582 protein-coding genes, 2 tRNA genes, 2 rRNA genes, 10 pseudogenes, 2 CRISPR repeat arrays and 4 riboswitches (2 of these 602 running past the window's edge) are annotated in these 708,990 nt (G+C 73.4%); of the genes and pseudogenes, 273 read left to right on the top strand and 323 right to left on the bottom strand.

Features of this window, described 5'->3' with window-relative positions:
- Both OG559_RS28340 and rrf read left to right on the top strand, forming a co-directional pair.
- Positions 1–1,801, top strand: a 23S ribosomal RNA gene (locus tag OG559_RS28340) (it extends 1,308 nt beyond the left edge of the window).
- A gap of 86 nt (positions 1,802–1,887) precedes the next feature.
- Positions 1,888–2,004, top strand: a 5S ribosomal RNA gene (rrf, locus tag OG559_RS28335).
- Between the two features lie 74 nt (positions 2,005–2,078).
- Here rrf and OG559_RS28330 read toward each other — a convergent pair.
- Positions 2,079–3,074, bottom strand: coding sequence for an alpha/beta hydrolase (locus OG559_RS28330; protein ID WP_405109299.1), 996 nt, complete (start codon positions 3,072–3,074; stop codon positions 2,079–2,081).
- A 542-nt stretch (positions 3,075–3,616) separates the two neighbouring features.
- On the opposite strand from OG559_RS28330, the gene OG559_RS28325 reads away from it, so the two are divergent.
- The 3 genes from OG559_RS28325 to OG559_RS28315 all read left to right on the top strand — a co-directional run bounded on the left by OG559_RS28325 (position 3,617) and on the right by OG559_RS28315 (position 6,898).
- On the top strand, positions 3,617–4,165 hold the full coding sequence (locus tag OG559_RS28325; RefSeq protein WP_405109296.1) for a hypothetical protein: 549 nt from the start codon (positions 3,617–3,619) through the stop codon (positions 4,163–4,165).
- 11 nt (positions 4,166–4,176) lie between these two features.
- The gene (locus tag OG559_RS28320; protein ID WP_405109294.1) at positions 4,177–5,691 is read left to right on the top strand and encodes an FG-GAP-like repeat-containing protein; all 1,515 of its coding nucleotides are present in this window, start codon (positions 4,177–4,179) and stop codon (positions 5,689–5,691) included.
- Between the two features lie 88 nt (positions 5,692–5,779).
- On the top strand, positions 5,780–6,898 hold the full coding sequence (locus OG559_RS28315; protein WP_405109291.1) for a DUF4185 domain-containing protein: 1,119 nt from the start codon (positions 5,780–5,782) through the stop codon (positions 6,896–6,898).
- 69 nt (positions 6,899–6,967) lie between these two features.
- Here the strand turns inward: OG559_RS28315 and OG559_RS28310 are convergent, their stop codons facing one another.
- Positions 6,968–8,530: a WD40 repeat domain-containing protein gene (locus tag OG559_RS28310; RefSeq protein WP_405109288.1), complete on the bottom strand. Its 1,563-nt coding sequence runs from the start codon at positions 8,528–8,530 to the stop codon at positions 6,968–6,970.
- A 113-nt stretch (positions 8,531–8,643) separates the two neighbouring features.
- Positions 8,644–9,264 (bottom strand): L-threonylcarbamoyladenylate synthase, encoded by a 621-nt coding sequence (locus tag OG559_RS28305; protein WP_405109284.1) that lies wholly within the window; start codon positions 9,262–9,264, stop codon positions 8,644–8,646.
- 84 nt (positions 9,265–9,348) lie between these two features.
- Between OG559_RS28305 and OG559_RS28300 the strand changes: the two genes are divergently transcribed.
- Complete coding sequence (locus OG559_RS28300) at positions 9,349–9,750, top strand: hypothetical protein (RefSeq protein WP_405109281.1); 402 nt, start codon at positions 9,349–9,351, stop codon at positions 9,748–9,750.
- Here the strand turns inward: OG559_RS28300 and OG559_RS28295 are convergent.
- From OG559_RS28295 to OG559_RS28280, 4 genes are read right to left on the bottom strand one after another with little or no spacing between them, the layout of a single operon-like run.
- The gene (locus tag OG559_RS28295; RefSeq protein ID WP_405109279.1) at positions 9,725–10,015 is read right to left on the bottom strand and encodes an acyl carrier protein; all 291 of its coding nucleotides are present in this window, start codon (positions 10,013–10,015) and stop codon (positions 9,725–9,727) included. The two genes, OG559_RS28300 and OG559_RS28295, sit on opposite strands and share 26 nt — an antisense overlap.
- Positions 10,015–13,086 carry a non-ribosomal peptide synthetase gene (locus OG559_RS28290; protein ID WP_405109276.1) on the bottom strand — a complete coding sequence of 1,024 codons (3,072 nt, stop codon included), beginning with the start codon at positions 13,084–13,086 and terminating at the stop codon, positions 10,015–10,017. Before OG559_RS28290 ends, OG559_RS28295 begins: the two co-directional genes overlap by 1 nt.
- A 23-nt stretch (positions 13,087–13,109) precedes the next feature.
- Positions 13,110–14,615 (bottom strand): class I adenylate-forming enzyme family protein, encoded by a 1,506-nt coding sequence (locus OG559_RS28285; RefSeq protein WP_405109273.1) that lies wholly within the window; start codon positions 14,613–14,615, stop codon positions 13,110–13,112.
- A complete protein-coding gene (locus OG559_RS28280; RefSeq protein ID WP_405109271.1) occupies positions 14,612–20,293 on the bottom strand; it encodes an amino acid adenylation domain-containing protein in 5,682 nt (1,893 codons plus the stop codon). The genes OG559_RS28285 and OG559_RS28280 overlap by 4 nt, the downstream gene beginning before the upstream one ends.
- 137 nt (positions 20,294–20,430) lie before the next feature.
- On the opposite strand from OG559_RS28280, the gene OG559_RS28275 reads away from it, so the two are divergent.
- The 3 genes from OG559_RS28275 (at position 20,431) to OG559_RS28265 (ending at position 24,916) form a co-directional block, all read left to right on the top strand.
- The gene (locus tag OG559_RS28275; protein ID WP_405109268.1) at positions 20,431–23,292 is read left to right on the top strand and encodes a condensation domain-containing protein; all 2,862 of its coding nucleotides are present in this window, start codon (positions 20,431–20,433) and stop codon (positions 23,290–23,292) included.
- A 246-nt stretch (positions 23,293–23,538) separates the two neighbouring features.
- On the top strand, positions 23,539–24,183 hold the full coding sequence (locus OG559_RS28270) for a hypothetical protein (RefSeq protein WP_405109265.1): 645 nt from the start codon (positions 23,539–23,541) through the stop codon (positions 24,181–24,183).
- A 133-nt stretch (positions 24,184–24,316) separates the two neighbouring features.
- On the top strand, positions 24,317–24,916 hold the full coding sequence (locus tag OG559_RS28265) for a hypothetical protein (RefSeq protein ID WP_405109263.1): 600 nt from the start codon (positions 24,317–24,319) through the stop codon (positions 24,914–24,916).
- Between the two features lie 272 nt (positions 24,917–25,188).
- Here the strand turns inward: OG559_RS28265 and OG559_RS28260 are convergent, their stop codons facing one another.
- From OG559_RS28260 to OG559_RS28250, 3 genes are read right to left on the bottom strand one after another with little or no spacing between them, the layout of a single operon-like run.
- Complete coding sequence (locus OG559_RS28260; RefSeq protein ID WP_405109260.1) at positions 25,189–25,653, bottom strand: hypothetical protein; 465 nt, start codon at positions 25,651–25,653, stop codon at positions 25,189–25,191.
- Positions 25,628–26,260 (bottom strand): RNA polymerase sigma factor, encoded by a 633-nt coding sequence (locus OG559_RS28255; protein WP_405109258.1) that lies wholly within the window; start codon positions 26,258–26,260, stop codon positions 25,628–25,630. The genes OG559_RS28260 and OG559_RS28255 overlap by 26 nt, the downstream gene beginning before the upstream one ends.
- 31 nt (positions 26,261–26,291) lie before the next feature.
- Entirely contained in the window at positions 26,292–27,602 is a 1,311-nt protein-coding gene (locus tag OG559_RS28250) for a S8/S53 family peptidase (protein ID WP_405109255.1), read from the bottom strand.
- 193 nt (positions 27,603–27,795) lie between these two features.
- On the opposite strand from OG559_RS28250, the gene OG559_RS28245 reads away from it, so the two are divergent.
- On the top strand, positions 27,796–30,411 hold the full coding sequence (locus OG559_RS28245; RefSeq protein ID WP_405109252.1) for a CHAT domain-containing protein: 2,616 nt from the start codon (positions 27,796–27,798) through the stop codon (positions 30,409–30,411).
- Positions 30,412–30,598: 187 nt separating this feature from the next.
- Positions 30,599–31,396, top strand: coding sequence for a S1 family peptidase (locus OG559_RS28240; RefSeq protein ID WP_405109250.1), 798 nt, complete (start codon positions 30,599–30,601; stop codon positions 31,394–31,396).
- Between the two features lie 63 nt (positions 31,397–31,459).
- Here the strand turns inward: OG559_RS28240 and OG559_RS28235 are convergent, their stop codons facing one another.
- On the bottom strand, positions 31,460–32,752 hold the full coding sequence (locus OG559_RS28235) for a YncE family protein (RefSeq protein WP_405109247.1): 1,293 nt from the start codon (positions 32,750–32,752) through the stop codon (positions 31,460–31,462).
- 180 nt (positions 32,753–32,932) lie between these two features.
- Between OG559_RS28235 and OG559_RS28230 the strand changes: the two genes are divergently transcribed.
- Positions 32,933–34,093, top strand: coding sequence for a helix-turn-helix domain-containing protein (locus tag OG559_RS28230; RefSeq protein WP_405109244.1), 1,161 nt, complete (start codon positions 32,933–32,935; stop codon positions 34,091–34,093).
- Between the two features lie 51 nt (positions 34,094–34,144).
- Here the strand turns inward: OG559_RS28230 and OG559_RS28225 are convergent, their stop codons facing one another.
- The 3 genes from OG559_RS28225 to OG559_RS28215 all read right to left on the bottom strand — a co-directional run bounded on the left by OG559_RS28225 (position 34,145) and on the right by OG559_RS28215 (position 37,601).
- Positions 34,145–35,110: an N-acetylmuramoyl-L-alanine amidase gene (locus OG559_RS28225; RefSeq protein ID WP_405109242.1), complete on the bottom strand. Its 966-nt coding sequence runs from the start codon at positions 35,108–35,110 to the stop codon at positions 34,145–34,147.
- Positions 35,110–35,268 (bottom strand): hypothetical protein, encoded by a 159-nt coding sequence (locus OG559_RS28220; protein WP_405109239.1) that lies wholly within the window; start codon positions 35,266–35,268, stop codon positions 35,110–35,112. The genes OG559_RS28225 and OG559_RS28220 overlap by 1 nt, the downstream gene beginning before the upstream one ends.
- Positions 35,269–35,495: 227 nt before the next feature.
- Positions 35,496–37,601, bottom strand: a complete 2,106-nt coding sequence (locus OG559_RS28215; RefSeq protein WP_405109237.1) for a penicillin acylase family protein — start codon at positions 37,599–37,601, stop codon at positions 35,496–35,498.
- Positions 37,602–37,724: 123 nt separating this feature from the next.
- Between OG559_RS28215 and OG559_RS28210 the strand changes: the two are divergent.
- From OG559_RS28210 to OG559_RS28185, 6 genes and pseudogenes are all read left to right on the top strand, one after another.
- A pseudogene (locus tag OG559_RS28210) lies at positions 37,725–37,814 on the top strand (siderophore-interacting protein); the annotation flags it as partial.
- Between the two features lie 91 nt (positions 37,815–37,905).
- Positions 37,906–39,405, top strand: coding sequence for an MFS transporter (locus tag OG559_RS28205; RefSeq protein WP_405109235.1), 1,500 nt, complete (start codon positions 37,906–37,908; stop codon positions 39,403–39,405).
- 369 nt (positions 39,406–39,774) lie between these two features.
- On the top strand, positions 39,775–41,964 hold the full coding sequence (locus OG559_RS28200; RefSeq protein ID WP_405109233.1) for a carbohydrate-binding module family 20 domain-containing protein: 2,190 nt from the start codon (positions 39,775–39,777) through the stop codon (positions 41,962–41,964).
- Between the two features lie 21 nt (positions 41,965–41,985).
- The gene (locus OG559_RS28195) at positions 41,986–42,222 is read left to right on the top strand and encodes a hypothetical protein (RefSeq protein WP_405109230.1); all 237 of its coding nucleotides are present in this window, start codon (positions 41,986–41,988) and stop codon (positions 42,220–42,222) included.
- An 80-nt stretch (positions 42,223–42,302) separates the two neighbouring features.
- Positions 42,303–42,857 (top strand): GNAT family N-acetyltransferase, encoded by a 555-nt coding sequence (locus OG559_RS28190; protein ID WP_405117047.1) that lies wholly within the window; start codon positions 42,303–42,305, stop codon positions 42,855–42,857.
- A gap of 150 nt (positions 42,858–43,007) precedes the next feature.
- Positions 43,008–43,931: a siderophore-interacting protein gene (locus OG559_RS28185; RefSeq protein WP_405117045.1), complete on the top strand. Its 924-nt coding sequence runs from the start codon at positions 43,008–43,010 to the stop codon at positions 43,929–43,931.
- A gap of 83 nt (positions 43,932–44,014) precedes the next feature.
- On the opposite strand, the gene OG559_RS28180 is transcribed toward OG559_RS28185, so the two are convergent.
- Positions 44,015–45,064: an LD-carboxypeptidase gene (locus OG559_RS28180; protein ID WP_405109228.1), complete on the bottom strand. Its 1,050-nt coding sequence runs from the start codon at positions 45,062–45,064 to the stop codon at positions 44,015–44,017.
- A gap of 438 nt (positions 45,065–45,502) precedes the next feature.
- Here OG559_RS28180 and OG559_RS28175 point away from each other — a divergent pair, with 438 nt between their 5' ends.
- Positions 45,503–45,826 (top strand): TraR/DksA family transcriptional regulator, encoded by a 324-nt coding sequence (locus OG559_RS28175; protein ID WP_405109225.1) that lies wholly within the window; start codon positions 45,503–45,505, stop codon positions 45,824–45,826.
- 28 nt (positions 45,827–45,854) lie between these two features.
- Here the strand turns inward: OG559_RS28175 and OG559_RS28170 are convergent, their stop codons facing one another.
- Positions 45,855–46,319: a septum formation initiator gene (locus OG559_RS28170; RefSeq protein WP_405109222.1), complete on the bottom strand. Its 465-nt coding sequence runs from the start codon at positions 46,317–46,319 to the stop codon at positions 45,855–45,857.
- 102 nt (positions 46,320–46,421) lie between these two features.
- On the opposite strand from OG559_RS28170, the gene OG559_RS28165 reads away from it, so the two are divergent.
- The 4 genes from OG559_RS28165 to OG559_RS28150 all read left to right on the top strand — a co-directional run bounded on the left by OG559_RS28165 (position 46,422) and on the right by OG559_RS28150 (position 49,879).
- Complete coding sequence (locus OG559_RS28165; protein WP_405109219.1) at positions 46,422–47,114, top strand: response regulator transcription factor; 693 nt, start codon at positions 46,422–46,424, stop codon at positions 47,112–47,114.
- Positions 47,111–48,394, top strand: coding sequence for a sensor histidine kinase (locus tag OG559_RS28160; protein WP_405109217.1), 1,284 nt, complete (start codon positions 47,111–47,113; stop codon positions 48,392–48,394). Before OG559_RS28165 ends, OG559_RS28160 begins: the two co-directional genes overlap by 4 nt.
- A gap of 71 nt (positions 48,395–48,465) precedes the next feature.
- The gene (locus OG559_RS28155) at positions 48,466–48,978 is read left to right on the top strand and encodes a PepSY domain-containing protein (protein WP_405109215.1); all 513 of its coding nucleotides are present in this window, start codon (positions 48,466–48,468) and stop codon (positions 48,976–48,978) included.
- A 325-nt stretch (positions 48,979–49,303) separates the two neighbouring features.
- Complete coding sequence (locus OG559_RS28150) at positions 49,304–49,879, top strand: sigma-70 family RNA polymerase sigma factor (protein WP_405117042.1); 576 nt, start codon at positions 49,304–49,306, stop codon at positions 49,877–49,879.
- A gap of 93 nt (positions 49,880–49,972) precedes the next feature.
- On the opposite strand, the gene OG559_RS28145 is transcribed toward OG559_RS28150, so the two are convergent.
- From OG559_RS28145 to OG559_RS28125, 5 genes are all read right to left on the bottom strand, one after another.
- Positions 49,973–50,728 carry a zf-HC2 domain-containing protein gene (locus tag OG559_RS28145; protein WP_405109212.1) on the bottom strand — a complete coding sequence of 252 codons (756 nt, stop codon included), beginning with the start codon at positions 50,726–50,728 and terminating at the stop codon, positions 49,973–49,975.
- 164 nt (positions 50,729–50,892) lie between these two features.
- Entirely contained in the window at positions 50,893–51,924 is a 1,032-nt protein-coding gene (locus tag OG559_RS28140) for a methyltransferase (protein WP_405109209.1), read from the bottom strand.
- The gene (locus OG559_RS28135) at positions 51,921–53,099 is read right to left on the bottom strand and encodes an aminotransferase class V-fold PLP-dependent enzyme (RefSeq protein WP_405109207.1); all 1,179 of its coding nucleotides are present in this window, start codon (positions 53,097–53,099) and stop codon (positions 51,921–51,923) included. Before OG559_RS28135 ends, OG559_RS28140 begins: the two co-directional genes overlap by 4 nt.
- A complete protein-coding gene (locus tag OG559_RS28130) occupies positions 53,096–54,376 on the bottom strand; it encodes a hypothetical protein (RefSeq protein WP_405109205.1) in 1,281 nt (426 codons plus the stop codon). Before OG559_RS28130 ends, OG559_RS28135 begins: the two co-directional genes overlap by 4 nt.
- Positions 54,377–54,452: 76 nt before the next feature.
- Positions 54,453–55,166: a tryptophan 2,3-dioxygenase family protein gene (locus OG559_RS28125; RefSeq protein ID WP_405109202.1), complete on the bottom strand. Its 714-nt coding sequence runs from the start codon at positions 55,164–55,166 to the stop codon at positions 54,453–54,455.
- Between the two features lie 320 nt (positions 55,167–55,486).
- Here OG559_RS28125 and OG559_RS28120 point away from each other — a divergent pair, with 320 nt between their 5' ends.
- A complete protein-coding gene (locus OG559_RS28120) occupies positions 55,487–56,419 on the top strand; it encodes a diacylglycerol kinase (RefSeq protein WP_405109199.1) in 933 nt (310 codons plus the stop codon).
- Positions 56,420–56,483: 64 nt separating this feature from the next.
- Here OG559_RS28120 and OG559_RS28115 read toward each other — a convergent pair whose 3' ends face one another.
- The gene (locus OG559_RS28115; RefSeq protein ID WP_405117040.1) at positions 56,484–57,209 is read right to left on the bottom strand and encodes an HAD family hydrolase; all 726 of its coding nucleotides are present in this window, start codon (positions 57,207–57,209) and stop codon (positions 56,484–56,486) included.
- Positions 57,210–57,340: 131 nt separating this feature from the next.
- Between OG559_RS28115 and OG559_RS28110 the strand changes: the two genes are divergently transcribed.
- On the top strand, positions 57,341–60,142 hold the full coding sequence (locus OG559_RS28110; protein ID WP_405109196.1) for a DEAD/DEAH box helicase: 2,802 nt from the start codon (positions 57,341–57,343) through the stop codon (positions 60,140–60,142).
- Positions 60,143–60,194: 52 nt separating this feature from the next.
- On the opposite strand, the gene OG559_RS28105 is transcribed toward OG559_RS28110, so the two are convergent.
- From OG559_RS28105 to OG559_RS28095, 3 genes are all read right to left on the bottom strand, one after another.
- Positions 60,195–61,094: a 5'-3' exonuclease H3TH domain-containing protein gene (locus OG559_RS28105; protein ID WP_405117037.1), complete on the bottom strand. Its 900-nt coding sequence runs from the start codon at positions 61,092–61,094 to the stop codon at positions 60,195–60,197.
- Positions 61,095–61,164: 70 nt separating this feature from the next.
- Positions 61,165–61,392 (bottom strand): hypothetical protein, encoded by a 228-nt coding sequence (locus OG559_RS28100; RefSeq protein ID WP_405109193.1) that lies wholly within the window; start codon positions 61,390–61,392, stop codon positions 61,165–61,167.
- Between the two features lie 263 nt (positions 61,393–61,655).
- A complete protein-coding gene (locus tag OG559_RS28095; protein WP_405109190.1) occupies positions 61,656–62,405 on the bottom strand; it encodes a Clp protease N-terminal domain-containing protein in 750 nt (249 codons plus the stop codon).
- Between the two features lie 222 nt (positions 62,406–62,627).
- On the opposite strand from OG559_RS28095, the gene OG559_RS28090 reads away from it, so the two are divergent.
- The 4 genes from OG559_RS28090 to OG559_RS28075 are packed head-to-tail and all read left to right on the top strand — an operon-like array spanning position 62,628 to position 65,669.
- Complete coding sequence (locus tag OG559_RS28090) at positions 62,628–63,743, top strand: M24 family metallopeptidase (RefSeq protein WP_405109187.1); 1,116 nt, start codon at positions 62,628–62,630, stop codon at positions 63,741–63,743.
- A complete protein-coding gene (locus OG559_RS28085) occupies positions 63,740–64,882 on the top strand; it encodes an acyl-CoA dehydrogenase family protein (RefSeq protein ID WP_405109184.1) in 1,143 nt (380 codons plus the stop codon). The genes OG559_RS28090 and OG559_RS28085 overlap by 4 nt, the downstream gene beginning before the upstream one ends.
- Positions 64,883–64,891: 9 nt before the next feature.
- A complete protein-coding gene (locus tag OG559_RS28080; protein WP_350889721.1) occupies positions 64,892–65,107 on the top strand; it encodes a DUF433 domain-containing protein in 216 nt (71 codons plus the stop codon).
- A 58-nt stretch (positions 65,108–65,165) separates the two neighbouring features.
- A complete protein-coding gene (locus OG559_RS28075; protein ID WP_405109181.1) occupies positions 65,166–65,669 on the top strand; it encodes an Lrp/AsnC family transcriptional regulator in 504 nt (167 codons plus the stop codon).
- Here OG559_RS28075 and OG559_RS28070 read toward each other — a convergent pair.
- Entirely contained in the window at positions 65,602–66,210 is a 609-nt protein-coding gene (locus OG559_RS28070; RefSeq protein WP_405109179.1) for a histidine phosphatase family protein, read from the bottom strand. The two genes, OG559_RS28075 and OG559_RS28070, sit on opposite strands and share 68 nt — an antisense overlap.
- A gap of 175 nt (positions 66,211–66,385) precedes the next feature.
- Here OG559_RS28070 and OG559_RS28065 point away from each other — a divergent pair, with 175 nt between their 5' ends.
- Complete coding sequence (locus OG559_RS28065; protein WP_350889725.1) at positions 66,386–66,580, top strand: CsbD family protein; 195 nt, start codon at positions 66,386–66,388, stop codon at positions 66,578–66,580.
- Positions 66,581–66,694: 114 nt separating this feature from the next.
- On the opposite strand, the gene OG559_RS28060 is transcribed toward OG559_RS28065, so the two are convergent.
- Both OG559_RS28060 and OG559_RS28055 read right to left on the bottom strand, forming a co-directional pair.
- Positions 66,695–67,255 carry a vitamin K epoxide reductase family protein gene (locus OG559_RS28060; RefSeq protein WP_405117034.1) on the bottom strand — a complete coding sequence of 187 codons (561 nt, stop codon included), beginning with the start codon at positions 67,253–67,255 and terminating at the stop codon, positions 66,695–66,697.
- 95 nt (positions 67,256–67,350) lie between these two features.
- The gene (locus OG559_RS28055; protein WP_405117033.1) at positions 67,351–67,992 is read right to left on the bottom strand and encodes a DsbA family protein; all 642 of its coding nucleotides are present in this window, start codon (positions 67,990–67,992) and stop codon (positions 67,351–67,353) included.
- Between the two features lie 375 nt (positions 67,993–68,367).
- Between OG559_RS28055 and OG559_RS28050 the strand changes: the two genes are divergently transcribed.
- On the top strand, positions 68,368–68,697 hold the full coding sequence (locus tag OG559_RS28050) for an ArsR/SmtB family transcription factor (RefSeq protein ID WP_405109176.1): 330 nt from the start codon (positions 68,368–68,370) through the stop codon (positions 68,695–68,697).
- Entirely contained in the window at positions 68,697–69,431 is a 735-nt protein-coding gene (locus tag OG559_RS28045; RefSeq protein ID WP_405109173.1) for a cation transporter, read from the top strand. The genes OG559_RS28050 and OG559_RS28045 overlap by 1 nt, the downstream gene beginning before the upstream one ends.
- A gap of 121 nt (positions 69,432–69,552) precedes the next feature.
- On the opposite strand, the gene OG559_RS28040 is transcribed toward OG559_RS28045, so the two are convergent.
- Positions 69,553–70,959, bottom strand: coding sequence for a KamA family radical SAM protein (locus OG559_RS28040; protein WP_405109171.1), 1,407 nt, complete (start codon positions 70,957–70,959; stop codon positions 69,553–69,555).
- 156 nt (positions 70,960–71,115) lie between these two features.
- Here OG559_RS28040 and OG559_RS28035 point away from each other — a divergent pair, with 156 nt between their 5' ends.
- From OG559_RS28035 to OG559_RS27995, 9 genes are all read left to right on the top strand, one after another.
- Entirely contained in the window at positions 71,116–72,165 is a 1,050-nt protein-coding gene (locus OG559_RS28035; RefSeq protein ID WP_405117031.1) for a zinc-binding alcohol dehydrogenase, read from the top strand.
- Positions 72,166–72,170: 5 nt separating this feature from the next.
- Positions 72,171–73,757, top strand: a complete 1,587-nt coding sequence (locus OG559_RS28030; RefSeq protein WP_405109168.1) for an amidohydrolase — start codon at positions 72,171–72,173, stop codon at positions 73,755–73,757.
- Between the two features lie 74 nt (positions 73,758–73,831).
- Entirely contained in the window at positions 73,832–75,391 is a 1,560-nt protein-coding gene (locus OG559_RS28025) for a lysine 5,6-aminomutase subunit alpha (RefSeq protein ID WP_405117029.1), read from the top strand.
- Positions 75,388–76,140, top strand: a complete 753-nt coding sequence (locus tag OG559_RS28020; RefSeq protein ID WP_161692414.1) for an OAM dimerization domain-containing protein — start codon at positions 75,388–75,390, stop codon at positions 76,138–76,140. Before OG559_RS28025 ends, OG559_RS28020 begins: the two co-directional genes overlap by 4 nt.
- Entirely contained in the window at positions 76,137–76,529 is a 393-nt protein-coding gene (locus tag OG559_RS28015) for a hotdog domain-containing protein (protein ID WP_387024127.1), read from the top strand. Before OG559_RS28020 ends, OG559_RS28015 begins: the two co-directional genes overlap by 4 nt.
- The gene (locus OG559_RS28010) at positions 76,526–77,863 is read left to right on the top strand and encodes a glutamate mutase L (protein ID WP_405109164.1); all 1,338 of its coding nucleotides are present in this window, start codon (positions 76,526–76,528) and stop codon (positions 77,861–77,863) included. The genes OG559_RS28015 and OG559_RS28010 overlap by 4 nt, the downstream gene beginning before the upstream one ends.
- A 509-nt stretch (positions 77,864–78,372) precedes the next feature.
- Entirely contained in the window at positions 78,373–79,932 is a 1,560-nt protein-coding gene (lnt, locus tag OG559_RS28005; protein WP_405117027.1) for an apolipoprotein N-acyltransferase, read from the top strand.
- 38 nt (positions 79,933–79,970) lie between these two features.
- On the top strand, positions 79,971–80,777 hold the full coding sequence (locus OG559_RS28000) for a polyprenol monophosphomannose synthase (RefSeq protein WP_396674307.1): 807 nt from the start codon (positions 79,971–79,973) through the stop codon (positions 80,775–80,777).
- 54 nt (positions 80,778–80,831) lie between these two features.
- Complete coding sequence (locus OG559_RS27995; RefSeq protein ID WP_405109161.1) at positions 80,832–81,356, top strand: FxsA family protein; 525 nt, start codon at positions 80,832–80,834, stop codon at positions 81,354–81,356.
- A gap of 89 nt (positions 81,357–81,445) precedes the next feature.
- On the opposite strand, the gene OG559_RS27990 is transcribed toward OG559_RS27995, so the two are convergent.
- Positions 81,446–81,787, bottom strand: a complete 342-nt coding sequence (locus tag OG559_RS27990; RefSeq protein ID WP_007460094.1) for an RNA polymerase-binding protein RbpA — start codon at positions 81,785–81,787, stop codon at positions 81,446–81,448.
- Between the two features lie 241 nt (positions 81,788–82,028).
- Here OG559_RS27990 and OG559_RS27985 point away from each other — a divergent pair, with 241 nt between their 5' ends.
- Complete coding sequence (locus OG559_RS27985) at positions 82,029–83,510, top strand: peptide MFS transporter (protein WP_405109158.1); 1,482 nt, start codon at positions 82,029–82,031, stop codon at positions 83,508–83,510.
- Positions 83,511–83,525: 15 nt separating this feature from the next.
- On the opposite strand, the gene OG559_RS27980 is transcribed toward OG559_RS27985, so the two are convergent.
- Together OG559_RS27980 and OG559_RS27975 are read right to left on the bottom strand one after the other, a co-directional pair.
- Complete coding sequence (locus tag OG559_RS27980) at positions 83,526–84,668, bottom strand: hypothetical protein (RefSeq protein WP_405109156.1); 1,143 nt, start codon at positions 84,666–84,668, stop codon at positions 83,526–83,528.
- 62 nt (positions 84,669–84,730) lie between these two features.
- The gene (locus OG559_RS27975) at positions 84,731–86,080 is read right to left on the bottom strand and encodes an MFS transporter (protein ID WP_405109153.1); all 1,350 of its coding nucleotides are present in this window, start codon (positions 86,078–86,080) and stop codon (positions 84,731–84,733) included.
- 79 nt (positions 86,081–86,159) lie between these two features.
- On the opposite strand from OG559_RS27975, the gene OG559_RS27970 reads away from it, so the two are divergent.
- The 3 genes from OG559_RS27970 (at position 86,160) to OG559_RS27960 (ending at position 89,001) form a co-directional block, all read left to right on the top strand.
- Positions 86,160–86,801 carry a TetR family transcriptional regulator gene (locus tag OG559_RS27970; protein WP_405117025.1) on the top strand — a complete coding sequence of 214 codons (642 nt, stop codon included), beginning with the start codon at positions 86,160–86,162 and terminating at the stop codon, positions 86,799–86,801.
- A 62-nt stretch (positions 86,802–86,863) separates the two neighbouring features.
- Positions 86,864–88,180 (top strand): flavin-containing monooxygenase, encoded by a 1,317-nt coding sequence (locus OG559_RS27965; RefSeq protein WP_405109150.1) that lies wholly within the window; start codon positions 86,864–86,866, stop codon positions 88,178–88,180.
- Entirely contained in the window at positions 88,177–89,001 is an 825-nt protein-coding gene (locus OG559_RS27960) for an SDR family NAD(P)-dependent oxidoreductase (RefSeq protein ID WP_405109148.1), read from the top strand. Before OG559_RS27965 ends, OG559_RS27960 begins: the two co-directional genes overlap by 4 nt.
- A gap of 16 nt (positions 89,002–89,017) precedes the next feature.
- Here OG559_RS27960 and OG559_RS27955 read toward each other — a convergent pair whose 3' ends face one another.
- Entirely contained in the window at positions 89,018–89,668 is a 651-nt protein-coding gene (locus tag OG559_RS27955) for a LysE family translocator (RefSeq protein ID WP_405109145.1), read from the bottom strand.
- Between the two features lie 198 nt (positions 89,669–89,866).
- Between OG559_RS27955 and OG559_RS27950 the strand changes: the two are divergent.
- The 3 genes and pseudogenes from OG559_RS27950 (at position 89,867) to OG559_RS27940 (ending at position 92,707) form a co-directional block, all read left to right on the top strand.
- Positions 89,867–90,459: pseudogene (locus OG559_RS27950) on the top strand (GNAT family N-acetyltransferase).
- Positions 90,460–90,577: 118 nt separating this feature from the next.
- On the top strand, positions 90,578–91,393 hold the full coding sequence (locus OG559_RS27945; RefSeq protein WP_405109142.1) for a GNAT family N-acetyltransferase: 816 nt from the start codon (positions 90,578–90,580) through the stop codon (positions 91,391–91,393).
- Between the two features lie 837 nt (positions 91,394–92,230).
- Positions 92,231–92,707 carry a DUF1992 domain-containing protein gene (locus OG559_RS27940; RefSeq protein WP_405109139.1) on the top strand — a complete coding sequence of 159 codons (477 nt, stop codon included), beginning with the start codon at positions 92,231–92,233 and terminating at the stop codon, positions 92,705–92,707.
- Between the two features lie 23 nt (positions 92,708–92,730).
- On the opposite strand, the gene OG559_RS27935 is transcribed toward OG559_RS27940, so the two are convergent.
- Entirely contained in the window at positions 92,731–92,904 is a 174-nt protein-coding gene (locus tag OG559_RS27935; protein ID WP_405109137.1) for a hypothetical protein, read from the bottom strand.
- Positions 92,905–93,109: 205 nt separating this feature from the next.
- Between OG559_RS27935 and OG559_RS27930 the strand changes: the two genes are divergently transcribed.
- Entirely contained in the window at positions 93,110–95,455 is a 2,346-nt protein-coding gene (locus OG559_RS27930; RefSeq protein ID WP_405109134.1) for a glycosyl hydrolase family 18 protein, read from the top strand.
- A gap of 155 nt (positions 95,456–95,610) precedes the next feature.
- Here OG559_RS27930 and rox read toward each other — a convergent pair whose 3' ends face one another.
- On the bottom strand, positions 95,611–97,038 hold the full coding sequence (rox, locus tag OG559_RS27925) for a rifampin monooxygenase (protein WP_405109131.1): 1,428 nt from the start codon (positions 97,036–97,038) through the stop codon (positions 95,611–95,613).
- 345 nt (positions 97,039–97,383) lie between these two features.
- Positions 97,384–98,808, bottom strand: a complete 1,425-nt coding sequence (locus OG559_RS27920) for a serine hydrolase domain-containing protein (RefSeq protein WP_405109128.1) — start codon at positions 98,806–98,808, stop codon at positions 97,384–97,386.
- A gap of 86 nt (positions 98,809–98,894) precedes the next feature.
- Here OG559_RS27920 and OG559_RS27915 point away from each other — a divergent pair, with 86 nt between their 5' ends.
- From OG559_RS27915 to OG559_RS27885, 7 genes are all read left to right on the top strand, one after another.
- The gene (locus OG559_RS27915; RefSeq protein ID WP_405109125.1) at positions 98,895–100,019 is read left to right on the top strand and encodes a sensor histidine kinase; all 1,125 of its coding nucleotides are present in this window, start codon (positions 98,895–98,897) and stop codon (positions 100,017–100,019) included.
- A complete protein-coding gene (locus OG559_RS27910; protein WP_405109122.1) occupies positions 100,016–100,699 on the top strand; it encodes a response regulator in 684 nt (227 codons plus the stop codon). The genes OG559_RS27915 and OG559_RS27910 overlap by 4 nt, the downstream gene beginning before the upstream one ends.
- A gap of 236 nt (positions 100,700–100,935) precedes the next feature.
- A complete protein-coding gene (locus OG559_RS27905) occupies positions 100,936–101,256 on the top strand; it encodes a PadR family transcriptional regulator (protein WP_405109119.1) in 321 nt (106 codons plus the stop codon).
- A complete protein-coding gene (locus tag OG559_RS27900) occupies positions 101,256–102,341 on the top strand; it encodes a hypothetical protein (RefSeq protein WP_405109116.1) in 1,086 nt (361 codons plus the stop codon). The genes OG559_RS27905 and OG559_RS27900 overlap by 1 nt, the downstream gene beginning before the upstream one ends.
- 481 nt (positions 102,342–102,822) lie before the next feature.
- Positions 102,823–103,512, top strand: coding sequence for a class I SAM-dependent methyltransferase (locus tag OG559_RS27895; RefSeq protein WP_405109114.1), 690 nt, complete (start codon positions 102,823–102,825; stop codon positions 103,510–103,512).
- 71 nt (positions 103,513–103,583) lie between these two features.
- The gene (locus tag OG559_RS27890; RefSeq protein WP_405109111.1) at positions 103,584–104,531 is read left to right on the top strand and encodes a transposase family protein; all 948 of its coding nucleotides are present in this window, start codon (positions 103,584–103,586) and stop codon (positions 104,529–104,531) included.
- Between the two features lie 253 nt (positions 104,532–104,784).
- A complete protein-coding gene (locus OG559_RS27885) occupies positions 104,785–105,267 on the top strand; it encodes a hypothetical protein (protein ID WP_405109108.1) in 483 nt (160 codons plus the stop codon).
- Between the two features lie 525 nt (positions 105,268–105,792).
- On the opposite strand, the gene OG559_RS27880 is transcribed toward OG559_RS27885, so the two are convergent.
- Complete coding sequence (locus tag OG559_RS27880; protein ID WP_405109106.1) at positions 105,793–106,482, bottom strand: hypothetical protein; 690 nt, start codon at positions 106,480–106,482, stop codon at positions 105,793–105,795.
- Positions 106,479–107,066: an RNA polymerase sigma factor gene (locus tag OG559_RS27875; protein WP_405109103.1), complete on the bottom strand. Its 588-nt coding sequence runs from the start codon at positions 107,064–107,066 to the stop codon at positions 106,479–106,481. Before OG559_RS27875 ends, OG559_RS27880 begins: the two co-directional genes overlap by 4 nt.
- A gap of 185 nt (positions 107,067–107,251) precedes the next feature.
- On the opposite strand from OG559_RS27875, the gene OG559_RS27870 reads away from it, so the two are divergent.
- Complete coding sequence (locus tag OG559_RS27870; protein ID WP_405109101.1) at positions 107,252–107,713, top strand: MarR family winged helix-turn-helix transcriptional regulator; 462 nt, start codon at positions 107,252–107,254, stop codon at positions 107,711–107,713.
- Positions 107,714–107,789: 76 nt separating this feature from the next.
- A complete protein-coding gene (locus OG559_RS27865; protein ID WP_405109098.1) occupies positions 107,790–108,203 on the top strand; it encodes a DUF6069 family protein in 414 nt (137 codons plus the stop codon).
- Positions 108,204–108,214: 11 nt separating this feature from the next.
- Here OG559_RS27865 and OG559_RS27860 read toward each other — a convergent pair whose 3' ends face one another.
- Together OG559_RS27860 and OG559_RS27855 are read right to left on the bottom strand one after the other, a co-directional pair.
- Positions 108,215–109,678 (bottom strand): hypothetical protein, encoded by a 1,464-nt coding sequence (locus OG559_RS27860; protein WP_405109095.1) that lies wholly within the window; start codon positions 109,676–109,678, stop codon positions 108,215–108,217.
- Between the two features lie 366 nt (positions 109,679–110,044).
- Positions 110,045–110,902 carry a TIGR04222 domain-containing membrane protein gene (locus OG559_RS27855; protein WP_405109092.1) on the bottom strand — a complete coding sequence of 286 codons (858 nt, stop codon included), beginning with the start codon at positions 110,900–110,902 and terminating at the stop codon, positions 110,045–110,047.
- A gap of 267 nt (positions 110,903–111,169) precedes the next feature.
- On the opposite strand from OG559_RS27855, the gene OG559_RS27850 reads away from it, so the two are divergent.
- A complete protein-coding gene (locus tag OG559_RS27850) occupies positions 111,170–112,171 on the top strand; it encodes a tyrosine-type recombinase/integrase (protein WP_405109089.1) in 1,002 nt (333 codons plus the stop codon).
- Positions 112,172–112,213: 42 nt separating this feature from the next.
- The gene (locus OG559_RS27845) at positions 112,214–112,417 is read left to right on the top strand and encodes a hypothetical protein (protein WP_405109086.1); all 204 of its coding nucleotides are present in this window, start codon (positions 112,214–112,216) and stop codon (positions 112,415–112,417) included.
- A 60-nt stretch (positions 112,418–112,477) separates the two neighbouring features.
- Here the strand turns inward: OG559_RS27845 and OG559_RS27840 are convergent, their stop codons facing one another.
- Positions 112,478–114,181, bottom strand: a complete 1,704-nt coding sequence (locus OG559_RS27840; protein ID WP_405109083.1) for an acyl-CoA dehydrogenase family protein — start codon at positions 114,179–114,181, stop codon at positions 112,478–112,480.
- A gap of 119 nt (positions 114,182–114,300) precedes the next feature.
- On the opposite strand from OG559_RS27840, the gene OG559_RS27835 reads away from it, so the two are divergent.
- Complete coding sequence (locus tag OG559_RS27835) at positions 114,301–114,759, top strand: hypothetical protein (RefSeq protein WP_405109080.1); 459 nt, start codon at positions 114,301–114,303, stop codon at positions 114,757–114,759.
- A 13-nt stretch (positions 114,760–114,772) separates the two neighbouring features.
- Here OG559_RS27835 and OG559_RS27830 read toward each other — a convergent pair whose 3' ends face one another.
- The 3 genes from OG559_RS27830 to OG559_RS27820 all read right to left on the bottom strand — a co-directional run bounded on the left by OG559_RS27830 (position 114,773) and on the right by OG559_RS27820 (position 117,747).
- Positions 114,773–115,480 (bottom strand): thymidine kinase, encoded by a 708-nt coding sequence (locus OG559_RS27830; protein WP_396674264.1) that lies wholly within the window; start codon positions 115,478–115,480, stop codon positions 114,773–114,775.
- An 85-nt stretch (positions 115,481–115,565) separates the two neighbouring features.
- Positions 115,566–116,957: an MFS transporter gene (locus tag OG559_RS27825; RefSeq protein WP_405109077.1), complete on the bottom strand. Its 1,392-nt coding sequence runs from the start codon at positions 116,955–116,957 to the stop codon at positions 115,566–115,568.
- Between the two features lie 22 nt (positions 116,958–116,979).
- Positions 116,980–117,747 carry a glycerophosphodiester phosphodiesterase gene (locus OG559_RS27820; RefSeq protein WP_405109074.1) on the bottom strand — a complete coding sequence of 256 codons (768 nt, stop codon included), beginning with the start codon at positions 117,745–117,747 and terminating at the stop codon, positions 116,980–116,982.
- A 508-nt stretch (positions 117,748–118,255) separates the two neighbouring features.
- Between OG559_RS27820 and OG559_RS27815 the strand changes: the two genes are divergently transcribed.
- Complete coding sequence (locus OG559_RS27815) at positions 118,256–118,669, top strand: nitroreductase/quinone reductase family protein (protein ID WP_405109071.1); 414 nt, start codon at positions 118,256–118,258, stop codon at positions 118,667–118,669.
- Positions 118,670–118,712: 43 nt separating this feature from the next.
- On the opposite strand, the gene OG559_RS27810 is transcribed toward OG559_RS27815, so the two are convergent.
- Complete coding sequence (locus OG559_RS27810) at positions 118,713–119,489, bottom strand: lysophospholipid acyltransferase family protein (RefSeq protein WP_405109069.1); 777 nt, start codon at positions 119,487–119,489, stop codon at positions 118,713–118,715.
- A gap of 184 nt (positions 119,490–119,673) precedes the next feature.
- Between OG559_RS27810 and OG559_RS27805 the strand changes: the two genes are divergently transcribed.
- The 3 genes from OG559_RS27805 to OG559_RS27795 all read left to right on the top strand — a co-directional run bounded on the left by OG559_RS27805 (position 119,674) and on the right by OG559_RS27795 (position 123,392).
- Complete coding sequence (locus OG559_RS27805; RefSeq protein WP_405109066.1) at positions 119,674–121,089, top strand: cytochrome ubiquinol oxidase subunit I; 1,416 nt, start codon at positions 119,674–119,676, stop codon at positions 121,087–121,089.
- 13 nt (positions 121,090–121,102) lie between these two features.
- Positions 121,103–122,101, top strand: coding sequence for a cytochrome d ubiquinol oxidase subunit II (cydB, locus tag OG559_RS27800; protein ID WP_405109063.1), 999 nt, complete (start codon positions 121,103–121,105; stop codon positions 122,099–122,101).
- A gap of 118 nt (positions 122,102–122,219) precedes the next feature.
- A complete protein-coding gene (locus OG559_RS27795) occupies positions 122,220–123,392 on the top strand; it encodes an enhanced intracellular survival protein Eis (RefSeq protein ID WP_405117023.1) in 1,173 nt (390 codons plus the stop codon).
- A 69-nt stretch (positions 123,393–123,461) separates the two neighbouring features.
- Here OG559_RS27795 and OG559_RS27790 read toward each other — a convergent pair whose 3' ends face one another.
- Positions 123,462–124,157, bottom strand: a complete 696-nt coding sequence (locus OG559_RS27790; protein WP_405109060.1) for a hypothetical protein — start codon at positions 124,155–124,157, stop codon at positions 123,462–123,464.
- Positions 124,158–124,224: 67 nt separating this feature from the next.
- A complete protein-coding gene (locus tag OG559_RS27785; RefSeq protein WP_405109057.1) occupies positions 124,225–124,686 on the bottom strand; it encodes a peroxiredoxin in 462 nt (153 codons plus the stop codon).
- Positions 124,687–124,808: 122 nt separating this feature from the next.
- Here OG559_RS27785 and OG559_RS27780 point away from each other — a divergent pair, with 122 nt between their 5' ends.
- Positions 124,809–125,537 carry an SDR family NAD(P)-dependent oxidoreductase gene (locus OG559_RS27780; RefSeq protein ID WP_396674251.1) on the top strand — a complete coding sequence of 243 codons (729 nt, stop codon included), beginning with the start codon at positions 124,809–124,811 and terminating at the stop codon, positions 125,535–125,537.
- A gap of 291 nt (positions 125,538–125,828) precedes the next feature.
- Here the strand turns inward: OG559_RS27780 and OG559_RS27775 are convergent, their stop codons facing one another.
- Both OG559_RS27775 and OG559_RS27770 read right to left on the bottom strand, forming a co-directional pair.
- On the bottom strand, positions 125,829–125,951 hold the full coding sequence (locus tag OG559_RS27775) for a hypothetical protein (RefSeq protein WP_256371549.1): 123 nt from the start codon (positions 125,949–125,951) through the stop codon (positions 125,829–125,831).
- Positions 125,948–127,351 (bottom strand): OFA family MFS transporter, encoded by a 1,404-nt coding sequence (locus tag OG559_RS27770; RefSeq protein WP_405109052.1) that lies wholly within the window; start codon positions 127,349–127,351, stop codon positions 125,948–125,950. The genes OG559_RS27775 and OG559_RS27770 overlap by 4 nt, the downstream gene beginning before the upstream one ends.
- Before the next feature lie 738 nt (positions 127,352–128,089).
- On the opposite strand from OG559_RS27770, the gene OG559_RS27765 reads away from it, so the two are divergent.
- Together OG559_RS27765 and OG559_RS27760 are read left to right on the top strand one after the other, a co-directional pair.
- Entirely contained in the window at positions 128,090–129,097 is a 1,008-nt protein-coding gene (locus tag OG559_RS27765; RefSeq protein WP_405109049.1) for a tyrosine-type recombinase/integrase, read from the top strand.
- Positions 129,098–129,222: 125 nt separating this feature from the next.
- Complete coding sequence (locus tag OG559_RS27760; RefSeq protein ID WP_405109047.1) at positions 129,223–130,125, top strand: bifunctional 5,10-methylenetetrahydrofolate dehydrogenase/5,10-methenyltetrahydrofolate cyclohydrolase; 903 nt, start codon at positions 129,223–129,225, stop codon at positions 130,123–130,125.
- Between the two features lie 243 nt (positions 130,126–130,368).
- On the opposite strand, the pseudogene OG559_RS27755 reads toward OG559_RS27760, so the two are convergent.
- The 4 genes and pseudogenes from OG559_RS27755 to OG559_RS27740 all read right to left on the bottom strand — a co-directional run.
- A pseudogene (locus OG559_RS27755) lies at positions 130,369–130,518 on the bottom strand (recombinase family protein); the annotation flags it as partial.
- Between the two features lie 13 nt (positions 130,519–130,531).
- Positions 130,532–131,152 (bottom strand): hypothetical protein, encoded by a 621-nt coding sequence (locus OG559_RS27750; protein ID WP_405109044.1) that lies wholly within the window; start codon positions 131,150–131,152, stop codon positions 130,532–130,534.
- A 506-nt stretch (positions 131,153–131,658) separates the two neighbouring features.
- Complete coding sequence (locus tag OG559_RS27745; protein WP_405109041.1) at positions 131,659–132,444, bottom strand: endonuclease/exonuclease/phosphatase family protein; 786 nt, start codon at positions 132,442–132,444, stop codon at positions 131,659–131,661.
- 227 nt (positions 132,445–132,671) lie between these two features.
- Positions 132,672–133,286, bottom strand: coding sequence for a malonic semialdehyde reductase (locus OG559_RS27740; RefSeq protein WP_405109038.1), 615 nt, complete (start codon positions 133,284–133,286; stop codon positions 132,672–132,674).
- A 100-nt stretch (positions 133,287–133,386) separates the two neighbouring features.
- Between OG559_RS27740 and OG559_RS27735 the strand changes: the two genes are divergently transcribed.
- The 3 genes from OG559_RS27735 to OG559_RS27725 are packed head-to-tail and all read left to right on the top strand — an operon-like array spanning position 133,387 to position 135,596.
- Entirely contained in the window at positions 133,387–133,743 is a 357-nt protein-coding gene (locus OG559_RS27735; protein WP_405109035.1) for a winged helix-turn-helix transcriptional regulator, read from the top strand.
- Positions 133,744–133,779: 36 nt separating this feature from the next.
- Positions 133,780–134,562 (top strand): GNAT family N-acetyltransferase, encoded by a 783-nt coding sequence (locus OG559_RS27730; protein ID WP_405109032.1) that lies wholly within the window; start codon positions 133,780–133,782, stop codon positions 134,560–134,562.
- Positions 134,544–135,596 (top strand): YbhN family protein, encoded by a 1,053-nt coding sequence (locus tag OG559_RS27725; RefSeq protein WP_405109029.1) that lies wholly within the window; start codon positions 134,544–134,546, stop codon positions 135,594–135,596. The genes OG559_RS27730 and OG559_RS27725 overlap by 19 nt, the downstream gene beginning before the upstream one ends.
- A gap of 96 nt (positions 135,597–135,692) precedes the next feature.
- Here the strand turns inward: OG559_RS27725 and def are convergent, their stop codons facing one another.
- Together def and OG559_RS27715 are read right to left on the bottom strand one after the other, a co-directional pair.
- Entirely contained in the window at positions 135,693–136,202 is a 510-nt protein-coding gene (gene def, locus OG559_RS27720) for a peptide deformylase (RefSeq protein ID WP_405109026.1), read from the bottom strand.
- On the bottom strand, positions 136,199–137,383 hold the full coding sequence (locus tag OG559_RS27715; RefSeq protein WP_405117021.1) for a chorismate-binding protein: 1,185 nt from the start codon (positions 137,381–137,383) through the stop codon (positions 136,199–136,201). Before OG559_RS27715 ends, def begins: the two co-directional genes overlap by 4 nt.
- A 162-nt stretch (positions 137,384–137,545) precedes the next feature.
- Between OG559_RS27715 and OG559_RS27710 the strand changes: the two genes are divergently transcribed.
- On the top strand, positions 137,546–137,746 hold the full coding sequence (locus OG559_RS27710) for a DUF5999 family protein (protein WP_036371784.1): 201 nt from the start codon (positions 137,546–137,548) through the stop codon (positions 137,744–137,746).
- A gap of 128 nt (positions 137,747–137,874) precedes the next feature.
- On the opposite strand, the gene gcvP is transcribed toward OG559_RS27710, so the two are convergent.
- Positions 137,875–140,697 (bottom strand): aminomethyl-transferring glycine dehydrogenase, encoded by a 2,823-nt coding sequence (gene gcvP / locus OG559_RS27705; protein WP_405109023.1) that lies wholly within the window; start codon positions 140,695–140,697, stop codon positions 137,875–137,877.
- Between the two features lie 80 nt (positions 140,698–140,777).
- A riboswitch (glycine riboswitch) is annotated at positions 140,778–140,878 on the bottom strand.
- 62 nt (positions 140,879–140,940) lie between these two features.
- On the bottom strand, positions 140,941–141,870 hold the full coding sequence (locus tag OG559_RS27700; RefSeq protein ID WP_405109020.1) for an NAD-dependent protein deacetylase: 930 nt from the start codon (positions 141,868–141,870) through the stop codon (positions 140,941–140,943).
- Positions 141,871–141,966: 96 nt separating this feature from the next.
- Between OG559_RS27700 and OG559_RS27695 the strand changes: the two genes are divergently transcribed.
- Both OG559_RS27695 and OG559_RS27690 read left to right on the top strand, forming a co-directional pair.
- The gene (locus OG559_RS27695; protein WP_405109018.1) at positions 141,967–142,626 is read left to right on the top strand and encodes an NAD(P)H-binding protein; all 660 of its coding nucleotides are present in this window, start codon (positions 141,967–141,969) and stop codon (positions 142,624–142,626) included.
- 94 nt (positions 142,627–142,720) lie between these two features.
- Positions 142,721–143,569: a carbon-nitrogen hydrolase family protein gene (locus tag OG559_RS27690; RefSeq protein WP_405109015.1), complete on the top strand. Its 849-nt coding sequence runs from the start codon at positions 142,721–142,723 to the stop codon at positions 143,567–143,569.
- A gap of 100 nt (positions 143,570–143,669) precedes the next feature.
- Here the strand turns inward: OG559_RS27690 and OG559_RS27685 are convergent, their stop codons facing one another.
- From OG559_RS27685 to OG559_RS27630, 12 genes are all read right to left on the bottom strand, one after another.
- A complete protein-coding gene (locus tag OG559_RS27685; protein ID WP_405109012.1) occupies positions 143,670–144,254 on the bottom strand; it encodes a MerR family transcriptional regulator in 585 nt (194 codons plus the stop codon).
- Positions 144,255–144,463: 209 nt separating this feature from the next.
- Positions 144,464–144,928: a bifunctional nuclease family protein gene (locus OG559_RS27680; protein WP_387024035.1), complete on the bottom strand. Its 465-nt coding sequence runs from the start codon at positions 144,926–144,928 to the stop codon at positions 144,464–144,466.
- A gap of 228 nt (positions 144,929–145,156) precedes the next feature.
- Positions 145,157–145,861, bottom strand: coding sequence for a MerR family transcriptional regulator (locus OG559_RS27675; protein ID WP_396674231.1), 705 nt, complete (start codon positions 145,859–145,861; stop codon positions 145,157–145,159).
- A 50-nt stretch (positions 145,862–145,911) separates the two neighbouring features.
- Positions 145,912–146,364 carry an FHA domain-containing protein gene (locus OG559_RS27670; protein ID WP_007071101.1) on the bottom strand — a complete coding sequence of 151 codons (453 nt, stop codon included), beginning with the start codon at positions 146,362–146,364 and terminating at the stop codon, positions 145,912–145,914.
- Positions 146,365–146,577: 213 nt separating this feature from the next.
- Complete coding sequence (gene gcvH / locus OG559_RS27665; RefSeq protein WP_405109007.1) at positions 146,578–146,958, bottom strand: glycine cleavage system protein GcvH; 381 nt, start codon at positions 146,956–146,958, stop codon at positions 146,578–146,580.
- A gap of 63 nt (positions 146,959–147,021) precedes the next feature.
- A complete protein-coding gene (locus OG559_RS27660; RefSeq protein ID WP_405109005.1) occupies positions 147,022–147,942 on the bottom strand; it encodes a DUF881 domain-containing protein in 921 nt (306 codons plus the stop codon).
- A gap of 10 nt (positions 147,943–147,952) precedes the next feature.
- The gene (locus OG559_RS27655; RefSeq protein WP_007071104.1) at positions 147,953–148,285 is read right to left on the bottom strand and encodes a small basic family protein; all 333 of its coding nucleotides are present in this window, start codon (positions 148,283–148,285) and stop codon (positions 147,953–147,955) included.
- A complete protein-coding gene (locus OG559_RS27650) occupies positions 148,282–149,262 on the bottom strand; it encodes a DUF881 domain-containing protein (RefSeq protein WP_405109002.1) in 981 nt (326 codons plus the stop codon). Before OG559_RS27650 ends, OG559_RS27655 begins: the two co-directional genes overlap by 4 nt.
- Positions 149,259–149,897 carry a CDP-alcohol phosphatidyltransferase family protein gene (locus tag OG559_RS27645; RefSeq protein ID WP_396674226.1) on the bottom strand — a complete coding sequence of 213 codons (639 nt, stop codon included), beginning with the start codon at positions 149,895–149,897 and terminating at the stop codon, positions 149,259–149,261. Before OG559_RS27645 ends, OG559_RS27650 begins: the two co-directional genes overlap by 4 nt.
- A 287-nt stretch (positions 149,898–150,184) precedes the next feature.
- Positions 150,185–150,655 carry a MarR family transcriptional regulator gene (locus OG559_RS27640; RefSeq protein ID WP_405109000.1) on the bottom strand — a complete coding sequence of 157 codons (471 nt, stop codon included), beginning with the start codon at positions 150,653–150,655 and terminating at the stop codon, positions 150,185–150,187.
- A gap of 45 nt (positions 150,656–150,700) precedes the next feature.
- The gene (locus OG559_RS27635; RefSeq protein WP_405108998.1) at positions 150,701–151,888 is read right to left on the bottom strand and encodes a PP2C family protein-serine/threonine phosphatase; all 1,188 of its coding nucleotides are present in this window, start codon (positions 151,886–151,888) and stop codon (positions 150,701–150,703) included.
- Between the two features lie 97 nt (positions 151,889–151,985).
- A complete protein-coding gene (locus tag OG559_RS27630; RefSeq protein WP_405108995.1) occupies positions 151,986–152,732 on the bottom strand; it encodes an SAM-dependent methyltransferase in 747 nt (248 codons plus the stop codon).
- A 126-nt stretch (positions 152,733–152,858) separates the two neighbouring features.
- Here OG559_RS27630 and OG559_RS27625 point away from each other — a divergent pair, with 126 nt between their 5' ends.
- The 3 genes from OG559_RS27625 (at position 152,859) to OG559_RS27615 (ending at position 154,530) form a co-directional block, all read left to right on the top strand.
- Positions 152,859–153,740 (top strand): universal stress protein, encoded by an 882-nt coding sequence (locus tag OG559_RS27625; RefSeq protein WP_405108992.1) that lies wholly within the window; start codon positions 152,859–152,861, stop codon positions 153,738–153,740.
- Positions 153,741–153,850: 110 nt separating this feature from the next.
- Positions 153,851–154,060: a phosphatidylethanolamine-binding protein gene (locus OG559_RS27620; RefSeq protein WP_396674217.1), complete on the top strand. Its 210-nt coding sequence runs from the start codon at positions 153,851–153,853 to the stop codon at positions 154,058–154,060.
- Positions 154,057–154,530, top strand: a complete 474-nt coding sequence (locus OG559_RS27615; RefSeq protein WP_405108990.1) for a hypothetical protein — start codon at positions 154,057–154,059, stop codon at positions 154,528–154,530. Before OG559_RS27620 ends, OG559_RS27615 begins: the two co-directional genes overlap by 4 nt.
- Here the strand turns inward: OG559_RS27615 and OG559_RS27610 are convergent.
- Positions 154,527–154,733, bottom strand: a complete 207-nt coding sequence (locus OG559_RS27610; RefSeq protein ID WP_161683707.1) for a hypothetical protein — start codon at positions 154,731–154,733, stop codon at positions 154,527–154,529. The two genes, OG559_RS27615 and OG559_RS27610, sit on opposite strands and share 4 nt — an antisense overlap.
- A 220-nt stretch (positions 154,734–154,953) precedes the next feature.
- Here OG559_RS27610 and OG559_RS27605 point away from each other — a divergent pair, with 220 nt between their 5' ends.
- Positions 154,954–155,607, top strand: a complete 654-nt coding sequence (locus OG559_RS27605; RefSeq protein WP_405108987.1) for a hypothetical protein — start codon at positions 154,954–154,956, stop codon at positions 155,605–155,607.
- Between the two features lie 58 nt (positions 155,608–155,665).
- On the opposite strand, the gene OG559_RS27600 is transcribed toward OG559_RS27605, so the two are convergent.
- The 9 genes from OG559_RS27600 to OG559_RS27560 all read right to left on the bottom strand — a co-directional run bounded on the left by OG559_RS27600 (position 155,666) and on the right by OG559_RS27560 (position 165,756).
- Positions 155,666–155,851, bottom strand: coding sequence for a hypothetical protein (locus OG559_RS27600; RefSeq protein WP_405108985.1), 186 nt, complete (start codon positions 155,849–155,851; stop codon positions 155,666–155,668).
- A gap of 78 nt (positions 155,852–155,929) precedes the next feature.
- Positions 155,930–156,127: a hypothetical protein gene (locus OG559_RS27595; protein WP_007071112.1), complete on the bottom strand. Its 198-nt coding sequence runs from the start codon at positions 156,125–156,127 to the stop codon at positions 155,930–155,932.
- Positions 156,128–156,241: 114 nt separating this feature from the next.
- Entirely contained in the window at positions 156,242–158,020 is a 1,779-nt protein-coding gene (selB, locus tag OG559_RS27590; RefSeq protein ID WP_405108982.1) for a selenocysteine-specific translation elongation factor, read from the bottom strand.
- A 1-nt stretch (position 158,021) separates the two neighbouring features.
- On the bottom strand, positions 158,022–159,320 hold the full coding sequence (gene selA / locus OG559_RS27585) for an L-seryl-tRNA(Sec) selenium transferase (RefSeq protein WP_405108979.1): 1,299 nt from the start codon (positions 159,318–159,320) through the stop codon (positions 158,022–158,024).
- A 24-nt stretch (positions 159,321–159,344) separates the two neighbouring features.
- A tRNA-Sec gene (locus tag OG559_RS27580) sits at positions 159,345–159,440 on the bottom strand.
- Positions 159,441–159,508: 68 nt separating this feature from the next.
- On the bottom strand, positions 159,509–160,636 hold the full coding sequence (gene nrfD / locus OG559_RS27575) for an NrfD/PsrC family molybdoenzyme membrane anchor subunit (RefSeq protein WP_405108976.1): 1,128 nt from the start codon (positions 160,634–160,636) through the stop codon (positions 159,509–159,511).
- Positions 160,633–161,676 carry a 4Fe-4S dicluster domain-containing protein gene (locus tag OG559_RS27570; RefSeq protein ID WP_405108973.1) on the bottom strand — a complete coding sequence of 348 codons (1,044 nt, stop codon included), beginning with the start codon at positions 161,674–161,676 and terminating at the stop codon, positions 160,633–160,635. The genes nrfD and OG559_RS27570 overlap by 4 nt, the downstream gene beginning before the upstream one ends.
- The gene (gene fdh, locus OG559_RS27565) at positions 161,669–164,998 is read right to left on the bottom strand and encodes a formate dehydrogenase (RefSeq protein WP_405108970.1); all 3,330 of its coding nucleotides are present in this window, start codon (positions 164,996–164,998) and stop codon (positions 161,669–161,671) included. The genes OG559_RS27570 and fdh overlap by 8 nt, the downstream gene beginning before the upstream one ends.
- Before the next feature lie 443 nt (positions 164,999–165,441).
- Positions 165,442–165,756: a MazG-like family protein gene (locus OG559_RS27560; protein WP_405108967.1), complete on the bottom strand. Its 315-nt coding sequence runs from the start codon at positions 165,754–165,756 to the stop codon at positions 165,442–165,444.
- Between the two features lie 184 nt (positions 165,757–165,940).
- On the opposite strand from OG559_RS27560, the gene OG559_RS27555 reads away from it, so the two are divergent.
- The gene (locus tag OG559_RS27555) at positions 165,941–166,885 is read left to right on the top strand and encodes an acyltransferase domain-containing protein (RefSeq protein WP_405108964.1); all 945 of its coding nucleotides are present in this window, start codon (positions 165,941–165,943) and stop codon (positions 166,883–166,885) included.
- A 79-nt stretch (positions 166,886–166,964) separates the two neighbouring features.
- Here OG559_RS27555 and OG559_RS27550 read toward each other — a convergent pair whose 3' ends face one another.
- The 5 genes from OG559_RS27550 to OG559_RS27530 all read right to left on the bottom strand — a co-directional run bounded on the left by OG559_RS27550 (position 166,965) and on the right by OG559_RS27530 (position 171,970).
- Complete coding sequence (locus OG559_RS27550; protein WP_405108962.1) at positions 166,965–167,696, bottom strand: hypothetical protein; 732 nt, start codon at positions 167,694–167,696, stop codon at positions 166,965–166,967.
- Between the two features lie 378 nt (positions 167,697–168,074).
- Positions 168,075–168,704 (bottom strand): MBL fold metallo-hydrolase, encoded by a 630-nt coding sequence (locus tag OG559_RS27545; RefSeq protein WP_405108959.1) that lies wholly within the window; start codon positions 168,702–168,704, stop codon positions 168,075–168,077.
- Entirely contained in the window at positions 168,701–169,789 is a 1,089-nt protein-coding gene (locus OG559_RS27540) for an S-(hydroxymethyl)mycothiol dehydrogenase (RefSeq protein WP_405108957.1), read from the bottom strand. Before OG559_RS27540 ends, OG559_RS27545 begins: the two co-directional genes overlap by 4 nt.
- Positions 169,790–169,967: 178 nt before the next feature.
- Positions 169,968–171,305, bottom strand: coding sequence for a nitrate/nitrite transporter (locus OG559_RS27535; protein WP_405108955.1), 1,338 nt, complete (start codon positions 171,303–171,305; stop codon positions 169,968–169,970).
- Complete coding sequence (locus OG559_RS27530; RefSeq protein ID WP_405108952.1) at positions 171,302–171,970, bottom strand: GntR family transcriptional regulator; 669 nt, start codon at positions 171,968–171,970, stop codon at positions 171,302–171,304. The genes OG559_RS27535 and OG559_RS27530 overlap by 4 nt, the downstream gene beginning before the upstream one ends.
- Positions 171,971–172,230: 260 nt before the next feature.
- On the opposite strand from OG559_RS27530, the gene OG559_RS27525 reads away from it, so the two are divergent.
- The gene (locus tag OG559_RS27525; RefSeq protein ID WP_405108949.1) at positions 172,231–173,676 is read left to right on the top strand and encodes a cryptochrome/photolyase family protein; all 1,446 of its coding nucleotides are present in this window, start codon (positions 172,231–172,233) and stop codon (positions 173,674–173,676) included.
- Positions 173,677–173,682: 6 nt separating this feature from the next.
- On the opposite strand, the gene OG559_RS27520 is transcribed toward OG559_RS27525, so the two are convergent.
- From OG559_RS27520 to OG559_RS27510, 3 genes are read right to left on the bottom strand one after another with little or no spacing between them, the layout of a single operon-like run.
- The gene (locus tag OG559_RS27520) at positions 173,683–174,537 is read right to left on the bottom strand and encodes an alpha/beta fold hydrolase (protein ID WP_405108946.1); all 855 of its coding nucleotides are present in this window, start codon (positions 174,535–174,537) and stop codon (positions 173,683–173,685) included.
- Between the two features lie 31 nt (positions 174,538–174,568).
- Entirely contained in the window at positions 174,569–175,486 is a 918-nt protein-coding gene (locus OG559_RS27515) for an SDR family NAD(P)-dependent oxidoreductase (RefSeq protein ID WP_405108943.1), read from the bottom strand.
- A 33-nt stretch (positions 175,487–175,519) separates the two neighbouring features.
- Positions 175,520–177,025 (bottom strand): flavin-containing monooxygenase, encoded by a 1,506-nt coding sequence (locus tag OG559_RS27510; protein ID WP_405108940.1) that lies wholly within the window; start codon positions 177,023–177,025, stop codon positions 175,520–175,522.
- A 114-nt stretch (positions 177,026–177,139) separates the two neighbouring features.
- Here OG559_RS27510 and OG559_RS27505 point away from each other — a divergent pair, with 114 nt between their 5' ends.
- The 3 genes from OG559_RS27505 to OG559_RS27495 all read left to right on the top strand — a co-directional run bounded on the left by OG559_RS27505 (position 177,140) and on the right by OG559_RS27495 (position 178,919).
- Entirely contained in the window at positions 177,140–177,793 is a 654-nt protein-coding gene (locus OG559_RS27505) for a TetR/AcrR family transcriptional regulator (RefSeq protein WP_405108937.1), read from the top strand.
- 223 nt (positions 177,794–178,016) lie between these two features.
- Positions 178,017–178,436 (top strand): VOC family protein, encoded by a 420-nt coding sequence (locus OG559_RS27500; protein WP_405108934.1) that lies wholly within the window; start codon positions 178,017–178,019, stop codon positions 178,434–178,436.
- A 54-nt stretch (positions 178,437–178,490) separates the two neighbouring features.
- Positions 178,491–178,919, top strand: a complete 429-nt coding sequence (locus OG559_RS27495; RefSeq protein ID WP_405108931.1) for an archease — start codon at positions 178,491–178,493, stop codon at positions 178,917–178,919.
- A 31-nt stretch (positions 178,920–178,950) separates the two neighbouring features.
- Here OG559_RS27495 and OG559_RS27490 read toward each other — a convergent pair whose 3' ends face one another.
- Entirely contained in the window at positions 178,951–180,369 is a 1,419-nt protein-coding gene (locus OG559_RS27490) for an RtcB family protein (protein WP_405108928.1), read from the bottom strand.
- A 276-nt stretch (positions 180,370–180,645) separates the two neighbouring features.
- Between OG559_RS27490 and OG559_RS27485 the strand changes: the two genes are divergently transcribed.
- Positions 180,646–181,572, top strand: coding sequence for a pentapeptide repeat-containing protein (locus OG559_RS27485; protein WP_405108925.1), 927 nt, complete (start codon positions 180,646–180,648; stop codon positions 181,570–181,572).
- Positions 181,573–181,802: 230 nt separating this feature from the next.
- Positions 181,803–182,033, top strand: coding sequence for a hypothetical protein (locus OG559_RS27480; RefSeq protein ID WP_396674185.1), 231 nt, complete (start codon positions 181,803–181,805; stop codon positions 182,031–182,033).
- 89 nt (positions 182,034–182,122) lie between these two features.
- Here OG559_RS27480 and OG559_RS27475 read toward each other — a convergent pair whose 3' ends face one another.
- From OG559_RS27475 to OG559_RS27455, 5 genes are all read right to left on the bottom strand, one after another.
- On the bottom strand, positions 182,123–182,335 hold the full coding sequence (locus OG559_RS27475) for a ferredoxin (RefSeq protein ID WP_405108922.1): 213 nt from the start codon (positions 182,333–182,335) through the stop codon (positions 182,123–182,125).
- The gene (locus tag OG559_RS27470) at positions 182,329–183,552 is read right to left on the bottom strand and encodes a cytochrome P450 (RefSeq protein WP_405108919.1); all 1,224 of its coding nucleotides are present in this window, start codon (positions 183,550–183,552) and stop codon (positions 182,329–182,331) included. Before OG559_RS27470 ends, OG559_RS27475 begins: the two co-directional genes overlap by 7 nt.
- Before the next feature lie 86 nt (positions 183,553–183,638).
- Entirely contained in the window at positions 183,639–184,112 is a 474-nt protein-coding gene (rnhA, locus tag OG559_RS27465; protein WP_405108916.1) for a ribonuclease HI, read from the bottom strand.
- A gap of 204 nt (positions 184,113–184,316) precedes the next feature.
- Positions 184,317–185,510, bottom strand: a complete 1,194-nt coding sequence (locus OG559_RS27460; protein WP_405108913.1) for a lycopene cyclase family protein — start codon at positions 185,508–185,510, stop codon at positions 184,317–184,319.
- Positions 185,511–185,575: 65 nt separating this feature from the next.
- A complete protein-coding gene (locus tag OG559_RS27455) occupies positions 185,576–186,469 on the bottom strand; it encodes an aldo/keto reductase (RefSeq protein ID WP_405108911.1) in 894 nt (297 codons plus the stop codon).
- A gap of 87 nt (positions 186,470–186,556) precedes the next feature.
- Here OG559_RS27455 and OG559_RS27450 point away from each other — a divergent pair, with 87 nt between their 5' ends.
- Entirely contained in the window at positions 186,557–187,384 is an 828-nt protein-coding gene (locus OG559_RS27450) for a class I SAM-dependent methyltransferase (protein WP_405108908.1), read from the top strand.
- 16 nt (positions 187,385–187,400) lie between these two features.
- Here the strand turns inward: OG559_RS27450 and OG559_RS27445 are convergent, their stop codons facing one another.
- A complete protein-coding gene (locus tag OG559_RS27445; RefSeq protein WP_405108905.1) occupies positions 187,401–187,934 on the bottom strand; it encodes a GNAT family N-acetyltransferase in 534 nt (177 codons plus the stop codon).
- Between the two features lie 130 nt (positions 187,935–188,064).
- Between OG559_RS27445 and OG559_RS27440 the strand changes: the two genes are divergently transcribed.
- A complete protein-coding gene (locus OG559_RS27440) occupies positions 188,065–188,574 on the top strand; it encodes a DinB family protein (RefSeq protein ID WP_405108902.1) in 510 nt (169 codons plus the stop codon).
- Positions 188,575–188,649: 75 nt separating this feature from the next.
- Here OG559_RS27440 and OG559_RS27435 read toward each other — a convergent pair whose 3' ends face one another.
- A complete protein-coding gene (locus OG559_RS27435) occupies positions 188,650–189,576 on the bottom strand; it encodes a TauD/TfdA family dioxygenase (RefSeq protein WP_405117018.1) in 927 nt (308 codons plus the stop codon).
- Positions 189,577–189,760: 184 nt separating this feature from the next.
- Positions 189,761–190,198 carry a DUF6069 family protein gene (locus OG559_RS27430; RefSeq protein WP_405108899.1) on the bottom strand — a complete coding sequence of 146 codons (438 nt, stop codon included), beginning with the start codon at positions 190,196–190,198 and terminating at the stop codon, positions 189,761–189,763.
- Between the two features lie 200 nt (positions 190,199–190,398).
- On the opposite strand from OG559_RS27430, the gene OG559_RS27425 reads away from it, so the two are divergent.
- The 7 genes from OG559_RS27425 (at position 190,399) to OG559_RS27395 (ending at position 196,341) form a co-directional block, all read left to right on the top strand.
- Entirely contained in the window at positions 190,399–191,493 is a 1,095-nt protein-coding gene (locus OG559_RS27425) for a sensor histidine kinase (RefSeq protein ID WP_405108896.1), read from the top strand.
- Positions 191,490–192,155 (top strand): response regulator, encoded by a 666-nt coding sequence (locus OG559_RS27420; protein ID WP_405108893.1) that lies wholly within the window; start codon positions 191,490–191,492, stop codon positions 192,153–192,155. The genes OG559_RS27425 and OG559_RS27420 overlap by 4 nt, the downstream gene beginning before the upstream one ends.
- A gap of 193 nt (positions 192,156–192,348) precedes the next feature.
- Positions 192,349–192,831 (top strand): hypothetical protein, encoded by a 483-nt coding sequence (locus OG559_RS27415; RefSeq protein WP_405108890.1) that lies wholly within the window; start codon positions 192,349–192,351, stop codon positions 192,829–192,831.
- An 87-nt stretch (positions 192,832–192,918) separates the two neighbouring features.
- Positions 192,919–193,554 (top strand): class F sortase, encoded by a 636-nt coding sequence (locus tag OG559_RS27410; protein ID WP_405108887.1) that lies wholly within the window; start codon positions 192,919–192,921, stop codon positions 193,552–193,554.
- Positions 193,555–193,629: 75 nt separating this feature from the next.
- A complete protein-coding gene (locus OG559_RS27405; RefSeq protein ID WP_405108884.1) occupies positions 193,630–194,739 on the top strand; it encodes a magnesium and cobalt transport protein CorA in 1,110 nt (369 codons plus the stop codon).
- A 351-nt stretch (positions 194,740–195,090) separates the two neighbouring features.
- Complete coding sequence (locus OG559_RS27400) at positions 195,091–195,756, top strand: C39 family peptidase (RefSeq protein WP_405108882.1); 666 nt, start codon at positions 195,091–195,093, stop codon at positions 195,754–195,756.
- Between the two features lie 165 nt (positions 195,757–195,921).
- Positions 195,922–196,341: a YchJ family protein gene (locus tag OG559_RS27395; protein WP_405108879.1), complete on the top strand. Its 420-nt coding sequence runs from the start codon at positions 195,922–195,924 to the stop codon at positions 196,339–196,341.
- Between the two features lie 34 nt (positions 196,342–196,375).
- On the opposite strand, the gene OG559_RS27390 is transcribed toward OG559_RS27395, so the two are convergent.
- The 4 genes and pseudogenes from OG559_RS27390 to OG559_RS27375 all read right to left on the bottom strand — a co-directional run bounded on the left by OG559_RS27390 (position 196,376) and on the right by OG559_RS27375 (position 200,940).
- Entirely contained in the window at positions 196,376–197,179 is an 804-nt protein-coding gene (locus OG559_RS27390; RefSeq protein ID WP_405108877.1) for a maleylpyruvate isomerase family mycothiol-dependent enzyme, read from the bottom strand.
- Between the two features lie 417 nt (positions 197,180–197,596).
- Positions 197,597–198,319: pseudogene (locus OG559_RS27385) on the bottom strand (mechanosensitive ion channel family protein); the annotation flags it as partial.
- Between the two features lie 96 nt (positions 198,320–198,415).
- Positions 198,416–199,222, bottom strand: a complete 807-nt coding sequence (locus OG559_RS27380; protein WP_405108874.1) for a hypothetical protein — start codon at positions 199,220–199,222, stop codon at positions 198,416–198,418.
- 35 nt (positions 199,223–199,257) lie between these two features.
- Positions 199,258–200,940 (bottom strand): serine/threonine-protein kinase, encoded by a 1,683-nt coding sequence (locus tag OG559_RS27375; protein WP_405108871.1) that lies wholly within the window; start codon positions 200,938–200,940, stop codon positions 199,258–199,260.
- A gap of 343 nt (positions 200,941–201,283) precedes the next feature.
- Between OG559_RS27375 and OG559_RS27370 the strand changes: the two genes are divergently transcribed.
- Positions 201,284–202,417, top strand: a complete 1,134-nt coding sequence (locus OG559_RS27370; protein ID WP_405108868.1) for a peptidoglycan-binding protein — start codon at positions 201,284–201,286, stop codon at positions 202,415–202,417.
- Positions 202,418–202,509: 92 nt separating this feature from the next.
- Here the strand turns inward: OG559_RS27370 and OG559_RS27365 are convergent, their stop codons facing one another.
- Positions 202,510–204,549: a HelD family protein gene (locus OG559_RS27365; RefSeq protein WP_405108865.1), complete on the bottom strand. Its 2,040-nt coding sequence runs from the start codon at positions 204,547–204,549 to the stop codon at positions 202,510–202,512.
- Between the two features lie 91 nt (positions 204,550–204,640).
- Here OG559_RS27365 and OG559_RS27360 point away from each other — a divergent pair, with 91 nt between their 5' ends.
- From OG559_RS27360 to OG559_RS27340, 5 genes are all read left to right on the top strand, one after another.
- A complete protein-coding gene (locus OG559_RS27360; RefSeq protein WP_405108862.1) occupies positions 204,641–205,336 on the top strand; it encodes a TetR/AcrR family transcriptional regulator in 696 nt (231 codons plus the stop codon).
- A 110-nt stretch (positions 205,337–205,446) separates the two neighbouring features.
- Positions 205,447–205,558: riboswitch (SAM riboswitch) on the top strand.
- 276 nt (positions 205,559–205,834) lie between these two features.
- Complete coding sequence (locus tag OG559_RS27355) at positions 205,835–206,731, top strand: ABC transporter substrate-binding protein (RefSeq protein WP_405108859.1); 897 nt, start codon at positions 205,835–205,837, stop codon at positions 206,729–206,731.
- Between the two features lie 80 nt (positions 206,732–206,811).
- Positions 206,812–207,618 carry an amino acid ABC transporter permease gene (locus tag OG559_RS27350; RefSeq protein WP_405108856.1) on the top strand — a complete coding sequence of 269 codons (807 nt, stop codon included), beginning with the start codon at positions 206,812–206,814 and terminating at the stop codon, positions 207,616–207,618.
- Positions 207,615–208,364, top strand: coding sequence for an amino acid ABC transporter ATP-binding protein (locus OG559_RS27345; protein ID WP_405108854.1), 750 nt, complete (start codon positions 207,615–207,617; stop codon positions 208,362–208,364). Before OG559_RS27350 ends, OG559_RS27345 begins: the two co-directional genes overlap by 4 nt.
- Positions 208,365–208,528: 164 nt before the next feature.
- A complete protein-coding gene (locus OG559_RS27340) occupies positions 208,529–209,938 on the top strand; it encodes an endo-1,4-beta-xylanase (protein ID WP_405108851.1) in 1,410 nt (469 codons plus the stop codon).
- A gap of 569 nt (positions 209,939–210,507) precedes the next feature.
- Here OG559_RS27340 and OG559_RS27335 read toward each other — a convergent pair.
- From OG559_RS27335 to OG559_RS27315, 5 genes are all read right to left on the bottom strand, one after another.
- A complete protein-coding gene (locus tag OG559_RS27335; RefSeq protein WP_405108848.1) occupies positions 210,508–211,023 on the bottom strand; it encodes a hypothetical protein in 516 nt (171 codons plus the stop codon).
- Between the two features lie 69 nt (positions 211,024–211,092).
- Positions 211,093–212,145, bottom strand: a complete 1,053-nt coding sequence (locus OG559_RS27330) for an ABC transporter ATP-binding protein (RefSeq protein WP_405117016.1) — start codon at positions 212,143–212,145, stop codon at positions 211,093–211,095.
- Between the two features lie 77 nt (positions 212,146–212,222).
- Positions 212,223–213,053, bottom strand: coding sequence for an ABC transporter permease (locus OG559_RS27325; RefSeq protein ID WP_405117014.1), 831 nt, complete (start codon positions 213,051–213,053; stop codon positions 212,223–212,225).
- Entirely contained in the window at positions 213,050–213,853 is an 804-nt protein-coding gene (gene modA, locus OG559_RS27320) for a molybdate ABC transporter substrate-binding protein (protein ID WP_405108845.1), read from the bottom strand. The genes OG559_RS27325 and modA overlap by 4 nt, the downstream gene beginning before the upstream one ends.
- Positions 213,850–214,272: a molybdopterin-binding protein gene (locus OG559_RS27315; protein ID WP_405108843.1), complete on the bottom strand. Its 423-nt coding sequence runs from the start codon at positions 214,270–214,272 to the stop codon at positions 213,850–213,852. Before OG559_RS27315 ends, modA begins: the two co-directional genes overlap by 4 nt.
- A 191-nt stretch (positions 214,273–214,463) precedes the next feature.
- Between OG559_RS27315 and OG559_RS27310 the strand changes: the two genes are divergently transcribed.
- The gene (locus tag OG559_RS27310) at positions 214,464–216,038 is read left to right on the top strand and encodes a glutamate synthase-related protein (RefSeq protein ID WP_405108840.1); all 1,575 of its coding nucleotides are present in this window, start codon (positions 214,464–214,466) and stop codon (positions 216,036–216,038) included.
- Between the two features lie 132 nt (positions 216,039–216,170).
- Here OG559_RS27310 and OG559_RS27305 read toward each other — a convergent pair whose 3' ends face one another.
- Entirely contained in the window at positions 216,171–217,355 is a 1,185-nt protein-coding gene (locus tag OG559_RS27305) for an acyl-CoA dehydrogenase family protein (protein ID WP_405108837.1), read from the bottom strand.
- Between the two features lie 130 nt (positions 217,356–217,485).
- Positions 217,486–218,331 carry a maleylpyruvate isomerase family mycothiol-dependent enzyme gene (locus tag OG559_RS27300; RefSeq protein ID WP_405108834.1) on the bottom strand — a complete coding sequence of 282 codons (846 nt, stop codon included), beginning with the start codon at positions 218,329–218,331 and terminating at the stop codon, positions 217,486–217,488.
- Between the two features lie 137 nt (positions 218,332–218,468).
- Here OG559_RS27300 and OG559_RS27295 point away from each other — a divergent pair, with 137 nt between their 5' ends.
- Positions 218,469–219,407 (top strand): hypothetical protein, encoded by a 939-nt coding sequence (locus OG559_RS27295; RefSeq protein WP_405108831.1) that lies wholly within the window; start codon positions 218,469–218,471, stop codon positions 219,405–219,407.
- Between the two features lie 52 nt (positions 219,408–219,459).
- Here OG559_RS27295 and OG559_RS27290 read toward each other — a convergent pair whose 3' ends face one another.
- On the bottom strand, positions 219,460–220,011 hold the full coding sequence (locus tag OG559_RS27290; RefSeq protein WP_405108828.1) for a carboxymuconolactone decarboxylase family protein: 552 nt from the start codon (positions 220,009–220,011) through the stop codon (positions 219,460–219,462).
- A gap of 236 nt (positions 220,012–220,247) precedes the next feature.
- Here OG559_RS27290 and OG559_RS27285 point away from each other — a divergent pair, with 236 nt between their 5' ends.
- The 3 genes from OG559_RS27285 to OG559_RS27275 all read left to right on the top strand — a co-directional run bounded on the left by OG559_RS27285 (position 220,248) and on the right by OG559_RS27275 (position 223,460).
- Positions 220,248–221,414: a M20/M25/M40 family metallo-hydrolase gene (locus OG559_RS27285; RefSeq protein WP_405108826.1), complete on the top strand. Its 1,167-nt coding sequence runs from the start codon at positions 220,248–220,250 to the stop codon at positions 221,412–221,414.
- 145 nt (positions 221,415–221,559) lie between these two features.
- Positions 221,560–222,678 (top strand): glutamate--cysteine ligase, encoded by a 1,119-nt coding sequence (locus tag OG559_RS27280; protein ID WP_405108824.1) that lies wholly within the window; start codon positions 221,560–221,562, stop codon positions 222,676–222,678.
- Between the two features lie 182 nt (positions 222,679–222,860).
- Entirely contained in the window at positions 222,861–223,460 is a 600-nt protein-coding gene (locus OG559_RS27275) for a nitroreductase family protein (RefSeq protein ID WP_405117011.1), read from the top strand.
- A gap of 3 nt (positions 223,461–223,463) precedes the next feature.
- On the opposite strand, the gene OG559_RS27270 is transcribed toward OG559_RS27275, so the two are convergent.
- Together OG559_RS27270 and OG559_RS27265 are read right to left on the bottom strand one after the other, a co-directional pair.
- Positions 223,464–225,017, bottom strand: coding sequence for an NAD(P)-binding domain-containing protein (locus OG559_RS27270; RefSeq protein ID WP_405108821.1), 1,554 nt, complete (start codon positions 225,015–225,017; stop codon positions 223,464–223,466).
- Between the two features lie 178 nt (positions 225,018–225,195).
- Positions 225,196–225,510: a hypothetical protein gene (locus OG559_RS27265; protein ID WP_405108819.1), complete on the bottom strand. Its 315-nt coding sequence runs from the start codon at positions 225,508–225,510 to the stop codon at positions 225,196–225,198.
- 586 nt (positions 225,511–226,096) lie between these two features.
- Here OG559_RS27265 and OG559_RS27260 point away from each other — a divergent pair.
- From OG559_RS27260 to OG559_RS27240, 5 genes are all read left to right on the top strand, one after another.
- Entirely contained in the window at positions 226,097–228,067 is a 1,971-nt protein-coding gene (locus tag OG559_RS27260; RefSeq protein WP_405108816.1) for a CRTAC1 family protein, read from the top strand.
- Complete coding sequence (locus OG559_RS27255) at positions 228,064–229,059, top strand: enediyne biosynthesis protein (protein ID WP_405108813.1); 996 nt, start codon at positions 228,064–228,066, stop codon at positions 229,057–229,059. The genes OG559_RS27260 and OG559_RS27255 overlap by 4 nt, the downstream gene beginning before the upstream one ends.
- An 85-nt stretch (positions 229,060–229,144) precedes the next feature.
- A complete protein-coding gene (locus OG559_RS27250; protein ID WP_405108810.1) occupies positions 229,145–234,964 on the top strand; it encodes a type I polyketide synthase in 5,820 nt (1,939 codons plus the stop codon).
- A 1-nt stretch (position 234,965) separates the two neighbouring features.
- Entirely contained in the window at positions 234,966–235,439 is a 474-nt protein-coding gene (locus OG559_RS27245; protein WP_405108807.1) for an acyl-CoA thioesterase, read from the top strand.
- Between the two features lie 45 nt (positions 235,440–235,484).
- Positions 235,485–235,985, top strand: coding sequence for a flavin reductase family protein (locus tag OG559_RS27240; protein WP_405117009.1), 501 nt, complete (start codon positions 235,485–235,487; stop codon positions 235,983–235,985).
- A 230-nt stretch (positions 235,986–236,215) separates the two neighbouring features.
- Here the strand turns inward: OG559_RS27240 and OG559_RS27235 are convergent, their stop codons facing one another.
- Both OG559_RS27235 and OG559_RS27230 read right to left on the bottom strand, forming a co-directional pair.
- Complete coding sequence (locus OG559_RS27235; RefSeq protein WP_405108804.1) at positions 236,216–237,583, bottom strand: cytochrome P450; 1,368 nt, start codon at positions 237,581–237,583, stop codon at positions 236,216–236,218.
- Positions 237,580–238,566: a DUF1702 family protein gene (locus OG559_RS27230; protein ID WP_405117007.1), complete on the bottom strand. Its 987-nt coding sequence runs from the start codon at positions 238,564–238,566 to the stop codon at positions 237,580–237,582. The genes OG559_RS27235 and OG559_RS27230 overlap by 4 nt, the downstream gene beginning before the upstream one ends.
- A gap of 233 nt (positions 238,567–238,799) precedes the next feature.
- Between OG559_RS27230 and OG559_RS27225 the strand changes: the two genes are divergently transcribed.
- Positions 238,800–239,891 carry an SDR family NAD(P)-dependent oxidoreductase gene (locus OG559_RS27225; RefSeq protein ID WP_405108801.1) on the top strand — a complete coding sequence of 364 codons (1,092 nt, stop codon included), beginning with the start codon at positions 238,800–238,802 and terminating at the stop codon, positions 239,889–239,891.
- Positions 239,888–240,589: a maleylpyruvate isomerase family mycothiol-dependent enzyme gene (locus OG559_RS27220; protein ID WP_405108798.1), complete on the top strand. Its 702-nt coding sequence runs from the start codon at positions 239,888–239,890 to the stop codon at positions 240,587–240,589. Before OG559_RS27225 ends, OG559_RS27220 begins: the two co-directional genes overlap by 4 nt.
- Positions 240,590–240,807: 218 nt before the next feature.
- Here OG559_RS27220 and OG559_RS27215 read toward each other — a convergent pair whose 3' ends face one another.
- Together OG559_RS27215 and OG559_RS27210 are read right to left on the bottom strand one after the other, a co-directional pair.
- Positions 240,808–241,587: a helix-turn-helix transcriptional regulator gene (locus tag OG559_RS27215; protein WP_405108795.1), complete on the bottom strand. Its 780-nt coding sequence runs from the start codon at positions 241,585–241,587 to the stop codon at positions 240,808–240,810.
- 454 nt (positions 241,588–242,041) lie between these two features.
- Complete coding sequence (locus tag OG559_RS27210) at positions 242,042–243,106, bottom strand: carboxymuconolactone decarboxylase family protein (RefSeq protein WP_405117005.1); 1,065 nt, start codon at positions 243,104–243,106, stop codon at positions 242,042–242,044.
- A gap of 321 nt (positions 243,107–243,427) precedes the next feature.
- Here OG559_RS27210 and OG559_RS27205 point away from each other — a divergent pair, with 321 nt between their 5' ends.
- Together OG559_RS27205 and OG559_RS27200 are read left to right on the top strand one after the other, a co-directional pair.
- Positions 243,428–244,027: a carboxymuconolactone decarboxylase family protein gene (locus OG559_RS27205; RefSeq protein WP_405108792.1), complete on the top strand. Its 600-nt coding sequence runs from the start codon at positions 243,428–243,430 to the stop codon at positions 244,025–244,027.
- Between the two features lie 25 nt (positions 244,028–244,052).
- Positions 244,053–244,928, top strand: a complete 876-nt coding sequence (locus OG559_RS27200) for an SDR family NAD(P)-dependent oxidoreductase (protein WP_405108790.1) — start codon at positions 244,053–244,055, stop codon at positions 244,926–244,928.
- Between the two features lie 80 nt (positions 244,929–245,008).
- Here OG559_RS27200 and OG559_RS27195 read toward each other — a convergent pair whose 3' ends face one another.
- The 3 genes from OG559_RS27195 to OG559_RS27185 form a co-directional block, all read right to left on the bottom strand.
- On the bottom strand, positions 245,009–245,608 hold the full coding sequence (locus OG559_RS27195) for a copper resistance protein CopC (RefSeq protein ID WP_405108787.1): 600 nt from the start codon (positions 245,606–245,608) through the stop codon (positions 245,009–245,011).
- Positions 245,598–246,188 carry a hypothetical protein gene (locus OG559_RS27190; protein ID WP_405108784.1) on the bottom strand — a complete coding sequence of 197 codons (591 nt, stop codon included), beginning with the start codon at positions 246,186–246,188 and terminating at the stop codon, positions 245,598–245,600. The genes OG559_RS27195 and OG559_RS27190 overlap by 11 nt, the downstream gene beginning before the upstream one ends.
- A 166-nt stretch (positions 246,189–246,354) precedes the next feature.
- On the bottom strand, positions 246,355–247,701 hold the full coding sequence (locus OG559_RS27185) for a carotenoid oxygenase family protein (RefSeq protein WP_405108781.1): 1,347 nt from the start codon (positions 247,699–247,701) through the stop codon (positions 246,355–246,357).
- Positions 247,702–247,797: 96 nt separating this feature from the next.
- Between OG559_RS27185 and OG559_RS27180 the strand changes: the two genes are divergently transcribed.
- A complete protein-coding gene (locus tag OG559_RS27180; protein WP_405108778.1) occupies positions 247,798–248,448 on the top strand; it encodes a TetR-like C-terminal domain-containing protein in 651 nt (216 codons plus the stop codon).
- 218 nt (positions 248,449–248,666) lie between these two features.
- The gene (locus OG559_RS27175) at positions 248,667–250,208 is read left to right on the top strand and encodes a GMC family oxidoreductase (RefSeq protein WP_405108775.1); all 1,542 of its coding nucleotides are present in this window, start codon (positions 248,667–248,669) and stop codon (positions 250,206–250,208) included.
- A gap of 377 nt (positions 250,209–250,585) precedes the next feature.
- Here the strand turns inward: OG559_RS27175 and OG559_RS27170 are convergent, their stop codons facing one another.
- From OG559_RS27170 to OG559_RS27150, 5 genes are all read right to left on the bottom strand, one after another.
- Positions 250,586–251,116, bottom strand: coding sequence for a pyridoxamine 5'-phosphate oxidase family protein (locus tag OG559_RS27170; RefSeq protein WP_405108772.1), 531 nt, complete (start codon positions 251,114–251,116; stop codon positions 250,586–250,588).
- 355 nt (positions 251,117–251,471) lie between these two features.
- A complete protein-coding gene (locus OG559_RS27165) occupies positions 251,472–252,935 on the bottom strand; it encodes an MFS transporter (protein WP_405108769.1) in 1,464 nt (487 codons plus the stop codon).
- A gap of 210 nt (positions 252,936–253,145) precedes the next feature.
- Positions 253,146–253,946 carry an SDR family NAD(P)-dependent oxidoreductase gene (locus OG559_RS27160; protein ID WP_405108766.1) on the bottom strand — a complete coding sequence of 267 codons (801 nt, stop codon included), beginning with the start codon at positions 253,944–253,946 and terminating at the stop codon, positions 253,146–253,148.
- Between the two features lie 96 nt (positions 253,947–254,042).
- On the bottom strand, positions 254,043–255,302 hold the full coding sequence (locus tag OG559_RS27155; protein WP_405108763.1) for an RNA polymerase sigma factor: 1,260 nt from the start codon (positions 255,300–255,302) through the stop codon (positions 254,043–254,045).
- Complete coding sequence (locus OG559_RS27150; RefSeq protein ID WP_350888380.1) at positions 255,299–255,637, bottom strand: YciI family protein; 339 nt, start codon at positions 255,635–255,637, stop codon at positions 255,299–255,301. The genes OG559_RS27155 and OG559_RS27150 overlap by 4 nt, the downstream gene beginning before the upstream one ends.
- Before the next feature lie 234 nt (positions 255,638–255,871).
- Here OG559_RS27150 and OG559_RS27145 point away from each other — a divergent pair, with 234 nt between their 5' ends.
- Entirely contained in the window at positions 255,872–256,756 is an 885-nt protein-coding gene (locus OG559_RS27145) for an alpha/beta fold hydrolase (RefSeq protein ID WP_405108760.1), read from the top strand.
- Between the two features lie 124 nt (positions 256,757–256,880).
- Positions 256,881–257,747 (top strand): helix-turn-helix transcriptional regulator, encoded by an 867-nt coding sequence (locus OG559_RS27140; protein ID WP_405108757.1) that lies wholly within the window; start codon positions 256,881–256,883, stop codon positions 257,745–257,747.
- A 235-nt stretch (positions 257,748–257,982) separates the two neighbouring features.
- Here OG559_RS27140 and OG559_RS27135 read toward each other — a convergent pair whose 3' ends face one another.
- Positions 257,983–258,735, bottom strand: a complete 753-nt coding sequence (locus OG559_RS27135) for a DUF899 domain-containing protein (protein ID WP_405108754.1) — start codon at positions 258,733–258,735, stop codon at positions 257,983–257,985.
- A gap of 228 nt (positions 258,736–258,963) precedes the next feature.
- Between OG559_RS27135 and OG559_RS27130 the strand changes: the two genes are divergently transcribed.
- The gene (locus tag OG559_RS27130) at positions 258,964–260,148 is read left to right on the top strand and encodes an acyl-CoA dehydrogenase family protein (protein WP_405108751.1); all 1,185 of its coding nucleotides are present in this window, start codon (positions 258,964–258,966) and stop codon (positions 260,146–260,148) included.
- A 69-nt stretch (positions 260,149–260,217) separates the two neighbouring features.
- Here OG559_RS27130 and OG559_RS27125 read toward each other — a convergent pair whose 3' ends face one another.
- The 7 genes from OG559_RS27125 to OG559_RS27095 all read right to left on the bottom strand — a co-directional run bounded on the left by OG559_RS27125 (position 260,218) and on the right by OG559_RS27095 (position 272,698).
- Complete coding sequence (locus OG559_RS27125) at positions 260,218–261,000, bottom strand: inositol monophosphatase family protein (RefSeq protein ID WP_405108748.1); 783 nt, start codon at positions 260,998–261,000, stop codon at positions 260,218–260,220.
- Between the two features lie 85 nt (positions 261,001–261,085).
- Positions 261,086–261,340 carry a hypothetical protein gene (locus OG559_RS27120; protein WP_405108745.1) on the bottom strand — a complete coding sequence of 85 codons (255 nt, stop codon included), beginning with the start codon at positions 261,338–261,340 and terminating at the stop codon, positions 261,086–261,088.
- Entirely contained in the window at positions 261,337–261,627 is a 291-nt protein-coding gene (locus OG559_RS27115; RefSeq protein WP_405108742.1) for a DivIVA domain-containing protein, read from the bottom strand. The genes OG559_RS27120 and OG559_RS27115 overlap by 4 nt, the downstream gene beginning before the upstream one ends.
- Before the next feature lie 489 nt (positions 261,628–262,116).
- On the bottom strand, positions 262,117–263,022 hold the full coding sequence (locus OG559_RS27110; RefSeq protein WP_405117003.1) for a bile acid:sodium symporter family protein: 906 nt from the start codon (positions 263,020–263,022) through the stop codon (positions 262,117–262,119).
- Between the two features lie 136 nt (positions 263,023–263,158).
- Complete coding sequence (locus OG559_RS27105) at positions 263,159–264,040, bottom strand: serine/threonine-protein kinase (RefSeq protein ID WP_405108739.1); 882 nt, start codon at positions 264,038–264,040, stop codon at positions 263,159–263,161.
- A gap of 55 nt (positions 264,041–264,095) precedes the next feature.
- Complete coding sequence (locus tag OG559_RS27100; protein WP_405108736.1) at positions 264,096–266,276, bottom strand: UvrD-helicase domain-containing protein; 2,181 nt, start codon at positions 266,274–266,276, stop codon at positions 264,096–264,098.
- Positions 266,273–272,698, bottom strand: coding sequence for a DEAD/DEAH box helicase (locus OG559_RS27095; protein ID WP_405108733.1), 6,426 nt, complete (start codon positions 272,696–272,698; stop codon positions 266,273–266,275). The genes OG559_RS27100 and OG559_RS27095 overlap by 4 nt, the downstream gene beginning before the upstream one ends.
- A 66-nt stretch (positions 272,699–272,764) precedes the next feature.
- On the opposite strand from OG559_RS27095, the gene OG559_RS27090 reads away from it, so the two are divergent.
- From OG559_RS27090 to OG559_RS27065, 6 genes are all read left to right on the top strand, one after another.
- The gene (locus OG559_RS27090) at positions 272,765–274,216 is read left to right on the top strand and encodes a CBS domain-containing protein (protein ID WP_405108730.1); all 1,452 of its coding nucleotides are present in this window, start codon (positions 272,765–272,767) and stop codon (positions 274,214–274,216) included.
- The gene (locus tag OG559_RS27085) at positions 274,213–275,175 is read left to right on the top strand and encodes a hypothetical protein (RefSeq protein ID WP_405108727.1); all 963 of its coding nucleotides are present in this window, start codon (positions 274,213–274,215) and stop codon (positions 275,173–275,175) included. Before OG559_RS27090 ends, OG559_RS27085 begins: the two co-directional genes overlap by 4 nt.
- 44 nt (positions 275,176–275,219) lie before the next feature.
- Positions 275,220–276,188 (top strand): hypothetical protein, encoded by a 969-nt coding sequence (locus OG559_RS27080; protein ID WP_405108724.1) that lies wholly within the window; start codon positions 275,220–275,222, stop codon positions 276,186–276,188.
- Positions 276,189–276,450: 262 nt separating this feature from the next.
- Positions 276,451–277,287: a CPBP family intramembrane glutamic endopeptidase gene (locus OG559_RS27075; protein ID WP_405108721.1), complete on the top strand. Its 837-nt coding sequence runs from the start codon at positions 276,451–276,453 to the stop codon at positions 277,285–277,287.
- Positions 277,287–278,438 carry a sensor histidine kinase gene (locus tag OG559_RS27070; RefSeq protein ID WP_405108718.1) on the top strand — a complete coding sequence of 384 codons (1,152 nt, stop codon included), beginning with the start codon at positions 277,287–277,289 and terminating at the stop codon, positions 278,436–278,438. The genes OG559_RS27075 and OG559_RS27070 overlap by 1 nt, the downstream gene beginning before the upstream one ends.
- Positions 278,435–279,094, top strand: a complete 660-nt coding sequence (locus OG559_RS27065; protein WP_405108715.1) for a response regulator — start codon at positions 278,435–278,437, stop codon at positions 279,092–279,094. The genes OG559_RS27070 and OG559_RS27065 overlap by 4 nt, the downstream gene beginning before the upstream one ends.
- A 68-nt stretch (positions 279,095–279,162) precedes the next feature.
- Here OG559_RS27065 and OG559_RS27060 read toward each other — a convergent pair whose 3' ends face one another.
- Positions 279,163–280,461, bottom strand: a complete 1,299-nt coding sequence (locus OG559_RS27060; protein ID WP_405108712.1) for an MFS transporter — start codon at positions 280,459–280,461, stop codon at positions 279,163–279,165.
- A gap of 321 nt (positions 280,462–280,782) precedes the next feature.
- On the opposite strand from OG559_RS27060, the gene OG559_RS27055 reads away from it, so the two are divergent.
- A complete protein-coding gene (locus tag OG559_RS27055; protein WP_405117000.1) occupies positions 280,783–281,268 on the top strand; it encodes an iron chaperone in 486 nt (161 codons plus the stop codon).
- 63 nt (positions 281,269–281,331) lie between these two features.
- Here the strand turns inward: OG559_RS27055 and OG559_RS27050 are convergent, their stop codons facing one another.
- Positions 281,332–281,829, bottom strand: coding sequence for a GNAT family N-acetyltransferase (locus tag OG559_RS27050; protein WP_405108709.1), 498 nt, complete (start codon positions 281,827–281,829; stop codon positions 281,332–281,334).
- Positions 281,830–281,981: 152 nt separating this feature from the next.
- Positions 281,982–282,953 (bottom strand): NAD-dependent epimerase/dehydratase family protein, encoded by a 972-nt coding sequence (locus OG559_RS27045; RefSeq protein ID WP_405108706.1) that lies wholly within the window; start codon positions 282,951–282,953, stop codon positions 281,982–281,984.
- A 186-nt stretch (positions 282,954–283,139) separates the two neighbouring features.
- Between OG559_RS27045 and nudC the strand changes: the two genes are divergently transcribed.
- The 3 genes from nudC to OG559_RS27030 all read left to right on the top strand — a co-directional run bounded on the left by nudC (position 283,140) and on the right by OG559_RS27030 (position 285,406).
- Positions 283,140–284,072, top strand: coding sequence for an NAD(+) diphosphatase (gene nudC / locus OG559_RS27040; RefSeq protein WP_405108703.1), 933 nt, complete (start codon positions 283,140–283,142; stop codon positions 284,070–284,072).
- 262 nt (positions 284,073–284,334) lie between these two features.
- On the top strand, positions 284,335–285,216 hold the full coding sequence (locus OG559_RS27035) for a helix-turn-helix domain-containing protein (RefSeq protein WP_405108700.1): 882 nt from the start codon (positions 284,335–284,337) through the stop codon (positions 285,214–285,216).
- Positions 285,209–285,406, top strand: coding sequence for a DUF397 domain-containing protein (locus tag OG559_RS27030; RefSeq protein ID WP_405108697.1), 198 nt, complete (start codon positions 285,209–285,211; stop codon positions 285,404–285,406). Before OG559_RS27035 ends, OG559_RS27030 begins: the two co-directional genes overlap by 8 nt.
- A 247-nt stretch (positions 285,407–285,653) precedes the next feature.
- On the opposite strand, the gene OG559_RS27025 is transcribed toward OG559_RS27030, so the two are convergent.
- From OG559_RS27025 to OG559_RS27010, 4 genes are all read right to left on the bottom strand, one after another.
- Positions 285,654–290,678, bottom strand: a complete 5,025-nt coding sequence (locus OG559_RS27025) for a class I SAM-dependent DNA methyltransferase (RefSeq protein ID WP_405108694.1) — start codon at positions 290,676–290,678, stop codon at positions 285,654–285,656.
- Positions 290,678–293,482 (bottom strand): SNF2-related protein, encoded by a 2,805-nt coding sequence (locus OG559_RS27020; protein ID WP_405108691.1) that lies wholly within the window; start codon positions 293,480–293,482, stop codon positions 290,678–290,680. Before OG559_RS27020 ends, OG559_RS27025 begins: the two co-directional genes overlap by 1 nt.
- Positions 293,483–293,495: 13 nt before the next feature.
- Positions 293,496–294,563: a protein kinase domain-containing protein gene (locus tag OG559_RS27015; RefSeq protein WP_405108688.1), complete on the bottom strand. Its 1,068-nt coding sequence runs from the start codon at positions 294,561–294,563 to the stop codon at positions 293,496–293,498.
- 100 nt (positions 294,564–294,663) lie between these two features.
- Positions 294,664–296,304 (bottom strand): N-6 DNA methylase, encoded by a 1,641-nt coding sequence (locus tag OG559_RS27010; RefSeq protein ID WP_405108685.1) that lies wholly within the window; start codon positions 296,302–296,304, stop codon positions 294,664–294,666.
- Between the two features lie 7 nt (positions 296,305–296,311).
- Between OG559_RS27010 and OG559_RS27005 the strand changes: the two genes are divergently transcribed.
- Together OG559_RS27005 and OG559_RS27000 are read left to right on the top strand one after the other, a co-directional pair.
- Complete coding sequence (locus OG559_RS27005) at positions 296,312–296,446, top strand: hypothetical protein (protein WP_405108683.1); 135 nt, start codon at positions 296,312–296,314, stop codon at positions 296,444–296,446.
- Positions 296,447–296,586: 140 nt separating this feature from the next.
- Entirely contained in the window at positions 296,587–297,930 is a 1,344-nt protein-coding gene (locus tag OG559_RS27000) for a hypothetical protein (RefSeq protein WP_405108680.1), read from the top strand.
- Between the two features lie 147 nt (positions 297,931–298,077).
- On the opposite strand, the gene katG is transcribed toward OG559_RS27000, so the two are convergent.
- Together katG and OG559_RS26990 are read right to left on the bottom strand one after the other, a co-directional pair.
- Entirely contained in the window at positions 298,078–300,354 is a 2,277-nt protein-coding gene (gene katG, locus OG559_RS26995) for a catalase/peroxidase HPI (RefSeq protein WP_405108677.1), read from the bottom strand.
- A 23-nt stretch (positions 300,355–300,377) separates the two neighbouring features.
- A complete protein-coding gene (locus OG559_RS26990) occupies positions 300,378–300,806 on the bottom strand; it encodes a Fur family transcriptional regulator (RefSeq protein WP_405108674.1) in 429 nt (142 codons plus the stop codon).
- A 204-nt stretch (positions 300,807–301,010) separates the two neighbouring features.
- Between OG559_RS26990 and OG559_RS26985 the strand changes: the two genes are divergently transcribed.
- Genes OG559_RS26985 through OG559_RS26960 form a run of 6 tightly spaced genes read left to right on the top strand, consistent with a single transcriptional unit; the run spans position 301,011 to position 306,994 of the window.
- The gene (locus tag OG559_RS26985; protein ID WP_405108671.1) at positions 301,011–301,943 is read left to right on the top strand and encodes an STM4015 family protein; all 933 of its coding nucleotides are present in this window, start codon (positions 301,011–301,013) and stop codon (positions 301,941–301,943) included.
- Between the two features lie 7 nt (positions 301,944–301,950).
- Positions 301,951–302,898: an STM4015 family protein gene (locus OG559_RS26980; protein ID WP_405108668.1), complete on the top strand. Its 948-nt coding sequence runs from the start codon at positions 301,951–301,953 to the stop codon at positions 302,896–302,898.
- A 1-nt stretch (position 302,899) separates the two neighbouring features.
- Positions 302,900–304,000 (top strand): STM4014 family protein, encoded by a 1,101-nt coding sequence (locus tag OG559_RS26975; RefSeq protein ID WP_405108665.1) that lies wholly within the window; start codon positions 302,900–302,902, stop codon positions 303,998–304,000.
- Positions 303,988–304,791, top strand: a complete 804-nt coding sequence (locus OG559_RS26970) for an STM4013/SEN3800 family hydrolase (RefSeq protein WP_405108662.1) — start codon at positions 303,988–303,990, stop codon at positions 304,789–304,791. Before OG559_RS26975 ends, OG559_RS26970 begins: the two co-directional genes overlap by 13 nt.
- Positions 304,788–306,113, top strand: a complete 1,326-nt coding sequence (locus tag OG559_RS26965; protein ID WP_405108659.1) for an STM4012 family radical SAM protein — start codon at positions 304,788–304,790, stop codon at positions 306,111–306,113. Before OG559_RS26970 ends, OG559_RS26965 begins: the two co-directional genes overlap by 4 nt.
- Positions 306,110–306,994, top strand: coding sequence for an STM4011 family radical SAM protein (locus OG559_RS26960; RefSeq protein WP_405108656.1), 885 nt, complete (start codon positions 306,110–306,112; stop codon positions 306,992–306,994). The genes OG559_RS26965 and OG559_RS26960 overlap by 4 nt, the downstream gene beginning before the upstream one ends.
- 10 nt (positions 306,995–307,004) lie before the next feature.
- On the opposite strand, the gene OG559_RS26955 is transcribed toward OG559_RS26960, so the two are convergent.
- From OG559_RS26955 to OG559_RS26925, 7 genes are all read right to left on the bottom strand, one after another.
- Positions 307,005–307,862: an alpha/beta fold hydrolase gene (locus tag OG559_RS26955; RefSeq protein ID WP_405108653.1), complete on the bottom strand. Its 858-nt coding sequence runs from the start codon at positions 307,860–307,862 to the stop codon at positions 307,005–307,007.
- A 67-nt stretch (positions 307,863–307,929) separates the two neighbouring features.
- Positions 307,930–309,354: a hypothetical protein gene (locus tag OG559_RS26950; RefSeq protein ID WP_405108651.1), complete on the bottom strand. Its 1,425-nt coding sequence runs from the start codon at positions 309,352–309,354 to the stop codon at positions 307,930–307,932.
- Positions 309,355–309,367: 13 nt separating this feature from the next.
- Positions 309,368–309,799, bottom strand: coding sequence for a hypothetical protein (locus tag OG559_RS26945; RefSeq protein ID WP_405108648.1), 432 nt, complete (start codon positions 309,797–309,799; stop codon positions 309,368–309,370).
- A gap of 97 nt (positions 309,800–309,896) precedes the next feature.
- Entirely contained in the window at positions 309,897–311,933 is a 2,037-nt protein-coding gene (locus OG559_RS26940) for a beta-galactosidase (protein ID WP_405116998.1), read from the bottom strand.
- Positions 311,934–311,955: 22 nt separating this feature from the next.
- Positions 311,956–312,933, bottom strand: a complete 978-nt coding sequence (locus OG559_RS26935; RefSeq protein ID WP_405108645.1) for a carbohydrate ABC transporter permease — start codon at positions 312,931–312,933, stop codon at positions 311,956–311,958.
- The gene (locus OG559_RS26930) at positions 312,930–313,958 is read right to left on the bottom strand and encodes an ABC transporter permease (RefSeq protein WP_396672593.1); all 1,029 of its coding nucleotides are present in this window, start codon (positions 313,956–313,958) and stop codon (positions 312,930–312,932) included. The genes OG559_RS26935 and OG559_RS26930 overlap by 4 nt, the downstream gene beginning before the upstream one ends.
- Entirely contained in the window at positions 313,955–315,580 is a 1,626-nt protein-coding gene (locus tag OG559_RS26925) for an extracellular solute-binding protein (protein WP_405108642.1), read from the bottom strand. Before OG559_RS26925 ends, OG559_RS26930 begins: the two co-directional genes overlap by 4 nt.
- 269 nt (positions 315,581–315,849) lie before the next feature.
- Between OG559_RS26925 and OG559_RS26920 the strand changes: the two genes are divergently transcribed.
- The 3 genes from OG559_RS26920 to OG559_RS26910 all read left to right on the top strand — a co-directional run bounded on the left by OG559_RS26920 (position 315,850) and on the right by OG559_RS26910 (position 320,892).
- A complete protein-coding gene (locus OG559_RS26920; protein ID WP_405108639.1) occupies positions 315,850–317,070 on the top strand; it encodes an ROK family protein in 1,221 nt (406 codons plus the stop codon).
- Between the two features lie 260 nt (positions 317,071–317,330).
- Positions 317,331–319,835, top strand: a complete 2,505-nt coding sequence (locus OG559_RS26915) for a glycoside hydrolase family 3 C-terminal domain-containing protein (RefSeq protein ID WP_405108636.1) — start codon at positions 317,331–317,333, stop codon at positions 319,833–319,835.
- Between the two features lie 37 nt (positions 319,836–319,872).
- Positions 319,873–320,892 (top strand): LacI family DNA-binding transcriptional regulator, encoded by a 1,020-nt coding sequence (locus tag OG559_RS26910; RefSeq protein WP_405108633.1) that lies wholly within the window; start codon positions 319,873–319,875, stop codon positions 320,890–320,892.
- Between the two features lie 100 nt (positions 320,893–320,992).
- Here the strand turns inward: OG559_RS26910 and OG559_RS26905 are convergent, their stop codons facing one another.
- From OG559_RS26905 to OG559_RS26895, 3 genes are all read right to left on the bottom strand, one after another.
- Positions 320,993–321,574 (bottom strand): GerMN domain-containing protein, encoded by a 582-nt coding sequence (locus OG559_RS26905; RefSeq protein ID WP_405116995.1) that lies wholly within the window; start codon positions 321,572–321,574, stop codon positions 320,993–320,995.
- Positions 321,575–321,660: 86 nt separating this feature from the next.
- Positions 321,661–323,040 carry a sensor histidine kinase gene (locus OG559_RS26900; RefSeq protein ID WP_405108631.1) on the bottom strand — a complete coding sequence of 460 codons (1,380 nt, stop codon included), beginning with the start codon at positions 323,038–323,040 and terminating at the stop codon, positions 321,661–321,663.
- The gene (locus tag OG559_RS26895) at positions 323,037–323,723 is read right to left on the bottom strand and encodes a response regulator transcription factor (RefSeq protein ID WP_396672600.1); all 687 of its coding nucleotides are present in this window, start codon (positions 323,721–323,723) and stop codon (positions 323,037–323,039) included. The genes OG559_RS26900 and OG559_RS26895 overlap by 4 nt, the downstream gene beginning before the upstream one ends.
- A 152-nt stretch (positions 323,724–323,875) precedes the next feature.
- Between OG559_RS26895 and OG559_RS26890 the strand changes: the two genes are divergently transcribed.
- The 9 genes from OG559_RS26890 (at position 323,876) to OG559_RS26850 (ending at position 331,351) form a co-directional block, all read left to right on the top strand.
- Positions 323,876–324,322 carry an STAS domain-containing protein gene (locus tag OG559_RS26890; RefSeq protein WP_396672601.1) on the top strand — a complete coding sequence of 149 codons (447 nt, stop codon included), beginning with the start codon at positions 323,876–323,878 and terminating at the stop codon, positions 324,320–324,322.
- Between the two features lie 31 nt (positions 324,323–324,353).
- Complete coding sequence (locus OG559_RS26885) at positions 324,354–324,623, top strand: GlsB/YeaQ/YmgE family stress response membrane protein (protein ID WP_405108627.1); 270 nt, start codon at positions 324,354–324,356, stop codon at positions 324,621–324,623.
- A 38-nt stretch (positions 324,624–324,661) separates the two neighbouring features.
- The gene (locus OG559_RS26880) at positions 324,662–324,961 is read left to right on the top strand and encodes a BON domain-containing protein (RefSeq protein WP_405108624.1); all 300 of its coding nucleotides are present in this window, start codon (positions 324,662–324,664) and stop codon (positions 324,959–324,961) included.
- Positions 324,962–325,570: 609 nt separating this feature from the next.
- Positions 325,571–326,638: a hypothetical protein gene (locus OG559_RS26875; protein WP_405108621.1), complete on the top strand. Its 1,068-nt coding sequence runs from the start codon at positions 325,571–325,573 to the stop codon at positions 326,636–326,638.
- Position 326,639: 1 nt separating this feature from the next.
- Entirely contained in the window at positions 326,640–327,680 is a 1,041-nt protein-coding gene (locus OG559_RS26870) for an ABC transporter substrate-binding protein (protein WP_405108619.1), read from the top strand.
- Positions 327,681–327,682: 2 nt separating this feature from the next.
- The gene (locus OG559_RS26865; protein ID WP_405108616.1) at positions 327,683–328,567 is read left to right on the top strand and encodes an ABC transporter permease; all 885 of its coding nucleotides are present in this window, start codon (positions 327,683–327,685) and stop codon (positions 328,565–328,567) included.
- Positions 328,564–329,355, top strand: coding sequence for an ABC transporter ATP-binding protein (locus OG559_RS26860; protein WP_405108613.1), 792 nt, complete (start codon positions 328,564–328,566; stop codon positions 329,353–329,355). Before OG559_RS26865 ends, OG559_RS26860 begins: the two co-directional genes overlap by 4 nt.
- Positions 329,352–330,263 carry an ABC transporter substrate-binding protein gene (locus OG559_RS26855; RefSeq protein WP_405108610.1) on the top strand — a complete coding sequence of 304 codons (912 nt, stop codon included), beginning with the start codon at positions 329,352–329,354 and terminating at the stop codon, positions 330,261–330,263. The genes OG559_RS26860 and OG559_RS26855 overlap by 4 nt, the downstream gene beginning before the upstream one ends.
- 5 nt (positions 330,264–330,268) lie before the next feature.
- Entirely contained in the window at positions 330,269–331,351 is a 1,083-nt protein-coding gene (locus OG559_RS26850; RefSeq protein ID WP_405108608.1) for an LLM class flavin-dependent oxidoreductase, read from the top strand.
- A gap of 78 nt (positions 331,352–331,429) precedes the next feature.
- Here OG559_RS26850 and OG559_RS26845 read toward each other — a convergent pair whose 3' ends face one another.
- From OG559_RS26845 to OG559_RS26830, 4 genes are all read right to left on the bottom strand, one after another.
- The gene (locus tag OG559_RS26845; protein ID WP_405108605.1) at positions 331,430–331,966 is read right to left on the bottom strand and encodes a flavin reductase family protein; all 537 of its coding nucleotides are present in this window, start codon (positions 331,964–331,966) and stop codon (positions 331,430–331,432) included.
- A gap of 281 nt (positions 331,967–332,247) precedes the next feature.
- The gene (locus tag OG559_RS26840; RefSeq protein WP_405108602.1) at positions 332,248–332,598 is read right to left on the bottom strand and encodes a hypothetical protein; all 351 of its coding nucleotides are present in this window, start codon (positions 332,596–332,598) and stop codon (positions 332,248–332,250) included.
- A 16-nt stretch (positions 332,599–332,614) separates the two neighbouring features.
- Positions 332,615–333,289: an ABC transporter ATP-binding protein gene (locus OG559_RS26835; RefSeq protein ID WP_405108599.1), complete on the bottom strand. Its 675-nt coding sequence runs from the start codon at positions 333,287–333,289 to the stop codon at positions 332,615–332,617.
- Between the two features lie 11 nt (positions 333,290–333,300).
- Positions 333,301–335,259 carry a hypothetical protein gene (locus OG559_RS26830; protein WP_405108596.1) on the bottom strand — a complete coding sequence of 653 codons (1,959 nt, stop codon included), beginning with the start codon at positions 335,257–335,259 and terminating at the stop codon, positions 333,301–333,303.
- 236 nt (positions 335,260–335,495) lie between these two features.
- Here OG559_RS26830 and OG559_RS26825 point away from each other — a divergent pair, with 236 nt between their 5' ends.
- Together OG559_RS26825 and OG559_RS26820 are read left to right on the top strand one after the other, a co-directional pair.
- Positions 335,496–336,356 carry a sensor histidine kinase gene (locus OG559_RS26825; RefSeq protein WP_405108593.1) on the top strand — a complete coding sequence of 287 codons (861 nt, stop codon included), beginning with the start codon at positions 335,496–335,498 and terminating at the stop codon, positions 336,354–336,356.
- A gap of 17 nt (positions 336,357–336,373) precedes the next feature.
- A complete protein-coding gene (locus OG559_RS26820) occupies positions 336,374–337,063 on the top strand; it encodes a response regulator (protein ID WP_405116993.1) in 690 nt (229 codons plus the stop codon).
- A 30-nt stretch (positions 337,064–337,093) separates the two neighbouring features.
- Here the strand turns inward: OG559_RS26820 and OG559_RS26815 are convergent, their stop codons facing one another.
- The 4 genes from OG559_RS26815 to htpG all read right to left on the bottom strand — a co-directional run bounded on the left by OG559_RS26815 (position 337,094) and on the right by htpG (position 344,461).
- Positions 337,094–340,432, bottom strand: a complete 3,339-nt coding sequence (locus OG559_RS26815) for a hypothetical protein (protein ID WP_405108590.1) — start codon at positions 340,430–340,432, stop codon at positions 337,094–337,096.
- Between the two features lie 197 nt (positions 340,433–340,629).
- Complete coding sequence (locus OG559_RS26810) at positions 340,630–341,292, bottom strand: transglycosylase family protein (RefSeq protein ID WP_405108587.1); 663 nt, start codon at positions 341,290–341,292, stop codon at positions 340,630–340,632.
- A riboswitch (cyclic di-AMP (ydaO/yuaA leader) is annotated at positions 341,292–341,445 on the bottom strand. (Overlaps the previous gene by 1 nt.)
- Before the next feature lie 278 nt (positions 341,446–341,723).
- The gene (locus tag OG559_RS26805) at positions 341,724–342,482 is read right to left on the bottom strand and encodes a hypothetical protein (protein WP_405108584.1); all 759 of its coding nucleotides are present in this window, start codon (positions 342,480–342,482) and stop codon (positions 341,724–341,726) included.
- A gap of 125 nt (positions 342,483–342,607) precedes the next feature.
- Positions 342,608–344,461, bottom strand: coding sequence for a molecular chaperone HtpG (gene htpG, locus OG559_RS26800; RefSeq protein WP_405116991.1), 1,854 nt, complete (start codon positions 344,459–344,461; stop codon positions 342,608–342,610).
- 517 nt (positions 344,462–344,978) lie between these two features.
- On the opposite strand from htpG, the gene OG559_RS26795 reads away from it, so the two are divergent.
- Positions 344,979–346,715: an ATP-binding cassette domain-containing protein gene (locus OG559_RS26795; RefSeq protein WP_405108582.1), complete on the top strand. Its 1,737-nt coding sequence runs from the start codon at positions 344,979–344,981 to the stop codon at positions 346,713–346,715.
- 213 nt (positions 346,716–346,928) lie between these two features.
- Complete coding sequence (locus tag OG559_RS26790) at positions 346,929–347,765, top strand: hypothetical protein (protein ID WP_405117123.1); 837 nt, start codon at positions 346,929–346,931, stop codon at positions 347,763–347,765.
- Positions 347,766–347,780: 15 nt separating this feature from the next.
- Here the strand turns inward: OG559_RS26790 and rph are convergent, their stop codons facing one another.
- Complete coding sequence (gene rph / locus OG559_RS26785; protein ID WP_405108579.1) at positions 347,781–350,381, bottom strand: rifamycin-inactivating phosphotransferase; 2,601 nt, start codon at positions 350,379–350,381, stop codon at positions 347,781–347,783.
- Positions 350,382–351,316: 935 nt separating this feature from the next.
- Here rph and OG559_RS26780 point away from each other — a divergent pair.
- Positions 351,317–352,030, top strand: a complete 714-nt coding sequence (locus tag OG559_RS26780; RefSeq protein ID WP_405108576.1) for a hypothetical protein — start codon at positions 351,317–351,319, stop codon at positions 352,028–352,030.
- 309 nt (positions 352,031–352,339) lie between these two features.
- On the opposite strand, the gene pip is transcribed toward OG559_RS26780, so the two are convergent.
- The 25 genes and pseudogenes from pip to OG559_RS26655 form a co-directional block, all read right to left on the bottom strand.
- Positions 352,340–353,320 carry a prolyl aminopeptidase gene (pip, locus tag OG559_RS26775; protein WP_405116989.1) on the bottom strand — a complete coding sequence of 327 codons (981 nt, stop codon included), beginning with the start codon at positions 353,318–353,320 and terminating at the stop codon, positions 352,340–352,342.
- Between the two features lie 143 nt (positions 353,321–353,463).
- Complete coding sequence (locus tag OG559_RS26770; RefSeq protein ID WP_405108574.1) at positions 353,464–354,636, bottom strand: trans-sulfuration enzyme family protein; 1,173 nt, start codon at positions 354,634–354,636, stop codon at positions 353,464–353,466.
- A gap of 32 nt (positions 354,637–354,668) precedes the next feature.
- Complete coding sequence (locus OG559_RS26765) at positions 354,669–355,514, bottom strand: carbon-nitrogen hydrolase family protein (RefSeq protein WP_405108571.1); 846 nt, start codon at positions 355,512–355,514, stop codon at positions 354,669–354,671.
- A complete protein-coding gene (locus OG559_RS26760) occupies positions 355,511–355,840 on the bottom strand; it encodes an AzlD domain-containing protein (protein WP_387017409.1) in 330 nt (109 codons plus the stop codon). The genes OG559_RS26765 and OG559_RS26760 overlap by 4 nt, the downstream gene beginning before the upstream one ends.
- 5 nt (positions 355,841–355,845) lie before the next feature.
- Positions 355,846–356,778, bottom strand: a complete 933-nt coding sequence (locus OG559_RS26755) for an AzlC family ABC transporter permease (protein ID WP_405108569.1) — start codon at positions 356,776–356,778, stop codon at positions 355,846–355,848.
- Entirely contained in the window at positions 356,771–361,882 is a 5,112-nt protein-coding gene (locus OG559_RS26750; protein WP_405108566.1) for an amino acid adenylation domain-containing protein, read from the bottom strand. The genes OG559_RS26755 and OG559_RS26750 overlap by 8 nt, the downstream gene beginning before the upstream one ends.
- Positions 361,883–361,898: 16 nt before the next feature.
- Positions 361,899–363,722 (bottom strand): condensation domain-containing protein, encoded by a 1,824-nt coding sequence (locus OG559_RS26745; protein ID WP_405108564.1) that lies wholly within the window; start codon positions 363,720–363,722, stop codon positions 361,899–361,901.
- A complete protein-coding gene (locus OG559_RS26740) occupies positions 363,719–366,514 on the bottom strand; it encodes an amino acid adenylation domain-containing protein (RefSeq protein WP_405108561.1) in 2,796 nt (931 codons plus the stop codon). The genes OG559_RS26745 and OG559_RS26740 overlap by 4 nt, the downstream gene beginning before the upstream one ends.
- Positions 366,511–367,377, bottom strand: coding sequence for an SDR family oxidoreductase (locus OG559_RS26735; RefSeq protein WP_396672632.1), 867 nt, complete (start codon positions 367,375–367,377; stop codon positions 366,511–366,513). The genes OG559_RS26740 and OG559_RS26735 overlap by 4 nt, the downstream gene beginning before the upstream one ends.
- The gene (locus OG559_RS26730) at positions 367,374–368,075 is read right to left on the bottom strand and encodes a thioesterase II family protein (RefSeq protein WP_405108558.1); all 702 of its coding nucleotides are present in this window, start codon (positions 368,073–368,075) and stop codon (positions 367,374–367,376) included. The genes OG559_RS26735 and OG559_RS26730 overlap by 4 nt, the downstream gene beginning before the upstream one ends.
- Positions 368,072–368,827: a thioesterase II family protein gene (locus OG559_RS26725; RefSeq protein ID WP_405108555.1), complete on the bottom strand. Its 756-nt coding sequence runs from the start codon at positions 368,825–368,827 to the stop codon at positions 368,072–368,074. Before OG559_RS26725 ends, OG559_RS26730 begins: the two co-directional genes overlap by 4 nt.
- On the bottom strand, positions 368,820–370,673 hold the full coding sequence (locus OG559_RS26720) for a condensation domain-containing protein (RefSeq protein ID WP_405116987.1): 1,854 nt from the start codon (positions 370,671–370,673) through the stop codon (positions 368,820–368,822). Before OG559_RS26720 ends, OG559_RS26725 begins: the two co-directional genes overlap by 8 nt.
- A gap of 26 nt (positions 370,674–370,699) precedes the next feature.
- Positions 370,700–370,799 (bottom strand): annotated as a pseudogene (locus tag OG559_RS26715) (hypothetical protein); the annotation flags it as partial.
- Positions 370,800–370,973: 174 nt separating this feature from the next.
- Positions 370,974–373,169 (bottom strand): annotated as a pseudogene (locus OG559_RS26710) (amino acid adenylation domain-containing protein); the annotation flags it as partial.
- Between the two features lie 995 nt (positions 373,170–374,164).
- Positions 374,165–375,184 (bottom strand): TauD/TfdA family dioxygenase, encoded by a 1,020-nt coding sequence (locus OG559_RS26705; protein WP_405108553.1) that lies wholly within the window; start codon positions 375,182–375,184, stop codon positions 374,165–374,167.
- The gene (locus OG559_RS26700; RefSeq protein ID WP_405108550.1) at positions 375,181–376,269 is read right to left on the bottom strand and encodes a TauD/TfdA family dioxygenase; all 1,089 of its coding nucleotides are present in this window, start codon (positions 376,267–376,269) and stop codon (positions 375,181–375,183) included. The genes OG559_RS26705 and OG559_RS26700 overlap by 4 nt, the downstream gene beginning before the upstream one ends.
- Positions 376,266–379,613, bottom strand: a complete 3,348-nt coding sequence (locus tag OG559_RS26695) for an amino acid adenylation domain-containing protein (RefSeq protein ID WP_405108547.1) — start codon at positions 379,611–379,613, stop codon at positions 376,266–376,268. Before OG559_RS26695 ends, OG559_RS26700 begins: the two co-directional genes overlap by 4 nt.
- A gap of 525 nt (positions 379,614–380,138) precedes the next feature.
- The gene (locus OG559_RS26690) at positions 380,139–380,714 is read right to left on the bottom strand and encodes a GNAT family N-acetyltransferase (RefSeq protein WP_405108544.1); all 576 of its coding nucleotides are present in this window, start codon (positions 380,712–380,714) and stop codon (positions 380,139–380,141) included.
- A gap of 256 nt (positions 380,715–380,970) precedes the next feature.
- On the bottom strand, positions 380,971–382,041 hold the full coding sequence (locus tag OG559_RS26685) for an IS110 family transposase (protein WP_405108147.1): 1,071 nt from the start codon (positions 382,039–382,041) through the stop codon (positions 380,971–380,973).
- A 225-nt stretch (positions 382,042–382,266) separates the two neighbouring features.
- Positions 382,267–382,680 (bottom strand): type II toxin-antitoxin system Phd/YefM family antitoxin, encoded by a 414-nt coding sequence (locus OG559_RS26680; protein ID WP_405108541.1) that lies wholly within the window; start codon positions 382,678–382,680, stop codon positions 382,267–382,269.
- A 68-nt stretch (positions 382,681–382,748) separates the two neighbouring features.
- Positions 382,749–384,011 (bottom strand): MFS transporter, encoded by a 1,263-nt coding sequence (locus tag OG559_RS26675; protein ID WP_405108538.1) that lies wholly within the window; start codon positions 384,009–384,011, stop codon positions 382,749–382,751.
- A 389-nt stretch (positions 384,012–384,400) separates the two neighbouring features.
- The gene (locus OG559_RS26670) at positions 384,401–384,613 is read right to left on the bottom strand and encodes an MbtH family protein (RefSeq protein ID WP_405108536.1); all 213 of its coding nucleotides are present in this window, start codon (positions 384,611–384,613) and stop codon (positions 384,401–384,403) included.
- Positions 384,614–385,138: 525 nt separating this feature from the next.
- Positions 385,139–396,265: an amino acid adenylation domain-containing protein gene (locus OG559_RS26665; RefSeq protein WP_405108533.1), complete on the bottom strand. Its 11,127-nt coding sequence runs from the start codon at positions 396,263–396,265 to the stop codon at positions 385,139–385,141.
- The gene (locus tag OG559_RS26660; protein WP_405108530.1) at positions 396,262–397,524 is read right to left on the bottom strand and encodes an MFS transporter; all 1,263 of its coding nucleotides are present in this window, start codon (positions 397,522–397,524) and stop codon (positions 396,262–396,264) included. Before OG559_RS26660 ends, OG559_RS26665 begins: the two co-directional genes overlap by 4 nt.
- Positions 397,525–397,618: 94 nt before the next feature.
- On the bottom strand, positions 397,619–398,164 hold the full coding sequence (locus tag OG559_RS26655) for an RNA 2'-phosphotransferase (protein WP_405108527.1): 546 nt from the start codon (positions 398,162–398,164) through the stop codon (positions 397,619–397,621).
- A 113-nt stretch (positions 398,165–398,277) separates the two neighbouring features.
- Between OG559_RS26655 and smpB the strand changes: the two genes are divergently transcribed.
- The 4 genes from smpB (at position 398,278) to OG559_RS26635 (ending at position 402,720) form a co-directional block, all read left to right on the top strand.
- On the top strand, positions 398,278–398,766 hold the full coding sequence (gene smpB / locus OG559_RS26650; RefSeq protein WP_405108524.1) for an SsrA-binding protein SmpB: 489 nt from the start codon (positions 398,278–398,280) through the stop codon (positions 398,764–398,766).
- A gap of 225 nt (positions 398,767–398,991) precedes the next feature.
- Positions 398,992–399,705, top strand: a complete 714-nt coding sequence (locus tag OG559_RS26645; RefSeq protein WP_405108521.1) for a TetR/AcrR family transcriptional regulator — start codon at positions 398,992–398,994, stop codon at positions 399,703–399,705.
- 48 nt (positions 399,706–399,753) lie between these two features.
- Positions 399,754–401,241 carry a DHA2 family efflux MFS transporter permease subunit gene (locus OG559_RS26640; RefSeq protein ID WP_405108518.1) on the top strand — a complete coding sequence of 496 codons (1,488 nt, stop codon included), beginning with the start codon at positions 399,754–399,756 and terminating at the stop codon, positions 401,239–401,241.
- Between the two features lie 99 nt (positions 401,242–401,340).
- Positions 401,341–402,720 (top strand): hypothetical protein, encoded by a 1,380-nt coding sequence (locus OG559_RS26635; protein ID WP_405108515.1) that lies wholly within the window; start codon positions 401,341–401,343, stop codon positions 402,718–402,720.
- Between the two features lie 8 nt (positions 402,721–402,728).
- Here the strand turns inward: OG559_RS26635 and OG559_RS26630 are convergent, their stop codons facing one another.
- From OG559_RS26630 to OG559_RS26620, 3 genes are all read right to left on the bottom strand, one after another.
- A complete protein-coding gene (locus tag OG559_RS26630; RefSeq protein WP_405108513.1) occupies positions 402,729–403,928 on the bottom strand; it encodes an RtcB family protein in 1,200 nt (399 codons plus the stop codon).
- Positions 403,929–403,996: 68 nt separating this feature from the next.
- Positions 403,997–404,070: transfer RNA gene (locus OG559_RS26625), tRNA-Gly, on the bottom strand.
- Between the two features lie 381 nt (positions 404,071–404,451).
- A complete protein-coding gene (locus OG559_RS26620) occupies positions 404,452–405,447 on the bottom strand; it encodes a hypothetical protein (RefSeq protein WP_405108510.1) in 996 nt (331 codons plus the stop codon).
- Between the two features lie 177 nt (positions 405,448–405,624).
- Here OG559_RS26620 and OG559_RS26615 point away from each other — a divergent pair, with 177 nt between their 5' ends.
- Positions 405,625–408,606 (top strand): S8 family serine peptidase, encoded by a 2,982-nt coding sequence (locus tag OG559_RS26615; RefSeq protein ID WP_405108507.1) that lies wholly within the window; start codon positions 405,625–405,627, stop codon positions 408,604–408,606.
- Between the two features lie 136 nt (positions 408,607–408,742).
- Here OG559_RS26615 and OG559_RS26610 read toward each other — a convergent pair whose 3' ends face one another.
- The 7 genes from OG559_RS26610 to OG559_RS26580 form a co-directional block, all read right to left on the bottom strand.
- The gene (locus tag OG559_RS26610) at positions 408,743–409,141 is read right to left on the bottom strand and encodes a hypothetical protein (protein ID WP_405108504.1); all 399 of its coding nucleotides are present in this window, start codon (positions 409,139–409,141) and stop codon (positions 408,743–408,745) included.
- A 163-nt stretch (positions 409,142–409,304) separates the two neighbouring features.
- Positions 409,305–409,811 carry a DinB family protein gene (locus OG559_RS26605; protein ID WP_405108501.1) on the bottom strand — a complete coding sequence of 169 codons (507 nt, stop codon included), beginning with the start codon at positions 409,809–409,811 and terminating at the stop codon, positions 409,305–409,307.
- A gap of 142 nt (positions 409,812–409,953) precedes the next feature.
- Complete coding sequence (locus OG559_RS26600; RefSeq protein WP_405108498.1) at positions 409,954–410,628, bottom strand: M15 family metallopeptidase; 675 nt, start codon at positions 410,626–410,628, stop codon at positions 409,954–409,956.
- A 422-nt stretch (positions 410,629–411,050) separates the two neighbouring features.
- A complete protein-coding gene (locus OG559_RS26595) occupies positions 411,051–411,806 on the bottom strand; it encodes a peptidylprolyl isomerase (protein WP_405116984.1) in 756 nt (251 codons plus the stop codon).
- A gap of 156 nt (positions 411,807–411,962) precedes the next feature.
- Positions 411,963–412,658: a polysaccharide deacetylase family protein gene (locus OG559_RS26590; RefSeq protein ID WP_405108495.1), complete on the bottom strand. Its 696-nt coding sequence runs from the start codon at positions 412,656–412,658 to the stop codon at positions 411,963–411,965.
- A 50-nt stretch (positions 412,659–412,708) separates the two neighbouring features.
- A complete protein-coding gene (locus tag OG559_RS26585) occupies positions 412,709–413,899 on the bottom strand; it encodes a glycosyltransferase (RefSeq protein WP_405108493.1) in 1,191 nt (396 codons plus the stop codon).
- A 106-nt stretch (positions 413,900–414,005) separates the two neighbouring features.
- On the bottom strand, positions 414,006–415,229 hold the full coding sequence (locus OG559_RS26580; protein WP_405108490.1) for a D-alanyl-D-alanine carboxypeptidase family protein: 1,224 nt from the start codon (positions 415,227–415,229) through the stop codon (positions 414,006–414,008).
- A 263-nt stretch (positions 415,230–415,492) separates the two neighbouring features.
- On the opposite strand from OG559_RS26580, the gene OG559_RS26575 reads away from it, so the two are divergent.
- Positions 415,493–417,766, top strand: a complete 2,274-nt coding sequence (locus OG559_RS26575; protein WP_405108487.1) for an ATP-binding cassette domain-containing protein — start codon at positions 415,493–415,495, stop codon at positions 417,764–417,766.
- Between the two features lie 78 nt (positions 417,767–417,844).
- Here the strand turns inward: OG559_RS26575 and OG559_RS26570 are convergent, their stop codons facing one another.
- Positions 417,845–420,730, bottom strand: a complete 2,886-nt coding sequence (locus OG559_RS26570) for a M48 family metalloprotease (RefSeq protein ID WP_405108485.1) — start codon at positions 420,728–420,730, stop codon at positions 417,845–417,847.
- A gap of 293 nt (positions 420,731–421,023) precedes the next feature.
- A complete protein-coding gene (locus tag OG559_RS26565; protein WP_405108483.1) occupies positions 421,024–421,620 on the bottom strand; it encodes a hypothetical protein in 597 nt (198 codons plus the stop codon).
- A gap of 458 nt (positions 421,621–422,078) precedes the next feature.
- Between OG559_RS26565 and OG559_RS26560 the strand changes: the two genes are divergently transcribed.
- The 3 genes from OG559_RS26560 (at position 422,079) to OG559_RS26550 (ending at position 425,017) form a co-directional block, all read left to right on the top strand.
- Entirely contained in the window at positions 422,079–422,441 is a 363-nt protein-coding gene (locus OG559_RS26560) for a hypothetical protein (RefSeq protein WP_405108480.1), read from the top strand.
- Positions 422,438–423,100: a nucleotidyl transferase AbiEii/AbiGii toxin family protein gene (locus OG559_RS26555; protein WP_387017468.1), complete on the top strand. Its 663-nt coding sequence runs from the start codon at positions 422,438–422,440 to the stop codon at positions 423,098–423,100. Before OG559_RS26560 ends, OG559_RS26555 begins: the two co-directional genes overlap by 4 nt.
- A 111-nt stretch (positions 423,101–423,211) precedes the next feature.
- Complete coding sequence (locus OG559_RS26550) at positions 423,212–425,017, top strand: bifunctional metallophosphatase/5'-nucleotidase (RefSeq protein ID WP_405116982.1); 1,806 nt, start codon at positions 423,212–423,214, stop codon at positions 425,015–425,017.
- Between the two features lie 565 nt (positions 425,018–425,582).
- On the opposite strand, the gene OG559_RS26545 is transcribed toward OG559_RS26550, so the two are convergent.
- Positions 425,583–426,746, bottom strand: coding sequence for a geranylgeranyl reductase family protein (locus OG559_RS26545; protein WP_405108478.1), 1,164 nt, complete (start codon positions 426,744–426,746; stop codon positions 425,583–425,585).
- 161 nt (positions 426,747–426,907) lie between these two features.
- Between OG559_RS26545 and OG559_RS26540 the strand changes: the two genes are divergently transcribed.
- Together OG559_RS26540 and OG559_RS26535 are read left to right on the top strand one after the other, a co-directional pair.
- Positions 426,908–427,144, top strand: a complete 237-nt coding sequence (locus OG559_RS26540) for a hypothetical protein (RefSeq protein ID WP_350889386.1) — start codon at positions 426,908–426,910, stop codon at positions 427,142–427,144.
- 84 nt (positions 427,145–427,228) lie between these two features.
- Positions 427,229–428,710, top strand: a complete 1,482-nt coding sequence (locus OG559_RS26535) for an MFS transporter (RefSeq protein ID WP_405108475.1) — start codon at positions 427,229–427,231, stop codon at positions 428,708–428,710.
- Between the two features lie 100 nt (positions 428,711–428,810).
- Here the strand turns inward: OG559_RS26535 and OG559_RS26530 are convergent, their stop codons facing one another.
- The 3 genes from OG559_RS26530 to OG559_RS26520 all read right to left on the bottom strand — a co-directional run bounded on the left by OG559_RS26530 (position 428,811) and on the right by OG559_RS26520 (position 432,619).
- Positions 428,811–429,473 (bottom strand): hypothetical protein, encoded by a 663-nt coding sequence (locus OG559_RS26530; RefSeq protein ID WP_405108472.1) that lies wholly within the window; start codon positions 429,471–429,473, stop codon positions 428,811–428,813.
- 13 nt (positions 429,474–429,486) lie between these two features.
- Entirely contained in the window at positions 429,487–431,271 is a 1,785-nt protein-coding gene (locus OG559_RS26525) for a DUF4012 domain-containing protein (protein WP_405108469.1), read from the bottom strand.
- Between the two features lie 88 nt (positions 431,272–431,359).
- Positions 431,360–432,619, bottom strand: a complete 1,260-nt coding sequence (locus tag OG559_RS26520) for a glycosyltransferase family 4 protein (RefSeq protein ID WP_405108466.1) — start codon at positions 432,617–432,619, stop codon at positions 431,360–431,362.
- Positions 432,620–432,781: 162 nt separating this feature from the next.
- Between OG559_RS26520 and OG559_RS26515 the strand changes: the two genes are divergently transcribed.
- Positions 432,782–433,336 (top strand): low molecular weight phosphatase family protein, encoded by a 555-nt coding sequence (locus OG559_RS26515; protein WP_405108463.1) that lies wholly within the window; start codon positions 432,782–432,784, stop codon positions 433,334–433,336.
- Here OG559_RS26515 and OG559_RS26510 read toward each other — a convergent pair.
- From OG559_RS26510 to OG559_RS26470, 9 genes are all read right to left on the bottom strand, one after another.
- A complete protein-coding gene (locus OG559_RS26510) occupies positions 433,317–434,789 on the bottom strand; it encodes a polysaccharide biosynthesis tyrosine autokinase (protein ID WP_405108460.1) in 1,473 nt (490 codons plus the stop codon). The two genes, OG559_RS26515 and OG559_RS26510, sit on opposite strands and share 20 nt — an antisense overlap.
- Before the next feature lie 367 nt (positions 434,790–435,156).
- Positions 435,157–435,363: a hypothetical protein gene (locus OG559_RS26505; protein ID WP_405108457.1), complete on the bottom strand. Its 207-nt coding sequence runs from the start codon at positions 435,361–435,363 to the stop codon at positions 435,157–435,159.
- A 121-nt stretch (positions 435,364–435,484) separates the two neighbouring features.
- Positions 435,485–436,072 (bottom strand): TMEM165/GDT1 family protein, encoded by a 588-nt coding sequence (locus tag OG559_RS26500; RefSeq protein ID WP_405108454.1) that lies wholly within the window; start codon positions 436,070–436,072, stop codon positions 435,485–435,487.
- A 270-nt stretch (positions 436,073–436,342) separates the two neighbouring features.
- Positions 436,343–437,308 carry an L-histidine N(alpha)-methyltransferase gene (egtD, locus tag OG559_RS26495; protein ID WP_405108452.1) on the bottom strand — a complete coding sequence of 322 codons (966 nt, stop codon included), beginning with the start codon at positions 437,306–437,308 and terminating at the stop codon, positions 436,343–436,345.
- A complete protein-coding gene (gene egtC, locus OG559_RS26490; RefSeq protein WP_405108449.1) occupies positions 437,308–438,114 on the bottom strand; it encodes an ergothioneine biosynthesis protein EgtC in 807 nt (268 codons plus the stop codon). Before egtC ends, egtD begins: the two co-directional genes overlap by 1 nt.
- A 73-nt stretch (positions 438,115–438,187) precedes the next feature.
- The gene (gene egtB, locus OG559_RS26485) at positions 438,188–439,519 is read right to left on the bottom strand and encodes an ergothioneine biosynthesis protein EgtB (RefSeq protein WP_405108446.1); all 1,332 of its coding nucleotides are present in this window, start codon (positions 439,517–439,519) and stop codon (positions 438,188–438,190) included.
- On the bottom strand, positions 439,516–440,751 hold the full coding sequence (gene egtA, locus OG559_RS26480) for an ergothioneine biosynthesis glutamate--cysteine ligase EgtA (protein WP_405108444.1): 1,236 nt from the start codon (positions 440,749–440,751) through the stop codon (positions 439,516–439,518). Before egtA ends, egtB begins: the two co-directional genes overlap by 4 nt.
- Positions 440,752–440,939: 188 nt before the next feature.
- Complete coding sequence (locus OG559_RS26475; RefSeq protein ID WP_405108442.1) at positions 440,940–441,857, bottom strand: hypothetical protein; 918 nt, start codon at positions 441,855–441,857, stop codon at positions 440,940–440,942.
- Positions 441,854–442,501 (bottom strand): sigma-70 family RNA polymerase sigma factor, encoded by a 648-nt coding sequence (locus tag OG559_RS26470; protein WP_405108440.1) that lies wholly within the window; start codon positions 442,499–442,501, stop codon positions 441,854–441,856. The genes OG559_RS26475 and OG559_RS26470 overlap by 4 nt, the downstream gene beginning before the upstream one ends.
- Positions 442,502–443,049: 548 nt before the next feature.
- Between OG559_RS26470 and OG559_RS26465 the strand changes: the two genes are divergently transcribed.
- Together OG559_RS26465 and OG559_RS26460 are read left to right on the top strand one after the other, a co-directional pair.
- Complete coding sequence (locus tag OG559_RS26465) at positions 443,050–444,444, top strand: protein kinase domain-containing protein (RefSeq protein ID WP_405108436.1); 1,395 nt, start codon at positions 443,050–443,052, stop codon at positions 444,442–444,444.
- Positions 444,445–444,592: 148 nt separating this feature from the next.
- On the top strand, positions 444,593–445,855 hold the full coding sequence (locus OG559_RS26460; RefSeq protein WP_405108434.1) for a nucleotide sugar dehydrogenase: 1,263 nt from the start codon (positions 444,593–444,595) through the stop codon (positions 445,853–445,855).
- Between the two features lie 51 nt (positions 445,856–445,906).
- Here OG559_RS26460 and OG559_RS26455 read toward each other — a convergent pair whose 3' ends face one another.
- The 4 genes from OG559_RS26455 to OG559_RS26440 form a co-directional block, all read right to left on the bottom strand.
- On the bottom strand, positions 445,907–448,387 hold the full coding sequence (locus OG559_RS26455; protein ID WP_405108432.1) for an ABC transporter permease: 2,481 nt from the start codon (positions 448,385–448,387) through the stop codon (positions 445,907–445,909).
- On the bottom strand, positions 448,384–449,169 hold the full coding sequence (locus OG559_RS26450) for an ABC transporter ATP-binding protein (RefSeq protein ID WP_396672682.1): 786 nt from the start codon (positions 449,167–449,169) through the stop codon (positions 448,384–448,386). Before OG559_RS26450 ends, OG559_RS26455 begins: the two co-directional genes overlap by 4 nt.
- Before the next feature lie 148 nt (positions 449,170–449,317).
- Positions 449,318–449,983, bottom strand: coding sequence for a response regulator (locus OG559_RS26445; RefSeq protein WP_396672683.1), 666 nt, complete (start codon positions 449,981–449,983; stop codon positions 449,318–449,320).
- Positions 449,980–451,227: a sensor histidine kinase gene (locus OG559_RS26440; protein ID WP_405116979.1), complete on the bottom strand. Its 1,248-nt coding sequence runs from the start codon at positions 451,225–451,227 to the stop codon at positions 449,980–449,982. Before OG559_RS26440 ends, OG559_RS26445 begins: the two co-directional genes overlap by 4 nt.
- A 338-nt stretch (positions 451,228–451,565) precedes the next feature.
- Between OG559_RS26440 and OG559_RS26435 the strand changes: the two genes are divergently transcribed.
- The gene (locus OG559_RS26435) at positions 451,566–452,597 is read left to right on the top strand and encodes a hypothetical protein (protein ID WP_405108427.1); all 1,032 of its coding nucleotides are present in this window, start codon (positions 451,566–451,568) and stop codon (positions 452,595–452,597) included.
- 145 nt (positions 452,598–452,742) lie between these two features.
- On the opposite strand, the gene OG559_RS26430 is transcribed toward OG559_RS26435, so the two are convergent.
- Both OG559_RS26430 and OG559_RS26425 read right to left on the bottom strand, forming a co-directional pair.
- Positions 452,743–453,750: a linear amide C-N hydrolase gene (locus OG559_RS26430; RefSeq protein WP_405108424.1), complete on the bottom strand. Its 1,008-nt coding sequence runs from the start codon at positions 453,748–453,750 to the stop codon at positions 452,743–452,745.
- Between the two features lie 49 nt (positions 453,751–453,799).
- A complete protein-coding gene (locus OG559_RS26425) occupies positions 453,800–454,267 on the bottom strand; it encodes a DUF1203 domain-containing protein (protein WP_405108421.1) in 468 nt (155 codons plus the stop codon).
- Between the two features lie 298 nt (positions 454,268–454,565).
- On the opposite strand from OG559_RS26425, the gene OG559_RS26420 reads away from it, so the two are divergent.
- Positions 454,566–457,577 carry a carbohydrate binding domain-containing protein gene (locus OG559_RS26420; protein ID WP_405108418.1) on the top strand — a complete coding sequence of 1,004 codons (3,012 nt, stop codon included), beginning with the start codon at positions 454,566–454,568 and terminating at the stop codon, positions 457,575–457,577.
- A gap of 133 nt (positions 457,578–457,710) precedes the next feature.
- Here the strand turns inward: OG559_RS26420 and OG559_RS26415 are convergent, their stop codons facing one another.
- From OG559_RS26415 to OG559_RS26405, 3 genes are all read right to left on the bottom strand, one after another.
- Positions 457,711–459,312, bottom strand: a complete 1,602-nt coding sequence (locus OG559_RS26415) for an asparagine synthetase B family protein (protein ID WP_405108416.1) — start codon at positions 459,310–459,312, stop codon at positions 457,711–457,713.
- A 3-nt stretch (positions 459,313–459,315) separates the two neighbouring features.
- The gene (locus OG559_RS26410; protein ID WP_405108414.1) at positions 459,316–460,284 is read right to left on the bottom strand and encodes a DUF5715 family protein; all 969 of its coding nucleotides are present in this window, start codon (positions 460,282–460,284) and stop codon (positions 459,316–459,318) included.
- A gap of 516 nt (positions 460,285–460,800) precedes the next feature.
- Entirely contained in the window at positions 460,801–462,405 is a 1,605-nt protein-coding gene (locus tag OG559_RS26405) for a cellulose binding domain-containing protein (RefSeq protein ID WP_405108411.1), read from the bottom strand.
- Between the two features lie 527 nt (positions 462,406–462,932).
- Here OG559_RS26405 and OG559_RS26400 point away from each other — a divergent pair.
- Complete coding sequence (locus OG559_RS26400; RefSeq protein ID WP_405108408.1) at positions 462,933–464,648, top strand: DEAD/DEAH box helicase; 1,716 nt, start codon at positions 462,933–462,935, stop codon at positions 464,646–464,648.
- A gap of 109 nt (positions 464,649–464,757) precedes the next feature.
- On the opposite strand, the gene OG559_RS26395 is transcribed toward OG559_RS26400, so the two are convergent.
- The gene (locus OG559_RS26395; protein ID WP_405108405.1) at positions 464,758–465,129 is read right to left on the bottom strand and encodes a DoxX family protein; all 372 of its coding nucleotides are present in this window, start codon (positions 465,127–465,129) and stop codon (positions 464,758–464,760) included.
- A 111-nt stretch (positions 465,130–465,240) separates the two neighbouring features.
- On the opposite strand from OG559_RS26395, the gene OG559_RS26390 reads away from it, so the two are divergent.
- The gene (locus OG559_RS26390; RefSeq protein ID WP_405108402.1) at positions 465,241–465,750 is read left to right on the top strand and encodes a MarR family winged helix-turn-helix transcriptional regulator; all 510 of its coding nucleotides are present in this window, start codon (positions 465,241–465,243) and stop codon (positions 465,748–465,750) included.
- A 210-nt stretch (positions 465,751–465,960) separates the two neighbouring features.
- Here the strand turns inward: OG559_RS26390 and lon are convergent, their stop codons facing one another.
- Positions 465,961–468,291, bottom strand: coding sequence for an endopeptidase La (gene lon / locus OG559_RS26385; RefSeq protein ID WP_405108400.1), 2,331 nt, complete (start codon positions 468,289–468,291; stop codon positions 465,961–465,963).
- 492 nt (positions 468,292–468,783) lie between these two features.
- Here lon and OG559_RS26380 point away from each other — a divergent pair, with 492 nt between their 5' ends.
- A complete protein-coding gene (locus OG559_RS26380; RefSeq protein ID WP_161683941.1) occupies positions 468,784–469,131 on the top strand; it encodes an Lsr2 family protein in 348 nt (115 codons plus the stop codon).
- A 1,043-nt stretch (positions 469,132–470,174) separates the two neighbouring features.
- Here OG559_RS26380 and OG559_RS26375 read toward each other — a convergent pair.
- On the bottom strand, positions 470,175–471,068 hold the full coding sequence (locus tag OG559_RS26375) for a hypothetical protein (RefSeq protein WP_405108397.1): 894 nt from the start codon (positions 471,066–471,068) through the stop codon (positions 470,175–470,177).
- Positions 471,069–471,258: 190 nt separating this feature from the next.
- Here OG559_RS26375 and OG559_RS26370 point away from each other — a divergent pair, with 190 nt between their 5' ends.
- From OG559_RS26370 to OG559_RS26360, 3 genes are all read left to right on the top strand, one after another.
- Positions 471,259–472,401: a DICT sensory domain-containing protein gene (locus tag OG559_RS26370; RefSeq protein WP_405108394.1), complete on the top strand. Its 1,143-nt coding sequence runs from the start codon at positions 471,259–471,261 to the stop codon at positions 472,399–472,401.
- A 286-nt stretch (positions 472,402–472,687) separates the two neighbouring features.
- Complete coding sequence (locus OG559_RS26365; RefSeq protein WP_405108391.1) at positions 472,688–473,245, top strand: hypothetical protein; 558 nt, start codon at positions 472,688–472,690, stop codon at positions 473,243–473,245.
- A gap of 170 nt (positions 473,246–473,415) precedes the next feature.
- Positions 473,416–473,784, top strand: a complete 369-nt coding sequence (locus OG559_RS26360) for an FKBP-type peptidyl-prolyl cis-trans isomerase (protein ID WP_161683944.1) — start codon at positions 473,416–473,418, stop codon at positions 473,782–473,784.
- 238 nt (positions 473,785–474,022) lie between these two features.
- Here the strand turns inward: OG559_RS26360 and OG559_RS26355 are convergent.
- A pseudogene (locus OG559_RS26355) lies at positions 474,023–474,382 on the bottom strand (STAS domain-containing protein); the annotation flags it as partial.
- Positions 474,383–474,648: 266 nt separating this feature from the next.
- Between OG559_RS26355 and OG559_RS26350 the strand changes: the two are divergent.
- On the top strand, positions 474,649–475,668 hold the full coding sequence (locus OG559_RS26350) for an SMP-30/gluconolactonase/LRE family protein (protein WP_405108388.1): 1,020 nt from the start codon (positions 474,649–474,651) through the stop codon (positions 475,666–475,668).
- Between the two features lie 114 nt (positions 475,669–475,782).
- On the opposite strand, the gene OG559_RS26345 is transcribed toward OG559_RS26350, so the two are convergent.
- From OG559_RS26345 to pdhA, 5 genes are all read right to left on the bottom strand, one after another.
- The gene (locus OG559_RS26345; RefSeq protein ID WP_405108385.1) at positions 475,783–477,042 is read right to left on the bottom strand and encodes an Ig-like domain-containing protein; all 1,260 of its coding nucleotides are present in this window, start codon (positions 477,040–477,042) and stop codon (positions 475,783–475,785) included.
- A 226-nt stretch (positions 477,043–477,268) separates the two neighbouring features.
- Positions 477,269–478,951 carry a right-handed parallel beta-helix repeat-containing protein gene (locus tag OG559_RS26340; protein ID WP_405108383.1) on the bottom strand — a complete coding sequence of 561 codons (1,683 nt, stop codon included), beginning with the start codon at positions 478,949–478,951 and terminating at the stop codon, positions 477,269–477,271.
- A 992-nt stretch (positions 478,952–479,943) separates the two neighbouring features.
- On the bottom strand, positions 479,944–481,350 hold the full coding sequence (locus OG559_RS26335) for a dihydrolipoamide acetyltransferase family protein (protein WP_405108382.1): 1,407 nt from the start codon (positions 481,348–481,350) through the stop codon (positions 479,944–479,946).
- On the bottom strand, positions 481,347–482,363 hold the full coding sequence (locus tag OG559_RS26330) for an alpha-ketoacid dehydrogenase subunit beta (RefSeq protein WP_405108379.1): 1,017 nt from the start codon (positions 482,361–482,363) through the stop codon (positions 481,347–481,349). The genes OG559_RS26335 and OG559_RS26330 overlap by 4 nt, the downstream gene beginning before the upstream one ends.
- Positions 482,363–483,595: a pyruvate dehydrogenase (acetyl-transferring) E1 component subunit alpha gene (gene pdhA / locus OG559_RS26325; protein WP_405116977.1), complete on the bottom strand. Its 1,233-nt coding sequence runs from the start codon at positions 483,593–483,595 to the stop codon at positions 482,363–482,365. The genes OG559_RS26330 and pdhA overlap by 1 nt, the downstream gene beginning before the upstream one ends.
- A gap of 72 nt (positions 483,596–483,667) precedes the next feature.
- Between pdhA and OG559_RS26320 the strand changes: the two genes are divergently transcribed.
- On the top strand, positions 483,668–484,174 hold the full coding sequence (locus OG559_RS26320; protein ID WP_405108376.1) for an Lrp/AsnC family transcriptional regulator: 507 nt from the start codon (positions 483,668–483,670) through the stop codon (positions 484,172–484,174).
- Positions 484,175–484,187: 13 nt separating this feature from the next.
- On the opposite strand, the gene OG559_RS26315 is transcribed toward OG559_RS26320, so the two are convergent.
- From OG559_RS26315 to OG559_RS26305, 3 genes are all read right to left on the bottom strand, one after another.
- Positions 484,188–485,159 carry a DNA polymerase domain-containing protein gene (locus tag OG559_RS26315; RefSeq protein ID WP_396672707.1) on the bottom strand — a complete coding sequence of 324 codons (972 nt, stop codon included), beginning with the start codon at positions 485,157–485,159 and terminating at the stop codon, positions 484,188–484,190.
- A gap of 77 nt (positions 485,160–485,236) precedes the next feature.
- On the bottom strand, positions 485,237–486,058 hold the full coding sequence (locus tag OG559_RS26310) for an SAM-dependent methyltransferase (protein ID WP_405108373.1): 822 nt from the start codon (positions 486,056–486,058) through the stop codon (positions 485,237–485,239).
- A gap of 93 nt (positions 486,059–486,151) precedes the next feature.
- The gene (locus OG559_RS26305) at positions 486,152–486,478 is read right to left on the bottom strand and encodes a hypothetical protein (protein ID WP_405108371.1); all 327 of its coding nucleotides are present in this window, start codon (positions 486,476–486,478) and stop codon (positions 486,152–486,154) included.
- 335 nt (positions 486,479–486,813) lie between these two features.
- On the opposite strand from OG559_RS26305, the gene OG559_RS26300 reads away from it, so the two are divergent.
- Positions 486,814–488,304, top strand: coding sequence for a S8 family peptidase (locus OG559_RS26300; protein WP_405108369.1), 1,491 nt, complete (start codon positions 486,814–486,816; stop codon positions 488,302–488,304).
- Positions 488,305–488,822: 518 nt separating this feature from the next.
- Here the strand turns inward: OG559_RS26300 and OG559_RS26295 are convergent.
- From OG559_RS26295 to OG559_RS26280, 4 genes and pseudogenes are all read right to left on the bottom strand, one after another.
- Positions 488,823–488,945: pseudogene (locus tag OG559_RS26295) on the bottom strand (helix-turn-helix domain-containing protein); the annotation flags it as partial.
- A gap of 46 nt (positions 488,946–488,991) precedes the next feature.
- Entirely contained in the window at positions 488,992–489,162 is a 171-nt protein-coding gene (locus tag OG559_RS26290) for a hypothetical protein (protein WP_387017538.1), read from the bottom strand.
- A gap of 189 nt (positions 489,163–489,351) precedes the next feature.
- Positions 489,352–489,627, bottom strand: a pseudogene (locus OG559_RS26285) (XRE family transcriptional regulator); the annotation flags it as partial.
- Positions 489,623–489,817, bottom strand: coding sequence for a hypothetical protein (locus OG559_RS26280; protein WP_405117121.1), 195 nt, complete (start codon positions 489,815–489,817; stop codon positions 489,623–489,625). The pseudogene OG559_RS26285 and the gene OG559_RS26280, both read right to left, overlap by 5 nt.
- Before the next feature lie 245 nt (positions 489,818–490,062).
- Between OG559_RS26280 and OG559_RS26275 the strand changes: the two genes are divergently transcribed.
- The 4 genes from OG559_RS26275 to OG559_RS26260 all read left to right on the top strand — a co-directional run bounded on the left by OG559_RS26275 (position 490,063) and on the right by OG559_RS26260 (position 493,153).
- Positions 490,063–491,307 (top strand): hypothetical protein, encoded by a 1,245-nt coding sequence (locus OG559_RS26275; RefSeq protein ID WP_405108366.1) that lies wholly within the window; start codon positions 490,063–490,065, stop codon positions 491,305–491,307.
- Positions 491,304–491,948 (top strand): hypothetical protein, encoded by a 645-nt coding sequence (locus OG559_RS26270; protein WP_405108363.1) that lies wholly within the window; start codon positions 491,304–491,306, stop codon positions 491,946–491,948. Before OG559_RS26275 ends, OG559_RS26270 begins: the two co-directional genes overlap by 4 nt.
- Positions 491,949–492,043: 95 nt before the next feature.
- Positions 492,044–492,529: a GNAT family N-acetyltransferase gene (locus OG559_RS26265; RefSeq protein ID WP_405108360.1), complete on the top strand. Its 486-nt coding sequence runs from the start codon at positions 492,044–492,046 to the stop codon at positions 492,527–492,529.
- A 123-nt stretch (positions 492,530–492,652) separates the two neighbouring features.
- Complete coding sequence (locus OG559_RS26260) at positions 492,653–493,153, top strand: hemerythrin domain-containing protein (RefSeq protein ID WP_405108357.1); 501 nt, start codon at positions 492,653–492,655, stop codon at positions 493,151–493,153.
- Between the two features lie 130 nt (positions 493,154–493,283).
- Here the strand turns inward: OG559_RS26260 and OG559_RS26255 are convergent, their stop codons facing one another.
- The gene (locus tag OG559_RS26255; RefSeq protein WP_405108354.1) at positions 493,284–494,132 is read right to left on the bottom strand and encodes a metallophosphoesterase family protein; all 849 of its coding nucleotides are present in this window, start codon (positions 494,130–494,132) and stop codon (positions 493,284–493,286) included.
- A 142-nt stretch (positions 494,133–494,274) separates the two neighbouring features.
- A riboswitch (ZMP/ZTP riboswitch) is annotated at positions 494,275–494,364 on the top strand.
- A gap of 18 nt (positions 494,365–494,382) precedes the next feature.
- Here OG559_RS26255 and OG559_RS26250 point away from each other — a divergent pair.
- The gene (locus tag OG559_RS26250; protein WP_405108352.1) at positions 494,383–495,822 is read left to right on the top strand and encodes a glycine hydroxymethyltransferase; all 1,440 of its coding nucleotides are present in this window, start codon (positions 494,383–494,385) and stop codon (positions 495,820–495,822) included.
- A 99-nt stretch (positions 495,823–495,921) separates the two neighbouring features.
- On the opposite strand, the gene OG559_RS26245 is transcribed toward OG559_RS26250, so the two are convergent.
- The 6 genes from OG559_RS26245 to OG559_RS26220 form a co-directional block, all read right to left on the bottom strand.
- A complete protein-coding gene (locus OG559_RS26245) occupies positions 495,922–496,182 on the bottom strand; it encodes a hypothetical protein (protein ID WP_350887997.1) in 261 nt (86 codons plus the stop codon).
- 61 nt (positions 496,183–496,243) lie between these two features.
- Positions 496,244–497,647 carry a PLP-dependent aminotransferase family protein gene (locus tag OG559_RS26240; protein WP_405108349.1) on the bottom strand — a complete coding sequence of 468 codons (1,404 nt, stop codon included), beginning with the start codon at positions 497,645–497,647 and terminating at the stop codon, positions 496,244–496,246.
- Positions 497,596–498,708: an alpha-hydroxy acid oxidase gene (locus OG559_RS26235; RefSeq protein ID WP_405108346.1), complete on the bottom strand. Its 1,113-nt coding sequence runs from the start codon at positions 498,706–498,708 to the stop codon at positions 497,596–497,598. Before OG559_RS26235 ends, OG559_RS26240 begins: the two co-directional genes overlap by 52 nt.
- Positions 498,701–499,672, bottom strand: coding sequence for an alpha/beta hydrolase (locus OG559_RS26230; protein WP_405108343.1), 972 nt, complete (start codon positions 499,670–499,672; stop codon positions 498,701–498,703). The genes OG559_RS26235 and OG559_RS26230 overlap by 8 nt, the downstream gene beginning before the upstream one ends.
- 9 nt (positions 499,673–499,681) lie before the next feature.
- A complete protein-coding gene (locus tag OG559_RS26225) occupies positions 499,682–500,899 on the bottom strand; it encodes a cytochrome P450 (RefSeq protein ID WP_405108340.1) in 1,218 nt (405 codons plus the stop codon).
- Between the two features lie 71 nt (positions 500,900–500,970).
- The gene (locus OG559_RS26220; protein ID WP_405116975.1) at positions 500,971–502,242 is read right to left on the bottom strand and encodes an SGNH/GDSL hydrolase family protein; all 1,272 of its coding nucleotides are present in this window, start codon (positions 502,240–502,242) and stop codon (positions 500,971–500,973) included.
- A gap of 377 nt (positions 502,243–502,619) precedes the next feature.
- On the opposite strand from OG559_RS26220, the gene OG559_RS26215 reads away from it, so the two are divergent.
- Positions 502,620–504,194, top strand: coding sequence for an AMP-binding protein (locus OG559_RS26215; RefSeq protein ID WP_405108337.1), 1,575 nt, complete (start codon positions 502,620–502,622; stop codon positions 504,192–504,194).
- A 26-nt stretch (positions 504,195–504,220) separates the two neighbouring features.
- Positions 504,221–505,474, top strand: coding sequence for an MFS transporter (locus tag OG559_RS26210; protein ID WP_405116973.1), 1,254 nt, complete (start codon positions 504,221–504,223; stop codon positions 505,472–505,474).
- 43 nt (positions 505,475–505,517) lie between these two features.
- Here OG559_RS26210 and OG559_RS26205 read toward each other — a convergent pair whose 3' ends face one another.
- Complete coding sequence (locus tag OG559_RS26205; protein ID WP_405108335.1) at positions 505,518–505,685, bottom strand: hypothetical protein; 168 nt, start codon at positions 505,683–505,685, stop codon at positions 505,518–505,520.
- Positions 505,686–506,091: 406 nt separating this feature from the next.
- Here OG559_RS26205 and OG559_RS26200 point away from each other — a divergent pair, with 406 nt between their 5' ends.
- Complete coding sequence (locus OG559_RS26200; RefSeq protein ID WP_405108333.1) at positions 506,092–506,793, top strand: SGNH/GDSL hydrolase family protein; 702 nt, start codon at positions 506,092–506,094, stop codon at positions 506,791–506,793.
- A gap of 47 nt (positions 506,794–506,840) precedes the next feature.
- Here the strand turns inward: OG559_RS26200 and OG559_RS26195 are convergent, their stop codons facing one another.
- Positions 506,841–507,584 (bottom strand): ABC transporter permease, encoded by a 744-nt coding sequence (locus tag OG559_RS26195; RefSeq protein WP_405108330.1) that lies wholly within the window; start codon positions 507,582–507,584, stop codon positions 506,841–506,843.
- Positions 507,584–508,315, bottom strand: coding sequence for an ABC transporter ATP-binding protein (locus tag OG559_RS26190; RefSeq protein ID WP_405108327.1), 732 nt, complete (start codon positions 508,313–508,315; stop codon positions 507,584–507,586). Before OG559_RS26190 ends, OG559_RS26195 begins: the two co-directional genes overlap by 1 nt.
- A gap of 131 nt (positions 508,316–508,446) precedes the next feature.
- Between OG559_RS26190 and OG559_RS26185 the strand changes: the two genes are divergently transcribed.
- Both OG559_RS26185 and OG559_RS26180 read left to right on the top strand, forming a co-directional pair.
- The gene (locus tag OG559_RS26185) at positions 508,447–510,372 is read left to right on the top strand and encodes a histidine kinase (RefSeq protein WP_405108324.1); all 1,926 of its coding nucleotides are present in this window, start codon (positions 508,447–508,449) and stop codon (positions 510,370–510,372) included.
- The gene (locus tag OG559_RS26180; protein ID WP_405108321.1) at positions 510,336–510,983 is read left to right on the top strand and encodes a response regulator; all 648 of its coding nucleotides are present in this window, start codon (positions 510,336–510,338) and stop codon (positions 510,981–510,983) included. The genes OG559_RS26185 and OG559_RS26180 overlap by 37 nt, the downstream gene beginning before the upstream one ends.
- Positions 510,984–511,109: 126 nt before the next feature.
- Here OG559_RS26180 and OG559_RS26175 read toward each other — a convergent pair whose 3' ends face one another.
- The 12 genes from OG559_RS26175 to OG559_RS26120 form a co-directional block, all read right to left on the bottom strand.
- Positions 511,110–512,468 (bottom strand): hypothetical protein, encoded by a 1,359-nt coding sequence (locus OG559_RS26175; RefSeq protein ID WP_405116971.1) that lies wholly within the window; start codon positions 512,466–512,468, stop codon positions 511,110–511,112.
- Positions 512,468–513,439 carry an alpha-ketoacid dehydrogenase subunit beta gene (locus OG559_RS26170; protein ID WP_405108318.1) on the bottom strand — a complete coding sequence of 324 codons (972 nt, stop codon included), beginning with the start codon at positions 513,437–513,439 and terminating at the stop codon, positions 512,468–512,470. The genes OG559_RS26175 and OG559_RS26170 overlap by 1 nt, the downstream gene beginning before the upstream one ends.
- Positions 513,439–514,410: a thiamine pyrophosphate-dependent dehydrogenase E1 component subunit alpha gene (locus OG559_RS26165; RefSeq protein ID WP_405108315.1), complete on the bottom strand. Its 972-nt coding sequence runs from the start codon at positions 514,408–514,410 to the stop codon at positions 513,439–513,441. The genes OG559_RS26170 and OG559_RS26165 overlap by 1 nt, the downstream gene beginning before the upstream one ends.
- Positions 514,407–515,204: a DUF3050 domain-containing protein gene (locus tag OG559_RS26160; protein ID WP_405108312.1), complete on the bottom strand. Its 798-nt coding sequence runs from the start codon at positions 515,202–515,204 to the stop codon at positions 514,407–514,409. The genes OG559_RS26165 and OG559_RS26160 overlap by 4 nt, the downstream gene beginning before the upstream one ends.
- A 3-nt stretch (positions 515,205–515,207) precedes the next feature.
- Positions 515,208–516,137: a phytanoyl-CoA dioxygenase family protein gene (locus OG559_RS26155; RefSeq protein ID WP_405108309.1), complete on the bottom strand. Its 930-nt coding sequence runs from the start codon at positions 516,135–516,137 to the stop codon at positions 515,208–515,210.
- Positions 516,134–517,219 carry a 4-hydroxyphenylpyruvate dioxygenase gene (hppD, locus tag OG559_RS26150; protein WP_405108306.1) on the bottom strand — a complete coding sequence of 362 codons (1,086 nt, stop codon included), beginning with the start codon at positions 517,217–517,219 and terminating at the stop codon, positions 516,134–516,136. Before hppD ends, OG559_RS26155 begins: the two co-directional genes overlap by 4 nt.
- 71 nt (positions 517,220–517,290) lie before the next feature.
- Positions 517,291–518,550: a beta-ketoacyl-[acyl-carrier-protein] synthase family protein gene (locus tag OG559_RS26145; RefSeq protein ID WP_405108303.1), complete on the bottom strand. Its 1,260-nt coding sequence runs from the start codon at positions 518,548–518,550 to the stop codon at positions 517,291–517,293.
- Entirely contained in the window at positions 518,547–520,163 is a 1,617-nt protein-coding gene (locus OG559_RS26140; protein WP_405108300.1) for a class I adenylate-forming enzyme family protein, read from the bottom strand. Before OG559_RS26140 ends, OG559_RS26145 begins: the two co-directional genes overlap by 4 nt.
- Positions 520,160–520,747 carry a hypothetical protein gene (locus OG559_RS26135; protein WP_405108297.1) on the bottom strand — a complete coding sequence of 196 codons (588 nt, stop codon included), beginning with the start codon at positions 520,745–520,747 and terminating at the stop codon, positions 520,160–520,162. The genes OG559_RS26140 and OG559_RS26135 overlap by 4 nt, the downstream gene beginning before the upstream one ends.
- Positions 520,744–521,838, bottom strand: a complete 1,095-nt coding sequence (locus OG559_RS26130) for a beta-ketoacyl-[acyl-carrier-protein] synthase family protein (RefSeq protein ID WP_405108294.1) — start codon at positions 521,836–521,838, stop codon at positions 520,744–520,746. The genes OG559_RS26135 and OG559_RS26130 overlap by 4 nt, the downstream gene beginning before the upstream one ends.
- On the bottom strand, positions 521,831–522,076 hold the full coding sequence (locus OG559_RS26125) for an acyl carrier protein (RefSeq protein ID WP_161683979.1): 246 nt from the start codon (positions 522,074–522,076) through the stop codon (positions 521,831–521,833). Before OG559_RS26125 ends, OG559_RS26130 begins: the two co-directional genes overlap by 8 nt.
- Positions 522,076–522,342 (bottom strand): phosphopantetheine-binding protein, encoded by a 267-nt coding sequence (locus tag OG559_RS26120; protein WP_405108291.1) that lies wholly within the window; start codon positions 522,340–522,342, stop codon positions 522,076–522,078. The genes OG559_RS26125 and OG559_RS26120 overlap by 1 nt, the downstream gene beginning before the upstream one ends.
- A gap of 15 nt (positions 522,343–522,357) precedes the next feature.
- Between OG559_RS26120 and OG559_RS26115 the strand changes: the two genes are divergently transcribed.
- Positions 522,358–523,080, top strand: coding sequence for a 4'-phosphopantetheinyl transferase family protein (locus tag OG559_RS26115; protein WP_405108288.1), 723 nt, complete (start codon positions 522,358–522,360; stop codon positions 523,078–523,080).
- Positions 523,081–523,130: 50 nt separating this feature from the next.
- On the opposite strand, the gene OG559_RS26110 is transcribed toward OG559_RS26115, so the two are convergent.
- Positions 523,131–524,471 carry a class I adenylate-forming enzyme family protein gene (locus OG559_RS26110; RefSeq protein ID WP_405116969.1) on the bottom strand — a complete coding sequence of 447 codons (1,341 nt, stop codon included), beginning with the start codon at positions 524,469–524,471 and terminating at the stop codon, positions 523,131–523,133.
- Positions 524,472–524,956: 485 nt separating this feature from the next.
- Here OG559_RS26110 and OG559_RS26105 point away from each other — a divergent pair, with 485 nt between their 5' ends.
- A complete protein-coding gene (locus OG559_RS26105) occupies positions 524,957–528,544 on the top strand; it encodes a trypsin-like peptidase domain-containing protein (protein WP_405108285.1) in 3,588 nt (1,195 codons plus the stop codon).
- Between the two features lie 52 nt (positions 528,545–528,596).
- Here OG559_RS26105 and OG559_RS26100 read toward each other — a convergent pair whose 3' ends face one another.
- From OG559_RS26100 to OG559_RS26060, 9 genes and pseudogenes are all read right to left on the bottom strand, one after another.
- Complete coding sequence (locus OG559_RS26100; protein ID WP_405108282.1) at positions 528,597–528,917, bottom strand: antibiotic biosynthesis monooxygenase family protein; 321 nt, start codon at positions 528,915–528,917, stop codon at positions 528,597–528,599.
- Positions 528,914–530,203, bottom strand: a complete 1,290-nt coding sequence (locus OG559_RS26095) for a beta-ketoacyl synthase N-terminal-like domain-containing protein (protein ID WP_405108279.1) — start codon at positions 530,201–530,203, stop codon at positions 528,914–528,916. The genes OG559_RS26100 and OG559_RS26095 overlap by 4 nt, the downstream gene beginning before the upstream one ends.
- Positions 530,200–531,474, bottom strand: a complete 1,275-nt coding sequence (locus tag OG559_RS26090) for a beta-ketoacyl-[acyl-carrier-protein] synthase family protein (RefSeq protein WP_405108276.1) — start codon at positions 531,472–531,474, stop codon at positions 530,200–530,202. Before OG559_RS26090 ends, OG559_RS26095 begins: the two co-directional genes overlap by 4 nt.
- On the bottom strand, positions 531,471–531,905 hold the full coding sequence (locus OG559_RS26085; RefSeq protein ID WP_387017595.1) for a cupin domain-containing protein: 435 nt from the start codon (positions 531,903–531,905) through the stop codon (positions 531,471–531,473). Before OG559_RS26085 ends, OG559_RS26090 begins: the two co-directional genes overlap by 4 nt.
- A complete protein-coding gene (locus tag OG559_RS26080) occupies positions 531,898–532,626 on the bottom strand; it encodes an SRPBCC family protein (RefSeq protein WP_396672741.1) in 729 nt (242 codons plus the stop codon). Before OG559_RS26080 ends, OG559_RS26085 begins: the two co-directional genes overlap by 8 nt.
- Positions 532,626–534,062 carry an acetyl/propionyl/methylcrotonyl-CoA carboxylase subunit alpha gene (locus tag OG559_RS26075; RefSeq protein WP_405108272.1) on the bottom strand — a complete coding sequence of 479 codons (1,437 nt, stop codon included), beginning with the start codon at positions 534,060–534,062 and terminating at the stop codon, positions 532,626–532,628. Before OG559_RS26075 ends, OG559_RS26080 begins: the two co-directional genes overlap by 1 nt.
- A 13-nt stretch (positions 534,063–534,075) precedes the next feature.
- A pseudogene (accB, locus tag OG559_RS26070) lies at positions 534,076–534,486 on the bottom strand (acetyl-CoA carboxylase biotin carboxyl carrier protein); the annotation flags it as partial.
- Between the two features lie 29 nt (positions 534,487–534,515).
- Positions 534,516–536,393, bottom strand: coding sequence for an acetyl-CoA carboxylase carboxyltransferase subunit alpha (locus OG559_RS26065; protein ID WP_405108269.1), 1,878 nt, complete (start codon positions 536,391–536,393; stop codon positions 534,516–534,518).
- Complete coding sequence (locus OG559_RS26060; protein ID WP_405108267.1) at positions 536,390–536,608, bottom strand: hypothetical protein; 219 nt, start codon at positions 536,606–536,608, stop codon at positions 536,390–536,392. The genes OG559_RS26065 and OG559_RS26060 overlap by 4 nt, the downstream gene beginning before the upstream one ends.
- 421 nt (positions 536,609–537,029) lie before the next feature.
- On the opposite strand from OG559_RS26060, the gene OG559_RS26055 reads away from it, so the two are divergent.
- The 7 genes from OG559_RS26055 (at position 537,030) to OG559_RS26025 (ending at position 542,917) form a co-directional block, all read left to right on the top strand.
- Positions 537,030–537,842, top strand: coding sequence for a BTAD domain-containing putative transcriptional regulator (locus OG559_RS26055; protein WP_405108264.1), 813 nt, complete (start codon positions 537,030–537,032; stop codon positions 537,840–537,842).
- A 215-nt stretch (positions 537,843–538,057) separates the two neighbouring features.
- Positions 538,058–538,408 carry a TcmI family type II polyketide cyclase gene (locus OG559_RS26050; RefSeq protein WP_396672745.1) on the top strand — a complete coding sequence of 117 codons (351 nt, stop codon included), beginning with the start codon at positions 538,058–538,060 and terminating at the stop codon, positions 538,406–538,408.
- Positions 538,409–538,423: 15 nt separating this feature from the next.
- Entirely contained in the window at positions 538,424–539,773 is a 1,350-nt protein-coding gene (locus OG559_RS26045; RefSeq protein ID WP_405108261.1) for an FAD-dependent oxidoreductase, read from the top strand.
- Between the two features lie 283 nt (positions 539,774–540,056).
- The gene (locus OG559_RS26040; protein ID WP_405108258.1) at positions 540,057–541,349 is read left to right on the top strand and encodes a hypothetical protein; all 1,293 of its coding nucleotides are present in this window, start codon (positions 540,057–540,059) and stop codon (positions 541,347–541,349) included.
- Positions 541,350–541,365: 16 nt separating this feature from the next.
- Positions 541,366–541,671 carry a hypothetical protein gene (locus tag OG559_RS26035; protein WP_405108255.1) on the top strand — a complete coding sequence of 102 codons (306 nt, stop codon included), beginning with the start codon at positions 541,366–541,368 and terminating at the stop codon, positions 541,669–541,671.
- Between the two features lie 108 nt (positions 541,672–541,779).
- Positions 541,780–541,989 carry a hypothetical protein gene (locus OG559_RS26030; RefSeq protein WP_350888920.1) on the top strand — a complete coding sequence of 70 codons (210 nt, stop codon included), beginning with the start codon at positions 541,780–541,782 and terminating at the stop codon, positions 541,987–541,989.
- 331 nt (positions 541,990–542,320) lie between these two features.
- Positions 542,321–542,917: a hypothetical protein gene (locus OG559_RS26025; protein ID WP_405108252.1), complete on the top strand. Its 597-nt coding sequence runs from the start codon at positions 542,321–542,323 to the stop codon at positions 542,915–542,917.
- 141 nt (positions 542,918–543,058) lie between these two features.
- Here OG559_RS26025 and OG559_RS26020 read toward each other — a convergent pair whose 3' ends face one another.
- From OG559_RS26020 to OG559_RS26010, 3 genes are all read right to left on the bottom strand, one after another.
- Positions 543,059–545,194: an amino acid transporter gene (locus OG559_RS26020; RefSeq protein ID WP_405108249.1), complete on the bottom strand. Its 2,136-nt coding sequence runs from the start codon at positions 545,192–545,194 to the stop codon at positions 543,059–543,061.
- A gap of 348 nt (positions 545,195–545,542) precedes the next feature.
- Positions 545,543–546,313, bottom strand: a complete 771-nt coding sequence (locus OG559_RS26015; protein WP_405108246.1) for a DUF5995 family protein — start codon at positions 546,311–546,313, stop codon at positions 545,543–545,545.
- Between the two features lie 124 nt (positions 546,314–546,437).
- Complete coding sequence (locus OG559_RS26010; RefSeq protein ID WP_405108244.1) at positions 546,438–549,389, bottom strand: helix-turn-helix transcriptional regulator; 2,952 nt, start codon at positions 549,387–549,389, stop codon at positions 546,438–546,440.
- Positions 549,390–549,577: 188 nt separating this feature from the next.
- On the opposite strand from OG559_RS26010, the gene OG559_RS26005 reads away from it, so the two are divergent.
- The gene (locus OG559_RS26005; protein ID WP_405108241.1) at positions 549,578–552,310 is read left to right on the top strand and encodes an AAA family ATPase; all 2,733 of its coding nucleotides are present in this window, start codon (positions 549,578–549,580) and stop codon (positions 552,308–552,310) included.
- Between the two features lie 44 nt (positions 552,311–552,354).
- Here OG559_RS26005 and OG559_RS26000 read toward each other — a convergent pair whose 3' ends face one another.
- The gene (locus OG559_RS26000) at positions 552,355–552,921 is read right to left on the bottom strand and encodes a dienelactone hydrolase family protein (protein WP_405108238.1); all 567 of its coding nucleotides are present in this window, start codon (positions 552,919–552,921) and stop codon (positions 552,355–552,357) included.
- A gap of 207 nt (positions 552,922–553,128) precedes the next feature.
- Between OG559_RS26000 and OG559_RS25995 the strand changes: the two genes are divergently transcribed.
- Positions 553,129–554,316 (top strand): hypothetical protein, encoded by a 1,188-nt coding sequence (locus tag OG559_RS25995; RefSeq protein WP_405108235.1) that lies wholly within the window; start codon positions 553,129–553,131, stop codon positions 554,314–554,316.
- A gap of 50 nt (positions 554,317–554,366) precedes the next feature.
- Here OG559_RS25995 and OG559_RS25990 read toward each other — a convergent pair whose 3' ends face one another.
- Positions 554,367–555,338 carry a zinc-binding dehydrogenase gene (locus tag OG559_RS25990; protein WP_405108233.1) on the bottom strand — a complete coding sequence of 324 codons (972 nt, stop codon included), beginning with the start codon at positions 555,336–555,338 and terminating at the stop codon, positions 554,367–554,369.
- A 331-nt stretch (positions 555,339–555,669) separates the two neighbouring features.
- Between OG559_RS25990 and OG559_RS25985 the strand changes: the two genes are divergently transcribed.
- The 3 genes from OG559_RS25985 to crcB all read left to right on the top strand — a co-directional run bounded on the left by OG559_RS25985 (position 555,670) and on the right by crcB (position 557,529).
- The gene (locus OG559_RS25985) at positions 555,670–556,452 is read left to right on the top strand and encodes a class I SAM-dependent methyltransferase (RefSeq protein ID WP_405108230.1); all 783 of its coding nucleotides are present in this window, start codon (positions 555,670–555,672) and stop codon (positions 556,450–556,452) included.
- A gap of 148 nt (positions 556,453–556,600) precedes the next feature.
- Positions 556,601–557,170: a FluC/FEX family fluoride channel gene (locus OG559_RS25980; protein ID WP_405108228.1), complete on the top strand. Its 570-nt coding sequence runs from the start codon at positions 556,601–556,603 to the stop codon at positions 557,168–557,170.
- Positions 557,167–557,529, top strand: coding sequence for a fluoride efflux transporter CrcB (gene crcB / locus OG559_RS25975; RefSeq protein ID WP_405108225.1), 363 nt, complete (start codon positions 557,167–557,169; stop codon positions 557,527–557,529). The genes OG559_RS25980 and crcB overlap by 4 nt, the downstream gene beginning before the upstream one ends.
- A gap of 43 nt (positions 557,530–557,572) precedes the next feature.
- Here crcB and OG559_RS25970 read toward each other — a convergent pair whose 3' ends face one another.
- From OG559_RS25970 to OG559_RS25940, 7 genes are all read right to left on the bottom strand, one after another.
- Positions 557,573–557,908, bottom strand: coding sequence for a hypothetical protein (locus tag OG559_RS25970; protein WP_405108222.1), 336 nt, complete (start codon positions 557,906–557,908; stop codon positions 557,573–557,575).
- A 202-nt stretch (positions 557,909–558,110) separates the two neighbouring features.
- Positions 558,111–559,361 (bottom strand): MFS transporter, encoded by a 1,251-nt coding sequence (locus OG559_RS25965; RefSeq protein ID WP_405108219.1) that lies wholly within the window; start codon positions 559,359–559,361, stop codon positions 558,111–558,113.
- 158 nt (positions 559,362–559,519) lie between these two features.
- Positions 559,520–560,641, bottom strand: coding sequence for an FUSC family protein (locus OG559_RS25960; RefSeq protein ID WP_405108216.1), 1,122 nt, complete (start codon positions 560,639–560,641; stop codon positions 559,520–559,522).
- A gap of 154 nt (positions 560,642–560,795) precedes the next feature.
- Positions 560,796–561,224 (bottom strand): NUDIX hydrolase, encoded by a 429-nt coding sequence (locus OG559_RS25955; RefSeq protein WP_405108213.1) that lies wholly within the window; start codon positions 561,222–561,224, stop codon positions 560,796–560,798.
- Positions 561,225–561,261: 37 nt separating this feature from the next.
- Complete coding sequence (locus tag OG559_RS25950; protein ID WP_405116967.1) at positions 561,262–562,083, bottom strand: sugar phosphate isomerase/epimerase family protein; 822 nt, start codon at positions 562,081–562,083, stop codon at positions 561,262–561,264.
- A 20-nt stretch (positions 562,084–562,103) separates the two neighbouring features.
- Complete coding sequence (locus tag OG559_RS25945; protein ID WP_405108210.1) at positions 562,104–563,255, bottom strand: dihydrodipicolinate synthase family protein; 1,152 nt, start codon at positions 563,253–563,255, stop codon at positions 562,104–562,106.
- Positions 563,252–564,400, bottom strand: coding sequence for a Gfo/Idh/MocA family protein (locus OG559_RS25940; protein WP_405108207.1), 1,149 nt, complete (start codon positions 564,398–564,400; stop codon positions 563,252–563,254). The genes OG559_RS25945 and OG559_RS25940 overlap by 4 nt, the downstream gene beginning before the upstream one ends.
- A gap of 188 nt (positions 564,401–564,588) precedes the next feature.
- Here OG559_RS25940 and OG559_RS25935 point away from each other — a divergent pair, with 188 nt between their 5' ends.
- Positions 564,589–565,605, top strand: coding sequence for a LacI family DNA-binding transcriptional regulator (locus OG559_RS25935; RefSeq protein ID WP_396672768.1), 1,017 nt, complete (start codon positions 564,589–564,591; stop codon positions 565,603–565,605).
- Between the two features lie 24 nt (positions 565,606–565,629).
- Here OG559_RS25935 and OG559_RS25930 read toward each other — a convergent pair whose 3' ends face one another.
- The 8 genes from OG559_RS25930 to OG559_RS25895 form a co-directional block, all read right to left on the bottom strand.
- Entirely contained in the window at positions 565,630–566,259 is a 630-nt protein-coding gene (locus OG559_RS25930; RefSeq protein WP_405108203.1) for a bifunctional 4-hydroxy-2-oxoglutarate aldolase/2-dehydro-3-deoxy-phosphogluconate aldolase, read from the bottom strand.
- A complete protein-coding gene (locus OG559_RS25925; protein WP_405108200.1) occupies positions 566,256–567,473 on the bottom strand; it encodes a sugar kinase in 1,218 nt (405 codons plus the stop codon). The genes OG559_RS25930 and OG559_RS25925 overlap by 4 nt, the downstream gene beginning before the upstream one ends.
- Positions 567,470–568,531, bottom strand: coding sequence for a PmoA family protein (locus tag OG559_RS25920; protein WP_405108197.1), 1,062 nt, complete (start codon positions 568,529–568,531; stop codon positions 567,470–567,472). Before OG559_RS25920 ends, OG559_RS25925 begins: the two co-directional genes overlap by 4 nt.
- The gene (locus OG559_RS25915) at positions 568,528–569,139 is read right to left on the bottom strand and encodes a hypothetical protein (protein WP_405108194.1); all 612 of its coding nucleotides are present in this window, start codon (positions 569,137–569,139) and stop codon (positions 568,528–568,530) included. Before OG559_RS25915 ends, OG559_RS25920 begins: the two co-directional genes overlap by 4 nt.
- Positions 569,140–569,143: 4 nt before the next feature.
- The gene (locus OG559_RS25910) at positions 569,144–569,905 is read right to left on the bottom strand and encodes a carbohydrate ABC transporter permease (RefSeq protein WP_405116965.1); all 762 of its coding nucleotides are present in this window, start codon (positions 569,903–569,905) and stop codon (positions 569,144–569,146) included.
- Positions 569,906–570,024: 119 nt separating this feature from the next.
- Complete coding sequence (locus OG559_RS25905) at positions 570,025–571,008, bottom strand: carbohydrate ABC transporter permease (protein WP_405108191.1); 984 nt, start codon at positions 571,006–571,008, stop codon at positions 570,025–570,027.
- 32 nt (positions 571,009–571,040) lie between these two features.
- The gene (locus tag OG559_RS25900; RefSeq protein ID WP_405108188.1) at positions 571,041–572,378 is read right to left on the bottom strand and encodes an ABC transporter substrate-binding protein; all 1,338 of its coding nucleotides are present in this window, start codon (positions 572,376–572,378) and stop codon (positions 571,041–571,043) included.
- Positions 572,379–572,397: 19 nt separating this feature from the next.
- Positions 572,398–573,522: a LacI family DNA-binding transcriptional regulator gene (locus OG559_RS25895; RefSeq protein ID WP_405108185.1), complete on the bottom strand. Its 1,125-nt coding sequence runs from the start codon at positions 573,520–573,522 to the stop codon at positions 572,398–572,400.
- A 238-nt stretch (positions 573,523–573,760) separates the two neighbouring features.
- Here OG559_RS25895 and OG559_RS25890 point away from each other — a divergent pair, with 238 nt between their 5' ends.
- The 6 genes from OG559_RS25890 to OG559_RS25865 all read left to right on the top strand — a co-directional run bounded on the left by OG559_RS25890 (position 573,761) and on the right by OG559_RS25865 (position 582,083).
- Positions 573,761–575,089, top strand: coding sequence for a Gfo/Idh/MocA family protein (locus OG559_RS25890; protein WP_405108183.1), 1,329 nt, complete (start codon positions 573,761–573,763; stop codon positions 575,087–575,089).
- Between the two features lie 101 nt (positions 575,090–575,190).
- Positions 575,191–576,627, top strand: coding sequence for a glucuronate isomerase (uxaC, locus tag OG559_RS25885; protein WP_405108180.1), 1,437 nt, complete (start codon positions 575,191–575,193; stop codon positions 576,625–576,627).
- Positions 576,624–577,928 carry an enolase C-terminal domain-like protein gene (locus tag OG559_RS25880; protein ID WP_405108177.1) on the top strand — a complete coding sequence of 435 codons (1,305 nt, stop codon included), beginning with the start codon at positions 576,624–576,626 and terminating at the stop codon, positions 577,926–577,928. The genes uxaC and OG559_RS25880 overlap by 4 nt, the downstream gene beginning before the upstream one ends.
- Positions 577,919–579,409 (top strand): mannitol dehydrogenase family protein, encoded by a 1,491-nt coding sequence (locus OG559_RS25875; protein ID WP_405108174.1) that lies wholly within the window; start codon positions 577,919–577,921, stop codon positions 579,407–579,409. The genes OG559_RS25880 and OG559_RS25875 overlap by 10 nt, the downstream gene beginning before the upstream one ends.
- A gap of 74 nt (positions 579,410–579,483) precedes the next feature.
- On the top strand, positions 579,484–580,659 hold the full coding sequence (locus OG559_RS25870) for a Gfo/Idh/MocA family protein (RefSeq protein ID WP_405116963.1): 1,176 nt from the start codon (positions 579,484–579,486) through the stop codon (positions 580,657–580,659).
- A gap of 68 nt (positions 580,660–580,727) precedes the next feature.
- Complete coding sequence (locus OG559_RS25865) at positions 580,728–582,083, top strand: polysaccharide lyase family 1 protein (protein ID WP_405108172.1); 1,356 nt, start codon at positions 580,728–580,730, stop codon at positions 582,081–582,083.
- Between the two features lie 122 nt (positions 582,084–582,205).
- On the opposite strand, the gene OG559_RS25860 is transcribed toward OG559_RS25865, so the two are convergent.
- The gene (locus OG559_RS25860) at positions 582,206–582,823 is read right to left on the bottom strand and encodes a DedA family protein (RefSeq protein WP_405108169.1); all 618 of its coding nucleotides are present in this window, start codon (positions 582,821–582,823) and stop codon (positions 582,206–582,208) included.
- Between the two features lie 139 nt (positions 582,824–582,962).
- Here OG559_RS25860 and OG559_RS25855 point away from each other — a divergent pair, with 139 nt between their 5' ends.
- Positions 582,963–583,715, top strand: a complete 753-nt coding sequence (locus tag OG559_RS25855) for an HD domain-containing protein (protein WP_405116960.1) — start codon at positions 582,963–582,965, stop codon at positions 583,713–583,715.
- A gap of 67 nt (positions 583,716–583,782) precedes the next feature.
- Here OG559_RS25855 and OG559_RS25850 read toward each other — a convergent pair whose 3' ends face one another.
- The 4 genes from OG559_RS25850 to OG559_RS25835 all read right to left on the bottom strand — a co-directional run bounded on the left by OG559_RS25850 (position 583,783) and on the right by OG559_RS25835 (position 587,353).
- Positions 583,783–584,106: a hypothetical protein gene (locus OG559_RS25850; protein ID WP_405108166.1), complete on the bottom strand. Its 324-nt coding sequence runs from the start codon at positions 584,104–584,106 to the stop codon at positions 583,783–583,785.
- Positions 584,103–586,292: an EAL domain-containing protein gene (locus tag OG559_RS25845; protein ID WP_405108163.1), complete on the bottom strand. Its 2,190-nt coding sequence runs from the start codon at positions 586,290–586,292 to the stop codon at positions 584,103–584,105. Before OG559_RS25845 ends, OG559_RS25850 begins: the two co-directional genes overlap by 4 nt.
- 182 nt (positions 586,293–586,474) lie before the next feature.
- Positions 586,475–587,023: a restriction endonuclease gene (locus tag OG559_RS25840; protein ID WP_405108160.1), complete on the bottom strand. Its 549-nt coding sequence runs from the start codon at positions 587,021–587,023 to the stop codon at positions 586,475–586,477.
- Between the two features lie 90 nt (positions 587,024–587,113).
- Entirely contained in the window at positions 587,114–587,353 is a 240-nt protein-coding gene (locus OG559_RS25835; protein ID WP_405108158.1) for a winged helix-turn-helix domain-containing protein, read from the bottom strand.
- 314 nt (positions 587,354–587,667) lie between these two features.
- Between OG559_RS25835 and OG559_RS25830 the strand changes: the two genes are divergently transcribed.
- Together OG559_RS25830 and OG559_RS25825 are read left to right on the top strand one after the other, a co-directional pair.
- Positions 587,668–587,961 (top strand): DivIVA domain-containing protein, encoded by a 294-nt coding sequence (locus OG559_RS25830; RefSeq protein ID WP_405108155.1) that lies wholly within the window; start codon positions 587,668–587,670, stop codon positions 587,959–587,961.
- Between the two features lie 2 nt (positions 587,962–587,963).
- On the top strand, positions 587,964–588,233 hold the full coding sequence (locus OG559_RS25825; RefSeq protein WP_405108153.1) for a hypothetical protein: 270 nt from the start codon (positions 587,964–587,966) through the stop codon (positions 588,231–588,233).
- A gap of 294 nt (positions 588,234–588,527) precedes the next feature.
- Here the strand turns inward: OG559_RS25825 and OG559_RS25820 are convergent, their stop codons facing one another.
- Positions 588,528–590,327, bottom strand: coding sequence for an ABC transporter ATP-binding protein (locus OG559_RS25820; RefSeq protein WP_405108150.1), 1,800 nt, complete (start codon positions 590,325–590,327; stop codon positions 588,528–588,530).
- A gap of 164 nt (positions 590,328–590,491) precedes the next feature.
- On the opposite strand from OG559_RS25820, the gene OG559_RS25815 reads away from it, so the two are divergent.
- Together OG559_RS25815 and OG559_RS25810 are read left to right on the top strand one after the other, a co-directional pair.
- The gene (locus tag OG559_RS25815; protein WP_405116957.1) at positions 590,492–590,884 is read left to right on the top strand and encodes a MarR family winged helix-turn-helix transcriptional regulator; all 393 of its coding nucleotides are present in this window, start codon (positions 590,492–590,494) and stop codon (positions 590,882–590,884) included.
- A gap of 225 nt (positions 590,885–591,109) precedes the next feature.
- Entirely contained in the window at positions 591,110–592,180 is a 1,071-nt protein-coding gene (locus tag OG559_RS25810) for an IS110 family transposase (protein WP_405108147.1), read from the top strand.
- Between the two features lie 269 nt (positions 592,181–592,449).
- Here OG559_RS25810 and OG559_RS25805 read toward each other — a convergent pair whose 3' ends face one another.
- On the bottom strand, positions 592,450–592,974 hold the full coding sequence (locus tag OG559_RS25805; protein WP_405108144.1) for a peptidoglycan-binding protein: 525 nt from the start codon (positions 592,972–592,974) through the stop codon (positions 592,450–592,452).
- Between the two features lie 81 nt (positions 592,975–593,055).
- On the opposite strand from OG559_RS25805, the gene OG559_RS25800 reads away from it, so the two are divergent.
- Both OG559_RS25800 and OG559_RS25795 read left to right on the top strand, forming a co-directional pair.
- Positions 593,056–594,624, top strand: coding sequence for a flavin monoamine oxidase family protein (locus OG559_RS25800; RefSeq protein WP_405108141.1), 1,569 nt, complete (start codon positions 593,056–593,058; stop codon positions 594,622–594,624).
- Positions 594,625–594,684: 60 nt separating this feature from the next.
- On the top strand, positions 594,685–595,236 hold the full coding sequence (locus OG559_RS25795; protein ID WP_405108139.1) for an NADAR family protein: 552 nt from the start codon (positions 594,685–594,687) through the stop codon (positions 595,234–595,236).
- Positions 595,237–595,360: 124 nt separating this feature from the next.
- Here OG559_RS25795 and OG559_RS25790 read toward each other — a convergent pair whose 3' ends face one another.
- Entirely contained in the window at positions 595,361–595,708 is a 348-nt protein-coding gene (locus OG559_RS25790; RefSeq protein WP_405108136.1) for a hypothetical protein, read from the bottom strand.
- A gap of 464 nt (positions 595,709–596,172) precedes the next feature.
- Here OG559_RS25790 and OG559_RS25785 point away from each other — a divergent pair, with 464 nt between their 5' ends.
- The 11 genes from OG559_RS25785 to OG559_RS25735 all read left to right on the top strand — a co-directional run bounded on the left by OG559_RS25785 (position 596,173) and on the right by OG559_RS25735 (position 607,758).
- The gene (locus OG559_RS25785; protein WP_405108133.1) at positions 596,173–597,219 is read left to right on the top strand and encodes a LacI family DNA-binding transcriptional regulator; all 1,047 of its coding nucleotides are present in this window, start codon (positions 596,173–596,175) and stop codon (positions 597,217–597,219) included.
- Between the two features lie 38 nt (positions 597,220–597,257).
- Positions 597,258–598,856 carry an FAD-dependent oxidoreductase gene (locus tag OG559_RS25780; RefSeq protein ID WP_405108130.1) on the top strand — a complete coding sequence of 533 codons (1,599 nt, stop codon included), beginning with the start codon at positions 597,258–597,260 and terminating at the stop codon, positions 598,854–598,856.
- Between the two features lie 25 nt (positions 598,857–598,881).
- On the top strand, positions 598,882–600,165 hold the full coding sequence (locus OG559_RS25775) for an ABC transporter substrate-binding protein (protein ID WP_405108127.1): 1,284 nt from the start codon (positions 598,882–598,884) through the stop codon (positions 600,163–600,165).
- A 2-nt stretch (positions 600,166–600,167) separates the two neighbouring features.
- Entirely contained in the window at positions 600,168–601,121 is a 954-nt protein-coding gene (locus tag OG559_RS25770) for a carbohydrate ABC transporter permease (RefSeq protein ID WP_396672799.1), read from the top strand.
- Entirely contained in the window at positions 601,111–601,953 is an 843-nt protein-coding gene (locus tag OG559_RS25765; RefSeq protein WP_405108123.1) for a carbohydrate ABC transporter permease, read from the top strand. Before OG559_RS25770 ends, OG559_RS25765 begins: the two co-directional genes overlap by 11 nt.
- The gene (locus OG559_RS25760; protein ID WP_405108120.1) at positions 601,950–602,906 is read left to right on the top strand and encodes an ROK family protein; all 957 of its coding nucleotides are present in this window, start codon (positions 601,950–601,952) and stop codon (positions 602,904–602,906) included. Before OG559_RS25765 ends, OG559_RS25760 begins: the two co-directional genes overlap by 4 nt.
- A 4-nt stretch (positions 602,907–602,910) precedes the next feature.
- The gene (locus OG559_RS25755) at positions 602,911–603,609 is read left to right on the top strand and encodes an N-acetylmannosamine-6-phosphate 2-epimerase (protein ID WP_405108117.1); all 699 of its coding nucleotides are present in this window, start codon (positions 602,911–602,913) and stop codon (positions 603,607–603,609) included.
- Positions 603,610–603,620: 11 nt separating this feature from the next.
- Complete coding sequence (locus tag OG559_RS25750; RefSeq protein ID WP_405108114.1) at positions 603,621–604,136, top strand: NUDIX domain-containing protein; 516 nt, start codon at positions 603,621–603,623, stop codon at positions 604,134–604,136.
- Between the two features lie 145 nt (positions 604,137–604,281).
- On the top strand, positions 604,282–605,688 hold the full coding sequence (locus OG559_RS25745) for a selenium-binding family protein (RefSeq protein WP_405108111.1): 1,407 nt from the start codon (positions 604,282–604,284) through the stop codon (positions 605,686–605,688).
- Positions 605,685–606,341, top strand: coding sequence for a hypothetical protein (locus OG559_RS25740; protein WP_405108108.1), 657 nt, complete (start codon positions 605,685–605,687; stop codon positions 606,339–606,341). Before OG559_RS25745 ends, OG559_RS25740 begins: the two co-directional genes overlap by 4 nt.
- 115 nt (positions 606,342–606,456) lie before the next feature.
- Positions 606,457–607,758, top strand: coding sequence for a sulfite oxidase (locus OG559_RS25735; RefSeq protein WP_405108105.1), 1,302 nt, complete (start codon positions 606,457–606,459; stop codon positions 607,756–607,758).
- On the opposite strand, the gene OG559_RS25730 is transcribed toward OG559_RS25735, so the two are convergent.
- From OG559_RS25730 to OG559_RS25720, 3 genes are all read right to left on the bottom strand, one after another.
- Positions 607,713–609,776 carry an ABC transporter ATP-binding protein gene (locus OG559_RS25730; RefSeq protein WP_405108102.1) on the bottom strand — a complete coding sequence of 688 codons (2,064 nt, stop codon included), beginning with the start codon at positions 609,774–609,776 and terminating at the stop codon, positions 607,713–607,715. The two genes, OG559_RS25735 and OG559_RS25730, sit on opposite strands and share 46 nt — an antisense overlap.
- 304 nt (positions 609,777–610,080) lie before the next feature.
- Complete coding sequence (locus tag OG559_RS25725) at positions 610,081–611,802, bottom strand: M28 family peptidase (RefSeq protein ID WP_405108100.1); 1,722 nt, start codon at positions 611,800–611,802, stop codon at positions 610,081–610,083.
- Between the two features lie 264 nt (positions 611,803–612,066).
- Positions 612,067–613,725 (bottom strand): FAD-binding dehydrogenase, encoded by a 1,659-nt coding sequence (locus tag OG559_RS25720; RefSeq protein WP_405108097.1) that lies wholly within the window; start codon positions 613,723–613,725, stop codon positions 612,067–612,069.
- A 137-nt stretch (positions 613,726–613,862) separates the two neighbouring features.
- Between OG559_RS25720 and OG559_RS25715 the strand changes: the two genes are divergently transcribed.
- Positions 613,863–615,056, top strand: coding sequence for a helix-turn-helix domain-containing protein (locus OG559_RS25715; RefSeq protein WP_405108094.1), 1,194 nt, complete (start codon positions 613,863–613,865; stop codon positions 615,054–615,056).
- Between the two features lie 149 nt (positions 615,057–615,205).
- On the opposite strand, the gene OG559_RS25710 is transcribed toward OG559_RS25715, so the two are convergent.
- From OG559_RS25710 to OG559_RS25690, 5 genes are all read right to left on the bottom strand, one after another.
- Entirely contained in the window at positions 615,206–618,037 is a 2,832-nt protein-coding gene (locus OG559_RS25710) for a hypothetical protein (RefSeq protein ID WP_405116955.1), read from the bottom strand.
- Positions 618,038–618,180: 143 nt separating this feature from the next.
- Complete coding sequence (locus OG559_RS25705; RefSeq protein ID WP_396672815.1) at positions 618,181–619,293, bottom strand: AAA family ATPase; 1,113 nt, start codon at positions 619,291–619,293, stop codon at positions 618,181–618,183.
- 12 nt (positions 619,294–619,305) lie between these two features.
- Positions 619,306–620,628 (bottom strand): VWA domain-containing protein, encoded by a 1,323-nt coding sequence (locus OG559_RS25700; protein WP_405108090.1) that lies wholly within the window; start codon positions 620,626–620,628, stop codon positions 619,306–619,308.
- 35 nt (positions 620,629–620,663) lie between these two features.
- The gene (locus OG559_RS25695) at positions 620,664–622,079 is read right to left on the bottom strand and encodes a hypothetical protein (RefSeq protein WP_405108087.1); all 1,416 of its coding nucleotides are present in this window, start codon (positions 622,077–622,079) and stop codon (positions 620,664–620,666) included.
- Positions 622,079–622,585 (bottom strand): hypothetical protein, encoded by a 507-nt coding sequence (locus OG559_RS25690; protein WP_405108084.1) that lies wholly within the window; start codon positions 622,583–622,585, stop codon positions 622,079–622,081. The genes OG559_RS25695 and OG559_RS25690 overlap by 1 nt, the downstream gene beginning before the upstream one ends.
- 383 nt (positions 622,586–622,968) lie before the next feature.
- Here OG559_RS25690 and pgi point away from each other — a divergent pair, with 383 nt between their 5' ends.
- The 6 genes from pgi to OG559_RS25660 all read left to right on the top strand — a co-directional run bounded on the left by pgi (position 622,969) and on the right by OG559_RS25660 (position 631,472).
- Positions 622,969–624,603, top strand: a complete 1,635-nt coding sequence (gene pgi / locus OG559_RS25685; RefSeq protein WP_405108081.1) for a glucose-6-phosphate isomerase — start codon at positions 622,969–622,971, stop codon at positions 624,601–624,603.
- 261 nt (positions 624,604–624,864) lie between these two features.
- Positions 624,865–627,507, top strand: coding sequence for a class III lanthionine synthetase LanKC (lanKC, locus tag OG559_RS25680; protein WP_405108078.1), 2,643 nt, complete (start codon positions 624,865–624,867; stop codon positions 627,505–627,507).
- Between the two features lie 6 nt (positions 627,508–627,513).
- Positions 627,514–627,633: a SapB/AmfS family lanthipeptide gene (locus OG559_RS25675; protein WP_117669281.1), complete on the top strand. Its 120-nt coding sequence runs from the start codon at positions 627,514–627,516 to the stop codon at positions 627,631–627,633.
- Between the two features lie 46 nt (positions 627,634–627,679).
- On the top strand, positions 627,680–627,799 hold the full coding sequence (locus tag OG559_RS25670; protein ID WP_117669281.1) for a SapB/AmfS family lanthipeptide: 120 nt from the start codon (positions 627,680–627,682) through the stop codon (positions 627,797–627,799).
- A gap of 74 nt (positions 627,800–627,873) precedes the next feature.
- Positions 627,874–629,595 (top strand): ABC transporter ATP-binding protein, encoded by a 1,722-nt coding sequence (locus OG559_RS25665; protein ID WP_405108075.1) that lies wholly within the window; start codon positions 627,874–627,876, stop codon positions 629,593–629,595.
- A complete protein-coding gene (locus OG559_RS25660) occupies positions 629,592–631,472 on the top strand; it encodes an ATP-binding cassette domain-containing protein (RefSeq protein WP_405108072.1) in 1,881 nt (626 codons plus the stop codon). Before OG559_RS25665 ends, OG559_RS25660 begins: the two co-directional genes overlap by 4 nt.
- A gap of 94 nt (positions 631,473–631,566) precedes the next feature.
- On the opposite strand, the gene OG559_RS25655 is transcribed toward OG559_RS25660, so the two are convergent.
- The 7 genes from OG559_RS25655 to OG559_RS25625 all read right to left on the bottom strand — a co-directional run bounded on the left by OG559_RS25655 (position 631,567) and on the right by OG559_RS25625 (position 641,516).
- Positions 631,567–632,145, bottom strand: coding sequence for a response regulator transcription factor (locus OG559_RS25655; protein ID WP_405108069.1), 579 nt, complete (start codon positions 632,143–632,145; stop codon positions 631,567–631,569).
- Positions 632,146–632,268: 123 nt separating this feature from the next.
- Positions 632,269–632,874, bottom strand: a complete 606-nt coding sequence (locus tag OG559_RS25650; protein ID WP_405108066.1) for a response regulator transcription factor — start codon at positions 632,872–632,874, stop codon at positions 632,269–632,271.
- Positions 632,875–633,073: 199 nt separating this feature from the next.
- Positions 633,074–634,414 carry a hypothetical protein gene (locus OG559_RS25645; RefSeq protein ID WP_405108063.1) on the bottom strand — a complete coding sequence of 447 codons (1,341 nt, stop codon included), beginning with the start codon at positions 634,412–634,414 and terminating at the stop codon, positions 633,074–633,076.
- Positions 634,415–634,810: 396 nt separating this feature from the next.
- On the bottom strand, positions 634,811–639,373 hold the full coding sequence (locus OG559_RS25640) for a HAMP domain-containing protein (RefSeq protein ID WP_405108060.1): 4,563 nt from the start codon (positions 639,371–639,373) through the stop codon (positions 634,811–634,813).
- Positions 639,374–639,517: 144 nt separating this feature from the next.
- Positions 639,518–639,976 carry an ATP-binding protein gene (locus tag OG559_RS25635; protein WP_405108057.1) on the bottom strand — a complete coding sequence of 153 codons (459 nt, stop codon included), beginning with the start codon at positions 639,974–639,976 and terminating at the stop codon, positions 639,518–639,520.
- A 68-nt stretch (positions 639,977–640,044) separates the two neighbouring features.
- A complete protein-coding gene (locus OG559_RS25630; RefSeq protein ID WP_405108054.1) occupies positions 640,045–640,665 on the bottom strand; it encodes a DUF305 domain-containing protein in 621 nt (206 codons plus the stop codon).
- Positions 640,666–640,772: 107 nt separating this feature from the next.
- The gene (locus OG559_RS25625; protein ID WP_405108051.1) at positions 640,773–641,516 is read right to left on the bottom strand and encodes a lytic polysaccharide monooxygenase; all 744 of its coding nucleotides are present in this window, start codon (positions 641,514–641,516) and stop codon (positions 640,773–640,775) included.
- A gap of 774 nt (positions 641,517–642,290) precedes the next feature.
- Here OG559_RS25625 and OG559_RS25620 point away from each other — a divergent pair.
- The 8 genes from OG559_RS25620 (at position 642,291) to OG559_RS25585 (ending at position 650,552) form a co-directional block, all read left to right on the top strand.
- On the top strand, positions 642,291–643,664 hold the full coding sequence (locus OG559_RS25620) for a DegT/DnrJ/EryC1/StrS family aminotransferase (RefSeq protein ID WP_405108048.1): 1,374 nt from the start codon (positions 642,291–642,293) through the stop codon (positions 643,662–643,664).
- Positions 643,661–644,863, top strand: coding sequence for an MFS transporter (locus OG559_RS25615; protein ID WP_405108045.1), 1,203 nt, complete (start codon positions 643,661–643,663; stop codon positions 644,861–644,863). The genes OG559_RS25620 and OG559_RS25615 overlap by 4 nt, the downstream gene beginning before the upstream one ends.
- Positions 644,860–645,813, top strand: coding sequence for a sulfotransferase (locus tag OG559_RS25610; RefSeq protein WP_405108042.1), 954 nt, complete (start codon positions 644,860–644,862; stop codon positions 645,811–645,813). Before OG559_RS25615 ends, OG559_RS25610 begins: the two co-directional genes overlap by 4 nt.
- Before the next feature lie 5 nt (positions 645,814–645,818).
- Positions 645,819–646,646 carry an SDR family NAD(P)-dependent oxidoreductase gene (locus OG559_RS25605; protein WP_405096656.1) on the top strand — a complete coding sequence of 276 codons (828 nt, stop codon included), beginning with the start codon at positions 645,819–645,821 and terminating at the stop codon, positions 646,644–646,646.
- A gap of 59 nt (positions 646,647–646,705) precedes the next feature.
- On the top strand, positions 646,706–647,554 hold the full coding sequence (locus OG559_RS25600; protein ID WP_405108039.1) for an SAM-dependent methyltransferase: 849 nt from the start codon (positions 646,706–646,708) through the stop codon (positions 647,552–647,554).
- Positions 647,555–647,646: 92 nt separating this feature from the next.
- Positions 647,647–648,522, top strand: a complete 876-nt coding sequence (locus tag OG559_RS25595) for a family 3 encapsulin nanocompartment shell protein (RefSeq protein WP_405096660.1) — start codon at positions 647,647–647,649, stop codon at positions 648,520–648,522.
- Between the two features lie 9 nt (positions 648,523–648,531).
- On the top strand, positions 648,532–649,857 hold the full coding sequence (locus OG559_RS25590; protein WP_405108036.1) for an NAD(P)/FAD-dependent oxidoreductase: 1,326 nt from the start codon (positions 648,532–648,534) through the stop codon (positions 649,855–649,857).
- On the top strand, positions 649,854–650,552 hold the full coding sequence (locus tag OG559_RS25585) for an aspartate/glutamate racemase family protein (protein ID WP_405108033.1): 699 nt from the start codon (positions 649,854–649,856) through the stop codon (positions 650,550–650,552). The genes OG559_RS25590 and OG559_RS25585 overlap by 4 nt, the downstream gene beginning before the upstream one ends.
- A gap of 157 nt (positions 650,553–650,709) precedes the next feature.
- On the opposite strand, the gene OG559_RS25580 is transcribed toward OG559_RS25585, so the two are convergent.
- The 4 genes from OG559_RS25580 to OG559_RS25565 form a co-directional block, all read right to left on the bottom strand.
- Positions 650,710–654,396: a GNAT family N-acetyltransferase gene (locus tag OG559_RS25580; RefSeq protein ID WP_405108030.1), complete on the bottom strand. Its 3,687-nt coding sequence runs from the start codon at positions 654,394–654,396 to the stop codon at positions 650,710–650,712.
- A 44-nt stretch (positions 654,397–654,440) separates the two neighbouring features.
- Positions 654,441–655,979, bottom strand: coding sequence for a pyridoxal phosphate-dependent decarboxylase family protein (locus tag OG559_RS25575; RefSeq protein ID WP_405108027.1), 1,539 nt, complete (start codon positions 655,977–655,979; stop codon positions 654,441–654,443).
- Between the two features lie 134 nt (positions 655,980–656,113).
- On the bottom strand, positions 656,114–656,971 hold the full coding sequence (locus OG559_RS25570; protein WP_405108024.1) for a siderophore-interacting protein: 858 nt from the start codon (positions 656,969–656,971) through the stop codon (positions 656,114–656,116).
- Position 656,972: 1 nt separating this feature from the next.
- Entirely contained in the window at positions 656,973–658,004 is a 1,032-nt protein-coding gene (locus OG559_RS25565; protein ID WP_405108021.1) for an ABC transporter substrate-binding protein, read from the bottom strand.
- A 116-nt stretch (positions 658,005–658,120) separates the two neighbouring features.
- On the opposite strand from OG559_RS25565, the gene OG559_RS25560 reads away from it, so the two are divergent.
- The 4 genes from OG559_RS25560 (at position 658,121) to OG559_RS25545 (ending at position 662,032) form a co-directional block, all read left to right on the top strand.
- Positions 658,121–659,182, top strand: coding sequence for a FecCD family ABC transporter permease (locus tag OG559_RS25560; protein WP_396673056.1), 1,062 nt, complete (start codon positions 658,121–658,123; stop codon positions 659,180–659,182).
- The gene (locus OG559_RS25555) at positions 659,179–660,204 is read left to right on the top strand and encodes a FecCD family ABC transporter permease (RefSeq protein WP_405108018.1); all 1,026 of its coding nucleotides are present in this window, start codon (positions 659,179–659,181) and stop codon (positions 660,202–660,204) included. The genes OG559_RS25560 and OG559_RS25555 overlap by 4 nt, the downstream gene beginning before the upstream one ends.
- 29 nt (positions 660,205–660,233) lie before the next feature.
- Positions 660,234–661,046 (top strand): ABC transporter ATP-binding protein, encoded by an 813-nt coding sequence (locus tag OG559_RS25550; RefSeq protein ID WP_387017821.1) that lies wholly within the window; start codon positions 660,234–660,236, stop codon positions 661,044–661,046.
- Between the two features lie 113 nt (positions 661,047–661,159).
- Positions 661,160–662,032: a DUF6892 domain-containing protein gene (locus OG559_RS25545; RefSeq protein WP_396672845.1), complete on the top strand. Its 873-nt coding sequence runs from the start codon at positions 661,160–661,162 to the stop codon at positions 662,030–662,032.
- Positions 662,033–662,063: 31 nt separating this feature from the next.
- Here OG559_RS25545 and OG559_RS25540 read toward each other — a convergent pair whose 3' ends face one another.
- Positions 662,064–663,476 (bottom strand): PLP-dependent aminotransferase family protein, encoded by a 1,413-nt coding sequence (locus OG559_RS25540; RefSeq protein WP_405108015.1) that lies wholly within the window; start codon positions 663,474–663,476, stop codon positions 662,064–662,066.
- On the opposite strand from OG559_RS25540, the gene OG559_RS25535 reads away from it, so the two are divergent.
- Positions 663,475–664,470, top strand: coding sequence for a DMT family transporter (locus OG559_RS25535; protein WP_405108012.1), 996 nt, complete (start codon positions 663,475–663,477; stop codon positions 664,468–664,470). The genes OG559_RS25540 and OG559_RS25535 overlap by 2 nt on opposite strands.
- Here OG559_RS25535 and OG559_RS25530 read toward each other — a convergent pair.
- The 4 genes from OG559_RS25530 to OG559_RS25515 form a co-directional block, all read right to left on the bottom strand.
- Positions 664,425–668,720 (bottom strand): non-ribosomal peptide synthetase, encoded by a 4,296-nt coding sequence (locus OG559_RS25530; RefSeq protein ID WP_405108009.1) that lies wholly within the window; start codon positions 668,718–668,720, stop codon positions 664,425–664,427. The genes OG559_RS25535 and OG559_RS25530 overlap by 46 nt on opposite strands.
- A gap of 80 nt (positions 668,721–668,800) precedes the next feature.
- On the bottom strand, positions 668,801–670,276 hold the full coding sequence (locus OG559_RS25525) for an amino acid adenylation domain-containing protein (protein ID WP_405116953.1): 1,476 nt from the start codon (positions 670,274–670,276) through the stop codon (positions 668,801–668,803).
- A gap of 101 nt (positions 670,277–670,377) precedes the next feature.
- Positions 670,378–670,623, bottom strand: coding sequence for an acyl carrier protein (locus tag OG559_RS25520; RefSeq protein ID WP_396672850.1), 246 nt, complete (start codon positions 670,621–670,623; stop codon positions 670,378–670,380).
- A gap of 239 nt (positions 670,624–670,862) precedes the next feature.
- Entirely contained in the window at positions 670,863–671,297 is a 435-nt protein-coding gene (locus OG559_RS25515) for a VOC family protein (RefSeq protein WP_405108006.1), read from the bottom strand.
- A 152-nt stretch (positions 671,298–671,449) separates the two neighbouring features.
- Between OG559_RS25515 and OG559_RS25510 the strand changes: the two genes are divergently transcribed.
- From OG559_RS25510 to OG559_RS25500, 3 genes are all read left to right on the top strand, one after another.
- Entirely contained in the window at positions 671,450–672,049 is a 600-nt protein-coding gene (locus OG559_RS25510) for a GNAT family N-acetyltransferase (RefSeq protein ID WP_405108004.1), read from the top strand.
- A gap of 9 nt (positions 672,050–672,058) precedes the next feature.
- Positions 672,059–672,541 (top strand): hypothetical protein, encoded by a 483-nt coding sequence (locus OG559_RS25505; RefSeq protein WP_396672853.1) that lies wholly within the window; start codon positions 672,059–672,061, stop codon positions 672,539–672,541.
- Between the two features lie 76 nt (positions 672,542–672,617).
- Positions 672,618–673,817 carry an MFS transporter gene (locus tag OG559_RS25500; protein WP_405108000.1) on the top strand — a complete coding sequence of 400 codons (1,200 nt, stop codon included), beginning with the start codon at positions 672,618–672,620 and terminating at the stop codon, positions 673,815–673,817.
- A gap of 169 nt (positions 673,818–673,986) precedes the next feature.
- Here the strand turns inward: OG559_RS25500 and OG559_RS25495 are convergent, their stop codons facing one another.
- Complete coding sequence (locus OG559_RS25495) at positions 673,987–675,231, bottom strand: IS256 family transposase (RefSeq protein WP_405106732.1); 1,245 nt, start codon at positions 675,229–675,231, stop codon at positions 673,987–673,989.
- 124 nt (positions 675,232–675,355) lie between these two features.
- A CRISPR array of direct repeats spans positions 675,356–676,717; the repeat unit is 30 nt; unit sequence GTTGCGATCCCTCCAGGGGTGATGAGCGAC.
- Positions 676,718–677,154: 437 nt separating this feature from the next.
- Complete coding sequence (locus OG559_RS25490; protein WP_405107997.1) at positions 677,155–679,665, bottom strand: hypothetical protein; 2,511 nt, start codon at positions 679,663–679,665, stop codon at positions 677,155–677,157.
- 68 nt (positions 679,666–679,733) lie between these two features.
- Between OG559_RS25490 and OG559_RS25485 the strand changes: the two genes are divergently transcribed.
- From OG559_RS25485 to istB, 18 genes are all read left to right on the top strand, one after another.
- Positions 679,734–680,114 (top strand): hypothetical protein, encoded by a 381-nt coding sequence (locus OG559_RS25485; RefSeq protein ID WP_405107994.1) that lies wholly within the window; start codon positions 679,734–679,736, stop codon positions 680,112–680,114.
- Positions 680,115–680,251: 137 nt separating this feature from the next.
- Complete coding sequence (locus OG559_RS25480) at positions 680,252–682,375, top strand: hypothetical protein (protein ID WP_405107991.1); 2,124 nt, start codon at positions 680,252–680,254, stop codon at positions 682,373–682,375.
- A gap of 45 nt (positions 682,376–682,420) precedes the next feature.
- On the top strand, positions 682,421–684,094 hold the full coding sequence (locus OG559_RS25475) for a Cas10/Cmr2 second palm domain-containing protein (protein WP_405107988.1): 1,674 nt from the start codon (positions 682,421–682,423) through the stop codon (positions 684,092–684,094).
- Positions 684,091–686,457, top strand: coding sequence for an RAMP superfamily CRISPR-associated protein (locus OG559_RS25470; RefSeq protein ID WP_405107985.1), 2,367 nt, complete (start codon positions 684,091–684,093; stop codon positions 686,455–686,457). The genes OG559_RS25475 and OG559_RS25470 overlap by 4 nt, the downstream gene beginning before the upstream one ends.
- Positions 686,457–688,127 (top strand): RAMP superfamily CRISPR-associated protein, encoded by a 1,671-nt coding sequence (locus tag OG559_RS25465; RefSeq protein WP_405107982.1) that lies wholly within the window; start codon positions 686,457–686,459, stop codon positions 688,125–688,127. The genes OG559_RS25470 and OG559_RS25465 overlap by 1 nt, the downstream gene beginning before the upstream one ends.
- The gene (gene csx19 / locus OG559_RS25460; protein WP_405107980.1) at positions 688,124–688,762 is read left to right on the top strand and encodes a CRISPR-associated protein Csx19; all 639 of its coding nucleotides are present in this window, start codon (positions 688,124–688,126) and stop codon (positions 688,760–688,762) included. Before OG559_RS25465 ends, csx19 begins: the two co-directional genes overlap by 4 nt.
- Entirely contained in the window at positions 688,759–691,368 is a 2,610-nt protein-coding gene (locus OG559_RS25455) for a TIGR03986 family CRISPR-associated RAMP protein (RefSeq protein WP_405107977.1), read from the top strand. Before csx19 ends, OG559_RS25455 begins: the two co-directional genes overlap by 4 nt.
- Before the next feature lie 110 nt (positions 691,369–691,478).
- Positions 691,479–692,189, top strand: coding sequence for a CRISPR-associated endoribonuclease Cas6 (gene cas6, locus OG559_RS25450; protein ID WP_405107974.1), 711 nt, complete (start codon positions 691,479–691,481; stop codon positions 692,187–692,189).
- Positions 692,177–693,574 carry a hypothetical protein gene (locus tag OG559_RS25445; RefSeq protein WP_405107972.1) on the top strand — a complete coding sequence of 466 codons (1,398 nt, stop codon included), beginning with the start codon at positions 692,177–692,179 and terminating at the stop codon, positions 693,572–693,574. Before cas6 ends, OG559_RS25445 begins: the two co-directional genes overlap by 13 nt.
- Positions 693,574–694,632, top strand: coding sequence for a type I-B CRISPR-associated protein Cas7/Cst2/DevR (gene cas7i / locus OG559_RS25440; RefSeq protein WP_405107969.1), 1,059 nt, complete (start codon positions 693,574–693,576; stop codon positions 694,630–694,632). Before OG559_RS25445 ends, cas7i begins: the two co-directional genes overlap by 1 nt.
- Entirely contained in the window at positions 694,632–695,351 is a 720-nt protein-coding gene (gene cas5 / locus OG559_RS25435; protein ID WP_405107966.1) for a CRISPR-associated protein Cas5, read from the top strand. Before cas7i ends, cas5 begins: the two co-directional genes overlap by 1 nt.
- Positions 695,348–697,759, top strand: coding sequence for a CRISPR-associated helicase Cas3' (gene cas3, locus OG559_RS25430; protein WP_405107964.1), 2,412 nt, complete (start codon positions 695,348–695,350; stop codon positions 697,757–697,759). Before cas5 ends, cas3 begins: the two co-directional genes overlap by 4 nt.
- Entirely contained in the window at positions 697,756–698,265 is a 510-nt protein-coding gene (locus OG559_RS25425) for a CRISPR-associated protein Cas4 (protein ID WP_405107961.1), read from the top strand. The genes cas3 and OG559_RS25425 overlap by 4 nt, the downstream gene beginning before the upstream one ends.
- Positions 698,262–699,242 (top strand): type I-B CRISPR-associated endonuclease Cas1b, encoded by a 981-nt coding sequence (gene cas1b, locus OG559_RS25420; RefSeq protein WP_405107959.1) that lies wholly within the window; start codon positions 698,262–698,264, stop codon positions 699,240–699,242. The genes OG559_RS25425 and cas1b overlap by 4 nt, the downstream gene beginning before the upstream one ends.
- A gap of 3 nt (positions 699,243–699,245) precedes the next feature.
- Positions 699,246–699,509 (top strand): CRISPR-associated endonuclease Cas2, encoded by a 264-nt coding sequence (gene cas2 / locus OG559_RS25415; RefSeq protein ID WP_405107956.1) that lies wholly within the window; start codon positions 699,246–699,248, stop codon positions 699,507–699,509.
- 714 nt (positions 699,510–700,223) lie between these two features.
- On the top strand, positions 700,224–700,487 hold the full coding sequence (gene cas2 / locus OG559_RS25410; protein WP_405107953.1) for a CRISPR-associated endonuclease Cas2: 264 nt from the start codon (positions 700,224–700,226) through the stop codon (positions 700,485–700,487).
- Between the two features lie 88 nt (positions 700,488–700,575).
- Positions 700,576–701,850: direct repeats of the CRISPR family, unit length 30 nt; unit sequence GTCGCTCATCACCCCTGGAGGGATCGCAAC.
- Positions 701,851–702,310: 460 nt separating this feature from the next.
- Complete coding sequence (istA, locus tag OG559_RS25405) at positions 702,311–703,537, top strand: IS21 family transposase (protein WP_405107951.1); 1,227 nt, start codon at positions 702,311–702,313, stop codon at positions 703,535–703,537.
- Positions 703,537–704,328: an IS21-like element helper ATPase IstB gene (gene istB / locus OG559_RS25400; RefSeq protein ID WP_405105721.1), complete on the top strand. Its 792-nt coding sequence runs from the start codon at positions 703,537–703,539 to the stop codon at positions 704,326–704,328. Before istA ends, istB begins: the two co-directional genes overlap by 1 nt.
- An 835-nt stretch (positions 704,329–705,163) precedes the next feature.
- Here istB and OG559_RS25395 read toward each other — a convergent pair.
- Positions 705,164–705,394 (bottom strand): GntR family transcriptional regulator, encoded by a 231-nt coding sequence (locus OG559_RS25395; RefSeq protein ID WP_405107949.1) that lies wholly within the window; start codon positions 705,392–705,394, stop codon positions 705,164–705,166.
- A gap of 135 nt (positions 705,395–705,529) precedes the next feature.
- Positions 705,530–705,751 carry a FadR/GntR family transcriptional regulator gene (locus OG559_RS25390; RefSeq protein ID WP_405107947.1) on the bottom strand — a complete coding sequence of 74 codons (222 nt, stop codon included), beginning with the start codon at positions 705,749–705,751 and terminating at the stop codon, positions 705,530–705,532.
- A 275-nt stretch (positions 705,752–706,026) separates the two neighbouring features.
- Between OG559_RS25390 and OG559_RS25385 the strand changes: the two genes are divergently transcribed.
- The 4 genes from OG559_RS25385 to OG559_RS25370 are packed head-to-tail and all read left to right on the top strand — an operon-like array spanning position 706,027 to position 708,117.
- Entirely contained in the window at positions 706,027–706,446 is a 420-nt protein-coding gene (locus OG559_RS25385) for a DivIVA domain-containing protein (protein ID WP_405107945.1), read from the top strand.
- On the top strand, positions 706,439–706,780 hold the full coding sequence (locus OG559_RS25380) for a hypothetical protein (protein ID WP_405107942.1): 342 nt from the start codon (positions 706,439–706,441) through the stop codon (positions 706,778–706,780). Before OG559_RS25385 ends, OG559_RS25380 begins: the two co-directional genes overlap by 8 nt.
- The gene (locus OG559_RS25375) at positions 706,764–706,934 is read left to right on the top strand and encodes a hypothetical protein (protein WP_405107940.1); all 171 of its coding nucleotides are present in this window, start codon (positions 706,764–706,766) and stop codon (positions 706,932–706,934) included. Before OG559_RS25380 ends, OG559_RS25375 begins: the two co-directional genes overlap by 17 nt.
- On the top strand, positions 706,921–708,117 hold the full coding sequence (locus OG559_RS25370) for a helix-turn-helix domain-containing protein (protein WP_405107937.1): 1,197 nt from the start codon (positions 706,921–706,923) through the stop codon (positions 708,115–708,117). Before OG559_RS25375 ends, OG559_RS25370 begins: the two co-directional genes overlap by 14 nt.
- Positions 708,118–708,175: 58 nt before the next feature.
- Here OG559_RS25370 and OG559_RS25365 read toward each other — a convergent pair whose 3' ends face one another.
- Positions 708,176–708,990 carry the 3' portion of a hypothetical protein gene (locus OG559_RS25365; protein ID WP_405107934.1) on the bottom strand. 190 nt of this gene lie beyond the right edge of the window, so only the last 815 of its 1,005 coding nucleotides appear in the window; the start codon falls outside the window, past its right edge; its stop codon occupies positions 708,176–708,178.

The following is a 708,990-nucleotide window of genomic DNA, read 5'->3' as shown; positions in this document are numbered from 1 at the left end:
AGCGTCGTGCCGGGGGTGAAGCAGCGGGGTGACCCAGTTGTGGACGCGGCACGAGTGAGAATGCAGGCATGAGTAGCGAAAGAAGGGTGAGAAACCCTTCCGCCGGATGACCAAGGGTTCCAGGGCCAGGCTAATCCGCCCTGGGTGAGTCGGGACCTAAGGCGAGGCCGAGAGGCGTAGTCGATGGACAACGGGTTGATATTCCCGTACCCGCGAAAGAACGCCCATGATGAACTTCGTTGTGCTAACCGTGTGATCTTGGGGCGGTCTTCGGACTTAACTGGGTGAGTGTGGGAACCTGGCGGGTAGTAGTCAAGCGATGGGGTGACGCAGGAAGGTAGCTGAGCCCGGCCGGTGGTTGTGCCGGGGTAAGCGTGTAGGCCGTACCGTAGGCAAATCCGCGGTGCATATGGGCTGAGACGTGATGCCGAGCCGATTCAGGTGAAGTCAGTGATCCTATGCTGCCGAGAAAAGCCTCTAGCGAGTTCTTAGCGGCCCGTACCCCAAACCGACACAGGTGGTCAGGTAGAGAATACCGAGGCGATCGGGCGAACTGTGGTTAAGGAACTCGGCAAATTGCCCCCGTAACTTAGGGAGAAGGGGGGCCGGAGACGTGAAGCCCCTTGCGGGTGGAGCGTTGTATGGCCGCAGAGAGCAGGGGGAAGCGACTGTTTACTAAAAACACAGGTCCATGCGAAGAAGTAATTCGATGTATATGGACTGACGCCTGCCCGGTGCTGGAACGTTAAGGGGACCTGTTAGCTCTTCGGGGCGAGGCGGAGAACTTAAGCGCCAGTAAACGGCGGTGGTAACTATAACCATCCTAAGGTAGCGAAATTCCTTGTCGGGTAAGTTCCGACCTGCACGAATGGCGTAACGACTTCCCCACTGTCTCAACCACAGGCCCGGCGAAATTGCATTACGAGTAAAGATGCTCGTTACGCGCGGCAGGACGGAAAGACCCCGGGACCTTTACTATAGCTTGACATTGGTATCCGAATTAGCTTGTGTAGGATAGGTGGGAGCCGGTGAAGTCCATACGCCAGTATGGGTGGAGGCAATCTTGAAATACCACTCTGGTTGATTTGGGTTTCTAACTTCGGGCCGTTATCCGGTTCAGGGACAGTGTCTGGTGGGTAGTTTAACTGGGGCGGTTGCCTCCTAAAAGGTAACGGAGGCGCCCAAAGGTTCCCTCAGCCTGGTTGGCAATCAGGTGTTGAGTGCAAGTACACAAGGGAGCTTGACTGTGAGACTGACAGGTCGAGCAGGGACGAAAGTCGGGACTAGTGATCCGGCACTTGCGAGTGGAAGCGGTGTCGCTCAACGGATAAAAGGTACCCCGGGGATAACAGGCTGATCTTCCCCAAGAGTCCATATCGACGGGATGGTTTGGCACCTCGATGTCGGCTCGTCGCATCCTGGGGCTGTAGCAGGTCCCAAGGGTTGGGCTGTTCGCCCATTAAAGCGGTACGCGAGCTGGGTTTAGAACGTCGTGAGACAGTTCGGTCCCTATCCGCCGTGCGCGTAGGATACTTGAGAAGGGCTGTCCCTAGTACGAGAGGACCGGGACGGACGAACCTCTGGTGTGCCAGTTGTCCTGCCAAGGGCACGGCTGGTTAGCTACGTTCGGAAGGGATAACCGCTGAAAGCATCTAAGCGGGAAGCCTGCTTCAAGATGAGGTATCCCACCCACCTTTGGTGGGGTAAGGCCCCCAGCTAGACTACTGGGTTGATAGGCCGGAAATGTAAGCTCGGTAACGGGTTGAGTTGACCGGTACTAATAGGCCGAGGACTTGACTACTAAGCTGCTACGCGTCCACTGTGCAACTCTCGACAAATGAACAACAGACCAGATTTGTTTGGTGTTGTTTGATATGTCGATAGAGTTACGGCGGTCATGGCGGAGGGGAAACGCCCGGTTACATTCCGAACCCGGAAGCTAAGCCCTCCAGCGCCGATGGTACTGCACTCGTGAGGGTGTGGGAGAGTAGGACACCGCCGGACATCTTTCAAAAAGGGCCATCCCCCCTAGGGGGGATGGCCCTTTTTGTGTCTACCGCCGAGCGGGCGGGGCCGGATCAGCCGGCACGACGGAGGCGACCGAGCATCCCGTTGAGGTCCTGGACGAAGAGCTCGTGGCGGAAGTAGTGCCCGCCGGGCACCTCGCGCCACTCGTGCGGGATCCCCGCCCGACCGAGAGCCGCCCGGAACTCGCGCTGGCCGGCCAGCACCTGGGTCTCGTTCACCGTGTCGAACCAGTTCACCGGGTCGGGTGAGGTGCCGGCAGCAAGGAAGATCCGCTTGTTGTGGTAGCTCCCGATGCGCTGCACCGGGTTGTCGGCGTTGACCCGCGCCTCGTCCCACAGCGGGGCACCGTAGACGGTGCCGCCACCCAGCTCGACCGCGGCCGAGCTCACGTTGGCCCAGTGCACGACGAGGCCGAAGTCCCGGCGCAGGCTGGCCGGACCGGAGTGGGAGCTGACCGAGCAGAAGTGGCCGTAGTACTTCGCGGCGTACTTCAGGGCGCCGAACCCGCCCATCGAGAAGCCGGCGACGGCACGGCCGTTGTACTCGGGGAAGGTGCGGAAGTTCTGCTCGATCCACGGCAGCAGCTGCGCGATGTGGAAGGTTTCCCAGTTGCGGGGCCCGGTGTTGCTGCTGACCGGGTTGGAGTACCACCCGGTCGCGGCGTCCGGCATGACGACGATGATCTCCCGGCCGGCGGTGAGATTGATGATGTTGTCGTACATGTGGAAGGCCCGGAAGTCGGAGTTACCGCCGTGCAGCAGGTACAGCACCGGGTAGCGCTTGTTGCTGGTGTGGTAGCCGTCGGGCAGCAGGACGTTGACTGCGGGATCCCACGCGATCGCGTCGGTGGCGAAGCGGTAGTACTGGAGGCGCCCGCCGTTCTCGTTACGGTCGACGATGCGCAGGCCGTGCCCGTCGCCGGCGGCCTGGGCGGCCAGCGGCGCGCTGAAGGCGCCGGCCAGCGCGCCGGCGGCAGCGACTCCCGCTGCGCCGGTCAGGAGCCGCCGGCGGGAGAGGGGCCGGCGGCTGTCAGGGGTGTTGTCCATCGTTTCTCCTTGGGGAAGCTGCCTGTGTAGGAAGCTGAGTGACGCCCGCTGCGGCCACGATCCCGGCATCGGCCGGTTGTCGTGCCGACTCAGGCGGGGGGTTCGGGTGTCAGAGGTGCGACCGGGGCCGTCACCGCCAGCGTGACGGCCCCGGCAGCGGCCAGCCGGGCCGCGAGGTGGAACATGGCGGGTGTTCGGGTGGGAGTGTCCATGACGGCCCTCCGGGAAGCGGGGAACGGTGGTCCGGGTGGGGCCGGGCCGCTGTCCCGGAGGCAGGACAGCGACGAGCGACGCGAAGTCATCTGTCGATAGATGCATGAAACTTACGGCCACTCGACGATGCAGTCAAGGAAGAAACTTTCGTGCGGGTGGAGGTTCGGAGATCGCCTCCCACCTGCGGAAATGGCGGACGACGGGGCGCTCGGCCCCACTCGGCCGCGACCTGGGGTATTGACAGTAATCGAACGAGTTGGCTTCACTTCCGCCAGTGGCACCGTCCAGGAGCCCGCCCGCCGAGGTGACACATGGCCCGATCCCGCGGCTTGCGTGCCGTAACCCTCACCGCTGTCCTCGCCATGGCTGCCGCGTCCGCGCCGTCTGCGGCGTCCGCCACGCCGGGCCCTGCCACCGCGCCGACGACCACCGTCTCGGCCCCGGCCGACCCCGGCGCCGTCGGTTGGGACGTCTACCGTCGCCTCGACCGGCTGCCCCACCTCGGCAGCGGCTCACGGACGCGACAGTTCTCCAGTTACGACCGGGCCGGCGCGCTGGCCGACGTCACCGGCGACGGCCGCGACGTCGTCGTCGTCTTCACCCGGGGCGCGAGCGCCGACGTCCTGGTCCGTCCCTCCACCGGCGGGGGTTTCGGTGCCGCCGCCACCTGGCACGGCAACTTCGCGATCGGCACCGAGCTGCCCGGTGTCGGCGACTTCGACGGTGACGGGCGCGGCGACGCCGTCACCTACACCCGCGGCAGCGCCGCCGACGCCTACGTGTCGCTCTCCGACGGCAGCCGCCTCGTGCAGAACGGCTGGCGGTGGAGCGACCAGATCGCCCCCGGCTCCGACCTTCCCCGCCCCAGCCTCCCCTGACAGGAGCCGCCATGTCCCGGCACCCGAGAACTCTCCGTCGCTGCCTCCTCGCGCTGGTCACCCTGGCCGCGGCCGTCCTGACCGGCGTCGTGTCGGCGCCCACGGCCGCGCTGGCCGCGCCCAACTTCAAGGCGCCGTTCCCGTGTGGGCAGCGGTGGACCTACGACCACCACAGCGCCGAGGTGCGCCAGGCGCTGGACTTCGTGCGCGCCGATGGCGGCACCACCGGGGGCACGCCGCAGGTCGCCTCCGCCGCGGGGGTGGCCCGCCGCTACGCGCAGCCCAGCGGCGCCGGCAACTACGTGGTCATCGACCATGGCGGCGGCTGGACCACCTACTACTTCCACCTCAGCGCCTACTCGGTGCCCGACGGGGCGTACGTCGAGCAGGGCCAGCAGATCGGCGTCACCGGCAGCACCGGTAACTCCTCCGGCCCGCACGTCCACTACGAACAGCTCTACAACGGGGTGGGGCAGTCGATCGTCATCAACGGTGTCTCGCTCGCGCCCTACCCGGGCCAGTACCACCAGAAGTATCTCGTCAGCGACAACTGCGGCGGTGGTGGGGGTGGTCGGTATCTGGGGGGTTCGTCGACGGATTTCAACGGCGACGGTAAGGACGACATCGCCGCGTTCAACCAGGGCTCACTGAACGACGTGTACGTCGCCACGTCCACCGGAAACTCCTTCGCCGGCACCTCCGTGAAATGGAACGACTTCTTCGGCCTCAACGGCGAAACCCTCACCACCGGAGACTTCAACGGCGACGGCAAAGACGACATCATCGCCTTCACCCACGGAACCCTCGCCGACGTCTACGTCGCCACCTCCACCGGCACCAACTTCAACCCCGCCACCAAATGGCACGACTGGTTCGCCCCCGGATCCGAAGTCGCCGCCATCGGCGACGTCAACGGCGACAACAAAGACGACATCATCACCTTCACCCACGACAACAACGCCGACGTCTACGTAGCCCTCTCCACCGGCACCGGATTCACCGGCACCGCCAACAAATGGCACGAATACTTCTCCATCCCCGGCGAATACCCCGCCCTCGGCGACATCAACGGCGACGGCAAAGACGACATCATCACCTTCACCCAAGGCCCCACCACCAACTCCGACGTCATCATCGCCCTCTCCACCGGCACCACCTTCGGCCCACCCCAAAAATGGCACGACCTCTTCGCCGTCGGCAACGAACAACCCCGCATCGGCGACATCAACGGAGACGGCAAAGACGACATCGTCACCTTCACCTGCAACACCGACGCCGACGTCTACGCCGCCACCTCCACCGGCACCACCTTCACCGGCACCACCATCAAATGGCACGACTACTTCTGCACCCCCGGCGAATTCCCCTACCTCGGAGACTTCAACGGAGACGGCAAAGACGACATCATCGTCTTCACCAAAAACAACACCAACGACGTCCACGTCGCACAATCCACCGGCACCACCTTCACCCCCACCAACAAATGGCACGACTTCTTCGGCCTCCCCGGAGAAACCACCCTCTGAACCCACCCCCACCCGAGTCGCCTCGCCGTCTTTCCCGGGGAGGCATCGAGCGCGCCCGGCCGGACCGGCCGGGCGGAAAGGACCTGACATGGCATTGGACCGTCGTGCATTCCTCGGCAGGGTCGCCGCGGTCGCCACGGCCTCGGCCGTCGCGCCGGCCCTGGCCTTCCCCGGCCCGGCCCAGGCCGCCACCTGGAAGAAGCGCCTCACCGGCGCCGACCTGGACACCAACAGCCGGTGGCGGGTCGCCGGCACGGACCTGGGCATCCCGTACGTGCTGGAGAACGGCTCGATCGGGTACCTCTTCGGCGACACCTTCAACACCCCGTGGCCCGAGGGGCCGCCGCTGCCCAACGACTGGCGGTCCCCGGTGATGCTGCGCTCCAACGTCCACCCCGGTGCGCCCGGGGGGATCGTCTTCGACAGCGCCGCGCGGGTGGCCGGCAACGGCCGGGCCCCCGAAATCATGCACAACGGTCACCACGGGATCGGGATCGACGGCCTGTGGGAGGTCAGCGTCATCCCCAACGACGGGATCAGCTTCCCCGAGACCGGCCGCCAACTGATCTCCTACATGAGCATCGAGAACTGGGGCTCCGCCGGTCCCGCCGGCCCGCACTGGCGTTCGCGCTACGCCGGCCTGGCCTACTCCGACAACGGCAACGACTTCGTCCGGACCCCGCTGAAGTGGTGGAACAACGGCAACAACACCGACCCGTTCCAGATGTGGACGATGCAGCGCGACGGGGACTGGGTCTACGTCTTCTCCGTCCGGGCGGGTCGCCAGGACGGCCCGATGATGCTGCGCCGGGTCCGCTGGGACCGGCTGTTCTACCCCGAGTCGTACGAGGGTTGGGGCTGGAACGGCAGCAACTGGGGCTGGGGCAGGCCCTGCACCCCGATCCTCAACGGCAGGTTCGGCGAACCGTCGGTACGCAGACTGCACGACGGCACCTGGGTCATGTCCTACCTCAACTGTGTGACCGGCTGCATCGTCACCCGCATCGCCGGCGGGCCGGACCAGGTGTGGTCCGGCGAGAAGATCCAGGTGTTCCCGTGGCAGGAGCCCGCGCTGTACGGCGGCTTCATCCACCCCTGGTCCGGCAGGAACGCCAACGAGCTGCACCTGATGGTCTCGAAGTGGACCAGGGGGCTCGACAACCGCAGCACCGCCTACCACGTCAGCCAGTTCGTCGGATCCCTCTGAACCTGGGTCGCCGGGCGGCGGCGGCCTGCCGCCGTCCGCCCGGCGTTGCCCGACGCGGGACGCGGTCGGTCAGGAGGCGCCTTCCGGCGCGGCGAGGGACCGCAGCGCCGGCCGGAGGCGGATCTGCTCGACCGCGCGGTTGTAACCGGCGAGCATCAGGAACGCGTCGTCGTCGGCGCCGACCTGGCACATCGACCGGATCCAACCCGCCGAGCCGTTCAGCAGGCCCAGCAGCGACCCCGTGCCCAGCGAGCCTCGGCGCGTCCCGCTCGCCGGGTCCCACAGGGTCACGCCGATGCCGTCCCCGGCCGCGGCGAGGAGCACCTCGCCGTCCATTTCCACCGTGCAGAGCGCGTAGCGGGGGGCCTCGTCGTCGAAGGAGTCGAGGCGCTCGCCGCTGTCGGGGTCCCACAGGACCACGGTGCCGTCGCCGGCCGCCGAGGCGAGCCGGGTCGCGCCGTCGACGGTGACCGCGCAGACGGCGTTGACGCCGCCCTGCTGGGCGCCCAGGTGGCGGACCAGCCGACCGTCGACCGGGTCCCACAGCCGAACGGTGCTGTCGGCGTACCCGGCGGCGAGCAGGATCCGACCGTCGACCGGCACGGTGCACAGCGCCCGGACGACCCACCGCGCCTGCGGGCCGACGACCCGCACCCGGCGGCCCGTCTCCGGCTCCCAGATCCGGATCCGGCAGTCGTCCCCACCGGAGGCGAGCAGGACGGTGTCGCCGACCGGCACCGCGCACAGGGCGTTCACCGGGGCCAGGTGCCCGGCGAGGGCGTGCACCGCCTGGCCGGTCTCGGGGTCCCACAGGTGCACGGCGGCGTCGTAGCTGGCGGAGGCGAGCAGCAACCGCCGCGGCGTCTCGATCGCGCAGGCGGCCCGTACCACGCCCGGGGTGAGGCGGTCGAGGTGTCGGCGGAAACCGTCGGGGATCTGGTCCGGCAGCAGGCCCGACAGGTCGGCGAGCACGCCGCCGGAGCCCATCGTCCGCAGGTGCTCGCCGGCGCCCGGGTCGCCGATCCCGACGAGGTGCCCGATCCCGCCGTACGCGGCCCGCTCGCGGCCGCCCACGCGCACCGGCGTGACGCAGGCGTGCCACGGTCTGGTCCACGCCAGGGTGGTGCCCGCGACGAGGGTGCCTCCCGCGACGAGGCCGCCCAGCAGCGCGCCGGGCCACCGGCCCGCCGACTGCACGCCCGGCACCACCTCGACGGCGGCGAGATACCAGGCCGCCGGCACCACGAACCGCGCCGCGAGTCGGGCCACGCCGAGGACGTCCGGCGGGAACGGCTCCGCCCGCAGCGCGCGACCACCGCCGCGCAGTAGCGAGAACAGCACCGCCAGCGTCACCAGGATTCCACCGACGACCGCCGCCGGACCGGGCTCGCCGGTGAACGCGGCCAGCAGGACGAACGCGACGGCGGTCGAGAGGAACCCGCGGATCCACGGCGCGGCCCGGGAGAAGGCGACCCGGGACAGGCCCAGGGTCAGGGCCGAGCCGAGGGCCGTCACCACCGCGACCGCCGCCAGCGGCCAGAATCCGTCGACCCGCAGGGCGTCCGGTTGTGACCACCGTACCGCGATCAGCACCAGCAGCGTCGCGGCGACCGGCAGGATGAGTCGCACCATCGGATGACCTCACAGTCCGCGTCCCCGGCCCGGCCGAGAATCGATGAGCTTCGAGCGAATGCCGGTCCGATTGTGCCGAATGGCCGCCACCGTGCGGCGGCGGGCCGGTCACACTAGGCGAAGCGGGACGGGTCGCCCGCGCCGACGCGGACGATCTCGGGTTCGCCGTCGGAGAAGTCGACCACCGTCGTCGGTTCGGTGCCGCAGTCGCCGGAGTCGACGACCGCGTCGACGACGTGGTCGAGGCGTTCCTTGATCTCCCAGCCCTGGGTCATCGGTTCGGCGTCGCCGGGCAGCAGCAGCGTGCTCGACAGCAGCGGCTCGCCCAGCTCGGTGAGCAGCGCCTGGGCGACGGTGTGCGCGGGGATGCGGACGCCGACGGTCTTCTTCTTCGGGTGCAGCAGCCGGCGCGGCACCTCCTTCGTGGCGGGCAGGATGAAGGTGTAGCTGCCGGGGGTGGCCGCCTTCACGGCGCGGAACACGGCGTTGCCGAGGTGGACGAACTGGCCGAGCTGCGCGAAGTCCCGGCACACCAGGGTGAAGTGGTGGCCGCTGTCGAGGTGGCGGATCTCCCTGATCCGGTCCATGCCGGCCTTGTTGCCCAGCTGGCAGCCCAGGGCGAAGCACGAGTCGGTCGGGTAGGCGATCAACCCGTCCCCCCGGACGAGGTCGACCACCTGGCGGATCGTCCGGGGTTGCGGGTTGTCGGGGTGCACGTCGTAGTACTTCGCCATGGCGGAAGCTTAGGCCGACGCCTGGCTGTGTCGTCTTCCTGACAGTGGCCGATCCCCTTGCGGGTAGACCTCCATCGTTGTTCCATGGTGCTTCGACCGCCCCGCGCCGGTGGGTACGACGGCGTGCTGCGCCGCCCCCCGATGCCCGGCCCCGTGCTGACCACCGTGCTCGCCTTCGCGCTCCTGGCGCTGCTGTTCGCGCTGGCGACGGTGCATCGGCTGCTGGCCGAGGACGGCTCCCTGGGCGCCGCCGTGTTCTTCGCCGTCATGGCCCTCACCTGCGCCTTCGTGGCGTTCAGCCTGTCCGGCCGCCGCCCCTGGGCGGCCTACCCCGCGTACGTGTCGTCCGGGCTGTTCGCCGTGGCCTCGATCGGGATGTTCGGCGCGATCACCATCGTCGGGGTCGGCCTGTTGGCCTGGGTGCTGTGGGCCCTGAACTCCCGGTCCGCCCGGGAGTGGCTCAGCGGCCGTCACCGGCTGCGCTGACCACCGCGCCCGCGTCGTGCGGGCGGGCCGCCTCGACGACCGCCACCAGGTCGTCGAGGGTGTCCAGCCGGTGGCCGGGTTCGCTCAGCTCGACCTCCACGTCGTACTCCAGCTCGATCGCGTCGACCAGGCGCAGCAGGCCGAGGGAGTCGACGCCGAGGGCGACCAGCGACCCTCCGCCGAGGATGTCGGCGGCCGGCACGTCACCCCCGGTGGCCTCGCTGACCAGTGCGGCGACCCGCGCGCGCAGCTCGGTGGTGCCCATCAGAGTTCCTTTCCGGACTGTCGGACGATCTCGGCGATCTCCGCGATCGTGGGGGTGTCGAAGAAGGCGTCGAGCGGCACCTCGACGCCGAGCCGCTGCTGGATCCGGCCGCTGATCCGGGTGATGGTCAGCGAGTGCCCGCCCAGGTCGAACAGGTCCTCGTGCACGCCGATGTCGGGGATCTTCAGCACGTCCTGCCAGATCTCGCGCAGCGTCTCCACCATCGGGTCGTCGTCGGCCGCCGCGTTCTCGGCGACGATACCGACCGGCGCGTCCCGGGGCGCCGGCGCGGGCAGCGCCGCCCGGTCGACCTTGCCGTTCGGGCTCATCGGGAGCCGGTCCAGCAGCACCCAGTCGGTGGGCAGCACGGCCGCCGGCAGGCTCAGCGCCAGGTGCCGGCGCAGGTCCGCCGGGTCCGCGACCGCGCCGCCCCGGGCCACCACGTACGCCACCAGACGGGCCTCGCCGTCGCCGTCGGCCCGCAGCGCCGCGGTGGCCTGCGCCACCGCCGGGTGCTCCAGCAACCGGGCTTCGACCTCGCCCAGCTCGATCCGGTACCCGCGGATCTTGACCTGGTCGTCGGCCCGGCCGAGGAAGTCGAGCCGGCCGTCCGGCAGCCACCGGCACCGGTCGCCGGTGCGGTAGAGCCGCCCGTCGCCGTCGCCGAACGGGTCCGGCACGAACCGTTCGGCGGTCAGGTCGTCGCGCCCGAGGTAGCCGTCGGCCAGCCCGGCGCCGGCCAGGTACAGCTCGCCGGGCACCCCGACCGGCACCGGCCGCAGCACCTCGTCCAGCAGATACGCCCGCACGTTCGGCAGCGGGCGGCCGATGGTCACCTCGGCCGGGTCGGCGGGGACGTCGGCGGCGGTGGCGTAGATCGTCGCCTCGGTCGGGCCGTACCCGTTGACCAGCCGGGTGGTGCGGGCCCGCAGCTCCCGGGCCAGGGCGACCGGCAGGGCCTCCCCGCCGGCGAGGGCGACCAGCGGGCCTGCCGCGTCGAGGCCCGCCTCCAGCAGCACCCGCCACCCGGACGGGGTGGCCTGGACGTGGGTCACCCCGGCGTCGCGGACCAGCCGCAGCACCCCCGTGCCGTCCAGCGCGCTCACCGCCGAGGCGACGACCACCCGCCCGCCGGTGACCAGCGGCAGGAACACCTCCACCGCGGAGATGTCGAACGACGGCGAGGTCAGCTGCAGCCAGCGGTGCCCGGGCCGGGCGTCCAGCAGGTCCCGCATCCCCAGCAGCAGGTTGGTCAGCGCGCCGTGGCGCACCGCGACGCCCTTCGGCCGGCCCGTGGAGCCGGAGGTGTACAGCACGTACGCCAGGTCCTCGGCGCTCGGCGCGGCCGGGTCCCGCGCCGGCTCCGGGCCGGCGAGCAGGTCCACCCCGTCCAGGGCGAGTTCGGGCCGGGCGTCCTGCGTGCCGCCGGACGCGGTCACCACCAGCGCCGGGTCGGCGTCGGCGAGCACCAGGTCCCGCCGGGCCGGCGGGTGGCCGGGGTCGACCGGCAGGTACGCGGCCCGGCGGCGCAGCACCGCCAGCATCGTCACCACCGTCCGCCAGGACCGGTCCAGCGCGACCGCGACCAGCGACCCGGGGCCGACGCCGCGCTCGCGCAGCAGCACCGCGAGCCGGGCGCTGGCGGCGTCGAGCCGGGCGTAGCTGAGCGTGACGTCGCCGTCGACGACGGCCACCGCGTCCGGATCCGCCGCGACCCGGGCCGCGAACAGTTCGGGCACGGTGTCGCCGGGGTACGCCCGCGCGGTGTCGTTCCAGCCCCCGGTGATCCGGTGCAGCTCGTCGGCGGGCAGCACCGGCAGGTCGCCGACCTGCCGGCCCGGGTCGGCGACCACGGCGGCGAGCAGGGTGCGCAGGTGAGCGCCGATCCGGGTGACCGCGTCGGTGTCGATGGCGGCGGGGCTGTGCTGGAGGCTCACCGCGATCCCGGTCGGGCCGTCCACGATCTGCACGTGCAGCGCGTTGCGGGCCGCACCGCCGAACAGCGTCCAGTCCACGCCGGTGGCCACCCCGGGGAAGGCCGGCTCGGCGCCGCGCCTCCGGTAGCCGACCGAGACCCCGGTCAGCGCGGGTGCGGGGCGCAGCCCCGACACGGCGTGGGCGAGGGGCACCGCGCGGAACCGGTACAGCTCGCGCAGCCGGGCCCGCACGGCGCGGGCGTGGTCGGCGAAGGTGCCGGCGGTCGGGTCGGCGGCGACGGGCAGTTCGTTGACGAACAACCCGACCCGGTCGGCCTGCGCGGCCGTGCGGGTGGACAGCGTGACCCCGACCGGGACGCCCCGGTTGCCGTACCGGGCCAGCAGGGCGTGCACCGCGGCGAGCAGCAGCTCGAACCGGGTCACCCCGAGCGCCCCGGCGGCCCGGCCCACGCCGTCGGCCAGGTCGGCGGGCAGGTCGACGTCCACGGCGGCACCCGGTTCCGCGCCCGTGGGCAGCCGGCGCAGGCCGGGCAGCACCACGTCGCCCGGGCCGGACCAGTGCCGCGCCCAGTACGCGCGGGCCGCCGACAGGTCGACCGCGACGCGTTCCCGCTCGGCCGCCGCGTCCCCGGCGTACCCGTCGCAGCGGGGCGCGGCCCGCGCCGGGATGTCGGCGAGCGCGGCGGCGTACGCGTCGGCCAGGTCCCGGGCCAGCACGTCCTTGGACATCCCGTCGAACACCAGGTGGTGGACGGTGACCAGCAGCAGGTGCCGGCCGTCGGCGGCGGTGAGCAGCGTGAACCGGGACAGCGGGCCGACCCGCAGGTCGTGGGCGCGGGTCAGCTCCCGCGCGACCCGGTCGTCGGTCCACTCGCCGAAGGTGACCGCCGGCCGCACGTCGGCCGGCGCCAGCCCGGGGGTGCCGTCGGCCTCGGTGACCACCCGGGTGCCGAGGACCGGGTGCCGGTCGGTCACCGCCGCGCACGCCTCGACGAGGGCCCGGCGGTCCAGGTCGGCGGCGAACCGGACGCCGAGCGCCATGTGGTACGCCGTGCCGGCGACCCCGGCCTGCTCGGTGAACCAGACGGCGTGCTGCGCGTATGTCGCCTCGGCGGTGCCCACATGCTCTCCCATGGATCGCGGTCCCGTGCTGGTGGTCAGTTGTCGAACAGGCCGGTGAGCTGCCGCTTGAGCACCTTGCCGCCCTCGTTGCGGGGCAGGCCGTCGAGCAGCAGCAGCCGGGCGGGAAGCTGGTGGTCGGCGAGCCGGTCGGCGAGGAAGCCGCGCAGCACCGGCAGGGTCAGCCCGTCGGCGACGGCCTGCGGCCGGGGCACCACGGCGGCGGCGACCGCCGACCCGAGCACCGGGTGCGGCACGCCGACCACGGCCGCCTCGGCGACCAGGGGGTGCTCGTGCAGCGCCGCCTCCACCTCGAGGGACGAGATCTTGAACGCGCCGGACTTGATGACGTCCTGGTGCCGGTCGGTGAGGTAGAGGAAGCCGTCGGCGTCGATCCGCCCGACGTCGCCCATCCGCACCCACCCGTCGCGGAAGGTGGCCCGGTTGGCGGCCTCGTCGCGGTAGTAGGCGCGGGGGTACGGGGCACGCAGCCACACGTCGCCGGTCGTCCCGGGCGGCAGCGGAACGCCGTCGGCGTCGGCGACGCGTAGCTGCCCGCCGACCGGCCGGCCCACCGCGTCCCGACGCGCCGGGTCGTAGATCATCGTGGTCTGGGCCGGTGCCGCCTCGGTCGAGGTGTAGTAGTTGACGATCGTGGCCTGCGGGAACGCCTCGGCGAGCCGGGCCGCCACCGCTGGCGGCAGCGCCGCCGCAGTCGACCCGATCAGGTGTACGCCGGCCAGGTCCCGGCCCCGCAGCGCCCCCGAGTCGAGCAGCTCGATCGCCATCGACGGGACGACGAACAGCGTCCCCGTGCCCGGGGTCTCGACCAGCCGGGCGAACCGGACCGGGGTGAACGCGGGAAGGGTCAGCGCGCCGGCCTTCGCGGTCAGCGCGTTGAACAGCATGGTCTGCCCGGCGTTGGTGCCGATGGCGAACGCGTGCAGGAACCGCTGCGAGTGGCCCAGCGCCAGCCGGCGCGGGTTCGTCGACGCGCCGACGGTCAGGTTGGCGTGGCTTGCCCCGACGCCCTTCGGGCGGCCGGTGGTGCCGGAGGTGTAGAGGATCTGCGCGAGGTCGCCGGGGCGTACCGTCGGCAGGTCGGCGTCGGTCGCCGGCCCGGCGGCCAGGTCACCGGCCCGCCACACCGGCAGCCCGGCGGGGGCGTGCGGCGCGGCGGTGTCGTCGCCGTGCACGACGGCGGCGGCCGCGCAGTGGGTCAGCGCGTGGTCGAGCTGCCCGGCGGCGAGCCGGTCCGACAGCGGCACCGCGATCCCGCCGGCCCGCAGCACCCCGCAGTACGCCACGGCGAAGCGGGTCCAGTCGCGGGCGCCGAACACCAGGCCGACCCGGTCGCCGGGGCGCAGCCCCCGCCGGCCCAGCTCGGCGGCGACGGCGGTCGCGCCGGCGGACCACTGGGCGAAGGTCAGCGCGGCCACCCCGGCCACCTCGACCGCGACCCGGTCCGGGTGCAGGGCGGTGCGCCACGCCAGCAACTCCGGCACCGTCCGGGCGGCCGGTGGGCCGCTCGTAGCTGCGGTCACCGCCGTCCACCCCCGGTGCCGGCGACCTGCACCCGGACCTTCTCGACGCCGTCGGTGGCGGCGTGGGCCCCCGGCGCGGTGACGCCGACGGAGGCCCGGGCCTGGCGTTCCTCGATGCCGACGAGGTCGTCCGGCGGCGCGTCGGGCACCTCGTCGTCGAACCGGGACAGCACCGGCGTGGCCAGCGCGACCAGCGCGGTCAGCGCGATGCACACCCCGAACACGACGTACAGCAGGCCGTGGCCCCGGCCGGGGCCGACGCCGATCACCGCGCCGACCGTGCCGGCCAGCGCGCCGCCGGGCAGCAGCAGCGGCTCGGTCACCTTCGCGGCGAACGGGGCGACGATTCCCCAGCCCAGCGGCATCGTCGACCAGGCGATCATCTGGTTGAGCGCGAACACCCGGCCGTGGAAGCGCGGCGGCACCTTGGTCTGGATGATCGTGTTGTAGACGCCGTTGACGATGCCCAGCGACAGGTACATGCCGAACGCGCCCGCGCCGACCAGCAGCGGGTCCGGCCGCAGCCCGGTCAGCACGGCGGCCACCGCGATGCCCAGGGTGCCCAGCAGCACCGCCCGCATCCGGCGGCGGCTCGGGCCGCCCCAGACCAGCATCACCAGGCCGCCCACGGCCGCGCCGACGCCGCCGGTCAGCGCGATCCGCGCCACCTGGTTCAGGTCGGCGAAGCCGAGCACCAGCGGGGAGAGCAGGTAGAGCGCCGGGAACAGGAACAGGTTCAGGGCGGCGAAGAAGGTCAGCATGGCGCGGAACTCCCGGCGGCGCAGCGCGTAGCGCAGCCCGGCGACCATCTCCTCGCCGAGCCCCTCCCGGCGTTGCAGGGCCAGGGTCCGGGGGAACCGGACGAGGCCCAGCACCCCCATCGCGAACACGTACGACGCCACATCGATGAGCAGGATGCCGCGCAGCCCGACCGCGTCCAGCAGGGCGACCGCGACCAGCGGAACGGTGAACTGGGTCAGGCCCATCGCGGTCTGGGTCACCCCGTTGGCGTGGCCGAGGAAGCGCTTGGGCACCAGCTGCGGCACCGCCGAGACGAACGCGAGGCGTTGGAAGGCCAGCGCCACTGACAGCCAGGCCACCAGCGGGTAGAAGTGCCACACCTGCGCCCGGTCGGCCAGCACCAGGGCGGCCAGCACCGCGTTCGCGCCCCCGGCGGCGACGCCCGCCGCCAGCAGCACCCGCCGCCGGCTGGTCCGGTCGATCAACGCGCCGGCCAGCGGGGCCACCAGCAGTCCGGGCAGCAGGCCGAGCACCGCGAACAGGGCGAACCGGGCCAGCGACCCGGTCTCCAGGTAGATCCACAGGGGGATCGCGAAGTTGGTCAGCGCGGTGCCCATGCCGGAGACGACCTGCCCGGCCGCGACCAGCCCGAAGCGGCGCATGCTCGGCTCCGGCGCCTTCGCCGGGCCGGCGGTCGGGGCGTCCGGCGTGCCGGGGGGCCCGGCCGGCTGGCGGGAGACGGCGACCAGTTGCCACGCGGGCTCCGGCCCGCCGGCCGGCTCGACCGCCCCGCCGGCCGGCTCAGGGCCGGTCGGGTCGGCGGTCCCGGTCCGTCCGGAGGCCCCGGCCAGCCCGGCGAGCGGCGCGGGCGGGACGGGCGAGTCGACCTGCCGGTGCACGGTCGTGACGATCTCGGCCAGCTCGCCGGCCCGGTACTTCAGGAAGTAGTGCCCGCCCTCGTCGATCACCGCGAGCGCGGTGCGGTCGGTGAGGAAGTGCCACTCCCGGAACCGCTCGCTGTGGTAGTCGGTGCTGCGGTCCCGCTCGCCGACCACCGAAACCACCGGCGCCCGTAGCGGGGTGACCCGCTGGCGCATCAGCTCGGTGAAGTACTCCTCGGAGACCCGGGCGTCGTGGCGCATCGCCCGGATCAGGAACGCCACCTCGTCCGGGTCGAGGGAGCCGACGGACGTGCCCTGCGCCTGCAACCAGGTCCGGTAGATCCGGTCGCTGCGCACCCGCTCGGCCAGGCGCAGCCGCAGCAGCGGCCCGAGCAGCCCGTCGGCCGGCCGGCCGAACGGGAACACCGCGCCGAGGTACACCGCCTCCAACTCCCGGCCGGCGGCCTCCAACAGCCGGGCCACCTGCACGGCGAGGGCCCCGCCGGGGCCGCAGTGCCCGTACAGGACCAGCGGGCCCTCCACCCGGGACAGGATCTCGGCGGCGACGTCGGCGGCGACCTCCTCGACCGGCGCCGGGTCGTCGGCCAGACCGATGTCGTGGCCCGGCATGGCCACCGACAGCAGCCGGTACCCGGCCGGCAGCGCGTCGGCCAGCGGCTGGTACACCACGGCGCTGCCGCCGCCGTACGGGACGCAGACCAGCGTGGCGACCCGGCCGGCGGCGGCCATCGGCGGGGTCAGCTCGTGCAGCAGCCCGTCCGGCCCGGACCCGCCGCCGGTCGCCAGGACGGCCAGCTCGCGGACGGTCCGGTGCCGGAACAGGTCCATCACGCTGACCGTGCCCGTCGCGCCGCCGTCGACGGTCGGCAGCTCCCGGCGGAGCCGGGCCACCACCTGGGTAGCCAGCAGCGAGTGCCCGCCGAGGTCGAAGAAGTCGTCGGTGGCGCCCACCTCGGCCACCCCGAGCACGGCCTGCCAGATCCCGGCGATCAGCGTCTCCACGGGCCCGACCGGCGGCACCCGCTCCCCGGCCGGGACCTCGTCGGTCGGCTCCGGCAGGGCCCGCCGGTCGACCTTGCCGTGCTCCTGCAACGGCAGCCGGTCCAGCACCACCCAGCGGCCGGGCACCATGTGCTCGGGCAGCCGGTCGGCCAGGACCCGGCGCAGCCCCGCCACGTCCGGCGGCTGCGCCCCGGGCGTCGGCTCCAGGTACGCCACCAGCCGGTCGTCGCGCAGCAGCACCGCCGCCTGATGCACCCCCGGGCAGTCCCGCAGCGCGGCCTCGACCTCGCCCAGCTCCACCCGGTACCCGCGGATCTTCACCTGGTGGTCGCGGCGGCCGAGGAACACCAACTGCCCGTCGGCGCGCCACCGGCCCAGGTCCCCGGTGCGGTAGAGGCGGGCGCCCGGCGGGCCGTACGGGTCGGGCACGAACCGCTCGGCGGTCAGGCCGGGCCGGTTGAGATAGCCGCGGGCGAGGCGGTCCCCGCCCAGGTACAGCTCGCCGGGCACCCCGACGGGCACCGGCAGCATCCGCTCGTCGAGCACGTACACCCGGGCGTGCGGCAGCGGCCGGCCCGTCGGCACCGGGCCGGTGGCGGGCCCGCCGGCGCCCACCTCGTACGTGGCGACGCCGACGGTGGCCTCGGTGGGGCCGTAGTGGTTGAACACCCGGGCCCCGCCTGCGGCGGCGAGCGGCACGATCCGCTCCAGGTCGGACGCCTCGCCGCCGAGGATCAGCGCGCGGGCCGGCAGCAGGTCGCCCGGCCCGGTGTCGGCGGCCAGCGCCGCCAGGTGCGACGGGGTGATCTTCAGGTAGTCGATCCGATGGGCGCGCAGCTGCTCGGCCAGCTCCGCCCCCGTGCACCGGCGCTGCACCAGGTGCACGGTCCCGCCGGTGGCCAGCGCCAGGTAGAAGACGGTGACGGCGAAGTCGAACGACATGGACTGCATCAGCGCGTACCGGGCGGCCGGGACGACGGCGAACCGGTCGGCCACCCCGTCGAGGTAGCGCAGCACCTGCCGGTGCGCCACCGCCACCCCCTTCGGGGTGCCCGTGGAGCCGGAGGTGTAGATGACGTACGCCAGGTTCCCGCCGGTCGCGCCGGTGGGCGGCGGCGCGTCGGGCCCGGCGGCAACCACGGCGGCCACGGCGTCCAGGCAGGTTGCCTCGACCCCTCCGGGCAGCCGGTCGCGCAGCTCGGCGCTGGTGAGCACCACCGCCGGCCGGGCGTCGGCGAGCATCAGGCCCAGCCGGGCCGACGGCTGCTCCGGGTCCAGCGGCAGGTACGCCCCGCCGGCCCGCAGCACCCCGAGCAGCGCCACGGCCAGCTCGACCGACTGCTCCAGCAGCACCCCGACCAGTACGTCCGGGCCGACGCCGCGCCCGCGCAGCCAGTGCGCCCGCCGGTTGGCCCGCCGGTCCAGTTCCCGGTAGGTCACCGCGTCCGCGCCGCACACCACGGCGGGGGTGTCGGGGGTCGCGGCGACGTGCGGGGCGATCAGATCGGCGAGGGTGGCCGCCGCCCCGGTGACCCCCGGGCCGCCGGCCCCGGCCCCATCGGCCCCGGGCTCGGCACCGCCGACCTTGTCCTGGTCGGGACGGGCCAGCGCCAGCACCCGGTCCCGCTCGACGGGACCGAGCAGGTCCAGGTCGACCACCGGCAGGTCCGGCCGCGCGACCGCCGCGCGCAGCAGCGTGTCGAGGCTCGCGGCCAGCCTGGCGATCGTGTCCGCGTCGAACAGGTCGGTGTTGTAGACGAACATCCCGTGCAGCCCGTCGGCGGTCTCGCTGACGTACAGCGACAGGTCGAAACGGGCGGCGGCGGCGTCCGTGCCCAGGCTCTCGGTGCGCAGCCCCGCCGGCCACCGGCCGCCGGTGCGGGCGTAGTTCTGCAGGGTGAACAGCACCTGGAACACCGGGGAGCGGCTGACGTCCCGGGGCACGTTCAGCTCCCGGACCAGCCGCTCGAACGGGATCTCCTGGTGGGCCAGGCCCTTCACCACGGTGCCGCGGGTGCGCCGCAGCAGCGCCGCGAAGCTGGGCTCCGTGCCGGGTGAGTCGACGCTCGCGCCCACCGGCGAGAGGTCGGCCCGCAGCGCGAGGGTGTTGACGAACAGGCCGATCAGGTTCTCCAGCTCCGGCACCACCCGGCCGGCGACGGGGGACCCGATCACGAAGTCCCGCTGCCCGCTGTGCCGGAACAGCACCGCCTGCAGGCCGGTGAGCAGGGTCATGTAGAGGGTGGCCCGGTGCGCCCGGCTCAGCCGGCGCAGCCCGTCGGTCAGGTCGGCGTCGACGGCGAACCGGTGGGTGCCGCCGGCGTACGACTGCACGGCCGGTCGGGGCCGGTCGGTGGGCAGCTCCAGCGGCGGCACGCCGGCCAGCGCCCCGGCCCAGTAGGCGAACCCGTCCCCGGTCGCCGGCCCCTCGAGGCGGATCCGCTGCCAGGCGGCGTAGTCGACGTACCCCGTCGTCGGGGCCGCCGGCGCCGGCCCGCCGTCGCGCAGCGCGGCGTAGCCGGCCGCCACGTCGCCCAACAGCAGGTCCAGCGACCAGCCGTCGCTGACGATGTGGTGCATGGCCAGGTGCAGGACGTGGTCGTCCGCGCCCAGGCGGACCACCGTCGCCCGCAGCAGGGGAGCGGCGCCGAGGTCGAACGGGGTACGCACGGACGCGGCCACCAGCTCGCGGGCCTCCGCCAGCGAGCTCGCGTCGGTGACGGTGACCGGCACCCGCACCTCGGGCAGCACCTCCACCACGGGCTCGCCGTCGGCGTTCTCGGCGAAGCGCATGCGCAGGCTGTCGTGCCGGGCGGCGGTGCTGTCCAGGGCGGCAGACAGCAGCTCGATCTCCAGGGGCCCGCGCAGCCGGGTCGTCGACCAGACGAGGTACGCGGCGGTACCGGGCGTCAGCTGCTCGGTGAACCAGATCCGTTCCTGGCCGAACGACAGCGCCGGTCCCGCGGCGATGTCGGGCGGCGTCGCGGGGGGCGGGAGGGGGCTGGCCCGCGTCGGTAGGTCGAGATTCGTCACGCGATGCCTTCACGCCGGTGTCGGACAGGAGTCCGTAGTCTGCATGCTGCAAACGGAGCGTCGCGTCGTCTGATCGGTCCACGGTGGAGAATCCGATCGACCGACCCCGGGCGGCGCGGCCCGTCGTACGGTCGGGGATGCGATTTGCCGATGCCGTGGTGCCCGCCGAATGGGCGGACGAGATGCTGGTTCACGCGCCCTTTCACGGTGCCGACGCCGGCACGGCGCCGCTGACCTGGGCCCAGCAGGTGACCTGGCGGGCGAACGCCCGCAACGGCTCCAACCACCGCTTCCTCAACCTGCGTCGCACGGTGCCGGTCTCCGCCCGGGCCGGCGCCGACACCGAGCGCGCCACCCGGGCGCTCGGCGCGCTGGTCGGCCGGCACGGGTCGCTGCGCACCCGGGTGCGCACGGTCGACGGCGAGCACCGCCAGGAGACCGCCGCGACGGGGCACCTGCCGCTGCTGGTGCTCGCCGGCACCGGTGACGGCGCGCGGGACGCCCGGGACGCCGCGGACCGTCTCGCCGGCGTGGCGTTCGACCATGCGCGGGAGTGGCCGGTGCGGGTCGCCCTGGTCACCGTGGACGGCCGGGTACGGCAGGTCGTGCTGGTCTTCAGCCACTCGACCGTCGACGCCCACGCCGCCGAGGTGGTCCTGCGGGACCTGCGGCTGCTCCTGCTGCGTGGGCGGATCGACACCCCGCCCGGGCCTCAGTCGGTGGACGTGGCCCGGCTCCAGCACGGTGCCGAGGGACGCCGCTCCGAGCGGGCCGTGGCGTACTGGCTGCGGGAGTTCGCGGGGCTGCCCGCCGAGCCGCTGCCGCCGGGCGGCCCCGGGCTCACCCCCCGGCTGCGCCGGGGGGTGCTGGTCTCCTCGGCCGTCGACCTGGCGGCCCGGGCGATCGCCGCCCGGCACCGGGTCAGCAGCTCGGCGGTGCTGCTCGCCGGCGTGACGGCGCTGGCCGCCGCCCGGTCCGGGCGGGACCGCTGCGGCCTGTTCCCGATGGCGCACAACCGGTTCCCCGCCAGGTACGCGAACGCGGTCGCGAACCTCGGGCAGATCGGGTTCGGCGTCCTGGACGTGGCGGACCGCCCCGCGTTCCCGCTGCTGCTGTCCCGCGTCTGGCAGGCGTCGCTGAACGGCCTGCGGAACGCCTTCTACGACCCCTCCGCGCTGCGCCGGGGATTCGTCGACGCCGACCGCGACTACGCGACCGCGTTCCTGCCGCACTACTATTTCAACGATGTCCGGCTGCCCGCTGGCACCGCGGCTGCCGCGCCGGAGGTGACCCGTCGCGACCTGCGGGCCGCCATGGCGCACACCGGCTTCTCCTGGACGAGGGGGCTGGACCGGGCGTCCTGGCATCTGCTGACCCACGTGGTCGACGAGCCGGGCGGGGTGGGGATGACCCTCACCGTCGACACCCGTCACGTCGCGGTCGACACGGTCGAACCGTTCCTGCGCGAGCTGGAGGAACTGCTGGTGGAAGCGGCATTCGCCGAGGTGTCCTGGCCCTTGGCCGCCCCGGCGGCGGCCCCGGTCGCGGTGGCGACACCGCCCGTGGTGCTCCCCGCCGAAGCCGGCGAGGAGGTGGCGTACGCCCAGTTCGCGGGCGGCCGGGTCGGGACCGGCCCGCTCACCTGGGGCCAACGGGCGATGTGGCGGGCCGTCGAGGAGTTCGAGTCCCCGAGCCACAGCGTGCTGAACCTGCGCCGCGTCCTGGCCGTCTCCCGGCGGGCCGACGTCGACGTGGCGCGGGCCGTGCGGGCCCTCGCGGCCCTGGTGGACCGGCACGAGTCGCTGCGCACCCGGGTGTGCTCCGTCGACGGCGAGCTGTACCAGTCCGCCGCCCCGGCGGGCCGGCTGCCCGTCCTGGTGCATCCGGTCCCGCACGCCGCGGCCGACCCCGACGGCCGGACCGCCGCCGCGGCCGATCCCGACGGCCGGACCGCCGCCGCGGCCCTGGCCGACCGGCTGGGTGCCCCCCGCTTCGACCACGCCGCCGAGTGGCCGCTGCGGGCCGCGCTGGTCACCGTCGACGACCGGGTACGACAGGTCGTGCTGGTATTCAGCCACTCCACCGTGGACTTCCACGCCACCGAGACCGTGCTGCGGGACCTGCGGATGCTCGTGCTGCGCGGTTCGCTGCCCACCCCGCCCGGTCCGCAGTCCCTCGACGTGGCCGAGCGGGAACGGGACGGGGAACGGCGTCGCGGCGACCGGGCGGTGGCGTACTGGACGCGACAGTTCCCCGGCCTCACGGTGGGCCTGTTCGACCAGGTGGGACCCGGGCTCAGCCCCCGGTACCGTCGGGGCTCGCTGGTTTCCGAGGCAGTGCATCACGCGGCCCGGCTCGTCGCCGCCCGGCACGGCGTCAGCAACGCCTCCGTCCTGCTCGCGGCGACCGCCGCCGTGCTCACCGCCGACAACGGCGGGGACGTCTGCGGCGTGTTCACCATGGCGAACAACCGGTTCCAGCCCGAGTACGACGTCGCGATCAGCAAGCTCAACCAGATCGGGCTCTGCCGGCTCGACCTGGCAGACCGGCCCGGGTTCGCCGAGTTGCTCTCCCGCGCCCGGGGGGCGTCGCTGGACGCGTACCGGCACGCCTACTACGACCCGGCCGAGCTGGAACGCGCGTTCGCCGAGCGGGGGCTCGACTACCGCACCGCCCTGGCCCCGTTCTGCTACCTCAACGACATCCGGCTGCCGCACGCCACCGACCCCGAACCGGTCGGCCCGGACGAGGCTGCCCTTCGGACGGCGGCGGGCCGCAGCACGTTCCGCTGGCTGGAGGAGCTGGACCGGTTCGCCTGGCGCTGCCGCCTCCAGGTCATCGACGCCCCCGGCGCGGTCGAGTTGGCGATCACCGTGGACACCCGCTACCTGCCGCCGGAGCGTGCCGAGCGGTTCCTGCGGGCCGTCGAGGCCCTGCTGGTCGAGGCTGCCTTCCACGATGTGCCCTGGCCCTGGTCGGCCCCCGCCTTCGCCGGGTAGGGCCAACGGGTGGCGCAGGTGTGGCGGGGGACGTGCCGCCGGCATGCCCGCGCGCCTGGTCCGTCAGCCCGGGTGGCCGAGCGTTGCCCTCATGAGGTGATTGATCCGGCCTGGCGTCATCTGCCAAAGACCGGTCCCCGCGACGGTATCTCCGCTCGCCGCGCCGGCTCCTGAAGCCATGACCACACCGACGCGGGGCCGGAGAGTCCCCGGGCCGGTCACCTCCGTCGATGGGAGACAGTTGTCATGGCGTTTCTGGGTAGCCGTGCCCGCCGCGCGGCGCTGGCCCTGCTCGCCGGCACGGCCCTGGCCGGCCTGCTGGGGACCACCGCCACCGCCGCTCCGCCGACCGGCAAGCCGGACCGGGTGCTGGCCGTCACCGACGTCTGGATGCGGGACGTCGCCACGGACGTCGGCCTCCAGCCGCACACGGGCAGCCCGATCTGGGCCAGCCCCGACGTCAAGATCTGCCCGACGGCGGTGGAGTGCGCGACCAGCGCGAACGCGATCGTCGGCATGACCAACCACATCTTCGTGAAGCTGCGCAACCCCGGGCCGTACGGCTCGGGCATCGACAGCGGGGCGCTGCGGTTCTACCGCACGACCCCGGGCGGCAGCATGGCCTGGCCGATGGGCTGGCTGCCGGTCGCGGCGGTGAGCGTCGTCGTCGCACCGGGCGTCACGACGGTGAGCGTCCCGTGGGGCGGCGTCCCCGGCCCCGGTCACTTCTCCCTGCTGGCCGTGTGGGAGTCCCCGAACGACCCGTTGCCGTTCCTGACCGCCGACATCCTGACCAACGTCCGGAACAACAACAACATCGCCTGGCGCGACCTCAACTCGATCAACCCGTTCACGGGTGGTCCTCCGGGATCCGGCCCGGCGTCTGATTGATCCGGCCTGGCGTCATCTGGACAACCGCCACCCCCGGTGTCGGTATCTGCGGTCGGTCGGCCGGCTCCTGAAGGCATGACCACGCCGGCGCGGGAACCGGGCCGGAAACCTCCGTCGATGGGAGACAGTCGTCATGGCATTTCTGGGTAGCCGCGCCCGCCGCGCGGCGCTGGCCCTGCTCGCCGGCACGGCCCTGGCGAGCCTGCTGGCCACCACCGCCACCGCCGCTCCACCGACCGGGAAGCCGGACCGGCTCATGACCCCCACCGACGTCTGGATGCGGGACGGCGCCTTTGACGTCGGCCTCCAGCCGCACTCGTACAACCCGATCTGGGCCAGCCCCGACATCAAGGTCTGCCCGACGGGGATGGGGTGCGCGACCAGCGCGAACGCGATCGTCGGCATGACCAACTACATCTTCGTCACGCTGCGCAACCCCGGCCCGTACGGCACGGGCATCGACAGCGGGGCGCTGCGGATCTACCGCACGTCCCCGGGCGGCGGGATGGCCTGGCCGACGGACCTGACCTGGGTCGCGACGGTGCCCGTCGTCGTGCCGCCGGGCGCCACGACCGTGGTCGTCGCGTGGGGCGCTGTGCCCGGTCCCGGGAACTTCTCGCTGCTGGCCGTGTGGGAGTCCCCGGACGACCCGTTGCTGCTGCTCACCCCGGACCTGCAGGTCAACGTCCGGTACAACAACAACATCGCCTGGCGCGCCCTGCAGTCGGTCTAGCCCTCGCGGGCGGAGCGCCGGATCCGGCCGTTCGCCGTCGCCGACCGCTGATCGCTGATCGCCACCGTCGCCGCCCGGTAGGCGTACGGCGGGGTCCCGGACTGTCCGGTCCGGGAACCCGCCGTACGCCTGTCAGCATGACGATCATCGTCAGGCGCCACCGGGCGGAATCCGGCGTTGTTCGGCGCCGGAAGGGGGCGCCGGCCCGACGCGGAAGGAACTGGCCGAACGGCGCTGCCGGGGGCGGGGCGCCGACAGGCCGGCCGGCGGCCTCAGCCCAGGCTGACCCAGTCGGTGGCCACCGCGTACCCGTCGGCGCGGGCGGCGAGCCGGACCGGGCCGGCCGGGGGAGCGCCCAGCGAGAAGAAGCCCACCTCGTCGACCGGCGACTCGTCGTACTGACCGGTGGCCGTCCGGGCGGTGACCCGACCGCCGCGGGCGGGGGAGAGCTGACCGACGATGCCGGCGTCGTTCACCTCGATCTCCAGCACCACGGCGCCGCTGCGGAAGGACAGGGTCCGCGTCGCGCCACCCGAGCGGGTGAGCCCGGCGGGCTCGGCGTCGCACGCCGAGTCGAACGTCAGCTCGGCGACCGCCAGTTCGGCGTCCACGGTCCGCCAGGCGAACGCTGCCCGCGCGGCGGTCAGGAACTCCTCGGGGACAGGCCCGGCGTCCCACAGCGCCGCGCCCAACTCCACGGTCAGGGCATCGTCATCGACCGGCGGCCACGGCGCCATCGCGGTCACCCCCGTTCTTGTTGGGGCCGCGACGGGCCCCGAGGAACGGGGCGAGCGTCGGGCAGTTACGCAGCTTGTGCAGGCAGCGGCCCTGGGTGGGGCCGATGCTACCGACCGGCATGCCGAGTCGCTCGCCGATCTCCCGGTAGCTGACCGGGGGATCGGCCGTCAGTAGGGCCAGCAGCTCCTGGCAGCGGGGCGGGAGCTGGGCGAAGCCCTCCCGCAGCGCCTGGCCGCGCTCGGCCCGCAGCAGCTCCTCGTCCGGCGCCGCCACGTCCACCGGCGGCCCGTGCCGGGCGTCGAGCGCGTCGTCGTGCGGGTCGACCGGCTGGCTGCGCCGGCCGAGGCGGGACAGCCGGTAGCACTCCCGCCGGGCGGTGGTGGCCAGCCAGGCGGCCAGCGCCTGCGGGTCCCGCACCTGGTCCAGCCGCTCCACCAGGCGCAGCCAGACGGTCTGGTTGACATCGGCGGCGTCGGCGCGGCTCATCCCGTGTGCCCGGATCACCGACACCACCAGCGGGGTGTAGCGGCGTACCAGCTCGGTCCAGGCCGCCTCGTCCCCACCGGCGGCGGCGACGACCAGTCCGGTGGCGGTCGGGTCGCTCACCGGCGTGCCCCTTCGCCGCCCGGGCCGGGCCTCACGAGACGAGCACCCCGTAGTCGGGGTGCCAGCGGGGGTTGGCGAGCAGCGCGATCCGGGCCGCGTCGGCGCTCAGGCCCCCGGCGACCATCATGGCCGCCAGCCGGCCGGAGACGTACGCCGTGGCGAACGAGGTGCCGGACCACCCGGCGAAGCCGTGGAACACCCTGGTCGGCCGCCCCGGCAGCGGCAGCTGGCCCACGACGTACGTGCTGTCGCGCTCGCCGACCGCGCAGGCATCGATCCACGTGCCGAAACCGCTGTACGCCGCCGGCACGATGCCGGTGCCGGACCGGCTCACCGCGGCCACGCCGAGCACCCGGCCCAGGGCGGCCGGCCAAGCCGGGCGGCTGGTGCCGGCGTTGCCGGCGGCGGCCACTACGGCGGTCTGCGCCGGCAGTGCGGCCACGGCGTTGACCAGGGGCAGCGGGGGCAGGTCGTCCTGGGTGAAGCCGCCCAGGGACAGGTTCACGATGGAAACCTGCGGCCCGAGGCGGGACATGGCGGCCACCAGCATCGCCTCGTCGCCGACGCCGGTGGGGTTCAGCGCCTGCTCCGGGTCGACCTTGACTCCCGGCGCGGCCTGCCGGACCACCCCGGCGACGAAGGTGCCGTGGCCACCCTGCGCGGCCAGCACGGTCCCGGAGACGTAGAGCGCGTCCTCGTCGTCCGGCTCCGGGAGGTAGCTGCCACCGAGCCACTGGGGGTGGTACACGCCGGCCTGTTGCCAGATCCCGGTGTCGCAGACGCCGACGGTCACCCCGGCGCCCTCGCCGAGCCGGGCCGGGTTCGGCGGGGCCAGCGCGGCCACGGCCTGGGGCGGGCTGCCCGGGTTGCCCATGATGTTGCCCAGGCCCAGCAGCACGTGGTGCGGCTGTACGGCCGGGACAGGCTGGCCCGGCCACTGCTGGGGGTTGCGCAGCGCCGCCACCACCGTGGGGATGTCGGTCTCCTTGCCGAACAGCAGCCGGGTGACCCCGGCGAAACCGGCGCCGACGGTCACCTGGTGCCCGCGCGAGCGCAGCCAGGCGGTGACCCGTTGGGCGTCGGCATTGGACGCGAGCAACTGCCGGGGGCGGTAGAGGAACTCCCGGCCCACGACGGTGTGCCGGCGGACGTTCGGGTCGGCGGCCAGGGCGTCGGAGAAGGCGCGCTGGTACGCGTCGTCGTCGCCGGTGTCGCCGGCGGCGGCGGCCGGTCGCAGCGAGCTGCCCAGGGGCGCCGCCGCGGCGAGCGCGCCGAGCGCCAGCAGCCGCCGACGGGACAGCCGGCCGGCCGGCTGCGGCGTGCGGGGGAGGTCAGGCGGCACCGGTCCTCCAGGCGGTTGCGGGTGGCGCGATCGACGGTGTCCCCGGTGTGGTCGCCACAGCACTTACCGGGCGTGGTCGATTCTTCCAAACCATTGTTGAATGTCAATGACGTGAATGGTCGCCCGATCCGTGGAATTCCCACCTGCCCCATCCGCATTGACGCTGGCCGGTTCATCGGGAACGCTGTGCGGCATGGCCGACAGCGCCGATCCCGGTGCCGGAGCGGCCCAGTCCGCGCTCGACGCGGTGCAGCGCTATCCGCGCGAGGCGATCACGATCGCGCAGCGGGTGCTCGCCGCCGGCCGCGCCGTCACCGGCGACGAGCGCTCCACCGCCGAACGGGCCGTCGGCCTGGCCCTGCGGGAGCTCAACGACCTGCCCGGCGCGCTGCGTCACCTGCGCCGGGCGGTGCGGGCCGCCGCGACACACCGCACCCGCGCGCTGGCCCGGATGAGCCTCGGCTACGTCCTGGCCAACTCCGGCCGCACCGGCGCGGCCCTGCGCGCGGTGACCGCCGCCCTGCCCACGCTCACCGGGGCGGACGCCGGGCGTGCCCGGATGCAGCGGGGCGTGGTGCTGCACTACCGGGGCCGCTACGACGAGGCGGTGCGCGACTACTCCCTCGCCGTCGAGATCGCCCAGCGCGAGGACGACCCGCTGCTGGAGGCCCGGGCCCGCAACAACCGAGGTCTGCTCAACGCCCACCGGGGCGCCGGCCGGGGCCGCGACGACGACCTCGCCCGGTCGGCGGCGATCTTCCAGCGGCTCGGGCTGGAACTCGCCGCCGCCGACACCCGCTGGAACCTGGGCATCGCGGCGGGCCAGCGCGGCGACACCGTGGGCGCGCTGCGCTGCTTCGCCGAGGTCGAGCAGGAGTACCGCCGGCTGTCGGTGCCCCGGCCGGCGCTGCTGCTGGACCGGTTCGAGCTGCTGCTGTCGGTGCCGCTGCTCGACGAGGCGGTCGAGGTGGCCGGGGCGGCGGTGCGGGAGCTGGGCCGCCGGGGGATGGCCTCCGACCTGGCCGAGGCGCTGCTGGCCCAGGCCCGCGCCGCGCTGCTCGCCGGGGACCTGGACACCGCCGCCGAGGCCGCGGCCCGGGCGCGGGTCCGCTTCCGCCGCCAGGGCCGCCGCACCTGGACCGCCTTCGCCCGGCACGTCGAGCTGCGCGCCGAGTTCCGTCGCGGCACCCGCTCGGCGGCGCTGCTCACCGCGCTGGTGCGTACCGCCGACCAGCTCGACGCGACCGGCTGGCCCGGCCCGGCGCTGACCACCCGGATCGACGCCGGTCGGCTGGCCGTCGCGCTCGGCCGCACCGAGAAGGCGGCGACCCTGCTGGGCCGGGCGGCGCGGGCCCGTCGGCGGGGCACCGCGTCGGGCCGGGCCCAGGGGTGGTACGCCCTGGCGCTGGCGCGCCGGCTCGCCGGGGACGACCGCTCCGCAGCCCGGGCGCTGCGGCGCGGACTGGCCGTGCTGGACAGCCACCGGGCCTCGCTCGGCGCCGCCGAGCTGCGGGCGCACAGCGGGGCGTACGGGCAGCAGTTGGCCGCCGAGGGACTGGACCTCGCGGTGCGGTCCGGCGCCCCCGGCCGGGTCCTGGCCTGGGCGGAGCGGTGGCGGGCCAATGCCCTGCGCACCCGGCCGGCGCTGCCGCCCGAGGACCCGGACCTGGTCGCGGCGCTCAGCGAGCTTCGCCTGGTCAGCAGCCTGTTGGAGGATGCCCTGCTCGCGGGCCGACCGACGCACGCGCTGCGGGGCCGACAGGCCCGGCTCGAACAGCGCATCCGGGACCTGGCCCGGCGCGCGCCCGGCGGCGGCGACGTTACGGCCCCGCCGGGCGTCGCGGCGCTCGCCGCCCGGCTCGGCCCGCGCGTGCTGGTGGAACTGGTGGCGCATGGAAACCACCTGCGGGCGGTGCTGGTCCGCGACGGCCGGGCCAGCCTGCACGACCTCGGTCCGCTCGCCGAGGCGGTGGAGCAGGCCCGGCGGCATCGCTTCGGTCTGCGCCGGCTGGTCACCACCGGCGACACCGCGGCCGCCCGCGCCGGCGTCGGGCACGCCGCGGCGGTGCTGGACCGGCAGCTGTTCGACCCGCTGCGCCGGCGGCTGGGCGACCGCCCCCTGGTGCTCGTCCCGACGGCGGCGCTGCACGCGGTCCCGTGGTCCGGCCTGCCGACCTGCGCCGGGCGGTCGGTGACGGTGGCCCCGTCGGCCACGGCCTGGCTGCGCGCGGACGGCCGGGTGGCGCCCGATGGCGCGCCGGTGCTGGCGGCGGGCCCGCGCCTGCCGGCCGCGCGGACCGAGGTCGGGCTGCTCGCCCGCGAACTGCCCGGCTCCCGGCTGCTCGCCGGGGCGGACGCCACCGCCGGCGCGTTGACCGCCGCGCTGGACGGCGCCGGGCTGGCCCACATCGCCGCGCACGGCACGTTCCGGGCCGACAACCCGCTCTTCTCCGGCCTGGAGTTGGCCGACGGGCCGCTGCTCGCGTACGAGCTGGAACGGTTGCCCCGCCCGCCGGGCTGCGTGGTGCTTTCCGCGTGCGACTCGGGGCTGTCCGGGGTGCGCCCCGGCGACGAGGTGCTCGGCTTCACCGCCGTGCTGCTGGCGCTGGGCACCCGGTGCCTGGTGGCGGCCGTGTTGCCGGTGCCGGCCGACCTCACCACCGCACTCATGCTGGACCTGCACCGCCGGATGCGCGCCGGCGTCCGGCCGGCACAGGCCCTCGCCGACGCCCAGGCCGCGTTCGTGGCCACCGGCGACGGCTCCGCCGCGGCCACGGCCGCCGCCTTCGTCTGCTTCGGCGCCGGCTGAGCGATGCCCGCAGCGGCCGCGGATGGCTTGGTTGCGCCGCCCACCGGAGGACCCGGCCCGACGGGTGCATAGCGCCGTCGTATGACCCGGAGGGGATGATCAGAAATCCATACCCATCAATATAATTTTCGTCATCTCGAACACGGTGCGTCCACCGGCGCGCCGGTCCCCCGATTCGGAGGAACATATGGTTCGCTGGCGTACCCTCACCGGCCTGTTGGCCGCCGCGCTCGTCGCGGTGACCGCGAGCAGCCTCACCCTCACCGCGCCCGCCGCCGCGGCGCCCGACGACACGATCACCCCCAATGTCGTCGGCGGCACCCGGGCCACCCAGGGCGAGTTCCCGTTCATGGTGCGGCTCTCGATGGGCTGCGGCGGGGCGCTCTACAGCCCGCGGCTGGTCCTCACCGCCGCGCACTGCGTGGGCTCCACGGGCACCAACACCAGCATCACGGCCACGCTCGGCGCGGTCGACCTGCAGTCCAGCAGCCGGATCACCGTCCGGTCGAACTACGTCTACCGCGCCCCGGGCTACAACGGCTCGGGCAAGGACTGGGCGCTGATCCGGCTGGCCACCCCGGTCACCGGCCTGGCCACCCTGCCGATCGCCACCAGCGGCGCGTACGACAGCGGCACCTTCACCCTCGCCGGCTGGGGCGCGGCGCGGGAGGGCGGCGCGCAGCAGCGCTACCTGCTCAAGGCCACCGTGCCGTTCGTCAGCGACTCCGTCTGCAGCTCCAACTACGGCGGCGACATCATCCCGGCCGAGGAGATCTGCGCCGGCTACGCCAGCGGCGGCACCGACACCTGCCAGGGTGACTCGGGCGGCCCGATGTTCCGCCGGGACGCCAGCAACGCCTGGATCCAGGTCGGCATCGTCAGTTGGGGCAACGGCTGTGCCCGCCCCAACTACCCGGGCGTCTACACCCAGGTGAGCTACTTCGCCTCCGCGATCGCCGCGGGCGCCGCGAGCCTCGGCGGCTGACCGGACGACAGCACGGGTGCGGCCCGGCCGGACGATCGGCCGGGCCGCACCCGTGCGCCGGGCCTATTGGGCGGCCGGCGGCGTCCAGCCGGTCGGGACGTGGCCGATCCGGACCCGCTGCGGGTGGTCGCCGACGGGCACGCTGGCCACCTTCTGGCCGGTGGCGAAGCTGATCGCGGTGACCCGGTCGGAGCCCGCCTCGGAGATGACGCAGTCGCGGCCGTCCCCGCTCACCGTCGCCCAGTACGGCTTGCCGGCCGCGACCAGCGGGCCGGGGGCGAGGGTGGCCCGGTCGACGACCGTGGCGTAGTCGTCCATGGTGCCGGCGACGCAGAGCTTCCTGCCGTCCGGGCTGACCGACATGCCGTGGTGCCGGGAATCGTTGACCCAGGTGGTGCGGTCCTCGCTGGTGTTGGGGTTCTTCGGCAGGGTGGCGATCCGGGTGATCTTGTCGGTGGCCACGTCGTACTCGACGAAGCCGTTGAAGAACGACACCTGGAAGTAGAGCCTGCGCTCGTCGGGGGTGAAGACCGCGGGTCGGACGGCGTCGGAGAGGTCGCCGCGGCCGAAGGCGTCCAGCCGGGGCCGCATGTCGATCTCCTTCACCGTCTGCAGGGTGGCGGCGTCGGCGATCGTGATGTGCCGGTCGCCCTTGGTCCAGTCCTGCGACGGGTCGTCGAGGGAGGTGTTCACCTCGCCGATGGACATGTTCCAGATGTGCCGGCCGCCCCCGGTGAAGAGGTTCTCGTGCGGCTTGTCGCCGGTGCCGAACGAGCCGACCTGCCGGCCGGTGTTGATGTCGAGGACGTGCACCTTGTTCGAGGTGGAGGCGGAGACCGCGACCCGGGTGCCGTCCGGCGAGACCGCCATGTGGTCGGAGCGGAACCCGGAGACCGGGAACCGCCACCGCACCGCCCCGGTGCTCAGGTCGATCGAGACCACGTCGGCGAAGCTGGGCCTCGACGCCACCAGCGCGGTCCCGTCCGGAGTGGTGTACATGTCGTCGACGAGCTGGTCGTGCCCCTCGCCGGGCCCCTGCTGGATGCCCAGGTAGAACGCGAGCTTGATGGGATTGAGGTAGATCTCCCAGAGCCGCTGCTGCCTGTCCGGGACGACGTTGACCCGGCCGAGGCGGGCGTAGTCGCCGCGCGGGCGGATGACGTCCACGGTGCCCTCCCAGTTGTTGCCGACGAACATCACCTCCGCCAGCCCGGCGGCGGCGGGAACGACGGCGGGGGCGGCGACGGCAGGGGCGGGCGCGGTGGCGAGGGTGAGGGCGAGGGCGGTGGCGAGGGCGCCGTACCGGTGTGGGCGGGGACGGTGGGCGCGCGGGAGCGCGGACGGTGCTGCGGTCATGGACTGCTCCTGGACGGTGGGGCGGCCGTGGTGTGGCGTTCCGCGGCGCGGAACGCGGTGTTACCTTGCGGTAACAGAAGGAAACCAACCGAAGCCGGACTCCCGGTAGGCGACGGGGGCCAAAACCGGGCCGGGTCGTTGTGGACGGGCCACAGTGGCCGTGGCGAGGGGAGCGGGCCGATGGCGCTGACGGAGCGGACCGGGCCCCTCGGTGCGCTGCTGCGCGAGCTGGCCGCGGACCGGCAGGTCGTGGACGAGATGGTCGAGGCCGCCCGGGTGCACTCACCGGAGGTGGCGCGGCTGCCGCCGGCGGAGAACCGTCGGCACGTGGCGGCCCTGTTGGCCGCTGGGCTGGCCTCCTTCCAGCGCCTGGCGGAGCCCAGCGAACGGGACTTCGCGGAGGCGCGGCGGCTCGGCGCCGACCGGGCCGGGCAGGGCGTCTCCGTCGCGGGCCTGCTGCGCGGGGTGCAGGCGGGCCGGCAGAAGGTGGTGGAGATCGCGCTGTACCGCGGCCGGGCCGCCGGGATATCCGACACCGCGCTGCTGGAGGCCATGCTGGAGCTCGGCCGGTACGCCAGTGCGCTGGAGCGGGCCCTGGTCGACGGCCATCACACGGCGGAGCTGGAACTGGTCCGCACCCGGCGGGACGCCCGTAACCGGCTGCTGCGGCGGCTGCTGCTCGACGAGGCGGCCGACGGCCGGCCGGACGAACTGGCCGGGTTCGGGCTGCGCCCCGACGGTCGGTACCACTGCGTGGTCACCGACCTGACCGACCCGGCCCGGATCCCCGCGGTGCGGCGGCAGTTCGGCGGGGGCGGGGGTGTCTTCGGCACGGTCGACGACCGGCTCGCCGGCCTGTCCCCGCGGCTGCCGTCCGCCGACCTGGCCGACGCCGCCGTGCTCGTGGTGGCCGCCCCGGCCCGACCGCTGGCCGAGGCCCCGACCCTGCACCGGCTGTGCGTGGCCGCGCTGCGCGTCGCCGCCCGGGCCGGGCTGCGCGGTCTGCACGGGGTGGTCGACCTGGCCGGCGAGACCGCGCTGGCCGCCCAGCCGGAGCTGGCCGGGCTGGTCAGCGGGGAGTTGCTCGGGGCTCTCGACCCGGCCGACGACTTCCACCGCCAGCTCGCCTCGACCGCGCTGGCCTACCTGGACCACGGGCAACGGCTGGACCTGACGGCCGCCGCCCTGCACCTGCACCCGAACACCGTGCGCTACCGGCTGCGCCGGTTGCAGGAGCTGGCCGGGCTGCCGCCGACCCTCGCCGAGCCGGGCGGCCGGTGGCCGGTCCCGCAGACCGTGCGCTGGTGGTGGGCGCTGCGCACCTGGTTGGGGCAGGAGTGAGGCGTGCCGCCGGTCCGGGCCGCACGCCTCACCCACCCCCCTGCGGTGGCCTCAGACGATCCGGGTGAGCCGGATCGCGTCGGCGATGACCAGCCCGGCGGCGGTGGTCCACCGGCTGACCCCGACGCGGTTGGCGTCCCCGGCCGGCAGGGCGAACGTGCCGAGGGAACGCCACTGCCCGCCGGTGGCGCGCTGGTCGACGTGGACGGTCCGGTTGCCGGCGGTGGTGGCCACGATGTACGGCGTGGCGCTGTTGTAGCCGGCGTTCGCCGGCCACCAGGCGTCGACCCGGTAGCTCCCGGTTACCGGGACGTTGACCCGGTACCAGGCGACGTCGCTGGACTGCACCGGATCGGCGTAGCGGTAGTCGGCGCCGTACCGCTGCCCCGAGTACGACGAGACGCCCCAGTTGGCGCTGGCGGTGAACCGCCCGGCGGTGGAGTTGTCCACGATCGCGCTCCACGCGCTCCCGCCGGACATCCGGGCGGCGACGTCGGCGCGCATCACGTCGAGGTCGATGAACGACGGGTCGATCTTCCCGGAGGTGCTGGTCTCGCGGTGGCCCCGGGCGTGGCTGGCGTCCCGGCCCAAACGGGTGAGCACCGCGGCGGTGGCGGCGACGCACGCGTTGTACTGGGCGCTGGTCATCTCCTGGTTGACGCCGTTGTAGTCGATCTCCCAGCCGATCATCAGGGTGTTGCCGTCGCCGGCCGGGATCGGGCCGCTGCCGCGGCTGGCGCCGGCATGGTTGCACCGGCCGGCGGAGATCAGGTGGAACACGCCGTGGTAGTCGACCAGGGCCTGGCAGAGCGGGCCGGGCAGGTCGGAGCGGCCGTTGATGCAGATGTTCAGCGCCGGGTGCGGGTTGGTGGCGCTGGAGGTGGACGCGGTGTGGTGCCACAGCACCCCGATCGGGGCGAAGTCGCCCGGGCGCGCCCGGTTGCGCCAGTCGCCCTCCTCGACGACCTGCACGCCCGCGGCCCGCAGCACGTCGGCGAGCCAGGGGACCGTGGCCATCAGGGCGCCTGGATCAAATCGGCCAGGCACTCGGCCGGCGTGGCGGCGCGGGCCGGGGCGGGCCGGGCGGTGGCGGTGACGGTGAACGCGGCGGCAAGCAGGGCGGGTAGGCCGAGCAGGCGGCGACGCCGCAGGGTGGTGGAGGGGGAGGTGGCCACGACACTCCTCGATGAAGGACGGGGGCCCCGTCGATCGACGATCACGATGACGGGCACGCTATACCGTCACGAGAGTCGATGTCGATACCCTTCGACCCCTCAGATCATCCTGAAGCTTTCTGCCCGATCCGGCTCAGCCGGCCGCCGGCGCGGAGTGGTCGGCCTCGAACCGGGCCCGGGTGGGAGACTGCGCCGGCGCGGCCCCACGGCGCCGGTGACCTGGTGTGTCACGGGTTGCTCGTCTCCTGCTCGGGGGTGAGCCGCGCCCAGTCGGTGACCACCGGGATCAGCTCGCCGGCGGCCCACAGGGGCAGCTGGTCGTCGAAGTGCGGGTTGTCGGGGCGGCCGGAGGCGCCGAACGGCACCACCCACCGGCTGTCCGCCCGGTCGGTCAGGTCCCAGACGTAGCGGGCGACCGGGCCCCGCCAGCAGGCGTCGGAGAGCCCGGGGACGCTGCTCGTGGCCAGCACGCAGTCGGCGTCGCCGGAGAGCGCCACGCGCTCGCGCATCTCCGCCACCGCGACGTCGACCTCCCTGGCCACCGACAGGTGCACCGGGTGCAGGACGTGCCGCCGCCCCCAGGTGCCGGGCGGGTCGCCGTGCGCCACCTCCTCCAGCGCGGCGGCGGCCACGGGCCCCACGTCGACGCCGAGGCGGTCCAGCCCCGCCACCACGGCGTCGAGGGCGTGGCCGATGCGGCCCAGGGGGTTGGTCCACGCCGCGAACAGCTCGTCGTACGCGCCCCCGGCGCGCAGTGGGCGCAGCCGCGGGTGCTCGTGCAGCCCGCGGGCCAGCGCCGCCCGCCAGGCGGCGAACGCGCCGGCGTCGGTGCTGTCGGCGCGCATCCGCCCGTCCCAGGCGGTCAACCGGTCGCGCAGCGCCCGGGCCGGCGCGCTGAGGGCGTCGGCGTCGAGGCGGTCGAGGGCGCCGCGCAGGACGGCGGCCTCCAGCCGGTCGTCGGTGTGCACGGTGGACGGCTCGGCCCCGGCCGCCAGCAGCGTACGGATGCGCCGGGCGCGGTGCGGCGGGGCGAAGTCGACGCCGAGCGCCGCCACGTCGGGCCGGCGGTCGTTGGCGCAGACCGCCGGCCCGGTCACCGCGGTCCGGGACATCGGGGCGTACTCGCCGGTCCAGTCGTAGCGCGGCTCCCAGCCGGGCACCGGTTCCCGCCGGCACCGCTCGTCGCGGACCGGGACGAGGCCGGTGACGAGCTGGGCGATCGCCCCCGATCGGTCGGCGACGAGCACGCTGTTGACCGGTTCGACCCAGTGGCGCAGCGCCGTGGCGACGTCGTCGACGGTCCGCGCCCGCAGCAGCGGCAGCAGCGCGTCGAAGCCGAGGCGCTGCTCGACCCGGGCGGGGGTGCGCAGGCTGATCGCCTCGCCGGTGTGCCGGTCCTCGTCGATGACGGGCCCCCGGGGCGTCTCGATCACCTCGACCTGCACCGGGTCGCCGCCGCGTACCCCGATGCGCTCGACGTGGTGGCGGGCCGGCGCCCAGCCGTCGGCCTCGCGCACCAGGACCCGGTCGCCGTCGCGGCGCAGCTGCTCCCGGTAGAGGTCCTGGTAGTCGGCCATCGCGTTGGTCACGGCCCAGGCCACCTCGCCGGCGTGGCCGAAGTGCGGCAGGCCGGGGACGCCGGGGAAGGCGAACCCGAGCACGTCGAACTCGGGGCAGGCCAGCCGCACCTGGTGGTAGATGCCGGGTAGTTCGAGGATCCGGTGTGGATCGCCGGCGATGACCGGGCCCCGCCCGGTGGCCGGTTCGGCGGGCACGGCCCAGGCGTTGCTGCCCGAACCGGCCGGCGGCTCGGCGCTGAACAGCCCGGCCGCCGCCGGCCCGAGGGTGGCGGCTACGTGCGCGTGCCACAGCTTGTTCGGGAAGGTCGCGAACAGCACGTGCTGCACCAGGAAGACCCCGAGCGGGGACCACGGTCGCCACCGGCCGGGGGCGCAGCCGGCCGCCGCGAACTCCGGGGACCCGGCGGCCCCCTCGGCGAGCCCGTCGTTGACCCCCTGGGCGTAGGCGGCGGCCCAGCGCCGGGTGGCGGGGTCGAGCCCGGCGTAGCAGTGCCGGGCGGTGTCGTCGAGGCGGGCCCGGCGGGCGAACCGGTCCCAGCCCACCTCGGCGGGCCCGACGTGCTGGGCGAGCCGGCCCTCGGAGCGCCACCGCTCCACCTCGATCTGCCACGCCCGGTCGAGCGCCGCCGCCCGGCCCTGGAGCCGGGCCAGTTCGTCCACGGTGTCCGCCCACAGGTGCGCCACGCCCCAGGCGTCGCGACGGATGCCGGTTGTCCGGGCGTGCGGCGCACGCGGCGAGGCAGGCTCCCACAACAGTGCCAATTTAGGTTACCCTCCCCTAACTTGGGTGGACCCTACTGGAGGGGTGCGTGAAACGGAACCGGGCAGCCCTGATGCTGCGCGCGATGGCCGGACGGACCTTCCGGCGAAGCGGCCAACGCCCGCGACCTGACCAGGCACCTGCGCCGTACCCCCGGCGTGGGCAAGCACCAACTCACCGCGCTCGGCTACTGGAGCGCACGGTGAGGTCGCCCTTCGGCACGCTCACCGCCCTCCACGTCCCGGTGCTCGCCGCGAGCTGAGCGGTCCGAGCGCTTCCCTTCCGCCCAGGAGCGCCATGAGCCTGTCCGAACCCGCCGTCCGGACGCCGTCCGTCCCCGCCCATCCGCTGCCCACCCGGTGGCTGATCCTCGCCGTGCTCTGCCTCGCCCAGGTCACGGTGGTGCTCGACAACACCGTGCTGACCGTGGCGGTGCCCGTGCTCACCGCCGAGTTGGGCGCCAGCACCGCCGACGTGCAGTGGACCATCAACGCGTACGCGCTGGTCCAGTCCGGACTGCTGCTCACCGCGGGCAGCGCCGTCGACCGGTACGGCCGGCGCCGGCTGCTGCTGGCCGGCCTCGTCCTGTTCGGAGCCGGCTCGCTGGCCGCGGCGCTGGCCCAGTCCACCGGGCAGCTCATCGCGGCCCGGGCCGGCATGGGCATCGGCGGCGCCCTGCTCGTCACCGCCACCCTCGCGGTGGCGATGCAGGTCTTCGACGCCGCCGAGCGGCCCCGGGCGATCGGCATCTGGGCGGCGGCCAGCGCGCTGGGTTTCGCGGCCGGGCCGCCCGTCGGCGGGCTCATCCTCGCCCGCTTCCCGTGGGAGGCGATCTTCCTGGTCAACGTCCCGATCGTGGTGGTCTGCCTGGTGGCCGCCGGGCTCCTGGTGCCGGAGTCCCGCAACCCGTCCGGCGGTCGCCTCGACCTCGGCGGGGTGGTGCTGTCCACGGCCGGCCTCACCGCCGTGGTGTACGCGATCATCGCCGGCCCCGACCGGGGCTGGGTCTCCGCCCCGGTGCTCGGCACGGCCGCCGGGGGAGTGCTGATGCTCGCCGCGTTCGTGTGGTGGGAGCGGCGGATCGCCCACCCCATGCTGGACATGGGCTTCTTCCGGGACCGCCGCTTCGTCGGCGCGGTCTCCGGGGTCGTCCTGATCACCTTCGGCGCCACCGGCGCGCTGTTCCTGCTGACCCAGCACCTCCAGTTCGTGCGCGGGTACCCGGCCTGGGAGGCCGGACTGCGGATGGTGCCGTTCGCGCTGTCCATCGTCGTGCTCAACCTCGCCGGCATCGCCGCCCGGCTGATCCACCGGCTCGGCACGGCCGGGGCCATCGCCGTCGGCATGACCCTGCTCTGCGGCGGCCTGCTGTTCGTCACCCATGCTCCGGGAGACGGCTACGGCGTGCTGCTGGCCGGCCTGCTCACCATGGGCGCCGGCTGTGCCCTGGCCAACCCGGCGATCGTGGAGGCGGTGATGAGCGCGATCCCGCCGGAGAAGGCCGGCGCGGGCGCCGGCGTGGACGGCACGATGACGGAGGTCGGCAGCAGCCTCGGCGTCGCCGTCCTGGGCGCCGTGCTGAATGCCCGGTTCGCGGCCCTGCTGCCCGCCGCGCTGGCCGGTGCCGGGTCGTTCCCCGCGGCGCTGGCCGCCGCCCGGACCGACGCGGAGCGGGCCCAGGTCGCCGACGCCTTCCGCGCCGCGTCGGAGTCCGGGCAGACGGTGGGCGCGGTCGCCGTCCTCGCCGGTGGCCTGGTCGCCGCCTGGCTGCTGCGGCGGGCGCACCGCACCGGCTGAGGCGCACTCCGGACCGGCTGAGGCGCACTCCGGGCGGGGCGCGACGCCGGCCGGAGCGTGCGGCGTAGCGGCGCCGGGGTCCTGCAAGCTGCTCGCAAATGCTGGAAGTTGTTGCGGCAAGGTTGCGCCGATCTCTCGGGCATGTCAAGGAATTTCCTCCAGCGCGAGGGGAGGTTCCTCCGAAGTGGGCAGTGGGGATGCGCTGGGAGCGCGGTGGGAGAGGCTGCGCGGGTGCATATTGCCGGCAGGTTTCAAGAATCTTGCCGAAAGGTCTTGCAAAGTCTTTCATCCATACCGCATCGTCTTGCTACCTGGACGGCCGTCCATCCACCAGTGCCTCTTCGACCCCCGGAGGAAGGTTCACCCGTCATGGAACGTCTGAGGTCACCCCTTAGTGGCCGCGCCGGCGGCCTGCTGCTCGCCGCCGCCGTCGCCGCGTTGGCCCTGCCGGTCGCGATCGCGACCACCACCGCCGCCACCCCCGCCCAGGCCGCCGCCGGGCTCAACAACAGCGAGGTGACGGCCAGCCTGTGGGAGTGGAACTGGCCGTCCGTCTCCGCCGCCTGCACCAACCACCTTGGCCCCGCCGGGTACGGCGCGGTCCAGGTCGCGCCGCCGCAGGAGTCGGTCAGCCTGCCCAACAGCGTCGACGGCGTGCACCCCTGGTACGAGGTGTACCAGCCGGTGTCGTACAAGTTGGAGAGCCGGTTCGGCACCCGCGCGCAGTTCGCCGCGATGGTCACCGCCTGCCACAACGCCGGCGTGCGGGTGTACGTCGACGCGGTCGTCAACCACATGGCCGGCGCGAACAACCCCGAGGAGATCGTCGGGTACGCGGGCACGGACTTCTCCGGCCCCGGCTACAGCTTCCCTGCCGTGCCCTACGGCAACGGGGACTTCCACCGGCCGGGCGACAACTGCCCGACCGGCGGCGGCATCAACGACTGGAACAACGAGGCCCAGGTCACCAACTGCGAGTTGCTGCAGCTGACGGACCTGTACACCGAGAAGGACAGCGTCCGTACGAAGATCGCCGCCTTCCTCAACGACATGATCGGCCTCGGCGTCGACGGCTTCCGGGTCGACGCGGTCAAGCACATCAAGAAGGACGACTTCGCGGCGCTCCTCGGCAAGCTCCACAACACCGTGGCCGAGAACAAGCGCCCGTACATCGCGCAGGAGATCTTCGACGGCGCCAGCAACGACGCGCTGAAGGCGCGGGCGTTCACCGGCAACGGCGACGTGCTCGACTTCGCGTACGCCAAGGGCCTCAGGTCCGCCTTCCAGGGCTCGATCTCCACCCTCGCCAACATCCCGAGCTGGAACCTCGACGCCCCCAGCGCCAACGTCTTCTCCATGGTCACCAACCACGACCTGGAGCGCGACGGGGTCGTGCTGTCCTACAAGAACGGCAGCGACTACACCCTGGCCAACTACTTCGCCCTGGCCTACCCGCACGGCAAGCCCTCGGTCTACGACAGCTTCTCCTGGGGCAACCGCAACCAGTCCCCGCCGGCCAACGGCAGTGGCTACGTCACCGACACCGCCTGCGGCGGCGCCTGGAACTGCCTGACCCAGTCCACCGGCGTCAAGGGCATGGTCGGCTGGGCCAACGCCGCCCGGTCGGTCAAGACCGTCTCCGACTTCACCACCGTCAACAGCAACGTCATCGGCTTCCACCGGGGCGACCGCGCCTGGTTCGGCGTCAACGACTCGGGCAGCGCCTCCACCGCCACGTTCACCACCGGCCTCGCCGACGGCCAGTACTGCGACGTCGTCTCCGGACCCGCCACCGCGTCCGGCTGCGCCGGCGGCACGGTGACCGTCTCCGGCGGTCGGGCCACCGTGTCCATCCCCGCCAACAACGCGGTCGCGATCCACGTCAACGCCCGGCCCGGCGGCGCCACCCCGTCGCCCACCGCGTCGCCCACGGTCACCCCGACGGTCATCCCCACCGACAAGGTCACCACCACCTTCACCGTCGCCGCGACCCCGGCCGCCGACCAGGAGGTCTACGTCGTCGGCAGCATCCCCGCCCTCGGCTCCTGGGCCCCGGCCGGCGCCGTCAAGCTGACCGCGCAGGGCGGCAACACGTACCAGGCGGTGATCGACCTGCCGCAGTCCACACCGGTGGAGTACAAGCTCATCAAGAAGACCGCGGCCGGCGCCGTCACCTGGGAGAGCGGCGCCAACCGCTCCTTCACCACCCCGCAGGGCGGCACCTACACGGTGAACGAGACCTTCCGCGGTGACACCGACACCGGTGGGCAGATCGCCGCCTCGTTCCACGCCACCGTCACCACCTCCTACGGCCAGAACGTCTACGTCGTCGGCAACATCGCGGCCCTCGGCGGCTGGAACCCGGCCAACGCCGTCGCGCTCTCCTCAGCCGACTACCCGGTCTGGCGGGCCACGCTGAACCTGCCCCCGAACACCGCCGTCGAGTACAAGTACCTCAAGAAGAACCCCGACGGCACGGTCACCTGGGAATCCGGCGGCAACCGCACCTTCACCACCCCGGCCTCCGGCACCCGGACCAACAACGACACCTGGAAGTAGTCAGGTATTTGTGACGCCGAGGTGGCCGGCCCCCCCGCGCGACGGGAGCCGGCCACCGCCGTCTCGGCCCCACGGCGGGACCCCCGGGCCCCTGACCCGCCCGGAGCCTCGCACGGCAACGTCCATGGCTCGGGCGACCAGGCTGCCCTCTCCGACGCCGACCACCTCGTCCGCCACTACTATGCCGACACCGGGGCGGCGCTGCTCGGCATCAACCGACTCGGCTGCGACGCCGCCGGCTGGCCGTACGTCCAGTGACCGGTCCGGACGCGGATCGTTGGTCGACGCGCGCCCGCGCCGCCGGCCGGAGCCGAACCCCACCGAGGAGAGCCATGACGATGTCCCCGACCTCCTACTCGTGCCACGTCGAGGGCTTCGGCGAGGTGGCCATCCGGCCCGTGCGGCCGGCCGAGGACATCGACGTGATCCACGACTGGGTCACCCGGGAGCGGTCGCGGTTCTGGGGCATGCGCGACGCCGGCCGCGAGCGGGTGCTGGAGATCTACGAGTACCTGGACTCGCTCGACACCCACCACGCCTATCTGATCCACCGCGACGGCCGGCCGGTGGCGCTCTTCCAGACGTACGAGCCCGGGGCCGACCCGGTGGGGGAGTGCTACGACGTCCGGCCCGGCGACTTCGGCATCCACCTGATGATCGGACCGCCGGACGGCGGCACCGAGCGGGGCTTCACCGCCGTGCTGCTCGACGCCTTCCTCGCCTTCGTGCTCGCCGACCCGGCCCGCCGGCGCATCGTGGCGGAGCCTGACGCGCGCAACGACAAGGCGATCGCCCGGCTGACCCGCGCGGGCTTCGTGCCGGGGCCGCAGATCGACCTGCCGGAGAAGCGGGCCCAACTGCTCTTCCTGGACCGGGCCGCCGCGCTCGGGTGACCCGTAGGCGGGCACCGTCCGGCCCGGTCAGACCGGTGGCCGTCGCCCGAGGGAGAGAAGGCCGTACCGCCTCACACCCGACCGGGAACATTAGGCTAGCCTAACCTCGTGTCGACTGATCACGTCCAGCCGCAGCCGGCGCAGGGTGTCATGACCGAGACCCTGCCCATCGCGCCGTGGCGCCTGTTCGCCGTCGAGGTCCGCGCCGTACGCCGGCTCAGTCCCTCGTTCCTCCGCGTCACCTTCACCGGCCCCGACCTGGACCGGTTCGCGGACAACGGCTACGACCAGCGGGTCAAACTGGCGCTGCCGCTGCCCGGGGAGCGCGGGGTCCAACTTCCCGTCGGCGCCGACTGGTACGTGAGGTGGCGGGCCCTGCCCGAGGACCGGCGCTGCCCGGTGCGCACCTACACCGTCCGGGCGGCCCGCCCGCACCTGGCCGAGGTCGACATCGACCTCGTCCTGCACGGTGACGGCGGTCCGGCCAGCCGGTGGGCCCACCGGGTCCGGCCCGGGGACGAAGCCGCCCTGCTCGGCCCCGACGCCGGCTACCCCGGCGAGCACGGCGGGATCGAGTTCCGGCCCCCGGCGACGGGCCACCTGCTGCTGGCCGGCGACGAGACGGCCGTGCCCGCGATCTGCGCCATCCTGGAACGGCTCCCACCCGACGCCCGGGGCCGGGCGCTGCTGGAGGTGCCGGAGCGGGCCGATGCGCTGTCCGTCCCGGCCCCGGCCGGCGTCGAGGTCGCCTGGCTGCCCCGCGACGGGGGTCCGCACGGCAGCCGCCTGGTTCCCGCCGTCGCCGCGGCGACGGCGGGCCTGCTGCCCGGCCGGACACCGGCCATGGCGGGCCTGCCGTTCGGGCGGACGCCGATCGCCGACGTGGACGTCGACCGGGACTTCCTCTGGGAGGTGTCGCCCTCGGTGGCGCCGGGACCGCTGTACGCCTGGCTGGCGGGCGAGGCCGGTGTGATCCGTACGCTGCGCCGGCACCTGGTCGCCGAGCGGGGGATCGACCGGCGGGCGGTGGCGTTCATGGGCTACTGGCGGCTGGGCCGGGTCGACCCGATCTGACCATGACCGGCGTTGCCGCCACCAGGGCGAGGCGTGTGTCCCGTCCGACTTGAGGTGGCACCTGGTGGCGAGCGCTGAGGGTTCTATCGATAGTCGGCGAAAATTCGACGTTCCACGCCATCAACGGTGATGGCTCCGCCGTGGGGAAGGATCCATTGCGGTCGGGTGTGGCCGAAGGGGATGCCGACGCAGACGACTGCCTCCGGGTTGTAGCGGGCCACGACGTCGACGACCGCTTCGCGCTGCTGCTCGCGTAGCCGTGCCCGATCCGCGGCAGCGGGCCGACGGGTGTGGTCGGAGACCGGCGGACGGGCGAGCAGGACCGCGTCGACGGCGCTGAGGATGCCGCGTTCACCGAGTGAGCGGACGATGAAGCTGACATCGCGCGCAGGGAGGAGCTCTTCCGACGTCTCGATGATCAGCACCCCGCCTTGCAGAATCTCCGGGGGAAATGGGAAGCGTCCCGCCGTCAGGATCCACTGGATGACCTCCAGGCAGCCGCCCCAGGCGGTGCCGGTGACTGCGCGGCGCGGCCCGTACCAGCTCCACGGCTCCGTCGGTTCGCGTTCTCCGGAGTGTTCCAACGCTTGCGGATCGGCCCAATCGATCCCGACATCTTCGGATTCACCCGGATCGGTGATCTCCAGCCGCTCCCCGGTGAGTAGCGCCGCCCGCAGCGACCGGGCGTGGATGTCGTCCACGGCAGGCCCGGGGCCGAGGTGTACCTGGGAGGATCCGCCGTAGAAGCTGGCGATGCCAAGGCCCCAGAGCCAGTGGTGCAGGTTGGTGTTGTCGCTGGTGCCCAGGAACGGCTTCGGATCGGCTCGGGCGAGGTCGGCGTCCAGATGCGGGATGACGGTGATCTGGTCCTCGCCTCCGACGACGGCGAGAATGCCGCGCACCTCGGGATCTGCGAAGGCGGCGTTGATGTCCGCTGCGCGCGCTGCCGCGGTCGCACCCACCTCGCGGGTGGTGGGGTATTCGACCGGAACCAGGCCGGTCACGTCGGCAAGCCGTCGCATGGCCTGCTCGTGGATTCCGGGATAGGCACCTGCTGCGGCGAAGGACGGCGAGAGAACTGCGATGCGGTCCCCTGGGCGTGCCTTCCGAGGAAGAACAAGATCGTGCTCCATGCCGAGATCCAACAGGTGCGCCAGTCCGTACGCATCCCATTTTGGGGTGGATCACCGCGTTGGCCTGGTTTATCGTCGCTGTGTCCGGGGTCAACGGGCGAGCCGTGCCGCGCCTGGGCCGGGACGGCCGGCGAGCAACGTGGTTGGGTTCTGCGGCGGGGCGGCCTATGGTGGCCCCATGCCATCGGCCGCCCCGCTCGCCCGCGTCACCGTCACCGTCGTGACGGCGTCGCCGGCTGCCGCGGGCCGCCGGCGCACGTGGGTGGCCACCCGCCCGGCGGGCGCGCCGTCGCTCGGCGCCGCCCCCATCCACGGGCTGCCGAGCCCGATCCCCAGCGGGCGTGGCCCCCCGCCGGAATATCTCCGACGGGTACGGCCACCAGGGCGAAGCTTCCGGCTTCGGCCCTTTTCTTTTACCCTTTTCCGGAAGGACGCGACATGAGCACCGACATCCAGCGCGCCAGCGGCCAGCAGTGGCTCGCCGACCTGCGCGCGACACTGACCGACGATCACGCGGCCCAGACGGTCCGGCTGACCGAGCTGACCGCCGACACCGGCGACCCGGGCGAGGCGCACACCCGCGCCGCGCTGATCGCGGCGACCCGGATGAGCCTGGAGCGGATCGTCGACGCCCTGCACCGCATCGAGGACGGTCGCTATGGCGCGTGCGAGAAGTGCGGGGCGCAGATCCCGCCGGAGCGGCTGGAGGTCGTCCCGCACGCCCGCTTCTGCGTGCCCTGCCAGCAGAAGCACCACGGCTGACCGAGATCCGCCGGTGGCCGTCGCCGGGTCAGTCGTCGGCGACGGCCACCGGCTCGCCGGCCACGCACCGCAGCTTCAGCTCGTGCTCGCCGCCCGACCCGACGAAGGTGACCTCGACGTCGTCGTCCGGGCCCTGGTCGGCGTCGCCGACCCGGTAGCCCTGCGCGGGCGCCCAGGACACCAGCCGCACCCCGCCCCAGGTGCACTCGGCCACGGCGCTGCCGCCGGCGGTCGCGAAGGCCCGGCGCGCTCCGGCCCCCGGCGACGCGGTCGCCGGGGGCGCGCCCGGCCCGGTGGACGGGCTGCCGCCCGGGGCCGCCGTGCTCGCCTGCGGCGAGGCCAGCGCCCGTTCGACGTCCCGCTGGCTGTGCACCCCGCCCGGGGTGCCGGTGATGCTCTCCCCGACCAGCCGGATCGCGGCCACCCCGACCAGGGTGGCGAGCACGGCGGTGGCCAGCCACCCGGCGAAGGCGAGGGCACGGCGACGACGCATCCCCCGACTATCCCCGATCGAAGGTTGGCGGGAGCGCCGGTCGACGCTAAGAGAGGGTTAAGGAACCGGCCGGCGGCGGTCCCGGCGGCTAGCCTGCATCCTGTGCCCCGCCTGCTGCTCATCGAGGACGACCTGACCATCCGGACGCCGCTGGCGCGGGCGCTGCGGGACCGGGGTCACGCCGTGGCCGCCGCGTCCACCGCGATGGAGGGTCTGCGCGACGCCCTCGACGACCGGCCGGACCTCGTCGTACTGGACCTGGGCCTGCCCGACCTCGACGGGCGGGACCTGCTGCGGATGCTGCGCGCGGTCAGCGCGGTGCCGATCATCGTGGCGACCGCCCGCGACGACGAGACCGAGATAGTCCGGGTCCTCGACGCCGGCGCCGACGACTACGTGGTGAAGCCGTTCACCGCCGCCCAACTGGACGCGCGGGTCCGCGCGGTGCTCCGGCGCGGCGCGGTCCAGGCGGCGCAGGACCCGACGCTGGCGGTGGGCGGGCTGCGGGTCGACCCGCGCTCACGGCAGGTGACCCTCGACGGCACGCCGGTCGAGCTGACCCCGCGCGAGTTCGACCTGCTGCACCACCTCGCCGCCCGGCCCGGCGAGGTGGTCACCAAGCGGGAGCTGCTCACCGAGGTCTGGCAGATCCCGTACGGGGGCGCGGACAAGACCGTCGACGTGCACCTGTCGTGGCTGCGCCGCAAGCTGGGCGAGAGTGCCCAGCAGCCCCGCTACCTGCACACGGTGCGGGGGGTGGGGGTCCGGCTGGAGTCCCCGGGCGGTGTCGGGTGAGGGCGCGGCTGGCGCTGCTGTCCGCCGCGGTCAGCGTGCTCACCCTGGTGGCCTTCCTGGTGCCGTTGGCGCTGCTGGTGCGGGACGTGGCCGAGGACCGGGCCACGGTCCGGGCGACCGCGGACGCGCAGAGCCTGGTGCCGGTGGTGGGTACGGCCGACGCCGCCACCATCCGGCTGACCGCCGAGCAGCTCGCCGCGGAGTCTGGCCGGCCGGTCAGCGTGTTCCTGCCCGGCGACACGGTGCTGGGCACGCCCGTCCCACGTACCCCGGCGGTGGCCCTGGCCGAACGGGGGCGAAGCCTGACCGCGGAGTCGGACGAGGGACGCGAGGTGGTCATCGCCGTGCAGGGCCGGCCGGATGGCACGGGCGTGATCCGGACGGTGGTGCCGCGCGCCGAGCTGACCGCCGGGGTGACCCGGGCCTGGCTGGTGCTGGCCCTGCTCGGGGTGCTGCTGGTGCTGCTCGGGCTGCTGGTCGCCGACCGGCTGGCCCGCACCCTGGTCCGGCCGATCGCCGAGCTGTCCGTGGTGTCGCACCGGCTGGCCAACGCCGAGCTGGACGCCCGGGTGACGCCCGCGGGCCCGGCCGAACTGCGCGAGGTGGCCGGCGCGCTCAACCACCTGGCGGGCCGGATCCAGGTCCTGCTCGCCCAGGAGCGCGAGGAGGTGGCCGACCTCTCCCACCGGCTGCGCACCCCGCTGACCGCGCTCCGCCTGGAGGCCGAGTCGCTGCGCGAGCCGCAGGAGGCGACGCGGATCGCCGCCGCGGTGGACGGGTTGGAGCGGGCCGTGACCGGCCTGATCCGCCAGGCCCGCCGGGACCGGTCGCCGGCCGTCACCGGCGGCGACGCGGCGGCGGTGGTCGCCGACCGGGTGGCGTTCTGGTCGGTGCTGGCCGAGGACACCGGGCGGGAGGTCCGCTGCGACCTTGATCCCGGGCCGCTGCCGGTCACGGTGCCCGCCGAGGAGTTGGCCGCGGCCCTCGACGCGCTGCTCGGCAACGTGTTCGCGCACACCCCGGACGGCACCGCGTTCACCGTCCGGCTCGCCCGCGACTCCGACGGGGTGGTCCTCGTCGTGGTCGACGGGGGCCCCGGCATGCCGCCCGCCACCGTACGCCGGGGAGCCAGCCCGGCCGGGTCCACCGGATTGGGCCTGGACATCGCCCGCCGGGTGGCGGAGGCCGGCGGCGGCCGGCTGGAGCTGCGCACCGCCCCGGGCGGCGGGGCCGAGGTGCGCCTGTGGCTGGCCCCGCCGGCGACCTTAACCGCGCCTTAGCGTTCGTGCAGCGCGCCGCTATCCCGCCACGGCCGATCCTCGACGTAGTAACCGAGGAAAGGTGCACCGAGATGAAGCGCAACTCCCTGATCATGGCGTCCGTCGGCGGCGCGGCGATGCTGGCGGTGGCCGGGGTCGCCCTCGGCGTCACCGCCGCAGACGACCGCGCCGTACCGACCGCCCTGGTCGCCGCCACCGTGGCGCCGGTGGCGACCGGCAGCCCGGACGCCGCCCCCACCTCGGCGCCGGCGACCGGTGCGCCCGCCACCGGTGCGCCCGCCGGCACGGCGACGCCGCCCCCCACCGGCTCGCCCGCCGGCGGGAGCGTCGACGAGCGGCGGGCCGGCGAGATCGCTCTGGCGCGCGCCGGTGGTGGCCGGATCGTCGAGGTCGAGGCCGAGGACGAGGACGGCCGTCAGGTGTGGAGTGTCGAGATCGTCGACGGGCAGACCGAGCACGAGGTCGACGTCGACCGCAACGACGGCGCGGTGGTCAAGGCCGAGCAGGAGCCGGTCGACGATGACGACGATGACGATGACGACGACCGTGACGACAAGGACGATGACGACGACAGCGACGACTGAGCGACGCGGGCCGGACGGGCGGGCCGCTCCCACGCGGGAGCGGCCCGCCCGTCCCCGTCGCACCGACCGCCGTCCTACCCGGCGCGGCGTGGTACCGGGAACTTTTCCGTCGCCGCGACCGACAAACAGTGGTGCGTCGCACCGGGGCGGCGCGCGGAGACAGCCCTCCCACCGCTGGTGGGAGGCGTCAGCCGCCGGAACCGGGCCGGGAGACAGACCACGTGAACGCAACAGCGCCGCGCGCCGTACCGGTCCGCGTGAGCACCGCCGAAGCACACCACCGGGCGGGCGTGGCCATCCGCGCCGGGTCGGGCGGCCGGTCGTGGTGACCGCGGAGGCCGACGACGAGCAGGTGACCCGCTGGGCACGCCTCGCCGGGCAGGGCGACCAGCAGGCCGCCGCGGCGTTCGTCCGGGCCCTGCAACGCCCGGTGTGGCGGTTCCTGGCCCACCTCGCCGGGCCGGGGGAGGCCGACGACCTGACCCAGGAGACGTTCCTGCGGGCGCTGCGCAGCCTGCCCGGCTTCGCCGGCCGCTCCTCGGCCCGCACCTGGCTGTTCACCATCGCCCGCCGGGTCGCCGTCGACCACGTCCGGGCGGCGGTGACCCGCCCGCGTACCGCGGCCCTGCCGGACTGGCGCACGGCGGCGGAGGGTGTGGGCGCGGTCGAACCCGCGGCCGACGACGGCGTCGCCCTGCACCGGCTGATCGCCGCTCTGGCCCCGGAGCGACGGGTGGCGTTCGTGGCCACGCAGGTGGCCGGCCTGTCCTACGCGGAGGCCGCCCAGGTGTGCGGCTGCCCGGTCGGCACGATCCGCTCCCGGGTGGCGCGGGCGCGCGAGGACCTCGTGGCCGCCTGGCACGCCGACGCCCACCCGGCCCGCCCGACCAGCGCCGGCTGAGTTCCCGGCGGGCGGCCGGGAGACCGCCGACGCCTGCCCGACCCGCTGAGCCCTTGGGCACCGCCGACGACCCCGCCCGCCGAGGGCCGGCCTTCAGGCGGCCCGGCGGTCGCTGGCCTGCGCGGCGTACGGCTGCGGTGGCACCAGGCGCAGCGGGGCCGGCTGCTCGGGCTGGTCCGGCTCGACCCGCCAGCGGGATGCCCGCGACCGTCCCTGCCCCGGCGCCGGATCACCCGGGCGGAGCCGGGGCCGCGACAGCAGCACGGTGAGCACCCAGCCGACCACCAGGAAACCGTGGCTGACCAGCCGGGACGCGGCCACCTGGCCGGTCATCAGGTCGTTCACCGACAGCAGCACCAGCGTCGCGACGAAGGCGCTGAGCATCGGCAGCACCCCGGCGGGCGCAAACCGCCGCGCCGCGACGAACAGGAACCCGGCGCCGACGGCGACGTTCCACGCCGCCGACTCGTGCCACAGGTGCTGGCCGGCGGCGTGCGCGTGCGCGACGACCGCGCCCCGACCGACCTGAGTCAGCCCGAGCACCAGTTGCACGGCGCCGACCAGGCCCAGCGCGGCCCGCAACCCGGCCACCAGCCGGCCCCGCCGGGCGGGCGTCCACCGGCGGGGGGAAGCCCCGGCCGGGACGGCGGCGAGGACCGCGTCGGCCAGGTCGGGCCCCGGCGACACCAGCCGGGTACGCGCCCGCCGCGTCACCGCCGCCGCCGCGTCGAACCAGGCCGAACAGTCACCGCACGCGTCCAGGTGCCCCTCGGCCGCGGCCCGCTCGGCCAGGGTCTCCTCCCCGTCCAGCTGGGCCGACAGCATCTCCCGCCACTGCTCACACCGCATGTACCGATAGTCGCTCGCCGGCGGCGTGTGGTTCCCGCCGACGAGCCACGTGTCACGCGGTGCTGCCTCCCGGCGGGGCGGTCGTCATCGGTGAGCCGCTGCTCGACGACGAGCGCGCCCCCGCCCTCGGTCGGCAGCCGCAACGCCGCCCGCCCCCGCCCGGCTCACGGCGCGTCCGGCGGCTTGTACGCGGTGACCAGCTCCCAGCCGCCGGGCAGCACCCGCACCCGGGTGAAGCCGACCTCCTCGAGCAGGCCGGTGTAGAACTCCACCTCCCGCAGCCGGCTGACGCAGCTGTCGACGCCGATGAGGAAGTAGCTCCAGAAGAACTGCATCGCCAGCCGGTCCGGGGTGCGGAACTCCTCGCAGATCAGCAGGAGTCCGCCCGGCGCGAGCGCGGCGTACGCCTTCTCGACCAGCGTGCGGGCCACGTCGTTCGGCCAGTCGTGCAGCACCCGCACGAACGCCAGCGCGTCGTAGCCGCCCGGCAGCGGCTCGGCGAGGAAGTCGCCGCCGACGAACCCCAGCCGTTCCGGGTGCCCGCAGCGGGCCCGCGTCAGCTCCACCAGCGGCGCCACCGCCGGCAGGTTGTACACGTCGGCCCGCAGCCCCGGGGCGTCGTCGAGCACCCGGGCGGCGAGCGTGCCGTCGCCGCCGCCGACGTCGAGCAGGCGGCGCCGGTCCGGCCACAACCGGTCGGCGTGCCGGTGGACCGTCTCGAGCACCGGGCCGAGGCCGACGGCCATGCTGCGCTCGAAGGCGGCGGTCTGCTCGTCGTCGCGCGGCGGCCACGCGAAGTCGTCGTCGGTCATGCCGGCGTCGCCGCGCAGGCTCTCCGCGAGCCGGCCGTGCAACCGCCGCCACGGGTACCGGTCCCGGTCCCGCTCGATCGCGTCCGGCCCGGCGACCGCCGCCACGGCGTCGCGCAGCCCGGGCACGGCCCGGTAACGGGCCGCGGTGATGTCGTCGCCGGGCTCGTCCCGCTCGACGAACCCGAGGCTCTCCAGGCAGTCCAGGAACTTGTACAGCCGCAGCGGCCGCACCCCGAACTTCTCGGCGAGCTCACCGAGGACGGCCGGGCCCGGCTCCAGCACGTCGAGCAGGCCCATGGTGAGCGCTGTCTCCAGCACGTCCATGGCCTTGGTGCCGTTGGCGAGCAGGCTCATCAGCGCCCGCGGCGACAGCGTGACGGTCATCGACCCAGCTCCTCTTCCAGTGCGTCCATGAACGCGTCGACCTCGTCGAGGGTGTTGTAGACGTGCGGGCCGACCCGCAGGTAGCCCCGCCAACTGCAGATCACGTCCCGCGCGGCCAGCCGTCGCTTGACCGCCTCACCGTCTGGGACGTCCAGGCACACGACGCCGCCGCGCCGATGCAGCTCGGTCGGGCTGACCACCGTGATGCCGGCGGCAACGGCGCGGGCCAGGATCCGGGAGGTGCACGCCAGGGAGTGCTCCCGGATCGCGGCGATGCCCACGCCGGCCAGCAGGTCCAGGCCGACCTGGGAGACCAGCGAGGTGAGCGGGAACGGGGTGCCGCCGGCGAACCGCTGGGCGCCGGCGGCCCAGCCGGTCGACGGCCGGAAGGTCAGCGCCCGGTCACCGGCCTGCCAACCGGTCGCCGCCGGCTCCAGGGTCGGCGTCAGGTCCGGGCGGACGTACAGGAAGGCCGTGCCGACCCCGCACAGCCACTTGTGCGCGCCGCCGAGGACGACGTCGACACCGAGGGCCGTCACGTCCAGCGGCATGACCCCGACGCTCTGGAAGGCGTCCACCACCACCAGGGCGCCCACGTCGTGGGCGCGCGCGACCAGGCGGGGCAGGTCGACGGTGGCCCCGGAGGAGAAACTGGCGTGCGGCACGCACACCAGCAGCGTCCGCTCGTCGACGCGCCGGACGAGCGCGTCCTCGTCGAAGCCGGGGCCGCCGGTGCCGACCACGTCGAGCCGGGCGCCGTAGCGGCGGAACGCGTTCCACACGAACGGCACGGCCGGGAACTCCAGGTCGGTGATGACGACCCGGTCGCGCGGCGGGCGGTAGTCGAAGCAGGACGCGATCCGGCCGAGCAGGATGCTCAGGTTCGCGTCGGTGACCACGCTGCCCGGCGGGGCGCCGATGAACGCGGCCAGCCCGTCGGCGTACCGGTCGAGGCCCTCGTGCCAGCCCTGCCACACGTCGTCCCGCCAGGTGCGCAACGTGTCCCAGTAGCCGGTGAGCACGCCCTGCGCCGCCCGTGGCACCGCGCCGGTCGAGTTGTTGTTCAGGTAGAGGCAGGTCTCCAGCAGGGGGAACTCGGCGCGCAGCGCGGCATGCGCGGCGGCGTCGAGACGCCGCGGCCCGCCGATCGCGGGTTCCAGTTCGGGTGCGCTCACTCGGGACAGCCTCCACTCGGTTCGGACGGGGCCGCCGGGTCGGGGTCGGCGGCGACGGCGGTGAAGACCGGGATCGTCCGGACCTCGGCCAGGTAGGGTGTCCCCTCGGTGTAGCCGGTGCCGGGCCGCTCGCCGAGCATCCGGACCGCCAGCCGGTGGTGGGTGCGGCGCCAGTGCAGCACCGTCGCGGCGAACTCGCGCATCCGTAGCTCCACCAGGGCTCGGTCCGCCCCGGCCAGCCGGCCGTCGCGGACGGCCGCCCGCAGCGCCGCGTCGACCGACGGCCCTCCGGTGCGCGCCCGGTCGCGCAGCTCGGGCACCGACCGGTAGGCGGCCGAGTCCAGCCGGGACCCCTCGGGGGTACGGCACAGCGACTCCATCAGCTTGTAGGAGCGGGACTGGATCGCGCTGGCCCCCTCGGTGTACGCCCGGAACGTCCGGAACGACTCCGGCTGCATACTCGCCAGCAGCGAGAACAGGGGTGCGGCCGAGGAGAGCTGGTCCCGGGCGTACCCCAACCGTTCCGCCGCCACGACGGCCCGGCCCGCGTCGATCGCGTCGATCGTCGCGCGCAGCTCGTCGGCGAGCCCGGCGAAGACGCACTCGTAGGCCTGGAGCACCCGGATGAACAGGTACTCGTCGTGCGACAGGTACACCGGCAGCATGCTCAGCCGCAGCGCCCGCTCCTCGGCGGCGCTGCGGTCGGCGGCGGCGAGGGCGTGCAGCGCCGCGGCGGCCGCCGCCGGCTGGGGATCGTCGACGGTCAGGCCCAGGCGGGACACCGCGGGGGAGACGGCCCGGACGCCCAGCCGGTGGCGCTTGGCCACCAGCGCCGGCCCGGGCCGCTGCTCAGGTAGCAGCTCGGTGGTGCCGGCGGCGGCGGCCAGCTCGAACGCCAGCGCGTCGGCGACCAGGTGCACGAGGAGCCGGTCGCGGCCCTGGCGGGTGGCGGCCCGCTCCGTCACCGAGCCGCCACCGCCGTCGCCGCAGGGCAGCCCGAGCAGGCGCAACGCGAGGTAGCTGCGGTAGTCGTACCGACCGTCCCACTTGTCGAGCGCGACGTCGAGGAAGTCGCGCAGCAGCCGGACGGGCCCGGAGTCCGCCGGCCCGGCGCCGGCCGCCCGGGCGGCGACGTGCGCCCTCGCCTCGTCGAGGAGAGCGAGCAGCCCCTTTCCGACGAAATGTTTGCCGGTCCGGTGGAACTCAGCCATCACCGGGAGGTAGGGAAAACTGTCGGGATCGGCCCCCCCGGACAGCCAGCTCGTCAGCTCGCGCACGAACCGCACCTCGACATTACAATTATGTGAAACACGGACGGTGACGTTTCGGCGAATTTCGGTCCGGCAGGATTCTTCAGGGCCGCTCCGGGTGGGAAATGCCCTCGGCCGGCGTGGCGGGGGCGACGCGTGCCTGCCACAGTTCCGGGAAGAACCGGTGGTCGATCAGCCTGGCGAGCATGTTGGCCGGGCTGCCCTCGGTGCCGGCGACGCCGTGGCCGCCGACCCGGATCGCGGCCTGGTAGTGCCGCACCCGCCAGAACGCGACCCGCTCGTCCCACTCGACCATGGCCTCGGCCAGCCGGTGCGCCGGGTCCGTCGGGTCCCCCCGGAGCAGCCTCGACAGGTCGGTCCCGCGCCGTGCGAGGTGGTCGGTGAAGGCCCGGTCGAGCTTCCTGCTCCCGGCCTGCACCCCGCGCCAGCCGGGCGACTCGGCGCCGGATCCGGTGCCGAGCGCCGGTTGCATCGCCTGGAAGGCTGCCGGGGGCAAGTGCCGGAACATCTCCAGCTGGTCGGTGACCAGCCGGACCCCGAGCGTCGCCCTGGCCAGCAGCGGCTCCGCCGCCGCAGGCTCGTCGGCGGCCACCCGGGCGCCCGCCTCGGCCAGCTCGGCCCCCGCCAGCTTCAGCCACAGCTCGGTTGACTGGTGCACCACCTGGAAGAGCAGTTCGTCGCGGTGGATCATCTGCTCCGGGGGGCGCTGGAGCTCCAGCAGCGCGTCCGTGCGCATGTAACGCGCGTAGTCGGTGGCGCCGTCGCCCGGCAGCACGGGTGAATGGTCCCGCTTCACGGAATAGTTTCCCTTCGATCGGTGTCGGTGCCCCCCGCACTCGACCCGAGGCTGATCGACGGCAGCCATTATTGAACGGCGAATGGCAATGTGTCACGCCCTGGTGGCAGACCGTCCCGCAGCGTCACCAATGGGTCCGTCTCCGCTGTTTTCATGGCAATTACCGCGTCGTTTAGCACAGTAATCCATCGCAGTCAATCCCTGGCGCGTCCGGCCGATGGGGCCAGGCCCGGAATCCGCACCGGCGCCGGAGAGCCGGCGCGGATTCCGGGCAGGCAGGAAGATGATCGCGGTGCCCGCCCGGCGGTACGGTGCTCGCCGTGACCGCTGTCGACCGCACCGCCCCCGGCCCGCACCCCGAGGGCCCCGTCGCCGTGCTCGCCAACCCGACGGCCGGCCGCGGGCGGCACCGGGGACTGCTGCCCGGCCTGCTGGAGCGGTTGGCCCGGGCGGGCCGGCCGGTGCGCCTGCTGGAGGCGTACACGGCCGACCAGGCGGAACGGGCGTGCCACGCGGCGCTGGCCGACGGGATCGCCGCGCTGGTGACGGTGGGCGGGGACGGGACCGTGCACCGGGGACTGCAGGCGGTCGCCGCGACGACCGTGCCGTTCGGGGTGGTGCCGGCCGGCACCGGCAACGACTTCGCCGCCGACACCGGCTTCCCCACCGACCCGCTCGCCGCCGCGGATGCGATCGCCGACGCCCTGCGGGCCGGCCGGACCAGCCCGGTCGACCTGGCCCGGATGACCCGGCCGGACGGCCCGCCCCGCTGGTACGGGGCGGTGCTCGCCGCCGGGTTCGACGCGATCGTCAACGAGCGGGCCAACCGGATGCGCCACCCGCGCGGCCCCCGCCGGTACGACCTGGCGATCCTGGTCGAGCTGGCCCGGCTACGCCCCCGCCGGTACACGCTGCGCCTCGACGGCGAGCCGTTGCAGGTCGACGCGGTGCTGGTCGCGGTCGGCAACTGCGCCAGCTACGGCGGCGGGATGCGGATCTGCCCGGACGCGAACCCGACCGACGGGCTGCTCGACGTGGTGGTCGGCGGCCGGTTCGACCGGCGCACCCTGATCCGGGTGAAGCCGCGCATCTACCGGGGCACCCACGTCCAGCATCCGCTGGTGAGCAGCCACCGGGCCCGGACGGTGGAACTGGCCGCCGAGGGCATCACCACGTACGCCGACGGGGAGCGCGCCCTTGACCTGCCGGTGACCGTCACCGCCGTGCCGGGCGCGGTCCGGCTGCTGCGGTGACCAGGGGCGAGCCGGTGGCCCCGCCGACCGGACACCCCGCGCTGTCACCGGCCCCCGGGCGGGGTCAGGTCGGCAGGGCCAGCCCGAGCACCGAACCCAGCCCATTGGGTCGGCCCGGCTCGGCCTCGGGCAGCACCAGCGCCGCGCAGCCGGCCCGCACCGCCCCGGCGTCGGCCGCGGTGTCGCCCACCATCAGCGCCCGTTCCGGGTCCACCCCGAGCATCCCGCAGGCCCGCCAGAAGATCCCCGGGTCCGGCTTGCAGCGCCCCACCTCGTACGACAGGGCGTACGCGTCGATCAGCCCGTCGAGCCCCCAGGCGGCGAAGAACGGCCGGATGTCGAAGCCGATGTTGCTGACCACCGCCACCTTCACCCCGGCCTCCCGCAGTGCCGCCAGGGTCGGCGCGGTGTCCGGGTACGGCACCCAGCCCTCGGGCACCAGCACCCGGTCGTAGAGCGCGTCGGCCAGCCCGTCGATCCCGGCGTCCACGGTCGCCGCCAGCCCCGTGTACGCGCCCCGGTGGGCGTGCGGGTAGAGGTCCCGGTCGGCCCACAGTTCGGCCAGCGCCGGCGGCACCCGGGCAGGCAGCGGCCCGCCCGCCCGGCCGGCCGTGAGCAGCCGGTCGGCCAGGCCGGTGGCCCGGGCCCGCTCCAGGGTCGCCCCGCAGGCCGCCGCAGCGGCCTGCACCCAGTCGTGCGGCTCCTCCACCTGGGCGAGGGTGCCGTGGAAGTCGAACAGCACCGCCTCCACGGGCCGGCGGGACGCCTGGGCGCTGGCGGCGGCGTCGATGCCGCGCGGCGGGGTCGGGCGGGGCGGTTCGGCATGGTCCGGCACGCCGTGCACCCTACCGACCGCCCCGGACGCCGATGTCGGACGGCCTTGACAGGTGGTCCCGCGACGCACGCATTAATCTTGACGACATGTCGAGTCCCGCCGAGCGGTACGCCGCGGCCCGCCGCCGGGCCGCGCAGGCCTCACAGTTTCCGGCGCTGGACGAGTTCGCCCCTGACCTGGGGTTCGATCTCGACGACTTCCAACGGGAGGCGTGTCAGGCTTTGGAACGGGGCAGCGGGGTGTTGGTCTGCGCCCCCACCGGCGCCGGCAAGACGGTGGTCGGCGAGTTCGCCGTACACCTGGCCCTGCGCGGCGGCCCCGCCCAGCCGGGGGGCGCCGACGGCGCCGACGCGGCGCCCACCCGGCGCAAGTGCTTCTACACCACCCCGATCAAGGCGCTGTCCAACCAGAAGTACCACGACCTGGTGGACCGCTACGGGGTCGAGCAGGTCGGCCTGCTCACCGGCGACAACGCCATCAACGGGGACGCCCCGGTGGTGGTGATGACCACCGAGGTGCTGCGCAACATGCTCTACGCCGGCTCGGCCACCCTCGATGGCCTGGCCTACGTGGTCATGGACGAGGTGCACTACCTCGCCGACCGGTTCCGCGGCGGCGTGTGGGAGGAGGTGATCATCCACCTGCCCGCCTCGGTCACTCTGGTCTCACTGTCCGCGACCGTCTCCAACGCCGAGGAGTTCGCCGACTGGCTGGTCACCGTGCGCGGCGAGACGACGGTGGTGGTCAGCGAGCACCGACCGGTGCCGCTGTGGCAGCACATGCTGGTCGGCAAGCGGATGTTCGACCTGTTCCACGACGCCGACGCCGCCCGCAAGCACGATGTGCACCCGGAGCTGCTGCGCTACACCCGCGACACGATGCGCCGGCTGGAGCTCGGCGAGGGGCGCAGCGCAGGCCCCGGCGCTGGGCGGCGCGGCCCCCGCTGGCGCGGCCCGCTGCGCCCCGACATCGTCGACCGGCTCGACCGGGAGGGGCTGCTCCCGGCGATCCTGTTCCTCTTCAGCCGCGCCGGCTGCGCCGCTGCCGTGCAGCAGTGCCTCGCCGCCGGCCTGCGGCTGACCTCACCCGAGGAACGCACCGAGATCCGCCGGGTCGTCGAGAGCCGGGTCACCGCCATTCCCGGGGAGGACCTGACGGTCCTGGGCTACTGGGAGTGGCTCGACGGTCTGGAGCGCGGGCTGGCCTCCCACCACGCCGGCATGCTTCCGGTGTTCAAGGAGATCGTCGAGGAGCTGTTCGTCCGGGGCCTGGTCAAGGCGGTCTTCGCCACCGAGACGCTCGCCCTGGGCATCAACATGCCGGCCCGCTGCGTCGTGCTGGAGCGCCTGGTCAAGTACAACGGCGAGGCGCACGTCGACCTCACCCCGGGGGAGTACACCCAGCTCACCGGCCGGGCCGGCCGCCGGGGCATCGACGTGGAGGGGCACGCGGTCGTCGTCTGGTCCCCGGAGACCGACCCCCGGCACGTCGCCGGCCTGGCCTCCACCCGCACCTACCCGCTGCGCTCCAGCTTCCGCCCGTCCTACAACATGTCCGTCAATCTCGTCGGCTCGGTCGGCGCGGAGCCGGCCCGGGTGCTGCTGGAGTCCTCGTTCGCCCAGTTCCAGGCGGACCGGTCGGTGGTCGGCCTGGCCCGCCAGGTGCAGCGCAACACCGAGACCATCGACGCGTACGGCGTGGAGGCCGGCTGCCACCACGGCGACTTCGACGAGTACTTCGCCCTGCGGGTGGCCATCGCCGACCGGGAACGCGCCGTGGCCCGACAGGGCCAGCAGCAGCGCAAGGCCGCGGCGGTGGAGTCGCTGGAGCGGCTGCGCGTCGGCGACGTGATCCGGGTGCCGTCCGGCCGGCGCGCCGGCCTCGCGGTGGTGCTCGACCCGGCCACCGGCGGGTTCGGCGAGCCCCGCCCGCTGGTGCTCACCCAGGACCGCTGGGCCGGCCGGGTCGGCCCCGGCGACTTCACCACCCCGGCCGAGGTGCTTGCCCGCATCCGGGTACCCAAGCATTTCAACCACCGTTCCCCGGGGGCCCGCCGAGACCTCGCCGCCGAGGTCAGCGGCATCGGGCTGGACCGGCACGGCGGTCGCCGTGGCGGCCGGTCCCGGCAGGGCGCCGGCGAGGACCACGCGATCAGCCAGCTCCGCTCCGAGCTGCGCCGGCACCCCTGCCACGACTGCCCGGACCGGGAGGAGCACGCCCGCTGGGCCGAGCGCCGCCGCCGGCTGGAGCGCGACACCGAGGAGCTGCGCCAGCGGGTGGCCGGTCGCACCGGCTCGCTGGCCCGCACGTTCGACCGGATCGTCGCGCTGCTCACCGCGCGCGGCTATCTGTCCGTCGACGGCGCGGTCACCGACGCCGGTCGGATGCTCGGCCGGATCTGGACCGAGGCCGACCTGCTGGTCGCCGAGTGTCTGCGCCGGGGCGTCTGGGACGGCCTGTCGCCGTCGGAGCTGGCCGCCGCGGTCTCGGTGGTGGTCTTCGAGGCCCGCCGGGACGTCGACGAGCGGGCGTCGTTGCCCCGTGGGCCGGTCGCCGATGCCGTCGAGGAGACGCTGAAGCTGTGGGGGGAGATCGAGGCCGACGAGGCCGCCCGGGGCCTCACGGTCACCCGCGAGCCGGACCTCGGCTTCGCCTGGCCGGTCTACCGCTGGGCGCGGGGCGAGGCGCTGGCGAAGGTGCTGGCCAGCGGCCACGAGATCGACGGCGAGATGCCGGCCGGGGACTTCGTCCGCTGGGCCCGGCAGGTGGTCGACCTGCTCGGCCAGCTCGCCGACTCCGGCGGGGCGTCCACCGAGCTGCGGGCCACCGCCCGACAGGCGATCGCCGCGGTGAACCGGGGTGTCCTGGCCTACCACGCCACCGCCTGATCATCACCGGTGGGGCCGGCGGGGCCGTGGCCCGGCCGGCCGCACCGGTGGGTCAGCCCTGGGCGGCCAGGGCGTCGACGAGTCGGCGGCAGGACCCGGCGAGGTTCCACCGCTCGGCCAGCTCCAGCAGCCGGTCGGGGGCCACCGGCGACGGCGGCAGCGCGGTCGGCAGCTCCGGCAGCGGCACGTCCAGCGCGACCCGCACCACCTTGGGCGCGACGGCCAGGTAGTCCCGGGCGGCGTCGAGCTTGGCCCGCAGGCCGGAGGCGAATCCGGAGTCGGGGTCGTCGAGGGCGGCGACGATGCCGTCGAGGTCGCCGTACCGGTCGATCAGCCGGGCGGCGGTCTTCTCCCCGACGCCCGGCACCCCGGGCAGTCCGTCGCTCGGGTCGCCGCGCAGGGCCGCGAAGTCGGCGTACCGGTTGGCCGGCACCCCGTAGCGGGACCGCACCGCCGCGTCGTCGCAGTCCTCCAGCTTCGCCACGCCACGCCCCACGTAGAGCAGCCGCACCCCGCGCTCGTCGTCGATGAGCTGGAACAGGTCCCGGTCGCCGGAGACCACCTCCACCGGGGCCGGCTGGGTCACCGACAACGTGCCCAGCACGTCGTCGGCCTCGTAGCCGGCGGCGCCGACGGTGGTGATGCCGATCGCCGCCAGCACGTCAAGGATCACCGGCACCTGCGGGGTGAGGGTGTCCGGCACCACCTCGCCGCCCTCCGGTGCCAGCCGGTGCGCCTTGTACGACGGCAGCAGCGCCACCCGCCAGTCCGGCCGCCAGTCGTGGTCCATCGCGCAGACCATCCGGTCGGGACGGCGGGTGCGGATCAGCGTGGCGAGCATGTCGAGGAAGCCGCGTACGGCGTTGACCGGGGTGCCGTCCTGGGCCTTCGCCGCGGACTCGGGGATGCCGAAGTAGGCCCGGAAGTAGAGACTGGGGGCGTCGATCAGCATGATCGGGGGTCGGTGTGCCACGCCCGACAGCCTGGCACAGCGGTCCGACGATCAGGCGGCGGCGCGGCGGTCAGCCCGGCTCGTCGTGCCGGTAGAGCGCCTCCCGCCGGGCCAGCCGCTGCACCGCGTAGCTCGCCACCAGCAGGACGATCGCGACGACCGCCTCCAGCCACGCCACCGCGCCGTCGGCGATGGTCAGCCCGACGGCGAGCAGCGCCAACCCGGCCACCGCGAGGATGCCGGCCCAGAGCAGCCCGCGTCGCCGCCGCGCCCCGCGTTCCCGCCCGTCGTCCGCCACCCGCGCCGCCCGCCTTCCGCCCGTCGCCGCCCGCCGCAGTGGTGCCGGCGCAGCTCCAGGCTAGCCAGGCGGCGACCCGCTCCGGGCGGCTTCGCCCGGAGCCCACCGGCCGGCGCGCCGGTCACCACCGGTCGAACCAGTCGCGGATGCCCTCGACGTTGCCCGCGCCGAGGGCGACCATCAGCGCGACCTGGTGCCCTTGGTGGCCAGCAGCAACACGCGTGGTGCCACAGGTCTGCTCCGTCTCGCGGGGGCGTCTGGCGTCATCGGGGTGCGTCGAGGCGGCGCTCCAGCGTCTCGACGCGGGCGACGAGCGGCTGCAGCTGCTGATGCACCGCGGCGACCAGCGCCTGCGTCGGGTCGGTCCCGCCGCCGGCGGCGGGGGCCTGGGCGCGCAGGTACATGTAGCCGGCGAGGGCCGCCGTCACGGCCCGGCGCACCAGCCGGGGCTCGGCGCCCAGCGTCCGCAGCACCTGCCCGGCGGTGCCGTCGGGCTCGGCGGCCAGGCCCACCAGCAGGTGCTCGCAGCCGACGTAGTTGTGCCCCATCGCGATCGCCTCGGTCGCCGTGATCTCCAGCGCCGAGGCGGCGGTGCGACTGAAGTGGATCGAGGACGGGGCGTCGGTCGCCTCTGCCGCGTTGGCCGGGCGGCGGTCCAGGTCGCGCTGGACCAGGGCGGGATCGATCTCCATCGCCTGGAGTACGTGCAGCGCCAGGTTCTCGCCCTCGGCGAGCATGCCGGCCAGCAAGTCGCCGGTGCCCACCGACGCCGCGTCGGCCACCCGGGCCCGGGCGATGGCCAGCTTGACGACGGTGCGGGCGCGGGCGGTGAACCTCGGCAGTCGCTCGGCCAGGTCGTCGGCCTCCAGGCCCGCGAGCGCGACCTGCCGGATGGCGGTGACCTGGCGGACCGCCTGTTCCAGGGCGCGCTGACAGATCGCGGACACCGGGACGCCGCTGTCGCGCACCGCGCCGGCCAGGTCGTCGGGCAGGTAGACATTGATCTTCGGCACTGCCGCCTCCGTTGGGGTTATCAAGGGGTTATGCAGTAGTTATACCCCCGCCGGGGGTATCTTCACAAGCATTTGCCTCCCCACGATTCACCCCTGTGGCAAGCGGGTGCCCGGCCCCGTGGCCCGCCGCCGCGCCGGTGCGGGTGCGGCCGTCCCGGCCTGGCCCGGCCGCCGACCGAACCGGGTGTCCGGCGGTTACCAAACGACCGTTAAGCTGAGCGCGTGGGAACCGACGAGCTGTACCCCGCCGGGCGGCTGGCCGCCGCGCGCGACGCCACCGCCGCGGCCGGCCTCGACGCGCTGCTGCTCACCCCCGGCTCGGACCTGCGCTACCTCACCGGCTACGACGCCCACGCGGGGGAGCGCCTGACCTGCCTGGTGCTGCCCGCCCGGGGCGAGCCGACGCTGATCGTGCCCACCCTGGAACGTCCCGCCGCCGAGGCGTCCCCCGCCCCGGCCACCGGCGTGCGGATCGTCGACCATCCCGACGGCGCCGACCCGTACCCCCTGGTGTCCGCCGCCCTCGACGGGCCGGTCGCGGCCGTCGGCCTGGCCGACCGGATGTGGGCCGAGCAGGTCCTCGCCCTGCGGGCCCTGCTGCCCGGCACGGCGCAGCGCCTCGCCGGTGAGGTGCTGCGCGAGCTGCGCATCCGTAAGTCCCCGGCCGAGGTCGCCGCGCTGGCCGAGGCCGGCGCCGCCATCGACGCCGTGCACCTGCGGATGGACCGGTGGCTGCGCCCCGGCCGCACCGAGGCCGAGGTCGCCGGCGACATCGCCGCCGCGATCCGCGCCGCCGGCCACGTCACCGTCGACTTCGTCATCGTCGCCGCCGGCCCCAACGGCGCCAGCCCGCACCACGGCACCTCCGACCGGCCGATCGGCGCCGGGGAGCCCGTGGTGGTCGACATCGGCGGCACCATGCCGTCGGGCTACCGCTCCGACTGCACCCGCACGTACGTCGCCGGCGGCCCGCCCCCGGCCGAGTTCACCGACTACTACGCCGTCCTGCACGCCGCCCAGGCCGCCGCCGTCGCCGCCGTCCGCCCCGGTGTCACCGCCGAGGCCGTCGACGCCGCCGCCCGCGACCTGATCACCGCCGCCGGGTACGGCCCGGCGTTCCTGCACCGCACCGGCCACGGCATCGGCCTGGACGGCCACGAGGACCCGTACGTGGTCGCCGGCAACCCCCGGCCGCTGGAACCCGGCATGGCGTTCTCCGTCGAGCCGGGCATCTACCTCGCGGGCCGGCACGGCGCCCGCATCGAGGACATCGTCGTCTGCACGACGGACGGCGTGGCCCGGCTCAACACCACCCCCACGGAGCTCATCGCGCTATGACTGTCGACCGGATCCTGCCCACCGACGAGGCCCACGACCTGCTCGACCTGGCCACCGAACTCGCCGACCGGGAACTCGCGCCCCGGGCCGCCGGATTCGAGCAGCGTGCCGAGTTCCCCCGGGAGGTGCTGCGCACCCTCGGCCGCGCGGGCCTGCTCGGCCTGCCGTACCCCGAGGAGCACGGCGGCGCCGCCCAGCCGTACGAGGTCTACCTCCAGGTGCTGGAGATCCTCGCCAGCCGGTGGCTCGCCGCCGCCGAGGCGGTCAGCGTGCACACCCTGTCCTGCTACCCGGTCGCCCAGTTCGGCACCGACGCCCAGCGCAAGCTGCTGCCCGACATGATCGGCGGCGAGCTGCTCGGCGCGTACTGCCTGTCGGAGCCCCAGGGCGGCTCGGACGCGGCGGCGCTGACCACCCGCGCCACCCGCGACGGCGACGCGTACGTGGTGACCGGCACGAAGGCGTGGATCACCCACGCCCGGGTCGCGGACTTCTACAACATCTTCTGCCGCACCGGCGGTCCCGGCCCGAAGGGCATCTCCTGCCTGCTCGCCGACCGCGACACCCCCGGCATCATCCCCCAGGCCCCCGAGCGGACCATGGGCCTGCACTCGTCCCCGGTGGCCCAGATCGCCTTCGACGATGCCCGCGTCCCCGCCGGCCGGCTGATCGGCGGGGAGGGGGCCGGCTTCACCATCGCCATGTCAGCCCTGGACTCCGGCCGGCTCGGCATCGCCGCGTGCGCCGTGGGCCTGGCCCAGGCGGCCCTCGACTACGCGGTCGGCTACGCCCGCGAGCGGCAGCAGTTCGGCCGGGCGATCGTCGACTTCCAGGGCCTCGGGTTCATGCTGGCCGACGCGGCCACCCAGATCTCCGCCGCCCGCGCCCTCACGCTGCACGCGGCCCGGCTGCGCGACGCCGGCCGGCCGTACTCGATCGAGGCGGCGAAGGCGAAGCTGTTCGCCAGCGACATGGCGATGCGGGTGACCACCGACGCGGTGCAGGTGCTCGGCGGCGCCGGTTACGTGGTCGACCACCCGGTCGAGCGGTACCTGCGGGAGGCCAAGGTGCTCCAGATCGTGGAGGGCACCAACCAGATCCAGCGGCTGGTCATCTCCCGCGACCTGGCCAGGGGCTAGCCTGGCCCGATGGTCTTCGAGCGGATCACCGTCGACCCCGACGTCATGGGCGGCGCGCCCTGCGTGCGCCAGTCCCGGGTGCCGGTCGCCACGGTCCTGGCCATGATGGCCGACGGGATGAGTGCCACGGACATTCTCACCGACCTGCCGTTCCTGGACGAGGAGGACATGGCCGAGGTGCTGCACTACGCGGCGGATGCGGTGCGCGACCGGGCGGCACGCTGAGCGTGCCCCGGCCGGCCTCTCGTCGCGGGTGAGCGCGATTACGGGTAGGTTGCACGCCGTGGAGGAGATCGACCGGGCCATCGTCGCGGCGCTGACCGCCGACGGGCGGCTGTCGTACACGGTTCTGGCGGAGAAGGTCGGCCTGTCGGTGTCCGCGGTGCACCAGCGGGTCCGCCGGCTGGAGCAGCGCGGGGTGATCAAGGGGTACGCCGCCCGGGTGTCCTTCGAGGCGCTGGACCTGCCGCTGACGGCCTTCGTGGCGATCCGGCCGTTCGACCCGTCACAGCCGGACGACGCCCCGGAGCGGCTGGCCCACCTGCCGGAGATCGACTCCTGCTACTCGGTGGCGGGGGAGGACTTCTACCTGCTGCTGGTGCGGGTGGCCAGCCCGGCGGACCTGGAGCGGGTGCTCCAGGAGATCCGCACGGCGGCGAACGTCACCACCCGCACCACCGTCGTCCTGTCCACCCCGTACGAGAACCGGCCGCCGAAGATCAGTGCCGACCCGCCGCCGCGTCGGCCCCGGGCGGCGGGGGAGTCGACTGGTTCCACCGCTGGATGACCCGCCGCCCGTGTTCGTGGCCGAGCACGCTGACCGTGGCGGTGTCCAGCCGTAGTCGCCCTCCTGCGGCCGGCGGCAGCCCGATCCACCGGGCGCCGAGCACCCGCAGGCTGTGTCCATGGCCGACCAGGGCGACGTCGCCGTGCTCGAGCAGGGGAGCGGTCCGATCGAGCACCCGGTCGAGCCGCCGGCCGACCTCGGCGGGGGACTCTCCGCCGGGGAAGCCGTCGGTCCAGATGTTCCAGGCCGGGCGATCGCTCTGGATGTCGGCGGTGGTCCGCCCCTCGTACTCGCCGTAGTGCCACTCGGCCATGTCGGTGTCGGTGTCGTCGACGGTCAGCCCGGCCAGCTGCGCGGTGCGCAGCGCCCGGGTGCGCGGGCTGGACAGCACCCGGGTGAACCGCCGGCCGGCGAGGAGCGCTCGGAGCGCGCGGGCCTGCCGCTCGCCGTCGGCCGTGAGGTCCAGGTCGGTGTACGAGGTGTGCCGGCCGTTGGCGCTCCACTCGGTCTCGCCGTGGCGGATGAGCATGATCTCTCCCATCCGACCAGTCAACCAGGCCCGTCCGCCGCCTCCCCACTTCACCTAGCCTCCTAGGATGCCCTGCGCGGCGTGTGTCAGCCCGCACCGAAGGAGGTTTCCCGCCCGCACCGACCGGGCATGCCTGACGACAGGAGGCCGCACGGCCCCGGAACCGCCGGAGCAGAGGGAGTCTGAGATGAGCTTCACCGACAAGGCGAAGAACAAGGCCCAGGAGCTGACCGGCGCCGCCAAGGAGCGGATCGGCGAGGCCACCGACAACGAGCGGATGCGGGCCGAGGGCGCCACCGAACAGAGCGACGCGCGGGCCCGGCAGGCGGGCGAACATGTCAAGGACGCCGGCCGGGACGTGCGGGACGCGTTCACGAAGTGACCTGACCACGGCGGGCCCGGAGGGAATCCCCTCCGGGCCCGCCTTCTTCATGTCCGGGGATGCCTTCGGAGCGGGGGCGCTTTGGCGGTGCGGGACCGCGTTGGTCAGCGACGGTCAGATGAGGGTGCGCCAGTAGGTCCAGAACCGCACGCCGATCAACACGGTGAAGGCCAGCAGCCAGAGGGTCGGAATGGCGCTGTGTACGCGTAGTGCGGCGGCTGTGATGCGGCGGGGGGCGGGCAGTCGGCCGTCCTGCAGGTTGTAGAGGGTGGTGTAGCTGAACAGCACGATCATGACGACCCACACGATCATGCAGTACGGGCAGAGCGCGCCGATGCGGTACAGGCTCTGGAAGAACAGCCAGTGCACGAACGCGACACCGAACAGGGTGCCGGCCTGCATGCCGAGCCACCACCAGCGGGGCAGCTGGAGCCGGGCGAGCACGGCGATGCCGGTGGCGGCGACGACGGGGAAGGCGGCCAGGCCGATGAGCGGGTTGGGAAACCCGAACACCTCGGCCTGGCCGGTGGTCATGATCGATCCGCAGGACAGGATCGGGTTGATGGAACAGCTGGGCACGTAGGCGGGGTTCTTCAGCAGGGCGATCTTCTCGACGGTGAGCACGAACGCCGCGAGGGCGCCGACCAGGCCGCCGATGGTCAGGATCCAGCCCATCAGTCCGTCGCTGAGGACCCGAGGCGCGGCAGCGTCGGCGTCCGGGTGGGGGACCGGTTCGGTCTCCTGGTTGACGCCGTGGGCCTGGGCCGGGTTCACGAGGCGAGGGATGTGTCGATCGAGGCTTTCAGACCGGCGTAGGTGGGCGAGCCGGTGTACCTCTCGCCGTTGATGAAGAACGTCGGGGTGCCCTGCACGCCGAGGCTCTCGCCGTCGGTGGCGTCGGCCTTGACCCGGGCGTCGACATCGGCACTGGCCACATCGGCCTTGAACGTGGCCATGTCGAGGCCCAGCTCCCGCGCGTAGCCCTCGAAGACGGCGGCCTGCGACTGCTGGTTGTGCCCCCAGGCGTTCTGGCCGTCGAACAGCTTCTTGTACATCTGCTCGAACTTGCCCTGCCGGGCGGCGGCCTCGGCGGCGTGCGCGGCGTTGAAGGCGTTGGGGTGGCTGGCGATCGGGAAGTAGCGCACCACGTAGGTGATCCGATCGCCGTACTCGGCGCGCAGCTTCTCCACACCGGGGTAGGCGGCCAGGCACGACTCGCACTCGAAGTCGAGGAACTCCACCACGGTGGTCTTGCCGTCCGCGGCAGTGGACAGGCGGTGGCTGTCGGGGCGCACGAGCGCCTCAGACGCCACCGTGGTGGGCGTGCTGTCCCGGTTGACCACGACGATGCCGATGAGCACGGCCAGGGCGGCGGCCAGCACGCCGAGGGTGACCTTCAGGTTGGTGCTCATGCCGGTCCTGCGGACCTGGTGCGCGGCCTTGCCGGCGTTGGCCTTGCCGCTCGCGGCGGCTATCGCACCCGGCTTGGCCTGCGCCGCACGGGTGCTGCCGGCCGCCGGGGAACCGGCGGGCCGCGCCGCTCCCGCTGTGGTGCCCTTGGCGGTGCGCTTGCGCGCCTTGGCGTTGTTCGCCGGCATGACACCCTCACCTGTTGTCCAGCGCGCGTGAGCGCGTCCCGTCCATGACCCGTCCGCGAGGATACAGCTCCGGCTTTATTCATTGCTGGATGAATCCTGAGTCTTTGCTGTGGAGGGACGACGAGGCGCCTGAGCTGCCCCGGGGTGGGATGTTCGCCGTCAGTACATTATCCGGTGTACTGTCGTGGGGTGGAGACATTGACGCACGGGCAGGTGTTGGCCCGCTTCGGTCACGCCCTGTCGGATCCGACGCGGGCGCGGCTACTGCTGGCGCTGCGCGACGGGCCGGGCTATCCGGCGGAGCTGGCCGAGCTGCTGGGCACAACCCGGCAGAACCTGTCCAATCACCTGGCCTGCCTGCGCGGGTGCGGCCTGGTGGTGGCAGTGCCCGAAGGCCGGCGCACCCGCTACGAGCTCGCCGACGCGCGGATGGCTCACGCGCTGGGTGACCTTCTCGGGCTCGTCCTCGCGGTCGACCCGGCCGCGTGCCCGGATTCCGGGGAGAAGGGCTGCTGCTGATGAGCCTGCCGGTGATCCAACTGGCCCCGGCGGGGCCGACGCCGACGCCGGCGCGGCGGGCGGTGCTGGCCCGTCGGGTGCGCTGGTTCGTGGCCGCGACGATCACCTACAACGTGATCGAGGCCGTCGTGGCGATCACCGCCGGAAGGATCGCCTCGTCGACCGCGTTGATCGGCTTCGGCCTGGACTCGATCATCGAGGTAGCGTCGGCGGCCGCGGTGGCGTGGCAGTTCGCCGGCCGCGATCCCGAGGCCCGCGAGAAGGTCGCGCTGCGCATCATCGCGGTGTCGTTCTTCGCCCTGGCGGCCTACGTCACCGTCGATTCGACGCAGGCGTTGATCGGCGGCACCGAGGCCGACCACTCCAGCATCGGCCTCGCCCTGGCCGCGCTGTCGCTGCTGGTCATGCCGGTGCTGTCCTACGGGCAACGTCGCGCCGGCCGCGAACTCGGCTCGCGATCAGCCGTGGCCGACTCCAAGCAGACCCTGCTGTGCACCTACCTGTCCGCGGTGGTGCTGGTCGGGCTGGCCGTGAACAGCCTTTTCGGCTGGTCGTGGGCCGACCCGATCGCCGCACTGGTCATCGCCGTGGTCGCGGTGAAGGAAGGGCGGGAGGCGTGGCGGGGCGACACCTGCTGCGCCGTGTCACTGACCGCCCCCCAGCAGACCGACGCACCCGGCGATGCGTGCGGGTGCCAGCCGGGATGCTCCTGCTGCGCCGCGGACAGCAAGTGATCTTCCGCATGACAACTAGTGTCCTAGGACGCCTTAGCGGCGGAGTCCCGCCCCACCTGATCCGAAAACCAGCCAGCCCCGGCATTAGCCGGGGCTGGCTGGGCGAACTGCGGGCCGAAGGTCAGTCGTTGTGGTGCTCGCGCCACCACTGCTGGCCGGAGGCGGGGAGCGTGTCGATCGGGTCGTAGTAGGCGTAGCGCTTGTTGAGCGCCTCCAGGTCGGCCGACTCGATGGAGGTGCGGTAGTTCTTCGTCCAGTACGAGATGCCGCGCTCGCGGTCGTACTCGGTGAGCATGTGCACCCAGCGCTTGCCGACGAACGGGACGTCGCAGACGATCCGCGGGGTGGCGTAGCCGGGCAGGTAGCCCATGATGTCGTGCTGGAGCTGCTGGGCGTGCCAGACGGGGACCCGCCAGTGCTCGGCGTTGGGGATCATGTCGCACATGTAGAAGTAGTACGGCAGGATGCCGGCCTCACCCTGGAGCGCGAAACAGAGGTCGAGCAGGTCGGGGGCGGTGGCGTTGACGCCGCGCATGAGCACGCCCTGGTTGCGTACGTCCCGCACGCCGACGTCGAGGGCGGTCTGGGCGGCCCGGGCGACCAGCGGGGTGATCGACTGGGCGTGGTTGACGTGGGTGTGGATGGCCAGGTTGACGCCGCGGCGGGCGGCGGTGCGGGCGACCCGTTCCAGGCCCTCGACGACGTCGGGCTGGAGCCAGTGCTGGGGCAGGCCCATGAGGGCCTTGGTGGCGAGCCGGATGTCGCGGACGGTGTCCAGTTCGAGCAGCCGCATCAGGTACGACTCGAGGTTGCGCCACGGCACGTTGGCCACGTCGCCGCCGGAGACGACGACGTCACGGACGCCGGTGTGGGCCTTGAGGTAGGCGATGTGGGCGTCGTACCGGTCGACGGGCTTGAGGGTGAGCTTGAGTTTGTCGACGGCGGGGGTGGAGTTGCCGACGAGGTCCATCCGGGTGCAGTGCCCGCAGTACTGGGGGCAGGTGGAGAGCAGTTCGGCGAGGACTTTGGTGGGGTAGCGGTGGGTGAGGCCCTCGGCGACCCACATGTCGTGTTCGTGCAGGGAGTCGCGGCTGGCGTAGGGGTGGGAGGGCCAGTCGGTGCGCCGGTCGGACGCCACGGGGAGCATGTAGCGCCGGATCGGGTCGGCGAGGAGCGCCTCGGTGGTCATCGGCGCGAACGGGACCATGGTGTTGATCATTTGTGGGGGCACCAGCATGGACATGGTGGCCAGGGCCTTCTGGTCGGCCTCGAGGTCGGCGTAGAAGGACTCGTCGACGGTGTCGCCGAGGACGGTGCGGAGCTGCTTGATGTTCTTGACGCAGTTGACGCGCTGCCACTGTGCGTTCTCCCACTGCTCGCGGGTGACGTGGCGCCAGCCGGGGAAGCGGGTCCAGTCGGGTTCGACCAGGGGGCTGCGGCGGTATTCGTACGGCTGCCCGGCGGTCGGTACGGCGACCGGGGCGTGACGGGGTTGAGGGATGGTCTCAACCGGTTGGGTCTGGGTCACGGCCCCTCCTCGGTGCGTGGTGCGGATGATCAGCAGGCCGTAGGCTACTGGAAAATATCCGGTGAAGAAATTAGTCTGCCGTAAGTTTTCCCGCGACGCGAGTCCTGGCCAGGGCTTCGGGCGGTTGGACAGGGGGAGGTCGGCGTGACGTCACCGGTGGGTCTGCACCGCGTTGTCGAACCGGCGGGGGTGCTGCCGCAGGCGGCATGGCGGCTGGACGCCAGTGCGACGATCGCGCCGAACGAGGTGCGGATCAGGGTGGAGCGGCTGAACCTGGACGCGGCGAGTTTCCGGCAGTTGTGGGAGAAACACGGCGGGGACGGGGAGAAGGTCCGCGCCGAGGTCCTGGAGATCGTCTCCACCCGGGGCAAGATGCAGAACCCGGTGACCGGGTCGGGTGGCATGCTGATCGGCACGGTCGACGCGGCGGGGCGGCGTTCCCCGTTGGGGCTGAAGGCTGGCGACCGGGTGGCGACGCTGGTGTCGCTGACGCTGACCCCGCTGACGATCACCGACGGGCTGGCCCGCTGGGACGGCCGCAGCGAGCAGGTGCCGTGCGACGGGTACGCGATCCTGTTCGCCCGGTCGATCGCGGCGGTGCTGCCGGCGGATCTGCACCCGGAGTTGTCCCTTGCCGTGCTGGACGTGTGCGGGGCGCCGGCGCTGACCGCGCGGGTGGTCCACGAGCATGTGCGGCGGCGGGAGTCGGAGGGCGATCCGAAGCCGGTGAGCGTGGCGGTGATCGGTGGGGCGGGCAAGAGCGGGTCGCTGTCGTTGGCGGCGGCGCGTCGGGCGGGCGCGGGTCGTACGGTCGGGGTGGTGCCGGTGGCGGCGGAGCGGGACGCCCTGGTGGCGGCGGGTCTGGCCACGGAGGTGGCGTTGGCCGACGCGCGGGATCCGGTGGCGTTGTCGACGGCGGTGACGACGGCGCTGGGGGTGCCGGCGGACGTGACGGTGGTGTGCGTGGACGTGCCGGGTTGTGAGCACGGTGCGGTGTTGGCCACGGCGGACGGCGGGACAGTGATCTTCTTCTCGATGGCGACGAGTTTCGCCGCCGCCGCGTTGGGCGCGGAGGGGCTGGCTGCGGACGTGACGATGCTGGTGGGCAACGGGTACGTGCCGGGGCATGCGGAGCTGGCGTTGGGGTTGTTGCGGTCCGAGCCGGGGGTGCGTGGTCTCTTCGAGGCGCGGTTGGCGGCAGACTGAGAGTCATGACGAACCCCTCGACGACGCGCCCGGTGACGTTGTACCGCGGTGGCGTGCTGCATTGTCCGGCGGATCCGGGTGCCACGGCGTTGCTGGTGCGGGACGGGCGGATCGCCTGGTTGGGGGTCGACGCGGACGCGCCGGCGGCGGACCGGGTGGTGGATCTGGGCGGGGCGTTGGTGACGCCGGCGTTCGTGGACGCGCACGTGCACGCCACGGACACGGGGTTGGCGTTGTCGGGGCTGGACCTGTCGGGGGTGCGGTCGGCGGGTGGGTTGTTGGACGCCGTGGCCGGGTTCGCGGCGGGTCTGCCGGCGGATGCGGTGGTGCTGGGGCACGGCTGGGACGAGTCGGGTTGGGTGGACAAGACGCTGCCTGGTGCGGCCGGGTTGGGGCGGGCTGCTGGGGGGCGGCGGGTGTATCTGTCGCAGGCGTCGATTCATTCGGCGTTGGTGTCGGAGGCGATGCTGGTGTCGTGTCCGGAGGCGGCCGGGGCGTCGGGGTTCGACGCGTCGGGGTGGTTGCGGCGGGACGCGCACCATGTGGTGCGGGCGGCGGCGCTGGCGTCGGTGAGTCGGGAGCAGCGGGTGGCGGCGCAGCGGGTGGCGTTGGCGCATGCGGCGTCGTTGGGGATCGCGGCGGTGCACGAGTGTGGTGGGCCGGAGATCTCCGGCGAGGAGGACTTCACGGGGTTGTTGGCGTTGTCGGGTGTGGGGTTGCCGGAGGTGTACGGGTACTGGGGTGAGTTGGGTGGTGCGGCGCGGGCGCGGGAGTTGGGTGCGGTGGGCGCGGGTGGGGATCTGTTTGCGGACGGGGCGTTGGGGTCGCGGACGGCGCACGTGTCGGGGGTGTACCTGGATGGTGAGCCGGGGGCGTGTGGGCACGGGTATGTGGGCGCGGAGCAGGTGCGTGATCATTTGTTGGACTGTGCGGCGCACGGCATGCAGGGCGGGTTCCACGCGATCGGGGATGCGGCGATTTCGACGGTGTTGGAGGGGTTCGCGGGGGCGGCGGAGAGCTTGGGTGTGGATCGGGTGCGGGCGGCGCGGCACCGGGTGGAGCATGCGGAGATCATGAGTAGGCGGTTGATCGCGGGGTTTGTGGAGTTCGGGGTTGTGGCGAGTGTGCAGCCGGCGTTCGACCGGTTGTGGGGTGGGGCGGGTCGGATGTATGAGTCGCGGTTGGGGTTGGGTCGGTCGTTGGAGTCGAATCCGGTGGGTGCGATGCATTCGGTCGGGGTGGCGTTGGCGTTCGGGTCGGATTCGCCGGTGACGCCGCTGGATCCGTGGGGGTCGGTGCGGGCGGCGGTGGCGCATCACAACCCGGTGCAGCGGATGAGTGTGCGGGCGGCGTTCGCGGCGCATACCCGGGGTGGGTGGCGGGCGGTGCACCGCGATGGTGAGGGTGTGTTGGCGTTGGGGGCGGCGGCGACGTTTGCGGTGTGGGCGACGCCGGCGGGGGTGGATCGGGGTCTGCCGGTGTTGCAGGCGTCGGATCCGGAGGCGCGGGGGGCGGAGGATGTGACGCCGTTGCCGGTGTGTCGGCGCACGGTGCTGCGTGGCGAGGTGATCTATGAGGAAGGGTCTGCGTGAGCGAGCGTAGCGAGCGAACCATCGATGTGGTGCAGGCGCGTGTCGCGTCGTCGTCGAGCGTATTGGGGGGCGGTGTGACGGGGAAGCTTGGCCTGGATCCGGTGCTGGTGGCGCGGGCGCGGGAGTTGGCGCGTCGTGCGGGGCGGCCGGTGGTGGATCTGGCGCGTAGCCATACGACGGTGTCGGTGGAGCGGGCGGTGCTGCGGTTGGCGGGGGTGACGGGTGCGGATCCGGACGGTATTCCGTGGGTGAATCGTCTGGTGGATGCGGTTGTCGCTGATGTGGGGTTGGGTCATGGGGTGGCGTTGCCGGTGTTCGACGCCTTGGTGCGGGAGCAGAGCACCGATGTGACGTTGTTGGCGCAGAAGGCGGCGGCGGGGTCGGTGCGGTTCGCTCTGCCGGCGGGGAGGTCGGCCACGGCGGCGCGGCGGGCCGCGCGTAGGGCGGTGGCTGCGGGGGTGCGGCAGATCGACCGGCGGCGGGCGGAGCGGGATCGGTTGGTGAGGCGGCATGGGGATCCGGTGCAGCGGCCGTGGATCTATCTGATCGTGGCGACGGGTGATATTTACGAGGACATTCCGCAGGCGCAGGCGGCGGCGCGGGCGGGTGCGGATGTGATCGCGGTGATCCGGTCGACGGGGCAGTCGTTGTTGGACTATGTGCCGGAGGGGGCGACGCGGGAGGGGTTCGCGGGGACGTATGCGACGCAGGAGAACTTCCGGTTGATGCGGGCGGCTCTGGATGAGTCGTCGCGGGAGTTGGGTCGGTATGTGCGGTTGACGAACTACGCGTCGGGGTTGTGCATGCCGGAGATGGCGACCTTGGCCGGGTTGGAGCGTCTGGACATGATGCTCAACGATTCGATGTACGGGATTCTGTTCCGCGACATCAACCCGGTGCGGACGTTCGTGGACCAGCGGTTCTCGCGGCAGGTGCACGCGCGGGCGGGGATCATCATCAACACGGGTGAGGACAATTATCTGACCACGGCGGATGCGGTGGATGAGGCGCACACGGTGACGGTGTCGCAGTTGTTGAACGAGTACTTCGCGCATGAGGCGGGGTTGGCGGACTGGCAGTTGGGGTTGGGGCACGCGTTCGAGATCAACCCGGATGTGCCGGAGTCGTTCCGGTTGGAGTTGGCGCATGCGTTGTTGGCGCGGGAGTTGTTCCCGGATGCGCCGTTGAAGTGGATGCCGCCGACGAAGCACATGACGGGGGATGTGTTTCGGGGGAATCTGCTCGACGGGTTCTTCAACCTGGTGGGGGCGATGACGGGGCAGGGGATCCTGCTGGTGGGGATGATGACGGAGGCGGTGGTGACGCCGTGGTTGTCGGATCGGGACATCGCGTTGCAGAACGTGCGGTATGTGCTGGGTGCGGCGGGTGGGTTGCACGAGGATTTCGTGCCGGCGCCGGGTGGGTTCATTCAGCAGCGGGCGAATCGGGTGTTGGGTGAGGCGTTGGATCTGTTGGAGCGTATCGGTGAGCAGTCGTTGTTGACGGCGATCGCCGAGGGCACGTTCGGGATCATGAAGCGGCCGGCGGACCGGGGTAAGGGTCTGTCGGGGGTGGCGGCGCACGAGGGTGACTACTACAACCCGGCGACGGAGATCCTGGAGCAGTCGGCATGACGGAGAAGCAGGTCGTCCGGCCGTACGGGGACACCACCGGCGACGGGATGGTGCAGGTGTCGTTCACGTTGCCGGTGCCGCATGACAAGCGGGCCGAGGGCGCGGCGGTGCAGTTGGCGAACAGGATGGGCATCGACCCGGCGATGTTGGTGCACGCGAAGCCGATGAGTGACGGGTTCACGTTCTTCGTGGTGTATGGGCGGGTGAACCATCTGGTGGATCTGGCTGCGGTGCGGGTGGTGGAGCGGGACTTTCCGCTGTTGTCGGCGAAGGAGGTCAACGCGTTGGTGAAGCAGCGGTTGCGGCGGAAGTTGTCGGTGGTGGGGGCGTGTATCGGCACGGACGCGCACACGGTGGGCATCGACGCGATCCTGAATGTGAAGGGCATCGCCGGGGAGAAGGGTCTGGAGTACTACCGGGAGTTGAAGGTGTCGAACCTGGGGGCTCAGGTGAGTGTGCCGGAGTTGGTGGAGGCGGCGCGGGTGGAGCGGGCCGACGCGGTGTTGGTGTCGCAGGTGGTGACGCAGCGGGACGCGCATCTGCACAACACGCGGGAGATGTCGGCGGCGTTCCGGGAGGCGATGCCGGCGGGCCGGCGTCCGTTGTTGATTGTGGGTGGGCCGCGGTTCGACGAGTCGATGACGGGCGAGTTGGGCGTTGATCGGATCTTCGGGCGGGGCACCACGCCGGGTGAGGTGGCTTCCTATCTGGTGCACGCGTTGGTGACGAGTAAGAAGGCGAAGGCATGAGTGATTCCCGGGTCGGTCTGACGGTGACGCATCGGCGGTATGTGCCGTATTCGCATGCGCATTACGCGGGGAGCCTGGTGGACGGGGCGTACGCGTTGGGGTTGTTCGGTGATGTGGCGACGGAGGTGTGTATCCGTACTGATGGTGATGAGGGCTTGTTCGCGTCGTATTCGGATGTGCAGTTCCGGGCGCCGATGCGGGCGGGGGACGTGTTGGAGGTGACGGCGACGGTGACCCGGGTGGGGACGCGTAGCCGCACGATCGACTTCGAGGCGCGGGTGGTGTGTCGGGGTCGTCCTGACCGGTCGGAGTCGGCGGCGGAGGTGTTGGATCCGGCGGTGGTGGCGGTCACGGCGACGGGCACGGTGGTCGTGCCGGCGTCGGCGTGAGGGTCGCGGTCTGCGCCGACGTCGGGTCGACGTACACGAAGGCCGCGGTGGTTGACCTGGACTCCGGTCGGTTGGTGGCGGCGGGGTCGGCGCCGACGACGGTGGGCAGTGATGTGCTGCGTGGCTTGGACGCGGCGGTGGCGTCGGCGACGGTGGGCGTCGCGGTGGGTGACGCGCCCTGGTACGTGTGTTCGTCGGCCGGTGGTGGGTTGCGGCTGGCGGTGGTCGGCTACGAGCCGCTGGTGACGGCGCAGGCGGGTCGGCGGGTGGGGTTGTCGGCGGGGGCGAACGTGGTGCACGTGGCCGTCGGCCGGTTGGGTGCGGCGGGGTTGACGGCGTTGCGGGGGGCCCGTCCGGACGTGGTGTTGCTGGTCGGGGGCACCGACGGCGGTGACGAGGAGGTGTTGACGCACAACGCGACCCGGCTGGCGCGGGCGCGGTGGCGGGTGCCGGTGGTGTTGGCCGGCAACGTCGATGTGCGTGACGGGTTGGGTGCGCTGCTGGTGGCGGCGGGGGTGCCGGTGACGGTGGCGGACAATGTGTTGCCGCGGATCGGGGTGCTGGCGCCGGTGTCGGCGCGGGCGGCGATCCGGGAGGTGTTTTTGCGGCACGTCATCGGTGGGAAGCGGTTGTCGCGGGGGCCGCGGTTTTCCCGGTTGGTGCGGGCGGCCACCCCGGACGCGGTGCTGACGGGGGTGGAGGTCCTCGCCGACGCGGTCGGTGGTGATCTGGTGGTGGTGGACGTGGGTGGGGCGACCACGGACGTGTATTCGGTGTTGACGCCGGACGAGCGGGCTGACGGTCCGGGTCGGGAGGTGGCGGGGACGCTGTGGCGGGCCCGGACGGTGGAGGGGGATCTGGGGATGCGGTGGAGCGCCCCGGGGGTGGTGCGGGCGGCGGTGGAGGAGCGGCTGGTCGGCGGCGGCGAGGAGGCCGGGTTGGCGGCGGCGGCGCGGGTGCGGGCGGCGGATCCGGGGTTCCTGCCGGCGGGTGACGCGGAGCGGGCGTTGGATGCGCGGTTCGCGGCGTTGGCGGCGACGGTGGCGGTGCGGCGGCATGCGCGGGGTGGGGCGACGGGGGAGCGTGGGGGGCGGGATCTGCGGGACGTGCGGCTGTTGGTGGGGTCGGGGGGTGTGCTGCGTCACGTCGCGCCGGTGGTGTCGGCGGCGGTGTTGGGGGCGGTGTTGGGTGATCACGCGGGTGGGTGGCCGGTGCCGCGGGATGCCCGGCCGGTGGTGGACGTCGACTATGTGCTGGCCGCGGGTGGGCTGCTGGCGGGGGATCATCCGGTGGCGGCGGGGGCGTTGCTGCGCCGGCACTTCGGGGCGGATTGAGACACGCCGACGCGACACGCCGTGGTGAACGGCACGACTGGCCGGTGGTGGGTTGACAGGGCGTGGGGTGCAGCACGTACCGTCTTTGAGTCCTACTACGGGAAGCGGCTGTTGTTCGCTTCGTCCCTTCGTCCGCTGGCCGAGTGACCTTCGGGTCGCGGCGGCCAGGTCCAGCGGGCGGGGGTCGGCGGGGCGGCGCGAACCGGCCGCGGTTACCGGTGTACGGGCAGGGTGAGGTGCACGGCCAGTAGACAACGGCCAGGCGGGGGCAGCCAGTTTCCCGTCGGGTCGGTCCGAAGGTCGGCGTGCCTGATCCTCGCCCCACCGGCCGGGAAGGGCCTGGGAGCATCGGGGCGCGGCAGTTGCCGCGCCCCGATTTTCGTTTCCGCCCCGGGTGGGGCGGTGCCGCGCCGGGTGCGGCGCTGGGACGGGTAGCCTTCGGCGGTGTGATCGCAGGTGAGGTGCCGGTGACGGTCGTCGCGCAGAGCCCGTCGGGTCCCGCGGCCGGGGTGCGGGCCGGTCGCGGGGGGCCGTTGCCGTTGCGGGTGGCGGTGCCGTTGGCGGTGGTCGCCGGGTTGGCGATGCTGGTGGCGTTCCCCCCGTACGGGTGGTGGCCGGCCGCGCCGGTGGGGGTGGCGTTGCTGGGCGCGGCGGTGCATCGGCGTCGGGTGCGCGCCGGTGTGGGGTTGGGTTTCGTGGCGGGCGTGGCGTTGTTCGGCCCGCTGCTGTCGTGGACGAACCTGCACACGGGTTACCTGCCGTGGCTGTTGTTGTCGTTGTTGCAGGCCGGGTACGTGGCGTTGCTGGGTGGGGCCGCGGCGTACGCGTCGCCGTTGGTGGACCGGTGGCGGTGGTCGTGGCCGGCGCTGACCGGGGTGCTGTGGGTGGGGCAGGAGGCGCTGCGGTCGCGGGCCCCGTTCGGGGGGTTCCCGTGGGGCCGGTTGGCGTTCAGCCAGGATGAGTCCCCGGCGCTGCGGTTGGCGGCGGTGGGTGGGGCGCCGCTGGTGACGTTCGCCGTCGCCGTGGCCGGTGGTCTGCTGGTGGCGGCGGTGTGGCGGCCCTGGCGGGGCGGTGCGGCGCGGTCGCGGTGGACGGCGGGGGCTCTGGTGGTGGGTGCGGCCGGGGTGCTCGCGGTGGGGCTGTTGGTGCCGGTGGGGGTCGCCGGGGGCGGCGGCACGGTCACCGTGGCGGTGGTGCAGGGCAATGTGCCCCGGCTGGGCCTGGACTTCAACGCGCAGCGGCAGGCGGTGTTGGACAACCACGTGCAGGCCACCCTTGGCCTGGCGGCGGAGGTCGCGGCGGGGCGGCGGGCGCAGCCGGATCTGGTGGTGTGGCCGGAGAACGCCAGCGACGTCGACCCGCTGCGTAGCCCGGCGGCGGGGCAGCGGATCAGTGCGGCGGCCGATGCGGTGCGGGCGCCGATCCTGGTGGGGGCGGTGCTGGTGGGTCCCGGTGAGGGGCAGAGCCGCAACGCGGGGATCCTGTGGCGGCCGGGCAGCGGCCCGGACCTGGAGCAGGTGTACACGAAGCGGCATCCGGTGCCGTTCGCCGAGTACGTGCCGCTGCGGGACGTGGCGCGGATGGTCAGCAAGGAGGTCGACCGGGTTCGCAGCGACATGGTGCCCGGTGACCGCGCCGGGGTGGTCGACGCCGGTCCGGCGGTCCTGGGTGACGTGATCTGCTTCGAGGTGGCCTACGACGGGTTGGTCCGTGACACCGTCACCGGTGGGGCGCAGCTGCTGGTGGTGCAGACCAACAACGCCACGTTCGACGTCGCCGAGGCCCGTCAGCAGTTGGCGATGGTGCGGCTGCGGGCGGTGGAGCACGGCCGCGCGTCGTTGATGGCCTCCACGGTCGGGGTGTCCGGGTTCGTGGCCCCGGATGGGCGGGTATCCGACGCCACCGGGTTCAACACCCGCGCCGTGGTGCTGCGCCAGTTGCGCCTCGGTGATGGGCGCACCCTGGCCACCCGGGTCGGGGTGTGGCCGGAGGCGGCGCTGACCGCTGCGGCGGTGGCCGCCCTGGCCGGGGCGGTGTGGCGGCGCCGACGGTCGGCCGTCGCCCGGTAGCGACACGTCGGCGTCGCGTCGGCGGGGGCGGAGGAACGGTGAGCGGAGCGGTGGGTGTGCGGCCGCAGGTGCGGCGGCCGGGGTTGGGGCGGGTGTTGGTGGTCATCCCCACCTACAACGAGGCGGACAACGTGTCGCCGATCGTGGCGCGGGTCCGCGCCGCCGCTCCGGACGTGGACGTGCTGATCGCCGACGACAACAGCCCCGACGGTACGGGGGCGATCGCCGACGCGCTCGCCGCCACCGACGCTCGGGTGCGGGTGTTGCACCGGCCAGGTAAGCAGGGCCTCGGTGCCGCCTACCTGGCGGGGTTCGGGTGGGCCCGGGAGCGCGGCTACGACGCGGTGGTGGAGATGGACGCCGACGGTTCCCACGCCCCGGAGGACCTGCCGCGGTTGCTGGCTGCCGCCGGGGACGCCGACGTGGTGATCGGTTCCCGCTGGTGCCGGGGCGCGAAGGTGGTGGACTGGCCGCTGCGGCGGCTGCTGCTGTCGCGTTGCGGGAACCTGTATGCGCGGGTGGCGTTGGGGATGCCGGTGGCTGACGCGACCGGCGGGTACCGGGTGTACCGGTTGGCGGCGTTGGACGCGGTGGACCTGGGGTCGGTGTGTTCGCAGGGCTATTCGTTCCAGGTGGAGTTGTCGCGGCTGGCGCACCGGGCGGGGGCGCGGATCGTGGAGGTGCCGATCACGTTCGCCGAGCGGGAGCGGGGGGCGAGCAAGATGAGCCCGGTGATCGTCGCGGAGGCGTTGTGGCGGATCAGTGTGTGGGCGGTGCAGGATCGGCGGGCGGCGTGGCGGCGTGGGGTGTACGGCACCCGCGCCGGTCAGGCACGGTGGCCGTGACCGGCGGCGTGTCATGCTTGAACGGCGGGATGTCGGAACGGCCGATGGGGTGAGATGCGCCGAGGACTGAAATTCGTGCCGGTGGCGGCGCTGCTGGCGGTGCTGGTGGAACTGGCGGTGTTCGTCGGGGTCGGCCGGCTGGTCGGGTTCGGGTCGGCGGTGCTGTTGGTGTTCGCGGCGTCGCTGCTGGGGCTGGTGCTGCTGCGGCGTGAGGGTATGCGGGCGTGGCGGGGGTTCCGGGCGGCGGCGCAGGCGGGTCAGCCGCCCGGCCCGCAGGTCACCGACGGGCTGGTGGGGTTGTTGGGGGCGTTGCTGCTGGCGGTGCCGGGCCTGGTCAGTGGTGTGGTGGGGGCGTTGCTGCTGGTGCCGCCGGTGCGGCGGCTCACCCGGGCCGGGGTGCGGCGGGCCGCGGAGCGGCGGGTGTCGTCGATGGTCGCCGGTGACCTGTTCGGGCCGCGGGTGGTGCGGGTGCGCCGTGGTGCGGCCCAGCCCGCCCCGTCCGACGAGGCGCCGGTCGAGCCGACGGTGGTCGACGGTGGCCGGGCCATCGAGGGGGAGATCGTCGAACCCGGCCGTTGACGCGGGAATTCCGACTTTGGGCGGGACATGCGCGAAATGCCCCCGGGAGGTGACCTCCCGGGGGCATTTCGCGTTGTTCGGGCTGGTGCTCAGGCGCGGCCGCGGCGGGTGCGGACCTCCTGCAGCCGCTCGGCGAGGATGTCCTCCAGCTCGGCGATGGAGCGGCGCTCCAGCAGCATGTCCCAGTGGGTGCGCGGCGGCTTGGCCTTCTTCTGCTCCGGCTCGTTGCCGTCGACCAGCCGGGCGACGCTGCCGTCGAACTTGCATTCCCAGGTGGTGGGGACCTCTGCGTCGACGGCGAACGGCACCTCGAACTGGTGGCCCTTGGCGCAGAGGTACTCGCGGGTCTGACGCGGCGCGAGCTCCGTGTTGCGGTCGGATTCGTAGCTGACCGCGCCCAGACGGCTTCCGCGCAGCATACGCTCGCCCATGATCGACTTCCCCTCGCTCGTGGTGCTGGTCTTCTCGTGTAACGGTCCGTGCCGGCCGGGCCATTCCCCGCCCTGGCGGGCCGGAACCCGCCCACCCGGTGGGGTGCGGCACGGCCGTCGCCCCGCAAGGGTAGCCGGACAGGACATGCACCCGGCGGGGTCGCCCCGGCCGGTCGAGTCGGTGGGAGTGTTTCGGCGGTTTACGGGGATGTTATCGAACCCCAGCCGTGCGGAGGTGTCGATGTCGAGTGACGCGCCGGTCGACCACCGGCCGCCCACCGGCCGGACCTTCTTCGGCCACCCCCGCGCCCTGGCCACCCTGTTCCTCACCGAGATGTGGGAACGGTTCAGCTTCTACGGCTTGCGGGCGATCCTGGTGCTGTACCTGACCGCCGCGGTCGCCGACGACGGCGGCGGTCTGCGCCAGTCCACCGCCACCGCCGTGTACGGCGCGTACAACGCGATGGTGTACCTGATGGCGCTGCCCGGCGGGTGGGTCGCCGACCGGCTCCTCGGCGCCCGCCGCAGCGTGCTGTGGGGCGGTGTGACCATCGCCTGCGGCCACTACGTGATGGCGATCCCGGTGGGCTGGAGCGTCTTCGCCGGCATGGCGCTGATCGTCGTCGGCACCGGGCTGCTCAAACCCAACATCTCCACCATGGTCGGCGACCTGTACGACCGGGACTCCCCGCGCCGCGACGCCGGGTTCTCCCTGTTCTACATGGGCATCAACCTGGGTGGTTTCGTCGCCCCGCTGATCACCGGTTTCCTCGGCGAACGGATCAACTGGCACCTGGGGTTCGCCGTCGCCGCCGTCGGCATGACCTTCGGGGTGATCCAGTACGTGATCGGTGGGCGGCACCTCGGCGACGCCGGCGCCCGCCCCGCCGACCCGCTGCTCGGCGCCGACCGCCGCCGCGCGCTGACCCGCGTCGGGGTGGCCGCCGGCGCGTTGGCGGTGGTTCTGGCAGCCCTGGCCGTCGTCGGGCTGTTCACCGTCGACACCATGGTCAACCTGCTCACCGCCACCACCGTGCTGGTCACCGTCGGGTACTTCACGCGGATCCTCACCGACCGGGAACTCAGCGGCACCGAACGCAGCCGGATGAAGGCGTACGTGTGGCTGTTCGTGTTCGCCGCCTCGTTCTGGCTCATCTACGACCAGGCCGGGTCGGTGCTGAACATCTTCGCCGCCGACCGCACCGACCGGGACGTGTTCGGGTTCACCTTCCCCGCGTCCTGGCTCCAGTCGGTCAACCCGATCCTGATCATCATCGGGGCGCCCCTGTTCGCGTGGCTGTGGCTGCGGCTGGGCCACCGGGTCTCCACCCCGGTGAAGTTCGCCGTCGGCCTGGTGCTCAACGGCCTGTCCTTCGTGCTGATGGCCGCCGCCGCGCAGGCCGCCGTCGGCGGTGACCTGGTCTCCCCGTGGTGGCTGGTGGCGGTCTTCGCCATCCAGGTCGCCGGGGAGTTGTCGCTGAGTCCGGTCGGCCTGTCCGCCACCACGAAACTCGCCCCGGTGAAGTACGCCAGCCAGATGATGGGCCTGTGGTTCCTGGCCACCGCCGTCGGTGACGCCATCGGCGGTCAGGTGGCCCGGCTCGCCGAGGCGTGGCCGGAGCCGACGTACTTCCTCGTCTTCGGCGTGGCGTCGGTGCTGCTGGGCCTCAGCGCGGTGATGTTCTCCCGGCACATCCGCCGGCTGATGGTCGGCATCCACTGAGAGGTCAGGGACACGTCAGCGTGGTGCGGCACCGAGCCGGGCCAGTGCGGCGGCCAGGTCGCTGACCTGGTCGACGAGCTGCGCCGAGCGCCGCTGCGCGGCGTCCCGGTCGGCCTCGGCCGCGCCGAGGCGGGCCTCCAGCTCACCGAGGCGACCCTGTAGGGTAGCCGTCGCCTCCCGGGCTGCGGCCAACTGGCTGGCGACGGCGGCGCGGGCCGCGTCGGCCTCGGCCAGCCGCGCCGACAGCGCCGCGGCTTCCTGTCGGGACGCCGTCGCCGCGGCGTGCGCCTGCTCGGCGGCGCGGCGAGCCTCGCCCGCGTCGGCGCGCAGCCGGTCGGTCTCCTCACGGGCCCGGGCGGCCTCGACGCGCGCCGCCTCTGCCGCCTCGGCGGAGCGCCGCGCGTCGGCGCGGGTCCGCTCGGCGTCGGCGTCGGCCTGCCCGGCGCGCCGCCGTGCCTCGTCCGCCGCGTCGGCGGCGCGCCGCGCGTCGGCGGCGGCGGTGTCCCGCTCGGCGGTCAGGTCGGCGGCCCGCCGTCGTTCGTCGTCGCGTTCGCCGGTCACCGTACGCAGCTCGTGCCGGGCGGCGTCGCGGTCCCGTTCGGCCTGCACCCGCAGCGCCTGCGCCGCCCCGTTGTCGCGGCGCGCGGAGTCCCGGGCCACCTCGGCGGCGTCGGCCCGCTCCCGGCCCCGGGCCGCGTCGGCCTCGGCCCGTTCGGTCCGCTCGCGGGCGGCGTCGGCCTCGGCTGCGGCCGTGCGGGCCTCCTGACGGGCTCGGGCGGCGCCCGCCGCCGCGTCCTCGGCGTCGCGGCGGGCCTCGTCGCGTTCGGTGTGTGCCTGGGCCAGTTCGGCGGCGGTCTCGGCGCGTAGTTGCGCCAGCTGCCGTTCCACCCCCGCCGGGGACAGTTCGGCGTGCAGCGCCTCGGTGAGGGTCTCCACCACCTGGTCGAGCCGGTCCACGGCCTCCCAGGTGCGGGCGACCTGCCCGGGCAGGCCCGGGGCGTTGCGGTGCCGCATCCGGTTGTTGCGTGACGCCCGCTGGCAGGCGCCGTCGTTGTCCCGGCAGTAGCGGAACGGCCGGCCCGCGCCGGCCCGCTGCGGCACGTCCCGGCCGCAGTGCGCGCAGGGACGGGTCTCGGTGGGGGAGGGCTGGGCGTCCATCGAGGCGGAAGTCTAGCCACGCCGCCCGCCCGGCCGCGGGGGACGGGCGCCGGGCGGGCGGGTCAGCCGGCGGCGCGGGCCGCGCCGTCGAGGGTGTAGCGGCGCTGCGCCAGCACCGCGGCGAGCATCAGCGCGGCCGGCAGCAACCCGAATCCGTAGCGGATCGCGGTGAGCGCCGCGCCGGGTTGGGCGACCGGCTCACCGCCGGCCGAGGCGACGAACCCGCCGGCGGCGAGGCACAGCGCGTACGCGTAGGGGCCCAACGCGGCGCCGGTGGCCTCGGTGGCCGTCCACACCCCGGTGTAGGTGCCCGCGCCGGTGGCGCCCGCGGCGCGGATGACGTCGGGCACCATCGCGAACGGCAGCAGTTGCATCCCGGCGAACGACACCCCGAGCACCGCCACCGCCGCGACCAGCGCCGGCAGGCCCGCCGGTCGGCCCACGGCGAGCACCAGCGATCCGGCGGCGAACGCGCCCTGCGCGGCCAGCAGCGCCCGCTGCTTGCCGACCCGCCGGGCCACCGCCAGCCAGCCGGGGGTGACCAGCAGCGCCGGGGCGACGAACGCCGCGACCAGCACGGTGGTCAGCGCGGGACGGCCCAGCTCGTACTCGGCGTAGTAGGGCACCCCGGCGAGCACCAGGTGCGTGGTGGTCGACATCGCCAGGTACGCGGCGACCAGCCAGCGGAACTGCCTGTCGCGCAGCGCCGCGACCAGTGCCCGCCACCCGCCCGGGGCGTGGCCGTCCCCCGACGTCCCGGCGGCCCGGCGCAGCCGGCCGATGCCCGTCATCCCGACCAGCATCGCCGCGAGGGTGCCCACGCCCAGCAGCAGTCCCATCCGCTGGTAGCCGGCCCGTGTCGCGGTGTCCCCGCCGGTCAGCAGTGGCGCCAGCAGGCCGGCGACCAGGATCCCGGCGGTGAGCACCACCATCCGGAACGCCATCAGCCGGGTCCGCTCGTGGTAGCCGATCCGCAGGTCGGCCGGGGTGGCCAGGTAGGGCACCTGGTAGGCGGCGAAGAGCAGGTTCCCGGCGACGAAGCACACCGCCACCCAGCCCGCCGCCGGCGCACCGGTGAGCCCGCCGGGGACGGCGAACAGCGCGGCGAACGCCACCGGCAGCAGGCAGCCGACCAGCAGCAGGCGTCGCCGGTGTCCGCGGCGGGCCTGCTGCACGTCGCAGCGGTGCCCCACCCACGGGTGCAGCAGCACGTCGGCGACCTTCGGCGCCAGCAGCGTCAGGCCGGCCAGCCACGGCGCCACGGCGAGGACGTCGGTGAGGAAGTACAGCAGCAGCAACCCGGGTACGGTGACCCAGACGCCCATGCCGAGCGAGCCGGTGGCGAAGCCGAGCAGCGGCCCGCGCGGCAGGCGGGTGCCCGGCGTGCGGTCGCGGGTGTCGAGCCCGGTCATAGGTTTGCGTCCCTCCGGCGGCACGCCGCCCCCAATCCAACGGTTGCTGGATTGTAGGGGGACAATGGCGGCCGTGACCATGCCCCGACGGCGACCGGGTCGGCCCCGGCGTTCCGACACCCGAGACACCCGCGAGGTGGTGCTCGCCGCCGCCACCGCACTGTTCGCCGCCCGCGGCGTCGACGCCGTCGGGCTGCGGGAGGTCGCCGCGGCCGCCGGTGTCGACGTGGCCACGGTCTCCCACCACACGGGTACGAAGGCGCAGCTCTACGACGCCTGCTTCGCCCGGGTGTTCGCCGCCGAGCGGGCGGTGCTCCAGGCCGGGGCGGCGCGCGCCCGCGAAGCCCTCGACGCCGGGCCGCAGCAGGCACGGCGCGCCCTGTACGACCTGCTCGACGTGTTCGTCGACTTCCTGGAGGACCGGCCGGAGACCACCGCGCTGTGGCTGCGCCGCTGGTTGGAGCCGGACCGGCACGCCGAGCTGGACCAGCGCTACGCCACCCCCCTGTACGACCTGGTGGAGGAGTTGCTGGCCGCCGCCGCGGCCGGCGGGGCACTGGTGGAGCCGACCCCGCACGTCACGGTACGCAGCCTGGTGTGGGCGGTGCACGCGCACGTGGTGGCGCTGGCCACCCCCGGGGGGTCACCGGCACGGGAGCGGCGGGAGTTCCGGGCGTTCCTGCGCCGGCTGCTCGATGCCCTGTACGGCCCGCCGGCTTGACGAGCGGGGCCCGATCCGCGCATTATCCGGCAGGCGTTGGATTAACTGTCGAGGGGGACCGCATGGGGGCACCGCCACGGGTCGCGGTCGTCGGCGCCGGCGCCGCCGGCCTGGCCACCCTCAAGGCCCTCGCCGACGTCGGCGTCACCGCCGTGGCCTACGAGGCCGCCGACACCGTCGGCGGCCTGTGGGTGTACGGGGCCCCCGACTCGCCCGCGTACCGGACCCTGCACCTGAACACCAGCAGGACCCGCACCCAGTTCGCCGACCACCCCATGCCGGCGCACTGGCCCGACTACCCCGACCACACCCGCGTCGCCGGCTACCTGCACGACTACGCGCGACGCTTCGGGCTGCTCGACGCCGTCGCACTGCGACACACCGTCACCCACGTCGCCCCCGGCGCCGACGGCCGCTGGACGGTACGGGCCACCGGCCCGCACGGCCCCGTCGAGGTCGACGTGGAGGCGGTTGTCGTCGCCAACGGCCACAACCGGGTGCCCCGCCCACCCGAGCCCGGCTACCCGGGCGACTGCGCCGCCGAACAGCTGCACAGCCACGACTACCGGGGCCCCGAGCAGCTCACCGGCCGGCGGGTCCTGGTCGTCGGCGGCGGCAACTCCGCGATGGACATCGCCGTGGACGCCTCCCACACCGCCCGGCGCACCCTGTTGTCCCTGCGCCGGGGGGTGTGGGTGGTGCCCAAGTACCTGCTCGGCCGCCCGGCGGACACCCTCAACGGGGCGCTCGCGCGCCGGCTGCCCTGGCGGCTGCGTCAGCGGATCAGCCAGGGCGTGCTCGCCGCCACCGTCGGCCCACCGCCCCGTTACGGCCTGCCCGCCCCCACCCACGGCTTCCTGCAGGACCACCCCACCCTCTCCGACACCCTGCTGTCCCGGCTCACCCACGGCGCCGTCGAGGCCCGCCCCGGCATCGCCGCCTTCCACGGCGACCGGGTCGAGTTCACCGACGGCCGGGTCGACGAGGTCGACCTCGTCGTGTGGTGCACCGGCTACCGCGTCGCCGTGGACTTCCTCGACCCGGCGCTGCTCGGCGCCGGCCCCGACACCCTCCCGCTGTACCGGCACGTGTTCCACCTCGACGCACCCGGCCTGGCGTTCGTCGGGCTCATGCAGTCCACCGGAGCCGCGTTCCCCCTGGTCGAGGCGCAGGCCCGGCTCGTCGCCGCGCACCTGGCCGGCCGGTACGCCCTGCCCGACGCGGACCGGCGGCGGGCCGCCTGCCGGGCCGAGCTGCGCGCCGCCACCGCCCGGTGGGGGCAGCGCCGACCGGCGATGCGGGTCGACTTCGACGCGTACCTGGCCGACCTGCGCCGGGAACTGGCCGCCGGCGTCCGCCGAGCCCGGACGACGCGATGAGCGCCCTGACCGGCCGCCGGGTCGTCGTCACCGGCGCCCGGGGCACCTTCGGACGTGAGCTGTGCGCGGCCCTGGCCGCCGCCGATGCCCGCGTCATCGGCCTCGACCTGTACCCCGGCACCACCGCCGGAGTGCCGGTGCTCGGCGTCGACCTGACCGACCCGGACGCCACGACCGCGGCCGTGCGCGCCGCCGTCGCCCGGCTCGGCGGCCTCGACCTGCTGGTGAACAACGCCGGCGTCGGCGGACCCGCCCCCGCCGAACTGGCCCCCGACGACACCGTGCGTCAGCAGATCGAGGTGAATCTGCTCGCCGCGTGGCGGACCACCGCCGCCGCCCTGCCCGCCCTCGTCGACGCCCGCGGCCGGGTGATCTTCGTGGCCAGCCGGATGGCGGTCCTGCCGCTACCCCTCGCGGCCGCGTACGGGGTCAGCAAGCGCGCCCTCGTCGCGTACGCCGACGCGCTGCGGCTGGAGGTCGGCACCCACGTCGGGGTCAGCGTGGTCTACCCCAGCATGGTCGCCTCACCCATCCACGACAGCACCTCCCGAGCCGGCCTGTCCCTGCGGGGGGTGTCCCGGCTGGAATCCGTCGAGGGTGTGGTCGCGGCGATCCTGCGTGCCGCCACCGCCCGCCGCGCCCCCCGCGACGTTTCCACCACCGCCCGGGGACGTCTCGAGTTGGCCCTGGCCCGGCACGCGCCCGCGCTCGCCGACCGCCTCGTGCGGCGCACTGTCGCCGTCCGGGTCGCCGCCGGTGACCTCGACGGCGCGCCGCTGGCCGAGGGCCTCGTCCGCCGCCACCGCGACGCCGCCGGCTGACCGGCGCGGCGGGCCGTCAGAACGTGGCCGCGGCGGCCCGGGACCGGTCCGCCGCGATGCGCACGGCCAGGGCCGCCAGCACCGTTCCCATCAGGTACCGCTGCACCCGCAGCCAGGTGGGGCGGCCGGCCAGGAACGACGCGACCGACCCGGCGCTCAGCACGATCAGCGCGTTCACCGTCAACGCGATGACGATCTGGACGCCGCCCAGCAGCAGGCTCTGCGCCGCCACGTGTCCCCGCGCCGGATCCACGAACTGCGGCAACAGCGACACGTACAGAATCGCGATCTTCGGGTTGAGCAGGTTCGTGACCAGGCCCATCGTGAACAGCCGCCGCGGCCGGTCCGGCGGCAACGGCGCCGGCGCGAACGCTGACCGGCCACCGGGGCGCACCGCCTGCCAGGCCAGCCACAGCAGGTACCCCGCCCCGGCCAGCTTCACCACCGTGTACAGCGTCGGCACCAGCACGAACACCGTCGCGATGCCGGCGACCGCGGCTGTCAGGTAGACACCGAACCCGACCGCCACCCCGGCCAGCGACACCAGCCCGGCGCGGCGGCCCTGCGTCACCGACCGGGACACCAGGTAGACCATGTTCGGGCCGGGAGTCAGCACCAGCCCCAACGCCACCAGCGCGATCCCCAGCACCGCCGTCGCATCGACCATGATCCGCCCCGTTTTCCCGTTCGAGTTCGCGGTCGAGCCTACGCTGTGCCCGGGGCCCTCAGCGCCGACGGATCAGCAGGGGCTGGCTCCGGGGTGAGCCGGCCGTCGCCCGGCGGCCGGTAGAACGCCTGACACCTCGGGCTAGCGGCCAGCCCACCGTCCACTCCGGCCCCTCGACGGGCAGCACCGCCCCGCGTGATGGGCCACACTACGGGGATGCCGGTCCTGCTGCGGGCCCCCGCGACCGCCCACCGCCCCGAGCTGCTGCTCCGCCCATGGTGCGCCGCGGACATCGCCGAGCTGATCGAGGTCTACCGCGATCCGGAGCTGCGCCGCTGGGTGCGGCGCCCCGTCGACGACGTCAACGGCGCCCGGCGGTGGGTGACCCGCAGCAGGCAGGGCTGGGCCGCCGGTAGCCGGTTCAGCTTCGCGGTGCTGCAGCCGCGGCCCGCCGCCGCGGACCGGCTCGTCGCCACGGTGGTGCTCAAGGAGGTCCTGCCCGGCCGCGAACCGCCGAGGTGGGCTACTGGACGGCCGCCTGGGCGCGTGGGCGCGGCGTCGCGCCCCGGGCGGTGGAGGCGGTCACCGGCTGGGCGTTCACCCGGTTCGCCGCGACCGGGCTGGCCCGGCTGGAACTGCTGCACCAGGTCGACAACCTGGCCTCGTGCCGGGTGGCGGAGAAGACCGGCTACCTGTTGCAGGAGGTGTTGCCGGCTCGCGCGCCGTTCCCCCGCGACGGGCACCGCTACGTCCGCGGAGCACCGCCGGCCCCACGCCGCGCCCAGGCCTGAACCGGCCGTGGGGACCACCGGAACAGTCATGCGTTCAGTGGGCAGCCCCGGAGGGCCGGTTCACAGGCACGGCAAAGCACCTGCGAGTGCCTCAGGCGGCATGCTGCAATGAATCATCATGAATCCAGTAAATCTCCCGTCGATCAATCAATCCGGCCTCCTGCTCGCGATGGAGCAGAACCTCGCCGAGCACGCCTGCCACCTGCACCGGAACCTGGAAGGCGCATCCGTCACCGAGACCGGCGACCTGCTGATCGCCGACAGCGGTTTCACCGACGACACCTTCAACATCGTCGCGGCGGCCCGCTTCACCCCGGCCGCCGCCCCGACCCGCGCCGCGGAGGTGGCCCGGACCTTGGCCGCCACCGGCCGCCCCTTCTCTTGGTGGGTGGGCCCCGCCTCCACACCAGGCAATCTTGCCGAGTGCCTCCAGGTCGCCGGCCTGGAGGCGTCGGAGACCGAGACCGGCATGTGGAAGGACCTGCGCGGCCCTCTCCCCGAGGCGTACGCCGACGGCCTGGACATCCGCCTGGCGACCACTGCGGAGCATCTCGCCGACTACGCCACGGTCCTCGCTGCGAACTGGAACCCGCCCGCCGCCACGGTGCACCGGTTCTTCGCCGACGCCGCCGACTTGGCGCTCACCGCCGACTGCCCCGCCCGCTACATGGTCGGCTACGTCGACGGCCGTCCCGTCTGCTCGGCCGAGGTCTTCCTGCACGCGGGCGTTGCCGGGATCTACAACATCGCCACTCTCGCCACCGCCCGCCGTCGCGGCTATGGCGGCGCCATCACCCTGGCCACCCTGCACACCGCCCGCGACGTGGGCTACGGGACCGCGGTGCTGCAAGCATCCGCCAACGGCGAACCCGTCTACCGCCGCCTCGGTTTCACCGCCTGCGGCCAATTCACCGAGTACGCCATTACCCCCTGACCGGTCACAGCAAAAGGTGGGCAGGGAACGAGCGCACAACCCCGGCCTCTTGTCAGCTCCGAGGGAACCCACAAAAGGCCGGGGAGTGTTCAGGCTGCTTGACCTTCGTCAACGATCCTGACCCAGAGGCTGCTGGTGACGCCGCACGCGGTCACCGCGCCGTCAACAACGGTGGCGTCGCAGTCGTAATGGTATCCGGTTGCGCCGTCGTGATCAGCCCTGCCGTCGTGGACGGCGAGGTCCGGATGGCAGGGCGGTTGCGATCGACTTGACCCGACCTGTGCCGCAGATGCTGCTGTTGATGGAGAAGTCATCACCGGCCGCGACGGACATGGGACGCCGGCGTTGACGCCCCGGCAGTAGCGGCAGTGGGTGCGAGCAGGAGGGTTGCGAACGCGAAGGGCAGCTTCACGCAATTTTTTGCCTTCATTTTCCCCCTTTTCGAGAGGCAGTACATGAAGTGGGTGAAACGGAGGGGGCCCGTTTGATGCACGCGCAACTGAATGGGGCCGGTCGGCGGCTGTCGCAACATCACCAGCGACACCCTGCGTCAACGGGTATCGTGACTCTGTGTCGCGCATCGGTCACGCAGTCGGTGCGCCATTGGTCGACTCCTGAGGGGGGCGTTGTTGAACGCCGGGAACGTCCGCCACGCCTCCGCACGGCCCGACGTTTCTCATGCCGAGGCCCTCGAAGGAGTCTCCCCGTGCCCGGCCGTCACCTGGTGCGCCGTCGATACCGCGTCACTCAACGCTCCTGGGCGTCAACTTCCCAGCGTTACTTTTGAGCTGGAAGCTGCGGGGGCAGGAGTTTCGGGAGGCACGGGAGGTGGCGACGGTGACCGACAGGTGGGAGGCGGCGGCTGAGGCGCAGATCCGCACCGCCCAGGAGCGTGGTGAGTTCGACAACCTGCCCGGCATGGGCAAACCGCTCCCGGGACGGAACACCCCCTACGACGAGTCGTGGTGGATCAAGAGCTTCCTGGAGCGCGAGGCGCTGCCCACCGAGCTGCTGCTCCCCACCCCGCTGCAACTGCGCCGCCGCATCGAGCGGATCCCCGACGAGGTGCGGGACCTGCCCACCGAACAGGCCGTGCGGGCGTACGTGGGTGACCTCAACGCGCAGGTCCTCGCCTGGCTGCGCAACCCGACCGGGCCGCGGGTCGTCGTCCGGCCCGCCAACGCCGACGAGGTGGTCCGGCAGTGGCGCGCCGCCCGGGACCGGTCCCGGGTGGAGACCGGCCCCGCGCCGCAGCCGTCGCAGCTGCCGCGAAGCCGTCGAGGCTGGTGGCGGCCCCGGGGCCGCCGCGCCTGACCGGGGGTGACGTCCGCTTCCGGTCAGCCCAGGGCGTCCTCGATGAGGTCGGCGGCTCGCGCGGTGCCGCCCTCGGCTCGCGTGTCGGCACGTAGCAGCGCCAGGCGGCGGCTGACCTCCGCGTCGGCGACAAGTTCACTCAGGGCGGTCCGCAGCGCTGCCGCGGTGGCGTCCGAGGTGGCGATGCGGCGGGCCACGCCAAGCTCGACCGGGTCAGTCGTAGATCTGGGGGAGGCACATGCCCGGACCCTATCCGGGGGCGGCGCTACGTACACGGTGATATCGAGCAGTTCGGCGGGGGCAGCACGCCCTGGGGGCGATCCCGCGCTCCGCGACGGCGACCTTGACTTATCGATCGCCGCCGATTTAACTTTTAGGAAAGTTTCCTAAAAGGAGGACGCCATGGGCGGTCGTACCGGTCCACGAAGAGCCACCCGTCTGCCGCTGGCCGTCACGGTCCTGCTGGCCGTGGTCGCCGCCATCGTCGCGCCGTCGAGCGCGGCCCATGCCGCCGCCGGTCTCACCGCCGGCTTCTCCTCGTCCGACAACGGCTCGTGGCGGATGGACAAGTACGTCATCAGCAACCCGACGACGACCGCGGTCACCGGGTGGACCCTCGAGTTCGACCTGCCGGCCGGGGTGACCATGGGCAACGCCTACCACGGCACCGTCACCCGGGTCGGTGACCACGTCACGGTCGTCAACGCGCACTACAACGGCACCGTCGCGGCCGGTGGCAGCACCGAGCCGTACAGCTTCTGGTACATCGCGACCGGGACGGCCACCGCGCCGACGAACTGCCGGGTCAACGGCAACAAGTGCGACGGCAGCCCCGACCGGGCGCCGGGCACGCCGACCGGCCTCACGGTCAGCGGGCGGACCACCAAGACCCTGTCGCTGACCTGGACCGCCGCCACCGCCACCGACTTCCCGATCGCGGGGTACGACGTGCTGCGCGGCGGGACCGTCGTCGCGTCGGTCACCGGCACTGCGGCGACCGTCGGCGGGCTGACGCCGAACACCTCGTACACCTTCGCCGTCGTGGCCAAGGACACCCGCGGCAACACCTCGCCGGCGAGCGCCGCGGTGTCGGCCACCACCCTCAACCCGGGCGACGACACCGTCGCCCCGCCGGCACCCGGTGGCCTGCGCAGCACCGCCGTGACCGCCAACAGCGTCACGCTCGCGTGGAACGCCGTCAACGACGCCAGCGGCATCGCCGGGTACGACGTCTACCGCGGCACCCAAATCGCCGCCACGGTCAACGGCACGGGCACCAGCATCACCGTCGGCGGACTCACCGCACTGACCGCGTACACCTTCACCGTCCGCGCCCGCGACACCTACGACAACGTCTCGCCCGCCAGCGCGCCGGTCACCGTCACCACCGACGACGTGATGGGCGCCGGCCGGTACGCCAAGGTCGGCTACTTCGTCCAATGGGGAATCTACGGCCGGCAGTACTTCGTGAAGAACCTCGACACGTCCGGCGCCGCAGCGAAGCTGACCCACATCAACTACTCCTTCGCCAACCTCGACCCGGTGAACCTGACCTGCCTGCAAGGCGTCACCCGGGGCACCACCCAGAACCCGCAGGACCCCGACCAGGGCACCGGCGCGGGCGACGCCGACGCCGACTACGGCCGACCGTTCAGTGCGGCGCAGTCGGTGGACGGCGTGGCCGACACCGGCTGGGAGAAGCTGCGCGGCAACTTCAACCAGCTCAAGAAGCTCAAGGCCAAGCACCCGCACCTGAAGATCCTGATCTCGCTCGGAGGCTGGACGTACTCCAAGTTCTTCTCCGACGCCGCGGCGACCCCCGCGAGCCGGGAGAAGCTGGTCCGCTCGTGCCTGGACATCTACCTGCGGGGCAACCTGCCGGTGGCCGGTAACTCCGGCGGGCCCGGCACCGCGGCCGGCATCTTCGACGGCATCGACCTCGACTGGGAGTGGCCCGGCGCCGAAGGGCACCCCGGCAACCACTGGGGGCCGCAGGACAAGGCCAACAACACGGCGCTGCTCGCCGAGTTCCGCCGGCAGATGGACGGACTCGGCGCGACCACCGGAAAGCGGTACCTGCTGACCGCGTTCACCCCGGCCGATCCGGCGAAGATCGACGCGGGGTGGGACATCAGCCGCGCCGACGGCACGCCGAGCGTCTTCGACTACCTCGACTTCGCCAACGTGCAGGGGTACGACTTCCACGGCGCCGGCAGCGACAACTCGTGGGAGCCGAACCGCACCGGACACCAGGGCAACCTGTACCGCGACGCGCAGGACCCGTACCCGTTCGAGTTCAGCGTCGAACGCGCCGTGCGCACGTACACCGACGCCGGGGTCAACCCGCGCCAGCTCACCGTCGGCTTCGCCTTCTACGGCCGGGGCTGGCAGGGGGTCGCCGCCGGAACCCTGCCGGGCGGCGGCTCGGCCAACGGGGAGTGGCAGACCGCCACCGGGGCGGCACCCGGCCAGTTCGCCGAGGAGGCGGGCACCCGCGGGTACGCCAACCTGCTCGCGATGGTGCCCGGCTGCACCGTCCACCACGACACGCAGTCCGTCTCGTCGTACTGCTTCACCGGCAACGGCGGGCAGTGGTGGACCTTCGACGACCCGTGGTCGATCGGCCAGAAGACCACCTGGGCCAAGCAGCAGAACCTGCTCGGCGGCATGATCTGGGAGATGTCCGGCGACACCACCGCCGGCACCCTGATGTCCGCCGTGAACACCGGCCTGCCGTCACCACGCTGACACCGACCCGGGGGCGGCGGGGCCACCGCGCCGCCGCCCCCGGCGGGGTCGGGGACCAGCCGGTCCGGCACGACGGCGGCGAGCCGGTCCTGACCAGCCGAACGGCCCGCTAGCTGGTGCTGGCCCTCCCGCCCTGTCGAGCCACAGTTACGCGCTCAGCTGACGGCAGCGCCGAACCACCTGGGCAGGTGGCTGAGCAGATCCTGCTGGTCTTCACCGACCCACGCCACGTGACCGTCCGGCCGCAGCAGCACGGCGGGCACGTCCAGTTCCTCACTGACGTCGACGACGTGGTCGACCCGATCCGCCCAGCCCGCCACCGAGAGCCGGCCGGTCTGGTCGAGCAGCAGCCCTCGGCCGCCGTGCATCAGGCCGTAGAGGCGCCTCCGCTTCAGCCCCACGTCCCGCAGCCGCCGGCCGAGCAGTTCATGCCCCTCGCCGAAGTCGTAGCGGACCCCGATCGCGGTGATCTTCTCGGTCAGGTACCGGTTCACGTCCTCGAAGTTCATCAGTTCCGCCACCAGCCGGCGCACTGCCAGGGGACCCGGCTCGGTGGACATCAGCACGGTCTGTGCGCGGGTGTTGTCCAGCACGTCGGCAGCCACCGGGCGCCGTTCGGTGTGGTAGCTGTCCAGCAGCCCCTCCGGTGCCCAGCCGTTGACCTCGGCGGCCAGTTTCCAGCCCAGGTTGAACGCGTCCTGGATGCCGAGGTTGAGCCCCTGCCCGCCCAGCGGCGGGTGGACGTGCGCCGCGTCGCCGGCCAGCAGCACCCGGCCGACCCGGTAGCGCTCGGTCAGCCGGGTGGCGTCGCCGAAGCGGGAGAGCCAGCGCGGTGAGTGCACGCCGAAGTCGGTGCCGGCGTGGACCCGCAGCTGTTGCTTGAACTCCTCAAGGGTCGGTGGGACCGTACGGTCCTCGGCCACCCCGTCGGCGGGCACGACGACGCGGTACGCCCCGTCCGCGAGGGGCCCGGCGCCGAACCGCAGTTGCGTCTTGCGGACCTCGGCCACCACGGCGGCCAGCGTCTCCGGCGGCACGGCCACCTCCATCTCGCCCAGCAGCGTGTCGACCCTGGTGGGCTCACCGGGGAAGCCGACGCCGAGCAGCTTGCGCACCGTGCTCCGGCCGCCGTCGCAGCCGACGAGGTAGCGCGAGCGCAACTGCGTGCCGTCGGCCAACTCGACGGTCACCCCGTGGTCGTCCTGGCTCAGCCCGACCAGTTCACAGCCGCGCCGGATCTCGACGCCGACCTCGATGGCGTGCTCGGCCAGCAGGCGATCGGTGATGGTCTGCGGGATGCCGAGGACGTACGGATGTGCGGTGTCCAGCCGGCCGGGCGAAGGCTTGGGGATGCCGGCGAAGAAACCACCGGCCGGGTACTGCTGGCCGAGCGCGAGGAACCGCTCCAGCAGACCGCGTTGGTCCATCACCTCGATGCTGCGCGCGTGCAGGCCGAGCGCGCGGACATACCTGGCCGGCTCCGTCTCCTTCTCCAGGACGAGCGCGTACACGCCGTGCAGCCGCAACTCGCTGGCCAGCATCAAGCCGGTCGGTCCGCCGCCGGCGATGATGACGTCAATCATGGAAACCCCCAATGAACAAGCTTGCATTTCGGCCAGTCGCCCGCGCAGTTCGGCGGCGCGGTGACCCGCACCTCCGCGCCGGGTGCGCGCACCCGCATCGCGAGTCCCACCAGCGGTTCGACGTCCCGCGAGACCCCGCCGTCGACCAGAGGGAACGTACTTCGCGAATCCCTGATTACCGCAGGTTCTGGCTTCGGCTGGAGATTCTGCGGCACGACCCGGGTCTTGCCGCAAGGCCCCCAGTGCGCTATATGTTGAGAGTGGCAAGGAGTGGACAATCTCCTTGCCTTCACCTTTTGTCGGCCCGCTGTGGACGGGCCTGATCGACCTGCTGTAGGTGAGGAACTACCGCTGCGGATTGCGAACGAGCAGCGTCAGCCGGCTGACGATGACCGCGATGCCAGCGGCTGATGCCGCCGCGAGCAGCAGCGTGAAGGTGGGATAGAGGTAGGCCGTCTGAAGCCAGGAGATGTCACGGCCGCGATAGAGGAAGCTCACCACACCGTCAAGCTCGACAAGAAGGGCCAACGGCAGCAGGTAGGGCAGGAGCCGGGCGGCGACCCCCCAGTCAAGACGGCGGTTGGTAGCCCAGCCGTGGGCCTGGCGGATCCCGCGTGCGCCCAGCAGCGCCACGGCGAGCACGAGAACCAGGATGGTGATGTCAATCCAGACCAGGGACGTGTTGGGGCGCGCCGGGGCGCGTCCTTCGATGAGGTCGATGAGGCGCGCCCCGATGGCCTGGGCGTCGCGGTGCAGAGTTCCGGTGTTGGCCATCACCGCGATGCCGTACCCGCTGCCGGGCAGGATGGCCTGGTAGGCGGTGAACGTCATCATGTCGCCGTCGTGTTCGATCAGCGGTGCGCCGGAGCCGGTGGTGTCGCTCTGCCAGCCCAGGCCGTAGTCGTCGGCGGATGGGCGCTGCATGTCGGCGACAGCGTCGGCGGAGACGACCGGCGTGCCGTCGGGGCCGCGGCCGTGGTTGCTCTGGCAGATGAGCCAGGCGGCCATGTCGTGGGCGGTGCTCAGCACAGCGCCGGAGCCGGCGCCGAACGCAGGAGGTTCCGGCAGGGCGACGGGTGTGCCGGCAATCATCAGGTGACCACGGCTGCTGGGTGGTAGCTCGTCGGCGGTGTTGATGGTCCGGCTGTCCACCATGCCGAGGGGGCCGAACACCTGCTGCCGCAGATAGGCGTCGAACGGCTGGCCGCTGACGACTTCGACCAGACGCGCGGCGACCTGGTAATTGGGGTTGTGGTACTCGAACCGGGTGCCCGGGTCGGCCGCCAGGCGGGCGGTACGCATCGAGGCGACCGCTTCCTGCAGGTTGTGCGCCGCAGGGCCGCTGAAGGATTTGTACGTCCGGTCCGACATCCCGGAGGTGTGGTGGAGCAGCTGCCGTACGGTGACCTGCGCGACGCGCTCGTCCGCCAGGGTGAACTCCGGCAGGTAGCTGCGTACGGGAACGTCCAACTGGATGCGGCCGGCGTCGACCAGCTGCAGAACGGTCAGCGCCGTCATGGACTTGCTGACTGAGGCGACAGCCATGACGGTACGGTCCGTGACGGCGTCGCCCTGTGCGGTGTTCCCGTAGCCCGCGGTATGGATCACGGTGCGACCCCGCGTGAGGGCGACTGCGACGCCCGGCACGCCCGTGACCTCGCGGTACGACTGGACCGCCGCGTCTATCGTGGCCGGGATGATCTCCACGGCTGGGGCGGTGGGCGCGGTTGGGGCGGCGAGGATCAGGGCGGTCAGCGTTCGGATCAGCACCGCGCCAGCCTGCGTGGCGACGTCCCCTCGGTGCATCGGACGGTGGTCCGATGCGCGGCGCAATGGCCGTCACTACGGTGACATCCGTGCTGATTCCCCGCCGCGCCCTCCTCGTGGCCGACGTGCTGCTCGCGGTCACCGTCACGGCCGCCGCCGTGCTGCGAACACCGGCTTCCGGCGTGGCGGTGTGGGCGCTGTCCGCGCTCGTCGGCCTGCCGCTCGCGGCCCGCCGCCGGCGGCCGGTGCCCGTCTTGGCGCTCGTCGGCACGGCTGCGGCTGTTGCGATGCTCGCCGGGGTGGGAGCGGAGGTGTCGATGTGGGCCGTCGCGCTCGCGCTCTACCCGGTGGCAATCATCTCGGCCCAGGCCGCGGCGTGGGGTCTGCCGACCGCGCTGGCAGCGGTTCTGCTTCCCGGGCTCACCGACGCTGCCACGAGCCGGTTTCCCCTCATTCCTGTCACGGATGGGGTGGAGTCGTTCAGCACCACGCCCTGGCTGGCGACCGCGATGAGCATCGCCGTCATCGCGGGCTCGTGGGCGCTGGCCTGGGCGGTGCGGAGCAGCCGCCGGCACGCCGCTGAACTGACCCGGCTGCGCACCGCTCGGGCGATCACCGAGGAACGGCTGCGCATCGCCCGGGACGTCCACGACGTCGTCGGACACAATCTCAGCCTGATCGCCATGAACGCCGCCGTCGCACAACACCTGGGCACCGAGCAGAACGCCGCCCTACGCACCATCGAGCAGGTGAGCCGCGGCGCCTTGAACGACGTCCGGGCCGTACTGGGTGGGCTGCGCGACGAACCCTCACCCGATGACCGCCAGGACAGCTCACCCGACCTGGCTGGTGTCGGCGGGCTGATCGAGGCCGCCCGGGCGGCCGGTGTGGACGTCACCGTGGACGGGCCACACCCGTCGGCCGTGCCGGCTGCCGTGCAGACCTCCGCCTACCGCATCCTGCAAGAGGCCCTCACCAACGTGCGCAGGCACGCCAACGCCCGCCATTGCCACGTGAGCGTCACAGCGACGCCCCATGCCCTCACACTCTGCGTGGTCGACGACGGCACCACCACCGCCCGCCGTCACACGGCCACCGGGCACGGGCTGGCAGGGATGCGGGAACGTGCCGCCCTGCACGGCGGCACGTTGACAACCGGCCCACAGCCGACCGGCGGATTCGCCGTGCGGGCGACCCTCCCGTTCCCGACATGAGCAGCGACGCCATCCGCGTACTGCTGGCAGACGACGAACCCCTGTTCCGAGCCACCGTCCGCCGCCTGCTCGACGCCAGCCCCGGCATCACCGTCGCCGCCGAAGCAGGCACCGGACGCGAAGCCCTCGCACTCGCCGCCGAGCATCGTCCCGACATTGCCCTCATGGACGTCCGCATGCCGGACATCGACGGCATCACCGCGACCGCACAGCTCACCGCCAGTCCTCACCCGCCCCGGGTGCTCATCCTGACCACCTTTGACCTCGACGACCACGTCTACCGGGCACTGCATGCCGGCGCCAGTGGCTTCCTCCTCAAGGACACCACCCCACCCCGGCTGCTCGACGCGATCCACACCGTGGCCGCGGGCGAGGCACTGCTCGCCCCCACCGTCACCCGCCGCCTCATCGCGGCCTTCACCAACCGGCCGACCGCCTCCCGACCCCTCGACGGCGTGACGCCCCGCGAACGCGAAGTCCTGACGCTCATCACCCGAGGCCTGTCCAATCCCGAGATTCAAGCTGCCCTGCACATCAGCCGCGCCACCCTCAAGACACATGTCGGACGGCTGCTGACCAAACTGGGAGCCCGGGACCGCGCCCAACTCGTCATCGCCGGCTACCAAGCACGCCTACCCGAGGAGCCGTCGCTCGCCACGAACAACCACTCCCTCGAATGACTTTCGTTTTCTGACGGTCGCTCCCGTGGGGTTCAGCGGCCCGCCCGGAAGTTCTCAAAAAGTTCCCCACCCCAGCGGTCACGCCCGCGTCTCGACCGGGCGGGCAGAAGCTCGACGCCCTGCGGGCGGCCGGGTACCGGCGCACAGACCCCACACCCGCGTTCCTGGTTGAGCTGTCGGCAAGGATCCTTTGACGATAGATTGATCATCTAGATATAGTTCGCGGTGTGAAGCCGATGCGTGAACCGACGTTCCTCATCCTCACCGCGCTCGCCGGGGCCCCTCGCCACGGGTACGGAATCGTCCAGGAGGTCGAGACCCTCTCCGAAGGGCGGGTCAACCTCCTCACCGGCACGCTCTACACCGCGCTCGACCGGCTGACCGCCGAGGGACTCGTGGAACACGACCGCGACGAGGAAGTCGACGGCCGGGTACGTCACTACTACCGGCTCACCGCGCGAGGGCTGACGGCCCTGACAGCCGAGACGGCCCGGCTGCGCCAACTCACCGGCGCGGCCGAGGCCCGGCTGCGCGCCCTCCGCCCGGGCATCGTCTGATGACGGGGCCGCTCGCCCGGCGGTACCGCCGGCTGCTCTTCTGCTACCCCCGCGCCCACCGCCGCGACGAACTGCTCGCCACCCTGATCGAGGCGACCCCGCCCGGGCGCACCCGGCCGACGGTGCGCGAAGCCGCCAACCTGATCCGGCACGGGCTGCGGGCCCGCCTCGGCCGCCCGGCCAGCCGCACCGTCGCCGCCTGGGCGGTCCTGGCCGCGATCATCAGCGGGGTGTTCGCCGCCGCGTTCGCCACCCGCGCCGGCTGGGAGACGGCCGAACCACTGCCCCGTGCCCCGCAGACCCGGGCCATGCTCGCGGAAGTCCTGCCCGGGCAGGACTTCCGCGGCATCGAGGACGCGCCGGCCATGTTCGTCATCTACGGCCAGCCGATCAGCTGGGCTGCCGCCAACGACATGCTGTTCGGCGACGGCGCCGAATACGCGTTGGATGGCGTCGGCGGCGCCGTCGACGGCATCCCGGGCCAGTCTCCGCAGGAGACGCTCGACCTGACCCGGCAGCGGCTGCGGGAGACCGGCTGGACGGTGTACAGGCCGACCGTGCGCGACATGTACGAGTGCATCGGGCCGCCGTGCGATCCGTCGGCAATTCCGACGGACGCCACCCTGGTCGCGCGGCGCGGGAACACGACGCTGACGATCCAGGTGAACTTCGAGTCCGCCGTGGACACCACGTTCCTGACGGCGATCTTCCAACGGGCGACGCCGCCGGCCGTCTACCCGATCGCGGTCGTCGGCGGTTTCGCGGGCGCGGTCGTCGCCTTCCTGCTGTTCGGCTGGGCAAGCCGCCGCACCGATGGGCGGCGTTTGGCGGGCGGGGCCGTCACGACCCTGTTCGGTGTGACCATGGCCCTGTGGTGGGCGCCGACCCTGTTCGCGGTGCCACTGACCGCGCAGCACCATCTCGACGAACCGCATCCGTCGTGGCACCCGATGTGGGAATGGCTGGGTCAGCCGACGTTCTCGCTGCTCTTCGTCGTCGGTGGCGGCTGCGCCCTGCTCGGCCTGGCGCTGGCCGCACTCCCACGCCCGCGCGCCGAGGCAGTGCCCACGACCGCTTCGTCGTGAACCGAAGGCCTCAACGTCGTCGAGTCGTGGAACCGGGCCAACAGCGTGATCTTTTTCGGCAAGGGTGGCGACATCGCCACCGACCGCCGCGAGAGCAGGAACTGTCCGTGCTCTGCCTGCGCGTGCTGCAGGCCGCGCTGGTCTAGTCAACACCCTCATGGTCCAGGACGTCCTCGCCGACGACGGCTGGGCCGCGCAGCCGATTGACGCTGACCGGCGTGGCCTGACCCGCTGTTCTGGACGCACCTCGCCCCGTACGGCGAGGTCATCAACGGAATCTGTGGAAGCTGCTGACCTGGACGCCGTGACGGGACCTGCCCGACCACTATGGGCCGTGAAAGAGCTGCCATGAGCGGTTGCGGCGGCAAACGGGACGTGGGATCAGATCCCGGGGGCACGCGCACGAGCCGGGTGCTTGTTTGCCGCACCCACGCGGCTTTGGTAGGCATACACCCTTGCCTCTTCTAGGAATGGGGTCACGGTGGCAACAAGCGACTACGACAACTTCGCGAACGCCTACTCGGCGGAGAACGAGTCCGGCCTCTTCAACGCCTACTACGAGCGGCCCGCGATGCTTCGCCTCGCCGGCAACGTCTCGGGCCGCCGAATCCTCGACGCGGGGTGCGGTTCCGGTCCGTTGTCAGCTGAGCTGCGCGCCAAGGGTGCCGTGGTCACCGGCTTCGACGTGAGTGCGGCCATGGTCGACCTGGCCCGCCAGAGGCTGGGTGAAGACGCCGACTTGCACGTGGCGGACCTGAGCGCGCCGCTGCCGTTTCCAGACGCCGAGTTCGATGACGTCGTCGCGTCCCTGGTCCTGCACTACCTGGAGGACTGGTCCGGCCCTCTCGCCGAGCTGCGTCGCGTGCTGAAGCCAGGCGGTCGCCTGATGCTCTCGGTCAACCACCCCGTCGCTCATGCGATCGAGTATCGCAAGTACTTTGCGCTTACCAAGTACTCCGAGGACTACATCATGGACGGCCAGACTGTGTGGCTGACCTTCTGGCACCGGCCGCTACACGCCATGGCAGATGCTTTTGCTGCTGCTGGATTCCGCATCGCGACGATCAGCGAGCCGCCCCCTTCTCCGGACACTCCTGCGGAGCTGCTTCCGCCCGAGCTGGACTCCGGGTCCTTCATGTGTTTCCTCTTCTTCGTCCTCGAGTCCGCCTAACGACCTCGTGCATGGTTGCGAATCCTTGAGTATCGATGATCGTTGTTCGCGTCATGGTGGGTGTTGCGATCATGACGAACCGGCGGTTGACGGGCCTGTCCCGCTCTGTGATTGAGGGCCTGGTCACCGAGGTAGGGCCGCGGTGGCGGGCACAGCACCATGACCAGCTCACCGCGCGGACCCGCCGTCGCCGGATCGGAGCGGGAGCCAAGCACCGGTTCGGGTTCGTTGATCGGCTGCTGGCCACGCTGGTCCATCTACGCCACGGGCTGACCCACGACATAGTGGCCGCCTGGTTCGGTGTCCACCGCTCGACGATCAGCCGCAGCATCGCCGAGATCCGGCCGCTGCTGGCTGAACGCGGCTGCCTGGTGCGCGACGGCGTCCGGCTCCGGACCCTCTCCGACGTGGTGGCCCACCTCGGGCACCACCCGCAGGCGTTGATGGACGCCACCGAAGTCCGCGTGCGTCGGCCGATCGCGGGCCGAGCAGGCCGAGACCGGTTCGTGTCCGGCAAGGTCCGACTCAACACCATCAAAGCCCTGGTGATCTGCGATCCGCTCGGTCGGCTGCTGTTCTGCGGCGAGACACGTCCCGGCTCGATGCACGACCTCACCCAGGCCCGCACCGCCGGCCTGGTCGACCTTCTCCTGAACGCACCCCTGGGCGTGCAGATCCTCGCCGACGCCGGCTACCAGGGCCTGGGCACCGATACCAATGGTGCTGTCATCACCCCAAGGCCCAAGCCGCGCAAACGCCAGACCTCCCTGCCACCGAGCGTCACCGCCGCCCACGAGGCGACCCGCAAACGGCACTCCTCCCAACGCATCCGGGTCGAGCACGCCATCGGACACCTCAAGAACTGGCGGATCCTCGGCCGCTACCACGGCCGACGCGAGTCCTTCGACACCACCATCCGCGCCATCGCCGGACTCCTGTCCGACCACCAACACACCAACCGCACCGAAAACAACCCTGAACGAATCCGTGCCCTACCTGCCGCACCCCACATCCGATGAGACGGCGCAGCTCCTGCTACCGCCAACCACGCACGAGGTCGTTAGGAGGAAACTCCGGGCAGAGCAGGGGAGTCCGGACGTGTGCCCGCGGAGGCGAACTGGCCTGGCTCACATGATCGACAGGACAGGCCGTAGTGGACCGCGGTGACGAGCCCGGCTGGCTACACGGCCCCCAGCGCCGGTACCAGCTCGGAAGTTCTTGGTAAGCGCTTCCAGCCCGTCGACCTTTTCGAGACCCGCACGCGATCGAGGCGTGTGGGCCGGCCGGTACCTCGACGCCGCCGTCCGCGGGCTCCGCTCGGCCGAGGTCGCCGACGAGGTAGCCCTGCACCTGGCCCGGTTCCGCAACCACTTCCACGAGCGGCTCTCCGCCATCGTCCAGCGCGAGGTCGTCGCTTGGCGCACCCACCTCACCGCCAACCGGGGCGCCGGTGGGCTCGACCTGGCTCCGGCGACGGTCAACACCCACCTCGCCTCGCTGTCCGGGTTCACCACCTGGGTGTGCGCTCACGACCCGGTGGCCCTGCCGCTCCCAGGACGCCGAACACGCCGACCCGACCCGGCCCGGCACATCAGCCCCCTGCGCCCCCGCGACCTGCGGCATTCGTTCGCCTTCGCGCTCGCCGAGGCCACCGGCAGCGACGCCTACGAACTCGAACACAGGCTCGGTCACCAGTCCCAGCGCTACACCAACCCACCCGAGGACATCCCCGCCGGCTACATGGAGCACTTGTGATCAACCGCGTTTGCGGCTGGTGACACGTTTCTTACCGGCGCCCCAACGCGACCGGGACGTAGCCGGACCCGTGAACGTGCCTCGGTGGCACTTCGCGAAGTCGCGCCCCCTGGGCTGGTCGTCACGCTGGCCGGCGCGGCCTCGGCCACCGCCGCCCTGATTATTGGATTACTGGTAACGCAAATCCAATAATCAGGGTAGATAAATCGGGTCAAAAGGTCGGTGCATCATAATGACAGTTATGTGCGCCCGCGGGCCCGGATGGGTCGCACCAGTGCACCGAGCGGCTGTTCTGTCCCAGTGGATCTGAGATTTCCCGCTGAAGTCGGGTGGCGGCGACCTCCCGGAGCATTCGCGGGAGCGGAAACAGAGACAGCGCAGGACCGGCGAGGCCGAGGCCCTGTCCAGGATCTCGGACGGCGTAGCGCCGTCGCGGCCTCGCTTAGCGCCGTCGCGGTTACCTGCGGGACCTGCTCGAAGCCAACGGTGCGGACGTTGGCGCCGGCGGCGGGCGGCCCGCTGTTGTCAGCGCGGCGAGCCGCCGAGGCCGGGGGAGTCCGGGATGCCCGTCGAATCGCCCGCTGCCGAGGCGGAGGCCACCGGGCCGGCGGGAGCGGGACTGATCGGGCCAGACCGCACGTCGTCCGCGACGCATTTTGGCCCCGGCTCCCGATACAGGGAGCTGTGGAGGTAGAGGCCAGCCTCGCCGCGCGGCCCGTGGCTCCTCGGTATCAGAGCCAGCACCGCCCCGGCGGGGATCTGATCCGGCCGGAGATGGGCCACATCGACCCCGTCCTCGGTATCCCAGACGAGAGCCGTCTTCACCGCGTATGCCTGGGCGATCCCGACGTGCACCTGAGTGCCCCGGTCCGAGACCGGGCAGGAGGCTGCCGGCTGCGGTGGAAAGACCGCCGCTCGCACGCCGGCCTCGCGCAGGGCCCGGTTGACGCCGTCCGGGTCGGCGATGTGGTGGAACCTGACGGTCACCGTACCGTCCTTGTTGGCGGTCAGCACGTACGCCGCAGCGGTGGGAGCCTGGGCCGTCGTCAGAACCAGCGTGGCCGCCACCGCGAGCACCGCAAGCCCACCCCCGCCGGCGAGCACCAGCCGGGGCCGTCGCCTCAGGACGCCGCGGCTCGCCGGCGCCGGCTGGTCGACCGGGTCGACGACCCGGGTCAGCAGTTCGTCGAGAAGCGCCTGTCGGAAGCGGGTCATCGGATCTCCTCCTGGATGTCGTATGCCGTGCGCAGCCTCGCCCGCGCGCGGAAGAGCCGCACCCGGACCGTCCCGGGCAGGAGGCCCATGGCATGGGCGGCCTCCCTCGGAGTCAGCCCGGCGATGTCGACCAGCTCGATCAGCTCGCGGTCGGTGGTGGACAGCTCGCGCAGGACACCTCGCGCCCGGCGCGCCCGTTGCTCGGCGTCGATCTGCTCCTCGATGCGGACGATGTCGTCCGCGTCGAGGAGCCGACGCCCGGCGAACCGGACCGCGACCTGGCGGTCGGCCTCCCGCTGCCGGTAGAAGCGGCGCAGAGTGTTGTGTGCGATGCCGAGCAGCCAGGCCAACGGCCGGCCGCGCCGCGGATCGAACCCCGTCGCGCCGCCGATCGCGGCGATGAAGGTATCCGCGACGAGATCGGCTACGTCGTGCGGATCACGCAGCCGCCGGGTGAAGTACCGGACCACGTCCGGGTAGTGCTCGGCGTAGAACGCCTCGAGCGCCGCGCGGTCGCTGCCGATGCGGCGGGTCCGTTCTCGCTCGGGCTCGTGCGCGGTCGCCTGTGGCGGGTTGTCTCTCACGTCATCTATTGCCACGGGCCGACGCTGCCGTTACAGCCAGCGGGAGGCCGGCCGTCAGGTCTTGGTCCGGTGCGCCGGGCTGGTGTTCCTCGATGATCAGGTTGACCGTCATGTGCGTCCAGTGTCTGCTCCGGTCGTTCGCACCACAGACCGTCTGGCCCGGATGGTGTTGTTAGCCTCGGCGCATGACCTCGTGTACGCCCGGCGGCACTCCCGACCTGATGTTCATGCTGTCCTGGGCCGGTCAGGCGCTCACCGCCGAGCACGCGTCCGGCCTGGCCCGACTGGGCATTTCGCCGCGCGCGCACTGCGTTCTGCTCCGGGCCCGCGCGGGCGGGCTCACCCAGCGGCAGCTCGGTGAGCTGTGCGGGATCGACAAGACGACGATGGTGGTCACCCTGGACCAGTTGGAGACCGCCGGGCTGGCGCGGCGGCGCCCGTCGCCCAGCGACCGGCGGGCCCGGCTGGTGGAGGTCACTGCGGAAGGCGAGAAGGTCCTCGACCAGGCGCAGCGGATCGCCGCCCGGATCCAGGAGGACGTGCTGGCCGCGCTGCCGGAGCCGGATCGCGCGATCTTCCTGCGGTCGATCGTGAGCCTGGTCGGTGGCCGGCTGCGCGGCGGCCCGTGCGGGAACACCGACTTCTAGTTCCGAGGAAGATAGTTCAGATTCGGATTATCTGCTACGGTCGCATGTGTTGAGTCCTGCGACCGAGGAGCAGCCTGTGAGCACGACCGCCGCGTCCCTTTCCCACACCCCTTCCGTCCGTCGGCGCGCGCTCGGCGTCGCCGCCGCCGTCCTGGCCCCCGCACTGGTCTGGATCGTCGGCGCCCTCGCCGGGGTCGACTACACCGTCGAGAGCCCCGGCCAACCCGCCTTCGTGGTCGGGCTCGCCCCCGTCGTGCTCTTCTCCCTCGTCTCGGCCCTGGTCGGCTGGGTCGGGCTGGTCGTCCTGGAGCGCATCGCGGGCCGCCGGGCGGGCGTCATCTGGACCGCCCTCGCGGTGGTGCTGACCCTGCTCTCCTTCGTCCCGGTCTTCGCCAACGAGGCGACCGTCGGCGCGAAGGTGGCCCTGGGCGCGACGCACCTGGCGGTCGCCGCGGCGCTCATCGCGCTACTGCCGGCCCGCCGCGGCTGACGCCCGGCGGGTCAGGTCCGCGCGCCGCCCAGGCCGAGCAGCACGGCGAGGCCCAGGGCGCTGCGCGGGGTGTACGGCACCCGCCACAGCCCGCCGTGCGCCGCACCGTACGCCTCGTCCTGCCACGGGTGCGGCAGCGCCGGGCCGCCGCCGGTGCGCAGGTCGTGCACCAGGAGCGCGGCCATCAGCGTGTTGCTGGTCGCCGGGTCGAACACCTCGATGCCGAAGCGGTGCGCACCGGCGTACGCGGCGGCGAGCGCCCGGTTACGCAGCACCGAGCGGGTCCGGGTGGGCGGAGCGACCGTGAACGACACGGTCGCCCCCGCGTCGCGGGCGGTCGTCGCCCGCCACCGCTGCAGGCGTTTCGCCAACGCGTAGTTGGGGCCCTGCTGCGGGACGAGGCTGTCGTTGACACCCGGGTCGACGCCCGGCGGGTAGTTGCGGTGCAGGAGCCTTCCGCCGGAGGCGACCCGCAGCGACCGGCGGAGGATGCCGCGCGTGGCGTAGCCCCGCTCGGCGTGCTGCACCGCGTCCCCGGGGACGGCGAAGACGTCGGTGGGGGTGGCCAGGAACGCCAGCGCCACGTCGTCGCGGCGCTCCTGCAACCGCAGCGTCAGCGCGTCCACGGCTGCGGCGACCCGGACGTTGGTCGCGCCGTCGGCGTAGACGTAGTTGCCCAGCACGAGCCGGCCCTCGACGCCGAGCAGCCAGTCGGCCACCTGCGGAAGGTGGTGCAGCAGGTCGGCGCCGGCGCGGGCGGCCAACGCCTCGTCGTCGGGGCCGGTGTCGGCCGGCACGGGCAGGTGGAGCCGGCCGGCGCCACGGCGGGTGGTGTCCAGCAGGCGCCGCCAGATCTCCGGGCGTGGCAGGTCGACCGCGACGACGTCGCCGCCCCAGCGCAGCACCGACGGCAGCGGGCCCATCTCCGCGCCCGCGCCGAGCACCACGATGCGCTGGTCGCGCAGGTCGAGCCAGTCCGGGTTGGCCATGACGACACGTACCGCCTCGGCGCAGGACGGCTCGACGACCCCGGCGGCGACCCACGCGTCGAGCCGGCGGCACAGGTCGTCGCCGCGCAACCGTCGACCCCGGTACGGCAGCGACAGCTCACGCTCGGCCTCACCTGCGCCGGCGATCGTGGCCGTCCGCAGCGGCTCGACCTGGGCGGGGGTGGCGAACACATCGCCGAGGCCCACCTCGACGCCGTCGGCCCGGAGCACGGTCATCCGGCGGTGCAGCGACGCGAGCCCGTCGCGGGCGATCGTCACCGCCGCGTCACGGGAGAGCAGCCCGGCCTCGACGAGCCGCCGGAAGTGCCCGAGGTATCCGTGCCGCCAGTCGGTCTCGTGTTCCACCGCACGCGTGCCGACCGGATCAACGGCGCGCAGAGCGTCGGCGACGACCGCCCGCCCCAGCGCGGACGTACTGCGCCCCGCGTCGGTTCTTGGAAACACCACCCCGGTCGGATTCGCCACGAACTCCACCTCTCCGCACCGATGCTGCGCCAACGGTGACACTCTGCCGCACCGGGCGGCGTCGTGCAGAGCCGGCTCGGTGGTGCTGAAGTGGATGCTGTCCGCGGCCGGCCCGAACAGGCCCCGGCCGCGCGGCACTCGCCGCGGCTGGGGCCTGTTCCGGTCTACGACGTCGACGCAGAGGAACAGCCGTGGGGTGTGACCTTTGCGGTTGTCCGTTCGGCCGAGCGGGGATGGCTGTCGAGGTGCGTGTCACTGAGGTGTGCGATGACGAGCAAGACGGTTGTTCGTCCCCTAAGCCGCCGAACCCGGGCCGACTCCTCGGCACTGCACCACCTGATCCGGTGCTGGTCGATGGGGCCCGGATCACCTTCGTTGAGAACCCGCACCGCCGACGCCGCGCCGCTCGTGCCGCGCGGCCTGCCGTGGCGTCGGCGGTCGGGGCTGTTCGTCGGGCACCCCGATCAGGTCGGCGAAGCGCGGGTCGGCGGCGAGCAGCGGGCGCGCCCCGAACAGTGCCATCGCCGTCAGCAGCTCGTCGGTGCCGCGTTCGCTCCACGCCGGCCGTCGCTGCGGGTCCAGGTCGGCATGCGTGCGCCGGGCCTGGCGCAGCAGCCGGCGGGCGGTGGCTCCGATCTCCGGCACCTCGCACAGCCACCACCCGCCGAGCAGGGTCACCCCGCAGCCCAGCAGCAGACCGACGACGGAGGCGGGGCCACCGGCGTCGCGGGACTGCACCGCGCTCTCCACCAGCCGCAGGATTCCGACGGCGGCGACGGCGAACATCGGCACCGCGCCGAGAGCGATGCGCCGGCGCTGCCACCGGGTCAGCAGCCACCCGTCGCGCAGCAGGCCGGCGACCAGCCGGCGCAGCGCCCGGTTGAGCCCGGGGTCGGCGAGGACGGCCGCCCAGGTCTGTGGCCGCCGCACCGCGGCGTGCACCGCCCGGACCAGGGGCGCCGCCCTGGCCGGAGGCGGGGCGACGGCGACCATGGTGGCCAGTTCCGCCGGCTGGACGGCGTCCGCGCGGCGCAGCGAGGCCGCGGCGACCTGGCAGGCCAGCGCCGCCCGGTCGGTCAGGTACGCCAGCTCGATCAGCCCCGGCTCACCGCCCCGGGTGCGCCGGCCGGTCAACCGGCGCACCAGCAGCGCGACGGCGAGCGCGGCGACGACCGCCACCGCGTAGTCCAACAGAAAGTGCGGACCGTCGACACCCCAGAGCACGTGATCAAGTATGCGGGTGGAACCGTTGGCGGGGTGCCCCGCCTTCCCTCCGGGCTTGGTCGTCGTGCCGTCGAAGCTCATCCGCTTCGGGCCATCTCCCGGTCGGCGATCGCGCGGAAGCCGTGCGGCGGGCGGCCGGTGGGGGCGCTGGACGACGTCGGCGGGGCGGTGCGCGGCTCCTCACAAGCAGTCCACCGGGGCCGGGGCGGGAAACCGGTCGGGCGCGCCTCACCGCCGATCCGACCGAGGGCTGAGAGTCTTTCTCGCATGTCGCGTCCCGAGTTTCCGGTGCCCTCGCGTGGTGCGGCCCGCCCGGCCCTGCGCGGGGCCGGGCCGGGTGACTTCACCGAGGCGTGGCTGCGTAACCGGCGGCTGTCCGAGCACACCCGCGACGCGTACCGGCGGGACGTGGCCGGCTGGTTGGCCTGGTGCGCCGTGCGCGAGCTGGACCCGCTGCGGGCGAACTTCCTCGACGTCAACACCTACGGCCGGGAGCTGGAGAGCGCCCCGGCGGCGCGCACGGGCCGGCCGTTGACCCCGGCCACGGTGGCCCGCAAACTGTCGGCCCTGTCCAGCTGGTACGACTTCCTGGTCAAGTTGCGCGCCGTCGAGGCGAACCCGGTCTCCGGCGCCGACCGGCCCCGCGTCGACCGGGACCACTCGGCGACGGTGGGTCTCACCCCCGAGGAGGTGGACATGCTGTTGGCCGCCGTGGAGGCCGAGGCCGGGCCGACCGCGGCGCGTAACCGGGCGGCGGTGGCGCTGCTGGCGGACCTGGGACTGCGGGTGGGGGAGTTGGTCTCGCTGGACCTGGCCGATCTGGGCGCGGAGCGGGGACACCGCAGCGTCCGGTTCGTCGGCAAGGGCGGCAAGCCGCGCCGGCGGGCGTTGACCCCGTCGACCACGTACGCGGTCGACGCCTACCTGGCCGAGCGGGCGGCGCAGGCCCGGGTGACGGTGCCCGAGTTGACCGGGCCGCTGCTGGTGACCGCGACCGGTGGCCGACTGGACCGGCACTCGGTGTTCCGGTTGGTCCGCCGGTTGGCGCGGACGGCCGGCATCCCGGCGTGGGCGAAGCTGTCCCCGCACTCGTTGCGGCACGCGTTCGCCACCACCGCCCGCGCGGAGGGGGTGCCGCTGGAGGACGTGCAGGACGCCATGGGCCACGCCGACCCGCGCACCACCCGCCGCTACGACCGGGACCGGCACAACCTCGACCGGGACCCGGCGTACGTGATCTGGGCGGCGCGGGCCCGGCGTCGGAGCTGATACCTATTTCGGAGTGAGGACTCACTCCGAAATAGTGGTGGGATGACGACCCCTGCCTCGCCCCGACGCCGCGCACCGGGCATGACCCCCGATCGGCGCCGCGCGATGATCGTGCAGGCAGCCCTGCCGTTCGGCGACGACCCCCGCACCCCGGACAACGGCGGCACCGACCACCCCCTGTGCCCGCGCGGGCTGTTCTTCTGCGACGCCGCCAGCGACGTCTACGAGTCGATGTCCCCCGCCTGATGTTTCATCCCGTGCCAGCGGGCTGACCACCGCCTCGGACGTCCCAGCGGCCGGGGGCGCTCAGCAGAGCAGGTCGAGGTGCTGGTGGGCGTCGCCGGAGATGTCCTCGTGGCGCAGCCGCCGCCGGGCCCACAGCCGGGCGGCCACCTCGGCCTGCTCGTCGCCCCACGCGGCGTGCTCGACGAGCAGGGCGCAGGCCAGCGCCGCCGCGAGGCGCAACGCCAGCCCGCGCGCCCCGGCGACCACGTCGGCGGCCCGGGGGTCGGCGGTGACGTCGGCCAGGGCGGTGGTCAGCTCCCCGGTGACCGCGGCGAGGGTGTCGGCCAGGGCGGGGGAGAGTGGCCGGGCCAGGTCCACGGCGGCGGCCAGCCGGCGCAGCAGGGGCACCCCGGCGTCCTCCCGGGTGACGGCGCGCAGCACGTCCAGGGCGAGCACGTTGGTGGTGCCCTCCCAGATCGGCAGGACCTGCGCGTCGCGCAGCAGCCGGGGCACGCCGGTGTCCTCGACGTACCCGGCGCCGCCGAAGCACTCCACGTACTCGCTGGCGGAGCCGACGGCGAGCCGGCCGGTGGCGAGCTTGGCCAGCGGGGCGACCACCCGCAGCTCGGCGGCGGCGTCCGGGTCGGCGCCCACCTCCACCCGGCCGAGCAGCGCGAACGCGTGCCCGGCCAGGGCGAACGCGGCGGCGGCGTCGACGGCGAGGGCGCCGAGGGTGGCCCGGTGCAGCGGGTTGTCGGCCAGCCGCCCGCCCGCGACGGCACGGGCGTCGGCGTACGCGCGGGCGTAGGCCAGGCCGCGGCGCATCCCGCCGGCCGCGGCACAGGCGTTGTGCACCCGGGTCACCACCACCAGGGTCATCGCCCGGACCAGGCCGGCCACGGCCGGGTCGCCCAGCGGCAGCGCGTACGCGTCGCGCAGCCCGATCTCGGCCGTCGGCAGCGCCCGGGTGCCCAGCTTGTCCTTGAGCCGGTGCACGGTCACCCCGGGCGCCGGCGTGTCGGCGGCGGCGGCGCCTGCCAGCGGCGAGTCGGCGGCGTAGCGGGGCACCAGGAACGGGGCGAGGACCCGGCTGCCCCGGCCGGCGCCCTCGGGCCGCGCCAGGGCCACCGCCATCGGGGCGTCGGCGGCGGAGCAGAACCACTTGTCCCCGGTCAGCCGCCACGACCCGTCGGCGGCGGGCCGGGCGGTGGTGGTGGAGCGGGACAGGTCGGAGCCGCCCTGCGATTCGGTCATCCACTGCCCGCTGACGATTGCCGTGTCCGGGTCGGTGGAGGTGAGCCGGGGCAGCCACGCGTCGCGGACGCCCGCGTCGACCTCGGGGAGGCTGAGCAGCGCCGCCGCGCCGTCGGCCATCGCCACCGGGCAGGAGAAGGTGGCCGACTCCGGCCCGTACAGGTGCAGCAGGGCGTGCTGGACGACGCGGGTGGCGGCGCCCCACGTGCCGCGCGCCGATTCCAGGTAGGGCAGGGCGACCACGGCGTGCCGGGCGGCGGCGGCGCGCTGGGCCTGCCAGCCGGCGGAGGTGTCGACGCGGTCGACGCGGGCGCCCCACGGGTCGTAGCGGACCAGGGTCGGCGGGTGGGCCTCGGCGTCGGCGTGCGCGGCGCGCAGCGGCCCGGTCACGTCGGCGGCCAGGTCGGTCAGCGGGCCCTGCGCGGCGGCGTGTCCGTCCTGGCCGAGCTGCCGTCGCAGCCAGGACCGCAGCAGGCGGTCCCCGGTGTACGGGTCCTCGGGGGTGGGCACCGGCTGCACGTAACGGGTCATCGTCTCGCCTCCGGGGCGCTCGCGTCGGGGTGTGCGCCGACGGTAGACGATGTGTGCCCCGGAGGCGACCGGGGGCGAGTTGCTGCGGGCCGACGGCCGGCCGCCTACGGTCGGAGGTGATGGGCGGTGAGCGATCGTGGAGCCGGCCGGCCCGGCGGCGCCGGCCGGTGCGCACCGGGCTGCTGGCCGCCGGCGCGGGGCTGGGGTTGTGCCTGGTCGGGGTGGCCGGCCTGGGGGCGTGGAACGTGCAGGTGGTGACCGGGTCCAGCGGCCCGGTGCGGGAGACCGCCGACGGATTCCTGCGGGAGATGTCCGCCGGCGACGTCGACCGGGCCTACGGGCGGTTGTGCGCCGACACGCGCAGCCGGTGGAGCGCGGCGGGCTTCGCCGCGTGGCTGCGGACCCCGCCGCAGGTCACCGGCTACGAGATCGCCGACGTGGCGGTGGCCACCCGAGGCGGCCGTCCCCGGGGCACGGTGGCGGTGCGGCTGACCCGCGACGGCGGCGGCAGCGAACAGCGGGACCTGCCCGTGGTGCGGGAGTCCGACGGCTGGCGGGTGTGCGGGGACCCGTACTGACCCGTCGGCGGTGTTACCGGCCGCCGAGGTCCCCGGAGCGGTAGTGCCGCCGGCACAGCACCTGGTAGCGCACCTGCGCGCTGTTCGCGGTGTCGCCGATGACGACCTGTTCGCCCTCGCGGACGACCCGGCCGCCGACGACGCGGGCGTTGAGCAGTCCCTCCCGGCCGCACCAGCACAGCACCTCCACCTGGATGCGGGCGACGGAGTCGGCCAGCTCGAACAGCCGCCGGGCGGCGGGGAACAGGCAGGACCGGAAGTCGGTGGCCAGGCCGAAGGCGTACACGTCGACGTCGTAGTTGTCGACCAGCTCGGCCATCTGCTCGATGTGTTCGAGGTCGTAGAACGACGCCTCGTCGCAGATGAGGTAGTCCACCCGGACCCCCTCGGCCCAGGCGTCGCGGACCAGGTCGCGCAGGTCGAGGCCGTCGGTGACCTCGATCGCGGAGTGGGCCAGCCCGATGCGGGTGGTGACCTGCGGGCCCAGCGACCGGTCGATGCGGGTGGTGACCAGGCCACGGCGACCCTGCCGGGCGTGGTTGTAGTTCATCTGCAACGCCATCGTGGACTTGCCGCAGTCCATCGGCCCCCAGAAGAACTTCAGCGCGGCGGCGTGCAGCGGGCGGCCATCGACGCCCCGGGCTGCGGCGCAGCCGGCACGGGTGTCGTCCGGGCCGGGGAGGGGCCGGGCCAGGCAGATCGGGGCGGCGTCGTCGGTCACGTCGGGGCAGCCTAGCCCATCGACGGCTGGCAATCGGTCCGGTGCGTGGGCCCGGGATGCGGGACCCACGCACCGGACCGGCGCGCTACAGCACCCTCGGCGGGGTGTTGCCGGCGGCGACGATGGCGCGGCGGATCGGCACGGCGGCCAGCAGCGCGAACCCGACCACGAAGAAGATCAGCAGGGAGACCAGACCCACCCGGTAGGACTGGGTGAGCTGGAACACCAGCCCGAACGCGAGGGGTCCGAGCCAGCTGGTGCCCTTGTCGCTGATCTCGTAGAAGCCGTAGTACTCGCCCTCCTTGCCGGCGGGGATGAGCTGGCTGAACAGCGACCGGCTCAGTGCCTGGCTGCCGCCGAGGACCAGGCCGATCGCCCCGCCGAGGATCATGAACGGCAGTGGGGCCTTCTCGGGCAGCCGGAACGCGGCGATGATCACACCGGTCCACAGCACGAGGCTGAGCAGCACCGTCTTCCACGCCCCGATCCGCCGGGCCAGCGCGCCGAGGCCGAGGGCGCCGCCGAAGGCGAGGAACTGCACCAGCAGGATCGTCACGATCAGGGTGCCCTGCTCCAGGTGCAGCTCCTCGGTGCCGTACTGGCTGGCCAGGGTGATCACGGTCTGGATGCCGTCGTTGTAGACCAGGAACGCCAGCAGGAAGTACAGGGTCAGCGGGTACGCCTTGATCTCCCGCAGGGTACGGCCGACCTGCCGGAACCCGTCGACGAGCACGTTGCCGCCGGCGCGCAGCGCCGCGGCGGTGCGGTGTTCACGCAGCCAGCGCAGCGGCACCAGGGTGAACACCGCCCACCACACGCCGGCGGACACGATCGACCAGCGGGCCAGGTCCAGGGTGCGCTGCGGGTTGCCGTCCTCGCTGAACATCGTGACCGCGACCAGGTTCAGCGCCAGGAGCACCCCGCCGCCGAGGTAGCCGATGGCCCAGCCGCGGCTGGAGATGCCGTCGCGTTCGTCGGGGCCACCGAGCTGCGGCAGGAACGAGTTGTAGACGACCACGGCGGCGCCGAAGGCGATGTTTGCGACGAGGAACAGCGCCCCGCCGAGCAGGTACCGCTCACCGGTGACGAGGGCCATCGCGATGGTCGCCCCGGCGCCGGTGAACGCCGCCGCCCCGAGCAGCCGCCTCTTGTGCGCCGAGCGGTCGGCGACCGCGCCGATCACGGGCAGCACGAACACCGTCAGCAACACCGACAGGGAGATCAGGTACGGGTAGTACGAGCCGGCGGCGACCCGGATGCCCAGCGGGTGGACGTAGCCGTCGCAGCTGTCCGCGCCGAGCTCGCAGCCGGCGGCCAGTTCGGTGACGGTGGTCAGGAACGGGCCGAGGAACACGGTGATGACCGTGGTCTGGAAGGCCGAGTTGGCCCAGTCGTAGAGGTACCAGCCGCGCCGCTCGCGGGCGGTGCTCGCCGGCGGCGGGGGGTTGTCCACCGTCGGGGTGACGGTCTCGGCCATGGGGGTTTTCCTCCGCCGGTTCTCAGGCGGCCCAGTGGCCGCGGCTGCGGTAGACGTCGCGCAGCACGCCGACGTGATCGGTCATGATGCCATCCACTCCAAGATCAAGTAACTCGTGCATCTCGGCAGGTTTGTCGATCGTCCAGACGTGCACATGCAGTCCGAGCCGGTGGGCGTAGTCGATCAACCGGCGGTCCACGACCGGGATCCGGCCGTAGCGGGGCGGGACCTGGGCGGCGACCACCGACGGGGGCAGCCGCAGCGGCCGGCCGTGCAGGGACGCCACCCGCAGCCGGGCCACCCCGCGCATGCCGAGGCCGGTGGCGATCCGCCCGCCGGTCAACGCCCGCAGCCGGGCCAGCCGGGCGTCGCTGAACGAGGCCAGCAGCACCCGGTCGCCGGCGCCGGCCCGCCCGAGCGCGGCGACGGTCGCCTCGACGCCCCCGTCCGCCTTGACGTCGATGTTGAACCTCACGTCCGGCCAGGCGCCGAGAACATCGTCGAGGCGGGGCACCACGGCGGCGCCGCCGACCCGCACCGAGGCCAGGTCGGCCCAGCGCAGGTCGGCGATGCGCCCCGGCTCGCCGGTGACCCGACGCAGGGTGTCGTCGTGGAAGACCACAGCGACGCCGTCGGCGGTGCCGTGCACGTCGGTCTCGACGTACCGGTAGCCCAGGTCGACGGCGCGGGAGAACGCGGCGACGGTGTTCTCGTCGCCGTCGGCCGCACCGCCACGGTGGGCGAACGCCAGCGGCGCGGGCGCGTCGAGGTAGCCGGAGCGGGGCTGCACGGTGGGCAGTATGCCGGGCCGCAGTGGCCGGCGGGTGTCCGGCCGGGAATGAACCGCCGTCAGGGCGGCCAGCCGGTTACCACCCGGCCGTCGGGGTCGGCGAGTTCGACGCCGACGAAACTGCCGGGCCGCCGCGCAGGTCCGCACCCGGGGCGGGGTGGCAGTTTCGCCGGATCAGACGCGGGACCGTCTGCGCAAGCGGCCGGGGCATTGCCGGTGATCCGGAGGTGACACTAGTATCGGACATCGTGACTGCCGGGTCGGCCTTGGGCCACGAGCGGACAGGGCACCCGGCCGAGGCGTGAGGGCCGGGCGGGCCCGCGGCCCGCCGTGCGTGAGTGACATCCACCGCCCCGCCCCGCGCGGGCGGCTCGTCCTGCCGCTTCACGTCACCTTCCGCAGCGCCCCCGACGTGGCCCCTCCGGGGGCCACTCGCCGGCCGCTTCTTCCCGTCACCCGTCGCCCGCCCCGCGCGAGGCGAGCACCCGGTCCGGAGAATGGACACCGCATGCCCAACGACTTCAACCAGCAGATCATCGAGGAGTTCCGCGCCAACGGCGGCCGGGTCGGGGGGTGGTTCGAGGGCGCCCGGCTGCTGCTGTTGACCACCACAGGGGCACGCGCCGGCGCACCGCACACCACCCCGGTGGGCCGGGTGACCGGCGAGGACGGCCGGGTTCTCGTCATCGCCTCGGCCGGGGGAGCGCCGCGGGACCCGCAGTGGTTCCGCAACCTGACGGCTGATCCGCTGGTCACCGTCGAGGACGGGACGTCGACCTGGCGGGCGCGGGCGGTCGTGCTGGCCGGCGACGAGCGGGACCGGGCCTTCGCCCGCGCGGCGCAGGCCGACCAGGGCTGGGCCGACTACCAGGCCCGGGCGGGCCGGGTGATCCCGGTGGTGGCGTTGGAACCGGCCGCCTGACCCGCCTGACCCGGTCGCGTCGGGGCGCCCCGACGCGACCGGGTCAGGGCCGCAGTCCCCGCCGGTGGGAGCGGCTGGTGTCGCTGGGGCGGCCCGGGTCGACGTGCCGGGGCCGGTCGGGCTCGTCGGGGCGCAACGGGACCAGGCTGTCGGTGATCGCGTCGATGATCCGGTCGGTGGCCCGGGCCGCCGCGCCCGGGGCCGCAGGGTCGATGCCGGTCAGGTCCACGGGCGCCCCGAAGTGCACCCTGAGCACCGGCCGGCGAACCACCGCCCGGGCGACGGCGCGCAGCATGCCCTTCGGGGCCCGGTAGGGCAGCACCTCGTGGGAGCCCCACTGCGCGACGGGCACCACGGCGGCGCCGCAGGCGAAGGCGAGCCGGGCGGTCCCGGTCTTGCCGCGTTCGGGCCACAGGCCGGGGTCCAGGCCGATGCGGCCCTCCGGGTAGACCAGGATCACCGACCCGTCGGCCACGGCCCTGGCCGCGTCGTCGAGGGCCCGGTGCACGGCGTCGGTGCCCCGGTCCACGCGCAGGTGCCCGGCGCGGCGCATCGCGGCACCGACGAGCGGGGTGCGGAACAGGCCGCCGGTGGCCATGATCCGGGGGGCGACGCCGCGGGCGCGGCAGGCGGCGGCGAGGACCACCGGGTCGAACGGGCTGAGGTGGTTGGCGGCCAGGATCAGCGGGCCGCGGCGCAGCCGGTCAGGCACGTCGCCGGTGACTTCGAGGCGGGCCAGGGCGCCGACGAGGGCGCGGGCGAACAGTTGGGCGCCGCGCCAGAGCAGGGGCGGCCGCCAGGGGCCGGTCGGGGTGTCCATCAGCGCACGATCGTCGCACGCCGCCGCCACCGCCGGGGGACCGCCCGCCCGGGTGGGCCGAGCGGCAGTGGTGATCAAGGCCATTGGTCCCGGGCCGGCTCGGGACCTCCGCCCCTGACAACTCCCCTACGACACCCAGTAGTATCTACTACGTCTCGTAGTATGAAAGGCTGGGGGTTATCAGGTGGACGCATTGGACGTCGCCCGCTGGCAGTTCGGTGTCACCACCGTCTACCACTTCTTGTTCGTGCCGCTGACCATCGGCCTGTCCGTGCTCGTCGCCATCCTGCAGACCCTGTGGCACCGCACCGGCAACGAGCGCTACCTCAAACTCACCAAGTTCTACGGCAAGCTCTTCCTGATCAACTTCGCGATGGGCGTGGTCACCGGCATCGTGCAGGAATTCCAGTTCGGCATGAACTGGAGCGACTACTCCCGCTTCGTCGGCGACATCTTCGGCGCCCCCCTGGCCATCGAGGCCCTCGTCGCCTTCTTCCTCGAATCCACCTTCATCGGCCTGTGGATCTTCGGCTGGGACCGGCTGCCCAAACGCCTGCACCTGGCCGCCATCTGGGCCGCCGCCATCGGCACCAACCTCAGCGCCTACTTCATCCTCGCCGCGAACTCCTTCATGCAGAACCCCGTCGGCTACCGCATCAACCCCGACACCGGCCGAGCCGAGCTCACCGACTTCCTCGCCGTGCTCACCAACAAGGTCGCCCTCATCACCTTCCCGCACACCCTCGCCGGAGCGTTCCTCGTCGCCGGGTCCCTCGTCGTTTCCGTCGGCCTGTACCACGTCATCCGCCACCGCGACAGCGCCGACACCGGCGCCTACCGCTTCGCCACCAAGTTCGGCTCCTGGGTCGTGCTGATCTCCTCGGCGCTCGTACTCATCACCGGCGACATCCAGGGCAAGATCATGACCCAGGTACAGCCGATGAAGATGGCCGCCGCCGAGGGCCTCTACACCACCGAGAGCCCCGCCTCCTTCTCCGTACTCACCATCGGCAGCCTCGACGGCAGCCGCGAGGTCTTCGCCCTCAAGATCCCCTACCTGCTGTCCTACCTCGGCACCGGCGACCCCAACGGCACCGTCCACGGCATCGACGACCTACAGGCCCAATACGCCAGCCAGTACGGCGCCGGCAGCTACACCCCGATCATCCCCATCACCTACTGGAGCTTCCGCTTCATGATCGCCTTCGGCCTCGCCGCCGCCGCGATCGCCCTGCTCGTCCTCTGGGCACAGCGCAAGGGCCGCACCCCCACCAGCAAGTGGCTCCTGCGCGCCGGCCTGGTCATGCCGCTGCTACCCCTCGCCGCCAACTCGTTCGGCTGGATCTTCACCGAAATGGGCCGCCAACCCTGGATCGTCTTCGGCGAGATGCTCACCCGCGACGGCGTGTCCCGCAGCGTCTCCCTCACCGAGGTCCTCACCTCCTTCACCGCCTTCACCCTCATCTACGCCATCCTCGCCGTCATCGAGGTCAAACTCCTGCTCCGCTACGCCAAGGCCGGCGTACCCGACCTCACCGACACCCCCGAAATCGACGACAGCCACGACGACACCGAGCGCCCGCTCGCGTTCGCCTACTGACCCGGAGCCCACCGTGGAACTGACAACCATCTGGTTTCTCCTCGTCGCCGTGCTGTTCACCGGCTACTTCATCCTCGAAGGCTTCGACTTCGGCGTCGGCATGCTGCTACCCGTCCTCGGCCGCAACGACCGCGAACGCCGCGTCCTGATCAACACCATCGGCCCCGTCTGGGACGGCAACGAGGTCTGGCTCATCACCGCCGGCGGCGCCATGTTCGCCGCCTTCCCCGAGTGGTACGCCACCCTCTTCTCCGGCTTCTACCTGCCGCTGCTGCTGATCCTGCTGGCCCTGATCATCCGCGGCGTCGCCTTCGAATACCGCCACAAGCGCCCCGAAGCCTCCTGGAAACGCCGCTGGGACACGGCGATCTTCGTCGGCTCCCTGGTGCCGGCGATCCTCTGGGGCGTCGCCTTCGCCAACATCGTGCGCGGCGTACCCCTGGACGCCGACCACGAATACGTCGGCGGCCTGCTCAACCTCCTCAACCCGTACGCCCTGCTCGGCGGCGCCACCACCGCCGCCCTGTTCCTCACCCACGGCGCCGTGTTCATCGCGCTGAAGACCGTCGGCGACGTCCGCGACCGCGCCGGCAAGCTCGCGGTGCGCCTGGGCATCGCCACCGCCGTGCTCGCAGTGGCGTTCCTGAGCTGGACGTTGACCATCCGCTCCAGCACGGCCGCCGTCGTCTTCGCCGTCGGCGCGGCGCTGGCCCTGCTCGGCGGCCTCGCCGCCGCCCGCGTACGCCGCGAGGGCTGGGCGTTCACCGGCACCGCCGTGGCAATCGCGCTGGCCGTGGCAACACTGTTCGCGGCGCTGTTCCCGAACGTGCTGCCCTCCACCCTCGACGCCGCCGGCACGCTCACCGCCACCAACGCCGCCTCCACCCCCTACACCCTGAAGATCATGACCTGGGTGGCGGTCGTGTTCACCCCCATCGTCCTGGCCTACCAGGGCTGGACCTACTGGGTGTTCCGCAAGCGCATCGGCGTCGCCCACATCCCACACCACTGACCACCGACAACACGGCAGGGGCCGGCGCGGTAACCGCGCCGGCCCCTGCCGCACACCCCGAACAACAAAAACCCAGCCAGGCACACCACACCGCCGCTACCGTCACCCGATGCCCACCATCGACGTCCGGGAACTCACCCCCGACGACCTCACCGCCGCCTGGACCCTCGGCCGCCACGCCTTCGGGTCAGACCCCACCCGACCACCACCAACCACCACCCCACCCGGCCTCACCCGCTACGGCGCCTTCGACCCCACCGGCCAACTCCTCGGCAAAGCCGTCGACCTGCACCACGACCAGTGGTGGAACGGCCGCCCCGTGACCGCCGCCGACGTAGGCGGCGTCGCCGTCACCCCCGCAGCCCGCGGCCGAGGCGTCGCCCGCGCCCTACTCACCGGCCTCCTACGCGGCGCCCACGACCGCGGCGCCGCCGTCAGCGCACTGTTCCCCACCACCAGCGCCCCCTACCGCGCCTGCGGCTGGGAAGTCGCCGGCGCCCTCCACACCCTCGACCTGTCCACCGCCGCACTACCCCGACACCCACCCGCACCCCACCTCACCGTCCGCGACGGCAGCCCCGCCGACCTGCCCGCCGTCACCGACCTCTACGAAACCGTCACCCGCCACCGCCGCGGCCTACTCACCCGCCGCGGCCCCCTGTACGACCACCCCACCGACACCCTGCCCACCGACGGCCTCACCCTCGTCGAACACGACGGCCACCTCGTTGCCTACGCCACCTGGGACCGCGGCCGAGGCTACGGCCCCGACGCCGTCCTCACCGTCGACAACGCCCTCGCCACCACCGCCGACGCCGCCCGCGAACTCATCCGCACCCTCGCCACCTGGGCCAGCGTCACCCCCACCCTGCGACTCAACCTCCTCGACGGCGACGCCATCACCGCCCACCTGCCCCTCGAAGCCACCCGCGAACACCACCGCAACACCTGGATGCACCGACCCGTCGACATCACCCGCGCCATCACCCAACGCGGCTGGCCCACCCACACCCACGGCACCGTCACCTTCACCCTCCACGACCACCTCGCCGACTGGAACACCGGCACCTGGCGCCTCGACGTCGCCGACGGCACCGCCGAACTGCACCGCACCACCACCGACACACCCCTGCACCTGACCGTCCGAGGCTTCGCCCAGCTCTACACCGGCACCACCGACGCCGAAACCCTCCGCCACACCGGCCAACTGCACACCACCGCCCCCGCCGACCCCCGCCCACTCGACCTGCTCGCCGCCGCCGGCCCCGCCCACCTGCACGACTACTTCTAAACCCCGACACGCCCCCGCCCCCCGCCGCACACGGCGACGGAGGGCGGGGGACAGGCACACCAGGCGCGATCAACCTGCCTCGCGCAACTCCGCCAACCGCGCCTCGATCTCCGCCAACTCCGCCCGCAGCCTCCCCGCCTGCTGCTCCGCCTCCGCCCGCTCCGCGGCCAGGATCTGCTCCACCGCCTCCTGCACCCCCGGAACATCCACCAACACCACCATCCGCAACGCCTCCGCCGGCTTCACCACATACGGCTTCGCCAACGACTTCGCACCCTGCTGCGCCGCCACCGTCCACTCACCGTCGGCATACGCCAACGTCACCGTCAACCCCGCCGGACCCTTCGCCTTCACCGCCTTCACCGGCCGCCGCGCCGGCTTCGCCTCCACCTGCTGCTGCTCCACCTTCGGCTCCTCCCGCCGCGCCACCGGCACCCGCGGCGTGTCCAACACGAACTCCGGCTCCGCCGCAGGCGGCTCAGGCTCAGGCTCCGGTTCCGCCTTCACCTCCACCACCCGACGCCCCGCCCCCCGCGGCGCCACCGCCACATCGGCGGGGGAGAACGGCAACTCGTCCCGACCGAACCGCACCACCACGAACTCGTCGGACACCGACGGATCGGTCAACTCCACCACCTGGCCCACCTGACCGGCGATCTGACCCGCCGACGACGTGAACACCACCTTCGGCTTCCGGCCGGCCGCCAACGCCTCCCGGATGCTCTGCACCTCGTCAGTGGACAAACCCTGGCCCGCGGCAACCATCACAACCCTCTTCCGTACACCTGTCTGATTCCTGCCTTGATACCAGCCCGCTGCGACACCCCGAAGGTCAGCCCCCCAACGCCCGCAACGCCCGATCCGCATGCTCGTTCATCCCCAACTCGCTGTGCACCACCTCCACCACCCGCCGGTCAGACCCGATCACAAACGTCATCCGCCGCGAACCCAACGGCCCCAACGGCACCCGCCGCAACACCCCCAACCGCCGCGCCACCACACCGTCCACATCCGACAACAACGGATAATCGAACCCGTGCAAACGGGAGAACTCCGTCTGCTTCTCCACCGCGTCCCGACTGATCCCCACCCGAGACGCGCCCACCGCCGCGAACTCCGCCGCCAGATCCCGGAAGTGACAGCTCTCCGCCGTGCACCCCCGCGTCATCGCCGCCGGATAGAAGAACAACACCACCGGCCCCACCGCCAGGAACTCCGACAACCGCCGCAGCGTCCCCGTCTCGTCCGGCAACTCGAAATCCTCAACCAGGTCACCAACCCGCACACCCGACACCCGCACACCTCCGCTAGTCGACGCCGGCAGCGTAAGCGATCACCGGTGTGACCGGGCTCTCCACCAACACCGACCCACCCCCACCGGTACCGTCACCACCAGTACCGGGGGAGGAGCACCCATTGAATCCCGTCACCATCATCACCGGCGGCAGCCGCGGCATCGGCGCCGCCACCGCCCGCCGCCTCGCCAACCACGGCCACCACGTCGCCATCGGCTACCGCCGCGACCACCACGCCGCCGACACCGTCGTCGCCGACATCCGCGCCACCGGCCGCCACGCAGTCGCCGTCCCCGCCGACACCACCGACCCCGACGCCATCACCCGCCTCTTCGACGCCGCCGCCGACCTCGGCCCCCTCACCGGCCTCGTCAACAACGCCGGCGTCACCAGCCCCATCGGCCCCTTCACCGAACTACGCGCCGACGACCTGCGCCACGTCGTCGACGTCAACCTCATCGGGTACGTCCTCTGCGCCCAACAAGCCGCCCGCCGCCTCACCCACGGCGGCGCCATCGTCAACGTCTCCTCCGCCGCCGCCACCCTCGGCAGCCCGGGGGAGTACGTCCACTACGCCGCCGTCAAAGCCGCCACCGACACCCTCACCGTCGGCCTGGCCAAAGAACTCGCCCCCCACGGCATCCGCGTCAACGGCGTCGCCCCCGGCATCGTCCGCACCGACCTGCACGCCCTCTCCGGCGCACCCGACCGCGCCGACACCGCCGCCGACCGCATCCCACTCGGCCGCGCCGGCGAACCCGACGAGATCGCCGCCGCCATCGCCTGGCTCCTCAGCCCCGACGCCAGCTACACCACCGGCGCCGTCCTACGCGTCTCCGGCGGCCTCTGACGTGGGCACGCCCCGCTACCCGGCGCGCGGGCGCGCCCACCTGACGAACCGGTCGGTCAGCTCACAGGCGATCCCGCACGCCCGGCAGCGCCACGTCGGACGACTCGGCAGATGACCCCGGCGGCTCATCCCGACGCCCGCGCCGGCCGACGCCCCGGCGGCAGCGCGACCGGCGGCAACCAACGCTGCCGCACGTAGCGAATCATCCCCGCCGGGCCCGTCGAGGCGGACCAGCCGTCCGTTGCCCGAGGCAGCCCCGATCACTACGTACGTACCCCTGTCGGTTCCCCCTCAGCCCGTGAACAGATTCGCCGCCGTCAGCACCGTCTGCACCACCCCGTACCCCAGCAGCGCGCCCACCAGCAACCAGGAGATCCACAACCGGCCGGTCTGCCCGGACGAACCGTTGCTCATCGCGCTATCCCTCCCTGCACCCCGCCCGAACCGACGGGCGTCGGCTCGTGGAACCGTTCCGGCACCGGCCGCACCAGCAGGTTCGCCACGAACCCCACCGCCAGCACCCCCACCATCGTCAACAGCGCCGGCCGGTACCCCGCCGCCGTCAGCGTCCCCGGCGCACCCTTCGCGTCGAGAAACCCGTTGATGATCAACGGACCGGCGACCCCCGCCGCCGACCACGCCGTCAACACCCGGCCGTGGATCGCTCCCACCTGGTACGTGCCGAACAGGTCCCGCAGGTACGCCGGCATCGTGGCGAACCCGCCCCCGTAGAACGACACGATCACGCACGCCAACAACACGAACAGCGCCGTCGCCACCTGCCCGAACAACGCCAGCAGCAGGTACAACACCATCCCCACACCCAGGTACAGCACGTACACCGGCTTACGGCCGATCATGTCCGACGCCGACGACCACACGAACCGGCCACCCATGTTGAACAGCGACAGCAGCCCCACGAAACCGCCCGCCGCCGCCACCGACACCGCCGACGCGCCCTCCTCACGGAAGAAGTCCTGGATCATCGGACTCGCCTGCTCCAGGATGCCGATCCCGGCCGTCACGTTGCAGAACAACACCACCCACAGCAACCAGAACTGCCGCGTCCGCACCGCGTTCGCCGCCGACACGCTCGCCGTGGTCACCATCGGCCTCGCCGTCGTCCGCGCCGGTTCGAACCCCGCCGGCCGCCAGTCCGCCGCTGGAACCCGCACGTTCGCCACCCCGAACATCATGATCACGAAGTAGCCGACGCCCAGCGTCACGAACAGCCACACCATCGCCGTCCCCGACGCCGTCGCGCCCGCGACGGCGTCCGGGTCATAGCCCGAGTCGTAGAGCGACAACAGCTGCCGGGACAGGGGAGAGGCCACCATCGCGCCACCCCCGAACCCCATGATCGCCAACCCGGTAGCCAGACCCGGACGGTCCGGAAACCACTTGATCAACGTCGACACGGGGGAGATGTAGCCGATCCCCAACCCGATCCCGCCCAGCAGCCCGTACCCCACGTACAGCAGCCACAACTGATCCGTCGCGATCCCCACCGCACCGACCAGGAACCCCGCCGCCCAGAAGCACGCCGAGACGAACATCGCCTTACGCGGACCGTTGCGCTCCACCCACGTACCGGCCACCGCCGCCGACAACCCCAGCATCACGATCGCGATGCTGAAGATCACCCCAATCGCCGTCTGGCTCGCGTCGAAGTGGGCGATCAGCGAATTCTTGTACACGCTGGTTGCGTAGACCTGCCCGATGCACAGATGGATCGCCAACGCGGCCGGCGGAATCAGCCAACGGCTGTACCCGGGCGGCGCGACGGTGTGCCGACGGTCGAGTGCGGAAAGCATGCTGCCTTCTTCCCGAAAGTTGACGAAAGACTCTCCGCCTGAGGCTCGCTCCCCCCGCGCCGGGCGTCCGCCCCGCCTCACCCCGCCCGCCTCACCCCGGTGATCATGAAGTTATTGCCATGGATCTCGGGCGTGTCGTGGCAATAACTTCATGATCACCGGGGTGAGGCGGGGCAGTGGACATACGGCCCCACCTTCCGCGTGCGCGGCGCAGCGGGGTGAGTCGACAGCCGACGGTGACGGACACGTCGGCGACGCGGAGATCACTTGGCGATGCGCGCAGGTGCGGGTGGCCGGGTTGCCTTTCGGGTGTGGGAAGTCCTTGCAGCTCACGGCACTCCCTCCTGGCGATTCGATAATGCACATTATGTCAAGTAAGCCGTTCGGGCACCCCTTCCGCAGGAGCAGCGCCCGGCAAAGGCCGGCACTCCGGGGCCCCGTTGCCCAACGCCATGCCCGACGGGACTCCTGCCCCCCACGCAATCCCACGCCCGACCCCCAGCACCAGCCATCGCCTCCGACCACACCGAGGGCCGGTCCGCTTGACCGCGCAGGCCCTTTGATCCACGGCCCCGCACCCGCCCTCCACCCGCCGGACCGCCTTCGGCGGTGATCAAGAGCTTGATCACCGCCGAAGGCGGGAGCGGGAGTCGGGCGATGCCGGCCGGGGTTGAGGCGCCAGGGCCTCCACTCCCCTGGGGGTCGCCGGTAACCCGAAAATCATGCATAATATCCCTTATGCATGACAAACAGGACGAATCGGTACGGTCGTTGATCGAGGAGTTCCTGACCGCTCGGGCCACGCGCAAGCCTTCCCCCCACACGTTGGAGGCGTACCGGCGGGATCTGTGCGCGGTGGCGGCCCTGGCCGGCGAGGCTCTTGTCCCTCCCCTGCCGTCGGACGCGCTTCCGGTCACCGGCCTCTCCCCCAGGGTCATGCGGGCGGCGTTCGCCCGGTTCGCCGCCCCCCGCGCCGTGGCCTCGGTACACCGCGCCTGGTCGACGTGGAACAGCTTCTTCTCGTTCCTGGTCGCCGAGGGGGTGGTGGCGGGCAACCCGATGCCGGCGGTGGACCGACCCCGTGCCCCGCTCCCCCAGCCCAAGCCGCTGCGCGGTGAGGACACCCCGGAGCAGTTGCTCGCTGCGGTGTCCCGGGAGGACGGCCGGCAGCGCGATCCGTGGCCGGAGCGGGACGTGGCGGTGTTGGCGTTGGCGCTGTGCGCGGGGCTGCGCCTGTCGGAGTTGCTGGCGCTGCGGGTCGCGTCGCTGGCGGGGCGGCCCGGTGAGCGGCGGGTCGACGTGATCGGCAAGGGCGGCCGGCCGAGGGTGGTGCCGATCGAGCCGGAGCTGGACCGGGTGGTGGTGGCGTACCTGGACAGCCGGGCTAGGCGGTTCGGGTCGCGGTCGGTGCGGCCCGATTCGCCGTTGCTGCTGGACCGGCGGGGTGAGCCGCTGCGCCGGGGCGGCCTGCAGTACCTGGTGGAGTCCTGTTACCGGCGGGCCGGGGTGGTCGACCGGGTGCCGCGGGGGGCGCAGTTGCACGCGTTGCGGCACACGTTCGCGACGCGGTTGGCGGAGGACGGGGCGAGCGCGGCGGAGATCATGCGGTTGCTGGGGCACGCGTCGTTGGCGTCGTCGCAGACGTACATCGAGGTGACGGCGGGTCAGCAGCGGGCTGCGGTGCGGTCCAACCGCACCAACCGGGCGTTGGTGGGGTTGGTGCGGTTACAGGAGGGCGCGGGGTGACCGGCGGGGTGCGGGGTGTGGCAGGGTGCAGGGGTACGCGACTGGCGGCATCGGGGATGGGATCGACCATCGGGGAGCTCGCCGTGGGGGTCGTCCGCCTGGGCTCCTGCGGGCGAGGTGGTGCCATGTCTTCTTCTGCGGTTTCCTCGGGTGGGGTTTCTTCGGGCGCGGCGCGGTTGTTGCCGGGTGGGCCGGTGGCGCAGCAGGTGCTGGGTGAGGTGGCGGCGGAGGTCGCGGCGTTGCGGGCGGTGGGGGTGACGCCGTCGTTGGCGACGGTGCTGGTGGGCGACGACGACGCGAGTGCCGGGTACATCCGGATCAAGCAGCGGCAGGCGGCGGAGTTGGGGTTCGCGTCGCCGCATGTGCATCTGTCGGCGTCGGCGTCGCAGGCGGATCTGCACCGGGTGGTCGAGGAGTTCAACTCCGACGCGGGTGTGCACGGGGTGTTGGTGCAGCATCCGATTCCGGGGCACCTGGACTACGACCGGGCGTTGCAGGTGTTGGATCCGGACAAGGACGTCGACGGGATGCATCCGGTGAACATGGGGCGGTTGGCGCTGGGGTTGCCGGGGCCGTTGCCGTGTACGCCGGCGGGGATCGAGGCGTTGTTGGCGTTCCATGGGGTGCCGGTGGCGGGTCGTGAGGTGGTGGTGCTGGGTCGGGGTGCGACGTTGGGGCGGCCGTTGGCGATGTTGTTGGCGCAGAAGCGGCCGACGGCGAATGCGGCGGTGACGGTGGTGCACACGGGGGTGGCGGACTGGCCGCGGTACACGCGGCGGGCGGAGATCCTGGTGGCGGCGGCGGGGGTGCCGGGGATCGTGCGGCCGGAGCATGTGCGGCCGGGCGCGGTGGTGGTTGGTGGCGGGGTGCGGTATGAGGGCCGGCGGTTGTTGCCGGATGTGGACGAGTCGTGTGCGCGGGTGGCGGGGGCGATTACGCCGCGGGTTGGTGGGGTGGGGCCGACGACGGTGGCGATGTTGTTCCGTAATGCGGTGGTGGCGGCGGCGCGGGCGGCTGGGTTGGGGTGAGGGTGTTGTGGGTGCACGGCGATGACGATGTGTTTGCCGTGTGGGTTGATTGTCGGGCCGGTCGGGGGGAACCTGGCCGGCCCGGCGCCTGTGGTCAGCGGCGCTGCCCGTGCAGCGGGGTGGCTTTGGTGATTCCTGCGGGTTGCCAACACTGGCCCGCTGGTCACGTCGGGCGAGGAACGATGGTTGTTCGAGCCGTTCGTCCGGGGCGGAGCCGGCGGCACCTGTGGGGGCCGGGCCCTCCCGGGTGCCGGAGACGATCAGCTCGCGGATGAACTCTGCCAGGGCGGCGAAGACGTGGAACACGAGCCGGCCGCCGGGGGTGGTGGTGTCGAGGTTCTTGTGCAGCGAGGTGAACTCGACATCGCGGAGTAGCCCACCAGCACGGCTCACAGGTTGTGGTGATCTACCCGGCGAGTCGCCGAACGTCGTCGAGAGTGAAGCCGGCACGCACGAGTTGATCGCCGTCGAGGTGGTACCGGCCCCGCTCGTCGCCCACCACCTGCAGGTGGGTGGGGCGGACGTCAGCGAAGATCGTGCCCTGGTCAGACACCAGGAACAGCAGCACATGGTCACCGACCGACCAGGGTGTGTGCACGCTGTCCGGATCCTGCTTGCCGGTGTAGTCGTATTCCAGGGCGACGACATCCCCCGCCGGCCCCTTGAGCGTCTTTTCGACGCGAACGCTGGCGAGGATGTACGGCACACCGCCCTGGACCTGGCGGACACCACGGTCCACCCGGGTGACCGTTCCGACGACGATGCGGTCCGCCTGCGCCACCCGTTGCGGAAGTGTCAGCGGCGGTCCCGGCTTCTGCGCGGCGGATCCGGACCCGCTGGATACTGCGGTCGGGCGGGCGAAGTCTCCGGTTGGTTGCCGAACATCGTCTTCCGTCGTCGGGGCGACGGATGGCGGATAGGCGACAACATCCCTCTCCGAGCTTCGCGGTGCGGTGTGCGGCCCCAGAACCACGAACCCGGCCACCACAGTGGCGAGGGCAATCCCCGAACCGGCCGTGACGAGCACCCGTCGGGGTTCCCGCCACCAGCGCCAAAGTGTGTCGACGCTTGCGCTCCCCGGCTTCCGTCCACCGGCGTCGCGCGCCACTGCCGGGCCCGACGGCGACGGCGTTGGCCAGCGCGAGGTCCGGATCGCTGGTGAGCGGGACGGGCTTTCGCCGGAGGATGTCCTCGGCAGCCTGCCACCGGCCGCGGCGCCGCAGCCAGTCCCGGGCCAGGTTCGCGGCGACAGCGCACGCCCATGCCGCCCGGTTACGCAAGCCGGCCGGCGCCCGTTCGAGGACGCGAAGCTGGACCTCCTGCGCCGCGTCGTCGATGTCGTCGCCCCGCAACCCGGACAGGTACAGCACACCGCGCACCCGGTCCAGTTCCTCAGGATTGAGCACCCACCGCCTCCTCGCCGCTCGATCCTCTTCACTCCCTAGACGACGCAACCGCGCGGATCGTTCGGCGGCAGCCGAGAAACAGATCCGTCCCTCCATGGGAACCGCCCCGCCAGAGCGAAGGCTCCCGCTACCACATCCGATAGCTGAGGTCGACGACGAGGGGGCGGTGGTCGGAGATGGTGGTGGCGGGGGTGGTGACGGCGGTGACGGGTGGGAGGCGGTGGCGTTGGTGGGGGTCGGCGAGGATGTGGTCGAGTTGGACGCGGGGTCGGGTGGCGGGGTAGGTGGGGCGGCGGCCGAGGGGGGTCCAGCCGGAGATGAGTCGGGCGGGGCCGGCGGGGAGGTTGAGGTCGCCGAGGAGGATGCGGGGGGCGGGGAGGGCGCGTAGGGCGCGGATGGTCTGGCGGAGTTGGTGGGCGTTCCAGCCGGGGACGAAGGACAGGTGGGTGGCGGCGACGGTGATGTCGCCGTGGGGGGTGTCGAGGACGGCGGCGAGGACGACGCGGGGTTCGTCTTCGAGGAGGGTGAGGCCGGGGCCGGGTATGTAGACGGGTGAGCGGACGGGGGCGGGTTTGAGGCGGGTGACCTGCCAGGTGCGGACGGGGTGGCGGGTGATCAGGCCGATGCCGTAGCAGGGTTCGCCGTGTCCGTCGTCGTCGTGGCGCAGGGGGCGGAAGTGTTCGCCGGGGGTGCCGACGAGGGCGGCGGCGAAGCGGTGTTGGGGGGCGTTGAGGGCGCGGGCGGCGATGGCGGTGAGGTCGAGGTTGCCGCTGCGGGTCTGGTCGCGGTCGACTTCCTGTAGGGCGAGGATGTCGGCGTCGAGTGTGGTGACGGCGGCGGTGAGCTGGTCGGGGTCGACGAGTCCGTCGGTGAGGGATCGGCCGTGGAGCAGGTTGAAGGTGGCCAGGCGCACCTTTGCACCCTACGTGGGTGGTGGGAGGGTTGGCGGATGCTGAAGGTGTTGGTGTGTTCGATGGTGGTGTTCGTGGGGGTGGGTTTCGTGGGGGTGTGGTTGCGGCGTCGGCGTGGGCGGTGACGCCGTTCGGTCTGGTGTGGGGCCGGGTCGGGGGTGTCGGCCGGTGGGTGGGGGGCGGTGAGGTGCCGGCCGGTGCGGGTCGCGGGCCGGCCGGCCGGGGTGGGTCAGGCGTGGCGGACGATGTCGTCGTAGTCGAGGCGGGGCAGGCGGGGGAACCAGGCGTCGGGGCCGGGCTTGCCGAGGTTGGCCACGACCAGGGAGCGCCAGGTGCTGTCGGCGAACAGGTCGCGGTCGACGGCGGCGGCGTCGAAGCCGGTCATGGGGCCTGCGGCGAGGCCGGCGGCGCGGACGGCCAGCAGCCAGTAGCCGATTTGGAGGGTGGCGTTGAAGCGGGCCATGCCTTCGCGGGCGGCGGCGTCGGCGGCGAGTCCGTCGCGCATCTCGGGGCGGATCGGGAAGATGCGGGGGATGAATTCGTGGAAGTCGGTGTCGGCGGCGAGGACGGCTACGACGGGGGCGGTGGCGGTCTTGGCGCGGTTGCCTTCGGACATGTGGGTGAGCAGTCGGTCGCGGGTTTCGCCGGGGCGGGTGTAGAGCACTCGTAGGGGCTGGGTGTTGGCGGCGGTGGGTGGGTACTTGGCGAGGTCGAAGATGGCGCGGAGTTGGGCGTCGGTGACGGGTTCGTCGGTGAAGGTGTTGGCGGTGCGGGCGTCGGTGAACAGTTGTGCTTGGGCTGCGGCGTCGAGGGTGATCAGGTTGGGTGTGACGGTGTCGGTCATGTGGGGTTTCCTTCGGGGCGGGGACGTTAACTACGCAGAGGCTAGCAGCTAGTTTTTTCGAAGTTGCTTTGTCGTGGGTAAGGCCACGTATCGTGGGGGCATGACGCCCCGCTCCCCCACCGGTGAGGTCCCCCGGTCTTGCGACGGGGGGTTGACGCGGGCGTTCGCGTTCCTCGGCAAGCGGTGGAACGGGGTGCTGCTGGGCACTCTGGCGCATGGGCCGGCGGGGTTCGCCGAGCTGACCCGGGCGTTGCCGGGGATCAGCGAGTCGGTGCTGTCCGACCGGCTCGGCGAGTTGGCCCGGGTGGGGCTGGTGTGTCGCACCGTGCGGCAGGGTCCGCCGCTGGGGGTGAGCTACGAGCTGACCGAGCGGGGTGCGGCGGTGTTGCCGGCGTTGGACGCTCTGGCCCGGTGGGCGCACGAGAATCTGTCCGCCGAGGAGTGCGGCCGGGCGTGAGCGGGTTACCGCGCCGGGGCATGTGATCATCGTCGGATGCCGTTGCGCGCCGAACATGACCGGGTGTTGCTGGGGCGGTTGCTGGGTCGCGACCCGGCGCTGCACGCGTACCAGTTGGGTGACCTGGACGATTTCTTCTGGCCGTACACGTCGTGGTTCCGTCGCGGGGAGCAGGTCGCGCTGCTGTACCACGCGGTGGCGCCGCCGACGTTGCTGGCGTTCGCCGACGCCGCCGGCCGGGAGGAGTTGGCGGCGCTGCTGACCGACCTGGCGCCGGTGTTGCCGGCGCGTCTGTACGCGCACCTGTCCCCCGGTGTGGTGTCGGTGCTGGAGGGCGGGTTCCACGTCGCCGATGGTGGCGCGTACCGGAAGATGGCGTTGACCGACCGGGCGCGGCTGGCTGCGGTCCCCGGCGAGGGGCAGCCGTTGGGCGTCGCTGACCTGCCGGAGCTGACGGGGCTGTACGCGGCGGCGTACCCGGGTAACTGGTTCGACCCGAGGATGCTCGACACGGGCCGGTATGTGGGGGTGCGCCGCGACGGGCGGCTGGTGGCGGTGGCCGGGGTGCACGTGTACTCCTCGGCGTGGCGGGTGGCGGCGCTGGGTAACGTCACCACCCGTGCCGGGTACCGGGGGCGGGGCCTGGCGGCTGCGGCGGTGTCCGCGCTGTGCCGGCGGCTGGCCGCCGACGTCGACCACGTCACGTTGAACGTGAAGGCCGACAATGTGGCGGCGCTGCGGCTGTACGACCGGCTCGGGTTCACCCCGGTGGCCGGGTACAACGAGTACACCCTCACCGCGTGCGCGGGACCGCGGTGACGGCCCCGCCGCGCGCCGAGCCGCCGGCGGGTCCCGCCGTGGGGCTGTGGCGGCGTCGGTGGGTGCGGCTGCTCGCCGTCGCCGTGGGGGTGCTCGGCGCGGCTGTGGTGGGTCTGCGGGGGCGGCTGCCGGACCCGCGGGAGTTCCTCGCCGCGCTGACCGGCGCCGGTTACGGGTGGGTGGTGCTGGCGGTGCTGCTGCAGGTCGTCTCGCTGGCGGCGTTCGCGTTGCAGCAGCGGCGGCTGCTCGACGCCCTGGGGGTGCGCCTGCGGCGCGGCCGGGTGGTGGCGATCAGCCTGGCCGGCACGGCGTTGTCGATTTCGCTGCCGGCCGGGGCGGCGGTGTCCACCGGGTACGCCATCCGGGAGTACGAGCGCGCCGGGGCGTCCCGTGAGGTCGCGGCGGCCTCGGCGGTGGTGTCGGGGTTGGCGTCCATCGGTGGGTTGGCTCTGCTCTACGTGGGTGGGGGTGCGGTGGTGCTCACCCGTGCCCCGGGTGGGTGGGACTGGCGTGCGCTGGCTGTCGTGGCGGTGCTCGGCGGGCTGGTCGCGCTGGTGGTGCTGGTCGGGCGTCGGCAGCCGCGTCGGCGTCCGGTGGGGTCTGCTTCGGGCGTCGATGTGTCGGGGGGTGCGGTGCGTCGGCGGGTGCGGGCGTTGTTGCTCTCGGCGCGTGAGGCGTGGTGGGCGGGGGCGTCGCTGCGGGTGCGGGACTGGGTGGGGGCGGTGGGCTACGCGGCGGTGAAGTGGGCGGCCGATCTGCTGTGCCTGGCCGCTGCGGCCCAGGCGTTGCGTCTGCCGGTGGGGGTGACCGCGCTGGCGGGCATCTACCTCGGTGTGCAGGTCGTGCGGCAGGTGCCGTTGACCCCTGGTGGGGTGGGTGTCATCGACACCGCTCTGGTCGCCGGGCTGACCGCCTCGGGCGCGACCGCGGTCAGCGCCGCCGCCGCGGTGCTGGTCTACCGGGTGTTGTCCTGCTGGCTGCTCATCCCGGTCGGCGGGGTCGCCGGGCTGATGCTGCGCGGCGGCCGGGTCTGAGGGTCGGGGCGGCCGGGTCACGGCGGTGGTGTCGGCGTCGGCCGGGTGGGGTGTGAGCGCGTTCCGCCGCCCGGGAGGTGGGTGGACGCGGTCGGGTCAGTGGCGGCGGGTGGGTGAGTCGAAGCGGCCGGCGCGGATCTCCCGCAGCGCCCGCCGGCGGGTGTCCCCGCGCAGGGTGTCGACGTAGAGGCGTCCGGCGAGGTGGTCGGTCTCGTGTTGCAGGGCGCGGGCGAGGAATCCGCTGCCGGAAATGGTCAGCGGCTCGCCGTGCTGGTCGAATCCGTGGGCGGTGGCGTGCAGGGCGCGGGGGGTCGGGAAGTACAGCCCGGGGATGGACAGGCAGCCCTCGTCGTCGTCCTGGAGTTCGTCGGACAACTCCACCGTCGGGTTGATCAGGTGGCCGCGGTGGCCGGCGGCGTCGTAGACGAACACCTGGGCGGGCACGCCGATCTGCGGGGCGGCGACGCCGGCGCGCCCGGGTGCGCCGAGCAGGGTGTCCATCAGGTCGCCGACCAGGGCGCGCAGGTCGGCGTCGAAGCTGGTCACCGGCTCGCAGGCGGTGCGCAGCACCGGGTCGCCGATGATCCGGATGGGCCGCATCGTCATGGCAGCAGGTTATCTGCCCGCGAAGCGGGCGCGGAGGCGAGGGCGGCGCGGACGGGCCGGGCCTTGGCGGCGGCCTCGGCGACCTCGGCGTCGGGGTCGCTGTCCCAGGTGATGCCGCCGCCGGCCCAGCCGTGCAGCAGGCGCCCGTCGGCGGCGGCGGTGCGGATGGTCAGGCCCAGGTCGACCCGGCCGGCGCCCACCCAGCCCAGCGCGCCCATGCTCGCGCCCCGGCCCACGGGTTCGCGGGCGGCGACGACGTCGAGGGCGGCCAGTTTGGGTGCGCCGGTGACCGACCCGCCGGGGCAGACCGCGCGCAGCAGGTCGGCCAGGCCCAGGCCGTCGGCGGGGGCCGCGGACACCGTCGACTCGGCCTGCCACAGGTCGCACCAGCGGCGTACGGCGAACAGTTCGTCGACGGTGACGGTGCCGGTGGCCGCGACGCGGGCCAGGTCGTTGCGTTCCAGGTCGACGATCATGATGTGTTCGGCGCGTTCCTTGGCCGAGGCGAGCAGTTCGACGCGGCCGGCGGCGGTGGCCGGGCGGGTGCCCTTGATCGGGCGGGTGACCAGCCGGCCGCCCTCGACGGCGATCAGGGTCTCCGGGGAGGCGCAGCCGATCGCCCAGCCGGGGCCGTGCAGGGTGCCGCCGTAGCGGGCGCCGGGCAGCCGGGCCAGCCGGGCCAGGGCGGGGCGGGGGTCGCCGGTGTACGGGGCGGCGGCGTGACCGACGAGGTTGACCTGGTAGACGTCGCCGCGGCCGATCGCGGCGCGCACGGCGGTCACGGCGTCGGCGTGCTGGCGGGTGCTCCAGCTCGGGGTCCAGTCGCCGACCCGCCAGGGGCCGGCGTGCGGGGCCGGTGCGGCGGTGCGGGTGGGGGTGTGCGCGTAGACGACCACGGCCAGGTCGGGCAGGGCGGGGGCGGGGCTGGGCGCGCCGGGCGGCGCGGCGGCCATCGCGGCCCCGGCGGCGGCCGAGACGTACACGGCGGCCCCGCACACCCCGCCCGGGTCGTGGGAGGCGGGGCGGGTCAGGTCGTCGACGCCGAGCCCGTGGGCGGTGAGGAACTCCTCGACGAGGCGGGCCGGGTCGCCGCCGTCGCGCTGACGCCAGTGCAGGCGGTCACGTTCGGTGAGGGTGCTGCGGCAGGCTGCGGGGGCGGCGGGCACGTCCACCCGCGTCAGTGGAAACGCTTCCACGCCGTCCGGCCCAATCCGCCTCGTCCGTTCAGTGGATTTCCCCTCGACATGACGTGAACCTGCTCGATACAGCTCGCGTTCACTTGGTACTGTGCGTCACTGGTCATGTGAACCATGACACAGTGCCCCCACAGTCCGGAGAACCCGATGTGCCAGCACCAACCCACCTGCCCCTCCGCTGAAGCGACCGACCGGGAAGCCGCCCGAGTCCTCGCCTGCTTCCCTGAGCAGGGCTGGAGCCTGCTCTGCAACGGTGTCATCGTCTTCGAGGACACCGGGGAACTCCTCCCCGACGGCAGCACCATCGCCCCCCACCGCGGCCCCGCCCGCCACGCCCTGGTCGCCTGACCATTCACCCAGCGTCAACCTGACACACTCTCGTCGACCACAGGCCTCCCCCCGGTCCCCCGACCAGCCTGTCCGGGTCGACGCACCCGCCGGGGCGGCGCGAACCACCGCCCCGGCGCGCCCCGATGTCACTGCTCGAACGCCTCCGGCGGCGGACACGAGCACACCAGATTCCGGTCGCCGTACGCGCCGTCGACCCGCCGCACCGGCGGCCAGTACTTCCCGGCCCGGTCCACCCCCGTCGGATACGCCCCCACCGACCGCGGGTACGGGTGCGGCCACTCGTCGCCGGCCACCATAGCCGCCGTGTGCGGCGCGTTCGCCAGCGGATTGTCGCCCGCGGGCCACTCACCCGAGCCCACCTTGTCGATCTCCGCCCGGATCGCGATCATCGCCGCGCAGAACCGGTCCAGCTCGGCCAGGTCCTCACTCTCCGTCGGCTCCACCATCAACGTCCCCGCCACCGGGAACGACATCGTCGGCGCGTGGAACCCGTAGTCGATCAGCCGCTTCGCCACGTCGTCGACCGTGACCCCGGTCGCCTTCGTCACCGGCCGCAGGTCCAGGATGCACTCGTGCGCCACCAGGCCCTTGTTGCCCGCGTACAACACGGGGAAGTGTTCCCGCAGCCGCACCGCCATGTAGTTCGCCGCCAGCACCGCCACCCCCGTAGCCCGGGTCAGGCCCGCCGCGCCCATCATCCGCAGGTACGCCCACGGGATCGGCAGGATCCCCGCCGACCCGTACCGCGCCGCCGAGATCGCCGGCCGGCCCGCACCCGGCTCCCCCACCGGGTCACCGGGCAGGAACGCCGCCAGGTGCGCCCGCACCGCCACCGGACCCACCCCCGGCCCGCCCCCGCCGTGCGGGATGCAGAACGTCTTGTGCAGGTTCAGGTGCGACACGTCCGCCCCGAACCGGCCCGGCTTGGCGAACCCGACCAGGGCGTTGAGGTTCGCCCCGTCGACGTACACCTGACCGCCCGCGTCGTGGACCCTCGCGCACAACTGCGCGATACCCGTCTCGTACACCCCGTGCGTCGACGGGTACGTCACCATGATCGCCGCGAGCGCGTCCCGATGCTTGTTGATCTTCGCGTCGAGGTCGGCCAGGTCGACGTTGCCGTCGCCGTCGCAACCCACCACCACCACCCGCATCCCCGCCATCACCGCGGACGCCGCGTTCGTGCCGTGCGCCGACGACGGGATCAGGCACACGTCCCGGTGCCCCTCACCCCGGTCCCGGTGGTACGCGCGGATCGCCAGCAGCCCCGCCAACTCCCCCTGCGACCCGGCGTTGGGCTGCACGCTGACCGCGTCGTAGCCGGTCACCTCCGCCAGCCACCCCTCCAACTGGGCGATCATCTCCCGGTACCCGGCCGTCTGCCCGGCCGGCGCGAACGGGTGCACGTGGGCGAACTCCGCCCAGCTCACCGGCTCCATCTCCGTGGTCGCGTTCAGCTTCATCGTGCACGACCCCAGCGGGATCATCCCCCGGTCCAGGGCGTAGTCGAAGTCCGACAGCCGCCGCAGGTACCGCAGCATCGCCGTCTCCGAGTGGTGGCTGCGGAACACCGGATGGGTGAGGAAGTCCGAGGTACGCGCCAACGCCGCCGGCAGGGCCGCGTCCACGTCCCCGGCGTCCCCGGCCACCCCGAACGCCGCCCACACCGCGGACAGGTGTGCCGCCGTGGTCGTCTCGTCGCAGGAGATCCCCACCCGGTCGGCGTCGACCAGGCGCAGGTTCACCCCCCGCCCGGCCGCCGCGGCCACCACCTGCGCGGCCCGACCCGGCACGCGCGCGGTGACCGTGTCGAAGAACGCGACGTCCGCCACCGCCACCTGACCGGCGCGCAACCCGGCCGCGAGCCGCGCCGCCATGCCGTGGGTACGCGCCGCGATGCCCCGCAGCCCGTCCGGGCCGTGGTAGACGGCGTACATGCCGGCCATCACCGCCAGCAGCACCTGCGCGGTGCAGATGTTGCTGGTCGCCTTCTCCCGCCGGATGTGCTGCTCACGGGTCTGCAACGCCAGCCGGTACGCCGGGTTGCCGTCGGCGTCGCGGGACACCCCGACCAGCCGGCCGGGCAACATCCGCTCCAACCCCGAACGCACCGCCAGGTACCCGGCGTGCGGGCCACCGAAGCCCATCGGCACCCCGAACCGTTGGGTGGTGCCGGCGGCCACGTCCACGCCGATCTCCCCCGGCGGGCGCAGCAACGTCAACGCCAGCAGGTCCGCCGCCACACACACCAGCGCCCCCGCCGCGTGCGCCGCCGCCACCAGCGCGGCGTGGTCCCGCACCGCCCCGGACGCCCCCGGGTACTGCAGGTGCAGGCCGAAGAACTCCGCCGGCAGGTCCTCGGCGTCGACGTCGACCACCCGCACCTCGATGCCCAACGGCTCCGCCCGGCTGGTGATCACCGCGAGGGTCTGCGGCAACGCGTCCGCGTCGACGACGTACACGCTGCTGCGGCTCTTCGACGCCCGGCGGGCCAGGGTCATCGCCTCCGCCGCCGCGGTGCCCTCGTCGAGCATCGACGCGTTCGCGGTGGCCAACCCCGTCAGGTCGGTGACCATCGTCTGGAAGTTCAACAGCGCCTCCAGCCGGCCCTGGCTGATCTCCGGCTGGTACGGGGTGTACGCCGTGTACCACGCCGGGCTCTCCAGCACGTTGCGGCGGATCACCGCCGGGGTGTGCGTGCCGTGGTAACCCAACCCGATCATCGACACGGCGACGGTGTTACGGGCGGCCAGGGCCCGCAACTCGGCCAGGGCGTCGTGCTCGCTGGCCGGCTCCGGCAGGTCCAGGGTGCCGTGCCAGCGGATCACCTCGGGAATCGCGGCGTCCATCAGCTCGTCGACCGAGTCGTAGCCGACGGCCTCCAGCATGCGGCGCTCGTCGGCCGGATCGGGACCGATGTGACGGGCGGCGAACTGCTCTACGGTCATGGCGGCGCTCCCGGAAAAGGGGTGAGGTCGACAGGTCGGCCTCCCCCTGAGTCGCACCCCGGGAAGGGCGCTCCACAGTGCCTGCCCACGAGGTCCTTTTGCCTGAGAGGTTCCGGGGAGGAAGCTGCCCCTTCGGCGCCGCCGGCAACGATCACCGAACGGTCTCTCCCACGTGGGGTACCGGCGACACCCACGCTACCAGCGCCGCCGCCCCCGGCGGATGTCGTCCCCCCGACCAGTGGATCACCGGCCGGTCGGCCCGGCCCCGGCCGGTCGGCCCACCACCGGCGCCGCCCACCCACCGGACACGCCCGCCGCCACGTCCGGCACCGGGGACACACCGGCGAACCGGTCGGCCAACGCCGGCAGCAGCACGCCGAGCGGCCCGTCGACCCGCACGGCCGCGTACCCGTCACCCCGGGTCACACCCTGGTTGACGATCGCCACCGCAATGCCCCGTTTCGCCGCCCGAATCACGAACCGGCGCCCCGACAACACCGTCAACGACGACCCGAGCACCAGCAGCGACCGGGCACCCTCGACCAGGTCGAAGCAGCGGGCCACCCGGGCGGCGGGAACCGTCTCCCCGAAAAACACCACGTCCGGTTTCAGCATGCCGGTGCGGCAGAACCCGCAGTCCACCGTCCGGAACCCGGCCACCTCCCGGTCGGCGAGATCCACGTCACCGTCGGGGTTGACCGCCGCGACCACCGCGTCGAACCCCGGGTTGGCCTGCCGCAGCCGCCGGTCCAGTTCCTCGCGCGAGGTGTGGTTGCCGCAGTCCAGGCACACCACCTCGTCGAGGCTGCCGTGCAGCTGCACCACCGGCTCCGACCCGGCCGCGGTGTGCAGACCGTCGACGTTCTGGGTGATCACCGCATCGACCAGCCCGAAGCGTTGCAGGCGGGCCACCGCCCGATGCCCGCCGTTCGGGACGGCCCGGGCGATCGTGCGCCACCCCAGGTGGCTGCGCGCCCAGTACCGCCGCCGCGCCACCGGATCCCCGGTGAACGCCTGGTACGTCATCGGAGTGTGCCGCCGCGCCACGCCACTGGGCCCCCGATAGTCCGGGATGCCCGACTCGGTGGACAGGCCCGCCCCGCTCAACACCACGACACCGCCCTCGGCGAGCAGCCCCGCCAGCGCGTCGAACGTCTCGGTCACGGAGTCCATGCTGCCTCAACGTCGCCCCGCCGGCGACCACCGGCCCTATGACCATCCTCGCCGCAGCGCCGGTGCCCGGACGCCCCGGCGGCTACCGTGGCAGGTATGCGCGTCGTCATCGCCGGAGGACACGGCAAGATCGCCCAGCTGCTGCACCGGGAACTCGCCGGCCGCGGCGACACCGCCGTCGGACTGATCCGCAACCCCGACCACGCCGCGGCGCTACGCGCCACCGGCGCCCACCCCGTCGCCTGCGACCTGGAACACGCCGACGCCGCCCAGGTCGCCACCCACCTCGACGGCGCCGACGCGGTGGTCTTCGCCGCCGGAGCAGGCCCCGGCAGCGGCGCCGCCCGCAAGGACACCGTCGACCGGGCCGCCGCCGGTCTGCTCGCCGACGCCGCCGAACAGACCGGGGTACGCCGCTACCTGCTGGTCTCCTCCATGGGCGTCGACGACACCCCACCCGCCGACACCGACGACGTGTTCGCCGCCTACCTGCGGGCCAAAAAGGCAGCCGAGGACAACCTCACCGCCCGCGACCTGGACTGGACGGTGCTGCGCCCCGGCCGGCTCACCGACGACCCGCCCACCGGCCGAATCACCCTGACCCGGCACACCGACCCGGGGGCAGTCACCCGCGCCGACGTCGCCCGGGTCCTCGTAGCCCTGCTGTACCACCCGGGCAGCGCCGGCACGGTCCTGGAACTGGTCGCCGGCAACACCCCGATCGCCGACGCGGTCGCCGCCGTCGCCAGCCCCTGACCGGCGTTTCGTCGCGGGGTTCGCTTGGCGCGGCTCGGTCAACAGCTACGGCTCGCCCACTCCCCGCCATTCGCCCGTCCGTTACGGTGCCGCGGTGAGCACACCTGGAGAGATTCGGATCGCCGTAGCGCAGACCGAGGTCACCACGGATCCGGGCGTGAACGGTACGGCGGTCCGTGCCGCCATGCGCCAGGCCGCCGATCAGGGGGCCCGGCTGGTTCACTTCGGCGAGGGGGCGCTGTCCGGATACGCCGGCGCTGCGAAGCCGTACTACACCGGCTGGCACATCGATTGGGCGGCGGTCACCGAAGAGCTGCATCGCACGATGGCCTTTGCCGCAGAGCTCGGCGTCTGGGTCGTGGCGGGAGGCAACCACCAGTTGTCCGGCGATCATCGGCCGCACAACTCGCTATGGGTGATCAACGATCGTGGTGAGCTGGCCGACCGGTACGACAAGCGGTTCCTGTCGCACACCGAGATCACCGGCTTCTACACACCCGGGGACCACGCCTGCACCTTCGAGGTGGACGGGTTCCGATTCGGGTGTCTGGTCTGCATCGAGGTGAACTTTCCCGAGCTGTGGATGGAGCAACGGGCCCTGGACGTGGACTGCGTGCTCTTCTCCACCTTCTCCGGAGACCCGGTCTTCGAGGTCATCGCCCGCGCCCATGCCGCCGTGCACGGGTTCTGGGTCAGCATCGCCGTGCCCGCCCAGTGGGCGCCGGCCACGCCGTCGGCGGTGGCCGGCCCGCACGGCCATGTGTTGCGACACGCCCGCTCAGACGGGCCCGACGTGATCTGCGTCGACCTGGACCGCACCGACTCCGCGCTCGACGTCGCGCTGAACAAGGCCCGGCCGTGGCGAGACACCGCACGTGCCGGTGACATCTACGCAGCCCGCCGGGTCAGCGATCCCCGCAGCACCGATCGCACCAGCACCTGATTCCGAACGTAGGCGACCTCGCCGCTCGACGACGCAAACCGGGAATGTCCACATACGACGCTCCCCCTGCGGCCGGACCAGGACATCCCAAGCCTGCGCCTCAGCCCGCCCGCCGACGCGCCCGACGCGCCGCCAACTCGTCACCCGCCGGCTCCGCCGCAGGCTCCTCAACGACCCCACCCGCCGGCTCCGCCGGCAGACTCGACAACGAACCCTCGATCTCCTTGAACGCCCCGCCGATCGCGATGCCGAACACGCCCTGGCCACCCTGCAACAGGTCGACCACCTCCTCCGGCGACCGGCACTCGTACACCGTCGTCCCGTCCGAGATCAACGTGATGCCCGCCAGATCGGCCACCCCCCGCGACCGCAACGCCTCGATCGCCTTCCGGATGTTCTGCAACGACACCCCGGCGTCCAGCAACCGCTTCACGACCTTCAACACCACCAGGTCGCGGAACGAGTACAGCCGGGACGTCCCCGACCCCGACGCGTCCCGCACACTCGGCACCACCAGCGACGTCCGCGCCCAGTAGTCCAACTGCCGGTACGTGATACCCGCCGCGTGGCACGCCGTCACACCCCGGTAGCCCACCGCGCCGTCACCCTCAGACGCCGGCCCCGCCGGCACCACACCCGCCCCGCGCTGCTGCGTACCAGGCTCGGGATCTCGCGGCTCGTGCATCCGGACAACCTCCCCCGCCAGTGCGGTGACACGTCGCTTCCGGGACGTGCACCCCTCGACACGGCAACCCTATAGCGCCCTTGAGGAGTCACCGCGCAGGAACGGCCACGACACGCCGCACGGCCACAGCAAAGATCCACGGCAGACCACCCACAGTGACCACGCCGGAACGGGAAGAAACACGCGGGGAACCCCACCCACGCCGGGGATCAGCCCGCGAAATCCTCCGGGCTCACCTGATCCAGGAACTCCCGGAACTTCTCCACCTCGTCCTCCTGCTCGTCCGGAATCACGATCCCCGCCTCACTGAGGACCTGCTCCGAACAACGAATCGGCGCACCGACCCGCAACGCCAGGGCGATCGAGTCACTCGGCCGCGCCGACACCCGCACCCCGTCACCGATCAACAGATCGGCGTAGAAGACGTTCTCCTTCAACTCGGTGATCTCCACCGCCCGCAACGGCGCCTGCAACGCCGCCAACACGTCCCGCAAAAGATCATGCGTCAACGGCCGAGCCGGCTTGACCCCCTGCTGCTCGTAAGCGATCGCCGTCGCCTCCACCGCACCGATCCAGATCGGCAGATAGCGATCCCCCTCGACCTCCCGCAGCAGGACGATCGGCTGGTTGCTCGGCAACTCCACCCGAACTCCGACCACGCTCAGCTCGCGCACCGCCGCCTCCGTGTCGTTGTCACCTACGCCCGCACCGCGACCTTCCCTGCACGGTACACGGACCGCGACACGCACATCCCATGCGCTTACGTGCACCACGCCCCGCACCAGAAAGGGTTTACCCCGGCAAGCCTACGACACGCGCCCCGACCCAGATCTTTCCCACCGGCCCCCACAAACACCACGCGGCCCGGACCACAGCCCGGACCGCGCAGCACGCACCACAACTCACCGGCCCAACGTCGACCGCAACCCCACCCGCACCAACGCCGCGTGCAACTGCTGCGACAACGCCACCAACTCCCGTGCCGTCTCCGCCGCCCGCGCCCGCGCCGCCGAATCACTCTGCCGCGCCAACGGGGCCACCAACTGCGCGAACAACCCCACCTCCCGATCCGCCGCCGTCCGGTAACCCCGCAGATGCCGAGGCTCCAACCCGTACGCCGCCAGACCAGCCACCGCCCGCGCGATGATCAACGCATCCCCGTCGTACCAACCCGGCGGATCCGACACCAGGATCCCGAGCCGCTCCAACTCACCCAACGTCGACTCGTCGATCCCGCTCCGCGCGACCAGATCAACCCGACCCAACCGCACCTGCGCCGAATCCACCGGCTGCTCCACAGCGAAACGACCCGGCACCTCACCGTCCGGGCCCACCGCCACCAACGTCGGTCGAGACGGCGCCGCCCCATCCGCCGACGCATCCCACTGCGCCAACTGCTCACGGATCACCCGCAACGGCAGATACTGGTCCCGCTGCGCGGTCAACACGAACCGCAACCGCGCCACATCGTCCCAGCTGTACTTCCGATACCCCGAAGCCGTCCGCTGCGGCTCCACCAGCCCCTCGGACTCCAGGAACCGCAACTTCGAGATCGTGACGTCAGGAAATTCCGCCCGAAGCTGACCCAGCACCTCGCCGATACTCATCAGCGGTTGGGCACGGGCCACCCCGGGAGGCGTCGAAGCCGCAGGCTCGTTCACCCCCGGCCGGCCTCCTCCTCCGGGCGCGGACCGGCGATGAACACCACCCGGAACTTGCCGATCTGCACCTCGTCACCATTGCTCAACGTGGCCGCCTCGACCCGCTCCCGATTCACGTACGTGCCGTTCAGGCTTCCCACGTCCCGCACCGTGAACGTGCCACCGTCCCGGTGGAACTCGGCATGCCTCCGCGACACCGTCACATCGTCCAGGAAGATGTCACTGTCCGGATGCCGACCACTCGTCGTCACATCATGGTCCAACAAGAACCGGGCACCCGCGTTCGGACCCCGACGAACCACCAGCAGCGCCATACCCGGCGGCAACGAACCGGACATCCGGCTCGGCACCACATCGGTGTCCGGCCCCTCCAGCACTTCGTCGAGCGAACCGAGATTGAGCGTCGAAGTGACGTCGAGCGGGGGGAACTCGTCGTCTGGGCGCGTCATGGGACCACCTCACGGATCTGTTTCAGGTCGGCGTACGGGTAATGGCGGGTCTGGCCGCCGGGCAGTCCACCCGGCGGCTGGCTCCCCGTGCCCGGAAAGGCAATTCCGCAACGCTCAACTCATTGGGTTCTCGGTCAACTGGGCGAGCCTAGCCAGCGCCGAAATGCAGGGCAACCGGACGCGCGGACACAACACCCGCACGCCCACGGACACTCAGCTCTCGGTGAGCTCGCGATACGCCCCGGCGGTCAGCAGGCCATCCACCGCCACCGGATCACTCGGCGTGATCCCCACCAGCCAACCCGCACCGTAAGGATCAGAGTTGATCAGCTCCGGAGTGTCCGTCAACGCCTCGTTCCGGGCCGCCACGACCCCACTCACCGGAGCGTAGATCTCGGACACGCTCTTGGTCGACTCGATCTCACCCAGGGAGTCACCCGCAGCCACCTCAGCGCCCTCCTCCGGCAACTGGACGAACACGATGTCACCCAACGAGTCCTGCGCGAAGTGCGTGATGCCGATCCGGACAGAGCCCGACCCGTCACCCGCCACCCACTCGTGCTCAGCGGTATACCGCAGATCCTCAGGAATCACCAGACGCGTCCTTCACCGTCGAGCCGACCATCGCTGCGCCGGCGAACCGGCGCGCCGCGCCGGTCAGGAGACCGGACGGGCGTGTTCCAACTTCACAGGCGCGTGCAGCGCCGAAACCTCGGCAACCTCACGATCCTCGACGATCACGTTACCGCCGTCACCGGCAACCGATGCGGCCACCCCGCCCGGAATCTTCAACGCCGTCGCCATCGTCGTCGAATCACCGATCACCGTGATCGTGAACGGACCCGTCAACGGACGCCCGTCCACCACCAGAGCACCATCCCCGCCATCCAGGAAATACGTCGACGCGATGACCCGCACCGACGCCCCGTCCCCACCGGAAACCTGCATCGCCTCCGCCCCCGCACCCCGCAACTCCTGCACCGCGTCCAGGATCCGGTACGCCGAAATCGGCTTCGACCCCGCCTCGAACCGCACACTCAACCCCGGCCCCCGCGCCGGCAACGTCCCCGCCAGAATTCCCAACTCGTCCGCCCGCCGCGTCGCCTCCTCCAGCGCCGCCTGCCGACCCTGCTCACCCGACCGCAACTGCCGCTGACTCTCCTCCAACGACTCGATGTCCTGCCGCAGCCGCTTCTCCCGCGAATCCAGATCCGAGAAGATCCGCACCAGGTCCTCCTGCCGCGTCGCCGCCGACGTCGGATCCGTCGACGTCGTCCGCAACTGCACCACCAGGGTGAACCCCAACAACCCCAACAACAACGCGATCATCGCCCCCGCCGAGGTCAACCGCCGGCCCACCCCGAACACGGCCGGAACACCCGACGAACCCTTCGGCGCCCCGGCACCCGAAGACCCCGCGTCCTCCACCGACGGCTCACTCTCCGGCACCAACGGACTGATCTCGTCCGGATCCGGCGCCTCCGGACGCGGATCCGGCTCCCCCACCGGGACCTGCGGACGCACCGGGACCTCCGGACGCGGCCAACCGGTACCCGTCTCGCGCTGTTCCTCGCTCATCGCCACAAACCTACGCCCGGAACAGGTGCCGACGGATCGCCGCCACATTCCCGAAGATCCGCACCCCCAACACGACCACCACACCGGTGGACAACTGCCCACCCACCCCCAACTGGTCACCCAGATACACGATCAGGCCCGCCACCAGCACATTCGAGATGAACGACACCACGAACTGCTTGTCATCGAAGATCCGGTCAAGCTTCGCCCGCACCCCGCCGAACACCGCGTCCAACGCGGCCACCACCGCGATCGGCAGATACGGCTGCAACGCCGCCGGAACCGTGGGATCCAGATACACCCCCAGCACCACACCGGCGAGCAACGCCAACACCGCGATCATCGGCCACCTCCGGAAGGACTGGGAGACACACCCGAGCCGGACGGCTCAGGCCGGGACGAACGATCGGCACCCGACCCCGCCACGGACGGACTCGGACTGACCGACGACTCGGCGTAGCGTAGCCGCGGCTCCGGCGCCGCCGGCAGGGTGATGTCCTCCACCTCACGCACCTGGAACGACAACCCCACCGACTCCACCAGGTCCCGCATCAGATACGCCGCCCGACTGTCCTCGAACTGGTCCCGCATCGACCTCGGCCCGATCGCCGACACCTCGTACGGCCCCGTCACCGGCCGAAAATCCACCAGGATGGCCTCACCCGCCGACCGGATCGTCGACGTCGCCGTCAACCGCTGCCCGTTGATCGCCACCGCCTCCGCACCCGCCGCCCACAGATCGTTGGCCACCTTCTGCAGATCCGTGTACAACACCCGCGGCGGACCACCCCCGGACCCGGTCACCCCGTCCTTGTCCTGCGCCGGCGCATCCGCCAACCGCACCACCACACCGTCCCCACGCACCCGACCCAGCCCCGTGCCCGCCTCCAACCGACGCAGCCGCGACGCCTGCGAACCACTCAACGCCGCGTCCCGCTGCCGACCGACCTCCTCACGCAACCGGTCCGCCCGCGCCGCCAACCCGTCGGTCTCCGCCTCGCGCTCCTTGATCTCCGCCACCAACCCGGCCCGCGCCTGGCTGCGCCCCGGCTCCTCGGCCATCGTCTGCCGGTACGCCACCGCGAACAGGAAACCCAACGCCACGGCCACCACCAGACTCACCGACCGCACCGACCACGCCCGCCACCCCGACGGCGACGACGACGGCGACTCCCGACGGCGGGCCGCCGCGTCCGCGTACCCCGGATCCAACGGGTTGCGGAACAACTCGGTCAGGAAATCCGGCGTGTACACCCGGGACGCCGAACCCCGCCCCTCGCCGGCCGCGTCCGACCGCTGCCCCGCCGGCCCCTCCGTCATGCCGGCACTCCCGACGACCCGGCCCGCACCGACCGCACCAGCCGCGCCGCCTGGACCACGTAGAGCGCGCCGGCCACCCAGTACAGCACCAGGCCCCACCACGCCAGGCCCCAGCCGACCGCGCCCGCGACCGTCGCCGTGGCCGCCGACGTCGCGTGCGCCAGCAGCAGAACCGGGAACGCGGCCAGCAGCAGGAACGTGGCGGTCTTGCCGACGTAGTGCACCGGCGGCGGGCCGTAGCCGTACCGGCGTAGCACGCCGAGCGACCCCAGCAGCAGCAACTCCCGCACCAGCAGCGCGGCGGTGAACTGCCACGGCACCACCTCGCGCGCCGTGAACGCCAGCAGGGTGGCCAGGATGTAAAGCCGGTCGGCGAACGGATCGAGCAGCTCGCCCAGGCGGCTGACCTGCTGCAGCCGGCGGGCGACCCAGCCGTCCACCCAGTCCGTCGTGCCCCCGATCGCCAGCACCACCAGGGCGGCGACGTCGGCGCGCCGGACCAGCAGCAGGTACAGGAACAGCGGGACGCCGAGCAGCCGGATGAAGCTGATCAGGTTGGGCAGGGTGAGGATCCGGTCCCCGCTCGGCGCGGCGGTGTTCTCCGGGGGTGACGCCCCCGCCGGCCGACGCGACACCGAACCTCCCTCAGCAGCACGGTCCGGCACCCGCGGGCGGGCGCTACGGAAGGACGTGCGCGTTGCCGGGCCGGGCTCCGCCGGCGCCTGTGTGATCCCGGACCGGGATCACCTCCCCTGGTCGGCCCGCGGTCACGGGGACCACCGGCCGGTGAGTTGCGCTGCCACTATATCGGGCTCGCTTTCGGCCTCCACGGGCCCGCGTTCGCCTGGGTGCTGTGTTTCTCGGCGGTGTGGTGCAGGTCACGTGGGGTAGAGCGTCCTAGGACATAGGGGTGTGAGACGGGTCAGGCCGTTCGGGCCGGCGAGTCCGACTGGGCGTCCACCGGAACGGGCGTGGCCGCCTGCCCGAACGCCAACAGGGCCAGCAGCAGTTCCTGCTGCGTGCGCGGAGGCATCCGGTCCAGCACCGCGCCGATCGCGCGGTGCCGGCGCTCCGCCAGCTCCCTGAGCAGGGCCTCGGCGGCCGCCGTCGGCATCAGCCGCACCTCCCGCCGGTCCCGCGGGTCGGCGGTCCGGCGCAGCAGCCCGATCGCCTCCAGCCGGTCGCACAGCCGGCTCGCCGACGACGGCACCACGTCGAGCAGCTCCGCGAGCCGGTTCACATTGGTCGCCGGGCGGCTGCTGATCAGCGAGAGCACCCGCAGCTGGGTGGGCGACACGGTCATCCGGTGCCGGGAACCCGCCGGGTCCAGGACGCCGACGATCGCCTCGGCTGCCGCGGCGATCGCCGCGGCCAGATCCGGAGGTTGTTCCACCGACGTCCCCTGCGAGTGTGCGCTCGTGTTCCGCTTACCGTCCCGTCACCGCGCCCAGCCGGCCCCTCCCCCGCCCTGGCCACGCCAGTCGAGGCAGACGACCACGGCATCGTCGCGGAGATCGACGTCCACGTGGTAGGACTGCAGCCCACGCATCACCGTACCAACCGCCTCGGTCGCCGGCTGCAGCCGCGTCGCGCGCATGGACCGCGCCATGGCCCGCTCCCCGTACGGTTCGCGGCCACCGGGATCCGCCGCGTACACGCCGTCACTGACCACGAAGAGCCGGTCCCCCGGCTCCACGGTGAACTCCTGCACCTCGTACCGGGTCTCGGCGAACATGCCCAGCGGCAGCTGCTGCTCCAGCGGCACCCGGGCGACCGACCGGCCGCGTACCCGCAGCACGTGCGGGGACCCGGCGTCCACCGCCCGGACCCGGCCGTCGGTGGTGTCCAGCTCCAGCAGCAGCGTCGCCACGTGCCGTTCGCCCCGGTGCTGGAAGAAGATGGTGTCCGAGGCCAGCTCAGCCTGCTCGACCAGGCTGCCCCCGGAGCGGCGGGCGTTGCGCATGGCGTTGACCGACACCGCCGTCAGCAGCGCCGCCGACAGGCCCGTGCCGGCGCCGTTGAGCACCGTCAGGGTGAGTCGATCACCGTCCACCGACCAGTCGAAGTGGTCACCGCCCACCGTGTACGCCGGCTCGAGCTGCCCGGCCAGCAGGAACGCGCCGTGCGTCACACTGCGGCCCGGCAACAGATCCCACTGCATCTCGGCGGCCATGCTCAGCCGCTCCCGGCGGCGGGCCCGGCGGTACCGGTCGGTCTGCCGGTCCGCCGCGCGCAGCGCCACCGCCAGCTCGTCGGCGACGTCCCGGACCGCCTCGACCGTCGCCGCCGACGGGGGAACCGGCAGCTCGACCAGGAACACGCCGAGACGTTCGCCCCAGACGGTCAGCGGAAGGTAGACCCGGCACCGGCCGTCGTCCCCGCCGTCGAGCACCGGCTGCTGGCTGCTGAAGCAGCGTTGGGCCACGCCGTGGCAGGCGAGAAAGCCGGCGTCGGGCAGCTCCGGATCGAGCACGGGCCACAGCCCGCTGATCCGGTAGTCGGCGACGAAGACGTCCGTGCGCGACGCGCCCAACCCGGCGCGGACGGCCTGGTCGGCGACCTCGGCCAACCGGTCGGGCGCCGCCTCACGCAGCGCGCGGGCCACCGGTCCGAACGCGTCCGACATGATCCCCCTCCGACAACTCTTGCTGTAGGGCAAGCATCATACGGAGGGCCGTCGCGGGCCGGCCGGCGCGGTCGGTCGGGGGCGGGCGCGACGGCGGTCAGCCGGAGCGCTTGATGGCCAGCCCGCCGTGGAAGGCGTCCGGCAGGGCCGCCGGCGAACCGTCGGGACGCCACCGCGACACCGCGACGATCCCGTCGTCCGTCGGCGTCCACCGGCCCAGCAGGGAACCGAACGCCGCGGGCGGGCGCATCCGGAACTGCGGCCCCATCATCGCCAGGGCCTCCGGGTACGCCGCGAGCTCCTCACCGTCGAAGTCGACGGCGAGGAAGCTGCCGGGGGCCACCGCCGCGTACAGCTCGTCGAGGGTGTGCGCCAGCGTCGCGTCGTCGAGGAAGGCGGCCAGCCCGAGGAAGACCACCCCGACCGGACGGCGGCCCCAACCGGGCACGAAGCGGCGCAGCAACGCGGAGTCGACCGTGCCGACGTCCGTGGCGTCGCCGTAGCCGTAGCCGGCCCGGTCGTTGCCGGCCAGGATGCGCTGCCCGAGCCGGATGGTGACCGGGTCGACGTCGGTGTAGAGCACCGCCGCCTCCGGGGCGACCTCGTGCACGTTGCCCCTGGTGGGCACCCCCGCGCCGAAAACCAGGAAGCCGTCCACCCCGGCCCCGGCGATCGTCCGGACCGCCCGACCGAGGAACGCGCGCAGCTCGCGGAACAACGGCGCGCACGGGCCGTACGCCCCCTCGAAGGCCCGCGCGGCGGCCACATCGACCGGAAAGTGGTCCTCCCCGCCGAGCCAGAAATCGATCATACGGGCGGTGCTCGCCCGGTCGGCCTCTTCCATGGGCGTCGCTCCCTCCGGCGAAGTTCCGGGGCAGCGTAGCGATGCCCCGACGTGCGCGGTATCGCCTCGGCGACACCCGTACGGCCGGGATACTGACCGCGACACCACGGCGGAGGAGGTACGGCGGTGAACGCGGCCAGCGGCGCGGCGGTGGTGGTCGGTGTGGACGGCTCCGAACCGGCCCAGCGGGCCGTCCGGCTCGCCGCCGGGGAGGCCGCGCGCCGGGGCCGGACCCTGCGGGTGGTGCACGGCTTCGTCTGGCCGCTGCTGCGGGTGCCGCTGGGCCCGGTGCCCGACGCGCCGCCCGGCGCCGGCCTGCGCGAACAGGCCGAACGCCTCGTCGCGCGGGCGGTGGCGCACGCCGAGGCGGCAGCACCGGGGGTGCGGGTCACCGGAGAGGTCATCGACGGGGAGGCATCCGCCGTGCTGGTCGGCGAGTCGCCCACCGCCGCGCTGATCGTCCTCGGCGACCGGGGGCTGGGTGGCTTCGCCGCGCTGGCGGTCGGCTCCGTGGCGATCCAGGTCGCGGCGCACGCCGACTGCCCGGTGCTGGTGGCCCGCGGCGCCGACCGGGCCGACGGTCCGGTCGTGGTCGGGGTGGACGGCTCCGCGGCGGCCCGCGCCGCCGTCGAGTTCGCCGCCGACGAGGCGACGACCCGCGGCGTCGCGCTACGCGCGGTGCACGCCTACCGGCACCCGGCCTCCGCCGGGCCCGGTGACATGCAGCCCCTGGTGTACGACGAGGGGCAACTACGCGGCGAGGAGGAGCGGGTGCTGGCGGCGTCGCTGGCCGGTCTCGGCGAACGCCGGCCGGCGGTGCGGGTCGAGCGGGTGCTGACCCGGGGCCGGGCCGCCGCCGCGCTGGCCGAGGCGTCCCACGCGGCGCAGCTGCTGGTGGTCGGCTGCCGGGGACGCGGCGAGTTCACCGGTCTCCTGCTCGGCTCGGTCAGCCACGCCGTGCTGCACCGCGCCGACTGCCCGGTCGCCGTGGTCCGCGCCCCGGTGTGACACCTGCACACCAGGCCGCCGGGGCACGCCCCGGGCATGGGCGACGGTTGGCCCCGGCGCAGGCGGGTAGACGGCGTGACCAACGGTCACCGCGACATCAGGAGGCGGCTATGCCAGGACCACGGCCGGGCAGCAGCGCGTACGACAAGGAACGGGCGCGACTGCGCGATCTGATCGAGAACTCCGGTCGGGCGGCCGACCAGGAGGCCAACCAGGTCGCCAACCGGATCCTGCAGGAGGACCGGGGACAGCGCGGCGTCGTGCGGGGCGAGCGGACGTACGGCCCCAAGGGTGAGCGCGAACCGGGCGACCCGAAGTGAACGGCGCCAAACTGGTCGACGGGGCCATCGCCGGAGCGGTGGGCAGCGCCGCGCTCAACATCGTCAGCTACCTCGACATGGTGCTGCGCGCCCGACCGGCGAGCAGCACACCCGAGGAGACCGCCGGACGGGTGGCCGGAATCGCCCACATCGACCTGGGGCCCGAGGACCGGGCGGCCAACCGCCGCTCGGGCCTCGGGCCCCTGCTCGGATACGGGATGGGCATCGCCGCCGGCGCCGCCTTCGCCCTGCTCCCGGGGCGGCGCACCGCGGGGCCGGTCGCGGTGGCCCTGCTCGGCGGGAGTGTGATGGCGATGTCGGACGGCTCGATGACCGCGCTGGGGGTAACTGATCCGCGCCGGTGGAGCCGCACCGACTGGCTGTCGGACCTCGTGCCGCACCTGGCGTACGGGATGGCGGCCGCAGCCACCTGGAACCGGCTGCGGCCGCCATCTTCCCAGGGGTGCTAGCCGCGTTCGGCGCTCTCGTCGTCGGCCACCTGGCCGCCGGCCGGGCCGTACGGCGACACCTGGCCGCGCGGCACCGTACGGCCCCGGTCGCCCTGGGACGTGCCACGGTGGCCGGGGTGACCGGACACGCCGGGCCCCTTGGCGTCCTGCACCGCGTCGTTGCGCGCGTTGCGGCGCAACTCCGGCTGCTGAGGGTTCGTCACGGGAGTCTCCCTTCCGGGTTGGACGGCGCGGCGTGGGCCACGCCACGACCGGCTTACCCGCCGCCGTTGCCCCCATGCCGCCCACCCCCACGCTGCTGATACACGGAATTAGTGGCCTCGCGCCGCCTCAAGGCCACTAATTCCGTGTATTAGCGCGACGTCGGGGCGGGGTGAGAACGGTCGGGTGGGTGGGCGGCGGCGATCGGGGTATCCCCGGGGTGTGGCAGATGCGCGGAGGACGGCACGGGCCCTGCTGGACCGGCAGGGCCGCACGTACGCGGAGGAGGCCGGCATCCGGCTCGCCGACCGGCCCGGGCCGCTGTACCAGCTGCTGGTGCTGACCATGCTGCTGAGCACCCGGATCCGGGCGTCGGTCGCGGTGGCCGCCGCGCGGGAGCTGTTCGCCGCCGGCTACCGCACCCCGCAGGCGATGGGGGCGTCCGGCTGGCAGGAGCGGGTCGACGCGTTGGGCCGGGGGCACTACCGCCGCTACGACGAGCGGACCGCCACGATGCTCGGCGCCGGCGCGCGGCTGTGCCTGGACCGGTGGCACGGCGACCTGCGCCGGCTGCACCGGGAGGCCGGCGGGAACCGGCCCGCGCTGCGACGGCTGCTCACCGAGTTTCCCGGCATCGGCCCCACCGGCGCGGACATCTTCCTGCGCGAGGCGCAGCAGGTGTGGCCCGACGTTCGCCCGTACGCCGACCGGCGGACGCTGGCCGGGGCGAAGCGCCTCGGCCTGCCGGCGAACCCGGACGGGCTGGCCGGGCTGGTCGGCGGCGGCGACTTCGGCCGGTTCGCCTCGGCGCTGGTCCGGGTCGCCCTCGGCGAGGAGTCCGCCCGCGAGGTCGACCGCACCGCAGCCGCCCGCTGACGCCCCCGGTCCGGCGCACGCCCGTACCCGCCACCGGCGCCGCGGAGTGGGCCGGCGGTCATTTGGTCGCGCTGTCGCCCGGCTTGGTCAGGTGCCAGGCCAGGGCGGCGGCCAGCACCGCGAGCACCACCACCCCGGCGGAGACCCCGCCGCCCTCGTCGGGGCTGCGACCCTTGCTGCCGAAGTAGATGACCGCGAGGCCGGCGAGCACCGTCACGACCGTCCGCATTCCTCGGTCCTTCACGCCCCGAACGGTACGGAGACGACACCGACCCACACTCCGGAAACGGGGACGGTTCCCCCGGACGAGGGGGTGGCCGGCTCAGTCGGTCTCCAGGTCGTCCAACGAGATGGCGTGGGTCATCAACCAGCGGGCCAGGGCGGCCATCCCGAACAGCCACAACGGGGCCGACTCGGTGGGGCCGTTGGTGGCGAAGACGGCGAAGCGCAGGTCCGGCGCCCGGTAGGCCTCGATCCGCCACCGGTGGCTCTTGTCCCGCCAGACCGCCGAAGGGTCCATGCCGCCACGCTAGGCCTGATCGGGGCCGCGGCGCGGCGGAACCCCCTCCACCCGTGATCGTTCGCCGTGGACGGAGGCGACCCGCCGCAGGAGGCCCCCGCGACGGTCAGACGATCATGAAGCGGCGACGCCGGGCGGGGCGACGACCGTGCGGGCGTCGTCGGGCAGGCGGCGGGTGACGCCCCGCCGGTCCAGCAGCTCCAGCAGCGGCACAGCGACCCGGCGGGTCGTGTCCAGGGCCTGCCGGGCGGCGCTGAGGGTGAACGGCTGCGGCAGCCGGGCGAGGACCCGGGCCGCGTCGTCGACCGCGCCGGGCAGCAGCACCACGTTCTCCGCGAGCCGCAGCAGCGCTCCCGCGCGCACGGCCGCTCCGATCTCCCGGGGCCCGAGGCCCAGGCCGGCGAGGCGGTCCGCCCCGGGGGCCTGGAACGGGCGGTCGCCGTACTCGGCGCGGACCCGGGCCACGGCCCGGGCCACCGGCTCCGGCAGCGCGTCCCCGGCGTCCGCGCCGACCCGGCCGGCGCGCACCCGCAACGGCGGGCGGACCAGCACCTCCACCAGAGCCCGGTCGGGCAGGTCGAGGCGCTGCCGCAGCACGTCGACCGGGACGCCCGGCTCCAGCGGGTGCGCGGCGACGTACCGGGCGGTCTCGTCGGCCAGCCGGGCGGCGAGGGCCCGCCAGTGGCCGGGGTCGGCCAACCAGTCCCCGGCGACCGGGGTGGCGGTGGTGACCGGCACCCCCATCCGGGTCAGCTCGCCCCGGCGGACCAGGAGCCGGCGACGCAGCTCCCCGGCCAGGTCCGGCCGCCCGTCGAGGCCGGCAAGCACCCGGGCCCGGGCGGCGGCGGCCCCCCGCCGGGTCAGCGGGGGCGGGGCCACGTCGAGGACGGTCGCCCCACCGGCGACGTGGTGACGGCCGGGGTCGCGCAGCAGCGCCCGGTCGCCGACGAGCAGCGGCAGCGGGCGGACCAGCCGCAGCCGGGCGGTGTCCGGGCCGAGCGGGCGGACCCGGGCGGTGACGGCTGCGGCGCCGACGTGCAGGGTGAGGGTGGCCGGCAGGTCGGCGGCCGGGTCCCCGGCGACCCGCACGTCGAGCAGGTCGGTGCGGCGGAACCGACCGGGGGTGAGCAGGGCGTCGCCGCGCCCCAGCCGCTCGCGGGGCACGTTGCGCAGGTTCACCGCCACCCGGGCCACCGCGTCGACCCGGCCGTGGGGCGCGCCGAGGCAGTGCAGGCCACGCACCCGCACCGGCTCGCCGGTGTCGGCCAGTTCGAGGTGGTCACCGACGGACAGCCGGCCGCCGCCGAGGGTGCCGGTCACGACCGTGCCGCTGCCCCGGACGGTGAACGACCGGTCCACCCACAGCCGTACGGGGGCACCGGCCGCCGGGTCGGGAAGCCGCGCCACGAGCCGGTCCAGGGCGTCCCGCAACTCGGGCAGGCCGGCCCCGGTGACGGCGCTGACCGCCACGGCGTCCACGGCTCCCAGGGAGGTGGCGGCGATCTCCGCGCGGGCGTGCGCCAGCGCCGGCCCCGGATCGGCCAGGTCCGCGCGGGTCACCACCAGCAGCCCGTACGCCACCCCGAGGGCGTGCAGCGCCGCCAGGTGCTCGGCCGACTGGGGCATCCACCCCTCGTCGGCGGCGACGACCAGCAGGGCGGCCGGGGCGGGGCCGACGCCGGCGAGCATGTTCGGCACGAACCGCTCGTGGCCGGGGACGTCGACGAACGCCACGGTGCCGCCGGAGGGCAGCGTGGTCCAGGCGAAGCCGAGGTCGATGGTCATGCCCCGGCGCCGCTCCTCGGCCCACCGGTCGGGCTCCATCCCGGTCAGCGCCCGGACCAGGGTCGACTTGCCGTGGTCGACGTGCCCGGCGGTGGCCACCACCCACACGTCAGGCGTCCACGGGCACGGACAGGACCGCCGCGCGCAGCGCGTCGTCGGCGGCGACGGGGACACAGCGCAGATCCAGCAGCAGCCGCCCCTGGGCCACCCGGCCGAGCACCGCCGGCGTGCCGACGCGCAGCGGCCCCGCGTACCGCTCGGGCAGGGCCAGGGCCCACGAGTCCAGCTCGACGCCCGGCGCGCCGCCCCCACCGACCACGGCGACGGCGGGCACCACCTCGGCCTTGCAGCCGTCGGCAGCCAGCCGGTCGCGCAGCCCTTCGGTGCGCTGCCGCAGGGCCGCCGGGCCGGCGTGCAGCGCGGCCCGGGTGGGAGTGTCCGGGGTGTGCAGGGTGGCCGCGAGGGCGGCCAGGGTCAGCTTGTCGACCCGCAGGGCGCGGGCGAGCGGGTGCCGGCGCAGTCGCTCGACCAGGTCGGCGTCGCCGAGCAGCAGCCCGGCCTGGGGGCCGCCGAGCAGCTTGTCGCCGCTGGCGGTGACCAGCTGGGCGCCGGCCCGCAGGGTGCTGGCCGCGTCCGGCTCGGCGGGCAGCAGCGGGTCTGCGGCGAGCAGCCCGGAGCCGATGTCGGCGACCACCGGCACGCCGAGGGTGGCCAGCCGGTCGACGCCGACGGCCCGGGTGAAACCGGTGACCACGAAGTTCGACGGGTGGACCTTGAGCACGAAGCCGGTGTCGGGGCCGATCGCGGCGGCGTAGTCGGCCAGGCTGGTGCGGTTGGTGGTGCCCACCTCGCGCAGCCGGGCACCGGTGCTGGCCAGCAGTTCCGGCAGGCGGAACCCGTCACCGATCTCCACCAGCTCACCCCGGCTGACCACGATCTCCCGGCCGGCGGCGAGCGCCGTGGCGGCGAGGACCAGTGCGGCGGCGCCGTTGTTGACCACGTGCACGGCACCCGCGTCGGGCACGGCGGCGGCGAGCGCGTCGAGGGCGTCCCGGCCTCGCCGGGCCCGCCGGCCGGTGGTCAGGTCAAGCTCCACGTCGGTGTGCCCGGCGGCGGCCACGAGGGCGTCCACGGCGGCGGCGCAGAGCGCCGCCCGGCCGAGGTTGGTGTGCAGCACGACGCCGGTGGCGTTGAGCACCACCCGAGGGGCCGGCGCGGGCAGGGCGGCGAGCACGGCGTCGCGTACCCGCTCGGGGGTGATCTCGCCACGGCGGGCGCGGTCCTGGGCGGCGACGATCGCGGCCTTGACCCGGCTACGGCCGAGCGTGGCGACGGCCGGGGCCAGCCGTGGGTCGGCCAGCAGAACATCCGTGCGCGGCACCCGCCGCCGTGGATCGGCGTCGCGCATCGCGTCCTCTCCAATGGGTCTGCCTGGCGGAGACGGACGGGAATCGAACCCGCCTGGCCCGGGTACCGGACCACACCGGTTTTGAAGACCGGGAGGGGCACCAGCCGCCTGAACGCCTCCACCGGCTATTCGATCACAGCGCCCGCCCGGCCGCGCGGGAAGGGCCTCAGCGTCCGCCGGGAGGGGCCTCAGCCCTCGACGGCGGGGCGTTCCGCCTCGCGACGGCGGAGCCGTTCGCGCTGCGGGACGACCGTGTACTTCGGGTCGCGGGCGGAGGCGACGCCACCGTGGAAGATCCCGAACCGGGTGGCCACGGACGCGGCGAGCAGCGCGGCGCCGGAAAGCCCGGACAGCACACGGCTGCGCCGGCCGACGAGCGCCCCGGCCACCCCGGCGGCGGTCAACGCCCGGCCGGCGCGCAGCAGCCGCCCGGGAGTGCCGGTGCGGTAGGGCTCGCTGAGCAGGCCGAGCCGGTGCTCCACCCGGTGCGAGCCCCACAGCTCCAGGGCCGCGCCGGCCACCGCCATCCGCCGGGCCGGGCCGGCCTGATCGCCGGGCGCGGCCAGCAGGCCCACGCCGGCGCCGCTGGCCAGGGCGCTGCCCGCGAAGATCATCGGCAGTTCCGGGTACGCCTCGTGCCACGACGGCACGGCCGTGCCGGCCAGCAGCACCCCGGTGTACGTGGCCAGGGCCGGCGCGGTCGCGGCGGCGACCAGCCCAGCGGCCTGCCCGACCGGGGGCAGCAGCCTGCGGCCCAGCCCGAGCACGCCCCGCTCGGGCAGCCACGGCGCGGCCTCGGCGACGGCGGCGACCCCGGCTGCGGGGCCGAACACCGTGAGGATCCAGGTGCCCACCGACATCGGAGAGGTCAGCTTCGCCACCCGCAGCATGTGGTGGAACCGGTCCGGCCGGCCCAGGTCGTTGACGAGGAAGTACGCGCTGGCGCTCACCGCGGCCAGCGAGGCGAGCCGGCCGGCACGGCGCAGCGCCGGCCGGCCGGTGAGCTGGCCGCCGGCGGCCAGCAGCGACGAGCCCGCGGCCAGCCCGCCGGTGAACAGGTACGCCGCGATGTCCCACTTCCACACCGGCGGCTTGAGCACCGGCCGGCCGTAGTAGGAGGTGAACTCGGCCGGTGGGACGTTGAGCTGTTCCCCGCCGCCGCGCCGCCCGCCGCCGCGCCGCCGCTCCCCGGAGGCAGCCGAGCTGGGCTGGTCGGGGGTGAGGTCGGTGGGGACACCGCCGGGCCGGCCGGTGGCGTCGAGGCGACCCAGGAAGCGGCGGAACCGGTCACCCACCGGGGGACGGTGCGGGCTCACGAGGAACCTCCGACGAACGAGGCGACGGCAACCGCCGCCATGGTCAGGGCGGCCAGCCCGGCGCGCTTCCACATCCGGGGCAGGTCCCGGGTGGTGACCACCGGGTCCGGGGGCAACCCGTACACCTCGGGCTCATCGAGGAGCAGGAAGAACGCGCCGTCGCCACCGACGCCGTCGGTGGGGTCGTGGCCGTAGAGCTGGGCCTCCGGCACCCCCCGCTCGTGCAGGGTGGCGACCCGCGCGGCGGCCCGCTCCCGCAGTTCGTCCAGCGGGCCGTACTGGATGGACTCGGTGGGGCAGGCCTGCGCGCACGCCGGGGTCTGCCCGGCGCCGAGCCGGTCGTAGCACAGGGTGCACTTCCACGCCCGGCCGTCGTCCTTGCGCTGGTCGATCACCCCGTACGGGCAGGCGGAGATGCAGTAGCCGCAGCCGTTGCAGATGTCCTCCTGCACCACGACCGTGCCGAACTCGGTGCGGAACAGCGAGCCGGTGGGGCAGACGTCCAGGCAGGCGGCGTGGGTGCAGTGCTTGCACACGTCCGACATCATCAGCCAGCGGAAGTCGGTGCGCTCGGCCGCGCCGGTGGCCCGGCCGGGCGGCTGGGCGCCGGGCATGCCAAGGAACTCGGGGCCGGCGGCCATCCGGGCGGCGGCGACCGGATCGCCCGGCGGGAGCCCGGGTTCCGTGCCGGTGTCGTCGGCCGTCCCGGCGGCCACCGCCGCCGACGCGGCGCTCACCGACCCGGCGGTGGGATAGCCGGCGAACGGCGGGGTGCGGTGCCCGGCCGGGACGGGCTGCTCGACGAACGCCACGTGCCGCCACGAGTTCGCGGTCAGCGCGCCGGTGTTGTCGTACGACATGCCGAGCAGGTCCAGCCCGGAGCCCGGCACGTCGTTCCACTCCTTGCAGGCCACCTCGCACGCCTTGCAGCCGATGCAGACGCTGGTGTCGGTGAAGAAACCCATCCGGGGGCGGGCGTCGGTCCAGCCGGCGTCCGGGGCCGGGTCCAGCGGTCCGTAGAGGCTGTTGGCGTCAGGCATCCTCGCCCCTCTTCTCGCCCGACGACGCCCCCGCCGAGCGTTGGTCGGTGCTGCCGGCCGCGTCGTCGCCGCCCGCCGCGTCGGTGGTGACCATCGGGATCCTCCGGTCCACGGTCATCCCAGCCCGCAGTCGGTACTCGGCGACCAGACCCAGCAGCGCCGGCCCGGTGGGACGCCGGCCCGGCCGCACGTCGCAGGTGCCGACCTTGCTCTCCTGGATCAGCACGTTCGGGTCCAGGGTGATGCCGAACAGGTCGTTGGCCGAGTCTCCGGTGACCAGCCCCTCGGTGCCGAAGTGGTACGGCAGCCAGAGCTGGTGGATGATCCGCCCGTCCACCCGCAGGGGGGTGAGCCGGTCGGTGACCAGCACCCTCGCCTCGATCACCGCCCGGCCGCTGACCAGGTGCGCCCAGCCCAGGTGGGCCAGCCCGACCTCGGCGGCCAGCTCCGGGGACACCTCCACGAACATCTCGGGCTGCAACTCCGCCAGGGGCCGCACGGTGCGGCTCATCCCGCCGGCCGTGTGGTGCTCGGTGAGCCGGCTGACCGTGAACACGTACGGGAAGACGTCGCTGTGCGCCTCCGGCGGGCTCGGGTTCATCGGGTTCACCGGGTGCTCGTAGACCTTGCGGGTCGGGTTGGCCTGCTGGCCGTACATCGGGTTGCGCATCGGGGACTCGGCCGGCTCGTAGTGCGTCGGCAGCGGGCCGTCGAGCACCCCGCGAGGCGCGTACAGCCAGGCCTTGCCGTCGCTCTGCATGATGAACGGGTCGTCGCCGGCGATCCCGTCCGGCCCGGACGTGCCCTCCGGCGGACGGTACGTCGGCGGCTTGTTCTTCTCGAAGTCCGGCACGTCGTAGCCGGTCCACTCCGCCTTCTCCGGATCCCACCAGACGTAGCGCTTACGTTCGCTCCACGGCCGGCCCTGTGGGTCGGCGGAGGCGCGGTTGTACAGGGTGCGACGGTTCGCCGGCCACGCCCAGCCCCACTCGGCGGCCACCCAGTCCTGCTCGTGCCGGGACTTGCGCCGGGCTGCCTGGTTGACGCCGTCGGCGTACACGCCGGTGTAGATCCAGCAGCCGATCGCGGTGGAGCCGTCGCTACGCGCCTCGGTGAACGCGGACAGCGGCCGGCCGGAGGCCGTGTCGTAGCCGTTGATCTCGCGCAGCACCGCCTCGGCGCTGGGCTCGGCCAGGTCACCATGGGTCGGGTAGTCCCAGGCCAGGTCGAGCAGCGCCCGGTCGCGCCGGTGGGGGGAGCCGGCCAGCTTCTCCCGCAGCTTGCGGCCCAGGTGGTAGAAGAACCACAGTTCGGAGCGGGCGTCGCCCGGCGGGTCGACGGCCTTCTCCCGCCACTGAAGCAGCCGCTGGGTCTGAGTGAAGGTGCCGTCCTTCTCCACGTGCGACGCGGCGGGCAGGAAGAACACCTCCGTACGGCACTCCTGCGGCACGATCTCGCCGGTGGCCACCTCGGGGCTGTTCTTCCAGAACGTGGCGCTCTCGATCAGGAACAGGTCCCGCACGACCAGCCAGTCGAGGTTGGCCATGCCGAGCCGCTGGGCCTTGCCGTGCGCGGAGCCGACGGCCGGGTTCTGGCCGAGCAGGAAGTAACCCTTGATCTTGCCGTCGATCATGTTGAGCACCTGCTGGTACGTGCCGTGGTCGCCGGTCATCCGGGGCAGGTACCCGTAGCAGAAGTCGTTGTCCGGCGTCGCGGCGTCACCCCAGTACGCCTTGAGCAGGCTCGCCGCGAACGCCCGGGAGTTGCCCCAGAAACCCTTCTGGCCGGGGTGGCGGATGCTGCCCACCCAGTCCTCGAAGGTCTCGTGGTCGGCGTGGTGCGGCATCGGCAGGTAGCCGGGCAGCAGGTTGAACAGGGTCGGGATGTCGGTCGAGCCCTGGATGCTGGCGTGCCCGCGCAGCGCCAGGATGCCGCCGCCCGGCCGGCCCATGTTGCCCAGCAGGGTCTGGATGATCGCGCCGGTGCGGATGTACTGCACGCCGACGCTGTGCTGCGTCCAGCCCACCGAGTAGACCAGCGCGCCGGTGCGCTCCCGGCCGGAGTTCTCCGTCCAGGCGCGGGCCAGCTCGAGGAACCTCTCCTGCGGGATCCCGCAGACCCGCTGCACCATCTCCGGGGTGTACCGGGAGAAGTGCCGCCGCAGGATCTGGTAGACGCAGCGCGGATGCTGCAACGTCTCGTCCCGCCGGGTGCGCCCCCGCACGGACGCGCCATGCGACTCGTGCTGCAGGCCGGCCGCGCTGTCCCGTTCCTTCCCGGTGTCCTCGCTCCCGGAGTTGCGCTCCTGGCCCTCGTACTGCCAGCTCGACTGGTCGTACGAGGCGGTCTCGGTGTGGTAGCCGGAGAAGAGGCCGTCCAGGTCCTCGGTGTCGACGAACTGCTCGCTGACGATCGTCGCCGCGTTGGTGTACGCCAGCACGTACTCCCGGAAGTCCAGTTCGTTCTCCAGGATGTACCGCACCACGCCGCCGAGCAGCGCGATGTCGGTGCCCGCCCGGATCGGCAGGTACGTGTCGGCGACCGCGCTGGTCCGGGTGAACCGGGGGTCGACGTGGAAGACCTTGGCGCCGCGCTTCTTGGCCTCCATCACCCACTGGAAGCCCACCGGGTGGGCCTCCGCCATGTTGGAACCCTGGATGACGATGACGTCAGCGTTGACCAGGTCCTGCTGGAAGTCCGTCGCGCCGCCGCGACCGAAGCTGGTCCCCAGACCGGGGACGGTGGCGGAGTGTCAAATGCGGGCCTGGTTCTCGATCTGGAGCGCCCCCATCGCCGTGAACAGCTTCTTGATGAGGTAGTTCTCCTCGTTGTCCAGCGTCGCCCCGCCCAGGCTGGAGATGCCCAGCGTGCGGTTCAGCGGCCGACCGGCGTCGTCGACGTCCTCCCAGGTCTCCTCGCGGGCGGCGAGGATCCGGTCGGAGATCATGTCGACGGCGGTCTCGAGGTCCAGGTCCTCCCACTCGGTCGCGTACGGCCGGCGGTAACGGACCGTGGTCTGCCGCAGCGGGCTGGTGACCAGCGCCTTGCTGGCCGAGCCCTTCGGGCAGAGCCGGCCACGGGAGATCGGGCTGTCCGGGTCCCCCTCGATCTGGGTTACCCGCCCGTCGGTGACGAAGACCCGCTGGCCACAGCCGACGGCGCAGTACGGGCAGACCGACCGGGCCACCCTGTCGGCGGTCTCGGTGCGTGCGGTCAGCGCCGCCGAGCGGGCCGACTGGGCGGCCACGCCCCGGCCGAGCGGGTCGGTGCCGGTGAGCTGCCGGTAGACCGGCCAGCCCTGGATGAAGGTCCGCAGACCCATCCGGAGCACCCCCTCCCCCGTTCGACGGACGCTGACCTCCTGAACATAGGGCAGGCCGGCCCGGGTCGTGTGCCCGGCCCGGATCTTTTCGCCGTGCGGAACCCGCGGGTCACCGGTCCGGGCGGTTCGACCGGGGCGAGGACGGCCCGCCCCGTACGGGTCTCCGCTGGGCCCGGGACACGAAACCGCCCCCGACCGTTGGGCCGGGGGCGGTTCGGTGTCGGTGTGCAGGTCGCCTCTCGGCGCGTGGCACGACGCGGCTCCAGCCGGACGGTATTCCGCGAAGGCAATTCAGGTGAGGCCCGGGGACACTGAGCACACCGACACTTGCTACAACCTACCCACCCCACGGGCTGTTCCAGCCGTCCGGGGTAATCCACCTCACTTGCTGACCGCTCGCCGCTGCTCGGGTGGACGCCGCCGCGCGCCGCACCCGGAGGCGGTCACCCGGCGCCCGTGCGGGCGCGGACCTTGGCGGCGCAGGCGTGCAGCAGAGACCGCGGGTCGAGGCCAAGGCTCTCGATGGCCACCAGTGCGGTGAACGCCACGTCGGCCAGTTCGGCCGCGACGTCCTCGCGGCTGTGCGTCACCCCCTTGCGCGGGTTCTGGCCCAGCGCCCCGATCCACGCCCCGGCAACTTCTCCGGCCTCCTCGGTCAGCTTGAGGATCCGGCAGGTCAGCTCCGCGTCCCCGGTGCCGTTGGCGGCGTCCAACCAGCCCCGCGACGCCTGCACCGAATTCCAGATCGACTCGTCCATCGGTCCAGTGAACCCGACAAGGGGAACTTGAACGATTCAGACTCGCCTACGACGCCAACGCGAACCGGCCCGGACCATGCTGGCCGCCGGCGGCGGCGAGATGAGCCGCTGGGTGAAGCGGACCGGGTCGCCGTGGCGGGATCTGCCCGGTGGAAGACGCCGACCGGCCGGTAGGGTCGTCCGCGTGGATCTGGACGACACCGCCGCCCGGCTCGGGGTACCCGTCGAGGACGTCGCCCGCCTGCACCGGCTCGCCGGCGACCGGCCGTCGGCTCCGCTGCCCGCCAAGGCCGACGCGCCCGCGATCCTCGACCGGCTCGCGGTCCGGCCGGACGACGCCGCCGAGATCATGGCGGGCTGGCCCGACCCGCACTCTCCGCTGTGGACTCCGGAGCTGCGCTGGCTGCTCGACCGCTCGATCGCCCTGGTCCGCGCCGATCTCGGGGGCCACGGTTGGCTGTCGCCCGGTCCGGCGCTCCCCCGCGAACGGGGCCCCGCCTGGCGGCATCTCTACGTGTACGCGTACCTGGCCCTGGTCGACGTCGTCACGGGATACCACCGCGATCACGGCATCGCCGCTGCCGTGTCGTGGGCGACCCTCGCGGACCTGGGCCGCAACCTCGCGATCGACCGGCGGATGCACCGCGAGGGCTGGCCGGTCATGCAGAACTGGCTGACGCTGCACGCGCGCGGCGGCATCTACGAGCTGGGCCGGTTACAGCACCAGCGCGGCGGCACCGCCATCGACCTGCACATCCCCGAGTCGGGACCGATGACCCCGGAAGCGGTCGCGGCGTCGCTCGACGAGGCCCGCGCGTTCTTCCCGCGCCACTTCCCCGACGAGCGCTACACGGCGTTCTCCTGCGGCTCGTGGCTGCTCGACCCGCAGCTGCTGGAGTACCTGCCCGGGGACTCCAACATCGCCCGGTTCCAGCAGAGGTTCGAGCTGGAGCCCTACGAGGAGCCGGAAGGGCTCAACGCCGACGTCGAGGTGCTGCGGTTCGTGTTCCGCACCCTGACCACGCCGCTCGACCGGCTGCCGCGCCGCACCGTGCTCCAGCGCGCGATCGTCGACCACCTGAAGGCCGGCCGCCACTGGCACGTCCGCCGCGGCCGCTTCCCGATCTAGCCCTGGCACAGGTGGCCGACCGCGACAAGGCCCCGGCCGGCCCCTTCACGGGGCCGGCCGGGGCCTTGTCGGGCTTGCGTCACCAGAGCTGCTGGACGACGTCCGCAGCCTGCTCCTCCCACTGTGCGTACGCGTACGGGTACGCCGACACCTGCACCGTCTGCGCGGCGGCGGTCAGCGGCAGCTCGTTCCAACCGCCCACGTTCTTCAGGGCGTCGAAGAACGCCTCGGAGGCGTACTCGGGGTCGGTGATCTCGTCGGGCGAGCCCCAACCCGACGACGGGCGCTGCTGGAACAGGCCCTGCGAGTCGTGGTCGTTGTACGCCCCCAGGTGGCCCAGGTTGTACAGCTTCGACTCCTGCAGCGAGGTGGCCACACCGATCACCGCGCCCCGCTCGCCGACGCCGGTCTCCTTGGCTGCCTTGATGATCGCCTCGGCGTTCTCGAGCTGCGCGTCGTCGAGGGGGATGCGCGACTGGGCGCCCTCGAGGCCGTGCGGGATCAGTTCGTCCCGGTCCGGCTTCTCGGCCGGCGTCGTGCTGCTGATGCTCTCGCCGGTCGTCAGCGCGGATTCGACGGTGGCGCCCTCGCGGTTCTTGCCGGTCGCCAGGTCGATCGCGGCCACCGCACCGGCGTGCGGGCCGCTGGTGGCCGGTGCGGCGACGGCCATGGGGCCGAACGCCAGGCCGCCGAGGACGGCGACGCCGGCGACGCTCAGGACGATCCTGCGGTGCGGGGTCCTCGCGATGGTCGGGATCCGGTCGGTGGTCTTCGCGATGGCCGGGAGCCATCGAGTGAAGTCAACCTTCACGATGGTTGCCCTTTCGATCGTTGCGACGCGCTCCGGGTTGAGCGCCCCTCGGGGGACCGTTCCGCCGTAGGGGTTTACCGACGGACGGTACGGGGGACACAACCAGACCCACGTGTCCGTCATTCCGGATATGCGGGGCAGCGGCCCGGGCTGCGACCCCGGTCACACATAGAAACGGTCAACTCGGACACGGGCGGTCACCGGACGCGCGGGACCCCGAACCGGACGAGCACCTACCGGATCAGCGGGTCGGCCGCCGATCCGGTGTCGACCGGCGCGGGACGCGACGACGGGACGGTGCTGGTGGGCGACGACCGCGAGTGCCGGCCCGGCCCGCCCCGGCCGGAACGCCGGCCGGGGCGGGTGGCGGGCGGATGGTCAGTGACCCCGGGCGATCCACTCGTCGAGGTGCGGGGCCTCGGCGCCGACGGTGGTGCTGTCGCCGTGGCCGGTGTGCACGACCGTCTCCGGCGGCAGGGTGAGCAGCCGGGTACGGATCGAGTCGACGATGGTGCCGAAGTCGCTGTACGAGCGGCCGGTGGCGCCCGGTCCGCCGGCGAAGAGGGTGTCACCGGTGAAGACCACACCGAGCTGCGGGGCGTACAGGCTGCACGCGCCGGGGCTGTGACCGGGGGTGTGCAGCACCCGCAGGCCGGTGCCGGCCACCTCGATCGTGGCCCCGTCGCGCAGCTCCCCGTCGGGGGCCGTGCCGGGGTGCACCAGGTCCCACAGCACCCGGTCGTCGGGGTGCAGCAGCACCGGCCCGCCGGTGGCCCGGGACAGCTCCGGAGCCACCCGGACATGATCGTCGTGGGCATGGGTGGCCACGATCGCCACCACCCGGCGCTGGCCGACGGCGCGCAGGATCGCGTCGACGTCGTGCGGGGCGTCGACGACGAGGCACTCGCTGTCGTCGCCGACCACCCAGACGTTGTTGTCGACGTCGAAGGTCTGCCCGTCGAGGGAGAACGTTCCGGAGGTGACGGTGTGGTCGACGCGGACGGTCACGGGAAGACCACCACCGAGCGCAGCACGTCGCCGTGGTGCATCCGGGTGAACGCCTCCTCGACCTGGTCCAGGGCGATCTCCTCGGTGACGAACGCGTCCAGGTCGAGCCGGCCCTGCAGGTAGAGCTCGGTGAGCATGGGGAAGTCGCGGCTGGGCAGGCAGTCGCCGTACCAGCTCGACTTGAGCGCGCCGCCACGGCCGAAGACGTCCAGCAGCGGCACGTCGACGGTCATCTCGGGGGTCGGCACGCCGACCAGCACGACCGTCCCGGCGAGGTCGCGGGCGTGGAACGCCTGCTTCCAGGTCTCCGGCCGGCCGACGGCGTCGATGACGACGTCGGCGCCGAAGCCTCCGGTGGCGGCGCGGATCGCCTCGACCGGGTCGTCCTCCGAGGCGTTGACCGTGTGGGTGGCGCCGAACTTCCGGGCCCAGTCGAGCTTGCGGGAGTCGGTGTCCACGGCGATGATCGTCGACGCCCCGGCCAGGGCCGCACCGGCGACGGCCGCGTCACCGACCCCGCCGCAGCCGATGACGGCCACGGAGTCGCCGCGGGTGACCCCGCCGGTGTTCATCGCCGCGCCGAGGCCGGCCATCACCCCGCAGCCGAGCAGGCCGACGGCGGCGGGCCGGGCCGCCGGGTTGACCTTGGTGCACTGTCCGGCGTGGACGAGGGTCTTCTCGGCGAAGGCCCCGATGCCCAGGGCCGGGGACAGCTCGGTGCCGTCGGTGAGGGTCATCTTCCGGGCCGCGTTGTGGGTGGCGAAGCAGTACCACGGCCGGCCCCGCCGGCAGGCGCGGCAGACCCCGCAGACGGCCCGCCAGTTGAGCACCACGAAGTCGCCCGGCGCGACGCCGGTGACGCCCTCACCCACCTGTTCGACGATGCCGGCCGCCTCGTGCCCCAGCAGGAACGGGTACTCGTCGTTGATCCCGCCCTCGCGGTAGTGCAGGTCGGTGTGGCAGACCCCGCAGGCCTGGACGCGGACCACCGCCTCGCCGGGCCCCGGGTCGGGCACCACGATCGTGGTGACCTCGACCGGCGCGCCCTTGCGCCGTGAAATGACTCCCCGGACTTCCTGGCTCACGTTCTCCTCCTGCTCCACCGCTGTCGATGCCGGCGGCCCGCGGTGGGCGGGACGACGACGGAGAGCGCCACCGGGCGGGTACCCCACGTCGATCACGCTCCCCGGCGAAACTACCGCCGATCACCGTGCCGAGCCCAGCAACGCCCGACGCTTACCACGGCCGAGGCCACGGGGGTGATCACGCGGGTCGATGGGCCGACACGGGCTGCGTGATCGGGGCGACGTCGCGGGCCAGGTCGGCGAGGTGGCGGCGGGCGGCGTTGCGGTAGCGCAGCACCTGGACCGCGCCGAGCGCCCACAGGACGTACTGCACGGCGAAGGCCCACCGGAAGGCGGTCAGGTCCGGTGCGGCGCGGCCTGCGGGGGTGGCCAGGTCCAGCACGACCCCGATGGCCAGCACCAGGGCGATCGAGGCGGCGAAGCCGCCCACGTTCACGATGCCGGTGGCGCTGCCGAGCCTGCTGGCCGGATTGAAGGTGCGGGCGTAGTCGAAGCCGATGGCCGAGCCGGGGCCGTTGGCGGCCAGCACCACGATCAGGGCGACCAGCAGCCAGCCCGGGGCGCGGCCGGGCCAGGCCAGCACCACCGCCCAGATCGCGGCGGTGGCCGCGGTGACGGTGAGCACCAGCACCGAGCGGCGGAACGGGTGCCGGGCGCACAGGTGGGCGATCAGCGGCCCGGCCAGCAGGCCGGCCAGGGTCATCAGGGTGAGCAGGGAGGCTGCGGCGGTGGGCGACATCCCCTGCCCCTGCACGAGGAACGGGTACCCCCACAGCAGCGCGAACACCGAGCCGGAGAACTGGGTGACGAAGTGCGTCCACAACCCCAGCCGGGTGCCGGGCTGGGCCCAGGCGGCGGCCAGTTCCCGGCGTACGGTGGCCAGGTCGGGGGTGGGCGCGGCGGTGTGCTCGCGGTGCGGGCTGTCCCGGACGGCCGCGACGACCATGGTGAGCACGGTCGCGCCGAGCGCGGCGGCGGCGAGGAACGCCGGGGTCCAGCCGGCGCGGTGCAGCAGGGCGACCAGCGGCACGGCGCCGAGGACCGCGCCGAACTGCCCGAAGGTGCAGGTGAGCTGCACCAGCATCGGGTTGCGTCGGCCGGGGAACCAGAACGCGACGATGCGCAGCACGCTGATGAAGGTCATCGCGTCGCCGAGGCCGACCAACACCCGGGCGGCGACGGCGAGCCCGACGTCGGTGGCCACCGCGAAGCAGAGCTGGCCGGCGACCATCAGCGCCCCGCCGGCGATCAACAGCCGGCGGGAGCCGAACCGGTCGAGCAGCACCCCCACCGGCACCTGCATGGCGGCGTACACGGCGAGCTGGGCGACGGTGAAGATGGCCAGGGTGGAGGCGCTGATGTCGAAGCGGTGCGCGGCGTCGACCCCGGTGACGCCGAGGGAACTGCGGTGGAACACCGCCGCCACGTACGCGCTGAGGGCCACCGCCCAGACCAGCGCGGCGGAGCGGCGGGGCGCGGCGGTCGGTGTCGGTACGGCGGTGGCGGCGACGCTCAACTCAGGGTCCGCAGCACTGTCGCGGCGTTGTCGATGTGCGCGGCGACGCTGTCCAGCCAGACCCGCGGATCATCGCCGTCGAGGGCCGCGAGCTGGGCGGCGTGCTCGGTGATCGCCACCTCGGCCCAGCCGGGCGAGAGCCGGAAGCTGGCCTCGCCCATGCGTAGCTGGCGGTCGCGCAGCCGGTGGTACAGCTCGGCGAGGATCTCGTTGCCGGCGGCCTCGACCACGGTGGCGTGGAAGGCCCGGTCGGCGGACATCAGCGCGGTGACGTCGCCGGCGGCGTGGGCCTCGCGCATCCGGTCCAGCCAGCGGGTCAGGTCGGCCCGCAGCGTGGCGCGGCGGGACCAGACCCGCTCGGCGGCGTGCAGCTCCACCAGCCGGCGCGCCTCGATCACGTCGACGATCTCCCGGGCGGACACGGGCCGAATCAGCGCGCCGCGCTTCGGGTAGAGGGTGACCAGCCCCTCGGCCTCCAACCGCAGCAGGGCCTCCCGGACCGGGGTGCGGGACATCCCGACCGCCTCGGCGATCTCCCCCTCGCTGACCAGCAGCCCGCCGGGGTAGACCTGTTCGAGGATCGACCGCTTCAGGTGCCGGTATGCCCGCTCCGCGGCGGAGGGGGCGACGGCGCGCGCCGCGGGGGCGGGGGTCGGATACGTCATGCATCTATGGTGCGTCGCGCTCCCTTCGGGCCGGAACGCGGGCCGCCCGGACGTGGCCCGGGCCACGTCCGGGCCGGGGCCCAGGGGCGCCAGGACCCGCGGGTGGGCCCTTGGCGGCATCATCGCCGGCTGCCGGCCCGGGTCGCGCCACCGCGGCCCGGTCGCCGCCTGGCAGGAAAGGGATGCTGTGTGGCGTGCGCCACTCCCGGGACACGCCGGCACGGCGGGCGACGCCCCGCCGCACTGGGCAGAATCGACGCATGTCTTCGCGCCGATGGCTGCTCGCCGATCAACTCGGGCCGCACTTCCTCGACGACGGGGCGCAGCCGGTGCTGCTCGTGGAGGCCCGGGAGCTGTTCCGGCAGCGCCCCCTGCACCGGCAGAAGGCCCACCTGATCCTGTCCGCGTTGCGCCACCGGGCCGCAGAGCTGGGCGACCGGGCGCTGCTGGTGCGGGCCGGGACGTTCCGGGAGGCCCTGGCCCAGGTCGACGGGCCCGTCGAGGTGTGCCACCCGCCGTCGCGGGCGGGTCTGGCCTTCGCCCGCTCCGTGCCGGGGCTGACGATCCTGCCGCCCCGGGGCTTCCTCACCAGCCGCGACGACTTCACCGCCTGGGCGGACGCGTACCGGCGGGGGCCGTTGCGGATGGCCGAGTTCTACCGCTGGGCCCGCAGTGAGCACCGGGTGCTGGACGGCCCGCCGGGGCGGGTGCCGCGCCGGCCCCGGCGCTCCGGCGGCACGGTCGCCCCCGCTCCCCCGCCGATCACGGAGGACGAGATCGACGCGGAGGTGCGCGACGATCTGGACCGGTGGGAGAAGGAGGGGATGCGGTTCGTCGGCCGGGACGGGCCGCGCCGCTACCCCGCCACGTACGCCGAGGCCGACGCCCGGCTGCGGCACTTCGTCCGGCACCGGCTGCCCGACCATGGCCGCTACCAGAAGGTGATGAGCGTCGGCGACCCGATGCTGGCGCACAGCGTGCTGTCGTCGTCGTTCAACCTGGGGCTGCTCGACCCGGCGGAGGCGATCCGGGCGGCCGAGGGCGCGTGGCGTGACGGGACCGCGTCGCTGTCGGCGGTGGAGCCGTTCATCCGAGGGCTGCTCGGCTGGCGGGAGTTCCTCTGGCAGCTCTACTGGTACTTCGAGCCCGCGTTCCGGGGCGGCAACTGGCTGGCCGCGACCGAGCCGCTGCCCGGCTGGTTCGCCGACCTGGACGCCGACGCGGTCGAGGCCCGCTGCCTGGCCGACGTGCTGGCCGGGGTGCGGGACGGGGCCTGGGCGCACCACTCACAGCGGCTGCTGGTGCTCAGCAACTACGCGTTGCAGCGCGGCTGGCGGCCGGCGGAGCTGGTGGACTGGTTCAAGGGGTGCTTCGTCGACGGCGCCGACTGGGTGATGAACGCGACGGTGGTCGGCATGAGCCGGTACGCCGACCTGGGCCGGGTGGACACCCGCCCGTACGCGGTCGACGGCCGGTACATCGACGAGCTCAGCGACTACTGCGGCGGCTGCCGGTACCGGCCGGACGCCGTGCTCGGCGACCTGGCCTGCCCGTACACCGGGGGGTTCGACGCCTTTCTGCACCGCAACCGGGGGCGGCTGGCCGGCGATCCGCGGCTCGCCGCGGAGCTGGCCGAGCGCGAGGACCCGCAGGTGCGGGAGGCGGTGCTGGCCCAGGAGGACAAGCGCGGCGGCAGCCCGCCCTGACCGCCCTCAGCCGTGCGCGGGGTGGTCGGCCCAGAAGTCGGTGACCAGCCGGTGGAACTCCTCGGCCCGCTCGACCTGCGGCAGGTGGCCGGTGTCGGCGAACAGGTGGGCGCGGGCCAGGGGCAGCCGGGCGCGGGCGGCGGCGAGGTGCGCGGCGGGCAGGATCAGGTCGTGGTCGCCCCAGACCACCAGGATGGGCAGGTCCAGCCGGGCCACGGCGTCGAGCAGTTCGGCGCGCCACCCGGGGGCGACTCCGCGGAACGTGCCGAGGCTGCCGACGAGCTCCAGCATCACCCGGGCGGCGTGCGGTCGGCGGGCCGCCGCGAGGGCCTCGGCGAGGCGCGCCTGCGTGACGTGCCGCCGGTCGTGGAACAGGGCCCGCTCGGTGCGCCGGATCACGGCCCGGCTCGGCCGCAGCAGCAGCAGCCGGCCGAGCGGTCGCAGTGCCAGCAGGCGCAGCGCGATCGTCACCTCCGCGCCGAAGCCGGCGCTGTTGACCAGGACCAGGCTGGCCGCGCGGGCCGGGTCGTCGACGGCCAGCCGCATCGCGACCGCCCCGCCGAGGGAGTTGCCGACCAGGTGGGCGGGGCGGTCGACGCCGAGGGCGTCGAGGCAGTCGGCGGTGGCCCGGGCCAGCGCCGGCAGGGTGTGCGGCTCGTCCAGCGGTGCGGAGCCACCGTGCCCGGCCAGGTCGAGGCTGACGACCCGGTGGTCGCGGGCGAGCAGGTCCTGCTGCTCGGCGAAGTCGGCGAGGGTGCGGCCGATGCCGTGCAGCAGCACCACCGGCGGGCCCTGCCCGGCCACCCGGCAGCGGACCGCCCGCCCCCGGACGGTGAGGGTCGTGTCGGCCGGCCCGGTCACGCCGGCTGCCCCTTCCGGCTGTCCGGCCCGGTCACGCCGGCTCCCCGGGGCCGTCCGCCGGCGCCGGGGCGGTGGGCGGCCCGGTCGGACGTGGGTGCGGGGGTGCGGCGGCGGCCGGCCGGGGGGAGCGGCTGAGGGCGAGGGCGATGACCCGCCCGTACGAGGCGGGGGCGAGCCGGGCCAGCAGGTCCGGCAGCTTCGCCGACCAGCCGATCAGCACCCGGGCCCGGCGGCGCTCGACGCCGCGCAGGATGACCTCGGCGGCGACGGCGGGGTCGATGGAGAGCAGCTTCTCGAACTGCCGGCGGCCGGCCTCGAACTCCTCGGCGGGCACGCCGCTGCCGACCCGGGCGCTCTGCGCGATGCGGGTGCGGATGCCGCCCGGGTGCACGGAGGTCACCCCGATGCCGTCGTCGACCAACTCGTGGCGCAGCGCCTCGGTGAAGCCGCGGACGGCGAACTTGCTCGCCGCGTACGCGGTCTGCCCGGCGGGGGCGATGAGCCCGAACAGGCTGGACACGTTGACCAGGTGGGCGCCGGGCTCGGCCTTCAGGGCGGGCAGCAGGGCGTGGGTCAGCCGCACCACGGCCCGGAAGTTGACGTCGACCACCCAGCCGAACTCGTCGAGGGTGACCTGGTCGAACCGGCCGCCCAGGGCGACGCCGGCATTGTTGACCAGCAGCCGCACCCGGGGGTGGCGCCGGCGGATCTCCTCGGCCACCGTGGTGGTCGCGGCGGCGTCGGCGAGGTCCACCAGGTGGGTGGTGACCGGCCGGTCGGGGTGGTCCGCCCGGATCGCGGCCACCACGGCGGCGAGCCGGTCGGCGTCCCGGTCGAGCAGGACCAGGTCGGCGCCGCGCCGGGCCAGGCCGTGGGCGAGGGCCTCGCCGATGCCGCTGGCCGCCCCGGTGACCACGGCCGTCCCGGCCGCGAAGTCGAACCTGCGCACGTCGGTCTCCTCTGCTCGGTCGGCGGGGTCCGGTCAGCCGGCGGGGGTGCCGGCGGGGTCCCGCCGGCCGGTGCTGGCCGCCTCGCCCGCGCGGGAGAAGCGCACCCCGGCGTCGGTGAGCCGGCCGTGCCGCATCAGCAACACGTCCCGGGCGTAGTTCTGGTGCAGCCGCCACGGCGTCGCCGCGCCCTGCTTGGGCAACGCGTCGACGCTGCGCAGCACGTACCCGGACTTCAGGTCGATCAGCGGCTCCAGGTCGCCCGAGGCGGGGGCGAGCGGGGTGACGACCTGCTGGCCGGTGGCGTCGAGGTGGGTGAGCAGCCGGCAGACGTAGGTGGCGACCAGGTCGGCCTTGAGCGTCCAGGAGGCGTTGGTGTAGCCGATGGTCATCGCGAAGTTCGGCACTCCGGAGAGCATCATGCCCTTGTACGCCACCGTCCGCGCGAGGTCGACCCGCTCGCCGTCCACGGTGATCGTCATGCCGCCGAGGACGAGCAGGTTGAGGCCGGTGGCGGTGACCACGACGTCGGCGGTCAGCTCCGCGCCGGAGGCGAGCCGCAGGCCGGTGGCGGTGAGGGTCTCGATCCGGTCGGTGACCACCGAGGCCCGGCCCTGCCCGAGGGCGGTGAACAGGTCGCCGTCGGGGACCACGCACAGCCGCTGGTCCCACGGGTCGTAGCGGGGCGAGAAGTGCCGGTCGACGTCGTAGCCGGCGGGCAGCCGCCCCCTCGCCGCCCGCCGCAGGAACCGCTTCACCAGCTTCGGTGCGCGGCGGCTGAGCTGGAAGGTGGCCGTGCCGAACAGCACGTTCTTCCACCGCACCACCGGGTAGGCGGCCTTCGCGGGCAGGAAGCGGCGCAGCGCGTCGGCGAGGGCGTCGCGCGAGGGCAACGCGATCACGTACGTCGGTGAGCGCTGGAGCATGGTGACGTGGGCGGCCCGCTCGGCCAGGGCCGGCACCAGGGTCACCGCGGTCGCGCCGCTGCCGATCACCACCACCCGCTTGCCGGTGTGGTCGAGGTCGGCGGGCCAGTGCTGCGGGTGCACCAGCCGCCCCGGGTACGCCCGCGCGCCGGGAAGGTCCGGGGTGTAGCCGGTGTCGTAGCGGTAGTAGCCGGAGCAGGTGAACAGGAACGCGCAGGTGAGGGTGACGTCCTCGCCGGTGTCGTCGCGGTGGGCGCGCACCGTCCAGCGGGCGCTCGCGCTGTCCCACTCGGCGGCGAGCACCCGGTGGTGGAAGCGGATGTGCTCGTCGACGCCGTACTCGTGGGCCGTCTCGCGGACGTAGTCGCGGATCGAGTCGCCGTCGGCGATGGCCAGCGGGTTGGTCCACGGCTTGAACGAGTAGCCGAGGGTGAACATGTCCGAGTCCGACCGGATGCCCGGGTAGCGGAACAGGTCCCAGGTGCCGCCGATCGCGCCGCGCGCCTCCAGCACCGCGTACGTCCTGTCGGGGCGGTTACGGCGCAGGTGGCAGGCGGCACCGACGCCGGAGAGGCCGGCGCCGACGATCAACACGTCGACGTGGTCGGAGGCCATCGCGCGTCTCCCGTCGCAGGGGTGGTGGATCGGACCCTATCCAGCGCCGTCGACGTCGGTCAACACGCTGTCGAGTGGAATCGACACGGTGTCGAGGTAGTAGCATCTGCGCTCATGACCGCCACCGCCCGTACGCCCGGGGGGCGGGGCCGGCGGGCGGCCCGCTCGACCGGGGACGACCGGCAGTTGGCCATCCTGGCCACCGCCGAGCGCCTGCTCGCCCAGCGGCCGTTCGGTGAGATCTCCGTCGACGACCTGGCCCGGGGCGCGGGCATCTCCCGGCCGACGTTCTACTTCTACTTCCCGTCGAAGGACGCGGTGCTGCTCACCCTGCTGGACCGGGTCACCGAGGAGGCCGACGCGGCGGCCGGTGACGTGCTGGTCCGGCTGGCCGAGGACCCGCGGGCCCGGTGGCGGGAGCTGATCCACCGGTTCCACGAGACGTTCGGCGCGCACCGCGCGGTGGTGCGGGCCTGCGCCGAGGTGCGCGGCACCAACGCCGAGGTGCGCCGGCTGTGGGCCGCGGTGCTGGAGCGCTGGGTGCAGGCCGTCGAGGCCGCCGTGGTGGCGGAGCGACGGCGCGGCGCGGCCCCGGACGGCCTGCCGGCCCGGGACCTGGCGATCGCGCTGACCTCGATGAACGAGCGGGTCTGGTACGCCACCTTCGCCGCCGACGGGCCGGCCGTCGCGGAGCGGGACGTGGTGGACGTCCTGCTCGACGTCTGGCTCACCAGCGTCTACCGGGGCGCGGTGCCCCCGGCCGGCTGAGGCGCCTTCCGGCCGGGAGGCAGGCGGAACGTCGGAGGCCCACGGCGGCGTGGTCGGGTTCGACGGCTGACCCGGGTACGACCAACCGGAGGGTGCCGCGGCCGCACCCGAGCCGGCACGATTCGCCTCAAGGGCAGCCGAGATCGCCGAGGTCCCGAGGGCTTGACGGCCGAGCCGCCGCCGTACCGGACAGAACCGCTCATCGAGGCCAGGGGGCTGGAACATGGACTTCACGCTCGAACTCGTCGTGGTGCCGGTGTCCGACGTGGACCGGGCCAAGGAGTTCTACCTGGAGCGCGCCGGGTTCCGGCTGGACGTCGACATCCGCTCCGGTGAGGACTTCCGGGTCGTGCAGCTCACCCCGCCGGGGTCGGCGTGTTCGATCGCGCTGATGCGCGACCCGGACGGAGCGGGTGGTGTCAGCGGCCTGCACCTGGTGGTGACCGACCTCGACGCGGCGCGCGAGCAGCTGCTGACGCGCGGACTGCCGGCGAGCGAGATCTTCCACTTCGAGGAGGGTGGCGTGCGGGTCCCAGGCCCGGACCCGCAGCGGCGCGACTACGCCTCCTACCTGTCGTTCAGCGACCCCGACGGCAACGGGTGGCTGGTGCAGGAGGTCCGACGGGCGACCACAACGGCCTGACGGGCGCACCCGGTTTCCCCGGCGGAGAGCCGCCGGGGCCCGGATGATCGGGGCATGCAACGAGGACCGGGGCGGGGCCACCGGGCCGTACCGCACACCGCCGACGTGCGGATCGAGGCCTGGTCGCCGGACCGGGAGGGCTGCGTGGCCGAGGCGGTGTCGGCGATGGTGGAGACCTTCGCCGACACCACCGGCGCGGGCGAGGGCGCCGAGGTGACGTTCGACGTCCCGGCGGGTGACAACGGGGACCTGCTGGTGGCCGTCCTCGACGAGGTGATCTTCCGGCTGGAGACCGAGGGGGTGCTGCCGGTCGCGACGAACGTGACCGCCGGCCCCGGCGGTGGCCTGCGGGTGCGCTGGCGGGTCGTGGCCGCCGACGCGGCGGAGCCGGGCGGCGCGGTGCCGAAGGCCGTGTCGCTGCACGGGCTGCGCTTCGGCCGGGACGAGGCGGGCTGGTCCTGCGCGGTGACCCTGGACGTGTGACCCGCCAATCCGGGAGGACCGGGCCCGCGGGTCAGCCCTTGACCACGCCCAGCGGCACCAGCCGGGCCACCCGGCGGCACAAGCCCGCCCGCTCGGCGACGTCCACCACGGCCGTGACGTCCTTGTACGCCTCCGGCGTCTCCTCGGCCAGCCCCCGCCAGGACGCCCCGCGCACCGCGATGCCCCGATCCTCCAGCTCCCGGCGCAGCTCCTGCCCCCGCACCGTCTTCATGGCCTGGCTGCGGCTGCGGACCCGGCCCGCGCCGTGGCAGGTGGACGCGAACGCCGGGCCGCCGGCCACCCCGGTGAGCACGTACGAGGCGGTGCCCATCGAGCCGGGAATGAGCACCGGCTGACCGGCGGCGCGCAGGTCGGCGGGGAGGTCGGGATGCCCGGGCGGCAGGGCGCGGGTGGCGCCCTTGCGGTGTACGCAGAGCCGCCGGTCGACGCCGTCCACCCCGTGCGTCTCGACCTTGGCGAGGTTGTGTGAGACGTCGTACACCAGGTCGAGCCCGCTGCCGGTGACCCGCCGGAACACCCGGCGGGCGGCGGAGGTGAGCAGCTGCCGGTTGGCCCGGGCGTAGTTCGCGGCGGCGGCCATCGCCCCGAGGTAGGCCCGCCCCTGCGCGGAGTCGACCGGGGCGCAGGCGAGCTGCCGGTCCGGCACCTCGATGCCGTGCCGGGGCATCGTCTGCTCCATCGCCCGGACGTGGTCGGTGCAGATCTGGTGGCCCAGCCCGCGCGACCCGCAGTGGATCATCACGACGATTTGGCCGGCGCGCAGCCCGAACGCCGCCGCCACCGCCTCGTCGTGTATCGCGTCGACCGCCTGCACCTCCAGGAAGTGGTTGCCCGAGCCGAGGCTGCCCACCTGCCCCTGGCCGCGCTGCACGGCCCGCTCGCTGACCTGGGCCGGGTCGGCGTCGTCGACCACGCCGAAATCCTCGCACCGGTCCAGGTCACGCGGCACGCCGTGGCCGCGTTCCACGGCGTAGCGGGAGCCGCCGCGCAGCACCGCGTCGAGCTCGGACCGGTCGGCCAGGTGCCACACCGCGCCCCGGCCCATGCCGCGCGGGACCGCCGCGTCGAGGCCGTCCATCAGCGCGTCGCGCAGCCGGGGCAGGTCGGCCCGGTCCAGGTCGGCGGCGAGCAACCGCACCCCGCAGGAGATGTCGAAACCGACGCCGCCCGGGGACACCACCCCGCCCCCGGCGACATCGGTGGCGGCGACGCCACCGATCGGGAAGCCGTACCCCCAGTGCACGTCGGGCATCGCGTACGAGGCGTCGACGATGCCGGGCAGGGTGGCGACGTTCGCCACCTGTTCCAGAGACCGGTCCGCGCCGACGTCGGGAAGCAGCGCACGGGAGGCGAAGACGACGCCGGGCACCCGCATCGGGTCGCGCCGGTCGATCCGGAACCGGAACGGCGACTCCTCGACCAGCTCCATGGGCGGCGGCTACCCGCCCTGCGGCCGGCCACACCTGCCCCGCCCGGCGGCGGGGGCGGTTCGACGTCGGCGGCCCGGACGGTGGGGCAACCCGCCACAGGCGAGACCGCCACCCCGATGATCGGACAGGAGGACGTCGACCCGGCCACCGGGGAGCGGCCTGCCGTCCCCCGTGACCGCCGGCACCCCCGGCCCGCGGTCACGGGGGACGGCAGGACAATGGGGGAACCCGAGGGAGCACCCCGGGCGCGTCAGCCCCGTAGGAGAACACCCACCGTGTCCGGAACGTCCCAGCCCACGCCGTCGCCGTCCACCGGCGGCGACCTGCGGGCGGACTGCTCCCGGTGCTTCGGGCTGTGCTGCGTGGCGCCCGCCTTCGCCGCGTCGGCGGACTTCGCCGTCGACAAGCCGGCCGGGCGGCCGTGCCCGAACCTGGGCGGCGACTTCCGCTGCGGCATCCACCGGGACCTGCGGGCCAGTGGCTTCCCCGGATGCACCGTCTTCGACTGCTTCGGAGCGGGACAGCAGGTCGCCCAGGTCACCTTCGCCGGTCGGGACTGGCGGTCCGCCCCGGACACCGCGGCGCGGATGTTCGACACGTTCGCGGTCATGCGTCCGCTGCACGAGCTGCTGTGGTACCTGACCGAGGCGGTCGCGCTGACCCCGCCCGGCCCGCTGCGCGAGGAGTTGGGCGTCGCGGTGGCGCAGACCCGGCGGCTCACGGCCGGCAGCCCGCGGGAGCTGCTCGGGCTGGACGTCGACGCGCACCGGGGGCGGGTGAACCCGCTGCTGTCCCGGGCCGGCGAGCTGGCCCGGGGCGACCGGGCCGGGCTCGACCGTCGGGGGGCCGTACTGGTCGCCGCCGACCTGCGGCGGGTCGACCTGGTCGGGGCGAACCTGCGCGGCGCCGTCCTGCTCGGCGCGGACCTGCGCGACGTGGACCTCTCCCTCGCCGACCTCACCGGTGCGGACCTGCGCGGCGCCGACCTGCGCGGGGCGGACCTGCGGCGCGCGCTGTTCCTGCACCAGTCGCAGGCCGACGCGGCCCGCGGTGACCACCGGACCGGGTTGCCGCCGGCACTGGCCCGGCCGGCGCACTGGTCCCTGCCGGTCACCCCGGTCCGCCGCCCCGCCGCAACACGGCAGCCCCGCGAAACCCACCGCACCGGCGGCGGTCCGGCGGGCGGCGGGCGCCGCCGGTGACGAGCCGGGCCGACGAACCGGAGCGCCGGCCGGTGGAAGTCACCTGAGCGGGCAGTCGCCGGACGCGCGACGCGGACCGGAGCAGCATGGCTGAAACCCGCTGGGCGATCGGAGCGCGGCCCACGACGAGTTCCACCGGAGCACCCCGGCGTGGTTCGACGACGAGGAGATTGGGCGGTGCGGGCGGCCGGGGGACGTTTGCCGCCGGCCGGGGCGGGCAGGACTGCGGCATGACCAGTGAGGAACGCTTCGACCGAGCCAGCAGCGACGAGCCCGACGGCGCGACCGCCTACGAGGCGTCCCTGCGACCGCCGGGCGAGTCGCTGCGCACGACCGAGGACACCGGGGACGACTTCGCCGACCTGCCGGCCGAGAACGCCCGCCCCGCACGGGAGACCAGCCGCGCCGGTTACGACGTCGACGCCGTCTCCGGCACCACCGACCCCACCCGCGAAACCTGACCCCCCACCCCGGTGCCGCAGCGTCCGGTGATCAAGAGGTCTGCGTCGGTCCGCAGCCCAGGCCGACGCAAACCTCTTGATCAACCAGGTCAGGTGAGGCGGATGGCGCCGGCCGGGCAGAGGTCGGCGGCGCGGCGGACCCGGTCGGCCGCCTCCGGGGGCGGGGCGGGGCGAAGCAGGAGCACCAAGCCGTCGGCTTCGTCCTGGTCGAAGACCTCGGGCGCGGCGAGCACGCAGTTGCCCGACCCGCAGCAGCGGTCCCGGTCCACCTCGATCCGTAGCGTGCCGCCCCCGGTCACCACGTCACCGGCAGGCTGTTGAGGCCGAACACGACCGACGTCTCGCGGGTGGACACCTGCTCCGGCGTCACGGTGCTGCGCAGGCCGGGGAAGCGGCGGGCCAGCTCGACCAGAGCGATCCGCAGCTCGGCGCGGGCCAGTGGCTGACCGATGCACTGGTGCACCCCGAAGCCGAAGGCCAGGTGCTGGTGCGCCTGCTGGTAGGGATCGAACTCGTCGGCGACCCCGAAGACCTCCGGGTCGCGGTTGGCCAGCGACAGCACGGCGATCACGCCCTCCCCCGCCCGGATCAGCCGGCCGCCGATCTCGACATCCTCCAGGGCCAGCCTGGGCAGGCCGGTGCGGACCACGCTGAGGTAACGCAGCAGCTCCTCGACCAGCGCGGGGGCCCGGTCCGGATGCTCGCGCAGCGCGTCGAGGCCTCCCGGCTCGCGCAGCAGCAGCAGGGTGCTCAGGCCGATCATGTTGGCCGTGGTCTCGTGGCCGGCGACGAGCAACAGCAGCGCCATGCCGACCAGTTCGTCGACGGAGAGCTGGCCGGTGGACACCCGGTCGCGGACCAGCCGGCCGATCAGGTCGGTGGGAGCGCCCGCGTCGGCGTGCCGGGCGAGGACCAACTCGCGCAGGTAGGCCCGCAGCTCCCGGACCTCGGTGCGGAGCCGCTGCACGGGCGCGGTGCGGTCGAGCAGGGTGCGGCTGCGGGCCTGGAAGAAGCCGTGGTCGGCGTACGGGACGCCGAGCAGGTGGCAGATCACCATCGAGGGCACCGGCAGGGCGAACGCCTCGACCAGGTCGGCGGGCGGACCGGCGGCCTGGAGGTCGTCGAGGGCCTCGTCGACGGTCTGCTCGATCAGCGGCTCGATCCGCCGAACATTCTTGATCATGAATTCGGCGGTGAGCATCCGGCGCAGCCGGGTGTGCACGTCGCCGTCCATCCGGATGAAGGTGCCCTGACGGTCCAGCTCGGACTGGGGCGGAAACGGACGCAGCAGCGGGAAGCCCTGCTTCTCGAAATTGGCGCTGAAGGCGGGGTGGCGCAGCAGCTGACGCACGTCGGCGTGCCGGGTGACGAGCCAGGCGGTGGTGCCGGTCGGCAGCCGGACCCGGGTCACGGGCTCGTCCAGGCGACCGCGCTCCTCCTCGTCGAGCAGGGCGAACGGGCCGTGGTCGGGGTTGGTCGGCGGCCAGAGGGGCAGGTCGGTAGCGGCGGTCGCGGTCACGCGGACACCTCCCGTGACAACTGTGAGTGACGCAATCGATCCGCAACGTTACCTATCGATGCAGATCGACACAAGGCCGCATGACCTCACCGGGTCGCGGTCACCGTCCGAGCCTCGGTCATCCCCCGGTTGGCCAGGGCGTCGGCCCGCTCGTTCTCGGGATGGCCGTTGTGCCCCTTCACCCACAGCCAGGTCATCTGGTGCCGGGCGCAGGCGGCCTCCAGCCGCTGCCACAGGTCGGCGTTCTTGACCGGCTGCTTCGCCGCCGTCAACCAGCCGTTGCGCTTCCAACCCGCCAGCCAGCTGGTGATGCCGTTGCGCACGTACGTGCTGTCGGTGTGCAGCCGCACGGTGACCGGCCGGGTCAGGCTCTCCAACGCCTGGATCGCGGCCATCAGCTCCATCCGGTTGTTGGTCGTCGGCGTCGCCTCCCCGCCACACAGCTCCCGCTCGTGGGTGCCGTAGCGCAGCAGTGCGCCCCAGCCGCCCGGGCCCGGGTTGCCACTGCACGCCCCGTCGGTCCAGATCTCCACGACCCTGTCGGCCGCCACGTCCACCATGCCCGCAACCTACCGGGTACGCCCCGCGCCCCGGCAGCGGAGGCAGCCTGTCCTTCGCGTACCCGGACCTGGGGCTCACCGTGGCGGCGACGCGCAACCGGCTCGCGGTCGGCGACGGCGACCCGCTGGAGCGGCTGCGCGTCACGATCCGCGACGCGGTCGCCGCGCGCGTCGGCTGACCCGACCCCGGCCCCCCGCGACGGGTCAGCCGGCGGGGCGGCGCAGCCGGCCACGAAGCCGCCCGGCGGCGTCGCCGACGACGGCAGAGGTCATCGCCAGCAGTGGGCTGGACCGCATCACCGCCAGGTCCTCCCCCGGCGAGGTGTCGCCGTCGAGGAAACGCAGCACCCGCTCGGCGGGGTTGCGGTCGAACAGCCGGTCGAAGAACTGCGGGCCGCCGACCCGGCCGGTGTCCAGGGCCCGCAGCGCGACCGCGTCCATCCACAGGTGCCGCCGGGGGTACGCGGGCGCGGGCACCGGCGGCCGGCCGGCGGCCAACGCGCGGGCCACCTGGTCGGCCTGGCGCAGCATGGCGGAGAAGGTGAACCCGGTGGAGGGGCGGGTGGCGCCGCCGGCCGTGCCGAGACGGACCACCCGGGGCGAGGGGCGACGCGGGAACGGGGCGTCGGTCATCGGAATCACCCCGTCCTCCACCTCCCGCACCGTCAGCGCGGCCGGGTCCAGGCCGAGCCGGCCGAGGTAGCCGCGCAGCGCCCGGTCGTACCCGTCGTCGGTGAGCCGGTCCGGGGAGAACTCGGTGTACTCGACCAACGCGTACCGGTCGCTGACCGGCAGCACGTAGCCGAAGGAGACGCCCCGCCCGGGCTGCGGGGTGCGGAAGTCCATCAGCACCGCCCGGGCGGGGTCGAACAGCGGCCCGCCGGACTCCACCCACCAGCCACGGAAGTGCTGCAACCAGGACGTGCGGCCGGGCCGGGCCGGCGGGCGGGGGCGGGAGTCGAGCACCCAGGACGCCCGGACCAGCGGGACCCCGTCGGCGCCCCGGACCAGCACCCCGGCGCCGTCGTCGTCCAGGCCGGTCACCGCCGCGTCGATCCGCCTCGCCCCGAGGTGCCGCTCGGCCTCGGCGGCCCGGGCATAGACCGGGGCGGAGCGCAGCATGGCGTACCGCAGCGGGGTGAGGTCGAGCACCCGGCGGCGGGCCGGGGTGGTCACCTCGACCTGGTCCCAGCTCGCGCTGAGCAGCGGGTCCAGGTCTGCGCCGGGGCGGCCCCAGAACGCCCAGGTGCGGTCCTGGCCGCGCCTGCGCACCGGGTCGACGACCGCGACCCGCAGCCCCCGCACGCCGTGCCGGCCCAGGGCGGCCAGCACGAGGGACCCGGCACCGCCGCCGCCGACCAGGGCAATGTCGACGGCGACCGGCGCGGAATCGTTCACCCCGACACGCTGTCACACCGCCCGGCCGGGTGCGGCACCGACGGGCGACCACCGGTCGGGGGGCGTCACTCGCCGCGCTGGTGCACGGCCTCCAGCCGGGCCAGGTCCTCGGCGGTGAGCCGCAGCGCCCCGGCGGCGACGTTGGCGACCAGATGCTCGGGGTTGCCGGTGCCGGGGATGGCCAGCATGTTCGGGCTGCGGTGCAGCGCCCAGGCGATCCGCAGCTGGGCGGTGGACACCCCGTGGGCGGCGGCGACCGCGCGGACCTCCGGGTCCTCGTCGCCGCCCGCGCCGGCCTCCCGGCCCGTGGTGGCGATGGAGAAGAACGGCACGTACGCCACGTCCTGCGCGGCGCAGTCGCGGACGAACTGGTCGTGGCGGGGCCGGAAGCCGAGGCCGTACGCGTTCTGCACGCAGACCACGGGGGCGACGGCCTGCGCCTGGGGCAGGTGGTGCGGGCGGACGTTGGAGATGCCGAGGTGCCGGATCAGGCCGGCGTCGCGCAGCTCGGCGAGCGCGCCGACGTGCTCGGCGACCGACTCCAGGCCGGCCTGGCGCAGGTTGACCAGGTCGAGGTGGTCGCGGCCGAGCTGACGCAGGTTCTCCTCGACCTGGCCGCGCAGCTCGTCCGGCCGGGCCAGCGGCAGCCACTGCCCGGACGGGTCCTTGCCCGGCCCGACCTTGGTGGCGATGACCAGGTCGTCGGGGTACGGCGCGAGGGCAGCGTTGATCAGCTCGTTCGCGGAGCGCAGCGGCGAGAAGTAGAAGGCGGCGGTGTCGATGTGGTTGACGCCCAGCTCGACGGCCCGGCGCAGCACCGCTATCGCCCGGTCCCGGTCGCTGGGCCGGCCGTCGGCGGTGCTGGTGAGCCGCATCGCGCCGAAGCCGACCCGGTTGACGGTCAGGTCGCCCAACGTCCAGGTGCCCGCGACGTCCGCAGTGGCGATCCCCGTGTCCATGATCATGATTGTGGCACGGGCCGGAGGCCGCCACCGCCCCCTGAATTCCCGTTGAACCCGGAGCTGCAGGTGTGGGACCGTCGCGCCGTGACGGACTACCGCAACATCAACCGGGCCAGCTGGGACGACCGGGCGCCCGCCCACGCCAAGTCGCCGGACTACGCCCTGGACCGGTTCCTCGCCGACCCCGGGCACCTCAGCGAGGTGGTCCGCTTCGACCAGCCGCGCCTGGGCGACCTCACCGGCCTACGCGGGGTGCACCTGCAGTGCCACATCGGCACCGACACCGTGTCGCTGCACCGCCTGGGGGCCCGGATGACCGGGCTGGACTTCTCCCCCACCGCGCTGACCGAGGCCCGCCGCCTCGCCGCCGACACCGGCGCGGCGGTCGACTTCGTCGAGGCCGACGTGTACGACGCGGCGGAGGCCCTGGAGCCGGGCGGCTTCGACCTCGTCTACACGGGTATCGGGGCGTTGTGCTGGCTGCCGGACATCCGCCGCTGGGCGTCGGTGGTCGCCGCGCTGCTGCGCCCCGGCGGGCGGCTGTTCCTGCGTGAGGGCCACCCGATGCTGTTCACGGTCGACGACGCCCGCCCCGACGGGCTGCTCACCGTCGAGTTCCCGTACTTCGAGCGGCCGGAGCCGACGGTGTTCCAGGCCCAGGGGACGTACGTGACGACCGAGGAGACGTTCACGCACAACGTGACCCACGAGTGGAACCACGGGCTCGGCGAGGTCGTCACCGCCCTGCTGGACGCGGGGTTCGAGCTGACCATGCTCGCCGAGCACGACAGCGCACCGTGGGACGCCCTGCCGGGGCGGACGGAACGCGCCGGGCCCGGCGAGTGGCGGCTCGCCGACCGGCCCTGGCGGCTGCCGCAGACGTACACGCTCCAGGCCCGTCTGCGCGGCTGACCCGGCCTGCCGTGGGTCAGGAGTCTGCGCGCCGGCGGTACAGCACGCTGCGGCGCAGCGGGCCCGACTCGACCTCGGGGTCGTCGAAGTCCTCACCCGAGTCGGTGGTCATGCCGAGGCGCCGCATCACCGCCTGGGAGCGCACGTTACCGGCGGCGGTGATCGCGACGATCTCGGGCAGCCCGAGGTCGTCGAAGCCGTGGCGCAGGGCGGCGTGGGCGCCCTCGGTGGCGTAGCCGTGGCCCCAGGCGGGGCGGGCCAACCGCCAGCCGACCTCCACGCCGGTGAGCGGCATCCCCTCGTCGACGTCGTCGAGGCCGACGAAGCCGACGAACTCGCCGGTGTCGCGGACCTCGACGGCCCAGAAGCCGTAGCCCTTGGCGTCGAGGTCGGCCTGGAAGCGGCGGGCGGACGCGGCGGACTCCTCGGCGGTCAGCGGCGGGCCGAGGAACTCGCGCACCTGCGGGTCGGCGTTCATCGCCGCCCACGGCGCCAGGTCGCTGTCCCGCCAGCCCCGCAGCACCAGCCGTTCGGTCCGGATCTCGATCATCGTCCCACCGTACCGCCGGGGTCGAGGGGATTTTCGTCGCCGCCACCGCCGGGGACCAGCGCCGCGCCGCCGGCCGGTCACCGGGGGGACGCCGCCCGCGGTGGCCGGCCGGTGGCCCATACTCCCGGCCATGAGCCTGCTGCTGCCGGAGCCGGGGCCGTCGTCGGACGTGCCCGCCTTCTTCCTCACCTACCTGGACTTCTACCGGGAGGCCGTGGCCGACCGGCTCGCCGGGCTGACCGACGCGCAGGCCCGGTCGGTGCGGGTGCCGTCGGGCTGGACGCCGGTCGAGCTGATCCGGCACCTGACGTTCATGGAGCGCCGCTGGCTGGTGTGGGGGTTCCTCGGCGAGCCGGTGCCCGACCCGTGGGGCGACCAGGTGGACGGGCGCTGGCACGTCGGCCCCGACGAGACGGTGGTCGACGTGGTGGCCGCGTTGCGCCACGGCGGGGCGCGGACCAGGAGCATCGTCGGGGACGCCGCGCTGGACGCGCCGGCCGCCCTTGGTGGGCGGTTCACCGACCCGGCCGCCCGGCCGACGCTGGCCGCGATCCTGTTCCACGTGCTGCAGGAGTACGCGCGGCACGCCGGGCACCTCGACGTCGTCCGCGAGCTGATCGACGGCCGCACGGGCGAGTGACCGCCTGCTGGAGGTAGCCGTTGAACCGGTCGCGCCGGTGTCCAAATCCGCTGCCCGCCGGCTGAGCCGGGCGGGTCAGCGTCGGCCCGCGTCCAGCCAGAGCCGGATCAGCTCGCGGCGCCGCTCCGGCTCGGGATGATCCTCGTACGCGGTGCGCGCGTGCACCACGACGCCGTTGTCGAGGAACTGCATGTCCCCGGCCCGCAGGTCCATGCCGAGTGAGAACCGAGGGTCGGCGTGCAGCCGGTCCAGGACGTCCATCGCCTCCCGCTGCGCCGGGGTCAGCGGCGGCACGTGCGCGCCCCGCTGGGCCGAGCGGATGTAGTCCGGCCCGTAGCGGGCGGCGAGGCGGTCACCGTCGCGGGCGTACACCGGTTGCTGGGCGAAGCTGTCCGGTCCGTCGCCGGTGCGCCGGTCGTACCACCACGGCTGGTAGAGCAGCCGGGCCAGGTCGGGGCGGGTGCGCACGACCTCGTTGTGCACCGCCACCGAGCTGACGACCGTGCTGAGCCCGCCGCTGCGGGCCGGCCGGACGCAGAGTAGCGCGACGACGTCGGTCGGGTCGGCGTGGTACCCGATGCCACGACGGTGCTCGTAGCTGCGGGTGGTCGGCCGGTCGGGGTCGGCCCCCCGGTCGCGGACGTGCCGCAGGATCGCGCCGTCGGGCCCCTGCGGGACGAGCCGGCCGACGTGGGCGGCGACGCCGAGGGCGAGCAGTTCGCACCCGCGTTCGGTCAGCCCGGCGACGGGCAGACCCCGCACCATCGCGACGCCGCAGCCGCCGGTCACCTCGGCGGCCAGCCGGGCCAGCTCCGGGCCGAGGGCCGGCAGCGGGAAGTCGGCCCGGGACAACCCGTCGAGGGGTACGCCGGCGGCGTCCACGGCGGCGACGGCGGCCCGCAGCTCGGCGCGCTGGGCGTCGTCGACCGTGAGCCGCCACCGCCCGCCGTCGGCGAACTGGTCGGCCCGCCAGTCGGCCGGCCCCCGCACCTGGTCGATCATCGCCACGGCGCCTCCCCCGGGTCGGGCCCGGCCGTCCCGGCCGGGCGTCACCTCCAGTCTGGACCGGCAGGGTGGGTGGGCCCGGCATGCTCTGCCAGGGGCATAACGCCGGCCGGCTCCGGTCCGGGCACCCACCCACTGTCCGGCCCGGCGGTGTCGGGCCGGACAGTGGACGCCGGGGCGGTCAGGGGCGCCGGGTGCCGCCGCGGCCGAGCACCGGGATCAGGACGGCCCCGGCCACGAGGTGCAGGGCCAGCAGCGTCACCGTCGCGGCCGTTCCGACGCCCTCGGTCACCGGCCCGGCCAGCGAGAGCAGCAGGACCGCGACCGCGACCGCCGTCCACAGTCCACGTGCCCGCCGGGTCCGGCGCTCCAGCAGGGCGAGCAGCGCCCAGCCGGCGAGGCCGGCCAGCAGCGTGGCGGCAGCCACGGCCCCCGGAGCCAACGGCTGCGGCCCGGTGCCCGACCGGACCTCGACGTCGATGCCGGCCGGTCCCGTGGCGGCGTACCAGACGGTGTGGGTGGCCGCCGTCGCGGCGAGGACGGCCAGGGCCCGGATCCGGCGCCGGGCCGCCACGCAGGACGCGGTGGTGGCCGGCCGGCCGGTCGTGTCGGTGATCATCGCGTTGCGCCTCCCGTGGTGGGCCGGGTGTCGGCGTGCGCCGCCCGGTGTTCTGCGTTCTCCAGCACGGTAGGCGGGGCCGCGTCCCGCGCGGATCGGCTGCGGGAACGGTTCGGCGCTCCGTCTCCGGGCGGGGGGACGGCCGGATCTCCGTCTCACGGCCGATGAGCCCGGCGTCGGGCCCGCCTACCATTCCGGGCATGTACCGCTGGTCCCGCCCCACCGTCCTTCTGCTGGTCGACGCCGGTCTCGCCCTCGTCGTCCTCGCCGTGTCGCTGCCCGTCGCCGCCGTCGTGCAGTCCGGCGGTGGCCTCGTGGCGGCGTGGGGGCTGGCCGCCGCGCAGGCTAGCTGCCTGCTGTGGATCCGCCGGCGGCCCGTGGCGGCGCTGGCGGTGGCGACGGTCGCGGGCATCGGCCTGGAAGTCCTCTGCCCGCAGCTCGGCTGGCTGGGCCTGGTGGCCGCGCCGCTGGCCTACCTGGCGCGGCTGGGCCCGCCACGGGTGTCCCTGGCGGCGCTGGGGCTGCTGGCCGCCGGCACACCCTGGAAGCTGATCGACGGCGGCGGGCAGGACCTGCTGCTGGCGCTGGCCGGCCTCGTCGCGGCCTGGGCGCTGGGCGAGGTGCAGCGCGGCCACGCCGAGCGCCGCGACGCGCTGCGCCGGCAGGTCGCCGTGGCCGAGCGCGCCCGGATCTCCCGCGAGCTGCACGACGTGGTGGCGCATCATGTGGCGGTCATCGCCGTGCAGGCCGCCGCCGCCGAGGACGTGCTGGAGCTGCGGCCGGACCAGGCGCGCGCCGCGCTCGGATCGATCCAGGAAGCCGCCCGCTCCGCGCTGACCGAGCTGCGCGCGATGCTCCAGGCGCTCAGCGCGTACGACGACGGGGCCGAACCGAACCGGCCACAGCCCGGCCTGGCCCAGCTCGACACCCTCGTCGAGGCGGTCCGGGCGGCCGGGGTGCAGGTCACCGTCGACCGCGCCGGCGTCGGCGGCGCCCTGCCCGACGGGGTGGAGCTGTCGGCGTACCGAATCGTGCAGGAGTCGCTGACGAACGTCCTGCGGCACGGCCGGGCCCGCCGGGTCGACGTCACCGTCCGCCACGACGACGGCGATCTGCGGGTGGAGGTCGTCGACGACGGCCCGGGCCCGCACCGCCGGTCGACCACGGGGCTGGGCCGCGGCGTCGTCGGCATGCGCGAGCGGGCCCGGCTGCTGGGCGGCACGTTGGAGGCCGGCCCGCTGCCGGCGGGCGGGTTCCGGGTCCGGGCCCGGCTCCCCGTGCGGGAGGTCCGGTGACGATCCGGGTGCTCATCGCCGACGACCAGGACCTGATCCGCGCCGGCCTTGCCATGATCATCGAGGCGCGGCCGGACCTGACCGTGGTGGGCGAAGCCGCCGACGGCGTGGAGGCGGTCGCCCTGGCGGAGCGGCACCGCCCCGACGTGGTGCTGATGGACGTGCGGATGCCCCGCCGCGACGGCATCGAGGCCACCCGGGACCTGGTGGCGCGGGGAAACCCCGCCCGGGTCATCATGCTCACCACCTTCGACCTGGACGAACCGGTGTTCGCCGCGCTGCGCGCCGGCGCCAGCGCCTTCCTGCTCAAGGACACCCGGCCCGCCGACCTCGCCGAGGCGGTACGGGTCGTGGCCCGCGGCGACGCCCTGCTGGCCCCGACGGTGACCCGCCGGCTGCTCGACCGGTACGTCGACCGGCTCCCCGCCGACCCGCGGGCGCCCCGGCGCCTCGCCGCGCTGACCGCCCGGGAGACGGAGGTGCTCGTGCTGGCCGCGCAGGCGCTGTCCAACGCCGAGATCGCCGCCCGACTGCACGTCAGCACCGCCACGGTGAAGACCCACATGTCCGCCGTGCTCACCAAGCTGGGCCTGCGGGACCGCGTCCAGGCCGTGGTCCTCGCCTACGAGACCGGCCTGGTACGACCCGGACCGCCGGGCTGACGCACGCCAGCACCTCCGTTTCCGCAGCTCCCACGCCGCCCGGGTGGACACGTGACGGCAACGAAGAATTCTCGTTTTCACCGGATCGGGTGCCCAACCCTCCTAGTGTTGGGCACACCGGTGCTAGTCACGGAGTTGGCCACCCGAACGACGTCCCACGCAGTCAGCGGACGAAAAGTGAGGGAAGACGCGAATGAAGACACAGTCAGTTCTCGGATCGGCGGCGCTCGGCGTGGGTCTCGGCACCCTCCTGCTCCCGGCCGCCGCGCTCGCGGACACCACGGTGTCACCGGCCACCACCCCCGTCGGCGGGACCGTGGTGCTCACCTCGACCTGCAACCCGAAGTCCGGCGACGCGCTCTTCCACGTCACCGGCCCCGACCGCGACCAGAACGTCCGATCCACCACCGCCGCCGCCGGCGGCGGACTCAGCGCCGAACTGTTCACCGCCGGATTCACCCTCGGGACCTACACGGTCACGGCGACCTGCGGCGACGGGACCTCCTCAGGCAGCGCGACATTCACCGTCACCCCCATCGGCGGGGCCCCGGCCGGCACCGGCCCCGACGCCGACAACCGCGGCCTGCTGGCAACCGGCGGCACCCTCGTCGGGGCCGCGGCCACCGGCGCACTGCTCCTGGCCCGCCGCCGCCGCCACGCGGTCAACCACGCCTGACGACGTACGTCACCACCATCCCGAGACGGGTGCCCGCGCCGGCCCACGCCGCCGCGGGCACCCGCCGCGCACGCCAAGGAGGCGCACGTGCCCACCGGCGACCGGGTTCCACGGACCGCCGTGGCGCTGATCGCGCTGGCCGGCGTCGCCGGAGGCGGACTACTCGCCCTCGGGGCGGCCCGCACACACCCACCACCACCCCGGGCCGCCCCGGGCACCGGAACCGACCCGGCGACGGGCAGCGGCACCGTACCCGGGACGCCGCTGCCCCACGCCACGCCGGTCCGGATCAGCATCCCAGCGATCGACGTGCGCGCCGACCTGGTGCCGGTCGGCGCCAGCACCGCCGGCGAACTGGAGGTCCCGCCGTCGGACCGGCCCGCCGTCGCCGGCTGGTACCGCCTCGGGGTCAGCCCCGGCGAGGCCGGCAACGCCGTCGTCGTCGGGCACGTCGACTCCCGGGAGACCGGCCCCGCGGTCTTCTTCGCCCTCGGCCGGCTCCGGCCGGGCGACCGCATCCAGGTCACCCGCTCCGACGCGCGGACCGCCACGTTCACCGTGGACGGCGTCGGGTCGTACCCGAAGGCCCGGTTCCCCACCGACCTCGTCTACGGTGCGGGCGCCGTGCCCCGGCTGCGCCTGATCACCTGCGGCGGCCAGTTCGACGAACACACCCGCTCCTACCTGGACAACGTCGTCGTCTTCGCCACCCTGCTCCCCTGACCGCCGCCCCCGCGCCACCGGCAGCCGGAAGATCGCCTACGGTTGCCGTCAGTTCCGGTGTGGCGGAGGTGAACGGTGGACCAACGACCCGTGCAGACCCGATGGCTCGGGCGGCTGCCCGCCCTGTTGCGCCGCCCATGGAGCCGGCCGATCACGGACGCCATGCCCGTCGGCGCACGGTCCAATCCGGACGCCGTGGTCGACTGCGCCATCTACGTCGACGGGCGGCGCCAACCCGGGCGCCCGCACTACGCCGAGGCGTACGCGCAATGCCACCACGGCCGGCGACGGTTCGTCTGGCTGGGCCTGCACGACCCGACGCCGGCGGTGATGGCCGAGGTCGGGTCGATCTTCGGCCTCGACGAGTACAGCGTCGCACAGGCCCTCGCCGACGGGCACCGGCCGACCCTGCAACGGCACGGCGACGTGACCCTGCTGGTGCTGCGCACCGCCGGCTACGTCGCGCACACCGAACTGACCGACACCTCCGAGGTGATCGACACCGGCGACGTGATGGTGTTCCTCGGCGACCGGTACGTCATCACCGTCCGACACGGCGCGGCCGGAGCGCTCGCCACGGTACGCGAGGACATCCAGCGCCGCCCGGCGGTGCTGGCCGAAGGACCCTGGGCGGTGGCGTACGCGGTCTGCGCCCGAATGGTCGAGCTGTACCTGGAGGTCGCCGGTCACGTCGAGACGGACCTGGAACGGCTGGAGGAGACGGTCTTCGCCCGCGACCGGTCCGCCGACATCCAGCAGATCTACCAGCTCAAGCGGGAAATCGTCGAGTTCAAGCGGGCGGTGCTGCCGTTGCAGGCGCCGCTGCGGGCGCTGCTCGGGCAGCAACCCGACGGCCCACCCCCAGCCCTACGCCGCTGGTTCGCCGACGTGGACAGCGACCTGGCCCGGGCCGTCGACCGGGTCGGCGCGTACGACGACCTGCTCAACTCGATCCTCCAGTCCCGGCTGGCGCAGCTGGCCGTCGAGCAGAACAACGACATGCGCAAGATCGCCGCGTGGGCGGCGATCGCCGCCACCCAGACCGCCGTCGCCGGGATCTACGGCATGAACTTCACCAACATGCCCGAACTGCAATGGCGCTACGGCTACGCGGGAGCGCTGCTGGTGATGGCAACCGCCGCACTGACCCTGCACCGACTCTTCCGCCGCTCCGGCTGGCTCTGACCCACCCCCCGTCAACGGGGTGGACGGGTGGTTTTGGGGGTGGTGGGTGGTTTGGGGTGGGGTGTCCGGTGGTCGGGGTCACCGTGGGGGTGGAATCGGTGGGGGGTCGGGGGCGTTGTACATGGTTCACCCGGGCGAGACCGGCCCGGGGCAGCTCCCGGGGCAGCTCCCGGGGCCGGGGCCGCGTGTGGAATGCGGGGCCGGCCGGGATGGTTACACCCCCCGGACAACGCGAGCAGGTGAGTTCCCCCGAGCCGCCGTGGTTGTCCCCCTGAACTGATCCCCCCTTCGCGGCGCACGTCGCTTCCTTGCGGGTGTTGCCGCGTGTCCCCCGACCAGAGGAGCACGCTCATGCGTACCGATCTGATCCGTAGGACCGCTCTTGCCGCTGGTGTTTTCGCCGCCACCGCTGGTGGTATCGCCGCTCCCGCCGTCGCCGCCCACGCGGCCCCCACCGCCGAGAAGGCCCCCGCCGTGTCGGTGCACGCCGACCGCAAGCCGGCCGGGGAACGGCAGCTCGACGTCCGGTATGAGGCGCAGCCGAACTTCTACTTCTGTGGTCCGGCCGCCGCCCGTAACGCCCTGTCGGTGCAGGGCAAGGCCATCAGCGTGGACGCGATGGCGAAGGAGATGGGCACCACCGAGGACGGCACCGACTCGATCAACGACATCACCCCCATCCTGAACAAGGAGACCGGTAAGGGCGACGCGTACCGCAGCGTCGAGATCAAGAGCGGTAAGGCCGACGACGGGCAGACCGACAAGCTGCGCGCTGACATCGTCCGTACGGTGGACGACGGCCGGGCTGTGGTGGCCAACATCGCCGGCACGGCCACCGACACCGACGGCACGGTCCATTCCTTCGAGGGCGGCCATTACATCAGCGTCGTGGGCTACCGCGACGACGGCCGGACGGTGAAGATCGCCGACTCGGCCAACCCCGCCCAGGCCAGCTACGACATCACCGTCGACAACCTGGCCGACTGGATCGCCACCCGCGGCTACGCCACCTCCTGACCCACACCCACAAACGACGACAAGGGCCGACCCCACCACGGGGTCGGCCCTTGTCGTCGCGTCGGTCGGCCAGGCCCCGCCGGAGTCGGTGGCCAGTGGGCCCGGGACAGAGCCAGGAACCCAGCCCCCGCCCGGGCGTCCCGACCGCTGCGGCAGGATGGGGACGTGGCGAAGAGACCCGCCCGTGGCGGCGCACCCCGGAACGCGAACGGACCCTGCCCGTGCGGAACCAGCCAGCCCTACCCGGAGTGCTGCGGACGGCTGCACCGGGGCGAGACGGACGCGGCCACCGCCGAGGCGCTCATGCGGTCCCGGTTCAGCGCGTTCGCCGTCGGCGACGCCGCCTACCTGCTGCGCAGCTGGCACTCCTCGACCCGACCCGAGCGGCTACGCCTCGACCCCGGGCAGCGGTGGACCCGGTTGGAGATCCTCGCAACCGAACACGGCGGCCTGTTCGACAACGCCGGCACGGTCGCATTCCGGGCCCACCACCGCGAGGGCGGACGGCCCGGAACGCTCACCGAGCACAGCCGCTTCACCCGCGAGGACGGCCGCTGGGTCTACCTCGACGCGCTGCCCGACTGACCGCCCCTGAGCCCCACAACCGCCACATCGGCGCTCACCCGAACGCGACCCGGTCCAGCCAGAAACGCAGCAGGTCCACGTCCCCGAACACCTCGACCGTGCCCGCCTCGACCGGCCGACGCCGGTACACCATGAGCAGCAGCTCCGACAGCGGGCCACGGACCGCGACAGCCGCCTTCTCGTGGGACCGCCGCCACACGATCGCCTCGCCGGTCAGGTCGACCAGCCACTCCGCCGCCACCTCCGGCGCGGTGTCGGTGGCGTGCAGGTGCACCGTGCGCCCCGGCCCGAACAGCTCCCGCTGCGCCGGATGGAAGTCGAGCATCTCCGGCAGCGACCCCAGCTCCATCCACTCGTCCACAGCGTCGAGCGCCACCCGCGCGTCGACGGCGAACTCCACGCCGAGGGCCAGTGCCGCGTCGGCGCGGTGCAGCAGCGTCTCATGGGTGAAGCGGCGCGCCCAGAACGTGCTGCCCACACCCACCGTGGTCGACGGCGTCGGTATCCAGATCGGTGCGTCCGGGCCTGCGGCGACAAGTGCGGCGGCGAACCCTCGCGCCCCGGCCCTCAGCCAGGGCCCGAGCACCGCGGGGTCCTCGTCGCGGTAGGGGGTCAGATCCCGGAAGGAGTCGTCGGGCGGCGGCCCGGCGGGCCGGTCCCGGACGATCGACTCCGCCCACCGCTGCCCGCCGCCCAGATGCCGGCCGAGCTGGCCCACGTTCCACCCCGGACAGGAGGGCACCGGCGTGGTCAGGTCGGCGCCGGCCACCTGCGCGGCCAACAGGTCGGTCTGCTCGACGAGCCGCGCACAGAGCTCGTCGTACCCCAATCGGCTCATCGCGCCAGGCTAGACCGGAGCACCGACAATCCGGCGGACCAGACGCGGGGTGGCCCGGATCCGCCGGCCCGTCCACCCCGCGTCTCGGCGTCAGCGAGTGGGGGTCTCCCCGTCCGGCCGGGGAATGACCACCGTGGCGTCGCCCGGCAACCGGTCGTGGTCGCCGTCACGCTGCGGGTACGACGGGGTGGGCTCCGACCCGGCGTACGGGGCCACCGGCTGGGTGGCCTCGGCAGGGTCGGCGGCCAGCCGGGGCACCACCTGGGTACGGTCGGGATCGTCGCCGGACGGCACCACCTGCGTCCGGTCGGGGTCGTAGGCGGACTCCCTCGGCACCACCTGCGTCCGGTCGGCGTCGTCGGCCACCGGGACGACCGACTCGGCCCGCTCGGCGTCCTCGGCCACCGGTCCCGTCGCCGCCAGCCGGGCCGCCACGTCCCGCCGCCCCGCCTGGTACGCCCGCGCATGCGTCGCGATCAGCTGCGACTCCCGCTCCGCCCGGCTCAGCCACGACTCCCACCGGCTCTGCATCGGCCGGACCAGCCCGCCGCCCACGCCGACCACGAGGATGCCGCCGATCGTCGCCAGCACCGCGACCAGCACCGGCGTGGTCACCGCCGTCGCCACGCCGATCTGGTTGAGCGCCGCGATGACGCCCAGCCCGAGGATGAACACCGACGCGATCGTCGCCAGCACCCGCCCGTACGACAGGCCGCCCAGCGCGCTGCTGATGATGTCCTTCACCGCGTGCGCGATCGCCGCCGCGACCACCACGATCACGATCGCCACGAACGCCCGGGGCAGCCACGCGATCACCCCGGCGATCAGATCCGAGATCGGATTCGGACCCCAGATGCCGAAGGCGAGCTGCAACGTCACCAGCAGCACCCCGTAGTAGGCGAGCTTCGCCACGATGTCGCTCGCGTCGTACCTGGACCGGGCCAGCGCGGCCTTGACCCCGCCGCGTTCGACCGCCCGGTCGAAGCCGACCCGTTCCAGCACCTTGTCCACGACCTTCAGCACGGCCTTCGCGACCAGCCAACCAGCCACCAGGATCGCCACAAAACCGAGGGCCTTGGGCAGGAACAGCAGCACCGCGCGCAGGGCATCCCCCACCGCGTCACCGAAGTTGTCTCTCATCGAAGGGTCCTTCACACCAGGGGTCGCAACAGATCCGCCCGCACTACCCCGACCGCCCCGCGCGCAAACGCCGCCACACCCCGACGAGGACCGCCGTCAGCGCCGTCGGCAGACGTAACGGACCTCGGTGCCGGCCTGCACCGGCGACGGCTCGACGATGTTGACCGTCGCCGTCTCCCGCGTCGCGCCCACCCCGCTGAAGGACCACCTCAGGGGCAGCGTCACCGTCCGCTGCCCCCGCCCGACCCGCTCGCCGACCAACGCCCCCGGCGCCGACCCGGAGCGCAGCCACTGGTAGCGGATCGTGCCGGCGTTGCCGTTGGTCCGCACCGTCGCGACCACCTCCACCGTCACGTCGCACCGGTTGCCGGCGGGCTCGGTCACCGCCACAGTGACCCCTTCGATCGCCAACGGGCTCAGCCGCTGCCAGACGAACAGCCCGACCGCCACCACCAACACCACGGTGAGCAGGGTGGACAGCACCGAGACGACCCGCCGCCACGGCGACCGGGGCCGCCGGGCCGGGCCCGGCTGCCGCCAGGCGGGGGCGGCCGGCGCGACGCCCGGCACCCCCGGCCCGAACCGCACCTCGCCCGCCGACCCGCCGACGGTCGGCCCGGCCGCAGTGGCCGGTGCGGTCCCCCCGGCCGCGATCGTGGGATCGGTGAAGCCCTCGGCGGTACGCGCAGAGCCACCCCCGCCCCACACCGGCCCACCCTGCCCGGGCGGCCACGCCCCGCCCCCGGCAACCGTGCCGCCCGCAGGGACCGTCCCACCCAGCCCGACCGTCCGGCCGAGGTCCACCGTCCGGCCCAGGTCGACCGTCGGCTCCCCCGCGCCCGGCGCCCCGGGGCGCGCGCCACCGAGGGGCAGCGCCGTCGTCGGCTCGTTCGGATCGCTCATCGCCAGCCTCCCGGCATCGTCGTCGGCCGCCCCGCTCAGCCCGGCGTGCAGAACGACTGCAGGCTCACGTACGCCGGCCCACCCGACCCGGCCGAGTTGCCCGCGGCGTCCACGGCGGTGACCTGCACCGAGATACGCACCCCGTCGGCGGGGCGGTCGAACGGGCCGAGGGTGCCCTCGAACACGCCCTTGCCGACCGACGACATGACCACCGTGCCCGACTGCACACCCGACGTGTAGCGGAACGACACCCGCAGCCCGTCGGGGCCCGACCGGTCGTCGGTGACCGTCACCGTGACCGGGGTCGACGTCGCCCCGTACGGGCAGCCCCTCGGATCCAGGGTGGTCCACCGGGTGCTCGGCGTCCCGACCGTGGGGGCGGTGACGTCCGGCGCGGGCGCCGACACGGTGGGGGTCGGCGTCGCGGTCCGGGTGGGCCGGACCGTCGGCGTCGGGGGCCGGGTCGTCGGGGCGGCGGTCGTCGGCCCGCCGGTGGTCGGGGCGACGGTTGAGGGTGTCGGCGTGGCCACCGGCGGGGTTGGCGTGGTTGGCGCGACCGGCGGCGGCGTGGCGGATTCGGAGACCGGGGCGACCGGCGCCGGCGCGGCGACCGGAGCGGCCTCGCCCGCCACGGGCACCACGTCGGGTTCATCGCTTGAGGCGTACCGGTAGCCGACGCCACCGACCAGCACGGCCGCGACCAGGGCGCCGCCGATCAGGGCCGGGCGAGCCCGACCGGTGCGCATCCGTCGACCGGTGCGGATCTCCCGACCCATGCCCGGGCTGCCATCCGACATGAGGACCGTACTGGCCAGGCTGGTGCTGCCGCCCGAGGCGTCGGAGAACGGGAAGAACGCGGCCAGCAGGGCGGCCCGCCGGGCCAGCTCGCGGACCCCGCGCTCCTCCCAGTCCGCCCCGTACCCCTCGGTGGCGATCTGCTCCAGGATGCCGAGGAAGACGTGCGCCGGTTGGGGACGCTCGGCGGGCCGCTTGGCCATCCCCCAGCGCAGCAGCTCGTGCACCGGCGGCGGGGCCGGGTCGGTGGGGACCGGCGCGTACGCGTGCTGCTCGCGCAGGGCCAGCAGGCTGCGGCCGTCGTACGGGGGATGACCGGTCAGGCACTCGAAGAAGGTGGCCGTGGCGGCGTAGATGTCGCAGGCCGGGGAGGCCGCCGCGCCCGTCCACTGCTCCGGGGCCATGTAACGGGGCGTGCCGGTCACCATGGTGGCCGACTCCCGGCCCACCGGCATGGCGATGCCGAAGTCCGCGAGCTTGCTCTCCCCCTCGGCGGTGACCAGCACGTTCTCGGGCTTGTAGTCCCGGTGCACCACGCCCCGCGCGTGCGCGGCGGCGAGCCCGGCGAGGGACCCCTTGAGGACGAGGAGCGCGGCCTCCGGCCCGGTGGGCCCGTTGGCGCGCAGCATCTGCCGCAGCGACACCCCGTTGACCAGCTCCATCACGATGGCCGCGCCCGCGGTCGACTCGACGTACTCGTAGAGCCGGGAGACGTGCTGATCGTCGATGTCGGCCAGCAGCCGGGCCTCGGCTCGGAAAGAATCGCGGAAGGCCGGGTCCGTGCCGAGGACGCCGGCGAGGTACTTCACGGCGACCGGGGTGCCGGACCCGTCGTGGGTGGCGAGCACCACCCGCCCGGACGCGCCCACGCCCAGCTCGCGCACCTCGGTGTAGCCGGACACCCGCCAGCTGTTCCCACTCATTGGACGGTCTCCACGGCTCTTCCGGATTGACGCCCGGCACACAGGGACGCCGCTCATTGTGGCGGGCGCTGTCCAGTCCGCCATCGGCGCAACGGTTGCATCCTCCGTACCGGACGTCGACGTCTCGGTTTGACTGTGGAGGGCGCCACTCCCCCTAAGGCATCCTAGGAGGCTAGGTGAACGGGGTGGACGGTGGGCGACCTGCGGCGGGCACTCGTTCGGACGCCGACTCCCCGCCGGTCACCTCTGGTGTTGCGCGTCGGTTGGAAATATCCTCCACCTCACGCGTTGCCTGTGAAGCTCCTTTTCACCCCGGCCGTCGTCAGCCACAGAGGAGATGCCCATGCACTTCGACCACCCCGAGCTGGACCGCCGCACCCTGTTGCGGGCCGGGCTCGGCGCGGCGGCCGTCGCCGTCGTCGGCACGGAACTCGCGTTCCCCGCCGCCGCGCAGGCCGCGTCCGGATCGGACGTCGACTGGATCATCAGCTGCGACGAGTGGGGCGCCCGGCCGCCGGCCGGCTCCCTGCCCCTCAGCGCCATCGCCACCAACAAGATCATCGTGCACCACATGGCGTTCCCGAACGTCACCGACTACTCGCGGGACCAGGCCGTGAAGCTGGCCCGGGACTGCCAGAACCTGCACATGGACGGCAACGGCTGGTCCGACACCGGCCAGCACTTCACCGTCAGCCGGGGCGGGCACGTGCTGGAGGGCCGGCGCGGCAGCCTCGAGCGGCTGGCCGCCGGCGACCGGCAGGTGATCTCGGCGCACTGCCCCGGGGAGAACGGCCGGGCCATCGGCATCGAGAACGAAGGCACGTACGTCACCGAGACGCCGCCGCAGGAGCTGCTGGACTCGCTGGTCCAGCTCTGCGCCACGGTCGGCCGCCGGTACGGCCTGCACGCCCACGACATCTTCGGGCACTGGGACTTCCGCACCACCGCGTGCCCGGGAGCCGCGTTCTACCGGCAGTTCCCGGAACTGCGCCGGCGGGTCTTCCGCGAGCTGGGCACCAGCATCGGCGACGTGCCGGCCCGCCGCTGGCCGGACCTGTGGCGGTTCGTCAACTCCCCCACCGTGCGGGTGGCGCAGTACCTGCTCACCCACCGCGGCTACGTCGTGCCGGTGAACAGCACGTTCGACGCCGCGACCGTCGCCGCCGTGCAGGACTGGCAGGCCCGCAACGGCATCCCGGTCGACATCGACGCCACCCTCACCGCACCGACCTGGGAGACCCTCGCCCCCGAGCTGGACAAGAAAGCCACCGGCGCCCCGGTCAGCGCGGTGCAGTTCATCCTGAACTCGAAGGGCTACGCCGACGTCGCGGTGACCGGCGAGTTCGACCACGCCACCATGAAGGCCGTCCAGGACCTCCAGCGGCTGCACGGCCTGACCCCGAACGGCAAGGTCAGCACGAGCACCTGGTGCGCGCTCGTCGGCGGCGTGGTCCGCCAGTCGTTCCAGGCGGGCTGACCGGCCCACGGGTCGTGGTGGGGCGGGTCCGGCGTTGGTCCCGCCCCACCACACACGCCCGGCACCCGTGAAAGGGTGCGGCACCCCGGCGGTCAGCCGCGCAGCGCCGCCGGCAGGGGCCGGTGGTAGACGATGTCCAGTCGGGACACCGCCCTGGTCAGGGCCACGTAAAGCCGGTGCGGGCCGCGTGCCTCGGCGGCCACGATGTCCGCCGGCTCGACCAGCACCACGTGGTCGTACTCCAGGCCCTTGGCCAGGGTCACGGGCAGCAGGGTGACCCGGGCCGACGGATCCACCTCGTCCACCCCGGCGGCCGGGACGCCGGCGGCGCGCAGCGGGCCGGCGAGCCGCGTGACGGCCGCGTCGACGCCGACGACCGCGACCGAGCCCGCGTACCCGAGCGCGTCCCGGACCGCGTCGAGGACGCCGGCGTCCAGGTCGTCGACGTGCCGTACGCGCAGGTGGCCGTCGGCGCGGACGGACCGGGTCGGCGGCACGTCCACGCCGAGCGTCCCGAGCAGCCGGTTGGCCGGCGCCAGCACCGCGCCGGGCACCCGGAATCCCACGGTCAGCGGCACGACCCTGGCCGTGGGCCGGCCCAGGTGGGTCAGCTGGTCCGGCCAGCTCCGCGCCGCCCACGGCGTCGTGCCCTGGGCGAGGTCGCCGAGCACGGTGAGGGAGCCGTGGACGCTGCGGCGGGCGAGGGCGCGGCACTGCATCGGCGAGAGATCCTGCGCCTCGTCGACGATGACGTGGCCGTACCCGGGGGGATGCTCGATCAGCCCGGCGACCTCGTCGAGCAGGACGAGGTCGGCCGCAGACCAGCGGGCGCCCCGGGCGCCGCGCGGGCGGGCCCAACGGACGGCCTTCTGCTCGTCGGCGGTGAGAATCCCGTCGGCCGACCCGGCGAGCGCGTCCGGGTCACCGAGCAACTTCGCCAGCAGCTCGCCGGGGCGCGCAGCAGGCCAGACCCGGTCGAGGAGGTCACGGACCGGGGCGCAGCGCCCCACCCGCCGCCCCCAGGCCGCGCCGGACAGCTCCACGCGTCGCTCCGCCTGTCGTTGCAGCAGGTCCACGACCCGGGACCGCAGCCGCTCGCGGCCGATCCCGTAGGGCGGGGACTCGCGCCGGATCTCGGCGACCAGCGCGGCGACGGCCCCGGCGGGCAGCCGCCAGCGGTAGGAGCCGTCGGGCACGGTGAGCGCCTCGGCGGGTACGCGGACGCGCCCGTACAGCGCCCGGTGGAGCACGACGGCCATCCGGGCGTCGTGCTTGACGGCGGCCGCGTCGTCGTCGTCGACGGCGGCGATCGGGTGCCGGGCCAGGAGATCCTCCAGGGTCCGCTGGTCGACGTCGACCTCGCCGAGCGTGGGCAGCACGGCCGAGACGTACCGCAGGAAGGCCGGGTTCGGACCGATCACCAGCACCCCGGTGCGGCCGAGCTGCCGCCGGTGGGTGTAGAGCAGCCAGGCCGCGCGGTGCAGCCCCACGGCGGTCTTTCCGGTGCCGGGCGCGCCCTGGACGCAGACGGACGTGTCGAAATCGGCGCGAACCAGCTCGTCCTGTTCGGGCTGGATGGTGGCGACGATGTCGCGCATCGGGCCGACCCGGGGACGCTCGATCTCCGCAGCCACGAGCCGGCTGCCGCCGCAGAGTTCCTCCCCCCGGTCGAGGCGCTCGTCCTCGAACCCGGTCAGCCGGGCCGGGGCCGGCGGCGTGGAGCTCCACCCGTACCGGCGGCGGACCGCGACGCCGAGATGGTCCCGGGCGGTGGCCCGGTAGAAGGTGCGCGACACCGGCGCCCGCCAGTCGATGACGAGCGGGTAACCGGCCTCGTCGGTGATGTGGCGGCGGCCGAGGTGGTAGCGCTGACCGGCGTGCTCGCCCGCCTCGGCGGCGGCGCCGAACCGGAGGCGGCCGAAGTAGGGCGGGGCATCCGGCTCCTCGGCGAGTTCCTTGGCGTGGGTCCGTAGCATCCGGCCGAGGGTCTCGGCGGTCCAGCGGTCGCCGGCCACGTCCGCGCCGGTAGCCACCCGGTGGCGGGCCGTGTCGCGCATCCGGGCGAGCGCGGCGCGGGTCGCGGCCAGGTGCGCCTGCTCCCGCGCGAGTTCCCGGTCGACCCCGTCGTCCATGGCAACCTCCGATGAGAATCATTAACCGGGTTAACATTCTAACCGCAGTCATGAAATTGACCTGGTATCGGCCGCTGGTAGCCTGGGTGGCGTGACCGGAGAGCAGGGCGTGACCGGAGAGCAGGGGCTGCGCGAACGCAAGCGGCAGCGCACCCACGACGCGATCTCGGCGGCGGCGATCTCGCTGTTCGTCGAACGAGGCTTCGACCGGGTGTCGGTCGCCGAGGTGGCCGCGGCCGCGGAGGTCTCCAAGCCGACGCTGTTCAAGTACTTCTCCACGAAGGAGGACCTGGTCCTGCACCGGATCGCCGACCACCGGGGCGAGTCGGCCCGGGTGGTGCGCGGCCGACGCCCGGGCGAGGCGCCGCTCGCCGCGCTGCGCCGGCACTTCCTCGACGGGCTGGACCGCCACGACCCGGTCACCGGGCTCAACGACGACCCCCGGGTGTTGGCGTACCACGGGATGGTCTTCTCGACCCCGAGCCTCGCCGCCCGGGTGGCCGGGCACGCCGCCGCCGAGGAGGCGGCGCTGGCCGACGCCCTCGACGACGCCGCCGGCACGCGCCGCGACGAACGGGGGCGGCCGGAGCCCGGGGCTCGGCCCGACGGGCTGACCGGCCGGCTCGCGGCGGCACAGATCGTCGCGGCGCAGCGGGTACTGGCGCGGGACAACTGGCGTCGTCTCACCGAGGGGTGCACCGCCGCGCGGGCGCACCCGGAGGCGGTCGCCGCCGCCGACCACGCCTTCACGCTGCTCGACGCCGGCCTGGCCCCGTACCGGGACTGAACCTCGGCGGCGGTCGTGCGGCGAGGGGCGACGTCCGACGGGTCGGCCGGGGTGAGCGTTGTCATAACGACTGGACGCCCGGCCCGGTGCCGTTGCTAGGCTTTCCACCAGGTCATGAGCGCCAGCGTCAAGCCCCGGCTCGCTGGCCGGCAACCCTCCTCCGCGGTGGGGTGCCCCGGGTGAAGACCAGGCACCGGAGTGTCACCGGTGCAAGCGTGGCCTGGTCCCCAGGTCAACACCGACCTTGGAGAACCATGTCTGCTCGTCCTTGCGCCCCGACTGCCGCCGGCTCGGCACCGGCCGCGTCACCATCCCGTCCCGCGCTGGTCAGGCGCCGGCACGTGGATCTGATGCGGGTGTGCAGCGACGGCTGTCGCCGTCACGCGGCGCGCTGAGCGCCTCCCCTCTTCCGTAGTAGCCCCCTTCCGCGGCCGCCCGTCGGCGTGCCGCGTCCGGCGGCGTGCTGTCCGCGCGCCGCCCTCATCCCAGGAGACACCTGTGCGATTCCTCCCTGCCCTGACCAGGTTCGCCGCGCTGGGCGTCGCGGCCGTCGTCGGCGCTGCCACCCTCACCGCCTGCGGCGACGACACCTCGGCCGCCGCCGACAACCCGTACGGCCTGGTCCAGCCCGGCGTGCTGCGGGCCGGCACCCTCACCGACGCGCCGCCGAACGTGTACCTGAAGGACGGAAAGTTCACCGGCTTCGACAACGACCTGCTCACTGCGGTCGCGGACAAGATCGGCCTGAGGGTGGAGTTCGTCGGCACCGACTTCTCCGCGCTGCTGTCGCAGGTCAACAACCGCAAGTTCGACGTGGGCAGCTCCTCGATCACCATCACCGAGGCGCGGAAGAAGACCGTCGACTTCGGCAACGGCTACGACTTCGGCTACTTCGGACTGGACGTCCCGGCCGGATCCCCGATCACCGGGTTCGACCAGCTCGACGGCAAGCGGGTGGTGGTCGTGCAGGGCACCGTGCAGGACGACTACGCCACCGGCCAGAAGCTGGACCCGGTGCGGGTGCCGGACTACAACGGAGCGCTCAACCAGCTCAGGGCCGGCACCGCCGACGCCTGGATCGCCCCGGCCGAGATCGGCGAGAAGTCCGCCGCCGACAGCGGCGGGAAGATCACGGTGGCCGCGAAGCAGCTCAGCCCCACCCCGACCGCGTACGCGGTGGCCAAGGGCAACGACGCGCTGCGCGGGGCACTGGACAAGGGCCTCGACGAGGTCATCGCCGACGGCACGTGGAGCCGGTTGCAGGAGCAGTACTACCCGGGCCGGCCGGTCCCGGCGGACTTCAGGCCGGGCAGCGGCTCGGCGCCGGGGCCGGGGCCGGGCGCGTCGGCGGCCCCGTCCGGGTCTGCCGCGCCGTCGGCGTCGGCGTCGTCCTGAGTACGCGGGCGTGACGGCACGGGCGACGACGAGCCGACGGTACGGATGACCAGCGAGCGGGGCGGACGGGAAGACGACTGATGGATCCACTGAGCACCCTGTGGGAGACCTTCTTCGACTGGGACTCCATGCGTGCGGCGCTGCCCGAGATGCTGACCGTCGGGCTGCCCAACACGCTGATCCTGGCGATCTCGGCCGCCCTGCTCGGCTCGCTGCTGGGCATGCTGCTGGCGGTCGCGGGCATCTCGCGTACCCGGTGGTTGCGCTGGCCGGCGCGGGTGTACACGGACGTCTTCCGCGGCCTGCCGGCGGCGGCGACGATCCTGCTCATCGGCGTCGGCCTGGCGCCGCTGGGCATGCAGGTGTGGGGACCGAACCCGTACCCGCTGGGCATCCTGGCGCTGTCACTGATCGCGGCGGCGTACATCGGGGAGATCTTCCGGGCTGGTATCCAGAGCGTGGAGGCCGCCCAGCTGGAGGGGGCCCGGGCGCTGGGGTTCTCCTGGGGCGAGGCGATGCGGCTGGTGATCATCCCGCAGGGGGTCCGCCGGGTGCTGCCGGCCTGGGTGAACCAGCTCATCGCCCTGATCAAGGACTCCAGCCTCGTCTACTTCCTCGGCCTGGTGGCCAGCCAGCGGGAGCTGTTCCGGATCGGGCAGGACCACGCGGCGACCACCGGCAACGAGTCGGCGCTGCTGCTGGCGGGCCTGTTCTACCTGACGCTGACCGTGCCGCTGACCCACGCGGTGAACTGGATCGACCGGCGGCTGCGGCAGGGCCGGCCGGCCACGGCGGCCGAGGACGACGACGCGCTGGCGCTCGCCGGGCGAAACGCGCTGCCCGGCGACGCCGCCACCCGCGCGAACACGGGAAAGGACGAGCGATGAGCACCTCGACCGGCACGACGACCCCGGTGAGCCTGAACGTGCGGGACGTGCACCTCGCCTTCGGCGCCAACCGGGTGCTGCGGGGCGCGAGCCTGGACGTCGGCCGGGGTGGCACGGCCTGCGTCATCGGGCCGTCCGGGTCGGGAAAGTCCACCCTGCTGCGCACGATCAACCGGCTCATCGAGCCGGACCGCGGGGACGTGCTGCTGGACGGGCGCAGCGTGCTGGGCGACGACCCGGACGCGCTGCGTCAGCGGGTCGGCATGGTGTTCCAGCAGTTCAACCTCTTCCCGCACATGACGGTCCTGCGCAACATCACCCTGGCGCTGCGGCGGCTCAAGCGGCTCGGCGAGGACGAGGCCGCGCAGGTGGCCCGTGCCCAGCTGGAGCGGGTCGGGCTGGCCGGCCGGGCCGACGCCCGGCCGGCGCACCTGTCCGGCGGGCAGCAGCAGCGGGTGGCCATCGCCCGGGCGCTGGCGTTGCAGCCGCAGGTGATGCTCTTCGATGAGGCGACCTCGGCCCTGGACCCGGAGCTGGTCAAGGGGGTGCTGGGCATCATGGCGGAGCTGTCGGCGGGCGGCATGACCATGGTGGTGGTGACCCACGAGATGGGCTTCGCCCGCGAGGTCGCCGACACCGTGGCGTTCATGGACGGCGGGGTGGTGCTGGAGGCCGGCGAGCCGGCGGCGATCTTCGAGCGTCCCGAGCATCCCCGGCTGCGCCGCTTCCTGTCCCAGGTGCTCTGACCGGCCCGTCCGCCGGCAGGGTTCCGAAACTTTCGGCCTCGCTGGCCACGCATGACCGGCGGATGTCGGGCTAGAGCTTTCCGAAACTTCTCGATAGCATGTATCGAAAGTCGCTGATGTCGTCGGCCGCGCGACGACTTCGATCCCCCGGAGGGCAGTCAGGCATGAGCAGCTCAACAGCACGCGACCGCGGAAGCGCCAGGGTTCGACCGGACCGACGCGCGGCGCTGGTCTCCGCCACCGTCGGCACGGTGGCCGCCGGTATGGTGCTGGCGCTGGCCACCGCGGCCAGCGCCGGCACCACCCTCGCCACCTCGGCGGCCGAGAAGGGCCGCTACTTCGGCACCGCGGTGGCCGCGAACAAGTTGTCGGATTCCACGTACGTCGGGATCCTGAACCGCGAGTTCAACATGGTCACCCCCGAGAACGAGATGAAGTGGGACGCGACCGAGCCGTCCCAGGGCCAGTTCACCTACACCAGCGCCGACCGCATCGTCAGCCACGCCCAGGCCAACGGCATGCGGGTCCGGGGCCACGCGCTGGCCTGGCACTCGCAGCAGCCCGGCTGGGCGCAGAACCTCAGCGGCAGCGCGCTGCGCTCGGCGATGGTCAACCACGTCACCCAGGTCGCCACCCACTACAAGGGAAAGATCCACTCCTGGGACGTGGTGAACGAGGCGTTCGCCGACGGCGGCAACGGCGCCCGGCGCGACTCGAACCTCCAGCGCACCGGCAACGACTGGATCGAGGTGGCGTTCCGCGCCGCCCGCACCGCCGACCCGAGCGCGAAGCTCTGCTACAACGACTACAACACCGACGGGCAGAACGCGAAGTCCAACGCGGTGTACGCGATGGTCTCCGACTTCAAGGCCCGGGGTGTGCCGATCGACTGCGTCGGGTTCCAGTCCCACTTCAACAGCGCCTCCCCGGTGCCCGGCGACTACCAGGCGAACCTGCAACGGTTCGCCAACCTCGGGCTCGACGTGCAGATCACCGAGCTGGACATCGAGGGCTCCGGCACGGCGCAGGCCAACTCGTACGCGACCGTCGTCAGGGCGTGCCTGGCGGTGTCCCGCTGCACCGGCATCTCGGTGTGGGGCATCCGGGACACCGACTCCTGGCGGGCCAGCGGCACCCCGCTGCTGTTCGACGGCAACGGCAACAAGAAGGCCGCGTACACCGCCACCCTGGACGCGCTGAACAGCGGCACGCCGATCCCGACCACGCCCCCGCCCACCACGCCCCCGCCGACCACTCCTCCCCCGACCACCCCGCCGCCCGGCGCGGGCTGCACGGCTTCGCTGTCCCTGCAGACCTGGACCGGAGGCTTCGTGGCGACGGTCCGGGTGACGGCCGGCTCGTCCGGCACCAACGGCTGGGCGGCCACCGTCACATTGCCGTCGGGCACGGCGGTCACCAACGCGTGGAACGCGCAGAGCAGCGGCACCACCGGAACGGTCCGGTTCGCCAACGTCGCCTACAACGGCCGGCTCACCGCCGGGCAGTCGACCGAGTTCGGCTTCCAGGGCGTCGGCACCCCACCGGCGGGCACCCCCTCCTGCACCGCGAGCTGACCCGGCTCCGGCCCGTCGTCGAGGCGTACCTCCCTCGGCGACGGGCCGGCCCCGCCGGACCCCGGCCGCTCGACCGGGGCCCGGCGGGGTGGCCGTAGTTTCCAGCCGCTCTGCTGCCGGCCGGGCTACTTGGCCAGAGCTCGGTCTGACCGGACCTGCGCTGCGCCCCCTCTCCAGCGAATGCTCCGAGAACGTCGGCCGCCCCACGCCGCCCCGTACGCCGGGCAGTCGGGCGGCGGCCGGACAACCGCGCCCGCACCCGGTCGGGACCTGCCCTTCGGCTCCTATGGAGCTGCCCCGTCCACGCTCCCGCTCCATCGACAGCACAAACGGGGCAGCTCCATAGGGGCCAACGGAGGATAGGCCGACCCGGCGAAGACCAACCCGGCGAAGGCCGACCCGGCAGGGGCCGATGGTGCCGGCAGCGCGCGCATCCCCTGGGCCCCACCAAGCCGGAGGCCCACGACCTCGCCGGGGCTCTGGAGTTCCACGGATGCCCGTTCTCGTGATGAGGAGGCCGGATGTCCGCAGCACTGCCTTCGGGCCGGGGACTACGGACAGGACGGCGGCTACCGGGCCCAGCGTTCCGCAGGTCGGCAGTCCGCACCGGCCGGGCCGTAGACGACCTCACCGGACGGGGTGGCGTAGCAGTGGTCGAACCAGTCCGACGGGCGGAACAGCCGGCGGCGGTCCAGCTCCCCGCCGGCGGCGTCATAGCTGACCAGCTCGGCCCGCCAGGTGACGGGAGCGGCGTGGGTGACCAGCCCGAACGCGCCCCGGGAGATCCGGGCGGTGGTGGTCGTCCGCCCGTCGCCGTGGTCGAGCACCAGCCGGTGCACCCGGGCGCTGACCCGGCCGCCGACCGTGACGTCCCCGCCTTCGGACTCCGAGGACGTGAGTAGGAGCCGCTGCACCGGGCCGGGCAGCCAGTCCGGCCGGGACCACCGCTCGTGGCTCAACGCGCCGCCCGGCTCTCCGCCGCCCGGCCGGATCACCTCGCAGATGAGGTAGCCGGTATCGGACATGAACAGCACCATCGCCCGGTCGTCACGCTCCACGGCGACGGCGAGATCGTCGAGGGTCAACGGGTGCCGGGTTCCCCCTCCGGGTGGACCGCCACCCCCACCCCGGCCAGTGTCCGGGTCAGCGGCAGGTCAGCGACCCACCGGGTACGCGCGGGTCTCGGCGGCCTTGACCGCCGCCCACACCGCCAGGCCCGGGACCAGCCGGAGCTGCGCGGCGGCGGCCGGGGTGACGTCGGCGGCGACGGGCAGCGGCCCGTCGAGCTGGACGCGCAGGTTGTCGCCGTGCCGCTGCACCCCGGCGACGGTGGCTTCCCAGGTGTTGCGGGGGCTACCGTCGGGCCGGGCGGGGTGCAGCGCCACGGCGGCCGGCGGGAACGCCACGAACGCCTCGCCGGCCACGCTGTCGACGGCGGTGAGGGTCAGCCCGCCGACCCGGACCCGGTGGCCGTCGGCGTGGCCCCGGTGCAGGTTCAGCCCGACCAGGCGGGCGACGTAGTCGGTGCGGGGGCGGGCGGTGACGGTGGCCGCGTCGCCGGTCTGGACGACCAGCCCGTCCTCCACGATGACCAGCCGGTCGGCGAGCACCAGCGCGTCGAGGGGGTCGTGGGTGACCAGCACGGTCGCGCCCGGGTGGGCGGCGAGGTGGCGGTGCAGCTCGGCGCGGGTGTCCAGGCGGGTGCGGGCGTCGAGGGCGGCGAGCGGCTCGTCGAGCAGCAGCAGGGTGGGATCGACGGCGAGGGCCCGGGCCAGCGCGACCCGCTGCGCCTGCCCGCCGGAGAGCTGCCGGGGCCGGCGCCGGGCGTGCTCGGCGAGGCCGACCCGGGCCAGCCAGGCGTCGGCGACGGCCCGGGCGGCCCGCCGGTCGGCGCCGTGCCGGCGCGGGCCGAAGGCGACGTTGTCCCGGGCGCTCAGGTGTGGGAAGAGCAGGTAGTCCTGGAAGACGACGCCGACCGGGCGGCGCTCCGGCGGGGTCCACGCCCGGCGGTCGGGGCGGTCGAGGTCGGCCCCGGCGAGGGTGAGGTGGCCGGCGGTCAGCGGGTGCAGGCCGGCCAGCACGCGCAGCGCGGTGGTCTTGCCGGCGCCGTTGGGCCCGAGCAGCGCCACCACCTCCCCGGCGCGGACCCGCAGGGCGACATCGAGGTGGAAGCCGCCCCGGTCGGCGACGAGGTGGGCGTCCAGCAACGGCGGGACGGGGTCGCCGGCGCCCGGCCCAGCAGGCGGCGGGACGGGGTCGCCGGCGTCCGAACCGGCGGCGGCGGTCACAGGCCGGCCGTCCACTTGTCGCGCAGCCCGGCGAGGATGGCCACGGAGACGGTGAGCAGGACGAGGCTGAGCACGATCGCGGCCTCCAGGTCGGTCTCCAGGGCCAGGTACACGGCCAGGGGCATGGTCTGGGTACGGCCCGGGAAGTTGCCGGCGAAGGTGATGGTGGCGCCGAACTCGCCGAGGGCGCGGGCCCAGCACAGCATCGCCCCGGCGGCCACGCCGGGGGCGACCAGCGGCAGGGTGACGTGCGTGAAGGTGGTCCACCGGCCGGCCCCGAGGGTGGCGGCGGCCTCCTCGTACCGGACGTCGGCGCCGCGCAGCGCGCCCTCGACGGCGATGACCAGGAACGGCATGGCCACGAACGCCTCGGCGAGGACGACCCCGGCGGTGGTGAACGGCAGGGTGATCCCGAAGGTGGCGTCGAGCCAGCCGCCGAGCAGGCCACGCCGCCCGAAGACCAGCAGCAGAGCGACGCCGCCGACCACCGGCGGGAGCACCAGCGGCACGGTGACCAGCGCCCGGACCAACCGCCGGCCGGGGAACTCCAGCCTGGCCAGCAGCCACGCCAGGGGCACGCCGAGGACGACGCAGACCAGCGTGGCGACCGTGGCGGTGAGCAGGGACAGCCGCAGCGCGGTGAGCACCCCCGGCGCGGCCAGCCGCTGCGGCAGGGTGGCCCACGGAGCGCGGGCGAGCAGCCCGGCGAGGGGCAGCACGAGGAAGATCAGCCCGAGCCCGGCCGGGACGAACAGGGCGACGGGCATCCGCCGCCCGGGGACGCGGCGGCGCGGTGTCGCCGGGCGGGCTCGTACCACCGGGGTCAGGCCCGCGGGGGCTGGAACCCGGCGGCGGTCAGCGCGGCGCGGCCCCGCTCGGACCGCACGTACGCGACGAGCTCCCGGGCTGCGGCCGGGTTGCCGGCCTGTCGAAGCACGACGATCGGGTAGTCGTTGACGGCCTCGGCGGACTCGGGGAACTCCACGGCGTCCACCTCGGACGCGGCGGCGGCGTCGGTGCGGTAGACCAGCGCGGCGTCGACCTCGCCGAGGCGCAGCTTGGACAGCGCGCCCTTGACGTCCTGTTCGAGGGTGACCGGGGTGAGCGGCACGCCGGCGGCGTCGAGGGCGGTGCGGGCCGCCGCCCCGCAGGGCACCTGCGGGGCGCACAGCGCGACCTTCGTCCCGGGCCGGGTCAGGTCGGCCAGCCCGGCCACCGACCGCGGATTGCCCTCCGCCACGGCGATGACGAGCTGGTTACGGGCGAAGGTGACCGGGGGGCCGTCGGCGTTGCCGGCGTCGGTGACCGTACGCATGGTGGCCGGGGACGCGGCGGCGAACACGTCGGCGGGCGCGCCCTGGTTGACCTGGGTGGCCAGGGCGGAGCTGCCGGCGAAGCTGAAGGTGACCGTCGTGCCCGGGTGGGCGGCCTCGAACTCGGCGCCCAGCCGGGTGAACGACTCGGTCAGTGACGCCGCCGCGAAGACGGTGACCGGGCCACGCACCCCGTCGCCACTCGCGGACGGATCGGAGCCGCCGGCGCAGCCGGTGACGGCGAGGGCCAGGGCGACCGCCCCGGTCAGGGCGGTGCGGGTCCGTCGGGTCCCCGGGTTCCCGCGTGCGGTCACGGGCCGGTCCTTCCTCGCGAGGGGTGCGGGGCCGGCCGTTCCACCACGACCGTGGTCGACTTGATCACCGCGACGGCGACCGAGCCGACCTGGAGGCCCAGGTCGTCGACCGCCTCGCGGCTCATCAGCGACACGATCCGGAACGGCCCGGCCTGGATGTCGACCTGGGCCATCACGGCGTCCTTCACCACGGCGGTGACGATGCCGCGCAGCCGGTTGCGGGCCGACGACAGCTCGGCGTGCTCCTCGGGCGCGGCAGCCGCGGCGCGGACGAACGCGGCCAGGTCGGCGCCGTCGAGCACCCGGTGGCCGTGCTCGTCGCGGGTGGCGGCGAGGCGGCCGGCGTCGACCCAGCGCCGCACCGTGTCGGTGCTGACGCCGAGAAGTTCGGCCGCCTCGCCGATCCGGAACACCGTCACGGAGGGCACTATACCGTGCCGCCGATGCGGCCCGAAAGCTCACCAGATCCCCGCATCTGCGGCGTCTGCACCAGCGCAGTGTTCGCAAATGCGCCGTCACACCGAGGCCGGGCCGCCGGGTCGGCATGCGTCCCAGGCGGACGGGACTCGCCGGCCGTGCGAAATCCGGCGACCCCGGGGAGACTGACGGCATGAGATGGGTCCGTCGAACCGTGCCCGCCGTCGCCGCCGCCGTCGCGGCGCTGGCCGCCCGTGACGTCCTGCAGCGTGACCACGCGCTGCTGCGCAACTTCCCGGTGATCGGTCGGGCCCGGTACCTGCTGGAGTCGATCGGGCCGGAGTTGCGGCAGTACATCGTGGCCGGCAACAACGAGGAGCGGCCGTTCACGCGCGACCAGCGGCGCTGGGTGTACGCCTCGGCGAAGCAGGAGAACAACTACTTCGGGTTCGGCACCGACAACGACATCGAGTACACCGCCGGGTACGCGATCATCAAGCACCGTACGTTCGGCCGGACGGTGCCGCCGTCGTCGCCGACGGCCGGGCACGACGTACGGCTGCCGTGCGCCAAGGTGCTCGGGGCGGCCCGGGGACGGGCGCGGGCCTTCCGGCCGGAGTCGGTGGTCAACGTCTCCGGGATGAGCTTCGGATCGCTGTCCGGCAACGCCGTGGCGGCCCTCAACCGGGGGGCGGCCCTGGCCGGTTGCCTGCAGAACACCGGCGAGGGGGGCCTGTCCCCGTACCACCGGCGGGGTGGGGAGCTGGTGTTCCAGCTCGGCACCGCGTACTTCGGCTGCCGCGACGAGCACGGCCGGTTCGACCTCGCCCGGCTCAGGGACCTGGTCGCCGGCGCGCCGGTACGGGCGCTGGAGGTCAAGCTCAGCCAGGGCGCCAAACCGACCCTGGGCGGGCTGTTGCCGGCGGCGAAGGTGTCGGCGGAGATCGCCGCGACCCGGGGCATCCCGCAGGGCCGGGACTGCGTCAGCCCGTCCCGGCACGCCGAGTTCTCCGACTGCGACAGCCTGCTGGACTGGGTGGAACTGCTGGCCGCCGAGACCGGCCTGCCGGTGGGGATCAAGTCCGCCGTCGGTGACCTCGGTTTCTGGGAGGAGCTGACCACCCTGATGCGCGACACCGGCCGCGGGGTCGACTTCGTCACCGTCGACGGCGGCGAGGGCGGCACCGGCGCCGCCCCGCTGATCTTCACCGACTCGGTGTCGCTGCCGTTCCAGCAGGGCTTCTCCCGGGTGTACAAGGTCTTCGCCGAGCAGGGCCTGCACGAGCAGGTCGTCTTCGTCGGCGCCGGCAAGCTGGGCCTGCCGGACAATGCGGTGGTGGCGTTCGCGCTCGGCTGCGACATGGTCAACGTCGGCCGGGAGGCGATGCTGGCGATCGGCTGCATCCAGGCGCAGAAGTGCCACACCGACACCTGCCCGACCGGGGTCGCCACCCAGAACCCGTGGCTGGCCCGGGGCCTGGACCCGGTGTCGAAGTCGGTGCGAGCGGCGAACTACCTGCGGACGCTGCGGCGGGACCTGGTCAAGGTCGCGGAGGCGTGCGGGGTGGAGCACCCCGGGCTGATCGACGCCGACGCGGTGGAGATCCTCGGCGGCCGGACCTCCTCCACGCCGCTGCGGGAGGTCTACGGCTACCGCCCGGACTGGGGCCTGCCGTCGGCCGCAGACCGGGAGGAGATCGTCCGCCTGATGACCCCCGAGGCGCCGAGGGGCGGCACCGCGACGCCCTCCCCCACCGCCATACCCTGACGGCGGCGACGCGTCGGGCGTCGTACGCACGCGCATCGGGACAGTGACCGGCGGCGGCCCCGCCCCGGTCCGGACGCAGGCGCCCGGGGCCCTCCCACCAGCGGCGGTGGGAGAGCCCCGCGACGCGAGGCGTCACAGGTAGAGGGTGTTGGGCTCCAGCCCGCACAGCACCCGGCCGTACAGCTCGGTGTTGACGTCCGGGACGACGAGGCCGTGCAGCGCGGCGGAGGTGATGTCCCGCACGATGCGCTGGATCGGCACGTCGCTGTAGATGGAGGTGCCGCCGCTGGCCATCTGGAAGATGTCGGCGACCTCCTTGGCCAGGCGGGCCGCCTCGCCCTGGTCGGCGCGTGCCCGGACCCGCTCCTCGACGGTCCACGCCTCGCCGCTGAACGCCTTGTGGTCGACGACCTCGGCGATCCGCCGGGCGTGGAACAACGCCTGGTCGATCTTGTGGGCGGCGGAGCCGACCCGCAGGTGGGTCAGCGGGGCCTCGGCCTGGCTCGGGTACTCGGTGTAGATGATCTTCCGGTCGGGCAGCCGCTCGAAGAAGCTGTCCCACGCCGCCTTGGCCAGGCCGGCGAGCATGCCGGCGCCGGAGACGGCGGCGACCAGGGTGGCCGGGGTGGAGTAGATGGGAATGTTCCGGTTGGTCTCGGACAGGGTGTCCGGACCGAGCGCGGCCCCCAGCGGGATGACCCGCTCGGCGGGGAGAAAGACGTCCGTGGCCACCGTGGTGATGCTGCCGGAGCCGCGCAGCCCGGTGGTGTGCCAGTCGTCGACCAGTTCCATGTCCGACATCGGGACCATGGTCATAACCGGCTCCGGCTCGGCGCCGTCGCGCAGGATGACGGCCGCGGCCTCCATCCAGTGCGCGTGGTGCGCGCCGCTGACGAAGGGCCAGCGGCCGTTGAGGAGGTACCCGCCCTCGACCGGAACCATGGTGCCCTTGGGGGCGTTGGTGCCGCAGACCCGCACGTCCGGGGTCGAGAACACCTCGTCCTGCACCTCGTCGGGGAACATGCAGACCAGGTACGTGGGAATCCAGTTGACCATCGCCACCCAGGCCACCGAGCCGTCGATGCGGCCCAGCGCCGCGCCGACCTCGACCAGGGTGGCGCCGTCGCACTCGTAGCCGCCGTACCGCTTGGGCACCCGCATCCGGAAGATGCCCGCCTCGGCCATCGCCTCGACCGTCGCCTCGTGCAGCCGCCGGTTCTCCTCCGACCACGCGATGTGCTCCCGGAGCACCGGCTCGGCCTTGGCGACCCGGCGGAGGATCTCCTCGCGCGTGGGGGTCTCAGTGATCGTCACCATTTCCTCCTTGAAGGCTCTCCGGTCCGTGGACCTTGTCCCCCTCACGGTCGCACCGGCTGCCGCGCGGACACTTCTTCCGTATTGCGGGGGTGCCCCGGAGCCGGTTCCGGGGGACGCCACGGCCCTCGGCTCAGGACGGCATCCGCATGGTCCGCAGGAAGACGGGCAGCAACCAGGGCCGCCGCCCGCCGACGGACAGCTTGCGGGCGAGCACCGCACGCACCCGGTGCACCCGCCCGAACAGCATCAGGGTGAAGGTGGCCGGGTCGAAGGAGAGCCGGACGTCCGGGCGCGGGTCCGGCGGTCCCACCGACACCCGCCCGTCGACCAGGGCCAAAGTCACCTCCGGGCCGAAGCGGTGCCGGAAGTTCACCGAGATCCGTCCCGGGCGCGCCGGGGCGTCGCGGTCCAGCAGCCGGCCGTAGCTGCGGCGGGTCAGGTCGACCAGGAACAGGTCGACGAAGAGCGCGGCGTCGGCGGGGTCGATGACCCATCGCCTCCCGAGCGCCCGGGCGATGTCCCAGGCGTGGATGTTCAGCTCGTTGAGCAGGTGGGCCAGCAGCCCGGTGACCGGTAGCCGCGCGCCGCCCAGCCAGGACACCTCGTGCTCCGGCCCGGTCTCCCCGACCGCCCGCAGCACCTCCTCGACGTCGGCGCGCAGCCGGTCGGCCAGGACCGGCAGGCGCCGCTCGGTGAACTGCCGCAGCACCTCGGCGTTCATCACCGAGATGGTGTCGACCGTGGTGCGGCGACGCAGGTCGAGCAGGCCGGGCACCGGAAGGTCGGGCGGGGTCTCCCGGACGAGGGACAGGCCCATCGCGGCGACGCCGCACACATGGGCCATGGTGTCGGCCACCGTCCAGTGCGCGGTGGCGGCCCGGTCGGGCGGGGCGTCCTCGACGAGGTCGAGCAGCCGCCCCAGGACGACGGGCACGGAGGTTCGGACGCGGCGCCACTGATGCGGGGTGACCGACATGCGTCCACGATGGACGATGCGGTAGGTGGAACGCTTGTTCGAGGTTGCCGTTCTACCGCCACGGCTGCCGTCGGGCCCGGTGCGAATTCGGCAATATCGAAGAAGCCAACGGGCGGGCCCGTCCCCACAATCCATCCATGACTGTCACCGGCAGCGCAGGCGCGGTCCACGTCGCCGCGCACACCCACCCGCGGGCGCGCGGGCGGATCGTCCTGGGCGGCGTCGCGGCGGGAGTCCTGCTCGCGGTGCTGTGGTCGTACGAGTTCGTCGACCACGTGATCGGTGACAACGTCGCCAACGCCCTGCTGGGCCACGACGCGAAGGCCACCGCCATCGGCGGCACCGTCGCGGGCCTGGTGTTCGCGTTCGTCTCCGGCCTGGCCGGCACGTTCACGGCGTGCAACATCGCCATGGCCGCCGCGGTCGGCCCGATGAGCCAGGCCGGCGGCGCCGGGGCCACCCGGGCCGGGCTGCGCGGGCTGCTGCGGCCGGTCGGCTGGCTCACCGTCGGGATGGTGGCGGTCTCCGCGGTGTACGGCTTCGTCGGCGTGCTGCTCGGCGACCGGCTGCCGCAGTTGTCCACCGACACGGTCGGCGGGCTGCCGGTGCGCCTGATCCAGTCGATGGTCGTCTTCGGCGTGATCGGGCTGGCCTTCGTCTACCTCGGGCTGGCCGCGCTCGGGACGCTGCCCGACCCGTTCGCGCACCGCCCGGTCGCCCGGGTCGTGGTGCTCGGCGCGCTGGTCGGCGGGTTCCTCATCGGCCGGCCGTACCCGCTGTTCAACAAGCTGTTCCACTGGGCGGTGGACACCGGGAACCCGCTCTACGGCGCGGGCGCGTTCGTGCTCCAGTCGCTGGGCAACATCGCCATCGTCGCCGCGCTGTTCGCGCTGATCATCGTGGCCACCCGGGGCCGGTTCATCCAGTGGCTGGCCGGCAGTCCCACCCGCACCGCCGCGGTGACCGGGGCGCTGCTGATCGCGCTGGGCGTGTTCATGGTCGTCTACTGGGACGTGCGGCTGCCCGCCATGTTCGACTACGGCTGGTTCCCCACCATGCCGTACAACGCGCGGTAGCGCCCCGCCGTGCCGACGGGCGCGTCCCCGCGCCCGCCGGTGCCCGCGCCGGTCAGGCCGAGCCCACGTACCCGCCGGTCTTGATCCGCTGCGCGGTCTCCTCGTAGGCGGCCGGGTCCTCCGGCAGCCGGGTGCCGAGCCCGTCGACGTAGCGGTTGAACATGCAGAACGCGGCGGCGATCAGCACCGCGTCGTGGATCTCCAGATCGGTGGCGCCCTCGGCGCGGGCCGCGTCGACCAGCTCCGCGCTCACCTTCCGCCCGCTCTCCTGCACCGCCGCCGCGATCCGCAGCAGGCCGCGCAGCTTCGCCGACACCTCGGCCGCGTCCAGGTCCGCCCGGACCTGCCGCACCAGCGGCATGCCGCCGTCGAGCTGGGCGGCGGCGAACGCGGAGTGCGACGAGCAGCAGAACGTGCAGTCGTTGAGCCCGGAGACGTACGCCGCGATCAGCTCCCGCTCCCCGGCCGTGAGGGTCGGGTGCGGCGCGTGCAGCAGCGCCTCGGCCAGCGCGTTGAGCGCGACGGCGGTCTCCGGTCGGTAGCCCATGAGCCCGGTGATCCCCGGGTGTTCCGCCTCGTCCAGACCCAGATCGATGTGTGCCACATGCTCTCCTCGGCGTGACAGGCCGCGGCCGGCGGCAACGCGGTCCTGCTGCGCATGGTGCCGGCCCGGCGGCCCGGGCGCTTCTTCCTGCGTGCCCCGTTCGGGCCGGTGACGCGGGCCGCGATCTCTCCCAGCGTGCCGTTCCCAGGACCGACACCTGGGTCGACACGGAGCGCCACGAGCAGGGCACGGACGCGTATTGCCGCTGCGTACGGGGCGCTGCCACGATCGGCTCCATGGTCGACACAATGGACATGCGGCAGGGGGCCCTGGCACAGGCCGGGGCCCTGGTGGACCGACTTCGCCAACTCGTGCACCAGGAATCCCCGCCCGGGGAGATACGTCAGCTGCACGCCTGCGCCGACCTGCTGGAGAGCTGGATCAGCCCGGTCCTGGGCCGCCCCGCCGTGCGGGTGATGCGCGACGGGCTGCCGCACCTGCTCTGGCCGGCCGACGACCAGCGGGTGCTGCTGCTCGGGCACTACGACACGGTGTGGCCGGAGGGGACGGTGCGGGACTGGCCCTTCGCGCTCACCGACGGCATCGCCACCGGCCCCGGGGTGTGCGACATGAAGGCCGGCATCGTCCAGATGGTCACCGCCCTGTCGCTGCTGCCCGACACCTCCCGGGTGGGGGTGCTGCTCACCTGCGACGAGGAGAGCGGATCGCCGACGTCCCGGCCGCTGATCGAGCAGCAGGCCCGGCGCTCCCGGGCGGTGCTGGTGGGCGAGCCGTCCACGGAGACGGGCGCGGTCAAGGTCGCCCGCAAGGGCGGCTCGATGTACGAGATCACCATCCGCGGCCGGGCCGCGCACGCAGGCGTGGAGCCGCACCGGGGGGTGAACGCGGCGGTCGAACTGGCCCACCAGGTGCTGGCCGTGCGGGCCTTCGCCGCCGAGGGCACCAGCGTCACGCCGACGGTGCTCAGCGCGGGCAGCATCAGCAACCAGGTGCCCGAGTCGGCGACGTTCTGCGTCGACGTGCGCGCCTGGACCCGGGAGGAGCTCGACCGGGTGGACCGGTTGATCCACGCGATGACCCCCCGGCTGACCGACGCCGCGCTGGTGGTGGGCGGCGGGATCAACCGGTACCCGCTGCAGGAGTCGGTGGCGACGCCGCTGCTGGAGATCGCCCGGCGGGCGGGCCGGGAGCTGGGCCTGCCGCCGGTGGAGGCCGCGCACGCCGCCGGGGCGTCCGACGCGAACTTCACCGGGTCGCTGGGCGTGGCCACCCTGGACGGCCTCGGCGGGGTGGGCGGCGGGTCACACGCCCGCACCGAGTGGGTGGACGTCACCCAGATGCCCGACCGTGCCGCCCTGCTCGCCGCGACGGTCGCCGGAGTGCTCGCGCAGCCGCGCCGGGGCCGCGTCGCCGCGGGCCGGGGCATCCCCGCGCGCCTCTGACGCGCGCCGCTGCTCCCCAAGCGCCGGCTCGCCCTCCATAATGGTGCGTCGAGACGGCGCAGCGCCCGGTCCCCGCGCCGCTGTCCATCCGCCGGTGGTCCGCGTTCGTGGCCGCCGGCTCAGCGAGCGGGAGGACGACCGCCCCATGACCCTCACCACGCGTCAGACCACGCCGCCGCCACGCTTCGGGGTGGAGGAGGAGTTCCTGGTCGTCGATGCCGTCACCCGGGCCCCGGCGCCCCGGGCCGCCGAGGTCGTCGGGGCGGCGTCCGCGCTGCTCGGGGAGCGGGTCTCCGGGGAGATCACCACCCTGCAACTGGAGACCCGCACCGACGCCTGCGAGACGCTCGGCGAGCTGGCCGCCCAGCTCGCCGAGGCCCGCAAGGTCGTCGCGGACTGCGCGCGGACGGCCGGGCTGCGGGTGGTGGCCACCGGCACCGCCCCCGTCGCCGGGGTGGTGCCGCCGCCGATGACCGTCGGCCCGCGTCAGAGCATGGGCAACGAGACGTACCGGGGCCTGCACGACGAGCTGGCGCTGTGCGCGCTGCACGTGCACGTGGAGATGCCGAGCCGGCAGCGGGCGGTGCTGGTCGGCAACCACCTGCGGCCGTACCTGCCGCTGCTGCTCAGCCTCACCGCGAACTCGCCGTACTGGGACGACCGCGACTCCGGGTACGCGAGCTGGCGCACCACCGTCTGGGGGCGGTGGCCGGTGGCCGGCCCGCCGCCGGTGTTCGACTCGGCGGAGCACTACGACGAGGTGGTGCAGCGACTGCTGGACGTCGGCGCCCTCGTCGACCGGGCCACCATCTTCTGGGACGTACGCCCCTCGGAGCGGCACCCGACCCTGGAGGTCCGGGTCGCCGACTCCGCCGTCACCGCCGAGGACTCGGCGCGGTACGCGGCGCTGGTGCGGGCGATGGTGGTGCACCTGTCGGCGGCCGTGGAAGCCGGCGAGCCGGCCCCGGACGTCGCCGGCGAGCTGCTGCGGGCGGCCTACTGGCGGGCGGCCCGCGACGGCCTGGACGGCGAGGGTGTGGACCCGCGCACGGGCCGGCTGCGGCCCGCGACCGCGCTGGCCCGCGACCTGCTGGACATCGTGGAGCCGGTGCTGCGCGCCCACGGCGAGCACGACCTCGTCGGGGGATGGTTGGAGCGGCTGGGAGCCGACGGCACCGGGGCGCGGCACCAGCGATCGGTGGCCCGCCGGGGCGGGACGCTCGCCGACGTCGTCGACCACCTGGCGGAGCAGACCGCGGGCTGACCCGGCCGCGTTTGCCGTCATCAACCGTGCCGTCCACGGCTCGGCGATCAGGGCAATTCCGCGCAACCAGCGGCGGGTGCCGTGGGTAATGCTGGAGAAGCCCCCGACCTGCCGATGGAGGCTCTTCCGTGAACCAGATCGCGACCACCCCGTTCCACCTGGACAGGCTGGAACCCACGCTGATGAACCGCAACGCCCGGGCGTTCGCCGACCAGATGGCGGCCCGCCGGTCGGTGCGACACTTCTCGGCCGAACCCGTGCCGCTGGGCGTCGTCGAGGAGGCCGTTCGGGCCGCCGCGACGGCGCCCAGCGGCGCCAACCTGCAACCCTGGCGCTTCGTGATGATCACCGACGCGGAGCGCAAGCACCGGCTGCGGGAGGCCGCCGAGGCCGAGGAGATCGAGTTCTACACCCGACGCGCCTCGGCCGAGTGGCTGAATGCGGTGGCCCCGATGGGCACCGACTGGCAGAAGCCGTTCCTGGAGACCGCCCCGGTGGTCATCGTCGTGTTCGAGGTCCACCAGGGCCCGCAGACCCCGAGGCCCTACTACGTCAAGGAGTCGGTCGGCATCGCCATCGGCATGCTGATCACCGCCCTGCACCTGTCCGGGCTGGCCACACTCACCCACACCCCCAGCCCGATGCGGTTCCTCAACGAGATCTGCGAGCGTCCGGCCGAGGAGCGCGCCTGCGTGGTGATGCCGGTCGGCTACCCGGCCGAGGGGGTCACCGTCCCGGAGCTGACCCGCAAGCCGCTGTCGGAGGTCATGGTCCGCCGGTAGGCGTCACCGCCCCAGATCCGCGGCGAAGAAGTCGAGCAGGGGCTGCACGTGCCGGTCCGGCCTGCGCCACTCGGCCAGCAGGTCCTCCAGCAGGTGCAGCTCCTCGACCAGTTCCCCGCCCCGGTACCGGCGCAGCACCGGGTGGATGAAGGCGCTCTCGGCGGCCCGGTCGGGCTGCGGGTGCCGCTCGATGGCGAACACGTCGGAGTACGCGTCGCGGCCCCAGCGCAGCGAGAACGTGTAGTAGTGGCTCTCGCCGCCGAACCGCTGCACCGCGTGGTCCTCGGGCAGGTCCTGGTAGTGGCGGGCCCCGCCGGCGCCGGGGTCGACGACGAGGACGTCGCAGAGGAACTCGAACTGGGTCCACAGCGCCGAGCTCCAGTTGACCCGGTCCAGCACCACCCCGGTGAGCGCCTCGGCGTCGGCCTCCACCTTCTCGTACGGCAGCGGCGCGCCCTCGTACCGCTCGCGCAGCAGGGCGGTGAGCGTCCGCAGGTTGTAGCGGAACCCGTCGATGAAGGCCGAGGACGCCTTCTTGAAGTCCCGGTCCTGGGCGAGCGTGCCGGCGAAGTACAGCCCGTCGACGTCGATCGACTGCCAGTCGGGCCGGGTGACCGGCAGCCGCCCGCTGGGCACCCTCGCCGGGCGACAGTTCTCGGCGAACATCGAGGTGTCCATGGCGAAGCCGGTGCAGCGCAGGACGGTCTCGTACTCCATGACGGCCGTCTCGCCGTCGGCGTGGGTGTAGGTCAGGTGCACCTCGTACCTGTCGCCCACCGGACGGATCTCGTCGATGACGCAGTCGAGCACCGAGTGCAGGGTCTTGAACTGGTAGCTGTCCAGAACGGCGCCGTGGTGGCCCCGCACGTCGCCGGGGTGCTTGGTGTTCCAGGCCAGCCGCATCGGCCGGGGGCTGGCCAGGTGGATCATGGCGGCGTGCCCGAGGATCGCCGAGGCGGTCTCGAAGGCGGAGTTGCCCTTGCCGAGGATGAGCACCCGCTGGCCGGCGTAGTCGGCCGGGTCGGTGCTCATGTCCTCGTATCCGACCGCGTGCTCGATGCCGCGCACGTCGGGGACGTTCGGGGGGCCCCAGCCGGCGGCCACCACGACGCAGTCGGCGTGCAGCAGTCGGCCGCCGGCCCGCACGAGGAAGCCGTCGTCGGTCTTCTCGACCCGTTCGACGGTGGTGTCGTAGCGGATGGCCAGTTGGTGGTGCCGGGCGAAGTCGCCCAGATAGCGGACCAGGTCGTCCGCGTGGGGGAAGTACTCGCGGCTGTAGTCGGAGAACGGCAGGTCGGCCGGCTCGTGCAGCAGCGAGTTCCAGTCCCAGCGCAGCCGGATCTCCGGGTCGGTGCTCGTCGTGTGCACCTTGTTCAGGGAAATCAGCCGGCGGTGCCGGGGAAACCGGCGGAAGAACTCGCCGGGGCTGGCCGCGCGTTCCAGCGTCAGATAGTCGCTGCCGGCCTGCTGGAGGTAGTAGCTCAGCTGTAGGCCGGCCGGACCTGCGCCGATGATCAGGTAACGGTGGTGCTCGGTGCCATCTGGCAGTTCGGTCATGGGTGCTCCCGCGTCGAGTACCCAAGACCATTAATGATAAATGCACTTAAGTCAATACATATCCGGGTTGGAGCGTGGCCCCGAAGGGCCGAGGCGCGCCCCCAACGGGGTTCCGCTCCGGTGCCGACCGCCCCCGACGGGTGGACCCCGGGGGCGGTCGGGCGACACGGGCGCCGGCTCAGGCCGGCTGGGCGGCCGGCTCGCGGTGCCCGCTGACCTTCGCGGCCGGCATCGGGCCGCCACGGGCGGTGCCGGTCATCTCGTCGCCGTCGATCGTCACGTCGAAAACCAGGTCCATCCGCATCGGCCTCTTGATGGACTGGTACCACGACAGGCGGTTGCCCTCCAGCTGGAGGTCGTTGAGGGTGAGCGTTTCCTTCTCACCACGCGAGATTCCCTGTAGGACACCGTCCTCGCTGAACAGCTCGAGCTCGGTACGGCGGGTGCCGAACGGGGTGGCCACGGCCACCTTCCAGAATCCCTCGACAGACACGGCGGCTTCCTCTCTTCCCGGGTCCCGGGCGGGGTGATCCCCGAAGACAGCGCGCCCGGGCAGCGCCGTAACCCACGCTAGCCACCGCGCGGTCCACAGTTAGTCGCCATATTGCCGTCTTCGGCCCCCCGGGTGGACACAGCGGGTCAAGACGACGAGATTGACCTAAAGGGATCCGGCGCGTCAAACCGTCCGTTAAACGCGAACCAAACGGCGACAGGCTGGGAGAACGCCGGGAGCAATGTGAAAGAAGCGCAGTCCGGGGCCACCGTCGCACGATGAAGTCGCACGATGAACCTGGGCCCGATCCGGTCGCCCTAATCCACTTTCCCCGCCCGCAGCAGGAGGAAACCAGGCACTCCAGGAATCAGATTCGCCACGTCGGTTGAAAAGGCCGGAGGAGCCCCTCCACCGGCCGGGTCCGACGCGCCGGCGGGCCTATCCCGCCAGGCGACAATTCCCCATCCCCCAACCGCGCGCCGCCACGAAACCGCCCCGTGGAACACCGCCGCGGCGGCGCCGTCTGCCCTGTTCACGCCATCGGCTTTGGCAGAAGTCGATGGCTCTGTCGTAAGGAGACCTTACCGTGCTGGGTCAACGCCTACGCTCGCTCAGTCCCGGAATAGTCGCGATTCTACTCGCGGCCTCGCTCTTTTTCATCATCGACAGCCGGGTCTCCGTCGCCGGTGCCGAGCAGGCCGCCTCACGATACCGCTTCACCGAGCAGCCGATCGCCTACCCGGACGGCTATGACCGGTTGCCCAAGAGAACGATCCGGGACGTCAACCCGTCTTACCACAAGATCCGCGCGTGGATCTCGTCGGTCGGCGCGAGCATCGCCCTCAACGACCTCACCGACCACGGCCGGGCCAACAGCCTGTGCTTCGTGGACGTGCGCACCAACCAGGTGGTGGTCACCTACGCGCCCACCGCGCCGAAGGAGGACCAGTTCACGCCGTTCCTCCTCGACGCGGCGCCGCTGCCGATCGACGACACCATGGCGCCGATGGCCTGCGTCCCGGGCGACTACAACCTCGACGGCCGGATGGACCTGATGGTCACCTACTGGGGCCGGGTGCCGATCCTGTTCCTGCGCAAGGCCGGCGCCACGACGGTGGCCAACGCCTCGTACCAGCGCCAGGAACTGCTGCCGCAGAGCTCGCCGGACGGCCGCTACCACGGGCCCAAGTGGCACACCAACGCCTCCTTGGTCAGTGACCTCGACGGCGACGGCAAGCCGGACGTGGTGATCGGCAACTACTTCCCCGAGTCCGACGTGCTCAACACCCGGGGCCAGGACAACGTCGAGATGAACGACACGCTGTCCAGCGCCACCAACGGCGGCGGCCTGCACGTGCTGCGCTGGCACGCGGCGACCGCCGGCGACAACCCGTCGGTGAACTTCGTGGCCGAGCGCGGGGCGGTGCCGTTCAAGAAGTCCACCGGCTGGACGCTGGGCCTGGGCGCGGCCGACCTGACCGCGCGGGGGCTGCCGGACGTCTACGTCGCCAACGACTTCGGCCACAACCACCTGCTGCACAACATCTCCTCCCCCGGCCGGATCAAGTTCAAGGCGGCGATCGGGGAGCGCACCCCGACGACCCCCAAGTCGTTCGTGCTCGGCAACGGCTCGTTCAAGGGCATGGGCATCGACTTCGGCGACCTGGACCGCAACGGCAACTTCGACATGGTGGTCTCCAACATCACCACGGCCTGGGGCCTGGAGGAGAGCAACTTCGTCTGGATCAACCGGGCCCGCGACGAGCGCGACATGCTCGCCAAGCTGGGCAAGGGCGTCGCACCGTTCACCCAGGAGGCCCGGCCGCTGGGCATGGCCTGGAGCGGCTGGGGCTGGGACATCAAGTTCGGCGACTTCCTCAACAGCGGCGACCTGGAGGTCGTCCAGTCGCTCGGCTTCGTCAAGGGCAAGATCAACCGGTGGCCGTGGCTGCAGGAGATGGCCATGATGAACGACGACCTGCTGTCCAACCCGGCGATGTGGCCCAACCTGCAGCCCGGCGACGACATCGCCGGCAGCCAGCCGCTGGCGTTCTTCGCCCGCACGGCCAGCGGCGAGTTCGCCAACATCACCAAGGAGGTCGGGCTCGACGTCCCGATCCCCACCCGCGGCGTCGCCACCGCCGACACCCGGGGCACCGGCGCCCTGGACCTCGCGGTGGCCCGGCAGTGGGGCCCGCCGGCGTTCTACGTCAACGAGGCGCCCAGCAAGGGCAACTTCCTGAACCTGCGGCTGTACCGGCCGGCGGTCGGCGCCCCGGCGGGCCAGATGCTCTGCACCCCGGCGTACGGCGCCACCGTCACGGTGACCACGCCGGACGGCCGCAAGCAGATCTCCCAACTCGACGGCGGCAGCGGCCACGCCGGCAAGCGGAGCTTCGAGGTCCACTTCGGCCTCGGGAACAGCAGCGGCCCGGTCACCGTCGACCTGCGCTGGCGCGACCTGGCCGGCCAGCAGCACAGCACCAGCCAGCAGTTCACCGCCGGAACGCACACCCTCGTGCTGACCGACCGCGTCGAGGAGGTTCCGAACCGATGACCACGATCGCGCCACCCCCCAGCATCAACACCGCCCCCGCGGCCCGCGTCGTCCCCGCTCCGGCCAAACCGGAGCCCGACCGCCGCTACCTGGCCCTGCGCAACTTCGCCCTCTCCATCAGCGTCTTCAACATCTTCGGCTACACCCTGCTCGGCTTCGAGCAGCCGTGGCTGTGGCCCATCTTCGCGGTGCTCACCGCCTACGCCGCCGAGATCTCCTTCGAGCTGATCCGGGCCTGGGCCAAGAAGGAGACCCCCCGGTTCCTCGGCGGCGGCGGCCGCCGGGTGTACGAGTTCCTGCTGCCCTCGCACATCACCGCGCTGGCCTGCAACATGCTCCTCTACGCCAACGACATGTTCCTGCCGATCGCGTTCGCCGTGATCATCGGCGTCACCGGCAAGTACGTCCTGCAGGCCCCGGTCTACGGCCGGATGCGGCACTACATGAACCCGTCGAACTTCGGCATCACCATGGCGCTGGTCTGCTTCGGCTCCTGGATCTCCATCGCCCCGCCGTACGAGTTCACGGAGAACGCCAACACCTACTTCCGGGTGATGATCCCGATCATCATCGTCACCGCCGGTACCGTGATCAACGCGCTGCTGACCCGCAAGGTGCCGCTGATCGTGGGCTGGCTCGGCGGCTTCGCCATCCAGGCGTTCATCCGGCACTGGATCTGGGACGTCGCGCTGTTCTCCGCGCTCGGCGTGATGACCGGTGTGGCGTTCGTACTGTTCACCAACTACATGATCACCGACCCGGGGACCACCCCGGCCAAGCCGATGAACCAGTTCATGTTCGGCTCCTCGGTGGCCATGGTCTACGGCGTGCTGATGCTGTTCAACGTCGTCTACACGCTCTTCTTCGCGGTGGTCGTGGTCTGCGGCATCCGCGGACTGGGCTGGTGGCTGGCGCACCTGCGCAAGAAGTCCCGGGAGCGGGCCGCCGCGCCCGCCGGGCTGTCCCTCGGCACCCCCAGGCGCATCGCGTGAACCGGCGGGACAGGACGCGCCGCGCCGCGCCGGCCGAACAGGTCGACCCCGTCAGGACAGTCGACGGACGAAGCGAGGAGCAGAAATGAGCGAACGGATCGCCGTCGTCGGGATCGCCTGCCGATATCCCGACGCCGAGAACCCCAACCAACTGTGGGAGAACGTGCTCACCGGCCGCCGGGCGTTCCGTCGGCTGCCCGACGAGCGGATGAACTCCGAGGACTACTACTCCCCCGACCCGACCGCGCCCGACCGGTTCTACTCGGCCAAGGCCGCCGTGATCGAGGGCTTCGAGTTCGACCGGGTCCGGTACAAGGTCGCCGGCAGCACCTTCCGGTCCACCGACATGACGCACTGGCTGGCCCTGGACACGGTCGCCCGAGCGTTGGAGGACGCCGGCTTCCCCGACGGCGAAGGGCTGCCGCTGGCCACCACCGGAGTGGTCATCGGCAACACCCTCACCGGCGAGTTCAGCCGGGCCAACCTGCTGCGGCTGCGCTGGCCGTACGTGCGGCGCACGGTCGGGGCGGCGCTGCGCGAGCAGGGCTGGGGCGACACCGAGGTCGGCACGTTCCTCGACGAGCTGGAGCCGCGCTACAAGGCGCCCTTCCCGCCGATCGACGAGGACACCCTGGCCGGCGGCCTGGCCAACACCATCGCCGGGCGGGTCTGCAACCACTTCGACTTCAAGGGCGGCGGCTACACCGTCGACGGCGCCTGCTCGTCGTCGCTGCTGTCGGTCTCCACCGCCTGCAACGCCCTGGCCAACGGCGACCTCGACGCCGCCGTGGCCGGCGGGGTGGACCTGAGCATCGACCCGTTCGAGGTGATCGGCTTCGCCAAGACCGGGGCGCTGGCCACCGGGGAGATGCGGGTGTACGACCGCAACTCCAACGGGTTCTGGCCGGGCGAGGGCTGCGGCATGCTGGTGCTGATGCGCGACGAGGACGCCGTGGCGCGCGGGCTACGGCGACACGCCGTCATCGCCGGCTGGGGCTACTCCTCCGACGGCAAGGGCGGCATCACCCGGCCCGAGGCCAGCGGGCACCGGCTGGCCATCCGCCGGGCGTACGAGCGGGCCGGCTACGGCATCGACTCGGTCGCCTACCTGGAGGGCCACGGCACCGGCACCGCCGTCGGCGACGCCACCGAGCTGACGGCGTTCACCGAGGCCCGGCAGGAGGCCGACCCGGCGGGCGCGCCCGCCGCGATCAGCACCGTGAAGGGCAACTTCGGCCACACCAAGGCCGCCGCCGGGGTCGCCGGACTGCTCAAGGCGATCCTCGCGGTACGCCAGCAGGTCATCCCGCCGGCCACCGGGCACGTCGACCCGCACCCGGTGCTCGACGTGGAGCAGCCTGCCGTGCGGGTGCCCGCGACAGCGGAGCTGTGGCCGGCGGACAAGCCGGTCCGGGCGGCGGTGTCCTCGATGGGCTTCGGCGGCATCAACGCCCACGTGGTGGTCGAGAGCGCGGAGAACGGCCGGCGGACCCGGATCGGGGCGTCGACGGCCGCGCTGGTGCGTTCCCGGCAGGACACCGAGCTGCTGATGTTCGACGCGCGTACCCCGGAGGAGCTGGGCTCGCGGCTGTCGGACCTCGCGCCGTGGGTCGGTCGGCTGTCGTACGCCGAACTGGGCGACCTGGCCGCGACCCTGGCCGGGAAGCTGGCCGACCGCCCGGTGCGGGCGGCGGTGGTCGTCGCGTCGCCCGAGCAGGCGCGGCAGCGCCTGGAGCGGCTGGTCGAGCTGGTCGACTCCGGCGAGCAGCGGGTGATCGACGCGGCCGGGGGCGTCTTCCTCGGCACTACGGGTTCCGCCCCGCGGATCGGGTTCCTGTTCCCCGGCCAGGGCGCGGGTCGGCGGGCCGACGGCGGCGCGCTGCGCCGCCGGTTCGAGGAGGTCGACACCCTGTACCAGGCCCACCAGCCGCCGCCCGGCGCGGACCTGGTGGCCACGGCGGTGGCGCAGCCGCGGATCGTGACCGCGTCGGTCGCCGGCCTGCGGGTGCTGTCGATGCTCGGGGTGCGGGCGGTCGGGGCCACCGGGCACAGCCTCGGCGAGCTGACCGCGCTGCACTGGGCCGGCGCCATGGACGAGGCGACGCTGATCGCGACCGCCGGCGCGCGTGGCCGGATCATGGCCGACGCCAGCGCCGGCGACGGCACGATGGCCAGCATCTCCGCCGCCCCCGAGGTGGTGGAGCCGCTGCTGGTCGGCACGCCGGTGGTCATCGCCGGCTACAACAGCCCGCAGCAGACTGTGGTCTCCGGTCCGGTCGCGGCGGTGGAACAGGTCGGCGCGCTGGCCGAGCGGTCCGGGCTGTTCTGGACCCGGATCGCGGTGTCGCACGCCTTCCACTCGGAGGCGGTCGCCCCGGCCGCGGTCGCGTTCGCCGAGCACCTGGGCGGCCTGCCCTTCGCCCCGCTGTCCGGTGGGATGGTCTCCACGGTCACCGGGGACGTGCTGCCGGCCGACACCGACGTGCCCGACCTGCTGCGCCGGCAGGTGCTGGACCCGGTGCGGTTCACCCAGGCGGTGCGCCGCCTGGCCGACGACGCCGACCTGCTGCTGGAGGTCGGTCCGGGTCGGGTGCTGCGCGGCCTGGCCGCGGACATCGCCCCGGAGGTGCCGACGATCTCGCTGGAGACCGACAGCTTGTCGCTGGCGGGCCTGCTCAGCGCGGTCGGCGCCGCGTACGCGGCGGGTGCGGCGGTGAACCACTCGGTGCTGTTCCAGGACCGGTTCACCCGGCCGCTGGAGCCGGGCCGGCCGCTGCGGTTCTTCGCCAGCCCCGCCGAGTCGGCGCCGGCCGGGGACTTCGCGGTGGCCCGCGCCGGGGCTGAGCCGGCCGCCAGCGCGGTGTCGCCGGCCGGCGCGTCGGTCGCGGCCTCCGGGCCCGGCGCGACGGTCGACACCCTGGAGCTGCTGCGCCGGCTCGCCGCCGAACGGGCGGAGCTGCCGCTGGAGGCCGTACGGGCGGACAGCCGGCCGCTGGACGAGCTGCACCTCAGCTCGATCACCGTCGGGCAGATCGTCAACCAGGCCGCCCGGGAGCTCAACGTGACCGCCCCGACGCTGACCTCCAGCTACGCCACCGCCACGGTGGCGGAGATCGCGCAGATCCTCGACGAGGCCGGCGGTGCTGGCGACGCGGAGGAACCGGAACGGTCGATCGCCGGGGTGGCCCCGTGGGTCCGGGCGTTCGCGGTGGACCTGGTGCCCACCGAGGCCGGTCCGCGGGTCGGTGCCCCGGTCGAGGGCGGCTGGCAGGCGTTCACCGCCGGGCACAGCCCCCTCGCCGAGCCGTTGCGCACGGCGCTGCAACAGGCCCGGGTCGGCGGTGGGGTGCTGCTGTGCCTGCCGCGCGACTGCCAGCCTGAGCACATCCCGGTGATGCTGCGGGCCGCCCGGGCCGCCGTGTCGCAGGGCGGCGCCGTCCGGTTCGTGGCGCTGGGCGACCGGCGCAACGCGGCCGGCCTGGCCAAGACGCTGCACCAGGAGCACCCGGAGATCACCACCACGGTGATCACGCTGCCGCTGGCCGGCGAGCCGTCCGCCGACGACGTCGCGGCCACGGTGGCCCGGCTCGTCGCCGACGTGGCGGCGACCGCCGGATTCAGCGAGGTCAACTACGACGCCGACGGCAACCGGTACGTGCCGGTGCTGCGGCCGGCGCCCCTGCCACCCAACGGCGGGCCCGGCCTCGGGGTGGAGGACGTGCTGCTGGTCACCGGAGGCGGCAAGGGCATCACCGCCGAGTGCGCCCTGGCGCTGGGGCGGGACACCCTGACGGCGGTCGGCCTGATCGGCCGCTCCGACCCGGCGGCCGACGCGGAACTGGCGGCCAACCTCGAACGGCTCACCGCCGCCGGGGTGCGCTTCCACTACGCCCGGGCGGACATCACCGCCCTGGACGAGGTGAAGGCGGCCGTCAACGACATCGAGCGGGTGCTCGGCCCGGTCACCGGTGTGCTGCACGGCGCCGGCCGCAACGAGCCGACCACGGTGGTCAGCCTCGACGAGGCGACGTTCCGGCGGACCCTCGCGCCGAAGATCGACGGGCTGGAGGCCGTGCTCGCCGCGACCGATCCGCACACGCTGCGGCTGCTGGTCACCTTCGGCAGCATCATCGGCCGGGCGGGGCTGCGCGGCGAGGCGCACTACGCCACGGCCAACGACTGGATGACCGACCTGACCCGCCGGGTCGGCGAGGACTACCCGCACATCCGGTGCCTGGCCCTGGAGTGGTCGGTGTGGTCCGGCGCCGGCATGGGCGAGCGGCTCGGGGTGCTGGAGGCCCTCACCCGCGACGGCATCGCGCCGATCCCGGTGGAGGCCGGCATCGCGACCCTGAAGGAGGTGCTGGCCAGCCCGTCCGCGCCGCAGGCGCTGGTGGTGATGGGACGCGCCGACGGCCTGTCCACGGTCACGCTGGAGCGGCGCGAGCTGCCCCTGCTGCGCTTCGTCGACCGGCCGCAGGTGCACTACCCGGGCGTCGAGCTGGTGGTGGACGCCGACCTCAGCGCCGACGACGACCTCTACCTGCCCGACCACCTGCTCGACGGGGACCTGCTCTTCCCCGCCGTGTTGGGCATGGAGGCGATGGCGCAGGCGGCGGCGGCGCTCACCGGGCGCACCGAGGCCCCGGTGCTGGAGGACGTCGAGCTGCTGCGCCCGATCGTGGTGCCGCCCTCGGGCAGCAACACGATCCGGATCGCGGTGCTCGCCGCGGCCGACGGCTCGGTCGAGGCGGTGGTACGCAGCAGCGACACCAACTTCCAGGCCGACCACTTCCGGGCCCGGCTGCGCTGGGACCAGTCGCTGCGGGTCGAAGCCCGGCCGGGGACCGCCGCCGCGCGGCTGTTGCCGATCGACCCGGCCCGCGACCTGTACGGCCCGGTGCTGTTCCAGGGACGGCGGTTCCAGCGCCTGCTGGGCTACCTGGACCTGGCGGCGACGAGCTGCACGGCGCGGGTGTCGAACCGGCCGGTCGACGCGTGGTTCGCCCGGTACCGGCCCGGCGACCTGGTGCTCGGCGACCCGGGCACCAGGGACACGGTGATGCACGCGTTGCAGTGCTGCGTGCCGGACGCGACCCTGCTGCCGGGGGCGATCGAGCGGCTGCACCTGGCCGACCCGAAGGTCGCCGCCACCCTGGACACCGTCACCATCCACGCGGTGGAGCGGCTGCGCCAGGGCGACACCTACCACTACGACGTGGACGTCTGCGACGGCGACGGCAACCTCGTCGAGCGGTGGGTGGGGCTGCGCCTGCACGCCGTGCGCAAGCAGGACGGCACCGGGCCGTGGCTGCCGGCGCTGGTCGGCCCGTACCTGGAGCGGCGGGCCGGCGCGTTCCTGCCCGACGAGCTGCGCTGCGTCGTACGGCCCGACGACCCGGACGCCACCGGCACGCCGGCCCGGCGCCGGCAGACCGCCCGGGCGGTGAGCTGGGCGTTGGGCGCGGAGACGACGGTGCGTTACCGGCCCGACGGCAAGCCGGAGGTCGACGGGGACCTCCGGATCTCCGCCTCGCACGGCGCCGGGGTCACCTTCGCCGTCGCCGGCGCCTCGGCGGCGGTGGGCTGCGACGTGGAGCTGGCCGCGACCCGTTCCGCCGAGGAGTGGGAGGGCCTGATCGGCCCGGACGGGGTCGCCCTGTCCACGCTGCTGGCCCGGGAGCAGGGCGAGGACCTGTCGGTCGCCGCCACCCGGGTCTGGGGCGCGGTCGAGTGCCTGCGCAAGAACGGCCACACCCGGGTCGACCTGGTGGCCGAGCCGAACGGAACGGCCGGCTGGGTCGCTCTGCGGTCGGGGGCGGCGCGGGTCGCCACCTTCGTCACCGCGCTCAACGACATCGGCGACCCGGTGGTGTTCACGATGCTGGCGGAAGGAGGCAGGTGAGATGGAGTCCTACTACGAGTACCGGCACCTGGTGGGTTTCGAGGAGACCAACCTCGTCGGGAACGTCTACTACGTCAACTACATGCGCTGGCAGGGCCGGTGCCGGGAGATGTTCCTGCGGGACGAGGCGCCGGAGATCCTGCCGGACATCCGTGACGACCTGAAGCTGTTCACGCTCAAGTGCGAGTGCGAGTTCTTCACCGAGATCACCGCGTTCGACGAGCTGTCGATCCGGATGCGCCTGGAGGACCTCACGCAGACCCAGATCGGCTTCGCGTTCGACTACGTGCGGCTGCGTGACGGCTTCGAGGAGCTGGTGGCCCGGGGTCGGCAGCGGATCGCGTGCATGCGCGGCCCGAACACCGACACCCGGCCGACCCGGGTGCCGGACCCGCTGCGCGCGGCCCTGTCGCGCTACGCGGTGCCCCTCGCCGCGGGTGGCCGGCGGGTGTCCGAAAGCATCGGGGAGGGCTGAGCCGTGACCAGAGCGGACCAGCGACCGACCGCCGGCCCGGCGACGATGCCGGCGCCCGCGGCCGACCACGCCGAACTGCGGGCGGTGATGGGGATGTTCGCCACCGGCGTGACGGTGGTGACGTCGGGCCGGGACCTGCCGCACGGCATGACCGCGAACGCGTTCACCTCCGTGTCGCTGGACCCGGCGATGGTCCTGGTGTGCGTGAAGCGCAGCGCCGTCATGCACGACACCGTCCTGGCCCAGGGCACCTTCGCGGTGTCCATCCTGGCCGCCGACCAGGAGGGGCTGGCCCGGTACTTCGCCAGCTCCAGCAGGCCCCGCGACGAGCGGGAGTTCGAGACGGTGCGGTGCGAGCCGGGCCCGCACACCGGCGCGCCGATCGTGACCGGGAGCGTGGCCTGGGTGGAGTGCAAGCTGGCGGCGGTGTACGACGGCGGCGACCACTCCATCTTCCTCGGCTCGGTCCTCAGCACCGGCCGTGGTGACAGCAGTGACGCACTGCTGTTCCACGGCGGCCGGTTCCGCGAGGTCAGCAAGGGCTGACCGGTTCGGCCACCGACGGCCGGGCGGCCACGCATCCCGCGTGGTCGACCCGGCCGTCGCCGTGCGGGCCGGGCCGGGAAACCGCCAGGACCGGCGCGGAAACCACCAGGACCGGCGCGGGCGACCTCGTCGGAGCCGGCGCGGGCGACCTCGTCGGGGCCTCGGGCGGACACGACGAGGCGCAACCGGCGGGAAGCACCGGTTGCGCCTGGTTCGACGGGTCGGACGGGTCAGGCCTCGTGGACGTGCATCGGCAGGCCGCCCCGCACCCGCAGGGTCAGCATCGGCTCCGGCACCACCTGGTAGCCGGGGCTCAGCGACAGGCGTAGCTGGCGGGCCACGCAGGCGAGGACGAACACCGCCTCCATCAGCCCGAGGTTGTTGCCGACGCAGAAGCGCGGGCCGGCGCCGAACGGGATGTAGGCGTACCGCGGTCGGTCGGTGCGCCGGTCCGGGTCGAACCGATCCGGGTCGAAGCGGTCCGGGTCGGGCCAGAACTCCGGGTGCCGGTGCAGGGTGTACGGGCACAGCACCAGGTCGGCGCCGGCGGGCACGTGCCACCCGCCCACGTTGTCGTCGGCCTGGGCGACGCGCGGCAGCAGCCACACCGGCGGGTACAGCCGCATCACCTCGTCGACCACCATCGCGGTGTACCGCAGCCGGTGCAGGTCCTCGTACACCGGGTTCCGGTCGCCGAGCACCTCGACGGCCTCGGCGTGCATCCGCTCCCACACCTCGTGGTGCTGGTCGAGCAGGTAGAAGGTCCAGGTGAGGGTGCTGGCGGTGGTCTCGTGCCCGGCCAGCAGCAGGGTGACCAGCTCGTCACGCATCCGCTGCCGGGCCACCCCCGGGTCGGTCTCCCGGCTGGTCGACTCGATGAGGCGGGACACCACGTCGTCGCGGCCCTCGGTGCCGCCGGGCTCCGCCCGCCGGTGCGCCACCAGCCGGTCGACGATCTCCTGGAGTTCGGCGCGGGCCCGGCGGAAGCGCAGCTGCCGGGGCAACGGCACCCAGGTCGGCACGGCGCTCAGCGACATCATCTCGAAGATCGCCTGGTCCTGGACCGCCTCGAACGCCTCGCCGATCCCGCCGAACTCGCTGAGGTCGGCGTCGAGCAACGTCCGGCCCAGCACGCCGAGGGTCAGCTCGGTCATCTCGTGCCGGATGTCGACCGGGTCGCCACCGGCCATGCGTTGCAGCCGGGCGGCCATCCGCACCGCCTCCTCGGCGACCGCGTCGGCCTGACGGGCGATGCGGCGCGCCTGGAACACCGGCTGGATCACCTTGCGCTGCTTGGTCCACAGCTCGCCCTCGCTGGTCAGCAGGCCGTCGCCGAGGGTTCGGCGGGCGTGCACCAGCCCGATGCCCTTGTGGTAGTTGCCGGGGTTCTCGGCCAGCACGTGCTTGGCGTGGTCGGGGTGGTTGAAGAAGTAGAGCGTCTTCGGCCCCAGCGGCAGCCGGACCGCGTCCCCGTGCCGGGCGGAGACCGCCCGCATGACGTCCAGCCGGTTGCGGGCCATCCGCCCGAGCAGCACCGGAGCCGTCCAGGGCGACGGCCCCGGCGGGCGCAGCCGGCCCCGGTCGGCGACGGCGGTCACGGCTGCACCCTCGCGCCGACCCGGAACCGCTCGGCCACGGCCCGCCGCCACACCTCGTAGGCGGGCAGGCCGTCGGCCGCCGGTCCGGCGGGGATCAGCTCGTCGGTGATCCGGCCCGCCTCGGCGGCGGAGGTCCGGCAGAACACCCGGGCCGCCAGCTCCGTGTGCGGCACCAGCAGCCCGGCCCTGATCCGGGCCTGCGCCGCGAACGCCGAGGCCTGGGCGACGAACGGGGCGTGCTCGCCCGCCCGGGTCAGGAACAGCCGCAGCTCTTCCTCGGTGCAACCGCCCGCGTACGTCGCCGCGAGCCCGGCGCCGCTGTAGAGGTCCTGGCGCCGGGCCGGCGCGAACCGGTCGATGAGGTCGGCCGCGAGCGTCGGGTCGCACCCGGCGACGAACCAGGTGGCCCGGCCGATGCCCTGGTCGATGGCGCGGGCGGTGTACGAGGCCGGGCCCTCGGACGGCCACGGGAAATCGGTCACCGCGCGCCGGCCGTGCACGTACTCGTCGGTGTGGAAGTACGCCTGGTGGAAGCCGTAGCCGTCGTGCACGAGCCAGCGCAGCAACGGATCGGTGGCGGCCGCGAGGGCCCGCCGCCACAGGAACTTCGGCAGCCGGGCGAGCGCCCAGCCGATCCCGACGTAGGCCATGTAGACGTGCCGGTCGCCGGTGCCGGCGAGGAACTCGGCGCTGCGCCGAGGTGTGCCCGGGGTCAGCGCGTCGACCAGCGCGAAGCCCATGGCCACGCCCTCGTAGGCGAACCCCTGGAACCGGGTGGGCAACTCGGCGAGTTCGGTGTCGACGTCGGTCACCCGGCGTGCGCCGGCGGCCGAGGAGAGCCCGGTCAGGAACGACGAACCGACCGTCTCCAGGATGTTGCGGGCCTCCGGCCCCTTGTCGTGGAACCCCCGGGTGGAGACGAGGGTCTCCGAGACGTCGGGGGTGAGGACGCGGCGCCTGAGCGCCCTGATGGTGCCGGCCACCTGCTGCTCCAATACATCCAGGATTGACGATCCAACTGCCCAATCCTCCGGGCCGAACGACCCCCGCCGCCACTTCCCGCTTGCCCTCTGACCTGCGGCGCAATGGCCAGAACGACGGCACGCTGGGAGTAGTCCGCCGTCGCCGGACGGGGCACGATCGAGCCGCCCGCCAGGTCCGGCAGCCGCGACGCGTCGCGCGTCCCACGCCGGTCGCGGGCGGAGAGGAACTCGCGATGTTGGTACTTGTGACGGGCGGTACGGGCTTCGTCGGCGCGCACACGGTGGCGGCGCTCGCCGCGGCCGGACACCGGGTGCGGGTGCTGGCCCGCGACCCCGACCGGGTCGCCCCGGCCCTGTCGCCGTTGTCGGTGCCGAGCGACGCGGTGCAGGTCGCGGACGGCGACGTCACCGACGAGACGGCGGTGGACCGGGCCGTCCGCGGCGTCGACGCGCTGGTGCACGCCGCCTCGGTCTACTCGTTCGACAGCCGGTGGCACGAGGCCACCCGACGCACCAACGTGCGCGGCACGGAGGTGGTGCTGGCGGCGGCCCGCCAACATGGGGTGGGGCGCTCGGTGCACGTGTCGACGTTCGGCGCGCTGCTGCCGTCCCCGGCCGGGACGGTGGGTCCGCAGTCGCCGCCGAGCACGGCCCGGGAGACGTACCTGGCGAGCAAGGCCGCCGCGGAGCGGGTCGCCCGGCAGCACCAGGCGCACGGCGACCCGGTGGTGATCAGCTACCCGCCCGCCCTGCTGGGCCCGGACGACCCGAAGCTCGGCGACCAGAACGCCCGGCTGCGCAACGTGCTGCGCGGCCTGATGCCGATGTGGCCCACCGGCGGCTTCCCGGTCGGCGACGTGCGGGACACGGCCGTGCTGCTCGCGGAGCTGGCCACCGGGCCCGCCGGGGTCGGCAACCGGCACCTCGGCCCGGGCCGCTACCTGCGCACCCGCGACTACGTGGCGGCCGTGCGCGAGGTGACCGGCCGTCGGCTGCCCACGCTGTTCCTGCCGGCCCGGGCGATGCTGCCCTTCGCCTACGGCACCGACGTGGTGCAGCGAATGTGGCCGTGGCACATCCCGGCCGAGTACGGCGCCTGCTACGTCTGCGCCTGCGACGCCCGCCCGGAGGACGCGGCGCGGTCGGCGGGGCCCGAGCCCCGGCCGTTCACCGAGACGCTCGCCGACACCGTGCGCTGGCTGCACCGTACGGGGCGGCTCACGGCGGCGCAGGCCGGCCGGGCCGACGCATTTGCCGACCCCGCCGCGCCCGCGGCGGGATCCGTCCGAGCCGCGGCATCGCCGCGGAAGGAGGCACGATCATGACCGCCACGGAACCGCACCCCGCCCGCTCGTCCGAGGCCCGCGCCGTCGCGGCCTACCGCCAGGTCCGGGAGACCACGGCGGCCCTGCTGGCCCAGGCGCCGCCGGAGGTCGGCGCGCAGCCGGTGGCCAACTGTCCGGGGTGGACGGTGCAGGACCTCGTCGCGCACCTGGTGGAGATCTGCGCGAGGGTGCACGGCCGGGCCACCGGGTCCACTCCCGGGCCGGTGCCCGCCGGCGGGCTGCCGGAGCTGCTCGACGAGTGGGAGCGGTTGAGCGGGCCGGTGGAGGAGTTCCTCGCCGGTCCGGGGTCGATGGACCGGCACATCCTGGTGATGGACGCGTTCACCCACGAGCTGGACCTGCGTCAGGCGCTGGGCGTGCCGCCACCGGTCGACCACCCGGCGCTGCCGGTGGCCTCGGGTGTCCTGCTGACGGGGCTCTCCGCCTCGCTCGACGGCCACGGCCTGCCGCCGCTGGCGGTCGAGACCGAGCACGGGCGGCGCGTGGCGGGAACGGGCGAGCCGGCGGTCACGATGTCCGGCCCGTGGTACGAGGTCTATCTGTCGCTGGCCGGTCGCCGCACCACGGCGCAGATCCGGTCGCTGCGGTGGAGCGCGGATCCGGGGCGCTGGCTGCCGGCGTTCACCTGGGGGCCGTTCCGGGTGCCGGAGTCGTCCGGGGCCGAAACCGTACGCTGAACGCCCGTTGCGACGCGCGCGCCGGTCGGTGGTTCGGCCGACCGGTGCCCCCGTCCCACCGGCCTGCTCCCCTCCCTGTGGGAGGTCTCTCAGGGCGCGTTGCCGGGTCCCGCGCGGCCCGCGCCCTCATTCCCCGGTGGCGACGCCGCCGCCCGGTCCGTGGCCCCGGCGCGACGCCGGGCCCGGGGGGCGGGGTCGCCACCGCCCGGTGGCTGCGGTCACGACTTGGCCCCGTGCAGCATCCTCGACGACCGGTTGGTGCGCCGGTCGTTGCGGGCGAAGCCGTGCCGGGTCCGGCTGCCGGGGGTGCTGCTGTCCAGTTCGGGCAGCGCGATCAGGATGGGCAGGTCGAACACCCCGGTGTGGTGCAGCTCCAGGTCCACCGTGAGATCGGCGCCGACGGGGACGGTGAGCGCGTCGTGGGAGCCGACCGCCAGGGGGCGGCGCATGGACGGCCGGGCCGCGATGTCGTCGAGCGCGATCGCCGCGGCGCGCAGGTACCACTCCCCCTCCGGCACGTCACGCAGTACGTACTCGCCGGAGGCCTCCAGGATGTCGCAGGAGGCCGGTAGGCCCTGCACGATGGGGCTGTCGAAGATGCCGACGTACACCTTGACCGGCACGTCGACCTGGGGCAGGACGAGGCGTCCGCTGATGCTGGCGCGGCGGCGGGGGCCGGTCGTGCGGGTGCGGGCCAGTTGTGGGATGCCGTGCTCGGCCAGCCACCGGTACCGGGCCGGCGAGATGCCCACGCTGCGGGTGAACCGGCTGATGAAGGTGCCCAGGCTGTTGTAGCCGACCGCGTAGGCGATGTCGGTGACGCTCATGTCCGTCTCGAGCAGCAGGTTCTTGGCCTTGTAGAGCCGGATCGCGGTCAGGAAACGACCTGGCGAAGTGCCCGTCTTGGACCGGAAGAGCCGGGAGAAGTAAAAGCGGCTGAGAAAGGCTGAATCGGCCATTGCGTCGAGCGACAGCGGTTCGTGGTACCGATCCCACATGATCGAGATGGCTCTTTCGACGGCGTTGTGCACGGCGAATCAACTCCATTCGGTGAACACGTTGGAGACACTCCGGCCGCATCTTGGCACCATGTGCCCGTGCGCCGGGCGCCGGCCGTGGGGTCGTCCCCACGGCCGGCGACGTGGTCCTGCCCAAGGGTCGCCACGACTTCGTCGTCGCACCGTATCGGAACAGGTGTTCGATCATCCGGTGAAAACTGCGGAGAAATGCCAGTTCACCGGTGTGGTCGGGCAGCGTAAGTGCGGATCGAAACTCTCGAGTCGCCCTTACTGTGAGTGTCCTAAGTGGTCCGGATGGGTTAGGACGATACCACGCATGGAGATCAATAAATACGGTAGTTTTCAATGTTCTTACTCGCAGCGACGTGACTTAATCTGACAGTCGCAGCGATTATCCGAATTGTTCGACGATGCGCGCCGTGTCCGGACATGATCAGTGCGGGGCCGGGAGCTGACCCCCTAGCCACCGGGCCGCCGCCATCGCCGCCCAGGAACAGATCTCGACCAGCGTCTTGTCGTCCGCGCCGACCAGCCGGCAGCTACGCACGACCCCCGGGTCCACCTGATAGGAGGCGAAGGCCACCAGCAGCGCCAGCCGGCCGACGGGCCGCTGGTTCTCGGGCAGTCCCCCGACGAGCTCCTCCACCCAGTCCCGGCTGATCCCCCGCGGACCGCCGCGCCAGCCGACCAGGTTGACCAGCACCAGGTCGCGGACCGCCTCGGGCACCGAGCGGCGGCCCGCCTCGTCGATCGCGGCGCAGGCCCGGCCGAACGCCTCCGCGATCGCCGGGTTGCCGGCCGCCCAGGACAAATCCGCCGGCAGCGGCGCGGCCGGCAGCAGGTCCAGGGACCGGCCCGGCCCGTGCGGACGCCGCGACGCGCTCATCATGGCCCAACCGAGCACCCGCAGCACCATGGGCAGGGCAACCTCCGGCACCCCGGGGGGCAGCGGCACGTCGCGCAGGAACACGTTCACCACCCGGTTGAGGTAGTGCAGCAGCACCGCCACCCCGGCCAGCTCCGGCAGTTGGGCCGCGGGGAACGGCGGCCGGTCCGGCCGGGTCCGCCCGTCGGCGGGCATCGCCCAGGCGACGATCTCCTCCAGCGCCGCCACGCCGACGCCCGGTTCCAGGTCCGATCGGGCGGGCCCGGCGGGGCCGGCGCCGCCGAGCAGGTCCAGCGCGTTGTTGTGGATGGTCGCGCAGTACGGGCAGGCGTTGCCCAGCGAGACCGCGGTGGCCACCGCCTCCTTGGCCGCCTGCGGGGCGGCGCCGGGGACGACCAGCGTCTCCCGGAGCAGCATCCACGCGGCGGCCAGCGCCTCGGGGGCCGGGGCATGCAGGGCCACCGGCGGCGCGAGCACGCCGAAGTCCCTTTCCACCTGCTTGTACACCTCAGCCACCAGGCCACTCGCCCGGCCCCGACGCACCGCGCCGACGTATCGGATCTGCGTCAACCCGAGCGCGCCCAGCACCGGTCGCAGCACACTTGCCGGCATCACGCACCTCATCCATCTCTGTGAATTGATTACAGGCTATCGCGAAAAGTGCCTTCATCCAGCACTCAGTACGGTCGAGCCACGCCGTCGGTCGACCGCCGGACGGTTGCAGTAGGCAACCTGGGAGAGCATCGGACCTGCGAAGACGTGCCATCATGGGCCAGCGGAATCGCTGCCCGACCGCCGTCGTCGGCGTTTCCGTGTCGCCCCGCAGCCCCGTCGGAGATCGCTGCGGCCAGCGCCGACAGCGCTCCCACTTCGCCCTGGAGCGCAATGTCGTACGGCTGGCCCGGCTTCGCCCGAGCACCGAGGAGAAGGCTCATGGAAACGACGACGAAACAGCCGGGAGTCAGAGTCCCGCTGATTGACGAGGATAAGGCGGAGGGACGCACCGCCGAACTCTACGAAGAAATCAAGGCGGTCACCGGGCTGCCATTCGTGCCGGACATGTTCCGGCTCACCTCCACCAATCCGCGGCTGCTCGCGGTGGTGGTCGCCGGCTACGGCGGCGTCTTCGGCGGTGACACGCTCCCCCGGCACATCAAGGAACTGATCTCGGCCTGGACGTCCAAGCTCAACGGCTGCCCGTACTGTGTCGGGACGCACAGCTGGTTCCTGAGCGAGTTCGGTGGCAGCGACGAACTGCTGGAGGCGGTGTCGGACGCGAACACCGCCGAGGAGTTGCCGGTCGACGAGCGCACCATGCCGCTCATGCAGCTGGTGACGAAGGTGAGCACCGGCGCGTACAAGATCACCGACGCGGACTGGGAGAAGGCCGCCGCGGCCGGCTGGAGCGACGCCGAGATGTTGGAGGCGGTCTTCTGCGCCTGCCTGTTCGCGTTCATCAACCGGCTTGTCGATGCCACCGGGTTGGGCTCCTCCGTGGACCGCAGCCGCATCGCGCGGCTGTCCGACGAGTGACTCCCGGCCGGGAAGGGACGCCATCATGACCCAGTCACGCGCAATCCTGCTGACCGGCGCCTCGTCGGGCACCGGCATGTCCTCGGGCAGCGGCAAGGCAACCGCGCTGCGGCTGCACCGGGCCGGCTGGCCGGTCTACGCCACCGGGCGCAACATCGAGGCCCTGTCCGACCTCGCCGACGAGGGCATCACGGTGATGTATCTCGATGTCAACGACGAGGAGTCGATGGCCGCGGCGGTCAAGCGGATCACCGACGAGCACGGCGCGGTGGGCACCCTCATCAACAACGCCGCGTACAGCCTCAACGGCACCATCGGGGAGACCCCGATGGACCAGGTCCGCGCCCAGTTCGAGACGAACGTCTTCGGGCTGTGCCGGCTCACCCAGATGGTCCTGCCGGGCATGCGCGAGCAGGGCGGCGGTCGGGTGATCATGATGTCGTCGATCTTCGGCATGTTCGCCACCCCGGGCCGGGGCTACTACCAGGCCACCAAGCACGCGCTGGAGGCCATCAGCGACTCGCTGCGCCTGGAGGTGGCTCCCTTCGGCATCAAGGTGGTGGTGCTCCAGCCGGCGCCCATCCTGGGCGGCTTCGTTCCCGACAGCGTCGGCGACCTGGGCATGGACTCGCACGAGAACCCGGCCCTGTACCGGGAGTTCTGGGAGCACTTCGTCGACTGGCACCAGGCGTACCGGCTCAGCGACAACCCGCCGCTGCGCGGCAAGATCGCGGTCCGGGCGGAGAACGTCGCCAAGGTCCTCGAGACGGCGGTCTCCACCCCGAACCCGCGCATCCGGTACCGACTCGGCATGCCGCCACGGCTGCTGCCGAAGATGCGGGCGATGATCGGTGAACGCGGGTGGGAGAAGTTCGTGCGCGCGTTCTTCCCCGTACCCTGACCGCAGGCACGAGCGGCGCCGACGGATCTCGTCGGCGCCGCCTTCCGTTGCCCCGGGTGCCGTCACGTCGTGCCCGCCCGTCAGGTCTGCGGGTCGAGGCGCAGGGACGCGGCCCGCCCGCCGCGCGGACGCAGCCACAGCAGGGCGAGTGCCACGGCCAGCACCGCGCCGTCGATGACCAGCAGGAAGGCGCTGAATCCGTCGATGCCGTGCCCGTGCCCGACCACCACCTTCTCGCCGGCCTGGCGGGCCGCGTCGTCCAGCGGGGCCGGCGCGACGCCGGTGCCCACGCTGAACCGGTGCGCCCCGGTGGTGGTCGACCCGTCGGTGAAGGTGACGTGGTACGCGATCGTGTAGTCGCCGGCAGCGCCGATGCTCACCGGCAGCCGCAGCCGCGTGGAGCCGGCCTTGGTCGGCTCGCCGTCGGTGACCGTCCGGCTCTCGACGTCGAGCACCGCGACGTGTGACTGCCCCTCGTCGACGTCGGCGCCGAAGTCCAGGGTCACCTCTGCCGGCGCGGCGGTGAGCACCGCACCGGCCGAGGGGTTGGCGGAGACCAGGCCGTCGTCGGCCCGGGCCGCGCCGGGGGTGAGCGCGAGCAGCCCCGCGACCGCCGCGACCACGGCGGCGACGGCCGCCCGTCGACGGCCGCCGGACGGGAGGCTCAGCTCACGCGGCATGGGGCACGACGGACTGGCGGGAGACGCGGTGCCCGAGGCAGCTGCACGTCATCAGCTCCTGCTCGCGCTGGTTCGGCCGCAGGTGCAGGTACATCGCGACCACCATCGGGATGAACACGACCGAGTTGTAGAACAGGTGCAGCTCGACCCGCGGCAGCACCAGCTGAAGGATGCTGGTCGGCACCTTCTGGCCGAAGAACATGGTGCCGCTCTGCACCTGCCACAGCAGCATGAAGTGCTCGATGTGGTGCCAGAACTGGATGGCCAGCGCCACCACCCACCAGGTGTGGGCACGGCCGACGAAGCCGCGGCGCAGCGCGAAGAGGAAGACCAGCATCACGATGGCGTAGCCGTAGTGCAGCCACTCGGAGGAGACCAGCCAGGGGTAGAACTGGCCCAGCACGCCGCGCGCCTGCGGCCGCGGCGTGCCGAGCACCCAGATCTGGTACGCCTGGACCAGGTGCTCGGCCCAGTGCGCCAGCACGATGATGAGGAAGCCGTTCAGGGCCGCCTTGTGATGGGCCCCGTTGAGCCGCGCGAGCAGCCCGGACGACGGAGCGGCGGTAAGGGGTTGGGTCATTTTCAGGCACCTTCCGTGGGGACGCGGGGGAGTCCGCCGTACGACCCGTGCGAACGGGGACAGCGGCTTGCCGCGAAGCTAACCGCCCGTCCTGTTCCACGGTTCCTCCAAATTGCTCAGTTGCTGTCGGCAATCTGCCTCTTCCCGGCGCCACCCGGGTGACGGCTCAGGACACGAGCCAGTTGGCGTGGAACCCGCTGGGCACCCGGCCCGGCAGGTGTACGACGGCGACCGGCGGGCCGGCGAAGTCGCCCGCGTCGAGCACGACGAGGTCGCTGCGGTCGGTCCGACCGTCGTAGACGTAGGTCAGCAGCCAGCCGTCGTCCTCGGCGGACAGCGGCCCGCGCGGGACGAACACCGCCTCACCCGCCTCGCGGTACGGCCCGAAGTCGTGCACCGCGACCTCGCGGCGCACCATGTCGTGGCGCAGCAGCGCCGAGCCGCCCAGCACCCCGGCCCCGGACTGCATGGCCACGGTGTAGGCGTACCGGTGCGGCATCGTCTTGCGGCGGTCGTCGATGCGGGGGAACTCCTGCGGGATGTCGTCGAGCTGCTCGGCGCCGACGGTGCCGCGGGTCAGGTCCAGCGTCCAGCGCCACAGCGTCGGGGCGGACTCGCCCGGGGCGTGCAGGTCGCGGTCGAAGACCCGGTCGTAGCGCACCACGTCGACCACGCACCGGTCGTCGACCTCGTAGGCGTTGACGGGGTGGAAGACGTAGCAGGGGTCGACGTCGAACCAGCGCACGTCGGCGCCGCGCCCCTCACGCGGGAGCAGCCCGAGCCGGGCCGGCCGCTGCGGCGACCACGCGTACGGGAAGCGTGAGCCCGCCCGGGCCAGCGCCGGGTTGAAGGTGACCGGCAGGTCGAACAGCACCGAGTGCCGGTCGGTCAGCGCCAGCGAGTGCATCAGTGGCGGGCCGGACACCTCGATCCGCTCGCTGCGGCGCACCCGCCCCTCGGGGGTCAGCACGAGGTGCTCGACGTACGGCAGCTCGTGGTAGTAGCCGACGGCGAACAGCTCTCCGGTGACCGGGTCGCACTCGGCGTGCGCGGCGAAGCCGTGCGGCAGGGTGGCGTCGAAGTCGATCCGGGCCACGGAGTCCAGCTCGTCGTCGAGCTCGACGGGCAGCACCCCTGCCTCGCCGAGGGCCAGGGTGCGCCCGCCATGCCGGATGATGTTGGCGTTGGCGTTGTCGGACAGCCCGTGCCGCGGGCCGGGCAGGGCGAGCTCGCCCAGGGCACGGGTGGTGCGGTCGGTGCGGATCCACCGGTTGCGGTACCACAGCGCACGGCCCTCGCGCAGGCGCACCCCGTGCGCCATGCCGTCGCCGACCAGGGCGTGGCCGGACCGGTCGCCGCCCATCGGGTTCGGCCCGATCCGGACGAAGCAGCCGTTCAACTCGGCGGGCAGCCGGCCGGTGACCACCAGGTCGAGCTCGGTCGCCTCGGCGGCGACGGGGCGCCGGCTGTCGTGCTGGGGCAGGGTCTGGGGGGCGAGGGCGACGACGCTCATTGGGACCTCCACGAGCTGGCGCGATCTTTTGGTGTATCGCAGTTACGTAACAGCGTTACTTCAACGAACGTACGCCGGGCATGAGATCATGTCAATGTGAGTCCGCGCCGGATCGACCCGCAGTTGGCGACCACCCTGCTGGAGGCCGCAGCCCGGCTGCTGGCCGAGGAGGGTGCCGCCGGCCTCACCACGCGCCGCCTCGCCGCCGCGGTGGGCGCCTCGACCACGGCCGTCTACACGCACTTCGGCGGCATGGACAACCTGGTCCGGGCGATGGTGCACGAGGGCTTCGCACGGCTGCACCGGCGGATGTCCACGGTGCGGGCCACCCCCGACGCGGTCGCCGACGTGATGGCCCTCGGGTACGCGTACCGGGCCAACTCGCTCGACCACCCGCAGCTCTACCAGGTCATGTTCGGCAGCGCGGCGCTCGGCGGGTTCGCCCTCGCCGACGGCGACCGGCAGCACGGCAAGTACACCCTCCAGCCGCTGGTCGACGCGGTGGCCCGGGCCACCGAGCAGGGCCGGTTCCGCGCCGGCGACCCGCTGCTGGTCGCGCAGAACATGTGGATCGCCCTGCACGGGCTGGTCAGCCTCGAACTCGGCGGCTACCTGATCGACCCGTACGACGCCGACGTGTGCTTCGAGGCGCAACTGCGCGCGCTGATGGTCGGCGCGGGCGACGAGTACGAGGCGACGGCCACCTCCCTCGCCCGGGCCCGGCGGCGGCGCTCCCCGCGCACCTGAGACGCCCGCACCGCCGGCCCCGACGGCACGGCGGCGGCCTCCTGACGGAACGCGCCCCCGGGAACGCCCGGGGGCCGGTGAGCAACGGCGGAGAAGCGACGGGCGGAGCCCGGTGTGATGCTCGTGGCGGGTCCCGAGCACGTTCGCAATGGAAGCGCATCCACTCCTGTGGGTCAGTCCGACAGGATCGCCAACCCTCCACGTACCGAAGGACGCCGATGATGCACGGAATCGATTATCTCGTGGTCGGGTCCGGCTCCGCCGGAGCAGCGCTGGCCGCCCGGCTGAGCGAGGATCCCCACCGCAAGGTCCTGCTGCTGGAGGCAGGCCCCGACTTCGCCACGGTCGCCGACACGCCACCCGACCTGCTCAACGGCAGCGCGATGTCGATGGACATCCACGACTGGCACTTCAAGGCCGAGATCACCGACCGGCGGCGGATCATCTACCCGCGCGGGAAGGTCACCGGCGGGTCCTCCGCGGTCGGCGCGACCATCGCGCTGCGCGGCAATCCGGTGAACTTCAACGAGTGGGCCGAGATGGGCAACCCGGCCTGGGCCTGGGACGAGGTGCTGCCGTTCTACAAGCGGCTCGAGGACGACCAGGACTTCGACAACGAGTACCACGGCAAGGGCGGCCCCATCCCGATCCGGCGGTTCACGGGCGACGAGCTGGCCCCGGTGCAGCAGGTGTTCCAGGACGCCTGCCTCAAGGCCGGCTTCCCCGCCATCGAGGACCACAACCACCCGGAGGCCAGCGGTGTCGGCCCGATGCCGTCGAACCGTCGCGGCAGCAACCGGTTCTCCACGGCGATGGGGTACCTGCCCGAGGCCCGCGGCCGGGAGAACCTGGAGATCCGGTCCGGAGTCCAGGTCAACCGGGTGCTGTTCGCCGGCAACCGGGCGCGCGGCGTCGAGGTGGCCAAGCCCGGCGGCGGCACCGAGGTGATCGAGGCCGGCGCCGTCGTGCTGGCCGCGGGCGCGGTCAACTCCCCGGCCATCCTCATGCGCTCGGGCATCGGGCCCGCCGGCGACCTGCGGCGGTTGGGCATCAACGTGCTGCTGGACCGCCCCGGGGTGGGCGCCGACCTGATCGACCACCCGCGCACCGGCGCGTTCATGGTGCCCGAGCCGGGCACGTTCAACCCCGACGACGCCTTCCTCCAGATGCTGCTGCGCACCACCGCACCGGGATCCACGGAGTTCAACGACCTCCAGTACTACATGATCAATCACTTCGACCTGACCCTCTTCCCCGAGCTGCAGATGCTGGCCGCGGCGAAGACGATCTTCGGGGTGATGGTCGTGCACCAGCGGCCGGAGTCCCGGGGGCGGCTCACCCTCACCTCGGCCGACCCCACCGCACCGCCGGACGTCGTGCTCAACTTCCTCGACACCGAGAACGACATCCAGACCCTCATCGCCGCCGTGCGCCAGTGCTGGCAGTTCATGCAGACGGCGGGCATCCAGGACAAGGGCCAGCGGTTCGTCGTGCTCGGCGAGGAGATGGCCGAGGACGACGAGCTGATGCGCCACTACGTCCGGCTCAGCCTGGACAGCGGCTACCACCCCGTCGGCACCGCCCGGATGGGCGCGGTCGGCGACGAGGGCGCGGTGGTCGACGAGCGGCTGCGGGTGCACGGCATCGAGGGCCTGTACGTCTGCGACGCCTCCGTCATGCCGTCGATCGTCAACTGCAACACCAACCTCACCTCGATCATGATCGGTGAGCGCCTCGCCGACTGGCTCAGGCAGTCCTGACCGGTCGTACCGGACACGGGCGTCCCGCGCGGTGTGAGTCCCGCGGGGCGCCCGTCGTGCTGCCCTGCCCCGCCGGGGGGCAGGGCCTCAGCGCCGCTCCCGGAGAGACAGACCCCGCACGGCAGCCACCGTAGGCCTGAACCCGCGCGTGCCCGGTCCTGCTGCTGGCGTCCGCGACGTCGACGGCCGTCCGCCGAACGGGCCGCCCGCCGGGTGGCGGACGGCCCGGGAGACGGACGGCCCGGGTGGCGGACGGCCCGGGAGACGGACGGCCCGGGAGACGGACGGCCCGGGAGGCGGACGTGCGGCGCACAGAGCCCTCAGCGGGCCGGAGCGGGCGGATGGACCGCCCTCGGCCGGACCGGTGCACGGCCGGGTCAGTGCACCGGATCCGGGGACGCCCCGTGGGCGGGGGCGTTGACCTCGACCGGCGGTGGGAACCGGGTGACGAAGTCGCACACGGTCACGTGGGTCGGCACGATCGTGACCAGGGCCATCTCTCTGGTGTGCTCGCGCTTGCTGCGCTCCCACTCCGGCACGTTGTGCTCACCGATCATCCGGCGGGACGCGTCGATGTGCACCTGGGGCAGCCCTTGCGCTACCTCGATCGAGGCCGTGCCGCGGACCAGCATCATCAGCGGCGTGTAGTCGGCGACCGGCGCACCGAGCGCCGCCGCGACCTTCGTGCGGGGCTCAGCCGCCATGGTGTCCACGGTGAAGGACACCTGCGGATGCGCCGCGATCGCCCTGACCTTGTACGCCGTGGTCGGGCTGGCGAAGACGAAGGCCCTGCCGTTCCACACGTAGGCGACCGGGATCGAGCGTGGATGGCCGTCCAGCCCCACGTACCCGAGCCGCATCAGGATCGGCGCCTCCAGCAGGATCCGCACCACCGGGTCAGTGTTCACCAGACGCGCTATCTCCGGATGGTCCATGAGTGCCCCTTCCGTACGAGCGGAGCGACGACGGCGGAGACCGCGTCCACTCCGTCACGGTGCGCACCCTCCGCCGCGGTCCGATCTCCCGCGCCTCCGGGTGGGCATGTCCACACTGACCAAGTTTGGCGAGGCGTGGAGGACGCTCCTTCTCTGAGCGTGCCTACCCGCACGAATCCCCGTCCCGGCAATCGCGGCGACAGCGGCGAGGCCGCCGGCGGGCGGTCATCATCGATGAACCATCCGCCGGCGGCCTCGCCGGTCAACAGTCTCGGCATCCGGCCGAGGGAGGTGGATCAGCCGCTACGGCGGACCCTGGTGCCGGCCCCTAGACCGGGTTCTCGCTGACGGTGCGCGGCACCGGCACCGGCGCGGGCTGCTGCGCCTCGGGGGTCAGCTCCGGCTCCTGCCGCCCGGTGGCCGACGGCCCGGCGGTGGTGCCCCGGTCGCGCAGGCCGAACCAGATCAGCGCCACGGACACCAGGATCACGACGATCTGCACCTGCATGGCGAGGTGGACGCCGTCGAGCACGTCGGTGCGGGCGGCGACGATCGCCCCGAAGATCGGAATGCCGATGGTGACCGCGATCTGCTGGGCCAGGGTGGCCAGGCCCGTCGCCAGGCCCTGCTGCGAGTCGTCCAGCCCGGAGGTGGCGGTCACCGTGTAGGCGACGACGGCCGTGACGTGCCCGAAGTACATCAGGAACAGCGACGGGACGATCAGCAGGAGGCTCGGGGTGCTCGAGGTGCCGGTCAGCAGCAGCGGGACGGTGGTCAGCCCCTGCACGAGCAGGCCCACGGCGAGCACGTTGCGGTAGCCGTAGCGGCCGATCATCCGCCCGGCGATGACGCCGGCGATGACGGCCACCAGGCCCGGCACGCCGAACACCAGTCCGGTGGTGAACGGCTCCATCTTGAGCACGTCCTGCATGTAGAGGGTGAGGCCGAAGTTGATGCCGCTGGCCATCACGAAGGCGACCATGCCGCCGAAGTTGCCCCACTTGATGTTCGGCCGGTTGAGCAGGGTCAGCGACACCAGGGGCGCCTTGGCCTTCAGCTCGACGAACCAGAAGGCGGCGATGAGCACCGCGCCGATGGCGAGCGCGATCCAGTTCTGCATGCTCACGCCGTACACTAGGGCGAGCAGGCCGGCGGTGACCGTGACGGCGCCCGGCACGTCCAGCTTGACGCCGGTCGGACGGACGCTTTCCTTGATCACCAGCGGGGTCAGCACCATGATGGCGACCGCCACCGGCACGTTGATCCAGAATGCCCAGCGCCAGTCCAGGGCACTGACCAGGCTGCCACCGACCAGGGCACCGACGGTGAAGCCACCGGAGAGCAGCGCGCCGTTGAGGCCGAGCACCCGGGCGCGGGCCCGCTCGTCGGACACGGTCGTGATCAGCAGTGCCATCGCGGCCGGGATGGCGATCGCGTTGGCGAAGCCCTGGAGCACCCGGGCGCTCAGCAGCATCGTGGCGTTGGTCGCGAAGCCGCCGAGCAGCGAGGCCACGGTGAGCAGCGCGATGCCGGTCAGGAACAGCCGCCGCCGGCCGAACAGGTCGGCGATCCGGCCGAACAGGAGCGTGAAGCCGGCCGCGGGCAGCGCGTACGCGCTGGCGACCCAGGGAAGGTCGGCCAGGCTGAGCCCGACGCCCTCACCCATCCGCGGCAGGGCCACGTTGAGGATGGAGAAGTCGACCGACAACATGAACTGCGCGCCGAGCAATACGAAAAGGGCAAGTTTTTGCGCGGAGCTGAGCTGCTCCGACGTGCTCTGATTCTCCGCCATGATTACAAACACTAGGTAGCCACGGTCGGGGTACCCATCTCCCTGCCGTGCGTACCACTGGCAGTGGCACCCTGAGCACTCGCCGTGGGGGCCCACCCAACGCTACCCCGCCCCGGCCCTCTTCGAGCTTGCTCTATTTCTCACATGGCGAGGAAAGCCGGCCGCCCGGGTGCGACCTCGCACCCGGGCGGCCGTCCGTCGGTCAGTCGGTCAGTCGACGAGGACTCCACACCCGACGGTGGTGATCGATCCGGTGAGCCCGCTGGACAGGTCCGAGGCGAGGTACACCGCGGTGCCGGCGACGTCGGCCAGGGTCACCGCCCGGCCCAGCAGCGGGTCGGGCATGCCGGGCTTGGCAGCCAGCATGTCCTCCAGCGTCGCCCCGTTCGCCTCGGCCGCGCGCCGCCACGTGTCGCGGACGTACGAGCCGTGCTGCACGCTCTCCGGGATGGCGTCGGGCCGCAGGCAGACCACCCGCACCCCGAACTGGCCCACCTCCCCGGCCAGCTCCCGGGAGAGCGACTCGATGCCGGCGCAGGCCACGCCGAACCCACCCGAGGGCATCGGGGCCCGGGCCGCCGATGTGGACAGGATGACGATGGCCCCGGAACGCTGCTCGACCATCCGCCGCGCCGCCGCCGTGGAGGTGAGGAACTGGGTGCGGACGAAGGTGTTCATCGGCATCAGGAAGTCGTCCAGGTCCAGCTCGCGCAGCGGGACGCCCTGCACGTGGTCCAGGCCGACGGCGTTGAACGAGACGTCGATGCCCCCGGCCTGCTCGGCGACCAGCGCCGCGTGCTCGTCGACCGACTCCTGGTCGAGCGCGTCGACCTGGTGGGCGTACGCCCGGCCGCCCTCGGCGGTGATCTCCTTGGCGACCATCTCGACCCGGTCGAGGTGGCGGCCGGCCAGGTAGACGGTGGCGCCCTCGCGGGCGAAGGCGCGCGACACCGCGCCGCCCAGCGCGCCCGCGGCGCCGTAGACGATCGCGGTCCTGCTCTCCAGCAACATGTCTGAATCCCCTCGTCGTGGGCCGGGCCGGCGGTACCGGACCGGGTTCGTCAGACCGACGGGCAGCTCTTGGGGAAATATACATTTTCTGGTGCTTTATTTTGCTTGGTCCCGGGGCGGGCCGGTCACCTCCGCCAACCGCCCCCGCAGGTACCGGCGCTCGGCGTCGTTGCCGGCCAGGTCGAGCGCCCGCCGATACGCCCCGGCCGCCTCGCCGTGCCGGTCCAGCCGGCGCAGCAGATCCGCGCGGACGGCCGGGACGAGGTGGTTCCCGGCCAGCTCGCCCGAGCGCTCCACCTGCTCCAGCAGCGCCAGGCCCCGCTGCGGGCCGTGCGCCATCCCGACCGCCACCGCCCGGTTGAGCTGCACCACGGCCGACGGCGCCAGCTCCGCCAGCTCGGCGTAGAGCCCGGCGATCTGGGCCCAGTCGGTGCGCGCAGCGTCCGGGGCGGTGGCGTGGCAGGCCACGATCGCCGCCTGGACCTGGTACGGGCCGGGCCGGCCGCGGCGCAGGGCCCGGTCCAGCAGGCCCACCCCCTCGGCCACCCGGCCCTGGTCCCACCGCCGGCGGTCCTGCCGCTCCAGCGGCACCAGGTCGCCGTGGGCGTCGGTCCGGGCGTCGCGCCGGGCCTCGTGCAACAGCAGCAGCGCGAGCAGGCCGAGCGTCTCCGGGTCGTCGGGCAGCAGCCGGGCCAGCAGCCGGGCCAGGCGGACCGCCTCCGCGCACAGCCCGCGCCGCACCAGGTCCGCGCCGGCCGTGGCCGCGTACCCCTCGGTGAACAGCAGGTACAGCACCGCGCGCACCGCCGTGGCCCGCCCGGGCAGCTCGGCGGCCGGTGGCAGCTCGCAGCGCAGGCCGGCGTCGCGGACGCTGCGCCGGGCCCGCACCAGCCGCTGGGCCAGGGTTCCCGGCGGGGCCAGCAGGGCGCGGGCGATCTCCGCCGGGCCGAGCCCCACGACGGTACGCAGGGTCAGCGCGACCTGCGACGGCAACGACAGCGCGGGGTGGCAGCAGGTGAAGATCAGGCGTAGCTGGACGTCCCGGATCAGGGATGGCACCGGCGGCAGCTCGTCGTACGCCGGGAGGATGGCCGCCGCCTCGCGCAGCCGGGCGGCGCGTACGGTCTCGTGGCGCAGCCGGTCGACGGCCCGGTTGCGCGCCACGGTGGTCAGCCACGCCCCGGGCCGGCGCGGCACGCCCTCGCGCCGCCAACGCTCCAGCGCGGCGGCGAACGCCTCCTGCACGCAGTCCTCGGCCAGGCTCCGGTCCCGGGTGAGGTCGACGAGGCCGCCGACGAGTTGGTGGTACTCCCGGCGGAACGCGCCGGCCACCGCGGCGTCGACGGTGAAGGTCACCAGGTCCAGACCGGCCTCACCTCGATGGCGCCCAGCTCGGCGAACGGGTGCAGGGCGGCGAGTTCGGTCGCCTCGTCGAGGTCCGCGCAGTTCAGCAGGACGAACCCGCCCACCTGCTCCCGGGCCTCGACGAACGGCCCGTCGGTGACCAGCGTGCCCTCGGCCCGGGTGCGGACGGTCCGGCCGGCGCGGCCGGGGCGCAGCCGCTGCCCGCCCGCGAACGCTCCTCGCCGGCGCACCTCGTCCAGCCAGGCCCGGTGCCGGGGATGTTCGTCGATCTCCGCCGGGCTCAGCTCGCCGGTCTCGTCGTGAAAGATCACCAGTGCGTACTCCACGGTCCCCCTCCCAGGTCCGCGCAATACAACGACGGGGAGACCGGGACGGACGCGACCACCCGGTCTTTCACCGGATCGGAGGACATCCCGGTCGATGCCGCACGAGGGGCGGCGAGTCGTGGTACGGGCAGCACGCACGGAGAAAGTCGTGGTACGGGCAGCACGCACGGAGAAGCGGGGCACCGTCGGCTCGGCCAGTCTTGGATCAATCCATGCCCGCCGAGGAGGCATCCCATGCGTCAATCACAGGTCACCGTCAACGGTGTCGACATCGCATACCGTGAGCTGGGCGAGGGGCCGCTGGCCCTGCTGGTGCACGGCTTCCCGTTCACGCCCAACTCGTTCCGGCACCTGATGCCGGTGCTGGCCGACGCCGGCTACCGGGCCGTGGCCCCGTGGACCCGCGGCTTCGCCCCCAGCTCGGTCCCGCCGCCCGGCGGCGAACACCTCCGCGACATGGCGGCCGACGTCAACGCCCTGCACCAGGTCCTGGGTGGGGACGAGCGGGCCGTGCTGATCGGGCACGACTTCGGGGCGGCCAGCTGCTGGGCCGCAGTGGTGCAGGAGCCGCAGCGGTGGTCGCGGCTGGTCGCCTGCGACGTGCCGCCGTTCCAGTTCTTCGGCGAGTACCTGCTCGACCCCCGGGGCATCAACATCCAGGCCCACTTCTGGTTCTTCCAGATGGCCGCCGCCAACGAGCTGGTCGCCGCCAACGACCTTGCCTTCCTGGAGTTCATGCTGCACAAGTACTCAAGGGACGGCTACGACGTCACCCAGGACCTGGCCGACATCCGGGCCGCCCTCGGCACCCCGGAGAACCTGAACGCCGCACTCGGCATGTACCGCACCAACTTCCCCGCCGCGACGTTCGGCGGCCCCGAGTGGGCCGCCGAACAGGCCGCGCTGTGGGGGGCCCTGCCGAGCCAGCCGACGCTGAACATCTTCGGCGTCCAGGACGTCGCCTTCGGGATGAACGAGGAGAAGCTCGCCCGGATCGTCGAGGCGCTGCCGAAGGGCTCGGCCGGCGCGCTGGTCCCCGACTCGCGGCACGTCCCACTCACCGAGCAGCCGGACATCACCAACGACCACATCATGCGCTTCCTGGCGGAGACGGCCTGACCTGTCCGGACGGCTGACCCCGGCCGGGCGCGGCGGATTCCCCTCCCCGCCCGGTCGGAAACCGTTGGTACTTCTACGGTGGGTACCACTGACAGTGTCATGGTGGTCCGTCATACTGAGTCGCATGAATCCGCTCGGCGAGTTCCTCCGATCGCGACGCGGTGTCATCCGGCCGCAGGACGCCGGCCTGGCCCGCTACGGCGAGCGCCGGCGGGTCTCCGGGCTACGCCGCGAGGAGCTGGCCCAGCTCGCCGGGGTCAGCGTCTCCTATTACACCCGGCTGGAGCAGGGCCAGGCGCACAACGTGTCCGACGAGGTGCTCGACGCGGTCGCCCGAGCGTTGCAGCTCGGCGGCAACGAGCGGGCGCACCTGTTCACGCTGGCCCGCCCCGGCCGGACGGCGCCCGAGCGGGCGGTCCGGGCCAGCTCGGCGCCGCCGGCCCTGCGCCAGATGCTCGCGATGATGCCCGACGTGCCGGCGATGGTGCTCAGCGCCGCGACCGACGTGCACACCTGGAACCCGCTGGGCCACGCCCTGCTCGCCTGGCACCTCGACGAGGCGCCCAACATGAGCCGGTCGGTCTTCCTCGACCCCCGGATGCGCGAGCTGTACGCAGACTGGCCGGGCAAGGCCCGCTCCGTGGTGGCGTACCTGCGGATGGCCGTGGGCCGCTACCGCGACGACCGCCGGGTCGTCGGGCTGGTCGAGGAGCTGCTGTCGCGCAGCCCGGAGTTCGCCGGGATGTGGGCCGAGCACCCGGTCAGCACCTGCGAGACGATGACCTACGACATGGCCCACCCGGTGGTCGGCGCGCTGACGGTCAACCAGCACACGCTGCGGCTGGAGGAGGCCCCGAACCTGATGCTGGTGACCTTCACCGTCGAGGCCGGCTCCCCGTCGGCTGCGGCGCTGCGGATGCTCGGCGGTGTCCCCCGGCGCGGCGCGGCCCCGGTGCCGGCCCAGCGGCACAGCGTCGCCGTCCCCTCCTGATCCCGCGCGCCGCCCCGGCACGGCCCGAACGGACCGCGACCCGAACGACGCACGGCTTGGAACGACGCACGAGCCGAACGACACAGGGCCCGGGCACCGCGCCGTCGCGGCGACCCGGGGCCGGGCGTCCTGTCCCACGCGCGACGGCGGCCGGCTCCCGGCGACGGCCGAAGCCGCCGGCCGGGAACCGGCCGCCGCGGACGGTAAGGTGCCGCCGCACCCCACCGCGCGGCCGTCACTGCGTCGCGGTCTCCGTCGGCTGCTGCTCGGCCGGGCTCTCGTGGCGCACCTGGAACTTGTTCAGCCCGGTCCACCAGTTCTCGCCCGGGTTGGCGGCCTGCTCGGCGTCGTAGCGGTCGTGGTGCCGCCACCAGTCCCACGGGTGCGCCAACTCCTCCTCCTGCCGGCCCAGCGGGGTGACGTCGAGGTAGTTGTAGGTGTTGATGAACACCTCGCCGCCCCGGTCGAACACCGAGCTGGCGTGGAAGATCTTCTCGCCCTCGCGGATGAAGGAGCTGACCGCCGGCAGCTCGCCCTTCTCCATGGTGACGTTGAAGTCGTAGTTGAAGTCGCTGCCGTACGAGGACACCCACGGGATGTGGGCCCAGCCCATCCGGGCCTTGAACTGCTCGATCTTCTCCAGCGGAGCCCGGGCGATCATCACGAACGAGGTGTCCCGAGCGTGCATGTGCGACAGGTCCCCGACGTTGTCGGCCTGCATCGAGCAGCCGACGCAGCCCTCCTTCGCGTCCGGGGCGAACATGAAGTGCCGGACGAGCAGCTGGCGGCGCCCCTGGAACAGTTCGAGCAGCGTCACCTCACCGGTGGGCGAGGCGAACACGTACTCCTTCTCCACCGGCACCACGGGCATGGCCCGGCGCGCGGCGCTGAGCTGGTCCCGGGCGCGGGTCAGCGCCTTCTCCTCCTCCAGCAGCCTTTCCCGGGCAGTGGTCCATTCCTCACGCGAGACGATCTGCGGAAAACTCATCGTTCCTCCCTCGACGGTCGCCGCCGGCCCACACGAAGACCGGGCGACACCTGCGACCCTGACACGGCCACGGAGGGGCCGACTTCTCCGCTCGTGCCTTTTTCACCGGCCGAACCCGCACCGGCAACGAGCAATCCGGAAGAGGCCGCGGCAGCCGGGATGTGACAGCGTCGATGGCGCTTGGCAGACAGGATCCCGATCGATCCGGTCGCCCGTTGAGGAGGACATGTGCCCACGATCACCGAAGCACCCAGCCGCGAGGAACTCGTCCAGCGCGCCGCGGATCTCGTCCCGCTGATCCGCAAACACGCGGCGTGGCAGGAGGAGAACCGTCGCCTCCACGACGAGACGGTGGCCGCGATCGAGGAGGCCGGGCTGTTCAAGCTCCGCACGCCCCGCCGCTACGGCGGGTACGAGGTGGACACCCGCACGCTCGTGGCGGTCGCCACCGAGCTGGGCCGGGGCGACGCCAGCACCGCCTGGGTCACCTCCGTGCTGTGGATCCCCACCTGGCTCGCCGGCCTGTTCCCCGACGAGGCCCAGGACGAGGTGTTCGCCACCCCCAACGCCCGGGTGTGCGGCACCAACAGCGTCGGCGGCACGGCCGTCCCCACCGACGGGGGCGTCGTCGTCAACGGCAGCTGGCACTTCATCAGCGGGGCGCACCACGCGCAGTGGCAGGAGATCGCCGCGGTCCTGCTGCGCCCGGACGCCGAGCCGGAGCCGATCATGGCGCTGATCCCGATCGGCAGCCTGGAGATCGTCGACGACTGGTACACCACCGGCCTGACCGCCACCGGCAGCGTCACCACGGTGGCCCGCGACGTGTTCGTGCCGAGCAGCCACATCATCCCGATGAGCGCGGCCATGATCCCGCAGGGCCTGTCACAGGGCAACGCCGACTCTGCCGTCTGGCGCACCCCGGCCGCGCTGAACGCGGCGGCGTCCGGCGTGGGCGCGGCGGTCGGCGTGGCCAAGTCCGCGCGCGACGAGTTCCTCGACCGGCTCCCCGGCCGGGGGATCACCTACACCAACTACGAGAACCAGAGCGAGGCGCCGGTCACCCACCTGAAGATCGGCACCGCGCTCATGAAGATCGACCAGGCCGAGTTCCACGCGTACCACGCCGCCGACCTGGTCGACAGCAAGGCGGCCAGCGGCGCGGAGTGGACGCTGGAGGAGCGGGCCCGGGTCCGCGCCGACCACGGCTGGGCCACCCGGCTGGCCAAGGAGGCGGTGGACATCTTCGCCTCCGCCAGCGGCGGCTCGTCCATCTACCGTGACGTGCCGATCCAACGGATCGCCCGGGACGTCAACGCGATGAGCCTGCACGGGCTCATCAACGCCGACACCAACACCGAGCTGTACGGCCGGGTCGTCTGCGGCCTGGGCCCGAACACCCTCTTCCTCTGAGCCTTCCCCGACGTGGCGAGCCGCCCGGCGCAACCCCCACGCCGGGCGGCTCGTCACACTTTTCGGCGGTCAGCCCAGCGCGGCGACCCGGGGCCGGAGATCGTCGATCAGCTCCGGCGGCGCGGCGAGCACCCGGCTGCCGTTCACCTCGACGGCCGCGCCGGCCTCGGTGGCGATCACCAGGCCGGCGGCCCAGTCCCAGCGGAAGGCGCGATCCTCGACGTACGCGTCGCAGCGCCCGGCGGCCACCCAGCACAGGGCCAGCGCGGTGGAACCGAGCATCCGCACCCCGCGTACGTCACCGGCGAGGTCGGCCACGACGGCCGCCTGCACCCTGCGGTGGGCGACGTCGTACGCGTACCCGCTGGCGAGGATGACCTCGTCGAGGGCGGTGCCGGCGGGCCGGGCCAGCGGGCTGTCGCCCAGGTACGCGCCCCGGCCCCGGACGGCGTGGAACAGCTCGTCGTGCACCGGGTCGAGGATCACCCCGACGACCGGCTGCCAGCCGCCGGCCGTCTCCACCTCGCAGGCCACGCTGACGCACCAGAACGGCATCCCGGACACGTAGTTCACGGTGCCGTCCAGCGGGTCCAGCACCCAGCGCAGCCCGGAGCCACCGACGTGGCCGCTGCCCTCCTCGGCCAGGATGCCGTCGTCGGGCCGGCGGGCGCGCAGCAGCTCGACGATCCGCGCCTCGCTGGCCCGGTCCGCGTCGCTCACCGGGTCGGTGGACGCCGTCTTGTAGTCGACCCGGCCGTGGTCGCCGAAGCGCAGCAGCAGCTCCCGCCCGCCGAGACGCGCCGCCTCCTCGGCGACCCGCCGGCAGTCGTCCAGGTCAGCGTCACTGATCATCGCGCTCTCCTCGCCACGTTCGGGGACGATCATGATCGTCGCACCGGGGCGGGCCGGACACCACTCACCCCCGTGAACCCGGCCCTCAGCGGCGCAGGCGGCGGGCACAGGGGCCGTCGTGCTCGGCGCGCAGCAGGCAGCGCCGGCCGCCGCCGGGCATCCGCCGGTCGCAGAAGACCCGGTGGCGTACGTTCTGGTCGTCCTCGGAGGACACGGTGGTCTCCCCGGGGTCGGCGTGCGGCAGCACGAGCAGCCACCGGCCGACCAGCCGGGCCAGCCGCTGCGCGGCGGCCAGGTCGACGGCGACGACGGGCAGGTGGACGACGTACCGCCGGGTCACCGGCGCCGGTCCGGGTCGGTGGACGGGGCCGCCTCGCGGCGGCACAGCGCATACGTGAGCCGGGCGGCCTCCCGGCGGCTGGCGCCGAGCGCGGCGTAGGCGCCGGCCAGATCGGCGGCGACCCGGTCGAGAAAGGCGTACACGTCGTCGGGGTCCAGGCCGCGGCGTCCGCGACCGGCGGGCCGGAAGCGGCGCTCGCGCACCTGCCACGGCAGCAGGCTGGGGTACGCGGAGGAGCGGTGCGTCGCTCCGTCCAGGTGATCCGGACGCTGGTTGCGCAGGCTCATCCGGCTCCGTCCTCTCGGCTGTCGGTGGGATGGCTGGGGGCGCGCGGCGGCCGGCACCGGGGGGATGGTCCGGCCGCCGCGTCGGGAACCAGCATGGGCCGACCGTCAGCGGAATGGCAACGACCTAAACCGCAGTTTTCCCCCATTCCGTCGACTTTCTTTCCCGTGAGCCGCAGCAGTTGCAGGAACGGCCGTGTCCGGTAGCAGAATTGCACCGCGCGCCTCCCGGCAAGGCGGTGGCGGAATGACTGTCGTCGCAGGTGGACTGTTGTGTCGTGGCGGAATCACCGACCGGCAACGTGTTCTGGCAGACAATCATCGACAGCGAATCCACCATGTTTCACCAATGGCGTCCGGATGCAACAAGATGCAACGCGGAAGAGGAGTCGCGCGCTGAGGTCGTACCACGCGAAAGAGCGCGCCCGGCGGGGTCGCCGGGCGCGCTCTTCGGTCTGTGCTCTCAATCGATCGTGCCGGCGGGGGCCCGGTTCACACCCGGCTCGGGGTCGCCGACAGGTCGCCGGTCGGGGTCGTTGCCCGCACACGGCGGGAGACGATGATGCCGAAGACAGCGGCGGTGAAGAACATGACGAAGCCGTACGTCACCGACGGCATCGCCATCGTGGAGTTGTCGAGCAGCGTCGGGCTCATTCCGATGGTGATGGCCAGGCTGGCGTTGTGCAGGCCGATCTCGAACGCCGAGGCGATCGACGCGCGCTCGCCGACCTTGAGCAGGCGCGGGCCGAAGTAGCCGACCGCCATGCTGATCAGGTTGAAGGCCACCACCGCGAGGATGATCTCCCCGAGGATGTCGAACACCTCCGCGCCCAGGCCGGCGATCACACCGGAGATCATCACGATCAGCGCCACCACCGAGAGGATCTTGACAGTGCGCTCCATGCGCTGTGCGGCGGCGGTGAACTTCGCGCGGATGACCATGCCGATGGCGATCGGGATCAGGACCAGGGCGAACACCTGGATCACCTTGTCGAACTGGAGGCCGAGCGAGCTGTCCGATCCGACGAAGGCCGACACCGACAGGTTCACGATGATCGGCAGCGTGAACAGCGCCAGCACCGAGTTCACCGCGGTCAGCGAGATGTTGAGCGCCAGGTCGCCCTTGAACAGGTGGCTGTAGAGGCTGGCCGTGCTGCCGCCGGGCGAGGCGGCGAGCAGCATCATGCCGACCGCCAGCTCGGGGCGCAGGTTGAACGCGACCACCAGGCCCAGGCAGATCGCCGGCAGGATCAGCATCTGGGCGACCAGGCAGACCACCATCGCCTTGGGGTATTTCACCACCCGGCGGAAGTCCTCGAGGGTCAGGGTGAGTCCGAGCCCGAGCATGACGATGCCCACGATGATGGGAAAAAGCAGGAGTACCGAATCGCTACTCATGATCACTCTGCCTTCTGGTCGTAAGAGATCCATGAGTTTCACATCGGCGATCGACACCACACTTCTCAAAACTTGCCCTGTGCGGAGCCGGTATCCGCGCCAGGTGCACAGTGGACCATGACCGCTTAAACCGGATTCATCTCCTCCCCCAGCCGGGAGCGACATCCTGATGACCGGTCCCGTCGAGGAGGAACGGCCGGAGGAGTCTCTCGACCTCGGCGGCGGACGCGGGCCGCTCGGCGGCGTTCTTGGCCAACAGGCAGAACACCAGGTGAGCCAGTTCCTCGGGCACGTCCCGCCGATGATCGAGGATGATCGGGATCGGCGCGTGCATGTGCTGCCGCAGCATGTCGAGAGCGTTCGTCGCCTCGTACGGCTTTCGTCCGGCGAGCATCTCGAACAGGATGCATCCGACGGCGTAGAGGTCGACGGCGGGACCGACAGGGCCGCCGGCGGCCTGCTCCGGTGCGATGTAGGCGGGCGTGCCGAGGGTGCTTCCGGTCGTCGTCAGGCGAGACGCCTCGGCCGGACCGAGAAGGGCGGCTACGCCGAAATCGAGGACCTTCACCACCCCGCCGGGGGTGAGCATCACGTTCTGCGGCTTGAGGTCGCGGTGCACCAGCGATGCGGCGTGGGCGGCCACCAGGACCGCACATGCCTGGGCGGCGATGGAGACCGCCTCCCCCACGTCGAGTCGTTCCTGCTCGGCGATGTGGTCGGCGAGGTCGAGCCCACGGACGAGCTGCATCACGATGTACAAGTCGTCCCCATGCTCACCCAGGTCATGCACCACCGGCACACCTGGGTGATCCAGGCGAGCGATGGCACGGGCCTCCCGCCCGAAGCGCCTGACCGCGACCTCTCGCTCGTCCTCCGGCACCTCCAGCGTGCGGAGAAACTTGATCGCCACGGCCCGGTCCAGTCGTCGGTCGTAGCCCGCCCAGACCTCCCCCATTCCGCCGCGTCCGATGGGATGCGTCAACTCGTACCGCTCGCCGATGCGGTCCCGCGCCTGCACCTCTTCTCGCCTCCCCTGGTCGCGGACCGGCCCCGGACGCCCCGGGGGCGGGCACTCACGTTAGTTGTCGCTGGACGAGGCGGCTGGTCAGGAAGGGGCTGGGCGCGCCGTGCCAGAGCACCGTCAGCCCGTCGCGGGGCCGAGTGGCGGCGACGAAGAGCAGCGACCGGTCCCGTTGGCGTTCGCGCTGGTAACGCTTTGGGTCGGTGTCGCGGTACCGGTTGATCATCTGCCGTGGCACCAGCCCGTCGCTCACGCCGGCGATGATCATGCGCTGATACTCGAGGCCCTTGAAGCGATGCATGGTGCCGACGTGGACGCCGTCGAGCTGCTTCGGGCCGTCCGGGCCGATCTCCACCACGGACAGTCCGTCGGCCTCGAGGCGGCTTATCACGTCCGCCGCCAGCTCCTTCGTGGGTACGCAGACGGCCACCGAGCCGTCGCTGGGATCGCCCCAGCTGTGCAACTGCTCGACGATCAGGTCGCGTTCCTGGGCCCAGGTCGGGGCGCCCCGGAACACCGGCCGACCGCCCCGCAGCAGGGAGCGGTACCCCGCCAGGTCTTCCTCGCCGCCGTCGAGGTCGTCGTACACCTCCCCGGTCATGATCTGAAGAGCGTCGGCCAGGATCTGTCGGGTGGTGCGGTAGCTCAGCGTGAGCCGCGACGATCGACCGCGGATGTTGACGCCGAGGCTGCTCAACGTGACGTGGTTGTCGTAGATGCGCTGATGGGTGTCGCCGGTGAGGAACATGTCGTCGGGGCCCGGAGCGACCATGGCCCGCAGCATCTTCCAGTGGGCCGCGCTGAGGTCCTGCGCCTCGTCGACGACGACGTGCCGGTAGCGCGGCCGGTAGAACCCGCCGGACGATTCGCCCGTCAGACCGTTGTTGTGCGCGGTACGGTCCATCTCGAGGCGGGCGGCCCGCTGGGCGACCTGCCGCCAGGTCCACATCCCCTGCCCCTCCAGCCAGGTGGTGAACCGCTCGGTGAGGTGCCAGATCTGGTCCCGCTCGATCCGGGTCAGGCTACGACCGCGGTTGGGGCGACGGGCCCGGAAGTACTCCGTCCGGGAGTTGAGCACCTGACCGAGGACCACCTGGATCCACTCGGCGGCCAGGAACTCGGCGTCCCAGCCGGTGTCCCCGGTCTCGACCAGGAAGTCGGCCCACAGATCGGGGACGCGGTTGTCGTCGACCACCCGCCGGCTACCGCCCGCCTTCGCCTCGGCCACCACCCGGCTGGCCAGCCGGTCGATGTTGACGATGTCGACCCGCGACACCAACTCCTGCCCGCCGAGGGCCAGCAGGCGGGTCTTCAGGTCGGCGGCGAGGTTCCGGTTGAAGGTGGTCAACAGGATGGGCCTGTCCGTCCCGGCGGGCAACTGTCGGACGAGGTGCGCGACCCGGTGCAGGGCGACGATCGTCTTGCCCGTGCCCGGCCCGCCGCCGATCCGGGCCGGCCCCTTGTACCTGCGCTCGACCAGCTTCCGCTGGGTCGGGTGGAGGAAGATCTGCCACCGCTCGAACGCCTCGCCGAGCATCGCCTGCAACGCCTCGTCGTCGGAGGTCACCTGCGTGGCGGGGCGTTCCACCGCGGCCTCGAAGTCCTCCGGATCCACCGGGTCCTCGGCGCGCACCGGGTCGGTGACCTGCCGGAGCACCTGGTCGTAGGGGGTGCCGTCGAAAAGCGCGAAGAGCACGTCGGTGGTGAGCTGTGGCGCCCGGTCGAGCAGTTCCAGCAGCTCGGCCTCGGCGGCCAGTCCACGGATCTGCGGCAACAGCGGCTCGGCGACGCCGAGTTCCAGCAGCTGGGCGTCGGTGACCGCGGCGAAGAGCGGCCTGCGGGCCGGTTCCGGCTCCTCGGCCGGCGGGACGACCCGGCCGACGATGCTGTCACCCACCGGGGCCAGGTCGACGACCTCGATGCCGCCGGTGATCCGGTTGATCCGGTACGCGTACCGGCTGAGGTCGTCGTACACCTCGCCACGGTGCTTGACCGCGACGAGCAGGTAGTCGCGTTCGGCGATGTGCAGCAGCAGGGCCCGGTAGTCCCTGCTGACCCGGGCGGACATCAGCCGGGAGTCACCGTTGAGCGACTTCAGGTGCAGCCCGGGATTCTCCGGGTTGTGCCGGAACTTGTGCATGAACTCGTAGACCGCGCCGATGTCGGCACGGGTGAGCTTCATGACCTCCTTGTCGGCGCGGTCCAGCATCCGCAGGGTTGCCCCGGTGTTCATCGACGTTCCCTCCCGCTCGTCGCCCTGATCTGTGCCGCCAGCTCGTCGACCGACCACTCCCGCGCGGTGCGCGCGTGCCAGCCGGCCTCGGCGTACGCCCGGTCGCGGTCCTCGGTCTCCGGGTCGTCGGGTGGGCCGGTGAGCACGATCGCGATGCGCTGCTCGGGCCACGCCAGCTCTGCCTGCCAGCCCTGGTCGCCGAGCTCGTAGCCGGCGACGGGCGTGGGGACGTCCTGCCGCGCGAGCTGTTGCACCAACGGCTCCAGGGTGCTCTCGTCCCGATCGAGGCAGCGCAGGATGTCCCGCCACGGCGAGGAGTCGTCGACCGGCTCCGGCCCGGCGGGCACCGGCTGCGACGCGACGCCGAGCCAGGTCGCGGTCTCCTCGTCCAGCGGCAGCGCGCGCTGGGCCAGGGCGAGCCCGGTGCCCTCGGTCACCGCCATCGACGCGGGCTCGAAGGCGTCCAGGGCCGAGGCGGCGAGCTGGCCGGCGTCGCCACCGCCGGGCAGGAGGAACTGGATGACGTTGCCCCAGGCCAGCCAGGCGGCCCAGCGTTCCCGGTGTCCCACGTCGGACACCGCGGCCGGCAGGTCGTCGAGTACGGCGAGCGCCGACCACGTCGGCAGCGGTCCGCCACGCCCGTCGACGACGACGATCACCGGGCAGTCCGCGTTGTCCCGCGCGCGGGCGACCATGATGCGGCCCGCTCTGGGAGCAGGCAGCGGCTCCCCGCGCACCGCCGCCAGCAGCCGTTCCGGCACCCCGTCGGAGTTGGTGGCCACGTTGTCCCGGGCCTGCTTGAGTAGACCGGCGAGGGTCGCTTCGGCCCTGCGCTGCCACCGGGTCGGGTCGGGGTCGGCGAGGAAACGCAGCAACTGCTCGATCGGATTCGTCCAGATGGTGTCCTCGAGCTCGTTCGGGTCCGCCCCCGGCAGGAAGCCGCGGTACCGCTCCCGGGCCGCCTGCTTGCAGACCCCGCCGTACGGGGTCCACCGTCCCTGCCCGTCGGTGCCGCCCCAGGTCTTGACGTCGTCCCAGGTGGCGGCGAAGACCAGGTAGCCGTGCGCGCGCAGCCGGGCCCGCTTCTCCGCGTCGTCGGCGAGCCTGTTGTGCTGGACGGAGGCGTGGTACTTGAAGCCGTCGAGGTAGACGACCACCTCCGGCGACGCCCCGTCAAGGCGGGTGAAGTGCACATCCGGGCGAGTGCCCCGGACGGTGTTCTGCAGCTTCATCTGCCAGTGGGTGACGCTGTGCCCGCCGTCGCGGACGAATCTCAGGTCGGCGATGCGCGCCCCGTCGTGGTCGGTGCGCCGGTCGATGCGCAGCCCGGAGCCCGGCGTCTCACCGAGGGCCAGCAGCTTGGTGAGGAAGCGCATCTCCAGTTCGCTCTCGACCTGGTGGATCAGTGAGATCTCGTGGGTGCGGATGTCCCGCTCGACGTCCCAGTTGTCGAGGAGCCGGTCGAGCATGCCGAGTGCCTCGTCGCGGCTCATCAGCGCGAACTCCTCGTTGCGGGCGTAGCGCAGGAGGCAGCGGTGGCACACCGCCTTGGCCTCGTGCCGGCAGTCGCAGTCCGCGATCCGCTGCCGGGCCAGCTCCAGCACGCGCCGGAACTCCTCCGGCTCGGCCAGCCGGTGCAGGTAGCCGGTGCCCTGCGGCTGGGTGTCGTGGACGACGACGAAGTTGCGCGTACCGTCGCTCTGCCCGTCGGGCATGGTGGCCGACACGACCTGAAGGTGCGCCGGGTCGCCGCCGTACTGGGCGGCGATGCCGAGGCGCACGGCCGCGGCGAACGAGACGAGCCGGTCCGCCACCATGGCGGTGGCCACGGGGATCAGGATGCGTAGCGCCTCGGTCTCCAGCTCGTGGGCCAGGATCAGGTCCACGTGGCTGTCGGGCGCGGCCGGCGAGCGGCGGTACGGGCACCAGGGCAGGTGGTGCTCGGCGCCCTGCGCGACGGTCGCCCCGGAGGCCTGCGCGGCGAGTTGCTGGCTGACGGCGGGGGCACCGTCGACGGTGGTGCCGCCGCACGACGTGCAGGTGTGGAACCGGTTGATCCTGACCTCGTCGCCGGCGAACGCCTCGGCGGTCCGGTCGTAGCGCTGGGCGCCGAGGTTGAACCGGCGGATCACGGCGTGCCGGCTGTAGTCGACGCCGAAGGTGTCGTGCGCGTGTCGCCACGAGGAGTCGACGAGGTCCGGGTCGATGTCGACGGCCGTGGCGGTGGCGTAGAAGCGGCGAACCCGGTCGTCGCTGTCGTCGCGGATCCGCGCGTCGTCGCGCTTGTCGCGGCTGCGCACCCGGGTCGGCCGGAGCACCTGGAACAGCCGCCCGTGGTCGGCGATGCCCCGGTCCTTGCAGCGCGGGCAGGCGCTGGTGTCCTCCTTCGCCAGGTGGGTACGGACGTAGCCGCACTGGGCGCAGACCCGCCATTGCTCGTACGCGGGCCGGTCGGCGGGGCCCACGTCGAGGCCGGAGATCTCGTGCCGGTAGCCCCGGACGTAGTAGCTGTTGCCGGGGGCGATCTCCGTCAGCGCCTGCCGGGCCGGGCGGGCGTACTCCCGCAGCTCGCTGTGGTACCGGCGGTCGTCGTCGGCCTTGTCCTCCCAGGTCAGGGTGGCTTCAAGGTCTGTGCGGGAGTCGATCAGGGCGTAGTTCGGCAGCAGCCCGAACTCGACCAGGGTGCCGTGCGCGGCCGCGCCGCCGACCTCCCGCAGCCGGCGGCGGACCGCGCCCGCCTCGGCCTTGAGCATCCTCATCTCGCGGGCGTGGTCCGGGTCGCTGGCCACCAGCGTCCCGAGGGCGGCGGTGATCTCCCGGAGCCGGCGCCGCAGGTCGGCCAGCCGCTCCTCCCAGGCCTCGCCGGCCTCCCTGACCCGGTGGATGATGCCGTCGCCCGCGAACTCCCGCAGCCGGTCGGCGGCGACCGGCAGGACCCTGTCGCCGAAGAGCGCGAGGAAGTCCGCGACCAGGCGTGCTCCGTCGCGCCGGCCGGCCTCGGCGAGGCCGGTGAGCCAGCCGGCCGGGCCGAACAGCACGTGCGCCCGCCGGGGCATCGGCAGCACCCCGGCCAGCCGGCCACGGGCGGCCAGGTCGATCAGGTGCGCCAGGTACTGCCGGCGCAGGATCTCCACGGCGGAGAGGAAGCAGCCGGGTGGCACGATCTGCCCGGCGATCATGTCCCGGGGGTCGGTCAGGTAGTAGCGGTCCCGCTCGGTGCGCCCGACCAGGGTCAGCACCAGCGCGTTGCCGCTGCGCCGCCCGGCCCGGCCGGCCCGCTGGACGTAGTTGGCCGGCCCGTGCGGGAGCGAGGCCAGCACCACCGCGGAGAGCGCCCCGATGTCGATGCCCATCTCCAGGGTGGGCGTGCAGGAAAGCACATTCGGGTCGGTGTACCGGGTGCCGTCGCGGAACTGCTGCTCCACGGTCTCCCGCTGGCGGCGGGTGAGCATGCCGGTGTGCTCGCCGGTCACCACGCGGAAGACCGGGCTCTCCAGGTACAGCCGCCGGTAGTAGTCGTCCGGGGCGGTGTCGTCGGCTGCGGCGCGCAGGCTGCCCCGGCAGCGGTACTGCCGGCACGGCTGACCGGCCCAGTCGGCCACCCGGTCGGGGTGCTCGGTCTGCTGCCAGTGGCAGGTGTCGCAGCCGACCCCGGCCAGCACGGCGGCCGCGTCGCCGAGCCGGGTGACCCGCAGGTGGCCGGGCAGCAGCCCGTACACCGTGTTGCCGTCCTCGGTGTCGCCGGCGGCGACCACGTCGGCGGCGGCCAGCGCCGGCAGCAGCCGGGTGAGGTAGCCGGCGGCGTCGCCGAGGTCAAGGCCGAGGCAGCGCGACGTCCAGTCCTGGTACCAGTTCCCGCGCGCGGTGATCGCGTCGAACTCGGAGCGGGACTTCGGCGTCGCGAGCAGGAACGCGGGCGCGGAGAGACCCCGGGGAAACGCCGGCATGCCGGCTGGGCGGCCGCCCCAGACCTGCCATCGGGTCCCGCCCCGCCTCAGGTACGGCCTGAGCCACTCGTGGTAAACCGCCCCCCGGGTCCGCAGCCGCTCCAGCAGGCCGCGCAGGAAGGCCAGATAGCGGGCGTCGTCCGGCGGGGCGGCGTCGAGCTGGCCGGGGCCGGTCAGGTGCACGTCCCGGCAGATCGCGGCGGCGCGGGAGGGGTCGTCGAGGGCTACCTCCACGGCGACGCCGCGGGTCAGCTCCAGGGTCCGGCCCTGCCGGGAGCGCAGCCCGGTCTCCATGACGGTGGCGAAGACGAGCCGCTCGCTGATCAGCTCCCAGGTCTCCCGGCTGCCCGCCTGCTCCCCGAGTAGTTCCTTGACGCCCGGCTGGTCGTGCAGGTCGGGCGGGACGACGGTGGCGAGGACCTCCCGCTTCGCCGCCGCCTGGACCATGTCGACGACGAGGTCGTCGAGCCCGACCGCCTCGCCGGGTCGCAGCTGGTCGGCCAGCAGAGAGCGCAGCGAGAAGGCGTACGACCGGTTCGCGACGAAGCCGGCGCGGTGCGCGGCGTCCTGGACCGAGTCGTTGAACAGCAGCGTCCTGCGCTCCGCTTCGTCCAGCTCCCCGCCGGTGAAGAGCTGGGTGATCGCCACCGAGGCGAGGGTGGCCAGGCCGGCGCCGAGGAACCGGATGCCGTGGTCGAGCAGGCAGGACGGGCAGCGGTCCTTCTCCGCCCCGTCGACGCCGATGAGGTCGCCGAGCACGACGAGCTCGTCGTCGCCCAACTCCCGGTCGCGGTGGGGGTCGAAGGGGCGCACCCGCCGGCCGTACTCCAACACCAGCAGGCCGGCCGGGCGCTGCCGTACCTCGTCGTCGGTCGCGGCGATCAGCGCGCGGACCCGGCGCTTGTCCCGGCCGACGCTGGCCCGGTAGATCTTGTCCGGGTCGGTCTCCAGCTCCTGCGGGTCCTTCTCCGGCGACAGCGCCATCCAGCCGGACCGGCCGCAGTGTCGACAGTAGACAGCCGGCAGCCGGGGGTGGCGGTTGTCGGCGACCACCGCGTCGGCGTCGGGCGCGTAGGGGTCCAGCTCGCGCGGGGCCTCGCCGTACCAGCCGAAGGCGGCCTGGCGGGAGGTGCCGCGCAGCAGCCGGGAGACCGCGCGCACCCACAGATGGGTCTCGATGTTGAGCAGCGGCTGGCGCGGCTTCTCCGGGTTGCGCGCCATCGCGAGCAGGCCGACGAACCGGGCCAGCGCCTTGGCGGTGATCTCGGGCCGCGTCCTCATCGCGCTGCCCCAGCCGGTGGCGTTCTTGCGGGGCAACACCTCGATGATCTCTTCGAGGGTGCACGGCCGGGCCTGTAGCGAGTCGAGGACCGCCTTGGTGAGTGGATGCTGCCGCAGCAGTTCGCCGAGGCGGGCCGGGTTGTCCACGCAGCGCTCGCCGAGCATCAGCTCGGCAATCTCGGCCATCATGGCGCCGGTGTCGCGGTCGTCGACAGCGGCGAGCTCCTCCGGGCTGGGCAGCGGCAGGCCGAAGTCCTGGTAGCGCACGAACTCGCCGGGCTCGTAGCGGTCCTCCCCCACCAGGGAACTGGCGTCGAAGGTGACGCCGAAGACCTGCTCGGCGACCTCGCGGATTGCCGTGCGCCCGTCCCGGCCGCCTCCCTCGCCCAGCGTCGCGGAGGTGGCCACCGGGCAGATCGGCCCGAGCGGGCGGCCCGGCTCGGCGAGGCCCAGCGCGGCGGCGAGGCGGCGCAGCAGCATTGCCACGTCGGTGCCCTGCGCGCCGTCGTAGGTGTGGAACTCGTCGAGCACCACATACGCCGGCTCGGCCCCCTCCCACAGCGGCAGATCCTCGGCGCGTTGGAGCAGCAGGTCCAGCATCTTGTAATTGGTGATGAGAATGTCGGGCGGGGTGCGGCGCATCTCCGAGCGCTTGGTGAACACGTGCGGGTACTCGATCTCCGCGACGTCGCCGATGTAGAGACCGGCGGTGATGCCGTGCAGCGCCGGGTCGGCGAGCAGCCCGTCCACGCGCTTGGTCTGGTCGGTGGCCAGGGCGTTCATCGGGTAGAGCAGGATCGCCTTGATGCCGGCCCTACCCTGCTGCCGCTGCCGGCGGCAGTGGTCCAGCACCGGGATCAGGAACGACTCGGTCTTGCCGGAGCCGGTGCCGGTGGTGATCAGGGTCGGCTCGGCCGCCCTGCCCTTCGTCGACAGCCGGGCGAACGCCGCCGCCTGGTGCACCCAGGGAGCGAAGTCGGCGGGCGCCCAGTCCAGGCCCGCGCGCCAGTCGCCTTCGGCCCCCCGGAAGGGGGTGCGGATTCGCAGGTACGGCCCGCGGAAAATGCCCTGCTCGGGGTGGGAGAGGAAGCCCTCAAGACCTTGGCGTACGCCGTCCTCGGTGAGGCCGAAGGTGGTGGTCAGGTACTGGGTGAGGGTCCGGCGCAGGGTATCGGCGGCGATGGTCGGCCTCATGAGCGAATCACCCGGGGCATGCTACGTCAGCATCCACAGTGGTAGGTCTTTGATCACCCCTTGTGGATGACGAGTCAGATTCGCGACACCACCCTTGTGGATCATGACCTAGAGTGCAAGCCCATGTCATCGAATAGCCCGCCCCGGACCCGCCGCGAGGTCCTACTCCACGGGCGTCGGGTCCGCATCTCAGATCTGATCGGTGCCGATCTACTGGAGCCTGGTGCCGTGCTGTTTTATCGGCAGTACAACGGCGCGAATCCGCACGAGGCAACCGTCACCGAGAAGGGTCGGCTACGCCTGCCCGACGGACGCGAGTTCAGCAGTCCGTCCGGAGCGGCGGTCGCCGTCGCCGAGGTGACCGCGGTGGCCGGCTGGGAGGTGTGGCGGGTCGGTCCCGACGGCCCAACCCTGGGACAGCTCCGCCTTCAGCTGGTCAAAAAGGTCGCGGCGGAGATGGGGGCGAACGGCCCGGAGTCAAAGGCCGAGTCCATGGGACGACGATTGGCCCTCCTAGACGAGATACGGCAGGCCGCCGAGGCGAACGATCCCAGGTCGATGACCGTACGGCAGCTCCTCGGGCTGTGGGGCGTCGAGGACCGGGACGGCGACTCCGGAAATCAGATCATCACCGACTTGGCCAACTACGGGCTGACCACCGTGCCGGACTTCAATGCAGTCGATCTTGATCAGGCGGTACGGGTCATCCGTTTCGGCATGACGAGCAAGGCACGCGCCGACCAGCCCGCCGACGCAATCGAGGAAGAGGCCACCGGGGTGGATGAGGAGACCAGCACCACCATCGGCCTCACTCTGGGCAATCTGGTGCCGAAGCAACCGCGCCTCGTATCGGTGGCACCGACGGCCACCTTCGACGAGGCCATTACGGCGATGGAGTTGGACGACTACTCCCAACTGCCGGTGCTGGCCAATCCGCACAAGCTTCATGGCGTGGTGTCCTGGAAGACGATCACCAAGGCCCGAGCGCAGAACCCCGATGCCTCGTTCAGTGACGCGATCGACACTGATGTCCATGTGTTCGACTACGACCGGCGGTTGGTCGATGCCCTCAACATCCTCCTGGAATACGAGTTCATCTTCGTCAGAAGCCACGAGCGAAAGATCGTGGGCATCATCACCGCTGCCGACGTCGTAAAGACATACCACGAGACCGCAACGCCATTCATCCTGATCGGTGAGATCGATCGTGAACTCCGTCAGCTCCTCCGAGAAGCGTTCGAAGAAGCGCGAATCCGGGATGTCTGCGTCCGGGCTGGCCTGACCTTCGATGCGATTGACAAGATGTCAATCTCCCATTACAACGTCGTGCTCGGAAACGACGACTGCTGGACGGAACTCGGCTGGCGGCTGGAGCGAAAGCGACTCGTCAGGCGGCTCGACGAGATTCGGGAGGTGCGCAATCGGGTCATGCACTTCAACAAGGACGCTGTCAGAGCGGGCGACGTCGACATGCTCCAAAATTTTCTCAAGACGATTCGCAGGTACAACCAACCATGACCCACACCTTCAGACTGAACGGCCAGACCTACCAGCTCGACGCTGACACGGTCCGGGCCGGTCTGACCGGCCAGGTGCGGGAGGACATCTGCGATCACTGGGTCGAGGTCGACAGCGTGCGGTGGCCGGTGAAGCAGGCATTCGGGGCGGCGCTCCGCCTGCCCCGGGACAGGTTCACCTCGCACATCGCCCTGCGGCACCTCCGGGCGGTCGGCTTCCCGACCAGCCGGTCGCCCGTCGAGGACACACAGCACGCAACGAGCGCCTCGAAAGGCCAACTGGACGATGCCGGTCCGGATCCGGCGGAAGCGTTCGCGACGCTGCTCGCCTTCGTCGCCTCAGCCGGCCTGACCGGGCGGATAGCCGACCTCGAAGCGCGGATGGACGGGGTCGACCAACCGGCGGCGGCCGAAATCGCCGACGGCTCCGGAATGGGGATGGATCTCCTGCTCGCCGCGCTGCTCGTGCGCAAGCACGCCGGGCGTCTCAGCGACGTCATCCACGCTGCGGTGATCACGCAGGTCGTGCCGTTGATCCTGGAGGACGGCGAGCGGGTACTGCGCCGACCGTCGCTGGCCGCCGGCAACGACCCGAGCCGGCCGTACGACCTGGAGACCGACCGCAGAATCGCCGAGTTCAAGATGTCGGTCTGGAAGGGCGCCGACGCGATGCGCAAGCGCGGTGCGTTCGCCGATCTGGTGCACCTCGCCCTGGACCAGTCCGGCCGGCGGGCCCAGCTCTACATCGCCGGGCCGCAGGCGATCCGCTTCCTGCGCACCGCGACCGGGACGGCGACCTGGGCGTTGAATCGGTCATCGCCGATCCTGCGGCGCAGATTCGAGGACCGGTTCGGTTCACTGGACGTGCCGATCCGGGACTTCACCGCCGGGCCGGCAGCGCACGTCGAACTGGTCGACCTGACCGGCCTGCTGCCCGCGATCGCCCCAGCCATCGCCTGACCTCCTACACAGATCGCCCGCTTCGCACGATCGGAGATCGAACTATGTCCGCGTTGACGGCTGAGGTACGCAGTGCGAAGAGCCCGGTGGCCCGGTGGCTCCGTTCGACGTTTCCGCATCACCAGGACGTGCAGGCCGACTACCGGGAGACGGCCGGCCCGGCCCGGGTCCTGCCGTCCCCGACGGTAGCGCCGGGGACCCAGGGCGCGGCCATCGACTGGTGGCTGCGGTTCCTGGTCGACCCGGCCCCGTCGGTGCGCCTCGCCGCGGCCGGCCTGCGCTCACTTCGGGCACCCGGCCGGCGGGCGGGCCTCGAACTGCTGGACGAGTTGGGCGCATTCGACGACGAGGGCAGGACGCTCAGGCCGGTCGACCCGGCCCGGTTCGCCGACCGCCCCGACGAGTGGTGGGCGCGGGTGTCGTACGCGCTCGCCCTGCTCGTGGAGCTGTATCGGACGCCCATGGTCGACGGCTCCCGGCTGATGCGGCTCGCCCCGGACAGCCAGGCGTCGGAACTGCTCGAGCTGGCCAACGCCGACGAGGTCGCAGACCTGGTCGCGATGCGGGACCTGGCGGTCGAGCGGCTGTTGCCGGCCCTGCCGGCGGGGCCGGTGTTCACCGGAGCGACCTTCGACGGCAGCGCCGACCTGAACGCCGACGCCGATCTAATTGCCGGTGGCGTACTGGTGGACTTCAAGGCCGGCCAGGGCGGACGACCCCGGGCCGACGGCAGCCGGGCGGCGGCGCTGGCCCGCGCCGACCTGGACCAGCTGCTGGGGTACGTGCTGCTGGACTACTCGGACGCCTACGCGCTGCACACAGTGGCCATCTACGCCGTCCGTTTCGGCCACTACCGCGCCTGGCCGCTGGCGGAACTGTGCGCCACGCTGGCGGGCCGCCCGGTGGACCTTTCCGCGCTGCGGCGCGAATTCGCCGAGCTGGTACGGGGTGAGCTACCGGTGAACGCGACATGGAGAGTGCCGTCCACGCTTTCGGTGCGCAGCGGACGCTGACGCAATCGGTGCGCGAGCTTCCAGTCACGGGGCGGCACTCGGCGGCCCGTCTGCTTCCGGACGTCCGCCTGGCCGGGTCGGGACGGACAGGCGACAGCGCCTCCGCATCGCCTGCGGGAGACCGCGGAACTGGGTGAAGTCCTTGTCCCCCGCGCGAGCTACCCGCAAGTGTCCACCGCACGGTGACGATTCCTGACCGGCGACTCCATAGCGTTTGACGTACCCGCAGCGCTCCGGCTGCGGACCGCGTTAGGGAATCATCATGCGCTTGTTGAAGCAGTTCCTGGCCGTTCTGGCGGTCACCTTCGTCGGCAGCCAGGCCATGGCCGCGGTGGAGGGGAACACCTGGCGCACCCTGGCCCTCGGTGTGTTGACGGCCGTGGCCGCGATCGGTGTCTACGCCTGGGTGGTGCGACGCACCGAACGCCGCGCGCCCACGGAGGTGGCCCGGGCCGGGGCCCGCGCCCGGATCGCCCGGGGGGTGCTGATCGGGGTCGGGATGTTCGCGGCCGTCATCGTCAACATCGCCTTCGTCGGCGGCTACCACGTCCACGGCCTGGGCTCGGTGTCGGGCGCGGTGGCGCTGTTCGGGTTCATGGCCGCCGCCGCCACGACCGAGGAACTGCTCTTCCGCGGCGTCCTGTTCCGCCTCGTCGAGGAACGCACGGGCACCTGGATCGCGCTGTTGCTGACCGGCGTGGTGTTCGGCCTGATGCACCTGCTCAATCCGGACGCCAGCCTGTGGGGCGCGGTCGCCATCGCGATCGAGGCGGGTTTCATGCTCGCTGCCTGCTACGCCGCCACCCGCAACCTGTGGGTGCCGATCGGGCTGCACTTCGGCTGGAACTTCGCCGCGGGCGGCATCTTCAGCGTCGTGGTCTCCGGCAACGGCGAGTCGAAGGGGCTGCTGGACGCCACGATGTCGGGCCCGGCCCTGCTCACCGGCGGCGACTTCGGGCCGGAGGGAAGCCTGTACACGGTGGCGGCGGGTGTGGCCCTGACCCTGGTGTTCATGTGGCTGGCCCACCGGCGCGGCAACCTCGTCCCGCGTCGTCGCCGCGCGGTCGGCGTCGAGCCGGCGACCGCTACGGTTTCCTGATGATCGGCCTTCGGATGGTCCCGGCCTCGTGGCGGCGGTGGGACGTCACGGTCCGGGATCTCCCGTTGGCGCTGCTGCTCGCCCTCGCGTCGGGGGTGCCGGCGCTGCACAACCACGGTACGCAGCTCGGCGACCTGCCGGGGCGTCCCTTCGACGCGCTGACCGTCGGGGTGGTCGCCCTGGAGTGCCTCCCGCTCGCCGTCCGCCGACGCTGGCCGGCCCTCTGCCTCGCCCTGGTGTCGGTCGGCTTCGCCATCGACCAGCTCCGCGGCTATCACACGGTCGCGGGCGCCGCGCTGGCCATCGCGCTGGTGAGCGCGGGGGCCCACCTGGAGCGTCGTCGGCGTACCACCGTGGCCCTGGCCTCCGCTGGGTACGTGGTGCTGGCCGTCGCCCTCGACCGGCTCGGGTCGACCGAGGGCGTGACCGGGTTCGCCACGTTCTACCTGCTGCTGGCCCTCGCCTGGGGCATCGGGGCCTGGCTGCGGCAGTCCCGGGCCGCCGAGGCCGAACGCCGCCGCCAGGTCGCCGTGACCGCCAGCGCCGCCGAGCGCACCCGCATCGCCCGCGAACTCCACGACGTCGTGACCCACCACGTGACGGCGATGGTCGTGCAGGCCGAGGCGGCGCGCTACCTGACCGCCGCCCCCGAACGCCTCGACACGGCCCTGAGCGCCATCACCAGCACCGGCCGGCGGGCCGTCACCGACCTGCGGCACCTGCTCGACCTGCTCAACCCCGACCACAGCGCCGAGCCGCGTACGCCGTCCGTCGGCGAGCTGCGCGCCCTCGTCGAGCAGACCCGGCAGGCCGGGCAGCCGGTGGAGTTCACCGAGGAGGGTACGCCGGCGGAGACGACCGGCGGCGCCGAGCTCGCGGCGTATCGGGTCGTGCAGGAGGCGCTGACGAACGCCCTCAAGCACGCCCACGGCAGCCGCACCACTGTTCACGTCCAGCACGGCGGAAGGGAGATCACGGTGGAAGTCAGCACCGACGGCCCGGGCTCGTACGCCGCGGCCCCCGGCGGGAGCGGGCGCGGCCTCGCGGGGCTCCGCGAACGGGTCGGCGTGCTCGGCGGGGAGTTCAGCGCGGGACGGCGGTCGGGCAGCTTCGTCGTGCGGGCCCGCATTCCCACCGGGAGCCCATCGTGACCGCGCCGGTCCGGGTGCTGGTCTGCGACGACCAGGCGCTGATCCGCACCGGCTTCGCCACGATCATCGCCGCCCAGCCCGACCTCGAGGTCGTCGGCGAGTGCGGGGACGGGCGCGCGGCGGTCGACCTCGCCGGGCGGCTGCACCCCGACGTGGTCGTGATGGACATACGGATGCCGGTGCTCGACGGCATCAGGGCGACCCGCCTGCTCGCCGGCGCCGGGGTGGCCCACCCCGTCAAGGTGCTCGTGGTGACGACGTTCAACCTCGACGAGTACGTGTACGAGGCGCTGCGCGCGGGAGCGAGCGGGTTCCTGCTCAAGGACGCCCCGCCGGCGCAACTGCTGCACGGCATCCGCACGGTCGCGAGCGGGGCCGCGCTGCTGGCGCCCGAGGTGACCCGGCAGCTCGTGGGCAGGTACGCGGCGCGGATCCGTCCCGCCGAGGGCACGCCGCAGAACGTGGGGCTGACCCCGCGCGAACTGGAGGTGTTGCGCCTCATCGCCGACGGCCTGTCCAATGCCGAGATCGCCGCGACGCTGGTGATCAGCCAGGAGACCGTCAAGACGTACGTGTCGCGCATCCTCACCAAGCTCGACCTGCGCGACCGCGTGCAGGCGGTGGTCTACGCCTACCGCGCCGGCCTGGTGACCTGAGAGCGCCGGGCGTCGGCCCGCTCCCCCCGTGAGGAGCGGGCCGACCGTAGGTGGGAGGGCCGGCCCGGCTAGGCGGGCTGCTCTGCGTACGGGCGCGTCCGTTGCGCCCACCGCACGACGTACGGCGTCAGCAGGCCCCCCACGACGAACACCCCGCCGAGCAGGAGCCAACCAGGCACTCCCCAGGCGATGCAGAAGAGCGCCAGCACGGTGGGGGCGACCACGTTCGCCAGGCCGGCCCCGAATCCGAACAGTCCCATGTACTGCCCCTGGGCGTGGGCGGGAGCGAGGCTGAATCGCAGTTCCAGCGAGCCGGCCGTGTGCCAGAGTTCACCGATCGTGTGGACGATGACGCCGAGGACGATGCCGACGAGCGCAAGACGCGAGGAGAGTCCCGCCGCTGCGGCCATCGCGGCCATGCCGACGAAGAACGCCACACCCGCACGCCGCATTGCTCTCCCGGCGGTGATGCTGTCGGTCACTCCCCGGCTGGCCCTGATCTGGAGCAGCACCACCAGGGCGGTGTTGACGAATGCTCCCGCGCCGATGAGCCACCGTGGTGCGCTGGTGTGTCCGACGATCCAGAGCGGCAGTGCGAACAGAAGCACCTGATGGTGGATCGACATGATGCCGTCGAGCACGGTCACGGCCACGTACGACCGGTCCTTGAGCACCCCCCAGCGGCTGGCCGTCTGCGGTGCGGGCACGGGCGGCAGCGACGGCAGCGCGGCGATGATGGCGGCGCTGGCCGCGAAGGTGAGCGCATTGCCCAGCACCAGGGCCAGGTAGGCCGGACGCGAGTCGTACTGCACCGCGAAGCCGGCGGCCACGGCGGAGCAACTGCCGGCGAGGTTCGCGATCGAGCGCAGGTAGGCGCGGTATCTGGTGAGGTCGGCACCGCCGACTCCGCGAACCAGTGGGCCACGCGCGGCTCCCCCCGCCGAACGAGCGAGTTCGCTCAGGCACAGCGCCACCAGGAACATCCAGAACGACTGTACGAGGACCAGCGCCGCCATCGCCACGCCCTGAATGACGAGCATCCAGAGATAGATTTCTCGCGGTCCTCGTCGGTCGGCGAGGTGCCCGACCGGCACGCCGGTCAGGAGGCCAACGGCGGCCGCGATGCCCATTCCGATGCCGACCTGAGCCAGGGAAAGCCCGACGACACGGGTGAAGAAAAGCGCGGCGCTGACCATGAAGACGCCGCTGCCGATCATGTTCACGAACGTCGCCAGAGCGAGAATCCGCTGCGGACGCGTATCCGGAATCAACCCCCGCCGGACCAGCATGGACGGCTTTCGCTCCTCCTCTTCGGCCGAGTTCCCACCCGAAGGATGGCTGTTCTTCTGACCCTGTAGACCCTGCACGGAATTCGGATCCTTTCCCCGTTGATTCGGCTGCGAATTTAGCCGGATCACGCGGGGCGGGTAATCAGCAAATCGTTCGATACCGGGGACCACCGGCCCGTGCTAAATTTCTTAGCGTCGGGAAGAGATCGGCAGGTTCAGCCGATCCCCGCCTGCCACGGTCTGCGGCACGGGCATCGCACAGGTCCCGGCGACCTCGCCGCGTGGCGCGGCCGCCCCGCCGATGGACCGGTCAGGATTCGAGAAGGCGCGTCTCGTCGCCTGCGGCTAGCGTGAATGACCACGCCGACCACGGTGACGGACGAGAGGAGCGGCAGCTACGTGAGCGCTGCGTCGAAGGCCAGCAAGGAAAGCAGACAGGGCAAGTCCTCCGAGGAGAGCTTCTCCGAGGTCGAGCGCGCCGCCATCAAGGACCGCGCGGCGGAGTTGAAGGCGGAGGCTCGCCGCAGCAAGAGCGCGAACAAGGCGGCGGCCGACGAGAGGGATGTGCTCGCGAAGATCGCCGAGATGGCGCAGCCGGACCGTGCGGTGGCCGAGCGTCTGCACGCCATCGTCGCGGAAACCGCTCCGGAGTTGACCCCGAAGCTGTGGTACGGCCAGCCCGCCTACGCCCGGGGCGGAAAGGTGGTGTGCTTCTTCCGCAGCGGCCAGGTGGACAAGGAGCGCTACTCGTCGTTCGGGTTCACGGCGGAGGCGAAGCTCGATGAGGACCACGGCATGTGGGCGACGTCCTTCGCCCTGACGGAGTTGAGCGAGAAGGGCGAGGCGGCGGTCAAGAAGCTGCTCAACAAGGCCGTGCGCAGTTGACCAAATCAGCGAACGGGTGGGCCACGCGACAAGTAGGTCGCAGTACCAGTGCGACCGGGCGCGTCACGAGGCGGGCGGCAGCGCGAGCCAGTCCCGCCAGGTGATGTCACGGCCGATGCAGCGGGGCTGTTGGAAGGGCCAGTCGGCGGCGATCCACTGCGGCACCAGCGCGTCGAGCGCGCGCTCCGCCTCGCCGCCGACGAGGTCGTCCACCACCCACCAGGAGACCTCCGCGTCGGCGCCGGTGCGCTCGGGCGGGTCGATGTAGACGCAGCCGAGGATCGCCGTCTCCGCCTCGTCCAGCAGCGCGTAGTTGAACGACTGGTGCGCGGCTATCTCCTTCTCGTGCCGCAGCAGGTCGACGCGGTCCTCCTCGTACGTCATCGTCTCGCTGGGCCAGCCCCAGGCCGGGCCGAAGATCTCCCACAGGCGTTCCCGGGAGCCCATCACGGCGGGGTAGTCGATCGCGGTGTCCGCCTCGCGGATGGGCCGGAGGTGAAGCGCGGTGCCGGGCACGGGCACCCGGACGGGATGGACGAAGTCGTCGGGCAGCCAGCTCATGAGGGCCGAGACTACAACCGGCCGGAGGCGTTCGCGACGAACTTTCAGTGGCGGCCGGGCCTCGACGCCGCCGCTGCACCACCGCCCAGGAAGCGTCCGGTGGATTCCTGCTTCGCCGCGCGGTGCCGGCACGGATACCGGCCTTACCTGCTTCATACGGTGAGCGGTCGGGCCACCTCCAGCTTTTCGTGGTCGATCAGCCAGCGGACGGATTCGAGCACGGCGGCCTGCGGTTCGTAGCGCGGCGCGTAGCCGAGCAGGGTTCTGGCCTTCTCGATGCTGAAGCAGTGGCTGCGGTATAGGTGTTCCCAGCTCATCTCGGCATGCTCCGGCGTCGTGGTCTGACGGAATTCTTCCCAGGTCACCGATTCCAGCGACCCGGGCTGCCCGAACCAGCCGGCGGCCTCGTGGGCGTACCCGCGGACGGTCAGCGCGGTGGGGGCGACGATGTTGAAGTCCTCGCCCGCCGCCGCGTCCCGGCGCTCGATTGCTTGCTCGAAGGCCTGGGCGACGTCGTCGGCGTGCACGTGGTGCATCAGCTCGACGCCGCTACCGGGGACCCGCAGCGCACGCCCGGCCGAGAGCGTCTGCCAGACCGCGGGGTCGACGTTGCCCAGCGGGCCGATCGGGTGCCAGCCGGGACCGACGATGTGCCCGGGGTGCAGCGACGTGGTCACCAGGCCCCCGGATTCGGTCTCCGCCTTCAGCATCCGGGCGATGCGGTCCTTCCGAATCCCGTACTCGCCGAACGGGGCGGTGCCCGACGCTTCGGAGGTCGGCACGTGGTGACTGGGCCCGTAGCGCCAGACGGACCCACAGTGCAGCAGGTGCCCGGCCCGGCCGCGGAGGCTCCCGACCAGCGCGGTGGCCGATTCCAGGGTGAAGCAGACCAGGTCGACCACGATATCCGGGCGGAGCCCGGCCACCGTGTCGCCGAAGGTGCCCTCGCGGTCTTCCCGCTCCCGGTCGGCGACGACCCGGTGCACCTGCCGCCACTCGGGCTCGTCGGCGTAGGGGGTGCTGGTGCCGCGGCTGATGCTCAGCACCTCGTGGCCGGCGCGCACCAGCCGGGGGACGAGGAATGTGCCGATATGACCACTTCCGCCGATAACGACGACTCGCATGACTGTCCCATCGAATTCCGGGGCCGTGGGGCCGTGTCTTCGGCGTACCGACCCAGCTCGGGACGGCCGGCGTGCAGCTAGGGTAGAGCGTGGTCGTCCGATTCCGGCTGATCCCCGGCGGACAGCGGCTGATGGCCGGAAGGGCTCATCGCCCTCGGATGCCGGGGTCCGTGGTAGAAACCCCGCGTGGCGTTCGACGATCTGGCCTACACCGGGACACCGCACGACCGGGTCCCGGGCCGGCGTGCTGACCCCGAGTGGGTTGCCGGCCAGCTCGCCCGCCCCGACGTCCGGCTGGTGCCGATGTGGCGGGACCGCTGCCTTCTCGCCGCCGGCGCCCCGGTCGTCGCGACCGGCGCCCGGGGCCGAGAGATAGCGGCCGCCGCCGACGAGTTGGTGCTGCTCGGCCTGGACGACGGCACGCCCGTCTTCGCCGCCGACTTGAGCGCCGCCGCCGAGCCCGCCGCGCTGCGGCTGTGCGCCGCGCAGACGAGCGCCGATCTGCGTACGCTGGCAGCCAGCCTGCCGCACCCGCACGCCGCGACCCTGGCGTACGCGCGCGGCCTGCTCCACTGGAACCGCCACGCCCGCTTCTGCGGCGCCTGCGGGTCGCCCGCCCGCAGCGCCCAGGCCGGCCACGTCCGGGTGTGCACCGGCCCGGAGTGCAATCGGCTGTTGTTTCCCCAGATCGAGCCGGCCGTGATCATGCTGATCGAGATCCCCGGCCCGCAACCGCGCTGCCTGCTGGCCCGGCACCACGGCGCGGGCCCGGACAACTTCTCGTTGCTGGCCGGCTTCGTCGAGATCGGCGAAAGCCTGGAGGGCACGGTACGCCGCGAGGTCGCCGAGGAGGCGGGCGTCTCGGTCGGCCCCGTCACCTACCAGGGCTCCCAGGGCTGGCCGTTCCCGGCCGGGATGATGATCGGGTTCATCGGGCAGGCGCTCGACGAGCGGATCGACGTCGATGGTGCGGAGCTGATCGAGGCGCGCTGGTTCACCCGCGCCGAGGTGGTCCAGCGAATCGTCAACGGCCCCGGCGCGGGGCCTGCCGACTCGATCGGCGGATGGTTGCTGCGCTCCTGGGCCGGGCTAGGCGCGGCAGCGGAAGGTCGTTCCTGACCCGACCGGACTTCAGCAGTCCGGCTTGGGACCACCTCCGGATCAGGTACGCCTCGAACTTCGAGATCAATCGCCACAAAGCGAGATTCGCGCGTGGGAATTGTGCGGTGATGGCTCTTGTCACAGGCGTCTTGTAGTGTCGAAGGCGCAATCGGACCTGAATGGTTGCCCACTCCCGGCTCATTCCAGGGCACCATTCTTCGGTGTAACACCGGCACCAAGAAGCATGTAACAAAACGCAACACGGAGAGGGCGGGAGCGGATGACCGAAGACATGGGATCGACAGTGCCAAGGCGGCAGCTCGGGCGGGCGCTGCGCGACCTGCGCACCGAGGCGCGCATGACGCTCGACGGGGCCGCGGAGGCGCTGTATTGCAGCCGGCAGAAGATGTGGCGCATCGAGAGCGGCCTCGGCGCGGTCCGCCCCCTCGACGTCCAGGGCATGTGCGAGCTGTACGGGGCGACGCGCGAGCTGACCAGCGCCCTGACCGCCCTGGCCACCGAGACCAAGGCCAAGGGCTGGTGGCACTCGTACGGCGACGCCGTCCCCGACTGGTTCGAGATGTACGTCGGCCTGGAGTCCGCGGCCTGCCGGCTCCGCGAGCACGACGACACTCTCGTGCCGGGGCTGCTCCAAACTCCGGCCTACACCCGGGGCGTCTACCAGAACCGCCCCAACATGCCAGTTGACGAGTTGGAAGAGGTTCTGGAGGTACGCCGCCGTCGACAGGAGATCCTGGTTCGCCGTCTCCCGAAAGCGCCGAAGCTGGAATGGGTCCTGTCCGAGGCGGTCTTACTTCGACGCGTCGGCGGCTCAGCGGTCATGGCTGAGCAACTGGACCGCCTTCTTGAGCGGGCCGAGCTACCGAACGTGTCGATCCACCTCCTGCCGCTGGCGGCTGGTGCGCACTACGGCGCGCTGGCTGGGGCCTTCGTCATGCTCGACTTCCCACTCGGCAACCGGGCCACGCCTGACCCGTCTGTGGTCTACAGCGAGTCCGTCACGGGAGCCCTCTACCTCGACAGACCAGACGAGTTCGCCGTCTACGAAAAGGTCTGGGCGAGCCTCGTCGGCCTGGCGCTTGGTGAGGAAGAATCAAGAAGGATGATCGCAAAGATCAAGGAAGAGGTCCACCATGGCTGACGATCTGCTCGGCGCGCAGTGGCGCAAGAGCACCCGCAGCGGCGACAACAACGGCAACTGCGTCGAGGTCGCCGCCAACCTGCCCGGCCTCGTCGCCGTACGCGACAGCAAGGACCCGGCCGGACCCGCCCTAACCTTCTCCCCCACCGCCTGGACCAGCTTTGTCAGGGCCACCAAGTCCGCCCGCTAAGCCGTTCACCAGACGGAGGCGCACCCGGCAGACATGCCGGGTGCGCCTCCGCCATACAGTCAGTCATTCTTGCAGGCCATCAAAAGAACTCATACACGCGACACCAGAAACAGTCCTCTTTCCAAGGACGCTGCGACTACACATCTAGTTCCGTAGGCCGACGTTTCAATTTGACTAGGCGGCCCGCACCGGACGACCTTCCACCGGTGGCAACTATGATTGGCGCGCCGGCTTGCCGCAAGGACGATCAAGCAGTGCCGAGTCGGGCTTTGAAGACCTCGTGCGCTTCGCGCATTTCCCGCTCCCGGTCAGCTTTATAGAATGGACCCGTGAAGCCGTCGGGGGCAGGGTTTTTACCTGGATCCATTAGATGAGCCTGAAGCTGCACAAAGTGATTTTTCTTTTGGCGCTGCCCATGCGCCCGGTGGTTCCCTGCAATCTTCGAGCCAGCAGAGTCAAACCATACCGCCTCCTCAAATCGATTCATAACAGGGAAGCGCGACCGATACATCGCTATTAGCGAATTAGCGTCTACTTGGAGCCACACGGCCACTAATGCATCCAACTCAACCAGCGCGGCGCGGCGCGCCATCTCAGTCCTAAGCGGGGTCGAATAATTCCACCGCCTGTCGACAGAGCCCAGCAATCCAACGCCTTTCCAGGGCAGGGCCCAACTTTCATTCCGCCATTCTTCGCTGTAGACATCACCCCATAACTCCGAGTATGCCCTGGTCAAACAGTTTAAGCGCAGCGTTCGCAGTAACAAGGCGTTGGCCAGCGGATGTGGCAAGCTAGGAGCGGGCATCCGCCGCGCATTTGAAACGTCTAGATGGCCCACGCCGAGGACTCGCAATAGATAGTCAACGGGAATAGCGGCCCAAAATCCGGCCGCAAGACAAGTGAGGCGGCGGTTTCGGAAGGCTGCGCTGCGCACTGCGTTTACGTGAGTCGGTCCGGGCGGAAGCAATGCCGAATAGAGACTGCGCTCGGTGTCAGGAGCGATCATTTCACGCCATGCAAGCCGATAGAATTCGGTATAGCGACGAGCGGCCTGGCCCATCAAGTGGCGATCGATCTCAGCTTGCGGAACGTCTTGCGGCGAGCACGCAAGTGAGCCCGCAAGGACACTGCGCGCTTCTGCGATCGCTTGCGGCGAATTGTTGAGGCGATCGAGTAACTCGTAGTCGATCCAGCGGTCATGTTGATCTTTATATTCCCGCAAGGTTACGCTTCGACGATATTCAGTTGCAGGAACGGCACCCTCCTTCAATTCTACGAGGTTCGCCCCAAGCACGTCGTTACTCCCAGGGTTTGGCCCCTTAAAGAAAGGTGTGGCCACACCAAGCTGAGGCCCCTTAAGAATAACTTCAGTCCAGTCGCCCGGCTCTGAAAGTGCGTAATCCATGATTCCCGCCTGCTTTGCTCCACTCTCATCGAGACCCCGTGATATCTGAGGTAGAAAGGCCTCAAGTCGCACCGACCAGTTAGACAGAGCTTGGATCGCTGAACTCTCGGCGGTGCTAACCGGAGATAAGAGCCGAGCATGCTCGATCGGCCGGTCCGTGTCGCCCGCAAGACGCTGCCATTGAGCAAGCACCTCTCGATTAACTTTAATAATACGAGCACGATGTGGTCGCTCGTCAAGAGCGCCCATAAACCGCACGCTCGGAGGCTCCCCAGAACCATTGTGGTCAAACGAAAGTCGAAGAGCTTCAACCGAGAAGAGCCAGGACAGATGATCAAAGTCGATATCCCTCCGACTCCCGTAGATGTGCACACCAAAATGACTCGACTCACCCACCGGCTCTGGGAAGAAGCGGTGACCCGGGTTGACAAAGTCGGCATGCACCCTCAGGCGAGGGTACGCGGAAGCTCGCAATAACGCTTCCTTCTCCCCTATGAAGTGCGTGTCCGGATGCACAAGTCCGATCGCGCCATTCGTCGACGCGTTTTCCCATACCCGACACATGAACCCGCGATACAAGTCCGGCTGCGTTCCTACCAGCAGTGGAAAGACTTGAGCCGAGCTAAAGAACGCGACAGTCGCGCTAATCCTCTCCCTCTCGCCCTTTAGATATGCCTCAACTGCCGGATTCGTCAGGATCACTTCTGTACGCGCCGCCTTCGTCCGCACCGGCGGTTTGTCGATGAGTTTGAACCAAGGATCGAACTCAGCTAGAGCAGCCGAGGCATCCCACCTCGGACGCACCCAGGGCGGGTTTCCAACTTGGAGGTCGAATCCTCCTGCAGCAAAGGCATGAGCGAAGGTGAGTTCCCAGTGGAAGAAGCCCTGCTCGTCAGCTATCTGATCGGCGGCCAAGAGCCATGGGAATCGGTCGGACAGGGTCCAGGGTGAGTCGACGCCGATGACGCCGTCGAGCTTCTGCTCGAACTCGCTCATCTCGTCCAGGTTGGTGAGCTTGCGGCCGTAGAACCTCTCGGTGCCCTCGTCCGCGTCACTCCGGCCGATGAGCGCCTCGGCGAAGCTTAGCCAGTCGTCCAGGTTGGTCAGGGGCACCTGCTGGCGGAGCTGTTCCGCCAGCGTCGTCCGCCGCGTGCCACCGGTCGGCTTCGTCGGCAGCTTCATCTGCTGCGGCTGCACGTTCCCGAAGATGTCCGGGGCCTCGTAGACCACCGGTTCCTCGTACGTCGACACCTCCGTCACGTGCGACACCTGGAGGGGCGCAGCCGGGTACGCGGGGTCGGTGCCGTCGAGCAGGCCGACCTTGTCCAGGGGCCAGAACCACAGCGCGCACCACACGTCCATCAGCGTCTTGAGCCGCCAGTACGGCGTGCCGGGCGCGGTCAGGTCCGCGAGGATCTGCTCCCGGGCCACCGCTCCGGTCACCGGCGGCAGATCGTCCGCGCCCCAGACCTTGATGTCCCGGCGGATCTCCCGCTCCGAGATGGCGAGCCGCTGCTGCACCAGCCCCCACAGGAACTCCACCCGCCCAGCGAGCGCCTGCAACCGCTTGACCTGCGAGTTCTTCCCCTTCGGCGACGGCATGCGCTTCATCGCCGTACGCCATGCCTTGAGCTTGGCGGTTTCCTCCGGTGCCAGCTCGCGGGCCTCCTTCTCCCCCGCGACCGCGCCCCACCCGTCGGCCGGGAGCAGGAAGTGGTGGATGGTGCCCTCGTCGATCGGCCCGTCCCGGAACGGCTTCTCGGCCGGGGCGGTGGTGAGCCACGACTTGTCGGCGAGCTGCGCCGGGGCGTAGGTCTTGCGCCCGCAGCCGATGAGCGAGTTGCCGCGTTGCAGGTGCAGGCCGAACCAGGGGGCCTGGAGGCCGGCGTGCATGACGTTGAGCCAGAGGGAGACCTCGGCCAGCTCGACTGCGGTGCGGTTGAGGTCGACGCCGTAGCAGTTGTGCAGGGCGATGTACGCCTTCACCCGCTGGAGTTCGAGGTGGTAGTCCTCCGGGTCGAGGGTTACGTCGAGTTCGGCCTGCCGGCGGCGCAGGTACTCGGCGGCCACCTGGTTGATGGCCTCGTTGAGGAACGCGCCGGAGCCCAGCGCCGGCTCGCAGATCGTCCAGTCCAGCAGCTCACGGGCCGGGGTCGTGGTGTCGTCCTGGTCGAGGCGGTACTTGAGGGCGAGCTGGACGGTGACCTCGGTGAGCGACTGCGGGGTGTAGTAGGAGGCGCTGGTCTGCCGGTCCCGGCCGGCGAGCCGGTAGACGAACGCGCCGGGGGCGTGGCTGACGCGGCTGCGCACGCCCGTGTACGGGTCCTCCTTGTAGACGAAGACGCCGTCGTCGTACTCGTCGGCCTTGGAGGCGGGGATCATCCACGAGCCGTCCTTCGGGTCGCCGTTCTTGGCGACCTCGTAGAGCTGCTCGGTGGCGACGAAACCGGTGTACGACATCAGGCCCTCGTAGACCGCGCCGAGCTGGTTGATGCCGAGCTGGGCGTACGAGATGAAGCCGCCGCGCCGCTTCCGGCCACCCCTGGTGAGCATCAGCCGGCGCAGCACCTCGTAGAGCGTCTTGTTGCGCAGCCGGGTATCGATCTTCGGGCCCTGCGGATCGTCGGGGTCGCTGCCCGGCTCGGCGATGAGCCGGCCGATGAGCTTGGTCTTCTCCGGCAGGAACAGGTCCGAGCGCATGGGCTCGAAGCGCAGGCCCATGCCCTCGCTGGCCTTCTCGTCGACCTGCGCGCCGCCGCGCGGGCGGTGGCCCTCGTTGACCATGCGGAACAGCAGGTCCAGCGACTCGTACAGGTGGGTGCCGCCCTCGGCCGACGGGGCGAGGCGGCGGGAGACGAGGTCGCCGATGCGGGCGAGGCTGTAGCCCTCGACGTACTGGGGGTCGTTGACCGGGAGCACGCCCAGTTCAGGGCGGGCCTCGGCGTAGAGGAGAAACAGGATCCGGTACAGGTAGCGCAGCGCCTCGCGGCCGAGTTCCTTGGCCAGCTCGTCGAGGTCCATCACCTGCTGCGGCTGGTGGCCGGCGTCGCGGATGCGGTCGAGGACCTCGTTGGCGATGAGTTCGACGGAGACCTTCAGGCCCTCGCGGAGTTCGCCGGAGACGCCGACGGCGTGCTGCCGGGAGCCGGCGACCAGCTCGGCGAGGGGTTCGGTGCCGCCCTCGGCGGGTGGGCGCAGCGAGTCGGCGCCGAACAGGGCGGCGACGACGTCGTACTCCTTGTCGTCGTTGCGGGCGTAGAGGGTGTCGAGGCTGACGGCCAGGTATCGGCCCTCGCCCCACGCGCTGCGATCTGCGAGGGTGAGCACGCCGCCGCTGAGGATGAGCACGTACCGGAGCTTGGGGTTGTCGGCGGCGAGCAGCCAGGAGACGAGCTTCGCGCCGGTGGCGATGGTCTCGTTGCCGGGCAGGGTGACGGGGTCGACCAGCCGGCCCGCGCCGTCGGGGTCCTGGGCGGCCTCGGTGTCGACGGCCCAGCCGCAGTCCAGGGCGACGATGCCGTGCGCGGTGCCCAGCTCGGCGTGGGCGACGCAGACCTCGTGCGCGTGGCCGGCCCGCTCGACGGTGATGGTCTGCGGCTGCGGCTCGAAGCCGAGGGACTTCAGCAGCTCCTGATGGAGCTTGCGCAGCCGCTCCGGGTCGAAGAACTCGTCGTCGGCCAGCTCGGTCTTGGCGTCGAAGTAGGGGCGGCGCGTGCCCCGCAGCCCGGTACGCGGGGTGCCCTGCCCGGCCTTCTCCCGCTCGGCCCACTGCTTGACGAGGCCGCCCTTGAGGGCGGTGGGCAGGATCTCGGCGAGGTAGTGCGCCGAGAGGTACTCGCCGCGGTTGGTCAGCGACTCGAAGCTCATCAGGCTGCACTTTCCGGAGACGGGACAAGGACGGCGAGCACCCGCAGCAGCGGGTCGCCGGCGGTTTCCAACCTGTCGAGCAGGTCGCGCTGCTCCTGGACGGTGGCGGTGACCCGCTGGCGGCGCTTCTCACGATGCGCGCCGGGCAGCTCGTCGAGGAGGCTGGCCTGCTGGAACGTGGCCAGCTTCTCGCGGTGCCGGCGCAACGGCTCGGCGTTGACCGCGTCCCACTCGGCGCACTTGCCCGCCAGGTAATCCCGGGCGACGGCGACGGCCTGTGGGAGCAGGGCCTTGAGCGCGTCCGTCGCGACGGGCTCGACGCGGTTGACCATGTCGGGGCCGACCCGGGCCTCGCGGAGCACCTCGTCCATGGGGCGGATCGTCGGCTGGCCGGGCAGCCCGGAAACGGCCATCCAGTGGACCACGGTGGGTTGGCCGAGGCGGTTGGCGTAGACGCCCTGGATCAGGTAGGTCGGGGCGGCCACGTCGGCGGTCAGCACCGGGGCCTGCTGCCGACCGAGGCGGATCAGCACCTTGTCGACCAGCCAGTCGACCATCGGATGCACATCGCTGAGGAAGGCGATCTCCGGCCACATCGGAGTCCTGCTCTGCCGGGCCTGGTCGAGCTTTCGCTGGGCGAGCGCCCGGTCGAAGGTGACCTTGAGCCGCAGCTTCTCGCCCTCCCGGTGGGCGCGCAGGTAGGAGCGGGGCAGGTCGGTGAGCCGGTGCACCAGGTCTTCGGGGGCGAAGAAGGTCAGCAGTTCGTCCTCGCGGCGCAGGTCGATGCGGTCCTCCGGGCGGTCCTCGTAGATCTCGAGCAGGGCGGCATCGACGAAGTCGCGGGTGGAGTCGAAGAGCTTCGACACCCGGGCGCGGGGCACGTCCGCCGTCACGGGGGCGGTGCCGACGTCGCCGAAGAGGTCGGCCATCACGTCGACCTCGGCGTGGGCGGCCTCGTAGGACTCCTCCACCGACCTACCGGCGAGCAGGTCGCGGACGAGGCGGTCCTCCTCAACCCTGGCGTCGTAGAGGCCGGTCGCCGCCTCGACGCTGCCGAGGCTGCGGTGGGCCGTCTCCTCCCGGTCGAGCAGCTTCTTGGAGACCGTGCGGTCGTCCTTGGCGTCGTCGCGGGCGGAGGTGAGGATGAGCGCCCGGAACTGGGGGCGGTGCTTCTGGCCGTACCGGTCGATGCGGCCGTTGCGCTGCTCGATGCGGATGAGGCTCCACGGGACGTCGTAGTGGATCAAATGGTGGCACTGCTGGTGCAGGTTGACGCCCTCGGAGGCCACGTCGCCGGTGAAGAGCAGCCGCACGTCGCTGCCGGCCAGCTCGAACTCCTGGAGGATCTTCTGCTCGTCGGAGTCGGCCACACCGCCGTGCAGCACCCGGACGGCGTTCGGCCTGAGGCCAAGCAGGCCCGGAACGACCTCGGCGAGCCACTTGACGGTCGGCACCCGCTCGGAGAAGACCACGGCCCGGGTGTCGCTGCCCCGGCCGACGCCGATCCTCCTCAACTCCTCAACCAGCATGTTCAGCTTGCTGGAGTCCCGGTCGGTCATCGCCGAGGTCAGCTCCGCGAGTCGGTCCAGCGCCGCCCGTTCGGCACCGGTGGCCTTGTTCCTCCGCCGGTTGGCCACCGTCTCATGCAGCGCCCGGTGGGAGGAGAGGAAGGACTTCAACAGCGTGTACGGGAAGAGCCGGTGCTGACCCGTGACCGCCTCGTCGCTCCACTTGCCGGCCAACCACACGTCGGTCAGCTCGTCGAAGACCTGCTCCTCAAGCGTGCCGGCCACGCAGTGCAGCGCCTGGGAGGGGCCACGGTCGGCCCAGCGGTCGCCGATCTGGTCGCGTACCTCCGGGCTGATCTTGGTGCGGCGCAGGTAGAGATGCGCGATGTCGCTGGCCTGGTAGTTCTTCTCGTTGGCGATGGCCGCCGGGTCGAGCAGCGAGATCAGTTGGGCGAAGGACTCCTTGTTGCCGTTGTGCGGGGTGGCGCTGGCCAGCAGCAGCGCGTCGGTCTGCGCGGCGAGCCGGCGGGCCAGTTCGTTGCGCTGGGTGCCCTTGTTGATGAGGTTGTGCGACTCGTCGATGACGACGGCGTCCCAGGTGGTGGAGTCGAGGTGGTGGCCGAACTGGCCGGCGTCCTTGAGGGTGTCGACGGAGATGATGGCCCGCTTGAAGTAGGTGAACGGGTTCCGCCCGGCGGGGATCTCCTGCTGGACGCGCTGGATGCCGGTCGAGTCGAGCCGGACGAGGGGAATGGCAAAGCGGGTCCAGAGTTCCCGTTGGAACTGCTCAAGCACCTGCTGGGGCGACACGACGAGGATGCGGTCGCCCCGGCCCCGGCGGATCAGCTCGGCGAGGATCAGCCCGATCTCCAGGGTCTTGCCCAGGCCGACCACGTCGGCGAGCAGGATCCTCGGCCGCAGGCCGGACAGGGCCAGCTCGACGGGGCGCTGCTGGTAGGTCAGCGGGTCGAGCAGGAACCGGTCGGCCAGGGCCAGGCCCCGCTCGGTGCGGGGCAGCGGGGTGCGCCGCAGCACGGCCTCCAGGAACAGCCGGCTCTGCCGGAACCGGGAGGAGGTGTCCTGGACGAGTTCCGTCTCCTCGGGCACCAGCGGCGTGATCGCCTCCAGGCCCGTGAAGAAGGTGGCCTCGACGTCCTGGACGAACTCGGAGACCCCGACTGCCTTGATCACGGTGCCGTCCGCGGTGTCGGTCTTCACGCTGCGGACCAGCCACTCCTCGTCCCGTACGACGATTCGGGAGCCCGGGGCGAACGTCGCGGCCTGGGTGGTGGTCATCGGTGGGGCCTTCCTACAGGGTCGAGCGGCGGGCGTACTGGCGGCGCATCTTGTCGACCAGCCATCGCACGTCGGCGGGGGGCGGGGCGGGCCGCTCGGGGTGGACCTTCGTGGGGGCCGCCGGCTCCGGCTGCGGGGTGGGGTCCTCCGCGACGGGCGCGGCGTCCTCCGGGTCGCGGCGGGGGTCTGCCAGGTCCGGCGGGAGCAGTAGCTCGGTGGCGCCGTCGTAGGTGAGGGCGGCGACCTCCTGCCGCAGGTCGAGGGCGGTCCGGCCGCTGCTGGCGGTGGCCACCGCGAGAAGTCGGGTGTGGACGGCGTCGAGCCTGGGCCGGGCGGTGGGGTCGAAGGCGAGCATCGCCCCCAGTAGCTGCACCAGTTCGGCCGGCACGTCGGACAGGTCGGGCAGGTCGCCCGGCTCGCTGATCCGCAGCAGCAGGTTCCACGAGTTGGTCGGCGGATAGAGCCCGTGCCCGGTGAGGGCGAAGACCAGGGTGGCCGCCAGGCCGTAGATGTCCACCGCTGCGGTCAGCTTCCGCTCGCCCCGGACCTGCTCGGGTGACATGTAGGCGGGCGTGCCGACCAGCGCGCCGGGTGCGGTCAGGTAGTCGCTCCGGTCGATGAGCAATGCCAGGCCGAAGTCGATGAGCTTCGGGCCGTCCGGCCCGAGGATGATGTTCTGCGGCTTGAGGTCGCGGTGCAGCAGACCGGCCTGGTGCACCTTGGCCAGGCCGTCGGCCAGCATCGCGCCGGCCATGGCGGCCAGGGGAAGCGGCAGCGGCCCGCGCGCGTCGACGTGCTGCCGCAGGGTGGCGCCGGCGACGTACTCGACGGCGAGCCAGGCCGGGTCGGCGTAAGGGTCGGCGTCCTCGAGCCGGGCGATCCGGGAGCCGAAGACCAGCTTGAGGCTCTCGACCTCGGCGGCGAACCGCTCCCGCACGGTCGGATCCTCGATCAGGTGTTGCCTGATCACCTTGAGCGCGACCCGGTCCGCCGTCGGTGACACCGCGAACCAGACGTCGCCCATGCCTCCCGAACCGAGCGGTCTGACCAGTTCATAGCCGCCGATTGTGCCCAGCGTCATTCGTCTCCTTCACGATGACACCCACCCGTATCGTCGGCCCGTCAGGTCGGCCCCGCGCCCGGTGGAACGCATGACCGTACAACGCTGTCCGATCAGGGGGCTACCGGCTCCTCAATGGATTGCGCCGCACCTGCGGGTCGTCGGCCGGGAGCAGGCCACCGCTCGCCAGGCCATCGGCGGTGAGCTGGACAAGTTCCGCCCCCAGCGCCGCCGCCTGTCGGATTGCCGACTCGAAGGCGGCGAGCCGCCGAAACGCCTCCCCCTGCGCCCGCTGCTCGCCCAACGGCAGCCGGCGCACCTGCGCCAGCCGGAGGTCGAAGCGCAGCGTCCCGGACAGGCTGGACGCCTGCCTCTCGTTGGCGGAGGTGCGCAGCTGCCCGGCGAGGAACCACGGGTCGAGCGCGGCCGGGTTGGGGCGCAGCAGGTAGAGATTCCGGCCGAGCAGCGCCCCCTCGGCGGTGACGACCCGGGGGGTGAGCTGCAGGGCGATCATCGGCACCACCACGTCGCCGACGGCGAGCGGGACGTCCTGGCCGAGCCTGCCGCCGTCCCGGCCGGAGGCATCCCGGCCGTCGAGGACGTCCTGGGCGGTGAGCACGGGCGGCCCGTCGGGCGGGGAGTCGGGGCCGTCCGGGCCGGCGGACTTGATCGGCCCGATCAGCTCAAGGGCGCCGGTGCGGGCCAGCTCGCCGACGGTGAGGGTGTTCTCCGGGGGGCCGTCGGGCGCGGCGACGACCCGGGGCATCAGCGCCGGCAGGTCGGCGACGAGGGCGGCAAGCCGCTCTCTGGTGCGTACCAGACGCTCGCCCGTCGCCTCGCCCCCGGCGGCGGGTTGGCGGCGGGCGGGGGTGAGGTCGACGTCCTCGTCGAGCAGCTCGATGACCGGGACCGCGCGGGCGAAGCCGGCCTGGTCCACCTCGGCGTCCCCGGCGGCGGTGAAGGCCTGCCAGGCGGCGAGGACCCGCGCCGACAGCGCGGCCGGGTCGCTCCCGGCGGCGTCGACGAGCAGCGCCCGCGCCGGTGGGGGCGCGTCGGCCGCGGCCCGCCGCAGCACCCACAAATGCAGCGGTACGCCGTGCGCCGCGCCCACCCCCGGCGGGAGCGCGATGACGGCGCGCAGCGAGTCGCCGGGGCGGACCTGGCCGGGGGCGTCGTGCAGGGCGAGCCAGAGGCCGGCGAGCGCGGCGAGGTCGGGGTCCAGTTCCTGCCCGTACGCGGCGGTGCAGCCGGCGCGGGCGGCGGCGCGCAGGAGTGCGCCGGTGCCGGCGGCCGGGTCGAGAACGGTGCCACCGCCGACGCCGGCGAGGCCGACCATGAGGTCGGCCAGGTCGGCCAGGTCGTCCGGGGTGGCGGCAGGGCGGCCCGCGCTGTGGGCGGCGAACCGCTGCCACAGCTCGTCAAACGCGCCCTGCGGGCCCCGCTCCTCGGCGAGGGCGTCGAGGTCGGGCAGCAGGGGCGCGAGGTGCGGGTCGACCGGCTGGCGGCGGGGGCGCTCACCGCGCCGGCGGGCCAGCAGCAGAGTGCCGACGGCGGCGAGGCCGGCGGCGGGTGAGCTGCCGGTCCCGGCGAGGTGCCGCCAGATCCGGTCGGCGGTGGAAAGCTCGCCGAGCTTGCCCTGCCCGCGCAGCCACCGCTCCACCTGGGCCAGGTCGAACTCCGGGCTGGCCGCGCTCCCGCCCATGGGGGTGGGGAAGTCGGCGTGCCGCTTGCGCCAGTTGCTGACGGCGGCGCGGCCCACCACCGCGCCCGTGCTCGACCCGATCTTCGACCGGCTGGCCGCCGACGACATGCCGACCGGCACCGCCGAGCTGATCCTCGCCGCGTACGGCGGCGTCGGCGCGGAGCGGACCGTCGAGATCGGACCCGGGCCGGGATTCAGCTGATGGGCACCGGGCGGGCGCGTGGTCAGGCTGCGGGGTGGGGTGTTCGTGGCGCGGGGACGGCGGTAACGTTGCGCCCCATCATGCCCGCATCGCGGCCTCGCGTCGGGCCTGAGGTCGCCGATCGTATGGAGGATGCCGGAATGTCCACCGGGGAGCCGTTCGCGGTACGCAACGAGCCGAACGGGCGGCCGAGCTTCGAGCAGACGCTGCGCGGCTACGACAAGCGGCAGGTCGACCGGTATGTCGAGCAGGTCGAGGCCGGCGCCGCGTCCCTGTCGGCCGAGCGGGACCGGGCGCAGTTCCAACTGCGCAACCACACCCTCCAGTTCCAGCAGCTCCAGGCGGAGCTGACCGAGCTGCGCCAGCGCCCGGCGCAGGTGGACCGGGCGTCCTTCAGGGACCTGGGGCCGGTGGTCGACCAGATCCTCGCGCTCGCCGAGAAGCAGGCCGGGCTGATCGCGGAGACCGCCACACAGCGGGCCGGCGAGTTGCAGGGCGAGGCGGAGCGGGTCCTGCTGGAGGCGCGGGAGCACGCCGCCCAGACGCTGCACGACCTGGAGGCGGAGCTGTCGGCCCGGCGCGCCGAGCAGGAGAAGGCGTACGAGGAGCGGCGCTCGGCGGCCGAGGCGCAGCTCGCGGACATCCAGGAGCTGGTGGAGCAGCTTCGGGTGGACGGCGAGGCCGCCCACGAGCACGCCCAGCAGGAGGCGAAGCGGATCAACGAGCTGACCGCCCAGCAGGTGGAGCAGGCCCGCGTCGCGGCCGAGGCGCTGACCAAGGCGGCCCGTACCCAGATCCAGCAGGAGGTCCAGGCGGCGCGCGCGCAGAGCCAGCAGGAGTTGACCCAGTGGCGGGTCAACGTGGAGCGGGAGATCAACGAGCGGCGGGCGGCGGCCGAGCAGGAGCTGGCCGAGCACCGGGCGGCGGCCGAGCGGGACGTGGCCGGCCAGCTCACCGCCGCGGAGGAGAAGATCGCCACGCTGATCGCCGAGGCGCAGCAGTACTCGACGGAGGTGCGCAAGCGCGCCGACGAGCAGGCGACCGTGCACCAGGAGCAGCTCACCGCCGTGCAGCAGGAGGTCGGCGGCCAGCGGCAGGCGCTGAACCAGCTGCACGCCGAGCTGGACGGCGCCCAGCAGCAGCTCGCCCGGGTCCGCCAGGAGGGGGCCGCGGTCGAGCACCAGGTCAACCAGTTGCAGCAACACCTGGGCGAGATCCGGCAGGAACTGGCAGTCGAGACGAGCCGGCTGGAGGAGGCGCGCCGTTCGGCCGACTCGGTCGAGCAGCACGCCAAGGACGTCCGGGCCCGGGTGCAGCGCGAGGCGAAGCGGGTGGCGGACCTGGCCGCCGCTGCGGTGATGGCCGCCGCGGCCGGGGGCGGCGAGACCGCCGAGTACCCGACGGTGCGGTCCCGCCCGGAGGCGGGCCGGCCCGCCGGGGCAACCGGCCAACAGCCCGCGCCCGAGGTGGCCGCGAGCGCCTGACCTGGCCGCCTCCGACACGTGAGCGTCAGTCGTCCTCGGCCCGGGGGCCGGGATGGCGGGCGTGCATCAGGTCGACCAGCGCGGTGGTACGGACGGGCCCCGGTCGATCGCTGGTGGATCGGCCGGGGCCCGTCGTGCGAAGCCGGGTCAGGCGAGGTCGAACCGGTCGAGCTCCATGACCTTGGTCCAGGCTGCGACGAAGTCGGCCACGAACTTGTCTCGCGCGTCCTGGCTGGCGTAGACCTCCGCGAGGGCCCGTAGCTGGGAGTTGGAGCCGAAGATGAGGTCGACCGCGGTGGCGGTCCACTTCACCTCATCGGTGCCCAGGTCCCGGATCTCGTACCCGTGCTCCTCGGACTCCGACGCCTTCCACCGGGTGTTCGGGGAGAGCAGGTTGGAGAAGAAGTCGTTGGTGAGCACGCCGGGTCGTTCGGTGAGGACGCCGTGCCGCGTGCCGCCGACGTTGGCCCCGAGCGAGCGTAGGCCGCCGATGAGGACGGTCATCTCGGGCGCGGTCAGGCTGAGCATGTAGGCACGGTCGAGGAGCAGCACCTCCGGCTGGGTCTTCTCGCCGGGACGCAGGTAGTTGCGGAACCCGTCGGCGCGCGGCTCGAGGACCCGGAAGGACTCGGCGTCGGTCTGCTCCGCGGTGGCGTCGGTGCGGCCCGGGCGGAACGGCACGGTCACCTCGACGCCGGCGTCGCGCGCCGCCTTCTCGACGGCGGCCGAGCCGGCCAGCACGATCAGGTCCGCGAGCGAGATCTTCGCGCCGCCGGCGGAGTTGAACTCCCGCTGGATGCCCTCGAGGGTCGCCAGGACCGTCGCGAGTTGCTCGGGCTCGTTGACCTCCCAGCTGCGCTGCGGCTCAAGACGGATCCGCGCGCCGTTGGCGCCGCCGCGCTTGTCGGTGGACCGGAAACTCGCGGCCGAGGCCCAGGCGGTGGAGACGAGCTGGGCGGTCGTCAGGCCGGACTGGAGGACCTTCGCCTTGAGGGCGGCGACGTCGGCGTCACCCACCAGCTCGTGGTCGACGGCCGGCACCGCGTCCTGCCACAGCTGGGGCTCGGCGACCCACGGCCCGAGGAAGCGGCTGACCGGACCCATGTCGCGGTGCAGCAGCTTGTACCAAGCCTTGGCGAACGCCAACGCGAACTCGTCGGGGTTCTCCAGGAAGCGGCGCGAGATCTTCTCGTACGCCGGGTCGAGGCGCAGCGACAGGTCGGTCGTGAGCATCGTCGGCTTGTGCTTCTTCGACGGGTCGTGGGCGTCCGGGATGATCGCCTCGGCGTCCTTGGCGACCCACTGCTTCGCGCCGCCGGGGCTCCTGGTGAGTTCCCACTCGTAGCCGAAGAGGATCTCGAAGAACCGGTTGCTCCACTGCGTCGGCCGGTCGGTCCACGTCACCTCGAGACCGCTGGTGATCGTGTCCCCGCCCTTGCCGCTGCCGTGGGTGCTCAGCCAGCCCAGGCCCTGCGTCTCCAGCGGGGCGGCCTCGGGCTCGGGGCCCACGTGGTCGTCGGCGACGCCGGCGCCATGGGTCTTGCCGAAGGTGTGGCCACCGGCGATGAGGGCGACGGTCTCCTCGTCGTTCATCGCCATCCGGGCGAAGGTCTCCCGGATGAAGTGCGCCGCCGCGACCGGGTCCGCGTTGCCGCGGGGGCCCTCCGGGTTGACGTAGATCAGACCCATCTCGGTCGCCCCGACGCCGGCCGCCATCTCCTTCTCGGAGGCGTAGCGCTCGTCGCCGAGCCAGGTGTCCTCCGGACCCCAGAAGATCTCCTCGGGCTCCCAGACGTCCTCCCGGCCGAAGCCGAAGCCGAAGGTCTTGAAGCCCATCGACTCCAGGGCGACGTTGCCGGCGAGCACGAGCAGGTCGGCCCATGAGACCTGCTGGCCGTACTTCTGCTTGACCGGCCAGAGCAGCCGGCGGGCCTTGTCGAGGTTGGCGTTGTCCGGCCAGCTGTTGAGCGGGGCGAACCGCTGACCGCCGTCGCCGGCGCCGCCGCGACCGTCCTCGATGCGGTAGGTGCCCGCGGCGTGCCAGCTCATCCGGATCATCAGGCCGCCGTAGTGCCCGAAGTCGGCCGGCCACCAGTCCTGCGAGGTCGTGAGGGCCTGGGTGATGTCCCGCTTGAGGGCCTCGACGTCGAGCTTGGCGACCTCCCTGGCGTAGCTGAAGCTCTCCCCCAACGGGTTGCCCTTGGCCGAGTGGGCGTGCAACACCGAGAGGTCGAGCTGGTTGGGCCACCAGTCCCGGTTGGTGCGCGGACGCCCCCCGGTCTTCGGCGTCGGCGAGTCGATCGCCGGGTTCTCGCTCTCGCTGCCGTGCGCGGTCACGGAGTCGTGCGCGACCGGGCAGCCGGCCGCCTCCTTCTTGTCCACGCCCTGCGCGCTGGAGGGGGCGTTGCCCTGGGTGTCACTCATCTGCATCCTTCCGAACTGGCGGATCACTGGGAGTTACGTTCGGTCGCACAGTCGGGGCAGGTGCCCCAGTAGACGACCTCCGCCTCGTCGACCGCGAAACCGTGGCCGTCCGAGGCGGTGAGACAGGGAGCATGGCCGACAGCGCAGTCGACGTCGGCGATCGCGCCGCAGGAGCGGCACACGACATGATGGTGGTTGTCCCCCACCCGGGACTCGTACCGGGCGATCGCACCGGCGGGCTGGATGCGCCGCACCAGACCGGCGTCGGTGAGCGCCCGCAACACGTCATACACCGCCTGGTGGGAGACCGTGGGCTGATCCGCCCGTACCAGCGCGATCACCGTGTCGGTGTCGACATGCGAATGGTCGCGCAGCGCTGCGAGCACCGCCAACCGGGGCCGGGTCACACGCAACGAGACCGCGCGCAGCTGAGCCTCGAAGTCGGACGGCACGTGATGACCATAGTCCACTCTTCTGGAACGAATCAATTTTCACCCAGGTTCGATCCGCGCATCTTCGACGCGGAGACCTGGCCGACCAGCCGGTAGAGCCCCCGCCCTGGCCGGATCGACCGGCCGCCACCCGCCGGTGATCTTCCTGTCGGTACGGGCTGTTACGGTCGCGCCGCCGCTGAACCAGTCGAGCCGGAGGTTGGCGTGATCAGGTCCCATCTGTCGTCGTTCACCGGGCTGCCCGTGCTGCCCTTCACCCCCGGGATGGCCCTGCCCGACGATCCGTCGGCGGTCGCCTGGCGGCTGGAGGTGGAGGACTTCGAGGCCGACCCGGAGGAGTTCGCCACCCTGGTCGCGGCCCTGCGCGCCGAGGTGCCCGCCGACGCGGTCCGCGCCCTGGTGATCGGCGAGTGGGGCTCGGCGTACGAGGAGGCGCCGCCGATCGACCTCCTGGTCGACGCGGCGCAGCAGTGGACGTCGCTGCGGGCGATCTTCCTCGCCGACCTGGTTGGCGAGCAGTGCGAGATCTCCTGGCTCACGCACGGTGACATCACCCCGCTGCTCGCGGCGTACCCGTCGCTGGAGGTCCTGTGGGTGCGCGGGGCCAACGAGCTGCGTCTCGACCCGGTGCGGCACGACGGGCTGCGGGAGCTGGTCTTCCAGACCGGCGGGCTGCCCGGGTCGGTGACCCGCGCGGTCGGCGGCTGCGACCTGCCCGCGTTGGAGCGCCTCGAGCTGTGGCTCGGCCGGCAGGACTACGGCGGCGACACGACCGTGGACGACCTGGCCGAGGTGCTGGCCGGCACCCGGCTGCCGGCGCTGCGCCACCTCGCGGTGAGCAACGACGCGTTCGCCGACCGGATGGCGCAGGCCGTCGCCGCCGCGCCGGTGGTCCGCCAACTGGAGGTCCTCGACCTGTCCAAGGGGGTGTTCACCGACGCCGGCGCGGAGGCGCTGCTGGCCGGGCAGTCGCTGACCCACCTGCGCCGCCTCGACCTGCACCACCACTTCCTCTCCGAGTCCGCGCGCGAGCGGATCGTCGCCGCCCTGCCCGGCGTCGAGGTCGACCTGTCGGACGCGCAGGAGGCCCACATGTACGACGGCGACGAGTACCGCTTCACCGCGGTCGGGGAGTGAGCCGGCCGTGACCGTCGGATCCCACGCCGACTTCTTCGCCGGCCGCACCGTCATCGAGGTCCCCGCCGACGGCCCGCTGCCCGACGCCGACGGCCCCACCGCCTGGCGGATCGCCGCGAACGACTGGGACAACAGCACCGACCACAAGCTCAACCCCCAGTTCCGCGACGCGTTCGAGCGGTTCGTCGACCGGGCGGGCGAGTCCGTGGAGGCCCTGGTGATCGGCTCCTGGGGATACGCCGCGTTCAACGAGGCCCCGATCGTCCAGCTATGCGAGGCCGCGCCGCGCCTACCCCACCTGAAGGCCCTCTTCCTCGGCGACATCGTCGCCGAGGAGTGCGAGATCTCCTGGATGCGGGTGGGTGACGTCAGCCCGCTGCTGACCGCCTACCCCGGCCTGGAGGTGCTGCGGGTGCGCGGCGGGGAGGACTTCCGGTTCTCCCCGGTGCGCCACGAGCGGCTGCGCCAGTTGGAGGTGCAGAGCGGCGGGCTACGCCCCGCCTTCGTCCGGGCGGTGCTCGACTCCGAACTGCCCGCCCTGGACGAGCTGGAGCTGTGGCTCGGCACCCCCGACTACGGCGGCGAGACCAGCGTGGCGGACCTGGCCCCGCTGCTGGCCGGGGAGCGGTTCCCCGCGCTGCGGCGGCTCGGGCTGTGCAACTCCGAGATCGCCGACGACATCGCCGAGGCCCTCGCCGCCGCGCCGGTGGTGCAGCGGCTGGAGGCGCTGGACCTGTCGCTGGGCACCCTCGGCGACCGGGGGGCCCTCGCCCTGGCCGGCGGGCAGCCGCTGACCCACCTCGCCAAGCTGGACCTGAGCCACCACTACGCCTCCGAGGACACCGTCGCGGCGGTGAAGGCGGCCCTGCCGGGCGTGTGGGTGGACCTGTCCGACCCGCAGGAGGAGGACGAGGACGAGGGCGAGACGTACCGGTACACGGCGGTGTCGGAGTGACATGCGGCTGACCGTCGTCGGCAACCCCGACAACCGGCGCGTCGGCCTGTTCACCCGGGCCGTGCTGGCCGCCGGCCTGCCCCGGCCGGCGGTGCTGCCCTGGGTCGACGTGCTCACCGGGGCGGCACCGCCGCCAGCGGGCGCACTGGTGCGCGTCGACTCTCCCGGCGAGGACCCGGAGGTGGACCGGCTGCTGCGTCGGGCGGCCGGCCCGGCCCGGCACGGCGAGCTGATCGGCCTCGCCGACACGTACGCGGGGCTGGTCGACGGCCTCGGCCGGGTCGCGGCGGGCGGCGCGGAACTGCTCAACGACCCGGCCGACGTGGCCGCGCTGTGCGACAAGCGCCGCTGCCACGCCCTGCTGTCCGCCGCCGGGGTCGCGGTGCCGGGCGCGCTGCCCCCGGTCGACGGGTACGTGGGCCTGCGCGCGGCGATGGCGCAGGCGGGCTGGGCGCGGGTGTTCGTCAAGCCCGCGCACGGCTCGTCGGCGGCGGGGGTGATCGCCCTCGCGGTCGGTCCCGGCCGGATCCGGGCGGTCACCCCGATCGAGGTCGCCCCGGACGGGTTGTTCAACTCGCTGCGGGTGCGCCACTACGACGACGAGGCCACCGTCGCCGCGCTCGTCGACCGGCTCGCCCCAGAAGGGCTGCACGTGGAGCGGTGGCTGCCCAAGGCGGGGCTCGGCGACCGGGTCGTCGACCTGCGGGTGGTGGTGGTCGCCGGCCGGCCCAGCCACGCGGTGGTGCGCGCCGCCCGGGGGCCGATGACGAACCTGCACCTGGGCAACGCGCGCGGCGACCTGGTCGAGCTGCGGGACGCCGCCGGGCCCGCGGCGTGGGCGGCGGCGATGGAGACCTGCGAGCGGGCCGCGGCGTGCTTCCCACGCAGCCTGCACGTCGGCGTCGACCTGATGTTCCTGCTCGGCTGGCGGCGGCACGCGGTGGCGGAGGTCAACGCGTTCGGGGACCTGCTGCCCGGGGTGCTGTCCGACGGCCGGGACACCTACGCCGAGCAGGTGCACGCCCTGACCAGCGGCCGGTGGGACCGCTGGCGGGCGGCCGGGGCGCGCGCCGGGCGGGAGGTGGTCGCGTGCGGACCCTGATCGGCAGTCACGACATCTGCCTGGTCACCCTGGACACGCTGCGCTGGGACGTTGCCGACGGGCTGGCCGCAGCCGGGCGCACCCCGCAGCTCGCGCGGGCGCTGCCGGGCGGCCGGTGGGAGCGCCGGCACTCCCCCGCGAGCTTCACCTACGCCGCGCACCACGCGTTCTTCGCCGGCTTCCTGCCCACCCCGGTCACCCCGGGCCGGCACGAGCGGCTGTACGCGGCGGCGTTCCCCGGCAGCGAGACCGCAGGCTCCGACACCTGGGTCTTCGACGCGCCGGACCTGCCGACCGCCCTGGCCGGGGAGGGTTACCACACGCTCTGCCTGGGTGGGGTGGGGTTCTTCAACCGGCGCAGCCCGCTCGGGTCGGTGCTGCCCGGCCTGTTCGCCGAGGCGCACTGGGAGCCGGAGTTCGGGGTCACCTCCCCCACCTGCCTGGACGCCCAGCTCGACCGGCTGGCCGAGGTGCTGCCCCGGGTCCCCGCGCGGCAGCCGCTGTTCACGTTCCTCAACGTCGCGGCGCTGCACCAGCCCAACCGGCACTACGTTCCCGGCGCCGAGCACGACGGCCCGGCCAGCCACGCCGCCGCCCTGGAGTACGTCGACAGCCGCATCGGCCGGCTGTTCGCCCTGCTCACCGGGCGCGGCCGGCCGGTGTTCACGATCATCTGCTCCGATCACGGCACGGCGTACGGGGAGGACGGCCACACCGGCCACCGGATCGGCCACGACGTGGTGTGGACGGTCCCGTACGCCCACTTCACCCTGCAACCGGGAGAATGGTGACCAGCACCGACACGGGCCTCGACGGCTCGCCGTACCAGCAGTACCTGTACGCGTACCCGCACAAGACCTCGTACCGGGCGCTAAAGCCCCGGCCGCCGCTGGCCGACGTGTGGCGGGCCGAGGCGCGCGACGCGCTCTTCCTCTACGTCCACCTGCCGTTCTGCGAGATGCGGTGCGGGTTCTGCAACCTGTTCACCCGGGCCAACGCGCCCGCCGAGCAGGTGACGGCGTACCTGCGGCAGCTACGCCGGCAGGCCCAGCGGGTGGCCGACGCGCTCGGCGGCGACGCCGGGTACGCCCGCACGGCCCTCGGCGGCGGCACGCCGACCTACCTGACCGCCGACGAGCTGACCGAGCTGTTCGACATCGCCACGTCCACGCTCGGCGCGCGGCTGCCCGGCGTACCGCTGTCGGTGGAGACGTCGCCGGCCACCGCGACGCCGGACCGGCTCGCGGTGCTCGCCGCGCACGGCACCACCAGGGTGAGCATCGGCGTGCAGAGCTTCCTCGACGTCGAGGCCCGCGCCGCCGGCCGGCCACAGCGCCGCACGGAGGTGGAGGCCGCCCTCGGCGCGATCCGCGACGCGCGGATCCCGGTGCTCAACATCGACCTGATCTACGGCATCGACGGGCAGACCGCCGACACCTGGCGGCAGAGCCTGGACGCGGCGCTCGCGTGGCGGCCGGAGGAGCTGTACCTGTACCCGCTGTACGTGCGACCGCTGACCGGGCTGGGCCGGCGGGCGCACGGCCGGGCGGACTGGGACGCGCAGCGGCTCGCCCTGTACGAGCAGGCGGTGGACGCCCTCGGCGCGGCCGGGTACCGGCAGGAGTCGATGCGGCAGTTCCGCCGGGCCGACGTGCCGGCGCCGGACGGCCCGGACTACTGCTGCCAGGACGACGGGATGGTGGGGCTGGGCTGCGGCGCGCGCTCCTACACCACGGGCCTGCACTACTCGTTCGACTACGCGGTGAGCGTGTCCGAGGTGCGGGTGGTGCTCGACGACTACCTGGCCCGGCCGGCCGACGACTTCAGGTTCGCCGAGTTCGGGTTCACCCTCGACGACACCGAGCAGCGCCGCCGCTGGCTGCTCAAGTCGCTGCTGCGCGCCGAGGGCGTGGACCCGGTCGCGTACCGGGCCCGGTTCGGCCGCCCGCCCGGCGAGGACTTCCCCGAGCTGGGACGGCTGGTCGACCGGGGCTGGGCCGCCGACGGCGGGCTGCGGCTCACCCCGGCGGGGCTGGCCCGCTCCGACGCCGTCGGCCCGTGGCTGACCTCCGCGCAGGTGCGCAGCGCGATGACCGGGTACGTGCCGCGATGAATCCGGCCGATCGGTGCGGCGGGGAGGCGGGCCTGGCGATCCTCTACCGGGGCCCCCTGGCGAGCTGCAACTACGACTGCCCGTACTGCCCGTTCGCGAAGCGGCGCGACCCGCCGGAGCTGCTGGCGGAGGACCGGGCGGCGCTCGCCCGGTTCACCGACTGGGTGGCCGCCAGCACCGACATGCGGCTGTCGGTGCTGTTCACCCCGTGGGGCGAGGGGCTGACCCGCCGCTGGTACCGGGACGCCATGGTGGCGCTGTCGCACCTGCCGCACGTCGACCGGGTGGTCATCCAGACCAACCTGGCCGCCCGGGTGGACTGGCTCGCCGACGCCGACCCGGCCCGGGCGGCACTGTGGACGACGTACCATCCGGGGCAGGTCACCCGGGAGCGTTTCCTGGCCCGCTGCGCGCGGCTGGCGGAGCTGGGGGTCCGGTTCTCGGTCGGGGTGGTCGGCCTGCCGGAGCACCTCGACGAGGCGCGGGCCCTGCGCGCCGCGCTGCCGCCCGAGGTGTACCTGTGGGTGAACGCCGCCGAGGGCCGCCGCTACGACGCCGCCGAGGAGGCGACCTGGACGGCGCTGGACCCGCTGTTCGGCTACAGCGTGCGCCCGCACCTGTCGCTGGACCGGCCGTGCCACGCCGGGGAGACGGCGATCTCCGTGCTCGGCGACGGCACGGTGCGCCGCTGCCACTTCGTCCCGGAGCCGATCGGCAACCTGTACGACGGGTCGTGGCGGGCCGCGCTGCGCCCCCGCACGTGCGTCAACGCGGTCTGCGACTGCCACATCGGGTACGTCCACCTCAAGCCGCTCGGGCTACGCGACGTGTTCGCCGGCGGCCTGCTGGAGCGCATCCCGGCCGCCTGGCCGCCCGGCTGACCCACCCGGGTCAGGGCTGCCCGGTCGGCTCGTGGGCCGTGGTGTGGCCGAGGATCACCTCGGCGAGCCCGGGGCCGACCGCCTCCGACAGGGCGTGACCCAGCCCGGGGACGGTGACGAGCCGGGCGTTGCCCAGCAGCGCGGCAAGGTGCCGCGCGGCGGCGGTGCCGGCGATGGGATCGGCCGGGGAGTCGACCACGAGGGCGGGGGTGGTGGTCGCCTTCAGCTCCGTTGCCCGGTCGAGGCCGTCCTGGCTGGCCTGCGCGTGCGCCCCGGTGTTGTCGTGCCGGCCCGCGTGGTCCATGATGCGCTCCTCCCGACGCCGGAACTCCTCGGCGTCGAAGGGCAGCTCGCCGCCGTTGAGGATGCGCCAGTGCTCCACCCGCCAGGCAATCTCGGCGGCGCGGTCGCGCGGCTGGAGCATCGTCTCCCAGTACGCCAGCAGCTCGGGGTCGGGCCCCTGCGCGTCGGCGGGCCCGCCGTCCATCGGCGGGGTGCCGACGAAGGTGGCCGTCGCCACCCGCTCGGGGTGGTCGAGCAGCAGCAGCTGCGTCAGCATGCCGCCCATGGACATGCCGACGACGTGGGCGCGTGTGACGTCCAGCGCGTCGAGCAGCTTCACGGCGTCGGCGGCCAGTTCGACGATCGGGTACGGATGCTCGGCGAAGGACCAGGTCGAGCGGCCCGTGTCGCGGTGGTCGTAGCGGATCACGCGGTGCCGGCGAGCCAGCGCGTCGAGCAGGGAGTCCGGCCAGGTCAGGCCGGAGGCGTGCGCGCCCATGACGAGCAGCAGCGCCGGGGCGGCCGGATCGCCGCGCTCCTCGGCCCACAACCGCACCCCGGGCGCTACGTCGATGTGATGTTCCATGCCCGACAGGGTGGCCGATGATCGGTGCGCCGTCCACCGGGTTGCCCGGGCGGTCCCGGCGGCTGATCTACCTGCCCCGCTGACGCGTTGCCGCGCCCAACCCCGCCAGGACCCCGATGACGTAGCAGCCCACAGCGATCAGCGCCAGGAACCCGAGCATCAGCACCTCGGTGAAGCTGATACCGCCCGCCCCGGGCGCCGACTGGAGGGCCAGCCGCTCGTGCCGGGCCGTGGAGTAGGCGTATGCGGCCGCACCCCCCATCACCCAGATACCGAACGCCTGGGACCCGTAAACCAGCGCGGTGTGCACGTCGGGCCACCACGTCGCGGACGAACGCAGGTCCGGGCGGTACGCCCCGCCGAGCCGCACGGCCGACCGGACGAGGACCGCCCCGGCTCCCACCCCAGCCATCAGGACCAGCACGGTGAGGACGCCGGCGGCCCCGGCATCGAGAAAGCCCCAGGTGAGCCAGACGGTCAGGGTGAGGGCGAGCGTCCAGCCGGCCACGAGGGCCAGCGCGCGGCCGGCCGCCCCGGCGCGGGCCTGGAGGGAGGTCCGGGCGGCCTCGAGGTCCGCCCGGAGCCTCCGGTCGCGCTCCCGGGCGAGCCGGTCCCGCTCGGCGCGGCGGGCGTCCGCCTCGGCCAACAGTCGCGCGGCCTCCCACAGGGCCCGCTCCCGCTCCTGCCGGGCCTGCTCCTGCTCCTGCCGGGCCTGCTCCGCCTCGCGCTCCCGCTCCCGTTCGCGCTCCCACTCGCGCTCCCACTGGGCGCGTTCCTGCGGCGAGACGTACGGGGACAGTGACCGCCAGGCCTCGTACTCCCACAGCGGGTGCTCGTCGGCAACGTCGGCGGGGACCGGCCAGCGCCGGTCGGACGCCACGACGACCCACAGCCCGTCCACCGACCGGCCCGGCAGCAGCGCAGCCACGCTGGGCCTACTCGCCGCGTAACTGAAGTCCAGCCCGTCGACGACCAGCACGAGCCGCTCGCCACGGCGGCGGCACGCCGCCGCCGCGTCCACGTACCGGCCCAGCAGGTGGGTCCGCCGGGTCACCCTCGTCAGGTGCGCCGGCATCACCCCGTCGGTCAGCTCGACCAACTGCTCCAGCACGACGTCGGTGTAGGCGTCGGTGAGGCGCTGCCCGTCGTGGGCGGCCGGGAAGAACGACACCACCCGTACGCCGGGCGGGGGGTGCAGCACGAACCACGACAGCAGGGCGGTCTTGCCCGCCCCCGTTTCGGCCTGCCAGCACAGGTACGGGCGCTGAGCGTCGGCGGTGCAGAAGTCCGCGAGCGCCGCCAGCTCGGCCTCGCGGTCGCACAGCCGCGCCGGGGCGATCCTGCGCACCTGCTCCGGGTACGCCGAGCGCACCATCGGACCGAAGGTGTTGATCTGGACGTTGTGGTCGCCGAACTGCATGCCCCGGCCGTGCCGGGCGTCGACGCCCGGCTTCCGGCCCCTCTTCCCTGGGGCCCGGCCGTCGGTCGTCATCTGGCGGCCCGCCTCAGTGGAACGTGTTGTGCTGGGTGTTGTTGCTGCCGAGCTGCACGCCGCGAGCCTCGCGCAGGTCCACGTGCCCCACCTCGGTCCGACCGGACGCCTCCACCCGGGCCAGCAGCTCCCGCGCCGCCGACAGGATCTCCTCGTCCCGGTCCGCGCCGCTGCGGACGAGGTCCTCCGTCAGCCGCACCTGCCACGCTCCCGGGGTCGACTCCTCCGCCTCCAGGGCCTGCAACGCCTCCCTGCCCCGCCCGGTCAACCGGCGCAGCAGCAGATCCCGCAGCCCGTCGTAACCGTTACGAATCGCGAGACTGGTCGCGTCGGTGATCCCCGTCGTCACGCCCGCCGTTGCCCCCGCCGCCATCGCCGCGAGGACCAACTCCACACCGGACACTCCAGCCCTCGTTCCCTCGACCCGCTTGCGTTCCCCGTCCATTCCACACCACCGGGCCCGCGCCGACCATCACCGGCGCGGGCGACGGAGCCGGCGCGGTGTCGGGTTCCGGTCAGGCCGGTCCGGTTCGGCGTGGGCCTCAGCGTGCGGCGAGGTCCTCCCGGACGACGGCGACGCCACCGGCGGGAACCTCCACGGCGGTGTCGACGGTCGCGCCGGTGAGCAGCTCCACCCCGGCGGCCGGCACCCGGTGCGGGCGGTCGGTGTGGTTGAGCAGGAACAGCCAGCTTCCCCGGGCGGAGCGGCGGCGGACCGCTTCCACCCCGGCGGGGGCGGCCGGGCAGGTCGGGGCCGCGCCCGCGCCGAGGGCCGCGTCGGTGAGCAGCCGCCGGTAGGTGTCGTCGTCGGGGCGGGTGGAGACGTACCAGGCGGTGCCCGCGCCGTGCCGGTGGCGGGTCACGGCCGGCTGCCCGGCGAGCACCCCACCCGCGTACGCCCGGACCGGCTCGGCCCCGGCGAGCCGGACGGTCTCCGCCCAGATCCGCCCGGTCCCACCCCCGGTCAGGGGGACCTCGTCGCCGTCGGCGAGGGGGTGGAACTCCTCCACCCGGACGCCGAGCACGTCGCGGAACGCCCCGGGGTAGCCTCCGGTCCGGACCCGGGCGTGCTCGTCGGCGACCCCGCTCAGCCAGGTCACCACGAGGTGACCGCCACCGTGGATGTACGCCCGGACCCACTCGGCGGTGACGTCGGAGGTCAGGTAGAGCGCGGGAAGGACGAGCAGCCCGTACCCGTCGAGGGGGTCGCCGGGCAGGACCACGTCGCAGCCGAAGCCGGCCCGCCACAGCGCCCGGTGCGCCGCCGCGACCTCCTCGTGGTGGTTGAGTCGCTGCGAGGGCAGGCCGGGGTGTTGCAGGGCCCACCCGCAGGCGGCGTCCCAGCCGATCGCCACGGACGCCTCGACGGTCGCGCCGTCGGCCTCGGCGACCCGCTCCAGGGCCTCGCCGAGGGCGACGGTCTCCCGGAACACCCGGCTGTCCGGGCCGGCGTGCGGCACGAGCGCGGAGTGGAAGCGTTCCGCCCCGCCGGCCGGGGCCCGCCACTGGAAGTACATCGCGCCGCGCGAGCCCCGGCCCACGTGGGCGAGGCTGTGCCGGGCCATCCGGCCGGGCTCCTTGGTGTGCATCCGCCCGGCGGTGTAGATCAGGTTCGGGGCGCTCTCCATCAGCAGCCACGCCGCGCCCCCGGCGGCGTCGCCGGGCGTCCCCGCGCCGGCCCGGCGGCGGGCGCCGTGCCGGGCCCAGCCCCGGGCCAGGTCCGCCGCCAGGGCGGTCTGCTCCTCCGCGCCGCCGTCCACGGCGGACGGATAGTGGTCGACGGCCACCAGGTCCACCTCGGCGGCCCAGCGGGCGTGGTCCACCGGCACCCAGTCGCCGAGGACGTAGTTGGTGGTGACCGGCACCGCCGGGTTCGCCGCCCGCAGCAGGTCGCGCTGCTCGGCGTACGCCTCCAGCAGGGTGTCGGACCAGAACCGGCGGAAGTCGAGCAGCTGCCCGGGGTTGGCCAGGTACTGGGTGGCCCGGGGAGTGCTGACCTGCGCCCAGTCGGAGTAGTGCTGGCTCCAGAAGCTGGTGGCCCAGGCGGCGTTGAGCGTGTCGAGGTCGCCGTGGCGGGCAGCCAGCCAGCGCCGGAACGCCATCGCGGCGTGCTCGCAGTGGCAGGTGGTGCCGTACTCGTTGTGCACGTGCCACAGGGCCAGCGCCGGGTGGTGGGCGTAGCGGTCGGCGAGGACGGCGGCGATCCGGCGGGCCGCGGCCCGGTACGCGGGCGCGGCGGCGCAGTAGGTGTCCCGGCTGCCGTGGTGCAGCCGTACCCCGTCGGCGGTCACCGGCAGCGCGCCCGGGTGGGCCAGCGAGAACCAGGGCGGCGGCGAGGCGGTCGGGGTAGCCAGGGCGGCGGCGATGCCGTGCTCGCCCAGCAGGTCCAACGCCCGGTCGAGCCAGTCGAAGTCGTACCGGGCGGGGGCGGGTTCGAGGCGGGACCAGGCGAACACGCCGACGGTGACGAGGTTGACCCGGGCCCGGCGCATGAGGTCGACGTCCTCCCGCCACACCCGCTCGGGCCACTGCTCGGGATTCCAGTCCCCGCCGTAGCGGAGCCGGCCCTCGTCCCACATGTCGTACCGTCCGTTCACTGGTTCAGCCCTTCACGGCGCCGGTTATGACGCCCTTGGTGAAGTGCCGCTGCACGAACGGGTAGACGATCACCGCCGGGACGACGGTCACCACCACCACGGCCATCTTCACCGCCAGGGTCGGCGGGTACGCCGTGACGCCGGGCAGGCTGATCGAGGCGCCCGAGACGTTCGGCGACTGGCCGGCCAGGATGTAGCTCTGCAACACCCGTTGGATCGGGAACTTGTCGTTGTCGTCGATGTAGAGCACCGAGTTGAAGTAGGCGTTCCAGTAGCCGACCGCGTAGAACAGGCCGACCACCGCGATCACCGCCTTCGACAGCGGCAGCATGATCCGGGTGAGGATGCGGAACTCGCCCGCCCCGTCGATGTGGGCGCTGTCCAGCAGCTCGCCGGGCACCTTCATGAAGAACGCCCGGACGACCACGAGGTTGAACACGCTGATCGCGCTGGGCAGGATCAGCGACCAGATGCTGTCCTTGAGCCCCAGGCCGGTGACCACCAGGTAGCTGGGCACCAGGCCGGGGAAGATGAGGAAGGTCAGCAGGAAGAAGAACAGCAGCCCCCGGTGCCCGACCGAGCCGGGCCGGGACAGCCCGTACGCGGCGAGGACGGTGAGCACCAGGCTGACCGTCGTGCCGAGCACGGTGACCAGGGTGCTGATCCAGACGGCCCGGGTGATCTGGCCGCCGTTGAAGATGGTGAGGTACGCCGACAGGTCGATCTCCCGGGGCACCATCACCATGCCGCCGGCCGCGTCGATCGTGTCCCGGGAGGCGAGGCTGGTCACCAGCACCGCCCACAGGGGCACGAGCACGGCCGCGACGAGCAGGGCGAGCACGACGCCCTTGCCGAGGACACCGACCGGCGACGGCGGCTCCTCCCACGGGGCTCGCCGGGCGCCCCGCCGCCGGGTGCGCGGCGGGCCGCCCACCGATGGACCCGCCGGCACCGGCCCGACGCCACTGAGCTGTGTGGTCATGACTTGGAGTACACCCCCTGCTCGCCGAGTCTGTGCGCGATCTTGTTGGCCGCGACGATGAGGAGCAGCCCGACCACGGCCTTGAACAGCCCGGCTGCGGCGCCCAGCCCCCACTGCTGGGTGGCGATGGCCTGGTAGTAGACGAACGTGTCGAGCACCTCCGCGGCGTCCCGGCCGACCGCCTCCCGCTGGAGGATGAACTGCTCGAACCCGACCGACAGCGCGTCGCCCAGCCGCATGATGAGCAGCAGCACGATCACCGGGCGCAGGCCGGGCAGGGTGATGTGCCACAGCCGCCGCCACCGGCCGGCCCCGTCGGCGGCCGCCGCCTCGTACAGGTTGGAGTCGATTGCGGACAGCGCGGCCAGGAAGACGATCGCGCCCCAGCCGACGTCCTTCCACACCGACTCGGCGGTGACCAGCACGATGAAGGTGTCCGGGTTGGTCATGATGTTCCACGGTTGCAGGCCGGCCTCGCGCATCTCCTGGGCCAGCAGGCCGGCCCCGCCGAGCATCTGCACGAAGAACGTCACCACCAGCACCCAGCTGAAGAAGTGCGGCAGGTAGACGACGCTCTGCACGAAGCCGCGCACCCGGCCGGAGACGAGGCTGTTGAGCAGGATCGCCAGCAGGATCGGCAGCGGGAAGAAGAACACGATCTGGAACGCGGTGATGGTGAGGGTGTTGCGCACGGCGTCCCAGAACAGCGGGTCGGAGAACAGGGCCTCGAAGTTGCCGAAGCCGATCCACTCGCTGTACAGGAACGCCTCGACCGGGTCGTCGCCGACGAACGGGTTGTAGTCCTGGAAGGCGATGATGTTGCCGAGCGTTGGCAGGTAGTGGAAGACCAGCAGCAGCGCGGCGGCCGGCGCGGTCATCGCCAGCAGCGGCCAGTCCCGGCGCAGCCGGGCCCGCAGGGAGGCCCGGGGCCGAGTGGCCCGCCGGGGTTCCCGCCGCCCGGGGGGCGGGGCCTCGCCGGCCGCCGCCGGCGCGTCGACCGCGCCGGCGGTGCCCGGGCCGCTCATCGGCCGTTGTCGGCGAGCGCCTTCTCGAAGAACGCGCGCCCCTCCTCGCCCCCGGAGGCGAGGAACTCCTTCGTCACCTGGTCGAGGTCGCCGATCGGCCGGCGGCCGCGCAGGATGTCCCGGATCTTGTCCTCCGTCGGCTGGATGATCTTCGACCAGTTGGCGGGCAGCTCCAGCTTGATCCCGGCGAACAGGTCCCTCTCCAGCAGGCCGATGTTCTTCTTGTAGTAGTCGAGGTAGTCCTGGACGAAGTTCGGGGTGTCGCCGCTGCGGACCTTCACCGGGACCCGGCCGCCGATGTGGGTGTACTGGGCGCCCAGTTCCTTGCGGCCCAGTTCGGTCGGGATCGGGCTGCCGTCGGCCGCGCGGGTGAAGTGCCGGCCCTCCACGCCGTACTCGCGCAGCTCGAACTCGCGGCTGCCGAACGGCGCGGCGCACCAGTTGAGCACCCGCAGCAGCTCGTCGACCCGGGCGGCGCCGAGGCCCTTCTTGAGGAAGGTGAAGAAGACCGGCTTCTCGCTGCCCCAGATGACGGTCTGACCGCCGGACACCCCGAACACCGGCATCGGCTGCATGTTGAAGCTCGCCAGCACCTTGGACTGCTCGCCCTGCATGCCCTGCCAGGCGCCGAGCCCGTCCTGGAACATCAGGATCTTGCCCGCCTTGAAGAGCTGCTTCTCGTCGGCGCCCTTGCTGGAGACCGTGTCGGGGTGCACCAGCCCGTCGGAGAACAGCTTGGCGGTGAACTCCAGCGCGGCACGGTAGGCCGGGTTCTCGAACTTGTGCTCCAGGCCGCCGTCGGGCTTCTTGCGCCAGATCTGCTGGCAGCCGAAGAACTGCTGGACCATGTCGAAGACGCTGCCGAAGGCCCAGACCCCCTTGCCGGGGTCGGTGAGCTTCTTCCCCAGCTCGTACAGCTCGTCGGGGGAGGTCGGGGCGGCCAGGCCCGCCTTGTCGACCAGGTCCTTGCGGTGGAACAGCGCCCAGGCGAACGGGCCGTCGGTAGGGAACGGCACGGCGTGCAGCCGCCCGCCCCAGACCGAGTACTCCCACGCGCCGGTGGGCAGCGCGGCGAGGTACGGGTACTTCGCGGCGGCGTCGCCCTTGAGGTGGTCGGTCAGGTCCTCGAACAGCGCCTTGACCGCGTCGGAGAACCGGGCGACCTTGTCGACCTCCCAGTTCGGCACGCTGAGCAGGTCGGGCACGTCCCGGGCGCCGAGCATGGCGTTGAGTTTGTCGGCGTACGTGGTGCCGTCCTGCAGGCTCGGGTTCACGTCGACGCCCAGCTTGCCGTTGACCGCCGCCAGGTAGGAGTTGTTGCCCAGGGTCGGCGGGGTGGGGCCCCACCAGGGGCTCATGGAGCGGATCGCCCCGCCGCCCCTGCCGGGCTGCTCGGTGACCGCGTCGACGAGCTGCTGGGGGTACGTGAGGTAGCCCTCGGGGATCGCCCCCTCCCCCGGGATGTCCGGCTTGAGCACCTCGGCCGACTTGTAGGTGGGCAGCACGGACCGGATGGCGTCGGCCTTGGTGGCGCTGCCCTTGCTGCCGGCTTCCTTGCTGCAGCCGGCGAGGGTGGCGCCGCCCATCGTCGCGGCGGTGCCGAGACCGATCAGACGCAGCATGGTCCGGCGATCGGTGGATGCGCCTGGCAGGGACGGCTTCACGGCGCACTCCCTTCATCTGACAGGCGGGGCTTGCGGAGCACGAGCGCCCGGCTAGGATTAGTTGGGGTACTAGCCGAACAAACTAATCGACGGTGATCCGACCCACAAGGGAGCGGCGCCCGCGCCACCGGCGAGGCCCGGGGTCGTCCGGTGGGGCGGCCGGGTGCGCGATGATGGACGCGCGAACCGACCGGGATCGCACCGGCAGCGCAGGGAGCGGGCAGATCTTGATCAGCAGGCAGAACGACCCGCAGCCGACCGACCTCGGCGACGTGCGGGTCGCCAACCGGGCCGTGGTGCTGCGACACGTCCGGGTGCACGCCCCCTGCTCCCGGGCCGACATCGCGGCGCACACCGGGCTCAACAAGGCCACCGTCTCCAGCCTCGTCGCCGAGCTGATCGACCGCCGGCTGCTGCGCGAGACCGGGCTGACCGAGCACCGGGTCGGTCGGCCGGCCACCATGCTCGTGCTCGACGGCGAGCCGTACGCCGCCCTGGGTCTGGAGATCGGCGTCGACGAGCTGGTGGCGGTCGCGGTCGACCTCGGTGGCAACCGGCTGCTCACCTGGCGTCGCGCCTTCCCCGCCCCCTCGTCCCCGCCGGACGAGACGGTCCGCGCCCTCGCCGCGCTGGCCCGCCGGGCCGTCGCCCGGGTCACCGGCCAGGGGCGGACCGTGCTCGGCCTCACCGTCGGCGTGCCCGGCCTGGTCGACCCGGCCGGCTGCGTGCCGCTGTCGCCCGCGCTCGGCTGGCGCGACGTCCCGCTCGCCGCCGCGCTGCGCGCCGCGCTGCGCAACCCGGAGTTCACCGTCACGGCGGACAACGAGGCGAACCTCGCCGCCCTGGCCGAGCAGCGGCACGGCGCCCACGCCGGGGCGGCCAACCTGGTCCACCTCACCGGCGGCGCCGGGATCGGCGCCGGGGTGATCGCCGACGGTCGGCTGCTGCGCGGCGGGCGGGGCTTCGCCGGCGAGATCGGGCACCTGACCCTCGACCCGGCCGGCCCCGCCTGCGCCTGCGGGCAGGCCGGCTGCCTGGAGGCGCTGACCGGGCTGCCCGCAGTGGTGCGCCGGCTGCTGCCCGACACCGCCGAGGACAGGCCGGTCACCGACTTCCTGCCGGAACTCGACCGGATCCGGGCCCTCGCCGGGCAGGACGACCCGACCGTGCGGGCCGGGCTGGCCGAGATCGGCCGCCACCTCGGGCACGGGGTGGCCCTGCTCGCCAACCTGGTCAATCCCGAGGCGGTGCTGGTCGGGGGCCACTACGCGGCGCTGGGGCCGTGGCTGCTGCCCGCGGCCCGGGCCGAACTCGTTACCCGGACCCTCGCGCCTCAGGCGGGCGGGTGCCGGCTGGAGGCGTCGACCCTGGGCGGGGCGGCGACCGCGCTCGGGGGCGCGACCGCCGCGCTGGCCACCGTCGAGAGTGGCCGGCTGCCCACCCGCTGAGCAGGGCGAGACTCGCCGGCGACCGCGATCCACGGCCGCCGGCCCTTGACCGCGTCGCCCCGATGGTGCCAACCTCGGAGCAGCCAGTCCCGTCCGGGTAGCCGGGGCGGCTTGTTTTCCGCAGGTTGTCGAAGCGCTTCGCCGCGTCCGGGTCGACAGCCGCACACCACCACCGTGATGTCGCTCGTCACGACGGCCGTCGAAGCGCTTCGACCTGCCGACCGGGCGACCGCCTACCCATGGAAGGTATCCGATCCGCCATGACCGACAGCATCGGCCGGACCTCCGGCCCGTCCCCCGACGCACGCGTCGACGGCCTGCTGGCCCGGCTCACCCTGCCCGAGAAGATCGGGCTGCTGCACCAGTGGCAGGCGCCGGTCGAGCGGCTCGGCCTGCGGCCGTTGCGCACCGGCACCGAAGCGCTGCACGGGGTGGCGTGGCTCGGGACGGCCACGGTCTTCCCCCAGGTGATCGGGCTGGCCAGCAGCTGGAACGCCGAACTGGTGCGGGCCGTCGGCGCCGCCGTCGGCGACGAGGTGCGCGCCAAGCACCACGCCGACCCCGGCCGGGTCGGCCTCAACGTCTGGGCGCCCGTGGTCAACCCGCTGCGCGACCCCCGCTGGGGACGCAACGAGGAGGGCTGGTCGGAGGACCCGGGACTGACCGGGCGGCTCGCCACCGCGTACGCCACCGGCCTGCGCGGCGGGCACCCGGACCGGCTGCGCACCGCGCCGACGCTCAAGCACTTCCTGGGCTACAACAACGAGACCGACCGGGCCACCACCTCCAGCGACCTGCCGCCGCGGGTGTTGCACGAGTACGAGCTACCGGCGTTCCGGGCGCCGCTGGCCGCCGGCGCGGCGGTCGCCGTGATGGCCTCGTACAACCTGGTCAACGGCGTGCCCGCGCACCTGAGCCCGCTGATCGCGGCCGAGCTGCGCCGGATGGCCCCCGACGAGATCATGGTGGTCGGCGACGCCGGGGCCGCCACCAACATCGCCGGCGCGCAGGCCCACCTGCCGGACCACGTCAGCGGGTTCGCCGCCGCCCTGCGCGCCGGCATCGACAGCTTCACCGAGGACGACACCGACACCCGGCCCACGGTCGAGCGGCTCACCGAGGCGCTGGCGCGTGGCCTGATCACCGCCGCCGACGTGGACCGGGCGGCGCGGCGCGTCCTGTCCGTCCGGTCCCGCCTCGGCGACCTGGACCCGCCGGAGTCCGACCCGTGGGCGGGGGTGTCCCCGGACGTGGTGGACTGCCCGGCGCACCGGGAACTCGCCCGCGAGGCCGCCCGGCAGTCGGTGGTGCTGCTGCGCAACGACGGGCTGCTCCCCCTGGCCCCGACGCCCGGTCTGCGCCTCGCCGTGCTCGGTCCGCTGGCCGACGCGGTGCACACGGACTGGTACAGCGGCACCCTGCCGTACGCCGTCACGCTGCGCGCGGCCCTGACCGGGCCGGTGGGCGAGGTGACCACCCACAGCGGGGCGGACCGGATCGCGCTGCGCGCCGGCGGCCGGTACGTGCGCGCGACGGCCGACGACGACGGCGGCCCGCTCGCCGCCGACGCGCCGAGCGCGACCGAGGACACCTGGTTCGACGTCTTCGACTGGGGCGCGGAGGCGGTGGCGCTGCGCGCCGTAGCCAACGGCCGGCACGTCGGGGCCGACGACGACGGCGACCTCGTCAACGACCGCCCCGGGCCGGGCGGCTGGGTGGTCCGGGAGACCTTCCGGTTCGCGCCGGGCCCCGACGGCACGGTGCTGCTGCGTCACCTCGCCACCGACCGGTACGTTGCCGTCGGGCCGGACGGGCGGCTGCGCGTCGACGCCGCCGACCCGGACGCGGCCACCCCGTTCGCCGTGGAGCTGCTCGTCGACGGCGCAGCCCGGGCCGCCGAGCTGGCCGCCGCCGCCGACGTGGCGGTCGTGGCCCTCGGTAACCACCCGATGGTCAACGGGCGGGAGACCGAGGACCGGGTCGACCTGGCGCTGCCGGCCGGGCAGGAGGCCCTGCTGCGCGCCGTGCACGCCGCCAACCCCCGGACCGTGCTCGCCCTGACCAGCAGCTACCCGTACGCGATCGGCTGGGCCGACGCCCACCTGCCGGCGGTGCTGTGGTCCGCGCACGGCGGCCAGGAACACGGGGCGGGGCTGGCCTCGGTGCTGCTCGGCGACGCCGAGCCGGGCGGCCGGCTCACCCAGACCTGGTACGCCGACGCCGCGGACCTGCCCAACCTGCTCGACTACGACATCATCGGCTCCGACGCCACCTACCTCTACCACCGGGGCGAGCCGCTGTACCCCTTCGGCCACGGGCTGAGCTACACCCGGTTCGACTACGCTGACCTCCGGTTCAGCGCGACGTCGGTGACCGCCGACGGGGAGGTCGAAGTGAGCGTCGAGGTCACCAACAGCGGCACCCGCGTCGGCGAGGAGATCGTCCAGCTCTACACCCGGCAGCGCCGGTCCCGGGTCAAGCAGCCCCTGCGCCAGCTTCGGGACCACGCCCGGATCACCCTCGCCCCGGGCGAGCGGCGGGTGGTCCGGCTGCGCCTGCGCGCCACCGAGCTGGGCTGGTGGGACGACTCGCTCGGCGGGCACGTGGTGGAGGACGCCCCGCACAGTGTGCTGGTCGGGCGGTCCGTGGGCGACATCCGACTGGTCGGCACCATCTCCGTTCGGGGCACGGCCGGCGGGCCGGTGCGGGCGGCCGACGGCGCGGGGGCGGCCAGGGAGGCCTCCGGTGCCGGCCGGGTCCGGTGAGCGGGCCGGGCCTCGCCCGGCGACGGCGGTGCGCCCGGTGAAGTCCCCTGACCTGGTCACCATCGCCGACGTCGCCCGGCACGCCGGTGTCGCGGTCAGCACGGTGTCGTACGTGCTCAGCGGCAAGCGGGCCATCTCCGAGGTGACCCGCACCCGGGTGCGGGCCAGCATCCGGGTGCTCGGCTACCACCCGAACGCCGGGGCGCGCGCCCTGGCCAGCCGACGGGCCAACGTCGTCGCGCTGGTGCTGCCGCTGCGCTCCGGGATGCAGGTGCCGGTGGTGATGCAGTTCGCCATGGCGGTGGTGACCACCGCCCGCACCGTCGACCACGACGTCCTGCTGGTCACCTCCGACGAGGGCCCCGCCGGGCTGAGCCGCATCGCGGCCAGCGCGATGGTCGACGGGGTCCTGCTGATGGACGTGGAGATGCACGACTCCCGGGTGCCGCTGCTGCGGGAACTGGGGCGGCCGAGCGTGCTGATCGGCTTCCCCGCCGACGCCACGGGGCTGACCTGCGTCGACCTGGACTTCCACCGGGCCGGTCAGGTCTGCGTCGAGCACCTGGCTGGGCTGGGCCACCGGCGGATCGCCCTGCTCGGCGCCCCCGCCGCCGTCTACGACCGGGGCACCGGATTCGCGCACCGGACCAGGGCCGGCGTCGTCGACGCCGCCGCGCGGCTGGGCGTGGACGCCGTGGTCCGCCCCTGCGAGGAGGGCACGGCGGCCGTCCGCCGGGAACTGGTCGAGCTGCTGGAGCGGTGGCCCGACCTGTCCGGGCTGGTCGTGCAGAACGAGGCGGCCGTCGGCCCCGTGCTGGCCACGCTGCCCACCCTGGGCCGGCGGGTGCCCGAGGACGTGTCGGTCGTCGGGATCTGTCCCGACCAGTTCGCCGAGCAGGCCAGCCCACGGCTCACCTCGGTGCCCGTGCCCGCCGAGGAGGTCGGCCAGCAGGCCGTGTCGCTGCTCATGCGCAAGGTGCACGGCGAGCCGGTGCCGGACGCCACCCTGCTGGAGCCCCGGCTGACCGTACGCGACAGCACCGCACCGCACCGCTGACCCGGCGGCGGGGCACGGGACGCGCGCGGCGGCGGGCCGGGCCTCACGGGTGAGCATGACCGCCCCGACCGCAGCGTGGTCAGCGGACGGCGGACGGCGGTCAGCGGACGGCGGTGAGGGCGGTGTAGTCGGCGGCCGTCAGCGGCTGGGCGGAGAGCGAGCCGTCCGCCCGGGGCACCCCGAGGGGGCGGCCGTCGCGCAGGAACGACACGGTGGTGACGTCGTCCCGGGCGTCGAGGGTGCAGACGATCTGCCCGAACGCCAGGACCTCGTCGCTGCGGCCGGTCTCGTCGCCGGTCTGGCCGACCGCCACCCGCGCCTGGCCGCCCGCGACGTCCGCGACGACGGCGCTCATCGCCCCAGGCAGCGCGCTGGTCAGCCCGGCGTCCCGCTCGACGACGGTGGGGCCGGCGAGCAGGTCGCGCAGCTGGGCGTCGACGTCGGGCGCGCGGTCGACACGGCGCGGCACCGGCACCAGCCGGTCGTCCCGGACGAAGCACAGCGTCTCGGTGACCCGGCCGGTCGGGGCGGTGCTGCCGGCCGTCGCCGGGGACGGGAACGGCCCGGGCGGGACCCCGACCACCCTGGGCCGATCCTCGGCGGGCACCCCGCAGGCGGACGCCAGGACGAGCAGGCCGGCCAGGACGGCCGGGGCGACGACGCGCCGGGCGCGGCTCGGCAGGCCGACGCGAGCGCCGGTGCGGCCGGTTCCCCCGGCCTGGCCGCCGCCCACGGCGGGCGCTGCGGCGGGCGCTGCGGCGCGGCCCGTCACGGCAGGCTCCCGGGCAGGGTGACGTGGAACCGGGCGCCCCCGCCGGGGCGGTCGAGCACGCCGGCCCGCCCGCCGTGCGCGGTGGCGTGCTGGGCTACCAGGGCCAGGCCGAGGCCGGTGCCGTCGCCGGTGCCCCGGGCGTGGGCGGCCCGGCCACGCACGAAGCGGTCGAAGATGGCCTCCTGGTCCTCCACCGGCACCCCGGGGCCGTCGTCGTCGACCTCGATCACACCGGCGTCGCCGTCGCGCGACAGGCGCACCGCGACCGGGCCGGCCCCGTAGCGGGCCGCGTTGTCGAGCAGGTTCACCAGCACCTGCGCGACGCGCCGCTGCTCCACCCGCCACGTCCGCGGCGTGCCGGACGTCAGTAGCACCAGCGAGGCCGGGAGGTCCCGCTCGATGCAGGCCCGCCGCGCCAGCTCCGCCACGTCGACCGGGGCGCGGTGGGCGGGCTGGTCGCTGCGCGCCAGGTCGATGAGATCGTTGACCAGCCGCTGAAAGCGGTCGATCTCGTCGGCGACGAGACCGGCGGCGGTGGCGGTGCGCTCGTCGTGGTGCTCCCGCCGCCGTTGCAGGACGCTGGCCGCCGCGGCGAGGGTCTGCAACGGCGAGCGCAGCTCGTGGCTGACGTCGGCGGCGAACCGGCGGTCCCGTTCGATCCGGCGGGCCAACTGGTCGACCATGTGGTTGAACGAGGTGGACAGCCGGGTGAGGTCGGGGTCGGTGGCCGGGTCGAGGCGGGCGGTCAGCTCACCGGCGGCGATCTTCTCCGCGGCGTTGGCGACCGCGGTCAGCGGACGCAGGCCGTGCCGGGTGGCGTACCAGCCCAGCGCCGCGCCGGAGCCGGCCACCATGATGGCCACGGCGGTCAGCGTCAGGGCCAGCGCCTGGAACGTCCGCTCCAGCTCCCCCAGCGAGTTGACCTCGTAGTAGGTCGCCGAGCCGGACAGCGGCACCCCCACCAGCAGGGCGGCCTGCCCGTCGACGCGGACCCGCTGCACGGCCGGTTGCCCCGCGCCGACGAGCCGTTGCAGCTCCTCCGGGACGGCGGCGGTGAGCCCGACGTCGGCGGTGCGGCCGTGCCAGTCGCCGTCGAGGTTCAGCAGCGCCCGCCGGCTGCCGCCGGTGTCCAGCGAGCGCAGCACCTCCACCACGTCCGGGTCGTCGGTGTCCAGGCCGTTGCGCACCACGGCGGCGTCGAAGTACGCGGCCCGCACCGCGGTGCGCTCCCGCTCGTCCATCAGGGACCGGCGGGTCAGCTCGTACGAGACCAGGGCCATCGAGGCGGCCAGCAGCAACGCCCCGGCGGCGAACGCCGCGGTGACCCGGGCGCGCAGGCCGAGGCGACGCCGCGCGGGCGGGCGGGGGCCCGTCATCGTTGCAGCTTGTAGCCGAGCCCGCGCAGGGTCACCAGATGCTCGGGGTTGGCCGGGTCCGGCTCGATCTTCTGCCGCAGCCGGCCGACGTGCACGTCGACCAGCCGCTCGTCGCCGGTGTCGTACCCCCAGACCCGTTGCAGCAGTTGCTGGCGGGACAGCACCCGGCCGGCGTGCTCGGCCAGCTCGCACAGCAGCCGGAACTCGGTGCGGGTCACCGGCACGCGGTGCCCGGCCCGGCGCACCTCCCCCGCCTCGGGGCTGACCTCCAGGTCACCGAAGGCCAGCACCGGCACCTGCTCGGCCACGGCCGGGACGACGGCACGGGCGCGGCGGCGCAGGGCGCGCAGCCGGGCGGTCAGCTCCTTGATCGCCACGGGCTTGACGACGTAGTCGTCGGCGCCGGCCTCCAGGGCGGCCACGATGTCGTGGGTGTCGTCGCGGGCGCTGACCACCACGATCGGCACGTCGTCGTCGCGGCGTAGCTGGCGGATGCACTCGAAGCCGTCCAGGCCCGGCAGCATCAGGTCGACCAGGACGTAGTCGGCCGGGTCCCGGCGCTGTGCGCGCAGCCCCTCCTCGGCCGTGGCAGCGCCGTGGGCGTCGTAGCCCTCGTCCTCCAGCGCGAGCAGCAGCGCCAGCCGGATGCGGTCGTCGTCCTCGATCACCAGTACGGACGTCATATCGGAATCATCCCCAAGGCCATCCGCCGACGGCCAACCGTGTCCCGCGTATGGCGGATTTGTCACGCAACTGTCACACGTCCGCGTGGTGCCCGCCAAGCCCGGCCGGCACGGTGGTGGGCGTCCAGGTCCGCGAGGAAAGGGGTACGGCCGTGACGACGCCGCTGGCACGCCGGGAGTGCACGATTCCCCTGGTCGAGGTGGCCGTGACCGAGTTCGACCTGGCCTGCCTGTCCACGACCGGCGCCGTCTTCGACCGACTGCTGGCCCTGCGCCCCGCCCAGGTCGTGGTCGACCTGTCCGACTGCCGGCACATCGACGCCGCCGCGATCGGGCTGCTGCTCGACGTGCACCGGCGGCTCACCCGCGCCGACGGGGTGCTCACCGTACGCGACCCGAACCCCCGGATCTGGCGCATCCTGCAGTCCGCCCGCCTGGACCAGGTCCTGCCGATCGTCGCCGGCCGGACGCCGGACGCCGACCGGCCCGACCGGTCCCCCGCGCCGGGGCCCCACCGGGCGGGGCCGACGCCCGCCGGCCGGGCGGCCGTACCGGTGCGGGGACTGCCCGACGGGACGTCGGCCGGCGTGGCGCGGTGAGCCTCCGCACCCTCGTCACCCAGGAGCAACCGTGACCGTCGCCGGGCTCGTCAGCGCCCTTCTCGTCGGGCTCGCCGTCGGGGCCCTCGGCCGGCTCGTCGTCCCCGGCCGGCAGACCGCGCCGCTCTGGCTCACCCTGGTCGTCGGCGTGGTCGCCGCCCTGCTCGGCACCATCCTCGCCCGCCTCGTCGGCGTGGCCGGGGCCGGCTTCGGGTTCCAGGACCTGCTCGTGCAGATCGGGTTGGCCGGGGTCGGCGTCGTCCTGGTGGCGGCCACCGCCGGCCGCTCCGACTCCGCCTAGACACGCCGACACCGCACACCGAGAAGGGACCATCCCCCGTGGTCATCCCCTGGCCGTCGCCCGACGACCACTCCTGGGCCGCAGAGCCCGACAGGCCCGGGCCGGCGGACGAGGACATCCGGCTCGCCGCCGCCGTCGCCCGGCTGCTCGGCGACGCCCCGACCGTCCGCCACCAGTCGGTCACGGTCAGCGTGCAGAACCGGGTCGTCATCCTCACCGGGATCGTCGCCGATCCGCAGGCCCGGCGGGCCGCCGGAGAGCTGGCCTGGGATGTCCCCGACGTCGTCGACGTCTGCAACGCCCTGCGGCTGGCCGAGCCGCGCCGTCCGCGCCGGTGACCACAAGCCCTCGCGCCGCCACCCGGCCCCGCCGGAGTGACCCGGCCGGGGCGTAACCGCAGGGCCCGCAGCGCCCGCACCAGCGCTGCGGGCCCCGTGGTGACGTCGCGCCCCCGGGGTGGCCAGTTTCCCCCCGTGCGGGCCGCCGGGAAGAAACGGCGTCGGGTCGGGCGCCGCACCGGATCCGGGCCCGCCCACGAACCGCCGGCCGCGACGTGAGTTACCGCATGGTGGAAGCGTCTTGCCTTTCCCGCCGCGCCCGTGTCACGCTCCTCCGCAGCAATTCCTATAAGTTCCGTAGGGTTAGTCGGGAAATCAGGGAGGTGTGGCGCCAATGACGCGTGAGTCGTCGGCCACGGCCGCCCTCCCCGCCGCCTTCCGCGGGCCCGCGCTGACCACCCGGCGGTACATCGACCACGGGCTGTTCGGCAGCTGTCGCTGTCGCTGACGCCACAGCCACCCTCCCGCTGCGCCCCGTCGCCCCGAACCCGCGCGCACCCCGACCCGGCACGCCGTCGGCCCGCGCGCTCCCGCCGCGCGCCCCGACCGCCGACCCGGTGGCCGTCCCGCGCGTGATCCACGCCTGCCTGCCAGAACCGGAGACCAGCCATGTCCACTGCCCCGGCCGCCGTCCGCCTCGACGAGCTGTGGTTCACCCGCTGCCCGGTGCCCACCGCCACCGGGATCGCCGCCGACCGGGGCACCCTCGGCGCCGAGTTCGCCGCCGACGGAATCCGGGTGCGGTCCTTCCAGGACGACCGCGGGAGAGGGCCCGACGAACGGCACTTCACCCACGAGCACCGCACCCTGATCCGGGAGGGCGGCAACGTCCCGGCGCTGTGGGCCCGCTCCCGCGGCGCGGACACCCGGCTGATCGGCCTGACCTGGATCGAGGAGCGCCAGGTGATCCTGATCCGGCCCGGCGACGGTCCCCGCTCCCCCGCCGAGCTGCGCGGCCGGCGGCTCGCGGTGCCCCGGCACCCGATCGCCATCGACTTCTGGGCGGCGATGGCACTGCGCGGGTTCGCCGGGGCGCTCGGCGTCGCCGGGCTGCGGCTGGCCGACGCCCGCCCGGTGGACGTGCCGGCGGGCCCGGAGCACCCCGGGCAGTGGGCGGCGGAGCTGGCCGCGCTCGTCCGTGGCGACGTCGACGCCGTCTACGCCAAGGGCGCCCTCGCGGTCGAGTCGGCACGCCGGCACGGCGTCGAGGTCGGCATCGAGCTGGACGACGAACCCGACCTGCGGAGCCGGATCAACAACGGCACGCCCCGGCCGGTCACCGTGGCCGGCTGGCTGCTGGAGCACCGGCCCGACGTGGTCGACCGGTTCCTCGCCGTGCTGGTCGAGGCCGCCGGCTGGGCCGCCGCCCACCCCGCCGACGTCGGCCGGATCCTGTCCGCCGAGACCGGCGCCGGCACGGCGGGGGTGGCCGGGGCGTACCGCGTCGGCCAGCACCTCGGCCTGCAGCTCGACCTGTCCGAGGAGCGGCTCGACCTGCTCGCCGCGCAGGAGCACTTCCTGCGCGCACACGACTTCCTCGCCGCGCCCGTGGACGTGCGCGGCTGGGCCGACCCCGAACCGCTGCGGCGCGCCCACGAACTGGCCGCCCACCGCCGGCAGAACCCCGCACCGGCCGGGAGCGCCGCTCCCTCGCCGACGGATCGCACAGGAGAATAAGATGAGCACAGCACCGACACCTCGCCGTACCCGCCGGCGGTTCCTGACCGTCGCCACCGCCGCCGGCCTGGTCGCCGCCCTGGTGGGCGCCGCCGGCTGCGGCATGTCCGGCGAGCCGGCCGACGCCGCCGGTGGACGCACGATCGAGGTACGCATCCCCGACCCGGGCAACGCGGGCGTGCTCGCCCTGGGCAAGAAGGACGGATCGCTCGACGCGGCGCTGGGCGCGGTCGGCGCCCGGGTGGCGTGGACCGGCAGCTCCGGCCCGTTCGCCCCGGCGGCGCAGGCGATCAACGCCGGCCAGCTCGACGTCGCCCTCGGCTCGATCACCTCGGCCGTCGGCGCGCTCGCCGGAAGCCCCGGCTTCACCCTGTTCGCCGCAGCCCAGCCCGACCCGGTCGGCGAGGGCATCCTGGTCAGGGGCGACTCCCCGATCCGCGGCGTGGCCGACCTCGCCGGGCGGAAGGTGGCCGTCAACAAGGGCGGCACCGGCGAGTACCTGTTGCTGCGGGCGCTGGCCACCGCGAACGTGCCCGCCGACCGGGTGGAACGGGTGTACCTGCGCCCCGACCAGTCCGCTCCGGCGTTCGAGTCCGGCCAGGTGGACGCCTGGGCGAGCTGGAGCACGTACGTGGTGTCCGCGCTCGCCGGTGGCGCCCGGCTGCTGGTCGACGGCCGCACGCTCGGCTCGGACAACGCCACCGTGTGGGCGGTGCGCAGCGCGTTCGCCACCGAGCACCCGGAGGTGGTCCGGGCGCTGTACGCGTACCTGCGGGACAAGGGGGCCGCGTCCCAGGCGGACCCGGCGCCGTTCGTGAACGTCTTCACCGACGCCGGCCCGCAGTCCGTGAGCGGCCGGGCCCGGGAGATCACCATCGACTTCGCCCGGCGGAGTTCGCCGGTCGAGCCGATCGGCGCCGACCTGCTGGCCCGCTTCGACACGGTGGCCCGGTTCTTCGTCGACGCCGGGGTGACCCCGAAGAAGGTGGACGTCGCCGCGCACGTGCTGGACGTGGCGAAGCTGCCGGCGGGTGGGGCGTGACCGTGACCACGGCACCCACCGCGCCCGGTCGGGCCGGCGCCGCCCGGCCCCACCCCGACGCCACCGGGGCCGCCCGGGCCGCCGGGCTGGTCGAGCCGCCGGTGCGCCGCGGCCGCGAGCGGCCCCGGTGGGCCGCCACCGCCCTGCGGGCGCTCGGCCCGGTCGCGCTGCTGCTCGCCTGGTACGCCGCCTCGGCGACCGGCCTGCTCAAGCCGTCGCTGCTCGCCTCCCCCGGCCAGGTGCTGCGGGCGGTCGGCGAGCTGTGGGGCAACGGCCAACTCCCCGACGCGCTCACCACCTCGCTGACCCGCTCGGCGTTGGGGCTGACCTGCGGCCTGGCCGCCGGGCTGGTGCTCGGCGTGACCACCGGGCTGACCCGGCTCGGCGACGAGCTGATCGACTCGACCGTGCAGGTGCTGCGCACGGTGCCGTTCCTCGCCCTGGTGCCGCTGTTCATGGTCTGGTTCGGCATCACCGAGAGCGCCAAGATCATTCTGATCGCCGTCGCCACCACCTTCCCGATGTACGTCAACGCGGCCAGCGGCGTGCGCACCGTGGACCCGAAGACGGTCGAGGCGATGCGATCGTTCGGGATGGGCCGCTGGCGGCTGGTCCGGGAGGTCGTCCTCCCCGGCGCCCTGCCCGCGCTGCTCGTCGGCCTACGGCTGTCGATGACCCTCAGCGTCATCGCGCTGATCGCCGCCGAGGAGATCAATGCCACCGCCGGCATCGGGTACCTGATGACCCAGGCGCAGAACTACGCCCGCACCGACATCCTGGCGCTCTGCATCATCATCTACGGCCTGCTGGGGCTCACCGCCGACGCCGCCGTGCGCGCCCTGGAGTGGCTGCTCATGCCGTGGCGGCGGGCGGGGCGGACCCGGTGAGCGCCGGCGTGGCCACCCCGGCCGTCACGGGGACCGGAGCCGGGCCGACCCCGGCGATCCACGTCCGCGGGCTGCGGCGGGCCTTCGGCGACCGGGCCGTCCTCGACGGCCTCGACCTGGACGTGCCCAGGGGCGAGTTCCTCGCGCTGCTCGGCGCGAGCGGCACCGGCAAGACCACCCTGCTGCGCATCCTCGGCGCGCTGGACCGCCCCGACGGCGGCACCGTGCTGGTGCCCCGGCGGCGCACCATCGTGTTCCAGGAGCCCCGGCTGGTGCCCAACAAGCGGGTGCTGGCCAACGTCACGGTCGCCATGCCGCGCGGCGAGACCACCCGCGCGGTCGGCCTGCGGGCCCTGGCCGAGGTCGGCCTCGCCGGCCACGCCCGGGCCTGGCCGGCGACCCTGTCCGGCGGCGAGGCGCAGCGGGTGGCGCTGGCCCGGGCACTGGTCCGCGAGCCGGAGCTGCTGCTGCTGGACGAGCCCTTCGCCGCCCTCGACGCGCTGACCCGGCTGCGCATGCAGGACCTGGTCGGCGAGCTGTGCGCCGCGCACCGCCCGGCCGTCCTGCTGGTCACCCACGACGTCGACGAGGCGATCCGGCTCGCCGACCGGGTCGCGGTGCTGCGCGGCGGCGTGCTGGTCCGCGACGAGCGGGTCACCGTGCCCCGGCCCCGCGACGTCGCCGATCCGGCCTTCCGCGCCCTACGCGACCGGCTCCTCGTCGACCTGGGTGTCCGCCGCCCCGGCGCGGGGGCCGACCCGACCATTCGAGAAGGAGAACTGACATGAGCATCACCATCGGAGTGCACCGCAGCAACCCGTCGCTGTACCACCTGGCCCGGCTCGGCCTGGCCGAGCGGGCGCTCGCGCCGCTGGGCGAGACGGTGGCCTGGCACTACTACGCCGACGGCACGAACACCGCCCGGCTGCTCGCCGAGGGCGTCATCGACCTCGGCGGCACCGGCTCCACCCCGCCGTTGACCGGGCAGGCACAGGGCCACGACATCGTGTACGTCGCGGTGTCCGCCCCGCGCCCCGAGCACGGCGCGCTGCTGGTCGCCGCCGACGGTCCGGTCCGGACGGTGGCCGACCTCGCCGGCGGGACCGTGGTGTTCGGGGTCGGGTCGTGGCAGACCCACCTGCTGGCCAAGGCGCTGCACGACGCCGGGCTGTCCTACGCCGACATCGTGGCGCGGCGGCCCGCCGACGACCCGACCGTGCCGGCGGAGCGCCTGGCGGCCGGGGAGATCGCCGGCTGGGTCGCCCAGGAGGCCGAGCTGGCCGCGGCCCGCCGCGCCGGAGGCGTACGCGTCCTGGTGGAGACCGGGTCGGTGATCTCGGACCGGTCGGTCTTCTTCACCCGGCGGGACCTCGCGCAGCAGCGGCCGGAGGTGGTCGCGGCGCTCGTCGGCGCGCTCCAGCGGGCCGACGACTGGGTGGCCGCCCACCTGGACGAGGCCGCCGCCCACGCCGCCACCGAGCTGGGCGGCGAGGCGGCCGACTGGCACACCGCGCTGGCCGGGCTGCCCTGGCGGCTGGAGAGCATCCCCGACGCCTTCGTCGCCGAGCAGCAGGAGGCGGCGGACATCTTCGTCGCGGCCGGCTACCTCGACCGGCCGATCACCGTGGCCGACGCCCTGCTGCCGGCGCTCACCCCGCTGGTCGACGCGGCACTCGCCCCGGCGGGCGCGCGGTGAGCGGCGTGGGCACCGAGGTCCTGTGGTACATCATCCCCCGGGAGGGACGCTACCCGTGGGAGCCGGCCGGTCGGCGGCCGGTCGACCTGGGCTACCTGCAACACCTGGCCGCCGCCGTGGACCGGCTCGGCTACACCGGGGCGCTGCTGGCCACCGACCAGTACGACGTGTGGCCGCTGGGCAGCGCCCTGGCGGCGGCGACCAGCCCGGCGTTCAAGCCGCTGCTGGCGGTGCACCCCGGGCTGATCTCCCCGACCCTGCTGGCGAAGTCCGCGCTCACCTTCGACCACCTGTTCGGCCCGCGCCTGCGGTTCAACGTGGTCAACGGCTCCACCGACACGCTGCGCCGCTACGGCCTGCACCTGGAACACGACGAGCGCTACCGGCTCAGCGCCGAGTACTGGCAGGTGGTCCGGCGACTCACCGCCGGGGAGGTGTTCGACCACAAGGGCGAGTTCTACGACCTGCCGGGCGCCGGGGCGGACCTGCGGGACCTGCCGCCGGTGCAGAAGGGCGGCATCCCGCTGTGGTTCGGCGGCTCCTCGCCGGCCGGCATCGAGATGGCCGCCGAGCACGTCGACGTGTACCTGACCTGGGGCGAACCGCCCGCCCAGCTCGCCGAGAAGCTGGACCGGGTGCGCGAGCGGGCCTCCGCCCACGGGCGCACCCTACGGCTCGGGCTGCGGCTGCACCTGATCGTCCGGGACACCGAGGACGAGGCATGGGCCGCCGCCGACCACCTGCTCGACGTCACCAGCCGCGAGACGTACGCCCGGCAGCTCACCGCACACGGCGAGGACGCCGGGGTGGGCTGGCAGCGGCAGTTCCGCCAGCACGGCGGGCGGGTGCCGGCGAGGGCCCGGGAGCTGGAGACGTACCCCAACCTGTGGCCGGGGATGGGGCTGTTCCGGCCCGGCCCGGGCACCGCCGTGGTGGGCAGCACCCACCAGGTCGTCGAGCGGCTGGAGGAGTTCCGGTCCCTCGGCGTGGACACCTTCATCCTCTCCGGCAACCCGCTGCTCGAGGAGGCGTACCGGGTGGCGGAGACCGTGCTGCCCGCGCTGGGGATCCGACCCGACCGGTCGTGACCCCGGGCGTCACCCGCCCGGCCGGGCGGGGCGCTCACGACGGCCACCCCAGGTGCGTGCGGCGGGGTTGGCGGCGGGTCAGGCCACGCCGGCCCGGTCCGCCGGCGGGTCCAGGCCGGCGTAGCCGCCCCGGTGGTACAGCAGCGGCGTGCCCACGTCGGCGTGCCGCAGCAGCTCCGGCTCGGCGAGCACGATCGCGTGGTCGCCGACGGTCACCCGGTCCACCACCCGGCAGAGCAGCCACGCCAGGACGCCGTCGAGGATCGGCACCCCCTGCGGCCCCGGACGCCATTGCGTCGGGCCGGCAAACCGGTCGACGCCGCTCGTGGCGAACGTCCGGGCCAGCTCCCGCTGGCCGTGGGCGAGCAGGTGCACCGCGACGTGGCGGGACCGGGACACCGTGGGCCAGCTCGACGAGGCGAGGTTGAGGCAGAACGACACGATCGGCGGCTCCAGCGACACCGAGGTGAACGAGGTCGCGGTGAAGCCGACCGGCGGGGTGCCCGGGGCCGTCACCACGGTCACGGTGCTGGCCTGGTGACGCAGGATCGCGCGCAGCGAGGTGCTGTCCGCGTCGACGGGCAGCTCCGGTTGCGCGGGGGTGGACAGGGCCATGTGCACCTCCGGTCGTCGCTATTCCGGGACGGTACCGGCGGTCGCCGAGCGGCGCTGACCGGCGGTCGGCGGGGACCGGCTCACCCGCGGTCGGGTGCCGGACAGCACCGAGGACGCCTGCCGAGCCGTCGATGGTCACGACTCATCTGAAGGCGCTCTTCTGACCTGGGACGGACCGCCGGAGGGAAGGATGAGCGGAGCAGTTTCTTCCCAGACCAATCCACCGTCGCCGCCAGATTCCCGGCCTCGTCGGCGTTGCGGGCCGACAGCGTGTCGTCCGGCTATCTCTCGACGAGGTGCACCGGAACACCGAACCCGTCGCGGCGCGCGAGTAGGCTGCTGATCGCCTCACGCTCCGACTTCGATCCGTAGGTCACCTGGATCAGCGCACGGTCCTGGCCCTTGGGGCACGGCGAGCCCACCTCGACCGAGATTTCCTTGCCCAGCGCCGCGATGTCGGTGGCGAGGGACTCGCTTCTGGTCAACGCCGCGCTGGCCTCGGCGGCGGTCGGCAGTTCCTGGCAAGGCGGGTGGGTGTCGGTCGACGTTGCGAACACGCCGCCGAGAGCCACGGCCGCGCCGATGGCAACCACCGCGACGGCGCCAATCGCGATCTTGGATAGCAGTGACATGGCAGGTCCTTCCGCCCTAGCAGGACTGATCGACGGATAGCGCAACAGTTCGTCCGCTCCCGATTTCGTGGCGTGCAGCGCAGGCCTCGATCATCTCGGAGTCGTGCGTGGACACGACGACCGTGCGGCCGTCGGCGGCGAACTCCGCAAACAGCGCGATGATCTTCCGCCGGTTGGCGGCGTCGAGCGACGCGGTGGGCTCGTCGACGAACACGATCGCGGCTCGCTTGTAGATGGCGCGGGCCAGCGCGAGCCGCTGCTTCTCACCGCCACTGAGGTGACTGGCCGCCTCATCCTGCCGGCCCGCCAGCCCGGTCTGATCGAGAACCTGCGCCAGCCGCTTCCCGTCGCCGGTGGCCCGCCTGCCCAGCGGGCTGGACCGCATCGTGACGTTGAAGGCAACCGACTCCTCGTCCATGATCCCGTAGTCCTGCAGGACGAATGCAGCGTGGTCACGCCAGAAGCGGCGACGTGCCGCCGAGCCGTACCTGGTGACGTTCCTCCCATCGATCAGGATGCGGCCCCGGTCGACCGGGAGCAGCAGCCCGAGGCAGTGCAGCAGCGTGGTCTTCCCTGATCCGCTCGGGCCCACGAGGGCGGTCATCGTCCCGGGCTCGCAACGTACGGACTCACCGTCGAGCACCGGCCGCCCACCGATCGCCACGGAAACGGCCTCGGCCTCAATCAGCATTGGAACTCCCATCAGATTCGACGCCTGCTGACGCCGGAGAAACACCGGTTCGCGGCCCACAGATGGCTCAGCGGGACGACGAACATCCCGAACATCGCGGCCACCAGCAGGGCCCCCATGGAGTCGGGTCTCTGGACCAGCGCCAGGAGGGACACGAGCGCCGCGCCAGCCAGCAACTCCCTGGACACCCGGCTCTGCAGGATCCGCGCCCACGGCCGGCCGGACAGCCGCAACGGAAGATCGCGCTTCGCGTGCAGCAGGGCGGTGATCAGCGCGCTGATCGCGGTCGCGACCGTGAAGGCGACGACCAGGGCGGTGAGCGCGAGATTCATCAGCCAGACCACGTACGCCATGAACTGCGCCCGAAGGATCCCTTCCTCCGCGACGTAGACCACACTCAGGTCGCCCCTGATCCCCCGGCCGCTCAGGGTCTCGGCGGAGAGGCCTTCGCGCTCGATCATCGCCTGGGTGGCCGCCACACCGGTGAACAGGATGTTCCTCGTCGAGACCATCGATGTCAGGTTCGAATCATCGAACGTCTGATGCAGGGAGGGCATGACGGCGACGAGGACATCGTCGAGGAAGCTCAGACTCCCGCCGCCACCCTGGGCGACGGGCATCCGGAACCCGCCGGCGGGCCGCAGGTATCCGAACCCCGACAGGATCTCTCCCCCGGCACGTCGGCTTCTCGACCACAGCGAGAACGTCTCGCCGAACTCCCGGGAAAGCATGCCGCTCACCCGCTCGTACGGCACCGGCGTGAGCGCGTCCGGCGGCGCGTTCGTCGTCATCAGGTCGAGCCACCGCTGGTTCACGAAGGCGATCGCCGAGTAGTCGCCGAGATCGCCTTCCCATGTCTCGTCGGAGAAGGTGTACGAGTACGCGACCGCCCCGGCCGATTCGCCGTCCCTGACCAGGTTTCCGATCCGGGGTTCGAGACTGGTCATCTCGTCATCGCCCATCCCGAACTGGACCGCGACCTGATCCGCGAGGTTCTTCCACTGCGCCATCTCAGCGGCCGTGGCGGACGAGCTGCGGTACGCCGACCAGGCCGGCCCGGCCGTGCCCACCACCAGCAGGAACGTCAGCGCCTGGACGACCACGGCCGCCGAGCGAAGGCTCCTCACCGCGGGCTGCCGGGTGGCGAGCATGGTGGCGCTCGGCCAGGCGGAGGCCGACATGACCAGGGCAACGAGCAGTGACACGGCGATGACCGCGACCTCCACGCCGGCCAGCGCCTTGACGAAGACGCCGACGTACAGCCAGCCACGGGCCAGGCCCACACAGGCGGCGGCCGCGAGGGTGACAGCGCCCGCCGGAACGAGCAGCGCGGCCGCGAACCCGCCCAGGTCCTGTGCCTGAATGCGCCACGTGGGGCAGCCCGCGAGCACCCGGAGCGCGCGGCTGCGCGCCTTCATCGACAGCCAGAACAACGCCAGCGCCGCGATGAGGGCGAACGCGGCCAGGACGGCCGCGGCGAAGCCGCCCTCCCGCATGGCGAACCAGAGACTGTCGGTCACGGACGCGTCGACGCGGGTCACCCGTACGCCCGCGCTGCTCAACCGACTCTCCACCTCGGCGAGCCGGGCCGCGTCCCCGGTGACCAGGTAGGAGCCGTCGGGCGACGAGTTGGCCAGCCGGTCCCTGCCGACGACCCTTCCCGCGTCGGCGCCGCTGAACCAGCGGAACGTCGCGGGCAGGCTCCCGTCGTTGAGGGTCACGAAGATCCGCTCGTCGCCGTCGTCAACCAGGCCCGGGGCGATCCTGACCAGTCCCAGGTTCCAGTCGGCATCCATCTGCGTCAGTGCCGCAAACGCGTCCCGGTCGCTGAACTGCGACTCGCCGAAGTCCAGGCCCAGCCTGCTCTGCGCGCTCAGGGCCTGGGGAAAGTCCCGGTCGTGCAGATCGGTGACGATCACCGCCACCAGCGCCAGCAGGGTGAACAACGTTCCCGCGACCGCCATTGTCACGCGCCTATACAACGACCCTCCCGGGCGATCTCCGGACACCGTGGCGGAGGTGATGCCACCCGCCGTACCCAGACAACCAGGTGGAACGCGCCGGAACATCGGGCCGTGGGCGGCATCGGAGGTCACTCGTCGGCCCTGGGTCCGTCAGACCGTGGTCCGATGCGGGTGCCCGGGAGGCACGAGCCCGCGCTTCGCACCCCAACGCCACGGAGCCTGGGAACGGTAGGCTGCGCGGCATGACCGAGAGCCGGCATCGCTCCCTTCGATCATGGTTGCTGCTGTCGGCCGGTGCGCTGCTCGTCGTGATGACGGCCATCCTCGCGCTCGGGCTCACCTGGCCGTTCGTCACCGTCCTACTGCTCGGCTTCGCGGCGGTCTCCGTCTGGGCGATCGCCCGGCTGCTGGTCGAGCGTGCCGAGCACGAGACGGTGATGGCGCGCCGCGACATCACCGAGGCGGTGCTCGCGGAGCGCCTGCGCCTAGCCCGCGACCTGCACGACATCGTCTCCCAGGGCCTGGGCATGATCACCGTGCGGGCTGCCGCCGCAGCGCACCTGCACGCCCGCAAGCCGGACGATGAAGCGCTGCTGGCCGCCATCGAGGACGTGGAGGCCATCAGCCGGAAGGCGACGGTCGAGCTGCGCCGCATGCTGGACGCGCTGCGGGAGGCCGACGACCGGCCCGCCCGCCACCCCACGGAGACCCTGGCGTCCCTGCCGGAGATCATCGAGGGCGCCCGCCGGGCCGGCCTGCACGTGGAGTTGACCCAGGAAGAGCTCGGCTCGGTGTCCCCCGGCGCCCAGGTGGCGATCTGCCGGATCGTCCGCGAAGGGCTGGCCAACAGCGCGCGTTACGCTGGCTCGACCACGGTCGACGTCCGTCTGGCGCGGACCCCGGCGGCAGTCAGCGTGACCATCGACGACGGCGGGCCGAACCGGGGCTGGGCCGTCCGGCCAGGCGCCGGGCACGGCCTCATCGGGCTGCGGGAACGGGTGAACAGCCTGGGTGGGACCCTGACGGCGGAGCCGCGCGCAACGGAGCACGGGGATCGTGCGGGGTTCCGTCTCGAGGCCATCATTCCCGAGGGAGCGGTGTGAACGGATCCAACCGGCCCCTGCGGGTCGTTCTCGTCGACGACGAACCCCTGCTCCGGCGGAGCCTCGCGATGATCATCGACGCCGAGCCCGGTCTCGCTGTGGTCGGAGAGGCCGGCGACGGGATGGAGGCAATCGCCGTGGCCGAGGCGACCGTGCCCGACGTGGTGCTCATGGACGTCAGGATGCCGCGGCTCGACGGCATCGAGGCGACCCGGGGCATCTGCCGGCTGCCGGGGCTCGGGCACACCCGAGTGCTGGTACTCAGCATGTTCGACCTCGACGAGCACGTCTTCCACGCACTCCGCGCCGGAGCCAGTGGCTTCCTGCTGAAGGACAGCCGGCCCGCCGATCTGCTCGACGCCATCAGGCGTACGCACGACGGCGAATCGCTCTTCGCCCCGTCGATCCTGGCGCGCTTGGTCGAGCACTACGTCTGCAAGCAGCACACCGGCCCTGCCGGCCCCGCGCAATCCCTGCTCGACCAGCTGACCGCCCGGGAGGCCGAGGTGCTCGGCCTCATCGGGCAGGGTCTGTCCAACCACGAAATCGCCGGGCATCTCACCATCGCCGTCAAGACCGTCAAGTCCCACGTCTCACACCTGCTGAACAAACTCGGGGCCCGCGACCGGGTGCAACTCGTGATCGCCGCGTACAACGGTGGCCTTGTGAATCCCGTGCCCGCCCCCGTACGTGACCGGCGGCCGTAACACCGTGACCCGGTCCGTCACCGGCCCGGGTCACCTTGACATGGACAGGGCGAGGGCGGCGTCGCGGACGTCGGCGACCGGGTGCCCGCGCAGCGTCCGCAGCAGGTCCCGCCACGGCGTCGACCACCCGTACGACTCCCCGGCCCGGGTCAGCGCCAGCGCGAAAAGCCCGGCCGCGTCGCCTCGGGCGGCCAGTTCCCGGGCCGCCGCCAGCAGCAGCCCGGCATCCACGGAGGCGGCGGCCCGGCGTACCCGGTCGGCGAGGGCGTCGGCCAGCCGGGCGGCCAGCGCCGGGCGGCCGGCGGCCAGCTCGAACAGCTCGGTCAGCTCGGCCACGAGCTGCTGGGGGGTGCGCCCGTCGAGGCGCACCAGGGCGGTCAGCAGCCCGGCCGCCCCGGCCACGAACCCCGGGTGCCGGGCCAGGTTGCGGGCGGCGTCCCGGGCCGGGTCGCGGTCGGCGTCGACGCCGGCGCGCTGCGTCCACACCCGCACGGTCCACAGGATCGCGTCGATCCGGCGGCGGGCCGGCCGGTCCCGCTCCGGCCCGCCCGGGTCGTCGTCGGCCGCGTCGAGGGCCACCAGCCGGCGCAGGGCGGCGTCGAGCGCGGCCCGCTCGGGGCGGTGCGGCAGGTCCAGCAGCGCGCGCAGCAGCATCGACCGGGCCGGCCAGCCGGCGTGCGCGTCGAGGTCGGTCAGCGCGGCGACGACCAGGTCGGTGACGTCGGGCGCCCAGCGGGCCCACTGCGCCAGCCGGATCAGCGCCGCCTGGAAGACCACCCCGTCACCGCTGCGGCAGGCGGTGACGACCAGGCCGGCGTACCGGGGTCGGTGCGGCTCCGGAACCTCGTGCGTCCCGGCGGCCAGCACGGTCAGGGTGTCCTCCCGGCCGCCGCCGACGGCCAGGTCGAGCACCGCCCAGCTCTGCGGCGTGTGCAGCCGCTGCCGGGCGGCGGCGGTGACCGCAGCCCGGACGTCGCGGTGCTGGCCGGGCTGCTGCCACACCTGCAACAGCAGCGGCACCGCCTCGGGCGGCCCGTGCCGGCCGAGCAGCCGGACGGCCTCCTTGCGGCTGGTCACCCTGCCCCGGCCGAGGGCGACGCCGGCGAGCCGGGGCAGCAGCGCGGAGGGGGCGACGAACCGGGCGGCCCGGCCGGCGGCGTACATCGCCACCCGGGCCCGGTCGTCGTCGGCGTGCGCGAGCAGCGTGGTCAGGGCCTCCTCGGGCCGGTCGGTCCAGGGCAGCGCGCCGAGGGCCGCCTCGGCGAGGGTGACGTTCGCGGAGTCGACGTAGCGCAGCACCAGGTCGCGGCCGGCGTCGGGGACCCGCGCCGCGCGGGCGAGCGCGGCGGCCCGGGCGTGCATCGGCTGGCCCGCGTCGCGGGTCAGCCGGGCCTGGAGGTCGACGTACGCCCGCCGGTGCCGGGGCAGCCAGCGGTCGACGTGCCACGGATGCCCGGGCACCCAGCGCGGCCCGGCCGGCAGGAACGCTCCGCGCGGCGGCGGGCCGAGCAGCACCCGGTCGAGCAGGTCGGTGCGCCGCCCGCAGACCGTCCGCCACACCGTCTCGAACGTGATCACCGACGGGTCTGCGGCGAGCAGGAGGGCGACCCGCTCGCCGCGCGGCGCCGGGTCCGCCAGCCACAGGTCGGCGGCGGTCCGGACGACCGAAGAGACGTTGCCCGGGCCGGTGGCCCGGTACAGCAGCTCTTGGAGCGCGGGCAGCCGCCACGCCCGGCGTCCCAGCGCGCGGGTGACGGCGAACAGGGCGGTGAACTCGCCGCGCGCCATCCCGGCGGTGATCCAGGGCAGGAGCCGGTCGAGGACGACCTGCTCCTGCCCCCGGCGCAGGCCGTGGTCGAGCCGGCCCAGCGGGGGCAGGTGGTGCCCGCCGAGGAGTGCGTCGAGGGTGTCCAGCGCCCAGCCCAGCAGCTCCGGTTCGTCGACGTGGTGGCGCAGCACCCCACAGGCCAGTTCGCCCAGCGCGGACAGCGTGCGGGTGGACGCGTCTCGGGCGTGGGTGGCGTCGGTGACCAGCGCGGCCAGCACGGGCCGCGAGTCGGCGCGCAGCGGCCGGGCCATGGTCGCCAGGGTGGCCAGCGCCGCCGAACGGACCGGGTCCTGCTCGTTGCGCAGCCCGACGAGCCGGGCCACGGCCTCGGCCACCGCCGCCGGGTCGCCGCTGCGCCGCGCGGCGGTGAGCAGCAGCTCGTACGCCGTCGCCCGGTCCCCCGCGTCGGCGGCGCGCAGGGCGGGCACCAGCGCCGCGGACGCCTCCGGCCAGGGCAGCTCGGCGCTCCACGCCCGCACGGCGGCCTCGTCGGCACGGACCCGCTCCAGGGTGAGCACCCGGCGGGCCTCCCGTTCCCGCCAGCGCCGGGGCAGCACCGCCATGACCGCCGAAGACGGGATCGCGGCGGCCGTCTCGACGTCGGCGAGCGCGGCGTCGTACAGGGTGCCGCGCGCCGCCGGGGGCAGCGCGTCCAGCAGCGCCGCGAGGCGGGCGTCGTCGGCGCGCAGCCGCCGGGCGAGCGTGACCAGGTCCGCCGGCGACAGCGCGGCGAGGCGGCGCAGCAACGCCGGGGGCAGGGTGGCCCGGGCCAGCCACCCGGCGCGGGCCGGGTCGGTCAGCAGCGCGAGCACCCGGGCCGGGGACGCCGCGGCGAGCACGCCGTAGCGGGTGAGGTCGCCGGGCAGCCCGTCGGCCGGGGCGTGGCGTTCGAGCAGGGTGAGCACCCGCTCCGGGTGGCCGACCGCCGTGCCGAGCAGCGCGCCCGCGCGGGCCGCCCACCAGCGGGAGCGTTCCGAGCCGTCGAGGCCGGGCAGCGTCGCCTCGGCGTGGTCGAGCAGGACCCCGGCGTGCCAGCCGACCAGGGCCGCCCCGCCGCCGAGAGCGTGGTCGAGCAGGGGCAGCAGCCGGCGTACCGTGTCGGGGCCACAGGCGGGCAGCAGCGCGACCGCCTCGGCGTCGCCGAACCGGTCGCGGACCGCGTCGACGAGCCGGTCGGCGACCTCCGGGCGACGCAGCGACCGCAGCGACCGGTAGACCAGCCGGCGCAGGTCGGCCGGGGCGTCGGCGAGCAGGGGGCGCAGGCCGTCGGCGGTGAGCAGGCAGACACGGACCGCGACGGCCCGGATCGCCGCGTGCGGGTCGTCGAGGGCGGCGGCCATCCCGGCCCGGTCGCCGACGACCTGGGCCGCGGTCACGGCGAGGAACCGGTGGTACGTCGACCCGGCCCGCAGGTCCGCGAGCACCCCGTCCAGCCGGCCGGCGGCGGCGAGGGCCCGGGCCCGGGCGGCGAGGGTCGTCATCCGCTCCCGGTACGGCAGTTCGTCGAGGTCGTCGAGCAGGGCGGCGGTGTGGCGCGACATCGCGCCATTGTGCCCGGCGACGGGCCCGGCGGCCGACTCGTTTTGCGGGGCTGTGACGGTGCTCCCACGAGCACTTCACCCGGGTGGCGTGCTCGTCGGGGACGCGGAAGCGCCCGGCCGGAGGAACCGGCCGGGCGCTTGCGGTGCTGGGTGCCCCGGGACCGGGACGCCGGGTCGCACCGACCCGGCCGGGCGGGTCAGAGGCTGAGCCGCTGGCCCGGGAAGATCAGGTTCGGGTGCTCGCCCACGACCCGCTCGTTCTTCTCCCACAGCACGCGCCAGCCGCCCCGCACGCCCTGCGCCGTGGCGATCTCGGAGAGGGTGTCGCCCGACCGGACCACATAGGTCATCCCGCCGCTGGACGGAGCGTTCTTCGGGGCGCTCCTCGTGGTGTCCCGCTTGCTGCGCGAGGCCGGCTTCTCGGTACGCGAGGACCGCTCCTTCGGGGCGGCCTTCGTCTCCGACTTCCGCTCCGACTTCGAGCTGCCCTTCGTCGAGCCGCCCTTCTTGCCGCAGGTCGGCCACGCCCCGATGCCCTGGCCGTCGAGCACCTTCTCGGCGATGCGGATCTGCTCGCTCCGGGTCGCCAGGTCGGCGCGGGCCGCGTACTTCTTGCCGCCGTAGCCGGCCCACGTGCCCTGCGAGAACTGCAGGCCGCCGTAGTAGCCGTTGCCGGTGTTGATGTGCCAGTTGCCGCCGGACTCGCACGAGGCGACGGCGTCCCAGTTGACCGCGGCCTGGGCCGGCGCGGCCGGGCCGGCCAGGGCGACGACCCCGGCGAGGGCGCCCGCGGCGAGAGTGCCGACGGCGGCGCGACGGACGGTCACCCGACGGTGGCGGGCGGTGTATTCAGTTGCCATGTGTGATTCCTCCACGCCGGCGAGGTGAGCTGTCGGGTTCGGGCCGAGGAGCCCGGCCGCCACAGGCGGCTTCACCCCGAGGTGCGGTGCACCGAGGAACGTGTGGGTCCCCCGCTCCTGCCTGACTGCCAAGGGAACCGACGGTCGGCGGCAGGACTAGGCGTTACCGACCGTGGTCGCCGCGTTCGCGGACTCGACCGACGTTAGGCACCGTTGGTGACGGGTGCCCACCTCTTGTGAAGTTCTTCACCCGCTCGGGCGAAGGGCCACATTGTCGACTTGCGAGACTTCGGCAGCCATGCAGGGCGAACGCCGGGCCGAGTCTGATCAGGGTGAACCGCCAGCGGACAACCTCGTCCCGTTACCGAGCGTGATTGGGGTCCGATTGCGCACATCGGATACCGGAAACGCTCGGTGATCGCCCACACAGCTCAGTGGGGCGGGCGGCGGCCGTGTCCGGCGACGGCGGTGTCGGCCGTGCAGCTCAGCTCGCCGGGGGCAAGCTGCACCCGGGCGGGCCGCCACACCTCGACCCGTCCACCCTCCACGCGGGCCAGCAGGCAGTCGTACTGACTGGCCCGCAGCGCCACCCCCACGACCCCACCCACGGCGGCGACCTGCCGGGTGACCAGAGGCTCGAGGTCGAGGCCGTCGACCGCCGCGCGGACGGCCTGCTCGGTGGCCGCACCGCCGGTGGGAAGGGCTTGGCGCAGGTCGTCCTCGGCGGAGCCCGGGAGTTCCGGGTCGACGGAGACGGTGAGCGGGGAGCCGTCGGGACAGGACACCTCGTCGACCCGGTCGTCCATGGCATCCTGCTCGACGCTGATCGCATAGCAGACCGGCAGGTCGAACGGCTCGTTCATCGACCGGCCGGACGCGTCGACCGCCGTGGCCACCCCGTGCACGCGGACGATCAGCGAGACCCCGCCCCCGGTCCGGGTGTCGTCGATCCGCATGACCTCCGTGCCGGCAACCCGGGCGGCCTCCCGGGCGTACCGCTGCGCCGGGTTCGGGTGCCGGCGTTCCCGCTTGACGGCCTGCTCGACGAGGGTGACCTTGCGGCCGGCGTCCTGCATCGCCAGCTCCCTGGTCCGGGCCGTGTCGACCTGCGGCTCCGGCCCGTAGCAGCCGGGCAGCAGGAGCAGCCCGACCGACACCGACACCAACCCGCGCAGCCGCCCCCGAAGCATGGGGCCATTATCCCGGTCCGCCCGCCCGCCCGGGGCCCTGCCCGGCGGGAGGCGCAACGCCGCGCGCCGGGCGTCCACGGTCGACAATGTCGACCGGGAGCCCGGCGCGCGGTGCGTGGCGGCGGCTACAGGGTACGGGCCAGCCGGTCGGCGAGGATGCGGGTGAACCGGGACGGGTCGGCCAGCTCGCCGCCCTCGGCCAGCAACGCCATCCCGTACAGCAGCTCGGCCGTGTCGCCGAGCGCGTCGGCCCCGGCGTCCTGCTCGTGGGCCTTGCGCAGCCCCTCGACCAGCGGGTGCCCCGGGTTCAGCTCCAGGATCCGCTTGACCTGCGGCACCTCGTGCCCCATCGCCCGGTACATCTTCTCCAGCGTCGGGGTGATGTCGTGGGCGTCGCCGACGACGCAGGCCGGCGAGGTGGTCAGCCGGGTGGAGAGCCGGACCTCCTTGACGCTGCCGGAAAGCTTCTCGCTCATCCAGGTCAGCAGGTCGGCGTACTCCTGGCGCTGCTGCTCGCGGGCCGACTCGGCCTCCTCCTTCTCCTCCTCGGTGTCCAGGTCGACCTGGCCCTTGGCGATGGAACGCAGCGGCTTTCCGTCGAACTGCCCGACCCGCTCGACCCACACCTCGTCCACCGGGTCGGTGAGGATCAGCACCTCGTAGCCCTTGGCCCGGAACGCCTCCATGTGCGGCGAGTTCTCGATCATCGACCGGGACTCGCCGGTCATGTAGTAGATGTCGCCCTGGCCGTCCTTCATCCGCTCGACGTAGTCGCGCAGGCCGGCCAGCTCCGCCGGGTCGTGGGTGGAGGCGACGGAGACGATGTCGAGGATCGCCTCGGTGTTGTCCGGGTCATCGAGCAGACCCTCCTTGAGCGCCGGGCCGAACTCCGCCCAGAAGGTGCGGTACTTCTCGGCCTCGTTGGCCTTCAGCTCCTTGACGGTGGCGAGGATCTTCTTCACCAGCCGGCGGCGCACCGCCTGGATCTGGCGGTCCTGCTGGAGGATCTCCCGGGAGATGTTCAGCGACAGGTCGTGCGCGTCGACGACGCCCTTGACGAAGCGCAGGTAGTTGGGCATCAGCGCGTCGCAGTCGTCCATGATGAACACGCGCTTGACGTAGAGCTGCACGCCGCGACGGGCCTGCGGGGCGAACAGGTCGACCGGGGCGTGCGACGGCAGGAACAGCAGGGCCTCGTACTCGAAGGTCCCCTCGCCCCGCATGTGGATCGTCTCGAGGGGGTCAGCCCAGTCGTGGCTGACGTGCTTGTAGAACTCCTTGTACTCCGCCTCGTCGACCTCGCTGCGCGGGCGGGCCCACAGCGCCTTCATCGAGTTGACGGTCTGCACCTCGCGGGTGACCGCGTCGTCCTCACCCGGGCGCTCCACGGTCATCCGGATCGGCCAGGCGATGAAGTCCGAGTACCGCTTGACGATCTCGCGGATCTTCCAGTCGACGGTGTAGTCGTGCAGGTTGTCGTCGCTGTCCTCCGGCTTGAGGTGGACGGTGACGGCCGTGCCCTGCGGCGCGTCGTCGATGGTCTCCACGACGTACGTGCCCTCGCCGGTGGACTCCCAGCGGGTGCCCTCGGCCTCCCCGGCGCGGCGGGTGACCAGGGTGACCCTGTCGGCCACCATGAAGGTCGCGTAGAACCCGACCCCGAACTGGCCGATCAGGTCGGCGGACCCGGCCGAGTCCTTCGACTCGCGCAGCTTGGCGAGCAGCTCGGCGGTGCCGGACTTGGCGATGGTGCCGATCAGGCCGACGACGTCGTCGCGGGACATGCCGATGCCGTTGTCCCGGACGGTCAGGGTGCGCGCCTCGCGGTCGACCTCGATCTCGATGTGCAGGTCGGAGGCGTCGGCCGCGAGATCCTTGTCGACCAGGGACTCCAGGCGCAGCTTGTCCAGCGCGTCGGAGGCGTTGGAGATGAGTTCGCGCAGGAAGACGTCCTTGTTCGAATAGATCGAATGGACCATCAGCTGGAGCAGCTGGCGCGCCTCCGCCTGGAATTCCAGCGTCTCGATCCGGTTGCTCACACCGACCCCCTTCAGTTACGTCCGACCTTCGCGCACAGGATACGAGCCGTCGCTGGCGGTCGCGTCACCCGCCCGGCCGGTGTCGGCGCGGTTGCTGCCGCACCGGACAACCCCTCGCCTGGCTCAACCGGGTGGCGAATCTTGGGGGTCACGCCGGTGTGCTGGTACGCCCCGGCGAGACCGCGGCCCTGCTCTCCTCGCTGGTCGAGGTGCGGTAGCAGCGGGTCACGGCCAAGCCGCATGAGGTAGGGTCGGCACCATGAATCACCCAGGCATCGCGTCGATGAGGCTCCGCACCCGCCGCTGACGGCGGCGCATCGAGCGATCCTCACCTCCCTGCCCGCCGTTCCGGTCTCCTGCCGGGCGGCATCTTCGGGCTGCCCGGCTCCATCGCGAGCTGCGGAGCATTCCTGTGTCCTTTCCTGCCACGAATCCCTCATTCCTGCCGCGAGTCGGCATGCCCGTCCACCACGAGCCCGCCCGCCAGGGGCCCGTCCACCACGAGCCCACCGGCGCGGACGGACGGCTGTCGGCGGACGACGCGGTCCCGGCCGGGGAGTACGCGCACCTGCGCGCCGAGGGCGTCAGCGTCGTCCTCGGCGGGCGTCAGGTCCTCCACCACGTGTCGGTCACCGTCTCGGCCCGGTCCCGGCTGGCGATCGTCGGCGAGAACGGCCGCGGCAAGACGACCCTGCTGCACGTACTGGCCGGCATCGTCCAGCCCGACGCCGGCTCGGTGCGCCGGGTGGGCACCGTCGGGCTGGCCGAGCAGGCCCTGCGCGTCGGGCCGGGCCTGACCGTCGGCACCCTCACCGATCAGGCGCTGCGCGCCGCCAACGTGGCGTTGACCGCGCTCGACGAGGCGGCCGACGACCTCGCCACGGGGGTTGACGGCGCGGAGGAGCGCTACGCCGCCGCGCTGGAGGCCGCCACGCGCCTGGACGCCTGGGACGCCGAACGCCGGGTCGACATCGCCCTCCAGGCGTTGGGCGCGTGCACCGACCGCTCGCGCGAGCTGAGCACCCTCTCGGTCGGGCAGCGCCACCGGGTGCGCCTGGCCTGCCTGCTCGGCGCCCAGCACGACGTCCTGCTGCTGGACGAACCCACCAACCACCTCGACGCCGGGGGCCTGGCGTTCCTCACCGCGCAGCTGCGCGCCCATCGCGGCGGCGTCGCCCTGGTCAGCCACGACCGCGCTCTGCTGCGCGCCGTCGCCCGGGAGTTCCTGGACCTCGACCCCAACCAGGACGGCGCGGCGCACCTGCACGCCGGTGGCTACGACGGCTGGCAGGAGGGGCGCCGCCGGGAACGCGAACGGTGGGAGCAGGAATTCGCGGCGCAGCAGGCCGAGCAGCACCGGCTCACGGCGGCCGTGGAGCAGGCCCGCGACCGGCTCAGCACCGGCTGGCGCCCGGACAAGGGCACCGGCAAGCACCAGCGCCAGTCCCGGGCCCCCGGGGTGGTGCAGGCGCTTAACCGCGAGCGGGACGCCCTGGAGTCGCACCGCATCACCGTGCCCGAGCCACCGCTGCACCTGCGCTGGCCGCAGCTGGCGACCCGGCGCGGTGCCGCGCTGGTGCGCGTCGACGGCGTGCGTCTCGCCGGGCGCCTGGACCGGCCCCACACGCTCAGCCTGGACGGCGGCGACCGGCTCCTGATCACCGGCGCGAACGGCGCGGGCAAGTCCACCCTGCTGTCGGTGCTGGCCGGCCGCCTGCAACCGACCGACGGATCGGTGCACCGCCCGCCGGGCGCGCGCATCGCCCTGGTGGGGCAGGAGGTGCCGACCTGGCCGGCCGACACCACCGCGCGACAGGTGTACGAGCAGCACATCGGGAAGCTGATCGCCTCCGGTCGCCTCCGCGAGAGCGAGGCGGTGCCGCTGAACGCGACGGGCCTGCTGGACCGCGAAGCGCTGCGTACCCCGGTGCAGCGGATGTCCCAGGGCCAGCAGCGGCGCCTGGACCTGGCGGTGCAGCTCGCCGTCCGGCCCGATCTGCTGCTCTTCGACGAGCCGACCAACCACCTGTCGGCGGCGCTGGTCGACGAGCTGACCGCGGCCCTGCTGACCACGCCGGCCGCTGTCGTCGTCGCCACCCACGACCGTCAACTGCTCGACGACCTGGCCGGCTGGCCCCACCTGAACCTGGTGGCCGGCCGGGTGCCCGACGCCGAGCGGGAAGCCTCCCGGTGAACGTGCTCCACCACGCGGACTTGCTCGCTCAACCGCCACAACCGAAAGGGGCCTCGGCCCACTCATAGTGTGGTGGGGAGGCCGGGTTGCGGAGTGAACGAGAGTACGTCGAGTACGTGCGGGCCCGCATGCCGTGGTTGCGGCGGCTGGCGTACCGGCTGTGCGGGCAGTGGTCGGCCGCCGACGACCTGGTGCAGGAGTGCCTCGTCGCGCGTGCGGCTGCTGGCCTGGTCCCCCGACGGCCAGCACGTGGCGTACAGCGCCACGACCCTGGTCGGCTACGACGAGTTCGGGACTGTCGACGGCGAGGTGGCCCGCACCGGCACGCTGCGGCTGCTCGACCTGTCGACCGGGCGTAGCACCGAGGTGCCGGCGCTCACCCCGGCATGGACGGCGGCGTTCGCGCCGGACAGTCGCCGCCTTGCCGTCCAGGTCGGCCAGAGGGCCCACCTGATCGGCCTCGACGGCCGCGAGACCGGCCGCATCGACATCCCGTCCGGACGCGAGCTGGCCGCCGACGTCGGCTGGTCGCCGGACGGCAGGTTCCTCGCCACCGCGCCATGGACCGTGGACGGGCCGTTCACCGGCACCACCGGCGGTGATACCGGCCACGGCGCGTACCTGTGGAAGACCGGCGAGGTCGAGTTCGTCCCCGTCACGAACACCAGCACACCACCGGCGCCGGTCCCGGACGTCGTGCGGCTGCTCGGCTGGCGTTCCGCTGGCAGCGTGATCGTCGCGACCATCGACGCTGACGATCACACGTCGCTGGCGGAGGTGCGACTCGACGACGGCAGCCGCCGGACACTGTCCCGCTTCGACACCGGTTCGACGTGCGAGCTCGGCATGCAGATCTGCCACACCTACGATCTGCACCTCGCCACCGGGCTGCTGCCCGACCTGATCGTCCGGAGCGCCGGTCGCCCCCGGCGCGGTCCCCTGCCGATGATCGTGAGCGCCGTCGTCCTCGGCGCCGCGTTCCTGCTCTGGCGCCGGGCACGCCTGTCCAGGCGTGCCCGGCCGCCGGAAGTGGAACAGCCGCAGCCCTAGCTCGGTCGTCGTCGGTCAGGACAGGATCTCGACGTACCCGTCGGTGCCGTGCACGCGAATCCGTTGCCCGTCCCGGATCAGCGTGGTCGCCCGCTCCACACCGACGACGGCGGGCAGGCCGTACTCCCGGGCGACCACCGCCCCGTGGGTCATCAGGCCGCCGACCTCCGTCACCAGCCCTTCGATCGCGACGAACAGGGGTGACCAGCTCGGGTCGGTGAAGGCGGTGACCAGGATGTCGCCCGGTTCGAGGTCGGCGTCGGCCAGGTCCAGGATGACGCGGGCCCGCCCCTCGACGATCCCGCCGGAGACCGGGAGGCCGACCAGCGCGCCGGTCGGCGCGTCGTCGCGCCGGTACGCCCCGGCGATGCCCTCACCGTCCGACGTGAGCACCCGGGGCGGGGTGAGCGCCTGGTACGACCTGAACGCCTCCTTCCGCCGGTGGATGAGCTGGCCGTCCGCCCGGTGCGTGCGTACGACGTCGTGCAGCTCCTGGAACGTGAGGTAGAAGATGTCCTCCTTCTCCCGGAGCACGTTGGCGTGCACGAGGCGCTCGGCCTCTTCCAGCAGGGCCTGTTTGTAGACGAAGTAGCGGCTGACGATGTCGTACTTCGGGTACTCCCGGTACCCGATGAAGGTGCGGACCCGGTCGATCATCCGCTTGGTCTCGTCGGCTTTCCGCTCCCCGTCCGGCAGGGCCCGCAGGTGCTCCAGGACGTCCTGTTCCTTCCCAGCCGCCGCCCGGAGGCCCTGTGCGAAGCGCCGTCCGCTGGCGCCCGACTCGAAGTTCCTGACGTTGTCGAGGATGAGGGGCACGAGCGTGGTGGGGCGTTCGCTCCAGCGCGGCCTCGTGATGTCGATCTCGCCGACGCAGCGCATGCCGTACGTGTCGAGGTAGGCCCGGATGGCGTCGCGCGCTTCCCGGCCGCCCGGGAGCGTGGGCAGCTCCTCCAGGAAGCCCTCGTCCTCGACCTCCCGCAGGTACGCCACCACCTCCGGATGCGGGCGGATGACGTCGGCGACGTCGAGGAGCGCCAGCCCCATCTCCGACGTGACGTTGCCGGGCGCGGAGAGCGTTAGGGTGTCGGCGGCGTTCTTCTCGCCCAGCCACTTGGCCAGGTGCTCGTTGAGCCACCGGGTGGCATCCATCCCCGCCATGATCACCTGCATGCTGCGGGGGTCGCCGAGGGACCGCTTGTGCTCCTCGAAGGCCGCCAGGAGAAGGTCGAAGAGCGCCGGCCCCGAGGCCGCCCGGATGGCGCCCCGCAGGGTGACGATGCGCGCCCGGCTGCCGTCGACCAGGTCGGTGACGATGGCCGGATCGGCCTCGATCGGGGCGGACGGGCCCCCGGCGGGCGTCCACGCCTGCACCTGATCGGGCAGCGACGGGATGAAGTCGTCGCGGTCGATGACGGTCTCCAGCGCGTCCCTCATCAGCGGATCGGTATACGTGCCCAGGGCGTCGAGCAGGCCGGCCCGGCTCGTCGGCGACGCCAGGTGCCGGGTGACGTCGACGAAGAGCCGTCCCCCGGCGTGGCGCATCGGCGCGAGGGCCGTCAGCTGCCACACGGAGAGCCCCAGGGGCTTCATGGCGTCGGTCATCATCTGCTGATGCCCGACGGAGACGTAGACGTGGTTCTCGGCGTCGCCGGCCTCGGGGACGGGAAAGAGCGTGGTGATCGGGCGGCTCTGGACGATCTGGAAGTCATCGTCGACCAGGCACCATTCGATGTCCTGGGGGTGGCCGAAGTGGGCTTCGATCCGCCGGCCCAGCCGCACCAGCCGCACGACCTGCGCATCCGTCAGCGCCGGCTGCTCCTGCCGCTCCGGGTTGACCGCCTGTTGCGTCGTCCCGCCACCCGGCAGGGCGTGGACGGCGAGCCGCTTGGCGGCGATCGCCCTGTCGATGATCTCACCGTCGCGCACCCGGTAGGCGTCCGCGTTCACCAGCCCGGAGACCAGAGCCTCGCCGAGGCCGAAGCTGGCCTCCACGGAGGCGACCTTCCGGTTGGACGTGACGGGGTCGGCCGTGAACAGGACGCCGGCCGCCTGCGGGAAGACCATCCTCTGCACGACAACGGCCATCTGGACCGTACGGTGGTCGATGCCGTTCCGCTGGCGGTAGGTCACGGCGCGCTCGGTGAAGAGCGAGGCCCAGCACCGGCTGACGTGCGACAGGATCGCCGCCGGCCCGATGACGTTCAGGTACGTGTCCTGCTGGCCTGCGAAGGAGGCCGTCGGCAGGTCCTCGGCCGTCGCGCTGGATCGGACGGCGTAGGCAGCCCGCTCACCGAGCCGGGTGAGAGCCCGGGTGATCGCCGCAGCCACCTCGTCGGGAAGGACTATCCCTTCGATGGTTCGGCGGATCTCCGCACTGAGCGTGCGGATCGCCTCCCGGTCGTCCGGGCTCAGGCGCGACAAATGATCGAGCCGATCGTCGATTGACGGCGCCTCCGCCATGATCCGCCGGAAGGCGTCCGTCTTCACGCAGAAGCCGGCCGGCACCCGGATGCCGTCAATCCGCGACAGCGCCCCCAGGTGCGCGCCCTTGCCGCCAACGGTCGCGCCCTGCGTCTCGTGGACCTCTTGGAGACCTGACACGTAATGCTCGATCATCTTGATGTCTCCGAGGCGGCTGTCGTCCGTTGCATTTCGCTGACCGGGTGAATCGCCATGCACGCGTGCCCCAATTCGTCGTCCATTCCTGGGTCCGGCCGACGATTCTGCGGCAAGACCCGGGTCTTGCCGCAAGCCCCCCGGTGCGATATAAGTTGAAGTTGGCCGGCGCGCATTTTGTAGACACCACGCCGTCGCGGTAGGCCACCACCTCGCCCGAGAGGGCGGGTCGAGGGCAGGGCCCCGGCAGGTCGTGGGTCTCCGACTTGGCAGGCCCCAGGGGATGCGCCCGCTGCCGACACCATCGGCCCCCGCCGGGTCGGCCCCGCCGGATCGGCCCCTACCGGGCTCGGCCGTCCGCCGGGTCGGCCTACCCTTCGTTGGCCCCTATGGAGCTGCCCCGTTTGTGCTACCGATAGAGCGGGCGCGTGGACGGGGCAGCTCCATAGGGGCCGAAGGACAGGTCCCCGACCGGGCGCGGGGCGCAGTCGTCCGGCCGCCGCCCGACTGCCCGGCGTACGGGGCGGTGTGGGGTGGCCGACGTCCCCGGAACTCTCGCGGGAGAGGGGACACAGCGCAGGACCGGTCAGACCGAGGCCCTGGCCAAGGTTTCGGGTCATCCTCAAGGAGCGGAACGGGACTCCCGGAGAGTGGATGCACGTCGAGCGGGATCGGACACCCCGCGACTGTGCCGTGGCCCTGGGTTCGGGGGCCAGCCGTTCTTTGCCGCGGTGGCCGTTGTGCCGGTCTAGGCCGGGCGCGACGATCGCGCAGGTCGCTGACGGACCTTGGGGGTCAACCGGGACGTTGCGTAGCTGGGGCCGCGCCGACGAAGGTGGGTCAGCGGGATCGTTCAGCCACCCCTTCGGCCACGAGGGAGGTCCGACGCACTAGCATTGCCGCAGTCCGGGACGGCTCTGCTGAAACGAGGCGAAATGCGTTGGCTTCAGCGGTTGCTGGGCGGCGGGCGGGTCCAGCTCGATGCGGGGCGGCAGCAGGTGCTGCTACGGGACGTCCAGCACCAGTACGGCGCCCATGCGCGGATCCCGTTTCCCGCGCAGGTCGAGGCGGTCACCGGGATGCTGAACGGCGACGACGGCCTGGTGGTGGCGGCCCGGATCGTGAGCCAGGTCGCCGACGAGGCCCACGCGGACCTCCAGGCGCAGGCCCACGAAGTACACCGACGAACGGGGCGGCGGCTCCTGGTGCACCGCCGGAACTACCGGCCGCTGTGGATGGAGGCCGGCCGGTCCCTGCGCTGGCCACTGTTCACTCTGCCGTGCGGCTTCCACCCGTACGCACAGGTGGCCGCCGCCGTCGCGGTGGTCGGCAGCCAGGCGTCCCGGCTCGACCGGGTGACCGACCCGAACCCGCTCGTGACCCACGTGTTCGAGGTGCTCGACCTCACCACCGCCGGCTGGGAGTACGGCCGGGTGCGCGTGGACACCGACGCCGCCGCCCTGGCCGATCGGCTGATCTCCACCGCCGCACAGATCCTCGCAGCCATGGACGACCCGCCCCGGCTGCCGCCGCCGGTCCGTGCGCTCATGCGTCGCAACAACACCGTCGGCGTGCTAGATCCGGCCGGCCCTCGGATAGTGGGTGGGATCAATCCGGGCGCGAGGATGCGCGAGCACCTGCTGGCCTGAGGTCAAGCCGAGGTCGACAGCAACAGTTCGTTGCTGACCCTTTCCAGAGTCCGGCCATGAGCCGTCGACGGATAAGCCGAGTCTCCCTGCGGGTGTTCTCGACATTCGATCTGGCCTTAGCGATCACGCTCACGGCGCTGGCCCCGTCCACCACGCCAGGAGCGACCCTTGCCTGAGAGTGCGCGAGGTCGGCGATCAATTCGGATGGCTGATCATCCGCTATCTCCCCACCAGCCGGAACGGGATCGGGCCGGCGCCCGGCAGACCCTCGTCACACACCCCGCCCACCCGGACCGACCGAGGCGCGGCTCAGCGGGCGGCGAACCGGGCCAGCGCGGCGCGCAGATGACCGCGCAGGGCGTCACTGCCCGTGTGGCCTGAGTCGTCGACCACGATCAGTTCCGCGTCGGGCCAGGCCCGGGCCAGCGACCACGGCGTCTCCAGCGGCGAGCCGAGGTCGAGGCGGCCGTGCACGAGCACCCCGGGAATGCCGGCCAGCCGCCCGGCGTCGCGCAGCAGGGCGTCGTCGTCGAGCCACGCGCCGTGCGAGAAGTAGTGCGCGCAGATCCGGGCGAAGGCGAGCCGGTCGTCCGGCGGTTGATCGGTGTACGCGTCCGGCTTGCCGTTGGGTTCCAGCGAGACGACGGCGTCCTCCCAGGTCAGCCAGGCGTTCGTTGCCCGGTGCCGCACCTGCGCGTCCGGGTGCTCCAGCAGGCGCGCGTACGCGGCGAGCAGGGCGACGGCCGACCCCTGGCCCGGCTCGACGGCCGGGCGGTCTGCCTCCGGCACGGCGTCGGCGAACCGCCGCCACTGCTCGGGGAAGAACCGGCCGACGCCCCGGTACAGCCAGTCGATCTCCGACCGGCGGGTCATGGTGACCCCGACGAGGACGATCGCGCTGACCCGCTCCGGGTGCCGCTGCGCGTACGCGAGCCCCAGGGTCGAGCCCCATGAGTCGCCGAACAGCAGCCAGCGGTCGATGCCCAGGTGCTCGCGCAGCCGCTCCATATCGGCCAGCAGATGCGCCGTGGTGTTGTGCCGCAGGTCGGTTGCCGGGTCGGCGGCGTGCGGGGTGCTGCGCCCGCAGCCGCGCTGGTCGAACTGGACGATCCGGTACCGGGCCGGGTCGAACAGCCGGCGGACGCCCGAGCTGGAGCCGGCCCCGGGCCCCCCGTGCACGACGAGCGCCGGCGCACCGCCCGGATTGCCGGACACCTCCCAGTGCACGAGGTTCCCGTCGCCCACGTCGAGCATGCCCTGCTCGTACGGTTCCCCGACCCCATACCCCATCTCCACGCCGCCCTCCCGAACCTCTGGTACGCGCACTTACACGGAATGTGTGGCCTTCGGAGCATGCAATAGCCACGAATTCCGTGAATTTGCGGCGACGGGTCGACGGGTGAGGCGGCGACGGGTCGCCCGTTGGCGGTGGGTTAGTGGGCGACGGTGTTTAGGGCTTGGGTGAAGTCAGCGAGCAGGTCGGGCGTTTCCTCGATGCCGGTGGAGACGCGCACGAGGCCCTCGCCGATGCCCGTGGCGGCGAGCTGTTCGGCGTCGACGATGCCCGCCCACATCGAGCGCGGGTGCACCACGAGGGTGCTCACGCTGCCCAGGCTGGCCGCCCGCTTGGCCAACCGCAGCTCCGCCAGCAGGGTGGCCGCCGCCGGCCGGCCACCGGCCAGGTCGAGGCTGAACACGCCGCCGTGCCCGCTCATCTGCCTGGTGGCCAGGTCGTGCTGCGGGTGGCTGGCCAGCCCGGGGTAGCGCACCCGGGCGACGGCCGGGTGCTCCTCCAGTGCCCGGGCCAGCGCGAGGGCGTTGTCGTTGTGCCGGGCCATCCGCAGCGGCAGCGTCCGGATGCCGCGCAGCAGCAGCCAGGCGTCGATGGGGCCGAGCGTCGCCCCGGTGACGATCGAGGTCTGCCACACCCGGTCGACCAGCTCGGCGGAGCCGACCACGACCCCGGCGGAGACGTCGGAGTGGCCGCCGAGGAACTTCGTGGCGCTGTGCCAGACCAGGTCCGCGCCGAAGGCCGCCGGACGCTGGTTGACCGGGGTGGCGAAGGTGTTGTCCACGACGGCGTACGCGCCGTGGGCGTGCGCCAGGTCGACCACGGCGGTCAGGTCGGTCAGCTCCAGCAGCGGGTTGCTGGGGGTCTCCACCAGCACCAGCTTCGTCTGCGGCGTGAACGCCCGGGCGAACGCGTCGACGTCGGTCTGATCCACCTGGGTGCAGGTCACCCCGAAGCGGGTGAGCAGCCCGGTGGTCAGCGAGGTGGTGCCGCCGTACGTGCTGCGCTGCACGATCACGTGGTCGCCGGCGCTCAGCAGGGCCAGGGCGATCGTGGTGATCGCCCCCATCCCGGACGCGGTGACCAGGCCCGCCTCGACGCCCTCCAGCTCGGCCACCACTGCGGCGACCTGGGCGTGGTTGGGGTTGCCGTAGCGGGTGTAGAAGGCGTCGCCGCGCGTCTGCGTGGCGATCTCGGTGAACCGCTCGTCGGTCTCGGCGCTGAAGGTGGCGCTCTGCACGATCGGGGGCGACACCGCACCCGTGGGGCTCAGGCCGTCGTCGCCGTGGATCGCGGTCGTGCCGATGCCGGTCACTGGTGCTCCTCTGTTTGTCTGCTGCGAGTCTGTCAAGGTTCGACGACGACCGGCGCCGGGGCGGGCGCGGGGGCGGCCCGGTCGGCGAGCATCCGCTGGCTGTCGCGCTGGTGCCGCAGCCGGGCGTCGTCGAGGTCGGCGACGGCCAGGCCGGCGCTGGCCCCGGCGTCGGCGAGGGGGCGGCCGTCGGGGGCGTACACGGCGCTGTGGCCGGCGAACCGCCACCCGCCGTGCGCCCCGGCGAAGTTGGCGAACACCACGTAGCTGGTGTTCTCCAGGGCGCGGGCCGGGAAGTAGACGCTTCGGCGGTGGTCGGAGTCGCCGACGGTGAACGCGCCGGACACCAGGTAGGCGTCCGCGCCGGCCAGCGCGAGACCCCGGGCGTGCTCGGGGAAGCTGGCGTCGTAACAGACGCCGAGGCCGAGCCGCCAGCCGCGCACCCGCACGAGGGTGTCGGTGGTGCCGGGGACGAAGACCTTCCGCTCGTCGGCGTCGAGGTGCCGCTTGTGGTAAGTCGCGGCGACCGCGCCATCGGGGCCGACCACGTGGGCGGCGATCGCCCACCCCTCGGCCCGCCGGGCGCAGCCGCCGACCACGGCGGTCACCCCGTGCTCCCGGCAAGCCTGGCCCACCGTACGCAGGGCCGGGTCGCCGGGGGCGACCTCGCACTGGGCGACGTCGGCGGTGAGCAGCGGGTAGTCGTACCCGCACAGCGACAGCTCGGGGAAGACGACCAGGCTCGCGCCCAGGTCGGCGGCCCCGGCGATCGCGGCGACGTGCGCGGCTGCGTTGCCGGTCAGGTCGCCGCCGACCGCCTCGATCTGCGCCGCCGCCACCCGCAGCGGCTGCCGCAGCGGGGTTTCACCCGTCGTCGTCACATCGCCCCCAGCCACCACCGCAACCCGAAGAAGACCGCCAACCCGACGGTCCACACGATCATGAACCGTTCGACGAAGAGCCCGGTCACCAGGGTCACCACCCCGGCCACCAGGTACGGGACCGTGACCACGGTGATCTCCACCCGGTTGTCGACGGGGGCGAGCACCGACGGCACGGCGATCGCGGCGAGCAGCGCGGGCGGCAGGTAGCCGAGGAACGTCTTCACGTCGGCGGGCAGTTCCCGGTCGCGGAAGACCAGCAGCGGCACGTACCGGGGGGCGAAGGTGGCCAGCCCCATGCCGAGGATGAGCAGCAGCATCGACATCGCGGTCACCTTCCGTCCACGTCGGCGGCGGCGTCGGCCGCCCGGTCCCCGGTCCGCACGGGCTCACCGGGCCGCACGGGCTCACCGGTCCGCTCGTGTGGCACGGAGCCCGGCGGCAGCCCGTCCGGCGGCCCGTCGGCGCCCACCGTCAGGTCCGGCGGCGCCGGGTCCGGGTCGGGCGCCGGGTCGTCGGGCTTCGGCGGGAACCAGCGGCGTTCGATCCGCTCGCAGGCCATGCCGACGCAGGCGCCGCCGAGCGCCGCCAGGATCAGCCCCAGGTTGTACGGCAGGCCGAGGGTCAGCATGGCCAGCGCGCCGGCCGAGACGGCGGTGGTCCAGATCTTCCAGCCGGCGAGCGCCCCGGCGAGCACGACCAGGAAGACCGCGGTCATCGGGAAGTCCAGGCCGTGGCGCAGCCGCTCCGGCAGCAGGTGCCCGGCGACCATGCCGACGACCGTGGCGATCGCCCAGTTGACGTACATGATGGCGGACGCGCCGAAGTAGTACATGCTCTTGCGGCGGGCCGGCTCGTCGCCCTTGATCCGGTCGAACGCGACGAAGAACACCGCGTCGATCAGCCCGAAGCCGAGCAGCAGCCGCCACCGCTGCGGCAGCTCCCGCACGTGCGGGGCGAGCAGCGTCGAGTAGATCAGCATGCGCAGGCTGAGGATCAGCGTGGTCAGCACGATCACGGGCCACGCCGCGCCCTCGGAGATCAGCTTGAAGCCGATGAACTGGGCGGTGCCCGAGTTGACCACCATGGCCAGCCCGAACGTCTCCAGGTAGGACAGCCCGCTGGCCAGGCCGAGCGTGCCGCCGATCACCCCGAGGGGGAACGCGGAGATCAGGAACGGCACCATCGAGCGGGCCCCGGCGACGAACTCGCCGCGCGGCGTCGCGGGCCGCGCGGCGGCGCTGGTGGGCGTGCGGTCAGACATGGTCCTCCCCGGGGCGGCGGGCACGCGGAGCGGCCGGGCCGGCGGCTCCGACGAGGGCGGCCACCTCCCCGGCACGGGTACGGCAGAAGTAGTGTCCCCCACCGTCGATCTCTTCGAGGGTCACGTCGGCGGCGATTCGCCGCCACGCGGCGTGCTCGTCGGCCGAGCCGGTGGTGAGCGGGTCGTCGTCGGCGAGCACCACCGTCACCGGCACCGTCAGCGGCCGGTCGGCCAGCGCGTCGAGCCGGTCCCGCAGGTACGCGTGCGAGCCGAGCGCGTCGTGTCGGAACGCGGCGACCAGGGCAGAGGTGTGTTCGGCGTCGAGTCCGTCGAGATCGGTGAAGCCGGTCTGCCCGACCAGCCAGTCCACCACGCCCGCCTCGTCGAGGGCTCGCACCTCGGCGATGCTGGCGTCGATGTCGGCCGCGTCGCGCAGCAGCTTGCCGCCGAGGAAGAGCCGCGCCGGCGGGGCCCCGGCGGCGGCGAGCAGCCGGGTCACCTCGACGGCCAGCGCCGCGCCGACGCAGTGCCCCCAGATGAGCACCTCGCCCGGGGCGTCGGCGCGGATCTCGTCGGCCACCCGCCTTGCCACCTCGTCGAGGTCGGACAGCGGCTCGGGGTGGCCGGGGTCGTGACCGGGCAGGGCCACCGCCTGAACGGCCACGCCGTGCCCGGCGAGCGCCTCGGCGAGGGGGCGGAAGGCCAGCGGGTTGCCTGCGGCGTACGGGAAGCAGACCAGGACCCGGTCGGCGGCGACGCCGGACGGCGACAGCGGCTGGAGCAGCGGGTCGTCGCCGGCCCGGGCGGCCCCGGAGGCGACCGCCGCGCCGGACCCGGTCCCGGAGGCGACCGCCGCGCCGGTGCCGGAGCCGGCGGGGGCCTCGGCCGGCTGGGCGGGCTGGGCAGCCCGGGCCAGCGGGCCGAGGTCGGAGTGGGTCATCAGCTGCCGCAGGGTGACCAGCGGGCGCAGCGCGGCGACGACCCGCATCGCGGCGAGGGAGTTCCCGCCGAGGTCGAAGAAGTTGTCCTCCTCGGCGATGTCGGCCGCCGGCACGTCCAGGGTCGCGGCCCAGACCTCGGCGATGCGCCGGGCCACGTCGGTGGCGGGCGGGGTGCGCCCGGCGGGGCCGGCGGCCAGGGCGGGCGCGGTCCGGCCGAAGGTCCGCCGCGCGGGGGTGACCCGGGCCGGCGGCAGGCCGGCGGCGTACCCGCCGTGCGGGGCGTCCGGGGTGTCGGCCAGCGCGGCGAGGGCCCGCCGGTACGCCTCGCCGATCCCGGCCGCCTGCTCCGGGGTGAACTCGGCGGAGTGGTAGTGCAGGCTCAGCCGGACCTCGTCGGTGAAGAAGTCGCGCATGAACTCGGCGCGCAGGGCGAACTCGGTCTCGGTGCTGACCCGCACGTCGAGCAGGTCGAAGCCGGCCCGCTCCCGCAGCTGCTTGAGCAGGTAGAAGTGGGTGTAGTTGAACACCGTCTCGAACAGCGGGTCGGTGGTCGCGGCGTCGGCCTTCATCTGGGCCATCGGGTAGCGCCGGTGCGGCAGCAGGTCCGCCTCGGCCCGGTAGACCCGGCCGACGAGGTCGGCCCAGCTTCCGTCGCCGAGGTCGACGCGCAGCGGCACGGTGTTGAGGAACAACCCCATCGCGGTGGTGGCGCCCTCGGACTCGGGCCGGCCGCTCTGCTCGTACCCGGTGACGACGGCCGCCTCGGCGGCGAGCGCGCCGATGACCTTGACGTGCGCGGCGAGCAGCAGGGTCTTCAGCGGCACGGCGAGCCGGTCGGCCAGCCGCAGCAGCCGCTCGGACAGCCCGGCGGACACGTCCACCTCGTGGAAGACCACCGGGCGCTGCGCCTCGACGGTCGGCGGCTCCCAGCGGGGCAGCTCGGTGACCCCGCCGTCGGCCAGCACGTCCCGCCAGAAGTCCCGGTCGGCGGCCGAGGCGACGGCCCGGCGCTCCAGCCCGATGTAGTCGCGGAAGTGGTTCCCGGCCGGCGGCTCGGGCAGCGGTCGACCGTCGCGCAGCCGGTGGTACGTGTCGAACAGCCGGGTGTGCAGCAGGGTGATGCTCCACCCGTCCAGGGCCGAGTTGTGCTGGCTGAGGCTGTACCGGTACAGGTCGTCGGCGAACAGGTGCACGTGGACGCGGACCAGCCCCGGCTCCCGCCAGACGAACCGGTACGCCTGCTCCCGGTCGTGCCAGTCGGCGTACCGGCGCTCCTGCTCGGCCGGGTCGAGGCCGCGCAGGTCGGTCACCCACAGCGGGGTCGGCGCGTCGGCGTGCACGAGTTGGAGGTACTCGCCGTACCCGGTGAGGTGGTAGCTGGTGCGGAAGATCGGATTGTCGGCGACCAGCCGCCGCACCGCCCCGGTGAACGCGGTCTCGTCGAACGGCGCGCTGATCAGGAAGCTGATGATGTCGTGGTACTGGGCCGCGCCCCGGGCCAGCTCGTTCTGGAAGATCAGCCCGGCCTGGAGCTGCCCCAGCGGGTACGCGTCGACCACCCCGTCGGGCAGCAGCGCCCGGTCGGCCGGGGACACCAGGTCGAACGGCGCGTACGTGGGGGGCCGCTCGCCGGTCGCCGGGGCGGCGGCGAGGGCGGCGATGGTGGGGTGCCGGAACATCTGCTGGAAGGTGAGGTCCAGCCCGGCGGCGTGCGCCCGGGCGAGCACGGTGACGAAGTGGATGGAGTTGCCGCCGAGGGCGAACAGGTTGTCCTCCACCCCCACCCGGTCCACCCCGAGCACGTCGGCCCACACCTCGGCGAGGATCCGCTCGGCGTCGGTGCGCGGCGGCACGTACGGGCGGTCGTCGGCGGGCGGGGCGGGCAGCGCCCGCCGGTCGAGCTTGCCGCTGCCGGACAGCGGGAACTCGGCCAGCTCCACCACCCGGGCCGGGACGAGGTAGCGGGGCAGCAGGCCGGACAGGTGCTCGGTGAGCGCCCGCTCGGCCACCGGGGAGTGGGTCAGCACGTACCCGAGCAGGTTGCCGTCGCGGGCCACCACCACGGCGTCCTTCACGGCCGGGTGGCCGCGCAGCGCCTCCTCCACCTCGCCCAGCTCGACCCGGTGGCCGCGCACCTTGACCTGGTGGTCGAGGCGGCCCAGGTAGTCGATGGTGCCGTCGGGCAGCACCCGGGCCAGGTCCCCGGTGCGGTAGACCCGCTCCTCCCCCGCGTCCGGGGCGGCCACGAACCGGTCCCGGGTCAGCTCGGGACGGTTGAGGTAGCCCCGGGCGAGCTGCACCCCGGCGATGCACAGCTCCCCCGGCACGCCGACCGGCTGGACCCGCAGCCGCTCGTCGAGGACGTGCAGCCGGGTGTTGTCCACCGGCCGGCCGATCGGCACCCGGTCGGCGCCGGGCGCGCAGCGGTGGTGGGTGACGTCGACGGTGGCCTCGGTCGGGCCGTACAGGTTGACGAGGGTGACGTGCGGCAGCAGCGCGGCGAGCCGGTCGACGTGGTGCGGGCCGAGCGCCTCGCCGCTGGCGAAGACCCGGCGCAGCCCGGCCAGCGGCGCGGTGTCGGCGGTGGCCAGCCAGTCGAGGAACGCCCCCAGCATGGACGGGACGAAGTGCAGGGTGGTCACCCCGTGCGCGGCGACCGCCGCGACGATGGCCTGCGGGTCGCGTTCCGCGCCGGGCGGCAGCAGGCACACCGACGCGCCCTCGCGGGCCCACCAGAACAGCTCCCACACCGACACGTCGAAGGTGGTGGGGGTCTTGTGCAGGATGACGTCGTCCGAACCGATCGGGTGCAGCCGCTGCATCCAGGCGAGCCGGTTGGCCAGCGACCGGTGCTCGATCATCGCCCCCTTCGGGGCGCCGGTGGAGCCGGAGGTGTAGATGACGTACGCCAGGTCCCGCCCGTCGGCCTCCGCCTGCGGCGCGGACACCTCCGCGTCGGGCGGCCCGCCGGCCACCGCTTCCTCGGGCAGCGCGTCGGCCGGTGACAGCGGGACCACCGGGACGCCCTCGGGGACGGCCGCCGGGTCGGCGGCCAGCACGAGCGCCGCGCCGCTGTCGGCCAGCAGGTAGCCGATCCGGGCCGGCGGGTAGCCGGGGTCGACCGGCAGGTAGGCCGCGCCGGCCCGGTGCACGGCGAGGATCGCCGCGAGCTGCGCGGGCGACCGTTCGGCGAGCACGCCGACGACGGCCTCCGAACCCGCGCCGGCCGCCCGCACGGCCGCGGCGAGGGCGGCCACCCGCCGGTCCAGCTCCGCCCACGTCCAGGTGACCTCGTCGGTACGCACGGCGACGGCGTCGGGCGTCTCGGCGGCCCGGCGGGCCACCCAGGCGTCGGGGCGCAGGGCGTCGCCGGGGTGCGTGGCGGTGTCGGGGTCCGTGGCGTCGCCGGGGTGCGTGGCGGTGTCGTTCATCGCGTCGAGCACCGCCCGGTCGGCGGGGGTGACCAGGGCGACGTCGTCGACCGGGGCGTCCGGGGCGGCGAGCGCGGCGGTCAGCAGGAGCAGCAGGTGCCCGGCGATCCGGTCGGCGGTGGCCCGGTCGTGGCGGGCGGCGTCGTGGTGCACGGTCAGCTCGGCGGCCGTGACCGCCACGGTGACGCCGATGCGGGGGTCGGGGGCGGCGTCGGTGGTGTGCACGGCGACGTCGAGGAACGGGTGCCGGTCGGCCTCGGCGTGCGGGGCGAGGTCCTCGGCGAGCAGCTCGACCGGGTAGTCGGCGTACCGCTGCGCCTCGGGCAGCGCGGCGCGGAGCTGCCCGACCAGGTCCCGGTAGCGGACGTCGGGGCCGCAGGTCACCGGCAGGGGCAGCAGGCCGGCCAGCGCGGCGCCGTCGGCCGGGCGGCCGACCAGCAGCGCCGACGCGCCCGTCCAGCGGCGCAGCAGCGCCGCCACGGCGGCGGCCACCAGCACGTACCGGGCGGGTTCGGCGCCCCGGCTGGCGGCGGCGAGCCGGTCGGCCAGCGCGGCGCCGAGGGGCACGGTGACGGCCTGCGGGTGCGCCGGCGCGCCGGGGGCGGGGGTGCGGTCGGCGGGGAAGCCGACCCGGTCCGCGCCGGCGGCGAGCGCGTCGCGCCAGTGCCGGGCGTGGTCGGGCCGCCGCGCCGCGGCGATCCTGAGCTGGCCCCGGGTCATCAGAGACTGCATGATCTCGCTCTCCGGCTCACAGGTCGATGTCGATGTCGATGGAGGTTGCCGGGTCGGCGGCGGCCCGCGCGGCGGTCAGCGCGCCGACCGGTCGGCCCGGGTCGGCCAGCACGGCGTCGAGGAGCTCCAGGTACAGGTCGGCGAAGGCGCGCACCGTCGCCGGCAGGAACAGCCCGGCGTGGTACGCCCAGTGCACGCGCAGCGAGTCGGCCCGCTCGTAGACCTGCATGTCCAGGTCGAACATGGCCTGCCCGGTGGGGGCGATGGCCAGTTCCACCGGTCGGCCGAGGAAGTCGACCCGGGCCACCTCGTCGTGCTGCATCGCGACGAGGGTGTCGAACAGCGGGTGCCGGTGCGGGTCGCGGACCGGCAGCACCGCCTCGACCAGGCTGTCGAACGGGAAGTCCTGGTGGGCGAAGGCGTCCACCACGTCCCGGGCCACCTCGTCGAGCAGCGCCCGGAACGGCGTGTCGGGGCGGACCCGGTGGCGCAGGCAGACGGTGTTGACGAACATGCCCATCGCGGCGTCCAGGCCCGGCGCGCTCCGCCCGGCGACCGGGGTGCCGACGGTGACGTCCGCGCCGCCGGTGGTCACGCCGCCGGAGCCCGCACCGCCGGTGGCCGTCGCGAGGAAGGTCGCGTAGCCGGCGAGCAGCAGTTGGAACAGGGTCACCCCCTCGCAGCGGGCCAGGGCGCGCAGCGCGGCGGTGCGGGCGGCGTCCACCGTGAACTCGACGACCCCGCTGCCGGCGGTCGGCACCGGCCCGTCGCCCGCCGGCCGGTCGGCGTCGGTGGGCAGCCGGGGCGGGGCGGGCGGGTCGGCGAACCGGGCCAGCCACCAGTCGCGCCCCGGCTGCTCCCGCCCGTCGACCCAGGCCGCGTAGTCGGCGTACTGGGCGGGGACGGGCGGCAGGTCCCGGCCGGCGTAGCGGGCGTCGACCTCGCGCAGCAGCAGGGCCAGGGAGAGCCCGTCGGTGACGATGTGGTGCAGCTCCAGGGCCAGCTGCGGCCCGGCCGGGGTGCGCCGCAGCTCGGCGCGCAGCAGCGGCGGGGCGGCCAGGTCGAACGGGCTGACCGGCACCGGGGCGTCGGCGGGGGCGGCCACCTCGGGCAGCTCGAACGTCACCCCCGCCAGCACCCGCTGCACCGGCCGGCCCGCCTCGGTGCCGAACGCGGTGCGCAGGACGTCGTGCCGGGCGATGACGTGCCGGAACGCGCCGGCCAGCCGGCCGGCGTCCACATCGGCCGGCAGCGGGAGCACCAGGGGCAGGTGGTAGGCCACCGACGCCGGGTCGCGGGACTGGGCCAGGTACACCCGCCGCTGCTGCGGCGACAGCGGGTGCGCCACGCCGGCAGCGGCCGGGGGCAGCGGCGCGGCGGCCCGGGACCGGCGGATCTCGTCGGCGAGGGCGGCCACGGTCGGGTGACGCAGCACTGCGGCCAGCGACACCGCCACCCCGAACACCCGCTGGGCCTCCATCGCCAGCCCGGCGGCGGCCAGGGAGTCCCCGCCCGCGGCGTAGAAGTCGTCGAGGACGCCGAGCTTCGGCACCCCGAGCACCCGCTCCCAGACACGCACCAGCGCCCGCTCGGTGTCGTCCCGGGGCGGCAGGTACGCCCCGTACCGGTCGTCGGGGGCGACCAGGTCGGCCGGGTCGAGCGAGTCGACCTGGACGACGTGCCGGGGCAGCTCCGCGTCGGTCAGCTCCGCGGCGAGCTGACCGCGCAGCACCAGCGGGTCGAGGTAGTCCTCGGCGACGACGTACACGCAGCCGTCCTTGACGGCCACCTGGCCGACCTGCGGCCAGAGCCGGGCGAGGGTGTCCACGTCGGGGGTCATCGGGCGGCTCCGATCGCCTCGGCCAGCCCGCGCACGGTCTGGTGCAGGTAGAGGTGGCGGGGGGTGAGGTCGGCCAGACCCTGGTCGCGCAGTTCCCTGAGCAGCCGCAGGGCCAGCAGCGAGTTGCCGCCGAGGTCGAAGAAGTTGTCCTCCGGCCCCACCTCGGTGCCGAGGACCCGCTGCCAGATCGCCCGGATCCGCTCGTCCAGCCCCGCGTCGGCGGCCGGCGCGCAGGCCGGTTCGGCGGGAGCGACCGGGGTCGCGGGGGCGGGCAGCCGGGCGGCGTCGAGCTTGCCGTTGGCGGTCAGCGGCAGCGCGGGCAGCGCGGTGATCGTCGCCGGGACCATGTAGTCGGGCAGCAGCCGGGCAGCCCGGCGGCGCAGCTCGGCCACCGAGCCGGCGGCGTCGGCGAGCACCACGTACGCGTGCAGCCGGGTGTCGGCGGCCTCCGCGCCGGTCTCGACCACCACCGCCACGGCGAGCGCGGCCGGGTCGTCCAGCAGCACCTGGCGGATCTCGTCCAGCTCGATCCGGTAGCCGCGCACCTTCACCTGGTTGTCGAGGCGGCCGAGGTGCTCCAGCCGGCCGTCGGGCAGCAGCCGGCCCCGGTCGCCGCTGCGGTACATCCGACCGCCGGAGAACGGGTCGGGCCGGAACCGCTCGGCGGTCAGCTCCGGGCGGTGCAGGTAGCCGTCGGCCACCCCGGCCCCGCCGACGTGGATCTCCCCCGCCGCGCCCGGGGGCAACAGCCGGCCGGCCGGGTCGAGCACGTACACCCGCCACCCGGGCAGGGCCCGGCCCACCGACCGGCTGCCGGCCAGGGCGAGCCCCCGGTCGAGGGTCTGCGCGGTGACGTGCACGGTGGTCTCGGTGATGCCGAACATGTTCACCACCCGGCAGTCCGGCTCCGGGTGGCGGTCGTACCAGCCGGTGAGCATCCGGGCGTCGAGCGGCTCGCCGCCGAAGACGACCAGCCGCACGGCGAGCGGGTCGGCGGCCCGCCGGTCCACGTCGAGCAGCTGCGCGAACGCCGACGGGGTCTGGTTGAGCACGGTCACCCGCTCGGCGGCGAGCAGGGCATGGAACTCACCCGGGGAGCGCACCACCAGGTGCGGGACGACGACCAGGTGCCCGCCGGTGAGCAGGCAGCCCCAGATCTCCCAGACGGAGAAGTCGAAGGCGCTGGAGTGGAACATGGTCCAGGTGTCGTGCGGGCCGAGCCCGAAGTCGGCGGCGGTGGCGTCGACCAGGGCCAGGACGTTGCGGTGCGGGACCCGCACGCCCTTGGGTCGGCCGGTGGAGCCGGAGGTGTAGATGACGTACGCCGGGTCGTCCGGCCCACCGACGTGCGGCTCCACCGGGCCGGACCCCTCGGCGGTCGGCCCGCCGCCGGTCAGGTCGGCGACGTCGACGCCCCCGGCGCCGATCAGCAGTGCGACGCCGGAGTCCTCGACGGTGTAGCGGATCCGGTCGACCGGGTAGGCCGGGTCGACCGGCACGTACGCGGCCCCGGCGCGGAGCACGCCGAGCAGCACCGCGATCAGGTCGACGGAGCGGTCCAGGCAGACCCCGACCCGGTCGCCGGAGGCGACCCCGCGCGCCGCGAGGGCGCGGGCCACCCGGCGGGCGCGGTCGTCCAGCTCGCCGTACGTCAGCCGCTCGCCGGCGCAGGAGACGGCCGGCGCGTCCGGGTGGGTCGCGGCGTGCCGGGCGATCCGGTCGTGGATGGTGTCCTTCGGGGCGGGCAGCTCGCCGGGGCCCCGGCCCAGGGCGACGATCGCGGCCCGGTCGGCGTCGCCGAGCGGGTCGCAGTCGTCCAGCCGGCGGTCCGGGTCGGCGAGGACCTGCCCGAGGACCCGGACGACCTGGCGGGCGAACGCCTCGACCAGGTCGGCCGCCCACCCGGCCGTGCGGTGGTGGCAGGCGAGGGTGGTGCCGGCCAGGGCCAGGGTGAGCGGCCACACCGGCGCCAGGCAGGGCCGGTACGCGTCGGCGGCGCTGTCCGCGTCGAGCGCGCCCACCTCGACGTCGAGCAGCCCGGCCGGCACCGGGGTCCCGGGGGCCGGCCAGGGCGACCCGGGCCCCGCCGTGGCGAGCAGGTCGCGGGCGTTGCCGTCCATCGGCACCGCGACGACGGTCAGCCGCTCGCCGACGACCGCGCCGACCCGGGGCCGACGCGCCCCCCGGTACCGGGCCAGCACCGCGCCGACGGCGGCGACCAGGGCGGTCAGGTCGGTGCCGGTCGGGACGGCGACGGTGTGCACGGCGGTCCGGTCCACCCCGGGATCGCCGCGCAGCCACCCGGCGTCGCCCGCGTCGTCCGCGTCGCCCACGCCGTCCGCGTCGTCGCCGGCCGACAGCTCAACGGCCGGCGCGTCAACGGCGACGGCGGGATCGGCGATGGTGAGGTCGGCGATGGCGGGGTCGACGATGGTGGGGTCGGTGCCCTGGGTGAATTCGGTGAGCAGGGTGCCGAGGCGGTGCCGGCCGACGGCGTGCCGGCGGGCGACCAGCACCAGGTCGGCGCCGTCGTCGTGACGCAGCAGCACCGCCCGCAGGTCGGGCCCGCCCGCCGGCAGGGGCCGGGCCAGTTCGGCGTCCCGGCGGGTCGACGCGAGCCCCGCCGGGACCCGCTCGACCCACAGCCGCCCCGCGGCCAGCCGGTGCCGCCGGGTGACGGTGGCGAACCGGTCGGCCAGCCGGTCGGAGTCGGCGTCGGCGGCCAGCCGGACGGCCGCCGCGTGGCACAGCCGCGCCGGGTCCGGGTGCTGTGCACTGTGCTGGGCGCTCATCGGGTGGTGAACCCCCCGTCGACGGTGATGACGGCACCGGTGACCTGCGCCGACTCGTCGGAGGCGAGCCAGAGGGCGGCCTGCGCCACCGACCCGGGCTCGATCAGCGCGTTCATCGGCTGGGCCTGCACGAAAGTCTCCTCGTGCTCGGCGACCGGTACCTCCAGCGACCGGGCGATCTCGGCGAGCATCCGGCCCTCCACGTGCGGGTCGTCGCGGACCGAGCCGGGGCACAACGCGTTGACCCGCACCTTCAGCGGGGCGTAGTCGAGCGCGGCGGCGCGGGTCAGCCCGACCAGTCCGTGCTTGGCGGCGACGTAGCCGGCGAAGTGCCGGTAGCCGACCAGGCCGGCGGTGGAGGCGACGTTGACGATGCTGCCGGCGCGCTGCCGGCACATCACCTCGCCGACCGCGCTGATCATCCGCCACGGCCCGGACAGGTCGACGTCCAGCATGAGCTGCCACTCGGCCTCGGTGATCTCGTGGGTCGGCTTGCCCGACGGCGCGGCGATGCCGGCGTTGTTGACCAGCACGTCCACCCGGCCGAACCGGTCCAGGCACAGCGCCACGGCGGCCCGGACGGCGGCGGAGTCCCGCACGTCGGTCCGCACCGGGTACGCGGCCACCCCGTACCCGGCGCACAGGTCGGCGGTGTGCGCGAGCTGGCTGGCCGAGCCGAGCGGGTACGGCACCCCGGGCAGGTCGGCGGCCAGGTCGACGAGGACCACGTCCGCGCCCTGGGCGGCGAACGCGACCGCGCAGGAGCGGCCCAGCCCCCGGGCCGCGCCGGTGACGATGGCGGTCTTGCCGGCCAGCCGGTCGCCGGTGACCACCGGCGCGGGCCGGGTCGGCGCGTCGGTCATCCCGCCAGCTCCCGCCGGACCAGGTCGAGCAGGACCGCCGGGGAGTCGGCCAGGTACATGTGGCCGCCGGGCACCCGCCGCGCGGCGAAGCCGGCCGAGGTGACCCGCTCCCAGCCGATCAGCGCGGCGTCCGCGACGAGGGTGTCCTCCTCGCCGCGCAGCGCGGTGACCGGCACCTCGATCCGCTTGTCGGACGCCGGCCGGTACGTCTCGTGCAGCTCCACGTCGGCGCGCAGCCCGGGCAGCAGCAGCTCCCGCATGTCCGGGTCCTCCAGGGCCGGGTGGGTGTAGCCGGCGAACTCCTCCACCCGGGCGACGAACTCGTCGTCGGGCAGGTCGGCGGCCGTGCGGTCCCGGCCCGACCAGGGATCGGGCGAGCCGCTGACGAACAGGTGCGCCACGGTCACCCCGGCCGTCCCGGTCAGCCGGCGGGTCATCTCGTACGCCAGGACCGCGCCCATGCTGTGCCCGAACAGGGCCACCCGGTCCGCACCGGCGACCAGTTCCAGCACCTCGTCGAGCAGCCCGTCGACGGCCTGCTCCATCCGGCGGTAGGGCTCCTCGACGAACCGCTTCTCCCGCCCCGGCAGCGACACCGGGGCGACCTCCAGCTCGGGCGGGGCGAGGCGACGCCACGGTTGGTACACCGACGGGCCCGCGCCGGCGTACGGGAAGCAGAGCAGTGTCGTGCGGGTCAAGACGACTCCTTGCCGGCGAGGGCGGACCGGACGGCGCGCAGCAGCCCGGCATCGGCCCGGGCGAGCAGGTCGTGCCCGCCGGGAACGGTCAACGTGGTGCAGCCGGCGGTGGTCAGGTCGGCCCAGGCCGCCACCTGCGTCGCCGGCACGTGCGGGTCGGCGTCGCCGACGATCGCGGTGACCGGGACGCCCACCGGGTCCGGGTCGCGCAGCCGGTAGCTGCGGCCCAGCTCGAAGTCGGCGCGGGCCGCCGGCAGCGCCGCCGCGGCCAGCTCCGGGTGCCCGGCGACCGCCGGTGGCATGGTGCCCAGCGCGACCAGCTCGGCGAGGAACGCGGCGTCGTCCACGGCGGACCAGTCCGGCTCGACGCCGGCCCGGTGCGGGGGCACCGCCGAGGAGACCACCAGCAGGTCGGCGGGGCGGTGGCCGCGCCGGGCCAGCCGCCGGACCAGCTCGAACGCCACGTACGCGCCGAGGCAGTCGCCGTAGACGGCGTACGGGCGGTCCAGGTGGGGGGCGAGGGCCGCCTCCAGGGCCTGCACCAGGGGGGTCATCCGGCGGGGCGCCTGCTCGTCGGCCCGTTCCCGCCGGCCCGGGTACTGCACGGCGTTGACCTCGACGGACCGGGGCAGCCCGGCCCGCCAGGTCTCGAACGCCCCCGCGTTGCCGCCCGCGTACGGCAGGCAGAACAGTCGCAGCGCGGGGCGGGGCACCGGCGCGCGGACCACCAGCCAGGGCGTGTGCTCAGCCATGCCGGGCCATCCGGTCGACGAGCGCCCCGAAGTCGTCCAGGGCGACGAACTCGGCCAGGGTCAGGTCGCTGCCGTAGCGCTGCCGCAGCCCGGCGACCAGCCGCAGGGCGCGCAGCGAGTCCCCGCCGGCGGCGGCGAACCCGGTGTCGTCGGAGCGCGGCGATACCCCGACGACCTCCCGCCACAGCCCGGCGACGCGGGCGGACCAGCGGGACCGGGCGTCGGTGGGCACCGCCTCGGTCGACCCGACCGGCGGCAGCGGCGCGGTCGGGTCCGCGGCCAGCAGCCGGGTGAACGTCCCGGCGAGCCGGTCGGCCCAGTCGTCGTCGAAGCGCCGGCCGTCGTACTGGAGGGTGAGGGCGAGCCGGCCGGTGTCCGGGGCCACCTCGACGTCGACGGCGAGGCTGAACGCGACGTCGACGGTGATCCCCCGGCTGGCCACGATCCGGGGGCCGGCGGCGTCGGCGGCGGCGTGGAAGTGGGTGTAGTTGAAGAAGCTGTCGAAGCGGGGGCCGGTGCCGCCGGCCCGGACGATCTCGGCGAGCGGGAACCGGTGGTGGCCCATCAGGGACCGCTCGACGTGCCACGCGTCGCCGGCCAGCTCGGCCAGCGGCCGGTCGCGCAGGGTCGCGGTGACCGGCAGGGTGTTGAGGAACAGCCCGAGGGTGGCGTCGCTGCCCTCGCCCTCGGGCCGGCCGCCGACCACCAGGCCGGAGACCACCTCGTCCCGGCCGGTCGTCTCGCCGAGCGCCCGCAGGTGCACCGCCAGCAGGTACGCCTTCACCGGCACCCCGGCCGCGCGGGCGGCCCCGGTGACCCGGTCGGTGACGGCCGGCTCCAGCGGCACCCGCCGGGTGACGGTGATCCGGGGCGCCGGTCCGCCGAGCAGCAGCGGCGGCGCCGCCCCGGCGCCGTCCAGCCAGAACCGGCGGGCGGCCGGGTCGGCGAGGGCGGCCCGCTCGGCGGCGACGTAGGCGCGGAACGGCAACGTCGCCGGGGCCGGCGCGGACCGGCCGGCGCGGCGTCGGTCGTGGTCGGCCAGCAGGGCCCGGACGAACGCCTCAAGGCTCCAGCCGTCGAGGACGGCGTGGTGCTCGGCGACGACCAGGGTGAACCCGTCGGCCCCCTCGTCGAGGGCGTACAGCCGGACCAGCGGCGGGCGGGCCATGTCGAACGGCCGGGTCCGCTCGGCCTCGACCAGGGCGTCGACCCGGGCCCGCCGGGTCTCCTCGTCGGCCCCGGTCAGGTCCTGCACCGGCACCTCGACCGGCACGTCGGCGTGCACCAGTTGCAGCGGCTCGGCGTACCCGCCGGGGGCGAAGCCGGTGCGCAGCACCGGGTGCGCGGCCACCAGGACGGCGAACGCGGCCCGCAGCGCGTCGGCGTCGAGCGGCGCGTCGACCCGGTGCGCGGTGACGTTGTGGTACGTCGCCGGGTCGCCGGTCAGCTCGCAGTGGTAGAGCATGCCCTGTTGCAGCGCCGTCATCGGGTACGCGTCGACCACCCCGGCCGGCAGCCGGTCCCGGTCGGCGGCGGCCAGCAGCGCGAACGCCTCCGCGTCGGGAGTCTCGGCAGTTGGCTGGCCGGCGGCGTCGCCCGTCCCGGCGTCCGGGTCGGCGAGGCTGATCTCGCCGTGCTCGACCAGCTCCCGGATCGACTGGTGGACGAAGATGTCCCGCAGCCGGAACGACAGGCCCCGCCGGTTGGCCGCGACCTGCATCTGGATGCTGCGGATCGAGTCGCCACCGAGGGCGAAGAAGCTCTCGGTAACCCCGACCGTCGGCACGCCGAGCACCTCCCGCCACGCCTCGACGAGGATCTCCTCGGCGCGGTTGGCAGCGGCCACCTGCGGGCCGGCGGGCCGGCGGCCCAGCTCGGGGGCCGGCAGGGCGGCCCGGTCGAGCTTGCCGTTGCGGGTCAGCGGCAGCGCGTCGAGGACCACCACGGCGGCCGGGACCAGGTGCGCCGGCAGCCGGTCGGCCAGCCACCCGGCGAGCCGGTCCGCCAGCGGCTCGCCGCCGGCCGGTTCGGGGGCGGTGACCACCGGGCGGGGGTCGTCGGCGTACTCGGGGCGCACGGCGTGCAGGGTGTACCGGTCGGTGCCAACGAGCAGGTCGTCCTGGCGGGTGATTACGTCGAAGCCGCGTTCCTCGAAGAAGGCGATCAGCTCGTCGAGGCGGCCCTCGGTGGCGGTGCCGACGCCGTCGTGCACCTCCATCGCGACCTGGGCGACCAGCGGCCAGTGTCGATCGTGCAGGCCGGCGAGCACGTCCGCCTCGGCCCGCTGCACGTCGATCTTGAGCAGGTCGATGCGCTCGGGGGCCACCTCGTCGATCACGTCGGACAGCGGCCGGACGTCCACGGTCAGCGTGTCACCGGCGAACCGCTCCTGGAGCAGCTCGTCGACCCGGTCGAGCAGGGCGTCCCGGTCGGCCTCGCCCCGGTCCCGCTCGTTGGTCAGGAACCGCTTGATGACGGCCCGCTCGGCGTCCGGGTCGGCGTACTCGGCGTGGCCGGACATCATGGCGTAGCCGGGGTAGTAGGTGAAGCTCACCTGCCCGGGGCCGGCGGCGAGCCCGTACGGGTGGACGGTGGCCGGGACCCCGAAGGCGGCCACGTTGCGGCGCAGCGCGTCGGCCACCGACGGCACCGGCTCGAACGCGTGGATGGTGGCGTCCGGGCAGACGGCGTGCGCGAACAGGGAGAACATGCCGATGTTCGCGCCGACGTCGAAGATCGTGGCGCCCTGGCGCAGCACCACCCCGTCGCGCAGGTAGACCTGCTGGACGAAGATCTCGTCGTACAGGTAGCGGGTCTCGTGCGGGTTGATCCCGACGACCCGGTCCACGTCGACCGTCGCGCCCGCCTCGGCCGGGGTGACGTAGCCGACCAGCCGGGCGCCGTGCCCGTCGTCGTCGCGGGCCACCACGGCGGCGTCGGCGACCCCCGGGTGTTGGCGCAGGGCGGCGGCGACCTCCCCCGGTTCGATCCGGAAGCCGTTGACCTTGACCTGGTCGTCGAGCCGGCCCAGGTACGCCAGCCGCCCGTCGGCGTCGAAGCGCACCCGGTCGCCGGTGCGGTAGACCCGTTCGGCGCGCCCCGACGGCAGGGTCACCGTGACGAACCGGCGGGTGGTGGTCTCCGGGTCGCCGAGGTAGCCGTCGGCCAGCTGGGGGCCGCTGAGGCACAGCTCGCCGGCCACCCCGGGCGGCAGCGGGCGGAGCTGCCCGTCGAGCACCCACGCCCCCACCCCGGGCAGCGGCCGGCCGATGGTCGGCGTGGCCCCGGCGGTGATCTCGGCGGCGGTGGCGTCCACCGTGCACTCGGTCGGGCCGTACAGGTTGACCGCGCGCACCCCGGGCAGCCCGGCGAGGGCGTCCCACAGGTCGGGTGCGATCGCCTCGCCGCCGAGCAGCAGCAGCCCCGGCAGCCGGGTCCGGCCGGTGGCCACCCCGTCGGCGGCGAGCAGGATGCGAAGCTGCGACGGGGTCAGGTCGAGCACGTCGACCCGGTTCTCCGCGAGCACGGCGGCCAGCTCGGCGCCGTCGCGGCGGGCCTCCTCCGGCACCAGGTACAGGCTGCGGCCGTGGCCGAGCTGGACGAGCTGCTTGATCGAGGCGTCGAAGGTCAGCGGGGCGTTCACCGCGACCCGGGCCCCGGCCGGGGTGCCGGCGTGCACGGTGCGTTCCAGGGCGTGCGCCAGGTGGGCGGCGGCGCCGTGCGAGACCTGCACCGGGCGCGGGGCCCCGGTGGAGCCGGAGGTGAAGATGACGTACGCCGGGTCGGCCGGCCGGGGGGCGGGCACCGCGGCGGTGGCGGCGGTGGCCGCCAGCTCGGCGACGCCCACGGCCGGCACGTCCCCGACGGCCCGGTCGCCGAGCACCAGGCCGGCGTCGACCGCGCGGACCAGACCGGCGAGCCGCTGCGCCGGGGCGGCCGGGTCCAGCGGCACGTACACCGCGCCGGCCCGCAGCACGCCGAGGAACCCGACGATGGTGTCCCGGGACCGGGTGGCCAGCACGCCGACCCGCCGGCCGCCGTGCAGGCCACGCTCGACCAGGCCGGCGGCCACCCCGGCGGACAGTTCGCGCAGCTCCCCGAAGGTGTACGCCCCGTCGGCGGCGACCACCGCCTCGGCGTCCGGGTCGGCGGCGGCGAGCCCGTCGTCGAGCAGCTCGGCGAGGGTGCGGGTGGGCGCGTCGGACGCGCTGCCGGCGGCCTCGACCAGCCAGCCCGTTTCGGCCGCGCCGAGCAGGGCCAGCGGGGTGCCGTCGGTCAGCGCGCCGGGCAGCGTGCCGAGGACTGCGAGCAGCCCGTCGCGCAGTGCCCGGCCGCCGGTCACCCGCAGGGTCACCACGTCCGGGCCGCACACGGCGGTCAGGTGCGGGCCTGCGGGCGGTGGCGGGACGGCGACATCCACGGCGGTGGCGCCGAGGCCGGCCAGGGTCGACGGGGCGACTGCCGGCACGGCGGCGAAGCCGGCCACCGCGTCGGAGTCGACGCCGACCGGCTCCAGCAGGTGGAACGCCTCCTCGGCCGGGCGCTCCGCGACGCGTACCTCGTCGAGGAGCTGCTTGGGCGCGGCCGGCAGGGGCAGGCCGAGCCGGACCGGCGCGTAGCCGCCCAGCGGCCCGACCACGGCGGCGGTCCCGTCGGCGTGCCGGCCGTCGGTCCACCGGGCGAGCACCAGCTCGGCGTCGTCGGCCCCGGCGGGCGGTTCGGCCCGGCGGGACAGGGTCAGCGCCCACGCGGCGAGCAGCAGGCTGGGCACGCCCACCCCGGCGGCCTCGGCGGCGGCGGCCAGCGGGCCGAGCGGCACGTCCGCCTCCACCGGCCCGTCGGCATCGGCGTCGGCGTCGCCGTGCGGGGCGACCAGCCGGGCGGCCGGCGCGGCGGGGACCGCCGACGGCTGTGCCTCCTGGCGCTCGCCGAGCTGCCACTCGGAGACGTCGAGGAACTGCAACCCGTCCGGGTCGTCGGCGAGGCCCTGCCCGGCGTACGCGGCGGCCAGGTCGGCCAGCACCAGCCGCAGGCTCGCCGGGTCGGCGAGCAGCGGGGTGGCGGCCAGCTCCAGGGTGTCGTCGGTGAGGGTCACCGACAGCTCGCCGGCCGCGCCGACGGTGACCGACCGGGCGTCGTCGACGTCCTGCAACGGCACCCGCAGGCCGGGGTGGTGCACCAGGGTCAGCCGCAGCGCCTCGTGCCGGGCGACCACCGCGTCCACGGCGGCCTGCAGGCGCGCGGCGTCCAGCGGCCGGTCCAGGCGGACCTGGGCCCGGACCAGCTCCCGCGCGCCGGTGTAGGCGAGCCGCTGGACCGGGGAGAGTCGGTAACCGTTCACACCACGCTCCGGTTGACGTAGAGGTCGGACATGGCGACCAGGATCTGCCGGTCGCCGGAGAAGGGCTCCCGGCCATGGGTGGCGAGGAAGTTGTCCACCACCAGCACGTCGCCGCGCTGCCACGGGACGGAGACGGCGTGCTCGCGGTACAGGTCGCGGATGCCGGCGACCACCTCGTCGTCGATCGGGCTGCCGTCGCCGTGGTACGCGTTGCGGGGCAACCCCTCCGGGCCGTACTCGCGCAGCAGGGCGGCGGCGACCTCGGCCGGCAGGTTCGAGGAGTGGAACAGGTGGGCGTGGTTGAACCACACGGTCTCGCCGGTGCGCGGGTGGGTGGCGGTGGCCTGCCGGCGGGCGCGGGTACGCAGCCCGTCGTCGCCGAGCCAGGTGAACTCGGTCGCCGACGCGGCGCAGTACGCCTCCACCTCGGCCCGGTCGGTGGTCTGGAACGCCTCCTGCCAGGGCAGGTCCAGGTGCGGGCCGTAGTTGCGCACGTAACACAGGCCGTCGCGGGTGAACCGCTCGCGCACCTGCGCCGGGATCAGTGGGGTCACCACCCGCTCGCTGGCCAGCGGGGTGGCCCCGCCGTCGCCGGTGGCCGGCTGGGCGCACCAGAAGTACAGGTGGGTGGGCCAGTTGTGCGAGTACGACATCTCGTGGTGCAGCGGAATCCACTGTTCGGCGTTGAACTCGGTGGAGGTGAACACCCGGTCGGCGACCTCATTGCGGGGTGCGGCCCGCTCCAGGTAGCCGAGCAGGTCCGGGGTGACGGCGCGGGCGGCGCGGCTGAAGTCGTCGGGGCTGCCCACCTCGAAGCCGCGGAAGAAGACCGCGCCGTACGAGTCGAGGTCGCGCAGCAGCTCGTCGTGGCGTCCGGCGAGCCAGCCGGCGAGGTCGAGGTCCGGCACGGTTGCCTCGACCAGCAGCACGAACGTGTCGTCGACCAGCACCCGGCGGGTGACCGGCGCGGTGGCGGCGGTGGCTGCGGCGCGGCGGCGCGGTCCCGGCCCGCTCACGACCGGTCCCCCGTCGTCGCCGTGCCCGCCGGGACGGACGCTGCCCCGGGCACGGGGGACGCGGCCTCGGGGGCGGCGAACGGGTCGGACATCGCGGTGAGGATCCGCCGGGGCGGCGTGAACGGCTCCCGGGCGTGCGCGGCGAGCATGTTCTCCACCAGCAGCACGTCCCCGCGCCGCCAGGGGAACGACCGGGTCTCGGCCGCGTACGCGGCGCGCAGCTCGGCGAGCACGTCGTCGCCGATCGGGGTGCCGTCGCCGTACGCGGTCTGGTAGGGCAGGTCCTCCTCGGCGAGCGCCCGGCGCAGCCCGGCGCTGACCTCCTCGGGCAGGGAGGTGACGTGGAAGAACAGCGCGTGGTTGAACCAGGTGCGCTCCCCGGTGACCGGGTGCTCGCGCACCGCCGGGCGGACCTGCCGGGTGCGCAGCTGCTCGTCGCCGACCCACTGCGCCTCGATCGCCGACCGGGCGCAGTACGCCTCCACCTCGGCGCGGCTGTCGGTCTGGAACGCGGTCTGCCAGGACAGGCTGATCCCGGGCAGGTAGTTGCGCTGGTAGCGGACCCCGCCCCGGCGTTCGAACTCCGCGACGGTGGCCGGGCTCAGCCGGGCCAGCACCCGCCGGCTGTCCGCCAGCGGGGTGCGCCCGCCCGCGGCCGGCTCGGTCTCGCAGAAGAACACGATCCGCAGCGGCCAGTTCAGCGTGTACGACTGTTCGTTGTGCAGCACGATCGGCTGGTCGGCGGGGTGCTCGGTGGAGGTGTACACGCCCTCGGTCACCTCGCTGCGCGGCGAGGAGCGTTCGCCGTAGCTGAGCACGTCGCCGGAGAGGGCGGCCATCGCGGTGCGGAAGTCGGCGGCGTCGGCCACGGCGAAGCCCCGGAACAGGACGGCGGCGTGCCGCCGGGCCAGCTCGTCGACGGTGGCCCGGTTGCCGGCCAGCCAGGTCCCCAGGTCCAGGTCGGGCAGGTTGGCCTGGACGAGGACCGGCAGCGGCCCGCCCGGCCAGTCGGGACGCACGTCGACCAGGGCTCGTTCCCGGTTGCGGCGCGGGATCACCGGCGCCACCCGGATCTGCTCAGTCATCTCTCGTTCCCCCAAGGGTCATCGACACACTCGGCGAGGCTGCGCTGCGGATCGGTGGCCGCCCGGCGCAGCACCTCGGTGAAGCGGCGGTGCCATGCGGTGACGCGCCCGCCGTCGAACAGGTCGGTGCGGTAGGTCCAGAGCGCTTCCAGGTCGCCCCGGCGCTCGTCCAGCCAGAGGGTCAGGTCCAGCCGGGCGGCGTCCGGCGCGAGTTCCACCCCGGCGAAGTCCAGCCCCCAGGAGCCGTTCCAGCTCGCCGCCGGGGCGTTCTGCACGCCGAAGGCGACCTGGACGAGAGGGCTGCGGTGCGGGTGGCGGGCCGGTCGCAGCCGCTCCACCACGGCGTCGAACGGCACGTCCTGGCGGGCGGCGGCGGACAGGGCGGCGTCGCGGGCCTCGGCGAGCAGGTCGGCGAAGGATCGGCCCGGCGCGGGACGCAGCCGCAGCGGCATGGTGTTGACGAAGCAGCCGATGCTCCCCTCGGCCGGCACGCTGGTCCGGCCGGCGAAGGCCGTGCCGACGAGCAGGTCGGTGCGCCCGGTCCTCGCGCCGAGCAGGGTGGCGAAGGCGGCCAGGCCGACCATGTAGAGGCTGGCCCGGTGCGCCCGGGCGAGCCGCCGGACGGCGTCGGCGGTGTCGGGGTCGACCGGAACGCGCAGGCTGGCCCCGTCGGGCCGGTCCGTGGCCCCGGCTCCCCGCCCCTCGGTCGGGCCCTCGGTCGGGCGGGCGGTCGGGCCCTCGGTCGGGCGGGCGGCGTCGGGGGTGCGGGCGGCGAGGTCGAGCAGGGTGGGCGCGCCGCGCAGCCCGGCGACGACCTCGTCGAGGGCCCGGCGGCCGGCCGGACCGGCCAGCCAGTCCCGCTGCGCCAGCGCGAAACCGGCCGGGCCGGGCGCGGGGTGGGCGGCCCACGGCGGCCGGGGCCGGGTGACCCGCACGGCCGCCTCACGCTCGCTGTCGTAGCAGCGGCCGAGGTCGCGGACGAGGACGCTGAACGACCAGTCGTCGCAGACGATGTGGTGGGCGACCAGCAGCAGCGCGAAGCGCCGCCGCCCGTCGCCGACCAGGTGGGCGCGCAGCAGCGGCCCCACGGCCAGGTCCATCGGGGTGCGGGCGCTGGTCGCGGCGATCCGGGCGACCCGCTCGGCCAGCGGCACCCCCGGCAGGGGCGCCTCGATAAGCAACTCCACCTGCGGGTCGTCGTGCACCCGCTGGACCGGGCCGGCCGCAGAGCCGGGAAAGACGATGCGCAGCGCGGGGTGCCGGGCGACCACCCGGCGCAGGGCCCGGGCCAGCGCCGCCCGGTCCACCGGCCCGTGCAGCTCGACCACGTAGGACACCAGGTACGAGGTGTCGGTGGGGTCGAGCTGGTGCAGGAACCACAGCCGGCGCTGCGCCGCCGACAGTGGTGCGTCCGCCTCCTCCGCCGTCCCGGCGGTCGGCCCGTCCATGGTGGCGGCAGACCATCCGGTGGTCCCCGGCCCGGCCCCCGTGGACGTCGCCGTGTTCTCTGTGGACACCAGGCCACCCCCCGGATCCCCCGGGCGGCGGGAGGTGGGCGGCCGGGCGGCGAGGTGAGCGGCGAGGGCGGCCACCGTGGGGTGGTCGAAGAGCGCGGCCGGCGGCACCGGGACGCCGATGACGGCGGTGAGCCGGGCCGCGCACCGTACCGCCAGCAGGGAGTCGCCGCCGAGGTCGAAGAAGTCGGCGGCCGGCCCGGTGACCGGCACGCCGAGCACGTCACGCCACACGGCGGCCACCTCGCCGGCCGGGCCGGCGTCGCCCGCGTAGAGATCGGCCGTGGCGGGAGCGGCATCGGGATCAGCCCAGTTCGGCGCGGGCAGGGCCGCCCGGTCGGTCTTGCCGCTCGGCGTGGTGGGCATCCGGTCCAGCCAGACCACCACGGCCGGCACCATGGGGGCGGGCAGCCGCTCGCGCAGCCGGGCCGGCACGTCGTCGCGGCGCTGGCCGACCAGGTAGCCGACCAGCACCGGGTCGCCGCTCGGCCCGGTGCGCACCGCAGCGGCGGCCTCGCGTACGCCGGGCAGGGCGGCGAGGGCGGCGCCGACCTCGCCCAGCTCGATCCGGTGCCCGCGCAGCTTCACCTGGTCGTCGAGGCGGCCGAGGAACTCCAGTTGCCCGTCGGGGCGCAGCCGCACCCGGTCCCCGGTGCGGTACATCCGGTCGCCGGGGCGGAACGGGTCGTCGAGGAAGCGGGCCGCGGTCTCCTCGGGGCGGCCGAGGTAGCCCCGGGCCAGGCCGGCACCGGCGAGGTGCAGCTCGCCGGGGGCGCCGGACGGAACGGGCACGCCGTCGGTGTCGAGCACGTACGTCCGGGTGTGCGGCAGCGGCCGACCGATCGGCGGCACTGTCTCGTCGGCGGCGATCTCCGCCCAGGTCGAGTAGGTGGTGTCCTCGGACGGGCCGTACAGGTTGAGCAGCCGACGTACCCCCGGGCGGGCCAGGACCCGGGCGGCGAGGGCGGCGGTCAGCGGCTCACCGGCCAGGCAGACGGTGCGCACGCCGGCCGGCAGGGCGTCGGCGGCGAGCAGCTCGCTCATCGCCGAGGGGACGGTGTTGACCAGGGTGACCGGCAGCCGGGCGGCGTCCGGGGCGGCGAGCGCGAGGACGGTGTCGACCAGCACGACCCGCCCGCCCCAGCAGAGCGGTCCGAAGATCTCGAAGATCGACAGGTCGAAGCAGACGCTGGTGGCGGCGAGCATGCCGCCGAGTTCCTCGTCGGCGAAGGCGGACCGGATCCAGTGCATCAGCACCGACGCGGAGCGGTGCTCGACGGCCACCCCCTTGGGGCGGCCGGTGGAGCCGGACGTGTAGATCACGTAGGCCAGGTCGGACGGGGCACCGCCGACGTCGGGACGGTCGGCCGGCTGGTCGGCGAGGTCGAGGGCGTCCAGCGGCAGCGCCGCGTCGCCGAACCGGTCGGCGAGGCCGGAGCGGGTGAGCACCACCCGGGCACCCGAGTCCTCGGTCATGAACGCCACCCGGGCCGGCGGGTACGCCGGGTCGAGCGGGACGTACGCCGCGCCGGCCTTGAGCACGGCGAGCAGCGCGACGACCAGGTCGACGTCGCGGGTGAGGCAGACCCCGACCCGGTCCTGCCCGGTGACGCCCCGGGCCAGCAGGACCCGGGCGAGCCGGTTGGCGGACTCGTCGAGTTGACGATAGGTCAGCGAGCGGTCGCGGTGGCGCACCGCCTCCGCGTCGGGGGTTCGTTCCACCTGGGACTCGACCATCCGGTGCAGACAGTCGACGATGACCGGGTTGCCGGAGGCGCGGGGGGTGGTGGACCGGCGGACCGGTCCGGTGGACCGGACGGAGGTGGTCACTCCCGTCCGCGATTCGTCGTACGCATGCAGCCAAACACCGAACGCCCCCAAGGATCGTGACGGTACGTGTGCTTCGGATGACCCCTCGGCAGGTCAGCGCCTTGAGCCCTTCACGCTCTGCTACTTAAAGCGATCAATTGATCGCTCTCCGGTGAGAGGTTCCACGAGCATCGACGGCACTGCCAAGAGCCCTCCCGAAATACGGGACGGTGATGGCGAAACCCGGAACGGGGGTGTTGGGCCGCGAACCCGGGTCGACGATCACCCCCAAGGCGTTCACCAGCGCCGATGCCCGCCCGCGCGAGCCTCCGCCCGCCTCCGCCGGGGCCGCTCCTGTCAGGAAGACGCCATCGGCCGTGGGACCTTGATCACTCGGGCCGGCGGCGTCCCCCGGGGCCGCGACCTGCGGGGAGGGATACGACATGCCGGATACGCCGCCGGGCGCGACGCGGCCACGGTCGGCCTCAGGGCATGGCGGGGACCGGCGGCGCGGCCGTCGGAAAACCTGTCCGGGTCCGATACCCGTCAGGTCGCCGCCGGGGGCGCAACGGTGGTGGACGGGTTGCGCCACTCGTCGGCCAGCACCGACCAGATCTCGATGTCGATGCGCCGGGTGGGCCCCGGGTACACCTGCCGCAGGGTGCCGTCGTGGCGCATGCCGAGTCGCCGGGCCACGGCCAGGCTGCGGACGTTGTCAGCGTTGGTGCGCCACTCCACCCGGTGCATCCCCCGCTGCCCCACCGCCCAGTCGACGACGACGCCGACCGCCCGGGTGACCAGGCCGCGCCCCTCCGCGGCCGGCTCCAGCCAACAGCCCACCTCGCACACCCCGACCGCGGTGTCGAACGCCACGAACATCACCCCGCCGACCAGCACCCCGTCGAGCCAGATCCCCCAGATGCCCCCGGCGTCGCCGGCCCACCGGTCGGCGTAGCGTTGCAGCACCGTGCGGGCCGACGGCAGGTCGGTGGCCACGAAGGACGCGCCCACCCACGGCGCGATGTGCTCCCGGGCCCGGTCCAGGTTGCGCAGGAACTCCTCGGCCCGCCACGGCTCAAGCGGGCGCAGCTCGGCGTCGGCGGTCAGGGCGCGGGCGAACACCGGGCCTCCCGGGGTCGGCGGACGTCAGGGACCCGGCTAGCAGACCACAGACTGATCGCAATCGGCCACCCCGGGACGCGGTGTCGACGCAACCGGCCGGCTCGGAGCCGAGGTGCCGGCTGGCCGGGGTCCGACCCGGAGGCGACCCGCGCCGGGCGGGTGGACCGGGCGGCGCGCCGCCGGCGGGAAGCCGAGCGGGGGTGGACCGGGCAGCCCGGACGTCAGCGGGAAGCCGGGCGGGATGCTCCTATGGATGTCAAGCGGCGAGTTTGAGATCGTTTGAGGTGATGATCTGGTAGAGCTCGCGGGCGATGTAGCGTTTGAGGCAGCGGATGATCTCTTTCTTGGACAGTCCTTCCTTGGTGCGTCGTTCGGCGTAGGCGCGGGTGCGGGGGTCCCAGCGCAGGCGGCAGAGCACGACGCGGTAGAGGACGGCGTTGGCTTGCCGGTCGCCGCCGCGGTTGAGTCGGTGCCGGGTGGTCTTGCCGGATGAGGCGGGGATCGGTGCGACGCCGCAGAGCATGGCAAACGCGGCTTCGGAGGTGAGTCGGTCATGGTTCTCCCCGGCGGTTACCAGCAGTTGGCCGGCGACATCGGCGCCGACGCCGTTGACGGCGACCAGGCCGGGGTTGATGGTGGCGACGAGGGGCTCGAGCAGTTCGTCGAGGTCGGCGATTTCGGTGGACAGCTGCTGGTGGCGGCGGGCCAGGGAACGCAGAGCGACCTTGGCGGCGGTGGCCGGGGTCGCGGCGTCGGTCCGGTCGGGTCGCAGGTTCGCGCAGGTGGCGATCAGCTCTTTGACGGTCAGGCTGCGCAGCCGGGCACGCAGGTCGTCGGGGGCGGTGACGATCAGGGTCTTGATCTGACGCTGGGCGTCGGCGCGCTGGTCGACCGCGCTGCGCCGGGCCACCCGGAGGTTGCGCAGGGCTTCGACGCGGCCGTCGCGCTGCTTGGGGGTGCCGGTCCGGTCGCCGGCCAGGGCGGCCTTGGCCGCTTGGATGGCGTCGATCGGGTCGGACTTGCCCTGGAACCGGCGGGTCTTGCGGTTGGGCCGGTCCACTTCGATCACCGCGACCTGTTCGTGGCGTAGCCGCCGGGCGAGCCCTGCGCCGTAGGCGCCGGTCCCCTCGACACCGACCCGCAGCACCTGGCCGAACTCGCGCATCCAGGTCAGCAGGGCGGTGTATCCGGCCGTCGTGGCGGGGAACTGTTGGGTGCCTAGCACCCGTCCGACCAGGTCGATCACCGCGGCGGTGTGGGTGTCCTGGTGGGTGTCGACGCCACCGGCGACCTCGATCGCAGCGTTGTCGGGTGTAATAGAGGGCATCGTCGTCCTGTCGTTCGTGACCGGGGCAGGGCGGCACGCACCAGCCGGGCAACGCGGACAAGACAGAGATGGGGCCTCTGGCCAGGCTCCTATGAAGTCACAACGCCACGTCCGATGAGTGCACGAGCACCTCCCGACCGAGGCCGACAGATCCCGTTGAGGACCCGAAGTCAGTCAGTCGCTGGGTCAAACCTCGGCGGGAGGTGCTCATGAACATCATCTCTGTCAGTCGCGCAGCAGGTCGGCGTGGGCGGCGCGGAGCCGGGCCAGGGCCGGGTCGCTGCCGGGGACGACCCGGCGGTCGAGCTCGGCCCAGACCTCGGCGAGTGCCGCCGTGACGGCCCGCAGCTCGGCGGCGTGTCGCCGACTGCTCTGCCGGTGCAGCTCGTCGAGGCGGCGGGCCCAACCGGCGGTCACCGTGGCCAGCCGGTCGGCGTCGGCCCGGGCCTGCGCCGCCGAGCGGGCGGCGGAGGCGGGCACGATCGCGGCGATCGGACGGGGGTCGCCGTCGCGGGTGACCAGTGTGACCGTGTCGGTCAGCTCGGCCATCGCGATGACCTGGGTCAGTCGGGTGCGGGCCTCGCGCAACGGCAGGGCACGCGGCGGGGTGGGCTCGTGGGCCAGGGCGTGGGCAGCCATGCCTCCATGCTGACGACGGGGTACGACAATAAATGTTTCCGACCGTCCACGATGGCCGTCGCCGCAGGTCAGGACTCGGCCCGCATCGTCCTGATCCCGGTGCTGAACGTCGCGGTGACGGCGGAGACGGCGACCAGCGCCGGGAAGATCAGCATGGCCGTCCCGCTGGAGAATCGGGCCAGCAGCAGCCCGGCCAGCCCCGGGGCGAGGGCCGCCGCCGAGGTGGCGGCCAGGAACATGACGCTGACCACCCGGCCCTGGAGCCGGTCCGGGGTGATCGCCGCCTGGTAGCCGAACAGGACCGCGTTCACGGTGGGCGCGAGGAGAACCGCTGCGGCCAGCGGCACGGCGGCCAGCACGCTGGTCGGGAACAGGGTGCTGACGGCCATCAGCCCGGCGGTGGCCCAGCACAACACCATGACCAGGGTCGGCAGCCGCAGCCACCGCTGCACCACTGGGGCGGCGAACGCGCCCAGGAACCCGCCCAGGCCGAAGATGGTGCTGGCCACCCCGACCAGAGCCGGCGGGGTCCCGGCCCGCTGCAACGACACGATGATCGCGAAGATCATCCCGGTGAACGCCATGTTGAGCGGGGCGGCGATCACCAGCAGGGCGCGCAGGAACGGGTTGCGCAGCACGAACCGGACGCCCTCGGCCACGGCCGCACCCCCGGACGACGGGGCCTGCTCGCGGGGCTGCTGCATGGGCTCGCGGATGAGCAGGACGGCCAGCAGGGAGAGCAGGTAGGTCACCGCGTTGCCGACGAACGGCAGCGACCGGCCCAGCCCGAACAGCAGGCCGCCCAGCGGCGGGCCGGCGAGCTGGGTGCCGTACGCCCGGGCCTCGTTGCGCGCGACGGCGGTGGAGAGCTGGTCGAGCGGGACCAGGTTGCGCACGGCGGCGTGCTCGGCGGTGCTGAAAACGGCGTTGGCCACCGCGCCGACCACGGCCACCGCCAGGATCATCGCGAGGCTGGCCGCGCCGGCCAGCACCGCCACGCCCAGCGCCGCGTACCCCACGATCCGGACGGCGTCGCAAACCACCATCAGCCGACGCCGGTCGAACCGGTCGGCGAGCACCCCGGCAGGCAGCCGGCAGACCAGGGTGACCAGCAGGCTGGCCGTGCCGACCGCGCCCGCCTGCGCGGCGGACCCGGTCAGGTACAGCACGAGCAGTGGCAGGGCCAGGTTGGACATGGCGGTGCCGAGATCGGACAGGCACTGGCTGACCCAGAGCAGGTTGAACGCGCGGTTGCGCCAGAGGCTCACCGGGCCGACGGCCTCCGGGTCCGTCGGGCGCGCGGTCTGCGCCACCGGGGCGCCCTCGATCATCGGTGGCACCTGTTTCTCCGTCGGGGCGGGGCAGGGTCGCGTCGGCCGACGCACCTTATCGGGGCGGCGGACATCACCGGGCCCCGCGCCGTACGGGCCAGACCGGACACGCCCCGGACCGCGTCGGTGTAGATCCGCACGGTCCGGGTCAACGGGATGCTGAAGTAGCTGCGGGCCACGGTGTCGCACTCCACGAACAGGTAGGCATGACACCCAACTCGACCAGCTTCTGCCACATGGTGGCCCAACCCCCCGTCCGGTCGTCACCGTCGTCTCAGTTCGTCAGCGGTGCCGCCCCGGGCAGGCAGCGCCTGGGGGCCGAACGTGGACCGCCTCGCCCGGCGACCGGGTGGGGGCGGCCCGGCGCGGGCCGCCCCACGACGAGCGGGTCAGCCCTGCGCGTCGGCCATGCGCTGACGCAGGCTCAGCGGGCGCATGTCGGTCCACGCCTCGTCGATGTGGGCCAGGCACTCCTGCTTGGGTCCCTCGAAGCCGGTGGCGGTCCAGCCGGCCGGCAGGTCGCGGTCGGCGAACCAGATCGAGTACTGCTCCTCGTGGTTCACCACGACGCGGTAGGTGCGGGCGTCCTCCTCGGCGGCCATCGCCGTTCTCCTTTTCTTGAATGGTCGGCCTCGGCGCACTTCTCCAACCGGCGCAGTTCACCTGCTCCTCGTGCGACAAATGACGCGAGGCGTCCGGCCAAGCGGTGGTTGATGTCCCCGAAATAGCAGCGAGCCGCGCATTCCAACCCGCCGGCAAGTCAATCGACCCGCCCGCAAAGGCCAGGCCAATTAACCGGAAACAGTCGCTAATCGCGAAACGCCCGATGAGCGTACGTCAGCTACGAAGCGGCCCAACTGGACGCGATCGGACGCTTTTGCAGGCATATGACCGATCCGCTGTCCTCCTAAGATCTTTCTCTCACTCCCCCAGCACCCTTACAGCTCCCCATTCGCCGGCACCCAGCAGTTCCCCGAACATTTGCCGGCCGGACTCATTCTGCATCTCTGCGCGTAGCCGGTCAATCCACGGACTGCTATGAACCTGATCCGCGAGCTGACAACTGTCCGACGAGCGGGCCGAATAGGGAAAACAATTGTGATCAAGGTTTTCGACGTTGCAGCAGCTCACCGGGGCGGGCCGTCGCCACCCCGGGCGTCCGCGACCGCGCGGGTCAGGATGTCGACGTACCGGCGGCACCGGCCGGCGACAGTCGCCTCGTCGAACAGGTCCGTCGCATACTCGACGACACCCCGCAGACCGCCGTCGGCGGGGGTGACCATCACCGCCCAGTCCCGGCGCGCGCAGTCCAGCCCCTGGTCGGTGACGTCCGTCGCCAGCCCGGCCAGGCGCAGCGGCGGCATCCCCGGATTCCAGGCGAAGACCGCGCCGGTCAGCGGCGGCGGATCCCCCATCCGCCAGTCCGGGTCGACGACGGCGTGCAGGACCGGCAACGGCGCGGGCTGCTGCCGCACCGCGTCGAGGAACACCGCGTCGGTCCGGGCCGCCAGGTCGACGAGGGGCTCCCCGTCGCGCAGCCGCACCCGCAGCGGCAGGGTGCTGGCGAACAGGCCGACCACCGGCTCCAGCTCCCGCCGGTTCCGGTGGGCGTACGGGCAGGACAGCAGGACGTCCCGGGCCCCGGTCAGCTCGCCGACCAACCGCGCGTACGCGGCGGCGAGCAGCGGGAACAACGTCAGGCCCGCGTCGGCGGCGAGCCGGTTCAGCCGGCCGGTCAGCTCGGCCGGCACGTCGAAGGCGTACTCCGCCCCGCGACCCGACGGCGTGGCCGGCCGGGGCCGGTCGGTGGGCAGCGGGACGGCCCGGGGCGCGTCGGCGAGCCGGTCCCGCCAGTGGCGCAGCACCGCCGGCGGAACCCGGGTCGCCCGCTGCCGGCGCGCGTGGTCGACGTAGCGCAGCGCCGGCGCGCGGTCGGGCGGCGCACCCGAGTAGCCCCGCCCCAGCTCGTCGAGGAGTTGGAGCATGGACCAACCGTCCCCGCACAGATGGTGCACGACCATCAGGAGGACCCAACGGTCGCCGGCCAGCCGGGCGAGGCGGGCCCGCAGCCACGGCCCCTCGGCCGGGAACGGCTCCCGGCCGGCTGCCACGCACCACGCCCGAGCCCCGGCGGGGTCGGCGGCGAGGTCGGCGACCGGCACCGGGACCGGCCGGTGGGCCAGCACCTCCTGCACCACCGCGCCGTCGCGCGCCACGACGCGGGTACGTAGGGCCTCGTGCCGGGCGACCAGGGCGTCGACCGCCGCCGCCAGGGCGGGCACGTCGAGCGGGCCGGCGAGGTCGACGCGTACCGCCATGTGCACGGCCGCCGGGTCGGGGGCCAGGCGCTGCCGGTGCCACATCAGCTCCTGCTGGTACGTCGCCGGCGCCCGGTCCCGCACCGCGACGTCGCACTCCGCCGGGCCGGGGTGCGGGGTCGGGGCGGCCGGGCCGGCCGAGCCGCCGGGACCGGCAGGGGCGGGCGGTGGCTCGGCGGCCATCGCACGGACGCCCGGGCTGCGCAGCACCCGGTCCACCCCGACCTCGACGCCGAGCGCCTCGCGCAGCCGGTTGGCCAGGCGGACCGCGCCCAGGGAGTCGCCCCCCGCGGCGAAGAAGGAGACGTCCAGCGGGACCTGGGCCACGCCCAGCTCCGCGCACCAGGCGTCGTGGACGAGCCGTTCCCGGCCCGGGCGCGGCTCCTCCCCGCCGGGCGGCTGGCCCGGCGCCGGGAGCAGGGAGACGTCGACCTTGCCGGTGTCCCCGGTGGGCAGGGCGTCCAGCACCACCCACGCCCGAGGGACGAGGTGGGCCGGCAGCCGCTCCCCCAGCTCGGCGGTCAGTCGGGCGGTCCGGGCGGCGGGCGGCTCGCCGTCGTCGTCGCCGACCACGTACCCGACCAGGTACGGCTCGGCCCGGTCGTGCCGGGCGACGACGGTGGCCTGCCGTACCCCCGGCAGGAGCGCGAGCGCGGCGGCGGCCTCGCCCGGCTCGACCCGGTGCCCGGCGATCTTCACCTGGTCGTCGACCCGGCCGAGGAACTCGACCGTGCCGTCGCCGCGGAGCCGGACCAGGTCCCCGGTCCGGTACATCCGGTCCCCGGGCGTCGCGGCGAACGGGTCGGGCAGGAACGCCGCCGCGGTCGCCCCGGGCCGGCCCAGATAGCCCCGGGCGAGCCCGGTGCCGCCGACGTACAGCTCGCCGGCCGCGCCCGGCGGCACCGGCCCGCCCCGCCGATCCAGCACGTACAGCCTGCGGTGGTCCACGGGCCGGCCGATGTCGATCGGGCCGGGGCCGGCGGCCGGCACCGGGCCGGCGGTGGTGACGACGGCGGCCTCGGTCGGGCCGTACGCGTTGAGCACCGCCGCCGGGTACCCGGCGGGCGGCCGGCGGCGCAACTGGCTCCCGCCGACCACCAGGGCCCGGACCGTCGGGGCGGGCGGCGCCGGGAGCGCGAGCACCAGCTCGGCGAGGGGCGCCGGCAGGAAGGCGACGGTGACCCGGGCCCGGCGCCACTGCGCGACCAGCCGCGCCGGGTCCGCGCGCACCCACGACGGCACGAGGTGCAGGGTCGCACCGGCGGCGAGCGCCGGGTGGATCTCGGCGAGGTTCGCGTCGAACCCGAGACCGAGGGCGTGCGCCACGGTGTCCGCGCCGGTGAGGGCCAGGGCCCGCGCGTGCCAGTCGACGATGTCCACGGCGGCCCGGTGCGGCACGCCCACCGCCCTGGGCCGGCCGGTCGAGCCGGAGGTGTACACGCACCAGGCGAGATGCCCGGGGCGGGCCGCGTCGACCGGGTCGGCCAGGTCCGGCTCGGCGGGCCCGTCCACCAGCACCCGGGCCACCCCGGCGGGAGCCCGGGAGGGGTCGGGGACGTCGGCGGCGGTCAGCAGCAGGCGGGCGCCGCTGTCGGCGAGCAGGTCGCGCAGCCGGGCCGCCGGCAGGCCCGGGTCCAGCGGCAGGAAGGCCGCGCCGGCCATCAGCACGGCGAGCTGCGCCGCGACCAGCTCCGGCCGGCGCGGCAGGAGCACGGCGACGAGGTCGTCCGGCCCGACACCGTGCGCCGCGATCCGCCGGGCCAGGTCCCGGGCCCGGTCGCGCAGTTCCCGGTACGTCCACCGACGCTCACCGCAGACCACGGCGATCGCGTCGGGGGTCCGGGCGGCCTGCCGGACGAACAGGTCGTGCAGCCGGTCGGCGACGGGTTCGGGTTGCGGCCCGACCGGGCGAGCGACCGGGTCGTCGAGCGGGTCGGCCAACCGGGACAGCGGCAGGCCCGGCTCGCGGGTCAGCACATCCAGCAGGCGGTGGAGGTGGTCGAGCAGGCGGTCCACGGTGGCCCGGTCGAGCACCTCCGTGCGGTACTCGACGTGGCAGCGCAGCGTCCCGCCGTGCGACAGGTAGACCATCAGGTCGACCGGTGCCTTGTCCAGGCCCACCGGCAGGGGCTCGGCGGTGACGCCCGGCAGGTCGAAGGCGAACGCCTCGGGGCCGCTCTCGTACTCCACGACCACGTCGAAGAGGGGGTGACGGCCTGCCTCGCGGTTCGGGGCCACCGCGCGGACCAGGGCATCGAACGGGACCCGGTCGTGCTCGTACCCGTCGGCGGCGGTCACCCGGACCCGGGCGAGCAACTCCCGGAACGTCGGGTCGCCGGTGAGGTCCAGCCGCAGCGGGAGGGTCCGGACGAAGAACCCGATCAGGTCGGCGGTCCGCTCGTCCCGGCCGCCCGTGCCGGTGCCGATGACCAGGTCGGCCTGGCCGGTGAACCGGAACAGCAACACCCCGAACGCGCTCAGCAGGACGGTGAACGGGGTGACCCGCTCGTCCCGGCCGAACCGCCGTACCCGCTCCGCCAGCTCGGCGGGCAACTCCCGGAAGACGCTCTCCCCCGCCGCCGACGGCAGCGCCGGGCGGGTCAGGTCGGACGGGATGACGAGGGTGGGCGGGGGCGGGTCGAGCCGGTCCCGCCAGTAGGCCAGGTCCTTGTCGTCGGGCTCGCCGGCGCCGGCCGCCGCCAGCTCCGGGTAGGTGACCGGCAGCGGCGGCAGGTCGGGGGCGACGCCGGCAGTTCGGGCCCGGTAGCAGGCCGAGACCTCCCGGGTCAGCACGGCGTACGACCCGCCGTCGGTGGCCAGGTGGTGGAACGTCAGCACCAGCACGTGGTGGATGGCGGAGAAGCGCAGCAGAGTGAAGGCGAACACCGGCCCGCGGGCCAGGTCGGACACCCCCCGGCTCCCGGCGGCCAGCGCGGCCCGGACCGTCGCGTCCTCGGCCTCGCCGGCGTGGTCGCGCACCGGGCACTGCGCCGGCACCCACGCGCGGACGACCTGCCGGGGCTCCCCGTCGACCTCGGCGTAGCTGGTGCGCAGCGGGGCGTGCCGGTCGACCACGTCCTGCAACGCGCCGCGCAGCGCGGCGTGGTCGAGCGGGCCGCGCAGCCGCACGGCCGCCCCCTCGTGGTACGCGGGGGTGCCCGGGTGCAGCCGCTCCACCAGCCAGAGCCGGCGCTGCGCGGACGACAGCGGCGCGGTCCGAACAACCCCGTCGGCCCTGTCGACCCCGTCGGTTCCGTCGACCCCGTCGGTTCCGTCGACCCCGTCGGTTCCGTCGACCCCGTCGGTTCCGTCGGACGGCGGGGGTACCGGGCTGCCGGGGTCCGGTGCCGGTGCGTCGTTGCCCGCCGGTCGCTCGGTGGGGGCGGCGATCCGGCGTGGGGTGGCCCGGCGCAGCGCGTCGAGCGCCGGCAGGCCTGCGCGGACCGCGTCCCCCGGGAGTCCGAAGTCGACGAAACAGGCGATCTCGTCGACGCCGGCGTCGAGCACCGCCTCGACCACCGCCCGGCAGCTTTGCGGTGACCCGATGAGCGCCCGCTCGGCGCAGTACCGCTCGTACGCCCGGGACAGCACGAACCGGACGTCGTCGTCCGGGGTGTCGGCCAGGTCGACGTTCATGCCGAGGCTGTTGACCACCTGCCCGAGCAGGCTGAACGAGGAGCGCAGGTACGCGCAGAACGGCTCGAACGCCTCGGCCCGGGCCCGCTCGGCGTCCTCGCCCAGGTAGGCGTGCAGCAGCACCACCACGCGCCCGCCGGCCGGGTCGAGCCCGTGCTCGGCCCGGGTACGCCGGTACAGGGCGACGTTCTCGGCGAGACGCGCCACGTCCTGCGTCATCAGGTTGGTCACCACGCCGACGTCGCGGCGGGCGGCCTCCCGGTAGCTGTCCGGGTTGCCGACGATCGCGGTGAAAACCGGCGGCTCCGCCTGGACCGGCCGGGGGAACAGGCGTACCTCGATCCGCTCGCCGCTGCCCGACCGGGCCGGCACCGCCTCCCCGCGCCACAGCCGCCGGACGGTGTCCAGGTGCTCGTACATCACCTGCTTGTGCCGCCCGAAGTGGTCGGGCTGGAAGACGAAGTCGTTGGCGTGCCAGCCGGGCGCGCAGCCGAGCCCGATCCGGCCTCCGGACAGGTTGTCCACCATGGACCACTCCTCCGCGACCCGGACGGGATGGTGCAGGGGCAGCACGACCGAGCCGGCGTTGAGCCGCACCCGCCGGGTGCGCACCGCGAGGGCGGCAGCGAGCACCGACGGGTTGGGGAAGAGACCGCCGAAGGAGTGGAAGTGCCGCTCCGGCATCCAGACGGCGTGGAAGCCGTGCGTGTCGGCGAACTCCGCCGCGTCGAGGACGACCCCGTACTTGTCGTCCCGGTCCTGGTCGGGGTAGTCGCCGAAGAAGTAGAGGCTGAAGTCGGCGGTGTCCGGCGGGGTCGCCGGCTGCGCGACGGTGTCCGTCGAAGTGACCACCGGCGCAGCGGCAATCGGCACGGCGGCAACCGGCGCAGCGGCAACCGGCGCAGCGGCAATCGGCACGGCGGCGAGGGGCACGGCGGCGGGAGACACGGCCGACGACACGGCCGGGGTCGTCCCTGCCTGCGGGCCGTCGCCGAGCCCGGAAGCGGCACCGAGCAGGGCGAGCTGCTGCTGCATCAGGTCCAGCTGCCGATGGATGATGCCGGCCAGCTCGCCGGATCCCGGCCGGCCCTCGCCGGCGGCGAGGCCGGCCGGAGCGAAACCGGCCACCTCCGGCCCGGCCACCTCCGGCCTGGTCGCGGGGGACCCGGGCACCGCCCGGTCCGGCCCGGGAGGCGGGGTCGCCGCCGGGTCCGTCGCGGCCCGGGCGGCGGCGGTGATCGCGGCGGCCAGGCGGCGGGGGGTGTCGACGTCGGTGAACAGGTCCCGCACCGGCACCCGGACGGCGAAGGAGCGGTCGATCTCCCGGGACATGGTGATCAGCAGGAGCGAGTCGGCGCCCAGGGCGAAGAAGCTCTGGTCCGGGTCGACCTCGGCGGCGGCCAGGCCGAGCCGCTCGGCGGTCAGCGCCCGCACCCGCTCCAGCACCGCCGACTCCGCCCCCGCCGCCGGAACCGGCGCGGCGACGGACCCCACGGACGCGGCCCCGACCGACGCAGGCAGGCCAGCGGCCGGCGGGTCGGCGGCGGGCGAATCGACGGCCTGCGGGTCGACCCAGAACCGGCGACGCTGGAACGGGTACGCGGGCAGCGTGACCCGCCGGCCGCCGTAGCCGCCCACGAGCCCCGCCCAGTCCAGCGGCGTCCCCGCGACGTGCAACTCGGCCGCAGCCCGCCACAGTCCGGCGGCCGGGGCGAGGCCGCGGCGCTGGGACGGGACCCAGCGCGGCACCGGCCCGGCCGCTGCGGCGATGCCGGTCAGCACGCCGTCCGCGCCGGCCTCGACCACCGTCCGGCAGCCCTCGGCGGCCAGGGCGGACACGGCGTCGTGCCAGCGCACCGGCTCGCGCGCGTGCCGGCACAGGTGGTCCGCGTCGGGCCGCCAGCCGGGCGGGTGGACCCGGCCGTCGAGGGCGCTCACGACCGGCAGCCGGGTGGGCCGGAACGCGACCTCGCCGGCCAGCTCCCGGAGACGGTCCAGCACCGGCGCCACGGCCGCCGAGTGGAACGCCCGGTCGACCGGGAGCCGCCGGGTCACCACCCCGAGCCGGTCGGCCCGGGCCGCGGCGGCGTCGACCTCGGCCGGCGGGCCGGCGAGGACGTGCTGGGCCGGCCCGTTGACCGCCGCCAGCTCCAGCGACGAGCCGGCGATCAGGTCGGTCACGACGGGCCGGTCGGCCAGCACCGCCAGCATCGCGCCGGGCGGCAGGCCGTCGGCCATGAGGCGGCCCCGGCAGGCGGCGAGCCGGACAGCGTCGGCGAGGGACAGCGCGCCCGCGGCGACCAGGGCGGCATACTCGCCGACGCTGTGTCCGAGGACGTGGTCCACGGGCAGGCCCCACGACCGCCACAGCTCGGCCAGCGCCACCCCGACGACGACCAGTGCCGGCTGGGCCGCGTCGGTGGGCCGGCCTGCGGGCGGGCGATCCTCGCGCAGCCGGTCGACCAGGTCACCGCCGACCGCCTCCCGGTACGCGTCGGCGGCCTCGTCGAGCACCGCGCGGACCACCGGGAACCGCGCCGCCAGCGGGAGCAGCGCCTCGCGGACGTCCCCCTGACCGGGGAACGCGAGGGCGACCGGTCCGGAGGCGTCCCCTCCGGTGTCGCCGGCGACCACCTCGGCCGGGAGGCCGGCGGCGTGCCGGTCCAGGGCATCGGCCAGCGCGGCGGTCGAGTTGCCGAGGGCGACGAGTCGGTGGCGCAGGTGACGGCGACCGGTGCCGGCGGTCAGCACCAGGTCCGCCGGCGGCAGGGCGGGGTCGGCGCGGAGCCGGTCCCGGTGGGCCAGGGCGAGCGCGGCCAGCGCGCCCGGGTCGGCGGCGGAGAGCGGGAGCAGGCCGGGAACCGGGGCGGGCCGGTCGCCGGGCCCGGGCGGCGGGATCGGCGGCTCCTCGACGATCACGTGGGCGTTGGTGCCGCCGACGCCGAGGGCGCTGACCGCGGCCCGCCGGGGCGACCCGGTCGTCGGCCAGTCGGCGGCGACGGTGGTGACGGTGAACGGCCCGTCGGCCAGGCCCAGCGCGGGGCTCGGCCGGGCGAAGTTGATCTGCGGCGGGACGCGGCCGGAGCGGACGGTGAGCACGGCCTTGATCAGGCCGGCCATCCCGGCACAGCTGTCCAGGTGCCCGATGTTGGCCTTCACCGAGCCGAGGAACGCCCGTGCGGGCGCGTACGCCTCGGCGAGGGCGTGGTGCTCGATCGGGTCACCGAGGGCGGTGCCGGTGCCGTGCGCCTCGACGTACCCGACGGAGGCGGCCGACACCCCCGCGTCGCGCAGGGCCCGCCGGACGACGTCCACCTGCCCGGACACCCCGGGCGCGGTGTAGCCGACCTTTGCGGACCCGTCGTTGTTGACCGCCGAGCCGAGGAGCACCGCGTGGATGCGGTCGCCGTCGGCGAGCGCCCGGTCGAGCGGCTTGAGCACGACGGCCGCCACCCCGTTGCCGCCGACGGTGCCGTCGGCGTCGGCGTCGAAGGGCCGGCACCGCCCGGTGGCGGACAGGATCGACCCGGGGGTGTGCCGGTACCCGGTGACCTGCGGGACGTGCACCGCCACCGCGCCCGCCAGGGCGATGTCGGCGTCGCCGGCGAGCAGGGCGCGGGCCGCCAGGTGCACCGCGACCAGCGAGGTGGAGCAGGCGGTCTGCACGGTCACCGCCGGACCGGTCAACCCGAGCCGGTACGCGACCCGGGTGGCCAGGAAGTCGGGCTGGTTGCCCAGGGCCGCGCCGATCGTGGTGGCCGGGTCGGCCGAGCCGACCGCCTGCGGGAGTTGGTGGCGCAGGTAGGTGTGGTGCGGGTACAGGTTCATCCCGCCGCCCGCGTACACGCCGATCCGCCGTCCGTCGGTCTCACCGGGGCAGCCGGCGTCCTCGAGGGCGTGGTGGCAGGTCTCCAGGAACAGCCGGTGCTGCGGGTCCAGCAGCTCGGCCTCGCGGGGGCTGACGCCGAAGAAGCTGGCGTCGAAGCCGGCGACGTCGTCCAGGACGCCGCTGGCCGCCACGAAGCCGGGGGCGCGCGTGGCCTCCTCGGGCACCCCAGCTGCGGTGAGCTCCTGCGGGGTGAAGAAGTGGACGCTCTCCACCCCGGCGAGCAGCCGCTCCCAGTACTCGTCGACGGTGCCCGCGCCCGGGAACCGGGCGGCCATGCCGACGATCGCGACCCGCCGGTCCGCCGGGGGTGCCTGCGTCGGCGCGGGGCCGGCGCTCGGGCCGGCGCTCGGGCCGGCGGCCAGGTGCGCGCTGAGGGCGTCGACGGTGGGGTGGGCGAACAGCGCCGGCTGCGGGACCGGGCGGCCCAGGGCCTGCTCCAGCCGGGCCCGGAACCGGACGATCTCGACGGAGCCGACGCCCAGCTCGTAGAACGGCCGGTCCGCGTCGACCGGCCGGCCGAGGACGTCGGCGAGCGCGGCACGCACGACGGTCCGCACCGCCGCCCGCCCGGGCCCGGCCGGTGACGGCCCCGTCGCCGGGCCCGCGCCCGCACCCGCCGGCTGCGCGCCAGCGCCAGCCGGACCGACGACGGGGCCGGGGCCGACGACGGGACCGGGGCCGGGGCCGCCGGGCGGGAAGCCGCCGGCCAGGAACCGTCGCCGCAGCTCCGCCCGCTGGAGCTTCCCCCCGGAGGTACGCGGGAACTCCTCCTCGGGCACGGCCAGCACCCGCGCCGGGACGACCTGCCACCGGCGGGCCACCACCGCGCTGAGCACCTCGGCCACCCGCTGCGCCGGCTCGGCCGCGTCGGGATCGGGGACGTGGAACAGCACCAGCGACTCGGTGCCGGTGCGGACGTCGGGTACGCCGACGGCGGCGACGAGCCCGGCGCGTACCCCGGCGACCCCGGCGGCCACCCGCTCGATCTCGTGGCAGGGGATGTTCTGCCCGTTGAGGATCAACAGGTCCTTGGCGCGTCCGGTGACGGTGAGCGCGCCGTCGCGCAGGTAGGCCAGGTCCCCGCTCTCCAGCCAGTCGCCGTCGGGGAAGGCCGAGCGGTTGGCCTCGGGGTCGCCGAGGTAGCCGGGGGTGACCCGGGCCGAGCGGACCTGCAGCTGGCCGACCCGGCCCTCGGGGAGCACCGCGCCGTCGGCGTCGACGATGCGCAGCGTGACCCCGGGCGCGGGCCGGCCGACGGACAGGAACTCCGTGCAGTCGGCCGCCGCGTCGTCGTCGACCCACTCCAGGTCGCCGTCGAGGCTGGCCGTGCCGACCCGCTGCCGGCAGCCGGGCGCGGTGAACGACGCGAAGGTGATCCCGGTGCAGGTCTCGGACATCCCCCAGGCGGGGGTCATGGCCGCCGCCGGCACCCCGGTCGCGGCGACGAACGCCTCGAACGTCTCCGGCAGGCACTGCTCGCCGCCGCTGACCATGCGCCGCACCCCGCCGAGGTCCCACCGCCGGCCCGGTACGCGCGCCACCGCGTCGACGGCCAGCCGCAGGCCGAAGTTCGGCGCCCAGCTGTGCGTCACCCCGTACCGGCGCATGAGGTCCAGCCAGCGCGGCGGGTCCGCCAGCACCAGCGGTGTGGCGACGTGCACGGACGTGGCGCCGAGGAACACCCCGCCGAGGTGGTACAGGAGCAGGCCGGCGACGTGGTCCAGCGGCAGCCAGTTGAGCAGCACGTCGCCCGGGCGGACGTCGAGCATCTCGCGGGCGCCGACGGCGTACTCGGACAGGCCCCGGTGGGTCAACGGAATGATCTTCGGGGTGCCGGTGCTGCCCGACGACAGTTGCAGCACGGCCACCCCGGCGGGGTCGGGGGCGACGTCGGGCGGCTCCCCGGTGGTGTCCCCCGCCGCCAGCTCCGCCACGGCGAGCACCCGGCCGGCCAGCGGCAGACCGGCCAGCCCCGCCACGTCCTCGACGCCGGCGAGGACGACCGGGGCGTCGAGGGCCCGCCAGGCGTGCAGCAGCGCCGCGAGGGCGGGGCTGTCCGCGCCGTAGCCGGCCGGGGCGCCGACGGTCAGCGGCACGACGCCGCCGAGCACGCAGCCCCAGAACGCCGGCCAGTACTGCGCGCCGGAGGTGATCCGCAGGATCGCCGACGAGCCGGCGGCGACCCCCCGCGCCCGCAGGCCCGCCCGCACGGCACGGGCCCGATCGAGCAGTGTCGAATGGTCGAGGAACACGCTGCGGCCGTCCTCGTCCACCACCCGGATGCCGGCGTCGGGGAACTCCCGCGCCGCCCGCCGCAGCGCGTCGCCCAGCGTCCGGGGGTGCTCCGGGTCGGCGGGCAGGTCGCCGCCGTGGCTGACGGCGGGGCGACGGGCGGGCGGTACGGCGGTCACGGCGTCACCTCTGGGATCGCGGGGTCGACGGGCGGTTTCCGGCCGGCCGTTCGGAACGTCTGGACGAGGAGGAACGCCAGTGCCACGGCGAAGGCCGCCCCATGGGCCACGGCGACGACCACGAGCGGGGCCGCCCGGCCCAGCGCGGCGGCGCAGCCGACCATGCCGAGGCCGAAGCCGGCGTTCTGCGCCGCGCTGGCAAACCCGAACAGCCGGGCGCGCCTGGTCTCGTCGACCGCCTGGAGCCGGGTGGTGTAGCTGATCTCGGCGTAGCCGTCGGCGGCACCCGCCGCCACGGTCAGCGGGACCAGCAGCCACAGGGGAGGATCGGTGAAGGCGAGCACGAAGAAGACCGACATCAGGCAGGTCGCGACGCCGAAGGAGCGCGGGGAGCCCACCCCGCCGGTGCGGGCGGCCAGCCGGGCGCACCACCGGCCGGCGACGAGGCTGCCCACCGCCCAGCAGGTCAGGAAGACGGCGGCGTACCCGGCGGGCGAGTCGGGGCGGACCAGGTTGGCCTGCACCGGGATGCCCACGTTGTGCGACGCGGACCCGAACGCGTCGGCGGCGCGTACGCCGATCATCGCCACCACCACCGGCGCGACCGCCCGCAGCATCCCGAAGCCGGCCAGGGCGCGCGGCCCGGCGGGCGGCGCGATCCCGGGCTCGGCGGTGGCCGGCCGGCGGGCCCGCACCCGGGCCAGCAGCCCGGCGGACAGCACGTACGTGCCGGCATCGAGCAGGAACGCCACCTGGTAGCCGAGCTGGGCGACCAGGATTCCCGCCGAGGCGAACCCGAGCAGCATCGCCACCGACCGGGCCGCGACGAGCCGGGCGTTGGCGCGGGCCCGCCGGTCGGGGCCGGCCAGCTCGGGCAGCTCGCTGCGCAGCGCGACCCCCCACAGGGTCTGCCCGCAGCCGAGCACCACGGCGAGCGCGTAGAGCATCCCGGGCTGCGCCCCGGCGGGGGCCGCCACCAGCAGCGCCAGGGTCACGGCCGACAGCGCGTCGGCGCCGATCATCAGGCGGGTACGCCGGCACCGGCCGGCGAGCAGCCCGCTCACCGGTCCCATGAGGAAGCCGGCGGTCATGCGGACGGCCATGAACAGGCCGGTCTGCACGGCGGAGCCGGTGACCTCCAGCGTGAACAGGCCCAGCGCCACCAGGTTCAGGTAGCTGCCGTACGTCGACGCCGCGTGCGCGGCCACGACGAGCCGCAGGTCACGCGCCGGACGCCCCCCGTCGGCCCCATCCACCACTGAAGGTCCCCACCACTGTCGATGCCTCCGGACCGCCGATCCTGCCTGCCGGCCGGGCGACTTTCAATGGCGCTGTCGGGATTGCGGGGTGCCCCTACCGTCCCGGGGTGAGGTATCGGGCGGGGACGGCGTCGGTCAGCCACACCCCGTTGGCGCTGCGGTGGAAGACGTGCCCGTCGCGGGCCATCGCCGCCGCGTCCACGGTGAACACCACCACGGCCCCGCCCCGCCGCGCGCCGACCCGGCGGGCGGTCTCGACGTCCTCCGACAGGTGGACGTGGTGACGGCCGCCCCGGTGCAGCCCGGTGGCCCGGATCGGGTCGAGGGCGGCGGCACCGGTGCCGTGGTACAGCCGGTCGGGCGGGGCCGCCGGTGGCAACCCCAGCTCGACCGGGATGGAGTGGCCCTGGTTGGCCCGGATACGTTCGACCCCGTCGGGGCCGCGCTCCACCGCGAAGCGCTGCTTGTCGCTCTCGGCGACCACCATGTCGAGCACGTCCCGCCCCACCCGCAGGGCGGCCAGCAGGTCGTCGACCAGGACCCACCCGGCCCGGTCCGGGGTGAGGCCCAGTCGGTGCGGCTCGTGTCGCAACGCCCGGGACATCCGCTTGCTCAACGTGACCTTGGCTCGGTGATCCATCCCGGGATTGTGGCCGCGGTCGCCGCGCCGCTCCACCCGTTTTCCACGCGACGGCCGGCTGCGCGGCTGCTAGCCTCTCGCGTTGACGCGGAACCACCATCGGGAGGCCGGCCGTGCCCAGGGAGACCGGACGCACCCTCGTCGCGTCGAACAAGAAGGCCGGGCACGACTACGACATCCTCAAGACGTACGAGGCGGGGTTGGTGCTCGCCGGCACCGAGGTGAAGTCGCTGCGGGCCGGCCGGGTCTCGCTGGTCGACGCCTTCGCCCAGGAGCACGACGGCGAGCTGCTGCTGCACGGCCTGCACATCGCCGAGTACGGCTTCGGCACCTGGACCAACCACCAGCCCCGCCGCACCCGCAAGCTGCTGCTGCGCCGCGTCGAGATCGACCGGATCCTCGACCGGACGCGCGAGGGCGGGCTCACCCTCGTGCCGTTGTCGCTGTACTTCTCCGACGGCTGGGCCAAGGTCGAGCTTGCCCTGGCCAAGGGCCGTAGGTCGTACGACAAGCGGCAGGCGATCGCCGAGCGGGACGCGAAACGGGAGATCGCCCGCGAGTTCGGCCGCCGGCTCAAGGGCGCCCGCGCCCGACGCGCCTGACCCGCGCCCGCCGCCGCTTCTTCCCCGGTCCCCGCCGCTGCTTCCCGGGCCCCGCCGTGTCCGATCCCGGCCCGCGTGACCCCTCCCGAGCCGTGCCGGCCGGCGCCGGATACCAGCGCGGAACGACATCGTTTCGCCACGGCCAGGCGATAAGATCGCGTCCCGACTTGCGAACGCCGAGTCTTTACTACGATCGGGTACGGCATCGTTTCGCAGGAGGGGCCAGTGACGAGCGATCAGCGGAGCACGACCACCCCGGCCGTCCCGCCAGCACGGACTGCCCCGGCACCGGCACCGGCCAGCCCGGCAACGGCCAGCCCGGCAACGGCCAGCCCGGCAACGGCCGTTCCGGCGGCGCGGGCCGCCCCGGCGTCGACGCGGACGCAGCGCTTCCCGGAGCTGCTCGCCACCGTGCTCGACCTGCTGCGCGAGGTGGGCTACGACCGGCTGACCATCGACACGGTGGCCGCCCGGGCCCGGGTCAGCAAGGCCACCGTCTACCGGCACTGGCCGGGCAAGGCCGAACTGGTCGCCGCGGCTCTGCTCGAGCGCCACGTCGACCGGCGCATCCCCGCCGACACCGGCTCGCTGCGCGGCGACCTGCTGGAGCTGCTCCGCGCCACCGCGGCCATCTGCACCGCGGACAGCGACCTCATCCAGGCGTTGACCCTGGCCATGCGCACCACCCCGGAGCTGGAAAAGACCATCCGACAGCAGGTGATGCCGGCCGGTCGCGTCCTCAGCGTCGCCGTCGTCGTCCGCGCCGCCGCTCGCGGCGAGATCCCGCCCGAGGCCGGCGAGCGCGATCTCTTCCACGACCTCGCACCCGCCATGGTGATGTCCCGGATCCTCGCCCACGGGCTCCCCGCCGACGACACGTTCCTCACCCAGCTCGTCGACCAGGTGCTGATTCCCGTTCTGCGGTACCGCGCCGACTGACGCGGGGGCCCGCCCGCGCACCGACACCCCTTCACGGAGGGCTCCACCATGCCCGGATCCACGTCCAGCGTGCCCGCCTCGCCCGGGGCGACGGCCGCCTCCGCGCACCCGCGGCGCTGGGTCGCGCTGGCGATCATCGCGTTCGCCCAGCTGATGGTGGTCCTCGACGCGACCATCGTGAACATCGCCCTGCCCAACGCCCAGGTCGACCTCAACATCTCCGACGCCGACCGGCAGTGGGTCGTCACCGCCTACACCCTCGCCTTCGGCGGCCTGCTGCTGCTCGGCGGCCGGATCGCCGACTACTGGGGCCGCAAGCGGACCTTCCTCGTCGGCATGGTCGGCTTCGCCCTCGCCTCGGCCCTCGGCGGCCTGGCCGGGAGCGGCGGGTTGCTCTTCGCCGCCCGCGCCCTCCAGGGCGCCTTCGGCGCGCTGCTCGCCCCCGCCGCGCTGGCCCTGCTCACCGTGCTGTTCACCGAGACGAAGGAGCGGGCCAAGGCGTTCGCCGTCTACGGGGCCATCTCCGGCGGCGGCGCGGCCGTGGGCCTCCTCCTCGGCGGCGTGCTCACCGAGTACGCCAACTGGCGCTGGTGCCTGCTGGTCAACATCCCGGTCGCGATCATCGCCCTCGCCGCCGCCATCCCGCTGGTGCCCGAGAGCCGCGCCCACGGCGACACCCGGTACGACGTACCCGGCGCCGTCGTGGTCACCGCCGGCCTGGTCTCCCTCGTCTACGGGTTCACCAAGGCCGCCGAGGACGGCTGGGACGCCACCGCCACCCTCGCCTTCATCGCCGCCGGCGTGATCCTGCTCGCCGTGTTCGTGGTGATCGAGCTGCGTTCCAGCCACCCACTGCTGCCGATGCGCATCCTGCTCGACCGCAACCGGGGCGGCGCGTACATCGTCTCCACGCTCGTCGGCGCCGGCCTGTTCGGGGCGTTCCTGTTCCTCGCCTTCTACTTCCAGGTGGTGCTCCAGTACACCCCGCTGGAGGCGGGCCTCGCCTCCCTGCCCGTCACCGCCGGCGTGCTGGTCGCCGCCGCCGCGGCCAGCGTCCTGCTCCCCCGCATCGGCGCGAAGCCGCTGATGCTGGCCGGCGCGGTCCTGGCCGCCGCCGCCATGCTGCTGCTCACCCAGATCGACGTGGACACCTCGTTCGTGGCCCACCTGCTGCCCGCCCAGGTCGTCCTCGGCATGGGCCTCGGGTTCACCTTCGTGCCGGTGTCCAGCCTCGCCCTGGTCGGGGTGCCCGAGCACGACGCGGGCGCGGCCAGCGCCACGCTCAACGCCACCCAGCAGATCGGCGGGTCGCTCGGCACCGCCCTGCTGAACACCATGTACACCAGCGCGGTCGCCGGATACCTGGCCACCCGGGTCCCCGGCCCCGCGACCCAGGTCAACGCGCTGGTGCACGGCTACACGGTCGCGTTCGCCTGGGGCGCCGGGCTGATCCTGCTCTCCGGCCTGGCCACCCTGCTGCTGATCAAGGTCGGTCGGAAGGACATCCCGGCCGGCGGCACCGTACACATGGGTTGAGACCCGCCGGGGCCGGACTTTCCTCTTCCGGTACGCGCCGCGCGGCGACACCGACCCCGCGCGGTGGTATCAAGAACCGGAGTCCACGGAGGAGGGGCCGTGCAGAGCTTCGCCCGTTCGTTCGTCCGCAACCTCGTGATCTTCACCGTCTGCGGGGCGGCGGGGCCGGTCCTCCTCGTGGTGGGCGCCCTCGGCGTCAGCGAGGTCGGCTCGGGCGAGGGAGGCGTCCCGCTGGCCTTCCTCGCCACCGGCCTGCTGTTCACCCTCGCGATCCCGATCGGCGCCTTCCTGTTCACCCGGGCGCACTTCCGGGTGAACACCGACCGCAACCAGGTGCACGACGCGCACCGGCGCGACGACGACAGCTTCGCCATGTGGACCCCCACGGCCCGGATCCCGTTCCAGGACGGCTGGTTGGCCATGGCCGAGGTGCGCGAGGCGACGTTCGTGACGTACGGCCAGGACTGGGAGGCGACGTACCAGAGCTACGGCGGCGACCTCGACCCCGACGAGCCCAAGGCACGCATCCGGCTCAGGCTGCGGGTTCACCCCGAGGGCCGCGAGCCGTTCGAGTCGACGGCCACGTGGCGCGTGCCGTCCCTGTGCCTGGCGGCCGTCACCGCGGGGCGCCTCGTCGCCGTCGTCCACCCGGGCGTCCCCGCGAAGTTCGGCATCGACTGGCCGCGCAGCGCCCTGCTGTCGGGCGTCCGGCCCTGCCGGCTGGTCGGGCTCGACGGCCGACGCGTCGACCTGACCGGGCACCCGGATCTCCTCCTGGAGCGGATGAGAACCGCGAGCGCCACGGACCGGATCGCCCTGGACGGCGATACGATCGACCTGCGACGCGTCGACCCCGCCGTGGCGGCGCGACTGCACAGCCTGGTCGAGCGGGCCGCGGCCGGTCGGCCGATGCCCGAGCCGGTGCCGGACGGCGGGGCCAGGTGGGTGATCGACCGCCTGCCCGGCGCGGAGGGGGCGTTCGGTGGCGTCGACCGCCGGTGGGCACGCCACGGCGGGCAGCTCGTCCGGGGCCGGTTCCTGGAGCTGCGGGGCACGAACACCTTCCAGTACGAGGGCCCGGTGCTGAAGACCGTCCTGCGGCTGTTCCCCGACGGCGGTGCCCCGTTCGACGTCGAGAAGAAGCTGACGGTGCCGATGAACTACCTCGCGCTGCTGCACCGGACGAAGCAGCTCGTCGTGCAGGTCGGCGGGGACCGGCGGTCGTACGAGATCGACTGGGAGCGCACCAACCTCGCCGCCGGCGTCGCCCCCGCCGTCGTGATCGGTCCGGACGGCCGGCGGTTCGACCTGGCCGGCCGGTTCGACCCCCTGCTGGCGATCATGCGGCTGCTCGTGGCCCACCGGGTGAGCATTTCCGGCACCGTCCTGGACCTCCGCGACCGCCGCTCCTCCGCAGCGGCGGCGGCGGAGGTCATGGACGTGATCCGACGTACCCCGCTGAGCCTTCGATCAGGCTGAGCCGAGGCTCAGCCCTTCACGCAGACCACCTGCTTGAGGTGGGCGACCACCTCGACCAGGTCCTCCTGCTGGGCCATCACCTCCGTGATGTCCTTGTACGCGGCGGGGATCTCGTCGACCACCCCCGCGTCCTTGCGGCACTCCACCCCGGCGGTCTGCCGCACCAGGTCGGCCGTGCTGAACGTCCGCTTCGCCTGCCCGCGCGACATCCGCCGCCCGGCCCCGTGCGAGGCGGAGCAGTACGCGTCCGGGTTCCCCTTCCCGCGCACGACGTACGATCCGGTGCCCATCGAGCCGGGGATGATGCCGAGGTCCCCCGCGCCGGCCCGGATCGCGCCCTTGCGGGTGACCAGCACGTCCACCCCGCCGTACGTCTCCTCGGCGACGTAGTTGTGGTGGCAGCTGATCGGCTCGTCGAAGCCGACCTGCGGGAGCGCGTCACGGACCACGTTGCAGAGCACGGCCAGCATCACCGCGCGGTTGCGGCGGGCGTACTCCTGCGCCCACCACAGGTCCCGCCGGTACGCCGCCATCTCCGGCGTGCCGGTGAGGAAGACCGCCAGGTCCCGGTCGGGCAGCTCGGCGTTGTGCGGCAGCCGACGCGCGACGCCGATGTGCCGCTCCGCCAGCTCCTTGCCGATGTTGCGCGACCCGGAGTGCAGCATCAGCCAGACCCGGCCGTCGTCCGGGCCGCCCTGCTCCAGGCAGACCTCGATGAAGTGGTTGCCACCGCCGAGGGTGCCCATCTGCCGCTGGGCCCGGGTCTCGAGCTGGGCCACCCGCTTGTCGAGGGTGCCGAAGCGCTCCCAGAAGTCGGCCCAGCCGCGCTGCTCCAGCCCGCGTACCCGGCGCGGGTCGATCGCGGTGTCGCGCTTGGCGAAGCCGACCGGGATGGTCGCCTCGATCGCGGACCGCAGCCCGGCGAGGTCGTCGGGCAGGTCGGCGGCGGTGAGCGAGGTCCGCACCGCCGACATGCCGCAGCCGATGTCCACGCCGACGGCGGCCGGGGAGACCGCCTGCCGCATCGCGATCACCGAGCCGACGGTGGCGCCCTTGCCGAAGTGGACGTCGGGCATCACGGCGACGCCCTCGACCCAGGGCAGCGCGCCGATGTTGCGCAGCTGCCGGGCCGCCTGCTCCTCGATGGCGTACGGGTCGGTCCAGACCCGGACGGGCGCGCGGGTGCCCGGAAGCGGGGTGAATGCCATCGTTCTCTCCTCGTTCGTTCTCGTCTTCTCCGGGGCGGCTGGCCGGGTTCCGTTCTCGTCTTGCCCGGAGCGGCCGGCCGGATTCGAACCGGCGGTCTTCACCGTGGCGGGGTGACGCGCTGGCGGGCTGCGCCACAGCCGCGAGGCCGGCCCACCGGTGGCGGGACGGGCGTTGGCGATATCGGTCCGGCGGGCGGGGCCGGGGACGAAAAAGCCGCCCGGTCCCGGACTCGGGATGGGCGGCTGCGCGTGTCGCGCTGGCGCTATCCGCGCCACCACCCGGATTGTCGGCGCTGACACCGGCCGAGGGTCTGCCCGCCGGTGAGCAGCGGGGCACCGCCGCGCGGCGTGGGCCGCGAGGTTGTGGTGCGTTTGCGCTGCGACACGACATGCTCCCTGGATCAGCTCGGGTTGGCCTTGCCCGATGAACGTAGGCGAGGGCCACGACGACCGCAATGGATATCCGGCTGTCCTCGGCGCCCACCGGCATGCCCGCCCGACACCCGGCGGGTTGGTCGGGCGATCAGAGCCAGCCGCGCGCGGACGCCTCGACGCCGGCCTGGAACCGGGTGGTGGCACCCAGCCGGTCGATGACGGACGCGATCCGGCGGGTGGCGGTGCGGGCGCTGACCCCGAGCTGGCGGGCGATGGCCTCGTCCTTGAGGCCGGCCCTGAGCATCTGGAGCAGCAGCAGATCCTCGTCGCTCGGCTTGTCGTCGGCCGGCGGGTGGGCGCCGGCGAGCGGTGTGGCCCGACCCCAGTACGCCTGGAACAGTTCGATCAGCGCGTCGAGCAGCCCCGAGGGATGGATCAGCGCGAGGTTGTCGTAGGCCCCGCCGGTGAGCGAGACCGCCGCCACCCGCAGGTCCATGATCCGCAGTTTGAACGGCAGGCTGGGGAGCATCCGGGCCTGCTCGCCTGCCTCGGCGAGCCTGCTCAGCACCTCGAAGCGGCCCGGACGCCCCATCGACTCGGGACAGTAGACGGTGCGGATGTCCACCCCCCTGGCGATCAGGTCCTCGGTCTCCGCGATCTCCACCTCGTTGGTGTCGGGGGTGCCGTGCACGTGCTTCATGTATGGCGGCCGGTCGAGCACCCACAGGTGGGTGCGCACGGACCGGGTGAGTTCGTCCATCCGGCCGTCGACCGTCTCCCAGCCCGACAGCACCTCCACCCAGCGCCCCGGATCGCGGAGCCGAGCCGTCTGGAACAGTCGCGCGAGGTCCGTGACCGCGGTCTGCACGCCGTCCAGCGCCGCTTCCGTCTCCAGCCGACGCCGGGCGACGAGCGCCGTCAGTGCCGCCTGCGGCCCCATGGCCTCGTATCTTCCGGGCGCTGTCCGTCTCAGCAGGCCGAGCCTGCCCAGCCGGGCGACGGCGCTGCGTACCCGGGCGATGGTGACGCCCAGGGTGCCGGCGCTCTCCGACAGTGGTTGGTCGGGCTGGATCAGCAGCAGACGGTAGATCTGCTCGTCGAATTCGCTGATGCCCAGTGCGCCCAGCACCGGATCGTTGCGCACATCCCACCTGCCCTGACCAGGTCACCGACGCGTGGCGCGATTCGCCACGTGGCCGAAGACGTCATGAAGATATCTCGACTTATTTGGCCCTGAGACGTTCACTACTCACCATCCCACCTGGCGATCTTGCCGGCGTGGGCAGGCTCTCTTCATCTCCAATCCCCCCAAAGAGGAGCAATGGCCCGTAGGATCCGACAAACCTCCCGCTACGGCGCGGCGGTAGCTGCTGTGGCCCTGGCGATCACGATCAGCCCGGTCCCGGCGTCCGCCCAGCCGGAGCCACCGGCGCTGCCGAGCGTCCTGCCCGCGAGTGCCGGGGGCAGCGAAACCTACATCGTGACCCTGGCCGACAAGCCGCTGGCGACCTACGAGGGCGGGGTCGCCGGCATCGCCGGCACCAAGCCCGGCAAGGGCAGGAAGGTGGACGTGGGCGCCGCCAACGCCCAGCGCTACCGCAGCCACCTCACGGACAGGCACGCCAAGGTGGCGCGCAGCGTGGGCGCCAAGCCGCTCCGGAGCAACTCCGTCGCCTCGAACAGCTTCGTCGCGGAGCTGACCCGGGCGCAGGCGATGAAGCTGCTGGTCACCGGCGGCGTGGTCTCCGTGGTGCCGGACAAGCTGCTCAAGACCACCGACGACCGCAACTCCGTCGACTTCCTCGGTCTCTCCGGTCGCAGGGGCGTGTGGTCCAAGCTCGGCGGCACGGCCAACGCCGGCAAGGGCGTCGTCGTCGGTGTGATCGACACCGGGGTCTGGCCGGAGAGCGCGTCGTTCACCGCGCCGGCGCTCGACGCCACCGCGCCCACGGCAGCCAACCCGTACCGGCCGTACCGTCAGGGCACGGCCACCGTCATGCGCAAGTCCGACGGCGGCACGTTCACCGGCACCTGCCAGACCGGCGAGCAGTTCGCCGCGACCCTCTGCAACGAGAAGGTCATCAGCGCCCGGTACTTCGGTGAGGGCTGGATGAAGCAGGTTCCCGCAGAGCAGCGGAAGGACTACATCTCCCCCCGGGACGCGCAGGGACACGGCACCCACACCGCCAGCACGGCGGCCGGGAACGCGGCGGTCCCGGTGACCGAGCGAGGTGTCAGCTTCGGGGAGATCTCCGGAGTCGCGCCGGGCGCGGCGATCGCGGTCTACAAGGCCCTCTGGCAGAGCACGGACGACAGCAAGACCGGCGGGCAGTCGTCGGACATCATCGCCGCCATCGACCAGGCGGTGGCCGACGGCGTCGATGTGATCAACTACTCGGTCGGTGGTGCGTACGAGTCGTCTCTCAGGGACCCGATCCAACTCGCCTTCCTCAACGCGGCGGCGGCTGGCGTCTTCGTCTCCGCGTCCGCCGGTAACTCCGGGCCGGACCCGTCGACGATGGACAACACCTCACCGTGGCAGATGACGGTCGGCGCCAGCTCGGTCGCTCCGTACCCGGCCAGCGTGGAGCTGGGCAACGGCGCCCGCTTCAACGGCACCAGCACGACGGTGTCGGCGGCGTTCGGACCCAAGCCCCTGATCGCCTCCCGGGCGGCGAAGGCCGCCGGCGTCGACGACGCCAACGCCGACAACTGCATGACCGGCAGCCTGGACCCGGCGAAGGTGGCCGGCAAGGTCGTCGTCTGTCTCCGTGGCGTCATCGCCCGGCCGATCAAGTCCGCCGAGGTCAACCGGGCCGGCGGCGTCGGGATGGTGCTGGCCAACCCGAACGACCAGGACCTCAGCGGTGACCTGCACAGCGTGCCGACCGTGCACATCAACTCGCCCGACACGCAGGCCGTGCTGGACTACGCGGCGACCGTCGGCGCACAGGTCACCCTGCTGCCGACCGGCCCGACCATGCCGTACCCCCAGATCGCGGCGTTCTCCTCGCGCGGTCCCTCGGAGAGCCACCCGGACCTCCTGAAGCCGGACATCGCCGCGCCCGGCGTCGCGATCCTCGCGGCGGTGGCCCCGCCGGCTGCAGAGGGAATGAACTTCGACTTCTACTCCGGCACCTCGATGGCCGCGCCGCACATCGCCGGTCTGGCCGCGCTCTACCTCGCGGAGCACCCGGACTGGTCGCCGGCGCGGGTCAAGTCCGCGATGATGACCACCACCTTCGCCACCAAGACCGCCACCGGGAAGCGGAGCAGCGATGTCTTCGCCCAGGGCGCGGGGCACGTCGACCCGGCCAAGATGCTCAACCCCGGCCTGGTCTACGACGCCTCGGAGAACGACTGGCTGGGCTACCTGGAGGGGCTGGGCGTACGGACCGGTTCGGGGGTCGCGCCGATCCGGAGCAGCGACCTGAACTACCCGTCCATCGGTGTCGGCGAGGTCTTCGGCACCCGGACCGTCACCCGCAAGGTCACCGCCGTCACCCCCGGCGTGTACCAGGCCACGGTCGACCTGCCCGGGCTGAAGGTCAAGGTGAGCCCGTCCACCCTGCGCTTCAAGAAGGCGGGGGAGACCAAGGAGTTCACCGTCGCCATGCAGCTCACGACGGCTTCCGCCGGCGTGCCGGCCATCGGCTCGCTGACCTGGCGGGGTGCCGGCGCCGTCGTACGCAGCCCGATCGTGGTGACCCCGCAGAGCGTGCTCGCGCCGACCGAGGTCCGGGGCACCGGCGCCGCCGGCTCCGTGTCCTTCGAGGTGACCCCGGCGCTCAAGAAGCTCCCGATCACCACCTACGGGATGGTGTCGGGGCCGCTGACGCCCGGCACGGTGAACGTCACCGACGTCTGGGGCAAGGACTTCCCGGTCACGGTGCCCAAGGGCACCAAGGCCGTCGAGTTCACCGCACGCGCGGACAACCCTCAGGCGGAGGTCGCCCTCGTCATCTTCCGGGTGGTGAACGGCAGTCTGGTCTTCCATGACTGGACCGTGCCGGGCAATGACATGCGCCTCACCTTTGCGAGGCCGGAACCCGGCCTGTACCAGATGACGATCATCACCCCGGAGGACCTGCCGGGAACCACGGAAACGCCCTTCAAGGTGCAGGCGAACCTGGTCACCGGCCAGGGTGGCGTCGGCAAGCTGACGGTGTCCCCCAAGAACCCCAAGGTCACCCCGGGCACCCCGCTGACGGTCACCGCGAAGTGGTCGGCAGTGCCCGCCGGGCGGCACACGGGCTACATCGAGTACCCGAACGGTGTCGGCACCATCATCAGCGTCAACTGACCTGATGCCGTACGGAAGGCGGGGCCGGACAGCATCGTCCGGCCCCGCCTTCTCAGGTCCACGGCCCCGCAGCGCCGGCACAGGTCCGAGGGCCCGCAGCGGCGGCCGAAGGCGCGCCGGGGCGGTCGGGTCCCGGTCAGGCGAGCGCGATGTCCTCGCCGACCGGCTCGGTCACGTGGTCGAGGAAGGGGAAGCGGGCGCGCAGCTCGGCGAACCCCGCGCCGCCGCGCCAGGCGTCGGCGATCCGCACGACCTGGTCCAGGTCGGTGGTGTCGCCGTCGGCCCGGGACCCGTCCGAGCCCGAGATGTCGACCATGAAGTAGCGGGCCTGGGATCCCAGCCCCACGCAGATCGTCCCCCGCTCGGAGATCAGCTCGGCGCACGTGAACCGGCTCCGCCCCTGCTCGGGGGCGCTGATCCGGCCCACGTCCACCTGACACCGGGTGGCGGTCAGGGCCAGCGCGGACGCGAGCCCGCCCAGCTCGACCAGGTCGGGGTAGAGGCGCACACCCAGGGCCGTCGACACGTCGCTCATCACTGACTCCCACTTCCTTGTGACAGGTCCAGCAGCGCGGACGTTACAGCCTGGTAAACCTTTGATCTAGGGTCCTGGCCGCCCCGGAACAAAAACGTTCCTCCGTGGCCGGTCCCTCCCCGGGACGCCGCCGCACCGGCCGGCGACCGGGCGCGGCGGCGGTTCAGACGCCGACCGCGCCGTCGACGGCTTCGCGCAGGAGGTCGGCGTGGCCGTTGTGCCGGGCGTACTCGTGCATCATGTGCAGCATCACCAGGCGCAGCGACACGTCCTCGCCCCACCGGGGGTTGTGGGCGACGACGTCCAGCGACCCGGCCTCCCGCTCGATGCGCCGGGCGTGTTCGACCTCCCGCCGCCACGCCTCGAACGCCTCGGACGCGCCGGCGGTGCGGGCGTCGTACGCCTCCTGGTAGTCGCCGGTCTCCGACCAGACCAGCGGGACGTCCTCGCCGCCGATCACCCGGCGGAACCAGTTGCGCTCCACCTCGGCCATGTGCCGGACCAGGCCGAGCAGGCTCAGCGTGGACGGCGGGGACGACTGCCGGCGCAGTTCCTCGTCGGTGAGACCCTCACACTTCACGGCGAGGGTGGCGCGGTGGAAGTCCAGGAACGCGCGCAGCATCTCGCGCTCGTCGGCGATCAGGGGCGGTCCGATCCGCTCGGTGGTCATGTCCGGGTCCTCTCCGGTCGCCGACGGCCCGTCCCACGGGGTCGGCGGGCCGGAGGCCGCCGAGGGGCGATGCTCTCGCCGGGCGAGCCTAACCGCCGGAGCCGCCAGGGCCGGCCGGCGCGGTCGGGCAGGGCCCGCCGGGTCAGCCGGACGGGCGGGCCACGGGAAAGTCGAAGTACGTCTCGGGGTACGGCTCGTCGTCGTACTGGTAGTGCCACCACTCACGCGGATAGTTGGTGAACCCGCCGGCGGCCATCAGCCGCTTCAGCAGTTCGCGGTTGTCCCGGGCGGCTCCGGTGACCCGACCGTCGGCGGTGTGGGCACGCGGGTCGAAGCAGTCGAAGCCGGTGCCCATGTCGACGCTGTTGTCCGGGAAGCGGTCGCCCTTCGGCGCGGTGCAGGCGACCAGTGGCTCGCCGGGGACGTAGGGGCGTTGGCCGGCCGGCGGGTCGTCGACCAGGGTCAGGTCGACGGTGCTGCCCCGGCTGTGCGCGGTGGGCGCGCCGAGGTAGCCCTCGGCGAACAGCCGCGACTTGGCCACCCCGGGGTAGAACTCGGCCTTCGTCTGCTCCTCGTCGGGGCGCTTCGCCCAGGCCACGAAGTCGTCCACGGCGGGCTGCGGGCGGTAGCAGTCGTACACCTTGAGGCTGTGGCCCGTCGCACGGGCGGCCTGCTGCACCCGGCGCAGCGCCTCGGCGGCGGGCCGGGTGAGCAGGCACAGGGGCTCCCGGTACCCGGCGATCGGCCGGCCGACGAAGTTGTGCGCGGTGGCATACCGAATGTCGGACCCGATGCTCGGATCCACATCGGACAACACCACGAACTCCCCCCGCACCCCCACCTCGCCCCCGCCCGACGCGGACGCCCCGACCCCGGACGGCCCCGACCCGGAACACCCCGCCAACAACACCGCTCCCCCGACGACGGCCCGTCCCAGCCCTCCGACCACCCACCGCCAACCCCCCACCCGCCCCGCGGCGGTGATCAAGAGGTTTACGTCAGGCCTGATCGCCAATTCCGACGTAAACCTCTTGATCGATCCGCGAGGGAGGCCTGGGCAGGAGGAGGTGGGTCGGCCCTCGGGGGCGGGGAGGGGTGTACGGGCCGGCCGGCGTCGCTGTCCCATGCACACCGTTCTAGCAGCATCCGGCCTGTTTCACGGCCAACCGGTGGGATCCCGCTCCGGGATGGGGTGGGGTGGCCGAGCGCGTCCGCACCGCCCGGCGGGCCCGCCGACACTCACCGCCCACGGGCCGCCCGGCGGATCTCCACCGGCAGCGCGGGCGCGCCGTCGACCGGGGCCGGGTCCTCGGCCGTGGGGGCGATCCCGCCGGCGGCGATCCGGTCCAGGGTGGCCAGGCCGGCGGCGTCCACCTCGCCGAAGATGGTGTAGTTGGGGCGCAGCGCCGAGTTGGCGTACACCAGGAAGAACTGGCTGCCGTTGGTGTCCGGACCGGCGTTGGCCATGGCGAGCACACCCCGGGCGTACACCTTGCGCACACCCGTCGGGTCCGTCGGCGCGGGCGGCAGGTCGGTGGGCAGCTCGTCGGCGTACCGGTAGCCGGGCCCGCCTGAGCCGGTGCCCGACGGGTCGCCGCACTGGAGCACGCTGAGCGTCGGGTACGCGGTCAGCCGGTGGCACGAGGTGCGGTCGTAGAACCGGTGCCGGACCAGGTGCAGGAAGCTCTGCACCGTGCAGGACGCCTGCTCGCGGTCCAGGGTCAGCCCGATCGGGCCCTGGTTCGTCCGCAGCGTGACCCGAACGGTGCCGTGACCCGGCGTCCGCCGGGGATCGGGCGGCAGCGGGACGGGCCGGGCGGCCGGCTCGTCCGGCGTCTCGGTGTACGCGCACGGCCCCGGGGTCGTCCTCGGCGGCGCGGCGGCGGCCGGGGCTGCCACGGCGGCGACGCCGCTGCCGCCGACGAGGGCGGTGGCGAGCAGCGCGACACCGGTGAGGCGGGACAGCGTACGCGTCCTGCGGGGGTGGGCCGGCAACGGCGGGACCGGCTGCCGACGGGATGACCTCGACACGGGCGTCCTCCTGGGCTGTTGAATCCAGAAAGATCGCAGTCTATGGATTCGGCGGTCCTCCTGTCGACGGCGACACGCGAAGCGGAGCGCGGCAGCCAGGGCGCGCCACCGCCAGGATCGTCACGCCGGGTCCCGGTGCCCGCCGAGCGGGCCCACGGCCCACCCCCGGCGGCGGCACTCGGCCAGCAGCCGGGGCAGGGCGGCGAGGCTCGCCCGCCAGGCCCCGGGGGCAGCGGCGCAGTCCGCGTCGTGCAGCAGGACGGTCCCGCCGCCGGCCAGCCCGGCGGTGACGGTGTCGAAGACCGAGTCGGCGCTCGCCGTCGCCGTCCAGTCCCGGCCCCAGCAGGTCCACAGCACCGGCGTCAGCCCCAGCCGCGCGCTCGCCACCAGCGCCGGGCCGGTGAGCACCCCGTACGGTGGGCGGAAGAAGCGGGGGGTCAGACCGCTGGTGGCCTCGACGAGCGCACGGGCCCGGGCCAGGTCCCGGTAGGTGGCCAGCGGCCCCCTGCGCAGCAGGTTGCGGTGGGCCCAGCCGTGGACGGCCACCTCGTGCCCCCCGGCGGCGATCTCCCCGGCGAGCCGGGGCGACCGGGCGAGCATCGTGCCCAGCAGGAAGAACGTCGCCCGCACCCGGTGCTCCGCGAGCACGGCGAGGAACCGGGGGGTGGACTCGGGGTCGGGCCCGTCGTCGAAGGTCAGGGCGATCCGCCCCGGCCCGCCTGTCCCGGCGAGCCGGGGGAACAACCGACGGCGTATCGCCGGCACCGCGGTGACCGACGGGGCGAGCTGGGCGGCGGCGAGCGCGACGGTGGCCACGCCGACCAGCGCGGTGGACCGCCTTCGCGGCGGACGTCCGGCAGAGGCGATCACCGGCGGCCCGTCCAGCGGATCGACGGCAGGACCGTGGCCAGCACCGCGACCGCCTCGCCCACCGCGTCCAGCACCGACCTGCGGCGGTACGCCTCGGACGCGGCGACGGCCGGCGGCCGGACAGCCACCTCGGCCACCAGGCCGGCGGGGTCGGCACAGCGGGTCATCCCCCCGTAGGCCGACTCCGGGCCGGACGTGGACAGCGCGGCCAGCACCCGGCACAGGTGGTCGGCGGACGGTGCCAGCCGGGTCAGACCGGCCTCGGCGAGGATCGCGGCATTCACCCGGCCGTGACCCGGTATGGGGCGGTAGGTGACCACGGGCAGTCCGCAGCTCAACGCCTCCTGGCAGGTCAGCCCGCCCGCGTTCTCCACCAACACGTCGACCGCCCGCATCAGCGTGGGCATGTCGTCGACCCAGCCGAGGGTGTGCTGCGTGGACCGCCGCAGCCGCCGGCGCAGGGTTTCGTTACGGCCGCAGACGACCACGGTACGCACGCCGTCGACGGCGGCGATGTCCGCGACCGTCGCCTCGATGTCACCCACCCCCCACGCCCCGGCGACGACGAGCGCCAACCGGCCCCGCTCCGGGAGGCCGAAACGCCGCCGCGCCTCGCTGCGGCTCGTCCCCGTGGCCGTTTGGAAGCCGATCGACACCAGCGGCTCGACCGTCCGGACGTCAAGGTCGGGGGCGGCCGTGCGGGGGCGGGCGTGCGGCAGGGCGCAGTAGAGGTCGACGCCCGGCGCGACCCAGGTGGGGTGGATGACGAAGTCGGTGACGTAGGTGACCAGCGGGACGGCCAGCCCGCCGCCTCGACGCAGCGGCCCGAACAGCTGGTTCGCGAACGGGTACGTGGTGACGACCGCCCGGGTGCGTGGTGGGACGGCCCGCCGGGCCCGTCCCCGCAGCGGCGTGAGCGCCCCCCGCAGCACGGCGGCCACCAGCCGGGACCGGCCGGTGACGGCGAACAGCGCGTCGTAGCCCCACGGCGCCCAGCGCAGGACACCCCGGTACGCCTCCCGACAGATCCACCGCACCGGGCGCGGCAGCAGGTCGAGGAGGTTCACCCGGTCCACGACAAAGCCCTGGTCGGCGAGCCGGCGCGTCAGTTCGGCGGCGGCCGTGTCGTGGCCGGCGCCGACATCGGCCGACACCACGACGATCCGCCCCCGGTGCTCCGCGGTCACCGCCCGCGCTTACCCGCCGGACGCGGGTTGACTCCCCCGGCCCAGGCCGGGCGGACACCGCGCCGCGCCCGGCCGTCCTACTCCGGTGGCGTCAGCCGGCGGAGGCTCAGGCCCGACGGCGGCGGCGACGCAGGAGCACCACGGTGAGCAGCGCGGCCACGACGACGGCAGCGGCGGCGGCCCCCACGACCACCGGCCACGACGCGGCCCGGTGGGCGGCCACCGCCCGGGGCGCGGGCGAGACCGCCGCTCCGGGCGACGCGGACGCCGACGGCGAGCCGTTGGCGACCGTCACCCCCGGGGAGACGAGACGGCCCACCGAGGCGTCCCGGGGCAGCGAGAAGCCCCAGTCCAGCAGCGTGGCGCCCTGTTCCCAGCCGCGCATCGGGCTGGGCTCGGCCCCGAGCAGGGTGACCACCAGCCGGCGTCCGCCGCGCTGCGCGGCGCCGACGTAGGTGTGCCGGGCGTAGTCGGTGAAGCCGGTCTTCCCGCCCAGCGCCCCCGGATAGCGGTAGATGAGCTGGTTCTCGTTCTGGATCTGGAAGCCCTTCTTCCGCAGCGCCGGCTGGGCGGGGATCCGGGTGCTCTCGGTCAGCGCGTACCGGCGGAAGGTGGGGTCGGCGAAGCAGGCACGGGCGATCAGCGCCAGGTCGTACGCGCTGGTGAACTGGCCGGGGCCGTCCAGCCCGGAGGGGGTGACGGCGTGGGTCTGCAGGGCGCCGAGGCGCGCCGCCTCGGCGTTCATCGCCCGGACCCCGCCAGCCGCCCCGGCCGGGCCGCCGACGAGCCGGGCCAGCACGTTGGCCGCCTCGTTACCGGACTGGAGCAGCAGCCCGAGGAAGACCGTCTCGACGGTGTAGCGACCGCCCTCCAGCAGTCCGACGGCGGAACTGCCGGGGGCGATGTCGAGGTCGGCCTGGGTGACCGTCACCACCTGCTTCGGGTCCAGCTTCGGCAGCGCGGTGGCGGTCAGCAGCAGCTTCTGCACGCTGGCCGGGGTGGCGTACCCGTGCGGGCCGCAGCCGCCGAGCACCGCTCCGGTGTCCAGGTCGGCGACCAGCCAGGAGGTGGCGGTGACCGCCGGCGGCGGGGTGGCCCCGGCCGGCGCGACGAGGCCCGGCGCGGCCAGCGCCGCGCCGCCCACCGCCTGCTGTTCCGGCACCGACGGCGGGGGTGTCGGCTTCGGGGAGCGCGGCACCTTCGGCGCCACCGCCTTCGGGCAGGGCACCGCCGCGTTGGCCCGGCCGGCCGGCGCGGCGGCGGCCGGGACGGCCGGGACGGCACCGGCGAGGAGGACGGCGGCAGCGGCGGCCAGCACCGGAGCTCTCATGCCCAGCACCCTAACCGGCAGGGTCCGGCACCGACGGGCGGGCCACGCGCGCGCCGGACCGCGCCCACAGCCGCCGGTCCGCCACCGCGTCCGCCGTCCCGCTTACGCGCTGTTTGAGACTCTTCCGCCCGCTCCCGCCGCTGACCACGCCGTATTGCCGCCCAAGTTTCAACGTGCGGGTCAATGAGATGATTGAACCGGCCAGGCCCAGCACCAGCAACCGGGCGGGGTTCACCCTGCCCACGATCGCCCGAAGGGTTCGCATGCAGCAGCCGACTCGGACCGTCGCCGACAGCCACGACATGATCGAGGTGAGCGGTGCCCGGGAGAACAACCTCGCGTCCGTCTCCGTGGACATCCCCAAGCGACGCCTCACCGTTTTCACCGGGGTCTCCGGCTCCGGCAAGTCCTCGCTCGTCTTCGGCACCATCGCCGCCGAGTCGAAGCGGCTGATCAACGAGACCTACAGCGCCTTCCTCCAGTCGTTCATGCCCAGCCTGGCCCGGCCGGACGTCGACTCGCTGCGCAACCTCAGCGCCGCGATCATCGTCGACCAGGAACGGATGGGGGCGAACTCGCGCTCCACGGTGGGCACCGCCACCGACGCGTACGCCATGCTGCGCATCGTGTTCAGCCGGCTCGGGCAGCCGCACGTCGGGGCGGCCGGCGCGTTCAGCTTCAACCTCCCCGAGGGGATGTGCCCCACCTGCGAGGGGATGGGCCGGGTCTCCGACCTCGACGTGCACGAACTCGTCGACGTCGAGCGGTCGCTCAACGACGGGGCGATCACGGTGCCGAACTTCGCGGTCGACTCCTGGTACTGGCAGTCCTTCGTCGCCTCGGGCCTGTTCGACCCCGACGCCAAGCTCCAGGACTACACGCCCCAGCAGTGGCAGGACTTCCTCCACAAACCGGCCACCAAGCTGAAGGTCGGCGGCGGCAACCTCACGTACGAGGGCCTGGTCGTCAAGGTCCGCCGGCTGTACCTGAGCAAGGACAAGGAGCCGGCCCAGGCGCACATCAAGGCGTTCGTCGAGCGGGCCGTCACGTTCACCACCTGCGGCGACTGCGGCGGCGCCCGGCTCAACCAGGCCGCCCTGTCCTCCCGGATCGCCGACCGCAACATCGCCGAGTGCTCCGCGATGCAGATCAGCGACCTGGCCGCGTTCGTCCGGGGTGTCACCGACCCGTCCGTGGCGCCGCTGGTGGCCAACCTGCGCGACCTGCTGGACTCGCTCGTCGAGATCGGCCTGGGCTACCTCAGCCTCGACCGCGAGTCGGGCACCCTGTCCGGGGGCGAGGCGCAGCGGGTGAAGATGGTCCGCCACCTCGGCTCCAGCCTCACCGACGTCACGTACGTCTTCGACGAGCCGACGGTCGGGCTGCACCCGCACGACATCGCCCGGATGAACGGCCTGCTGCTGCGGCTGCGCGACAAGGGCAACACGGTGCTCGTCGTGGAGCACAAGCCGGAGACCATCGCGATCGCCGACCACGTGGTCGACCTCGGCCCGGGAGCCGGTCCGGACGGCGGCCGGGTCTGCTACGCCGGCGACGTCGCCGGGCTGCGCCGCTCCGACACCCTGACCGGCCGGCACCTCGGCCACCGGGTCAGCCTGCGCGAGCAGGTCCGGCCGCCCGCCGGGCAGTTGCCGATCCGCGGCGCCGACCTGCACAACCTGCGCGACGTCAGCGTCGACGTGCCGCTCGGGGTGCTGACGGTGGTGACCGGCGTCGCCGGTTCCGGCAAGAGCTCGCTGATCCACGGCTCGCTCCCCCGCCGCGCCGGGGTGGTGGTCGTCGACCAGTCCCCGATCCGCGGGTCCCGGCGCAGCAACCCGGCCACCTACACCGGCCTGCTCGACCCGGTACGGGCCGCCTTCGCCAAGGCCAACGGGGTCAAGCCGGCGCTGTTCAGCGCCAACTCCGAGGGCGCCTGCCCGGCCTGCAAGGGCATCGGGGTGATCTACACGGACCTGGCCATGACGGCCGGGGTCGCCTCCAGGTGCGAGGAGTGCGAGGGCCGCCGGTTCACCCCGAAGGTGCTCACGTACACCCTGCGGGGGAAGAACATCAGCGAGGTCCTCGCCATGTCGGTGACCGAGGCCCGGGACTTCTTCCCCGGCGGGCCGGCCCGGTCGGTGCTGGACCGCCTCGCCGACGTGGGCCTGAGCTACCTCGGCCTCGGCCAGCCGCTGACCACCCTCTCGGGGGGCGAGCGGCAACGACTCAAGCTGGCCATCCACATGGGCGAGAAGGCGCACACCTACGTGCTGGACGAGCCCACCACCGGCCTGCACCTGGCCGACGTCGACAACCTGCTGGCCCTGCTGGACCGCCTGGTGGACGCCGGCAACACCGTGGTGGTCATCGAGCACCACCAGGCGGTGATGGCGCACGCCGACTGGATCATCGACCTCGGCCCGGGCGCCGGCCACGACGGCGGCCGGGTCGTCTTCACCGGCACCCCCGCCGACCTCGTCGCACACGGTGACACCCTGACCGCCACCCACCTGCGGGAGTACGTCGCCCAGTGAGGTCCGGGCCGGGTCCACCGACGGTGGGCCCGGCCCGTCGTCGACGTACCCGCGACCGGGCCGGCCGGCGGGCGGAACCTAGCGGCGGCCGGCGTCCAGCACCGTCTTGATCCGGGTGACGGCCGCGCCGAAGGCCTTCTGCGCCGCGTCGAGTTTCTGTACCGCCGAGAGGAGAACCTGGCCGTTGTTCTCGTCCACGGCGCGTTGACAGTCCCGGGCGCTCTGCTCCAACTCGGTGATGTACGTCCGCCAGTGCGACTGGGCCTCCACGTCGGGGATGCGGAAGTAGGCGCGGGCGTCCCGCGCGAGCCCGCCGAGGCCCAGACAGTGGGAGTGGATGATGGAGCTGTCGAGCTTGGGCTTCCCGGAAGCGTCGGGGGTGGGCGCTTCCAGGTATCGCGCGAAGTCACCCGCTTCGACCGGGAACCGCTTGAGGAGGTCGGTCCCGCCGTACTGCATCCAGGCGGTCACCTGCCTCGCCCTGATCTCGACGGACACCACCTGGGGGTCGGCGGCGCTCAGCCGTCGCGGGGCCGTGGCGTCGAATCCCGTCGAGCGCTCGGGTGCGGGGTGCGCCACCTCCAGCGCGACGACTCCCAGCGTCGCGGCACACAGCACGCCCACGCCGATGCGGCGGATGGCCAGCCCGCCTCGTCGGCGGGCCCGCGACGGCACGTCTGTCGCACGTCGCGCCGTGCAGCGCCACGCCGCGCGGACTGCCGAAACACCCGCCGTCGACAGCACGGCGACGATCACGGCGAGCACGGGCCCGGCCGTCAGCACGAACGGGATCTCCTGCCACAGCGCGTCGGCGGGGCCGCGGTGACAGGTCGCCCGGATCGTGTCGAGCGGCCCGAGGCATCCGTCCAGGGAGGCGAGGACCATCAGCCCGGCGGCACCCACCACGGTCGCGGTCTGGGCGGCGATGAGCGCCATGATCAGCCGATAGCGCGTCGTCGACACGCTCGCGACGACGACGGCGGCGGCCGTTGCCGCCGCCACGAGAGCCACGAGCGCCCACGCGAGGTAGATCCAGACGTGGAGGAGGCCGCGCTGCCCGGGCGGCGGTTGCCAGGCGTGCAGATACGCCATCACCGCCGCGACGGCGACCCAGCAGGCCGCCCCCGTCAGCAGGCCCGGCAGCACGGCCCGCCGCAGCGGTGGCAGGGCTTCCCCGGTGGCCTGCGCGTCGTCGACGGCCCCGGCCGGAGCACCGCTCTCCGGGGCGGCGGACGCGGCGACGGCCGGACGGACCGTCCAGGCCAGCAGCGGTACGACCCACAGTGCGGCGAGCGCCGACAGTTCGAGGGGACGATCGGGCAGGGTGTGCAGCAGCGATCCCACGGTGGCGATCACCGACAGGGCGGCACCGTGCTCCGCGATGTCGCCGGGCGTCTGACCCCGCTCGAGCAGTTGGCGCAGGCCCACGCTGTCGAACGGCCACCCGTACGCGAAGAGCAGGCCGTTGAGCCGCCACCACGCGAACCACGACGACAGCACCAGACCCGCGGCCGTCAGGGTCAGGGTCATGACCAGGCGGTTCGTCCGCCCCTGCCGCACCGAGGCCCACAGTCGGGCGCACTGCGCGGTCCACCACGCGAACGTCACTCCCACGAGCACGACCAGCACCAGGATCGCCGGCCGGGTGGGCAGCCACTGGAGAAGCGCGAGGTCGCTCATGACCAGATTGCCCGTCGCCATCCCGACGCCAAGCCACAGCCCCGCCCGCACTCCGGAGGGCACGGCCCGCGCGGTCAGCACGGCGTGGGTGACCGCCCGCCACAGCACGACGCCCACCGACCCGGTGACCAGCACCGCCGCGACGAGCGACATCCCCTGGAGCGCCCACGCGCCGGTCAAATCGCGTGACCCCAGGACGTCCGAGGCCTGAGAGGTGAACAGCCAGGCGGCGACCCCGGTCAGGAACATCGGCAGCGCACGTACGCCGAACAGCGCCGCGGGATCCGCCAGGGCGTCCCGACGCAGATCCCATCGCGGATGCGTCCGCCACAGTTCGGCGAAGCGGCCGACGATCCGCCTCGACCTGCCCCCGACCGGATCCGGTGTCGTGACCGCCCACGCCCGGGGCGCCGCGCCCCAGCGGACGGCGGCGAGGTCGGCGTAGACCTCACGGCTGCGCAGCACGTCCGCGCGGGCCAGGTGGACCAGTCCGACCAGGACGACCGTGAGCAGGAGCCCTCGGACGAACATGGGCAGCTCACCGACGAGGAGCGGCGATCCCACGGCGTTGACGAACATGGTCACGTAGATCGCCAGGTAAGGCAGGAGCACCATGCCGACGAACACCCGCCACAGGGCGACGGTGATGTAGGTGACGGTGACGTCGCCGTTGCGGACGTGGGCCAGTTCGTGCAGGAGCACCGCCCGGAAGCCGTCGGGGTCGGTGGTCCTGCGGGCGAGCAGGCCCCCGTGCAGACACAACGTCGGCCGGTGGTTGCGGCCGAAGACCACCGCGCCGGTCGCGGCCGTCCCCGGGTCCACGACGACGCGCGGCACACGCGCCAGTCCAGCCGCCGCCGTCAGCTCCTCCAACACGCGCAGGATCTCACCGTCGTGGTCGACCGCGGCCAGCGGGACGACCCGACCGCGCCGCGCCTTCCAGGCCGGCAGGCCGAGGAACAGTACGCCGGCGGCGGCCAGCAGCGCGGCCGGCCAGGCAAGGCTCCACCATCCCGGCACCGACGAGTAGCGTGCCACGCAGGCCTCGAAGGCATCCGCCTGGTCGAGGACGGCGGCCGTGGCCGTCAGGTCGCTGCTCCGGCTCGAATCCACGCCGGCGGCGAGTGAACAGCCGTTGCCGGACGAGTCACTGAACACCCAGAGCGTGCTGTCCATCATCGATGAGCTGGCCACCATCAGCAGGGCGATCAGTAACGCGAAGCGCAGGGTGGTGCCCGCAGCCACCACCCGCTCGCCGGCCTGCTGATGGGGTAACCCACTCACGCTGCCGTCCCCCCGTGCCGTCCGGGCCCGCCGCATCGGCGGGGCCGACCCGTCAACGACTGGACGAGCCTGCCGGCGAGCTCCACCTCCCGCGCGTATCGACATGTATACCCGGTAAATGCGGGCGTTGGCTGTCGGCAATCGGCATCGCCGGAGCCCGAACGGCGACGAGGCGGCCTCGCAGGCGCGGGACCCGGCCCTGGCGCCGCTGCGGGGCCGCGCCGGTCGGACCGGCAGACGCCGCTGGCCGGGCCCCCGTTCTCGGAGGCCCGGCCAATCGGCTGTTCGGTGGGTCAGCTGTTCCAGTGCTCGGCGACGAGGTCGGCGGCCTGCTGCTCCCACTGGGCGTAGTGGTCGGGGTAGGCGGACACCTGGACGGTCTGGGCGGCCTTGGTCAGCGGCATGTCCTGCCATCCGTCGACCTGCTTGAGGCCCTTGAGGAACGCGAGGGTGGAGTACTCGGGGTCGGTGATCTGCTCCACCGTGCCCCAGCCCGACGACGGACGCTGCTGGAACAGGCCCTGCGAGTCGTGGTCGTTGCGGTCACCCAGGTGACCCAGGTTCTCCAGCTTCGACTCCTGCAGAGACGTGCCGATCGAGATCACGGCGGCCCGCTCGTCCATACCGGCCTTCTTCGTCGCCGCCACGATCGCCCTCACGTTGGCGGTCTGCTCGCCGTCGAGGTCGATGCGGGACTGCTCACCCTGCACACCGTGCGGGATCAGCTTGCCCTTGTCCACACCCGGCTTGTCGGCCTGCACGGCCACAGCGGCCGGGACGGTCGACTCGACGGTCGGAGTGGTGGCGTGCTGCAGCGGACCGGCGGCCAGACCACCAGCGAACGCCAGACCAGCGATACCGAGAACGCTCTTACGCATGATCGTGTTCATCAGGGTGACTCCAATCGGGGGTCGACACACCCCACCCCAGGGGAAAAGGGTGGGCGTGTGAGCACCACGTCGAGGCGCCCAAAAGATCAGAAGGGGGAAAACCATCCGACAGCTCACCGCACCCGGGGGGGGTGCTGATGGCGGCGGGACCATGTCCAACGACCGGCGGCCCACCCACATTCCCCGACGAGGTCACGGGGGTTCGGGCAGCTCAGCAGCGGCGTGCGCTACTCGATCGTCTGCCATGTGTAACGACCCCGGGCCGGCCCATGTTCCGCCGGGAGGGTGTCGCCGGTCACCCCGAACCCGACATACGCCCCAGACGTGCCGCCACGCGCAGGCACCGGCAGGATGATCGACTCCTCGTCCCGGACGCGGGGGCCGGCCGGGGACATATCGACCGAATGGCGGACGGGCACGAGCGCCGCGCCGGCCGGACCAGGCGTTACCCTGGCACCATGCAGGGCGTAGCCTCCCCCACCTCGGCCGGCGTGGCCTTCCTGGCCCGCCCGGGCCGCCCGGCCGTCGTCACCCCCACCCTGGCCGAGCTGACCGGCCCCACGCGGGGGGTCGTCGAGCTGCCCGTACGCCTGATGTGGAACCTGCACCGCACCTTCGACCTGGGCGACCCGGACGACCTGCTCTGGATGTACGAGAACGTGTTGCGGGAGACCACCCACGCGGACGACCTGCGGGAACTGGTCAACGGTCATCTGCTGCGCCAGGTATGGCCCATGCTCAACCTTCCCCGTGGTGTCCGCGCGGCGTGGGAGCACCGCCACCGGGCCCTGCGGGACGACCGGGCCCTCCGCACGGCGTGAACGACGCCGCACCGCCGGACGAGTTCTACCGCGAGGTCGCCCGGGTGGCCCTGTCGGTCGCCGGCCGCCACCGGTTCGTGCTCGGTGGCGGCGTCGCCTGGGCCGCGCACGGGCTGTTCTCCCGCCCCACCGAGGACGTGGACCTCTTCGCCGATGTCGAGGGGGCAGCCGCTGCGGCGGCGACCGGCGTGCGTACCGCCCTGGAGCGCGCCGGCTTCGAGGTGACCGACGCGGACCCGGGCAGTGACCTGGCCGAGCTGTTCGCCGGGTTCGACCGGGACATGAAGGACTTCGTGGTGAGCCGGGGGCCACGGCAGATCCGGCTGAGCCTGGCCCGGCTCGACCGGTACCGCAGCCCGGTCGTGATGGACCTCGGGCCGGTGATGGACATCCGCGACCTGGTGGCCAACAAGACGGCGGCGCTGGTCAACCGGCGGGAGGTCCGGGACTTCATCGACGTGGGGGCCGCCCTCGATCACTATTCGGTCGCGGAGCTGCTCGGCCTGGCCCGGCAGCTCGACCCGGCGCTGGAACCGGAGGACGTCCGGGACGCCGGCCGCTACCTGGACCGCCTGCCCGACCGACGCTTCGCCCGGTACGGCCTGGACGCGGCGCAGGTCGCGCGGCTGCGGGCCCGGCTGGCCGCCTGGCCCCGCTGACGTCCCCACCGGCTGTGAAGCATGTCGGCTCCTGTGGCGGGAGGGACACCGGCTCGTTAGGGTGCGCAACGGCGCCCGCGAGGCGCGCCCACCCCCATGGAAAGGCACCTCATGACCTCCTCCTCCGGCGCGTCGCGCCGCCAGGTGCTGGCCGTCGCCGCCGCCGCCGCGACCGCACCCCTGATCGCGGGCGCGCCCGCGCAGGCGGCCGGGTCCAAGGGCCCGAAGACCTGGGACCTGACGATCCTGGGCACCTCGGACACCCACGGCAACGTGTACAACTGGGACTACTACCGGGACGCCGAGTACGACGACAGCAAGCACAACGACGTCGGCGTCGCGAAGCTGGCCACCCTGGTCAACCAGATCCGGGCCGAGCGGCGGGGCAGGGCGACCCTGGTCCTCGACTCCGGCGACACCATCCAGGGCACGCCGCTGGCCACGTACTACGCCAAGCAGGAGCCGATCACCACCACCGGTGCGACGCACCCGATGGCCAACGCGATGAACATCCTGAAGTACGACGCGGTGACGCTGGGCAACCACGAGTTCAACTACGGCCTGCCCCTGCTCGCCAAGTGGATCAAGCAGCTCGGGTTCCCGGCCCTCGCCGCGAACGCGGTCAACGAGGCGACCGGCAAGCCGGCGTACCTGCCGTACGTGATCAAGGAGGTCCGGCTCGGTGGGCACGGCGCGCCGAAGCTGAAGGTCGGCATCCTCGGCCTGACCAACCCGGGCGTGGCGATCTGGGACAAGTCCAACGTCGAGGGCAAGCTGATCTTCGCCGACATGGTGACGACCGCCGCCAGGTGGGTGCCGGTCATGCGGGCGCGCGGCGCCGACGTCGTCATCGTCTCCGCGCACGGCGGCGACAGCGGCACCTCCAGCTACGGCCCGGAGCTGCCGAACGAGAACCCATGCACGATGATCGCCGAGCGGGTCCCGGGCATCGACGCGATCCTGTTCGGCCACGCGCACAACGAGGTCGTCGAGAAGTTCGTGACGAACGCGAGGACCGGCGCACAGGTGCTGCTCTCCGAGCCGTCCAAGTGGGGCCAGCGGCTGACCCGGATGGACTTCACCCTCACCCGGGAGCGGGGCTGCTGGAAGGTGGCCACCAAGCGCGCCACCATGCTGAACACCAACACGGTGGTCGAGGACCCGGCGGTGCTCGCGGCCGTGCTCGGCCAGCACAGCAAGACCGTCGCGTACGTCAACACAGTGGTCGCCCAGTCGACCGTGGAGCTGTCGGCGGCCGAGTCGCGGTACCAGGACACCCCGATCCTGGACTTCATCAACCACGTCCAGACCGAGGTCGTCACGGACGCGCTGGCCGGGACCGCGTACGCGGGGCTGCCGGTGCTGTCGATCGCGGCGCCGTTCAGCCGCACGGCGGTCTTCCCCGCCGGTGACGTGCGCATCCGCGACGTGGCCGGGCTGTACGTCTTCGACAACACCCTGGAGGCGGTGGTCCTCACCGGCGCCGAGGTGCGGGCCTACCTGGAGTACTCGGCGAAGTACTTCACCACCCTCGCAGTCGGCGCGCCGGTCGACCCGGCGACGATCAGCGACCCCGCCGTCCCGGACTACAACTACGACGTCTTCTCGGGGCTGGACTACGACATCGACATCAGCAGGCCGGTCGGCGGGCGGATCACCCGCCTGGTCCTGCCCGGCACCGACACCCCGGTCGCCGACGACGCGCAGTTCGTGGTCGCGGTGAACAACTACCGGCGCAGCGGTGGCGGCAACTTCCCCGGCATCGTGAAGACCCAGGTCTACAACGCGCAGCAGGAGATCCGCCAGCTGCTCATCGACTGGGCGCAGGCCCGGGGAACCATCAACCCGGCCGACTTCTACGTGCCGAACTGGAAGCTGGTCCGCGAGGGCGTGCCGGTGGAGTTCCCGAGCGCCTGATCGGTTCGGACCCCCGCGCGACAGCCCTCTTCTCGGACGGAGAAGAGGGCTGTCGCCGGAGAGGCTCGGCATCTCTCGTCAAAGGGCTTACCTAGCGGAGGGTTGCATCCACGGAAGTCGCGGAGCGGGCGGCGGCCTGACGAATTCGCCCCGGTCGGGGACCTGCCCTTCGGCCCCTATGGAGCTGCCCCGTCCACGCTCCCGCTCCACCCACAGCACAAACGGGGCAGCTCCATAGGGGCCAACGCAGCGCGGTGCCGACCCGGCAAAGACCGAGGCCGACCCGGCAAAGGCAAAGGCCGGCCCGGCAGGGGCCGATGGTGTCGGCAGCGCGCGCATCCCCCTGGGGCCTGGCCGGAGACCCGCACGACTTTGCCGGGGCCCTGGGTGAGTCGGCGTGCCGTTTCAGCCGGTGCCGGGGCCGGGGCGCAGCGCCCACTGGTCGTGGTTGCCCGCCGGATCGGGCCGGTCCCGCCGGGGGTCGGTCTCGGTCGACGCGGTCATGGCTGCTCCCTCCACGGGTCTCCATCCTGCACCCGGTCCGCCATCGACGCAGCCCCGCCGCTCACCGGGACACGACCGGCGTCGAACGGCCCTGGCGGGCCGGCGGGAGCCGGTCCAGCAGCGCCAGCGCCGCCCGCACCGGAGCCCGGTTCAGCGTCTCGTCGAAGCTCGCCCGGCCCTGGCAGAAGCGGACGAACATCCGCCAGCCGGGCGGGGTGGCCAGCAGGGCGTGGAAGACGTCCGGCCGGCGGGAGAAGACCTCCAGCAGCCGGTGCCCGGCCCGCATCGATCCGACCAGGTCCCGCTCCACGCCGCGCCGGTAGCCGTCCAGGTCACCGTCGGCGACGGCCGCTCCGGCCAGCGCGCCGGACCGTAGCGCGTAGCTGATCCCCTCCCGGCTCCACGGCTCCAGCAGGCCGGCCGCGTCCCCGGTCACCAGCACCCGGCCGTGGCGCAGCGGCGAGTCGTCGGCGCGGCAACGGGTGAGGTGCCCGGAGTCGTGCTCCGGGGTCGCCCCGGACAGGCCCAGCCGGTCGACGAAGTCGCGCAGGTACTCCCGGGTCCGCTCCCCCTCGCCCCGGCCGGCGATCACCCCGACGGTGAGCCGGTCGCCCTTCGGGAACACCCACGCGTACGAGCCGGGGATCGCCCCCCAGTCGAGCAGCAGCCGGCCGCGCCACCGGCGCTGTTCCTCCTCGGGCACCGGCAGCTCCAGCTCCAACCCCAGGTCGACCTGCCGGTACCGGACGCCGACGTGCCGGGCGGTCACCCCGGAGGAGCCGTCTGCGCCGATCACCGTACGGGCGTGCACGGTGTCGCCGTCGGCGAGCCGCAGGCGTACCTGATCGGGGTCCTGCTCCAGGGCGCGGACGGCGACCCGCTCGCGCACCTCGGCCCCGGCGGCGACCGCCGCGGCGCGCAGCCGGTCGTCGAACTCGTCGCGGCGCACCATCGACACGAGGGGTCCGTCGGCGTGCCGGCGGGTGAACTCGCGCCGCCCGTCCCGGGTGAACGTCACCCGGTCCACCCGGTCGTGCGCCGGCACGTCGATCCGGTCGCCGACCGCCGCGAGGGAGGTGCCGATCAGGCCGCCGCCGCAGGTCTTGTACCGGGGGTGCGCGGCCCGCTCGACGACCAGGGTGCGCAGCCCGGCGCGGGCCGCGACGTGGGCGGCGGAGAGCCCGGCGGGGCCGCCACCGACGACAGCGAGGTCCCAGATGATCACGGTTGAAGCCTAGGGCACCGCCGGACGGAAAGCCGGGCGGCGCAGCGGGCACGGGCCGGCGGGAACCGCACGATCCGGCGGGCATCAACTGCGGGGCGGCGGGTAATCGTCCAGCGCAGTCCCGCCCCCCCCTGACGGGCGGTCACGTCGAGGAGGAAGTCATGCAGCAGGTACGGCTGTCGGATGTCGAGGAGCGGGTCTACCAGGCGGTGGCCGCGCTGGAGTCCCGTGGACAGGTTCCCTATCCCGACATGATCGCGCAGGAGTCGGGGTTGCCCCAGGACGAGATCCACGCGCCGCTGCACATGTTGACCGAGAAGAACCTCCTGCACCGGGAGGACTCACCGATGGCGGGGCTGGACTTCGGCCCGCGCTGGTGCGCCCGCCAGATGGCGTGAACCGGCGGGAGGCCCCGGGTTGCCCCTCGTGGGCCCGGGTAGCGATCATTGACACGTGATCGACGGCCGACGGGGGGCGCCGCCATGAGCCCAGGACGGCCGGACCGACCGGGCCAATCGGCGGGTGCTGCCGACGGGGCCGACAACGTCGACAACCGACGGCGCTGGCAGGCCCTCGGGGTCGGCCTGGTCGCCGCCTTCATGACGCTGCTCGACGTGAGCATCGTCAACGTCGCCGTGCCGTCCATCGACCGGGCGCTCGGCGCGACCCCGAGCGACCTGCAATGGGTCCTGTCCGGGTACGCGCTCACCTTCGGCCTGGTGCTGGTGCCGGCCGGACGGTTCGGCGACGCCCGGGGCCGCCGCAACGCGTTCGTCCTGGGGATCGCCCTGTTCACGCTGACCAGCGCCCTGGCCGGGTTGGCCCGATCACCCGAGTGGCTGGTCGGCGCCCGGCTGCTGCAGGGCGCCGCCGCTGGAATCGTCAACCCGCAGGTCACCGGCCTGATCCAGCAGTTGTTCCGGGGCCCGGAACGGGCCCGGCCGTTCGGCCTGCTCGGTGCCACGATCGGCATCTCCACCGCGGTCGGCCCGCTGCTCGGCGGGCTGCTGATCCAGGCGGGCGGCGAACAGCACGGCTGGCGGTGGGTCTTCTTCGTCAACGTGCCGGTGGGCATCGTCGCGGTGCTGCTCGGCTGGCGGCTGCTGCCCGCCCGCCCGGCCGGCGGCGTGTCCCGTCACCGGCTCGACCCGGTCGGGGTGCTGCTGCTGGCCGTCGGCGTGCTGCTCCTGCTCCTGCCGCTGGTGCAGCGGGAACAGTGGCACAGCCCGTGGAAGTGGGCGCTGGTTCCCGCCGGCCTGGTCACGCTCGCCGGCTTCGGCCTCTGGGAGCGATGGTACGCCCGGCACGAGACGCCGCTGTTCGACCTGCGGCTGTTCAGGTTCCGCTCGTACACCCTCGGGTCCCTGATCGCGCTGGTCTACTTCGGTGGCTTCACCGCGATCTTCTTCATCTTCACCCTGTACCTGCAGAACGGCCTCGGCTACAGCGCGCTGATCGCCGGCCTGGCCATCACGCCGTTCGCCCTCGGCTCGGCCGCCGCGTCCGCGCTCGGCGGCCGGATCGTCAACCGGTACGGCCGCCCACTGGTCGCCGTGGGCCTGCTCGCCGTGGTGCTCGGCCTCGGCGCGGTGGTGTTCGTGCTGCGCGGCGACCCGCACGGCTCGGTGCCCCTGCTCACGGCGGTGCCGCTGCTGATCGCCGGGCTGGGCAGCGGCCTGGTCATCGCCCCGAACCAGACCCTCACCCTGTCCCAGGTTCCGGTGGGGCAGGCGGGCAGCGGCGCGGGAATGCTGCAGACCGGTCAGCGGATCGGCTCCGCCGCCGGCATCGCCGCCGTCGGCGCGGTCTTCTTCTCGTCGCTGGCGGACACCGGCGGGAACTGGTCGACGGCGTTCCGACATTCGCTGCTGCTCGCCGCCGGCATCATCGCGCTTGCCCTGGTCGCAGCCCTGATCGACATCCACCGCAGCCGCCGGGCCCCCCAGCCCTCCACTCATCCCTGACCACCTCGGCCCACGGCGGGGCTCCCGGCCGGCAGCGCGCGTGACGGTGCCCGCCGGTGAACAACCCGGCGGGCACCGTGTCACGCGGTAGTCAGGACGGTCAGCGCGTCGATCCCGTGCCGAAGCGGTTGCGGCGACGCCAGGCCAGCCCGGCGATCGTCAGCACCACACCGACACCGAGCAGCCCGCCACCGACGGCCAGCGGCGTGCCGATGCTGTCACCGGTCACGGGCAGCCCTCCGTGCGGTTTGCGGGTCGGGGTCGGTGTGGGCTGCTCGCGTACGAGCACGGTCAGGGTCGCGGTGGCCGTCCTGCCCGTGGTGGCACCGAGGGCTGTGAACGTGTGCCGGCCGGTGACGCTCGGCGTGTAGCGGGTGGAGAACTCCCCCGCCGCGTCGGCCTTCACCGTGAACCGCGACGGCGCCGCGGCCTGGTAGGCCACCGGGGCCATCGCGACGGTGCTGCCGTCGCTGCGGCGGGCCGGCGCCTGACCGGGCAGGCCGGCGGCGAGTGGCGTCGTCGCCACGGTGTGGTCGGCGGACTCGTTCGGCCCGAACCCGGCACCGGTCAGGGTGACGGTCTGGCCGAGGACGATCGTCGACGGGTTGACCGTCAGCGCCGGGGGCTGCGGCGGGTACTGCGGCGGCTGTTGTGGGCCGGACGGCGACGGTGTCGGCTGCGGCTGCGCCGCCCCCGCCGCGGTCGGCGCGGCCACGACGGCAAAGCCGACCGTGAGCGCCATGATGATGCGGGATAGCCGCATGATTGGTTCCCTCCTACTGGTCACAGAGTGGTGCGGACTTAACTTGGGTGGTCCATGGGGTGGCGGTCGGGGTGAGCCAGAGGTCGGCGTCTCCGCTGCCGGTCCTGCCGGTCAGCACGTCGACATCGAGGGTCCGGGTGATGCCGGGGCGTACCTCGACGTTGGCGATGACGACCTGTCGCCGCCGTTCGAGGCCGCTGCCGACCCGCAGGTCGACTCCGTCGAGCCGGCTGGCGAGCACCGCGCCGCCGGCCGGGCTGTAGACGGACACCAGGGTGCGGGCGGTGTACGGGTCCCCGGCCAGGCCCAGGCCGAGGACGGAGGGGGAGAGCCCCTTGGCGGGCGCGGTCGAGTGGAGCGTGAAGCTCAGCCGTAGCTGCCGCCGGCCGTCGGGGCGACACTCCCCCACGGTCAGCGTCGCCGACGGCCGCAGGTAGTAGCCGAGCTTCGCGCCGCTGCCGTCGTTGAGGAACACGCCGACGGTGGGAACGTTCTCCTGCTCGGGCAGCGCCCCACCCAACCGGCTGCCGGCGATGACCCGCTGCTCGGCCGGGTGGGCGCTCCAGAACAGGATCCGCCGCTCGCTGATGGCGCGGTCCAGTGCGGACAGCAACGCCCGGGGGTCGACCTCCCGGGTGAAGAAGGTGCTGAACACCGCCGCCGCGGAGGCCGCGAAGAACTCGTCCTGTTTGGCCTGGTCCAGCCGCTGGTACGTGTCGGAGAGCAGGGTGTGCACCACCGTGTCGCTGACCAGGGTGGTGTTGCCCGGCACGGGCACCGGTCCGGTGGCCTTGAGCAGGTACGACAGCACCACCGGGTCGACCGCGAGCACCCCGTCGACCGTGCTGCCGCTGCGCTTGCGGTACATCGCCCGGAAGAGCGCCGCGGCGGTCGGGAAGTGCGGGGTCAGGTTGACGTCCGCCGGATACGTGCCGACCAGATCGGTGTAGAGGTTGCGGACCTCGGTGCTCAGCTTCGCGGACAGGTCGAAGCGGCCCAGGCTGGCGACGGCGTCCTGTGCGCCCATCCGGAGCCGGCCGTTCTCTGCCTCGATCACCGCGTACGCGCCGAACATGCCGCCGGTGGCCCGCAGCTCGGCCGGGTTCTGCGACACCAGCAGGTAGCTGCGCCGCCCGTCCGCGCCGAGCAGGTTCGGCAGCAGACCGGCGGCCTGGTCGGCGGCCCGGGTCAGGGCGGCCAGCCGGTCGGTCTCGGCCCGCAGGTCCGTCACGGCCTGTCGGACCGGGTCGACCAGTCCGGTGGTGGGCACGGCGGCGAGCCGGGCGGTGGTACGCCGGACGACCTCGTCGGTGTCGGTGAGCTGGGCCGAGACGGCCCGGAGCTGATTGACGTCCAGCCGTCCTCTGCCGGGCAACAGCGTGGACAGGTCGGTGCGCAGCAGGGCGGGGAACGCGTCCCGGGCGAGTTCGTCGACGGCCACCGCGATCTCGCGGACCGCAGCGAGGTCGTCCCCGGCGTACGGGGTGTGCCGCCCGACCGACCAGCCCGGGTCGGCGGTGGCGTCGCGGGCTGCGGCGGCCTGCTCCTGGAGCGCGGCGAGGGTGCGTTGCGCCCGGTCGGCGTCGGCCCCGACCACCTCGGTGCTGAGCTGCCGCGCCAGCCCGGCGGCGTTGAGCAGGTGGGCCCGGGCCTGCCAGCCTCGGAAGCCGACCCAGCCGCCGCCGACCACGACGAGCGAGCCGACGATCAGGCCGGTGAGCAGGACGCGGCGTACCCGCGCCCTGGTACGCCGTCGGGATCTTCGCCGACGGCGGCGGGGCCGCACAGTGTCGCTCACGCCTGCTCCCGTCGTAAAGCGGATAGAAATGATGATTGATCGTTTTCTAGCACGCATGGGGCAGGTCGCGTGGGGATATCGCACTTTTTCAGACGTCAAGTCCCGTACGGGGGTTTCCCTCCGGCGAGTCCGAACCACGCTGCCGCCCGGCCACCTCGTACAGCAGCTCCTCCACGCGGTCCACCCCGCCGCGCGTGGACATGTCGCGCAGGTACGCCTCCCGGCCGCGCCGCCCCATCTCCAGCCGCGCCGACGTCGGGATGGTGGCGGCCAGCCAGAACCGGTCGGCCAGGGTGGCCCAGTCCTCCGGCGGGCAGGACAGCCCGGCCCGGGCCCGTTCCACGATCTCCACGGTGTCTCCCCCGGCGGAGGCCACCACGGGCGAGGCGGAGCTGAACGCCGCCTGGAGCTTGCCGGGGACGCTCCCGCGCAGCTCCGGCAGGTCGCGCAGCATCACCAGCTGGTAGTCCGCGGCGGCGTACAGGTCGGACATCTCCAACGGCGACCGGCGCGCGACGAACCGGACGTTGCGGGCCCCCAGCTCCTCGGCGAGCCCCCGTACCCGCCCCTCCTCGGGGCCCGAGCCGACCAGGACCAGGTCCATCGTGCCGCCCAGCGGGGCGGCGGCGCGGACCGCCGTCTCCAGGCCCTGCCGGGCGCCGATGGTGCCGGCGTACATCACCGCGCAGCGGCCGTCGCCCCGGACCAGCCGGCGGGCCTCCCGGGTCGGCTCGGCGGGGCGGAACAGCCGCTCGTCGGTCCAGTTGAGCACCACCCGCACCCGCTCGGCGTCGGCCCCACCGGCGACCACCAGGTCACGCATGGCGGGGGCGGCGACCGCGACCAGGTCGGCGGAGCGGTAGAGCCGACGGGTGGCCGCGGCGAGCCGGTTCGCCCAGGGGCGTGCCGCCTCCGCCGGCCCGGGTAGTTCCGGGTGCACGTCCTGGACGTGCAGCAGCGTCGGGACCGCGCCCAGCAGGCGCAGCAGCCCGGCGGCGGCGAAGGTCGTCGGCGGCAACTGGTGGACGTACAGGGCGTCGACGCCGGCAAGCTGCCCCCGGCCGATCGTCCCGACGCTGGCGGCGAACGACAGCCAGCTCGCCATCCTCGCGCGGACGGAGGCGTCCCCACCGGTCCACCGCGGCACCCGGCGCACGGTCAGCCGCTCGCTGCGGCTCTCGTAGCGCCACCGCTGCCGCCAGCCCGGATAGGCGTGGCCGCCCGGGTAGTCGGGAAAGCCGGTCAGCACGCGGACCTCGTGGCCGCGGGCGGCCAGCCCCTCGGCAAGGCTGCCGGGGATGAACGCCGGCTCCGGCGGGAAGTGGTACGCCAGGATGCCGATCCTCACCGGGCACCCCCACCCCGGAGGTCACCTTCCGGCGCGGCGTGGCCACCCTGGGTGGTTCCGCCTGCGTACGATGCCGGCAACGCGCTGCCCACGGGCACCGCCTCGGCCGGTGTCGGCACAGCGCCGGGCCGACACGCGACCAGACCGCTGGGAGAGTCTCCGATGGCCGACCGGATCCTGTTCGTCTGCCACGCCAACATGTGCCGCTCGCCGATGGCCGAGTACCTGGCCGGCTGGCTGCTGGCGAAGCTGCCGGTCGAGGTGGCCAGCGCCGGCACGGCCGCCGTGGACGGCCGGCCGATGCACCCGTACGCGGCGCAGGTGGCCGCCGGGACCGGCCGGGATCCGGCCGCGTTCCGCAGCCGGGCGCTGACCGCCGGCCAGTTGGCCGACGCCGCGCTGGTGCTGACCGCGACCCGTCGCCAGCGGGCGGCCTGCGTGTCGCTGGCCCCCGCCGCACTGCACCGCACCTTCACCCTGCGCCAGTTCGGTCGGCTCGCCGGGCTGTCCGACGCGCCGGACACCACGGACGCCGGCGCGCTGCGCGCGGCGGCGCGGGCGGCGGCCCAGGCCCGGGGTCGGTTGCAGCCGACCACCACGGCCGAGGACGACCTCGTCGACCCGATCGGTGGCACGCCGATCGACTTCCGGCGCTGCGCGCAGGAGATCGAGCGGTCGTTGACACCGGTCGTGGCGCTCATCGAGGCAGCCGGGTGAGTTCCTGCGTCGGGTCGGCGGCCCGCTCCTGGCCGAAGAACCCGCTGCTGGGGGCTGCCGCCGGCTTGCCCACCCGCTCGGCCGGGGCGGCGACGGGCGCGGGAGGTACGTCGATCCGGTAGCTCTCGTACTGGTCGGTCTCGGCGCGGCCGAGCTTGGCCATGTTGAGCACGCAGCCGAGCAGCCGGACGGAGACCGACTGGAGCGCCTGAGCGGCGGCGGCGATCTGGCCGCGGTCGGTGCGCCCGTACCGGCTGACCACCAGCGCCCCGTCGGCTTGGACGGCCACGACGACGCCGTCGGTGACGGTCCGCAGTGGGGCGGTGTCGATGACGACGATGTCCGCCGATTCCCGCAGCACCAGCAGCAGGTCCGCCATCGCCTTGGAGCCGAGCAGCTCGCTGGGGTTGGGCGGGACCGAGCCGGCGGGCAGCACCAGCAGGGACTTGTCGCCCCACCGCTGCACCACGTCCCCCACGCTGACGTCGCCCAGCAGCACGTCGGTCAGCCCGACGCTCGCCTCCAGGTTCAGGTACTCGGCCACCTTCGGCCGGCGCAGGTCGGCGTCGACCAGCGCGACCCGCCAGCCGGCCTCGGCGAGCGCGATGGCCAGGTTGCAGGAGAGGGTGGTCTTGCCCTCCCCCTGCAACGCGCTGGTCACGGCGATGACGCGGGCCGGTTCGTGGACGTCGACGAAGCGCAGGTTCGTCCGCAGCTTGCGGACCGCCTCGGCGCGCGGCGAGCTGGCCGCGGCCCCGACGATCAGCGGCGCGGTGCGCGCGGTGGGGTCGAACGGGATCTCGCCGAGCAGCGGGCTGCCGGTGGCGCGTTGGAGGCCGACCGCGTCCCGCAGCCGGTTGTCGAACCGGGTCCGGAGCACGGCCAGGCCGAAGCCGACGAGCAGGCCGGCGAGCGCGCCGACGGAGAGGTTGAGCGGCGGCCTGGGCGACACCGGTTCGGAGCTGACCCGGGGTCCGCTGATCACCTCCACCTTGATCGGGGCGGTCCGCCCCTCGGGGGGTGTCTCCACCGCCTTGACCAGCTCGACGAACTGGGCGGAGACCGCCTCGGTCAGCCGCAGCGCCCGCGTCGCGTCGGTGTCGGTGACGGTGCCGCGCAACAGGACGGTGTCGGGGACGGTGCTGGCGCCGATCCTGGCCTGCACCTCCTCCGCGGTGAGCCCGAGCGGGTTCTTCGCCACGACGCTCCGCGCCAGCCGGTCGCTCTTCAGCAGGTCGGTGTACGACTTGACGCGCTGCTGCATGAAGATGCCGCCCTGGTACGCCTCGCTGACCCCCTGGTTGGGGACGGTGACGAAGTAGGTCACCGAGGCGACGTACCGGGGCTTCGTCTGGACCGTGACCAGTGCGGCCACGCCGAGACTCACCATGACGGCGAGCAGGACCAGCCACCAGCTGCGTCGGACGGCCCGGAGGTAATCACGAACGTCCATCAGCCGGGAAGCCCCCGTCCGGTCCGTGCGGTCGACTTGTCAAGCACAAGAGCTCCTCAGCAGTCACGGGGCGGTCACCGGCTCCGACATCCCCACCCAGCGCATTCGGCTCCACCGACTGTAGAGGATGTAAGCGGTCAAAAGCCGCAAATAGCCCATTTACCGAGGCGCGGCCATTAATGGGACCACTCGCATCGCCGAATTCGTTCGGAACAACTGCCCCGGGACCCGGGAAGTGACGTAGGAAGCGGCGAACAGGCGGCGCGCGACCCGGGCGGGGCCGGTGTTCCACGCGACCCCGGCGCGACCGCTCTCCGGGGCGCGCGACGGTGGGGGCGGCCTGCTGCCGCCGCCCCCACCGGTGGACTCAGCGTCGGCGCTCGGCCGGCTCGTCCTCCTCGACCTGCTCGGTCTCCTCGCCGATCGCCTCGTTGAACGGCTCGGTGAGGTCGTCGCCCGGGACGGCCACCTGCTCGGCGAGGTCCTGCTCGTCGGGCCGCCCACCGGGTTGCGGCTGGGGCGCGGTGGCCTCACCGGCGAAACCGAACTCGTTGGGTTCGTCGTGCCGACTCATACCGTCATCCTCCCGATTTATCCAGATTGTCTCCCGTGGCCCACGGTAGGCGTTGATCGTCTTCTGCGCAGCGTGCTACGGATTGTCGACGCGACACCGGCCCGACCGGGCACGGTCGGGATCAGTTGAGCTCGGCGACGGCCTCGAAGATGAGCCAGAGACCGCAGATGGCGAAGAGCACCGCCGCGCCGTACCGGATGGCACGCTCCGGCAGGTGCCGGCCGAGCATCCGGCCGACGAGGATCGCCAGCGCGTCCGCGGCCACCATGCCGATCGTCGAGCCCAGCCAGGTGCCGAACCAGCCGTACTTGGTGGCCAGGGTGATGGTGGCCAGCATCGTCTTGTCGCCCAGCTCGGCGAGGAAGAACGCGACGCCGACGGCGAAGACGGCGGACTTGCCGCCCCGCTCGGCCTTGCGCTTCTCCTCCTCGGTGAGCTTGTCGCCGCGCAGCGTCCACGCGCCGAAGCCGAGGAACGCGATGCCGGCGATGAGGGAGATCCACCCGGTGGGCAGGGCGGCACCCAGCCCGTAACCGATGGCCACCGAGGCCAGGTGGACGAGGGCGGTGGCGATCGTGATGCCGATCAGCACCGGGACCGTCTTGAACCGCGTGGCGAACGTCAGCGCCATCAGCTGGGACTTGTCGCCCAGCTCGGCGACGAAGATGACGCCGAAGCTGACGACCAGCGCGACGAGGAAACCTTCCATGACACCCTTCCCGATGGTGCCGGGCCGGGGTGTGGGGCGCCCTCGACCCGGCCGTTGTGCACAGCCTGGGTCGAAGGTCTCGCCCGCCCCACCTCAGGTGGGGCCGCGTGGCCGGATGCGGAACGCACCAGTGTGTCGACCACGACATTGGGGGCTACTCCCCTTCGCCCCGGCAGCCTAGCCGATCGACGCGGCCGGGGCCGACGCGGGTGGACGGCGTCACCCGCGTCGGGCCGGCTGCGTCACCCGCGTCGGGCCCGTCAAAGCGGCTCAGTCGGCGTGGGCCAGGGTCACGCCGAACAGGCCGTCGGCGTCGGTCCAGAACTCGCGGACGGTGAAGCCGGCGGTGGCCAGCTCCGCCGCGATCCCCTCCGGGCGGAACTTCGCCGACACCTCGGTGCGCAGCTCCTCCCCCGCCGCGAACGCCACGTCCAGGTCGAGCACCCGGACCCGCTGCGGACGCTCGGCGCGCAGCCGCATCTCGATCCACTCCCGCTCCGGGTCCCAGAGCGCGACGTGGGTGAACGCCTCCGGATCGAAGTCGGCGCCCAGTTCCCGGTTGACCACCCGCAGCACGTTGCGGTTGAACTCGGCGGTCACCCCGGCCGCGTCGTCGTAGGCGGGGACGATGACCGCCGGGTCCTTGACCAGGTCGGTGCCGAGGAGCAGCCAGTCGCCGGGCTCCAGGGCCGCGCGCATGGCGGCGAGGAAGCCGGCCCGCTCGGCGGGGAGCAGGTTGCCGATGGTCCCGCCGAGGAAGATCACCAGTCGGCGTCCGCCGGCGGGCAGCCGATCGAGGTGCCTGGTGAAGTCCCCGACGATGCCGCGTACCCGCAGCCCGGGGTAGTCGGCGGCGATCTGCCCGGTGGACTGCCGCAGGGCGCTGACCGACACGTCCAGCGGCACGAAGGTGCCCAGCCCGCCACGGCGGGTGAAGGCGTCCAGCAGCAGCCGGGTCTTCTCCGACGAGCCGGAGCCCAGCTCGATCAGCGTCTTCGCCCCGGTCAGCTCGGCGATCTCGCCCGCCCGTTCGGCCAGCACGGACCGCTCGGCCCGGGTCGGGTAGTACTCCGGCAGGCGGGTGATCTCCTCGAACAGCTCGCTGCCCCGGGCGTCGTAGAACCACTTGGGCGGCAGCCACTTCGGTGCCGAGGTCAGCCCGGTCCGCACGTCCTCCCGCAGCCCGCGCCCGAGGTCCTGCTCCTCCAGGTAGATCTCCAGCGGTTCGACGCTCATCAGGTGTCCCCCTCCGTAACTCGTGTCGTTTCCCCACCTGCCGGCCGGTCGACGGGTCCACCCCCGGGCAGGGTGTCGACCCGGGCCCCGGCGGTCGTGGCCACCACCAGCCGCCCGTCCGGCACCGCCTGCCAGCCGGGCTCGTCGTCGTGCGGTTCCGAGGCCAGCAGCACCGCGCCCGGGGTCCGCCGCAGCGACAGCGCGTGGCCGGCGACGCTGGCCACGACGGTCCGCCCGTCGGTGAGCAGCAGGTTGAGCCGGGACCCGGGCGCCGCCGCCGCGACCCGCGTCACCGTCTGGGCGACCGCCCGCGCCGGGTCGTCCCCGGCGCGCAGCCGGTGCCGTACCAGGGCCCAGAGCAGCGCCGCGTCGGTCGGCGCGTCGAGGGTGAGCAGGTCGCGTACGGGCAGCCGGCCGGCGAGCCCGGTCACCGCGTCCGGCCAGCCGCGGACCACCCCGTTGTGGCTGAACAGCCACGGACCCTCCGCGAACGGGGCGGCGGCGGTGTCGAGCACCGGCATGCCGACGGTGGCCGACCGGACGGCGGCCAGCACCGCGCCGCTGGTGGTGGCCACGGCCAGCTCCGGCAGCGTCACGTCGCCCCAGATCGGCGTGCCCCGCCGGTAACGCAGCGGCTCGCCGCCGCCGGGCGGGTACCAGCCGACGCCGAAGCCGTCGGCGTTGATCGTCCCGCCGCCGCGCATGTCCCGGGGCGCCCAGGACTGACGCACCAGGGAGTGCGGCGGGTCGTACAGCAGGGCCCGCAGGCTCACCGGCGGCCCGACGTACGCGAGGTGCCGGCACATCAGGCGGCACCGCCGGTCGGGCCCGCGGCCCCGCCGGACGTCCGCCGGGGCGCGGCCGCCACCGGGTGCGGCGTCACCGGGGTGCTTCCTCCGGCCGGGCGTCGCGGGCGCAGCGGAAGCCGCTGAAGATCTGCCGCCGGATCGGGTAGTCCCAGTTGCGGAACGTCCCCCGGCAGGCGGCCCGGTCGGTGCCGAACGACCCGCCGCGCAGCACCCGATGGTCCTCGCCGAAGAACACCTCCGAGTACTCCCGGTAGGGAAACGCGGTGAAGCCGGGGTGCCCCCGGAAGGTGCTGGCGGTCCACTCCCAGACGTCGCCGACGAGCTGGTGCACCCCCAGCGGCGACGCGCCGGCCGGGTACGCGCCCACCGGCGCCGGCCACAGGTGCCGCTGCCCGAGGTTGGCGTGCTCGGCGGTCGGGTCCTCGTCGCCCCACGGGTAGCGGCGGGACCGGCCGGTGGCCGGGTCCCAGCGGGCGGCCTTCTCCCACTCGGCCTCGGTGGGCAGCCGCCTGCCGGCCCACGCGGCGTACGCCTGCGCCTCGTGCCAGCAGACGTGCACCACCGGCTCGTCGGCCCGCACCGGGAACCACCGGCCGAACCGCCGGTACGCCCACCCGCCGCCGTCGCGCCGCCAGTGCATCGGCGCGGTCAGCCCGGCCTCGGTGCGGTGCCGCCAGCCGGCCTCGCTCCACCAGCGCGGGTCGTCGTAGCCGCCGTCGGCCATGAACTCGGCGTACCGGCCGTTGCTGACCGGGGCGGCGTCGATGACGTACGCGGGCAGGTGGACGGTGTGCGCGGGGCGCTCGTTGTCCAGCGCCCACGGGTCGGTGGAGGTGCCCATGGTGAACTCGCCGGCCGGGACGAGGACCTCGTCGGCGACCCGGGCGCGCGGCTCCGGCGGGGGCGGGGCGTGCAGCGCCGGCGGGCCGAGGCGGAGCTGGTGGGTGGCGAGCATGGTCTCGTCGTGCTGCTGCTCGTGCTGGACGATCATGCCGAAGGCGAACCCGTCGGCGACCAGCGGACGGTCGGTGAACGGCACCCGGTCGAGCAGGTCGTGCACCTTGTCCCGGACGGTGGCGAGGTAGGCGCGGGCCTCGGCGGGCGGCAGCAGCGGCAGCGCCGGGCGGTCCCTGCGGGGCTGCTTGAACGCGTCGTACAGGTCGTCGATGTCCCGCCGGACGGGCTCGCGTCCGCCGACGTCCCGGACCAGCCAGAGTTCCTCCTGGTTGCCGACGTGGGCGAGGTCCCACACCAGCGGGGACATGATCGGCGAGTGCTGTCGCATCAGGTCGGCGTCGTCGACGGCCTCGGTGAGCAGGGCCGTCCGCGTCCGGGCGCGCTCCAGCTCGGCGGCGATCCGGTCGCGCAGCCGCTCCGTGCCGAGCTCGTGGATGGTCGTCACCGCGTGCCCCTCTCCGTGGCGGTCAGTCGCCCCCGTAGTGCGTTGGCGGTCTCGTCGCGCAGCGGGGCCGGCAGGTCGAGCCGGGGCAGGGCCGCCAGCGCCAGGTCGAGCAGGCCGGCGGCGGCGCGCGCCAGCGGGGGGTCGGCCAGCCCGTGCCGGGCCGCGACGTCCCACCGGTCGGCCACCGCGGCGGCGATGCTCGCAGCGCGGGCCACCGTCCCTGGGTCGGCGAAGAGCGCCGCCAGCACGGCCAGCGGGAGCCGCCAGTCCGGCCCCGGTTGGGCGTCCAGGTAGCGGATCTCCAGGTACCCACGGGGCCGGACCACCGGGAACAGGGTGCTCAGGTGGTAGTCCAGGTCGTCCGTGGTGGGCGGGCGGGGCAGCGCACCGGCGAGCCAGTCGCCGAAGGTCACCCCCGCCGGCGGGGTCCAGTCCGCGGCGTCGTCGCGCAGGCACAGCAGCGGCGCGGCCAGCGCGTACGCCGTCCAGGCCGCCACCGGGTCGGCGCCGGGCCGGGCCGGGGACCAGACCGGCCGGGTGCGGGCGGGGTCGATGGCCAGCCAGGCCGCCATCCGGGCGGACGCCCAGCCGGTGCGCCGCCCGGCGTGCCGCCCGGCCGTGGCGAACGCGGCGAGCAGCGGCGGGCCGACCGCGTGCGCCGCCGCCCAGCGGGCCGCCACCTGCTCCGGTTCGCCCGCGTCGAGGCAGACCTGGAGGCCGGCGGTGCTGTACATCATGGTCCGGCCGGCCGTCCCGCCTCGGTCGAACACGCAGCGCATGGCGCGGTAGCGCGGGGTGTCAACGACCGGGCGCGGTGGCCGGAACGGGTCGATGCCGGTGCGGCCGAGGGCGAGGCCGGCGGCCCGGAGCAGGCCGGTGACCTGGGCGATGTCGGCGTCGGTGGCCTCGATCAGCGCGGCGACCGAGGGTCGCGGCGGGGTGGATATCTCGAGCTGGCCGCCGGGCTCGACGGTCACGGCGCTGCCGTGCCGGAGCGGTGCGGCTGGGCTGGAGTCGTCGATGGTGACGGGGGCGTGTCGCCCCAGCGCCGCCAGCAGCCGTTCCCGGTCGACGGGGAGGGCGGGGTCGGCGGCGTCGTGCACGGTCCATTCCAGTTCGACGCCGGTGTGGGTGGGCGGGCCGGTCTTGAAGCAGATCCGGGCGATGTGCCGGGCGGCGTCGGCCGCCTCCAGCAAGCGGGTGTTCCGGTCCAGCTCCGGCGATGTCACCACGAGACGATTCCTTCCCGCGCTGGTTGACTGACGACCACACCGGTGACGGCCGTTTCCTGACCGTGACCGGTCCGGACGTCCGCGGTGCACCCATCCTCTGTCTAGCAGACGAAATCCGCTCGTCTTGCCGTAACAGATGTTTCGTCGCTGTCGTCCGGGTCGGGGCGCGGGGTGGCCGTCGGCCCAGGTCAGGACGGGAGCTTCGCCGCGTCCGGGGTCTCGCCGGTCGCCTCGATCCGGTCCGGCCGGCCGGGGTGGGAGGGGCGCGCGGTGGGGACCCGCCCGGAATCCGCCCCGGCCAGCAGGTCCTGGCAGAAGCTCTCCACCTCGTCGGCCCCGCCGGCGGCGGTGACCAGGGGCGCGAAGCCGGGCTTCTCCAGCGCCCGTTCCCGCTGGGCCGCCGACTTGGCCAGGTACGCCCGGCACAGCCCCGGCAGTTGGGCGCCGGCACCCGAGTGGCCCGGGTCGGGGCTGCGGGTGCCGGTGCCCGGCGTCCCGGGCCGGGCCGGGCCGGACGGGCCGGCACCGGACGGCGTGGCGGTCGGGGCGGGGATGGGGGACGGGGACCTGCCAGGGCCGGATCCGGTGGGGCGGGGCGCGGTGGGGCCGGCGGCATCCGGGTCTTCGGGGCTGGCCGACGCGGCGGGCGGCGCCGGCGGGGGCGCCGGTTCCTCCGTCCGGTCCAGGGTGGCCGCCGCGACGGCGACGCCAGCGGTGGCGGTGGCGGCCAGCGCGCCGATCCAGGCGACCACACCGACGGTGAGCCTGCGGGGCGTCCGCGCCGGGGCCGACGCCGGGGCCACCCGGGCGGCCCGGAAGGCCGCCAGCGCCGCCTCCTCCCCGGCCAGTTCGCCGGGGCGGGTCGGGCCGGCCGCGGCGGCGAGCAGTTGGGCCAGCGGATCTCCGGCGGGACGGCCGGGGCCGGCGGCGTCCTCCCGGTCGGCGGCCCGGTCCCGGCGGGCAGCGGCGTCGTCCTCGTCCTGCGCGGCCCGGTCCGGGCGGGGTGCCGCGGCGTCCCGGGCGGCGTGGGCCGCGTCGAGGAGCCGGTCGGACTCGGACCAGCCGGCGGGGTGCCGCCCGGGGCGGTCTGGTTGACGGAAGCTCATCGGTGTCCCCTCACGTCACCGTCCGCCGGCTCGACGCGCGGCGCGTCCGGGGCCGACCGATCCGCCCGGGGAAAGGGCGGAATGACGGACGGCACCGCCGTCGGGAGCGGATCGTGACGTTGCACGAGTGCGGCGAGCCGGCGCAGGCCGCGATGGGCGGCCGTGCGCACCGCGCCGGCCCGGCGGCCCAGCACCCGGGCGGCGGTCTCGGCGTCCAGGCCGACGACCGCGCGCAGCAGCACCGCCTCGGCCTCCCGGGGCGGCAGGGTGGCGATCAGCGCCAGCGCGGCCTCGGTGCCGAGCGTCTCGCCGGCCCGCTCGGCCGTGTCGGCGTCACCGGCCAGGTCGCTGAGCGTCTGCACCGGCACCGGCATCGAGGGCCGCCGGCGCTGGCGGCGCAGATGGTCCATGGCCCGGTTCCGGGCGATGGTGACGGTCCAGGCGCGAAACTCCCCGCCGGTGAAGGTCGGCAGGTCGCGGGAGATCTGCAACCACGTCTCCGAGGCGACGTCCTCCGCCTCGGCCCCGACCAGTGCGGTCAGGTAGCGCAGCAGGCCGGGCTGGAGGCTGCGGTAGAGGAACCGGAAGGCGTCCTCGTCACCGGCCCGCGCCGCGACGACCGCCTCGTTCAGCTCACCGGCCATGGTTCCGCCGCCCGGTCCCCGAAGACCGGCGTACGCCGACCCCGTCGCACGCGTCGCCGACCCGGCCCGGCGGCCGGACCTCATCCCGCACCATCAGCCCCCCGCTGACCAGATCACGCCCGACGCGGTACGGCGTGGACGGCACGTCCGGGCGCGGCACGCGGCACGTCCGCCGACGAACGTCTCGTGCCAACGCCGCCGGGCGGGCCCGAGCCGGGCTAACGCTAGGAGTGGAGGGCCGGGTGGACAAGCCACCGACTGCCGGAAAAAGAGTGAGAATTATCAACCCGACTGCCCGGCGTGTCGATGTAACACGTGGGGGTCAGCCGACGCATGAGCCTACCCGCGAGTGGCGCGGGGCCCCGGTTGATGCAGGCCACGACCCGCTTGACCAAACCACTCGATCAACACCATGACCGACTGTCGCGAAATGGTCACAGGATATCCGACCCGGGAATCCCCCCGCTGTCCCGTCGCCACGAAGGCCCCATCCGTTTGGGCCAGATCACGAGAAGTGCTCCGCGCCGGCTTCTGGGTACGGTAGTGCCGTGTTGTCTTCGGGAGTCGTACTCAGCGGTCGGTACCGCCTGGACGACCGTGTCGCCACCGGCGGCATGGGTGACGTCTGGCGGGCCACGGACCAGATCCTCGGCCGCCAGGTCGCGGTGAAGGTCCTGCTTCCGGCGCTGGTCTCCGACCCCGACTTCATCGCCCGGTTCCGGACCGAGGCGCGGATCATGGCCGCCCTGCGACACCCGGGCATCGTGCAGGTCTACGACTGCGGCGAGGACGACCTGCCCGAGGGTGGGCGGGCCGACTACCTGGTCATGGAGTTCGTCGAGGGCCAGCCGTTGTCCCGACGGATCGAGGCGGCCGGGCAGCTCGACGTCGCCGAGACCATGTCGATCGTCGCCCAGGCGGCGCAGGCGCTGCACGCGGCGCACCTCGGCGGCATCGTGCACCGCGACGTCAAGCCGAGCAACCTGCTGGTGCAGGAGGACGGCACCGTCGTGCTGGTCGACTTCGGGGTGGCCCGGTCGACCAACGTCACGAGCATCACCAGCGCCGACGCGGTGCCGGGCACCGCGCTCTACATGGCCCCCGAACAGGCAGCCGGCCGGCCGGTCTCCGGTGCCACCGACATCTACGCGCTCGGCGCCGTGGCGTACTGCTGCCTGACCGGCGGGCCGCCCTTCACGGGGGACAACCCGTTGCAGGTCGCCGTCCGGCACCTGGACGACGAGCCGCCGGAGCTGCCGCAGGAGATCCCGGCGTCGGTGCGGCAGCTGGTGGGTCGGGCCCTGGCGAAGAATCCGGCAGAGCGGTTCGCCACCGGCGCGGCGATGGCCGAGGCGGCGCGGGCCACCGTCGCGGACGGCTCGGCGCCGACCAGCACCGTGCCGGTCCCGCTGCGCGGGGCCGCCGGCGGTGGCACCGCTCCGGGCGCCAGCGGTACCACCCGCGACGACCTGCCGCCGGTGCGGCGGCCCGCCCCCTCCTCCGCCCGGCGCGGCGGGCGGCGCGGCACCCTGCTCGGCGCGCTCGCGGCAGTGCTGGTGGCGGTGGCCGGGCTCACCGCGGCCCTGGGCGCGACGCGGGGCGACGACGCCCCCGCGACGAAGTACCAGCCGACCGCCCCGGCGTCCGTCCCGACGCAGGGCGACAACTCGGCCGCCACCGAGGAGGCCGCGGTCGACGAGGGTCCGACCGACCGGCCGGGCCGCCGCCCCTCGGCCCCGGCCAGCCCGACGGCGACCCCGAAGCCGAGCGGGGCGGCCACGCCGAAGCCGTCCAGCACGCCGACGGCGAGCGCGCCGGTCGACCCGCCGCCCACCACGGCGAGCACCCCGGTCGACCCGCCGCCCACCACGGCGAGCACCCCGGTCGACCCGCCGCCCACCACGGCGAGCACCCCGGCCGACCCGCCCGTCCTGAACGGCTGACCCCACGCACCGACCGACCCCGGCCGGATGACCGATCCGGCCGGGGTCGCGGCTTCCCACCGGCCCCGTCATCCCCAAATCGGACTTTAAACGCAGATACTCACTTACGCTGACGAGGATGCACGTTCCGTCGTCTGCGGGAGCACGGGTGAGCGCTGAGAAGTTGGTCGTCATCGGCCAGGGATACGTCGGCCTGCCGCTGGCCGTGCGGGCGGTCGAGGCGGGAATGGACGTCGTCGGCCTCGACGTCGACGCCGACCGGGTCAAGCGGCTCGCCTCCGGCGAGTCCTTCGTCGAGGACATCCCGACCGACCGGCTCGGCCGGGCGCTGGGCAGTGGCCGGTACCGGCCGAGCACGGAGTACACCGAGGCCGAGGGCTTCGACGTCTGCGTGATCACCGTGCCGACCCCGCTGCGCGACGGCGTTCCCGACCTGAGCTTCGTCGAGCAGGCCGGGGTGCGCATCGGGCCGTACGTGCGGCCGGGCTGCGTGGTGGTCCTGGAGTCGACCACCTACCCGGGCACCACCGAGGAACTGCTCCGACCGCTGCTCGAGTCGGCCAGCGGGCTGACCAGCCCCGGCGACTTCCACCTCGGCTACAGCCCCGAGCGGATCGACCCCGGCAACCCCACCTGGAAACTGGAGAACACCCCGAAGGTGGTCTCCGGGGTGGACGCGGAGTCCCGCGACCGGGTCGACGCGTTCTACCGCCGGCTGGTCGAGCGGACCGTGCCGGTGGACTCCACCCGGGTCGCCGAGCTGACCAAACTGATCGAGAACACCTTCCGCCAGGTCAACATCGCGCTGATCAACGAGCTGACGATGCTCAGCCACCACCTCGACATCGATGTCTGGCAGGCGATCGAGGCGGCCGAGACCAAGCCCTTCGGGTTCATGCCGTTCCGCCCCGGGCCGGGGGTCGGCGGGCACTGTCTGCCGATCGACCCGTGCTACCTGTCCTGGCAGGTCAAGCGGCGGCTGGGGCGTCAGTTCCGGTTCATCGAGCTGGCCAACGACGTCAACCACGAGATGCCCGAGCACGTCGCCCAGCGGATCATGGGCGGGCTGAACCGGGCCGGCCGCGCGGTCAACGGAGCGCGGCTGCTGCTGCTCGGGCTGGCGTACAAGCCGAACACCGGGGACATGCGGGACTCACCCGCCGTCGACGTGGCCCGCCGCCTGCAGGCCCTCGGCGCGGACGTACGCGCCGTCGAGCCGTACGCCGAGCCGCACCACGTGCCCGCCGGGGTGACCGTGGTCGGGCTGACCGAACACGAGGTCCGGCAGGCCGACGCGGTGGTCGTGGTGACCGACCACGACTGCCTCGACTACGACCTGGTGGTGCGGCACGCCCGGTACGTCTTCGACACCCGCAACCGGTGCCACGGCCCGGCCGTCGAGCGGCTCTGAACACAGGGGATCGTCTCGGGGTCCCCGCCCGCGGGCGGGGACCCCGCGTCGTCACTCGGCGCCGAGGGACTCCACGACCGGGCGGGCCAGGGCCCGACGAGCCGGGAGGACGGACGCGGCGAGCGCGGCGAGCACCGCCACCGCGAGGATCAGCCCGAGCTGCCCCCACGGCATGACCAGCGTGAAGTCGCCGCCCAGGCGGGCGACCACGGCCATCGCCCCGGCGCTGACCCCGATGCCGAGGCCCACCCCGAGCACCGCGCCGACCAGCGCCATCAACACCGCCTCCACGGCGAGCATGGCGCGCATCCGGCCCCGGGTCAGCCCGACCGCGCGCAGCACCGCGTTCTCCCGGGTCCGCTCCACCACCGACAGGCTCAGCGTGTTGGCGACCCCGACCAGCGCGATCACCACGGCCAGGCCGAGCAGCGCGGTGACGAACGCCAGCAGCATGTCGACCGTGCCGGTGAGCATCTTCTTGTACGCTGCCTGGTCCATCAGGTTCACCGTCGGGTAGCGGGTCAGCACCGACTCGACGGCCTCCCGGGCCCGCTCGGCGGGCACCCCGGCGGCCGGGTCGACCTCGACGAGGTAGCCGCGCTCGGCCGGGAAGAGGCGGGTGAAGTCGGCGTCGACCACGTCGACCACGTGCCCGGCCGGGACCGGGCTGCCGGCCAGCAACGGGCCGTCGGCGACGACGACGGCGGCGACCTCGAACGGCCGCCCGGCGAGGGTGACGGTGTCGCCGACCGCCCAGCCCTTCGCCCGGGCCAGCTCCCGGTGCACCAGCACCCGGCCCGGCCCGAGCCGGCCCGCGTCGCCGGCGTCCACGGCGGTCAGGGTGCGCCCGACCAGCGTCGGGTGGGCGGCCCGCAGCTCGATCCCGCCGCTGACCCGGCTGCGCTGCTCGTGCACGACGCCCAGCTCGGCGCGGGCGGCCAGCTCGTCCGCGAGGTTCGGCGGCAGGTCCCCGCCGATGCCGGTGACCAGGAAGTCCACCCCGATCTGCTGGTCCACGGCCCGCTCGATGCCGGTCTTGACGCTGCGCGCGCCGACCACGAAAGCGGACACCAGCCCGATGCCGATGACCAGGGCGGTGGCGGTTGCGGCGATCCGGCGCGGGTTGCGCACCGCGTTCGCCACGGCCAGCCCGGCGGTCGCCCCGAACAGCCGGCGCGCCGGCCAGCCGAGCACCCGCACCAGCGCCGGCACCAGCACCGGGCCGAACAGCACGATGCCGAAGAAGGTGAGCACCCCGCCCGCCGCGACCAGCGGCACCTGGCCGCTGGCCCCCGCCGCCACCAGCGCGGCCACCCCCGCGCCGAAGAGCAGCGCGCCGGCGGCCAGCCGGATCCGGCCGGCCCCGCGGGTGGGCTGCACCGCCGCGTCGGTGAGCGCGGCCACCGGCGCGATCCGGGTGCCCCGCCAGGCCGGCACGGCGGCGGCGCCGACGGTGAGGGCGGTGCCCAGCAGCAGGCAGGTCAGCACGGTCGACGCGGTGACGGCGAGCCCGCCGGAGACGGGCACGTCGAACGCGGACAACAGCGCGTTCATCCCGACGGCCAGGCCGGTCCCGGCGGCCACCCCGAGCGCGGAGGCGGCCAGCCCGGTCACCGCCGCCTCCAGCAGCATCGCCCGGAACACCTGCCCCCGGGTCGCGCCGACCAGCCGCAGCAGGGCGGTGCTCCGGGTGCGCTGGGCGAGCATGATGGCGAAGGTGTTGGCGATGACGAACCCGGCCACCACCACGGCGATTCCGGCGAAGGTGAGCAGGAACAGGTTGAACTGCTCCAGGTCGCGTACGGCGTCCTCGACGGCGGCGTCGAGGATCTCCTGCCGGTCCTTAACGGTCATGCCGGCACCGGTCACCGCCGCCAGCCGGTCGGCCAGCTCCGCCGCCGGCACGCCGGGCGCGGCGGCCACCATGATCCGCCCGTAGCCCTTCTCCGCAGCGACGGCGAGGGCGTCGGGCCCGGCCAGGCCGATGAACGGCCCGCCGACGTCCCGGGAGGTGCCGGCCACGTCGACCGTGCCGACCAGGGTGTACGGGCGGGCCGCTCCCCCGCTGCCGCCCACGTTCACCGGCGACCCGAGGGTGAACCCCTCCTCGGCCACCGTCGGCGCGTCGAGCACCAGCTCGCCGGGGCGCTGCGGGAGCCGCCCGGCCACCACCTCGTACGACTGGAGGGCCGGGTCGGTGGGGATCGCGGCGAGGACGGCGAAGCCGAGCACGGGCCGCCCGTCGGAGCCGACCACCCCGGCGGTGCCGGTCAGTTCCCCGTCGGCGGCGCGCACCCCGTCGACCGCGCGCACCTTCTCGACCAGGGCGGGCGGGATCGGGTCCTGCTCGGCGTACACGGCGAGGTCGGTGTGCCGGTCGAAGGTGCCGGCCCGGTCGTACGCGCCCTGCCTCATCCCGTCGGTGAAGATCAGGGTGCCGGCGACGAAGGCGACGCCGAGCACCACGGCCAGCGAGGAGAGCAACAGCCGCAGAGCGTCGGCGCGCATCATGCGCAGGGTCAGCCGGGTCATCGAGGGCCCCCCGCCGCGCCGGCCGGTGCCGGGTCCAGGCGGGCGAGGGCGTCGAGGACCGCCTCGGCGGTCGGCGCGGTCAGCTCGCGGACCAGCCGGCCGTCGGCGAGGAACACCACCCGGTCGGCGTGGCTCGCGGCGACCGGGTCGTGGGTCACCATCACCACGGTCTGGCCGAGGGTGTCGACGGCCTCGCGGAGCAGCCGCAGCACCTCCGCGCCGGAGCGGGAGTCGAGGTTGCCGGTCGGCTCGTCGGCGAAGATCACCCACGGCTTGGTGATCAGGGCGCGGGCGACGGCGACCCGCTGCTGCTGGCCGCCGGAGAGCTCGGCGGGCCGGTGCCGCAGCCGGTCGGTCAGCCCGACGGCGGCGACCACCTGGCGCAGCCAGCCCGGGTCGGGCCGGCGGCCGGCGATGGCCAGCGGCAGCACGATGTTCTCCTCGGCCGTCAGCGCGGGCAGCAGGTTGAACTTCTGGAAGACGAAGCCGACCCGGTCCCGGCGCAGCAGGGTCAGCCGCTTGTCGTCGAGCCGTCCGGTGTCGGCGTCGCCGATGCGCACCGTGCCGGCGCTGGGCCGGTCGAGGCCGGCGAGGCAGTGCATCAGGGTGGACTTGCCGGAGCCGGACGGGCCCATGATGGCCGTGAACCGGCCGGCGGCGAAGTCGACGTCGACGCCGTCGAGGGCGACGACCCGCGCCTGACCGACGCCGTACTCCTTGCGCAGGCCCCGGGCGGTGACCGCGACGCCGGCGGCGGCGAACGCGGGAGGTGGGACGGACACGTGGTGCTCCCCGTGGAGACGGCGGCTGGGACGTCTCCGACGCTATGGGCGACACCAGCCGACCCGCGTCCACCCGCGCGCTCGACCTCGGTGCGTCCAGGGGTGCGCCGCCCGGTACGGCGGCGTACGACCTGGGTCGTACCCGCCGTCAGCCCCCGGGGGTGACCAGGCCGCTCTCGTACGCCAGCACCACTGCCTGGACCCGGTCGCGGAGCTGGAGCTTGGCCAGGATCCGCCCGACGTGGGTCTTCACGGTCGCCTCGGCGACGTGCACCCGGGCGGCGATCTCGGCGTTGGACAGGCCCTGCGCCACCAGCAGCAGGATCTCCCGCTCCCGCTCGGTGAGCTGGGTCAGCCGGGGGTCCCCGGTGGGGCCGGGGCCGAGCTGGCCGGCGAACCGTTCCAGCAGCCGGCGGGTGATCGGCGGGGCGACCACCGAGTCGCCCTCGGCCACCACCCGGATCGCGGCCAGCAGCTCCTCCGGGGGGACGCTCTTCAGCAGGAACCCGCTCGCCCCGGCCTGGAGCGCGGCGAACGCGTCGGACTCGGTGTCGAAGGTCGTCAGGACCAGCACCCGGGGGGTGCCCCCGGGCCGGCCTGCGCAGATCCGCCGGGTCGCCTCCACCCCATCCATGGTCGGCATCCGGATGTCCATCACCACCACGTCGGCCTCGATCCGGTCGAGCACCCGCAGCGCGTCCGCGCCGTCGATCGCCTCACCGACCACGGTCAGGTCCGACTGGGAGTCCAGCACCATCCGGAATCCCGCCCGCACCAACGCCTGGTCGTCCACGATCACCACGCGGATCGTCATGCCGCCACCTCCGTCCCGGTGCTCGACGGTAGCGGCAGCCGCACCTCGACCTGCCACCCCCCGGCCAGCCTGGGACCGGCGGTGAGGCTGCCGTCGTACACCGTCACCCGTTCGCGCATGCCGACCAGGCCGTGTCCGCCGGAGGGCGCGGGCCGGACCACCGGCCGACCGCGACCGTCGTCGGCGGCCCGCACCACGACGGCGCCGGGCGGGTGGTCCATCCCCAGCGCGACCGTCGCGCCGACCCCGGCGTGCTTGAGGGCGTTGGTCAGCGCCTCCTGCACCACCCGGTACACGGTCAGCTCCAGGCCGGGCGGCAGCGCCGGGGGCTCGCCGGTGACCGTCCAGTCGATGCGCAGCCCGGCGGCGCGGAACCGGTCCAGCAGGTCGGGCAGCCCCACCAGCGCCGGTCGCCGGTGCACCGGCTCCGCCGACAGGCCCGGGGGCCCCGCGCCGTCCGTCCCGGCCGCCGCGCCGGTCCCGGCCGCCTGGTCGGGCACGCTCGGCTCCCGCAGTACGCCCACCAGGCGGCGCATCTCCTCCAGCGCCTGCCGGCCGGTGTCGGCGACCACCTTCACCGCCTCCCGGGCGGTCTCCGGGTCCCGGTCGAACATGTACCGCGCCCCGTCGGCCTGCACGATCATCACGGCCATGCTGTGCGCCACCACGTCGTGCAGCTCCCGGGCGATCCGGGTGCGCTCCTCGGCCACCGCCGCCCGCGACTCGGCCTCCCGCTCTCGTTCCAGGGTGGTGGCCCGCTCCTCCAGGCTGAGCACGTAGAGCCGCCGGGTGCGCACGTTGAGGCCCATCAGCCAGACCGCGCCGGTGACCAGGGCGAACCAGATCGCCGTGGCCCACCAGGCGACCGTGCCCTGCATCTGCAGCGCGCCCAGCACCACCCCGACGGCGGCGACGATCCCAAAGATGATGCCGTCGCGCAGCCGCTCGGCGTACTTGACGACGCTGTACAGGGCGATCAGCACAGCGACGTCGAAGGCCAGCGGCCCCCAGCCGGCGACCACCTGGACCAGGGCGAGCACGGCGACGGCCGCCGCCACCGCCGACGGGTGGGCGCGCCGGAACAGCAGCGCCACGGCCATCGCCGCGCCGACGCCGGTGCCCCACCACCCGCCGGGCTGGTTGACCGCGCCGGTGAGGCCGAACAGCACCACGAAGCCGGAGACCGCCACGTCGAAGGCCACGCTGCGCAGCGGCCGGCCGAACAGGATCCGCTTCACGGTCACCCAGCGTACGGGCCAGCGGGTGGTCCGGGCATCGCCGGCCAGCTCCGGGCGGCGGGGGCGCACCCGGCTCCCGGTGGCCCCGACGGGTGGGGCGCGAACGGTAGGCGTACAGGAGCGTCGCGGGCCGCCGTTGATACACGATTGCGCGTGACTATTTGATTCATGTTCCGCCGTATCCGGGAATTACCACCTCCCCGGCATACATGGACACCCCTTGAGCAATCGACACTCTTGAGTGTTTCATTGTTCGCGACCATTGCCCTACAGTAATCGAGCCGGGTGACCGGGAACACTGTAAGTACTCGGACCCCCCACCGCCCCGTCGAAAGGGAATCAGCATGACAATCGCACGCACACGTCCACGCGTGGCGCGGCTGCTGTTCGGCGCCGTCCTGACCGCCCTCATGGCGTTCTCCGTGGGCGGCACCGCCGCAGTCGCGGCGGACGCGGGCAGCGGCATGGCCGCCAACGCCCGCACCGACGTCTACATCAAGGACATCGCGAGCGACACCGGCTTCGAGCCGCACGGCGCCATCTATTCGTCGTTCTTCAACAGCCCGAACATCAAGATCTGTCCCACCGCGATCGAGTGCCTCTCGTCCACAAATCCGGTCGTCGGCTCGACGAGTTACATTTTCGTGAAGCTGAACAACCACGGCCCCTACGGTTCCGGAATCAGCAGCGGAACGCTGAAGGCGTACTACACCACCTCCGGCGGCGCCGCGAACTGGCCGCTGCACTGGACGCAGATCGGCGCGAAGCCGCTCGTGGTCGCCGCCTCCGGCGTCACCACGACGTCGATCGCCTGGAACAACGTGCCCTCCATCGGGCACTTCTGCCTCCTGCTGCGTTGGGAGTCGCCGACCGACCCGATGCTGTTCGAGGGCCCGGCGACGTCCATCAACACGCAGTACAACAACAACATCGCCTGGAAGAACGCCAACACCGTCCCGGCGGCCACCCCCGGCTCGATCTCGGTCCGGCCGTACGCCCTGGCGAACGCCCTGGACGTGCCGGCCAAGTTCGACCTCGCGTTCCGGCCGCTGGGCGAGGCGGTGCCGGGTGCCAAGATCGTCGCCGACCTCGGCCCCGAGATGTTCCAGCGCTGGCGGGCCGCGGGTGCGCAGGGTGAGGGCATCCGGGTCGTCGGCAACACCTCGATCCAGATCGTCGACCCGTACAAGGCGCAGATCAAGGACCTGCTGATCAACCCGAACGAGCGGCCGGTGCTGTCGCTCAGCTTCTCGGTGGACCAGGTCCTGCAGAGGCCGTACATGCTCCAGGTCGTCCAGGTCGGCCCGGCCAAGGAGATCGGTGAGAAGTTCGACGTGGGCGGGGTGGACTACACCTTCGATCCCAAGGAGCGCTGACGAGGGGGCGGTGGGCCGGGGCCGGGGATCGCCTCCCACGGCACCCGGCCCACCGGCATGCCGCCCCCCTGCCCGCCCCGGCCGCTGTACGCCGGACAGATCTTGGAGGGAAGCGGCCCCTCCGGGGGCCGAAATCTTCCAAGATCTACGGGGTGACCGGGAGGCGGTACGTGCGGTCCGTGCCCGTGGCGGTGCGGAGGTGGATCTCGCCGGTGCGCAGGCCGTACGTGACCGACCATCGGGTGTGGCCCTGCCGGACGTCGTTGAGCAGTTCCAGCGCCGCCCGGTCGTCGACCACCCCGCCGGCCTTCGCCAGCGCTGCGGCGAGCACGCCGTAGCGGTGGTCGGTGCGCCGCTTGTCCTCGGGTACGCCGACAACGGGCACGTTGGTCAGCGCCTGCCAGCTCCCCCGCCCCTTCTCGACCCGCAGCGCCCCGTCGACGAACTCGACCACGGCCGACGCCCCCGTGGCGTCGGCGAGCAGGTAGTGCAGCGGCGGCCCGCCCTCGAAGTCGAGGTTGTGCCGGCCGAACACGGCGACGGCCTCGTCCACGGTGGCTGCCTGGTCGAGTACCAGCCGCAGGATGCGCACCGAGCCGACCGTGGGCTTGCCCGCCTCGGGCCGGGCGGTGGCGGCGTCGTCGGCGGCCAGCCCGACGGCGAGCCCGCGCTCGTTCATCCCGTCGAAGGGCAGCAGGGGCGCGTCGAGCAGCCGGCGGTCCCCCGTGGGGTCGGCGCCGACGCCGAGGTAGGACATGTCGACCAGGGTGACCGTGGCGTACCCGTCGGGCGGGTCGGTGCGCAGCACCAGGGCCGGGTTGGCCTCCCAGTCGAAGTTGCGGGCGAACAGCGGCCGGCTCCGGTCGCCCCACGCGGCGAAGAGCGAGCAGCCGAACGGGCTGGGCGGCGCGGCGTCGGTGCCGACGGTGGGGTCGTAGTCGCCGACGAAGGTCATCTCCCACATCGGCAGGTCGTCGACCTTACGCAGGCTGGCCAGGGTCTGTTCGGCCTCGGCCGCGCTCTGCCGCGAGGCGGTAGGCGTGCCGGTCGCCGGGCCGGCGGGCGTCGACCCGGCGGCGGTGGGCTCGGGTCCGGAGCAGGCGGTCACGGCGAGCAGCAGGGCCAGGCCGGCGCCGAGGAGGGTCCTACGCATAGTTCCTGAACGCTAAGTCAGCCATCGACCATTGTCCACCACGGCGAGGTCAGCCGGGTCGGTCCACGGTGAACATGAAGCACCCGTACGCCACGTTGCGGCTGTGCAGCCGTCGCACCGCCGGGTCGGCCAGCAGCTCGGCGATCACCGCCTCGGGGTCGGCGCCGTCGTGCACCCGGGCGTCGTGGATCCACCCCCGCCGGTCGTACGCGCGTAGCACCTGCGCCCGCCCGCGCCAGGCCGGCGGGTACCCCGGCGCCGGGCCGGCGCACGGGCCGGCGTGGGCGAAGACAGGGCCGACCTCCCGGTACGGGCCCGACGGTATCGGCGGGGCGTAGCCGAACAGCATGATCTCCTCACCCGTGGCGGCGTCGCGCAGGCAGCAGCGCAGCGGTTCACCGCCGGCGGCGGTCGAGCGATGCGGCGGCAGGCCGGAGGCGTCCCGCCCGGTGGCGCGGACGGCGGCGGGGACCTCGGGCGACAGCGCCCGGACCCGGAAGCTGGGGGTCGTCGTCATGGGTGCCAGCCTGCGCCTCCAACGGCAGGGGCGCTGGCGGGAATCGGTCGTCGCGCTCGCGAGGCAGGCGGTGCCGGCAGGGTGTTTTCCCGCCTGTTGTGAACATCTGGTGTCGGGAGGTTGATGGTGGTAACTTTCTCGACACTTGCAAGACCTTGCAGAAAGATCCGGTACTTCCTGACGCTATACGTCATGTCGCTGTCCGGATCGGACAGCCCGCCCCCGAACCGAGGGCTGTCCCGCAAGGGTCCGTCCCCCTTCGGCCCAGGCGCCGACATCTCACCCCCGAGGAGCCCCGATGGGCAGCAGCACCGGGCGACGACGACGGATGATCGGGGCCGCGATGGCCGCCGGTCTGGTCGTCGGGCTGGCCCCGCTCAGCATCGCCGCCGCCGCGAACACCGTGACCGTCTACTACCAGCCCCCGGCCGCGTGGACCGGCACCGTGAACCTCCACTTTGCCCCCGACGGCGGCGCGTGGACGGCCGTGCCGGGCGTACCGATGGAGCCGGCCTGCACGGGCTGGCGCAAGCGGACCGTCGACGCCGGGTCCGCCGCCGGCCTGCAAGCGGTCTTCAACAACAACGCGGGGACCTGGGACAACAACAACGGCCGCAACTACCGCCTCGGCACCGGTGCGGTGACCGTGTCCGGCGGCGTGGTCGGCGCGGGCGATCCCTGCGCCGGCACCCCGCCCTCGCCCACCCCCTCGCCCACCCCGTCGACCGGCCGGACGGCCGACGTCTGGTACCACGTCGCCACCCGGGGCTGGACCACCGCGAACATCCACTACCAGCCGGCCGGCGGGGCCTGGACCGCCGTGCCCGGCGTGCCGATGGAGGCCGGCTGCGCCGGCTGGGCCCGCCGGGCGGTCGACCTCGGCAGCGCCGCGACGATGAGGGCGGCGTTCAACAACGGCGCCGGGAACTGGGACAACAACAACGGCGCGGACTACACCATCGGGGCCGGGGTGACCACGGTCAAGGGCGGCGTGGTGACCGCCGGGGCGACCGCGCCGTGTGTACCGGAGACGCCGGACACCACCGCACCCTCCACCCCGACCGGGCTGGGCGCCACCGCGAACGGGGTGCGGGTGGCGGTGTCCTGGGCGGCGTCCACCGACGACCGCGCGGTCACCGGGTACCGGCTCACCCGCACCGGCGGGCCGGAGGGCACGGTCACGATGACCACCGCCACCACCAGCCACCTCGACGGATCCCTGACCGCGAACACCCGCTACGAATACACCGTGCGGGCGTACGACGCGGCCGGCAACACCTCACCGGCCAGCGACCGGGCGGCGGCGACCACCGGCGACGCCCCGCCCCCGGCGACGGCTGGCAGCCCGCTCGGCGGCGACCCCCGCGAGGACAGCATCTACTTCGTGATGACCGCCCGGTTCGCCGACGGTGACAACGCCAACAACCGGGGCGGCAGCCAGCACGTGAAGTCCGGCAACGCGGCCAACAACGACCCGATGTTCCGGGGCGACTTCAAGGGCCTGATCGACAAGTTGGACTACATCAAGGGGCTCGGCTTTTCCGCCCTGTGGATCACCCCGGTGGTGCTGAACCGGTCCGACTACGACTTCCACGGCTACCACGGCTGGGACTTCTACCGCGTGGACCCGCGCCTGGAGAGCCCCGGCGCGAGCTACCAGGACCTGATCAACACCGCGCACGGCAAGGGCATCAAGATCTTCCAGGACGTGGTCTACAACCACAGCTCCCGCTGGGGCGCCAAGGGCCTGTTCACCCCGACGGTGTATGGCGTCCGCGACGAGCAGTGGAAGTGGATGTACAGCAAGCAGGAGCCGGGCCGCGGGTACGACCCGATGGTGGAGCACGCAGGTGCCGATCCGGAGCTGACCCCGGCGCAGAACGCCCTGGCCAAGGGCCGCGCGTACAACGGGGACGTGTGGTCGACGGCCGCACCGGCCGGCAACCAGTGCCCGCGCTGGGGTGTCCCGAACGGGACCAGCCCGGAGGGCTTCAAGCTCTACGAGTGCCAGTGGCCGGCACCGACCAACAAGCTGTTCCCCGCCGACCTGTACCACCAGTGCTGGATCGGCAACTGGGAGGGCGAGGACGCCCGGAGCTGCTGGCTGCACGAGGACCTGGCCGACTTCAACACCGAGAACGCCACCGTGCAGCAGTACCTGATCGACGCGTACAACCGGTACATCGACATGGGGGTGGACGGCTTCCGGATCGACACGGCCGTGCACATTCCCCGGGTCACCTGGAACCGGCGCTTCCTGCCGGCCATCCAGCAGCACGCCCTGGCCAAGCACGGCGAGAAGGGCAAGGACTTCTACGTCTTCGGCGAGGTCGCCGCGTTCGTCAACGACAAGTGGAACCGGGGCTCGGTCAACCACTCGGCGCAGTTCTTCACCTGGAAGGAGCGCAAGGAGTACAGCCCCGACGACGTCAGGGCCGCGATCGAACAGTTCGACTACGAGCAGCTCTCCGGCCCGGGTGGCCAGCCCACCACCGACAACGCCTTCCTGCGCGGAAACACCTACCACGCTCCGGACCACTCGAAGGCGTCCGGCATGAACGTCATCGACATGCGGATGCACATGAACTTCGGCGACGCCAACAACGCGTACGGCAACGGCAAGGACTCCGACGACAGCTACAACGACGCCACCTACAACGTCGTCTACGTCGACAGCCACGACTACGGGCCGAACAAGTCGAACACCCGGTACACCGGGGGCACCGACGCCTGGGCGGAGAACATGAGCCTGATGTGGACGTTCCGGGGCATCCCGACGCTCTACTACGGCTCGGAGATCGAGTTCCAGAAGGGCGCGAAAATCGACTGTGGGCCGACCTGCCCCCTCGCCACCACCGGCCGGGCCTACTACGGCGACCACGTTCAGGGCACGGTCACCGCGTCGGACTTCGGCAAGGTCAGCTCCGCCACCGGTCCGGTGGCCACCACGCTCAGCCAGCCGCTGGCCAAACACGTGCAGCGGCTCAACCAGATCCGCCGGGCGGTGCCCGCCCTGCAGAAGGGGCAGTACTCGACCGAGGGGATCAGCGGGTCGATGGCGTACAAGCGCCGGTTCACCTCCGGCGCGGTGGACAGCTTCGCGCTGGTGACGGTCTCCGGCAGCGCGACGTTCGCCGGGGTTCCGAACGGCCGGTACGTCGACGCGGTCACCGGCGACGTGAAGACGGTGACCAACGGGACGCTGACCGCGGCCGTCGCCGGCAAGGGCAACCTGCGGGTGTACGTGCTGGATCTGCCGGGCAACCCGGCGCCTGGGAAGATCGGCGAGACCGGCGCCTACCTGCGGTGACCCGGCGGCGGGGCGGCCGGTCCGGCCGCCCCGCCCCGGTCGCGTCGATCATGGGGTGGGCCGGACCTCGGGGAGCTGGGGTTCGGCCACTGCACCGCCGCCAGCTCCGCGACGCGGACCGGCGGCTCAGCGGTCAGCCGACCGGCGTACGCCGCGTGGCGCGCGGGCCGACCAGCCGGCGGACCACCGGCGCGGCGTTCCACTTCGCCGCCCCGACCAGGTCCCGGGCGTGCTCCAGCATCGTGTAGTCCGGCCTGGCCAGCCCGTCGGCGATGGCCCGGTCCAGGTCGTTGCCGCATCGACTGAGCACGCTGTCGAAGTCCCGCCGGACGGGTTCGAGCAGGTGATAGCCGAACGAGCGGTGCAGCCGGGCGAACAGCGGCTTGTAGAGCCGGGCCCGCTCGTGCAGCCCCGACGAGTACGACATCGGGTTCTTCGGCCGGCGCAGCACGTAGTCGGGCAGCACGTCGGCGAAGGCCCGTCGCACGATCCACTTCTCCCGCCCCTCGCGCAGCTTCAGCTCCAGCGGCAGCCGCATCGCCAGTTCCACCACGCTGAGGTCGAGGAACGGCACCCGCGCCTCGACCCCGTGGCCCATGCTGGCCCGGTCCACCCGCTGCAACTCCGTACGGCACAGGTTGCGGATCCGGTGCAGGAACAGCCGGCGGGCCCGCTCGGGGCCGACCTGGTGGTACATCGGGTAGCCGCCGAACAGCTCGTCGGAGCCGTCCCCGGTGAGCACCACCCGCACGCCCAGCTCGCGGAGCCGACGGAAGATCGGCACCGAGACCACCGCGTTGATGATGTCCCCGTACTCGGTCAGCTCCGAGATCCGGATGGCCTCCCGCACATCGGCCAGCCGGACGTCACGGGGGCGCAGCTCGACCACCTCGTGCGGCACCCCCAGGTCGGCGGCGAGCCGCCGGGCGTACGCCACGTCCGGGCTCTCCGGCACGCCGACGGTGACCGCCACGCAGTTCGGGTGCATCTGGTGGGCGTGCACCAGGGCCAGGGAGCTGTCCAGCCCGCCGGAGAGCACCACGCCGAGGGGCAGGTCGGTGTCCACCCGCATCCGGATGCTGTCGGTGAGGGCGGCACGGACGAGCAGGGCGGCCTCGTCCGGGTCGTCCACCATCGGCAGCCCTTCGCCGAGGGTCAGCAGGTCGACGTACGGGCGCAGCCGGACGTCGCCACCCGGCTCGGCCCAGCCGTGGTGCCCCGGGGGCACCTCGCACACCGGCGCGCCGTGCCCGACCAGCGCCTTGACCTCGCTGGCCAGGTGCAGGCAGCCGGGCACCCGGGACCAGTACAGCGGCTTGACCCCGATCGGGTCACGGGCCAGGTAGGCCCGCCCGGTGGTCTGCTCGACGACGACGAATGCGTACTCGCCGCGCAGCCGCCGCACCGCGTCCTCGCCCCAGGCCAGGAACGCGGCGAGCAGCACCTCGGTGTCGCTCTCACTGCGGAACGGGTGACCGAGTCGCGTCAGCTCCGCGCGCAGCTCGTGGTGGTTGAAGATCTCGCCGTTGTGGCAGAGCAGGAACCGCCCGTCGGCGGAGACCCAGGGCTGCACGGCCCGGTCCCGGTCGACGATCCGCAGCCGGCGGGTGCCGGCGAGCAGCCCGGCCTCCCGGCGGGTCTCGGTCACCTCGCCGCGCGGGGCGAGAACTGCCAGCATCCGGCGGAAGGTGGCCGGGTCGGCCTCCGGGCCGATGCTCAACGCGATGCCGCACACGGCTCAGACCCCCATCTCGGCCTCGTACGACCGGCGGAACCGCAGCCCGGCGGCGGGCGCGAGGCACAGGTGCCAGGCCTGTCCCTCGTCGACCACGTTGACCTCCCCGGCCCGCTGCCGGGCGAGCAGCAGCCCGGCCAGGGCGTCCCGGGCGCCGAATCGCTGGAACCAGGCCAGCTCCACGTCGACGGCGTAGCCGAGACAGTGCCCGCTGGGCACCATCGCGGCGTAGCCGAGGCGGCGTAGCTGGTGCTGATGCTCGGCGCTGCGGACCAGGCTGGTCACCCACAGCGGCGGGGTGCCGGGCGGGGCGATCCGGTCGAACTCGCGACCGATGTCGTTGAGCAGGCCGATCACCTCGCGCCGGGCCCGGCGGAACTTCAGCCCGGCGGTGTGCGGCCGGGCCTCCGGCAGCAGCCGGCGGCGCACCGCCCGCACGCTGCGGCCAACGACGGTGGCGGGCTGCTCCTGATACCGGAAGCGGAGCAGGTCGCGGCGGCGCAGCCACTCCAGGTCCACCAGGTCTGCGCTGGCGTTCACCTGCGCGTCGGTCATGAAGGTGGGCGCGTCGCGCCACCACAGCACGTCGATGCGGGAGAGCAGGTAGATCCGGATCAGGGCGGTGAGGTCGGCGGCGGAACTGCGCGGGTTGGGCCGGTAGCGGGCCATCTCCAGCAGCAGCGTCTCCCGGGCCCCGATGAGGCCCTGCGGGGTGGCGTCGAGCACCGCGGCGATCGCCGGCTCGCGCAGGCGCTCGTCGAGCAGCACCTGTCGGGCCCCCGTCGACTCGGGTTCGGCCAGGGCTCCGACCTCGATCAGCAGCTCCGCCACGGCCGCCCGGTAGGCGGCGAGGTCCGGGGCGGCGGGCGGGGCCGGTCGGCGGGCCACCCCCCGGGCCACCCGACGGGCCGGCATGGCGGACGCGACGGGCGGGCCGAGCTGGGGGCCGGTGCGTCGACTGGGCACTCGCATGGTCGGGTCCTCTCTTCCGGCACGACACCGTGTGGGTTGACCTGATACACACCGTAATAGCCAGAAGTCGGGGCGAGAGCGAACAATCTTCCTATATCCCCCTAACGGCGGGGACCACCGCCCAACGGTGAGGACCGCCCGGACCGCTGGCAGCAGCGGTGCAACCCCGGGCGACGCCGCTCCCCCGGATCGGGCTGGTGGCGCACGGCGGCGCCGAGCCGCCGGTGACCGCCGAGTCTGCTACCTGAGACTCAACCGCTGACCGAGGCGGAGCCGGACGGCCGGGGTGGGTGCGGCACCCCGGCCGTCCGCCCGGGCCTCGATTCCCGGAGGAAGAGGCCCTTGTCCCAGTTTCGCCGAACCCGGCCGTTCGCGCAGCCCCCTCGCCCGCCCGGCCGCGGGTCGGGCCGGGCTGCCGCGACCGGCGGCGGGAACGTCGGGTGTCCCCGACCGGTTCGGCCGGGGACACCGACGCTGGTGCGGGCCGCCCGTCAGGCCGCCCGCACGGGGGCCGTGTCAGCTCTTGGCGCAGGCGACGCCGTTGAGGCTGAAGGCCGCCGGGACACCGTTGGTTCCGGGAGTCGAGGTGGCGGAGAAGCCGAAGTTGACGCTGCCACCGGCGGCGATCGTGGGGTTCCATGACGCGTTTCGGACGGTGACCTGCTTCCCGGACTGGGCGGTCTCCCCGTTCCAGGTGTTGTTGATGGTCTGGGCACCGGGGAACGAGAAAGTCAACGCCCAACCGTTGACCGCGCTGCCGGCACCGTTGCGGATGGTGACGTCAGCGTTGAAGGTGTTGCCCCAGTCGGACAACACGTACCGCACCGTGCACGCGCTGGGCGGCGAGGTTGGCTGCGTCGTCGGGGACACCGTCGGAGAAGCCGTCGGGCTCGGGCTGGTCGGTGACACGGTCGGTCCGACCGTGGGGACCGTGCCACCGCTCTTGGCGATCATCCGCTCGGAGTGGGCTCGGAACACGGCCAGTTCCGGATCGCCCTGGGTGACGCCGAACTTGCCGTCGATCTCGCGATCGGCGTACCACCAGAACGCGCTGCCGTCGCCGCCGGCGGCCTCGAAGTCGGCGAAGAGCTCCCGCCACCATGCGGTCCGGTCGACATTGTGCGTATTGAACTCGCCCATGAAGAAGGGCTTGCCGAGCAGGTTGTGTGAGTCTGAGATCCACTGCCGGACCAGCGCCTTGGTCTCGGCGAGGTCCAGGTCGGCCCACGACTCCGTCGGGTAGGGATGGGCGGAGGTGAAGTCGATGTACGGAGACTGGTGGGTGTACACGAACGGGTTGCCCTCGTCGCCACCGAACCCGTACCGCGTCTCGTGCGCCTCCAGGCCGGTGCCGAGCAGGTGGTGGGGGTCGATGCCCTTGACGAAGGCACCCATCTCGTCGACCCAGGCCCGCAGGGTGGTGCCCGTGGTGTTCTCGTTCGGGGTCTGGTCCTGGTAGCGGGGCTCGTTCATCAACTCCCAGGCCAGGACCGTCGACTCGTCCTTGTAGCTGACGCCGCTGTAGTGGTTGACGCGGTTCAGGACGTGGCTGACGTAGTTCTTGTACGAGGTGAAGCAGCCGGGGCACTTGGACTTGTTGAAGAACTGACCGCGCCCGGGGTGACCGCCGGACAGGCCCTCCCACTGGAGGCGACGGTCGATGCCGCCGTATGCCTCCCAGTAGTTCTCGAAGACCGGAACGAGCCGGATGTTGTGTGCCTTCGCCGACTGGATGACGTAGTCGAAGAGCGCGAACTGCTGCTCGTTGTAGACGCCCTCGGCCGTCTCGAACCCGTGCCAGCTCTCCATGCTGAACAGCCAGGTCCGCACCACCGTGACCCGATCCGCGCTCATCCGGGCGAACTGGCCGTCGATGCGGGCCTTGTCCATGTACTGGGTCTCGGTGTCACCCGATCCGCTGCCGTAGGTGAACAGGTCGTACGTGTTCGTCCCGGCGAAGTGGAACGCCTTGCCGTCCAGACAGAAACGGATACCGCACCGCTGGACGAACGGCGACGCCGCCGCCTGCGCGCCGGGGCCCACGACGAACACGCCGATCGCGGCCAGCAGAACGCCGAGGAGCAGGCCTACGGACAGTCCTGGGAATTTCTTCCTGGGCATGCTGAACTCCTAACCATTCGTGGGGGGACGCTGAACTTTGTCGCGGCCAGCCCGGGCCGCTTCGGGCGATGACCACAGGGAGGGAATCCCTGGGCGGGGCTACGGCCGAGGCCCGGCCCGAACCATTACATCGATCACTGTGGTTGCCCGATGAGCCCATCAAAGCACTGAACCGATTAAGTTACAAGGCCGTAAACCGGGGGCGCGCTTCGCCGCCTCCGGCGCGACCGTGGCGCACGCCCAAGTGAGCCGCCTCGTCGACGGTGCTGCTCCGGCTTCGGGGTGGCTGAACCGCTCGACCTGCCTGGTGATCAAAAACCCCCAGCTCCGGACACCAACCCCCTTCGCACGTCGCTGAGAACCCATGATTGTTAACCGATTCAGTTACCATCTCGACGGTAGGAGACGGGCCGGCGCCAGCGGGCTGGTCGCGGCACACCACCGGCCGTCGCCCGCGACACAGGCCGAGTAAGCCGGTTGTGCCGGTCGCCCGAGCGCGCCTCGAGGGGTGATGAAAGGCTTATGGCATGAGTTCCGCACCGACACCGATCGACCCCGCCGCCCCCGGCAGCACCGACGAGGCGACCGCCTTCACCGATCTCGGGTTGCGCGCCGAACTGCTCGGCGCCCTCTCCGCCCTCGGCTACGAGGAGCCGACCCCGATCCAGCGGGAGGCCATTCCTCCCCTGCTGGCCGGTCGGGACCTGCTGGGCCAGGCGGCCACCGGTACGGGCAAGACCGCCGCGTTCGCCCTGCCACTGCTGCACCAACTGCCTGACCGGCGCCCCGGCGGCGACCCGGTGGCGCTGGTGCTGGTGCCCACCCGGGAGCTGGCGGTGCAGGTCTCCGAGGCGTTCCACCGGTACGGCAAGGACCTGGGCACCCGGGTGCTGCCGATCTACGGCGGGCAGCCGATCGGCCGGCAGCTACGCGCCCTGGACCTGGGCGTGGACGTGGTGGTGGCCACCCCGGGGCGGGCGCTGGACCACATCGCCCGGGGCACCCTGCGGCTGGGCGAGCTGGCCACGGTGGTGCTCGACGAGGCTGACGAGATGCTCGACATGGGCTTCGCCGAGGACATCGAGGCGATCCTGGAGCACGCCCCGGCGCAGCGGCAGACGGTGCTGTTCTCGGCGACCATGCCGTCGCGCATCGACGGGATGGCCCGCCAGCACCTGACCGACCCGGTGCGCATCCAGATCGGCCGGGAGCAGCAGGTCGCCGGCGCGGCGCCCCTGGTGCGGCAGAGCGCGTACATCGTGGCGCGGGCACACAAGCCGGCGGCGCTGGGCCGGGTGCTGGACGTGGAGTCGCCGACCGCGGCGATCGTGTTCTGCCGCAGCCGCGAGGAGGTGGACCGGCTCACCGAGACGATGAACGGCCGGGGCTACCGGGCCGAGGCGCTGCACGGCGGGATGAGCCAGGAGCAGCGGGACCGGGTGATGGGACGGCTGCGCGCCGGCACCGCCGACCTGCTGGTGGCCACCGACGTGGCGGCCCGGGGCCTGGACGTCGAGCAGCTCACCCACGTGGTCAACTACGACGTGCCGTCGGCCCCGGAGTCGTACGTGCACCGGATCGGCCGGGTGGGCCGGGCCGGCCGCGAGGGCGTGGCGATCACCCTCGCCGAGCCGCGCGAGCACCGGATGCTCAAGACCATCGAGCGGGTGACCGGGCAGCGGATCGCGATCGACAAGATCCCCACGGCGGCCGACCTGCGCACCCGGCGGCTGGAGCTGACCCAGGCGGCACTGCGGGAGTCGCTGCTGGAGGACGACCTGGATCCGTTCCGGGTGATCGTGGAGTCGCTGTCGGACGAGTTCGACCTGATGGAGGTCGCCCTCGCCGCGGTGAAGCTGGCCCACGAGGCCGCCTCGCCGGGCTCGGACGACGACGAGGAGGAGATCCCCCAGGTCGCGGTCCGTCCGCAGCGGGAGACCCGGCCGGGGTACGAGGGCCGGGGCGGCGGCGACCGCCGTCCGGCCCGCCCCCGGCCGGGGGACGCCACGCAGGTGTTCATCGGGCTGGGCCGACGCGCCGGGGTGCGCCCGCAGGACCTGGTGGGGGCGATCACCGGAGAGACGCGGGTGAGCGGCCGGGACATCGGCTCGATCGAGATCGCCGACCGGTTCTCGCTGGTGGAGGTCCCGAACGGGGCGGTCGACGAGGTGATCGCCGCGCTGCGCGGCAGCACCATCAAGGGCCGCAAGACGACGGTACGCCGCGACCGCGACCGCCCCTGATCTCTTGATCGATTCGGCGTCGGTGACAATCACGGCCCCCGCGTTCCGGGGCACCGCCAGGTCACCGACGCCGAGTTGATCCGCGGCCGCGCGGGTCGGCCGGGTCAGGTCAGAACGCGTACGAGCCGAACCTGCCCCAGGCGACGACGAGCGCCGCGACCAGCAGCACGGCGGTGAACGCCGTGCCCGGGTACTCCTTGGCCCGGGCGTGCACGACGACGGCGCCGGCCATCACGATCGCCGCGCCCACGGCGGCCAGCGGGGTCAGCACGGTGGCGATGCCGGTGACGGCCGGCAGGATCAGGCCGACGGCGGCGAGCACCTCGAGTGCGCCGAGCGTCTTCACGGCGGGCTCGGGCACGCCCTCCACCCAGCCCATCTGCTCACGCAGCTTCACCTTGGGTTGGGTCACCTTGGTCAGCCCGCCCACGGCGAAGATCACAGCGAGCAGGATCTGCAGGATCCACAGGACGACGTTCACGAGGGTGCCTCCGAAGGGCTGCCGCCCAGCCGGGCGGATAATTTACTTGACGTTTCAAGCATCACCGTACGTTCGGGTACTTGAAGCGTCAAGTATCGGTACGCTGGGGCGATGGAACCCACCCGCTGGCTGAGCGACGGCGAGCAGGAGGTCTGGCAGCGGATGCTCGCCGTGCTCACCCTGCTGCCGGCCGAACTCGACGGGCAGTTGCAGCGCGACGCGGACCTGACCCACTTCGGCTACGGGGTGCTGGCGCTGCTGTCGGAGACCCCTGGCCGGTCCCGCCGGATGAGTGAGCTGGCAGCCCTGGTCAACGGCTCGCAGTCCCGGCTGTCCCACCTCGTCGGCCGGCTGGAGCGCCAGGGTTGGGTACGCCGCGAGCGGGCCGACGACGACGGCCGGGGCTCCGTCGCGGTGCTCACCGACGCCGGCTACGCCCACCTGGCGGCGAGCGCGCCCGCGCACGTGGCCCGCGTCCGCTCGCTGGTCTTCGACGTGCTCACCCCGACGCAGGTGGCGCAGCTCGGCACGATCACCGCCGCGCTGCTGGCCCGGCTCAGCCCGGCCGGCGGCTGCCCGGCGTCCACGGCGCGACGCGGGAACGCGTCCGACGGGTCGTGACGGCCTGCTCCGACCCTGGCCCCGGCGCCCGACGGTCTGCTCCGACCCTGGCCCCGGCCCGCCGGAAACGAGGCCCGACCCGCCCGGAAACGAGGCTCGGGCCGCGCGGGACGAGGTTGCGGCAGCGCCGGAGCGGAGGCCTTGGCCGGGCGCGCGTTGACAGAGGTCCCCCGCCCGCGTGAAGCGATGACAGGGGACCTCTGTTCGCCCTCAGGCGGCCGTCAGGGTGGGGCCGGTGAGGGTCCCGGCGTCGGCCGGGCGCAGCGCCAGGGCGAGCACGTCGACGACATCGGCGAGGGTGTGCACGGTCAGCGCCTCCCGTACCTCGGTGGGCAGGTCGTCCAGGTCCGGCTCGTTGCGGGCCGGGATGATCACCTCGGTCAGGCCGGCCCGGTGCGCGGCGAGCAGCTTCTGCTTCACCCCGCCGATGGGCAGCACCCGGCCGGAGAGCGTCACCTCGCCCGTCATCCCGAACTCGGGCCGCACCGGCCGGCCGGTCACCAGCGAGGCCAGCGCCGTCACCATCGTGATTCCGGCGCTCGGCCCGTCCTTGGGCACCGCGCCCGCCGGAACGTGCAGGTGGATCCGCCGCCCGGCGAGGGCGTTCGGGTCGATGCCGAGCCGGCGTCCGTTGGAACGCAGGTACGACAGCGCGATGTGCGCGGACTCCTTCATCACGTCGCCTAGCTGGCCGGTGAGGGTCAGCCCCGGCTCACCCTCCATGCTGGTGGCCTCGATGAAGAGCACGTCCCCACCCGCGCCGGTGACCGCGAGGCCGGTGGACACGCCGGGCACCGCCGTCCGCTCCGCCGACTCGGGGGTGAACCTGGGCCGGCCGAGGTAGCGGGCCAGATTGCCGGTGTCCACCCGGACGGGCGTCGGGTCGGTCGCCAGGGCGACCGCGACCTTGCGCAGGATCTTCGCCAGCGCCCGCTCCAACTGCCGGACGCCGGCCTCCCGGGTGTGCTCCCCCGCGATCCGGGCGAGCGCGTCGTCGGCGACGGTGACCTCCTCGGCGGTCAGGCCGGCCCGCTCCCGCTGCCGGGGCAGCAGGTGGTCCCGGGCGATGGCGACCTTCTCGTCCTCGGTGTAGCCGTCCAGGGTGACCAGCTCCATCCGGTCCAGCAACGGGCCCGGGATGGTCTCCACCACGTTGGCGGTCGCCAGGAACAGCACGTCGGACAGGTCGAGGTCGACCTCCAGGTAGTGGTCGCGGAAGGTGTGGTTCTGCGCCGGGTCGAGCACCTCCAGCAGGGCGGCGGCCGGGTCGCCGGCGTAGCCGACCGCGAGCTTGTCGACCTCGTCGAGGAGCACGACCGGGTTCATCGAGCCGGCCTCGCGCAGCGCACGGACGATCCGGCCGGGCAACGCGCCGACGTACGTGCGGCGGTGGCCCCGGATCTCCGCCTCGTCGCGGACGCCGCCGAGGGAGACCCGGACGAAGTTGCGGCCGAGCACCCGGGCGACGGACTCGCCGAGGCTGGTCTTGCCGACGCCGGGAGGGCCGGCGAGGGCGAGCACCGCGCCGGAGCCACGCCCGCCGACCACGCCGAGGTTGCGCTCGGCCCGGCGGTTGCGCACCGCGAGGTACTCCAGGATGCGGTCCTTCACGTCGGCCAGGCCGGCGTGATCGGCGTCGAGCACGGCCCGGGCCGCGGCCAGGTCGGTGTTGTCCTCGGTACGCGTGGTCCACGGCATCTCCAGCACCGTGTCCAGCCAGGTGCGGATCCAACCCGCCTCCGGGGAGGCGTCGCTGGCCCGCTCCAGCTTGCCGACCTCGCGCAGCGCCGCCTCGCGGACCTTCGCGGGCAGCTCGGCGGACTCGACCCGGGCCCGGTAGTCGGCGGAGCCGTCCGGCGCGTCCTCGCCGAGCTCCTTGCGGATGGCGGCGAGCTGCTGGCGGAGCAGGAACTCGCGCTGGGACTTCTCCAGCCCTTCGCGGACGTCGCTGTTGATCTGGTCGGTGACCTCCTGCTCGGCCAGGTGGTCCTTCACCCAGCCGACGAGAAGATCCAGCCGGGCGGTGACGTCCGGAGCGGCGAGCAGTTCGGTCTTCTGCGCCAGCGTGAGCCAGGGCGCGTAGCCGGCCGCGTCGGCCAGCTCGGAGAGGTCGGTCATCCGCTCCATGGCGTCGATGACCTGCCACGCGCCGCGCTGCTGGAGCACGGACGTCATCAGGGCGCGGTACTCGCGGGCGAGGTCCCGGGCCCGGCCGGTGGGGACGGGTTCGGGCAGTTCGGTGGCCTCGACCCAGAGGGCGGCGCCGGGTCCGGGGACGCCGGAGCCGATCCGTGCCCGGGACAACCCCCGGACCACGGCGGCCGGCTCGCCGCTGGGCAGGCGGCCCACCTTTTCGATGGTGGCGACCGTGCCGACGGGGCCGTACTCGCCGTCGATACGGGGCACGGCGAGGAGTTGCTCGTCGCCGGTGGCGCGGGCCGCGTCGACGGCGGCCTGGGTGGTCGGGTCGAGGGTCACCGGAATGACCATGCCTGGCAGCAGGACGGCGTCGGTCAGTGGAAGTACCGGAAGAGTTGCCATCGAACACCTGCTATCGCGTTGAGTTGAGCCTGACTCACTCAAGTAACAGAGCGTCCCCCTTGTTCCGAAGCGTGATTCAGGCCACTCCAGCGGTCGCTCGAAGGCGACCCGGCGCAGGGCCCGGGCGCGGGCCTCCCTCGCCGACCGGGGGCGTCCGACGAGGAGCGACGGCAATCCCCGCGCCTGATCGCGGCCGGGGTCGGGGCCGGCGCGATCTTCGGGAAACCGTCCGCCGCCGAAGGGAAGGCGTGGCGGATGGCGACAACACCGCCGCGCCTGCCACGGGTGTCGGAGGCGAATCGGGCGGCCACCCCGCGGCGCCTCTGGCCTGCTCAACCGCTTGAGCGGCACCAGCAAATTCCACCGGCCGAGCGGGATTCCATCCCGCGTAACTCGACTCGCCGAATGCAGAACCGGGCATATTCTTGCGGAATTGCCAGTTGATACGTCAAACTCTTAGCACACCCCGCCCCACACAAGGAGTAATTGGCGATGGCTCGGAAAGTAATCACCGTTCTGACTGATGACCTCGACGGCGGGAAGGCGGATCGGACCGTCGAGTTCAGCCTGGACGGCGTGGCGTACACCATCGATGTCTCCGACGAGAACGCCGGCACCCTGCGCAAAGCACTCGATCCCTACATCAACGCCGGCCGGCGCATCGGTCGGGGCCCGGTCGAGACCGGCCGGACCGCCCGCCGCCCGGGAAGGGCCCCGGTCTCCGGAATGGACCGCGAGCAGAACCGGGCCATCCGGGAATGGGCCGCCAACAACGGCCACGAGATTTCCGACCGCGGGCGCATCCCGGTGTCGGTCGTCGAGGCCTACAAAAACCGCTGATCCGGCGGCGGTGCCGCGATCCGGGGGTTCCCGGGTCGCGCCGTGGAGGCCGGCACCCGCTGGCCCCTTTCCGGTCGCAGTTCCCACGGCGCCGGCCGACACAGGCCGGTGCCGGTGCGGGCCGTCCCACGACCCGGCCGGTCAGCTACTTGGCCGGTCGGCGCACTCGACGGAGCAGCGGGCGGGCCGGGCCCGGCACACCCGGTGCTCCGGGGCACCCGTCGACACGTCGGTGAACGGCGCGCGGACGGGGCCGGGCCGGCACGGCACCGGCGTCCGGTGCACCCGCCCGAGGTGACGGCCCACCCACGCGCCGACCGGCGTCCGCTCTTCCTGCCGTGCCGGTCCGCCGAGATGACGGCCACCTGCGCGCCGCCCCGCGTCCCACGTCCACCGGTCCAGCCTCGCAGGCCGCCGGTGCTCGAACCGCGCGACGGGGTCGCCCAGGGGTGATCGGCCCCCGGGCGACCCCGGATCTGCCGACTCGCGCGGCGCCGCCGCGCGAGTCACGTTGACCTGGATCCGCACGACGTCGAAGGCGGGTGCCCGGTTGACCCGTTCCATCATCGGGATGCGGTGCGGGCCGCCACCGGCCCGGACCGCGCACCGGGCGGCGGCGGGCCGTCCCCGCCTCCGTTCTGGCCGCCGCCGTTGTCCCCGCCGCGCCGACCGCCCTTGTTGCCGATTTTGTCGAAGACCGCGAGCGTGCCGACAACGTCCAGCAGCCGCCTGCTCCGCGCGATACCGGATGACGGCCCCCGTGTGGGCCTTCGCATCGAATTGCTCTCCCCCCTCGATCCGGTAGCCGCCACGTGGCCCCGTCGGACCGATCAATTCTGGTGGGCCGCCGGTGAGGGTCACTACGATGTGCCGGCGCATGTCGATGGCCGATGATGTTCTTTCCGCACCGTCGTCCACGCCCGCAGGCTCGGTGGAGCAAGATCCTGTCCATTCCCGCTGGAGTAGGGTGCCGTGGCGCGAGGCTCAACCCGGATATGGGAATTCTGCGGGAGCGACCGGTCGGGGCCCCGTTCCAGGGGACGTCAATCCGCGCAGAGGTGGTCGAATCCAAAGCCGTTCCGCATTTCGTCACGGCGCGCCCGCAGCCGGCGGATGTCCCCGTCGAACTGCTCACGGGCGACCAGTTCAGGCTCGCCGCCGTCGAGGCCACGCAGCCGCTCGCCCACCGCCACAGCGGCGAGGTCCTCGGCGAGCCGCCCCGGGTCCACCCCGCAGGAGAGTCGGTGCTCCCACACCCGCACCCGTTCCACCAGGAACCGTCCGGGCCGCACCTCGACCCAGCTCCAGCCCTCGGCCGGGCCGTCCGCCCAGCGCACGTGCAGGCCCCGGACGATCGGGTCGACCAGCCGACGGGAGACGTAGGCCTCGACGGCTGCCGCCCGGGCCAGGGCACCGAGGTCGTTGACGTGCCCGCTGCGCCCGTCCGGCAACCGGCCGACGATGTCCCGGAAGGCGACCGGCGTGGCGTCCCCGGGCTCGGTGTGCCCCGGGTCCGGCCGGACTGCGTCGGCGTAGGCGCGCGCGTCGATGACGTACTCGACGATCCGCCGGCCGTGGTCGGCGGCGCGCAGGGTGGGCGAGGCGATCCGCAGCACCGCCAGGCCGACCGCCGCGCACACGGCGTCCTTCATCCGTTCGGCGCGCTGGGCCGCCGACCCGGGCGGCACCGGCGGCCCGACCTCGACGGCGAACAGCGGTCGGCCCGAAGGCGCGGCGCAGACCACGTGGTCGAGACATTCCCGGCCGGCCGAGCTCCACTGGTGACCGGTGACCCCCGGCGGACGGCCGTGCAGCAACTCGCCGAGCCGCCGGGCTGCGTACACCACCTGGCCGCCCCGGGCGAGGGCCAGACCACGGCCGGTCGACGCCGCGACGGGGCGCAGCAGGGAGCCGTCTTCACTACCGGTGCTCGTCATCCGCCTTGTCCATCCGTCGGGCCGTCAACCGGCCGAGTCTAGGCCGTCGATCATGGTTCCCACCTCGCCAGTGCGGCCCACGCCCGGCCGCCGGTCGGCCCGGGCACGCCGCCCGGACGCTCCGCGCCGCGGCGCCGGCTGGGCGGGGCCGGCGGAAGCGCTCCACTCTCTGGTTCTCTAGGCTCAGCGGGTGCTGCACAGTGGACGGCCCCCGGAACTCATGACCAAGCGCAGCCTCGTCGCCGTCTCCCACGCCATCGAGAGTGCCGCCCTGGCCATCGCCGAGGACGGGCCGCTGGTGGTCGTCGCGCTCTTCCAACGGATGCCGTACTTCGAGCGGGAACGGGCGGTCTACGAGCGGATCGCCGCCTCGGGGGCGGTGACGGTGGTGGGCGTGGTCGGGCAACCTCCTTCGGAGCTCCCCGACGGCGCGTACGGGGTGGCCCTGGAGGAGACCGAGGACCTGGCGCGGGAGTGGAGCGTGCTCGCGCTGACCCCCCGGTTCGGCGCGACGCTGGTCGCGTACGACCGGGCGGAGGTGGAGCCGGCGGCCACGCTGGAGGCCGGCCGGCTCTTCGACGGCCGGTGGGGTTTCCGCCGCGACGAGGCGTTGCACGAGGTCCTGCGGCTGCGCGACCGGCTCGCCGACCGGCTTCCCGACGCGGCCCGCGCAACCGTGGACGACGTGCTGGCCCGGGTGCGTGATCTGCCCGCGACGCCCGGCGAGGCACGCGGCGAGGCGGCGCTGCGGCTGATGTTCTCCCGCGCCGAGCGTACGGCCCGGGAGCACTGGGCGACCGGGTCGGGGTCGGGTGACCGCGGCCGGGGTGCCGAGGCGGGGGCCGCCGAGGCCGCCGCACCGCTGCTCGACGAGTCGGGGATGCGGCTGTGGACGGGCGCGGACGGAATCACCGCGTCGGGCACCCTGCCGGTGGCGCTGATCGGCGTCCGGGTCGACGAGCCGGCTGGCGCGCCGGAGCGCTTCGGCCGGCGCAGCGCGGCCCGCGAGGCGCAGGCGGTGATCGGGGCGGTGACCGCGCCGCTGCGCCCGGTGGACCGGGCCGTACGCCTGTCGGACCAGGAGTACCTGTTGTTCCTGCCGGCGCTGACCGAGGAGCAGGCGGTGACGGTGGCCGGCCAGGTGCACGAGGCGGTCGGCGACCTGGTCCGGTCGTACCCGTTCGTCGCGTTCGCGGTGCATGCTGCGGTCACCGTGACGGCCCGGCGGCCCCTGCCCGTGGCCGACGTCCGGCACGCCGTCGGGTGGGCCGCCCGGGAGGGCGTGCCGGTGGCCCGGCTGGCCCCCGAGACGGCCGAGGTACCGGTCGGGTAGTGCGGGTCAGGAGCCCGGGTGCGGGAGTGCAGGGGTGTCGGCGTGCTGCCCCCGTACCATGCCGGAGGCACTGCCCACGCGAGCACCGGTCTGCGGTCCATCGGTTGCGGTTGCGTGATCATCGACTACGGTCGGACGAGGCCGACGGGGAAATGTCCGGCCGGGACGAGTGGATCAGGGTCGAAGGTCCCGGTCGGAAGCGGACCCATCGGCCCTGACCGGGACGCCGGTGACGATGTCCAATGGAACTGCCACCGGGAACGCGGTGCGAGGCACAGGAAGGGACGTGGACACCATGGCCGCGACGATCGAGCGGACCACCGCCAACACCATCGCTCCATCGGGCGAGACCACCCGCCAGAGGGCCACCCGGTACGTCCTGGCCGGAATCCGGATCGCCCTGGGCTGGACCTTCCTCTGGGCCTTCTTGGACAAGATGTTCGGCCTCGGCCACGGGACCGAGGCGAAGAACGCCTGGATCGAGGGGGGCAGCCCCACCAAGGGCTTCCTGGCCTTCGGCACCGCCGGCCCGTTCAAGGGGTTCTACACCGAGATCGCCGGCGCGGCCTGGGCGGACTGGCTGTTCATGCTCGGCCTGGCCGCCATCGGCGTGGCCCTGATTCTCGGCATCGGGATGCGGATCGCCGCCATCGCCGGTGGCCTGCTGCTGGTGATGATGTGGACGGCCGTCCTGCCCCCCGAGAATAACCCCTTCATGGACGACCATCTCATCTACGCCGCGGTCCTGGTGGTCCTCGCCCTGCTCGGCGCGGGCGACACCCTCGGCCTCGGCCGGGCCTGGAAGCGGCTGCCCATCGTCCAGCGGTTCCCCTGGCTGAGCTAGTCGGACGAGCACGGCCCCGGCGGGCGCCACCTTCCCGGTGGCGCCCGCCGCCGCATGTCGGGCCGCGCTGGGACCGCCGGGCGCGGGACCGCCGGACATCGACAGATCACGATCCGGCAGGATCGACGGCGACCGCAGTTAGCCGCAGCACCGAGCAGGAGGCGTACGACATGGACAAGCCCCAGGTTGGCCCGATCGAGGGCGCGCCGCCCGCCGATCTCGTCATCGAGGACCTCACGGTCGGCGAGGGCCCGGAGGCCCAGCCCGGTCAGCGGGCCACCGTGCACTACGTGGGGGTGGCCCACTCCACCGGTCGCGAGTTCGACGCGTCCTGGAACCACGGCGAGGCGTTCGAGTTCCCGCTGGGCGGCGGGAGGGTCATCGCCGGCTGGGATCAGGGCGTGGTCGGCATGCGGGTCGGCGGCCGGCGCAAGCTCACCATTCCGCCGCACCTCGGGTACGGCAACCAGGGCGCCGGCGGCCTCATCAAGCCCGGCGAGACCCTGGTGTTCGTCGTCGACCTGCTCGGCGTCCGCTGATCGGGGTGGGGTCGTCGGCCGGTGCCGGCGGCCCCACCCCGACGGCAGGCCGTCAGACGCAGGCCAGCATGGGCGCGGAGGACGCCTCCGCCACGGGCACGAGCGACCCCAGGGCGCGGGCCAGCGACCCGAGCGCGGCAGGTTCCGGCGGGGTCACCGCCGGCTCCGGTCGCGCCGACGACTCCCCCGCCAGGGCGGGGGCGAGCGGCGCCGGCACACGCGGCGCTGCCACGGTCGAGGCAGCCGCAGTCGAGGCGACAGCGGTCGAGGCAGCGGCGCCGTCCCGGACGGGGATGACGCGGTCCAGGCCGGTGACGTGCAGCACCCGGGCGACCACCGGGGCCGGGTCGACGAGGACCAGCTCGCCGCCACGGGCGCGGACCCGTCGGTGCGCGGCGACCAGCGCCCGGACCCCGGCCGCGGAGAGCAGCCGGACGCCGGAGATGTCGAGCCGCAGCAGCGGCCGGGCCGGGGCGGCCCACAGCGCGGCGCGCAGCAGGCCGACGGTGGCGATGTCGACCTCGCCGGTCGCCCGCATCTCCACCGCGTGGTCGCCCACGCTGACCTGCACGTGGAACCGATCGCTGCGCTGCTTCATGACCACGAATCTAGCCCCACCCCCCGACAATTCCGCCCTGCCGAGGGGTGACTCCGGGTACACCCAGGGTCTGACCCCGAGTCACTCCGGGTCCACCCTGAGCAGGAGCTGCGGCAACGCCGGGGGCACCGGCGAACCCAGGCCGGCCCGGTCCGGGCGGCGGGCGACCCGGGCATGGTCCCGGCGACCGCCGGGGGTGCGGCGGGCCTGTGCGACACGCGTGGCGGGGACCGGGCCGGCGGCGTGCGGCGGGTGACAATGACCCGATGGTCGTTCCCCGCCCGCGCGCGCCCCGACCCATCCGGCCCGTCCGCGAGCCGGCCACCGTGCCGCCCCCGTTGAACGGGCCGTGGACGGCGACCGACCTGCGGCTCGACGACGCGGAGCTGCTGCCGCTGGCCGAGGGCGCGCATGGCCCCGAGGACGTCGTGGTCGACCCGGACGGCCGGGTGGTCAGCGGCGACGAGGACGGCCGGCTCTGGTGGTGGCCGGCGGACGCGCCCGAAGGCACCCGTTCCCAACTGCTGACCGAGACCGGCGGCCGGCCGCTCGGCATCGAAGTCGACCCGCGCGACGGCAGCCTCGTCGTCTGCGACGCCTACCGGGGGCTGCTGCGGGTCACCCCGGACGGGGCGGTACGGGAGCTGACGGGCACCGCCCCGCCGGTGAACCTGGCGAAGAACGCCACCGTCGCGCGGGACGGCACGATCTACTTCACCGACTCCTCCGACCGGTTCCCGCTCTCGCACTGGAAGCACGACCTGCTCGAACACCGGCCCAACGGGCGGGTGCTGGCGTACGCCCCGGGCACCGGGCACACCGAGGTGGTGGCGAGCGGTTTCTACTTCCCCAACGGGATCGCGCTCACCCCGGACGAGTCCGCGCTGATCCTGGTGGAGACGACCACCCACCGCCTGCTGCGGGTCGACCTGCCCGGCGGGGCGGCCACCGTGCTGACGGACCTGCCGGCGTACCCGGACAATCTGTCCGCGGTCGGCGACGGGACGTACTGGATCGCCCTGCCCAGCCCCCGGCTGCCGGCCGTGGAGCGGTTGCTGCCGCACCCCCGGCTGCGGCAGTTGGTGGCGCTGCTGCCCGACGCGGTCCGGCCACAGCCGCGCCGCTACGGGCTGGTCGCGCTGGTCGACGGCGCGGGCACGGTGCTGCGGACCCTGCACGGACCGCGCGGCACCTACTGGATGATCACCGGCGTACGCCAGCACGGCGACCGACTCTGGCTCGGCAGCCTGGTCGGCTCGGGCGTGGCCCGGGTGCCACTGGGCTGAGGCCGACCGGGCTGTCCCCCGGGCGAGGTGGGCGACGGGGCGCAGCCGGTGAGGACGGCGACCGGTCCGCCACCCTGCGGTGACGGACCGGTCCGGCGGTCGTTCCTCCCGAGTTCAGCCGCCGCTGGCCGAGGGGGCCGGTGCGGGCGAACTGCCGCCGGCCACCGCGCCGGGGTGCGGCGGCACGTGCGGGCTGGGCCGCAGCCCGGCCGGTACGGGCAACGCGCTGCCCTTGGCGAACTCGTCCCAGCCGACGTTCCAGGCCGTCCAGCCGTTGCCGGCCTGCAGCGGCACCTCGGTGCCCTTGACGGTCACCAGGTCGCCGACCTGGGTGATACCCATCAGCCAGTCGGCCGCCGTGGCGGAGACGTTGGCGCAGCCATGGGAGACGTTGGTGTAGCCCTGGTCGCCCTCGGACCACGGCGCCGAGTGGATGAACTCACCGCCCCAGGTGATCCGCTGCGCGTCGTCGACGTCGACCACGTACCCGCCGTCGGGCTCGCCGCGGGTGTCGAACGTCGTCCGCTCGTGCTTCTCCATGATCACCATCTTGCCGCTGGAGCTGGGCGTGCTCGGCTTGCCGAGGCTGACCGGGATCCGGCGGACCAGCTTGCCGTCCCGGAACACCGACATCTGCTTCGTGGCGTTGTCGATGTCGACGGCGACCTGCCGCCCGATCTTCGAGCTGGCCCTGCGGTCGGCGTCACCCATCCGCTCCTTGCCGATCGGCAGCCCGTCGAGCGCCGCCCGGACGCTGATCGCGGTGCCCGGCCGCCAGAAGTCGGGTGCCCGGTAGTACACCTGACTGCCGTCCTCCAGCCACGACCAGGTGCCCGGCTGCGGCGGGTCGGTCTTGACGAACAGCCGCTTCTGCACCGCCGCCCGCGCCTCCTTCGGCACGGCCGGCTCGAAGGCCACCGTCACCGGCATCGCGGTGCCGTACGTCTGGTTGCCCGCGAAGTAGAGAGTGCTGGTGATCGCCGGCTTCGTCGGCTTCGACGCCGTGGTGAAGGTTGTCTTCCGGGTGGAGGTCCGCCCCTGGTCCCCGGTCACCGTCACCTCGGCGGTGTACGTCCGCCCGTTCGCCAGGGGCGCGCTGGGCACCCAGCTCGACCCGTCCTCCCGGGGTTCGCCGCCCAACTGCCGCCCCTTGTCGTCGGTGAGCCGGACCGCGCTGACCTTCCCGTTCGTCACGCTGGTGCCGACCTCGGCGCTGAGCGGGACGTCCCGGGCCCGGTCGGCCGGCGTCAGCTCGACCGCGGGTGGCGGCGCCGCTCCCCCGGCGGTCTTCCGCTCGGCGGTGCACCCGCCGAGCACCAGCGAGGTGGCTGCGATGGTTACCGCAAATAGCGTCGATCGCCGCCTCACGTTCATATTCGCACCCCATTCCCATTTCCCCTTGGCCACATTCTGTACGGCCGGACGGGAGGCGCGACGCAGCTTTCCGGGAATTACGTGAAGCATTTTTCGGCAGTTTCGCCGGCACCGGGCCTAAAGTGTTCCCGCCGACCTGGCAGGACCCGATGTCACGGTTCGGCCGGGTCACCCCGGACGACCGGTTCGCCCCGCCGTGCACCCGGCCGGAACCGTCCACCGGCGATCAGCAGTCCCAGTCCTGGTCACCGTGGTTGCGGTCCCAGCGGCCGCCGACCGGCGGGGTGTCCAGCCGGGTGGGTGCCACGGCGTTGCCGGCCAGGTCGTTGTCCTCCACCCGGCACGCGACGCAACTACCCCGCTCGGTGATCCACAGCCCGTGGGTCTGCGTACGCCTGTGGTGGTTGTCCCAGACCCGGTTGCCCCGGACGGTGGCGGAGTCGAACGCCGCGTTGATCGTGATCCCGGCCCGGCACTGCGGCGCCGGCGACAACTCGTACGCGGCGCCGGGCAGGGGGGTGTCGCCACTCCACCCGCTGTAGGCGTCGGGGCGGACCGGGGCGAGGGAGAGCTCCTTGCCGTCGTTCGCAGCGACCACGGCGACCCGCTTGCCCACCCGCAGCACCTTGCCCCGGTGCCCGTCGTGCGGCCAGTCCGCCACCCGGTCGACCAGCGACCGCTCGGTGTAGCGGACGGACTCCCCGCTGCCCCGGTACTCGTCGGCGCACTGCCGGCCGTTGTTGCGGATCCGGTTGTTGAGCAGCACGGCGTCGGCCATCGGGCGGTCGATCCGAATGCCGTCCAGGCCGTTGCCCCAGAAGTCGTTGCTGTCGATGACCACGTCCATGGCCGCCCCCTGGTAGCCGTGGCCCAGATCGTGCCCGTGGTACCCGTACGCCCCGTTCCCGCTGATCCGGTTGCCCCGGATCGTGTACGGGCCGGGGGTGTTGCCCATGCTGACGCCGTCGCGGACGTTGCCGTCGATGACGCAGTCGGACAGCAGGCCACCCCGGCCGGCGATGCCGGACGTACCCTCGGCGGAGACGTCGAAGCCGGCCTCCAGATTGCCGATCATGGTGCAGGCGGAGACGACCAGCCCGTCGGCGCCCCAGTCGGAGATGCCGAACCTGTTGCCCTGGCTGTGGCAGCCGATGATCCGGTAGCCACGCGGGGGCTGCCAGTAGGGCTTCTGCAGCTCCAGGAAGATGCCGTTGGTGCCGTTGCCCAGCGTGGTGCAGTTGGCGATGGTGAGCCGCTCCACGGTGCCCCAGCCGCCGATGCCGACGCCGATCCCGGCGCCGCCCATCTCCTCGCCGTTGTCCAGTCGGCCGCAGCCGACCACCACCACCCCCTCGATCAGGCTGTCCTGGAGGAAGTCGCAGCCGAGCCCCGTCGCGGGGGTGTGGTGGATGTAGAGGTTCCGGAACGTCCCGCGCACCACGTACTGGAGGCCGAGCCCCTTGGCCAGGTAGTTGTACTCGGCCATGCTCACGCCGGAGCCGTCGATCTCGAAGTCGGTGAAGGCGCAGTCGGCGATGTGCCGGTCGCGGTCGGCGCCGTGCTGGACCGTGGTCCAGAAGGCCAGCGGCGTCGGCTCGACGCGGTTGCCCTCGTTGCTCAGCAGGAACCGGGTCGCGCCCGGTCCGGCCCCGATCAGCGACACCCCGCTGCGCCACACCGTGCCCGCGTCCCGGATGGAGTAGATGCCGGGCGGGCAGTAGATCACCCGGGCCCGTCCGTCGGCGGCGTACCCCGCACCGAGGCGGTCCACCAACGCGGCCAGCGCTGGTTGGTCGTTGGTCACCCCGTCACCGCGCAGCCCGTACTCGGTGGCGTCACAGTGCAGCGGCGCTCCGGCGACGGCGGGACGACGTTCCCGGACGTTGACGGGCACTCCCTGGAACGACACTGCGCTCTCCTCTCCGACGGCGAACGACGGGCGGTCGACGGCGCGGCTCGCACCCGTACCGCCACGGACGACCGGGGTGGCCGCCGACGGCGCCGTTTTCCCGGCCGCCGCTCCGGAAAACGGAATGGCGCCGCTGTCCCGGCGCCTCGGTCAGGATTTCGCTCAAATCGGGGAAACAGTTACCTCATCGCACCCGCGAGGCCACTATTCGCCGGATCGCGCGCGATATTCCCCGCCGTGACAGGTTGACGGAATTGTCGGGGCCGTACGCCGGCAGGGCTCGGACACCCATTTTCGCCGGAAAGGACGTCGTCGCCCGGGCGAGGTGGTTCGCGACAAGGAGCGTCGAATGCGGTGACCGACGGGTTCGCGGTGCGGACCCAGGCCTTCGCCCGGACGGCCTTCGCCGGGGCGGCCTATCCTCCGTTGGCCCCTATGGAGCTGCCCCGTTTGTGCTACCGATGGAGCGGGCGCGTAGACGGGGCAGCTCCATAGGGGCCGAAGGACAGGTCCCCGACCGGGTGCGGGCGTAATCGTCAGGCCGCCGCCACCCGACTGCCCGGTGTACGGGCGACACGGGGCGGCGCGGCGGCGCGGCGACCTCCCAGGGCATTCGCGGGAGAGGGGATATAGCGCAGGCTCGGCGAGACCGAGGCCCTGGCCAGAATCTCGGGTCACCCTCAAGGAGCGGACCGGGATTTCCGGAGAGTGGATGAACTTCGGGCGGGATCGGACGCTCGGCGGCTGTGCCGGGGCCCTGCGTGCGGACCGGGCCGGACTGGGCCGACTGCTGCGGCCGAGCCCGGCCGTGCTCCGGCGCCGATCCGGTGCCCGACCCGCCGGCGCCGTCACCGGCAGCCCGCGTGCGCGGGCCCCGCGCCGCCGCAGGCGTAGCCGGCGATCGTCGCCCCGCCACGCCATCGGGTGCACCTCCTGTCGCCAGGGCAGCAGGAGATGCACCCGAAGGGCGGCGCGCGCCGGGAGCGGCGCGGTCAGACGTTCGCCACCAGCAGGGCTGGCTGTTCGACGCAGTCGGCGACGTGCCGCAGGAAGCCCCCGGCCACCGCGCCGTCGCAGACCCGGTGATCGAAGGTGAGGCTGAGCTGCGTCACCTTCCGTACGGCGAGCTGCCCGTCGACCACCCACGGCTTGTCCACGATCCGGCCCACCCCGAGCAGCGCCGCCTCCGGGTGGTTGATGATCGGGGTGGAGCCGTCGACCCCGAACACCCCGTAGTTGTTGAGGGTGAAGGTGCCACCGATGAGGCGGGCCGGGGGCAGGGCACCGGCCCGGGCCGCGGCGGTGGTCTCGGCGAGGGCCACGGACAGCTCCCGGGTGGTGAGCAGTTGGGCGTCGCGCAGCACGGGGACGACCAGGCCCCGGTCGGTCTGCGCGGCGATGCCCAGGTGCACCCCACGGGACTGGACGATCCGCTGCCCCTCGGTGTCGACGTGTGCGTTGAGCTGCGGGAACCGGCGCAGGCCGCTGAGGCAGATCCGGGCCAGCAGGGCCAGGATGCTCACCGGTTGGTCCGGCGTCGCGGCGTTGATCGCCCGCCGGGTCTGCACCAGCGCGGTGGCGTCCGCGTCGACCCAGATGGTCACCTCGGGGATCTCCCGCCGGCTACGGGAGAGCTTGTCGGCGATCACCTTGCGGATGCCGGTGAGCGGGATGATCAGATCCTCGTCGCCGGCCGACCGGGCGGGCTCGGGCCGGGCCGGCACCGGGGCGAGCCGGGGGGCCGGGGCGAGCGACGTGGCCGGGGCGGCGAGGGCCGCCTCGACGTCAGCCCGGCGGACCACCCCACCGGGGCCGGTGCCCCGCAGGGTGGCCGGGTCGATGCCGTGCTCGCGGGCCAGCCTCCGGACGATCGGCGAGATGACCAGCGCCGCCCCCACCGGGGCGGGCACGGGAGCCACGGCCGGGTGGGCGGGGTGCGTGGAAGCGCCGGCCGGCACGAGTGGCGGCGCGGGCGCCGGGGCCACGGTGGCGGCCGATGGTTCCGGGGCGATCGCGAGGCGGGGGCGGCGGCGCCGTCGGCCCGCCCCGCCGTGCCCGGTGCCGTACCCGATGAGGACGTTGCCGGAGCCGGCGCGCTCCTCCTCCCGGTAGGTGGCGTGCCCGGCGGGCTCGCCGCCGTCGCCGTCCGGCGGCGCGATGGTGATCAGTGGCTGGCCGACCGGGCGCGTCTCGCCGGCCGCGCCGTGCAGGGCCACGACCCGACCGGCGTACGGGCAGGGCACGTCCACGACCGCCTTGGCGGTCTCCACCTCGACGACGGTCTGGTCCACGGTCACGGTGTCGCCCACGGCGACCCGCCACTCGACGATCTCCGCCTCGGCCAGCCCCTCGCCCAGGTCCGGCAGGAGGAAGACCTGGGTACGGTCGACGGTGGTCATGCCGCGCTGCCCTGGGTCAGCCAGCGCGGGTCGGGCTGGTCGTCCCACTGGAGCCGGGCGACCGTGTCGAGCACCCGGTCCACCCCGGGCAGGTGGGTGTGCTCCAGCATCGGCGCCGGGTACGGGATGTCCAGCCCGGACACCCGCAGCACCGGGGCGTGCAGGGCGTGGAAGCAGCGCTCCTGCACCCGGGCGGCGATCTCGGCGCCGACCCCGGCGAAGCCCTGCGCCTCCTGGATCACCACGCACCGGCCGGTCTTGCGTACGGAGGCGGTGATGGTGGCGTCGTCGAGCGGGACGATGGTGCGCACGTCCACCACCTCCAGGTCCCAGCCCTCCTCGCGGGCGGCCTCGGCGGCCTCCAGCGCCACCGGCACCGCCGGCCCGTACGCCACCAGGGTGGCGTCGCGGCCGGGGCGGCGCACGACGGCCCGGCCGAACGGCTCGGTGCGGGTGGGCAGCTCGGCCTCGGCGCTGGAGAAGTAGAGCTTCTTCGGCTCCATGAAGACCACCGGGTCGGGGTCGGCGATCGCCTCGCGCAGCAGCGAGTACGCGTCGGCGACGGTCGCCGGGGTGACCACCTTCAGGCCCGGGGTGTGTGCGTAGTACGCCTCGGACGAGTCGCAGTGATGCTCGACCCCGCCGATGCCGCCGGCGTACGGCACCCGGATGACCATGGGGACGCTCAGCGCGCCCCGGGTGCGGTTTCGCAGCTTGGCCACGTGCGAGGCGATCTGCTCGAAAGCCGGGTACGCGAACGCGTCGAACTGCATCTCCACGACCGGCCGCATCCCGGACATGGCCAGGCCGACGGCGAAGCCGACGATGCCGGCCTCGGCGAGCGGGGTGTCGAAGCAGCGCTTGTCGCCGAACCGGGCCTGGAGCCCGTCGGTGATCCGGAAGACGCCGCCGAGTTTGCCGACGTCCTCGCCGAAGACGAGCACCCGGTCGTCGTCGGCCAACGCGTCGGCGAGCGCGGCGTTGAGCGCCTTCGCCATGGTGGTGGCGCCCATCAGGCGTGCCCCTCGGACTCCCGGTCGGCGGCCAGTTCGGCGCGGACCAGCTCGCGCTGCTCGACGAGCTGCGGGGTCGGCTCGGCGTAGACGTGGTCGAAGAGGCTGAGCGGGTCGACCTGCGGCTGGACGTGCATCCGCTCACGCAGGTCGGCGGCGTACGCCTCGGCCTCCTCGGCGATCGCGGCGACTGCGGCGTCGTCGAGCACCTCGCGCGTGCGCAGGTACGTCTCCAGCCGGGCGATCGGGTCGCGGTCGCGCCAGGTGTCGACCTCGGCGCCGTCGCGGTAGCGGGTGGCGTCGTCGGCGTTGGTGTGCGCCTCCATCCGATAGGTGTGCGCCTCGACCAGGAACGGGCCCTGACCGGCGCGGGCGTGCTCGACCGCGCGGGTCAGCACGGCGAGCACGGCGACGGGGTCGTTGCCGTCGACCTGCTCGCTGGGCACGCCGTACCCGATGCCCTTGTACGCCAGCGACGGCGCGGCGGTCTGCCGGGACAGCGGGACGCTGATGGCGTACTTGTTGTTCTGCACGAAGAACACGACGGGGGCCTTGAACACGGCGGCGAAGTTGATCCCCTCGTGGAAGTCGCCCTCGCTGGTGGCGCCGTCGCCGATGAAGGCCAGCGCGACGGTGTCCCGCCCCTGGTGGGCCTCCCCGTAGGCGAGCCCGGCGGCGTGCACGCACTGGGTGGCCAGCGGCGTGCACTGCGGGGCGGTGTGCCGCTGCGCGGGGTCGTACCCGCAGTGCCAGTCGCCGCGCAGCAGGGTGAGCACCTCGACGGGGTCGATGCCCCGGGAGACCAGCGCCATCGACTCGCGGTAGGTGGGGAAGACCCAGTCGGTGTCCCGGACGGCGAGCCCGACGCCGACCTGACAGGCTTCCTGGCCCCGGGACGAGGGGTAGACGGCGAGCCGGCCCTGCTTGGTCAGGGCGGTGGCCTGGGTGTCGAACCGGCGGCCGACCACCATTCGGCGGTACAGCTCGCGCAGCGCCTCGGCGGGCGGCTCGGGGTAGTCGGCGCGGGCCGGCAGCGGGGTGCCGTCGGCGTCGAGCAGCCGCACCGGCTCCGTCTGCGGCAGCAGGCCGGCAGTCGGGTCGGTCGTCGCCTGCCCGCGGGCGGGGGCCTTGGTGGGCTTCTTGGCCGGCGGGCGGGTACGCGGGGATGCCCTGCGGACCGCCTGGGGTGTGGTCGTCACGGCGGGGACCTCCTGGACGTGTGGTGGCCCTATGCTCCTGCTGTTGGATGATTGACTCAAGATTCACGATGAACGTGGGACGAACGGCACTGGGGAGGGCGTGAGGTGAGCCAGGAGACAATCCCGGACCCGGGCGGAACGGGCGGGGCGGGACGTTCGGCCGGGCCGCTGGACGAGGTCGACCGGCGCATCCTCGACAAGCTGGTCCGCGACGGCCGGATCTCCATCCGCACCCTCGCCGAACAGGTGCACGTCTCGCGCACCAACGCGTACGCCCGGGTGGAGCGGCTGCTGCGCGACGGCGTGATCACCGGGTTCCGGGCCCAGGTCGCTCCGGAGCCGGCCGGGCTGGGCACCTCGGCGTACATCGCGCTGACCATTCAGCAGAACACCTGGCGGGAGGTGTCGGCCGAGCTGGCCCGGGTGCGCTACATCGAGCACGCGGCCCTGCTCGGCGGCGAGCACGACGTCCTCGCGCTGGTCCGGGCGCCGGACAACGCCACCCTGCGGGACGTGGTGCTGGGCCGGGTGCAGAGCATCTCCGGGGTGCTGTCGACCCGGACCTGGCTGGTCTTCGAGGAGTTCGACGGCGCGCAGAGCCCCTGGGAGTGAGCCCGCGCCCGACTCAGCGTTCCGGTGGGGCCTCCAGGCCCTCCCGGTCGGCCAGCTCCAGCAGCGGCTCCAGGGAGAACCGCTGCCCGTCCAGCCCGGCGTGCGGGTCGCCCCGCTCGGCGAAGCGGGCCGGCATACCGACCACGTCGAAGTCCTCCGGGCGGGCGTCGTCCAGCTCCGACCAGTCCAGCGGCGCGGAGACCAGGGCCTGCGGGGTGGGCCGGATCGAGTACGCCGAGGCCATGGTGTGGTCCCGGGACATCTGGTTGTAGTCGACGAAGACCGGACGGTCCCGCTGGTCGCGCCACCAGGTGGTGGTGACCAGCTCCGGCAGCCGGCGCTGCATCTCGCGGCCGAGCGCCAGCACCGCCCGGCGGCAGTCGGCGAAGCTCCAGCGCGGCTCGATCGACAGGTAGACGTGCAGGCCGCGCCCGCCGGTGGTCTTCGGGTAACCGGTCAGGCCCAGCTCGGCGAGGAACGCCCGGACCTCCCGGGCGACCGGCACCACCTGGTCGAAGCCGACCCCGGGCATGGGGTCGAGGTCGATGCGGAGCTGGTCGGGGCGTTCCACGTCGGCGGCGGTGACCGGCCACGGGTGGAACCGCAGGGTGCCCAGGTTGGCCGCCCAGACCACCACGGCCAGCTCGCTCGGCGCGACCTCGTCGGCCGTCCGGCCGCTGGGGAAGGTGAGGTGCGCGGTGCGGACCCAGTCGGGCGCGCCGGCCGGCAGCCGCTTCTGGTAGAACGCGTCGCCCCGGTTGTCCTGCCGGGTGCCGATCCGCGCGCCGGGGAAGACGCCCTTGGGCCAGCGCTCCAGCATGGTCGGGCGGTCGCGGAGCGCGCGCAGGATCCCGTCGCCCACGGCGAGGAAGTAGCGCACCACGTCCAGCTTGGTCAGCCCGCGCTCCGGGAAGTATGGCTTGTCGGGGCTGGAGACGCGCACGACCCGCTCCCCGACCCGGATCTCCTGCGCCGCCGTCGCCATGCCTGACACCGTACGGCGTGGCACCGACACGCGCGGGCGGGTCGGCGCCACCCGGCCCGGCGGGTCGGCGCCAAAGGTCAGGGCCTGCGGGCCACGCAGCCGTACTGCGGGACGGTGAACGGCTGCTCCCCGTCGGCCGGCCGCCACCGCGCGCACGACACCAGGCCCGGTTCGAGCAGCTCCAGGCCGTCGAGGAACCGGGCGATCTCGGCTGCGGTGCGGGACCGGATCGGCGGGGCGGCGTTCTCGTTCCAGAACTTCATGGCCGGCACGTTCGCCTCGCCACCCAGCTCGACGGTCGGGTGGGTGAGCACCAGGAAGCTGCCCGACGGCATCTCGTCCATCAGCCGGCGGACTATCGCCACGGCCTCGTCGGTGTCGAGCACGAAGTTGAGGATGCCCAGCATCATCACCGCCACCGGCCGGTCGAGGTCCAGGGTCCGGGCGGCGCCGGCAAGGACCGACGCCGGGTCGTGGACGTCGGCCTCCAGGTAGTCGGTGGCGCCCTCGGCGGAGCTGGTCAGCAGGGCCCGGGCGTGCACCAGCACCATCGGGTCGTTGTCGACGTAGACGATCCGGGCGTCGGGGGCGACGGCCTGCGCGACCTGGTGGGTGTTGTCGGCGCTGGGCAGGCCGGTGCCGATGTCGAGGAACTGCCGGACACCCACCTCGCCGGTCAGGTGCCGCACCGCGCGGGCGAGGAAGCGCCGGTCGGCCCGGGCGACCTCCCCGATGACCGGGAACATGGTGTGGATGTGCTCGCCGACCCGGCGGTCCGGCTCGAAGTTGTCCTTACCGCCGAGCCAGTAGTTCCACACCCGGGCGTTGTGCGCCACTGTGGTGTCGATGCGCTCCGCCCGTCCCCCGTCACGGACCCCGATGTCGCCGGCCTCTGACACGAAAACTCCTCGACTGCCGCTGTTGTCCGGTCAGCGTAGCCGAGCCTGTGGCCGCCGCCGCGCCGTGGCCGGATGATCGAGCAGTGAGGACGGTCAGGACAGCACCGTCACGCCGACGACCATCAGCGGCAGCGAGACGAACAGGAAGATGCCGACCCCGGTGAGCACCCGGCCGCCGCCCGCGTCCTCGCGCTCCGGGGCGAGCCCGAACGTCGCCCGGGCCGGCAGCATGCCGATCCGGCTCAGGGTCAGGTCGCCGGTCAGCCCGAGCAGGGTGCCGACCACGATGAGCGCGACACCGAACCGGAACGCGAAATCACCGCCGCCGACCACCGTCCACACGCCCACCGCGACGGCCACCGCCACGAGCGCGATGACGAACAGCATGAGAGCCTCCCGCAGGCCCCTGACCACCGTCATCGCTCGCCGCCTCCTCCGGCCGGCCGGTTGCCGGCATCGCACAGACACCCCGTCGCCGGGACCCCGGCGACGCCGGTGACATTCTGCCGGTCGGCACCCCTCGGCGTTGTCCCCCTGTCCACTTCGGCCGGGGAGAGCGCCGGCCACGGCCGCGCCCACTCCGGACGGCCCTCATTGCCACCGTCTGACAGTCCCGGTCTGGCCGGACGGAGGTTTGTAACGCCGCGACGAATTCCTACGCTGTGCATCGGAAGCGGACGCCCCGTCCGCTTCCCGCCGGGCCGCGCCTCCACCAGGGGCACGAGCCGGCCGGATACAGCCCCCTGGGAGCCTGTGTGAAGAACCTCCGTCGCAAGACCCTGGCCGCCGCGTCCTCCGTGACGCTCGGCGTCGGTCTCGCCCTCACCGGTGGACTGACCCCGGCGGCGGCCGCCGGCCCGGACGCCACCTACCTCGTCGTCGCCCCGCTGGGCAGCAAGGCCGACAGGGCTGCCGCCCGGGTGGCCGCCGCCAACGGCACGGTGGTGGCCCGCTACGACCAGATCGGCGTGATTGTCGCCCGATCCACCAACCCGAACTTCGTCACGGACGTGAAGGGCGCCGGCGTCGAGGCGGCGGCCTCCACCGCCGGCCTCGGTACCGCCCTCGAAGAGGGCGAGACCGTGGAGGTTCCGGCGGCCGACGTCGTCAACTCCACGGGCGACCCGACCGCCGAGCCGATGTACGGCCAGCAGTGGGACATGCCGATGATCGGCGTTCCGCAGGCCCACGCGGTCAACAACGGCCGCCCGAGCGTGGTCGTCGGCGTGCTGGACAGCGGCATCTCCAGCAGCCACCCCGACCTGGCCAGCCAGATCGCCAAGGACAAGAGCGCGTCCTGCGTCGGCGGTGTCCCCGACACCACCGAGGCTGCCTGGAACCCGACCTCCTCCGACCACGGCACCCACGTCGCCGGCACCATCGCCGCCGCCGTCAACGGTGTCGGCGTCACCGGTATCGCCCCGGGCGTCAAGGTCGCCGCGGTCAAGGTGGTCAACGACGACGGCTTCATCTTCCCGGAGTCCGCGGTCTGCGGGTTCATCTGGGCCGCCGATCACGGCATGCAGCTCACCAACAACAGCTACTTCGTCGACCCGTGGGAGCTGAACTGCCGCAACGACCCGCGCCAGCGTCCGGCGTGGACCGCGATCCACCGGGCCATCCGCTACTCGCAGAGCAAGGGCGTGCTGAACGTGGCGTCCGCGGGTAACTCGAACTGGGACCTCGCGGGCAAGATCACCGACGACGGCAGCCCGAACAACGGCACCCCCGAGACCCGGCCGGACCTGGGCAACGAGTGCCGCGTCCTGCCGGCCGAGGTGCCGGGCGTGGTGACGGTGTCGGCGGTCGGCCCGACCGGGCAGAAGAGCTACTACTCGTCGTACGGCAAGGGCGTCGTCGAGGTGACGGCCCCGGGCGGCGACACCCGGTTCCGCACCCAGGGCGCGCAGTCGACCATCACCGACGGCATCCTGTCCACCACCTTCAACACCGCCACCCGGACCAACGGCTGGGGCTACAAGCAGGGCACCTCGATGTCCTCCCCGCACGCGACCGGCGTCGCCGCCCTGGCGCTGTCGGCCCACCCGAGGATGGGGCCGCTGCAGCTGACGCTGTTCCTGCAGCTCACGGCGGTGGCGCAGGCCTGCCCGGCGGGCGCGGTGTACAACCCGGTGCCGCTGATCGCGGCCGGCCCGCACGCGTACGACTCGACCTGCTCCGGCGGGAAGTACTACAACGCGTTCTACGGCTCGGGCATGGTCAACGCGTACAACGTGGTGAAGTGACCGCCTGACCGCACGACCAGTGGTGGGGCCCGGCGCGCATGTGCCGGGCCCCACCCGTGCGGTCACCGGGCCAGTCCGACCACCATCACCAGGTGCGCCACGCCGGCCGGCGTCGGGCCGCCGCGCGTCACGTCGGCGATCACCGTACGCGCCAGCGGCCGGCACCGGACCTCGGCCGGCGCGGTCCGGTCGGCGTCGACCAGGGCGCGGCCCGCCCGAAGCAGGTCACCGACGTGCAGGTACGCCCGCGCGGCGTCGACCAGGTGCGCGGCCCGGTGCTCCACCGGCAGCCGCCCCCACGTGCTCCGGCCGGTGGCCCGCTCGTGCCGGCTGACCGCCTCGCCGCCGTCGCCCAGGGCGACCGCCGCCGCCACCCGGGCCAACTCGACCGACGTGGGCCCGAAGCTGGTCCGGTGGTGGTCGTGGCCGTCGCCGACCCGCTCGGCGATCTCGCCCGCCCGGTCGGCCAACTCCCCGGCGCTGCGCGCGTCGCCGCCCGGTCGGCGGCCAGCCACGCCACGGAGGACCTCGGCGACATCCTGGACGACGGAGAACCTGTCGAGCGCGCGGACGCCCCGCTCGACCTTGTCCACCCAACTCTTCGACTTGCCCAGCCGATCGGCGAGCATCTGCTGGGTCATCCCGCGTTGGGCCCGCCACCGCGCGACCCGCCGGCCTATCGGCAGGTCATCGCTGGTCACGACGCCACCGCCGGTCCGGCACCGCCCTGGTGGTGTCGTCCACCGGAATCCGGTCCGCCTCGGCCTGCGCCAACAGCCGTTGCCTCGCCGCCTCCCGCTCGGCCGCCTCGGCCTGCTCACCCCGGCTCGGCACCGGATCGTCACCGTGCACCTGCATCCCCACCTCCGTTGGCAGGGGCGCGGCGGCAAGCTCGTGGAAGGACCGTCACCGCCGCGCCCGGACGACGGGCACGACGGCGACCGATCCCCTACTGCCGGAGGTGCACACCGCGCCCACTACGGAAGGTAGGGCAGCGACTACCCGGAAATCGTCACCCGCTGTGCGACTACCCCGCTGCGGGGCACCTCAGATCACTCCCACCCGCTCGGCCAGGCCACGGAGGTCGGGCCGCGTCGTCGGAGTCTCCCGCACCAGCAGTTCACGTACCGTCGCGCGCATCACGAGGTTCAGACGGGAGTCCTCCGGAGACTCCCGGTCCGCCCTACCAAGCATGTGGACGGCGGCCAGATCCTCCCGACGGATCGCGTACGCCCGCCCCAGTTGAAGGTAATGGGAGTAACGCCGCTCGACACTTGGAAGGTCTCCCACGTCGACGCGCTCGGCCAACCGCAGCGCCTCACCGGTCTGCCAGCAGAGGTGCGGTGCGGCTGTACCGGTGCTGACTGGTGGTCCAGGCCCAGGCGATCGACCGACGAAGCGCGGCGATGTCCACCGGCCCGTCGAGCGTGGGAGCGTAGGCGTGCAGGGCGGCACGTACCGGCTGGACGGACTCGTGCTCGGCCCGCTCGTCCGGGAGCTGCCCGACAGGCATCCCCGTGAGTCGGTACAGGTCCCGCCAGCTCACCACGATCGTTGATCACCCATAGCGAGTTGTGCGGCCGGAACGTGACGCTACGCCTCCGTCGTGTGACCCGAACGCGAGAGCGGGTCAGCGAGGGAGGAGGGGGATCTCCAGGCCGGGGGCTTCGACCAGGACATGTCTGCCGAGGCGTGGACGACACGGGCGACGACTGTGCTCGTTGACAGCGCCCGGCAACCCGGGGAATGGTGTGCGCCATGATCGGACACCTCGACGACGATCGGCTGCGCGCCTTCGGCAGGCCGGCGCGGATCACGGTGTGGCCTGCGGGCGACGCGTTGCTGCAGGTCGGTAACGCGGAGACCCTGCTCAGGATCGTCGAGCGGGACGGCTGTTTCGCGGTGGAGAAGCAGGACCGCGGCGGGGCGTGGCACCCCCAGATGTCCGCCGGGTCGCTGGCGGTCGCGCGCCGCTACGTGATCGGGGAGATCGGCAGCTGGGTGCGGGCCTTCGTGGAACGGGGACAGCGAGGGCCGTCCCCGGACGAGCCGCTTCGGGACGGGTTCACGTTGACCGATCTCGGGCCCTCGGGGCTCGTGCTGTCCTGGCGGGAGGCGTCCGGTGAGCGGTCGGCCCGCTTCCCGCCCGGCCGGTGGCGTGGCAAGGCCGTGCGGTTCGCCAGGTACGCCGACCTGTCGGAGGAATCGATCGTGCGGCGGTTCGGCGGCACCGGGGCGACGCCGGACGCGCTGCCGCCCGGCACCACCGCCCCGGCCGACGCCGACGCCGAGGAGCAGCGGATGGCGGCCCGGGAGATCGTGCGGTTGGTGCGCCGCGAGCTGCCGGCGGGAGCGGACCGCCTCACGATGCGCGCCGGCGTCCTGGCGACGGTCGACTCCTGCCGGTGGTGGGCGGCGTGGGGCGAGCGGCGCGAGGAGATCCACCCCCCGGACGACCCCGCGCTCCGCGACGCGCTCCACGCGTCGCGGCGGGCCTCCTACCGGCCGGGCCTGGGTACGTGGTTCGGCCTGGAGCTGACTGTGACGTCAACGGGCGACGTGACGATGCGGTTCGACCACGACGACGAGCCGGTGTGGTGGTCGGAACCCGTCGACCCCACCGCGTACGTGGCGGAGCAGCGGTGCTTTCCCCGCGAGGAGACGCACCAGCCGCCGTGGCTGCGTCAGCGCCTGGCGCAGGGGCGTGCGCAACTGCCGCAGCGCCTGATCGAGCGGGGCACCGAACTGTTCGGCCGGATCGCGCCGGGCGCCGAACTCGTCCACCACCTGCTGCCGGAGGACGACGCGGTGCTCGTCGTCCGCCCGGTCCGGGGCGGCGGTTCGATCTACGTCGCGCACGACGGGAGCGTGATGTTCGCGGTGTCCGCCGTGCCGCCGCACCAGGCGCTCGAACTGTTCCGGTCCGGGCGACGTACACCCGCCGAGCAGTTCGTGGCACCGCGGAAGGATCCGCACGCGGGCGGGCGGGCGGCGGGGCGGTGACACTCCCGCTCCGCGAGTTCTCCCGCCGGATCGGCTCGACGACCGTCACGGTCGAGGCCAGGGAGCAGCTCGGGACGCAGGCGGATGCGCTGCTGGACATCGTCGCCGCCTACGCCGACGAGCTGCGGGACGGGTTCAGCGTTCAGGCGGGGTGGGGGCCGTTCAGGCTCGTCGCGCGTGGTGAGGACCGGTTCGGTGTCGTCGCGCCGGACTTCGCGACGAAGACCCCGGACCGGATGGGGTGGGTCGGGGACCTCACGCTGGCGCTCTGGGTGCTCAACGGCCAGGTGACGGTCGCCCGCAGGCTGCCCGGAGCCGAGCCGCAGCCTGTGCACTTCAACGACACGGTGCTGTGCTGGCGCGGCATCGAGAACGCCGAACGGCTGATCATGAGCCGGACCGCGCGCAAGGATCGCGCCGACGACTCCGGGTGGTACATCGACGTGTTCCCGCAACCCCGTGAATCCCGGCAGGCGCACGAGTTCGTCCGCTGGCCGGCGTTCCAGCTGCTCGGCGTCAACGAACACATCGCCCGGGCGTTGCTCCTGCCGGTGGGTTACGGCGCGGTCGTGAGCGCCACCCGGACAGATGCGATCACCGACCTCTCCACCACCAGCGTGGCGGTCCGTGGGCCGCTCTGAGCCCAGGGCCGTACCGTCCGGGCTGCGGTTCGCCGGCTCAGCCCGTCCCGGGTCGCGTCGGCCGGCCCGGACGGCGGGTTGCTAGGGTCGCGCGGGTGACCGGACTCCAGCGGCTCGACGCCCAGCACGCCGCCGCGCTGCTCCGCTTCGAACGGGAGAACCGGGCGTACTTCGCCCGGTCCGTGCCGGACCGGGGCGACGACTACTTCGCCGGCTTCGCCGCGCGGCACGCGGACCTGCTCGCGGAGCAGGCCGCCGGCCTGTGCCACTTCCACGTCCTGGTCGACAGCGACGGGGTCGTGCTGGGCCGGTTCAACCTGGTCGACGTCGCGGACGGCGGGGCGGAGCTGGGCTTCCGGGTGGCCGAGCGGGCGGCCGGGCGGGGCGTGGCGACGGACGGCGTGCGCCGCGTGATCGAGCTGGCCCGCACCGGGTACGGGCTGCGCCGGCTGGTCGCGTCGGCCGCGCTGGACAACGCCGGTTCGCTCGGGGTGCTCCGGCGCACCGGGTTCGTCCCGGCCGGCGAGGTGCTGCTCGACGGGCGGCCCGGGCTGCGGCACGTCCGGGAGCTGGGGGCCTGACGCGGGTCGAGGCGTCCGCGTCGCCCGCCCCAGGGAGGCGGTCGACCCGACCGGGTGACGGCTGTTTCCGCAGCTCACCTCGCGGGTACCGGGAGGATCACCAGCAAGCCTAGGAGGTCACGGGTGTCCACCGATGCCATCGTCCTGTTGAAAGAGGACCACAAGGAAATGCGCCGCCTGTTCAAGGCGTTCCAGGATGCCGTGGACGGGCCGGCGAGCCGGCGGCAGAAGCTGGTCGGGCAGATCCTGGAGGCCCTCACGGTGCACACCTACCTGGAGAACGAGGTGATGTACCCGGAGGTCCGCAAGCTGCTGCCGGACCTGGAGGACGACATCCTCGAGTCGTACGAGGAGCACCACGTCGCCGACCTGCTCTGCGCCGAGCTGGCCACCATGGACGCCGGCGACAGCCACTTCAACGCCAAGACGACGGTGCTGATCGAGAACGTGCAGCACCACGTCGAGGAGGAGGAGCAGGAGTGGTTCCCGAAGGTGCGGGAGGCGCTCGGCCGCAACCAGTTGCAGGAGATCGGCGAGCGGATGATCGCGCTGCGCCCCGACGCGCCGCGCAGCCCGACCGAACCGAAGGCGATCAAGAAGGCCGTCGACGCGGTCACCGCCTGAGCGCGCACCACCCCGAACCGGGGCCCGGCCCGACGGCCGGGCCCCGCCGTCGTCTCCACCGCCGATTCTTGGACGGTTGTCGTCCCCGACGGACGGCAACCGTCCAAGATCCGAGGTCGCCGAGGGTGGGTCAGGTGGTGGTGGGCGGGGGGAGGATCTGGCGGAGCTGGCCGGGTGGGGTGGCTCGCGGACGCCACTCCCGGGGGTAGCCCACCGACACCTCCTCGAAGCGCACCCCGTCGTGCCAGGTGGTGCGGGGGATGTGCAGGTGGCCGTAGACGGCCGCGACGGCGTCGTAGCGCAGGTGCCAGTCGGCGGTGGCGTCGGTGCCGCACCACTGGGCGAAGATCGGGTAGCGCAGGACCCGGGTCGGCTCCCGCACCAGCGGCCAGTGGCTGACCAGCACCGTCGGCAGGGCCGGGTCGCGGGCGTCGAGCCGCCGGGCGGTCCCGGCCACCCGGGCCGCGCACCACGCCTGCCGGCTCGGGTACGGGTCGGGGTGCAGCAGGAACTCGTCGGTGCAGACGACCCCGGTGGCGTACGCCTCGGCGAGCGCCGCCTCCCGGGTGTCCAGCCCCTCGGGCCGCCAGCCGTAGTCGTACAGCAGGAACAGCGGCACCACCAGCGCCGGCCCGCCGGGGCCCCGCCACACCGGGTACGGGTCCTCCGGGGTGAGCACGCCCAGCCCCCGGCAGACCTGGACGAGGTGCCGGTAGCGGGCCTCGCCGCGCAGGGCGATCGGGTCGGCCGGGGGCGTCCACAGCTCGTGGTTGCCGGGCACCCAGACCACCTTGGCGAAGCGGCGGCTGAGCACGCCGAGCGCCCACTCGACGTCGGCCACGGTGTCGCCCACGTCGCCCGCGACCAGCAGCCAGTCGCCCGACGAGCGGGGCCGCAGGCCCTCGACGATGTCCCGGTTCTCCGCGTACCCCACATGCAGGTCACTGATGGCGAGCAGCGCGCCGTCGTCCTTCGCCATCCGTCGATCCTACGGGAGGCGGCTCCCGCCCCGGGAGGCGCGGCGGCGACGGCCGGGTCGTGCGCTCGTCGCGCCTCTGCGCTCCCCCGCCGATGGGGCCACGGAGGTCGGCCGGGGCGGCGGGGGCGGACCGGGTACGATCAGCACGGGCCGTGACTGGCGCGTGGGGATGGAAAACCATCGGGAAGCGGTCCCGTCATCAGGACGTTTGCCGAGCGCCTGGGCCTTCCGCACGTCACCAGGAGGTCGCATGTCGTCGCCGAATGCCGAGTCCACCGCCTTCCGCAGCGCCCTTGAGGTGATCCGGGCCGTGGAGCCCCGGGTCGCCGACGCGATCGGGGCGGAGCTGGCCGACCAGCGCGAGTCGCTCAAGCTGATCGCCAGCGAGAACTACGCCTCCCCCGCCACGCTGCTGGCGATGGGCAACTGGTTCAGCGACAAGTACGCCGAGGGCACCGTCGGCCGCCGCTTCTACGCCGGCTGCCAGAACGTCGACACGGTCGAGTCCCTCGCCGCCGAGCACGCCAAGGAGCTGTTCGGCGCCACGCACGCGTACGTGCAGCCGCACTCCGGGATCGACGCCAACCTGGTGGCGTTCTGGGCGGTGCTGGCCGACCGGGTCGAGGCGCCTGCGCTGAAGAAGGCCCAGGTGCGGCAGGTCAACGACCTGACCGAGGAGGACTGGTTCACGCTGCGCCGGGAGCTGGGCAACCAGCGGATGCTCGGCATGTCCCTGGACGCGGGCGGCCACCTCACCCACGGCTTCCGGCCCAACATCTCCGGCAAGATGTTCGACCAGCGCAGCTACGGCACCGACCCGGTGACCGGGCTGGTCGACTACGACAAGGTCGCCGAGGCGGCCCGCGAGTTCAAGCCGATGATCCTGGTCGCCGGCTACTCGGCGTACCCGCGGAAGGTGAACTTCCGGATCATGCGGGAGATCGCCGACTCGGTCGGCGCGACGTTCATGGTCGACATGGCGCACTTCGCCGGCCTGGTGGCGGGCAAGGTCTTCACCGGGGACTTCGACCCGGTGCCGCACGCGCACATCGTCACCACCACCACCCACAAGTCGCTGCGCGGCCCGCGCGGCGGCATGGTGCTCTGCGGCCCGGAGCTGGCCGACCAGGTGGACCGGGGCTGCCCGATGGTGCTCGGCGGCCCGCTGCCGCACGTGATGGCCGCCAAGGCGGTCGCCCTGGCCGAGGCCCGCCGCCCCGACTTCGCCGACTACGCCCAGCGGATCGTCGACAACGCCCAGGCCCTCGCGGAGGGGCTGCTGAGCCGGGGCGCGAAGCTGGTCACCGGCGGCACCGAGAACCACCTGGTGCTGATCGACGTCTCCGGGTACGGGCTGACCGGCCGGCAGGCCGAGCAGGCGCTGCTCGACTCGGGCATCGTCACCAACCGCAACTCCGTCCCGCAGGACCCGAACGGCGCCTGGTACACGTCGGGCATCCGGATCGGCACCCCGGCGCTGACCACCCGGGGCCTGGGCGTGGCCGAGATGGACGCCACCGCCGAGCTGATCCACACCGTGCTCAGCCAGACCGTCTCCGGCTCGAACGCCGACGGCACCCCGTCGAAGGCCAAGTACGTCCTCGACCCGGCGCTGGCCGACAAGGTCAGCCGCCAGGCCACCGACCTCCTGTCGGCCTTCCCGCTCTACCCCTCGGTCACCCTGACCTGACCCGCCCCTGCGCCCCCGCGATCATGGAGGCGTGGTGCCCGGAACGGCTGGTTCATGCCAGCCGTTCCCGGGCACCACGCAAAGCCATGATCGGTGGGGTCAGGCGAGGGGGCGCTTGAGGTGGTAGCGGTGGACCTCGGTGCTGCCCTGGACGTTGTTCACGTCCTCGGCGGCGGAGACCAGCTCCCAGCCGTCCCGGCCGGCGCGGTTGAGGTGGGCGATCGCGGTGTCGCCGTACGCGGTGATGTCGGTGCGGGACCCGTCCGGGCCGTACCAGACGAACGAGACGTGGAAATTGCGTCCCTGCCCCTGGTAACGGCGGACCAACAGCGCGTACTCCCATGCGACCATACGATCCATTATGGCCGGTGCGTCCGGACCGCCGACGCACGGGGGGTGGCGGAACGGCGACAGTACGGGGTCAGGCCGGCGCCGCCGGGGCCGCCGCCCGGGCCAACTCGTCGGCGATCAGCGCGGCGAGGCGGTCCAGGCCGACGTCGATCTGCTCGCAGGTGACCGCGCTGATCGACAACCGCAGCGCGGCCACCGGTGCGGTGTCGTCGTAGAAGTGCGCCATCGGGGTCCACAGTACGCCGTACTCCTGCGCCGAGCGGCGCAGCAGCGCGTCGTCGACGGGGAACGGGACGGTCAGCACCGCGAAGAACCCGCCGGCCGGGACGTTCCAGGACACCGGGGAGGGCGCCGGGAACCGCAGCGTCAGGCCCGCCACCAGGTGGCGCAGGTTGCGGGCGTACGCGGCGCGCTCCCGGACGTTCGCCGCGACCAGGCTGCCCCCGTGGGCGAGCAGCGCGCCCCCGACCACCGCCTGGGCGATCGCCGAGGTGTTCACCGTGACCATGCTCTTGATCTTCGCGAGCTGGTCGGCGAGCGGCCCCACCGTCCCGTCGGAGTCCCGGACCCGCTGGTCGGCCACCAGGTAGCCGACCCGGGCCCCGGGCAGCACGGTCTTGGCGAACGAGCCGAGGTAGACCACCCGCCGGCCGGTGTCGAGGGCCTTGAGCGTCGGCACCCGCTGCGCGCCGTCGGCGTGGAACAGCCCGTACGGGTTGTCCTCGATCAGCAGCAGGTCCTCCTCCGCGGCGAGGTCGAGCAGCCGCCGCCGGTCGGCCAGGTCGATGCTGGTCCCGGACGGGTTGGCGAAGTCCGGCATCACGTAGCAGGCGCGCGGGCGCAGCCCCTCGGCGCGGGCCCGGCGCACCTGCTGGCGCAGATCGGCCAGGTCGATCCCGGTCGGGCCACCGGCCACCGGGCGCACCGGCAGGTCCACCAGCCGGGCGGCCCCGGTGAGCCCCACGTACGTCGGGGCGACCGCGAGCAGCACGTCCCGGGGGTCGGCGCGCAGCGCGCGCAGCACCAGCAGCATCGCCTCCTGGCAGCCGACGGTCACCACGATCGACTCCGGGTCGACGGTGATCCCCTCGTCGACGGCGAGGTTGCGGGCCACCAGGTCGTGGATGATCCCCTTGGTCCGGCCGTACTGGAACAGGGTGCGGTGCACCTGCTCCGGGCCGTACCCGAGGTCGTCGACCAGGTGCGCCCGGAAGGTCTCCAGGTGCCGGTGCAGGTCGGCGACGTCGAAGAACTCCTCGTACGGCCGGCCAGCGGCCAGCGACACCGCCGCCGGGTAGCGCTGGGCCACCTCGTTGAGGAAGTTCATCGAGTTCAGCGCCGGATCGTCCACCGCCGGGTGCAGGTCCGCGACGTCCAGGTCCACATCCATGGCCACCTCCACCGGTCGTCCACCGTCCACGTTCAGCCTCCCGTGATCGTCCGCAGGTCGCGGGCCTCGGCCGGGTCGGCGCACCCGGCGAGGGTGAGCGCGTCGCGCAGCTCGGCGGCGAGCAGCGCGAAAGCGGCGTCGGCGCCGGCCCGCCCGCCGACGGCCAGCGCCCACAGCAGCGGCCGGCCGACCAGCACCCCCGACGCGCCGAGCGCCAGTGCGCGCAGCACGTCGACGCCGCCGCTGATCCCGCTGTCGACGAGCACCTCGCACCGGTCACCCACCGCGGTCAGCACCTCCGGCAGCATGGTGACGGCGGCCGGGGCCGCATCGAGCTGCCGCCCGCCGTGGTTGGACACCACCACCGCGTCCGCGCCCGCGTCGGCGGCGAGCACCGCGTCGCGGGGGTCGAGGATCCCCTTGACCACCAGCGGCAGGTCGGTCTGCCCCCGCAGCCAGTCGACGTCGGACCAGGTCAGGGCGGGGGCGAAGACGGCGCTGGTGTGCCGGGCCACGGCGGAGGTGCCTGGGATGCCGGCGTGCGCGAGGTCGTCGCGGCTGCCCGGCAGGTTGGCCGCGCTCACCTCCCGCGGCAGGGCGAAGCCGTTGCGCACGTCGCGCAGCCGGGGGCCGAGGATCGGCACGTCGACGGTGACCATGAGGGCGGTGCAGCCGGCCCGGTGCGCCCGGTCCACCAGCTCCCGCACCATCCCCCGGTCGCGCAGCCAGTAGAGCTGGAACCAGACCGGGCCGCCGACCGCCGCGATCTCCTCGACGGTGGTGCTGCTCAGCGTGCTCACCACGTACGGCACCCCGGCCGCGTGGGCCGCCGCCGCGAGCGCCGGCTCGCCGTCGGGGTGCACCAACCGCTGGTACGCCATGGGCGCCACCGCCACCGGCAGGGCGTACGGCCGGCCGAGCAGCGGGGCGTCGGTGCGGGGCCGGTCGACGCCGCGCAGCATCCGGGGCAGCACGGCGATCCGGTCCAGCGCGGCCCGGTTCCCCGCGAGGGCGGTCTCGGTGCCGCTGCCGCCGGCCACGAAGTCGTACACCTCGGGCGGGAGGACGTCGCGGGCCAGGGCGGCGAAGTCGGCGAGGCTCGCCGCGAGCGGCGCCCCGCCCGGGACGGGGGCCGGGTCAGCCATCGACGGCTCCCGCCTCGGAGAGGAGCGCCGGGGCGGTCCCGAGCCGCTCGCGCAGGAACGCGGCGGCCCGGTCCTGGGCCCGCCGGCCCGCGTCGAACGCGCCCGGCATGGCGAAGAACCCGTGGATCATCCCGTCGTAGCGGGCCAGCTCGACCGGCACCCCGGCCTCGCGAAGTCGGGACGCGTACCGCTCCCCCTCGTCGCGCAGCGGGTCGTACTCGGCGGTGACGACCAGGGCCGGCGGCAGGCCCGTCAAATCCTCGGCGAGCAGCGGCGAGGCGAGCGGGTCCTCAGCCGTGGCGGGGTCGGGCAGGTAGTGCCCCCGGTACCAGGCCACCGAGTGCCGGTTGAACAGCAGCGGGTCCTGCTCGCCGGCCGGCTCGTCCCGCCGGCGCTGGTCGGTGTTCGGGTAGACCAGGAGTTGGGCGGCGAGCGCCGGCCCGCCCGCGTCCCGGGCCAGCAGGGTGACCGCGGCGGCGAGGTTCCCGCCGGCGCTGTCCCCGCCGACGGCCAGCCGGTCCGGGTCAACCCCGAACTCGTCGGCGTGCCCGGCGAGCCAGCGCACGGCGGCGTGGCAGTCGTGCACGGCCGCCGGGAACGGGTGCTCGGGGGCCAGCCGGTAGCCGACGGTCACCACCTGGCAGCCGGCGGCGTTGGCCAACCGGCGGCAGATCCCGTCGGCGGTGTCGACGCTGCCCAGCGTCCAGCCACCGCCGAAGAGGTAGACCAGCGTGGGCAGCCGACCCGGGCCGGCCGGCCGGTGTACGCGGATCGGGAGGTCCCCGGCGGGGCCGGGGACGACTCCGTCGCGTACCTCGTGCACCGGCTCGACGTCGCCGCCGCCGGCCCGGATCGCGGCCAGGTCGGCGGCGCGGGCCTCGGCGAGGGACTGCGTGTACAGGGGCGTGACGCCGGCCGCCGCGCGGGCGGCCCGGTACGCGATCACCTGCGGGTCCAGGGGCATGCCGGTCTCCTAACCGCCGGTCGTGACGAACAGCTTGTCGATGCCGCGCAGGAACAGACTGCCGCTGTACACCGGCGTCTGGGTGATCCGCAGCTCGGGGAAGCGGGTGAACAGCCGGGGCAGGGCCAGCCGGCCCTCCAGGCGGGACACCGCCGCGCCGAGGCAGTAGTGCAGGCCGACGCCGAAGGCCAGCGACGGCGGGCCGCCCCGGCGTGGGTCGAAGCGGTCGGGGTCGGGGAAGCGGGCGGGGTCCCGGTTCGCGGCGGCGATCAGCAGCATCACGTTCTCGCCCTCGGCCACCGGGACGCCGTGCAGGACGGTGTCCCGGGGCGCGGCCCGGGCCAGGAAGTGCACGGGGCTCTGCATCCGCAGCACCTCGTCGACGCAGCCCAGGGTCAGCTTGTCGTCGCCGGGCAGGGCGGCGGCCACCTCGGGGTGGTCGAGCAGCAGCGGCAGGCCGTTGCTGAACATGTAGACGGTGGTGACGAAGCTGGCGTTGAACAGCACGATGAGGTTGCTGATCAGCTCGTCCTCGGTGAGGTCCACACCGCCGGAGTCCACCGCCTCGACCAGGCCGCTGACCAGGTCCTCGCTGGGGGTGCGGCGGCGGTCGGCGATCAGCTCCCGGTAGTACGCGCGCAGCTCGGTGGCGGCGGTGTCGGCCTTGGCCAGCCGCTCCGGGGTCGCCCCGGCGACGTCCAGGAAGTCGTCGATCCGCTCGACCCGCTCGCGGTACCAGGACAGGTCGGCCTCGGGCAGGCCGATGAACTCGGCCATCACCAGCGCCGGGATCGGGTACGCGAAGTCGGACACGAAGTCGACCTCGGCCCCACCGGCGCCGGCCTCCGCCATCCGGTCCAGCAGTTGGTCGGTGATCCGGTCAATCACCGGCTCCAGGGCGCCCAGCCGGCGGGGGGTGAACGTCTTGGCGAACACGGCCCGCATCCGGGTGTGGTCCGGCGGGTTGATGAACATCATCGAGGATTCGAAGGTGCGCAGGATCTCGTGCTGCTCCCAGCCCGGCGGGGACTGCTTGTACCACTCGGGGTCGCGCAGCACCTCGCTGACCAGGTCGTATCCCCCGGCGACGGCGGCGACGGTGCTGTGCGCGGCGCGGTTCGGGATCTCGCGGATGGGGCCCAGCTCGTGCAGGGCCGCGTAGAAGGGGTACGGGTTCTGCCGGCCCTGTTCGCTGTACAGGCCGGCGAGCAGCTCTTGGACGTCCACGGTGACGCTTCCTCCCCAGGAATCTTCAAAGACGGGGCGGCGGGGGGATCACCCCCGCCGCCCCGCCGGTGTCACAGACCGAGCAGGCGCAGTGGCACCGCGTCGGCGATCGCCTGGTTGCCCAGGTCGTTCGGGTGGATGTGGTCACCCGAGTCGTACGCCGGGAGCAGCCGGCTCGGCTGCGCCGGGTCGCGCAGCACCTTGTCGAGGTCGAGGACCCCGTCGAACTCCCGGCTGCCACGCAGGTACGCGTTGACCGCCTGGCGGGTGGCCTCCTTCTCCGGCGTCCACACCCCCTCGACGCCGTGCCCCTGGTACGGGGTCAGCGTGGCTACCAGACTGGTCAGGCCGCGGGCCTTGACCTGCTGGTTGATCTGCCGCAGCGAGGCGATGATGTTCTCGGCGGAGTCGCCGGACATCCAGATGTCGTTGATGCCCAGTTGGGTGACGACGGTCTGCACGCCGGTCTGCGGGAAGACGTCCTCGTTGAGCCGGGCCAGGCCGTTCGGGCCCAGCTCGAAGTAGCCGGGGAAGCCGCCCGTGCCGGGCTCCGTGCCCTCGTGGTTGAGCCGGTTGCCGGCCAGGCTGAGGTTGAGCACGCCCGGGGTGCGCACCTCGGGACGGCCGTCGATCAGCCGGTCGGCGAGCAGGTCCGGCCAGCGCTTGTTGGAGTTGACCGAGCTGCCGTTGCCGTCGGCGATCGAGTCGCCGAGGACGACCACCGAGCCGGGGCTCTGCCGCCGCTGCACGTCCACACCGGACAGGAACATCCAGCAGCAGTCGGGGCGGGTGGTGAAGCCGGTGCCGGCGGCGGCACCGGTGAGGTCGGTGGCGCCGATGAACGTGGTCTGCCGGGACTGGCCGTGGAAGGTGACCGGCCCGGTCAACACCGGGAAGTACAGCGTGACGACCAGGTCCTCCTGGTCACCGACCGGAAAGTCGATCGGGTCGCTGAGCAGCTCGGCGCCCCGGTTCATGGTGACCGTGGCGGAACCGTTGAACTTCAACTCCCGCACGCTGGCGGCGGTGACGTCCGACAGGTCCGTCGGGGTCGCGGTGTCCGGCCGGGCGACGGTGGCCCGGCCGACCTTCACGGCCTGCTCGCCGTAGACGTTGCTGAGCCGGATGCGCAGCCGGGGACCGCCCACGGTGGTGTGCACGATCATCCGGATGCTGTGGTTGTTCAGGCCGGTGTTGGTCAGGCCGGCCGAGTTGCCCCGGGTCACCGCGGCGGCCCAGCTGCCCGCCCACACGGGGTCGCTGCGACGCTTCCCGTTGTCCGGGCCGGCGGTCGCCACCACGGCCGGCGCCCCCACTACCAGTGCCGTGGCCACGGCGGCGATCATCTGCCATCTCTTAGGGGCCTTCGTCAATTGCCATCTCTTCGGAGTCGACATTGAACCTCCATGTTGGCCCAGGGTCGTCCACTGACGACAGCTGCCTGGACGATGGTCCAGAAACCTAGCGGCGCCCCTGACAGGCGTCAATCAACCTCATCGACAAGATCAATTGACGTCGAGGCACGGCGGGGCACCGATCGGCCCTGTGCCGGGCGGGTCCGCGCGGCCTAGGCTCGAAGCGGCGACGGTGCGGTCGTCGAAGCGCCCCGCCGTCGCCGCGTCCTGGCCGTGAGCTGTCCGGGCGCCGCTCGCGGCCGGTCATCGCGGGCGCCTCGCCGGGTCGCCACCGATCGCCGCCGAAAAGCTGATGGGGGCTGGCGATGACTGACGGGTCCAACCGACCGACCACCTACGTCCACGAGGCGCTGGAACTGTTCGCCGGCTTCGGCGACCGGGAGGCGCTGGTGGGCGGCGGACGCCGATACACCTATGTGGATGTCGCTGCCGAGGTGCGCGGCATGGCCGGTGCGCTCGCCCGGGGTGGCGTCCGGCCGGGCGCCGCGGTGCTGGTGATGCTCGGCAACGCGGTCGAGGGTCCGCTGCTCCAGCTCGCCCTGCACCTGCTGGGCTGCCGGACGATGTGGATCGCTCCCGTCACCTCCCGGCGGGAGGTCGACGACTTCGTCCGGCTGTCCCGCCCCGAGGCGTTCGTCTACGACGCCCGCACCGGCGACGGGCTGGGCGCGGAAATCGCCGCCGGGCTGGCCGGCGTACCGGTGCTCTGCCTCGGGCCGGGCGGCGCGGGCCCGGACCTGACCGCCGCCGACCGGGACGCGGCGGCCGGGCTGCCCGGCGACGTGCCGGAGCCCGAGTCGTTCCTGCAGACCAGCGGCACCACCGGCACCCCGAAGCTGGTGCACCACCGGGAGAGCTTCTACCGGCAGATCCTCACCCTGGCCGCGGGCTTCCGCGCCGGCGGGGTTCCCCTGCTGCGGCACCTGTCCCACTCCCCGATGTGGCTGGCCAGCGGACAGATCACCACGCTGGTCAACCTCTTCAGCGGCGGCGTGCTGTTCCTGCGCGCGCAGTGGGACCCGGCGGCGTTCATCGACACCGTCGGGCGGGAACGGATCAACTCGACGTTCGTCACCCCGCCGATGCTCTACGAGGTGCTCGACCACCCCGACCTGGCCGGGGCGGACTTCTCCGCGATGTTCATGTTCAACGTGGGTGCCGGACCCGCCGCGCCCGCCCGGCTGCGGCAGGCCATCGCGCGCTTCGGCCCGTGCCTGCGCATCGTGTACGGCCTCAGCGAGGCCGTCGTGATCACCGCCCAGCCGGGGCTGACCGAGGACCCGGAGCACCCGGAGCGGCTGCGCTCCTGCGGCAGGCCGTACGGTGACGTGGCCGTGGAGATCCGCGACGCCGACGGCGAGGTGCTGCCGACGCGCGTCGACGGCGAGGTGTGGGTGCGCACGAAGCTGAGCTTCGCCGGCTACCACGGCCAGCCCGAGCTGACCGCCGACACCCTGGTCGACGGCTGGGTGCGGACCCGCGACATCGGCCACCTGGACGCCGACGGATACCTCTACCTCGTCGACCGGCTCCAGGATCGGATCCTCACCCGGCAGCGAAGCTGGCCGATCTACTCGCGGCCGATCGAGGACGTGCTGGCGGGCCACCCGCAGGTGCGCGCCGCCGCCGTGATCGGGGTGCCCGACGAGGTGGCCGGCGAACTGCCGCACGCGTACGTGGTGCCGGCGCCCGGGGCGACGGTGACCGGGGCGGAGCTGATCGAGCTGGTCACCGCCGAGCTGAGCGAGACGTGGGCGCCCGGCGCGGTGGAGTTCGTCGACTCGCTGCCCCTGAACCGCTCGGCGAAGGTGGACAAGCGGGCGCTGCGCGAACGGTACGCCGCCGGTCGCCCCGCCGACCCCGTCGGCAGCCCGGCGTGACGACCGACGCCGCCCCCGAGCCCACGGTGAAGACCGACACCGGGCGGGATCCGGGGCGGGCCGCCGCCCGGCGGGAGCTGGTCACCCTGGTCGCCGCCGACCTGATCTCCAACCTGGGCAGCCGGATCTCGGTCATCGCCATCCCGTGGCTGGTGCTGACCACCACCGGCAGCCCGGCGAAGATGGGCATCGTCGCGGCGGCGGAGTTCCTGCCGTACATGCTCTCCAGCTCCCTGGCCACGCCGTGGGCCGACCGGTTCGGGGTGCGGCGCACCTCCATCGTGGTGGACGCGGCGAGCGCGGTGGCGATGGCCGTGGTGGCGCTGACCCCGTGGCTCGGCTTCGGGGCGCTGGTCGTCCTGGTCGCGTTCGCCGGCGGGCTGCGCGGCATCGGCGACCGGGTCAAGCACGTGATGTTCCGGCCCGCGGCGCAGCGCGCCGGGGTGGAGCTGATCCGGCTCACCTCCGCCTACGACGGGCTGGCCCGCGCGGTGACCCTGTTCGGCGCGGTGATCGGCGGCCTGCTCATCGGCTGGGTCGGGGTGACCCGGGCGATCTGGATCGACGCGGGCAGCTTCGCGCTCTGCGCGCTGCTGGTCGGGATCCTGGTGCGCCCACCGGCCACCGAGGCGTCGGCCGCGCCCCGGGAGAGCTACTTCCGGGCGCTGCGCACAGGCTTCGCCTACCTGCGCACCGACCGGGTGCTGCTGGCCATGCTGCTGGTGGTCTCCGCGCTCAACATGATGGCCGCGGCCAACACGACCGTGTGGCTCCCGGTCTGGATTCGCGACGTGCTCGGCGACCCCGCCGGCTTCGGCCTGGTGCTCGGCGTGTTCGGCGCCGGGGCGTTGCTGGGCAACGTGGTCTTCACGACGATCGGCCCCCGGCTGCCCCGGACGCTGGTCTTCGCCGTCGGCGCCGCGATGAGCGGCGCCCCCCGGATGCTCACCATGGCCGTCACCGACCACCTGGTGGTGGTGCTGGTGGTGACGTTCCTGTCCGGGATCGGGATCGCCGCGGTCAACCCGCTGCTCGGGGTGACGCTCTACGAACGGGTGCCGGACGCGCTGCAGACCCGGGTGCTCGGCATCGCCGGCTCGCTGGCCTTCGTCGGGCTGCCGATCGGCGGCCTGGTCGGCGGCTGGTCGGTGGCGCTCCTCGGGCTCAAGCCGGCGCTGCTGGTGATGGCGGTGGTGTGCGCGGTGCTGACCGTGGGGCCGCTGCTCGTCGGCCCGCTGCGGGCGGGCCGGTCACGACCTCGGTCGGCCCCGGCGGGCTGAGCACCGGCCGCGACGCCCGGCGGCCGGGTCGGCGGACCCAGCCCTACCGGCCGGGGACCGGTGGGCTCGGCGGGCCTGCCGGGTTCGCCTCCTCGACGCCGGGCGGGGTGGCGGGACGCCGTCGGCCGGCCAGCTCGGCACGCAGCCGGCCGACCCCCGGGGCGAGGCCGAAACGGTGGCGCTGGGCGGGTGGGGTGGCGCTGATGTCCACGCGGGCTCCGGCGTCGTCGGCGGTCGGCGGGTGGCGGATGGCACCTGTGGCGGCTCCTTTGCTCTGCTGCCCCCGCTGCAACACGCGGGTCGCGGCGACTCCTGCCCTGCGTTCGTGCTGGTCCGCGACATGCAGCGGCCGCCTGGTCCACGACGTGCAGCGGCCGCCTGGCGCCGGTGTTGCGGTGACGGCAGCAGAGCAAAGGGGCGGGGAGGCAGCACCGGACGGTCGACGGCTCCTCCCAGCAACCGCCGCCAGAACCCCGGCTGACTTCCGGCACAGGCCCCCGCCGAGCAGCCCGCCGAGCCGCAGGCCGAACGCGGCCGGCACAAGGCTCACGCCGAGGCCGCCGAGCACATTGATGCCTCGATGGCGGCGTTCCCACCCCGCTGCTAGCGTGCCGATCATGGCATCGACCCCGACCGAGGCGACCGATCCACACTGTCTGCGCGCCGGGGAGAGCGCCCGGCTGCTGGCCGGTCACCCGTGGCGGCGGTTCGTGGTGCTCGGCGACAGCGTCGCCGAGGGGCTGTGCGAGCCGGTCGACGGGTACCCGGACGTGCAGTGGGCCGACCGGATCGCCGCCGAGTTGGACGCGGCCCGCCCCGGGCTGGTGTACCGGAACCTGGGGCTGCGCGGGCTGCGGGCGCACGAGGTCCGCGCGGCGCAGCTCGGCCCGGCCGTGGAGTTCGGCCCGGACCTGGCGCTGGTGGTGTGCGGCGGCAACGACGCGTTCCGCCAGGGGTACGACGCGGACGCCGTCGACGCCGAGCTGGCCGCGATCGTCACCGGCCTTCAGGCGAACGGGGCGGACGTGGTCACGGTGGGCATGTTCGACGTGTCGCACAGCCCGGCGGTGCCCGCGCGGCTGCGGGAGGACCTGGGCGAGCGGATGCGCCGACTGGCGGCGCGCACCCGCGCGCTGGGCGAGCGGCTGGGCACCCTGCACGTGCACCTGACCGACCACCCGGCGGTGGCCGACCCGGGCCTGTACAGCACCGACGGCCGGCACGGCAGCGCCCGCAGCGACGCCATCGCCGCCGCCGAGACGATCCGCCGCCTCGGCGCCCACCTGGCCGCCACCCCGGGAGAGGCGGACAGCCCCTGACCGCCGGAACCTGCCCGACCTCTCCCGTCAGGGCACCCGCTCGTGGGTCACTCCCAGCGGAAGTAGCGAGCCGCGAGCCCGCCCAGCACCACGGTGAACGCCACCATCACGGCAAGGTGCAACAGCGTGGGCCACGACCCCACCCAGGTGTCCTGCACGGCCTGGGACGCGGCCCCCAACGGGGTGAAGTCGGCGATCTTCCGCACCACATCAGGCATCTGCGGCCCCGGCGTCCACACCCCGGCGAAGAACATCATCGGGAAGTAGATCAGCATGCCGACCCCCGACGAGGCCCGGGCGCTCGCCGTTACCGCCGCCACGAGCAGTGCGAGAGCACACATCGTGCTCGACCCGAGCGTGAACGCCAGCACGAAACCGACCGCGTTGCCGGGCGGCGGGACGTCGAAGACGGTCGCCGCCACCAGCCAGGCCAGGCCGCACGCGACCAGCAGTGCGGCGACGTTCACGGCCACCTGCGCGACGAGCAACGCCGTCGGCGAGACCGGGGTGGTCGACAGCCGGCGCAGGACGCCCCGCTCGCGGTAGCTGGCCAGCACGCCCACCAGCGTCACCATCGTCACCGTCGCGATGGCCAGCGTCATGGTGATCGGCAGGTAGACCTCCAGGGGACGCCGGCCGTCCAGGTCGTCCGACGGGTCCCGGATGCCCGGCATGGCCAGGCCGAGCACCAGGATCAGCAGGGCCGGGAACGCGATGGCGAAGAACGTGCCGACCGGATCCCGGAGAAACAGCTTCGCCTCGACACGGATGATCTTGGAAAGGGCGGTCATCAGTTGCTCCTGGCAGAGGTGAGGGAGAGGATCGCGTCCTCGAGGGTGGGCCGTTCGACGCCGGGCACCCGGGCACCGGCGATCAGGTTGCGAGGAGTGTCGACGGCGACGACCCGGCCAGCCGCGACGACCGCCAACCGGTCACAGAGGCGCTCCGCCTCGTCCATGAAGTGGGTCACGAGCACGACCGTGACGCCACGGTCCCGGACGTGGCGGACCAGCTCCCAGGTGTCACGCCGCGCCTGCGGGTCCAGCCCCGTGGTCAGCTCGTCCAGGATCGCCACCTTCGGGTTGCCGACCAGTGCGAGCGCGATCGACAGCCGCTGCTTCTGGCCGCCGGAGAGCTTCGCGAAGACCGTGTTGCGCTTGGGGGTCAGGCCCAGCTCGTCCATCAGCTCCCGCCAGTCGGCCGGGTGCGGATAGAACGAGCTGTACAGGTCGAGGGCCTCCCACACCCTGATCTGGTCCGGCAGCTGGCTCTCCTGGAGTTGGATGCCAAGCTTCTGCCGCACCGCCGCGCGGTCCCGGCGCGGGTCCAGCCCCAGCACCCGTACCGTCCCCGAGTCCGGGGTCCGAAGCCCCTCGACGCACTCCACGGTGGTGGTCTTGCCGGCGCCGTTCGGGCCGACGAGCCCGAAGATCTCGCCCTCGTCCACGCTCAACGACACATCGGCGACGGCCACCTGGTCGCCGTACTGTTTGCGGAGGTTCCGCACCTCGATGACTGACATGCCGACAACGCTAGGAATCTCGCCGGGCGCGGAAAATGGATCCAGCCGCCCGGTGGGGGTGTACCCAGCCCCACCCCTGGTCGGTAGCCTGCCCCAGTGCGGCGGCGGTCGGTGAAGCGAAGACTCGGCCCGTGACCCGCTTCGCACTCGCCGTACCACGCTGCGTCGCCCTGGTCGTGCTGAGCGTGGCCGGGTTCGCCTACGGGCACCTCCTCGTCCTCGGCGCCACCATGGTGATCGCCTATCCGCTCGCCATCGCCGGCCAGTTCCGGCTGACCGCGCTGGCTCGCCGGCTCGCCGGAGCCTGGGGTGGGGCCGACCTCCCCGACCCCGTCCGGTCGCCGCCACCCACACCGCACCGGCGCGAGGACGGCTGGTACGCCCACGACGGCACGTTGTTCCGGTCGCCCCGGCTGCCGGCGTTCCTCCTGAAGTTGGACCACCACGCGAAGGACCCGACGCTCGGCCGGGAATGGCTGTGGCTGATCCTCACCCCGGTCACCGGCGCGGTCCCGATCCTGGTGCCGCCCGCACTGATCGCGGCCGGCGTGTTCCTGCTCGTCGCGCCCCCCTGGCCACTCGCGTGGTCGGTGCCGGCGGCCGTCGGGGCGATCGTGGCCGCGTTCCTGCTCGCGCCATCGGCGCTGCGGGCGTACGGGCTGTGGGCCGGCGTGCTGCTGGGGACCGGGGAGCCGCCGCAGACGGCGGTCAGTCGGTGGGTCACCCGGACATCGGCCGCGACCTGGCGGGGGGCCGGCCTGGCCGGGCTGTCCCTCGCCGGGTTCGGCGGCCTGCTGCTCAACCTGCTCGCCGCAGCCCTGTCATGGGGCGGGCTGCTGCCGTACAGCCTGCCGGTCACGCGGTCGCTGGTGGAGCTCTACCGGCGCCAGGTCGGCCGGTGGACGGGCCGCGACCTGCCCGCACCGTACCGGCCGTACCCGCCGTCGCCCAGCCCGGGCGAGGACGGCAACTACCGGGTCGGTCGGGTCCTGTACACCGACCTCCCGGCGGCTGTCCAAGCGCAGCGGCCGGGGTGGCTGTTCGGCGACCCGGCCACCTGGCGGGACCAGCTGTGGTCACTGGGCTCGGTCGTCCTGGCCCCGCTCTCGTTCGTCCCGGCGGTCCTGGTCGGCTTCGGGTTCTACGGCCTGTTCTGCCAGCCCCTGACGTGGGTGGGCTGGGCGGTGCCGATCGGCCTGCTCACCGGCTACTGGGCCACCCCGTTCTATCTGTGGTTCGGCATCGAGCACATCCAGCCCGACGCGTCGTGGTTGCCTGGCTGGGCCAGCATGCCCGTCGGGCTGGTCATGACGCTGCTCGGGCTGGGTCTGGCCGGCCCGCTGATGAGGCTGCGGCTGGCGTGGGACCGGTTCCTGCTCACCCCCACGGCGGCCACCGTGCTCGCCTCGCGGGTCGCGCACCTCGCCACGACCCGGGCCGACGCCGTCGACGTGCAGGCGGCCGAGCTGCGCCGCATCGAACGCGACCTGCACGACGGCGCCCAGGCCCGGCTCATCGCCGTCGGCCTCGGCCTGGCCGCCGTCGCACGGCTCATGGAGACCGACCCGGCGCGGGCGCGGCGGCTGCTGGAACAGGCGCAGGAGACGTCCGGCGTCGCGCTGGCCGAGCTGCGCGACCTGGTACGCGGCATCCATCCGCCGGTGCTGGCCGAGCGCGGGCTCGGCGACGCGATCCGGGCGATCGCGCTCGACACCCCGCTGCCGGTGGACGTGGACGTCGACCTGCCCGGCCGGATCGACGCGCCGGTCGAGTCGGCCGCCTACTTCGTCACCTGCGAGGCCCTGACCAACGCGGCCCGCTGCGCGGCCCACATCTCGATCTCGCTGTCGCACCGCGACGGGGTGCTCCGGATGGTGGTGACCGACGACGGTCCCGGCGGGGCCGACCCGGCCGCAGGTACCGGCCTGCGCGGCATCCGACGGCGGCTCGCTACATTCGACGGGAACCTGACCCTGCACAGTCCGCCCGGCGGACCCACCGTCGTCACCATGGAGATCCCGTGCGCGTCGTCCTCGCCGAGGACCTCCACATCCTGAGGGATGGGCTGGTCATGCTCCTCGAAAGCCACGGCTTCACCATCGCCGAGGCGGTCGGCGACGGGCCGGCGCTGCGCGCCGCCCTGGCCCGGCACCGGCCCGACGTGGCCGTCGTCGACGTGCGGCTGCCGCCGACCTTCACCGACGAGGGCCTCCAGGCGGCGCTGGCCGCCCGGCGAGACGTTCCCGGTCTGCCGGTGCTGGTGCTGTCCCAGCACGTCGAGCAGCTCTACGCCCGGGAACTCCTGGCCGACGGGGCCGGCGCGGTCGGCTATCTGCTCAAGGACCGGGTCCTCAACGCGGAACAGTTCATCGACGCCGTACGCCGGGTCGCGGCGGGCGGCACCGCGATGGACCCCGAGGTGATCGCGAAGCTGTTGACGGCCGGCGGCACCGCCTCGCCGCTGGCCCATCTCACGCCGCGCGAGCGCGACGTCCTCGAACTCATGGCGCAGGGGCGTTCCAACGCCGCCATCTCGCAGCGGCTGTTTCTCAGCGAGAGTGCCGTGGGCAAGCACACCGCGAGCATCTTCGGCAAGCTGCGGCTCCCACCGTCGTCCGACGACAACCGCCGCGTCCTCGCCGTCCTCACCTACCTCAACAACGCCTGATCCCCGGCTGCGCGCCCGCCCGCACGGTCCCCGCCGCCACCTGACCAGCGTCGATCATGCACATACGCCCACTTTGGGCGGGCCACAAGTGCATGATCGACGCCGGTGGGGCGGGGCGGGTGGGTGTCAGTCGGTGAGGAGGATGCCCGTGAGCAGGACGCCGCGGGCGAGGTTGAGCACGCTGTCGCAGCCGGGGAAGCCGACCCGGGCCAGCGCGCCGGAGCCCTGCCGGCCGAACAGGTAGGGGGCGAGGCTGTACGGGACGTCGGCGGTGACCGTCTCCCCCGTCTCCATCCGGACGAAGTCCATCGGCACCAGGTCGGCCGGCATGTACTCCTGGAGGATGTAGCCGCCCTCGTCGAGGGCGGCGCGCAGCCCCGCCTCCCACGCCTCGGCGGAGGTCTCCGGGCCGAGCAGCACCCCGATGCCGGCGGAGCCGTCGGCGGGCTTGGCGACCAGGTCGTGCTGCTCGGCCAGGGCCCGGGGCAGCTCGGCCGCGGTGAGCGCGCTGGTGCGCGGGACGTACCGGCGGAGCAGCGCCTGGTCGGCCTCGGGCAGGGTGTCGAGGTCCTCCCAGAGCCAGGCAAAATTGATCTTGTTGCCGAGCAGCCAGGCGGCGGAGCTGACGAACATCGGCAGGGTGCCGGCCGCGAGGGCACCGGCCACGGCGTCCAGGCCCGCGCTGGCGTGCACCCGGTTGGGCACGAAGAGCCGGAACAGGCCGTCCACCGGGGCGCCGTTGACGACGAGCCGGCCCTGCTCGTCCAGGGTCGACAACTTGAGCTGGGCGATGACCAGGTCGATGCCGAAGTGCCGGGCCCGGTCGGCCAACGGGGACAGGATCCTGATGAAGTCGTCCGGGGTCTCCAGGCCGGGGTAGTCGGCGTCGAAGTCCAGCAGCAGCGCCACCCGGGCCCCGTCGGTCAGGCCCAGCTCGTCCCGGATCGCCACGAACCGCTGGTCCAGCAGGGACGGGGCGGGCCGCACCGGCAGCCCGTCGAGGATGCCCTGGTCCTGGTAGATCTTCGTGTACCGGTAGACGACCGTGTCGGCGTCGAAGCCGCCGCCGAGGCTGCTGTCGATGTTGTACTCGACGAACTTCGGCACCCCGCCGGAGATCAGCACGTCCGGCCGGTACGCGGCCAGCAGCGCCTCGGACAGCTCCTCGGACTCGTCGAGCAGCCTCGTCTCCTCCGCCGGCACGCCGAGCAGTCGGGTCAGCTCCCCGGCGGTGCGGGCGCGCCGCTGGCACGTCTCCAAAATGAGCTGGGCGAGTTGGTCGCAGACCTCGTTCAGCTCGCGGAAGGCGTCCGCCGGCATGACCGGCGGGCGGGCCAGCCGCCACGTCTGGTTGTACGTCGCGCAGCCGTAGAAGACCTCCTTCCAGGCGGCGGCACCAGCGGCCACCATCGCCGTGCGGGTCGACTCCGGCAGGTCGTTCCACGCCTGGTCAAGCCTGGGCCAGGCGTAGTTCGGATCGATCATCATCCGTCCTTCATGGTGAGTTGGATGGCGGCGGTGAGCTGCTCGCGGCCGGGCTGCACGGCCCGGTCCAGCGCCGGGGCGAAGGGCAGCACCGCGCCGTCGGGGCGGGTGACCCGCCGGGGCGGCGCGAGCAGCCGCACCCGTTCGACCACGGTCGCGATGATCTCCCCGGCGATGCCGCAGGACCGGTTGGAGTCGTCGACCACGACCAGCCGGCCGGTGCGGGCCACGGACTCCGTCAGCCCGTCCCAGTCGAACGGGTAGAGCGTGCGGGGGTCGAAGACCTCCACGGACACCTGCCCGGCCAGCTCCTCGGCGACGGCGAGCGTGTCGTGCACCAGGTGCCCGACCGCGACCACGGTGACGTCGTCGCCGGCCCGGTGCACCCGGCCCCGGCCGATCGGCACCGGAGCCAGGGTGGCGAAGTCCACGTCGGCCCGGACGTCCATCGCCCCGGCCGGGGCGAACAGCACCACCGGGTCGACGTGCCGGATCGCCGAGACCAGCAGCCCGTACGCGTCGGCCGGGGTGGCCGGGACGAGGGTGGTCACCCCGACGTGGGCGAACAGGCTGTACGGGTGGTCGGAGTGCTGCCCCGCCCACCCGGTCCGCGAGCCGGAGCCCGGGACCAGGTAGGTGACCGGCACCGCGCACTGCCCGCCGGTCATCAGCGGGAACTTGTGCGCGTGGTTGACGATCTGCTCGAACACCAGGAACAGCAGGGACGGGATCTGGAACTCCACCACCGGGCGCAGCCCGGCCAGGGCCGCCCCGGTGGCGAAGCTGGTGAACGCCTGCTCCGACAGCGGGGTGTCCAGCACCCGGTCCGGCCCGAACTTCTTCAGCAGTCCGGCGGTGACGTTCGAGGCGGCCGCCCGGATGTCCTCGCCGAGCAGGAAGACCGACTCGTCGCGGGCCATCTCGTCGGCGAGCGCCCGGGTGAGCGCCTTGCGGTACGACAGCCGTGGCATCAGCCACCTCCCGTCCGGGCGACCAGCCCGCTGGCGTACAGGTGTTCCAGCGCGCCGGCCGGGTCGGGCTCGGGGCTGGCCAGGGCGAACTCCACCGCCGCGTCGAGGGTGGCCTCGACCTCGGCGTCGACGGCGGCCCGGTCGGCGGCGGCCAGCCGTCCGCCCTGGATCTCGACGGGGTCCCGGGACCGGCCCCGGGCCACCTCCTCGGGCGCGCGGTAGTCGAGGCGTACCACGTGCTCGAAGGTGTGGTGGGCGTCGAAGCGGTAGGTGCGGGCCTCGATCAGCTCCGGCCCGCCGCCGGCGCGCATCCGCGCGACGGCGGCGGCCGTGGCCTCGCGTACCGTCTCGGGGTCCTGGCCGTCGACGACGGCGGCCGGCATGCCGAACGCCTCGGCCCGGCCGCCGATGGTGCCGGCCACCGCGCCCTCGACGGGCATGGTGGTGGCGTAGCCGTTGTTCTCGCAGACGAACAGCACCGGCACCCGCCACAGCGCGGCCAGGTTGAACGCCTCCAGCAGCATCCCCTCGTTGACCGCGCCGTCGCCGAAGAAGGTCGCCCCGACGATGTCGTCGCCGCGGCGCCGCCGGGCCCACACCGCTCCGGTGAGGATGGCCCCGGCGGCGCCGACGATGGCGTTGGCGCCGAGCACCCCGACGCCGAGGTCGGCGGCGTGCATGGACCCGCCCCGGCCCCGGTTGAGCCCGGTGACCCGGCCCAGCAGCTCGGCGAGCATGCGGGCCGGGTCGGCGCCCTTGGCGAGCACGTGGCCGTGCCCGCGGTGGGTGCCGGTCACCAGGTCGTCGGCGCGCAGCGCGGCGCAGACCCCGACGGCGATCCCCTCCTGACCGAGGTACGGATGGATGCCGCCGACGATCGCTCCGGAGCGGACCAGCTCGATCGCCCGCTCCTCGAACCGGCGGATCAGCCGTACCGCCCGGTACAGCCGGACGGGATCGGTGGGGGTCACGCCGGGTGACCCTCCTTGATCGCGTCGAGGACGTCGTCCCAGAGCTGCGCCCGGGCGGCCAGCGCCATGTTGACCGTGTCGGCGCACTCCTGCCACTTGGTGTCGTCGTCGCCGCACAGGTCCGCCAGCATCTGCATGGCCATCGGGGTGTGCTGCTCCCCGTCGACCTCGATGTGCCGCTCCAGGTAGTCGACGAACTTGTGCAGCTTCTGGCTGCGCTCGTTGACCGCGACGACCTGGGTGAACATGTCGGGGATCAGGTCCTCCCGGCCGAAGGCGAACGCCGCCGCCTGGCAGTGCACCGGGGTCGACTCGATGATCTTCCAGGTGGTGCCGGCGAACGTGGCGGACGGGCCGGGCACGCCGGCCTTCACCAGCGCCTCGGTCACCGACGCGCCGTCGCGCAGCAGGTCGATCAGCGCGTCGATGGCGGTGGTGGCGGCGCCGGCCTCCCGCATGCCCTGCACGTACAGCTCGAAGTGGCTGATGTAGCCCTCGCCGAGCTCGTCGCTCTCCTCCACCATCACGATGTCGTTGATCAGCCGGCGGCTGCCGGTGGGGCCGGTGGGGATCCACGGCACCGTCACGCAGGTGAGCTGCCGCTGCAACGACTTCAGCAGGGACATGAAGTCCCAGACCGCGAAGACGTGGTGCTCCATGAAGGTGACCAGCGCCTCGTGGGTGTCCAGGTTGGCGTAGAGCGGGTGCTTGACCACCACGTCGCGGCGGTCGCTGACCGCCTGCTCCAGCCGCTCGATGCCCGGGTGCGTCTTGCCCCAGTCGTACCGTGACATTGTTCAGCCTTCCTGCTGGGCGCGGTCGCGCCAGATGACCGGGCAGTATTCGGGGTCCGCGTAGTCCGGCCGACCGTCGTCGGTGCGGCGGACGAGCACGTCGTGGTTGTACGCGGCGAGGGCGCCGTCGGAGAGCGGGAACTCCCGGTAGGCGTTCGCGCCGTCCTGCAGGTGCAGCGAGATCGCCCGGCGGGGTCGGCCGCTGACGTTCGCGCCGCTGCCGTGGTAGGTGCGGCAGTGGTGGAAGCTCACGTGTCCCTTGGGGATCACCATGGGGATCTTGCTGATCCGGGCGCCGTTGTGGGCGGCGTTCTCGGCCAGCATCTCCTCGAGCTGGCTGCGGTCGCGCTCGGCGAAGTGCCGCACGACGGTGTCGTTCGCGCCGATCTCCTTCCACCGGTGCGACCCGTCGACCATGGTGATGGTGCCCATCTCCTCGCCGCAGTCGTGGAAGGGGATGAACGCGGTGAGCATGTCCTCGGACGACGAGGACGACCAGTAGTGCTTGTCGAAGTGCCAGGGCACGATGTTCGACGGCTCGCCGGAGATCGGCGGCTTGTAGATCAGCGTGGACTGGAACACCCGGATCTCGGTGGCCCGGGCCAGCCGGGCGGCGACCGCGCCGAGCAGCGGCTTGCGCAGGATCGCGGCGATCCCGTCGTGCTCGTGGTGGACGTAGTCGTTGTGCCGCTGCACCGGGCCCTTCGACGGGTCCCAGTAGGCCAGCTTCGGCGGGCGCACCGGCAGGGTGCGGTCCCGCTCGCCGTCGTAGTACCGGTCGGTGGCCGCCACCAGGGCGTCCACCTCCTCGTCGGTGAACAGCTTCTTCGACAGGTACCAGCCGTGCTCGGCGTAGAACCGCACGTCGGACTCGGACGGCAGCAGCGCCTCCTCCTCGGCGGTCAAAGCCGGCTGCAAGTCGACGGTCGTCACGCTCCCACCCCCTGTGCTGTGGCCGTGGCGGCCAGCTCCCGTTCCTTGGCCTCGTAGAGGGCCTTGATGTTGCCGCTGCCGAAGGTCAGCGCCCCGCGCCGCTCGATCAGTTCGAGAAAGAGCGTGCGGCGCACGTGCATCGACTCGGTGAAGATCTGCAACAGCTGGCCGCCGTGGTCGCGGTCGACCAGGATGCTCAGCTCGCGCAGCCGGTCCAGCGGCGCGTCGACCGGGCCGACCCGCCGTTCCAGGTCGTCGTAGTAGGCGCCGGGGGTGCCGGCGAAGCGGACCCCTCGCCCGCGAAGCGCGCCGACGGCGGTGACGATGTCGTCGGTGCGCAGCCCCAGGTGCTGCACCCCGGCCCCGGCGTGCTCGGCGAGGAACGCGTCGATCTGCCCCGGCCGGTGACTGCGGTCCGGCTCGAGCAGCACCAGGGTGACCCGCCCGGACGGGCTCTGCACCACGGTCGAGTTCATCGCCTGGCCGGCGACCTCGACGTGCTCGGTGAAGATCTGCGCGAAGCCGAAAACCCGCTCGTAGTGGGCGACGGTGTCCTTGAGCTGCCCCGGCGGCACGCAGATGGCCAGGTGGTCGATCTCGGCGAGCAGACCGTCGTCCCCGCCGGTCGGCGGGTCCATCTCGATCGCCCCGGGCAGGAACTCGCGCCGGTCGCCCCGGCGCTGCACCAGTCGGTGCAGCACGTCGCCGAAGCCCCCCACCTCGGCGGTCACCACCTCGGCGTCCGCGCCGGTGAAGGTGGTCGGTGGGGTCACCGGCGTCGCCCCGCGGGCCACCAGCTCGGCGTACGCCCCGGCGGCGTCGTCGACCTCCAGCGCCACCACCGCGATGCCGTCGCCGTGCCGCTGCACGTACGTCGACGCCGGGTGCTGCGCGGTCAGCCCGGAGGTGAGCACCATCCGGATGTCGGCCTGCCCCAGCAGCAGCGAGCGCTGCCCGGCCAGCCCGGTCTCCGGGCCGCCCTGGCCGCGGAGCCGGAACCCGACGGCGGTGCCGAAGTAGAAGGCGGCCTGCCGGGCGTCCCCCACGTAGAGTTCGATGTGATCTATAGAACGAATGTCCATTTTCCAGCCCTTCCCCATGTCCCCCCGTGACTGCCGCCCGGGCGGCGTACCGCCCGGAGTGGAACGAGCAATCACCTCCCCGCACCGGCGACGCGCGCACCCGCACCGGTGCCGCGCCGCAGTAGCAGGCTGACGTTCTGGCCGCCGAACCCGAAAGAGTTGGTCAGCGCGTGCTCCGGGGCGGCCACCCTCGGCTGCTTGCTGATGTGGTCGGCGGGGCAGGCCGGGTCCGGGTCGTCGAGGTTCCAGGTCGGGGGCAGCAGCCCCCGACCCAGTGCCAGCGCCGTGGCCGCGGCCTCCAGCACGCCGGACGCGCCGAGCAGGTGCCCGGTGAGCGCCTTGGTGGAGCTGACGGGCACCCCGCCGTCGCCGAACACCGCGGTGAGCGCGGCGGTCTCGGCGATGTCGCCGAGCTTGGTGGCCGTGCCGTGCGCGTTGACGTAGCCGACGTCGCCGGCCGTCACTCCCCCGCTGGCCAGGGCGCGGCGCATGCACTCCGCCGCCCCCGATCCGTCCGGCCGCGGCGCGGTCGGGTGGTACGCGTCGGTGTTCGCCCCGTAGCCGGCCACCTCGGCGTACCCGGTGACGCCCCGGGCGGCGGCGTGCTCGGCGCGTTCCAGCACCAGCAGCGCCGCCCCCTCGGCGAGCACGAATCCGTTGCGCCGGGCGTCGAACGGCCGGCTCGCCTCGGTCGGGTCGGCCCAGCCCCGCGCGAGGGCCCGGGCGTTGCCGAAGGTGTCGGCGAAGGTGGGGAACAGCGGGGCCTCGCTGGCCCCGCAGACCACCACGTCGGCCTCCCCGGCCCGGATCAGCCGGACCGCGTCGGCCACCGACTGCGCGCCGGAGGCGCAGGCGGTGCCGACCGACGAGCTGTAGCCGCGGATGCCGTGGGCGATGGCGATCCGCGCCGCCGGCATGTTCGGCAGGATCCCGGTGAGCAGGTACGGGCTGACCGCCGCCCGACCCCGGGCGGCCCGGGCCAGCACCTGGCTCTCCAGGGTGGACATCCCGCCGACCCCGCCCACGATCACGCCGATCCGCCCGGGGTCGACGTCCCGGCCCACCTCGATGCCGGCGTCGGCGAGCGCGTCGGCGGCGGCGAGCAGGGCGAGCACCACGATCCGGTCCAGCACCCGGGTCTCCGGGCCGGACGCGACCGTACGCGGGTCGATGTGCGGCAGCAGCCCGGCCGCCTCCAGGGACTCCCGGGCGGGATGGTCGTCGGCCGGGCGGGTCAGCCCGGACCGCCCGGTGAGCAGGGCGTCGAAGGTCTCCGCGACGCCCCGGCCGACCGGGGTGAACAGGCCCATCCCGGTGATGACGGCGGTCATGACGGCGACTCGGTCAGGTATCGCTCGCGCAGCACCACCTTGCGCACCTTCCCGGTCACGGTGACCGGGATGTCCTCCGAGCGCACCGGCACCACCCGGCGCAGGGTCGCCCCGACGTCGGAGCCCAGCGCGGCGCGCACCGCCTCGGTGCGGTCGAGGTCCGGTTCGGCGCCGGCGGCCAGCTCCAGCAGCACGTCGGTGACGACCGTGTCGTTCTCCTTGACGATGACCACCGTGCAGTCGGTGACGTCGGGGCAGGCGGCGAGGACCCGCTCCTCGGACAGCGCGGTGAAGTACCGCCGGCCGTCGCCGACCTCGACGGAGTCGGCCGCCCGGTCCATGTGGTAGTACCGGCCCTCGTCGTCGGCGTACACCAGGTCCCCGGTGAGGTACCAGCCGCGCAGCCGGAACCGGTACGTGGTGACCGAGTCGTTCCAGTAGCCCCGGAACAGCGACGGGGAGTCGATGCCGAGCCAGCCCACCTGGCCCGGGGGCAGCTCGGTGCCCTCGGCGTCGAGCACCGCGACCTTGGTGAACCGGTACGGGCGGCCCACGCAACGGCCGTACTGGTTCGTCTCGCGGGTGTGGGTGATGTGGAACATCGAGTGGCCCATCTCGCTGGAGCCCAGCCCGTCGATGAAGACGGACCCGGGCACCCGGACCACTCCCTGCCGGGTGACGGTGTCCCGCGAGCCGACCGCGACGAGCCGCCGCACGTGCGGCTCGTGCGAGCAGTCGCCGGTGTTGAACCACAGCCGCACCGAGTCCAGGGCGTACCCGGACAGGTCGAACCGGGCCAGCTCAGCCCAGGTGACGGAGAATCCGAACACCCCGTCCGGCCGCCACCGCTGGATGGCGTCGAGCACCCGCTCCCCGCCCTGCTCGGACAGCAGGAACATCTCCGCCCGGTTGCCCAGCGCCTGGTTGACCATCAGCACGGTCGCGGTGTGCGGGGCGGGCAGCGCGTTGAGGATCCGGCCGGTGCCCTGCGCCTGTGGCATGGACAGCAGGTGCCGGGTCGCGGCGAAGAGACTCGCGTGCGAGTGCAGCACCGCCTTCGGCACGCCGGTGGTGCCGGAGGTGTGGGTGATGACGATCGGGTCGTCCTGATGGTGCCGGTAGTGCGCCGGGGCGGCGGCCGGGTCGCCGGCGCCGGCCTCGGCGGGGGTGCCGATCAGCGGCGCGCCGAGGTCGTGGCCGGCCAGCAGCTCGGTGTGCGCGGCGTCGGCGAGCACACCCGCGCCGCGCAGCCGGCGGATGTACTCGGCGGCGATCTCGGGGCGCAGCCTGCCGTTCATCAGCGCCGGGATCGCGCCGATGCGGGTCAGCGCCAGGAAGCTGAGCACCATGTCGGCGGCGGCCGTGGCCCAGACGGCGACCGGGTCGCGCGGCTTGACGCCCCGGGCGTGCAGCCAGGCGGCCCGGGCCGCGACCAGCTCGTCGAGCTGCCCCAGCGTCAGCGGGTGCTCGGCCGGGTGCCCGTCGACCGGCGTGTCGAAGGTCAGCCCCGGGCCGTCCGGGTCGGCGCCGTGCGCCAGCACCCGGGCCAGCATGTTGCCGGCGCCCAGTTCGGTGTCGGCGGCCAGTACGCCGCGCAGTCCCCTGGTCCTCATCGCGGGTCTCCTCCCCCCAGCAGCACCGCGACGGCCCGGATCCCGGGCGCGTCGCCGGGCTCCCCGGCCGCGACGCCCGCACCGGCGTCGTCGGGTGCCTGCTCAATCATGATCAACAATGTCTCGTCGGCGTCGCCGTCGTACCGCAGCAGTTCCGCCTCGGCCGTGCCCTCGGCCAGCGGGTCCCCGGTCGGGGCGACGCAGACCACCGGCCCGCCCAGCCCCCAGCGCGCGGCGATGTGCCCGGCGACGCTGTTGGGCACCGACTGGTAGAAGAACAGCGGCCCGGGCCGCCCGCCCTGCGCGACCGTGGCGTGCACGTGGTCGGCGCTGGCCCGGTCCCCGGCGGCGCTGACCAGCACCACCGCGGTCCGGGCGCCGACCGGCTCCGGGGCCGGCCGCTCGCCGTGCCGCCGGGTGAGGCACCGCTCGGCGACGGCCGCCACGACCGGGCTGAACGTCGAGTGCACGAAGCCGGGCAGGGTCGGCGGCGCGCCGTCGCCCGGCTCGGGCCAGCGCGCCTGCGCGAGCACCCGCAGCGCGCCGGGCGTTCCCCCGCCGGCCCGGTCGGGCCCCCCGGTCACGCCGCACCCACCAGCAGGGCGGTGTTGGCGCCGCCGAAGGCGGAGTTGAGGCTCAGCGCGTAGGCGGTGGCGGCCGGGCGCGGCGCGTCGCGGATCACGTCCAGCGGGCACGCCTCGTCCGGGCCGAGCCAGCCGGCGTTGACCGGCAGCTTCCCGTGCCGCACCGCGAGCACGGTCACCACAAGCTCCAGCAGCCCGGACGCCTCCAACGCGTGCCCGTGCAGCGCCTTGGTGGAGCTGACCGGCACCCGGCCGGCGTGTTCGCCCCAGGCCAGCCGCAGGGCCGCCGCCTCGGCGGCGTCGCTGTACCCGGTGCCCGTGGCGTTGGCGTTGACGTACCCGATCTCCTCGGGGTCGAGCCCGGCCCGGCGCAGGGCCGCACCGACCGCCCGGGCCAGCCCACGCCCCTGCGGGTCGGGCTGGCAGGGGTGGTGGCCGTCGCCGGCCCGCCCCCAGCCGAGCACCGACGCCGCCGTCGGCGCGTCCCGCCGCCGGGCCGCCCCGGCCGACTCCAGCACCACGGCGGCCACCCCGTCACCGAGCAGCAGCCCGCGGCGGCCGGCGCTGAACGGGCGCACCGCACCGTCGGTCGCGAAGGCCCGCCCGGCGTCGAACAGCGCGTACTGGTCGGGTTCGACCAGGTAGCCGGCGGCGACGACGACCCGGTCGACGTCGCCGCGACCGATCAGCGCGGCGGCGTCGGCCACCGCCGTGGACGCCGACACGCAGGCGCTGGTGTAGACCCGGGGGGCGCCGGCCAGCCCGCACCGGCTGGCCAGTTCCCCGGCCAGCGCGGGCACACCCGCCCCGCCGTGCGCGGCGAGCAGCAGCGGCGCGCCGGCCCGGTCGCCGGCGCCGAGCCGGGCCGCCGAGCAGGCGGCGTCCACCGCCTCGGCCAGCTCGTCGGCCAGCGTGCCGACCTCCGGCAGGGTGGCCGCCACGCCGACCCGGCGGGCCGCGGTGTCGAAGCGACCGACCGGCCGGAACGCCGGTTCGCCGGCGAGCACCCCGGCGAGCTGCGCCTCGGCTCCCCTGCCGAGCGCGCTGAGCGCGTGGACGCCGGTGATCCGTACGCCGGGCCGCTCAGCCATCTGCGGGAGCGGTCAGGCAGGCGTGGAACACCGCCAGGGCGTCGTCGACCGTCCGGATGCCGGCGAGCTGGTCGTCGGTGAGGTCGAGCCGGCGGTCGTAGCGCTGTTCGACGAGGTGGACCAGCCAGGCGAGTTCCATCGAGCCCACCCGGTCGGACACCTGGTCGACCGGTTTCGCGGTCATCTCGGCGAGCATGGTGAGCAGGTCAGCTCGCCCCAGGTCGGGCTGACCGGACATCAGGAGTTGCCGTCGGCCGTCGCGGCGACGCGGTCGGCGATCATCGTGGTGAACTCGCCGACCGTCATCAGGGCCAGCTTCTCGGACTCGTCGTCGGCGAACTTCAGGCCGTAGCGGTCCTCGACCCGTACGGACAGGTCGGCCAGGGCCAGCGACTCAAGGTCGACGCCGGAGGGGCCGAGGGTGGTGTCGTCGTCGATGTCGTCGATGTCGTAGTTCATGTCGGTGAGCTGCTCGATGACGAAGACGCGTACGTCGTCGCGCATGGTTAACCTCTTTCCGTGAGCCAGTCAGCGGTGCCCGGTCGGGACACCGTGTACGTGTGGTTCGGCCGTACCGCCGGCGATCGGCCGGAGGCGGCCCGGCGGCTGTTGCGGCACGCGGGTGGCGTGCTGCTCGGCCGGGTGGAGGCGGAGATCCGGGTGGGGCGCGACGCCGCGGGGCGGCCGTTCGTCCGCGCCGGTGACGCGGCCGACCTGCCGGTCAGCGTGAGTCACGCCGGCGACGCCGTGGTGGTCGCGGCCCGCCGCGCCGGCCCGGTCGGGATCGACGTGGAAACGCGCCGGGAGCTGCCGGCGGTGACGCTGGCCCGCCGCTGGTACGCCCCGGAGGAGGCCGCGTGGCTGGCCGACCGGCCCGCCGAGCGGCGTGCCGAGGCGTTCCTGCTGCTCTGGACGGCCAAGGAGGCCGTCGGCAAGGCGCTCGGCCGAGGGTTGCGTGACGGCGGCCTGGGTCGGCTGATGCCCCGGCCCGACGGGCCGGGCGGCCTGCTGCGCCCGGTCCCCGGGCCGGGCGGCCTGCGAGTCGGCTATCCCCGGCTGACCGGCGACGCCGCCGGTGACCGGGTCGCCGCCCCGGCCCCGACCGGCGGCCCGACGCCGTTCGACGCCGCGGCGGGGCCGGGCGGCCCGGTGCCGTTCGACGCGGTGGCGGGGCCCGGCGGCCTGGTGCTGGCGGTGGCGGTCGGCGGGCCGGTCGACGGGGTCGAGATCGTTACCGACTGATTGATCAGTCAGTGTCGAGGGCGCGACGGAGGACCGCCGGAGCAGGCTGGTCACGGCGTGGCCGCCCGCAGCGCCTGGGTCGAACGGACCAGCTTGCCGGTGGTGGTCCGGGGCAGCCGGTCGAGCAGGTGCAGCGTCCGGGGCCGCTTGTAGCCGGCGAGACGCTCGGCGAGCAGCTTCTCCAGCGTCTCCTCCGACAGCGGCCCGTCCGGCTGCACGTACGCGGTGATGCCGTCGTCGTAGACCACCACGGCGGCGCCGACACCGGGCAGCCCGGCGAGGGTCGCCTCGACCTCGGTGAGGTCGACCTTCATCCCGCCCACGGACACCTGGGAGTCGAGCCGGCCGCGCACGGTCACCAGGCCGGTGTCGGGGTCGACGGTGCCGGCGTCGCGAGTGTGCAGCCAGCCGTCGGACCAGCGGTCCGGGTCGGAGAGCCCGACGTAGGGCGACTCCGGGCAGCTCACCCAGAGCTCGCCGGTGGCGGACTCCCGTACCTCGATGCCGGGGGCGGGGGCGATCGCCGGGCGGTGCCGGCCGTGCAGGTCGGTGCCGATCACCCCGACCTCGGTCATCCCGTACATGTTGCCCAGCGGCACCCCGAACCGGTCGGTGAACGCGGCGACGACGGCCGCTGGGACCAGCTCGCCGCCGGTCGTCATCCGCTTGAGCTGCGGCAGCGGGCCGGTCGCCCGGGTGGAGGCCAGCAGCCCGATGTGAAAGGGCACGCCGAGCACGGTGGCGGGGCTGTCGTCGGCGGCGACGGCGGCGAGCACCGCGTCGCCGCTGAGCCGGTCCGGCGCGACCAGCGTGATCCGGGCGTGCAAGCCGTAGAGCAGGCCACCCACGAGGCCCAGCACGTGCACCATGGACGGCAGCAGGATGATCCGTTCCCCGGGCAGCGCGACCCCGTCGATCCGGGTGTAGCGGCGCACCTCGGCGACGAGCGAGGCGGCGCTGCGACCGATCACCTTGGACGGTCCCGTGGATCCGGAGCTGAGCTGGATCACCGCATGCGGGCTGCCGGCCGGCCGGTCCGAGTGGGCGGTGACGCCCTCGGTCACGTCGACGAAGACCTTCAGCGCGCCGGGGCCGGTGCGCACCGGGGCCACCACGACCTGCGGGGTGAGCCGCTCCAGGGCGCGCTCCACCTCGTGGTCGGTGAGCCGGTGGTCCAGCAGGATGGCCTGCGCGCCGCTGCGCCAGGTGGCCAGCAGGTTCACCACGTACGCCAGCGATGGAGGCAGCCGCAGCGCGACGGCCCCGCCGGGACGCAGCCCGCCCTCGGCGAGCCGGGCCTGGGCCTCGCCGACCAGCCGGCGCAGGGTTCCCCGGTGCACCGGGTCGGGCAGCCGGAAACAAACGTCGGTCGACGGACCGGACAACAACACTTCGTCAACCCAGGCAGCGTCGTCTACTGTAGATTCTTCTGCCGAACGATCCTTGCTCACTGTGGTCTACCGCCCAGCATCGAAAAGGGCGCAACCGCCCAATATGGTGCGTCTTTCGGGGTGCTGACGGAACACTACGACAAGCGCCGAGACCATTACTAGATGCGAATGGCTAGATCAAAAAGGTCGGCCGGCCCGATTGCCGGTCGGCCGGTTCGGCGGGCAGGATCGGCCGCGACGCGGTGGCTGGCGGCAGCCTGCCCTCGTACACCCGGCGCCCGGCGGGGGCGTGAGCCTGCCCACCGGAAGGCGGGCCCACCGGGGCGGCAGCCTGCCCGCCGCACGGGCCCGAGGCCACGGCAACCTGCCCACCGGCCCGAGGCCCCGGCCCGGCCTCGTCCCGTGGCGGCACGGACCCGGCATGATGGTCGGAGGGCCGCCGCCGGCCCGGCCCCTGCCGATCGACCGACGGGAACGGGTAGACCGTGGACGGAACGCGCCGCCTCCCGATCGAGGCCGCTCTGGTCCGCCTCTGGAAGGGCGACACCCCGGTCGGCGCCGGCTTCCTCGCCGGGCCGAGTCACCTGCTCACCGCCGCCCACGTGGTGGCCACCGCACTCGGCTGCCCGGCTGACGGCGACCCGCCCGCCGACGCGGTCGAGGTGGACTTCCCGCTGCTCGCCCCGGGCCGCCGGCTGACCGCCGAGGTCGTCGCCTGGCAGCCGGTCGCCCCCGAACACACCGGCGACGTCGCCGGGCTCCGACTGCTCTCCCCGCCCCCGCCCGGGGCGAGACCACTCACCTTCGCCCGGCACCGCAGCCTCTCCGACGCCCAACTGGTCATGGTGGGCTTCCCGGCCGCCCTGAGAATGGGCGGCTGGGTGTACGGCCGCACCGGCGGCGCGGTCGCCACCGGCTGGGTGGAGATCCTCAGCGACGACCGCCGACCGTCCACGCTGGAAAAGGGCTTCTCCGGATCACCCGTGTGGGACACCGAGGTCGACGCCGTGATCGGCATGGTGGTGCAGAAGGCCAGCGGCACCCCGCCCCGGATCGGCTACCTGCTCCCCACCGACCGGCTCCTGCCGGCCTGGCCGGAGCTGGCCCGGGTCGCCGAGGGCGAAGCCCCGTTCCGGGGGTTGCGGGCGTTCGGCGAGCAGGACGAGGCGCTCTTCTTCGGCCGCACCGAGCAGGCGGAGCAGCTCGCCCGGCAGGCGCTGGCCGTGCCCGTGCTCTGCCTGGTCGGGCCGTCGGGGGTCGGCAAGACCTCGCTGTTGCACGCCGGGGTGCTCGCCCGGCTGCGCCGCACGCCGCGCCTCGCCGTCGCCGTCCTGCGCCCCTCTGACGCGGCCACCGGGCTCCTCGCCCTCGCCCTGGCACTGGACCGGCTGACCGACCCGGACCCGGTGGACCGGGCGGACGGGACGGCCACCACCGCCCGGAACCCGGTCGACCGGGTGGACCGGGTGGCCGCCCTGGCCGCCCGGCTGGCCGACGGGGGCGGGGCCGACGTGCTGGCGGTCGTGCTCGCCGCCACCGGCGCCGACCGGCTGGTCCTCGTGGTGGACCAGTTCGAGGAGGTGCTCGCCCAACCGGAGGCGGCCCGCCGCGCCCTGACCGACGCGCTGGGCTCGGCGCTGCGCCCGGGGGCGCGGGTGTCGGTCCTGCTCGCCCTGCGGGACACCTTCCTCGGGGCGTGCCTGCGCGAGCCGGCGATGGCGGAGCTGACCGCCCGCTGGCTGCCGGCCACCGTCGCCGAACTCACCCCGTCCCAGTTGCGCGAGGTGGTCACCGGGCCGCTGGCCCGGGCCGGCACGGTGACGGCGCAGGCCGGGCTGGTCGACCGGATCGTCGACGACGTGCGGGACGCGCCGAACGCGCTGCCCCTGGTCCAGTTCACCCTGACCGAGCTGTGGCAGCGCCGGCACTCCGGGCTGCTCACCCACCGGGCGTACGACGAGCTGGGCGGGGTGCGGGGCGCGCTGGCCGGCTACGCCGAGCGGGTGTGGGGCAACCTCGACCCGGTGGCCCGGAACGCGGCGGAGCGACTGCTGGTCCAGCTCACCCGGCCGCTGCCCGAGTCCGGGCTGTCGGTGCGCCGTACCGCCGCCCTGGCCGACCTGGACGACGCGCAGCTCGCGGTCGCCCAGCGGTTGGCCACCACCCGGCTGCTGGCGCTGCGGGCCACCGGCGCGACGCCCGGCGTCGAGCTGGCCCACGAGTCGCTGGTGACCCGGTGGGAGCGGCTGCGCGCGCTCACCGACCGGCACCGCGAGTTCCGCACCTGGCAGGAGATGCTGCGGCTGCGGATGACCGGCCCGCCGGCCGGTGACGCGGCGGGGCGACGGCGGCTCACCGGCGCGGACCTGCACGACGCCCGGCGCTGGGCCGGCACGCACGGCGACCAGCTCGCCCCCGCCGAGCGCGCCTTCGTCGCCGACAGCCTGCGCCGGCGGAACCGGCGGGTCCTCGCGGCCCTCCTCGTCCTGGTGATCGTCGTGGGCGCGGTGGGGAACGCGTGGCGCACCACCGCCGAACAGCGCGCCGAGATCGCCGCCGCCGACCTCGTCAGGAATGCCGACGCTCGGGCGGGGGTGGACAGCTACGGGGCGAACCAGCTCGCGCTGCGGGCCTGGCGCACCGACCCCGACGTGTCGTTCAAACTCAGCACCCCGGACTGGTACGAGGGGGTGGACGCGCTGCTGCCGCACTACGCGGGCACGCGGAGCACCAGGGCACAGCCCACCCCCAGCGACGCCTCCGGCGAGCCGCCCACCGGCGGATGGTTCGGCAGCGACCTGTCGCAGCAGCTCAGCGCCGACGGCACCCGCCTGGTCACGCAGGACGCGGCGCTCCGCCCCGCGCTGTGGCACCTGACCGACGCCGTCCGCCGCGACGGCGCCGTGACCTCAGTGGCCCGGACGGGCGTCGTCGCCGTCCGGCCCGTGGTCAGCCGCTCCGGCCACCGGGTGGCATTCGTCCAGACGGTCGTGCCCGTCCTGCGGACGGGCGCGCCGGTGGACGGCGAGGGGCTGCCGAAGCCCGACCCGGCCGACCACCCCGCCTGCCGGCCCACGTCGCTCGCCCACGCGCTGGGCTGCCTGGTGGTCTACGACACCGGGTCGCACCGGGTGAGCCTCGCGGTGCCGCTGGGCGGGATGGCGGCCGCCCTGCGGGTCCGGTCCATCAGCATCGACCCCACCGGGGAGGTGCTCGCCCTCGTGACGCCGGGCAGCAGAAAGCTCGGCGACCCGGGCGCGGACCTGAACACCGTCATCCTGTACGACCTGCGCACCGGGGCGGAACGCGGCCGGGTCACCCTGGCCTGGCGCAGCACGGTCGCCAAGCTCTGGCTGGGCCCCGGCGGGCGCAGCGCGCTGCTGGTCGAGATGCCCTCGGGCGACGGCGGCTCGCTCGGTCAGCGGATCACCCTGTCCGCCGCGGACCTGACCGGAGCGACCGCCCGGCGGGTCCTGGTCGACGGGATCAGCGACGTGGCGATGAGCGCGGACTGGAGCACGATCGCCGCCACCACGTGGGACCGGACCGGCGACAACGCCCGGGTGAGCGTCCTGGACACCGCCTCGCTGCGCCCGAAGGCCCCGGTGATCGACCTGCGGCAGGAGGAACGGAACGGGTCCATCGCCCTGGACGCGACCGGGTCGACCCTGGTGCTGTCCTGGCAGCGCGACCTGCTCAGCGCCACCGCCAGCGACATCCGGGAGCTGCCCACCAGCTCCACCCCCGAGGTGAGTGTGTGGTCGCTGCCCGACGCGGCGCGCTCCGGCGAACGCCGCACCCACTCCGGCGGGTGGGTGGCGGTCCTGCCGCTGGGCCGGGGGCTGGACGGACCGGTGGCGGTGCTGGACAACAGCACGATCGGCGTCGCCCTGCCGGCGGCCGGGAAGCCGCCGCCGCTGCGCCGACTGGCGAAGACCGCCGGCACGCGCCGCCACTCCGTCGACGACGTGATGGACCGGCTCTGCGGGCTGCTGGCCGACCCGAACACCGACGACGCCGTACGCGAACTCGTGCCGGACGACGCCCACCAGGGAAAGCTGTGCCCGAGCTGAGGCGGGGCCGGTCCCGGCCCACGCCCTCCGGCCCGTCCCGCGTGGGCTCCGATCACGCCAGGGCGGGCGTCTGCGCGTAGACCAGGAAGCGCAGCGACAACTCCTCCTCGCTGAAGCACTCGCGCAGCGGCAGCACCAGGTCCCGGTGCTGCGCGCTGCGCTCCCACGCCTCGAACGCGGCCAGGTTGACCCACTCGCTGGTGATCAGCCACTGCTCCGGGTCGGCGGCCGAGCGGCACACCTGGTCCACCAGGTGCCCCGGCGTCCCCTCGGCGACCAGGTGCCGGATCGACTGGTACGCGCGGAGGAAGTCCCCCGTGCGCTCGTCCGGCACCCGCACCAGGAACACCACCCGGGCCCGCTGTTCGATCATCCGTCCACTCCTCTCGTCACGCCGGGCTCGGCCGCCCGGCGGGATTGTGGCGCCGGGCGGCCCGCCGCGCCGCGCAGCACCAGCGCGCTGTTGAAACCGTCGAACCCCCGGGCGCCCACGAGCGCCACCCGGGAGACGGGCCGGCGCGGCTCGCGCAAAAAGTCCAGGTCGCAGCCGTCAGCCGGGCGGTCCGGGCCGGCGGAGGCGGGCAGCGTGTCGTGCGCGAAGGCGAGCAGGGCCGTGGCCACGTCCAACGCCGACCCGCCCTGGTGGGCCCGGCCGGTCAGCGGCTTCTGGGTGGTCACCGGGACTCCACCCGCCCCGAACACCGCGCGCAGCGCGTCGGCCTCGGCCCGGTCGTGACGGGGGGTGCCCAGCGCGTCGGGCAGCACCACGTCCACGTCGTCCGGGGCGATCCCCGCCCGGTCCAGGGCCAGCCGCATCGCCCGGGCGTACTGGGCGGGGTCGCCCGCCGAGTCGGGGGTGGTGTGCGCGGCGTCGTGGGTGGCCCCCCACCCGGTGACCTCCCCGTAGACCCGGGCGCCCCGGGCCAGGGCGTGCCCCAGCTCCTCCACCACGAACACCGCGCCGCCCTCCGCCGGGACGTACCCGGCGGCGTCGGCGTCGAAGGGCCGGTACGCCCGCTGCGGGTCGTCCTCCGTACTGAGCAGCCCGGAAGCAAGCTGACAGGCCAGCGCGTACGGGCTCAGCGGGCACTCGGTGGCCCCGGCGATCACCACCGGGGTGCCCCGGCGCACGGTACGCACCGCGTGCGCGAGGCTGTCCAGCCCGCCGGCGGACTCGCTGACCAGCACCCCGCACGGGCCCTTGAACTGGTGGTGGATGGAGAGCTGCCCGACGCTGGCCGCGTAGAACCAGGCGATCGACTGGTACGCCCCGACGGTGCGCGAAGTGCCGCCCCAGAGCCGTTGCAGCTCCCGCTGGCCGAACAGGTTCCCGCCCGAGGAACTGGCCAGGGTGACCGCGTACCCGTACGGGTCCGGGGCCCGCTCGGGCAGCCCCGCGTCGGCCAGCGCCAGCCGGGTGGCCGCGAACCCCAGGTGGGTCCACCGGTCGGTCTGCACCAGCCGCCGGTTGTCCGCCCAGGTCAGCGCCTCGAAGCCGGGCACCTCGCCGGCGAGCCGGGTGGGATAGGACGCCGGGTCGAACAGGGTGATCGGGCCGGTGCGCCGGGTCCGGGTGGACACCGTGGACCAGTGCGCGTCGACGCCGACGCCGCTCGGGGCGATCACCCCGATGCCGGTGACCACCGCCCGGGCGGTCACCCGGCCACATCCGCGGACATTCGGCGGAACAGCATCGCCGACTGGAAGCCGCCGAAGCCGCTGCCCACCGACAGCGCCACGTCCACCGGCAGCTCCCGCGCCACGTTCGGCACGTAGTCCAGGTCGCACTCCGGGTCGCGGGTGGCCCAGTTGGCCGTCGGCGGCACCACCCCGTACTCGACGGCCAGGGCGCAGGCGGCCATCTCGATGGAGCCGATCGCGCCGAGCGAGTGCCCCACCATGGACTTGATGGAGCTGATCGGCACCCGGTGGGCGGCCTCGCCGAGGGCCCGCTTGAACGCCGCCGTCTCGTGCCGGTCGTTCTGCCGGGTGCCGGAGCCGTGGGCGCTGATGTAGGAGACCTGTTCGGGGATCAGCCGGGCCTGCTTCAGGGTGGCCGAGATGGCCAGCCCCATCTCCAGCCCGTCCGGGCGCAGCCCCGTCATGTGGTAGCCGTTGCTGCGGCTGGCGTACCCGGCCAGCTCGCAGTAGACGTGCGCGCCCCGGCGGCGGGCGTGCCCGTACTCCTCCAGCACCAGCACGGCCGCGCCCTCGGCGAGGACGAAGCCGTGCCGGTCGGCGTCGAACGGGCGCGAGGCGTGCGCCGGGTCGTCGTTGTCGGGGCTGGTCGCCTTGATCGCGTCGAAGGAGGCGACGGTGACCGGGGAGATGGGCGAGTCGGCCGCCCCGGCCAGCACGATGTCGGCCTCGCCGTCGGCGATGAGCTGGTGGGCGTACCCGATGGCGTCGATGCCGGAGGTGCAGCCGGTGGAGATCACCTGCGCCGGGCCGTGCAGCCCGTGCCGGCAGGCCACGTCGGCGGCCAGGCTGCTGGGGATCAGGGCCTGGTACAGGTACGGGCCGCCGCGCGCGTGGTCGACGAGCCAGCGGCTGCCGGAGTCGCTGACGGTGACGTACTCCTGTTCCAGGGCCATGGTGCCGCCGACCGCGGTGCCGAGCACCACCCCGGCGCGGTCCCGCTCGGCGTCGGTCAGCTCCAGCCCGCTGTCGGCAACCGCCTCGATCGAGCAGGCCAGCGCGAACTGCACGTAGCGGTCGGCGCGTCGCCGCTCGGCCTCGGTGAGCCCGGCGGCGACGGGGTCGAAGTCGCACTCGGCGGCGATCCGGGAGCGGAACGGCGACGGGTCGAAGAAGCTGATCCGCCGCGTCGCCGTGCGCCCCTCGGTGATCGTCTTCCAGAATCGGTCCCGGGTCGCGCCGCCCGGGGCGACCACCCCGATGCCGGTCACCACCGTGCGGCGCGCGGTCACGACGCGCCCCGCTGTTCGGCCAGTTCGGTGTCGACGTGCCCGAGCTCCGGGCGGGGTGCGAGCGGGCCCAGGTGGAACACCACCTCGGCCGGCTCGGTGCCGGTGTTGCGCAGCCGGTGCCGGACGTTGACCGGCACGAACAGGGACTCGCCGGTGGCCAGCGGCACGGGGCGGTCGTCCAGGTCGACGGTGATGGACCCGCGCGTCACGTACAGGAACTCCTCGCTGTAGGGGTGGTAGTGCTCGGCGATCCGCTCCCCCGGGGCCAGGGCCGCCACCCCCATGAACCCGGAGGTGCTGCCGACCGTCTTCGGGCCGAGCAGCACCCGCAGCTCGCCGCCGCGTCGCCGGTCGGCCGGCACGTCCCGGCCGGCGACGGGCCGGTGCGCCGGTACGCCGGCCGCCGGCCGCTGGTCGGTGGTCTCACTCATCGTCGCCTCCGGTGGTGGTGGAGCGGATCCCGGCCGCCCGCTCGATCCGTTCCTTGATCACCGCGAGCTGGACGCGGCTGTTGGCGTTGATCCGCGCGGTCATCCCCGCGTTGTCCAGCGGCGCCTGCGGGCGCATCGCGAAGTCCTGCACCCAGGTCATCCGGGTGCCGTCGGGCTCGGTGTCGTAGCGCCAGTGGATGCGCATGTACTCGAACGGGCCGGTCTCCACCCGGTGCGCCCGCACCTCGCGGTTCTCCCAGTCGGTGGTGCGTTCGCTGACCCAGCTCCACACCGTGCCGTTCTCGTCCGGGTGCATGGTCAGCCGGAACCGGACGGTGCGGCCGTCGCGTTCGAGGATGTCCGCCGCGGCGTACTCGGTGAACAGGTCCGGCCAGTTCGCCACGTCGTTGGTCAGCTCCCAGACCAGCGGCAGGGGCGCGGCGATGACGATGCCGTTCTCTGTGTGCCCGGGCGGATCGGTCTGCTGGGCGACCAGGTCGGCGACGGCGTCGATGCTCAGCCGCCCGGCCTCCTCCGGGATGCGCACCCGGTACCGGTCGGCGAGCACGGCGGACAGTTCGAGCAGGGCGAGCGAGTCCATGCCGAGTTCCTCCAGGGACGCGGCCGGCTCCCTGGCCGCGGCCTCGGCGTCCAGGCCGCAGTGCGCCACCAGGATCTCGGTGATCTCGGTGGTCAACGGTCGGCCGTGGGTGACGGTCATCAGTTCCTCCTCTGGTCGGGGCCGGACGGCACGGCGCCGTCGGCGGTCGGGGCGGCGGCACCGGCCGCGGCGTCGTCGGCCGGGTCGACGGCCCGCAGCAGCCGGTCGACCAGGCCGGTCGAGTAGCGCCCCTTGCGGAAGGCGGCGTCGTCGAGCACCCGCCGGACGAAGGGGATGGTGGTCCGCACACCCGGCCCGCCGATGTCGAACTCGCCGAGCGCCCGTTCCAGGCGGTCCAGCGCCAGCTCCCGCTCCGGCGCCCACACGGCGACCTTGGCGAGCAGGGAGTCGTAGTGGGGGCCGACGACGTAGCCGGGTCGCCCGTGGGTGTCCACCCGGGTGAACGGCCCCCCGGGCGGGTGGAACCGGTCCAGCCGGCCGGGGGTGGGCGCGAACCCGCGGTCCGGGTCCTCCACGTTGACCCGGCACTCCACCGCGACGCCGTGCGGGCGGACGTCGGACTGTCGCATTCGCAGCGGCACCCCGGCGGCGATGTGCAGCTGCTCGTGCACCAGGTCGATCCCGGTGATCATCTCGGTGACCGGGTGCTCCACCTGGATCCGACAGTTGATCTCCAGGAAGTGGAACCGGTCGGCGTCGTCCACCAGGAACTCCACCGTGCCCGCGCCGGTGAAGCCGACCTCCAGCACCCCTCGGAGCGCGGCCCGCTCGATGCTGTCGACGACGGCCGCCGGCAGCGACGGGGCGGGTGCCTCCTCCACCAGCTTCTGGTGCCGCCGCTGCACCGAGCAGTCCCGGGTGCCCAGGTGCACGCCGTTGCCGTTGGCGTCGCAGAGCACCTGCACCTCGACGTGCCGCGCGTCGGTCAGGTACCGCTCGACGTACACCCGGTCGTCGCCGAAGGCGGCCTGGGCGGCGGCCCGGGTCCGCGCGTACGCCCGGGGCAGGTCGCCCGGGGTGTGCACCACGGTCATGCCCCGCCCGCCGCCGCCGGCGGCGGCCTTCACGATCACCGGGTAGCCGACCTCGGCGGCGATCTCGGCGGCCCGCTGCGCCGTCGACAGGGTCTCCACGCTGCCCGGGGGCAGCGGCAGCCCGGCCCGGCGCATCCACGCCCGCGCGGTGGCCTTGTCCGCCAGCGCGGACATCACCGACGGCGGCGGGCCGATGAACGTGAGCCCGTTGTCGGCGCAGATCTCGGCGAAGTCGGCGTCCTCGGAGAGGAACCCGTAGCCCGGATGCACGGCCTGCGCCCCCGTGCGCCGGGCCGCCTCCACGATCGCCGCCGCGTTGAGGTAGCTGCGCCGGGCGTCCGCCGGCCCGATCCGGACCGCCTCGTCGGCCAGCCGCACCACCGCGGAGTCGGCGTCGGCGCTGGAGTAGACGGCCACCGTTCGCACGCCCAGCTCCCGACACGCCCGCAACACCCGCAACGCGATCTCGCCCCGATTGGCGATCAGCACCTTCTCGAACATGTCCCCACCCGACCTAGGCCGGTTCCAGCGCGACCAGCGGCTGGTCGTACTCGACCGGCGCCGCGTCGTCGGCGAGCACCGCCGCCACCCGGCCGGCCCGGTCGGCCGTGACCTCGTTCATCAGCTTCATCGCCTCGACGATCCCGACCACCTGACCGGCCCGGACCAGGTCCCCGACCGCGACGAACGGCGCGGCGCCGGGTTCCGGCGCGCGGTAGAACGTGCCGACGATCGGCGACCGCACGACGGCACGGTCGGTCTCCTCGCCGGGCGACGCGGGCTCGGCGCGCAGGGCGGGCGTCTGCTCCACCGTCCCGTGCCACTCCACCTCCAGGACGGTCTGCCCGCTGCTCAGCCGCACCCGGCGCACCGGACCGGCCAGCTCGGCGACGAGGGCCCGGGCGTGCCGGCGCAGCCCCGCCAGCACGGCGTCGTCGGGCATCGTCTCGGCGCTCACCGGACGACCCCCACCGTCGCGACCGCGCCGCCGGTCCGGGCCGCGCCGTACCGGCGGAACCGCTGCCGGCGGCGGCGTACCAGCGTCGCGGGCGGCACGTCGAGCAGCGGGGTCAGGTTCGCCAGCACCGCCCGGCGCAGCAGCTCCCCGGCGGCCTCCGGGTCCGCGTGGGCCGCCGGTTCCGGCTCCGCCACGACCTCGTCGGCGATGCCGAGCGCGCACAGGTCCGGCGCGGTCAGCCGCAGCGCCCGGGCGGCCAGCGGGGCCGCGGAGCTGTCCGGCCAGAGGATCGCGGCGCACCCCTCGGGGCTGATCACCGAGTAGACCGAGTGCTGGAGCATCAGCACCCGGTCGGCGACCGCGAGGGCCAGCGCCCCGCCGCTGCCGCCCTCACCGGTGACCACCGCGACCACCGGCACCGGCAGGCTGCTCAGGGTGAGGATGTTCTCGGCGATGGCCGCCGCCTGTCCCTGCTCCTCGGCGCGTACCCCGGGGTCGGCCCCGGGGGTGTCGACGAGGGTGACCACCGGCAGGCCCAGCCGGGCCGCGAGCCGCATCAGCCGCAGCGCCTTGCGGTGCCCGGCGGGGCTGGCCATCCCGAAGTTACGGGCGACGAGCTCGGCGGTGTTGTGCCCCTTCTGGTGCCCGATGACCATCACGTGCCGGTCGCCGAGCCGGGCCAGCCCGCCGACCACGGCCGGGCAGTCGGCGCCGAGCCGGTCACCGTGCAGCTCGACGAAGCCGTCGAACGCGATGTCGAGGTAGTCCAGGGTGGTCGGCCGGCCCGGGTGACGGGCCGTCCGCACCGTGTCCCACGGGTCACGCGCACCCGCCCGGTCCCCGTCACTCCGGCCCACCGCCGCGCGGTCGGCCGGAGCGCCGCTCAGCCGACCGGGCGGCCCGTCTCCCCCGGCGCGACCGTCCGGCGCGGCGCTCGTGGCACGGCCCGGCGGGGCGGCGAGCCCGGCGCGGCTGTGGCCGGCCGGCCCGGCGGCCGGCTGGCGGGGCATCAGTTGCCCGGCCTCCGGCCGGCACACCAGCCGTCGGTCCGCCGCACGCCGGTCCGCACGGGCCGAGCGGGCCGCCGCGAGCAGCACCAGCAGCCGGGCCCGCAGGGACCGCCGCTGCACCACCATGTCGACCTGACCGTGCCGTAGCAGGAACTCGGCGGTCTGGAACCCCTCGGGCAGGTCGCGCCCGGTGACCTGGCGGATCACCCGGGGGCCGGCGAAGCCCATCCGCGCGCCGCTCTCGGCCAGCACCACGTCCGTGTTGGTGGCGAACGACGCCGCCACACCTCCGTACGTCGGGTCGGTCAGCACGCTCACCGTCAGCAGCCCCGCCTCGCGCAGCGCCGCCACCGCCTGGCTCACCGTGGCCATCTGCATCAGCGACAGGGCACCCTCCTGCATCCGCGCCCCGCCCGAGGCGGTGACCAGCACCAGCGGGACACCGTCGGTCAGCGCCCGCTCAGCGGTACAGGTGATCAACTCGCCGACCACGCAGCCGAGGCTGCCGCCGAGGAACCGGAAGTCCATCACCGCGAGCGCCACCGGGTGACCCCCGATCGTGGCCGTGCCGCAGACCACCGCCTCGGGCAGGCCGGTGGCCGCCCGGGCCGCCACCAGCCGGTGCGGGTACGGCAACACGTCGACGAAGCCGATCGGGTCCACGTCGTCCGGACGGTCCGGCAGCGCGGCGAAGGACGACGGGTCCACCAGCTGACGCAGCCGCTCCGGCGCGCCGAGCCGGACGTGCGAGCCGCACTCCGGGCAGACGTCCAGGTTGCGCCGCAGCCGCTTGCGGTAGACCAGGGCCTCGCACCCGTCGCAGCGCGACCAGAGCTGCTCGCCGTGCCCGATGGTGGCGGTCACGGCCGACGCCCGGCTGTCGGCTCCCAGCGGTGGCAGCAGCCCGCCCCCGGCCCCCGGCCCGGCTGCCCGGAATCCTCCGGGCGGACGTGGCGGTCGCACGGCCGGCACGGCGGCCGGTGACGGGACTCGGCCGGGCGCGGCAGCTCCGTCGCGCCGGGCCCGGTGAAGACCCCGGCGGCCGGGACCACCGGGGCGACGATCAGCGAACGATCCATGGACGTGCCTCCCTAGGGCGCGTGGCGGACGTGGCCTGGCCCGTTCGTCACGCGGGACGACTGCCGCCACGGTGCGCGTACCGCCGTCACGGCGGCGTCACCACCGACCCCCGACCGGACACGACCTGTGGTGACGGTGCGTTGATGCAAGCTGTGAATAATCCATGCCGCACCTTTGAATCACCTGACGGTGACGACAAGTTTTCGCAGTTGAGAAGGTGTCAATCAGGTGACATGGCCCGCTCCACCACGGACAGCATGTTGACTCACCGTAATCGCTGGGGCTAATCTCCGAGAGGGCCAGCCCGGTGGTCGCGGCGCTCGGTCCGGTGCCTTGTGGAGCCACCGGCGACAGTGGCGTCCCGGGCACGCCGCACGGGACACGACAGTCCGGACGAGGTCCGGTGCAGGGGGTGCCGCCGTGACCGCTGATCCGCCCACGCCGACCACGTCGGACGGCACCTTCCCACAGGTCTCGCTGCACCTGCTCGGCGGCTTCCGCCTGCTGCACGACGGAACCCCCGTCGTCGTCCCCCGCGGGCTGCAACGGGTCCTCGCGCTGATCGGGCTGCGCCCCGGCGCCACCCGCAGCCACCTCGCCGGCCTGCTCTGGCCCGAGGCGCCCGAGGAGCGCGCCCTGTCCTCCCTGCGGACCGCGCTCTGGCGGCTGCGCCAGGACCCGTGCTGCCCGCTGGTCACCACCGGCGACACCGCGCGCCTGCACCCCCACGTCCGGCTCGACGTCGACGAGCTGACCACCACCGCCGCCCGGGTACGCGACGGCGACGACCCGGGCACCACCAGCGCCGCCCGTACCGCCGGCCGACACGACCTGCTGCCCGGCTGGTACGACGACTGGGTGCTGCTGGACCGGGAACGACTGCGCCAGTTGCGGTTGCACATGCTGGAACAGGTGGCCCGCAACCACATCGCGGCGGGCCGGCACGGCGAGGCCCTGGAGGCCGCGCTGGAGGCGATGGCGGCTGAACCGCTGCGCGAGACGCCGCACCGGCTGGTGGTCCGCATCCACCTCGCCGAGGGCAACGTGTTCGAGGCCGTGCACGCCTTCTACGCCTACCGCGACATGCTCCTGCGGGAGCTGCGCCTGGAACCGTCCCCCGCCATGTCCGCCCTGCTGCACGACACGCTGGCACCGATCCGGCGGGCCACCCGGCCGGCCGCGCCCGAGCCACGCCGCGAGCCGCTCCCCCGCACCGGCCCCCGCCCGCGCTGACCCGCGCCCACGCCCCGCCCGCACGGCCCACACCCGGCGTTGGCCGACTGGTTCTCGTTCTCGTTCCCGGCTGACCCCGCTCCGCACCGGCGGCCGCGTCACCATCGCCACACGCACAGTGACGGTGACGTGACAGGGCGACCGGCAAGGTGGGCGGCAACGGTGCACGTGGTCACCCGACCTGATCCAGGAGCACCACCGGCGGGAGGGGTCCCATGAGTCGTCTACTAATCGTCAGCCGGATCATCCCCGGCGCGGAAGGCCGGGTGGCGCAGATCTTCGCCGAAGCCGACGCGACGGAACTACCGGGCCTCACCGGGGTCCGGCACCGCTCCCTGTACTGCCTGCACGACCTGTGCGTACACCTGATGGAGACCGAGGACGTCGACCCCGACGTCCTGGCCGAGGCGCGCAGCCACCCGTTGTACCTCCAGGTCAACGAGCGGCTCTCCGCGCACACCTCGCCATATCTGCCGACGTGGCGCTCACCGCGCGACGCGATGGCCGGCTGCTTCTACAGCTGGGACGCCACCTCGTCGGTCAGCACGACCGGCACGGTCGGCTGAGCCGGAGCCGGCCCCGTGTCAGCCAAGACACCACACGTACTGGTCATCGGGGCCGGCACCGGCGGCCTGTGCCTGGCCCACGGGCTGCGCCGGGCCGGCCTCGACGTCTCGGTGCACGAACGCCACACCACCCGCGCCGACGGCCTGCTCGGCTACCGCGTCGGCATCAGCCCCACCGGCAGCCGGGCGCTGCGCGAGTGCCTGCCGCCGGAACTGTTCGACACCTTCGTCGTCACCTGCGCCCGCGCCCCCCGCTACTTCAACGTCATCACCGAGCGGCTGCGCCGGACCGCGTCGTTCGAGCTGCGCCCGGACGCCCACCCGGTCGACACCGAACGCTCCGTCGCACGGATGACCCTGCGCCAGGTGCTGCTCACCGGCCTGGAGGACGTCGTCCACTTCGGCCGGACCTTCACCCGGTACGAACAACGCGACGACGGCACCGTCACCGCCCACTTCGCCGACGGCAGCAGCGCCACCGGCGACCTGCTGGTCGCCGCGGACGGCACGCACTCCGCGGTCCGCCGCCAGTACCTGCCGCACGCCGCCAGCCGGGACGCCGGCACGATCAACATCGCCACCCGGATCCCGCTGACCGACCACACGCGCGAGCTGATCCCGGAGCGGCTCCAGCAGGGCATCTCCCTGATCTTCGGCGCCGGTGGGATGATGGGCGTGCTGCACGTGATGGAGTTCAAGTGGGACCGCCACGGCGAGATCAAGCCCGGGGTCACCGACGCCGACGCCGCACTGTTGCGCCGCTGGCCGGGCCTGCGCCACGACACCACCCGCGACAACATCAACCTCATCGTGTGGAGCAACGCCCGCCGGTTCCCCGCCGACATCATGCGGCGACGAGGCGGCGAACTGGTGGAAGTCGCCCAGGAACTCACCCGCGGCTGGCATCCACAGCTACAGGAGCTGCTGGCCCGCTGCGAACCGGGCAGCGCCCTGCCGGTCAAGGTCTCCACCGCCGAGCCGGTCCCACCGTGGAAGAGCAGCACCGTCACCCTGATCGGCGACGCGATCCACAGCATGACCCCGGGCCGCGGGGTCGGGGCGAACACCGCCCTGCGCGACGCCGCCCTGCTCAACCGTCAGATCAGACTGGCGGCCTCCGGCGACAAGACCCTGGTGCAGGCCGTCGCCGACTACGAGGCCGAGATGATCCCGTACGGCTTCGCCCGGGTCGCCGACTCGTTGCGCAGCAGCGGCACCAGCGGCGACGACGCGCTGTACCGGCCGGTGATCGGCCGGCTCGCGCTGCTCGGGGCGCGCAGCTACTTCGGCGTCACCAGCCGGGTGCCCGCGCTGCGCCGCAGGTTCGTCGACGACTTCTACACCTACCGCGGCGAGGCCGACTGACAGCCCAGCCCGCGCGGGCCCGGCACCGCAGGACGGTGCCGGGCCCGCGCTGTCCGGGTCCGTTCGCAGGCCCTCGGTGGACGGCGGGACCGGCGACGCGGCGGAGCGCGGACGCCCCGCCGCACCACGTTCAGTCACCCCGCAGCCACCCAGGGTGCGAAGCGTCCCACCAGCGTTGGAAGCCAACGGTCCTCCCTGCCGCCGACACGGCGCGTGTGCGAAGCTGCGACGGATTTTTCTCGCGACTTTTCACCGACCACACTCAATAAGAGGGAGATTTGCCGTGCCGTCGACTTTCGGGCAATGGCTGATCGTGATCCTGGCTCTGCTGCTGGGCGCGGCGGCCGGATGGGTGCTACGCGGCCGGCAGGATGCGCCGGCCACCGTTACGCCCATCGTGGAGGGCGACCCTGTCGCCGGGGTGGCCGTGGTGTCCGGCCCGACCGCCGAGGCCACCGTCGACACGCACCGGCCGGAGGCGATCGTGGCCCCGGCCGCGGCCCCGGCCGCCGTGGTCGACCCCCCCGCTCCGGAGACCGCCGAGGCGACCCGGCCGGGCGCGGTCCTCGCCGACAAGGACCCGACCGTCTTCGCCCCGGCCGACACCGCCACCACAGGGGCCCCCGCCGACGCCGAGCCCAGCCCGGCCTCCGCTCCTGCCACCGACCCGAGCCCCGTGGACGCGGCCACGACCGGAGCGCTCTCGGCCGACGCTACCGTCGACAACGGAACGCCGAAGGCCGACCCGTTCGTCGACGAGGGCCGGACGGACGACGAGGCCAGCCCGGCCGCGCCAGCCGCCCCGGCCCACACCGAGGCCGCGCCTGTCGAGGCGACCCATGCGGAGGCCGCCCCGGTCGAGGCCGTCCCGGTCGAGGGCGCCCCGGTCGAGGCCGTCCCCGCGCAGGTGGCTCCGGTCGAGTCCCCCCTCGCCGAGACCGCTCCCGCCGAGACCACGTTTGCCGGGGTCACGGCGGAGAAGCCCGCTCCCGTCGCGACCCCGGCGGCTGAGGAGGAAACTCCAGTGTCGGCGGCTGAGGAAGCTCAGGTCCCGGCAGTCGCCGGGCCGGTCGTGCCGGCCCCCCGGGCCGCCGCCGACGACGCCGAGCCGACCGCGACTGTTTCCGGCGACACCGAGGCGGACCCGGTTGTTTCCGGCGATGCCGAGCCGACCCCGGCTGTTCCCGACGACGTCGAGGCGGACCCGGTTGTTTCCGGCGACGTCGAGGCGCCCGGGGCCGAGTCCCGGGACGGCGTCCGCGAGGCCAGCCCGTCGGCCCCGGACGCGGCCCCCGTCCCCACGCCGTCAGCCGGTTCCGCAACCGCCGACGACTTCCGGCGCATCCAGGGCATCGGGCCGAAGATGGCCGCCGCGCTCCAGGACGCCGGCATCCGCACCTACCGGCAGCTCGCCGACCTGAACGAGGCCGCGCTGCGGGACACGATCCGCGCTGCCGGCCTCCGTGGGACGTCGAGCCTGGCCACCTGGCCCCAGCAGGCCATGGTGCTGGCGGGCGCCCCGGCTGAGGCCGACCGGGTCCTCCCCACGCCGGTCGGCGCCGACGACCTGTCCTGACCGACGACGCCGGTCGGTGGTCCTCCTACACGGGGCCACCGACCGGCGCGCGGCCGACCGTTCCTCGTCATCACCCGGCAACGGCACCCTGGTCAACGGCATCATGTTCAACCTCAGTCAGCCGAAAGCGGGGCAACCGGGCCGCCTCCGGCTGACGGTCCACGCAGGTCCGGCGACAGTCGGCCGGCCCGACCTGGGGCGCGGGTTGTCCGCCCGGGTCTCGCAGTTCCGCCCCGACTGCGTACCGGCCCTGCTCACCGCTGTCCTCGGGGACGCTTCCCGCCGGCGCTCGGCCACCCGGGCCGCCCACCCGGGGCTATGACTGAAATCGGACAACCGTCCCGCCCGCTCGGCCCGGACACCGTTTAGCCGATCGCCGTGGATGGGTACAACGGGGCCACCTCGACCTACCACAACCCGGGAGGAAGCCATGCGGCGTGGCCCGTCGATTTTGGGAATCATCCTTGTCATCTGGCTCGTCATCGGCGCGATCGCCGCAGGCCAGCGCGGCTACTACAAGGGCGACGACACGAACTGCGCCGAGGCGGGCACCATCCTGGTGACCATCGTGGCCGGTCCGCTGAACTACATCGGCGCCAACCCGAAGGTCGACTGCGACCTTCCCGAGCCGTCCAAGTAGACCCGCTCGCCCCGGCCCGCGCCCCCACCCCGGGGGCGCGGGCCGTTGTATGCCCGCCCCGTTCCCGCCCTCCCGGGCCGGGGAGGCGAGGTATCCCCGGGTCAGGCGGGACACTTCGACCAGGCAGTGGTCAATGACCAGAACCTCGGCCGAGCACGGCACCACCGGTTCCCCTCTCGTACCCGCTCGACAACTCCGCGTCCTCCTGGTCGACGTCGACCCCGAATCCGTTCGGCAGCTGCGGCGCGGTGTCCGGTCCGTCGGGGTGGCTGACTGCCAGGCGGTTTTAACCGCTACAGCCACAGCCACCACTGACGAACGGCAGAGCAGCATGATCTCCGAGTACCAGCAACAGCTTCGTGACCGCTACCTGGCCGCGCTCGTCATGCCAGCACCAGAGCCCTGGCGTTCACCGTTGGAACGGTCCACCTGCATCCCCATCGGCGGCCTGCTCGGCGTTGGGTTCGCCACCGATCCCACCAACGGTCACGACCTCCTCATGGCCGTCTCCCACCAGGGACACGGGCTCTTCGATGCACCCACCGGCGAAAAGATCGCCCGTGACTACGACCCGGACCCAGACCTGCATACTCCGACCGGCCCTGACCTGTCCTGCCCAGGCATCGGCCCACTCACCGGCTCGCAGGTACGCATCGCCGGCCTGTTCGGCGGCGGCCTACACACCACCACGGATGACGGCTGGACCCTCGACGTCGTCGCACCCGACTGGCCCCACCACCGCGTCCTCCTGTCCGACGACGGCGGTCTCTGCGCCGGCCCTGCTGGCGAGCACTGGTGGCACATCTTCCATGCGAACTACTCGGAGCTGCGCGCCGCAGGATTTTCTCCCTCCGGGCGCACACTCCTCATCGCTACCAGCAGCGACATCACACTCTTCGTCAGACCACCATCGGAGTCCCCTAAATAAGTCATCACCGTCAGCTACCACGGGAGAAGACCGCAGGCAGGAATACGAGACAGTTGGATTACCTGACCCTGCCAGTCTCAAGCGCCGGGGAGGGACGCGTCCGCACTGCGCTGGTCTCCGACGGCACCCCGCCGTCCGCCGTCAGCCGCCGACGTGGATGCCCGGACGGCGGGACGGGTCCGGCTCGGACTTGCGGATGATCTCCCGCACCACGGGCGGGGTGTCGCCCCGGCCGAGGATCAGGTACCGCAGCAGGTGGGCGATGGGGTTGCCCTCGGACCACTCGAAGTGGGCGTGCGGGCGTACCCCGGTGGCGTCGCGCAACGCGAGCAGGATCGCGGCGATCGCGTTCGGCACGGCCGGGCTCGCCGCCCGCAGCACCCGGAACCCGCCGGCCTCCACGCCGTGCACCCGCAGCACCCGGCTGAACTCCGACGGGTCGACCACGTCGATCTCCAGGAACAGCACGTCGGCGGCACCCGGGACCGGGTTCATGCCCCGCTGTGCGCGCTCCTTGACCCGGTACTCCTTGACCGTGCCGCTGTCACGCTTGTTGGCGATCAGGTGCAACCGGCCGTCGTGGGCCAGGGAGTCGGCGACGAACCGGCGGGCGGCGGCGTCGAACTCGATCCGCTCGGCACGCAGCTCGGTGGTGCGGGTGACCCGGGAGATCAGCGAGACGGCGATGATGCCGGCCACGAACATGCCGGAGATGGCGATCCCGTCCGGCTTCTCGATCACGTTCTCGGCCAGGGCGTAGAGCAGCACCGCCGTGAGCACGGCGAAGCCGGCCGCGGCGGACCGCTGGCGGGCGGTGACCGCCGCGGCGGTCACCGCCACCGCGCCGGAGACCATCATCGCCAGGATCCCGGTGGCGTACGCGCCGGCCTGGGCGGTGACGTCGGCGCGGAAGGCGACGGTGATGGCGATGCTGATCAGCGTGTAGACGATCACCACCGGGCGCACCGCCCGCCCCCACTCCGGGGCCATCCCGTACATGGGCAGGTAACGCGGCACGATGTTGATCAGGCCGGCCATCGCGGAGGCGCCGGCGAACCAGAGGATCAGCACGCTGCTGACGTCGTAGACGGTGCCGAACCCCTCGCCGAGGCGCTCGTGGGCCAGCCAGGCCAGCGCCCGACCGTTGGCCGCGCCGCCCGGCTGGAACTCCCGCGCCGGGATCAGCACGGTGGTGACGAAGGTGGTGCCTACCAGGTACACCGACATGATCAGCGCGGCGGTGGTGAGCAGCCGGCGGGTGTTGCGGATCCGAGCGGCCAGCCGCCCGGCGGCGTCCGGGCCGTTCCCGCGCACCAGCGGCATCATGCTCACCCCGGTCTCGAAGCCGGAGAGCCCCAGCACCAGCAGCGGGAAGGCCAGCGCCGCCGGGCCGACCACGTCGGCGACACCGGTGCCACCGGCGGTCAGCGCGGCGGACCAGTCGCCCACCGCGCCCGGTTCGGCGGCGATCTGCGCCAGCCCCGCCACCACGATCACCGCGTTCAGTCCGAGGAAGACCGCGACCAGCGGGATGGCCACGGTCACCGCCTCGCTGAACCCCATCAGGAACACCCCACCCAGCACGAGCAGCAGCACCACGGTCACCGCCACCGCCGCGAGTTCACCGTGCGGGGCGGACGACGGCAGGTACGGGTTCTCCAGCAGGTGGACGGTGGCGTCGGCGGCCGACAGGGTGATCGTGATGATCCACGAGGTGGCGACGAAGCCGAGCAGGACGAGGACGAAGATCTTGCCGCGCCAGAACGGCAGCAGCCGCTCCAACATCGCCACCGAGCCCTGCCCGTGCGGGCTCTCCCCGGCGACCCGCCGGTACATCGGCAGCATCCCGAACAGGGTCAGCGCCACGATCAGCAGCGTTGCCAGCGGGGACAGCGCCCCGGCGGCGAGCGCGGCGATGCCGGGGAGGTACGACAGGGTGGAGAAGTAGTCCACCCCGGTCAGGCACATCACCTGCCACCAGGGGTGGGTCTTCGCCTGCGCCTCCCCGGCCTCCGGCCCGACCGGCTGCACCCGATGCTGGAACAGCCAGCGGCGCAGCCGGCCCACGGGCTCGTCCCGGGGGCCCGGACGCTCGACGCACTCCGGGATCGCCGCCGGGCCGGGGCCGCCGCGTCCGCCCAGGCGCGGGTCGCGGGCGGCCCGCTCGGCCGGGCTCGGATCCTGGGTAGGCCGCTCCTGCGGGCTCGGGTCCCGCGAGACCCGCACCCGCCGCTCCCGGGGCCGCCTCGGCCGCGCACCGTCCCGCCGCTCCGCCATGCCACGCCACCCCTTCACGCCCTGCTCCGACGGTAGGCGGTGCCGACGGCGTCGCCCGCCGGAACGGTGAGGAAGGCCGGCGGAATGGGCGCCGGACCCGGCAGGGGTACCGAGACCGGCGAAGCGGGCCACGCGGCGACGGGGCGGGCGGTGACGGGGAGCAGGGGTGGCGGGGACGGTGGGTCAGCTCGGCCCGGCGGGGGCGGCGCGCGCGAGGCTCAGCTCAGCGCGGCCGACCAGCCGTCCCGGTGCGCGTCCAGGGTCGCCGATCGTCATCCGGCCGTCCTGCCCGAGACAGGGGGATGCCCCCGCGCTCCCCCCGGTAGCGCGGGGACCCCCCGTCCCGGCTCACTGCAGGAACGCCCCGAGGGGCGACAGCAGCAGCCGGCCGAGCGCGGCGGCATTGTCGTCCAGCCGTTCGCGCTCACACTCGCGGGCATCCGGATCGTGCCGGCAGCGCCAGATCTTCTGCGCGTTGCGCCAGGCCACGTTCCGGGTGTACTCCACCAGCTCGCCCTGGTACCAGTCGTCGATGTCGCCGTTGAGCATGTCGATCATGAGCTGCCAGTTGTCCAGGTAGCCGCGGCGCAGCTCCGGGATCCGCTCCGCGAAGATCTGATTGATCTCCAGGTAGTCGTGGTGCTGGTCGCTGCCGTCGACCGGCTCGGACTCCAGGCTGTCGAACGTGGTCACCAACGCGAACGGCAGGTCGTAGTTGATGTGCGCGTTCACCCCGGCCGCGGCCGAGGGGAGCGGCCGGGCGTCCGGGCCACGCATCCGCCGGAACAGGCACGACCAGGCCCGCGGCGTGACCGGGCTCGACTCGGTCCAGTAGCGCAACGCATCGAAGTAGCGGGCGGCGAACTCCACGTCGAGCCGGGCCAGGAAGACCGGGTCGGCGAAGCGATCGTCGTACAGGCCGTTGAGCACGCTGGTGGTGATGGTCAGGTAGAGCTCGTTGAAGTCCGCCAGGGGGCAGCTGCGCTCCAGCGGAGGCAGCCGGACCAGCATGTCCTGGAGCTTGGTGAGGTGGTCGACCACCGCCGGCACGTCCGCCGGGTGGTCGGCCAGCAGGCCGACGATGTCCTGGTGAACAGGGCCCCAGACCGGTTCGCCCATTTCTCCTCCACTGTGGTCCGAGGCACCCCCGTGCCGCCGTCATCTGAGCACAGCCTTCCAGCCACGGCCCGTGCGGCGGATCAGTAGAACGACGTATAAGCAGCCGACCGACGTACGTCGGCGCCTACTCGGGACGGTTACGCAGGAAGATCGCGCTGGCCTGCACCCGGGTGCGGACCTGGAGCTTGTCGAAGATGTGCGAGACGTGCACGCCGATGGTCCGCTCGCTGATGAACAGCCGCTGGCCGATCTCCTTGTTGGTCAGCCCCTCCGCCACCGCGGCGAGCACCTCACGCTCCCGGGCGGTGAGCATCGCCAGTTCGTCGCTGGTCGGCTCGGCGCCGGCCGGGGGTCGGCCCTCGACCGACGCGCCGTGCTCCTCCAACTGCACCCGGGCCCGGCCGGCCAGGGTGCGGATCTCGGTGCTCAGCGGCACCGCGCCGAGCTGCTGCGCCACCTGGTACGCCTGGCGCAGCAGCTTGCCGGCGGTCGCCGTACGGCTGCGCCGGGCCAGCAGCGCCTCGGCCTGACGCAGCCGCGAGTACGCCGCCGGGTACGGGTGGTGGCGCCGCTCCCACTCGCTCACCGAGCGCGCCCACAGCTCGGGGTCGCTGCTCCCGTCGACGCGGCTGAGCTCGGCGTCGCACAGCGCCAGGAAGCCGTCGACCACGTCCCGCACGGAGCGGACGGCGTGCTCGCTCTTGCGGGCCACCCGCTCGGCCACCTCGCGCAGCCGGCGTACCGCAGTCCGGTCGACCGGCACCGTGCGGGACCCGTACGCCTCGGCCTCGGCCCGCAGCCCGTGCCAGACCAGCGCGGCGAGGATGCCCACGTCGTCGGAACGGCTCTCGGTCAGCCCTCGCTGCACCGCCTGGCGGGCCAGGTCGTGCCGGCCCTGCCACATCGCCAGGCCGGCGCGCAGGGTGAGCAGCGGGATGACGTGCCGGGCGCCGCCGCCGGCCAGCACCGTGGCGACGGCCTCCAGGTCCCGGTCGGCGGCCTCGATGTCGCCGTAACCCACCGAGAGGCGGCAGCGGGCCAGCAGCAGTTCCACGGCGTCCGCGCCGGAGGGGCGGTGCCGCAGCGCCGCCGCGACCACCTTCTCCGCCTCGGCCCACTGCCCCACCCGGAACAGCCCGTTGGTGGCGATGGCCAGCAGCCGGGTCTCGTAGGTGCGGCCCAGCCCCAGCTCGGCGACCCGCTCGGCGCCCCGGCGGGCCACCACGACACCCTCCTCCAGGATGTTCAGCGGCCCGGTGAGCAGCTCCGCCAGGTGCAGGTACGCGCACGCCACATCCTCGGGCCGGCCGGCCCGTTCGGCGGTGTCCAGGGCCTCCCGCATGACCGCCAGCCCGGTGTCCGGGTCCTCCAGGTACGCCTCGCTGAACCCCAGCGCCATGCTGGCCACGACGACCTCGGGGACGGACCCGTCCACCTCGGCGGCCAGCGCCAGGGCCTCCCGGGCCCGGTCGCCGGCGTCGGCGTACCGGCCCAGGTGCAGCAACAGCTCGGCCAGGTGCGCGGCTGCGGTGGCCCGCTCCCGGGAGGTGCAGTCGGCCGCCGCGAGGGCCCGCCGGTACTCCGCCTCCGCAGGGGCGGACCGGCCGGCGGCGGCCAGGTAGCGGGCCCGCCGGATGTGCAGCGCGCAGGCCGGGGCAGCGCCGTCGGCGGTGGTGGTGGCCAGTTCCTCCAGCAGGGCCAGCGCCCGGGCGTGCTCGCCGCAGTGGTGCGCCGCCTCGGCGGCGTGCCGCAGCAGGTCCGCGCGGTCGACGACGCCACCGTCCGGCGGGGACATCCCGGTGGTCGTCGCGGACGCCCCGGTGGGCTGGACGCCGGCCAGCTGGAGGGCCACCGTCCAGTGCCGGTGGGCCTCGGCGTAGCCGTGCAGCCGCTCGGCCTCCTCGGCGGCGGACACCGCCGCCGGCAGAGCGCGGGCGGGCTCGCCGGCCAGCCGCCAGTGGTGTGCCAACCGGGCCTGGTGCAGCTCCGCCGGGGCCGCGGTCAGCGCCTCCGCGTACCGGCGGTGCAGGGCCGACCGCTCGGCGGGCAGCAGCTCATGGGCGAGCACCTCGGCGACGAGCCGGTGCCGCAGCCGGTACCCGTCGCCGTCGCTGACCAGCAGCCGGTGCGCCACCGCGGCCCGGACCGCGTCGATCAGCTCCTGCTCCGGCAGCCGGGTCACCTCGGCCAGCAGCCAGTGCGCCACCGGCTCCACCCCGGCCGCCACCGCGTGCACCACCGCGTGCGCGGGCTCGGGCAGGGCGTTCACCCGGGCCAGGAACACCTCCCGCACGGTGTCCGACAGCCCGTCCCGGCCGTCACGCAGGTCCCGCGCCAGCTCCTCGACCACGAACGGGTTTCCGCCGCTGCGCTGCCACACCGACTCCGCCGTCTCCACGCCCAGCGGCCCGCCCACGATCTCCGCCGCCAACCGCTGGGTGTCCGCCCTGTCCAGCGGGGCCAGGTCGAGCACCCGCACCGACCGCAGCCGGCGCAGCTCGGTGAGCACCCGGCGCAGCGGGTGCGCGCCCTGCAACGACTCGGACCGCACCGCCGCCAGCACCGACAGTTGCAGGTCGCCCAGGCCGGCGAGCAGGTAGAGCAGCAGCTGCCGGGTGCTCCGGTCGACCCACTGCAGGTCGTCGAGCACGAGCACCAGCGGCCGGCCCTGGGCCACCAGGTTCAGCCCCCGGGAGACCCGCTCCAGCAGGGCCCCCGCGCCGTCCGGGCCGCCGGTCTCCTCGGCGAACATCCGCAACAGCCCGCGAACCGCCGACGAGGTGCGGGCGTGCGAGGCGGTCAGGTCCGCGTCGAACCGGCGCAACGCCTGCAACAGGGGGTGCAACGGGGAGGCGTCCCCGATGTCGAGGCACCCGCCGGTGAGCACCAGCGCGCCGGCCGCGCGCAGCCCGTCGCCCACCTCACGCAGCAGCCGGGTCTTGCCCACCCCGCTCTCGCCCGTGAGGAAGACCGCCGCCGTCTGTCCCGGCCCGACGTCGTCGAGCAGCGCGGACCGCAGCGTCGCCACCTGGCCGGCACGGCCGACGAGCGGTGCGGTGTCCACATCGCTGGCCATGGCTCGCAGCCTAGTCACAGGTCCCCGGGCCGTTCTACAAGTCTTTACGGCCACTGGTACGCCTCGCGTCGACATTACGACTAATGGTTGCGGGTGGCCGACATACGTCGTTCTGCCGATCCCCCGACCTTCCGGTGGTGGGAGTCTCCTGAGGTCGTCAGGCACCAACGGGGGGAAAGGACGGTGCGATGCCCATGTCCACGATCGTCACGAACACGCAGGTCACGGCACCGGCGGACTGGCCCGTTCCCGAGGAGCGGCGGACGGTCAGCGTGCTCTTCGCCGACATCGTCGGCTCGACCGCGCTGGTCGACCGGCTCGACCCGGAGGATGTCCGGGCGCTGCAACGCGCGTACTTCGACACCGTCGCCGGGGTGCTGGTCCGGTGGGGCGGCGTGGTCGAGAAGTACGTCGGCGACGCCGTGATGGCGCTGTTCGGGGCCCGGGAGTCCGACGGCTTCGACGCGTACCGGGCGGTGCGAGCCGGGCTGGAGATCCAGCGCGCGCTGGACGGACGGACGCTGCCCGGCGCGGCAGCCCTGCGTACCCGGGTCGGGGTTGCCACCGGCGAGGCGCTGGTGGACGTCGCCGCGTTGCGCGACGGCGCGCACGGCGTGGCCAGCGGTGCGGTGATCACCGCCGCCGCCCGCCTGCAGCAGCACGCCCCGCCCGGCGCCGTCGTCGTCTGCGCGGCCACCCGCCGTGCCACCGCCGCCCTGGTCGTTCACCGCGCGCTCCCCCCGCTGACCGTCGCCGGCAAGCCACTGCCGATGGACGTCTCGATCGCCGCAGGCGTGGCCCGCCCCGAGCCGACCGGCCACCACGGCCGGCTGGTCGGCCGCCGCCGCCAGCTGGCAGGCGCGCGGGACCAGGTGCTGCGGGCGGTACGCGAGCACAGCCCCCGCTGGGTGTCGCTGGTCGGCCCGGCCGGCAGCGGGCGCAGCCGGATGCTGCACGAGCTGCGCCGGGCCGTCGACGCCTCCGACGGGACCCCGGTGCGCTGGTGCGTGGTCGCCTGCCCGCCGTTCCCGGAGCGGCCGGTGGGACCCGTGGCCGACCTGCTGCGCGCGTTCGCCGACGTACGCGCCGAGGACCCACCGGCGACCGTCCGCCGTCGGCTGCTGGCGGCGGCGGACGGCCTGGTGCCGCCGGTACGGGCGCTGTCCACGGTCGTCGCCCTGGAAGGGCTGCTGGACGGATCGTTCCCGGCCGGCGCGGTGGTCTGGCAGCGGCTGCTGCTGCGTCAGGCCGCCGTCCAGCCCCTGGTGGTGGCGGTGGACGACCTGGACCGCGCCGCCCCGGCGGTGACCCGGTTCCTGCGCGGCCTGATCGCGGCGGCCGTCGTGCGGCGACTGCCGTTGGCGGTGGTGACCACCCACCGTCCGGAGTGGGCCGACACCCGGCCGGCGCCGGACGTCCGGCACGCCGAGGTGCCACTGCCGCCCCTGTCCCAGGTGGAGACCGGACGGCTGCTGCGTCAACTGCTCGCCCGGGCCGGTCAGCCAACGGCGCTGGCGGCGCGGCTGCTGCCCCTGGTCGGCGGCCTGCCCGGGACCGCCGAGGCGTACGCGCGGCGGATCCCCGAGGGGGCGGACCCGGCGGCGGCGCTACCGGACCGGGTACGCGCGAGCGCCGCTGCCCGGCTGGACGCCTGCGGCGGCGCGGAGCGCGCCGCGACGATGGTGGTCGCCGCGCTCGGGCCGTCGGTCCCCGCCGCGACGGTGGACCGGGCGTTCGGCTGGGCGCCGGGGCGGGCCGAGCCGGTCCTGCGCCGGCTCGCCGGCCGCGGCCTGCTGCGGCGCGTGGCCCGGGACGGCTACCGCGTCGCCGATCCGGCGCTGCGCCGGGTCGCGCACGACCGGCTGCCCCGGTCGGTACGGACCGAGATCGCCCGGCGGGCCGACCTGAGGGCCCCGGTCGGTCCGCACCTGGCGACGCTGCCGATCAGCGCTGCCCTCAGTCACCCGACGCTGCCGATCAGCGCTGCTCTGGGTCACCCGACGGACCCGGCGCGACCGGCCGGCACGACCCTGCGCTACCCGGCGGACCCGGCGCGACCGGCCGGCAGGACCCGGGGATACCCGGCGCGACCGACCGGCGCCGACCTGCGCCACCCGATCGACGCGCCACCGTCCCGCCCTCGGGGTGGCCCGCCGGTGCGGACGGGGCGGTCGCCGGCCACCCGGCGGGCCCTGACCGCGCTGCCCGGCCCCGCCGTGTCTGCCCGCCCCACGCCCGCCGGTCCGGCCCTGGGTGCGCCACGCCCCACGCCCGCCGTTCCGCCCGGGGGACCACGCCCCACGCCCGCCGTTCCGCCCGCAACGGCGGGGGCCCTGTGGCTCGCGGTCGCCCGTCCTTCCGCACCCGACTTCCGCCCGTCGGGCGGCCCTGCGAGGCGGGCCGGCCGGCCGGCGTGGGAGATCCGGCGCGGGCCGGGAGACAGCGGGGCGGCCCGACCCGGGCCCGGCGGCGCCACCCGGCCCGATGCCCGATGGGCGCCGGTCGTCCGTCTACACGAGTGGGCAGCGCCGCCACCGGCACCCGACGGGGCGGTCAGGTCGGTGGGCCCGACGGGGAGCACCGACGGAACCGGGGCCGGACCGGGCGACCGGCCGACACCGGGCGGCACGGCGACCGGCGCACCGGCGGTCGCGTCGGCGGCGCCGGTCGCCCCCGAGCGCACGTCGGCCGGCCGGAACGTAGCCGGCACGGCGACGGCAGCCGGGGCGCGCCCCGGCACGACGGCCCGCCCCTGGACGGGCCGGGCGACGACGCGCCGGGCGGCAACCGGACGGGCGGTGGCGGTTCGGATGGCGGACCGGACGGCGGGCCGGACCGTGGCGGTCGGGGCGACGGGCCTGACGGAGGCCGACCGCCCGGCCACCGGGACCGGCCCGGCCCGGCTGGCCGTGGCCGCCTGACAACCGACGCCGAGCGGGCGGGGCGGGTCAGCCGGGCGAGCGCGTCAGCGGCCGTCGAGGAAGGCGAGCACGCGTTCCCAGGTCAGCTCGGCGGCGGCCGGGTCGTGATCAGGGACATCCGCGTCGGTGAAGAGGTGACCCGGGCCCGGGTAGCGGAACACCGACAGGTCAGCGCCCGCGGCGGTCATCGCCCGCTGCCACGCGTCGACCTCGTCCTGCGGCTCGTACTCGTCGGGGTCGGCGAGGTGCAGTTGCACCGGCAGGCCCGGCCGGACCGTCTCCGGCGGGCCGGCGATGCCGTGCAGCAGGAGCAGTGCGGCGGCGTCGGGGCGCTCGGCGAGCAGTTCGGCGGCCACCCAGACACCGAAGGAGAAGCCGGCCAGGACCGTGTCGGGCGGCAGGTCGGCCACGGCAGCCCGGGCCCGGTCGAGCACGGTCCGCTTGCCGATCTTGTCGAGCAGGGCGAACCCCGCCTCGACGGTGTCGGCGGCGGGCTCCCCGTACAGGTCGGGGGTGACGACCTGGTGCCCGGCCGCGCGGAGCCGGTCGGCGGCGGCGAGCACGGCCGGGCGCAGGCCGTAGACGGAGTGGAACAACGCGATCTGACCCATCCCGCCATCGTCGCGCGGGGGTCCGACATCCACCGACGGTGGGCGGAACCCGCCGGTGCCCGGCAGCCCTGCGTACGGCACCCGCACCGGTTGTTCCACCAGGTGGGCGCGGCGACCCGCCCGGCGCGTGCACCCCGACCATCCCACCCCATCACACAGCGGAGTCGCACAATGACATCTAGTCGCCAACCTTCGAGAGGGCCACCGATGACGAGCAGCGGAGTCAGCCACGAGGCATCCCCGTCCACCCCTGCGGCCGTCCCCCGGGTGCCGCCGGCCACCCGCCGGGAGGACCTGGTCACCGTCCTGTTCGGCGCGTGCCTGACGGCCGGGGCGATGTCCGACGGCTGGGCGCACAGCAACATCGTCGAGACCATCGAGGGGTTCTTCACCCCGTGGCACGGCCTGCTCTACGCGGGCTTCGTCGCCACCGCGGCGTGGACGTTCTGGCTGGCGTACCAGCGCCGCGACACGGCGCCCCGGTGGTGGCGGGACGCCTTCCCGGCCGGTTACCGGGTCGGGGCGATCGGTGCGGTGGCCTTCCTGCTCGCCGGCCTGGCCGACATGGCCTGGCACGAGATCCTCGGGGTGGAGGTGGGCCTGGACGCAGAGTTCAGCCCGAGCCACCTGCTGCTGGACGCGTCGGCGGTGCTGCTGCTGACCAGCCCGCTGCGGTCCTGGTGGGCCAGCGGGGAGCGCGGCGGACGATCGGCGACGGGAGTGGCGTCCCTGGCCCTGGGCGTGATGGCGCCGTCGATCCTGCTCACCTACGCGTCGGCGTTCCTCACCCTGGCGCCGACCCGCGCGATCGGCGCCGTCGGGACGCAGCAGGCGGCGATCCTCGGCGTCGACGCGTACCTGATCACCACGCTGGTGCTGGTCGGGCCGTTCCTGCTCGCCCACCGGAGGCGCGCCACGCCGGGGGCGGCCGCCACCCTGGCGGCCGGGGTGGCGCTGTTCGACATGGTGATGCACGAGTTCCCGACACCGCAGGCGTGGGCCGCCCTCGGGGCGGTCTGCGGCGCCGGCCTCGCCGATGTGCTGCTGCTCCGGCTGGACGCGATCCGTGGGCGGGACGCCGCACTGCGACTGCCGATCGCCGGTGCCCTGCTCGCCGGGCTGGTGTTCGCCGGGCACCTGGCGGGGCTCGCGCTGGCCGCCGGGATCGGCTGGACGCCGGAGGTGACCACCGGCGTCGTCACCCTCGCCGCGCTCCTCGGCGCCCTGCTCGGCGGCCTGGCGGCCCGGCCGGCCCCGACACCGGACCCGGTCGGCCCGGCCGGCCTGGCCCGGATCCCACTCCCGGCCGACCCGACCCGGATCCCGGCCCCGGCCGGTGCGGCCCCGGTGGTCGCCGACCCCGTCCCGCCGGCCCCGGCCGACCCGGGCCGCTGACCGGCGGCCGGCCGGACGTCGGTCCCCGGCCGGCCGCCGCTCCGTCCGGGTCAGACGGAAAGCAGCGTCTTGCCGACCGTCTCCCGGTTCTCGATGGCCCGGTGCGCGTCGGCGGCGCGGTCCAGCGGGAACGTCTGCCCCACCAACGGCGCCACCCGGCCGGTCGCGACGGCGTCCAGCGCCGCCAGCAGGTGGTGCCGTCGGGCCTGCACCGTGAGGGCCCGCAGGTCCCCGATGCCGGTGACCGCCACGCCCCGGTCACGGGCCGACGCGGGGTCCGGCACGGCGAAGCCACCGGCCGGAGCGCCGTACGCGCACGTCCGGCCGCCGGGCACGACCAGGTCGAACGCGGCCCGGCCGTACGCCCCGCCGGCGCCGTCGAGGAGGACGTCGACGCCGCCGAGGACGGCGCGTACCCGATCGGTCCAGTCCGGGGCCGAGTAGTCCACGATGTCCTCGGCGCCGAGCCGGCGCAGCGCGTCCCGCTTGGTCGCGCCGCGCGCCGCCCCGACCACCCGGGCGCCCCCGGCTTGTGCCGCCTGGAGCAGCACCGCGCCCGCTCCCCCGGCGGCGGCGGTGACCAGCACCCGCTCGCCGGCCCGGACGCCGCCGACCAGGTCGAGCACGGCGAACGCGGTGAGTCCGTCGGTCAGCAGGGCGGCGGCGTCCCGCAGCGACACCGTCGGGGGCACGGCGAAGAGGTCGTCGACTGGCACCAGGGCCCGGTCCAGGTAGCCGCCCCCCGGTCCGGTTTGCGTGACCACCCGCCGGCCGATCCAGGCGGGATCAACGCCGGCACCCACCGTGGCGACCGTCCCGGCCACCCCCGAGCCGGGCCGGTACGGGGGCCGGTCCGGGAACCACGCCCCGGCCAGGCCCGCACGGATCGCCGTGTCGATCCACAGCACGTTCGCGTAGGCCACCTCGACCACCGCCTCGCCCGGGCCCGGCGACGGGTCCGGCACCTCGGTCAGCGCCAGCACCTCCGGTCCACCGAACCGGGTCACCTCGATCACTCTCATGCCGTACCTCCGTGTGGCTCGCTCTCACCGCCCAGGCTCGGAGATGAAGCGGCGTTGAGGTCAACCACCATCGGGAGCGACGTGGGTCGCGGGTTCCCGGGGTCGAGCCGCCGCCAGAAGGGGCAGCCTGGCGGGACGGGCAACGGAGGCGACGGGGCCGGGCGAGACGGGGGTGAGACGGGGGCGACCTCCCGGGCGGGGATGGAACCACCACCGCCCGGGACGCCCACGCCGGCCGTCCGGCGATCATCGCACTGCCATTATTCGGCAATTGCCAGTAGTTTGCAACAAGGTCTGGACCTGCCTCGGCGACGTAACTAACCTGACCACTATGACTCCTTACATCACCGAGGCGGCCGATCCGCTCGCCAGCACGGCGACGGCCTGGCAGGAAAGCTGGGACCGGCAGCAGGAGGCGTTCATGCCGGACCGGGAGGCACGCTTCGCCGCCATGCTCGACGCCGTCGACGCGGTTGTCGTCGGGGACGCCCCCCGCCTGCTCGACCTCGCCGGGGGCACCGGCACCATCTCCCTGCGGGCGCTGGCCCGCTTCCCCCGGGCCGAAGTGACCCTGGTCGACCTCGACCCGGCGTTGCTGGCCCTGGCCGACGCGTCGCTGCGCGACCGGGCCACCGTGCTGGTCGCCGACCTGGGCCACCCCGACTGGGCCGATCGGCTGCCACACCGCGACTACGACGCGGTACTCACCGCCACCGCCCTGCACTGGCTGCCGGCCGACCGGCTCACCGCCCTCTACGGTGAGATCCGGGACCTGCTACGTCCGGGTGGTCTCCTCGTCAACGCCGACCGGATGCCCGACGACGCGCTGCCGGGGCTGACCGACAGGCTGACCGCCCGGGCCCGCGAGCGCCGGGCCGCCCGGTACGCCGCCGGGGCGGCCCTGTCCTGGCCCGACTGGTGGGAGCGGGCCGGCGCGGACCCGGTGCTCGGCCCACTGGTCGCGCGGCGCCACGAGATCTACCCGACCGGGCACAGTCCCGAGTGGAACCCACCGGTCTCCTGGCACCTCGACACGCTGACCACCGCCGGCTTCACCGAGGTCGGCACGCTGTGGCGGGGCGGCGCCGACGCGGCCGTGGCCGCCGTCCGCTGACCGGACCCACCGCCTGCGTCGCGGTGGCCGGGGGCCCGCCAACGGTAGGCTCGTCCCGGCGAAGGCACGAGGGCGCCGCCGCCGGGCAGCCGCGAGGACGCGCGTCGACGGGTTCCCGCCTGCGACGAACGTGCGGCGGGAGGGCGAGGTGACCGGAGCGGACCCGCGCCGGGTCGATCCCGACGTCGACCTGCGCGTACCCGGGGACCGGGGCGAACTGCGGGCGCACCCGGCGGCGGTGCTCGGCGTGATCGCGGCCGGCGGCGTCCTCGGCGCGCTGGCCCGCGCGGGGCTCCAGGCCGCCGTCCCGCACCGGCCCACCGGCTTCCCGTGGGCGACGTTCGCCGTCAACGTGACCGGATGCCTGCTGATCGGGGCGCTGATGGCGATGGTCGCCGCCGGGCGGACCCGGCCGCTCACCCGGCCCTTCCTCGGCGTCGGCGTGCTGGGCGGGTTCACCACCTTCTCCACGTACGCGGTGGACGTGCGGCTGGCGGTGGCCGCCGGGGCGACCGGCACCGCGCTGGCGTACCTGATCGCCACCCTGGTGGGGGCGCTGGTCGCGGTGTGGCTCGGCGACGCCGCCGCCGGCCGGTTCCTGCGCCGCGCGACCCGGCCGGCAGCCGGGCGCGGCGGGCAGCCGGGCGCAGGCGGTTCCCGGGCGGCGGACGGGCCGGGCGCGGGCGGCCGGGCCGACGAGGATCGGGAGGCCCGGTGACGGTCCTGCTGATCGCCCTCGGCGCGGCCGTCGGGGCGCCGCTGCGCTACCTCACCGACCGGGCCGTGCAGTCCCGGCACCGCTCGTCGTTCCCGTGGGGCACCCTGACCGTGAACGTGCTCGGCTCCCTGCTGCTCGGAGCCCTGGTCGCCGCGCCGGTCGGGCCGGCCGTCGCCGCGCTGCTCGGCACCGGTTTCTGCGGCGCGCTGACCACCTACTCGACCTTCGGCTACGAGACGCTGCGGCTGGCCCGCGACGGGTTCCCGTGGACCGCCCTGGCCAACGTGCTGACCAGCGTGGCCGCCGGGCTGGCCGCGGCGTCGCTCGGCTACGCGGTGACCCGCGCGCTGAGCGGGTGACCCGGTCCCGGTGGCTCGTGCGGGCGACGCCGTCTGGCCGAGGTCAGCGCGCCCGGCGCTCCGGGTGCGCCCGGTTCCAGGCCCGCATCCGCTCCGGGTACCCGGTGCGCGCGGCCTCGTACAGGGGCACCGCGTGCCGTTGGGCGATCTTCGCGGCGGCCCGGGGCGAACCGGTCCGCCGCCGGATCCACTCCCCGTCGTGGGCGATCGCCGCCACGGTGGTGTCGGTCGCGGTGGTCTCCGGCTCGAGGTAGAACTCCACACCCCGGCGGCTGGCCACGAACGCCTCCAGGGCTGCGAGGTCGTCGGGCGTCGCCTCCCGGTCGAGTTTCGTCGGGATCCCGTCGACGGCGCGCTGTCGCCGGCTGAACCAGCCCATGCCCGGCTCCTCTCCTCGGCGTCCCACCCAGTGGAGCACCCCCGCCTGGCATCCTGCTGGGCGCGGGGTGAGAGGAACCTGACCACAGAGCCGGCGGGCCGTACGCGCGCCCGGCGGCCAGCGTCACGGTCCGGCGGCGGCCCGACGGACCCGGCGACCTCCGGCGGCAGGGGCGGCGGCCCGGGGCGCCGAGCGGGGTGGGTCAGCGGGTGAGCCGGGAGCCGGCCAGCGGCCGGATCACCGGGACCAGGGCCAGGGCCGGCAGCAGCAGGAGCGGCACCACGATCAGGGCGCGCAGCGTGCCCACCTCGTCGCCGAGCAGGCCCAGCAGCGGCGGACCGCCGAGGAACGCGGAGTAGCCGATCACCCCGACGACGCTGACCCGGGCCGGCGCCCGGTCCTCGTCGTCCGCGGCGGCGCTCAGCCCCACCGGGAAGCCGAGCGACGCGCCGAGCCCCCACAGCGCGACCCCGGCGATCGCGACCGGCCCGGACCCGGCCAGCACCGCGAGGGTGGCGCCGACCCCGGCGCACAGGATCGTGCCGAGCAGCACCGGCACGCGGCCCCAACGGTCGAGCGCCACCGTGCCGGCGGTGCGACCGACGGTCATGCCGACCACGAAGACGCCGAAGACGGCGGCGCCGGCGGCCTCGCTCAGCCCGTACCCGTCGACGAACGCCACCGCGAGCCAGTCGTTGGCGCTGCCCTCGGTGAACGCCATCACCAGCACCAGCAGGCCGATGAGCAGGGTGCGCGGCTCCCGCCAGGCGGCGAGCAGCGAGCCACGGCGCGCGGCGGCGTCGTCGCGGGCGGACGCCGGGTCGGCGGCGCGGGCCGCCAGGAAGGCCCGGGCCCCGAGCAACGTGCCGGCGAGCACGACCGCCGCCAGCACGATCAGGTGCACGGCGATCGGCACCCCGGCCCGGGCCGCCGCCGCGCCGAGGCCCGCGCCGGCCACCGAGCCGAGGCTCCACGCCGCATGGAACCGGGGCAGGATGGTCCGGCCCAGCCGCCGTTCGACGGCCGTCCCCTCGATGTTCATCGCCACGTCGCAGGTGCCGGAGCCGTAGCCGAACAGGAACAGGCCGACGGCGACGCCGGGCAGGAACCCGGCGAACCCGGCGGCCATCCCGGCCACCGTCATGCCGCCCGCCACCAGCAGGACGCTGGCCGCCACCGTGCGGGCCGCGCCGAGGCGCTGGGTGACCAGCCCGGCGGTCGGCATCGCCAGCAGCGCACCCACGGACATGGCAAGCAGCAGCAGCCCGAGCCGCCCGGCGCTGAGGTCCAGCGCCTCGCGGACCGCCGGCACCCGGGAGAACCAGGAGGCGACCGCGAGGCCGTTGAGGGCGAACACGGCCGCCACGCCGTTGCGGGCGCTCAGGACCACGCGTGGCACGCCGGCCGGCGCGTTCCCCCGATCGGCGGTCGAGGTGTCGGCGGTGCTGCTCACGGGGTGGTTTCCTCTCCGGCGGGGCAATGTGGTCCCACCATTGGACACTCCGATGCGACAGCACCGACCACCGGCCCGGCCCTTCCCCGCGTCCGGACCGGCGGACCGGGCGGCGGCGGGCGGTGGGGACGCGCGACCCACCCGGGCCGACGCGGGGGTCACACCGCCGGGACGCCGAGCGCCTCGTCGACCCGGCCGAGGGTGGCGTCGTCGTCCGCCCCGATCCCCCGCAGCAGGTCGATGGCGGTGGTCCGCAGATGCCCGACGATCATGGCCAGCGGCAGGGTGCCGCCCGGGGTGAACAGCCGGCCGGCGCCCCGGACCGCCTCCAGCGCGGCGGTCTCGGCACGGGCGGCGTGCCCGTCGGCGGCGTCCTCCCGGCCGTCCAGGTCGGCGGCCAACGCCTCCCCGGCGGCGTGCACCGCGTCGGCCATCGACCGGATCGCGGCACCGAGGCCGTTGGGGGCGGGGGTGGGCAGCCGGGTGAGGTTCACCCCGGCCCGGGCCAGGACCCGCACGTTGCGCACGACGGAGTCGATCTGCCCGATGGACGCGTCGACCGAGCGCAGCCGGCTGATGCTCCGGTGGCGGCGCACCCGCAGGGTCAGCGCCTCGCCGGCGGCACGCACCCCGGCGCGCAGCCGCCCCACCGCGGCGTCCATTCCCCGGGCCCGATCGAGGGTGGCCAGGGCGGCGGCCTCGTCGTGGGCGTCGAGCGCGTCGGCGACCTCGCCGAGCAGCCTGGCGAGGTCGCCGAAGGTCCGCCGGAACTCGGCGGCCAGCGGGACGAGCGGGTGCCGGGCGCCGACGAGTTGACTGGCGACGAGGGCCACCGCGCCGCCGATCAGCGCGTCGACGAAGCGGAACGGCACCAGCGACTCGGTGGGCGGGGAGACCACCACCACGTAGAGGGCCGAGACGGCGGCCTGCTCCACGGTGACGCTCCCCGCCCCGAACGCCACGGCCAGCACGATGGTGATCAGGATGACGACGAAGACGGTCCAGCTTCTGCCGGGGCCGAGGGCCCGCACCAGCACGTCGGCGACGAACACCCCGGCGGCGACACCGAACAGCACCTCCAGCGCCCGGCGCGTCCGGTGCCCCCGGGCCTGACCGAGGACGATCAGCGCGGCGGCCGGGGCGAAGAACGGCCGCGAGTGCCCCAGCAGCCAGCTCGCCAGCAACCAGGACACGGTGGCCGCCAGGGTGCCCTCCGCCACCACCACCCAGCCCCGCCGCAACCGGCCGGCCGCCTGCCGGAACCAGCCCCACCGGACCATCGCTGCCTCCTCCACCGTCGCGCCGCAGCCCCACCCGTGGTGCTTCCCGGCGGGCGCGGCGGCCCGGCCAGGGCAGCCGTCGCGGGCCTGCCCGGGTGACGGCCCGCCCGGTCCGGGGCGGCGCCGACCCCACCGGGGAGGCAGCGCTGCGCCGCTACCCGCCCGCTGCCCTGCGCGCCTCGGCGTACTCGGGGGCTGCGAGGAAGCGGGCCAGCACCTCGGCGGTGCCGGGCATGTAGGGCCGGCCGTCGAACAGCTCGTCGGGCGGGACGAAGACGATCGCGGCCCCCTCGCCGAGCACCACGTCCTCCTGACGGGCGCTCGTGCTGCCCCAATAGTAGTGCTTCATCCGATTTGTCTCCGGCACCTGCGGGGTGCCGAAGGGGCGCAGGCCGGCGTCCGGCGTCAGCGCGGTCTCCTCCCGCAGCTCCCGCAGGGCGGTCTGGTCGAGCGTCTCCCCCGGCTCCCGGTGCCCGCCCGGAAGCCCCCAGACGTTCGGGTGGCGCGGCGCGTACGCGTCGCGAAGCTGCATCAGAATCCGTCCGGCCCGGTCGACGAGCAGCACGCTGGCGATGTCGATCACCCCGCCACCCTAGGTCCATGGACCGTGGTGACCCGACTCAGGCGACGTGGGTCAGGTGGGCCGTGATCGCTGCGGCGAGGATGTCCGGGCCGGGCCGGGACCACAGGTCGGCGTGGAAGACCTCCACCTCGATCGCGCCCCGGTAGCCGGCGGCGTCGACGGCGTCCCGGAACCGGCGCAGGTCGATGCAGCCCTCCCCCGGCAGCGCCCGCCCGAGCAGCACGCCCTCGGGCAGCGGCGTGACCCAGTCCGCCACCTGGAAGGCGGCGATCCGGTTGCCGGCCCGGGCGATCTGCCGGTACACGGTGTCGTCCCACCACAGGTGGTACGTGTCGACGACCACCCCGACGGTGCCCGGGTCGAACCGCTCGGCGATGTCGAGGGCCTGGTCCAGGGTGGCGATGACGCACCGGTCCGCGCAGAACATCGGGTGCAGCGGTTCGATGGCCAGCCGCACCCCGGCCGCGGCGGCGTGCGGGGCCAGCTCGCCGATGGCGTCGGCGACCCGCTCCCGCGCCCCGTCGACGTCCCGGCTGCCGGCCGGCAGCCCGCCGGAGACGAGCACCAGCTCGGCGGTGCCGAGGGTGGCGGCCTCCTCGACCGCCCGCAGGTTCTCGTCACGCCAGTCGTCGGCGGTGAAGAACCCGCCCCGGCACAGCGAGGTGACCCTCAGCCCGGCGTCGCGGACCAGCCGGGCGGCCCTGGCCAGCCCGTACTGCCGCACCGGCTCCCGCCACAGCCCGACGGCCGGGACCCCGGCGGCCACGCAGCCGGCGACCAGCTCCGCCAGCCCCCAGCCGGTGGCGGTGGCCTGGTTGAACGAGAACCGGGCCAGCCGGTCTCCGGCGGGGGCGGTCATCGCCGGCTCGTCGACGGCGGTCACTGGGCCACCCCGGCGACGGTGAGGTAGGCCCGGGCGCGGGTGGCGGCCAGTTCCGCGTCGGGCAGCAGCCCGGCGGCGTCGGCGAGGGTGAGCAGCCGGGCCAGGTGGGCCGGTGACCGGCCGGCCTGCTGGCCGCCGACCATGGTGAAGTGGTCCTGGTGGCCGGTCAGCCAGGCCAGGAAGACGATGCCGGTCTTGTAGTGCCAGGTCGGCGCCGCGAACAGGTGCCGGGCCAGCGGCACCGTGGGGGCGAGGATCTCGTCGTACGCGACCAGGTCGCCCCGGTCGAGGGCGGCCAGCGCGGCGGCGGCGGCCGGGGCGATCGCGGCGAACACGCCGAGCAGGGCGTGGGAGTGGCCGGCCTCGTCGCCGCGGATCAGCTCCGGGTAGTGGAAGTCGTCGCCGGTGTAGAGGCGCACCCCGGCGGGCAACCGGCGGCGCAGGGCCACCTCCCGGTCGGCGTCGAGCAACGACACCTTGATCCCGTCCACCTTCTCGGCGTGGCCGGCGACCAGGTCCAGCACCGCGTCGGCGGCGAGGTCCAGGTCGGTCGAGCCCCAGTAGCCGGTCAACGCCGGGTCGAACATGTCGCCGAGCCAGTGCAGCACCACCGGCCGGTCGGTGGCGGCCAGCAGGTGGGCGTACACCCGCTGGTAGTCCTCCGGGCCACGGGCGACGGCGGCCAGGTGCCGGCTGCACATCAGCACCGGCCGGGCCCCGGCGGCCAGGACCTCGGTGAGCTGCTCGGTGTACGCGTCGCGAATCCGCTCGATGCTCGCCGGGCCGACGGGAAGCTGGTCGGTGGCGACCCCGGCGACGATCCGCCCGCCGGACGCGTGGGCCTCGGCGGCGCTGCGCCGGATCAGCTCCCGGGTGGCCGGGTAGTCCAGCCCCATGCCGCGCTGTGCGGTGTCCATCGCCTCGGCCACCCCGAGCCCGTACGACCACAGGTGGTGACGGAAGGCCAGGGTGCGCTCCCAGCAAACGGCGGCCGGGGCGCCGGGGACGTTCTCGGCGCGCGGGTCGGCGACCACGTGCGCGGCGGCGTACGCGGTCCGGGAGGTGGCCGGGGCGTCGGGGCGGGCGAAGCCGCCGGCGCCGGAGAGCCGGTGCCGGGTGCCGTCGGGGAGGGTGACCTCGGTCCTCAACGGCTCAGCTCCGGGATCTCGACGCGGCAGTGCTCGCGGGCGGAGCGCAGGCCCAGCTCGGCGAGCTGCACGCCGCGGGCGCCGGCCAGGAAGTCCCACGGGAACGGCTCGCCGGCCACCACGTGCCGCAGGAACGCCTCCCACTGCACCTTGAACCCGTTGTCGAACTCGTCGTTGTCCGGCACCTCGGTCCACTGCGAGCGGAAGTCCTCGCCGGAGGGCAGGTCCGGGTTCCAGACCGGCTTCGGGGTGACCGAACGGTGCTGGACGCGGCAGTTGCGCAGCCCGGCGACCGCGCTGCCCTCGGTGCCGTCCACCTGGAACTCGACCAGTTCGTCCCGGTTGACCCGGACGGTCCAGGAGGAGTTGAGCTGGGCGATGATTCCGCCGTCGAGCTCGAAGATGCCGTACGCGGCGTCGTCGGCGGTGGCCGGGTAGGGCCGCCCGGCCTCGTCGACGCGGCGCGGGATGTGCGTGGCGGTGACGCAGGAGACCGCGCGGACCGGTGCGAACAGCTCCTCCAGCACGTAGTGCCAGTGCGGGAACATGTCCATCACGATCCCGCCGCCGTCCTCGGTTCGGTAGTTCCAGGACGGGCGCTGGGCGGGCTGCCAGTCGCCCTCGAAGACCCAGTAACCGAACTCGCCCCGCACGGAGAGGATGCGGCCGAAGAAGCCGCCGTCGATCAGCCGCTTGAGCTTGCGCAGGCCGGGCAGGAAGAGCTTGTCCTGCACGACGCCGGTGCGCACGTTCGCGGCCTCGGCGGCCCGGGCCAGTTCCACGGCGGCGGCGCTGTCCTCCGCGAGGGGCTTCTCGGTGTAGACGTGCCTGCCGGCGTCGATCGCCTGGCGGACGGCCTTCTCCCGCTGCTGGGTGAGCTGGGCGTCGAAGTAGATCTCAATGTCGTCGCGGGCGAGCGCGGCGGTCAGGTCGGTGGTCCAGTCGGTCAGCCCGTGCCGCTCGGCGATGTCGCGCAGCCGGTTCTCGTTGCGTCCGACGAGGACCAGCTCGGGCCAGATCCGGGTGCCGTCCGCCAGCGGCACCCCGCCCTGCTCCCGGATGGCGAGCAGCGAACGGACGAGGTGCTGGCGGTAGCCCATCCGGCCGGTGACGCCGTTGACGATGATGCCGATCGGCCTGCGCATGTTCTCTTCCCTCTCCTCGGGCCGGCGCCCGCGCGGCGGGCAGGGATCACCAGCACGCTGGGCAAGCGCTTTCCTGGGAGCGTAGGGGCGGGCCCCCTCGCAGGGCAAGGGCTTTCCGATGCCACTGCGGTAACCTGTCCGCGACCGGCGGGGCGGGACCGCTCGGGAGGACCACCAGGGGGCGGCGGATGGCGACGCTGGCCGATGTCGCACGACAGGCGGGGGTCTCCCCCGCGACGGCGTCGCGAGTGATCAACGGCAGCAGCAAGCCGGTCGCCGAGGAGCTGCGCGAACGCGTGCTGCGCGCCGTCGCCGACCTGCGGTACGTGCCGAACGCGCACGCCCAGTTGCTGGCCCGGCCGCAGCGCAGCGTGGTCGGTGTCGTCGTGCACGACGTCTCGGACCCGTACTTCGCCGAGGTGACCCGGGGACTGCAACGGGTGGCCATCGAGCGGGGCCGGCTGCTGATCATCTGCAACAGCTACCGCGACCCGGTCCGCGAGCTGGAGTACGTCGAGCTGCTGCGCGGCCAGCAGGTCGCCGCCATCGTGCTGGCCGGCTCCGGCTACCACGACGCCGCGTTCACCACCCTGCTCAACGAGAAGCTGGCCGCGTACGAGGCGACGGGCGGTCGGGTCGCGGTGATCGGCCGGCACGACCACTTCGGCGACGCGGTGATGCCGGCCAACGACGCCGGCGGCGAGCTGATCGGCCGGGAGCTGCTGCGTCTCGGGCACCGGGAGATCGGGGTGGTCGCCGGCCCCCGGATCCTGACCACCATCACCGACCGGCTCACCGGGCTGCGCCGGGCGCTCGCCGGGGAGGGCGTGGAGCTGCCCGAGGAGCGGATCCGCTACGCCGACTTCGACCGCGACGGTGGTGCCCGGGCCACGGCCGACCTGCTGGAGACGACCCCCGGCCTCACCGCGCTGGTGGCGCTCAACGACTCGATGGCCGTCGGCGCGCTCGCCCTGCTGCGCTCGCGCGGCGTCCGGGTGCCCCGGGACGTCTCCGTCCTCGGCTTCGACGACATGCCGATCGCCGGCGACGTCACCCCGGCGCTGACCACGGTGCGGCTGCCCCTGGTCGAGCTGGGCGTCCGGGCGATGACCCTGGCCCTCGACCCGGCCAGCGGCCGGCCCCGCGTCGAGACGCTGCCGGCGGAACTGGTCCGCCGGGACAGCACCGGCCCCGCCCCCGACTGAGCCCCGCCCTCGACTGAGCCCTGGTCAGCCGGGGCGGACGGCGGTCTCCCGGCCGCCCCGGGCCAGCTCGGCGAGGCGGTCGATCTGGGCGGGGTCGGACAGCGCGGACCCGACGGCCACCACCCTGACCCCGGCGGCCAGGAAGCCGGCCGCGTTGCCCGCGTCGATCCCGCCGGTGGCGACGAAACGCAGCTCGGGCAGGGGCCCGGCGACCGCCTTGAACCACTGCGGCCCGAGGCTGACCGCCGGGAACGCCTTGAGCCAGACCAGCCCGTGGTCGCGGGCCCGCTGGGCCTCGGTCGGGGTGGCCACCCCCGGCAGGTGGGGAATCCCGTGGCTGAGCGCGGCGTCGACCACCGCGAGGTCGAGCCCGGGCGCGACGGTGAACGCGGCCCCCGCGCCGGCCGCCTGCCGCACCTGTGCCGGGTCGAACACGGTGCCCGCGCCGACGATCCGGTCCCGGTCCCGGCCGGCCTGCACGGCGACGCGCAGCGCCTCCATCGCCTCAGGGGTGCGCACCGGCACCTCCACCACGTCGATGCCGAGGTCCCAGGCCCGGTTCGCGAGCCGGACCGTCTCCTGCGGCGGCAGGTCCCGCAGGATCACCATGACCCGCGCCCCGTCGAAGATCGGGCCGAAGTCGTGCGCCGTCACCGGCCGCTCCTTCCGTTCCCGGGGCCGGCCCCGCCGGTCCCCACGACTGTCGAGCCGGCGACGCCGGCCTCCGCTGTTCCGGAGCCGGCCGCGCCGGCCCCCAGGACTACCGAGCCGGTCGTCCCGGCTGCCGGGGTTCCGAATCCGGCGACGCCGGTCCCCACGACTACCGCGCCGGCCGTCCCGGCTGCCGCGCCGAGGCGCCCGGCCGCATTCCCGCCGTCGGCAGGGGCTTCATCGACGAGGCCCGCCGCGACCAGGTCGAGCGCCGCCCATCGGTCGGGGGGCAGCGCGACGGCGGCGTCGAGGTCCCGCCGGTCCGGCGGCGGGGCACAGTCCCCGGGCACCGCTAGGGCCCGGACCGCGACGAGGTGGCCGCAGCGCAGCGCGGCGGTCGGGCCGAGCCCGCGCAACAGGGCGGAGAGGTAGCCGGCGGCGAACGCGTCCCCGGCGCCGACGGGCTCGACCACCGGCGCCCGCAGCGCCGGCACGAACACCCCCGGCCCGGTACGCGGCAGCGCGGTCGCGCCCACGGCGCCGTCCTTGACCACCACCACCCTCGGGTGGGGCAGCAGGCGGCGCACGGTCTGCGGGTCGGCGCTCCCCCACAGCCGCTCGGCCTCGTCCAGGCCGACGAGCACCACGTCGGCCCGGTCGGCGAGGTCGCGCAGCACGTCGGCGGCCCGGTCGGCGGGCCAGAGCCCGGGCCGGTGGTTGACGTCGAAGCTGACCAGCGCGTCGCCGAGCGGCCGGCCGTCGACCGCGTGGAAGACCAGCGCCCGGCAGGACTCCGACAGCGCCGGGGTCACCCCGGACAGGTGCAGCAGCCGCGCGCCGGCCAGCCGGGGGTCGTCCAGCGCCTCCGGGCCCAGCCGGGACGCGGCCGAGCCGGCCCGGTAGTAGTGCACGCCGGTTGCCTCCGGCCGGGGATCCTTGAAGTAGACGCCGGTCGGGGCGTCCGGGTCGACGGCGACCAGGTCGACGTCGACGCCCGCGTCGGCGACCTCGCGGGCCACCATCCGGCCGAACGGGTCGTCGCCGACCCGGCTCACCCAGGCGACGCGGTGGCCGAGGCCGGCCAGGCCGGCAGCCACGTTGGACTCCGCCCCGCCGACGCCGAGCCGGACCCGGTCGGCGCGTTCCAGCGGCGTCGCGTCGACCGGCGACAGCACCACCATCGTCTCGCCGACGGTGACCGCCTCCGGGCCGGTCATGCCCGTCCCGCCGGCTCGCCCCGTCCCACCGGCTCGCCCGGGGCCACCGGCTCGCCCGGGGCAGCCGCGTCCGCGGCTGCGGCGAGGGCGGCGGTCGCGTCGCGGTCGAGGATCCCGTCCGCGACGGTGACGGTGTGCCGGCCGTGCCGGCTGGTCCCGGCCGGGACCACGGCCGGAGACTCGAAGGCGAAGGCCACGCAGACCCCCGGGTACATCGCCGTCCGGACGAACCACCGGTCGCCCGGCCCGAGCCCGGTGAAGACCAGGGTGTACGCGCCGCCCCCCGGCCCGGTGCCGGCCAGCGCCACCCACGGCGCGCCGGAGCCGTTGACGGACTCCTCGCCGTCGGCCCACGCGGTGAAGGTGCGGGGCGGCTCGGTGGCGACGGCCCGCCAGAAGAACCCGCCGTACCCGGCGCCGCCGGGGCGGCCGTTGGTGGCCGGGCTGCCGAGGGGGACGTCCCGGTCGGCGGGGGCGCTCAGCGCGTACCGCAGGTCCAGCCGCCACGCCCCGGGGGCGTCGGGCACGGGCGCGGCGGCGAGCCGGCGGTGCTCGGTGAGCAGCACCCCGCCGGCCGGGTCGCGCCACTGGAGGCGGTGTTCCAGCCGGTCGTCGGCCCGCTCGGTCCAGCCGGCGTGGACGATCCGGCCGTGGTCGTCGCGCCAGGTGTAGCCGGTGTCGCGCACGTAGGTGCGCCCGCCCCACAGGTTGGTGCCGGCGACGTCCTGCACGGCCAGGGACGCGCCGAGGTGCCACACGTGGTCCTCGGGCAGCGCGTCGGTGACGACCGTGCCGGCGAGGGTGCGCACCGGGTGCAGGTAGGGCCGGGGGCCGTGCCTGGCGTCGAGGTCCGGGGCGAGGACGTACCGGGCCACCTCGACGCCGCCGACCAGCAGTCGGGGATCGGCGCCGGAGTCGTCGGTCCGGCGACCGGGCTCGTCGGCGGGGACGGTCGGGGTGCGAGGGTCGGTGCGGGGGGCCGCCCCGTCGGCCCGGGTGCGGGGGCCGGGCAGGGAGGCGGCTCCGTCGGCCCGGGTGCGGGGGGCGTGGCCGGTCACGACGGCTCCACGGCTACGGCCGGGCGGCGGCGGGCGACCGCGTGCAGCGCGGCCAGGGCGTACCCGGCGAGGATCGGCAGCGCGACCGGGATGACCAGCACGGCAAGGACGCCGGCCAGGCAGCACACCCCGCTGGCCGCCGCCCAGCCGGCCGGGCGGGCGACGCAGGAGCGGGCGGCGGTGCGGGCCGCAACCCGCCAGCCCCGCCCGCCAGCCCGGCCGACCTCGACGACGACCAGGCCGGCGTACCCGGACAGGGCCGCCGTGACCGCGCCGGTGACCAGCAGGGCGGGCGCCCCACCGGGGACCCGGCCGGTGGCCAGCGCGGCCAGGTCGGCCCCGAGCAGGACCGCGCCGGCCAGCCCGGCCAGGGTCACCGGCACGCCGGCCGGCAGCGCCCGGACGTACCGGCGCAGTGTGGTCCGCAGGTTCGGCCAGCCACCGTCGGTGACCCGGTCGTGCACTGCGGCGCTGGCGGCGGCGAGCGCGGCGCCGGCGGTCAGCACCGGCAGCGCGCCCGCCACCAGCAGGAACCCGACCAGCGCCAGGTCGGCGGCGTCCCGGACCACGTCCCGCCAGTCCCGGCGGGCCGGTCTCTCCCGCGTCACGGCGTCACCCCTTGATTCCGCTGGTGTTGATGCCCTCGACGAGCATCCGCTGGAAGGCGAGGAAGAACAGGAACACCGGCAGCAGCGACAGCACCGACATGGCGAACATCGGGCCGACCGCGCTCTGGCTGGTCGAGTCGATGAACAGGGTCAGCGCCACCGGCACGGTGTAGTCCTGCAGGCTGGACAGGAAGACGAGCTGCCGGAAGAAGTCGTTCCAGGTCCAGATGAACGAGAAGATCGCGGTGGTGACCAGCGCGGGTCGGCTCAGCGGCAGGATGATGTGCCGGAAGATGCCGAACGCGCTGGCCCCGTCGATCTTCGCCGCCTCGTCCAGTTCGCGCGGGATGCCCCGCATGAACTGCACCATCAGGAAGACGAAGAACGCCTCGGTCGCCAGGAACTGCGGAATCAGCAGCGGCAGGTAGGGCCACTCGCCGCCGACCAGCCCGAGCGTGCGGAACAGGATGTACTGCGGCACGATCAGCACGTGCCCGGGCAGCAGCAGGGTGCCGATCATGACGGCGAACCACATCCCGCGCAGCCGGAACCTCAGCCGGGCGAAGGCGTACGCGGCGAGCAGGCAGGAGACCGCGTTGCCGACCACGGTCAGCAGGCTGACCATGGCGCTGTTGAGGAAGAACCGGCCGAAGCTGAGGTCGAAGTTGGCCCACCCGTCGGCGTAGTTGCCGGGGGTGAACTGCCTCGGCAGCAGGCCGGTGTTGCTGACGATCTCCTCCTGGCCCTTGACCGAGGTGCCGATCATCCAGAACAGCGGGTAGAGCACGACCGCCACGATCGCGATCAGGACGACCAGGCGCACGGCCTGCCCGCCGCCGGAACGCGGGCGGCGCGGCCGGGTCAGCACCGGGCCTGCGGTAGCCGTCACCGGTCCTCCCCGTCGGAGTAGTGCACCCAGAACCGTCCGGTGCTGAAGAAGACGGCCGTGATGAGGCCGATGGCGAGCAGGAAGACCCAGGCCATCGCCGAGGCGTAGCCCATCTCCAGATCGGTGAAGCCCTTGATGTAGAGGTTCAGCGTGTACATCAGGGTGGAGTCGACCGGGCCACCGGTGCCGTTGCTGAGCACGAAGGCCGCGGTGAAGCCCTGGAAGCCGTTGATGGTCTCCAGCACCAGGTTGAAGAAGATGACCGGGGAGAGCATCGGCAGGGTGACGGCGCGGAACTGCCGCCACTTGCCGGCCCCGTCGACCGAGGCGGCCTCGTACAGCTCCGTCGGCACCTGCTTGAGCCCGGCCAGGAAGATCACCATCGGGGCGCCGAACTGCCAGATGGCGAGCACCATCAGGGTCTCCAGCGCCCAGTCCGGGTCGTTGACCCAGGGCTTGCCCTCGATGCCGACCAGGGCCAGCAGCGAGTTGAACGCGCCGTCGCGGTTGAACATGTTCACCCAGACGATGGCCAGCGCGACGCTGCCGCCGAGCAGCGACGGCAGGTAGAACAGGCTGCGGAACAGCCCGACCCCGCGCCAGGCACGGTTGAGCAGCAGCGCCACCCCCAGTGCGGCGGCCAGCTTCAGCGGCACCGCCACCAGGGCGAAGGTCAGCGTCACCCGGACCGCGTGCCAGTACGAGGGATCGTTGGTGAACATCCGCTCGTAGTTGGCGAACCCCACCCACTCGACCTCCGAGAAGGGGGTGAGGATGTCGTAGTCGGTGAAGCTCAGGTAGAGCGACAGGAGCATGGGAATCGCCGTGATGGCCATCAGTCCGATGAGCCAGGGCGAGAGGAAGACGTACCCCGCCAGACCTTCGCTGTGCCGGATCCGCCCGGCCACGGCCCGGGGGGCGTGGGCGCGGGCGGATCCGGTGCCGCGTCGGGTCGGGTCGGGCGCCGTGGTCAGTGCCACGAGCCGGCTCCTTTCCGAACGTGTGTGGCGGCTCAGACGATGGCGGACTTGCAGGCGGCGAGGAACTGCGCCGCCGCCTCGGCCGGGGTGGCCCGGCCGTACTGGGCGTTCTCCGCCGCCTTGATCAGTTCTGCGCGGACCTTGCTGTGGCCCTTGATCGGCACCTGCGGCGACTCGCCGAACTTCTGGGCCAGCTCGGCTTCCACCGCGATGGACTGCTTCATCGCCGGGTCGGTGGTGCCCTCGCTGACGAGCCGGCGCAGGTCCTGGTTCGACGGCAGGCCCCGGTCGGTACCGAGGAGCTTGACCGCCTCCTGGTCGTTGGCCAGGAAGTTCAGCACGTCGACCGCGATGTCCCTGTGCTTGCTGCCCTTGAACACGGACCAGTACATCGAGGCGCGGGCCCACTGGGCGCTGGGGTCACCCGGGTAGGCGACGACGCCCAGCTCGTCCTTGGTGTTCTTCTTCAGCTCCGGCATCTGGTTGACCCAGACCCAGGACGTGCCGGCCTTGCCGGTGACCACGAGCTGCTTGGTGATGTCGGTGGCGTTGCCCTCGTGGATCACGTCCGAGGTCGGGGTCGCGCCCCGGTCCCGGGCGCCCTTCCACAGCTCGAACCACCGGGTCACGTCCTCGACGGTGAAGCCGAGCTCCTTGCCCTTGTACAGGTCCTTGCCCTGCTGGCGCAGCCAGACCCAGAACGCCTTGTAGTCGGCGCTCGGGTCCTGGGTGCCGGGGATCTTGGTCTTCTTCGCGACCTGCTCGGCCCAGGCGACGTGCTCCTCCCAGGTCATGCCGGTGGTCGGCTCCGGGAGGCCGTTGCGGGTCAGCAGCGTCTTGTTGTAGACCAGCCCCTGGGTGTTCTCCCCGGCGGCCAGCCCGGCGAGCTTGCCGTCGACCACGCCGTACTGCCACAGGCTCTTGGGGAACTTCGACACGTCGAGCTTGCCGGAGTCGGAGTAGCTGGTCAGGTCGAGCGTGGTGTTGCGGGAGGCGTACTCGGCGAGGAAGTTGTCGTCGATCTGGAAGATGTCCGGCGGGTTGCCGCCGGCGGTGAGGGTGGCCAGCTTGTCGAAGTAGCCCTGGTTGGCCTGCCAGGTCTTCTCGAACGTGACGTTCGGGTGCTTTTTGGTGTAGAGGGCGAGGGCGTCCTCGGTCAGCTTCGCCCGGGCCTCGCCGCCCCACCAGAAGATGGAGAGCTTGACGGGGGCGTTGGGATCGTCACTGGCCTCGTCGCCGCAGGCGGCGGCGCCCAGGACGAGCGGCGCGGCGACCACCAGGGCGACGAGCCCGCGCAGCAGCCGACGGCGGGGGGTACGGTGGGAACGCCCGGCGGGTGCGCCGGCGGTGGGGGGCGTGGCGGGGTGCATGTGCGCTCTCTCCTTGGCATTAGGAGGCGACGACGCCACCGGTGGCCGCAGTCGGGCGGCCCGGGTCCGCAAGGCGATGCGGGCCCGGGCCGACACGTTCGGCGCCGGGGCCACCGGACGACGGAACTCCTCCGGTGGAGTCGCGGATGACCAGCTCGGTCTGGAGCATTACCTGTGCGGTGGTGCGACGGGCGCCGGCTGCCGTGCCCCGACCGGCGCCCCGCGGTCCCCGCGGCGCGTCGGTGTCCTGTTGCAGCAGCATGTCGACGGCCGTCCGGCCGGCGGCCGCGGTAGGCGTGGCCACCGTCGTCAACTTGGGCCGGGTGAGCCGGCTCAGGGCGATGTCGTCGATGCCGACGACGCTGACGTCCTGCGGCACCCGGACCCCGAGGGCGTCGAGCCCCTCGATCAGCCCGATCGCCATCAGGTCGTTGTAGGCGAGCACGGCGGTGACGCCGGCGCGCTGGACCTGTTCGGCCAGCGCGCCGCCGCCGTGCTCGGTGGGCGGGTTGGGCCCGAGAACGGTGAGTTCCGCGCCGCCGGTCCGCGCCGCGGCGGCGGCCGAGCGGCGGATCTCCCGGTTGGTCCACGAGCCGCGCGGCCCACCGAGCAGGGCGATCTCGGTGTGGCCGAGGCCGACCAGGTGCTCGATCGCGGAGCGGGCCCCCTGCCCGACGTCCATCATCACGCAGGGCAGGCCGGTCACCTGCCGGTTTATCACCACCAGCGGGACCTCGCGGCTGAGCTGTTCGATGAGGCTGTTGCTCATCCGGGGGCTGCACAGCAACACCCCGTCGACCTGCTTGGCCAGGGCGTGGACCAGTTCCTCCTCGACCACCGGGTCCTCGTTGGTGTCGGCGACGAAGATGTGGTAGTCGCGGTGCCGGGCCTGCCCCTCCGCCGCCTTGATCAGCGGCGGGAAGAACGGGTTGGCGATGTCGGCGATGATCAGGCCGATGTTGTGGGTGCGGCCGGTGATCAGGGCCCGCGCGGCGCGGTTGGGCCGGTAGCCCAGGTCCTCCGCGCAGGCCAGCACCCGGACCCGGGTCTCCGGGTTGACCAGGTGCGGTGCGGAGAACGTGCGGGAGACCGTGGAGATGTGCACGCCCGAGGCCCGCGCGACGTCCCTGATGGTGACTGGCACGGCGGCCCCTTCGTCCAGTGTGGTTGCGGTCACGTGGGTGCCGACAATTAATGCAAACGGTTGCTCCACTGTCAACGCTCGAAGGTTACGACCAGGTTTCGAGGGGTCACCCCCCATGCCTCGGTAAGCCCATGAACCCGGGCAAACCGCACTGATTTTGTCACCGTCGTTGACTCATCGCGATCGATCGTGGTTTCTTCACTGCAAACCTTTGCAGTCTCACCCGGGAGGCGACGCGATGTCTTCGAGATCCGGTGAACGGACCCGTCACGCGATGGTCGGCACCGGCGCCCGGGCCGAGATGTTCGTCCGGGCGCTGGTCCGGGACCATCCCGACACCGCCGAGCTGGTCGCGTTCGCCGACGTCAACCAGTCCCGGATGGACACGCACAACCGATGGCTGGCCGAGCTGGGCCACCGGAGGGTGCCGACGTACCGGGCCGACGAGTTCGCCGCGATGCTGGCCAAGGAGCGCGTCGACACCGTGCTGGTCACCACGGTCGACGCCACCCACGACGAGTACATCGTGGCCGCCCTGCGCGCCGGCTGCGACGTGGTGTCGGAGAAGCCGATGACCGTCGACGCGCCGCGCTGCCGGCGGATCCTGGACGCGGTCGCCGAGACCGGCCGGCAGGTCACCGTCGCCTTCAACTACCGCTACAACCCGCTGCACGAGCAGTTGCGCCGGCTGCTGGCAGACGGGGCGGTGGGCGAGATCGGGTCGGTGCACTTCGAGTGGCTGCTCGACGTGCGGCACGGCGCCGACTACTTCCGGCGCTGGCACCGGGACAAGGCCAACTCCGGCGGGCTGATGGTGCACAAGGCCAGCCACCACTTCGACCTGGTCAACTGGTGGCTCGACGCCACCCCGGTCGAGGTCTACGCCGCCGGCCGGCTGTTCTTCTACGGCGACGCCGGCCGTCGGCACGGCTACGCCCGAAACTACGACCGGGCACACGGCGCCCCGGACGCCACCGGCGACCCGTTCGCCCTGCGGATGGCCGAGCACCCCCGGCTGCGCGAGCTCTACCTCGACGCCGAGGCCGAGGACGGCTACCACCGCGACCAGAACGTGTTCGCCCCCGGCGTCACCATCGAGGACGACATGGCGGTGCTGGCCCGCTACTCCTCCGGCGTGACCATGACGTACCACCTCACCGCCTACGCCCCCTGGGAGGGCTACCGGGTGATGGTCAACGGCAGCCGGGGCCGCGTCGAGTTGGAGGTCGTGGAGAGCGACTTCGTCAGCCCCGGGGCCGCCGGGGCGCTCAAGGGCGCGGCGCTGCACGGCGACGAGGCCGCCGCCGAGGGCGGCTCGGCCACCCTCACCCTGCGCCCGTTCTGGTCGCCGCCCCGGCAGATCGAGGTCGAGGGGTACACCCGGCAGGGCCACGGCGGCGCGGACGCCCGGATGACGAAGGTCCTCTTCGGCGGCGCGCCGGACCCGCTGCACCGGGCCGCCGGCGCCCGCGACGGGGCCCTTGCCCTGCTCACCGGCCTGGCCGCCAACCGGTCCTTCGAGACCGGGCAGGCCGTCCGGGTCGCCGACCTGCTCACCCTGCCCTGACCGACCGCGCCCGGAGCGCGCCGCCACGGCCACCCCACCGGCCCTGGCCGGCCCCGCCGGTCCGACCCGTTCGACCGACCGCACCCGAGGAGCCATCCGACGTGCCGACCACCTCCCGACCCGACCTGCTCCTCCCCGCCGACCCGGGCCTGCGCGCGCTGTCCCGACAGCTCTACACGCTGGCGGCCGAGCAGCCGATCATCTCGCCGCACGGGCACGTCGACCCGGCGCTGCTGGCCGAGGACCGGCCGTTCCCGGACCCGTCCCGGCTGATCATCGTGCCCGACCACTACCTGACCCGGATGCTGCTCAGCCAGGGCGTTCCCCCGGCGGACCTGGGCGTCCCGACGGTGGACGGCAGCCCCGTGGAGACCGACGGGCGGACGATCTGGCGGCGCTTCGTCGACGGCTGGCACCTGTTCCGGGGCACCCCGTCGCGGCTGTGGCTGGAGCAGACCCTCACCGAGGTCTTCGGGGTGGACACCCCGCTCTCCCCGGCCACCGCCGACGCCGTGTACGACGAGGTCGCGGCCCGGCTCACCGAGCCGGAGTTCCGGCCCCGGGCGCTGTTCGACCGGTTCCGCATCGAGGTGCTCGCCACCACCGAGTCGCCCCTGGACGACCTGGCCCAGCACGCCAAGCTCGCCGCCGACGGCTGGGGCGGCCCCGGCGGCAAGGTGATCACCACATTCCGGCCGGACAACGTCGTCGACATGGAGTTCGACAACTGGGCCGCCAACGTCGAGCGGCTCGGCGAGGTCTCCGGCGAGGACACCGGCACGTACGCCGGGTTCCTGGCCGCCCTGCGGCGACGCCGGGAGGCGTTCATCGCGGCCGGCGCCACCTGCTCCGACCACGGCCACCCGACCGCCCGCACCCTGAATCTGAGCGAGTCGGAGGCGGTGGCGCTGTACGAGCGGGGCCGGCGCGGGGCGGCCGACGCCGCCGACGCCGAGGCGTTCCGGGCGCACATGCTGCTGGAGTTCGCCCGGATGTCGCTCGACGACGGGCTGGTGATGCAACTGCACCCCGGTTCGGTGCGCAACCACAACCGCCGGCTGTACGCCCGGCACGGCCGCGACGTCGGCGGGGACATCCCGCAGGCCACCGAGTACCTGCACGCGCTCACCCCGCTGCTCGACGCGTACGGCAACGACCCCCGGCTGCGGGTGGTGGTCTACACCCTCGACGAGTACACCTTCACCCGGGAACTGGCCCCGCTCGCGGGTGGCTACCCGGCCCTGTACCTCGGCGCGCCCTGGTGGTTCCTCGACTCCCCCGAGGTGCTGCGCCGGTTCCGGGAGGCGGTCACCGAGACCGCCGGGTTCTACAACACGGCCGGGTTCGTCGACGACACCCGGGCGTTCTGCTCCATCCCGGTACGTCACGACGTGGCCCGCCGGGTCGACGCAGGCTTCCTCGCCCGGCTGGTCGCCGAGCACCGGCTGACCGAGGACGAGGCCGCCGAGACCATCGTCGACCTCGCGTACCGCCTGCCCAAGAAGGTCTTCAAGATCGGCGAAAGGCTGGTCCCGTGAGCGTCACCATCACTTCCGTGGACGTGCACGACGTGCGCTTCCCGACCGCGGCGGCCGGCGACGGCTCGGACGCGATCAACCGGGGCGACTACTCGGCGACGTACGTCGAGCTGGGCACCGACGCCGGGCCGGTGGGCGCCGGGTTCACCTTCACCAACGGCCGGGGCAACGAGATCACCTGTGCGGCCGTGCGCGCCCTGGCCCATCACGTCCGGGGCAGGACGGTCGAGGAGATCGCCGCCGAGCCGGTGGCGTTCTGGCGCTCGCTGAGCGCCGACGCGCAGCTGCGCTGGCTGGGCCCGGAGAAGGGCGTCATCCACATGGCGACCGGTGCGCTGGTCAACGCCGTGTGGGACCTGCGGGCCAAGCTCGCCGGCAAGCCGATGTGGCGGTTCCTGGCCGAGCTGCCCACCGAGGACCTGGTGGCCAGCATCGACTTCCACCACATCACCGACGCGCTCACCCCCGGCGAGGCGGCCACCATCCTGGACAGGGGCGGCGACGGGATGGCCGACCGGCTCGCCCTGCTGGCGCGCGAGGGGTTCCCGTCGTACACCACCTCCGTGGGCTGGCTGGGCTACCCCGACGACAAGGTCCGGGCGCTGACCCGCGAGGCGTACGCGCAGGGCTGGCGGGCGATGAAGATGAAGGTCGGCGGCCCGCCGGCGGACGACCTGCGCCGCGCCCGGATCATCCGCGCGGAGATCGGCCCGGACGCGCTGCTGATGATGGACGCCAACCAGGTGTGGGACGTCGACGAGGCGATCGCCAACATGACGGCGCTGGCCGAGGTGGACCCGTACTGGATCGAGGAGCCGACGCACGCCGACGACATCCTCGGCCACGCCCGGATCGCCCGCGCGGTGACCGAACTGACCGGCGGGCGGTGCCGGGTGGCCACCGGCGAGGTGGCCGCCAACCGGGTGATCTTCAAGCAGCTGCTCCAGGCCGAGGCGATCGGCGTGATGCAGATCGACGCCTGCCGGGTCGGCGGGGTCAACGAGGTGCTCTCCGAGATCGTCATGGCGGCAAAGTTCGGGGTGCCGATCTGCCCGCACGCCGGCGGCGTCGGCCTCTGCGAGTACGTGCAGCACCTGGCGATCTTCGACTTCCTGCGGGTCGGCGCCAGCCTCGACGGCCGGATGGTCGAGTACGTCGACCACCTGCACGAGCACTTCGTCGACCCGGTGCGCACCCGGGGCGGCCGGTACCTGCTGCCCGAGGCCCCCGGCTACAGCTCGACGATGCGTCCCGAGTCGATCGCGGAGTTCCGCTTCCCGGACGGCCCGGTATGGCGGTGACCGTGGGGGCGCCCCGGCTCGGGCTGGCCGCGCTGCGCCGGCTGCCCGAGGCGAGCCGCCCGCTGCTGCGCCCCGGCACCGTGCCCGCCGGCATCGTGCACCTCGGCCTGGGCGCGTTCCACCGCGCCCACCAGGCCGTCTACACGGAGGCCGCGATCGGCGCGGCGGGCGGCGACTGGGGCATCGTCGGGGTCGCCCCGCGCAGCACCGAACTGGTCGGGACGCTCGCCGCGCAGGACAACCTGTTCAGCGTGACCACCAGGGCCGCCACCGGCGGCAGCACCCGGGTGATCGGATCGCTGGCCGGGGTCCGGCACGCCGCGAGCGACCCGGCCGGGATCGTGGCGCTGCTCGCCGACCCGGCGATCCGGGTGGTCACGCTGACCGTGACGGAGAAGGCGTACCAGCTCGACCCGGTCACCGGCCGGCTGCGCCCGGACCCGGCGCTCGCCGCCGACCTGGCCGGCGACGGGCCGCCCGGCACGGTGCCCGGCCTGCTGGTACGCGGGCTGGCCGCCCGGGCGGCGGCCGACGCCGGGCCGATCGCGCTGGTCAGCTGCGACAACCTGCCGTCGAACGGGGTCCGGCTGCGCGGCCTGGTCGAGCAGGCGCTGGCCCGCTCCGGCGTGTCGGAGCGGGCGCTCGGCTGGGTGGCCGCGAACGTCACCTTCCCCGGGACCATGGTGGACCGGATCGTGCCGGCCAGCACGGCGGACACCCTCGCCGTGGCCCGGCAGGCGCTGGGCTTCGCCGACCTGGCGGCGGTGGACGCCGAGCCGTACACCCAGTGGGTGATCGAGGACGCCTTCCCCGGCGGCCGTCCGGCATGGGACCGGGCCGGAGCGGTGCTCACCGACGACGCCGGGCCGTGGGAGCGGCTGAAGCTGCGCGGCCTCAACGGCCTGCACTCGACCACCGCCTACCTGGGTGCCCTCGCCGGTCGGGAGACCGTCGCCGACGCGCTGGAAATCCCCGGACTGACCGGGGTGCTGCGCCGCCTCGTCGCCGAGGAGGTGGCGGTCAGCTTCGCCCCGCCGGCCGGGGTGTCGGTGGTCGAGTACGGCGACGAGGTGCTGGGCCGCTTCGCCAACCCGGCGATCCGGCACCGCACCCTCCAGGTGGCCATGGACGGCTCGCAGAAGCTGCCCCAACGGGTCCTGCACACCATCGCCGACCTGCGCGCGGCCGGCCGGCCGGCGCGCTGGTCCGCGCTGGTGGTGGCCGCGTGGGCGCGGTTCGCCTGCGGGCACGCCGACGACGGCGGCGCGCTCCCGCTGGTCGACCCGCTCGCCGACCGGATCCGGGGCGCGCTGGCCACCGCCGGCGGCACCCCGGCCGGGGTGGTCGACGCCCTGTTCGGGCTGCGCGAGATCTTCCCCGCCGAGGTGGCCGACGACGACGAGGTGCGCGCCGACGTCACCGACTGGCTGGCCGCCCTGCACCGGCACGGGGTGGCCGCGACCCTGGCCGGTGCGGCGTGAGCGACGCCCGCCCGGGGTCCGCCCCGGGCGGCGCGGGCCGGTCCGTCGCCGCGTTGGCCGGTGGCCCGCCCCGGGTGGCGGTCATCGGGGCGAACGGGCACGGCCGCTGGCACCGCCGGGCGATCGCGCCGCTGCACGCCGCCGGCCGGGTCCGGCTGGTCGCCCTGGTCGACGTACGCCCGATCGAGGAGGAGCCGCACGCGCCGGTGCCGGCCGGCGCGGGGGTCTTCACCGACCACGCCGCGATGCTAGCCGAGGCGAAGCCGGACGTGGTGGTGGTCTGCACCCCGCCGCACACCCACCTGCCGATCGCGCTGGACGTGCTGGCCGCCGGGGCGGACCTGCTGCTGGAGAAGCCGCCGGTGCTGTCCACGGCCGAGCACCGGACGCTGACCGCCGCGCTGGCCGACACCGGCCGGTCCTGCCAGGTCGGCTTCCAGGCCCTCGGCTCGGCCGCGCTCGCCGAGCTGACGGCGGCGGTGACCGACGGGCGGCTCGGCACGGTCACCGGCATCGCCACGGTCGCGGCCTGGCGGCGCCCGGACGGCTACTACGCCCGGGCCCCCTGGGCCGGCCGACGGACGCTGAACGGCCGGCCGGTGCTCGACGGGGCGCTGGCCAACCCGTTCGCGCACGCGGTGATGCAGTGCCTGGCGGTGGCCGAGGCGGTCGCCGGCGCGCCGGTGCGGCCGGCGGTGATCGAGCTGGAGCGCTACCGGGTCCGCCCGATCGAGGTGGACGACACGGCGGCCCTGCGGGTCGTCCCGCGCTCCGGGCCACCGATCGTCGCCGCGGTGACCCTGGCCGGTGAGGACTTCGTCGCCGGTGAGGTGATCGTGACCGGCACCGCCGGCCGGGCGGTGCTGGAGTACCCGACGGACCGGCTGGCGCTGCCCGGCGACGACGCGCCCCGGGAGGTGCCGGGGCGGCGCGGCCTGCTGGAGAACCTGCTGGATCACCGCGCCGACGGGACGCCGCTGATCGCCCCACTGGCCCGCACCGCGCCGTTCACCGCCGTGCTGGAGACGGTCCGGGCCGCGCCCGAGCCGACCCTGCTCGGCGGCGACCTGGTGACCGCCGTCGGGGACGGGCCGGACCGGGTGCTGAGCGTCCGTGGCGTGCACGGGGCGTTGCGGCGGGCGGCCGAGTCCGGCGCGCTGCTGTCGGAGCTGGCGGTGCCGTGGGCGGTGCCGCCGGTGCGCGTCGAGCTGATGGAGGAGAAGGGCGGTCGAGGCTCTGGCCCCCGGTGACGGGCCACGGAAAACGCGCTGCAAACGACGGGTGCGCCGCACCGACAGACCACTTCGGAGAGTCCCTCATGCGTCTACGCGTTCTCGGGGCGGCCCTGGTCGCCCTTTCCCTGCTAGTCGTGCCGGGCGCGGCGGCGTCGGCCGTCCCCGACGCCGCCGGCCCGGTGCCTGACCCCGTCGAACGCCTCGCCCGCCAGGCGCTGCCGGCCGGCGACGGCTGGGCGGCCGACGGGGCCGGCACCACCGGCGGCTCGACGGCCGCCGCCGACCAGGTCCACCTGGTCCGTAGCCGCGCCGAACTGGTCCGCGCCCTCGGCGGCGACAACGCCACCAACCGGGCCAACGCCACCCCCAAGGTGATCGTCGTCGACGGCCTCGTCGACGGGTTCGAGGCCGACGACCGCAGTCTGCTCGACTGCGCCGACCTGGCCGACCCGGATTACTCACTGCCGGCCTACCTGGCCGCGTACGACCCGGCGGTGTGGGGCAGGGTCCCGCCGACCGGGGCGCTGGAGGCCGCCCGGGTGCGCTCGGTGGCGAACCAGACGAAGCAGACCCAGATCAACGTCGGCCCGAACACCACCATCGTCGGGTTGGGCGGGGCGACGCTGACCGGGCTGACCCTGATGATCGACACCGCCAGCAACGTGATCGTGCGGAACCTGACCTTCGACGACGCCCGGGACTGTTTCCCGGCGTGGTCGCCGACCGACGGCGCGATCGGGAACTGGAACTCCCAGTACGACCAGGTCTCGGTGCGGCGCAGCGAGCACGTCTGGGTCGACCACAACACGTTCACCGACGGCGACAACCCGGACAGCGCCCAGCCGGTGCACTTCGGCCGGCCGTACCAGGTGCACGACGGGTCGCTGGACATCACCCACACCGCCAACCTGGTCACCGCCTCGTACAACCGGTTCGTCGGACGGGACAAGCTGATGCTGATCGGCTCGTCGAACACGGTCGGGCCGGACGTCGGCCGGCTCAAGGTGACCCTGCGCCACAACCTGTTCGACAGGGTGCTCCAGCGCCTGCCCCGGGTCCGGTTCGGCCAGGTCGACGTCTACAACAACTGGTACCGGCTGGCCGGCGGGGACTTCCAGTACGCCGTCGGCGTCGGGGTGCAGTCAGCGCCGTACGTGGAGAACAACTGGTTCACCCTCGGCGCGGGCATCGCCGCCGAGGACCTGCTGTACGACTGGGGCGGCACCGCCGTCACCACCCGCGGCAACTGGGTCCGCGCCGACGGCGACCGGCCGCATCCGGTCGACCTGGTGGCCGCGTACAACGCGACCCACGACCCCGACCTGGGCGTCGACGCCGGCTGGACGCCGGCCCTGCGGCGCGGCCAGGTGCTGCTGCCCGCACCGCTGGTCCCGCTCGTGGTCGGCGCGCTGGCCGGGGCGAACCGGCTGCCGCTGTAGCGACCCCCGGCGTGCCGGGGCGGCGGACATCCCTCTCGCCGCCGCCCCGGCACGCCGACCCCGGACAGCGCGTCCGGGGCGCAGGCGTCGGTAGGGTCTCCCGCCCGGCCCGGCCCACGGCCTCATCCGTCCGCCCGTCGGGCGGCCCGGCGGTGCCGCCAGAGGCGGGCCGCCACCAGCACCACCAGCAGGGCCAGCAGTGCCTCCCCGCCCAGGCCGAGACGACGCTCCAGCAGCCGGTACGAGGCACCCGCCAGGTAGCCGAGCACCGCCACGGTCACCGCCCAGAGCCCCCCACCGGAGACGTTGGCCAGGGTGAACGTGCCCTGCGGCATTCCACTGAGCCCGGCGATCCCCGGCACGAGGGCGCGCAGCGCCGCCACCCAGCGGCCGAGCACCACCGCCACCGCGCCCCGGCGGCGAACCAGGTCCAGCGCCCGCCGCAGCTCCCCCGAGCGGACCAGCCGGCGGGGCATGCGGGACAGCAGCCGGCGGCCGTACCGGCGGCCGATGAGGTAGCCGGTCTGGTCGCCCAGCGTCGCCCCGGCCACCGCCGCGACGGCCACCGCCCACAGCGGCAGCCGACCCGAGTGCGCGAGCACTCCGCCGACCAGCACCGCGACCTCCCCCGGCACGAACAGCCCAAGGAAGGTGGACGCCTCCAGCGCGGGAAGCAGGAAGACCAGGGCGAGCACCAGCGCGGGCGGCGACGCCACCAGCACCGCGAGCACCCGGTCCACCCGACCATTCTCCCCGGACGGCGACGGCCGGTGACGCCGATCACCGTTTCCGGCCGCCACCGGCGCGGCTCCGGGCAGTCGGGCGACGCAAGGCCGACGAGGGGGCCCACGGACGGTGAAGATCAGCTATAAGTGGTCCATGGACTTCCCGCCGTACCTGGCCACCATGCCGATGCACGCGATCACCGAGATCCACGGCGAGCCCGGCCTGCGGGAGCGGTTCCGGCTGGAGATCCGCGCGTTCGACTCCGACGCGCGGGCCCGGCTCACCGCCGCCCTCGACCTGGCCGCCGAGCTGCACCGCGACGACCGGCGGGTGCGCGAGCCGTACCTGAACCACCTGCTGCGGGTGGCGATCCGGATGATGCACCACTATCAGGTGCACGATCTGGACGTGATCGTCGCCGGCCTGCTGCACGACGCGGTGGAGGACCACCCGGCGGAGCTGGCAGCTCTGGCGGAGGGCCACCCGGCGGGGCCGGCGGGGGCCGGCGACCGCACGTCGGCGGCGCTGGCGGTGCTCGCCGCGCGGTTCGGCCCGCGGGTCGCGCGCCTGGTCGCCGCAGTCACCAACCCGGCGTACGACCCGCAGCGCGACCGGCACGCGCAGTACCGGGAGCACGTGGCGGCCAGCCTGGACCGGGAGCCGTGGGCCCGGGTCATCAAGGTCTCCGACTTCACCGACAACGGGGTCGGCGTGATCCACGCCGTCGGCCCGAAGGTGTTCTCGTTGGCGAAGAAGTACCGCCCGCTGGTGCCGGTCCTCCGGGAGCTGATCGCCCGGCCGGACACCCCGCTCGCCCCGGCGGTGAAGGCGCACATCTTCAGCCAGCTCGACCTGGCCGAGGAACGCTTCAGCGCGATCCTCGACCATCCGGTGAGCGCCGGCTGAGGCCGGGCCACCCGGCCGACTTGACCCACCCTGCGCGCGTCAAACAAGCCTGCGCGTCAAAGAAGCGTCAGTCCTGCTCGTCGAGGAGCGGGCGGAGTTGCTCCAACAGCCGGGCCCGGCTGACGTTGCGCGGCAGGTCCACCTTCAGGTCGATTCCGGGACCCGTGACCGTCAGGGTCACCGAGGGGCGAGGGTCCCGCAGCCGCCAGTTGCGAATCGCGGCCACCAGGTCGCCCAGCTGGGGCTGCAACGCGGCGAGGGCGGCGAGGTTCGCCAGCAGGCCCGTTCCCTCGACGGCAAGGGTGATCGCCGACAGGTCACGAACGCCCTCGTACGGCAGGTCCAGTTCCTCGAAGACCTCGGCCGGCAGCAGCAGCTTGACGGTGGTCATTCCTCGCCTCTCACCAGGCCCGCGATCCGCTCGCGGGCGGCCTGATCCAGTGGTTGCAGCGACGTCGACGCGACGGCGCCGCTGAAGAATCCCTGCACGTGGTGGATTCCCAGGTCGTAGATCTGCTTGAGGGTCACCGGCGCAGCGTCGTCGAACCCCTCCACGATGACGGCCCGGGGCGTGGGCGCATGCCCGAGGTCGCTCGCGTGCCGGGACACCCGCGCCACCAACGCGAGTTCCTCCAGCGCCATCGGGTGGTGCAGCACCGCCCGGTCGACCTTGATCTGGGTCAGCGGAAGCTCCGCCATCCGGGCCAGCGAGGCGTACCCGACGCCGAAGTCGTCGACGGCGAAGCTGATCCGAAGCTCCCGGGCCAGCTCGGTGAGGCGTCGGTGGAAGTAGAGCAGCGGTTCCTGCGGCCACCGCTCCCCCGGGCCGGGCTGGATCGCGTCCTGCTCGGATATCTCCAGCGTGAGCGTTCGCGGATGCATGGCGGCCTCGGCGAGCGCCCGGCTCACCTGGCTGAGGTACGAGTCGCTGAGCAGCGAGCGGACCGCGACGTTCACCGACAGCGGCTTGGTGCCGTGCCACGGTGCGTCCGCGTCCGCGGTGGCGTACGAGTGGATTGACTTGGCGAGCAGCAGCGAGTCGCGCTCGATGATGAAGCGGTCACCCCAGACGTACGCCATCTGCAGCGCGGCGAGTGGCGCGCGGAGCTCCTTGTCGCTGCGGCGCGCGAGGGCCTCGAAGCTGTGGATGCTCACTCCGGCCGGGCGCAGGTCCAGCTCCACGACGGGCTGGAACACCATGATCATGGAGTCGACCAGCTTCTGGTAGAGGCTGAAGGCGTACTCGTACAGGTTCAGTGGCAGCCGACCGAAGGCGGTGCGCAGGGCGGTCACCACCTGCATCTCGGCCTGCAGCGGGTCGCCGAGGAGGTTCGAGTCCCACAGGGCCCGGAGCATGACGGCGAGCGGCTCGCCCATGTCGAGCAGCGCGACGGCGGGGTCGACGACGGTCAACGTGAGGATGCGATCGTCCTCGTAGGAAAGCGGAACGCAGAGCAGCCGCAGGCCGGCGTCGTTCGAGACGATGTGCCCGGGCATCGACGTGCGGTACCGGATCGCGTCGGCGGAGCTCAGTTCCAGCAGCGGCCGCAGCTCCTCCTTGTCGAAGCGGGCGGTGGAGTCGGCCACCCGGATGGCCGGGCCGGAGAACTCGACCACGGCAACGGAGGCCGCGGCCAGCGCGTGCCGGACGATCTCCACCCGCTCGGCGTGCCCGCGCTGCTGGGACGCCCGCATCGGGTGGGCCTCGGAACGGAAGACCCGACCGAGCAGCTGCACGATCGAGCTGGACTGGTCCTCAAGTGGGCTCTTGCAGGGCCGGGTGGTGCTGGGGTTGGCGGGCGCACTCTGCAACCGACGCTCGTGCCGCGAGGTGGGCGGCTGGACCAGCACGGTGGTCGGGCCCCACATGTGCACGAGTTGGACCGGTGGTGGTTCGAGCCCCTGCTCGGCCACGAACGCGGCCATCTGACCGAACGACACCCGGCCCCTGTCGTCCGCGGCGCCACCGCGAAGAGCGCTGAGCAGGTGGTAGGTCAGCACCCCGTGCCCGTGCTCCTCGTCCTCCCGCGCCGCCGCACCGTTGCGGCAGGCCAGCAGCGCGCTGTGCCGGTCGACCCGGGTGCGGTAGGTCTGCATCGCCTCGGCGTGGCGCAGGTCGGCGTCCAGATAGATCCCGGCGTGGCAGCAGTCGAGGACGAGGAAGGAGGTGCCGGCGAAGGTCTCGAAGACGTCCCGCTTCAGGAAGGCCATCCGCAGGCCGTTGTCCGGCTCCCGGCGGAGGGCGTCCGGGTTGAGGTCCGCCGTGACGAGGTACGCGTCGAGCTGGGTGCTCCACTCGGGCACCAGCGCGTGGCCGGCGAAGTACACGAGCAGCACGTCGGAAGGGCCGGAGTCCAACGCCATCTCGCGAAGCCCGGCCTTGATCTCACGCCAGGTCGCCTCCGCGCCGACGTACATTTTGATGTCGGCGTCGTCGAAGGTGCCGATCTCCTCGTCGAGCAGCACCCCCCGGACGGCCTCGACATCGCGTTCCGCATATCGCAGGGCGGGCAGCCGAACGTCGCTCCCGCCCTGGTTGACCCCGATCAGAACCGCCCGCCGCCGGCTCGGCGCCATGCAGAAACCCCCACTGGATGATCCGCCCGCGCTGACGAGACGGAATCGGAGCAGCACTCAGGGCGAGGTTATCGGTTTCGACGGGCGTCCTTGATCTGACCGACAAGTCAGATACCCGTCAATGGCGGAATCGGCCGGCGAGCACCCGGCCTGCCGCCCGAGCGGACGGCCGATCGGGAGACTCAGCGGGCCGCGAACAGGTTCGGGGGCGGAGTACGCGTCCACGCCCAGGTTTCCAGAGCCGCCCGGTCCACCAGCGCGATGTCGAGCTGCTGGGCCAGCCGCACGCCGTCGCCCGCCGTGAAGAAGCTGTTGGTCACGATCACGCAGAGCTGACCCCCGTGCACCTCGCGGCAGGTCCCCGCGAAGCGCTGGATGGCGGCGCTGCCCACCCGGTTGTGCGCGCTCTGCCGCTTGCACTGCACCACCATTCGCCGCCCGTCCGGTGCGACCGCCACGACGTCCGCGCCCCGGTCCCTCGACCCGCCGGTGACCGTGACCTGCCGGAACCCCGACGCCTCCAACAGCCGGGCGAACCACCGCTCGAACTCCGGCCCGGACATCGCGTCCGTCACCGCGATCAGCATGTCCCGTCGGGCCTGCTCAGCCCGCTGTCGGGCCCGCTGCCTCGCCCGGGTGAAGAGCAACGCGGCGACGGCAAGGCCGACGACCGCCACCAGGAGGACCGACCAGTACGGGTGCCGCCGCACGAAGTCGACCGCCACGGCCACGACACCAGCTTGCCGATCGGCGGGGACAGATTTCACGCCCCGACGCCGGTTCTGTCGGCTACCCGTCACGCCGGCACCGACCTCGTCCGGCTACGGCTCCCGCATCCAGGTCTTCGGATCGGTGACGAAGATGCCCTTGCCCTGGTGCCGTCGAATGACACGCAACGCCTCAAGGCGCACATAGACCATCTGGATCGTGGACGTGCCGACCTTGTAGTCCACCGCCATCTGCGCGATCGGCGGCAGCTTGTCCTCGGGCTTGAGTTTGCGCGCCTTGACACCGGCAACGATGTCGTCGGCAATGCGGATGTAGTCGGGTGTTGTAGGCATGGCGCTCCTTGCGTGGCTCGCCAATTCGATCACGAAACGCCCATGAACGACAACAGCCAGTGGTTGACTTAAACGACCAAGCCGTTACTGTTGCTTTCGGGTCGCTCCTCGCGTGGCAACGAGATCGGCTCATCCCCCGGTCGGGGCGGGCGCCCCCTGCCCGCCCCGACCCACCGGACTGCTCCGCCGCCGTACCGCCGAACCGGGCTGCGGCGGCGGGGCGGGCGGGCCGCCCGTGGCCGGCGCGGACGGCCCGCCCTTCCAACCCACCGCCCGGACCCTGCACGCTTCCGTCTGCCCCGGAAAGGACCGTCGTGGCCCAGGTGTATCGAGGTGGCCAGCTCTACGGGACGGGCCGCCCGGCCCGGTTGACCCCGCAAGAGGTGCGTATCCGGGCGTTCGACCCGCGTCGGCGCGGCGTCGACGCCGATCAGGTACGCGAGTTCCAGACCCGGCTGGCCGACGAGCTGACCGAGCTGTACGAGGAGGTGCGGCTGCTCGTACAGGAGAACGACCGGCTCAAGCGGGCGCTGCGCGACTGGCAGATCATGCACGCCCAGGAGTGCCGCCCGCCGGAGCCTCAGCCACCCAACCGGGGCCGCTGGTAGCGATGCGGCCCTCCCCCGGCGACCTGCTGACGATCGACGGCCGGGCCTCGGTGCAGTTCGCCGGGGACCGCGCCCTCGCCTTCCGCGTCGTGTCGGTGCCCGACCTGCCGACCTACCACGGCTGGATCTGGCTGACCGGCTACGTACTCGACCATCGCAGCATGGCCACCGCCAAGCGCGAGATCTACGTCCAACTCGCCGGCCTCCGCCCCGCCCTACCGCCGGCACCGCAGTTCCGCCGGACGGCTCGACGCACTGTGCGCGCGGGATGACATCACCGCATAGCTGCCTGCGGCGACCCGCCCGAGGTTCATCCACCCTCCAGGATTCCTGTTCCGCTGCTTGAGGATGATCCGAGATCCTGGCCCGGGCCAGGTGGCAGCCGGACGATTGCCTCCCGCATCCGGCCGGGGACCTGCCTGTCGGCTCCTTTGGAGCTGCCCCGTTTGTGCTACCGATGGAGCGGGCGCGTAAACGGGGCAGCTCCAAAGGAGCCGACGGAGGGTGGACCGACCCGACGGCGTGCACCCCGGCGGCGGACGGGACAACCTGGCGATTCCGGGTGGTCAGGCCGCCAGGGCGGCGTAGCGGCCGGCGCTGTCGAGCAGGCTGTCGTGCGTGCCGGACTCGACGATCCGGCCGTGGTCGAGCACGGCGATCTGGTCGGCGTCGCGCACGGTGGAGAGCCGGTGGGCGATCGTGATCGTGGTACGTCCCCGGGCCAGCTCGTCGAACGCCCGTTGCACGGCGCGCTCGGTCTCGGTGTCCAGCGCGCTGGTGGCCTCGTCGAGGACCAGCACCCGGGGATCCCGCAGCAGGGTGCGGGCGATGGCGAGGCGCTGCTTCTCCCCGCCGGAGAACCGGTGCCCCCGCGAGCCGACCATGGTGTCGTACCCGTCGGGCAGGGCGACGATGAGATCGTGGATCTGGGCGGCGCGGGCCGCGTCGGTGATCTCGGCGTCGGTGGCGTCGGGCCGGGCGTACCGCAGGTTCTCCCGCACGGTGGTGTGCAGCAGGTACGTCTCCTGGCTGACCACGCCCACGACGGCGGCCAGGTCGGTCAGCCGCAGGTCGCGCAGGTCGATGCCGTCGATGGTGATCCGCCCGGCGGTGGGGTCGTGCAACCGGCTGACCAGGGCGGCGAGGGTGCTCTTGCCCGAGCCGGTGTGCCCGACGAGAGCCAGGCCGGTGCCGGCCGGCACGTCGAGGGTGACCCCGGCGAGGGCGGCGGTGTCGCTGCCCGGGTAGGTGAAGGTGACGCCCTCGACGCGGACGTGGCCGCGCACCCGGCGCGGGTCGATCTCGACCGGGCGCTCGGGGTCGTCGACCTCGACGGGGAGGTCGAGGTACTCGAAGATCCGGGCGAACAGCGCCATCGAGGCGGTGAGCGAGACGCCCACGTCGAGCAGGCCCATGAGCGGCCGGAACAGCCCGCCCTGCAGGGCGGTGAAGGCGACCAGGGTGCCGATGCTCAGCGTGCCGGCGGTCCCGGGAAGGCCCGCGCCGAGGTAGATGAGCGCGGGGATCGCGGCGAAGATGACGCTCATCGAGGCCATCCGCCAGCGGCCGGCGAGGTCGGAGCGCAGCTCCAGGTCGACCAGGCGGGCCGACGAGGCGGCGAACCGGTCGATGAGCGCGTCGCCCGCGCCGAGGGTCTTGCTGAGCTGCACGCCGCTGATCGACAGCCCTTCCTCGATGGTGACGTTCAGGTCGGCCAGTTCGCGCTGCCGCTGCGCGGTGATCTCGCGACGCATGCGGGCGACCCGGCGGGTGAGCCAGATCGACGGGGGCAGCACGACCAGGGAGATCAGCGACAGCCGCCAGGACAGCGCCGCCATGGCGACGACGGTGGCGACGACCGTGGTGAGGTTCGACGCGATCGAGGTGGCGGTGGAGGTGACCACCGTCTGCATGCCGCCGATGTCGTTGGTGATCCGGGACTGCACCTCGCCGGTGCGGGTGCGGGTGAAGAACGCGATGGACTGGCGGTGCAGGTGGGCGAAGACGTCGGTGCGCAGCCGGTGCATGACCTGCTGGCCGACGCGGGTGGAGAGCCAGGTCTGGACCACGCCGAGGGCCGCGGTCACGACCGCGACCGCGACCATGCCGAGGACCAGCCGGACCAGCAGGGTCAGGTCACGCTCCGGCAGGGCCCGGTCGATCACCGTACGCAGCAGGAACGGCGACGCCATGGCGACGACCGAGGAGATCACGATGATCGCGGTGACGGTGCCGAGCTGCCAGCGGTGCGGGGCGAAGAGCCGGCCGATGCGGCGCAGCGACACCTGTCGGGCCTGGGCCTTCTCGGCGGGGCTGACGGCGCGGGGGCCGCCACGGCCCTCCCGGTGGGTGGGGGGTGTGTCCAAGGGTGTTCCTTCCGATGGGGGACGATGATGCTGAGGTTACCTCATCATGAGGTGACAACAGGAACTGCTGCTACGGTATTCCGGTGACCGCCGACGACCGCGCCCCCGGACCGGCGTACCCCGCCGAAGCTGGCGACGAGGGTGCCGAGGCGCACGAGGAGGGCCTGGCAGAGAGCTTCTGGTCCGTCGCCCGGCGGTTGCGTCACCTGTCCCGGCAGACCCTCGAACCGTGGGCGATCAACCCCGGGCACTCCCGGGCACTGGGCGTGCTGACCCGGCACGGCGCGATGCGGCTCAACGCGCTCGCCGAGCACCTGCGCATCGCGCCGCGCTCCACCACCGAGGTGGTCGACGGCCTGGAGGAGCGGGGCCTGGTCGCCCGCCGCCCCGACCCGGTCGACCGGCGCGCCACCCTGGTCACGTTGACCGACGAGGGCACCCGGGTCGGCGCGGCGATCCGGGCGGCCCGGCACACCGAGGCGGAACGCCTCTTCGGCGGGCTCAGCCCGACCGACCGGGCCCACCTGGCCCGCATCCTGCGCACCCTGCGCGACTGACAGAGATGATGTTCATGAGCACCTCCCGCCGAGGTTTGACCCAGCGACTGACTGACTTCGGGTCCTCAACGGGATCTGTCGGCCTCGGTCGGGAGGTGCTCGTGCACTCATCGGACGTGGCGTTGTGACTTCATAGGAGCCTGGCCAGAGGTCCCATCTCTGTCTTGTCCGCGTTGCCCGGCTGGTGCGTGCCGCCCTGCCCCGGTCACGAACGACAGGACGACGATGCCCTCTATTACACCCGACAACGCTGCGATCGAGGTCGCCGGTGGCGTCGACACCCACCAGGACACCCACACCGCCGCGGTGATCGACCTGGTCGGACGGGTGCTAGGCACCCAACAGTTCCCCGCCACGACGGCCGGATACACCGCCCTGCTGACCTGGATGCGCGAGTTCGGCCAGGTGCTGCGGGTCGGTGTCGAGGGGACCGGCGCCTACGGCGCAGGGCTCGCCCGGCGGCTACGCCACGAACAGGTCGCGGTGATCGAAGTGGACCGGCCCAACCGCAAGACCCGCCGGTTCCAGGGCAAGTCCGACCCGATCGACGCCATCCAAGCGGCCAAGGCCGCCCTGGCCGGCGACCGGACCGGCACCCCCAAGCAGCGCGACGGCCGCGTCGAAGCCCTGCGCAACCTCCGGGTGGCCCGGCGCAGCGCGGTCGACCAGCGCGCCGACGCCCAGCGTCAGATCAAGACCCTGATCGTCACCGCCCCCGACGACCTGCGTGCCCGGCTGCGCAGCCTGACCGTCAAAGAGCTGATCGCCACCTGCGCGAACCTGCGACCCGACCGGACCGACGCCGCGACCCCGGCCACCGCCGCCAAGGTCGCTCTGCGTTCCCTGGCCCGCCGCCACCAGCAGCTGTCCACCGAAATCGCCGACCTCGACGAACTGCTCGAGCCCCTCGTCGCCACCATCAACCCCGGCCTGGTCGCCGTCAACGGCGTCGGCGCCGATGTCGCCGGCCAACTGCTGGTAACCGCCGGGGAGAACCATGACCGGCTCACCTCCGAAGCCGCGTTTGCCATGCTCTGCGGCGTCGCACCGATCCCCGCCTCATCCGGCAAGACCACCCGGCACCGACTCAACCGCGGCGGCGACCGGCAAGCCAACGCCGTCCTCTACCGCGTCGTGCTCTGCCGCCTGCGCTGGGACCCCCGCACCCGCGCCTACGCCGAACGACGCACCAAGGAAGGACTGTCCAAGAAAGAGATCATCCGCTGCCTCAAACGCTACATCGCCCGCGAGCTCTACCAGATCATCACCTCAAACGATCTCAAACTCGCCGCTTGACATCCATAGGAGCATCCCGCCGCCCGATACCGCCGAACAGAATCGTCACGCGGCCGACTCTCGGCTCTCTACCACGGAGGCACCAGCGGGCAGCTGCACGACCGGTGCGGCGGCCGGCCAGGACCTCGGCGCGCACCCGGTGCGGCTCGCGTACCGGCCCGGCCCGGCGAAACGGCGGAAGCGGCCCTGGCGACGCTCACCGGCTGAGCCGGCGGATTCGGAAAGCCGGCCGTGCCCGCAGGGGTCACGGCCGGCTTCCCTTCGTGTGATCAGGAGCAGACGCTGAAGTTCGCGTACGTGTACGAGAGAAGCTGCCACTCCTGGTCCGGACCGAGGCTCATATCCCATTTGCCGTCCGCGTTGCGACCGAAGTAGATGAGTTTGGTGCCGGCACCGTCGTACCAGTACCAGCCTTCGCCCTCATACACGCCAAGTTTGGTCGCTGCCTTGGTCAGGGTATTTGCGCCGACGACACCGTCGCTGACGAGACCTCGGTCGCTTTGCCACTTCTTCGTGGCGGAGGTCGTCGCCGGCCCGAATCGGCAGTCAACATCGGCCTGGGTCAGATATCCGTCAGCCCAGAGAATCATCTGCCACGCGGCGACGACGTTGTTGTACGAGCGCGTCGACGCGGAGATGGGGCCCTCATCTCCCCAGTCGTCCTTCCAGTTGCCTGAGCCCATGATGTATCCCTGGCTGACGGAGGCCGCCGCCGGAGCGGCCGAGATGGCGAGAGTGCCGCCGGACACGGCGACGACCATCGCCAACGCCGCGACCCTGATTTGCAGAGACATGTGCATCACCCTTGCCTGGTCGATGAGCGCCCTGCGTGACCCATTGAATAACACCTTACTGTTTAGCGCCAGCCGAATGGCTTGTCGTATAGGGCATTCGACGAGCCGCGACCGACCCAGGTCCGGACGCGGCCGGAGGAATTCGCGGCCGGGGGTGTCGCGGGAGGCAATACCCGCGCCCCTCGATCCGTACCCGGAACTGCCGCCGCAGGCGGGGCATCGCCGACGGTCAAGGAAGCGGAGGGCGTGGGCTGGCGTGGTGGGCCGGGTTGGGGGTATGCGGCTGGGGTGGGAGGGGTAGGGCAAGTGGGGCGGGTGGTGGTGGTTGGGGGTGGGTTCTCCGGGCTTGCCGCTGCGCTGGCGCTCGCCCGCGCGGGGTGGGACGTGCGGGTGGTGGAGGCCCGGGAGCGGGTGGGCGGGCGGACGCTGACCCGGTGGCTGCCCGACGGCACCCAGCTCGACCTGGGCGCGCAGTGGCTCGGCCCCACCCAGGACCGGATGTACGCCCTGGTCGCCGAGCACGGCCTGACCACGTTCCCGTCGGCGGCCCTCGGCACACCGGTGCTGCGCTGGGACGGGGAGCGCCGCCCAGAGCCGCCGGAGTCCACCGCGCGGGTGCTGGCCCGGCTCGACGCCCTCGCCGCGCGGCTCGATCCGGCGGCGCCCTGGCTGGCTGCCGAGGCGCCCGAGTGGGACCGGCTGCCGTTGTCCGGTTGGCTGGCCGAGGCCGCAGGTGATCCGGCGGGCGCCCGGTACCTGGGCCGGCTGCTGGCCGGCGGCCTGCTCGCCACGGGCCCGGACGAGATCTCCCTGCTCCAGATGCTGTTCTACCTGCGCAGCGGCGGTGGCAGCGCCCTGCTGCTGGGGATGGCCGGCGGGGCGCAGCAGGACCGGGTGGTGGGCGGCCCGGCGGCGCTGGCCGAGCGGATGGCGCAGCGGCTGGCGGCCACCGTGGGGCCGGGGGCGCTGTGCCTGGGCGCGCCGGTGACGGTGATCGCGCAGGACGCCGGCGGGGTGCTGGTGCGCACCGACCGGGACGCGTACCCCGCCGACGCGGCGGTGGTCGCCGTGGCCCCGGCGTTGGCCGGCCGGATCCGGTACGACCCGCCGCTGCCGGCGCTGCGCGACGGGTTGACCCAGCGGATGCCGATGGGTTCGGCGGTGAAGGTGCACGCGCTCTACCCGGAGCCGTTCTGGCGTGCCGGTGGGCTCTCCGGCGTCGGCACCAGCGCGACCGGGCCGGTGACCGAGACGGTGGACAACGGCACCCCGGACTCGACGCGCGGGGTGCTGACCGCGTTCAGCTACGGCGACGAGGCGCGTGAGCTGCGCGGGATGTCCCCGGACGCCCGGCGGGCGGCGGTGCTGGACGCGCTGGTGGCCATGGTCGGCCCGGACGCCGCCCGCCCGGACGGGTTCGTCGAGTACGACTGGTCGGCCGACCCGTACACCCGGGGGTGTTTCTGCGGGTCGTTGACCCCCGGTTCGTGGCGCGGCTACGGGCCGGCGCTGCGCCCGCCGGTGGGGCGGGTGCACTGGGCGGGCACCGAGACGGCGGTCGGCTGGACGGGCTACCTGGAGGGGGCGGTGCGCGCGGGCGAACGCGCGGCGGCCGAGGTGCAAGCATCCGCCGACGGCGAACCCGGCTGACCGCCGGGACCACGGAAACTCGGCGGCGCGGTGTCGGGGGCGCAGGGCAGACTGTCGGCTATGTCGCCTCGATCCGTCGCCGACCTGGTGGCCCTGCACCGCGCCGGTGAGCCGGTGAAGTACCTGCACTTCTGGGGTCACCGGCCCCAGCGGGACGGCTCCGTCGGGCCGGGCTGCCTGAGCCAGTGGTGGCCCGCGCCGTTCACCGTGGACGGTCGGGTCTTCCACACCGCCGAGCACTGGATGATGTGGCGCAAGGCCGTCCTCTTCGGCGACGACCCGGTGGCGGAGCAGGTCCTCGCCGCCGGGCACCCGCAGCGGGCCAAGGCCCTCGGCCGCCGGGTCCGCGGCTTCGACGAGGCCGTCTGGGCGGTCCACCGGTACGACGTCGTGGTCGCCGGCAGCGTCGCCAAGTTCGCCCAGCACGCCGACCTGCGCGCGTTCCTGCTGGCCACCGGCAACCGGGTGCTGGTCGAGGCGAGCCCGGTGGACCGGGTGTGGGGCGTCGGCCTGGCCGCGGACGACCCCGCCGTCGAGAACCCGGCCCGCTGGCGGGGCGACAACCTGCTCGGCTTCGCCCTGATGGACGCCCGGGCGGCCCTGCGCACCTGATCCCAGGCAGCCAGCGCCCGACCCGGCCCGGCCCCCGCACGAGGGCCGGGCCGGCGAGCCCCTGGATCGACCGGCCGCCCGATAACACCGATCGTCCCGGTCGCCACCTCAGGGGTGCCGGCGGTCAGGCCCGGCGCTGGTCGTGCGGGACGGTGACGGTGACGGAGCAGCCCACCGGGCGGCCGATCTCGTCGTGGCCGGCGTACCGCAGGGTGTAGACCCGGTCCCCGCCGTTGCCGGCGCGCTCGGCGCGCAGCCGGCCGGCGGTGTCCGGGGCGCCGGTGACGAACCCGGCGACGTCGGCGGCGTCGCCGCCGGTCACCCCGGTCAGGGCGAAGGCGCGCGGGCCGAGCACCCCGTCGGGGAGATCGACGGTCACTGCGACGTCGACCAGCTTGTGGTTCGGCGGCCAGAGCACGGGCCGGTCCACCGCGCAGTCCAGCTCCCGATGGGTTCCGGCTGGACCGTCCACGTACGAGCGTCGTTCGACACCGCCCAGCGGATGCGCCGGGACACCGGGCCGGTCGGGCCGGGCAACGCGGCCGTGGGGTTGTCCATGAACAGCATCAGGTACCGGGTGCCAAGCCGGGGCACCGGCTGCCCATCGACGTCACGCAGGGTGATTTGAGGGGTGCCCGGCGGGGCGACAGCACACTCGTCGAAGTCTGATAATACGTATTAGCATCTATCTTTCTCCGATGTTCGCCGCCCGGCCGGCCCACTGTCAAGGGGGAGCTTCGATCTCGGCGGGAAACGGCCACGAGGGGCGAAAGCACGTCGGCGACCCTCGGCACCGACGAGCTAATACGCATTAGTTCAGGGAGTTCATCGCGAGGAAATCTCCGGAGAGCCCTTGACATCTCCCCGGGTCGGGGGCGAGAGTCCTCTCCAACGCCGATCGCTAATACGCATTAGCACCAACCGGAGGACTCCCCCGTGCCCTCTTCGCCGCGCCGCGTCACCCAACGTGACATCGCTCGCCTGGCTGGCGTCAGTCAGGCCACCGTGTCCCTGGTGCTCAACAACCGCTCCGACGCCGACGTGCGGATCGCGCCGGAGACCCGGGACCGCGTCCTGCGGACCATCGAGGAGACCGGCTACGCCGCCGACCCGGTGGCCCGGCGGCTGGCCGCCCGGTTCAACCGGATCATCGGCGTCTTCACCTACGAGCCGGCGTTCCCCAGCGGCAGCCGGGACTTCTTCCACCCGTTCCTGCTCGGCATCGAGGAGTACGCCGAGCGGGTCGGCTGCGACCTGCTGCTGTTCACCAGCGCACCGGTCGTCGACGGGCGGCGGCGGATCTTCCACCAGGACAACCGGCTGCGGCTGGCCGACGGCTGCCTCCTGCTCGGCCGGGAGATCGACGCCGCCGAGCTGCACCGGCTCAACCGGGACGGCTTCCCGTACGTGGCGGTCGGCCGACGCAACGACGCCGGCGGTCCGGTCCCGTACGTCGGCGCGGACTACGCCGCGGCGGTCGACGCCCTGACCGGGCGGGCCCTCGGCCACGGGCACCGCCGCCTGGCGTACCTGTCCATGGGCATCCACGCCGAGTCGTCCGAGGACCGGCGGCGCGGCTTCGCCGCCCACGGCGGCGCGGCCGAGAGCGCCCGGGAGCTGCCCACCGCCGGGCGCGACGCCGACGCCATCCTCGACGACCTGCGCGCCGACCGGACCACCGTGGTGTTCGTGGAGGACTTCGCCGCGGCGGTGGCCCTCGAACTGGCCGCCCGGCGGCGCGGCCTGACGGTGCCCGGCGACCTGTCGGTGGTGACCCTCGGCGACCCGACCGTGCCGTTGCCCACCGACCTCACCTTCACCGGCTTCCACATCCCCCGCGAGGAGATGGGACGCCAGGCGGTCGAGGTGCTGACCTCGGTCATCGACGGCAGCGCCGACGGCGTGGGGCAGCGCCTGCTGCCATGCCAACTGGTCGAGGGGGACACCCTCGGCGCCCCCGATCCGGCGGTCGACCGCTCCTGAGCGGCGAACGCGTAACTGGAAGGAAGTAAGTGGTAACGATGCGTGCGGACGTCCTCGTCGTCGGCGGCGGGCTGGGCGGAGTGGCGGCGGCACTGGCCGCCCTCCGGGCCGGCCGGAGCGTCATCCTGACCGAGGAGTTCGACTGGCTCGGCGGGCAGCTCACCAGCCAGGCGGTCCCCCCGGACGAGCACTCCTGGGTCGAGCAGTTCGGCGTCACCGCCAGCTACCGGGAGCTGCGCACCGGGATCCGGGACTACTACCGGCGGCACTTCCCGCTCACCGAGCGGTCCCGGGGTTGGACCGACCTCAACCCGGGGGCCGGCTGGGTCAGCCGGCTGTGCCACGAGCCCCGGGTCGCGGTGGCGGTGTTGGAGGAGATGCTGGCGCCGTACCGGGGGTCCGGGCGGCTGACCGTGCTCCAGCCGTACCGGCCGGTCTCGGCGGCCACCGACGGCGACCGGGTGACCGGGGTGACCGTCGCGCACCGCGACCGCCCCGACGAGCTGGTCGAGTTGACCGCCCCGTACGTGCTGGACGCCACCGAGACCGGCGAGCTGCTGCCGCTGGCCGGCGTCGAGTACGTCACCGGGTTCGAGTCGCGGGAGGAGACCGGCGAGCCCAGCGCGCCGGCCGAGGCCCAGCCGATGAACATGCAGGCCGTGTCGGTCTGCTTCGCCCTGGACCACGTCGACGGCGACCACACCATCGACCGCCCGGCCGGGTACGACTTCTGGCGCGACTACAAGCCGGACTTCTGGGGCGACCGGCTGCTGTCCTGGCGCTCCCCGCACCCCCGGACGCTGGAGATCGTCGAGCGCAGCTTCACCCCGAACCCGGACGAGGACCCCCTGTCGGTCAACGCCGACCAGCGCCTCAACCCCGGCGACGGCAACCTGTGGACGTTCCGGCGGATCGCCGCCCGGCGCAACTTCGTCGACGGGGCGTACGCCAGCGACATCACGCTGGTGAACTGGCCGATGATCGACTACTTCGAGGGCCCGGTCATCGACGTGCCGAACGCGTCCTGGCACCTGTCGCAGGCGCGGGAGCTGTCGTACTCGGTGTTGTACTGGATGCAGACCGAGGCGCCCCGGCCCGACGGGGGCACCGGATTCCCCGGGCTGCGGCTGCGCGGCGACGTCACCGGCAGCGCCGACGGCCTGGCCCAGGCCCCGTACATCCGGGAGTCGCGGCGTATCCGGGCCGAGTACACGGTCGTCGAGCAGGACCTGTCGCTGGCGGTGCGCGGCGCGCACGGCGCGGTCAGCTACCCCGACTCGATCGGCGTGGGCATGTACCGGATCGACCTGCACCCGTCGACCGGCGGCGACAACTACATCGATGTCGGGTCCTGCCCGTTCGAGATCCCGCTCGGCGCGCTGATCCCGCAGCGGGTGGAGAACCTGCTGCCGGCCGGCAAGAACATCGGCACCACGCACGTCACCAACGGCAGCTACCGGCTGCACCCGGTCGAGTGGAACGTCGGCGAGGTCGCCGGCCTGCTCGCCGACTTCTGCCTGGCGCGGGGCGAGTCCCCGCGCGCGGTCCGCGACACCCCCCGTCTGCTGGCCGAATTCCAGGACCGCCTTACAACGGCCGGCGTGGAACTGCGTTGGCCGCAGATCGTGGGCTACTGAAACACCCCCCGGTGAGGAGAAGATTGTGAAAGCAGGAAAGGCCCTGCGCGGCGTCGCCGTCGCGCTGGTCGGTGCGCTCGCCCTGACCGCCTGCGGCGGCGGGGACGACGCTGGCGACAGCGGTCCGGCGAAGCTGCGGATGACGGTCTGGTCCGCCAACGAGGCGCACCTGAAGCTGTTCAACGAGATCGCGGACGAGTACAAGAAGTCCCACCCGGACGTGGAGTCGATCACCTTCGACCCGCTGCCGTTCGAGAACTACACCACCACCCTGACCACCCAGATCGCCGGCGGCAACGCCCCCGACCTGGCCTGGGTGTTCGAGAACTCGGCCCCTGACTTCGTGTCCTCCGGCGCACTGCTGCCGCTGGACGAGACGCTGAAGAAGACCGAGGGGTACGGCTACGACGACCTCTCCCCCGCCACCACGAAGCTCTGGCAGGACGGCGGCAAGCTGTACGCGTACCCGTTCTCCAACTCGCCGTTCGGGGTGTTCGTCAACACCGACATGGTGAAGAAGGCCGGGCAGAAGACGCCGGCCGAGCTGATCGCCGCCGGGCAGTGGAACTGGGACAACGCCCTGGCCACCGCCGCGGCGTCCGCCAAGAAGTCCGGCAAGGCCGGCCTGGTGATCCGGGACTTCGACTACAAGGGCTGGGACAACCTGTCGACCTTCTTCACCGGCTGGGGCGCCCAGGCGTGGAGCGAGGACGGCAAGTCCTGCGGCTTCAACTCCCCGGAGATGGTCGCGGCGATGACCGCCCTGCACAAGGGGATCTTCACCGACAAGGCGCTGCCCGGCCCGGGCACCACGGCGGACTTCTTCGCCGGTGACGCGGCCATGACGGTCACCCAGATCTCCCGGGCGTCGCTGCTGAAGGACGGCGGCTTCGGCTGGGACCTGGTGCCGCTGCCGGCCGGCCCGAAGGGCAACTACTCGGTGCTCGGCCAGGCCGGCCTCGGGGTGATGAAGAAGAGCCCGCACGCCGACGAGGCGGCCGACTTCCTGGCCTTCTTCACCAACCCCACCAACTCGGCGAAGCTGGCCCAGTTCTTCCCGCCGCCGCGGCAGTCGCTGCTGACCGCCGAGACGCTGGGCAAGACGAACCCGAAGCTCAAGCCGGAGCAGTTGCAGAAGGTCGTCATCGACGGCATCACCAGCGGCGTGGTCAAGCCGAGCCACGCCGGGCAGGCCGAGCTGAGCCAGCAGGTCCGCGCCGGGCTCGACCCGCTGTGGCAGCCGAACGCCGACATCAAGGCGGTCCTGGACGGCGTGTGCGCCAAGATCCAGCCGCTGCTGGCGAAGTGACCATGTCCCCGACGGACACCAGGACGGGCCCGGTCGCCAAGACCGGGCCCGCCCCGGGCCGGGCCCGTCCGCCGTGGTGGACCAGCCGCCGGCGCGACCAGCTCGCCGGGTACCTGTTCGTCGCCCCACAGCTCATCGGCAGCATCGTGTTCGTGATCCTGCCGCTGGTCCTGGTGGTCTGGTACAGCCTGCACGAGTGGAACGTGCTCGCCGGCACGTTCGACTACGTCGGCGGCGACAACTACACGCAGCTCGCCGAGGACACCAACCTGGGTGGGGTGCTGAAGGCCACCGGGCTGTTCTCGGTCGGGCTGGTGGTGTTCAACCTCGCCCTGGCGCTGATGCTGGCCGTGCTGCTCAACCAGAAGCTGCGCGGCACCATCGTGTTCCGCACCCTGTTCTTCTCCCCCGTGGTGGTCTCCCTGGTCGCCTGGACGATCGTGTGGGGCTTCCTGCTCCAGGACAACGGCGGGATCAACGGGCTGCTCGACACGATCGGCGTGGACGGCCCGAACTGGCTGCGCGGCGAGGGCACCGCGATGCTGTCGGTGGTCGTCGTGCAGGTGTTCAAGAACGTCGGCCTGAACATGGTGCTGTTCCTGGCCGCCCTCCAGGGCGTGCCGGGCGATCTGTACGAGGCCGCCGAGGTGGACGGGGCGAGCCGGTTGCGGCAGTTCTGGCGGATCACCGTGCCGCTGATCAGCCCGACGATCATGCTCACGTCGATCATCACGGTGGTCGGCTCGTTGCAGGTGTTCGCGCAGATCGCGGTGCTGACCCAGGGTGGCCCGGGCACCTCGACCACGGTGCTCGTCTACTACCTCTACCAGCAGGCCTTCCAGTTCCACCACTTCGGCTACGGCGCGACCCTGTCGATCGTGCTGTTCGCGATCGTGCTCGCGCTGACCGTGCTGCAGTGGCAGATGCGCAAGAGATGGGTCTTCCATGAGTCGTGACCTGTCGCCCAGGACGAAGCTGGTGCTCTACGGGGTGCTGATGGTCCTGGCGATCCCGTTCGTCTTCCCCACCTGGTGGATGGTCACCTCGTCGCTGAAGCCGGTGGCGGACATCTTCGCCTTCCCGCCGCAGCTCTGGCCGACGAACCCGCGGCTGGAGGCGTACCAGCGGGTGTTCGAGTTGCAGCCGTTCGGGCGGCAGTACCTCAACAGCGTCTACATCGCCCTGGTGGTCACCGTGGGCACCCTCGCGGTGGCGGCGCTGGCTGGGTACGCCTTCGCCCGGATCCGGTTCCGGGGCCAGAACCTGCTGTTCCTGGTGGTGCTCGCCGGCCTGCTCATCCCGAGCGAGGTCACGATCGTCCCGCTGTTCCAGATGTTCTTCAAGCTGGGGCTGGTCGACACCCACTGGCCGCTGATCCTGGTGCCGATCTTCGGGGCGCCGAGCGTGCTGGCCACGTTCATCATGCGGCAGTTCTTCATCGCCCTGCCCGGGGAGCTGGAGGAGGCGGCCCGGGTCGACGGGCTGGGCCGGTTCGCCACGTTCTGGAAGATCGCCCTGCCGCTGTCCCGCCCCGCGCTGGGCGCGGTGGCCATCTTCACCTTCCTGCACAGCTGGAACCTGTACCTCGAACCGATCGTGTTCCTCTCCTCGCCGGAGAAGTTCACCCTGCCGCAGGCGCTGACCCAGTTCGTCGACGCGTACGGCGGGCCGATGTGGAACGTCCAGCTCGCGGCGGCGTCGATGACCGCCCTGCCGGTGCTGGCGGTCTTCGTGATCGCGCAGAAGCAGTTCGTCGAGGGCCTGGCGCACACCGGCCTGAAGGGATGACCTCCCCGGCCCACGCCGCCGTCGGCGTCGACATCGGCGGCACCAAGACGGCGGCCGCCCTGGTCGACACCGACGGCACGGTCCTGCGCCGCCTGCGGGCACCCACCCCCGCCGGGTCCGGGCCGGGCGCGGTGCTGGACACCGCCGCCCGGCTCGCCGCCGAACTGATCCCCGCGTCCGGCGACTGGCCGGTCGGGGTGGGCACCGCCGGCACCGTCGACCCGGCGACCGGCGGCATCCGGTACGCCACGGACAGCCTGCCCGGGTGGACCGGCACGGCCGTTCGCGCCGAGCTGGCCGAACGGTTGGGCCGGCCGGTGCGGGTCGCCAACGACGTGCACGCCGCCGCGCTCGGCGAGAGCTGGGCGGGAGCCGGCCGGGGCCGGGGACACCTGCTGCTGGTGGCGGTCGGCACCGGGCTCGGCGGGGCGCTGGTCCGGCACGGCCGGATCGACCCCGGCGCCCGGGGCGCGGCCGGCGCCGTGGCCCACCTGCCGGCGCCCGGGGCGGGGCGGCTGCGCTGCGGGTGCGGCCGGTACGGGCACCTGGAGGCCGTCGCGTCCGGCACCGGCCTGGCCGCCGGCTACGCCCTGCGTACCGGCGAGCGGATCACCGGGCGCGAGGTGGCCGAGCGGGCGACGGCCGGGGACGCCGCCGCCCGGGAGGTGGTCGAGCGGGCCGGCGCGAGCCTCGGCGCGGCCCTGGCCGGGCTGGTGACCACGCTCGACCCGCAGGTGGTGCTGGTGGCCGGCGGGGCGGGCGGGGCGCTGCTGCCGGCCGCGACCGCCGCCTACGCGGCCGAGCTGCCGTCGGGCTGGGCGGACGTGCCGCTGCTGCCCGCCGCGCTGGACGCCGACGCGGTCGTGGTCGGCGCGGCCCGGCTCGCCACCGGGGACCCGGCCGCCGCGTCGGCGGACCCGGGCCGGCCGGCGTTCGACGAGGGAAAGGACTGAGGACGTGGGAATTCTCGACTCGCTCGCCGGAGGGCTGGTGGTCTCCTGCCAGCCGCTGCCGGACGAGCCAAACGACCCGATGCGGGACCCGTACGTCCAGGCCCGGGTGGCCGCCGCCGCCGTTGCCGGCGGTGCGGTGGGGATCCGGGCGAACGGGCCGGCCGACGTGGCCGCCATCCGCGCCGCGGTCGGCGTGCCGGTGATCGGGCTGTACAAGCACGGCCACGCCGAGGTGTTCATCACCCCGACGCCCGAACTGGCGGTGCAGGTGGCAGCCGCCGGGGCGCACGTCGTCGCGGTGGACGGCACCGACCGGCCGCGCCCCGACGGCCGGGTCCTCGCCGACACGGTCGCGGCGGTGCACGCCGCCGGCGCGCTGGTCCTCGCGGACGTCTCCACCGTCGCCGAGGGGGTGGCGGCGGTGCGGGCCGGGGCGGACGCGGTGGCGACCACGCTGTCCGGGTACACGGCGGCCAGTCCGCGCCGGGACGGGCCGGACCTGGAGCTGGTGGCCGGGCTCGCGGCGGCGGTGCCGGTGCCGGTGCTCGCCGAGGGGCGGTACCGCAGCACCGACGAGATCGGCCGGGCATTCGCGGCGGGCGCGCACGCCGTGGTGATGGGCAACGCCGTCACCTCGCCGCTGTGGATCACCCGCCGGCTCTCCGCGGCCACCCCGGCGGGGGCCGGGCGGCCGGGGCGGTAAGGTGCGGCGGCATGACCGGCGCACCGTACTCCCACTGTTCCTCCTGCGGCATCGCATATCCGGCGGGGAGCGGCTGGCCCCGGGCCTGCGCGGCCTGCGGGCACACCGTCTGGCGTAATCCGCTGCCGGTCGCGGTCGCGGTGCTGCCGGTACGCACCGACGCCGGCCTGGGCGTGGTCGTGGTGCGCCGGGACATCGAGCCCGCGCGCGGCCTGCTCGCCCTCCCCGGCGGCTTCATCGAGTACGGCGAGGAATGGCGCGACGCCCTGGTCCGGGAGCTGCGGGAGGAGACCGGGCTGGTCGCGGCGGCCGGGGACGCGGAGTTGTTCGGGGTGCACAGCGCCCCGGCCGGGGGCACCATGATGGTCTTCGGGACGCTGCCCGAGCGGCCGGCCGGGCAGCTCCCGCCGTCCGCGCCGACCGACGAGGCGACCGAGTGGCTGGTGCTCACCGAGCCCGCCGAGCTGGCCTTCTCCACCCACACCCGGGTGCTCGCCGACTTCCTCGCCGCCCACCGGGACGCCTGAACGGCCGCCCCCACCGGGCAACCCTGGGCAGGGAAGTCGGCACGATGCGTTAACCACGGTGTCCCGTCGGGTCAGTAGGCTGTTTCCGCTCGCTGAGATGCGTCGATGCGATCGGTTCGGCACGCCGACCCCGGAGGAAGCCGCCATGAGCCGCTGGACACCCGACCCGTCCTTCTACCCCTCACCCCGCGACGCCGCCCGGGCCCCCGCCGAGAAGCTGGCCTACGTGGCCGCCTTCGACCGCTCGGCGGCCCGTCCCGACGCCATCGCGGTCCTCGACACCGACCCCGCCTCCCCCGAGTACGGGCGGGTGGTGGGCTGGACCGACCTGCCGCACACCGGCGACGAGGTGCACCACTTCGGGTGGAACGCGTGCAGCAGCGCGCTCTGCCCGGCCGCGCCGCACCCGCACGTCGAGCGGCGCTACCTGATCGTGCCCGGGCTGCGCTCGTCGCGGGTGCACGTGTACGACACCCAGCCCGACCCGCGCGCCCCGCAGCTGGTCAAGGTGATCGGCCCGGAGGAGTTGGCGGAGCGGGCCGGCTACTCCCGGCCGCACACGGTGCACTGCGGCCCCGACGGGATCTACCTGTCCGCCCTCGGCGGCGCCGACGGTGCCGAGGGCCCCGGCGGCATCGCGATCCTCGACCACACGAGCTTCGAGGTCCGCCGGGCGTGGGAGGCCGACCGGGGGCCGCAGTTCCTCGCGTACGACTTCTGGTGGCACTACAACCACGACGTGCTGGTGACCAGCGAGTGGGGCACCCCGTCGATGATCGAGGACGGCATCGTCGGCGAGCTGCTGCTGGGGCGCAAGTACGGGCACGCCATCCACTTCTGGGACCTGGCGAAGCGCCGGCACGTGCAGCGGGTCGACCTCGGCGACGCGTACCAGATGCCGCTGGAGCTGCGACCGGCGCACGACCCGACGAGGACGTACGGGTTCGTCGGCGTGGTGATCAGCGTGGAGGATCTGTCCGCCTCGGTCTGGCTGTGGCACCGCGACGGCGACGCCTGGGCCGTGACCAAGGTGATCGACATCCCGGCGGAGCCGGCCGACCCGGCCGACCTGCCGGACCTGCTCAAGCCGTTCGGGGCGGTCCCGCCGCTGGTCACCGACATCGACCTGTCGGTCGACGACAGATTCCTCTACGTCTCCTGCTGGGGCACCGGCGAGCTGCGCCAGTACGACGTCAGCGACCCGTTGCACCCCGTGCAGACCGGGTCGGCGCGCCTCGGCGGCATCGTGCGGCGCACCCCCCACCCGGGTTTCCCCGACGAGCCCCTCGCCGGCGGCCCGCAGATGGTGGAGATCAGCCGCGACGGCCGCCGGGTGTACGTGTCCAACTCCCTCTACGGCTCGTGGGACGACCAGTTCTACCCGGACGGGGTGGGCGCCTGGCTGGCCAAACTGGACGTCGACCCCGACGCCGGCGGGCTCACCCCGGACCCGCGGTTCTTCCCGCGCGGGGAGGAGTTCCGGGGGCTGCGGGTGCACCAGACCCGGTTGCAGGGCGGCGACGCGTCCTCCGACTCGTACTGCTTCCCGTGACCGGGACGACCTGGCTGGCGCTGGCCGGGCTCGGCGCGTTCCACGGGCTGAACCCGGCCATGGGCTGGCTGTTCGCGGTGGGCCGGGGACTTCAGGAGCGCAGCCGGCGGATGCTCGTGACGTCGCTGCTGCCCATCGCGCTGGGTCACCTCGCCTCGGTGGGCCTGGTGGCCGCGCTGGTCAGCGCCACCAGGTCGGTCGTGGCGAGCACCACCGTGGCGATCGTCGGCGGGGTGCTGCTGGTCGGGTTCGGGCTGTGGCAGTTGCTGTCGCGGCAGCACTTCCGGTGGGCCGGGATGCGGCCGTCCAACGCGCAGCTCGCCGGGTGGTCGTTCCTGATGTCGTCGGCGCACGGCGCCGGGCTGATGCTGCTGCCGGTGCTGCTCGCCGAGCCGGCCGCGGCCGGCGGGCACGCAGGACACGCCGGGCACGCCGGGCAGTTGTCGGCGACCCCGGCGGGCGCGCTGCCCGGGCTGGCCGCCGCCGGGGTGCACACGGTGGCGATGTTCGGCGTGGCGCTGGCCGCGGCCGTGGCGGTGTACGAGGTGCTCGGCGTCGGGGTGCTGCGGCGGGCCTGGCTCAACGTGGACCGGATCTGGGCCTGGGTGCTGGTGGTCGCGGGGGTGATCACCGTCGTGGCCGCGGCGACCTGAGCGGCGCCGGCCGGCTCGGCCGAAGGGCCGGCGGTTCCCGCCGCCCGGCGCTGTCCCGGCACAAACTCCTACTGATTGAATAGGAGTTTGTGCCGCCGAGCCGGAGGGACCCCCGATGCCGCACTCCCTGTCGTACGACGAAGCCGACCATGACGCCCGACGGGCGCAACAGTGGCTGGCCGGCCGGGCCCGGGGCGCGGGCGTGTCCCGCCCCCGCCTGCTGGAGCTGGGCACCGCGATGACCGCCCTGGCCGCCGCCGCGGGCGAACGCGAGCCGGTCGCGGTGGCGGCCGACCCGGTCGGCGCCGACCCCGGGCGGGACGCCACCGGGCCGGGCATGGTCAAGCCGCTGCCGGACCGGCTGTTCACCCGGCACGACACCAACGCCGAGATGCGCTGGGAGGCGATGGCCGGGCAGGGGTACGTCGTGCCCAACGACCGGTTCTTCGTCCGCAACCACACCCGCACCCCCCTGATCGACCCCGACACCTGGCGGCTGAGCCTGTTCGGCGACGGCCTGCACGGCACGCCCACCCGGGACCGGCCGGTCGAGTTCGGCTACGACGACCTGCGCCGGCTGCCCGCCGAGCGGGTCACCGCGCTGGTCGAGTGCGCCGGCAACGCCCGTCGGTTCTTCGCCGGGCAGCAGGACGGGCCCGCCCCCGGGGTCGCGTGGGGCCTGGGCGGCGTCGGGGTGGCGCACTGGCGGGGCGTGCGGCTGTCCACCGTCCTGCGTCGGGCCGGGCTGACCGACGCGGCGGTCGACGTGATGCCGGAGGGGCTGGACCCGGACTACGTCACCGGCGGGGTGAACCTGGGCCGGGTCCGCCGGCCGCTGCCGGTCGGCAAGGCCCTCGACGACGTGCTGCTGGCGTACGAGATGAACGGCGAGCCGCTGCCGCCGGACCACGGCTTCCCGGTGCGGGTGGTGGTGCCGGGCTGGATCGGCATCTCCTCGGTCAAGTGGGTCGGCCCGGTCGAGGTGTCGGCCACCCCGCTGTTCTCGCCGTGGAACACCCAGCTCTACCGCATGTTCGGCCCCGGCCAGCCCGACGGCGGCGGTCAGCTGGGCCCCCAGTCGGTGAAGAGCGCCTTCGAGCTGCCCTGGGACGCCCGGGTCCCGGCCGGGGCGGAGGTGCTGCTGCGCGGCCGGTCCTGGTCGGGCGGGGGCCCGATCCGATCGGTGCAGGTACACACCGGCGACGACGGCTGGCGGCCGGCCGAACTGGTCGCCGGGGACGCGGGCGGGCCGTGGCAGCGTTGGACGGCGCGCTGGCGTCCGGCGGGGCCGGGGCCGGCGACGCTACGGGCGCGGGCCACCGACGTCACCGGGGCCGGCCAGCCGGAACGGGCCCGCCCCAACGACCTCGGCTACCTCTTCGACGGCGTCGTCAACCACCCGGTAACGGTCTGCTGACCCGTGCCGTCGGCGGGGCCCGGGGCGGCGGCGTCGAGGTAGCCGCTGGCCTGGAGGTGGAACAGTTCGCGGTAGAGCCCGTCCGCGGCGATCAGCTCGTCGTGCGTGCCGCGCTGGACCAGCCGGCCGCGCTCCATCACGAAGATCTGGTCGGCGTGCCGGACGTTGGCCAGCCGGTGGGTGATCAGCACGACCGCCCGGTCGGGACGGCGGCGCAGGTGCTGGAAGAGGGCGTGCTCGGCCCGGGCGTCCAGCGCCGCCGACGGCTCGTCACAGATCAACAGCGGGGCGTCCCGGTACAGGCCACGGGCGGCGACGAGGCGCTGCCACTGGCCGCCGGAGAGGTCGTGGCCGTCCTTGAACTCGCGGTCCAGCAGAGTGTCGTACCCGAACGGCAGGTCCATGATCATGTCGTGGGCGGCGGCGGCCCGGGCGGCGTCCTGCACACTCGGCCCCCCAGTGGCCCGGTTGTGCCGGCCGACGCGGATGTTCTGCCCGGCGGTGAACGGGAACTTCCACCAGTCCTGGGTGAGCACCGCGACGTGTGCGCCGGTCTGGTGGGGGTCGAGCTCGGCGGTGTCCACGTTGTCCCAGCGGATCACCCCGCCGGTGGGCTGGTACAGGCCGGCGATGAGCTTGGCCAGGGTGGACTTTCCCGAGCCGTTCTCGCCGACCAGGGCGACCACCTGTCCCCGGTGGACGGTCAGGCTCACCTCGTCGACGGCTGGGCTGTCGGTGTCCGGATAGCGCAGGCTGACCCCGTCCAGCTCGATGGCGTCGAAGCCGTCGGTCGGCTGGTCGCCGCGGGGGCCGATCCGGCTGAGGGCCCGGTCCAGGAAGTCCCGGTAGTCCTGGTAGTAGAGGGCGTCCTCGTAGAGCGCGTTGGTGGCGAAAACCGCGATTCCGAGGTTGGAGCGCGCGGACTGGAGAGCGATCAGCGCGGTCGCGGCGGCGGCGAGCGCCACCATGCCGGTCAGGAGCAGGCCGGCGAGGACGGCGTACACGCCGAAGGTGGCCAGGCCCGCGGCGGACGTGCCGAGCACCCGGGTCCGGGTCTGGGTGCGGACCAGGCGCAGGTGGGCGCGCGTCTCGGTGGCCATCATCTGCCGGTACTCGCCGAGCAGGAAGTCCCGCATCTGGTACGCCCGGACCTCGGCGGCGGTGTGCCGGTTGGCCATCAGGTTGGCCAGCATCGACATTCGGCGGCGCCGGTTGATCCTGGCCAGCATCTCCAGGTACTGCCGGCGGGCGACCTTCACCGCGGTCGCCGCCTCGGGCACCGCGGCGAGCAGCAGGCAGGGCAGCAGCAGCGGCTGGATCACGGTGACCGCCGCCGCGGTGGCCAGCACCCCGACCACGCCGGTGATCAGGTTGACGGTGTGGTCGACGATCCAGGCCGCCTCGGTCACCCCGCGCTCCCGGGCCCGGTCCATCTCCTCGGCGAACCCGGCGTCGTCGAACGCGGCCAGGTCGACGGCCGTGGTGGCCTCGAACAGTCGCAGCTCGACCTGATAGTTGATCTGCGGGGTGAGCCGGGCCTGCGCCCAACCGGCGGCGATGGTGAGCCCACCCTTGGCCATCACGGCGGCGGCGGTCAGCGCCAGGGCCGGCAGGGCCCCCCGGATCCGGTCCGGCGTGGGGCCGGCCGCGAACAGTTCGCGCAGCACGCCGGTGGTGGCCAGCAGGCCGAGGGTGGTCATCGCCCCGGCGGCGACGTTCAGCCCGATGGAAGCGGCGGTGTCCCGGCGACTGGTCGCCCAGGCCAGGGCGATCGCCTCGCGGACCAGCCGGGGCAGCCGACGGGCCACCGCCCAGAAACTGGTGTGGGCGAAGTCGTTCGCGTGGTGCATCCACGCCCGGTCCTCCAGCTCGGGCAGGGTCGACGCCTCGACGCCGTCAGCCGGCGAGCCCTCGGCCGGCGTGACGGGGTCGGCCGACGTGACGGGGTCGGTTGGGGCGGCGGGGTCGATGGGCAGGGTCTGGTCGGGCGCTCGGCGTTGGCGGACCGTTTTCTCCACGAACCCTCCCGGAGAGCTGGCTCCGGACCGCCCGCTACGGTCGGCAGCCACGGGGAGCCTACTGTCCGCGACCTAGCGGTGTCCCCCCGTAACCGGCGTGTCGTACACGTGTCGCAGGCATCGGTGGCGGGCCGCCCCCTCCCGTGCCCGCCGGGACGGCCGGGTGCCGACGGTCCGGCCCGCCCTGCGGAAACGACGGCGGCCGTCGCGGCGGGCAGCCGCGACGGCCGGCGGAGGGCGACGTGAGCCGGTGCGGAGGGGCCCCGCCGTGGCGCAGGCGCTGGCGGGGCCCCCTCCGCTCCGGTCAGCTGGCGGTGAGGGTGACGTCGTCGACGACGAAGCTGGTCTGCAGCGAGAAGTCCTCGACGCCGGTGAACTTCAGGGTGATCGTCTGCCCGGCGTACGCGGCGGCGTTGAAGGTGCGCTGCACGTAGCCGGTGGCCTTGTTGAGGTTCGAGTACGTCGCCAGCGTGGTGCTGCCGACCTGGACGGTGAGCTTGTCGTACGCCGTGGAGGTGGTGGTCTCGGCGCTGTCGATGTGCAGCCAGAACGACAGCGTGTACGTGGCGCAGCCGGCCGGGACGGTCAGCGACTGGGACAGCGTCTGGGTGTTGCTGGTGCCGCTCCCGTTGAGCCACGCCTTGTAGGAGCCGGTGCGGGCGGCCTGGCTGGTGGAGTTGGTGATCACGCCGGAGGACGCGGTCCAGACGGTGGCCCCGCTCTCGAAGCTGGAGTTGCCGACCACCTGGCCGCCGGCGCAGCCGCCGGTGCCGGTCACGGTGATGCTGTAGGTGGCGGTGCGGGTCGCCGACCCGGTGCCGGTGACCGTGATGGTGTAGGTGCCGGTGGCCGCCGTCGAGGAGGCGGCGACGGTCATCGTGGACGAGCCGCCGGAGGTGACCGACGACGGGCTGAACGACACGGTCACCCCGCTGGGCGCGCCGGATGCCGACAGGGCGACGGTCTGGGCGCTGCCGGAGGTGGTGGCGGTGGAGACGGTGGCGGTGGTGGAGGCGCCCCGGGCGACGCTGCCGGAGGTCGGGCTGACCGCGACGGAGAAGTCGTTGGTCGGGGTGCCGGTGCCGACCGCCTGGTCCCAGATCGCGTACGCGATGCCGTCGGCGCTGCGGTTGAGCCCGGTGGCGTTGATGTTGCTGGTGGTGTCGCAGGACGAGTGGTAGCAGGGGTCGTACGAGGCGTTGGCGGTGCCGCCCCACTTGCTGGCCTGCGCGCTGGTCTTGCGGGCGCTGGCGCCCATCGCGTACCCGGAGGTGGGGATGCCGCCCTGCTGGAACGAGTAGTCGTCGGAGCGGCCCTGGCCCTCGACGTTCTCCTCCGGCGCCAGGCCCAGCGAGTCCCAGTACGCCTTGAGCGGCGCGGCGGTGGTCGAGGTGACCCGGTTGATGAAGTAGCCGCCGTTGGTGGAGGCGACCATGTCGAAGTTGTAGTACCCCTTGATGTAGCCCTTCTGGGTCGCGCTGAGCGAGTTGACGTAGAACTTCGAGCCCTGCAGGCCCTGCTCCTCGCCGTTCCACCAGGCGAACCGGACCCGCTTGGTCATGGTCGGGTTCTGCTGGGCCAGCACGAGGGCGTTCTCCAGCAGCACCGAGGAGCCGGAGCCGTTGTCGTTCATGCCGGGGCCGGCGGAGACGCCGTCCAGGTGGGAGCCGAACATGACCACCTGGTCGGCCGGCGCGGTGCCCGGCCACTCGGCGATGACGTTGTTGCCCGGGTAGGTGCAGCTCGTGCAGTTCTGCTCGCTGACCGTGTAGCCGGCGGCCTGGAGCTTGCTCTTGACGTAGCTGACCGAGGCGGTGTAGCCGGCCGAGCCGGCCCGGCGGTGGCCGCCGTTGCTGCTGGCGATGCTCTGGAACTGGGTCAGGTGGGCCTGGACGTTGGTCACGGAGATGTCCGGGGCGGCGAGCGCCGGGGCGGGGGCGGCGGCGGCCGGCAGCGTCGCCGTCGACGCCGTCAGCGCGACGGCGGCGGCGAGCGCGAGGCCCGCGGTCAACGTTGTACGTCTCATGATGCTCCTCGGTGCAGGTCGGGGGTTCGTGCACCTGGGCGTGACCGGACCCCGCGCGCCGGGTGGGCGGCGGGGTCCGGCGGCGTCCGGAGGGGCGCCGCGACGTTCGTTCCAGGGAAGCACACACTGACACGCGTCTATTCCCTGGTCAATATCCATTTCGGTCATACTCCGCGCCGATTCCCCGATCGCGGCTCGGCGTCGCAGCTGCCCGCCGCCGGCGGGTCGCACGGCTCGGTGCGGTCAGGCGGTCGCGGCCGGGCGTCAGGCGGTCGCGGCGGCCACGGCGCGTCCGGCGGTCCGGCCGGAGAAGAGGCAGCCGCCGAGGAAGGTGCCCTCCAGGGAGTTGTAGCCGTGCATGCCCCCGCCGCCGAAGCCGGCCACCTCGCCGGCCGCGTACAAGCCGGGCAGCGGCTGCCCGTCGGCCCGCAGCACCCGGCCGTCCAGGTCGGTGTGCAGCCCGCCGAGGGTCTTGCGGGTGAGGATGTTGAGCCGGACGGCGATCAGCGGCCCGGCCGCCGGGTCCAGCAGCCGGTGCGGCGGGGCCACCCGGATCAGCCGGTCGCCCCGGTACGCCCGCGCGCCCCGGACCGCGGTCACCTGGGCGTCCTTGCCGAACGGGTTGGCGATCGCCCGGTCCCGGGCCTCGACGGTCCGCCGCACCTGCGCGACGTCCAGGCTGGGGCCGCCGTCCGGGGCGACGAGGTCGTTCATGCCGGCGACCAGGGCCTCCAGCGTGTCGGCGACGACGAAGTCCGCACCGTGCTCCAGGAACGCCGCCACCGGGGCGGGGATGCCCGCGCGGGCCCGGTCGACCACCTGCCGGATGCTGCGGTTGGTCAGGTCCGGGTTCTGCTCCGAGCCGGAGAGCGCGAACTCCTTGGCGATGATCTTCTTGGTGAGCAGGAACCAGCTGTGGTCGTGGCCGGTGGCGCGCAGGTGACGCAGCGTGGCGAGGGTGTCGAAGCCGGGGAACAGCGGCGCCGGCAGGCGTCGACCGGTGGCGTCCAGCCACAGCGAGGACGGCCCCGGCAGGATCCGGATGCCGTGCTGCGGCCAGACCGGATCCCAGTTGCGCAGCCCCTCGACGTAGTGCCACATCCGGTCGGGGTTGATCACCTGCCCGCCGGCGGCCTCGGTGATGCCGATCATCCGCCCGTCGACGTGCGCCGGGACGCCGGAGACCATCCGCTTCGGCGGGGCGCCGAGCCGGGCCGGCCAGGCTGCCCGGACCAGGTCGTGGTCGCCGCCGATCCCGCCGGAGGTGACGACGACGGCCTGCGCCGCGTACGCGAACTCGCCGACCTCGACCCGGGAACTGGGCGCGCCGCGCGGGGCGTCGCTGGGTTCCAGCACCGCCCCGCGGACCCCGGTGACCGCGCCGTCTGTGGTGACCAGGTCGTCGACCCGGTGCCGGAAGCGCAGCCGCACCCGGCCGGCGTCCACCGCGGCGCGCAGCCGGCGGGCGAACGGCTCGACCACCCCGGGGCCGGTGCCCCAGGTGACGTGGAACCGGGGCACCGAGTTGCCGTGCCCGTCCGCCGCGCCGCCACCCCGCTCGGCCCAGCCGACCACCGGGAAGAGCCGGTGCCCCATCGACCGCAGCCAGGCCCGCTTCTCCCCAGCCGCGAAGTGCACGTACGCCTCCGCCCACCGGCGCGGCCAGTGGTCCTCCGCGCGGTCGAACGCGGCGCTGCCCAGCCAGTCCTGCCAGGCCAGCTCCACGCAGTCGCGGACGCCCATCCGCCGCTGCTCGGGCGAGTCGACCAGGAACAGCCCGCCGAACGACCACCACGCCTGCCCGCCGAGGTTCTGCTCCGGCTCCTGGTCCAGCAGCAGCACCGTCCGGCCGGCATCGGCCGCCTCGGTGGCGGCGACCAGGCCCGCCAGTCCGGCCCCGACAACGATCACATCCGCGTCCATGCCGGAACCCTACGAACCATGGTGCCAAAATCGGTGGTATGCCGGTGCAGGATCGGCCCCGGCGTTTGTCATCCGGATGACAAGAACTGTGGTTGTGGGCGCCGCACATCGTCGGCGGATCGGGAGGGCAGGCGACCGTGGCGGACACCCTGGAAGAGCTGGAGCCCCGCCTCGCCGGGCTTCCCCGACACGTCGGCGAGCACCTGCGGGCGGTCCGGCCGCGGCTGCACGAGGAGACGCTGCACAGCGTCCGGGCCACCATGCGGGCCCAGGGCCGCTCGCTGACCGGCGGGCAGGGCCGGGGCCTCGCCCTGGGCGTGGAAACCGCCGTCGACGCGTTCGTGGCGGCCGTCGCCGACCCCGGCCGGTCCCTCGCCGACACCCGGCGGGTCTTCCACGACCTCGGCCGCACCGAGTACCAGGAGGGGCACCGCGTCGACGCGCTGCGCTCGGTGCTCACCGTCGGCGCCCGGGCCCTCTGGGCGTTCCTGGTCGCGCCCGAGCGGCCGGACCGGCTCGCCGCCGACGAGCTGTACCTCATCGCCGCCGCCCTGTTCGGCTACACCGACACCCTCGCCGGGGCCGCCGCCGAGGGCTACCTCGACGAGCAGCGGGACGCCGCCCACGACTGGACCGTGGTCCGCCGCCGGCTGATCACCCTGCTCGTCCAGCCGGACCCGCCCGGCGACGCCGCGCTGCACGCCGCCGCCGAGGCCGCCCGGTGGCCGCTGCCCGGCGCCGTCGCCGTGGTCAGCGTCGACGGCACCGACGACGAGCACCTCGCCCCCGCCATCGGCGGCGGCGCGGTGGCCACGGTCATCGACGACGTGGTTCGGATCGTGCTGCCCGACCCGGGCGCCCCGGGCCGCCTCGCCCACCTGCGCCGGGCGCTGACCGGCCGACGGGCGGCCCTCGGCCCGATCGTGCCGCTGCGGCAGGCCCGCACGTCGTACCGGCTGTCCCGGCGGGCGCTGCGCCTGCAACGGGACGGCGTGCTGCCCGCCGACGGCGTGCTGGACTGCGACGCGCACCTGCTCACCCTGCTCACCGCCTGGGAGCCGGGGCTGACCGACCGGCTCGTCGCGCGGGCGCTGGCGCCGCTGGCCCCGCTCGGGCCGGCCGCCCGGCGCGCCCTCGCCGACACGCTCGCCGCCTGGCTGGACAGCCAGGGCCAGGTGGTCGAGACCGCCCGGCTCCTGCACACCCACCCGCAGACCGTCCGGTACCGGCTACGTCGGCTACGCGAGCGGTACGGCGCGCAGCTCGACGATCCGGACGCCCGGCTCGCCCTGCACCTCGCGCTGCGCCACCACCTCGGCCGCCGCCCCTGACCGCCCCCGCCGCTCCGACCCTGGTCAGCCGGCCCGGAGCGGCCGGCCCTGGTCCGCCGCCCCGGGGCTGCCAGCCGTGGTCAGCCGGGGCCGGAGCGGGCCCTGGTCAGCCCGGGGCCGGAACTGCCGGCCCTGGTCAGCCGGGTGGGTCAGCGGGCCGGGGCGAGCAGGGCCTCGGCCTCGGCCGCGGTGGCCGGATGCGCGGCCAGCAGAGCGATCACCTCCGGATCGACCGCCGTCCCGGGCCCGGTCGCCGGTTCGCCGACCCGCCACTCGCCGGAGCAGCCGAGCAGGTCGGCCACGGCGTCGCAGGTCGCCGGGTGGCCGACGAGCAGGTCGACCACCGGCCCGGCCTGGGCGGACGCCGGCGCAGCGGCGGGCGACGCCGCCGGTCGGGCCGCCCACGGCGGCACCCAGGCGTCCAGGGCGGGCAGGGTGGCGGGGAAAGTCCGGCCGGCCTCGCGGACCAGCGTCGGCACCAGCTCGCCCGCCTGCTCGCGCAGGGTGGTGATCAGCGTCGGCAACCAGGGCAGCAGCACCGGGTCGGGCAGCCGGGCGAACGCCGTGGACATCAGCTCGACCACGAACGGCGCGAGGCCGGGAACCGGCTCCAGGGCCTGCACGAACCCGCTGAGGTACTGCGGGAACGCCGGCACCACCAGCGGGTTGGCCAGCAACTCCACGGCGCGGGCCCGCAGCTCGGCCAGCGGCAGCAGGCCGAGCTGGTGCTGGGCGGCCCAGTGCAGCGCCACCCGGGCCGGCGCCTCCGGCCGGGACTGCCGCACCGCCAGTTCGAGCTGGGCCCGGTCGCAGCCGAGCGCCAGCGCGAGGCTCTCCATGCCGAACAGGAAGCCCAGCATGGCGGCCACCTGACGGACCCCCGCCTCGGCGTCGACGAACGCGGTGGGCAGCAGGGTGCAGTAGTGGGCGTACCCGGTGGTGACGAAGGCCGCGCACCAGGCCGGCAGGTCCGGCTCGGTGGCCCGGTAGTGGGCCAGCAGCCGGCGGATGCGGCGCAGCACCTCCGGGGCCTCGTCGACGGTCCGCTCGGCGGCGAGCAGCTCCACGGCGCGGGCGCCCAGCTCGTTGACGAGCCGGCGTCCGTCGAGCAGCAGGATCGCGTCCTCGACCGCCTCCAGCGCGACCGCCGCGGTGGCCTGCGGCCCCCACGCCCGGCGGCGCAGCCGCTGTTCGAGGACCTGCTCGACGGTGACACCCTCGTAGCCCAGCTCGATGAGCGCGCGCTGGTGCCGGCCGAGCGCCAGGTCCCAGCTCTCCTGCGTCGAGCTCTCCCCCAGCCGCCGCTCGCCCATGATGGGGCGGACCGCGTCGCGGGGCAGCAGGTGGCGCAGCCGCCACAGCAGGTCGGAGCAGGGGACCACGGCCGGCTGGCCCTGGAGGTCCAGCAGGGCCCGCTGGATGGTGCGCTTGTCCAGGTCGAGCCCGAGCGGGGCGAGCCGGTCGAGCACGTCGCGGGCCAGCGGCGGCAGGGCTTCGTAGCCGACCTGGCCGATCCGGTCGCCGCCGAGCAGGATCTCGCAGAGCCGGCGGACGTCCCGCCGGCCCGGCACCACGTCCTTCTCGATGCAGGTCACCGCCGCGTCGGCGAAGTCGTACGGGGTGGGGCGGGCCCGGTTGCGCAGCCCGGCGAGCAGGATCGACGTCTCGAACACGGCGATCGCGTCGGCGGTGCTGGCCAGGTACCCGTTGCGCCGCGCCAGCCGGACGATGTCCACGCACCAGCCGCGCAACTCCGCCTCGTCGAGGCCGTCGAGGACCGGCGGGCGGGCCAGGAAGCCCGACAGCCGGTCGGTCACCGGCGCGTCGGCCACCGCGACCGGGGCGGCGGCCCTGCGGGAGCGTCCCTTCGCGGGCTTGCCGCCCTGCTGGCCGGCGAGCCGGAACGGGACCGCGCCCGAGCGGGACACCGCCTTGGCCCAGGTGGCGGCGGCGATGGACACCGAACCGGGCGCCAACCCGAACTGTGCCTCGATCGCCGAGTGGCTGGACGGGATCAGCCCGTACAGCCAGCGGGTGGCGGTACGCGGGCTGATCTCGTACGGGGCCGCGTCGGGGCCGGTGCCGAACTGCGCGACGGGGCTGGCGGCGTGGAACGCGCCGCAGACGTACAGGCAGTCGGCCGGGTCGGCGCCGGAGGCGGCCAGGTGCTCCCGCATCCGGGTCCACATGTAGCGCTCGCGTTCCTCGTCGCGGTCGAGCCGCTCGGCGTCGGCCGGGCGCAGCCGCCGGAACAGGCTGCCGATCAGCACCATCACCTGGCGGTACGTCTCGTGGTCGGCGCCGACGAGGGGCTGCTCGACGTACTGGTCCCACCACTCCGACCAGTGCCGCACCTTGCCGTGGTGCAGCAGGTACGCCTCCAGCTCGGCGAAGCGGGGCCGCAGGTCGCCGATCTCCACGCCGACGGCGTCGCCGTGCAGCGCCGCCTCCTCCTCCTCGTGGGTCGCCGCCGCCTCCTGCGGCGCCCCGTCGGCGGGGCCGCCCGCCTCGCCCCCGCCCCCGGCAGGGTCCCGGGGCGACCACTGGAACACGTGGTCGACCGAGCGGTCCACCAGCACCAGCTCCACGCCGGGGGTCTCCAGCGCGTACGCGATGGCCTGGTATTCCGCTGACGCCTCGGTGATCGGGGCGACGACGCTCAGCGGCGCCCACTCGACGGGGAACCCGTCCAGCTTCGAGGCGAACGCCTGCACCGCCACCGGCAGCCGGCAGTTGCGCAGCTCGCCCAGCAGGGGCTGCAGGTCCTCGCACAGCTCCAGGTAGATGACCTTCGGTCGCTTCGCGCGCAGCCGGCGCACCATGGCCAGCGCGGAGGCCGGCGAGTGGTGGCAGACCGGAAAGATCTCCAGCCGCTCGCCGAGCGCCCGGTCGACGTCGTCGACCATCCCGGTGAGGATGCCGGCGAGCGCACCCGGGCTGCCGGCGAACGTCTCGGCGGCGTCGGTGAGCTGCTCGCGCAGCCCCCGGAACGCACCGGACGCGGCACCGGGGGCCGGGGACCGGTCCCCGGTGGGCCCGGTGGCGCCGGCCGGCGACCCGGCCGGTGGGATCGCGCCGGGGGGCGGGGGTGGGGTCGCGCCGGGCGGCGCGGTCGTCGGGCCGGTCACGACAGGTTGGCGATCGCCTGGCGGCCACCGTCGAGGAAGCCCTCCCAGGAGCCGCCGTCCTTCTTGGCCCGGGGCTCCACGACGCCATGCAGGTACTTGTTGAGGATGGCCAGGTCCTCCGGACTACGCCGGGCCAGCGAGCCGACCAGCGAGCCGGCGAGGGTCGCGGCGCTCAGGGTGCGGTCGCCGAAGAACTGGCTGTGCAGGATCGCGTCCTCCAGCACGCCGATCTGCTCGGCGGTGGACAGCGCCGACTCCAGCTTCTCGTCGTCGCTGGTGGCCGAGGCCGCGGCGGCCCGCAGGTCGGCGAAGCTCTGCAGCAGGATGTCCAACAGGGTGGGCGGGACGTCCAGCTCGATGCTGTGCCGGCGCAGCAGCTCCTCGGTGCGGAACCGGACGATCTCCGCCTCGCTGCGCTTGTTGGTCACCACGGGGATGCGGACGAAGTTGAACCGTCGCTTCAGGGCCGAGGACAGGTCGTTGACGCCCCGGTCCCGGCTGTTGGCGGTCGCGATGATGGAGAAGCCGGGCTTGGCGAAGACGATGTTGTCGTCGTCCAGCTCGGGGATGGAGACGTACTTCTCGGACAGGATGGAGATCAGCGCGTCCTGCACGTCGCTGGTGGAGCGGGTCAGCTCCTCGAACCGGCCGATCACCCCCTGCTCCATCGCGGTCATGATCGGCGAGGGGATCATCGAGTCCCGGGACTGCCCCTTGGCGATCACCATGGAGACGTTCCACGAGTACTTGATGTGGTCCTCGGTGGTGCCGGCGGTGCCCTGCACGACGAGGGTGGAGTTGCCGCAGATCGCGGCGGCGAGCAGCTCGGCCAGCCAGCTCTTGCCGGTGCCCGGGTCGCCGATCAGCAGCAGGCCCCGGTCGGAGGCGAGGGTGACGATGGCCCGCTCGACGAAGCTGCGGTCGCCGAACCACTTCTGGGCGACCTCCCGGTCGAGCCCGTCGGCCCGCTCGGAGCCGAGCACGAACAGCCGCACCATGCGGGGGCTCAGCCGCCAGGAGAACGGCTTCGGGTCGGTGTCGACCGACTCCAGCCAGGCCAGTTCCTCGGCGAACTTGACCTCGACGGGGGCACGCAGCATCTCGGACATGTCAGGGGTCTCCTAGGTGAGGAAGTTCTTGAGCTCGAAGACGAGTTTGCGGATGTGGCCGGAGATGACCGGGGTGCCCAGGTCCTTGAGGCGCTGGCGGAACCAGGGGTTGACGATCTGGCTGCCGGAGCTGTTGACCGAGCCGACCGGGATGAACTTCACCCCGGAGCGGTGCACCGCCTCGATGCCGTCGAAGAGCGGCTGCGAGCGGCTGAACTCGTAGAAGTCCGAGATCCAGACCATGACGGTGTTGCGCGGCTCGACGATCTTGGGCCGGGCCATGGCCATCGCCACCGGCCCGTCGTTGCCGCCGCCGAGCTTGGTGCGCAGCAGCACCTCGAACGGGTCGTGCACCCACGGGGTCAGGTCCAGCGCCCGGGTGTCGTACGCGATGAGGTGCACGTCCACCTTGGGCAGCCCGGCGAAGATGGACGCCAGGATCGTGCAGTTGACCATCGAGTCGACCATCGAGCCGGACTGGTCGACCACCACGATCAGCCGGGCCGGGGTGGTGCGCCGGGCGGTCTGCCGGTAGTAGAGCTTGTCGACGTAGAGGCGCTGGTCCTCCGGGCTCCAGTTGGTGAGGTTCTTCCAGATCGTGCGGTCCAGGTCCAGGTTGCGGAACACCCGCTTCGGCGGCACCGACCGGTCGATCGTGCCGACGCTGGTCTGCTCGACCTGGGTGCGCAGCACCTCGGCGACCTCGTCGACGTACCGGCGGATCAGCGCCTTGGCGTTGACCAGCGCCACCCCGGACAGGTTGGACTTGTCCCGCAGCAGCTGCTCGATCAGCGACATGCTCGGGGTGAGCTTCGCGGCCAGCCTCGGGTCGGCGAGCACCTCGCGCAGATGCATCCGGCGCACCAGGTCGCCCTCCAGGCCGGCCAGCACGCCACCCAGCCCGCCGCCGGCCCCGGCCTGCCGGCGCAGCTCACCCGGCTCGCAGCCGAGCGCCCGCTCGAACCAGCCGGCGTCGGACTGCCACCGGGCGAGCTCACTGGCGCTGACGCTGCCCCCGCCGGTGGCGAAGACGTTGAGCAGCAGCTTGGACACCAGCGCCGCCCGCCGCACCTCGGCCTCCCCCGCCGCAGCCGGCTCGTCGTCCGCCGGCTGGTCGGGGGTGAGCAGGCCGTCCATCTCGGTGGCGAGGCCGGGGAAGCGCTGGACCACGGTGTCGACGGAGACCGACGGGTCCAGCAGCGCGGCCGGCAGGCCGAGGTCGTCGACGACGGCCACGCTCGCCGCTTCCAGGGACGGCTGCTCGTCGGCGGGGTCGAAGAGCCGGGCCAGCAGCCGCCAGTAGAGCACCTGCCGACGGTTGGCGTCGGGATTCACCTGCGCGCCTCCTCCGGGCGCCTCGGGGGTCGCGCTCATCGGCGCAGCAGCCGTCCGGCGCGTTCCCGCAGCACGGCGACGGAGTCGCCGGCCTTCGTTTCGGCCTTGGCGACCTTCGGGTCGGTGGGGCCCTGCGCCCAGTCGCCGTTGTGCGCGGCGACCGTGGCTCGCTTGACCGTGGCCTGCACGGCGAGCGGCTGCACCGTCCACCGGCCGTCCCAGCGCAGCAGCCCCAGGCAGGCTGTCGAGGCGGCGACCAGGGCCGGGGTGAGCGGGCCGCAGGCCGGCAGCCGGTCGACGTCCACCGCGACGCGTTCCCCGTCGACGGTGAACCGGAGGCCGCCGTCCTCGCCGGTGTCGACGGCGTACCCCTCCAGCAGAACCGGCTCGGCGACGGCGACCGGGTGCCGGCCAAGCGGCGGGACCGGCGCGGCGACCGCGGTGGGCAGCAGCACCCGGGCGGTGGCGAACGGGTCGGCCGGCTCGCCGGGGCGGGCCTGCCCGTCGCGCCACCACAGGTCGCCGCCGGACAGCGGTAGGTCGGTCACCTCCAGGCTGCGGTGCTCGGCGAGCGCGCCCAGCAGGACCGGGTGGTCGGTGAGCAGCCGCCACAGCGCCGGCCCGACGATGGTGTCGACCTTGGCGGCGGCGACGCCGGTGCGCACGAGGCGGGCCGGGCCGCCGTCGGCCGGTTCGAGGACGGCGTGCGCCTGCAACTGGACGGCGGTGGCGTGCTCGTGCACGTCGACGCCGAGCACCAGCAGCCGCCCGGAGACGGTCTCGACGCCGGCGGCGGACGGGTCGGGGACGCCGGCGGCGTCCTGGGCGAGCAGCACGGCGCGGGCCCACAGGTCGGCCCAGCGGCGGGCCGGCACGGCCTGCATCGTGGCGACCGGGCAGGACGCGCGCAGCTCGGCGGCCAGGCCGTCGAGGAGGACGGCCAGCCGGCGCAGCGCCGGGACGGCGAGGGTCGCCTCGACCGGCCGGCTGCCGGCCGCGACCAGGTCGTGGTCGACGCCGCGCCAGCCGGTGATGGCCAGCTCGGTCAGCCAGGACCGGGCGGCGGACAGCGGGGCCGTCGCCTCGGCGGGCAGCGGGCCGGCGGGCGGGATCGGCTGCGCGGCTCGTTCCCGGCCGAGGGCGGCGTCGGCCCCGGCGAGCAGGGCGTCGTGCGCCGCGCCGAGCAGGGCGGTGCGGGCCCCGGCCAGGGCGGCCAGGTGCTCGTCGGCCGGCGACCCGGCGGTGAGCTTGGCGACCGCCTCGGCGACCCGGTCGCCGAGTGGGGTGGCGGCCAGGGCGGCGACGAGGTCGGCGAGCGCGGCGGCCTGCGCCTCGCCCACCCGGGCCAGGCCGGCGACGAGCGCGTCGTCGAGGCCGGCGACGAGGTCCAGGGCCGGGGCGAGACCGGCCGGCGCGGCGTCACGCAGCGCGGTGAGCTGGGCCCCGCGCATCAGCGGCCCGCCCCGGTCGCCGGGAACCAGTGCAGCTCGGGCAGCGGGCCGTCGGCGGCCGGCAGCTCCAGATAGGCCAGGTGGCGCAGGAACCGGCTGAACACCACCGCCGCCGGGGTCGTCTCGTGGTGGCCGTCGAGCCGGCGGGCCAGGTCGGCGCCGGTCCGCACCCCGTCGGTGACGTCGATGCGCAGGTACCGGCCGACGCGCTCGACACCGTACTGGAGGACGGCCTCGTCGAGCAGGGCGTGCAGGTGCTTGCAGGGCGCGCCGCGCAGGCCGCCGCAGGGCCGGTTGTTGTTGGTGGAGCAGTTGAAGCCGTGGCTGCCGGCGGCGATCGAGGAGACGTATACCCGCTCGATGTCGGAGCCGCTGGAGACCACCCCCTGCAGCCGGCCGTCCGCCAGCTCGACGAAGGGGACCTTCGCCAGCTTGCGGGGACGCACCGTGGGCAGCACCGGCGCGAGGCTGCGCCGCTCCCACGGGACGTGCTCCGTCTCCAGCACCTACGACCTCCGCACCCGGTGCGCCCGCGGGCGCACCGACTCCGCGCCGACGACGGGCCGGCGCACGACAACAAGGGGGTGACGGGCGCGACGACCCGCCGGAACCGGGACCACCGGGGCACCCGTCCTGAGAAAGATCTTGCCTCACGGGTACGACAGGAAACGCCGGCCCCGGGGGGAGGATCGGCGCGCCGGTGCGGGCCTGTACACCCTGCGTCCCGGCGCGGCGCCGACCCGCCGGCCGGAGGCATCGCCCGGGTGGCCCGAGCCGGCCCGGGGTGCGACACGTCCCGGCTGGTGGCAATCTGGCCCGGGCGGGCCGGCACGCACAGTACGGTGACGGCCGCGCAACGGTTGAGCAGGTGCGGGAGGAGAGCCGGAAAATGGCCGAGGAGATCACCACCACCGACGAGTGGCGGGCGCTGGCGGCGCACGCGGAGAAGGCCCGGGACGCGCACCTGCGCGACCTGTTCGCCGCCGACCCGGACCGGGGTGAACGCCTCGCCGGTGAGGTGGCGGACCTGCACGTCGACTGGAGCAAGAACCTCGTCACCGACGAGACGCTCACCCTGCTCGCCGCCCTGGCGCGGCGGGCCCGACTGACCGACCGGATCGCCGCGATGTTCTCCGGCGCGCCCATCAACGCCACGGAGCACCGGGCGGTGCTGCACACCGCGCTGCGCCTGCCGCGGGACGCCTCGCTCGACGTGGACGGCCGAAACGTGGTGGCCGACGTGCACGAGGTGTTGGACCGGATGGCCGCGTTCGCCGACCGGGTCCGCTCCGGGCAGTGGGTCGGGCACACCGGCGGGCGGATCCGCACGGTGGTCAACATCGGCATCGGCGGCTCCGACCTCGGGCCGGTCATGGCGTACGAGGCGCTGAAGGCGTACCGGGACGCCGGGATCTCCTGCCGGTTCGTCTCCAACATCGACCCCACCGACATCGCCGAGGCCACCGCCGACCTGGACCCGGCGAGCACCCTGTTCGTGGTGGTGTCGAAGACGTTCTCCACCCAGGAGACCCTGGCCAACGCCCGGCAGGCGCGCGACTGGCTGCTGGCCGGCCTCGGCGGCGACGACTCGGCCGTGGCCCGGCACTTCGTCGCGGTCAGCACCAACGCCGATCGGGTGCGGGACTTCGGCATCGACCCGGAGAACATGTTCGGCTTCTGGGACTGGGTGGGCGGCCGGTACTCGCTGCCCTCGGCCGTCGGGCTGTCGGTGATGCTGGCCGTCGGGCCGGAGCGCTTCCGCGAGCTGCTGGGCGGCTACCACGCCGTCGACGAGCACTTCCGGACCACGCCGGTGGAGCGCAACGTGCCGGCGCTGCTCGGGCTGCTCAACGTGTGGTACACGAACTTCCTCGGCGCGCAGACCCACGCGGTGCTGCCGTACTCGCAGTACCTGAACCGCTTCCCGGCGTACCTGCAGCAGCTCACCATGGAGAGCAACGGCAAGTCGGTGACCCTGGACGGCACGCCGGTGTCGTACGACACCGGGGAGATCTTCTGGGGCGAGCCGGGCACCAACGGCCAGCACGCCTTCTACCAGCTGATCCATCAGGGCACCCGGCTGGTGCCGGCGGACTTCATCGGGTTCAGCCGCCCCCGACACGACCTGGACGACATGCACGACCTGTTCATGTCGAACTTCTTCGCGCAGACCGCCGCGCTGGCCTTCGGCCGGACCCGGGAGCAGGTCGAGGCGGAGGGCACGCCGGCCGAGCTGGCGCCGCACAAGGTGATGCCGGGCAACCACCCGACCACCTCGATCACCGCAGCCGAGCTGACCCCGGCGGTGCTCGGCCAGCTCATCGCGCTGTACGAGCACATCGTGTTCACCGAGGGCGCGATCTGGGACATCAACCCGTTCGACCAGTGGGGCGTGGAGCTGGGCAAGGTGATGGCCAACCAGCTCGCGCCGCTGCTCACCGGGGACGAGGCCGACCTGTCCGGGCTGGACTCGTCCACCCGCGCCCTGATCGCCCGGTACCGGGCGCAGCGGCACGCTGACTGATCGTCACCGCCGTCCACCTGATCGGCCGACGCCCGCAGGGGCGTCGGCCGATTAGTCTTCTCGCGGCCCCGAAATATCTCCGCCCCGGCCCCGGCGGTTTCCTTCCAGTTCACACGGCCTCGCGCTGACTTTTGTCACCCCCGACCCGTGTAACACGCATTCTGCTTCGTGACTTAGGGCACTGGGTTCGGGCAGCCACCTCCACGAAACTCGATTCAACGCCGGAGAACGGAACCGGCCGGGATCGCGGAGGGGGCCACGGTGGACGAGCGCTACGACAACTACTGCGCCGCTGACCGGCTCTTCTACGACTCGCTCGGCAGCGCGGTCGCGCAGCCGGCCTTCGCCGCCGCCGAGCGGGACGTGCCCGCGGGCTGGCGCCGCGAGTCGCTCGACGACTGGCTGATCCACGCCCCGGAGGGCGGCTCGCTGCCGCAGCAGGGCTGGAAGATCCACGTGTCGGCCACCCTGGCCAACGCCGAGCGGGTGCTCGACGCCGTGTGGGCGTACTGCGTGCCGCGCGGGCTGTCGTTCAAGTTCCTGCGCGGCCCGCGCACCCTGCTGCTGCGCAACTCCAAGTACGCGTCCCGCTCGGCCAGCGGCAAGTTCGTCACCATCTACCCCCGGGACACCGCCGAGCTGGAGCTGGCCTGCAAGGAGCTCGACGCGCTGCTGGGCGGCGAGGACGGGCCGTACATCCTCAGCGACCTGCGCTACGGCGCCGGACCGGTGCACGTGCGCTACGGCGGCTTCGCCCGCCGCTACTGCCTCTCCCCGGACGGGCAGGTGGTCCCCGCGATCGCCGACGGCGCCGGCACGCTGGTGCCGGACCGCCGCGACCCCGTGTTCCACCTCCCGGACTGGGTCACCCTGCCGGACTTCCTCGCCCCGCACCTGGCCGCCCGCGGCGCCACCAGCACCACCGAGGTGCCGTACCGGATCGAGAAGGTCATCCACTTCTCCAACGGCGGAGGCCTGTACGTGGGCCGGGACCTGCGCACCGACACCGAGGTGGTGCTCAAGGAGGCCCGCCCGCACGCCGGCCTGGACGCCGACGGCATCGACGCGGTGGACCGGCTGGAGCGGGAGGCCACCGCCCTGCGTCGGCTCGCCGACCTGCCCCAGGTGCCCGCCGTGCACGACGAGTTCACCCTCGGCGAGCACCGCTTCCTGGCCCTGGAGTTCATCGAGGGCCGGGCGCTGAACAAGGTCGTCGTCGACCGGTACCCGCTGATCGACGCCGACGCCACCGAGGCAGACCGGGCGGCGTACGCCGACTGGGCGCGGGGCGTCCTGACGCAGGTCGAGGCGATCGTCGCCGCGATCCACGAACGCGGCCTGGTCTACGGCGACCTGCACCTGTTCAACATCATGGTCCGCCCCGACGACCGGGTGGCGCTGGTCGACTTCGAGGTCACCGCGCCGATCGAGGGGCACCGCCGGCCGGGGCTGCGCAACCAGGGGTTCGCCGCGCCCGGCGACCGGACCGGCCCGGCGGTCGACCGGTACGCCCTGGCCTGCCTGCGCCTGGCGCTGTTCCTCCCGCTGACCCAGCTCGTCCGGATCGCCCCGGACAAGGCCGCGCACCTGGCCGACGTGATCGCCGAGAGCTTCCCGGTCCCCCGGCCGTGGCTGGCCGAGGCGGTCGCCGAGATCACCGGGACCGCCGCGCCCACCGCTCCCGGCCGAGAGGCCGGTGCCGGGACCTCCGCGCCCGCCGCCGACCCGCGCCGGTACGACCTCGACGGCGACTGGCCCGACGTGCGACGGCGGATCGCCACCGCCATCCTCGCCAGCGCCACCCCGGACCGCGACGACCGGCTCTTCCCCGGCGACATCGCGCAGTTCCACACCGGCGGGCTCAACCTCGCCCACGGCGCCGCCGGGGTGCTGCACGCCCTGGCCGTCAGCGGCGCGGGCCGCCGACCCGAGCACGAGGACTGGCTGGTGCGGCGGGCCACCGCCCCCGCGTCCGGCACCCGACTGGGCTTCTACGACGGCCTGCACGGGGTGGCGTACGCGCTGGAGCACCTCGACCGCCGGTCCGATGCCCTCGACGTGCTCGACATCTGCCTGCGCCAGCCCTGGGCCGAGCTGGACCTGAGCCTGGCCAGCGGCCTGTCCGGGATCGCACTGAACCTCGCCGAGCTGGCCGGGCGCACCGGGGAGACCGGGCTGCGCGACGCCGCCGACAGGGTGACGGCGGCCGTCGTCGAACGGCTCGCCGACGACCCCGGCCCGGACATCAGCGGCGGACGCAACCCGTACGCGGGCCTGCTGCGCGGTCGTACCGGGCCGGCGCTGCTGCTGCTACGGCTGCACGAGCTGACCGGCGAGGAGGCCCTGCTGGATCACGCGGCCACCGCGCTGCGCCAGGACCTGCGCCGGTGTGCGGTGCGCCCGAACGGCGCGCTGGAGGTCAACGAGGGCTGGCGGACCATGCCGTACCTCGGGCAGGGCAGCGTCGGCATCGGGCTGGTGCTGGACCAGTACCTGCGCCACCGCGCCGACGAGCGGTTCGCCGAGGCGAGCGCCGGGGTACGCCGGGCAGCCCGGTCCCCGTTCTACGCCCAGTCCGGCCTCTTCGCCGGGCGGGCCGGGATCATCGCGTACCTGGCCACCCTGACCGACGACCCGGTGCAGCGCCGCGAGCTGGACGCGCAGTTGCGCCGGCTCGCCTGGCACGCCCTGCCGTACGGCGGCGGCACCGCCTTCCCCGGCGAGCAGCTCCTGCGGCTGTCCATGGACCTGGGCACCGGTTCCGCCGGGGTGCTGCTCGCGCTGGCCGCCGCGCGGCACGACGAGCCGGTGGCCCTGCCCTTCCTCGCGCCGCTGGCCGGCGCGCCGAGACTCCCTCGCAGCGGCGAGGGCCACCCTGACCGCACCCACGACGGAAGGAGGTGATTTGACATGGCGCTCCTCGACCTCCAGGGCCTCGAGATGGCCCCGGCCGACCGCACCGGCGGCGGCTCCAGCGCGAGCCTGCTGCTCTGCGGCGACAGCTCGCTCTCCATCACCACCTGCAACTGACCGCACCGACCCGCACCGACCACACCACGGATGGAGGTGATTCGACATGGCACTCCTGGACCTCCAGGGCCTCGAGATGGCCCCGGCCGACCGCACCGGCGGCGGCTCCAGCGCGAGCCTGCTGCTCTGCGGCGACAGCTCGCTCTCCATCACCACCTGCAACTGACCGGGTCGATCCGCGGCGCCCCGGGTGGACAGAACAAGTCCACCCGGGGCCGCCCGCCGTTCGAGGGGGAACCGATGCGCACGGGCGACGGGCTGTTGCGGCGGGTGGTCCGCGACGCCGGGGGGTGGACGGCCGCGCTGGCTGCGGTCACGCTGACCGGCGCCGTCGCCGAGCTGCTGCTGCCGGCGGTGCTCGGCCTCGCCGTCGACGCGGCGCTGACCGGCGGCACCCGGTGGTGGCCGGCCGCCGCCTGTGCCCTGGTCGTCGTCCTGGTCGCCACCGACACCCTCGGCGACCTGGCCAGCGGGTACGGCGCTGCCCGCGCCACCGCCCGGATCCGGGCGCGCCTGCTGCGGCACCTGTTCGCCCTCGACGTGCGCGCCGCCCGCCGGCACCCGGTCGGGGACCTGGTCGGCCGGCTGGTCGGGCAGGCCGCCGACGCCGGTCAGGCCGGCACCGCCGTCGTGCTCAGCGCGATCGCGGTGCTCCCCCCGCTCGGCAGCGTCGTCGCGCTCACCCTGATCGAGCCGGTGCTCGGGGTCACCCTGCTCGCCGGGCTCGTGCTGCTGGCCGGCCTGATGCGCGCGTTCGTCACCGATGCCTCGGCGGCCACCGCCGGCTACCAGAAGGCCCTGAACTCGATCGCCGGCCGGCTGCTGGAGTCCCTGGCCGGCGCCCGGACCATCGCCGCCGCCGCGACCCGCGGCCGGGAGGAGGAGCGGATCCTCACCGCGCTGCCGGAGCTTCGCGGGTACGGTCGGCGCGGCTGGGAGCTGCTGGCCCGGGCCAGCGCCCGCACCGCCACCGTGGCGCCGCTGCTGCAACTGAGCGTGGTCGCCGTCGGCGGGTACGCGCTGACCGCCGGCTGGCTCACCCCCGGCCAGCTCGTCTCGGCGGTCCGCTACGCGGCCACCGGCGCCGGGCTGGGCGCGGTGCTGGCCACCCTGAACCGCCTGGTGCGCAGCCGCTCCGGAGCGGCCCGGGTCGCCGAGCTGCTGGCGTACCCGGCGCCGGCCGACGGCGACCGGCCGCTGCCGCCGGGCCGTGGGGCGCTGCGGCTGAGTTCGGTGAGCGTGTACGCCGACGACGGCCGGCCCGTCCTCGACGGCGTCGACCTGACCGTCCCGGCCGGGGCAACGGTGGCCGTGGTCGGACCGTCCGGCGCCGGCAAGTCCACCCTCGCCGCCGTCGCCGGACGGCTGCACGACCCGGACGCCGGCGAGGTGCGCCTCGACGGGGTGCCGCTGCCCCGGCTGCGCCCGGACGCCCTGCGCCGGGCCGTCGGGTACGCCTTCGACCGGCCGGCGCTGGTCGGTGCGACCGTGCACGACGCGATCGGGCTGGCCCTGCCCCCGGACGGGGCCGCGCCGCCGGCCGACGGCTCCCCGGCCAGCCCCGCCGTACGGCGGGCCGCCGAGACGGCGGCGGTCGCCGACGTCGTCGACCGGCTGCCAGCGGGCTTCCGCACCCCGCTGGCCGACACGCCGCTGTCCGGCGGCGAGGCCCAGCGGCTCGGGCTGGCCCGGGCCTTCGTCGCAGCCGACCGGCTGCTGATCCTCGACGACGCCATGTCCAGCCTGGACACCGTCACCGAGCACCGGATCGCCCGGGCGGTGGCGGGGCAGCCGGGCGAGCGGACGCGGCTGGTGGTCACCCACCGGGTCGCCACGGCGGCGGGCGCGGACCTGGTCGCCTGGCTCGACGGCGGCCGGCTGCGCGCCCTCGCCCCGCACCGGCGGCTCTGGGCGGACCCGGCCTACCGGGCGGTCTTCCACGCCGACGGGCACGGCGGATGAGTCGCCGGGGACCCGGCACCAGCCACCGGGGACGCCGGATCGATCGCCGGGGCGACCCGGGCGTGACCCGCCCCGGGGTGCGGCAGGTCACCTGGGCGGCGCTGCGGGCCCGCAGGCCGGTCGTGGCGCGGCTCGCCGGTTGGTCGGTCGTCGAGGCGCTGCCGGCGCTGCTCTCCGGCGCGCTGGTCGCGCGGGCGGTGGACGAGGGCTTCCTGGCCGGCCGGCCGGGCGTGGGCCTGGGCTGGCTGGGGCTGCTCGCCGGGGCGGTGCTCGTCGGCGCGGTGGCGACCGGCCGGACGTACCGGAGCCTCGGCGCGGTGGTCGAGCCGTTCCGGGACGACCTCGCCGCCCGGGTGGTCCGGGCGGCCCTGCGGGACGCCACCCGGGCCGGCGGACGCGCGGACAGCGCCGCGGCGGCCCGGCTGACCCACCAGGTGGAACTGGTCCGGGACACCTTCGCCGGCCTGCTGATGGTGACCCGGGGCTTCCTGTTCGCCGCCGGGGCGGCCCTGCTGGGGCTGGTCGCCCTGGACCCGGTGGTCGCGGCGCTGGTGGCCGCGCCCCTGGTCGCCGGGCTGGCCGTGTTCCTCGGCGCGCTGCCGGCGATGGCCGGGCAGCAGCGCCGGTACGTCCGCGCCGGCGAGGAGCTGGGCCGGGCCGGCGCGTCCGCGCTGTCCGGGCACCGGGACGTGCGGGCGTGCGGGGCGGCCGGGCGGGTCGTCGCCGACGTGGGTCGGCGGGTGGCGGACCAGGCCGCCGCCGAGCGCGTCCTGAGCCGGATGTCCGCCGTGCGCAGCCTCAGCCTCGGCGTGGGCGGCTGGCTGCCGCTGGCGGTGCTGCTGCTGGCCGCGCCCCGGCTGGTGGACCGGGGACTGACCGCCGGCGCGTTGCTCGGCGCGCTGATCTACGTCTCCACCGGCCTGCAGCCCGCCCTGCACGCCCTGGTGCAGGGCATCGGCGGCGGCGGTCTGCGCTACGTGGTGACCCTGGACCGTATCCTGCGGACCTGCCCGGACCCCACGGACGAGCCCGACCCCGAGTGCGGCACCCCGCCGCCGGGGGCCGCGCCGGCCGGCCGTCCGGACGAGCAGGCACCGGGAGCGCCGGACCCGGGCCCGCCCGGCGGCACCGAACCGGCCGTGCGGGTGCGCGGGCTGACCTTCCGCTACGGCGCGGCGGCCCGGCCGGTGCTGGCGGACGTCACCCTGAGCCTGCCCGCCGGGGAGCACCTCGCCGTGGTCGGGGCGAGCGGGGCGGGCAAGTCCACCCTGGCCGCGCTGCTGTCCGGCCTGCTTGCCCCGCAGGCCGGCACGGTGCTCCTGGGCGGGGTTGCGGTGGCCGGCGCCCCGCCGGCCGCGCTGGCCCGGCTGCGGGTGCTGGTGCCGCAGGAGGCGTACGTCTTCACCGGCTCGCTCGCCGACAACCTGCGCTACCTGTGCCCGGAGGCCGACGACGGCACCATGTCGGACGCCGTCGACGCCCTCGGGGCCGGCGCGCTGGCAGCCCGGCTCGGCGGGCTGAATGGGGCGGTGACGCCTGGCGCGCTCTCCGCCGGCGAGCGGCAACTCGTCGCCGCGGTGCGGGCGTACCTGTCCCCCGCCCCGCTGGTGATCCTCGACGAGGCGACCTGTCACCTGGACCCGGCGGCCGAGGCGACGGTGGAGGACGCGTTCGCCCGCCGGCCCGGCACCCTGGTGGTGATAGCGCACCGGATCAGCTCCGCCGTCCGGGCCGGCCTGGTGCTCGTGGTCGACGGCGAGCGGCCGGTGGCCGGCACGCACGAGGAGTTGCTGGCCCGGTCGGCGACCTACCGGGAGCTCGTCGGGCACTGGGACGACCGGCCCACGCCGGCACCCGCACCGGCCCGACGGGGCTGACGCACCCGCCCCGCCGCCGCACCCGCCCCGCCGCCCCGCTCGGCTCCGTGGGCCGCCGCGCCTCCTCGGCGGCTCACGGGGGCAGTCTCGCGCGTCAGATCCAGCCGGACTCGCGGGCCACCCGGACCGCCTCGACCCGGGTCCGGGCCCCGGTCTTGCGGGCGATCCGCCCGAGGTGGTTGCGGACGGTACCGTGCGAGAGGCACAGCGAACCGGCCACCTCGGCGACCGGGGCTCCGGCGGCGGTCAACCGCAGCACCTCGGTCTCCCGTTCGGTCAACGGGCTGTCCGCGCCGAGCGCCGCCAGCACCAGCTCGGCGTCCACCACCGACTCGTGCCGGGCGAGCCGCCGGATCCCGTCGACCACCCGGTGCGGTGCCACGTCGCTGGCCAGGATGCCGACCGTGCGGCCCGGGGAGAACACGCCGTACAGGCCCCGGGCCCGACGGGGGTCGGCGAGCACCAGCAGGGGGCACCGCTCTGTCGCCGTGCCGTCGGTGATCAGGTCGAAGTCCACCACCGCGACGTCCGGCCGGCCGACGCGGACCGCCTGGCCGACCGCGTCGCCGCGGCCCACCTCCGCCACCACGTGGATGTCCTCCTCGGCAGCGAGGACGAGCGACAACGCGCCCCGGACCAGGGCACCGTCCAGGGCGAGCAGGGTACGGATCACGGTGGACCTCTCCCGAGCAGCTCCATTGATCACGGACAGTCAATATTCAAACACGTTACCGACGGGTCCGCTCGGTGAGCGGGCGGGCCCGACACGCATTCGCGCCGGGCCCACCCGCGACGGCTACAACCAGCCGTCCCGTTGCGCCAGTCGGACGGCCTCCATCCGGTTGCGGGCACCGGTCTTGTGCAGGATGGCCGACAGGTGGTTGCGCACCGTCCCGTGGGCCAGGAAGAGCCGACGGGCGATCTCCTTGAGCGGCAGGCCCTCGGCCGCCACCCGCAGCACCTCCAGTTCCCGGCGGGTCAGCGGGTTGACCGGCGGGCTCAGCACGGCCACCGCGGCGGCCGGGTCGATGACCCGCTCACCGGCGGCGGTCGTCCGGACCGCGCGCACCAGCTCCGACAGCCCGGCGTCCTTGCTGACCAGGCCGCGCGCGCCGGCCGCCAGCGCCGCCTCGACCAGCGGCGGGCTCCAGCGGTGGCTCATCGCCAGCACGGCCGTCCCCGGGGACTCGGCGGCCACCTTCGCCACCACCCATGCCGACTCGGGCACCTCCGGCTTCAGCTCCAGCACCAACACCTCGGGGTGCTCCCGGCGCAGCACCCCCCACAACTCACCGATGCCGGCGGCATCGGCGACGACCTCGATGTCCTCCTCGTTCGACAGCGCGGCGCACAGCGCGCTGCGCAGCAGTCCCATGTCCTCGGCCACGACGACGTGGATCACCACGTATCTCCGATCTCGGGTACGCGTCGCGCCGCCCGGACCACCCGGCTCGATGCCAGGGACGGGTACGGTGCGCGCGGGAACGGACAGCGGCGGCCCGGAGCGGCACCACGACGGGTGCTCACGGGCCACGGTGGGCCACGTCGGGCGGTCGGCACGGCAGGTGGCCGGCGACCGCGGGACGGGCCGGGCCGGGGACTCAGCCGGGGCGGACGGTCACCGCCGGGGCGCGGCCGTCGACCGGAACCGACGAGCGCGTGGTGCGCTCCCGGCCACCGGCGTACGACGGCCAGCGGGCGTCGTCGGCCGAGGCGGGCACGGGCCCGGAGGTGGCACGGGCGTCGTCGGCGCGCTCGGTGGCCGGCACCGACCGGCCGGGCCCGCCCGACGGCTGCGCCTCGGCCACCGTACCGACCTGCCCCGAGGCAGCCCGCGCCGCGCCGGGGACGGCCGGACCGGCCGTCCACCCGGTCGGGGACGCCGACGCCACGGCCGGCCCGGAGGACACGCCGCCGACCAGGCCGGGCGATGGCCTGGCGGGAACGGGAACGGGAACAGGGGCGGGGATGGGGAACGGCGACGCCCCGGGCTCGACCGGCCCGCCGGGGGACGGCGCGGGACCGGCCGGTGGGGTCGCGGGACCGGGTGGGCCCGCCGGGTCGCCCGGCAGGCCCGGCAGCGCCGGCAGCAGCGGGGTGAGCATCTCGTCGACCAGCCCCAGGACCGGGGGCAGGACCTGCTGCGCCGCCCCGGTGACCGTGTCGGCCAGGGCCGTCGTGAGGCTCCCGACGAGCGCCGGCAGGCGGGCCGTCACGCCGCCGGCCGGGCCGGGGGGCATCGGGTCACCGGGCGTCACCGGACGCGGCCGCCCGTTCCCGGCCGATGGGCCCTGTGGGCCGCCGGTCGCCCCGGCAACGGCCGACGCCACGTCGGGGACGCCTGGCCGGACGGCCGGACGGAAGTCCGGCCGGGTCGCTCCGTCGCCACCCGGCGACGCCGCACCGGACCCGGGACGCGTCTCGGGCGCCGACGCCGCACCGGACCCGGGACGGGCGTGGGGCCGCGACGGCTCGCCTGACCCGGGCCGGGCGTCGGGCGGCGCGGGCCGGACCGGGCCCGGGGCGTCGGGCTCTGCCGGACGGGGAGCCGCCGGCGGCAGCGGCAGCGGGCTGATGGGCCGGTCAACGAGGAGGTCAGGGCGGGAGGAGCCGGGCCGACCACCGTCGGAGGAGCCTCGGTCGGGACCGCCACGGTCGGGACCGGCGGACCGGGCGTGGTCGGCGGACCGGGCGTGGTCGGCGGACCGGGCGTCGGCGCGGGCGGGCAGGATGCCGTCGAGGACACCGGCCAACGGGCCCGCCGAGCGGGGCGCCCCGTCGGGGCCCGCTGCGGCCGGAGGCCGGCCGCCGTCGTGCGCGGCGACGGGGCCGGCGAGCAGCACGGCCCCGACGATCCCGGCACCCGTCGCGGCCAGCAGCAGCGCGATCCGCCGCACGACCCGGGACACCCCCACCCCCACCCCCGCCTCCCCCGCGTGCACTTTCACGGAATGTGTGGCATCGACGCGCGCCATAGCCACACATTCCGTGAAAGTGCACGCACCGGGAACCCGCGCAGCCGGGGAGGCGTCGGCGCGGTGCGGCGACGCGGTCACCACGGCCGGTGCGGAGCGGACAGCGGGACAGCGGGACAACGCACGCGGACAGCCCCCCTCCTCGATGACGTCGACACATCGTAACGATGCCGTCACCCCCACGCATCCCCCGGCCGGCCCGGTCCTGCCGGGCGAGCCGGTCGGTCACCCCGGCCGGAAGATGGCCGCGCAGGGCGGCGAACCGGGCCACCATGAGGTACGACGGGTCGACCCCTGCGGCTGGCGGAACACCTTCAGTCCGGCCGACCGCGGGTCAACGTGCGGACGGGGCCGGGTCGGGGGTCAGGTGTCGAGCCAGCGGTGGATGCAGTGCAACAGGTCCTCGGCGTCCACCGGCTTGGTGACGTAGTCACTGGCCCCGGAGGTGATGCTCTTCTCCCGGTCACCGTGCATCGCCTTGGCGGTCACAGCGATGATCGGCAGGTCGGCGTAGCGCGGCATCGCCCGGATGGCGGCGGTGGCTGTGTACCCGTCCATCTCCGGCATCATCACGTCCATCAGCACCAGGTCGATGTCGTCGTGGCGCATCAGGGTCTCGATGCCCTTACGGCCGTTCTCGGCGTACACCACGTCGAGCCCGTGCAGCTCGAGGATGTTGGTCAGGGCGAAGACGTTGCGGGCGTCGTCGTCGACCACCAGGACCTTGCGCCCGGCCAGCCCGGCGACGCCGGCCCAGGGCGCGTCAACCTCCTGGGCCGGCCGGCCCAGCGGCACCACCCGCTCGGGCACGTCCACCGACAGGTGCAGGGCGATCCGCTCGCGCAGGTCGTCCAGGCTGGCGACGATCTCCAGGGGGCGACCCCCGGCCGTCGCCCGGAGCAGGGCCTCCTGCCCGGGCGCCAGCGGCCGCGCGTGGTACGCCAGCACCGGCACGCCGCCGTTCACGGCGTCGTCGTGCAGCGCCCTGAGCAGCACGGTGCCGCTGTCGTCCGGCAGGTCCAGGTGGACCACGAGGCAGCGGTGCCGGCGGCCGGCCACGGCCGCCAGCGCCGAGGGGGCGTCCAGGACGGTCGTTACCTCGACCGGTGGGAGGCCGTCGGCCAGCCCGGCCGCGACACCGTGGACCAGCATGGTCAGCAGCCCCTTGTCGTGGTGCTCGAGGACGAGGACGCGCCGCTCGTCCGCCGGGGGCGGGCCGGTCGGCAGCCCGAACGGGCCGGGCACGGTGGCGCGGTCACGCGCGACCAGGTCGGCGAGGGCGGCGAGGGACATCGGGGGGCCGGCCGGGGCCGGCACGCCGGTGGGTACGGCCGAACCGGGCACGGTGGCCGGCAGGTAGAGGGTGAACGTGCTGCCCCGCCCGAGGACGCTGCGCGCGGTGATCCGGCCGCCGAGCAGGTGGGCGATCTCCCGGCTGATCGACAGGCCCAGCCCGGTCCCGCCGTACCGGCGGCTGGTGGTGCCGTCGGCCTGCTGGAAGGCGTCGAAGATCGCGGTGAGGTGCTGCTCGGCGATGCCGATGCCGGTGTCGACGACCCGGAAGGCCAGCACCGTCTCCCCCGGCGCGAACTGCTCGGGCAGCTCTTCCGGGCGGGCCCGCTCGATGCGCAGTTCCACCCGGCCGTGCTCGGTGAACTTGACGGCGTTGGAGACGAGGTTGCGCAGCACCTGCCGCAGCCGCTGCTCGTCGGTGTGCAGCCGCTGCGGCACGTCCGGCGCGGTGCTGATCTCCAACGTCAGGCCGCGCGGCGTGGTCAGCGGGCGGAACGTGGCGTCGACGTAGTCGCGCAGCACGCCCAGCTCGAACGTCTCCGGGTTGATGTCCATCTTGCCGGCCTCCACCTTGGACAGGTCGAGGATGTCGTTGATCAGTTGGAGCAGGTCGGTGCCGGCGGAGTGGATGACGGTGGCGTACTCGACCTGCTTGGCGGTCAGGTTGCGGTTCGGGTTCTGGGCCAGCAGTTGGGCCAGGATGAGCAGCGAGTTCAGCGGGGTACGCAGCTCGTGGCTCATGTTGGCGAGGAACTCCGACTTGTACTTCGAGGCCAGCGCGAGCTGCTGGGCGCGCGCCTCCAGCTCCTGGCGGGCCTGCTCGATCTCGGAGTTCTTGGTCTCGATGTCGTGGTTCTGCCGGGCCAGCAGCGCCGCCTTGTCCTCCAGGTCCGCGTTGGAGCGCTGGAGTTCCTCGGAGCGGGCCTGGAGTTCCTCCGAGCGGGCCCGAAGCTCGGCGGCGAGGCGCTGCGACTCGGTGAGCAGCACGTCGGTCCGGGCGTTGGCGACGATGGTGTTGACGTTGACGCCGATGGTCTCCATGAGCTGGTCGAGGAAGTCCCGGTGCGCCTCGGTGAACCGGCTCATGCTGGCCAGCTCGATGACGCCGAGCACCTGGTCCTCGAACAGGATCGGGAGCACCACCAGGTGCAGCGGCGCGGCGGCGCCGAGGCTGGAGGAGACGGTGACGTAGTCGGCCGGGACGGCGTCCACCACGATCGCCCGCTTGCTCACCGCGGCCTGCCCGACGAGGGACTCGCCGAGGGCGTACCGGCGGTCGGAGGCCCGGTGGCCGTAGCCGCCGACCACCCGCAGGGTGGGGGTGTCCCCGGTCTCCTCCACCAGGAGGAAGGTGCCGAGCTGTGCGGAGACCAGCGGGGCCAGCTCGTCCATCACCAGCCCGGCGACCACCTCCAGGTCCCGGTGGCCCTGCATCAGGCCGGAGATCCGGGCGAGGTTGGTCTTCAGCCAGTCCTGCTCCTGGTTCATCCGGGTGGTCTCGCGCAGCGACTCCACCATGGAGTTGATGTTGTCCTTGAGCTCGGCCACCTCGCCGGAGGCGTCCACGGTGATCGAGCGGGTCAGGTCGCCGGTGGCCACCGCGCTGGTCACCTCGGCGATGGCCCGGACCTGCCGGGTGAGGTTGCCGGCCAACTCGTTGACGTTCTCGGTGAGCCGCTTCCAGGTGCCGGAGACGCCCTCCACCTCGGCCTGCCCGCCGAGCCGCCCCTCGCTGCCCACCTCACGGGCCACCCGGGTCACCTCGGCGGCGAACGACGACAGCTGGTCCACCATCGTGTTGATGGTCGTCTTCAGCTCCAGGATCTCGCCGCGGGCGTCGACGTCGATCTTCCGGGTCAGGTCGCCCTGGGCGACGGCGGTGGTCACCTGGGCGATGTTGCGGACCTGGCCGGTGAGGTTGTTCGCCATCGAGTTGACGTTGTCGGTGAGGTCCTTCCAGGTGCCGGCCACGTTGGGCACCCGGGCCTGGCCACCGAGCCGACCCTCCGTGCCCACCTCCCGGGCCACCCGCGTCACCTCGTCGGCGAACGCGCCGAGGGTGTCGACCATGGTGTTGATGGTCTGGGCGAGCACGGCGACCTCACCCTTGGCCTCCACCGTGATCTTGCGGCTCAGGTCGCCCTGGGCCACCGCCGTGGCGACCAGCGCGATCGAGCGCACCTGGTTGGTGAGGTTGTTCGCCATCTCGTTGACGTTGTCGGTGAGGTCCTTCCAGGTGCCGCCGACGTTGGACACCCGGGCCTGACCGCCGAGCCGACCCTCCGTGCCCACCTCCCGGGCCACCCGCGTCACCTCGTCGGCGAACGCGGAGAGCTGGTCGACCATCGTGTTGATGGTCTCCTTGAGGGCCAGGATCTCGCCCCGGGCGTCGACCCGGATCTTCTGGGTCAGGTCGCCCTTGGCCACGGCCGTGGTCACCTCGGCGATGCTGCGGACCTGGGCGGTGAGGTTGTCGGCCATGACGTTCACCGACTCGGTGAGGTCCTTCCAGGTGCCCGAGACACCCTTGACGTCGGCCTGGCCGCCGAGCCGCCCCTCTGTGCCGACCTCCCGGGCCACCCGGGTCACCTCGTCGGCGAACGACGAGAGCTGGTCCACCATCGTGTTGATGGTGTTCTTCAGCTCCAGGATCTCCCCGTGCGCGGTGACGGTGATCTTCTGCGACAGGTCGCCCCGGGCCACCGCCGTGGCCACCTGGGCGATGCTGCGCACCTGGTCGGTGAGGTTGACCGCCATCGAGTTCACCGAGTCGGTCAGGTCCCGCCACGTCCCGGCGACGCCGCTGACCTGGGCCTGGCCGCCGAGCCGACCGTCGGTGCCGACCTCCCGGGCCACCCGGGTCACCTCGTCGGCGAACGACGAGAGCTGGTCCACCATCGTGTTGATGGTGCTCTTGAGTTCGAGGATCTCACCCCGGGCGTCCACGGTGATCTTCTGCGACAGGTCGCCCCGGGCCACCGCTGTGGTGACCTGGGCGATGTTCCGCACCTGACTGGTCAGGTTGCCGGCCATGAAGTTCACCGAGTCGGTCAGGTCGCGCCAGGTGCCGGCCACCCCGGGCACCTCGGCCTGGCCGCCGAGCCGGCCCTCGCTGCCGACCTCCCGGGCCACCCGGGTCACCTCGTCGGCGAACGACGACAGCTGGTCCACCATCGTGTTGATGGTGACCTTCAGCTCCAGGATCTCGCCCCGGACATCCACGGTGATCTTCTGCGACAGGTCGCCCCGGGCCACCGCCGTGGCCACCTCGGCGATGTCGCGCACCTGGTCGGTGAGGTTCCCGGCCATGGCGTTCACCGAGTCGGTGAGGTCCTTCCAGGTGCCCGACACCCCGGGCACCTCGGCCTGGCCACCAAGTTGGCCCTCGGTGCCCACCTCACGGGCCACCCGGGTCACCTCGGAGGTGAACAGCGAGAGCTGGTCGACCATGCCGTTGAACACGGTGGCGATCTCGCCGAGCAGGCCGTCACCGTCCTCCGGCAGCCGGGTGCCGAAGTCGCCGTCGCGCACCGCGGTCAGGCCCGCCAGCAGCTGCCGCAGGCCCGGGTCGGTCACCGAACCGGCCGGACCGGGAGCCGCACCACCACGTCGTACCGCCGACCGCTCGACCATCGCAACCCCCCGGAACCGACCCGCCGGGTGAACGGCCCGACGGCGACGACAGCAAACCGGGCCAGTATGCACGGGACGGCGTGCGGGCGGTGAGCAGTGGTCCTCCGGCGGCTCAGCCCGGGCAGATTCGGGGCGGGGGCGTGGTCACCGCCCCGGGCCCGCCGGGGTGGCCAGCCGGGCGCTGACCCGGACGGTCGTGCCCCGGCCGTCGGCGCGGATCTCCAGGCCGTCGGTGAGCTGCTGGGCGAGCCACAGGCCGCGCTGGCCGACCTCGTTCGGCGCGGGGAGCGCGACCCGCACGTCGCCGAGGCCGGGGCCGTCGTCGGTGATCTCGCACGTCAGCCGGTCGCCGTCGCGGCACAGTCGCAGTTCGCCGCTGCCCCCGCCGTGCCGGACGACGTTGGCGACCAACTCGTGCACCGCCAGCACGAAGTCGTCCAGGACCACGCCGGCCAGTCCGGCCGCGCCGGCCGCGGCGACGACGGCGTGACGCAGCGCCGTCACCTGCCCGGCGGCGATGGTCTGCGCCAACAGCGTCAACTCGGTACCCGCACGGGACGCGCCGGCTTCCGAGCCGCCACCGTCACCCCCATCGCTGATCATGGCCGGGACCGTACACGGCCCGCACCCGCCCGGGGCGTACCCCTGCTGGATCTTCCGGCAGTCCGCGCTCAGCCGGCCCGGGTCGCGGGCAGCCGGGACATCAGCTGGATCTGGGCGGTCCGGGACCGTTCGATTCGGTCGGCGAGGTCACGTACCCCGGCGCCGACCGCCGCCGGCCGGTGCGCGCGGGCCAGCGCGGCCGCCCGGCGCTGGTGAGCGGTGAGCACGTCGACGAGCACGGCGTCGAACCGGTCGGCGGGCGCGGAGCGCAGCCGGGCGAGGTCCGCGTCGGCGGTCGGCGACCCGCCGGGGTGCGCGTGGTGCCCGGCGTGCCCGTCGTCGTCGCCGGGCGGGGTCGCGGCGGCCAGCCAGCGTCGCATGGTGGCCAGTTCGTCGGCCTCGGTCGCGTCGACGGCGGCGACCAGGGTGCGCAGCTCGGCGTCGGTCACCCGGCCCGTCGCCTCGGCGGCGATCACCCGGGTCCGGTCGTGGTGGGCCACCATGGCCGTCAGGAACGGCACGTCCGCCGGGTCGGGCCGGGCCGACCCGGCGGCGGGCGGAGCGCCGGTCCCGCCGGAGGGCGGAGCGGGGACGGCGGCGGGCGCGGCGCAGCCGGCGACCGCGAGGAGCGCGGCGAGCGGGAGCGCCGCGAGGCGGCGGCGCACGCCGTGGACTGCGTCGGGTCTCATGGTGCCGTGGCCTTCCGTGCTCGGCGGGTGTGGCCCGGGACCGGACCACACCCGGGGCTTGCGTGCTGGGCGGGTGTGGCCCGGGACCGGGCCACACCCGGGGCGGGTCAGAGCCGGGTCCAGAGCGCCGGCACGTTCGGCGGCTCCCAGCCGGGCAGGGCGGTGTGCGGCTGCGTGCACCGGTACGTCGCGCCGCCGTAGGTGACCTGGTCACCGGCCCGGTACGCCTGCCCGGCGGTCCAGGTGCCGGACGGGGCCGGGGTGGTCGGCGCGGGCGTGGTCGGGGTCGGCGTGGGGGTCCGCGTCGGCGACGTGGTGGGGGTGGGCGTCGGGTTGCCGCCCCCGCCGATCTGGAGGTCCACGCAGGAGTAGAAGGCGTTGGCGGTGTCGGAGATGTTCCAGATGGCGAGCAACTTCTGCCGCCCCGAGTACCCGCCCAGGTTGACGGTGTGCGAGACGGTGGCGCCCGGCTGCTGCCCGCCCCCGTTGACCACGGCGACCCGGGTGCCGCCGATCCAGTACTCCCAGTTGCTGGTGGCGTGCCGGGCGGTGTTGGTCCAGGTGAAGGTCACCGAGCTGCCGACCGAGGTGGCCGGCCAGCCCCGGGAGTCGTCGTTGAGGACGGCGAACTGGCTGATCCCGGCGTGGCAACTGCGCAGCCCTTTCGGGCCCTCGACGCTCTGCGGCTCGTACTTGATCTGGCCGCAGTCGGGCACCCGGTTCTGGGCGCAGAGCGCCTGCCGGCTCGGCGGACCGGAGATGTACCCGTGTGCCTGGGCCGGTACCGCGACGGCCAGCGAGGCGATGACGGCGCCCGCCGACGCGAGCGGAAGAACGATTGTTCGACGCATGTGAATGCTCCTTCGGATCGAAGCGGGCGTCGGCGCACCGCCGAGCTGGGGGAACGCGCCCGCTGGGGGATGCGATGAACATAAAGTAAACATTCTTAACAGTAAATACCCCGGGCGGAAAACATCCCGGGCAACCTGCGCCCGCCGCCCCGTCGCCGCCCCGCGCGGGTCGGGACGGCCGGGGCCGCCGGCCTCCGGCCACGGAAGCCGACCCGGGCCGCATTCGGCGAGGTCAGCGGCAATCCAATTCCCGCGGCGGCAGCTCATATCTCCGGTTCCGCTCGGACAAATTGCCATTGACGGCTGTTGACCGATTTGAGCACAGGCTGCAAGTCGACGGCGGCCAAAAGGCTGCTTTTCCGGTAGGGAATTCGTAGTTATCGGGGGTGGCGGGGAACCGGCTCTCCAACTCGCCGGAGGGGGCGCACGGAGGGTGACAATCGGTCGCGCGACCACAGGCCGCCCGACACGCATCTGTCCAGCCCAGGGCCCCGCCCAGGTCAGTCGACCCCACAGGGCGGCAACCGGCAGTCACGACGGGCCGCCCGCCGCCGCGCCGGGCAAGCAGATTGCAGAATGCACGGGTTGACGCGCAGCACCCCCACGACAATCATTGCTGTCACTGGACGGCGATTATCGCGATTCCGGATAGACGACGTTTTCCCACGTCAGTGGGTTTATTCGCCGCATCCTCAGAACGCGCGGTCGCCGTTGGCGTCCAGTCAGGAAATACGCCATCGGAACACCCGTCAGCAACGAGCGAGGAGCCAGCCGGTGAAGGGGAACGACGAAGCTCCCGCGCCGCCCCAGCCACTGCCGGCGGCGCGCCACGACCGACCGGAGGACCGCCTCGCCCTGCACGGCGGCGCGCCGGTCCGCCACACCCCTTGGCCCACGTACGACAAGGGCGCCGTCTTCGTCCATCCCGAGGACGAGGAGGCGGCCTGCCGGGCCGTCCGCAGCCACCTCTACTTCCGCTACGACCACCGGCCGCAGCACGAGACGGAGTGCGGCCGGTTCGAGGACGAGCTGTGCCGCTTCTTCGGCACCCGGCACGCCCTCGCGGTGTCCAGCGGCACCGCCGCCCTGGCCCTGGCCCTCATGGCCGCGCGGGTGCCCCCGGGCTCGCTGGTCGCCTGCCCCGGGTTCACCTTCGTCGCCACGCCGAGCGCCATCGTCATGGCCGGGTGCCGGCCTTTCCTGGTCGAGGTGGACCAGGATCTGCGGATGGACATCGACGACCTGCGGCGCCGCTGGGACCCCCGGATCGGCGCGATCCTCGTGGTGCACATGCGCGGCTTCGCCGCCGACGCCGAGGCGCTGGCCCGGTTCGCCACCGAGATGGGGGTGCCGCTGATCGAGGACGCGGTGCCGGCGCTGGGCGCCGAGCTCAACGGCCGCAAGCTCGGCACGTTCGGGGCCGCCGGGGCGTTCAGCACCCAGTCCGACAAGGCGCTCAACAGCGGCGAGGGCGGTTTCCTGGTCACCGACGACCGGGAACTATACGCCCGCGCGGTGGCGCTGTCCGGGGCGTACGAGGGGCGGTTGCGGCGGCACTTTCCCGACGGCGAGGCGCCGTTGACCGGCCTGGACCTGCCCCTGCTGAGCCTACGGATGGACGAGATCCGGGCCGCGCTGCTGCGCGCCGAGATGGCCCGGCTGCCGGAGCGGCTGCGGCTGTTCCACCGCAACTACGGGTACGTCGCCGCCGCGCTGGCCGACCTGCCGGGCATCGCGATCCGCCGGCCGGTCGCCCCCGGGGCGTACCTCGGTGAGGCGTTCGTGTTCCGGGTGCCCGGCGGCGACGCCGGCTGGTTCGCCCACGCGCTGTGCCGGGAGGGCGTCGACGCGCGCAACATCGGCGCCGACGACGACCTCAACGTCCGCGCGTTCTGGAACTGGCGGTTCGTGTACGACACCGACGACCTCGCCGAGATCCGGGCGATGCTCCCGCGCACCGCCGGGTACCTGCGGGAGGCGGTGGACGTGCCGCTGTCGTCCAGCCTGACCCTCGACGACTGCGACGACCTGGTGCGAGCGGTCCGCAAGGTGGCCGCCGCCGCGCCCGCCGAGCACCCCGTGGCCGCCGAGCACCCCGTGCCCGCCGGACCCGCGTCGGCCGGGCCGGCGGAGCCGGTGCGCCGATGACGGCCGCCCCGACCCGCGCCGTGCCGCGCCCGGCCCTGGTGGGCATCTTCGGCGGGCTCTTCGCCGGCTACCTCGGCCTCACCGCGGTGCTCCCGGTGCTGCCCGGGTTCCTGCGCGACCGGCACGACGCCGGGGACCTGGTGGTCGGGCTGGTCGTCACGGTGACCGCGGTGACCGCGCTGCTGGTCCGGCCGGTCGCCGGTGCGCTGGCCGACCGGTACGGCCACCGCACCGTGATGCTCACCGGCGCCCTCGTGGTGGCCGGCGGCGGGTTGCTCTACTTCCTGCCGCTCACCGTGCCGGTGCTGGTGGCGGTGCGGCTGCTGCTCGGCGCCGGCGAGGCCGCCCTGTTCACCGCCGGGGCGGTGTGGACGGTGGCGCTGGCCCCGCACCACCGCCGCGGCCAACTCATCGGCCTGTACGGGATGAGCATGTGGGGCGGCATCTCCGCCGGCACCTTCCTCGGCGCCACCCTGCAACAAATCTCCTTCACGGCGGTCTGGGCGCTCGCCGCCGCCGCTCCCCTGCTGGCCGCCGCGCTGGTGGCCATGGTCCCGGTCCAGCACCGGGACCCCGCCGCCGCACCGGCGAAGGGCGGCGGGCTGCTGCTGCGCCCGGCGCTGCTGCCCGGCACCGCGCTCGCCCTCGGCGCCGCCGGGTACGCCGGCCTGGCCGCGTTCATCGTGCTGCACCTGGACGCACGCGGGATCGGCTCCGGCGTGGTGGTGCTGAGCTGCTTCAGCGCCGTGTACGCGCTCACCCGCCTGGTCATCGGCCACCTGCCGGACAAGCTCGGCCCGCGCCGGGTGGCGGCCTGGTCGGCGGCCGGCGAGGCGGTCGGCCTGGTGATCATCGCGATGGCCCCGAACCTGCCCGTCGCCGTGGCCGGCGGCGTGGTCACCGGCGTCGGGTTCTCCCTGCTGCACCCGTCGCTGGCGCTGATGGTGATGAACCGGGCCGAACCGGCCCGGCAGGGGGCGGCGATCGGGGCGTACACCTCGTTCTGGGACCTGGGGCTGGCCGTGTGGGGGCCGGTGACCGGCCTGGTCGCGGCGACCCTCGACTACCCCGCCGTGTTCGGCGTCGGCGCGGCCTGCGCCGTCGCGGCGGCGGTGCTGGCGGCGTGGATCGGCCGGCCGGCGGCCGGTCCCGGCACCGCCCGACCCGCAGGACGAGAGACGGAGGCCCGCGCGGCATGAGCGACCTGACCGTCCTGTGCGTCACCGGCTGGTGCCGCAACGGCAGCACCATCATCGGCAACGTGCTCAACGAGGTGCCCGGCTTCTTCCACGTCGGCGAGCTGCACTTCCTGTGGGGGAACTCCACCGGCCGGGGCGTCAACGACCTGTGCGGCTGCGGCGTCCCGCTGACCGCCTGCGACATCTGGTCGCGGGTGCTGCCGGTCGGCCGCCCGGCGGGGATGTCGCCGGACGCTCACGCCGCCGCGGTGATCGGCCGCCAGCGGTCCCGGGTACGCACCCGGCACACCTGGCGGGTGCTGCGCCGGGGCCTGTACGACGACGAGATCCGCGCGCACGCCGACCTGATGGGCGAGGTCTACCGGGCCGCCGCCGAGCGCACCGGAGCGCACACCATCGTGGACACCACGAAGATCCCCGGCGAGGCCGCGCTGCTGCCGTACGTCGCGGGGATCACCCCGTACTACGTGCACCTGGTCCGCGACCCGCGCGCGGTGGCGCACTCCTGGCGGGAGCCGAAGCAGTACGTCTACGCGATGTCGGCGGCGCGCAGCACCGCGTACTGGCAGGGGTTCAACCTGGCCTCGGCGGCGATCACCCGGCGCTTTCCCGAGCGGTCGACGCTGCTGCGCTACGAGTCGTTCACCGCCGACCCGGCCGGCACCGTCGACGCGCTGCTGCGGCTCTGCGGGGCCGACCCGGCCGGCAACCCGGTGCGCGGACGGACCGTCGACCTGCACACGAACCACACGGTGACCGGCAACCCGGACCGGTTCCGCACCGGGGTCACCGTCATCCGGGACCGCGACGACTCCTGGCGGCGCAGCCTGCCGCGGGCCGACCGGTTGGCCGCCACGGCCCTGGCCCAGCCCCTGTTCGCCCGGTACGGCTACCGGTCGGAGCCGGCCGGGGCGAACCGGCTGTCACCAACCAACGGATCAGAGAGGTAGGAAGCGTGGATCTGGGGCTGAAGGGACGAGTGGTCCTCGTCGCGGGCGGGTCCAGCGGGATCGGGCTGGCCTGCGCGAAGGAGTTCGCCGCCGAAGGCGCGCACGTGGCGATCTGCGGCCGCGACCCGGACCGGCTCGCCGCCGCCGAGCGGGAGCTGACCGGGGTCGCCGCCGGCCGGGTCAGCGCCACCAGCGTGGACGTCACCGACACCGACGCGGCCCGCCGCTGGGTGGACGGGGTGGCCGCCGACCTCGGCGGGGCGCACGTCCTGCTGGTCAGCGGCGGCAGCCCGCCCATCGGCACGGCGGCGCTGTTCGACGTGGACGACTACCGGGCCGCCGTCGACAAGGTGCTGTTCCCGGCGGTCGGGCTGGCCCTCGCGGCGCTGCCGCACCTGCGCGCCGCCGGCTGGGGGCGGCTGCTCTTCGTCGCCTCGGAGACCGCGAGCGTGCCGATCAGCCCGCTGGTGCTCTCCGGGGTGACCCGGGCCGCCCTGGTCCGCTTCGCCCAGGGCCTCGCCGTCGAGGTGGCCGGCGACGGGATCACCGTCAACGTCCTCGCCCCCGGCAGCGTGCGCACCCCACCGATGGAACGGGCCGCCGCGCGGCTGGCCGGCGACGGCGACGTCGAGGAACGGCTCGCGACCATGGGGCACCACAGCGCGCTGGGCCGGCTGGGCCGCCCCGAGGAGATCGCCGCCATGGCCGCTTTCCTGGCCAGCGAGCGGGCCTCCTTCGTCACCGCGGGCGTGCACCTGCTCGACGGCGGCGCCAGCGTCACCGGCCCGGAGCTGCCACACATGACCGGCGTCCGCAAGGACACCTACGCCTGACCCTTCCCCGGACCGGTGGCGGCGACGCCGGCCGGCGGCACAGCACGAAGGAGTGCGTGATGTCCACGACCAGCCCCACCTTCACCGAGCGGGACGTCTCCGAGTTCTTCGACGAGACCACCCAGACGTACCTCAGCTTCTGGGACAGCGAGGGCGTCCTGCACACCGGCTACTTCGCCGACGACGCCGACACGGACTACCACGGCGCCGCCGACCGGACCTCGGACCTGCTCGCCACCGAGGCGGGCATCGACGCCGGCTCGACGGTGCTGGACGTGGGTTGCGGCTGCGGCAACTTCCTGCTGCGGCTGGCCGGGCAGACCGGCTGCCGGGGTGAGGGCCTGGACCTGAGCATCGAGCGGGTCCGGTTCGCCCAGGCCAAGCTCGCCGAGCGGCCGGCGCCGGGGATCACCTTCCGGCACGGCTCGGCCACCGCCCTGCCGTACTCCCCGGGCAGCTTCAGTCACGTGGTCAGCCAGGACGCGCTCTTCCTGGTGCCGGAGAAGCCGCGCAGCCACGCCGAGATGCACCGGGTGCTCGCCCCCGGCGGGATCCTCGCGATCACCGACTTCCTCCAGCCCACCACTGAGATCGGCGAGGCCGCCCGCCGGCACGTCTACGACCGGGTGCGGTGGAGCGGCGGCTACTCCCTCGACGGGTACGCCGAGGCGCTCACCGACGCCGGCTTCGAGGTGCTGGTCGCCCGCAACCTCGATGAGCACATCCGGCAGACGTACCGGGTGCTCGGCGAGACCGCCCGGGAGCGGGCCGCCAACACCGACGACCCGGCCGCCCGGGAGTGGATCCTCGGCTTCGCCGCGTCCTGCAAGGAGATCCAGGCGGCGATCGACCGGGGCGAGTTCGGTTGGGGGATGTTCGTCGCTCGCAAGCCCGCCGCCGCCCGGTGACCGACGGCCTGCGGCACCCCCACCGCCCAGTGACCTGACCCGTGCGACACCCCGCCGCGCGGTACCGACCCGACCCGAAGGTGTGAACCCCCATGCAACGAACCGACGTCATCAAGCGGACGATCGCCGAGGTCGTGGCGGACCGCAAAACGCAGCTGTCGCCGGGGCAGGTGTTCGCCGACGCCTTCGCCAAGGGGGGCTTCGACACCCGCGTCGACTACGACGTCACCATCACCGACTCGCTGACCAGCTCCCGGCGTAAGCCGCGTTACCCGTCGCGGAACGTGCTGAAGGTGGTGGACCTGTCCCGGGATCCGCAGGACTTCTACTGGCACGAGAGCCCAGCCCGCGCGGGCGACCCGGCGGTCGACGGCGCCGACCTGCGCCGGGAGGCGGCCAACCACTTCCACCTCTCCCCCATCCCGCCGCTGTACACCACGAAGGCGTGGGCGCAGGTGCCGGACGGGCTGTGGGACGACCCGACGAGCTTCGCGGAGTTCATCAACTACCGCCTCGTCGTGCGGCTGTGCACCGCCGAGAACGTCACCATCCTGCGCGGCGAGGGTGGGCTGCTGACCATGCCGGACATCTCCCGGATCACCGACCCGGGCCCATTCGGTTCCACCATCCTCTCCGCCTGCAACGAGGTGGAGCAGAACGGCAGCACCGCAGACGGGCTGATCATCAACCCGGCGGACTACTACCGGCTGCTCGGCTCCGGCACCCTGATGCGCGACATCGAGGAGAACGGGGTCTTCATCGTCCGGACCCGGCTGGTCGACCCGGGCACCGCGATCGTCGGCGACTTCGGCCACGGGGCGCTGCTCCTCGACGCGGGCCGCTCGATGATCTCCTTCGCCGAGCCGCCGCCCGGCACGTTCGCCGAGCCGGGGGTGGCGCTGACCGCCGAAATCTACGAGCGGGTGGTGCTCAACCTGCCCACCTGCTTCTACATCGTGAGCGTGTAGGGCCCGGCGATGTCGACGACGCCCGCGCCACGCCCGCCCGGCGACGACCCCGACGTGGTGGTCGTCGGCGCGGGCATCGTCGGCCTCTTCTGCGCCTGGTTCCTGGCCCGGGACGGTCACCGGGTCACCGTCGTCGACCGGGGTGAGGTCGGCGACCCGGCGGCCTGCTCCTCTGGCAACACCGGCTTCGTCGGCACCCAGGGCTCCGCGCCGCTCGCGGAGCCCGGCGTGCCGGCCAAGGGGCTGCGCTACCTGCTGAACCCGGAGAGCCCGTTCCACATCCGGCCCCGCTGGGACCCGGCCCTGCTCGCCTGGCTCTGGCACTTCCGCCGGCTCTGCACCGAGACCGACGCCCGGGCCGCCTTCGACATCCTGCTGTCGCTCAAGCAGCGCAGCCTGGCCATCCTGCACGAGGTGTGCGCGGCGGGCCCGCTCGCCGACACCCTCACCGCCCAGGGCATGCTGCTGGCCTGCAAGACCCCGGAGGGCTTCGACCAGGCCCGCCGCTCGGTGCCGGCGGCCGTCGCCCGGGGGGTGCCGCTGCGGGTGCTCGAACCCGGCGAGCTGGCCCGCCTCGAACCGGACGTCGAGTTCGACGTGGCCGGCGCGCTGCTCAACGCCGAGGGCGCCGCGCTGCGCATCCCGGCGTTCCTCGTCGAGTTCGCCCGGATGCTACGGAAGATGGGCGTGGACATCCGCACCCGCACCGAGGTCCTCGACTTCGAGGTGGCCGGCGACCGGGTCCGGGCCGTGCGTACCAGCCGGGGGGACCTGCGCCCGGCCGAGGTGGTCATCGCCGCCGGGATCTGGTCCGTGGCCTGTGCCCGCAAGCTCGGCCTCGACCTGATGCTCCAGCCGGCGAAGGGCTACGCGGTGACCGTCGCCGCCCCGGAGACTCCGCCCCGGCTGCCGATCCTGCTCAGCGAGGGCAAGGTCGCCGTCATGCCGCTCGGTGACCGGCTGCGCCTCGCCGGCACCCTGGAGCTGACCGGGATGGACACCTCCGTCTCACCTCGCCGGGTCGACGGCATCGTGCGCACCGTCCGGTCGTACCTGCCGGGGCTGGACACCGACCGGCGGGTGCAGGTGTGGAGCGGGTTGCGCCCCTGCACCCCGGACAGCCTGCCGCTGCTCGGCCGCGCCGGGGCGTACCGCAACGTCTGTGTCGCCGCCGGGCACGGCCACATCGGGATGGGCCTGGCGCCGGCCGGCGGGCGGCTGATCGCCCAGCTCGTCGGCGGCGTCCGCCCGGAGCTGGACCTGTCACCCTTCGCCGTGGACCGCTGGCGGCGCCGCTTCCCGCGCCGCCGCCCGACCCCTGGGAGTACGCGATGACCGCCGCGCCGATCGGGATCCTCTGCCTGAACACCTCGTTCGAGAAGGTCCCCGGGCACATCCGCAACCCGACCACCTTCGACTTCCCGGTGATCTACCGGGTGATCGAGGGGGCGACGCCGCAGCGGCTGGTCCGGGAGGCCGACCCGACCCTGCTGGAGCCGGTGGTCGCGGCGGCGAAGGAACTGCAGGCCGCCGGGGCCGCCGGGATCACCGGCGCGTGCGGCTTCCTGGTGCTCTTCCAGGCCGAACTGGCCGTCGCCCTCTCGGTGTCGATCTGGGCGTCCAGCCTGGTCCAGCTCCCGATGGTGTACCGGATGGTCGGGCGACCGGTCGGGCTGCTGGTCGCCGACGAGGCCGCGCTGACCCCGCGCCACCTCGCCGCGATCGGCGCCGAGTCGGTGCCGGTGCGGGTCACCGGCATGGCCGACCAGCCGGAGTTCCGCGAGGTGATGATGGAGGGCCGCCGCGACGACCTCGACACGGACCGGCTCGGACGGGAGGTGCTCGACCGGGTCGACCGGCTCGCCGAGGCCCACCCGGACCTCGGCGCGCTGGTCATCGAGTGCACCGATCTGGTGCCGTACGCGCACGCGATCCAGGCCCGGCTGGGGCTGCCGGTCTTCGACATCGTCACGCTCACGAACATGGTGCACGCCACCCTCACCCGCCACCCATACCCCCGCCACCCCTGACCCGCCCCCACCCCCCACCCCGCACCCGCGCGCCCCGCACCCGCGCGCTCTTTCACGGAAAGAGTGGTCATTCCGGCCGGGATAGCCACTCTTTCCGTGAAAGAGCGGGAGAGCGAGCGCCGGGGCGGGGACGGCGCGCACGGGCGGGGGCGGGGGGTCAGGGGCGGCGGGCGTACGGGGCGATGGGGTTGGCCAGGGTGCCGGCGAACTGGAGCGCCGCCGACGGGTCGGACAGGTCCACCATCTGCTCGTTGTTGCGCAGCTGGAGCCGGTTGAGGCAGGAGTGCGTGAACTCCGGGGCGAACAGGTCGTAGCGGCGCAGCCGGTCGGCCAGGTGCGGGACGCGGTCGGCGTAGTCGCACGCGCAGTCCGCGACCGCCCGCCAGAACTCCTCCTCGGTGAGCAGCCCCGCGTCGGTGAACACCACGTTGAGGTGGCGCAGGAAGCAGGAGAACACGTCGGTGAAGATCGACAGCAGCTTCTCGTCGTCGGGGATGTCAGCCCGGACGCGGCGCACCGCCTCGGGCAGGTCGGCGTCCGGGTCCATCACCACGATCTCCTCGGCGATGTCCTTGAAGATCGCCCGCTGCACCGCCCCGTCGCGCAGCACCAGGATGACGTTCTCGCCGTGCGGCATGAACGCCAGGTCGTACGCGTACAGGGAGTGCAGCAGCGGGAGGAGGTACGCGTCGAGGTACCGGCGCAGCCAGACCCCCGCCGGCAGGCCCGACTCGGCGACCAGCGCGGCGGCGAACGACCTGCCGGCCGAGTCGACGTGCAGCAGCGACGCCATGGTGGCCAGCCGCCGCCCCGGCTCCAGACCGGGGACGGGGCTCTCCCGCCACAGCGCCGCCAGCATCTTCCGGTACGGGGAGTACCGGTCGGTGGCCGCCTCGAACCGGCGGTTGCGGTACCCGATCGCGGCCCGCTCCCGGATGATCGTCAGCCCGGTGGCCCGGAGCACCTCGTCGCGCTCGATCAGGTCGGCGAGCCAGTCGTTGATGGCCGGGGTGGCCTCCATGTACGCCGCCGACAGCCCCCGGATGAAGCCCATGTTCAGCACGGACAGCGCGGTCTTGACGTAGTGCCGTTCGGGGCGGGTGACGTTGAAGAAGGTGCGCACGGACTGCTGGGGAAGGTACTCGTCCGGGCCGGGGCCGACCAGGACGAGGCGACGCTCGGCCACGTCGGCGGCGAAGGTGACGGCGAGCCGGTTCCACCACTGCCACGGGTGCACGGGGATGAACAGGTAGTCGGCCGGGTCGAGGCCGAGCCCGGTCAGCGTGGCGGCGAAGCCGGCCAGCGCGTCGTCGCCCAGCTCGTCGCGCAGCAGGGCGTCGGCGTCGGTGTCGGTGGAGCAGGTGAAGGTGGTGTGGTCGCGGTGCGCGGCCAGCCAGAGCAGCCGCACCGGCCGGCCGACCTCCGGGGCGTACCGGTGGTACTCGTCGATGCCGAAGCCGATCCGGCCGTTGTTGGCGACGAAGCCCGGGTGGCCCTCGGTCATCCGGGTCTCGATGGTCTGGAAGTCGGCGCGGGCCAGCTCGGCGGCGCCGATCTCCGGCCGGTCCAGCTTGTACGCCCACCCAGCCAGGGTGGAGGTGATCTCCTCCAGGTACACGGGCAGCACCCGGTCGGTGAGGCCGAGCGCGCCGCGCAGCTCCACGCACAGGTCGAGGGCGTCCAGGGGCAGCTCCGCGCCGTCGCGGCGGCGGGTGATGCTGTCCGGGTCGATCCGCCAGTGGTCGAGGGCGAGCCGGCGGGCGGCGAACCGGTAGGTCACGGCGCCGTCGTCGCTGGCCACCTCGTACTCCCCCGGCTCGCCGGGGGCGGCGACGCCGCCGAGGGGCTGGGGGGTGAGCAGCCGCTCGTGGGCGAACTCGGCGAGCGCCTTGCGGACCAGCAGCCGGTTGGCCCGCGCCCAGGTGTCGGGGGTGAGGTGGGCGACGGCGTCCTGGGGGTCCACGGTGGTCTGTCCTTCGCTGCTGGTCGGGGCCGGGCCGGTGGCGGCGGCGAACTGGGCGCGGGTGCAGAAGCTGAGCAGGGCCGTCTTGGTGGGCACGGCGAGGGGCCCGGCGGGGACGAAGCCGACGGCGGCGTTCAGCGCGTGCACGGCCGTGTTGCGCACGTCCGGCTCGACCACCACCCGGCGGTGCGCCGGGTCGGCGAACAGCCAGTCCATGACGGTGGTGATGACGGCCCGGGTGAAGCCGGAGACCGGGGCGTCGGCGGGCGCGCAGAGGAAGTGCATGCCCACGTCGCCGGGGCGGGCCGGGTAGCGGCCGGCCAGCTCGACGCGCGCCGGGTCGTACCGCTCGACGAGGAAGGCCGGCTCGCCCCGCCACAGCCCGACGAACGCGTCGTGGTGCTCGTCGGCGGCGATGCGCGCGTACTCGGCGGCGACCCGGGCCACGTCGGCGTCGGCCATCAGCCAGAACGCGGCCTTCGGATGGGTCACCCAGGAGTGCAGCAGCGCGGCGTCGGCGACCGGGTCGAGGGTACGCAGGGCGAAGTCACCCAGCCGGGGGTCGGTGCGGGTGTGCACGACCTCGGTCACGCACCCACCCCCTGCCGGCACGCCGAACTCCTGGAACGCGATCCGCCGCTCGACCGGGTAGTGCTCGCGGCCGAGCAGCTCACGGATGATCACGGCGTTGCGGTACGGGCCCATGCCCAGGTCGGGCGAGGTGACGCTGTGGGTGTGGGTGCCGGCGTTCTGGAGGAACACCCGGCCGGCGTGGTCGACGCTGTAGTCGCGGCCCACGTCGAACCGGCCGTGGGTGTCGAAGCGCAGCAGGTGACGCACCGGGTCGAGGAAGTCCGGCACCGCGTAGCGGTACCCGGTGGCCAGCACCAGGCCCTCGGTGGCCAGGGAGAACTCCCCCTCCTGCTCGACGTGGCGCAGCCCGAGGGTGTACTCGCCGGTGGCCGGGTCGTGCCGGGCGCTGGTCACCTCGGTGTTGGTGAGCAGCCGGGTGTCCACCGGCCCGGGCACGCTCTTGGCGTAGAGCAGGTCGTAGATCTCGTTGATCAGGTCGGCGTCGATGCCCTTGAACAGCCCCTTCTGCTCGGCCTCCAGCCGGTAGCGGGTGGGCTCGGGCAGGGCGTGGAAGTAGTCGACGTAGTCGGGGGAGGTCATCTCCAGGGTGAGCTTGGTGTATTCCAGGGGGAAGAACCGGGGCGAGCGGGTGACCCAGTTCAGCCGGTAGCCGTACGTGTCGATGTCGCCGAGCAGGTCGTGGTAGATCTCGGCGGCGCTCTGCCCGGAGCCGACCACGGTGACGCTGTCCTTCTCCCGCAGGGCGGCCCGGTTCTCCAGGTACGCCGAGGAGTGCACCACGTCGCCGTCGAGCCCGGCGCAGGCGGCCGGGACGTGCGGCGGGGTGCCGGTGCCGAGCACCAGGTACCGGGCCCGGTGGGTGACGGTCTCCCCGGTGGCCGTGACGGTCACGTGCACGGTGTACAGGTCGTCGGCCTCGTGGGTGACGGCGGTGACCCGGTGGCCGAAGCGCACCCCGGCCAGCTTCGCCGCCGCCCACCGGCAGTACGCGTTGTACTCGCTGCGCAGCGGGTGGAACCGCTCGCGGATGTAGAACTGGTACAGCCGCCCGGACTCCTTGAGCCAGTTCAGGAAGGAGTACGGCGAGGTGGGGTCGGCGAGGGTGACCAGGTCGGCCAGGAACGGGGTCTGCAACCGGACGGCCTCCAGCAGCATCCCGGGGTGCCAGTCGAAGGAGTCCCGGGCCTCCAGGAACAGGCAGTCCAGGTCGGTCAGCGGCTCGGTGAGGCAGGCCAGGCCCAGGTTGTACGGGCCGAGCCCGACGGCGATGACGTCGTGGGTGGACATGGGTTCGCTTTCTGCGCGGGGTCGGGGGGTGGGCACGTTCGCGGTCAGCCGACGGGGCAGGGGGTGACGGCGGTGGCCCGCTCGTGCGCGTACCGGCCGGCGTGCTCGGCGATGAGGTCGACGACGTGCGCCACGTCGTCCAGCGTGGTCTCGGGATTGAGCAGGGTGAACTTCAGGTACTGCCGGCCGTCGACCTTGGTGCCGGCGACGACGGCCGCGCCGGAGGCGGCGAGGGCCGCGCGGGCGTACCGGTTGGCGTCGTCGGCCAGCACCGCCGCCGGCCCGGTGGGCAGGTAGCGGAACACCACGGTGCTCAGCGCGGACCGGGTGACCACCTCGAAGCGGGGGTCGCCGGCGAGCAGCCGCCACGCCCCGTCGGCCCGGTCGATCACCTCGTCGAAGAGCGCGCCGACCGCGTCGGGGCCCATCATCCGCAGGGTTAGCCAGAGCTTCAGCGCGTCGAACCGGCGGGTGGTCTGGAGGCTCTTGTCGACCTGGTTGGGCAGCTGCTCCCCCGTCGCCCGGGGGGCCGGGTTGAGGTAGTCGGCGTGGTAGGTGGCGTGCCGCAGCGCCTCGCCGTCGCGGACCAGCAGGGCGCTGGAGGAGACCGGCTGGAAGAACGACTTGTGGTAGTCGACGGTCACCGAGTCGGCGCGTTCGATGCCGGCGAGCAGGTGCCGCCGGGTGGGCGAGACCAGCAGCCCGCAGCCGTACGCGGCGTCGACGTGCAGCCGTACCCCGGCGGCGGCGCACCGGTCGGCGATGGCGTCGAGGGGGTCGATGGAGCCGAAGTCGGTGGTGCCGGCGGTGGCGACGACCGCCATCACGGTGAGCCCGTCGGCGTGGCAGCGGGCCAGCTCCGCGTGCAGGGCGTCGGGGCACATCCGGCGGTCGGCGTCGGTGGGCAGGGCGATCACCGCGTCGGCGTCGAGGCCGAGCAGGCTGGCCGACTTCTGCACGCTGAAGTGGCCGGCGCCGGAGGCGATCACCCGCAGCCGGGGCAGCAGCTCACGGCGGGGCATCGCGGTGCGGGCGCACGCCTCCTCCCGGGCCAGCAGCAGTGCCTGGAGGTTGGACAGGGTGCCACCGCTGGTGAACACGCCGTCGGCGGCGGGGCCGAGGCCGATCCGCTGGGCCGTCCAGTCGATCAGGCGGCGCTCGATGAGGGTGCCGCCGGCGCTCTGGTCCCAGGTGTCCAGGGAGGAGTTCACGGCGGTGAGCACGGCCTCGCCGAGCAGCGCGGGGATCACCACCGGGCAGTTGAGGTGGGCCAGGTAGCGGGGGTGGTGGAAGTAGACCGCGTCGCGCAGGTACACGTCCTCCAGCTCGTCGAGGGCGGCGGCCGGGTCGGCGAGTGGGCGGTCCAGGTCGACGGCGGCGACGGTCGGCGCGAGCGCGGCCGGGGTGACGCCGGTGAACGGGCGGTCGGTGTTGGCGATCCGGGCGCTGACCCGGTCGATCCCCTCGGCCAGCACCCGCCGGTACTGCTCGGCGGTGCCGTTGGTCAACAGGTGGGCGCGGGGGCCCGCCGGAGTGCCGGTGGCGGGCGGCACGTCCGGAGCGGGACGACCCGGGATGCTCATGCGGTTCCTCGACGGTCGGTGGGGCTCGGGGCCGGCGGTGGGGCGGGGGCGGTCGGTGACCCCGGCGGGTGGGGCGCTCGCGGCCACGGTCGGGCGGTCGGTGACCCCGGCGGGTGGGGCGCTCGCGGCCACGGTCAGGCCACCGCGGCGGCGGGGGCCTCGCCGCGCAGGGCGTCCTCGGACATGCCGCACCGCCAGTAGCCGGAGAAGGCCACCCGGCGGCGGTCGGTGCCGCGCTCCTGCACGAGGTGGCGGCGCAGGCCACGGACCGTGGCGGACTCCCCGGCGAGCCACGCGTACGGGACGACGCCGGGCAGCCGGGCCGCGCGGACGGTGTCGCGCAGCAGGCCGGAGCCGGGCGGGGTGGTGCCCCGGACCAGCCAGGTCACCTCGACCCCGGGCGGGGCGGGCAGGTCCTGGATGTCGGCGACGTGCGGGACCTCGATCCAGGCGCGGGCGCGGGTCCCGGCGGGCAGCCACTCCAGGATGGCGCCGACGGCCGGCAGCGCGGTCTCGTCGGCGGCGAGCAGCATCCAGTCGGCGTCGACGGGCGGCCGGAAGCAGACGGCGCGGTTGTCGGCGACGGTCGGGCCGAGCAGCATCACCTGGTCGCCGGGGCGGGCCCGGCCGGCCCACCGGGAGGCGGGGCCGGTGTCGCCGTGGCCGACGAAGTCGATGTCGACCTCGCCGGCCTCGGGGCGCTGGGCGCGGACGGTGTACGAGCGCATCACCGCACGGACGGCCGGGTCGAGGGCCCGCCACCGGCCGAACCAGTCGTCGCCGGCGTCGACCGGCACCACGGGGGCGCTCTGCCCGGGGTGGGGCAGGAAGAGGTTGACGCTCTGGTCGCGCCCGCCACCGGCGAAGGCGGTGAGCTGCGGGCCGCCGAGGGTGATCCGGGTCATGGTCGGGCCGAGGCGGCGGGCGCGCACGACCCGCGCCTCGTAGAACCGGAACCGGGTGGCGACCGGGTCGAGTGTGACGCTGGCCAACTCAGCTCACCTTCTTGGCGGCGGCGATCGCCTTGGCGAGGTTCTCCAGCAGCGGGGCCGCGCCGGCGTACGAGAAGCGCGGCACGGCGTCCCACGGGGTGACCTGGTTGGCCTTGACCGCCGGGAGCTGGGCCCAGGTGGGCTTCTTGGCCATGTCGGCCGGTTGCAGGGCGGTGGTGCGGTTGTCCAGCAGGATCAGGTCGGCCGGGAACTTGCCGGCGTTCTCCCAGCTGAGGGCCTCGAAGTAGTCGCCCTGTTCCAGCTTGGTCGGCACCACGATGTCGACGCCCAGCTCGGCGAAGTACATCAGGTCGGTGCTGACCTTCGGGTTGGACGCGTAGAACAGGTCGGGGCTGCCGGAGGCCGCGAGCACCTTGATCCCGGGGTTGGCCTTGACCGCCTGCCGGACGGACTCGGCGGCGGCCTCGAACCGGGCCTTGGCGTCGGTGACCTTCTTCGCCTTCAGGTCGGCGCCGAGGGACGCGGCCAGCTCGGCGTACCGCTCGATCGGGCGGTTCATCGGCACCCGGGCGGTCTTGATCGCGACGGTGGGGGCCAGGCCGAGGATCTTGTCGCGGCTCTCGTCGGGGACGTACCAGAAGGCGCCCGGGTCGTACATGTGGGTGACCAGCAGCTCGGGGTTGAGCGCGGCGTACTTCTCGATGCTGAACTCGCCCCAGGCGTTGCCGAGCACGGCCACCTTGCCCACGTCGAGGTCGCCGGCCTGCGGCTCCTTCGACCCGTCGGCGCGGGTGGTCTCGCCGAAGACCCCGACGAGCTGGGCGTCGAGTCCGAAGTCGACCAGGGCGGCGGCGACGCCGGTGAAGGCGACGACGCGCTTCGGGGTGGCGTCCCGGGTGACCTTCTCGGGCCGGTCGTCGGTGAACGACCAGGGGCCGCTTCCGGCGGCCGGCGAGGAGGCTTCGTCGTCCTTGCCGCCGCAGCCGCCGAGCAGGGCGCCGATGGCGAGCGCGCCGCCGGCGGAGAGCAGGCCGCGGCGGGTCAGACGCGGACGGGACACGGGTACGGGCATGACGACTTCTTTCCACTCCGGGGTGGTCTGATGACCAAGTGCGAGGTTAAGTTACCCTAACCTAAGTCCTTGTCAACAGCGTCGTCGGTCGATTCCTACCCACACAGGAGCTTGCACTGTCCGTCATCGACTCGTCGCCGACCGCCCTCGCTCCGCCGTCGACGCCCCCACCCCCGCCGCCCCGCCGCGGCCGGCCCGCGGCCCGCCTGGCCGGGCTGCTGGCCGCGTTCCTGCTGCTGGCGGCCGTGGCCACGATCAGCCTCGCGGTCGGCGCGAAGCAGCTCACCCTCGCCGAGGCCTGGCAGGGGCTGTGGGACGCCGACTCCCCCGCGCACGCCGTGGTGCGGCAGATGCGGCTGCCACGCACCCTGCTCGGCCTGATCGCCGGCGCGGCGCTCGGGGTGGCGGGCGCGATCATGCAGGCGGTCACCCGCAACCCCCTCGCCGACCCCGGGCTGCTCGGCATCAACGCCGGCGCGTCGGCGGCCGTGGCCACCGCCGCCGCGTTCCTCGGCGTCACCGGCGTCGACGGGTACGTCTGGTTCGCCCTGGCCGGCGCGGCGGCCGTCACCGCCCTCGTGTACGCCGTCGGCGGCGGCCGGGGCGCCACCCCGGCCCGGCTGGCCCTCGCGGGGGCGGCGCTCAACGCGGCCCTCTACTCGTACGTCAGCGCGGTGATGCTCCTCGACGCGGCCTCGCTGGAGAAGATGCGGTTCTGGACCGTCGGCTCGCTGGCCAGCGCCGACCTGGCGACCGTGGTCCGGGTGCTGCCGTTCGCGGCGGCCGGGCTGGTGATCGCCCTCGCCACGGCCCGGCCGCTCAACGCCCTCGCGCTCGGCGACGACCAGGCGCGGGCCCTGGGCGCCCGGCCCGCCGCGACCCGGGCGGCCGTCGTCGTCGCGGTGACCCTGCTCTGCGGCGCCGCCACGGCCGCCTGCGGGCCGCTGGTCTTCGTCGGGCTGCTCGTGCCGCACCTGGTCCGCGCCCTGACCGGGCCGGACCTGCGCTGGCTGCTGCCGGCCTGCGCGCTGCTGGCCCCGGTGCTGCTGCTCGGCGCCGACGTGGCCGGCCGGGTGCTCGGCCGCCCCGGCGAGATCCAGGTGGGCATCATGACCGCCGTGCTCGGCGGCCCGCTCTTCCTGCACCTCGTCACCCGCACCCGGGCGGTGCGGTCGTGACCGTCGTACGGGTACGCCACTGGTCGGTGCGGTTCCGGGCCCGGGCCCTGCTCGTCGGCCTCGGCTGCGCGCTGGCCGCGCTGGCCCTGGGCGTGCTGTCGATCGGCGGCGGCGACTACCCCATGGGCCCCGCCGACGTGCTGCGCACCCTCACCGGGGGCGGCACCCCGGCCGAGAACTTCATCATCGGCGAGCTGCGGCTGCCCCGGCTGGTCACCGCCCTGCTGGTCGGGGCCGCCCTCGCCCTGGGCGGCGCGGTGTTGCAGGCCCTCGTGCGCAACCCGCTCGGCAGCCCCGACATCCTCGGCGTCACCCAGGGCGCGGCCACCGGCGCACTCGTCGTGGTGGTGGTCGGCGGCAGCACCCTCGCCCTGGCCGGCGCGGCCGTGGTCGGCGGCCTGGCCACCGGCCTGCTGCTGTGGGCGGTGGCCTGGGCGCGCGGCGCGCACGGCCACCGGCTGATCCTTGCCGGCATCGGCGTCGCCGCGATCCTCACCGGCGTCAACGGCTGGCTGCTGACCCGGGCGCAGCTCATGGACGCCGCCCGCGCCGTCCTGTGGCTCACCGGCAGCCTCGACGGGCGCGGCTGGGCGCAGGCCGTCCCGCTCGCCGGCACCCTGGCGGTACTGGTCCCGGTGGTGCTGTTCGGCTGCGGGCCGGCGCTGCGGATGACCGAGCTGGGCGACGACACCTCCGCCGCGCTCGGCGTACCGGTGCGGGCTCTGCGCACGGTGCTGCTGGTCGCGGCGGTGCTGCTGGTCTCCGTCGCCGCCGCCGCGGCCGGGCCGGTCAACTTCGTCGCGCTCACCGCGCCGCACCTGACCCGCCGGCTGACCCGCGCGCCCGGTCCGAACCTGGCCGCCGCCATGGCGCTCGGCGCGGCGATGCTGGTCGCCGCCGACCTGGTCGCCCAGCGCGCCTTCACCGGGCACCAGCTCCCCGTCGGCGTGGTCACCGGCGCACTCGGCGGCGGCTACCTGGTGTGGCTGCTGGCCACGGAACGCAAGGCGGGCCGGCTGTGACCGGCGACCTGAAGACTGGAGCACCCCTGATGCAGCCCGGCACCCCCCGGCTCAGCGGCGACGGCCTGACCCTCGCGTACGACAAGCGGACCATCACCGAGCGGCTCAGCGTCGCCGTCCCCGACCGGTCGTTCACCGTCGTCATCGGACCGAACGCCTGCGGCAAGTCCACCCTGCTGCGGGCCCTGGCCCGGATGCTCCGGCCGGCCGCCGGCACGGTGCTGCTCGACGGGCGGGACATCCACGCCCAGCCGGCCCGCCGGGTCGCCCGCACCCTCGGGCTGCTGCCGCAGTCGTCCATCGCCCCCGACGGCATCACGGTCGCCGAGCTGGTGGCCCGGGGCCGGTACCCGCACCAGGGCCTGCTGCGGCAGTGGTCCCGCGACGACGAGCGGGTGGTCGACGAGTCGATGGCCGCCACCGGCGTGGCCGACCTCGCCGACCGGCTGGTCGACGAGCTGTCCGGCGGGCAGCGGCAGCGGGTGTGGATCGCCATGGCCCTGGCCCAGCAGACCGAGCTGCTGCTGCTCGACGAGCCGACCACGTTCCTCGACATCGCCCACCAGATCGAGGTGCTCGACCTGTGCGCGAGCCTGCACGAGGAGCAGGGGCGCACGCTGGTCGCGGTGCTGCACGACCTCAACCAGGCCGCCCGGTACGCCACCCACCTGATCGCGATGCGCGACGGCGCCGTGGTGGCCGCCGGAGCGCCCCGGGAGATCGTCACCGCCGAACTGGTGGAGCGGGTGTTCGGGCTGCCCTGCCGGGTCATCGACGACCCGGAGACGGGCGGGCCACTGGTCGTCCCCGCCGCGCGGCGCCCGTCGGCGGTACGCCGCTGAGCAGAGACAGCCGGACGCCGACACTCGACCCTCAAGGTTCATCCTTAGAGGCTCAGAGCGCAGGCACGCGCCTCCGGCGGGATACAGCCCGAATGGTCAGGTAGGTTGCCCGCGTGGATCCCTGCCTGCACTTGGCCCTGCTTGAGGCCGACTATCTCAACGACGCGGTCGCCAAGATCCGCGAACGTTCGGTCGAGGAGCTCAAAGCCCGGTATGCCGAGGTGCTCGCGTTGGAAGTCCTGGCGGGCGCAGATCAGGCGTCCTGGACCGACGAGGCGGATCTGTGGGACGCGCTGCCGGACGGCGCCGACGGCACGATCCGGTCGCTGACCGGCATCGAGGGCTTTCCGGAAGTGAACAACCTGTACCTGCGCGAGTCCGAGGTCAGTGATCTCGGACCGCTCACCGCGCTGCCTGCGCTGGAGCTGCTGTGGGTCGGTGTGCCGCCGGACGCGGACCTGACCCCGCTGCTGGCCTGCGATCAGCTCAAGCGGGTGCACATCGGCTGTGCGGCCGTGCTGCGCCCAGCGGGCCACGAGGTGCTCGCGGCGCTGGCCGCGCGCGGAGTCCAGGTGGACAACTTCCTGCCAGACCCGGTCAAGGCGGCGGCACCATTCAGTGATCCGATCCTGAAGCTGGCAGTGCTCGATAGATTGATGGGCTCGGTCGAGCTGCCGCCGACGTACTTCTTCGACGGGTTCGAGTTCGACGAAGGCAACCTGGCCCGGCTGATGACGGTCGTGATACCCCAGGCGGCGCTCGACACCGTCGAATCCCTCAGCTGGCTCGGGGGTGGGCACGACACGGCGCACATGGTGTGGGAGCAGTGGGACGGCGAGTCCGACGAGTTCCGCATCCGATCGCTGGCAGGCGTAGAGGCGCTGCGCAACCTGCGCGAGCTGAAAATCACCCCGCTCGCCGTACTGCCCGAGCACCAGATCGCGCAGCTGCGAGCGCGTGGCGTCACGGTCAGCGAGGCGGACTGAAGCAGCGAGGTGGGCAGCGCCGGGCGTTGCCCTATCTGTGCTGCGCCGCGAGGGCTTGTCCGATGGCTCGTGCTCCGTCGGGGAAAGCGCCGGGGTTGGGGCCGGAGTAGTTCAGGCGCAGGTATCGGCCGGTGGGTTCGGCAGGAAACCAGTCGCCTCCAGCCGCGACCAGGACACCCGCTGCCTCGCAGTCGCGGGCCAGGCGCATCAGGTCGGTGTCGTCGGGCAGTCGAAGCCAGAGATTCAGTCCGCCGTGCGGCACCGCGTCGAGGTGGGAGTCAGGCACGTGCTCGCGCAGCGCGCCGACGAGGAGGTCGCGGCGCGCGGCAAGTTGATGTCTCAGTCCGCGCAGATGGGTACGCCAGGCGGGCTGGGTGACGACCTCGAGGGCGGCGGCTTGCAGGACGCCGCTGACGTACATGGATTGGGCCTGCGCATCGGCGAGGATACGGTCGCGGGCGGGCCCGCGTGCGACGAGCCCGGCGACGCGGATGGCCGGTGACACGCTCTTGGTCAGCGACCGCAGGTAGACGACGTGCCCCCCGTCGTCGCGCGCGGCCAGCGGCGCGGCTTCGGCGGTGATCCCGAAGTCGTGGGCCCAGTCGTCCTCGATGAGGAACGCACCGTGCTCGCGCACGATGCCCAGCACCCGGTCGGCGAGGTCCGGCGACCACTGGGCTCCGGTGGGGTTGGCGAAATTCGGCTGGGCGTAGAACGCTCGCGCCCCGGTCTGGGTGAACGCGCGGTCGAGTTCGTCGGGGTCCGGGCCGTGGGGGCCACTGGTGATCGGCACGAGCTGCACGCCGGTCTGCTCGGCGGCCAGGATCGCGCCCCAATAGGTGGGCGACTCGATGAGCACGGGCCGGTCAGCTCCTACGAGTGCGCGGAAGATCGTGCTCAACCCGCTCTGGCTACCGGGCAGGACAATCACATCGCTCGCGGCCGGGGGTGCGAGACCGGGCGGGGTGACCGCACCGAGTTCTGTGGCGAACCACGCCTGCAACTCCGGCAGCCCCGCGGCCGGTGGTCGCCCGACAGCGGCATCGCTGCGGGTGGCACGTGCGAACGCTGACCGCACCAGTCTCTCGGGAAGGAGTTCCCTGTCGGGGTAGCCCGCGTGCAGGGCGATCACATCGTTGGGTGTCGTGCGCAGCGCCGTGAACGCCTGCGCCCTGCGGTTCGGCGGGGAACCGAGTGCGGCGGTCTGCCACCCGTAATCGTTCGGTCGGGCCGTGCGGACGGCCCGCACGAAGGTGCCCACGCCCGGCCGGGCCTCCACGAGCCCCTGCGCGACCAGCGCCCGCAAGGCTTTCTGCACCGTCACCGGGCTCGCCCCGTGACGCGCTACGAGGGCCCGCGTCGAGGGCAGCCGCGCCCCGGCGGGAGCCGCCGCCACCCAGCTGCGCAGTTCACCCAGGATCCGCTGACTGCTACCGTCGAACATGAAGACTGATGATAGCGCTACTCTAGTTTCGTCGCCACCGCTACCGCAGGCTCATGCCGGGCTGTGGTGGGGTCTGCTCGGTGTCGCGGCGTTCTCGTTCACGGTGCCGTTCACCCGCGTCGCGGTCGGAGGCGGGCACATGTCACCGTTGTTCGTCGGCTCCGGGCGCGCCGTCATCGCGGCGCTCCTCGCCGCAGCCGCGCTGTGGCTGACCCGGCAGCAGAGGCCGCGCGGCACCCAGTGGGCCCGGGTAGCGGTCGTCGCCGGTGGCGCGGTCGTCGGGTTTCCGTTGCTGACCTCGTACGCGCTCACCACCGCACCCGCGAGCCACGGGGCGGTCGTCATCGCGCTCCTGCCCGCCGCGACAGCCGTGATGGCCGTGATCCGGGGTCGCGAGCGGCCCCGGACCCCGTTCTGGGTCGCCGCAGGGATCGGCGCGATCGCGGCCGTGGTGTTCGCCGCGATCCAGGGCGGTGGCCTCGCCGGGCTGCACCGGTCCGACCTGCTGCTGTTCGCCGCCGTCATCGTGTGCGCGATCGGCTACGCCGAGGGCGGGCTCCTGTCCCGCGAGTTGGGTTCGTGGCAGACCATCTCCTGGGCCCTCGTGCTGGCCTCCCCGCTGATGATCGTGCTCACCGGCGTCTCGATCGTTGAGCAGCCGCCGACGGGCTCGGTGATCGAGTGGGGCGCGTTCGCCTATCTCGCCGTGGTGAGCATGTTCCTCGGGTTCTTCGCCTGGTACCGGGGCCTGGCCATTGGACCGATGGCGCAGGTCAGCCAGGTGCAGTTGACCCAGCCGGTGATGAGCATCTGCTGGGCCGCTCTCCTCCTGCACGAGCACCTGGCCTGGCCCACGATCCTCGGCGGCATCGCGGTTATCGGCTGTGCGCTCCTCGCCGTTCGAGCCAGGAATCGCGGGAACCGACCCGCAAGCGCTCCCGGCCCGCATCAGCGCTCCACTGTCCCCGGGAGCCAACCGGTGCGGGTGAAGTAGTCGACGTAGGTGCCGAACAGCGCCTCGTCCACCTCGGGGCGGGACACGCCGGAGCCGGCCAGGGCGGCGTCGGTGGCGTCGGGGTCGAAGACCAGGCCGCCCTCGGAGCCGGCCCCTTCCAGCTCGGCGGCCAGCGTGCCCAGCAGCGGGAACGCCGCGTTGCCCGGGTCGGCTCCGATCCGGTCCAGCCACTCCCCCGGGTCGACCTCGGGCAGCGCGTAGCCCCGGGACCGCAGCCAGCCCAGCGCGGTGTCCAGCCGCAGCAGCCGCCCGGCGGCCAGGTGGAAGGTGCGGCCGGCCGCCGAGGGCTGCCGGGACAGGATGACGATGGCGTCGCTGACGTAGTCCACGGGCACCAGGTCGAAGGCGGCGTCCACTCCGGCGGGCGCGGTCTGGGCCTGGACGCAGCCCTTGAGCAGCAGCCACAGGTAGTCGCCGCGCTGGCAGGCGCCGGTACGGCTGTGCCCGGCAATGCGGGTGGGCCGATAGACGGTGGCGGGCAGGGACCGGGCGCGGGCGGCCTCGATCAGCCCCTCGGCCACCCACTTGCTCCGCGTGTAGCCGTGCACCAGGTACTCCGCCGGACCCGTGGGATGCTCCGGGCCGATCGGGTGGTCCCCGTGCCCCGCGTACACGCCGACGGTGGAGACGTGGTGCACCGGCACGCTGCGGTGCCGGGCCGCCAGCCGCAGTATCTCGGCAGTGCCGTCCACCGTGCTGGCCCTGAGCTGCTCGTACGGGGCGAAGAGGTTCACGGCAGCGCCCACGTGGTACACCGCGTCCACCCGGCGGGCCAGCTCGTCGAAGGCGTCGTCGGACAGCCCCAGGCGGGGCCGCGCCAGGTCGCCGAGGACGGTGACGATTCGCTGCTCGTCGCGGCCGTCCCAGAGGCCGTAGCCCTCCATGACCCGGCGCAGCCGCGCCGCGGCCTGCTCCTGGTCCGCGCCGCGCACCAGGCAGTGCACCACGGCACGGGTACGGTCCAGCAGCGAGCGCACGGTGAACGCGCCGAGGAACCCGGTGGCACCGGTGAGCAGCACGTGAGCGGGATCCTGCGCCACCCGGATCGTCTCGCCGGCCGGGACGATGTCGGCCGGCAGCTCGACCTCGGCGGCCAGGTCGAGATCCCGCACGGCATCCTCCCGCCCAGGTGTCCGATCGCGGTCGACCAGCGCGGCAAGGCCGGCGACGGTCGGCGACGCCGCCAGGGCCCCGAGCGGGATCTCCACCCCCAGCTCCTGCCGGAGCCGCAGCATCAGGCGGGTGGCCAGCAGCGAGTGGCCGCCCAGGGCGAAGAAGTCGTCGTGAACACCGATCCGGGCCGTACCCAGCACGTCCCGCCAGATCCCGGCGATGCTCTTCTCGGTGGGGGTCCCCGGCGTCACGTACGAGTCCGCCGGCTCCTCCTCCAGTTCGTCCGGCGGCGGCAGCGCGGCCAGGTCCAGCTTGCCGCTCGACGTGCGCGGGAACGTCTCCACCGGCACGCAGACCGACGGCACCAGGTACTCCGGCAGCCGCGCTGCCAGCGTCCGGCGCAGCACGTCCGGTGGCAGGGCGGCCCCGGCGGCCGGCTGGTAGTACGCGACCAGGCGCTTGCCCCCCGAGACGGCGTCCCGGGCCAGCACGGCGGCGTGGGCCACCCCGGGCACGGCCTGGACGGCGGCGGCGACCTCCTCTGTCTCCACCCGGTGGCCGCGGATCTTGACCTGGGTGTCCAGGCGGCCCAGGCACTGGATCCGCCCGTCGGGCAGGTACCGGGCCAGGTCGCCGGTGCGGTAGAGCAGGGTGCCCGGATGGAAGGGGTCCGGGATGAACTTCTGCGCGGTCAGCTCCGGGCGCCCCAGGTAGCCGATGGCCAGGGCCCGGCCGCCGACGCAGATCTCCCCCACCGCGCCCACCGGGCAGAGCTGTTGCCGCCGGTCCAGCAGCATGACCCGGGTGCCGTCCACCGGGCGGCCGATGGGCGGCAGGTCGGGCCAGGTGTCGGGGTCGGCGTCCAGGCGTTCCGCGGTGACCACGTGCGTCTCGGACGGGCCGTACTGGTTCTCCAGCACCGCGCCGGGCGCCCACCGCCGGAAGAACTCCCGCAGGGCGGGCGTGGCGTGCAGTTGCTCCCCCGCCGTGACGACCTCCCGGAGCGTGGCCGCCGGGCGATTGGTGGCGCAGGCGTACTCGGCGAGTTGCTGGAGTGCGACGAACGGCAGGAACAACCGCTCGACGCGCTCGGCGGCCAGCAGGTCGAGGAGGCGGGCGGGGTCGCGCCTCGTCTCGTCGTCGACCATGACCAGGGTGCCCCCGGTGGCCCAGGTGCTGAAGAACTCCTGGAAGGCCACGTCGAAGCTGAGCGCGGCGAACTGCAACGTCCGGGTGCCGGACCCCGCGAGGGAGCGGGTTCGCTGCCAGGCCAGCAGGTTGGCCAGGGCCCGGTGCGGCATGGCCACGCACTTGGGACGGCCGGTGGAGCCGGACGTGAAGATCAGGTAAGCGAGGTCGGCGGGCGCCGCCACGGGCAGGTCTGCTTCGGGTACGGCCGGCAGGTCGTCCAGGGAGATCGTCTCGACGGTGTCGGGGAGGAGCCCGGCCAGGTCCTGCTGGACCAGGGCGACCCGGATCCCGCTGTCGGCTGCCAGGTAGGCGATCCGGTCGGGGGGGTACGCGGGGTCGATGGGCAGGCAGGCGCTGCCGGCCTTGAGCACCCCCAGGACCGCGACGGCCAGCTCCGGGGAGCGCCGCAGGCAGACGCCCACGGGACGCCCGGCCGCGCCCCGCGCGACCAGGTGTGCCGCCACCGCGTCCGCCGCCCGGTCCAGCTCCGCGTAGGACAGGACCCGGTCCCCGTGTACGACCGCCGGGGCGTCGGGCGTGCGGAGGGCCTGGGCGGCGAAGGTCTCGTGCGCGAGGGGCGGTCCGGCCGGGGCGGCGGGCCCGGGCACCCAGCTTTCGAGGATCAGCCGGCGTTCGGCGGCCGGCAGGATGTCCAGTTCACGCAGGGGCAGTTCGGGATGGGCGACGGCCTCGGTCAGCAGAGTCCGCAGACGCTCCGCCAGGCGCTGGGCGGCGCCACGGCCGAAGAGGTCGGTGGAGAACTCCAGGAAGCCGTCGAATCCGCCCCGCGCGGGCACCAGGTGCAGGAAGATGTCGTACTTGGCCGTACCCGGGTGGAGGTACAGCCGCTCGGCGGTCACGCCCGGCAGTTCCAGAGCCGGGGCAGGGGCGTCGTCCAGCCCGATGACCACCTGGAAGAGGGGGAAGCGGCTCGGCGAGCGCTCGACCTCCAGCTCGCGAACCAGGTGCGAGTAGGGCACGTCGCGGTGCGCGACGGCACCCCACACCTGCTCCTTCGTCCGGGCGGTCAACTCGGCGAAGGACACGTCGGCCGGCACCCGCTGGCGCAGCGGCATGATGTCGGTCAGGCAGGCGATCATCGGTTCGAGGATCTCGTCGTCCCGGCGGGAGACGGGCGTGCCGATCACCACGTCGTCCACCCCGGACAGCCGGGAGATGAGTGCGGTCAGCGCCGTGGCCAGGACCGTGAACGGCGTGGTCCTGGCCCTGCGGGCGAGCAGGCGGATGCCGGTGCCGAGCGTTTCGTCCAGGGTGAACTCGACGCGGTCACCGCGCGCTCCGAGAATCGCGGGCCGGGGCCTGTCGGTGGGGAAGGAAGACTCCGGCGGTGCCCCGCGCAACGTCTCCCGCCAGTACTTCACGGATTCCCTGCGGTCGCCTGCGCCCGCTCGGCGGCGCTGTTGCGCGTACGGGCCGAACTGGAGGGGAAGGGCGGGCAGCCCGGGTTCCGTGCCGTCCAGCGCGGCCCGATAGAGGGCGCTGAACTCGGTGTCCAGCAGGCTGAAGCACCAGCCGTCGAGCACCGCGTGGTGGATCGCCACCACCAGGACCGCGTCGTCCTCGGCCAGTTGCAGCAGCGTCCCCCGCAGCAGGGGTGGCCGGTCCAGGGGCACCGGCCGGGTCGCCGCCGCGACCTGGGCGGCGGGCAGTTCGTGCGGGCTCACCTGACGGACGTCCAGCTCGACCGGGGCCGGCGGCAGCACCGCCTGCCACGCTTCTCCCTCGACCAGGGCGAGGCGGCTGCGCAGCGCCTCGTGCCGGGCCACGATCCCGGTGAGTGCCCGCTGGGCGGCGGGCGGGTCGATCCGCGCGCCGCGCAGCCGGTACGCCCACGACTCGACGTACCGGGAGGTGCCCTCCTGGAACTGGTCGTTCAGCCAGATCGACTCCTGCTCGAAGGACATCGGGTAACCGGGGGCCGGTGCGTCGGCAGGGAGCGTGGCGAGCGTCATGGGAGGCGCTTTCCGGTTCGGGAGGGGCCAGGTCACAGGGAGGCGAGCAGGGCGCTGCGGTCGAGCTTGCCGGTGGTCGTGGTCGGCAGGGCGGCACGCCGGTGCACGTTGTGGGGCACCAGGTAGCCGGGCAGCTTGGCGGCCAGCGCGCGGCGCACCACGGCGGGGGTCGGCGCGGTGGGGTCGTCGGCCGTGTAGAATATGGCCAGCCGGTCGTATCCGCCGCCCGGGGCCGGGACGGGAACCACGGCGGCCTCCCGGATTCCGGGTATCCGGCGTGCGACGCTCTCGATCTCGCCCGGCTCGATCCGGTGCCCGGCGATCTTGACCTGGAAGTCGGTGCGGCCACGGAAGTGCAGCACCCCGTCGGAGTCCAGGAAGCCCAGGTCTCCCGTCCGGTACACACGCACGGGCTCCCCGTCGAGCGGGAGGAGGGTGAAGGCGGCAGCCGTGGCATGGGCGTCACCGACGTACCCGAGGGCCAGGCCCGCACCGGCGAGGCAGATCTCCCCAACCGTCCCCGGGGCGAGAGACTCTTCCCCGTCCAGGATGTGCACAATGGTCTCCGGCACCGGGACGCCGAGGGGGATGCCGTCCGGGTGGTCGCAGTCCACCGCGCTGATCCGGTGGGTGGTGGCGAAGACGCAACTTTCCGCCGGCCCGTAGCCGTTGATCAGGATGCTGTCCGGGTACCGGGCCAGGAATCGGGCCACATGGGTGGGTGAGAGCCGCTCGCCGCCCGTGAGGACCTGGCGCAGGCCCGCGAGGCAGGGGCGTTCCGGGTCGTCCTCGTCGACGAGAAAGTTGAACAGGGAGGAGGTCAGCCAGGCGGTGTCCAGCCCGGTCGCGTTGACGAGGTCGGCGAGATCGTCGGGGAGGAGATAGTCCGCGTCCGCGATGACGCAGGTGCCGCCGCTGGTCAGCGGGCCCCACAGCTCCAGGGTGAAGGCGTCCCAGGAGACCGGGGCGGCCTGCAGCACCACCCGGCCCGGCCCGAAGTCCGCGAAGCCGGGTGCGGGAAAGAGCCGGGTGGTCGCGTGGTGCGGGGAGAGGACTCCCTTGGGTACGCCGGTGCTGCCTGAGGTGAAGAAGACCGTGGCAGCAGCGGAGCTGTCGACGTACACCGACGGGGGTTCGGCCCGGCGCGACGCCGCCTGTGCCAGCGACTCGTTCGGTGCGGTCCAAGAGGGTACGTCTCCGTGCGCCCCGGCGTCGGTCACCATGACGGACGCCCCCACCATCCTGGTGACCTGGTCGATCCGCTCCCCCGGCCAGCGGCGGTCCAGAGCCGCGTACGCCGCACCGCACTTGAGGACCGCCAACAGGACGGCCACCAGTTGAGGTGCCCGGGGCAGACGCACCGGAACGATGGTCCCGGGCCGGACTCCGGCCGTCCACAGAGCAACGGCGTAGGCATCCGCAGCGGCGTCCAAGGTGGCGTAATCGACACGCTCGTCGCGGTGGGCGAGCGCGACGGCGGAGGGACGCAGGCGTGCCTGGTGGGCCACCGCTTCGTGGATGAGTCGTGGGGCTGCGGGCAGGGGGTGCGGCACGGAGTTGACTCCCGAACGTCCGGCAGGGCTGGGGCGGCGCGAGATGGGTGCGGTGCTCAGGCCTCGGTCGCCGAGATGACGTCGGCCAGGGTGTCGCTGTCGAACAGGACCGCTGGGCTGACGCGGACGCCCAGTTCCTTGCCGATCCGGGCGCAGATCCGCATGGCCTGCAGAGACGTGCCGCCGAAGTCGTAGAAGCTGTCGGCCGCCGCGACGTGCGGCACCTTCAGCACGTCGGCGACGATGCGGAGGACGGCGTCGTGGCTACCGGTGCGCGGTGCGGGGATGTGCTGCTCGGTCAACGTCCTGTGCCCACTCTCGCCTCGGATGGGAGTCTCGCCGGCGCGATGCTCGGAAGCAACCGTAGTCAACCCTGCCGACGTCTAGGAGCCCGCCGGCCTTACCCTCGCGCCATGGCCAGGCAGGGCGATTGCGAAGTCGGGCGGGAGCGCTTCGATCAGAATCCCAAGGTATCTACGACTGCCCGGACGCGTAGGCAGCACCGAACGAAGCCGAGGGGTGGGTCACGTTCGCGGGCCACTCAGTCGAGACAGAACTCGTTGCCCTCGATGTCCTGCATCACGAGGCACGACTCGTTGTATCCATCGGCACGCAGTAGTCGCACGCGTACCGCGCCGAGCGCGACCAGTCGTGCGCATTCGGCCTCAAGTGCGGCCAGGCGCTCTTCACCCACGAGCCCGGTGCCGACCCGCACGTCAAGATGCAGCCGATTCTTGACGACCTTACCTTCGGGAACGCGCTGGAAGAACAGTCGCGGGCCCACACCCGAGGGATCGTTGCATGCGAACGCCGAACCCTGACGCTCACGCGGCAACGCGCGATCGAAATCGCCCCAGGTAGCAAACCCCTCCGGTGGCGGCGGCACGACGTACCCCAACACCTCGCACCAGAAACGAGCGACGCGCTCGGGTTCTGCGCAGTCGAAGGTGACTTGGATCTGCTTGACCGACGCCATCGGCCCACCATAGAGACGGGGTCTTTCGTCGTCCACCCGGATTCGCCCCTGGTGCCCGGCATCGTCTTGACGGCAGCCACCGCCCAGGCCCGCCCCACGCGATCGGTGGAATCGAGAGGTCATCCGGCCGCCGACTCCCCTACGATCGCGTGATGTCCCGGCCGCCGTACCCGATTCGCACCGCGCGGCTCACCCTGCGCCCGGTCACGCTGGATGACCTCGACGACGTGTACGCCTATCAGCGCCGACCCGACGTCGTGCGCTGGATGCTCGGCGCGGAGCCGCGTACCCGCGAGCAGTCGCGGTCGTCGGTGCTCGCCATGGCGGGCGAGGACGCGCTGCGCGCGGAGGGCGACTGCCTGACCCTGGCCGTGGCCACCGACGCCGGGGTGATCGGGGCCGTGGAGCTGGTCTGGCGCAGCCGGCTCGACCGCACGGCCGAACTCGGGTACGTCATCCACCCCGACCACGGGGGACGGGGGCTGGCGACGGAAGCCGTGACTGCGCTCCTGGACTGGGGATTCGACGAGTTCGGGTTGCACCGGATCTATGCCCGGTGTCACGGCCGCAACGACGCGTCCGCCCGGCTGATGACCCGGATCGGCATGCGCCAGGAGGCACACCATGTCGAGAGCTACCTGTTCCGGGGAGAGTGGGCCGACCGACTCGTCTTCGCCATCCTGGCCCACGAATGGCGGTCACGCGCCGCGACAGCAGCGAGCTGCGCAGGGCAGGACCAGTTGTCAATGTAACGTTGACAGATGACACCCGAGTTGATCGAGCTGACCGATGTCGCAGTCGACCGGGCCCGGCTGGACGAGCGAGAGCTGGAGCTGATCGACCGCGCACGGCACGCGGGTGCGACCTGGGGACAGATCGCCGCCGCGCTCGGCCTCGGCAGCCGGCAGGCCGCAGAGCAACGCCGGCAACGCCTGGCGGCCGTACGACGGTCGCGGCGGCACGAACGGGATCTCGGGTATTCGACGCGGATCGCGGCGATACGGGGCGCGGTCCTCGACCTCCAGCGGTGGATCGACGCGGACCGGCGGTGGGATACGCGGTTCGGGCGTGCGGCTCTCGTACGGAAGACCGCGGAGGCGGCCCTCGACGCCGACCCGGGCTCGCTGTACGCGTTGACATCGCTTCTCGCGCTCGACCTGGCAGAAGCGGGACGCGAACGGCTGCCGGGGCCGGTGCAGGCTGTCGCGGCACGATTCGACGATCTCCTGTCAACGAAACCTTGACAGGCTGGGATCGTATTGCCTCAGCCCCGCTCAACATCAAGGATCTGAGTCGTCCCGACTCAACCTTGGAGGGCTCATGCGCCGGAACGCCGGCCTGTTCGTGGCGATCTCGCTGCTGTCCGGCTTCGGCAGCAGCGCCATGTCGCTGGTGGCCGGGATCTGGATCCTGGACCTCACCGGTTCCACCGGCCTCGCCGCCCTCGCCGGGCTCTGCGTGTACGCCCCGGTCCTCGCCGGCCCGTGGCTGGGCGGCCTGCTCGACCGAGCGTCACGGCGATCGCTGGTCATGGCGGTCAACCTAGCTCTGGCCGCTGCTCTGCTTAGTCTCCTCACGGTTCGCGGACCAGGTCAGACGTGGCTCATCTTCCTGGTCTCCTGCGCGTACGGCGTCAGCTACGTGCTGATCGACGCGGGCGAGACGGCGCTGCTGCCCTCCGCGCTGTCACCTGCGGAGCTGGGCGACGTCAACGGCTGGCGTTCCAGCGCCCAGGAGGGCATGAAGCTCGTGGCGCCCCTGGCCGGCGCTGGCCTCTACGCGTGGCGCGGGGGCCACGCGGTCGTCCTGCTCAGCGCGGCGATGCCGGTTCTGGTCGCCCTCCTGTACGCGGCCGTACGACTGAAGCAGACGCCACCCGACCTGCCAACCGAGCGGCGACGTGGCCTACGCGCGGGCCTCGCCGTCCTGCTCGCCCAGCGGGCCACACGCGTCACTGTCGCGCTCGCCGCCGTGTCCATCGCCATGTCCGGCTTCACGACCGCCGCCAACTACGCGATCGTCACCGGGACGTTGGGCCTACCGACGACGTTCATCGGAGTGCTGTTCAGCGCGCAGGGCGCCGGTTCCATCGTCGGCGGTCTCATCGTGGGCCGGCTCATCACCCGATGGGGCCCGGTCACCGTGGGCGTCGCCGGCACGACGCTGTTCGCCGTCAGCTGCCTGGTGCGCTGCCTACCCTGGTGGCCCGGCACGGTGGCCGCCTCGGTGGCCGCCGGCATCGGCCTGCCCTGGGCCCTGGTCGCCGCAGTGACGGCGGTGCAGACGCACACGCCGACAGCGGTACTCGGCCGAGTGGCCGGGACCGCGAACACCGCGATGTTCGGCCCTATCGTGCTGGCCATTCCCCTCGGCTCCGCCGCCGTCCAGCTCGGCGACCGCCCGACGCTTGTCGTAGCCGCCGCGATCTGCCTGGCTTCCGCAATCGGCGTGGCCTACCGCCCTGCGCGGCGAGTACGTGTACCCGCACGGCGGGAAGAGTCGCGATCCCTCCAGGGGTGATAAGCGACGTGAGCCGGTGATCGTGATCGGCGGCGGCGTGCTGCTGTTGCGATCCCTCAGGGGTGATGAGCGACACTCGTGGACGGTGACGGTCCATGAGCCGGTGGAGTAGTTGGTCACGTCCGCGCTGGTGGTGTAGGAGACGGCCATCGCGGGATCCGGTTTGATGCTATGCGGCGATCGGGGCCGGGTCGGTGTGCTCGACGTCGTGTTGGTCTGGTTCGACGGTGACGAGGCGGGCTTTGGCGAGGATTTCCAGGCCCATGTAGCGGCGGCCTTCGGTCCATTCGTCGGTCTGTTCGGCGAGGACGGCGCCGACGAGTCGGATGATCGCCGCCCGGTTGGGGAAGATTCCGACGACGTCGGTGCGGCGGCGGATCTCCTTGTTCAGCCGTTCCTGCGGATTATTCGACCAGATCTGACGCCAGATCTCACGGGGGAACCCGGTGAAGGCCAGGAGGTCCTCTCGGGCGTCGGCGAGGTGGTCGGCGGCGGCCGGGAACCTCGCCTCGATCGTGGTCACGACTCGGTCGAACTGGGCTCGGACCGCATCAGCGTCGGGCTGGTCGAAGATCGTCCGGACAAGGGTGGCGATCCATGGCTGTGCCGATTTCGGGACCTTCGTGAGCAGGTTACGCAGGTAGTGGGTTCGGCAGCGCTGCCAGGCGGCGCCGGGCAGGGCGGCGCCGATCGCGCCGACGAGACCGCGGTGGGCATCGGAGATGACGAGCTGGACGCCGGTCAGGCCACGGGCGGTCAGGCTGCGTAGGAACGCCAGCCAGCCCGCGCCGTCCTCGTCGGAGGCGACGTCCAAGCCGAGGACTTCACGTTGACCGTCGGCGTTGACCCCGACCGCGACCAGGGCGTGGACGTTGACCGTCCGTCCGGCTTCGCGGACCTTCATCGTCAACGCGTCCATCCACACAAACGGATAGTGCCCCGCGTCGAGAGGCCTGCTGCGGAACGCCTCAACCTGGACGTCCAGGTGTGTGGCCATCTCCGACACCTGCGACTTGGACAGCTGCCTGACGCCGAGCTGCTCGACCAGCTTCTCCACCCGGCGGGTCGACACCCCGAGCAGGTACGACGTCGCCACCACCGAGACCAAGGCCTGCTCGGCCCGCCGGCGATGGGTCAGCAACCAGTCCGGGAAGTACGAACCGCTACGCAGCTTCGGCACCGCCAGATCGATCGTGCCCGCGCGGGTGTCCCACTCTCGCACCCGGTAACCGTTACGCGAGTTGACGCGGTCCTCGCTGCGCTGCCCATACGACGCACCGCAGATCGCATCCGCCTCGGCGGACATCACCGCCTGCGCGAACGTCTTGATCATCGCCTGCAACAGATCCGGCGACGCGCCCGCGATCTGCTCGCACAGCAGGTCAACAGGGTTCACACTCTCAGATGCGGCCATCGCGCATCACTCTCCTTCACTCGGACTTTGCCGTCTCGAAGGATCGCGCGGTGGCCGTCTCTCATCTACGCAACACGCCCATCACGGGCAAGTCGTACACCACTTCCCTGGACGCAACCGAGTAGTTGCGATCCCTCCAGGGGTGATGAGCGACACGACTCCTGGACGGTGACCGTCCAGGAGCGGATGTTGCGATCCCTCCAAGGGTGATGAGCGACGAGGACGTCACCGGCATGACCGACCAGATCCAGCGCGAGTTGCGGTCCCTCCAGGGGTGATGAGCGACTGGTGTCCCGCTGGCTCTGGGGCGCACCCTCGCCGACGTTGCGATCCCTCCAGGGGTGATGAGCGACAACTGGCCCCCCAGGGCGCGTGGCTCGGCCTCGCGTTGCGATCCCGCCAGGGGTGATGAGCGACGCGGAACCTGATCGACCTGGACCGGCAGTTCGGTGCTGAGTTGCGATCCCTCCAGGGGTGATGAGCGACCCGGATCCGCGCCCGCGCGGGCCGGCTCGCGCTCGTGTTGCGATCCCTCCAGGGGTGATGAGCGACCGGACGTCGAGCCGGAACCGCCGCACGCCCCGCCGGCGTTGCGATCCCTCCAGGGGTGATGAGCGACCTCGTCTCGGCACCGTCTACAGCTCGCAGAGTCACACCGTTGCGATCCCTCCAGGGGTAATGAGCGACAGATCATGCACGACCTCGCTGGCTACCGATTTGCCGGGTTGCGATCCCTCCAGGGGTGATGAGCGACACCAGCGCGAGCCGCGCGGCACCCACCACCAGGTCGCGTTGCGATCCCTCCAGGGGTGATGAGCGACGGCAGCAGGCAGCCGATCGTGTAGATCCAGAGCAGGCATTGCGATCCCTCCAGGGGTGATGAGCGACAACGGCTGGAGATCAACGGCTACCCTCCGGCCCTGATGTTGCGATCCCTCCAGGGGTGATGAGCGACGCGCTGATCACTGAGCACGTCGAGGGCATCCGCGAGTTGCGATCCCTCCAGGGGGGATGAGCGACGCGCCCAGCACGTGCAGCTGGTCCGCGCCGACCTCGTGTTGCGATCCCTCCAGGGGTGATGAGCGACACCGGCTCACCCGCGAGCTGAAGCGCAAGCCGAAGGGGTTGCGATCCCTCCAGGGGTGATGAGCGACGAGGCCATCTCCGCCCCTGCCTCCCCGGCGGTGACATGTTGCGATCCCTCCAGGGGTGATGAGCGACTCCACGTCATCGTGCACATGCTGTCCCGGTGTGTGTTGCGATCCCTCCAGGGGTGATGAGCGACACCGGTTCGTGCCGGGCGAGAGGGTCCGGGTGGTGGTGTTGCGATCCCTCCAGGGGTGATGAGCGACAGCTGACCGCCGAGCTGGCCGCCCGGAAGCCCGTCCTGTTGCGATCCCTCCAGGGGTGATGAGCGACGGGAACTGGTCGACCTGCCCAGCCAGATCGGCGACACGTTGCGATCCCTCCAGGGGTGATGAGCGACCCGAGTCTTAAGTCCCAGGTCAGAGGCACTGCGATCGCGTAATCCAGAGCCATTTTTGCAGCGGACCGCCGGTTGTGCATCTCCGCAGGTCAGAGCACCGAACCTGGAAGCCCGAACTCGGTGCTGAGCGTCAACAGTGCCAACCATCGCCTACTCGACGTCCGTCTCGTCATCGGCCAGCGCAACCTCGGCCACCCGATTGATGGGTAGCCTCGACGTGAACTGCTCCCGGGCTAGCATCACCGACCACGAGCCAAGCTCAGGGCTGCGCTGGGGCGTGCTACCTCAGCAGCTCATATCGGTGAACAGGATTCCATTACCACCTCCCGTAACGTGACGTCCTGCCCACGGTCATGATCGCAGCGGAATCGCTCACCACCCTCGGAAAACGGCAGTTGTCTCCCTGGATCCTCTCCCGGTTAGATGACTTGGCTCGTCTACCGGGTCCCCGCTCCGGATGCGAGGATGGTCGAGGCCGCTCGGGTGGAGCACCCTTCGGCGGGGGCACTGGGCGCCCGCCGCCTGTCGATGAGAATCCCGACCTGCTCGACGATCTCCTCGTGTAGCCGTCGCAGGCTGCCCGGTTGATCGGGTTCTCCCAGCCGGCGCTCGGCGGCTGCCGCGACCGCTTCGCGCAACAGTGCGGGCACGTCCTGTGGCAGCAGAGCGGCCACGGCCGCCTCGACGTGATACTGCCTTGCGAGGGTCTCCGCCGCTTTGGTGACGACCGCGTCCGCCGCCGTCCCGGTGCCGTGGGTGACGGGGGCGCGATTGCGTGCCGTGCGGAGCACCAGGAGGACCAGCGCGGACCATGCCTCGGGCGTACCCTTACGCCTTACGATCTCCTCCAATTCCTTACAAAACTGCCCGTATGCTTTCTCCTGGCTGACGCCGGGCTTGGGTGGGGCGGCTGCGAATGATGCGTTCACGCAGTCGGCCGCGAGAACCAATAGGCGAATGCGTTGAGCTGGCGCTGTTTCGGTCGCAAGGGCTGCCTCAACCAACTCCAATCGCTGCACTACCAAGCCGGTCGTCCAGCCGGGCCCAGCCTCGGACTGGTCATCATGCGGAGGCTTGCGGCTGGCGAAAGTGTTGGCCAGTCGGCGGACCTTGCCGGTGATCTCCTTGCCAATCGCCGAGGCAGCCAGCAGCTTCCAGGCTACGTCCAGTTCCAGGGACCGCAGGGCTTGCTCGGCGGCGATGAGAAGTGGAAGGTCGCCGCCGGTCAGGGCAGGCCACAGGTGCACGTCCTGGTAGCCCTCACGCTTTTCCGGCTTTGCGTTCTCGCGGACGAACAGCGGAATCCCGTGCCGAGCGCCGACGAGGCGCATGGCGCGCAGCAGCGAGAGCATCACCGGCTTGCGGCCGGTGGGGACGAGCAGCAGCGCTCCGGTCTCGCGGGTGATCCGGGATTCGATGGCCTGCTCGGCGACCGCCTGGTTGACGTCGGCGAGGTCGATCAACTCGACCCACGCCTCGCCTCTGGGATCGCCGGCGCCTCCGTTTCGGACGCTGCGGATGACATCGGCATCTGCCTCGGCAGCGGGGCGACTGCCCTTTCCGTCGTCGGCTCCAAAGATGACCGCCCGAATCCGGGCCTCTTCCACGTCGAAGAAGTCGAGCACACCGGCGGGCAGCTGGTTGGTCAATTGTTGCCCGACCGTCTCGGCCGGCCCTTCGGCCCGGCCCCTTCCTCCCGTCTGGGTGCCGGCAAGCCACACCGCCAGCACCGTGTCTGCCGGCGCGACCGGCGGTTCGGGTAGGCCGGCCTCCTGCCAGCCCTTCCCGTCGACGGCGTAACTTGACAGATATTGGCCGATGAACCTGGAGTCACGAGCCGGGGGCTGACTTAGGTTGTGACTACCCTTACCGATGTTTTGCAGCGAGTCGAACTCAGGTCCGAACAGCCATCGGTAGGACGGCAAATCGACGGAAGCGGTGACTGCTGGGTCATTGCCAAGACGGCGGCTTACGATCTCGTCGCGTTGCGGCCCAATTGGAGATCGAGGCTTGTACTTGCTCAACAGATTCTCGGCCCAGGGATGGTCGGCTCTGTCGAGGTCGAGCAGTTCCTCATACCGGCGCGTGATGTAGCGGCGGACGGCGAGGCTCGCGGTGCCGTCCCGGCGCACCACGGCGTCGGCGAGGACGGCGCGCAGGGATGCCGTGTCGCGGGCCTCGAAGCCTCTGTCATGGCGTTCCACGGCCCGATGCACCAGTTCGAGCCCGGGCCCGGTGAGTCGGACCAGTGACGGGTCACGTCGAGCTAGGTCGGCCAAGGCCCCGAACATGCGCCAGCGGACGAGGACACCGACGACCGGGTCGGTGTCGAGCTGTTCCAGGGGGTCGATGATCTCGTAGGTCGTCGGGTCGTTCGTGAGCACGAGGCGCCACGGGATGCCGGCCTCGGACAGCGCAGTGAGCGCGCCCATGGCCAGCGAAGTGGCCCCGGAGCCCCAGGTCACCAGGGCCTGCTGGTAGCTCGGGGCGTCGTCAAGGTGGCGGGCGAGCACAGGAACGACCTGTTTCTCGTCTTGCCCGGGAACAACGACCGGCGTCGCCGTACGGACGGCCGCCGTCTCACCCGCGTCGGCGGGACCAGGCTCGAGGGCCTTCGCGAGGGCCTTCGCGATCGGCATCGTGTCGAGGGGACGGGGCGATTCCTGGTCGGTGCCGATCACCATCACATCGAGGTCCGGCCCTGCGGCAACCGTGGTCAGCGCTCCGAGCAGCGGGCTGGGCAGCTCCGTGTTGGATAGTTCGTCGCTCCATGTGCCCCTGCCGAGCAGGCTCCGGGCGGCGGCGGGCCCCTCGGGGCCGTCCACGGCGGCGATGAGCTGCTGGCAGCGCTGCCGGACCCGTTCGGCGCGGGTGGAGGGAGGCACTGAGCGGTCCTGGGACGAGAGGAGGAGATCCGCTTCCCCGGCGATGTGTACCAGCAGACGCATGGGCGCCATTGTGGAGCATCGCTTCCGCCTTCGTCACGCGGTGTCGTGGTGGTGCCTACGCTGACGGCATGTCGCCGCTGAACCAGGATGCCGAGATCGAGGTGGTCAACCTGACTCCGCACGTCGTGCGCCTGGTCGGCGACGGGGTGACGGTGGAGGTGCCGCCGGCCGGGCCGCCGGCGCGGGTGGTGTTGCGCCCGGATCGCGAGGACGGGGCGGTGCGGGTCGGTCCGCTCGTGGTGCCGCTCAAGCGCACCGCCGCGTCGCCCGTGGTCACCGGCGTACCGGACCGCAGGTCGGGTGTGTTGTTCATCGTCGCGCGGGCGGTGGCGGAGGCGTTGCCCGAGCGCGATGACCTGGTCTATCCCCACGACACGGTGCGGGATGCCGCCGGGGTGGTTGTCGGATGTCGGTCACTCGCCCGCCCGGCGTGTGCCGACGGCGGCTGACGCCGGGCGTGCTGGGCTTCCCCATCCGTTCGATCCAGGTCTCCGGCCCCACCTGTGGACAAGGATGACGACACGGCCCCTCTTTCGACTACTTTTGTAGTTGAACTACTCGTGTTGCTTCTGTAACGTCCCGCCTCGTGCATGTCTTCCCTGCCGAGATCCCGGCGGTCGAGGTTCCCCGCGCCGACGTCGTGGAGGCCCGGGTGGCCCGCAAGGTCGCCCCGCTGTTCGGGGTGGACGGTGACGTCCCTCCGTTCCGGCGGTCCTGGGTGTGCGACTACACGGAGCTCACCCTGGCCGAGATCGGCCGTGGCGCGCCAAACCCGGGCCGCGCCGAGCGGTCCAGGCTGGAGGCCGCGTCGCCGGGTGATCGGGCGGACGGCACCCGGTCGGACTGGGCGTGGGCGGGTCGGTCGGTCTGGTCCCGACAGCAGGCGTCGCTGCCCGGCACCCTGAGCAACGCGACCCTGAACCGGTACGGCCCCGACACCAAGGCCGCGGCGGTGCTGGCCGGCGCCAACCGGCTGCTGCTGGGCGCGACGGATGCCGTGGCCGCCGGCGTACGCCGGTTGGCCCTCTCGAACTGTGACCCAGAGGTGCGGCTGGCGGTGTGGGCGGGCCTCGTGCTGGAGGTCTACCGGGCGCAGCCGGCACTGGTCGTGGCGGCCGTTCAGGCCCGCCAGGTGCAGCGGTCGCTATCGGCCCGGTGGGGGGAACAGGTGGACCGGGCGCGGGTGACCGGCGTTGACGCACCCTCAGAGATCCATCCGGCCGGGGCGGACGGTGAGCGCGGCGAAACCGTCGAGGACCGGTGGCGGCCGACCTCGTTCGACCTGGTGGACTCGACGCTGCCGGCCCTCGGGCTGGCCGACGACACGACCGGTGGCCTCGGGCTGGTGACGGCGGACGCCCTCGACGACATCGCCTCCGCGTGGTGCCACCGGCTCCTCGGCATTGGGCGGCCCGGCCGAGGGGTGGTGTGGCTGACCGAGGACGACCACGGGTCGCGGCGGGTTCAGGCGATGGTGCGGGTGGGTGCCGTGGTCGCACCCTTCGTGGCGGCCACGTTGGGCGGCACGGCCGCCGGGGACCGCAGCGCTCCCCCGCTGCTGCCGTCGGTCCCCGAGGCCGGCGAGCTGGGTGAGGACCCGGTGCTGCGGCGTCGCGCCCACCTGCTGGTGGCCCACGTGGCGGCCAACTACGTGCGGTACCGCGACGAGCTGCTACTGAAATGGCCGGAGCTGCGGGGCCGGACCCGGGACCTGGTCGCCGTCGCCGTCGATCGGTGCGCCGAGGCGCTCGACGACGGCGATCCGGTGGGGTCGCTGCTGCGCGGGTATGCCGCGTACCTGAACGTGTGGGACTCCACTCGGTCCACGCGACGCTCACCGGCCGGTCCGGGGGTCTCGCGCCAGCCGGATCGGGCCACCTCGGTGGAGCGGTTGACGGCGTCGCAGCGGCAGGTCGTGGCGTCGTGGCGGGCCGGGCAGCTCGATCCCGGCGCGGCGGCGTACCTGCTGGAGATCGGCAACGTCGCCCTGCTCGACGTCGCCGCCGACGCGGGTGACGGCCCGGCAGCGGGGGCTGGGCCTGCGGCTATGCGCTCGTGGTGGTCGGCCATTCTGGAGGCGCGCGGCATCGATTCCGCCGTCGACCTGGCCGCCTCGGCCGGTTCCCTCAGCGACGCCCAGGTGTTCCACCTCCAGCACTACGCGGCCTGGCGGGCGGGTAGCGGTCGCCGTGGCGACCTGCGGCAGGCCCTGGCGGTGCAGGAGCGGGTGGCCGCGATACGGACGGAGGTGGCCCGCCGCGAGACGGCCGGGTTCGCCGCCAAGTCGGCGGCCGCCCGCGCCGGCCACGAGCTGGCCGCCCAGATCGCCACCGATCTCGCGCTGGCGACCCCCGAGCGGGAGCGCGGGGCGCGGACGCAGGCTCTCGATGCGGCGGTGCGGCATGCCCGGGCGGCGTTGGCCGATCCCAGTACGAGCCGCCTGCTGCGGCCGGCCGGTCAGCAGGCGGCGACCGTCCGCACCGCGCGGGTGGTGGCGCGGGCCCTGTGCGTGGCCGCGTCCCACGGCGTGGCCGTGACCGCCGAGGACGCCGCCGCGGCGGTGGAGCTGCTCGACTGCGCGACCGGGCGGAGCAACAGCGCCACGTCGGGCCGGCGGCGCGTGGTGGACGGGGCGTTCCTGGCCACGGCGCGCGGGTGGCGGGCGGAGCTGGCGGTGGTCGCCGGCGAGGACCCGACTCCGAACGAGTGACGACCTTCCTTTCTGTTCATCTTCGACGATCCAGGGGACCTGGACATGGATAGCGCACCCCATCTGAACGAGCCCGCCGGCCGCAAACGCTGGGTGTTGATCGAGACGGGCGGCAATCAGCGTTACATCTTCGGCAGCAACCGGCTGCGACATGTCGTCGGCGCGTCCCAGCTCGTGCACGAGGTCGGCACCGAGTGGGTGCTGGCGGCGGTCCGCCGGCTCGGCCTGCCCGACGGCACGGTGGTCACCATGGCCTCCGGCAAGGCGCTGCTGCTGGTGGACGCTGCCGAGGACGGCAAGGCGATCATCCGGGAGGTCGGCCGCCGGGCGTTGCGGGAGGCGCCGGGGCTGCAGGTGACCGGGGTGGTCGGCCCGCCGTTCGACGCGTCCGACGCCGCCGCGCACGAGCCGGCCCGCCGCGAGACCTACGAGCGGCACGCCGCCGCGCGTGCCGCCCGGCCCGATCCGCTGGTACGGGACCGGGTGTTCCCCTGGCACCTGCTGTGCCGGCACAGCGGCCGGCCCGCCACCGGCGAGGAACAGTACGGCGACGAGACGCCCGTGCCGGCCGCCGCCGGCGTGCTGGCCCGGTCCCGGGCGCGGGACCGGGCCCGGAGCCGGCTGCTCGACCAGCTCCGCAGCCGGCTCTCCGAGGTCGTGCCGGCGCACCTGGACGAACTCCGGCACAGCGGCTGGGTGGCGGTCGTGCACGCCGACGGCAACGGCGTCGGCGGACTCTTCCGCGGGTTCATCGACCACATCGGCCGGATCGAGGGCTGCGGGGAGGTGTCGCTGGCGACCCACACGCGCTACCAGCGGGCGGTGTCGGAGGAGCTGGAGGCGGCGACCTGGGACGCGGTCCGGGACGCGGTCGCCGCGCTCCTCGAGGAGCGGCCGGGTGAGGACCTGTCGGGGCGGCTGCTGCCGATCGTCGTCGGTGGAGACGACGTGACGCTGGCCTGCGACGCGGCGCTGGCCGTACGGTTCGTGCGGCACTTCGCCGACGCGTACTCCCGGCGCACGGCCGCCCAGCCGACGCTGTCGGCCGTCGCGGAGGCCGCCACCGGACACGCCGGTCTGACCGCCTCCGCCGGGATCGCCGTGGTGAAGCTGCACCACCCGTTCGCCACCGCGTACGCCCTGGCGGAGGCCCTCACGGCCTCGGCCAAACGGTTCCGGCCCGGCGGCCGGTCCCTGGCGGGCTTCGACCTGCACGTGGCGCACGCGTCCACGCTGCGGGAGCCGGAGCACCTACGGGAGTACGTCGAGGCGGCCGACGGCGCCCCGAGGGTCGCCCGACATGCCGGGCCGTACCTGGTCGGCCGGGCCGAGGACCTCCCGGACGAGCTACGCCACCGCAGTGTGGAGCTGCTCGACGAGGTCTGCGACTGGCTCGAGCCGGCCGAGTGGCTGTCGGCCGCGCAGGCGCACGCCCTGCGCGAGGCCGCCGACCGCAGCCTCGCCGAGTACCGGTATCAGCTCAAGCTGACCGTGGACCGCGCCCCCGAACTGAAGCGGGCCCGAGCCCGCGCGTTGCTCGACGTGCAGTCCCTCCCGGTCGGCGGCGACGAGGGGCGGGCGAGCCGGGCGGACGACGTCGACCAGGGCGGGCCGTTCCTGCGCCTCTTCGACGCGCTGCACCTGCGCGGTCTGCGCCTGGACTCCCCCACGCCGTCCACGACGGGCAGCGGATCGACTTCTGACGGTGGTGCCTCATGACCCTGCCCACGACCTTCGAGATCACGTTGGAGTTCCTGAGCGACTGGCACGTCGGGACCGGCCAGGGCCGGCTGGGCACCGTCGACGCCGAGGTCCGCCGGGACAGCGACAAGCTGCCGTTCGTGCCGGCCAAGACCCTCGCCGGGGTGTGGCGTGACGCCTGCGAGACGGTGGCGGAGACGTTCGACCGGGCCGCCGATCAGCCGGGGGCGTGGCGGGCGTGGGTGACCTGGCTCTTCGGCGCCCAGGCCCCGGGCGGGGATTCCAACCATCGGGCGGGTGGGCCACGGGTGCCGGCGGCGCTGCGACTGACCCCGGCCCGGGCTCCCGCCTGGCTACGCGCGGGGGTCCGCGACCGACCGGGGCTGGCGCAGGCGGCCGTCGTGCTGCGCCCCGGGGTGAGGATCGACGACAAGACCGGCACGGCCGCCGACGGGCTGCTGCGCGTCGAGGAACGGGCGATCCGGGGGATGCGGCTGCACTCGACGGTCAGCGTCGCCACGGGCACCGCTGAGGACGCGGGAGAGCTTCCCGCCCCGGCAGAGCTGCTGTTGCGCGCCGGGGCCAGGCTGGTCGACGCGCTTGGCGGCAAGCGGAACCGGGGCAGCGGGCGGCTGGCGTTCCTGCTGCCCGGAGCCCGGGTGGAGGGCGTCGAGCTGCACCCGAGGGTGGCTGACGACCGGCTGATCGAGCTGCTGGCCCACGGGGTGCCGACCATGCCGGTTCCCCCGCCGCCGGTGCGGGACCTGGTCCAGGTCTACCCGTACGGCCGGCCGCACTCGCAGCGGCGGCGCGTCGTCCGGGTCGTGCTGCGGGTCCTCACCCCCGTCGTGGCCGCCGACGATGTGCTGGGCAACGTCGTCTCCAGTCGCACCAGCATCCCCGGGACGGCGCTGCTCGGCACGATCCTGCGCCGCGCCGAGCCGGGGCACTCCGGTGCCGGTGGGCCCGGCGGCCGGATCGGACTGGGTGATCTGCTGGTGGGCGACGCGGTGCCGGCCGCCGGTGACCCGCTCGATCCGGTGTCGGTGATTCCCGCCCACCCGGTGCCGGCGGTGTGGCACCGGGGCGACAAGGGGCGGGGCCACACGGTCCGCAACACCCTGAGCGGCGAGCGGGATCCGGACGAACGGGCCAAGCCCATGTCCGGCTGGATCGTGGCGAACGGCACCGGCTGGCGTCTGGTCGACCCGGCCAGGACGGCGGCCACCCACGCGGTGGTCGACGACGAGGCCCGCCGCCCGACCGTGGCCAGCGGCGGGGTCTATACCTACCTTGGCATCGCCCCGGGCACGCTGCTCTGCAGCGACGTCGTCCTGCCGGTCGACGCGCGGCTCCGGCTGAAGCCGGGTGAGCAGCTCCGGTTCGGCCGATCCCGCAAGGACGACTTCGGCCTGGTCGAGGTCGTCGCGGTAGTCGATCCGCTCCCCGCGCCGGCGCTACCGGTCCCGGGGGCGGGAACGCTGCGGGTGTGGTGTGTCTCCGATGTGCTGCTGCGCGACGAGCGGCTGGCCCCCGACCCGTCCCCGCAGGCCCTGGCCCGAGCGCTGTCGGCCGCGCTGGATTCGGCGTCGGTCGAGGTCGAGAAGCAGGCGACCGCGACGGCGGCGACCCGGCGGGAGGGTTTCGGTGTCGCCTGGGGCCGTCCCCGCCTCAGCCAGGTCGCGTTGCGGGCCGGCAGCGTCGTGACCTGCACGGTAACGGGCCAGGTGGACCCGCTCCGGCTGGCCGAGTTGGAACGCGACGGCATTGGCGAACGCACCGCCGAGGGGTTCGGTCGGATCCGGTTCAACCCGCCGGAGCTGGCCGCCGCGCATCCCGCAGTGGGCTTCACCGATGGGGTGGAGCAGCTGGGCGGGACGTCCGCACCGAAGGCGGCGGCACCCGCCCCGGCGGGCCCGGCCGGCGAGCCGGTGCACCCGCTGGAGATCAACGCCTGGCGGCGGGCGATCCGGCGGGCCAGTGCCGGGCTTCCGCCGAAGGTTCTGATCGAGGGAATCGACGGGATGGCCGGAAAGCGGGCGCAGCTCGGCTCGCTGCGGGCGCAGTTGGAGCGGCTCACCCTGCCCGGCGGCCCCGACATGGTCCGGGCCTGGCTCGAAGGCACCAGGGCGGTCCGGGCCCGCCGCGAGGCGTGGACCGAGCCCGTCCTGACCGACCTGGCCGGGCTGCTGCTCGACGACCGGGACCGGGTCTGGAAACGCCTCGGGCTGGCCGGCGACCAACCAGAGCTGGTCTTCGCCCCGGGCCGGGAGGCCGCCGTACGGGAGCGGCTGCACACCGAAGCCCTGGTCACGTCGCTGACCGACGCGCTGCGGTCCCTCACCCGGGCCAAGGCCCACACCCAGAAGGAGTCGCGCTGATGGGCCAGTCCCTCGGGACCCGCACCGAGGTGCTCGGGACCCTCGTCTGCCTCGGCCCGGTCCACGTCGGTGGTTGGGACACCAGCGCCGAGGCCAACCTGACCGTCGCCCGGGACGGCACCGGCCGGCCATGCCTGCCCGGCACCTCGATCGCCGGGGCACTGCGGGCCTACCTCGCCGGCCTCGACCAGTTCCGCCGCGACGACCACGGCGAGAAGCTGATGAACGCCCTTTTCGGGCACATCGTCCCCAAGGGCCACGGGGGTTCGCCGTCGTGGATCCGGGTCGACGACGCACACCTGATCGGCGACGACGTCACGCCGGTGACCCGCGACGGGGTCGGTATCGACCGGCACTCGGCCAGCGCCGCCGCGAACTTCCTCTACACCCGGCAGGTGCTCCCAGCCGGAACCAGGTTCGCCCTGCGCCTGGTCGCCGACACCCCGACCGCCGCTGCCGACCCGCCCTACCCCGGCGGATGGCCGGCGCTGATCCACGCCGCCGTGCGGAGCATGGTCGCGGGTCTGCGTCAGGGCCGGGTCCCGATCGGCGCCGGACGCGGTCGCGGCTTCGGGTGGGTGGAGCTGCGCGACACCACGGCCCGCCACGCCGATCTCTCCGACCCGGCCGGCCTGATCGCCTGGCTGACCGGAGGGGCTGCCGCCACACCACGCGAGGTGGGTGAGGACACCCCGCAACCGGACGGTCGGCTGGGTATCACCGTTGCCTGGCGGCCCATCGGCCCGCTACTGGTCCGTGACTCGGTGAGCGGCACGGTGGTCGACACGCTCCCGCTGACCGAAACGGCCGCCGACGGCACCGTCCGGCTGCTGCTGCCCGGCTCGTCGATCCGCGGCGCGGTCCGGGCGCACGCCGAACGGATCGTCCGCACGCTGCGGGGCCGGAACACCCCACCCGACGGGGATGACGCCACGGGCTTCGAGGAGATGCTGCGCCAGCCGCCGCCCGGGGTCGACGTGCTGTTCGGATACGCCCCTGCCGGTACGGGGCAGGCCGGTGACGGCAAGGGCTGGCGGGGGGCGCTGACCGTCGCCGACTGCCACAGCGTCGGACGGATCAGCGCGGAGGCCTGGAACAGGATCGTCACCATCAGCCCCAAGGCTCTGGACGTGCCGGGCGCGAAGGACGGGCGGCGGAAGGAGGAGCGGGAGCGGCGGGAGGAGCGCAACACCGAACGTGACCGGACCCGGTCCGCGCTGCGCGATCAGCTCGACGCGATCGGCTCCAGCTTCACCCTCGGCGTCAGCGACCACGTCGCCATCGACCGGTGGACCGGCGGGGCCAGCGACCACCGCCTCTTCAGCGCCCTCGACCCGAGCGCCACAGTGGCGTGGGAGCCGATCCGCCTTGAGGTGGACGTCGCCCGCCTGGACCGGCACTGCCGCTCCGATGCCGCGTCGGCCGCGTTGCCGCTGCTGCTGCTCGTCCTGCGGGATCTGCGCGACGGGTGGCTCAGCCTGGGCTACGGCGGCACCCGCGGCCGGGGCCAGATCGAGGTCACCGACGTGACGTTCGACGGCGCCGGGCTGGGCGGGGCGTGGCGGTCGCTGACCGACCGGACCCTGGACGCCATCCTTGCCGACCCACCCGAGGACGTGATCGCCGCGATGACCGCATGGGAAGACCTGTTCGAGGAGGTCGCAGCGTGACAACTGCCCCAGCAGGCCCGGCTCTGCACGCCGTGCGCCCCGCCAAGCCGCTCACCGCCGTCGAGGCGGTGGCCTGGTTCGCCCCCGGCACCCCACCAGGGCGGCAGGTGATCGGGTACACCCTGTCCGCCCGGGCGGCCAGCTGGGTGCGGGTCCACGGCGACGGCACCGTCGAGGACGTCAGCGGCACCGGCGACACGCTCGCCGAGGCGTACGAGATGGTGCTCTTCGACGGTGAGCGGGAGCTGCGGTGGCTGCGCAACCCGGACGGCCGTGGTGCGGCCGTCGCGCTCGGCGAGGAGCCGGCACGGCTGCCGGGCGGCGAGCCGGCCGGCGCCACGCCACCGCCGCAACGCGGAGACACCCAGCTCCGGCTGCTCGCCGAGGAACCCCGGGCGCACGCCAGGGCCGGGTGGACGACGCTGCACAGCGATCGGTACGCCACCGCCCATCTGCCCTGGGCGCTCACCGACGACACCCGGCTCGCGATCGAGGTCGTCGAGTATCTCGTCGAGGACAAACACGGAAACCTCGATGTCGCCGACACCCGCACGGTGGGGCTGCGGCCTGTCACCGCCGAGGCGGCACAGTTCGTGACCGCCGCCACGACCGGCCAGGAAGGGACGACGGTGTGAGCACCCCGAACCAGAAGCTGGAGAAGGTCGTCCCGGCGGAGTTGACCAAACAGGGCGGCGTCCTCGAGGGAGTGATCCGCAGCAGTGACAAGGCCAAGGATCGCCTACCGAAGCAGCTCCCCCGAACCGAGTGGGATGCCACCCTGACCGAGCACGTGGACAGCATGGCCGACGGCGAGACCGTCGAGGTCGAGGTAACCATCAGCCTGGTCGACAGCGGGAAGCGGACCGCTCGGCTGGTCGGGGTCGCGGCGCTGGCCAAGGTCGCGCACGACATCGACCGGAACAAGCTCCTCGTCGAGGCCGACGGATTCGTCAACCCGTACACGTTCGTGCCGACCCTGCCGCGCAGCGACCAGCACGGCACCCGGCTGGCCGGCACCGGCCTGGACGACGCGCCGCCGTTCAGTCACGCACGGCACGTCGACGGGCAGTGGAGCGGGACCCTCGCGCTGACCCTGACCACCGTCACGCCTCTGCTGCTGCCCGTGCCCGCCGACACGCAGCCCAAGGACGGGCCGCGGACCTTCGACGTGCGGGTGGACCCGAAGGGACGGCCGCTGATCCACGGCGCGTCGTTCAAGGGCGCGCTGCGCAGCGCGTACGAGACGGTCACCGCCAGCCGGTACGGGGTCTTCTTCGAACACGACGACCGGCTCGCCTACCGGGTGCCCGCCAACGCCGCGCTCGACCTCACGCCGGCGCGGGTCTGTCAGGCCGAGGACGGCACCCGGTTCTTCCGGCTCTGTCGGGGTGACGCCGGGTGGCTGGAGACCAGCCGCGAGAGGAACGAGGTGCAGTACGCGGCCTGGGTGCCGGCATACCAGGTGCGACCCGCGCAGCAGCTCGGCGACCTGGCCGGCAAAGCGCTGACCGAGCTGCACGGCAGGCCGCTCCACGCCCGAGTGGTCCTGCACCAGTACGAACGCCACGACAGGGGACCGCTCACCCAGTTCCAGGTGTGGCGGGTCACCCACCTGGCCGGCAGCAGGGACGAGATCAGGAAGGGCGGGCGGGCCGTGTCGGCGGCCAGCGCCGAGCGCTCGGGCAGGCTGACCCCGGTGTCGGGCACCGAGCCCAGGATCGTGCGGGGGTGGCTGTCGGCCAGCGGATACTCGATCGGGTCCAAGCACGACGAGCGGCTCTTCGTCGAGAGCCCCGACCCGGTCGACGTCCCGCTCACGCCCGAGCATGAGCGCTTCTGGCAGTCGGTGCTGCGGGCCTACGACGTGGCCCAGGGATACAACGATCCCCACGCCACCTACTCCCGTGCCACCACCGCGAGCAGCAGGAAGGTCACGCGCTCCCGCCACGTCCCCAGCAGTGAGGAGCTGCGTGGCCTGCCGGAAGGCACGCTCGTCTACGTCAAGTACGACACGCGCGCCGGGGACATCACCCAGGTCCACCCGGTCATGATCGGCCGCCTGCCGTTCGACGCCGCCCCCGGCGAGCTGCTGCACCCCAGCCTGCGCCCCGCCCAGGACCGAGGCCAGCTCTCCCCGGCGGACCGGCTCTTCGGCTGGGTGCCGCCCGGTCGGCGCGACGACGGCGGCGAGACCAACGACGGCGCCTCGGGCTACCGGGGCCGCCTGCGGGTGCGGTCGATCACCTGCACCACCGAGGACTGGCGGCCGGCGTCCTTCCCACCCGAGGGGGTCACCCTCGCGCCGCTGAGCAGCCCCAAGCCCACCCAGTTCCGCTTCTACGCCGCACCGGACCCGGCCATGGGAATGCCCGGGCCGCCCAGGACCGGAAAGGCAGGCGGGTACGCCCCCGGCAGCGGGCTGCGGGGACGCAAGATGTACCGCTGGCGCGAGGAGAAACCGGATCACTGGCAGCCGAGCGAGGCCAGGGAGAGAGCCAAGGACGAGAAGGCCCCGGGATACCTGGCCCTGCCCGGCCATGAGCAACACTCCACGCAGCTCGTCCGCCATCGGGGTTGGGTACGACCCGAGGCGACCTTCCAGGTCGAGCTGTTCCTCGACGGGGTGCCGGAAGCCGAACTCGGTGCCCTGCTGTGGCTGCTCACCCGCGACAGGAATGCGCCTTTACGGCTCGGCGCGGGCAAGCCGTACGGCTTCGGTGTGGTGACCGCTCAGCTCGACCCGGACCGGACCCGGTTGTGGGACGCCGGCGGGGTGCGCGCCGGCTGGCTACGCCTGAACCGCCCCGACCCGGTCGGCGCGGAACGGCTCACCGCGCTGGCGAACCGGTTCGACGCGACCGCCCGCGCCAACGAGGTGCTGTACGAGGCCACCGAGTCGTACCTGAAAGCGGCAGCGCCCGTCACCGCCCCGGTGCACTACCCGCGCGAGAGCCCGGAACCGCAGGCCGAGAGCTACAAGTGGTTCGTCGAGAACGACAAGGACAAGCACGGCAGGGGTTGGGCGCTGCCGCACGTGCGCGACCCGGAGCAGCGGCTGCCGTACCTGGCTAAGGACTCCAACGGCCCAGGCGGAACCCGTCGGGAGAGCGGGAAGTCGCAGCAAGGACCGAAGCCCGCTTCGCAACCAGTGCCCCAGCAGGGACGAGGCTCCGCTTCAGGCCAGGGTGCGGGTCGGCCCGGAGCTGTCGCCAAGGGCCGGCGCGGGCATCGCCCGTCCTGAGCCATTTGCCCGGCAGAAGCCCATACGTCGACACGACGTCAGTTCAGATCCTGTGTGGACATAAGCCGTATCGACGCTGCCGGCCGATCGTTGCCAGCAGTGTTCAGGAAATGCGAACGGAGATCAGCTACATGCGGTTCTACGTGGATGTCTCCGGGCCGACCGGGGCACTCCCCTGGAAGTACGTGCACGGTGTGGCTCACGCCGTGGTCTACAGCCTGATCAGCGATCAGGCACCCGCACTGGCCACACACCTGCACGACACCGGGTGGCAACACAGTTCCCTGCGTCCGGTGGGCATCTCACCGCCGGTCTTCCTCGGCGCGCCGAAGAGGCACAACGCGTACATGATGTCGCCGAACGGCCGGATCTGGTTCGGGTCGCCGATCCCGGTGCTCGCCGCGTCTCTGCTGGCCGGCGTGACCAGCCGGCGGGAGCTGCAGTGGGGACCGGTCACCCTGACCGTCAAGGGTGCCCAACTGGAGCCGATGGCCGGCCCCGAGTCGTCCACGGTCCTGGAGACCCGCTCACCCATCCTGGTCAAGGCCGGGGAGAACCGCTACCTGCTGCCCGACGACGACGGTTACGTCGCCGCGCTGCTGGCGAACATCCGGCACAAGGCCGACCTCCTCGGTCTGCCGGGCGACGCCAGTCTGGAGGTGCTGTCGGCCGGCCCTCGGCGACGCTACGACGTCTCCGGCGGCATCCGGATCGGCGCGACCGCGAAGGTGCGGCTCGACGCCGACCCCCGCCTGATCGGCGCGTTGCGCGAGTGGGGGCTCGGGCTGTCCACCATCCAGGGGTTCGGGTGGGTGCGTTGACCGTGGTCTCCCCCACCCGACCGGTTCTGGCGTTGACCACGCACCCGTTGCAGCGTTGCGGGGCCTGGGCCGTGGCGGTCCTCGCCGGCCGAGCTCAGCCGGACGACGTCACCCCGGACGACCTCGACGCCGTCGCCGCAACGTTGGTCGACGACATCATCGCCGTGTCGGTGCTGCCGAAAAACCCGGACTGGTGGAAGGTCCTGTTCGCCCTCTACCCGAACGCGAAACCGACCCACGCCAAGCGCGGCAGGGACGCGGCGTCGCTTCGACCGCTGGTGGCGGCCCTGTTCGCCCCCGACACCGCAGGCGAGCAGGCGCATCCCTGCGCCTTCTGCGCGGCCCCGGCGACCGTGCTGTGGGCCAAGGCCCACCTGCCGCTGTTCGACACTCCGCACGCCGTGAACACCCTGCCGCCGCGAACGGCGGGCTGGCCGGTCTGCCGGAGCTGCCGCGTGGCGCTGTGGGCCCTGCCGTACGGCGCGTGGGTCACCGCCGGCTCCGCGACCGTGCTCATGTGCGCGAATCCGGCCGTCGAGCGGCGCTTCGTCATCCGCAACGTCACCCGGGCCCGCCGTATCCAGCAGGTGGGCTTCACCGGCGTGCCCGCTGACGCGAGTGCCGAGGCGGTCACCCTCGCGGCGTTGCGCGCCCACTCCGCAGACGCCCCGGTCGACGCGGTGCTGTGGTCGTTCAAGAACGACAACCAGGAGGCGTGGCTGAGGGTCAGCGCGACCCGGCAGGCCATCGGGCGGCTACTCGTCCGCATCGAGTCCACACCGGCGGTCCGTCTGGGTTGGCATCGGCTGCGGCGTGCGCTGGCGCGCCACGACAAGAACCGTGGCGGCTACACGGCGATCGCCAGGACGCTCTTCGCCGACGAGCACGGCTCGGTCGACCGGCTGCTGCGCGCACTGCACCACGAGTTCACCGAGCCGCCTGCCGACCCCGTCGCGGTGGACGGGTGGCGCCGGTTGGCCCGCGTCTATCAGGAGGAGATGTACGGGATGGATGTCGAGCGCCTCGCGCCGGCCCGCCGACTGGTCGTGGCCTGGATCACGGCCGAACGCAACCCGCGAGGCCGGTTCAACGAGTACACGAGGGTCGCCGGGAACGCCTTCGCTCTGCACAAGCTGTTGATGGAGGCCACCGCCCGGCTGTACCGCGACAGCGGTCGGCCGGCGGACATCACCGGCATCACGCCGACGCTGTTCTCCACCGGCCCCGAGGGCTGGCGGTGGCGGGCCCAACTGTTCTTCGAGGTCGTGGCCGAGCTTGTCCGGGCCGACGTGTCGCTCAGCCGCAAGCCGGACGAGGGGGACGACGCCGACGAGGACGACGGCACGATCCGATTCGATCCGACCGAGGAAGAGGTGTACGCCTGATGGCGTATCTGGCTGGCAAGATCGTGCTTGCGGTGACCGCGGGTGCCCCGAACAACGGCCGGGGCGAGGCGACGACCGGGCGGGTCAAGAAGGCCCTGATCCGGCAGCAGACCTATCCGTACGTCTCCGCGCAGGCGTTCCGGCGCTGGTTGCGCGACACGATGACCGAGCTGGGCTCGCTGCCCTCCCCCACCGACCGGGTGGGCAAGAAGCAGAGCACGGCGCAGAAGGCCACCACTGCCGCAGACCCGATCCAGTACGCCGACGACGACCTGTTCGGCTACATGAAGGCGACCCCCAAGTCGGGTGACGAGAGGACCACGCTGCGGGACAGCCCGTTCATGATCGGCACGCTTCTCGCGGTGGGACCCGCCCGACCGACCGAGGATTTCGGCGTGATGGCGCGCGGCATCGACGATCCGGTGCTGCACTCGCACGAGTTCTACACCGCCGATCTCGCCGCGCCGTTCCTGCTCGACCTGCCCCGCGTGGGCACGTTCACCCTGCCCACCGAGCGCGGCGCGGGCAAGGCCAACTACCTGACCCAGGAAGGGGCGCTGCGGGCGGCCGAGGCGGTCAACGCCGGCGCGGAACCGGTGACCTTCCGGGGTCAGCAGGCGGTGCGGCTACCGCTGCCGATCCGTCGTGACCGGGCTGCTCTGCTGCTGGAGGCGCTCGCCGAGATCGCGGGCGGGGCGAAGAAGGGGTTGCACTACGGCGACCGGACGCCAGCGCTGCTGATGCTGTTGACCATGGACGGCGGGGTCAACCCGCTGGAGTTCACGATCAACGGCGCGGACGACGGTTCCGGGTTGCAGGTGCGGGCGGATGTGCTGCGTGCCGAACTCGATGCGTGGGACCAGCACTGGCAGCCGCCGGTGCGGGTCGGTTGGCGGCCCGGGTTCAAGGAGGTCACCCGCAAGCAGTTCGAGGCGGATTTGGCTTCGGAGATCGACTCGGGCGACGTGCTCGTCGCGCACCCGCGAACGATGCTGCGAAAGCTGGCGGTCGAACTCCGTGACGGCACGCACGACGCCTGGTTCGACGACCCAGCCTGATGACCAGCCACACGACGACGGCGCGGGCCGACGGCAGCGCGGCTATCGAGGCCACCCGGGTGGAGCTGTTCGCGCCGGTGGCCTCCTTCCGCGACCCGATGTTTCCCGGGCTCACCCGGTGCCTGCCTGTGCCGCCGCCCTCCTCGATACGAGGCATGCTCGCCGCCGCGACCGGAGCAGGCACGGAGCCGGTGCCGCTCGGCTACCACGCTCACGCCGCCGGCTCCGGTGTCGACGCCGAGACCTACCACCCGATCGCCGCGAACGGCACGAACCCGGCGGTCTCGGGCCGGGTCCGCGCGATCAAGGGCGGCATGACCCTCAAGGAACGGCCGTTCCTGGCCCACCTGACGGTGACGCTCTGGATCCCCGAACCTGACGGGACGCGGATCGCTGCCGCGCTGCGCCGCCCGACCTGGGGCCTGCGGCTCGGCCGCTGCCAGGACCTGGTGTACGTCCGGTCGATCACCGCCGTCCTGCTGCGCCCCACGGGCCAGGCGGTCGTGGGGCACGCACTGGCACCGCCGGGCGGCCACGACGCGGGCGCCGCCGTCACCGTCCGGCTCGCGGAGATGGTCCGATCCGATCGGCTGATCACCCACTACGGCGACTACCTGTGGTGTGCCCGGCCCGCCGGCCGGCTTCCGGTGCGCCACGCGCTCCGCGACGGTGACCTGGCTGTGTGGCTACGCCCCGCGCCGACCGGGACGGGGCGATGAGCACCTCCCACTCGACCCTCGACGCGCTCCTCGACGAGGTGTGGGCCAAGTCCGTCGACTGGACCGGCCGCACTGGTCGGGCGGGGCACGCCGAGCGGCTCACCGAACACAGCCGGGCCACCTGGGCCGCCGCGCGGATGATCGCCGGTCGCATCGGCACCGCAGGCGTGCTTGCCGGCTGCCCCGCATTCTGGGCCCTGGTCGCGCTCGCCGCGCTGCTGCACGACGCGGGCAAGGTCGCGGAGGGGTTCCAGCGGCAGGTCAAGCTGCCGGGGCATCGCTGGGGCGAGCGTCACGAGGTGCTGTCGCTGGCCTATGTCAGCCTGTTCGCCTGCGGGCTGCCGGCCGACGAACGGGCCCTGGTGGCGGCCGGCGTCGGCCTGCATCACCGCTGGCTGTGCTCAGCCGGCGGCAGCGGCGCCCTGCGCGACCTGTACCCGAGGTCGGCGGACTGGGAGCGAAAGTTCGGCCACGACCCGGACCCGCCGCCGGGCCAGCCCGCCGGGCAGGTGCCGCTGCGGCGGCACCGGAGGCTGCTCGCCTGGTACGCCGATCAGCTCGGCGTGTCCGTGCCGGCCGACGGGGACCGCCGGCTCTGGCAGCGGGCCCGGGACCAGTTCGGGGAGTTACGCGCCGCGTGGGAGCAGCCGGTCGACGAACGCCGAGGACTGGTCGCCGTCCTGCTGCACGGGGCCGTGACCCTGGCCGACCACTCGGCTTCCGCCCACGTCGCCCTGCACACCCACCTGCCGCTGCCGGAGGACTACCTCTCCGGGCTGCCGTATCAGCCCTATCCGCACCAGCGGCAGGCCGCCGGAACCGATGGCCACCTGGTCCTGGTGGCACCCACCGGCTCCGGCAAAACCGAGTCCGGTCTTGCCTGGGCGTCGCGCCAACTCTCCGGCATGCCGGGGCAGCCGCGCGTGGTCTGGGTCCTGCCGTATCGGGCGTCGATCGACGCCGCCGCCGCCCGCTTCGCCCAGGACCTGACACCGGCACCGGGGCAGACGGCGGCTGACATCGGGGTGCTGCACGGCTCGGCCGCGCTGTCCGTACTCGCCGACGCGGTGAGTGAGGACTGCGCCGCCACCGCTGTCGAAGCACGCAAGGCCAGCGCCCGCGCCGGGGCGATGCGCCTGTTCGCCCAGCGGTTCCGGGTGGCGACGGCCTACCAACTGCTGATCGGGGCGATTGCCGGCCCCCGGTACGCCAGTGTCCTGCTGGAGCAGGCCAACAGCCTGATCGTCCTGGACGAGCTGCACGCCTACGACCCGCAGACCTTCGGCCGGCTCTGCGCGTGCCTGCGTCTGTGGGAGGAGTTGGGCAGCCGGGTGGCCGTGTTGTCCGCGACCCTCGCCCCACCGATGGTGGAGCTGATCCGGGAAACCCTCCGGCAGCCGCTGGCCTTCCACCGCGCGCCGGTCGGCACCGCACCCGACCGGCACCGGCTCGTACTCGACGAACAACCGCTCACCGCACCGGCCAGCCTGGACCTCGTCCGGTCCTGGCTCGGCGACGGCCATAGCGTGCTGCTCGTCGCCAACACCGTCGCCACCGCCCAGGCGCTCTACACCGCCCTGGCTCCCGCCGCGCGGGAGGCGGCGGGCGTGGGGAACCCGGATGCGGCGCTGCTGCTGCACTCCCGCTTCCGGGCCCGCGACCGCGCGATCATCGAACGGCGGCTGCTCACCCTGCACAGCGAACGCCGTCCGGGGCAGCCAGCGCGACGCGGCGGCCTGGTGGTCGCCACCCAGGCGGTGGAGGTGTCGCTGCGGCTGGACTTCGATCGAGGCGCGACGGAGCTCGCGCCGATCGAGGCGGTCGCCCAACGCGCGGGCCGGATCAACCGCCTCGGCCGGCACCCTGACGGGCCGGTGCCGTACCGGGTGCACCGTGGGGAAAGTCCACACCCCTACCAGCCGGAGGCGCTGGAGGCCGCGTGGTCGGCACTGGCGGACGCTCCCGGCCCGGTCATGTCCGAGCAGACGATCGACCACTGGCTGACCCTGGCCTATCGGAGCGACTGGGGCCGGCGGTGGACCGACGAGGCCCGGCGCAGCCGGGACGCCTTCGACAACACGTTCCTCAGCTTCACCGAGCCGTTCACCGACCGCGAGGAGTTCCTCGACGGGCTCCGTGAGTCCTTCGACACCATCGAGGTCCTCCTCCACGACGACCAACCGGAGTACGAACGGCTCACCACCGGACCTGACGGTCATGCCCTGCTCGGAGCCGGGCTTCTCATCCCGATCCGCTACTCGCAGTGGCGTGCCCTGGACACGACCGGCACCGTCGGCCGCCGGATTCCCGTCGTCGACGCACCGTACAGCCCGGAAACGGGTCTTGACCTGAGTCGTACCGACCGCAGGACCGGCACCGTGACGCGCCCCGGGGACACCATCCTGTGAACGCCGACACCGACGCCGACGAGATCGGCGGCGTCCACATCAAGTACCTGCTGCACTGTCCTCGGCAGTTGTGGCTGTACAGCCACGGCTACCGGCCGGAGGCCCGCAACGAGGCGGTCGCCTTCGGCGAGAGCGTCGACGACACGACGTACCGCCGGCACGCCGACGTCGACCTCGGCGCGGCGAAAATCGACTGGGTGACCCGGGGCGCCATCGTCCACGAGACGAAGTCGTCGCGGGAACCGTCGCCGCAGCATGCGGCCCAGGTTCTGCACTACTGCCTCCTGCTCGCCCGGCGCGGGGTGAACGTCCAGGGCGGCGTCGTGCACTACCCGCTGATCCGGCGCACCACCAAGGTCGTCTGGGACGCGTCGGCCCGCCGTACCGCGGAGGCCACCGAGGTCAGCGCCCGCCAGGTCATCACCGCCGACGGACCCGCACCCCGGCTGCCGCGCGCGCACTGCCGAGGATGCTCGTACCGCGACTACTGTTGGGGAGACTCGTGAGCGCCAGCGGACGCAGCTACTGGCTGACCGAACCGTGCCGGATCCGGCGCGAGGACAACAGCATCCGAATCGAGCGCGCCGACGGGCAACCCGTCCGCATCCCGATCACCGACATCCGCGACCTTGTGGTCTTCGACAACGCCGACATCAACACCGCTGCGGTGTCACTGTTGAGCCGCCATGGCGTCACCGTGCACCTGCTCGACCACTACGGCAACTACGCCGGCGCGCTGACCCCCGCCGACGACATGTCCTCCGCACACGTCGTCCGCGCCCAGGTCACGCTGACAGCCAACCCGGAGGCCAGGCTCGCTGTAGCGCGGGCCCTGGTGAGGACGACCGCGGCCAACATCGCCTGGGCCCTGGACACAGACCTGCTCGACGGCCCGCTCGAACGACTACCCGCACAGGTCGAAGCCTGCGCGTCGACCGAGGACCTGATGGGGATCGAAGGCAACTTCCGGCGCACCGCCTGGGGAGTGCTCGACACCCTGCTACCCCCGTGGCTACGGCTCGAGGGACGCACCCGCCGGCCGCCCAGCAACGCCGGCAACGCGTTCATCAGTTACCTCAACGCGATCACGTACTCGCGGGTCCTCACCGCGATCCGCTGCACCCCGTTGCACCCTGCGATCGGCTTCCTGCACGCCGACACCGACCGGCGCCGCAACACCCTCGCCCTCGACCTCGCCGAACCGTTCAAGCCGCTGCTCGCCGAACGGCTGCTCCGCCGTGCAGCCGCGCAGCGGACCCTGACCCCCGCAGACTTCGTCAGCGACGTCCGCAGCGCATCCCTCAGCCAAGCCGGACGGAAGAAGGTCGCGGTCATGGTCCGCGAAGAGTTGGCCACCACGGTCCAGCACCGTCAGCTCCGGCGCAAAGCCTCCTACGAGGAACTGATTCACCTGGAGGCACTCAAGCTGGTGCGGCTGTGCCTCGAAGGAACGAGCTACAAGCCCTTCCGGCCCTGGTGGTGACCGATGTTCGTCGTCCTGGTCTACGACACCGCCGTCGAACGCAACCCCGCCGCACTGCGAACATGCCGGCAGTACCTGCACTGGGTCCAACGCAGCGTCTTCGAAGGCGAACTCTCCGCCGCACAGCACCGAAACCTGATGACCGCCCTCCGACAGCAACTCGACCTGAGCTACGACAGCGTCCGCATGTACCGGATCGGCTCACCGCACCTCGTCCAAGTCGAGGCCCTCGGCACCGAACTGAGCCACCCAGATTCGATACTCTGACCAGCACAAATACACAACCGCCGGACCGCTGCAAAACTCGGCCAAACCCAGCCGCAAAAAGCGGGTTTGACCTGCAACTTAAGGTTCGGGTCGCTCATCACCCCTGGAGGGATCGCAACGGCAGCCACATGGTGGTGGACCGGAAGATGTCACCGGTGTCGCTCATCACCCCTGGAGGGATCGCAACAGCCACCAGCGGAGGACGTCGGGGTCGGCGGCGAGGGGTCGCTCATCACCCCTGGAGGGATCGCAACGGGCCCTTGGCCGGGAGCCTGTCTCCGGCATCGGCGTCGCTCATCAGCCCTGGAGGGATCGCAACAACGCCGGCCCGCTGCGGCCGGTACGCACCTCGACGTCGCTCATCACCCCTGGAGGGATCGCAACAGCCACCAGCGGAGGACGTCGGGGTCGGCGGCGAGGGGTCGCTCATCACCCCTGGAGGGATCGCAACGGGCCCTTGGCCGGGAGCCTGTCTCCGGCATCGGCGTCGCTCATCAGCCCTGGAGGGATCGCAACTGGTGCCTGCGGGTCGCTGTCCGGGTCGAGGTGCTCTAGTCGCTCATCACCCCTGGAGGGATCGCAACACGCCGCCCCGCGGGGGCTTGACCGTGAGGCCGGGTCGCTCATCACCCCTGGAGGGATCGCAACGCCCACCGGCCCAGCATCGACGGCGGCCGGGCCTCCAGTCGCTCATCACCCCTGGGGCGGTGACGGATGTTCGTCGTCCTGGTCTACGACACCGCCGTCGAACGCAACCCCGCCGCACTGCGAACATGCCGGCAGTACCTGCACTGGGTCCAACACAGCGTCTTCGAAGGCGAACTCTCCGCCGCACAGCACCGAAACCTGATGACCGCCCTCCGACAGCAACTCGACCTGAGCTACGACAGCGTCCGCATGTACCGGATCGGCTCACCGCACCTCGTCCAAGTCGAGGCCCTCGGCACCGAACTGAGCCACCCAGATTCGATACTCTGACCAGCACAAATACACAACCGCCGGACCGCTGCAAAACTCGGCCAAACCCAGCCCCAGAAAGCGGGTTTGACCTGCAACTTAAGGTTCGGGTCGCTCATCACCCCTGGAGGGATCGCAACCCTGGGCGACGGACTCCAGGGGCACCCGGGCCAGGTGTCGCTCATCACCCCTGGAGGGATCGCAACGCGGCTTGTGGTCCGGGTTGCCGTCGGTGACGACGTCGCTCATCACCCCTGGAGGGATCGCAACCCCTGCGCCGTGACGTTGCCGGTGCCCGTCGCCCTGTCGCTCATCACCCCTGGAGGGATCGCAACCGTTGCAGATCGCGCAGCCAAAGGTCAAGCTGATCGCGTCGCTCATCACCCCTGGAGGGATCGCAACATGTACCCACCGCGGGCCGGGCTGGTGCGCTCCGCGTGTCGCTCATCACCCCTGGAGGGATCGCAACCTGGACGCCGGCCGGTCCCTGTACGGCGAGCGGCACGTCGCTCATCACCCCTGGAGGGATCGCAACTACCCAGCCGGCTCGCCCAGGTCCTGCGCGCGGTCCTGTCGCTCATCACCCCTGGAGGGATCGCAACGTGGTGACGACACCGGGGACGAAGCGGGCACCGTCGTCGCTCATCACCCCTGGAGGGATCGCAACGCGGGCGACTCACCGAGCAGCCCCAAGGTGGCCTCGGCGTCGCTCATCACCCCTGGAGGGATCGCAACCGGTGGTCCCGGACGAGCTGCACCAGGTCGGCCAGTCGCTCATCACCCCTGGAGGGATCGCAACCCCCGCTGTCGTGCATGGTGACGATCCGGTCGTGGTGTCGCTCATCACCCCTGGAGGGATCGCAACTTCCATTCGCGGACGACGCCCTGCCGGAATCCGAGTCGCTCATCACCCCTGGAGGGATCGCAACCGGTAGGTGCGCGCGTTGAACGTGACGGACCCGCGTCGCTCATCACCCCTGGAGGGATCGCAACAACGGGCACCGAACATGATCAGCGATCCGTTCGTGAAGTCGCTCATCACCCCTGGAGGGATCGCAACACCGCAAGGCGGACAAGCGCGCCGGATGGAACGAGTCGCTCATCACCCCTGGAGGGATCGCAACGGCTCCCGGGTCGGCTCGGGCAGCACCTGGTCGACGAGTCGCTCATCACCCCTGGAGGGATCGCAACCCGGTCAGCCCCTCACCACGGAGGAACAGACCGTGGTCGCTCATCACCCCTGGAGGGATCGCAACACCGATCGGTTATGCGATGCGACTCGGCGCTGCAGTCGCTCATCACCCCTGGAGGGATCGCAACACCGATCGGTTATGCGATGCGACTCGGCGCTGCAGTCGCTCATCACCCCTGGAGGGATCGCAACCTCGGCAGGTCGAGCCCGTACGCGGCCGCGAGCGAGCCCGTACGCGGCCGCGAGCCCGGGTCGCTCATCACCCTGGAGGGATCGCAACGCGATGACCATGACGTACGGGTTGCCGCCCGCCGCCGTCGCTCATCACCCCTGGAGGAATCGCAACCGCAGGATGCCGCCGAGGGCCACGGCGCAGGGGTTGTCGCTCATCACCCCTGGAGGGATCGCAACGAGAGCGCCATCGCGGCGTCCGTGTCGGAGTCGAGTCGCTCATCACCCCTAGAGGGATCGCAAACGCGGCAGGCAGGTCGCGGGCCGAGTGGTAGTCGGAGTCGCTCATCACCCCTGGAGGGATCGCAACGCGGATGGGTCGAAGCTGAGCCACGGGTCTTGGCCGCCGGTTGTCGGCTCCGCCTGAAAACTGACCACGTGGTTCCGGCTGAATCGGGACCACCTCCTGAAGCATCGGGAGGTGCTGAGCGTGGAGGACTGGGCGGAGATCCGGCGGCTGCGGCGGTCGGAGGGGATGGCGATTCAGGCCATCGCACGGCGGTTGAGGATGTCTCGCAACACGGTGAAGAAGGCCCTGGCCAGTGATGAGCCGCCGCGGTATCGGCGGGCGGTGAAGGGTTCGATCGTGGATGCGGTGGAGCCGCAGATCCGGGTGTTGTTGGCGGAGTTCCCGGACATGCCCTCAACGGTGATCATGGAACGGGTCGGGTGGACCCGGGGGAAGACGGTGTTCTGCGATCGGGTGCAGCAACTCCGGCCGTTGTTCCGCCGTCCGGATCCGGCTCAGCGGACGGAGTATCTGCCGGGTGAGTTGGTGCAGTGTGATCTGTGGTTCCCGCCGGCGGACGTGTCGTTGGGGTTCGGGCAGGTTGGCCGGCCTCCGGTGTTGGTGATGGTGTCGGGGTATTCGCGGTGGCTGTCGGCGGTGATGATCCCGTCGCGGCAGTCGGCTGATCTGCTGGTCGGGCATTGGACGTTGATCTCTGGTTGGGGGCGGGTGCCCAGGGCGTTGGTGTGGGACAACGAGTCCGCGGTCGGGCAGTGGCGGGCCGGTCGGCCGCAGTTGACCGAGGCGATGAACGGCTTCCGTGGCACCCTGGGCATCCGGGTGATTCAGTGCCGGCCGGCGGACCCGGAAGCCAAGGGCCTGGTGGAGCGGGCCAACGGCTATCTGGAGACGTCGTTCCTGCCCGGGCGCCGGTTCGGCTCACCGCAAGACTTCAACGCCCAGTTGGCGGACTGGCTGGTGCGGGCGAACAACCGCCGGCACCGGATGTTGGGCTGCCGCCCGGTGGACCGGTGGGACGCCGACCGGCAGGCGATGTTGTCGCTGCCGCCGGTCGCTCCGGTGGTTGGCTGGCGACAGACGACGCGGTTACCTCGTGATCATTACGTGCGTTTGGACAGCAACGACTACTCGGTGCACCCGGCTGCGGTGGGCCGTCGTGTCGACATCGTCGCTGACGCCGATCGGGTGCAGGTGTTCTGCGACGGCCGCCAGGTTGCTGGGCATGACCGCTGCTGGGCGAGGCATCAGAGCATCACCGATCCGGCTCACCGCGAGGCAGCCGCCGACCTGCGCACGGCTGCCCGGCAGGCACCGGCGCCGGTGGGCGCTGCTGAGGTCGAGCACCGGCAGCTCAGCGATTACGACCGGATGTTCGGCCTGGAAGAGGTGGCTGCGTGATGGCCGCCAAGACCAACAACCGCAATGTCACCTCGGAGATCGCGTTCCTCAGCCGCGCACTGAAAGCACCCTCCCTGGCCGCCTCGGTCGAACGTCTGGCCGAGCGGGCTCGGGCGGAGTCGTGGACGCATGAGGAGTTCCTCGCCGCCTGCCTGCAACGGGAAGTGGCCGCCCGGGAAGCTCACGGCGGTGAGGGCCGGATCCGGGCCGCGAGATTCCCAGCACGCAAGAGCCTGGAGGAGTTCGACTTCGAGCACCAACGATCGTTGAAGCGGGAGACGATCGCTCACCTGGGCACCCTGGACTTCGTGGCGTCGAAGGAGAACGTCGTCTTCTTGGGCCCGCCCGGCACTGGCAAGACTCACCTGTCCATCGGTCTCGGGATCCGGGCCTGTCAGGCCGGACACCGGGTCGCGTTCGCGACCGCCGCCCAGTGGGTGTCCCGCCTGGCCGACGCCCACCACGCCGGCCGCCTTCAAGACGAGTTGGTCAAGCTCGGCCGGATCCCGCTGCTGATCGTCGACGAGGTCGGCTACATCCCCTTCGAAGCCGAAGCCGCGAACCTGTTCTTCCAGCTGGTCTCCAACCGCTACGAACGCGCCAGCCTGATCGTCACCAGTAACAAGCCCTTCGGCAGGTGGGGCGAAGTCTTCGGCGACGACGTCGTCGCCGCGGCCATGATCGACCGCCTCGTCCACCACGCCGAGGTCATCTCCATGAAGGGCGACAGCTACCGACTCAAAGACCGCGACCTCGGCCGCGTCCCACCGGCCACCAAAACCAACGACTAAAAATCAACCAACCCGGGGGTGGTCCAGTTTCAGCCGGACCACGGTGGTCAGGGTTGAGGCGGCGTTGACACCGGTCGCTAATCACCCCTGGAGGGATCGCAACCGTTCATCCAGGCCCTCTTCTCCGGCATCGGCTCCCTGTCGCTCATCACCCCTGGAGGGATCGCAACAGGAGCGGTTCGGTGCCGGCGATGTCGGGTCGGCGTCGCTCATCACCCCTGGAGGATCGCAACTCCTGACCCGCGCGGTCATCAAGCGATAGGGGCTGTCGCTCATCACTCCTGGAGGGAACGCAACGCGTTCATGGCCGTGTTCCCGACCGAAAAGCTGGTGTCGCTCATCACTCCTGGAGGGATCGCAACACTGTGGCCGGAGCAAGGCCAAGGCCCGCACCGCGTCGCTCATCACTCATGGGGGATCGCAACGACAGCGACGACCTCGGCCTTCGGGTTGCCGACATCCTGCCGCTCATCACCCCTGGAGGGATCGCAACGAGAACGCCGGCTGGCCGGCTGCCTTCCGCTCTGCGCGTCGCTCATCACCCCTGGAGGGATCGCAAATCGGGGTTGCCGATGGGGAGGATGCAGCAGTCCCGAGTCGCTTATCACTATGGGATTGCAAACGAGACCGGCACGCTGCCGGGCAGACGGATGAGCAGCGGAGAACGCCGGGGCGGGACCGCCCGAAGACCTGCCGAGGGTGAGTAGGTGGAGTCGGCCGAGCGAGAGGCAGCGTGGCGGCTGCTGGAGCAGGCCGAGGCGGACCGGGTGCCGGTAAACGACATCAGCCGGGCGAGCCGGACCGACGGTGGCCTCGCAAGCAGCGATGAGCCTTCTTACACTTGCGGCGGCTCATCCACGACGTGCACTCCGCTGCCGGCGCGGCCCACGGTGAGCCCTCTCTCACGGGTCAGCTCCAACGCGCGCTGGACAGTTGACACGCTGACCGAGTACAGATCAGACAGCTCCCGCAGCGACGGCAGCTTGGTGCCGGGCTTGTACTCCCGACCACTGATGCGGGCGGTCAGGTCGTCTGCGATCTGCCGCGACGACATCGGTATGGGCATGCAGTCTCTCCCTGGGCAGTACAGCTAGCCCGGCGATTGGATCACGATTCACCGGCGGACCTCGTCCAGCGATGGACCTAGAAGGGGGCCGCAGGGCAGAGATGTAGTCGTAGCGGATCTTCGCTATCAGCGTGCTCAGCGTGTCGGCTTGGCCTTGACGTAGACGCCCTCGCCCTGGCGGCCCTCGACCAGGCCCTCGGCCTTGAGCACCAGCATGGCTCCACGGATCGAGCCGTAGGACACGCCGTGCTGGGTCTGCAGCGCGGTAGTCGAGGGCAGTTTGTCTCCAACGGACAGCTTGCCGGTACGAATCTGCTCGCGGATGGCCTCTGCCACCCGCTCGTACTTTGCGGTCATCTGTAACTCCTCGGGTCGCACCCCGAGTAGATCACCTCCAGAAAGCTGCATCAACTATGTCGAGCAGGCTAGACTAGGTCAACTATGTTGATTAGGCTACGTGTCGTGTTCGTCCTCGGGTCGCACCAGGAGGGGCACAAGTCCGGTGCCTGCCCACTTATCCCCCATTGCCGAGTTGCGGCAGGCACCGGACCCGATCAACCCACGCCGCGCCGAGCCGAGTCATTCCAGCGGCCGGGCAGGGCAGCGCTGTCGACAGCCCAGGACGGAGGCACATGGAGCCCAGCACGGACTCAGTTGGGGACGGGCCCTTTATCAAGGCCGGCGGCACCAGCAAGGGCGGCGCGGTCTACCAGTCCAGGCGGAACCTGCTGACGCCGGCCGACATCCGGTGGCAGGACTTCCCAAAGACTCGGTTCGGCCGGCGTGGCCTCGCCCCGGAGGCAGTCGCCAGGTTCCTGCGTCGGGTCGAGGCCGATCTGGACGCCCTGTACCAGGAGATCGTCACCGCCCGGGACGAGGCACGCCAGCACCGGAACACCGTGCCGGAGCTGCGAGTGGAACGCTGGCATCCCCGCGAGCCGGGGGCACAGCGGTTCCGCAACGAGTACAGACGCCCGCCCATGTGGCCGCCCTACTCACGTCGCCAGCAAGGCTGCCACCGTCAGCCGGAAGACGAATCGGGCGATGACTGACTACCCGGCGCTGCACGGCCCGTCGAGGCCGGACTGGAACTGCCTCGTCTGCGGCGACCCCTGGCCCTGCCTGGCCCGCAAGCGCCAGCTCAAGGAGCTGTGCCAGTGCAACATCCGAACGCTCGCCCGCTACATGAACGAGTACCTGCGCGACGCCCACAAGGAAATCACCGGCATGAGCACAGCCGAAATCACCGAGCGCATCGTCGGATGGTGCGGCAGACCGTTGGAGATGTGGGCGGCCCAGGAACACCCGGCCGACGCGAAAGATCAAGACCGGCAACAACGCTACCTACCCAACCAGAAGGCAGGCAGATATGGACGCCACGGATAACGGCCCGGCGCAGAGCCGGAGCGAGCAGGCCGAGGCCACCGAGCGGGAAGCGGCGAGGCGACGCCTGCTGGAGCAGGCCGAGGCGGACCGGGTCCCGGTGGACGACACCACAAGGGCGGTGCCCGACCGGCGGTGGCGTCGTGACCACCCATGAACTGCCGATAGGCCGCCGCGTCGCCCGGTTACGAGCCCAACGGCGGCTGACTCAGCAGATGCTGGCCGACCGGCTCGGCAAGTCGAAGAGCTGGGTGGACAAGGTCGAGCGGGGTGCCCGCTCCCTCGACAGGTTCACCGTCATCCAGGACCTCGCCGACGCGCTCCGCGTCGACCCGGTGGCGCTGCTCGGCCGGGACGGCCGGCCGGCGGCGACCCGTGCCGCCGTGGACGGGGTGGACGGGGTGCGGGCCGCCCTCGCGCGCTACGACACCGTCCTGACCGGGCCGGTCGGCCGGTCGGCACCGCCGGCCGGCGAGCTGGGCCGGCGGGTGCGGCACGCCTGGCTGACGTACCAGCACGCCGACTACCCGCAACTGCTGCGGATGCTGCCGGCCCTGCTCGGCGACGCCCAACGCGCCCACACGGGCGGCGGGGACGACGTGGCGGAGCTGCTGGCGCAGGCGTACCGGATCACCTCGTCGGTGCTGGTGAAGCTCGGCGAGGGCGACCTCGGCTGGCTGGCCGCCGACCGGGCCATGTCCGTGGCCACCGGCGACCCGCTGCTGGTGGCGGCAGCCACCGTCCCGCTGGGGCAGGCACTGCGCGCCCTCGACCGCCCCCGGCCGGCCCTGACGGCCACGATCGCCGCCGCCCACCACATCGCCCCCACGGTGCCGCGCGACGGCCCGCCGCACGAGCTGGCGCTGCACGGGACGCTGCTGGTCCAGGCCGCCCTGGCCGCCGCCGCGTGCGGCGACGAGCAGAGCGCACGGGAACTGGTCGACCAGGCGGCCGGAATCGCCGACGAGATCGGCGACGGCCACGACCGGCACTGGACCAACTTCGGGCCCACGGCCGTCGAGTTGGCCCAGGTGGCGACCGCCGTCGACCTGGGTGCCGGCGACGAGGCCGTCACCCGGCACGAGAAGGTCATCGGCTCGGACGACTGGCGGCGGTTGCCGGCCGAGCACCGGGCGGCGTACCTGCTCGACGCCTCCCGCGCGTACCTCCAGATCGGCGACCCGCTCGCGGCCGGGCGCGTGCTGGTCGAGGCCGACCGGACCGCGCCGGCCGAGGTCCGGTTACGGCCGGTGGCCCGTACGCTGATCACCGCCCTGATGCGCGGCGGACCGGTCCCGGCCGACGTGGCGCACCTGGCCACGGCCGTCGGGGTCGCGTGAGGACCGCCCAGTCCCGCCCCGTCCGATTCCGCGCGATCCTGATCCTGCCGGCCTGGCCTCACCTGGCCTGTCTCGGTGCTGCCGCGCTCATCCGCCGGGAGCGGCGGGCCGCCCACACCAGGCCGGTGAGCACTACGGCGGACGCAACCCCGAGTGCCCCGCCGACTGTGGGCCAACTGGTGCTGACTCCGGACAGCCTGCTCGGCTGACCTGGCTCGCCCGCCCGGGGAAACGTGATCGTGCCGGCCGCGCTGTGCTTGACGGTGCCGCTGGTCAGGCTGACGCGGACCTTCCAGGGTCCGTCCGCGAGATTGGCCGGCAGCGACGCGGTGAGCTTGCCTGGTTCGCCGGGCGCCAGCGTCGTGGTGTCGAAGGAGAAGGGTCCGGCGCGGGTGTCGTCGGGTCCGTCGGAGAGGCTCACCTCGCCGGTGATGTCCAGGGCCCGCCCGCCGGTGTTGTTCACCTCGACGGTGACGGTGGGTTTACCTTTGTCGTCGAGAGCCGGGACCATCGTTCCTATGGTGAAGTCCGACGGCGGCTCGTCGCCGGGGCCGACATGCAGGTAGATGCGGATGCCGACCCGGTTGACGGCGTCGATCTGGCTGCCACCCGGGCGTGCGTTGTCTTTCGAGGACAGCGAGGCCCACACCATCGCGTACCGTTCCCCCGTCGTGGCGGTGCTCGGCACGCGAATGGTCACCTCGACCGGTGTCTTGTCACCAGCTGACATGCCCACCCGGTCGTGGTCCAGCGAGATCCAGGACGTCAACTCGTTCGTGGCGTGCCCTTCGCCCACCCGGAGCTTGCCGTTCCCGATCGCTGCGGCCCCTGGATAGATCTCGATGACCCTGCGCTGGTGCAGCTCGCTGATCA

It is taken from the genome of Micromonospora sp. NBC_01405 (assembly GCF_045040155.1).
GTDB lineage: Bacteria > Actinomycetota > Actinomycetes > Mycobacteriales > Micromonosporaceae > Micromonospora.
The sequence above is the reverse complement of the archived record's forward strand: the minus strand, read 5'-3'. Positions and strand labels throughout refer to the sequence as shown.

Bases quoted from the DNA above. Each gene is read 5' to 3' on its own strand.
- OG559_RS28330 (WP_405109299.1), bottom strand. From the start codon at position 3,074: ATGGACAACACCCCTGACAGCCGCCGGCCCCTCTCCCGCCGGCGGCTC.
- OG559_RS28320 (WP_405109294.1), top strand. From the start codon at position 4,177: ATGTCCCGGCACCCGAGAACTCTCCGTCGCTGCCTCCTCGCGCTGGTC.
- OG559_RS28315 (WP_405109291.1), top strand. From the start codon at position 5,780: ATGGCATTGGACCGTCGTGCATTCCTCGGCAGGGTCGCCGCGGTCGCC.
- OG559_RS28310 (WP_405109288.1), bottom strand. From the start codon at position 8,530: ATGGTGCGACTCATCCTGCCGGTCGCCGCGACGCTGCTGGTGCTGATC.
- OG559_RS28305 (WP_405109284.1), bottom strand. From the start codon at position 9,264: ATGGCGAAGTACTACGACGTGCACCCCGACAACCCGCAACCCCGGACG.
- OG559_RS28300 (WP_405109281.1), top strand. From the start codon at position 9,349: ATGGTGCTTCGACCGCCCCGCGCCGGTGGGTACGACGGCGTGCTGCGC.
- OG559_RS28295 (WP_405109279.1), bottom strand. From the start codon at position 10,015: ATGGGCACCACCGAGCTGCGCGCGCGGGTCGCCGCACTGGTCAGCGAG.
- OG559_RS28290 (WP_405109276.1), bottom strand. From the start codon at position 13,086: ATGGGAGAGCATGTGGGCACCGCCGAGGCGACATACGCGCAGCACGCC.
- OG559_RS28275 (WP_405109268.1), top strand. From the start codon at position 20,431: ATGCGATTTGCCGATGCCGTGGTGCCCGCCGAATGGGCGGACGAGATG.
- OG559_RS28270 (WP_405109265.1), top strand. From the start codon at position 23,539: ATGGCGTTTCTGGGTAGCCGTGCCCGCCGCGCGGCGCTGGCCCTGCTC.
- OG559_RS28265 (WP_405109263.1), top strand. From the start codon at position 24,317: ATGGCATTTCTGGGTAGCCGCGCCCGCCGCGCGGCGCTGGCCCTGCTC.
- OG559_RS28260 (WP_405109260.1), bottom strand. From the start codon at position 25,653: ATGGCGCCGTGGCCGCCGGTCGATGACGATGCCCTGACCGTGGAGTTG.
- OG559_RS28245 (WP_405109252.1), top strand. From the start codon at position 27,796: ATGGCCGACAGCGCCGATCCCGGTGCCGGAGCGGCCCAGTCCGCGCTC.
- OG559_RS28240 (WP_405109250.1), top strand. From the start codon at position 30,599: ATGGTTCGCTGGCGTACCCTCACCGGCCTGTTGGCCGCCGCGCTCGTC.
- OG559_RS28235 (WP_405109247.1), bottom strand. From the start codon at position 32,752: ATGACCGCAGCACCGTCCGCGCTCCCGCGCGCCCACCGTCCCCGCCCA.
- OG559_RS28230 (WP_405109244.1), top strand. From the start codon at position 32,933: ATGGCGCTGACGGAGCGGACCGGGCCCCTCGGTGCGCTGCTGCGCGAG.
- OG559_RS28225 (WP_405109242.1), bottom strand. From the start codon at position 35,110: ATGGCCACGGTCCCCTGGCTCGCCGACGTGCTGCGGGCCGCGGGCGTG.
- OG559_RS28205 (WP_405109235.1), top strand. From the start codon at position 37,906: ATGAGCCTGTCCGAACCCGCCGTCCGGACGCCGTCCGTCCCCGCCCAT.
- OG559_RS28200 (WP_405109233.1), top strand. From the start codon at position 39,775: ATGGAACGTCTGAGGTCACCCCTTAGTGGCCGCGCCGGCGGCCTGCTG.
- OG559_RS28190 (WP_405117047.1), top strand. From the start codon at position 42,303: ATGTCCCCGACCTCCTACTCGTGCCACGTCGAGGGCTTCGGCGAGGTG.
- OG559_RS28185 (WP_405117045.1), top strand. From the start codon at position 43,008: ATGACCGAGACCCTGCCCATCGCGCCGTGGCGCCTGTTCGCCGTCGAG.
- OG559_RS28180 (WP_405109228.1), bottom strand. From the start codon at position 45,064: ATGGAGCACGATCTTGTTCTTCCTCGGAAGGCACGCCCAGGGGACCGC.
- OG559_RS28175 (WP_405109225.1), top strand. From the start codon at position 45,503: ATGAGCACCGACATCCAGCGCGCCAGCGGCCAGCAGTGGCTCGCCGAC.
- OG559_RS28170 (WP_405109222.1), bottom strand. From the start codon at position 46,319: ATGCGTCGTCGCCGTGCCCTCGCCTTCGCCGGGTGGCTGGCCACCGCC.
- OG559_RS28155 (WP_405109215.1), top strand. From the start codon at position 48,466: ATGAAGCGCAACTCCCTGATCATGGCGTCCGTCGGCGGCGCGGCGATG.
- OG559_RS28145 (WP_405109212.1), bottom strand. From the start codon at position 50,728: ATGCGGTGTGAGCAGTGGCGGGAGATGCTGTCGGCCCAGCTGGACGGG.
- OG559_RS28140 (WP_405109209.1), bottom strand. From the start codon at position 51,924: ATGACCGTCACGCTGTCGCCGCGGGCGCTGATGAGCCTGCTCGCCAAC.
- OG559_RS28110 (WP_405109196.1), top strand. From the start codon at position 57,341: ATGTCGAGTCCCGCCGAGCGGTACGCCGCGGCCCGCCGCCGGGCCGCG.
- OG559_RS28105 (WP_405117037.1), bottom strand. From the start codon at position 61,094: ATGCTGATCGACGCCCCCAGTCTCTACTTCCGGGCCTACTTCGGCATC.
- OG559_RS28085 (WP_405109184.1), top strand. From the start codon at position 63,740: ATGACTGTCGACCGGATCCTGCCCACCGACGAGGCCCACGACCTGCTC.
- OG559_RS28080 (WP_350889721.1), top strand. From the start codon at position 64,892: ATGGTCTTCGAGCGGATCACCGTCGACCCCGACGTCATGGGCGGCGCG.
- OG559_RS28070 (WP_405109179.1), bottom strand. From the start codon at position 66,210: ATGGGAGAGATCATGCTCATCCGCCACGGCGAGACCGAGTGGAGCGCC.
- OG559_RS28065 (WP_350889725.1), top strand. From the start codon at position 66,386: ATGAGCTTCACCGACAAGGCGAAGAACAAGGCCCAGGAGCTGACCGGC.
- OG559_RS28060 (WP_405117034.1), bottom strand. From the start codon at position 67,255: ATGGGCTGGATCCTGACCATCGGCGGCCTGGTCGGCGCCCTCGCGGCG.
- OG559_RS28055 (WP_405117033.1), bottom strand. From the start codon at position 67,992: ATGAGCACCAACCTGAAGGTCACCCTCGGCGTGCTGGCCGCCGCCCTG.
- OG559_RS28045 (WP_405109173.1), top strand. From the start codon at position 68,697: ATGAGCCTGCCGGTGATCCAACTGGCCCCGGCGGGGCCGACGCCGACG.
- OG559_RS28030 (WP_405109168.1), top strand. From the start codon at position 72,171: ATGACGAACCCCTCGACGACGCGCCCGGTGACGTTGTACCGCGGTGGC.
- OG559_RS28020 (WP_161692414.1), top strand. From the start codon at position 75,388: ATGACGGAGAAGCAGGTCGTCCGGCCGTACGGGGACACCACCGGCGAC.
- OG559_RS28015 (WP_387024127.1), top strand. From the start codon at position 76,137: ATGAGTGATTCCCGGGTCGGTCTGACGGTGACGCATCGGCGGTATGTG.
- OG559_RS27995 (WP_405109161.1), top strand. From the start codon at position 80,832: ATGCGCCGAGGACTGAAATTCGTGCCGGTGGCGGCGCTGCTGGCGGTG.
- OG559_RS27990 (WP_007460094.1), bottom strand. From the start codon at position 81,787: ATGGGCGAGCGTATGCTGCGCGGAAGCCGTCTGGGCGCGGTCAGCTAC.
- OG559_RS27985 (WP_405109158.1), top strand. From the start codon at position 82,029: ATGTCGAGTGACGCGCCGGTCGACCACCGGCCGCCCACCGGCCGGACC.
- OG559_RS27980 (WP_405109156.1), bottom strand. From the start codon at position 84,668: ATGGACGCCCAGCCCTCCCCCACCGAGACCCGTCCCTGCGCGCACTGC.
- OG559_RS27975 (WP_405109153.1), bottom strand. From the start codon at position 86,080: ATGACCGGGCTCGACACCCGCGACCGCACGCCGGGCACCCGCCTGCCG.
- OG559_RS27970 (WP_405117025.1), top strand. From the start codon at position 86,160: ATGCCCCGACGGCGACCGGGTCGGCCCCGGCGTTCCGACACCCGAGAC.
- OG559_RS27965 (WP_405109150.1), top strand. From the start codon at position 86,864: ATGGGGGCACCGCCACGGGTCGCGGTCGTCGGCGCCGGCGCCGCCGGC.
- OG559_RS27960 (WP_405109148.1), top strand. From the start codon at position 88,177: ATGAGCGCCCTGACCGGCCGCCGGGTCGTCGTCACCGGCGCCCGGGGC.
- OG559_RS27955 (WP_405109145.1), bottom strand. From the start codon at position 89,668: ATGGTCGATGCGACGGCGGTGCTGGGGATCGCGCTGGTGGCGTTGGGG.
- OG559_RS27945 (WP_405109142.1), top strand. From the start codon at position 90,578: ATGAATCCAGTAAATCTCCCGTCGATCAATCAATCCGGCCTCCTGCTC.
- OG559_RS27930 (WP_405109134.1), top strand. From the start codon at position 93,110: ATGGGCGGTCGTACCGGTCCACGAAGAGCCACCCGTCTGCCGCTGGCC.
- rox (WP_405109131.1), bottom strand. From the start codon at position 97,038: ATGATTGACGTCATCATCGCCGGCGGCGGACCGACCGGCTTGATGCTG.
- OG559_RS27910 (WP_405109122.1), top strand. From the start codon at position 100,016: ATGAGCAGCGACGCCATCCGCGTACTGCTGGCAGACGACGAACCCCTG.
- OG559_RS27905 (WP_405109119.1), top strand. From the start codon at position 100,936: ATGCGTGAACCGACGTTCCTCATCCTCACCGCGCTCGCCGGGGCCCCT.
- OG559_RS27900 (WP_405109116.1), top strand. From the start codon at position 101,256: ATGACGGGGCCGCTCGCCCGGCGGTACCGCCGGCTGCTCTTCTGCTAC.
- OG559_RS27890 (WP_405109111.1), top strand. From the start codon at position 103,584: ATGACGAACCGGCGGTTGACGGGCCTGTCCCGCTCTGTGATTGAGGGC.
- OG559_RS27880 (WP_405109106.1), bottom strand. From the start codon at position 106,482: ATGACCCGCTTCCGACAGGCGCTTCTCGACGAACTGCTGACCCGGGTC.
- OG559_RS27870 (WP_405109101.1), top strand. From the start codon at position 107,252: ATGACCTCGTGTACGCCCGGCGGCACTCCCGACCTGATGTTCATGCTG.
- OG559_RS27850 (WP_405109089.1), top strand. From the start codon at position 111,170: ATGTCGCGTCCCGAGTTTCCGGTGCCCTCGCGTGGTGCGGCCCGCCCG.
- OG559_RS27845 (WP_405109086.1), top strand. From the start codon at position 112,214: ATGACGACCCCTGCCTCGCCCCGACGCCGCGCACCGGGCATGACCCCC.
- OG559_RS27840 (WP_405109083.1), bottom strand. From the start codon at position 114,181: ATGACCCGTTACGTGCAGCCGGTGCCCACCCCCGAGGACCCGTACACC.
- OG559_RS27835 (WP_405109080.1), top strand. From the start codon at position 114,301: ATGGGCGGTGAGCGATCGTGGAGCCGGCCGGCCCGGCGGCGCCGGCCG.
- OG559_RS27825 (WP_405109077.1), bottom strand. From the start codon at position 116,957: ATGGCCGAGACCGTCACCCCGACGGTGGACAACCCCCCGCCGCCGGCG.
- OG559_RS27815 (WP_405109071.1), top strand. From the start codon at position 118,256: ATGCCCAACGACTTCAACCAGCAGATCATCGAGGAGTTCCGCGCCAAC.
- OG559_RS27810 (WP_405109069.1), bottom strand. From the start codon at position 119,489: ATGGACACCCCGACCGGCCCCTGGCGGCCGCCCCTGCTCTGGCGCGGC.
- OG559_RS27790 (WP_405109060.1), bottom strand. From the start codon at position 124,157: ATGGTTGCCGCGGGCCAGGGTTTGTCCACTGACGAGGTGCAGAGCATC.
- OG559_RS27775 (WP_256371549.1), bottom strand. From the start codon at position 125,951: ATGAGCAACGGTTCGTCCGGGCAGACCGGCCGGTTGTGGATCTCCTGG.
- OG559_RS27770 (WP_405109052.1), bottom strand. From the start codon at position 127,351: ATGCTTTCCGCACTCGACCGTCGGCACACCGTCGCGCCGCCCGGGTAC.
- OG559_RS27765 (WP_405109049.1), top strand. From the start codon at position 128,090: ATGCATGACAAACAGGACGAATCGGTACGGTCGTTGATCGAGGAGTTC.
- OG559_RS27760 (WP_405109047.1), top strand. From the start codon at position 129,223: ATGTCTTCTTCTGCGGTTTCCTCGGGTGGGGTTTCTTCGGGCGCGGCG.
- OG559_RS27740 (WP_405109038.1), bottom strand. From the start codon at position 133,286: ATGACCGACACCGTCACACCCAACCTGATCACCCTCGACGCCGCAGCC.
- OG559_RS27735 (WP_405109035.1), top strand. From the start codon at position 133,387: ATGACGCCCCGCTCCCCCACCGGTGAGGTCCCCCGGTCTTGCGACGGG.
- OG559_RS27730 (WP_405109032.1), top strand. From the start codon at position 133,780: ATGCCGTTGCGCGCCGAACATGACCGGGTGTTGCTGGGGCGGTTGCTG.
- def (WP_405109026.1), bottom strand. From the start codon at position 136,202: ATGACGATGCGGCCCATCCGGATCATCGGCGACCCGGTGCTGCGCACC.
- OG559_RS27710 (WP_036371784.1), top strand. From the start codon at position 137,546: ATGTGCCAGCACCAACCCACCTGCCCCTCCGCTGAAGCGACCGACCGG.
- gcvP (WP_405109023.1), bottom strand. From the start codon at position 140,697: ATGACCGTAGAGCAGTTCGCCGCCCGTCACATCGGTCCCGATCCGGCC.
- OG559_RS27700 (WP_405109020.1), bottom strand. From the start codon at position 141,870: ATGGACTCCGTGACCGAGACGTTCGACGCGCTGGCGGGGCTGCTCGCC.
- OG559_RS27695 (WP_405109018.1), top strand. From the start codon at position 141,967: ATGCGCGTCGTCATCGCCGGAGGACACGGCAAGATCGCCCAGCTGCTG.
- OG559_RS27685 (WP_405109012.1), bottom strand. From the start codon at position 144,254: ATGCACGAGCCGCGAGATCCCGAGCCTGGTACGCAGCAGCGCGGGGCG.
- OG559_RS27675 (WP_396674231.1), bottom strand. From the start codon at position 145,861: ATGAGTATCGGCGAGGTGCTGGGTCAGCTTCGGGCGGAATTTCCTGAC.
- OG559_RS27670 (WP_007071101.1), bottom strand. From the start codon at position 146,364: ATGACGCGCCCAGACGACGAGTTCCCCCCGCTCGACGTCACTTCGACG.
- OG559_RS27660 (WP_405109005.1), bottom strand. From the start codon at position 147,942: ATGAGCGAGGAACAGCGCGAGACGGGTACCGGTTGGCCGCGTCCGGAG.
- OG559_RS27655 (WP_007071104.1), bottom strand. From the start codon at position 148,285: ATGATCGCGGTGTTGGCGTTGCTCGCCGGTGTGGTGCTGGGGGTGTAT.
- OG559_RS27650 (WP_405109002.1), bottom strand. From the start codon at position 149,262: ATGACGGAGGGGCCGGCGGGGCAGCGGTCGGACGCGGCCGGCGAGGGG.
- OG559_RS27635 (WP_405108998.1), bottom strand. From the start codon at position 151,888: ATGTCGGACGCGTTCGGACCGGTGGCCCGCGCGCTGCGTGAGGCGGCG.
- OG559_RS27630 (WP_405108995.1), bottom strand. From the start codon at position 152,732: ATGGAAGAGGCCGACCGGGCGAGCACCGCCCGTATGATCGATTTCTGG.
- OG559_RS27620 (WP_396674217.1), top strand. From the start codon at position 153,851: ATGCCAGGACCACGGCCGGGCAGCAGCGCGTACGACAAGGAACGGGCG.
- OG559_RS27595 (WP_007071112.1), bottom strand. From the start codon at position 156,127: ATGGACCCTTCGGCGGTCTGGCGGGACAAGAGCCACCGGTGGCGGATC.
- selA (WP_405108979.1), bottom strand. From the start codon at position 159,320: ATGCGCGACGCCGATCCACGGCGGCGGGTGCCGCGCACGGATGTTCTG.
- OG559_RS27570 (WP_405108973.1), bottom strand. From the start codon at position 161,676: ATGCCTGACGCCAACAGCCTCTACGGACCGCTGGACCCGGCCCCGGAC.
- OG559_RS27560 (WP_405108967.1), bottom strand. From the start codon at position 165,756: ATGGACGAGTCGATCTGGAATTCGGTGCAGGCGTCGCGGGGCTGGTTG.
- OG559_RS27530 (WP_405108952.1), bottom strand. From the start codon at position 171,970: ATGACGTATCCGACCCCCGCCCCCGCGGCGCGCGCCGTCGCCCCCTCC.
- OG559_RS27525 (WP_405108949.1), top strand. From the start codon at position 172,231: ATGTCTTCGCGCCGATGGCTGCTCGCCGATCAACTCGGGCCGCACTTC.
- OG559_RS27510 (WP_405108940.1), bottom strand. From the start codon at position 177,025: ATGGCCTCCGACCACGTCGACGTGTTGATCGTCGGCGCCGGCCTCTCC.
- OG559_RS27505 (WP_405108937.1), top strand. From the start codon at position 177,140: ATGACCGCCACCGCCCGTACGCCCGGGGGGCGGGGCCGGCGGGCGGCC.
- OG559_RS27500 (WP_405108934.1), top strand. From the start codon at position 178,017: ATGGACTTCACGCTCGAACTCGTCGTGGTGCCGGTGTCCGACGTGGAC.
- OG559_RS27495 (WP_405108931.1), top strand. From the start codon at position 178,491: ATGCAACGAGGACCGGGGCGGGGCCACCGGGCCGTACCGCACACCGCC.
- OG559_RS27490 (WP_405108928.1), bottom strand. From the start codon at position 180,369: ATGGAGCTGGTCGAGGAGTCGCCGTTCCGGTTCCGGATCGACCGGCGC.
- OG559_RS27480 (WP_396674185.1), top strand. From the start codon at position 181,803: ATGACCAGTGAGGAACGCTTCGACCGAGCCAGCAGCGACGAGCCCGAC.
- rnhA (WP_405108916.1), bottom strand. From the start codon at position 184,112: ATGGTGGACGTGGCGGCCGACAGGGTCGTGGAGATCTGGACCGACGGG.
- OG559_RS27455 (WP_405108911.1), bottom strand. From the start codon at position 186,469: ATGGACACGGGGATCGCCACTGCGGACGTCGCGGGCACCTGGACGTTG.
- OG559_RS27445 (WP_405108905.1), bottom strand. From the start codon at position 187,934: ATGATCGAGATCCGGACCGAACGGCTGGTGCTGCGGGGCTGGCGGGAC.
- OG559_RS27440 (WP_405108902.1), top strand. From the start codon at position 188,065: ATGAGCCTGCTGCTGCCGGAGCCGGGGCCGTCGTCGGACGTGCCCGCC.
- OG559_RS27435 (WP_405117018.1), bottom strand. From the start codon at position 189,576: ATGATCGACCAGGTGCGGGGGCCGGCCGACTGGCGGGCCGACCAGTTC.
- OG559_RS27430 (WP_405108899.1), bottom strand. From the start codon at position 190,198: ATGATCACCGACACGACCGGCCGGCCGGCCACCACCGCGTCCTGCGTG.
- OG559_RS27425 (WP_405108896.1), top strand. From the start codon at position 190,399: ATGTACCGCTGGTCCCGCCCCACCGTCCTTCTGCTGGTCGACGCCGGT.
- OG559_RS27415 (WP_405108890.1), top strand. From the start codon at position 192,349: ATGAAGACACAGTCAGTTCTCGGATCGGCGGCGCTCGGCGTGGGTCTC.
- OG559_RS27400 (WP_405108882.1), top strand. From the start codon at position 195,091: ATGCGTACCGATCTGATCCGTAGGACCGCTCTTGCCGCTGGTGTTTTC.
- OG559_RS27390 (WP_405108877.1), bottom strand. From the start codon at position 197,179: ATGAGCCGATTGGGGTACGACGAGCTCTGTGCGCGGCTCGTCGAGCAG.
- OG559_RS27380 (WP_405108874.1), bottom strand. From the start codon at position 199,222: ATGAGCGATCCGAACGAGCCGACGACGGCGCTGCCCCTCGGTGGCGCG.
- OG559_RS27375 (WP_405108871.1), bottom strand. From the start codon at position 200,940: ATGAGTGGGAACAGCTGGCGGGTGTCCGGCTACACCGAGGTGCGCGAG.
- OG559_RS27370 (WP_405108868.1), top strand. From the start codon at position 201,284: ATGCACTTCGACCACCCCGAGCTGGACCGCCGCACCCTGTTGCGGGCC.
- OG559_RS27365 (WP_405108865.1), bottom strand. From the start codon at position 204,549: ATGGACGACGGGGTCGACCGGGAACTCGCGCGGGAGCAGGCGCACCTG.
- OG559_RS27350 (WP_405108856.1), top strand. From the start codon at position 206,812: ATGGATCCACTGAGCACCCTGTGGGAGACCTTCTTCGACTGGGACTCC.
- OG559_RS27345 (WP_405108854.1), top strand. From the start codon at position 207,615: ATGAGCACCTCGACCGGCACGACGACCCCGGTGAGCCTGAACGTGCGG.
- OG559_RS27340 (WP_405108851.1), top strand. From the start codon at position 208,529: ATGAGCAGCTCAACAGCACGCGACCGCGGAAGCGCCAGGGTTCGACCG.
- OG559_RS27310 (WP_405108840.1), top strand. From the start codon at position 214,464: ATGAGATGGGTCCGTCGAACCGTGCCCGCCGTCGCCGCCGCCGTCGCG.
- OG559_RS27305 (WP_405108837.1), bottom strand. From the start codon at position 217,355: ATGGTGACGATCACTGAGACCCCCACGCGCGAGGAGATCCTCCGCCGG.
- OG559_RS27300 (WP_405108834.1), bottom strand. From the start codon at position 218,331: ATGTCGGTCACCCCGCATCAGTGGCGCCGCGTCCGAACCTCCGTGCCC.
- OG559_RS27295 (WP_405108831.1), top strand. From the start codon at position 218,469: ATGACTGTCACCGGCAGCGCAGGCGCGGTCCACGTCGCCGCGCACACC.
- OG559_RS27285 (WP_405108826.1), top strand. From the start codon at position 220,248: ATGGTCGACACAATGGACATGCGGCAGGGGGCCCTGGCACAGGCCGGG.
- OG559_RS27280 (WP_405108824.1), top strand. From the start codon at position 221,560: ATGACCCTCACCACGCGTCAGACCACGCCGCCGCCACGCTTCGGGGTG.
- OG559_RS27275 (WP_405117011.1), top strand. From the start codon at position 222,861: ATGAACCGCAACGCCCGGGCGTTCGCCGACCAGATGGCGGCCCGCCGG.
- OG559_RS27270 (WP_405108821.1), bottom strand. From the start codon at position 225,017: ATGACCGAACTGCCAGATGGCACCGAGCACCACCGTTACCTGATCATC.
- OG559_RS27255 (WP_405108813.1), top strand. From the start codon at position 228,064: ATGACCACGATCGCGCCACCCCCCAGCATCAACACCGCCCCCGCGGCC.
- OG559_RS27250 (WP_405108810.1), top strand. From the start codon at position 229,145: ATGAGCGAACGGATCGCCGTCGTCGGGATCGCCTGCCGATATCCCGAC.
- OG559_RS27245 (WP_405108807.1), top strand. From the start codon at position 234,966: ATGGAGTCCTACTACGAGTACCGGCACCTGGTGGGTTTCGAGGAGACC.
- OG559_RS27240 (WP_405117009.1), top strand. From the start codon at position 235,485: ATGCCGGCGCCCGCGGCCGACCACGCCGAACTGCGGGCGGTGATGGGG.
- OG559_RS27225 (WP_405108801.1), top strand. From the start codon at position 238,800: ATGTTGGTACTTGTGACGGGCGGTACGGGCTTCGTCGGCGCGCACACG.
- OG559_RS27220 (WP_405108798.1), top strand. From the start codon at position 239,888: ATGACCGCCACGGAACCGCACCCCGCCCGCTCGTCCGAGGCCCGCGCC.
- OG559_RS27215 (WP_405108795.1), bottom strand. From the start codon at position 241,587: ATGTGGGATCGGTACCACGAACCGCTGTCGCTCGACGCAATGGCCGAT.
- OG559_RS27210 (WP_405117005.1), bottom strand. From the start codon at position 243,106: ATGCCGGCAAGTGTGCTGCGACCGGTGCTGGGCGCGCTCGGGTTGACG.
- OG559_RS27205 (WP_405108792.1), top strand. From the start codon at position 243,428: ATGGAAACGACGACGAAACAGCCGGGAGTCAGAGTCCCGCTGATTGAC.
- OG559_RS27200 (WP_405108790.1), top strand. From the start codon at position 244,053: ATGACCCAGTCACGCGCAATCCTGCTGACCGGCGCCTCGTCGGGCACC.
- OG559_RS27195 (WP_405108787.1), bottom strand. From the start codon at position 245,608: ATGCCGCGTGAGCTGAGCCTCCCGTCCGGCGGCCGTCGACGGGCGGCC.
- OG559_RS27190 (WP_405108784.1), bottom strand. From the start codon at position 246,188: ATGACCCAACCCCTTACCGCCGCTCCGTCGTCCGGGCTGCTCGCGCGG.
- OG559_RS27185 (WP_405108781.1), bottom strand. From the start codon at position 247,701: ATGAGCGTCGTCGCCCTCGCCCCCCAGACCCTGCCCCAGCACGACAGC.
- OG559_RS27175 (WP_405108775.1), top strand. From the start codon at position 248,667: ATGATGCACGGAATCGATTATCTCGTGGTCGGGTCCGGCTCCGCCGGA.
- OG559_RS27165 (WP_405108769.1), bottom strand. From the start codon at position 252,935: ATGGCGGAGAATCAGAGCACGTCGGAGCAGCTCAGCTCCGCGCAAAAA.
- OG559_RS27160 (WP_405108766.1), bottom strand. From the start codon at position 253,946: ATGTTGCTGGAGAGCAGGACCGCGATCGTCTACGGCGCCGCGGGCGCG.
- OG559_RS27145 (WP_405108760.1), top strand. From the start codon at position 255,872: ATGCGTCAATCACAGGTCACCGTCAACGGTGTCGACATCGCATACCGT.
- OG559_RS27140 (WP_405108757.1), top strand. From the start codon at position 256,881: ATGAATCCGCTCGGCGAGTTCCTCCGATCGCGACGCGGTGTCATCCGG.
- OG559_RS27135 (WP_405108754.1), bottom strand. From the start codon at position 258,735: ATGAGTTTTCCGCAGATCGTCTCGCGTGAGGAATGGACCACTGCCCGG.
- OG559_RS27125 (WP_405108748.1), bottom strand. From the start codon at position 261,000: ATGATCAGTGACGCTGACCTGGACGACTGCCGGCGGGTCGCCGAGGAG.
- OG559_RS27115 (WP_405108742.1), bottom strand. From the start codon at position 261,627: ATGAGCCTGCGCAACCAGCGTCCGGATCACCTGGACGGAGCGACGCAC.
- OG559_RS27110 (WP_405117003.1), bottom strand. From the start codon at position 263,022: ATGAGTAGCGATTCGGTACTCCTGCTTTTTCCCATCATCGTGGGCATC.
- OG559_RS27100 (WP_405108736.1), bottom strand. From the start codon at position 266,276: ATGAACACCGGGGCAACCCTGCGGATGCTGGACCGCGCCGACAAGGAG.
- OG559_RS27095 (WP_405108733.1), bottom strand. From the start codon at position 272,698: ATGAGGCCGACCATCGCCGCCGATACCCTGCGCCGGACCCTCACCCAG.
- OG559_RS27090 (WP_405108730.1), top strand. From the start codon at position 272,765: ATGACGAGTCAGATTCGCGACACCACCCTTGTGGATCATGACCTAGAG.
- OG559_RS27085 (WP_405108727.1), top strand. From the start codon at position 274,213: ATGACCCACACCTTCAGACTGAACGGCCAGACCTACCAGCTCGACGCT.
- OG559_RS27080 (WP_405108724.1), top strand. From the start codon at position 275,220: ATGTCCGCGTTGACGGCTGAGGTACGCAGTGCGAAGAGCCCGGTGGCC.
- OG559_RS27075 (WP_405108721.1), top strand. From the start codon at position 276,451: ATGCGCTTGTTGAAGCAGTTCCTGGCCGTTCTGGCGGTCACCTTCGTC.
- OG559_RS27070 (WP_405108718.1), top strand. From the start codon at position 277,287: ATGATCGGCCTTCGGATGGTCCCGGCCTCGTGGCGGCGGTGGGACGTC.
- OG559_RS27050 (WP_405108709.1), bottom strand. From the start codon at position 281,829: ATGAGCTGGCTGCCCGACGACTTCGTCCATCCCGTCCGGGTGCCCGTG.
- OG559_RS27045 (WP_405108706.1), bottom strand. From the start codon at position 282,953: ATGCGAGTCGTCGTTATCGGCGGAAGTGGTCATATCGGCACATTCCTC.
- OG559_RS27035 (WP_405108700.1), top strand. From the start codon at position 284,335: ATGACCGAAGACATGGGATCGACAGTGCCAAGGCGGCAGCTCGGGCGG.
- OG559_RS27030 (WP_405108697.1), top strand. From the start codon at position 285,209: ATGGCTGACGATCTGCTCGGCGCGCAGTGGCGCAAGAGCACCCGCAGC.
- OG559_RS27025 (WP_405108694.1), bottom strand. From the start codon at position 290,678: ATGAGCTTCGAGTCGCTGACCAACCGCGGCGAGTACCTCTCGGCGCAC.
- OG559_RS27020 (WP_405108691.1), bottom strand. From the start codon at position 293,482: ATGACCACCACCCAGGCCGCGACGTTCGCCCCGGGCTCCCGAATCGTC.
- OG559_RS27015 (WP_405108688.1), bottom strand. From the start codon at position 294,563: ATGACGCTGGGCACAATCGGCGGCTATGAACTGGTCAGACCGCTCGGT.
- OG559_RS27000 (WP_405108680.1), top strand. From the start codon at position 296,587: ATGTCCACCGGGGAGCCGTTCGCGGTACGCAACGAGCCGAACGGGCGG.
- katG (WP_405108677.1), bottom strand. From the start codon at position 300,354: ATGAGTGACACCCAGGGCAACGCCCCCTCCAGCGCGCAGGGCGTGGAC.
- OG559_RS26975 (WP_405108665.1), top strand. From the start codon at position 302,900: ATGCGGCTGACCGTCGTCGGCAACCCCGACAACCGGCGCGTCGGCCTG.
- OG559_RS26960 (WP_405108656.1), top strand. From the start codon at position 306,110: ATGAATCCGGCCGATCGGTGCGGCGGGGAGGCGGGCCTGGCGATCCTC.
- OG559_RS26955 (WP_405108653.1), bottom strand. From the start codon at position 307,862: ATGGAACATCACATCGACGTAGCGCCCGGGGTGCGGTTGTGGGCCGAG.
- OG559_RS26950 (WP_405108651.1), bottom strand. From the start codon at position 309,354: ATGACGACCGACGGCCGGGCCCCAGGGAAGAGGGGCCGGAAGCCGGGC.
- OG559_RS26945 (WP_405108648.1), bottom strand. From the start codon at position 309,799: ATGGACGGGGAACGCAAGCGGGTCGAGGGAACGAGGGCTGGAGTGTCC.
- OG559_RS26940 (WP_405116998.1), bottom strand. From the start codon at position 311,933: ATGTGGGACGAGGGCCGGCTCCGCTACGGCGGGGACTGGAATCCCGAG.
- OG559_RS26935 (WP_405108645.1), bottom strand. From the start codon at position 312,933: ATGACCACACAGCTCAGTGGCGTCGGGCCGGTGCCGGCGGGTCCATCG.
- OG559_RS26930 (WP_396672593.1), bottom strand. From the start codon at position 313,958: ATGAGCGGCCCGGGCACCGCCGGCGCGGTCGACGCGCCGGCGGCGGCC.
- OG559_RS26925 (WP_405108642.1), bottom strand. From the start codon at position 315,580: ATGCTGCGTCTGATCGGTCTCGGCACCGCCGCGACGATGGGCGGCGCC.
- OG559_RS26915 (WP_405108636.1), top strand. From the start codon at position 317,331: ATGACCGACAGCATCGGCCGGACCTCCGGCCCGTCCCCCGACGCACGC.
- OG559_RS26900 (WP_405108631.1), bottom strand. From the start codon at position 323,040: ATGACGGGCCCCCGCCCGCCCGCGCGGCGTCGCCTCGGCCTGCGCGCC.
- OG559_RS26895 (WP_396672600.1), bottom strand. From the start codon at position 323,723: ATGACGTCCGTACTGGTGATCGAGGACGACGACCGCATCCGGCTGGCG.
- OG559_RS26875 (WP_405108621.1), top strand. From the start codon at position 325,571: ATGTCCACTGCCCCGGCCGCCGTCCGCCTCGACGAGCTGTGGTTCACC.
- OG559_RS26870 (WP_405108619.1), top strand. From the start codon at position 326,640: ATGAGCACAGCACCGACACCTCGCCGTACCCGCCGGCGGTTCCTGACC.
- OG559_RS26855 (WP_405108610.1), top strand. From the start codon at position 329,352: ATGAGCATCACCATCGGAGTGCACCGCAGCAACCCGTCGCTGTACCAC.
- OG559_RS26845 (WP_405108605.1), bottom strand. From the start codon at position 331,966: ATGGCCCTGTCCACCCCCGCGCAACCGGAGCTGCCCGTCGACGCGGAC.
- OG559_RS26840 (WP_405108602.1), bottom strand. From the start codon at position 332,598: ATGTCACTGCTATCCAAGATCGCGATTGGCGCCGTCGCGGTGGTTGCC.
- OG559_RS26835 (WP_405108599.1), bottom strand. From the start codon at position 333,289: ATGCTGATTGAGGCCGAGGCCGTTTCCGTGGCGATCGGTGGGCGGCCG.
- OG559_RS26825 (WP_405108593.1), top strand. From the start codon at position 335,496: ATGACCGAGAGCCGGCATCGCTCCCTTCGATCATGGTTGCTGCTGTCG.
- OG559_RS26815 (WP_405108590.1), bottom strand. From the start codon at position 340,432: ATGTCGCGCCACACCGCCGCCCTGCTCGACGACCTCGACGAACTGCCG.
- OG559_RS26810 (WP_405108587.1), bottom strand. From the start codon at position 341,292: ATGGCAACTGAATACACCGCCCGCCACCGTCGGGTGACCGTCCGTCGC.
- OG559_RS26805 (WP_405108584.1), bottom strand. From the start codon at position 342,482: ATGCTTCGGGGGCGGCTGCGCGGGTTGGTGTCGGTGTCGGTCGGGCTG.
- htpG (WP_405116991.1), bottom strand. From the start codon at position 344,461: ATGGTCCATTCGATCTATTCGAACAAGGACGTCTTCCTGCGCGAACTC.
- OG559_RS26795 (WP_405108582.1), top strand. From the start codon at position 344,979: ATGCCCGTCCACCACGAGCCCGCCCGCCAGGGGCCCGTCCACCACGAG.
- rph (WP_405108579.1), bottom strand. From the start codon at position 350,381: ATGATCGAGCATTACGTGTCAGGTCTCCAAGAGGTCCACGAGACGCAG.
- OG559_RS26780 (WP_405108576.1), top strand. From the start codon at position 351,317: ATGCGTTGGCTTCAGCGGTTGCTGGGCGGCGGGCGGGTCCAGCTCGAT.
- pip (WP_405116989.1), bottom strand. From the start codon at position 353,320: ATGGGGTATGGGGTCGGGGAACCGTACGAGCAGGGCATGCTCGACGTG.
- OG559_RS26760 (WP_387017409.1), bottom strand. From the start codon at position 355,840: ATGTCGATGCTGCTGCTCATCCTCGGCATGGGGCTGGCCACCTTCGCC.
- OG559_RS26755 (WP_405108569.1), bottom strand. From the start codon at position 356,778: ATGTCTGACCGCACGCCCACCAGCGCCGCCGCGCGGCCCGCGACGCCG.
- OG559_RS26750 (WP_405108566.1), bottom strand. From the start codon at position 361,882: ATGCAGTCTCTGATGACCCGGGGCCAGCTCAGGATCGCCGCGGCGCGG.
- OG559_RS26745 (WP_405108564.1), bottom strand. From the start codon at position 363,722: ATGACCCCCGACGTGGACACCCTCGCCCGGCTCTGGCCGCAGGTCGGC.
- OG559_RS26740 (WP_405108561.1), bottom strand. From the start codon at position 366,514: ATGAGCGCCCAGCACAGTGCACAGCACCCGGACCCGGCGCGGCTGTGC.
- OG559_RS26735 (WP_396672632.1), bottom strand. From the start codon at position 367,377: ATGACCGACGCGCCGACCCGGCCCGCGCCGGTGGTCACCGGCGACCGG.
- OG559_RS26725 (WP_405108555.1), bottom strand. From the start codon at position 368,827: ATGGCTGAGCACACGCCCTGGCTGGTGGTCCGCGCGCCGGTGCCCCGC.
- OG559_RS26700 (WP_405108550.1), bottom strand. From the start codon at position 376,269: ATGACTGAGCAGATCCGGGTGGCGCCGGTGATCCCGCGCCGCAACCGG.
- OG559_RS26685 (WP_405108147.1), bottom strand. From the start codon at position 382,041: ATGCCCTCTATTACACCCGACAACGCTGCGATCGAGGTCGCCGGTGGC.
- OG559_RS26680 (WP_405108541.1), bottom strand. From the start codon at position 382,680: ATGGCTGCCCACGCCCTGGCCCACGAGCCCACCCCGCCGCGTGCCCTG.
- OG559_RS26675 (WP_405108538.1), bottom strand. From the start codon at position 384,011: ATGATCGAGGGCGCCCCGGTGGCGCAGACCGCGCGCCCGACGGACCCG.
- OG559_RS26670 (WP_405108536.1), bottom strand. From the start codon at position 384,613: ATGGCCGCCGAGGAGGACGCCCGCACCTACCGCGTCGTGGTGAACCAC.
- OG559_RS26655 (WP_405108527.1), bottom strand. From the start codon at position 398,164: ATGGATCACCGAGCCAAGGTCACGTTGAGCAAGCGGATGTCCCGGGCG.
- OG559_RS26640 (WP_405108518.1), top strand. From the start codon at position 399,754: ATGCCCGGATCCACGTCCAGCGTGCCCGCCTCGCCCGGGGCGACGGCC.
- OG559_RS26630 (WP_405108513.1), bottom strand. From the start codon at position 403,928: ATGGCATTCACCCCGCTTCCGGGCACCCGCGCGCCCGTCCGGGTCTGG.
- OG559_RS26615 (WP_405108507.1), top strand. From the start codon at position 405,625: ATGGCCCGTAGGATCCGACAAACCTCCCGCTACGGCGCGGCGGTAGCT.
- OG559_RS26610 (WP_405108504.1), bottom strand. From the start codon at position 409,141: ATGAGCGACGTGTCGACGGCCCTGGGTGTGCGCCTCTACCCCGACCTG.
- OG559_RS26605 (WP_405108501.1), bottom strand. From the start codon at position 409,811: ATGACCACCGAGCGGATCGGACCGCCCCTGATCGCCGACGAGCGCGAG.
- OG559_RS26580 (WP_405108490.1), bottom strand. From the start codon at position 415,229: ATGAGAGCTCCGGTGCTGGCCGCCGCTGCCGCCGTCCTCCTCGCCGGT.
- OG559_RS26575 (WP_405108487.1), top strand. From the start codon at position 415,493: ATGCAGCAGCCGACTCGGACCGTCGCCGACAGCCACGACATGATCGAG.
- OG559_RS26565 (WP_405108483.1), bottom strand. From the start codon at position 421,620: ATGAACACGATCATGCGTAAGAGCGTTCTCGGTATCGCTGGTCTGGCG.
- OG559_RS26560 (WP_405108480.1), top strand. From the start codon at position 422,079: ATGCAGGGCGTAGCCTCCCCCACCTCGGCCGGCGTGGCCTTCCTGGCC.
- OG559_RS26550 (WP_405116982.1), top strand. From the start codon at position 423,212: ATGACCTCCTCCTCCGGCGCGTCGCGCCGCCAGGTGCTGGCCGTCGCC.
- OG559_RS26540 (WP_350889386.1), top strand. From the start codon at position 426,908: ATGCAGCAGGTACGGCTGTCGGATGTCGAGGAGCGGGTCTACCAGGCG.
- OG559_RS26535 (WP_405108475.1), top strand. From the start codon at position 427,229: ATGAGCCCAGGACGGCCGGACCGACCGGGCCAATCGGCGGGTGCTGCC.
- OG559_RS26530 (WP_405108472.1), bottom strand. From the start codon at position 429,473: ATGCGGCTATCCCGCATCATCATGGCGCTCACGGTCGGCTTTGCCGTC.
- OG559_RS26515 (WP_405108463.1), top strand. From the start codon at position 432,782: ATGGCCGACCGGATCCTGTTCGTCTGCCACGCCAACATGTGCCGCTCG.
- OG559_RS26510 (WP_405108460.1), bottom strand. From the start codon at position 434,789: ATGGACGTTCGTGATTACCTCCGGGCCGTCCGACGCAGCTGGTGGCTG.
- OG559_RS26505 (WP_405108457.1), bottom strand. From the start codon at position 435,363: ATGAGTCGGCACGACGAACCCAACGAGTTCGGTTTCGCCGGTGAGGCC.
- OG559_RS26500 (WP_405108454.1), bottom strand. From the start codon at position 436,072: ATGGAAGGTTTCCTCGTCGCGCTGGTCGTCAGCTTCGGCGTCATCTTC.
- egtD (WP_405108452.1), bottom strand. From the start codon at position 437,308: ATGAGCGTCGAACCGCTGGAGATCTACCTGGAGGAGCAGGACCTCGGG.
- egtC (WP_405108449.1), bottom strand. From the start codon at position 438,114: ATGTGCCGGCACCTCGCGTACGTCGGGCCGCCGGTGAGCCTGCGGGCC.
- OG559_RS26475 (WP_405108442.1), bottom strand. From the start codon at position 441,857: ATGAGCTTCCGTCAACCAGACCGCCCCGGGCGGCACCCCGCCGGCTGG.
- OG559_RS26470 (WP_405108440.1), bottom strand. From the start codon at position 442,501: ATGGCCGGTGAGCTGAACGAGGCGGTCGTCGCGGCGCGGGCCGGTGAC.
- OG559_RS26455 (WP_405108432.1), bottom strand. From the start codon at position 448,387: ATGACCCGGCTGACCCTGCGCATGATGCGCGCCGACGCTCTGCGGCTG.
- OG559_RS26445 (WP_396672683.1), bottom strand. From the start codon at position 449,983: ATGACGATCCGCGTGGTGATCGTGGACGACCAGGCGTTGGTGCGGGCG.
- OG559_RS26435 (WP_405108427.1), top strand. From the start codon at position 451,566: ATGACAATCGCACGCACACGTCCACGCGTGGCGCGGCTGCTGTTCGGC.
- OG559_RS26430 (WP_405108424.1), bottom strand. From the start codon at position 453,750: ATGCGTAGGACCCTCCTCGGCGCCGGCCTGGCCCTGCTGCTCGCCGTG.
- OG559_RS26425 (WP_405108421.1), bottom strand. From the start codon at position 454,267: ATGACGACGACCCCCAGCTTCCGGGTCCGGGCGCTGTCGCCCGAGGTC.
- OG559_RS26420 (WP_405108418.1), top strand. From the start codon at position 454,566: ATGGGCAGCAGCACCGGGCGACGACGACGGATGATCGGGGCCGCGATG.
- OG559_RS26410 (WP_405108414.1), bottom strand. From the start codon at position 460,284: ATGCGAGTGCCCAGTCGACGCACCGGCCCCCAGCTCGGCCCGCCCGTC.
- OG559_RS26405 (WP_405108411.1), bottom strand. From the start codon at position 462,405: ATGCCCAGGAAGAAATTCCCAGGACTGTCCGTAGGCCTGCTCCTCGGC.
- OG559_RS26400 (WP_405108408.1), top strand. From the start codon at position 462,933: ATGAGTTCCGCACCGACACCGATCGACCCCGCCGCCCCCGGCAGCACC.
- OG559_RS26390 (WP_405108402.1), top strand. From the start codon at position 465,241: ATGGAACCCACCCGCTGGCTGAGCGACGGCGAGCAGGAGGTCTGGCAG.
- lon (WP_405108400.1), bottom strand. From the start codon at position 468,291: ATGGCAACTCTTCCGGTACTTCCACTGACCGACGCCGTCCTGCTGCCA.
- OG559_RS26380 (WP_161683941.1), top strand. From the start codon at position 468,784: ATGGCTCGGAAAGTAATCACCGTTCTGACTGATGACCTCGACGGCGGG.
- OG559_RS26375 (WP_405108397.1), bottom strand. From the start codon at position 471,068: ATGACGAGCACCGGTAGTGAAGACGGCTCCCTGCTGCGCCCCGTCGCG.
- OG559_RS26360 (WP_161683944.1), top strand. From the start codon at position 473,416: ATGGACAAGCCCCAGGTTGGCCCGATCGAGGGCGCGCCGCCCGCCGAT.
- OG559_RS26350 (WP_405108388.1), top strand. From the start codon at position 474,649: ATGGTCGTTCCCCGCCCGCGCGCGCCCCGACCCATCCGGCCCGTCCGC.
- OG559_RS26345 (WP_405108385.1), bottom strand. From the start codon at position 477,042: ATGAACGTGAGGCGGCGATCGACGCTATTTGCGGTAACCATCGCAGCC.
- OG559_RS26335 (WP_405108382.1), bottom strand. From the start codon at position 481,350: ATGACCACCGTCGACCGTACCCAGGTCTTCCTCCTGCCGGACCTGGGC.
- OG559_RS26330 (WP_405108379.1), bottom strand. From the start codon at position 482,363: ATGGGCGCCACCACCATGGCGAAGGCGCTCAACGCCGCGCTCGCCGAC.
- OG559_RS26315 (WP_396672707.1), bottom strand. From the start codon at position 485,159: ATGGCGACGGCGGCGCAGGAGATCCGGGTCGGGGAGCGGGTCGTGCGC.
- OG559_RS26305 (WP_405108371.1), bottom strand. From the start codon at position 486,478: ATGACGGTGGTCAGGGGCCTGCGGGAGGCTCTCATGCTGTTCGTCATC.
- OG559_RS26290 (WP_387017538.1), bottom strand. From the start codon at position 489,162: ATGCAGGTGCACGGTGACGATCCGGTGCCGAGCCGGGGTGAGCAGGCC.
- OG559_RS26280 (WP_405117121.1), bottom strand. From the start codon at position 489,817: ATGCCTGTCGGGCAGCTCCCGGACGAGCGGGCCGAGCACGAGTCCGTC.
- OG559_RS26275 (WP_405108366.1), top strand. From the start codon at position 490,063: ATGATCGGACACCTCGACGACGATCGGCTGCGCGCCTTCGGCAGGCCG.
- OG559_RS26255 (WP_405108354.1), bottom strand. From the start codon at position 494,132: ATGGCGAAGGACGACGGCGCGCTGCTCGCCATCAGTGACCTGCATGTG.
- OG559_RS26250 (WP_405108352.1), top strand. From the start codon at position 494,383: ATGTCGTCGCCGAATGCCGAGTCCACCGCCTTCCGCAGCGCCCTTGAG.
- OG559_RS26245 (WP_350887997.1), bottom strand. From the start codon at position 496,182: ATGGATCGTATGGTCGCATGGGAGTACGCGCTGTTGGTCCGCCGTTAC.
- OG559_RS26235 (WP_405108346.1), bottom strand. From the start codon at position 498,708: ATGGCTGACCCGGCCCCCGTCCCGGGCGGGGCGCCGCTCGCGGCGAGC.
- OG559_RS26230 (WP_405108343.1), bottom strand. From the start codon at position 499,672: ATGCCCCTGGACCCGCAGGTGATCGCGTACCGGGCCGCCCGCGCGGCG.
- OG559_RS26215 (WP_405108337.1), top strand. From the start codon at position 502,620: ATGACTGACGGGTCCAACCGACCGACCACCTACGTCCACGAGGCGCTG.
- OG559_RS26200 (WP_405108333.1), top strand. From the start codon at position 506,092: ATGGCATCGACCCCGACCGAGGCGACCGATCCACACTGTCTGCGCGCC.
- OG559_RS26195 (WP_405108330.1), bottom strand. From the start codon at position 507,584: ATGACCGCCCTTTCCAAGATCATCCGTGTCGAGGCGAAGCTGTTTCTC.
- OG559_RS26190 (WP_405108327.1), bottom strand. From the start codon at position 508,315: ATGTCAGTCATCGAGGTGCGGAACCTCCGCAAACAGTACGGCGACCAG.
- OG559_RS26175 (WP_405116971.1), bottom strand. From the start codon at position 512,468: ATGATCGATCCGAACTACGCCTGGCCCAGGCTTGACCAGGCGTGGAAC.
- OG559_RS26170 (WP_405108318.1), bottom strand. From the start codon at position 513,439: ATGCCACGGCTGTCGTACCGCAAGGCGCTCACCCGGGCGCTCGCCGAC.
- OG559_RS26160 (WP_405108312.1), bottom strand. From the start codon at position 515,204: ATGTCACGGTACGACTGGGGCAAGACGCACCCGGGCATCGAGCGGCTG.
- hppD (WP_405108306.1), bottom strand. From the start codon at position 517,219: ATGGACATTCGTTCTATAGATCACATCGAACTCTACGTGGGGGACGCC.
- OG559_RS26145 (WP_405108303.1), bottom strand. From the start codon at position 518,550: ATGACCGCCGTCATCACCGGGATGGGCCTGTTCACCCCGGTCGGCCGG.
- OG559_RS26140 (WP_405108300.1), bottom strand. From the start codon at position 520,163: ATGAGGACCAGGGGACTGCGCGGCGTACTGGCCGCCGACACCGAACTG.
- OG559_RS26130 (WP_405108294.1), bottom strand. From the start codon at position 521,838: ATGGCTGAGCGGCCCGGCGTACGGATCACCGGCGTCCACGCGCTCAGC.
- OG559_RS26125 (WP_161683979.1), bottom strand. From the start codon at position 522,076: ATGTCCGGTCAGCCCGACCTGGGGCGAGCTGACCTGCTCACCATGCTC.
- OG559_RS26120 (WP_405108291.1), bottom strand. From the start codon at position 522,342: ATGCGCGACGACGTACGCGTCTTCGTCATCGAGCAGCTCACCGACATG.
- OG559_RS26100 (WP_405108282.1), bottom strand. From the start codon at position 528,917: ATGATCGAACAGCGGGCCCGGGTGGTGTTCCTGGTGCGGGTGCCGGAC.
- OG559_RS26085 (WP_387017595.1), bottom strand. From the start codon at position 531,905: ATGAGTGAGACCACCGACCAGCGGCCGGCGGCCGGCGTACCGGCGCAC.
- OG559_RS26080 (WP_396672741.1), bottom strand. From the start codon at position 532,626: ATGACCGTCACCCACGGCCGACCGTTGACCACCGAGATCACCGAGATC.
- OG559_RS26075 (WP_405108272.1), bottom strand. From the start codon at position 534,062: ATGTTCGAGAAGGTGCTGATCGCCAATCGGGGCGAGATCGCGTTGCGG.
- OG559_RS26060 (WP_405108267.1), bottom strand. From the start codon at position 536,608: ATGGATCGTTCGCTGATCGTCGCCCCGGTGGTCCCGGCCGCCGGGGTC.
- OG559_RS26050 (WP_396672745.1), top strand. From the start codon at position 538,058: ATGAGTCGTCTACTAATCGTCAGCCGGATCATCCCCGGCGCGGAAGGC.
- OG559_RS26030 (WP_350888920.1), top strand. From the start codon at position 541,780: ATGCGGCGTGGCCCGTCGATTTTGGGAATCATCCTTGTCATCTGGCTC.
- OG559_RS26025 (WP_405108252.1), top strand. From the start codon at position 542,321: ATGATCTCCGAGTACCAGCAACAGCTTCGTGACCGCTACCTGGCCGCG.
- OG559_RS26020 (WP_405108249.1), bottom strand. From the start codon at position 545,194: ATGGCGGAGCGGCGGGACGGTGCGCGGCCGAGGCGGCCCCGGGAGCGG.
- OG559_RS26015 (WP_405108246.1), bottom strand. From the start codon at position 546,313: ATGGGCGAACCGGTCTGGGGCCCTGTTCACCAGGACATCGTCGGCCTG.
- OG559_RS26010 (WP_405108244.1), bottom strand. From the start codon at position 549,389: ATGGCCAGCGATGTGGACACCGCACCGCTCGTCGGCCGTGCCGGCCAG.
- OG559_RS26005 (WP_405108241.1), top strand. From the start codon at position 549,578: ATGCCCATGTCCACGATCGTCACGAACACGCAGGTCACGGCACCGGCG.
- OG559_RS26000 (WP_405108238.1), bottom strand. From the start codon at position 552,921: ATGGGTCAGATCGCGTTGTTCCACTCCGTCTACGGCCTGCGCCCGGCC.
- OG559_RS25995 (WP_405108235.1), top strand. From the start codon at position 553,129: ATGACGAGCAGCGGAGTCAGCCACGAGGCATCCCCGTCCACCCCTGCG.
- OG559_RS25990 (WP_405108233.1), bottom strand. From the start codon at position 555,338: ATGAGAGTGATCGAGGTGACCCGGTTCGGTGGACCGGAGGTGCTGGCG.
- OG559_RS25985 (WP_405108230.1), top strand. From the start codon at position 555,670: ATGACTCCTTACATCACCGAGGCGGCCGATCCGCTCGCCAGCACGGCG.
- OG559_RS25970 (WP_405108222.1), bottom strand. From the start codon at position 557,908: ATGGGCTGGTTCAGCCGGCGACAGCGCGCCGTCGACGGGATCCCGACG.
- OG559_RS25960 (WP_405108216.1), bottom strand. From the start codon at position 560,641: ATGGTCCGGTGGGGCTGGTTCCGGCAGGCGGCCGGCCGGTTGCGGCGG.
- OG559_RS25950 (WP_405116967.1), bottom strand. From the start codon at position 562,083: ATGACCGCCCCCGCCGGAGACCGGCTGGCCCGGTTCTCGTTCAACCAG.
- OG559_RS25940 (WP_405108207.1), bottom strand. From the start codon at position 564,400: ATGCGCAGGCCGATCGGCATCATCGTCAACGGCGTCACCGGCCGGATG.
- OG559_RS25935 (WP_396672768.1), top strand. From the start codon at position 564,589: ATGGCGACGCTGGCCGATGTCGCACGACAGGCGGGGGTCTCCCCCGCG.
- OG559_RS25925 (WP_405108200.1), bottom strand. From the start codon at position 567,473: ATGACCGGCCCGGAGGCGGTCACCGTCGGCGAGACGATGGTGGTGCTG.
- OG559_RS25910 (WP_405116965.1), bottom strand. From the start codon at position 569,905: ATGATCGGCACCTCGGTCAAGGGCCAGGAGGAGATCGTCAGCAACACC.
- OG559_RS25900 (WP_405108188.1), bottom strand. From the start codon at position 572,378: ATGCACCCCGCCACGCCCCCCACCGCCGGCGCACCCGCCGGGCGTTCC.
- OG559_RS25890 (WP_405108183.1), top strand. From the start codon at position 573,761: ATGTCTTCGAGATCCGGTGAACGGACCCGTCACGCGATGGTCGGCACC.
- OG559_RS25875 (WP_405108174.1), top strand. From the start codon at position 577,919: ATGGCGGTGACCGTGGGGGCGCCCCGGCTCGGGCTGGCCGCGCTGCGC.
- OG559_RS25865 (WP_405108172.1), top strand. From the start codon at position 580,728: ATGCGTCTACGCGTTCTCGGGGCGGCCCTGGTCGCCCTTTCCCTGCTA.
- OG559_RS25855 (WP_405116960.1), top strand. From the start codon at position 582,963: ATGGACTTCCCGCCGTACCTGGCCACCATGCCGATGCACGCGATCACC.
- OG559_RS25850 (WP_405108166.1), bottom strand. From the start codon at position 584,106: ATGACCACCGTCAAGCTGCTGCTGCCGGCCGAGGTCTTCGAGGAACTG.
- OG559_RS25845 (WP_405108163.1), bottom strand. From the start codon at position 586,292: ATGGCGCCGAGCCGGCGGCGGGCGGTTCTGATCGGGGTCAACCAGGGC.
- OG559_RS25835 (WP_405108158.1), bottom strand. From the start codon at position 587,353: ATGCCTACAACACCCGACTACATCCGCATTGCCGACGACATCGTTGCC.
- OG559_RS25825 (WP_405108153.1), top strand. From the start codon at position 587,964: ATGCGGCCCTCCCCCGGCGACCTGCTGACGATCGACGGCCGGGCCTCG.
- OG559_RS25810 (WP_405108147.1), top strand. From the start codon at position 591,110: ATGCCCTCTATTACACCCGACAACGCTGCGATCGAGGTCGCCGGTGGC.
- OG559_RS25805 (WP_405108144.1), bottom strand. From the start codon at position 592,974: ATGTCTCTGCAAATCAGGGTCGCGGCGTTGGCGATGGTCGTCGCCGTG.
- OG559_RS25795 (WP_405108139.1), top strand. From the start codon at position 594,685: ATGTCGCCTCGATCCGTCGCCGACCTGGTGGCCCTGCACCGCGCCGGT.
- OG559_RS25780 (WP_405108130.1), top strand. From the start codon at position 597,258: ATGCGTGCGGACGTCCTCGTCGTCGGCGGCGGGCTGGGCGGAGTGGCG.
- OG559_RS25770 (WP_396672799.1), top strand. From the start codon at position 600,168: ATGTCCCCGACGGACACCAGGACGGGCCCGGTCGCCAAGACCGGGCCC.
- OG559_RS25765 (WP_405108123.1), top strand. From the start codon at position 601,111: ATGAGTCGTGACCTGTCGCCCAGGACGAAGCTGGTGCTCTACGGGGTG.
- OG559_RS25760 (WP_405108120.1), top strand. From the start codon at position 601,950: ATGACCTCCCCGGCCCACGCCGCCGTCGGCGTCGACATCGGCGGCACC.
- OG559_RS25750 (WP_405108114.1), top strand. From the start codon at position 603,621: ATGACCGGCGCACCGTACTCCCACTGTTCCTCCTGCGGCATCGCATAT.
- OG559_RS25745 (WP_405108111.1), top strand. From the start codon at position 604,282: ATGAGCCGCTGGACACCCGACCCGTCCTTCTACCCCTCACCCCGCGAC.
- OG559_RS25735 (WP_405108105.1), top strand. From the start codon at position 606,457: ATGCCGCACTCCCTGTCGTACGACGAAGCCGACCATGACGCCCGACGG.
- OG559_RS25725 (WP_405108100.1), bottom strand. From the start codon at position 611,802: ATGAGACGTACAACGTTGACCGCGGGCCTCGCGCTCGCCGCCGCCGTC.
- OG559_RS25720 (WP_405108097.1), bottom strand. From the start codon at position 613,725: ATGGACGCGGATGTGATCGTTGTCGGGGCCGGACTGGCGGGCCTGGTC.
- OG559_RS25705 (WP_396672815.1), bottom strand. From the start codon at position 619,293: ATGTCCGAGATGCTGCGTGCCCCCGTCGAGGTCAAGTTCGCCGAGGAA.
- OG559_RS25695 (WP_405108087.1), bottom strand. From the start codon at position 622,079: ATGCGCGGGGCCCAGCTCACCGCGCTGCGTGACGCCGCGCCGGCCGGT.
- pgi (WP_405108081.1), top strand. From the start codon at position 622,969: ATGGCCGAGGAGATCACCACCACCGACGAGTGGCGGGCGCTGGCGGCG.
- OG559_RS25675 (WP_117669281.1), top strand. From the start codon at position 627,514: ATGGCGCTCCTCGACCTCCAGGGCCTCGAGATGGCCCCGGCCGACCGC.
- OG559_RS25670 (WP_117669281.1), top strand. From the start codon at position 627,680: ATGGCACTCCTGGACCTCCAGGGCCTCGAGATGGCCCCGGCCGACCGC.
- OG559_RS25665 (WP_405108075.1), top strand. From the start codon at position 627,874: ATGCGCACGGGCGACGGGCTGTTGCGGCGGGTGGTCCGCGACGCCGGG.
- OG559_RS25660 (WP_405108072.1), top strand. From the start codon at position 629,592: ATGAGTCGCCGGGGACCCGGCACCAGCCACCGGGGACGCCGGATCGAT.
- OG559_RS25640 (WP_405108060.1), bottom strand. From the start codon at position 639,373: ATGGTCGAGCGGTCGGCGGTACGACGTGGTGGTGCGGCTCCCGGTCCG.
- OG559_RS25635 (WP_405108057.1), bottom strand. From the start codon at position 639,976: ATGATCAGCGATGGGGGTGACGGTGGCGGCTCGGAAGCCGGCGCGTCC.
- OG559_RS25630 (WP_405108054.1), bottom strand. From the start codon at position 640,665: ATGAGACCCGACGCAGTCCACGGCGTGCGCCGCCGCCTCGCGGCGCTC.
- OG559_RS25625 (WP_405108051.1), bottom strand. From the start codon at position 641,516: ATGCGTCGAACAATCGTTCTTCCGCTCGCGTCGGCGGGCGCCGTCATC.
- OG559_RS25615 (WP_405108045.1), top strand. From the start codon at position 643,661: ATGACGGCCGCCCCGACCCGCGCCGTGCCGCGCCCGGCCCTGGTGGGC.
- OG559_RS25610 (WP_405108042.1), top strand. From the start codon at position 644,860: ATGAGCGACCTGACCGTCCTGTGCGTCACCGGCTGGTGCCGCAACGGC.
- OG559_RS25600 (WP_405108039.1), top strand. From the start codon at position 646,706: ATGTCCACGACCAGCCCCACCTTCACCGAGCGGGACGTCTCCGAGTTC.
- OG559_RS25595 (WP_405096660.1), top strand. From the start codon at position 647,647: ATGCAACGAACCGACGTCATCAAGCGGACGATCGCCGAGGTCGTGGCG.
- OG559_RS25590 (WP_405108036.1), top strand. From the start codon at position 648,532: ATGTCGACGACGCCCGCGCCACGCCCGCCCGGCGACGACCCCGACGTG.
- OG559_RS25585 (WP_405108033.1), top strand. From the start codon at position 649,854: ATGACCGCCGCGCCGATCGGGATCCTCTGCCTGAACACCTCGTTCGAG.
- OG559_RS25580 (WP_405108030.1), bottom strand. From the start codon at position 654,396: ATGTCCACCCACGACGTCATCGCCGTCGGGCTCGGCCCGTACAACCTG.
- OG559_RS25575 (WP_405108027.1), bottom strand. From the start codon at position 655,979: ATGAGCATCCCGGGTCGTCCCGCTCCGGACGTGCCGCCCGCCACCGGC.
- OG559_RS25565 (WP_405108021.1), bottom strand. From the start codon at position 658,004: ATGCCCGTACCCGTGTCCCGTCCGCGTCTGACCCGCCGCGGCCTGCTC.
- OG559_RS25550 (WP_387017821.1), top strand. From the start codon at position 660,234: ATGCAGCCCGGCACCCCCCGGCTCAGCGGCGACGGCCTGACCCTCGCG.
- OG559_RS25535 (WP_405108012.1), top strand. From the start codon at position 663,475: ATGAAGACTGATGATAGCGCTACTCTAGTTTCGTCGCCACCGCTACCG.
- OG559_RS25540 (WP_405108015.1), bottom strand. From the start codon at position 663,476: ATGTTCGACGGTAGCAGTCAGCGGATCCTGGGTGAACTGCGCAGCTGG.
- OG559_RS25530 (WP_405108009.1), bottom strand. From the start codon at position 668,720: ATGTCCTTCGAGCAGGAGTCGATCTGGCTGAACGACCAGTTCCAGGAG.
- OG559_RS25515 (WP_405108006.1), bottom strand. From the start codon at position 671,297: ATGGCGTCGGTCAAGCAGATCCAAGTCACCTTCGACTGCGCAGAACCC.
- OG559_RS25510 (WP_405108004.1), top strand. From the start codon at position 671,450: ATGTCCCGGCCGCCGTACCCGATTCGCACCGCGCGGCTCACCCTGCGC.
- OG559_RS25505 (WP_396672853.1), top strand. From the start codon at position 672,059: ATGACACCCGAGTTGATCGAGCTGACCGATGTCGCAGTCGACCGGGCC.
- OG559_RS25500 (WP_405108000.1), top strand. From the start codon at position 672,618: ATGCGCCGGAACGCCGGCCTGTTCGTGGCGATCTCGCTGCTGTCCGGC.
- OG559_RS25495 (WP_405106732.1), bottom strand. From the start codon at position 675,231: ATGGCCGCATCTGAGAGTGTGAACCCTGTTGACCTGCTGTGCGAGCAG.
- OG559_RS25490 (WP_405107997.1), bottom strand. From the start codon at position 679,665: ATGCGTCTGCTGGTACACATCGCCGGGGAAGCGGATCTCCTCCTCTCG.
- OG559_RS25485 (WP_405107994.1), top strand. From the start codon at position 679,734: ATGTCGCCGCTGAACCAGGATGCCGAGATCGAGGTGGTCAACCTGACT.
- OG559_RS25475 (WP_405107988.1), top strand. From the start codon at position 682,421: ATGGATAGCGCACCCCATCTGAACGAGCCCGCCGGCCGCAAACGCTGG.
- OG559_RS25470 (WP_405107985.1), top strand. From the start codon at position 684,091: ATGACCCTGCCCACGACCTTCGAGATCACGTTGGAGTTCCTGAGCGAC.
- OG559_RS25465 (WP_405107982.1), top strand. From the start codon at position 686,457: ATGGGCCAGTCCCTCGGGACCCGCACCGAGGTGCTCGGGACCCTCGTC.
- cas6 (WP_405107974.1), top strand. From the start codon at position 691,479: ATGCGAACGGAGATCAGCTACATGCGGTTCTACGTGGATGTCTCCGGG.
- cas7i (WP_405107969.1), top strand. From the start codon at position 693,574: ATGGCGTATCTGGCTGGCAAGATCGTGCTTGCGGTGACCGCGGGTGCC.
- cas5 (WP_405107966.1), top strand. From the start codon at position 694,632: ATGACCAGCCACACGACGACGGCGCGGGCCGACGGCAGCGCGGCTATC.
- cas3 (WP_405107964.1), top strand. From the start codon at position 695,348: ATGAGCACCTCCCACTCGACCCTCGACGCGCTCCTCGACGAGGTGTGG.
- cas2 (WP_405107956.1), top strand. From the start codon at position 699,246: ATGTTCGTCGTCCTGGTCTACGACACCGCCGTCGAACGCAACCCCGCC.
- cas2 (WP_405107953.1), top strand. From the start codon at position 700,224: ATGTTCGTCGTCCTGGTCTACGACACCGCCGTCGAACGCAACCCCGCC.
- istB (WP_405105721.1), top strand. From the start codon at position 703,537: ATGGCCGCCAAGACCAACAACCGCAATGTCACCTCGGAGATCGCGTTC.
- OG559_RS25395 (WP_405107949.1), bottom strand. From the start codon at position 705,394: ATGCCCATACCGATGTCGTCGCGGCAGATCGCAGACGACCTGACCGCC.
- OG559_RS25390 (WP_405107947.1), bottom strand. From the start codon at position 705,751: ATGACCGCAAAGTACGAGCGGGTGGCAGAGGCCATCCGCGAGCAGATT.
- OG559_RS25385 (WP_405107945.1), top strand. From the start codon at position 706,027: ATGGAGCCCAGCACGGACTCAGTTGGGGACGGGCCCTTTATCAAGGCC.
- OG559_RS25380 (WP_405107942.1), top strand. From the start codon at position 706,439: ATGACTGACTACCCGGCGCTGCACGGCCCGTCGAGGCCGGACTGGAAC.
- OG559_RS25375 (WP_405107940.1), top strand. From the start codon at position 706,764: ATGGACGCCACGGATAACGGCCCGGCGCAGAGCCGGAGCGAGCAGGCC.